This is a genomic window from Bradyrhizobium vignae, assembly GCF_900324035.1.
Taxonomy (GTDB): Bacteria; Pseudomonadota; Alphaproteobacteria; order Rhizobiales; family Xanthobacteraceae; genus Bradyrhizobium; species Bradyrhizobium vignae.
Genome location: NZ_LS398110.1, coordinates 4,346,519 through 5,247,734, shown reverse-complemented (window position 1 = coordinate 5,247,734; position 901,216 = coordinate 4,346,519). Strand labels below are relative to the sequence as shown.

The following is a 901,216-nucleotide window of genomic DNA, read 5'->3' as shown; positions in this document are numbered from 1 at the left end:
GGCGCAGCGGGGGCGGTCCGGTCGAAGGCGACGTCGGCGAAATTGGGAATGCGGCTCATGGCTTCAACCATATCAAAAGCACTCAATCATGATCCGGATGCTGATAGCTGACGATGGTCGCCATCTTCTCCGGTCCGTAATTCTGCTGCGTGGTCTGGCTCGGCAGGTTGGCGATGCCGACCACCCAGCCGAGGCGGGATTCGGTGCCGAACTGCCGCGTCGGGATGACGCGGTCGGGGTGGTCGAAGGTACCGGTCATGATCTCGATCCGGTCGCCGTCGATGCGGCCAAAACTCAGTGGCGTGCCGCAGCCGGCGCAAAAGCCACGCTCGGCGATGGTGGAAGAGCGGAAGAACGAGGGCTGTCCCTTGGTCCAGGCAAAGTCCGTCTTGTTGATATCGGCAAAGGAGGCGAACGGCGCGCCGCTCGCCTTCTGGCACATCCGGCAATGGCAGATCGAAATCCTGGTCGGTGCCGTCATGACTGCAAAGCGCACGGCGCCGCATTGGCAGCCGCCGGTGAGAACGGGTTTGCCGGTTTCAGTCATGGCTGCTCCATCCGTCGATAGGCGTCTTGCAGCGTCGCAAGCGCGTCGCCTCCGGCGAAGACAAAGCCCGTGACGCCGGCCGCGCGCAGCGCCGCCTCGCCATCGGTCGGGCGGCCTGCCAGATAGATATGTCTGCTGCCCACCGTTTGCAGCGCCCGGGCGGCCGGTTCCGCCTGACCGGCATAGACCTTGTCGCTGGAACAGAGGCAGGCGAGCTCCGCGCCGGAGGCCTTGAAGGCGGCGGCCAGCTTGGCCGGATCGGTAAAGCCCTCGCTGTCGACGGCCTGGATGCCGCCGGCTTCGAAGAAGCTTTTGGCGAAGGTCGCGCGCGCCGTGAAATCGGCTGGCGTGCCGAGATTGGCCAGGAAAACCTTTGGCCGCGTGCCCCGCACCTTCAGCGCCGCGTCGGACTTGTCGCGCAGCGCCTCAAACGGTTCCGCCAGCCGGATCGGCGGCAGCGCCTCGAACTTGTATCGCTGTTCCCCATAGGGCGGAAGGACGATCGGCGTTGCCTTCAGTACGGTGGCTTCGCTCTCATGGAGATTCGGAAACTCGCTGGCACCGGTCAGCACGTCGCGGCGCTTTGCGATGTTGGCGGCGCGCGCCTTTCGCGCGCCCGCGACCTTGCTCTGGAACACGCCCTGCTGAAGCGCCGCGAAAGCGCCGCCGGCTGTCTCGCTCTCCTGGAACAGCGCCCAGGCCGCTTCGCACAGTTGCCCTGTCAGCGTCTCGATGCCGCCTGCGCCGGCTGCGGGATCGCTGACCTTGGCGAGGTTGCTTTCTTCCAGCAGCAGAAGCTGGGTATTGCGCGCCACGCGGCGCGCGAACGGATCGGGCAGGCCGAGCGCCAGCGTATGCGGCAGCACGGTGATCGCGTTGGCGCCGGCCAGTCCTGCCGCGAACGTTGCCATGGTCGCGCGCAGCATGTTCACGTAAGGATCGCGCTGCGTCAGCATGCGCCAGGCCGTATCGGCGGCGATGAACAGCGGCTTTGGCGCGAGCCCGCAAGCCGTCTCGATGCGCGCCCACAACAGCCGCAGCGCGCGGAATTTGGCCATGGTCAGGAACTGATCGGCATCCGCAGCAAGCCGCGCATAGACCATGCCCTGCGCCTGCTCGAGGGGGATGCCAGCGCCTTCGATGGCGCGTAAGTAAGCGACGCCGCAGGCAAGCACGAAGGCAAGCTCCTGCACTTCCGAACCACCGGCATCATGGATCACGCGCCCGTCGGCGGACGCAAACGGTCCCTTGAAACGGAGTGCGGCCAGGCCCCTGATGGCGCCGGTGATGGCCGGAACGATCTCGTCCCAGGTATAGGGGCTGTGGCCCCACGCTGCGGCGGCCGCGAGCGGATCGAGCCCGAAGCGGATGTTGCAGGCTGCGGGATCGAACCCCTTGCTCTCGACATATTCCGCGACATGGATCGCGGCCATGCGCGATTGCGGTCCGATCTCGAGCTCGATGCCGATCCCTGCGTCGAGATGTATCCCGCTCAACACCTTGGCAACGGCGTCGGCCGTAGGTTCCAGGCCAAATCCATGGGCCGCATTGCCGCCGGCGAACACCAGCGCGAGCCCCGTCGCGCCGTTCTCCAGATCCTGCAAGGCCTGCGCATTCGCGAGCGCCGTATCGGGATGGTCGATCCGCTGCATTATCTGCCACGGCGCCGCCGCCGGCCGGCCGACCACGGGCGCAACGCCCTTGGCGCGCGGATAGAGCGGATCGATCTTGAGGCCGTCATAGGTCTTGCCGACCAGCTTCTCGAACGGCGCGCCCTTCAGCACGCCGTCGACCAGCTTGCGCCAGTCCTCCACGGTGGCTTTGGGAAAATCCGCCGCCAGCGGCAGGTCGTCAGTCACGGAGGTCATGCGGCGATGGGCTCCCGAAAATCTTGTTATTCGCAGGCGAAATTGCCACGGCCGACCGTCCCTGCAAACGGTTGTTTTTGGTTAACCGGTATCCGGAAGCCGCTCAATGCCTTGCGTCGAGACGCTGGCGAGCCCGTCACGCACGCGAATGCCTGAGATGATGCGGTCGGGCGCGATTTCGGCCAGCGGCACCAGCACGAAGGCGCGCTCGAACAGGCGTGGATGCGGCAGCGTCAAATCCGGCTTCTGCAAACTGACGTCGTCATAGGCGATCATGTCGAGATCGAGCGTGCGCGGGCCCCAGCGCCGTTCCTTGGTCCGCGTGCGGCCGAATTTCTGCTCGACTTTCTGCAGCACGAACAACAGCGCGTGTGGATCGAGACTGGTCTCGATCTCGATGCAGGCGTTGATGAAGGGAGCCTGGTTCTCATCGCCCCAGGGCGGGGTCGTATAGTCCGACGAGCGCGCGATCAGCGCGGCCTGCGCCATGCCGCAGATATGCGCGATCGCCTTGGCGAAGGTCGCGCGGACATCGCCGACATTGCCGCCGAGTGCGATCAGCACGCTCGCCATATTACGGATGCCGAGAGCGGGTCAGCATGATGCCGACGTCGTCGAAGATCGCAGCGATCGGCGCGTGCGGCTTGTGCACGGTGACCTTCACCGCGCGGATGCGCGGGAAGTGCGACAGGATGGCATCGGCGACCGCGCCGGCGGCGCGCTCCAGCAGCTTGTAGTTGGTGTTCTTGAACGCCGCCGTCGTGGTCGCGACGACATCCGCGTAGGACACGGTGTCGGCGAGCCGGTCACTGCGCGACGGCTCCGACAGATCGGTGTAGAGTTCGAGGTCGATGACGAAACGCTGGCCGACCTCGGTTTCGTGATCCATCACGCCGTGGCGGGCATGGATCGACAGGCCGGTGACGAAGATCGTATCGGTCATTGCTTGCTCTCGATTGCATGCGCCACCCGCAGGGCCTGCAGGGTTTCGGCGACGTCATGGGTCCGGATGATCTTCGCACCGCGTTGCGCGGCGATCAGATGTGCCGCGATCGAGCCGGCGAGCCGCTCCGATGGCTCCGACGGCGACACCGAGGCGATGAAGCGTTTTCGCGAGGCACCAACGAGGATCGGCAGGCCGAACATGTCGAGTTCGCGCAAGCGCGCCAGGGCGATCATGCTCTGCTCGGCCGTCTTGCCGAAGCCGATGCCGGGATCGAGCACGATGCTCTCGCGCGCGATGCCGGCTTTTGCGGCGATGTCCAGCGAGCGCAGGAAGAATGCTTTCATGTCCGCGACGATATCGATGGCGGGATCGACACTGTCGCGGTTGTGCATGACGATGACGGGGACGCCCCTTGCGGCGATCAACGGCGCCATGTCGGCATCCCGTTGCAGGCCCCAGACGTCGTTGGCGATCGCCGCGCCCTGATCGAGCGCGAATTTCACCACCTCCGCTTTCATGCTGTCGATCGAAACGGGCACACCGAGCGCCACGACGCCAGCCAGCACCGGCTTCAGCCGCGCGAGCTCTTCCGCCGCCGTGACCGGCCGGGCGCCCTTGTAGGGCCGGGTGGACTCGGCGCCGACATCGATGATGTCGACACCATCGGCGATCATCGCCTGCGCCCGCGCGAGTGCCTGATCTGGTGCGATGAAGGCACCGCCGTCGGAGAATGAATCCGGGGTGATGTTGAGCACGCCCATCACTGCAGGAAGAGGCTGTTCCAGCAGCGTCCGCAGCACATCGGCCCCGGCCGAGCCGGCCGGCGGGACGGAAGGGGAGGGCGAGGCATTCATGCGGCCCGCTTTGCGCGGTTGGGAAGGGGGTGTCAAGACCAACACCCTCCCTGTCATTGCCCGCGAAGGCGGGCAATCCAGTATTCCGAGGCAGTGCGGTGATACGGAGGAGCCATGGCGTGCTGGATACCCGCCTTCGCGGGGTATGACACCGACAGCTAATGCTGCAGGTCGTGCGCCGAGACGTCCGGTCTAATACGTGATCTTCGGCGGCAGCTTCTTGGCCTTGGCGATGATGTCGCCGACCGACTTCTCCGACGGCAGGATGCGGACCAGCTTCTTCTTCTCGTTGGCTTCGCGCATGCTCTGCGCCAACCTTGCCGGATTTCGATAGGCGAGCTCGCGCACGGTGGTGACGCCGGCGGCGCGGACCAGACCGACCTTGGCCTTGCCCATGCCGGGAATGCGCATGTAGTCGGAGACGTTGGCCCACTCCAGCAGCGACTGCTCGCTGATTCCCGTCTTGGCGGAAAGCGCCTTGCGGCCCTTCACGGTCGAGGCCGCCTCGAGCAACGCGTCGGTTGTGCGGATTCCTTGCGCCTTCAACTTGTTGGCTGCAAAGGCAGGCAGGCCCTCAATCTCGGAGATCGGATATGTCATGATGCTCGATGTGAAATGCGTGCCTTCAGGCGAACTGGCTGAGGCCCGGCGTCCCCGCAATGATCTTGCCCATCTGATCCGCTCCGATTTCGTCGCGACCGTAGCGGAAAAGTTCACGGGCGACATTTTGAATCTCGGACATGCCGAGCCCCAGACCCATCAGGCGGGTGCCGACGGCCATCAGGCCGCCGCCCATCAGCCGCGACAGGCCGCCGCCGCTCCTGGATGCCTCGATCGCAGCTTCCGCTCCGGAGATTTGGTCGATCAGGGCCTGCACGCTGTCGGAAGGACCCTCACTGCGGAGGAAGCCCAGGATGATGCCGACGGTCTTTTCAGCGACAGCACCATCTATGCCGGCGCTTGCCGCCAGCCGTCCGATCAGCTCGTCCATAAGACCCGCCCCTCAGCCGGTTTACATGCCGGAGTATTGCTTTCGAAAAATGATCTTGAGCCGGTGTGATGTGAAATTCAAGCGATGAACGCACGCGCCGCCGCGATTCAGCTTCGAACGCGCGAAAGGTGTTGCAGTCGTGCAAGAGCCGAGGACGAATCGGCGATAATTTGCCGCGTTGCGAACGGCTCGTTCCCACTTTCGGCTTATGTCGATCGTTCTCGTCCGACAATGTCGCATGCTTGGGCGCGTTGAACGGTTTCAATCGGTGCACGAGATGCGTTAAACTACGGAACTGGTGCATTTGAGTTTCAATACGGGAAACTCGGCAGAGAGATCAGAGAGAATAATGACCGCACAGGACAGCAAGCTCGGCGATACCGACGAGAAGATCTTTGTCGGCAAGGGAGACGAGCAGGCTTGGCTGACGCTGGCGCTCGCCAATCGCCACGGCCTCGTCACGGGTGCAACTGGAACCGGTAAGACCGTATCGCTGCAAGTGATGGCAGAAGGATTTGCGCGCGCCGGTGTTCCGGTCTTCGCAGCCGACATCAAGGGCGATCTCTCCGGCATCTGCCAGGTCGGCGAACCCAAGGATTTCATCGTCAAGCGCGCCACCGAAATGGGGCTGTCATTCCAGCCCGATCAGTTCTCGACGGTGTTCTGGGACGTATTCGGCGAGCAGGGCCACCCGGTGCGCGCCACCGTCACGGAAATGGGGCCGCTTCTGCTCGCGCGCATGCTGGACCTGAACGATGTGCAGGAAGGCGTGCTCAACGTCGCCTTCCGCGTCGCCGACGACAACGGCCTGACTTTGATCGACATGAAGGACTTGCGGGCGCTGCTCGATGCCATCGTGCCCGACAGCGGAAAGAAGGGGGCGGATGCGGAAGAGGATCCGCTCGCCGCCATCCGCAAGGCCGCTCAGGGCTTCGGCAACGTCACCAAAGCGACCGTCGGCACCATCCAGCGCCAGCTTCTGGTGCTGGAGAACCAGGGCGGCACCAAATTCTTCGGCGAGCCGGCGCTGACGCTGAAGGACTTCATGAAGACCGACCGCGACGGACGCGGCATGGTCAACATCCTGGTCGCCGACAAGCTGCTCCAGAGCCCCAGGCTTTATGCGACGTTCCTGCTGTGGATGTTGTCGGAGCTGTTCGAGGAGCTGCCCGAAGCTGGCGATCTGCCCAAGCCGAAGCTCGTGTTCTTCTTCGACGAAGCGCATCTGTTGTTCAACGACGCGCCCAAGGCGCTGATGGACAAGATCGAGCAGGTGGTGCGTTTGATCCGATCCAAGGGTGTCGGCGTCTATTTCGTGACGCAAAACCCGATCGACGTGCCCGACCGCGTGCTCGGACAATTGGGCAACCGGGTGCAGCACGCGCTGCGCGCCTTCACCCCGCGCGACCAGAAGGCGGTCGCCGCTGCGGCGCAGACCTTCCGGCCCAACCCGAAGCTCGACACCGCGAAGGTGATCATGGAGCTCGGCAAGGGCGAGGCGCTGGTGTCCTTCCTCGAGGGCAACGGCACGCCTTCGATGGTGGAGCGGGTGATGATCCGGCCGCCGTCGGCGCGCATCGGACCGATCACGCCGGACGAGCGCAAGGCGATCATGGCTGCAAGCCCGGTGAAGGGCAAATATGACACCGCCGTCGATTCCGAGTCCGCCTACGAGATGATTCAGAAACGCATCGCCGCCACGGCGGCCACGGCGGACGCTCCGGCCGGCGGAGGCGGCGGCATCCTGGGCCAGATCGGCTCGATCGTCGGCACCATCTTCGGTACCAACGTCAAGCGGGGCCGTCTGTCGACCGGCCAGGTCATTGCGCGAGACGTGACGCGATCGGTCACCAATCAGGTGATCGGCGGACTGGCCGCCAATGTCGGCAAGTCGATTGGCGGCCAGCTCGGCGGCTCGATCGGCCGCACCCTGGTCCGCGGCGCGCTCGGCGGATTGCTGCGGCGATAGGCAGAGCGCCTGGTTTGAGGCAGTCGCCGTATCCGGTCATGAAGCTCTAGGACTTTGACCGTCGCCTGATATTTGCTCGTCCGAGCTACCACGGCGCACAATTTCAGGTGAGGGGCTCTGCAAGCCTTCGCCGGTCTGCTAGGTCCTGTGTCGTCGCCGTTCAGGACCACACCGTGAACCCGCCCGCCCAATTAGGCAAGCCTGACGCAGCCAGACGCCCGTCGCTGGGTGCGCCGCTGGATCTGCTTTTTCTGTTCTGCTGCGTCCTCCTGACCGCCGACGTGCTCGTCCCCGAGATTTTAGGGCACGGCAAGACCAAGGACTACTCGCTCTGGTACTGGGCCGGACAGCAGGTCCTGGAGGGTGGGCCGCTGTATCCTGCCACAGCCGTCGAGCATTTCGATTTCATCTATCCACCGCTGCCGGCAATCCTGTTGGCGATCCCGAGCTGGTTCGGCAAGATCCCGCTCTATGTCGTCCTGTCGATCTTGAACGCCGTGGCGTGGTGGTACACCGCGGCGTTCTCCCAGGTCATGACCGGCTCGGACCGCGCGCCGGGTCGTTGGCTCGAGGCGCTGCCGGTCGCCGTCACCGTGACCTTCGTGTTCGACATGTTCGACCTCGGCCAGCCGAACCTTCTCCTGCTGGCGATGATGCTCTACGGCTTCTGGAGCTTGCGGCATCAGCGATCGTGGCTGGCCGGCTTCATGTTCGCGCTCGCCGCCGCCATTAAGGTGTTCCCGATCGCCGTGCTGCCCTATCTGGCCTGGCGGCGCAAATGGGCGGCCCTGGTCAGCACGATCGTCTTCACCGGCATTCTTCTCTATGTCGTGCCGGCACCGATCCGCGGCTTCGAACGCAACGCGGCCGAGCTGGCGACCTGGTACCAGGGCATGGTCGGGACCAGCTCGGAAAAGGGCTTTGGCCAGCGTCGCGAGCAGAACTGGTCGTGGGTCAACCAGTCCCTCATTGCCGTCACGCATCGCCTGGTCCGGCCGATCAACTACAATCAGGACGATCCCAACAAGCCGCCGCGCACCATGAACGTGATCGACGTCGACTACAGAACGGCGAACTGGATCGTGCTTGCGCTGTCGGCGCTGCTCGGGCTCGGCTTCGTTGCGATCATGCCGCGGCAAGCGCGGCGGACGGCGCGCTCGGATGCCGAGGAGCTCGGCATCTTGTTCTGCCTCATGACGGTAGCCTCGCCCTTGGCCCGGCAATACTATTTCATGTGGCTGTACTTCCCGGTGACGGTGTTGATGCATCGCGCCGCATTCGACGAGCGAGCGCAGGTGCGCCTGGGAACCTGGCTCGCCCTGGGTGCCGCCGGCATCCTCATGCTGCTGTCATTGCCGTGGTTTCCGATCGCCTTCCAGGCTTGGGGCAACAACCTCGCTGCGACCGCGGTCCTCGCAGGGTGCCTCGCCTGGCACATCAGGCATCCGCCGCTTGCGGCTAGTCCCGAGGCCGCGCCGGCGCTAAAACCCGGGACCTCTTGAGCCCAACAACTTGGATTCGCAATCATGGCCAATGCGCAGCTCCAATCCGTGCTCGACCACATCGACAAGGATTTCGACAACAGCCTGGAGCGCCTGTTCTCGTTGTTGCGGATCAAGTCGATCTCGGCCGATCCGGCCTTTGCGGATGATTGTAAGGCCGCGGCCGAGCATCTCGCCAAGGACATCGCCAGTCTCGGTGTTGCCACCGAGGTGAGGCCGACCGCAGGCCATCCGGCCGTCGTCGGCAAGACCGGCGCGGGCGGACGGCCGCACGTGCTGTTCTACGGCCATTACGACGTGCAGCCGGTCGACCCGCTCGATCTCTGGCACCGTCCGCCGTTCGAGCCCGTCGTCACCGATCATGCCGATGGCCGCAAGATCATCGTCGCGCGCGGCGCCGAGGACGACAAGGGTCAGGTGATGACCTTCGTCGAAGCCTGCCGCGCCTGGAAGAAGGTGACGGGCTCACTGCCGATCGACATCACCTTCCTGATCGAAGGCGAGGAGGAGGTCGGCTCGAAGAATTTCGTGCCCTTCATCGAGGCCAACAAGGACGAGTTCAAGGCCGACTACGTGCTGGTCTGCGACACCGGCATGTGGAATCCCACCACGCCGGCGATCACGACCTCGCTGCGCGGCCTGCTCTATGAAGAGCTGAAGATCACCGCCGCCAATCGCGATTTGCATTCCGGTGTGTTCGGCGGCACCGCGATGAACCCGATCCGTCTGCTCACTAAAATTCTGGGCGGCCTGTTCGACGACGACAACCGCATCACCATCCCCGGCTTCTATGACGGGGTGAAGGATACGCCGCCCGACATCCTGGAGCAGTGGAAGAAGCTTGATTTCACGCCCGAGACCTTCCTCAAGCCGGTCGGGCTGTCGCTGCCGGCTGGCGAGAAGGGCAGGCTCCTGGTCGAGCAGGCCTCGACGCGTCCGACCTGCGACGTCAACGGCATCTGGGGCGGCTACATCGGCGAAGGCTCCAAGACGGTGATTCCCTCGCATGCCTCGGCCAAGGTCTCGTTCCGTCTGGTGCAGGGCCAGGACCCGCAAAAGATCCGCAAGGCTTTCCGTGATTACGTGACGGCGCGCATTCCCGGCGACTGCAAGGTCGAGTTCGGCGACCATTCCGCCGCGCCCGCAGTTGCGCTCGACTGGACCATGAAGCCGCTCGCTGCCGCCAGCAAGGCGCTGGCCGACGAGTGGGGCAAGGAGACCGTGCTGATGGGATCGGGCGCCTCGATCCCGATCGTCGCCGACTTCAAGCGCACGCTCGGCCTCGACTCGCTGCTGGTGGGCTTTGGCCTCGACGACGACAACATCCACTCACCAAACGAGAAATACGACCTGCGGAGCTTCCAGAAAGGCATCCGCTCCTGGGCCCGCATCCTCGCCGCGCTGGCGGAGGTGAAGTGACCGCGTAGCGCGCCCCGGAATGACGGGCGTGATGAACAAATAAAAACGCCGCCCGGAATTAGGCGGCGTTTCATTCCAAAACGTGCAGAGGTCGTTCGAAAACTACCCTACACGAAATCGCGAAAATCTCAAGACCGGTAGCCCGGAAGCTCGCGGTCGAGCTTGCGCAGCAAGGGCGGCCACACCAGGGTGGTGGCGCGCAGCTCGGCGCGGTCGCGATTGGACAAGAGCTCGGTGTTCTTCTCGATCGCGATCTCCTCGACCGGATAGACCGGCGTGCCCAGCGCACGCGTCCGCACCTGCATCGAGCAGGCGCGCTCGAGATGATACATGCGCTCGAAGGCGGAGGCGACCGAGCGGCCGACCGTCAGCGTGCCGTGATTGCGCAGCAGCATGTGGTTGTGGTTGCCGAGATCCTTCTGCAGCCGCGGCCGCTCGTCGTGATCGAGCGCGATGCCTTCATAGTCGTGATAGGCGAGGTCGTGGGTGACGAGCTGCGCGGTCTGGTTCAGCGGCAACAGGCCTTCCGCGCTGCTCGACACCGCAGTGCCGTCGAGCGTGTGGAGATGCAGCACGCAGATCGCGTCCTCGCGCACTTCGTGGATCGCCGAATGGATGGTGAAGCCGGCCGGGTTGATGCTGTATTCGCTCTCGGACAGCTGGTTGCCGTGCAGATCGACCTTGACGAGGCTGGAGGCCGTGATTTCCTCGAACATCAATCCGTAAGGATTGATCAGGAAGTGATGATCGGGACCGGGGACGCGCGCGGAGATGTGGGTGTCGACCAGATCGTCCCAGCCGTACAGCGCGACCAGGCGATAGCAGGCGGCGAGATTGACCCGTTGCTGCCACTCCGCCTCCGTCATGTTCGACGGCACTTCCCTCAGGCGCGCTTCCGCTGGCGACATGGCAATTTTCTCCGAACATCGTTGTTGCAGGAAGCGACCGTAGTCTTGGGCGGGGCTGGGGGCAAGGCGCGAAGAGCGTGGCTGTCGCGCGTAGCCCGCATGGAGCTTTCACCGTAGCTCGAAGAGCGAAGGCGGAAGCGCCCGGATTTCGCTTGCACTCCGTCCGGGCTACGTACAGGAGAAAATTATTACGGCGCCGGGATCGACAGCAGGCTGGAAATGCTGCGGCCGCGGATGTCGTAGACGCGGGCGAATACCACGTCGTCGCGCTTGATCTCGACCATGACGGGCGCGGTGAGACCCTTGCAGTAGAATTCGCCGAGCGTCATGGCGAAATCGGCTGCGTTGGAATCCCAGCCGATGGTGAAGTCGGGCCCAAGCGCGACCTGGGCCGGGCGCTGCGGACCACACACCGCGACCTTCCATTTGCGGTTTGCAGGCGGCACTTCCTGGCGCTCGACCAGCTGCTCGCGCAGTTCGTCGGAGGCCTGCTTCAGGGCGAGACCCCAATAGTCCAGCATGAAGCGGTCGTCGGCGCCGCGCACGGTTCCCGCGATGTGATTGAAGTGCGTGTACTGATAGGGGTGCAGGCGGATCATCTCGGCGAGCGACAGCGCAAGGCCAAAGCAGAAGGTGCCGAGCAGGACCGGCTGCCAGATGCGGTGATTGGCGCGCAGGCGCTCCATGGCCCAGGCGAAGGCGACACCGCCTAGCACCGCCATCGGCGGGATCACGAAGACGAAATGGCGGATGCCGTTGTACAGGGCCGGGCGCTTCACCATCGCGATCGCGAGCGGCAGGGTCGCAGCCAGCGTCAGCATCAGGAGAATGGTCTTGCGGCGCGCCGGAACGTCGTTCCGCGGCAGCAGCGCAAAGGTGCCGACCACGGCGCCGCCCATCAGCACCAGCATCACTTCGGGCAGCTGCAGCGCGAACAGCGTCGGCAGATAGGACCAGGGCATGTCGGGCACCGACACGATCGCGCCGTCGAACATCTCCTTCCACGGCTTCTCGAAGAAATGCGAGAAGTAGGTCAGCGCCTCGAAGGGATTGCCGGGTTCCATGATCGACCACGGCCAGATCAGGCCCATCACGAGGTAGCCGAGCGTGAGGCCGGGCAGCAGCACATAGACGACATGGGCGAAGCGGCGGACCGACTCGCGCAAACCTTCGGTGCGCAATTCCTCCAGGAACAGCGGCATGAAGCCGAGCACGGCGTAGACCAGTGCGAGCCCGCCGAGAACACGGCAGCCCAGCGAAAGGCCGGCACCCAGGCCGACGATCAGGACCGTGCGCGGCGACGGCTGCGGATATTCCTCTGCGAGCCGGACGAGGCCGAGCATCAGGATGATCATGGCCACCGCGAAGGGTGCATCCTTCGGGTTCATGAACATGTGGCCGTAGAAGATCGGGCAGAGCGCGAGCAGGAGCAGTGCCGCGAGGCCTGCGAGTGGTCCGCCGATGCGGCGGCCGAGCCGCCAGGTCACGGCAAGCCCGATCACGCCGACGATGGCGCCGACCAGACGGCGGGTCTCGAACAGCTCGAGCGGAATGACCTTGTGGAGCAGGGCCGCGATCATGTCGAAGCCGCCGCCATACATGTAGAGGTTGGCGAAGGAGAGCGCCGCCGTGTCCCTGAACCCGGAACCGAACATGCGCAGCAGCAGGTCGGCGTATTCCGCGTGTGTGTAGTCGTCCCAACCCAGCCCGTAGTCCCGGAAGGTCAAGCCCGCAATGACGGCGACCGCGGCCAGCACCAGCATGGCGAGATCGTCGCAGGTTCGTTCGACCGAGCGCCGCTGAGGCGCGTCGATCGCCGAAGTCGTGATGGATGTCATGGCTATCGGTGCCCCGGAATCCCCTTTTGGCCCTGCTGGTGCGCGCGGGCCTGCTCCCCGGACTCCGTATAGCGCAGTTCCATTACCAAGTAATTGGGCATTATGGCTAAATTCCTGATGCGACGCAGCAATTCCGGTTACTTGAGAGCAGCCCAGCAGTAGCGAGCCGGAGCTGAAGGGAACGTGAATAAGTCCCTGATTTCCTTCCCTTTAGGAACACTGCCTAGAATTGGCCGTTGGCGAGGAACATCGTATGGCGGTATCGTGGCCCAGCGGCGGCTGCGCGGCCGGGGGTGAGTTCGATGAATTTGGCATTGTTGATCGTGGGGATTTGCGCCGTCCTGGCGGGTCTCCTTGCGATCATTTTCGGCCTGACGATCAGGGAATTCAGCCTCGGTGGGACTCTCATAATCTCCGGCACCATTGGCGTCTGCTCCGGAATGTTACTGGTCGGCCTGCATCTGGTGCTGCTTGAGCTCAAGAGCGTCGCTCGCCGGCTGGCGGGCGTGGTCGCCCCGTCCGAGGTTCGGGTGAGGCCCGTGCTGCCGGGCCTCGCCGTGCCTGGCGCGGTTGCGCCCGAACCGGTGCCCACCGCGGCGGCGAGAATCGAGCCGGCGCCACCGCCGTCCGCAGGTCCGCCGCCCTGGCAGAGCGAAGCTGCTGCGCGCGAGCGTCCGCGCGTCGAGGGAGCGCAGGAGCCGGAAGCTCCTACGCCGCCCGCCGCTCCAGAGGCGCCCCGCCGCCGCAACCTGCTGTTCGCCTCGACCTCCCGCAAGGAGCGCGAGCGCGCGGAGGCGAAGACCACTGAAGGTGCGCCGCCGCAGCCGCCTGCGGAGCCCCGTGAGGCCCCGGACCTTCCGCCTGCGAGCTTTGACGTTGCCTGGCCGAAGCCGGACCGGATGCGCTCGCCGGAGCCACCGGCCGCCCCGCGCCGTCCGCCGCCGCGCTCCCCGCCGACCTTTGCGGAGGCCGTCCCACCGCCTGCACCCGAGCCGCCACCACCTGCCGAGCCGACACCCGTGACCGTACTCAAATCCGGCGTCGTCGACGGCATGGCCTATTCGCTCTATTCCGACGGCTCGATCGAGGCACAGATGCCGGAAGGCATGATGCGCTTTGCCTCGATCGACGAGCTCCGCGCGCATCTTGACCAGCGCGGTTGAGGTCACGCTTGCAAGTAAAGCGGCGCCGTTCATCAGTAATCAACGCACCGTCGTCAGTTGTCCTATTTCAGCCGAATGTATTCTTGACACGGAATACTGTGATGTCGTCAATCCCGTGAGACTTAAGCGGGAGAAGGAATGGGCGCATGTCGGACGCGGGGGCGAAGAATTTCATCGAGCTGACCGCGAGCATCGTGTCGGCCTATCTCAGCAACAATCCGACGCCGGCGGCTGAGATTCCGAACCTGATCAGCCAGGTGCATGGGGCCCTGGTGCGGGTCTCCTCAGGCCGCACCGAGACCCTACCGCTCGAGCCTGCCAAGCCGGCCGTCTCGCTGAAGAAGTCGATCGCGCCCGACTATCTGGTCTGTCTGGAAGACGGCAAGCGCTTCAAGTCGCTGAAGCGCCATCTGCGCACGCAGTACAACATGACGCCGGAGCAATACCGCGAGAAGTGGGGCTTGCCGGCCGACTATCCCATGGTCGCGCCGAACTATGCGGTGGCGCGCTCGCAGCTGGCCAAGCAGATGGGCTTGGGGCAGCAGCAGCGGAAGCGGAAGTAAAGCTGCTGCAGCTTGCAACGCACTCCGCCCTCATCCGGAAGGAGACCGCGAAGCAAGCGTCTCGAAGGATGGCTGCGGGCGAAGGGCGGGGCTTCATGGTTCGAGACGGCGCTGACGCGCCTCCTCACCACGAGGATTGTCAATAAGCTTCCGCGAGCGCTTCTTTCGCGTCGGTCTTGATGCGCTCGACCATCGAGCGCAGGCCGTTGGAGCGCTGCGGCGTCAGATGATCGCGAAAACCGAACTCATTGAACACGGCGATGGCGTCCGTATCGAGGATCTCCTGCGGCGTGCGGCCCGAATACAGCGCAAGGACGATCGCGACCAGCCCGCGAACAATATGGGCGTCGCTGTCGCCGCGATATTTCAGGATCGGCGCGCCATTGCTGCGATCTATCAGCTTCTGCAGCCAGACCTGGCTGACGCAGCCCTGCACCTTGTTCGCGGCGGAGTGTTCCGCCTCGGGCATCGGTTCCAGGGTACGGCCGAGCTCGATGACATACCGGTAGCGGTCGTCCCACTCGTCCAGAAGCTCGAAATTATCCCTGATTTCGTCGATCGTCGTCATCTTGGCCCACAGTTCCCGTTAAGGCCAATATAGGGACGCGAGGACGTGAAATCGATAGGGTTTGGGCGTTAATTCGCTGGACCTGGCCCGCGCCATTCCAGCGCGAGGTCGTCCTGGGTCAGGGTATCGCGCGGCGCCTCGTTTGCGGCAGCGTCACCCTCGCCGGCCATCGCGATCGAGCCGGTGTGGTCGGGGGCCTTCTTGTTGTCGTTCTTGTTGCCGTCGTTCTTGTCGTTGGTGATCTGCTCTTTCTTGTCGTTGATGATCTGGTAGAGCTTCTTCGCGCCGTCCTGGGCTCGCTGGCCGATGATGGTCGCGGCCTGGCCACCGACCTCGCAGGCCGCCGGCTGGCGCTTGCAGAACTGGGTCATGTCGGAGACGGCCGCAGTCGCAGCCTGCACCGCGTCGGCGGCGCCGATCTGCGGCAGCTTCTCCGATTCGGGCGTCTTGTCCCGCGGCAGGAGCACCAGCACCAGCCCGAGCCAGAATGTGATGCGAAGCAGAAAGCGCATCTTATCGACCTGTCCGTTAGAATCCGCCCGCGGCGATCTCCGCGGATGCCGGACCTAGCAACCCTCGATAAATCGCAAGTGATTGCCTTGAGCTTAATTCGCGGAAAATTGACGCAAAATTCTTTGGAAGCGGCGGTCTCGTAAATTTTCGATTGATGCCCGCGCCCGTGATTTTGCTGGCCGCAACGCGTCCACCAATTCGAAACCATGCGGACGACGATGAAACCCTGTGTTCACCATCCGTAGCGAAGACGTCGCCAAATCGTCTAAAAAGCTCCGCGATAACGCGGTGTCCGGCCGCATGCGGCGCCGCCTTAGCACTCGTTTAAGGTCGCTCTGACACGGTGGCTCAACGACAAGGAGGCGTTCCGGCGCGTCTTCCAAAGACGATTGAGCCGAAGCGCGAGACCCGTGACAGTTTTGAGTATCATCCGCGATTGTCTCGATGCACTGCTGCATCCCTCCGCGCGCTACGATGCGCTGATGCGAGCGCGCCATCGCGCCTTCATGGCACCGCGGCTGCTGGGCAGTCTGGCAGCTTTTGCCGCATTCCCTGTCTATCTCGCCATGCGTGGCGCGCCGAGCGCGATCGAGGTTGCGGCCTTTGCCTGGCTGATCGCGCCAATCATGTTGTCCTGGTTCCTGTCGCGCACCGGCCGTTACGAGGGCGCGCACGTGCTATCGTCGCTGGCGCTCGCCGGAATGATCATGGCGGTCGCGGTCACGACGGGCGGCATCGAATCATTCGCCGCGGTCTGGCTGGTCGTGGTTCCCCTCGAAGCTGCGCTGTCGGCCTCGCGCCGCGTCGCGGCGTTCGCCTCGCTGCTCGCGTTGTCCTGCGCCGGGATTCTGATCCTGATCAGCCAGCTCGGTTGGTTGCCGGTGCAGGAGCCGAGCGCGGCCGAGCGCGGCGTGCTGATGGCCTTCGGCGTCACGTCCGCGACCCTCTATGCCGCAGGCCTCGCCTTCGGCGCGGAATCGCTCGCGCGCACCAGCGTCGCGCTCTTGTCGCGCGAAGAGGAGCGTTACCGCCTGCTGGCGCGCAACATGAGCGACGTGATCTCGCGGCATCAGCGCAATGGCGCGGTGCAGTTCATCTCGCCGGCCGTGGAGACCATGCTCGGCATGCAAGTGGCGCAATTGCTCGGCCACGGCCTGTTCGACCGCGTCCACGTCGCAGATCGGCCGGCCTATCTCACGGCACTGTCCGACGCGGCGCGCGGCGACATGCGCAGCGTCGAGTTCCGGCTGCGGCGCGAGCCTGTCGGTTCCGAGCGCGGTCAGGTCGATTTCATCTGGGTCGAGATGCGCTGCCGCCCGCTCGATCAGGATCTGGGCCGCCGGGATACTGATCGTGGGTCCACGCGCGAAGCCGAAGTCGTCGCCGTGATGCGCGACGTCACCGACCGCAAGCTTTCCGAGCAGGCGCTGGATCAGGCGCGCAGCGCCGCCGAAGCGGCCGATGCCGCCAAGACGCGTTTCCTCGCCACCATGAGCCACGAGCTGCGCACGCCGCTCAATGCCATCATCGGCTTCTCCGAGATGATCGCGCAGGAGCAGATCCTGATGCTGGGTGCGGCCCAGCGCAAGGAATACGCCCAGCTCATCAACGATTCCGGCCAGCATCTGCTCTCGGTCGTCAACGGCATCCTGGACATGTCGAAGATGGAATCGGGCAATTTCGAGATTTCGTCGGAGCCGTTCGCGCCGCGCGCCTCGCTGCTCCATTGCTGCAATCTGCTGGCGCTGAAGGCGCGGGAGAACGGCATCGACCTGATCACCGACGCGCCGCAGGACCTGCCCGTCATGACCGGCGATCCCAGGGCCTTCAAGCAGATCGTGCTCAACCTCGTCGCCAACGCCATCAAGTTCACCGAGCGCGGCGGTCAGGTCTGCGTATCAGCCGGCGTGTCTGGTTCGCAGCTGACGCTGCGCATCAGCGACACCGGCGTCGGCATCGCACCTGACGACCTCAAGCGCATCGGCGCGCCGTTCTTCCAGGCCGGCAAGACCTATCAGCGCCGTCACGAAGGCACCGGCCTCGGACTTTCGATCGTCAAGAGCCTCGTGGCGTTGCATCTCGGCGAATTGACGGTACAAAGCAGGTTGGGCGAGGGCACCGCCGTCACCGTCAAGCTTCCGCTCGTCTACACGCCGCCGCAAGACAGGCTGGTCGATGACAAGGCGAACGCGAGCAAGATCGCGATGCTGACGCCGGCGTTGCGCCAGGACCTTCAAGACCAAACTCTCGACCAGTCTCAGGACCAACCCGCTCTGGTGAAGAAAAGTGCCTAAGAAGTCTGCGAAGGACGAAGCCGCTCCGCGCCGCCGCGGCGCCAAGACCGCGGTCGTTGACGTCGACACCGAGCGCAATCTCGTGATGCGCGTGCTGCTGCACAGCCCCAAGGATACGCTGGCCGGCCTCGTCGCCGTCGCCGCGATCACTGCGATCGTTGCCAATGCGCTGTTCCTCCAGACCGGCCGGCACCCCGCGCCGATGTTCGGCACGGTGATCAATCTTCCCGCGCCGTCCTCGGTGCCGCTGTCCAATCCCATGCCGCGTCCGCGCCCCGTCGGCGCCGATACCTCGCCGCTCGAGCCGAGGGCGACGGAGTTTCGCGTCGAGCCGAAGCCTGTCGAGCGTGCCGCCGAGAAGGCGCCCGAAAAACCCGTCGAGGCGACGGCCTCGACGCGTTCGAACGATCCGATGACCAATCTCGTCAAGGCCACGACCGCGACGCCGCCCGCGGCCTTGCGTCCGCCCGCGCCGATTCCGGCGCAAAGCCCCGCCGCGCGACGTATCGCCGGCGTGCAGCGCGCGCTGTCCGAATATGGCTACGGCAATTTGAAGATCACCGGCGCCATGAGCGGCGAGACCCAGTCCGCGATCCAGAAGTTCGAGCGCGAGCACAAGATGCAGGTCACCGGGCAGGTGTCCGATCGGCTGCTGCGCGAGCTCGCCGCTGCGATCGGCCATCCCGTCGAATAGCCGCACGAGCTGAGGCTGGCGTGAGACCTCGCGCTGGCCTATCGTCGGATTCATGCGTTTGAAATCCAACATTTGGGTGGCGGCTTACCTGCGCCGCTGCCAGACCGAGGGCGTGTTCGGTGCCGTGCGGCGTCGTGGTGCCGAGGAGGCGGGCGCGGTGTTCGTGAAGGTGTCGCTGCTCGACGGCAATGCGATGCTGTATGCGCCGGCGCCGCAGACCGTCTATGACGAGGGTCGGCCCATCGATCGCCTCTTCGTGCCGGTCGCGCCGCAGCCTCTGCCGGAGCACACGATCGAGGAGCGGCTGACCAAGGAGATCCGCTTCGATCCCGACGCGTGGATCGTCGAGACCGAGGATCGCGCGGGCCGGCATTTTCTGGAATTGGCGAAGACGTAGCTGTCGCCACAACGTCATTGCGAGCGCAGCGAAGCAATCCAGAATCTTTCCGAGGAGGGACTCTGGATTGCTTCGCTGCGCTCGCAATGACGAGATTGGAAGTCGTTTCGTGCCTAACGCTCAGCGTCGCCACCTGCTGAGGCGGCGCGAGCAAATCAGCGATCCGACGATCCGCCGGTCCCGGTGCGCACCGTCGGACTGGAGCCCGGCTGTACGCCAGGCCGCGTCTGGTTCGCGCCCGCGCGCGCCCGCTGGCGTTCGCCGTCATGCAGTGACGGTTGATACTTCGCCCGCGTCACCGCGAGCGTCGAGCCGCGCCAGGCCGCCACCATCACCAGCGCCGAGCGGTCGCCGAGGCGGTCGTAGAGCCGCGACAGCCGGTACACGGCGTTCACGGACGTGCCGATCTCGGGCTTGAAGAACAGCAGGATGCGCTGGAAGACCGGGCTCGGCATGTCGAGCGCGCGCGCGGCAACCGCGAGCGCCTCGCCGCCGGCATCGTCGACGATCTGGGCTGCGACGCGCGAGGGCAGGATCAGGCTGTCGCCGAGCTCGAAGGTGAAGTTCTCGGCGTCACCCGCGATCGCCGCCATCTCCAGGATCTGGATCGCGCGCTTGGCGCGCGCGGTCGGAATGCGGGGAGCGGCCTTCAGCGGGGTCTGCGCCAGATTATGCAGGATCAGCGCGCGCTCGGAGGCGCCGGCGCGGAAGAACATGTCGTGGATCTCGGCGGCCTCCTTCGGCTGCATCGCCATGTTCGAGGCCATGCGCTGCTCGGCCTCGCTCGGCGCGCGCGCCGCAGCGGGTGCGTGGGGCGGAGCGGGAATCTCCCGCGCCAATGGAATCCTGCGGCCTTCCTGGGTCGCGACCAGCCCGAGCTTCTGCAGGATCGGGACGGGCGTCTGCGGATAGACCGCGAGCCGCGCCTTGACGGCCGCGCGCGTCGCATCGTCGACCTGGTCGATCAGCCGCGTGGCAAGCTCGACGAACTGCCGCTGCTCGTCATCGCTGTGGGTGCTGGTCTGGACATAAAGGTCGGTCAGCACGCGCAGCAGCGTCGGACGGACATCGACACCTTCGCGACGGGACAGGGTCATCAGCCCGTCGAATCCGGGAAACAGCGACTTGGTCATGGAGGCGTACGCAACTCGGGAAAGATACTTGGGGCGAGCCTAGCGCAAGTTCTTTTAAAGCCTCGTTAAGGAAAACGAGGCGTGAAGCCGGCCCTGCAATTTGAGGCGTTGTCGTGCCGCAACGGGACGGCGCGGCCCGTCCGTGCGGTTACGGTCCACGGGACGCGTTTACACCCCGTTAACCATGAGCTGATCTTAATGCATGCATGTTGCAGGGGCGCGTTCGGTCGCGCGGCAATTGAAGAGAGCTGGCATGGGGACCATCATCGAATTTCCGGCCGGTCGCCGGGTGGGCTCGTCGGGGGATGTCGCTCCGCGCGTGGACATGGGAACGGTCCTGATCCTTCCCGTGATCCGCATCGAGCGTGAGGCGGACGAAACCAGCGGCGATCGCGGGCCGGAGCAGGGCGCAGCGCCGGGGCGCCGTCGCCGCCGTCGCTGACATCCGGTTTCATGCGATGCCGGACTCCATCCGCCAGATCCGGCCTGTGCTGTCGGCCGTCCTGCTCGCGCTGCTCGCCGCGACTCTCGGCGCGTGCAGCGGCGGTGATTTCGGCCGCACCCGCGCCGACATGCGCAGCGACGACATGCACCGCTGGCTGGGCGCGGAGGTCACCTCCAGCGTCGGCGTGACGCCCTCGCAATTCCAGCTCACCGACGAAGAGCGCCAGCTGCGCGACCTCGCTTATCCCATGATCGAGCCGCCCTTGTCTCGGCCCGCCTGGAAGAGCGTGTTCGGCGACTACAAGCCGCTGCCCTCGCCCTGGCGGCAGAAGATCGTGTTCGACCGTACCATGTACGGCCGCACGCTGATCGACGAGCCGCACCGCTCGCATTCCTCGCGCTATGCGCAGCTGATCGAGGACGTCCGCAACGACATCACCCGCTTCGAGCCGTTCTTTGCCAGCGCGATCCGCGTCATCGATCTCGACAGGAAACGCAATGCCAGCATGGCGCGCGTCTCTGCGCTATCGCCGAGGGAGAGGGACGACGCGGTCGCGCGCATGCAGGAGAACTCACTGATCATCCAGTGGGTGCAGCAATGCCTGGAGCAGCGCATCTCATCCTACCGCTGGGCGCTGGAACGCCTGGTGATCCAGGCCCCCGACGGCATGGCCGCCGATGCCGACCGACTGATCGGCGAACTCGCCGCCCAAACCGCCAATCCGCCGGTCCAGGCACAGCCGCCTTACGGACGCGCGGTCGTCTCGAAGGGCTGACCGGTCCTGCCTGCGCGTCTGCCACCGATGCACAGTATCAAGCGCCGGTCAAAGGGAGCCGTCGGCTCCAATCTCACGCGTGATCCACGCGGCGAAAACGCGGACGGGCCGCCGCTGCCGGCTTGCACGCGGAAAGACGAGATGATGGCCAACATAGCGGATATCGACCGAGCGTCCGGCGAGGGGGGCGACCAATCGCCTGGTCGCGATTTCCTGTTCGGCCAGCCGGGTTGATTCCAGCGTCACGCCGAGGCCGCTCGACGCCATTGCGATCGCCAGGAAGCTGCGATCGAAGCGCATGCCGTGAATCGCCGGCGCTTCGAGCCCGTTGGCGGTGAACCATTGATGCCACTGCACCTGCTTCACTTCCGAGCGGATCAGGACCTGATCGAACAGGTCCTTCGGCTTGCGGATTTTCTTCGCCAGTGCGGGCGTACAGAGCGGCGTCACGGTCTCTTCGCCGAGCGGAATGACTTCGACCCCCTCGGCTCTCGGCTGTCCATACACGATGTCGATGTCGAAATCGTCGTTGCTGAACCGGGCATATTCGGTGTTGGCGGCGAGGCGTACCTCGAGCTTGGGTTCGGCGGCCATGAAGCGGGCGAGGCGCGGAGCGAGCCACTGGGCGGCAAAGCTCGGTGCGCAGTGCACCCTCAGCAATTGCGGGCCGCGGCCGGCGACCTCCTCGATGCCGCGGCGCAAATTATCGAAAGCGGCGCCGGCATGGCGCATCAGGTTCTCGCCCGCTGGCGTCAGGCGGACCGCGCGGGCACTGCGTTCGAACAATATCGTGCCCATCGCGCTTTCGAGCTTGCGAATAGCGTGGCTCACCGCGCTCGGCGTCAGATGAAGCTCGTTCGCCGCATCGCGGAACGAGCCGGTGCGCGCAGCCGCCTCGAAAGCGCGGACAGCGGATATCGGGATGCTGGATAGCAGCATCCGACGAGTGAACCAAATTCACCCATGCAAGACAACAGCGCGTTTGTCGGAAAGCGGGCAGGGGCATTATCAACCGGTCAAGAACAATGGCGCCCCTCGGGAGCCTCGGCACAGCCTTCAGGGAGGATCAGATGCTGCTTCGCGGCAAGACTGCAATCATCACCGGCGCGGCTTCGCCGCGGGGCATCGGCCTTGCCACGGCCCGGCGCTTTGCCGCCGAAGGCGCCCGGGTCGCCATTCTCGACATCGATGGTCCGGCGGCGGAAGACGCAGCGCGCAACCTCGAACCGGTCAATGGCCAGCCGCATCTCGGCCTCGCCTGCAACGTCACTGACAAGGACGCCTGTATCAAGGCCGTCGAGGCGGTCATCGGAAAGTTCGGCCGGATCGACATTCTCGTCAACAACGCCGGCGTGACCCAGCCGGTGAAGCTTCTCGACATCACGCCGGAAGATTGGGACCGCATCCAGGACGTCAACCTCAAGGGCATCCTGTTCCTGTCGCAGGCCGTGATCCCGCACATGCAGAAGCGCAGAAGCGGATCGATCGCCTGCATGTCCTCCGTCTCCGCCCAGCGCGGCGGCGGCATCTTCGGCGGGCCGCATTATTCGGCGGCCAAGGCCGGCGTGCTCGGGCTCGCCAAGGCGATGGCGCGCGAGTTCGGGCCCGACGGCATCCGCGTCAATTGCGTGACGCCCGGCCTGATCGGCACCGACATCACCGCAGGCAAGCTCACGGACGAGATGCGGGCGAAGATCCTCGAGGGCATACCGCTCGGACGGCTGGGCGAGGCCGCCGACGTAGCCGGCATCTACACTTTCCTCGCCTCCGATCTGTCGGCCTACGTCACCGGCGCGGTCATCGACGTCAACGGCGGCATGCTGATCCACTGAGCGAGGAGGGGAGACACATGGCAACACCGACACTCGCAAATGCGCTGACGCTGGCACAGCGCGCCCGCAACATCCGCCGCAATGCCCTGCTCATGGGCGAGGTTCAGGGCCAGGGCTATATTGCGCAGGCGCTCGACATCGCCGACGTGCTGGCGGTCGCCTATTTTCACGCGATGCGCTTTCGGCCCGAAGATCCCGCCTGGGAGGGGCGCGACCGCTTCCTGCTCTCGAACGGACATTATGCGATCGCACTTTATGCGGCGCTGATCGAGGCCGGGATCATCCCCGAGGCGGAGCTGGAAACCTACGGCTTCGACGAGAGCCGCCTGCCGATGTCGGGCATGGCCTCTTACACGCCGGGCATGGAGATGTCCGGCGGCTCGCTCGGCCTTGGGCTCGGCATCGCCGTCGGAATGGCGCTCGGGTTGAAGCGCAAGAAATCCGCGGCGCGCATCTACACGCTGTTCTCGGACGGCGAGCTCGACGAGGGCTCCAAATGGGAGGCCATCATGTCGGCGGCCCATCACAAGCTCGACAATCTGATCGCAATCGTCGACGTCAATAATCAGCAGGCTGATGGTCCCTCCAAGCAGATGCTCGGCTTCGAACCGCTGGTCGACAAGCTCGAAGCGTTCGGCTGGTTCGTGCAGCGCGTCGATGGCAATGATCTCGCCGCCGTGGTGGGTGCTTTCGATGCCGCGATGGCACATGCCGAGCCGAAGCCCCGCATGATCGTCGCCGACACCTTGATGGGCAAGGGCGTTCCCTTCCTGGAGCAGCGTGAGAAGAATCATTTCATCCGCGTCGAGCCGCATGAATGGCAGCTCGCGCTGTCTGAACTGAACGCGGGAGAGCAGCCATGAAATCCGCCGGATCGAGCTCTTCGGCCAAGCCGCGCCTGACCACCTCTGCGATGATCGCTTCGATCGCGGCGGAAGGGCAGCGCACCAAGCCCACTCCCTTCGGCCACGCGCTCGTCGAACTCGCCCGCAGCCGCGAGGACGTGGTCGGCATGACCGCCGATCTCGGCAAATACACCGACCTGCACATCTTCGCGCAGGCCTTTCCCGATCGTTACTACCAGATGGGCATGGCCGAGCAGCTCCTGTTCGGCGCAGCCTCCGGACTCGCGGCCGAAGGCTTCATGCCATTCGCGACAACCTATGCGGTGTTCGCCTCGCGCCGGGCCTACGATTTCATCCACCAGACTATCGCGGAAGAAGACCGCAACGTGAAGATCGCCTGCGCGCTGCCCGGCCTGACCTCGGGCTACGGACCGAGCCATCAGGCGGCCGAGGACCTCGCGTTGTTCCGTGCGATGCCCAACATGACGGTGATTGATCCCTGCGATGCGCATGAGATCGAGCAGATCGTGCCGGCGGTCGCTGCTCATCGTGGACCGGTCTATATGCGGCTGCTGCGCGGACAGGTGCCGCTGGTGCTCGACGAGTACAACTATCGCTTCGAGCTCGGCAAGGCCGCGCTGCTGCGCGATGGCGGCGACGTCCTCATCATCTCCTCGGGCATCATGACCATGCGCGCGCTGGAGGCGGCGCAGGCCTTGTCGGATGACCGCGTCAACGCGGCTGTCCTGCACGTGCCGACGATCAAGCCGCTCGACACCGAGGCGATCCTGCACGAGGCCGGCAGGCCCGGCCGCCTCGTCGTCGTCGCCGAGAACCACACCGTGATCGGCGGTCTCGGCGAGGCCGTGGCCTCGCTCCTGATGCGTTCGGGCGTTCATCCGGCATTCCGCCAGATCGGACTTCCGGACGAGTTTCTCGCCGCCGGCGCGCTGCCGACGCTGCATGATCGCTACGGCATCTCGACCGCCGAAGTGACGCGGCAGATCAAGGAGTGGCTGCGCTAGCCCGCAGCCACCGTTCAGCATCGACCAGGCCAACATGCTTCGCAGCGCTGCTGCGGAGAGGGAGAGCTGCTGTCCAATGCCGGTGCACCGAGGGCCGGCCGGCAGCCACGGCAGTGGCGAAAGCCATCGCTGCAGAACAATCCAAGCTCAACAGGAGGAATAGATGATTCCGCGGAAACCAATCACCCTCACCCGTCGCAAGCTGCTCCTCGCCGGCGCGGCCGTGCCGTTGTGCGCCATTCTCACGCGTCCCGCTTCGGCCGCCGAATTCACCTACAAGCTCGCGACCGGTCAGGATCCGACGCATCCCGTCAATATCCGCGCCAAGGAAGCTGCCGACCGCATTCGCGAGGCAACGAGCGGCCGGCTCGAGATCAATCTGTTCCCGGCCAACCAGCTCGGCTCCGATACCGACCTGCTCACCCAGGTCCGCAACGGTGGCGTCGAGTTCTTCAACCTGTCGTCGCTGATCCTGGCGACGCTGGTCCCGGCCGCGGGCATCGTCAATCTCGGTTTTCTCTTCACCAGCTATGATGCGGTTTGGAAGGCGATGGATGGCGAGCTCGGCGCCTACATCCGCGCGCAGATCGCGAGGACGCCGATCATGGCGGTATCGAGCCCCTGGGATAACGGCTTCCGCCACGTCACCTCGTCCGGCCGCGAGATCAGGACGCCCGAGGACCTCAAGAACTTCAAGCTGCGCGTGCCGGCCGCCCCCAATCTGACATCGCTGTTCCAGGCGCTCGGGGCCGGTCCCGCGCCGATCAACTTCAACGAGGTCTACTCCGCGCTCCAGACCAAAGTGGTCGACGGTCAGGAAAACCCCCTGCCGATCATCGCGACCGCCCGGCTCTACGAGGTGCAGAAAACCTGCTCCCTGACCGGGCATGTCTGGGACAATTACTGGATCCTCGGCAACAAGCGTGCCTTCGAGAAGCTGCCCAAGGACGTGCAGGCGATCGTGACGCGCGAGTTCGACCGTTCGGCCAAAGACGAGCGCGCCGATATCGCGAAGCTGAGCGAATCGCTGCGCGCGGACCTCACCGCCAAGGGCATGCAGTTCATCGAAGTCGACCGTGGTGCGTTCCGGCGGGCACTCGCCAAGACGAGCTTCTACTCCGATTGGAAGGGCAAGTTCGGCGAGGAGGCTTGGGCGCAACTCGAGAAGGCGGCGGGCAAGCTGTCATGACGGCGCGCAACCATACGCCGAGCATCGACGAAGGCGCCGCTGTCGCGGCACCTCAATCCGGTGTGCGCCTATGGGCCGTCAGGGCCAACAGGGCGCTTGGTCATGTGGTTGCGATCCCGGCTGCACTGCTGGTGCTGGCCGAGATCGTCGTGCTGTCGGCCGGCATCGTCGGACGATATGTGTTTCACGCCCCGATCATCTGGGCGGACGAGCTCGCCGGCATCTTGTTCCTGTGGCTCGCCATGCTGGGATCGGTGATCGCGTTCCAGCGCGGTGAGCACATGCGGATGACGGCCATCATCGGCATGCTCAGTCCCGACGCACGCGCATTCCTGGACGTCGTTGCCGCCGCGGCATCACTGGCGTTCCTGCTGCTGGTGATCCACCCGGCTTACGAATTCGCGGCCGACGAGGTGTTCGTCACCACGCCGGCGCTCGAGATCGTCAACAGCTGGCGGGCGGCGGCGTTACCCGTCGGAATCGGATTGATGCTGATCGCGGCTGTCCTGCGGCTCGTCCGCATCTCGGGCTTGCGCAGCCTGCTCGCAGCCGTCGCGCTCGTCGCCGGCATCATCGCCGCGCTCGTTCTCATCGCGCCGGTGCTCAAGCCGCTCGGCAACCTGAACCTGCTGATCTTCTTCGTGGTCATCGTCGGCGCCATGGTGCTGGCGGCGGTGCCGATCGCGTTCGCCTTTGGACTTGCGACCGTCGGCTATCTCGCGCTGACGACGAACACGCCCGATGTCGTCATCATCGGACGCATGGACGAAGGCATGAGCCATCTGATCCTGCTTGCGGTGCCGCTCTTCGTGTTCCTCGGCCTGCTGATCGAAATGACCGGCATGGCGCGCGCCATGGTCGGCTTCCTCGCCAGCCTGCTCGGGCACGTGCGCGGCGGTCTGCATTACGTGCTGATCGGAGCGATGTATCTGGTTTCGGGCATCTCGGGCTCGAAGGCGGCGGACATGGCCGCCGTGGCGCCCGTGTTGTTTCCCGAGATGACCAAGCGCGGCGCCAAGCCCGGCGATCTCGTCGCGCTGCTCGCGGCAACCGGCGCCCAGACCGAGACCATTCCGCCGTCGCTGGTGCTGATCACCATCGGCTCGGTCACTGGGGTGTCGATCGCCGCCCTGTTCACCGGCGGCCTGCTGCCCGGCATCGTGCTCGCCATCGGCCTCTGCACCGTGGTGTGGTGGCGATACCGGGGCGAGGACCTGTCGCATGTGAAGCGGGCGACGTGGAGGGAGATCGGCCGCGCCTTCGTCATCGCCATTCCGGCGATGGCACTGCCCTTCGTCATCCGCGCCGCGGTGGTCGAGGGCGTCGCGACCGCGACCGAGGTGTCGACGATCGGAATCGTCTACGCGGTTCTCACCGGACTGCTGATCTATCGTCAGTTCTCCTGGCGCCGGCTCTATCCGATGCTGGTGGAGACCGCGTCGCTATCCGGCGCGATCCTGCTGATCATCGGCGCCGCGACCGGGATGGCGTGGGCCCTGACGCAATCGGGATTTTCGGCCTCGCTCGCAAAGTTCATGACGGCGCTGCCGGGCGGAACACCTGTCTTCCTCGGTGTGACCATCCTCGCCTTCGTCATTCTCGGCAGCGTGCTCGAGGGCATCCCGGCCATCGTGCTGTTCGGGCCGCTGCTGTTTCCGATCGCCCGCCAGGTCGGCGTGCATGAGGTGCACTACGCCATGGTCGTCGTGCTCGCCATGGGCATCGGCCTGTTCGCACCGCCGTTCGGCGTCGGCTATTACGCGGCCTGCGCCATCAGCCGCATCAGTCCCGACGAGGGCATCAAGCCGATCGTCGGCTATATCGTCGCCTTGCTGATCGGCACGCTGATCGTCGCGGCGATCCCGTGGATCTCGACCGGTTTCCTGTGAGGCGGAGACGAGCGGCGCGTCAGCGCTGCCCGTCGTGCACGGAAATCTCCGACGCCTTGAGGCCGCCGATGCGGGCGTGGGGGCGGCCGCCGGTCGCCATCACGAGGCCGAAAGCGATCTCGTCACGCCGTGGTGCATCCCACAGCGTCATCTCGGCGGTGCCGAAATGGCTGCGGACATAGGCGGCATGGATGTGACCGAGCGGCACCATCAGGCGCGTGCCTGCGCCGCCGATGGTCTTCGCCGCCGGCACGATCGCCTTGGGCTGTCCCAGCACTTCGCGCATGCCGTGGCCGCCGGCCTCGTGCCAGACGGCGCCGTGCTCGAGCTCGCCGTCCTCGCCGACGATGATGCCCTTGCCATAGGCTTCGATGCGCTGGGCGCCGCCGAGCTGCGCGATCAGCCCGGATGCGAGCTCGCGTCCGAGCTCACGCAAGGACGCCTGGAACGGCATCAGATCAGGCTCATAGTGACCAGCGAAGGGATTGCGAACGACTGCTATGGCCGTCCCGACCAGCAGCGGCTTCTCCAGCCGCGGGCCGCGCTCGTGCCAGACGGTCTCGACGCTGAGCGCGGTCTTGCGAGTGTCGTGGGACATGCCGCGTCTTATGCCTCGTCCACGACGGGATTGCGGAGCACGCCGATGTTCTCGATCTCGACCTCGACCACGTCGCCGGGCTTGAGGAAGATCGGCGGTTTGCGGGTGAAGCCGACGCCGGCGGGCGTGCCGGTGGCGATGACGTCGCCGGGCACGAGGTCGAAGATGGTCGAGCAATATTCGATCAGCCGCGGGATCGAGAAGATCAGCATCGAGGTGTCGGAGGACTGCACGGTCGCGCCGTTGACGCGGGTCTCCAGCTTCAGCTTGGTGGGATCGCCGATCTCGTCAGGTGTGACCAGCCAGGGCCCGAACGGGCCGGTGCCGACGAAGTTCTTGCCCGAGGCGATCTGCTGCGCGTGGCGCTGCCAGTCGCGCACGCTGACGTCGTTGTAGATCGAGTAGCCCGCGACGTGATTCCAGGCGTCGGCCTGGCTGATGTGGCGGCCACCCTTGCCGATGACGACGGCGAGCTCGCCCTCCCAGTCGAAATTGTCGGAGACCTTGGGCCGGATCACCGGCGCGTTGTGCGCGACCTGCGAGCGCCAGACCCGCAGGAAGATCGGCGGAAACTCGGTGATCTCGCGCTTCATGCCGAACGCCACCGCCTCGTTGTGGTGGTCGAGATAGTTGCGCACCGCGCAGACGATCTTCTCCGGCCGCGGGATCACCGGCAGGTATTTGATATCGCCGAGCGCGAAGGTCGGCTTGTGCCCGGCGACGATGGCCTCACGGCGCGCGTAGTCGTCGCTGCCAAGGAAGTCGGCGAGCGTGGGGTACTGGGGCAGGGCGCGGCTGAGATCCACCACGCCATTTTCGACAACGGCGCCCCAGCTTTCCCGATTTCCGTCCAAGAACGACAGCAGCTTCATGGTTCCGTCCCAACGTTTTGATTTTCGATGAGACGCATTATTTTCGAAAATTATCCGCGACGCAAGCCCGCAGCGCGAAAATGCTACCCGCCCCTATTCGGCGTCGAGCAGATGGCCGGCGTACGTCGCGACGTTGTCGGAGGTCGAGCGGATATGCGCCTCGATCAATTGCACGGCGAGATCGGCATTGCGCGAGATCGCGGCCTGCATGATGGCCTGGTGCTCGCCGGCCTTGTCGCGGGGGCGAGGCCGGAAATTGGCCGAGAGGTGCCGGTAGCGCTCGGCGCGATCGAACAGCTCGGCGCGAATGGCGAGCAGCGTCGCCGAGCCGCAGGCGGAGACCAGCGCCTGATGGAACTGGCGATGGGCGATCTTCCATTCGGGATCGCGCAAGGGATGTTCGGGATCGCGCTGCTCGATCCGCTTCAGGCGATGCAGCGTCGAGATGACAGCGATTTCCCAGTCATCGTCGCCGCGCTCGATCGAGCGGCGGATCAATTCCACCTCGATCAGGACGCGGGCATCGGTGACCTCCACCAGATCCTGGCGGCTGACCGGCGCGACGCGGAAACCGCGCTGCTCCTGGGCGTCAACCAGGCCTTCGGCGGCCAGCGCCGTCAGCGCCTCACGCAGCGTCGTAAAGCTCGCGCCAAAGCGTTCGCGCAGCACGTCGAAGCGCAGCGGCTCGCCCGGCGCGAGGCCGCAGGCGATGATCTCCTCGCGCAGCCGATGGGTGATGTCGGCGGCGATGGTCTTGCCGAATTCCTTGCGGGGGCGAATGGCGCTGTCGGGCATGGGCCTGCCAATGAATCGATGGCTCAAGATGCCGCGGCAACGACCATCTTGCAATAATTTTCGTAAACGGTATGATTTTCGAAAATATGATCTGGGGAGCATAAACAAATGAGGGCAGTGCTGGTGCGTCAGCCGGGCGGGCCGGATGCACTTGAGGTGGTCGAGCTTCCAGTGCCCGTGCCGGGCGCAGGCCAGGTGCAGATCCGGGCCGAGGCGTTCGGGGTCGGGCAGCCCGACGCGCTGATCCGGCGCGGCGTCTACAAATGGATGCCGCCATTGCCGGCCAATCCCGGCAACGACGTCGCCGGCCGCATTTCTGCCCTCGGGCCCGATGTCGAGGGCTTTGCAATCGGCCAGAAGGTACTGCTGAGCGCCCGCGATCTGTCTCAGCGCGGCGGCTGCTACGCCGATTATGTGGTCGCACCCGCAGATGCCATCCACCCGCTGCCCGACCATGTCGATCTGCAAGCCGCCGTGTGCCTGTCGAACTACCAGGTCGCCTACGCGCTGCTGCACGAGTGCCGCCATCCGCGCGCTCCCAAAAGCGTGCTGGTGATCGGGGCTGCCGGCGGCGTCGGCACCGCGCTGGTGCAACTGGCAAAGCTCGCGGAGATGACCGTGATCGGTACGGTCTCGACCGAGGAGAAGGCCGCGTTCGCGAAGGCGAACGGCGCCGATCACATCGTCTTCTACCGCAGCGAGGATGTGGTGGCGCGGACGCGCGAATTGACGAAAGGCGAGGGCGTCGGCCTCGTGCTCGATCATGTCTGTGGGCCGGAGTTCACCGCCTATCTCGGCGCGCTCGGCAAATGGGGCACGCTGCTGTCGTACAATGCCTTCGCCGGATTGCCGGAAGAGAATCTGATGGCGGCGATGCGCAACCATCTCGACATCTGTCCGGCCGTGCGCTGCTTCTCCTTCCACATCTACGACCATGATCGCGACGGCCGCCGCGCCCTGATGCGCAGCGTGATCGAGGCGCTGAGCCGCAATGCGATCAAGCCGGCGATCTCGGCGGTGCTGAAGCTCGACGAGGTCAGGAAGGCGCATGCGCTGCTGGAGCAGGGCTCCGCGCTCGGCAAGATCATCATGACGCCATGAGGGGGTGGACGATGACACAAGCGCCCATTGCACGCTTTACCCGGTTGCGGCACGCGACCTTCACCTCGCCCGATCCGGAGCGGCTGCTCGACTATTACCGCGTCGTGATCGGTCTCGGCCTCGTCGCCCGTGATGGTGGCCGCCTATTCCTCGCCAACGAGTCCGAGCAGCTCTCGCTGGTGATCGAGCGAGGGGACGCCGCGCTGCAGAGCATCGCCTTCGAGATATCCCCCGATGTCCAGATCGAGGCGCTGGGCGCAGCGCTGAAGCAGGCCGGCTTGCGGCCCGAGCTTCACAGCGATCCCCTGCCTGGCGTGTCCCGGCTGCTGTCCTTCAGCGACCCCGAGGGAACGCGCTTCGAATTGATCCAGGGCTGGACGCCGACGCCCGCGCAGGAGCGGATCGGCGGGCTCGCCGTCGCCAAGCTCGGCCATGTCGCGCTGCGCACGCCCGATCCGCAAGCCGCTTCGGAGTTTTATGCGAACGTGATGGGCCTGCGGGTCTCAGACTGGATCGAGGACCGCTTCGTCTTCATGCGCAGCGGCTTCGAGCACCACACGCTCAACTTCGCTCGCGCGCCCGTGCGCAACCTGCATCATTTCGCCTTCGAGCTGCGGGGCCCGGACCACATGCATCGCGCCTGCGATCATCTCGCGCGGCACAAGCTGCCCGTGCTCTGGGGCCCGGTTCGTCACGGCCCCGGCCACAACACCGCGATCTACCACCGCAATCCCGACGGCCATCTGGTCGAACTGTTCTGCGATCTCGACCGCATGACCGACGAGGCGCTCGGCTATTTCGAGCCGCGCCCGTGGCACCGCGATCGTCCGCAGCGGCCAAAAGTCTGGGTCGGCCTGCCGCGCGACGTCTGGGGCATGGCGCCTTCGCCGGAATGTACGGAGTTCGCGCGCTAGACATGATCCGGAAAAGTGTGAAGCGGTTTTCCGAATAGATCATGCTCACACTTTAACGAATTTGAGTTCGAACGAGAGATCGCCGCACGCGCTGCGGCCAAAGACATAACAATCAAGGGGAGAAGCATCCATGCGTGGGATGAAGCGACTTGCTGCGGCCATTTTTCTGCTGAGTGGTTGCCTTGCAACCACTCTTGCGGCGGCGGATAACTATCCATCGCGCCCGATCCGCCTGGTGCACGGATTTGCCGCGGGCGGTGCGGCCGATGCGCTGTCGCGCATCATCGCCGACGGGCTCTCGAAGAAGCTCGGGCAGCCGATCATCGTCGAGGCGAAGCCCGGCGCGGGCGGCAACATCGCGGCGGATGCGATCGCAAAGGCCGCGCCCGACGGTTACACGATCGGTCTCGTCACCGGGGCGCATGCGATTTCCGCGGCGACCTACAAGAGCCTCGCCTACCAGCCCGCCGAGAGTTTCGAGATGATCTCGACGCTGGTCTATTACGCGCTGGTCATCGCCGTGCGCAACGACTACCCCGCAAAATCGCTCGGCGATCTCATCACCATCGCGAAGGAGAAGCCGGGTGCACTCAGCTTCGGATCGGTCGGCTTCGGCAGCACGCATCATCTCGCCGGGGAGCTGCTGAACGCGGCGGCCGGCGTCGAGATCGTGCACGTGCCGTATCGCGGCGATTCGCAATCCATCACCGCGCTGCTCGGCGGCGAAGTGCCCATCATCGTCGGCACGCCCGTCCTGCTGGCGCCGCAGATCCAGAGTGGTGCGATCCGCGGCCTCGCGGTGACCTCGCCGACGCGCACCGCCCTGCTGCCCGATGTCCCCACGGTTCAGGAAGCCGGCATCAAGGGCTACGACGTGCGCACATGGGCAGGGCTCCTGGCTCCGAAGGGCACGCCGCCTGCGATCATGGCGACGCTCAATGCCGCGACGCTCGAGGTGCTCAGGGACCCCGAGATCAAGCAGCGTCTCGAGACGGCTGTCGGCGGCGAGGTCCGTGGCAGCTCGCCGGCGGAGATGAAGGCGCTGATCGAGACCGAGATCGTCAAATGGACCGGCGTGGTGGAGCGGGCGAAGCTCCCGAAGATCTGATCTGCGAAAGCATGCCCGCCGCTCCGCTATGCGCCCGAACGCACGCTGTCGTCCGGAGCATGCGTCGCCTCACCGTCCGCGCGATTGCGCCGGTGCCTCCTCGGGAATCGCAAAGCACGAGCTCGCGTTGATCTCGCACAGCACGTAGCTGTCGGCGCCGGCCGCATCGACATGGTCTTCCGGTTTCAAGACTGGTGTGGTTCCAAACGAAGCATGAAATTCTTTGTGAGGATTCCCGGGGGAGGGGTGAGTTGACAGCTCGGCCAGCCGGTCTTCTACTCGGCCTGTCGGGGATGTGCGATCTCCCCGTGAGGCGACATGCCCAAGAATCGCGTCCTGATCTTCACCAGGGACGCCGCATGTCATCCGACACCCCGATATCATCCAACACATCATTTCGGCTCGTCAGTCCGGCGCGGCGCGCCGGACTTCTCGATGCGTAACCTTGCGAAACGGACTTCACCTGGGGCGGGGACACAGGAGAACGACCATGCGCACACGGACAATCCTCCACGCTTTCCTCATTCTGGCGCTGACGGGCGGCGCTTCGGCCGCACGCGCGCTGACCCAGGACGAACTCATCGCCAGGATCAAGGCGGCTGGCTACACCGAGGTCAGCGACATCAAGTCGACCGCCGAGGGAACGACCGCCAAGGCGATCAAGAACGGCAAGCAGGTGCGGCTCGTCGTCGACAGTAGCGGCCAGATCAAGGAGCGGAACTGAGACGGCTCCGGAAACCGAATTCAAGCTCAAGGGAAGAGATCAATGCGCAAGACAATCTCGGCGCTGATGGCCATCGGCGCCTGCTTCATCGCGACCGCTCATGCACAGGATGTCGACTGGCAGAAAGTCGATGACGCGCTCGGCCGTAAGCCGGCCGTCACCGGCGATGTGCATCGCTACGGTTTTCCCCGCACCGACCTCACGGTGACGCTCGATGGCGTGACCATCAAGCCGGCGCTGGCGCTCGGCGGCTGGGTCGCGTTCAAGCCGGCCCATGGAGGCGTCATGGCGATGGGCGATCTGGTGCTGCTCGAATCCGAGATCAGCCCGGTCATGACGAAGATGATCGCGAACGGGCTGGAGATCACGGCCGTGCACAACCATCTGCTCGGCGCGAGCCCTGCGACGTTCTACATGCACGTGGCCGGACACGGCGATTCCGTCAGGATCGCGACGGCTCTCAAGGAGGCGCTCGCCGAAAGCAAGACGCCGCTCTCCGTGCCGGCTCCCGCGGCCCCGCCGTCTGCCGTCGATCTCGACACCGCGCAGCTCGACCAGATCATCGGCGTCAAGGGACAGGCCAATGGCGGCGTCTACCAGTTCAACGTGCCCCGCCGTGATCCCGTCACCGAGCAGGGAATGCAGCTGAGCCCGGTCGGGCCGCTGGGGGTTGCGACCGCCATCAACTTCCAGCCGACCGGCGCGGGCAAGGCGGCCATCACCGGCGACTTCGTGCTGACCGGCGACGAGGTCAACCCGGTGATCAAGGCGCTGCGATCGCATGGCATCGCCGTGACGGCGTTGCACAGCCACATGCTGGACGAGCAGCCGCGCCTGTTCTTCATGCATTTCTGGGCCAACGACGATGCGATCAAGCTCGCGAGCGGCGTGCGTGCGGCGCTGGACAAGACGGCCAGCACCAAGAGTTGAGCTCAGGGGAGGGAGCTACGAGGGAGGGGAGCTGCAGACGATGATGCTCGTCGAGCGAGGCGCGTGCTTTACGGAGTCGAAGTCATTCAGAGCATCAATTCAGTGCATGGGCGTGGAGCAAGGCGCCTTATTCGAGCGTTGTCCCGTGCAGCGCCAGGGGTTGCGATCGCTTCTGAACTCGGGTGCTGGTCTGACCCTTTCGTCGAACCGAGGAGGAAACCATGCGCGTTCTTGCAATGACAACGGCAGTTCTGCTGTCCTGTACTGTTGGTCCTTCGCTTGCCGCCGAATTGGAGAAGGCCCCGGCTCAGCCAGGTCCGGCCGCCGCTCCGGTGCTGCCGGATCAAACGCCACGGCAGGCCGAGCAGACCCGGGGGCAGGACAAGAGAGATGCCGAAGACGTCCAGATTGGCCGTGACTGGAAAGCGCAAGGTGGCAACGAAGCCGAGCACATGGGGCGAGCTGAGCCGTCCGGGCAGGATCATCAAACAGTGGGTCGAGATTGGCGGACTCATCCTGACGATCGTGAGCGGCAGTGAGTCGATAGCCGTCCCGCACAATCGCAGGCGCTCGCTGTGGTGCGGACAAGTTCAAGGATCCATTCGTTGGATCAGAGCGGAGCGCGCATCCATTTGACCATCATGATGGTTCGAAGGTGCAATTCCGAAACATTCGCATCAAGTCGGTGGTGCCGGGGTGGTCGACCTGCCTGTCCCGAAAGTCGCTTAGTTTCGTCCGCGCGGTTCGACCACTTCGCCGTCTTCCTTGACGAAGCGGCCGACAGGATTGTCCAGGAGATCGATCACGGCTTCCGACGGCCGGCACAAGCGCGTGCCCTTCGGCGTCACCACGATCGGACGGTTGATGAGAATGGGATGGGCGACCATGAAATCGAGCAGTTGGTCGTCCGTCCATTTTGGGTCATCCAGGCCGAGCTCCTTATAGGGTGTCCCTTTCTCACGCAGCAGCGCGCGGACCGGAATGCCCATTGTCGCGATCAGCTCCTTGAGCTTGTCCCGCGACGGCGGCGTCTTGAGATATTCGACGACGACGGGCTCGGTGCCGCTCTGCCGGATCATCGCCAGCGTGTTGCGCGAGGTGCCGCAGGCGTGGTTGTGATAAATGGTGACGGTCATCGGGTTGTCTCCGTGATTGCGACTGAGGCGGACGCGCGTGAGCGTCCGAGCAGCCAGTTCATCAGCAGCATGCCGGCGAAGGCGCCGCACAGCTCGGCAAGGATGAAGCCGGGCAGGTCGGCGGGACGGATGCCGGAGAACGTGTTTGTCAGCGACCTCGCAATGGCCACGGCCGGATTGGCGAACGAGGTGGAGGCCGTGAACCAATAGGCCGCGGTGATATAGAGGCCCACCAGCCAAGGCACTGCCGTCCGCTGAAACCGGATGCCGGCCAGGATCGTCGCAACCAGCCCGAAGGCGGCCACCGCTTCGGCGAACCATTGCGGCCTTCCGGTTCGAATTTTCGTCGAGAGGTCGAGCAGGGGCAGGGCGAACATCAGATGCGCCGCCACCGTCCCCGCGATGCCGCCGGCGATTTGCGCGATGACATAGAGCGCAGCCTCGTTCGCCGGCAGCTCGCGCTTGCCGGTGAAGACCAGTGTCACGGCGGGATTGAAGTGTGCGCCTGAGACCGGGCCGAGCACCGTGATCAGGACAACCAGAATGGCGCCGGTCGGCAAGCTATTGCAGAGCAGGGCAAGGGCGACGTCCTTGGTCAGCGTTTCCGCCATGATGCCGGAGCCGACCACGGTGGCGACGAGAATGCCCGTGCCGAGCGCTTCGGCGGCGAGGCGCCGCGAGAGAGCGAAATTGTCCATCAGCGGGCTCGCCCTCTGGGTTTCGGTGAGCAGCACGATTGCAGGGTCTCGACGACAGGCTCGCAAACTTCCGGCCGGCCGCCGCAGCAATCGCGCAGCAGGAAGACGGCAACATCACGAAATTCGCCGAGACTGGCGCGATAGATGATCGAGCGGCTGTGCCGCTCCGAAGACACGAGGCGGGCGCGGCTCAGTATCGACAAATGCGCCGACAGCGTGTTTTGCGGGACTTCCAGCAGGCGCGCGAGGTCGCCGGCCGCAAGACCTTCAGGCTCGTGTCTGACCAGCGTCCGGAACGCCTCCAGACGGGTGGGTTGGGACAGCGCGGCGAGTGCCAGGACAGCTTTCTCTATTTCCATATATCTGGAGTTACGGAACTATGGGCGCCGCGTCAACCGGAGATCCGGTCCGGCCATTCATGCGCTTTATCGGTTCGCAGCCGATCGGCTCAGAACCCTGCGCGGCGCCACGAGCCTTGCCAATCCCGGGAAGACCGCAAAAGAGCCGGCGTCATCTTCGGCCGCTACGGTTGCGGAGGAAAGCGGTCGAATGCCGGCAGTTCGTGCGCCCGCTTCATCCAGCGCAGCCGCTCGGCGACCTGGATCTGCATCGTCACAGGCACGGCCTCGGGATCATCGTAAGTCGCGCTCTGGATGTCGACGATACCAGGCATGCTGGCGTTGAAATAGAACAGGCCGGTTCCGCAGTCGGCGCAAAAGTGCCGCCGGACATGTTCCGAAGACCGGTACACCTTCGGCTCGCCCTTCGTCACCTTGACGGCATCCTCCGCGTACATCGTCCAGCCGACGACTGGGGCGCCGGCGTGGAGCCGGCAATCGCGGCAGTGGCACAGCGCGTGGACCATCGCGTCGCCCTGGACCTCATAACGGATTGCGCCGCAGTGACAGCCGCCGGTGATGGTGCTCATGCGTACCTCCGATTCAAGATCGGTTTTTCAAATCGATAGCTCACGACATTTGCGACTGCAACGCGGCGAGTGATTTGCGATTGCGTCCATCTGTCGCCTGACAGCTCCTGCCATCGGAGCCACCCAGACCGCGGGAAATGCAGGGAGGCGCCGCAGTTCCGCGCGCCCGAGCTTGAATGAGTCCCGACGACGCGCTGTGCCGCACGGCTGCGTTTCGGCCAATGCCGGTCAGGATACGATTTCGCACACGGGCGGATGGAGCCTGACAGGCGTGCTTCCCTAACGCTCCTATTGACTCGCATCGCGAATGAGCAAATCCTTCCAACACGCAATTGTCATCGCCCATTTCAGCACGACGAACTTCGGCGCTTCGGCCTTTGTCGGCGCCATCCGACCAAATTATTCTGAACAGAAACGGAGGGGCCCATGCGCGCGCTCGCCTTGAGAACCGTCTCTCTTCTCGCCATCGCGACCCTGGGCTCGATCTCCGCCACACCTGCGGCACGCGCGGAGGACGGGACCGACCAGCAGTTTGGCAAGGTCCACTTCCAGACCTCCTGCAACGAGGTGGCGCAGCGCCGCTTTGACCGCGGGATGCGCTATCAGCACTCGTTCTGGTACCGGCCCGCGAAAGAGATTTTCGAGGAGACATTGCAGGCCGATCCCGACTGCGCGATCGCCTATTGGGGCATTGCCCTGAGCCTGCTGTACAACCCGCATTTTCCCGCCCCGAAGGAAAACCTCGCCGAGGGCCTCGCGGCGCTGCAGAAGGCCAAGGCACTCGGCGCCAAGAGCGAACGCGAACGTGACTATATCGACGCGCTGCTGGCGTTCTATTCGGGCGACGAAAAGACGACGTTTGGCCAGCGCGCGCAGGCCTATCTCAAGGCAACCGAAGCCGTCGCCGCGCGCTATCCCGACGATGACGAGGCGCAGATCGCCTACGCCATCACGCTGAATGTCACGGCCTCACCAAACGACAAGACCTATGCCAACCAGCTCAAGGGCGCGGCCATCCTGGAGCCGATCTTCAAGCGGCAGCCACGGCACCCCGGCGTCGCCCATTATCTGATCCACCTCTACGACTATCCGGCGATTGCCGAGAAAGGCCTCGACGCCGCCAAGCGGTATTCCGAGATCGCGCCGGCGGCGCCGCACGCTTTGCATATGCCGTCGCACATCTTCACGCGCGTCGGCTACTGGAACGAATCCATCGAGGCCAATAGCCGTTCCGCCAAGGCTGCCAAGGAGGGCAAGGATCCCAGCGAGCAGCTGCATGCCGACGACTATATGGTCTACGCCCTGCTCCAGCTTGCGCAGGACAGCCGAGCCCGCGACGTCATCGCGGACATGGTTGCGACCACGGGCTATGCACCTTCCGTGCGCGCCGGTCCCTACGCGATAGCGGCCAGCCAGGCGCGCTATATGGTCGAGCGCGGTGATTGGCAGGGCGCCGCCGCGCTGAAGGTCGAGCCGAGCCGATTTGCCTATGTCGATGCGATCACCTGTTTCGCCCGCGCCCTTGGCGCCGCGCGCTCCGGCAATGCAGACGCAGCAACGGCTGATATCGCCAAGCTGGCGGAGCTGCGCGACAAGCTGCAGCAGGACAAGGACGCCTATTGGGCCGAGATCGTCGACATTCAGCGGCAGGTCGCCACGGCCTGGCAGCTCAATGCCCAAGGGAAACAGGCGGAGGCGTTGGAAGCGATGCGCCTTGCCGCCGATGCCGAAGACAAGACCGAAAAATCCATCGTGACGCCGGGACCGCTTGCCCCGGCACGCGAGCTTTACGGAACCATGCTGCTCGAGCGCGGCATGGCGACAGAAGCATTGGCCGCGTTCGAAAGCACCATGCGCAAGGAGCCGAACCGCTTCGGCGCGACGATCGGCGCCGCTCGCGCCGCCGAGAAGGCGGGTGATGCGGTGAAGGCACGCCAGTACTACGCGAAAGTCGTCGACATGGCGCGCAATGGCGACTCCTCGCGGGAGGACCTCGCGGCGGCGCGAAAGTTCATGGCTCAGAATTAGTAGAAGTGCCGCGACAGCTGCCATGCGCCTGACAAGCAAATTTATTGCGATCAGCGCAGCCGCCGCACTGCTCTGCGCAGCCGCTGCGTTCTGGATATCGCGATCCGGCGAACCGGCCCGCACAACAGCGGCGTCCGGCGATGTCCGCCCGGTGTGGACGGAAACCGACTGGCCTTTCGCCGCAGATCCCTGGGGGAAAGGAAAGGCGTTCCGCTGCAAGGCCGAGGATTGCGGCGGCGAGGTCCAGCTCTACGTTCGCGCCAAGCTCGGCTTCTGCAATTGCGCCACCGGCATCGCCGACGATGGCGACCTCGAGCAAATGGGCGACCTGGCGCTGATCGGCAAGGCAACGCCAATCGCTGCCGGCCGAGAGATCGTCGTCGGTGCGATGCGCGGCCGCAGCCGGGCTTATCGCATCGAGGGACATCGCAATGCCGCGCTCTCACTCGCCTTCAATCAGCGCTGCGACATGGTGGCCGCGACGGCCTTGGTTGGACAGGGCGCGCCCGCGTCACTGGAGCCGGCGGTGCTGGCGTTCCTCAATAGCGACCGCATGTTGAAATGGGCCGAGATCGCGCTTGGGTTATGACGCAAGGCAATTCGGCTTCCGTCGCCCCGAGAACCGCATTCTGATCGAGCTGCCACGACTACGCCTGGGACAAGCCCAAGCGTACGTTGAGACTGCAATTCGCAGAAACTACTGTCGTGCCGCGCCGCTGGCCCCGGGGATTTGCCCCCCGAACTTTGACGGGCCGGTGCCGCTGACGCTCGTCGGCCCGCCGGCCGTCCCATTCGGGTCGGTTCTGGCGGCGGTCGGGCCGGGGCCGTGCATCATGTTCATCGAATTGAACCACCCGTGGTGGTGATGGCGTTTGGCGCTATGGGCCGAGGCATAGCCGGTCGAGCAGGCCAGTAAGATCGCCAAAGTAAGCGTTGCTGTTTTCATCTGTGTTTCCTCTCCAGTTGAGGAAACGGCGTGGGCAAGCGACTTGTTCCAAGCTGGTGCCGCGCCGCTTTCGCCAAGGAATCGGCACCATCCACACCCACGACAGTATCGACTGCGCAAAGCGAGATCTCTGCGAATGGATATTTCGAATGAGGCCGTGATCCGGCGACGGTCGATGCCATCCTGCGTGAGTTGGACGGGGTCGATGTGCTCGTCAACAACGCCGACTTCGGCTTCTACGGTCCAGACCGTATTCATGTGACATAAGGGCGTCCTCGGATGTGTTTGATCGACAGCCGAGGGTCTCACGCCGGAAATGATACGCAGCAGATCGCAGACCATTAGCCGACCTCCACAAGCCGGCTCCGCTAGCTTTCCGGAAGGCGCGGTGGAAGCAAAATCACGGCTGCCAGCGTTCCCAATGCGCACGCCAAGCCAGTGCCCACGAAGGGCCAGAAGTATGCCACAGCTCGATCCGAGGAACTCAGTAGCGCTCCAAACGCCGCGATACCGACGGCAAAGCCCGCTTGTCGCATGACGATGGTCACCGCCGATGCCATGCCGGCTTGCTCACTAGGAACCAAGGCAACGACGACACCGGACAACTGAGGATGTGCCAGGGCGGCGCCGAGTCCGACGACAATCATAGCCAATATCACTGGCCATTGATTTGGGGTGCCGTTGGCTGTCAGCGCCGCAACGAAACCTGCGCTCCCGATGGTCATGATCGCGAGAGCCAATGTGAAATACCATCGCCATCCGAGCGCGGGTACAATTCTGCCCCGAGCGGTGGCACGAACAACATTGGCAAGGTTGCCGCCAACATGACGATGCCGCCCGTGTCGGCGCTCACGCCAAGGGACGCGCTGAGAAACGGCGGCAGGTAGACGAGCATGGCCCAGTACCCGATCGAAACCGCGGCGAGAAGCACAGCAATCCCAACCATCGCGGGACGCAAAAGACGACTGGGTCGAAGATGGGCTGCGCACGCCTTCTTTGTTGAAGCGCGAAGACGAAAAATAGCACGAGTGCAATGCCACAGCCGACCACGAGCGTCATCCTTGCAGTCCGACCGTAGAGAAGAGCCTCTATCAGCACGAAGAGGGCAGCTGTCAGGATGATCATCCCGACGAAGTCGAGCGGACGAGGTGAAGGCTCCTTTGCTTCGCCAACAAGATGGGGGATGCCCCAGGCAACTAAGACGCAAGCCGGAATATTCGCCAGGAATATCCAACGCCACCCGAGCCAGGACGAGACAATGCCGCCGAGCGTGGGGCCCAATGGAGGGGCTCGTTACTGTTGCGGCGCTTGACCATAGCCGGTGTGAAGGGCTCATCTATGCGGCAACTGGGACGTGTAGATGATGGGGAAGTGGCAGACTATGACTGCTGGGCTTGCATTGATACAGACTAATCCTAAGCGGGAAGCCGATAGAAGGATCTGGCGTGTTGCTGGGCCTGCCATGCTGGCCAACATATCGGGCGCTTTAGTCGGAATCGTCGATATCTGGGCGATCGGTCACCTTGGCAGTGAAGCTCCGTTGGCCGGCCTGGCAGTCGGCACGTTCTTTATGATCAACCTCTATGTGTTGTTCAGCTTCCTCTATATGAGCACCGTTGGTTTTGTGGCCCAATCCTTTGGATTCGGTCGGCGTCGGCAGATTATCGAAGTTACAATGCGCTCCCTCGTCATGGCCGCTGGATTGGGGCTCCTGGTAGCTCTTCTATCTCCCGTACTTCGGGAACTGACCGTGCGTGTCTGGAATCCGTCGCCGGAAGCAGCCGAAGCTGCCAGTACCTATCTCGGAATTCGGATGCTGAGCGCGCCTGCAATCTTCATGAGCATGTCAATTGAAGGCTTTCTGATCGGTACTCAACGGGCGCGAATTTCATTGGGCCTCGATCTTATCCTGAATGCTCTAAATACCTTGCTTACTGTGACTTTTGTCGTCGGGCTGGGATGGGGGGTTGCTGGTGCGGCTACCGGTAACTTGATTGCCGAATGGGGCGCCGCAGCGGCAGGGGTTGCGTGGTTGGTGCGGCTAATTCGTCCCGCCCGTTCGGCAGCCACCGTTCGGCGCGCCGGGTTCTGGCACCTGGCGCATTTCCGCGAGCAAGCGACAGTCAACACTTTCCTTTTTATGCGAACTTTGTGCGTCCAGATCGTGTTTGCGATGATGTCAGTTTGTGGCGCACGCTTGGGTGATGAGGTGTTGGCCGCGAACCACGTTTTGCTCCAACTGGTCTTTGTGGCCACGCTAGCGATCGTTGGGATGAGCAGCGCGACCCAAACCTTGATCGGCGAGGCCACGGGGGCCGGCGACCGTGCTCTCTTTTATTTCTGGTCGGCGCGAACGGCGTTCTGGTCTTTTGTGGTCGCGATGGCCATGACGCTTGTCTACGGTATCGGTGGAGGAGCGATCGTGGCAGCATTTACCAACGTCGAGGGGGTGCTTGCCGCGGCTGAGCGGCAGCTCCACCTCGTCGCTTTGTGGCCAGTGCTAGCGGTGTGGAGCTATCAATTTGACGGGATATTCATCGGGGCAACTTCCGCTAAGCCAATGCTTTGGGGGGCAGCCGCAGGAGCCTTAGTTTTTGTCGTTCTGCAACGGTTGCTCGTAGGTCCGTTAGGCAACGAAGGTTTGTGGATCGCTTTCATCCTGTTTTTCATCACCCGCGGAGTCGTGTTAGTCGCCTGCTACAGAGGCTTAGGTCAAAAGATAGGGCAACCACGAGCTCGCGAGAATGACGTGTCGCGTGTCGCATTCTAGAGTCGGAGAACGGTATCAAGGGCCTGAGGCTACTCCTGGCTCTACCGCAGTTGCAATGACATTCACTGTCCGCTTTCCGCAAAGATACCGATCGGACTGGCTTGGCACGATGAAGCATGCCCCCATGCGGTTAGAGCAGGGAGGCTTGCCGCGTCTACTCGGAAAGGCGAGTTCAATCGCTTCTCGTTCGGTCTACCACCACGAAGATTACGCCATTCAAGTGATGACTGAGAAAGACATCTGCGTAGCTAGAAGCGACTTAGTCGCTTCGAAGCGACAAACAATCTGAAGGAAACAGAGCGCAAATGGAGCGAACTAACGAGCATCGCAACGCTCCTTCACATTATGACCTGCTGCTGACTATGCTCCGTGCTCCCAAATGAAAACACCCGCGACGGATTGCTCCGCGCGGGTGTGACGAACTCTCGATGATGCCAGTATGCCCCTGTTTTGCCCGACGAGTCAAAGGGAGCGTACACGTCCGTCCGGTGGCTTCGTCATCGCCGACCGAAGAACGTAATGATTTCAATGCCCCCGCTACTGTGCATGGGGTTGTTTTCGCAGTTTTTGTCTTGCACTGCCGATATGGCAGCGCTCAACGGCGGCCGCGCGGCGTCTCGGCCTTGGCCGGCGGCTCGGTCTGCGGCGCGCAGGTCGCAGCTGCAAGCGTTGCTTGCGCCTGCTGCATCAGGCTGGGCTCCGGGGCGAGTGCCTTCATCAGGATCAGGCCGGTGGTGCTGGGAGAGTCGATGATCAGGCGGTCGGCTGCGGTGACCTCTTCGTCCTCGGGCAGCTCGTTGTGCTGCGCTTCCGTCATCAGGTCGAGCTCGATCACCTTCTTGCCGGCCGAGCGGTCGTTGATGGCGTAGTAGGCGATCTCGTTACGGGTGTAGAACGACACCGAGGTGTAGGCCTGGCTCACCGGCACGGTGAGCTTGATCGGCCCGCCCGAGAGGTCATAGCGGCAGATCGCCAGCGCAAAGGCCGGGTCCATGAACGGCATCGGCGAATTGTTGGGGTCGGCGAGGGGAAGCTGGGTGACGGCGTTCACCTTCGTCATCGGCGTCAGCCGCGAATAGGCATCCTGCGTGGCGATCCGCGGCAGCGCCAGCACGCTGACGAGATGGACCACGAGGCCCAGCACCACGCCGGCGATGATGGTGAACGCGAGCCGGATCATGAGCAGCCCACCGTGGTGATGCTCGGCATCGGCGCATCGCGCTGGGTGCGCGTCGCAACGCCGACCGGCGTGTCGTAGAGGCGCAGCATCAGCGCGTAGCGCTCGATGCCGCCGGTCGGCAGCCAGTTGCCGGCGCGCGAGCGCGAGGCGATGCGGATCTCGAACGAGCCGTCGGAGGAGCGCACGATCTCCTGGCTGGTGAAGCCGTAGCGGGCAAGCGAGTTGGCGACGAGATGGCCCTTGCGGTCGTACAGCGTCAGCGTCCAGAACCGCGCCGGCGGCGTCACGCCGGAGACGACGACGTCACAGCGGCCGTCGAGCGCCTTCTTCTGGTCGTCGGTGGTGGCGGTGAAGGCGACGCCGTCGCCGGTGCCGATCGGCAGCTCGCCGTTGCGAACGATGGTGGCACGCGAATAGGGGTCGACGTCGGCAGTGCCGGTGCGCGGCCGCGCCGTCCAGGCGCCGATGGTCAGTGCGCCGATCTCGGTGCCGCGCGTCGTCGTCATCCAGGTCGCACCCAAGCCGACCACCGTCGCGAGGAGAAGCGCCGTCAATGTGATCAGGATCAGCCGCACGGGTTTCGATCAGTTCTTGCGCGGAGCGGATGCGTTGGCATTCTCTTCCGCATAATTCTGCGGGAAGGCGAGCGCGCTCGTCGACGAGGCCGGCTTGCTGTCATTTGCCGTCGATTTGTTCGCAGTCTTGGCCGCATCATCAAGCAGCTTCTCGACGCGCACAAGGATGTCGGCGCCGCGCTTGGTCAGTACCGGCGGCGGGCCGGGCTTGGTCTCCAGCACCTTCGGCGCCGCATTGGCTTGCGCGTTGCTCACAGGCTGCGGCGGCAGCTTCTGACCCATGCCGATGCCGGGGATCTCCCGGACCTCGACGCCCTGATGCGCGGCGACCATGATGTCGTGCCAGGTCTGCGCCGGCAGCGAGCCACCGGTCATGCGGTTGGTCGGCGAATAGTCGTCGTTGCCGTACCACACCGCGCAGGTGAAATTGCCGGTGTAGCCGACGAACCAGGCGTCGCGATACGCATTGGTGGTGCCGGTCTTGCCCGCAGTCGGAATGCCGTCGAGCGCCGCGCGTCGCGCGGTGCCTTCGCTGACGACGTGGCTCATCATGCCCGCCATGTCGGCGGCGATGTTCGGCGGAATCGCCTGCTTCGGCTTCGGGCCGTCGCGATCCCACCGCCAGACGAGATCGCCGGCGCCGGTACGCACCTCCAGCACTGTATGCGGCGTCACCGCCTTGCCGCGGTTCGGGAAGGTCGCGTAGGCGACGGCATGCTCGAGCACGGTGACTTCGTCCGAGCCGATCGGCAGCGACGGCGTGTCGGGCAACGGCGCCTTGATGCCGAAGCGGCGGGCGACTTCGACGATCTTGGCGCGGCCGACCTTGGCCGGGTTCGGCGCCTTCGGCTGCTCCCGCCGGCCGATCTCGATCGACAGCTTCACCGGTACGACATTGATCGAGCGCGTGATCGCCTGCGTCAGCGTCACCGAGCCGGAATAGGAATGGCCATAGTTCTGCGGGCACCAATTGCCGATGCAGACCGGGCCGTCGACCACGATCGAGTTGGGCGTGAAGCCGTTCAAGAGCGCCGTGGTGTAGACGTAAGGCTTGAACGACGAGCCGGGCTGGCGATAGGCGTCGGTGGCGCGGTTGAACTGGCTGGCGCCATAGTCGCGGCCGCCGACCATGGCGCGGATGCCGCCATCGAGGTCGGCGACGACGGTCGCCGCTTGCGTTGCGTGATAATCGCGGCCGAACTGGCGCAGCTGGTTCTCGATCGCGTCTTCGGCGGCCTTCTGCACGTTGGTGTCAATCGCGGTGCGGACCACGAAGACGCGCTCGGTGTAGGACTTCGGGAAGGTGTCGACCAGCTTGCGCATCTCGTCGAAGGCATAGTCGAGATAATAGTTCGGCGATGCCTCGTCGCGGCGGTCGACGGCGAAGGCCGGGTTGCGGCGGGCGCCGAACACCTGGCCCTCGGTCATGAAGCCGGCATCGACGAGGTTGTCGAGCACGACGTTGGCGCGGGCGCGGGCGGCGGGCAGGTTGATGTGCGGGGCGTATTTCGTCGGCGCCTTGAACAGGCCGGCGAGCATCGCCGCTTCCGCCAGCGTGACGTCGCGCGCCGACTTGTTGAAGTAGAAATGCGCCGCGCCGTCGACGCCGAAGGTGCCGCCGCCCATATAGGCGCGGTCGAGATAAAGCTTGAGGATCTCGTTCTTGGTCAGGCGCCATTCCAGCCAGACCGCGAGGAAGGCTTCGTTGACCTTGCGCTCGATGGTGCGCTCGTTGCTCAGGAACAGGTTCTTGGCGAGCTGCTGGGTGATCGAGGAGCCGCCCTGGCGCACGCCGCCGGCCTGGGCGTTGGTGACGAGCGCGCGCGCGGTGCCGGCGATGTCGATGCCGAAATGCTCGTAGAAGCGGCGGTCCTCGGTCGCCAGCGTCGCCTTGATCAGAACGTCGGGGAAATCTTCCAGCGGGATCGAGTCGTTGTGCTTGATGCCGCGGCTGCCGATCGGGCTGCCGTAGCGGTCGAGGAACGTCACCGCGAGGTCGGACTTCTTCAGCCAGTCCTCGTCCGCGGTCTCGCGGAAGGCGGGAATGGCGAGGGTGAGCATCACGACCAGGCCGCCGAGCCCGAGGGTTGCCGCCTCAGACAGCGGCTCGATGAACACCCAGCGCTTCCAGCGCCCGACATAGAAGCGGTCCATGAAGGTCGAGTAGCGCTCGTAGAGCTCGCGGATGCCCTTGGCCGAGGAAAACAGCGAGGAGTCGATGCGCGCATCGAGGTCGAGGAAGAAATTCCGGACCCTCTGCTTCCAATGCGGTGGTATGATCTGGCGCACCTAGAACCCTTGAGGCTTGCTTCGAAAGCGTTCAAGCACCCGGCCGGGGCGGCATCGAGACGTCTTGCGGGAATGTTGCGGCAAACCCAAGGCGCCCGGCCAGCATCCGAGGGACTTGCTTTTTCTTCTAGCCGAGCGGGGCCTATAAACCAATGGTCACGCTCGGGATTTTGAACAACAGGTCCAATTGACCCCGGTTCTTTACGGGCTTCAAAGGGGCCTCGCTTGCACCCTTGCCGCCGCGCGCCCTAGATGGGGTTGCCGTAGCTCTTTCGAATTGTTGTTGAGGCGTATGACCGCAGCTCCCAAACGACCTTCCGGCCAGGAAGGATTCTTCTGGAAAACCAAGACGTTGGAAGAGATGTCTGGGGACGAATGGGAGAGCCTGTGCGACGGCTGCGGTCGCTGCTGCCTGAACAAGCTCGAGGACGAGGACACCGGGCATATCTATTTCACCCATATCGGCTGCAAGCTGCTCGATGGTGCCAGCTGCGCCTGCAAGGACTATCCGAATCGTTCCGACAAGGTTCCGGACTGCGTCCGCCTGACCCCGGCCAATGTCCGCACCCTGAACTGGCTGCCGCCGAGCTGCGGCTACAAGCTCGTCGCGGAGGGGCGCGACCTCTATTGGTGGCATCCGCTGGTGTCGGGCGATCCCAACACCGTGCATGAAGCCGGCGTCTCCGTGCGCGGCCGGGTGGAGGGCAGCGAGGAAGAGGTCCCGGACGAGGAGCTCGAGGACCACATCGTGCAATGGCCGGCGACCTTGCCGAAACGGGCCCGCCTGAAGCGACGCCCGAAGGACTGATCCGCCGCGCGATCGGATCACGTCTTCGGGATGGCCCCGGGGCGGGATGCACCCATGCGCCGCGGTGCCTGCCTGGGAAAAGCTTTGCTGTCTACATTGCGCTGCATAGAACGATTCCTTCGCGGCGTTGCGCCGCCACATGACGTCCGATCGAGATGAACAAGTTCGAACGGCAGAGCGCTGCCGACGTCCAAACGTTGCCTGAGGACATCGCCGAAGAGCTGTCCCGCCTTCCCAGCGAAGTGTTGAGCGTCGATGATGCGCCGTCCATCGCGCCGCCGGTGCCGCTGTCACGGGACGAGGTCCGCACCATCGTCATCAGCTTGATGCTGACCATGTTTCTGGCAGCGCTGGACCAGACCATCGTGGCGACTGCGCTGCCGACCATCGGACGCCAGTTTCAGGACGTCTCCAATCTTTCCTGGGTGATCACCGCCTATCTGCTCGCCTCGACTGCGGTCGCGCCGGTGTTCGGCACACTGAGCGACATCTACGGCCGCCGCGTCATGATCATCATCTCGCTCAGCCTGTTCGTCGCGGGCTCGGTGCTGTGCGCGATCGCGCCGAACATGCCGATGCTGATCCTGGCGCGCGGGCTTCAGGGCCTCGGCGGTGGCGGCATCATGCCGGTAGTGCAGACCGTGATCTCCGACGTCGTCAGCCCGCGCGAGCGCGGGCAATACCAAGCCTATTTCTCCAGCGTCTGGATGGTCGGCGGCATCCTCGGCCCGGTCATCGGCGGCGTCTTCGCCGAGCATCTGCACTGGTCGATGATTTTCTGGATCAACCTGCCGCTTGCGGCCGCCGCGCTCGCTCTGCTGCTGCCCAAGATGAGCAAGATCCCGGTGTTCCACCGCAAGCGCAAGGTCGACTGGCTCGGCGGGGTTCTGCTGATGGCTGCCGCCGTCGTCTTCATGCTGGTGCTGACCTGGGGCGGTACGCGCTATGCCTGGCTATCACCGATCGTGCTTGCGATGGTGGGCGCCGCCGTCGCGCTCGCGATGACATTCGTGTGGCACGCCCGGCGCGCCGACGAGCCGTTTCTGCCGCTGCCGTTGCTGACAGGATCGGTGGCGCCTTTCGCGCTGACGGCCGGCGGCTGCGGGTTGGGGGCGATCACCGGCCTCACCGTGCAGCTGCCGCTCTATTACGAGCAGGTCTATCATCTCACCGCCAGCGAGGCGGGGCTTGCCCTGATTCCGCTCGCTGCGGTCTCGACCTGCGGCGCGGCGATTGCCGGCCGCACCATGGCGCGGGCCAAGCACTACAAGCGCGTCGCCATCGTCGGCACGTCCTGGGCTGCGCTGTGCGGATTCGGGCTCACGGTCACCACCTTGCCGCTCTGGGGCCTGCTGTTGCTGATGGCCGCGTTCGCGCTTGGGCTCGGCACGACCTTCCCGGTGTGCGTGGTCTCGTTGCAGAATTCGGTCGCGCGTCCGCAAGTCGGCACCATTACCGGTGCGATGAACTTCTTCCGCTCGCTGATGTCCTCGTTCACGGTCGCCGCGTTCGCAGCGATCCTGCTCATCGCACTCGGTACCGACCTCCCGCTCGCCGGCGAGCATCACGCCGCGGGCGCCGTCGCGATACCCGCCGACGACATGCGGCACGCTTTCCGCTACGTGTTCGGCGCCGCCACCGCGCTGATGACCACCGCTGCGCTGTGCCTGATCGCGATGGAGGAGCGGCCGCTGGCCGGGCCCTCGGTCCAGCAATCCGTCGAGATGGCCGAGTAAGTCTCAGCGGCTTGCGCCCGGGAAGCTGCTCTTCCGCGGCAGCCGGATCGTGAACTCTGTAAACGCGCCGGGCTCCGTCGCGACGTCGATCGTGCCGCCGTGCTGCTTCACGACGATGTCGTGGCTCATCGACAGCCCGAGCCCGGTGCCTTCGCCGGCCGGCTTGGTGGTGAAGAACGGATTGAACATCTTCTCCTTCACCTCGTCCGGAATGCCGGTACCGTTGTCGCGGATGGTGATCTCGATGTGATCGCCGCGATCTCGCGTCGCGGCGATTACCGTCGGCTCGTAGTCGGCGGCCACATCCGCCTTGCGCCTGGTGACCGCGTGGAAGCCGTTCGAGATCAGGTTCAGCAGCACGCGGGTGATCTCCTGCGGAAACACTTCGGCGTGTCCCGCCGCAGGATCGAGCTCGCGCTTCAGCGTCACGTGGAATCCCGGCTTCTCGGCGCGTGCGCCATGATAGGCGAGGTTGAGGCTCTCCTCGACCAGCGCGTTGATGTCGCTCAGCCCATGCTCGCCGCCGCCTTCGCGCGAATGCAGCAGCATGTTCTTGACGATGGAATCGGCGCGGCGGCCGTGCTGCACGACCTTCTGCAGATTGTCCTTCAGAAGCCCCGTCAGCTCGTCGACCTCCGCGCGGAGATCGCCTGCGAGGGGGACCGGCGCGAGCACCTCGTTCAGCTCCGCAGTCAGCTCGGCGGAGAGCGATGCGAAATTATTGACGAAGTTGAGCGGGTTCTTGATCTCATGGGCAATGCCGGCAGTGAGCTGGCCGAGCGAGGCCAGCTTCTCGGTCTGAATCAGCCGGTCTTGTGCTGCGCGCAGATCATCGAGCGATTTGGCAAGCTCGCTGGTGCGGTCCTGCACCTCGTTGAACAGGCGGGTGTTCTCGACCGCGATCACGGCCTGGTCGGCAAAGGTCTTGAGCAGGTTGATCGCCTTGTGGGGGAAATGCCCGGGCTCCCGCCGCGTGACGGCGATGGTGCCGATCGTGACGCCGTCGCGCAGCATCGGCACCACCAGGATGCTGCGATAGCCACGCGTCCGTGCCAGCTCCTTCATGGCCTCGGTGAGATCAGGCTCGTTCTGCATGTCGCTGCGGAAGGCATACTCGCCGCTCCGCGCCACCCGGCTGTGAATGCCTGACGAAGATAGCGGCGTCGGGAAGGAGCTGAGCAGATCGGCATTGCCGGCTTCGTTGTCGGTGGTGAAGGCGGCCAGATGCAGCATACCGTCAATGACGCGAGTGACGGTAGAGGAGTGCCCGCCGATCAGCGCCTTGGCGCTGTCGGAGATGGCCTGGAACACCGGCGTGACATCCGACGGTGAGGCCGCGATCACCTTGAGGATGTCGGCGGTCGCGGTCTGACGTTCCAGTGCCTCCCTGGTCGCGTTGAACAGGCTGACATTCTTGATCGCGATCACGGCCTGGTCCGCGAAGGTCTGCAGCAGCCGCACGTGATGCTCGGCGAACGCGCCGGTCGCGCGGCGCGTGGCGATGATGATGCCGATGGCCTCGCCCTCGCTCATGAGCGGCGTGAACAGCATGCTGCGATAGCCTCGGGCACGCGCGATGTCGCGCGCGGCCGGCTCGAGCTCGGTGTCGGGAAGTTGCGCGGCGGCGCCATTGGCCACGAGCTGGTAGGGCGGGAACTGTGTGAACGGCACCGGGAAGGAAGCCTGGAGCACGCGATCGCCGGCCGGATCGGTCGGCGTGAATGCCGCAAGGTGCGCGGCACCGTCGGTATAGCGCAGCACCGCGGTGGAGAAGCCGCCGATCAGCCGGTTGGCATTGGTGGCGATGGCATCGAACACCGGCTGCACGTCGGACGGGGAGGCCGCCATCACCTTCAGGATCTCCGCAGTGGCGATCTGGCGTTCGAGCGTTTCCTTGGTCTCGTTGAACAGTCGCGCATTCTCGATCGCGATCACGGCCTGGTCGGCGAAGGTCTGGAGGAGTTGTACGAGGTCGGCCGCGAACGCGCCCGGCTCGGCGCGCGTGACGCTGATCATGCCGACCGGCGTGCCCCGGTTCATCAGCGGCATGAACAGCACGCTGCGGAAGCCGCGCAGCCGCGCCAGCTCCCGGTTCAGCTCCGGGACGTCAGCGGCCTCGCTGTCGGGAAACTGGATCGTCTCGCCGCCACGCACCAGCGCAAAGGTCGGGAAGTCCGCGATCTTGCGCGGGAACGACGCCTTGAGCCTTTCGTCCGCCTCCGCGTTGGTCGGCGTGAACGCCACGAGATGCAGCTCGTCGGCGATGAATTGAAGCACGGTGGCGGAGAAGCCGCCGAGCAGGCGCTTCGAGCTGGACGCAATCGCCGCAAAGACCGGCCGGGCGTCGGAGGGCGACGCCGCGATGGTGCGCAAAATCTCGGCGCTTGCGCTCTGGCGATCGCGTGCAATCGCAAGCTCACTGCGCAGCTGCGCATTCTCGGCTGCGGCCGACTGCAATCGGCGCTCGAGTTCCTCGATTTCGTTCGAAGGGGTGGTCATTCCTCATCCGGCTTGATGCCGCGACATGCGCGGCACCGGGCCGGATTATCACATCTTCTGTGGCTGGAGCCAGCGCCAGTGGTCTTGCCATTGGGGGCCCTGCCGACCTCACGTCCCCGGCCGTGACACCTCGGTCTCCTTGCTGGTGATGAACTCCAGTAGCACCGGCACGCCTTCCCTTGTCTTCTGGATACCCCGCTTGATGGCGGGCACGATGTCCTCTGGCCTCTCCACCCGCTCGCCATAGCCGCCGAAGGCGCGTGCCATCGCGGCGTAGTCGCCGGAAATGTCGGTCGAGCGATACTTTTCGGTCGAGACCGGCATCACCTTCAACTCGATCGCCATCGAGAAATTGTTGAGCAGGATCGACATGATCGGGATGCGTTCGCGCACCGCGGTCTCGAAATCCATGCCGGTGAAGCCAATCGCCGCATCGCCCCAGACGTTGATGCAGAGCTTGTCGGGTCTTGCCAGCTTGGCGCCCATCGCCAGCCCAAGGCCATAACCGAGCTGCGTCGTCTTGCCCCAGCCGAGATAGGTGAGGGGCTCGACCGCCTTCCAGAACGGCGAGAGCTGGTCGCGCGGGCTGCCGGCGTCATGCGTGATGATGGTGTTGTGGATGTCGACGGTGTGCTGCAAGTCCCAGAGTACGCGATAGGGGCTGAGCGGCACGTCGTTGCTGGCCAGCTTCGGCATCCATTTCGCCAGCCACTCCTTGTGCGAGGCCGCGATCTCGGCCGCGACCGCCGAGGCATCGCGATCCGCGGTGACGGTCTTGCCGATCTCCTCCAGCAGCGCGTCGAGCACGAGCCCGGCGTCGCCGACGAGGCCGATCTTGGCTTCCACATCCTTGTTGAGATGATTGGGATCGAGCGTGGAATGGATGATGGTCTTGCCCTTCGGCATCGCGACGCCGAAATTGGTCTCGGTGAAGGAGCAGCCGATGCCGAAGATGACGTCGGCCTCGCTCAGAAACTTCGGCACTGCCCGCGGCACGGCGAGCCCACCCGAGCCGAGCGAGAGCGGATGCGTTTCCGGAAACGATGATTTTCCGCCGAGGCTGGTGGTGACGGGGATCGCCAGCCGCTCGGCGAGCCGTTTCAGCTGCGGCCAGGCCTGCGCGTAGTGCACGCCCTGGCCGGCATAGATCACCGGCCGCTTTGCATTCACGAGCAGGCCTGCTGCTTCCTTGACGTGAACAGGATCGGCGCCGTAGCGGGTGCGCAGCACCGGCGTGTAGTTCAGCGGCTCCGGCACTTCCTCGTTCCACATGTCCGAGGGAATTTCGACGATGACCGGCCCGCCGCGTCCGTTCTTCAGTTTCGTGAAGGCCCGGCGGAAAATGTTGGCGACCTCAGTCGCGAGGATGATCGGCTCGGACGATTTCGCAAACGGCTTCATCGCCTCGCTGGAATTGAAGTTCGGCTCGATATGCGACAGCCTGCGCTGATAGCCCATCGGCAGCACCAGCACGGGCACGGATTCGCCGAAGCACTGCGCGACGCCGCCCATCGCATTCTCGGCGCCCGGCCCATGCTGCATGCAGAACGCGCCGATGCTGCGCCCCGACGTCACCCGCGAGATCGCATCCGCCATGTGAATGCCGACGCGCTCCTGCCGCACCATCACGGGGCGGATCTCGGCCTTGGCCGCATGCTCGATGAGATGGTTGACCGGATAGCCGCAGAGGATCTCGATCCCCTCGCGCCTCATGATTTCCGCAATGGCGGTGCCGAGCTTCATGGCGTCTCTCCCTGGCAAGGCCGGTTGATCCGGCCGATTGCAGGAGAGAGGATCAGGAAATGTTGGAGCGGTAAAGCGCGTGCAGCTAGCGCTGCGGTAGGGCTGCCATGCAACAAGTTGCCGAATCCCGGGGGAGCGCAGCCCAATCTCGGACGATGTTATCCGCGGAGCAGCTCGCCGGAGTTCGCTGCGGTCCATTCCGTTAAGAGCTTGCCATTTGCCGATCGGCTTCGACCATGCCCGACAAACGTCTTATTTGCAGTTGCGGCAGATCGTCAGCTTGCGTTTCAAGGCGTCATCTTCCTCATCGACTGATGACTGCCCCGTGACCCCACTTGTGCCCAGATTGGGTTTGGAGCCCTTTGCTGTGCGCGCCCTCACGGGCGGCGCCACCTGCTTTGGGGTGTCATTGTCGTCGAGGGTCCCTACGCTGAAGCCATCGTAGTCGGCGGCTGCATTTGGCGTCGTCGGAAACCCGCCGATCACCGGTGTCGAAGCCTCTCTGCCCGACGTCGCCGGCGGAACTCTGGAATGTGTGGCGCTTGCGCCTGGCGGCGATGCGGGCGGAGCAAGGGAAACCGGCGGCGTGACCGTAGTCTGTCCTCTGGCGCTGTCGTGCGGCCAGGCGACAAACATGAGGCCGAGAGCCAAGAGCATCACGTTTCTCATCCGCATCCTTAGCAGCGTTGGTTGATCGATTGACAGCATGGCTCGTCGAGCCCGCTCCGCTGAAGAATATCAGCACTCAGAGGACCGTCAAAGCGCCGCAGCCTGGGGCACAGGCGGATGCCGGCGCCCTTCTCGAGCGACGCGCCGGCGATGCGGGCGAGACGGTTCAGACGCAGGCAGTCGATTGCGGATCATGCGCCGCCCTGACGTTGAAACTGAGCGGTCCCAGCTCGTTGCTGCAGGTCGAGGGCCCCTGGGCGTCGATGATCTTCTGCATCTGCTTCAGCGCCGCGCCGCTGTCGAGCAGGTCTCGCGCCCGGGCATGGCCGGCGCCGCCCTATCGTTGCCGAGCACTGCCATTACGTCGTTGGCCTCGAGGATCGGCCCGATGCCGTCGCCGATCGGCTGGCTTCCGTCGGCTATGATCACCGCGACCGCGCGGCCGAAGCGGTCGCCGACGAATTCGAACAGCTTAAGTTGGGAGTGCGGGAAGGTCTGGATGCATGGACAGGCCGGCAGGAGGGAGTCGGGCCTCCATGCTTAGACCTCGCCGTCCTGATGCTGTTGACCCAGATCATGGCCCTCGGCCGGCGGACATGGCGAGCGCGGCGCGTCGTTAGGCGGGACTGGGCCAGCCGCTATTTGATAGCCGAGTTGACCAGGTTGAACTTGCTGTTCAATAGCGCGCCGCCGGTGTTGTTCACGGCGACCACGATTGCCAGTGCGATCCCGGCGGCGATCAGACTGTACTCGATGGCGGTGGCGCCATTCTCATCTGCAAGGAAAGACCTGAGCAAACGCATTGCCAACTCCTGTTCATCCGATCGAACGGATGGCCGCCTCGTCAGCGAACTCGCAAATAGATCGAGTAAGTCGTGTGCGCACCAAAAGAATTAAACCCCGGGCAATCGCACCTCCGCTCATACGACGGCATTCATTAAATTAAGGTTCCGTCGATCCGTCCAAGTGGATTGATATCGGCAAGCGGCCGCACGGCTGCGCCGGCGCAGTGTCCGTCAAGGCGTGCCCCTTAACCGATTTTTGACCCTGTTCGTCAATGCGTCGGCAAGCATACTCGGATCGCTCTCATCCGCGCGAGGCGTCCGCATTCAGCGCCCGCAACATGGCGATGCGGGCGAACATCAGCCAGGCGCCACTGGTCTCGGCCGCATTGATCAACGTCTCGATCGCAGTCTGCCAGTGCGCCTCGTGCTGGACGTCGTCGGGCAGCTGCATGATGTAGTCCGCAGCATCTTGCAGCGTGAGCAGTTTGCGCTTGTTGCTCACGCGAACGGGATCGTCGAACGCCGTCGACCAGGGCATGTCAGGCCGCCCGATCGGCGAGGAGAGACATCACGGCGCGATCGTGGGGTGTGATGCTGCTAGCCGGCCTTCTTTGCCCGCGCCGGAGCCCGCACCGGCTTGTCGGCCTTCTTCGTGGCCTCCTTGGGCGCGGTCTTTGCCGCGGCGTCCTTGCCGCCCTTGCCTGATATCGGAAGCAGCATCTCGCGCTGGCCCTCGACGCGCTTCTTCGGCTTCTTGCCCTTGGCGGTCTCCTTAACGACCTTCGCAGCAGGGGGAGCCTCCTTCTCGCTCGCGAGGCTCTTCTTCAGCGCATCCATCAGGTTGATGACGTTGCCGCCCGTCTTCGGTGCGGCCTTCGCGGTAATCGGCATGCCGCTGCGCTTCTTGTTGATGAGATCTATCAGCGCGGTCTCGTAGTGATCCTCGAACAATTCGGGCTCGAACGCGCCGGACTTCTTCTCGACGATGTGTTTTGCAAGGTCGAGCATGTCCTTCGTCAGCTTCACGTCCTGGATATCGTCGAAATATTCCTTTTCGCTGCGGACCTCGTAGGGGTAGCGCAGCAGCGTGCCCATCAGCCCGCTCTCGAGCGGCTCCAGCGCGATGATGTGCTCGCGGTTGGTCAACACCACGCGGCCGATCGCGACCTTGTCCATGCTGCGGATGGTCTCGCGGATCACCGCATAAGCGTCGTGACCGACCTTGCCATCGGGTACGAGATAATAGGGGCGGATCAGGTAGCGGTTGTCGATGTCGGACTTGGGCACGAACTCGTCGATCTCGATCGTGTGCGTGGAGTCCAGCGCGATCTCGTCGAGCTCGTCCTTGGTGACCTCGATATAGGTATCGGTGTCGATCTTGTAGCCCTTGACGATGTCCTCGGAGGTCACCTCGTCGCCGGTCTCGGCGTCGACCTTGAGGTACTTGATGCGGTGGCCGGTCTTGCGATTGATCTGGTTGAACGAGACCTTCTCGGTATCCGAAGTGGCCGGATAGAGCGCGACCGGGCAGGTCACGAGCGACAGACGCAGAAAACCCTTCCAATTGGCGCGGGGGGCCATGGGCTACTCCAGACGCAACAGAGGACAAGTCCTGAGGATAACATCGCCCAGGTGCGAATCATAGCAAGCGCCGGCGCGGAATCTCGCAACGGCGTTAATCGCCGCCTGCGCCATGTTGCCGGTTGGGCCCATGCTCCGGAACATCGCCCGAGATCGCGCGTTGCTCCCCGGCAATTCGACGCCGCGAGGAGCGCGGCAAACCGGCGCGACAGCCACAGATTGAGGTCACCATGGCTACCACGCGAGAGCAGAACCGGATCGTGGAAACTCCGACCGAGGCGCGCCAGGGCGAACCCGGGCCTTCGGTGGCGGCGCTTCTCGCCATCTCGACGGGACTTGCGATCCTGATCCTTGCCGTCGTCTGGTTCGTGTTCTTCAGAACCTGACGGCCCGAACCGGCCGGCTCGCCGCGTTACGCGGCCATTGCGCCCGCCATGCCGTCGGCTCGCCCGGCTGCGCGGCGGGCGCACTCGCGTCAGTGCATGAGAAATCGTATATGACCAAAAAGTAACGCGGCCGGTTCCCGGCGTTCATATTCAGTTCACGCCGGAATTGCTCATCTGGAGCGGTGTTCGTGCGGTCTATTTCTGGAGAGAAGCGTGCGCCTGCTCGTTGTCGAGGACGACCCCGATCTCAATCGCCAGCTCACCAAGGCGCTGACCGACGCCGGCTATGTCGTCGATCGGGCCTTCGACGGGGAGGAGGGGCACTATCTCGGCGACAACGAGCCGTATGACGCCGTGGTGCTCGATATCGGCCTGCCGAAGAAGGACGGCATCTCGGTGCTGGAGGCCTGGCGCCGCAACGGCCGCACCATGCCGGTCCTGATCCTCACCGCACGCGACCGCTGGAGCGACAAGGTGCAGGGCTTCGACGCCGGCGCCGACGACTACGTCGCAAAGCCGTTCCACCTGGAGGAGGTGCTGGCGCGGATCCGCGCGCTGCTGCGCCGCTCCACCGGCCATGCCCAGAGCGAGCTGAGCTGCGGTCCGGTCACGCTCGATACCCGGACCGGACGAGTCAGCGTGTCGGGCAATCCCGTCAAGATGACGTCGCACGAATATCGGCTTCTGGCCTACCTGATGCACCATTCCGGCCGCGTCGTTTCCCGGACCGAGCTGGTCGAGCATCTCTACGACCAAGACTTCGATCGCGACTCCAACACCATCGAGGTCTTTGTCGGACGCATCCGCAAGAAGCTCGACGTCGATATCATCCAGACCGTCCGCGGCCTCGGCTATCTCCTGACCCCGCCGCCCGCGCCCGGCGCCTGAGGCGTTCTCGGGCTTGACGGGAGGCCGAACAGGGCCCTTGGTCCGGTCATGACGTCCGACGACCTGACTTCCAGCCCCTGCCGGGACCGTTCCGATGGCCGCTAGCTCCCTTGCGAACCGACTGTTCTTGTCGGCGACCGCTTGGCTCGTGGTGATCCTGGCCATCACCGGCGTGGTGCTGTCGTCGGTCTACAAGAACGCCACCGAGCGCGCCTTCGACCGCCGGCTCAATCTCTATCTGCGCACCTTGATCGCCGAAGTCGCGACCCCGGACGAACCGCCGGACCGTCAGTTCCAGTCGCTTGGCGAGCCCCTGTTCGAGCTGCCGCTGTCCGGCTGGTACTGGCAGATCACCCGGACCGACACCGAGAAACCGGAGGTGCGCTCCTCGCGCTCGCTCTGGGACAAGAAGCTGCCGAAGCTGGAGGAGCAGGGCGCCGAGCTCACCGCCGCCGGCATCCGCCTCGCTTATGTCGACGGGCCCGAAGGGCAGAATCTGCGCATGGTGGAACGGCCGGTCGATCTCGGTGCCGACGGCAAATTTCTCGTCAGCGTCGCCGGGGACGACACCGAGATCTTCGATGAGACGCGAAGCTTCGACTACTATCTCGGCGGCACCTTCACCGCGCTCGGCATCGTGCTGCTGCTCACGACCGTATTCCAGGTCCGCTTCGGCCTTGCACCGCTCAAGCGCATTTCGGAATCGATCGCCGACATCCGCTCTGGGCGGGCCGAACGGCTCGAGGGGGAATTCCCGGTCGAGATCGCACCGCTGGCGCGCGAGACCAACGCGCTGATCGAGGCCAATCGCGAGATCGTCGAGCGCGCGCGCACCCATGTCGGCAATCTCGCCCATGCGATCAAGACGCCGCTCTCGGTCATCGTCAACGAGGCCGGCGCCCACCCGTCTGATCCATTCGCTACCAAGGTGATGGAGCAGGCGGACGTCATGCGCGACCAAGTTGCCCATCATCTGGAGCGTGCACGCATTGCGGCGCGGGTCTCGGTGGTCGCGACCGTGACGGAGGTGGCGCCCGCCATCGAGGCGCTGCGGCGGACCATGGAGAAGATCCATCGCGACCGCGGCGTCGTGGTCGAGGCCAAGGCCGACCCATCCGCGAAGTTCCGGGGCGAGCGGCAGGATCTCGAGGAGATGGTCGGCAATCTCGTCGACAATGCCTGCAAATGGGCGGCCTCGCGCGTCTTCATCGAGGTTCTGGTCGAGACGCCGCACCAGGCCGGCGCCGGGCCGCGTTTGCGGATCATCGTCGATGACGACGGCCGCGGCCTGTCGGAAGCGGAGCGCGCCCAGGTCGCCCGGCGCGGCCAGCGGCTGGACGAGTCCAAGCCCGGATCGGGCCTCGGCCTGTCGATCGTGACCGATCTCGCCGCCCTCTATGGCGGTGGCCTCTCCCTTGGCGCTGCGCCGATCGGGGGCTTGCGGGCGGTGCTGGTCCTGCCCGGAATATAGTCCTTTGTTCCAATGGGAGTTTTCGGCTCGGGCGCGCCCGATCCGCAAAGCCCATGAAGGCATTGGGGCGAACGTCCTCAACGGCTTCTTAAGGCGCGGCCTCCTATGATTGCGCCCGGACGCATCCCGTTGTCCGCCATTTTACCGTGCATTACCCGGGCGCATGAGCCAGACATCGATCGAGCGGCTGAGGGAATATCTCGCGCAGCTCCCGCCGCAGTCGCAGGCGCTGCTGATGCGGGAGTTCGAGCGCGCCCTCGAGCGCGGCCAGGACACGGCGGTGGCAACCCTCGTGCTCGAGCAGCTGCGCAAGATCGTGCGCAAGACGGAAGCCGAGGAAGCCCCGCCGCCACGGACGGACGATCTGTCGCGGCTGTTGTTCCAAGTGGTGGAACCCTTCCTGGTCGAGGCGGGGACGCCGATCCGGGTCGGCCAGATCCGCCGCTCCTCGCTGCAGCCGATCTGGCAATGGCTCGGCCGTGACGGCGCTTCAGACAAGGTGAGCGAATTCGAGGCGGCGCTCGCCCGTATGCCGCCTGACGGTGCCGGGCAAATCGAGGCGCTGGCGCACAAGCTCCAGGCGGTAGCCACGGACGCGATCATGGAGCTGACGGGGCCGGGCGGCGGCGACAAGTCGCGGGCGCTCGCCCGTGTCGGTCCCCCCAACGTGATCGAGGATCTCTATTCGATCGGTGCGGTGCTCCAGGTCCGGGACGCCATCGCGACGCTCAACGAGAAGCTGCCGCGCACCTTGCGGACCTTCGGCGATTCCCAGATCGCCTCGGTGACTTCGGCGCTCAACATTCCGGTGCTCCAGACGCCGCAGATGCTGCCTTTCGCCTTATCGGTCGTCGTGCAGCGGATGACCGCGCCGTGGCAGATCATCCGCCTTGCCATCAAGATTGCCGCGTCGGACGACGAGATCCGCGTCGCGGCGACACCTTACGGCGTCGCCGTCACGATCGCCCTGCACGATCTGTCCTGCATTGCCGCGATCCTGCGCACGGACATCAAGCGCGGCCATTTCGACAATGTCGCCGCCAATCTCAAGACGCTGCACGACGGCGTGCGCGGCCTGCGCACCGAGCTCGACCTGCGCAACGATTCCGCCTGGGGCAAGCAGCTGACCTCGATCCGGGCCGACATCTCCAATGCGCTGCAATCCGAGATCGACAGCGTTCCCGGGCGCGTTCGCCGCATTCTGCGCCAGCGCCCCGAGAAGGACATTCCGCCGGGCGCGCGGATCGACGGCACCGCGGTCGAGGAAACCGTGGCGCTGATCGATTTCGTCGCGACCTGCCGCAACTATGCGAGCGAGCTTGCGATCAACGAGGTGACGCTGCGCACCTATTCCGACCTCCAGCAATATGTGGAACGATCGACCGAGCAGCTTGTGCAGTCATTGCGCGCCGCCGATCACAAGGTCCGCGCCTATCGGCAGCAGCAGGTGCAGGCCGCGATTCGCTTCTGCCAGGTGCTGTTCGGCGACGATTACGCCTCGTTGATGAGCCGCGCGGCAGAAAACGCGCTCACAGGCGAGCGCAAATCGTCGCGCGCAGGCTGACCAGCTGCATATCTTCGTAATCACAATTTATGGTTGACGGTGCCGTTGGCGCGCCGTACGGTCCCCGTGCAAGTCTTGGGAATTTCTATTTGTGGGCGCATGAAACCCGTTATTAGCTCCATCGAAATTGAGAACCGCGTTGTCGTGGCCAAGTATCAAAGGCTGATGGTTGGCGCCAAGGTGGTGCTGGTCGAGAAGGCAAGCGATCGGCAGCTGCCTGAGACAATCACGAGGGTTGCATCTCGGGTTCCCGTCGGAGCATTGCGCATCAGATTGCCCGATGCAATCAAGCCGGGAACATACTTCCTGAAGGCCTTCAACGGGCACGGCGAGGACGCCGCGCAAAGTATCGACTTCGAGATCGGCTAAGCCGTTGGATTTTCACCGCTTCGGGACCGAATGCGGTCGCGCCGAATTGACAATTGTCAATTGCCGCCTCGTCCGGCCGTGGTGTAAAGCCACCTATGGGCGCGGTTCGTGCGCCGCCGGAAGCTTGCCCGATGACGCTATGGTTCGTGTTCGCGCTGATGACGGTCGCGGCGATTTTCGCCGTGCTCTGGCCGCTCGGCCGCACCAGCCGCGCGCAGGATCAGGGCAGCGAGGTTGCGGTCTACAAGGACCAGTTGGCCGAGATCGAGCGTGATCTCAGCGCAGGATTGATCTTGGCGCCGGAGGCCGAGGCCGCGCGTGTCGAGATCAGCCGCAGGCTGCTCGCGGCGGCTGCCAGCGAGCCCGCGACCGCGCCGACGTCGAGCCTCAAATGGCGCCGTGCGGCGGCCGTGCTGGCGTTCGCCGGCCTGCCGCTCGTTGCGGTCGGCGTCTATATGCCGCTCGGCTCACCCCGACTACAGGACTTTCCCCTCGCGCAGCGGGAGCGCGGGTCCGGCATGGCGCAGTCGCTCGAGAACCTCGTCGTGCAGGTCGAGCAGCATCTGGAGAAGAATCCGACGGACGGGCGCGGCTGGAACGTGCTCGCGCCGGTTCTGGAGCGGCTGGGCCGCTTCGACGACGCCGTGCGCGCCTATCGCAACTCGCTCACCTACAATGGCGAGAGCGCAGAGCGCCGGTCCGATCTCGGTGAAGCGATCTCGGCTGCCGCCGGCGGCGTGGTGACCGCCGAGGCCAAGGCCGAATTCGAGCGAGCACGCGCGTTGAACGCCGACGATCCCAAGGCGAACTACTTCCTGGGCCTCGCCGCCGAGCAGGACGGCCGCAAGGACGATGCGGCCAATATGTGGCGCGCGCTGCTTGCGAAAGCGCCTGCGGATGCGCCGTGGCGTGCCCTGGTGCAGTCCTCGCTCGCGCGAGTCGGTGGCGGCGGCACGATGCCGGCCTTGTCCGACGAGACGATTGCTGCCTCCAAGGATATGGCCGAAGGCGATCGCAACGCGATGGTGCGCGGCATGGTCGATCGTCTGGCCACGCGGTTGAAGCAGAACGGTGATGATGTCGAGGGGTGGCTGCGTCTGGTGCGCGCCTATCTCGTGATGGGGGAGCGAGACAAGGCGATGGGCGCCTCGGCTGATGCCCGGCAGGCGGTTGCCGGCGACACCGAGCGGCTGCGCCAGCTCAACGAAGGCCTGAGGACTCTCGGGCTCGGCGGATGACGAATGCACGACGAGAGATGCGGAGAACGGATACGCCATGACGCGCAAGCAGCGACGTATGACCATCATCGGCGGCTCGCTCGCCGTGCTCGCGCTCGCGGCCGCGCTGGTGCTCAACGCGCTTCGCGACTCCATCGTGTTCTTCTCGACGCCGAGCATGGTCGCTGAGAAACATATCGAACCGGGCAAGCGGTTTCGCCTCGGCGGCTTGGTGCAGCCCGGCTCGCTCCAGCGCAGCGACAATCTCGCGGTGACGTTCGAGGTCGCCGACGGCAACGCCAAGCTGCCGGTCGCCTACAAGGGCATCCTGCCCGACCTGTTCCGCGAAGGGCAGGGCGTGGTCGCCGAAGGCGCGCTCGACGCCAATGGCGTGTTCAAGGCCGATACCGTGCTGGCCAAGCACGACGAGACCTACATGCCCAAGGACGTCGCCGATGCCCTGAAGAAGCAGGGGCACTGGAAGGACGATTACGGCCCCCAAGCTTCTGGTGCCGGCAAACCTGCGGCGACGACCGCGCAGGGCAATCCGCAGGGAGCGGTGCGGTGATCGCCGAATCCGGACATTACGCGCTGGTGCTGGCGCTGGGGCTCGCACTGATCCAGTCCATCGTGCCCCTGGTCGGCGCGCGCCTGCGCGATGCTGCCCTGATGAACGTGGCGCGCTCAACGGCGCTGGCGCAGCTCCTGTTCGTCGGTGTGTCGTTCGTTGCGCTCGTGATGCTGCACGTGAATTCGGATTTCTCCGTCGCCAACGTCTACGAGAACTCCCACTCGATGAAGCCGCTGCTCTACAAGATCACCGGCGTGTGGGGGAACCATGAAGGCTCGATGCTGCTGTGGGTGTCGATCCTCGCGCTGTTCGGCGGATTGGTCGCGAGCTTCGGCAACAATCTGCCGCTGTCGCTGCGCGCGCATGTGCTGGCCGTGCAGGCCTGGATCGCCAGCGCGTTCTATCTCTTCATCCTGATGACCTCGAATCCGTTCCTGCGCATCGTCAATCCGCCGATCGAGGGGCGCGATCTCAATCCCGTGCTCCAGGATATCGGCCTCGCCGTGCATCCGCCGATGCTCTATCTCGGCTATGTCGGTTTCTCGATCTCGTTCTCCTTCGCCGTCGCGGCATTGATGGAGGGCCGGATCGATGCGGCCTGGGCGCGCTGGGTGCGGCCCTGGACGCTGGTTGCCTGGATCTTCCTGACGCTCGGCATCGCCATGGGCTCGTACTGGGCCTATTACGAGCTCGGCTGGGGCGGCTGGTGGTTCTGGGATCCGGTCGAGAACGCCTCGCTGATGCCCTGGCTCGCCGGCACCGCGCTGCTGCATTCGGCACTGGTGATGGAGAAACGCAATGCGCTGAAGGTCTGGACCATCCTGCTCTCGATCCTGACCTTCTCGCTGTCGCTGCTCGGCACCTTCCTGGTTCGCTCGGGCGTCATCACCTCGGTGCACGCCTTCGCCACCGATCCGACCCGCGGCGTGTTCATTCTGCTGATCCTGTGCCTGTTCATCGGCGGCAGCCTGTCGCTGTTCGCGGGCCGCGCAACGTCGCTGAAGCAGGGCGGGCTGTTCGCGCCGATCTCGCGCGAGGGCGCGCTGGTGCTGAACAATTTGCTGCTCACAGTGGCTTGCGCGGTCGTGCTGTTCGGCACGCTCTATCCGCTGGCGATGGAGATGCTCGCCGATTTCAAGATGTCGGTCGGCGCACCCTTCTATAACCTCACCTTCGCGCCGCTGTTTGCCCTGTTGCTGCTCGCGGTGCCGTTCGGGCCGATGCTGGCGTGGAAGCGCGGCGATCTGCTGGGCGTGACGCAGCGTCTGCTTGCTGCAGGTGTTGCCGGGCTCGTCGTGGTTGCCATCACCTGGGCCTGGGTGCGGGGCGGCAGCGCGCTGGCGCCGCTCGCGATCGGGCTCGGCGTTTTCGTCATCGCCGGCGCCGTCACCGACCTCGTCGAACGGACTGGGCTGGTTCGTCTGCCGTTCGCAACGGTGCTGCACCGGGCGCGCGGCCTGCCGCGGTCAGCCTGGGGCACGGCGTTTGCGCATGCCGGCCTCGGCGTCGCGCTGATCGGAATCGTCTGCGAGACCACCTGGAACAGCGAATATATCGCGACGATGAAGCCGAACGACGTCGCCCATGTCGCCGGCTATGACCTGAAGCTCGACGGGCTGTTCCAACGCCAGGGCCCGAACTACCGCGAGATGATCGCCGAGTTCAACGTCAGCCGCGAGGGCGAAGCCATCAGAGTCATGACGCCGTCCAAGCGCAGCTTCACCACCCGCGGCTCATCGACCACCGAGGCCGCATTGCTGACGCGCGGCGCGAGCCAGCTCTACATTTCGCTCGGCGACGCCACGGAAGGCGCCATCGCCGTGCGCATCTATTACAAGCCGTTGGTCCTCCTGATCTGGTGGGGGCCGGTGCTGATGGCGTTCGGCGGCGTGCTCTCGCTCTCCGACCGCCGCCTGCGGGTCGGCGCGCCGAAGCCGGCGCGGGCCAAGCAGCGCCTCCAGCCGGCGGAGTGATCCGATGCGCCGGATGATGACCGCGCTCATCGCCTTGATGCTGCTGGCTTCACCGGCGGCCCACGCTGTCCAGCCCGACGAGATCATGTCGGACCCGGCCAAGGAATCGCGCGCGCGCGAGTTGTCGCGCGAGCTTCGCTGCATGGTCTGCCAGAACCAGTCGATCGACGATTCCGATGCGCCGCTGGCACGCGATTTGCGGCTTCTGGTGCGCGAGCGCATTGCGGCCGGCGACAGCAATTCGCAGGTGCTCGATTTCCTGGTGGCGCGCTACGGCGAGTTCGTGCTGCTGAAGCCGCGCTTCGAGCGGCAGACGCTGCTGCTGTGGCTGCTCGGGCCGGCGCTGCTGATCGGTGGCGGCTTGGCGCTGTGGCTGCAAATCCGCCGGCGTTCGCGGAGTGGTGCCGACGTACCGGCCCCGCCGCTCACGCCTGAGGAAGAAGCGCGGCTTGCAGCATTGATGTCGGACGAAGCCAGGTCGTCGTAGCTGCGCAGTGATACGTAGGCTGGCCGTCGCCCGCGTGTTTCATCCTATGCTGACCTTTGTCTGGAAGCTTGTCGCGAATTTGATTCCAGATCTGAGTCCCCCGACGTTCGCGAACAGCAATCTGACGATCCGCTTCCTGGTCGGCGCCGTTGTCGCTGCGTTATTGTTCCTGCTGGGCATCGGCGGCGGCACCGGTTTCATCGCGGTGCTCTATGATGCCGCACGCGGCACCCTCGACGTCTCCAACCATATCGTCCAGATCACCTCGACCTCCGCGGAGACCGGCCGCATGGCCACCGAGGCGCGGGATTCGGCGGTCGACCTGTCGCAGCAGGCCGAGACCTTGAAGCGCGAAATCGGCGCGTTCATCGTCAGCGTCAGGGCGAGCTGAGCGCCAAAAATCGCGCTTCCGCTTTGGTCACGGGAGCTCGATTAAGTTCCTGTAAGACCACGATTTTTGGCCTGTGCTAAACTGCCGCATCTGTCTCGTCCCTTCATTACAAAAGTTTAACCCCGCCGCCAGCGCGCGGTAAGGCGGGAATCCCCATCTTCAAGTCCGCAAGGTGCTGGGATCCGGCACCAAAAGGAATTCAAGGCCCTGGAGATTTCTGCATGACCGATCGTATCGACCTCTCGAACCTTCCGACGTACCGGCCGCCGCGCCGGTCGGTGTTTTCCGCGCGCAAGCTGGCGCTGATGGCTTCGGTCGTCGCCGGTCTCGGCGCGGCCGTCTATGGCTTCAGCCCATCGACCTCCCCGGCCGACCTGTTCTCCAGCCCGGCGCATGCGCAGGTCAACAACGAGGTCCGAAAGGTCGAGCGTCCGATCGGTTTCGCCGACATCGTCGAGCGCGTGAAGCCGTCCGTGATCTCGGTGAAGGTCAACATCAAGGAGAAGACCGCGAGCAACGATGACGGTGATGATTCCTCCTCGCCGTTCCAGCCGGGCTCGCCGATGGAGCGCTTCTTCCGCCGCTTCGGCGGTCCCGATGGTTTTCCGGGCCTGAAGGGCGGCCGCGGCCGCGTCGTGCAGGGCCAGGGCTCCGGCTTCTTCATCTCCGCTGACGGCTATGCCGTCACCAACAACCATGTGGTCGACGGCGCCGACAAGGTCGAGGTCACCACCGATGACGGCAAGACCTACACCGCCAAGGTCATCGGCACCGACCAGCGCACTGACCTCGCCCTGATCAAGGTCGAGGGTAGCTCCAACTTCCCATTCGCCAAGCTTGCCGACGGCAAGCCGCGGATCGGCGACTGGGTGCTCGCGGTCGGCAATCCCTTCGGTCTCGGCGGCACCGTGACCGCGGGCATCGTTTCGGCCAGCGGCCGCGACCTCGGCAATGGTCCCTATGACGATTTCATCCAGATCGACGCGCCCGTGAACAAGGGCAACTCCGGCGGTCCGGCCTTCAACACCGATGGTGAAGTGATGGGCGTCAACACCGCGATCTACTCGCCCTCCGGCGGCAGCGTGGGCATCGCGTTCTCGATCCCCGCCAACACGGTGAAGAGCGTCGTCGCCCAGCTCAAGGAGAAGGGCTCGGTCAGCCGCGGCTGGATCGGCGTGCAGATCCAGCCCGTGACGTCCGATATCGCCGACAGCCTCGGCATGAAGAAGGCTGAGGGCGCCCTGGTGGCGGAGCCGCAGGCGAGCGGTCCGGCCGCCAAGGCCGGCATCGAGTCCGGCGACGTGATCACCGCGGTCAACGGCGAGACCGTCAAGGACGCCCGTGAGCTTGCCCGCACCATCGGTGGCATGGCGCCCGGCGCCTCCGTGAAGCTCAACGTGCTGCACAAGGGCCAGGATAAGGTCGTGAACCTCACCCTCGGCCAGTTGCCGAACGCGGTCGAGGCCAAGGCCGATACCGATAATGACAGCGGCAAGGGTGCCAGCAAGGGCACCGACGTGCCCAAGCTCGGCATGACCGTTGCGCCCGCAAATTCCGTTGCCGGCGCCGGCAAGGAAGGCGTCGTCGTCACCGAAGTCGATCCGAAGAGCGCCGCGGCCGAGCGCGGCTTCAAGGAAGGCGATGTGATTCTCGAAGTCGGTGGCAAGAGCGTTGCCACCGCAGGCGAGGTCCGCGACGCCATCAACGCGGCGCGGACCGACAACAAGAACAGCGTCCTGATGCGCGTGAAGAGCGGCGGCCAGTCGCGCTTCGTCGCCGTGCCCATCGCCAAGGGCTGAGCCTTCAGGAGGTCTACGAGATGAAGGGCATCGCCGGCATCAGTCGCCCCCGCCGCCGGTGCCCTTCGGGGAAGCAGCGCAACGTTCGCTTCCCTCATCTACCTTCCGGTGGAATTACGCCCCCCTCCGTCGGAAGGCCTAGGGCGGTGAGGTCCCCCCAGCTTCACCGCCCGCCTTTTTCCCGCTTCGAGACTCCCCCGCTCGGCTTGCATGCGATTGCCGCTCGCGCCATGTTTAGAGAAGGTTGACCTCCTTGACCGCCGCTGAACGCACGATGCGCCTCCTCATCATCGAAGACGACCGCGAATCCGCCGACTACCTCGCCAAGGCGTTTCGCGAAGTCGGACACATTGCCGACCACGCCGCTGACGGCGAGGAAGGCCTCGCCATGGCCGAGAACGGCGACTACGACGTGCTGGTGGTCGATCGCATGCTGCCCAAGCGCGACGGCCTGTCGCTGATCGGCGCACTGCGCGACAAGGGCAACACGACGCCGGTGCTGATTCTCTCAGCGCTCGGGCAGGTCGATGACCGCATCAAGGGCCTGCGTGCCGGCGGCGACGACTATCTGCCAAAGCCCTATTCCTTCGCCGAGCTGCTGGCCCGCGTCGAAGTGCTGTCGCGCCGTCGCGGCGGCCCGGCCGAAGAGACGCTTTATCGCGTCGGCGACCTCGAGCTCGACCGGCTGTCGCATCGCGTCGCCCGCGGCAAGGACGAGCTGACCCTGCAGCCGCGCGAATTCCGCCTGCTCGAATATCTCATGAAGCATGCCGGCCAGGTGGTGACCCGCACCATGCTCTTGGAGAACGTCTGGGACTATCATTTCGATCCGCAGACCAACGTGATCGACGTGCACATCTCGCGGCTGCGCTCCAAGATCGACAAGGGCTTCGAGCGCCCGCTGCTGCACACGATCCGCGGCGCCGGATACATGATCCGTGACGGCATTCGGTAAACTCGTCCGCACCACGGCGTTCCGGCTGACGCTGGTCTATCTGCTGCTGTTCGCGATGTTCGCGGCCTCGCTGCTCGGCTATTTCGCCTGGAATACACGGCGGCTGATCACCGAGGAAATCACGCAGACGGTCAATTCCGAGACTTCGGAAATCAGCGAGATCTACGATCGCCGCGGCATGTTCAGCCTCGTGCGTACGATCGAGTATCGCGCGCTACGCCCGGGTGCCAACCTCTATCTCGTGACCACGCCGACGGGGCAGGCGATTGCCGGCAATGTCGGCTCGCTGGCGCCCGGCGTGATGGCGACGCGCGGCTGGTCGGAGACGGCCTATCGACGCCTCGAGGATGCCGATGATCGCGATCATCGCGCTTTGGTGCGCGTCACCGAATTGGAGAACGGCTTCCGGCTGCTGATCGGCCGCGACCTCGCCGAACGGCGGCGCCTGTTCGGCATCGTCGCCAAGGCAGCGCAATGGTCGATCCTGATCGTCGTCGTGCTCGGCCTCGGCGGCGGCATCTTCGTCGCACGCAGGGTGCTGAGGCGCATCGACGCGATGACCGGCACCACGCAGCGCATCATGACCGGAGATCTCAGCGAGCGCCTGCCCGTGGGGCGCAGTGGCGACGAGATCGATCGCCTCGCCGAGAACCTCAACGCCATGCTCGAGCGGATCGAGGCGCTCATGGCGGGTCTGAAGGAGGTTTCCGACAACATCGCCCATGATCTCAAGACGCCGCTGACGCGGCTGCGCAATCGCGCCGAAGAGGCGTTGGCGAGATCAGGCTGCGAGGCCGATTATCGCGCCGCGCTGGAGCGGACCATCGAGGAGTCCGACGGGCTGATCCGGACCTTCAACGCGCTTCTGATGATCGCGCGCGCAGAATCCGGACAGGCGCGCGGCAACATGGACGACTTCGATGCCGCGGAGGTTGCGGAGGGCATCCACGAGCTCTACGAGCCGCTCGCCGAGGAAGACGGCATGACCCTGAAGGTCAAATGCGAGCCGACGCCGGTTCATGCCAATCGCGAACTGATCAGCCAGGCGCTCGCCAATCTCGTCGAGAACGCGATCAAATACGGCAAGCCGGCGGCACAAGCGGCCGGAACCGTGGTCAGCATGGACGCGAGGCAAATCACGATCGAGGCGCGGCGCGAGGGCGACCGGGTGCTGCTCAGCGTGACCGATCGTGGTCCAGGCATCCCCGAAACCGATCGCAAGCACGTGGTCGAGCGATTCGTGCGGCTGGAGGCCAGCCGCACGCTGCCGGGCTCAGGTCTCGGCCTCAGCCTCGCCTCGGCGGTCGCGACGTTGCACGGTGGCGAATTGCGCTTGGGCGATGCCAATCCCGGCCTCGTCGCCACGCTCGTCGTGCCGGCGCGCGCGGGGGCCGGCGACAGGGTTGCTCCGCCGATGCAGGATGTGCCACAGAAGGTGGCATGAACCACTCCGCGCCGGGAAACGCGGACAAGCATGGTGAGAGGCTGGCCGCACGCTTCGCGGAGGCTCCCCATATTGCCGCTTCCACAACCGACGAACGACGTTTCGAAACCTGGCTGGCCGAGCTCGAGCCGGCACAATCGGCACGTCTCGAATCCCTGCTGGTTCATCCATTCGCGCGGGATATCTTGGCCGGGATCGCGGAATTCTCGCCCTATCTGTTCGATCTCGTGCGCGCCGACCCCGCGCGTCTGGTCAGGCTGCTCGAATGCGATCCCGATGTGCACCTGGCGGTGCTGATGGCGGAGGCGAGGAGCGCCGTGCTCGCGGCATCCGATGAAGCCGAGGTGATGCGCCTGCTTCGCCGCATGAAGGCGGAGGCAGCACTGCTGACCGCACTCTGCGACATCGGCGGCGTCTGGCCGGTGATGCGGGTGACGGCGGCGCTGACCGATATCGCGGTATTCTCGGTCCAGGCGGCGCTCCAGTACCTGCTGCGGCAGGAAGCCGCACGTGGCAAGCTCTCACCGCCCGACCCCGAGGCGCCCGAAAAGGGCTGCGGGCTGATCGTGCTGGCGATGGGCAAGATGGGCGCGGGCGAGCTGAACTATTCCAGCGACATCGATCTCATCGTCTTCTTCGATCCCGATGCCACGACGCTGGCGCCCGATATCGAGCCGCAGCCGTTTTTCGTGCGGGTCACACAGGGCATGGCGCGCATCCTGCAGCAGCGCACCCATGATGGTTACGTCTTCCGCGTGGACCTGCGGCTGCGCCCCGATCCGTCCTCGACGCAGGTGGCGATCTCACGGGACGCCGCGCTGAATTACTACGAACGGGAAGGGCGCACCTGGGAGCGCGCCGCCATGATCAAGGCGCGGGCCTGCGCCGGCGATCCCAGGGCGGGCGAGGCGCTTCTGGCGGAGATCGCGCCCTTTGTCTGGCGCAAGCATCTCGACTTCGCCGCGCTCGCCGACGTCCACGACATGAAGCGGCAGATGCAGACCTATCGCGGCCAGAGCGAGATCGCGGTCGAGGGCCATAACGTCAAGGTCGGGCGCGGTGGCATCCGCGAGATCGAGTTCTTCGCGCAGACCCAGCAGCTGATTGCGGGCGGCCGCCATCCGGAATTGCGGGTGCGGCCGACGCTGAGGGCGCTCGACGTGCTCGCCTCCAGCAACTGGATCACCCTTGCTGCGCGCGACGAGCTGACCACGGCTTACGAATTCCTGCGCCGGGTCGAGCATCGCCTCCAGATGATCGCCGACGAGCAGACCCACACGCTGCCCGAGGACAAGCAAGCGGTCGAGCGCTTCGCATGGTTCTTCGGCTATCCGGATCGCGAAGCCTTTGCGCGCGACCTGCTGCACCAGCTCAAGATCGTCCAGGGTCACTACGAAAAGCTCTTCGAGGGCGACGATCCGACCGGCACCGCCAAGCTGCCGGCGCTCGACTACGGTGCGGGTCCAGACGATCCGCGCCTGCTTCAGCATCTGGCGACGCTTGGCTTCAAGAAGCCCGCCGCCGTCGCGCAAACCGTGTGCGACTGGATCACCGGCGACTACCGCGTGTTCCGCGTTGAGACGACGCGAAGCGCCTTCGTCGAATTCGTGCCGGCCTTGATCGACGGCCTTGCCCATGCCGAGGATCCGGATCGCGCCGTCGTGGCGTTCGATCATTTCCTCGGGGCGCTCCAGCGCGGCGGCCGGCTGATCACGCTGCTCAGTCAGAACCGGGATCTCGTCGCGCTGGTGGCGCTGGTGCTGGGCGCGGCGCCGCGGCTCGGCGAGATGCTGGCACGGCAGCCGCAGCTCATGGATGGCCTCATCGATCCCCGCTTTTTCGGCGCGATGCCCGACAGGCTGGAATTGTCGGGCCGGCTCGCCGCGACCGTGCAGGATGCCGGCTCCTACGAGGAGTTTCTCGATCGCCTGCGCCTGTTCGGGCAGGAGAGCCTGTTCCTGATCGGCACGCGCATCCTGTCCGGCACCGTCTCGGCGCAGCAGGCGAGCACGGCCTTTGCAGACGTGGCCGAAGGCATCGTCCACACGGTGCATGGCCTCGTCGCCGATCGCTTTGCCGCCCAGCACGGCCGCATCAAGGGGCAGGAGACCGCGATCATCGCGATGGGCCGGCTCGGCAGCCGCGAAATGACGGCCTCGTCCGACCTCGACCTGATCCTGCTCTACGATTTCGACAGCGAGAACCCTGACTCGGATGGGCCGAAGTCGCTGCAAGGTGCGCACTATTTTGCCCGCTTCACCCAGCGCCTGATCAGTGCTTTCACGACGCGGACCAACTACGGCGTGCTCTACGAGATCGACATGCGGCTTCGTCCGTCGGGGCGCGCCGGCCCGGTGGCGTCGAGCCTTGCCTCCTTCGCGGATTACCAGGCCAACGAGGCCTGGACCTGGGAGCACATGGCGCTGACGCGCGCGCGCGTGGTGTCGGCTTCGCCAGAATTCCGGAAACGGATCGAGCGCGTCATCCGCGATGTCCTGACCCGCCGCCGCGACCGCGGGATCATCGCCAACGACGTCGCCGACATGCGCAGCGCGATCGGCCAGGAGAAGGGGGAGGCCGACCACTGGGATCTCAAATACGCCGCCGGCGGCATGATCGACGTCGACTTCATCGCCCAATATCTCCAACTCGTGCATGCCCACGACAAGCCGGACATTCTCGACGTCAGCACCGTGCAGGTGCTGGAAAACGCATGCAGGCTCGGCGTGCTCGCTCAATCCGAGACCGAGATCTTGCGTGCGGCGGCGCGGCTCTATCATGACCTGACGCAGATCCTGCGGCTCTGCGTCAGCGAGCGCTTCAAGCCGGAAACCGCCGGCACCGATCTCCTGCGCGTCATGGCGCGCGCCGGCGATGCGCCGGACTTCTCGTCGCTGGAGGCGCGGGTGAAGGAAACGCAGAGCGAGGTGCGGCGCGTTTTCAGGATGCTCTTAGGGACGTCGCCTGTTTCAGCGAGGTGAGGGCCTCGCGCACGTTCGGCTCCAGTCCCGCGCCGCCGGCATCGAGATGGGCGAAGATCGCGCGCTTCATCCGGGGATCCCAGAACTTCTTGATGTGCTCGGCAATGCCCGGCACGGCTTTGTCATGCCCCTGGCTCTGGAAGAACTTGCCGATCTGGTTGGCCATGTAGATCAGGCGATCAGGCGACATCGGCAACCTCCTGGGCATGGCGGGCGATGACCCGGTCACCATGCGAGAACACTTCGAACCCGTCCTGCCGGGCGATGGCGATCAGCGTGATGCCGGCAGCTTCCGCCGTGCGCACCGCGAGCGCGGTCGGCGCCGAGACGGCGACCATCACCGGCGCGCCGATCGCGGCGGTCTTCTGCACCATCTCGACCGAGACGCGGCTCGTCAGCAGCATCATGCCGCCGCGCGCATCCGTGCGGCTGCGTGCCAGGGCGCCCGCGAGCTTGTCGAGCGCGTTGTGGCGGCCGACATCCTCGCGCAGCGCAACGATGCCGCCGGCAGGGGACCAGAACGCAGCGGCGTGAACGGCGCGGGTTTGCATGTTGATCGATTGCAGCGGCGCAATGGCCTGCATCGCCGCCATGATCTGCTCCGGCGTGAAGGTCTGACCGCACGGCACGACCGCCGCGGGCCGCACGGCTTCAGCGATGGACTCGATGCCGCAGATGCCGCAGCCGGTAGGACCGGCGACGCGGCGCCGGCGCTCGCTGATGAGTACCGCATCTTCCGGTGCCAGCCACATCCTGAGCTCGATGCCGTCGTCGAGGCGAACAACCTCGAGCGATTTGATGTCGTCGACCGACTTGATGATGCCTTCGTCCAGGCTGAAGCCGACGGCGAAATCCTCCATGTTCTGCGGCGTCCCCATCATGACGGCATAGGTGCCGCCATTATAGGTCAGCGCCAGCGGCGTCTCCTCGGGGATCAGCCGCGTCCCCTCTGATGCGATGCCGTCACGCCAGATCTCGCGGTCGATGGCCTGGACCGGAACGTGCATGCCCTTACTCCGCAGCTTCGGCCGGTACGATGCGACGGGATTGCCGCGCCTGTGCGTCATAGGCCTTCTGCCAATCGGACGGGCCGTTCGAGCGCGAGACCTGCACCGCCGTGACCTTGTATTCGGGACAGTTGGTCGCCCAGTCCGAATAGTCCGTCGTGATGACGTTGGCCTGCGTGTCCGGGTGGTGGAAGGTGGTGTAGACGACGCCGGGCGCGACGCGGTCGGTGATCTCCGCGCGCAGAGTAGTCTCGCCGGCGCGGCTCTTCAGCCGCACCCAGTCGCCGTCGCGCACGCCGCGCTGCTCGGCATCGTGCGGGTGGATCTCCAGCCGATCTTCGCTGTGCCAGATAACGTTGTCGGTGCGCCTGGTCTGCGCGCCGACATTGTATTGGCTGAGGATGCGGCCCGTGGTGAGCAGCAGCGGATAGCGCGGACCGGTGCGCTCGTCCGTCGCGACATACTCGGTCACGACGAATTTGCCCTTGCCGCGGACGAAGCCGTCGATATGCATCACCGGCGTGCCCTCGGGCGCCTTCTCGTTGCAGGGCCACTGCACTGAGCCGAGCTCGTCGAGCTTGGCGTAGGAGACGCCGGCGAAGGTCGGGGTCAGCGCCGCGATCTCGTCCATGATCTCGGAGGGATGGCTGTAGTTCATCTCGAAGCCCATGGCCCTGGCAAGGCCAATGGTGACCTCCCAGTCGGCCATGCCGTTCTTCGGCGTCATCACCTTGCGCACGCGCTGGATGCGGCGCTCGGCATTGGTGAAGGTGCCGTCCTTCTCGAGGAAGCTCGAGCCGGGCAGGAAGACGTGGGCATAGTTCGCTGTCTCGTTCAGGAAGAGGTCGTGGACGATGACGCATTCCATCGCCGACAGCGCAGCGACCACGTGCGAAGTGTTCGGGTCGGACTGGAGAATGTCCTCGCCTTGCACGTAAAGGCCCATGAACGTGCCTTCGACCGCGGCATCGAACATGTTGGGGATGCGCAGGCCAGGCTCGGGGTTGAGCTTGACGTTCCACAGCGCCTCGAACTGGTCGCGCACGGCATCGCCCGATATGTGGCGATAGCCCGGCAGCTCGTGCGGGAACGAACCCATGTCGCAGGAGCCCTGCACGTTGTTCTGGCCGCGCAGCGGGTTCACGCCGACGCCGGGGCGCCCGATATTGCCGGTCGCCATCGCAAGGTTCGCGATCGCGATCACGGTGGTCGAGCCCTGGCTGTGCTCGGTGACGCCGAGACCGTAATAGATCGCGCCGTTGCCGCCGGTCGCGTAAGTGCGCGCGGCTTCGCGCAGGACCTTGGGATCGACGCCGGTGAGGATGGCGGTCGATTCCGGGCTATTCTTCGGCTGGGAGACGAAGGCGGCCCACTCCTCGAACTCGCTCCAGTCGCAGCGCTCGCGCACGAAGGCTTCGTTGACGAGGCCCTCGGTGACGATGACATGCGCCAGCGCGGTCATGACTGCGACATTGGTGCCGGGCATCAGGGGCAGGTGCAGCGCCTTCACATGCGGCGATTCCACCATCTCGGTGCGGCGCGGGTCGATCACGATCAGCTTTGCGCCCTGGCGCAGCCGCTTCTTCAGGCGGGAGGCGAAGACGGGGTGCGCGGAGGCCGGGTTGGCGCCGATGATCAGGACGACGTCGGTGTCCTCGACCGAGTCGAAGTCCTGCGTGCCGGCGGAGGTGCCGAAGGTGGTGGCGAGGCCATAGCCGGTCGGCGAGTGGCAGACGCGGGCGCAGGTGTCGACATTGTTGTTGCCGAAGCCGGCGCGGATCAGCTTCTGCACCAGATAGGTCTCTTCATTGGTGCATCGGGACGAGGTGATGCCGCCGATGGCGTCGCGGCCGTATGTCTTCTGGATGCCGCGCATCTTGGCGGCAGCAAAGGAGAACGCCTCGTCCCAGGACACTTCGCGCCAGGGATCCTCGATTCTTTCGCGGATCATCGGCTTGAGAATGCGTTCCCCGTGGTTGGTGTAGCCCCAGGCGAAACGGCCCTTGACGCAGGAATGACCGCGGTTGGCCTTGCCGTCCTTGTAGGGCACCATGCGCACCACTTCCTCGCCGCGCATTTCGGCCTTGAAGGCGCAGCCGACGCCGCAATAGGCGCAGGTGGTGACGACCGAGTGCTCGGGCTGACCGATCTCGATCACGGATTTTTCCGTCAGCGTCGCGGTCGGGCAGGCCTGCACGCAGGCGCCGCAGGAGACGCATTCGGAGCCCAGGAAGCTCTCGTTCATGCCCGGCGAAACCCGGCTTTCGAAGCCGCGGCCGGAGATGGTCAGCGCGAAGGTGCCTTGCACCTCCTCGCAGGCGCGGACGCAGCGCGAGCAGACGATGCACTTGGATGGATCATAGATGAAGTACGGATTGGACTCGTCCTTCGGCATCCAGTGGTCGTTGTCGCAGCCGTGGGTCTTGGCGAAGACGTGGTTCTCGCCCTCATAGCCGTAGCGCACGTCGCGCAGGCCCACGGCGCCCGCCATGTCCTGCAGCTCGCAATCGCCGTTGGCGCCGCAGGTGAGGCAATCGAGCGGATGATCGGAGATGTAGAGCTCCATCACGCCCTTGCGCAGCTTCTTGAGCCGCTCGGTCTGGGTGTGCACGACGAGGCCGGGCATGACGGGCGTGGTGCAGGAGGCCGGCGTGCCGGCGCGGCCTTCGATCTCGACCAGGCAGAGGCGGCAGGAGCCGAATGCATCGACCATGTCGGTGGCGCAGAGCTTTGGAATCTGGTGGCCGGCTTCCATCGCCGCGCGCATGATCGAGGTGCCCTCGGGCACCGAGATCTCCTTGCCATCGATGGTCAGCGTCACCATCGCTTCCGATTTGGAAGCCGGCGTGCCGAAGTCGATTTCCTCGATCAGAGACATCGTCGTTCTCCTATTCCGCGGCCTGAAGCGTCGTCGGCGCCGGGACAAAATCCTCCCGGAAATGCTTCAGCGCACTGAGCACGGGGTAAGGCGTGAAGCCGCCGAGTGCGCAGAGCGAGCCGAATTTCATGGTGTTGCAGAGGTCCTCGACCAGCGCGAGGTTTTCATGGACGCGCTCGCCCCGGATGATCTTCTCGATGGTCTCGACCCCACGGGTGGAGCCGATCCGGCACGGTGTGCACTTGCCGCAGGATTCGATGGCGCAGAATTCCATGGCGAAGCGCGCTTGCCTCCGCATGTCGACGCTGTCGTCGAACACGACGATGCCGCCATGGCCGATCAGGCCGTCGCGCGCGGCAAAAGCCTCATAGTCGAATGGAGTGTCGAACAGCGCGCGCGGGAAATAGGCGCCGAGCGGCCCGCCGACCTGCACGGCGCGCACGGGGCGGCCCGTGAACGTGCCGCCGCCGATGTCGTCGACGAGCTCGCCGAGCGTCACCCCGAAGGCGGTCTCGAACAGGCCACCGTAGCGGATGTTGCCGGCGAGCTGGATCGGCATCGTCCCGCGCGAGCGGCCCATGCCGAAATCCGCATAGGCCTTGGCGCCCTCGGCGAGGATGAAGGGGACGGCCGCGAACGACAGCACGTTGTTGATCACGGTCGGCTTGCCGAACAGGCCGTGATGCGCCGGCAGCGGCGGCTTGGCGCGCACGATGCCGCGGCGGCCTTCCAGGCTCTCCAGCAGCGAGGTCTCCTCGCCGCAGACATAGGCGCCGGCGCCGACGCGCACCTCGAGATCGAAGGCTTGCTTCGAGCCGCCGATGTCGGTGCCGAGATAGCCGCCGCGCCTGGCCGCCGCGATTGCGGCGTTCATCGCCTCGACCGCGTGCGGATATTCGCTGCGGATGTAGATGTAGCCCTTGGTCGCGCCGACGGTGAGGCCGGCGATGGTCATGCCCTCGATCACCAGGAAGGGATCGCCTTCCATGATCATGCGGTCGGCAAAGGTGCCGCTGTCGCCTTCGTCGGCGTTGCAGACGATGAACTTGCGGTCGGCCTTGGCTTGCGCGACCGTCTTCCACTTGATCCCGGTCGGAAAGCCCGCGCCGCCGCGGCCGCGCAAGCCCGATGCGGTGACTTCGTTCAGGATCGCATCAGGTCCGAGCGAGAGTGCGCGCTCAAAACCCTTGTAGCCGCCATGGGCGCGGTAGTCGTCGAGCGAGCGCGGGTCGATGACGCCGCAGCGGGCGAAGGTGAGGCGGGTCTGGCGCTTCAGCCAGGGAATCTCCTCGGTCGCGCCCAGCCGCAAGAGATGCGGTGCGTTGCTGGCGAGCGCATCGAGCAGCGAGGGCACGTCGGTCTCGGTGACAGGACCGAAGGCGATGCGGCCCTGGGGCGTCGCGACCTCGACCAGCGGCTCCAGCCAGTACATCCCGCGCGAGCCGGTTCTGATGATCTCGATCGCCACGCCACGCTTGGCGGCGGCCTGCTCCAGCGCCAGGGCGACCTCGTCGGCGCCGACGGCGACCGCGCCGGCGTCGCGTGAGACGTAGAGGCGCATGCTCATCGCTGCGCCTCCGCAACCAGCGCATCGAGGCGCTTCTGGTCGAGCCGGCCGATGAGGCGGCCATCGAGCATCGCGGATGGCGCAGTCGCGCACAGGCCGAGGCAGTAGATCGGCTCCAGCGTGACGCGATCGTCAGCCGTCGTGTTGCCGAGCGAGACGCCAAGCTTCGCCTCGGCCCGCGCAGCCAGCGCATCGCCGCCCGCGGCCTGACAGGCTTCGGCGCGGCACAGCTTCAGCACATGGCGGCCGGCCGGCTTGTGGCGGAAATCATGATAGAACGTGAAGACGCCATGGACTTCGGCGCGCGACAGATTGAGCGCCTGCGCAACCATGGGGATGGCGGCCTCCGGCACATAGCCGAATGCCTCCTGTAGCGCATGCAGGATGACCAGCGTCGCACCCTCTTGATCGGCATGTTCGGCGATGATTTCGGCGCCGCGCGTCTCGTTCCAAGGCTCAAAAATCGCTGTCATTCTTCGTTCTCAACCTGAGCGTTCCATCGGCGCAAACTAGTTGGAATCGTTCGAAGATCAATAAAGCTGTCCCGTGCTGCGATTGCGAATTCGGATCGATTTGCAACGACAATCAGTCAATACGAAACGGTAATGAAAGTCGTATCGGCTGCCGGTTTTTGCGTGTTGGTGCAGGCCCGGCATGCTAGCTTGCATGCCACGATGGAATTCGAGGGGACGACCGGTTGATCGACAAGCTTGAACTATTGCTGGCGCTGGCGAAGGAGCGGCATTTCGGACGTGCTGCCGAGGCCTGCGGCGTGACGCAACCGACAATGTCGACCGGGCTCAAGCAGCTCGAAGAGATTCTCGGCGTGATGCTGGTCCAGCGCGGCTCGCGCTTTCAGGGATTCACCCCTGAAGGCGAGCGGGCGCTCGACTGGGCGCGGCGGATCGTGGGCGATGCCCGCGCAATGCGCGACGAGATCAACGGGCTGAAGCATCAGCTCTCCGGCGAGATCCGCATCGCCGCGATCCCAACCGTGCTCGGCATGGTCGCCTCGCTGACGACGCCGTTTCGCGCGAAGCATCCCGAGGTGCGTTTCAGCATCCGCTCGACGACCTCGTCGGAGGTGCTGGGATTGCTCGAGAATCTCGAGGTCGATGCGGGGCTGACCTATATCGAGAACGAGCCGATCGGCAAGGTGCGCACCATTCCGCTCTACAACGAGAGCTACCGCCTGCTCACTGCACCGGATGCGATGTTCGGCGACCGCGAGACGGTGACCTGGAAGGAGGTCGGGCAGGTGCCGCTCTGCCTGCTGACGCCCGACATGCAGAACCGCCGCATCATCGACCGCGCGCTGCGCTCGGTCGGCGCGGAGGCGACGCCGACCCTGACCTCGAACTCGCTGCTGGTGCTGTTCACGCATGTGAAGACGGGGCGCTGGGCCAGCGTGATGCCGGCCAAGCTCGCCGAGACGCTCGGCCTGTCCGATACCGTCCGCTCGATTCCGATCGTCGAGCCCGAGGTCAATTACAGCATCGGCATGGTGATCCCGCAGCGCGATCCGATGACGCCGCTGATCGCGGCGCTGGTCAACGTCGCGCGCGAGGTCGCGCCGACGCTGCAATTGTAGAGCATGACGAGACAGAGTGCGTCCGCGATGTGGGTGCCACCTCTCCCCAACGGGGAGAGGTCGGATTGCGCCTGGCGATGCGCAGCATCGTCCAGCGCAATCCGGGTCAGGGACCGCAGTAGACGGTCAGACCGTAATCCCCTTCGGGAGAGGTGATCTGAGCTCTGGGCTGACATCGATTCACCCAATTCAAAGCTCGTTCCGCCGGTCACGCCGCGGCCGATATCCCCGACGCCGCCTTGACCGCGTCGCGCGGCAGCGCCACGCGGACGACGGTGCCGACTTCGAGCTTGGAGCGCAGCCGCATCGAGCCGCCGTGGAGCTGCGCCAGCGAGCGGGCGATGGCAAGGCCAAGGCCCGAGCCGTGATAGGTTTTGGTGAGCTGGCTCTCGACCTGCTCGAACGGGCGGCCGAGCCGGGCCAGCGAATGCGGCGCGATGCCGATGCCGGTGTCGGCGATCATCAGCACGATCCTGTCCTCGAGCTGCCGGCTGCGCACCACGACGCGCCCGCCGTCGGGGGTGAACTTCACGGCATTGGAGAGCAGGTTGACGATGATCTGCTTGGTGGCGCGGCGGTCGGCGACCACCGAGATGGATTTTGCGATGTCGGCGTCGAGCGTCAGGTGCTTGTCCTGGGCCCGGCCAGAGACGACCCGTAAGGATTCCGCGAGCGTCTTCGAAAGGTCGAGCTCTTCCATGTCGAGCTTCATGCGGCCGGCTTCGATCTTGGACATGTCGAGGATGTCGTTGATGACTTCGAGCAGATAGTGGCCGCTGGTCAGGATGTCCTGGCAGTATTCCTGATACTTCTCGCTTCCGAGCTCGCCGAACATGCCCGAGCCCATGATCTCGGAGAAGCCGATGATGGCATTGAGCGGCGTGCGCAGCTCGTGGCTCATGTTGGCGAGGAATTTCGACTTGGTCTGGTTGGCTTCCTCGGCGCGGGTTTTCTCGCGCTGGTACTTCTCGGCGAGATCGGCGAGCTCGACCGCCTGGCGCTCCAGTGCGGCCTGCGAGCGCTTGAGGTCGATGACGGTGGCACGCAGACGCAGATCGTTGTCGACCAGCTTCTGCTCGTGCTCCTTGATGCGGGTGATGTCGGTGCCGACCGAGACGTAGCCGCCGTCCTTGGTGCGGCGCTCGCTGATGTGCAGCCAGCTGCCGTCGTCGAGTTGGGCCTCGAAGGTGCGCGCGCCCGGACCTTGGGCAACCGTCTCGTTGTGGCGGGTGCGCACCTCCGGCATGCGGCCGACCTCGAGCACGGTCTCGTAGGAGGTGCCGGGGATGACCGCGCTGTCGGGCAGCTTGTGCAGGCGCTGGAAGTGCGAATTGCAGAGCACCAGGCGGTCGCTCGCGTCCCACAGCACGAAGGCTTCCGGAATGGTCTCGATCGCATCGCGCAGGCGGAGGTCGGCTTCCACCGTCTTCTCCGCGAGGCTCTTCTGCTCGGTGATGTCGACGGCGATCCCGATGAGGTGCACGCTGGAATCGGTCGCCCCGCGCGTCTTCTCGCAGCGGACGCGGAGCCAGATCCAGTGACCGTCGACATGCTGCATGCGGAAGGTCTGGTCGATGTGGTCGATCTTCTCGGAAATCAGCTGATCGGCGATCTCGAACAGGTCGATGTCGTCGGACTTCACCAGTGCGTTGACCTCGCCGAAGGTGAGGAGCTCGTTGCGGCCGTCGAGGCCGAGCATCGAGAACATCGACTGCGACCAGAAAATCCTGCCGCGCGACAGATCCCAGTCCCACAGCCCGCAGCGGCCGCGATTGAGCGCGGTGTCGATGCGGCCGCGCACGGCGTCGTTGATGAGGTCGCCCTCGCGGGCGCGGGTCGACTGCCAGTGGAAGGCGAAGCCGAGGATCAGGACGACGAAGCCCGTGGTCGCCGACAGCGTCACCGAGAGCGCGGCGTCCGAACCCCAGATCGGCTCGTTGCGCTCCTGGATCACGGTGACGAAGCCAGGGAGCGACTTGATCTGCCGGGAGGTCGCCATCGCCGCGTTGCCGCTCGGCAGCGTCATGTCGGTGATGGTGCCGTCGCGTGGCGGCGCCGCGATCAGTTGCGCGGTCGTGATCGCATCGAGCAGGCGGTCGTTGCCGACCGGGTCGCTGTCGACCGGGATGCGGGCGAGGATACGACGATCGATTCCGGCCGAGGTGACGATGACGTGGCGGCCCGAGGCGGTGCCCCAGGAGGGAATGAGATCGGGCAGCAGCGTCGGCAGGTTCTCGATGGTCTTGATCCGCTCCTGCCGCACCGAGGTGAGGCGATCGATGCGCTCGGCGAGCAGGTCCGCGAGTGCCGAAATGTCGTGGCGGATCACCAGCCGCTTCTGGCGCGTCTGATCGACCACCTGCACGAACGCGCCGAGGCAGATCGTGATCAGGAAGGCGATGATGAGCGTCGGCACCGCGCGGCGCAGTGCCGGCTCCGCGATCAGGAGCCGGTGATAGGCAGGTTTCGCGATCGATTGCGCCAATCCCTTGATCGAATCGGATTGGACGCACGCGTTCGCGGCGTCTGCGCTCGCCATGCCTTCGGCCCCCTGAAAACCTGCTTGCAACTGAAGTCCGGAAGCAGCCCCACGTTGCTTCCGAATCACACTGATTTGAATCCAGTTTTCGCAGGCTGTCGAGAGTCAACGAATCGTTAACGCGAAATTATTCTTATCCAACGCGCAGTTTGTGCATCGAATGCCCGCAAACTCCAGGGCGCAACGAGTCCGAAACGAGAACGTGTGACTCGTCACACATTCTCATCACGCCCGCGGCGGTTCGGCGTGACTGATGACGCGCTTCACGCTCGGAAACGCGCGCCGCAACGCGCGCTCGATCGAGTCCACACGCTCGTGCACCTTGATCACGCTCATCGATGGCGCCGCGCGGCAGTGGAAATTGACGATCTCGCCGGCGTCGGTGTTGCGGACGCGCACATTGTGGATGTCGTGGATTTCGCCTTCGCCGGCGAATTCGGTCAGCGCGGCGGCGATGGTCTGCACCCTCTCAGGCGCGGCATCGACGCCGAACGGCAGTTCCGGTTCCAACGGCTCGATGTGAACGTCGACCTCGACGTCCTCGCCGAATTCCTCCTGGATATTGCGCTCCAGCGTGTTGGCGACGTCGTGGGCGGCCTCGAGCTGCATGTCGGCGTCGACTTCGAGGTCGATGCTGACGATCAGCTTGGCGCCGAGGTCGTGCACCGTGACGTGATGGATGGCGAGCCCGGAATTGCGCGCGATCACCATGATGCGGTCGCGCACCGTCTCGTTGTCGCGCGCGACAGGCACCGCGGCGAAAGTGAGGTCGGCATCGCCGAAGGCCTTGGTGACCGCGGCTTGCGCGTTGCGCTTGATGTCCTCGACGCGGTCGATCGGATAGGTCCGCGGCACCTTCGCGATGGTGTCGATGAACGTGGTCGCTCCGACCATGCGCACGCGCAACCGGTCGACGTCGATCACGCCCGGTACCCCGCGGATCGCGGCGGTGGCCTTCTCCTGGGCGCCCTCCGGAGCGCGATCGACCAGCGTCTGCACGGTCGAGCCGGCCATGCGCAGGCCGAGAGCCGCGATCATCACGGCGACGGCGGCAGCCGCGGCTGCGTCGCCCCACCAGTAGCCGAGCCAGGCGAGCACCAGGCCAACGATCACGGCGAACGAGCCCATGACGTCGGAGGCGAAATGGAGCGCGTCCGCCGCCAGCGCCTGGCTCCTGGTCTCCCGCGCGGCGCGGTGCAGCGCGCGGGCGCGCCAGAGATTGACGGCGATGTCGGTCACCAGCACCACGAACGGTACGGCCGAGATGGTCGGCGGCGGGGTTCCCTCGCGCAGCCGGCTATAGGCCTCGACCAGGATGCCGCCGGCGAGCACGTAGAGCAGGGCAGTGACGCCCAGCGCGGAGATGCTTTCCAGCTTGCCGTGGCCGTAATGATGCTCCTCGTCCGCGGGCTTGTCGGACACCCGCACCACCGCCCAGGTGATGATGGTTGCCACCAGGTCGATCGAGGAATGCAGGGCCTCGGAGATCAGCGCCAGCGAGCCGATCGCGATCCCGACCACGAACTTGGCCGCCGCCATGCCGCCGCTGGCGAAGATCGAGAGCGCGGCGACCGAGGTCTTGTCGTGCTGGGAGGTCATGCCGGGGATTTAGCAGGCCAGCGTCGGACATCAAGTGATGATCCACAGGAGCAGTCGCTAGTGAGTTGCAGAAGCGGGACCGGCGCTCTCACCGTCATGCCCGGGCTTGTCCCGGGCATCCACGTTCTTCGTACCATGCCGCAGAGACGTGGATGGCCGGGTCAAGCCCGGCCATGACGACAAGGAGAGAGCTTCGCACTCGTTACACTGTCACCACGATCTTCCCCAGGTGCTTGTTTGCATCCATATGCTCGAACGCCTTATCGATCTGGTCGAACGAAAACACCTTGTCGATCGGCAGTTGCAGCTTGCGCGATTCCACTGCGCTCCAGATGTCCTTGCGGACCTGCGCAAAGATCTCGCGGACCTCCTCGATGGTGCGGGTGCGGAAGGTGACGCCGACATAATCGATGCGGCGCGCCGCATGCAGGTCGAAATTGAAGTCGGCGTGGGTGCCGCCGAGCCGGCCGACATTGACGATGCGGCCCTTGATCTTCGTCGCGGCGAGATTCTGGTTCGCGACCTTGCCGGAGACTTGGTCGACGATGAGGTCGACGCCTTCGCCGTTCGTTGCCTTCAGGACCTCGTCGACCCATTTCGGATCGGAGCTGTCGATGGCGAGATCGGCGCCGTACTCCTTCAGCCGGCCGCGGCGGGTGGCGTCGGTCGACGAGCCGATCACGAGCCTTGCGCCTTTGAGCCTTGCGATCTGCATTGCCATCAGGCCTACGCCGGAGCTGGCGCCCTGGATCAGTACGGCTTGCCCGGGTTGCACGCCGCCGACGGTGACGACGGCGTTGTGCATGGTCGCGAGCGCGACGGGTAGGGTGGCGGCCTCCTCGAAATTCATGTTCGAGGGTGCGTGGAACAGCCGGCCGTGATCGGCCAGCGTGTATTCGGCAAATGCCGCGCTGCCCGAGCCCATGATGCGGTCGCCGACCTTGACGCCTTCGGCATCCGGCCCGAGCTCGGCGACCTCGCCGGCCCATTCCATGCCGAGCACGGTGCCGACGCCGCCGGCCGCGCCGTGGGCGTGGCCTTTGCGCATGCCGGTGTCGGCGCGGTTCAGCCCGCAGGCGCGGACGCGGACGAGGACCTGTGTGCCCTTCGGTTTTGGTTGAGCGACCTCGGAAATCGTAGCGCCATCAGGGCCGTAGACGTAAGCTTTCATGAATTGCTCTCGCTTCTTGCCGTGGCTATTCAGCAGCTTGCGCTGCCGGATGAACAATCATTCCATCCAGCCTTGCGCGGATGATCGCCTCCGCCTCGCGCACGATGCGAGAGACGAGCTCGGCGCAGCTCGGGATGTCCTGGATCAGGCCCTGGACTTGGCCGGCCGACCAGATGCCTTCGTCGGAATTGCCCGTCGCATAGACCATCTTGCCGCGGGCACCCGCAACGAGTTCGCGGATGTCCTCGAACTTGGCGCCTTCCTTCTCCATTGCGACGACCTTGGTCGAGACCGCGTTCTTGGCGACGCGCGAGGTGTTGCGCATGGTGCGGAAGATCAGCTCGGTCTCGCGCTCGTCATTGGCCACGATTTTCTCCTTGATGAGCTGGTGGATCGGGCTTTCCTTGGTGGCCATGAAGCGGGTGCCCATGTTGATGCCATCGGCACCCAGCGCCAGCGCCGCGACGAGGCCGCGAGCATCGGCAAAGCCGCCCGAGGCGATCATCGGGATCTTGATCTTGTTGGCGGCAGCCGGGATCAGGATCAGGCCCGGCGTGTCGTCCTCGCCGGGATGGCCGGCGCATTCGAAGCCGTCGATCGAGATGGCGTCGACCCCCATGCGTTCGGCGGAGAGCGCGTGGCGGACGCTGGTGCATTTGTGCACGACCTTGACGCCGTGCTTCCTAAATTCGTCGACATGCTCCTGCGGCTTGTTGCCGGCGGTCTCGACCACCTTGATGCCGCTCTCGATGATGGCGGCGCGGTACTCGGCATAAGGCGGCGGCTTGATCGCGGGCAGGATGGTGAGGTTGACGCCGAACGGCTTGTCGGTGAGGTCGCGGCAGCGCGCGATCTCCCTGGTGAGGTCCTCCGGCGTCGGCTGGGTCAAGGCGGTGATGAAGCCGAGCGCGCCGGCATTCGCGACCGCGGCGACCAGCTCGGCCCGTCCGACCCATTGCATGCCGCCCTGGACGATCGGGTGCTGGACGCCGACGAGCTTGGTGAACCGTGTCTGCAACATGATCTGTTTCCCCCGGCCGGTGTGGCGATCTGCTATCGGTTGATGGCGGGGAGGATGCCGCCGGGGGCGGGAAATGTCTATTGCGCCGGCGTGGGGCGATCATGCGGAGATGTGGGTGATTCCGCGGGGCGGATAATTGGGTGGGCCCGCATGTGACGGCGCGACCAGGTCTCGTGTCCCGGACGCGCTGCAACGTTCTTCACGTTGCGGCGCTGAGCCGGGACCCATGGGATCACGGCGGCGCTGCCGGGCTTCGGCTACTCCGCCGACAGCCGCACCATCTGGCGGCCGCCATTCATTTCCTTGAGGCGGTTGACGAAGTTCTCCGGACGCTGCCAACGATGGGGGACCTTCAATCCCATGAACTCCGCGATTTCGCCGATGAAGCCGGTGCAGTTCATTGTCTCGGCATTCCAGACCGGAGTGTTGGCCTGCAACTCCCTGATATGGGCGAACACGCGCTTGGCGTCGGCCTCGTTCAGGTAGACCCGATAGCTCGCGGTCAGATATTCCGGATCGAGATCACCGTAGCTCGCGCCGGTCTCGGACGGCACAAAGGTGATGTGACCGAGCACGTAAGCGAGCGTGTCGCCGGCCGGCGTGAGCCCCGCGACCTCGACCGCCTTCTCGCTGGTCTTGCCGTACCAGACGAAGGCATGGCCCCAGCTCGCGGCGGTACGCGCGCGGAAGTCGACGTAGTAGGGGCCTTTCTCCGCGCGCGCGACGGAGCGCCGCGTCGATTGCGGCGCCGGTCGCGAGGCGGTGTCGGTCGTAGCAAGCGCGCTCGCATCGGCAACGCGCTTGTTTGCCTCGTGGGCCGAGGCCGAGGGCGTCATGCACGAGAGCATAGCCGCAAGAGCGAACCCCGCAAGGATGCAGGATCCCGATCGATTAGCTTTGTTCGTCACGCAATTCCCCCTCGACTATCGGCCGCTACGCGGATTCTGCGCGTGTTACGCTCGCGCGTCAGTAGCGCGCTGCGACCGGGCCGGGCGCCTTGCCGATCGGGGCCTTTCCAACCGGGCTCTTGCCGATCGGCATCTTGCCGATCGGAGCCTGCTCAGCCGGATAGGCCGGCACGGGCTGGCGGCGCGGCAGATCCGCAGCGTTCGCGGCCGTCACCAGAGCAAGCGTGGCACCCAGAGCAATTGCAATCTTCTTCACAGTCATACCCCTAGAAGGTTTGGTCCAAACACGGCTGTGCCGTGCCCCCAGACACGCTCCACAGATGGGCGACCGAATGCGTCCAAGTTGCGGCACGCGCGGGAAATGTTGGCGGCATATGTCGGGCGCGCGGAGATGTGATGTGTCGGGATGTTTCGGAGGGCGTGATGGCCGTGTCGCTGCGCTCAACCCCTGCGCAGCCGCGCTTCACCCGATCCGGTTCAAACTGGTCCTGATCGTCGTGAAGATGCCGCCGATGTCCTTGCGCAAGGCGTCGAGCACGTTGAAATCCTAAAATGCGGGCGATGCGGTCTTCGACCTCGCGCTTGCTTTTTCGTCAGCGGTCGCCGCCGACGAGAACCGGCGCGCCTCCGGCTATTGTCTCCCGAGGAAGTTCGAGCGCATCTTGTCGGCGAACCACACGACGAAAATCGCCGCGAACGAGAGAGCGAAGTACAGGGCCGTCCACAAAAGTGCGTTGCCGGCATTCGTCATGGCGTCCTCCCTTTGCGTCAGAGACCGATGTCTTGCAAGGAAGGATACCAGTGGCCGCGAAGCCCGATTTGCGCGGGATCAATTTTGCTGCGCTGCGGGGCTACAGCCGAAACTCGTTGGTGAGCTCGCCGATGCCGTCGATCGCAACCGTTACGGTGTTGACCGGCTCTTTCATCACGCCGACGCCGACGGAAGTGCCGACCGCGATGAGGTCGCCGGGCAGCAGGGTCATGTCGTGGGAGATCCTGCTGACCAAGTCCTGCGCAGTGAAGATCATGTCGGAGATCGGATAGTTCTGCCGCTCCGCGCCGTTGAGGATGGTGCGGACCGTGAGTTTCGCGGGATCGAGGCCGGTCGCGATGACCGGGCCGAACGGGCCGTAATCGTCGATGCCTTTGGCGCGGGCCCATTGTGGGAAGGTGGGGTCGCGGGTCAGGATATCGTTGGCGGTGATGTCGTTGACGCAAGTGTAGCCGAAGATGAAGCTGTCGGCTTCGCCAGGTGAGACACGCGCGCACGTCTTGCCGATCACGATGCCGAGCTCGCCCTCATAGGTCGTCTTGCCGTCGTAATAAGAGGGCCGGCGAATCACGGCACCGGGAGCGGTGATGCTGGTGGTGGCCTTGAGCAGATAGAGCGGCTCCGGCGGCTCGGGCTGGTTCAGCTTGGTCGCGAGCGCGTGGAAATTATTCCAGAGCGCGACGATCTTGCTGGGCACGCAAGGCGCGAGCAGCTCGACCTCCGAGAGCGCCAGCATCTTGCCGGTGGCGGCGTGGCGGCCGAACATCTCGCCCTCATGCACGCTGATGCCTGATGCCGTCAGCGTGCCGAAGCCGGTCGCGCCGGCATGGCGGAAGCGCAGCCACTTCTTCATTTCGCCCGCCATCACGCCACCGCCAGTGCGCGGGGATCCGATGATGTCGAGATGCCGTCATAGAGGCCGGCGATGCGGGCGCGCTGGGTCACCATCGCCAGCACCGAGTCGAGCGCGGGCGTGGGGATGCCGGTGAGGCGGCCCATCTCCTGCACGACGGTGACGAGCGGGTCGATCTCCATCGGGCGGCCGCGCTCGAGATCCTGCAGCATCGAGGTCTTGTGGGCGCCGACCTTGCGCGCGCCCTCGATGCGGCGCTCCACGTCGACGCGGAACTTGACGCCGAAGGTCTCGGCGATCGCTTGCGTCTCCACCATGATCGCACGCGACAGCGCGCGCGTGGCCGGATCGGTGCAGATCACGTCGAGCGTGGCGTGGGTCAGCGCGCTGATCGGGTTGAAGCAGACATTGCCCCAGAGTTTCAGCCAGATCTCGTCGCGGATGCGATCGAGCACGGGAGCCTTCAGGCCGGCGGCGACGAAGAGGTCCGCGAGGCGCTGCACGTCGGACGTGATCTCACCGGAGGGCTCGCCGAGCGGGAAATTGTTGCCGTAGACGTGACGGATCACGCCGGGCGCTTCGATCTCGGTGGCGGGATAGACGATGCAGCCGATGGCGCGCTCGGCCCCTAACTCGCGCCACTGCCGTCCGCCGGGGTCGATGCTCTCCAGCGTCGAATTCTCGTATTGGCCGCCGTGCTTGTAGAAGTACCAATAGGGAATGCCGTTGACGGCGGTGACGATGCGGGTGTGGGGCCCGAGCAGCGGCTGCATCTTCTCGATCACGCCGGTGATCGAATGCGCCTTCAGCGTGACGATGATGGTGTCCTGCACACCGAGCGCGGTGGGATCATCGGTGCAGCGCGGATGGACGGTGTGCGTCTCCTCGCCGGCGAGCAGCGTGAGGCCGCGCTCGCGCATGGCGGCGAGATGTGCGCCGCGTGCGACCAGGCTGACATCGGCGCCCGCGCGGGCGAGCTGAACCCCGAGATATCCGCCGATCGCGCCGGCGCCGTAGATGCAGATCTTCATGAAATCCTCGCGGGTAAGGCGGAATTTTGGGACGAATGATCCGGTCCGGCTCGGATGGATCCGAGCCGGGGCCGGCAGTCGCAGGGAAGTGAGACGCTTTAAGCTGCTTGCGGCGTCGAGTTGGCGGCCTCGTCGACCGCGGCGGCGATGTCGCGCATGCTGATGACCGAGACGAGGCTGTAATCGTCGATCACGGGCAGGTGGCGAATGTGATGACGGTTCATCAGGTGGCGGACGTGCTCGATCGTGTCCGAGGAAGTGCAGGAGACGAGCTGCTGCACCGAGACCAGCTGGGAGACCTTGACGTTGATGGCGCCGGCGCCGTGCTCGGCGACGGCGCGCACCACGTCGCGCTCGGTGAACATGCCGACCGCGGTGTTTCCTTCCGAGCGGACCACGTCCTTGACCACCAGCGCGCTGATATTGTTGGCGCGCATCAGCTTGGCCGCGATCCCCACCGTTTCGTTCATACGAACCGTGACAACGCGCGGCGTCTTCTTGCGCAGAATGTCTCCGACCAGCATTGCAACCTCCCTGGGTGAATGTTGGGAGAAGTGTGGTATACGTAATGCCAATCGTCAAGCGCTGGATTTGGCTGATCCGAAAAATCTTGCGACAGGAATGCTGACGTTTGTCGCGGCCAAAAAGAAAGGGGCGCATCGCTGCGCCCCTTTCTTTCGTGCGAAGGCTTGTGGTGGCTACGCCGTTTCGGTCTTGGCTGTGCCGGTCGCGGTGTCCGTGCTCTCGGCTTCCTTGCCGAGAATGAAGGAGCGGCGCAGCGGCTTGATCACGAACAATGCCATCAGCGCCGCCGTCGCATTCAGCGCCACTGCCACCACGAACACGGCCTTCCAGCCATAAGCGGTCGAGATCACGCTCGCGAGCGGGACGAGCAGGGAGGCCGTGCCTTTCGCGGTGTAGAGCATGCCGTTGTTGGTGGTTGCGAACTTCGCACCGAAGGTGTCGCCGCAGGTTGCGGGGAACAGCGAGTAGATCTCGCCGAACACGCCGAAGTAAATTGCGGTCGCCAGCACGAAGACGACGGGGATGTGACCGTAGGCCGATAGCGTCAAGAGCATCAGCGCGGCGGTGCCGAAAGCGATGAACATGGTGTGCTCGCGGCCGATCGTGTCGGAGACGAAACCGAAGAACGGGCGGCCGAAACCGTCGAAGATCCGGTCGAGCGAGATCGCGAAGGTCAATGCCGCCATCTGGAAGCCGGCGAGTGTGACGGGCGTGTTCGCGATCTTGAAGTCGTGCGCGATCGGGGCGATCTGCGCCGCGGTCATCAGGCCGCCCGAGGCGACCATGACGAAGACGAGGTACATGACCCAGAAAATAGGGGTGCGCAGCACCTGCGGCGGGGTGAAGTCGATCTTGGTCTGCGGCAGATTGAGCTGCTTCTTCTTCGGCGGGATCGAGATCCGCGGGGGCTGGATGAAGAAGGCGAGCACGAACACGACGAGGCCCTGGCCGATGCCGAAGGTGAGGAACGCGTGCTGGTAGCCGCTCGAGACGATCATGCTCGCGATCGGCACGATCGTGAGTGCGGCACCCGCGCCGAAGCCGGCGGCGGTCGCGCCGGCCGCCAGGCCGCGGCGATCAGGAAACCATTTCAGCGCGTTGCCGACGCAGGTGCCGTACACCGCGCCCGCGCCCATGCCACCGATGACCGCGGCAGTGTAGAGCAGGGTGAGGCTGTCGGCGTAGGAGTTGAGCACCCAGGACAGCGCGATCATCACGCCGCCGAACATGATCACGATGCGCGGGCCGTATTTGTCGACGAACCAGGCCTCGACTGGCACCAGCCAGGTCTCGGTGACGACGAAGATGGTGAAAGCGAGCTGGATGGCGGCGCGCCCCCAATGATGGGTCGCATCGATCGGATCGACGAACAGCGTCCAGCCGTATTGCAGGTTGGCGATCATCGCCATGCAGACGATGCCCATCGCGAGTTGGAGCCAACGGAAACCGGTGCGAAGAGGCGCGGCTGTGACGGCGCCATCCGTGCTGGAAATCATCAAGAACCTCCCAACGCGCCTGATTGATTGCGACGCAGGAATGCAAGATGACCCAGGGTCGCAAATGTTGTGGCTTATCGTCGCAAGCGCGGCGCGGAGCTTGGTATACCATATCCCAGATTGCAAGCCCTATCTTGGTTCCCGTTCGACAAAATGCGCGGCTCCGCAAAGCGCAGAGGTATCCTGGGATACTGGCGCCAAACGAAAACGCCCGGCCGTGAGGCCGGGCGTCTTGCTTGGTGACTGTAGTGGAGCGGGTCAGAGGGTCGATTTCGCAACCACGACCTTGCGCCATGGTTTGAGCACCACGATCGCCAGCAGCGAGGCCAGGATGTTGGCACCGGCCGCGATGATGAAGACGTTGTCCCAATGCCCCGAGGTCTGCTGCACGTAGTTGGCGATCGGCACCAGCAATGCGGCGGTGCCCTTCGCGGTGTAGAGCAGGCCGGCATTGGTGGTCGCGAACTTGGCGCCGAACGTGTCGGTGCAGGTCGACGGGAACAGCGAGTAGATCTCACCCCAGGCGAAGAACACGAAGCCCGAGAGCAGCACGAACCAGATCGGATCGTGGCCCCAGAGGTAGAGCATCCAGATGCCGATCCCTTCCATGCCGAAGGCGATGAACATCGTGTTCTCGCGGCCGATCATGTCGGAGATCCAGCCGAAGAATGGACGCGTCAGGCCGTTGAGCACGCGGTCGATGGTCGCTGCGAACGTCACCGCGGTCATTGTCATGCCGATCAGGGTGACCGGGACGCTGTCGACCTTCCAGTCGACCGCGATCGGCTTCAGGTTCGCGGTCACCATCAACCCGCCGGCGCCGACGATCACGAACATGAAGTACATCAGCCAGAAGATCGGCTGACGCAGCACCTCGGTCGGCTGATAGTTGCGGCGAGATTGCAGCAGTGCGGCGTTCGTCACCACGTTCGGCACCTGGCCCGCTTTGGGCGCGAGCAGGAAGAAGGCGAGGATGCAGATGATGATGCCTTGCCCGAGGCCGAAATAGAGGAAGGTGGTCTGGAAACCACTGTCCTTGATCATGGCCTGAATCGGCGCGACGGTCAGCGCAGAGCCCGCACCAAAACCTGCCGCCGTGATGCCCGCGGCAAGACCGCGCTTGTCCGGAAACCACTTCAGCGCGTTGCCGACGCAGGTGCCGTAGACGCCGCCGGCGCCGATGCCCGCGATGATCATGCCGAGATAGTAGCCGTTGAGCGTCGTCGCCTGCGCGTTGATCACCCAGCCCAGAGCACAGAGCACGCCGCCGATCAGCACGACGATACGCGGGCCGTATTTGTCGACGAACCACCCTTCGACCGGCACGAGCCAGGTCTCGAACAAAACGAAAAGGGTGAATGCCCACTGGATCGATGCGCGATCCCAACCGAACGTCTTCTGGATGTCGGGGACGAAGAACGTCCAGCCGTATTGATAGTTGGCGATCATGACCATCGCGCCTACGCCGATGGCCAATTGCGCCCAGCGATAAGCATCGCTGACGCGCGCGGCGCTTGGAGCCGCCGTTGCCTGCACCATGTCCGTCATAAAGCCTCCCGTGGCGCCTCTAATTATTTTGCGAGCGCTGGGGTGGCATTCTTGTATGCATTATGCCAAGCTTCAAGCGCTGGTCCGGCCACCGTGCGCAAATGTCGCAGGAATGTCCGGCTGCGACTCTGACTCGGGACAGCACAAGTAGAAATGGCCCCGTGCTGCGGGGCCATTCATCAAAAGTCGAATGTTGACGGTGCCGAAGCCGGCGCGCTGCCTCGGCAGCGCAAAAGCACGGGCTTAGAGGCCGAAGCGGGGCAGGTCGCCGTTGTGATTCGAGATCTCGGCACTCGCCATCAGGAAGCGGTCAACCGCGGCCATGAAGCGGGCGAACAGCGAGTTGGAGGGGGCGAGAGCGACGGTAGCGGTCTTGGACATCGGAATTCCCTTTCTTGAGACAGTCAGTTGCTGTCTCCTTTCGAAAGGCAATTTATGTATACCAGATACCAATGTCCATGCATGTCATTGCATAGCAGCATGTGCTCCACCGCATCGCAACATAATGCTCCATTAAAGCGGCCATTCCGGGCTTAAGATTGCAAGCTGGACAGCCGAAACAGGGATTTCGGCCTCTGGGAGCAGGAAAACCTTGTTTCCCGTGGCTCGGAACGGCGCCCGACGAGGATGAATTCCGACCGCGCCGCAGCAAAACGGCCCTTGGCAGCGCAGGTCAAAGCGGCTAGTGGTCCGCCCCCTTTTCCAATCAAACGTTCAGAGTGCTTCATGTCGAGCGCCTCGCCCGCCGTCTCGATCGGCATCGATTTTGGGACCAGCAACACGGTCGTCGCGCTTGCGTCGGACGACCGCCGGGTTGAGGCCATTCGGTTCGACCACGGCGGACAGCGTCACAGCGTCTATGTGTCGGCCCTGTGCTTCTGGGAGGACCGGCCGGGCGCCGGTGCCCAGGCCGAAGGCGGCCCGTGGGCGATCGAGCAGTTTCTCGAAGGGCGCCACGTCTACCGCTTCCTGCAGTCGTTCAAGACGTTTGCGGCGAGTTCCAGCTTCAACACCACGCAGGTATTCCGGCAACGCTACAAGTTCGAGGACATATTGGCGGCGTTCCTGCGCACGCTGGCGCGCCATGGCGGCGAGAAGTTCGGCTTCGAGACGGCGAACATCACGGTCGGCCGTCCGGTGCGCTTTGCCGGCGGCAATCCCGACGAGGCGCTGGCGATGCAGCGCTACCGGGCCGCGTTCGAGCGCTTGGGGGCCGGCCACGCGCGCTACGTCTACGAGCCCGTGGGCGCGGCGTTCTCCTTCGCCCGCAGGCTGGAGCGCGATGCCACCGTGCTGGTTGCCGATTTCGGCGGCGGCACCAGCGATTTCTCGGTGATGCGGTTTTCCCGCGCGGGCGGCACGCTTCGCGCCGAACCGCTCGGCCATGCCGGTATCGGCATTGCCGGCGACACGTTCGATTATCGCATTGTCGACCACGTCGTCTCGCCGCGGCTCGGCAAGGGCTCGAGCTTCCGCTCGTTCGACAAGGTGCTCCCGGTCCCGAGCGGCCACTACACCAACCTCGCGCGCTGGCATCAGCTCGCGATGATGAAGAGCAACGGCGATCTGCGCGAGCTCCGCGAGCTTGCGCGCACCGCGCTGAAGCCGGATCTGCTCGAGGATTTCATCACCATCGTCGATCTCGACCTCGGCTTTGCGCTGTACCGCGCGGTGTCCGATGCCAAGGTCGCCCTGTCGGCGCAGGACGAGGTGGACTTCCGCTTCAAGGGCGGCGGCGTCGACATCGGCGCCACCATCACGCGCAAGAATTTCGAGACCTGGATTGCCGACGATATCGCCCGGTTGCGCGCCACGGTCGACAAGGTGCTGGCTGAAGCCGGCATCACCGCGCGCGAGGTGGAGAAGGTGTTCCTGACCGGTGGCACGTCCTTCGTACCTGCCGTCCGAAAACTATTCGCCGAGCGGTTCGGCAACGAGCGGCTGATGTCCGGCGACCAATTCGAATCGATCGCCTATGGGCTCGCACTGATCGGGCACAGTCCCGATCCGGAGCGATGGACGGCGGACGGCGGGCTGAAAAAGGCGGGTGCGTAGCGCACTATTGGACGAAGCACGATCCGCCGGGTCTGTTACACCTCTCCCTTCGGGACCCTTCGGGAGAGGTGTACTCGACCGCTAGGCCGTTGCGGCTGCTACTGATTGATCTCCGGCTCGACGAGCCGCGCCAGATTGCGCAGCGATTCCTGCCAGCCGAGATAGCAGGCCTCGACGGGAATGACGTCGGGCAGGCCGGACTGCGTGATCTCGACCTCGGTGCCGACCGAGACCTTCTTCAGGATCACGGTCACCTCGATCACGCCCGGCAGATTGGGATCGTCGAACTTGTCGGTATAGCGCAGGCGTTCGCCGGGCACGAGCTCGACATATTCGCCGCCGAACGAATGGCCGTTGCCCGTGGTGAAATTCCGGAACGACATCTTGAACGTGCCCCCGACCTTGGGCTCGAGATGATGCACGGTGCAGGTGAAGCCGTTCGGCGGCAGCCATTTCGCCATCGCATCGGCCTCCAGGAAGGCGCGATAGACTTTCTCCGGACTGGTTGCGAGCACGCGGTGCAGACGGACGGTATTGGGCATGGTTGTTATCCTCGGTGATTGATGGGCCCGAGTTTGGCGTCTACGGCCCATTCATGTCACGAGGACGACCGGGAAGCCGCCGATCCGACAGGGGGCTCGGATTTTTGTTCGAGCCTTGTTCGGCACCGCGATCTGGTACCCCTGCGCGGCAGAGCCGACGGGGCGTGGCGCTTGGCCGCCTTTCAGTCGGCTCTTCGGATCGAAGTGGTCTTGTCTTGAAAGTTCGTCAGGTTAGTCGGATACTGGATAGGATCCCTTGGGCCCATTATCAATCCGAGGAGGACGATCATGGCGATTCAGATCGTGATGGACCGCACCGGCGACCGCCATCACCCTTTCGACCCCAGCGACCTGCAGGAAGTGGCGAAGGCGGAGCAGCGGTTCTATGAGCTGACGAATGCCGGCTTCACCGCCGCGGTCCGGACGGGTCCCGGTCAGATCTCGCAGATCCGATCGTTCGACCCCACTGCGGATGAAACCCTCTTTTTCCCCAGATTGATCGGCGGCTAGCCGCTCATGTTCGGCTTTCGGCCGGCGGCGTCGCACGTCCGCTCCCGCATGAGAGCGGCGCGAATGCTCTTCATCAGGCACGGCGCCGAACGCACGCCAGAGGGACGGTCGCTGCTGCTCTTGCGGCGTTGGCTATCGCCTGCGCAGCAGGAGCAGTTAGCGACGAAGGGCTACTTCGAGGTTGTCGGAAGCGAGAGTGGGAAGCGGTACCGGATTTACGCCGGAACGTCGGTGAACGTCTGCGAGATTGACGAAAGAGGCCGCGTGCAGGACGGGTTGTGCTTCATGCCGATCGGCGCGCTTCCGATCGGAGATGTCATGCTCGCCCAGAAGATTGCGCTGGAAACATGCGAGGCTAACGCGCGCGCCGTGGCCAGGAGGTTCACGCCGAGCACTTTCCAGTTCAGACAAGCCCGACCGCTCGCTTGACGCCACCTCATCGCACCGCTGCACCAACTTCAACTCGGCACTCGAGAGCTGGCCCGTTCGTGGACGCACTGGCCCGTTCGTGGACGCACTCGGCGCGGGCGACGCACCGAACGAAGCATCCGGGTGCAATCGATTTCCGATGAAGCCGGCCTCAAGCCTTCAGGTCGGTGATCCTCATGATTGCGACCACGTTCCCGTCGTTGAATGCTTCAGGTGATATCGCACCTACCTCCCTTCTACCGAGAACGCGAGCAGCACGTTACCCGGCAACGTGCCGTAGTTGGTGTAGCCCGAATTGACGTAGAGCATGCCCCCAGCAATAACTGCGCCCGGACCGTCGAGCGAGCCGCCTTGGCCGGCTGCGCCATTGACAGTCGTGTAGTCCTGGACGGTGTCGACGTCCCAGATGATCTCGCCAGTCCGGGCGCTGTAGGCGCGAAGGTGGCCATCGAGCCCACCCGAGAAGACCACGCCGGGAATTGCTGTGACCGCGGCCGACTGGGCTGGACTGCAGCCGGGCTTGTCATTACAGCCCGGATGCGGTGTGCGCCAGACGACCTCGCCAGTGGCAAGCTTGAGAGCAAACAGTCCGCCGCCCTTGCGAGGATCCATCTTCAACTCGCCGCCCATGATGGTTTTCTGAGCACCCGGCGTGCCCGGCGCCGCGCGTTCGAGTCCGACATCCGATACTGACACGTAGACATTCTCGTCATCGACGGCCATTCCCCATTGCACACCGCCAAGCGCGGAGCCCTGCCCGATCCGGCGCTGCCACAGTATCGCGCCACCATGATCGGGATCGAGCGCATGCACGACGCCCGACTTCTGCCCCGCGATCAGCGCGCGCTTGCCGTCCGCGAGATCAACCAGGATAGCCGACGATCCGAAGTCGAAATCGGGGCCCTTATTGTCTGGACAGTTCGCGCGATATTGCGAGGTGCATGCGACATTGTAGGCATCGCTCTCGGTCATCTGTCGCGACCATTTGAGCTTTCCGTTCACGAGGTCGAACGCCACAAAAGCGTCAGACGTGTCCTGTGCGGGATTTGAATAGCTGTCCCCAGTGGTCGCATAGACCGTGTTCGTCTGGAGGTCGACCGTTGGCGCGGACCAGATCGCGCCGCCCGAGGGCCCGAAAAGTTGCACGCCCATCGAACTGATGCCCTGCGGTCCCGGCGGTGGCGAAACGTAGCTGCGCCATTTCACCTCTCCCGTCGCTGCGCTGAGCGCCACGATCAGCCCGCGGAAGCTGCAGCAGCCGTACCGTGGATCCGCCGCCAACGCCTCTTCGAGTGAGGAAACCGGTACATAGAGGATGCCGTCCGCAAGTGTCGGAGCACCCGTGATCATAGCCGCTTGATGGTCCTCGACCCGACGGGTCCACTTTAGCTTCCCAGTCTCGGCGTCGAGCGCATAGACGTTCCCTCGCTGGTCGCCGAAATAGGCCGTGAAACCGCGCCCGTCCTCGCCGATGGTGACGGCGCTGCGGACGCCAAAGCCTGCATCGAACACCCAGCGCTGACATCCGGTCCTGGCGTCGAGCGCATAGACCTTGCCGCCGGCGCTACCGACGAACAGCCGGCCGCCCCAGACCGTCGGCTGCGCGAAGGCTCTGACGTCACCGGGAAAAGCGAAAGCCCATTTCAGCTTGAGACGGGGGACATCGTGCGCCGCAAGCAGCGCGCTCTCGGCGGGCTGGAAGCGATGCTGGCGAATGTCGACCCCCCAACCGTTCCAGCGCGGCAGCGCGGGATCAGCGAGTTTGGGTCCTTCATCGCGGCAGCTGGAATCGGGCAGTTCGATCGCCGGTGGCGGCGCGTTGCCCTTCAAATAGCGAGTGATGGCGCCGATCTGATCCTTGCTCAGATCTCGCCCCTGCGCGCTCATTAGCCCGTAGGCGATCTGAAAGCCGATCCGCTGCTCGTTCAGCTGCCGTAGCGCATTTCTGTCGGGCGCCCGTGCCGCGCCGCCCTCATGACACGAGGCGCAGCGTTGCTCATAAAGGGCCTCGCCTGATGGACCCGCTGCCTCCTCGGCACCCGGCGATGAAATTCCGATCGTGGCGAGAAGCAGTCCGGTCGAAAGCTGCAACCAGACGAAGCGAACCGGGATCTTGGATGTCATCGTCTCTCCCCACTTACTGCGCAGACCAAGACGTAGCAGACATTCACACGCCCGCCACACAACTTCAATTTATGGGCGAATAGTCAAGCTAAGGCTACTCTCTTAACGACGACGGGCCTCCTTGCTCGTTCGATCCGACCAGTCGACCAAAGCCCGATGACGATATCCTGCCAGCGGAGGCTTCGCTTGGCTTGACGCAGTGTTCGAGCAGCGCCGCAGTCCGCTCGGGCAACGAAGATAATTGACGGCTCAACCTCGATTAAGAATTCCTCTCGCGCGAGGCTCGGCACACCTATCCAAGTAGCACACGGTGGCCGGTCACCAAAGGTTTCCATCAGTACGTCGCCAATCGCCTTGCCCTGGTCGATATGGCTTTGCCGACCGATTCTCGGTATTTCTTTGAATTTCCTGGCTAGCCGTCGCGCTCCTCGGCCTCTTGTTCCGCTCGACCTACTGATATAACTTCACCCTCGTCGCGAAAAACGACTACCTGCTCTTAGGCCGTCGAATACAAGTCAACCGCGCGCCACGCGTGGTTCGGCCAGCGTCTCCGATAGCAACCGCCTGACGAACATCAGGCAATCGCAGCCATCAACGCGCCTACGGACGCTGCATGTCTGCGACGATAGGAGCGCAACAATGCGAAATCCAATTACAATTATTGGTGCCGGCCTTGGTGGCCTCACACTCGCCCGTGTTTTACATCTCCACGGCTTCGCAGCAACAGTCTACGAAGCTGAAGCCTCGGCGAGCGCAAGAACGCAGGGAGGTCTGCTCGATATTCATGAATACAACGGTCAGATCGCCCTCAAAGCCACAGGACTATTTGACACGTTCCTCTCTCTGGTCCGCCCTCGCGAAGATGCAAAACGTATCGTCGATAAAGACGGCAATGTCCTATTCGACAACCCCGGCAGCCACACAGGCAATCGCCCCGAAATTGACCGGGGCGATCTTCGGCAAATGCTTATTGATTCGATCCCGCCGGAAACGATTAAGTGGGGTCATAGAGTTGCGTCTATTGCAGCCCTCGGGAACGGACGGCATGAAGTCACCTTTGCCAATGGCTTGACGGTCACTTCCAACGTGCTCGTGGGTGCCGATGGCGCGTGGTCGAAGGTCCGCCCCCTTCTTTCAAAATCAACGCCAACCTACACGGGCACCTCGTTTATCGAAACATTCCTTTTCGATGGCGACACGCGCCACAAGGCAAGCGTGGATGCGATCGGCAGCGGCACGCTCATGGCCGTTGCTCCGGGCAAAGGCATCCTGGCGCACCGCTATGCAGACGGAACGCTCCACACCTATGCGGCCTTAAACAAGCCAGAAGATTGGATTAAGTCCATCGATTTTAGCAACACAAAAGCTGCCTTGGCCCATATTGCCGAGCAATTCCAAGGATGGGCTCCGCAACTGACCGCACTCATTACAGACGGCGAAACCGATCCCGTGCTTCGCCCCATCTATGCGCTCCCAGTTGGACATCGATGGGAGCGCGTGCCGAGCTTAACATTACTTGGGGATGCGGCGCATCTGATGTCCCCTTTCGCAGGCGAAGGCGCGAACCTCGCTATGTATGATGGCGCAGAACTCGCCCAAGCGCTCGTTGCCACTCCCGATGACATCGAAGCCGCGCTCGCCAGCTATGAAAACGGCCTCTTTCCCCGAAGTGCTGAAGTCGCCGACGAGACCGCCCAGAATCTCAAGCGGTTTTTCGACGATACCGCGCCTCAGAGCGTAGTCGCTCTGTTCAGCAAGCATCTCATCAGAACGGAGAGACCCTTCGCGGGTATCTAATGCGGCGCGCACCGAGAAATCGTTGCCATATGCGTCTAGCGTACCGTCACAGCACTAAAAAACCCCGGTAGAGCGATGGTTTTGCTGGCACTAGCTGGTTAGTCTGCTTCTGGCCCGAAGCGACAAATTCGGTCGGGCGTCTTGATGTCGGCAATGAGGGGTAAGCCGGACGCGGGCCTGATCGCGCAGAACCAACGCGATTGACCCCAAGCAGAAGTGTCAGGTCGGCCGCTTTTCTGGCTAACGCCAGCAGCGGTCGTGTAAATTGGGGCGTCCACAGCGAGATCAAGTGAATTGAGCGCGCAGCTCTGAAAGCGAGGTCCCATCGTTGCCGGCGCACAACACACTCGACTAAATCGTCAGCCTCTCTCCCTTCGGCGCCTCGGCATTGCCGCTTGGCTCGACGGCGGCCCTTCACTGCGATAGGTTGCCGCAGGATGGAGCGATGCGCCGACAGCTGAAGAATTTTCTACCGATAGTCCTGGTTGCCCTGTTGGTGCAGATCTTTGTACCGATCGGTGCGTGCTGGGCGGCGAGCCTTGCGGCCTCCCATCCACTTGTCGGCGCGGTCATCTGCCACGGCGGTTCGGCACAAGGGACTGGGCAGGACGATCAGACCGGCCACCGCGCCCACGATGGCGGCTGCGCCGCCTGCGGCGTGTTGCAGACCGGGGCGCCGATCGACACCCCGCAGACATCAGCCGCGATCGTGGTCGATCGCGTGACGAGCCAGGTCGCCTGGCAGGATTTCGGGCCGGGCCTGTCCGGTTCGAGAACCGCTTCTGGGGCCCAGGCACGCGCTCCGCCGTCCCTGTCGTAAAGTCGCGCGGCCACCGGCCGTGAACCCTCTACACATCAACGCCTGCGGAGATTTTCATGTTTATCCGTCATGCGCGCGCAGCCGTGCCAGGGCTCGCCATCGCGCTCGTTCCCCTTTTCGGAAGCACCGCCCACGAAATCGTCGGCAACCGCTTCTTTCCAGCGACAATCGGTATCGACGATCCCGGTGTGAACGATGAATTGTCTTTCCCAACGGTCGCGAACTTCAAGACCGGTGACGATCCGTCGTTTCGGCAGCGCGATTTCTCGGGCGAATTTTCCAAGCGGATCACCGAGGCCTTTGCGATCTCGATCGGCGCAACCCACAGCTCGCTCGCAGCGCCCGGCGGTCCGACCGGGATCGGCGCGCAGGGATTTCAAAATCTCGAAACCCTGTTCAAGTACCGGCTGTTCAAGGACCCGGCGCATGAATTCGTGGTGTCGGTCGGGCTGGGCATTGAATGGGGCGGCACGGGCGCAGCAGCCGTCGGTGCGGACCCGTTCAACACCTATACGCCGACGATCTTTTTCGGCAAAGGCCTCGGCGATCTGCCCGACACCCTGTCATGGCTGCGGCCGGTCGCGATCACCGGTCAGGTCGGCTATGCCATCCCGGGCAGAAACTCCACCACGACCTTCAGCATCGACCCCGACACCGGCAATCTCAGCGCCGACACCGAATTTCATCCGCGGGTGCTGAACTGGGGCGGCACGATCCAGTACAGCATGCCCTATCTGAAATCGTCGGTGATCGACCTCGGCCTGCCGGATTTCGTCAATCATCTGATCCCGCTGGTCGAGGCGACGCTGCAGACGCCGGTAGCGAACACATTGACGTCGGGTACCAAGACCACAGGGACCATCAACCCCGGATTCCTCTGGGTCGGAAATACCTTTCAAATCGGAGTCGAGGCGCTGATCCCGATCAACCGGCAAAGCGGGACCAATGTCGGCGTTATCGGCCAATTGCACTTCTATCTCGATGACATCGATCCCCGCGGCATCGGCAGGCCCATCTTTGGCGGGCCGGTGCAACCCGCCAGCCCGTTTGCCAGGAATTGATCATGCGACGCTCATCCTTGATCATCGCGCTATTGCTGTCGTTTGCGACCGGCAAGGCAGACGCCCACGCCTTTCTCGATCATGCCGAGCCGCGCGTCGGCAACAAAGTGGCTAGTCCGCCGCGCGAGGTGACGCTCTACTTCACCCAGAAGCTGGAGCCGGCGTTCAGTTCGGTGACGGTCACCGGTCCTTCCGGCCAGCGCGTCGATGCGGGAAGGGCGCGCGTGAACGGCAGCCAGATATCGGTCTCTCTGAAAGGCGGCGGTGTCGGGACCTACCACGTCAATTGGCATGTGCTTTCCGTCGACACCCACACGACCGATGGGAGCTTTACCTTCCAGGTCGGTCCCTAGAGCACTGTTGCGATGGATTGGTCCGCAGCAGGAGTGCCGATGATTGCGACGCGCGCCGTGCACTTCGCGGCTACAGCGATGACAGTCGGAAGCGTTATTTTCGACCGCTTCATCGCTCTGCCGGTCTTGCGGGGCCACGCCGCGGCGGCCATCTCGTTCCGGAGCCGGACGCGGCGTGGAATTTGGGTCTGTCTCGTCCTCGCGGTGGTCTCGGGCGCGATTTGGCTGTTGCTGCAGGCGGCCTCGATGAGCGGCATGCCGCTCAAAGAGGCTCTGACCGCAGACGTGCTGTCGACGGTCATTAACGAAACCCAGTTCGGCGAGGTGACGGCCATTCGCGCAGGTCTTGCGTTCTGCCTGGCAGCCTGCCTCGCCTGTGAGCGTGCGGTCACCACACAATGGCTGGGACTCGCCGCGGCGACCGGGTTCGCCGGCAGCCTTGCCTGGACCGGCCATGCCGGCTCGACCGTAGGCGTGACCGGCTATCTGCATCTGGCAGCAGATGCGCTGCATGCAGTGGCCGCGGCAGCCTGGATCGGCGGCCTGGTGTCGCTGATCACTTTCTTGGCGATCACCGAGATACGCGAAAACATGTTGCTCGCCCGCGATGCCATCGAACGGTTTTCGACGCTGGGCATTGTCAGCGTGGCCATCATCCTGCTCAGTGGCGTTGTCAACGCTGGCATTCTGGTCGGCTCGCTGCATGGGCTCGTTGCCACCGAATATGGGCGCGTGCTGACGCTCAAATTGGCGATCTTCGCAGTGATGCTCGCGTTCGCTGCGACCAACCGTTTTCGCTTGACGCCGCAGCTTGCTTCCAGCGGAAACGAACAATCCTCCATCGCGCTTCGTCAACTGATCCATAACAGTGCGATCGAGATAGCACTCGGACTGGGCATCCTCGTCATTGTTGCGGTGCTCGGAACCTTGCATCCGGCCGTTCACATGATCGACCTTACAACCTCTTGGTGACCAGCCCATCGACACCACCCTTCTCGCCGCAAAGATTTCGAAGTCCGTTCTTTTTTTCGTCGGAAGCGCGTCATCGGCAAGAATTCCGCTCCTGGCCCGTGGCTGACCTCCCCATTTGGGCCCGCACGGTCCGCTTAAGGGCTAAGTGGAAAGCCGTCGTGGAGCCACCGAGGGCAACCTTTGACCCACACCGGTCATTAGCCCGATCCCTCTGAGGATCTCCCGCGCAAAGGCGGGACGGTCTACCGGTTGGCTGTTGTGGAGGCCGTTAGAGAGCACCGTTCGGTGCCATGGTAAGGTGAGCCCGGGACATACATTGGGTCATGAGCAGCGGTCGGGCTCATGAAATGTGAACGCGTACATTTCCGAGCGATTGGGCCGATCGCGTGCTATAGTTCTTCCTGGCTGCCACTCTGAGGAGCGGTGCCGATCCCTCAGAGTGTCCCGCCGCCGATCTCTACGACAAAGCGCTTGCGCTTCAAGGCGCGCTCGCGAAGGAGGTTTACGTCGCGATCAGATATGAAAAGGAGGCAGACATGAGGCCAATCATAACCACGACGATCCTGGCGCTGACTGTCGCGATGGCACCCGTCAGCAGGGCGCAGCAGGCCGACAATCAGACGAAGCAGGCGATAGAAGCCATGGTCATGAAATGGACGCAGGCGGTCAATCAGGGAGACGACAAGACCGCGTCATCGTTCTTCACGTCCGATGCTTTTGGCATCGACGTCTACGGCAGAACTTCCGGCGCCCAGATGGGCGAGTTGACCAAGAAAGTGCACGAGATGGGCATCGACTTGACCAACAAAGTCGACGACGTCCGTTCCCTAGCCTCAGGGCAGGCACTCCTGGCCAGCGGCACATTTACCGTAAGCTACAGCAACAATCCGAATTTGAAGCCGGGCGACACCATCACCGGCAATTGGATGCGGGTCCTAGTCAAAGAAGGTTCGGACTGGAAGATCGCGGCCCAAAGCCTCACCCGGCAAGCTCCGCCGGCGCCATCGGCAACGGTCGGTTCGAGCTCCACAAACAAGTAACCGGCAAATCTGCCGCAGAATAGATCGCCGACGGAGTGTTGTCGACGCTCGATCTTGCGCCGATATCATGGAAGCCACTCGACGCAATCGGAAGGCTTCCATGTCGCGAGGTTCATCGTTCCGCGGACTCCTCGGCCGATCTTGGAGCGCAGTAACTCGCGTCACGGCAGAGGTCGTCGAGCTTCGCCCGCAGCGCGCAGCAAGAGCTCCTGCTACTCGACCTCCGCCCACCCCGCCTGGCCACGGTAACAACGGAGATGATGGTCTTCCCGGCTTTCCGGGTCGAGATGGTCAACCGGGCTTTCACCTGCGGATGTCTGCTTCTGGCCCGAAGCGACAAATTCGGTCGGGCGTCTTGATGTCGGCAATGAGGGGTAAGCCGGACGCGGGCCTGATCGCGCAGAACCAACGCGATTGACCCAAGGGCGACTTCGTGCTGCCCCTCGAAAGAGGCTTGAAGCGCAGTCGCGGCGCGTTACGCTTGGTTTAGGCGATGCCAAATCCATGAGCCGGACCGGTCATTTCGTGATAAGAAAGGCAGTGAAGATCTTTGCGTGGGCTCGACAATGAGTGATTTCGATTTGCCCCTGACGCGCTATGCGATGAGTGGCGATGTAAGCATCGCATACCAAACCATGGGCGATGGACCGATCGATCTCATCATCGTTCCCGGCATGGTCTCGCATGTCGAGTTCATGCATGAATCGCCGGGGTATACAGCGTCCCTGCGTCGCCTGTCAGGTTTCGCCCGTGTCGTAACATTCGACAAGCGAGGGCAGGGATTGTCCGACAGGGTACCAGGCGCACCTTCGCTCGAACAGCGAATGGATGATGTTCGGGCCATCATGGATGACATCGGCTCGAAACGGGCGGCGCTCTTGGGTATTTCCGAGGGTTCAGCCATGAGTATCATGTTCGCCGCGACGTACCCTGATCGCGTCTCTCACCTAGTTTTGTATTCCGGGTTCGCAAGCTCTCCTGCCCAAAGGATGGACAATTACGAAGAGATAGTGTCCGAGCGCGCCAAGGCTTGGGGGACCGGCATGCTGATCAAGCTCATCAATCCAAGCCGTGCACGCGACCCAAACGCGGTGAGCCAGTTTGCCAAGTTTGAAAGGCTATCTGCGAGTCCAGGGGCATATAGGTCGCTGGCGTTAATGAACGCATCGATTGATGTCAGGCCCATACTGTCAGCGGTACGAGTTCCTACGTTGGTGCTTCACCGACGAACGGACACTTTGATTCCAGTCGAAACAGGTCAGGATCTCGCAAAGCAAATTCCTGGTGCCAAATACATTGAATACCCTGACGGCGATCACATGATGACGTTTGGTGACGTCGAAACTTTGTTGGGAGATGTCGAGGAGTTCATCACCGGACACCGCGAAATTCCATCAACCGATATTGAGCGTGTTTTAGCCACGGTTCTTTTCACGGATATCGTGGAGTCCACACGTCGCGCCGCCGATATGGGTGACCAAAGATGGACCCACTTACTGGATATGCACGATCAGCTGGCAAAAGACTTGGTCGAAAAGCACCGCGGCACGCTGATCAAAACGACCGGCGATGGCATTCTCGCGACATTTGATGGACCTGGTCGTGCTGTTAGGTGTGCGCTTGCGCTTAGGACCGCTTCTAGAGAAATCGGCTTGCCGCTGCGTGAGGGTCTGCACACCGGTGAAATCGAAATAAGGGAGCGCGATATTGGCGGTATTGCTGTGCATGTGGCAGCTCGTATCATGGCGCAATCCGGAGCTGACGAGATCCTTGTCTCGAGGGTCGTGACCGATCTTGTGGCTGGCGCGGGCTTGAAATTCTTTGATCGCGGATCGCATCAGCTTAAAGGCATTCCGGGACGATGGGATCTTTTTGCGGCGAGCGTGTAGATCCGGCTATGCCCGCTATTCGTGGGTGGTGGCGTAGGAGTTTCTAATGGTGCCATGATCTACCTTCACAACGGGAGGAACTCAGATGAGGGAACTCTTGGTAATAGCAGGTTTAGTCGCATTCTCACTGCCGGCGACGGCACAAGACACGCCGATGCGGGTCACGCCAGAGGCAATTACGTGGGCTGAGAACCCGGCCTTCCCAAAGGGCGTCCAGACAGCAACTCTCGTGGGCGACCCGACGAAAGCAGGGGATGTGGTCGTCTTACGGATCAAGTTTCCCCCAAACTTTCAAATGCCGCCGCACACTCACCCCTATTCCGAAGTTGTCACTATCATTAGCGGCAACGTGGGGACTAGCCACGGTGAAAAATTTGAGAAGAAAGGCGAGCCGTTAAAGCCGGGCTCGTTGTGGGTGTATCCGGCTAAACACGCTCACTACGCTTGGACCGGAAATGAGGAGGGGATTCTCCAAGTTCAATTCGTTGGTCCTGGAGGCATCGACTACATCAACCCAGCGGACGATCCGCGCAAGAAGTAATTGCAGACGCAGCGTCTGGTGCGACTCGGCGCTTCTGATAGAGGATGCGCAAACAGCGGGCTCACGTCGGTGAGTGGCCCGTGGCTGATCCTAACTCGCAGCGCTGCGAAGTCTGCTTCCTGATGGTCACGCGAACGGGCCCACTCAAGCTCGTCACGGCCGTTTTTGACCCATAGCCGACTCGGTCGCTGGCGCGCGACCGCTTCCGCTCACTGGCGCAACGACAGCTTAAGCAGCTAAGCAACAGCTACTTCTCTCGATACCGGAGCGCTTCAACCAACAGTGAGAAGGCTGGGGATGGCTGCCGCCGGCTGGGATAGTAGAGGTGGTAACCCGAGAACGGCGGACACCAATCCGCCAAGACCCGAACAAGCCGACCTTCCAATATGTAACGCTGGACATGGCCTTCCGTTAGGTATGCGAGACCAAAGCCTTTGAGCGCGCCGTCTAGGAGAAGGCCGGCGCTGTTGAATATAAGCTGTCCATCGACCCGGACGTTGAGCTCCCGCCCGTTCTTCTCGAACTCCCAAACGTAGAGGCTGCCGCCGTGTGTCGGCAGGCGGAGGTTGAGACAGTTGTGCTGAGTCAGATCTTGCGGCGTCTTCGGCCTCTTGCGATCGGCGAAGTAGGAGGGCGAGCCGACGACTGCCATCCGGAGATCGGGGCTGACGCGCACTGCGACCATGTCCCTGGCGACGAGTTCCCCAGGGCGGATGCCCGCATCCACCTGCTGCGCAACGATGTTGGTGAGGCCGTAGTCGACGATCACTTCGACGTTGATGTCGGGGTATTTAGGCAGAAGCTTCCGTAGAGCCGGCAGCAGGATCTCTGCGGCTGCGTACTCAGTGGCCGTTAGTCGGACCGTTCCGGCGGGCTTCTCGCGGAGCTTGCTCAGTTCCGCGAGATCGGCATCCATGTCGGTAAACTTAGGGCCGACGCTGAGGAATAGCCGTTCCCCAGCTTGTGTCGGTGTGACGCTGCGCGTCGTCCGGTTCAGCAATCGAACCCCGAGCCGCTCCTCCAGAGACCGGATGATCTGGCTTAGGGCGGACTGCGTCATGCCTAGCTTAGCCGCGGCCCGCGTGAAGTTACGTTCCCGGGCGACGGCTAGGAACGCGATGAGATCGCTGGCATCGTCCCGGTTCATTCATAAGCCTGTCTAATTACCTCATTCAAAATCTATCACCTAATCAGGCTTGAGGAATAGGACTACGTTTAGTCGGCAGTCGGCGAAGAGCCGCCCAAGGCAAGGATCCCATGGCGGAAGGAAGCAAGGACGAGATCGTCATGATGACGGAAGCAACCAGCGTGGCGGGTGAAGCGATCGCGTCTACCCCGACCGGCCAGGAGCTCTAGCTATGTCGGTCACTGTCATGCAGGCGCCTGCTTCGGCGCCCAGTGTCACAGCGACTTTGGCGCCCATCATGGGCGTGGTGTTCGTCGGCTTCCTCATCATCGGCGTGGCAATGCCGGTGCTTCCTCTTCATGTGCACGACGGGCTAGGCTTCGGCCCCTTCGTGGTGGGTCTGGTCGCCGGTAGCCAGTTCGCCGCATCGTTGATCTCCCGACCGTGGGCGGGGCATTTCTCCGATGCTCGTGGCGCCAAGCGCGGGATCATCGCAGGCCTGCTGGCGGCGGCCGCCGCAGGACTGCTCTATCTGCTGTCGTTCGGCTTCAGCGGATCCCCGTTGATTTCGGTCGTGATCCTTCTCGCGGGGCGCGCGCTGCTCGGCGGAGCGGAAAGCTTCATTATCACCGCGGCGGTGAGCTGGGGGCTCGCGCTCTCCCATTCGAGCAACACCGGTAAGGTGATCGCGTGGGTGGGATCGGCCATGTTCGCGGCCTTCGCGATCGGCGCGCCGGCTGGCTCCGCTGTGTATGCGGCTTACGGATTCGCCGCGATTTCGCTCGCGACCACGTTGGCTCCGCTCGTCGCGCTGCCTCTCGTCGCTCTCCTGCCCGCGGTCGCACCTGGGAAGCACGCGCGGGCGTCTTTCGTCGAAGTGATTGGAGCCGTCTGGGTGCCGGGCCTGGGCTCGGCGCTCGGCTCCGTTGGCTTCGGCGCCGTGACAACCTTCGTCGCCCTGCTGTTCGCGGCAAGGGGATGGGCCAACGGGTGGGCAGCCTACACCGCCTACGCGGTGGCCTTCATCCTGGCGAGGGTGTTCTTCAGCCATCTGGCCGATAGGATCGGCGGAGCGAAAGTCGCGCTGGTCTGCGCCGCCATCGAAGCGGTCGGCCAGGCGCTGATCTGGCTTGCCATCCGTCCGGAGATGGCGCTCGTCGGCGCGGCGCTCACCGGTTTCGGCTTCTCGTTGGTCTATCCCGGATTCGGCGTCGAAGCAGTCCGCCGCGTGCCGGCAGAGAGCCGGGGTCTCGCCATGGGCGCCTACACCGCGTTCCTCGATCTCGCCCAGGGTCTGACCAGTCCCGCGCTCGGCCTGATCGCTGCAGGGTCCAGGCTGAACGCTCTGTTTCTGGTCAGTTCGGTCACCGTGCTGTGCGCTTCGCTCGTCGCCTGGTGGCTGATCGCGAACCCATCGACCCTGGAAGGATCCCCGCAATGAGAACGCTTGCAGCCACTTTGATCTCACTCTGCCTGTTCGCCGGCGCGGCCGCCGCGCAGCAGGCACCCAAGGAAGGAGCAACCGCCATGCCCAAGTCCGAAGACGTCCGCGCAGTTGCACCGGCCCTCGAAAGCTATGCGCAGAAATTCGTCGTCGACGACCTCTGGAAGCGCCCGGGCCTGTCCCGCCGCGACCGCGGCATCGTGACGGTGGCCGCGCTGATCGCCCGCGACCAGACCGTTGAATTGCCGCACTACCTGGCGCTCGCGCTCGATAACGGCGTGAAGCCGTCCGAGATATCGGAGATCATCACGCACCTGGCGTTCTACACCGGCTGGGCGAACGCGATGGATGCGATCCCCGCGGTGCGGGAGGTCTTCGAGAGCCGCAACATCGGGGCCGACCAGCTCCCGCCGGCGACGGGGCCACAGCTTCCGCTCGACGAGGCGGCGGAGAAACAGCGGGCGACGCGGGTCGGAGAGCAATTCGGGCAGATCACGCCGAGCCTCGTCCAGTACACGACGGACGCGTTGTTCCGCGATCTCTGGCTGAGACCGGCGCTCGCTCCCCGGGACCGCAGCCTCATCACAGTGAGCGCCCTGATCGCTACCGGTCAGGTCGCGCAGATCACCTACCATCTGAACCGCGCGATGGACAACGGGCTGACGCGGGACGAGGCCGGTGAGGTGCTCGGGCACTTGGCGTTTTACGCCGGCTGGCCCAACGCGTTTTCCGCTGCGCCCGTGATCAAAGACGTCATCGAAAAGCGCGCGAACTGAGTAGGCACCCAATGATCTCGCGCCGAACATTGTTAGTCGCGGGCGCCGCCGCATCGGTGAAAGCCACAGGGGCGTCAGCGCTCGCGACTGAGCCGCACAAGGGGAATGGAATGGACATCGACATCAAAAGAAACGGCTCCCGTCCTTCCCAGAAAGGATCGGGCGATTGGTTTACCGGGAACGTGCGCGTAGATCCGCTGTTTCAGGCGCCGGACCCCGGCCGCGTGAGCGCCGGACAGGTCACCTTCGAACCTGGCGCCCGCACGGCCTGGCACACTCATCCTCTCGGACAGACGCTGATCGTGACTGCTGGGTTGGGCTGGGTGCAACGCGAGGGCGGGTCGGTCGAAGAAGTCCGTCCAGGGGACGTGGTGTGGTTTCCGCCTGGACTGAAGCATTGGCACGGCGCATCGCGGACGACGGCGATGACTCACATTGCGATACAGGAGTCCGTCGGAGGCAGGAACGTCGACTGGATGGAGAAGGTCAGCGACGAGCAGTATCGCAAGTGATCGGACCGATCGCGCCTGTAACGCCGCCCACCGCATAGCTTTGACTTTGGGAGAGGAGCAATGATGAACCCCCGGTACGATTTCAACGGCCAGGTCGCGCTGATTACAGGCGCTGCCAAGGGCATGGGGCTGACGACCGCGCGTATGTTCGCCGAGAGCGGGGCTTCAGTCGTGCTTTGCGATTTGGACGGCGACTTGGCCGCGCAAGCGGCGGACCAGATCGTTCGCGGCGGAGGCTCGGCGCTCGGATTGAGGTGCGATGTATCAGACGAAGCACAGGTCGCGGCGGCCGTTGACCGGACAGTTGGCGAATACGGACGGCTCGATATGGCGTTCAACAACGCCGGGATACAGGTGCCGCCGTCCGACGCCGCTGACGAGCCAATCGAACAGTTCGATCGGGTGGTCGCCGTCAACCAGCGCGGTGTCTGGAGCTGTATGAAGCACGAGCTTCGGGTCATGCGCGAACAGGGCTCTGGTGCTATCGTGAATTGCTCCTCGCTCGGAGGCCTCGTCGGCTTGCCTCAGCGGGCCGCCTATCACGGGACCAAACATGCCGTGCTCGGCATGACCAAGAGCGCCGGCGTGGAGTATGCGCCACGCGGAATCCGGATCAATGCCGTATGTCCGGGGACAATCGATACTCCGATGGTTGCGGACATGCTGCAAGGTCAGTCGGACGCAATGGCAGAGATCATGAAGCAGCAGTCGATCGGACGGCTCGGTCACCCGGAGGAGGTCGCCGCGGCGGTGCTCTGGCTGTGCAGCCCGGCCGCCAGTTTCGTCATCGGCATCGGCCTGCCGGTAGACGGCGGGTTCACTGCTCACTGATCGCCCGGGAGCGAGTTATGGCTTGGTTCCCGTCCGCAGAATCTTCGGTTGCCTGGCCTTGGCGTTGAGCTTGCAATTCGTAAGGAGCCCGGTGTGCTGGTACTGTACGCAGTATCCGAGAAAGACAACCCCACGAACGTCAAGGTCTTTGAGATATATCGGAACAGTTGCCGCAGTGATTTGGGACGCCCCCGGTCAGGAGAAGCAGCTTGGCATCGCGGGCCCAGCGCTGCTGGCAAGTTCGAATAGGAACATTCATTGCTGCGTCGCATGAGTCCGGTTGTGGCCCGCCGCCGATTTGGCGCGAATGACTGCGCCTTCCGGTGTGTGGGGTGAACCGGACCAATTGCTCGTCAAGGTTCCCTTGCGAGCCTGGCATCCGTATCTCTGGATGTTGGCATCATACCCCTGTTTTGCCCGACGGGTCAAAGGGAGTTTCGTAAAATCAGAAAACCCTTTTTGGCCCAAGTGGTTGGCTACTGTGCATGGGGTTGTTTTTCGATTTTTTGAGTTGCTGCCCGCGATGGCAGGCGTTCTCATGCAAAAAGGGCCGCCTCGATAGGCGGCCCTTTGTCTCGCGTCGAAGAAGCGTCGCTTACTCAGCGGCCTGCTTCTGCGGCGGGTCGAGCGCGCCGGACTTGTGGATGTCGGCGACCTGATGATCGCTGAAGCCGAGCACCGAGCGCAGGATCTCGTCCGTGTGCTCGCCGAGCAGCGGCGAGCGGGTGACTTCGGCCGGGCTATCCGACAGCTTGATCGGGTTGCCGACCGAAATGTACTTGCCGCGGGTGGGGTGGTCGACCTCGACGACGGTGCCGGTCGCGCGCAGCGACTGGTCTTCGGCGATCTCCTTCATCGACAGGATCGGGCCACAGGGGATGTCGTCCTTGTTGAGGATCTCCATCGCCTCGAACTTGGTCTTGGTCTTCGTCCACTGCTCGATGCGGGCGAAGATCTCGTTGAGCCGCGGCAGGCGCGCCGCCGGCTTGGCGTAGTTCGGATCGGTCTTCCAGGTCGGCTCGCCGATGACGTCGCAGATCTTCTCCCAGACCGGGGCCTGGGTGATGAAGTAGATGTAGGCGTTGGGATCGGTCTCCCAGCCCTTGCACTTCAGGATGCGGCCGGGCTGGCCGCCGCCGGAATCGTTGCCGGCGCGCGGCACGGCATCGCCGAACGGCACGCCTTCGCCGAACTGGCTGTACTCCTTGAGCGGACCATGGGCGAGGCGCTGCTGGTCGCGCAGCTTGACGCGGCAGAGGTTGAGCACGCCGTCCTGCATCGCGGCGGTGACGCGCTGGCCCTTGCCCGAATGCGTGCGCTGATAGAGCGCGGTGACGATGCCGAGCGCCAGGTGCAGGCCGGTGCCGCTATCGCCGATCTGCGCGCCGGTGACGAGCGGCAGGCCGTCGCGGAAACCGGTCGTGGAGGCGGCGCCGCCGGTGCACTGCGCGACGTTCTCATAGACCTTGCAGTCTTCGTATGGGCCAGGACCAAAGCCCTTGATCGAGGCGACGATCATCTTCGGGTTGATCTGCTGGATCTTCTCCCAGGGGAAGCCCATGCGGTCGAGCACGCCGGGGCCGAAATTCTCCACCAGCACGTCGCACTTCTTGATCAGCTCGGTGAGGACTTCCTTGCCCTTGGGGTTCTTGGTGTCGAGCGTGATCGAGCGCTTGTTGTGGTTGAGCATGGTGAAATACAGGCTGTCCACGTTCGGGATGTCCTGCAGTTGGCCTCGGGTGATGTCGCCCACGCCCGGGCGTTCCACCTTGATCACGTCGGCGCCGAACCAGGCCAGCAGCTGCGTGCAGGTCGGTCCGGACTGGACGTGGGTAAAATCGAGAATGCGAACGCCCGTGAGCGCTTTGGTCATCGTGTTGCTCCGTACTCTGTCTGCCCCTGCTAACCACAGGGAGTAAGGGTTGAAGGGGTGGACTTACTTTTTCTTCTGCAGAACGCTCTGCGGATTGAGGTTGCCGATGCGGCCGCTCTCCGAGCCCGCGGCCGGATCGATCACGGCGTTGATGAGCGTCGGCTTGCCGGACTTCATGGCTTCGTTGACGGCGCGCTTCAGTTCATCCGGCGAGGTGGCATTCACGCCGACGCCGCCGAAGGCTTCCATCATCTTGTCGTAGCGCGCGCCCTTCACGAACACGGTGGTCGCCGGATCGGAATTGGCGCCGTTGACATCGGTGCCGCGATAGATGCCGTCATTGTTGAAGATCACGACGCAGATCGGCAGGTTGTAGCGGCAGATCGTCTCGACCTCCATGCCGGAGAAGCCGAACGCCGAGTCGCCTTCCACCGCCAGCACGGGGTTGCCGGTCTCGAGCGCGGCCGCGATCGCCTGGCCCATGCCGATGCCCATCACGCCCCAGGTGCCGACGTCGAGGCGCTTGCGCGGGCGGTACATGTCGATGACGCCGCGAGCGAGGTCGAGCGTGTTGGCGCCTTCATTGACGAGGATCGCCTCGGGATACTCCTTGATGACGTTCTTCAAGACGCCGAGCGCGCCGTGATAGTCCATCGGCGACTTGTTGTTCATGAGCTTCGGCGCCATCTTGGCGACGTTCTCTTCGCGCTTGGTCGAGACGGCCTTGGTCCAGTCGGCGGGCGGTGCAGTCCAGCTCGAGCCCATCGCCTGGTTGAAGGCGGAGACCACTGAGCCGATGTCGCCGACGACGGGCGCGACGATCTCGACGTTGGAGTCCATTTCTTTCGGCTCGATGTCGACCTGGATGAACTTCTTCGGCGCTTCGCCCCAGCTCTTGCCCTTGCCGTGCGAGAGCAGCCAGTTCAGCCGCGCGCCGATCAGCATGACGACGTCGGACTCCTTCAGCACGGTCGAGCGGGCCGCGCCGGCGCACTGCGGATGGGTGTCGGGCAGGAGGCCCTTGGCCATGCTCATCGGGAGGAACGGCATGCCGCTCTTCTCGACGAAGTTCTTGATCTCCTCATCGGCCTGCGCGTAGGCCGCGCCCTTGCCGAGAATGATGAGCGGACGCTTGGCGCTCTTGAGCACGTCGAGCGCGCGCTTCACCGAAGCGGGCGAGGGGATCTGCGCGGGCGCCGCGTCGATCACCTTGACCAGCGACTTCCGGCCGGCCTCGGCGTTCATCACTTGCCCGAACAGCTTTGCCGGCAGGTCCAGATAGACGCCGCCCGGACGGCCCGAGACCGCAGCGCGAATGGCGCGGGCGAAACCGATGCCGATGTCCTGGGCGTGCAGCACGCGATAGGCCGCCTTGCACAGGGGCTTTGCAATCGCGAGCTGGTCCATCTCTTCGTAGTCGCCCTGCTGGAGGTCGACGATCTCGCGCTCGGAGGAGCCCGAAACCAGGATCATCGGGTAGCAGTTGGTGGTGGCGTGGGCGAGCGCAGTGAGACCATTGAGGAAGCCGGGCGCCGACACCGTGAGGCAAACGCCGGGCTTCTTGGTGAGATAGCCGGCGATGCCTGCGGCGTAGCCGGCGTTCTGCTCGTGGCGGAAGGAGATCACGCGAATACCGGCGGCCTGCGCCATGCGGCCCAAATCCGTGATCGGGATGCCCGGCACATTATAAATGGTGTTGATGCCGTTCAGCTTGAGCGCGTCGATGACGAGATGGAAGCCATCCGTCAGTTCCTGCTCGGTGCCCGGTGCTTCGGACTTGGTCGCGGTATTCAGCATGGGCCTTGTCTCCCTGGTCTCAAGGTCGTTGGGGCGAATTGTTCGCCCTTCTGGTGAACGTTGCTTAAGTGAAGAGTTCCTGGCCGTGCGCTTCGACGTAAGCGGCAAGACCGAGGGTGTGATCGCGGGCGCGCTTCTCGGCGAGCTCGGTATCGCGCGCTTCCAAGGCTTCGATGATGCCGAGATGCTCGGGCAGCGAGGTCGCGGTGCGGTCCTTGCGCCCGATCGTCAGTTGCCGGTAGCCGCGCACGTGCAGCAACAGGTCGTTGGTGAGGTCGACCAGCACGGGGGATTCCGACAGCGAGATCAGCGCCTGGTGGAAGGCGATGTTGGCCTTGGAGTATTCCTCGACATGATCCTCGGGCAGGCGGTCCTTGCCGAAATCCTTGAAGAAGTCGCGCAGCGCCGAGATGTCCTTCTTGCGTGCGGTGGTGGTGATGAGGCGGGCGGCCATGCTCTCCAGCGCCGCCCAGGCGCGGATCATGTCGACGATCTCGCTCTTGGTCCTGCGCACCACCATGATGCCGCGGCGCGGCACCGTCTTCACGAAGCCGTCCTGCTCGAGCATCGCGATGGCTTCGCGGATCGGCGTGCGGCTGACGCCGAGGCGTTCGGACAGCGCGCGCTCGTCGAGCATCACCGGCTCGGGCGTCGAGTAGATGTCCATCTTGAGGATGGCTTCCTTCAAGGCGTCATACGCCTTGTTCTTGAAGCTGCTCTCCGGGGCAATACGAACGATTGCGATGTCTGCCTCGGCCATGTTCGGCAATGCCTTGGTTGGTTTCCGTAGTGACACGACGAATCTCCTCCAGTGGGAGTCGTCTTTTACAGGAATATTGACGGGAAAGTTTTTGGCATACCACATGCCAGAATGTCAAGCTGCCTATTTTTTGCGGCGTTCTTAGATGCGTGGCGGCTTGACAAGTTGGCTTCTGGCATACCAAATGCCATCGCCAGCCATTTTTGATCCAAGCCGGCGGAGTAGTCTTGGGCTTTATGCCACTCCGTTCCGTCGCATGGAACAGAGCGCGGCGAATGGCAAGCATCACAGGCAGCCGCAAACCACGCGCGCGCTTTGCAAAGAACGAACTGAGGTCAAGGGAGAAGCCACATGTCCAATTCCAAAGATGCCGTCCGCAAGGTGCTTGACCAGGTCAAGGCGGACAACCGCACCAGCCTGACCGCGCCGGAAGGCAAGCTGGTCTGCGACGCCTATGGCATTCCGGTGCCGAAGGAGGGCGTGGCGAAATCGGCGGGCGAAGCCGGCAAAATGGCGGCCGCGATGGGCTTCCCCGTCGTAATGAAGATTGTCTCGCCGGACATTCTCCACAAGACCGAAGCCGGCGGCGTTATCGTCGGCCTCAAGACGGCCGAGGAAGCCGCGAAGGCCTACGAGACCATTCTCGGAAACGCGAAGAAATATAAGGCCGATGCCAAGATCGAGGGCGTCCAGGTGCAGCAGATGCTGGCCGGCGGTACCGAGGTCATCGTCGGTTCGATCACCGACGGTTCGTTCGGCAAGCTGGTGGCTTTCGGCCTTGGCGGCGTGCTGGTCGAAGTCTTGAAAGACATCACGTTCCGCCTCGCGCCTGCCACAAAGGAAGACGCGCTCTCGATGCTCGACGGCATCCAGGCACACGAGATTCTGAAGGGTGTGCGCGGCAGCGAGCCGGTGAACCGCAACGCTCTGGCCGACGTCATCGTCAAGGTCTCGCAGCTCGTCACCGATTTCCCGGAGATCGTCGAGCTCGACCTCAACCCTGTGTTCGCGACGCCGAAGGGCGCGACCGCCGCGGACGTGCGCATCGTCGTCGATTTCGCCTACAAGCCGAAGCCGAAGCCGCGCCCGACTGAGGAGATCGTCGCGGCGATGAACCGCATCATGCAGCCGAAAGCGGTCGCCGTGGTCGGCGCCTCCGCCGAGGACGGCAAGATCGGCAACTCCGTGATGAAGAACCTCATCAACGGCGGCTACAAGGGCGAGATCTATCCGATCCATCCCAAGGCCGCCGAGATCCTCGGCTATAAGGCGTACAAGAGCGTCAAGGACGTGCCGGGCGTGATCGACGTCGCGGTGTTCGCGATTCCCGCGAAGTTTGTGGCGGCAGCTCTCACCGAATGCGGCGAGAAGAAGATTCCGGGCGCAGTCCTGATTCCCTCGGGCTTTGCCGAAGCCGGCGCACCGGAGCTGCAGGCCGAGATCGTGGAGGTCGGCAAGAAGTACGACATCCGCTTGATGGGGCCGAACATCTACGGCTTCTACTACACCCCGGCCAATCTCTGCGCGACCTTCTGCACGGCCTATGACGTCAAGGGCCACGCGGCGCTGTCGTCGCAGTCGGGCGGCATCGGCATGGCCATCATCGGCTTCTCGCGCTCGGCCAAGATGGGCGTCTCGGCGATCGTCGGCCTCGGCAACAAGTCGGACATCGACGAGGACGATCTGCTCGCCTTCTTCGAGCAGGACCCGAACACGAATCTGATCGCGCAGCACTGCGAAGACCTCAAGGACGGCCGCGCCTTCGCGGAAGCCGCCAAGCGCGTCTCCAAGAAGAAGCCGGTCGTCGTGCTCAAGGCCGGCCGCACCTCGGCCGGTGCGAAGGCTGCGTCCTCCCACACCGGCGCGCTCGCCGGTAACGACCGCATCTATGAGGACGTGTTCAAGCAGTCCGGCGTGATCCGTGCGCGCAGCTTGCGCCAGCTGCTCGAATTCGCCCGCGGCGTGCCGGTGTTGCCGACGCCGAAGGGCGAGAACGTGCTCATCATCACCGGTGCCGGCGGCTCGGGCGTGCTGCTGTCGGATTCCTGCGTCGACAACGGCTTGTCGCTGATGTCGATGCCCCCGGACCTCGATGCGGCCTTCCGCAAGTTCATCCCGCCGTTTGGTGCGGCCGGAAATCCTGTGGATATCACCGGCGGCGAGCCGCCGATCACCTACGTCAACACGGTGAAGCTCGGCCTGTCGGACGAGCGCATCCACGCCCTGATCCTCGGCTACTGGCACACCATCGTGACCCCACCGATGGTGTTCGCCCGCAACATGGTCGAGGTGAAGAAGGAGATGGAGGCCAAGGGCTTCGTGAAGCCCATGGTCGCCTCGCTCGCGGGCGACGTCGAGGTCGAGGAAGCCGCCGAATATCTCTACCAGAACGGTATCCCGGCCTACGCCTACTCGACCGAGCTGCCGGTCGAGGTCCTCGGCGCCAAGTACAAGTGGGCGCGCGGGGCAGGGCTGCTCTGAGCGTTGTCTCTCCCGTCGTCCCGGGGCGGCGCGAAGCGTCCAACTATGGTGCGCGCTTGCGCACCTGAGGATCTCGAGATTCCGGGTTCGCGCTCACGCGCGCCCCGGAATGATGCCAGCCAGAGCGGCAGGTCGCGATGAGCAAGAACGTGATCCGGCGCAAATCGCTCGAACCCAGATCGCCGGCGGAGGCTGATCAAGAGGGCCGCGACGGTGGCGTGCAGTCCGTTGATCGCGCGCTGTCGATCATCGAGACGCTGGCCGAGGACGACGAAGGTTATCGCCTCAGCGATCTTGCGATCCGTACCGGCCTGTCGGCTTCCACCGTGCACCGACTGCTCGCAACGCTCGAAAGCCGCCGTTTCGTGCAGTTCGACCGTGGCGAATCGAAATGGCATGTCGGCGTGCGCAGCTTCACAGTTGGCGCCAGCTTTGCGCGGAGGCGTAATTTTTCCGCGCAGGCGATTCCCTACTTGCGCAAGCTGCGCGATCTCACCCGCGAGACCGCCAATCTCGCCGTGGTCGACGATGAGTTCATCATCGTGCTGACCCGCATGGAAAGCCGCGAGATCATGCGCTCGCTGACCAAGGTCGGCGGCCGCGTTCCCATGGTGACCTCCGGCGTCGGCAAAGCGGTGCTCGCAACCTATTCAGACGAGGACGTCGGCGCCGTCATCCGCCATCACGGCATGCCCCGGCTGACCGAGAAGTCGATCGTGCGGCCGAGTGACCTGTTCAAGGAGCTTGAAAAAATCCGCAAGCAGGGCTTTGCCGTCGACGATGAGGAGGCACAGATCGGCCTGCGCTGCGTAGCCGCGGTGGTATACAATGCTTTGGCCGAACCGCTAGCCGCGATTTCCGTATCCGGCATGACCAGCCGCGTCACCGACGAGCGTTTGCCGGAGATTGGCCAGATCGTCCGGGATGTCGCTGCCGAATTGACGGCCGCGCTTGGCGGGGTGATCCCGGCATCCCGCTAGCCAAAACCCTGAGGGGATCTCACTGGACAGCATCGGCCGTTTTGGTTGATATGCGACCAAACGACATAATGCGGCGAAGTCCGCACGAGCCTGGAGATGCCTGCATGTTTCGATTTCCCGTGCGCCTTGTCGGCGCAGCCGTCGCGTTGACCCTGGCGGCAGCCAATCCGGCCTTTGCCCAGCAGCTCGAGCTCAAGCTGATGGCGCCGGCCGCCCCAGGCGGGGGATGGGACCAGACGGCGCGTTCGATGCAGCAGGCGCTGGTGGCCTCCGGCGTCGCCCGCAGCGTGCAGGTCACCAACGTTCCCGGTGCGGGCGGCAGCGTGGGCATCGCGCAGTTCGTCAATGGCGCCAAGGGCGATGGCAACCAGATGATGGTCAACGGCTTCGTCATGGTGGGCGCGCTCGCCATGAACAAGTCGCCGGTGACGCTCGAACAGGTGACGCCGATCGCGCGTCTCACCGAGGAAATCCAGGTGATCGTGGTGCCCGCGAACTCGCCGATCAAGACCGGGCAGGATCTGGCCGCCGCGGTGAAGGCGGATATCGCCAAGGTGACCTTCGCCGGCGGCTCGGCTGGCGGCGTCGACCATGTGATGGCTGCGCTGTTCGCCGGCGCCGTCGGCGCCGACGCGAAGAAGATCAACTACATCCCGTTCTCCGGCGGCGGCGAGTCGCTCGCTGCGATCCTTGGCGGCAAGGTCACCGCAGGCATCTCGGGGCTGAGCGAATATGAAGGGCAGATCAAGTCCGGCAAGCTGCGCGCGATCGGCGTGACATCGGAGAAGCGCATTGCCGGCAGCGACATCCCGACCTTCAAGGAACAGGGCATCGACCTCGTGATCGCCAACTGGCGCTCGGTGGTCGCACCTCCCGGCATCACGCCGGAGCAGCGCAAGACCTTGAGCGATGCGGTCGAGAAGATGGTGAAGTCGGACGCCTGGAAGGAGATCCTCAAGCAGAAGGGCTGGGAGGACGCCTATCTCGGCGGCGACGCCTTCGCCGACTTCCTGAAGAAGGAAACCGTGCGCGTCACCGACGTGCTGAAATCGGTCGGTCTCGTCAAGTCATGACATCAGGCGATTCTGCGCAGCCGCCGCGGCGTGTCGATCGCGCCGGCATCGTTATCGCTGCGTTGCTGGCGGCGCTCGCAGCGGTGCTGGTCTGGGACGCGCGCGGCCTGCAATCCGCCGCGATGTACGGCATGGGGCCGGAGGTGATGCCCGTCGTGGTCGCCAGCGGCCTTGCGCTGCTGGCGGTCGGCAATTTCATCGATGCGCTGCGCGGCAACTTGCCGCCGCGTGAGAGCACCGGTCCCGTGCCGGTCTTTCTGATCCTCGTCGGCCTCGCGCTGCTGATTGCGATCATCGGCTTTGGCGGCGGCTTCATCCTGGCGACCTCGGCGCTGTTCGTGACGACGTCCGCTGCCTTCGGTCGCCGCGCGGTCCTCGTCGACAGCGCCATCGCCCTCGTGATGTCGACCCTGATCTATCTCGCCTTTGACCGGCTATTGACGCTGAGCCTGCCTGCGGGCCCGCTGGAGCGATTGCTGTGATGGATACTTTTGCCGCGCTGGCGCATGGCATGGCGGTCGCCGTCCAGCCGATGAACCTGCTTTACGCGCTGATCGGCGTGTTCCTCGGCACGGCCGTGGGCGTGCTGCCCGGCATCGGCCCGGCCCTGACGGTCGCGCTGCTGCTGCCGGTGACCTACAAGCTCGATCCCGGCGGCTCGCTGATCATGTTCGCCGGCATCTACTATGGCGGCATGTATGGCGGCTCGACCACCGCGATCCTCATCAACACGCCCGGAGAAAGCGCATCGATGGCGACCGCGCTCGAAGGCAACAAGATGGCCAAGGCCGGCCGCGGCGGGCCGGCGCTCGCGACCTCTGCGATCGGCTCCTTCGTCGCCGGCACCATCGCCACCATCGGGCTCGCTTTCCTCGCGCCCTGGCTGGTCGACTTCGCGGTGCGCTTCGGCCCCGAGGATTATTTTGCGCTGATGTGCGTCGCCTTCGTCACGGTGTCGGCGACCTTCGGCGATTCCCCGGTCCGCGGCCTGACCAGCCTGTTCGTCGGCCTGACGCTCGGCCTCGTCGGCATCGACAAGCTGACCGGCCAGGCCCGGCTTGCGTTCGGCGTGCCTGAATTGCTCGACGGGGTCGAGGTGACGACGCTCGCGGTCGGCTTGTTCGCGGTGGGCGAGGCGCTCTACGTCGCATCGCGCCGCCACCACACCGAGGAGAAGCTGGAGCCGGTGCGCGGCTCGCTGTGGATGACCAGGGAAGACTGGAAGCGGTCGTGGAAGCCGTGGCTGCGCGGCACCATGTTCGGCTTCCCGATCGGCGCGCTGCCCGCCGGCGGCGCCGAGATCCCGACCTTCCTGTCTTATTCGACCGAGAAGCGTCTCACGAAATATCCGGAAGAGTTCGGCAAGGGCGCGATCGAAGGCGTCGCGGGACCTGAGGCCGCCAACAACGCCTCCGCCGCCGGCACGCTGGTGCCGCTGTTGACGCTGGGACTTCCGACCTCGGCAACCGCCGCGATGATGTTGGCGGGCTTCCAGCAATACGGCCTCAACCCGGGCCCGCTGCTGTTCGCCGAACGGCCTGACCTCGTCTGGGGCCTGATCGCGAGCCTGTTCATCGCCAACATGATGCTGCTGGTGCTCAACTTGCCCCTGGTCGGCCTGTGGGTACGGCTGCTCGCGATCCCGCAGCCTTGGCTCTATGCCGGCATCCTCGTGTTCGCAACCATGGGCACGATCGCGGCCAAGCCGTCGGTCGTCGAATTGTCGATGCTGGCCGGCTTCGGCGTGCTCGGCTTCCTGATGCGCCGGTTCGATTTTCCGATTGCTCCGGTCGTCGTCGGCCTGATCCTCGGCCCGATCGCCGAGAGCCAGCTCCGCCGCGCACTCGCGATCAGCCTCGGCGATCCCATGACGCTGCTGCAGAGCCCGATCTCGGCGACGCTGCTCGGTGTCGCGCTGATCGCGCTGCTGGCGCCGTTCGTGCTCAAGGGGCTGGGGCGGTTCAAGGCGAACGAGGACTAGCTAGGAGCATCGCCCGTTTCTACCGGATCGGCAGATCGAAAGCGCGAGATGGCGCTGTACTCATAGAGAAGATCTTCTCGAGTTCGAGCCGCATGGTGTCGCGGCATTCGCACGCCACCGCAGCGAGCCGCGATGAGTCGATCTCGATTTCGCCCCGCCGCTCAGATCTGATCGCTCCGGAAGCGCGCAGATTGCGCATCAGGAGCGTCACCGTCGTTCGTCGCACACCCAACATCTGCGAAAGCGCGTCCTGCGTGAGAGGCAGGACGTCTTGGTTGATGCGATCGTGAAGTTGAAGCAGCCAGCGTGCCATGCGGGCTTGGACCGGATGCAGTGCATTGCAAGCCCCGCCCAATTGAAACTGTATCAGCACCGCCTTGAAGTGAAGCTGGACTACGTGCCGGATCGCAGGACTCCGGCTGAAAGCAGCATGGAATCGCGCTGCGGGGATCCGCGAGGCCGTCCCCGCGGCACGAACGATGGTCGTAACGGCCGCAGGGGATGGTCCCAGCACGGACAGAGTGCCCACTGCCCCCTCGCGCCCTATTGCGGCGCTGGCGACCGTCTGCCCATTCGCCATATCGACCATCACCGAAACGGCGCCGCTGTGAGGGAAGAGGACGTGTTCGGTATGATCCCCCACTCGCGAGACGACCTCTTCCCGATCGAGAGTGACCGTCTGTAGATCGGGTGTCAAAAGATCGAGATCCGCGGTCGGCAGTGCTGACAGAAGCCGGTTACCAACTCCGCTTACAAGCATCACTGCAGCCCGATGCGGACAATCCGCCCCATCGCATTTCGAGCGGCAAACGGCGACAACCTCAAACTTTGTTTGAACTCACATATGCTTTTCGCCGCGAAATCCAATTCAGATGCGAAAGCTCTTAACCGCAAAAGTGAAACTCCAAGCACATGCGAAGGCGAATTCTGCTGTTTCAATTAGATCCGAGCGCCGCGCGCAGACAATTGCAAAATGGGTATGGGTAACATCATAAGGGTTCCAATTTCGGCGCGTGGCAAACGCCACAATGAGTGATGCGTAAATTGGTGCGATTGCGCCGCAAGCTGGTTCCCGATCTGAACGCGCTGTTTTTAATGGAACGACGATTTTCTGCATTGGTGTTCGCTCATCGTCACGAAACCAATCTCAAGCCCGATCGTTGGCCCAATGCTCCGTCACTTGCGAGAGGAGTGCCAAATGAAGCGAATGATCCTCGCGCTCGCCGCAGTGGCTGCTCTAGCTGCGGGAGCGGTAACAACAGCAAACGCTGTTGAGTTTGGCATCGGTTCCGGCGGCGTCTATGTTGGCCCGGACCGATACTACCGTGACTACGACGGTGACCAATACTACGGCGGTTGCCGCACCATCGTACAACACCGGGTCAACCGGTTCGGTGAGGATGTTGTGGTTCGCCGCCGCATCTGCGACTGACCGCAGTGGTAGGTTGGGCCCCGATGCCTCGATACGTCGGGGTCCTCTGCCCAATGCGTAAGCACGGGTGCTGTATTATTTGAGTTGCCCTCGCCGCCAACGGCGGCAACCATCGCGGGCTATCATTCCCACGCGAGAGCCCCGATGAACAAGCTCACCCGCTTCTCCGTCGCGCCGCTTCACAGCATGACGCGACGTCTCGCCGATGTCGCATCCGCACGCGCCGCGCCGGATCTCGTCGTCACCGGGGCGCGGGTGCTCTCGACCTATTCGGAGCGGATCCATCCGGCGCGGGAGGTCTGGATCACAGGCGGCCGTATCGCGGCCGTGAAGCCTTCCGGAACAGCACGGAAGGTATGGCGCGACGTCACGACCTACGACGCAGCTGGCGGCATCATCGCGCCGGGCCTGGTCGATCCGCACATCCACATCGAATCCTCGATGGTGACGGCCTGCGCGTATGCCGAGGCCGCGCTGCTCAACGGCACCACAACGATCTTCTGCGACAGCCACGAGATCGGCAATGTCATGGACGTTGCCGGCGTCGAGGCGATGCTGGAGGACGCGCGCGAGGCGCCGCTCTCGATCTTCCTGACGGTGCCGAGCACGGTGCCGGCGACATCGGCCGAGCTGGAGACTGCAGGCGGCGATCTGACGCCGGACAAGATCGCCGGCCTGTTCGACCGCTGGCCAGAAGCGGTCGCGCTCGGCGAGAAGATGGATTTCGTGCCGGTGACCATGGGCGACGATCGCAGTCATGCGATCCTCGCGGCTGCTTTGAAACGGGGACGTCCGGTATCCGGCCACGTCTATGGCCGCGAATTCGTCGCGGCCTATGCGGCATCCGGCATCACCGACACCCACGAGGCAATCGACCGCGACATCGCCGACGATCTGCTCGATGCCGGCGTCTGGGTGTTTTTGCGCGGCGGCCCGCCAACGACGCCCTGGCATTCGCTGCCGCAGGCGATCCGGACCATCACCGAGCTCGGGGCCTCGCACAAGCGCACCGCCGTGTGCACCGATGATCGCGACGCCGACGATCTGCTGCTGTTCGGTCTCGACTGGGTGGTCCGCGAAGCCGTGAAAGCAGGGATGTCGCCGGAGCAGGCCTGGTCGATGGGCTCGCTGCATGGCGCGACGCGCTTCAACATGGAGGGCGAAATCGGCGGCCTCGGCGGCGGCCGTCGCGCCGATCTCGTGCTGATGGACGACCAGCTCAAGCCGCAATGCACGTGGTATGGCGGCGAGCTCGTGGTCGAGCACGGCAAGATCACTGATAGCCTCGATCGGGTGTTGTCGCAGCGCTATCAATATCCGAAGGCGGCTTATGCCACCGTGAAGCTGCCGGAGAAGATGAAGTTGACGCCGGAACTGCCCGCGAAGGCCTGCACCATCAACGCCATCAAGACCGCATTGCCGGGCATCACCTTGATCCACGAGAAGGTGGCGATCGAGCCCGCAAAGGACTGGCCGTCGCTGTTCGCGCGCTACGGCCTCTGTTTCGTCACGGTGGTCGAGCGCCACGGCAAATCGGCCGGCAACGTCGCCTACGGCCTTTTGAAGGATTTCGGCCTGAAGCGCGGCGCGGTCGCCTCCAGTGTCGGGCACGACAGCCACAACATCATCGTCGCCGGCACCAACGAGGGCGATATGCAGGTCGCCATCGCCGCCATCAAGGACCGGCAGGGCGGCGTCTGCGTCGTGGCCGACGGCAGGGTGAGGGCGCTGGTCCCGCTGCCGATCGCAGGCCTGCTCTCGGACAAGCGCGTTACAGAAGTGGCCGAAGAGGTCAAGGCGCTGAAGAAAGAGTGGGCCGAGGCCGGCTGCACCATCCCCTACATGGGCTTCAATTTGATTCCCCTATCGGTCATTCCGGAAATTCGCATCACCGACAAGGGCCTCGTGCTGGTGCCGCAGATGGAACTGGCGCCGCTGTTCGAGTGAAGCGGCTTTCACACATATCTCGATCTAACTGATTGAGACCGCCACGATTTTTCCGTGGCTGCCGCATCGTGGAAAATAAAATCGATCTCGTTGAGATCGGCTTCCGCGCATCTGATGATCTCGCTCGCTGACTTAACCTGAGCGAGGTCCGATATGGCGAAGATGCGAGCTGTCGATGCGGCCGTGCGTATCCTGGAGAAGGAAGGCATCTCGACTGCCTTTGGTGTTCCCGGGGCTGCGATCAATCCGCTCTATTCGGCGCTGAAGAAGCGCGGCTCGATCCGCCACATCCTGGCGCGGCATGTCGAGGGCGCCTCGCACATGGCCGAGGGCTATACAAGGGCAAAGGCTGGCAATATCGGCGTCTGCATAGGAACGTCAGGGCCGGCCGGCACCGACATGATCACCGGGCTCTATTCGGCGATCGCCGATTCCATCCCGATCCTCTGCATCACCGGGCAGGCGCCGCGGGCGCGGCTTTATAAGGAAGACTTCCAGGCCGTCGACATCGAGTCGATCGCAAAACCCGTGACCAAATGGGCGGTGACGGTGCGCGAGCCGGCATTGGTGCCGCGCGTATTCAGCCAGGCGTTTCATGTGATGCGGTCGGGCCGGCCGGGACCGGTGCTGATCGACATGCCGCTCGACGTGCAACTTGCCGAGATCGAGTTCGACGACGAGACCTATGAGCCGCTGCCGGTCTACAAGCCGACCGCGACGCGCAAGCAGGTCGAGAAGGCGCTGGAGATGCTCAACGCCGCCGAGCGGCCGCTGATCGTCGCCGGCGGCGGCATCATCAATGCCAATGCCTCCGAGCTTCTGGTCGAATTCGCCGAGATCGCCAACGTGCCTGTTGTCCCGACGCTGATGGGTTGGGGCGCGATCCCCGACGACCACGTGCTGATGGCCGGCATGGTCGGCCTTCAGACCAGCCACCGCTACGGCAACGCCACGCTGCTGGAATCCGACTTCGTCCTCGGCATCGGCAACCGCTGGGCCAACCGCCACACCGGTTCGGTCGAGACCTACACCAAGGGCCGCAAATTCGTCCACGTGGACATCGAGCCGACCCAGATCGGGCGTGTGTTCAATCCCGATCTCGGCATCGTCTCGGACGCCAAGGCCGCGCTCGAGCTCTTCGTCACCGTCGCCAGGGAGTGGCGGCGGTCAGGCAGGCTCCGCGAGCGCCAGGCGTGGCCTGCGGCCTGCCGCGATCGCAAGAAGACGATGCTGCGCAAGAGCCATTTCGACAACGTCCCGATCAAGCCGCAGCGCGTCTATGAAGAGATGAACAAGGCGTTCGGTCGTGATACCACCTATGTCACCGTGATCGGCCTGTCGCAGATTGCCGGCGCGCAATTTTTGGGCGTCTACAAGCCGCGCAACTGGATCAACGCCGGGCAGGCGGGTCCGCTCGGTTGGACGCTGCCGGCCGCGCTCGGCGTGCGCGCGGCGTGCCCGGATCGCGACATCGTCGCGCTCTCCGGAGACTACGACTTCCAGTTCCTGATCGAGGAGCTCGCGGTCGGCGCGCAGTTCAATCTGCCCTACATCCACGTCGTCGTGAACAATTCCTATCTCGGCCTGATCCGCCAGGCCCAGCGCGGCTTCGATATGGACTACCACGTCCAGCTCTCCTTCGAGAACATCAACGCGCCCGAGATCGGCGTCTACGGCGTCGACCACGTTGCGGTCGCCGAAGGTCTCGGCTGCAAGGCGATCCGCGTGACTGATCCGAAGGACACGCAGGCGGCGTTCGCCACCGCACGTGAACTGATGGCGAAGCACCGTGTGCCCGTGGTGGTCGAGTTCATTCTCGAACGCGTCACCAACATCGCGATGGGCGCGGAGATCGACAACATCGTCGAGTTCGAGGAAGTGCTGGATCTTCCGCTCGACGAAGTCGGCGCCACCCGCGTGTTGCAGCCGGCGGAATAGGGAAGAGCATCATGCCGAAGTTTGCTGCCAACCTCACCATGCTCTTCAACGAGATGCCGTTCCTCGACCGCTTCGCCGCAGCGAAGGCGGCGGGCTTCTCCGGAGTCGAATATCTCTTCCCCTATGATTTCGACAAGGCGCAGCTGCGTGAGCAGCTCGAGGCCCATGGCCTCACGCAGGTGCTGCACAATCTCCCCGCAGGCAACTGGGCAGCGGGCGAACGCGGCATCGCGATCCTGCCCGACCGCAGCGCCGAGTTTCGCGACGGCGTGTTCCGCGCCATCGACTACGCCAAGGCGCTCGATTGCGACCAGCTCAACTGTCTCGTCGGTGTTGCGCCTGTCGACGCTGATCCCCGCGAACTTCAGGAAACGCTGATCGGAAACCTGCGCTTCGCGGCCTCGACGTTGGCGCGCGAGAACATCAAGCTGCTGGTCGAGCCGATCAACACGCTCGACATTCCCGGCTTCTATCTCAATGGCACCGAGCAGGCGGTGCAGCTGATCTCGGAAGTGCGCTCGAACAACCTCTTCATCCAGTACGACATCTACCACATGCAGATCATGGAGGGCGATCTCGCCCGCACCATGCAGGAATATCTGCCCCAGATCGCCCACATCCAGCTCGCCGACAATCCCGGCCGCCATGAGCCCGGCACCGGCGAGATCAACTATCCCTTCCTGTTCCGCCATCTCGACGCGATCGGTTATCGCGGCTGGATCGGCTGCGAATACAAGCCGCGCACAACGACGCTGGAAGGCCTTTCGTGGCACGCGGCGCAGACGTTTGAGACCTGAGGGCCAGATGCGGCCGCGATGACGGTGCGCTCCCTCTCCCGCGTGCGGCCGCGTGCGGGAAAGGGTGTCTCCGCGATGGGATCCTTGCGGAAGAAATCCCAACGTGGAGAGAAGCCTCACCCGGCGCTACGCGCCGACCTCTCCCGCAAGCGGGAGAGGTGCACCGAATGCGTCGATGAACTTTGCTACTCCAACTGTGAGAAATCAAACCATGACCAATATCGGCTTCATCGGACTTGGCACCATGGGACGGCCGATGGCCGGCCATCTTCTGGCTGCGGGCCATCGCGTTCTCCTGCATGATCTCGCGCCGATCGCGCCGGAGCTGATTTCCGCCGGCGGCATCGCCTGCAAATCGGCCAAGCAGGTCGCGGAGCGGGCGGATGCCGTCATCATCATGGTGCCGGATACGCCGCATGTCGAAGCAGTGCTGTTCGGCAAGGACGGCGTCGCAAGCGGCATCTCCAAGGGCAAGATCGTGGTCGACATGAGCTCGATCTCCCCGCTGGCGACGAAAGAGTTCGCCAAGAAGATCGAGGCGCTCGGTGCGGACTATCTCGACGCACCTGTCTCGGGCGGAGAGGTCGGGGCGAAAGCTGCGAGCCTCACCATCATGGTCGGTGGGCCGGAGCGGGCCTTTGGCACCATGAAGCCGATCTTCGACAAGATGGGCAAGAACGTCACGCATGTCGGTGCCATTGGCGACGGTCAGACGACGAAAGTCGCCAACCAGATCATCGTCGCGCTGACGATCGAGGCGGTGAGCGAAGCGCTTCTGTTCGCATCCAAGGCTGGTGCGAACCCCGCGCTGGTGCGCAAGGCGCTGATGGGCGGCTTCGCCTCGTCGCGGATTCTCGAAGTTCATGGCGAGCGCATGGTGAAGCGCAATTTCGATCCGGGATTTCGCATCGAGCTGCACCAGAAGGATCTCAACCTTGCGCTCGAAGGCGCGCGGACGCTCGGCCTCTCGCTGCCGAGCACCGCAGTGGCGCAGCAATTGTTCTCGTCCTGCACCGCCCATGGCGGCAAGGCCTGGGATCATTCGGCGATGGTGCGCGCGTTGGAACTGATGGCAGGGTACGAGATCGCTGCGGTCTGATCTGTTACCGGGTAACACTCTCCAGATGCGTGCTGCATCTTTGTCGCAGGGGAACCGGAACAATGCTCCGGCCCCGCGGGTTGAACATGCATAGCAATCACTGGAGGCGTAAGGACATGAAAACCCGTCTGGCGATTACGTTGGCTGCTGCGTCGCTGCTGGCGCCGAGCGCAGCCTTTGCTCAATCGACCACCGCCCAAGGCGCTGCAGAAGGCGCGCGTGCGGGCGGCGACATCGGCGGCCCGGTCGGCGCGATGGTCGGCGGCACCGTCGGCGCGGCCGTTGGCGCAGGTTTGGAAATTCCGAATGCAATTCTGGGCGGCATTCCGCGCGATGATTCCGTGGTGATCCGCGAGCGCGTCGTGGTCGGCGAGCCGTTGCCGCCCACCGTGGTGCTGCGCCCGGTGCCGAACTACACCCAGTATCGCTACGCGGTCGTGAACGACCGCCGCGTGATCGTCGAACCGCGCACGCGCCGCGTCGTCAGGATCATCGACTGATCTGCGACGCTGACAATATCGGCCCTGCGGAGTGTCACTCCGCGGGGCCTTCGCTCGTCAGGACCGAATCGGCCCGAAGCCGGGCGACGGCCCAATCTGCGGCGGCCGCGAGCACGAAGCCGAGGCAAGCGGTGAGCGCGTCGACCAGAAAATCCTCGAGCCGCGCGTGGCGGCCGGGTGCCCAAAGTTGCATCAGTTCGAGCACGCCGATCAGGACCACTGCAGCCGCTGCGGTCAGCAGGCGCCGCCGCCGGTAGGCAAGGCCGAAGGCCAGCCCCACCAGGATGAAGGCGAGCGCATGTTCGCCGTCCTGACCGAGGTCGGAATGGGGCCGCAGGCCCGGTGGACCAAGGGTTGCGAATGTGACGGCGGCCGCGAGCAGCCAGGCAAAGGAACGAACCAAAAGGGGCATCCGGCTCGCTTAGCACAGATTTGCAAGGCGCCGAATAGTCCCGCCATCAGATCGACATGTAGTTGATGACAAAATGTTAAAGTGGTTCGCGCACGCCGAGACCATGCATGAAGCGTTCCCGGATCTGCACGGGGTCGCGGCGGGTGGTACCCACGCCCGGCTTATCGTCGATTCTGACGGCGATCAGGTTGGGCTCGGAGGCAGCCATCGCATCGTCGACCAGCCGCTCGAAATCCTCCTCGTCTGCGGCCCAGGCGCTGTTGGTGAGACCGGAGCCAACGGCGATTGCGACGATGTCAGCGACATTCGCGGCGGGCGTCGGCTGCGCGCCGGTGATTTGGTAGATGCCGTTATCCATCACGATCATCGTGAGATTTTTCGGCTTCAGGGCTGCGATCGTCGACAGTGCACCGAGCTGCATCAGCAGTGAGCCGTCGCCTTCGAGCGCGAAGACGCGGCGGTCGGGTTGCGCCAGCGCCACGCCGAGCCCGATCGGGAAGGCGAGGCCCATGCTGCCAAGCATGTAGAAATTCTGTGGGCGGTGGCCGGCGGCCCAGAGATCGAAATTGGTGTTGCCGATGCCGCCGATCACGGCCTCTTCGTGCTGGAGCTTCGCGATCAGGCGCGAAGTCACATCGAAGCGGTTCATTATCTTGGTGTTGCGTGCGCTCATGGCCGGCCTCACTTGTCGAAGACCTTGCCGCCCGTGAGCAGCGGGTTGAGGATCAGCGCCACCGGCGCCTGCGTCGTGACGGCCTGCTTGATCGAGCGGTCGGCAATGAATTCGAGCTCGTCGAGCCGGGTGACGGTGTGGTGCTCCAGCGCCAGCGAGTCCAGCACCGGGCGCATGGTGCGGCAGACCAGCGACTGGCCGTAGTTGAACTCGCCGAGCGTCCCGCGCTCGGACACGAACATGATCAGCGGGATCTGGTAGGGCACTGCGAGGGAAGCGAGCACGTTGGCGAGCGTGGCGAAGCCGGAGGTCTGCATCAGCACCGCGCCGCGCCGTCCGCCCATCCACGCGCCTGAGACGATGCCGACCGCTTCCTCTTCGCGGGCGGTGGCAAAGGTGGTGAAGAAGGGATCGGCGTGCAGGTTCTTGATCAGCGGCGTCAGCACGCGGTCGGGCACGTAGGGGATGAGGCTGACCGCGTTCCGCTTCAGGGTTTGCAGGACGATGCCGTGCCAGCTTCTGTCGCTGGTCCCCTCCGTCTGTTGCTCCGCAATCGCCATTGCGTTCTCCCTAGGGCCGCGCATGCTTCTTGGTCGTGACCATTGTTCTGGTCGTCGCGGCGGTGAGCCGAACTTGACGCGGGCAGCGGGATTGTCAACATGTCCGAGCCAGCACCGTGATCTGCGCCAGAAGGCCTGCCGGGGAGGGCGCCGCCATGTCATAAGTGCGGCAACGAAGGAACGGGAGGAAGCACCGGACGGAGCGCGTCGCGCCGACCTGCCAAGCTCCCCCCGCGAGCGAGCCGGAAGGGGCCTGATGTCCGTCAACAACAAGCGCGTGTTCTACGTCAAATACCTGGCCAATCCGATCTATATCGACATCCTGAAGGCGCGGCCCGACGTCCGGCTCGATCGGATCGAGAACGAAAGCCCTGAAGATTTCTATGCGCCCATCCTGAGCGCGGCCCATGTCTATCAGATCGGCGCGGCGCGCGATGAGCTGGCGCCGCATTTCCACGTCGATGCCGCCTTCCTGAAGCGGACGCCGAATTTGCTGCTGGTCTCCAGCAATGGCGCGGGCTTCGACCCCGTCGACGTCGAGGCCTGCACGGAGGCGGGCGTCGTCGTCGTCAATCAGTCCGGCGGCAACGCCCATTCGGTCGCCGAGCATGCGCTGGCGATGATGCTGACGCTGTCCAAGCGCATCATCCAGTCGGATCGCCGTCTGCGCCGCGAACGCGACGTCAACCGCAACGAGCTCGTCGGCAACGAAGTCGAGGGCAAGACCGTCGGCATCATCGGCCTCGGTAATGTCGGCCGCCGCATCGCCGCGCTGTGCAAGGGCCTGCTCGGCATGAAGGTGCTGGCCTATGATCCATATTTGTCGGCCGAAGTGATGGCCGAGCGGGGCGGGGAGAAGGTCGAGCTCGACGAGCTGCTGCGCCGAGCCGATTTCGTCTCGATCTCCTGCCCGCTGAACAAGAGCAGCCGCAACATGATCAGCGTGCGCGAATTTGCGCTGATGCAGCCGCATGCCTATTTCATCACCACGGCACGTGGCTTCATCCACGACGAGGACGCTTTGCTGAAGGCGCTGCGCGACAAGCGCATCGCGGGAGCCGGCCTCGACGTCTGGTCCAAGGAGCCGCCGCCGCCGGAGCATCCGCTGCTCCAGTTCGATAACGTGCTGGCGAGCCCGCACACGGCCGGCGTCACCATCGAAGCGCGCCAGAACATGGGCCGCATCGCCGCCGAACAGGTGCTGGACGTGCTCGACGGCAAGCGCCCGCCGCGCATCATCAATCCCGAAGTCTGGCCGCGCTATGCGGAACGCTTCAAGCAGGCTTTTGGCGTGACGCCGGGATAGGGAAATGCGAGGAATCGAACCCGGGATCCCGAGATTCCGGGTTCGGCCCTGCGAGCCGCCCCGAAATGACGGCGCGAAGAAAACCGCATCCTGACCTTGATCCGCGTCAAAATCTCTTTCCCCAGACCAGCCTAAATGGGATTAGAGTGCCGCCGGGGCTGACGGGGGTGTAGGAGGTCCCATGTCAACTTATGTCGTCAGGTTCATGAAGGACGTGCTCGGCGACTATGGCCGACAGATCGAGGTGTGTCAGGGCACGCTCGAGATCGACGCCTCCGATGAGGACGAAGCCAGAGAGCGGGCCAAGGCGAAATTTTGCAAGGACCAGGCCTTGCATCACTGGTCCCTGCATGCCGACCGCATCCAGGTGAGACCGGCCGATTTCCCGTCGTGAAGGCCCAGCGGACGGGCACCCAGCGACCGCTGTGCCTTGACGTGTCGAACCAGCAGCCGTGGCGCTGGCGACACCGCATGATAGGCCGGCCAGGCCCGCAGTTCGCCACGCCAAGCATACCCACCCCGATTGCTTCAGCCGCGGAGGCGTTTGAAACCTCTGCCGGGGGGACGTGTTCTACTCTCGATGGCGTCCGACACGATGGAGCCGATGGCCTCGCGGCAATTCACCGCCTCCATCACCAGGATCGTCGGCGCATCGGGCGACGGTGCGAATTTGGTTCAGCGACGAAAAGAGCACTGGTTTTCCAGGTTTGCGTCCGAAATTGCAACGCGGAGCGGCCGCCCCTGGCCGTTTGCATTGGCGGTCTGCACCGTGGCAGCGTGGCTCGTTAGCGGACCAATCTTCGGCTTCTCCGACACATGGCAGCTGATCATGAATACGGTCAGCAGCATCGTCACATTCCTGATGGTGTTCCTGATACAGAACACGCAGAACAGGGACAGTGCTGCACTCCAGTTGAAACTCGATGAGCTCATTCGGGCCACCGCGCCGCGGAAAGATCTCGTCGGGATCGAGGAGATGCCGCAGTCGGAACTCGAATCCAAGCGACGCGAGTTGGAGAGCGGGACGGACACATCGTCAGATGCGTAGAGCGCCGGCCTGTTGTTTCGTTTAGCCCTGATTCAGTCAATCAGCTTGTCCAGCGTGATCGGGAAGCGCCGGATGCGCTTGCCGGTGGCGTGATAGACGGCGTTCGCAATCGCCGCAGGCACGCCGACGATACCGATCTCACCGAGACCCTTGACGCCCAGCCTGTTGATCCGTTCGTCGGGCTCATCGACGAAGATGACGTCTATGTCGTGAACGTCGGCATTCACGGGAATGTGGTACTCGGCAATGTTCGCGTTCATGATGCGGCCGAAGCGGTGATCCATCACCGTCTCCTCGTGCAGCGCCATTCCGATGCCCCAGACAACGCCGCCCATGATCTGGCTGCGGCCGGTCTTGGTGTTCAGGATGCGTCCGGCCGCGACCGCGCTCACGACCCGCGTGACGCGGATCACGCCGAGCTCCTCGTCGACCTTCACCTCGGCGAAGACGGCCGAATGCGTGTTGCGGGCGTACGATTTGTCTTCTACGAACTGGTTGAGCTTCTGTTTTTCGATCCGCTCGACCTTGCTGTGGCGCATGACATCCGCAATCGAGACGGCGGCTCCGTTGCTGGCGATCATGCCGTCGACCAACGTGACATTGACGGGGTCAGCGAGCGGCGAGCCCGGCATCGCCTTGGCGAGCCGTGCCAGCTCCTGGCGAATGTCTTCGGCCGCTCCCAGCACCGCGTGCGCGCTGGACGCCGCCATCCAGGAGCCGCCCTCGACAGGGGCTTGCGGCAAGGTCGAATCGGCGAGCCGGACGCTGATGTTGTCGATCGGCAGCCCGAGGGCATCGGCCGCTACCTGTGCCACGATGGTGTACGTACCGGTGCCAATGTCGGATGCGGCGCAGGAGACCTCGGCATGGCCGTTGGCCGTCAGCACGATGCGGGCGGCGACGGGCATCTGCAGCGCCTCCCACACCCCTGTCGCCATGCCCCAGCCGACCAGCTCCTTGCCGTCGCGCATGGAGCGCGGCGCGGGGTTCCGCCGCCCCCAGCCGAAGGCTTCGGCGCCGCGGGCGTAGCATTCGCGCAACCGCTTGCTAGTGTAGGGCAGGTCTTCGCTTTGGTCGCGATCCGAGTAGCACTTCAGCCGCAGCTCGATCGGGTCGAGCTTGAGCGCGACGGCCAATTCGTCCATGGCGCATTCGAGCGCGCAGACGCCCGATGCCGCGCCCGGCGCGCGCATGTCACAGGGGGTGGCGACGTCGAGGTGGACGAGCTTGTGGGAGAGACGGCTGTTGGGGCTCTTGTAGAGCTGCTCCGCCCAGCCGGTATCGTTGCGCGAGAAATCCTCAAAGCGCGAGGTGACCGCAATGGCCTCGTGGCTGACGGCATCGAGCGTGCCATCGGGCTTTGCGCCGAGCGCAACGTGCTCGATGGTCATCGGACGGTAGCCCAAGCTGTACATCTGCTGCCGTGTCAGGACGACGCGGACAGACCGCTTCAGCGCGAGCGCGCCAAGCGTTGCCAAGACCACCTGGTGCTGCGGCCGCAGGCCTGAGCCGAAGGCGCCTCCGACATAGGGCGAGAGCACGCGGATGTCGTCCGGCTTCTTGCCGAAAACGCTGCAGAGAAACTTCTGGACGTTCTGGACACCCTGCGTCTTGTCATAGACGGTAATGCCGCCGTTGCCGTCCCAGACGGCCGTCGTCGCATACAGCTCCATCGGGTTGTGATGCTCGCTCGGAATGACATAGTCCGCCTCGAGACGGACGGCCGCCCGCGTCAGCGCTGCTGGCGCGTCACCGCGCGGCTTGTGCGGCTGATCCACTTTGGCAGCCTTGCCGCGCTCGGATTCGAGATCGGTCGCAAACGCCTCCTGCTCGTATTCAACGCGGACGAGGGTTGCGGCGAACTTGGCGGTTTCCCAGTCCTCGGCCACGACCAGCGCGATCGGCTGGCCGTTGAACTTGATCCTGTCATCATAGAGCGGCCGGAACGGCGAGCCCTTCTCCGGCGCCACCTCGTCCTTCCAGGCGTCGTCCTTGTCGGCGAGGGGCGGACGATGCGCGTGGGTGAGCACGTCGACCACGCCCTTCACCTTCAGCGCCTCGCTGGTGTCGAGGCGGGCGATGCGCCCGCGCGGAATGGTGGCCGCGACGACGAAACCATGGAGGAGGTGGTCTGCCGCGAATTCGCCGGCATATTTGGCTGCCCCCGTGACTTTGGCCCGGCCGTCGACGCGTGACGTTGGTGTTCCGACATAGGCGTTCATCGAGCCCTCATGCGATCTTCTTGTGAGCTTGCGATTGCGGCGTGGCGCTTGCGGCCTGCATCAGCGTACGCACAACGGCGCGGCGCGCGAGCTCGATCTTGAAGCCGTTCTGCGAACGAGCGGTTGCCCCCTGCAGCAGCAGGTCGGCGGCGCGCCCAAAATGATCCGGCGTTGCCGCCTGGCCGTGCAAAGCCGCTTCGGCCTCGAGGCTTCGCCAGGGCTTGTGGGCCACGCCGCCAAGCGCCAGGCGGGCTTCGCTGATTGCGTTGCCCTCCAGTTCGAGCGCGGCCGCGACCGAGACCAAGGCAAAGGCGTAGGACAGTCGGTCGCGGATCTTCAGATAGCTGTAGTTCCGGGCGAAGCCGCGTGGCGGCAGCTCGATTGCGGTGATGATCTCGCCGCTACCGAGATTTGTATCGAGATGGGGCTTGTCGTCCGGCAGCCGATGGAAATCGGTCAGCGCGATGGTGCGCTGACCGGTGGCGCCTGCGATGTGCACGAGCGCGCCGAGCGCGGCCAGCGCCACGCTCATGTCGGACGGGTTGGTCGCGATGCAGGACTTGCTGGTGCCGAGGATTGCGTGGTTGCGGTTGAGGCCATCGAGAGCCGAGCAGCCGGTCCCTGGGCTTCGTTTGTTGCAAGGCGTCGCCGTGTCATAGAAGTAGGCGCAGCGCGTGCGCTGCATCAGATTGCCGCCGACTGAGGCCATGTTGCGCAGTTGCGCGGAGGCGCCGGCCAGGATGGCGCTGGCGAGCAGGGGATAGCGCTTTTCGATCAGCGGGTGGTAGGCGAGATCCGAATTCGGCACCAAGGCGCCGATGCGCAGGCCGCCGTCCGCGGTGTCCTCGACGTCGCGGAGCGGCAGGCGGGAGATGTCGATCAGCCGGGAGGGTCGTTCGACATTCTCCTTCATCAGGTCGATCAGGTTGGTGCCGCCGGCAATCAGCTTTGCGCCTGGATCGGCGGCGAGCAGGCGGATGGCGTCGGGCACGTCGCTTGCGCGGGAATATTGGACGTTGTTCATGACCGGCCCATTGCCTGCTCGATCGCAGCCACGATGTTGGGGTAGGCGCCGCAGCGGCAGAGATTTCCGCTCATCAGCTCCCGGATCTCGTCGGCATCCCGCGCACGACCTTCGGCCAACAGGCCCGCGGCAGAGCAAATCTGTCCGGGCGTGCAATAGCCGCATTGAAAGGCATCATGCTCGATAAAGGCCTGTTGCAGGGGATGCAGTGTGCCGTCACTGGCCAAGCCTTCGATCGTCGTGATCGCAGCGCCATTCTTCATCACGGCGAGCGTCAGGCAGGAATTGACGCGTCTTCCGTCGACCAGGACGGTGCAGGCGCCGCATTGGCCGTGATCGCAGCCCTTCTTGGTGCCGGTCAACTCCAGACGGTCACGCAGGGCATCCAGCAGCGTGGTCCACGGCGCGACCTCGAGTGTGCGCCTTGCGCCATTGACGACAAGGTTGATCGGAATGCGTTCGGGGATCTGATCCGTGATATCGGCCATGTCCTGTTTCCCTGTGGAGAGGCCGAACTGGGCAAGGATGCTGACGCGAGGATGCGTTGCCGCCGCTGGCCAATAGCGCCCAACGGATGACAGGATGCTTAGTTCCCGGCCGGTTCTCGCGATGGTTGGGATGAGATCAGCGCTTTTCGCCGAACACCACGGTCGGCACCGCGCGGTTGACGATCTCGCGCAGCGCGAAGCTCGATTGCACCCGCGCGACGCGGGGCAGGCGGGACAGCTCGGTGCGGTGGATGCGCTCGAAATCCTGGATGTCGCGGGCGAGCACGATCAAGATGTAGTCGTCGGTCCCCGACATCAGGAAGCAGCGCACGACGGACGGACACTTCACCACCTCCGCCTCGAACGCCTTCAGTGCCTCGTCGCTCTGGCTCTCCAGCGCAATGCGAACCAGCACGGTGGTGGTGAGACCAAACTGGGCGAGGTCGAGCGCTGCCTGATAGGCCTGGATGTAGCCTTCGTCCTCCAGCGCCTTCTGCCGCCGCGCTAGCGCCGTGCTCGACAGGCCGACCTTGTTGGCAAGCTCGGTGTGGCTGGCTCGCGCATTGGTCGTGAGCTCCGCGAGGATGGCAAGGTCTTTCCGGTCGAGGGCCAAAGTTTCGTTTCCAGCGTCAAAAGACGTTTCCGCGCCGGAAACCGGCACGGGCGCCGCCAAGGTAGCGGATATTTGCACGGAACCAAACCGGCCCTCTCGCTACGATCAACAATAGAATCAAAGGATTGGCGAGGGAGATCAAGATGCGCGTTGGAGTCCCGAAGGAGATCAAGGTGCAGGAATATCGCGTCGGGCTCACCCCAGGCGCGGTCCGTGAATATGTCGCCGCCGGACACCAGGTGACGGTCGAGAGCGGCGCCGGCAGCGGCATCGGCGCGTCCGACAAGGTCTACCGGCGGGCAGGGGCCTCCATTGCCGAGACCGCCCGCGAGATCTTTGCCAAATCCGACATGATCGTGAAGGTGAAAGAACCGCAGAAGAGCGAATGGGCTCAGCTCCGCGAAAACCAGATCCTGTTCACCTATCTTCATCTTGCGCCGGATCCGGATCAAGCTAAGGGCCTGCTCGCTTCCGGTTGTACCGCGATTGCATATGAAACCGTCACCGACGCGGCCGGCCACCTCCCGCTGCTCGCGCCGATGAGCGAAGTCGCCGGCCGCCTCGCCATCGAGGCCGCCGGCGCCGCGCTCAGGCGTTCGGCCGGAGGCCGCGGTGTGCTGCTTGGAGGCGTGCCCGGCGTGCAGCCGGCACGCGTCGTCGTGCTCGGCGGGGGCGTGGTCGGTAAGCAGGCTGCGCGCATGGCCGCGGGCCTCGGTGCCGAAGTCACCGTGATCGACCGCTCGATTCCGCGCCTGCGCGAACTGGACGATCTCTTTGCCGGACGCATGCGCACCCGTTTCTCAACCATCGAGTCGGTCGAGGAAGAGGTGTTCGCCGCCGACGTGGTGATCGGTGCCGTGCTGGTGCCCGGCGCCAGTGCGCCGAAGCTCGTCACGCGCGCCATGCTGAAATCGATGCGGCCGGGGGCCGTTCTGGTCGACGTCGCGATCGACCAAGGCGGCTGCTTCGAGACCTCGCATCCGACCACGCATACCGATCCGACCTACGAGGTCGATTGTGTCGTGCACTATTGCGTCGCCAACATGCCCGGCGCCGTGCCGGTGACCTCGAGCCAGGCCCTGAACAACGCGACGCTGCCGTTCGGCCTGATGCTCGCAAACAAGGGATTTGCCGCAGTGTTGGAGAACCCGCATTTGCGAAACGGCCTCAACGTGCACCGCGGGCGGATCACCAACAAGGCGGTGGCGGAGAGTCTGGGACTGAACTTTGCGCCGGTGGGGAGTGGGTTGGCGGCGTAAGGACACGGCCTGCGCTCGCTTGCGAAGCGGTGCTGGCGTTGCCGCTCCAGTTCAATCCGCCTTCGTCGACGAGAAGGCGAACGAAGCGATCCGGCCGCGTTATCTGGCCCTATAGCTCCGGCCGCCGGTGTCTTGGTAAGCCAAAAGAAGAAAACTATTGTTCCGAGGTCATCCGGCGGAAGGAGATTTCCTCCTCGAGGGCAAAAACGCCAATCGCTTCCATTGCTGTTTGGGCCCGAAACGACGACATTCCCGTCAGATTTGACGGATTGGCTACGGTCATGGAACGCACTGGATTTGAGCCCTTCGGCGAGCAGCTGGTGTCCGCAACGGACGCCCAGCCGAAGTCGCGCGCCTCAAAGCTTCTGCTGCGAGCCGGCACCGCGCTGTTCTGGTCGCTGGTCGCGGGCATCGTGCTGGCGCGTGCGGCCTTCTTCGAGCCGGGCATCTATGACGGCTTCAGCCGGGTCGCCTCGCTCGCCAAGAACCTGATCTTCTAAGGCTCGCCTGATCTTCCGAGCCCGATTATTCCAGGCCGAGGACAGAACTTCCCTCGGCCCTGATATGTCGAAAACTTATTTCCCAATCGGGTGGCGCTGCGTATAAATCCTTCTCCTCCGGGAGAGATTTGTGTCGCAGAATCAAGCATCCAGCCCGGCCGATACCAAGCCGGCCACCGCCGTCAGCCGCATTGCGGCGCTGATTCCGGGCATCCTCCTCTGCATTCTCGTCGCCGGCGTCTCGGCCCTGCTGGAGCAGGCGGAACTGGGTGTGTTCGAGCATCCCTATGTCGAGGCGCTCGTGATGGCGATCCTGCTCGGCATGGCGCTGCGCAGCTTCTGGAAGCCTGGCCCACGCTGGCAGGCTGGCATCGCCTTCAGCGCCAAGCAGCTCCTTGAAGTCGCGGTCATGCTGCTTGGCGCCTCCATCAGCTTTGCCGCCATCGCTGCGTCGGGCATCGCCCTGCTGGCTTCGATCGCGGCCGTCGTCGTGGTCGCGCTCTGTGTCTCCTTCGGCCTCAGCCGGCTGCTCGGCCTCTCGACGCGTCTCTCGATCCTGATCGCTTGTGGCAACTCGATCTGCGGCAATTCCGCGATTGCGGCCGTGGCGCCGATCATCGGCGCCAACAGTGACGAGATCGCGTCCTCGATCTCCTTCACCGCGATCCTCGGTGTGATGATGGTGCTGGGCCTGCCGCTGCTGATCCCGCTGCTGCAGCTGTCCGCCACGCAATACGGGATCCTTGCGGGTCTCACCGTCTACGCCGTGCCACAGGTGCTTGCAGCGACGGTGCCGGCCGGCCTCGTCTCGACCCAGATCGGCACGCTGGTCAAGCTGATGCGCGTCCTGATGCTCGGCCCGGTCGTCGTCGGCCTCTCGCTGGTCGCCTCGCGCTGGCAGGCCGATGCCAAGAAGACCAATCTCGGCTTCTTTCGCCTAGTGCCGTGGTTCATCCTCGGCTTCCTCGCGCTCGCGACCCTGCGCTCGCTCGAGATCGTGCCGGCCGCTGTGGTCGGACCGGTGACGAAGATCACGGGCTTTCTCACGGTGGTGTCGATGGCAGCGCTCGGACTCGGCGTCGACGTGCGCGTGCTCGCCAATGTCGGCGGCCGAGTGACGGCAGCCGTGACGCTCTCGCTGCTGCTGCTGCTCGGGATCAGCATCGCATTGGTGCACTGGTTCAAGTGAGACGATCCGGCCGCAAGCGCGCTGCACCCTCTCCCTTTGCGGGTCGTTGCGGGAGAGGATGGCTCGCCGCGTTAGCGGCGAGAGGGTGAGGGGTTCACTCCGCGAGCGCTTCTTTCACCGTGTCATTCGCGGATAGCACCCCATCCGGCGCTTTGCGCCACCTTCTCCCACAAGGGACAAGGGAAGAACAGCGCAAGCGTCGAGGGCGATCGCTAAATCACGTCCGCCAGCGAGTGCCCGTGCAGCTCGATGTTGAGTCCCTGCATGCCCATGTCGTTGATCTCGCCGCCCATCGCTTTGAGGCTTTCCTCGCGGATCAGGGACATCAGCCCGCGGCGCAGCGCCAAAAATTCCGACGACATCATCATGGATTGCTGCCGCGGCCGCTCCAGCGGGATCGGAATCTCCGCCTTGATCGAGCCGGGCCGCGCGGTCATGCAGTAAACGCGGTCGGATAGGAAGATGGCTTCATCGATGTCGTGGGTGACGAACAGCACTGAGATCTTCAGCCGCTGCCACATGTTGGTGAGGATCTGCTGCATGATGACGCGCGTCTGCGCGTCGAGCGCGCCGAACGGCTCGTCCAGCAGCAGCACCTTCGGTCCGGTCGCGAGCGCTCTTACGATGCCGACGCGCTGTTTCATGCCGCCGGAGAGCCTTTCCGGATAGTGCTTCTCGAACGCCTCCAGCCCCGCCAGCCCGAGCAGGGTGCGCGCGGCGCGCTCGCGCTGGGAGCGCGGCATGCCGCGCATCTTCAGGCCGAACTCGACATTCTCCCGCACCGTCTTCCAGGGAAACAGCGAATATTGCTGGAACACCATACCGCGCTCGGCGCTCGGGCCGTTCACGCGCTCGCCGTCGACGGTGACGATGCCCGTCGTGGGTTTAAGGAAGCCGGCGACGGCGTTGAGCAGCGTCGATTTTCCGCAACCGGAGGGGCCGACGATCGAGACGAACTCGCCGGGTTTCACATGGATTTGCGTATCGGTGACGGCCTGAACCGATCCCTCGATGGTCTCGTAGGCGAGGGAGAAGTTCTTGACTTCGATATGGCCCTTCGACGTGTTCGCAAGCATCTCGCTCATGTCGACCTCCACGGCATCACCAATTGTCCGGCGCCGCGGATCAACAGGCTAGAACCGAGGCCGAGCACGCCGATCGCGATCATGCCGAGCGCGATGTCGGCATACTGGACCAGCGAATAGGCCTCCCAGGTGAAATAGCCGATGCCGTACTGGCCCGAGATCATTTCGGCAGCGATCAGCGACACCCAGGCGACGCCCATGCCGACAGTGAGGCCGGTGAAGATGTGCGGCAGCGACGCCGGGAAATATACCTCGCGGAAGATCGAGCGCTCGCGCGCGCCGAGACATTGCGCCGCGCGGACCAGCACCGGATCGACCAGCGACATGCCGTGCAGCGTGTTGACCAGGATCGGGAAGAACGAGCCGAGGAAGGTGATGAAGACGATGCTTTGCTCGTTGGTCGGCCACAGCATGATCGCCATCGGCACCCAGGCGATCGCCGGGATCGGCCGCAGCACCTCGGCGACCGGGAAGATCACCTCGTGCACCAGCTTGAACCGGCCCATGATCAGGCCGAGCGGCACCCCGATGATCGCCGCCAGCGAGAAACCGATGAAGATGCGCCGGCAGCTCAAGAGGATGTGCATCAGGAATTTTGGATCGTGCATCGCCTTGGTGAAGCTCGCATAGACCGCGAGCGGCGAAGGCACGTTGGTGAAACGCACGAAGAACACGACGCGGTAGGTCGTGAGCAGGTGCCAGACCAGCAGGAAGGCGAGCAGCGAAATCAGGCCGATCGCGGTCGCACGCAGCCGGCTCTGGTTCAGCCGGTACCAGCGCAAAGCGAGCGTGCCGAACGAGGGCGGTGTTGCGGGCGGCCTGACGGCACGCACGGAGCCCGCCTCTGCAATGGCTGGCATGCTGTCCTCGGAATGTCTGAGGATGGCGGGATTGCTCACGTCTTGCCTCCGCTGACCGCCGCCTTCACCGCTTCGTCGAAGCCGAGCACCTTGCCGCCGATTTTGACCGCATAGGCTTCGGCGTCCTTCTTCAGCAGGAACGGAGTGACGTCGCCATTGCCGACCGCGAAGAAGGCCTGGTCGGCGAACAGCTTGATGCCGCGCGTGGTGTCGAAGACGTAGGCGACGTTGATCTTCTTGCCCTTGGCCTTGTAGTCGGCATAGGCACCCAGCGTGCAGGCGGCGGACGAGAACGGCAGGATGCCGGCGTCGTCCACCCAGACCTCGCCGGCCTTGCGCGGATCGGCGATCGGTTTCTTGCAGAAGGAATCTTCGCCGGAGATCTCGTAGTTCTTCGTGCTTGCAAGCTGCGCGTCGTAGTCGAGATTCATCTCGGCATAGGCCTTGCGGATGTAGCTGTCGTCGACCCACTTCTTCGGATCGAACTCCTTCATGCGGCCGAGGTTTTGCAGCACCTTCACATCGGCGGTGGCGGCATCGATCAGAGCCGGCTTGATCGTGGGATCGGTGGTCATGTTGCCGCTGGGGCCGAGAAAGATGTAGACCACTTCCTTGCTGATGCCGGTCCATTCCTGGATTTTTTCCGCAGCTAGCTTCGGGTCGTCGCGCAGCCACTGGTCGGCGGCGATCAGCGCCTTGAAATAGGCAACGACGACCTCAGGATATTTTTCGGCGAAATCGGTGCGGACGACGATGCCGTGGAAGGTCGGCAAGTTCGTCTCGACGCCGTCGAAGATCTTTCGCGCAAAGCCGCGGAACGGCAGCAACTCGGCAAAGGGGACGAAGTCGGCGTGGGCGTCGATCTTCTTTTCCTGGAGATTGGTCGAGCCGACCTCCGGGCTCTGGCTCACGAGTTGGAAGAAGTCGGATGCATAGCCGCGGTCCTGCATCGCCTTCAGCACCATGCCATGCGCGGCAGAGCCGAAGGGCACGCTGACCAGCTTGCCCTTGAGGTCGGCGAGGTCGTAGTAGGGCGAGTCCTTGTGGACGACGAGGCCGTTGCCGGAGCCCTCGAGGCTGTAGGCCGCAACGCCGACGAGGCGGCTCTTGCTCTCCGGGTTGTTCTCGAAGGTGAAGCCGTTCACGATCAGCGGATAGTCGCCCATCGTGCCGATCTGCAGCTTGTTCGCCATCATCGCGTTGGTGACCGGCGGCCCGGAGGTGAAGTTCTGCCACTCCAGCTCGAACTTGATGTTGGCGTATTTGCCGTCCCTCGGCAGATATTTTTCGAGCAGATGCAACTGGCGGATGACGACGCCCGCGGTCACCGTGTTGGTCGTGGTGTCCTGCGTTCCAATGCCGAGCGTGACGGTCTCCGCCGATGCCGGCTGCGTGACGAGGAGCGCCAGCGACGTCACCAGCATCGCGATCGAGAGCGTGGGAAGATGGCGGACCATTCTCATCCTCATTCGGTTGGATGTGCTGTGGTTGCCATGATTGGGTGAGGGCGCAGGCAGAGCAAATCCGGAGTGACCGCGGTAGTCGATTAGTTGCCGGGAAAAGCCGATTGCATACTCCTTGGGCAATCCTGCACTATAAAGCCGCTTGCCTGTGCACCGACCATCGTCGTCGCTGCCGCCTCAATCCGACGCCTGGCCGCGCATTTCCTCGAGAACGTCGGTCCGGCACACCACGATCTGCGACCGCTTGGTCAGGACGATTCCCTTCTCCTGCATCCGCTTCAGGCTGATCGTGACCCATTGCCTGGTGGCGCCGACCATGTGGGCGATGTCGGCATGGGTGAAGGCCGCCGCGATCACGGTGCCGTCGGCATCCTCGACGCCGTAGAGCTCGACGAGATGCAGCAAGAGATGCGCAAGGCGCTGCGTGATGGAGCGCGTTCCCAGCATCTGCGCCAGCGCCGAATAGCATTTGCCCTTGAAGGTGAGGCCTTCGATCAGGCCGATCGCGAGATTGGGGATCTCTGCGGCAAGGATGCGCAGTTCCTTTCCGGGCAGGTGCACGACGCTGCAATTGCTGGACGCAACGCCGGACCATTGGTGCACGGTGCCCTCGAACACTTCGGGACCGCCGACGAAATTGCCGACATGCCAGTAGGCCAATGTGATCTCGCGCCCGAGCGGCGAGGTGTAGAACACGCGGATGCGGCCGCTCTCGATCAGCCAGATGCCATCATGCTTGCCGCCCTGGCTGAACAGTGTCTGGCCGCGGTTGAGCACTTTTCGCCGGCCCTGCTTCAGCACCAACTCCCGCTCGCGCGGCGAGAGCTTGTCCATCAACGGTGGTGGACCGCCGATCCATTGCTGGTTCTCGGTGAGCAGCAGCGAGGAGCTGCCGGCAGACCGCATCGCGACTGGAACAGCTCCGCGAACCGCATTCGCCGCCTGCAACATCACCTTCCTCCGGAACGTTCAAATCGTTCTAAAGAGGAGCAATGTCCGTGCCAGATGGGGGCATACCGTGAGGGTGGCGGGAAGGGCCGCCGAACGCCCGCCGAACTCGCGATCGTGACAGCGCGCCGCACATCTAGAGCTTGCGTTCACGGTGGATACACGTCAGCATGTCGGGTGTCGAACGCGATCCGTATTTCATTCGTTGGCCGGTCGTTTCTGATGAGGTTTTTTTGCTCTGAACCGAACGATTGGGAATGGCGCCGGGTCGGGCGCACATTTTGATTGAAGCAGCCCTTCCTCGCGCGACGAGGATAGTCGTCAGATTGATACCGCCGCGGAGATGGACATGGCGGAACTTTCGATTTCAAGATCATCGTTACGAAGATCGCGCGTCGGCACGATCATTGAGAGGTCGTCTGCAGTTTCTCGGCTCCAAGCCACCGGACGAGCTGATGCTGGCGGTTTTGGACGAATACGACGAATACCAAGAGCACGTTGAAAAGCTGCGGCCGAAGCAGAATTGAAGTTCAGTTTATTGCGAGGAAACGGAGGGAATTTATGGCCAATTTAGTCGAAACTAAATTGACGTCTGCCGGACCAAAACGAATCCTTGCCTGCGACGGCGGCGGCATTCTCGGGCTGATGAGCGTGGAGATTCTCGCCAAGCTCGAAAGAGACCTGCGATCAGCGTCCGGCAACGACAAGCTCGTCCTCGCCGACTATTTCGATTTCGTCTGCGGCACGAGCACCGGTGCAATCATCGCGACCTGCATCTCACTCGGTATGTCCACGGATAAGATCCGCCAGTTCTACGTGGGCAGCGGTGAGCTGATGTTCGAGAAGTCCAGCATTCTCAAGCGTGCGCAGTACGCTTACAACGACGAACCGTTGGCAAAGATGCTTCGCGAGACGATCAATAAAGAGCTTGGATACGGGGCCACTGACCAGCCTGCGGAGCTCGGCGACGCGAATCTGAAGACTCTCCTCATGGTCGTGATGCGCAATCACACGACAGATTCGCCCTGGCCGGTCAGTAACAATCCGCGCGCCCACTACAACGACCGCAGCCGTCCCGACTGCAACCTCGGTTTACCGTTGTGGCAGCTCGTCCGTGCCAGCACAGCTGCGCCGACCTTCTTTCCCCCTGAGGTGGTGGTATTCGCGCAGGGGACAGCCAAGGAATACAGCTTCATCTTCGTCGACGGCGGGGTGACCACCTACAATAACCCGGCGTTTCTGGCCTTTCAGATGGCGACCGCACGAGCTTACCAGATGAACTGGGCCACCGGGCGCGACCAGCTCCTGATCGTGTCCGTCGGTACCGGCAATGCGCCACGCGAGCGGCCTGACTTGAAGGCAGGTGATCTTTGGCTGCTCGACCACGCCCGCAACATTCCGTCCGCGCTGATGAATGCGGCCAGTGCCGGCTGGGACATGGCCTGTCGGACGGTCGGCGATTGCCGATATGGCGCGCCGATAGACCGCGAGTTCGGTCACGCGATGCATATCGACCCCAAAGATCCACTGCCTTCGACCATTCCATCCCAGTTCACCTATGTCAGGTATGATCCGGACGTCACCGCGACGGGGTTGGCGGATCTGGGTCTCGCCAAGATTTCGCCCGCCGATGTGCAGGTGATGGACTCGGTCAAGCACATCAATCAGATCGGCGACGTGGGAGCGGCTTACGCCGAAAAATACGTCCTTCCCTCTACGCATTTCCCGAATTTCCCACCTCCCCGTTAAGGAGCAGTGATGCCGCAGGACCAACAGCAGAAGGCCGTTATCGCCCTGGCGGGCCGCCGCATCGACGCACCGGACGCGGAAGCGAAGCGCTTTCCGCTGGGCGCCGTGCCGTTGGTCCGCCAGCGGCTTGCCGATGTCTTTAGGCAGGAGCAGGCTGAGGCTTTGGTCTGCTCGGCCGCATGCGGGGCCGATCTCATTGCGCTCGAGGAGGCCGGACGCATGGGTATTCGGCGCCGGATCGTGCTGCCATTCGCGCCAGCCCGGTTCCGCGAGACGTCGGTGACCGATCGCCCTGGCGACTGGGGCGGACTATTCGATCGTGTGATGGGCGAGGTGGGGCAGGCGGGCGACGTCGTCGTGCTCGATGCCGGAGACGGTGACGCGGCCTACGCCGCGGCCAATGATGCGATCGTGAGGGAAGCGCTCGCGCTGTGCCGTGCCGAGGCGCCGCCATGCCGGCCCGTTGCGGTCATCGTCAACGAAGGCAGCTCCCGCGGCGCGGGCGATGCCACCGAGCAGTTTCGCGTCCTCGGACTGGCGGCGGGATTTGTGGAGCGGCCGGTCAGGACGAACTGAGATTTACATCATCCGGCCTGGACCAAGGCCGGCACGGAGGGGGGGAGGCATGACACGCGTCTTCGTGATCCGGCCATTTGGAATCAAGCCGGATTCTGCGGGAAAGCTCATCGATTTCAATCGGGTCCACGACGGGCTGATCACACCCGCGCTGGGAACCTTCGGTATCGCCGGGGGCACCACCGGCGACATTGTCGAGCCGGGCAATATCAGGGAAGACATGTTTAAGCTCCTCGTCGAGGCGGACCTCGTCATTGCCGATCTCACGATCCACAACGCTAACGTCTTCTACGAATTGGGAATCCGGCATGCTTTACGAAAGAAGCGTTCGATTCTGATCAAGGGTAAGCCGGTCGCGGATGGCCCTGTCTTCGATCTCCTGACCGATCGCTACCTTGCCTATACCGTTGACAAGCCGGAGGAGTCGGTCGTCGAGCTCACAGAGGTCATTCGTCAGGCCTTGGCAAGCGAGCGCGACACGGACAGTCCCATCTTCAAGATGTTGCCGACCTTACCCGAAGTCGAGCCGGCCGCCGTCTCGCAGGTCATTCCCAACGAGTTGATCGAAGAAATCGACCGGGCGAGAGCCGCACACTCGATGGGTTGGTTGCGTCTGCTTGCGAAGGAAGTGGAGGGCCTCCGCTTCGAGTGGCCGGCACTTCGCATGATCGGCCAGGCGCAATGGGATCTCGAAGACTATGACGGAGCGCTTACGACCTTCGTCAAGGTCGTTGAAGTCTATCCAAACGATGTCGCTGCCAACCTCGCATTGGCCAATATCTACGAGCGACGATATCGAAAAGAACGCGCGCAAGGCCGAAATCAACCCCAGCTCTTTGCTGCATCCGATGCTGCAATCGCTCGCGTCCTGTCGCTCGGTCAGGGCGTTACGGCCGCGCAGCGCGCCGAAGCGCTCGCCTTGAAGGGGCGAAACAAGAAGACGTCGTGGCGATTGAGTTTCGAAACGGTGCCGGATCAGGCCGAGAGACGAAGGATCGCCACCAGCGCGACGCTCAGAGAGGCATATGAAGCATATCGTGACGCCTACCTGACGGACTTGAATCATTTTTGGTCAGGCCTCGCCGCCTTTCAGCTCGGCCAAATTGCGTTGGACCTTTCCAAAGATGCGGAAGAATGGGAAGCGTCGTTTCCGAGCAATGGTGGGGCTTCATACTACCGCGAGAAGCTCCGTCAGTCAGTCGATCAGCTCAGCGCGCTCTTGCCGCTGGTCATCGATGCCGCCTTGGAGCGTTTGCCGGAAGGTCACAAGGATCGCGTTTGGGCCAAAATGGGCCCGGCCGATCTGGCTTTTTTGGTGGAGCCGAACGCCTCTCGCGTCGCTCGACTTTATCGCGATAGCGTTTCGGAATCCCACCTCTTTGCCTGGGACGCTGCCAAGGGGCAGATGAAACTGTTTGACAGCCTTGGCTTCCGCCCGAACTTGGCCGACGCGGTGATCGCGGCTGTCGAGGCGCATCTGTGCCGGCCCGCTGCGAAGGAAGACTATGAGATGGTCATTTTCTCCGGGCACTTGATCGATGAGCCGGGCCGTCCCGAGCCTCGCTTCCCTCCCGATAGGGTCGAAAAGGCCCGACAGCTCATCAAGGACCGGCTTCTGAGCCTTCAAAAGGAGGGAAGGAAGCTTCGCGTATTGGCATCGGCTGCGCCGGGCAGCGATATCATCTGTCACGAGGTTTGCGGAGAGATCAATGTCGACAGCACGCTGTGCCTTCCGATGCCCCGGAACGTCTATGCCAGCCAGGTTTTCACTGATGGATTTGATGCGTGGCGAACCCGGTATTTCAATCTGCTCGAGAAGCGGCCAGTGCTCGAACTGAGCGACCGTGCAGGGTTGCCGAATTGGCTGAGCACCAAGGCGGGAGTCGATGCCTGGGAGCGCGGCAACGAATGGGTGCTGAGAATGGCGTTGTCCAGCTCGGCGAAGAAAATCATGCTGCTTGCCCTGTGGAACCAGCATGAGGAACCAGGACGTGCCGGTGGGACCGGGCACAGCGTACGGATCGCACGCGGTTCTGGCAGTGTCGATGTTCACATCATCGACGCCCGGGAGCTGCTCGCGAACTGAGCCGACCGGCAATTTGAGGAGCGAGCAGCCGGCTTCACTGCCCCGCCAAGCTCAGCAAATACGGCTTCGGGTAAATCCCCCGGTTATGTCCGTCCGAGAATGAGATGTTCAGTCCGTAGCCGAGATCGCCAATCTCGGTGATCGCAATCCCCGGAAATGCTTCCGGGAAGCGGCCGTCGAAGCGGGCGCGGGTGCAGTGGGCGCATTTGCAGGAGAGGCGGAGTGTTTCGGCAGTGACGCTCAACGCATCGTTCTGCGTGGTGCGGACGAGGAGCGCCGCCAGATCGGCGCTGGCTTCATAGTCGGCTACGGTCGGTGCCAGCAATGCGGTCATGGTCATGATAAATCTCCGGCTTCTCTCTACGTCGGCGCAGGCGCCCACGAATAGCAACTAATTGCCGGTGCGGACACGTGGCGATGGCCTTCGCTGCCTCGTCTTCGGTCATCGCTCGCGAAATGTGCAACTAATCGACTGGGAATTTCACTTCCGAATTGCCGGGCTCTCCTCTCTCGGAACCTTGAACGTCACCGATGGCGAAGGAGAGATCATGAGCGCATTTCAGAGGGAAAGGGTTTTGTCGGTCAGGCACTGGACCGATTCTCTGTTCAGCTTCACCGCAACGCGAGATCCCGGCTTCCGCTTCCAGAACGGCCAGTTCGCGATGATCGGGCTCGAAGTCGAAGGCAAGCCGCTGATGCGGGCCTACAGCATGGCCAGTGCCAATCACGAGGAGGCGCTCGAATTCTTCTCGATCAAGGTCCAGGACGGTCCGCTAACCTCGCGCCTGCAGAAGATCAGAGAAGGCGACATCATCCTGGTCGGCCGCAAGGCGACGGGCACGTTGATCACCGGCAATCTCATGCCAGGCAAGCGCCTGTTACTGCTCTCGACCGGCACGGGACTCGCGCCCTTCGCCAGCTTGATCAAGGACCCCGACGTCTACGAGAATTACGAGACGATCGTGCTCGCCCATGGCTGTCGCCAGATCTCGGAACTCGCCTATGGCGAGCACCTCGTCGCGGGCCTGCGCAGTCACGAATTCTTCGGCCCCTTGATCCGCGACAAGCTGGTCTACTACCCGACCGTCACCCGCGAGCCGTTCCGGAACCGCGGCCGCATCACCGACCTGATCGCCTCAAACCAACTGTTCGACGACATCGGGCGGCCAGGCCTCGACATCGAGACCGACCGCATCATGCTGTGCGGCAGCCCCGCGATGCTGGAGGAACTGCACGCGATGTTCGCCGCACGCGGCTTCGTCGAGGGCAATCACAGCCAGCCCGGCCATTTCGTCATCGAAAAGGCCTTCGTCGAGCGCTGAGCCGCAAATCGCATCCCGGCGACAACTAATTGCTATCGCCGGGACGCCCCCTGAACAAATCTGACGCAAAGGCGCCGGATCGGCGAACCAGGAGCAAGTGATGGCACTAGATCAGATTGTCGACGGACTTTCGGAGGTTTCCTGCGATGTGCTGGTGATCGGCGGCGGCACGGCCGGCCCGATGGCGGCGCTGAAGGCGAAGCTGAAGAACCCGAAAGCCAATGTCGTCCTGCTCGAAAAGGCCAACGTCAAACGCTCCGGCGCGATCTCGATGGGCATGGATGGACTGAACAATGCCGTCATCCCCGGCTACGCGACGCCGGAGCAGTACACCAAGGAAATCACCATCGCCAACGACGGCATCGTCGACCAGAAGGCGGTCTATAAATACGCGCAGAACTGTTACAAAATCATCGAAGAACTCGACAGCTTCGGCATCCGCTTCCTCAAGAACGAAAACGGCGACTACGCGGTCAAGAAGGTGCACCATATCGGCACCTACGTCCTGCCGATGCCGAACGGCGAGACCGTGAAGAAGGCGCTGTACCGCCAGCTTCGCCGCGCCCGCATCTTGATCTCAAACCGCTACATGGCAACGCGGCTGCTGAAGTCCTCTGATGGCCGCATCGCCGGTGCGATCAGCGTCAATACGCGCACGGCGGAGATGCTGGTGATCAAGGCCAAGGCCGTGATCCTTTGCATGGGCGCGGCCGGCCGGCTCGGTTTGCCGACCTCCGGCTACATGTTCGGCACTTACGAGAACGCCGCCAATTCCGGCGACGGCTACGCCATGGCCTATCACGCCGGCGCGGCGCTCGCGAACCTCGAATGCTTCCAGATCAATCCGCTGATCAAGGACTATAACGGCCCGGCCTGCGCCTATGTCGCGGGTCCCTTCGGCGCATATACGGCGAACAACGAAGGCGCGCGCTTCATCGAATGCGACTACTGGTCCGGTCAGATGATGCTGGAGTTCTACAACGAGCTCTTGTCCGGCAAGGGCCCGGTGTTCCTCCAGCTCAAGCATCTGCACCCCGACACCATCTCCGAGATCGAGTCCACGCTGCACAAGGTCGAGCGTCCGACGCGCGGCCTGTTCCAGCAGGGGCGCGGCGTCGACTATCGCAGCGAGTCGATCGAGATGCACATCTCCGAGATCGGCTTCTGCTCCGGCCACAGTGCCTCCGGCGTGTTCGTCGACGACAATGCGCGCACCACCATTCCTGGTCTTTACGCAGCCGGCGACATGGCGAGCGTGCCGCACAATTACATGCTGGGCGCCTTCACCAACGGTTCGGTCGCCGGCATCGACGCGATGGAGTTCGCCGACGGACATGATTTTGCGGAGTTCGACGCAGGCGATGTCGCGCTGGAGCGCGACCGCGTGATGGCGCCGACCAAGCGCGAGGACGGCATTCCGCCGAACCAGATCGAGTACAAGGCGCGCCGCCTGGTCAACGACTATCTCCAGCCGCCGAAGGTCACGCGCAAATACGAGCTCGGCATGCGCCGTCTGGCGGAGGCGCGCGAGGACATGCAGGAGCGCATGATCGCACGCAACGCGCACGAGCTGCTCCGCGCCCTCGAAGTGCAGTCGATCATGGACTGCGCCGACATGGCCGCGCACGCCTCGCTCTATCGCGAGGAGAGCCGCTGGGGTCTCTATCACTGGCGCACGGATTTCCCGGAAAAGGACAACGAGAATTGGTTCTGCCATGCGCTGCTGAGCAAGCGCGACGGCAAGATGACCAGCGAGAAGCGCGCAGTCGAACCGTACGTCGTGCCGATCTCCGACGACGAGAAGGACCTCTACGACAAGCAGCGCATCCGCGCCTCGGCCTGATCCACCAGAAATGCAGCAACAGGAGACATCAAATGCCTCTCGCGTCCTATCAGACATCGGTTCCGGTGGTCGTCGACGACGCCAAATGCATCGCGGACAAGGGCTGCACGGTGTGCGTCGATGTCTGCCCGCTCGACGTGCTGCGCATCAGCGAGATGACGAACAAGGCTTACATGGCCTATGACGAGTGTTGGTACTGTATGCCCTGCGAGGCCGATTGCCCGACCGGCGCCGTCACCGTCAACATTCCGTACCTGTTGAGGTGATCATGTCGAGCCCGTTCGAATCCTACGACGATCTAGAGGACGCCGACGAGCGGCTTCAGGCCGCCGATCCCGCCGAGCGCCGCGTCGCCATCATCGCGCTCGGCCATTCCGCCGATCCGGCAGCGGTCGCGCATCTCGCCAACTTGGTCGCAGATCCCGATGTGGGCGTGCGCCAGCAGGTCGCGATGGCGCTCGGGGAGTTCGATGGGCCGGAGGCCGCGAGCGCACTGGTCAAGCTGCTTGTCGACCCCGAAAGGATCGTTGCGGCAGCCGCGGCCGACAGCATGGCAGAGTTCAAGGATCCCGCCTGCGCCAAGATCATCCTGCCACTGGTGAAGCATGCCCACGCCTTCGTCCGTATGGGCGCGCTGCGCGCGCTCAAGGAATTACGCTGCAAGGACACGCTTAAGCCGGCGCTGGAAGCGCTCCAGGACACTGACGCCGCCGTCCGCGTGCAAGCGATCGGCGTGATCGGCTTTCTCAAGCTGGAGGAGTCCATCCCGGCACTAACGGCGTTGATCAACGACCCTGATGCTCATGTGCGCCGTGCCGCCGTGAGCGCGCTGGCGTTCTCGCAGATGAAACCTGCGGCCGAGACCATCACGCGCGCGTTGAAGGATGCCGACTGGATGGTGCGCGAGATGGCGGCCGAAACGCTGGGCCTCAATATCAACGGTTCGCTGGCCGCCGATCAACTGACCGTCTGCCTTGCCGACGAGTTCTGGCAGGTGCGGCTGAAGGCGATCCGCAGCCTCGGCAAGATGAAGATCGAGCGGGCGGTGCGGCCGATCGGCAATTGCGTCAACCACGACCAGGCGAACTTGCGGAAAGAGGCGGCTGCGGCGCTTGGCGAGATCGCCCATCCCGACGGCGAGGCGTTCCTGGCCATCATCGCCGACGATCCAGATCCCGATGTGCGCAAGAACGCGCGCTGGGCGCTGCAGCAGATCGCGGCGCGAAAGGCGCGAGCAGGGGCATAAGAGGCGCGGGCGGCGGCATAGCGGCTCGTCGCGGCCGCTCTGGACTTCCCGCGCCAGACGTTTATTGGTCTTCGCCAATGGGACCGGCCGCCGCAAATGCGACCGATCCCAAAGAAACAGCGAGGACGCCGGCCATGACGAGTTTGACTGTGAAAGACCTTCTCCCCGAGGACGGCACGCGGGGAACATTGGCCGGCCGCGTCTGGCTGCCGCAGGTGAATGGTCCGGCCGTGGTCGCCGTCCGGGGCGACGGCGTCTTCGATGTTACCGCACGATTTCCGACCATCAGCGCGCTGTGCGAGGAGGACGATCCGGCCAAGGCGCTCGCTGCGACCAAGGGCGAATGCATCGGCGATCTCGAATCCATTGTTGCCAATACGGCGCCCGATCGTCGCGATTCCAAGAAGCCGTGGCTGCTCGCGCCGGTCGATCTCCAGACCTTGAAAGCTGCCGGCGTCACCTTCGCGATCTCGATGTTGGAACGCGTCATCGAGGAGCGCGCGAAGGGTAATCCGGCCTCGGCCGAGGCGATCCGCAAAGAGGTGACGCGGTTGATCGGCGACGATCTGTCAAAACTCAAGCCGGGCTCGGACCAGGCGATGCACCTGAAGCAGGTGCTGATCGATCAGAACGCGTGGAGCCAGTATCTCGAAGTCGGTATCGGCCCGGATGCCGAAGTCTTCACCAAGGCGCCGACCCTGTCCTCGGTCGGCACCGGCATGGATGCCGGGCTGCATCCGAAATCGACCTGGAACAATCCAGAGCCCGAGCTCGTGCTGTTCGTCTCGAGCCGCGGCAAGATCGTCGGCGGTGCGCTCGGCAACGACGTCAATTTGCGGGACTTCGAGGGCCGTTCGGCGCTGCTGCTCTCGAAGGCCAAGGACAACAATGCGTCCTGCTCCATTGGTCCGCTGCTGCGCCTGTTCGACGACACCTTCACGCTCGACGACGCGCGCAAGCTCGATATCAGCCTGAACGTGACGGGCACTGATGGTTTCGTCCTCGACGGCCATTCCTCGATCAGCAAGATCAGCCGCGATCCGACCGATCTCGTCGCGCAGACCATCGGCAAGATCCATCAATATCCCGATGGTTTCGTGCTGTTCCTCGGCACCATGTTCGCACCCGTGAAGGATCGCGACGCGCCGGGGCAGGGCTTCACCCACAAGCGCGACGACATCGTCACGATCGCAGCGCCCCAGCTCGGCAAGCTCGTCAACCGCATGCGCACGAGCGACGAGTGCGAGCCCTGGACCTTCGGTATCGGCGCGCTGATGAAGAACCTGGCGCAGCGCAAGCTGATTTAGTGCTGCGGCCTTCGCCTCTCCCGCGTGCGGGGAGATGCAATCGGGTGAGGGGACTCTCCACGAGTCAATCTGCTTGAGCGACCCAGAGCTCCATGAGCGCAGCGAAGCAATCCAGAATCCGTCCGTGGAACGACTCTGGATTGCTCACATGGGGATTTGGTGTGTCAAGGCGGTTTGTTCAGCTCTTTGTTCGATTGCAGGCCAGCTCTTCGTCCCGACCGTGGAGCACGTAGGATGGCGCGCGCAGTCAAGGTCGGCCCGTAGGGCCGTCGCGAAGCGACTTGGCCTTGACTCGAGCGAGCACGCCATCAGGCTTTGGCAGTCGGGGCAGCGGGCGGATAACTCCTTTTCGTCAGGCGATCCAAGGGTCGAGCCGGTTTTTGCAATCTGGTTTGCTTGCCAGATCAAACTCACATTCGGTCGCCGCGCGGCGGCGGCTGCACCAACATTCCGCTTGCGGCGGGCAGGCTCGAGAGGACGAGACCATTCTTCGTTACGGCGTTTGAAGCCATGCAATCCATCGGTTCGTCCACCCGGATCGGCCGAGGCTGATCAATCTCGGCGGATTGGCTTTGAGGCTGAGGAGCGTGGTGTCAGGCGGCGGCCTTTATCTCGGCTCCCTCGATCACCACGCCCGCGGTCACGTACTTCCAGAGGGCCACGAGCAGCTTGCGCGCGAGCGCCACGATCGCGCGCTTGCGGCCGCGTTGGCTGTGCACCTTGAACCACTGGGTCAAAGCCGATTGAGGCTGGTGGCGTACCCAGAGCCAGGCGAGCTGGATCATCGTGGTTCTCAGGCGCGGATTGCCAGCCTTCGACACGCCTTGCTCGCGCTCGATGCCGCCACTGCGCCATGGCGTGGCTGCAAGGCCGGCATAGGATGCAATCTGGCGGCGGTTGGCGAACTGCCGGTAAAAGGCCTCCGACCAGAGAACGGCCGTGAAGTTCGGGCCCAGGCTCTTCAGTTCGAGCAGCATTGCCACCGGGTTCGATACGGTCTTCTCCCCCGCCGCCTTGCTCGCGGCCAGCAACGCATCCTGCTCGCGCTCCACCGCCGTGATCTGGTCGAGCAGCAGTTCGAGCCGGTCGAGTTCGCGGCTGATCTGCGCCTTCAGATGCGCCAGCAAGGCGCGCCCGTCGCCCGTCCGCAAGGCCTCCAGCCGCTTCCGCCGGTCTCGCCGCAGCGGCGCGTAGTCGAAGATCCCTTGCGCGAACAGAAGACCCTTGATCCGGTTCACATGCTCGATCCGCTCCGCGATCAAGGTCTCTCGCTCGCGGCACAGCCTACGGCGGTCCTCCTCTGCCGGAGAGGGCGCAACGACCATGGCGCAGACCCGTACCTCGCCGCGCTTGTAGGCCAGCAGCGTCCGCAACAGCGTCTCGCCATCCAGCCGGTCCGTCTTGGCCCGCCGGCGCCGGCGCGGCGTCGCAATCGAGGCCGGATCGACTACGTGGCTCTCGATGCCTTCCTGCTGCAGGGCGCGGTGAAGCCAGAACCCGTCCAGCCCCGCCTCCTGGATCGCGATGAGCGGATAGCTCTCACCCGTTCGCGCCTGCGCCTTGCGCTTCAGCTCCGCAAACAGCTTCAACAGTTCCGAAAGGTCGCCGGCCTTCATGCTGCGTTTGGACATCTTCTCGCCCTTGCAGGGCGACAGCGAAGTGACCAGCCATGTCGAACGGCTCAGTTCCAATGACACAAAAATTGCGCCAAACTGCGTGCGGATAGCGGCCAGTCCGTCGGAAGGATGATCGAGCAACATCGTCGTCTCCAGGTTGAATGGATTCAGCAACCCTCAGTCTGGCCTCAGACCTGGTCGCTATCCACTCCCCATGGAATCTTCGCTGCGCTCGCAATGACGAGGAGGAGAGGTCGCGAGCTCGTCTGTCACCGTCCTCGCAGAGACTCACTCATCCCAACGGCCGCACAATCTCCTTCATCTCCGCGTTGCATCCCCGGAACAATATCGCGCTTGGCGTGTCTTAGATTCGCCTATCGTTGCGAACGCGCATTTTCCTCCAAATAGTCAAATAATATGACTAGTCGGAACCCATCTTCCATGGAATAGTGCCTTCCGTCGGCCTACAGGCTGGCCTGAGGGTGCCATGACACCAATCGGCGCCCCGGATAAAACATCTTGGGAGACACGCCTGATGACCCCTAAAGTCCTCTTTGCGGCCAGCGCCATGGCCTCCTTGCTGCTCGCGCTGCCGGCCAGTGCCGGCCAGCTCACCATCGGCTTCTCGCAGATCGGATCGGAATCCGGCTGGCGGGCGGCCGAGACGTCGGTCTCCAAGCAGGAGGCCGCCAAGCGCCAGGTCAATCTCAAGATCGCCGACGCCCAGCAGAAGCAGGAAAACCAGATCAAGGCGATCCGCTCCTTCATCGCGCAGAACGTCGATTCGATCTTCCTCGCGCCCGTCGTCTCGACGGGGTGGGATTCGGTGCTGAAGGAAGCAAAGGAGGCCAAGATCCCGGTCGTGCTGCTCGACCGCGATATCGATCCTTCCGGCAAGGACCTCTATCTCACCGCCGTCACCTCCGATAGCGTGCACGAAGGCGAGGTCGCCGGCGAGTGGCTGGCGAAGACGGTCGGCAGCAAGGCGTGCAACATCGTCGAATTGCAGGGCACGGTCGGCGCCAGCGTCGCCGCCAATCGCAAGAAGGGCTTCGACACTGCGATTGCCAAGCATGCGAACCTGAAACTGGTGCGCAGCCAGACCGGCGACTTCACCCGCGCCAAGGGCAAGGAGGTGATGGAGAGCTTCATCAAGGCGGAAGGCGGCGGCAAGTCGATCTGCGCCGTCTACGCGCACAATGACGACATGATGGTCGGCGCGATCCAGGCGATGAAGGAGGCCGGCCTCAAGCCCGGCAAGGAGATCCTCACCGTCTCGATCGACGCGGTGCCCGACATCTTCAAGGCGATGGCCGCCGGCGAAGCCAACGCCACCGTCGAGCTGACGCCGAACATGGCCGGGCCCGCGCTCGATGCCATCGCGGCGTTCAAGGACAAGGGTACGGTACCGCCGAAATGGATCCAGACCGAGTCCAAGCTCTATACCGCCGCCGACGATCCGCAGAAGATCTACGACAGCAAGAAGGGCCTCGGTTACTGAGGCGGGCAATACGCCGGATTGCTTCCAGCGGTCCGGTCACCCTTCGAAACCGCTGCGCGAACGAATAGGCTTGGCGTCCGCATCATCAGCGGACGCCGGTGGGAGTGACGTCGCGATGGAAAATAATTCCGATCCTGCTTCGCAGCTGCTGGAGGTGCGCGGGCTCAGCAAGAGCTTTGGCGCGGTGCGCGCGTTGCAGGAGGTCGACTTCACGCTCCGCGCCGGTGAGATTCATGCGCTGCTCGGCGAGAACGGCGCCGGCAAGTCCACGCTGATCAAGGTCGTCACCGGCGTATTCCCGCGCGATGCCGGCATTGTCAGGCTCGGTGGCGAAGAGGTCGCGCCGCGCTCGGCCAAGGCGGCGCTCCAGGCCGGCATTGCCACCGTCTACCAGGAAGTTAACCTGCTGCCGAACCTCTCCGTGGCGCAGAACCTATTTCTTGATCGCCAACCGATGCGTTTCGGCGTCGTGCGCGAAGGCGAGATGCGTCGCCGCGCCAAGGCGTTGCTCGCAGATTTCGGCCTCGATATCGACGTCACCGCGCCGCTCGGCAATTATTCGGTGGCGATCCAGCATGTCACCGCGATTGCCCGCGCGGTGGATCTCTCCGCGCGCGTGCTGATCCTGGACGAGCCGACCGCGAGCCTCGACCGCCACGAGGTCGAGATCCTCTTCGGCATCATGCGCGAGCTTGCCAAGCGTGGCATCGGCATCGTCTTCGTCAGCCACTTCCTCGAGCAGGTCTACGAGATCTCCGACCGCATCACGGTGCTGCGCAACGGCCGCCTCGTCGGCGAGCGCGAGACCGCCTCGCTGCCGCGGCTGGAATTGATCCGGATGATGCTCGGCCGCGAACTGGCCGAGACCACCAGCGTGCGGGCTTCCGCCACCGAGCATGGGGCGCGCGAGATCTGCGCGAGCTTCAAGGGTTACGGCAAGGCCGGCTATATCGCGCCCTTCAATCTCGAGCTGCGCCACGGCGAGGTCGTTGGTCTTGCCGGATTGCTCGGCTCGGGTCGCACCGAGACGGCGCGGCTGGTGTTCGGTGCCGAGCGCGCCGATGGCGGAGAGGCGAGGGTGGAAGGCGCGACGGTGCGGTTGCAGTCACCGCGCGACGGCGTCCGCCATGGTTTTGGCTATTGCCCGGAGGAGCGCAAGACCGACGGCATCGTTGCCGAGCTCAGCGTGCGCGAGAACATCGTGCTCGCGCTCCAGGCCAAGCGCGGCCTGCATCGCCCGCTGTCACGCCGCGAACAGGATGAAATCGCGCGCCGCTACGTCAAGATGCTCGACATCCGCCCGTCAGATCCCGAACGCCCGGTGGGGCTCCTCTCCGGCGGCAACCAGCAAAAGGTGCTGCTGGCGCGCTGGCTCGCGACATCACCGCGGCTTCTCGTCCTGGATGAACCTACGCGCGGCATCGATGTCGGCGCGCATGCCGAAATCATCCGCCTGATCCGCGAGCTCTGCGATGATGGGCTTTCACTGCTCGTGATCTCATCGGAGCTCGATGAGATCGTGACCTATTCGGATCGCGTCGTCGTGCTGCGCGACCGGGCCCATGTCGAAGAGCTCGCGGGCGAGGCGATCGACGTCGGCAACATTCTCGCTGCCATCGCCGCCGAGGGCGCCGCGATGCAGGAGGCCGGAGCATGACAGCGCTGCTGCCGCGCCGCGGCCTCGCCCAGATCCTCGCGCTGATCGTCATCCTCGCGGTCGATCGCGTAGTGTCGCCGCAGTTTTTCGACCTGCGCCTCCAGGACGGCCGTCTGTTCGGCAGCCTGATCGACGTGCTCAACCGCGGCACGCCGGTGGCGCTACTCTCGCTCGGTATGGTGCTGGTGATCGCGACGCGTGGCATTGACCTCTCGGTCGGCGCGGTCATGGCGATCTGCGGTGCGATCGCGGCGAGCCTTGCCGACGGTCACGGCCTCCCGGTGGTGCTGGCAGCCACGCTCGGCGCAGGCCTCGTCTGCGGCCTCTGGAACGGCTTTCTCGTCGCGGTGCTCGGCATGCAGCCGATCGTGGCCACGCTGATCCTGATGGTCGCGGGTCGCGGCATCGCCCAGCTCATCACCGAAGGGCGGATCGTGACGTTCTCCTCGCCGGATCTGGTCTGGCTCGGCAATGGGTCGGTGCTTGGCCTGCCAGTGCCGATCGTGATTGCCTTGGGCATGCTGATCCTCACCGGTGCAGTCGTGCGCGGCTCCGCGCTCGGGCTGCTGATCGAGGCGACCGGCGGCAATGCACGGGCGAGCGAGCTCGCCGGTGTCGGCACCCGCGCGATGATCCTGGCCGTCTATGTCTGGTGCGGCGTCTGCGCCGCGCTCGCCGGCGTGATCGCGGCGGCCGATATCATGGGGGCTGATGCCAACAATGCCGGCCTCTGGCTCGAGCTCGACGCGATCCTCGCCGTGGTGATCGGCGGCACCTCGCTGTTCGGCGGCCGCTTCAGTCTCGTGCTCGCAGTGCTGGGCGCGCTGATCATCCAGACCATGAACACCGGCATCCTGTTGTCGGGCTATCCGCCGGAGTTCAACCTGCTGGTCAAGGCGGTGGTGGTGCTCGCCGTGCTGCTGCTGCAATCGCCGAAATTCTCCGGTCTCGCCGGGATCGCCGCAAGGCTGTGGAGGACCAAGGCATGAAAGGCCTGCCGCCCGTCCTTATCACCGCCATCGTGCTCGTCGCGGGCTTCGCAGCTTGCGCGGTGCAATTCCCCAACATTGCCTCCACCCGCGTCGTCGGCAATCTCCTCACCGACAATGCCTTTCTCGGCATCGTCGCGACCGGCATGACATTCGTCATCATCTCCGGCGGGATCGATCTGTCGGTCGGCTCGGTGATCGGTTTCACCACCGTGTTCGTTGCGCTGGCGATCGAGCGCTGGGGCGTGCCGCCGCTGGTCGCCTTCGTCGCCATCCTCGCGCTGTCAGCCGCTTTTGGCGCTGCGATGGGCACGGTCATCCATGTCTTCGACCTGCCGCCCTTCATCGTGACGCTGGCCGGCATGTTCCTCGCCCGCGGCGCAAGCTTCTTGCTGTCGACGGAATCGGTGCCGATCACCGCGCCGATCTATTCCACCGTGTCGGACTTCGCCTTACGGATGCCCGTGGGTGGGCGACTGACCGCCATCGCCATCATCATGCTCGCGATCGTGATCGGCGGCGCCTTGCTGTTGCATCTCACCCGGTTCGGCGCCAATGTCTATGCGCTCGGCGGTAGTCGCACGACCGCGAGCCTGATGGGCGTTGCCGTCGGCAAGATGACGATCAAGATCTACATGCTGTCGAGCCTGCTCGCAGGGATCGCCGGCATCGTCTTCTCCTTCTACACCAGCGCCGGCTACTCGCTCTCCGCCGTCGGCGTCGAGCTCGACACCATCGCCGCCGTCGTGATCGGCGGCACGCTGCTCACGGGCGGGCAGGGCTCGGTGATCGGCACCTTCCTCGGCGTGCTGATCCAGGGCCTGATCCAGACCTACATCAATTTCGACGGGACGCTGTCGAGCTGGTGGACCAAGATCGCGACCGGCGTGCTGCTGTTCGCTTTCATCGCCTTGCAGCAGGGGCTGGTCGTGCTTGCACGCCGGCCGGTGAGGAAGAGCGCAGGAGCAGCCACATGACCTCACGCATCGTCGTCATCCCGACGCGGCGGGCCCACTCCAATCATGCGGAGGTGGCCCGTTCGATCGGCGTCGACATCATCGCCGGCCGCTATGCGGAAGGCACGCGCTTGCCGGGTGATGCCGAGATGATCGCGATGTTCGGGGTGTCGCGGCCGGTGCTGCGCGAAAGCGTCAAGACCCTGGTCGCCAAGGGGCTGCTCACCACCAAGGCGCGCGTCGGCACCGTCGTGCGCGAGCGCGGCGCCTGGAACATGTTCGATGCCGACGTGCTGGCCTGGCACCTGGATGCCGGCATCGACAAGCGCTTCCTCAACGACCTCGCCGAGATCCGTCTCGCAGTCGAGCCACGTGCGGCCATGCTCGCAGCGGCGCAGCGGTCCGAGGAGGATCTGGCCGAGCTCCGCCGCAGCATGGAGCGCATGCGGCATGAGGCGTCCGACTCGGTGGGCTTTGCCGATGCCGATCTCGCGCTTCATGTGGCCGTGGCGCGCGCCTCCGGCAATCTGTTCATGCGCTCGATCGGGCATGTCATCGAGGCCGCGCTGCGCGCCTCGTTCCTGCTCAGCGCCCCGGTCGAGGCGGAGGACCGCGACACCGTGCTGCTTTGGCATCAGAAGATCGTCGATGCCATCGCCGCGGGCGATGCGGACGCCGCCTCCGAGGCCATGATCTATGTCATTCATAACGGCATGCGCCGCCACGAGGGCACGGTGATCGAGACCGCGCCGGCCGAGCCGCTGCCGTCGGCAGATACTGGAGAACAAGCGTGACAGACCTTCGCATCGCCATCGTCGGCTTCGGTAAGATCGCGCGCGACCAGCATGTCGGCGCGATCGCGGCGACCCCGGGCGCGACGCTCGCGGCGGTGGCGAGCCGCAATGCTTCGCTTCCGGGTCTGCCGCATTTCGCCACCGTCGAGGAGCTGCTGGAAAAAGGTCCGCCGATCGACGCGGTGTCGCTGTGCACGCCGCCGCAGGTGCGCCGCGCCCAGGCCGCAGCCGCGCTCGCCGCCGGCAAGCATGTCATGCTGGAGAAGCCTCCGGGCACCGGCGTCGCCGAGCTCGATCCGTTGATCGCGATGGCGGCGGGTGCGAAGCGGACACTGTTTGCGACCTGGCATTCGCGCTATGCGCCGGCGGTCGAGCCGGCGCGGCAATGGCTCGCCGAGCGCCGCATCGCTTCCGTGCACATCAGCTGGAAGGAAGACGTCCGTGTCTGGCATCCCGGGCAGGGCTGGATCTGGGAGCCAGGCGGTCTCGGCGTGTTCGATCCCGGTATCAATGCGCTGTCGATCCTGACCAGGATTCTGCCAAAGCCGGTGTTCGTCACCGCGGCCGAGCTGGCCTTTCCGGCGAACCGCCAGGCGCCGATCGCGGCGAACCTGACACTGACGGATATCAACGGTCTGCCTGTGACCGCCGAGTTCGATTTCCGCCAGACCGGTCCGCAGAGCTGGGATATCGTTGTCGAAACCGATCAGGGCCGGCTTGCTCTGTCCAGCGGTGGCGCGCGCATGACTGTCGACGGCAAGGTGCTTGCCGAGGCGGCCGATGAGGAATATCGCGGGCTCTACCGTCGCTTCGTCGAGCTCGCGGCGACCGGCGCAAGCGACGTCGACCTGACGCCGCTTCGTCTCGTCGCCGACGCCTTCCTGCTTGGCAAGCGCACGATCGTCGAACCGTTTGTGGATTGAGCATGGCCGCATCAAAGGTCACGAGAGACGTTTTCGGGAAGTTGCCGGATGGCCGCAGGGTCGAGCGCGTCGCGCTGCGCGGGGAGGGCGGCTTCGAGGCGCGCATCATCAGCCACGGCGCGGTGTTGCAAGCGCTGATCGCGCCGGATGCCAAAGGTGGATACGACGACGTCGTACTCGGCCATGACGCGTTTGCCGGCTACCTCGCCGAACGAAAGTTTTTCGGCGCCACGGTCGGCCGCTACGCCAACCGCATCGCCAAGGGGCAGTTTTCGCTTCATGGCGAGACGGTGCAGCTTCCCGTCAACAACGGTCCCAACGCGCTGCACGGCGGCCTGGATGGTTTCGACCGCAAGCTCTGGGAGATTGCCGCAATCGAGGAGGGCCCCGAGCCCGCGGTGACGCTCACTTATACGAGCCCGCATGGCGAAGAGAACTATCCCGGCCGGCTCGACGTGCGCGTGACCTATCGCGTCACCGGTCCAGCCGAACTGTCGCTCGTCATGGAGGCGCGGACGGACCGAACGACCATCGTCAACCTGACCAACCACAGCTTCTTCAACCTGGAGGGCGCGACGTCGGGAACGTCCATTCTCGATCACGAGCTGACCGTCGCCGCAGACCATTTCCTGGCCATTGATGCCACCGCCATTCCGCTGCCGGAGCCGGCGCGCGCGGTTGCCGGCACGCCGTTCGACTTCCGCAGGGCCCGGCCGGTCGGCGAGCGGATCCGTGAGAACGATCAGCAATTGCAAAACGGCAGGGGCTACGATCACACCTACTGCCTCGGGCGCGATGGCAAGCTTGCGCTCGCGGCGCGGCTCGAGGCGCCGCGCTCCGGGCGCATCATGGAGCTGTTCACCGATCAGCCCGGACTCCAGGTCTATTCCGGCAACTATCTCGACGGCACCATTTCGGGCAAGGGCGGCAAGCTCATCCGACAATCGGACGCGATGTGCCTGGAGCCACACATCTGGCCTGATGCGCCGAACCGGCCGGACTTCCCGAGCCCGCGCCTTGATCCCGGCGGGACGTATCGCCATCACACGGTTTATCGATTCTCGGCGAGGTCGCCATGATGGAACAGGTGCCAACCACTGTCCTGTCGCACCATCCTTGCCATCTCGGCGAAGGTCCGACCTATGACGTGACCACCGATACGGCCTGGTGGTTCGACATCCGTGAAGGGCTGCTGTTCGAGGCTCGGCTCGGCAGCGGCGGCGTTCGTGTCCACGCACTCGACCGGATGGCGAGCGCGCTCGGACGCATCGATGCCGAACGCCAGTTGATCGTCGCGGAGGACGGGCTCTACATTCGAACGCTCGTCGACGGCGCGATGACACTGTTCTGTCCGCTCGAAGCGGACAATCCGGCGACGCGCTCAAACGATTGCCGCGTGCATCAATCAGGCACGTTCTGGATCGGCACCATGGGCAAGAGGGCCGAGCCGCAGGCGGGCGCGATCTATGCGCTCCATCGGGGGAGGATCGCGACGCTGTTTCCGGGCATCAGCATTCCAAATTCGATCTGCTTCTCGCCTGACGGCGCCACCGGCTATTTCACCGACACTCCGCGCGACGTGCTCTATGCCGTGCCGCTCAATCCTGCGACCGGCCTGCCGCGCGGCGAGCCGGAGGTGCTGTTGCGCCACAGCGGCATCGGCGGCCTTGATGGCTCAGTGTGCGACGCTGATGGAAGGATCTGGAATGCCTGCTGGGGGGCGAGCCGGATCGACGTCTATTCTCCGCAAGGCGAGCGCCTTCGCTCGTTGAGCGTGCCCGCAATACAGGCAAGCTGTCCCGCCTTCGTCGGCCCCGATCTGTCGCGCCTCCTCGTCACCTCGGCCTGGCAGGACATGGACGCGGCCGCGCGCGCCGCCGATCCGCAAGCCGGCTGCACTTTTCTACTGGAGGCATCCGCGCGCGGACGCGCGGAACCCGACGTCAAGCTCGCATAGGAGACCAGAGGCAGCCCACCACCACGTTCTCGACGCTACGAAGAAGACAGTGAAACACAAGGGAGTGAAACATGTTGAAACTGAAGACGACGTTTCTCGCGCTGGCGCTGGCCGGTGCTGCCACGATGGCCGCAGGCGTGCCCGCCTTCGCCCAGAAGGCGACGGTCGGCATCGCCATGCCGACCAAATCCTCGGCGCGGTGGATCGACGATGGCAACAACATGGTCAAGGTGCTGAAAGAGCGCGGCTACAACACCGACCTGCAATATGCCGAGGACGACATCCCGAACCAGCTCTCGCAGGTCGAGAACATGGTGACCAAGGGCGCCAAGGCGCTGGTGATCGCCGCGATCGACGGCACCACGCTGTCCGACGTGCTCAAGCAAGCCAAGGCCAAGGGCATCACCGTGATCGCCTATGACCGCCTGATCCGCGGCACGCCGAACGTCGACTATTACGCGACCTTCGACAATTTCCAGGTCGGGGTGCTCCAGGCGCAGTCGATCGAAAAGGGGCTCGGCCTCAAGGAAGGCAAGGGTCCCTTCAACATCGAGCTGTTCGGCGGCTCGCCCGACGACAACAACGCCTACTTCTTCTATAACGGCGCGATGAGCGTGCTGAAGCCGTATATCGACAGCGGCAAGCTCGTCGTCGTCTCCGGCCAGATGGGCATGGACAAGGTCGCAACCCTGCGCTGGGACGGCGCCACGGCGCAGGCCCGCATGGATAACCTGCTCAGTGCCTACTACGGCAACAAGAAGATCAATGCCGTACTGTCGCCTTATGACGGCATCTCGATCGGCATCATCTCCTCGCTGAAGGGCGTCGGCTATGGCAGTGCCGACCAGCCGATGCCTGTTATCTCGGGCCAGGACGCCGAAGTGCCCTCGATCAAGGCCATGCTGCGCGGCGACCAGTATTCGACCATCTTCAAGGACACCCGCGACCTCGCCAAGGTGACCGCCGACATGGTCGACGCCGCGCTTGCCGGCAAGGAGGTCACCGTCAACGACACCAAGACCTATGAGAACGGCGTCAAGACCGTGCCGTCCTATCTGCTCAAGCCGGTCGTGGTGTACAAGGATAATTGGGAGAAGGTGCTGGTCGACAGCGGCTACTACAAGAAGTCGCAGTTCCAGTAAGACTCTCTCTTTCCCCTCTCCCCGTTTGCGGTAGGGCTATCGCATATGGGCGAGGGCGGAGAGAAGGAAGTCATTATTCCATCTGGCTTGGAGCATTTTGTGGCTGATGCGGGCAGGACCGGGCGTTGCCTGCAGGGTATTGATGGCCAGCTTGCGGATGAGGGCGAGATTTTCGGCGGCGTGATCTTTGCGGCTGCGGCAGGCATCTTCGTCGAACAGAACGTCGAGAACCCAGTGCAGGTTGTTCTCGATGCTCCAGTGAGCACGCACGACCTCGAGCAGCTTTTTGGCCGACAGCAGGCGCGAGGCGAGGAAGTATCGGACCGTGTGTTTGACAGCCTTGCCAGAGTTGGCGCGCCAGCTGTCGATGCGACCGACGGCGGCGATAGCGGGGAAGTCGTATTGCTTCGCCAACTGAGGAGCCGGCGCGACGATGGCCTGCCGGCGCTCGGCGCGACCGTGGGCAGTGGCTCTTCGTTGACTCGCTCGCGCGGGCTTTCGGGCTGTATCGACCAACGTCTTGGCGGCCTTGAAGAGCCGGCCACGGTTACTCTTGATGGCTAACACGTAGTGCCCCTTCCGATCGAGGATGGCCTGCGCGGTATCGGGCCGGCAATGCAAGGCGTCGGCGGTGACAAGAGCCCCGTCCAGATCGAGCAGGGCGAGGACTTCGAGAGCCCCGGCAACCTCGTTGCGGTTGGGAGCCTTTCTCTGAGCCAGCGCCATGCGAGTGCCTGCGGCCCAGACATTGACCATATGCAGCGGCGTGGCCTGCCGGCCCCGCGTGTAGGCCCCGCGCAGCGCCTTGCCGTCGATGCTGACCACCCCCTTGATGCCGAAGCTCTTGCTGAATTTGCGCAAAACCGCTTCCAGCCCCTTCGGATCCAGCGCACGGAAGACGTTGCTGAACGTATCGTGGCTCGGAATGCCGTGCCTGAGCTCCAGGAAGCGCCGCAACAGCTCCTCGCGGCCTTGGCCAAAGAACTCGAACTCGGTGCAGGTCTTGGCGCCAGCCAGCGTCGCCGCCAAGGCGATGACGAGGATCTCCACAAGATCATGTCGGGTGTTGCTGGCGCGCGGGTCCTTGAGCGGTCGAAACAGGCGCTTGAGCTTGCGCATTCAGGTCTCCCTCTGGAATCGAGAGACACCCAAAGAATCCAGTTCCAACCGCTTGGCAACACCCTGCCAGCACCATATGCGATTCCCCTACCGTTTGCGGGGAGAGGGTTTCCACACGGGCAATGGTTGCTATGCACTCCGTCATTGCGAGGGCAGCGAAGCAATCCAGTCTGCCGCCGCGGAAATAGTCCGGATTGTTTCGCTGCGCTCGCAATGACGATGTGGATGCAGTGATATCATTCAATCTCTCCGCGCACGCGGCGAGAGGCGAAGTAGAGCAAGGGACACCAAAGCCAATGACCGCCATGCTGGAGATGCGTAACGTCAGCAAGAGCTTTGCCGGTGTACAGGCGCTGCGCGACGTCAACTTCTCTGTTCATGCCGGGCAGATCCACGCCCTCGTCGGCGAGAACGGCGCCGGCAAGTCGACGCTGATGAAGGTGCTGAGCGGCGTCTATCCGCACGGCAGCTACGAGGGCACAATTGTCTTCGAGGGCGAGGAGCGCCGTTTCCGCGACATCAACGATTCCGAGGCGCTCGGCATCATCATCATCCACCAGGAACTGGCCTTGATCCCGCTGATGTCGATCGCGGAAAACATCTTCCTGTCGCATCCGCCGTCGAAGCTCGGCGTGATCGATCGTGACGAAGTGTACCGGCGCACGCGCGAGCTGCTGGCGCAGGTCGGCCTAAGGGAATCGCCTGATACACTGATCACCGATCTCGGAGTCGGCAAGCAGCAGCTCGTGGAAATCGCCAAAGCACTGTCCAAGCGCGTGCGGATGCTGATCCTGGACGAGCCGACCGCGAGCCTCAACGAGGCCGACAGCGCCGCGCTGCTCGAACGCCTGAAGGCGTTCCGCGAGCAGGGCATCGGTTCGATCCTGATCTCGCACAAGCTGAACGAGGTCGCCAAGGTCGCCGACCACATCACCGTACTGCGCGACGGCCGCACCGTCGATAGCATCGACTGCCATGCCGAGCCGATCCAGGAAGACCGCATCATCCGCAGCATGGTCAATCGCGATATGGCGCATCGTTTCCCGGAGCGCAGCGTGAAGATCGGCGAGCCCGTGCTCGATGTCGCGAGCTGGTCGGTCTATCACCCCATTCATCCCGAGCGGCAGGTGATCAAGAACGTCAATTTCAGTGTCAGGCGCGGCGAGGTCGTGGGCATCGCCGGCCTGATGGGCGCCGGCCGTACCGAATTCGCGATGAGCCTGTTCGGCCGTTCCTGGGGCACCAATATCAGCGGCAGCCTCCGCCTCGAGGGCAGGGAGATGGCCCTGCCGAGCGTCGCCGCGGCGATCGACGCCGGCCTCGCCTATGTCACCGAGGACCGCAAGCAGCTCGGCCTGATCCTCGCGGACGATGTCCGCAAGAACATCACGCTTGCGAGCCTCGACCAGGTCGCGCCCGGCCGCGTGATCGACGACATCGCCGAGCTGAAGGTCGCCAGCGACTACCGCAGCAGGATGCGGATCCGCTGCTCCGACGTCTACCAGGAGACCGGCCAGCTCTCCGGCGGCAATCAGCAGAAGGTCGTGCTGTCCAAATGGCTGATGACCGACCCCAAGGTTCTCATCCTGGACGAGCCGACGAGGGGTATCGATGTCGGTGCCAAATACGAGATTTACTGTATCATCAACGAGCTCGCGGAAGCGGGCCGCGGCGTCGTGGTGATCTCCTCGGAAATGCCCGAGCTGCTCGGCATCTGCGACCGCATCTGCGTCATGAACGACGGTGCCTTTGTTGGGGAGTTCAGGGGATCGGAGGCGACGCAGGAGAAGATCATGCGCGCCATCATGCGCAACGAACGAAGCATTGGGAACGCCGCGCCAGCGGCCGCGGAGATGGGAGGATCGCAGCCATGACCGACAAGACGGTGTCGCTGCCCGAGGAGCGCCGGCACGGCAGCTTCATCAAGAACAATTTGCGCAACTACGGCATGCTGATGTCGCTGGTCGCGATCATGCTGTTCTTCCAGGTCGTGACTGGCGGCACGCTGCTGCAGCCGCTCAACCTCACCAATCTGGTGCTCCAGAACAGCTACATCGTCATCATGGCGCTCGGCATGCTGCTGGTGATCGTCACCGGCCATATCGACCTCTCGGTCGGCTCGGTCGCGGGCTTCATCGGCGCTGTCGCCGCTGTTCTCATGGTGACCTACAAGGTCGATTACACGCTTGCCTTCATCGCCTGCCTGCTGGTCGGTGCCGCCATTGGCGCCGCACAAGGCTATTGGGTGGCCTATTTCAAGATCCCGTCCTTCATCGTCACCCTGGCGGGGATGCTGGTGTTCAAGGGGCTGGCGCTGGCGGTGTTGCAGGGCCAGTCGCTAGGCCCGTTCCCGCCGACCTTCCAGAAATTGTCCTCGGGCTTCATTCCGGAGCTGCTGCCCGAGGCCGGCACGCTACACCCGACGTCCATGCTGATCGGGGCGGTGCTCGCGCTCGGTCTCGTCTACGCCAGCGCCAAGGGCAGGTCGCGCGAGCAATCGCACGGCATCGAGATCGAGCCCTACGCTTTCTTCCTCGGCAAGAGCATCCTGCTGGCGTGCGCCGTGCTCTATTTCACCTATCTGATCGCATCGCATCGCGGCCTGCCCAACGTGCTGGTGATCATGACCGCGCTGATCGCGCTCTACGGTTTCGTGACCCGTCGCACCGTGATCGGCCGGCAGATCTATGCGGTCGGCGGCAACGCCAAGGCGGCAAGCCTGTCAGGCATCAAGACCGAGCGGCTGACCTTCCTGACCTTCGTCAACATGGGCGTGCTCGCCGCCCTCGCCGGCCTCGTCTTCGCCGCGCGCCTCAACACCGCGACGCCCAAGGCCGGCCTCGGCTTCGAGCTCGACGTCATCGCCGCCTGCTTCATCGGCGGTGCCTCGGCCTATGGCGGGGTGGGGCGGGTCGGCGGCGCCGTCGTCGGCGCCATGATCATGGGCGTGATGAACAACGGCATGTCCATCCTCGGCATCGGCATCGACTATCAACAGGTCATCAAGGGCCTGGTGCTGCTCGGTGCGGTGTGCATCGATGTCTATAACCAGCGGCGATGAGGCCGTCGTCGCCCGGATGGAGTGAAGCGCATTCCGGGTTCTGTCCGCTCGGCGAGACTGTCCCGCATTCCGCTGCGTTCCATGCGGTCTACGGTCCCGACTGCCAGCCCGCTACTGCGTCGTAAACAGCTCAAGACTGCAGCACTGGTACCAATCCGTAGCGCAGCATCGTCTCCTTCATCTTTGCCGGATCGGGCGTGCCGGCGGCGAGCAGGACCGCCATTTCCTTGAAATATTTAGGACCAAGCGCGCCGGGGGTGAGTATGCACAGGCAGGTCGCCGGCCGGGCCGAACGATTTGTAAAGCCGTGCACCACGCCGCGCTTGATGAACGCGGTCTCGCCCGGCGCCACGTCGACGTCCATTCCATCGATCCGCCAGGTCGAGACGCCGCTTAGTCCATAGATCGTTTCGTCCCAACGATCGTGATAGTGAGGGATCGGCATTCGCGCGTTCGGCTGGAGCGTCATCTCGAACAGATCGAGAGCGCCGGCAGTGTCGTCCTTGCTCCGGAGAAAAGTCAGCTGCAGCCCACCAAGATTGATGATCTCAGGCATAGCGAACTCATTGGGTCGTGTGCGGTAGCGAACTTTACCGCGTTACGGCGATGAGCCGAAGCGCTCTGTTGCCGGAATGGGCTGCGACGCCCGACGATTATTGCGTCGTGAAGAGCACCACGGCGATGGCAACCGAAAGGCTCACCGCCGAGACCTTTGCCACCGTCGATAGCACCCCCATTCGCCGGAGCGCGATGGCGAATGCGATGATAGTGGGGACGCGGTCATCAGCCCGATTTGTGCATCGCCTCATATTGCGCCTGTGGAACTCAATTGATCCACGTTAGGGCGGAAGGACCAGCGGGACGTTGCGATAGCGCAAACGCGCCTCCGGCCGGATGCATTGTTTGTGCGCCGACAAAGTCGGAACCGCGCCGGTGAGATATCTGTTCGGCGTCTTTGATGTGGAAGGCAGATGTCGGCGACGGATTGCGAGCAACGAGAGGCCGGCTGGGAATCCTCGAAGATCTCCCCGGCGATTCCATGATTCAACATCGGCTTCTGAGCTATTGCTCACCTGCTGAGTATATGATCGAATGGCCGGATGGACCAAGGCCGGCCAGAACCCGATCTGATCATCTTCGATTGTGACGGCGTGCTCGTCGACAGCGAGCTCTTGAGCTGCCGCTGCCTGTCCGAGGTGCTGGCCGAGTTCGGTTTCGCGCTCAGCGAGGAGCAAGCGCTCGAACTGTTTCTTGGACGCAGCACCAAGGCGATCGAGCAGCACTACCGCGATCTCGGCCAGATCGTGCCGGATGGCTTCCTGCCGCGATTGAAGTCACATGTGCTGGAGACGTTTGTCGCCTCGCTCGAGCCGATCCCCGGGGTGGAGGCGGTGATCTCGGAGCTGACCGTGCCGTTCTGCGTGGCCTCGTCCAGCGACATCGACCGCGTATCGCTCTCGCTCGACGTCACCGGTCTTCGGGCACATTTCGGCGATCGGCTCTACACCGCGCAGATGGTCAGGCACGGTAAGCCGGCGCCCGATCTCTTCCTCCATGCGGCCGAGAACATGCGCTCGCCGCCCTCACGCACGCTGGTGATCGAGGACAGCGTCAGCGGTGTGCAGGCGGGCAAGGCGGCCGGAATGACCGTCTGGGGATTTGTCGGCGGCGGCCATTATCGCACCGGCGACGGCCACGCTATATTGTCCGCCGCCGGAGCCGATCGGGTCTTCGCGCGCATGAGCGATTTCTGGAAGGTGTGAGCCCCGCATGGCGGCCGAGAACGACAAGTCGAAACTCGACGACGCTGCGCGCGCCGGCTGGCTTTACTTCATTGCCGGCCACACTCAAGACGAGATCGCAAAGATGCTCCAGGTCTCGCGCGCTTCGGCGCAGCGGCTGGTCTCGCTGTGCCTTGCCGAACGTCTCATCACCTTCCGGCTCGAACATCCCATCGCCGCCTGCATGGAGCTGGCGGCGCGTCTGAAGGAGCGGTTCAAGCTCGTTCATTGTGAGGTGGTGCCGGCAGATTTTGTCGCGCCGCAGGCCAATGCAGGCATCGCCGAGCGCTGCGCCAATCTGCTCGATGCGACGCTGCGCTCGGAGACGCCGGTCATCGTCGCGCTCGGCACCGGCCGGGCCGTGCGCGCCGCGGTCGAGCGCGTCACGCCGATCGACCGGCCCAATCACCAGATCGTCTCGCTGGTGGGCAATATCTCCGCCGACGGCTCGGCCAGCTTCTACGATACCGTCGGCCGGCTCGCCGACCGCACCGGGGCGCGGCACTATCCGATGCCGCTGCCGTTCCTGATGTCGTCGGAGGACGAGCGCAATAGGATGGTGCGCATCGAGCCGATCGCGAAGGTGAAGGCAGTCGCGGCCAAGGCGGATTTGCGCCTCGTCGGCATCGGTCAGATGGACCAGAAGGCGCAGGTGCATATCGACGGTTTCGTCACCCGGGACGAATTGTTCGAGATGATGCGTCTGGGGGCCATCGGCGAGATCACGGGCTGGGCATATGATGCCAAGGGCCGCCTGCTCAAGGCCGGCACCAACAAGCGCCTCACCAGCATTCCGCCGGAAGTGCCGGCGAAGACCACGACGATCGGCGCCGCGGTTGGCGCCGCCAAAGTGGCGGCGATCGCTGCGGCACTGAACGGGCGGTTGATCAATGGGCTGATCACGGACGAGGCGACAGCAAGGGCGATCTTGGAGCGATAGGGCGTTTACGCCTCCGGCGTGCATACGAGGCGGGAAGTCCCTCTACCCACACCGCTGTCATCGTCCGCGAAGGCGGACGATCTATTACGCCGCGGCCCCACTTGAGGCAAACCAATAAACGACTCGGAGTACTCGATGCCCCGCCTTCGCGGGGTATGACGGTTATGAGTGAAGCGACACCCCGTCCCTCCCGCACCGCAGCACTCATAAGTTGCTTGAACACTCGCGCGCCTGCTTGACAACTGTCTTCCTTGGGCTGAACATACGCTCAACGCGTGGGCATATGCTCAAAACGCGACTCTTAGGGAGGTCACCGTGAAACACGTCCTGGGCGCCGTCTGCGGCGCGTCTTGCCTGCTGCTGGCCGTTCCCGCGATGGCCGAAACGACCCTGACCATCGCCACCGTCAACAATGGTGACATGATCCGCATGCAGGGGCTGACGGGGGAATTCACCAAGAAGAATCCTGATATCACCGTAAAATGGGTGACGCTGGAGGAGAACGTGCTGCGCCAGCGCGTCACCACCGACATCGCCACCAAGGGCGGCCAGTTCGACGTCCTCACCATCGGTACCTACGAGGTGCCGATCTGGGCCAAGAAGGGCTGGCTGGTGCCGCTGGCCAATCTCGGCGCCGATTACGACGTCGCCGACCTCCTGCCCAAGATCAAGGATGCGGTCTCCTTCGACGGCAAGCTCTACGCCGCGCCGTTCTACGGCGAGAGCTCGATGGTGATGTACCGCACCGATCTGTTCGAGAAGGCCGGCCTGAAGATGCCGGAAAAGCCGACCTGGGATTTCGTCGTCGACGCCGCCAAGAAGCTCACGGACAAGAGCGCCGGCGTCTACGGGATCTGCCTGCGCGGCAAGGCCGGCTGGGGTGAGAACATGGCGTTCCTGTCGGCGATGGCCAATTCCTACGGCGCGCGCTGGTTCGACGAGAAGTGGGAGCCGCAGTTCAACACGCCGGAATGGAAGGCGACGCTGACGACTTACGTCAATCTCATGAAGGAAGCCGGCCCGCCCGGCGCGAGTTCCAACGGTTTCAACGAGAATCTGGCACTGTTCAACGCCGGCAAATGCGCGATGTGGATCGACGCCACGGTCGCGGCGTCCTTCGTCACCAACCCGAAGGACTCCATGGTCGCCGACAAGGTCGGTTTCGCGCTCGCGCCCAACACCGGGCTTGGCAAGAACGCCAACTGGCTGTGGGCCTGGAATCTCGCAATCCCCGCCGGCTCCAAGAAGACGGAAGCCGCCGAGAAGTTCATCGCCTGGGCAACCAGCAAGGACTACACCAAGCTTGTGGCATCGAAGGAGGGGTGGGCCAACGTGCCGCCGGGCACGCGCACCTCGCTCTACCAGAACCCCGACTATCTGAAGGTCGCGCCGTTCGCCAAGCTGACGCTGGCCTCGATCGACGCCGCTGATCCCAACAAGCCGACGGTGAAGCCCGTTCCCTACGTGGGTGTGCAATACGCCGCGATCCCAGAATTCCAGGGCATCGGCACCCAGGTGGGCCAGCAATTCTCCGCGGCGCTTGCGGGCTCCACCACCGTCGACGCGGCGCTCTCGGCCGCCCAATCCGCAACCGAGCGCGAGATGAAGCGCGCCGGCTACATCAAATGAACCCGAGCTCTTCCTCCTGAGCTCAGACTCGCGGCCATTCGTCCGTCCCCGGATGGATGGCCGCCTTCTTCCCCAAGAGGAGAAGTCAGGATGGCAACCCGGCAGACGCAGTTTCTTGCGCGCTCGCTGCTGACACCTGCGGTCGGGCTGCTCTTCATCTGGATGATCGTCCCGCTCGCCCTGACGATCTACTTCTCGACACTGCATTATAGCCTGCTCGACCCCGGCTCGGAATCGTTCGTCGGCCTGGAAAACTTCCGCTACTTCCTCACCGATCCCGCTTTCCTGGCCTCGCTCCAGAATACGCTGGTGCTCGTTGGCTCCGTGCTGGCGCTGACCATCCTGCTCGGCATTCCCCTGGCGCTGCTGATGGACCAGCCCGTGATCGGGCGCAATTTCGTGCGGCTGATGGTGATCGCCCCGTTCTTCGTGATGCCGACGGTGAGCGCGCTGGTCTGGAAGAACCTGTTGATGCATCCGGTGTCGGGATTGTTCGCCTGGCTCACTTCGCTGTTCGGCCTTACGCCGATCGATTGGTTCAACGATGTACCGCTGCTTGCCGTCATCCTGATCGTGACGTGGCAATGGCTGCCGTTCGCGACGCTCATCCTGCTGACGGCGCTGCAATCGCTCGACGAGGAACAGAAGGAAGCCGCCGAGATGGACGGCGCCAGCGCGGTCTCGACCTTCATCTACATCACGCTGCCGCACCTCGCGCGGCCCATCACGGTGGTGATCCTGATCGAGACCATCTTCCTGCTCACCGTATTCGCCGAGATCTTCGTCACCACCGGCGGCGGGCCGGGCTTGCAAACCACCAACATCGCGTTCCTGATCTATTCGCAGGCGTTGATCCAGTTCGACGTCGGCAGCGCCTCCGCGGGCGGCCTCGTCGCGGTGGTGATCGCCAATGTCGTCGCCTTCTTCCTGGTCCGTATCGTCGGCCGCAATTTGGAGGCCTGACATGGCGCGGATGGCGACGACGCGGCGGGTGGCGATATCGACGGCGGCGGCCTGGCCGTTCGGCTTCCTGATCTTCTTCCCGATTCTGTGGATGGGGCTGGCGAGCTTCAAGACCGAACTCGAGGCATTCGCGGTACCGCCATCGTTCCTGTTCTTCCACTGGACCATGGAAAACTACGCTACCGTGCAGGAGCGCAGCGACTATCTGCACCACGCGATGAACTCGATCATCATCGCCGGCGGCTCGACGCTGATTGCACTGTTGATCGCCATTCCCGCGGCGTGGTCGATGGCGTTCTCGCCGACCAAACGTACCAAGGACGTCCTGCTCTGGATGCTCTCGACCAAGATGATGCCGCCGGTCGGCGTGCTGGTGCCGATCTACCTGATCTACAAGTCCTTCGGCCTTCTCGATTCTCGCATCGGCCTCGTCTTTATCCTGTGCCTCGGAAACCTGCCGATCGTCATCTGGATGCTGTTCACCTATTTCAAGGAGATTCCGCGCGACATTCTGGAGGCCGCACGCATGGATGGCGCCACCATCGGCCGTGAGCTCATCTACGTGTTGACCCCGATGGCGATCCCGGGGCTCGCCTCAACCTTGCTGCTGAACCTGATCCTGGCCTGGAACGAGGCGTTCTGGACGCTCAATCTGTCGACCTCGAGCGCCGCGCCACTCACCACGTTCATCGCCTCCTATTCGAGCCCGGAAGGATTGTTCTGGGCCAAGCTGTCGGCGGCCTCGACGCTGGCGATCGCACCTATTCTCGTCCTCGGTTGGTTCAGTCAGAAGCAGCTCGTGCGCGGGCTCACCTTCGGCGCGGTGAAGTAGAGGGGGATCATGGGTCAGATCACACTTCAGGGCGTACAAAAATCCTTCGGCCCGGTGCACATCATCAAGGGGGCCGACCTCGATATCGCCGATGGGTCCTTCGTTGTGTTCGTCGGTCCCTCCGGCTGCGGCAAGACCACACTGCTGCGGCTGATTGCGGGGCTCGAGGACGTCAGCGGCGGCAAGATCCTGATCGACGGCAAGAACGTCGTCGACACGCCGCCGGCAAAACGGGGGCTGTCGATGGTGTTCCAGTCCTACGCGCTCTATCCGCATATGAGCGTGCGCGGCAATATCGGCTTCGGCCTCAAGATGGCCGGCCTTGCCAAGGACGAGATCAACCGCAAGGTCGAGGCCGCCGCCGCGACGCTCAACCTCACGCCCTATCTCGATCGCAAGCCACGCGAGCTATCCGGCGGCCAGCGCCAGCGGGTCGCGATCGGCCGCGCCATCGTGCGCGAGCCCAAGGCGTTTCTGTTCGACGAACCGCTCTCCAATCTCGACGCGGCGCTGCGCGTGCAGATGCGCATCGAGGTGACGCGGCTGCAGAAGCAACTCGGCACCACCGCGATCTACGTCACCCACGACCAGGTCGAAGCCATGACCATGGCCGACAAGATCGTCGTGCTCAACGGCGGCAAGATCGAACAATATGGCTCACCATTGGAGCTCTACGAGCGGCCCGCCAATCTCTTCGTCGCCGGCTTCATCGGCTCGCCCAAGATGAATTTCGTCACCGGCGAGCCTGCTTTGCACAAGGGGGCAGCGACGATCGGCGTCCGGCCGGAGCACCTCAAAATCGAGCGCGACGGCGCTGGCGGCTGGCAGGGCACTATCGCAGTGGCCGAGCATCTCGGTAGCGACACCTTCCTTTACGTCGATGCCGGCGCGCTCGGCATGCTGACGGCGCGCTACATCGGCGAATTGAGTCTGCACGCCGGTGACCGCGTATCGCTGGTGCCGGACCCCGGGCGCATCCACCGCTTCGACGAGAACGGCAACGCTCTTCGGAGCTGACAAGAAACGGCAAGAAAACGGAAGGACGATCATGTACCTGGAAAAATTCAAGCTGAACGGCAAGACCGCGTTCATTACCGGCGGCGGGCAGGGCATCGGCCTTGGCTGCGCCGAGGCGCTGGCCGAGGCCGGCGCCCGGGTCATCATCGGCGACCGTGACGGCAAGGTCGCTGACAGCGGGAAAGCCAGCCTGAGGGCAAAGGGTCTTGACGTCGAGACCGCGGTCATGGATGTCACCGATACCAACCGTGTGGCCGAAGTCGCGAACGACCTCGTCGCCCGCCACGGCAAGGTCGACATCCTCGTCAACAATGCCGGCATCGCCCGCAGCGAGACGCCCGCGGAGACCGTCACCGACGAGCACTGGCTCAACGTCATCGACGTCAATCTCAACGGCACGTTCTGGTGCTGCCGCGAGTTCGGCAAGCACATGCTGAAGGCTGGAAGCGGCGCCATCGTCAATGTCGGCTCGATGAGCGGCTTCATCGTCAACAAGCCGCAGGAGCAGTGCTTCTATAACGCCTCCAAGGCTGCCGTGCACCATCTGACCAAGTCGCTCGCCGCCGAATGGGGCGCGCGCGGCATCCGCGTCAATGCGGTGGCCCCGACCTACATCGAGACGCCGCTCAACGCCTTCGTAAAGAGCAATCCCAAGATGTACGACGCCTGGATCGGCGGAACTCCGATGGCGCGGATGGGGCAGGTCGAGGAGATCGCTTCCGTCGTGCTGTTCCTCTCGTCGGAGGCCGCGAGCCTGATGACCGGCAGCATCGTGCTGGTGGATGGCGGCTACACTTGCTGGTAGGCTCCCGTCAAGACTGACGAAGCGACCGGGAGCGACAATGCCGCGAGCGTATATCGGCGTCGATGTAGGGACCACGAGCACGCGGGCAGGGGTATTTGACGAGGCTGGCACGCTGCTCGCGATGGCGCGTCATCCGATCCGGGTCTGGCACGAGGCCGGCGATATCGTCGAGCAGTCGTCACAGGACATTTGGGAGGCCTGCGCGGCATCGGTACGCGCGGCGATGGCGGAGGCTGGCATTACGCCCGATAGCGTCGGCGGTATCGGCTTCGACGCTACCTGTTCCTTGGTTGTCCTCGATCGGCATGGCGAGCCGCTCACCGTCAGTGGATCCGGCGACAGGCAGCGCAACGTCATCGTCTGGATGGACCATCGCGCCATCGCCGAGGCGCGGCTGATCAACGAGACCGAGGATGCGGTGCTGCGCTATGTCGGCGGCTCGATCTCACCCGAGATGGAGATGCCGAAGCTGCTGTGGCTGAAGCGGCATCTGCGCACGAGTTTTGACGCGGCGGGCCATTTCTTCGATCTCGCGGACTACCTGACCTGGCGCGCGACCGGCTCGCTGCAGCGTTCGACCTGCACGGTCACCTGCAAGTGGAACTACCTCGCCCACGAGGGCGGCGGCTGGAGCGCGCCATTCTTCAAGCGCATTGGTCTGTCCGACTTTGTCGCCGAGAATTATGCGCGCATCGGCGTCGAGATCGTCGCCCCCGGCACGCGGCTTGGGGCAGGGCTGACCCGAACTGCCGCGACTGAACTCGGCCTGTCACCGGGCACGCCGGTCGGCGCCTCACTGATCGACGCCCACGCCGGCGGCGTCGGGGCGATCGGCGGACGCGATGGGGCGGGCGAGGTGACCGACGTCTGCGACCGTCTCGCCTACATCATGGGAACGTCGGCGTGCATCATGGCGACGACGAAGGAGCCATGCTTCGTGCAAGGCGTGTGGGGGCCTTATTATTCCGGCATGGTCCCGGACCTCTGGCTCAACGAGGGTGGCCAGTCGGCGGCGGGCGCGGCGATCGACCATCTCCTCAAGTCGCACCCCGGTTTCAGCGAGGTGAGCACGATCGCGCGCAGCGAGGGCCTCGATCTCATCGACTTCCTCGAGCGCCGCATCATCGCGCGCGCAGGCGATGCCAGTCGCGCTGCGCTGCTGGCGCGCGACGTCCACGTCCTGCCGGAATTCATCGGTAACCGCTCGCCCTATGCCGACCCGGACACGCGCGCGGTGATCGCCGGCCTCGATCTCGACACCGACATCGGTTCGATGGAGCGGTTGTTCGTCGCCGGCCTCTGCGGTCTTGCCTATGGGCTCGCCGAGGTGATCGAGGCTTTTGCCGCTCATGGCGTGCGCTCGAACATCATGATCATGGGCGGCGGCGCCAGCCGAAGTCCGCTGGTGCGGCAGATCATGGCCGACACCACCGGCCTTACCGTCGCGCTGCCGCAGACGAAGGAGCCGGTGCTGCTCGGCGCCGCCATGCTCGGCGCCGTCGCCGGCGGTGCCTATGCCAACATCGGCCAGACCATGGCCAAAATGTCGGCGCTGGGACGCAAGAGCGAGCCGACCGCGCCCGAGATGGCGGCGTTTCATGCCCGCAAGCGCGAGGTCTACAAGCTGCTGCGAGAGGTCGACCAGGGGAGCCGCGCGGCGATGCGCAGCGTCGCGAGAGGTTGAAAGACATGCTGATTGCCTGCGGCGATGCGCTGATTGATTTCGTGCCGACGCGAAATGCGGAAGGTCGCGAGGCCGTTATGCCCGCCGTCGGCGGCTCCTGTCTCAACGTCGCGATCGGTATGGCGCGGCTCGGCGCGCCGACCGGCTTCGTCGGCGGCGTTTCGACCGACCTGTTCGGGCGGATGATCGCCGATCATGCAACCGCCTCCAGCGTCGACCTCGGTCTTGCCACCCGCAGCGATCACCAGACCACGCTCGCCTTCGTCCGCATCGTCGCGGGCGAGTCGCACTACGCGTTCTACGATGCCGAGACGGCGACGCGGAACTGGACGTACCGACGCGGGACAATTCCGCTCGACACGGTTGAAGCTCTCCATGTCGGCTCGACCACGCTGGTCAACGACCGGGGCGCGGCGGAGACCACAGCTCTGATCGCGGATGCGCGCGCGTTCTCGACCATCTCCTTCGATCCGAACTGCCGACCGAATCTCGTCAAGGACAAGCCGGCCTATCTCGCCCGCATGGCGGAGTTCGCTGGGCATGCTGATCTCATCAAGATGTCGGACGTCGATTTCGCCTATCTCTTTGGCGACGAGCCCTATCAGCAGCGCGCGAGCGCGCTGCTCGCGCAGGGCACGAGCCTCGTCGTCGTCACCAGGGGCAACCATGGCGCCGTCGCTTGGCATGCAGGGGCGGGGCAGATCGAAGTCGTCGCCCCCAAAGTCGAGGTCGCCGATACCATCGGCGCGGGCGACAGCTTTCAGGCGGCATTGTTGTTCGCTCTGCACAAGCAGGGGCGCATTGCCCGGCAAGCCTTGAAGGACGTCGGTGCCGACGAGCTTCGCCGCGCGCTGTCCTTCGCGGCCAATTGCGCCGGCCTCACTTGCACCCGTCCGGGCGCCGATCCACCCTGGAGCCACGAGGTCAGCTGGAGGTGGTAGTCGGCGCAAGGCTTCGCGATGCCGCGATCGACGACGGCCATGCACCGATCGAAATGGACAGATGGGCTGCGCGCTGGCAAGGTCTGTACACCCTGATGCGAGCCTGCCACCATGAGCAACGACCTCTGTCTCCGCTCCGCAACTGAGCTGCGTAGCCTGATCGTCGCGAGGAAGCTGTCGCCAGTCGAGCTCACCCGCGCCGTGCTTGCCCGCGCCGAGGCGCTCCAGCCCGAATTGAACTGCTTCATCACCCTGTGCGGTGATGAGGCGATCGCAGCGGCGCGCGAAGCCGAGCGCAAGGTAATGGCGGGCGAGGAACTCGGCCTGCTGCATGGCATCCCCGTCACCGTCAAGGACATCGTCAACACGAAGGGCGTGAAGACCACCTTCGGCGCCGTTCCCTTCAAGGACAACGTGCCGACCGAGGATGCAGTCGCCGTTGCGCGGCTGCGCAGCGAGGGCGCGATCCTGATCGGCAAGACCACGACGCCGGAGTTCGGCAGCAAGTGCCTCACCGATTCACCTTTGTTCGGCCGCACCCGCAATGCCTGGGACGCCTGCCGCTCGTCCGGCGGATCCAGCGGCGGCGCGGCGGTGGCGGTGGCAAGCGGCATCGCGCCGCTGGCGATTGCGACCGACGGCGGCGGCTCGACGCGAATTCCGGCGGCCTGCAACGGCGTGGTCGGGCTGAAGCAGAGCAACGGCGTGATCCCGCACAGCCAGGCGCTGGAGGTGTTCGGCAATCAGACCTACGTCACGCCGACCACCCGCACCGTGGCCGATACCGCGCTGATGATGCAGGCGATGGCGGGCGAGGATGCCTGCGATCCCTGGTCGATTGGCGTCCCCGTGCCTGACTTCATCGGCACCGCGGCCTCGCGCGGCGACCTGCGCGGCTTGAGGATCCTGTACTGCCTGACGCCGCCGGGCCGTCCGGTGTCCACTGAGGTCGCCGCCAGCTTCAAGGCGAGCCTTGATCGACTGGCGGGGTTAGGTGCCGAGCTCGAGGAGTTCTCCGGCGATGATTTCGATATCGAGCCGATCTGGCGCGCCATCAACCACACCGTCTGGCGCACGCGCTTTGCAAAGCTCGCGGCCGAGCACAAGAACGAACTGAGCGAGGCCTTCCTCAAGCAGCTCGCGCTCGCCAGCGAGGTCAGCGGCGTCGACTATCAGGAGGCGATGTTCGCGCGCACCGCGTTGTTCCGCCGCGTGCAATCGCTGCTTGCGCGCGGACACCTCCTGGCGATGCCGACGCTCACCCGCACCGCGCTGCCGATCAAGCAGGACCTCTTCGGCAGCATCGAGATCGATGGTCGGCACTACGACAGCGTCCGGCCGCACTGGTTCCCCTGGACCATGCCGTTCAACATGACCGGCCATCCCGCCATCAGCCTTCCCTGCGGCTTTGCCCGCGACGGCCTGCCGATCGGCCTCCAACTGGTCGGCCGCTTCCGGGCGGACGCAGAATTGCTGCGCGTGAGCGCATTGTTCGAGGCCTCGAGCGGCCTTCTGTCCCGCCGGCCCAGCTAGGGGCAGCTCGTGGAGACTGCATCTTCAGGGATGTGCCAGTTCGCTGTGGCTTCCGTCATCCTGAGTGCGAGTGATGGGGCGCGGAGCGCCCCATCGGGAGCCTCGAAGGATGAACGGCCGAGATGCAGCCGGGCCGTCGCCCTTCGAGGCTCGTTCTGCGTTGCAGGACGAGCACCTCAGGGTGACGGTGATAGAGCATCGGTGCGCTCGCAAAGAGCTTGCGTCCGGCGCCCAGACATGTTGATCGTGCCGCGAGTGAGCCCTGCAGCCGAGCACGCATGAGCGTCTTTGTCCTCCGACGTCTGTTGACCTTGCTGGCGACGCTGGTCGGCGCGTCGCTGATCATCTTCCTGGTGCTCGACGCGCTTCCCGGCAATGCCGCGCAGATGCTGATGGGCGCCGACGCCTCGCCCGACGCGGTTCGCGCGCTCACCGTCAAGCTCGGGCTCGATCAGCCGTTGGCCGTTCGCTACCTGCAATGGATCAAGGGCCTCGTCGTCGGCGATCTCGGGAACTCCTATGTCTACGGCACCCCAGTCGCCAGCCTGATCGCCGAACGGCTGGTGCTGACCATTCCGCTCGCGATCCTGGCGATGGCGATCACCGTGACGCTGGCGCTCTCCGCCGGCATCTACACCGCGGCCAACCACAACAAACTCGGCGATATCGGCGTGATGTCGCTGAGCCAGGTCGGCATCGCGCTGCCAAACTTCTGGTTCGCGATCCTGCTGGTGCTCTTGTTCGCGGTGCGGCTGCAGTGGCTCTCGGCGGGCGGCTTTGCCGGCTGGGAGGACGGCATGTGGCCGGGAATCAAGTCACTGCTGCTGCCGGCGGTCTCGCTTGCCGTGGTGCAGGCCGCGATCCTCGCGCGCGTCACGCGATCGGCCGTCCTCGAAGTGCTGCGCGAGGACTTCGTGCGCACCGCCCGCGCGAAGGGACTCGGCAAGCGCGAGGTGCTGTGGAGCCACGTGCTGCGCAACGCCATGATCCCCGTGATGACGGTGATGGGCCTGCAATTCGCCAATCTGCTCGCCGGCACCATCGTGATCGAGAACGTGTTCTACCTGCCGGGCCTCGGCCGGCTGATCTTCCAGTCGATCGCCAACCGCGACCTCATCGTGGTGCGCAACTGCGTGATGCTGCTCGCGGCCATGGTCGTCATCGTCAACTTCGTGGTCGATGTGCTCTACGCCTTCATCGATCCCCGCATCAAGGTCCACGACCTGTGAGTGATCCGCTCGCCACCGCAGTTGGATTGCCGACGGCCGCCCCGCCGGCGCGCCCCGCGACGGGCTTTTGGCGGAGGGCGCTGCGGCATCGCAGCTTCGTGCTCGGTGGCGTCTTGGTGCTTGCCGTGATCGGTTCTGCGCTGCTTTCCCTGGTCTGGACACCCTGGTCCCCTTACGAGATCGATATCGCCGCAAAGCTCAAGCCGCCCTCGGCGGCGCACTGGCTCGGCACCGATTCCTTCGGCCGCGACATCGTCTCGCTGCTGCTGGCGGGGGCCCGCTCCACCATCATGGTCGGCGTCATCGCCGTCAGCATCGGTCTCACCTTCGGCGTCACGCTGGGCCTGATCGGCTCGGCCCAGCGGGGCTGGATCGAAGAGATCATCATGCGCTTTTCCGACTTCACCTTCGCCTTTCCCGCCGTGCTGTCCGCGATCATGCTCGCCGCGGTCGTCGGCCCCGGTATGGTGACCTCGATCGTTGCGATCGGCATCTTCCAGATCCCGACGCTGACACGGCTGACGCGCGGCTCCGCCAATGCGATCTGGGCGCGCGAATTCGTGCTGGCCGCGCGCGCGGCGGGCAAGGGGCGCTTCCGCATCACCATCGAGCACGTGCTGCCGAACATCCTGACGATCCTGATCGTGCAGGTCACGATCCAGTTCGCGCTGGCCATTCTCGCCGAGGCCGCGCTGTCCTATCTCGGTCTCGGCACGCAGCCGCCGCAGCCGTCCTGGGGGCGGATGTTGAACGATGCACAGACGCTGCTGTTCCAGTCGCCGATGCTCGCGGTCTATCCGGGCGCTGCAATCGCCATCGCTGTGCTCGGTCTCAATCTCCTCGGTGACGGATTGCGCGACCTGCTCGATCCCCGACTGGCGCGGGAGCGATGACGATGGGCGAGCGCTCCAACGTGCCGCTGATCGAAGTCGAAAATCTCGGCGTCCGCCTCAACACCAGCCGCGGGCCGGCACGGGCTGTGCGCGGCGTCAGCTTCGCTCTCGAGCGTGGTGAGACCCTCGGGCTCGTCGGCGAGTCCGGCTGCGGCAAGTCGGTCACGGCATTGTCGTTGATGGGGCTGCTGCCGGACAGCGCGGCCGTCACCGGCAGCATCAAGCTGGACGGCGACGAGCTCGTCGGACTCTCGGATGCCGATTATTGCCGCCTGCGCGGCAACCGCATCAGCATGATCTTCCAGGAGCCGATGACCGCGCTCAATCCAATGCACACGATCGGCAACCAGGTCGCCGAGCCGCTGCGGCGGCATAAGAAATACTCGGCGGCGCAGGCGCGGCGCGAGACCATCGCCTTGCTCGACCGCGTCGGGCTGCCCGACCCCGCGCGGCGCGTCGACGCCTATCCGCACCAGTTCTCGGGCGGCCAGCGCCAGCGCATCACCATCGCGATGGCGCTGGCCTGCGAACCGGACCTCCTAATCGCGGATGAGCCGACTACGGCGCTCGACGTCACCATCCAGGGCCAGATCCTCGACCTCGTCGCCGATCTTGTCGAGGAGCGCGGCATGTCGATGATCCTCATCTCGCACGATCTCGGCGTCATCGCCGAGAACGTGCAGCGCATGATGGTGATGTATGGCGGCACCGTCGTCGAGAGCGGGCCGACCGACGAGGTGTTCCGCCGCATGGGACATCCCTACACGCAGGGCCTGTTCCGCGCTCGGCCGAAGCTCGGCGCGCGCAAGGGCACGCGGCTGAAGACGATCTCGGGCACGGTGCCGGAGCTCGCCGATCTGCCGTCCGGCTGCACCTTTTCCGATCGCTGTCCGCTCGTGATTGACCAATGTCGCGCCGCACTGCCGCCGATGGTGGATGTCGGCCCCGGCCATCTGGTGCGCTGCATCCGGACGGACGTCTCGATGGCTGAGCCTGTCGGAGCGCTGACCGCATGAGCACCGCGCCGCTTCTCGATGTCAGGGATCTCGAGCAGCGCTACACGCTGCCGCGGGAAAGCCTGTTTCGCCCGCCAGGGCAGGTGCGCGCGCTCAACGGCGTCAGCGTGCAGGTCCAGGCCGGCAAGAGCCTCGGCATCGTCGGCGAATCCGGCTCCGGCAAGTCCACCTTCGCGCGCCTTGTGATGGCGCTGGAGCGGCCGACGTCGGGCCAGGTCGCGCTGCTCGGCCGTGATCTCAATCGTATCCCGGCTGACGAACTGCGCCGCGCCCGCCGTGATTTCCAGATGGTGTTCCAGGACCCTTACGGCTCGCTTGATCCGCGTCAGACCATCGCGCGGATCGTTTCCGAGCCGCTGACCGTGCTGGAAGGCGCCGACCGCACCACCTTCCGCGACCGTGTCGCGGCTGTGCTGCGCCAGGTCGGCTTGCGTGACGCCGACATTGACAAATATCCGCACGAATTCTCGGGCGGCCAGCGCCAGCGCATCGCCATTGCGCGTGCGCTGATCACGCAGCCGAAGCTGATCGTCGCCGACGAGCCGGTCTCCGCGCTCGACGTCTCCGTGCAGGCCCAGGTGCTCAACCTGATGCAGGACCTCCAGGAGCAGTTCGGCCTCAGCTACATCCTGATCAGCCACGATCTCGCCGTCGTCGACTATCTCTGCGACGAAGTCGCGGTGATGTATCTCGGCCGCATCGTCGAGCAGGGGCGCCCCGAAGATCTGTTCGAGTGCTGCGCCCATCCCTATACGCGGGCGCTCTTGGATGCGGTGCCGCGGGCGCGTGCCGGGGGTAGCCGGCGCCGGCGCGGGGCCCAGGCGATCGCCTCGCAATCGGCGGCAGCGGCCGGATGCCCCTATGCATCGCGCTGCACCCTTGCCGACCAGCATTGCCGCGAGGTTCCGCCTGCGTTACGCAAGATGGGCGAGGGGCACCTTGCCGCCTGCCACAAGGCCGAGACCGTGATGGCGTTGCCGCAGGCGGCCGTGGAAGGTTAATGTCCGGAGCAGGATTAGCGTAGGCTTGAGAACGGAACAGGCTGGGGAGTTGCGCATGTTCAGGAAACTATCGATCGTCGCATTTGCTGCTGCGCTCGTCATGGCGCCTTTGCCGGCGCTGGCGCAGAGCAAGAAGGACAGCGTCGTCATGGCGATGGCGCTGGAGCCGCCGGGCCTCGATCCCACCAATGCCGCCGCCGCCGCGATTGCCGAGGTCACGCTCTACAACATCTATGAGACCCTGACCAAGATCAACGAGGACGGCTCGGTCTCGCCGCTGCTCGCCGAGAGCTGGACCGCTTCGCCGGATTTGAAGACCTATACGTTCAAGCTGCGCAAGGGCGTCAAATTCCAGAACGGCGAACCCTTCGATTCTGCGGCCGTGAAATTCTCGTTCGAGCGCAACGCCGCGCCGAACAGCACGAACAAGGACAAAAGCCTGTTCCAGGCTTTCGAGAAGGTCGACGCACCGGATGCCGACACGATCGTGATCACGGTGAAATATTCCGAGCCGAATCTGCCGTTCCTGCTGGGGCAGGCGAGCGGCTCGATCGTCGAGCCGAAGAGCGCAGCCACCAATGTGACGCAGCCGGTTGGCACCGGGCCTTATCAGCTTGGCGCCTGGGCGAAGGGTTCTTCGATCACTCTGACCAAATGGGCCGACTACCGCAACGCCGCCGCGGTCAAGTTGTCCAAGGTGACGATCCGCTTCATCTCCGATCCGGCGGCGCAGGTGGCGGCGCTGCTGTCGGGTGACGTGGACGCCTTCCCGCGCGTCGCCGCGGCGCGCGCCTTGGCACAGTTCAAGGCCGATCCGCGCTTCACAGTGCTGGTCGGCGGCTCCAGGGCCAAGACCATCCTCGCCATCAACCACCGCAAGAAGCCGCTGGACGACGTCCGCGTCCGCCGCGCCATCCTTGCCGCGATCGACCGCAAGGCGATGATCGACGGCGCCGTCGACGGCTTCGGGACGCCGATCGGCAGCTTCTACGTGCCGGGCGCGCTCGGCTACGTCGACACGACAGGCATCAATCCGTACGACCCCGAGAAGGCCAAGAAGCTGCTCACTGAAGCCGGCGTCACCACGCCGCTCGAATTGTCGCTGAAGCTGCCGCCGCCGTCCTATGCGAGGCAGGGCGGCGAGATCGCTGCCGCCCAGCTCGCCAAGGTCGGCATCGTCGCCAAAATCGAGAACGTCGAATGGGCGCAGTGGCTGTCGCAGGTGTTCGCGCCGAACGGTCCGCATAATTTCGACCTCACCATCGTCAGCCATGTCGAGCCATTCGACCTCGTCAAGATCACCGAGCCGGACTACTATCTCGGTTACAACAACGACAAGTTCAACGCGCTCTACAAGCAGATCGTCTCGACGCCGGACGAGGCTGCCCGCGCAAAGCTGCTCGGCGACGCCCAACGCATGCTCGCGACCGACGCCGTCTCCGCCTATCTGTACCAGCCGCAGCTCATCACCATCACCAGCAAGAAGCTGAAGGGCGTCTGGAAGGACGTCCCGCAATTCGAGAACGATTTCTCGACGTGGTATTGGGAGTAGGGCGGCGTCCGTTGCTGTGCCCTCTCCGCTCGTTGGAGAGGGCAGCTCCAAACAAAAATCTGAAAAACAACCCCATGCACAGTAGCCGGGTGTAGTCATTTCAATGGCTTGCGCGTTGCGTGATTGATGGTCGACGCGATGCGCCCTGACGTTGACCCGTCGGGCAAAACACTGGCATGATGGCATCGTCGGGTCTCATGGTGAGCGACGCGCCGTCAGGCGAGGCAGCCGTGCAGAAGCCATCCCGCCGCGATGCCGGCACTGTCGCGGTGGCCGTCAGCGCCGAGGCGCCGATCTCCCCAAGGCTCGATCAGGCGTCGATGCGATACCGCTCATGCTCTGGCCACTGGGCATGTCACGGCCACGGCGCTGGTCAAAGCCTATCTCGCGTGCATTGAGGCCTACGACCGCGACGAGCCCAAGCTCAACGCGGTACGCGCGCTCAATCCTGATGGAGTTCGCCGACATGCTCGCGATCGACATGCCCGCCGGCTATTCGTCCCTGGGCGGTCAGGTGAAGAACCCCTATGCGCCGCGCGCTGATGGACGATCACGGCATTCCGGTGGTGTCTCCGGGGGGATCGAGCTCGGCGGTCGCGGTGGCGGCCGGTCTGTGCGCGGCTTCGATCGGCACCGAGACTTCAGGCTCGCTGCTGCACTCCGCGAGCTTGAACGGCCTCGTCACCCCGGAGTCGACCGTCGGGCTGATCAGCCGTGCCGGACGCGACTGAATAAGGTGTTTGATTGGGGGGCCGGTCGCTACCGTGCTAAGCGGCTTGGCGCCCCCGACCAGGGTCGCTGTGCTGTATGTCCCCCATTCCACACTTTCAGCGCATTGGCTGGGCTTAGCAACGCCGTTGGCTGTTGCATAAGGTTGGCCACTTCCAAGAACTTGGTCGCCAGCGCGGCATCACGTTGCGCCGCTCGGTAAAACTTCGCTATGTACCAGTTGACAAAGCGCACCTGCGCCGTCCGCTTGCCCTCGACGCGCGGGTTTTGCAAATCACTGCCCACGACGATTTGCCAGGGAGCTTCAATGAACCGACTAGCCATCTGGAAGAAGCGGCGAGCAATTCCTTGCGTTCCGTTTGCCAAACACTCGCGCAAGGCCAGCGATTCCAGACAGGCTACCGTCATTCCTTGACCATAGGCTGGATCGAAGCTGCACAAGGCGTCGCCATACACCAGATAGCCTTCCGGAAAGCGGCGCAGCTTCTCGTAATGGCGTCGCAAGTTCGAAACAAACTTGTATGACGTAAGCGGAGTAAGTGGTTCTGCATTCTGGATCACGTTGAATATTTCCGGCTGTTGCAAGCTGCGCGCAAACTCAAGGAAACCAGCATCATCCTCTGGCACTTGATCGTCCCTGTAACCGCCTAATGTCACAGTCCAACGTTCGCCCTCCTGTGGCAAAAGAGCACCGAAGCGAAAATCAGGCGAACACGCTGCCATGATGACGAACTTCCTGCCATGCAAACAATTCGTCATATGTTCGGGTTTGAGACGATAGAAGCGGGTCACATAGCCAAGATTGACAGTGATCTGCTCCTCTGGCGGCTTTGCGAAACCAAACGCACTCAGCCATGCGGGGCTCGATGATCCGCGACCGCTGGTATCAACCACGAGATCGGCGTCTATTGTTTCCCGGTCATGCGAACCATTTTTTGATTGGACGCGAACGCCAGTGACGCGGCCCGATAGTCGATCAAACACCGGCTCCACAACGTCACGTCGCTCCCACACCCGAATATTGGATAGTTGAACGAGCCGCCGTCTCACGAAGCCTTCCAGCGTCGGTCGGCTCACCCCGAGCCCGACCATCTTGCTGGGGGTGTTGTGAAGATAGACGCCGTAGTTGAACCAAAGCCCATCGTTGACGAGGTCCGCAGGTACTGCTCCCTGAGCAATCATTCCCTCGGTAAAGCCGGGAAACGACTGCTCAAGTATCTCGCGCCCACGAGCAAGCAATCCGTGCGTATGCCGTCCTTGCGGAACGCCTTTGCGAGGATCAGGCAAATCCGGAAGCGCATCACGCTCAAGTACGGTCACTTCGTCGAAATGATCCGCCAAAGCGCGAGCGGCCAACAGACCACCCATTCCCGCGCCCACCACGATCGCGTGCTTGCCAACGTGTGCCATCGACCTCTCCCAGCACTTACTTGACCGCAGGACGAAACGTTGAACATTCGCCGGTACCATCGATCGGGCCCGGTCCAGCATCCTCTTAGATGCTGGGTGCGTGATCGAGTCAGCTCCAACTGCGTTGGTGATTTTTCATCGCTAGTGATTCAGGCTTGCTTCACGGCTCTCGGAAAAGTGTTTCGCAAGGGCGGATTTCGGTTTCATGCCATTTGCGCGACGAGTCCAAAGGCTAAGCAGAATACCGTTCGTGGACGTGCCAAGGGGAGTGGGTGATCCTAAGCGGCCTTTCGGCCCTCATATGAGGCAATGAGCCTGACGTATTGAAAGCCGATTTTTCACCATGGTAGATTACCACTTTATCCCGATTGGTTTGAAGCCGTCCTGTAGTGCTTTTTTGTACTGTGGAGGACATTTATGCGAAGCTCTCGCGCAATCCTTTATTTGCAACGACTTGGTGAACTCGCCTCTCAGCTCTCAGAACTGGAAGATCTTCGAAGTCTAGTCGCAGATGCAGAGCGCGCCGCCCGCGGTGCGCCTGCATTGCGCTCCAGACGCCATGCTTCGCGCTCCCTCCGAGGTTGTGATCTCGGCGCCTCGTCGGTCCGTCTCCGTCGCTACTCGCCACCAAGCAGAGGTGCAGGAGGTCTCAGGCCCCCTCACAACGACAACCAAATCGATTGGATGTTGCTTGCGCCATTTCCCGACGGATGGTGGGCTTCCCCCTAAGCTCTTCAACGGCTGCTAGTGAATCAAGTTTTCTCGTCCGCTTATTGCCCATCGCGGCCAACACCGCCCGCTGCCTAACCGTCAGCGATGAGGGGTAGACCGGGTGCGGCCGAGCTTCGCACCAAACCGTCGAGAATGACCCATTTGAGACTCTCGGATTTGCGCCAAGGACGTCCGCCAAGCAGATTGGCGCCGGACCCGCAGCTCTAGTGTGAGGGACCGCAGCTCAGCTCCTTGATCCTCCCGGCGGCGTCAAACGCAAAATGCGCAGTCATGACACCAGTACTGGTGCTGTACGAGATAATGATGCTGTCCTGGGAGAGATTGAGATCGTCCAACTTGCCTGCCGGATAGTCTCGGAGGCGCTCGACCCAATAGGCACGAAGTGCCTCGCGGCCGGTAATGGTTTTGGCGCCGCCACAGCCGCAATGAACCACGGCATCTTCGGCATACATGTCCAGGATCGCCTCGAGATCGCCCGCGCGATAGGCATCGAGCCAGTCAATCGCAACGGCCATCGGGTCAAATGACATATTTTTTCTTTTTTCTCACCTAAACGCCGTCAAAGCTTGCGACTTTAGGTAGGGTTAACCCCGCTAAGCCTCTTTCTCCGAGCAGTTAATTGTATTTTAATACCCTCACCCGGCCCCGGCCATATGCCGAAACTCATAGATGCCGGGCCGAGGCAGAGTCCATGTTAGACGTGACTGCCAAGCAGGGGATATCCGCGCGCATCCGGCTCGTGATCGGAGATCGACAACCGATCGTGCTACAGGGGCTGAGATCGGTGCTCGGGGCACAGCATGACTTCGACGTCGTCGCATCGTCCAGCGACGGGACGAGCTGTCTCGAGGCAATCCGGAACTTGGCGCCCGACATCGCGCTTCTTGCTGACACCCTGCCAGATCTGACGGCAACCGAGATCCTCGCGATTGCGAAAGCTGAGAACCTTGCCACGCGCCTGGTGTTCTTTACCGAGTCCGAATCCGACCGCGGTCTAACCGCAGCGATCGCTGCCGGCACCTGCTGCGCAATTTCGAAGTATGCCTCCCCCGACAGCATGCTGCGATCACTGCGGCTGATGATGAAGCGCAGTGTCTCGCCCGAGCAGTTCGAGCTCTCGCCAACCGGCAACGACGCTGACGGGGGCAGCAAAATTGAGAAAATGCTGGAGCTCTTGACGCAGCGCGAACGTCAAATTGTACGACTAGTGTCGGAAGGAATGTCGAACAAGGAGATCGCGCGCCAGCTGGACGTTTCTCCAGGAACAGTCAAAGTACACCTCTACAATATATTTCAGAAGCTTGAGATCACCAACAGAACCGTACTCGCGACCCTCGCGTTGCTGCAGCGCCCCTCCGGCTTCGGCACGCTCGCGTTGGCCTTTCTGGCGATCGCCATCGCGGACGAACTCAAGGCGTCGGAAGCGAACGATATGCTTCCGAATGACGACGGCATCGGCCACGCGGGAGAGCACGCCGAATATGAGCCTTGGAAAAAAGCCATTCTCCGCCACCTCGTCGTCTGGGAATCCTCCGAGCCGCCTCCGCTCATCCAGCGAGAGTTTTCTGCCAAGCTGAGCCGAGTCACGAGCCCGGCGGCGGCAACGGAGGCGCTGCACGCGGCCGAACAATCCGCAGGCGCGAAAGCGTGGAAAGACCACGGTCCTGCTGGATCGAGCGCGTCGAATCTTGCTCCGCTCTCGCTGCGGGGAATGAACGGCATACAGATTGGAGGTGACCCGACCCCGGAACATCAAATCCCGCGGCCTGCGTCCAATCCGACGTCGGTTCACGGAGAGTATGGCACCTTCGCCGCTCTCGCCGGCGCGCTGATCTACGCGCTGCACGATCCTCATCTCGCCGCCGCGCAGACGCATGACGCGGCTCATGGATCGATCGACAGCTTCCAGGCCGTCACCGGAGAGAATGCCACCACGAAAGTTGCCGCGATCAACAATGCTGACGCTCATCATGTCGACAACTCGGTCGCGGGTTTCCCTTCGCACGAGGCCCACCTGCCTTCCGCGTTCCTGACCACTGGAAACGATGGCGTCGCCGGAGAAGGCGCTCGGAGCCAAATGAGCGATGACGCCGCGGGTGACAACCTCCAAAAAACGTCCGGCTTGGTGGAGCTTGGTCACGATGCCAGTCTTGGCAGAGATGGCCGCGATCAACTGACGGGCGGCAACGTTGAAAAGGTTGTTCACCGTTCCTCGACCGATTCCAGTGCCACCTCGTCCGACGTTGTGTTCGATTTCGCATCCGGGCCGAGCAGGATCAATCTTGCAGCTTTCGGAGCGCTTGCCTGGTTGCATATGACCGCGGCAAGCAAGTCCATACCGCCACACACACTCGCCTGGATCTACGACTCCGCAAGCAATGAAACGATCGTCTATGTGAATCCGACCGATCATGTTCTCGATGTCGGGGATCGCAGCCTGCTGGAAATCCATCTGCAGGGGATTGTGTCCATTGCGGACGCGGATCCCGTCCATCAGCTGGAAGGCACGGCTGTCGCGATCACCTTGGAGGAGCTCGAAGGAGCGCTGATATCGGTGGCCGCAACCGATGAGACTGTCCAGAGTGCGGACAATGTCCATGGCATCGTCGGCGAGGACACAGCCGGGGCGGATGGAGTCTGGAACACGCTCGCCGACGACGGCTTGAGGTTTCACTTCGGGCAGACGCGGGCCGGTTCAGGAGCGTCGACGAAGTTCAGGACCGTCACCGCCGATTCGGCGGCTGCAACGGAAGAGAGGGATGGTGCCTCTCACGTCTCGGTCCGCGGTTCATCAATCGAGCCTGCTCATAGCGCGATGGCTGCGGCAGCTGGAAATCTCACGTTCAAGAGTGAGCCGGAGAAGGCGGACACCGGCATTTTGTCGCCTGTGCCGAACGAGGTGGTCGGACCGAGCGTCGCAGCGGCCGCTGACGCGGACCGCGGCAACTCGCAGCACGCATCGGAGCCAGAGTCTGCAAAGCCGGCAGCCACGGAGTCGGCTAAAGCCGACTCCAAACCGGGCAAAGGCGACGGCAATGAAGCCGAGCATCACGCTTCGGCTTCGAAGGCCACGCCGGGGTCGGCGAAGAAGGCAGAACCAGGTGGCGCGGAACACGGCAATTCGGGGCACGATTCACGCTCAGCCGCTGCAAGCGCACCGGCAGCATCCGAGATCGTCGAACCGGGTGTCGCAATGGCCGACACCAAGGGCCGCGGTAACTCCGAGCACGCTTCGGAGCCGGGGTCTGCACAGGCGGCCACAGGGTTGACTGAAAAGGGCAACGGCGTCGGCAATGGCGCCGAGCATCACGCTCCGGCTTCGGACGCTTCGCGAGGTTCGGCGAAGACGGCAGAGCAAGGTGGCGTGGCACACGGCCATTCGGGGCACGATTCACACTCACCCGCTGCAAACGCATCGGAGGCAGCCGAGATCGTCGGACCGAGCGTCGCAACCGCCGAGAAGGCGGGCCACAGTAACGCGCACCACGCCGAGCCAGGCTCTGCGAAGGCGGCAGCCGCAGAGATGGACGAAGCGAGGTCCGCACCGGGCAGCGGCGCAGGTAATGACAATGGGCATCATTCCTCGGCTTCGGACGGTTCGCGAGGGGCGGCGAAGACGGCAGAACCAAGCGGCGTCGAACATGGCAACTCGGGCCACGATCCACACCCAAGCCCTGCAAACGCACCGGAAGCAGCCGAGACCGCCGAACCGAGCGTCGCAACGACCGACGGCGCGGGCCGCGGTAATTCGCAGCACAGTTCGGAGCCAGGGTCTGCAAAGCTAGCGGCCACGGAGTTGACTGAAGCTGGTTTCACACCGGGCAATGGCGCCGAGCATCACGCTCCGGCTTCGGATGCTGCGAGCGCGTCAGCCGCAGTGGCGACGGCAGAACCGGCCGCCGCGGCACACGGCAGCTCGGGGCACTCAACCGCTGCAAACACGCCGGAAGCAGGCGAGATTGCTGCACCGAGTGTTGCAGCCGGCGGTGACGCTGGAGGCGGAAACGCGCAGCAGGCTGCGCAATCTGCTGCATCAGAAGCCGCACAGCCGGCTAAAGCTGCTTCCAAGATCGGCGGCGCGGATCAAGAACTGGTGTTCCGCTTCGATGGTGAGACAGCTCCTTCCACTTCCGTCGCGGCAGTCGAGCTTAAACGAGTTCATGATCCGCACGTTCCGCTCGGTCAGGAAGGAGACCTCGAGATGATCGTCAAAATGGCGCCTCAGGCCCCGGTCGAGCACACCGCCGACCACGGCACTAATGGTCCGCATCACGGCATTGTACCCGCGCCTCACGACTTGCTGATTTGAAGCGTTGCATCGCGGCGCACCGTTCGAAAACGATGCGCCGCCATGTGATCATGCGGCCTCGGCGTCGACCTTGCCGATCCAGTCGCGGGCCAAAGTCACGTCGGCTTGTGACAATTGATGGCCAGCCGGCAGGACCTCGTGCGTCACGCTCGCGCCTGCTTGCGAGAGCAGAGCCGCTAGCCGTGCCGAGTTGCTCGCCGGCACGATCGGATCGCCCTGTCCCGAGAGGAGCAGAACGGGCTTGCCTGCAAGGTCGGCGTTCGGCGGATCCGACAGCGGCACCATGGCGCGCAGCAGGATCGCGCCGGACAACACCTCGGGCTTCAGCAGCAACAGCGCGGCTGCAATGTTGGCGCCGTTGGAGAAGCCGACCGCGACCGGCGCGGCGATGCCATATTGCTTCCGCGCCTCCGCGACGAACTCGCCGAGCTCGATCGCGCGTCGCCGCACGTCCGCCTCGTCGAACACGCCTTCAGCCAGACGCCGGAAGAAGCGCGGCATGCCGTGCTCGAGCACGCGGCCGCGCGGCGAGAGCAGGGCCGAGCCGGGCGAGATCACCTTGCCGAGCCCGAGCAGGTCGTTCTCGTCGCCGCCGGTGCCGTGCAGCAGCAGCAGAGGAGGAGAGCCCGCGTTGATCGCGGGCTCGAAGCGATGGATGAATGCGGTTTCGGTCATGACGCGGTCTCTTCCAGGCTCGGCAAGACCCCTTCGATCTGCTTGCGATGTTGTTCGAGGAAGCTCGGCAGCTTCAGGTCACGTCCGAGCGTGGCGACGGGCTCGTCGACGGCGAAGCCGGGGATGTCGGTCGCGATCTCGAACAGCACGCCGCCGGGCTCGCGGAAGTAGATCGAGCGGAAGTAGTTGCGGTCGCGCTGCTCGGTCGGGTGCAGGCCGTGATTGCTCACGAGCCTCGCGGCCATCTTGCTCTGTTCGGCATCGTCGGCCGCACGGAAGGCAATGTGGTGCACCGAGCCGCCGCCCTGATGTCCCCGCAGGAAACCCTTGGCCTCGTAGATGTCGACGATGCTGCCTTCGGCATCGCCCGGCGCCTTGAAGCGGATCACCAAGCCTTCTCGTCCCATTTCCTTGAAGCCGAACACGTCGGTGAGGACGGCAGCCGTCTTCGCCGCGCTGTCGAGCAGCAAAGTCACCCCGTGGAAGCCGCGGATCGCGTGCTCGGCCGGCACGTCGCCATTGCTCCAGCCGGGCTCGTTCTCCGCGCCGGGGATGCCGACGAGGGCCAGCGCCATGCCATCGGGGTCGGTGAACGGCAGCACGGACTCGCCGAAGCGCTTCTCCAGCGCCTCGTAGCGAATGCCCTTCTCGGTAAAGCGCTGCGTCCAATAGCCGAGCGAGCGTTGCGGCACGCGGAAGGCGGTCTGATGGGTCTCGCCGACGCCGCGGCGCCCGGCCGGAACGCCGGCCCAGGGGAAGAAGGTCAGGATCGTGCCGGGGCGGCCGGTCTCGTCGCCATAATAGAAGTGATAGGTGCCCGGATCGTCGAAATTGACCGTCTTCTTGACGAAGCGCAGCCCGAGATCCCGGGTGTAGAAGCCGAAATTGCGGATGGGGTCTCCGGCGATCGCGGTGACATGGTGCAGTCCAGACATTGTCGTCCTCCAGATTCGGGAAGCGGTCTTGCTCTGCGTGGAAATATCGTTGCGCTTTGGATTGGAGACAATCCATGCAAATATGACGGCTATGTCTACGATTTGGAAACAATCTGCGGGCTCGCCCCTTGGATAAGCTCGGCAGCCTTCGGGCCTTCGTGAAGGTGGTCGAAAGCGGCAGCTTTGCCGAGGCCGGTCGGCAGCTGCGGCTGTCGCGCTCGGCGATCAGCAAATACATCGCAGATCTCGAGGAGAGCCTCGGGGTCCAGCTCCTGAACCGGACCACGCGGCACGCGAGTCCGACCGAGAACGGCCAGCGCTACTTCGAGCGCGCGGTCGTGATCCTCTCGGAGATCGAGGCGGCCGACCAGGCGGTGACGCAGGCCCAGTCGGCGCCGCGCGGGCTGCTCCGCGTCAATGCGCCGATGTCGTTCGGCACCATGCGGCTCGGGCCGGTGCTGGCCGATTTCATGGCGCGTTATCCCGAGCTTCAGCTTCAGATCGTGCTCAGCGACGATCTGCTCGATCCCGTCCAGGATGGATTCGACGTGACGCTGCGGATCGCGGAGCTGGAATCGTCCAGCTTGATCGCGCGCAAAATCATGCCGGTGGCGCGCATGATCTGCGCTTCGCCGGATTATCTCGCGCGGCATGGCACACCAAAGCATCCGCAGGATCTGCGTGAGCACGCTTCACTCACCTACGGCTTCCTGCTCACGGGCAACCAGTGGAAGCTTACCGGCAGTGACGGCGACCACTGGATCCAGCCGGCCTGGTCGCTCTGCGTCAATAACGCCGAAGTGCTGCGCGACGTCGCGATCAAGGGCAGGGGGCTGGCGCTGCTGCCGGAGTTCATCGCCGCCGATGCTTTCCGGAAGGGCGAACTGCGCGTTGTGCTGAACGACTATTCTGCGCCGCCGCTCGCGCTCTACGCGGTATATCCGCCGACGCGGCATTTATCGGTGAAGGTGCGGCTGTTCATCGATTTCCTCGTCGAGCGGTTTGGGCGCGACGTGGACGAAGCCGGCGGGCGCAGACGCGCGGAGGCTGGGCCGTGAACTACCGAAGAGCGCCTTCGAAGCAAGCCTTGGTCAGCTTGATCAGATCGCCCGTTTCGACGCACGTGTGGGTGTTGGCCCGGCCGACGGCACATCGCCGGCCGGGCGACCTGCTGAAGAAGAATTGGGGGCGCAAGATTGATCCTGTACCAGCTGGTTGGATGCAGTCCGCAGCCCGGCCTGAGCGCTGATTTGCTGTGACGACCATGTCACGGACCGACGCGGTCACCCCACTGGTCCCGATCGTAGGCCTGCAGGATGCGGACAAAATCAGCCATGCTGGATTGATCTCGGTGTTCGGCCACAGCGGCCACCTGAATATCGGATGCAGGCTGGTTCGCCTGCCAAAACCGTACGAGGAGATCGGCGATGTTTCTCATGGCGTTCTCTCAGCACCAACTGTGACGGTCGACACCAAGAGCGGCATCCTGCCGCTCGATCAGGAGTCCGGCGGGCGCTACGCCGCCGGACCTGTCTTGCAATTGCCGGCTCGCGGGACCGGTTCCGTTGCCCTTCACTGTGTGCTCGTAGATAGCAAGAGCACTTGGTTGTCGCCATTGTGCGGGGGTATGTCGTGAACATACTGACGTAGGGTCAGCCGCTATGCGGCGACTTTGGTCGCGCGAGCGCTGCTCGCGGGGCGGAGCAGGTCGATCTGAAGCCGTTCGAGCGCTGGGCCTAGCGGCGCAGCGTGAACTCGTCGGCGCCTCGTCGATGCTCCCACTTCGCCTGCTCCAGCTCGGGCCGGTCGCATTCGGCTTCCGGATAGCCGATGCAGAGATAGGCGATGAATTTCCAGGAGTGCGGCACATCGAGAATGGCGTGGATCCGATCCGGGCTCAGGATCGACACCCAGCCGATGCCGATACCGTCGGCGCGCGCGGAAAGCCACATCGCCGTGATGGCGGCGACCACGGAATATTCTGTTGTCTCCGGCATGGTCGCACGGCCGAGGCCATGACCGATGCTGCTGGCCTTGTCCGCGAACACGGCGAGATGACCGGGAGCCTGGTCGAGGCCTGACAATTTCAGCGTGGCGTATCGCGCTGCGCGGTCGCCGAAATAACAATTCAGCGCGTCGGCATTGCATGCCTTGAAATCGTCGGTCACGGCCCGGCGCCGCGCGGCGTCATCGACAGTGACGAAGCGCCAGGGCTGGCTGAGGCCGACCGAAGGCGAGAGGCAGGCCGTCTCGATCAGGCGTTCAATTGCACCCTCCGGCAATGGATCGCTGCGAAAGCGGCGCACGTCGCGACGCCACACAAACAGCTCGCGCAAGTGCTGGCGGAAGGTATCGTCGAACTCGACCATGAGGTCAGCGTCCCATCTGGAAGGAGGCGGCCACGAGCAGGATCAGGATCTCGCCCGTCTGCTCGAACGCGCCGAGGACGTCGCCGGTCTGCCCGCCGATCTGGCGGATGGCAAGCCGCGCCAGCATGAGGCCGGCAAGCGATAGCAGGATCAGTCCGACCAGCGCCTTGCCCGGCCCCAACGCCAGGGCAAGCGCGAGCGTTCCAAGCGCGAAGGCAATGGCGATGCTGCCGCCCGGCGGCGCTCCGGCGCTGGCCGATAGGCCGTCAGGTCTCGCAGGCGGCACCAGCGACATGAAGGCCGGCACGCCGGCGCGGGCAGCAGTTTGCGCCGCGCACAGTGCGAACGCGACGGCGAGGGGATCGGCGATGGTCGCGAGCGCACCCCAGCGCAAGCCGAACGACAGGATCAGTGCGCAGACGCCATAGGTCCCGATCCGGCTGTCGCGCATGATCTCGAGCTTGCGCTCACGCGTACGGCCGCCGCCGAGTCCGTCCGCGGTATCGGCAAGCCCGTCCTCGTGCAGCGCGCCGGTGATGAGGGCGGTCGTCGCCAGCGCGAGCAGGGCGGCAAGGTTCGGTGTCAGTCCGAACCGGATGGAGATCTTGTAGACCAAGGCGCCGGCGAGGCCGACCAGCAGTCCCGCGACGGGTAGCGCCCAGGTCGCGCGCGCGATCGCTCCGTCACCGGCGGGCTTCGACGATGCGACGGGCAGGATCGTCACGAATGATGCTGCGATTCGAAGATCGGCGACGACGTCCCGCAAGAGTTCGGCGCGCGGCATCATTTCAGTTTCATCGGCAGGCCGGCGACGACGAATTCGACCTCGTCAGCGACATCGGCAATGATCTGATTCATGATCCCGGCGGCATCGCGGAAGCTGCGCGCCAGTGCGTTGTCGGGCACGATGCCGAGGCCGACCTCGTTGGTGACGAGAACAGCCGGGCTCTTCAGCCGGGGCAGGGCGCCGGCAAGCGCATTCACCTCGTGCTCCCAGTCGCGCTCCGCATGCATCAGGTTGGAGAGCCAGAGTGTCAGGCAGTCCACCAGCCGTGCGCCGCCGCCATCGGTTGCGAGCAGCGCGGGCACGAGATCAAGCGGCACCTCGCGCTCGATCCAATCGCTTCCGCGCCGCGCGCGGTGTCTTGCGATGCGTTCCTCCATTTCGCCATCGAGCGCCTCGGCCGTCGCGATGTAGACCGGCTGGCCGGGAAAGGCGCGCGTGCGCGTTTCCGCACGCTTGCTCTTGCCCGATCGCGCTCCGCCCGTGATCAAGATGGTGGTCATCAAGGTCTCCCGTGAGCCTGACTAACCATCAATCGTGACCAAAGACAAAGCCGAAATCAGGGGGCGAGGGGCTTGCGCTCCGCCCTCGCTTTGCGCAACAGGGGCGGACAGGAGGCGGGTGTGGGCTTTGCGGGTGCGATGGTGGTGGCGATGGCGGTGGATGCCCTTCTGGGCTGGCCCGCCCCGCTGTTCGCGCGGATCGGCCATCCCGTCACCTGGCTCGGCCGGCTGATTGCCGCCATCGACGCCGCCTGGAATCGTGCGTCCGATCCGCCGGCGTGGCGCCGAGCTGCTGGCGTCGCCGGAGCACTGGTGGTGATTGCGCTCTCAGTTGCGCTCGGCTGGATCGTTCAATCGGTGCTCTCGCTGGGCTGGATCCAGATCATGTTGATTGGCATCCTGGCCTGGCCATTGGTCGCGCTGCGCTCGCTCCATGATCACGTTGCCGCCGTCGCGATGCCGTTGCAGGCGGGCGACATCGCCGCCGCACGCGAGGCGGTATCGCGCATCGTCGGCCGCGATCCCACAGCGCTCGATGAAGCCGGCATCGCGCGCGCGGCGATCGAGAGCCTTGCCGAGAACTCCTCCGACGGCATCGTCGCGCCGGTGTTCTGGGGCGCGCTGTTCGGTCTGCCCGGCATCTTCGGCTACAAGGCCATCAACACGCTGGACTCCATGATCGGTCATCGCAGCGAACGACATGAAGCCTTTGGGTGGGCGGCGGCGCGCATCGACGATCTCGCCAATTTCATTCCGGCGCGCCTGACCGGATTCCTGTTCGTGCTGCTGGCGTCAAGGCGATCGGAGGCGCTGTCGTGCATGGCGCGCGATGCGCGCCGGCATCGTTCGCCGAATGCCGGCTGGCCGGAAGCGGCGATGGCGGGGGCGCTCGGCGTGCGGCTCAGTGGTCCCCGCATCTACCACGGCAGCGCGACCGACGAGCCCTGGCTGAACCAAGGCGCGCGCGATCCGCGCGCCGCCGATATCACGGAGGCGCTGACGGTCTACCGCCGCGCCATGATGCTGCTCGCCGCCCTCCTTGCGATCCTCGCCTTCGCGTGACAGAACGAGGCATGCGCGAGCACGGTGGAAATCTCGATCTGGCCCAGCAGCGGTTTGGCGGCCGCGCGGAGGATTGGATCGATCTGTCGACGGGGATCAATCGGTTGCCTTATCCCGTGGGCGAGGTGAACTCGCGCGCGTGGAGCGCGCTGCCGTCGCGCGCCGAGATCGATGCCTTGCATCAGGCCGCGCGGCAGGCCTATCGCACGCGTGCACCGGTCGTTGCGATGGGCGGCGCGCAAGCCGCCATTCAATTGCTGCCACGCCTGACGTCGCCCGGTCGCGCGCGCATCCTTGCGCCGACCTACAATGAATATGCAGGGGTGCTGTCGGCTGCAGGCTGGGATGTCCAGGAGGTGACGGAGCTCGATGCGCTGGCGGGCGCGGATCTCGCCATCGTTGTCAATCCCAACAATCCCGATGGCCGGCGTCATTCGCCAAAGGATCTGCTCGCACTGCTGCCGCGTGTCGGCCGCCTCGTGATCGACGAGAGCTTTGCCGATGCCGTTCCGCAATTATCGCTTGCGCCGGAGGCGGATCGGCCGGAACTATTGGTGCTGCGCTCGTTCGGAAAATTTTATGGTCTTGCCGGCCTCCGGCTTGGCTTCGCAATCGGCAATGCGGCCGACGTTGTGAAGCTTACGGCGATGACGGGTCCATGGCCGGTGTCGGGCGCGGCGATTGCGATCGGCTGCCGGGCTTTGCGCGATGATGCCTGGGCCGAGGCCACGTCGGCGCGGCTCGCCCGCGACTGTGTTCGTCTCGACACCATGGTGCTGTCGCAAGGCTGGCGGCTCGTCGGCGGGACGCCGCTGTTTCGTCTTTACCAGACCCCCGACGCGCTAGCCGCGCAGGAGAGGCTCGCGCGTGGCCAGATATGGTCCCGCGTCTTTGCGCAAACGCCAGCATGGCTGCGCCTCGGGCTTCCCGGCAGCGAAGCCGAATGGGCGCGCCTTGGCGAGGTCCTAGCGCGCTAGCGCGAGCAGGCCTTCGACGTCGAGATGCTTTTCGATGTGATCGGCCAGCGCCTCGAGCGCGCTCTCGATCCTGGCATGATAGGGCTCTTCGCCCGCGGGAATGTCGAGCTTGGCCAAAAATGCCTTGCGGAAATCATCCGACGTGAACAGGCCATGCAGATAGCTGCCTTGCACGCGGCCATCCGGCGAGATCGCGCCTTCCGGCTCGCCATTCAGCTTCGCGAACGGGCGGACGCGATCGGGGCCGTCGGTGCGGCCGATGTGGATCTCATAGGCCTCGATCGGCTGCTCTGTGACGGCATGCGCGGCCGCGACGCGCGTCAGCGTCTTCTGCGGGCTCATCACGGTCTCGACATCGAGAAGCCCGAGGCCCGGCGTGTCGCCCGCCGGACCTTCGATGCCGTCGGGATCGGCCACGCTGCGGCCGAGCATCTGATAGCCGCCGCAGAGGCCGAGCACATGGCCGCCGCGACGATGGTGCGCGAGCAGATCGATGTCCCAGCCCTGCGCGCGCAGGAAGGCGAGATCGCCGCGGGTGGATTTCGAGCCGGGGATGATGACAAGCCTGACATCGCCGGGAATTGCTTCGCCCGGACGGACCATGACGAGATCGACGCCTGGTTCGAGCTTGAGCGGATCGAGATCGTCGAAATTGGCAATGCGCGACAGTGCGAGGCAGGCGATCTTGCACTGGCCCGGCTTGCGCGCATCGCTCAGGCCCAGCGCGTCCTCGGCTGGCAGCTCGCCGGCGCGCGCGAACCAGGGCAGCACGCCGAGGCCACGCCACGACGTCTTCTGTTCGATCAGCCTGTAGCCGTCGTCGAACAACGTGGGGTCGCCGCGGAACTTGTTGATGACAAAGCCACAGATCATCGCGGCATCGTCGGGGTCGATCACCGTCTTGATGCCGACGAGCTGGGCGATGACGCCGCCGCGATCGATGTCGCCGATCAGCACCACCGGCACGTCCGCCTTGCGGGCGAAGCCCATATTGGCGATGTCGGACTTGCGCAGGTTCACCTCCGCCGGACTGCCGGCGCCTTCCACCAGCACGAGATCGGCGCGCGCCTTCAGGCGCTCAAAACTCTCCAACACCGCGCTCATCAGCGAGGGCTTCATTGCGGCATAGTCGCGAGCTCGCGCAGTTGCGATGCGCTTGCCGTGGACGACGATTTGTGCGCCGACGTCGGTCTCTGGCTTCAGCAGCACCGGGTTCATGTCGGTGTGCGGCTCGACGCCGGCGGCGAGCGCCTGGAGCGCCTGGGCGCGGCCGATCTCGCCGCCATCGACGGTGACGGCGGCATTGTTGGACATGTTCTGCGGCTTGAACGGGAGCACGCGCAGGCCGCGGCGCGTGAAGGCGCGGGCAAGACCGGCGACGATGAGCGATTTGCCCACGTCCGAGCCGGCGCCCTGGATCATCAATGCGCGCGCCGTCATGCCTTCAGAACTCGATGCCGGCCTGCGCTTTGATGCCGGAGCGGAAGGGGTGCTTGACCAGCGTCATCTCGGTCACGAGGTCTGCGATCTCGATCAGCTCGTCCTTGGCGTTGCGTCCGGTGAGCACGACATGCGTCATCGGCGGCTTCTGCGTCCTCAGGAACTCGACGACCTCGGCGATGTCGAGATAGTCGTAGCGCAGCGCTATGTTGATCTCGTCGAGCACGACCATGCGCAAGTGCTCGTCGAGAATCAGCTCCTTGGCCTTCTCCCAGCCGGCGCGTGCGGCGGCGATGTCGCGGGCGCGGTCCTGCGTCTCCCAGGTGAAGCCTTCGCCCATGGCGTGGAACTGGCAGAGATCGCCGAAATGGCCGGTGAGCAGGCGTCGCTCGCCGGTATCCCAGGCGCCCTTGATGAACTGCACGACCGCGCAGGGCAAGCCGTGGGCGACGCAGCGGACGATCATGCCGAAGGCAGAGGAGGATTTTCCCTTGCCGGCACCGGTGTGGACGATGATGAGGCCCTTTTCGCCGCTCTTGGTCGCCATGATCTTGTCGCGGGCAGCCTTCTTCTTCGCCATTTTCTGGGCGTGCCGGGTGTCGGTTTCCTCAGCTGTTTGGGTATCCGGTTCAGGCGTCATCGGTCCCGGTCCTTCGGCTTGACAAGTGGCGGCCACCGGCAAATGGTGGCCGGGCGTTGGTTCCTGTCCTATGACAGGCGAAGAGGGAATGCGATAGGGTCCGAATCGGCAAGATTTGGGTCCAAAATGCAGCCGCCCCCGCGACCGTGACCGGAGAGATGCCCGAAGCCACTGATTCCCTTGGAATCGGGAAGGCGGGGATCGAAGGGCGAAAACCCTGCTCCGCAAGCCGGGAGACCTGCCAGCGCGAACGTGTTTTGGACCGGCGGACGGGGTGTTCCGCGACGGGGAAGCGGGCCCTCAGGAGAACGGTCCGCGCGCCTCATCGCCTCCCGCTGTTTATCCTGGAAGAGGCGATGACCGTCACACTTCACGTCTGCATCACCTGCCGCGCCGGCCAGACGCTCGGCGAGGGCGACACGACGCCTGGCAAGCGCCTGCATGGTGCGATCCTCGAGGCCGGCGTGCCCGATGGCGTCAGCGTGGTTCCCGTCGAATGCCTGTCGGCCTGCAGCCAGGGCTGCTCGGTCGCGCTCAGCGCGCCCGGCCGCTGGTCCTATGTCTATGGCCGTCTGTCGGATGCCAACGCGCGCGACGTGGTCGCGGGTGCTGCGGCCTATGCCGCCGCGCCTGATGGCATCGTGCCCTGGCGCAGCCGGCCGGAAATCTTCCGCAAGCAGTCGCTTGCCCGCATTCCCCCCATTGCCGTCGTGCCGGAGGCCGCTGAATGAACTCGCTCGCAAAAGTCCCGGTCACGGTGGTCACGGGTTTTCTCGGCTCCGGCAAGACCACGCTGATCCAGCATCTGCTGACCAATGCCAACGGCAAGAAGCTCGCCGTGCTCGTCAACGAGTTCGGCAGCGAGGGGGTCGATGGCGAGATCCTGAAATCCTGCGCCGACGCCAATTGCCCGGAGGAGAACATCGTCGAGCTCGCCAATGGCTGCATCTGCTGCACCGTGGCCGACGATTTTATTCCGACCATGGAGCAATTGCTGGCGCGCCCGGTGCGGCCCGATCACATCCTGATCGAGACTTCGGGCCTGGCGCTGCCGAAGCCGTTGCTCAAGGCGTTCGACTGGCCGGAGATCCGCTCGCGCATCACGGTCGATGGCGTGATCGCGCTGGCCGATGCCGAGGCTGTCGCGGCCGGCCGGTTCGCGCCAGATCCGGCGGCCGTCGAAGCGCAGCGCGCGGCGGACGAAAATCTGGATCACGAGACGCCGCTGTCGGAAGTGTTCGAGGACCAGATCGCCTGCGCCGATATCGTGCTGCTGACCAAGGCTGATCTTGCGGGCGCGGCGGGCATCGAAGCCGCAAAGGCCGCGATCGCTGCCGAGATGCCGCGCCGCGTGCCCATGCTGCCGATCACCGACGGCGCGATCGATGCGCGCGTCATCCTCGGCATCGGCGCTGCCGCGGAGAACGACCTCGCCGCGCGCCCCTCGCATCATGACGGCGAAGAGGAGCACGAGCACGACGATTTCGCCTCTGTCGTGATCGATCTTCCGGAAGTGGCGGACGTCGATGCGTTGGTCGCATCCGTCCAGAAGCTGGCCCGCGAGCAGAACGTGCTGCGCGCCAAGGGCTACATCGCGGTCGCCGGCAAGCCGATGCGGCTGTTGCTGCAGGCGGTCGGAGAGCGCGTGCGCCATCAGTTCGACAGGCCCTGGGGCGCAGGTCTCAGACAGTCAAAGCTGGTCGTGATCGGCGAGCATGGCGACATCGACGAGGCTGCGATCAGGGCAGGACTTGCTCTTTCAGGATCTGGTATCTGATGCACGTCGTCTTCCGCGAGAGCCGCGGTCTCGAGGAGACCGCGACGCCAAGAGACATCGGCCAGGACCCGGCCGATCTCGTGGTGCTCTCGTATTCGGATTCCGATCTCGCCGCGTTCGCGGCCGGCTGGCGGCGTGGCCGCCACAGCCTGCCGTCGCTGCGGCTCGCGAATCTTGCGGAGCTGCGTCACCCGCTGTCGGTGGACACCTATATCGAGCGCACGCTGTCGCAGGCACGCGGCATTCTGGTGCGCCTGATCGGCGGCGAATCCTATTGGCCGTATGGGCTGGCGGCCCTGCAACAGCTCGCCAAGGACCGCAATATCGTGCTGGCCGTGCTGCCGGGCGATGGGCGCGGCGACCCGCGGCTCGATGCATACTCGACGCTGCCAGTCTCGACGCTGCGTCGGCTCAAGGTGCTGTGCGATACCGGCGGCCCCGTTGCCGCTCAAGCCGCGATCGCGCAGCTTGCGTTGGCTTCGGGCCTCTATGCAGGGCCGGTCACCGGCGAGATGACCGTGCCCGAGATGGGTTTTTATGATCCCGTTCGTGGCGTCATCACCGCCCCTGCGGCTACCAAGGGAAAACCGGGCGCGCTCGTCGCCTTCTATCGTTCCTATCTCACCGCCGCGGACACTGGCCCGGTCGACGCGCTGATCGTGGCGCTGCGCGAGAAGGGGTTTGACGCGCACGGCGTGTTCGTTACCTCGCTGAAGGCTGCGGGCGTCGCCGATTGGCTGCGCGCGTATCTCGCGCAAAATCCAGCGGCCGCGATCGTCAATGCGACGGCGTTTTCCGCGATCGGCGACGACGGCACCACGCCGTTCGATGCCGCGTGTCCGGTGTTTCAGGTCGCACTCTCGACGGCGCGGCGCGAGGATTGGGCGGAATCGCTGCGCGGCCTCTCGCCCGGCGATCTCGCGATGCATGTGGTGCTGCCCGAGGTCGACGGCCGCTTGTTCGCGGGCGTGGTGAGCTTCAAATCGGCCGCTGAGCGCGATCCGGAGTTGCAGTTCTCGCACCTGGCGCACAGGCCGGATGAAGAACGTGTGAAGGCCGTCGCCGCGCGCGTCGCGGCCTGGCGGGGCCTTGCCGAGAAGCCGGCCGGCGAGAAGCGGCTGGCGATCGTGCTCTCGAATTATCCGGGACGTCCGCACCAGATCGCGCATGCGGTCGGTCTCGATGCGCTGGCCTCGGTCGAGGCCTTGGTGTCCGATCTCGCGGAAGTGGGCTTCGAGGTTGCGCCGGTCGACGCGCTCGGCGAGACGCTGCTGAGGCAGCAGCTCACTTGGCGTGTTGCCGATTATCGCGCGGCGCTCGCGCGCATGCCGCAATCCTTGCAGGAATCCTTGCAGGACGATCTCGCCCAGGCCTGGGGAGCGGTGGAGGATGATCCGAGCTGCCGCGACGGCGCGTTCCACTTCGCCGCAATTCAGTGCGGCCGCTCGATCATCGCAGTTCAGCCCGAGCGCGGCGATGCGGCCTCGCGCGATGCCGATTATCACGATCTCGCCCGCACACCGCGCCATGCCTATGTCGCGTTCTACCTCTGGCTCAGGCAGCAGGGCTGTGATGCCGTCGTACATATGGGCGCGCATGGCACGCTGGAGTGGTTGCCGGGAAAATCCGTGGCGCTGTCAACGAGCTGCTGGCCGGAGGCATTGATCGGCGATCTCCCCGTCATCTATCCCTTCATTGTCAACGATCCCGGCGAGGCCGCGCAGGCCAAGCGGCGCATCGGAGCGGTGACGATCGGCCATCTGCCGCCGCCCCTCGAAAGCTCCGCCGTGCCGGAAGGGCTGCGCCGCCTCGAACGGCTCCTTGACGAATATTCGACCGCCGACGGTCTCGATCCCGCCCGTCGCCAGCGCCTGATCGCGGCGATCCGCGACGAGGCGCGAGCGGCCGGCCTCGAAGAGGATCTCGGCCTCGATGCATCGGCAGCACCGGCCGAAGCCATTCCACGGATCGATCGCTTCGTCTGCGACCTCAAGGAAAGCCAGTTCGGCGACGGCTTGCACGTGTTCGGGCGCGGCGCCTGCGGCGAGGCGGAGCGGGATGCGCTGCTTGCTGCACTGGCAGGCCGGCGCGTTGCGCCGGGGCCGTCGGGCTCACCCTATCGCGGACGTCAGGACGTCTTGCCGACCGGGCGCAATCTCTTCGCCGTCGATCCGCGCGCGGTGCCGACGCCGTCGGCGCATGCGCAAGGAATCAAGCTCGCCGAAGAGCTGCTGCGCCGCCATCTGCAGGATCACGGCGATTGGCCGAAGGGCCTCGTCGTCGATCTCTGGGGCTCGGCGACGATGCGTACCGCGGGCGAGGAGTTCGCGATGGCGCTGCATCTGGCCGGCCTTGCGCCGCGCTGGGATCACGCTTCCGGCCGCGTCACCGGTTACGACATCATCGCGCCGGCCGAGCTCGGTCGCCCCCGCATCGATGTCACGCTGCGGGTGTCGGGCCTGTTCCGCGATGTCTTCGCAGGCCTTGCGCAATTGTTCGAAGCCGCCTCCGAGGCGCTCGCGGCGCGCGACGAGGAGGGCGATGAGAACCCTTATCGCCAACGCACCTCCCGCGTGTTCGCGCCGCGTCCCGGACAATACGGCGTCGGCCTTTCCGCGATCCCGGATGCCTTCACGCCCGAGACCCGCCAAGCAGCCGGCGAAGCGTGGCTGTCGGCGTCGTCCTGGGCATTCTCGGTGGATGGTACAATGCAGCCGGATCGCGCAGGGATCGAATCGCGGCTCGCATCCGCGGACGCTTTTGTCCATATCCAGGACTTGCCCGAAACCGACCTTCTGCTCGCCGCCGACTACGCCGCGCATGAAGCAGGCGTCGCTGCGGCTGCAGCTCACCTCGGTGCAGGCGCGCCTTCGCTCTATCATCTCGATGCGACACGGCCCAGCGAGCCGCATGCGCGCACGCTGACGGAGGAAATTTCACGTGTCGTCCGGGCACGCGCGGCCAATCCGGCCTGGATCGCCGGCATGATGCGTCACGGTTTTCGTGGCGCCGCCGAGATCACCGCGACGCTGGAGCACATGGCCGCCTTCGCCCATCTCGCCGGCGCCGTGCCGCCGCATTTGTTCGATCTCTATTACGACGCGACATTCGGCAACGACGAGGTCCGCGCCTTCATGGCCCGCGAAAATCCGGCGGCCCTTGCCGCGATGGAGACGTGCTTCACCCGCCTGCATGAAGCTTCACTCTGGCGAACCCGCCGCAATTCGATCGCGGCGGCACTGCGGGAGGCCTCATGAGCGCGGCGGCAGTCAAGGGCTGGTGTCCCGGCGCGCTGCGCCCGATGCTGTCGGGCGACGGGCTCGTCGTCCGTGTGCGTCCGTTTGGCGGGCGCCTTGAAGCACCACAGATCTCCGGGCTTGCGGATCTGGCCGAGCGCTTCGGCAACGGCCTGATCGACGTCACAAGCCGGGCCAATCTGCAGATCAGGGGCGTGAAGGAGGACGGCCATCGGCCGTTGCTCGATGGTCTTGCGCGATTGGCATTGCTCGATCCCGACACCGATATCGAGGCCAGGCGCAACATCCTGGTGACGCCGTTCTGGAGCAGCGGTGACGAGACGCAGTCGCTCGCCGCGGAGCTCGAGGAGGCGCTCGCCGAATCCGGCCTCGTGCTTCCCACCAAGTTCGGCTTCGCCGTCGACGATGGCCGATCGCGCGTTCTGGCCGGCGATTCCGCCGACATCCGCATCGAGCGCGACCGCTCGGGCCGCCTCCTTGTGCGGGCCGACGGCGCAAGGCTCGGCCGCTGCGTCGAACGCGGACAGGCCGTGAGCGCGGCGCTGGCGCTCGCAAGCTGGTTCCTCATCTCCGGCGGCGCGAGGGGTGGGCGAGCGCGCATGGCAGCCCACATCGCATCCGGCGCGACGTTGCCTCAATCGCTGCGCGGCGAGACCGAGCCTGCGCCCGTGATGGCCGCAGCGCGGCCCGGGCCCTATCCGCAAGGCGCGATGGTTGGCGTCGCGTTCGGACAAATGCTGCACGCGACGCTCCGTCAGTTCTCAGGTTACGGACATGCGCTGCGCATGACTCCCTGGCGGATGGTGCTAAGCGAGGGCAATCGCGAGATGCCGAGCGGGGCGGGCCTCATCACCGAGCCGTATGATCCGGCGCTGCGCGTCATAGCCTGCAGCGGCGCGCCGCGCTGCCGGGAAGCCCATGCCGATACGCGCGCGCTCGCAGCAGCGCTCGCCCCGCGCATTGCCGCCGATGGGCGGCTCCACGTTTCCGGCTGCCGCAAGGGCTGCGCCCATTCCGGAACGGCTGCGGTCACGCTGATCGCGACGCGCGCCGGATTCGATCTCGTCCGCGATGGCTCGACGCGCGATGAGCCGGTGCTGCGCGGGCTGAGCGGCGCGGATATCGTCAGCGATCCCTCCATCCTGGTCGGAGGGAACTGATGCCGCACACCTACGAGACCGACGGCGCGGCGATCTACCGGCAATCCTTTGCCACCATTCGGGCCGAGGCCGATCTTGCGCGCTTTACGCCCGACGAGGAGCCGGTGGTGGTGCGGATGATCCACGCTGCCGGCATGGTCGGCCTCGAGGCGCATATCCGCTTCACGCCTGGCATGGCGATCGCCGCGCGCGCGGCCTTGCAGAAGGGCGCGCCGATCCTGTGCGATGCGCGCATGGTATCGGAGGGCATCACGCGTGCCAGATTGCCTGCGGCCAATGCCGTGATCTGCACGCTCGGAGACGAGTCCGTTCCTGCGCTCGCGCACTCCATGCGCAACACACGTTCGGCCGCCGCACTGGAGCTGTGGCGGCCGCATCTGGGCGGCGCGATCGTCGCGATCGGCAATGCGCCGACCGCGCTGTTTCATCTGCTCAACATGCTGGAGGATCGCGACTGCCCGCGGCCGGCAGCGATCATCGGCTGCCCCGTCGGCTTCGTCGGCGCCGCCGAATCCAAGGCCGCGCTGATGGCCGATCCGCCGGCGCCGGCACTGACGGTCGAAGGGCGCCTCGGCGGCTCTGCGATCACGGTCGCCGCCGTCAACGCGCTGGCGAGCCGGAGCGAATAGCCATGGGACGCATCATCTGCTGCGGTCTCGGCCCAGGCGATCCCGATCTGATGAGCGTGCGCGCCGATCGCACGGTGCGCGGCGCGCAGCACGTCGCCTATTTCCGCAAGAAGGGCAGGCCGGGGCAGGCGCGCCGCATCGTCGAGGGCATGCTCGCTGCCGGCGTCACCGAATATCCCATGGAATATCCGGTCACGACCGAGATCGCCTTCGACAGTCCTGACTACGTGCAAATGCTCGCCGGCTTCTACGACGAATGGGCCGAGCGCCTGGCACGGCTTTCGCGCGCGGTCGACGTCGTCGTGCTCTGCGAGGGCGATCCCTACTTCTACGGCTCCTTCATGCATCTGCACACGCGCCTGCAAGGCCGCGTCGAGATCGAGGTGATCGCCGGAATTCCCGGGATGGTCGGCTGCTGGAATGGCGTTGGACAGCCGATCGCGCTCGGCGATGACGTGACGACGGTGCTGATGGGCACGCTCGCCGAAGACGAGCTCGAGCGGCGCATGCGCGATTCCGATGCGCTCGTCGTCATGAAGACCGGCCGTAATCTCGCAAAGGTGCAACGCGCGCTTCGCTCCGCAGGCAGGCTGGATGACGCCTGGCTGGTCGAGCGCGGCACCATGCCGGGCGAGCGCGTGGTGCGGCTTGCCGAGATCGATGCTGCCGATTGCCCTTACTTCGCGATCGTGCTCGTGCACGGCAAGGGCCGGCATCTGGACGCTGCCGAATGACGGGCACGCTGACCATCGCGGGCCTCGGGCCGGGCAGCGACACGCTGGTGACGCCGGAAGTCTCCGCGGCGCTTGCCGCCGCCACCGACATTCTGGGCTATGCGCCCTATGTCGCACGCGTGCCGCCGCGGGCCGGGCTCGAGCTGCATCCATCTGACAATCGCGAGGAGCTGCAGCGTGCGAGCGAAGCGCTGCGGCTAGCTGCAGAGGGCAGACAGGTCGTGGTCGTTTCCTCCGGCGATCCCGGCGTATTCGCGATGGCCTCCGCGGTGTTCGAGGCGCTCGAGCAGACGCCGCAATGGCAGGAACTGCCGATCCGTGTGCTGCCCGGCATCACTGCGATGCTGGCGGCGGCCGCCCGCACCGGCGCGCCGCTCGGCCATGATTTTTGCGCGATCAATCTCTCCGACAATCTCAAGCCGTGGACGGTGATCGAGAAGCGTCTTCGACTCGCTGCGGAAGCCGATTTCGCCATCGCGATGTACAATCCGCGCTCGGCGAGCCGGCCGGAAGGATTTGGCCGCGCGCTTGCGGTGCTTCGGCAAGCCGGCTGCGGCGAGCGCCTGGTGATCTTCGCGCGTGCGATCAGTGCTGCCGACGAGAAGATCGAGACCGTGACGCTGAACGAGGCCCGGGCCGAAATGGCCGACATGCGCACGCTGGTGATCGTCGGCAACTCGCAGACGCGCCGCGTCGGCCGCTGGATCTATGCACCGAGGCAGGTGCGATGACCGAGCCACTGCATCACCTCGACGACGCTCTCCACCCGCAACCGCGCGGGCAGTTCTGGCCGCGAGATCATGATCACGGGCAGGCCGAGCCTGCGGGCGGCGTCGATCTTGGCGCGCGCGCCGTCGCCGCCGGAATTCCGGGCGACGATCCACGAGATGCCGCGTGTGCGCAGCAGCTCCAGCTCTCCGTCGAGGGTGAAGGGGCCGCGGGACACGATCATATCGGCCTCGAAGGGCAGGGGCGCTTCGGGCGGATCGACGAAGCGCAGCGTATAGTTGTACTGCGGCTTCGTCGCGAATGGCGCGATGTGCTGACGGCCGATGGCGAGGAATACGTTTGCCGGCACCTCGGGCAGCGCGGCGACGGCGGCGTTGACGTCGACGACCTCGATCCAATTGTCGCCGGGCGCTTTCGTCCAGGGCGCGCGTTCGAGCGCAATCAGCGGCGTGGCCGTCTCCGTGCACGCCTCGACCGCGTTCCGGCTCATCTCGGCTGCGAATGGATGCGTCGCGTCGATGACATGCGTGATGCGCTCACGACGAACGTAGTCGGCAAGGCCGCTCGCGCCGCCGAAGCCGCCGATGCGGGTCGGCAGCGGCTGGTCGGCCGGCGCGCGGGTGCGGCCGCCGTACGAATACACGGCGCCAATGCCGGCGCGCGCGATCGCCGTTGCGAGCACGCTCGCGTCGCTCGTTCCGCCCAGAATGAGGGCGCGCGTCATGGCTGATCCCTGGCTGACGATCATCGGTATCGGCGAAGATGGCCTTGCCGGGCTGTCCGAAGCAAGCCGAAAGGCGCTAGCCAGGGCAGAAACCGTGTTCGGTGGCGGGCGTCATCTTGCGCTCGCGGATGTCGGCAGCCGCGGACGCCCGTGGCCCGTGCCGTTCGACGCAAACATCGTGCTGAGCTGTCGCGGTAGGCCGACGGCCGTGCTCGCCTCAGGCGATCCGTTCTGGCATGGCGCCGGGGCAAGTCTCGCCGAGAAGCTCCATGGTGACGAGTGGATCGCGCATCCCGCGCCATCGACCTTCTCGCTTGCCGCCGCGCGGCTGGGCTGGCGGCTGGAATCCGTGATTTGCCTCGGACTTCACGCCGCGCCTTTCGAACGTCTCGTGCCGCATTTGGCGCATGGGGCGCGGATCATCTGTCTCCTGCGTGACGCCAAGGCGGCCGGCGACCTCGCGAGATGGCTGAGCGAGCGCGGATGGGGGGCTTCCGCATTCTGGATTCTCGCCGCGCTCGGCGGGCCGAATGAAAGCATCAGAGAATATCGCGCTGAAAGCCATACGCGCGCTTCGGCTGGAAACCTGATTGCGGTGGCGCTGGAGGCGGAGGGAGGGCATGGACTGTCTCGCAGCTCTGGCCTGCCGGACGATTTCTTCGCTCACGACGGGCAGATCACCAAGCGGCCGATGCGGGCCTTGGCGCTTTCGGCGCTGGCGCCGTGTCCCGGTAGGAGGCTGTGGGATGTTGGCGCGGGTTCGGGATCGATCTCGATCGAATGGGCGCTGTGCGGCGGAACGGCGATCGCGGTCGAGGCGCGGGACGATCGGGCTGCCAACATCCGCAGCAACGCGGCCGAGTTCGGACTGGAGCATCGGATCAACGTCGTCGCAGGCAAAGCGCCCGAAGCTCTCGCGGCGCTGGATCCGCCGGACGCCGTCTTCATCGGCGGTGGCCTCGATGGCGCGCTGTTCGACGCCGTCTGGGCGCGGCTCGCGCCTGGCACTCGAGTCGTCGCGCATGCCGTGACGCTGGAGACGGAAGCGCTGCTCGGCGAGCTGCATCAGCGCCATGGCGGCGAGCTGATGCGGGTCGAGATCGCCCATGCCGCTCCGCTCGGCCGCTACCGGTCGTGGAAGGCCGCGCGGCCCGTGGTGCAGTGGAGTACGAACCGATGAAGGTTGCCGGGCTCGGGTTCAGACAGGATGTCACGCTGGCTTCGCTGCGCGAAGCGCTTCTGGCGGCGGGCGGCCCCGAGGGGCTCGCGGCGGTGGCAACTGTCATCGACAAGGCCAACGCAGAGGTGCTGAAGCAGCTCGCACGTGAGTGCGGTGTGCCGATCATGGCGGTTCCGGCCGATAGGCTGGCGGGCATCGACACGCCGACGCAGTCGACGCTTGTCGCGGAAAAGTTCGGCACAGGATCGGTCGCCGAAGCTGCGGCGCTCGCTGCCGCCGGTCCTCGCGCGCGGTTGATTGGGACGCGTATGGTCTCGAAGGATCGCACCGCAACCGCGGCGATTGCCGAAGGAGACGGCGCATGACGGTGCATTTCATCGGCGCCGGGCCTGGCGCTGCCGATCTCTTGACCTTGCGCGGCCGCGACCTGATCGCGGCCTGTCCGGTCTGCCTCTATGCGGGCTCGCTGGTGCCCGCGGGCGTGCTGGCGCATTGCCCGGCCGGTGCGCGCATCGTCAACACCGCGCCGCTTTCGCTCGAGGAGATCATCGCGGAGATCGCCGCCGCGCATGCCGAGGGCAAGGACGTCGCGCGGCTGCATTCCGGCGATCTCTCGATCTGGTCGGCGATGGGCGAGCAGCTCCGCCGTCTGCGTGCGCTCGGAATTCCCTACACGCTGACACCCGGCGTGCCCTCATTCTCGGCTGCGGCGGCGGCGCTGGAGGCCGAACTGACTTTGCCGGGCCTGGCTCAGACCGTGGTGCTGACGCGCACGCCGGGCCGCGCCAGCGCGATGCCTGAAGGCGAGAAGCTCGCTGCATTCGCCGCGACCGGCGCGGTGCTCGCAATTCACCTGTCGATCCATCTGCTCGATCAGGTCGTGGCCGAGCTGACGCCTCACTACGGTGCGGACTGCCCGGTCGCGATCGTGTGGCGCGCGAGCTGGCCGGACCAGCGTATCGTCCGCGCGACACTCGGCACTCTCGATGCGGCCGTGGGCGGCGAGATGGAGCGCACCGCGCTGATCCTGGTCGGCAAGACGCTTGGCGCTGCGGATTTCGACGAGAGCCGCCTCTATGCCGCCGATTACGACCGCCGCTATCGGCCGGTCGGCGCCGAGCCGCGCTTTCCGGAGGTATCGTGATGGCGGCGGGCCTCGTCATCTCCGCACCTGCCTCCGGAGTGGGCAAGACCACGCTGACCCTGGCGCTCGCCCGCGCCTGGCGCAATCGCGGCCTGAACGTGCAGTGCTTCAAGAGCGGCCCTGACTATATCGATCCCGCGTTCCACGCCGCGGCGACGGGGCGCGCCTCCGTCAACGTCGACAGCTGGGCGATGGATCGCGTGAGCATTGCGCACCTCGTCGGCCGCGGTGCCGATGCCGACGTCGTGCTCGCCGAGGGCTCGATGGGCCTGTTCGACGGTGTCGCCGCACGTGGCGTCTCCGGCACAGGTGCGACCGCGGACATTGCGGAGATGCTGGGCTGGCCGGTGGTGCTGGTGATCGATCCCTCGGGACAGGCGCAGACGGCGGCGGCGATTGCCGCGGGCCTTCGCGACTATCGCCCCGGCGTGCGCCTTGCGGGCGTCGTGCTCAACCGCGTCGCCAGCCCGCGTCATGAAGACCTCGTGCGGCGCGCGCTGAACGAGGTCGGCATTGCCGTGTTCGGCGCGCTGCCGCGCCATGCCGAGATCAGCCTGCCGAAGCGGCATCTTGGCCTCGTGCAGGCCGAGGAGCAGGCGGAGATCGGCAAGCTGATCGACGAGGCCGCGCGCTTTATCGCCGAGCACGTCGATCTCGATGCGGTGCTGCAATCGGCAGCCAAATGGTCGCCGCATCCTGCAACGAACGGTTTGAATGTGACGCCGCCGGGCCAGCGCATTGCGCTGGCTCGGGATGCGGCATTCTCGTTCGTCTATCCGCATATGCTGGAAGCCTGGCGCGCGGCGGGCGCCGAGATAGTGCCGTTCTCGCCGCTGGCTGACGAAGCACCCGATGCAAGCGCCAACGTGTGCTGGCTGCCGGGCGGCTATCCCGAGCTTCATGCCGGCAGGATCGCGGCCAACGCGCGCTTTCGCAGCGGCCTTCGCGGCTTCGCGGAGACGCGGCCCGTGCACGGCGAATGCGGGGGCTATATGGTGCTGGGTGCAGCTTTGACCGATGCCGACGGCGTCCGCCATGAGATGGCGGGGCTGCTCGGCCTGGAGACCAGCTTTGCCAAGCGCCGCATGCATCTGGGCTATCGCCTCGCCGAACTGGCTGCGCCGATGCCGGGGCATGAGGCCGGCGCACGCCTGCGCGGCCATGAGTTCCACTATTCGACCATCCTTGCCCAACCCGATACGCCGCTGGCCGTGGTGCACGATGCAACCGGCACCGTCATTGCCGAGACCGGCTCGCGCCGTGGCCATGCCACCGGCACGTTCTTTCATCTGATCGCGGAGGACCGGTGAGCGGTTTTGTCTCCTTCGTCTCCGCCGGTCCCGGCGATCCCGAGCTCCTCACCGTGAAGGGCGCCGCGCGGCTGCGCGAGGCGGACGTCGTGCTCTATGACGACCTTGCGTCCGGCGCGATCCTCGACCTCGCGCGGCCCGGGGCCAATCTTGTCGCGGTGGGAAAGCGGGCCGGGCGTCCTTCGACCAAGCAGCACCATGTCAACCGTCTCCTGGTCGACTATGCCGCAACCGGCGTGCGCGTGGTGCGGCTGAAGTCGGGCGATGCCGGCATTTTCGGCCGGCTCGAGGAAGAGATCGAAACGCTGCGCGAGGCCGGCATCGGCTACGAGATCGTTCCCGGAGTCACCTCAGCTTGCGTCGCCGCGGCGCGAGCAGGAATTCCGCTGACCCGACGGCACACCTCGCGACGGGTGCAGTTCGTGACCGGGGCCGATGTCACCGGGGAATTGCCACCAAACCTGAATTGGGCGGCGCTGGCCGACCCCGAGGCGACGACTGTGGTCTATATGGGCAGGCGCACCTTTCCGGCGCTTGCCGCAAAATTGATCGCGCATGGCCTCGCGCCAAGCACCCCGGCGCTGTTCGCCGAATCTCTCGGGAGATCGGACGAACGGCTGGTCCGCACCACCATTGTCGAGCTCGCCGAGCAGCTTGCGCGCGGTGGGGCGGCTTCCACCGCCGCCGTGATTCTGTTCGGCGCGCTGGCCGGGGAATATCCGTCATGACGGCTCCCGCAGCCAGTCGCCCCTTGACGCCTGCGATACGAAAGGGGCACACAAGAGAGGCATGGTGCTCAACGCGGCGCAAAGCGCCGGAGCATAAACGGGAATGGGGGTGGGCGGACCCAATTGCGGCGCCCAAAACCCCAGCCGCCCCCGCGACTGTAAGCGGTGAGGGGCTCCGATCAGCCACTGGGCCGCAAGGTCCGGGAAGGCCGGAGAATCCCAGTGAACCGCGAGCCAGGAGACCGGCCCTGCAAATTTCGAGGCCAAGGCCGTCGGGTGTGACGGCAGGAAGGAATTGAACCATGCATATCGAACCCGGGATCGTGACGGGCGCCAAGCTCGTGTTGAGTTACGCAACCGGCATCGCCGCAGGCGGCGTTGCCTTCAAGCTCGCGGCCGAAACCGTGCGCGAGCAGGGCGTTGGCTCGTTCGCGGCGCGCACCTTGGCCACCACGGGCCTTGTCTTCACCTTCTTCCAAATCCTGCCGCACTTCCCGGTCGGCGTGTCCGAGGTGCACTTCATCCTCGGCTCGACCCTATTCCTGCTGTTTGGTGCTGCGCCCGCAGCCTTTGGCCTCGCGTTCGGCCTCTTGCTCCAGGGCGTGTTGTTCGTGCCGACCGACCTGCCGCAATATGGCATGAACGTCACCACGCTCCTGGTGCCGCTGTTTGCGATCCAGGCGCTCGCGACGCGGATCATTCCGCGCAATACCGCCTACGTCGATCTGCAATACCGCCAAGCGCTGGCGCTCTCGACCGCCTATCAGTCCGGCATCGTCGCGTGGGTGGCGTTCTGGGCGCTTTACGGCTCCGGCTTCGGCGCGACCAACCTCGCCAACATCGCGGCGTTTGCCGGATCCTATGCGCTGGTCGTCGTGATCGAGCCGCTCGCCGATCTCGCCGTGCTGGCGCTGGCGAAATCGCTGCGTGGCGTCACTGCGCCCGGCCTCGTCACGCCGCGCCTGCACAACGCGGCCTGAGAGACAAGCGAATGGGCGGCCGCAGCGGCCGCCCGTCGCGCTCGCGATGCTCACGCTCTCTCTGATAGGTATCGGTTGCGGCGATCCCGAGCAGCTCACGCGCGCCGCGATTCAAGCCATCAATGAGGCCGATCTCGTCCTGATCCCGCGCAAGGGGACTGCGAAGTCCGATCTTGCGGATCTCAGACGGACGATCTGCGCCGAGGTGCTCGCCAGCGACAAGGCAGTCATCGCCGAATTCGATCTTCCCGTGCGCGATGGCGGTGAAGCTGATTACCGCAAGGGCGTCGACGATTGGCATGATGCGGTGGCCGCGACCTGGTCGCAGACCATCGCGAGGCATCGCCAAGGTGACGGCAAGGTCGCGTTGCTGATCTGGGGCGATCCATCGCTCTACGACTCTTCGCTACGCATTGCGCGCCGGCTCGATCCACTACCGAATATCGAAGTCGTACCCGGCATCACCTCGATCCAGGCGCTGTGCGCCGCGCATGCGCTACCACTCAACGATATCGGCGAGCCGTTCCTGGTGACGACGGGTCGGCGTTTGCGCGACGGCGGCTGGCCGCAAGGCGTCGATACCGTGGTGGTGATGCTCGACGGCGGCACGGCGTTTCAGTCGCTCGATCCGGCCGGGCTCCACATTTGGTGGGGGGCCTATCTCGGCATGCCCGATCAGATCATCATGTCCGGCGTGCTGGCCGAGGTCGGCCCGCGCATCGTCGCGTCGCGGCAAGAGGCGCGTGAGCGGCACGGCTGGATCATGGACAGTTACATTCTCAAGCGAAGGCGTTGAGGCAGCATGCTTCCCGAATGGGTTTACCGGAACTGCCCCGAGATCTCCGCAGTCCATCGCGAGGCGGCCGCTACGCGGCAGGCGCAACTGACGAAGCCGACCGGCGCGCTCGGCCGGCTCGAGCAGCTCGCGATCGAGCTTGCGGGCTTGCAAGCGACTGAGCGGCCGCGTGCGGCGCGCGTGCCGATCATCATCTTCGCGGGCGATCACGGCATCGTCGCGCAAGGCGTGTCGGCCTATCCGCAAGCCGTGACCATCGCGATGATGGCGAATTTTGCGGCAGGCGGCGCCGCGATCTCGGTGCTGGCACGTAACCTGGGTTCGAGCCTGGAGGTGATCGACGCGGGCACGCTGGCCCTGGGGGAGATGGCGGGCGTCGTCACCGACAAGCCGCGCAGCGGCACGCGCGATTTCAGCGTCGAGGCTGCGCTCACGCCGGCGGAATTGGCCTTCGCCTTCGAAGCCGGCAAGCGCGCGGTGGTGCGCGCCGAGGCCAGTCAGCCCGATTTGCTGATCTTCGGCGAGATGGGCATCGGCAACACCACGACGTCAGCGGCGATCGCGGCGAGCCTGCTCGGCGTGAGCGCCGAGGAGATCGCGGGCAGCGGCACCGGCGTCGATGCATTGGGCCGCGCGCACAAGGCGCGGGTGATCGATGCGGCGATTGCACGCCACGGCGTTGCCGGAGCCTCGGCCGAGAAGATCCTGTGCGCCGTCGGCGGCCTCGAGATCGCGGCGATCTCAGGTGCAATCATTGCGGCCGCGCAGAGCCGCATCCCTGTGCTGATCGACGGCTTCATCGTGTCGGTCGCGGCCCTGGCAGCAGTGCGGCTCAATCCGTCGTGCCAGCCTTACCTGTTGCCCTCGCATCAATCGGCAGAGCAGGGGCATCGCCTCGTGCTTCGAGCCCTGGACGTGCAGCCGCTGATCAGCCTCGATCTCAGGCTTGGCGAAGGATCGGGTGCGGCCATCGCGCTGCCGCTGGTCCGCTCGGCCTGTGCGCTTCACAACGGAATGGCGACGTTCGCACAGGCCAACGTACCGGATCGGCCTAGCTGATGCGCTGATTGACGGAAACGACGCGCCAGCCGTTCGCGAGCCGATCGATCCGGGTGAGCGACAGCGGATCGATCACGAAGCGCAAGGCGGCTTGCGGTGTCAGGTCCAGCGCGATGCAGAGCGCGGCGCGGATGGTGCCGGAATGTACGACCAGCGCTGCGGAGCCTGCGCCAATCCGCGACAGACCCAGCCGGACGCGCGCGACCTGATCGACAAAGCTTTCGCCGTTCGGCGGCCGTCCGCGCGCCGGATCGCGCCAGAACTGCGGATAGGCATCGCCACCGGTCGCGGCGAGCTCGTCATGCCGATGGCCGGTCCAGTCACCGAAATCCTGCTCGCGGAATTCGCTGACCAACTCCGGTGCGAGCCCCAGTGCGCGCGCCGTCTCGACCGTGCGCCGCGACGGGCTGGCATAGCTGGTGGCGTCCGGCGGCAAGCGCTGCCGCAGAGCCGCCAATGCCGCGTGATCGCCGAGATCGGCCCGCGCATCGTCTGCATGGATCGCTCCGGCCGCGCCCTCGACGGCCGCATGCCGTATCAACCAGAGGAGGGTCTCGCCTTCCATGCTTATCTCCAAGGAAGTTGGTCGCTGTGGCCACAACGCCGCAACTGCCACATTGACTCTGTCCTGGTGGTAATCCTAGATGCTCGTGACGGTTTTCCCGAGAGGGAATGAAAAGGGAATGCGGTGCGGGGCGTTGTCCCCAATACCGTGGCTGCCCCCGCAACTGTGAGCGGATAATCCTTCGTCACGAGCCACTGGGTCCTCGGTCCCGGGAAGGCGACGAAGCGGTCATGACCCGCGAGCCAGGAGACCTGCCGTCAGCCGTGGTCACACGCGAAGATGTCGGTCGGGGAGTACAGACATTCGGCTTCATCGGACGGCTCAAGGCCAAGGGTGAGACCTCGTTCGCTGTGACGTGCCACTGACGTCATACCGAGGTCCTATACCGTGTCTTCCATCCGTAACGTACGACCGCGCCGCTTCCCGCTTGCCTCCGTCGCATTCACATTACTTGCCGTTGTTGATCTGCCGGCCGCACTGGCGCAGCAAGCCCGGGAGCCGCTGCCGCCCGTCGAGGTATCGCCCGCCCAACCGCGCAAGCCGGCTGCCCGGGACGCACCGGGCGCGCGTCGCGCGGCAGCGCGCAGGGCGGCGGCTGTATCCGCAGCACCAAAACCCGCCACGCCGGATGCGACGGCGCAAACGCCGCTCAACAGCAATGCCGTTGCCGAAAGTGCGTCACGGCTCGGCCTGACGGTGCGGCAGACGCCCGCGACGGTCGAGGTGATCTCCGCCGAGACCATGCGCGAGCAGGGTTATCGAACAGTGTCCGAGGTGGCGCAGGGCGCCGTCGGCGTCACCTCCGGCGACAATCCTGCTGAACCTTCTGCCTTCTCGATGCGCGGCTTCACCAACAGCCAGATCAACACGCTCTACAACGGCATCAAGATCGGTCCGCAGAACATGACCTCGCGGATCGTCGACACCGCCAATCTGGAGGCCGTGGAATTCCTGAAAGGTCCGGCCTCGCTGATCTCGGGCGAGGGCGCCGCGGGCGGCGCGATCAACTTCGTCACCAAGCAGCCGCATACCGGAGCGATCCGCAACGAGGCGGATTTCTCCTGGGACTCGCTGAATTCGTTCCGTGCGCATTATGGTTCCGGCGGCAGCACGAACGTGCAGGGGCTCGACTATCGCTTCGACATCAGCCGTTCCGCGCTCAACGGCTTCGCCGACGACACAAACGTCAAGACGCTCAGTGCGTCCGGCCAGCTCAATTACCGTGTCTCCGACAGTCTCAAGATCTGGGGCGCGGTCGAGTACCGCGAGGATCGCTCCAAAGCCTATTGGGGCGCGCCGCTGGTGCCGGTCGCGTTCAGCGGTTCGCACGCGACGAGCGGGATCGTGTCCGGCAATTACATCTCGAACTACAACGGCACCAATCTCGGTGCGGTCACGATCGACGACCGCACCTTCAACACCAATTACAACGTCCTCGATAACCGCAACGTCGCCCAGGAAGTGTGGTTGCGCGGCGGCTTCGAGCTGAAGCTGGCGCCCGACCTGACGCTGAAGAGCCAGGCCTATGGTTACGGCGCAGAACGGACCTGGTTCAACAACGAAGTCGAGGCGTTCAACTCGACCACGAACCTCGTCGATCGCGAGCGCTTCTATGTCGCACACAGCCAGCGTCTGGTCGGCAACATTACCGACCTGATCTGGGACACCGATCTCGCGGGCTTCGACAACCGGCTGGTCACGACGCTCTCGTCGAGCTATCTCGATTTCGTAAGGCCGGGCGCGGCAAATTTTCCAGGCGATTCCGTTTCGCTGGTCGATCCCAACCGCGGCTTTTACGGTCTGCTCACGACGCAGCAGCAGACCGCGCGCATCGACAACGAGGCGCTGTCGTTCGAGGACCGGTTGAAGCTGACACGCAGTTTCGCGCTGATCGGCGGCCTGCGTGTCGAGCACATCGGGCTCGACCGCAACTGGACCGACAAGAACGGGTTAGAGAAGGCAGGCTTTCCCTTCACGAAAGACTGGGCGCCGGTCACCGGCCGCATCGGCTACACCTGGGAGGCCGTTCCCGGCCTGACCTTCTTCAGCCAGTACGCCACTGGCGCCGACATCGCGGCCAACAACATCTTCCTGCTCGGGCCGACCCAGCCGCTCGACCTGACCACCGCGCGCACCTACGAGACCGGCGTCAAGCACCTGTTCTGGGACAACCGGGCGGAATGGTCGTTCTCGGCCTACGACATCCTGCGCAAGAATGTCTATGCGGCGGCCGGCGGGCGGGCGCTCAATATCGCCGGGCGGCAGGAATCGAAGGGCGTCGAGCTCGCCGCCTCGGTGCGACCGATCGAGCCGCTGCGGCTGTGGGGCAACATCGCCTATGTCGATGCGCGCTATGCCGACTACAATTTCGTCGGTGGCTCGTTCTCCGGCAACACGCCGCCGAACGTGCCGCGCATCGTCGCGAATGCCGGTGCGTCGTACCGGTTCTTCACGCCATGGCCGGTAGAGCTCGGCATCGTCGGCCGGCATGTCGGCGACCGCTACAACACCGACGCCAACACGGTGACGATGAACGCCTACACGGTCGGCGACGTCTACGCCTTCGTCGATATCCCGAAGACCGTCTTCAATGCCGTCGACCAGGCCCGCCTGGCCTTCCGTGTCCGCAACATCACCGACAAGCGCTACGCGATCTGGGGCGATCCGTTCTATCCCGATCAGATCCTGCTGGGCGCGCCGCGCACCTACGAGATCTCGGCGGCGTTCAAATGGTGAGGCCTTGAGCGTATGATGGGCGCGATCGTCCTCTCGCATCGCTGGCTCGGGATCGCGTTCTGCCTGCTGTTCGCGATGTGGTTCGCGAGTGGAATCGTGATGCACTTCGTTCCGTTTCCGTCGCTGACGGAAGCGGAGCGATTTTCTGGACTCACGCCAGTGGATCGCGACGGGGCAAGGATCTCGGTCGTGGATGCCGTTGCGGCGAGCGGGATCGCCGATGCCACGCGTGTTCGGCTGATCCAGCGGAGCGACGGCGCGGTCTACATCGTCTCGGGTCCCTCGCGTCAGCGCGCGATCCGCGCGGCCGACGGGAGCGACGCGTCGGTGAAATCCGCCGATGTCGCACTGGCCGTTGCGCAGGCTCATGCACGCCAGCGCGAGATCGATGCCTCGCATGCGACGATCGTCGGCCGTGCGGATTACGATCAGTGGAGCGTACCGAACGGCTTCGATCGTCATCGCCCCCTATTTCGCGTGGCCCTCGGCGATGCGGCGGGGACGGAAGTCTACGTCTCGTCGCTCACCGGTGAGATCGTCTTGGATGCGACGAGGCGCGAGCGCGGGTGGAATCTTGCCGGCAGCGTGCTGCACTGGATCTATCCGACCGTTGTGAGAAGCAACTGGGCGCTATGGGATCGGATGGTGTGGTCGCTATCGCTGCTGGCCCTGATCGCGGCTGTGCTGGGTGCTGTACTCGGGATCGTGCGGATCAGGATTCACAAGAGGCAAATCTCCTCGCCTTATCGTGGCTGGCACGTCTTGCATCACCTGCTCGGCTTGACAACGGCGGTCTTCGTGCTGACCTGGATCTTCAGCGGCTGGCTCTCGATGGATCACGGGCGGCTGTTCTCGCGCGGGCAATTGACCGCGACAGAGGCCGGCCCAATGAACGCCGCCCCGGATTGGCGCGAGGCCTCGTCGCTCGATCGGCAGCCAATATCTCCGGCGGCTCGCGAGGCGGAATGGTTCGCCTTCCGCGGCCACGTCTATCGGCGCGATCGGGTTGCCCTCGGCCGTCAGACTTTGATCAGGAGAGGGGATGCGCCGCAGGATGGACTCACGGGATTCCTTGATGTGCACGAGATTCAGGCTCTGACGGCGCGCCTTGCGGTCGGCTGCGGCCCACCGTCCGTCCTTCCTGATAACGACGACTACCCCGCGCTCTCCACAATACCGGGTGCACCAGTCTACCGCTCGCGCTGTGGCGGCGATCTCTGGTTCGACATTGATGGCGCCGATGGCGGCATGCTGCAAAGACTGGATCCGTCGCGGCGCGCCTACCGCTGGCTTTACAGTGCATTGCACACGCTCGACTTCCCGGTCTTAGTGGCCCACCCGCGCATTCGTGATGTCGTGATCGTCGGCCTCTGTATGCTCGGGCTGGCATTCTCCATCACCGGCATCATCATTGGCTGGCGGCGCTTGCGGTCGTCGCTGGCTGCCTGAATTTGAGGCGCAACTGCGGCTCGATACGGTCGGGTCAGCAGATCAGCAATGCCCTTGCGGCCAATCGTCATTGACGCCTTTTCGCCGGCCGCCTTTCGGTGTAGCTCTGCGCTCGCTCGAAACGGCGGCAGTAACCCCGTCGACGACCGAAATCATGCAGGAGACAGCAAGGATGTACCCGAAAGTTCAGATGTTCATCGCCGGCGAGTGGACCGATGGGTCGTCCGGCAAGTCGGAGGACATCCTCAATCCCGCCACCGGCCAGCCAATCGGCAAGACCCCGCACGCCTCGCGCGCGGATCTCGACCGCGCGCTGGACGCGGCCAAAGCCGGCTTCGACATCTGGCGCAAGACCTCGCCGTTCGACCGTTACAAGCTGATGCGCAAGGCCGCCGACATCATCCGCTCGCGCGCCGCCGAGATCGCGCCCGTGATGACCATGGAGCAGGGCAAGCCCGTGGTGGAAGCGCAGGGCGAGACCATGCTGGCCGGCGACCTCATCGACTGGTTCGCGGAAGAAGCGCGCCGCGCCTATGGCCGCATCGTGCCGCCGCGGATGGGCAATGTCTCCCAACTCGTGACCAAGGAGCCGGTCGGCCCGGTCGCAGCCTTCACGCCCTGGAATTTCCCGATCAACCAGGCCGTGCGAAAGATCTCGGCCGCGCTCGCCGCCGGCTGCTCGATCATCGTCAAGGGGCCGGAAGAGACCCCGGCGAGTTGCATGGAGCTGGTGCGCGCCTATGCGGATGCGGGCATTCCTGCCGGCGTCGTCCAGCTGGTGTTCGGTGTGCCGGCTGAAGTGTCGGAATATCTCATCCCGCATCCGATCATCCGCAAGATCAGCTTCACCGGCTCGACCGCGGTCGGCAAGCATCTGGCCGCGCTCGCCGGCCTGCACATGAAACGCGTCACTATGGAGCTCGGCGGCCATGCGCCGGCGATCGTGTTCGCGGATGCCGACCTCGATAACGCCGCAAAGATCCTGTCGGCCAACAAGTTCCGCAACGCCGGCCAGGTCTGCGTCTCGCCAACGCGCTTCCTGGTGCATGAGAGCGTCTACCAGCCCTTCGTCGACAAGTTCGTCGCTGCGGCCAAGGGCCTCAAGGTTGGCAACGGTCTCGACAAGGACACCCGTATGGGCCCGCTGGCGAACCCGCGCCGCGTCGACGCCATGGAAGGCTTCGTCTCCGACGCGGTCCAGCGCGGCGCCAAGGTCAAGACCGGCGGCAAGCGCATCGGCAACGAAGGCTTCTTCTTCGAGCCGACGGTGCTGACCGACGTGCCGCGCGATGCGCGCATCATGAACGAGGAGCCGTTCGGCCCGCTGGCGCCGATCACCTCCTTCCGTAGCTATGACGAGGTGGTGGCCGAAGCCAACCGTCTGCCGTACGGCCTGGCGGCCTATGCCTACACCACCTCGACCAAGACGATGCAGGCCATCGGTGCCGACATCGAGAGCGGCATGGTCTCGATCAACCATCACGGCCTCGCGCTGCCCGAAGTGCCGTTCGGCGGCATCAAGGATTCCGGCTACGGCTCCGAAGGCGGACTCGAGGCGATCGAAGGTTATCTCAACACGAAGTTCGTCACCCAGGCGAGCGTGTAACGAAAGACGCGGTGTCGGTCCGGGGCGCGCCAATTGGCGCGCACCGGAATGACGATGAGTGGTGGTGTTCGCTAGCCCGGATGAGCGAAGCGACATCCGGGACTCCAATCGCGGTTGTCCTGGGTATCGCTTCGCTCACCCGGGTTATGATCTTCTGCGTTGCCTGACGGGCGAGACATGGACAACAGCCGCCACCCGAGCAAGCGCGTATCCCTGGCGGGAATGCACATCGACCGGACCTCGGCCGTGCCACTGCATTTGCCCGCGATTGCGGAGCGAGATCGCGAACTTCCTCGGCTCGGTGCGCGGTCTCGTTTGCTCGCCGGAAGAGGTCGTCGTCACCTCCGGCACATCGGGCGCACTGGATTTTTGCAGCCGGATGATCCTCGATCCCGGCGATGAGGTCTGGATCGAGGAGCCCGGCTTCGTCGAGGCGCGATGGGCGCTCACCGCGGCCGGCGCAAAGCTCGTTCCTGTACCGGTCGACGACAAGGGGCTGGTCGTCTCGGAGGGAGTTCGGCGCGCACCACGCGCGCGGCTGATCGTGGTCACGCCGTCGCATCAATATCCGCTCGGCGTCAGCATGGGGCTGGAGCGGCGGCTCGAGCTGCTCGACTGGGCGAACAAGAACGACATCTGGGTGATCGAGGACGCTGCTCCGCTGCTTACGAGAATCGCAGCCTGCATCGGCGGCGCTTCTCTCAACGCATCATCCGATCCTGCCAAGACGCTCTCTTGCTGATCCTACAATAAAGAGGGGCTGAGCCGACTCCCGTGCATAGCTGATAGGCACCGCGGATATCCCGCGCTGCCGATTGATCGCCTGCAAATTAGACAGCTGATCTTGGTCGCTTGGATTGCAGTGCATTAGGCATCGCGATTTGCTCAGAGAAATCCGTGTTGCGCTGCACGTTTCTGGCGTGGAACGGCGCGCGCTCGCGTGCCGTCTGGGCAGGCACGGCTGCACCAAAACGTGCATCAGGTTGCGCCGTACGCCGCGCCGGCTGCTTGCTGGCCCAGCGAACTGCGGCAACTCTGGCCCTATCGGAGGCCACGGCTCTGTCGCACGCTCGCAGACGATGGCATGACAGGGGATGCATGATGAGCGCTCTCGGTTCGGCATTCGAGGTGGTGATGGACGGGCAGAAGCCGGCGTCCGGTTCGGACGTTGCGCGTAGCTGACCTCCAGACATGAGCGCTTTCGAAAATCACTGGGAAGTCGGCACCGACATAGGTGGCACTTTTACCGACATCATCGCCATCAGGCGCGATACCGCAGAGGCCCGGATCGCAAAGGTGCCGTCGCGCCCACAGGCGCCGGTTCAGGCAATGCTGGAGGCGATCGAGGCGGTGGGCCTGCGCAAGAGCGAGGTCAAGCGCTTCGTCCATGGCACCACGCGCGTGACCAACGCGATCGTCGAGAACCGGCTGCCGAAGGTGGCGCTGGTGGCGACCGAAGGATTTGCCGATGTGCTGGAGATCGCGCGCTATCGCCGCCGCGATCTTTATCGTCTCGACATTGCGCCGAAATCGCCGCCTTTGGTGCCGCCCGAACGCTGCTTCGGGCTCGCCGAGCGCCTCGATCACGAGGGCCGGGTGCTGAAGGCATTGGAGGAAGCGGAGATCGAGCGTCTGCTGGCCTGGCTGAAGGAGACCGGCGTTCAGAGCGTCGCGGTCGCTCTGCTTCACGCTTATGCCAATCCGGTGCATGAAAAGATGCTGGGTGAGCGGCTCAAGGATGTCGTCGCTCATGTCTCGCTCTCGCACGAGGTCAATCCCGAGGCGCGCGAATATGAGCGGACCTCCGCGACCGTATTCAATGCCGCCGCGATGCCGATCGCGGTCGAATATCTGAGCGAGTTGGAGCAGCGGCTGCCGATCGGGCCCGGCTTGCAGGTGTTTCATTCGGCCGGCGCGATGGTTCCGATTTCGGCGGTGAAGCGACGGCCCTTGGTGATGGCGATGTCGGGCCCGGCCGCTGGTGTCTCGGCTTCCGTCAGCATCGCGCGCCAGCTCGGCGCCTCGCGGATGCTGACATTTGACATGGGCGGCACCACGACCGACGTCTGCCTCATCGTGGATGGGCAGGCCGAGATGACCGACGGCCGCATGCTCGGCGACAAGCCGCTGCGCCAGCCTATGCTCGCGGTTCATTCCATCGGCGCGGGTGGCGGATCGATCGTGCGTAACGGTCCCGGCGGCCTGGCGGTCGGGCCGGAGAGCGCCGGCTCCGAGCCCGGACCGGCCTGCTACGGCCGCGGCGGCACGGAGCCGACAATCACCGATGCCAATGCCGTGCTCGGCTATCTCAATCCCGAGACCAAGCTTGGTGACCGCATCGGGATCGACATCGCGGCCGCAAAGCGCGTCATCGAGCCGATCGCGCGCGCGCTCGGACTGAGCCTCACCGAAACCGCGCTCGGCATCATCAAGGTCGCGAACGCGACCATGGCCCGCGCGCTCCGCCGTGTCACGGTCGAGCGCGGCATCGACGGTCGCGACTGCACGCTGCTCGCGTTCGGCGGCGGCGGCCCGATGCATGCGGCCGGTCTCGCCGATCTCTACGGGATCGCAGAGGTCGTCGTGCCCAGCGCCTCGAGTGCGTTCTCGGCGCTGGGCTGCCTCACCGCCGATTTCAGCTTCCTGCAGCAGCAGACCCTTCGCGCCGCCCTCGACGGCATCGATTTCGCGCGCGTGTCGGAGCGAATCGAGGCCTTGACTGCCGATGCCTCGGCACCGCTTCTCGCCAACGGCGTTGCGAAGGCGGAGATCCAGGTCGAGTTGGTGGCCTTGATGCGCTATGCCGCGCAGAATGACGCCATTCCGGTGCCTTTCGTGCTGCCGCTCGATTTCGCCAGGCTGAAGCTGGATTTCCTGGCGCGGCATCACGCGCTGTTCGGCTATGCGACCGGTGAGCCTTGCGTGATTGAATCCGTGCGGGTTCAGGCCCGCCGCCCATCGACGACTGTCGTGAGCCGGCCGGCCACGGCAGCGAGGGCGGAGTCCAGGGATACGCGCAGCTGCTCGTTCGACGGCGTCCACGAGATCGCGACAGCAATCATCGACCGCGCCGCGCTCACGGAGACCGTCAGCGGTCCGGCCATCATCGAAGATGCGTGGTCGACTGTGGTAGTGCCGCCGGGCTGGCAGGCAAAGCCTGATACCGCCGGCAATCTATTCCTGACGCGGGGGGCGGCATGAAGCTCGATCCGTTCGTCGTCGAGGTTATCAGGCACGGGCTCTCGGCCGCGGCCGAGGAGATGAGCCTGGTGATGACGCGCTCGGCGCGCTCGCCGCTGCTGCGCGAGGCCGGCGACCTGTCGTCGGCGATCACCGATGGCTACGGCGGCCTGGTCGGGCAGGGTCGCGACATTCCGATCCATCTCGGCGCGATGGCCTACACCATCCCGGAGTTACTGAAGGTGATGCCGCGCGACAGCCTGAATGACGGCGACGTCGTGATCTATAATGTCGGCGCGCTCGGCGGCAATCATCTCAATGACGTCAAGGTCGTGCGGCCCGTCTTCTTCGAGGGCGAGATCGTGGCCTTCGCGGTCAGCCTCGCGCACTGGCCCGATATCGGCGGCACCTGGCCTGGCAGCTATTTTGCCAAGGCCATCGACACGTTCCAGGAGGCGATGCGGATTCCGCCGGTGCTGATCGCGACCGCGGCCGGCCTCAACCTGCCGATCGTGCAGCTGCTCAAGGCCAATGTCCGCGACGCCGAATCCTGCGAGGGCGATCTTCTGGCGCAAATCGCGGCGACCAAAGCCGGCGAAAAGCGCATTATCGAGCTCTGCCGCGAGCATGGCAAGGCCGTCTTCGTGGCGACGCAATCGCGCCTGCACGATCTCTCCGAGATCGAGATGCGCGAGGCGTTGCGCGACCTGCCGGACGGCGTCTACGAAGGCGAGGACTACCTCGACGACGGCAGCGCGAACAACGCGCCGGCGCGTATCCACGTCAAGATCACCATTCGCGGCGACGAGGCGATCTTTGACCTCTCCGAAAGCTGCGACCGCGTCTCCAATTTTTGCAACACGACGCCATTCATGGCGCGCTCGGCTGTCGCCTATGCCGCGCGCATCATGAGCGGACGCGACATGCAGCAGAACGCCGGCGCGCTGCGGCCTCTGACCATCATCACGCGCCCGGGCTCGATCCTCGAGCCCGGCTGGACCGCCTCCGTTGCCGCCGGCAACCACGAGACCTCCATGCGCATCGTCGATGCGATTTTCCGCGCCATGCAGGGCACCATTCCCGAGCGCCTGTCGGCGGGCGGGGCGACCACCGCGGGCGTGCTGTTCTTTGCCGAGCCGCGGCCGAACGGATCGTGGAAGATGCTCTACGAGGTCCATGGCGGCGGCGAAGGCGCGCGGCACGATCGGGCCGGCACCTCCGCAACCCGGGTGCATCTGTCCAACACGTCGAACACGCCGGTCGAGGTGATCGAGGCGAATTATGCGATCCGGCTCGAGCAGCAGGCCATCCGCCGGCGGTCCGGTGGCGCAGGGGTCCATCGCGGTGGCGACGGCTCGGTCCGCACCTATCGTATCCTCGCGCCCTCGATGCACCTGACCACTTGCATCGAGCGGATGGTGATTGCGCCCTGGGGCATGCAGGGTGGCGAATCCGGCAGGGCCTGCCGCATCTCGCTGGTCAGGCAGGGCGCGAACATCGCGATCGACGGCAAATCGAACCTGGTGTTGCAGCAAGACGATCTCGTCACGATCGAGATGTGCGGCGGCGGCGGTTACGGCGCCGTGGCCGCAGAGTAAGGAGACCCGCGATGAGCAGATTGTTGCGAACCGGGCTGAATGCGGGCGAGGCCGCGCCGATGGCCGTGGTCGGCGGCGAGGGCGTCTACTTCCACCTGTCCGACGGCCGCAAGCTGATCGACGGCAGCAACACCGGCGGCGGTCTCGGCCATCGCCATCCCGCGATGGTGGAGGCGATCCGCCGCGCGGCGGACACGCCCGTCGTCAACGAAGGCTGGACCTGGGTCGGCCGCGAGCAGGCCGCCGATGATCTGATGGCGACCGCCTTTGCGGGCGAAGAGGACTGGGTCGGCGCGGTCCGCTTCTGCATCAGCGGCAGCGAGGCGAACGACATGGCGTTGTCGCTCTGCCAGGCGCTGACGCAGCGCTCGGCCCTCGCAACGCGCGAGCGCGCCTATCACGGCATCACCGGCCTGTCGCGCAGCATGACCGTGCAGCCGCAATGGCACGGAGGCCTCGCCGTGCACGCAGGCGGCTCGAAGCTGCCGGCGCCGATGGCGCCGGTGCGGATCCTGCCGGCGCCGGATGGTGCCATTTATGGCGCGCCGGCCAATAATTCCCCGCCGAGCGAATATCTCGCCGATGCCACGCGTCTGCTCTCGGACACGGCGGCGACGATCATCGATTACACGCAAGGAGGCATCTATTACGACAGCGCCTATCAGGACGAGGTGGCGCGCTGCGCGCGGCAGGCGGGCTCGTACTGGATCGCCGACGAGGTCGTCACCGGCGCAGGCCGAGCCGGCCGCTGGTTCGCGTTCCAGGGCGCGCGGAGCCGCCCCGACATCGTCACTCTCGGCAAATCGCTCGGCGGCGGCGCGGCAGCGGTGGCTGCGGTCGTGGTGTCCAAGGACATCGTCGAGCGGCTCAAGGGCACGAGCTGGCAGAACTACGGCACGCTGCGCGGCCATCCGATCAGCATGGCGGCCGTCAGCGCCTATTTGAAGGTCGTCAGCGACGACAATATTCTGGAGCACGTGCAAGACCTGGAGAAGCTGTTCACCGGTCGCCTGCTTGCGATCGCGCAAAAGCATCCGAGCGTGCGGCGCGTCGCGGGGCAGGGACTGCACTGGACTGTGGAGTTGCACGGCCCGGACTGGCGCACCTGGCACGCCGACACCACCGAGGTGCCGATCGCCTCACGCGTTGCGGAGCGCGCGCTGGAGGCGGGTGCGGTGATCGGGACGAGCGGCGAGCAGACCTCGCTGTTCCTGGCACCGCCGCTGGTGATCTCCGAGCGCGAGGCAACGCTGCTGCTCGATGCGCTCGACCACGGTCTCGATATTGCTGACGAGGAGCACGGGTGAATGCAGGTCATGCAAAGCGTATCTTGCCGTCTCGCACGCCGCAGGCTGGAAATTTCGGGCGATGCTGCGTTAAGCTGCGCGCGCCGGCACATCGTTGAAATTGTGGCTTCTGCCTAAGACATCTTCTACCAAGACATCTTCTACCAAGACATCTTCTACCAAGACATCACCAGGAATTCACTGATGCGTATCGTCAATGTTGCTGCCGCCCAGATGGGCCCGATCCAGAGGGCCGACAGCCGCGAGGCCGTGGTCAAGCGCATGATCGCGCTGATGGACGAGGCCAAGAGCAAGGGTGCCGACCTCATCGTCTATCCTGAGTTGGCGCTGACGACGTTCTTCCCGCGCTGGTACGTGGAGGATCGCTCCGAGTTCGACATCTGGTTCGAGCGCGAGATGCCGAACACGGCGACGAAGCCGCTGTTCGAGCGTGCGGCGCAGCACGGGATGGCGATGAATTTCGGCTATGCGGAGCTGACGCCAGACGGCCATCACTTCAACACCGCGATCCTCACGGATAAATCCGGCAATATCATCGGCAAATACCGCAAGGTCCATTTGCCCGGTCACGTCGAGTACGACACCAAGCGCTCGCATCAGCATCTGGAGAAGCGCTATTTCGAGCCGGGCGATCTCGGCTTCAACGTCTGGCGTACGCTGGGCGGTATCATCGGCATGGCCATCTGCAACGATCGCCGCTGGCCGGAGACCTATCGGGTCATGGGCTTGCAGGGCGTCGAGATGGTGCTGATCGGCTACAATACGCCTTCCGTGAATGCGGAAAGAAGCGAGGAGGGCGTCGAGAAGCGCCTGTTCCACAACCGCCTCTCGGTGCAGGCCGGTGCCTACCAGAACTCGACCTGGGTGGTCGCGGTGGCCAAGGCCGGCGTCGAGGACGGCCACCCGCTGTTCGGCGGCAGCCTGATCGTTGATCCCAACGGCGAGATCGTCGCCGAAGCCAAGACCGAGGACGACGAGGTTCTGGTCCACGCGTGCGACCTCGACGCCACCACCTTCGGCAAGACAACGATTTTCGATTTCGCGCGGCACCGCCGCGTCGAGCATTATGGCCTGATCACCAGCCAGACCGGCGCGGTGCCGCCGCCGGAGACGTGAGGCCGATGGTGGACAAGGGCATCCCGCTGCGTGAACTCGATCCGCGCGATCGCTACAAGCTGCTTTGCGGCGTGGTCGTGCCGCGGCCGATCGCGCTGGTCACGACGCTGGACGAGAATGGTGCGGTCAACGCCGCGCCGTTCAGCTTCTTCAACGTGTTCTCGGAGAATCCAGCGCTGATCGTGCTCGGGCTCCAGCACAAGCCGGATCGCTCGCCGAAGGACACGACCCGCAACATCCATCGCGACGGCGAGTTCGTGGTGCACATGGTCGATGAGGCGCTGTCGGTGGCGATGAACGACTGCGCCGTCGATTTTCCCTCCGGCGACAGCGAGGTCGCCGCGACCGGGCTTGCGACGCTTCCCTCGATCGATGTGAAGGTGCCGCGCCTCGCCGCCGCGCCCTTCGCGCTGGAATGCCGGCGCCACGTCGTGCTGAACTTCTCTCCGGATCGTGAGCTCCTGGTCGGCGAGGTGCTCAGGGTGCACGCGCGTGAGGGGCTCGTCGACACCGCCAACATGTATGTCGATCTCGACGCCTACCGGCCGATCGGCCGCATGTTCGGCAATCTCTACACCACGCAGCGGGATACGTTTGCTTTGACGCGCGAGAGCCATGCGCAATGGCTCGCGCGCCAAGTTGCCAAAGAGCTGAAGGACGCCTAGTGGGCCGAGAACTGCACCGTACCCAGCGCCATGGTGACGGCCGCCTGTGTCGGGTCGATCACGGGAATGCGCAACGCGTCTTCGAGCGGGCGGCGGTGGCGCGCCATGCCGGCGCAGCCCATCACGATGGCGCGGGCGCCGTCCTCGTCGCGCAGCGCGCGACCGACCTCGATCATCTTGGCCAGCGTGCCTTCACCGGAGGCCGTTTCCGCAACGCTCATGTTCAGCGGCCGCTCGCCGGCAAGGCGCTCGGTCAGTCCCATCTGCCTGAGATAGCGCATGTGCCGCGCGATCGAACGCTGCGCAATTGCGATGACGCCGAAGGTCTCGGCGCGGGAAAGCGCCGTCAGCACGCCGCACTCGGCGATGCCGAACACGGGGCGGTCGGTGCCTTCGCGGCAGACCTGAAGCCCGGGATCGCTGTAGCAGGCGATGACGAAGGCGGCCGAGCCGTTGTCGCTTTCGACGAGCTTTCGCAGCGGCATCGCAACGCTGTCGACGTCCGTCTGGCTTTCGATGCCGAAGGGACCCTCGGCCAGCGTCTGGCAGACCAGCTCCGGCCCGCCTTCGAAATCGAGCGGCTTCAGCGCATCCTCCAGCCCTCGCGTGACCGCAGGATTGGAATTCGGATTGATGACGAGAATGCGCGGACGGGACATCATGGTCTTCCTGCGAAATTGCAATTGCGTGCCTTGAGTCTATCACGGAGTGCCTCATGACTGAACCCGCTTACGACCTGATCATCCGCGGCGGCCGTGTCGCGACCACGACCGACGTCTTCGAGGCCGACGTCGCCATATCAGGCGAAACCATCGCCGCCGTCGGCCGCGGGCTTCCGGCGGCCAAGCGCGAGATCGACGCACGCGGCAAGCTGGTGTTGCCCGGCGGCGTCGACAGCCACGCCCATATCGAGCAGTTGTCGGCCGCAGGCATCATGAACGCCGACACTTTTGAGAGCGCGACGGTCTCGGCCGCGTTCGGCGGCACCACCACGGTGATCCCGTTCGCCGCCCAGCATGTCGGGATGAAGCTGCCACGGGTGGTGGAGGATTATCACGCGCTGGCGAAGAAGGGTGCGGTGATCGACTACGCCTTTCACATGATCATCGCGGATGCGACCAGGGAGACGGTGGAGGAGCACATCCCGTCGCTGGTGAAGCAGGGCCATGCGTCGATCAAGATCTTCATGACCTACGACCGGCTCAAGGTCGATGACGAGCCTTTGCTCGACATCCTGCTCGCCGCGCGCGAGTCCGGCGCGATGCTGTGTGCGCATGCCGAGAATCACGGCATCATCGCCTGGATGGTGAAGCGGCTGCTTGCGCGCGGCTACACCATGCCGAAATATCACGCCGTCAGCCACGCGCGCGTGTCGGAGGCGGAAGCGTTCACGCGCCTGATCGGCATGGCCGCGCTGATCGACCAGCCGATCATGATCTTCCATGTCTCGACCGCCGAAGGCGCCAAGGTGATCCGCGACTCGCGCGGGCAGGGGCTCAAGGTGTTCGCCGAGACCTGCCCGCAATATCTGTTCCTCACCGCCCACGATCTCGACAAGCCCGGCGCCGAAGGCGCCAAATGGATGTGCAGCCCGCCGCCGCGCACGCATGCCGACCAGGAGGCGCTGTGGCAGGCGCTCTCGCTCGGCGATCTCCAGACCATCTCCTCCGATCACGCGCCGTATCGTTACGATGAGACCGGCAAGCTGCGCGCCGGCCCCAATCCCAATTTCAAGCAGGTCGCCAACGGCCTGCCGGGGCTTGAGCTGCGGCTGCCGCTGTTGTTCGACGCGATGGTGTCGAAGGGACGGCTCGGCCTGGAAAAATTCGTCGAGCTGACCGCGACCGCGCCGGCAAAAATCTACAATCTGCATCCGCGCAAGGGCTCGATCGCGGTCGGGGCCGATGCCGATATCGCGATCTGGGATCCAAACCGCGAGGTCACGATTGCCGACGAGATGATGCACGATCTCGCCGGCTACACGCCGTTCTCGGGTCGCAAGCTGAAGGGCTGGCCGGTATCGGTGCTCTCGCGCGGCCGCGTGATCATCGACGGCAACAAGTGTCTCGCGAGCGCCGGCGGCGGAAAATTCCTGGCGCGCAGCGGCGGCGAGGCGGCAAAGCCGACCGGCCGGCTCGTCGCCGACATGGATCCGGAACGGAATTTCGGAGCAAAACTGCTGTGACGGTGGATCGCTCGCGATGAAGATCGTCATCTTCGGCGGCACCGGGTTTGTCGGCCTCAATCTTGCCGAGGTGCTGCTTGCGCGCGGACACGAGGTGACGCTGCATGATCGTTCGCCGCTGCCACCGGCTGCGCAGCGATCGCTGGCCGACTACCGCGAGCGGCTCAAGGTTGTTCAGGGCGACATCACCGACGCGCAAGGCATCGACGCCCTCATGGCACAGGGCTGCGACGCGATCGTGCTGGGCGCCGCGGTCACCGCCGGCGATGACCTCGAACGGGCATCGCCCGCGCGCGTTCTCGAAATCAACGTGATGGCGCAGATTCCCATTCTGCTTGCGGCGATCCGCCATGGTGTTCGCCGCGTCATCAATCTCTCGTCGGCGTCGGCCTACGGGGCAGCAGGTCAACGTCACCGGATATTGGACGAGGAAACGCCCTGCGATCCCGTCTCGTTCTACGCCATCAGCAAATTCACCTCCGAGCGCTCCGTAGCGCGCCATGCCGAGCTCTTTGGCGGTGATTTCCTGAGCGTGCGCTTGAGTGCCGTGTTCGGTCCTTGGGAGCGGCCCGGCTCGGTGCGAGATACGCCGAGCCTCCAGTTCCAAATCCTCGCTGCGTTCGCCCGCGGCGAACCGGCGCTCTTGCCAGCTCCTGGAATCAAAGATTGGACCTATGCGCCGGACGTCGCCGAGGCGGTGGCACTGCTGATCGAGGCCGAGCGGCCGCGCGATCGGCTTTACAATATCTCCAGCGGCGTGGCGTGGTCGGCGCTGCAATGGGGCGAGGCGTTTGCGGCCCTGCATCCCGGGCTGGAGTGCCGGCTCGTGTCTCCCGGAGAGAAGACCGTCATCAAGCTTCATGGCGGGGATCGCGCGCCGCTGTCGGTCAGGCGGATGGCCGACGAATTCGGCTGGCGCGCGCGGTTCGGCTGCGCCGAATCCGCTGCCGCGATGAGCGCCTGGTGGGTGCAGCACAAGGAGGGGATTTGACATGCGGCTGCAGGGGCGCACGGCGATCATCACGGGAGCGGGCTCGGGGATCGGCCGCGCCAGCGCAAAACTGTTCGCGGAGGAAGGCGCGCGCCTTGCTCTGGTCGATCGTGATGCTGCAGGGCTTCAAGACACGCTGAAGCTGCTGAGCGAGGCAACGACGCATGTCGGCGACGTCGGCGATGCCGCGTTCGCCGAGGCGGTTGTCGGCGATGTCGTCGCGCGGCACGGTCGGCTCGACATCCTGATGACCGCTGCGGGGTTCTCCTGCGGCGGCACGGTGCTGACCACGAGTCCGGAAGACTGGGACGCGGTGTTCCGCGCCAATGTCGGCGGCACCTGGCTGTGGGCGCGGGCCGCGGTGCCGCAGATGCAGCGGCAGAACAGCGGCTCGATCATCACGCTGGCCTCGCAGCTTGCGATCGCCGGCGGAAAGGGCAACAGCGCCTATATCGCCGCCAAGGGCGCCATCGTCAGCCTGACGCGGACGATGGCGGTGGATTTTGCAACGGACGGCATTCGCGTCAACGCGATTGCGCCGGGCGCGATCGACACGCCGATGCTTCGCCGCAGCTTCGCCCGTCACGCCAATCCAGAGGAGGTGCGTGAGGCCTCGCGCAACCGCCACGCCATGAAGCGGTTCGGCCGGGCCGAAGAGGTCGCGCAGGCCGCGTTGCATCTCGCCAGCGATGCCTCTTCGTTCACGACGGGCACCGTGATGGTGGTCGACGGAGGCTGGCTCGCGGCATGAGTGAGGCGCTCACCCAGCTCGAAACTGATATTCGCGTCGATCTGGCGCGGATCGCCCATCCCGGCGCCGCGTGGCTCGAAGCGAAAACGGGACCCGACGGCAAGCCGGCGCTGGATGTGCTCATCGTCGGCGCAGGCCAGTCGGGCATCGCCATCGGTTTCGGCCTGCTGCGCTCCCGCGTCAGCAACATCCTGCTGATCGACAAGGCCGAGGAAGGGAAGGAGGGCCCGTGGCTCACCTATGCCCGCATGCCGACGCTGCGCAGCCCAAAGGACTACACTGGTCCGGACCTCGATATCCCCAGCCTGACCTACCAGTCCTGGCATGAGGCCCGATTCGGCAAGGAGAGCTGGCAGGCACTCGACCTGATCCCGCGCGCCCATTGGGCGGCGTATCTGCTCTGGCTGCGGCGCACGATCGCCTTGCCGGTACGCAACGGTTGCGAGCTCCTTGAGATTGCGCCTGCGTCTGACGGCCTGCTCGCCGCGCGCGTGAAACGGGCAGGAGAGGTCGAGACGCTCTACGCCCGCAAGATCGTCCTGGCGACGGGGCAGGAGGGCATGGGCGGCTGGATGATTCCGGAGCAGCTCGCGCATCTGCCGGCGAGTTCGGTCGCGACCGTCGCCGACGACATCGATTTCGAAAGCCTGCGCGGCAAGCGCGTCGCCGTGATCGGCGCCGGCGCCTCTGCCTTCGACAATGCGGCAACGGCGCTGGAAGCCGGTGCCGCCGAAGTGCACCTGCTCTGCCGGCGTGCGCAGATCCAGGTGATCCAGCCCTATCGTTGGCTGACCTTCCGCGGCTTCCTGCGCCATCTCAGCGATCTCGACGATACCTGGCGCTGGCGCTTCATGCGCAAGATCCTCGAGATGCGCGAGGGATTTCCGCAACCAACCTATGACCGCTGCGCGCGGCACGCCAATTTTACGTTGCACGAGGGCGCGCCGGTCGAGGCGGCGCGCAAGACCGGCGAGGCCATCGAATTGGAGACGCCACGCGGCGCCATCACCGCCGATTTCGTCATCTGCGGCACCGGCATCGACATGAACTTTGCCGGCCGCGGCGAGCTCGCCAAGTGCGCCGGTAACATCGCGACCTGGGCCGACCGCTACCAGCCGCCCGAGGACGAGCGCAACGAACGCCTCGGCCGCTTTCCCTATCTTGCCGATGATTACGCCTTCACCGAGCTCGTGCCGGGAAAGACACCGTGGATCTCCGACATCCATCTCTTCGCCATTGCCTCCACCATGAGCTTCGGTCCGTCGGGATCCTCCATCAATGCGATGACGACCGCCGTTCCAAAGCTGGTCCACGGCCTGACGCGCGGCCTGTTCCGCGCCGATATCGCCCGCCATTGGGCCTCGCTCAGCGCCTATGACGCGCCGCAGGCCGTGGTCAAGCGGCCGGCGCGAAAAATGGGGGGATCGCTGTGACCATCTATGCGCCGCCGCGACGATTCGTCCGCAAAACGCCCGATGAGACTGGCGCGCAACTTGCTTCTCTCTTAACCTGCCTTGCTGGCGTTCTCGTTCGAAATTCAGGGAAAAACCGATGCGTTTTGTGTCTTTCAGGCCGGCGACCTCAGTGCTCGCTATCACCGCACTGTTGCTCATCGTCACCGCGCCGTCGCAAGCGCAAACCAGGGCAGAGACATTGCGCTACGTGACCGGCGCGTCCGTCAACACGCTCGATCCCAACATCCCCGGCTCGACCCGCGAGTCCTTCGCATTGAGCATGAGCACCTATGACCGTCTGGTCGCGTTCGGCCGCAAGCAGCTCAACGGCAAATGGGTGTTCGATCTCGACACGATCACGGGCGAGCTCGCCGAATCCTACGAGGTCAGCCCCGACGGCCTGAAGCTCACCTTCCGCCTGCGCAAGGACGCAAAATTCCAGGACGGCTCGCCCGTCACGGCCGAGGACGTGAAATGGTCGCTCGATCGCTGCGTCACCGCGCCGATCCTCGGCAAGGCGCAATTGCTGACGGGATCGCTGACATCGGCCGATCAGTTCAAGGTGATTGATCCCCTCACCATCGAGGTGACGCTGCCCAAGCCCGACAAGCTCGCGCTGCCCAATCTCGCCACCGTCTACCCGATGATCATCAACTCGAAAGTGGCAAAGGAGCACGCGACGGCTGACGATCCGTGGGCAACAGCCTGGCTGAAGGAGCACACCGCCGGCAGCGGCGCCTATGTGGTCGAGAGCTTCAAGCCCGGCGAGCAGGTGATCGTCAAGCGCAACGAGGACTGGAACCGCGGCTCGGCCAACAAGCCGGCCTTCTTCAAGCGCATCATCGTGCAATCGGTGCCGGAGCCCGCGACCCGCGCCAACCTCGTCGAGCGCGGCGATGCCGATCTCGTGCTCGATCTGCAGGCCAGCGACGTGCAGTCGCTGGAAGCCAAGGGCAAGCTGAAGGTGGTCTCGACGCCGCAATACAATGCGATCACCTTTGTCTCGATGAACAACCAGATCCCGCCCTTCGACAACGTCAATGTCCGCCGCGCCATCGCTTACGCGCTGCCCTATGACGACATGTTCAAGGCCGCCCTGTTCGGCCGCGGTTCGCCGCTGTTCGGCGCAACCTGGGCGGACGGCAAGCCGGCGAACGGAATCTATCCGTTCCAGCAGCCGGTGAAGCTCGACCTCGACAAGGCCAGGGAATATCTGAAGGCCGCAGGTCTCCCCGAGGGCTTCTCGACCACCTTCAGCTTCAACGTCGGCCAGGCCTCGACCGCCGAGCCGATGGCGGCTCTCGTGAAGGAATCGCTCGGCAAGATCGGGATCAAGGTCGACATCCAGAAGCTGCCGGACGCGCAGATGTCGACGCAGATCAACGAGAAGAAGCTTCCCTTCTACACGGAGGGCATCGTCGCCTGGCTGCCGTCGACCGATTACTTCTACCGCAACTTCTACACCGGCAATCAGCGCTGGAACTACTCTTCGATCAACAACCCGGAACTTGCGGCGATCGCGCAGGAAGCGCGCTTCGAGCCTGATAAGGCCAAGTATGAGGAAGCCGGCCGCAAGCTCAACGCGATGCACTTTGATCTGATGCCGCAGATCATGTTGTGGCAGCCAAACCAGGACGCCGTCATGGCGCCGTCGATCGAAGGCTACACCTACGAGTTCCATCGCCAGGTCGACTATCGCGACGTCAGCCGCAAGTGATATCGGAAAGCGAAGGAGGCTCTGAAGAGCGATGACCGGTCTTGGCGCAACGCTCGTGCGGGCGGGCAGGCGGCTTCTGTCGTCGCTGCCGGCGCTGTTCGGCGTGCTGGTCTTCACCTTCCTGCTGATGCGCGTCCTGCCCGGAGATCCCGCGGTGTTCTTCGCCTCGGGGCCCAATGCCGGCAAGGAGGAGATCGAGCTGATCCGCAAGCAGATGGGCCTCGACAGGTCGGTGCCGGAGCAGCTCGTGTTCTATCTCTCCGACATCAGCCACGGCAATCTCGGCCGCTCCATGATGACCGGCCAGCCGGTGCTGAAGGACCTGCGCGAGCGGCTGCCGGCTTCGCTGGAGCTCACCTTCACCGCGCTCCTGATCGCGCTGATTGCGGCGGTGCCGCTCGGCGTCATCGCGGCGCTACGGCCGGGGTCGGTCATCGATCACGGCGTGCGGCTGTTCTGCGCGCTCGGTGTCTGCGTGCCGACCTTCGTCTCGGGCCTGCTACTGATCTACGTATTCTATTATCTGCTCGGGCTTGCGCCTGATCCGACCGGGCGGATCGACGTCTTCACCTCGCTGCCGCCGCAGCGCACCGGCTTTCTTTCGATCGATTTCCTGCTCGCCGGCGATCTCGAGGGCTGGTGGACGGCCTGCAGGCAATTGATGCTGCCGGCGGTGAGCATGGCGCTGTTCGTGATCGCCCCGCTGGCGCGGATCACGCGGGCCTCGATGCTGGTCTCGCTCGGCAGCGATTTCGTGCGCACTGCGCGCTCGGTCGGGTTATCCTGGCGCAAGGTGGTCGTGACCTACGCGCTGCGCAATGCGATCCTGCCGGTCATCACCATCGCCGGCATCGTGTTCTCGACGATGCTGGGCGCCAACGTCCTGGTGGAGAAGGTGTTCTCTTGGCCGGGCGTTGCCTCCTATGCGCTCGATGCGCTGCTGTCCTCCGACTATGCACCGGTGCAGGGCTTCGTGCTGCTGATGGCCAGCCTGTTCGTGTTGGTCAATCTCGTGGTCGATATCTGCTACGGTATCGCCGATCCCAGGGTGTCGATCGAATGACCAGCGCCACACTTCGCCATTCGGTCTGGATCCTGCGCGGCAATCCGCTCACGGCGGTGGCTGCGGCCGGGGTGACGCTGTTCGTCCTGGTCGCGATCTTCGGACCGTGGATCGTGCCTTACGATCCGGTGGCCTCGAATGTCTCGGAGGCACTGCTGCCGCCGAGTGCGGCGCACATTGCCGGCACCGACCAGCTCGGCCGCGACGTGTTCAGCCGTCTCGTCATCGCCGCGCGGCTCGACCTTGCCATCGCAGTCTCCGCGGTCGGAATCTCCTTTGTCATCGGCGCCGTCGTCGGCGCGTTCTGCGGCTATGCGGGCGGCCGCCTCGATCGCACCGTCGGCCGTTTCGTCGATGTGATGATGGCGTTTCCACTGTTCGTGCTGGCGATGGCGATGGTCGCAGCCCTCGGCAACCGGATCGAAAACATCGTAATCGCGACCGCGATCATCAATCTTCCATTCTACATCCGCTTCGCGCGGGCCGAGGTCAACGTCCGCCGCAATGTCGGCTGGGTCGAGGCCGCGCGCGCCTGCGGCGAGAGTCACTTCTCCGTGGTGCTGCGCTTCCTGCTGCCGAACATCCTGCCGGCGATGGCGGTGCAGATCTCGCTCAATCTGGGCTGGGCCATTCTCAATGCGGCCGGCCTGTCCTTCATCGGCCTCGGCGTCAAGCCGCCGACGCCGGAATGGGGCATCATGGTCGCCGAAGGGGCGCGCTTCATCTCGACCGGACGGTGGTGGCTGGTGGCCTTTCCGGGCCTTGCGCTGATGCTGGCGGTGCTGTGCTTCAACCTCCTCGGCGACGGGATGCGGGACATCCTCGATCCCCGGATGCGCACATGAGCCAGGACCTCCTCAGGATCGACGATCTCCACGTCGCGTTCTCGACGCGGCGCGGCATGGTCGAGGCCGTGCGCGGCGTGACGCTCACGGTGAAGGCCGGTGAGATGCTCGGACTCGTCGGCGAGAGCGGCTCGGGCAAGTCGGTCACGGGCTTTGCGACGACACGGCTGCTCGATGCCGCGGGCCGCGTCACCGCCGGCAAGATCCTGTTTCGTGGGCAGGACGTCACGAAGCTCAGGGGCGATGATCTCCGACAGCTGCAGGGCGCCGCGATGTCGATGATCTTCCAGAACCCGCGAGCGGCGCTCAATCCGATCCGAGCGATCGGCCTGCAGATCGCGGACGCGATCCTTACGCACAAGCGTATCTCGAAACCGGCCGCGCGCGCCGAGGCGCTGGAGTTGTTGCGCGCCGTCCAGATCCGCGATCCCGAGCAGCGGATGAACGCCTATCCGCACGAGCTCTCCGGCGGCATGTGCCAGCGCGTCATGATCGCGATTGCGATCTCCTGCAATCCCGCACTGTTGATCGCCGACGAGCCGACCACCGGGCTCGACGTCACCACGCAGAAGGTGGTGATGGATCTCTTGGCAGATATCGCGGCCGCGCGCGGCATGGCGACGATCCTGATCACGCACGACCTCGGGCTCGCAGCGCGCTATTGCCGCCGCATCGCCGTGATGGAGCGTGGCCGCATCGTCGAGGAGGCGAGCCCGAGCACTCTCTTCAGCGCGCCACGGCACGCCTATACGAGACGCCTGGTTGCGGCGTCGCCGACGGCGACGTCACGGATCGAAGACCTCGTGACGGAAGAGGAGAGGGAGCGTTACACGGCCGTTCTCGGCAAGCCGCGGCCGACGCTCGCGCACGGCACGCCGCCGCTTCTGGAAGTACGGAAGCTCGCAAAGCGCTTCGACCAGGGCTCAGCAGCAGTCGCCGACTTCTCGATGACGATGGCCAGCGGCGAAAGTGTCGGTCTCGTCGGCGAGTCCGGCTCCGGCAAGAGCACGACTTCGCGGATGATCTGCCGCCTGATCGATCCGAGCGAAGGCGACATCGTGTTCGACGGTCAGTCGATCGGGCACGTAGCGTCGCGTGATTTTCACCGCTCGCCATTGCGCAAAAACATTCAGATGGTGTTCCAGGACCCGAACGAGAGCCTCAACCCGCGCTTCACCGCCTTCGACTGCATTGCCCACCCCTTGATGCGACTCGACGGCATGCGCGCTGGCGAAGCGCTGCGCCAACGCGTGGAAGAGTGCGCGCAGCGCGTGGGATTGCCGCTGGATCTGTTGCCGCGGTTTCCGCATCAGCTCTCCGGCGGCCAGAAAGCCCGCGTCGGCATCGCCCGCGCCATTGCCTGCCGGCCGCGGCTCCTGGTGCTGGACGAGCCGACCGCCGCGCTCGACGTCTCCGTGCAGGCGGTGGTGCTGCAACTGCTCGACCGCCTCAGGCGCGAGAACGACATCGCGCTGCTGTTCGTGAGCCATGATCTCAACGTCGTGCGCATGCTGTGCGATCGCACCATCGTGCTGCGCAATGGCGGCATCGTGGAGCAGGGCGAGAGCCGGGCTCTGTTCGAAAATCCGAAGACCGACTACACGCGCAAATTGGTCGAGGCGATCCCCCACATCGAGGCCGGGCCGGCGCTGGTGGCCGTCCTCTGAGCCCGTATCGGCCGGAACGGCGATGAGATCCCGCTGGCGAAGGCGGATTTAGTGGCATAGCATTTGCTTGCAAATGGGCTCGGTTTCACTTGCCCCATTGCCAATGAACAGCTGGCATCACGGCACTACTGGGAGGACTTGATGGATCGCAGGACCGTATTGAAGGGACTGGCCGGCGCGGGCGGTCTGGCGTTGACGGGCGGCCTGTCGGCCCCGGCGATCGCCCAGGGTGCGGCGGCACGCACCCTGCGTTTCGTGCCGCAGGCCAATCTCGCCAATTTCGATCCGATCTGGGGCACGCAGTATGTCGTGCGCAATGCGGCCGCGATGGTCTGGGACACTCTTTACGGCATTGATTCCTCGCTGCAGCCGCAACGGCAGATGGTCGAATCCGAGGAAGTGACCGACGATGGCACGACCTGGACGTTCAAACTGCGGCCGGCGCTCAAGTTCCATGACGGCGAGCCGGTGCTGAGCAAGGACGTCGTTGCAAGCCTGACGCGCTGGTCGGCGCGCGATCCCATGGGACTGATGATCAAGGCGCTGCAGCAGGAGCTCACGGCGGTCGACGACCGCACCTTCAAGTGGGTGCTCAAGCAGCCCTTCCCGAAGATGCTGTACGCGCTGGCCAAGAACAATTCGCCGTGCTGCTTCATCATGCCGGAGCGCATCGCGCAGACCGATCCGTTCAAGCAGATCACGGATTATGTCGGCTCCGGGCCGATGAAGTTCGCCAAGGGCGAATGGGTGCCCGGCGCGAAGGCCGTGTTCGAGAAATTTGCCGATTATCAGCCGCGGCAAGAGAAAGCATCGTGGCTCGCGGGCGGCAAGCAGATGCTGCTCGACCGCATCGAATGGATCGTGATGCCGGATCCGGCCACGGCAGCCGCTGCCTTGCAGAACGGCGAGGTCGATTGGTGGGAAAATCCGATTGCGGACCTCGTTCCAGTTCTGAAGAAGAACAAGAACATCAGCGTCGACATCGGCGATCCCCTCGGCAATATCGGCTCGTTCCGCATGAACCATCTGTTTCCGCCGTTCAACGACGTGCGGGCGCGGCGCGCGGTGCTGATGGCGCTCAGCCAGGAAGACTACATGCGCGCGATCGTCGGCGACGACACCGCGCTGTGGAAGCCGCTGCCCGGCTTCTTCACGCCGAATACGCCGCTCTACAGCGAAGTCGGTGGCGAGATCCTGAAGGGCAAGCGCGACTTCGATGCGGCCAAGAAGCTGCTCGCCGAGAGCGGCTATTCCGGCCAGCCCGTGACGTGCCTCGTGGCGCAGGACCAGCCGATCACCAAGGCGCAGGGCGACGTCACCGCGGACCTCTTGAAGAAGCTCGGCATGAACGTCGACTTCGTCGCGACCGATTGGGGCACGGTCGGCTCCCGCCGTGCGCAGAAGACGCCGCCGGGGCAGGGCGGTTGGAACATGTTCCACACCTGGCACGCGGGCGCGGACTGCATCAATCCGGCTCCCTACACCGCCATTCGCGCCAACGGCGACAAGGCCTGGTTCGGCTGGCCCAACAGCCCCGGCACCGAGAAGGAGGTCACGTCCTGGTTCGAGGCCAAGAACCTCGACGAGGAGAAGGCCGCCATCGGCCGCCTCAACAAGGCGGCGCTCGATGACGTCGTCTACGTGCCGACGGGCTTCTTCCTGAGCTACACCGCCTGGCGCAAGAACGTCTCCGGCATCACCAAGGGGCCGCTGCCGTTCTTCTGGGGCGTGACGAAGTCCGCATGATCGCGCGCTGAGGCCAGATGCTCTCCTACATCCTCCGTCGCATCGTCGCGACCTTGCCAGTGATGGCGATCGTCGCGCTGTTCGTGTTCAGCCTGCTCTACATCGCACCGGGTGATCCGGCCGTGGTGATCGCGGGTGACCAGGCGAGCCCGGAGGATGTGGAGCGCATCCGCCAGAGCCTCGGTCTCGATCGTCCGTTCCTGGTCCAGTTCGGAAGCTGGGTCTGGCGCATCCTGCATGGCGATCTCGGCACCTCGATCTTCACCAACCTGCCGGTTTCGGCGATGATCGGGCAGCGTCTCGAACCGACGCTGTCGCTGATGGTCGTCACACTGCTGCTCACGATCGTGGTGGCGGTGCCGCTCGGCGTGGTGGCGGCGTGGAAGGCCGGCAGCCTGATCGACCGCGTCATCATGGGCTTTGCCGTGTTCGGCTTCTCGCTGCCCGTGTTCGTGGTCGGCTACATGCTCGCCTACATCTTCGCGCTCGAGCTCGAATGGCTCCCGGTGCAAGGCTATACGCCGCTTGCGCAAGGCTTCTGGCCGTGGCTGGAAAACCTGATCCTGCCGGCGATCGCGCTCGGCTGCGTCTACATCGCGCTGGTCGCGCGCATCACGCGGGCAGCCATGCTCGAAGTGCTGCAGCAGGACTATATCCGCACCGCCAAGGCCAAAGGGCTCGGGCAGGGCGGCATCCTGTTCATTCATGCGCTGAAGAACGCGGCGGTCCCGATCGTCACCGTGATCGGGATCGGCATCGCGCTCCTGATCGGCGGTGCGGTCGTGACCGAGAGCGTGTTCGCGATTCCCGGCCTCGGCCGCCTCACGATCGATGCGATCCTGCGCCGCGACTATCCGGTGATCCAGGGCATCGTGCTGCTGTTCAGTTTCGTTTACGTCCTCGTCAATCTGATGATCGACGTCGTCTATACGCTCGTTGACCCGAGGATCCGCTATTGACCGACACCACCGTCAATCCGCAATCGCTTCCCACCGGCCTCGTTCTCGCGCCGCAACTGCCGGAAATCCTCCGGCCGGTCAAGATCCGGCGCGGCTTCGTCGGCCTCTTGCGCGGCCATCCCACCGTTGCGATCGGCGGCGTGTTGTTGCTCGCACTGGTTTTGATCGCCGTCTTCGCCCCTCATCTCGGGACGGTCGACCCGACCGCGCTTGCGCCCGCAAAGCGCACACGGGCGCCGTCGGCCGATTTCTGGTTCGGCACCGACGTGCTCGGCCGCGACATCTATTCGCGGGTGCTGTTTGGCGCGCGGGTCTCGCTCACCGTCGGCCTGTCGGTCGCGATCTTCGCGTCCGCGGCGGGTCTTGCCATCGGCATGGTCTCCGGCTTCATCCGTTGGGCCGACGGCATCCTGATGCGCTTCATGGACGGCTTGATGTCCATTCCGCCGATCCTGCTCGCGATCGCGCTGATGGCGCTGACGCGCGGCAGCGTCGGCAACGTCATCCTCGCCATCACCATCGCCGAAATCCCGCGCGTCTCGCGCCTCGTGCGCAGTGTCGTGCTGTCGCTGCGCGAGCAGCCCTATGTGGACGCGGCGGTCGCCTGCGGCACGCGCACGCCCATGATCATCTTGCGTCACATCCTGCCGAACACGGTTGCGCCGATGCTGGTGCAGGCGACCTATATCTGCGCCAGCGCCATGATCACGGAGGCGATCCTGTCCTTCATCGGCGCCGGCACGCCGCCAACCATTCCGTCCTGGGGCAACATCATGGCCGAGGGCCGCGCGCTGTGGCAGGTCAAGCCCTATATCGTGTTCTTCCCGGCGGCCTTCCTGTCCGTCACCGTTCTCGCCGTGAACCTGCTCGGCGACGGCCTTCGCGATGCGCTCGATCCGCGCTTGGCCAAGCGTCTTTAGATGTCTCGGGGCTGATCGCGATGGCGCTGCTTGAAGTCGAGAACCTCCAGACCCACTTCCGCACTCCCAGCGGCATCAACCGGGCGGTGGACGGGGTGTCCTTCCACGTCAACGAGGGCGAGACGCTGGCCATCGTCGGTGAATCCGGCTGCGGCAAATCGGTGACGTCGATGTCCCTGATGCGGCTGATCCCGGAGCCGCCGGGCAGGATCGCCGGCAGCATCCGCTTTGCCGGCAAGGATCTCCTGAAGCTGTCGGACCGCGAGATGCGCGCAATCCGCGGCAACGACATCTCGATGATCTTCCAGGAGCCGATGACCAGCCTCAATCCGGTGCTGACCGTCGGCCGCCAGATCCGCGAGACCTTGATGATCCATCAGGGCCTGGACAAGCAGGCCGCCGAGGCGCACGCGGTCGAGATGCTGACGCTGGTCGGTATTCCCGAGCCGAAACGGCGCGTCGGCGAATATCCGCACCAGCTCTCCGGCGGCATGCGCCAGCGCGTGATGATCGCGGTTGCGCTCGCCTGCAATCCGAAGCTTCTCATAGCGGACGAGCCGACCACCGCGCTCGACGTGACCATCCAGGCGCAGATCCTGAAGCTGATGCTGGACTTGAAGCGCCGGGTCGGCGCCGCCATCATCCTGATCACCCACGATCTCGGCGTCGTCGCCGAAATCGCCGAACGTGTCATGGTGATGTATGCCGGTCGCAAGGTCGAGGAGGCGCCGGTCGCCGAGCTGTTCCGCTCACCGCGTCATCCCTATACGCAAGGCCTGCTCGGCGCGGTGCCGAAGCTCGGCTCATCGCTTGCCGGGACCGCAACGCGGCTCGCCGAGATCCCAGGGCAGGTGCCTGACCTCCGCAAGCCCATTATCGGCTGCGTCTTTGCCGGCCGCTGTGCGCTTGCGACCGACCTCTGCCGGCAATATGCGCCGGGGCTCGAAGAGAAGGGCCCGCGCCACATCGCCGCCTGCCATTACGCCGCCAAGGGAGCGATCGCGGCATGAGTCCCCCGCTGCTCCAGGTCAACGACCTCAAGAAGCACTTCCCGATCAACAAGGGCCTGTTCGGCCGCAAGTCCGAGTTCGTCTATGCGGTCGACGGCGTGTCCTTCGAGATCGCGCGCGGCGAGACCTTGTCGCTGGTCGGCGAGTCCGGGTGTGGCAAGTCGACGGTCGGCCGCGCCATTTTGCGACTGTTCGAGATCACCTCGGGCCAGGTCATTCTCGACGGCCAGCGCATCGACGACGCGCATCCGAGCACGATGCGCCAGATGCGCCGTCGCGTGCAGGTGGTGTTCCAGGACCCGTTCTCCAGCCTCAACCCGCGCATGCGCGTGCGCGACATCTTGGCCGAGCCGATCCGCAATTTCGGTCTCGCCAAGTCCAAGGAGGATCTCGAGGTCCGCGTCACCGCGCTGATGGATACCGTGCGCCTGCCGCGCGAGGCGCTGAACCGCAGGCCTCACGAATTCTCCGGCGGCCAGCGCCAGCGCATCGGGATTGCCCGTGCGCTCGCGGCCGAGCCCGAGCTGATCGTGTGTGACGAGGCAGTCTCCGCGCTCGACGTCTCAGTCAAGGCGCAGATCGTCAATCTGCTCCAGGACCTCCAGCGCGAGTTCGGCTTGGCGCTGTTGTTCATCAGCCACGACCTCGCCATCGTCGAGCACATGACGCATCGGGTCGCAGTGATGTATCTCGGCAAGATCGTGGAAGTGGCGCCGCGCCGCGAGATCTTTGCCGCGCCAAGGCATCCCTACACCAAGGCGCTGCTTTCGGCGGTGCCGCTGCCCGAGCCCGGCGCCCAGCGCAATCCGATCATCCTCAAGGGCGACGTGCCGAGCCCGATCAACCCGCCGCGCGGCTGCCGCTTTCATACCCGTTGCCCCTTCGTCTTTGACCGCTGCCGAACGGAGGAGCCGACGCTGCGTGTGGTGGGAGACGAGCAGTGGGTGGCCTGTCACCTCGAAGAGCCGCCGTAGGGCTCACCCCTGCCGGCGCAGGAAGCCCGTGATCGTGACCTTTTCCCAAATGCCGGCCGCAGCAAACGGATCGGCACGGTTGAAGGCTTCGACTTCGGCGCGGCCCGGTGCCTCGATCAGGAACAGGCTGCCGATCATCGTCTGGCCATCGTCGGAGACCAGCGGTCCCGACATGACGATCTTGACGTCGAAGCGCGAGGTGTCGCTCAGGAAAGCCTTGTGGGCATCGTAATTGGCAAGCCGGGTCGGCAGCGCGCCGGTGCGGTCGACGGCGTGAATGGCAAACAGCATGATGTCTCCGTTTCTTGTTTCAATTCTTGGGACGGCCGCAGGAGCGGCCGTCCGGACTCGTGGTGTTCGGATTATTTCGCGCTGAGCTTGCCGGCGTCCTCGAACGTCGGGCAGGTCCGCTGCTCCAACGGCACGTCGAAGGGCTGGTAATTATCCTTGGTGATGACGGTCGGCTTCAGCACGATCTCGCTGATGATAGGCTGATTGCGCAAGGAGCGGATCGCCATCATGGTGCCGAGGCAGCCTTGCGCAAAGCCGTTGTAGTCGCCGCTCGCCAGCAGCTTGCCGGACTTGATCGCGTCGATCGCCTCCTTGGTGCCGTTGATGCCGATCACCAGCGCCTTGCGGTTGGCGCCGTCGAGCGCCTCGATCGCGCCGATCGCCATGGCGTCGTTGGCCGCGAGCACGCCGTCGATCTGCGAATTCGACTGCATCAGGTTCTCCATCACCTGAAGCGCCTGAAGCCGTTGATAGTTACCGGGCTGTGAAGTCAGCAGCTTGGCGCTGGGCGCTTCCTTCAGCGCGTCGTTGAAGCCGCGCACGCGATCGACATTGGTCAGCGAGCCCTTGACGCCCTCGATGATGACGATGTTGCCCTTGCCGCCGAGGGTCTTGAGCAGGAAGCGCGCGGTCTCCAGCCCGAGGCTGTAATCGTCGGCGCCGACGAAGGAGAGGAACTTGCCGCCGGCGGAGCGGTCGGTGATGTTGACGACCGGGATCTTGGCCTCGTTGATCTTCTCGACACCGGGCACCATCGCCTTGTAATCGACAGGCGTGAAGACGATCGCGCTCGGCTTTTTGACGACCACGTCCTCGATCTGGCTGAGCTGCTCGGGAATCGAGTCCGGCTTGGTCGGGATGTATTGCAGCGTCTTCGCGTTCAGCGATTTCGCCATGTTGTCGGCGCCGACCCGCACCGTCTGGAAGAACGGGTTGGTCTGGTTCTTGGTGAAGACGGCGATAGCCTCGCCGTCGGCACGCACCTCGGTGGCGAGTGCAACTGCCATCAGCAGCGGCAGCGCCAGGTAACCCAGCTTCTTTTTCATATTGCCTCCATCCCTCATTTTGCTTGTTGGATTTCTGAGTGCTCATTGCGCGCGGCGGCGGGTCTTCATGTCGAGCCAGACCGCGAGAATGACGATGATGCCTGTCACCAGCGGCTGCCAGTTGGCGCTGACCGACAAGAGGTTCATGCCGTTCAGCACCAAGGTCAGGATCAGCGCGCCAATGAAGGTGCCGAACACGGTGCCGACGCCGCCGAACAGCGAGGTGCCGCCGATCAGCACGGCCGCGATTGCCGGCAGCGTCAGGCTCTCGCCGATGTCGGCTTCGGCCGAATTGAGCCGTGACAGGAAGATGATCGAGGCGAGCCCCGCCATGGTGCCCGAGACCGCGTAGACCAGCAGCAGGCGCCGCGCGACCGGGATGCCGGAGAGCCGCGCCGCGACCGGATTGGCGCCGATCGCGTAGATCTCCTGGCCCCAGATCGTGCGCTGCGCGAACAGCGTGCCGATCCCGAGAAACACCAGCAGCAGATAGACCGGGATCGGCAGGCCGAACAGATAGCCGCTGCCGATCTGGCGGAATCCGGCCGGGAAGCCATGCAGCGTCTCGCCCGCCATGTACCAATAGGTGAGGCCGTTCAGCACCCAGAGCATGCCATAGGTGGCGATGAAGGAGGGGATGCGCAGCGCCGTGACCATGATGCCGTTGAGCAGGCCGACGATGCCGCCGCACGCGAGCCCGGTGAGGATGCCGAGCGCCGGCGACCCCGTCTTGTGGATGATGGTGCCGGCGATGCAGGCCGACAGCGCGACGTTGGCGCCGACGGAGAGATCAAGACCCGCGGTCAGCACCACCAGCGTCAGGCCGGAGGCGATGAAGAAGGTCAGGCTCGCCTGCCTCAGCACGTTGAGGATGTTGCCGAGGCTGAGGAAGGAGTCGCTGAGCACGGCCAGCACGGCGCAGATCAGGAGCGCGGCGAGCAGGCGATAGAACAGCTGGACTGCGTCCTGCGAGAGGAAGGAGCGGGGCGGCACGATGGCACCCTTGGTGATGTCGGTCATGCCCGGCTCCTGAGGCCGTCGAGGAACAGCGCGAGGATGACGAGCACGCCGACGCTTGCGACCTGCACCGAGGACGGCAGTGAGATCAGGTTCAGCCCGTTCCGCAAGACGCCCACCGCGATCACGCCCAGCACGGTGCCGAGGAGCCAACCATTGCCGCGCTCGAAAGACGTGCCGCCGACGGCGACGGCGGCGATGGCGTCGAATTCGAGGCCAAGGCCGGCGGTAGGGTGGCCGGAGTTCATCCGTGCGGTCATCAACAGACCGGCGATGCCGGCCATGGCTCCGCCGATCGCGTAGACCGCGATCAGCAGCCTGTTCGGCGACAGGCCGGCGTAGCGCAGCGCCTCGCGATTGCCGCCGAGCGCGAAGATGTAGGTGCCGAAGCGGGTGTGATAGAGCAGGCCGTGAAAGGCGGCGTACGTCACCAATGCCATCACGACCGGCACGGGAATGCCGAGAAGCGTCGCCGAATAGATGTCGCGGACGCTGTGGGGAATGCCGACCACGCTCTGCCCATCGCTGACGATCAGGGACAGGCCCTGAGCCATGCCGAGCGTGCCGAGCGTCGCGACGAAGGGCGGGATGCCAATGATCGCGACCAGCCAGCCATTGGCGACGCCGAACGTTGCGCCGACAAGGAGGCCGGCCCCTAGGCCCAGCAGCATCGACTTGGTCGCGAGCGACACGATCGCGACGCAGAGAGAGGTCAGCGTCAGCACCGCGCCCATCGACAGGTCCAGCCCCTCGGTCATGATGATCAACGTCATCGGCAGCGCGAGCATGGTCAGGATGGTGGACTGCACCAGCACGTTGGAGAGGTTGGCGACCGACAGGAAGCCGGGCGCGATCACGCTGAACAGTGCGATCAGCAGCACCAGCACGATGGCAACGCCGGGAATGCGCTGCAGCGGATTGGGTTGCGAAATGACCGCGGCTTCACGCATGATGCATCCCCAGTCGCACGATGTTCTCCTCCGTGAGTTCGCTGCGTGTCAGGTGCCCGGCAATGCGCCCCTCGCGCATCACATAGGCGCGGTCGCAGACATGGCAGATCTCGATCTGTTCGGACGAGATCATCAGGGCCGCCGCGCCGTCGGCGACGAGGCGATCGATCAGCGCAAAAATCTCGGACTTGGCGCCGATGTCGATGCCGCGCGTCGGCTCGTCGAAGATGAAGAGTTTTGAGCCTGCCGCGAGCCATTTGCCGATCACGACCTTCTGCTGGTTGCCGCCGGAGAGCAGGCCGACGGTCTGGCGCGCGCTCGGGGTTGCAATGCGCAGCTGCCGGATCAGGCCATCGGCGGTGCGCTGGGCCGAGCGCTGGTCGAACAACCCGCTCGGAAAAAGCTTCTCCAGCGCCGAGACCACCAGATTATCGCTCACCGATCGCAGCAGCGCGAGGCCTTCGCTCTTGCGGCTCTCCGGGATCAGCGCGATGCCGCGGCGGGCGGCGAGGTCCGGCTCCCCCGAGATAGTTTTGCCGTCGAAGATGATCTCGCCCGACGTCACGGGATCGGCGCCAAAGATGGCGCGCGCGACCTCGCTGCGGCCCGAGCCGACCAGGCCGCACAGGCCGACGATCTCGCCCCGGCGCACCTCGATGTCGATGCCGGAGATCCCGGTCGGCGCAGTCAGGCCCTTGACCTCCAGCAGCACCTCGCCCGGCTTGTCGGCGAAATTCCGCGGGTAGGTCATGTCGACATTGCGGCCGACCATCATGCGGACGAGCTGGTCCGGCGTCACGTCGGCCGGTCGGACGCCGTCGATGCGGCGGCCGTCGCGCAGCACGGTGATGCGGTCGCCGAGCGCGAACACCTCGGCCATCCGGTGCGAGATGTAGACGATCGCCACCCCATCGGCTTTCAGTCGTGCGATCAGAGCGAACAAGAGCTCGGTCTCGCGGTCGGACAGCGCCGCGGTGGGCTCGTCCATCACGAGGATGCGGGCGTTTTGGCTGATCGCCTTCGCGATCTCGACCATCTGCTGCTGCGCCACTCCCAGCTTATCGACGGTGGTGGATGGATCGATGTCGAAACCGATCGTGTCGAGCACGCGCCTTGCGTCGGCCAATATCCTGTGGCGGTCGATGGTGCCGGGGATGCGGCCCTTCGGTTCGCGGCCGAGGAAGATGTTCTGGGCGATGTCGAGATAGGGGACCAGCGAGAATTCCTGGAAGATCACGGCAATGCCGAGCTTCTGCGCATCGGCCGTGGAACTGATCGCGACCCTCTCACCCTTGTGGTAGAATTCGCCAGCGTCGGCACGGTAGGCGCCGCACAGCACCTTCATCAGGCTCGATTTTCCGGCGCCGTTCTCGCCCAGCAGCATATGGACTTCGCCGGGATAGATGGCAAAGGACACGTCGTCCAGCGCCTTGACGCCGGGAAACTCCTTGCTGATGCCGCGCAGCTCCAGCAGCGGCGTGGGCAAGGTGACCTCGATCGGAAGCGCGTCGCTCATGCTTTGGCTCCGCTCGCAAAGATCTTTCCGGGGTTCATCAAGCCATTCGGGTCGAGTGCCGTCTTGATGGATCGCATCACATCGACGGCCTCGCCGAGTTCGTCGGCGAGATAGTCGATCTTGCCGAGCCCGATGCCGTGCTCGCCGGTGCAGGTGCCGTCCATGGCGATGGCGCGGGCGACCATGCGGGCCTGCAGCGCCTTGGCGCCTTCGGTCTCCTCCGGCTTGTTGGGATCGATCAGGATCAGCATGTGGAAATTGCCGTCGCCGACATGGCCGACGATCGGCGCGGTGAAGCCGTGCGCGTCCGCATCGCGCCGCGTCTCGGTCAGGCATTCCGCGAGACGCGAAATCGGCACGCAGACGTCGGTGATCACCGCGCGAGCGCCGGGGCGGAGGCCGAGGCCGGCATAGAGCGTGTTGTCGCGGGCGTGCCAGAGCCGGCTGCGGTCTTCCTGAGCCTTGGCCCAGGCAAAGCCGTGGCCGCCATGGTCGGCGGCGATCGCCTGAGCGGCCTCGGCCTGTTCGGCTGCGGAGCTCTCGGAGCCATGGAATTCGAAGAAGAGGGTCGGCGCCTCGCGATGGCCGAGCTTGGCGTAGGCGTTGATGCCGCGCATCATGACGTCGTCGAGTAGTTCGACGCGCGCCACGGGGATCGCGGACTGGATCACGGAGATCGCGGTGTCCACGGCATCGTGAAGGGTGTCGAAGCTGCAGACCGCGGCCGAGATCGCCTGCGGCACCGGGTGCACCTTCAACGTGATCTCGGTGATCACACCGAGCGTGCCTTCAGCGCCGACGAACATCCGCGTCAGATCATAACCGGCGGCGGACTTGCGGGCGCGCTTGGCGGTGCGGATGATACGGCCGTCGGCCAGCACCACCTCCAGCGCCATGACATTGTCCTTCATGGTGCCGTAGCGCACCGCCATGGTTCCGGAGGCGCGGGTGGACGACATGCCGCCGATCGACGCGTCGGCGCCGGGGTCGATCGGGAAGAACAGGCCGGTGTTGCGCAGCTCCGCATTGAGCTGCTTGCGGGTGATGCCGGGTTGCACCACCACATCCATGTCGCTGTCGTGGACGGCCAGCACCCTGTTCATGCGCGCGAAGTCGAAACAGACGCCGCCCGCGGCTGCCGCGGCATTGCCTTCGAGCGAGGTACCGGCGCCGAACGGAACGATCGGCATGCCCGCGTCGGCGCACAGTTTGACGATCTTAGCGACTTCCTGCGTCGTCTCGGGATAGACGACGATGTCGGGCGGCAAATTGCGATAATGCGACTCGCTCTGCCCATGCTGATCGAGCACGCCGCGCGCGACGCTCGCGCGCGGACCGATCATGCCGGTGAGGCGCTCGGCAAATATGCTCGTGCTGACCCGCGGTCCCATCCTTGCTCCTCGTCTTCCCGATCGCGGACTCTTGCCGGTCCGCGTTGTCGTTCGGCTTAGGCGGCTCTTGCGTTGCTCGCAACCTGCTTCAAGCCGAAATCATAGTTGAGGTGAAAATACGCGCGTTCGATCATGCGACCATCCGGCGCACGGCCGGCGGGATGACGGACGAAATCCCGGATCAGGCTGTCCTTCACGCCGAACACGACGTCGCTGTCGAGATATTGGTCGCCGGCGACGAACACGTGCGTCACGAGCTGTTCGAAGCCGGGTGCCGAGATCATGAAGTGCACATGTGCGGGACGCCAGGGATGGCGTCCCTGCGCCTCCAGCATCTCGCCGACCGGGCCGTCATGCGGAATGGGATAGGCGGCGGGCTTGATCGACCAGAAATGGAAGCGTCCATTGGCATCGGTGTGGAAGCGGGCACGCATCGCGAGATCGCCGATGGCGTCGAGCTGCTGCACGTCATAATAGCCGTCATCGTCGGAGTGCCAGACGTCGACGATGGCGCCCGCGAGCGGCTTGCCGTCAACGGTCGAGACCGAGCCGGTGACCAGCATAGGGTCGCCTTCCATCGGGCCGGAGATATCTGCGCCGCTATCCTTCTCCGGCGCGGCCTGGACGAAGAAGGGGCCGAGCACCGTGGTTTCGGTCGCGCCTTCCGGCACCGGGTGGTTGATGGCATCGACCAGCATGGAGACGCCGAGCGTGTCGGACAGCAGGATGAACTCCTGGCGCTTGTCATCGCACATGTGCCCGGTGCGGGTCAGGAAGTCGATGCCGTACTCCCATTCCTTCTGGGTCGGCCGCACCTCGCGGACGAAGGCATGGAGATGGCGCACCAGCGCCTCGCTGACCTCCTTGATCCGTGGGTCGGTTGCGCCCGCGATCCGCTCCAGCACGGCGTCCGTGATGGTGGTCTCGTTGAAATTACGCATATGTGCCTCCGTTGATCACAGCTTCGGCTCGCCGAGGCCGGACAACCGTTCGAGATGCTTGACGGTCGCGATGAAATCGGTGTCGCCCTCGCCCTGCGCGACCAGCGAGCCATAGGTCTCGCGCACCTGGGCGGCGAGCTGCAGCGGCACGCCGACGGCATGGCCGGCACCCAAGATGAGGTCGAGGTCCTTGGCCATCTGCCTGCAGGAGAAGGTCGACTCGAAATCGCGGGTCCGCAGCGGCGCGGTCTTGTACTTCACCATGGGCGAGGCAACCGCGCTGTCATCGAGCACTTTCAAGATGTCCTGCCAGGCGATGCCGCCCTTGCGCGCCAGCGCCAGGCTCTCCGCCATCATCGCCGCCGACACCGCGATCATCAGGTTGACCGAGAGTTTTGCGTAGCGGGCTTCCTCGGCCGGCCCGAGATAGGTCTGGGCGCGCGTGAAGGCGGCGAACAGCGGCTTTGTATTTTCGAAAGCGTCCTTCGGCCCCGAGACGAAGCAGGTCAAAGCGCCGGTATGAACGATGCTGGCGTTGCCGGAGACCGGTGCACGAAGATAGGCGATGCCGCGTGCCTGCGCGGCGGCTGCAACTTCGGTCGAGGCCTCGACACTCACGGTGCTGGTCTCGATCAAGACGGCTCCGGGTGTCATCGCGGCGATGAGGCCGGCAGGACCGAGCAGCGCGCCGCGCAAAGCGGCGTCGTCGGGCAGGGACGTGACGACTGCGGTCTTGCCGCCCACGGCCTCGGCCGGCGAAGCGGCAGTTGCAATGCCCTGCGTGCGTGCTTCGGCGATGCGCCCCGCGTTCTGATCGAATGCGGTCACGGTGTAACCGGCCTTGGCGACGAGCACCGACATCGGCAAGCCCATCTTGCCGATCCCGATGAAAGCGACGTCTTTCAGAGCATCAGTCATTGTTCTTGTCCATTGGCGCCCTCAGGCGGCGCCTCCCTGTCGTTCGATGTCCTGCACCAATCGCCGGCCGGATTGTGCCAGCAGCTCCTTCTTGGTCTCCAGCCCCTCGGCCAGCAACCGGCCATTCCGCTTCTTCCAGACACCGCCGATCATGACGGCCTCGATGTTGGCGAGGCTCGTCTGCATCACCACGGTCGCGAGGGGATCGTGCACCGGACAAAGATTGAAATCGGAGGCGTTGATGATGACGAGGTCCGCGAGCTTGCCCGGCGTCAGCGAGCCGATCTGGTGTTCGCGGCCGAGCATGCGGGCGCCTTCCGTCGTGATCCAGCACAGCGCCTCGCGCACTGCAATCGTGGTCGTTGCCGGAATGGCGCCGCTCGCCTTGCGCGACTCCGCATTGTCGAGCGCCCGCTGCATCGACAGCGCGACGCGCGCGGCGGAAAGGAGATCGCCCGCAAGCACGGATTCGAGATCGATGCCGATCGTCGGTCGCACGCCGCGGTTCAGCAGACGTCCGGTGATCGGAAAGCCATGGCCCTGGATCATCTCGTTCTCGGGCGTGACCGAGAACGACACGCCGAGGTCAATCATCCGGTCCAGCAACTCATCGGGCAGATCGTTGCCGTGAACGACATTGACGCCGGTGCCGACGAGCCCGGCCTCGATCAGCCTCTCCCAGCCGCCTTGTGTCTTGGCCGGGCCGCCGCCCTGATGCATCGACGCGATCAGCTTGAACTCCCGCGCCAGGCGGAAGTCGTGCATGGCGACGTCGAGCGTCGAATAATGCGGGCCGAGGATGGCGAGCCCGAGCGTGACGAGGCCGTCGCGGGCGGCGAGGGGGCCGGCCAGCAGCCGCTCGACCTCGCGGCGAGGATGCGGTACCTCCGAGAAGTGCGGCTCGCCCGGCTTCGGCTCCGGTTTTGGCGAGCCGTGGAAGAACGCGGCGCGGATGCCGCTCTCGATCAGGCCGCGCACCGCGGCGTCGGTATGATCAGGCGTCGGATTGTTATGGCACCAGTCGACCAGCGTGGTGACGCCGTGATTGATCTGGTTCAGCGCGCCGACCAGCGTCGCGATATGGATGTCCGCAGGCTGGAACACGGTTGCGAGGCCGGCATGCATGCGGCGGAAATATTCGAGCAGCGTCCAGTTCGCGGCAAAGCCGCGCAAGCCCGTCTGCCAGGTGTGCATATGCGCGTTGATCAGGCCGGGGATGATGATGCGCCCCGTGCCGTCGACGATCTCAGCCTCGGTGGCGCCACTGCCAAGATCGATCGACGGGCGCACGTCAGCGATACGGTTGCCTTCGACCAGCACATCGCCGCCCGAAAGATCGCCGATCGCGTCATCCATGCTGATGACAGTTGCGGATTTGATCAGCGTGCGTCGCATCGCATCACGCCCCCGCTTTGATGGCGCTCGGCGGCTCGCCGGCCCAGGCGCGCGCGATCAGGTCGCGGATGGCGCCCCGTTCGAGTGGCCGCGGATTCCAATACGCATTCGTCACCGCGAGATCAGCCGCCTTGTCGATGCCGCTCTCGGGCATGCCGACATCACGCAGCGCAAGCTTTGCACCCAACCCCTTCGCAAGGTCGTACAGCCCCTGCGATGCATCGGCTGCGCCGATGGCGCGCGAGATGCGCGCCATCGCCTCGGGCACCGCCGGTGCGTTGTAGGCCAGCGCATGCGGCAGCACGATGGTGTGGGTTTCGGCGTGCGGGAGATCGAAGGTGCCGCCGAGCGTATGGCACAGCTTGTGGTGCAGCGCCATGCCGACGGTGCCGAGGCAGACGCCACACAGCCAGGCGCCATAGAGCGCTTCGGTGCGGGCCTCGCGGTCGTCGCTTTCGGCGACGATCGCGGGCAGGGCGCGCGCCAGCGCGCGGATGCCTTCCTCCGCCATCAGCGATGTCACGGGATTGGCGTCGCGTGCATAGAGCGCTTCCACCGCATGCGCGATCGCATTGATGCCCGATGTCGCAGCCAGGCTTGCCGGCAGCGTCAGGGTGAGATCCACATCGTAAATCACCGTCTCCGGCAACACCGCTGCATCGCGCACCGTGGTCTTCAGGCCTTTCTCGGTCTGGCCGACGATCGGCGTCATCTCCGAGCCGGCATACGTGGTGGGGATGCAGAGCTGGTTGACGCCGGTGCGCAAGGCCAAAGCCTTGCCGAGACCCGTGGTTGAGCCGCCGCCGAGCGACACGACGCAGTCGGCCTCGCACGCCTTCATCACAACGAGCGCACGTTCCGTGACCTCGACCGGCGTGTGCATGGTGGCGCCGGGAAAGATGCCGGCATAGAGCGGGCCGAGCGCGATCCCCAGGCTCTTGCCTTGCGCCTCCTGCTGCGGCGTCGTCAGCACCAGCGCGCGCTTGCCGCCGAGCCGCTCGACTTCGGCCTTGGCGGAGGCCAGCGTTCCGCTGCCGAACACGACGCGGCAGGGCAGGTTTTCAAAGATGAACGAACCGATCATGCGCCGGTCTCTTTGATGGGATAATCGACCTGGAAGCGCCCGATCCGCAAGTCGCCCAAGGCCTCGCGCACGCGCAGATGTTCGGGGTGGTTGGCATAGGCGGCAAGCGCCGCCTGGTCCTTGAATTCGGAGAACAGGACCACGTCGCAGGCGTAGTCGACAGCGCTGACGTCCACGCCGACTTCGATATGGGTGAGGCCCTCGATCCGGCCCTTGAGGCCCTCGAACAGGGTCTTGACCTTGAGGCGGGCGGCAGAACGCTCCGCAGGCGTCTCCCCGCGCAGCCGCCACATCACGATGTGCCTGATCGGGCCCGACATTTCCTGATTTCCTCGCCTGCGACGGTGTTTTGTTGGCGCTATATTGCCTTGCAGAAATCGGAAATAAAGGTCAAAATTTGTAAGTCTCTTTTCCTCATAGCGTAAGAATGGACCGGCTTCTCCAACTCGAGGTCTTCTCCAAAACCGCTGAGCTCGGCAGCCTTTCCAAAGCCGCCGAAACGCTGCGGATGTCGAACGCGGCCGCCAGCCGTCACCTCAGCGCGCTTGAGGAGCGGCTCGCGGTCCGGCTGATCGAGCGCAACACCCGCCGGCAGTGGCTGACCGAAGCAGGGCAGGAGCTCCTGCAGCGCTGCAGTACGCTCTTGAACGAGCTCGCCGAGGCCGAGGACGCCGTCTCCGACCGCGCGCTGTCGCCCAAGGGCATGCTGCGCGTGACGAGCTCGCTGTCCTTCGCGATGATCTACCTCGCGCCGATGCTGCCCGCCTTCCGCGCGCTCTATCCCAATCTCAGCGTGCAGATCATCAGCGCAAACCGCTACCCTGACTTCATCGAAGCCGGCATCGACGTCGCGATCCGCACGCGGGAGCACGAGCCGGATTCCAACATCATCGTCCGCCGTATCGGCCAGATGCACCGCGTGCTCGCGGCCGCTCCCACCTATCTGGAGAAGCACGGCCGGCCGGAGCATCCCGCCGATCTCGCCCGCCACAATATGCTGATCTACAATCTCGCCAATGATCCCTATTCACTGCGGCTGAGCAAGGGCAGCACGACGCAGACGGTTCGGATCGCACCGACGCTCGACAGCAATGACGGCCAGATCATCTGTGGTGCGGCGCGCGCAGGGCTCGGCATCCTGATCCAGCCGCTTTACATCGTGCAGGGCGACATCGCGGCCGGCCGGTTGGTGCCCGTCCTGAGGGACTGGCAGCTGCCGCTGCTGACCATGAACATCGCCTATCAGAACCGCGTCAGGCTGCCCGCCAAGATCAGGGTCTTCTCGGACTTCCTGGTCAGCCATATCCGCGAGCATTCCGAGCCGGGGATCTGGATCGACGCGGCGAAGTGAGCGGGAAGCATTCATGTATCTTGGAATCGATCTCGGCACCTCCGCGGTCAAGACCGTTCTCGTCGACGATGCGCAGCGCGTGATTGCAAGCGAGAGCCGGCCGCTCGCGACGGCCTCGCCGCAATCAGGCTATTACGAGCAAGATCCCGCGCAGTGGATCGCTGCGACCTTTGCCACGGTGGATGCGCTGAAGGCGAGCCATGCGTCTGCGCTGGCGGCGGTCGAAGGCATCGGACTGTCCGGACAGATGCATGGCGCCACGCTGCTCGACGCGAGCTTGAGGGCGGCCCTGCATCCTCTGGAACGACGGACGCGCGGCCGCGGAGTGCCGCGTGCTGGAGCAGCGCTGGCCCGCCTTGCGTGCGGTGACGGGCAACAAGGCTATGGCGGGTTTCACTGCGCCAAAGCTGCTCTGGATCGCCACGCACGAGCCTGACATCTTTGCGGCGACCACGCTCGTTCTGCTTCCAAAGGCCTATCTGCGCCTGGTGCTATCGGGCGAGGCCGTCGAGGATGTCTCGGACGCATCGGGATCGCTGTGGCTCGATGCCGCGCGCCGGGACTGGTCGGACGCAGCACTGGCAGCGACGGGCTTATCGCGCGAGCACATGCCGCGCCTGGTCGAGGGCTGCGCGCCTGCAACAACGCTGCGCCGCGAACTCGCGCAGCGCTGGGGCATGGCGAGGCCGCCGGTGATCGCGGGCGGCGCCGGCGATAATCCCGCGGGCGCCGTCGGCATCGGCGCGATCCGGCCTGGCACTGCGTTCATCTCGCTGGGAACTTCGGGTGCCTTGCTGTCGCCGACCGACAGAATAGCCGCCAATCCCGATCGCGTGGTGCACACGTTCTGCCACGCCATCCCCGGCATGTGGATCCAGGCCGGCGCGATCCTCTCGGCCGCGTCCTGCCTCGCCTGGGTTGCGCGCCTGTTCGGTGTCACAGAAGCCGAGCTGCTGGCGCCACTTGGAGCACGCCCGCCGGCGCCGTCGCCCGTGAGCTTTCTGCCTTATCTCGCAGGCGAGCGGACCCCGCACGACGATCTCGCGGTGCGCGGCATGCTCGATGGCTTGAGCCATGATACCGATCGCTCCGCGATCGTGCAGGCGGTGCTCGAGGGCGTTGCCTTCGCGCTTGCCGATTGCCGCGGCGCGCTCGCGGATGCCGGCATTGCGATTGCGCAAACCGATGTCATTGGTGGTGGTTCACGGTCCCCGTTCTGGCTCTCGGTGCTGGCCAACGTGCTGAATATTCCGGTCCATCGTTTTGCCGGAGGCGAGACCGGCGCCGCATTCGGTGCGGCGAGATTGGGGCGACTTGCTGTCACGGGGGAGGCAATCGACATCGTGTGCACACGTCCGCAGCGCATCGAGACATTCGAACCCGACGCCGGATTGGTCGATGCCTATGCCGAGCGGCTTCCCGCGTGGCGTGAACTGTATCGGCCGCGCCACTAGCTGGTCCAATCTGGTGTGCATACTTCGGTATATTCGCCTTCGGTATTGCCCTGCGTCACCCGCTTTTGTTTAATGACCAAACCGCGCTGACAGGAAGATCGAGACGCGGGTGGGAAACGCATTGTGCGCCGGGAGGCACGATGAACGATCCGATCCTCGAGATGCGCGGGGTCTCGAAGACCTTCTTCGGCATCAAGGCGTTGCGTGCTGTCGATCTCACCGTCTATGCCGGCGAAATCCATGCTTTGATGGGGGAGAACGGCGCCGGCAAGTCGACGCTGATGAAGATCCTGTCCGGCGCCTACAGGCCTGATCCCGGCGGCGAGATCCGCATCGAGGGCAAGGCAGTGCGGATCGAAGGCCCGCTCGGCGGCCGCGCTGCGGGCATCTCGATCATTTATCAGGAGCTGTCGCTCGCTCCCAATCTCACCGTGGCCGAGAATATCTATCTCGGCCGGGAAATGTCGCGATCAGGTTTGCTGGCGCGCGGGGCGATGCGCGAGGGCGTTGGCCCCATCTTGACGAGACTGGGCGCGGACTTTCTGCCATCGACACTGGTGGCGCATCTGTCCATGGGCCAGCGGCAGCTGGTCGAGATCGCGCGTGCGCTGCACGCCCGATCAAAGATCCTGATCATGGACGAGCCGACCACCTCGTTGTCGGCTGCCGAAAGCGAGCGGCTATTCGCGCTGATCCGCCAGCTTCGTGCCGAGGGGCTTGCCATCATCTACATCTCGCATCGCATGGACGAGGTCTACGCGCTCGGCGACCGCGTCACCGTGCTGCGCGACGGCCGGCTGGTCGGTTCGCTGGACAAGCCCGAGATCCGCGCCGACACCATCGTCCGGCTGATGGTCGGGCGTGACGTCTCCTCGTTCTACAAGAAGGACCACGATCCGGAGGCGGGGCGGGGGCACCCCGTGCTCGCAGCGATCGACATGGCCGATGGCCAGCGCGTCAAGGGTTGCTCGCTCACCGTGCACGCGGGCGAGGTGGTCGGGCTCGCCGGCCTGATCGGCGCCGGCCGCACCGAGCTTGCGCACCTCATCATCGGCGCGTCACCGAAGACCTCCGGCCGGCTCGAACTGGAGGGGCGCCCGGTCGAGATCCGCACGCCTGGCGAGGCGCTCGAGGCCGGCATCGCCTATCTAACGGAGGACAGGAAGACGCTCGGGCTGTTTCTCGACATGTCGTGCCTGGACAACATCAATCTCGCCGTGCTCGCGCGCGATGCCAAGCTCGGCTGGGTGCTGGATCGCGACAAGGCGCGTGAGCGCGCCGACCGGGCCTTCGCAGGCCTGAGCATCCGCGCCGCCAATGCCGGCGTTCCCGCCGGTGGCCTGTCCGGTGGCAACCAGCAGAAGGTGCTGCTGTCGCGGCTTCTCGCCATTGCGCCGAAGGTACTGATCCTCGACGAGCCGACGCGCGGCGTCGACGTCGGCGCCAAGTCGGAGATCTATTCGATCATCGATAATCTGGCCAAGGCCGGCACCGCGATCCTCGTCATCTCGTCCGATCTGCCCGAGATCATCGGCATTTGCGACCGCGTCGTCGTGATGCGGGCCGGACACATCGCCGGTGAGGTCACCCGCGGCCCGAACTCGCCGCTGACGCAGGAAGACATCATGGCGCTTGCCACGGGAATGGAGCATCTCGATGCCTAGTAATGGTGCTGCGGAGGCCAAGCCGGCATCGACGACGACCAACGGTGCTGCCGCAGAGACAAGGCGTCAGCGGATGAGGATGCTGATCAGTGCGCTCGGCATGCTGCCGGTGCTGCTTATTCTGTGCATCGGCTTCCACGTGCTGTCCGAGGGCCGCTTCTTCACCGGACAGAACCTCGGCATCGTGCTGCAACAGGCCGCGGTGAACACGGTGCTCGCGGCCGGCATGACCTTCGTCATCCTCACTGGCGGCATCGACCTCTCGGTCGGCTCGATCCTGGCGGCCTCCGCAATGGCAGGATTGACGCTCTCCAAGCTGCCGGAACTCGGCATGTTGTGGCTGCCGGCCGCGCTGCTCACGGGATTTGGCTTTGGTGTCGTCAACGGCGCGCTGATCGCGCTGCTCCGCCTGCCGCCTTTCATCGTCACGCTCGGCTCTCTCACCGCCGTGCGCGGCCTCGCGCGACTGCTCGGGGCCGACACCACCGTGTTCAATCCATCCATTCCCTATGCCTTCATCGGCAACGGTTCGCTGACGCTGGTTCCCGGCGCCCTCTCGATCCCGTGGCTCTCGGTGATCGCCTTGCTGGTCATCCTCGTCTCGTGGCTGGTGCTGCGCCGGACCGTGCTCGGCGTGCATATCTATGCGGTGGGCGGCAACGAAAGCGCGGCGCGGCTTGCCGGCATCAAGGTCTGGGCCGTGCTGATCTTCGTCTACGGTGTCTCCGGACTTTTCGCCGGGCTCGGCGGCGCCATGCAGGCGGCACGGCTCTATGCGGCCAACGGCCTCCAGCTCGGCCAGTCCTATGAGCTCGACGCGATCACCGCCGTGATCCTCGGCGGCACCTCCTTCGTCGGTGGCATCGGCTCGATCTGGGGCACGCTGGTCGGCGCGCTGATCATCGCCGTGCTGTCCAACGGCCTCATCCTCATCGGTGTCTCCGATATCTGGCAATATGTGATCAAGGGCCTGGTGATCATCGGCGCCGTGGCGCTCGATCGGTACCGGCTGCAAGGCTCGGCCAGGACCTGACAGGCTGGGCGCGCCTTCGATGCGAATTCCGTTGCGGCAACTGGTCTGCCGCGCCGGGGACGAAGACAGACCAGGGAGGAAGTCCATGTTGAAGACAATCATGCTCGCCGGCGCTGCGACGGCGCTTGTTCTTAGCACCGTGCCGTCCTCGGCGAAGGAGCTCAAGTCGATCGGCGTCTCGCTGGGATCGATGGGCAATCCGTTCTTCGTCGCGCTGTCGAAGGGCGCCGAGTTCGAGGCGAAGAAGACCAATCCCAACGTGAAGATCACGACGGTCGGATTCGAATACGATCTCGGCAAGCAGGTTACCCAAATCGACAATTTCATCGCCGCAGGTGTCGACCTGATCCTGCTCAACCCCGGCGATCCCAAGGCGATCGGGCCGGCGATCAAGAAGGCGCAGGCGGCGGGCATCGTCGTCGTCGCCGTCGACACCGCGGCCGAAGGCGCCGACGCCACCGTGACCACGAACAACGTGCAGGCCGGCGAGATCTCCTGCCAGTACATTGTCGACAAATTGGGCGGCAAGGGCGACGTCATCATCGAGAACGGGCCGCAGGTCTCCGCCGTGATCGACCGCGTCGTCGGCTGCAAGAACGTCTTTTCGAAAAATCCCGGCATCAAGGTGCTGTCCAGCGACCAGGACGGCAAGGGCTCGCGCGAGGGCGGGCTCACCGTCGCGCAGGGTTATCTGACCCGCTTCCCCAAGATCGACGCCATCTTCGCCATCAACGATCCGCAGGCGATCGGCACCGATCTTGCCGCGCGCCAGCAGAACCGTAGCGGCATCATCATCACCGCGGTCGACGGTGCGCCTGATATCGAGGCCGCGCTGAAAGATCCGCAGTCGCCGCAGATCCAGGCCTCGGCGTCGCAGGACCCGTTCTTCATGGCACGGCGGGCCGTACAGGTCGGTGTCGGCATTCTCAACGGCCAGAAGCCGGCCTCGACCGTCGAGCTGCTTCCGTCCAAGCTCGTGACCAGAGACAACGTCGCCGAGTACAAGGGCTGGACCTCGGATCGCTCCCAGTAAGTCGCGGCTCCTCGCGAGCACCCAAACCCAAGATGACGGACGGCGTTCTGATCGACGCCGTCCGTCGCTGACGCAGGTGCGTCATCGGCCGCACGAGCGCGCCGGTGGCTTCAGCGGACAGTATATGGACTGGTGCGCGGAGCCAGCATGGCGGATGGAAATCTGCTTGCGAAGGCACTGGTCTTGGGCTGGACGCGCGATCCGTCGATCACCTCGAGCCGACCGCAGCGGTTCAAGGTGTGCAGCTTCCTGCCGGGCCAGGCCGGTCCGGGTTTCAGAGAGTGACGGACGATCTGCTTGAACGTCGTCGGTGACAGTTCGACCACTTCCGCCAGGGCAAGCGCTGCGCCGTATCCCTCGGTGCAGTCCTGGACCGGGCGCCACAATTTGTCATCGAGGGTGACGAAGTTCCCCGCGGGCCGCGTGCTTGCACGGTCGATCAAGACCGGATTGCTGGCGTGGGGCAGCCAGGGCCCCAAGAGGCGATCGGCGCAATAGATCGCCAGTGAATCCGAATAGCCAGCCGTTCCGTCGCGCCAGGCGCCAAACAGATAGTGGAGGCCGTTGTGCCGCGTGATCGTGACGTCGGCCAGCTCGAGGCCGGAAAGGAGCGTCGCGTATCCCTCCCATTGGTCCGGAAATCGAACGCATTTGTAGAGGGCGACGTCCCCGCGGACCGAGCTCTCCGGGATCATCCACAGCTCGCCATCGTCTTCGATCAGAAACGGATAGGAGAGGTGCCAGGGCTCCTCCAGCACCGGCATCACCTCGCCGACCGGCCCCGCGTCATTGAACTCGATCGCCGAGATGATGCCTTTCCCGACACGGTGATCGAGGTCCTCGAAGAAGACGAATGTCCGTCCCTGCCATGTGATGGGAAAGGGATCGGCGTAGAAGTGGTTTCCTGGATCTGCCAGAACGTTCCAGCTTGGACCTGACAGATCTCCGGTCTGCCAGACGCCCGCGCCGTCATTGAAGCGCCATCCGATATGCCAATGCGGAGCATAGCAGCAGAGACGATAGATTTCCTTGGCGATCGACATGGCAAGGCCGCGCACGACATAGCCAACGGGTCCGCGGGGCAAGCCATTTCCGGCGGGGCGCGCCAGCTGCGGCACGATACGCGGCCTTCCCGACAGGATCGCCGCCACCATGGTCAGGGTCCGCGCCATGACCGTTTCGAGCGCGCCGCTGAGACCTGCGGCAATTTCTCCGGATGGATGGCCGCGGTCGAGGACTGAACCGTCGATCTCGTTGACGATGTCGATCACGGGCAGGTCGCCGGCGAGAATGGCGGCGAGCGCGGCATTTTCGCCCGCAACCCCGTTGAACAATGGCCGAAGATACAGCCGGGCAGAGCGGTCCGGATCCCGCGCGGCACCCGTAAAATCGACGACCACGTCGGCCGTCTCGGTACGGACCTGTGTCCGTTCCGGAACGATCTTCAGCTTGTTGGCGCCGCTATGTCTGCCCTTGTGCAGCACCACGCGCTCGAGCTCGAACAGGGCATCGAGACCCGCGGGCCGCGGCTCCGCCGTTGGCGTCCATTCGATTTGAACCGGAACGTCCCGGCCGTCGATCGGCAGTGTCTCGCGGCCCATCCACTGCCGCGCGTACTCGCGTTCACAGCGAAACTCGATGATCATGTCGAGCCAATCTATTTCAACGGATCAGGTCAAATGACCTGGTCGAGAATTCGACCGTATTCCTCCACCATGGCATCTACCGAATAGCGCAATCGTAGGCCCTTGGCATTTTGTCGCAGTTCGTCGCTCAGCTGTTTGTCCGTCAGCAGCTTGGAGACGGCTGCGGAGAGCTTTGCGTGATCGGCGGCATCGACGAAGAGTGCAGTCGGTCTTCCTTCGTAGGACAACACTTCACGCAGGACGGGAAGATCGGTCACGACCGAGGGAACCCCGGCGTTCGCGGCCTCGACCGCGGCGAGACCGAAGGTTTCGGCCTGTGTTGGAAATACGAACACGTCCAGACAGGCCAGGAAGTCCGCCATCCGGCTGGGGGCGATTTCCCCGAGCAAATGCAGTCGGTCCGAGACGTTCAAGTCGTTCGCGAGCTGCCTCAGCCGGGCCTCGTCGGCTCCCTGGCCGGCAAGCGCAAGGTGCCAGGACGGTTGATCCGGCAGCAGACGTATCGCCATGTCGAGCCGCTTGTGCGGATGCAGCCTTGCCGCGCAGCCCAGCAGGACGCAGTCCGGCGGCAGATTGAACTCATGCCGTGCAGCCTCCTTCGACAGGGTGAGGGCCTTGTCGTCGAAGCCGTGCGGCACATGCACCATGCGCGACCGGTAGGCTGCGGGGTAGCGCGAGTATTCGCGCTGCATATCCTGCGAATTGAGCGTGATGCGGTCAAAGAAGCCGAGGCTGCCCATGACGATGTCGGCGGTGCGGACCGGCCAGCTCATCGACAGCGCGGATGAGACCTGATTTGCGACGACCGGTGCACGGCTGACGAGGCGCGTGACGCCACCGCCGATGACGTTGCCGAAATGCTGGAACGTCAGGACGGCATCGGGCCTGGTGGTGCTGATATGGCGGCCGAGCGTCCACAGCATCCGCAGCAGCGCCACCGGATCGCCCGGTCGGCTCGGCGCGCAGTAAAGCGTATCGGGCGGCTCATCGAAGGAGTCCGATTTGCGGAAGAAGAATAGATTGGTGACCCGGTAGCCGCGAGCGGTCAGTCCGGCGCCGAGGAGCCGGGAGATCTCCTGCGCACCGGCGTTCTCGGCCTGAGTTTGCGCGAGAAGCACGTGCAGCTTCGGCCCGCCGCCGTCTGGCCGCGCGGGTGCCGTCGCGCTCGTCTCGCCCAAGTCCTTGTTCGGCTGATAATGGAGCACGGATCCCGACCCGCTAAAGAAACGAAATCTTCACCTTCTTGACTCCGTACCTATCATGCGGCCATCGGGGTGGACACCGACTAGCAACAAACGGAGTTAATGCGAGGCTATGGCTACGACGTCGTTCGCGCAGCATTTTCGCTCGTTCCCGGACGACGCACAGCGCGCGCGTTAACAAATCTGTCTTGCGCACTGCCGGCGCGTGACTGCGGACCTGAACGACGGCGCGATGACATCTAGTCGCGCGAGTCGGCACTGCGAACTGCATAGGTGCCGCGCCTTGATGCAGAGAAGCGCAACAGCACGAGAACGGATGGATCCACCCCGGTTCGCCGGCGGCAGAGGACGTTCAGGGCGATCGTCGCGAGCGCGAGCGACACAGTGGCCGAAATCGCCGCGCCGAGCACGCCGAGCCAGGGAATGAGGACGAGAAATCCCACGAGCCGCAGCGCGACGTTGGCGGCAACGACGGGAACATAGATTCTCTCATGACCGGTCAGTTGCAGGATCGCAGCCGACGGGCCGCCAGCTGCCTGGATGGCGGTTCCGATTGCGAGCACGATCAAGACCGAATGCTGCGCGGTGAAATGAGGTCCGAACAGGTTGAGGAGATAGGGGCCGCCGATCCAGATCGTGGCGAGACCGGCGATGACGCAGAGCGCGGTCACTTCCGCCATCAATTGTAATGTCCGCTCGAACTCCTGGTGGTTCTTGCTGAAATACAGCGAAGGAAGTCGGCGCGCGCCGAACGTGTACAGCGCCGCGGACAGCATGGCGAAGATGTTGGCGAGGCGCGAGGCGGCAAAATAGATCCCTGCGGTGGCCGGATCCAGCATCCAGTAGACGAGAATGACGTCGAAATACTGGTTGGCGACTTCAAGGATGGATGCGAGCCAGAAGTGAAGGGCGCTCGATCGCCAGCGGGCCGTCTCCGAGCGCGCCGGCGTACCGCGCAAATCCGGCAGCACTCGCGCGATCGAAACGATCTGCGCAACCAGCCCTGCCGACATGGCCATTGTCATCACCGCGAACAGTTCGGCGGGATCGAGTTGCCGATGGCCGAGCAGCATCGCGAGCAGGAACAGGACGACGATGACCCGCCAGAAGAACTCGCGATTTCCTTCGCCCATGAGAATGCTGACCAGCGAGCGCGCGATCTGGCTGCCGAGCATCACGCCGGCATTGACGGCGGTATAGGCGGACACCGCAAGGATCAGCAGCCACCAGTCGCCCCTCACGCTCGCCGCGACGGCGATCCCGCCGATCACGACCAGCATTGCGACCGAGGCGATCTTCAAGCTTGACAGGAGGACACCTTTGGTGAGGTCCGGCCGGCCGCCGACCTGATATTCGTTCAGGAATCGCACCAGCAAGGATTCCTGTCCGACCAGTCCCACGACGGCTGCGATCTGCGCCACCGAAAGCCAGGTCGCAAAGATGCCGAAGCCATCAGGCGACATCGTTCGTGCCGCCAGCGAGAACAATGCAAACGCGAGCACGCCGCTGCCAACCTTGAGAAGGATGGTTCCGACAACACCGCGCGTGACGTCGCGCCGCATGAACTGGAGGATGGATTCGATCAAGGGGACATGTTCCGATACTGGCGACAGCCTAGCATGCCGAAAAATCGTGAGTGTTAATGGACGGCTCGCGAGATCGCGCCGGTCGCGACGATATCGCGGTTACGCCGGTTGCTTCACTCTTGAACATCGTCGTCCCCATTGTCCCAAGCAATGCAAAGTCCGACCCGATCGACTGACGTGATAGCGCCGCATCGACGACCGAAAGAGGCGAGATCAGCCGTTTGAGTGCGGAATGGCTCGCGGAGATCGGCCGCCGAGACGGAATCCGGAATTTGCAGAGCCTCCCGAGCAAGACGCGTGCCGCGATGGCGGCGGTGTGCCCGACGCTCCCGGTCGTTAACCTCAATCTCCGGAAATGATCGCACTTGGCTCTGCGATGCGACATCAGGCGAGAGAATTGCACTGGAAGCGCCCGTTAACCGTGGGAGCAGGAGCCATGACGACGGATAGAACCGTGACCGGGCCGATCGACGGGGGCGGGACCGCACCGATCGTCTCGGACATCGCAATTGTCGGCGGCGGCCTTGCGGGATCGCTTGCGGCGGCCGTGCTGGCGCGGGCAGGGCATCGCGTTGCTCTCGTCGACAAGCGGGCGGTCTATCCGGACGAGTTCCGGGTCGAAAAGATCGGCGGCCATCAGCTGCAGTTGCTCCGCAAGCTGGGCTTCCTCAGCGCGCTCGACGGCGTCGCTTGCCGATATCAGCGGGTGCTCAATATCCGGGAGGGTAAAGTGGTCGATGTCAGCGTCGGCCAGGCTTACGGATTTCCCTATGCCGATCTCGTCGCCATGGCGCGCAGCCAGATTCCCGATCCGTCCAACCTGATCGTCGACGAGGTCACAGCGATCAGCAGCAGCGACGACGTCCAGCATCTCGAGCTGGCCTCCGGACGGTGTGTGACGGCTCGCCTCGTTGTTCTCGCCACCGGCATGGCGGGAGTGCTGGGTCACAAGCTTGGCATCAGGCGGCGTGTGCTGGCCGAGCGCCATTCGGTTTCTTTCGGCTTCACGATCGCTCGCAAGGACGGTCGCCCGTTCGATTTCGAGGCGTTGACCTGCTACGGCGAACGCACGGCGGACGGCATCGACTATCTCAGCCTGTTTCCCGTCCGTGCCGGCATGCGGGCCAATCTCTTCATGTTCCGCGATCCGACCGATCCGATCATGCGCGAATTGCGTCGCGAACCGGAAGCGACGGTTTTGCGCCTGCTGCCGGGATTGCAGTCCTACCTCGGCGATTTCCGCGTGACCGACCGGGTCCAGAATTGGGTGATGGATCTGACTGTCGTGGAGGGACATCTCCAGCCCGGCGTCGTGCTCATCGGCGATGCGTTCCAGACCAACTGTCCCGCCGCCGGCACGGGCGTCGCCCGCCTGTTGGTGGACGTCGACCGTCTTTGCACCGAATACGTTCCGCGGTGGCTCATGACCGCAGGCATGGGCCGGGAGAAGATTTCGCAGTTCTATTCCGATCGCGACAAGATCGCGGCGGACCAGCAGTCGCTGAAGATGGCGCGCTTCCGCCAGGCCCTGACGTCCCGCAACGATATCGGCTGGAACGTGCGGCGGCGGTTGCACTTCCTGCGGCGCAGTCTTGCACACCGCGTCGACCAAATGAATCCGGGCTGGCTCGAGCGTGTCCGCGGCGCGTTGCGCGCCTAGGCTCTGCGCCCTGCGCCTGCCGCCGGTCAGCGCGTCGGAGTTGTGGGGCGGGCGGGCTGGAGCCTCAAATCGGACAGCCGCTTGGCCGCCAGCTTGAGCCAGGGAGCCTGCTTCAACGCGAAGAGGGCGATGGCCCCTATGGTGCTGCCCGCCTGCGTGACCGCCCACATCGGCGAAGGCCGCCCGCCGAACAACTTCTTGTATGGCTCATCGCCGATGGTGAAATCGAGCATCTGATCTCCGCGCTCGATACAATCCCGCGCCACTTGTTCGAACATCAGCGCGCCGAGGGATTGGCTCTTGTAGCCCTCGATATCGAAGGCGCTCATGATGACGAGGAAGCTGCCCCGCTGGCACAGTCCCAGCACGGCGGCAATCACGTCGCCGTCCATCTTCATGGCATAGACGCGGACAAAGGAGCCCATGCCGCGAAGGGCGACGTCGGAATAGAAGCCGTAATATTCGGGACGCTGAAGCAGATCTCCGTCGCCCTGTGCGTGAAAGCGCGGGCCGCGAAACTTCCTCATCACATCCAGCGTCTCGAGCACGGCGGGGCCGTCGCCGCAGCATGAGAAGCTCAGCGCGCCTTTCTTCTGCAGTTGACGATACTTCTTTGCGAGCTCCTTCTGATAGGAGCGATCCATCGCGCTGGCGCGCCATTGCTCGAACGGCGCGACGAGAACCGTGGCATAGGCATTGGTGTCCATCGATACACGTCGTGGCGCGCCCAGGAGCTCTTCGATCGGAAGCCGCGCGTCGGGCAGCTTGGCCATTCGGAGCAGATCGAAAGGGCGGACAAGGCGCCGAATCTGCGCGCATGCAGCGGCGTCACCGAGCAGTTGCGACAACACGTCAGGGCTGCAAACCGGCGCCAGATAGTCGGAAACGCGGAGGTCGGCGAACTCGACGGTTCGTATCGGACCGCGCCGGATCCGGAGCAGGGGCAACACCATCGCAAGGGCCCCCGTCGCGCGGTAGCGGACCACGAGGACCAAAGCTGTCGCACCCGCTTCGGGCGCGAGCCTGGTGTAGAGGCTGTTCAGCCAGATCGGATGCTGGAACGCAGTGGCGGCCGAGCGATCAAACAGCTGTGCATATTCCGGAGACAGAAAGTCGAACGACTGTTCGATGACGATGTCGAACGTGTTGCTGAGCTTGTTCATGCGCAATCAGGGAAACCAAGTCATTCGCGAGCGTCGTCGAGCCGTAGCTGCGCTTATAGCAAGGTCGTTACGGGTCAAACACCGGCGGCGCGCGATTTGCATCAATGCGTTCAACCATGTTCGTATCGTTACCAAACCCTTAAGATGCCGGAGATGGATATGGGGCCCAAGATCGACTCGCGCCAGCAAACGGTTGGTAGCGGTGGAGCGTCGGCAAGGATTGCGACACAGCTCGCGCGGCCATTGCCGCCCGCACAGTGCAGGGCAGTGACCTCCTTACACGGATTTTCCAGACCTCTCATTCGTGCAAGATGATCAGCTCGGTCCCGAATACGCAGAAGATGTCCCTTTCACGGCGAGAACTGCTCGATATGGCGGCGTGCCTCGCGGCGCTGGCTGCCTGGCCCGGTGGTGCAACCGCCGACGATTACCCCTCCCGCTCCATCAAGCTGGTCATTCCCTATTCGGCTGGCGCTGCAGGTGATCAGATCGGCCGTCCATGGGCCGACAAGGTCACTCCGCTGCTGGGGCAGGTCCATGTCGAGAATATCGGCGGCGCCGGCGGTGCGATCGGCTCCGCCGCGGTGGCGCAGAGCGCACCGGATGGCTACTCGCTTCTGCTCGGCAATGGCAGCACCCAAGTGACGATTCCGTTGTCGTCGGCGCAGCCCGCCTACGACGCGGTTCGCGATTTCCGCGCCATCTACCGGCTGATTACGAGCACGCTTGCATTCGCCGTTCATCCGTCCCTGCCGGTGAAGGATCTGCGGGAGCTGGCAGCTTTTGCGAAGGCCAATCCGGGTGGGCTTACCTATGGCACTCCCGGCGTCGGCACCGGCAATCATCTCGTCGGAGAGATGTTCAGACAGCAATCGGGTCTTGCGGCGGATTTGGTTCACGTCCCTTACCGGGGCATGGGGCCCGCGACCAGCGACCTCGTCAGTGGCCAGATCAACTCGGTCATTGCAGTGGTCTCGAGCCAGATCCTGCAATTGCACTTTGCGGGCAAGCTGCGGCTGATCGCCGTGACGAGCGACCGGCGGTTGAGCGGAGCGCCGGAAGTTCCGACGGTTGCCGAATCCGGCATGCCAGGCCTCAGATATGCCGGCTGGTTTGGCTTGTTTGCCCCAAGAGCGACCCCGGACGCGGTCGTGGAGCGGATCGCCGCCGCGACCCGCGCGGCGATGGCCGATCCTCAGTTGCAGGAAAGCTATCGTTCGCAAGGTTTGGAGCCGGACATCGATTCAGGCCCCGATAAATTTCAGCGCCTCGTCGAGGACGAACTCGTCCGCCTGACTCCCATCGTCAAGTCGATCGGGCTCAAGCGCGACTGAGTGCTTCTCAGAGACGCACCCCGGTCGTAGCAAACGCCTGCGCGGCGGGCTCCTGAACGCGATCCAAGATCAGCATCCCCGCAATCGCAATCACCAGGGCCGCGACGCAGCCAAGCAAAAAAGCCTTCATCCTCAGCCTCCCTCGATTGGACCAGCAAACCATCTATACGACACGGCTTGCCGCCAGCAAGCTCGTTGATCGCTCCAAGGCTTCCGCGGTCCTATGGGCTCTTGAACACGGGATCGGCGGAAAACGCATCGCCCATCAAGCCAAGGGACTGAAGCTCGGTGCCATTCAAATCGACTTCCAAGACTGCGAGCAGCAGCGCGAGCACGACGGCAACGAGGAGGAGGAAAGGCGAGGCTTCTCGCGCAGCGGGATCTTGCAGGCCATCAATGGCACCAAGAACGCGCAGCCGCGCAATCATCCGCAGAATTGGCCCCGTTCGCCCCTGCATGCCGTCTTCCTTGACGTGAGCAGCCAGAATCTGGTGTCGGGGCGATCGGCATTCAAGGCGGAGGATGCGCGAGCCGGGCTATTGCACTGCACGCTTCGGAACGGAAGGAGGGTTTGGAAGTTCTTGCGAGTTAGTGAGCGCATCGGAGATATTGCGTGAGATTAGCGAAAACGCTTTTGTGCTTCGCTGCACTTTGCTTTGCTGGGAGCGCCCTGGCCCAGCCCGCGCAAACCAACTCCTCGCCGACGCCAACCCGTCCCGAGGAGAAAGGTCAAGCACAGCCGCAAGGTTGGACGGGCCCGACCAATACAGGTTCGGGTGGTGCGCCAGCCGAAAGCCCCCAGGGCCAGAGTCCGCCTGGAATGCAGGCCGCTCCCGAGGGATCCTCCAAGACCACGACCGCACCTGCCAAGTAGACCGGTCCCGGATATTCATTTCCGTTGCCCGTTCTGGCAATCTTGAGAGCGTGAATGTCAGCAGGGCGGCCACGAATGAACAGATCGCCTTGGTGCAGGAACATCGCTGCGGCGCTGTGGGTCATCTTTGCCGCATCGCCCGCGCACGCCGACATGGTCGGACACGGCGGCCCGATACGGGCTCTCGCCATCTCGCCCGACGGGGGCAGCCTTCTTTCCGGCAGCTTCGACACGGCGGTCATCCGCTGGTCGCTCAAGACGGACACCGCAGAGCAAGTGCTGCGGTATCATGCTGATGGCGTCAATGCGGTCGTCATTCTGAAGGACGGCCGCATGATCACGGCCGGCGCCGATGCACGAATTGCGGTGTGGACGGCGGGACGGCAGGAGCCAGACCGGGTGCTGGAAGGGCACGTCGCTCCGATCGCGGCACTTGCCGTGTCGCCCGATGGGTCGGTTCTCGCATCGGCTTCATGGGATCGGACGGTACGGCTCTGGTCGCTATCGGACGGCACGTCCCGCGCGCTCGAAGGGCATACGCAGAACGTCAACGGTGTCGCTTTCCTGCCGGACGGCAGACTTGTCAGCGTCGGCTACGATCTTGCGCTGCGAATCTGGCGTTTGCCGGATGGCCAGCCGGAAATCGTGACGTTGCCGGCGGCGCTGAACACGGTGGCCGTGGCGCCGGATGGTGAAATCGTCACAGGCGCGGTCGACGGCAAGCTGCGCATGCTGAGCACCGACGGCAAGGTCAGCGGCGAGGTCGCGGCCAGCCCGACACCGGTGGTGGCCTTGACGATGTCGGCGGACGGCGCATTGATCGCTGCGGCCGGCATCGGCGGCACAGTGGCGATCATCGATCGCAAGTCGCGCAACCTGCTGCGCACGCTGGTTGGGCCCGGGCAGCCGGTGTGGTCGGTCGCGTTCCTTCCAGACCGCGAGACACTGATGACGGGTGGTGCGGACGGCAGGATCAGGCGCTGGAACGCGCGCACCGGCGATCCCATCGGCTCAGGTCTGATCGGCACACCGGCCGATCCGCTCGCGGCCTATGCCGGCGATCATGGCGCCGATGTATTTCGGGCGTGTGTTGCCTGCCACACGCTGTCGGACAAGGAGGTGCAGCGTGCCGGCCCGACGCTTGCTGGACTATATGGCCGCAAGATCGCTTCGCTCCCGGGATATCGCTTCTCCGATGCGCTGAAGAGGATGGACATCGTCTGGACGCCGGAAACGGTCGCAAGACTGTTCGAAATTGGGCCGAACACCTATACCCCCGGCACCAAGATGCCGGAGCAACGCATCGGTTCGGCCGAAGACCGGCGCGCACTCACCGAGTTCCTGGGCCGCGCGACGTCGCGATGATTGCCTCTTCCGGCCTTGCGAAGACGTCCGCTTCGTCTAATCCTTGCCGTTGGGTTGGCGTAGATAGTCATCCGTCGTCCGTGGCGGGGTTCGTTCCGGAACGCCCTTGAACGGATCGAATTGCTGTTCGCTCATGACGATGACGCGGCAGTCTGCGCACATCCTGAGTGCCTCGACCCGTTTGTCGCCGGCCGGATACATCCAGTGCCGGCCTTCGAGCTTGGCTGCGATGCGGTCGATCGTGCTCTTCACGCCGAAGGGCGTGCCGCAGCGGACGCAGAGTGCGGGCTCTTCTTCCTTGATAATCGCGGCGGGAGCACGCGCCGCGCGGAAATCGATCTGCGGCTTGAGGCTGATGACCTTTTCCGGACAGGTGCTCTGGCACAGGCCGCATTGCACGCAGGCATCCTCGATGAATTTCAACACGGGCCGCTCGGGATCGTCGCGCAGCGCGCCGGTCGGGCAGGCGGAGACGCAGGAGAGGCACAACGTGCAGCCATCGGTATCGACGGTGATTGCGCCAACCGGCGCACCTTGCGGCAGGGCGATCACGTCGATCGGCTGCGGCGCCAGTCGGTGCAACTCGCCGAGGGCGAACCGCAAGAGGTCGCGCCGCTTGCCGACGGTCTTGAAGGTCGCGGGCGTCGCGACCGCGGCAAGCGTGCCGATATCGGTCAAATGCTCGCCGAGCGCATCGGGATCATCCGTTTCGATGGTGGCGAGGCGACGGCCTGCAAATCCAAGGCCGCCTAGAATCGCTTCGGCCATCGCGATCGTCTGCGCCAATCCGGTCACATCGTGGCGCGGCTTGGCGCGGAGCAGGAAGCGCACGGCGGATACGCCATAGGCGAAGGCGCCGACAATCGCTTCCAGCCCCACCTGCGTGACCTCGTTGACGGCAAAGGGGAGCGCGTTCGCCGGCAGGCCATCGCCATGCCGCGCGAGGGCCTCGATCAGAGGCGTGCCGTGCGATCCGTCATGAAAAAGCAGCACCGCATCAGCGCCGCCAGCCTCGCGATAGGCGAGCAGCATGGCGCGAATTTGCTGGAGCTGTGTATCGGGGGGCGGCAGCGCGTAGGAGGCCGCGCCGGTCGGGCAGGCAGCCGCGCATTGGCCGCAGCCGGCGCAGATGTTGGGATCGATTGCGACATGATCGCCGTCAGGCGTGATCGCCCCCGTCGGGCAGAGATCGAGGCAGCGGTGGCAGCCCGTGCGCTTCGAGCGCGAATGGGCGCAAAGGGCGGGCGCAAAGTCGACATATCTCGGCTTGTCGAAGCTGCCGACCAGATCGCGCGCGGTCAGCACGGCGCGCAGCACTGCAGCGGGATCTTTCGGGTCGGCGCGAAGATAGCCGTCGCGCAAGTCGTGGGCGGCAAACAGCGGCAAATCGCCGGACAGATCGAGCACGATATCGCAGCGCGAGGTGACGCCGCTTCGTGGCGGGTCCAGCACGAAACGATCGCGCGAGGAGGGGCGGGGACGCGCATAGTCGTCGATAGCAAGTTCGAACGCGCCGAAATGTCCCTTCGCGGAGCGGATCGTACCCTTGACGATCGGGAACACCGTTGCAGCCGGCGGCACCGCGTCATCGAGCTGCTTCAGCATCACCGTGACGTCGAGGTGATCGGCAAGCAGGCGGCCGGCCTCGATCGCAGCCTCATCGCGGCCGTAGATCAGGATCACGCCCTCACTCGACAAGGTGACGAGCGGATAGTCCGGGGCCGGGATGGAGGCGGATGCGAGCAGGCCGGCCATCTTTGGGCCAGTCCGCGCGCCCTCGCGCGACCAGCCGGCCGTTTCGCGGATATTGACGAAGCTGATTGCATCAGGCCGTTCGCCGGCCTCGTCAGAAAACTGCGCGGCCTGCTGCGTGCAGGCGACCGTCAGCATGCCTTCCGCCGCGGCAATGTTGCGGAAATGATCGAGCTCCGCACCGCAGAGGTGGCGAAAGCTCTTGAGCTCGCAGTTCGGGCATCCGTGCCGGATCGCAGCCACGTCGAGACGCATCGTGTCTTCGCACGAGCAGATCAGGACGGTCTTCGCTGGCTGCTCCAGGTTAATCTCTCCGCCATTCGGACGCCGACGACGGACTCGCGCCGGCCCTTCGCCTCGTATAGACATTATCCATCGCGAAGAAAAGGAAAGCGGAGGACGGCCTGCCGTCGACCCCAGTGAGCCATGTTTCCCTGGCGGAACCGATCCACCTGCCGCCGCCGTTCACGTTGGTGCGGCTGCGCGAGAGTGGCGATGCTTTTGCCCATGCATGCCGCATTGCACCGGAGAGCGGAGCCGGAACGCTGGTCTATGTCGGCCGCTTCGACCTGGCAGAGTTCGCCGTGGTGCTCGAGCCGGCCGAGCCGCTACGCAGCGCGCGGCGCGCGTTCTACGCTTGTATGGTCGCGCTCACGGATGCGCTTCGCGCCTATGCGCCGCCGAGCAAGCCCATCACGATCGGCTGGCCGGATCAGGTCAGGGTCGACGGAGGGCTGGTCGGCGGCGGACGGATGGGCTGGCCTTCAGCCGCCGGCGAGGATGCGCCGCCGCCCTGGCTGGTGTTCGGGGCCATGATCCGGACGGTTGCCATGAACGATGACGATCCAGGCGTTCACCCGCTGGCCTCGGCACTCGACCAGGAAGGATTTGGCGAGGCTGGCGCAGCGCAGATCACGGAGAGCTTCGCCAGGCACCTGATGCTGGCGCTGGACGGATGGCGGGTCGATGGCTTTGACAGTGTCGCGCGCGATTATCTTACGCGGGTGCCGCGTGAAAGGCAGGCAGTTCAGCGCATTGATGATTGCGGCGATGTCCTGACGCGCCGGATCGGGACGGATACGATCGAGCGAAGCGACCTCGTCCAGGCGCTCGCGACGCCATCCTGGCTTGATCCGGCCCTCGGAGGACCACGCCTGTGAAGCTCCTGCGTACCATCGCGCTCGATCCCTCCGACACCTTCGTGTTCGACGTGGCGGCGGAGCCAGGCGAATGGGCCGTCTCCGGCGCTTTCCGCTTCTGGGAGTGCGACGCTGCGAAGCTCGAGGGGAAAGCGCGGGCGGCGTTTCGCGGTGGTTTTCTCGGGGTGCAATCCTGGGGCTGGTCGACGCTGGCGCAGATCGTTCCGGCGACCGAGGACGATTACCGCGGCCTGGTCGATCTCCTGGCGAGGCAACTCGTCGATCGTTTCGGCGCGCCGGACATGGCGGCAGCGAAGGCGGCGGCGGAAGAGGAGGTGGCGTTCTCGCAGTCCCTCTGCAGCCATCCGATCAGCTCGCTTATTGCAGTGCATCGCACCTTGAACGATGGCGAGGTCCGCGAATCCTTCCGCCGGCTGCAACTCCGGGAAGGGCAGGGGCACAAGGCATTCTCGTTCATGGAAATGGAGGACGACCTCCTGCCTGATGGCGATCTCAAGCTTGCGGATCTGGGCCGGGAGCCGACCATCAGATGAACGATTTCTGGATCGCCTGCGGCCATCACCTGCTCGATCGCGAGGAGGGCGGTGGGCTCCGTGTCACCGACGAGTTCCTCAAGGCCTATTTCGCCCGTCCCGAGCTGATGCCACCGGACGACGCGTGCCCGATCGAACGCCGGCTGCACCGCGAATTGCTCGCCGACCCGCGCCAGGCGGTCAGCGCCGGTGAAATCGCCGGGATTGTCGATGCGGATGCCCGGGAGAATTGGCAGTTCGTGCTGGCCTTTCGCGATCTTCTGTTGCGGCATCCGACGCTCGAAGCCGCCTATCTTGCATCGGTGCGATCCGGCGCGAACGATTTGCCGCCGCTGTTCGTCAACCAGCTCGTGCACGTCATCCTGCGGAACGCGCTCGATGGCTGCGATGACCCGTTCGTGCTGCGCGCGGCCGAATTGTTCTTCCGGACCCAACGCATCCTGCCGCATGAGCACGCCCTGTTGCTCGGCGACGAGGAGATCGTCGGCGGCCGGAGCCCGACCCCGGTGCTCTCTTTGATGTCGATGCTGGGCGCCACCACCGACGCCGTGGTCGACGTGTTGAGCGAGGAGAATGCCGAGGCCTATTGGCAGCGCAGCGATCAGTTCGACATGGCCCTCGACCTCACGGCCGGCGGCCGCGGACCGGCTGCGCTGGCGCAGGCGATGACGCGCTGGGTCTCCCATCTGCTCGGCATCGACGTCGTGATCGAGCCGCTGCGGGCGCTGCGCGAGACAAAGCTCACCTGGTATGTCGGGCTCGATGCCGATGCCACCAGGCTTGGCGACCGGCTGTGGCACGGTGACGACCTCGGCGAGCGCGACGCCGATCGTGTGCTTGCGCTGTTCCGGCTGACACTTGCGGATTCAAGCCGTGCGCTCGACGATGTCAGCGGTGAACCGGTCTACCTGATCCTGTCGATGACGGCGGATCAGAAGCTCCGGATGAAGCCGCAGAATCTTCTGACCGGGCTGCCGGTGAAATGCCTGGAGATGGTGACATGAGCCCTGCGGCGCTGCCGTCCCTCTCGATTGCCGTCGGCGTCGTGGTCGAGCGGCGCAAGGCCGCTTCGCCCTGGGTCGATTTCATCTGGCGCGGAATTGCCGTCCTGCCAGACGAGCCGGTGACCCAACCCTGGACCGTGCTTCGCGAGGAGGATGGCACGACCATGTTCTATGCCGGAAGTGCCACCGTCGATCTCTATCCTTCCGAGACCGCGCGCTATCGCGACAATCTTGCCTCGGGTAGCCCGAGCATCTGGACCGTGCTGTCGCCCTCGGAGGGCCCCTGGCCCTATGCCGTCGCCGCGGTGACCGCCGACCCCGCAGAGGGCGAAGGCTTTACCGAAGCCGCCGATAATCTCGTCGAGGCCGTGCCGATGCCGGAGGTGCTGCGCGAAGCGATTGAAAGCTTCGTGGCCGAGCACCATGTCGAGCGGGAATTCGTCAAGCGTACGCGGCGCCGCGCCGACCCGGAGGCGCTGGCACGGCGCGAACATGAAGGCGGACAGGAATGAGTGAGGAGGAATTCCTTGCACGTTGGTCCCGCCGCAAGCGCGCATCGCTGGCGGAGCCGGCGAAGCCTGCCCCGGCGCAGCCCATGCCGCCGTCCGAGGCCAAGGAAGACGAGAGCAAGTTCGATCTCTCTTGTCTGCCGTCGATCGACGAAATCAATGCGGCGACCGACATCACGGCCTTTCTCAGCAAAGGTGTTCCTCGGGAGTTGAGCCGTGCGGCTCTTCGCCGCGCCTGGGCGACCGACCCCGCCATCCGCGACTTCGTCGGGCTTGCGGAGAATGCATGGGACTTCAACGACCCGACTGCGATGCCGGGTTTTGGACCACTGGATTGCTCGTCGGAGGAACTGGCCGCACTGGTCGATCGCATAGTTGGCGGTGTGCGCGAGGTGGCCCAGTCTCTCCCCGAGGCGTCGATCGAAACGGCAGATTCCTCGGCGGAATTGCATCAAGCCGAAGCGACAGCGGTTTCCAATGTCGCTGAGCCGCCCGATGAGACCGAGCACCCGGCAATCCCTGCTGCAGTGCAACCAGCAGTGGTCGACAGATCTGCAGAATCTGCCGAGCCCGTCAGGCCCCGTACGCACGGCGGTGCACTGCCGCGCTGAGCAACTCGACCAAAGGCTATAGGCCCAGGCTATGGCAGGCGATTGACGGTCAGTGGAACCGGGATTACGCTGCCTACTGCTTTGTAACAAAAGCGATAATCAAGCAGACGGGACTTGGATGGGAGGTCCACGTGCGTGATGACGGGCTTGATCGCGCGATCGACGCCGCGGGCGGCATTGCTCAGCTTGCGCGCAAAATAGGCATCAGCCAGCCCTCCGTATCGAATTGGACCCGCGTGCCCGCACAACGGGTGGTTGCAGTCGAAGCCGCCACCGGCGTTTCCCGGAATGATCTGCGGCCCGATCTCTACAGCGAACAAGCCGGATCCGCTGAGCTCGTCGACCCCATCGATGCGGCGCGGGCGCAGGAATACGCGTTGCTGGCGCTGCTGCTGTCCGCGCCTCCGTCGAAGCGACTGCTCGATCAGCTCGCGGCCTTGAGCGGTGACGCGACGCCCCTCGGGCGCGCGCATGCGGCGCTGGCCGAGGCCGCTGCAAGTGCCGTCGCAGCGAAAGTCGAGCGGGAATATTTCGATCTGTTCGTCGGGCTCGGCCGCGGCGAATTGCTGCCCTATGCCTCTTATTATCTCACGGGCTTTCTCAACGAGCGGCCATTGTCGCGCCTGCGCGGTGACCTGACGACGCTCGGCATCGAGCCGGTTGCCAACAATTTCGAGCCCGAGGATCACGCCGCCATCCTGTGCGAGATCATGGCGGGCCTTGCCGGCGGCCGCTTCGATGCCTCGCCCGAGGCGCAGCGCGCCTTCTTCGAAAAGCATGTGTCGCCCTGGATGGGGCGGCTGTTCACAGACATCGAGAGCGCCCGGGATGCCGGCTTCTATCGAGCGGTCGGCGCGCTCGGCCGGACCTTCATCGAAATCGAAACGGAAGCATTCACATTCGCGAGCTGACCGAGGTGCCTCGGTCCGGGAGAGATGCGATGAGTGACGAGACGAAAGCAAAGGTCGGACGCCGCGATTTCCTTCGCAAGGTCGGCTTGGGCACGGCCGGTGTCGGCGCGACGCTTGCGACGCCGTTGGTCGGGTCCGCACAGGCGGACAGCGAAAACAACGATGAGAAGCGCAAGGCGCGCTACAAGGAATCCGATCACGTGAAGGCTTTTTACCGCGTCAATCGTTATCCGGCTAAGGGAGGCTGACCGTGCTGATCAAGCGAACACACCAGCATTCCCCTCGCCAGGGCTCCGTTGTCGAGTCCCTAGCGGCACGGGCCGGCGGTCTCGACCGCCGCAGCTTCCTGCGCAAATCCGGTGTTGCCGGCGGCGCACTTGCTGCGCTTGGCACCATGCCGCTCGGCAGCGTGCGCAAGGCGGAAGCAGCCAAGGCCGGTCCGCTCACCGAAGGCGCGACCATCCGCAAGAGCATCTGCACGCATTGCTCGGTTGGCTGCACGGTGACGGCCGAGGTCTTGAACGGCGTATGGATCGGGCAGGAGCCCAGTTGGGATTCGCCGATCAATCGAGGCTCGCATTGCGCCAAGGGCGCTTCGGTACGCGAACTCGTGCACAGCGAGCGGCGGCTGCGCTATCCGATGAAGCTCGCGGGCGGGCAGTGGACACGCGTGTCCTGGGACACCGCGATCAACGAGATCGGAGACAAGCTTCAGGCTGTACGCGAGAAGTCGGGCCCCGATTCGGTCTATTGGCTCGGCTCGGCCAAGATGACCAACGAAGGCGCCTACCTATTCCGCAAGCTCGGTGCGTTCTGGGGGACCAACAACACCGATCACCAGGCTCGCATCTGCCATTCGACCACCGTCACCGGCGTCGCCAATACCTGGGGCTACGGTGCGATGACCAACAGCTACAATGATATCCGCAATGCGAAGACACAGGTCGTCTTGGGCGGCAATCCGGCCGAAGCCCATCCGGTATCGCTGCAACATCTGCTCGAGGGCAAGGAGCTGCAAAAGGCCAACTTTGTCGTCATCGACCCGCGTCTGACGCGCACGGCCGCGCATGCAACCGAATATGTGCGGATGCGGCCGGGCACCGACATCCCGGTGCTCTACGGCATGATGTGGCACATTCTCCAGAACGGCTGGGAGGACAAGGAGTTCATCCGGCAGCGCGTCTACGGTTTCGACGACATCAAGAAAGAGGTTGAGAAGTGGCCTCCGGAAGAAGTCGAGCGCGTCACCGGCATTCCGGGCGAGCAGCTCAAGCGCGTCGCCAAGATGTTCGCCACCGAGAAGCCGGCAACCCTCATCTGGGCCATGGGCCAGACCCAGAAGACCGTCGGCACCGCCAACGTGCGGGCGAGCTGCATCGCGCTCCTGATGACCGGCAATGTCGGTAAGGCCGGCGCCGGCGCCAACATCTTCCGTGGCCATGACAACGTGCAGGGCGCGACCGACGTCGGGCTCGATATCGTCACGCTGCCGTTCTACTACGGCCTCGCCGAAGGCGCCTGGAAGCATTGGTCGCGGGTCTGGGAGGTCGACTACGACTTCCTGAAGTCCCGCTTCGATTCCAAGCAGATCATGGAAACCCCCGGCATTCCGCTGACCCGCTGGTTCGAGGCGGTGACGCTGCCGAAGGATCAGATCGCGCAGAAGGACAATGTGAAGGCGGTGTTCGTGCAGGGGCACGCCTCCAACAGCATCACCCGCATTCCTGAGTCCCTCAATGGCCTGAAGGCGCTCGAGCTGCTCGTCATTGCCGACCCGCATCCGACGACCTGGGCCTCGCTTGCCGTCGAGGCGGGCCGCAAGGATGGCGTCTACATTCTGCCGGTTGCCACGCAATTCGAATGCAAGGGGTCGCGCGTCGCCTCCAACCGCTCGCTGCAATGGGGCGAGCAGATCGTGAAGCCAATCTTTGAATCGAAGGATGATCTCGAGGTCATCTATCTGATGGCGAAGAAGCTCGGTTTCGCCGACCAGATGTTCAAGAAAATCAATGTCGAGAACAATCTTCCTGAAGCGGAGGATGTGCTGCGCGAGATGAACCGCGGCAGCTGGTCGACCGGCTATTGCGGGCAATCGCCCGAGCGCCTCAAGGCGCACATGAAAAACCAGGCCAAGTTCGATATGCTGACGATGCGGGCGCCGAAGGACGATCCCGAGGTCGGAGGCGACTATTACGGTCTGCCCTGGCCGTGCTGGGGGTCACCGGAAGTCAAGCATCCCGGCACGCCATTGCTCTACAACACCAATCTGCACGTGATGGACGGCGGCGGCACGTTCCGGCCGCGATTCGGCATCGAGCGCGAGGAGAAGCTGCCGGACGGCACGACGCGGAAGGTGAGCCTGCTTGCGGACGGCTCGTACTCGTTGGGGTCGGGCATTCAGGACGGCTACCCGGAGTTCACGCTGGCGAGCCTGAAGAAGCTCGGCTGGGACAGCGAGCTCACCGAAGCGGAAATGGCCGTGATCAACAAGGTCAATCCCGCCAATCCGGACACGGTGTCGTGGGCGCTCGACCTGTCGGGAGGCATCCAGCGCGTGGCGCTGGCGCATGGCTGCGTTCCCTACGGCAACGGCAAGGCGCGCATGAATGCCTTCGGCTTGCCCGATCCTATCCCGGTTCACCGCGAGCCGATCTACACGCCACGCGTCGACCTCGTCGCCAAATATCCGACGCTACCCGACGCCAAGCAGTTCCGGATGCCGAATATCGGGTTTTCCGTGCAGAAGGCGGCAGTGGAGAAGGGAATTGCAAAACAGTTCCCGCTCATCCTGTCGTCCGGCCGTCTGGTCGAATATGAGGGCGGCGGCGAGGAGACCCGAACCAACCCGTGGCTTGCCGAATTGCAGCAGGACATGTTCATCGAGATCAATCCTGCCGATGCCGCCGAGCGCGGTGTCAAGGACGGTGGCTGGGTTTGGGTCACCGGTGCCGAGAACAATTCCAGGGCGAGGATGAAAGCGCTCGTCACCGAGCGCGTCGGCAAGGGCGTTGCCTGGATGCCATTCCACTTCGGCGGGTGGTTCGCAGGCAAGGATCTTCGCGGCAATTACCCGAAGGGCACCGACCCGATCGTGCTCGGCGAAAGCGCCAACACGATCACGACCTACGGGTACGACCCCGCGACGGGCATGCAGGAGCCCAAGGTCACTCTCTGCCAAATCGCGGCGGCTTAGGAGTAACGACGATGGCACGTATGAAATTCCTCTGCGACGCCGATCGCTGCATCGAGTGCAACGCTTGCGTCACCGCCTGCAAGAACGAGCACGAGGTGCCCTGGGGCATCAACCGGCGCCGCGTCGTCACCCTCAACGACGGCAAGCCGGGCGAGCGCTCGATCTCGATGGCCTGCATGCACTGCACGGACGCGCCGTGCGCGGCCGTGTGCCCGGTGAACTGCTTCTACACCACGGCCGATGCTGTGGTGCTGCACTCCAAGGACCTCTGCATCGGTTGCGGCTACTGCTTCTACGCCTGCCCGTTCGGCGCTCCGCAATATCCGAAGGTCGGGAACTTCGGCTCGCGCGGCAAGATGGACAAATGCACCTATTGCGCCGGCGGCCCGGAAGCCGATGGCAGCAAGGAGGAGTACGAGAAATACGGTGCGAACCGGCTGGCCGAAGGCAAGCTGCCGCTGTGTGCCGAAATGTGCTCGACAAAGTCGTTGCTTGCGGGCGACGGCGAGATCATTGCGCAGATCTACAAGGAGCGCGTGATGAAGCGCGGCTACGGCTCGGGTGCCTGGGGCTGGAAGACGGCCTATCGCGAGACGATCGAATCCTGACGAAGGTCGCGCGCGGACATTGAGGAGGAGCTCATGGTGTCGTTTGCAAGGTTCGTCCGGGCGGCCGTCGGCGCCTGTGCTTTACTCCTCCTCGTCGTGGCAGCTCCGGCGCCGGTCGGCGCCCAGCAGGTCAATCCGACCGCGAGCTCGGTCAAGGAGCAGCAGCTCCTGCAGGAGCTGAACCGGATTCAGGGTCGCGTCAGCATCCCTGATGAGAGGTCCGGCGTTCTCGAACAGCCGCAGGGGCGGCAATGGCGCGAGTTCCACAATGTCACGCTGCGCTGGATCGGCGGCATCGCGATCATCGGCATGCTGGCGGTGCTCGTGATCTTCTATCTGACCCGCGGCATGGTGCGGCTCGAAAGCGGACGGTCCGGCCGCACCCTCGTGCGCTTCAATATCTATGAGCGTTTCGTGCACTGGATGACCGCTACCTGCTTCATCATTCTGGCGATCTCCGGACTGAACATCACCTTTGGCCGACCGTTGCTATTGCCGCTGATCGGCTTCGAGAACTTCTCCGAATGGTCGCTATGGGCCAAGTACGCCCACAATTATCTGAGCTTCCCGTTCACCATCGGCGTCGTCCTCATCCTGTTGATGTGGATCGGCGGCAATATTCCGAACAAGGTGGACGTCGAGTGGCTGAAGCGGGGCGGCGGCATCGTCGGGCATGATCATCCGCCGGCCTATCGCTTCAACGCCGGCCAGAAGGCGGTCTACTGGATCGTCGTGATCGGTGGCGGACTGGTCGCTGCGAGCGGCTATGTCCTGATGTTCCCGTTCTACACAACGGGGATCGAAGGCATGCAAATGGCCCAGATCGTCCACTCGGTCGTGGCGGTCCTGTTCGTCGCGGCGATGGTCGCACACATCTATATCGGCACCATCGGCATGGAAGGTGCGTTCGAGGCCATGGGCACGGGCGAAGTCGACGTCAACTGGGCTCGCGAGCACCATAGCCTCTGGCTCGACGAGCAGATGGCGCGAACGGGACCCAACGACGGACGACCGCAACCCGCGACCGCGGCGGCTGAATAGGGCGAAGCACCGGCGCGGACGCTCCGACCTACCGAGCCGACTCTTTCGCAAACAAGACGGAGCGGTCCTGCAGCTCCTGCTCGGGAAGCTTGATGGCTTGGCCTGTCTGCATGCCTTGAATGGATGCCATGCCGTGCTGCGCGTGATCACCTGGCGACCGTCAACTTGATCGTGAAAGTGGATATTAGGTTGCCAATAGCAGCGCCCCATCCCACCCCAGCGTCATGATGAGCCGGGCGCAGAATTCTTCCATGAGAGCAGTGATTTGGCTTCGGTTCTTGGCGGCTTTTCAACCGTCAGGTCGAAAGTGGCCCAGCTCTTGCTCTTGCCAGTATGAGGGATTTTGATAAACGTCATACTGTGGGGTCGGGAATGGAACGAGCGGCGATGCGAACTTTGCGGGCGGTCGAGCCCGGAACTGTGGCGCTGCTCGGCGGGCTCGTCGCCGCCAACCTCGCCACGTGGTCTTGGGCCTTCATGCTGTTCGGCGACCGGCCGACGGTGATGGCGACCGCACTGCTGGCCTGGGTGTTCGGCCTCCGCCACGCCGTCGATGCCGACCACATCGCCGCGATCGACAATGTCGTGCGCAAGCTGATGCAGGCGGGTGGCGCGCCGCGCAGCGTCGGTTTCTATTTCGCGCTCGGCCATTCCAGCGTGGTCGTTGTCGCCACCATGCTGCTTGCGCTGGGCGTGGTCAGTCTTGGCGGCGACAGCCTGCTCAAGGAGATCGGCGGCTTGATCGGCACGTCGGTGTCGGCGCTGTTCCTGCTCGCTGTTGCGCTCATCAACCTCGTCATTTTCGTCGGCCTGTGGCGGACGTTCCGCGCGGCACGGGAGGAGGGCGTCCACGACATTGCGCAGCTTGACGCGTTGCTCGCCAGCCGCGGCATCCTGGCGCGGCTGCTCGGCCCGATGTTCCGCCTGGTGACAAAGCCGGCACATATGTACCCGCTCGGCTTCCTGTTCGGGCTCGGCTTCGACACCGCGACCGAAATCGGCCTGCTCAGCATCTCCGCCAGCGAAGCCGCGCGTGGCGCCTCGCTCGTCGATGTCCTGGTCTTTCCCGCGCTGTTTGCGTCAGGCATGGCGCTGGTCGACACGGCCGATTCCGCGCTGATGGTGAGCGCCTATCGCTGGGCCTTCGTCGATCCCCTGCGCAAGCTCTGGTACAACCTCACGATCACGGGCGCCTCGGTCGCGGTCGCGCTGTTCATCGGCGGCGTCGAGGCGCTCGGCCTGATCGCGGATCGGCTCGGCCTCTCCGGCGGTATGTGGACGCTGGTCGAGGGCCTCAACGAGTCGCTGGCGAATGTCGGCTTCGCCGTGATCGCGCTATTCGCGATCGCATGGCTCGTCTCGGTCGTGTTCTATCGCCGCATGTTCGCGGACGGCCGCCATTGTGCCGGGACGAAGGTCTTGGAATGCGCCGATGCAACCGAGGCGGTGTGAGCCTGGTCGTTGCGGCGGCGCGCTGACTGCACTCTCGGCCCTGCTGCTCCTCGCCGATAACGGCCGCGCGCTTGCGCAGAGCACCGGCATCTCGCGCGAACTTCCGCCAATCCAGGTCGATGGCGAGGCGCTGGTCCGCAAGAAGCCGCTCGCATCGCGCCGCACCAGAAAGCCGTCCCCCGCCGGTCACCGCATCCTCGTGTATCCAGCAGCGACGCAGGCGTCGGATGCGCGCAGTGCCGGCTCGGGTGCAATGAGCGGAGCCGGCATGGCCAGCGAGATCACCGTCTCCCGCGAGGAGATCAACGCGCGCCCGATCTCGCGGCCTGGTGAGGTGCTCGAAGCCGTGCCGGGTCTGATCGTGACGCAGCATTCCGGCGAGGGCAAAGCCAACCAGTACTTCCTGCGCGGTTACAATCTCGACCACGGCACCGATCTGGCGATCGTCGTCGACGGCGTCCCCGTCAACATGCGTACCCACGCGCATGGGCAGGGCTATGCCGATCTCAACTGGCTGATCCCGGAAACCGTCGCCGCAATGGACGTGCGCAAGGGGCCTTACTTCGCCGACGAGGGCGATTTCGCCTCGGTCGGAAGCGTTCATATCGGTCTGATCGATCGCACCTGGAGACTGGCGCAGGTGAGCGCCGGCAGCTTTGGTTACCGCCGTCTGCTCGGCATGGATTCGGCGAAGCTCGGTGACGGTTCGCTGCTGGTGGCCGGCGAAGTGGGCACCTACAACGGGCCGTGGGACAACTCCGACAATGTGAGAAAGCTCAACGGCCTCGTGCGCTACAGCCAGGGCACTGCGACCGACGGCGTGTCCATCACCGGCATGGCCTACGTCAACAAATGGAATTCGACCGACCAGGTGCCGCAGCGCGCGATCACCAGCGGCCTGCTCGACCGGTATGGTTCGGAAGACCCGAGCGACGGTGGAAACGCCGACCGTTTCGCGCTCTCCGGCCGTATCGCGCAGACCGACGATACGGGATCGTGGAAAGCAAATGCCTATGTGGTGAAGAGCCAGCTCGACCTTTTCAACAATTTCACTTACTTTCTCGACGATCCCCTGCTGGGCGACCAGTTCCACCAGCACGACAAGCGTTTGATGGCGGGCGCCAACGTCTCGCGCACGCTGAACGGTTCGTTTGCCGGCCTGCCGATGCAGATCACCCTCGGTCTGCAATCGCGTTATGATGCGATCGATCTCGCGCTCACCAACACTTTCCAGCGCGGCTTCCGCGCCAATATCCGCAGCGACAAGGTCGGCGAGGGGAGCGTCGGGATCTATGCCGAAAACACGGTGCGCTGGACCGATTGGCTCAGGACGACGGTGGGCTGGCGCGGCGACTATTACGCCGCTGACGTCACCTCTCTGTTCAATGCCGCCAATTCCGGCTGCGCCGATGCCGCGCTCGGCAGTCCGAAATTCAGGATGGTGCTTGGTCCGTTCAACCAGACCGAATTTTTCCTCGGTGCCGGCTACGGCATGCACTCGAACGATGCCCGCGGCGCGACCACGACGGAAGACCCCGCCGATCCCGCGACAAGGCTCACGCCGTCGCCGCTCCTGGTGCGCACCAGGGGCGCGGAGATCGGTGTTCGCAGCAGGATTGTTCCCGGCCTCGACACCTCGCTCAGTCTCTTCATCCTGGATCAGGATTCCGAGATCCTGTTCGCGGGCGATGCCGGCGACACCTCGGCAACCCGCGCCAGCCGTCGGTACGGCTTCGAGTGGAGCAATCATTACCGGCCATGGTCGTGGATCGATATCGACGCGGATCTCGCAATGACGCATGCGCGCTTTCGCGGCTATGACAGCGAGCAGGCACAGGCCTATGCCTCGCTTGCCGGCTATCCCGAGGCGCAGATCGGCAATGCGCCCGGCAACTACATTCCGAACGCGCCGGCGATGGTGGCATCAGCCGGCGTCACGGTGGGCGAGAAGACCGGCTGGTTCGGAACCTTGCGCTGGCGCTATCTGGCCTCGAGCCCGCTGACGGAGGACAACGCATTCCGCTCCTCTGCGACCAGCATCTTCAATGGCCGCCTCGGCTATCGTATCGATAACGGCTGGCGCCTTCAGCTCGACGTGCTCAACCTCTTCAACGCGAAGGCGAACCAGATCACCTATGCTTATGGTTCGCTGCTCAAGACCGATACGCTCTACAATCTCTGCACGTCAGGCGCCGCTCCAGCGGCAGTCTGCCGGAATGGCGTGATGGACTACGTGCTGCACCCGGCGGAGCCGCTGACATTCCGGGTCACCGTGGCCGGGACGTTCTAAAGCATGATCCGGAAAAGTGCGAAGCGGTTTTCCGGAAAGATCATGCGTAAACAACGAGCTAAAGCGCGATGACGATTCATCCAAATCTCATCGCGCTTTGGGTTTGCTCAGATCGCGGACCCTGCGCTGGCGCTCTGCAGCGGGGCGCAACCTGATGATCCGCCGTCACGATTGATCGGACATCGTCAGCCGGTCGCGCGCTGGATGGCGTGCCCTGCGCGGGGCGATGGCCGGCACGAGCGGGGGCGACTCGCCGGCGAGACGCAGCGCGAAATAAGCAATGGTCGCTTGAAGACCGTCCCTCAGTGCCACCCGCGGACGCCATCCCAGGATCTTCTCTGCGGCATCGATCACGGGCTTGCGTCGCTTGGGATCGTCCTTTGGCAGCGCTTCGAAGCGCAGCGGGGAGGCCGATTCAGTGCAGGCCAGCACTTCACGAGCGATCGCCTCGATCGTGACCTCGTGCGGATTGCCGAGATTGTATGGGCCGGTGACCGAGGCAGGGCTCTCCATCAAAAGCTGAAGCCCCCGCACGAGATCGTCGACGAAGCAGAAGCTGCGGGTTTGCGTGCCTTGACCGTAGATCGTGATCGGCTCTCCGCGCAAGGCTTGAACGATGAAGTTGGAGACGACGCGTCCGTCATTCTCGAGCATGCGCGGGCCATAAGTGTTGAAGATGCGCGCGACCTTGACCTCCGTCCCGTGCATGCGCCGGTGGTCGAACATCAGCGTCTCCGCGGCGCGCTTGCCCTCGTCGTAGCAGGCCCGCGGGCCGATCGGATTGACGCTGCCGAGATAGGATTCCGGCTGCGGATGCACCTCCGGGTCGCCATAGACCTCGCTGGTGGAGGCCTGCAGGACCCTGGCGCGCTTCTGCCGCGCGAGCTCGAGCAGGTTGATCGAGCCGAGCACACAGGTCTTCATCGTCCCGACCGGATCGGTCTGATAGTGCCGGGGGGAGGCCGGGCAGGCGAGGCTGTAGATCCGGTCGATATCGCCCTCGATCTCGATGGGATCGCGAACATCATGCTCGACGAAACGGAAATTCGGATGATTGAGCAGCGGCCGGATGTTGTCGGCCGTCCCCGTGAACAAATTGTCGAGGCAGATCACCGTGCTGCCGCGTTGCAGGAGCGCGTCGCAGAGGTGCGATCCGATGAAGCCGGCACCGCCGGCGACCAGGACTGTCGGCGAGCGGCGGGAGGCGTGGATGCGGGTCTGGAGTGTCATGATCTGGCCTTTCAGAGTTCTGCGACCTGCATGGGGCGAGCGACGGGAAGGGGCGCCGTCTTGCGGCGGCGCCGCGCGGATGCCTCGGCGTAATAGGTCTCCAGCTGCCGGGCGCGATGATCGGGGGTGTGATCGGCGAGAACCCGCCGCCGCGCGTTGTGAGCGATGGTGCGCCGTTGCTCTTCCGGCATATCGCGCAGGATCTCGATCACCTCGCGCGGGCTGGACGCCAGCAGGATTTCGCGGGACGGCGCGAAGATCGTCTCGATCCCAGGCCATCGGTCCGAGATCACCGGCGTGCCGCAGGCGGCGGCCTCGAACAACCGGACGCTCGGTGAGAAGCCCAGCGCCCTCATGTCGGCGCGGGTGGCGTTCAGGGAAAAGCGTTGCGCGGCGTAGAACGTCGGATGCTGCTTTGGCGGGAGGTGCTCGATCCGAGCGACGTTGGCGGGCCAGGCGATATGTTCGGGATACTGCGCGCCGGCGACGACGAATTGTTCCGACGGCAGCGAGCGCGCCGGCGCAAGCAGCAACTCGTCGAGAACCGGCTGCCGGTCCTCGCTGTAGGTCCCGAGATAGCCCAGCGCCCATTTCGGCTGTGCCCGCTTCGGTGCGTAGATCTCCGCATCCGCGCTGCAATAGAGGACACGTGCGAGTGGACTGCCGTAGCTCTGCTCGATCATCCCGGGCACCGGTCCGCCGGTGAACGACAGATAAAGATCGAAGCGCGGGATCATTGCGGCGGAAAGATAATTGAGGCCGTGCTCGAGCCTCGCCAACGTGACCGGCGTGTCGATGTCGTAGAACGCCGTGATGCCCCTCGCATGGGTCGTCGTCCATTCGGCAATCGGAATGCCGTCAGGAACATAGGAGCCGATGATCACCAGATCGGCATCGCGGATCAGCTTGCCGAACCGGCGCGGAATTTCCTTCAAGGATTGGTACAGCTCGACGGCCCAGGCAGAGGGCTTGGTCACGTCGCGGTGATCTCGATACCAGGGTACGTCCCGCTCCAGAAACGTGACGCGGTGACCTCGTCGCGCCAGGGCTTCGATCAGGGCGCGGTACGTCGTGGCGTGACCGTTGCCCCAGGACGAAGTGACCGAAAGTCCGATGACGACGATGGAGAGGTTCATTCTGCTGCCTCGATTCGCGAGCTGCTGGCGACGAAGAGATCGTTGAATTGGCGGGCGCGCTGCCGGTAGGTGTGCTGGCTGAGGATGCGCGCGCGGGCGCGGCGGGCGATCGATCGGGCCTGCTCCGGATCCAGTGCGGCGAGGTGCTCCGCGACCTCGGCTCCGTCAGCGGCAACCAGCACCTCGCGGCCGGGTTCGAGAAAATGATCGATGCCGGCCCATTGATCGGTGATCAGGCAGGCGCCCGCGCCGATCGCTTCGAACACACGGGTTGGCGGAGAGAAACCGTAGCGCGCCATGCTGTCGCGATTGACGTTCAGCGTGGCGAGAGCGGAGCCGAAGAACGCGTTGTGATCGGCGGTGCCGACATGGCCGACTTTGCGCACATTGGCGGAGGCGTCCTTGTCGTCCCAGCCGGAGCCGCCGAGCACGAAGGACTTGCCGGGCAGGTGGCGTGCGACGTCCAGGAAGAAGTGATCGACACGCGTCTCGCGATCGGGCAGGCGGTTCGCCAGCAGGCTGAGATCGCAGGCGAAGCGCGCATTGGCGGGCGCCGGAAAATGCGTGGCCGGATCGAGTGCATTGTAGATCGGCACGCAGTGCCGCGCGCCCATCGATCGGTAGGCCGACACGACACCATCGCCGCCGCCATAGGTCAGCACCATGTCATAGCACGGGATCGCGCGACGCAGATGATGCTGTGGATCGCTTTCCATCGCTTCGAGCGTGGCGGGCGCGTCCACGTCCCAGTAGATCCGGATCAGCCGGGAAGGCAACGCAGCAACGGCGTTCTCCAGCTCCAGATCAAACACGCCGACGCCGCTGGCCTTGATCAGCATGTCGGCCGATTGCACGGCTGCATCGAGCGAGCGGCGCCAGCCGTCCGGAGTCGCGGGAAAAATCACCACTCTGGCCCAATCCGGATCGTCGATGTCGCGATGCGCCTGGCGCCCGAAGGCGTCGGGTTCGTAGAAGGTAACCTCGTGGCCGAGCGCTGCGATCTCCTTCAGCATGCCGCGATAATAGGTGGCGGCGCCGTTCCAGTACGACGAGACGAGGCTGGATCCGAAGAACGAGATCTTCATGCGACGGCTCCGATGTGGCGGGAGCACGCCCGGCGGCTCGAATCTCGAATGTCGCTCACGATGTCGATGAGCTGCGCGGCGCGGTGGCGGCAGGTATGACGATCCTGAATGGCCTTCAGGCCGGTTTGCACCATGGCGGACGCCAACTGCGGATCGTCGATAACCGCGCGAAGCGCACGCTTCATCTGCGCGCCATCGGCAACGCTGAGATAGGCGCCCTCCGGAAACAGCCTTTCCGTATCCGACCAAGGCGCCGAGACCAGGGGAATGCCGCAGGCGAGCGCTTCGAACACGCGGATGGTCGGAATGCCCGGAAGCAGGGCTACGTAAGGCCCGCGCGGCACATGGATCGTTGCGCGCGCACCGGCGAAGGCAATGGGAGCCCAGTGTGCCGGCAGCCAGCCGCCATAACGGATACCTGCGCTCCTGATGGTGTGGAGCGCTTCGTCCGAATAGCGCACGCCGTGAACGCTCGCGCGGAGCTTCAGCTCCGCCACGGGCTCGACCAGGAATTCGGTCAGTTCGGCGCTGCGCTCGCCATCACCCCAATTGCCGATCCAGACCAGATCGTCTGTACGATCAACCTGTGGCAGCGGATGATACAGCGCGACATCGGCTGCCTCGTGCCAGGTGAAGACCCGGTCGGCCCAGCCGAGCTTCAGATAGATCTGCCGAAGCACCTCGCCGAAGGCGAGCACGCCGTCGAATCCGTCGAGGTCGAATTGCGCGAGCTCCTCAGGCGCGCTGACGGCGCGGTGATGGGTGTCGTGGAATAGCAGGGTGAAGGGCGCGCCCTGCGCCCGCCTGCGCCCGATCTGCGCGATCAGATCGGGCGAATTCCATTCATGCACGATGACGAGATCGGCGCCGTCCAGCGCCCGCTCGAGATCCAGACTGGCATCGTAGCGGCGGATCTCGATGCCGGGGAAAAGGGCGGGAATATCCTCCAGTGTATGACTGCCGCCTTCGCGGATGGCGTTCAGCCGGCTCCAGCCGTCGATGGGTTCGAATACGACGACCTCGTGCCCGAGCGCATGAAGCTCGCGCGCATAGCCACGCAGGAAATGCGCGTTGCCGTTGTTCCAGCAGGACGTGAACGCATGATAGAATAGGACGCATTTCATGCGCGCACCTCGATCTGGCTGGCCGCCGCGCTCGTCCGGCGCGATGCGAGCAGGTCCTCGTAGAGACCAAGATAGGCGCTCGTCGTCCGCGTCAGCGAATAGGTCAGGGATTGCTCATAGGCGGCGCGTTGCAGGCGCGTGCGCCCGAAATTGCCGGCACAAAGCTCTGAGAGCGTTCGGTGGAGCGCCTGGCTGTCGGCCGGATCGAAGAACAGGGCGGCACCGCTCCACAATTCCCGGAACGTCGGGATGTCCGAGAGGACCAGGGCGCAGCCTGCCGCGGCTGCCTCCAGCACCGAGAGGCCAAAGGGTTCATAGAGTGCGGGGCTGACGAAGATCGCCGCATGCTGCAATCGCGCGGCCATGGCCTCGTGCGGCAGCTCTCCGAGCCAGGTCACACCCGCAGCCAGGTCTGTATCGATGGGGCCGGCCACCTCGACCGGCCAATCGAGCTCGGGTGCGGCGGCGGCGAGAGCCTCGATGTTCTTGGCGCGGTCCCACAGCCGACCGGCCGCGAAGATCACGTCCTGCTTCCGTCCCGCGGGGTCGCGAGGCGCAATGCCGTTCCAGATCACCGCGCCGCGCGACCGGGGCTGGTAGATCGCCGTCATGTCGTCGTAGAAGGTCCCGCTCGGACACACCCAGGCCTCCGCCATGTCGAGCGCCGCGGCGACCCGCTCGGTGTAGCGACGCCATCGGGGCTCGTCGAGCCAGGCCGTATCGCGGCAGGCGACGGCCCAGGAATTCACACAGGAGTGCGCCACCAGCACGGTCGGGGCGTGCCAGGCAAAGGTCGCTTCGCGAAAGCTGTTCAGGTGCACGACATCGGGCATCAAGCTGGCTTCGAGGTTGGCGAGCACGCGCCTCGCCTCGGAAACATTTCGCCCGTCCGGGTCCTGCCATTCGAGCGCGAGATCCGTTTCGATCAGGTGCACCCGGGTGTCGCGCAGCATCCGGCGCTGATCGTTGCGAGCTTGCGGGCCCATCGTCACGAGCGTGACGTCGGCACCGGACGCAGCGAGGCTGGAGGCGAGGGCGCAGGAATAGGTCCAAACGCCGCCAACCGTGTCGGTCGTCATCATGATCCTGAGGTCCGCGCTAGGCCTCATGAGGTCACCTGACGTTCGAGAGTGTCGAGTGGGACCGGGCGGTCGTTCTGCACGTCGCTGAACTGGTCGAACATCGCCAGATAGTGCCGGTGCGCGCGCTCCCAGGCGAAATCGTCGGGCTCGCCCCAGAGCTTCCGATAGTCAGGCGAACCAGGATAGGGATAGAGCGGCACCGGATCGTTGGCCCAGACGCCGGCATCCTGCATCGTGCGGCGCCAGCGCTGCACGACGGGATCGTCGTCCTCGGGCACCTCGATCAGATTGGCCTGCACGAAGGGGACGTGGCGGCGGGCTTCGACCAGCCGATCGGCGAGCTGATCCGTGGTCATCTTGCAGTTCTTGGCGAGTGCTGCGCGCCCCTCGACGGTCAGGCTCTCGATGCCGGCTTCGATCGAGACGCAGCCGGCGCGGCCGAGCAGGGCGAGCATGTCGGGCTTCCACAGATCGATACGTGTCTGCACGCCGAACTTCAGCCCGCGGGTCGTCAACCCCTCCAGCAGCTCGCGATTGGGAAGGAAGATCTCGTCGATGAAATAGACGTACTCGATACCCTGGTCGCACAAACGGTCGATCTCGTCGAGAATGACCGCTGGCGGCCGCTTGCGGTAGGCGTTGCGGAAATTCTCCTTGGCGCAGAACGTGCAGTTGTAGGGGCAGCCGCGCGAGGCCTCGACCTCGGCGCCCGGTGCACTCGGCTCGGCTTCGAAGCGGTGATGATGGTGATGATGGCGCCGGATCATCTCGTCCGGCCAATCGAGTGCGGGCTGGTCGCTGAACGCGACGGCCTGTGGCCCGCCATTGACGCGCAAAGAAGCACCGTCTGCGAAGCACAGGCCGGGAAAGTCCCACTCGCCGTTGGCGAGACGCAGCAGGGACGCCTCGCACTCGCCCATCACGACGATGTCGGCGCCGAGCTTCTTCAAGGCCGTCCTCGGCGTGGTCGAGCCATGCGGGCCCACCGCAATCAGTGTCGGCGCATGGTCCCTCACCGCCAGTGCGAGCTGTTGCGGCACGCGAAGCTCCGGCGGCGCGCAGCGCCAGAACAGGTATGTCGGCGCAGTGGTGAAGACGATCTGGTCGGGACCGAAGGCGCGCAGCTCGGCCTCGATCTCGCCGAGCGAGAGATCGAACAGATGCGCATCGAGCAGCAGCGTCTTGTGGCCGGCCGTCTTCAAATAGTGCTCGGAGATGCCGAGCTCGAGCGGAAGATGGGGCGAGCGGCAGCCGAAATAGATGCTTCCCGCAAAATCCCAGTTGGGATTGATGAGAGCGATCCGCGTCATGCCAAAGCCTCGCGGTTTCCGGGTGATCCGAAGCGGCCGTCGAGCCAGGCGTGAAGCGAGCGCAGGCCGTCGGCGAGGGACATTTGCGGCGTCCAGCCGAGCGCGGTGGCCAGCGCCCTCGTGTCGGTCACGTACCAGGGTTGATCACCAGGTCGCCAATCCGCAAAGCGGTAGTTGATCTTGCGGCCGGTCAGCTCGGTGATGCGGTCGATCAGTTCGAGCAGGCTGACCGCATTGGCCGGACCACCGCCGAGATTGAAGACGCGGCCGCGGGCCAGCGCGATGTGGTCGAGGGCTGCGAGCCAGGCGCTCACCGCGTCCGACACGTGCAGCGCGTCGCGGACCTGCTTGCCATCGCCATAGATCGTCAGCGGATTGCCGCGGATGGCGCTGAGCAGGAAGTGTGCGATCCAGCCCTGGTCCTCGGTGCCGAATTGCCGCGGCCCGTAGATGCAGCTCATGCGCATCACCACGGTCTGCAGCCCGAACACCCGGGCATAGTCGTGGACATATTGATCGGCCGTGCCCTTGGAGCATCCATAGGGACTGTAGAAATCCAGCGGCGCATTCTCCGAGACGCCGCCGGTGAGCAGGTCGCTGACCGGCATGTAGCGGCGCTCCTGGAGCGCGATCTCGCTGTCCTCGATCAGGCGCCCATAGACCTTGTTGGTCGAGGCGAAGATTACCGGCGCGAACTTGTTGTGCAGGCGAACGGCCTCGAGCACGTTCAGCGTGCCGCGCGCGTTGATCTCGAAATCGGCGGCGGGATCGCTGACGCTGTCGGTGACGGCGACCTGAGCTGCCAGGTGCAACACGGCCCGCGCCTCGCGCACGGCGTCGATCACCGGAATTGGGTCGCGGATATCAGCCACCGTGATGGTGACGCGGTCGCCATGCCGGGATTTCAGCCATTGCGCGTTCTCGCGCACGCCGGCGCGGGCGAGATTGTCCAGCACCAGAACGCGATCACCCCGCTCGGCGAGGCGGTCGGCGAGATTGCAGCCGATGAAGCCGCAGCCGCCGGTGACCAGGACGTGTCCGTTCGCTTGCTCGCTCATTACGCAACCAATCCCCGTTGCAGCAGCTCGCGGGTCGCCCGCTCGGCCTGATCGTCCGCGATCTGGTCGGCGAGGTACCCGGCGAGCTCTTCAAGGCCGTCCTTGAACGCGACATGCGGCTCGAAGCCGAGCAGGTCGCGTGACTTGCCGATATCGGCAAAGCAGTGCCTGATGTCGCCGGCCCGGTATTTTCGCGTGATCTCGGGCGCGATCTCGCGCCGTCCCATCACCTGGGCCAGATCCTCGGCGACCGACAGAATGCTGCGGCTCTGACCCGAGCCGACGTTGAAGACGTCCTGACTGTGCTCGGCTTCGAGAGCCATGCGGCAGACGCGGGCAACGTCGCGCACATGGACGAAGTCGCGCCGCTGCAGGCCGTCCTCGAAAACGAGCGGCGGACGGCCGTTGAGCAGCCGTGCAGCGAAGATGGCCAGCACGCCGGTGTAGGGATTGGACAAGGCCTGTCGCGGACCGAACACGTTGAAGAAGCGCAAGGCGACGGTCGAAATGCCGTAGGCCTTGCCCGTGATCAGGCACATGCGCTCCTGCGCATACTTGTTCAGCGCGTAGATCGAGCTCAGCGACGGCTGCTTCGTTTCAGGGGTGGGCACGGGATCGAGCGGATGACCAGCGGTGTCCCGCAATTCCCATTCGCCTTTGCGAAGCTGCTCGATCGGTCGTTCGTCGCACGCGACGATGCTCCCGCCGCCGTCGCGATAGAGGCCCTCGCCATAGATGCTCATCGAGGATGCCACGACCAGGCGCGCGACGGGGCGCTTGGCCAGCGCCTGCAGCAACACCGCAGTGCCGAGTTCGTTCGTCCTGACATAAGGCTCGATGTCGTACATGCTCTGGCCGACGCCGACGGCGGAGGCGAGATGCAGCACCATGTCGGCGTCGCGCAAGGCCTGTTCGACGGCGACGGCGTCGGTGACGTCGCCGACGACGAGCTCCGCATCGTCCGCGAGATAGGCGGGCCGCAGACGGTTGCCGCCGTGGACCTGCGGAGAGAGATTGTCGAGAAGGCGGACCTCGTAACCGGCCGCAAGCAGCACGTCGGCCGTGTGTGAGCCGATGAATCCCGCGCCTCCAGTAATCAATACTCGCGTCATTCACCGCTCCGTGCCGCATGGGACCGATCCGTTCGGGATCAGTCGATGATGAGAGTTGAAGCGCGCTTTGCTTGGTCGGGCGACCCGCGCGCCAGTCACGTCTGGGAGTTAGAAGCGATGCAAGGAATGTTCGTTCCTGCGAGACCTACAAACGAAAATTTCTCTAACCTGGATCAATAACCCAAGTGAATGGCGGCTAGAAATGCGCGCCATGAAGCGGCGCGGGCAGATCGAGATGTCTCGCGACGGTCGCACCGATATCGGCGAACCCCGCGCGTCGGCCAATCGGAGACATTGATTGCGCGGTCTGTGCCAGGATCGGGACCTGCTCGCGCGTGTGATCGGTTCCGCTCCAGGTCGGATCGCAGCCATGATCGGCGGTGATGATCAGCAGATCGTCGCTTCGCAGCCGGTTCAGCAGTTCGGGAAGGCGGACGTCAAAGGCTTCGAGCGCCGCTGCGTAGCCGGCCACGTCGCGCCGGTGGCCGTAGAGCGTGTCGAAATCGATGAAGTTCGCGAACAGCAGCCCGCCTTCTGCAAGGCTCGCCAGCCCATCCAGCGTGGCATCGAAGAGTGCCGCATTGCCGTCGCCGCGCAGGTTTCGCCCGGTGCCGCGATGGGCGAAGATGTCGTCGATCTTGCCGATCGTCACGATATCGCGGCCGGAGAGTTGCGCAAGGTCGAGAATGGTTCGTTCGGGCGGCGGAACGGAGAAATCTCGCCGGTGCGAGGTGCGCTTGAAGTCATGCGCGTTCGATCCGACGAACGGACGCGCGATGACGCGGCCGATGTTCAGGGGATCGACCAGCCGCCTCGCAATCGTGCAGACCTCGTAGAGCCGCTCGAGCCCGAACGTCTCTTCGTGCGCCGCGATCTGGAACACGCTGTCGGCGGAGGTGTAGCAGATCGGTTCGCCGCTGCGCATGTGGCGCTCGCCGAATTCGGAGATGATGTCGGTGCCGGAGGCGTGGCAGTTCCCGAGGATGCCGGGCAGTCCGGCCAGTTCGCACAGCTTCTCCACGAGATCGCGCGGGAAGCAGGGTTGGATCTTTGGAAAATAGCCCCAGTCGAACGCGACAGGCACGCCGGCGATCTCCCAATGGCCGGACGGCGTGTCCTTGCCCCAGGATATCTCGCTCGCGCATCCATAGCGCGCAAGTTGAACCCGGCCGTCGAGCCCGGGCGGGACGCGGCCGGTGGCCAGATGGCAGGCCTCACCCAGTCCCAGTGCCACCAGATTGGGAACGCGCAGTCTGCCCTCCCGCTGCGGGCTGTCGGCATGGCCGGCCATGCACGCGTCCGCGACGTGGCCGACCGTATTGGCGCCTTCGTCACCGTAATTGACGGCATCGGGCGCCGCGCCGATACCGACCGAATCCATCACGAGGATCAGGGCACGCATGTCGGCTCCCTGAGCGGCGGCGTCGTCAGCGACGAAGCGACGCCGGTTTTCGTGCAATAGCGCTCGACCATCTGCGCACAGAAATCGGCGAACTCGTTGACGTCGAGCGGCGGGCTGGTGTGATGAGGTTCGAGACCGCGGTGTTCCGGTGTGAAGCAGAAGGTCACGGTGACATCGAACTCGGCCAGCGCGTCCATCTGGCGGTCGAACCAGTCGAGCGCGTTGGGACGGAAGCTGTCGGCCCATGACAGGCCGGTCCGTAAGTGCCTCACGCCGAAGCGGCGCATCCAGCGCACGGCGTCATCAAGTCGATGGTCCTCGAAGTGAAACCACTGGCACAGACCCATGTCTGGCGCATATTGGCCAAACAGCTCCGCTGCGGCTTTCGGCGTTCCATCCTCGCGCAGCAGGCCCATGTGGAAGTGCCGGTAATAGGAGGAACCCTCCGCCTCCTTGTGCCGGGTGGTCGCCTCCCAGGTCGAAGGGAGATCGTAGAGGCTGTACCAGTGGATACGCGGCGCGCGGCCGATCAAGAGCTCGGCTGTGCGCGACAGGCCCCAGGCCTGTACCTCCTCGGCGCCGAACGAGGAGACGCCGACTTCGGTCACCCAGACCGGGAGCGAGATGACAGCCTTGATCTCCTCGATCTTGGCCGGCCATTCCCCGATCTGCCACAAATTCCAGTCGAGCGGAAAGCCGTGCACGGCGACGGCGTCGACGTGATCGATCACGCCGCGCGCCTGCATGTTGCGCATGAAGGACGGGTCGATCGGCGAGATGCCGCCGAGCACGCGCGGCAAGGTCGGGTGCGCACTGCGGATCGCCTTGCCGGCCGCCAGCGCCAGGTTTGCGAACATCGCCCAGGCCGGGTCGATCAGGAGGTCCCAATGCGACTTGTTGTTGGGCTCGTTCCAGATCTTGGCGGCCTCGATCATCGGTCCGTCTCCCGCGACGGATAGACCGGGCCATCGGCCTGCGGCCGCGTCGTGCGCCTGCACAGATACACCTCATCCTCCGGATGGGCCGCGATGGCAAAGCCCGCGCTGCGCAGCATGGCTTCGACGCAGGCGCGATTGGGCACCCACCAATTGGTGGGGTCGTCGGCATATTTATGCTCGACGAAGTGCAGCTTGGGGTAGCCGGACGAATCGAACTGCTCGGTGGTCCAGAAGTCGTAGTTCTTCTCGATCGCGTCGACGCGGCTGTCGCCGCGCTGCATCGACTGGAACAGCAGGAGGTCGCCGGCGACGTGCTCATGGATCAGGTCCAGCGCGAGCAGCGGGTGCCGCAGATGGTAGAGCACGCCCATGAAGATGACGAGGTCGAACCTTTCACGCAGCTGGCCGACATCATAGGCCGACATCTTGCGGAACTCGATCCTGAGTCCGTTCACTTCGGCCGCGAAGCGGGCTTGCGCAAGGTATTCCTCGTCGGTGTCGAGGCCGAGCACGCGTTCGGCGCCGCGCCGCTTCATCTCCATGGCGTAAAAGCCGGCGTTGCAGCCGATGTCGAGCACGGTCTTGCCTTCGAGCCGATCGGGGATGATTCCGGAGAAGCGCTGCCACTTCACATTGGGATAGTCGCCCAGAAAGTGCGACGGCGCGGTCGGCACGCCCTTGAGGTCGAGATTGTGAAACCATGGCCCGAGCGCGTCGATGCGCTGGCGGATCTCCTCACGGGAGAGGGCACCTCTGGTCATGCATTCGCTCCGTTGTTCGCTGCGAGCGGGCGGGCGCCGTCCGACGACGCGCGGGCCCGCAGCCTCGATCGGCCCTCGGAGGTCTCGGCGAGCAGCGCCATCGCCGTGCGATAGCCGTCGATGGTTCCGACATCGACGTAGGATTCGCCGGCCTTGACGCCGATGCCGCGGCCACCGGACGAAAGATAAGCATTGACCAGCGTCCCGAAATATTCGTCGCGGCGTTCGCGCGCGTGCCACAGCGACCGGAGCTCGCGGAAGCCGCGCGCCGACATCTTGAAGGCGCCCCAGATCCAGCGCGAGGTTGCGTGCGGCTGCTTGACCTGGATCTCCGTCACCTGCTCGCCGTCCAGCACCACCGCATCGAAGAATTCGGGGTGCTCGACCGGGAACAGCAGGAACGAGAGGTCTGCATCCGGCAGGGAATGCAAGGCCGCCTTGGGAAACCACACGGTATCGGGCAGTCCGACGAAGACATCCTCGTGTTGCCCGACGACGGTGCTTGCCCTGAACACGGCGTCGCACAGGCCGGCTGCCTCCGGCTGCACGACATAGGCGAGCTCGGCGCTGCCGTAATGGTCACCGAAATATTCGAGGATGTCGGATTTGCCCGGCGAGATCACGAAGCAGATCTTGTCGGCACCGCCCAGGATCAACCGCTCCAGGAGATATTCGGAGACGGCGCAGGGGCGGTCCGTACCGTCGTCACGCCGGCTGCCGACTGGCAGCAATTCCTTCGAGAAGGCGAGCGGCTGAATGCGGCTGCCGCGGCCCGCGGCCGGAACGATGCCCCACATGATCAGGCCTCCTCGGGTTGTTGCCGGCTCACGCGGTTCGACGTTATCTGCTCGAGCATCGAGATCAGTTCACGCGCGCGCTTGTCGGACGTGTGCTGGTCCATGGTGCGTTCATAGGCGCGCCGGGCCATGCGGCGGAGTTCGGCATCCGTCATCGCAAGTGCGGCGAGCGCGTCATGCTCGTCGCGTGCGATCAGGATCTCCTCTCCGGGCGCGAAGAAATCCGCTATTCCCGGCCAATCGTCGCTGAGCAGCGGCGCGCCGCAGGCCGCGGCCTCGAACAACCGGCCGGACGGACACCAGCCCATCTCCGCCATGGCCCGGCGCGTGACATTGAGGGTCAGCCGCGACGAGGCGAAGAACGGTGCGTGCTCAGGCGGCGGCAGGTGCCGCACGAAATAGATGTTGGGCGACCATGGGAAATCGTCCGGATACTGCGCTCCGCCAATCAGGAAGCGGAGATCCCTGCGCGCCCGCGCGGGCGCGACGAAAAGCGTCTCGAGCGTGCGCTGACGATCTTCGGAATAGGTGCCGAGATAGGACAAATCGGCGCGATAATGCGGCTGGGGCGCGACCGGCCGGTGGATGTCGGTGTCGACGTGACCATAGAGCGGCCGGGTGTCGCGGGCACCCAGCCTGTCTCGGAATTCATCCGCGACGCGAGGTCCGCCGGTAAAACTGAGCACCAGCTCGAAATCCCGCAGGCCGCGCGGGCCGACATAAGGAACGGCTTCGCCGGCCAGGAGCCTTGCCAGCGTGACCGGAGTATCGAGGTCGTAGAACACGGGAATAGCGTGACCTTCGGAGAAGATCAGGTCGGTCGCCGCAACCGCATCGGGACAATAGGAGGTCACAATCGCGACGTCGGCGTCACGGACGTCGGCGCTTGCAGCCTGCCGCACATCGTCCCAGTTCGAGAACAGCCGGAGCTCGCCGCCGGGCAGTTCGTAGAGATCCCTGGCACCGGCATAGTAGGGAACGTCGCGCTCGAAGAAGACCACGCTGTATCCCGACCGTGCCAGGTGCTTGCAGAGGCCGCGCCACAGGGTGGCGTGTCCGTTGCCCCAGGAGGAGGAGATTGTCAGGCCGAAGATGACGATCTTCACGCCGGCACCCGCTGGTTGATCCCGGTGATCTTCATGCCGCGGTTGTCGGCGCGGAGCGTGCTGGTGCTGGCTGGATCGATCTCGATCGAGAGAAACTCGTCGAGCGGCGTCCGCGAATAGTGCAGGAGCGCGGCACGGATCGGCTCGGCATGACTGACTGCGACGACGATGTCGAGATTGCGATCGCTGCGCAGTTGCTCCAGATGAGCAACGATGCGACTTTGAAGCGACCGCATGCTCTCGCCGCCCGGCGGTCGGCTCGTGCCGCGTCGCCCATTCCAGCGCGACCATCGTGAATCCGGCGCCAGGTCGTCGAATGATCGTCCGGTCCATTCGCCATAGTCGATCTCGTCGAGGGCCGGGGCTATCTCGACCGGCAGTCTGAAATGCGCGGCGAGGATGCAGGCCGACTGCATGCACCGTCGCTGCGGGCTGGATTGAATGAGCGTCGGTCGAGGCGAAAGGGTTCCGGCACAGCGCGCCATGTCCTCGCAGCCGAGATCGTCGAGTTCGACGCCTCTCATTCGCCCGCACAGAACGCGGCCCAGCAGGGCGTGATGACCGTGCCGAACGAGATGGATGATCTTGGCCATCACGCATACGCCTTGTCGTCGATGAAGGCGCGTGTCCGCCGTCCGGCCTCCTCGTCGGTGAACTGTTGCGGCGGCGACTTCATGAAATAGCTGGAAGGACCGGTCAGCGCTCCAGCCTGGCCGCGGTCCATGGCGAGCTTGGCGCATCGCACTGCGTCGATCACGACGCCCGCCGAGTTCGGAGAATCCCAGACCTCGAGCTTGACCTCGGCGCTCAGGGGAACGCCGCCGAACGTCGTTCCCTCCAGGCGGATGAAGGCGAGCTTGCGGTCGGTCAGCCACGGCACGTGGTCGCTCGGCCCGACATGGATGTTATCAGGGTCCATCGGGACGTCGAACTGGCTGGTCACGGCCTGGGTCTTGGAGATCTTCTTCGAGGTCAGCCGCTCCCGTTCCAGCATGTTCTTGAAATCGGTATTGCCGCCGACGTTGAGCTGATAGGTGCGGTCGAGCCGCACGCCGCGGTCACGGAAGAGATTGGCGAGCACGCGATGCAAGATGGTGGCGCCGACCTGGCTCTTGATGTCGTCCCCGACGACCGGCAGGCCGGCCTCCTCGAAGCGGCGCCGCCACTCCGGATTGGAGGCGATGAAGACGGGAATGCAATTGACGTAGCCGCAGCCCGCTTCGATGGCACGCGCCGCATACCATTCGCTGGCGCGTTGCGAGCCGACCGGTAGATAGGACACCAGGACGTCGGTGCGGGACATCGCCAGGATTTCGGACACGTCAGCCTCCGGCACGTCCGCAATCGGAACGTCGTCCGTCAGGTAGTGCCCGATGCCGTCCATGACCGGTCCGCGCTGCACGATCACGCCGGTCGGTGCGACATCGGAGAAGCGGTGCGTGTTGTTGGGTGGCGCGAAAATCGCGTCGGCGACATCGCGGCCGACCTTGCCGGCGTTGACGTCGAACGCCGCCGCGATCTGGATGTCGCTGATATGGTAACCGCCGAGCTCGGCATTCATCAGTCCCGGGACCGGCTCGTTCGATTTGGCGTTCCGGTAGTAGGAGAGGCCCTGGACGAAGGAGCTCGCGCAATTGCCGACGCCGACGAGTCCGACGCGCACGCGGCGCCTGTCTTGAAGACGAGAATGCATGGAATGGAGCCTCCGGGAAACAGACGGCGTCGGTAAGTACGTCGGCGAACGTGCGGAAGGTATGTTCGTTCCTGGCAGGAAGATCCGAGCGTCGCGTCGCGCGCGATTCGGGTAGATAAAATGCGGCGGGCTTAACATGGGATAGGATCCCCGGCCGCCCGTAGGGAACGAAGAACTTTCATGATGAAGATGAAGAAGATGATGCTTGCGTCGCAGGACTGCTTAGCATCCGAGCGAAAGAACAAATTGCTTCGGTCCGCGTTTGTCGGCCAATGGTTCGATGCGATGCCGGGCTCATCGCCCGGCCAGTAAGCGAGGTATGACATGACTTCAAAGGCGCAGAATATTGAAGCCCAGCAGACCACCGATCACAATGTCATTCGGAAATGGGCCGAGGAGCGCGGAGGGAAACCCGCAACCGTGAAGGCGACGGAAGAAGATGGCCACGCCGGAATCCTGCGCATCGATTTCGATCCGCCGGACGAAGGGCTGGACCGCATCAGCTGGGACGAGTTCTTTGAAAAATTCGATGAAGCCGGCATTGCGTTCCTGCACCAGGACCGAACCAAGGACGGCAAGCTCAGCCGATTCCACAAATTCGTTCGACACTAGCGACTGCGCGAAATGGCGGGCGGTTGGGCTGAGGCGATCAGGGCGGGCGATTTTGCGCGCGCCTGGGCGATCAACGATCGTGATCTGCTGGAAACGGCGCATCCGCCCAAGCACACCGGCCCGCGGCATCTCCAGCGGATCTGGCGCGGCGAGGATCTGAAAGATAAGCACGTGCTGGTGCGCTGCTATCACGGACTCGGCGACACCATTCAGTTCCTGCGCTTCATGCGCGCGCTTCGCGAGATCGCGCGCAGCGTCACCCTGTGGTGTCAACCCGAGCTGCTGCCGCTGGCCGCGGGCGCCACGGGCGTCGATCGCGCAATTCCGCTGCATGATGGAGCGCCCGAGGTCGGTTTCGAGGTCGATATCGAAATCATGGAGGTGCCGCACGCCATCAGGGCGCGGCGGGATCAGGTCGAGATGCGCGTTCCCTACCTGGCGTTGCCTCCCGCTGCAGTTCCGCCGCTGCGGGGGGAACAAGGTCTGGCCCTCGGCCTGGTCTGGAAAGTCGGCGACTGGGACAAGCGGCGGGAGGTTCCGGCCGTCTTGCTGCGTCATGTCGCCGGACCGGGCGTGACGCTCTATTCGCTCCAGCGCGGCGCCAGCAGCGAAGAGCTCGCGGCGCTCGGTGCGCTGGAGATCAGCACGCCCGATATCGTGGCCCTCGGCCATCGCCTGCGGCAGCTTGACCTTCTCATTTGCGTCGACACCATGGTCGCGCATCTTGCGGGAGCGCTCGGATGCGAGGCCTGGGTGCTGCTGCATGCCGATTGCGACTGGCGCTGGCCTCAATCCGGAGCGCACTCGTTCTGGTATCCGAGCGTGCGGCTGTTTCGCCAAAGACGGCCGGGCGATTGGGGCCATGTCGTCGCCGAAGTGCGCGATGCGCTCGAGGTGCAACTCGGCTATTGCCGCCGCTCGGGCAACGCGTAGGCCCGGACGTAGTCGCCGAGCTTGGTGCCGAATGAGCCATGGCCTCCGTCGACGGTCACGACGTATTGCCTGCCGCCGACTGAGTAGGTCATCGGCGTCGACTGCCCGCCGGCAGGAAGGCGGGCCTGCCAAAGCTCTTTGCCGTCGCGGACGTCGAAGGCGCGGATGTAGTCATCCATCGTTCCCGAGATGAAGATGATGCCGCCAGCCGTCACGATCGGGCCGCCGAGCATGGGAACGCCGAGCTTGAAGGGCAGCGACAACGGAGCCTGATCGCGGATCGTGCCGATACGGTGCTGCCAGACCACCTTGTGCGTCCTGAGATCGATGGCGGCGATGTTGCCCCAGGGCGGGGCGAGGCAGGGGATGCCGAGCGGCGAGAGGAAAATCCCGAGATCGACGCCGAACTGGGCGCCGTACATCGGCTGCACGCCGAGCTCGGTGCCGGGCGGATGCGCCGCGTTGGGCGCCGCCGGATTGTCCTTTCCGCGCGGCACGAGACGCGAGATGAAGGGAATCGATTGCGGATTTGCGATCGCAATCTGGCGCCGCGGATCGACGGCGATGCCGCCCCATTCGAACATGCCGAAATCTCCAGGGAAGACCTGCGTGCCCTGTTCGGACGGCGGCGTGAACGGCCCCTCATAGCGCAGGCGCTTGAACTTGATGCGGCAGGCGAGCTGGTCGAACATCGTGCTGCCCCACATCTGAGCGTCCGTCAGCATGCGAGGTGGCCGGAAGCTCAATTCGGAGAAGGGTTGGGTGGGCGACAGCCGATCCCCGGGCGCCGGACCCTGCGGCACCGCAGTCCCATGATGGTGACGACAAGGATGGTGACGGCCAGCAATGGCGCGTCGCGTAACCAGTCTACTGAACGACGGATCATGGGGTTCACTTCAGCGGAGGGAGAAACGCCCCGAGGTTGCGGGCGGTGCCAATGCTCGCTGCTTGCAATGTCTTGGGAACCGAGATGTTCCTGTTGTTCAGAACCGCAGACGGCCTCCACGCCGGAACGAAGGTTCGAGACCGGGCGTTCCTGCGGGAAAACCCGAGGGCCGGACGTGCCGCGCTATCATTTTGATTTGGTGGATTCCGAAACCGTGGCAGACGAGAGGGGTGCCGAACTGCCGGATGACATGAAAGCCATGGATGTTGCCGAAGAAATTGCCAGGCGCCTGCTCGAGGAGCATCCCGAGCTCAAGGGCCGTCACTTCTCGATCCTGGTCACGAACGACGATGGCGAGGAAGTCGGCCGGATGCCTTTGGACGTGCTGCATTGATGACGTTCAGGATTGGGGTGATTGCCGATACACATGGGCTGCTGAGGCCGGAGGCGGAGCACTGCCTCGCCGGCGTCTCGCACATCATCCACGCCGGCGATATCGGCACCCAGGCTGTGATGGATGGGCTTTGCCGGATCGCGCCGGTTACCGCGATCAGAGGAAATGTAGATCGCGGGGCGTGGGCGGAACGTTTGCCTGAAACGCAAACGCTGCGCCTCGGCGGCCGCTGCTTCCATATCCTGCACGACCTCAAGGAGCTGACGATCAATCCTGCGGAGCTTGGGATCGACGTCGTGGTTTCAGGCCATTCCCACCGCGTGCGGATCGAGACCGCCGAAGGCGTGCTCTACTTGAATCCGGGAAGTGCAGGGAAGCGGCGGTTCAAGCTGCCGATTACGCTGGCAACGCTCGAGCTCTATCCGAGCGGCCCGCTGCGGCCGGTCATTCATGATCTCGACGGCTCGTAGGAGCGTGCATCTGGTTGGCGCGCATTCGAGTTGCCAACGCTCCAGGCGACTGGCGGCCGCTCGCGTCGATCCGGTCCTTTTCGGGATTTCTTGCGCCTCTGTATTCGTTCGCGCCGCGACGATCGGCTCGGGAACGACCCCGCTGCCAACTCATTGCTCCACGTGAAGGTCACAACGCGAGTGGCGATCCCACGGGAGCCTCAGCACGGAGAAATTCGAATCGGCTCGCCTTCAATTCTCCGCTCGATATCCGTTTTCGCGCTGATGCGCTTGGAAGCACGCTGCTCTTCATCGGATACAGCATGTCCGATCCCAATATCCGCCTGCTGCTGCACCGGATCTGGCAGATCTGGGACGAGTCCGGGCACAGTCAGGAACGGCGGAAATCCTTCGTGTTCGTCGCGCAGCGTAATCCGGTGCAGGAGGCTGTGCTCGCGAACCGGGGGATCACCACCATTGCTCCGCCCGATGGCATGGCCGCCGACGACGGTCTCACGCAGCTGCCGCGCGACATTCGCCGGCGCCTCGATCGACCCATGGAGAGCAGCTCGCGCCCTGGCCATTGAGAGACATCGTTAAAGCCGCCGCACGCTGCAGATCCCGTTCGGGATCGGGGCCAGGCGTGCGGCATACTGCATGTCCAGAAAGCCGGCCCGCCAGCGTTGCGCCATGGCCTCCTCCGACAGGTCGAAGGATTTTTCGGGACCTGCTTCCTCGCGGCCCGGCCGGTAGCTCAGCAGATAGACCTCGTCGTCGTCATCGAGGTCCTGAAGCTCGGCACGGAGCTGCCGGGCCTCCAGGGCGTAGCCAAGGCGCTGGAAGGTCTGGTTGCCGAAGGTCAGGTCGCTCTTGCGCTCGGCCGCGGCCTCGAGCCCGTCGGGGACCTTGCCGTCGCGCGGGAAGAGATCGACGACATAGAGGCGGAGCCGTCGCGCAGTTTCGAGGATCGGATCGAATGGCGCGTTCAACGCGAACCCGCCATCGCCGAGCCACCGGCCGGCGATCTGCATCGGAGCGAATTCAGGGAGGAATCCGCAACTGGCCAGGATATGGTCGATTTCGATCCGCTCGGACGAGGAGTCGAACAGTACGGCATCGCCGCTTTCCAGGTCCGTGGCGCAGATCGTGATGCGCGGATCGCCGTCGTTCAGACGTCCGAAATCGATCAACTGCTGAAGGCGTTCGCGGGTCGGGCCGAGGTCGTAAAGGCCGGCGAAGTGAGATGTCGGAATCGGGAGGCGGGGACGGAAGAAGCCCTGACGACCCAGCACGCGCGTGTTGATCGAGCTCAGCCAGGCGAACGTATGGCGGCCCGCGTTCGGCACTCCGGCTGGACTGCTTGGCGCATGCCAATAGCTGCGTAGATTGCGCAGCCGCTCGGCACTCGGGCTCCCCGCGATCAGTGCGGCGGTGATGGCCCCTGCCGATGAGCCCGTCACCCAGTCGATCGGCAACAAAAGAGAGGTGAGCGCTTCAAACACACCGCCATGATACGCGCCGAGGCCGAGACCGCCGGAGAATGCGATGGCGGTGAGGGGGCGCTCTGCTGGCGTCGTGCCGCTCGGCTCTGCTGTGGGATCGGTCAAGACGCGCGCCTGTCGCCGATGTGGAGGCCTGGGCTGATCACCGGTATCCCCTGTAACGGCGCGCATAGGCGTAGCGGGGATTGATGCCGCAATAGGCGTTCGTTCCCGATGCGCTCGCCATGCACTGACTGTAACTGGCGAACTGGCAATTGCCCGGATAGCCCCAGATCCGGCCCTGCAGGCAATAGCGATCTTGCGCGACCGCGGCGCTCGGGGCGGCAAAGCTGCCCATGATCGCGAGAGCGGCGGTAGCGGCGAGCAATCGATATGTCATCTGAAATCTCCAATTTCGACATTAAACGCGGCGCGTGACGCGGTGTTCCAAACGCGCGCGTGCACGCCAGTCGAGGCGATCGCTGATCGCGAGCGGGGCGGCGGATGATCTAAAGCGCGATGAAGTGAGGTTTGATTGCTGCAATCACGGATGTGACCCGCGGCGCCATGCGCGGCGTCGCCGCCAACATCGCTTATCGCCCGGTGCGCAACCGCGGCACGATCGGCGGCTCGCTCAGCCATGCCGATCCCGCCGCGGACTGGATTTCAGCCTGGAGAGCGGTCTGCGATCTCGACCGGCTGAAGGCGGAGACGATCGTTCGCGTACACGTCGCGGGCCTCGACGTGCTCGTGATCTGGAACGAGGGCGATATCATCGCACGCGATCGCGCGTGCCCGCACGAGCAGGCGGATCTCGGCTTGGGGCAGGTGAGGGCAGGGCGGCTGTACTGCCCGCGTCACGCCGCATCGTTCGATCTGTGCGACGGTGCGATCAATTCGGGATGGTCGAGCCCGCCGCTGCGGCTTTATCCGGTGCGGATCACGGGCGAGCAAATCTGGATTGAGATGCAGGAGCGGCAGCCGCGGCAATGATGGCACTATGCTCCTGTTTTGCCCGACGAGTCAAAGCGATGGCGGTGTCGATCTGGCCTCGAAAATTGTCTTTTGAAAACAACGGCGTCTCTACTGTGCATGGGGTTGTTTTTGCAGTTTTAGTCCAGCAGTCGCCGAGCAGCCTCCACGAGAATGCCGTCCGGCCGCCGCAGCGCCTCGAGAATGGTGAAATGGTCGGCACCTTCGACCGGGATGAGCTTGCCAGCAGCTTGCGCCAGAAACTACGCTCGCAAGATGGCCTCTACCTCTTGCGCCGCTGCGAGCAGCGAGCGGTCTTGTCCGCGCGCGGCGATGATCTGAAGGCCGAATGGAAGCCCGTGCCGATCGGTTCCGCACGGAATCGAAATCGCCGGCAGGCGGGCATGATTGACAAAGGGCGTGAATACCGCGTGGGCACGAGGGCTTGCGGCTTTTCCGCCGATCATGTCCGGGCCGAGCTGCGTCAGCGGCCACGCAGCGCATGGGACGGTTGGCGTCAGCAGCAGGTCAATCTCGGTGAAGAAAGCCGCGAAGGCATTGGCGATCGCGGCGCTCGCGAGCAGCGCTCCGGCAACTTCCGTACCCGACCAGGAGAGACCTCGCTCGATCTGTTTGGCGACATCGGGATCGAAGATAGTCGGATCCATGCGGAAGGCGTTACCACAGAGCGCCGCCAGACCCGCATGCTGAAGCGGCATGATGGCGTCCTCCGTGGCGTTTGCCGACCAGACGGGATCGCGTTGCGTGATGCGCAAACCTGCCGCGGAAAGTCGGTCGACAGCGGAGGCGAGCCCATTCGCGACGACATCGTCAATCGCGACATCGAGACCAAGGCGCGGCGAAAACGCGATGCGCTGACCGGCGGTGTCCTTGGCCTGCTGCGCAACGACGGCAGAATCCGGATCGCGTCCATCGAGGCCGGCCATGGCCTCGAACGCCAGCGTGATGTCGGCGACTTCGGCGGCGATCGGTGCAATGACGGAGAGACCGTAGAAGGGCTCGGCGAAACCTGGCCCATAGGGGATCGCGCCATAGGACGGCTTGAAGCCGGCGACCCCGACATGCGCCGGCGGCCTGCGACTCGAGCCGCCGGCATCTGTGCCGATCGCGAGCGGCACGAGGCCGGCAGCGACGGCCACGGCCGGGCCGCCCGATGAGCCGCCGGGTGTCAGCGCGGGATCGAGCGGATGCCGCGTCGGCCCATACAGCTGCGGGGTCGTGACGCCCTTGCAGGCGAATTCGGACGTCGCGCCGATCCCGACGATGACCGCTCCGGCGCTGCGCAGGCGCTCGATCGCGATCGCGTCCTGCGGCGCGATGAAGTTCGCAAACAGGCGCGAGCCTTGCGTCACGCGCCAGCCGCCGACCCAGATGTTGTCCTTGACGACGATGGGGACGCCGGCAAGCGGCATGGTCTCGCCGGGGCGCAGGCGAGCATCGACGGCTGCGGCATCGGCGAGCGTGCGTGCGGAATTGACCGCGACGACCGCGTTCAAGGCCTTTGCGGCCTCGATGCGGCCGAGGGCGGCCTTGGCGGTCTCGACAGCAGTCGTCCGTCCGGCGGCGACGTCGGCAGCAATCTCGCGCGCGCTATTTCTCGGCTTTGTCATGGCCTTCCCAGATCAGCGCCAATGTGCCGCAGAGAGCGAGGCAGGCCAAGGTGAAGAATGCCATGCCGAGACTGGCCACGCCATCCAGGATCGACACCAGCGCCGGCGCCGCAAGCAGGCCCGCATAGGAGGCTGTCAGCACCGCGCCGGTGGTCTCGCCGATCCGCTCCTGCGGGGCGAGGCGGGCGATCTCGGCGATGAAGACGCCGTTCCAGCCCGACGCCGTCAGGCCGAACAGTGCGGCAATGATGAATTGCCCGCCGCGACCGAGCGAAGCGCCGTTGAGGCCCAGCAGCGCGGCGCAGAATGCCATGCCGAGGCCAATGACGACGAGAATCGTCCGCGAGGCATCGAGGCGCATCGCGACATAGCCCCAGCCGAGCCGGCCGACGAGGCCGCCGGCTTGCGCGCAGGCGAGCGCCATGCCGGCCTCGATATGGCCAAGGCCGAGCTCGCGCGTGCCGAGCGTGACGAAGACCGTGTTGAGCGACACCTGCATCGCGCTGAACGGCATCGAGGCCAGCGCCAGCGTCGCGATCCGCCGGTCCGCAATCACCAGCGCCAGCCGCGCGCGGAGATCGAGCTTTGGCGGCGGAGCGACCTTGCCGGCATAGGCCGGCCGCAACCATTCGAACAACAGGATCGCGAGCAGCGCGCAGCCGCCTACAAACGCATAGCACCAGGCCGGTCCGAGCGAGATCGCGATCGCGGGCAGCGCGAGCGAGCCGCAAACCGCGCCGATCTGGTTGCCGGTCTGACGCACCGAGAACACGAAGGCGCGCCGCTCGGCGGTGACGAGCCGCGCCAGCAGCGCCGCGCTCGCGGGCGTCTCGGGCCCCATGGCAAGGCCGAGGCAAAGGCCTGCGGCGAGCAGCGCGGCGCTCGATCCGAGCGAAGCCAATGCCATGCCGACGACGATGGCCGCCGCACAGAGGCTCGCGATCCGCAGCGAGCCAAGGCGCGCGATGAAGCCGCCGCCCCAGAACGAGGCGGGGATGCCGACCGCGAACACCGCGCAGGAAAACATCGAGAGCTGCCAGACCTCGATATGCGCGCGCGGCGCGACCACGCCGGGCGCGAACAAGGCCAGCGCGACGAGGCCCTGCAGCGCGGTCATCGCTCCGAGGGCCGGCAGCAACGCCGGTGCTGGCCGAGCGGCCGTGTTTGCGTCTACCATAGCGGCGTGCTCATGGGAGGAACATCGTGGCAGGCGGCATTTCCATTCACGCGGTCGATGTGGCAAGCGGGCGCCCGGCGCAGGGGCTGCGCGTCGAGATCTGGCGGATCGATCCGGACTCGCTGCGCATCGCCGACGGGCGGCTCGGCGGCAATGGCGTGCTCGATCATTCCATCGCGCAAGGCGCCGGCGTGACGGCCGGCGAATACGAGGTGCTGTTTCATCTCGGCGAGTTCTTCGGCGAGCGCGACGGCTTCCTGACCGTGACGCCGTTCCGCTTCCGCATCAAGAACGTTGACGAGCATTTTCATCTGCCGCTGAAATTCACCCGCTGGGGCTATTCGCTGTTCCGCGGTGCCTGATCAATTCGTCAGCCGCCGCGACAGGCCGGTGACGCGCTCCATGATTGCGACCAGCGCGACGGTCGCGATGATCAGCACGCCCGACAGCGCGGCGATGGTGACATCCAGCTTGCCCTCGAGGTCCTGCCACATCCGGATCGGCAGCATGTCCGTGGCGGCATCACGCAGGAACAGCGACACCGGCACGTTGTCGAAGGACGACATGAAGGCGATGAAAGCGCCCGCGATGATGCCCGGGCGGATCAGCGGCAGCACGATGCGGCGGAAGGTGTAGAGGCGGCTGGCGCCGAGCACCGCCGAACTTTCGAGCAGGGTCGGCTCGAGCTGGGCGAGGGCTGCGACCGTGTTGCGCACGACATAGGGGACGCAGACCACGGTGTGGCCGATCACCAAGGTCAGCGGCGACACCGGCAGGCCGACCAGCGAGAACAGCATCAGAGCGGCGAGGCCGAAGGCGAGGGCCGGCAGCACCAGCGGCGACATGAAGAGGGAATCGAGCAGCCGCGCCGATAGCGTGCGCGACTGCGAGATCGCGAGCGCCGCGGCGACGCCAAGCACGACTGACAGGCCCGTCGCCCACAGCGCCACGATCAGGCTGTTCTTGGCCGCGAAATGCAGCTGCCAGGCATTCCACAATTCGGCGTACCAGCGCAGCGAATAGCCCGGCGGCGGGAAGCGCAGCGAGAAGCCGCTGGTGAAGGAGACGATCAGCACCACGAGCGACGGCGCGATGATGATGACAAGCGCGATCACCGCGATCACGGTCATGACGAGCTCGAAGCTGATCGCCTCGAGCGTGCGCTTGCGGCCGCTCATCATGCGCCTCCATAGCCGCGCGACAGGCGGCCGAGCGTGGTGAAGACCGAGACGACCGCGAGCACGGCGAGCAGGAAGATGATCGAGATCGCGGCCGCGAACGGCCAGTTCTGCAGTGTCGAGGCCTGCTGGTAGAGATACATCGGCATGAACAGCATCTGCCCGCCGCCGACCAGCGACTGGGTGATGAAGGCGGTGATCGCGGCGGCATAGGTCAGCGTGCAGCCGGCGATGACGCCGGGCAGCGACAGCGGCAGCACGATCCGGAAGAAGGTGCGCCAGCTCCCGGCGCCGAGCGAGCAGGAGGCATCGTCGAGATTGGGATCGATGCGGCCGAGCGCGGTGATCAGCGGCAGCGTCATCAAGGGCATCTGCACCTGCGCCAGCGCGATCACCACGCCGAACTGGGTGTAGAGCAATTTTAGCGGCGTATCGATGACGCCGAGCGATTGCAGCGTCGCGTTGATGATGCCCTGGCGTCCGAGGATGACGATCCAGGCGAAGGTGCGCACCACGACGCTGGTCAAAAGCGGCAGCAGCACGATCAGGATGATGATGGTCTGAAGCCTTGGTCCGACCCGCTGATACAGCCAGGCGATGGGAAAGCCGAGCACGAGGCAGACCGCCGTCACCTCGGCCCCTAATAGCAGCGTCGAGCCGAGCACGCCGAGGCTGAAGGGATCGGTGAGGAAGTGCAGGTATTGGCCGAGCCCCCATTGGAGCCCGGCCGTGTCGTTGTGCAGCGAGAGCCAGAACAATTGCAGCAGCGGCGCGACGAAGAAGACCAGGAAGAACAGCGCCAGCGGCGCCGCCAATCCCATTCCGTAGGACGTCACGTCCCGTGATGCCGGTGCTGCGCCCATGACTCAAGCCTTCAATGTCTCAGATCTTGATCTCGCGGTTGAACCGCTCGATCCAGGCCGAGCGCTGCTCGTTGATCTTCTTCCAGTCCTGGAACACGAACTTCTTCTTCAGCTCGGCCGCGTCCTTGGCCAGCACGCGCGCGATCTCGCCGCCCATCGCCACTTTGGAATTGGTCGGCACGATCAGATAGGGCGGGTTCATCAGCGTGGTCTGCACTTCCGGCATCAACGCCGCCTCGATCAGCTTGAAGGCGAGCTCGCGGTTCGGCGAGTTCTTGACGATGTGGATCGTGGTCTTGAAGGCGATGGCGCCTTCCTTCGGCGCCACGAACTCGACCGGCACGCCGCGGGCTTTGAGGATCTGAATGGCGTTGAAATTGCCGGGCGAGATGTCGATCTGACCCTGCTGGAACAGGGTGGCGAGCGCGCCGGGATTGGCGGCGACCGCGGCGAGATTGGGCTTGAGCTCCTCCAGCGCCTTGAAGCCGGGATCGACATTGGCTTCGGAGCCACCGCGCATCTTGGCGATCTCGACCAGCCAGCCGGTGCCGAGCGTCGAGTTGAGGTTGGTGATGCCGACGCGGCCCTTGAACTCCGGTTTCCAGAGGTCGGCCCAGGAGGTCGGCGGCGTCTTGACGGCCTCGGGATTGTACGTGAGGCCGACGACCTGGAAGAATGGGGCGGGGCCCATCGGCTCCTGCGCCTCGGCGATCAGGTCCTTGTAGTAGGCGCTCTTCTCGACCGGATAGGGATCGACCAGGTCCTGGCCGATGGCGACGAGGGCCGGGCCGGGATCGTGCAGCATGACGTCGATCGGCGGATTGGCCTTGGCGGCATTCACCTTGGCGATCTGGTCGACCGAGAGCATGGGGTCCAGCACGATCGCGGCGTCCGCGTTAGCCTTGCGGAACGCCGGCACCAGCACGGCCTTGTGCGCTTCCTCCCAGCTTCCCGTAAAGGTCGCAAACACCAGTGGACGGGCCTGGGCGTAGCTCAGGCCAGGAAATGCCTTCATGGCGCCGAGTGTGAGCGCGGTGGTCAGCAGGCTTCTGCGATTCATGATCATGTCGAACTCCCCTCTGGACAGAAACTGAATTCAAAGCGTTGCGGGAAAGGCGTTGGCGAGCGACGGGGCGAGCGGCGCGAGACGCACCGCCGCGCCGTTCTCCAGCGCGCGCGTCTCGCCGATGCGTGCCTGAGAGACCTTGACACCGGAACCATCGGCGGTGGTGACTTCGTGCACGACGGTGGCGCCCAGCGGCAGCGACATGCCGATCACGCCGGCAAAGCCGGTCTCGTCGCCGACGAATTGCAGATGCTCGGGACGGATGCAGACCGTGACGCGGCCGCCTTCGCTGAGCGTACCGCCCGCGGGACGCGCGATGATCTCCGCGCCGGCATCGAGGCGCACCTTTGCCGCCGTGCGGTCCACCGAAACCACGACGCCGGGCATGCGGTTGGTGGAGCCGACGAAGGTGTTGACGAACAGCGTCTGCGGACGGTCGTAGACGTCCGACGGCGAGCCGAACTGCTCGAGCTTGCCATGGCTCAGCACGGCGACACGATCGGCCATGGACAGCGCTTCTTCCTGGTCGTGCGTCACGATCAGCGTGGTGATGCCGGAGACGCGTTGCAGCCGCTTGACCTCGATCTGCATGTCCAGCCGCAAATTCTTGTCGAGCGCGGCGAAGGGCTCGTCGAGCAGCAGGATCGACGGCTTGATCGCGAGCGCACGGGCGAGCGCAACGCGCTGCTGCTGCCCGCCGGAGAGCTGCCGCGGCAGCCGCTCGGCCATTGTCGGGAGCTGCACCAGCTCCAACAGGCGCTGCGCCTCGCGCTGCCGCGTCACATTGTCGATGCCGCGGGCGGCGAGGCCATAGGCGACGTTCTCGCTGATCGACAGGTGCGGGAACAGCGCGTAGTTCTGGAACACGATGCCGACCGCGCGCTTGTTCGGCGGCAGCGCATCGACGATGTCGTCGCCGATGATGATCCTCCCTTGCGTCTGGGCGATGAAGCCGGCGATGATGCGCAAGAGCGTTGTCTTGCCGCAGCCGGAGGGGCCGAGCAGGGCGATGATCTCGCCGCCCTTGATGTCGAGATTGATGTTCTCGACCGCAAGCGCGCCACTCGGATACCGGTGGGTGACCGCGTCGACGACGAGCGATCGGCCGCTTGGCGCATCAGCCATGGTGTTGCCTCCCGTTGCTCCAGAAGAGAAAGCAAGTCTCGTGCCCGCGCCTGTCGCTTTTCGGCGAGCATTTTGGCATGGTGGCCCGATGACATCGGATCGATCGATATGCGACCTCACGGCCACGGAGCTTGCGCGCGCCATTGCGAGGGGCGAGCTGTCCTCCCGTGACGCCATCGAAGCGCATCTGGCCCGGATTGCGAGCCTCGACGCCCGATTGGCGGCATTCGTGACGGTCGATGCGGACGGCGCCCGCCGCGCTGCGCAGATGTGCGATGCGGCCTCTGCGCCGATCGGCCCGCTGCATGGCGTGCCGATCGCGATCAAGGACCTCACCGACACGGCGGGACTTGCGACGACTTACGGCTCGGTGCTGTTCCGCGATCACGTCCCGGCCGAGGACGATCTCATCGTGGCGCGGCTGCGGCGCGCCGGCGCGATCATTTTGGGCAAGACCAACACGCCGGAGTTTGGTTTTGGTGCGGTCTGTACCAACAGATTGCGCGGGCCGACACGCAATCCGTTCGATCTCGCGCTGACCTCCGGCGGATCGTCCGGCGGCTCTGCCGTCGCCGTCGCGACCGGCATGGCGCCGCTGGCGCACGGCACCGATTTCGGTGGCTCGGTGCGCACGCCCGCCAGCTTCTGCGACGTCGCTTCGATCCGGCCGACCCCCGGCCGCATTCCGTCGCCGCGCCGGCCGCTCGGCTGGGACATGCTGGCCACGCACGGTTTTCTCGCCCGCAGTGTCGACGATCTCGAGCTTGCGCTGTCGGCCTGCGCCGGAGGCGATGCGAATGATCCGCTCTCGCTCCACGGTGCCGGCCATGATCGACCCATCGCTGGCCGTCCCCGGATTGCTGTTACGCCCGATTTCGGTGTCGCGCCGGTTGCGTGCGAGGTTCGTGCGCGCTTCGCTGCGGCTTGCGAGGCGCTCGCGCGTGTTGGCGATGTCGAGCTGTCCTCGCCCGATTGTGGCGGGGCGATCGAAACCTTTCGTACGCTGCGCGGCGCGCACATCGCGAGCAGCTATGGCGAGTTGCTGAGGATGCGGCGTACCGAGCTCACTCCGACGGTGATCTGGAACATCGAGGCCGGCGCAAAGCTGTCCGCGGAGGCTTACCTGAACGCCGAACGACGCCGCACCGTGATCTATCGCAGCTTTCGCGCGCTGTTCACCCGTGCCGATATCCTGGTCGCGCCGGCTGCGTCGGTCGTCCCCTGGCCGAACGAGATCAGCGACGTCACCGCGATCGACGGGGCGGCGCTGGAGACGCCGATCGATTATCTCGCCGTTACTTTCATCGTGTCGCTGGTCGGCTTTCCGGTCCTGACTTTGCCGGTGCCGCGAGGCGAGAATGAGCTGCCCTTCGGCATCCAGGTCATCGCGCCGCCGGGGTGCGAATCCCGCTTGTTTGCCTTCGGCCGCAGCCTCGAGAACGAACTGGGTTTTTCGCATCGCCGGCCGCCTCTCTGATCAGCTGTCGCGATGCTCGAGCCGGGCGGCGAGCGCATCGGCAAGGCCGATGGTCGGCTTCGCGGCGGGGCGGCGGAACGTACCTGCGCTCGCCTTACGCAGGTGCAGCGCATGAAGCGCTTCGGCTTGCTTCACGGAGGCGATGACCTGATCGACCACGGGGACAGGGATCCGGTCGGCGACGCGCTCGGCAAGGCCGGACAGCGGCGCGCCCGCAAAGATCAGCACATCGGCCTCGTCCTCGACGATGGCGCGCTGGGCGAGTTCGACCAGCACGTCTTCCTTCTCGGTGCCGACCTCGGAGATCGCCTGAAACGGCGCATCGAGCATGCGGATGCCGGCGCACCGCTCCCACAGCCCGTGGGCGCGGACGCATTCCTCGTACCAGGGGCCCAGGGCCTGGGCGAAGGTGACGATGGCAAAGCGGCGTCCGGCCATGCAGGCGGTCAGCATGGCGGCTTCCGCCATGCCGATCACAGGGATGTCGAAGGTCTCGCGCGCCGCGAACAGGCCGGGATCGCCGAATGCCGCGATGATTGCGGCATCCACCTTCATGTGCTGCTCGGCCAACATCTCCAGTGCAATGGCGCCGCCGATCTGCGCTTCGGTGCGCGTGGCGATATAGGGCACGCCGCGGGTCGCGGTGCAGGGGATCAGCTCGGTGCCGGAGGAAGCGGCGCGCTGCCCGACTCCCAGCATCAGCTGCGTGACCTCGGTGCTGGTGTTCGGGTTGAGCAGCAGCAGCTTCATGATTATGCCGCCGTCCGTTTGGCCTGAGGGGCGGCGAGGACTTCGAGCAGCGCCGTGCCGGTGCGCGCGACGTGGGCGCCGAGCAGGCGGCCGGCGGCTTCGCCGTCGCGTGCCTTCAGCGCGGCCAGGATGTCCGCGTGCTCGTCGACCGAATTGCTCCAGCGCCTGTTCGCGCCGAGCGCGAGATAGCGCGCGCGTTCGGCGCGGGAGATCAGCGTCTCGTGGGCTTCGCGCAGCGGCGTGTTGCGGGCCATGCGGACGATGGTGTTGTGAATCTCGCCGTTGATGGTGAAATAATCGTCGAGCTTGCCGTTGCGGTGATGACCCTCCATGCGGGTCTGAAGCGTGCGCAGGCGGGCGAGGTCGCGCTCGGTGGCGCGCTCCGCGGCGAGCTCGGCGGCGAGCCGCTCGATGCCGGCGAGGGCCTCGAACAATTCCGAGATGCCGTCCACTGCGATATCGGCAATGCGCGGGCTGCGGTTGGGACGAAGCTCGATCAATCCTTCAGCCGCCAGCACCTTCATCGCCTCGCGTAAGGGGGTGCGCGACACGCCGAGCTCCTTCGACAGCTTCGTCTCCTGGGTTTGCGAACCCGGCGGCAGCTCGCCGCGAATGATCATCGTCCGCATCCGCGCCGCGGCACGCTCATGCAGGCCCATCCGCTTGAGTTTGGGCGACTTTCGTCCCTTTGACGCTTCCGATTTTGGCTGCACGCGTGCCTCACTTCTCACGTTGGATCTTAGCCGTTTCCGACCCTTTGGCCTGCCCAAAATATCGACGTATCTCGCTGAAAACAATGGCATAGCGCGCAAATTGTATGCAGCATGCAGAAACTGGATTGCCTTGCGGCGAAGGGCGGCGGATGATCGTTTCCGACGCGCGAGATCCCGCGCATTCGAAACGGAGCAGGTGATGCGGACGAGTTTGCGACTGGGCCTCGTGGTAACGGCGGCGATGCTTGGCGGAAGCGATCTCGCCTCCGCGCAGGCGGCGAAGATCAAGCTCGGCTACGCCAAATGTGCGCACTGCCTGCCGATGTCGCTGATCCCGGGCATCGCCAAGAGCATCGAGGTCGAGGCGACCGGCTTCAACTCGGGCAATGACGTGCTCACCGCCCTGGTCTCGAAGAGCATCGACGTCGCGCAGGTGACCTATCTCCACTACATCACCGCGCTCGACAAAGGTTTCGACGTCGTCGCCGTCTCAGGTCAGATCAATGGCGGCTCGGAATGTCTCTCCTCCGCGAAGCTGAACCTTCCCCCTGAGGACTGGGCGACGTTCAAGACGACCGTTGCGAAGGCGAAGAGCGACGGTCAGCCGCTCAAGGTCGCGGCGTCCCGCGGCAATGCGCAGGACATCCACATGCGCGGCGCGTTCCTCAAGCAGGGCGTCGATCCCAACAAGGACATCCAGTTCATCAACATCCCCAATCCGTCAGATCATCTCGCCGCGCTCCAGCGCGGCGAGGTCGACATGATCTGCTCGGTCGAGCCGTTCGCCTCCCAGATCCGGCTCGCCGGTGCCGGCAAGCATTTTGTGCTGCCGTATGAGCAGGCTGCGGGAAATCTCACGAATCTGATCGTCACGCGTTCGGATGTGATCGCGGGCCAGCGCGCCGGCGTCCAGGGCGTCGTCGGCGCCGTGGTCGAGCTCGACAACAAGCTGATCGCCGACAAGGGGCCGTGGGTCGAGGTCATCAACAAGCTCACCGGCCTCGACAAGAATGTGGCGACCGAGGCGCTGAAGAACGCTTCGCCCGATCCTGCGATCCATCGCTCGCAGACGCTGGCGATCGCCGCGATGATGCGCGACCTCAAATACATCTCGAAGGACGTCTCCGCGGAAGCGGAGAAGAACATGGATTATTCGTTCCTGGAGCAGGCCACCGGAAAGGCCAAGAATGACCTCGGTTACTGACGTCTCGCCCGCAAGGCCGGCGTTTCGGCTGACGCGGGCATTCCAGGGGCTCGAACGCCTCGTCGTACCCGCGCTGCTGATCGCGGGCTGGGAGGCCTTTGCCCGCAGCGGCATGCTTCCGCCGGCGCTGTTGCCGGCGCCGAGCGCGGTGCTGCATGCGCTCGGCGACTGGGTGTTCGGTTTCGACGAGACCACGCAGACCTATTCGGGGCACTGGCTGCGTGACGCGCTCGCCAGCGCGTTTCGCGTGTTCGGCGGCTTTGCGCTGGCAAGTCTGCTCGGCATCCTCGCGGGAGTCGCGATCGGCTGGTCGCGCCTGTTCGAGAAGACGCTGGAGCCCACGCTGCAGATGCTGCGTCCGATCCCGCCGGTGTCCTGGATTCCGCTGGCGATCATCTGGTTCGGCATCGCCGACAAGCCGGCGGTCTTCCTCGTCTTCCTCGGCGCTTTCTTTCCGGTGCTGATGAACAGCATCCACGGCGTCAAGACCGTTGACCACAATCTCGTGCGCGCCGGCGCGATGATGGGCGCCAATAGCCGGCAGATGCTGACCGACATCGTGCTGCCGGCGGCGCTGCCGTCGATCTTTGCGGGCTTGCGCATCGCGGTCGGATCGGCCTGGATGCTGACGGTCACGGCCGAGATGGTCGCGGTGAAGAGCGGCCTCGGCTATGTCTTGTGGGATTCCTATTACTTCCTGCGCTACGACATCGTGCTGGCTGCGATGATCTCGATCGGCCTGCTCGGCTATCTCTCCGACCTCGGACTCAAGGCGATCATGGCGCGCACGCTGCGCTGGCAGCAGACGACCACCGTGCAGGGAAGGGCGGGCTGATGGCGGCAATCGAGCTTCGCAACATCGTCAAGGTGTTCTCCGACAAGCGCCGCGGCCGGGACCTCTTGACGCTGGACAACATCAACCTCGACATCGAGTCCAACGATTTTGTCTGCCTGCTCGGCCCCTCCGGCTGCGGCAAGTCGACACTCCTGAACATCATTGCGGGCTTCGAGCAGGCGACAAGCGGCCGCGCGCTGGTGGACGGCAAGCAGGTGGAGCGGCCCGGCTCGGACCGTGGGGTGGTGTTCCAGCAGCCGACGCTAATGCCGTGGCTGACCGCAATCGACAACATCGCCTTCCATCTCAAGCTCAAGGGGGTCGCCAAGGCCGAGCGCCACGACCGCGCCATGGAGTTCATCGATCTCGTCGGCCTGCGCGGCTTCGAGCATCATCATCCTTCCGAAATGTCGGGCGGCATGAACCAGCGCGTCGGGATCGCCCGCGCGCTGCTGATGAACCCGAGCGTGATCCTGATGGACGAGCCGTTCGCGGCGCTGGATGCCCAGACCAAGCTCGAAATGCAGGAGGAGCTGGTCGCGATCTGGCAGAAGCGCCGCTGCACCATCGTGTTCGTCACTCATAGCGTCGACGAGGCCTTGGTGCTCGGCAACAAGATCGTGGTGATGACCAGGCGGCCGGGCCGAATCCGCGAGGCCGTCACTTTCGACCTGCCGCGCCCGCGCGACATCACCAGCCCCGAATTCAACGACGCCAAGCGCCACATCCTGGCTTTGATCCGGGAGGAGTCGACGCGGCTTGCGCAGGCGTCGTAAGGTATCGCCATGCGCAAGCGTCTCGGCATGATCACGCCATCCTCCAACTCGGTGCTGGAGCCCGTCACCAGCGCCATGCTGCATGGCGTGGCTGATGTCACCGCACATTTCTCGCGCTTTCGCGTCACCGAGATTGCGCTCGACGCCGCCGCGCTGAGCCAGTTCGATGCCTCGGTGATGCTGCCGGCCGCGGACCTGCTGACCGATGCCAAGGTCGACGCGATTGCCTGGAATGGCACCTCCGCAAGCTGGCTCGGTATCGGCCGCGACCGGAGCCTGCGCGAGGCGATCACGGCGCGCGCGGGCGTCCCGGCGACAACGTCGACGCTCGCCTGCATCGATGCCGCCCGCTCGCTCGGCGCCAAGCGCGTCGGCCTGGTCTCGCCCTATACGGACGATGTGCAGCGGCGGATCGCCGACGTCTGGGCCGAGGAGGGGATCGCCCCGCACGCCGAGCGGCACCTCGGCCTGCGCGACAATTTCTCCTTTGGAGAGGTCGCGCCGACGACCATTGCGGACATGATTCGCGCCGTGGCGGCGGAGGGAGCAGATGCGATCGTCATCCTCTGCACCAATCTCGACGCTGCGGCGCTTGCGGCCTCGCTCGAACGGGAATTGGACGTCGCTGTGCTCGACTCGGTCGCGGTCACGCTGTGGCGGACCCTCGGTCTCGCCTGCTGCGACATCAGGGCCCTTGCGGGGTGGGGCCGCATATTCCAGACATCCGCGGCCATCAAGTGACGGAGGCGCACGTGACCCAGCTCGATCTCGCCATTCGGGGCGGCACCATCGTGACGGCCAGCGACGAGTTCCGCGCCGATATCGGCATTCGCGACGGCCGAATCGTCAGCATCGCCGATCATCTCGAGGGCGCGGCGCAGGAGATCGACGCGACTGGCCTGCTGGCGCTGCCGGGGGGCATCGACAGCCACGTCCACATCTCCCAGCCCTCGGGCCCCGACGTGGTGATGGCCGATGATTTTGCCTCGGCGACACGCGCGGCGGCTGCCGGCGGCAACACCATGGTGCTGCCCTTCGCGCTGCAGGAGAAGGGGACCTCGCTGCGAACCTGTGTCGAGAACTATCGCAAGCTCGCCGAAGGCGAATGCTATATCGATACCGCGTTCCACCTCATCATCTCCGACCCGACCGCGGTCGTGCTCGGGCAGGAGCTGCCGGCCCTGGTCAAGGACGGCTACACCTCCTTCAAGGTGTTCATGACCTATGACGACCTCGTGCTCAGCGACAAGCAGCTGCTCGAGGTGTTCGAGGTCGCGCGCCGCGAGGAGGCGCTGGTCATGGTCCATTGCGAGGGCTATGACGCCATCCGCTTCCTCACCAGCAAGCTGGAGCGCGAAGGCCATATCGCGCCCTATTATCACGGGGTGTCGCGGCCCCAGGCGGTCGAGCGCGAGGCGACGCACCGCGCCATCAGCCATGCCGAGGTGATCGGCGTCCCCATCATGATCGTGCACGTCTCCGGTCGCGAGGCGATGGAGCAGGTGCGCTGGGCGCAGCAGCGCGGCTTGCCGGTGCATGCAGAGACCTGCCCGCAATACATCACGCTGACGGCCGACGACATGAAGGGCCTCAACATGGACGTCACGGGCGCGAAATATGTCTGCTCGCCGCCGCCGCGCGATGTCGAGAGCCAGCAAGCGATCTGGGAAGGCATCACGTCGGGTGTATTCCAGACCTTCTCGTCCGACCATTGCCCGTTCCGCTACGACGATCCCAAGGGCAAGCAGACGCCGAACGCCCGCACCTCGTTCCGCTGGGTGCCGAATGGCATCCCCGGTGTCGAGACGCGGCTGCCGATCCTGTTCTCAGAAGGCGTCTCGAAGGGACGCATCACCCTGCAGAAGTTCGTCGAGCTGACCGCGACCAACCATGCAAGGATCTATGGTCTTTATCCGCGCAAGGGCTCGATCGGTGTCGGCTTTGATGCCGATATCGTTCTCTGGGATCCCAAATTGAAGAAGCCCATCCGGCAGACCGATTTGCATCACGGCTCGGACTACACGCCCTGGGAAGGGTTCGAGGTCACAGGATGGCCGGTGACGACGATCGCCCGCGGAGAGGTGGTCTTCAACAAGGGGCGGATCGTCGGTGCCAAAGGTGCAGGCCAAGTGCTGAGCCGGGGCAAGTCGAGCCTGATCTGATCCGGCTCGACCTGCCGCCAAAGCGGACATCCAGAAGCTCGCGGCCATTGCAGCGAGGCGTCGATGGGTCCTTTCACGGGCAGCGTCGATCGGCTGCTGCGGTCCGGCGGTTGGACCGATCAGCACGAAGCGGACATTGCTGATGCCGATGAAGCGCAGGATTTCCCGCAAGTAAGGCGTTGCCATATCGATGCGGCCGCGGTTCATTCCGCGAGGAATCCTCCGTCCACCGCGATCACCGTGCCGGTCGCATATTGCGACGCCGGCATGCAGAGGAAGGCGACGGCGCCGGGAGCCACCGCATTGATGCGGATGTCTTCCTCGGCCCGCTTCAGAACGGCTCGACAAGCTCACCACGGCCAGGGCCGCGCCGTGGAAGGCGCGCTTTCCGGTGTTCACTGAGATCAAGCAGGAAGGTGACTTCGCGCGCGCCTATTGAGATAGTGGCTCTGCGTGGTTTCACCCCGATCGCAGGATCCGCAATATGACTGACGGCTTCACCATCCGCTCGATCGAGGCGTTCTGCTATCGCTATCCACTGGCGACGCCGGTTGTGACGTCGTTCGGCAAGATGCTCAACCGTCCCGCCGTCTTTGTTCGCGCTGTCGATGAAGACGGCGTCGAGGGGTGGGGTGAATCCTGGTCCAACTTTCCGGCGCCCGGCGCGGAGCATCGCGCCCGGCTCGTCAACGAGGTGCTTGCGCCCGGCCTTGTCGGTCGCAAATTCGACGGTCCCGCTCAGGCTTTCGAGACCTTGACCAAGGGCACCGAGGTGCTGGCGCTTCAATGCGGCGAACCGGGACCATTTGCGCAGGCGATCGCCGGTATCGATCTCGCGCTGTGGGACCTCTCCGCACGCCGCCAGCGTTCGCCGCTCTGGCGGCTTCTGGGCGCGCACTCCGATACGATCAAGGTCTATGCCAGCGGCATCAATCCCAGCGGTGCGGCACAGACAGCGGAGGCCGCGCTCGCGCGCGGTCATCGTGCGCTGAAGCTGAAGGTCGGCTTCGGCATCGAGACCGACCTTGCCAATTTGGCCGCGCTGCGCGGACTTGTCGGCGCCGGCATGCTTGCCAGCGATGCCAATCAGGGCTGGTCAACGGCTCAGGCGCTTCAGATGCTGCCGCGGCTTGCCGAATTCGATCTGCGCTGGTTGGAGGAGCCGATCCGCGCCGATCGCCCGCGCGAGGAGTGGCGCAGGCTGCATGCCGCGGCGAAGATGCCGATCGCCGGCGGCGAGAACATTTCGAGCGTCGAAGCCTTCAACGACGTTCTGTCGGAAGGCGTGCTTGGCGTGGTTCAGCCCGATATTGCGAAATGGGGCGGCCTCAGCCTCTGTGCCGGTCTGGCTCGCGACATCCTGGAGGCGGGAAAGACGTTTTGTCCGCACTATCTCGGCGGTGGTCTCGGCCTGCTTGCATCCGCGCATCTTCTCGCCGGTATCGGAGGTGATGGCTGGCTGGAAGTCGATGCCAACGATAACCCACTGCGCGATCTGTTCTGTGGCTCGATCGTCAATGTGAGGGAAGGAACCGTTCAGCTGGGCGAAGACCCCGGGCTCGGAATAGTGCCCGATCTTGCCTCGATCGAGCGCTATCGCAGCATCTAGACCAGAGTGACAGGACCTGCTGGCTTTCGGCCGCAATTTGCGGTGTGCACCGGCGACGCAGGGAGCTGTCTCGAAGTAGGTTGCGAGGCAGCACCGACCGCACAGATGCGACGAATCCGAACGGAGGCGGCCATCGTCAGATTTCGGACAACGAGGGGCTACTCGCGCCTCCGAACTGCTTCATTGAACATTTCAGTAAAAGCAGTTTGCTAAACACGCGGCTGTGGCCGACCTTCCGGCTCTCCTGTTGTTCGGATGGGCTGGATTGCTCCTGCCGGGCGACATCGGCGGTCGCATTCGGCAAGATTTTCCGGAATTTTCGCTGCAACTGCGAACATCCCGCTTGCGAGCGAACACCGTAAGTCTTTTCGCCAGGCTCGCGACAAACGGGGCTTGACGATCTCCAGAATTTAGTAATACGTTTAGTTCTGTAAAAAAAACTAAACATCACGCATCGGGCCGATGTGTGGGAGGAGCCCAAGCCATTCCGGAGCCGTCTCCGGAAGCGGTCCGTCTCGTCCTTCACTCATCGCTCCTCAAACTCGGTTTCAGGGTCTCGGCGTCGTTCCGGCAGGAAGCGCCGAGCGGATTGGATGCTTCAACGAGAGAGGAAACGGATATGCGGACATTCAGTTGGTTGAGAAGCTCGGCGGCCACCACGGTTCTCGGAGCGGCGCTGCTGGGGGGATTTGGCGGAGGCGAAGCTGCGGCCCAAGGTAAGCAGCTCACGCTGTGCTGGGCGGCATGGGATCCCGCCAACGCGCTGGTCGAACTCGGCAAGGACTTCACGAAACAATCCGGCATCGAGATGAAATACGAGTTCGTCCCATGGACGAGCTATGCCGATCGCTTCCTCAATGAGCTCAACTCCCACGGCAAGCTCTGCGACCTGATCATCGGCGACAGCCAGTGGATCGGCGGAGCCGCCGAGAACAAGTGGTACGTCAAGCTCAACGATTTCTTCGACAAGGAGAAGATATCGATGGACGACTTCGTTCCGGCGACGGTTGTCGGCTATTCGCAGTGGCCGAAGAACTCGCCGAACTATTGGGCGCTGCCGGCCATGGCCGATGCGGTCGGCTGGACTTATCGCAAGGACTGGTTCTCGCGACCCGAAATTCAATCCGCGTTCAAGGCCAAGTACGGCCGCGACCTGGCGCCGCCGAAGACCTATGACGAGCTGAAGCAGGTCGCCGAGTTCTTCCAGGGCCGCGAGATCGACGGCAAAAAGGTTTACGGCGCCTACATCTTCACCGAGCGCGGCTCCGAAGGCATCACCATGGGCGTGACCAACGTGCTCTACAATTACGGCTTCAGCTACGACAATCCCAAGAAGCCGTACCAAATGCAGGGCGTCGTCAATTCGGCCGAGGCGGCCAAGGGGCTCGAGTTCTACAAGGAGCTCTACAAGTGCTGCACCGCGCCGGGCATGACCAACGCCTACATGCAGGAGGGGCTCGACGCCTTCAAGTCCGGCCAGGTGGCGATGCAGATGAACTGGTTCGCCTTCTTCCCCGGCCTGTACAAGGATCCGAATGTCGGCGGCGACAGAATAGGCTTCTTCGTCAATCCGGCCGGTCCAGCCGGACACTTCACCCAGCTTGGCGGGCAGGGGATCTCGGTGGTCGCGACCTCCGACCGCAAGGACGACGCGCTGGCCTACATCAAATGGTTCGCGCAGCCCGCCGTGCAGCAGAAATGGTGGCAGCTCGGCGGCTACTCGGCTCTCAAGGCGGTCGTCGACGCGCCCGACTTCCCGAAGAGCGCAGCGTTCGCACCGCAATTCCTGGAGTCGATGGGCATCGTCAAGGACTTCTGGGCCGAGCCATCCTACGCGCAACTGCTGCTCGACATGCAGAAGCGGGTGCATGACTACGTCGTTGCCGACAAGGGCACGGCGCAGCAAGCGCTCGATCTCCTCGTCAAGGACTGGACCAAGGTCTTCAAGGAACAGGGCAAGCAGGTCGCGTCGCAATAGACTCGGGTTCTCGCATCAACTGAACTGGTTTCCCCGGGGAGGTGCCTCGGGGAAGCCGAACCAGCCAACCGATGGACAAGATGACGACGATCTTTCAACCTGATCATGCTACGATCGCCGGTGTGAGTGAGCCCGCCAAATCGCGCGCCACGCGGCGTGTCCGTGGCCTGTCGGACCGGACCATCGCCTGGCTGTTCGTTGCGCCGACGATCGGGCTGCTGCTCGCGATCAATATCTTTCCGCTGATCTGGATGATCCGGCTGTCGTTCACCAGCCTCAATCTCAGCATGTCCTATCTGCCGCTGCGGTTCGTCGGGCTCGACAATTTCACCGACATTCTCGGCGACGAGGACATCTGGTTCCGCCTGCAGACCACGGCGCAATTCGTGATCTGGTCAGTGACGCTGCAGGTGATCATCGGGTTTGGCCTCGCCCTGCTCATCAACCGCCAGTTCCGCGGCCACAGCTTCTGGACCACGATCATCCTGCTGCCGATGATGCTGTCGCCGGCGGTGGTCGGCAACTTCTGGACACTGCTGTTGCAGCCGCAGATCGGTCCGTTCAACTACCTGATCAGCCTGTTCACGGGTGTGCCGCCGAGCTCGTTCAGCATGACCGGGCAGGTCTCGCTCGCACCCTGGACCATCGTGCTGGTCGACACCTGGATGTGGGCTCCCTACGTCATGCTGATCTGCCTCGCCGGGCTTCGCTCCATTCCCGACTACATCTATGAGGCGGCCGAAGTCGATCGCGCCTCAGCCTGGCGGCAGTTCTGGTCGATCACGCTGCCGATGACGGTTCCATTCCTGATGCTCGCCGTGCTTTTCCGCGCGATCGAGAACTTCAAGATGTTCGACATGGTCAATCTGTTGACGTCCGGAGGCCCCGGCTCGACCACCGAGCTCGTGTCGATCACGCTGAAGCGCGCCGCGTTCGAGAAATGGCGCACCGGGTATTCCTCCGCGCTCGCCATCATCCTGTTCGTGACCGTGTTCGGTGCCGCCAACATCTACGTCAAAGCGCTCAACAAGGTGAAGCAACGATGACCGCCGTCCTCACCAAGTCCACCGCTCACTCCATCGTGGAGGCCTCGCCGCGCGCGAAGGCCGTGGCCGGCGGCCTCGTGATCCTCTACGCCGTGATCACGATCCTGCCGCTGCTCTGGATCGTCGCCACCGCATTCAAGTCGCAGAGTGACGCCATCGCCTATCCGCCGAAGGTGATCTTCCAGCCGACGCTCGAGGGTTACGTGAACCTCTTTACCGTACGTACCCGCCAGACACCGGATTTCGTCGCCAAGCTGCCGCCGCCGCAGACGTGGTACGACAAGCTCGTGCGCCAGCGCGACATGGTCATTGCCGGACCGTCGAAGGTCGTGCCGCGCTTCGTCAACTCGCTGATCATCGGGTTCGGCTCGACCTTCCTGGCCGTCTTTCTCGGCACGCTCGCAGCCTACGCCTTCTCGCGCTTCCGCATTCCCCTGGCAGACGATCTTCTATTCTTCATCCTGTCGACGCGCATGATGCCGCCCGTTGCCGTGGCGATCCCCATCTATCTGATGTACCGGCAGCTCAACCTGACCGACACCAGGCTCGGAATGATCCTGCTCTATACCGCCGTGAACGTCTCGCTCGCGGTCTGGCTGCTCAAGGGGTTCATCGACGAGATCCCGCGCGAATACGAGGAGGCCGCCCTCGTCGACGGCTACACGCGGCTCCAGGCCCTGCGCAAGGTCGTGTTGCCGCAGGCCGTCACGGGGATCGCCGCGACCGCAATCTTCTGCCTGATCTTCTCGTGGAACGAGTACGCGTTCGCGGTTCTCCTGACGAGCGGCGAGGCACAGACCATGCCGCCCTTCATTCCCTTCATCATCGGCGAGGGCGGGCAGGACTGGCCGGCGGTTGCTGCCGCGACCACACTGTTCGTCGTGCCGATCGTCCTGTTCACCGTGTTGTTGCGCAAGCACTTGTTGCGCGGCATCACCTTCGGAGCTGTGCGCAAATGAGCGGTTCTGCGGTTGAAAAAAGCGGAATGTCTCGCTGGTTGCTGCGTGGGCCTTGGGAGGCCGGCGCGATGACCCTGATCGGGGGCGGCATCGTCATGCTGGTGCAGCCGTGGTCGATCGATCTGTACAGCTATTCCTTCGCGACCATCCTCGCCGGCACGGTTGGCTACGTCATCGTCAGCCATTTTCCGAAATAGGGCGGCAGCCATGGCACAAATCCGCGTCGAAAACCTGCGCAAGTCGTTCGATCAGTTCACGGCCGTTGAAGGCTCGAACTTCACCATCGACGACGGCACCTTTTTTGCGATGCTCGGGCCCTCCGGCTGCGGCAAGACAACCACGCTGCGCATGATCGCTGGCCTCGAGCTGCCAACTGAGGGCAAGATCCTGCTCGACGGCGAGGACGTGACCTTCCGCCGCGCCGCCGCCCGCGATATCGCCTTCGTCTTCCAGCTCTTTGCGCTCTATCCACACATGAATGTAGCGGGCAACATTGGCTTTCCCCTGAAGTGCCAGGGCATGGGGCGGCGCGAGATTCGCGAGCGGGTGCAGGAAACCGCGCGGCTGCTGCGGATCGAGCATCTCCTGTCGAGCAAGACGTCGAAGCTCTCGGGCGGCGACCGGCAGCGCGTCGCGCTTGGCCGCGCCATGGTGAGGCGGCCGAAGGCCTTCCTGATGGATGAGCCGCTCGGGGCGCTCGATGCCGAGTTTCGGCATGTGATGTGCGGCGAGCTTCGCGACCTGCACGAGCGCATCGGTGCGACCACTGTTTACGTGACGCACGACCAGCTCGAAGCGATGTCGATGGCGGATCAGATCGCGGTCATGAACAAGGGACGGGTCGAGCAGATCGGCTCGCCGCAAGAAGTCTATGACCGGCCCGCCAGCATGTTCGTGGCCGATTTCATCGGCTCGCCGCCGATGAATTTCCTGCGGTTTGAAAGCGGCTTGCGGTCGGGGGATCGGACTGTCGCCTTTCATAGCGTCAGCGTCGACGTCCCGGAGATCCGCGAGGACCGTGCGAGCGCACCGCTGGCGCTCGGGATACGTCCTGAGCACATCCGCTTTGCCGACGAGGCTCCCGTCCGCGGCGAAGTGTTCGGTGCCGAATATCTCGGCACCACGCAGATCGTCACCGTCGACACGCCGCACGGACGCCTCGCGGCGCGGCTGCCCTCCAGCGCGTCGGTGCGGATCGGCGAGACGGTGGGTCTTGAATTCCACTCCGAGCGGCTGGCGCTGTTCGATGTCGCCAGCGGTCTCGCTGTTCGAACCGCCAATGAGGGGAGGGTGCGCCATGGCTGACGTCGCGTTGCGCAACATTAGCAAGCGTTTCGGCGCGGCCGAGGCGGTCCGCGAGCTTTCGCTGGCGGTGAACGACGGAGAGTTCCTGGTCCTGCTCGGGCCGAGCGGCGCGGGCAAAACCACGACGTTGCGGCTGATCACGGGGCTCGAGACCCCCGACACCGGCTCGGTCATGATCGACGGCCGCGACGTGACGCGTGATCCGCCGGGATCACGCGATATCGCCTTCGTCTTCCAGCAATATTCGCTGTATCCGCACCTCACGGTCTTTGACAATCTGGCATTTCCGTTGCGCTCTCCCGCACGGCGCGTGCCGGAGCCGATCATCCGCAAGCGCGTCGAACGGACTGCGGAGCTGTTGCACATCGCAAGCAAGCTGAACAACCGTGCAACCCGTCTGTCCGGAGGCGAAATGCAGCGGGTGGCGATCGGCCGCGCGCTGGTTCGCGATCCCTCGATCTACCTGATGGACGAGCCGCTCTCATCGCTGGATGCGAAGCTGCGTGCGGAGCTTCGTCTCGAGCTCAAGCGGATCCAGCTCGAGCTTGGCGCGACCATTCTGTACGTGACCCACGATCAGGTCGAGGCCATGACGATGGCTTCCAGGATCGGCGTGATCAGGGACGGCCAGCTCCTTCAGTGCGGTACGCCGCGGGAGATCTACGAGAGTCCTTCATCGAGCTATGTCGCCTCGCGCCTCGGCACGCCTCAGATCAACTTCCTTCCGGCCCGTCTGTTGTCAGACGTGCCGGTGCCGCCGGGGACGGAGACCGTTGGTATCCGAACCGAGCATCTGCAAATTGCCGCGCGCAACGGCGGACGAATGGTCGGCCGCGTGCACCGCGTCGAGCACCTCGGCGAGCAGAATCACATCCACCTGGACTACAAGGGCGAGATGCTGGTGACGCTTGCGGATCCGCGCCGGCCGCTTCAGTCCGGCCAGGAGGTCGAACTACACCTGCTGCATCCGCTCTGTTTCGATCGCGCGGGGCAACGCATCCCTGCGATGGTTCACTAGAGGATCCGTTCGATGTCGCTGCAACCCGAGACATTCAAGTCGCTGGTCAAGATGGCCGCAGAGCAGGTCATCGCGAGCGCGCCGGAACTCACGACCCTGGATCAAGCGATCGGCGACGGCGACCATGGAACGAACATGAAGCGCGGCTTTGAGGCGGTGCTCGGCAAGCTCGATGCCATTTCGGCGCAGCCGCTGGACGAGGGGCTGAAGATGATCGGCAAGACGCTGGTGATGACCGTCGGAGGCGCCTCCGGGCCGCTTTACGGCAGTTTCTTTCTTGGCGCGGGCGAAGCACTTTCGCACGACAAGCACCTGCCGGACGATCTCGCGGACGTCTTTGGCAGCGGCGTGAATGCGGTGAGCGCGCGGGGGCGCTCGCAGGCCGGCGAGAAGACAATGCTCGACGTGCTTGTTCCCGTCCTGGAAACGTTGAGGACGGCGGCCGGTCAGCCGGATCTGATCGCGCGGGTCCGAGCCACTGCTGCCGAAGCAGTCGAGCGGACTGCACCGATGCAGGCCACCAAGGGGCGAGCGTCGTTCCTCGGGCCGCGCAGCGTCGGACATGTCGATCCCGGCGCACGTTCGAGCTGCATACTCGTGCAGGCGGTCTGCGCGAGCCTGGAGGGACAGCAATGACCGACACTGTGGGTATCGTGATCGTCTCGCATTCGAAGGATATCGCCAAGGGCACCGCCGACATGGTGCGGCAGATGGTCGGCAGCGAGGTCAAGGTGGCCTTCTGCGGCGGCAATCCCGACGGCGGGCTCGGCACGAGCGTCTCCCTGATCATCGATGCCATCAACGATGCCTGGTCGGCGAAGGGCGTCGCGATCCTCGTCGATCTGGGCGGCGCAGAGACCAACAGCGAAATGGCGGTCGAAATGCTGGAGCCCTCACGGCGCGAGCTCGTTGTCGTATGCAACGCGCCGATCGTCGAGGGCGCCGTGATGGCGGCGACCGAGGCGGCGGGCGGCAGCTCACTGGCCCAGGTGAAGGCCGTGGCCGAGGAACTCTCTGCCGACTGACGCGTCGGCGAAGCGATGATGGAAGATGAGCATGCTGGACAGAGCGGACGGACAGACATTCATCGGCAATGTACGGCTGGTGCACGCGGTGGGCATGCATGCACGCCCGGCGGTCAAGCTCACAAAGCTTGCCAAGAAGTTCGAGGCGCAGATTTTAGTTCGGGTGGCGGGCGCGGCCGAGTGGATCAATGCCAAGAGTGTGGCCAAGATCATGGCCATGCGTGCGGCGCACGGCAGCACGATCGAGATCAAGGCATCCGGCAGTGACGCCGAGGCCGCCGTCGCGGCGCTGGTCGACCTGATCGCAACTGATTTTCCGGACGGAGCTTCGTAGCATGCAGGGAGGCGCGACAGGACTGGCCTACCGCGGCAGAACCGCCTCGATCGGCTTTGCCCATGGCCCGTTCGTCCGCGTCGATGCGGGCACGAACGGCGAGCGCGTCGCGGGTACCTTGGTCGAAGAGGCACTCGCGCTGCGCAGTGCGATAGACGTGGCGAGCGGGCAGATTGCGGAGCTTGCCACGATCGCCGGAGGCGAAGCCGCGCAAATTCTCGAATTCCAGGTCGCATTGTTGGAGGATGAAGATTTCATCGAAGCGATCTTCGCGTCGATCGGGGAGGGGAGTTCTGCGGACGTCGCGTGGCGTTCGGCGCTCGATGAGCAGATTGCCGATTACAATTCGGCAGAGGACGAATATCTGAAGGCGCGCTCGTCGGATCTCGCTGACCTGCGCGACCGCGTGATCAACATTCTGCGGGGAGGCGAAGGCCAGGTCCTGAAGATTCCGAGCGGCGCCGTCGTCTGCGCCGACGATCTGCCGCCCTCGCGATTCCTTGAGATCGACTGGTCCAGCGGCGGCGGTCTGGCGCTCCTGCGCGGCAGCCCCACGAGCCACGTCGCCATGCTGGCGCGGGCACGGGGGATCCCCATGGTCGTGCAACTCGGCGCCATTCCGGAGATCGGAGCCACGGCGCTGCTCGACGGCGAAAGTGCGATGCTCGAGCTCGATCCAAATGCGGAGCAGGTCCGGCTGTTCGAGAAGCGGCGCGAGAACCATCGCAAGAGCAGGGCGTCTGCGCGCGCAATCCTGCGGCGGCCGACGGCTTTGTGGCGCGGCGAGCGGATCAAGCTGTTCATCAATATCCAGCGCGTCGACGATCTCGATCACGCCGACGCACAATACGCAGATGGCATCGGCCTGATGCGCACCGAATTTCTGCTCACCGAGCGGGGGCGCCTGCCCGACGAGGAGGCCCAGTTCGCAGCCTACGATGCGGTGTTGCGTTGGGCCGACCGGCGTCCAGTCACCATTCGTACATTTGACGCCGGTGGCGACAAGCCGGTGCCCGGCTTCACGCTGGACGGCGAAGCCAATCCCTTCCTGGGGGTTCGCGGCTTGCGGCTTTGCCTGGCCCGGCCCGACGTCTTTACCGTTCAACTTCGCGCGCTCGCGCGTGCCGCCGTGCGCGGAAACCTCAAGGTCATGTTTCCGATGGTCACATCGGCGGACGAGCTCGAAGCAGGGCGGAAGCTGTTCGCTGAAATCGTGCAGCGCTTGCAGGTGGACGGCATTGACGCGATGCTCCCCGAGCTGGGAATCATGGTCGAAGTCCCGGCGGCGGCCCTTGCGATTGCGAGCTTCAAGGCTTCCTTCTTCTCGATCGGCTCGAACGATCTCGCGCAATATGTCCTTGCCTGCGATCGTTCCAATGGAGCTCTCGCCCCCTTGATGGATCCACTACATCCGGCCTTGCTCGAACTGATCGCACGGACCGCGGAGCACGGCCGGCGCGGCGGCATCAGCGTCAGCCTGTGCGGCGACATGGCGAGCGACCCGCGCTGCCTTCCCGCATTGTTGAATTGCGGCTTGCGGGAGCTGTCCGTGAATGCATCAGCGCTCGCACAGATCAAGCGGACGATCGACCGGCTGAGCAACGGAGGCGGGCTTGGCTGACACGGCGATCGATGAACCGGCAGAAGCCGGCGCTGTTGCGGTCTACAAGCGCATCTTCAAGGAAGTGCTGGAGAGCCGCCCGTCGGGCATGCGGCTGCGTCTGGCGCATGCCATCGGGAAGAACCGCAGCTTCGTCAGCCAGATCAGCAACCCCGCCTATCCGGTGCCGATACCCGTGCAGCACCTCAATACGATCTTCGATGTCTGCCACTTCCCGCCGCAGGCGAAGGCCGCCTTCCTTCGTGCCTATGCGCGTGCCCATCCGCGCCGGATCGGCCGGCTGACGGAGGGATCGCATGAGCGGAGCTTGACGCTGCATTTGCCGGATCTCGGCAGCGCCAAGCGGAACGCCGAACTCGATGCGCTGCTCCAGGATTTTGCGCGGCGCTTGATTGCCATCATGCGGGAAAAATAGCGTGAGGCCAGGGGAGAAAACGGGGAGGAGACAGTGAAGAAGTTCATCAATTCGGTCGACGGCGTGCTCGCAGAGAGTCTCGACGGGCTTGCTGGTGCGCATGCCGATCTCGTCGCGCTCGGGCCGGAGCGGAAATTCGTGCGACGTCGTGAGCTGAACCCGAAGAAGGTCGCACTCGTGTCCGGTGGCGGCAGCGGGCATGAGCCGCTGCATGCGGGCTTCGTCGGCTATGGCATGCTCGATGCCGCCTGTCCGGGGCAGGTCTTCACGTCGCCAACGCCGGACCAGATCGTCGAGGCCGCGCAGGCGGTTTCTGGTGAAGCCGGCGTGCTGTTCATCGTGAAGAACTATGCGGGGGACCGCATGAATTTCGAGATGGCGGCCGAGATCGCCGAGGGCCGCACGGCGACGATCGTGACGGACGATGACGTCGCGGTCGAGAACTCCACCCACAGCATCGGACGCCGCGGCGTGGCCGGCACGCTGATCGTCGAGAAGATCGTCGGCGCGGCTGCCGAGAAGGGTGCTGACCTGAAAAGTTGCGTTGCGCTCGGTGAGCGCGTCAATGCGCGGACGCGATCGATGGGCGTGGCGTTGACGAGCTGCACGGTCCCGGCCGCGGGCACGCCGACCTTTTCGCTTCGGGAGGACGAGATGGAAATGGGGGTCGGCATTCACGGTGAACCGGGGCGCCGCCGCGTCAAGCTGGAGCAGGCCGATGCGATCGCAGACGAGATGACGACGGCCATCGCGCAGGATCTCGACGCGCGCGGTGGGGGCGAGGCCATCCTGCTCGTCAACGGATTTGGCGGGACGCCGACGATCGAGCTCTATCTGATGTACAATGCTGCGCGGCGGATGCTCGAGAAGCGCGGCTTGCGCATCGCTCGCTCGCTGGTCGGCAGCTTCGTCACCTCGCTGGACATGGCCGGGTGCTCGCTCACCGTGAGCCTGCTCGATAGCGAGACCGCGGCACTGTGGGACCATCCCGTGCGTACGCCCGCGTTGAAATGGTGACCGCGGCTGGGAACGGCTGCTGATTTTTTTCCGATCGCGCTCCGGCGGACGATCGGTCCGGGGGCCACGCCTCACGCACGTATCGGAATTTTCCGGTTCCCCCTCCCTGAAACTTGCCGTGTCCCTCGGACACGGCTTCTTTTATGTGGCGGTAGACGGCTATTTCTCTGTCCGTCGCACGCCTCTGGTCCGACGAGCCCACTATGTGCCGCCGTCGGATCGGCCGGGTGTGATCCAAGTTCATCACGTCCCTCTGCGACGTTGGAGTGGATGGGGCTTACCCTCGCAGCGAAGCCGTCGCGTGGGCCGGTTTGGCAGCAAATTTGGAAGCAAAGGACTGCCCAAAAACTGGCTAGATAATCGAACCATCTCTAAAAAACCGAACGAAACCAGTATAGATACGTCGCCGTGTCCTCCCAGGATTGGATCGACAGAGAATCTTAAGTGATTGAAAATCATTGGAAATTTAGCTGTGCCCCGATGATGGACTGGACCGACCGGCATTGCCGGGTGTTCCATCGGCAACTGACGCGGCGGGGGTTGCTCTATACGGAGATGCTGACCACGGGCGCAATCATCCATGGCGACCGGGAGCGGCTGCTAGGGTTCGACGCGTGCGAGCATCCGGTGGCGCTTCAGCTTGGCGGGTCTGATCCCAAGGAGCTCGCGCAGGCCGCGCGGATTGGCGAGGCGTTCGGCTATGACGAGATCAATCTCAATGTCGGTTGCCCCTCCGATCGCGTGAAGGACGGCCGTTTCGGCGCCTGCCTCATGGCGGAGCCGGAGCTCGTGGCGAGATGCGTTGATGCCATGAAGCACGTGGTCGCCGTTCCCGTCACGGTGAAGTGCCGTATCGGGATCGACGACCAGGATCCGGAGGTCGCGCTCGATGCGCTCGCGCGTGCGGTGGTGGCGTCCGGCTGCGATGCGCTGATCGTGCACGCGCGCAAGGCTTGGCTCAACGGCTTGTCGCCGAAGGAGAACCGCGACGTCCCGCCGCTCGATTATGATCGCGTCTATCGGCTCAAGCGCGCGATGCCTGGTGTGCCCGTCATCATCAATGGCGGCGTTCGGAGCATTGACGAGGCAAAGGCGCATCTTGCCCATGTTGACGGCGTGATGCTCGGCCGCGCCGCCTATCAGGAGCCATGGCGGCTGCTCAGCGTCGATGCCGACATCTTCGGCGAGGCGGCACCGCACGCCTCCATGCAGGACGCGCTCGAGGCGATGATGCCCTACATCGAAGGGCAGCTGGCGCGCGGCACCCGGCTGCACGCCATCACGCGGCATTTCGTCGGCGCATTCCATGCCGTGCCCGGCGCACGGGCGTTCCGCCGCCATCTTGCCGAGCAAGGAGTGAAGCCGGGTGCCGGTCTCGACGTGCTGCGCGATGCGATCGCGCGCGTCGGTGCAAGCGCGCCGGCCGAGGCGGCGGCGTAGCCGCCCCTTGCTAGTCGACCGCCGTGCGGGAGCGGCGAGGGCTGCTCTGGAGCTCCGGATATCCTGTCAGCATCAGCGTATCCGCGCGCACGCCCCAGCTTTGCAGGCGATCCAGGAAGCTCATGCCGAGCAGATTGGTCTTCATCTGGCCGCGTTGCACCACGAGGGCCGGCACCGACTTCTCGACCAGCTTGCCGACGGCGAGACGGTCGAGCGTGAGCCGGGCCGCCTTGGTGTGACCGCCCGCGGTCTCGAGGTCGACATCGTATTCCAGCATTTCGAGCGGCAGCCCGATCGCCTTTGCGGTTTCCCAGGTCAGCACCACCGACGTCGCGCCGGTATCGATCACCATCGGTGCGGTGACGCCATTGATCTTCGCGCGCAGCGTGAATTCGCCGCCCTGGCTGCGCGGGATCTGGACGGCCGGTGCCGGGGAGGCGGCCTGTGCGCGAAAAATGTGCGAGACCTTGTGGCTGGCTCGCGCGATCTGGTCGGGATCGCCATAGGCGACGACGGCACCTGCCGTGCCGGCGAGCATGATCAGAACGAGCAGGAGGCGGATCATCGCGCGCCTCCGAATGTACGCAGGCGGATCAGATGCGTTTCGGCGACGCCGCAATCGGCATAAGTCCAGCCTCCGCCATGCGTGCCGGCAAGAGGGCCATGATCGCGAGCCGGTCCACGCTCTCCATTGTGTGCCAGCGCGCGATCTCGGGCAAGGTCCGGCCGCAGCCGAAGCACAGTTTGGTCTTGGGATCGATCATGCAGACGGCGACGCACGGCGTTTCTTTGCTCATTCGGACATAGTGAGGGATGATCGGGCATGTCGGCAAGCATCTGGTTAGGAACCTGTGCCGGCGCTCATGATCGGCTTGTGGCGCGGCCGGCGTTTCTCGTCCGGCAGGACGGAACTTTCCGGCTGGAGAGGCGGAGAATCATCCGACAGCGGCGCCAGCGCGCTCATCACGCGCTCCGGCGGGAAGGTGACGATTACCTCGGTGCCGATGCGCAGCTTCGATTTCAGCGTGAACGTGCCGCCATGCAGGTCGATCAGATTCTTGGCGATCGGCAGGCCGAGGCCGGCGCCCTGTTCAGCTGACTTGATCGAATTGGAGCCTTGGCCGAAGGATGCGAGCACCACCGGGATCTCGTCCTCGGGGATGCCGGAGCCGGTATCCTTCACCGAGAGATATTGCCCGCCCGAGGCGGTCCATCCCGCCTTGAGCCAGATCTCGCCGCCTTGGGGGGTGAACTTGATCGCGTTGGAGAGCAGATTGAGCACGACCTGGCGGATCGCGCGCTCATCGGCCCAAAGCCGCGGCATGGCCTGCTCGAACACTTCGTGGATGGTGATACCGCGGCTCGAAGCACGCAGTTTCATCAAATGATGGCAGTCTGCGACGATACCGACCAGCGACACCGCTTCCTCGTTGAGTTCGTAGCGGCCGGCCTCGATCCGCGACAGATCGAGGATCTCGTTGATGAGGTTCAGCAGGTGCACGCCGGAATTATGGATGTCCGCCGAGTACTCCTTGTAAACCGGCACCGCATGCGCGCCGAAAATTTCGCTCTTCATCACCTCGGAGAAGCCGAGAATGGCGTTCAGCGGCGTGCGCAGCTCGTGGCTCATCTGCGCGAGGAAGCGCGACTTGGCGACATTGGCGGCTTCGGCGCGGTGGCGGGCTTCGTCCGAGATTGCCTTGGCCTGTTCCAACTCGCCGATCAGCGCATCCTTCTCTGCGCGCGCTTCCAGCGTGGCAAAGGTGGAGGAGTGCAGGCGGTGCGCCAGCAGGACGAAATAGCCTTCGGCCGCGAGCGCGAGTGCCGCCAGGATGTAATTGTCCAGCGAGCCGATCATCACGAAGCTCAGCGCCATCGCGACGGCGACCGGCGCGGTGGCGGCAACGGCGGCGATCGGCAGATTGGCAGCGAGCATGCTCGACACTGCGATCACCAGCAGCATCAGGAACATCATCAGCGTTTCCGTGACCATGTCGAGCACGGGATGGATCAGGATCGCCATCCAGCACAGGCCATAGAGCAGGTCGAGCATGACAAAGCGCGTCCGCCATGCGCGCGTCGCGGAGGGCGAGGCGGGCTCGGTCAGGAAGCGCCGGCAACTGCGGATCATGGCGCTGTGGATGCAAAGCATGCCGGCGGTCCAGGCCGCGGCCGGGATCGGCTGCATCCACAGCCCGAACAGCATGCCGGTCGCCACCACCAGCAGCATCACGACATAGGAGGCAGACAGTCGCGTCTGGGCGTATTGCCGCAGCATCTCGGCGTCGAAGGCCGGCCGGGTTCCACTGGTCGACGTTAACTTGTCGCGTGCCTCGCGCACCCGCTGCGCCGCAGCCCTTCGGCTGCTCGCCGATGGCGCGCTCACCGGCTCGGCCGGAAGCTGCACAACCTCGGGCTTTTCAGCGGGGTTACTCATCAAGCAACACGATTCCTGCCCACGCCGGACGCGGGCCTTCTGCATTGTCTATCTGTGGCAAGAAATCCTTAAGAGCTGACTTAAGGAGCTAAAGAATTACGTTAACCCGGCGTTAATTCGGATCTCGCCTGCGCCGTTCAATGCAGTGCCGCGTGCTGCGCGATGTACACCAGGGCCCCGGCCAAATATCCCACCAAGGCCGGCCCCGCGATGCGGCGCGCGTACCAGAAGAACTCGATCTTTTCGAGGCCCATGGCGGCAACACCCGCCGCCGAACCGATGATCAGGATCGAGCCGCCGGTGCCGGCGCAATAGGCGATGAACTCCCAGATGAAGCTGTCGGGCGGATAATGCGCGAGGTCGTACATGCCCATGGTCGCGGCGACCAGCGGTACGTTGTCGATGACGGCGCTCAGCAGGCCGAGCACGACGACGATGACGTCCTGGCGGTCGATGGCGGTATCCAGCCAGCGCGCCAGCATCGACAGCAGGCCGGCATGCTCGAGGCAGGCAACCGCGAGCAGGATGCCGACGAAGAACACGACCGAGCTCATGTCGATCCGGGTCAGCGCGTGCACCAGCGTGAGAGGCTGGCGCACGTGTTCCTCCTTGTGGCGATGCACGATCTCGCCGACCAGCCAGAGCACGCCGAGGCCGAACAGGATGCCCATGAAGGGCGCCAGATGCGTGACCGCCTTGAACGCCGGCACCGCGATCAGTGTGCCGAGGCCGAGATAGAACATGAGGTTGCGCTCGAACCGGTCGACGGCCAGCAATCCGTTATCTTTCGGCGGCGGTGCGATGATCTTGCCCCTGAGCGAGAAGCTGATGAAGACGAGCGGCACCAGCAGATTGAGCAGCGAGGGCAGGAACACCGCGCTCATGATCTTGAGCGGCGAGATCTGTCCGCCGATCCACAACATGGTCGTGGTGACGTCGCCGATCACGGTCCAGGCGCCGCCGGCATTGGCGGCAATGACGATGAGGGAGGCGAACAACAGGCGGTCGTCGCGGCGGGCGATCAGCTTCTGGATCAGCGAGATCATGACGATGGTGGTCGTCAGATTATCCAGAATCGCGCTGAGGAAGAACGTGACGAAGCCGATCAGCCAGATCAGCGTGACCTGGCTCGTGGTGCGGATCAGCGAGGTGATGACCTCGAAGCCATCATGGGCGTCGATCACCTCGACGATCGTCATGGCGCAGATCAAGAAGAAGACGATCTGCGCGGTGGAGCCGACGGACGCGTCGAGCTGGCGGCCGACCAGCGCGTGGTCGCCGGTTGCGACAGCGTAGATGGTCCACAGCAGCCCAGCGCCGAGCAGCGCCGTAGCGCTCTTGTTGACGCGAAGCGGGTGCTCGAGCGCGATCGCCGCATAGGCGAGGATGAAGATGGCGGCGATCGCGATCAGCAAGGTCGTTTCAGAACGTCAGCTGTCAGCGATTGAGTCGTGCAAGCAGGCTCGACGTATCCCAGCGCTTGCCACCCATCTTCTCGACCTCGGAGTAGAACTGGTCGACCAGCGCGGTCACTGGCAGATTGGCGCCGTTGCGGCGGGCTTCAGCCAGCGAGATCGAGAGGTCCTTGCGCATCCACTCGACCGCGAAGCCGAAATCGTACTTGCCCTCGTTCATGGTCTTGTAGCGGTTCTCCATCTGCCAGGACTGTGCGGCCCCTTTCGAGATGGTCTCGATCACCGCGGCGACGTCGAGGCCACTCTTCTTGGCGAAGTGGATGCCCTCGGAGAGACCCTGCACCAGACCGGCGATGCAGATCTGGTTGACCATCTTCGTCAGCTGGCCGCTTCCGGCGGGCCCGAGCAGCTTGCACATCCGTGCATAGGCGCCCGTGATGATCGGCTCGGCGCCCGAATAAGCGTCTTGCGCGCCGCCGCACATCACGGTCAGCACGCCGTTCTCGGCGCCGGCCTGGCCGCCGGAGACGGGCGCATCGACGAATTTGAAGCCGGCCTTGGTGGCGGCCGCGTCGAGCTCACGTGCGACCTCGGCGGAGGCGGTGGTATGGTCGACGAAGGTCGCACCCTTCTTCATGCCGGCGAACGCGCCGTCGGGGCCGATCGTGACCGCGCGCAGATCGTTGTCGTTGCCGACGCAGCACATCACGAAATCCTGGCCCTCGGCGGCCGCCTTCGGCGTCGGTGCGGTCTTGCCGCCGAATTTGTCCGCCCATTCTTTCGCCTTGGCCGCGGTGCGGTTGTAGACGGTGACCTCATGGCCCCCTTTTTTCACGAGGTGTCCGGCCATGGGGAAGCCCATCACGCCGAGACCGAGGAAAGCGACTTTAGCCATTGTGGTACCTTGTCCGTAGTTTGGGTTTTACGGTTCTTGCCAGGCGGGGGACGCCTGGGTTCCGCGGTGAGGGCGGATCGGAGGCGCACCATAAACCCTTGAGGGCAGAGGGCAACGGCTTCGTTTGGCGGCCTCCTGTGCTAGGATGATGGACCTAAGGACTTCAAAACAAGGGAGCGAGAGCATGGGCGGCGTGAGCGTTGGCGTCCTCGATCATTTCAACATCCGGACGCGGAATCTGGCCGAGACCGTCCGCTTCTACGAGGATGTGCTGGGCCTGGAAAAAGGGCCACGGCCGAATTTCGTCTTCCCGGGCGCCTGGATGTATAGCGAGGGCAAGCCAGTGGTGCACCTCGTCGATATTTCTCCGACCGCCGAGCCACAAAAGCCGGATTCCGGCGTTGTCCACCACGTCGCCTTCGTCAGTCGCGGCTTTGACGGCATGAAACTGCGGCTGGCGTCAAAGGGGATGAAGTTCGAGTCCCGCCAGGTGCCCGGCGGCGACCTCTGGCAGATCTTCGTCCACGACCCCAACGGGGTCATGATCGAGCTGAACTACGAGGCCGCCAGGGAGCAGGGGGCGGCGCCTGCCGAAAAAGCCGACGATATCGGCAGGCAGTAGCCTTTTGGGCGTTTCCGCTCTAATGGGGCATCCTCAAGTCCAGGAGATGCGCTTTGAGCGTGACGCAGCAACAGGTTCTCGACAGCCTCACCAAGGTCAAATCACCCCGCGGGGTCGCGCTCACCCATGCCAATGTGCTGAGCGCGATCAGCGCGTCGGACGGCAAGGTGTTCTTCTCGATCAATGTCGATGCCGCCGAGGCAAGGGCCTGGGAATCGGTCCGGGCCGAAGCGGAGGCCGCCGTGCGCACCATTCCCGGCGTCACCACGGTCATGGTGGCGTTGACCGCCGAGCGCAAACCGGGTGCCGCGCCGCCGCCACCCCCGCAGCCGAGCCGCGGCTCGCCTGGCGTGCAGCCGGTCCATGCCCACAAGCCGCCGCAGGGCGGTGGGTCGCCGATGGCACGGCAGTCTGAGATCCCCGGCGTCGCCGCGGTGATTGCGGTGGCGTCCGGCAAGGGCGGCGTCGGCAAGTCGACCACGGCGCTCAATTTGGCGCTCGGCCTGCGCGACCTCGGCCTCAAGGTCGGGCTGCTCGATGCCGACATCTACGGCCCCTCAGTGCCACGCCTGACGGGCTTGCGCGACAAGCCGGAGCTGAACGGCGAGCGCAAGATGATTCCGCTTCGGCGTTTCGGCCTCGCAATCATGTCGATCGGTTTCCTGGTCGAGGAGGAGACCGCGATGATCTGGCGCGGTCCCATGGTGATGTCGGCGGTGACGCAGATGCTGCGCGACGTCGAATGGGGCAAGCTCGACGTGCTCGTCGTCGACATGCCGCCGGGCACCGGCGATGCCCAGCTCACGCTGGCGCAGAACGTGCCGCTTAAGGGCGCCGTGATCGTCTCGACCCCGCAGGATCTGTCCCTGATCGACGCGCGGCGGGGCCTTGCCATGTTCAAGAAGGTCAACGTGCCCGTGCTCGGCATCGTCGAGAACATGAGTTACTTCCAGTGCCCGCATTGCGGCACGCGGTCGGATATTTTCGGTCATGGCGGGGCGCGGCATGAGGCCGAGAAGCTCGGGGTACCGTTCCTGGGCGAGATCCCCCTGCACATGGCGATTCGCGCCACCTCGGACGCGGGCAATCCCGTGGTCGACAGCGAGCCGGACGGTCCCCATGCGGCGATCTACCGCGCCATCGCCGGCCAGGTCCGGGACCAGCTCAAGGGTGTCATCGCGGCGGCCTGATCCGATCCCCGCGGCCAGCTGCGGGGACATGCGACTTTCGTAGAGCCCCGTCATGCCATTGTCGCGTTCCGCAAGCGGGGCTTCCGTGTTAAAGGCCCACGGCAGTCAAGCCCCTTCGGTTCGACGCGTCCCGACGCGTCGCCGAAATGCGCGGCGGCAAGAAGAGAAGTCAAGGGGAAACGCCCCAGCAAGGAGAGACCTGAGATGAAGCGTCGTGATTTTCTCAAAGTGTCGGCAGCAGGCGCGGCGGCGACCGCGGTGGCCTCGCCGGCGATCGCGCAGTCCTCGCCCGAGGTAAAGTGGCGGCTGACTTCGAGCTTTCCGAAGTCACTCGACACCATCTATGGCGGCGCCGAGCAGGTGGCGAAATACGTCGCCGAAATGACTGACAACAAGTTCCAGATCCAGGTGTTCGCGGCCGGTGAAATCGTCCCTGGCCTGCAGGCCCTCGATGCGACCTCGAACGGCACGGTCGAGATGTGCCACACCGTCTCCTACTATTACGTCGGCAAGGATCCGACCTTCGCGATCTTCGCCTCGGTGCCGTTCGGCCTCAATGCGCGCCAGCAGAATTCGTGGCTCTACCAGGGCGGCGGCAACGAGCTCGCCAACGAGTTCTTCAAGAAGTCGAATGTGATCGGCTTCCCTTGCGGCAACACCGGCACCCAGATGGGCGGCTGGTTCCGCAAGGAGATCAAGACGGTTGCCGACCTCTCCGGCCTCAAGATGCGCATCGGCGGCATCGCCGGCCAGGTGCTTCAGAAGGTCGGCGTGGTGCCGCAGCAGCTCGCCGGCGGCGACATTTATCCCGCGCTGGAAAAGGGCACCATCGACGCCGCCGAGTGGGTCGGCCCCTACGATGACGAGAAGCTCGGCTTCGCCAAGGTCGCCAAGTACTACTACTATCCAGGCTTCTGGGAAGGCGGCCCGACCGTGCATGCCTTCACCAACCTGGAAAAGTGGAATGCGCTGCCGAAGAATTACCAGGCGATTCTCACCAACGCGATGGCCAATGCCAACACCTGGATGGCCGCGCGCTACGACATGCAGAACCCGTCGGCGTTGAAGCGTCTGGTCGCGGGTGGCACCCAGCTCCGTCCCTTCACCAACGAAGTGCTGGAGGCCTGCCTCAAGGCGACTAACGAATTGTGGGCGGAGACCTCGGCCAAGAACGCCGACTTCAAGAAGTCGATCGACGCCATGCAGGCCTACCGCTCCGACGAATATCTGTGGTGGCAGGTTGCCGAATACACCTATGACAGCTTCATGATCCGCTCGCGCACCCGCGGCTGATCTACGGCTTAAGTCGTAAGACCGGATAGCCCGGCCTCGCAGGAGGCCGGGCTTTTTCGTTGCCGCAGTGCGATCGGGATGGCTTTCGGCCCGGCGATGTTCCATGCTGTCGGAAAGCCTCGACAAGAAGGCTCCACAAGCACATCCATCAGGGTAGGAAATCATGAAGAGAAGAGACTTCATCAAGGTCACAGGACTTGGTGCGGCCGGCGCCGCCACGCTCGCGGCTCCCGCGATCGCGCAGTCGATGCCGGAAATCAAATGGCGGATGCCCACGAGCTGGCCGAAATCGCTCGACACGCTGTTTGGCGGTGCCGAGATGATGTGCAAGATGGTCGCTGAGGCGACCGACAACAAATTCCAGATCCAGATCTTCGCGGCCGGCGAGATTGTGCCGGGTCTCCAGGTGCTCGACGCCGTGCAGAACGGCACCTGCGAGATCGGCCACACCGCGTCCTACTATTATTTCGGCAAGGACCCGACCTTCACCTTCGGCTCGGCCGTGCCGTTCGGGCCCAACATGCGCATCAACCAGGCCTGGTACATGCAAGGCGGCGGACGTGACGTTCTCAACGAGTTCTACAAGAGCTACAACGTCATCTCGCTGCTCGCGGGCAACACCGGCTGCCAGATGGGCGGCTGGTTCAGGAAAGAGGTCAACTCGCCCGAGGATCTCAAGGGCATGAAATTCCGCATCGGCGGCTTTGCCGGCCGTGTGCTCCAGAAACTCGGCGTGGTGCCGCAGCAGCTCGCCGGCGGCGATATCTATCCAGCGCTGGAGAAGGGCACCATCGATGCCGCGGAATGGGTTGGTCCCTATGACGACGAGAAGCTCGGCTTCTACAAGATCGCGCCGCACTACTACTATCCCGGCTGGTGGGAAGGCGGGCCGATGCTGCTGGCCTTCGTCAATCTCGACAAATGGAACGCGCTGCCGAAATATTACCAGAGCGTGCTGGAGCAGGCCGGCCACTATGCCAACAACTACATGATGGCACGCTACGACACCGCCAATCCGCTGGCGCTGAAGAAGCTGCTTGCCGGCGGCGCCAAGCTGCACGCCTTCTCGCCGGCGATCATGGATGCCTGCTACAAGGCCGCCAAGGAGCTGCACGCCGAAGTTGGCGCAACCAACCCCAACTTCAAGAAGGTGCACGACTCCCTCGCCAAGTTCACGGGCGACGGCTACGCCTGGTTCCAGGTCGCCGAGGTCGGCTACGACATCTTCATGGCGCGGCGCTCACAGAGCTGATCACGTCATCTGTCGCATGCAGCGCTCCGGAGCGAAGGCTCCGGGGCGTTCTTTTTGGGCGTCGCGAAGAGTGCCCCACTCAAAACTCGAAAAACAACCCCATGCACAGTAGCCAACCGATTGATAAGTCGTGAAAAAAATTGGCGGTACAAACGGTCTTCGCGGGAGGCGGGTCTGTGCTGCGGCATGCAGGAGAGGGCGACTCCGGAGCCGGCTCGATCGAAGGATCGTTCCGCTCAACAGCTCCTACGAACCAGGAGCGGTTTGACCTGTCGGGCAAAACAGTGGCAGAGTATGAGTATCGAATAATCCGAAATATCTCGCCGGCACCCACTCTGGAGACGACGATGAGCTTCGATCCCGACGCCGTCCAAAGGGCGCTTCGCAAGGCGTGGTCATTGTCGACCTCAAGCCAATGGAGTGCGGATAATCCGGCGGCAGGGCAATGCAACGTCACGGCATTGCTGATACGAGAACTCTTCTGCGGTGAATTACTGAAGACGCCCTTGTCGGCCGGCGACCACTTCTACAACCGGATTGAAGGGCAGAGATACGACTTCACGGCGAGCCAGTTCGATCAGCCGATTGTTTACGCGGATCTACCTGCGGATCCGGCCGAGGCAGAGCTGGGAGCAACAGGCGACCAGCTGGCTGCACTCAGAGCGGCCTTCGAGTCGCAGCGTATCAAGCCAGCTTAAGTGAGGAGGAGGCAACCTGGCGCCTCGCTTCGGAAGGTCCGGTGAGGCCGCCGCGGACCACGTCATCGCATAGGAACTACGATCAGCCGCCGGCACTTGTCGACGTCAAAGGGCAAGGAGTGCCGCGGATTACATGGCCGACAAGGACGACCAGAAGGAACGAGGGCTCGCAAGGTCGATAGGGGTGGGCGTCATCACCGGGGCGGCCGACGACGATCCTTCCGCAATCGGCACCTATGCCAGCGCCGGGGCGCAATTCGGAACACAAATCCTCTGGTTGGCGCCTGTCGTCCTGCCGATGATGTTCACGGTCGTCTACCTGTCCTCGAAGTTGGGGCAAGTTTCGGGACGAGGGCTCTTCCACGTCATCCGAGACTTCTATCCGCGCTGGCTGCTCTGGGCTGTGCTGGTGGGCGTGATGATCGGCAACACGATCGAAGCGGCCGCCGATCTCGGCGGCATGGCCGCCGCGCTCGGCATTTTCATTCCGCTCCCCGTTCCATGGATCGTGGTTGCAGTCGCCGTCGTACTGCTGGCACTTCAATTGTGGGGATCTTACGCAACCATACGGGCGATCTTCCGCTGGCTCGCCCTGGCGCTGCTCGCCTACGCGGCCGCCGCTCTGCTCGCTCAGCCAGATCCTGCAGAGGTCTTGATTGGCACATTCATCCCCACGGTGCGGTTAGACCGGCACTTTCTGTCCATCGTCGTCGCGATCATCGGGACTTCGTTGTCGGCCTATATCTACACTTGGGAATCCAACCAGCAGGTCGAAGAGAAGATTGAGGAAGGGAAGATCAGACTTTCTCAGCGCATCGGAGCATCCAGTACCGAGCTCTCCCGCAGCCGCCGCGACGTGCTCATCGGCATGCTGTTTTCCAATGCCGTCATGTATTTCATCATCATGTCCACAGGAGTCACGCTCCACGACCACGGCCAGATCAACATAGAAACCGCTGCGCAAGCGGCGGAGGCGTTGCGCCCTCTTGCTGGTGCGGGCGCAAGCGTGCTGTTTACCGCTGGCATCATAGGCGTCGGGTTTCTCGCCGTACCGGTGATGACTGCCGGCGCCGCGTACGATCTAGCGCAGGCGCTCGGCTGGAGGGCCAGCCTTCACGCCCGTCCACGCGAAGCACCAGGATTCTATTGGGCGATTGCCGGACTCACAGCGATTGCTGTCGCTCTGAACTTCCTTGGTTTCAATCCGATGCAGGCCCTGGTCTGGTCGGGGATCGTTCAGGGATTTTCGACCCCGCCGCTCTTGCTGCTGATCATGTTTATGACGAACAACCGCAAGATCATGGGGGACAAGGTGAATTCTGCGTGGATGAACGCGCTCGGCTGGATCACCACGGCCGCCGTGTTCTCGGCCAGCGCCGGGCTCGTAGTAACGTGGTTCCTTTAAAGTCGTACTCTTTCATTGCTGGTCGTCATCGGGTTCGCAGCCGGTCTGACGATGGTGCTCGAACACACGTTCTGAAGCCGCTACGCGCTGTTCGAAGCGCGGGGGTGATCTAACCCTTAAGGTCGTACTGCTTGCTGAGGTGATCGCCGATCTGAACCAGCATGGCGACACATTCCGGATAACCGGGCCGATCCGACGTGGCCTGATCTGCGCTGGCTCGAAACTCCCAGGAACTGCCGTCGCGAATGATGGAAATCGTCATTGTGTCGGGACAGTCGGCGTGAGCCTTCAACTCGGCCCTTGCCATTGCAATCAGCTCGCTTTCCGTTTTCAACGGTCTGCTCATGAAGCTCATCCTTTCGTCCTGGGGCCGAATTTGCTGGTCTGGTCAACCACTGGAACACATCTGATCGGCTGACATGAAGCTGACAAGATCTTGACTAGTCAACCGGCTGCTTTTTCACTGGCCCAAGCGCTCGGAATAGTGGAAGAGAGCGCCGATGCGGCGCACGCCGTACAATGACACCGGGCTGTCCGGCGGGACTTTGATGCGCCTTCTGATCGTTGAGGACAATGTCGAGCTGTCGCGGCTCGTTGCCGGCGGGCTGGCGGCGGCCGGCTATGAGAGCGACATCGTCGGCAGCGCGGCCGAGGCACGCGAGGCGGTGAGCAGTGTCAGCTATGCCGCGATGATTCTCGACCTTGGCCTGCCCGACGGCGACGGCCTGTCGGTGCTGCGCGAGCTGCGCCTCAAGATGGAGCCGCTGCCGGTGCTGGTGCTGACCGCGCGGGGCGGCGTGCAGGATCGCGTCAGCGGCTTGCGCAGCGGTGCCGACGACTACCTCGTAAAACCGTTCGCGATGGAGGAACTGGTGGCGCGGCTGGAGGCGATCCTGCGCCGGCCGGGCCAGCTGCTCGGCCGCTCGCTCAGTCTCGCCAACCTCGTCTACGACACCGAGAGCCGCCAGATCTTCGTCGACGACCAGCCGCGGATCATCTCCGCGCGCGAGACCTCGGTGCTCGAGATCCTGCTACGCCGGCAGGGGCGGGTCGTGCCGAAGAAGAACGTCGAGGACCACATCTTCGGGCTCGAAGGCGAAGTCGCTTCCAACGCGGTCGAGGTCTATGTCTCGCGACTGCGCAAGCAGCTGGCGGAACATGGCGCCAAGGTGGTGATCCACACCATCCGGGGCGTCGGCTATCTCATGACCGAGGAGAAATAGCGTGACCCAGCTCGGATCCGGCGCCGGGTCCTATGGCAGGTCGCCGACCTTCAAATCGCTGATCTGGCGCATCGTGTTCCTCCACATCGTTGCGGTCGCGGTGGTCGCGATCTTCCTGCCGCTGGTACTGTTCTGGCTGCTCAATTCCGAGATCAGCCAGCTGCATCGCGACGCCATGCGCGCCCAGGCCGAGGTGCTGGCGGAGCGCATCGTCGCGCAGCCGGACGGTACGTTGACCTTCAACCTGCCCGACAGCCTCAAGGGCCTCTATTCAGACGCCTATGGCCGCTACCAGTACGACATTCGCGACGCCGAAGGCCGGCTGCTGTTCTCCTCCCACCGGCGTTCTCCCGCGGTGGCGGCGCCGCGCTTGTCCGATACCATTTCCGGCGCCGGCGTCACCCGCGACATCGACGGCAAGACGGTGCGCATCCAGGTTGCCGAGGATCTCGCGCACCGCGACGTCATCATCGACGACATCGTCTCGAACTTCTTCCGGCGGGTCGGTTGGATCACCATCCCGATCCTCCTGGTCCTGCTTGCCACCGACATCATCATCTTCCGCCGGGCGATTGCGCCGCTGTGGAAGGCCTCGGAGGAGGCCAGCAATATCGGCCCGGCGCGGACCGACATCCGCTTGCCTACGGCACAGATCCCGCGCGAGATCCTGCCGCTGGTCACCGCCGTGAACCAGGCACTCGATCGCCTCGAGGGCGGCTTTCGCGTGCAGCGGCAGTTCACGGCGGACGCCGCGCATCAGTTGCGCACGCCGCTCGCGATCCTGCGCACGCGCATCGAGACGCTCGACGACCGTGCGGCACGACAGGCGCTGCATGCCGACATCGAAACCATGAGCCGCCTCGTCGCCCAGCTGCTGGAGATCGCCGAACTCGACACATTGGTGCTCGATCCCGGCGAGACCGCGGATTTGCGCGCCGTCTGCGCCGAGGTGGTCGGCTCGATCGCGCCGTTCGCGATTGCGCAGCACAAGGATATCGAGCTGAAGGGCACGGACGCACCGGTCGAGATCCACGGCAATTCCGAGATGCTCCAGCGTGCGATCTTCAACCTTGCGGAAAACGCCATCAAGTTCACGGCAAAGGACACCTCCGTCGATGTCGAGGTGCGCGAAGACGGTTCGGTGCGCGTACGTGACCACGGCCCGGGCATCCCGGAAGCCGAACGCGAGCTGATCTTCCAGCGCTTCTGGCGCGGCGACCGCCGGCGCAGCGACGGTGCGGGGCTGGGACTCTCGATCGTGCGCGCAGTGGCGGACGATCACGCGGCCACGGTTGCGGTGGAGAACCTTGCAGGCGGCGGTGCGGAGTTCACGCTTCGGTTCAGGTTGGTGAAGACGCTAAAGACTGTTGAGAAGAGCTGGCGCGGCAGTGACGCTACACCCTCTCGCCTTGTGGGAGAGGGTGGCGCGCCGCGTCAGCGGCGAGACGGGTGAGGGGTTCTTGCGTTCGCGCCACCTTCTCCCACAAGGGAGAAGGAAGAAAGCGCCGTCCCTATTTCAGCTTGCCGGTGGACAAGTCCATGATCATGCGCGTCGCCAGATACAGCCGCGGCACGATGCTGTCGAGCTTCACATATTCGGCATCGTTGGAGTGCGCGCCGAAGCCCGACAGGCCCATGCCTTCCACCACGGCTCCTTTGGACTGCAGCGCGGCAAAAGCCGCATCGGTGCCGCCGCCGGTCGCCTTCTCGTCCACCTTGAGGGATAGCCCGATCTCTCCGTAGACCGTCTTGCCATGGGCCGCCACCCGGCGCGAGGCCTCGTTGGCTTCGAGTGGCGGGCGTCGTACCTCGAACTTCAGGTCGACCCTGGAGTCGGGCAGCAGCCGATTCTTGATCTTGTCCTGCAGCACCTTCTGCAACTTGTCGAAGTCGGACACCTTGAGCGCGCGTGCATCAGCCTGGGCCGTGGCCTCGGCGGGGATCACATTGCGGTTGGTGCCGGCCTTTGAGACGGTCCAGTTCAGCTTCAGGCCCTGCTCGGGTTTGGACAGATCCTTCATCTGCAGCACCTGGTGCGACAGCTCGTACAGCGCATTCACGCCGCCCTCGGGCCGTGCGCCCGCATGTGACGACTTCCCCTGCACGGTGAGATAGGCCGAGCCGATGCCGCTGGTCGCGAGACGCAGCGTCCCGTCGGTGCCGCCGCCTTCGAACGAGAACACCACGTCCTGATCCGAGGCGAGGCGTGTGATGGTGCTGCGCCAGCCGGGGGAGGAGATCTCCTCGTCGCCGTTCGTGAGCACGGTGAGCGTGCCGTAATCCTTGAAGTTCAGCTTCTGCAGCAGGGCGACGGTGTGCAGAATGAGCGCGACGCCCTGCTTGTCGTCGGCAATGCCCAGGCCGTAGGCTTTGTCGCCCTCGACGCGGAACGGCTGGTCCTTCAGCATGCCCTTCAGGTACACCGTGTCCATGTGGGCGATCAGCATGATCTTCTTATCCCCCGTGCCCTTGAACACGGCGCGCACGGCCGGCCCGATCTTTTCGGGGGTGTCGTCGAGGCGATAGATGTCGGTCGGTTGCAGGATCTCCACCGTGCCGCCGAGCTGCTTGAGCTGACCGGCAACACGCTCGGCGATCTGGTTCAGGCCCTCGATGTCCTTGCTGCCGGATTCGATGTTGACGAGATCGCGCAGCGTGTCGAGCAGCGGCTGCTGTTCCTTTTGCGCCAGCGCATGGACATCGGCGATCGGCTCGGCATGCGCGACGGTGGCGGCACATGCCAGCCACAGCGAGGCGATCAACGGAGCGACGAGCGAGGGAACAGGGTGCGATCGGGGCATGCGCGGCGGTCCTTCGGTTGAAGAAGTAGCCCGATATGCCTGTGTTCGCGGCGCTTGTCACGCGCGGCGGTGCTGCACCCTCTCCCCTCGTGGGAAGAGGGTGGCTTCGCGATAGCGAGGCTGGGCGAGGGGTTGCCTACGCGAGTCGGACTGCGAGTCAAATGCGCGGAGAGAGGCCACCTTCTCCCACAAGGGGAGAAGAGGGGATCGGCGCTTGCTGGTAGAACCACCTACTTCTGCGGCGGGCCGAGATCCAGCGGCGGCAGCTCGATCTGCGGCACTTCGATCTTGACCTTGTCGAGATCGACGTTGAGCGGCTTGTCCAGGAGGCCCGTCACCACGGACGGGAAGATGATCACCAGCAGCACCATGATCAGTTGCAAGCCGATCCAGGGCACGGCGCCCCAATAGATGTCGGAGCTCTTCACTTCCTTCGGCGCGACCCCGCGCAGGTAGAACAGCGCGAAGCCGAACGGCGGATGCAGGAACGAGGTCTGCATGTTGACGCAGAGCATCACGCCGAACCAGATCAGGGCCGCGTCCGGTCCCACCACCGGCGCAAGGATCTTCTGCGCGATCGGCGCGATCATCGGCAGGATGATGAAGGCGATCTCGAAGAAGTCGAGGAAGAACGCCAGGAAGAAGATGAAGAGATTGATGAAGATCAGGAAGCCCCAGACGCCGCCGGGCAGCGAGGTCAGGAGATGTTCGAGCCAGACGCCGCCGGAGACGCCGAGAAACACCACCGAGAAGCAGGTCGACCCGATCAGGATGAAGGTGACCATGCAGGTGAGGCGCATGGTGGACTGGTAGCCCTGCGTGATCAGGTCGCGCAGGTCGGGGATGCGCGCGGCACGAATGCAGATCCACGCGATCGCCAGATAGGTCACCGCGAAGGCGATCTTGAAGATCAAGTTCTCGCTGTACAGGATCGCGACGATGGTGCCGATGCCGGCCGCGATCACGCCGATGAGCAAAATCTTGTTGTCCGTCGAGGAGAAGTCCTTGTGGTGGATCGCGGCGAGCACGATCGCGCCGACGGCGCCCATCGCGCCGGCCTCGGTGGGCGTCGCGAGACCCATCATCATGGTGCCGAGCACGACGAAGATCAGCACGGCCGAGGGGATGATGCCCTTCAGACATTTCTTCCACAGCGCCCACCCGGTCAGCGTGCGCGCCTCCAGCGGCACCGCCGGCACATGGCCTGGCTTGATCAGGCCGAGAATGAACGTGTAGCCGGCGAACAGAACGATCTGGAACACCGAGGGGCCCCAGGCGCCGAGATACATGTCGCCGACCGACTTGCCGAGCTGGTCGGCGAGCACGATCAGCACCAGCGAGGGCGGCACCAGCTGAGTGATGGTGCCGGAGGCCGCCAGCACGCCGGTGATGTAGCGCATGTTGTAGCCGTAACGGATCATCACCGGCATCGAGATCAGCGCCATGGCGATCACCTGCGCCGCCACCGTGCCGGTGATGGCACCGAGAATGAAGCCGACGATGATCACGGAATAGCCGAGGCCGCCGCGGACCGGGCCGAACAGCTGGCCCATCGAATCCAGCATGTCCTCGGCGAGACCGCATCTCTCCAATATGGCGCCCATGAACGTGAAGAACGGGATCGCGAGCAGGAGCTCGTTCGACAGCACGCTGCCGAACACGCGGCCGGGAATGGCCTGAAGGAAGTTGAGGTCGAAGAAGCCGAGATGGATGGCGAGGAAGCCGAAGGAGAGGCCGACCGCGGCGAGCGTGAATGCCACGGGGAAGCCGATCAGCATCGCCAGAACCAGGCCGCCGAACATCAAGGGCGGCATCATCTCCAGCGTAATCATTGGGTCGGCCTCTCGTACTTGGCGTCGATCGTCACATAGCCCTGGAGAGCCGCGATACGCTTGATGACCTCGGAAACGCCCTGGATCGCCAGCATCACAAAGCCGGCGGGGATCACGAACTTGATCGGCCAGCGGATCAGGCCGCCGGCGTTGGCCGACATCTCGCCGACACTGTAGGCCTGCATGAAGAACGGCCAGGACAGATAGGCGAGCAGGAGGCACGAGGGAATCAGGAAGAACAGCGTGCCGATCATGTCGAGCCAGAGCTGACCACGCTCGGACAGGACCAGATAAAAGATCTCGACCCGCACATGTTCATTGCGCTTGAAGGTGTAGGCCGAGCCGAACATCACGAGAATGGCGAACATGTACCATTGCAGCTCGAGCCAGCCGTTTGACGAGTCGTTGAAGGCGTAGCGGATCATGGCGTTCGCCGCGCTAACCAGGCATGCCAGGAGCACGAGCAGGTTACAGACGTACCCAATCTTTTCGTTGAGGGCGTCAATGGCGTTACTCAGCGCCAGCAATGGACGCATCTTACTCTCTCTCTCCGTCGCGGCCTAATACTTCACCGGGAGGCTTCAGCACGTATCGCTCGGCTCGCGTGCAAAAGGCACACGACCACACGGATCGCATTCCGAAGCGATTGCAGCGTCAGTCCTCCCCTCGCGCCTTGCCGTCTTGACCGCGACCGCCAACGGGCGGGCCGGCTTATGTTGCCGGGCAAGCAAAGGCGGTCGCACCAAACCAGCGGGTTCACGTGCCGTCAATCGGAAAATGGACAAATTGACGCGTCAGCAGCGGCTTAGATGGCGGCTGGCGAATCCCTCAGCCGCCGGTGACGCTCATGTGCCTGGAGACGCTGGGACGGTCATGGCGGCGGTCGATGATGAAATCGTGGCCCTTGGGCTTTAGTCCAATGGCGCGGTCGATCGCATCTGCAAGCAGCAGATCGTCGCTCGATGCACGCAGAGGTTTGCGCAAGTCCGAGGCATCCTCGTGGCCCAGGCAGGTGTGCAGCGTCCCCGTGCAGGTGATGCGCACCCGATTGCAGGATTCGCAGAAATTATGGGTCATCGGCGTGATGAAGCCGAGCTTGCCGCCGGTTTCGGCGACGCTGACATAGCGGGCCGGACCGCCGGTGCTCTCGGCCAGATCCGTCAGCGTGAATTGCTGGGCGAGGCGGGCACGCACCAGCGACAGCGGCAGATACTGGTCGATCCGGCCCGAGCCGATCTCGCCCATCGGCATCACCTCGATCAGCGTCAGGCCCATGCCCTTGCCGTGGGCCCAGCGCATCAACTCGGGCAATTCGTCCTCGTTGAGGTTCTTCAGGGCTACGGCGTTGATCTTCACGGCAAGTCCTGCGGCGCGTGCGGCCTCGATGCCCTCCAGCACCTTGTCGATCTCACCCCAGCGGGTGATCTCGCGAAACTTCTTGGGATCGAGCGTGTCGAGCGAGACGTTGATGCGGCGGACGCCGCAATCGGCGAGCTCCCGCGCGTGTTTCGCAAGCTGGGTGCCGTTGGTGGTCAGCGTCAGCTCGTTCAGGGCGCCGCTCGAAAGATGCCGCGACAGCGAGCGCACCAGCGTCATCACGTTGCGGCGGACCAAGGGCTCGCCGCCGGTGAGCCGCAGCTTCTTCACCCCCTTGGCGATGAAGGCCGAGCAGAGCCGGTCCAGTTCCTCCAGCGTCAGCAGGTCGGCCTTGGGCAGGAACGTCATGTCTTCCGACATGCAGTAGAAGCAGCGCAGGTCGCAGCGGTCGGTGACGGAAACGCGCAAGTAGGTGATGGTCCGTCCGAACGGATCGGTCATCGCGCTCGATAGCGCGGCGCGGGGGCTCACGGAAGGTCCGTTCATACCAAATGCCTTGTCACTTGCGGCGACGGGCGCACTTTTCAGCGGTGCGGTCGACGCAATCTAAGCATCGGACGCGGCTAGGACAATCGGCTGGTGTATGTAACTCAGCGCTTGCCTGCATTCGGATCGGGGAAGGGCGAGCTGGCTGCGGGTGCGGCTCGCCCCCGCTAACGCAATCGCGATGACACGACGCATGAACCATCCACATCTACTGCGGCGAACCGCCACATCCCCGGGCCGACCTTAGAAGTGTCGTTTGGGGCAAGCAATTGGCGCGCGGCGCATAGATAATAACCCAGTAATATCAGTTAGTTGTAGGAAGTCGCCATCAGATCGATTGCGGCCGCCGGCAGGTCGCGCATGTGATGGATCAACCGGTCCGGCTTCAGCTCGGCAATCGGCACGTCGGTGTAGCCGAAGCTGACCCCGATCACGGGAACCCCGGCCCGCCGGGCGACCCCGACGTCGGTTCCGGCATCGCCGACCATGATGCTCGCCTTCACATCCCCGCCGGCCCGAGCCACCGTCTCGCGAAAGATGGTCGGATCGGGCTTCTGGACGCCAAAGGTATCGGCGCCGCAGATCGCCGCGAAGCGCCGGCTGAGGTCGAGCTGGTCCAGCAGACGCTTGGACAGCCATTCCAGCTTGTTGGTGCAGACCGCGAGGCGATGGCCCTGCGCCGCGAAATGATCGAGCGCGGCCTCGAGCCCATCGAAGGGGCGGGATTCGACCGCGATATGGTCGGCATAATAGGCGATGAAATCCGCCGTCATCCGGTCCATGTCGGCGGGGGTGACGGTGCGGCCCTCGGCCTCCAGCCCTCGCTCGATCAGCTTGCGGGCGCCTGCGCCGATCATGTTGCGGGCCGAGGCCATCGGCACGGGCGGCAGGCCTTCGCGGTCGAGCACATAATTCAGCGCGGTGATCAGGTCGGGCGCCGTATCCACAAGCGTGCCGTCGAGATCGAAGACGATGGTGTGCGGGCGCGTCTTTTTGAAGGAGGTCATGATCCAAGCGCTACCGGCCCGGTCGCATCCGCGCAAGGGGCGGGCCCATAAGATCGCTTTATAGGCCTGTTCCCGCGGGAAAAACGAGGCTACATAGGCCGCCGAAAGCGGCCGCGATCGGCGGCGTATCCTCCGGATTCAGAGGCGGGCGCACACGTGAATATGGACCAGTTGAAGCGGCAGGCTGCTGCGCGCGCCCTCGAGGAGGTTCGTGACGGCATGCAGCTCGGGCTCGGCACGGGCTCAACGGCCAAACATTTCGTCGAGCTGCTCGGCGAGCGCGTCGCCGCCGGGCTCAAGGTGGTCGGCGTGCCGACCTCCGAGGCGACGCGGGCCGATGCGCAGCGTTGCGGTGTGCCACTGACGACGCTGGACGAGATCGACCATCTCGACATCACCGTGGACGGCGCGGACGAGATCGATCCCGAGCTCAATCTGATCAAGGGCGGCGGCGGCGCGCTCTTGCGCGAGAAGATCGTGGCGGCCGCCTCGGATCGCATGATCGTGATTGCCGACGACAGCAAATGGGTGCCGACGCTCGGCAAGTTTCCGCTGCCGGTCGAGGTCATCCCGTTCGGCCTCGGGGCGACGCGCCGCGCGATCGAGAAGGCATTTGCGGACTGCGGCGTTTCCGGGCAAATGGCGGTCCGCAATGCCAAAGACGGCCACGTTTTCGTCACCGATGGCGGCCACTGGATCGTCGATGCCCAGCTCGGACGTATTGCGGATCCCGCCAGCCTCGCCAAGGCGTTGAGCGCGATCCCCGGCGTGGTCGAACATGGATTGTTCATCGGCTTGGCCAGCTCGGCCGTTCTGGCGGGCGGCGAGGGAATCCGCGTGATTGAACGGCGAAAGCCCTAAGGAGACTAGGAATGAAGAGCGTTTTGAAATTGTTGCCGGCCGCGACCTTTGCTGCTGGCCTGGCCGTCTCGGCGGTCCCGGCGATCGCGCAGCAGCCGGCGCCGGCCCAGCCCAAGGCGGCCGCCGCGCCGGCCCAGCCGAAAGCCTCGCCGGCGGCGATCGCAGCGGCCAAGGAAATTTTGCAGATCAAGAACGCTACGGCGATGTATCAGGGCGCCGTGCCGGGCCTCGTCGAGAAGACCAAGATCGCGCTGACGCAGCAGAACCTCAACTACCAGAAGGACCTCAACGAGGTCGCGCCGATCGTGGCCCAGCAGCTCGCCGGCCGCCAGAACGAGATCGGCGAAGGCATGGCGCAGATCTACGCCAGCGAGTTCACCGAACAGGAGTTGAAGGATCTCGTCACCTTCTACAAGTCGCCGCTGGGCAAGAAGCTGATCGAAGCCGAGCCGCGCGCCATCGGCCTCAGCATGGCCTTCATGAACTCCTGGGCCCAGAACTTCTCCGAGACCGTGATGGGCGCCTTCCGCGCCGAAATGCGCAAGCGTGGCAAGGAGATCTGACAGTACCTATCTGATCAGAATCCTGATCATGCTCTAGGAGAGGTCGGAGTGGACTATGGCTGAATTCGACGTCGATCTCTTCGTCATCGGTGGCGGCTCGGGCGGTGTGCGTGCCGCCCGCATTGCGGCCGGTCATGGTGCCCGCGTGATGGTCGCGGAAGAGTACCGCATGGGCGGCACCTGCGTGATCCGCGGCTGCGTGCCGAAGAAGCTGTTCGTGATCGGCTCGCATGTCCGTCAGGAACTCGAGGACGCCGCAGGCTTCGGCTGGACCGTTCCGTCCGCCAGCTTCGACTGGCCGACGCTGATCGCCAACAAGGACAAGGAGATCGCGCGGCTGGAGGCGGCCTACACCGCCAATGTCGAGAAGTCGGGCGCGCAGATCGTCAAGAGCCGCGCGGTGATCGAGGACAAGCATACCGTCCGCCTGCTCGAGAACGACAAGAAGATCACTGCAAGATACATCCTGATCGCAACCGGCGGCGCGCCGAACCATGGCGCGGCGATTCCCGGCATCGAGCACGTCATCTCCTCCAACGAGGCGTTCCACCTTGCGAAGCTGCCGAAGCGGATCGTGATCCAGGGCGGCGGCTATATCGCGCTGGAATTCGCCGGCATCTTCGCCGGCTTCGGCTCCGACGTCACCGTGATCTATCGCGGCGACAACATTCTGCGCGGCTTCGACGAGGATGTTCGCACGCACGTGCGAGCCGAGATGGAGAAGCAGGGGATCACGATTCTCACCGGCTGCACGGTGACGAAGGTCGAGCGCCAGGGCGAGGGCTTCACCACCCATCTGTCGAACGGTTCGAGCCTCGCCTCGGACCAGGTGATGTTCGCCATCGGCCGTCATCCCAACGTCGCCAATCTCGGTCTGGAGAAGGCCGGCGTCACCATCAACCCGAACAACGGCGGCATCGCGGTCGACCATTTCTCCAGGAGCTCGGTCGACAGCATCTATGCCATCGGCGACGTCACCCATCGCTTCAACCTGACGCCCGTCGCGATCCGCGAGGGCCATGCCTTCGCCGACACCGTGTTCGGCAAGCGCGAGGTGAGGGTCGATCATGCCAACATCCCGACCGCGGTGTTCTCGCAGCCGGAAGTCGGCACGGTTGGCCTGACGGAAACCGAGGCGCGCGCGCAATACAGCCACGTCGACATCTACAAGACGACCTTCCGGCCCATCAAGGCGACGATGTCGGGCCGCGACACCCGCGTGCTGATGAAGCTCGTGGTCGACGGCGCGACCGACCGCGTGCTCGGCTGTCACATCGTCGGCGACTCTGCCGCCGAGATCACGCAAGCCGTGGCGATCGCGGTGAAGATGAAGGCGACCAAGGCGGATTTCGACGCGACGATCGCGCTGCATCCGACCGCGGCCGAAGAGCTCGTCACGATGCGCATCCCGACCGCACGCCACGTGCGTCAGGCGGCGGAGTAGGGCTATCGTCCGCCGGACGAGCTCGGCCTGCATGGTTCGAGACGCCCGCTGTGGCGGGCTCCTCACCATGAGGGTCTAAGATTTCGCCGCAAAACACGACTTCATCCTGAGGGCCAGCCGTAGGCGGGCGGCTCGAAGGATGGCCGCAACGAGATCCGCGCCTACCCGTACAGATACCCGACCGGCTTGCCTTCGGTGCGCAGGGGGCGGACGTCCTTCTGCGTGATGATCTGACCGGCGAGGCCGTCGATCTCGTCACGCTGCGTCGGTGTCCAGCTGCGCAGCTCGTTCATGCCCTTGAGCAGGCCGAGACGGAGGACCTGGGTATTTTCGCCGACACCCGTGAGGCTGATGGACTCCTTGCCTGCGGTCACAACGTCGCCGGCGGAAAGCTCGAAGCTCTCGCCGGCCTTCTTTTGAAATTCGGCCGTGCCGCGAATGACGCGGTAGATCACGACCTCTCCCCTGGCGAAACAGGCCGCGTCCGCGGCGACCGACGTGCTCTTCGGCAGCAGCGACCGACCGCGCGGGTCTGTCGCGATGATGTGGCCGGTAACGAGATGACCGCTGGGAATCTCGATGCCGATGTCGCGCACGTAAACCGGCATCGCCGATTTGACCGCGCCACCGGCGAGCGGCTTGAACACCGCGTCCAGCGCCAGGGGATCCTGCAGCCAGAAGCCGGCACCGGCCGGTCGGTTGTGCAACGGATGGCTCCAGGCCACACGTGGTGTCTCGGCCTCGTTGATCTGGTCCGGACCGACGATGGTCGGGTTGGGAAAGGTGGTGGGATCGGTGATGAAGGCTTCGAGGAATTTGCCCGAATAGCCCATCGAGATCGGATCGGGCACCACGGTCTGCGGCGTCTTCAAATTCTCTTCGGTCGACAGGCCCGACCAGGTGTAGAACAGCTGCCGGTGCACGATCGCGCTTTGCAGCATCACCGCGCCAGGGCCCACATTGTAGAAGCGCCCGTCATAGTCGAAGGTGAACGCGCCAGAGGTGACCAGCACGAGCTGAAAGCCGCCCGGTGGCAGATGCAGATGGAAATCAGTGGGGCCGGTGTCGGCCCGGTAGATCGGCAGATTGGTCGCGACCTCGTGCAGGAGGAAGGTCTCGTTGTTGGCGTGAAAGCCTTCATTGGCGCGGTTGTACAGCGCCTGCGGCCGGTACGTTGCCTCGAATTTCGCATCGCGGTCGCGATCGATCGCCACGAAATCCTGATCGTTGAGGCGCAGCCGCGCGCCGTTCGGATGGGCGAGACCGGTGAATTTGAGGTCTCCGGCAGCATGCACGTTCATGGCATTCTCCGATCTGAGGCCGTTCATCCCGGAGCTGGGCGCGCGCAACTTGCCGCTCCTTATCGTGGCGGGGCAGGGAATTGGCCTGATGCCGTCTTGCGAATTTTAGGCCAGTCGGAGCGCTGCAGGCTCGCCGGCTCCATGCGGCGCGAAAATAATCGAGATTGCACCTGAGGTTAGGCAACAGGGGGCGCCAACATGCCTGGCCTGTCCGTGCCAACCGCATGTGGGTGGAGCGACTGATCTTGTCTAATTTGTCGGCATGTCCTGCAAAGGGCATGCAGCCGCGCCGGTTGCAGCGACAGGCAAGTGCCGACAGCTCAACGTCTGACGCGGTTCATTCGAACGATCGACGGACGGTGCCCTCGGGCTTGCCGAACGGGCTATCGGTCCACTTGGCCATGTCCAACGCGCACGCGTCGAACACTTCGCACCAGAGGCAGCTCAGCTCCGGGCGGCCTTTGGCCGCCAGCATCGGGACAAGCGCGTGGCCGCCGCCGCCTGCAGGATGTGATGCGATTCATGCGCTTCTCCGCGATCGTCGAGTTCAGGAAAGGCATTTTCGTTGCCGAAGCTTGCGCGGACGCTATGAGGGCGCGCTGCGCCCCCTCGGAAGCGCTTGTCGCTGAGAGCGTCGCACTTCATCGTGACACGGTTGCGATGTCGCCGTTTTGCGCGGCTCCGGTGCTAAGATGGGAGACGTCGAGATCGGAGGTCGAGATGGACGATCACGCCACGCGAGCTGCGCTTCAGCGCCATTGGGACGCCTCGGACGCAAATGATTTCGAGGCCGAGCACGACATCTATTGCGAGGATGCGATGCTCGATTATCCGCAATCGGGCGAGCGCATTCATGGCCGCAGGAACATCCAGCAGAGCCGTTTCGTGCAGCCGAACAGGAAGCGCTTCACGGTCCGTCGGATCATCGGCGGCGGCGATCTCTGGGTGAGCGAGTTCATCCTGAGCTATGACGGGGTGCCGTCCTACGTCGTCAGCATCATGGAGTTCCGCGACGGATTGGTCGCGCACGAAACGCAATATTTCGGCGACCGGTTCGATCCGTCGCCGTCCCGTGCACATCTTGTCGAGCGGGTGAATTGAAGGAGTGACGCCTGTCGGCCATGTTGCGTCGTTGCGAGCGCAGCGAAGCAAATCCAGAGTCTTTCCGCGGAGGGATTCTGGATTGCTTCGCTGCGCTCGCAATGACGCTGTTGAAACAGGTGTGCGCGAAAACCACGCTCTCTTGCCCCGGGCGCAGCGCTTCCAACACGGAACCGATGCGGCGGCTGGTCGCAGTCGTATCGCCTTGATTCCGACAGACCCGCCGTTATCTCTGGGACGAACAAGAATCCGGGCCCCTCTGGCGAGGACGCCGACAGATGTCGGCAAACCTCGTGATGTCGGATGACCTGTCCCGCGCGAATGCGATGGATCGGCCGATTGTCGGGCCCCTTTTCGTTCCCTCCGACCATTCGTCTCCATCGCAACTCCGTGCGGCCATTTCGCAAGTTAAGGGAGCTACGATGTCTGACGCCAAAACCTCACATCCGATCGAGATCGCGGAGCCGTTCAGCCTGAACGAGCAGGCCGCGGTCGCGCTGGTGATCGTAGGCGCGCTGGTCGCGGTTGCCGACCGCCGCGTCTCGCCGGTCGAACGCGACGAGGTGGTTCGTTTCATCCGGGATCGCAAGCTGGCGCCGCACATGTCGGACGAACGGCTCTGTGCGATGTTCGATGAACTCGCCGAACGGCTTGCAGAACCGGATTTTGCCAATGTCGTGATCGACACGCTGCGGCCGGTTTCGAATCTGCCGCTCTCGTCCCATCTGATGGAGCTGTCGGAGCGCGTTGCCGCCGCAGATGAGGACGTACATCCCCACGAAGTGCAGGCGATCAAATTGTTGCGCTTGCTGACGCTGGTGCTGCCGCGCGCCAAGCCGGTCGTGCCGAGCGCGGCGCGCGCCGAGCTGCAGGCCGCCTTGAAGGAGTAAGCATGAGCACGGTTTCGGACGGGCGCACCACGGAAACCGAGGGCACCACCGGCCAGATCGCCGGTGGAGACCCGCGCCTGGCCAAGCTCGTCCGCCGTCTGCCACCGCGCATGGGCGACACATTCACCTATCTGCTCAAGCCGTCCAGCCGCTGGGTCAGGATTCCCTCGGGCACGCTGCTGGTCGTCGGCGGTGTGCTCTCCTTCCTGCCGGTGCTCGGCGTCTGGATGCTGCCGCTCGGCCTCGCGCTGCTCGCCGAGGACGTGCCTGCGCTGCGCTCCTCCCGTTCAAAGGTCTTCGACTGGATCGAGCGCCGCAAGCCGCATTGGCTTGATCCGTCGGCATCGAAGAATGATCAAACATGACTGAATTCATCACTCCCGAGGCGCTGACCGCGCTGTTCCAAGTCGTCCTGATCGACCTCGTGCTCGCCGGCGACAACGCCGTCGTGATCGGTCTTGCCGCGGCGGGTCTGCCGGCCGAGCAGCGCCGCCGGGCCATCGTCGTCGGCATCATCGCTGCGACTGCGCTGCGCATCGTCTTTGCCGGCATCGCGACCCAGCTCCTGCAAGTGATCGGCCTGCTGCTCGCCGGCGGCGTGCTGTTGCTCTGGGTGTGCTGGAAGATGTGGCGCGAGCTGCGCGAGCAGTCCGGGCATTCGAGCCAGCTCGTGCTCAGCCATGGCGGCGGCGCGGATGCTGCGCCGGTGCAGCGAAAGACTTTCGGCCAGGCGGCGGTGCAGATCGTCGCGGCCGACGTCTCGATGTCGCTCGACAACGTGCTCGCAGTCGCGGGCGCTGCGCGCGAGCATCCCTACATTCTCGTCTTCGGCCTGTTGCTGTCGGTTGCGATGATGGGCATCGCCGCCGATCTGCTCGGCCGCGTGCTCCAGAAGCATCGTTGGGTCGCCTATGTCGGTCTCGCCATCATCATTTACGTCGCGTTCGAGATGATCTATCGGGGCTCGCTCGAGCTCGCGCCTGTCATCGCGAGTCTCTGAGACGCTCGCCTGTCTGCAATCCGGAGTGATCAATGACGTCTGAACTCAAAGCACCTTCGGCGCTGGCCGCGCCGCAGCCGCCGATTGGCCTGTTTCCGAAGCTGATCTTCGGCTCGCGCTGGCTGCAATTGCCGCTCTATATCGGCCTCATCGTCGCGCAGGCCGTCTATGTGCTGTTGTTCTTGAAGGAGCTCTGGCATCTGGTCGCGCACTCGTTCGACGCCAGCGAGCAGCAGATCATGCTGGTCGTGCTCGGGCTGATTGACGTCGTCATGATCTCGAATCTGCTGGTGATGGTGATCGTCGGCGGCTACGAGACGTTCGTCTCCCGCCTGAACCTGAGTGGGCATCCAGACGAGCCGGAATGGCTCAGCCACGTCAATGCCAGCGTGCTCAAGATCAAGCTCGCGATGGCGATCATCGGCATTTCCTCGATCTCGCTGCTCAGGACCTTCATCGAGGCCGGCAATCTCGGCACCACGCGGAGCAATTTCACCGAGACTGGCGTGATGTGGCAGGTGCTGATCCACATGACCTTCATCATCTCGGCGATCGGCATCGCCTGGGTCGACCGGCTCAGCGAGAGCGGCCATCGCAAGGAGGCCGGCCACGGCTGATCAACCCGGCCGCCTGAATACCTCCCGAGCGGCCAATCCTGGAGCTCGCCTGATCGTCCGGTCGGGCGGGCTCTCTTTCAAGATCGATAAAATTGTCGGCAATCGGTCCAGCGGCGGCAAACGCTGAGGACAAGAAGCACGGCGCTTTAAACCAGAGCTTTGGAACCGATCGGCATCCTGCCCGCAAAAGGGCAGGGCATCAGCATGTCAATTTTCAGGGAGATCGTCGCAGCGGTCGCGGGAGTCTACGCGCTCCTGTTCGTCTGCGACACATTGTTCGGGACCGGCGAGACGCGCTTCGACGACGCCTATTACAGTGCCAGCTTCTATGCGCCGGGGCCGAAGGAATTTCGTTTTGCGAGCGACACGCCGCCGGCAGTCCGCGTCAGCGACGCCTTCGCGCAGTTTGCGCCGGGTGACGCCAAGCCGAACAGGCGCTACTCGTCGATGACGACGATCATTCGTTAAAGAATGACGAGTTGCGGCTCGGTCGATTTGCTCGGTTCACCTCTCCCTACGCGAGAGGTGGACTCGCAGCTGGCATCGATTCAACCAAAATTGGTCCTCGCTGGCGCCCCAGGGTCATTCCCCCTGGATCCATTCCGCGAGGCCGCGCCACAGCGTGTCGCGGTGCTCGGGGCGGAAGAAGCCGAAATGGCCGATGGCCTTGGCGCCGATATCGGACGGTTTTACCGTCAGCACCTCCGGCTTGGTTGCGGTGAATCCGCTCGCGAGCAGCTCGACCGCGGGACGCGTGGCCCAGGGATCGTCGGAGAAGCATAGCGCGCGCAGCTCGCCCTTGAACTTGGTGAAGTTCTCGAGGGCCGGCAGTTTTGAATCGAAGAGATAGCGCGGGCTCGAGACCCACTCGGCCCACTGCAGGAACACGCCCTTTGGGCAAATCCTCGCCAACACCGGCCCAGCCCGGCGCGTAACCGAGCGCGTGGGCCAGCGGCACGCCAACAAAGTTCATGAAGGCGTAGACGCGGTATTTCTCCGGCGAAGTCATCAGCCGCCAAGTTGCCGCTTGCGAAGCCACGAGCGCGGCGCGCGAGACGTCGCTGTTGTTCGCGATCAGCCCGAGCGCCTGACCGCCGAAGGAATGGCCAACATAGGCAAGCGGCAGGGCGCTATAGCGCTCGCGCATCCAGCTGACCGCGGCAGTGACGTCGAGCGCGGCCCAGTCGGACATCGAGGCCTTGAAGCCGGCCAGCGATTTCGGCTTGTTGTAGCCGACCATCGCCGGCGGCCGGGAGTCGCCGATGCCGCGATAGTCGTAGATCAGCACCGCGCAGCCCCGATGGGCGAGGTAGGAGGCAAAGCCCCGATAAATCTTGCGTGGCACGGCGGTCGCTGAATTGATCAGGACGGCGTGGCGCTTGACGCCGCGCGGCAGGAACAGGGTGCCGGTCAGCGCATAGCCGTCGGTTGCCGGAAAGCTGATTTCGTCGATGAAAACGTCGTCCAGTGCCGCGCCCATGGGCAGAAGCTGTCCTGCCAGTTTTCTTAGCCATCCCCAGCAAATGCGAATTTGGCTTTCGCCGCAAGGGTTGCGGTGCGAAATGGATTTACAACTGGCGGCCGGGAGCCAGCCTGTGTATAAGGCGACCCTCGCAACCCCTAGATCAGGTTGTACTTTTTGCTTCACGGAGAGATTGCGATGTCCGAGCGGTGGACGCCCGAGTCCTGGCGCAGCAAGCCGGTTCTACAGGTGCCCGATTATCCCGACGCCAAGGCATTGGCCGACGTCGAGGCGCAGCTTGCGACCTTTCCGCCGCTGGTGTTCGCGGGCGAGGCGCGCAATCTGAAGAAGGCGCTGGGCCGCGTTGCGGCCGGCGACGCCTTCCTGCTCCAGGGCGGCGACTGCGCCGAGAGCTTCGCCGAGCACGGCGCCAACAACATCCGCGACTTCTTCCGCGTGCTGCTGCAGATGGCGGTGGTGCTGACCTATGCCGGCGCTGTCCCCGTGGTGAAGGTCGGCCGCATCGCCGGCCAGTTTGCCAAGCCGCGGTCCTCGCCGACCGAGAAGGTGGGTGGCGTCGAGCTGCCGAGCTATCGCGGCGACATCGTGAACGACATCGCCTTCACGAAGGAAGCGCGCGTGCCGGATCCGCAGCGCCAGCTGATGGCCTATCGCCAGTCGGCGGCGACGCTGAACCTGCTCCGCGCTTTCGCCACCGGCGGCTTCGCCAATCTCGGCAGCGTGCATCAATGGATGCTCGGCTTCTTGAAGGATAGTCCGCAGTCCCGCCGCTACAAGGAATTGGCCGACCGCATCTCGGACGCGCTCAATTTCATGCGCGCCTGCGGCCTCGATCTCGAGAGCCATCCCGAGCTGCGCGCCACCGATTTCTACACCAGCCACGAGGCACTGCTGCTCGGTTACGAGCAGGCCCTGACCCGCGTCGATTCCACCACCGGCGACTGGTACGCGACCTCGGGCCACATGATCTGGATCGGCGACCGCACCCGCCAGCTTGATCATGGCCACGTCGAATATTTCCGCGGCATCAAGAACCCGATCGGGCTCAAATGCGGCCCGTCGCTCAAGCCGGACGAGCTCTTGAAGCTGATCGACGTGCTCAACCCCGACAACGAACCGGGTCGGCTGACGCTGATCGGCCGTTTCGGCTCCGACAAGATCGGCGAGCATCTGCCGAACATGGTCCGCGCCGTGAAGCGCGAGGGCCGGGTGGTGGTCTGGTCGTGCGATCCCATGCACGGCAACACCATCACCTCGACGTCGGGCTACAAGACGCGGCCGTTCGACCGCATCCTGTCCGAGGTCAAGTCGTTCTTCGCGATCCACGCCGCCGAAGGCACCCACGCCGGCGGCGTGCATCTGGAGATGACCGGCAAGGACGTCACCGAATGTCTCGGCGGCGCCCGCGCGATCACGGACGAGGATCTCAACGACCGCTACCACACGGTCTGCGATCCCCGCCTCAATGCCGAGCAATCCATCGATATGGCTTTCCTGGTCGCCGAGCTCCTCAAACAGGAGCGCGCCGGCAAGGCGCAGCCGATTCCGGCCGCAGCGGGGCTCTAAGACCTTGCTGCGGATTTGGAAGGCCACGATCAATTCCCGCAACGGTCTGGCCTTTGCGTTCCAATCGGAGCAGGCCGTCCGCGAGGAGATCTTTGCGCTGCTGCTGTCGGTGCCGCTCGCCTGGTTCATCGGCGCGACCGCGATGCGCGCGGTCGAGCTGGTCTGTGCCGTCGCCTTCGTCCTCGTGGTCGAGCTGCTCAACACGGCGATCGAAAAGCTCGCCGACCGGTTGACGATGGATCACGACAAGCAGATCGGGCGGGTCAAGGACATGGGCTCGGCGGCCGTCGGTGTCGCGCTGCTGATGGCCGGCGCGTTCTGGATCTTTGCCGTCGTCGAGCGGTTGGGGTTCCTGTAAGACGCGGAGATAGTCGATTGAGCGTCGGTGCCCGAGGCTCCTTCACCTCTCCCCAACGCGGAGAGGTCGATTTGCGTCTCGCGATGTGCATCGTCGAGCGCAACGCGGGTGAGGGGGCGTGGGTCCCACGAGAGACCGCAATCCCTCACCCGGATTGCATCTTCGATGCAATCCGACCTCTCCCTTCGGGAGAGGTGACAGCGAGAGCGCCATGACCGAACGTCTCAACACATTCGCGGTCACGCTCGCCCAGCTCAATCCGACGGTGGGCGACGTGGAGGGCAATGCGGGCAAGGTCCGCGCGGCGCGTGCGCGAGCTGCCGCTGACGGCGCCGATCTCGTGCTGTTTCCGGAATTGTTCATCGCCGGCTATCCGCCGGAGGACCTGGTACGGAAGCCGGCGTTCCAGTCCGCCTGCCGCGCCGTCATCGAGACGCTCGCGCGCGAGACCGCCGACGGAGGTCCGGCGATGCTGGTCGGCACGCCCTGGGTCGAGGAGGGCAGGCTCTACAATGCCTGCGCGCTGCTCGACGGGGGCCGCATCGCCGCACTGCGGTTCAAGTGCAATCTGCCGAACTATGGCGTGTTCGACGAGAAGCGGCTGTTTTCGCGCGGCCCTACTGCCGGTCCCCTCACCGTGCGCGGCGTTCGCGTCGGCGTGCCGATCTGCGAGGACATCTGGCTGGAGGAATCCGAGGACTACGAGAACGTGGTCGAGACGCTGGCGGAGACCGGCGCCGAGATCATCCTGGTGCCGAACGGCTCGCCTTATGCCCGGGACAAGAACGACGTGCGCCTCTCGGTCGCGGTGGCACGCGTGACCGAGAGCGGGCTGCCGCTGCTCTATCTCAACCAGGTTTGCGGCCAGGACGAGCTTGTGTTCGACGGCGCATCCTTCGCCCTCAACGGCGATCTCTCGCTTGCGGCGCAGTTGCCGGCCTTCGAAGAGAGCATCGTCACGCTGCGCTTCACCAGAAACGGCGACGACTGGCGCTGCACCGGACCGATTGCCGAACTGCCCGAGGGCGACAAGGCCGATTACGCCGCCTGCGTGCTGGGCCTGCGCGACTATGTCGGCAAGAACGGCTTTCCCGGCGTGCTGCTCGGTATTTCCGGCGGCATCGATTCCGCGCTCTGCGCGGCGATCGCGGTCGATGCGCTCGGCGCCGACCAGGTGCACGGCGTGATGCTGCCTTACCGCTATACGGCAGCACACTCGATTGCCGATGCCGGCGAGCTCGCCGGCCATCTCGGCATTCGCTACGAAGTCTTGCCGATCGCGGAAGCCGTGAACGGGTTCGAGACCATCCTGTCCGGCATCTTCCAGAACCTGCCGCCTGATATCACCGAGGAAAACCTCCAGGCCCGCACCCGCGGCACGCTTCTGATGGCGATCTCCAACAAGACCGGCCTGATGGTGGTGACGACGGGCAACAAGTCGGAGATGTCGGTCGGCTACGCCACGCTCTATGGCGACATGAATGGCGGCTTCAACCCCATCAAGGACATCTACAAGACGCAGGTGTTTCGGCTGGCGGCGCTGCGTAACCTCTGGAAGCCGGATGGCGCGCTCGGTCCTGCCGGCGAGGTCATCCCCCCAGACATCATCACGCGTCCGCCGACCGCGGAGCTGCGCGAGAACCAGACCGATCAGGATTCATTGCCCCCTTACGAGGTCCTCGATGCGATCCTCGAACGCCTGGTCGAACGCGAGGAGCCGCTCGACCAGATCATCGCCGCCGGGTTCGACCGCGAGACGGTCACCCGCATCGACCATCTCCTCAACGTTGCCGAATACAAGCGCCGCCAGGCCGCGCCCGGGGTGAAGGTGACGGCGAGGAACTTTGGTCGCGACCGGCGCTATCCCATCACCAACCGCTTCCGCGACAAGGGCGAGCCGCTGCCGGCGCCGGACGAGACGCTGGTCTCGCGCGGCAGCAAGGCGTCGATCGACGCCTTCGAGGGCTGAACTCCAGCTTGAGCGACGGTGGGCCCTATGACGGGGCTGCGAAAAACAGCACCCTCAGGAAGTGCGTGTATTCGGATTCGAGCACCATGATCGACACAAATACCAATACCGCGATCGGCGGCAACAGGATGGCATAGGCCAAGGCCAGCCGCTCCCAGGCCATGTGCATGAAGACGGCGACGATCAGGCCGGCCTTCAACACCATGAACAACAGGATCAGCGACCACCTCAGATAGCCGTGCAGGCCAAAGTAGTCGACGAGGTAGGAGCACGTGCTGAGGACGAACAGCCAGCCCCAGACCACGAGGTAGAGCTTGATCGGGTGCTGTTGACCCTTGGCGTGAACGGCTGCCGTTGCGACTGCGCCATGCGCCGGAGCGTGGAGCTGTCCTTCCATGTGTACCGCCGCGTTTGTCATGCGCCGACCTCACCAAAGATAGAAGAATGCAAAGATGAACACCCACACGAGATCGACGAAGTGCCAGTACAGGCCCGTGATCTCGACGATCTCGTAATACCCCTTGCGGCTCGTGAAGAAGCCGCGCCTTTCGACGTCGAAGTCGCCGCGAAAGACCTTCCGCGCAATGGCGATCAGGAAGATCACGCCGATCGTCACATGGGTGCCGTGGAAGCCGGTGATCATGAAGAAGCTCGCGCCAAATTGCGGGGCACCCCATGGATTGCCCCAGGGCCGGACGCCCTCCATGATCAGCTTGGTCCATTCGAAGGCCTGCATTCCGACGAAGGTTGCGCCGAAGGCTGCAGTGACCAGCATCAGGATTGCGGTTCTCACGCGATCGCGGCGGTAGCCGAAATTGACGGCCATCGCCATGGTGCCGCTGCTGCTGATCAGGATGAACGTCATGATGGCGATCAGGATCAGCGGAATGTGCTTGCCGGCGATGTTGAGAGCGAAGACTTCGCTGGGATTCGGCCACGGCACGGTCGTCGACATGCGCGCCGTCATGTAGGAGAGCAGGAAGCAACTGAAGATGAAGGTGTCGCTGAGGAGGAAGATCCACATCATGGCCTTGCCCCAGGACACGTTCTTGAAGGCGCGCTGATCGGACGCCCAGTCGGCGGCGATGCCGCGCCAGCCTTCAAGCCGCGCAGGCGATTGGCCCGGATCTGTCAGCAGGGTCTCGGCCATCTGGTCTCGCCTCCCTAGCTCAGCAATTGGCGGCAGATGTTGACGAAATCGTCGGTCCAGCCCGTGAGAAGACCGAGCAGGACGAGCCAGACCAGCAGCAGGAAGTGCCAGTAGATGGCGCACAGCTCCACGCTCAAGCGCATCTCGGCGATCTCGGCGCCGCGCCACATCTTGGCCGAGGTTCGGCCCAAGGCCACCAGACCGCCCGTCAGATGCAGCCCGTGCACTGCGGTCAACAGGTAGAAGAACGAGTTCGCCGGATTGGACGCCACCAAATATCCGGCGGCCCCGAGCCGTTGCCAGGCCAGGAGCTGTCCGGCGAGGAAAATCACGGCGGATGCTCCGCCCGCGAGCAGACCGATCATGACACCTTCCGCATCGTATCGTCGCGCGGCCACGTAGGACCATTGCAGCGCGACACTGCTCATGACCAGGACACCCGTATTGACCCACAGCAGCCGCGGTACCGGCAGCGGCCGCCAGTCCGCCACGCTCATGCGCATCGAGTAGGCGCTGATGAAGAGGACGAATAACGCGCTCGCGACAGCGAGAAACACGCCAAGTCCCACCTTCGCTGCCGGCCAGGCCATGGCATCGCCGCCGGGGAAGTCACCGACCGGGCCTTCCTCCAGCCAGGGCTTGGCCGTCAGCCGCTGCTGCGACAGCCACCATCCGGCGATTACCGCAAGCACTGCCAGGAACAGGATGATGGCGCTCACGAAGCGGCTCCCTGAGCGAGCTGCGTCGCGCGCGGCGGCTGGTTCTGCGGAATGAAGTCCTCGGCGGCGCCGGGCACGCTGTAGTCATAGGCCCAGCGGTACACGACCGGGAGCTCCTTGCCCCAGTTGCCGTGCCCTGGGGGCGTCTCCGGCGTCTGCCACTCCAGCGTCGTCGCCCGCCACGGGTTGCCGCCTGAGGGCTCACCTTTGAACAAGCTCCAAGCAAGGTTGAACAGGAATACCATCTGGCTGAAGCCGACGGTCAAGGCCACCACCGAGATGAACGCGTTCAGCGAATGGGCCGAAGACGGGATGAACGTCGCATCCCCGAGTTCGAAATACCGGCGCGGAACCCCGAGCAGTCCGAGATAGTGCATGGGGAAGAAGATCAGGTAGGCACCCAAGAAGGTGACCCAGAAGTGAAACTTGCCCAGGGTCTCGTTCAACATCCGTCCCGTGACCTTGGGGTACCAATGATAGATCGCGCCGAGCACGACCATGATCGGTGCCACGCCCATCACCATGTGGAAATGCGCGACCACGAACATGGTATCCGAGAGCGGTACGTCGACGACGACGTTGCCGAGGAAGAGGCCGGTGAGCCCGCCGTTCACGAAGGTGATGATGAAGCCGAGCGCGAACAGCATCGGCACCGTGAGGTGAATGTCGCCGCGCCAAAGCGTCAGCACCCAGTTGTAGACCTTGATGGCGGTGGGGATCGCGATGATGAGCGTCGTGGTGGCGAAGAAGTACCCGAATTGCGGGAACATGCCGCTCACATACATGTGGTGCGCCCATACGATGAAGCTCAGCGCGCCGATGGCCACGATCGCCCAGACCATCATGCGGTAACCAAAGATGTTCTTGCGCGCATGCGTGCTGATCAGATCGGAGACGATGCCGAACGCGGGCAGGGCGACGATGTAGACTTCGGGATGGCCAAAGAACCAGAACAGGTGCTGGAAGAGCAGCGGGCTGCCGCCGCCATATTTCGACAGCGTGCCCATCTCGACGAGCGAAGGCATGAAGAAGCTGGTGCCCAAAAGACGGTCGAGCAGCAGCATGACCGAGGCAACGAACAGTGCAGGGAATGCCAAGAGCGCCATGACGGTCGCCGTGAAAATGCCCCAGACCGTCAGGGGCAGGCGCATCAACGTCATGCCGCGGGTGCGCGCCTGCAGCACCGTCACCACATAGTTCAGCCCGCCCATCGTGAAGCCGATGATGAACAGGATCAGGGACGACATCATGAGAATGATGCCCCAATCCTGCCCTGGCGTTCCGGAGAGGATTGCTTGCGGCGGGTAGAGCGTCCAGCCGGCGCCGGTGGGGCCGCCGGGCACGAAGAATGTCGAGGCCAGCACCAGGACTGCGAGCAGGTAGACCCAATAGCTCAGCATGTTCACATACGGAAAGACCATGTCCCGGGCGCCGACCATCAGCGGGATCAGGTAGTTGCCGAAGCCGCCCAGGAACAACGCGGTGAGCAGATAGATCACCATGATCATCCCGTGCATGGTGATGAACTGGAGGTACTGATTGGCATCGATGAAAGAGAAGGTGCCGGGGAATCCCAGTTGCAACCGCATCAGCCACGACAGCACCAGGGCCACGAGCCCGATGGCGGTCGCGGTCAGCGAATACTGGACGGCGATTACCTTGGCGTCCTGCGAGAAGACATACCGTGTCCACCAGCTCCGCGGATGATAGAGCTCGACATCGGGTACTTCGGCAGGCGGGATGCCGCGGATCCCTTCATATGGAATATCGACCATAGAAACCTCCTCGGTCGTTTCCATCGGGGATGAGGCCCGGCCTCATCGCACCCGATCCATCTTCGCGGCGGCAGCTTGCTACTTGCCGCCGGGTTGATACGTCGCCTTCACGACGGCTTTTGCCGGCGATAATTCTGCGAACGTCTTTTGTTGCTCCAGCCAGGCGTGATATTCACGCTCTTCGTCGACGATGACCTTGGCGCGCATCTGATAGTGAGCTGCGCCGCAAAGCTCCGCACAGAGAACATCGAACGTTCCGGTTCGGATCGGCGTTATCCAGAAGTAGGTCACCATGCCCGGAACCATGTCCATCTTGGCCCGGAATTCGGGCACGTAGAAATCGTGCAGGACATCAACCGAGCGGAGGAGAACCTTGACCGGCTTGCCTACTTGAAGGTGCAGGTCGCCGTTCTCGATGACGACGTCGTCCTGCGCGTGTTGGTCGTCACGATTGAGACCCATCGGATTGTCGGAAGCGATGTTGCGGACATCGGTTGTGCCCAGCTGCCCATCCTTGCCCGGAAGGCGGAAGCTCCACTGCCATTGCTGGCCCATGACCTCGACCTCGGTGGCATCCGCAGGCACCGTCACGAACTGGTGCCAGACCACGAGGCCAGGCGCCAGCATGGCTGCGACGCCGACGCCGGTCCCGACGCTCAGCCACCATTCGAGCCTTTTGTTTTCCGGATTGTAGTCGGCCCGTCTTCCCTCCTTGTGGTGAAAGCGGAAGACGCAGTAAGCCATGAAGGCGATCACCGCGACGAAAACGAAGCCCGTGATCCAGAACGTGATGTTGATGGTGTGGTCGATATAGGCCCAGTTGGTTGCGATCGGCGTCCACCACCACGGGCTGTAGATATGAAACAGCACCGAGCCGATCGCGACCAGAAGCAGTATCAGTGCGACAGCCATCCTGATCCATCCTTGCCATCGAAGGCTACGGATACGAATCCAGGGCGGAGCTCATGTCTGTCGCGATGGCTGGCCTTTCTGGTTGGCATCTATGCCATCGCCGGCCTCTTGCTTCGCCCATTCCACTGGTCGCGAAATTCAAGAGAACGCTCGCGACCATCAACTCTAAGGGCGTCTGCGTCTAAAATGATCCCAGCCTGATCCGGCGTCAATAGAGCAGTGTGGGTGCCCCAAAGTGGTGCGATAGCCAGGCTGGGCAAACCGACAAAGCATGAGGTGCGCATGTCGCGTCTTGGTGGTGCAATGCACAAGTCGGTGCTGGTGCACAATTCACCCAACCGTGAGTGCAGCCATGCCCCGCGCGCGCTAAGCTTGGGAGGTAAGGTCGCGACGGGTTCCGTCCGGCCAGGCTCGTTCGCTGAACCTGGGTTGCCGTACCTGACCCATCGCGTTTCCTGCTCGTCCGGCGGACACGCGTGGCTGGAAAGCGCGTGTTGTCGAAAACCGCGATCTTCAGCACGGGAGGTCCGTCCATGGCCACTCTCTACTCCCACCACATCGTCAGGCGGCACGTATTCGGTGAAGCAGCCTCGTATCCCATTCGCAAGATCAGCTTGTCCGACCTGACCGAGGCCCTGCGCCTGGGCTGGGAGGATTTCCAGGCGATGCCGAGTCACGCGATCGTCGTGTGCCTGATTTATCCCGTTCTCGGTCTCGTCCTGTTCAGGATGGTGCTCGGCTATTCGGTGCTGCCGCTACTGTTTCCGCTGGCCGCCGGCTTTGCCTTGATCGGTCCTTTTGCTGCGATCGGTCTCTACGAACTCAGCCGCCGTCGTGAGCGCGGCGAGGAGGTCGAAGCGTGGGATGCGATCAAGGTGCTGCGCGCACCGTCGTTCGGCGCCATGATCGAACTCGGCGTGCTCCTGCTGGTCCTGTTCGGGGCCTGGATCGGCGTCGCGAACGCGATCTATGTCTCAATCTTCGGTCATGCGGCGGCCGCAAGCATCCCCGACTTCGCAACGCGCGTGCTGACGACGCCGGAAGGTTGGTCGCTCATCATCATCGGTTGCGGTGTCGGCTTCCTGTTTGCGGTTGTGGCATTGTGCGTCAGCGTCGTGTCATTTCCATTGATGCTCGACCGGCATGCGACCGCGATCGACGCGATCCGCACCTCGCTGCGAGCGGTGGCGGCGAATCCGGTTGCGATGGCCGGATGGGGCCTCATCGTGGCGGCGCTGCTCGTGATCGGCTCGCTGCCGCTCTTCGTCGGTCTCGCCGTCGTTCTTCCGGTGCTCGGTCATGCCACCTGGCATCTCTATCGGCGGATGGTCGAACCCAATCCGAATCCACCGGACGCACCGCCGCCGCCCGCGAGGGGCAGGCGCTACGCAGCAGACTTTCCGGCCAATCTCTTCCCGTGGAGCCGCGAGGGCGAGTAGTAGCGCGCGCTTGAGTGATAACGGTTGCGAGTAAGACGTGCGATTGTGGATTGCTGCATCATCCGCGAAACAGATGATGCAGTACCCTGCGGCACTGCTTGTGTGCACGGAGTACTGGATGCCCCGCCTTCGCGGGGCATGACAGTAAAAGCAGGGCTGCCTACTTCTGCTGCTGCGGCAAGAAGGTTGGACCGACCGACCGGATCGGCTTGTTCTCGGAGTTGACAGCGGGGGCCGTCTCCGCCGGCGGCGTTGCAGGTGCAGTCGCCGTGGTTGGCGCGGGAGCCGCGCCCTTCTTGGCATTGGCAGGCGTGCCCTTGTTGAGCCGCTGTTGCTGCATCTTCCTGGCGCTCTCCTCGGTGACGATGATATCGCCCTGCTGCTCGGCTGCGGCCTTGTCGTCGGCTGATTTCAGCGCATCCGCCCAGGTTTGGCCCGCTGCCTTGCAGGAGCAGGACGGGTTGAACTCGCTGCGGAATTTGAACGCGGTCGGCAGCGCCGTGTAGGGCTGGCCGCCGATCGAGACCGCCGAGTTCATGTCCTCGCCGGGATTGCGATGAGTGTAGAGCACGGCTTCGGCCGCCGGGCACAGCGCCTTGCAGGTCTTCTCATCGTCGGGAAAGCGCGCCGGCACGGTCGCAAACGAGATCGGGAAATAGGCACCGTCGCAGGTGCGCACGCACACCGTGCGGAAGGTGCCGGATTGCGGGCCGAGATCGGAGGGCGGCACGGCTTGCGGATTGTTCGGGTTGTTGCCGCCGCCGAACAAATTGCTCAGGAAGTTGCCGCCGCCTTGCGACTGCGCGGCATTGGCATATTGCGGGCCGCAATTGTTCTGCGCCAGCGCCAACAGGACCGAACGGCGCTGGTTGTCGCGCTCCGGGCTGAAGCCGCCGGGGCCGCCGCCGCGCAGCCGTTCGAGATTGCCGGTGATCTGGTCCAGATTGGCGCGCATTTGCTGGATCTGGGTGTTCACCGGGCCACACTGCGCCGACTGGCCGTTGAACAGCGAAAAGAAGCCGGAGGAGTCGCAGCCCATGCGCTTGGCCTGCATGGTGACGCGATCCAGCTCGGCCTGCTGCTTGGCCTGGGAATCCTGATAGCGGCGGATCTGCTCTTCGCGCGCGGGGTCACCACCGCCGCCGCCACGATCGAGCGCGGCGAGCTGGCCTTCCAGCCGCGCGCACATCGGGTTCGGTCCGAGCCCGTTCTGGCCCGGCTGAGGCGGCGGGCCAGGCGGGCCAGCCTGCGCCAAAGCGCCATTGGCGAGCATGACGGTGCTCAGGAGCACGGTGCAGGCAAGGAGGGAGCGGGCACGGGAGAGAGACAAAAATTCAGGCATATCCGCCATTCTAGCGAGGTCACGGCCCAGCGTGATCTGGGGGGCCGAAGCGCGCCCTCCCAATAGCCGCTTCCTGCGGCATCGTCACGTCGTTTCAGGGACAAAGACCGGTCCTAAGGTCCGCCAGCTCCGAGGGAATTCAGCGCTGGCAGGTGATTGCGACATATTCGTCGCAACGGCCATGGGAGCAGTTTGCGCCAGTTTTGGGGACGGAGCCGGTAATTTCGTCGGGATCGACCCGGCGATAGGCCGAGGCTATCGCAAAATCTCGTGACTGACAGTAGGTGCGCGCAGCGGATGCACCGCATTTGTCGCCTTTGGCCAGGCACTGGTCGACGCCGTAGCCATTCGCCTGATTGGCAATGATGAAAACGCGGGTCTCGGCGCAAGCGCGGGGTGCTGCAAGGATCGCGGCGCTGAAAACGAGCGCGAGCAGGGATCGCATGAAAATACCGAGGCTAAAAATGGAGGAACCGCTGGTTCCAGAATGGCCTCAAATGGTTAGGGGATCATGAACCATCAGGGCGGGCCGCGCGCTTTGCGGAGAAAAAACGGCATTTCCGCGGCTCTTGACGCCGGGGCCCGTGGTGGCCCATATGTGACCGCATGAACGGTCTCCTCGCCATTTGCGCCATTTGCCGCGAGATTACGAGCTAGCGATTCGCTGGCTGGAGCCGTCTTTTCTCAAACACATTGAGAGCCTTGGACGCCCGGCCAACAGCCGACGGGTATCCATATGGAATTGCGCCTTCACGATACGCTGACGAGGGAAAAGCGGACCTTTGTACCGCTCGATCCGAAGAACGTCCGCATGTATGTCTGCGGACCGACCGTCTACGACTTCGCCCATATCGGCAATGCGCGGCCGGTGATCGTGTTCGACGTGCTGTTTCGGCTGCTGCGCCATCTCTATGGCGAAGCGAACGTCAAATATGTCCGTAACATCACCGACGTCGACGACAAGATCAACGACCGCGCCGCGCGCGATTTCCCGGGCCTGCCGCTGAACGAGGCCATCCGCAAGGTCACCGAGCAGACCGGCAAGCAGTTTCACGCCGACGTCGATGCGCTCGGCGCGCTTCGGCCGACCGTGGAGCCGCGCGCGACCGAGCATATCGGCGAGATGCGCGAGATCATCGAAAAGCTGATCGCCGGCGGCTTTGCCTATGTCGCCGAGGACCATGTGCTGTTCTCGCCGCAGGCCATGAACGCGGCCAATGCCGGCCTGCCGCGCTACGGCGCGCTGTCCAACCGCTCACTGGACGAGATGGTCGCGGGCGCCCGCGTCGATGTCGCGCCATACAAGAAGGGCAATACCGACTTCGTGCTGTGGAAGCCGTCCAAGCCGGGCGAGCCGTCATGGCCCTCGCCGGCCGGTATCGCCGCGCAGGGTCGTCCTGGCTGGCACATCGAGTGCTCGGCCATGGCCTGGAAGCATCTCGGCGAGCACTTTGACATCCATGGTGGCGGCATCGATCTCGTGTTTCCGCACCACGAGAACGAGGTCGCTCAGACCTGCTGCGCCTTCCACCAGCAGCGCATGGCGAACTATTGGATGCACAATGGCTTCCTGCAGGTCGAGAGCGAGAAGATGTCGAAGTCGCTCGGCAACTTCATCACGATCCACGAACTGCTCAAGGACTGGCCGGGTGAGGTGCTGCGCCTCAACATGCTGAAGACGCATTACCGCTCTCCAATCGACTGGACCATGAAGTCGCTCGAGGAGAGCGCCAAGACGCTCGACGACTGGTACCGCATCGCGGCCGACGCCGTGCCGGGCGAGCCGGATGCGTCGGTGGTCGAACCGCTGCTCGATGACCTCAATACGCCGCAGGCGATCGCGGCGCTGCACGGCCTGCGCGGCAACGATATCGCGGGTCTTGCGGGCTCGTTGCGGCTGCTCGGATTCCTGGCCGAGAGCGCGGCGCAGTGGGAAAGGCGCAAGCAGCAGGCGAGCGGCGTCGATGCCAAGGAAGTCGAGCGTCTGATCGCCGAGCGGACGGCCGCCCGTGGCCGCAAGGATTTCAAGGAGTCCGACCGCATCCGCGATCTGCTCGCTACGATGGGCGTTGCGATCAAGGACTCCAAGGAAGGCACGACCTGGGAGATCGCGCGATGAAGCGGCCCGACACGCCGTTTCCGCGGCATTGGCTCTATTACATCGCGCTGAAGATCGCGCTGCTCGCCGGCGCGGTGGCGATCGTGCTCAAGCTCTATGGGATGTGGTGAGGACGATGGGACAGACTTTGCCAAAGCCCGCACTCAGGCCTTTCCTGCCGGCCGATGTGCCGATCCTCGCCGCGATCTTCACCGCCAGCATCGAGGAGCTGACCGGCGACGACTACAGCGAGGCGCAGCAGGAAGCCTGGATGGCTGCGGCGGAGGACGAGGAGTTCGGCAAGCGGCTCGCCGCCGATCTCACGCTGATCGCAACGCTCGAGGGTTCGCCCGTCGGCTTCGCCTCGCTGCGCGGCAACGATCACATCCGCATGCTCTATGTCCATCCGGCCGTGGCCGGGCAGGGCATCGCGACCATGCTGATCGACGCGCTGGAGAAGCTCGCCGGCGGCCGCGGAGCGACGAGCCTGTCGGTCGATGCCAGCGACAACGCGCAAGGCTTCTTCGCCAAACGCGGCTACACCGCCCAGCAGCGCAACAGCGTCACCATGGGCGACGAGTGGCTCGCCAACACCACCATGAAGAAGACGCTCGGAGCGGGGCAATGAGCAAGCAGCGTCTTTATCTGTTCGACACCACGCTGCGCGATGGGGCGCAGACCAACGGCATCGATTTCACGCTGGCCGACAAGCAGGTCATCGCGGCGATGCTCGATGATCTCGGCATCGACTATATCGAAGGCGGCTATCCCGGCGCCAACCCGCTCGACACGGAGTTCTTTGGCTCCAAGCCGAAGCTCAATCATGCGCGCTTCACCGCCTTCGGCATGACGCGGCGGGCTGGGCGCTCGGTCTCGAACGATCCGGGCGTCGCGGGCCTGTTGGAAGCGAAAGCGGATGCGATCTGCTTCGTGGCGAAGTCGTCGGCCTATCAGGTGCGCGTTGCGCTGGAGACGACCAAGGAAGAGAACCTCGCTTCGATCCGGGACAGCGTTGCCGCGGCGAAGGCAGCCGGTCGCGAGGTCATGCTCGACTGCGAGCATTTCTTCGACGGCTACAAGGAGGACCCGAGCTTTGCGCTGGCTTGCGCCAAAGCGGCCTATGAGGCCGGGGCGCGCTGGGTGGTGCTGTGCGATACCAACGGCGGCACCATGCCTGATGAGGTCGAGGCCATCGTCACCGAGGTGACCAAGCACGTTCCCGGCGATCATGTCGGCATCCACGCCCATAACGACACCGAGCAGGCGGTGGCCAATTCGCTCGCCGCGGTGCGCGCCGGAGCGCGGCAGATCCAGGGTACGCTGAACGGTCTCGGCGAGCGCTGTGGCAATGCCAATCTCTGCTCGCTGATCCCGACGCTGAAGCTGAAGAAAGGTTTTGCCGACGCGTTCGAGATCGGCGTCACGGCGGAGAAGCTGGCGACGCTCGTCAAGGTGTCGCGCACGCTCGACGACATGCTCAACCGCGTGCCGAACCGGCATGCGGCCTATGTCGGCGAGAGCGCCTTCGTCACCAAGACCGGCATCCATGCTTCCGCCGTGCTGAAGGATCCGCAGACCTATGAGCATGTACTGCCGGAACTGGTCGGCAATCACCGCAAGGTGCTGGTGTCCGACCAGGCCGGCCGCTCCAATGTCATTGCCGAGCTCGACCGCGCCGGCATTGCCTACGACAAGAGCGATCCCAAGCTGACGCGCCTCGTCGAGGAATTGAAGGAGCGCGAGGCGGCCGGCTACGCCTATGAATCAGCCAACGCTTCGTTCGAGCTCCTGGCGCGTCGCACGCTCGGCAAGGTGCCGCATTACTTCGAAGTCGAGCAGTTCGACGTCAATGTCGAGCAGCGCTATAACGCGCTCGGCGAGCGCGTCACCGTGGCGCTCGCGGTAGTCAAGGTCGACGTCGCGGGCGAGCATCTGATCTCGGCGGCCGAGGGCAACGGCCCCGTGAACGCGCTCGACGTCGCCTTGCGGAAAGATCTCGGCAAGTACCAGAAGTACATCGAGGGCTTGAAGCTGATCGATTATCGCGTGCGTATCCTCAATGGCGGCACCGGCGCGGTCACGCGCGTCCTGATCGAGAGCGAGGACGAGAACGGCGACAGCTGGACCACGGTCGGCGTCTCCCCCAACATCATCGACGCCTCGTTCCAGGCGCTGATGGATTCGGTGATCTACAAGCTCGTGAAATCGGGCGCGCCGGCGTGAGGGACGGCGGCGCTGCAAGCGCCATCATTGCGAGGAGCGAAGCGACGAAGATTCCATGGGGAGTGGATAGCGACCAGGTCTGAGGCCAGACTGAGGGTTGCTGAATCCATTCAACCTGGAGACGACGATGTTGCTCGATCATCCTTCCGACGGACTGGCCGCTATCCGCACGCAGTTTGGCGCAATTTTTGTGTCATTGGAACTGAGCCGTTCGACATGGCTGGTCACTTCGCTGTCGCCCTGCAAGGGCGAGAAGATGTCCAAACGCAGCATGAAGGCCGGCGACCTTTCGGAACTGTTGAAGCTGTTTGCGGAGCTGAAGCGCAAGGCGCAGGCGCGAACGGGTGAGAGCTATCCGCTCATCGCGATCCAGGAGGCGGGGCTGGACGGGTTCTGGCTTCACCGCGCCCTGCAGCAGGAAGGCATCGAGAGCCACGTAGTCGATCCGGCCTCGATTGCGACGCCGCGCCGGCGCCGGCGGGCCAAGACGGACCGGCTGGATGGCGAGACGCTGTTGCGGACGCTGCTGGCCTACAAGCGCGGCGAGGTACGGGTCTGCGCCATGGTCGTTGCGCCCTCTCCGGCAGAGGAGGACCGCCGTAGGCTGTGCCGCGAGCGAGAGACCTTGATCGCGGAGCGGATCGAGCATGTGAACCGGATCAAGGGTCTTCTGTTCGCGCAAGGGATCTTCGACTACGCGCCGCTGCGGCGAGACCGGCGGAAGCGGCTGGAGGCCTTGCGGACGGGCGACGGGCGCGCCTTGCTGGCGCATCTGAAGGCGCAGATCAGCCGCGAACTCGACCGGCTCGAACTGCTGCTCGACCAGATCACGGCGGTGGAGCGCGAGCAGGATGCGTTGCTGGCCGCGAGCAAGGCGGCGGGGGAGAAGACCGTATCGAACCCGGTGGCAATGCTGCTCGAACTGAAGAGCCTGGGCCCGAACTTCACGGCCGTTCTCTGGTCGGAGGCCTTTTACCGGCAGTTCGCCAACCGCCGCCAGATTGCATCCTATGCCGGCCTTGCAGCCACGCCATGGCGCAGTGGCGGCATCGAGCGCGAGCAAGGCGTGTCGAAGGCTGGCAATCCGCGCCTGAGAACCACGATGATCCAGCTCGCCTGGCTCTGGGTACGCCACCAGCCTCAATCGGCTTTGACCCAGTGGTTCAAGGTGCACAGCCAACGCGGCCGCAAGCGCGCGATCGTGGCGCTCGCGCGCAAGCTGCTCGTGGCCCTCTGGAAGTACGTGACCGCGGGCGTGGTGATCGAGGGAGCCGAGATAAAGGCCGCCGCCTGACACCACGCTCCTCAGCCTCAAAGCCAATCCGCCGAGATTGATCAGCCTCGGCCGATCCGGGTGGACGAACCGATGGATTGCATGGCTTCAAACGCCGTAACGAAGAATGGTCTCGTCCTCTCGAGCCTGCCCGCCGCAAGCGGAATGTTGGTGCAGCCGCCGCCGCGCGGCGACCGAATGTGAGTTTGATCTGGCAAGCAAACCAGATTGCAAAAACCGGCTCGACCCTTGGATCGCCTGACGAAAAGGAGTTATCCGCCCGCTGCCCCGACTGCCAAAGCCTGATGGCGTGCTCGCTCGAGTCAAGGCCAAGTCGCTTCGCGACGGCCCTACGGGCCGACCTTGACTCGATCTGCGCGCGCCATCCTACGTGCTCCACGGTCGGGACGAAGAGCTGGCCTGCAATCGAACAAAGAGCTGAACAAACCGCCTTGACACACCAAATCCCCATGTGAGCAATCCAGACTGTCTCCGCGGACGCACTCTGCAATGAGGAGGGGAGGGAGCGCGGCACAATGATCGACCACATCTCCGTCGGCGTCAGCGATCTCGAGCGCGCCGCCAAATTCTACGAGGCGACGCTCGGCACCCTCGGCCTCGCGCGCCTCGTCACGCGGCCGCGAACGGTCGGCTTCGGCAAGGCCTATCCGGAGTTCTGGATCAACTTGCGCGAGGGCATGCCGCCCGTAGCCGCGGAGAGCGGTGTGCACATCTGCCTGCGGGCGAAAACCACGGCTGAAGTCGATGCGTTCCACGCCGCCGCACTATCCGCTGGCGGCGCCTCCGACGGCGCGCCCGGCATTCGCCCGCACGACCGCGTGCGCTACTACGCAGCCTTCGTCTTCGACCCCGACGGTAACCGGATCGAGGCGGTGACGTTTCCGGCAGAGTAGCGCGTTACAGCTTGCGCGCCATTTCCGGGGCGAGCTGCTTTTCCGATTCGGCCACCTGTGCCGCGGCCGCTTTCAGCTTCGGCAGGATCTCCTCGACGCGGTCGGCCTTGAGGATGTCGATTGAAAGGCCAGCGCGGATGAACTCGGTCTGGCGCATGTGCGACAGCAGCGAGAACAGCGGCTCCCAGAAATTGTCGATGTTGGCGAGCAGCACCGGCTTGGCATGACGGCCGAGCTGCTTCCAGGTCATCTGCTCGACCAGCTCCTCCAGCGTACCGACGCCGCCCGGCAGGGCCACGAAGGCGTCGGAGCGTTCGAACATCAGGCGCTTGCGCTCGTGCATATCAGGCGTGACGATCATCTCCTGCACGCGCGTCAGCGCATTCTCGCGCAGCCGCAGGAAGTCGGGGATGATGCCCGTGACGGTGCCGCCATGGTCGAGCACGGAGGTCGCGACCGCGCCCATCAGACCGAGCGAGCCGCCGCCATAGACCAAGCGGATGTTGTTTTCGGCGAGCGCCCTGCCGAACGCCTTGGCGCCTTCGGTGAAGCGGGGATTGGTTCCTGGGCCGGAGCCGCAATAGACACAGACAGTTTGGATCGTGCTCATTGTTGCCATGATGCATTGCAGCGAGGAGGCGTCAAGCCCAATCGGTGATTCGATACTCCCGGAAATCTACCGGTAAACGACGATGAACAATCAAAGATTCGCCATCTGGCGGGGTGCGCGGGCATCGGGAAGGCTCTATATGACGGACGAAAATCGTTAATCGCAGTTGCGCCCGCATCCGGCGGGCTTTCAGGCTTCTTGATGGACCAACCTCAATCGTTAGACGGCGCCGACGTTCCTGACCCTCGCGCCACAGGACCGCAGGCCGGGGCCACGCTGATCGGCACGCTGGCGCATCTGTGGCCCTATATCTGGCCGGGCGATCGTTTCGACCTAAAGATGCGGGTGGTCTGGTCGCTGGTGCTGCTGCTCGCCGCCAAGCTGATCACGCTCGCGGTGCCGTTCAGCTTCAAATGGGCGACGGATGCGCTGACCGGCGCCAACACCGCGCCGGTACAGGCCGACAACTGGCATCTCTGGGTGGTCGCCTCGCCGCTGTTGCTGACCGCGAGTTACGGCGCGATGCGCATCCTGATGGCGGTGCTGACGCAATGGCGCGACGGCATCTTCGCCCGCGTCGCCATGCATGCGGTGCGCAAGCTCGCCACCATCACCTTCATCCACATGCACGAGCTGTCGCTGCGTTTTCACCTGGAGCGCAAGACCGGTGGCCTGACGCGCGTGCTCGAGCGCGGCCGCGAGGGCATCGAGGTCATCGTGCGCATGGTGATCCTGCAGCTGATCCCGACCATTGTCGAGGTCTCGCTGCTGCTCGCGGTGCTGCTCTGGCAATTCGACTGGCGTTACGTGGTCGCCACCCTGATCACGGTCGCGCTCTACATGTACTACACCTACATCGCGACCGAGTGGCGGATCGGCATCCGCCGCAAGATGAACGATTCCGACACCGAGGCGAACACCAAGGCGATCGACTCGCTGCTCAACTACGAGACCGTGAAGTATTTCGGCGCCGAGGCGCGCGAGGCGCAGCGCTACGACAAATCGGTGGAGCGTTACGAGGAGGCGAGCATCCGCACCTACACCTCGCTCGCGGTGCTCAACACCGGGCAGGCCGTGATCTTCACCCTGGGTCTGACCGCGACCATGCTGATGTGCGCGATCGGCGTACGCAACGGCACCAACACCGTGGGCGATTTCGTGCTGATCAACGCCATGATGATCCAGCTGTACCAGCCGTTGAATTTCATGGGCATGGTCTATCGCGAGATCAAGCAGGCGATCATCGACATCGAGAAGATGTTCAACGTGCTGGGCAGAGAGGCGGAGATCAAGGATGCGCCGGACGCGAAGCCGCTGGTCATCTCCGCCGGCACGGTGCGCTTCGAGGACGTGCGCTTTGCCTACGAGCCGACGCGGCCGATCCTGAAAGGCATCAGCTTCGAGGTGCCGGCCGGCAAGACCATCGCGATCGTCGGTCCGTCGGGCGCAGGCAAGTCGACCATCTCGCGGCTGCTGTTCCGCCTGTATGACGTCTCCGGCGGCAAGATCTTGATCGACGGCCAAGATATCCGCAACGTTATGCAGGCCAGCTTGCGCGCGTCGATTGGCATGGTGCCGCAAGATACCGTGCTGTTCAACGACACCATCCGCTACAACATCCGCTACGGCCGCTGGGACGCCAGCGATGCCGAGGTCGAGGAGGCGGCGCGGCTGGCGCAGATCGACCATTTCATTCGCATGGCGCCGAAGGGCTACGAGACCCAGGTCGGCGAGCGCGGCCTGAAGCTGTCCGGGGGCGAGAAGCAGCGCGTCGCGATCGCGCGCACCGTGCTGAAGGCACCGCCGATCCTGGTGCTGGACGAGGCGACGTCGGCGCTCGACACCCATACCGAGCACGAGATCCAGGGCGCGCTCGATCGCGTGGCGAAGAACCGCACCTCGCTGGTGATTGCGCACCGGCTTTCGACCATCGTCGGCGCCGACGAGATCATCGTGCTGGACCAGGGCCGCATCGCCGAACGCGGCACCCACGCGAAACTGCTCGCGCAGGGCGGCCTCTATGCCAGCATGTGGAACAGGCAGCGCGAAGCCGAGGCGGCGCGCGAGAAACTGGCCAAGATGGCCGACACCAGCACGGCGCCCAACCGGGAGCCGCCGCCGGTCGATGACACCCTGACGACGCCCGCCGCGGCGGAGTGAGCTTGTCTCCGATCCCAACTCTGGCCTAAACAAGCCCGCGCGACGACCCGCGCCATTAACCCCAAGCGGCAGATAGCGATGTCCATTCTCGATTCGATCCAGCGTCAGATTCCGCCGATCCACAAGGAGGGCTATCCCTTCATCGGCGGCTTTGCACTGGCAAGCCTGATCCTGTTCTGGCTGTGGTCGCCTCTGGGATGGATCGGCACGATCCTGACGGTGTGGTGCGCGCTGTTCTTCCGCGACCCCGTCCGCGTGACACCGGTGCGCGAGGGGCTGGTGGTGTCGCCGGCCGACGGCCGCGTCTCGATGATCACCATGGCGCTGCCGCCGGCCGAGCTCGGCCTCGGTGACCGGCCATTGCCGCGCATCTCGGTGTTCATGAGCGTGTTCAACTGTCACGTGAACCGCAGCCCGATCGCGGGCAGGGTGGATCGCATTGCCTACCGGCCCGGCCTGTTCATCAACGCCGAGCTCGACAAGGCGAGCGAAGACAATGAGCGCAACTCGCTGGTGATCACGACGCCCAATGCACGGATCGGCGTGGTCCAGATCGCAGGCCTCGTCGCCAAGCGCATCGTCTGCTTCGTCAAGGAGGGGCAGGCGATCGGCGCCGGTGAGCGCTTCGGCCTGATCCGCTTCGGCTCGCGGCTCGATGTGTACCTGCCTGTCGGCACCAAGGCGCTGGTCTCGGAAGGGCAGACCGCAATCGCCGGAGAGACCATTTTGGCCGACCTCGCCGGCGACGACCCGAGCCGCGCCTATCGCGCCAATTAACCAATAGTCGGTGCTTTGGACCCTCCGCCGCAATGGCGGAGGGGGGCGCGGCTTGCTATATCTCGCCTTAAGATAAGGACGAGCCATGACGCCCTACGACTTCAAGGATCCCGATGTCCGCCGCCGGCGGTTCCGACCGATTCCGGTGCGGATGCTGGTGCCCAACGTCATCACGCTGCTGGCGATCTGCGCCGGCCTGACCTCGATCCGACTATCGATCGAGGGGCGGATGTCGCTCGCCGTCTATGCCATCGTGTTCGCAGCCGCGCTCGATGGCATCGACGGCCGCATCGCGCGCATGATCAAGGGTCAGTCCAAGTTCGGCGCCGAGCTCGACAGCCTCGCCGACTTCGTCAATTTCGGCGTCGCGCCCGGCCTGATGCTGTATTTCTGGCAGTTGCACGAGCTCGGCAATGCCGGCTGGATCGCCGCCATGGTGTTCGCGATCTCCGGCGGCCTGCGACTCGCGCGCTTCAACGCCACGATGGATGATCCGAACAAGCCGGCCTTCGCCGCCAATTTCTTCACCGGCGTGCCGGCGCCCGCGGGCGCGATCACGGTGCTGCTGCCGATCTACGTTGCTTTCCTCGAGCTCGGCCGGCTGCCCGCAGCGGTGACGGCTGCCTATACGCTGCTGATCGCCTTCCTGATGGTGTCGCGCCTGCCGGTGTTCTCCGGCAAGACCAAGCGCATGCGCGTCCCACCCGAACTGGTGCTGCCGGCCTTCGTCGCGGTGATCGTCTTCATCGCGCTCCTGATCGCCTATCCCTGGCATGTGCTGTCGATCGGCACGGTGCTGTATCTCCTCGCTTTGCCGCTTGGCTACAAATCCTATCGCGACCAGGCGCGCGCGATGGAAGCCACCGCGCCGTCAGGAGCCGAAGTTCCGTCGCCGCCGTCGGCGCCGACGCTGGCGAATTTGTCGGAGCGGCCGCACGACGACGAACGGCCCGGACGGCTGCACTGAGCGGCCCCGCGCGGATATCTGCCATGAGGCCCGCCTGAGTTGGGTCGAAGCCTGATCTCGGCTATATCGCCTGTGCCGGCGGCATCGCGTCAATCAGCCGCCAATCTGGGAGAGAACGCCGTGACTGATACCGCGACCGGGCCGCTGCCTGCTTCCGTCCTCGAGGCGCTGGGCCGCTACGACACGCCGACGATCTGCAATGCCATGGAGATCGTGGCGCCCGAGCGCCGGCTGATCGGCTACACCACCAAGCAACTGGTCTGTCCGTTCCCAGACCTGCCGCCGATCGTCGGCTATGCCCGCACGGTCACGATCCGTTCAGTGCTGAAATCATCGCTCCCGGCTGAAGAGCAGTCCAAGCGTCGGATCGAATATTACGAATATGTCGGCACCGGCCATGGCCCGCGCATCTCGGTGATCCAGGACATCGACGGGCCCGACGTCGGCTATGGCGCGTTCTGGGGCGAGGTGCAGAGCAGCGTGCACAAGGCGCTCGGCTGCCTGGGCGTGATCACCGACGGCTCGATCCGCGACATCCCGCAATGGGCTCCGGGCTTCCAGGCGCTCGCCGGCTCGATCGGCCCGTCGCATGCCTGGGTGCATGCGGAAAGCTTTGGCGGCGAAGTGCGCGTTGCCGGCATGACCGTGAAGTCCGATGATCTGATCCACGCCGACCGGCACGGCGCCATCGTGATCCCGCTCGACGTCGCCGCGAAGCTGCCGGAGGCTGCCGAACTCTGCGGCCGCCGCGAGACGCCGATCCTGGAGATCGCCCGCAGCCCCGACTTCTCGCTGGAGAAGCTGAAGGCCGCGCTGAAGCGCTCGGCGGAAATCCACTAAGCGCGTGGTTGAACGACCTACGGCCGGGACGCCGGCCGTGGGGCGCCTTGTTCCGCCAGGAACAGAGCCGCCTGGTCCGGCTCACCGAACACAGCGGCGGCGCATCCGATCAAGGTGAAGCCGCCGGCAAGGTCCCAGAGCGTGATGTCTTCGGCATTGTCCGGGAGGTGGATCAATCGCGCTGCGATCACCGCGAAGGCGGCTTCGACAAAGAGCAGGATGCTGAAGGCCGGCAGGACGAGCTCCGGCTCGAGCAGGTGGAACGCCAGCGCCGCGGGCAGCGCAGTGAGAAGGCCGAAGAGCGTCAACATCGCGATGGCTCCCGCGATCGAGCATGCCGCCCCGCTTCAGGATAGCAATTCATCCTTCGTCCCGGATGTGGCGGAGGGCCGCAGCGGACGTGACGTCGTGGCGCGCCGGCTCATGGTTAGCGAAGTGTTGAAATTTCCCATCGCTGGACGGCAATCGCAGCGGCGCGCAGAACACTGTCCGGACTTAACCTTTACGCGGCTTTAAGGGCGGCGCTCTAGGGTTCCGATGCGGTTCGGGGTTGGGCCGCGCCAGCGGCCAGGACGGCCGTTGTTGCGTTCGCGGTTGGAGTCTCCCATGGATATCATGACGGGCGTTGGGCTCACGGCGGGCATCATCGTCATCACCGCGATGATCCTCATGGGCGGCGACCTGCACATGTTCATTTCCGAACATGCGATGATCATCATCTTCGGCGGCTCGATTTCCGCGACCATGATCCGCTTTCCGCTTTCAGCGCTGCTGCACGGCCTTCCGCTCGGCGCCAAGTTCGCCTTCACCATGAGCCGGCTGTCGGCGCACGATCTCGTCGACGAGCTTGCCCGCATCGCCGAGATCGCCCGCAAGCAGGGCCCGGTGGGTCTCGAGAAGGTTGAGACCGACGAGCCGTTCCTCGCCAAGGGCATCCGCTACGTCGCCGACGGCTACGACCTCGACTTCATCCGCGACAATCTCGAGCGCGACCGCGACAACTTCCTGATGCACCTCGACGAGGGCAGCAAGATCTACCGCGCCATCGGCGACTGCGCCCCGGCCTTCGGCATGATCGGCACCCTGATCGGCATGGTGCAGATGTTCGCCAACATGACCGACCCCTCCAAGCTCGGCCCGTTCATGGCGACCGCGCTGCTCGCCACGCTCTACGGTGCGCTGGTTGCGAACCTGTTCTGTCTGCCGATCGCCGACAAGCTGCATGGCAAGCTGCTGGATGAAGAGACCAACCGCACCCTGATCATCGACGGCATCCTGATGATCCGCGACTCCAAAAGCCCGACCTTGGTGCGCGAAATGCTGCTGGCCTACCTGCCGGAGAAGCATCGCCACGCCGAGGGTGAACCGGTGCCGGCCTGATCGTGCGCACCAGGATTTAGGTCATGGCGAAGAAGAAACGCGGGGATGCGCATGGCGGCGGTCACGGCTGGTTCGTGACTTTCGCCGACCTCATGGGCCTCATGATGAGCTTCTTCGTGATGCTCGTCGCGTTCTCCACGCAAGACGCCAACAAGCTGAAGATCGTTGCAGGGTCCATGCGCGACGCCTTCGGCGTGCAGAGCGAAGCGCGCTACGCCGGCATCGTCGAGTCTGACGGTCTGCCGACGCGTCCGCGGCTGAAGAATGTCGATCACATTCAGCCCGAGGACGCCTCGAACACGCCGACACCGGATCAGGAGGACCGCGACCGCACGTCGGGGGCCAAGGTCAAGGTCGACCGCAATTTCGCGCTGGCGGCGGCCTCGTTGCGCCAGGCGTTGCAGGACATGCCGGAACTGACCGAGATGTCCAAGCACATCATGTTCGAGGAGACCAAGCAGGGCCTCAACCTGGAGATCGTCGACCAGGATGGCCGCTCGATGTTCGCCGACGGCTCCAAGGTGCCCTATGACCGCACCCGCCGCCTGGTCGAGAAGCTCGCGATCCCACTCAAGGCCACGCCGCTCCGCGTTTCCATCGCCGGTCACACCGCGGCGGGCTTCGTGCCGACCCGCAGCGACTACGGCGCCTTCGATCTGTCGGCCGACCGCGCCAATGCCGTGCGCCAGATCCTCGAACGCGAGGGCCTGCCGCCGTCGCACTTTTTCGCCGTCTCGGGCAAGGCGGACACCCAGCCGCTGTTTCCGGACGATCCCTCGCTCGCCGCCAACCGGCGGGTGACCATCACGCTGATGCGCGAAGATCCGCCGCTGCCGCCGAATCTGAAGCCGTGAGCATGATCCGCACCCGAAGGGCCTCGTTTGCGCAAAGTAGGCACCGGTTTTCCCGACGAGATCATGCTCGGAAAATAGGCCCCTTGCGTTACCATCTTACCTGAGGCATGTCGTCGCGCAGGCGATGAACGTTGCTGCGGCGTCACAGCTTCTGTCCCGGTGCCTGCTATGGTGGAGGCCGATTGACAGGCGCGCGGGAAGCGTCAAAAGGCGCCGGATCAAATTCAGGGACCAAGCGTTTTCCACCCTCATGACGGCGAGCATCACATCGACCGAGACTCAGGATGTGCAACCGGTCACATCAGGCTTTTTGGCCCTTACGCTCGGGAGCATCGGCGTCGTCTTCGGCGATATCGGCACCTCGCCGCTCTATGCTTTCCACGAGGCGGTCAGGGGCGCGGCCCATGGCGAGCCGGTCTCACGCGTCATCGTGCTCGGCGTGCTCTCGCTGATCCTGTGGGCACTGCTGATCGTCGTCACTGCGAAATATGTCCTGCTGTTGCTGCGCGCCGACAATAACGGGGAGGGCGGCACGCTCTCGCTGATGGCGCTCGGCCAGCGCGCGCTCGGGCGGCGGAGCTGGTTCCTGCTCGCGCTGGGCGTGGTCGGCGCCTCGATGTTCATCGGCGATTCCATGATCACGCCGGCGATCTCGGTACTCTCGGCGGTCGAAGGCCTGAAGCTCGCAACTCCCGCGCTCGAGCACTATGTCGTGCCGCTCACCGTCCTCATTCTGGTGCTGCTGTTCGCGGTCCAGAGCAAGGGGACCGCACTGGTCGCCTCGGCATTCGGGCCGGTGATGGTGGTCTGGTTCACGGCCATCGCCGTGATGGGGGCCGTCCATATCGTCGATGACCCCTCCGTGCTGGCGGCGATCAATCCCTATTACGCGGTGCAGTTCGTGCTGTCACACGGCACGATCGGCCTCGTGACACTCGGCGCCGTGTTCCTGGCGGTGACGGGGGGCGAGGCGCTGTACGCCGATCTCGGCCATTTCGGCCGCAAGCCGATCCAGTCGGCCTGGATGTTCTTCGTGCTGCCCGCGCTCCTGATCAACTATTTCGGGCAGGGGGCGCTGGTGCTGTCCGATCCCAGCGCGATCGAGCATTCCTTCTATCGCATGGTGCCCGAGAAGCTGGTGCTGCCGTTGGTCGGGCTTGCGACGGCCGCAACCGTGATCGCGAGCCAAGCGGTGATCACCGGCGCCTATTCGCTGGTCTATCAGGCCGTGCAGCTCGGCCTCCTGCCGCGTTTCGAGGTGCGTTACACCTCCGAATCCCATGCCGGCCAGATCTATCTGCCGCGTGTCAACCGCCTGCTGCTGATCGGCGTGATGCTGCTGGTGCTGCTGTTCCACACCCCCAGCAATCTGGCCTCGGCCTACGGCATTGCGGTCTCAACCACCATGGTCGCCGACGGCATCATGGGCTTCGTCGTGATCTGGAAGTTGTGGAATTGGCGTGCGGCGGCGGCCGCGGCCGTCATCATGCCCTTCGTCGTCGTCGATTTGAGCTTCTTCAGCGCCAATCTACTCAAGCTGCTCGAGGGCGCCTGGGTGCCGCTGCTGTTTGGCGCGGCAATGGCTGGGACGATCTGGACCTGGCGCAAGGGCTCTGGAATTCTGATGCAGAAGACGCGACGGATCGAGGTGCCGCTGGACGATCTGATCCGCAGCCTGGAGAAGCGGCCGCCGCACATCGTCAAGGGCACCGCCGTATTCCTGACCAGCGATCCCGCTTTCGTGCCGACCGCGCTCCTGCACAATCTCAAGCACAACAAGGTGCTGCATGAGCACAACGTGATCCTGACCATCGAGACCGCGCATACGCCGCGGGTCGATCTGTCGGAGCGATTCAGGATGGAAAAGATCAGCGACAAGTTTTCCAAGGTCCGCTTGCGCTTCGGCTTCATGGAGCAGCCGAACGTGCCCAAGGCGCTCGCGATCGCGCGCAAGCAGGGCTGGCAGTTCGACATCATGTCGACCTCGTTCTTCGTGTCGCGAAGGTCGCTGAAAGCCTCGGCGCAGTCGGGCATGCCGCTCTGGCAGGATCACCTATTCATCGCGCTGAGCCGGTCGGCCAACGATGCAACCGACTATTTCCAGATTCCCACCGGGCGGGTGGTTGAAGTCGGAACCCAAGTCACTATTTGAACGCAACTGGTGAATCCATGCAAAATTAGCATGGCTAGGGCCCGAAATCGGGCTAGGCTATGCCGGCAGCGCAGGACTATAAGCCGCGCGCTTTTGCGCCGTTGTGCCGTGAAGCATTGTCGAGGCCATAGGGCTCTTCCATGACCAGTGACGTAGCAGTTCCCGCCCCGGAGACGGCGGCGGCCAACGGGCATGGCGAGGCCCATACCACCGCCGGTTTCGGCGCCCTGACGCTCGGCAGTATCGGCGTCGTCTATGGCGATATCGGCACCAGTCCGCTCTACGCGTTCCGCGAGGCGGTGATGGCGGCCTCGGGCGCCGAGGGCTTGCCGACGCCGGCGGCCGTGCTCGGCGTGCTTTCCCTGATCCTCTGGGCGCTCATCGTCGTGGTGACGCTCAAATACGTGGTGATCCTGCTCCGCGCCGACAACAACGGCGAGGGCGGCACGCTGGCGCTGATGGCGCTGGCCCAGCGGGCGGTTGGCACCGGCGGGGCGACCATCGTCCTGCTCGGCATCATCTCTGGCGCCCTGTTCTACGGTGATGCCGTGATCACGCCGGCGCTCTCGGTGCTGTCGGCGATCGAGGGCATGAAGGACGTCACCCTGACATTCGAGCCTTATATCGTTCCGCTGACCGTCGTGATCCTGGCCGGTCTGTTCGCCGTGCAATCCCGTGGCACGGCGCGCGTTGCCGCCTTTTTCGGCCCGATCATGTGCGTGTGGTTTGCGGTGCTTGCGGCCGCGGCGATCCATCCGATCATCCAGCAGCCGCAGGTGCTGCTCGCGCTGAACCCGCTCTATGCCGTGTCCTTCATGCTGCACCATGGCATCATCGGCTTCGTCACGCTGGGCGCCGTGTTCCTGGCCGTCACCGGCGCCGAGGCGCTCTATGCCGACCTCGGCCATTTCGGCAAGCGGCCGATCCAGTTCGCCTGGCTCTCTATCGTGCTGCCGTCGCTGGCGCTGAACTATCTCGGGCAGGGGGCGCTCGTCCTCAGTGACCCCGGCGCGATCGTGAGCCCGTTCTTCCAGCTCTTCCCGCAAGGCTTTGTTCGCGGCACCATGGTCGTGCTGGCCACTGCCGCCACGGTCATCGCGAGCCAAGCCGTCATCACCGGCGCCTATTCGTTGACGCGGCAGGCGATCCAGCTCGGGCTGCTGCCACGCTTTGAAATTCGCCATACGTCGGAAGCCCATTCCGGCCAGATCTTCATCCCGCGCATCAACCAGCTGTTGCTGGTTTTCGTGGTCCTTCTGGTGCTGCTGTTCCGCTCCTCGTCCGCGCTCGCCTCCGCCTACGGTATCTCCGTCACCGGCACGATGGTGGTCACGGCCATGATGGGTTTCGTCGTGGTCTGGAAGGGGTGGCGGTGGTCGCCGCTCGCCGCGGGCGCGCTGATTGCGCCGTTCCTGTTCCTCGACCTGACCTTCCTGACCGCCAATCTCTTGAAGGTCTTCGAGGGCGGCTGGGTGCCGCTGGCGCTCGGTGCGGTCATGATCATCCTGATGTACACGTGGCGGCGCGGCAGCCGGCTCTTGTTCGAGAAGTCGCGCAAGCTCGAGTTTCCGCTCGCCGACCTGGTCGCCATGCTGGAGAAGCGGCCGCCGCAGCGGGTGCCGGGTACCGCGGTGTTCCTGACCTCGGACCCGCTCAGCGCGCCGACCGCGCTGATGCATAGTCTGAAGCACTACAAGGTGCTGCACGAGAAGAATGTCATTCTCACCATCGAGACCGCGCAGACCCCGCGGATCGATCCGGCGGACCGGGTGAGGCTGGAGCAAATCTCACCAACCTTCTCCAAGGTGACACTGAAGTTCGGCTTCATGGAATCGCCCAACGTGCCGAAGGCGCTGGCGATCGCCCGCAAGCTGGGCTGGCAGTTCGACATCATGTCGACCTCGTTCTTCCTGTCGCGAAGGGCGCTCAAGCCCGCCGCCCATTCCGGCATGCCGCGCTGGCAGGACCGGCTGTTCATCTCGCTCAGCCGCGCCGCCAACGATGCCACCGACTATTTCCAGATCCCAAGCGGCCGCGTCGTCGAGGTCGGCACGCAGGTGACGATTTAGCTTTCAGCCGGGGCTCCATCCGTCGCCATCGCTGTCATCGCCCGGCCGATGTTTCGACCGGGCGATCCAGTACTCCGAAGCGCCCGTGATTCACCGAGCAGCGGCGGCGTACTGGATTCGCCGCTTGTCGCCTACGCTAAAGCTTCGGCGCCCCTGGACCTCAACCCCGGCGAAGCCTTGGCGTAGCCGGGTCGCGGGGAATGACACCGAAGGAATGGTGAGAACTGAAACGGAATCTCCGGGCATAGACCCCGAAAGCCGGACTTCAAGTCGCTGCGATTTAGCTTTAACTTGCGCCGCGCGGCTCAAGCCCTTGTGGCGCTTGATTTTCGTTTCCCGAGAGGCGAGGTTGCCGCCGGCCGGGATCGCCCGGCATGCGCCTTGCGACGTTGGAGGATGAAGTGGCAAACCAGGTACAGGATCTGACCCCGGACGAGGTCTCCAAGGGTGTCGCGGAAGGGCGCTATCTGCTCGTCGACGTCCGTGAGCCGAATGAGGTTCAGGCCGAAGCCTATCCCTATGGCGTCGTGGTTCCGCTCTCGACCTTCGATCCGAAGGCGATTCCCGACCCCGCGGGCAAGGAGGTCGTGTTCGCCTGCCGTTCGGGCAAGCGCTCGGTGACGGCCTCGCTCGCGGCGCAGGCGGCGGGCCTGCCTTACGACAAGCATCTGGCCGGCGGCATGCTCGGCTGGAAGGCGGCGGGTCTTCCCAGCAAGGTCGGTGGCTGATCGGCCCGATGTCCAAAAGCTCGTCCTTGAACAAGGTCTTCGCCGATCTTCCCGTCACCATCTTCGAGGCGATGTCGCAGGCCGCGCGCGACAACAATGCCATCAATCTCGGCCAGGGATTCCCCGACGATCCCGGGCCTGAGGACATCCGGCGCGCCGCGGCCGAGGCCTCGCTGAATGGCTACAACCAGTACCCCTCGATGATGGGCCTGCCGGAGCTGCGCCAGGCGATCGCGACCCATTACGGCCATTGGCACGGCCTCAAGCTCGATCCGATGAGCGAGGTGATGGTCACGTCCGGCGGCACCGAGGCGCTGACCTCGGCTATCCTCGCCGTGGTTCAGCCCGGCGACGAAGTGGTCTGCTTCCAGCCGGTCTATGATTCCTATTTGCCGATCATCCGTCAGGCCGGCGGCATTCCGCGCCTCGTCCGCCTCGAGCCGCCCCATTGGCGGCTGAATGAGGACATGCTGAAAAGCGTGTTCAATTCAAAGACCAAGGCGGTGCTCTTCAACAATCCCTTGAATCCCTCCGCGGTGGTCTATCCGCGCGAGGATCTCGAACTGCTGGCGCGCTACTGCCAGGAGTTCGACGTCATCGCGATCTGCGACGAGGTCTGGGAGCACGTCACCTTCGACGAGCACAAGCACATCCCGCTGATCACCATTCCGGGCATGCGCGAGCGCACCATCAAGGTCGGCTCGGCCGGCAAGATCTTCTCGCTCACGGGCTGGAAGATCGGCTTCGTCTGTGCCGCGCCACAGCTCTTGCGCGTCGCCGCCAAGGTGCACCAGTTCCTGACGTTCACCACCGCGCCGAACCTCCAGGCTGCCGTCGCTTACGGCCTCGGCAAGTCCGACGACTACTTCCTGTCGATGCGCCAGGATCTGACGCGGAGCAGGGACCGCCTGACCAGGGGGCTGGAGAGCCTCGGCTTCCCCGTGCTGAAGTCGCAGGGCACCTACTTCCTCACCGTCGACCTGTCGCCGCTCGGGCTGAACGAGAGCGACACCGAGTTCTGCTGGCGCATCGTGAAGGACTACAAGGTCGCCGCGATCCCGGTCTCGGCCTTCTACGAGCAGGACCCGGTGACATCAGTGGTGCGCTTCTGCTTTGCCAAGAAGGACGAGACCCTCGACACCGCGCTGGAGCGGCTGTCGGACGCGGTGCGTGGACGCAAGAGGTAGACCAGTGATGACGAACGTCAGCCGCTCGAGGTTTCGTCTTGCCATCGCCGCAGCGCTGACGTTGTTCTCCGCTCCTGCAGGCGCGGAGGAGCGAGTCGTCAACTTCTACAACTGGTCCAACTACATGGCGCCGGACGTCCTTGAAGCCTTCACCAAGGAGACCGGCATCAAGGTGGTCTACGACACCTTCGACGCCAATGAGACGCTGGAGACCCGCCTGATGGCCGGCAAGTCCGGCTACGACGTCGTGGTGCCCACGGCTTACTTCCTGCAGCGCCAGATCAAGGCGAACATCTTCCAGAAGCTCGATAAGACGAAGCTGCCTAACCTCGCCAATGCCTGGCCGATGGTGACGCAGCGCCTCGCCACCTATGACCCCGGCAACGTCTACGCCGCCAACTATATGTGGGGCACGACGGGCATCGGCTACAACGTCGCCAAGATGAAGCAGATCCTGGGTGCCGACGCGAAGATCGACAGCTGGGACGTCGTGTTCAAGCCGGAGAACCTGGCAAAATTCAAAGACTGCGGCGTGCACATGCTCGATTCCGCCGACGATATCTTCCCGGCGGCGCTGAACTATCTCGGGCTCGATCCGAATTCGACCAAGCAGGCGGACCTGGAGAAGGCCGCCGATGTCGTGGCAAAAGTCCGCCCCTCCGTGCGAAAATTCCACTCGTCCGAATACTTAAGCGCGCTCGCGACCGGCGAGATCTGCTTCGTCGTCGGCTGGTCCGGCGACATCATGCAGGCGCGTGCCCGCGCGGCCGAGGCCAAGAGCGGCATCGAGATCGGCTACGCGATTCCGAAGGAGGGCGCGCAGATGTTCTTCGACAATCTCGCGATCCCCGCGGATGCCAAGAACGTCAGCGAAGCCTACGAGCTGATCAACTATCTCTACCGCCCCGACGTTGCCGCCAAGAACTCGGACTTCCTGTCCTACGCCAACGGCAACCTCGCGAGCCAAAAGTTGGTCGACCCGAAGATTCTGAACGACAAGAACATCTATCCCGACGAGGCGACGCTCGCAAAGCTGTTCGTCATCACGGCGCGCGAGCCGGCGACCCAGCGCATCATCAACCGGCTGTGGACCAAGGTGAAGACGGGGCGGTAGGCGGCTTGGGAGCCGACCCGACAAACGAAATTCCGCAAAACAACCCCATGCACAGTAGAAACGCCATCTGCGGGTTGCCGGCGGTGGCGGTGCTTAAGTCGCGATCCGGCTTGGCTTAATCGACGTGCGGGCGCAGCGCGAGAGCAAGGCGCTTCCTACCACTCATACCGCACCGTGCCCTTGCCGGTGTAGGTCTGCGTGCTGCGCGAGAATTCGCCCTCGACGGTGCCTGCGAGCGATAAGCCGTTTTTCCATTTCATTTCGGCCCGGCCGCCGGCCAACGCTGAGTCGGCGGCGGGACGCGCGCCGCTGACGGTGAAGGCAGCGCCCGGCAGCGTCTGGAAGGCGGCGTTCACGAGACGGCTGGTGTTGGTGTCGTGCGCCCAGGCGAGCCGGCCGCGCAGCGTGAGCACGCCGTTATCGACCAGGAAGCGCTGGTCGGTGCGGGCGCCGAGCTCGGTGCGGACATTTGTTGTGTCCTGCGCGGTGTAGGACAGCGCGAACTGGTTGCTGCCGGCGATCGCGGTCTCGCCATAGCCGGGCAGGTGGAATGTGGTGACTTGTGCGGCCGCGTAGGGCGTCACGCCGAAGCTGGAGGCGCGGATTGGTGCGAAGCGCCAGCCACCTTCGAGGCGGCCCGAGAAGGTGCTGGCCTTGAAATTGGCGGTGAGCTTGTCGGTGCCTGAGACCGTCACGGTGCGGTCGGTGGTGACGTCCTGCCAGCCATAGGCGAGCGCTGCTGAGATATAGGCGGGCCCAAAATTGTGGCGGCCGTAGAAGCCGGCCTGGAACAGGTCGGCGCGGCCGCTGCCGAGACTGTCGGACAGCGCAAAGTTGTAGCCGGCGCCGCCGAGCGCAAAGCCGACCAGCGTGTTCGGCGATATCCGATAGTCCGCGCCGACCACGGTGCCGTAGATGTGGCTGGTGGTGGTGCTCGAACCTGATGCGGCGTTGCCGTTCAACGTGCTGGCGCCGCCATAGCCGGAGGCCCACACGCCCCAGCGCCGGTCGATGACCTCGCCGCTCGCCTCGCGCGGTGTCACTGCGGCGTAGGCTTCGCGTAGCCCGGCGTCATTTGGTGCGGTGGAAGCGTAGCCCAGCGTCCCGCCATCGCTGGCCGTGCCGCCGCGCTCGCCGTCCGTGCCGCCGCCGCCAAAGGGATCAAGCATGCCGATGAACTGCTGCGTGGCGTTGAACGAGGCCTGCGTGCCGGCGGCGCCGGGCTGGCCGGAGACCTGGCTGAGCCCGTGGTTGAGCTGCGGCTGGCCCATGTTGAGCAGCGCATCGAAGTCGACCGGCGGCGTCGCGCCGCCCTCGACCGCCTTGTTGATGGCGCCGGCGACGTTGCTCTGGTTGGCGCCTGTGCCCGCCGGCAGCACGATCGCGCTGGGATCGAGCACGAGATAGACGTTGTTGACGTCGTAAGTGAGGTGCGGGTTGCGGGTGGGACTGAAGCTGCCGCTCACGCTCAGCCCGGCGAACTTCGTTCCGGCAAGGCCGCCGGTCGCATTGAGAATGGTGTAGGTCTGGCTGCGGAAGCTGCCGGGCAGCGCCACCGCCTGCACGGTGGCGCCGGTCAGCGTCGCGGTGCCCGAGACATTGGTCCGGTCGGCGGCGGTGGCGGAGACTTCCACCCTGTAGAAGCTGCCGGCACTGAAGGCGAGGCTGCCGCTGACGGTGAGGGTGCCGACGGAATTGCCCGGCGCCAGCGTGCCGCCGCTCGCGATCGTCGTGTTGCCGACGATGCCGGTGCCGCCGAGCGTGCCGCCGCTGTTCACGGTGAGGCTGCTGGAGGCGATGATCGAGCCGTTCACCGCCAGCGTGCCGCCGTTCACGATCGTCGCGCCGGTGTAGGTATTCGCGCCCGTCAGCGTCAACGCGCCGCTGCCGACCTTGGTCAGCGCGCCGTTGCCCGCGAGACTGGCGTCGATAATGCCGGCTCGTACGTCGAACAAACCGGACGATGACAACGTGCCGTTGGTTATGCGACCACCCGTCACCGTCACGCCGCCGTCCTGGGTCTGTGCCGTGCCGCCAAGATCGAGCGTGCCACCCGCAACATTTGTGCCGGCACTGCTGGCGCCAAGCGTGCCGGCGCCCGCGATCTTCAGCGTGCCCGCATTGATTGTGGTGCCGCCGGTATACGTATTGGCCCCCGACAGGGTCAGCGTGCCGGAGCCGATCTTCACCAGCGAGCCGCCGGCGCCGTTGATATCGCCGCTCACCTCGGTCGAGAGGTTGTTCGAGCCGACGGTTAGCTCATTGGCGCCGAGCAGGTAAAGGCCAGCGCCCGCGATGGAGCCGGCGCTGATTTTGTTGTCGCCGTTGGGGCCCCCGGTGGGACTGAAATCGACCAAGCTGCTGGCATTATTGATGATGACCGCGTTGCCGGCTGTGCTGTTGGCGAAGAACGTTATACTGCCATTGTTGGTGATGGTCGCGTTGCCGGCAGTGGCGGACCCCGTAGAATGCGATGCCGCCATTGTTGGTGATATTTGCGCTCGCCGCCGTGCTGCTGTCCCGGAAGTACAGAGCATTCCCGTTCGTGATGGTTGCGCCGCCGGCGCTGCTGGCTTCGAGGAAATTCATAGTGCCAAAGCCGACGTTGGAGATCGTGGCGCTGCCCGCCGTGCTGCTGTCCCTGAAGAGCGCGTCATTTTCGTTCGTGATGGTTGCGCTGCCGGCGCTGCTGGTGTTGAGGAAAGTCAGCGTGGCGCCGCTGGTGCTGACGATCGTGGCGTTACCGGCCGTGCTGGTGTCACGGAATTCCAGAGTGCCGGCGCCGTCAGTGGTAATGGTCGCGCCGCCGGCAGTGGAGTTCGCATTGAACGACAGAGTGCTGTCGCTGAAGATCGTGGCGGTGCCCGCCGTGCTGTTGTCCACGAAATGGATGATGGCGTGGTTGGTGATCGCCGAACTGCCGGCCGTGCTTGTGTCGTTGAAATTCAGCGTGCCGCCGTTGGTGATGGTGGCGCTGCCAGCCGAACTGAGATTGTAGAACCCCAAGAACCGGTTGTTGGTGATGATGGCGCTGCCGGCTGTGCTGGTGTCCCAGACGTACAGATAGTAGTTGTTGTTGATGGTGGCGCTGCCGGCCGTGCTGGTGTTCCTGAAGTTCAGAAGACCGCCGTTGGTGATGGTGGTGATGCCGCTGGTGTCGGCGTTGAAGACATTGAATGCGCCCGAGCTGCCGACGTTGACGGTCCCCACAATGGAGCCGACGCCGTCGGCACTGCCGAGCTGTAACGTGCCGCCGTTGATCGTGGTGCCGCCGGTATAGCTATTGGCGCCCGACAGGGTCAGCGTGCCGGTGCCGGTCTTGACCAGCGCGCCGCCGGCGCCCCAGATGATGCCGCTGACCTCGGTCGAGGAATTGTTGGAGCCGACCGTCAGCTCATTGGCGCCGAGGTTGTAAGCGCCGGCGCCCGCGATCGAGCCTGCGCTCAGCCTGCCGTCGCCGTGCGGACCGGTGCTGTTCGAGAAATCGACGGAGCCTCCGACGTTGTTGATAAGGGTGGCGCTTCCGGCCGTGCTGGCATCGAGGAAACGCAGGTTGCCGCTGTTGATGATGGTGGCGCTGCCGGCCGTGCTGTTGTTGTAGAAAGACAGAGTTCCGTTGACGTTGTTGGTGATGGTGCCGTCGCCTGCCGTGCTGAAGTCGTTGAAGAACAGCATGTTGAAGCTGGTGTTGGTGATGGAGGCGTTGCCCGCCGTGCTGTTGCCGAAGAACTGCAGGTAGTTGTTGTTGGTGATGGTGGCGCTGCCGGCCGAGCTGGTGTTGGAGAAAGACAGATCTCCGCCGCCGTTGATGTTGATGGTGACGCTGCCGCCGTTGACGGTGATGCCGGCGCCCGTGAAGTTCAGCGAGTTGCCGACGGCAAACGTGTAGTTCGAGGCGCCGGCATTGAAGGTCCAGCCGCCGACGCTGGCGATCGCAATCACCAGGCTGGTGGTATTGGAGGTACCGAACGAGGCCGTGCCGACAGGCACGAAGCCGCCGTCCCAATTGGCGCCGTTGCCGTAATCGTTGCTGCCGGGGGAGGCGAGCCAGGTGCCGTCCGACGCGGCGCGCGTCGGCCCGGCCGGCAGGGTCCAGGCCAAGGCCAGTGCCGACGACGTCAGCAGCGCGGCCCGCAGGTGGCGGGTCGCTTTGAAATAATCTTTCCCCGTCCTCACCACTTCCCCCAGCACGCGGTCCGAGTCCTCGACCGGATTCTTCGCATCGGGTGGGGATTGGTGTCTTGATAAGGGCTTGGCTCATTTCTGAAAGTTTCTGATATTTGTGTTTCAGACCCGATTTTCGGGCATTTTCGGCAGACTTCCGCTATATGGAGCCGCCTTGAGAGACGTGTTGGGGGATCACTTGCTTCGTTTCGCCGGCTTTGAGCTGGATCAGCAGCGTGCGGAGCTGCGCGGGGCCGATGGCACGCCGATCAAGCTCCGGCCCAAGACTTTCGAGATGCTCCGGCTCTTTGCCGCCAGCGGCGGCCGCGTGCTGAGCAAGCAGGAGCTGATGGAGGCGGTCTGGCCGAACGTCCATGTCGGCGAGGACAGCCTGTTTCAATGCATCAGGGAGCTTCGTACCGCGCTCGGCGACGAGCGGCGGCAGCTGATCAAGCTCGCCTCCGGCGGCGGCTATTTGCTGGCGACGGAAGTCTTGGCGGGGCCCGAACCCGGCCCGGTGCAGGCCGAGCGGACGGCGACGGACCCGACCGGTGAGGTCGCGCCCCTGCCGCCGGTCGAGGTCGCCGCAGTGAGGCCACAGCGCGCCTGGTTCGGCTTGAGTCGGCAGGCCACTGTTGCCGCCGTCGCCGGGCTTTGTGTGATCGTCATGGGGCTCGCGGTTGCTGCGCCCGCGCTGAAGCCGGACCTTCTGTTCAAGCGAACGCCCCCGCGGCTCGCGGTGATGCCGATCGTTGACGACAGCAAGGACGCGCGCGGCGCGGCAATGGCCGCCGAGGTCACCGCGCGCCTCACCGATGGTTTTGCCAGGATCCAGAACATCAGCGTGGTTGCGCCGCGACTGGCGGCCAAGGGTGGCGACGGCACCGGCGCGCCCGCCGCATCATCCGACTACGAGCTGCGCGGCGAACTGGAGCGTCGCGACCGGTCCTGGACGCTGCGTGCGCGCATCATCAAGGCCGCGACTGGCGAGGTCCAGTCGGTCATCGCAGCGTCGGTCGCCGCGGAGGAGATGGATGCGCAGCTCGCGCAGTCGCGCCTCGTCGCAGGCGTCGGTCATGGGCTTGCGCGCCGTCTCAACGAAATTCTGGAGGCGCGCGTGCCGCGCGCCCCGGTCGCGGGAGCGTCGGCCGGCGGCGACAAGGTGGCCGTGGAGCAGGCGCTCGCATCGATCAACCAGACCACGCGCGAGCGTTTTGGCGCGGCACAGGCCATGCTGCAGAAGGCGCTCAGCGACTACCCCGACAATCTCGACATCGCGGTTGCGCTCGCTTCGCTGCAGATGCGCGGCATCCAGATGGTCTGGTTCAGCCCGGAGGAGGCGGTCGCGGTCGAGGCCAAGGCCAACGCGACGCTCGAGCAGGCGCTGCGGTCGAAGCCGAATTCGATTGCGGTGCTCGAGGCCTATTGCCGCTTCCTCAGCGCGACCAACCATTTTGTCGAGAGTCTCGTCACCTGCGCCAAGGCCTTGAGCTTCGATCCGTGGAACGGATCTGCGCTCTATCTGATCGGCCTCGGGCAGGTCTATCTCGGCCGCTTCGACGATGCGCTCGCGACGTTCCTGCAGGCCGATCGTTACGACACGCCGCAGGCCTCGCGCTGGACCTGGCTGCTCGGCGCGGGCATGACCTATGCCTTGATGGGGCGCTACGAGGAGGCGTTGCCCTGGCTACAGCGTTCGATCGCCATCACGCCCGGGACCGGCCGCTCGCACTTCCTGCTTGGGGCCGCCTACCAGAGAACGGGCCGCCTCGAGGAGGCGAGGGCGGCGATCGCCGAGGGATTGAAGCTGCGGCCCGGCACGACCAGACAAAGCGTCTCGCCGCCGATGAAGAACGCGAGCCCGGTGTGTGTCGAGGCCTGGGAGCGTGTCGTGCAGGCCGAGGTGGATGCGGGACTGCCGGAGCAGTGAGGGCGTATGAGCGCCTCGAATTTCTCAATCGCGCATGATGGAAATTTGAGCTAGTATGGGCCTCGAACGCAGCGATTGAGCCCAACTGATGACTGAGCATTCTCGCATCTCGCTCGCACCTGATGTCCTTGCTGGGAAGCCCGTGATTAGTGGGACCCGCATTGCGGTCGAGTTCATCATCGGACTGATGGCAGACGGTTGGAGCGAAGCCGACATTTTGGCCAACTATCCAGGCCTTTCGCGCGAGGACATTCTCGCCTGTCTGGCTTACGCGCGCGATTCCCTTAGCGCCGAACGGGTTCACCCGACCGCAGCTTGAGATGCGTTTCCTCGCGGACGAGAATTTTCCTGGCTCCGCGGTCGATGCACTTCGCGCATCAGGTCACGACGTCATCTGGATCAGAGCTTCGGCGCCTGGTAGCAGCGATCGCGAAGTATTGGCGCAGGCTTCGCACGAACAACGGATCCTGCTCACCTTCGATAAGGACTTTGGGGAATTGGCCAAAGCGTCACCGCTACCGGCCGCATGCGGTATCGTATTATTACGCATCCCTCCGCCGGCACCCGGGCGGATTGGCAAAGTCCTCGCCGACCTAATCTTGGCCCGTGACGATTGGGTGGGCCATTTTTCTGTGATCGAGCCCGGCCGAGTCCGAATGCGGCCGCTGAGCAAATAGCACCAGCGTCTACCGCCACCTTCGATGCAGCCACAGCCACTGCTCGGGATGCTCGCGGACCCAGCCTTCCACGACGCTCGTGATCGCCTGGGTCGTGCCCTGGATGTCGATCCTGCCCTCGGCGTCGCGCACCGGCGGGATCTCCTCGGTCAGCTCGCCGCGGAAGCGGCCGCCGGGCAGGCGGATGATGCGCACGCCGTGGATCGGGCATTCGATCTGGCGTAAGAGGCGCGCCAGCATCGGGTTGGCGCGGGTCTTGCGGCCGAAGAAGGTGACCTCGACACCTGCGGTCAGATACTGGTCGATCAGCATCGCGACGTGCTTGCCGTCCTTGAGCGCCTGCGCGAGCCGCAGCGGCGCATCGCGGCCGGCCGGGATCAGCGTGCCCATGTTGACCTGGCGCATCTCCTGGATGATGCGGTCGGCGGAAGCGATGTTCGGGCGGCGATAGAGAATCGCGGTATCCAGTTCGTGCGCGACGGCGGCGAGCGCCGGCAATTCCCAATTGGCCAGATGCGCGGCGAAGATCAGCGCCGGCTTGCCGTCTTCGCGGATCTGGTCGAACAGCTCGATGCTGCGCGGAGAAATTTCGATCCGACTCTTCTCCGGGACATCGCGGTCGTAGTCCCAGACATGATCGATATGGGCGAACTCGGCGCCGACGCGGCCGAGATTGTCCCAGACGCCCATCAGGATCTGTTCGATCTCCTCCGGCGATTTCTCCGGAAAGGCGGCGGTGAGATTGGCGCGGCCGATGCGGTGCTCGCGCAGGCGCGGGCCGATCAGCTTCACGGCGCGCGCGAAAAAATCCGAGGTCTTGACCGGATCGAAATAGCGCGTGGTGCGCAGCATCGCGACGGTCGCCGCGCCGATCAGACTTCCGCCGAGCGACTTGGCAGCCTCCCGCGCGCGGGCCTTCGTGCTCGCAGTCAGCAGCGCCATGCGTCCGGTCAGGCCGGTTCGCGGGTCAGGATCAACGAGGCGTTCTGGCCGCCGAAGCCGAACGAGTTCGACATCACCGCGGTGACGCGGGCATCGCGCGCCTTGTTGCCGACGACGTTGAACAGGATCGTGGGATCCGGGGTCTCGTAGTTGATCGTCGGCGGAATGCGCTGATGCTCGAGCGTGAGCAGCGAGAAGATCGCCTCCACCGCGCCGGCGGCCGAGATGGTGTGGCCGACCATCGACTTGTTGGAGGTGACCGGAATCTTCTGCGCGAGCTCGCCGAACACGGCCGATGTCGTGTTGAACTCCATCTTGTCGTTTTCGGGCGTCGAGGTGCCGTGCGCGTTGATGTGGTCGATCTGGTCCGGCGTCATGCCCGCATCGGCCAGCGTCTTGTTCATGCAGCCGATGATCGGCTTGCCGTCGGGCGAGGAGCGGGTGCGATGGAAGGAATCGGTGAGCTCACCGCAGCCGGCGATCACGCCGAGGATCTTTGCGCCGCGCGCAGTCGCCGCCTCGTAGCTCTCGAGCACCAGGGCGCCGGCGCCTTCGGCCATCACAAAGCCATCGCGGTTCTTGGAGAAGGGGCGGGAAGCCGCCTGCGGCGGATCGTTCTGGGTCGACAGCGCCGAGAGCAGCGAGAAGCGAACCAGCGCTTCCGGGTTGACGGTGCCGTCGGTCGCGACGCACAGCGCGGCGTCCGTCTCGCCGCGGCGGATCGCCTCGACGCCGAGCTGGATCGAGGTCGCGCCCGAGGCGCAGGCCGTCGACAGCGAGATCGGCGAGCCCTTGGTGCCGAACGTCTCGGCGAGATGGGCTGCGACCGAGCCGAACATGAAGCGATGATGGTAGGCGCTGTACTTGCCGCCGCCGGAAATGCGCAGCAAATCGTCATAGGTGATGTCGAGCTGGCCGACGGCGCGACCGAGTTCGCGACGCTGCGGCCATTCGACCTCGACCGGTGCAACCGCAAGGAAAAGGGGACCCGGGAAATCGGCCTTCGCGCCGATGCCGGCCTGCTCCAGCGCTTCCTGCGTCACCAGCTCGGCCATCCGTTCGGACAGGGCGGTGGAGGAGAACGGATCGACGCTGACGAAATCGACCGTGCCGGCCATCGTGGTCTTGAGCCCGTCGATCGGAAAGCGTGTGATGGTGCGGATGCCGGATTCGCCGGCGACGAGCTTCGCCCAATTGTCGGCCTTGCCGGCACCGAGCGAGGTCATGATGCCCATGCCGGTGACGACGACGACGGGACGCCCGAGTTTGTCGCGTGGTGCAGTCATGTCGATCCCCGCTTGAGCTAACTAAACCGCCTCGACCAGCGCCATGCCTTCGCCGCGCCAGTGTCCGGCTCCCACCACCACGATCTGGGTAGGCGCGCCCTGCATTTCAATCTCGGTCCCGGTTGAATCGTTCGGCGGGAATAGAGCACCACGCGAGATCGACAGCGCAGCGAGCGCGATTCCGAGCGGGAATTGCGTCTCCATGGCGTGGCCGAACACCGTGCCGGTCGAGCGGACCGGGAGGTCGGCATGATTCTTCAGGAAACCGCGTTCTTCCGAGGTCGCGGGCTCGGCGCCGGTCGCTCCCGATATTATCGCGCTCTTACCCTCGCGCTTGGGCAGCTTTCCCCAAAGCTTCTCCAGCGTCGCGGCCATGTCGCCGGGCTGTTTGCGGCGGGCGAGGTCGGCAACGACGCTCGTGAGCTTGGCGAACGGCTTGGCGCCGCGCGCTTCCGCATGCGCCCGCGATTCCAGCACCAGGAACGCGCCGGCCGAGCCGAGCGCAAAGCCGGGATGGTCCTTGCGCGCCCAAACCGGTGCGAACTTGTCCTTCAGATTGAAGTCGCCGAATTCATAGAGGACGAGCAAGTCCTTGCGCTCGCCATTGTGCGAGCCGCCGACCAGCGCGATGTCGCTCTCGCCCGAGGCGATGCGCGCAAGCGCGATGCGGGCCGCATCGGCGCCGGCGACCTCTTCGCCCATGAAGGTACGCGATGTGCCCCCCAGGCCGTGCACGATGGCGATGTTGCCGGCGAGCAGGTTCGAAAGCTGGGCCAGGAACAGCGTCGGCCTGAGATCGCTCATCAGCCGCTCGTTGAGGAAGCCGGGCGCGTTGGCGCCCTTGGCCTCGGCCGTCAGCACGCCGCTGTCGACGTTGAGATCGCGCTCGCCACCGCCGGCGGCGATCACCATGTCGATCTTCGACAGGATGTCCTTGTTGCCCTTGATGCCGGCAGAATCGAGCGCAAGACCGGCGGCATAGGTGCCGATTCGCTGCCAGGCTTCCATCTGGCGCTGGTCGCCCTTCTTCGGGATCTGGTTGTCGAAGGCAACTGGCATCAACGGATGCACCACGTAGGGTGCAAAGCCCTTCTCGTCGACATTGATGCGCTTCTCCTGAAGCGCGGCCCAGTTGGCGTCCAGGCCCTCGCCGAGCGAGGTGGCGAGCCCAATGCCGGTGATCCAGACCTCGGTCTGGCCCGGCTTCGAAGCGGGAGTGTCAGTCATGGCGATACGGCCTGTTGCGGAAATCCGACGCGCTTGGCGATCGCGTCCATGTGGGAGCGCATGTCCGCATTGGGGAAGGGGATCAGCGTGAAAGTGAGCGCCGAATTCGCGCGCAGCTTGCCGCCGACCCTGATCTTGGCCTCGGTCATGGCATAGCCGGAGCCTTCATGGGTGAGGCTCGCCTCGATGCTCATGAGATCGCCGGGGAAGACCGAGCCGCGGACCTTGGCTTCCTTCACGGCGGCCAGGATCGGCATGCGTTCGAACTTGAACACGCCGAGCTGAAGCCAGCCCGAGGCCTGCGCCATCGATTCGATCAGGAGCACGCCGGGCATCAAGGGATAGCCCGGGAAGTGTCCCTCGAAGATGGTGCTTTCCTGCGGAACCTGCGCTTCGACGACGATCGTCTTCTCGTCGACCTTGAGGTCGACGATGCGATCGATCATGTGGAAGTATTCGAGTTGCATGACCGCGCCCTTAGGCGCTCGTGCCCTTGGCCGCAACCAGTTCGTCGATGCGGGCGCACAGATTCTTCAGCACGAAATACTGCTCGGTGGTCGCTTTGCCGTCGTTGACCTCTTGAGTCCACTTTTCCAGCGGCAGCTTGATGCCGAACTGCTTGTCGATCGCGAACGCGATATCAAGGAAATCGAGGCTGTCGATGCCGAGGTCATCGATGGCATGGCTATCCGGCGTGATCGTGTCGCGCGGGATGTCGCAGGTTTCAGCGATGATCGTGGCGACCTGATCGAATGTGGAAGACATCACTAAGCCTTTGATATATTGCGGGTATTTTTCAGATTGTCCAGAGTGGCACGGTGGGCGGGCATCGCGCCCCTGATGACGCCCTCAAACCCCCCTCTGGCCGGGTCGAAAGCCCGTATATCGGAGCGCCGCCCTGAGTTCAATGGAGCCGGGCGGGCCCATGGGATAGCGAGGGACAGGGTTGGGGATGCCGGCTGGGGACCCATTCGGCGAGACGCCGGCGCCGGGCCGGTCCTAAATATGCGGCGTCGTGATCTTGACGCAGTCGCGGCGGCCCATCAGCACGCAATCCTGGGTCCGACGCAGGTCGGCGATGCTGACGGCGAGCCAGATCCCGATCGCGGTCAGCGCGATGGTGAAGGCCAGCGCCGCGATGTTGGCTAGCATGCGTTGGCGGAAATTGTCGGGCGCGGCGCGGGGCTGCTCGTAGCGCGACAGGTCCAGCCGTTCAGGTGCGACGCGCAGCGGTTGCACGGTGCCGCTGCCGGGCTGGGCCGCCTTGAAAGGCGGGGTGCGCGGCCTGAACTGGAGCACCCGGTGCTCGTCATCAGAGCTTATGGGCCGCTGATTGTTCATGGGGGCGGGGATCACTCCGAAGCACCGATTTAGATAGCACACGTGAGCAGCGCGTTGCAGAAAATCTTCTCAATGCTCGCGTGCATTTGTTGGTCTGCACTATTTGTGCGCAGGGCTGGCGTGGAGCGATCGGGGAACCGGCCGTCGAGCTGGGGGCGGGCGGGTTGCGCTGCAACGACAGGCCCAACGACGGCCACGTGGTTCGTACCCTCGCTCTATCGGTCGACTTGTGATCTCCGCGTCCTTTCCGAACGGATTTTGTCCCGCGAGGGCCCATGGCATAGTCGCGAGAACCCGGACCATCAGCTGCAACCATGCGAGGACCTTTCGATCATGACCAATACGCGCGAGCCGCGAGTGCATCCTGTCCCGATCCTGTCGCTCCGGCCGACACAGATGACGGTCGGCATGCGCGAGGTCAAGGAGAAGCGCAAGCGCTGGCGCGAGCGCAACAAGACGAAGCAGGCCGACCTGCTCGGCAAGCACATGATCCCCGTCGTCTACGGCCCCGACTTGCGCTACTACGTGATCGACCATCATCATCTCGGCCGCGCGCTGCACGATGAAGGCGTCAAGGAGGTGCTGGTGACGATCGTCGGCGACCTCAGGATGGTCGAGCGCGAAGCGTTCTGGGGCGTCATGGACAACAAGCGATGGGTCTATCCTTACGACGCCAAGGGCGAGCGGCGGTCATTCCGCGACCTGCCGAAATCGGTCGCCGACCTCAAGGACGATCCGTTCCGCAGCCTTGCCGGCGAGTTGCGCCGCATGGGCGGCTTCGCCAAGGACACCACGCCGTTCTCCGAATTCCTGTGGGCCGACTTCCTGCGTCGGCAGGTCTCGCGCAAGGCGGTGGAAGCCAATTTCGACAAGGCGCTCGAGAAGGCGCTGGCCGCGGCCAGAAGCAAGGCTGCGGTCTATCTGCCCGGCTGGTGCGGTCCGGCAGACGATGATTAGGGCAGTGGCGCCGTACCGTACCACCACGGCGCATCACATCACGCTCGAGTTGATGCCGAAGCGCTAACGCTCGGTGCGGGATCGCTGGTGCTCACGACGCTCGAACTGCTGAAGCCGCTTTGGGGCCGCCGGCTGCGATTTTAGCCGCTGCCCCGGGGGGGCGTATGCGGCTTTGCCTCTGGCCGGTGCGGATCCTCATTTCCACCGAGAGCGCGGTGCAGCCAGCGCTCGATGCGGCGGCCGACTGTGAGCAGCACGAAGGCGAACGCCAGTGCGACCAGGACGATCTTCCAGTGTCCGGCGCCGCAGGCAATGCCGAGGCAGGCGGCGAGAAAGGTGCAGGCCGCACTGGTCAGGCCGCTCACGCGAAAACCTCGGCTCTCGTGGACGATGACGCCGGCCCCGAGAAAGCCGATCCCGGTCAGGATACCCTGGATCACCCGGCTTGCCGCATCGTTGATTCTGCCGGGCTCAGCGAACTCGACAGCGAGCAGCACGACGGCCGCGGTGGAGAGCCCGACAATGCCGAGCGTCTTCAGGCCGATCGGCTTACCCTGCAGATCGCGATTCAGACCGATCGCACTGCCGGCGAGCGTCGCTGCGCCGAGGCGCAGCAGGATTTCGGGCCAATCGAGCTCGGTCATGTCTTGCCAGTCAGGTCTTCGGCAGCCGTCCCATCAGATAGAACTCCTCGTTTGGGCGCATGCCGGTGAAATTCGCCAGCCGGTTCGACAGCGCGAAGAAGGCGGAGATCGCGGCGATGTCCCAGATGTCGTCGTCGCTGAAGCCGTGCGGCGCGAGCGCGGCGAAGTCGTCCTCGGAAATCCGCTGCGCGTCAGCCGAGACCTTCATCGCGAAGTCGAGCATTGCCTTCTGCCGCGGCGTGATGTCGGCCTTGCGGTAGTTCACCGCGACCTGGTCGGCGATGAGCGGATTCTTGGCGCGGATGCGCAGGATCGCACCATGCGCGATCACGCAATACTGGCACTGGTTCGCCGCCGAAGTCGCCACCACGATCATTTCGCGCTCGGCCTTGGTCAGGCCGCCGTCCTTCTCCATCAGCGCATCGTGATAGGCGAAGAAGGCGCGGAACTCGTCGGGACGATAGGCCAGCGTCAGGAACACATTCGGCACGAAGCCGCTCTTCTCCTGCACGGCGAGAAGACGCGTGCGGATGTCGCCGGGGAGCGTGTCGAGGGCGGGAGCGGGGAAGCGTTGCGCGGCGGTTTTTGTCATGGCATGGATTCCGGCTTGGAGCCGGCAACCATAGTCGATGCGGGCCCCGTGCTCAACTTGGCCCAGCGCTGTCGCCCCTTGGTCCGTCATTGCGAGCGCAGCGAAGCAAATCCAGAATCTTGCCGCGGACGGACGCTGGATTTGCTTCGCTGCGCTCGCAATGACGAGGTTGACGAAAGAGAGTTACCTTATCGCAACGGCTTCTTCAGCAGCGAGAAGCGGTCCGGATCGAGGCCCATCGAGGGTTGCAGCATCGGAGCCTCGACGCTCGAGAGCGTCTTCGCCGGCGGAGCCGAGAATACGGGATCGTTCGGCACGTCGCGCTGCGAGGTGGCGCCGCGCCAGCGTTCGAGCACCGCGCCGACGAAATGCATGTCGTGGCCGGAGGTGACCGACGGCACGCTGGAGATGGTGGCCTCGCCGCGCGGCAATTGGTGCGGCGGCACCTCCTTGAAGCGCAGCCGCGTCGGCAGAGCGACGCCTTCGCCGAACGCCAGCACCTCGCGGGTGCCGAGCGAGGGCACGAAGGATAAGAGGTTCGCGGCGGCATCCGACACCGCGGCGCGCAGCAGCGCCTGGTCGCGGTCGTTGGCAAGACGCATCGTGAACAGCGTGTTGCACTGGGAGATGATGGTGGCGTCGAGCTCGGCGGGGCGCTGGGTGATGAGGCCGAGATAGACGCCGTATTTGCGACCCTCCTTGGCGATGCGCGACACCGCCTTGCGGGTCGGCCCGAAGCCGATGTTGCGGTCGGCGGAGGCGTAGCGGTGCGCCTCTTCGCAGACGAACAGCAGCGGCGAGACGCCATCGCTCCACAGGCCGAAATCGAAGGCCATGCGGCACAGAACCGAGACGACGGAATCGATGACTTCGGCCGGGAAGCCGGCGAGCTGCATCACCGTCATCGGCTTGCCGTTGGCGGGCAGGCGGAACAGATGGCTGATCACCTCGGCCATGGTGTCGCCGCCGACATTGGCGTTGTCGAACATGAAGGCGTAGCGCGGGTCGTTGCGCACGGCCTCGATGCGCGAAATCAGCTTGTGATAGATGATGCGCGAGGAACGGTTCTCGAGCTTGCCCATACGCTCGTCGATCAGCGATAGCAGGTCGACCAGGCGATAAGGGACCGGCGTGTCGACAGTGTAGCCGACCTGCTTGGGATCGATGCGCTTGAGGCCGATGCGGTCTGCGTTCTGGTACTGGGTGTAGACGCCCTTGGCGAGCGGGATCACCTCGGCGAGGATGTCGAGCTCCTCGGGCACGCCGGCGCGGCCGCCGAACAGCACGTCGACGATTTCCTCGAAGTTGAACAGCCAGAACGGCAGCTTCAGGTTCCGCGGGTTGAGCACCAGCGCGCGGTCGCCGAAGCAGCGGCCATACTCGTTGTGCACGTCGAGCAGGAAGATGCGCAGGTTCGGCCGCGCTTTCAGGATCTCGTTGAGCAGGAGCGAGACGCCGGTCGATTTACCGACGCCGGTCGACCCCAGCACCGCAAAATGCTTGGACAGCATTTCCTCGACGTCGACATAGGCGATGACCGAGCGGTCCTGCTGAAGGAAGCCGACATTGATCTGGTCCGAGCCGGTCGGTGCGTAGATCGTGCGCAGCTCCTGGCTCGTGATCAGGTCGACGGCATCGCCGATGGTCGGATAATTGGTGACGCCGCGCTGGAATTTCGGCTTGTCGCCGGCATTGAGGATCTCGCCGAGCAGGTCGACCGAAGCGATGGCGATATAGTTGTCGGAGCTCGACAGATTCTCGCAGGAGACCTCTGTGATCATGGCAACGATGACCGAGCTGGCGCAGCGAATGCTGACGAAGCGGCCGACGGTCGCCCGCACCTCCGAGATCGGCATCCGGCCTTCCGCCAGAAGCCCGACCCGGGCGAGCGATCCGCGAACCGAAATCACGCGTCCAAAGGATGTCACGATTGATGAACCTGGCAAGAGCAAGGGATTTGCCCTGACTATGCGCGGCCGTCGCTGCACAAACGGTTAAACGCCGGGCGCGCTCGCTCCATCAAATCCGCGACAATTCAGCCGATAGGTTTGTTCCTGATGCACATTTGCGGCTGAAATTGACGGAAAATGCTGTTTTCCCAGGTCAACGGATCGAGGGCCAACCTTAAAGGAAGATTTTACCATTCGGGCAGGCGGTTCGGAGCACCCGCCGGTCCGGCCGGGCCCGCCCGCCATTTGCAGCTGGGCCTCGCGGGGATTTGTTGACGAGACCTAATCATTTGTACATTAGTACAAATGAGTTCACTGCCATCGGCGCGGGTGGGCGACGTTGCGCCCTGCGTCCAATCGCGCCGTCCGGTACGGCAGATCGCGCCAGGTCCCAGGAGGAAATCATGCAGCCCGAACCGATCCTCGATCTCGCTCATCTCGGCCATATGGAGCTGTTGACGCCCAAGCCGGACGAGAGCCTGAAATTCTTCGTCAACGTGATGGGCATGACCGTGAGCGGACAGAAGGGCGAGTCGGTCTACCTGCGCGGCTGGGACGACTATGAGCGCTATTCGCTCAAGCTCACGGGGTCGAAGACGTCGGGCATGGGCCACATGGCGCTGCGCGCGCGCAGTCAGCAAGCGCTGGAACGTCGGGTTGCCGCGCTGAAGGGCTCCGGTTTCGATATCGGCTGGATCGACGGCGACATGGGGCAGGGGCCGACCTTCCGCTGCCGCGACCCCGATGGCCACATCGTGGAGCTCTATTACGAGACCGAATGGTATCAGGCGCCGCCGGAGCTGAGGCCAGCGCTGAAGAACCAGGCGCAGCGCTTTCCCGCGCGCGGCGTCAATGTCCGCCGGCTCGACCATCTCAACTGCCTTGCCGTCGACATCAAGGCCAACCGCGAGTTCTTCGAGAACTATCTCGGATGCCGTCTCACCGAGCAGATCGTGCTCAATGATGGCCGCGAGGCGGCGATGTGGCTGACGATGTCGAACAAAAGCTACGACTTCGCCTATTCGCTCGACCATTCGGGCGTGCCCGGCCGCTTCCACCATGTCACCTACGCGCTCGACAGCCGCGAGGAGATTCTTCGCGCCGCCGACATCTTCCTGGAGAACGGCGTGCATATCGAGACCGGCCCGCACAAGCACGCGATCCAGCAGACTTTCTTCCTCTATGTCTACGAGCCCGGCGGCAATCGCGTCGAAGTCGCCAATGCCGGCGCGCGGCTCATCCTCGCGCCGGACTGGAAGCCGATCGTCTGGACCGAGGAGGAGCGCAAGAAGGGCCAGGCCTGGGGATTGAAGACGATCGAGTCGTTCCACACCCACGGTACGCCACCGGTGGAGGTGAAGAAGCACGGTTAGAGCAATCTTGCCGACAGCATCGCTCTTTCCGTTCCTTTATCGCACACATTGGGCGTGCCGAACGAGCTCGGCCTGCATGGTTCGAGACGCCCCGCTTTGGCGGGCTCCTCACCATGAGGGTCTGATATCTCGCCGCAAAACGCGACCTCGTCCTGAAGGCCCGCCGCAGGCGGGCGTCTCGAAGGATGGCCGCAGGCGAGCCTCGTGCCATGCTTTTTTCGTATCGCCTTAGTGCGGATACGCTCGCACGCGCGCGATCGTCTCGCGCACGCCGGTCCATGCCGGCTTGTCCGGCGCGAACTGCCTGCGGAGGAAGGTGACGAGCTCCTCGACCTGTGCGTCGCTCAAGCTGTTCCTGAATGCCGGCATGTAGCCGAGGTCGCTCGACGCTGGCTCGGCGATGCCGTGCAGGATCACCTGCACGAGATTGTCCGATGTCGCGCTGTGCAGATTGCTGTTGAGCGCGAGCGAGGGCCGGCTGCCGAACAGCGGCAGGCCGCCGACCTCATGGCACACGGCGCAGGCGCCTTGATAGAGGCGCGCGCCGGTTGAAGAGGCGACGGTGACCTGCGTTGCGCTTTCCAGCCGTGCCGCAAGCGCATCCGGCGTCTCGGCTGCACTGTCGTTGAATGAATTGAGATAGACCGCCATCGCGCGGATGTCCTCATCGGGCAGGGTCTTGAGATCCCTGACGATCGGTGCCATCGGGCCGGCGGCGACGCCGTGATAGCGTGAATGGCCGGTGCGCAAATAGGCGTAGAGCTCATCCTCGCTCCACGGGATCGGCGCGTGCGAGAGCGAGGTCAGCGCCGGCGCTTCCCAGCCCTCGGCGAAGCCGCCGGCGAGATAGGCCTCGCGCTGCTCGGCGCCGAGCGCGTTGCGCGGCGAATGGCAGGCGCTGCAATGGCCGAGGCCCTCCACGAGATAAGCGCCGCGATTCCAAGCTTCCGACTTGGCGGGATCTGGCTTGAACTCGCGCGTCTGGTGGAACAGCGCGTTCCAACCCGCCAGCAGCGGGCGCAGATTAAACGGGAAGGCGAGCGTGTTGGCGGGTGTTGTCGCGCGCACCGCAGGCTGCGCCATCAGGTAAGCGTAGAGCGCTTGGAGGTCGGCGTCGCTGGTCTTGGAAAAATGCGTATAGGGGAAGGCGGGATAGAGCTGGCGCCCGTCGCGATGCAAGCCGTCGCGCATCGCGCGCTCGAAGGCGGGGTAGGACCAGGCGCCGATGCCGGTCTCGACGTCGGGCGTGATATTGGTCGCGTAGATCGTGCCGAACGGCGTCTGAAGCGCACGACCGCCGGCATTGAGCACGCCGCCAATGTTGGTGTGGCACTCCGCACAATTGCCGAGCGCGGCGAGCTGCTGGCCGCGCGCGATCGTCGCCGCGGAATAGACCGACGCATCGGGCCGCGCGATCGGCGCAATGGTGCGGCCCGGCATAAGCGCCGCGCCAACGCCGATCGCGGCGGTGCAGACGGCTGTAACGGCCGCGAAGATGCCGGCGCGTTTGGCGAACGGACTTTGCCAGATGCGAGCCGGCTGCGACGCCGCGGAGGTGGGCAGCGCCTGTGGCGTCGCCGGCGCATCGCCGTGCAAGCCTTTCAGGATTCGCTCAGGCGTGAACGGCGGCTCGCGGAAGCGCACGCCGGTGGCATCGAAGATTGCATTGGCAATCGCTGCCGCGCTCGGCATCGAGGCGGATTCGCCGACGCCGAGCGGCGGCTGGTCCTGACGCGGCAGCATCAGGACGTCGATCTTGGGCACGTCGGGGAATGGAATGATTGGATAGGCGCCCCATTCGCGCGCCGCCACCGCGCCGCGCTCGAACGAGACCTCTTCCATCAGCGCGCGGCTGGTGGACTGGATGACGTTACCGTGGATCTGGTGACGCACGCCATCGGGGTTGATCATCAACCCGGAATCCTGTCCCGCCACGACGCGTGTCACGCTGACCTCGCCGGTCGTCTTGTTCACTGCGACGTCGGCGACCCAGGCCGACCACGCCGCGCCATAACCGGGAAACTTGCTGTGGACGTAGAGCGCATAGGCAAAGCCGCGGCCGTGCACGATCTCGCCGTCCTTCTCCTCGCGCACCGGCCGCGGCGTCCAGCCGGCGCGTTCGGCGACGGCATTGACGAGATCGACGGCGCGCTGATCTTTCAGATAGCGCAGGCGGTATTCGATGGGATCGACGCCGGCTTCGGTTGCAGCCTCGTCGATATACGATTCATGGGCGAAGGTGTTGGGCAACGCCGAGACGCCGCGGAACCAGGAGGCGCGCACGATCGGCGCCATGTCGTGGGCGACGACGCGCATGTGGTCGTAATCGTAAGGCGGGATCGCGGTGCGGTCGCCCATCTGGAGCACGGCGGGATCGGGCGAGATGCGGCCGGTCAGCATCAGCGCCAGCGTCGGTGCGGCGTTCGAGGGATAGCGCGTGGCGAGATCGTAAGCGGCGATGCCGCCCTCGGCATCGAGCCCGCCATTGACGTCGATGAGCTGCGCGGTGCCCTTGGGCTCCCAGGCGTGCTCCTGCTCGCGCGTCAATTGTACGCGGACGGGACGGCCGACGGCGCGCGACAGCAGCAGCGCGTCGGCGGTGACATCGTCGGCGCAGTTGCGGCCGTAGCAGCCGGCGGCCTCCAAGCGGATGACCTCGATCTCGCTCTCGGGACGCTCGATCAGCAGCGCCAGATCGCTGCGCAGCACGTGCGGGTTCTGCGTGCCCGACCACACGCGGATATTGCCATCCCTATAATCAGCGACCGCACAGGACGGGCCGATCGAGGCGTGCATCTGATACGGCCAGATGTAAGTGCGCCGCATCGGCTTGGCCGCGCCTGACATCGCCTTTTCGACCTCGCCCTTGTCGATCAGCGTGCGCGGCGTCGACGGATTGGCGCGCAGCGCGGTCTCGACATCGGCGAGGTCGGTCAGGGTGGGTGTCGGTTTCCAGGCGACCTTGAGCTGCTCTGCCGCGCGGATCGCATTCTCCTCGCGCTCGGCGACGACGCCGACGAAATCGCCGATGCGTACCACCGCCACGAGCCCGGGGATGTCGCGCACCGAGGACTCATCCACCGCGATGAGGCTGGTGCCGACGAACGGTCCGGCATCGACGCCGGCATAGGGCGGCCGCACCACACGACCATGCAGCATGCCCGATACCCGGACGTCGTGCACGAAGGTCAGCTCGGCTGCGGCTTTCGCGGGTAGATCGACGCGCGGCACGGACCGGCCGACGATGGCGTAATCGCCAACGGCCTTCACCATGACATCTTCGGCAAGCTCGAGACGAATCGTTTCGCCGCCGATCAGCTCGCCATAGCTGACGCTGCGGTTGTCGTGGCCGCGCACGAGGCCGTCCTCGATCCTGAGATCGGCGGCCGGCAGCTCCAGCCGCTCGGCCGCGCGCGCGATCAAGAAGTGTCGCGCTTGTGCGGCGGCCTTCCGCAAGGGAACCGCGGTGATCTGGATGGTCTCGCTGGCGATCGTCGCGCCCTGGTTCGGCACCACGGCCGTGTCGCCGAGCACGACCACGACGCGCGCGAAGGAGACGTCGAGCTCCTCGGCGACGATCTGGCCGAGCGCGGTGCGAATGCCGGTGCCGAGATCGACATGGCCGTTATAGGCGGTGACCGAACCGTCTGCGGTGATGCGGACGAAGGTCTCGGATGTGATCTCGTCCACAGTGCGGGCGACGATGAGCGAACCCGATGGCCGCTCAGCTCCATTCCAAACAGGGGCGGCCATCAATCTGCGGCCTCGGCGAGCTGACCCGATGCGCGCATCACGGCGCGCAGGATTTCGACATGGGTGCCGCAGCGGCAGAGATTGTATTGTAACGCCGCGAGCGCCTCCTGCTCGGTCGGCCGCGGATTGATGGCGAGCAACGCCTTGGTGGTCATGATCATGCCGTTGAGGCAGTAGCCGCATTGCGCGGCCTGCTCGTCGATGAAGGCCTGCTGCACGACGTCCGGCTTGTCGCGGGTGCCGAGGCCCTCGAGCGTCACGACGTCGCGGCCGGCGCAGCCGCCGATCGGAATCACGCAGGAGCGCGCCGCCGCGCCGTCGATCAGGACAGTGCAGGTGCCGCATTCGCCGAGACCGCAGCCATATTTGGGGCCGTTGAGCGCGAGGTCATTGCGCAGCACATAGAGCAGCGGCGTGTCCCGCTCTGTTGTGACCTCGTGGATCCTGCCGTTCACAGTGAGGCGGATCGGTGTCTGCGTCATCCTCGTTCCCAAGCCCGCATGAAATTCGATGCCTGGACGATACCGTTTGTACACAAACGTGCAAGCCGTGCATGCCGCACTGCAGCGCGATTGCCTTCTTTGTGGACAGGGCGGATAGGCAAATGAGGTTTTATGCGGCAGCGGCATCTTTTGCGCTGCACCGCCGCTTGACAGGCCCGGGGGACCGCGCGCAACATCGTTCGTATACGAATGATAACTGCAGTGTCCGCCGGCTCTGACATGGTGACTGAAACGACGAGCGCCGTCATCGACAAGATCCGCTGCGATGCTTGTCCGGTGATGTGCTACATCAAACCGGGCGCGGCGGGCGCCTGTGACCGCTATGCCAATCACGACGGCAAGCTTGTCCGGGTCGATCCTCACGTGATCCTGGAACGCACCGTCTCGCATGGCGGCAAGCTGGTTCCGTTCAGTCGCACGGAAGACTGGGACGGCAAGATCGTCCACGAGCCCTCGACTTTTGTGACGGCGATCGGCGCGGGCACGACCTATCCCGACTACAAGCCGGCGCCGTTCATCGTCTCCGCGGAGGTCGATGGCGTCGACATGGTGACCGTCGTCACCGAAGGCATCTTCTCCTATTGCGGCATCAAGGTGAAGATCGACACCGACCGGTATCTCGGGCCGGAGACCGCGACTGTCCGCGCGCAGGGCGAGGCGGTCGGCCATGTCACCACCAGCGAATACGGCTCGCAGATGCTGTCGCTCGGCGGCGTGCATCATCTGACCGGCGGCTCCAAGAAGGAGGGGCGGGTCACCTGCGACACGCTGATGGATCTCGCCAATTGCAAGGCGGTGGAGCTGACCATCGACGGCGGCGCGACCGTGGTGGTGCAGGCCGGGCAACCGCCGATCGTCAACGGCGTCAAGGAAGAGCGCATGCGCGTCGGCTGCGGCTCGGCGACGATCGGCATGTTCGCAAAACAGTGGCACGGCAAGGTCGACGAGGTCGTCGTGGTCGACGACCACATCACCGGCGTCCTCAGCGAGCACCAGGCCGGCAAGCTGCTCGACATCCCCGACACCGGCATCAAGATGAAGGGGCGGCGCTCGACGCCCGGCCGCTATTTCCAGGTCGCCGATCCCGGCACGGGCTGGGGCGGCACCAACATCTCTGATCCCTTGTCGATCCTCGGGCCGTTCGATGCCAAGGAAGCAAAGCCCGGGCTGACCATGCTGATGGTCTCCACGACCGGGGAGCATTCGTCCTATTACGTGCTCGACGAGGCCTTGAAGCCGGTCGAGACTGAAATGCCGGCCGATTTGAAATTCTCGGTCGAGCGCATCCAGGAAAATTGCGAGCCGGCGCTGTGCACGGTGCTGTTCATGGCCGGCGCCGGCGGCTCGCTGCGCGCCGGCGTCACCGACAACCCGGTGCGGCTGACGCGTTCGGTGAAGGATGCGCTGACGCGCGTCACCAGCGGCGGCGCGCCGGTTTATGTCTGGCCCGGCGGCGGCATCACCTACATGGTCGATGTGACGCAGATGCCTTCCGGCGCGTTCGGCTATGTGCCGACGCCGGCGCTGGTTGCACCGATCGAGTTCACGATGAAGCTGACGGACTATGCCGCTCTCGGCGGGCACATGGATTATGTCAAGCCATTGTCCGAAGTGCAGAACGGCGAGGACGTGCGCCAGCTGTCCTGGCAGAACCCGATTCCGGGTCCACGGGCATGACACGGCGCCCGCAAATCGCATTGCTGTCTGATGGGCGGCGGCTGCATTTGCAGGATGGTCCGATCGATCTGATCGTGGAGGCGAGGGGACGCACGGACGAGGTGCGGGCGGCTTATGAGGCCGCGACGCTGCGGTTCACCGGATTGCTCGACGAGCTTTGCGCGGAGCTACCGCAATTGCGGTCCGCCGCTGAGGATCGGACGTCGCTGACGGGCGTTGTGGCGCGGCGGATGCACGCCGCGGTGGCGCCCTATGCCGCTGATTGCTTCATCACGCCGATGGCGGCCGTTGCCGGCAGCGTGGCGGAGGAGATTCTGAGCGCAATGCTGAACGCTGCGACGTTGGATCGGGCTTACGTCAACAACGGTGGCGACATCGCTTTTCATCTCGGCGCCGGTGAGCATTTTTCGGTCGGCTTGATGGATCGGCCTGACCGCGACGGCGTGATGCGGACGATGAGGATCGATGCGGATGACCCGGTGCGGGGCGTCGCGACCAGCGGGCGCCACGGCCGGAGCTTTTCGCTCGGCATTGCCGATGCGGTGACGGTGCTGGCGGCAACCGCTTCGCAGGCCGATGCGGCAGCGACCGTGATCGCCAACGCGGTCGATCTGCCCGGGCATCCGGCCATTGTTCGGCAGCCCGCGAACGAGCTTCAGCCCGACAGCGATCTCGGCGGGCGTCTTGTCACCCGCGACGTCGGTGAATTGTCGCCGAATGATATCGCCGCCGCGCTGGAATCTGGCGCGGAATGTGCACGGCATTTGTTCGATCGCGGATTGATCGAGGGTGCCGTGCTGCGGCTCTGTGGTGATATGCTTGTCATCGGAACCAAGGATATAGAAGAGCAACGAACGCGCCCGCTTGTGCTGGAGAGCGCGGTCTGTGCCTGAACGGGGAAGCGAAACATGAGCGCGATCATCCGCAAGATCGTCACCGTCGTCGAAGAGACGCAGATGGAGATGGGACGGCAGGTCTCGCCGCCGACCCGGCGTGCGGCGGCGATTGCCGTGATCGAAAACCCCTTTGCCGGGAAATATGTCGAGGATCTCTCGCCGCTGATTGCGATCGGTGAGGAGCTGGGCGAGCTCTTGTCGAAGCGCGCGGTGGCCGCGCTCGGCATCGATGGCGCCAAGGCGCAGAGCTACGGCAAGGCCGCGGCCGTCGGCGAAAACGGCGAGCTTGAGCATGCCGCCGCCATCCTCCACCCCAAGATGGGCGCGCCGGTGCGCAAAGTGCTGGGCAAAGGCGCGGCTCTGATCCCCTCGTCGAAGAAGCGCAGCGGGCCGGGCACGACGCTGGACATTCCGCTCGGTCACAAGGACGCGGCCTTCGTGCGCAGTCATTTCGACGGCATGGAGGTGCAGATCAATGACGCGCCGCGTGCCAACGAGATCATGGTCGCAGTCGCCGTCACCGACAGCGGCCGTCCGCTGCCGCGCGTCGGCGGACTGACGGTTGCGGAGATCAAGGGCGAAGACGGCTTGAGATAAGATACGTAAAGAGTGCAAACTGGAGGTTGGGATGCGAGCAAGAAATACTATCGTCGGCGCCGCCTTCGCGCTTCTGACGAGCGGCATGGCTCATTCGGCCCTGGCGCAGGACATCAAGATCGGCGAGATCAACAGCTATTCGCTGTTGCCGGCCTTCACCGAGCCCTATCGCAAGGGCTGGCAGCTTGCCGTCGAAGAGGTCAACGCGGCGGGCGGCATCAATGGCAAGAAGCTCGTCGTCGTTTCGAAGGATGATGGCGGCAAGCCGGCGGATGCGCAGACCGCCGCCAACGAGCTCGTATCGAGCGAGGGCGTTGCCATGCTCGCGGGCACGTTCCTGTCGAACATCGGTCTTGCGGTCTCGGACTTCGCCAACCAGAAGAAGGTGTTCTTCCTCGCGGCCGAGCCGCTGACGGACGCCATCACCTGGTCCAAGGGCAACAAATACACCTTCCGCCTGCGTCCCTCCAACTACATGCAGGCCGCGATGTTGGTCGAGGCGGCCGCCAAGCTGCCGGCGAAACGCTGGGCGACGATCGCGCCGAACTATGAATATGGCCAGTCGGCCGTTGCCGTGTTCAAGAAGCTGATGTCGGAGAAGCGCCCGGACATCCAGTGGGTCGACGAGCAATGGCCGCCGCAGGGCAAGATCGACGCCGGCCCGGTGGTGCAGGCGGTTGCCGCCGCCAATCCCGAAGCGATCCTCAACGTCACCTTCGGCGCCGATCTCGTCAAGCTCGTGCGCGAAGGCAACACCCGCGGCCTGTTCAAGGGGCGCGAGGTCGTCTCCTTCCTGACCGGCGAGCCGGAATATCTCGATCCGCTCAAGGACGAGACGCCGGAAGGCTGGATCGTCACCGGCTATCCCTGGTACTCGATCAAGACGCCCGAGCATGATGCGTTCCTCAAGGCCTACCAGGCCAAGTACAACGACTATCCGCGTCTCGGCTCGATCGTCGGCTACCAGACCATCAAGTCGGCAGCCGCGATTCTCGCGAAGGCCGGCTCGACCGATCCCGAGAAGCTGATCGCCGCGGCGGAAGGGCTGTCGATGGGCTCGCCGTTCGGCGAGATCACCTTCCGCAAGATCGATCACCAGTCGACGCTGGGCGCTTTCGTCGGCAAGACCGCGCTGAAGGACGGCAAGGGCGTGATGGTGGATTCGTCCTACAAGAAGGGTGCGGACTACCTCCCCAGCGACGCCGAAATCGAGAAGCTGCGGCCGAAGGATTGATCTCTTCTCCCTCGACCTGCTTGCGGGGAGAGGGTGGGGTGAGGGGGAGCCTCCGCGAGGGAGGTGACAGACTGGACTCGCGGAGACTCCACCTCACCCGAGTTTGCGCGTCGCGCAATTCGACCTCTCCCCGCAAGCGGGGAGAGGTGAACCAAGACCCGCGTGCCGCGGCACGCAACACCAACCCGGACCGCCGATGGCCTTTTACGTCGTACAGTTTCTGACCGGTCTCGCCAGCGCAGCGTCGCTGTTCCTGGTGGCGTCTGGCCTGTCGATCATCTTCGGCGTGACGCGGATCGTGAATTTCGCGCATGGCGCCTTCTACATGATCGGCGCCTACGTCGCCTTCACGCTGACCGAGCGGCTGTCGGGCGCGTTCGGCTTCTGGGGGAGCATCGTTCTGGCCGCGCTCGCCGTGGCGCTGATCGGCGTCATCGTCGAGATGGTGCTGCTCCGGCGCATCTATCATGCGCCTGAACTGTTCCAGCTGCTCGCGACCTTCGGCCTGACCTTGATGGTCGAGGATCTCGTCGTGCTGATCTGGGGGCCCGACGATCTCGTCGGCCGCCGCGCGCCGGGGTTCAAGGGCGCCATCGACTTCTTCGGCCAGAACATCCCGAGCTACGACCTGTTCCTGATCGTGCTTGGCCCCGTGGTGCTCGGCATCCTCTGGCTCTTGTTCCAGCGCACGCGCTGGGGCGTCTTGGTGCGCGCGGCGACGCAGGACCGCGACATGGTTGCCGCGCTCGGTGTCAATCAAAAGTGGCTGTTCACATCAGTGTTTGCCGTCGGCGTCTTCCTCGCCGCTCTTGGCGGTGCGCTCCAGATCCCGCGCGATGCCGTGCATCACGCCATGGATTTGCGCATCATCGTCGAGGTCTTCGTCGTCGTCGTGATCGGCGGCCTCGGCAGCATCGTCGGCGCCTTCGTTGCGGCGGTGCTGGTGTCCGAACTCAATGCCTTCGGCATCCTGATCTTCCCGAAGATCTCCATCATCCTGGTCTTCCTGGTGATGGCAGTCGTGCTGATCGTGCGTCCCTGGGGACTGTTCGGCAAACCGGAGGCGGCGGCGCGCAAGACGCCGGGTCTCACGGTCAATCCCTGGCGGCCACTGACGTCGAATGAGCGGCTCGCCTCGCTGGCAGCGCTGGCCATCGCGGCGACGCTGCCGCTGTTCGCCGGCAATTACGCGCTGACGGTCGGGTCGGAGATCGCGATCTTCGTGATCTTTGCCGTCAGCCTGCACTTCCTGATGTCGGTCGGCGGGCTCGCGTCGTTCGGTCACGCAGCCTATTTCGGGCTCGGCGCCTATGGCATCGCCTTCCTCGCCAAGATGGCGGGGCTGCCGATGATCGTGTGCCTGTTGCTCGGCCCGTTGCTCGGCTGTCTGGGCGCGGCGGTGTTCGGCTTCTTCGCGGTGCAGCTCTCCGGCGTCTATTTCGCGATGCTGACGCTCGCTTTCGCGCAGATCGTGTGGTCGATCGCGTTCCAGTGGGTGAACGTAACAGGCGGCGATAATGGCATTCTGGGCCTTTGGCCGTCGAGCTGGGCGGCGAGCCCGTCGCATTTCTACTGGCTGGCGCTCGGCGTCGCGGCGCTCGTCACGATCGCGTTGCGGGCCATGGTGTTCTCGCCGTTCGGCTACGCGCTTCGTGCCACGCGCGACTCGGTTCTGCGCAGCGAGGCGATCGGCATCAATGCCAAGCGCATTCAGTGGACCGCCTTCGTCATCGCGGGCACGACCGCCGGCATTGGCGGCGCGTTGTTCGCCTACCTCAAGGGCAGTGTGTTTCCCGACAATCTCGGTATCTCGCTGTCGGTCGATGCACTGGTCATGGTGCTGCTCGGCGGCGTCGAGACGGTGTCTGGCGCGGTGATCGGCGCGATCGTCTACAAGGCTTTGAACATCTGGCTGGTGAGCCAGACCGATCTGTCGAAGCTCGTGCTCGGAGGCTTCATCATGCTGATCGTCGTCGTCTTCCCCAAGGGCATCGTCGGCATGCTGGAGATGCTGGCGCAGCGCCGCAGGAAGTCCTCGCCGCCTGGATCCCCCTTGCTTGCCAAGCCGATCGAGTCCGCCGAATGAGCGTTGCACCCCCACTTCTCGCGGTCGAAAGCCTGACCAAATCCTATGGCGGCATCCATGCCGTGCGCGGTGTGTCCTTCTCGCTGCAGGCCGGCGAGATCCTGGCGCTGATCGGGCCGAACGGCGCGGGCAAGAGCACCTGCTTCGACATGCTCAACGGCCAGAACAAACCGGACTCGGGGCACGTCCGCCTGCGCGGCGAGGAAATCACAGGCCGGAAGCCGCGTGAGGTGTGGCGGCTCGGGGTCGGCCGCACGTTCCAGATCACTGCGACCTTCGCCACGATGACCGTGCGCGAGAACGTGCAGGTCGCGCTGATCTCGCACGGGAAACAGCTGTTCAATCTCTTCGGCTCGGCGCCGAAGTTCGACCGCGGCGAGGCTGGCCGCCTGCTCGAACTGGTCGGCATGGGCGGTTACGCAGACCGTCCCTGCGGCGAGCTTGCCTATGGCGACCTCAAGCGGCTCGAGCTTGCGGTCGCGCTCGCCAACCAGCCGAAATTGCTGCTGATGGACGAGCCGACCGCCGGCATGGCGCCGCGCGAGAGGGTCGATCTGATGCGGCTGACCGCGCGCATCGCGCGCGAAAAATCGATCGGCGTGCTCTTCACCGAGCACGACATGGACGTGGTGTTCGAGCATGCCGACCGTATCATCGTGCTCAACCGCGGCACGTTGATCGCCGAGGGCTCGCCGGCCGAGGTGCGCGGCAATCCGCAGGTGCAGGCGGTCTATCTCGGCGAAGGCCTGGTCTACGATGCCCGCCATCGCGAGGGAGCCTCGACATGAAGCTCACTGTGCAGGACCTCAACAGCCACTACGGCCCGGCGCACATCCTGTTCGACATCGGCTTCGAGGTCGGGGAGGGCGAGGTGGTGGCGCTGCTGGGACGTAACGGCGCCGGCAAGTCGACGACGTTCCGCTCGATCGTCGGCCTCGTGGCGCAGCGCTCCGGCCGCATCATGTTCGAAGGCAAGGACGTCTCGGCGAAGCCGACCCATGAGATCGTGCGCGAAGGCCTCGGCTACGTGCCGGAGGAGCGGCGCATCTTCACCGACCTCACGGTTGAGGAAAACCTCGAAGTCGGCCGCCAGCCGAAGCGGCCGAACGCGCCGCACTGGACGCGCGAAAAACTGTTCGCGCTGTTTCCAAATCTCGGCGAGATGAAGAACCGCCCGGGCGGGCGCATGAGTGGCGGCGAGCAGCAGATGCTGACGATCGCGCGCACGCTGATGGGCAATCCCTCGCTGGTGCTGCTGGACGAGCCGTCGGAAGGCCTGTCGCCGAAGATCGTGGAGCAGATGGTCGATGCCATCCTGACCATGAAGAAGGAGGGCGTCAGCATCGTCGTCTCCGAGCAGAATCTGCATTTCGCGCGACTGATTTCGGACCGCGCCTACATCATCGAGCGCGGCCGCATCTGCTTCGGCGGCACCATGGCCGAGCTCGACGCGCGTCCGGATATCCGCGACGCGCATCTGTCGTTGTGAGGCAAGGGGAAGGGCTGCGAACGGATGGCGAGAAGCGTGGCGGCGAAGAAGAACGTCAAACCGTCGAAACCGCCTTACGTGCTCGACGAGCAGGTCGGCTTCATCCTGCGCCAGGTCTGGCAGCGTCACAGCTCGATCTTCGCCCGCGACATCGGCACCAACCTCACGCCGACGCAATGGGCAGCACTGTCGAAGCTCGCCGAGACCGGCCCGTGCTCGCAGAATCAGCTCGGACGCCTGACGGCGATGGACGTCGCGACCATCAAGGGCGTGATCGATCGTCTCACCGCGCGCGGCCTGACCGAGACGAGCCAGGATCCCGATGACGGACGGCGCCTGCTGGTCAGCCTGACCCGCGCGGGACTGCAGCTTGCGGAGAAGTTGGCGCCGAATGCGCTGGCGATCACGCGGGAAACTCTGGCGCCGCTCGACGCCAAGGAGCGCGAGACGCTGATGGCGCTGCTCAATAAGTTGAGGTGAATGACACCGTCATTCCGGGACACGCGCAGAGCGCGTGAACCCGGAATCCGGAGATTGTTGCGCGAGATTTCCGGGTTCGCGCTCACGCGTGCCCCGGAATGACGGCACGTGCCGTCACTTCGCCACCACCTCCGGCACCTTGCCGGCAGGCGGCGTGTTGCGGCTGCGCTGGGTGCGCACGATGCCGTCGATGATGGTCATACCGATGCCGGGGAGGTCGCCGAGCTGGACGCTCTCCAGAATGTTCTTGCCGGGCGAGTGCTGCGCCTTGTCCATGATGACGAAGTCGGCGGAACGGCCGACTTCAATGAGGCCGCAATCGAGCGCGCGCATCCGGGCGGTGTTGCCGGTGGCGAGACAAAAGGCGATCTCGGCCGGAAGCTCGCCGAGCGAGGACAGCATCGACACCATGCGCAAGATGCCGAGCGGCTGCACGCCGGAGCCGGCGGGGGCGTCGGTGCCGAGGATGACGCGGTGCAGGTCGCCCATCTCGCGCGCGGTGCGCAGCGTGAACAGGGCCGAGCGCTCATTGCCGTTGTGCACCAGTTCGAGGCCGCGCTTGCAGCCCTCGCAGATGCAGCGGATCTGGTCATCAGGCAGGGCGGTGTGGCCGCCATTGATGTGGCCGACCACGTCGGTGTCGGCCTCCAGCACCACGTCCTTGTCGATCAGGCCGGAGCCAGGGATCGAGGGGCCGCCGGTGTGGATCGTGCTCTGGATGCCGTATTTGCGCGCCCAACCGACCATTTTTCGTGCGGTCGGGCCGTCCTTCACGCCACCGAGGCCGACCTCGCCGAGCAGCTTGACGCCGTTGGCGGCCATCTCCTTGAAGTCTTCCTCGACCATCTCGCATTCGATCACCGGCGCGCCGGCGTGAACCTTCACGCCGCCGGGACGCAGGGTCCAGAACGCGCGCTGGGCGAACACGGCCATGGCCTTGAGGCCGACGACGTCGCGGGGACGGCCGGGCATGTGGACTTCGCCGGCGGAGATCATGGTGGTGACGCCGCCATGGAGGTAACTGTCGATCCAGTTGATCTGGTTCTGGCGCGGCGTCCAGTCACCGGCGACAGGGTGAACGTGACTGTCGATCAGCCCAGGCGCCACCGTGGTGCCGTTAGCGTCGACGATGGTGGTCGCGCCTTCGGTGTTGACGTCCTTGAAGCGGCCGATCGCGCTGATCTTGCCATTCTCGGCGACGATGGTGTCGCCGTCCAGGATCGGCTTTTCCAAGGCGCCGGACAGGATCAGGCCGATATTTCGGATCACGAGCTTCGAGGGTCCGGCGGCCTGGGGTGCGTCATGCGCCATGGAAAGGGCTCCTTATTCCTAGCTGCAACGCTTCCGATCTTGGGCAGCCTTGACCGCGGGATCAAGCCGGATTATTCATTAGTATACAAATGATCGTGTACAAACGACGCATAGCTGGCCGCCTCGGAACCGCACAGAAGCGAAACGGAAGGGTGAGATGAGCAATTTCAATCAGGAAAGCGTTTTGAGCGTCCACCACTGGACCGATACGCTGTTCTCCTTCAAGACCACCCGCAGCCCGACCTTCCGCTTCCGCAACGGCGAGTTCACCATGATAGGGCTCAAGGTCGGCGAGAAGCCGCTGCTGCGGGCCTACAGCGTCGCCAGCGCCAATTACGAGGACACGCTGGAGTTCTTCTCGATCAAGGTGCCGGACGGTCCGCTGACCTCGCGCCTCCAGCACCTGAAAGAAGGCGACGAGATCATCGTCAGCCGCAAGGCCACCGGCACGCTGGTGATCGACAACCTGGAAGAGGGACGCAACCTCTATCTCATCGGCACCGGCACTGGTCTCGCGCCGTTCCTGAGCGTGATCAAGGACCCCGAGACCTACGAGCGCTTCGAAAAGGTCGTGCTGCTGCACGGCTGCCGGCACGTGAAGGAGCTCGCCTATGGCGAGATGATCACCGAGCATTTGCCGAAGGACGAGCTGCTCGGCGAGTACATCCGCAATCAGCTGATCTACTATCCGACCGTGACGCGCGATCCCTTCCGCAACCGCGGCCGCATCACCGACCTCATCACGTCAGGCAAGCTGTTCACCGATATCGGCCTGCCGGCGCTGGAAGCCGCCCGGGACCGCGTCATGATCTGCGGCAGCCCGGCGCTGGTCGCGGACACCCGCGTGCTCCTGACCGAGCGCGGCTTTGTCGAAGGCAACCACGGCGAGCCCGCTCAGTTCGTGGTCGAAAAGGCTTTCGCCGAGCGCTAAGCCCGAAAGAGACCGCATTTTCGCCCTCTGGCGGGCGTTGCGGCGCCGATTCGGCGCTTGATACTATGTGGGAGCGAATCAGCGGAGTTCCCACATGGTTGCGGACAGCGACAGCAATATCGCCTGGCACCGGGTTCAGTTGAAGAAGAATCGCGCCGAGTTGAAGGCGCTGGAGACCGCGCGCTTCACGATGGGGGAGATCGCCTCGTCGAAGCGGAATGGACAGACCCAGAAGTCGATCGCGGAGCTCAAGCGGAAGATCGCGCAGTCGGAGCGCGCGATCGCCGATCACGACAAGCGCACGCGCCGTCCGCTCGCAACCGATCTGCAAAGCCTCAGCAATGGCAGCTGGAGCCATTGGGACGCCTACACGCAGCAACAGCGCAAAAGCGGGCAGCGTTCACCCGGGCGGGGTTAACCGGTTTCTCGGCATCTGCGCCGTAGGGACGCAGGTATGTCCCCTTGCTCCGGCCGAGCCACCCGCCATCTGGGTGAGATCGCAGCAATTAGTCCGGTGATGCCATGGTCGTGCGCCTCGATTTCACCAGCGAGGCCTTCTTTCGCGATCCGCCCAAGGTGATTGCGACACTACGCATGTCCGGCCCCGTGGTCGCGACACGATTTCCTCTCATTGGCGATGTCTGGATTACCACGACACATGACGCCACCGCGCAGGTCCTGAAGGACAGCGCGACCTTCACGCTGCGCAAGGAGGATGGCGACGTCGCGGGTTTGCGCTGGTGGATGCCGAGATACGTCAGGACCATCGCCAACAACATGCTGACGATGGACGAGCCGGATCACACGCGGCTGCGTAGCTGTGGATGAAGCTTTTCGCCGCCGCGCGATCGTCGCGATGGAGCCGCGAATTCGCGCCATCGCCGACGGTCTCGCCGATCGGCTATTCGCGAAGGAGCGACCGGCCGATCTCGTCCAGCGCTATGCGCGAATCCTGCCGCTCGCCGTTATCTCGGAGCTGCTGGGTTTGCCGCTGGCCGATCGTCCAAAGTTCATCGCCTGGGCGAACGCGATGTCCTCGCTGACGAATGTCCTCAGCTTCTTCCGCTTGCTGTTCGCGTTCCGCAGGATGCGCGGCTACCTCGAGCAGCAGTTGCAGATCGCGCGCGTGCAGGGCGGCGAGGGCCTGATTGCCGAGCTGATCCAGGTCGAGCGCGAAGGCGGCCAGATCACGCCAGATGAAATGGTCTCGATGGTGTTTCTGTTGCTCGCGGCGGGATCGGAAACCACAACGCATCTCATCAGCGGTTCCGTCTACGAGCTGCTGAGGAATTCCGAGCTGCGCGACTGGCTGGAACAGGACTGGAGTCGCGTCGGGCTTGCGGTCGAGGAGTTCCTGCGCTTCGTCTCGCCGGTGCAATTCTCCAAGCCGCGCTATGTGCGGCGCGACGTCGAGGTCGAAGGCGTGCGCCTGAAGAAGGGCGACCGCGTCATGGTGATGCTCGCCGCCGCGAACATGGATCCGGCGATGCATGATCGTCCCGAGAGCCTCGATCTCGAACGTAAGCCGAACCGCCATATCTCGTTCGGCACGGGTATCCATTTCTGCCTCGGCCATCAGCTCGCGCGCATCGAGGCGGCCTGCGCGCTGGAAGCGCTGTTCGCGCGTTGGCCGAAACTCCGGCTCGCTGTCGAGCCTTCGCAAATTCGGTGGCGTCGCAGGCCGGGACTTCGCGCGATCGAGAAGCTTCCGGTTCTGGACGACGCTATGACGGCGATGTCCGCCCAGCGGGCCGCTTGACGAGCCGCAACTCCGGAATCGCGCTCGTTCCGAGTGCAAATTTCATCTGAAGTTTGCGCCTCGGCCAGGAACGGTGCGTGATCGCACCTGTTGTGATCCAAACCTCGAAATCCGGAAGCGGAGGTTTACAATGAGTTCCAGTGCGATTCCGGTGTTCGACAAGACGGCGCAGACGACGCATCTCTGGCTCAACGAGATCAGCGAGCAAATCGGTTTGGACGATCAGCAGTCGTGGCGCGTAACGACGGCCGTGCTGCACGCGATACGTGATCGCCTGCCGGTGGAGCTTGCGGCGCATCTGGGATCACAGCTGCCGCTGCTGGTCCGCGGCGCGTACTATGATCAGTTCCGGCCATCGGCGATGCCGAGCCGGGTGCGATCGCTGGAAGAGTTTCTTCAGCTGATCGCGGAGAAACTGAAGTTCGGGCGACCGGTCGATACGGAGGATGCCGCACGTGCGGTGTTCAATGTTCTCTCCCGGCACTTGACCGCGGGCCAGATCGAAAAGGTCAGGGAAGCTTTGCCGGAGGACGTGCGGGCGATCTGGAGCGCGGAACCCGGCACGACGGATCAGAGGAGTATGTCGCACTAGGCCGACAGAAACCTCCCCACGAGGCCGGCGTTAGCAGACGGATACCCCGAAAGATGACCGGAGATCCAGCATGCAAGTTCACGAGATCATGACATCATCCGTCCACATTGCCGATCCCAACATGACCATACGGGAAGCCTCCCGCTGGATGCGCGACGACGATGTCGGAGCCTTGCCGGTGGGCGAGAACGATCGCCTCATCGGCATGATCACGGACAGGGACATCGTCACGCGCGCGGTGGCGGAGGAACGCGCGCCGGGCAACACGTCCGTGCGCGAAGTAATGTCCGAGGGCGTCTGTTATTGCTTCGAAGACGACGATGTCGAAGGCGCTTCGCAGGTCATGGCCACGCACCAGATCCGGCGTCTCCCGGTGATCAACCGCCAGAAGCGCCTGGTCGGTGTCGTTGCACTCGCAGACATCAGCAGGACAGATGACGAGTGCGCGCAAGACGCGTTGAAGGACATCTCCGCACCCGCTGCGCGGGAGCGGCACTGACGGCGCCACGGCGTCGCTTTCCCACGAGGAGGTCCCATGGCCAGCAAGATGCCACCCGTCCCAGATGCCAACCAGAGCCCCAAGGGAACTGGTGACAGCAAGCAGGTCCGCTCAGACCAGACGCCGCACGGCCAGCGGCGTGTGCAGAATCCGGACCAGCAGGGACAGCAAGGCAACATCAAGCAGAACACGACCAATCAAGGCTATCAGCAAGATCGTTGAGGAGGATGACATTCATGTCGACATCCACCAAGACACCAAACAGCATTCGCCAGGGCGGACCCGGCGCGTCGCATGAGAACGCCAAGTCGCCACTGGAGGTGAAGAAGCCGCCGGCGGATGATCCGCAGCGCAGCCACAGCCGGATTTCCGGCGGTGGGGGAGAGCGCGATTCCCATCATAGGCACGATGAGGCCGGAAAGGGCGGAGGCAGGTGACATGACCAACAAGCAACCCAAGCTGTACGCGCCGACTGAAAAGGACATGCGCGACAATCCCCTGATCGGCGGATCGAAGGGGACGAAGATGGCAGGCATCTCGTCTGACGATCTCGAGGACACCTTTGGCGAGAACACCATCGAAGGCGACGTCGAGAACGACGTGAACATCGGTGGCGGTATCGACAAGGATGTCGCGCGGAGTGGTTCGCCCCGAAGGGGACGGTAAGATTGGAGGCCCACGATGCAGGGCAAGAAGACCCATGAACAGCAAGTGCGCATCCTTGAGCGCAAGCCTGATATTCCCGATGCGCGAGAACTCGAGCAGGCTGCCGGTCATGACCGCCGCGACACGCCCGTTCATCGGACCAACCCGGAGGCGCGTCAAAGCGAGTTTGCGGTGAGCCGCGGCGGTCTCAACCAGGAAAGCGACCACAACAAGCACAACAACCCCGGTCAGCGCGGCCATAAGCCGCCGAAGCCGACGCCAGCGCAACAGAAGCACTGAGCCTTCAGAGCTCGACCACTGCAAGAAGAGGAGAGACCAATGCCAGGTGGGCATGGCAGCAAGACGCATTTCAGATCCGGCATGCATGGCAAGGGCGACGGTACTGGCGCCATGGCCGAAGTCCCCAAGGACAAGATCGGCGACAACATGGTCCTGTCCAACCGCGACAAGGCCCAGCATTCGGATATTCGTGGCATGGACAGCAAGTTCATCCAGACCGAGCAGTATCAGGATCACGCGGCCAATCGGCTCGAGGAGGAGCCGGAGACCGACGAGACCTGAGAGGGGTTCCTCCCGCCAACTTGCGGACCGGTGTTCAGCCGGTCCGCTTTTTTGTGGGCATAAGATCGCGCTCCCAGCCGAACACCGAGCGGCCGTCCAGATCCGGTGAGGCCGCACGTTCACCCGCGATGAAATCCGCAACCGAAGGGCCCTGTGCGGTGCGCTCCAGCCGTCGCGCCTGATCGTCGAGGCGCTTGATCGCCTGCATCTCCTCCTCGCGTCCGAGCTTCGCGTTCTGGATCGCGCCCTTCAGCACCCGAATGGTCTCGTCATAGACCTTGATCGGAACGGGGTAGGGATGTCGGTCCTTGCCGCCATGGGCGAGCGAGAAGCGCGCGGGGTCTCCGAAGCGATAGGGCGCGCCGTGCACGACCTCCGCGACCATCGCGAGCGAGCGCACGGTGCGCGCTCCGACGCCAGGCGTCAGCAGCAGCTCCGGAAAATCGACCGGGCCACGCTCGGCCGCGGCGGCGAGCGTGCCGTGCAGGCGGCGCGCGAACACGTCCTTGGGACGGACGTCGTGATGTGCGGGCATGATCAGGTGCGGCAGCGTGCCTTGTGCCGGCGTGGACTCGGCCTCCATGAGCCGTTCGAATTCGGAGATGATGCGGTCGGGGCCGAGATCGGAGAGCAGCTCGACCTGCGCCGCCCGGGAAATATCGGCGCGATGATCGGTGAGATTGACGATCTCCCCCTGCTGCGGCCCGTCAATTGCGCTGTGCGGCGTATCGACAAAGCTCTTCAGCGCCTCGGAATGCCAGTGATAGCGTCGCGCCTGCCGCTTGTCGCCATTCATGCCCTGCTGCACCACCGTCCATTTGCCGTCGGCGGTAACGAAGAAGCCGTGGAGGTAAAGGTCAAAGCCGTCCTGGACCGCGGCGCTGTCGACCTTGGCCACCAGGCGGCTGGCACGGGTCAGCTTGATGCCGTCGAATCCGACGCGGTCGCCGAGTTGCAACAGCTCATCCGGCGTCTTGCGCGAATGCTGACCTCGGCCGCCACAGACGTAAATCCCGAGCTCGTCCTGAAGCGGTCCGAGCCCACGCTTCAATGCGCCGATCACGGAGGTGGTGATGCCGGAAGAGTGCCAGTCCATCCCCATCACGGCGCCGAACGACTGGAACCAGAACGGATGCGAAAGGCGCTGGAGAAACGCATCGCGGCCGTAATGATGCACGATCGCTTGGGTGACGATCGCCCCCAGCGAGGACATGCGGCTCGCCAGCCACGGCGGAACTCGTCCGGTGTGAAGAGGAAGATCAGCGCTGCCGGTGCGTCGAGTCATGGGTAGCCAAGCTAGCGCATTCCGGCGACGGTTGCACCAGTGGGATGCCGCGTTGCGCGAGGCCGGGGAGCGAAGCTCGCCGCAACGCGTTGAACGCTGACGGGAATGCATTACGGGGACACTCATGAATTGGCAGGGTCTCATGGCCGACATCGACGGGATGCTTGGTTGGGTACCGTCATGGTTCATCGGTCTCAGTCTGGTTGCCGGTGCGATCATCGTCGCGCTGTTCGCGCACCGGGTCGCGGCCTGGCTGCTCAACCGCACCTTCGGAACCCGTCTTCCGCTCTTGCGTGTGTTCATCCAGCGTACGGCAGGCCCGGCGCAAATGGCGCTCTGCCTTGCCGCGGTCGCGCTGGTGCTGCCGCTTGCGCCGCTCGACGACATAATCCGCACCCCGCTGACGCGCCTGTTCGTCGTGTTCTTCATCGCCCTGACCGGCTGGATCTCCATCCGGATCGTCGACATGAGCGCGGCGCGCTATCTGCAGAACTTTCGCGACGTCACAGAGAACTTCATCGCGCGCAAGCACGTCACGCAAGTGCGCGTATTCAAGCGCGTCACCGACACCATCATCGTCATCATCACGGCGTCGACCGCGCTGATGACGTTCGACTCGGTGAGGCAATATGGCGTCAGCCTGTTCGCCTCCGCCGGCGCGGCCGGCATCATCGTCGGTCTTGCCGCGCGGCCGCTGCTGAGCAATCTGATCGCGGGCTTGCAGATCGCGATCACCCAGCCGATCCGCATCGAGGACGCCGTGATCATAGAGAACGAATGGGGCTGGGTCGAGGACATCGCCTCGACCTATGTCGTGATCCGGCTGTGGGACTGGCGCCGCATGGTGGTGCCGCTGTCCTATTTCATCGAAAAGCCGTTCCAGAACTGGACGCGCGACACCGCATCCCTGATCGGCGTGATCGCGCTCCACGTCGACTATCGCGCCGACGTTCCGCGCATCCGGCGCTGGCTGGAAGGCGCGGTGAAGGAGTCAAAACTCTGGGACGGTGCGGTGGTGAATCTGCAGGTGATCGACGCGGATCCGCGCGCCATCGAGCTCCGCGCGCTGGTCAGCGCGCGGAATGCACCGCAATCTTGGGACCTGCGCTGCGAGATCAGGGAGAAGCTCGTGGCCTTCATCCGCGACGAGATGCCGGAGGCGCTGCCGCGCGAGCGCGCGATCCTGATCCCGTCGGGCGACGATGATGCCGATTTGGTGCGACGGGCCCGCGCCGCCGGAGCAAATGCCGGCGCGGGTCCATAACTGAACGGCCCAGGCCCGTTGCTGGACCGTCCTGCCATTGCCCACGGTTTTTGTTGACGAGACCTTATCTTTTGTACGATAGTACAAATCCCATGATCCGCAAACCCACCAGCAAGGAAACGGCCCGCAAGCCGAACATGCGCGAGGCGATCCTCGCCGCGGCCGAGGAGCTGTTCGCCACCAACGGCTTCAACGCCGTCTCGGTACGCGACATCGCGCAGGCCGCAGGGGCCAATCCGGGCAGCGTCACCTACCACTTCAAGACCAAGGACGGCCTGCTGCTGGAGATCTATCGGCGCCATTGCGGGCCGATGAATCTGCGCCGTTCCGAGCTGCTCGCCGCCGCCAGGCGCGTGCGCGATCTTCAGGACCGGTTGGAGGCGATCGTGCGCGCCTATGTGGTGCCGGCGTTCACCTCGGGCAGCGATCTTGCCGGTGGCGGCGCGCGCTTCACGCGGCTGCGCGCGGTGATGTCCGCGGAGGGCAACGAGGTCGCGCGAAAGATCATCGCGCAGACCTTTGACGACACCAGCCATGCCTTCATCGACGCGATCCATGAGAGCCTTCCGCACATCCCGCGCGCCGACATCGTCTGGCGCAGCCATTTCCTGCTCGGTGCACTCTATTATTCGCTGGTGACGCCGGAGCGCGTGTCGCGCCTGTCGCGCGGCGAGGCCGACGGCAGTGATGCCGCGGGCGCCATCGAGCAATTGGTGCAGGCCACCGTCGCCGCCTTCCAGGCGCCGGCGCTGGATCAGACGGCGCCGGCGCGGCGGCGGCCGGCCCTCAGCAGCAAAACTTGAAGCAAGCGATCTCGCTTCGGCGGTTCACCCGATGACGACGATGTACACGCCGACCATTCCGCCGCCCGATCCGAACACGCGCAGGCCGACGTTCAAGCTGCCGAAGCTGTCATGCGATGCGCATTGCCACATCTTCGGGCCCGGCGCAAAATATCCTTACGCGCCGGACCGCTCCTACACGCCGCCGGATGCGCCGCTGGAGGATTTCCGCGCGTTGCACGCCAAGCTCGGCGTCGAGCGCGCCGTCATCGTCAATGCCAGCGTGCACGGCACCGACAACAGGGTGGCGCTCGATGCCATCGCGCAGAGCAACGGCGCCTATCGGGCGGTCGCCAATATCGACGACAGCATCACCGAGCGCGGGCTTCGCGTGCTGCACGAGGGCGGCTTCCGCGGCTGCCGCTTCAATTTCGTCCGCCATCTCGGCGGCGTTCCCGACAAGCGCGTGTTCGACCGCATCATCGCGATGGTCACGCCGCTCGGCTGGCACGTCGATCTGCATTTCGATGCGATCGACCTGCCGGAATATGCCAACATGCTGACCAGGCTGCCGCTGCGCTACACCATCGACCATATGGGCCGGGTGAAGGCGTCGGAAGGGCTCGATCAATTGCCGTTCAGGATTCTGATCGAGCTGATGCAGCGCGATGAGAAGTGCTGGGTCAAGATCTGCGGCCCGGAGCGGGTGACCTCGCGCGGTTCGCCGTTCACCGACGCGGTGCCGTTCGCGCGAAAGATCATCGAGACCGCGCCGGATCGCGTCGTCTGGGGCACCGATTGGCCGCATCCCAACGTCAAGGTGATGCCGAATGACGGTGACCTCGTCGACCTGATTCCGTTGTTCGCGCCGGAGCCGGAGTTCCAGAACAAGATCCTCGTCGACAATCCCGCGCGCCTGTTCGAGTTCGAGGCATGACGACGTTGCTGAGATCGAGAAGCTGCGCGCCGCAGGGGACGCCGGCCAACGGCTATCAAAGGAGTGACCCATGAAAACAGGTCTCGTGATCACCGCTCATCCGGGCGATTTCGTCTGGCGCGCCGGCGGCGCCATCGCGCTGCATGCGAAGAAGGGCTATCGCATGAAGATCGTCTGCTTGTCCTTCGGCGAGCGCGGCGAGAGTCAGTTCGCCTGGAAGGAGAAGGGCGCGACGCTGGAATCGGTCAAGGCCGGCCGCAGGGACGAGGCGGAGCGCGCCGCAAAGCTGCTTGGTGCCGAAATCGAGTTCTTCGACTGCGGCGATTATCCGCTCAAGCTCACCGAGGCACACTTCGATCGCATGGTCGACATCTACCGGGAGCTCAATCCGAGCTTCGTGCTGACGCACGCGCTGGAGGACCCGTATAATTTCGACCATCCGAACGCGGCGCATTTCGCGCAGGAGACGCGCGTGGTCGCGCAGGCGATGGGCCATAAGCCCGGCGCGCAGTACAAATATTCGGCACCGCCGGTGTTCCTGTTCGAGCCGCACCAGCCCGAGCAGTGCAACTACAAGCCCGACACGATCCTCAAGATCGACGAGGTCTGGAACGAGAAGCACGAGGCGTTCCAGATCCTCGCCGCGCAGAAGCATCTCTGGGGCTATTACGAACGCGTTGCGCTCAACCGCGGCATCCAGGGCAGCCGCAACACCGGCGTGCCCATGACTTACGGCGAGGCTTATCAGCGCCTGTTTCCGACGGTTGCGGAGGAACTGGCATGAAGTCGGTCGTCGTTCGCAACATCAAGCGCGCCGATCCCGCCGGAATGGCGGAGTACGGCGTCTCGACCGTGCACGAGGCCTATGGCCGCATTGGCCTGATGAAGCCTTACTTGCGCCCCGTCTGGGCAGGCGCGTCGATCGCCGGTCCCGCCGTCACCGTGCTGGCGCAACCCGGCGACAACTGGATGATCCATGTCGCGGTCGAGCAGTGCAGGAAGGGCGACATCCTCGTCGTCGGCTGCACCACCGATAATACCGACGGCATGTTCGGCGAGCTGCTCGCCACCTCGCTCCAGGCCCGCGGCGTGCAGGGGCTGATCATCGATGCCGGCTGCCGCGATGTCAAAGCGCTGCACGAGATGAAATTTCCGGTGTGGTCCCGCGCTATCTCGGCCAAGGGCACGGTGAAGGCCACGCCCGGCTCGGTCAACGTCCCCGTGGTCTGCGCCGGCGTCAATGTCGATCCCGGCGACATCGTCGTGGCCGATGATGACGGCGTGGTGGTGGTCGCGAAACGCTATGCTCCTGAAGTCGCCGAGAAGGCGAAGAAGCGCAACGCGGATGAAGCAGGCAAGCGCACGCGGCTGGCCTCGGGCGAGCTCGGCCTCGACATGTACGGCATGCGCGAGGCACTGGCGAAGGTCGGCCTCGTCTATGTCGACAATCCCGAGGACGTCTGAAGCGACGGGAAGCGGAGCGGGTGCATGGATCGTCTCAAGTTGAAGACCGTGCTCGGTGGTCACCCTCACGTCAAGGCGGTGAAGAGCGGCGAACTCCGCTCCGACCTCTTCGATCTCGACTTTGTCGAGTACACGCCAACCAACGCGGCGTTCAAACCGATGGTGCGCGAGCAAGCCTTCGACGTCTGCGAGATGGCGATCGTCACCTATCTGATGGCGAAAGCCCACGGCAAGCCATTGGTGCTGCTACCGGCAACCATGCTCGGCCGCTTTCAGCATTCCCATGCGCTGTACAACCCCGCGCATCGAACGCTGCGGCCGACCGATCTCGAAGGCAAGCGCGTCGGCATCCGCTCCTTCACGACCACGACGGGGGCCTGGATCAGGGGCATCCTTGCCAACGACTACGGCGTCAATCTCGACAATGTCAAATGGGTGACGTTCGAGGATCCCCATGTCGCCGAATATGTCGACAGCACCGAGCGCGCGCCGAAGGACAAGAAGATTCTCCAGATGCTGCTCGACGGCGAGCTCGACGCCGCGCTCGGCGAGACCTCGGATAATCCCAAGCTGAAGCCGCTGTTTCCCGATCCCGCCGGCGAGGCCGCCAAATGGTACGCGCGGCGCGGCGTCGTGCCGGTCAATCATCTGGTGGTCGTGACCGAGCAACTCGCGAAATCGCGCCCCGATGTGGTCGCGGGCGTTTATGATCTGCTCAAGCGGAACAAGGAGCAGGCAGGACCTGCGGCAACACCCGACCTCGTCCCGTTCGGGATCGAGGCCATTAGGAAGCCGCTCGAGCTGATCGTCGACTATGCGTTTCAGCAGGCGCTGATTCCGCGGTGCTACGCGGTCGAAGAGCTTTTCGATGTGACGACGCGAGGATTGAACTGATGGCAGATGATCCCAGGCGCTGGCAGATCGGGCTGGTCGGCTATGGCGAGGGCGGCAGGATTCTGGCCGAGCATTTGCGTCAGCAGGACATCAAGATGGCCGCCTACGACATCAAGCTCGGTGGCGAGCAGGGCGAACCGAGGCGGACCGGATCCTCGCCAAGATCAATCGCACCAAGTAATCAGATCAAGATCGTGCCAAGACCCGAAAGCTCACGACCTGGTCGCGCGCGCGTTCGATCAGATCGATCAGATTTCTGGATTTGCGGACGAGCTGCTCCGTGGCCGGTTGTGTGCGGAATTCCGCTAGCACGGCGCGAACGCATTTGTTGGCGGCATCGAGCGTCCAGAGCGTACGGTTCACGTCGGCCTGCGTCTGGATCGCCGTGATATCGAGACCCGAGAGAACATGGCCGATGCCGTCGAGCCGCTTCACCGCCGAATCGGTGGGTGTACGGGCCGGGACGGAATCATCATCGATGCTGCTGAATGCGCTGAACATACCCCTACTTCCCCACTGAACGCATATGGTCAGTGCAGGCCGTAGTTATGGTCGGCGTGGCCAGCCTCGCAATGCGTTGGGCTACGGTCCGGGATTCTACCGACTTCGGTAGGCTCGAGCCGGCGGTAAAATCGAACTGCGGGGACCGCTCGTACGACGGCGTGATGACCAATTCGGAATGTTCCGCGTGCAGTGTCACGCGATCCCGGGATATCCAGCGGAACCGCTCTCACCTCTTCGGACTGAACAGGGTGGGCCGCTGCCGCGCAAATGTCTGCCGGCCGCCCTTGAAGCCCATCAGGACATCGGGCAGCTCACCGATAGCGAAGCGGCCGTCCTTTGTATCGAGCACGATGAGATCGGCGGGATTGCCGACCTTGATACCGTAATCGCTGAGGTTCATCAGCCGGGCCGGGAGCTCGGTCACGAGATCGAGGCAGGTGTCGAAATCGCTCACCGAGGCGTGCGCGACATTTGCGTAGAAATTCGCCATCCGCAGCAGCGAGGCATCGCCGAACGGCGTGAAGGGGTTGAGCACGTTGTTGGTCGCGATCGAGCACACGACGCCGTCGCCCGCGAGCTTGTGTGCAAGCGTCAGCCCGCGTGGCGCGTTGCAGGGAGCTTCGCGCCCCATCAGATAGAGATCGGTCGCGGGCAGCACGGTGACGGCAATGCCGGCCTTTGCCAGCTGCGCGGTGGCGGCCTTCATACGCTCCGGCGGCAGTGCGGAGAGTTTTGTCGCGTGGCCGATCGCCACACGTCCCCCGTAGTTGCGCCGCCCGGTCTGGCGGCAAACCTCATCGAGATGCCACCAGGTGGGGTCGAGATCGAAATCGAGATGCAGGTCGACATCGACGTCGAATTCCTCAGCGAGATCGAAGACGCGCGCGAGATGCGCATTTGGGTCGGCGTCCATGTAGGGACAGCCGCCGATGACCTCGCCGCCGTCGCGCAGCGCCTGGATCAGCAACTCCTCGGCTCCGGGATCGTTGGTCAGGCCTTCCTGCGGGAAGACGCAGAGCTCCAGATCGATCGCCCAGGCGTAGTCGCGCTGAAGCGCCTTCACCGCCTCGAAGCCGCGCAAGCCGATGCGCGGGTCGATCTCGACATGCGTTCGCATCCGCGTCGTGCCGTGGACGATGGCGCGTTCGAGCACTTTTGCGCCGCGCGCGTAGACGTCCTCGACCGTGAAATCCTTCTTCATCCCGGCAACGGCGCGGATCGCTTCCGAGAGGCTGCCGTGATCGTGCGCGCAGCGGCCGAGCAGGCAGGCCTTGTCGAGATGGATGTGCGTGTCGACGAACCCGGGCAGGGCGAGATGCCCACTGAGATCGATCTCGACAGCCTCGCAGGCGAGGTGGGGCTCGATCGCTGCGATACGTCCGCCCTTCACGCCGATATCAAGGGGTGCGGCGGATGATCGCAACAGCGCGTTGCGGAAGATCAGGTCTAGGGAGCTCTGGGTCAGCATGGCGTGAATTCAACTGCGGCAGCCTAGCGGAAGCCGTGGCAGCAGGCAGCTCCAGAATGTGTGCAGTCGGGGTGGCGGATTGTTCAAAAAATATGCATGCACTTTGAGGGCTGAATTGTAGAATGCCGGCACTCTGGAGAACCCGCCATGTCCGTGCCCGCCAAAGCCGAACGTCCGATGACCGACGCCGAAATCGTGGAGGCCTATCTCACGGCTTCGATGATACCCGATCCCGACGCAGCGGTGGCTTACATGAAGCCGGGGACGGTGATCACGTTCACCGGCGGACGCGAGTTCGATCATCCGCGTGGGCCGACCGGCTTCAATGCGAAACGCTATCGCTGGGTCAAGAAGAAGATGGACCGCTTCGACGTCTGCCCCGGTGCGGAGGAGACCGTCGTCTACAGTGTCGGCACGCTCTACGGCGAATGGATGGACGGTACGCCGTTCGAGGGCAACCGCTATGTCGACCGCTTCGTCGTCCGGAGCGGGCAGATCGTCAAGATGGATGTCTGGAATGACAGCGCCGAGCGCATCCTCGTTCAGCGCGGCATCGAGGCTTAGCCCCTCCGCGCGATTTTCGGCAGCTTGACGACGCGGTCGCTCGTCACCTCGTCGGCATAGGGCGCCAGAATATCGAGCAGATCACGGCCGCGCTGCGGAGTCGGAGCGACCAGCGCGCGATTGGCCACGGAATCGAGGTGATGATGCATCAGTTCCATCACCTTGGCCGCGTCGCCCTTGGCCAGCGCTGATATGATGGCGCGATGCTCGTTGATGGCGCATTCGGTGGAATGCGGCCGGCTGTAGAGCGACAGCGTCAGGCAGCAGCGATAGGCGACCTCGCTGACATAGCGCACCAGGATCGGGCTGTTCGTCATGTGCGCGAGCAGGATGTGGAATTCGGTCGCGAGCCGGATCGAGACCGCATCCGTGCCGCCGCGGGCGCGATCCTCGGCGTCGACATGGGCGTTCAGCTCGGCGATCTGCGCCTTGGTCAGCTTGCCCGCGAGCTGACGCACGACGAGACGTTCGAGCTCGATGCGGATGTCGAATGCGTCGCGCGCCTCCTGCCAGCTCGGCGTCGCCACCACCGCGATCCGGTTGCGGCGGAGCTCGACGAGACCTTCGGCGGCGAGTTGGCCCAGCGCGTGGCGGGCAATGGTGCGGCTGACGCCAAAGCGCTCGCCGAGCGCGTCCTCGGGCAGCTTTGCGCCGGGCTCCAGCGCCTGCTCGATGATGGCGCGCCGCAACGCGCGGCAGATCACGCTGACCTTGTCCGATGATTCAGAAGTCCTGCTGCTCGCGCGCGCCGGCATCGGCGAATCCCATACGAGGTGAGATCTCTCTTTAGCATAGGCTCGCGTCAATTCAGCGCTCGAATTGCATGCAGTTTGGGGCCCGCGCTGCCCAAATCGAATCCGGTGATTTGGCGCAGGTTTTGGCGAGGTCATTGAATTCGCGGGCGCCGATCTCTGGCATCTGGCTTGCATGCACTTTGACCGTGATGCGCATGCAACCCAAGACCCAGCTTGACCGCCAGCCCCGTCCCGAAGGCGCCGCCGCGACTGCTATCGAGCTGTCGGAAGCGTCCGTGACCTTCGGGCGCGGCGACCGCGCCGTGCCGGCTCTATCGAAGACCACGCTGAAAATCGCTGACGGCGAGTTTGTCGCACTGGTCGGCCCGTCCGGATGCGGCAAGTCGACCATTTTGCGTCTCGTCAGTGGCTTGGTGCAGCCGACCAGCGGCGTCGTCATCGTCGGCGGCCGCGAGGTGGCGGCGCGGGCGATGCGAGTCGGCATGGCCTTCCAGAACCCGACCATGCTGCCGTGGATGACGATCGAGCGGAATATCATGCTGCCGCTGAAGATCGTCGAGCCGTTCCGCTCGAATTTCCGCAGGCTGCGCAAGACCGAGTTTCGCGACAAGGCCAACGCGCTGCTGGAGCAGGTCGGCCTCAAGGGGTTCGGCAGCCGTTATCCCTGGCAACTCTCCGGCGGCATGCTCCAGCGCGCCAATCTCTGCCGCGCGCTGATCCACGAGCCACGCATGCTGCTGCTGGATGAGCCTTTCGGCGCGCTCGACCAGTTCACCCGCGAGGAACTGTGGGCGATCCTTCAGACCCTCTGGATGACGCACAAGCCGACCGTGCTGCTGGTCACTCACGATCTGCGCGAGGCCGGTTTCCTCGCCAGCCGCATCTGCGTGATGAGCGCGCGCCCCGGCCGCATCCTCGACGACAGCCGCGTCGGGTTCGCGCGGCCGCGCACGGTCGCGATGACCTTCGAGCCGGATTTCGTCGCGCTGAACCAGAAGCTGCGCGCCTTCATCGAAGATGCGCGCAGCGCAGCTGTGCAGGGGGCAGGCTGATGTTCGGGATCGATGTCAGGCAGAAGGCGTGGTCGGCGGGGCTGATCGTGCTGTTCTTCCTCGCCTGGGAGCTGTTCTGCCTGATGACCGGCATGTCCGACCTGGTGTTGCCGCGGCCCTCGCAGGTGTTCGTGACGCTGGTCCAGCGTTTCCCGGTGCTGTGGCCGCACATCGTGCAGACGCTCGCCACCACCATGTTCGGCTTCGTCCTCGGCGTCGCGCTCGGTGTCGCCCTCGGCGCGATCATCGGCGTCTCCAAGACGGCCTATGACACCTGCTATCCGCTCCTGATCGGCTTCTCCTCGATCCCCAAGGTCGCTGTCGTGCCGATCTTCGTCCTGTGGTTCGGCTCCGGCACGCTGCCGGCGGTGCTGACCGCGCTGTCGATCTGCTTCTTCCCGATCGTCGTCAATATCGCGACAGGCCTTGCGACCACCGAGCCCGAGCTCGAGGACGTCTTGAAGGCGCTCGGCGCCAGCAAGCTCGACATCCTCTGGAATGTCGGTCTGCCCAGGACCATGCCGTTCTTCTTCGCTTCGCTGAAGGTCGCGATCTCCTACGCTTTCGTCGGTGCAGTGCTGTCGGAAACGGTCGCCTCCAACCGCGGCATCGGCAACGTCATGATGACCGCGTCCTCCAACTTCAACGTGCCGCTGGTGTTCGCCGGCCTGTTCGTGCTCGCCGGCCTCGGCGTCGCGCTCTACGTCGTGTTCTCGCTGATCGAGGGCCAGGTCACCGGCTGGGCCACGCGCAAGAACGACGTGATCGCCACCTGAATTCTTGAACCGTCACGCAACGAAGCTGAGGAGGTCTCGATGTTGAGGATGTTAAGTGCGGCGCTGGTGGGATTGGCGCTGTCCGCAGGCGCCGCTACGGCGGAGGAAACCACGATCAAGTTCACACTGGGCTGGAAAACCCAGGGCAGCGACGCCGCATTCTTCTATGCCAAGGACCACGGTTTCTTCAAGGAAGAGGGCCTCAACGTCGTCATCGACCAGGGCGAGGGCTCCGGCGCCACCGTCACGCGCGTGATGTCCGGCGCCTATGACGCCGGCTTCGGCGACGTCAATGCCATCATCCAGAACGCCTCGACCAAGCCGCAGGAGGCGCCGGTGATGGTCTACATGATGTGGAATCAGCCGCCGTTCGCCATCGTCGCCAAGAAGACCAGTGGCATCAACACCATCAAGGATTTCGAAGGCCACACGCTCGGCGGCGCGCAGGGCACGCCGACGACGCGCCTTCTGCCGGTGTTCACGCGCAAGAATGGGCTCGACGGTGAAAAGATCAAGATCTCCAACATGGCGCCGAATCTGCAGGAGCCGATGCTGATCAAGGGCGATATCGATGCCGCCCTGGTCTTCAATATCACCAGCTATTTCAACCTGGTGCTCAACCGCCAGGATCCGGAGAAGGACTTCAAATGGTTCTCGTTCGGTGAGTACGGCCTCGATCTCTATTCGAACGGCGTGATGGTCTCCCGCAAGCTGATCGCCTCGAACCCGAAGGCCGTAGCGGGCCTGGTGCGCGCCATCAACAAGGGCGCGATCGCGGTTGCCAAGGACCAGAACGCCGGAATGAAGGCGGCGCTGAACTACGACAACCTCATTAATGCCGATGTCGAGAAGCGCCGGCTGCAATATTCCTTCGAGAAGCTGATCGTCTCGCCGGAGATGAGGGAGATCGGCATCGGCGACATCAAGGACGACCGCATGACACGCGCCATCGGCATTGTGGTCGAGGGCTATCAGCTCGCCCGCGCGCCGACGCCGGCAGAAGTGTTCTCACGCGAATTCCTGCCACCGCGCGCGGACCGGGAGCTGGTGTATACTGCCAACTGATTTCGGAGGGACAGCCATGGTCACGCAGATTGCGGCAACCAGCCTGTTCCGTGACCCTGACCGCGGCGTCAGCGACAATGTCGTGCTGCGGCACGACCGGGGCGTCATCACCGATATCTCGGAAGGAGCGGGACCGGGGCCTCGCTCCTTCGTCATCCCGGCCTTCGTCAACGCCCATGATCATGCCCGCGCCACAGCGTCGTCCTTCGGCGCCGTCGGCATGCCCCTGGAAAGCTGGATCCTGCGGACCGCATTGGGCTCACCAGTCGATCCCTATCTGACGGCAGCCTCTGCGTTGGCCCGTTCCGCCAAGGCAGGCTGCGCGGCCATGATGGTCCACTACACCCGCCCGAGCGGGACGATGCCGTTGGTCGACGAGGCCAAGGCCGTCGCGAAAGCTGCGTCCGACGTCGGCATCCGCATCGCGTTTGCGATGGCCGTGCGTGACCGCAACCCGATCGTCTATGGTGATGCCGAGCCGGTGCTCTCGGGACTTCCCAGGGAGGACCGCAAGACCATCGAGGATCTCTTCGTTCGCACGCCGATCTCGCCCAAGGCTTATATCGAGCTGACCGACGCCATTGCCGCCGCCATCGCCGGCCCGATGGTCGACGTGCAACTCGGGCCCGCCGGCGTGCAATGGTGCTCGAAGCCGCTGCTGGAAGCGGTGGCCGAGAACTCCGCGCGGACCGGCCGCCGCATTCACATGCACCTCCTGGAAACGGTGTACCAGCGTGCCTGGGCCGACCAGAATTTTCCCGATATGGTGCGTTGGCTGCGCGACGTTGGCTTCCTCTCCGAGCGGCTGACGCTGGCGCATTGCGTCCACGCCCGCCCGGACGAGCTGGAGATGATCGCAGCCTCCGGCGCACGCATCGTCACTAACTTCAGCTCGAATATGCATCTGCGCTCCGGCCTCGCCCCGATCCCGGGCGCCCACAAATGCGGCTGCCCCATCACTGTCGGCGTCGACGGGCTGGCGCTGGATGAGGATGACGATATCCTCCGCGAAATGCGGCTGGTGCTGATGGTCCATGGCGGCCTCGGCTTCGAGGCGACATGGACACCGGCCGAAATGTTTGCACTCGCCATCCGCAACGGGCGCCGCGCCACCGGCGCGCCGGGTACCGGCGAACTCGCTGCTGGCAACCCCGCCGACTACGTCGTCATCGATCTCGACCGGCTCGATCGCGACGCGATCATGCCGGTCGATCCGATGGCGCTGCTGTTCGCGCGCGGCAATGCGTCGCTTGTGAAGGAGGTCGTCGTCGCCGGCAAGACCATCGCGAGGGAAGGGGTCTGTTCTGGCGTCGATCTGCCGGTGATCGAACAGGAATTGCGGGCAATGTACCGCGCCAATGTCGGCAAGCTCCACAGCTTCCAGCGTGTGTGGCCGCCGCTGTCACAGCGACTGGAGGGCTGGTTCGAACAGCAGCTGACCTGCGAGTGACATGCCGAACGGCGCCGCGACGGAATGTATATCACGGAATGTATATCAAAGAGCGATGGCTGGTAGACGCAGCCGCGTCTGGCGCTTGACGGACCTGTAGGCTATCAGCTCCTAGATAGTTCGACACCAGTCCGTTCGAGGAGTCCCTGATGCGCCTACCTACCATTCTCCTGGCCCTGACATGTCTTGCGGGCGCAGCTTCAGCCGAAGACCTCACGGGCACGCTCCAGAAGGTCAAGGAGACCAAGAAGATCACGTTAGGCTATCAGGAAGCCTCGGTGCCATTCAGCTATTTCGACGGCAACCAGAAGCCGGTCGGCTTCGCGATGGACATCTGCCTCAGGATCGTCGATGCCGTGAAGAAGCAGCTCGGCATGCCCGACATCGCAGTCGATTATCTCGCCGTGACCTCGTCGAACCGGATCCCCTTAATGGTCAACGGCACGCTCGACCTGCATTGCTCGGCGACCACCAACAACGCCGACCGCCAGAAGCAGGTCGCTTTCACCAACACGCATTTCCTCAGCGCGACGCGGTTTGCCGCCAAGAAGGCCGCCAAGATCAACACCATCGACGATCTCAAGGGCAAGGCGGTGACGGCGGTCGCGGGATCTGTGAATCTGACGCAACTCGCCAAGGTCAACACCGACCGCAACCTCGGCATCAACATCATGCCGGCCAAGGACCAGGCCGAGGCCTTCCTGTTGCTGGAGACCGACCGCGCCCAGGCCTACGCACTCGACGACGTCCAGCTTGCGGTTGCGATCGCGCGGTCGAAGGAGCCGCAAGCATTCATGATCAGCGAGGAGGCGTTCTCCAAACCGGAGCCCTACGGCATCATGCTGCGGCGAGAGGACGCTCCATTCAAGGCGCTCGCCGATCGCGCAACCGCGGAGCTTTATGCCAGCCCGGAGATCGAGGTCCTCTACAAGAAATGGCTGCAATCGCCGACACCGCCGAACGGCCTCAACTACAACGTCCCGATGTCATCAGCCTTGCGCAACGCGTTCAAGAAACCGAGCTCCAGCGCCGATCCCGATGTGTATGTGGCGAACTGAGGCGAAGGAAGAGCGCTCTGCTTAAGCGTTCGAATACTTCTTCAGTTCGAATCGCGCGATCTGGTTCCGGTGAACCTCATCCGGCCCGTCGGCAAGACGCAGCAGACGCGCGGTGGCGTAAGCTTGGGTCAGTCCGAAATCGTTTGAGGTGCCGCCGCCGCCATGGGCCTGGATTGCCCAGTCGATGATCTGGCAGGCCATGTTGGGTACGGCAACCTTGATCATGGCGATCTCGGCCTTCGCGACCTTGTTGCCGACCGTGTCCATCGCGTGGGCCGCATTCAGCGTGAGCAGCCGCGCCTGCTCGATCATGATGCGGGCTTCCGCAATGCGCTCCTGCGTCACCGTCTGCTCCGAGACCGGCTTGCCGAAGGCAACCCGGCTGCGCACGCGCCGGCACATCTTCTCAAGCGTGCGTTCGGCAAGGCCGATCAGGCGCATGCAATGATGGATGCGGCCGGGCCCGAGGCGGCCCTGCGCGATCTCGAAACCGCGGCCTTCGCCGAGCAGCATGTTCTCTTTGGGCACGCGTACATTTGTGAAGATCACTTCGGAAGCGCGGTCCGGCACGCCGTAGAAGCCGAACACGGGCAGGGGACGTTTCACCTCGATACCCGGCGTGTCCATCGGCACCAGGATCATGGATTGCTGCTTATGACGATCCGGATTGTCTGGGTCGGTCTTGCCCATGAAGATGCAGATCTTGCAGCGAGGGTCGGTCGCGTTGGTCGTGTACCATTTGCGGCCGTTGATGACGTAATGGTCGCCGTCGCGCACGATCGAGCTTTCGATGTTGGTCGCATCGGATGATGCGACCGCCGGCTCGGTCATGGCGAAGCAGGAGCGGATCTCGCCTGCAAGCAGTGGCTTCAGCCAGCGCTCCTTGTCCTGCTCCGAGCCGTAGCGCTCCAGTACCTCCATGTTGCCGGTGTCGGGTGCCGAGCAGTTGAACACCTCCGGTGCGAGATGCGAGCGGCCCATCACCTCGCAGAGCGGCGCGTATTCGAGATTGGAAAGACCCGCGCCGTGATTGCTCTCGGGCAGGAACAGATTCCACAGCCCCTCGGCGCGCGCCAGCGGCTTCAGCTCCTCGATGACCGGATAGACCTTCCACGGCCCGAGCTCTTCGGCCTCGCGATAGAACCGCTCCTCGTTCGGATAGATGTGCCGGTCCATGAAGCTTTCGAGCCTGCGCTTGAGCTCGATGACTTTGGGCGACATCGGGTAGAGCATCTTTGGTCTCCTTGATCGATGGGCGGCACGGACGCGATCGCGGGCCGCTTCATGTGACGCGATACTCCCTAAATCTCTCGCGCAGCGCGGATTTCAGCACCTTGCCGGTGCCGGTCATCGGGAATTCATCGAGGAATTCGACGGCGTCCGGCAGCCACCAGCTCGCGATCTTCGGACGCATGTGGTCGAGCAGCGTCTTGCCGTCGACGGTCGCGCCCTTCTTGCGGACGACGAGGAGGAGCGGGCGCTCCTGCCATTTCTCGTGTGTGATCGCGACCACAGCCGCTTGCAGCACGTCGGGATGGGACAGCGCAATGTCCTCGAGCTGGATCGAGGAGATCCATTCGCCGCCGGACTTGATCACGTCCTTGGAGCGGTCGGTCAGCGTGACGTGGCCTTGGCCGTCGATCACGGCCATGTCGCCGGTGATCAGCCAGCCGTCGCGGTCGAGGCCCTCGTCGAGCTTCATGTAGCCGGAGGCGACCCAGGGCCCACGGGCGCGCAGATGGCCGACGGTCTTGCCATCGCGCGGCAGCTCAACGCCGGCATCGTCGACGATGCGCAAGGCGGTGCCGAAACAGGCGCGCCCCGAGACTTGGCGCCGATCGAATTTCTCCTTGTCGCTCAGATGTTCCGAGCCAGGCCGGAGGCTCGGCATCGAGCAGCCCAAGGCCTCGGTCATGCCCCAGGCCTGGATGTAATCGACATTGTACTCGCGCTTGAGCTTCTCGACCATCGCGCGGGGCGGGGCGGAGCCCGACGACAGCGTCGCGCGGAGCGCGGAGAATTTGTTGCCGGTGCGCCCAAGCCAGTCGAGCAGGATCAGCCAGAAGCTCGGCACGCCCGCCGAGAGTGTCACCTTCTCGCCCTCGAGCAATTCATAGAGCTTGTCGGGCTCGTAGTTGCGGCCGGGCAGCACCAGCTTCGAGCCGGTGTAGGGCGCGGTGAACGGCATGTTCCAGCCATTGCCGTGGAACAGCGGCGCCATCGGCATCATAACCTCGCGCACGCCTTCGACGTGGCCCGGTAGGAAGTCGAAACTGCAGCAGGTCATGGTCTGCAGGATCGCGGCGCGGTGCGAGTAGATCACGCCCTTGGGATTGCCGGTGGTGCCCGAGGTGTAGCAGATCGTCGAGGCGGATTTTTCGTCGAATTCCGGCCAGGCAAAGCCGGTGTCGTTCTCCTTCTCCAGAAGCTCTTCGTAACAATGCACGTTCGCGAGCTTCGTCTCCGGCATCCGCTCGCGCGAGGACATCACGACATAGGCCTCGATCGTCTCGAGCTGCGGCGCGATGGCCTCGACGATCGGCAGCGTGGCACGGTCGATGAACAGCAGGCGATCTTCGGCGTGGTTGATGATGTAGACGAGCTGCTCGGGAAACAGGCGCGGGTTGATGGTGTGCAGTACATAGCTCATGCCCGGCGCGGCGTAGAACATCTCGAAATGCCGGTGCGTATTCCAGGCCAGCGTGCCGACGCGGTCGCCGGGATTCATGCCAAGCCGCTTCAACGCGAGCGCCATGCGCTTGATGCGCGGATGGGCGTCCGCGTAGGTGTAGCGATGGATGTCGCCCTCGATCTCGCGCGCGACGATCTCGGCTTCGCCGTGATAGTCGGCCGCATATTGGATCAGGCCGCTGATCAGAAGCGGCATGTCCATCATCAATCCCTGCATGGTCTCCTCCAGATGCCGCGTCGTTGCGTGGCGCAGATTTTTGATTTGCGCGGAAGGTTAGCGGAACGTCGCGGAGCCTTCACGCAAAAAACAGCGAGCGCGATTGCATGCAGCGCTTTTTCGAGGCTAACGTGAGGTGAGCTGCCGGCGAAGCAGCCTTTGCGGTGGAGGAGATGGATGTCAGCGGAAAGACACAAGATCGATACAACCGACGCATCTATGGTCGACGTTTCCGCTCTCCGTGCCCGCTACCGCGACGAGCGCGATCGTCGCCTGCGCGGGGAGGGCAAGGCGCAATATGTCGAGGTCACAGGCGAGTTCAGCCGCTATCTCGACGACCCCTGGGCCGATCCCGGCTTTGCGCGGCCAGCCATCAGCGAAGCGACCGAAGTGCTCATCGTCGGCGGCGGCTTCGGTGGTCTGTTGTGTGGCGCACGATTGCGCGAGGCCGGCATCGCGGATTTTCGCATCGTGGAAAAGGCCGCCGACTTCGGCGGCACCTGGTACTGGAATCGTTACCCCGGCGCTGCCTGCGATACCGAGAGCTATATCTATCTGCCGCTCCTGGAAGAGACAGGCTACATGCCGGTGCGCAAATACGCCCGGGCGCCGGAGATCTACGAGCACTCGCGCCGCATCGGCCGTCATTTCGGGCTCTACGAGCGCGCACTGTTTCAGACCGTCATCTCGCGGATGACGTGGCAGGAGCAGGAGGCGCGCTGGCTGGTCGAGACCGATCGGGGCGACCAGATCCGCGCACGCTTCGTCATTCTTGCCGGAGGACCGCTGAGCCGTCCGAAGCTGCCGGGCATTCCCGGCATAGAGACGTTCAAGGGGCACAGCTTCCACACCAGTCGTTGGGACTACGACTACACCGGCGGCAATGCCGATGGTGGCCTGACCGGTCTTGCCGACAAGCGCGTCGGCATCATCGGCACCGGCGCAACCGCCGTGCAATGCGTGCCGCACCTCGGCCGTTCGGCGAAGGAGCTCTATGTCTTTCAGCGCACGCCGTCCGCGATCGGTGTTCGCGACGACCGGCCAACGGATCCGGCCTGGGCGCAGAACCTCAAGCCAGGCTGGCAGCGCGAACGCATGGATAATTTTACGTCCGTGATTTCAGGCGAGCCGTTCGAACAGGATCTGGTGCAGGACGGCTGGACCGGCCTGCTCGGCGAGATCCTGCTGGCGCCGCGCCGCCAGAAGCAGCCGGTGACCTCGATGGAGGAGGCGCTGCAGGTCATCGAGCAGGCGGACTACCGCAAGATGGAGGAGATCCGCGCCCGCGTCGATGCCGTGGTGACGGACGAGGCGACCGCTTCCGCGCTCAAGCCCTGGTACAAGGCATTCTGCAAGCGGCCGTGCTTCCACGACGAATATCTCGACACGTTCAATCGCCCCAACGTGCATCTCGTGGATACCAGAGGGCAGGGCGTCGAGCGCATCACGGAGAACGCTGTCGTGGTCGGCGGCAAAGCCTATGAGCTCGACTGCCTGATCTATGCCAGCGGTTTCGAGGTCGGCACCGATTACGCGCGCCGCATGGGCTTCGAGGTCTATGGCCGGGACGGCATCAGCCTGTCCCAGCGCTGGCGCGACGGCGTCAAGACGCTGCACGGCTTCTACAGCCGCGGCTTCCCGAACTGCTTCCTGATCGTCACTGTGCAAGCCGGACAGAGCGCCAACTTCCCGCACATCATCGACGAGCAGTCGCGGCACATCGCCTATGTCATCAAGCAGGCCCGCGAGCGCAAGGCGCGCACCCTGGAGCCGACGCTTGCCGCCGAGAACGCCTGGGTGGACGAGGTCGTCAAGGCCGCACTCGGCCGGCAGACCTATCTCGCCGAATGTACGCCGGGCTACTACAACAACGAAGGCGTATTCGATCCGATCGCGGCAAGAAACAGCCAATATTGGCGCGGGCCCGTGGCATTCCTGCGGCTGCTCGACAGATGGCGCAAGGAGGGCAATCTGGAAGGCCTCGAATTGTCCTATCATCAGGCCATGGAGTCGGCGCGTTCCACCGGGTAAGATTGCGCCGCCGAGCGGTACAGGACGGGAGACTGGGTATGATGAGGGGCGGGACTGTTGCGGGAGCGGTTTTGGGCGCCATGACGCTGCTCGGCTGCCTGGCATCCTCCGCCGAAGCGGCGCAATGCGGCAGCTCGCCGGCCGGCTTCGAGGCCTGGAAGCGCGAGTTCAGCGCGGAGGCGCAGGGCAAGGGCATCGGCCCCACCGCACTGTCGGCGCTGATGCAGACCAATTACGCCAGCGCGACCATTGCGGCCGACCGCGGCCAGCGCAGCTTTTCGCTGACGCTCGATCAGTTCCTGGCCAAGCGTGGCGCCACCACCATCGTCGCCAAGGGCCGGCAGCTCAAGCAGTCGCAGGCCGCCTTGTTCGCCTCGATCCAGCAGCGCTATGGCGTCCCGCCCGGGCCGCTGATCGCGATCTGGGGCATGGAGACCGGCTTCGGCAGTCAGCGCGGCAACCAGAACATGCTGTCGTCGATCGCGACCCTCGCGTATGATTGCCGCCGTCCCGAATTCTTTACGGACCAGCTCTACGCCGCCTTGAAGCTGATCGACCGCGGCACGCTGTCGGGATCGACCCGCGGCTCCATGCATGGCGAGGTCGGCCAGACCCAGTTCATGCCCAAGAACATTTTGGCCTACGGCACTGGCAATCTCGACGTTGCTGCGAATGCGCTGAGCTCGACAGCGAATTTTCTCAAAGCGCATGGCTGGCGCGCGGGAGCCGGGTACCAGCCGGGCGAGCCGAATTTCGCTGCCATCGAGGCTTGGAATGCCGCAGGCGTCTATCAGAAGGCAATCGCGCTGATGGGCCGGCAGATCGACGAGGGTGGGGGCGCCGCAGCCTCGCGCTAGAGTATGATCCAGACCCGAAGGGCCGCGTTAGCGAAAAGTGTTGCGCGGCTTTTTCGAAAAGATCATGCTGAAACAATAACCTAAAGCGCGATGACGATCTCATCGCGCTGAAGGTTGCTCAGCAAGGCGTGATGCGCCGACGCGAGAAAGTTGTTGCCATTGGGAACCGGCGGCACGAGGTTTGCTTTTATCAAGTTCAGGGCTGGGCATGAGGAGACTCAATATGGCTACCCAGATCGTGATGGACCAGACGGGCGATACGCGCCACGAGTTTGATCCTGGCAATGCCGAAGCGCTGGCGCGAGCCGAACGGCGCTTTCGGGAGCTGACCGGAGCCGGCTTCACCGCCGCGCTTCGAACCGGGCCCGGCGAAGTCACCCGTATCAGATCGTTCGATCCGACCGCGCAGGAAACGTTGTTCTATCCCCGCCTGGTCGGCGGCTGATCTGAGCTGCTCATGATCGCGGCAGTTTGGCTTCGCGCACCGGCGCGTGCGCGTTTGCATGCGCTGCGTGAACTCTATCGCCGCTTCTTCGGCGAGAACACGCCGGATGCCCGCGGCCGCCGGCTTCTGGCCGAATGGCTGACGCCGGCGCAGCGCGCGCAGTTCGAGCAGCACCGGTATTTCGACGTCGTCGGCTGCGACACCGGCAGGACCTATCGCATCCATTACGGCACGGCCGCCAACGTCCATGAGATCGATGTTGAAGGGCACGCGACGATGGGGTGGTGCTTCGTCCCGTCAGGCTTCCTGGTGCCGGGCGACGTGATGCTGGCGCAGAAGATCGCGCTCGAGACTGACGAGAAGGGAGCGCTTGCGCTCGCCAACCGGTTTCCGCCGGCCACGCATTCCGAGCACTTCTACCGACGGCCTTTCTAGCGCGGGTAAGGGCGAGGCGGTCAGGAGTGCGTGGTGCGGTAGGCGTCCAGCGCATGCGCCGCGAAGATGCCGATGCTGCAAAGCGCGAGCAGGGCTGAGATCAGCTCAATCATAGCTCGTCCTCCAGTAGCGGCTGGGCGACAAGATTTTGGCAGCAGGAATATTCGTAGATCAGGTCCAGGATGAATTGCATGGTGGCCGTCCCTGTATTTGTTTTGACAACCACTTAACTGGCCATCTGTTTCAGGCGTGTTTCGTCGCATCGGGAAAGGGGTTTCGCGCGGAACCCTGCGCTGGTTTGTGCGCTGCGGGCCCGCTATATCCCGCTATCGCTCAGCGCCATTTAAGCCGTCTCCTCGGGAGCGGCGCATCATATTGCGAGGCAAAATCATGGCGCAGGTCGAGTGGTTCGACGATCTCACCGTCGGAATGCGGTTCAAGTCCCCCGAAGTTCTGGTCACCGAGGCCGACATCAAGCGCTTCGCTGCCGAGTTCGATCCGCAGCCGATGCATCTCGACGATGAGGCCGCCAAGACGACCCTGTTCAAGGGGCTTGCTGCCTCGGGATGGCACACCGCCGCGATCGCCATGAACCTCGCGATCCAGACCCGCCCGTTCGGTCCGCATCCGCTGATTGGCGCCGGTGTCGATGGCCTGCGCTGGACGATGCCGGTGCGGCCCAATGATCGTCTGCATCTGGTCGGCGAGGTTATGAGCCTGACGCCGTCCAAGTCGAAGCCTCAGGGTATCGCGCTGGTCAAATGGACCATGCTCAACCAGAACGGCGAGGAAGTTTACACCTTTACTCCCATCGCCATCGTACCGCGGCGGGACTCGCGTTGAATCATTCGGCGAGCCCCTGAACCGGCGCCGCGCTGATGTCGCTGCCGTGATGCGTCAGCGGCTTCATGCCGGTGACGGTTCTGAGCAACACATAGAACACCGGTGTCAGGAACAGGCCGAACACGGTGACACCGATCATGCCGGAGAACACGGCGACGCCCATGGCGCGCCGCATCTCCGAGCCTGCGCCCGTCGAGAGCACCAGCGGCAGCACGCCCATGATGAACGCCATCGACGTCATCAGGATCGGGCGCAGTCGCAGCCGGCTGGCTTCGATCGCGGCCCGGATCGGCGTGCGCCCCGCAAACTCGAGCTCGCGCGCGAATTCGACGATCAGGATCGCGTTCTTGGCGGAGAGGCCGACGAGCACGATGAGGCCGATCTGGGTGAAGACGTTGTTGTCGCCCTTCGAGATCCAGACGCCGAACATCGCAGCGAGCAGGCCCATCGGCACGATCATGATGATCGAGAGCGGCAGGGTCAGGCTCTCATAGAGCGCGGCCAGCACGAGGAACACCAGCAGGATTGCCAGCGGGAATACCCAGATGCCTGAATTGCCGGCGATGAACTCTTGATAGGTCAGGTCAGTCCATTCGAAGGCAAAGCCGGGCGGCAGCACCTCCGCGGCAATCCGCGTCGCGGCTTCTTGTGCCTGGCCCGACGAAAAGCCGGGGGCTGCCGCCGCGTTTATGTCGGATGACAGGAAGCCGTTGTAGCGGATCGCGCGCTCTGGTCCTGCGCTCTGGCGGATCTTGAGCAGCGCCGACAGCGGCACCATGTCGCCTGAGGACGAGCGCACTTTCAACTGCCTGATGTCGTCGGCGCGGGCGCGGAACGGCGCGTCAGCCTGGACCCGGACGGAGTAGGTGCGGCCAAACTTGTTGAAGTCGTTGACGTAGTAGGACCCGAGGTAGATCTGCAGTGTGTTGAATACTTCAGTCACGGGCACGCCAAGCTGGAGCGCCTTGGTGCGGTCGATGTCGGCGAAGAGCTGGGGCACGTTGACCTGGAAGCTCGAGAACACGCCGGCGATCTCCGGCGCCTTCTGCATCGCCGCCATGAACGCCTTGGTGGCTTCGTTCAAGGCGTCATAGCCGAGGCCGGCGCGGTCCTCGATCTGCAGCTTGAAGCCGCCGATGGTGCCGAGGCCGTTGACCGGCGGAGGCGGGAACATGGCGATGAACGCCTCCTGGATGCCGGCATATTTCTTGTTCAGCTCGGCCGCGATCGCTGGCCCGCTGAGCGAGGGATCCTTGCGTTCGTCGAACGGCTTCAGCGTCGAGAACACGATGCCGGCATTGGAGGAATTGGTGAAGCCGGAGATCGACAGGCCTGGAAAGGCCACCGAGCTCTCGACGCCGGGCTGGGTCAGCGCGATGTCGCTCATCTTGCGGATGACTTCTTCGGTACGGTCGAGCGTGGCGCCATCGGGCAGGCGAGCGAAGCCGACGAGGTATTGCTTGTCCTGTCCCGGCACGAAGCCGCTCGGCACCTGCTGGAACAGCAGGGCAGTGAGGCCGACCAGCCCCACATAGAGGCCCATCACCGCGGCCTTGCCCGAGATCACCTTGGTAATGGTGCCGCTGTAACTCTCCGACGAGTAGGTGAACGCCCGATTGAAGCGGCGGAAGAACCAGCCAAGGCTCTTTTCCATGACGATCGTCAGCTTGTCCTTCGGCTCGTCATGGCCCTTGAGCAGCAGCGCCGACAGTGCCGGTGACAGCGTCAACGAGTTGATGGCGGAGATGACCGTCGAAATCGCGATCGTCAGCGCGAACTGCTTGTAGAACTGCCCGGTGAGACCGGAGATGAAGGCGAGCGGCACGAACACCGCGATCAGCACCAGCGCGATCGCGATGATCGGACCCGACACCTCGCGCATGGCCTGATAGGTGGCATCCCGCGGCGACAGCCCGGCCTCGATATTGCGCTCGACATTTTCGACCACGACGATGGCATCGTCGACGACGATGCCGATTGCGAGCACGAGGCCGAACAAGCTGAGCGCGTTGATCGAGAAGCCGAACACGTGCATCACCGCAAACGTGCCGACGATCGACACGGGCACGGCGAGAAGGGGAATGATCGAGGCCCGCCAGGTCTGCAGGAACAGGATCACGACCAGCACCACCAGCGCGATCGCCTCCAGCAGCGTGTGGATGACGGCCTCGATCGAGGAGCGCACGAACTGGGTGGGATCGTAGACGATCTGGTAGGACACGCCTTCCGGCATGTTCTTCTTGATCTCGGCCATGGTGGCGCGGACGTGGTCGGAAATCTGCAGCGCGTTGGAGCCGGGCGCCTGGAAGATCGGGATTGCCACCGCCTGCTTGTTGTCGAGCAGCGAGCGCAGGCCGTACTCGGACGCGCCAAGCTCGATGCGTGCGACGTCGCGCAGCCGCACCACTTCGCCGCGTGCGCCGGTCTTGACCACGATGTCGCCGAACTGCTCCTCGTTTGCGAGCCGGCCTTCCGCATTGACCGAGAGCTGAAGATCAATGCCTTTGATGTTTGGGGAAGAGCCGACGACGCCAGCGGCGGCCTCGACGTTCTGCGCCTGGATCGCCCGCACGATGTCGCTCGCGGTCAGCCCATGCTCGGCCGCCTTCTGCGGATCGACCCAGACCCGCATCGAATAGTCGCCGGCGCCGTAGAGCTGGACGTCGCCGACGCCATCGATCCGCGCCAGCCGGTCCTTGACGTTGAGCACGGCATAGTTGCGCAAATACGTCATGTCGTAGCGGCCGTTCGGCGACAACAGATGCACCACCATGGTGAGGTCGGGCGACGACTTCTTGGTGATGATACCGAGCTGGCGCACCACATTGGGCAGGCGCGGCTCGGCCTGCTGCACGCGGTTTTGCACCAGCTGCGTGGCCTTGTCGGGGTCGGTGCCGAGGCGGAACGTCACCGTCAGCGTCATGGCGCCATCGGTGGTCGCCTGGCTCGACATGTAGAGCATATTCTCAACGCCGTTGATCTGCTCTTCGATCGGTGTCGCCACCGTCTCCGCGATCACCTTGGGGTTGGCGCCGGGATAGGTCGCGCGCACCACGACGGAGGGCGGCACCACGTCCGGATATTCCGAGATCGGCATCGCGAACAGCGAGATCAGGCCGGCGAGGAAAATCAGGACCGACAGCACGCCGGCGAAAATCGGACGATCGATGAAGAATTTTGAGAGATTCATGGCCTTGCCCCTGGGCAATATCATTCCGATCTCTGGCCGCCTCACCGTCGTTCCGGGGCGCGCGCGTTGCGCGCGAATCCGGAATCCAGAGGTGAAGTGATCGGAGTTTCGTAACTTCGATCCCGGGTTCGCGCTACGCGCGCCCCGGGATGACGGAAAGCACTAGCGTTGCACCACGTCCTGGTTGCTGTGGTTGGACGCCTGCTGCGGCCCCCGCGCGCCCATCTGCGCGATCTCCGTCTTGAGGAGGGCGCCGGGACGCACGCGCTGCAGGCCGTTGACGACGATGCGGTCGCCGGACTTCAGGCCCGAGGTGACGATACGAAGCCCGTCGACGGCGCCACCGAGGGTAACCGGCCGGTAGACGGCGCGATTGTCATCGCCCACCGCCATCACGAACTTCTTGTCCTGGTCGGTGCCGATCGCGCGCTCGTCGATCATCACCAGCGCCTGTTGCTTCGGCTGGCCCATGCGCACGCGGGCGAACTGGCCGGGGATGAGGCGGCCGTCATCGTTCTTGAATACCGCGCGGACGCGGATGGTGCCGCTCTGGCCGTTGACCTGGTTGTCGATGAGCTGGATGTGGCCCTTCGCGGACAAGCCGCCCGAGGTCGTCATCTCGACCGGGATCTGGTCAAGCTTGCCGCGCCGGCCGGCGCTATCTGCGATCGAGTTCAGCGCGCGCAGCACGACCTCTTCATCCGCATCGAACGAGGCGTAGATCGGATTGACCGAGACCAGCGAGGTCAAGACCGGGGATGCGGTGCCGGCGGCGACGAGATTGCCGACGGTGACCTCGATCTTGCCGACGCGGCCATCCACGGGTGCGCGCACCTCGGTGTAGTCGAGATTGAGCTTTGCCGTCTGCAGCGTCGCCTCGGCCGCCTTGACGTTGGCGATGGCTTCACGATGGGCATTGTCGCGCTGGTCGTAGTCGCGCCGGGTGACCACGGCATTGCCGACGAGCTGCGCGCCGCGCTCGAGCTCGCTCTGGGTGAAAACGACGCGGGCTTTCGCAGCCTCGAGCTGGGCCGCAGCCTTGTCGACCTCGGCCGCATAAGGGGCGGGATCAATCTTGAACAGCACGTCGCCGGCCTTCACCAGCGCGCCTTCGGTGAAGTTTGCCGACAGGATCGCACCCGCGACGCGTGGGCGGAGCTCGACGCGGTTGATGGCCTCGAGCCGGCCGGAGAAATCGTCCCACAGCACGGTCTGCCGTGGCTCGATCATCGCGACTGTGACGGAGACAGCTTGTTCAGCCGCGGCCGGTGCGGTCGCTTGCGCGGCATGAAAATAGCGGCCGGTGGCGATCGAGCCGGCCGCGGCGAGGGCGCCCACGATGGCAACGCCACTCAGAAGGCGGCGGAAACGGCCGGTGCGGGAGGTATTTTGGGAGGGGTGCATTTGCGCGCTCCAGATATGTAGTGTTCGCTACAGATGTGGAGCTGGATACCGCAGCGCAAGATACTTATGTACCGTTCGCTAAGAAAATTGTAGCGCGATACCGCAAGAATTGGAAGGCACTAGGAAAGTAGAATTAGAACAAATAGTTAGGATCCGGCGTTAAGCCTTAGGCAGAACCTGAATTCCGAGGAGGTAGGTACATGGGCATGGGACGCCCCCGCGAATTCGACGCCGAAATGGCGTTGGATCAGGCGATGGAAGTGTTTTGGCGCCATGGCTATGAGGGCGCGACGATCGCCCAGCTCACGGAGGCCATGGGTATCAATCCGCCCAGCCTCTATGCCTGCTTCGGCAACAAGGAAGGCTTGTTGAAGGCCGCGCTCGATCGGTACACCAAGCTGCGCGGCGCCTGGATGGACGAGGTGGTGGCAGCGCCGACCGCCCGCGCCGTCGCCGAGCGGATGCTGATGGGCATCGCCGAAAAACAGACCGATCCCGCCAATCCGCCGGGCTGCCTGCTGGTGCAAGGCGGCATCGCCTGCGGCACCGGCTCCGAGAACGTCCCCTTCGAGCTCGCCGCCCGCCGTGCCCAGAACGAGGACCAGCTTCGCGACCGTTTCGTCCGCGCAAAGGCGGAGGGCGATCTCAAGGAAAGCGCCGATCCCGCCGCGCTCGCGCGCTACGTCTCGGCGGTGTCGGTCGGCATGGGCGTGATGGCGTCTTCGGGCGCCGATCGCGAAGCGCTGCGGCAGGTCGCGAGCGTCGCCGTGCAGGCGGTCGAGGCGCAGTCGGCCGACAGGTCCGAATAGCCTCGCCGGACCTCATCTTGCGCGCCGCCTCGGCGCCTCTCTTGGATTTGCAGCGACCATGTTCGCGCTGACATTTCTCGGGACATCGGCGAGCGTTCCCTCAGCGGAGCGCAACCATCCGGCGCTCCTCGTGGAACCCGCAGGCAAGCGTGTCCTGATTGATTGCGGCGAGGGCACGCAGCGCCAGTTGCTGCGCAGCGGCGCCGGCTTTCGTCGGCTCGACCGCATCCTGCTGACGCACGCGCATCTCGATCACGTGCTCGGGATCCCCGGCCTGTTCTCGACGCTGGGCTTGCGGCAGACCTCCGACGCGATGACAATTCACGGCGGGCAGGAACGCTCGACATCGTCATCCGAATGCTCGCAGGCCTGTGGGGCGCGGGCAGGGCGCCGATCGCGGTCAAGTTCGCACCGCTGAGCGCGGGACGGGTCATCGATGCCGATGAATTCACCATTGACTGTTTTCCGGTCCGCCATCGCGACACCGACAGTTTTGGTTTCGTCTTCCAAAGCCCCGCGCGCCGTCATCTTCGGCCTGATCGCCTCGTAGCGCTGGGTGTCCCCGACTGTCCCTTGCGCGGCGAGTTGGCCGCGGGCCGACCGATCGTGCTTGCCAGCCGAACCATCGATCCGGAAGACGTGCTCGGCCCCCGAGCCGCGGAAGGAGGCTCGTCGTGATCGGCGACATCGAGACCACCGAGGGGCTGTCCCCATACGTAGCCGACGCCAACATGATGGTGATCGAGGCGACGTTCCTCGATCGCGACGCGCCGACCGCGCGGAATTACGGCCATCTCACAGCGGCGGAGGCCGCTTCCTTCGCGGCCGCGAATAATGTCGGCCAGCTCGTGCTGACCCATATGTCAGGGCGCTACGAAGACGAGGAGATCCTGGCGGAGGCGACAAGGATATTTCCGAACAGCCGGATCGCTGCCGACTTCGACCGTCTCGTGATCTAGGCGCCGCGACCGCGCTCAGCTCGACAATCCCGACTTGATCGCGAGATCCTGCGCCTGGCTCGTCACCTGCACCAGCCGCGGCAGCGCCTGATCGCGGAAGGCCGCCATGTCCATCCGCATCGCATCGACGGTGACGCTCAATCCGGCGATCACCAGACCTTGCGCGTCGAAGATCGGCGTTGCCAGCGTGCGCAGGCCATAGGCGTTCTCGCCGTCGGAGACGGCATGGCCTTTCTTCTTGACCTGATCGAGCCGGGCGAGCAGGGCATCGAGGTCGGTGAGCGTTCGCTCCGACAGCTTTAGGCGGGGGCGCAACTCGAGCCGCGCGATCTGCTCGTCGCGCGCCAGATGCGCCAGCATGACGTGGCCGAGCGCGGCGCTGTAGGCGGGGATGCGCGTGCCCGGCCGGCGATCCATCTTGTGGCGATCGAGGCCGGCACCGACGCGGGCAAGATAGACCACGTCGCCGCCGTCGAGGATGCCGAGCGAAGCCGCATCGCCCACCGCAGGCACGAGCTCGCGCAGCAGCGGCTCGACGATGGTCCGTAAGGATCCGTGCGACAGCACAGTGTAGCCGAGATCGAGGCAGGCGACGCCGAGGCGGAATCGGCGGCTCTGCGGAACCGCCTGGAGATATCCGAGCTCGATCAGGGTCTGGATCAGCCGGAACGCGGTTCCGCGATCGAGATCTGCCCGTGCGGCAATCTCACTCAGGGTGAGCTCGAAGGCCTCGCTGGTGAAACTCTTGAGCACGGCGAACGCCTTGCCGACGGAAGCGACGTAATTCTTTGGATTTTTCGGTGTGGATTCAGGTTTACGCTTTGCGGCCTTGTTCTCAGCCTTTGCCATCCTCGAATGCCCGCCATGACAGCTGCCCTTGACGCGGCGGCAGCTGGATCCTACCAACGGGATAGAGCATAACAAATGTTCGCATTCCGAACAATATCGATTTGGCGATCGGAGGAAGTTTGTCGACATCATCGCTGCACCCTCATGGCGTGTTCTCCGCCGCGTTGACGCCCCTCGACGCCGGGCTCGCCCCCGATCATGCGCGCTTCGTCGCGCATTGCCGTTACCTGCTGGACGAAGGCTGTGACGGCATCGCGCTGCTGGGCACCACCGGCGAAGCGAACTCCTTCTCCGCAGCCGAGCGCATTGCGCTGCTCGAGGCAGTGGTGGCCGCGGGCATCGCGCCGCAGCGGCTTCTGCCAGGCACCGGCGTCGCTGCGCTCACTGAGACCATTGCGCTGACGCGTCACGCGCTCTCGGTCGGGGTCGACACCGTGGTGATGCTGCCACCGTTCTACTACAAGGGCGTCAGCGACGACGGCATCTACGCGTCCTACAGCGAAGTCGTGCAGCGCATCGGCGATGCCAGGCTGAGGATCGTGCTCTACCACATCCCGCAGATGTCGGCGCAGCCGATCTCGCATGCGCTGATCGAGAGGCTGCGCAAGGCCTATCCGGCGATCTTCACCGGCATCAAGGATTCCTCCGGCGACTTCGCCAACATGACCGCGATGGTCGAGCGTTTCCCGGGTTTTTCGGTTCTCGTCGGGGCAGATCCACTGCTCTTGCCGCTGCTGCGCAAGGGCGGGGCAGGCTGCATCACCGCAACCTCCAATCTCGTCGCGCGCGACCTTGCCTACGTCTACAAGCATTTTCGCGACAGCGACGATGATGCGGGGCTCAAGGCGGCGCAGGAGCGCATCGTGAAGGCGCGCGAGCTGGTCTCGCGTTTCCCGCAGATGGCGTCGCTGAAGACGATCGTTGCCGAGCGCACCGGTCACGCCGGATGGCAGCGCCTGCGGCCGCCGCTGGAATCGCTGTCGCCGGTCCAAGTGAAAGAGCTGCTTGCGGATGCGGCGGCATTCGCCGCCGCCACCGTGTAGACTCGACCGAAGCGACGAGGCGAACCGATGTCCGATGCTTTCCAGGATGCGCTGGCCGGGCTCGCCGCGATCGTCGGCGACAAGCATGTCATCGCGTCCGGACCCGACCAGGAGCCCTATGTGGTGGACTGGCGCGGGCGCTATCACGGCCGTGCGGTCGCGGTGGTGAAGCCGGGCTCGACCGCCGAGGTCGCCGCCGTCGTGAAATTCTGCGCCGCAAGGCGGCTCGCCATCGTGCCGCAGGGCGGTAACACCGGCATGTGCGGGGCGGCGACGCCCGACGATCGCGCGGGCAATGTCGTGATCCGGCTCGACCGCATGCGGGCCGTGCGCGACGTCAGTCCGCTCGCAAACACCATCACGGTGGAGGCCGGCTGCATCCTCGCGGAGGTACAGAACGCGGCGCGGGACGTCGACCGCTACTTTCCCTTGAGCCTTGGCGCCGAGGGCTCCTGCCAGATCGGCGGCAACATCTCGACCAACGCCGGCGGCACCGCCGTGCTGCGTTACGGTCCGACGCGCGATCTCGTGCTCGGGCTGGAGGTCGTCTTGCCCGATGGCCGCGTCCTCAATGGCCTGCGCGCACTGCGCAAGGACAATACGGGCTATGCGCTCAAGCAGCTCTTCATCGGCGCGGAGGGCACGCTCGGCATCGTCACCGCGGCAGTGCTGAAGCTGTTCGCGCCCCCGCGCAGCTCGGCCCTGGCGCTGTTGAAGCTGCAAGGCGTGGAGCAGGCGCTCGAGATCATGCAGCGCCTGCGCGGCGCAGTCGGCGACCGGCTCGGCAGCCTCGAGATCATGTCGCGCTCGCAGGTCGAGGCGATCGCCGCGACGGTGCCGCATGTCACCATTCCCTTCGAGCTGACGACGCCGTGGTATCTGATCGTCGAGCTGACCGACACGCTCGCGGGCGTTGACCTCAATGAGCCGCTGGCCGCGGTCCTCGCGGATGCGATGGAAGCCGGGCTCGCTGACGACGCCATATTGGCTTCCAATCTGACCCAGGCGAAGGCGATCTGGTCTGTCAGGCACAGCGTGTCCGAAGGCAACAAGCGCAGCGGCTATGTCGTGTCGCACGACAGCGTGGTGCCGCTGGAGCGCCAGGCAGCCTTCGTCAACAATGTCGAAGCCCGCATCAAGGCGGCCGTCCCGCATGCGAAAGTCGTCATGCACGGCCATATCGGCGACGGCAACATCCACGTCGTGGCCCTGATCGATCGCGTGCATTGCCAGGATCCGGATACGACAGCGAGGCTCGTGGCGCACATCAACGAGATCGTCGACGACGAGACCGCGGCGCAGGATGGAGCGATCAGTGCCGAGCACGGCATCGGCATTACGAATCGCGGCAGGCTTGCGCGGGTCGCCGATCCTCTCGATATCGAGCTGATGCGCGACATCAAGCAATTGCTCGATCCGCATCGCCTGATGAATCCCGGCAAAATCTTCAGCATGGGCGTAGCCTGACGATGACGAGCGTCCGCCTGCTTGCTGACGATCTCACCGGTGCCCTCGACACCGCGGCGGAGTTCGTCGGCCTGTGCGGACCGTTTGACGTCACCTGGCCGGACGCACCTGCGACGTCCGGCTCCGGGAGTCTCGCGATCGACAGCGGTACCCGCGAGCGGTCGAAGGCCGAGAGCGTCGAGATCGTCGCGCGGCTGGCGCCGCAGCTCGAGGGGGCGACGATTGCCTACAAGAAGGTCGACAGCCTCCTGCGTGGCGCGTGGGCGGCCGAGCTCGGCGCCTGCCTACGCAGCGGCCACTGGGTATCCTGCGTGGTCGCGCCCGCGTTCGACTATCAGGGGCGCCGCACCGCGGGCGGCCAGCAATTCGCGCGCACGATGCAAGGCGAGTGGCACCGGGTCGGCGACAATTTGCTCGATCAGTTGAGGCAGGACGGCATCGAGGCGCGGCAGGGCAGCTCCGATACGCTGGCGCTGGGCGGCGTTCAGGTGTTCGATGCCGAGAGCGACATCGACCTCGATCGCGTCGTCGAGATGGCACGACGCATGCCGGGACCCGTACTGTGGTGCGGAAGCGGCGGATTGGCCGGCGCGCTTGCACGCAGCCACCGTGCCGATGCGCCGAGCCAATTGAAGTTGCCGGTGCTGGGGTTGTTCGGCTCCGACCAGCCCGCCACCGCCTCTCAGCTGGCTGCGTGTGGCGCGGCGACGATTGCGCTTGCGGAAGGCGAGGGCGCGGCGCGCGTCCGGCGCAAGCTGGGCGACGACCGCGTCGCGATGGTCAAATTCTCTCTCGCCGAAGGCTTGATGCGCACTGAAGCGGCGCGGCGGATCGCGCGCGAAATGGCGGCATTGATTGCGGCGCTCGACCCGCCCGGCACGCTGATTGTCGCCGGCGGTGAGACCCTGAAGGCCGCATGCGTTGCCCTTGGCGCGCATGCGCTCCAGGTGACAGGACGTATCGTTCCTGGATTGCCGCGCTCGATCCTGCAAGGCGGGCGCTGGGCCGGCGTCGACGTGATCTCGAAATCCGGCGCATTCGGTCCCAGCGGGCTGTGGCGTGACCTACTCCGGGACAATCATCTGCTCAGAATGGAGAGTCCGACATGACCTCTCGTCATCTTGCCATCACCATGGGCGATCCGGCCGGGATCGGGCCGGAGATCATCGTCAAGGCCTGCGTCGGGCTGAAGGAGCGGATCGCGAAGGGCGATCTGCGCCTGCTCATCATCGGCAGCGGCGCAGCGCTCGATGGTGCCAAGTCCGCGCTCGGCGCCGATGTCGCGATCCCGGAGGTGACGGCCGACGATCGCGAGTGGCCCGATCTCTGCTACCTCCAGGCCGACGTCGAGGGCGATCCGATCAAGCCGGGCGTGCTCAGCGCCGATGGCGGCCGCTTTGCCTACAAGGCGATCGAGCAGGGCGTGCGCTTGACGCAGGCCGGCCGGACCGCGGCCATCGTCACCGCGCCGCTCAACAAGGAGGCCCTCAACAAGGCCGGCTATCATTTCCCGGGCCATACCGAGATGCTGGCGCATCTCACCGGCGTGCGCGGCTCGGTTATGCTGCTCGCCCACGGCAACATGCGCGTCAGCCATGTCTCGACCCATGTTGCGCTCGAGGACGTGCCGAAACGGCTGACGCCGGAGCGGCTGCGCATGGTGATCGACCTCACCAATGACGCGTTGCGCCGGCTTGGCATTGCCAGGCCGAAGATCGCGATCGCCGCCCTCAATCCGCATGCCGGCGAGGGCGGTCTGTTCGGCCGGCAAGATATCGACGTATCGGCGCCGACGATCGCGAAGGCCGTGGCGGATGGCCTCGACGTCGTCGGTCCGGTGCCGGGCGATACCATTTTCGTCAAGCTGCGTGCCGGCCAGTTCGATGCCGCGGTCGCGATGTATCACGATCAGGGGCACATTCCCGTCAAGCTGCTCGGCTTCCAGGTCGACCCGGCGACCGGCCGCTGGCAGGAGCTCTCCGGCGTCAACATCACGCTCGGCTTGCCGATCATCCGCACCTCCGTCGATCACGGCACCGCCTTCGACATCGCCGGCAAGGGCATCGCCAACGAGCACAGCCTGATCGAGGCCATCGATTATGCCGAGCGGCTGGCCGCCGGCACCTCCGCAGCCAAATCATGAGATCGAACGCACGATGACCAACGCCTTCACGCCCATCGAAATCCAACGTCCCACCATCCTGGAGTTCGGAAACGGCACGATCACCGCTGCAGCGCGCTTCGCCGAGCGGATCGGCGCCAGGCGGCCGCTGGTGATCTCGGACCCGTTCAACGCGCGCCGTGTCGACACGCTGGCGCTGCCGGGGGCGGTGAAAGTGTTCGGCGACGTCAAGCCCGAGCCTGACCTGCCCAATCTCGAGAAGGCGGTGGCGATGGCGAAGGAGGTCAAGCCCGATCTCGTCGTCGGCTTCGGCGGCGGCAGCGCGATGGATCTCGCCAAGCTGGTCGCGGTGATGTGCACGAACGAGGTCGCATTCGCCGACATCGTCGGGCCCGAGAAGGTGGCCGGACGCAACGTGGCACTGATGCAGATCCCAACCACCTCGGGCACCGGCAGCGAGGCCGGCACCCGCGCGCTGGTCACCGATCCCGTCAGCCAGAACAAGCAGGCAGTGCAGAGCCGCTTCATGCTGGCCGACATCGCGATCGTCGATCCCGACCTGACGATGACCGTGCCGAAGCAAGTGACTGCGGCGACCGGCGTCGACGCCTTGGCGCATTGCGTCGAGGCCTACACCAGCCGCAAGGCGCATCCGACGATCGACCTCTATGCGCTCGAAGGCGCACGGCTGGTCGGACGCTATCTCAAGCGCGCGGTCACCGATGGCAGCGACCGCGAGGCGCGTGCCGGCCTGTCACTGGCCTCGCTCTATGGCGGCTATTGCCTCGGGCCGGTGAATACGACGGCGGGCCACGCCGTGGCCTATCCGCTCGGCACGCGCCATCACGTTGCGCACGGTCTCGCCTGCGCGGTGATCTTCCCGCACACGCTCGCTTTCAACATGCCGGCGGTGGACGAGAAGACAGTCGCCGTGCTGGGTGCACTGGGGCTGCCGGAACGCAATGATCCCGAGCTTGCATTCGATGCCAGCTATGAGTTCTGCAAGGACCTCGGCATCGAGATGCGACTGTCCGCGCTCGGCGTGCCCAGAAACGATCTCGGCGTGATGGCGGACGAGGCGCACGCCATTCGTCGCCTGCTCGACAACAATCCGCGCGATTTGAGCCGGGATGCGATCCTCAACATGTACGAGGTCGCGTTCTGACACGCCTGCTGCGCGCGGCGCCAATCAACAACACAATGAAAGTAGAGGAAACTTCGATGAGATCGATGTGGCTTGGTCTTGTGTCGGCAGTGCTGCTGACGACGTCGCCGGTGCAGGCGCAGGACGCCTATCCGTCCAAGCAGGTAACTGTGATCGTTCCCTTCGCCGCCGGCGGCACAGCGGATATCTTCGCGCGCATGGTCTCGAACCAATTGCAGACGAAATTCGGCAAGCCGTTCGTGGTCGAGAATGTGGGCGGCGCGGGCTCGATCCTTGGCGTCACGCGGCTGGCGAAGTCGGCGCCTGACGGCATCACGCTCGGCCTTGCCAGCACCTCCGCGCTCGCGATCAATCCGTCGCTCTACGGCCCGAAGCTGAGTTACCAGCCGGACAAGGATCTGGTGCCGGTCGCCCAGATCAGCGTCGTGCCCAACGTGCTCGTAGTGAACCCCAGCAAGATCAAGGCGCGCACCGTGCCGGAACTGATCGCATATCTGAAGGCGAACCCCGACAAGGTCTCGTTCGGCTCCGCCGGCGTCGGCACTTCGCAGCATCTGGCCGGCGAGCTGTTCCAGCAGATGACCGGCACCAAGATGGTGCACGTGCCCTACAAGGGGTCGAGCCAGATGCTGACGGACCTGCTCAGCGGCCAGATCGATCTCGCCTTCGACAATGTGCCGCTGCTGCTGCCGCAGGTGAAGACCGGCCAGCTCGCGATGCTGGCGACCGCAACCCCCAAGCGCGCCGACTTCGATCGCGAAGTCCCCGCGGTGGCCGAATTCCTGCCGGGCTTCGAGGCGGTGGCCTGGCACGGCTTCTTCGTCCCTGCGGGCACGCCGAAGCCGATCGTCGAGAAGCTCTCGGCCGAAATCCGCGCCTTCATGCAGCAGCCGGAGACGGTGCAGAAGATGGCCGAGCTTGGTGCCGCTGCGGTGGCGGTGGATTCGGAGCCCTTCGCAGCCTACATCGCCTCCGAGACGGTGCGCTGGAAGAAGGTGATCGAGGCGGCGAACATCAAGCTGGAGTAGGCGCACCGTTGCTGGTCTTTCGCCAGCTGAAACGGGCCGGATCACGACGCGGCCGCTTCTCCGCGGTCCGGCCCGAAATGCGCTTTGCTAGCTCACGCCATGGGATCCTGGAATGTACACGTGACGCCGATCGGGGCGCTCGCGTTCTCCTGCCGTAGTGCCGCGCGTGACACAATGACGGTTCGCTCGGGATTGGCGAAATTCTCGCGCATCTCGATCATGAGTGCGTTGTCGGCGAGCGTCATCATGCGTCCTGACCCGACCGCTCCGTCCGCAGCCCGCGCCACACAGTAGCTGAAATCCACGGAACCATAATCCGGAAGCGGAAACAGGTCGCCGCTGCCCGGGTCGGTCGGCCGCTCCATCACCCATTCCACCGATGATCCGAGCGGTTCGATCTCTCCGGGCGGCTGTCGGACGAGAAACGAGCGGAATTCGCCGGTGCTCTGGTTCTTGATGAAGTACAGAACGTCTCCGCTGACCTGCACCGCAAGACCCGCGAGGATCTCATCGCCGGTCTCGATCGGCAGGTTGTCGATCACCGTGATCGCTTGCGGCGTCATATCCTTTTCGTCCGAGTTGTGCCACCAGTCCCACCAGGCGAAGTGATTTGGCTTGCGGTTGGGCCAGTGGCCGGTGCCGATTTGAGGAAGGGACGTATTGGGTAACCTGCCGTTGCGGCCGTCGAGGCCCACCCACAACAACGATTTGGGGTCGTCGGAGTGCGTGTTCAGCGCCGGCGCGGACGGCTGACGCACGGCCGGCACCTTCCATCCGCCTGCTGCGAAAACGATCCGCTGCGGCCAGGGCGTGGAGACCAGCGCCCCCGACCAATTCAACATCGATTCAAGTGCTCCTCCGAGCGATGGGGGGTCGATGGTGCTGAACGTCGGTCGCTTCGCGGAAAAGCGCGGCGAAACGAGAGTTGTCCAAAATTTGAACAGCTCCGGCTCGGTGAGAACATCCGGCTTTTGCGGAATGCCGTAGAGATCGAGCTTGTCCGAGCTGGCCTCTAGAAGATTGAAGCCCTCCGGCACGACCTCGTACAAGCCGTAGCCATCACTCTTGCGCATCTTTCCCTCCTGCGAAGACACCGGTGTCCGCCCACTCGCGCCTGGCGTTGTCGACGAGCTCCCTGAACTTCGGCAGGTATGTCCGATCGAGGAGAATTTTGTCAGTGATCGCGGCTGCGAGTGTCACGCCTGCCACGGTATCCGAGCGATAGTGGAGGCCGGCGATTTCGCGATTGCGCGCCACTCTGTCGGCAAGGGCACCAAGCGTCTTTCCGATCGTGGTTCTCCCCGCGGCTCCCGGCGCGGGGTCTGGAACGCCGAGGGATGGCGGTACGACCTCCGTGAGCAGAGCCGCGAAGACGTGAGCCTGGGTAGCGTGACCGCTTGGGTAGGACGCATGCCCGCCGTGCTGGATCGGCGACATGAGGCCGGGCACGACCTGGGTTGGACGCGGACGATTGAAATGAGCCTTGTAGTGCATCGTGATCAATGCCGTGAGCGCGTCGGCGACGATCAGCATGCGCGATGTGGCCGGGTGCGTCGTCGCCGTCGCGGACACCAGATGCAGGAACTTGCTGATGAATTCGTCGGCCTCGGATACGATGTCGTCGAGGGCCGCAGCGCGCTCGTGAACTGCCATGTTTCTCAAGGCGCTGATATCGTCGTCAAGCGCCCCGGCCCAAGGGGTTGGCCCGGCGCCGAGCAGTGCAAATCCGCCGAGCCTGTCGAGCCAATCTGCCCGGCTGGCAAGATCGGACATCACGACCCAGGCGTACCAACGGGTCGACCACAGCCTCATGCCAAAGCCGCTGGGATCGAATCTGGCGCCGGCGATATCGCGCTCGCTTATGAACGGGCGATCGACGCGATCGGTGAACATGGCGCCGCCTGATCCGCCCGCGTTGCCGCCGTAGCCTCCATACCCGCCATACCCGCCGTAGCCTCCATAGCCGCCATATCCGCCGTAACCGCCATATCCCCCGTATCCGCCTGCCATGTGTGCCTCCTCTGTTTAGAATTCGTCGGTGCCGCTCGTGCCGTCTCCGTGTTGAAGTGCCGCCAGCCGTGAGAGCGCTGCTTCGACCCGCGTCAGGGTCGGCTTCGGCCACGGCGACGTCGTGATCCACCTCAGATCGATCTCGCCCGCCGTCATCAGGGGTTGGGCAAAAGTCTGCGCATCGTCGAGACGTCCGCTCTCCACGAGTGCGGCAACGAGGACGCGCAGGTTCACCTGGTTGCTGGGCAATTGCATCGCAACCCGCATCGCGTGTTCGATGGCAGATGTGAGATCCCGCTTGGCAAAATAGGCCTGAGCCGAGATCATCTCGGCGAACCATGCGTGCCGGTCTCTCGGGGACAGGCGCAGATTGACTGCCGCATCGCGGAGCGCATCTTCGTAGTTTTCGCAGCGGACATGCACCGCGGCCCGGTACGCGAATGCGAGCGCCAGGTTCGGCGTAAGCTCGATCGCGCGGTCAAGCTGGCTGAGGGCACCGACATGGTCGTGCTTGCACTGCGACAACGTGTAACCGCCGACGGCGTTGGCGAGCGGATCTGCCGAGTTGCGCTCCAGCGCTCTTTCGGCGAGGGCACGCGCGGTATCGCGCTCGTTCAATGCATTCGCGGACCATCCGCGCGCCACGCGCTGCATGTGCCAGATCGCGCTGTACGACAGCGGCGGAGCCCAATTGGGGCTGAGCATGTGCGCCCGCTCGAAGTTGGTTCGCGCCGTCACGAACGTCGTGTAATCCGGACTGAACATCTGATCGTAACCGACCAACGCCAGTTGATAGGCGTCGAGATCGTCTGGTCTCTTCTGCATAGCGCGATGAAGCTCCCGATCGCGGACTTGGGGCGCCAGCGAGCGGATGACCTCGACGGCGATGCGATCCTGCAAGTCGAAGACATCGGCTACAGTCCCGCTGAGACGATTGACGCGGACGACTTCGACCGTTTCGGCGGCAACGAGCTCGGTCGAGATCCGGATCTGATCGCCGGCGCGCTGAATGCTTCCATGAAGCAGGTACTGCGCATTGAGATCGCGGCCAATTGCACGCAGATCCGGCGTCTGCGATGCCGGGATCATCGTGGAGCCGCGGGAAATGACGAACAGCTCTTTCAATCCCGACAGAGCCTGGACGACACTGTCGACGACGCCGATCGTGAATTGAGGCTCCAGGGTGGGCGAGAGCGCGCGAAAGGGAAGGACGGCGACCGACGGCCGGCTGACGACGGATCCGGCCAGGGCGACAGCGGGTGCTGCTACGGCGGACGCAGCCGGCCGCACGACGGTTTCGGGCTGCTGCTGCCGCAGGCCGGCGATCAAGTCCTGCGTCAGTTTGTGCGGCTCGATGTCGTAAGCATCTTCGAGTTGGCGCCAGAGGCGCGCATAGATCGCGAGTGCCGCGCCAATGCTCCCGGTCGCGAGATGGCTCTTGATGAGAACACGAATGGCCCGCTCGTTTTCGGAATCCAGCCGGTGGATCGCCTTCGCAGCAGCTTCCGCGGTTGCCGCCACGACGGGGTCGGTCTCACTGGGCAGCAGCCTCGTCAGCGCGTCGATCAGCCGTTCGTGGATCAGGGGGCGCGTCTCTGCGAGCCATTCCGAGAATGCCGGATCGACGCCCTCCAGGTCGTCGAGGATATCGTCGGTCAGGCGTTCGCGCGTGAGCAGTAGTGGATGGACGATACCGCGCTCGGCATCCGAGATGATCTCGACCAGATCACACGTCACCCGCTCGATCTCGAGTGCCACGTGGATTTGGTCTGCATGGAAGTGCGGGCAACCGAGCGCCTTTAGCTCGCGCTGAATCTGGCTTAAGGATTGGCGCAGCGAACCCTTTGCGAGCGGGTCTTCCTTCTCGCTCCAGAGCAGCCCGACCAACTTGCTCCTGGGCAACTGGCGTGCGGAGGAGAGCATCATGTAGCCGAGAAGCGCTTGCGCCTTTCGGCCGAGCCCGACCTCGTGCCCGTCCACGGACGCCGAAAATGCTCCGATGATTTTAAGTGTCAGGTGGCGGGGCTCGTCTGCGCCAACCGCCTCGTTGCTGTTGACTCCCGACATCTCGTCCCATCCCCCGTCGATGATGTCGACGACGCTGTAGGAGGGCAGGTTCCGGGTGGCCAGACTTGGCAGAATGCAAACGATCGGTTCGCGCGGTCTGCGAAGCCAATGACAGGTGAGCTCAGGAATACAGCCCGCCGGATCTGATGCAATTCGGGAATGGTACATCTCGCGTCGTCGGATGGTCAAGGGTTGCGGAATGATCGAAATGCGACTTGCGGGCGGAATGAAAAAAGCTCGCTACTTCGAGCCGAGGAGCGTGAAATCAGCGTGAATCGGCGGCTCTTCGGCGGTATGCGGGGCAGTCGCCGCGCCGTCGACAACTCACGCGCGAACTCGATCTGACTTGTTCGCCTTGTCCGACATATCGTGCGCGGCGGCGGAAGGCCGGCAGGGAGAGATGACGGTATCGTGTACGGCAAGTCCCGCGCCCGTCGACGCGGCGCGTTGCGCGCACGCCGGATTCACGGCTGATTCACGGTCGACTTCGCTTCGCCGGTCTAAGCTTCGTTCGTGACCGAAGTGTCGCGCAACTTGGCAAGGGAGAGGCGTATCATGACTGTCCTGCTGAGAAACACCTTCAAAGCCTGGATCGATCGCGCGCCCGGCGCGCCGCCCAAGCTGATCATGACGGGAGACGTGCGGGTGCCGACCAACGGCTGGCAAGCCCGCCTGACAAAGCGCACGCCGCAGGGGATCAATCCGAAGATCCTGATCCTCGACGTGAATGCCCAGGAGCCGAGCGGGGAAGCTCTGCAGGAGATCACGACGATCCCGCTCCGCTACGAGGAAAGTCCGCCGCAGGACGAATACGGCCAGGTGATGATTGCGAACGGCAAGGGTGAGATCGTTGTCCACATCGGTCGCACGCATTGATGGCGTGCTCTGGTCGGAATGGTCGCATCCGATCCGGCCATTGCGCGCACGTCCCGTGCACGCCGAGATCACCGAGGTGAGCTTGCAGACGCGGTGCCGCGAACATGCGCTCCGCGCTTATTCCGAAAAGGAGCGCCAAGACGTTTCGCTCGGGCGTGAACGCAGCAAGAACAAGCAACGATGTTCACAGAAGGGCTGGACCGCGAAGATCAGCGCGGCTATATGAGCGGCCTGCGAGCCGCTGATTTGCAAAATTTTCAGCCAGCCTCGCAAGACTCCGAAGAAAGCTTAGCGATTTCAAGCGCTTCGGTGGGGAATGGTGTAACGGTAGCACAACAGACTCTGACTCTGTTTGTCTTGGTTCGAATCCAGGTTCCCCAGCCAGCTCCAGGCACTTTTCCAGGTATGGTTCCAAGCCCCTGCGCAGGATGCCAGGTTCATCGGCCGCCTCGCTGCTCGCGACGGTTTGCCTCACCTTACATTCGCATTTTCAGGTCGGATCGCAGCGCGCTGTATCGTCCTTGGGCCGTACAACCCAAGGAGATCCCTCATGCCCTATGTCGATGGTTTCGTTCTCGCCGTACCGAAGGACAAGATCGAGGCCTACAAGGCGCTGGCGACGACCGCCTGCGCGATCTGGATGGAGCACGGCGCACTCGATTATGTCGAATGCATCGGTGACGACGTTCCCTATGGAGAACTCACCTCGTTTCCGCGCGCGGTAATGGCGAAGGAGGACGAGGTCGTGGTGTTCTCCTGGATCGTGTACCGCGATCGCGAGAGCCGAGATGCCGTCAACAAGAAGGTGATGGCGGACCCGCGTCTGAAGATGGAGGGAATGCCGTTCGATGGCAAGCGCATGATCTATGGCGGCTTCACGACATTGCTTCGGGCGAGCGACATCGCAGCCTAAGGAAGCCCGTCACTTGATCTTGTCGTAAGCTGCTGCGAAATCGCCGAGCGGCATCGGGATCGCGATCGTCTCCTTGGCCATGTTCTGGAAGGAAACCTTCAGCTGCTTGCCCGACCGCAAGGCGGCGAGCAGGTCCGGCACCACCGGGGTCGAGGCGTAGCAGCCACGGTTCTCGCAAGTCTGGATCTGGAGATCGACGGTCTTGCCTTCGTCCACCTGGAGCTTGGCGCCGACGGGAAGATTGAGGCCGAGTGGCAATTGCAGTAGCGCGATCGGCGTTCGGGTGTCGGGCGTGATGCGGATGTTGATCAGGACGACGGTCTGGCCGGTCTTGGTCAGCACCGCGTTTTGCTCCATCGCGCATTCGAGCGCCGCATCGCGGCTCGCGCTGGTGCAGCGGACGATCCAGCCGGGCTGCCCGGAAGCGCTGTCGGCCTGTGCTTGCGTCGGGGCAGGCGCGGGTTGCGCGGCCGGAGGAGCGGCGTTCTTCTTGGCGCCCTGCTGGGCATGTGCGGCGCCCGCTGACAACAGGGCAGCAGCGGCAAGGGCGACAAGTCTGGATTGCATCGGCATGGCGAAACCACATTTGCGAACCGGGGTCTCGCTGTAGCGTCGCGGCAGTCGCGGCGCAAGTTTACTCGGCGGCTTCCTTGACGCTGCCGCGCTCGGGCGCTTCATCGCCTTCGCCACCCGAACGGCCCCAGGTGGAGAACCAGTTGTTCAGCTTATCGAGATAGAGGTAGACGACGGGTGTGGTGAACAGCGTCAGCGCCTGGCTGACGATCAGGCCGCCGACCATGGCATAGCCGAGCGGCTGGCGGATTTCGGCGCCGGTGCCGTGGCCGAGCATCAACGGTACGCCGCCGAGCAGCGCCGCCATCGTCGTCATCATGATCGGGCGGAAGCGCAGCAGGGCGGCCTGGCGGATCGATTCCTCCGGCGTCTTGTGCTCGTCGCGCTCGGCGGCGATCGCGAAATCGACCATCATGATGCCGTTCTTCTTCACGATGCCGATCAAGAGGATGATGCCGATCAGCGCGATCAGGCTGAAGTCGAAGCCGGCGGCCATCAGGATCGCGAGCGCGCCGACGCCGGCCGAGGGCAGCGTCGACAGAATCGTGATCGGATGGATGTAGCTCTCGTAGAGAATGCCGAGGATCAGATAAACCACGACGAGGGCGGCGAGGATCAAGAGCGGCACGGTGCCGAGCGACTGCTGGAACGCCTGCGCCGTGCCCTGGAAGCTCGAATTCAGCGTCGGTGGCGCACCGAGCTCGGCCATTGCCCGCTGCACGGCCTCCGTGGCCTGGCCGAGCGCCACGCCTTGCGCGAGATTGAAGCTGATCGTGATCGCCGGGAACTGGCCCTGGTGGCTGATCGAGAGCGGGCGGACCGGATCGGTGGTCCAGGTCGCGAAGGTCGACAACGGCACCTGATCGCCGGTCAGCGGCGATTTCAGATAGAGCTTGTTCAGGCTGTCGAGATTGCCTTGCATCTCCGGCAGGATCTCGAGGATCACCTTGTAGGTGTTGAGCTGGGTGAAATACTGCGTGACCTGCCGCTGTCCGAAGGCGTCATAGAGCGTGTCGTCGATCAGCTGCGGCTGGATGCCATAGCGCGAGGCGGTGTCGCGGTTGATCTTGAGTTGGACCGTGGTGCCCTCGGTCTGCTGGTCGGTGGCGACGTCGCGCAGCTCCGGCAGCGTCTGCATCTTGGCGAGGATTTTCGGCGCCCACTCGTTGAGCTCGGCGAGATCGGCATCCTGCAAGGTGAATTCGAACTGCGTGCGCGTCGGGCGGCCGCCGAGCCGGACGTCTTGGGCTGCCTGCATGTAGAGGCGGGCGCCCTCGACCTTGTCGAACTGTGGACGCAGGCGTGCGATGATCTGCTGTGCCGAGGCCTCGCGCTGGTCGCGAGGCTTTAGCGTGATGAACAGGGCGCCGTTGTTACCGGCGCGGCCGCTGCCGCCGATCGCCATGGCAACGCTGGCAACGTCGGGATCGGCCATGATGATCTTGCCGAGCTGCTCCTGGCGTCTCATCATCTCCTTGAACGAAATGTCCTGCGAGGCTTCGGATGTGGCCGTGATCAGGCCGACGTCCTGCTGCGGGAAGAAGCCCTTCGGGATCAGCACGAACAGGTAGATCGACAGTCCGAGCGTGGCGAAGAAGATTGCGAGCGTGGTGCGCCGCCAAGCCAGGGCGTGGTCGAGCACATATTCGTAGCCGCGCAGCATCGCGTCAAAGGCGCGCTCGCTCCATTGGTAGAAGCGGCCGTGGCGGACTTCGCCATGAGCGCGCAGGAAGCGCGAGGCCATCATCGGCGTCAGCGTCAGCGACACGAACATCGAGACGAAGATCGTCATGGCCAGCACGACGGCGAATTCGCGGAACAGGCGCCCGATGATGCCGCCCATCAGCAACAGGGGGATCAGCACCGCGATCAAAGAGATGCTGATCGAGAGGATGGTGAAGCCGATTTCCTTGGAGCCCCTGAACGCGGCCGCGAGCGGGGTTTCGCCTTCCTCGATGTAACGGGTGATGTTCTCGAGCATCACGATGGCGTCGTCGACGACGAAACCGACCGCGATGGTGAGCGCCATCAGCGACAGATTGTCGAGCGAATAGCCGGCCACCCACATCAAGGCGCACGCGCCCAGAAGCGCCAATGGCACCGTGACCGTGGGAATGACCGTCGCCCAGAAGCTGCGCAGGAAAATGAAGATGACCATGACCACGAGCGCGATGGTCAGCAGCAGCGTGAACTGGACGTCCTCGACTGCGGCGCGGATGGTCGTGGTCCGGTCGCTGATCAGCTCGACCTTGATCGCGGGCGGGATCGCTGCAACGAGGCGGGGCAGGGTCGCCTTGATCCGGTCCACGGTCTCGATGACGTTGGCGCCCGGCTGCTTGAAGATCACCAGGAACACGCCGCGCTTGCCATTGGCCCAGGCCGCCTGCTTGGCGTCTTCAGCGGCGCTGACCGCTTGGCCGATGTCGCGAATCCGCAACGGACCGCCGTTGCGATAAGCGATGATGACGTCGTTCCAGTCCTTCGAATGGGTGAGCTGGTCGTTGGCATAGATCGTGTAGGCGCGTTTTTCGCCGTCGATATTACCCTTGGGGCTGTCGACCGTGGTGATCGCGATCTGGCTGCGCACGTCTTCCAGCGACAGGCCCTTGGCGACGAGTTTCGCCGGGTCGACCTGGACGCGGATGGCGGGCTTCTGCTGGCCGCCGATGAAGACCTGGGCGACGCCCGAGAGCTGGCTGATCTGCTGAGCAAGCTGGGCGTCGACCGCGTCGCTGACGCTGGTCAGCGGCAGCGTCTCCGATGTCGCCGACAGCAGCAGGATCGGCGCGTCGGCGGGGTTGACCTTGCGGTAGGTCGGGGGCGAAGGCAGGTTTTTCGGCAACTGGCCGCTGGCAGCATTGATGGCGCCCTGCACGTCGTTCGCGGCGCCGTCGATGCTGCGGTTGAGGTCGAACTGGATGGTGATCGATGCCGTGCCCAGATAACTCGTCGAGGTCATCTGCGCGATGCCAGGAATCTGGGCGAATTGCCGCTCGAGCGGCTGCGCCACCGACGAGGCCATCGTTTCGGGGCTGCCGCCGGGCAGGTTGGCGGTGATCTGGATGGTCGGAAAGTCCACCTGCGGGAGGGGCGCAACCGGAAGCAGGGGATAGGCGACGAGACCGACGAAGAGAATGCCAGCCATCAGCAACGAGGTGCCGATGGGATAACGAATGAAAGGTGCCGAAATCCCGCCCCCAATCATTCCTGTCGTACCTTGTTCTGGGCTGGATCCGAGCTTGCCACCGCCGTCGACACAAGGCTGCCGGGCTGAACCTTGAACTGACCGCCAACGATCACCTGCTGGCCTGGGCTCAAGCCTTCCTCGATGACCGAGCGCCCGTCGATGCCATAGCTGACCTTGATCTTGTGCACCTCGGCCTTGTTGTCCTGATTGACGGTATAGGCGTAGAGTCCGTTGGTTGAATGCTGGACCGCGTCATCCGGAACCACGGTCGCATCCTTGAGCATTCGCACCAGGAGCCGGGTCGAGACCGATTGGCCCGGCCACAGCGTGTGGTCCTTGTTGTCGAACACCGCCTTGAGCCGGATCGTCCCACTGGTCGTGTCGACCTGATTGTTGATGACCGCGAGCTTGCCCTCGGCCAGCGTCTTCTTGCCGTCGGTCGTGAAGGCGATCACCTTGAGCGCGCCGGCTTTCTGGCCCTCGCTGATATAGGGGAGCTGGTCTTCCGGCGCCGTGAAGATCACCGAGATCGGCTCGACCTGCGAGATCGTGACGATGCCCGTCTGCGTCGAGGCGTTCACGATATTGCCGATGTCGACCTGGCGCAGGCCGGCGACACCGGTGATCGGCGCCTTGACCTGGGTGTAGTCGAGCTGGGTCTGGGCGTTGGCGATCGCGGCTTCGTCGGCGGCGATCTGGGCAGTGAGCTGGGCGACCGTGGAGCGCTGGGTATCCACCCGCTGTGCGGTCGCGAATTCGCCGAGCCTCATGGCGCGCTGAAGTTCGAGATTGGCGTTGGCTAGACTAGCCTCGTCCTGCGCCTTCTTGGCCTTCGCCTGGTCAAGCGCGGCCTGATAGGGACGTGGGTCGATCGAGACGAGGAGATCGCCCTGCTTGACGATCTGGCCTTCTCTAAATTCGAGCCTGTCGATCTGGCCATCCACACGGGTTCGGACTTGGACCGTATTGAAACCCTGAACCGTGCCCAGACCGGCGAGGTAGACCGGAAAGTCTGTTTTCTGGACCGGCGCAACGCTGACGGGGACGGCGGAGGGACGGGGCGGACCTTTTTGTGCGGTCTGGGTTTTGCCAGCCTGGGATGAGCCGAATTTCTGCCAACCATAATAGCCCGCGGAGGCCACGGCCGCGATAATCAGAAGCCAGAGGATCGGCCGGGACTTTTTCATGTCGTCTCGTGTCGGCTCGTGTGCCCTCAGCTACGAATAATAGGGCAACCGTAGAGTTCCATCGCGATGTATAATACACGCCAAGTTCCAGTGTAAACAGCACTATCGGTTGAGAATCCTAAACAATTGGAAAGCTTTGCACCCCGTGGGCAGTGGTCTGGCGCGGCCGTGTGCAGCACTGCATTTTCCCGGCACGACTGATCGGCGTGCCGGTCATTGCGCAACCCCAAAGACGGTGTGCTCATGTGAATGACGCCGCTCTGGCCGTGGTTCGGATCAACCACAAGAACGGTTCTAAATCGCGTGGAGACCGTTTCGGTTGTCAGGCATTTCGGCATCGTCCATATCGGCGCCGCCATAAATGGAGCGCAGGATGGACGAGCTGAACGGCAAGCTGATCGCATGTCAGATTCTGATCACGGGATTGATCGCGCGTGTCGCCAACGAGCAGCGCGATCCCTTGCGCTTCCTCACCGACTTTCGCGACGAGATCAAAGCCGTCGTGAACGGCATCAACATCGCCGGTATGGACAGTACCGATCGCGTGCGCGCCGTCGCGCAGAAGACCGTCGACGAATTGTTCTCGCTGATGAAGCCGCCGAGCAGCGACTGAATCCGAGAGCATCCCCGCCGATTTCGCGGCATTTGTCGCGTACGTTTTGGAATGAGTCCAATCTATCTTTAGAACCGTTTCAAGCTTCAGTTTAGAATCGTTTTGATCTGGACTTATTCAAGCGTTCTCGCGGCTTGCGCGCATTGACCCACTATTTTGCTGCCGATACCAACAGCCCAATCGCTCATCGAAGTGAGTGAGCGAACATGAAGATGGGGCGTGTTGTAATGGGGCAGGTGGTCGCACCGAAATCGTTGCGTTCGGTGGCAGCATTCGATCCGATGGACGAGAGGTTCGCGGGCGTTTCCGGAAAAAAAGTTTCCGCGGTCGCGAGCTTGATCGCGGTGGCATCGGTGTCGAGCGGTGCGCAGGCGCAGCAGTCGAACCTGCCGCCGGTGACGGTCGATGCTCCGGTCGAGCGTCCGCGTCCGACGGCATCGAAGCCGACACCTGATCAGGTCCGCGCGCGCAACGCGCTTCGCCGCGCAGCGCAGCGGCAGCAGGCGGCGCAGACGGCTCCGACGATGCCCTCCGGTCCCGCCGACGCCGATCCCTATGCCGATCCGGCTGCGCCCTACAAGGTTGACCACGTTCAGGCCGGCGGCAAGTTTCCGGAGAAGCTGGTCGATACGCCGAAGTCGATCACGGTTCTCAGCAAGGAAGTGCTCGAGGACAAGAACGCCACGACGCTGAAGCAGGCAATTCTCAGCACGGCCGGCGTGACGCTCGGAACGGGCGAGGGCGGCAACGCCTTTGGCGACCGGTTCTTCATCCGCGGCTTCGACGCGCGCAACGACATTTTCATCGATGGCGTCCGCGATGCCGGCGTCAGCGTGCGCGAAAACTTCTTCACCGAGCAGGTCGAGATTCTGCGCGGTCCTGGTTCGACCTTCTCCGGTCGCGGTGTCGCCGGCGGTGCGATCAACATTGTCACCAAGCAGGCGACGACGGCGAGCAACTTCTACAACATGGACACGACGTTTGGCACCGACCAGACCAAGCGTGTCACGCTCGACGTCAATCAGGTGATCGACCCGACGCTCGCCATCCGAGCCGGCGGCCTGTTCCAGGATGCAAATGTCGCTGGCCGCGACTATGTCACCGATAATCGAAACGGCGCCTTCGTCGCCACGACCTGGAAGCCGACCGATGCTGTCAAGGTCACCGGCAACTACATCCATACCGAACTGACTGGCCGCCCGGATTTTGGTGTTCCCTATTATCGGCCGAGCACGACCTCGACGGCCGGCGGCCCGTTCCCGGACTTCGGCGTCAATCGCAACAATTGGTACGGCTTCGTCAACCGGGACTTCTTCCGCACCGGCCAGGACATCGGCACCATCAATGCGGAAGTGCAGATCACCCCCGACTTGATGGTAAGCAACAAGATCCGCGCGTCCCGCTCGACACAGAATTACATTGGTACGCTTCCTGAAGCGCCGAAGCTTGTCGATCCGCTCTCGGCCTCGACGCTGAGTGCAAATCCGCAGAGCCGATTCCAGGTCACGGACGTGTTCGCCAACCAGACCGAGGCAACTTACAAGTTCAATGACGATGTAGGCTTCAGACACACCTTGCTCGGCGGTGTCGAGTACGACCGCGAGAGATCGTCGATCGACAGTTATACCGGCCTCAGCTCGGAGCTGACGACCGGCACGCCCTTCAGCGGCGGCGGATCGAAGACCGACGTCAGCGTATTCGCTCCGCAATACACCAATCTTCCCTTCGGGATTCCGAGCCTCACCGGAAGTCCCACCAAGATCGGCATCGACACCGTCAGCGGCTACGTCATGGATAGCGCAAACTATCGTGACTTGGTGATCCTGAACGGCGGTTTCCGCTATGACGATTACAGCATCAACACGCGGAAGGTCGGCAGTCCTGGCCAGCAATCGGCGGAGTTTCTCATTCCGAACTTCAACCTCGGCCTGACGTTGAAGCCGGCGCCGAACGGTAGTGTCTATGTGGCGTATGCGACCTCGGCGAACCCGGTTGGCGCCGAATTCGACGGCACCAGCACGGCCTATGGCGGCCTCAACCCCAACCTGCCGGGCGGCAATACGCAGATATTCGGCCCGGAGAAGAACAAGGCCCTCGAAATCGGCACCAAGTGGGAGCTGTTCGATCGCCACCTGCTCCTGACCGCAGCGTTGTTCCAGACGACGAAAGAGAACGCACGCGAGTCGCAGAACGTGGGAAGCGCCGCCGCTGCAGCTCCTTTGGGATGCGTCTATCCGACCGGAACGACCGGCAACATATCGTGTATCACAGCCGGAGCAGCCTACCGCATTCGCGGTATCGATCTCGGTGTGGGCGGCAAGATCACCGACAAATGGAGCGTCTTCGGCGGGCTCGTGCTGATGGAATCGGAGGTCACGCAGTCGCTGGCCCCGTCGGCCAACAAGGCGCTGTATCCGACCAATGTCGGTCGTCCGCTCGCCAACATCGCGCATCAGTCCTTCAGCTTGCTCTCGAAATATCAGATCAACGACACCTGGGAGCTGGGCGGACAGGCGGTGTATCGCTCGAAGATTTACGGCGGCACTTTGCTCGCGGCGAACCAGGGCACGTCGATTCCGAGCTATTGGCGCTTCGACATGTTCGCGGAGGCCAAGATCAACAAGAACTGGCAGGTCAAGCTGTTCGTGAACAACATCTTCGACAAGCGCTACTACGACGCGCTGTACCAGAGCGCTGCGCCCTTCGTGCTGGAAGCACCGGGGCGTGCCGCTTACCTGGTGCTGTCAGCGCGCTACTGACGGAGCAACAACGAGTTTCATGCTGACATGCATCGAAAACGTTCTGAGCAAAGACGATGTGGCGGATTTCCGCCGCATCATGGACGCCAGCGCGTGGGAAGACGGCCGCTCCACCGCCGGCGCGCAGTCGGCGATGGTCAAGCGCAACGAGCAATTGCCGCCCGACGGCGAGGTCGCGCGCAAGCTCGGCAACCGCATCATCTCGGCGCTGACGTCCAACCCGCGCTTCATCGCGGCGGCGATCCCGCTCCAGATCTTCCCGCCGCTGTTCAACCGCTATGCGGCCGACAGCGGCCACCATTTCGGCCTGCACGTCGACAACGCGATCCGCGGCGACCGCCTGACCGGCCTTCGCATCCGCACAGACCTGTCGGTCACGCTGTTCCTCGCCGAGCCGGAGGAGTACGACGGTGGCGAACTTGTGATCGAGGACACCTACGGCTCGCACGAAGTCAAGTTGCCAGCCGGGGACTGCGTGCTCTATCCCTCGACCAGCCTCCATCTGGTCACCCCCGTGACCAGGGGGACGCGGGTTGCGTCTTTCTTCTGGCTTCAGAGCATGATACGGGACGATCAAGCCCGGAGCATGATCTTTGACCTCGACACCGCGATACAGGCGCTGGTGGAACGGCTCGGGCGTGACGATCCCGAAACGGTCAAATTGACGGGCATCTATCACAACCTCATTCGCTACTGGGCCGAAGTATGAAGACCATGACCTTCCAAGCAAGCCTTGCCGCAGCTTTGATGCTGGCGACCGCCTGGCTCGCTTCCCCGGCTTCTGCCCAGACACAAAGCCCGCCGGCGGCACCGGCCCAATCGACAGCTCAGCCGCCGACGGCCGGAACGGTTCCGCCGGCAACTGCGCCGATGGCCCCGGCGCCGGCAGTCTCGGCGGCTCCCGCTGCCGCGGGCGCGGGCCCCATGGCAGCCATTCCCGCGAGTGCGAAGCCGGAGCCAGCCGCCGTCGCGCCAGCCATGAAGGAATTGTCGCCCTGGGTGATGTTCATGTCGGCGGATGTCATCGTGAAGGCGGTGATGATCGGGCTCGCCTTCGCATCGCTGATGACCTGGACCGTCTTCATCGCCAAGTCGATCGAACTGTCGGTCGCTTCCAGCAAGCTTCGTTCGGCACTGAAGAAAATTGCCGAGGCGCGCTCCCTCGCCGAAGCGCAGATGGCGCTCGGCACCAAGGAGGGCATCCTGCCGTCCTTCCTGGCGGCGGCGCTGCGGGAGGCGCGGATGTCGGCCGGCTTGTCCAGCGATGCCGGCATCAACGAGCGCGCAGCTTCGAGCTTCTCCGAGATCGTGCGCGCGGAACAGCGGCGCATCCGGATCGGCATGGGCGTGCTCGCGACCATCGGCTCGACCTCGCCCTTCGTCGGCCTGTTCGGCACGGTCTGGGGCATCATGAACAGCTTCATCGGCATCTCGAAGTCGCAGACCACGAATCTCGCCGTGGTCGCGCCCGGCATCGCCGAAGCGCTGCTCGCCACCGCGATCGGCCTCGTCGCCGCGATTCCCGCCGTCATCATCTACAATCACTTCTCGCGACTGACGAAGGGCTATCTCGAGCTGGTCAGCCGCGCCTCGGGTGCGGCGGCGCGGCTGCTCTCGCGCGATCTCGACCGCAGCCACGGCAGCGCGCATTCGCGTGCGGCGGAGTAGACCATGGCCGTTTCGCTCGCAGACAATGATGACGACGACGACTTCTCGGAAACGCATGACATCAACGTCACGCCGTTCATCGACGTCATCCTGGTGCTGCTGATCATCTTCATGGTCGCCGCGCCGCTGTCCACGGTCGACCTACCGATCGATCTGCCGACGTCGAGTGCGACGCCGCAGAAGAAGCCGGACAAGCCGACTTATCTCAGCATCAAGCCCGATCTGACGCTCGCGATCGGAGAGAACCCGGTTCAGCGGGCTGAGTTGATCGGGACCCTCGATGGCCTGTCCGATATGAGCAAAGACAAGTATGTCTTCCTGCGCGCCGATCGTTCGGTCCCTTATGGCGAGTTGATGGGCGTCATGGAGCTCTTGCGCTCAGGCGGTTATACGCGGGTGAAGCTGGTCGCGCTGGAGGGCCCGCCGGGGGCACCGCCGCCAGGCGCCGCTCAGCCTTGAGGCGCAACGATGTCAGACGAACCGAGACCATCCCGGAAGCTCTGGATTTTGGCGGCAGTGGCGGCGCTCGCGCTTCATCTGGGTGGTGCAGCGCTTGCGCTGGCTCATTTGCGCACCGAGGATGACGGCGACGGCCTTGGTGCGGCCGGCGCCGAATTCGCCGTGGAGATGGCTTCTCCCAAGGCGCCCGATACCGATCTGCCGCCTGGGCCCGATAGCGAGGCGATGCAGGAGCAGCAGGCGCTTCCCGAGCAGAAGGCCGAGACCAGGGAGACGGAGCTTCCGAAGGATCAGTCACAGGAGGTCGATGATCCTGACCGCGTCGTGACCGAGAACAACACGAAGAAGCCAACGGAAGACGATCCGAAGATTCAAGCTGTCGAGACTCCCGCTGCCGAGGCATCGCCGAAGTCGGTTGCAACGGCGCGGCAGATGCTCGATGAAGACGCGCGGGAGGCCGAGAAAGCGCTGGCGCCGGTGCTGGGGCTCGGCAAGGACATCCTGAAGATCACGGCCGACTGGAACCGCAAGATCAGCGCGCACCTCGCGGCCCACAAGGTCAATCCGGAGGGCAAGCAGCCCAACAACCAGAAGGTCAAGGTGAGCTTCGCGATCAACCGGAAGGGCAACGTGCTGTCGGTTGATGTCGTGGAGTCGTCGGGGGATGCAGCCTACGATGCGGCAGCGGTCTCAATCGTTCGCAAGTCCGATCCCATCCCGCAGCCGCCCGTCGGATTGACTGACGACCGGTTCGAGCGCACCGTGGACATCATCTTCACGCCGCCTGACGCCAAGAGAAAGAAGAAGACGGCTCAGCGCCAGTAGAGCCGGATCCCAACATAAACAACGACCAGGCAGGCGAAGATCAGCGCCACCGGCAGCGGCCGTTTCTGGGGGCCGGCGAATGCCGCCGCCCCGAAGGAGGCGGCCTTCTTCGGTTTCGGTGCCGGGCGGCGGAAGGCGGTAACATTGTCCGCGGCCGGCTCGGCTTGGCGGGGGCGGACGTCGGGAGGCGTTCCCGCACCGCCCATCTCGGCGTAATAGGCCTTGTAGATCGCGCCGATGGTGGCCTCGGTAGCCTCGTCCTCGCTCATCTGCGCCAGCAGGTTCTGGTAGCCCGCCAGGAACTCCTGGGCCTCCGCCGGCAGCGCGGATGCCCCATTGAGCTTGGCCATCATCTTCCAGGTGGCAAAATCGGCGCGGGCGCGGGTGTCGGCGCGTCGCGCGATCAGCATATCGGCAGCTTTGACCAAGTCGGCCTCTCGCCCTTTCGGCGTGGGTTCCAATGTTGCGTTCAACTACGCGTTGCCAGTCAGGAAGAGAACAGCCTGAATCACATAACCGGTCAACGTCCGCAGTATTGCTGAAATAACATCAAGATTTAGACCGAACTGGGAACCCGCGAGTGGCAGCAGGATCAACAGACCGATCAGGATCAGCATGCCGAACGGCTCGAGCCGGGACAACGGCACGGCGAGCGCCCGCGGCAAAAGTCCCACCGCAACGCGGCCGCCGTCGAGCGGCGGGATCGGCATCATGTTGAACACCGCCAGGATCGCATTGATCACGAGGGCATTCTTGAGATTGTCCGCAACCCAATTCGCCGAACTCGCGGGCACCAGGGGCAGGGCATGGAAAGCGAAGGCCGCGGCCAGCGCCAGCAGGATGTTGGTGACGGGCCCGGCCAGCGCCACCCACACCATGTCGAGCCTGGGATTGTTCAGCTTGCGGAAGTTCACCGGCACCGGCTTGGCATAGCCGAACAGGAATGGCGAATGCGCAAACAGCAGCATCGCGGGCAGGATCAGGGTACCGAATGGGTCGATATGCCTGACAGGGTTGAAGCTGACGCGGCCGAGCTGCGAGGCCGTGTTGTCCCCGAGCCTGTCGGCGACGAAGGCGTGCGCGGCCTCGTGAAAGGTGATGGCGAGCACCAGCGGCAGGACCCAGACGGAGAGATCATAAATGGAAATATTCACCAGCTCATCCGCTCCGGTTCGGTCCGCGCGCTCTGCAAAGCAGGCCGTATAGGGCCACAGCCCTTTACGATCCACAGTTATATGGCGTTTAATTCCGAAATTGTCCGCTGCAGATGATCCGCCAGCTGTGCCGCCGGACGCGACAGCTTGCGCGCGCGATGGAGGCGGATGTCGGCGGCCGGCAGCGGCGGCAGGCCGTCGCGCGCCGACAGGACGCGCAGGCGAGGGGGCAGGGTGCCCACCTTCACGACCGTGATCGCGAGGCCCTGTGCCGCGATCGCTTCCACCGCCGCGAGGCTCCGGCTGACGAAGGCAAGCCGCCACGGGCGGCCGGCAGCATCGAGGGCCTCAGTGGCCCATTGGCGGAACAGGCAGCCCGGCGGGTAGAGCGCGACGGGCAGCGTGTCTCGTGGCGCGGCGGCTGAATATGACGCGGCCGCGGCCCAGACCGCCTGTTCCCGCCGCAGCAATTCGCCGCCGCCATGTCCTTCCGGATGCATGGCAATGACAAGGTCATAGGCCTCGCCGAGCCGGGCCGGCATCGTGGCGGTCAGCCCAGTCTCGATCTCGACCCGGATCTCCGGATGGCTCTTGGCAAAGCGCGCCAGCAAGGGCGGAATGACGATCGTGCCGTAGTCGTCCATTACCCCGAGGCGGACCACGGCTTCGCGCTTGCGCGCGCGGAGCGCATCGACCGCCTCTGCATTGAGGTCGAGAAGCCGTCTTGCATAGACAAGCAGCTCCCGACCCGCCGCACTCAGTGCGACGCCCGACCTCATGCGGTGAAACACCCTGACGTCCAGTCGTTCTTCGAGACGCCTGATCTGGACGCTCACCGCCGATTGGGTGCGGTTGAGGATCGCGGCCGCGCGCGTGAACGATTGATGATCGGCAACGGCGAGGAAGGCCTTCAGCAGGTCGGGGTCGAGATCGGGTGCGGTCATGACGAAAACTTATCCTGCCATGATGGAAATTCCATTCCCCGTTTCGGCGCGTCTCCTATGCTGCTCGCAAAACGGTTGGGACGAGTCATGGGCGAGATCTTTGGCGTTTTTGCCGCCGTGTTGTCGAGTGCGCTGGGCGGGACATCTATCGGTGCCACGCGCTATCTCGTCGGGAGCATCGATCCGCTCGCGATCGGCTCATTCCGGTTCGGCATCGGTTTTTCCCTGCTACTGCCCCTGACGCTGCTGCGCGGCGATCGCTGGCCGAAGCAAGGGGACTGGGCCGCCGCCATCGGACTCGGCATTCTGTTCTTTGCGCTGTTTCCGATCCTGTTCAACGCCTCGCTGATCTTCACGACGGCCGCGCGCGGCGCGCTTGCGCTGTCGACGCTTCCGCTGTTGTCGCTCTTGATCGGGGCCATTCTCGGCGCGGAAGCCCTGACCTGGCGCAAGTCCATGGGCGTCGTGACTGCGACGTTTGGCGTTGCGCTCGCGCTGCTCTCCGACCTCGCCTCGGCGCCGACAGGCGCCTGGCGCGGCGATCTCCTGATGATGGCGGCTGCGCTGTGCATGGCGCTCTACGGCATCTGGTCGAAGCCGTTGATCCGGCGCTCCAGCCCGATCGCCTTTACGACCATGAGCATGGCGGCGGGTGCGGCCTGCCTCATCCTGCTCTCCTATGTCCGCGGCAGCTTTGCGCCGGTCGCCGGCTTCGGCATGCCACAGTGGTTGGGCGCCCTCTATCTGGGTGCCTTCGGCGCGGCGCTGACCTTCTATCTCTGGGCCTTCGCACTGGAGCGCACGACGCCGACGCGCGTCGCGATCTCCGTGACGGTCAATCCGATCACGGCCTCGCTGGTCGGGGCCTGGTTGCTGAACGAGCCGCTGCGCTGGAATTTGGCGGCCGGTATCATTGCGGTGTTCGCCGGGATCTGGATCGCGACGACAACCGGACGGCGCACGCAGGCGGCGAGCGCGTCTGCGTCACACCAGATCTGACGTCACGCCGGGATCGTCGTCTGATGCTGCGTCAGGCCATCATCGAGCTTCACCCAGGCGAGCTTTTCCGACACCCAGATGTGCTCGGTCGGCGCGAAGGCGTTGCGATCGTCGAAAGTAGCGAGGGCGACGCCCGCCAGCGTGCCGTTGCGACGCCAGGCGAACAGGCGCGTGCCGCAACGCTTGCAGAATACGCGGTCGATCTTCTCGGAGGACGCATAGCGGGCCGTCTCGCCCTCGACGCTGAGCGCGCGCTGGTCGAACTGGGCGCGGGCGAAGTAGGGCGATCCCATCGCCTTCTGGCAGATGCGGCAATGGCAGATGCGGACGTTGAGCGGCTCGCCTTCCGCCTTGAACCGCACCGCGCCGCACAGGCATCCCCCTTCCCGGATCATGGCTCAGGCCACCCGCCATTCGCCGACTTGGCGCGCCATGTTCCAGTTGAGATTGTCGAGATCGCCATCCATGTCGGAATTCCTGCGTCTGGTGTTGGTGAAGGCGGCCCAGCAGAAGCCGCCATGAGTGCGCACGGCAATCGTGCTCGTACCCGGCAGGCTGCCATTGTGCCACCAATTGCCTGACTTGTTGATGCAAAAACCCTTAGCGTAGTCTGGACTGTAGCTGGGCGCGGTGGTCATGAGCTGGATGGTGCGCGGCCGCAGGATGTTCGCCGGTCTCGTGTAGCCGTCGACATGCATCAGCAGTTGCACGAGATCCGACGGCGTCGCGATCCAGCCGCCATGGGAATCCATCCGCCGGACATTCATGCCGTAGGGATTTTCGCCCTGGCCGTAATAGGCGACTTCGCCGGCCTGGCGCTGCTCGCGGGTGTTGCCGGCGATCGTCATCTCGGTAACGCCGCAGCGCGCGAACACCTCGCTGCGGACATGCTCGCCATAGGACTGGCCTGTAAGCTTCTCGATGACGCGGCCCAGCACGCAATAGCCGAAATTGGAATAGGCGTAGCGCTGGCCCGGCGGTCGGTCCGGCGGCCGATTGGCTAGCGTCCAGGCGATCAGCTCGGCATGATCCATCCGCGGATGGGTGAACATGGGGTCGCGGTCGTCGTTGCTCCAGCCGCCGGCAGTATGGGTCAAGAGATGCTCGAGCGTGATCTGGTCGATGCCGGCGGAGTTGGGCTGCCCATAGTCGGTGCCGAGCAGCGCGCCTCGGCCGAACACGCGGTCCGCCAGCTTGAGGCGGTTCTCCTCGATCAGGCGGAAGATCGTGACCGAGGTGATCATCTTGCTGACGCTGGCGATCCGGAACAGATGCCGCGGCGTTACGGCCTCGTTCCGCTCGATATCGGCCAGACCAAAGGCGTCCTCATGGACAATAGTGCCGGCATAGCCGATCGCAACGGATAGGGCCGGCACGCCGTACTTGTCCATGAAGCTGTGCGCGAGCCGTGCCATGGCGCCGCGCTCGGCCGGCGAGGGCGGGCGGATGCTCGGTGGGTTGGGCGCGAGCTGCGCAAGCGCAGTCGATGACAGCAGCGGCAGCGCGCCTGCGCCCGCTGCGAGCTTCACGAAATCCCGACGCCTGAAATCACGTCCGAGTCGCATGGTCCGCCCCTCCAGGGGCGGCCAGTACTTCAGTAGGTCGCCCGTCCGCCGGAAATATCAAACACCGCGCCGGTGGAGAAGGCACAATCTTCGGATGCAAGCCAGCTCACCATTGCGGCGAGCTCTTCCACCAGCACGAAGCGTCCCTTCGGGATCTTCGACAGCATGAAGTCGATATGCTGCTGCGTCATCTGGTCGAAGATCGCGGTCTTGGCGGCCGCCGGTGTCACCGCGTTGACGATGATGTCATGGGCGGCGAGCTCCTTGCCGAGCGATTTCGTCAGCGCGATCAGGCCGGCCTTGGAGGCCGAGTAGTGCGCGGCGTTCGGATTGCCTTCCTTGCCGGCGATCGAGGCGATGTTCACGATGCGCCCGTATTTCTGCTTGAGCATTTCGGGCACGACCGCCTTGCAGCATATGAAGGGACCATCGAGGTTGATGCGCAGAACTTTCCGCCATTCCTCCAGATCGGTCTCCCAGACCGGCTTGTTGACGCCGGCGATGCCGGCATTGTTGACGAGGATGTCGATCTTGCCGAAGGCGGCGAGCGTGGCATCGCGGGCGGTCTCCACGGCAGCCGTGTCGGTGACGTCGACCTTGAAGACTTTGGTCTCGCCGCCGATCTCCTTTGCGGCCTTCTCGGCCAGCGTGGCATCGAAATCCCAGATCGCGACCTTGGCGCCGGAGGCCACAAAGCGCTCGGCGATGGCGCGGCCAAAGCCCTGCGCGCCGCCCGTGACGACAGCGACGCGGCCGTTGAGATCGATCTTGTTCATGCCGGGGCCCTTGGCGTCAGAGCATGTAGCCGCCGTCGACGACGAGGTCGACGCCGGTGGTGAAGGCGCTCTCGTCGCTGCCGAGATAGACCGCCATAGCCGCGATCTCCTCGGCGGTGCCGAGCCGGCCCATCTTCTGGCGGGAGATGAACATCTCCTTGCCCTGCGGCCCTTGCGCCGCGGCGCGGTCGAGCATCGAAGGCGTCTCGACGGTGCCCGGGCAGATCGAGTTGCAGCGGATGCCCTTGGTGATGAAGTCGAGCGCGACCGCGCGCGACAGCAGCGACACCGCCGCCTTCGACGAGCTGTAAACGTAGCGGTTCGCCGGCGGCCTCAAGGCCGCGCAGGACGAGATGTTGACGATGCTGCCGCCGCCGCCCGCAATCATGTCGGGCAGGAAGGCCTTGATGGTCCGGTGCATCGACTTGACGTTGAGGTCGAAGGAGAAGTCGAAATCCTCTTCCGAGCACTCCAGGATGGTGCCGTGATGCACGAAGCCGGCGGCGTTGAGCAGGATGTCGATCTTGCCGACGCGCTTGGCGAAGGCGTTGACGTCGGCGGTGTTGCGGACGTCGAGCTTTGCCACTTCGGCGATGCCTTCCTTGCTCAGGCTCGCGATGCCGGCCTCGTTGATGTCGGTGGCGATGACGGTTGCGCCTTCACGCGCGAATGCGATGGCGCAAGCGCGCCCGATGCCTGCTGCCGCTGCCGTGACGACGGCGCGCTTTCCCTTGAGGCGGTCTGCCATTTTCTTCTCCCTTGTGTTCATTCGAATGCCAACCCCACGTCATTGCGAGGAGCCCGCGACAAAATTGCGAAGCAATTTTGCGCTGGCGATGAAGCAATCCAGACTCTCTCCGTGGACAAATCCCTGGATTTGCTTCGTTACGGTCGCAATGACGGTGTGGCTGTCAGTGATTATCCCGCGCCACACCGAAGGTGCCGGCGACGTTCTGGTAGCGCGTGGCGAGCTCCATGCAGGCGCCGGTCGACTGCTGGCCGACGGTGTTGCGGTAGATTTCTTGCCACGGCGTCTGGTTCGGTGGATGCCTGAAGCCGCCATTGGCCTTCAGCTCGGCGTGGCGCTTCTTCAGCTCCTCGTCCGAGATCAGGATGTTGGCGCTACCCTTGTTGAGGTCGATGCGCACCTTGTCGCCGGTCCTCAGGATCGCGAGGCCTCCATTGGCGGCGGCTTCCGGCGAAGCATTGAGGATCGAGGGCGAGCCCGAGGTGCCGGACTGACGGCCGTCGCCGATGCAGGGCAGGGACAGGATGCCGCGTTTGATCAAGGCTGCCGGCGGCTGCATGTTCACGACCTCGGCGCCGCCGGGATAGCCGATCGGGCCGGTGCCGCGGATGAACAGCACGCAGCGCTCGTCGATGTCGAGCGAGGGATCGTCGATCCGCTCGTGGTAGTCCTCCGGACCCTCGAACACGATGGCGCGGCCCTCGAAGGCGTTCGGATCCTTGGGGTTGCTGAGATAGCGGTCGCGAAACTCCTTGGAGATCACGCTGGTCTTCATGATCGCGGAATCGAACAGATTGCCCTTCAGCACCAGGAAGCCGGCATCCTTCACCAGCGGCTTGTCGTAAGCCCAGATCACGTCGTTATCGGGCTCCGGCGCAGACTTGCAGTTCTCGCCGATGCCGCGGCCGTTGACCGTGATCGCATCCTCATGGATGCGCTTATGCTTCATCAGCTCGCGCACCACGGTGGGCACGCCGCCGGCGCGGTGGAATTCCTCGCCGAGATAGAAGCCGGCGGGCTGCATGTTGACCAAGAGCGGCACGTCATGCCCGTATTTCTGCCAGTCCTCGATCGACAGCTCGACGCCGATATGGCGGGCGAGGGCGTTGATGTGGATCGGCGCGTTGGTCGAACCGCCGATCGCCGAATTGATCACGATGCAGTTCTCGAACGCCTTGCGGGTCAGGATGTCCGAAGGCTTCAAATCCTCCCAGACCATCTCGACAATGCGCTTGCCGGTCTCGTAAGCGATCTGGCCGCGCTCGCGATAGGGAGCGGGGATCGCCGCGCAGCCCGGCAGCGAGAAGCCGAGCGCTTCGGCAAGCCCGTTCATGGTCGAGGCCGTGCCCATGGTGTTGCAATGGCCGACCGAGGGCGCCGAGGAAGCCACGATCTCCATGAACTCCTCATAGTTGATCTCGCCGGCCGCGAGTCGCTCACGCGACTTCCAGACGATGGTTCCGGAGCCGGTGCGCTCGCCATTGTGCCAGCCGTTGAGCATCGGGCCACCCGACAGCACGATCGCGGGCAGGTTCACGGTCGCCGCCGCCATCATGCAGGCCGGCGTCGTTTTGTCGCAACCGGTGGTGAGCACCACGCCGTCGAGCGGATAGCCGTAGAGGACTTCGACCAAGCCGAGGTATGCGAGGTTGCGGTCGAGCGCCGCGGTCGGGCGCTTGCCGGTCTCTTGAATCGGGTGGGTGGGGAACTCCATCGCGATGCCACCGGCCTCGCGGATGCCTTCGCGGACGCGGTGCGCGAGCTCGATGTGGTGGCGGTTGCAGGGCGAGAGGTCGTTGCCGGTCTGGGCGATGCCGATGATCGGCTTGCCGGATTGAAGCTCGGCGCGGGTGAGGCCGTAGTTCAGATAACGCTCCATGTAGAGCGCAGTCATGCCCGGATTGTGCGGGTTGTTGAACCATTCCTGCGAGCGAAGGTGGCGGCGAGTACCGTTGCTGCCGGCGGCATGCCCATTGGTTGGTTTCTTTGTCATTGGTTTCTCCTGCAATGCAAACGCACTGGCGTCCGTCTCATGGTGTCGGCATGCGCGATGCCCAACGGCGCGAGCGATGATTTGCTTCCCGCTGGCGGGTCGTTTCCTCACGAGCCCGATACTAGTCGTGGCTACTTGGTAACGCTATCATTTTGTTCGCGGCACCCGCGCCGGAAACGGCCGGCCTGCTGTCTGAACGTCGCGCCGACGAGCTTTGCCGCTCGATCACCTTGAAGCCGAGATCGAGCACGGGCTGCTCAGGGCGCCGGCCCTCGATCGCCTCGATCAGCATGGTGGCCGCGGTCTTCCCCATCTCGTAACGGTTGGTGCGGACGCTGGTGAGGGTGGGGACGGCGGAGGCCATGAATTCGAGGTCGTTGAAGCCGACGATCGCGATCTGCCCGGGCACCGCGATCTCCCGGCGGCGGCATTCGAACAGCACGCCGAGCGCGAGGTCGTCATTGGCGCAGAACACCGCATCGATATCGGGCTCCCGCGCCAGGAGATCGGTGAACAGCGCTCCGCCGAGCGTCACCGACGTCGGTGTGGCCGTCGTGACGACGAGGCGCTGATCGAACAATGCGGCGTCCTTCATGGACGAGACATATCCGTCCATCCGCCGTTGCACCCTGGGATCCATGCGTGCGCCGACGAAGCCGATCTTGCGGTGACCTTGTTCGAAAAGGTGCGCAACCGCCGCGCGGGCTGCATCATAGTGCGAAAAGCCTATCATCATGTCGACCGGATCCGGGCCAATCTCCATGATCTGCACGATCGGGCAGTCCGCGGCTTGAAGCATCGCGCGGGACTCGGCGGTCTGATCGATGCCGGTGACGATCAGCCCGGCCGGCTTCTGCGCCAGAAACAGGCGCAGCAACTTTTCTTCCTGGAGAATGCTGTAGCGCGTGTTGGACAACTGAATCGAGTAACGGCTGCCTTCGGACGCGTCATAGATGCCGCGCAGCACGTCCGAGAACACATTATTGGTGAGAGAGGGGATCAATACACCGATGACTTCGGTGCGTTGCGAGGCGAGTGCCCGTGCGGCAAGGTTGGGCACGTAGCCGAGCTCCTTGGCGGCGCTCTCGACCCGCGTCCGCTTGGCGACCGACAGGGCCTCCGGGTTGCGGAAGAAGCGGGACGCGGTAATCGGGCTGACGCCGGCGAGCTCGGCCACTTCGGCCAGCCGGATTTTGCCTGACTTGGTGCGTTTTCGACCCATTTGCTGCTCTTAACACAGTCAGTCCTGCAAACAAAGGAACGTTGACAGCGCTACCAGCAACGACTAACCAAAGACAAATTGCCAAAACCGCACAAACTACCGACAATGTCGCCCGTTAAGATCGGGCTTCGTTCGGTGAAGTCTGAAAAACAAGACGGTCGCGGCGCTTGGAGGCGCGGTGGACTTTCGAGGAGGGAATTAGATGTCGTCTGTGCAAATCCGCGACGTGCGGAAATCGTTCGGCAATTTTGAAGTCCTGCACGGCGTGACGATTCCAATCGAGGACGGCCAGTTCGTCGTCCTGGTTGGCCCCTCCGGCTGCGGCAAGTCGACGCTTCTGCGCATGCTCGCCGGCCTCGAGAACATCACCTCCGGCACGATCTCGATCGGCGACCGCGTCGTCAACAATGTCCAGCCCAAGGAGCGGGACATTGCGATGGTGTTCCAGAACTACGCGCTCTATCCGCACATGACGGTGGCCGACAACATGGGCTTCTCGCTCAAGTTGCGGAATGCCAGCGCCGACGAGATCAACAAGCGCGTCAAGCGCGCCGCCGAGATTCTTGCGCTGTCGCCGCTGCTCGACCGCTATCCGCGCCAGCTTTCCGGCGGCCAGCGCCAGCGCGTCGCCATGGGCCGTGCCATCGTGCGCGATCCGCAGGTCTTCCTGTTCGACGAGCCCTTGTCGAACCTCGATGCCAAGCTGCGCGTCGCCATGCGCACCGAGATCAAGGAGCTGCACCAGCGGCTGAAGACCACCACCGTCTACGTCACCCACGACCAGATCGAGGCCATGACCATGGCCGACAAGATCGTCGTCATGCACGATGGTATCGTCGAGCAGATGGGTACGCCGCTCGAGCTCTATGACAAGCCCGACAACCAGTTCGTCGCCGGCTTCATCGGCTCGCCCGCGATGAACTTCCTCAAGGGCCATGTGCGCGTCAACGGCGTTGCCACCTTCGAGGGGCCGAACGGCGTCAAGCTGCCGCTCAAGACCGCGCCGACGGCGTCCGACGGCCGTCCCGCCGTCTACGGCGTGCGGCCCGAGCATTTCACCATCGCCGACGACGGTGCCGAGGCCGAGATCATCGTGGTCGAGCCGACCGGTTCGGAGACGCAGGTGTTCGCAAAGCTTGGCGGCGAGCAGGTCGTCGCCGTCTTCCGCGAGCGTCACCAGTTCAATCCGGGCGACAAGGTGCGGCTGAAGCCCGACCCATCGCTGGTACATCTGTTCGACGATGCGACGGGCAAGCGAATGAACGCCTAGCGCATAAGGCGACAAGGCATAAGACAACAAAAAGCATCACAGGGAGGACGACATGCAAGACTTTACCCGCCGGTCTCTGCTTCAAGGCGGCACGGCTTTGGCTGCGACCGGCATGCTGACCGGGCCGGCACTGTTCGACTTCGCCAAGGCCTGGGCGCAGAGCGCGCCCTGGAAGGCGGAGCCCGGTGCCAAGCTGACCGTGATGCGGTGGAAGCGCTTCGTGCCGGCGGAAGACGATGCGTTCAATGCGATGGTGGCCGCGTTCAAGGCTGCGACCGGCACCGAGATGAACGTGTTCAGCGAATCCTTCGAGGACGTGCAGCCGAAGGCCTCGGTTGCGGCCAATACCGGCTCCGGGCTCGATCTCGCCTGGGGTCTGCACACGCTGCCGCAGCTCTTCCCCACCAAAGTGCTGAAGATGAACGACGTCGCCGACTATCTCGGCAAGAAATACGGCGGCTGGACCGATGCGGCCGCCAAGACCTGCAAGCTCGGCAACGACTGGCTCGGTATTCCCGTCGCCACCAACGGCGGTTACATGACCTACCGCAAGTCGGCGCTCGACAAAGCGGGCTTCAAGGAATTCCCGAAGGACTTCCCCGGCTTCCTCGAGATGTGCAAGGCTTTGAAGGCGAACAACACGCCCGCCGGCTTCGCGCTCGGTCATGCCTCGGGCGACGGCAATTCGTGGCTGCACTGGGTGCTGTGGGGGCACGGCGCCTACACGGTCGACCAGAACGACAAGATCATCATCAATTCGCCGGAAACGGCGAAGGCGCTGGAATATTGTAAGGCACTGTACGAGAGCTTCATCCCGGGCACGGCGTCCTGGAACGATTCCTCCAACAACAAGGCCTTCCTCGCCGGCGAGCTCTATTGCACGGCGAACGGCATCTCGATCTACGTCGCCGCCAAGACCGATCCCAGCAAGAAGGAGCTTGCCGAGGACACCTATCACGCGCTCTGGCCGGTCGGTCCGGTCGGCAAGCCGACCGAGCTGCAGCTGGCGCTGCCGATCCTCGCCTTCAACTTCACCAAATATCCGAATGCGGCCAAGGCCTTCGTCGCCTTCATGCTGGAGAAGGAGAACTACGAGAAGTGGCTGGATGGTGCGCAGGGCTACCTGACCCAGACCCTGAACGCCTACGAGAATGCGCCGATCTGGACGGCCGACCCCAAGAACACCGTGTTCTCGCAGGCCTCCAAACGCACGCTGCCGGCGTCCGGTATCGGCACGGTCGGCGAGAAGGCGGCGACTGCAATCGCCGACTTCATCGTCGTCGACATGTTCGCCAACTACTGCACCGGCGCCAAGGATGCGAAGGCCGCGATGGCGGAAGCCGAACGCCAGCTGAAGCGCATCTACCGCTGACGGCCACGGAGCGGGCGGCAGTGTCGCCGCCCGCTCGTCAACATTTCTCGATCAGGGATATCGGGCATGGCTGATGTCGCAATTCCCCGGGCCAAGCCTCAGATGAGCGAGGACAACGCCTGGACCCGGCTCAAACACAATCGCAACTGGCTCGGCTTCTGGTTCATGGTGCCGGCCATGGCCTTCCTGATCTTCTTCCTGGCCTATCCGCTGGGGCTCGGCATCTGGCTGTCCTTCACGGACACCCGCATCGGCAGGGTCGGACACTTCATCGCCACCGAGAATTACGAGTGGCTGTGGGACGATTCCATCTTCTGGCTGTCGGTGTTCAACACGCTGCTCTACACGTTCATCGCCAGCGCCTTCAAATTCGCGATTGGGCTGTACCTGGCGCTGCTGCTCAATGAGCACATGCCCTTCAAGGCGATGCTGCGCGCGATGGTGCTCATCCCGTTCATCGTTCCCACGGTGCTCTCGGCGCTTGCGTTCTGGTGGATCTTCGACTCGCAATTCTCGATCATCTCCTGGTCGCTGAGACACCTCGGGCTGATCAGCCAGAACATCAACTTTCTCGGCGACACCACTTGGGCACGGATCTGCGTGATCTTCGCCAATGTCTGGCGCGGCGTTCCGTTCGTGGCGATCACGCTGCTCGCAGGCCTGCAGACCGTCTCGCCGTCGCTCTATGAGGCCGCAACCCTCGACGGCGCCACGCGCTGGCAGAACTTCCGCTACATCACCTATCCGCTGCTGACGCCGATCATCGCCGTCGTGATGACGTTTTCTGTGCTGTTCACCTTCACTGACTTCCAGTTGATCTGGGCGATGACGCGTGGCGGCCCGGTCAATGCCACCCACCTGATGGCCACGCTATCCTATCAGCGCGCGATCATCGCTGGGCAGCTGGGCGAGGGCGCCGCGATCTCCAGCGCCATGATCCCATTCCTGCTCGCTGCGATCATGGTGTCCTGGTTCGGCCTGCAGCGGCGCAAGTGGCAACAGGGAGAAAGCAATGACTGATCTTCCTGCCTCGAAAGTCGATCTCAAGAGCGTGCTATCGTCGCCATCGCGCGTCGATCACAGCGAGGGCATGAGTTATCTGCAGTCGGTGCCGCGCAGGATCGTGACGCTCTATCTGCCGCTGGCGATCATCGTCTTCATCCTGCTGTTCCCGTTCTACTGGATGGCGCTGACCTCGGTGAAGCCCGACGAGCAGCTGCTCGACCTCGACAAGTACAATCCGTTCTGGACCTGGAATCCGACCTTCAAGCACTTCCACAAGCTGCTGTTCGAGAGCTATTATCCGCACTGGCTCTGGAACACGATGTACGTGGCAATCTGCGCCACGGTGCTCTCGATCGTCGCATCGGTGTTCGCGGCCTACGCTATCGTGCGGTTGCGCTACAAGGGGGCCAATCTCGTCGGCGGGCTGATCTTCCTCGCCTATCTGGTGCCGCCTTCGATCCTGTTCATTCCGCTTGCCACCGTCGTTTATCAATACGGTCTCTTCGATTCGCCACTGGCGCTGATCCTGACCTATCCGACGATCCTGATCCCGTTCTCGACCTGGCTGTTGATGGGCTATTTCAAAACCATCCCGTTCGAGCTCGAGGAATGCGCGCTGATCGATGGGGCGAGCCGCTGGCAGATCCTGGTCAAGATCGTCGTGCCGCTCGCCATTCCCGGCCTGATCTCGGCCTTCATCTTCTGCTTCACGCTGTGCTGGAACGAGTTCATCTACGCCCTGACGTTCCTGCAGTCGACCAGCAACAAGACGGTGCCGGTGGCGATCGTCAACGAGTTCGTGGACGGCGACATCTACCGCTGGGGCTCGCTGATGGCGGGCGCGCTGGCCGGCTCGCTGCCACTCGTGATCCTTTACGCCTTCTTCGTGGAGCATTATGTGTCGGCGATGACCGGCGCCGTGAAGGAATGATCGCGGGGCTTGCCGAGGGCGCATCAGGAGCGGTGCGCTCCGGACAATAAGAAGGAGTTGAGCTCTTGCACATTCTGGTTCTCGGCGCCGCCGGCATGGTCGGCCGCAAACTCTGTGAACGGCTGTTGCGCGACGGCCGGCTCGGCAAGAGCGACATCACCAAGCTCACGATGCACGACGTGGTCGAACCGAAGAAACCGGAGAAGGCCGGTTTCCCCGTCGAGACCATGTCCGGTGATTTCGCCGTGCCCGGCGCGGCCGAGAAGCTGATCGCCGGCCGTCCCGACGTGATCTTCCATCTTGCGGCCATCGTCTCGGGCGAGGCCGAGCTCGATTTCGACAAGGGCTATCGCATCAATCTCGACGGCACGCGGATGCTGCTCGATGCCATCAGGCTGGCGGGCGGCGGCTACAAGCCGCGCGTCGTCTTCACGTCCTCGATCGCGGTATTCGGCGCGCCGTTTCCCGATGCGATCGGCGACGAGTTCTTCCACACGCCGCTGCTCAGCTACGGCGCCCAGAAGGCGATCGGCGAACTCCTGCTCGCCGACTATTCGCGCCGCGGTTTCCTCGACGGCATCGGCATCCGCCTGCCGACCATCTGCATCCGGCCGGGCCTGCCCAACAAGGCGGCATCGGGCTTCTTCTCCAACATCCTGCGCGAGCCGCTCGCCGGCAAGGAAGCGATCCTCCCCGTATCCGAGGACGTCCGCCACTGGCATGCCACGCCGCGCTCCGCCGTCGGCTTCCTGCTGCACGCGGGGACCATGGACCTCGCCACCGTCGGCCCGCGCCGCAATCTGACCATGCCGGGCCTGTCGGCCACGGTCGGCGAGCAGATCGCCGCCCTGAAGCGTGTTGCAGGCGAGAAGGTCGCCGCCCGCATCAAGCGCGAGCCCGATCCCTTCATCGTCGGCATCGTCGGCGGCTGGCCGCGCAATTTCGATGCAAAGCGTGCGCGCGAGCTCGGCTTCACCACCGCCGAGAAGAATTTCGACGATATCATCCGCATTCACATCGAAGACGAGCTCGGCGGCAATTTCGTCGCCTGATCTCTGACTGAGCGGACCCGAGTGATGGCGAGCGTTGCTTGCATCGGTGAATGCATGGTCGAGCTCCGGCAGGCGCAAGGAGGCGCCTCTGCCGGGCAGGGCGGCGGGCTCTATTCGCGCGGCTTCGGCGGCGATACCCTCAACACCGCCGTCTATCTGGCGCGGCTCGAGGTCAAGGTCGATTATCTCACCGCGCTCGGCGATGATGCCTTGAGCGATGAGATGATCGCGGCCTGGCATGCGGAAGGCGTCGGCACGCGCCGCGTCGTGCGGCTGCCGGGCAAGCTGCCCGGCCTCTACATGATCCAGCTGGATGCCAAGGGCGAGCGCCAGTTCTTCCACTGGCGCGACAGCGCGGCAGCGCGCCAGCTGATGAGCCTGCCGGAGACGGACGAGCTGCTCAACTCGCTGATGAGCTACGACGTCGTCTATCTCTCCGCCATCACGCTCTCGATCTACGACGCCCCCGGACGCGAGCGCCTGTTCACGGCCATCAAGCGCGCGCGCCTGCTCGGCACCCGCTTCGTGTTCGACACCAATTTCCGCGCGCGGGGATGGCCCGATCGCGACGTCGCCCGCGAGGTCTTTGCCACGGCCTTCGCAGCCGCCGACATCGTGCTGACCTCGACCGAGGACCTGCTTGCGCTCCATCCTGGCGAGACCCACGACCAGCTCATCGCGCGCATCCCCACGCCGGAGCTGGTGTTCCGCCTCGCCGAGCCAGTCAGCTTGCTGCGGTTCCCCGGCGGGACCAGCGAGGTCCGCGCCGAGCCCATGACCAAGCCCGTGGTCGACACCACCGCCGCCGGCGACAGCTTTGCTGCCGCGTACATTGCCGCCCGGCTCGCCGGCGCCGAGCCGGTCGAGGCCGGCCAGGCCGGGCACCGACTCGCCAGCATCGTGATCTGCTATCCCGGCGCCATCATTCCGGGCTATGCCATGCCGCCGAAGAAGCGGCACCGGCCGGCCGGCTCTCGCCAGGCCACCAAGTGAAGCCACCAAGCGAAATCGAGCCCCATGACCACGACTGCCCAACAGAATCACCTCGTCGCGCTGTTCAAGGCAGCGACCGTCATTCCCGTCCTCACCATCGAACGCATCCAGGATGCCGTGCCGCTGGCGCGTGCGCTGGTCGCCGGCGGCGTCCGCACGCTGGAGGTGACCCTGCGCACCCCAGTTGCGATCGAGGCCGCGAGGGCGGTGATGGCAGAGGTCCCCGAGGCGGTCGTCGGCATCGGCACTATCCTCAACCCGGCCGATTTCACCCGTGTCGAGAAGCTCGGCGTCGCGTTCGGCATCAGCCCGGGCCTGACCCCCGATCTCCTCAAGGCCGCAACCGACAGCTCCTTGCCGTTCGCGCCGGGCGTTGCCACAGCCTCCGAGCTGATGGTGGCGCTGTCCTACGGCTTCGATGTCGCAAAGTTCTTTCCGGCGGAGCAGGCCGGCGGCATCAAGGGCCTGCGTGCCCTCGGCGGCCCGTTCCCGAACGTGCGGTTCTGCCCGACCGGCGGGGTCGGCGAGGCTAATGCGGCGACCTGGCTGGCCGAGCCCAACGTCGTCGCGGTCGGCGGGTCCTGGCTGTGCCCGACGGCGGAGATCCGGGCTGGGAACTGGGCCGGCATAACTGCCATCTGCCAGCGGACGCTTCAGGCCCTGAAAGCCGCGTGAAGTCTTGCCATCCCTGGGCTAAGACTTAGCTCAGGGAGAGACCTCCAGGGAGAAAAGATCATGACCGCCAGCATCGTCGGATGGGCGCATACGCCGTTCGGCAAGTTCGACACCGAAACAGTCGAAAGCCTCGTCACCCGCGTGGCCAATGAGGCGCTCGCGGATGCCGGCATTTCGGCCAGTGACGTCGACGAAATCGTGCTCGGCCATTTCAATGCCGGCTTCTCGCCCCAGGATTTCACCGCCTCTCTGGTGCTCCAGGCCGATCCGAAGCTGCGTTTCAAGCCGGCGACCCGCGTCGAGAACGCCTGCGCCACCGGCTCTGCCGCGGTGCATCAGGGCCTGCGCGCGATTGCCGCAGGGGCCGCCAGAATCGTCCTGGTCGTCGGCGTCGAGCAGATGACGCGCACCCCTAGCGCCGAGATCGGCAAGAACCTGCTCAAGGCGTCCTATCTGCCCGAGGACGGCGACACCGTCGGCGGCTTCGCCGGCGTGTTCGGCAAGATCGCCAGTTCCTATTTCCAGAAATACGGCGACCAGTCCGATGCGCTGGCGTTGATCGCGGCCAAGAACCACAAGAACGGCGTCGCCAATCCCTTCGCCCAGATGCGCAAGGATTTTGGCTTCGACTTCTGCCGCGCCGAGAGCGAGAAGAACCCTTACGTTGCAGGTCCGCTGAAGCGCACCGACTGCTCGCTGGTCTCGGACGGCGCCGCGGCTCTGGTGCTGGCCGATGCCGAGACGGCCAAGGGCATGACCAAGTCGATCGGCTTCCGCGCCACCGCACATGCCCAGGACTTCCTGCCCATGAGCAAGCGCGACATCCTGCAGTTCGAGGGCTGCACGGTCGCCTGGCAGCGCGCGCTGGAGAAGGCGGGCGTGACTCTGTCCGATCTCTCCTTCGTCGAGACCCATGACTGCTTCACCGTCGCCGAGCTGATCGAGTACGAAGCGATGGGCCTGACGCCGAAGGGGCAGGGCGCCCGCGCCATCAAGGAAGGCTGGACCCTCAAGGACGGCAAGCTGCCGGTCAATCCGTCCGGCGGGCTGAAGGCCAAGGGCCACCCGATCGGCGCCACCGGCGTTTCCATGCATGTGATGACCGCGATGCAGCTCGCAGGGCAGGCGCCCGAGGGCATGCAGCTCAAGAATGCCAAGCTTGGCGGCATCTTCAACATGGGCGGTGCGGCGGTTGCCAATTACGTTTCCGTGCTGGAGCCGCTGAAGTAAGCTCAGTTCTGGAGGTGGGCAAAGGCGCGCATGCGCCGCGCCCACCCCCTTTGCGCTAGATCATGGTGGGCTTCTCTGGCCCTCTTAATGCTCTTGATTGATTTTTAGGGAATGCATCATGAGCAATGAATACGAAACGTCACTGTCGATGGACGCTCTCAACGATCGCATCGCGATCCTCGAGGACAATATCCGCCAGCTCATCGAGCAGGCCGCTGCCGCCTCGGGTGAGCAGAACGAGTCGCGGATCGCCGACCGCATCAACCAGCAGAACGACGAACTCGACCGTCTCATCAAGATCCGCGAATCCCGCCAGAAGAAATAGCGGCCGACATCGCCGCGCGATGCATGCCGCCATACGGCGGCCGCCCTTGCGTGAGCGGCGGCACTGCCGTTAGCTGGACCGAAATCGCGAGGGCGTGTGAGCCCCGCGCAATCGGGAGCGAACGATGGGGCCGCTGAAGGGCATCAAGGTCATCGACATGACCACCGTGCTGATGGGACCTTACGCGACCCAGATGCTCGGCGATTGCGGTGCCGACGTCATCAAGGTGGAATCGCTGGACGGCGACGTCACCCGCCTGATCGGTCCGATGCGACACGCCGGCATGGGCCCGGTGTTCCTCAACACCAACCGCAGCAAGCGCTCGATCTGCCTCGACCTGAAGAAGCCCGCAGGCCGCGAAGCCGTGCTGCGGCTGCTGAAGGACGCCGACGTCCTGGTCTACAACGTCCGTCCGCAAGCGATGGCGCGGCTTCAGCTCGGCTACGATGTCGTCTCCGAGGTCAATCCGCGCCTGGTCTATGCCGGCGTGTTCGGCTTCGGTCAGAACGGCCCCTATGCCGCAAAACCCGCCTATGACGATCTGATCCAGGGCGCCACCGCGCTGCCGGCGCTGATGGCGCAGACCGGCGACGGCGTGCCGCGCTACGTGCCGAACGCGCTGGTCGATCGCATCGTCGGTCTCACCGCCGTCGGTGCAATCTGCGCCAGCCTCGTGCACCGTGATCGCACCGGGCGCGGCCAACGCGTCGACATCCCGATGTTCGAGACCATGGCCGGCTTCGTCATGGGCGACCACATGGGCGGGCTTACCTATGAGCCGCCGCTCGACAAGGGCGGCTATGCCCGCCACCTCTCGCGTGACCGCAGGCCGTACAAGACCTCCGACGGCTATCTCAGCGTCATCGTCTACAACGACAAGCAGTGGGAGAACTTCTTCAAGGCAACGCGGCGCGACGACCTGCGCGCCGATCCAAAATTCTCCACCTTCGCCGGCCGTGCCGCCAATATCGATCTCGTCTACGCCGAGCTCGCGCGCATCTTCGAGACGCGGACCACGGCCGAATGGATCGACCTGCTGACGAAAGCCGATGTGCCCGTGATGCCGATGCACGATCTTGCCTCGATCCTGCACGACGAGCATCTGGAGGCGACCGGCTTTTTTCCGGTCGTCACCCATCCGACTGAAGGCCCGATCCGCAGCATGAAGGTGACTGCGACCTGGTCCGAGACCGAGGCCGAGCCCGTGCGCCTGGCCCCGCGCCTCAACGAGCACGGCGCCGAGATTTTGCGCGAGATCGGATACTCCCACGATGAGATCGCGGCCATGGTCCGCGACGGCGTCACGCGTGCGGCGCCGGAGTAGGGAAGTAGAGATGACCACGCCTCTCTCATCCGTCATTCCGGGGCGATGCGTCAGCAGCGAACCCGGAATCTCGAGATTCTCAGGTGCGCTAGGGCGCACCAGAGTTCGATCCTTCGGGCCGCCCCGGAATGACGAGGAGGAGGAGAGAGCACCATGAGCTTCATCACCGGCGTCGGTCTCACGCCGTTCGGCAGGCACGACGGCTCGTCCTCGCTCGATCTGATGAGCAAGGCCGCGCAAGCCGCGCTCGACGATGCCGGGCTGAAGCGCTCCGAGATCGACGGCATCCTCTGCGGCTACTCTACCGTCTCCCCGCACATCATGCTCGCCACCGTCTTCGCCGAGCATTTTGGCATTCGCCCATCCTACGCCCACGCCGTGCAGGTCGGCGGCGCTACCGGGCTGGCGATGACGATGCTCGCCCATCATCTCGTCGACGCCGGCGTCGCGCGCAACGTGCTCGTCGTTGCCGGCGAGAACCGCCTCACCGGGCAGAGCCGTGACGCCTCGATCCAGGCGCTGGCGCAGGTCGGCCATCCCGATTACGAGGTGCCGCTCGGGCCGACCATCCCCGCTTATTACGGCCTCGTCGCTAACAGATACATGCATGAATACGGTGTGACCGAAGAGGACCTCGCCGAGTTCGCGGTGTTGATGCGCGCCCACGCCTGCACCCATCCAGGCGCGCAATTCCATGATCCCATCACGGTCGCCGATGTCATGGCCTCGAAACCGGTCGCAATGCCGCTCAAGCTGCTCGACTGCTGCCCGGTGTCTGACGGCGGCGCGGCGTTTGTCATCAGCCGCGAGCGAACGAACGAGGCCGGCGTGTGCATCCGCGGCTGCGCGCAAGCCCACACACATCAGCATGTCACGACCGCGCCCGGCCTCAGTGAGCTCGGCGCCGAGATCTCCATCGCCCGTGCGATGGAAGCTACCGGCCTTGCGATCTCCGACGTGCGCTATGCCGCGATCTACGACAGCTTTACGATCACGCTCGCGATGCTGCTGGAAGACCTCGGTCTCGCCGGTCGCGGCGAAGCGGCCGCGCGCGTGCGTGCCGGCCATTTCGACCGTGACGGCGCGATGCCGCTCAATACCCATGGTGGCCTGCTCAGCTACGGCCATTGCGGTGTCGGCGGCGCCATGGCGCATCTGGTCGAGACGCATTTGCAGATGACGGGTCGGGCGGCTAGCCGCCAGGTGCGGGATGCGTCCATTGCGCTGCTGCACGGCGACGGCGGCGTGCTGTCCTCCCACGTGAGCATGTTCCTGGAGCGGGTGCGATGAGCGAGCGGCTAGCCGACTGGACCCTGGGTGAGCAGGCCATCACCTTCCAGGTCTGCACCTCATGCGGTCACGTCCAGTATTTCCACCGCGCCTTTTGCGCAGCCTGCGGGGCATCCGATCCGCGCGAGCACCGCGCCAGCGGTAAGGGCAGGGTATACGCGGTTTCGCTGGTCTGCCGTGCGGCCACGCCGCAGACGCGCGCGCACGTGCCCTACAACATCCTGCTGGTCGATTGCGCCGAGGGTTTTCGCATGATGGCGCATGGTGACAACGGCCTCGCCATCGGCGATTCGGTCGTCGCGAGCTTTAGGCTGTTCGCCGGAAAGCTGGTGCCGTACTTTGCCAAGAGCAAATAGTGGGATCCGTCATTCGGGGGCGGTCATGGGACCGAGCCTGGAACGGGAATTCTGGGCCTGGCCTGCTAGGGCCGCGCTTTGCGCGGTCCCGGGAGAGCCACCCCGGAATGACGAAAACTCTTAAACGCTCAGCTCAACGCCCGTAGAACAAGATGCTGGCGATGACGAGCATCGCCGTCACCGCCAGCATATGCGCGAGCGCTCCCGAGGCCGCCCCCTTGATGGCTTCCTTCATGCCGTTTTCTCCCTAGACTTGGGCGTGACTCATCGTTGCGCGGATAGCGCACACGACGGCCAATTGCTTGTACTCGGAACACCCCTTGCGAGTATCCGCTGCGATTTGTCCCCACGCGGCGAATATCGACTGTGTCAGGGTCGATCAGCAATGCGGCGGCAATTTGACTCGATGTTGTTGCTCCTGCGTCGATGCGCGAATAGAGTCTTTGGGAACTTTCGCCGGCGGCGACAAAAAGCATCAAAAGCTCAGGGAAAACTTCAGGAAAATCATGGCCCGCATTCAGTACAGCGACCCGTCCAAGGCATCCGACCGCACCCGCGAAATCCTCGACAAGAACCGTCATGCCAACATCTTCCGCATGATGGCGCACTCGCCGAGCTATTTCGAGCAGTACTGTCGCTTAGGAGGCGCCATCAGGCACAAGGGCGAGCTCGATCCCGTCGTGCGCGAGCTTGCGATCACGCGCACCGGCATCCTGTGCGAGGCTCCGTACGAGATCGTCGCGCACAAGCGGATCGGCAAGAATGTCGGCGTCACCGACGCGCAGAACGAGGCGCTCGAGAACTGGCAGGCCGCGTCTTGCTTCAACGAGGTGCAGCGCGCCGCGCTCGCCTTCACCGACGAAATCGTGAAGCTGAAGAAGCCGACGGACGCGACCTTCAAGGCGATCGCATCGAAGCTGACGCCGGCCGCACTGGTCGAATTGCAGCTCTCGGTCGGCTTCTACATCATGACTTCAAAGTTCCTGGAAACGTTCGAGATCGATCTCCAGCCCGTCACCGAAGTGGTGGGCTAATCCAAAGCGGCGGCGAGGGATACTCATGACGATCGATGAATATGCGGTCTGGGCCGCGAGCGTTGCGAAAGTCGATGAGCATCCGTCCAACGAGCGGTTGTCCTATCTCGGGCTCGGCCTTGCCGGCGAATCCGGTGAGGTCGCCGACCACATCAAGAAGCTGCTGCGTGACAACTGGCTCGACCAGGCGGGTCTCGTCGATGAGCTCGGCGACGTCATCTACTATTGGGCCTGCCTGTGCGCGGCGACAGGCCAGAAGCCGTCCGAACTGCTCGACAAGAGTGCGGCAAAGATCAAGCGGCGGTTGAGCGAGGCGGCGAGCCGGTAGAGCAAGATGCGCATTGGGCACTGATAGTCCCCATAGCGTCCTGCCACACCTTGCCACTAGCACGGAGAACGTGGATGCCCGGGACAAGCCCGGCATGACGACCATTGAATGAATGTCAAACGCTCAGGTCGATGTCAGAATATCGACCTTCGCGTTGGCGACGATGAGGCGGTCGGCCAGCAGCTGTGCCAAATTGCGCATGATGCATTCGCTGGCGCGCGGGTGCTGCTTGCGGTAGCGCTCGAAATCGTTCAGCGGCACCTCGAATGCGGTCGCCGCCATATCGGCGAACACGTCGGCGGAGCGGGTCGGCTCCAGCAGCGCCATTTCGCCGAACGCCATGCCGGCGGTGAGCGTCGCCAGCCGTACGCCATCGGGCAAGGTGACATGCACCGCGCCGCTGCGTAGGAAGTACAGAGCATCGGCGGGATCACCGGTTGCGAGAATCTTCGCGCCGGATTGATAGGTCCTGATCGCGCAGAGCGAAGCCAGATCGGTCAGCTCTTCCTCGCTCAGCCCCGCCAGCAGCGGCTGCTCGGCGAGCTCGGTGGTCTCGTGAAAGTCGATCGAGCCGCCATAGCGGTAGACAATCTGGTCTTCGGCCCATTCGATCGCGGTATCGAGTAAATAGAAGTCGCGGACGTTCTTCAGCTCTGCGGTCCATTCGCGCAAGGTGTTCCACTCCTTGGAGGTGCGCCGCACGCCTGACAAAACCACGGTGACATTCAGCGCGGCCAATTCCTCGAAGGCTTCCGCCACAAGCCGCGCGCCGGCGCGCGTGGTCGAGGTCACGCGGTGAAGATCGAAGATCACGAATTGCGGCCGCGGCCGTCCGGCAAGCCGCCGCGAAACGTAGTCGACCGCCGACAGCGAGAGCGTGCCGACCAGCTCGATGATCCGCACCTCCTGCTCATGCGCGGCGAGGATCTCGCGCTCCTGCGGGCGGCGCACGCGGCGCGACGGGCTCTTGCCGATGTCGTAATCCGCGATGACGGCGTTGCGGGCGTCGTCGCTGCGGTTGAGCATGTGCAGATCGTAGTGCGAAGACAGAGCCTCGCAGACCTTGATGCCGCGCACGCTGTTGCCGTGCTTGTCGAGTTTTGGCGAATAGCTGCCGAGCCCGAGCCGGGCAGGGAGCGCGGCCAGGATGCCGCCGCCGACACCGCTCTTGGCGGGAATGCCGATCCGGTAGATCCACTCGCCGGCATAGTCGTACATGCCCGAGGACGTCATCACCGACAGCGTGCGCGAGATCGCGTAAGCGCTCAGCACCTGCTCGCCGGTGACGGGATTGACGCCGCGATTGGCAAGCGTCGCCGCCATCACTGCGATGTCGCGCGCCGTGACCAGCACGGCGCATTGGCGGAAATAGACGTCGAGGACGCCGGCGACATTGTCCGAGATCACCGCGTTGGTCTTCAGGAGATACGCGATGGCGCGGTTGCGGTCGCCGGTCTGGCTTTCGGAAGCATAAACGGCTTCGTCCACGGCAAGATCGCGTCCGGCAAAGCGGCTGAGCGCGACGCGAATCTGCTCGAAGGCCTCGCTGCCCTTGCTGTCATAGATCAGGCCGGTGCAGGCGATCGCGCCGGCATTGACCATCGGGTTGAACGGATGGTTGTCGGAATTGAGCCGGATGGAGTTGAAGGGATCGCCCGAGGGCTCGACGCCGATCGCGCTCTCGACCTTGCTCGCGCCCAAAAGGTCCAGCGCCAGCGCGAACACGAAGGGCTTGGACATCGACTGGATGGTGAAGGGCACCCGGCTGTCGCCCACTTCATAGACATGCCCATCCAGTGTGGCGAGGCTGATGCCGAAATAGGCAGGGTCGGCCTTGCCGAGCTCGGGAATGTAGTCCGCCACGTCGCCGGACGTTTCGGCCGAGAATTCGCTGAGGCAATTGTCTAGAAACCGCAGCAAGGGCGGTTTCGACCGGGTCCAGGCATTGGCGAGAGGCGAGAGCGGTTTCATCGCCTCCCTTGTGCAACGCAATCAGGGCACGCGCAACCCGTTCGGCAAGGGCGACTGCCGCCGCACCAGCAACAGGGTGATCAGAATCGTGGGTGCGAGTATCGCAAGCCCGAGAAGCGTGACCTGCCACTGTGACAGCGGCATGATCCCGCCGCCGGGGGTCGCCACCACGAAGCCGCCGATCACGAGCAGCAGGCGGATTGGCCATTCCAGCGCGCCGGCGGCGCGCAGGTCCCCGACGAAGGGCTGGTAGCCCTGGATCCCGCCGCAGATGAACAGCGTGCCGAAGGCGGCGAGGCCCATCAGGCCGAGGCCGGCCAGATAGGGGCTCGGCCCTTGCAGCACCAGCGCTGGATTGAGCACGAAGAAGAACGGCAGGAAATAGATGATGCTGCCGACCCACATCGATTCCCAGCCCGTCTTCATGGCCGGCGAACCGGCGATGCCTGCGGCCGCGAAGGAGGCGATCGCAACCGGCGGCGTGATCGAGGACAGCATGCCCCAGTAGAAGATGAACATGTGCACGGCCATGCGGTTCAGCCCGAGTTTCTCCAAGGCGGGCGCGACCAGGATGGCGAGGAAGATGTAGCAGGCCGTCGTCGTCAGCCCGAGGCCGAGGACGAGGCTGGTGAGAGCGCACATGCCGAGCAGCAGGAAGGCGTTGTCGCCCGCGATGTGCAGCAGGTCGTTGGCGAGGCTCGACACCACGCCGGTCATCGAGAAGGCGCCGATCAGGAGACCGCAGCCGGCGAGGATGCCGACCAGCTCGACGAAGGTGCGCCCGTTGACCTCCAGGAATTTACCGATGGTCGCCAACGTCCAGCGCGTGTCCTTGGAGAAGAGTTGGTTGAGCACCAGCAGCAGCGCGGTGGCGTAGAACGGCGCGTGGCTCTCGCGCTTGAAGTAGAGCAGCATCACGATGAGGAGCGCGATGACGAAGACGTAGTACCAGCCGTCCTTGATCGTATCCATGATCCGCGGCAGCTCGGCGCGCGGAATGCCCTTCAGCTTGTGGCGCGCGGCATAGGCGTCGACCTGCATGAACAGCCCGACATAATAGAGCGCGGCCGGAATGATCGCTGCGACCGCGACGTCGGCGTAGCTGACGTTGAGAAACTGCGCGATCACGAAAGCGGTGGCGCCCATCACCGGCGGCGCCAGCACCGCGCCGGTCGAGGCGCAGGCCTCGATCGCGCCGGCATAGGAGGCGCGGAAGCCGCTCTTCTTCATCACGGGGATGGTCATGGTGCCGGCGGTGAGCACGTTGGAGATGATCGAGCCGGACATCATGCCGAGCAGGCCGCTGGCGAAGATGCAGACCTTGGCGGCGCCGCCGCGGAAGGTGCCGCACAGTGCAAAGGCCAGATTGATGAAGAATTTGCCGGCCCCGGTCATCATCAGCGCGGTGCCGAACACCAGGAAGCCGATCACGGTGTCGGCAAAAGCCTGGATGGGAATGCCGAGCAGGCTCTCGCCCGAGAGCACGTGATAGGCGGTCGCCTGCTCGAGCGTCGACTGCGTGCCGCGGAACGGCCCGAGCCAGCCAGCCTCGGCGAACAGCGGATAGACTGTGAAGGGCAGCACGCTCAGCAGCAGGCTCCAGCCGCCGGTGCGGCGCAGCGCCTCCATCAGCAACACCCACATCACGAGACCTGCCGCAATCACGGTGTTGGGCGCACCGCCGAATTCCCAGCCGGCCTCCGCCGCCTTGCGCACGTTCGACATCAGCATGAGGGACGCCGCGAAGGTCGCGACGAACAGGACGAGGTCATACCAGGGGATCCGGTCGAGCGGCGCCCGTTCGGTGCCCGGAAAGATGAGGAACGTGAACGGCAGCATCAGCGCGATCAGGAGATAGAAATACTCCGTGTTGAGCTGGGTGTAGCCGACGAAGAAGCGCAGCGAGAATTGCTGGTTGATGCAGAGCAGGATCGTCGCCGCGGTTGCTGCCACCAGCGCCCAGCGCCAGCCGCCGCGAAGTGTGCGCACGCGCGTCACCTCCGCCTCCTGCATGTTGCCGGCGGCGCCATGCGGATCGTCGAACACGACCCGCTTGGCCTCGTCTTGCGAGGCGGAGGAAGTGGAAGAGGACATGAGCGACCCCGCGCGTGGACTGGCCATTGCTGATTACGTGAATGGCGAGTGGTTGAATCGATAGCGCCGCGCGCTCCTCGACCTCTCCCGCAAGCGGGAGAGGGAGTGCACCTCTCGCGTGACAGCGATCGAGTCCGGTAACGCCACCTTCTATTCCTCGAACCCATTCGGCATGCCGGCTTTGGCCAGCGCGGCGGCGCGCGCCTTCATCCAGCCGTCGAGGAACGCCTTGTCGTCTGAGGGTGGATTGGACTTGCCGTACTCCGTCCACGCCGCGGCGAGCACCTCCTGGCGCTTGAACAGCTTGTTGTTGTGCGCCTCCTGCGCGTCGCTCCATTGCCCGGCCTCCTTCAGCGCCTTCACGGCGCCGGGATGCACCGGCACCACCCAGTTCTTGGTCTGGCGATCGGCCGCGAGCCCGCCGGCGCCGGGCGCGGAATCCTTGTAGGCGTCGTAATTGACGATCATCGCCTTGGAGATGGCGTAGACCTGGTCGATTGGTTGCGAGGCATAGGCGACGAAGATCGGGTAGGGGTAGTTGCCGAGCTCGACCGGCTTCTCCGGCGAGATGCCGGCGCCGCAGGTCGCAAGCTGCGGAAAGAAGAACGAGCCGACCTTCTGCATCCGTGCCCAGCCTTCCTTGTCGTTGGCCGGCAGCGGCGGCCAGATCAATCCGCGCGGCGAGGTCTCGGCCTCCTTGGCGGGGCCGGTGATGGTGGTGCCGAAGGCGGCATCGACGTCGTTGTTGATCAACCCTTTCCACATCGCCCCATAGCTTGCGAACTCGACCGTCTTGACGTCCTTCTGCGTCAACCCTGCAAAGGCGAGCACCGCGAGTGAATTCTGGTTCAGCGCGGGCGAGCCGACCACGAAGCCGACGCGCTTGCCCTTGAGGTCCTTCAGCTCCTTCACGCCGGTGTCGGCGGCCACCGCAAGCGAACCGCAATTGCAGTCGACGGTCGAGAGCAGGATCTGGAGCGGCTGCGGGCCCCATTCCTTCGAGCCGAACTCGAACACGCCTTCCTGCGCGAAGTAAGTGCCCGATCCCATCGCCGCGGTAACCGCGCGCTTGGCGCGCAGCGGCGCGAGACGCGCCACGTCGTTGCCGGCGGGGAGCACGCGCACGTCGGTGCCGTACTTGTCCTTCATCATCTTGCCGACCCCGACCGCGATGTTGAAGCCGGCGGTGCCGGTGTCATAGGCAGTGAACGTCAATGTCGCCGGCAGCTTGATGTCTTCGGCCAACGCATAGCGTGTAGACGCAAAAGAAAAGCCCGCCACCAAGGCAGGCGCGAGCATGAGCAGCCCACGAAGCATGTTTCCCTCCGATGATCCCCGCGTTCGTCGCGAAGATTTTCTTTCTTTGTTTGAAACAGAATTTTGTTTGAGCAGATCATGTCACCGGGCATTCGCGATGGCAACGCCGTAGCGTGCATGCGGGAATGCGGCTGACAGATTGTCGCGGAAACGACCGGATAAAACACTCAACTCGTGACGATCGCGATCGCCTGTCCCTCGGCGACGACGTCGTCGAGCTTCACCAGAAGCGATGTGATCGTGCCGTTCGCCGGCGAAAGCACCGGGATCTCCATCTTCATCGCTTCGACGACCACAACGTCATCGCCATCTGCGACGGTTCCTCCAACTTGCACGGGAGTTGCGCAGATGCGTCCCGCGACCTCGGTGACGATCTTAATTTCTGGCATGCCATCGCCTTTTTGTTGTCGTCGCAAAATGCCTGAGGTAGCGTCGTCTGCAAGTGGAATTTAATTCCGCAGAGCGAAACAGACGGTAGGGATCATGGGACGACGTTCGGAGCGGTTGAGCAGGCAAGGTGCGCTCGCTGGTGATGCCGGTGAGGGTGATGTCATCCAGGTGGTGTCGCGCGCGTTCGATGTGTTGCGATGCTTCGAGGGCCACGAGGCGAGGCTCGGCAATCTCGAGATTTCGAACCGCTGCGGTTTGCCGCGCTCGACGGTATCGCGGCTCACGCACACGCTGACCCGCATGGGCCAGCTGGTGTATCTGCCGCGCGATCAGAAATATCGCATCGGCCCCAGCGCGGTGGCGATGAGCGCCTCGATGATGAAGGGCGCGCAACTGCGCAGCATGATCCGGCAGCGGCTCCAGGAAGTGGCCGAGCAGCTGCCGGGCACCGTCGGCTTCGTCGTGCCCGATCGCTTCCATCTCGTCTATCTCCTGTTCGCGCGCTCGGCGAGCGCGCTCGGCCTGCACGAGGGCACCGGTAGCCGCATCTCGATGGCGTCGACCGCCGCAGGCGCGGCCTACACCGCGGCCCTGGCGCCGGAAGTCGGCGATGCCTTCGTCGCAGACATGGAGCGGGAAGCCCCCGAGGCTGCCAAGATTCTCAAACCCCGCATCGAGGCCAACCGGCAGTCGCTGCGCGAGCGCGGCTATGTCGTGGCCTGCGGCCTTTGGAGCCCGCACATCAACGGCCTCGCGGTGCCGATCTGGTCGCCGCAATACCAGACCTTCGTGGTCATCACGATCGGCCTGCTGTCGGCGATGTATGACGAGCAGCGTCTGCATGACGAAGTCGCTCCGCTGATGCTCGAGCTTGGCCGCTCGCTCGGCAGCCTGATGGAAGGCGCGGAGGGCAACGCCTTCAACAACCGTATCTCGCGTAAGCCGGTCGCCATGGCCGTGCACAACAACAACAAGCCGATCAATTCGGAGGGAGTGAATGAACTGGAAGCCGGAACTCGACGAGCTCGCCCGGCGCGAAGCCTTCGCGCGGGAGATGGGCGGCGTTGACAAGGTCAAGCGACAGCATGACCAGGGCCGGCTGACTGTTCGGGAGCGTATCGACAAGCTGATCGACAAAGGCAGCTTCCACGAGATCGGTGCCGTCGCCGGCATCGGTGAGTACGATTCCAGCGGCGATCTGAAGAAGCTGACGCCTGCGAACTGCGTGTTCGGCCGCGCGCGCGTCGACGGCCGCACCGTGGTGGTGGTGGGCGACGATTTCACCGTGCGCGGCGGCTCGGCCGATGCGTCGATCTCGGCGAAGCCGTTGATGGCGGAGGAGATGGCGCATGACTTCCGCCTGCCCATCATCCGCATCATCGAGGGCTCCGGCGGCGGCGGCTCGGTCAGGACCATCGAGACCAAGGGCGCTGCGAACCTGCCCGGCGGCATCGGCGGCACGCGCTGGTATCGCTTCACGACGGAAAATCTGTCGCGGGTGCCGGTGGTCGCGCTCGGCCTCGGCTCGGTGGCGGGCTTAGGTGCCGCGCGCCTTGCCGCCAGCCATTACTCCATCATGACGCGGAAGTCCGCGATGTTCGTTGCGGGCCCGCCGGTGGTGAAGGCGCTGGGGCAGGATCTGACCAAGGAGGAGCTCGGCGGCGCGGAGATCCAAACCCGCGCCGGCGCGGTCGATCATGCCGTCGATACGGAAGAGGAGGCGTTCGCCTGCGCGCGCCGTTTCCTCTCCTATCTGCCGTCGTCGGTCTACGAGCTGCCGCCGACCTTGCCCTGCACCGACGATCCGGAGCGAAGCGACGAGGCGCTGATGAATGCGGTGCCGCGCAACCGCAAGCAGGTCTACAAGATGCGCCCCATCATCGAGTCCGTCGTCGACAAGGGATCGTTCTTCGAGGTCGGCAAGAATTTCGGCAAGCCCGTTATCGTGGGCCTCGCGCGGCTCGAGGGCAGGGCGGTGCTGCTGCTCGCCAGCGACAGTTTCCACTACGGCGGCTCCTGGACCGCGGATGCCTGCCAGAAAGTGGTGCGCTGGGTCGATTTCGCCGAGACCTTCCATCTGCCGGTCGTCTATCTCATGGATTGCCCAGGCTTCATGATCGGCTTCGACGCCGAGAAGGCGGCCACCATCCGCCACGGCGTCCGCGCCATGGCCGCGGTCAACCAGACCACCGTGCCCTGGTGCACCGTGATCCTGCGCAACGCCTTCGGCGTTGCCGGCGTGGTGCATCAGCCCGCCGACCGCTTCTCGATCCGCTATGCCTGGCCGTCGGCCTATTGGGGCTCGCTTCCGCTCGAGGGCGGCATCGAAGCCGCCTACCGCGCCGACATCGACTCGGCGGAAGACAAGGCGGCGAAGCTGAAGGAGATCGAAGAGCGCCTCAACAAGCTCCGCTCGCCGTTCCGCTCGGCCGAAAAATTCTGGGTCGAGGAGATCATCGATCCCAGGAAGACGCGGTCGCTGTTGTGCGAGTTCGTACGCCTCGCCGAGCCGCTGCGAAAAGCAGGGCCGCCGGAGAACTTTTCAATCAGGCCGTAGAACTCTCAAACGTTCTTGCGAGGAACTGCTGTGACGAAGTAATCCAGAAACCCTCTGCGATGACGGTCATGAGACGCCTCTATCGCCGTCATCCTGGGGTGGTCGCTTCTTCAGCGGCCCTCGAAGGACGACGGCCCGGCTGCATCGGGGCCGTGCATCCTTCGAGGCTCTCCATGGGACGCGTTGCGTCCCATGCCTCGCACCTCAGGATGGCGGATTGCTAACGGACAAGAACAACAGGAAGCGCCAATCGTGTACGACTTCATCATCGTGGGCGGCGGCTCGGCGGGGTCCGTGCTGGCCCACCGGCTTTCCGCTAGAAGCGCCAACAAGGTCCTGCTGTGCGAGGCCGGGCAGGACACGCCACCTGGCAACGAGCCGGCCGAGATCAGGGACAGCTATCCCGGCACGGCCTATTTCGATCCGCGCTTCCATTGGACCGAGCTGAAGGTCACGACGCAGGTCGTCAGCCACAACAATCCGAACGAATCGCGTCCGCCGCTACGCAAATATGAACAGGCGCGCGTGCTGGGCGGCGGCTCGTCGATCAACGGCCAGATGGCCAATCGCGGCGCGCCGACCGATTACGACGAATGGGAGGCGCGGGGCGCCGAGGGCTGGAGCTGGAATGACGTGCTGCCCTTCTTCAAGAAGGTCGAGCGCGACCTCGATTTCGACGGGCCATATCACGGCAAGGACGGCCGGATCCCGGTCCGCCGCATCCCGCGGGAGCACTGGACGCAGCATTCGGAGGCGTTCGCGCAAGCCTTCCAGCAGGCAGGGCATCAATTCGTGGCCGATCAGAACGGCGAGTTCGTCGACGGCTTTTTCCCGGTGACGCATTCCAACCAGGCCGAGCAGCGCGTCTCGGCCGCCATGGGCTATCTGGATCGCGACACCCGCAAGCGCACGAACCTCACGATCTCCACCAACACGCAAGTGCGGGAGCTGTTGTTCGATGGCACGCGCTGCGTCGGCGTCAACGCAATGGTCGACGGACGCGAGCAGGAATTCCGCGGACGCGAGATCATTCTCTCCAGCGGCGCCATCCATTCGCCGGCACATCTGCTCCGCGCCGGTATCGGCCCGGTCGGTCACCTCAAGGACTTAGGGATTCCCGTGCTGATGGCCTTGCCGGGCGTCGGCCAGCGCCTGATGGATCATCCCTCGATCTCGCTGTCGTCCTTTGTCCGCCGCGGCGCGCGCATGAACGAGCACACCAGGCGCCACATGCAGCTCGGCCTGCGTTACTCCTCCGGGCTGCCAGGGGTGCCCAAGGGCGACATGTTCGTCGTCGTCATCAGCAAATCGGCCTGGCACGCCGTCGGCGCGCAGATCGGCTCGCTCCTGACCTTCGTCAACAAGACCTATTCCGAGACTGGACAGGTCAAGCTTGCCTCGCGCGATCCCTCGGCAGAGCCGATCGTCGAGTTCAACCTGCTGTCCGACCGGCGCGACCTCGATCGCCTCATGAGCGGCTTCCGCAAGATGGCGGCGGTGCAGATGAGCGAAGTCGTCAGGAAGGTCACGGACAAGCCGTTCCCGGCCGCCTATACCGATCGCGTCCGCAAGATCGGCGTGGTCAACACCAGGAACAGGATACTCACCACGATCGCCGCGGCGCTGATGGACGGTCCGGCGGCGCTGCGTCACTACATGATCGACAATTTCGTGGTGGAAGGCTTCACCTTCGATCAGGTGATGCACGACGACGAGGCGCTGGAAGCCTTCGTGCGCAAGGCGACGATCGGCGTGTGGCACGCCTCGTGCTCGTGCCGCATGGGCCGCGCCGACGATCCGATGGCGGTGGTCGACAACCAAGGCCGCGTCAAGGGCGTGCAGGGCCTGCGCGTCGTCGACGCCTCGATCTTCCCGGTGGTGCCATGCGCCAACACCAACTTCCCGGTCCTGATGTCGGCTGAGAAGATCGCGGCCGCGATGCTGCAGTGAGTGGCAGCGAGTTCTGGCTATCCGGACAATACCAGGAGCAGTACAGGAGCAGTACAGGGAAGAGGAGCGCTGATAGGAACCTTGTCCGGTGTCCTGCATTCAACGCGTATGAGAAACCTGTATTTCGGCATCGGCGCTCTCGCCGGCGCGCTGGTTCTTCTCACGATATGGCTAGCCGAGCACGAGCGGCAGGCGTCAATCGACCGTCTTCAGCAATGGGAGATTCCGCACGCGCCTGCGCGTTAGGAGCGGATCTTCCCTTAATGCCGCTGCTGCAGGCATAGCCGCATTGTCATCGGGGACGAACCGGATATTGGCCAAGCAAGTGGCTCCGCAACGCTCCAAAATGCGAGCCGGGACTCGACTGCATGCAGCAGGTTTTTCGCGCGAGACGTGCATTCGCGCATTGCGTTTGAATCATGTCGGTCACTACGTGTAGGCGCCGATGATCGCGGCACCGCGTCGCGCAAGCATTTTCAGCCGCTCTTTAGGCCCCATTTCAGCCAAACTGTTATTGGTTCCTCGCTGTCCGGGGCAGGGTCTCTCATTTGGAGTCCTGCAATGTTCAAGCGAGTATTTTCTGCGTGCTTCTTCGTTGTCTTAGGTTCTGTCGCTTCGGAAGCGCGGCCATATCGCGTTCATCAAGCTCCTGAATGCAATGTCACCATGCCCTGCGACTTCTCCTATTCGCAGACGCGACGCGAGCGGGCTTCCGCGTCCTCAACTTCCACGTCCTCACTAGCTTCTCGATCTTCGCTGATTTCCAGGTCCTCACTGCAAGCCTACCGCTCGACGCAACTGACGGTGACTGATGCCGGGGGCAGCGTTGCGCCGGCGGCCGTCTCCGGTGTCTCCAGCGCTCGCATTGTCGGTGGCCGTCCAGCCGGCTGCCCTTCCTCTTTCTGCGGCTGCGGCGCGGCTCTGCGCGTGTTCGGTCGTATCGTGCCGGAATTGAATCTTGCGTCCAACTGGCTGCGCTTTCCGCGGACATCGCCCGCACCAGGAATGGTTGCTGCGCGACGCGGTCACGTTTTCGTCCTCGAGCAGCACCTCGGAGGCGACGTCTGGCTGGCCTATGACGCCAACTCGGGCGGGCACGCGACGCGAATCCATGCGCGTTCATTGCGAGGGTATACGATCGTCAACCCGCGCGGCGGTTCGATGGCTTGAGGACAGCGGACCCCACTCTCGATAAGACGATGGACGGGTCGCAACATCTTCGCGACCCGCCCACGTAGCATGGATCACAGCCGCAGCACCTTGCCGGGATTCATGATGTTCCGCGGATCGAGCGCCCGCTTGATGGTGCGCATGATGTCGAGCTCGGTCTTCGAGCGGTAGTGGCTGAGCTCGTCGAGCTTGTCGATGCCGATGCCGTGCTCCGCCGAGATCGAGCCGCCCATCGAGGTGATGAGATCGTTGACGGCCCGCGTGATGGCGCCCTTGTATTGAGCCAGCGTCTGCTGATCCATGCCCACCGGCCCCATGAACGAGAAATGCAGATTGCCGTCGCCGATGTGTCCGAGCGGGTAGGGCCTGATACTCGGGAGAATGTCGAGCACGGCCTTGGTGCCCTTGTCGATGAACTCCGGTATCTGGGAGATCGCCACCGAGACGTCGTAGCTCAGCCCAGGTCCTTCGGCCCGCGAGGCCTCGGCGACACCCTCCCGGATCCGCCACATGTTGCGCGACTTGCCGACCGTCTGAGCGATCGCGGCATCGAGCACCCGACCAGCCTCGAGCTGGTCGGCGAGAAACTGCTCCAGCTTCTCGGCCATGCCCTCGGTCCCGTCCCGGCGTGGGCGTGCCGACGACCATTCGAGCAGGAGATACCATGGCGTCTCTGCCTTCAGCGGATCCTGGGTGCCGGGGATGTGGCGCAGCACCATATCGATCGCGCTGCGGCTCATCAGCTCGCATGAACCGACATTGTCCTCGGACGCGCTGTGCGCTTCGGACAGGATCTCCAGCGCCGCGCGTGGATCCCGGATCGCCAGCCATGCGGTGCAGACGTCCTTCGGTGCCGGCCATAGCTTGAGCACCGCCTTGGTGATGATGCCCAGCGTGCCTTCGGCGCCCATGAACAGGTGCTTGAGGTCGTAGCCGGTGTTGTCCTTCTTGAGCGCGCGCAATCCGTCCCAGACCTCCCCGCTCGGCAGGACGACCTCGAGCCCCAGCACGAGGTTGCGGGCATTGCCATAGCGCAGCACCTGCACGCCGCCGGCGTTGGTCGAGAGGTTGCCGCCGATCATGCACGAACCCTGGGCGCCGAGACTGAGTGGCAGGAACCTGTCGTATTGGCTTGCTGTTTCCTGAAGCGTCTGCAGCACACAGCCGGCCTCGACCGTCATCGAATAGCCGACGGGATCGACATCAAGCACGCGGTTCATCCGACCGAGCGACAACACGATGCCGGTGTGCGCAGGCCAGGGCGTCGCCCCGCCCATCAGGCCGGTGTTGCCACCCTGCGGCACGATCGCGATGCCGTGCTCATGACAGAGCCGGACCACCTTCGACACTTCCTCGGTGCTGGCAGGACGAACGACGGCGCCGGCACCGCCGACCAGCAATCCCCGCCAGTCCATCACGAACGGCTGCATGCCGTGTTCGTCCTCGATAAAACCCTTCCCGCCGACGATCGCGCGCAACGCATCGCGTATCTCGGAGGTCAAAGCAGCGGTCGGGATGATGGGATCAGAGGACAGGAAGGCAGCCGGCATTTGTTCCCTCTGGCGCATCTTGATGTGCACTGCGCACGTGATGTGCGGAGGTATTGTTCACGTTTTGGCCAGGGAGTCTAACGGGAATGTGGTTCGAGCTGAAAGTCGCTCTTTCCAATGCAGCTTGGGCATCTTGATGCTGCAAGCGGGCTTTGCGGCCGACATGACCGTAAAGTGCGGGCGACTGGTGCAACCGCAGTCTTGCGGATCGGTGACGCCGCGGTGTTCGGCGTCACCACCACGATCAGGTACTAAGCCGCCGCCGGCTGCAGTTTCGGCTGCCGTGACAGCGCCAGCACGATCAGGGCCGCGAACACGCAGAGCGCGCCGGCGATGAAGAACGCGGGCAGGTAGCTCTGGTAGACCGTCCGCGAGAAACCGGCGCCGAACGCGGCCGTGCCGGCACCGAGCTGATGGCCGGCGAAGATCCAGCCGAACACCAGATTGGCGCGCTCGGGGCCGAACTTTTGCGCGGTGAGGCGCACCGTCGGCGGCACCGTGGCGATCCAGTCGAGACCATAAAACATCGCGAAGACGGAGAGACCGTAGAACGAGAAATCGCTGAACGGCAGGAAGACCAGCGAGAGCCCGCGCAGACCGTAGTACCAGAACAGCAGCCAGCGATTGTCGTAGCGGTCCGACAGCCAGCCCGACATGATCGTGCCGAAGAAGTCGAAGATGCCCATCGCGGCCAGCAGGCTCGCCGCCTGCACCTGCGGGATGCCGAAATCGAGGCACATCGGAATCAGGTGCACCTGCACCAATCCATTGGTCGAGGCGCCGCAGACGAAGAAGGTTGCAAACAGGATCCAGAACGCCGTCGACTTCGAGGCGTCGCGCAGCGTGCCGAGCGCTACTGCCGTGATCGAGCCGTGGCTCGCGGGCGGGGCGGGCAGGGGCTCGGTGCCGTCGTCACCGAACGGGCGCAGACCGACGTCGCTCGGCCGGTCGCGCATCGCGAGCAGCACTGCGAGCGCGGACACGCCGAGCATGACGCAGACGAAGCCGAGCGCGAGCCGCCAGCCGAACCGTTCGGTCAGGCTTGCCAGCAGCGGCAGGAACACGAGCTGGCCGGTGGCGACGCTCGCCGTCATGATGCCGACCACGAGGCCGCGGCGTGCCGCGAACCAGCGCGTGGCTATGGTCGCGCCCAGCACCAGCGCGGTCATGCCGGTGCCGATCCCGATCACCACGCCCCACAGCGCGATGAGCTGCCAGACCTCGGTCATGCCGAGCGAGGCTACGAGCGCCGAGACCACGATCAGCTGGGCGGCCAGCGTTACGTTGCGCAGGCCGTAGCGGTTGAGCAGGGCGGCCGCGAACGGCGCCATCAGCCCGAACAGGATGAAGCGGATCGACAGCGCGGAGGAGATCTCCGCCGTGCTCCAGCCGAACTCCTTCTGCAGGGGAACGATGAACACGCCGGGCGCCCCGACCGTGCCGGCGCTGATCAGCGCGGCGAGGAAGGTCACGCCGACCATCACCCAGCCGTAGTGGATGTTGCGGCGGGACAATGCTGCCGCGAGCCAGTTCGAGATCATTGGGCCTCGTTGTTGTTGGCGGTCCATGCCGGATCCGCGTCATGCTTCCAATCTGGCATAAAGAAGGGAAGTCTGAAATGACAGACTTCCCTTAATTTCGGACATCGGTCCTAGTGCGCCAGCCGCTCCACCGCGATCGCTGTCGCTTCACCACCGCCGATGCAGAGCGCGGCGATACCGCGCTTGAGGTTCTGCGCCTCGAGCGCGTGCAGCAGCGTCACGATCAGCCGCGCGCCGGTCGCGCCGATGGGATGGCCGAGCGCGCACGCGCCGCCGTTGATGTTGAGCTTGTCGCGGGGAATGCCGAGATCGCGCTGCGCTGCCATCGCCACCACCGCGAAGGCCTCGTTGATCTCGAACAGGTCGACATCGGAGGCAGCCCAGCCGACCTTGTCCAGCAGCTTGCGGATCGCCGGGATCGGCGCCGTCGTGAACCATTGCGGCTCCTGACTGTGGGTGGCGTGGCCCTTGATCTCTGCGAGAGCAGGCAGACCGTTGCGATCGGCCAGCGACCGTTTCGTCAGCACCAGCGCGGCAGCGCCGTCGGCATTGGCGGACGAGGCGGCCGGCGTGATGGTGCCGTTGGCGCGGAACGCCGGCTTCAGGCCGGGGATCTTGGCGGGATCGACCTTGAGCGGATGCTCGTCATTGGCGATCACGCGAGGACCCGCTTTCTCGGTGAGCGTGACCGGCGCGATCTCGGCCTTGAACGCGCCGCCCTCGACCGCCTTGCGCGCGCGGCTCAGCGTTTCCATTGCGTAAGCGTCCTGATCCTTGCGGGTGAACTGATAGGCCTCCGCGGTCGCCTCGCCGAAATCGCCCATGGAACGGCCGGTCTCATAGGCGTCCTCGAGGCCGTCCATCATCATGTGGTCGATGATACGGTCGTGGCCGACGCGATAGCCGCCGCGCGCCTTGGCCAGCAGATAGGGCGCGTTGCTCATGCTCTCCATGCCGCCGGAGACGACGATGTCGGCCGATCCCGCACGGATGATGTCGTGCGCCAGCATGGTCGCCTTCATGCCGGAGCCGCAGACCTTGTTGACCGTGGTGGCGCCAGTGGCATCGGGGAGACCGGCGCTGCGTGCCGCCTGCCGCGCCGGCGCCTGGCCTTGTCCGGCCGGCAGGACGCAGCCCATGAAGACCTCGTCGACCTTCTCGGGCGCGAGCTTGGCACGCTCCAGCGCCGCCCCAATCACGTGCGATCCGAGCTTGTGCGCAGGAAGCGGTGACAGTTCGCCCATGAAGCGACCGAGCGGGGTGCGTGCGGCGGAGACGATGACGACGGGATCGGCGGCTTCGGCCATGATGGAACTCCCTGGCGATGGCGAGGTAGGATTACGGTCATCATATGATGCGGCGCAAAAATTGCAATCGCGCGAAGGATGAGAAAATGTCGTGGTCCGGATGAGATTTGGTCGTGCGATTTGAGAAGCGTATCGACGCCGGCGCTTCGGCATGAGCGTAGCCGTCGCCTCACACTCCGCTGTCATTGCCCGCGAAGGCGGGCAATCCAGTACTCCAGAGGCCATCGTGTTAAGCCGAGACGCCGCGGCGTACTGGACGCCCCGTCAAGCCGGGGGCATGACACCTCTAGCTTGGAGGGAGCCTCTTCACTCCAGGACCAAGGCTACCGCTTCCGGTTCACGAAGGCCTGCATCAGCCGCGTCGGCTCGTCCGTCAAGAACGATTCGCCGAACACCTTCACGCTCAGATTCACCGATTCCGTCAGCGGCAGTTCTTCCCACTGCCGCAGCAGTGCCTTCTGCGAGCGCAGCGCCTCAGGGCCGCAGGCGAGCAGCGCCTTCACGACATGCTCCACCTCGGCATCCAGCTCGCCGGGCGCGGCGACCTTGTCGACCAGGCCCCAGGCCAGCGCGGTCGGAGCATCGATGTTCTCCGCCGTCGTCACCAGCCACCGCGCGCGGGCCCAGCCGATCAGGCGGGGCAAGAGCGCCGCATGGATTACCGAGGGAATGCCGACGCGCACCTCGGGCATGCCGAAATGCGCATCATGTGCAGCGATCCGGACGTCGCAGGCCGCCGCCACTTCGAGCCCGCCACCGAGGCACCAGCCGGGCATGCGCGCGATGACCGGGGCAGGGAACTGGCGGACCGCCTCGCAGAGATCGCGCAGGCGGCTGATGAAGGCCTCGGCCGATTTCTGGCCGAGCTTCGCCATCTCCTTGATATCCGCCCCCCCGATCATGCTCTTCTCGCTCTCGCCGCGCAGCACCACGACGCGGATGCTGCGGTCGGAGCTGAGCTGCTGGAGGCTTTCACGCACGGCGTCGATCACCGGCGAGCCGAGAATGTTCAGCGAGCCGGCGTTGCAGATTGCGACATGGACGACGCCACGCGCATCGCGCGTCACGCCGCAGTGGTGGTTGAGCATTTCCATCGTGGTATCTCGAAAGGCTTTCGTGGACGCGCAAGCTGCCCTGGTCGGGATCACTTCCGAGCCCAAACGACCGGTTTGTCAAGCGGGCGGTAGGCGGAGTTGCTAACGCGAAATCCGTCGCATAGTATGATATATATCATACAAAGGGGTAGCCATGGCGGACATCGATCAACTCGACCTGTTTTCACCGGCCCAGCGGCGCGAGCGCGTGGTGAATTGGCAGGTGCCTGCGCCGGTTGCGAGAGTTGTCATGGGGCTGTCGGGCATGGACGCGATGCTGGGGATTCGCGACGGTCGTCTGCCGCCGCCGCCCTTCGCGAAACTGATCGGGTTCACCATGGCCGTGGTCGAGCCGGGCCGGATCGTCATGGAACTGGAGCCGCGCGAGGATCTCGAAAACACCATCGGTCTGCTCCACGGCGCGACCGCAGCGGCGCTGCTCGATACGGCCATGGGATGTGCACTCTCGACCCGGCTCGAGGCCGGGCAAAGTTCGGTGACCCTCGATCTGAAGCTGACCTACTTGCGCCCACTGTCGGTTCGATCCGGGCTGATCTCGGCCGAAGGCAAGATCGTCAAGCTGGGCCGCCAGACCAGCTACACTGAAGGCTTCGTCCGCGACGGTAAGGGAGCCCTCGCGGTGCATGCAACTGCAACCTTCTCCATGATCGGCAACAACTAAACATGAATTAATGCACCGTTCGGGTGGCTTTCGTGTTATGAGATGATCTCCGACATTCAATGAGATCCGCATGCGCTATTCCCGGGAACACAAGCAGGAAACCCACGATCGGATCGTGAAGAAGGCCTCCGTGCGGCTGCGCGAGAAGGGCGCCCACGGCATCGGCGTCGCCGACCTCATGAAGGAGGCGGGCCTGACCCATGGCGGCTTCTACGCGCATTTCGATTCCCGGGAGGCGTTGGTGATCGAGGCCTTTGGCTATGCCATGGACCGCTCGATGGAGCACTGGCGCAAGCTCGCGGGCGAGGCCGCTCCTGAAAAGCGGCTGGCGCTGATTGCGGAGAGCTACCTCTCAACGCTGCACCGCGACAATCCCGGTCATGGCTGCTCGATCCCCTCGCTTGGCGCCGAGATTGCCCGCGAGAGCCCAAAGACGCGCAAGGCCTTCGCCGGCAAGCTCGACGAGATGATCGAGATGATGACCGACTACATCCCGAACATGCCGCGCAAGGCCGCCCGTAAGCAGGCCATCGCGACGCTGGCCACGATGGCCGGCACCGTGCTGCTGGCGCGCATTGCCGGCTCCAGCGAACTGTCCGACGAGGTGCTGAAGGCGGGCCGGGACAGCGCGCTCGATGGCGCGAAGCGCGAGCCGAAGGCGACGGCCGCGAAGAAGGCGAAGCAGGGTTAGCGGGATGCCGTAGGGCGCGCAGAGGCACTTGCGCCGTGCCCACCGTCTCTCCACGATGTCAGCAGAAGGGGGGTGGGCACGCTATGAGTCGCGCGTTCGCGTGTCTCATCGCTCTCCTACTCACCTTCCCGCAAACAGCGTCCGTTCGCGCTCGACAATCTCCGAGATGTAGTCCGCCACGGCCCTGATCCGCGCGAGGTCCTTGCTGTCGGCGTGCATCAGCATCCAGAACGTGCGGGTGATCGAGATCTCCTCCGGCAGCACGCCCCTGAGCTGCGGATAATCGCTCGCCATGAAATGCGGCAGCACGGCGATGCCGAAGCCCGAGAGCGTGGCGTTGAGCTGGGCGATCAGATTGGCGCTGCGAAAGCGCGCGGAGATTCGCGGCGACACCTGCGGCAGATAGTCGAGCTCCGGCGTGAACAAGAGTTCCTCGATGTAACCGACGAAGCGGTGCTGCACCAAATCCTGCCGGGAGATGATCTCAGGGAAGCGGTCGAGATAGGCGGGGGCGGCATAGAGCCCGAGGCGGTAGTCGAGCAGCTTGCGGCCGACGATGCGGCCTTCCTTCGGCATGGTCAGGCTGATGGCGATATCGGCCTCGCGCTTGGAGAGACTGAATAGCCGCGCGGTGGCCACAAGTTGCAGATCGAGATCGGGATACCGGTCGGCGAACGGCGCCAGCCGCGGCGCCAGGAAGGCGGTGCCGAAGCCATCAGGCGCGCCGATCCGCACCGTGCCGGTCAGCCGCGCCACGGAGCCGCCGACCTGCTCCTGGTTGGCGACGATGGTCGATTCCATGGCTTCCGCGCTGTCGGCGACGCGCTGGCCGGCCTCGGTGAGGAGGTAGCCGGTCTTGCGCCGATCAAACAGCTTGGCGGAGAGGTGCTTCTCCAGCCGGTCGACGCGCCGGATCACCGTGGCATGATCGACCCCGAGCTGTTTTGCCGCAGCCGACACCGAGCCGCCCCGCACGATGGCCAGCACGAAGCGGAAGTCGTCCCAGTCGATAGCGCCTTGATCCAGCATTTTCGCACATCTATGGTGCATTATCTCAGACTTGAATCCTATAAAATGCAGGTCAATAGGATTTGTCAAAGCGACCACGCTCGGCCTGAAGGAGATCATTCCATGCGCTCAATCGGACATTTCATCGGTGGCAAGGAGGTCAAGGGCACCTCGGGCCGCACCGCCGACGTCTTCGAGCCGATGACCGGTGACGTCCAGGCCAAGGTGGCGCTGGCGTCCAAGGCCGAGGTCCGCGCCGCCGTCGAGAACGCGCGCGCAGCACAGCCCGAATGGGCCGCGACCAACCCGCAGCGTCGCGCCCGCGTCATGATGCGATTCCTGGAGCTGATCCAGCGCGACTACGACAAGCTCGCCGAGTTGCTCGCGCGTGAGCACGGCAAGACCGTGCCCGACGCCAAGGGCGATATCCAGCGCGGCCTTGAAGTGGTCGAATTCGCCTGCGGCATCCCGCATCTGATGAAGGGCGAGTACACCGAAGGAGCCGGACCCGGCATCGACATCTATTCGATGCGCCAGCCGCTTGGCGTCGTCGCCGGCATCACGCCCTTCAACTTCCCGGCGATGATTCCGATGTGGAAGTTCGCCCCCGCGATCGCCTGCGGGAACGCCTTCATCCTCAAGCCGTCGGAGCGCGATCCCGGCGTGCCGATGAAGCTCGCCGAGCTGATGATCGAGGCGGGCCTGCCGGCCGGCATCCTCAACGTCGTCAATGGCGACAAGGAGGCGGTCGACGCCATCCTCGACGATCCCGACATCAAGGCCGTCGGCTTCGTCGGCTCGACGCCGATCGCGCAGTACATCTATGAGCGCGCAGCCCAGACCGGCAAGCGCTGCCAGTGCTTCGGCGGCGCCAAGAACCACGCCATCGTCATGCCTGACGCCGACATGGACCAGGCGGTCGACGCGTTGATCGGCGCCGGCTACGGCTCGGCCGGCGAGCGCTGCATGGCCGTCTCGGTCGCGGTGCCCGTCGGCAAGTCCACCGCCGACCGCCTGATGGAGAAGCTGATCCCGCGCGTCGAGTCGCTCAAGATCGGGACCTCGATCGATCCGTCGGCCGATTACGGTCCGCTGGTGACGCGCGAGGCGGTCGAGAAGGTGAAGAGCTACATTGACCTCGGCATCAAGGAAGGCGCGACGCTCGCGGTCGACGGCCGCGGCTTCAAGATGCAGGGCTACGAGAACGGCTTCTATCTCGGCGGCTCGCTGTTCGACAACGTCACGAAGGACATGCGGATCTACAAGGAAGAGATCTTCGGCCCAGTGCTCTCGGTCGTGCGCGCGCATGACTACAAGGAAGCGCTGGCGCTGCCGTCGGATCATGACTACGGCAACGGCGTTGCCATCTTCACCCGCGACGGCGATGCCGCGCGCGACTTCGCGGCCAAGGTGAACGTCGGCATGGTCGGCATCAACGTGCCTATCCCGGTGCCGATCGCCTATTACACCTTCGGCGGCTGGAAGAAGTCCGGATTCGGTGATCTCAATCAGCACGGTCCGGACTCGGTCCGCTTCTATACCAAGACCAAGACGGTGACCTCGCGCTGGCCGTCCGGCGTCAAGGAAGGCGCGGAGTTCTCGATCCCGCTGATGAAGTAATCTCCTCAGCCGTCATTGCGGGGAGCCCTTGCGACGAAGCAATCCAGACTATCTCTGCGGAGGGATGCTGGATTGCTTCGCTGCGCTCGCAATGACGATGGAGTGAAAGGGTAGGCGGCAGCATGCAATTCGCTCTGAACGAGGATCAGGTCGCGGTTCGCGACATGGCGTTGGCGTTTGCGGCGGAGAAGATCGCGCCGCATGCGCTGCGCTGGGATGAGGACAAGCATTTTCCCGTCGACGTCATGCGCGAGGCGGCGACCCTCGGCATGGGCGGCATCTACATCCGCGAGGATGTCGGCGGCTCCGCCATGACGCGGTTCGACGCGGCACTGATTTTCGAGGCGCTGGCGACGGGCTGCCCGACCACCTCGGCCTTCATCTCCATCCACAACATGGCGAGCTGGATGATCGATGCCTTCGGCAGCGAGACCCAGCGCCACACGTGGCTGCCGAAACTCTGCACGATGGAGCTGATCGCAAGCTACTGCCTGACCGAGCCGGGCGCCGGCTCGGATGCGGCGGCTTTGCGCACCCGCGCAGTGCGCGACGGCGATCACTACGTCCTCAACGGCCAGAAGCAGTTCATCTCGGGCGCCGGCGGCACCGACCTCCTGGTCGTGATGGTGCGCACCGGCGGCGATGGCCCCGGCGGCATCTCGACTCTTGTCATCGATGGCAAGACGCCGGGCGTATCCTTCGGCGCAAATGAGCGAAAGATGGGCTGGAACGCGCAGCCGACCCGCGCGGTGATGTTCGAGAATGCCCGCGTACCCGTCGCCAATCGCTTGAGCGAGGAGGGCACAGGCTTCAAGATCGCCATGGCCGGCCTCGACGGCGGCCGCCTCAACATCACGGCGTGCTCGCTCGGCGGCGCGCAGACCGCACTCGACAAGGCGCGCGCCTACATGAAGGAGCGCAAGGCGTTTGGAAAGCGGCTCGACGAATTCCAGGCCTTGCAATTCCGCCTCGCTGACATGGCAATCGAGCTGGAGGCCGCGCGTACCTTCCTGTGGCGCGCTGCCGCGGCGCTCGACCGCAAGGACCCCGACGCCACCATGCTGTGCGCCATGGCAAAGCGTTTCGGCACCGATGTCGGCTTCGAGGTCGCCAACCACGCCCTGCAGCTTCACGGCGGCTACGGGTATCTCAGCGAATACGGCATCGAGAAGATCGTGCGCGATCTGCGCGTGCACCAGATCCTCGAAGGCACCAATGAAATCATGCGCCTCATCGTGGCGCGCAAACTGATCGAGGGCGCGCGATGAGTTCAGCGGAAGAGGGCGATCTGGTCGCCCGCGTCGAGGGTTCGGCCGGCATCATCAGGCTCAACCGTCCCAAGGCGATCAATGCCGTGACGCTCGAGATGTTTCGCGATATCGACAAGGCGCTCGACCGCTTCGAGGCCGATCCCGCCGTCAGCGTGATCCTGCTCGAAGGCGCCGGCGAACGCGGCCTCTGCGCCGGCGGCGACATCCGCACGCTCTGGGAGAGTTCGAAGGTCAATGGCGATCTCGGCAAGATCCTGTGGCGCGAGGAGTACATCCTCAATGCCAGGATCAAGAAGTTTCCGAAGCCGTATGTCGCCTTCATGGACGGCATCGTGATGGGCGGCGGCGTCGGGCTTTCCGCCCATGCCAGCCACCGTGTAGTCACGGATCGAACGAAGCTGGCGATGCCCGAGGTCGGTCTCGGCTTCTTCCCCGATGTCGGCGGTACCTATCTGTTGTCGCGCTCGCCGGGCGAGATCGGCACCTATTTCGGCCTGACCGGCCAGACCATGAACGGGCCGGACGCGATCCACGCGAGGTTCGCGGACTGGGTTGTGCCGGCTGTGAAGCTGCCGGAGCTGCGCGAGGCGCTAACGAAACTGCGCTCCGGTGCAACCGCCGCCGACGTCGGTCAGCTCATCAACGGCTTTGCAACCGGCGAGACCGCAGGGCCGGTCGCGGCGAAGCAGCGCGCGATCGATGCATTGTTCGGCTTCGACCGCATGGAGGACATTTTCGCGGCGCTCAAGCGCGACGGCTCCGACTTCGCGCAGGCCGCGCTAAAGACGCTCAACGAAAAATCGCCGCGCGGCATGGTGGTGACGCTGAAGCTGCTGCGCCTCGCGCGCAAATCGTCGAGCCTGGAAGAATGTCTGGTGCGCGAATACCGCGCAGCGCTGGAAGTGTTTCGGAGCGACGATTTCCGCGAAGGCGTGCGTGCCGCCGTGATCGACAAGGACCGCAACCCGACCTGGTCGCCGCCGCGGATCGAAGATGTCACGCCGGAGGTGCTAGCGCCGTATCTCGCCGAGATCGGTGCCGACGAATTGAAGTTCAACTAACAACGCGACAGCGGAGGAAACGACAATGGCCACGATCGCATTCATCGGTCTCGGCAACATGGGCGGCCCGATGGCGGCCAACCTGGTCAAGGCCGGCCACAAGGTAGTGGCTTTCGACCTCGTCGAAGCCTCGCGCAATCAGGCCAAGGCCGATGGCGCCAGCATTGCCGACAGCGCGCCGGCCGCGGTGAAGGGTGCCGATGTCGTCGTCACCATGCTCCCCGCAGGCAAGCATGTGCTCGGCGTCTGGAACGAGGTGGTGCCCGCCATGACCAAGGGTGCGCTGATCATCGACAGCTCCACCATCGACGTCGAGAGCGCGCGGGCCGCGCATGCGCTCGCCGCCAAGCACGGCGTGCTCTCGGTCGATGCGCCGGTCTCCGGCGGCACCGGCGGCGCCAAGGGCGCAACGCTCACCTTCATGTGCGGCGGCGAGGAGAAGGCTTTTGCCGCGGCCAAGCCGGTGCTGGAAAACATGGGCAAGAAGATCGTGCATTGCGGCGGCGCCGGTGCCGGCCAGGCCGCCAAGATCTGCAACAACATGATCCTCGGCATCTCCATGATCGCAGTCAGCGAAGCTTTTGCGCTCGGCGAAAAGCTTGGCCTTTCGCACCAGGCGCTGTTCGATGTCGCTTCGACCTCGTCCGGCCAGTGCTGGTCGCTGACGACCTATTGCCCGGTGCCGGGCCCGGTGCCGACCTCGCCGGCCAACAACGACTACAAGCCGGGCTTTGCCTCGGCGCTGATGGTGAAGGACCTGACCCTGGCGCAGGACGCAGCGAAGGCCGCCGGCGCTGCTACGCCGCTCGGCAAGCATGCGCAGGAGATCTATCAGTCTTTCGACGCAGCCGGCCATGGCGGGGTGGATTTTTCCGGAATTATCAAGCACGTTCGCAGCCTCGCTGGAAAATAGCGGGGCTTCGTAGCCCGGATGGAGCGAAGCGAAATCCGGGACAGCTGCTTCCAATTGGCTTAGCAGCCCGCGGATTGCGCTTCGCTCCATCCGGGCTACGCTCGAACATCATTTCGACGGGCCCGGACCATGACGACATTTCAGGAAGCGCGCGCGTTTCTGCTCGATCACCGCACGGACTATGAGGCAGCGGTCAAAGGCTTCCGGTGGCCCGATCCGGCTCCGTTCAACTGGGCCCTGGACTGGTTCGACGCCGAACTGGCGACGAATGCGGACAGCAAGGACCGCCCCGCACTCTGGATCGTCGACGCCGCGCAGGACCGGCAGACAAAATTGTCCTTCGCTGCGCTCTCGAAGCGCTCCAACCAGGTCGCGAACTTCCTCCGCGCGCAGGGTTTGAAGCGCGGCGATCATCTCCTGTTGCTGCTCGGCAACGTGGTTCCCCTGTGGGAGACGATGCTCGCCGCGATGAAGCTCGGCGTGGTCGTCATTCCCGCGACGACGTTGCTCACCGCCGACGAGCTGCGTGACCGGCTCGATCGCGGCAAGGCGAAGGCGGTGGTGGCTACCGAGGATCAGGTCGCAAAATTTGCGAGCCTTGGTGCCGAGAATACCGTGCGCATCGTGGTCGGCGCAGCCTCGGGCGGTTGGCTTGCGTATGACGAGGCGGCAAAGGCTTCCGAAAGTTTTGCGCCGGACGGTCCGACCAATGCCGACGACCCGATGCTGCTCTATTTCACCTCGGGCACGACGGCGAAACCAAAGCTGGTGCGGCACAGCCAGCGCAGCTATCCGGTCGGTCATCTCTCGACGATGTACTGGATCGGATTGAAGCCCGGCGACATCCATCTCAACATCTCCTCACCCGGCTGGGCCAAGCATGCCTGGAGCTGTTTCTTTGGTCCGTGGAACGCGGGCGCGACCGTGTTCGTGGTCAACCAGCCGCGCTTCGACGCTAAGGCGCTGCTCGCCACCATCGGCCGCTGCGGCGTCACCACGCTGTGCGCGCCCCCGACGGTGTGGCGGCTGTTCATCCAGGAGAACCTTGCTTCGTTCAAGGTCGCCTTGCGCGAGGTCTGCGGCGCCGGCGAACCGCTCAACCCTGAAGTGATCGACCAGGTGCAGGCAGCCTGGGGCCTCACCATCCGCGACGGATACGGCCAGACGGAAACGACCGCACTGGCCGGCAACTCGCCGGGTCAGCAGATCAAGATCGGCTCGATGGGCCGGCCACTACCTGGCTATCGCGTGCAGATCAGCGATGCCGACGGCCATCCGGCGAAGGAAGGCGAGGTGACGCTGGTGCTGGGCCCCGATCGCCCCGCGGGCTTGATGCAGGGCTATCAGGGCGACGATGGCAAATTGTCCGGGGCAGAGGGCGCGCTCTATCGTAGCGGCGACGTGGTGTTCGCGGACGAGGACGGCTATCTCACCTTCGTCGGCCGCTCCGACGACGTGTTCAAATCCTCCGACTATCGCATCAGCCCGTTCGAGCTGGAAAGCGTACTGCTCGAGCATGAACTGGTCGCGGAAGCAGCGGTGGTGCCGAGCCCGGATCCGATCCGGCTCGCGATTCCGAAGGCTTTCGTGCTGCTGACCTCGGGCGCGGAATGTTCGCCGGAGACCGCGCTGTCGATCTTCAAGCACCTGCACACGCGCCTCGCGCCGTTCAAGCGCATCCGCCGCCTGGAAATCGTCACCGAGCTGCCGAAGACGATCTCTGGCAAAATCCGCCGTGTGCAGCTACGACGGCTCGAACGCGACAATGATCGTAACGATCCGCTGCGCGGCCGGGAATTCCGCGAGGAGGATTTTCCGGAGCTGGCGAAAACTCGGAGTGAGACTTAAGTGAACGAAGTCTGGAAGAAGCCGCCGATTGCCCTGGATGCCTATCAGGCCATGGTCGGCAAGGAGATCGGCGTGTCGTCGTGGCACCTGATCGATCAGCCCCGTATCGACGCCTACGCCGACGTGATCGAGGATCACCAGTTCATCCACGTCGATCCGGAACGCGCGAAGAAGGAAACCGCCTTCGGCACCACGATCGCGCACGGTTTTCTGACGATGTCGCTGCTGTCGATCATGTCCTACGAGGTGATGCCCGTGATTGCGGGCACCACGATGGGCGTGAATTACGGCTTCGACAAGCTGCGCTTCATCTCGCCGGTGCGTTCGGGCAAGCGCGTCCGCGGCCGCTTCGTGCTGGCCGAAGCCAAGCTGCGCAAGCCGAATGAATTGCAGTCCCGCACCAACGTCACCGTGGAGATCGAAGGCGAGGACAAGCCGGCGCTCGTCGCCGACTGGCTCGGCCTGATCTATTTCGCGTAGGCTCGAGGCGTCGTTGCCGGCCTTGACCCGGCAACCCATCGCTGGTCAAAAGGCAACCCAGAGCGGGGTTTCCCCTCGCCCCTTGTGGGAGAGGGTGCCTCGCGGAACGCGAGGCGGGTGAGGGGTCTCTCTCCGCGAGCGCATCTGTAGAGAGAGACCCCTCATCCGGCGCTTCGCGCCGCCTTCTCCCACAAGGGCAGAAGGTAAGAAGAATAGAGACCCTTACTCATGGCAATCAGGTTCGACGGACGCGTCGCCATCGTCACCGGCGCGGGCAATGGTCTCGGCAAGGCGCACGCCCTGGGTCTCGCCAGTCGCGGCGCCAGGGTCGTCGTCAACGATTTCGGCGGCGCGCGCGACGGCACCGGCGGCTCGTTGTCGCCTGCGGAGGCCGTCGTCGAGGAGATCCGAAAGGCCGGCGGTACCGCGATGGCGGACGGTGCCGACGTCTCCAATTTCGAGCAGGTCGCCGCGATGGTCGAGCGCGCCACCAGGGAGTGGGGCAGCGTCGATTTGCTGTGTGCCAATGCCGGCATCCTGCGCGACAAGTCGTTCGGCAAGATGGAAGCGGCCGATTTCCAGAAGGTGCTCGACGTGCATCTCGTCGGTACCTTCTATTGCTGCAAGGCGGTCTGGGCCGGCATGCGCGACCGCAATTACGGTCGCATCGTGCTGACCACGTCGTCCTCCGGCCTCTACGGTAATTTCGGCCAGGCCAATTACGGCGCGGCGAAATCGGGCATGGTCGGCCTGATGAACGTGCTGGCCGAAGAAGGCCGCAAGAACAACATCCGGGTCAACATCATCTCGCCGACCGCGGCGACCCGCATGACCGAAGAGCTGCTGCCGCCGCAGGCGCTGCAACTGATGAAGCCCAACGCGATCACGCCCGCGGTCGAGTACATGCTGAGCGAGGATGCGCCCACCCGCACCATCATGGGCGCAGGCGCCGGCTCCTTCGCCGTGATCAAGATTTTGGAGAGCGAAGGCATCAACCTGCCGGAGAGCGAGTGGACGCCGGACGCGATTGCCGCACATTTCGCTGAGATCAGCGACATGTCGAAGGCAAAGGCGCTGCAGGGCGCGTTCGAGCAGACGCAGAAATATGTAGCGCAGGCCGCGGCGCGGGCGGGGATCAAGCTCTGACCGACGTCGCCGTCATCGGTGCCGGTCCCGCCGGGCTGATGGCGGCGGAGGTGCTTGCGTTAGGCGGCGCGCGCGTTACCGTCTACGACGCGATGCCGTCCGCCGGCCGCAAATTCCTCATGGCCGGCCGCGGCGGGCTCAATCTCACCCACAGTGAGCCGCTGCCACAGTTCATGACGCGTTATCGCGAGATGGCACTGAGGCTGCAAGCCGCAATCGAGGCGTTCCCGCCGGATGCGCTGCGTGCCTGGAGCGAGGCGCTGGGCGAGCCGACTTTCGTTGGCACCAGCGGGCGGGTGTTTCCCAGGGCGTTCAAGGCGTCTCCGCTGCTGCGGGCCTGGCTGCGGCGGCTCGATACCGCCGGCGTCCGGTTCGCCCTTCGTCATCGCTGGAGCGGTTGGGATGGCGAGGGGCGGCTGCGGTTCCAAGCGCGCGATGGGATGCTTGCCATCGCGGCCGACGCCAACGTGCTGGCGCTCGGTGGCGCCAGCTGGCCACGCCTGGGCTCGGATGGTAGCTGGGCGATGATCCTGGCCGACAAAGGTATCTCGGTCTCCCCGCTGCGGCCTGCCAATTGCGGCTTCACCATCGCATGGTCCGATGTTTTTCGCGCGCGTTTCGAGGGCCAGCCGCTCAAGGGCATTGCGCTGAGCTTCGGTCCGCACAGGCTTCGTGGCGAAGCGATCGTCACGCAGGCCGGCATCGAGGGCGGCGCGATCTATGCGCTGTCGGCCGAACTGCGGGAGGCTATCGCGGTGAACGGCGAAGCGCTGCTGCATATTGCTCTGCGCCCCGATGTCGATCAAGCCGAGCTCGTCAAGCGTCTGTCGCCATCGCGCGGCAAGCAATCGTTCTCCAACTTCCTGCGCAAGGCTGCGCAGCTGTCGCCCGTCGCCGTCGGGCTGCTGCAGGAGGCTGTGATCGGTGCGGGGCAGTCGCTGTCGGCAATGTCGCCCGAGCGATTGGCCGAGCTCATCAACGCCGTGCCGATCAAGCTCACCGGCGTGGCGCCAATCGCGCGCGCGATATCGAGCGCCGGCGGCATCTCGTTCGACGAAGTCGACGCGGATTACATGATCCGCAAGCTGCCAGGCGTATTCGCCGCCGGCGAGATGCTGAACTGGGAGGCACCGACCGGCGGGTATCTGCTCCAGGCGTCGTTTGCGACCGGTGTCGCCGCGGGCAGGGGCGTGCTGGAGTGGCTCAAGCGCTAACCATCGTCATTGCGAGCGCAGCGAAGCAATCCAGAATCCCTCCGCGGAGGTAATCTGGATTGCTTCGTCGCTTTGCTCCTCGCAATGACGGTCGAGAGCGGAGCGCTCCTACCTCAACTTCCCCCGCGCCGCCACCGGCAGTGTGCCGATGATCTCCTCGCCGCGCACCATGACCACTTCGTCCATCATGTTGACGACGACGCAGACATGGTTCGGCACGATGCGGACGACGTCGCCGACATTCGGGCGGGTGTTGCTGCGGGACAAATCGAGGAAGCCGTGCTCCTCGGCGAACTTCGCGATCTTGGCCTCGGGATGTTCGAGGATCAGGCCGTGGCCGTCGAGGCCGCCGGTATCCGTGGTCAGTGTCTTCGAGCCGGCGTCGAGAATGCCGCGCTCGGGCGCGGCGCGGCTCACCACCGTCGAATAGATGTGCAGTGCGCAATCGTCCCAGCTGGCGACGCCGGCCGCGACCTGCATGCGGTCGTTGTAGATATAGGTGCCGAAGCGATGCTCGGTGCCACCCTTGAGCTTGCCGATGTTGACGAGGTTCGGCGTGCCGCCGGTCGAAACGATCTTTGCGTCCAACCCATGTGCGCGCACGCCGGCCAGCGCCTCATCGAAAAATCTCTGCGCGTCGCTCCAGCCGGTCTCGGTCGGATAAAGCATGAAGCCGGCGAACTGCAGCCCCTTGGACGCGGCGATCTCGCGCGCCAGCGCGACCGCTTCGGCCGGCGTCTCGACTCCGGCGCGCTTGCGGCCCGTGTCGCATTCGACGACAACCGAAAGCGGACGGCCTGATGCTGCAGCTGCCTTGGGTAATCCCGCCACGACCGTGGAATTGTCGGCAGCGACCGTCATGTTCGCCTTCGCCTGCAACGCGCCGAGGCGCGCCATCTTTTCGTCGCCGAGAAGGTTGTAGCTGATCAGGATGTCGTCGATGCCGGCGTTGGCCATGATCTCGGCCTCGCCGAGCTTCTGGCAGGTGATGCCCTTGGCGCCGGCCGCGACCTGCATCTTGGCGATGGTCGGGTTCTTGTGCGTCTTGATGTGGGGGCGGTTGGCGATGCCGGCGTCATCACAGGCCTTCTGGATGCGCGCGATGTTGCGTTCGACCCTGTCCATGTCGATGACGGCACAGGGCGTGCCGTATTCGCGGGCGATTTTTGCGGCGAGGGGGGTGGTCATGATCTAAGCCTGCTCTATTTCTTCGCGAAGCATTTCAAGTTCGAGCCAACGCTCTTCGGCGGCTGACAGTTCTTCATGCGCCTTGGCGATGGCAGCGGAGGTGTCGTCGAATTTCTGGCGATCCTTGGCGTAGAGATTGGGATCGTCCAGCACGCGCTGCAACTTGGCAATATCGGCCTGAAGCGTTTCCATCTTCTTCGGCAACGTTTCCAGCGCGTGCTTCTCATTGAAGCTCAGCTTCCGCTTCGGCGCCGACACTGGAGCAACGGTGCGCTCCTCTTTCTTCTCCGCGACCGGTTGCGCCTTGGCGGTCTCGCGCTTCAGGTCCGCACCGCGCTGGCTCAGCATGTCGCTGTAGCCGCCGGCATACTCGATCCATTTGCCATTGCCCTCGGGCGCGATCACGGAGGTGACGACGCGGTCGAGAAAGTCGCGGTCATGGCTGATCAGGATGACGGTGCCCTCGTAGTCCCCGAGCATCTCCTCGAGCACATCGAGGGTATCGAGATCGAGATCGTTGGTCGGCTCGTCCAGCACCAGGAGGTTCGACGGTTTTGCCAGCGCGCGGGCCAGCATCAGCCGGCCGCGCTCCCCGCCGGAGAGCACCTCGAGCGGCGTGCCGCGCTGCTCCTGCGCGAACAGGAAGTCCTTCATGTAGCCGACGACATGCTTCGGCTTGCCGCCGACCATGACATGATCGCCGCGGCCGCCCGTCAGCGCTTCGGCCAGCGTCGATTTGGGATCGAGGCTTTCGCGGTGCTGATCGAGCGTTGCCATCTCCAGATTGGCGCCAAGCCGCACCGTCCCAGAGTCCGGCTGCAGGCCGCCGGTGAGTAAGTTGACCAGCGTGGTCTTGCCGGCGCCGTTCGGCCCGATGATGCCGAGCCGGTCGCCGCGCTGGATGCGGGTCGAAAAGTTCTCGACGATCTTCCGCTCGCCATAGGCCTTGCTGATGCCCTTGGCCTCGATCACCAGCTTGCCGGATTGCTCCGCTTCCGCCGCCGCCAGATTGGCGCTGCCGGAGGTGCCACGATAGTTACGGCGCTGGGCGCGCAGCGCGTGCAGATTGGCGAGGCGCTTGACGTTGCGCTTGCGCCGTCCGGAGACGCCGTGGCGCAGCCAGTGCTCCTCGTCGACGATCTTGCGGTCGAGCTTGTGCTGGTCGCGCTCTTCTTCGGCCAGCACCTCGTCGCGCCAGGTCTCGAACGAGGCGAAGCCGCGATCGATCTGCTTGATCCTGCCGCGATCGAGCCATGCGGTCGAGCGCGAGAGATTGGTGAGGAAGCGGCGGTCGTGGCTGATCAAGACCAGCGCGCTACGGCGGCTGTCGAGCTCCTGCTCCAGCCACTCGATGGTGGAGAGGTCGAGATGGTTGGTGGGCTCGTCCAGCAGCAATATGTCGGGTGAGGGCGCCAGCACGCAGGCGAGCGCGGCGCGACGCGCCTCGCCGCCGGAGAGATCGTGCGGGTTCTCGTCGCCGGTGAGGCCAAGCTGCTCGAGGAGATAGCGGGCCTGGTGATGGTCGTCGCCCGGTGCAAGGCCGGACTCGACATAAGCAAGCGTGGTCTTGTGCTCGCCAAAGTCAGGCTCCTGCGGCAAATAGCGGACGGTCGCGCCGGGCTGCACGAAGCGCGTGCCGGAATCGGGCTCGACGAGGCCGGCCGCGATCTTGAGCAGCGTCGATTTACCCGAGCCGTTGCGGCCGATCAGGCAGACGCGCTCGCCTGGCGCGACGTTGAGCTCGACGCCCGACAGCAGCGGCGTGCCGCCAAAGGTCAGCCTGATGTCTTTCAGTTGGATCAGCGGGGGCGCCATCGTCAGCCCTGACTCGTTGCGGTCTGGTCGGCGCGGCGGCGCTGGATCCGGCGCAGCGTCTGGTCGAGCGCCGAAAGGAAGGCGGAGCGGTCGCGGGGCGAGAACGAGCGCGGGCCGCCGGTGACTTCGCCCGCGGAGCGCAGGTCCGTCATCAGATTGCGCACTGCCAGCGTCATGCCGATCGACTCTTCCGTGAAGGGCTTGCCGTTCGGCGCGATCACGTCGGCGCCCACCTTCACGCAGCGGCTCGCCAACGGGATGTCTGATGTCACCACGATGTCGCCGGGTTTCGCGCGTTCCGCGATCCAGTCGTCGGCCGCGTCCATGCCGCTACCTGCGGCGATGCGCTCGATCAGCGGGTCCTGCGGCACACGAATAAAGTTGCCGGCGACTACGCTCACGGGCACGCCGTGCCGGATCGCGACGCGATAAATCTCGTCCTTCACCGGGCAGGCGTCGGCATCGACATAGATGCGGGTGGGGGTGTTGGTCATTCGCCGCGTGGTACCCCATTCGGATCGCAAAGGCGAGGGGATTGACCGCTGTTCCCCGGGGCCTACGATTGGCCCCGAAACAACAAAAACAGGGAAGGCCAGCCATGCCGAACCGGCTCGAAACCTACCGCGTCGAGGCCTACAACACCGCAAAGCAGTCCGAAAACAAGATGCATGACGACACGGTGGCGCGCCGCTTCGGATTTGAAGGCGGGCTGGTCCCCGGCGTCGACGTCTTCGCCTACATGATGCACGTGCCGATCGCACGCTGGGGCCGCGATTTCCTGTCGCGCGGGCTGGTCGAGGCCCGCTTCATCAAGCCGGTCTATGACGGCGAGACCGCCGATGTCGACGCCACCGAGCACAATGGCCTGCTGACGATCGAGGTGTTCAGCCGCACCGAACTTTGCGCGACGGGGACAGCGTCGCTGCCGGCGGAGGCGCCGACGGTGTCATTGGGTGATTATGTCGAGGTCCCCGCTGTCGCGGAGCGCAAGCCGGTTAGCCCGGCGACCTTCGAAGCCGGCAAATGGCTCGGCACGGCGCCGCGCCGCTGGGCCGGACAGGATGCGGCAGATTACCTCGCCGACATCAGGGAGAGCGATCCGATCTTCGCGCGCGAAGGGCTCGGCCACCCCGGCCTGATCCAGCGGGTGATGAACCGCGTCCTCGTCGACAACACCATTCTGGGTCCGTGGATTCACGTCGGCAGCCGCATGCAGCTGCTATCCGCGGCGCGCGCCGGTGACGAGATCGCGGCACGTGCGAAAGTCACGGCCAATTACGAGAAGAAGGGCCACCGCTTCGTCGAGCTCGACTCCCTGGTCGTCGCCAACGGAATCACTCCGCTCGCCCACTGCCAGCACACCGCGATCTATCAACCGCGCGAGCAGGCCGCGGCGTAGCGCGGGAAAGCCGCGCTGTATCCACATCGTCATGCCCGGGCTTGTCTTGGGCATCCACGTTCTTCGTGCCTTGTGGCCGACGCATGGGTGGCCGGGACAAACCCGGCCATGACGGCGGAAAGAGTGCACGCCCTTTACGCCTTCCCCTTCGCATCCTGAATCGCGCGCCACACCCGCTCCGGGGTCAGCGGCATGTCGATGTGCTTGATCCCATAGTCGGAGAGCGCATCGAGCACGGCGTTCACCACGGTCGACAGGCTACCGGCGCAGCCGGCTTCACCGCAGCCCTTGCTGCCGAGTGGGTTGGTCGTGGCCGGCACCGGGTGGTCGCCGACCGTCATGAACGGCACGTCCTCGGCCCGGGGCAGGGCGTAATCCATCAGCGAGCCCGTGATCGGCTGGCCGCTCTCGTCGTAGCGGATGTGCTCCATCAGCGCCTGGCCGATGCCCTGGACCACGCCGCCGTGGAGCTGGCCCGCGACCAGCATCGGGTTGATCACCGTGCCGAAATCGTTGACGGCGCTGTAGCGCACGATCTGCACCACGCCGGTCTCCGGGTCGATCTCGACCTCCGCGACGTGACAGCCGTTCGGGAACGCCGAGGCGACAGGTTCGCTGGTGTGATCGACGTCGAGCGAGTCGGGCACGCCCTCCGGTACCTTACCGTCATGCAGGCGTCTGGCGAGCTCCATGATGTCGATGCTGCGGTCGGTGCCGGCGATGGTGAAGCTGCCATCAGCGAACTCGATGTCGGCTTCGGAGGCTTCGAGGATATGCGCTGCTGCGCGCTTACCTTTCTCGATGACGAGCTTTGCCGCCCCTACGATGGCCTGGCCGCTCGCGGTGATCGAGCGCGAGCCGCCGGTGCCGTTGCCGGTGTGGACGATATCGCTGTCGCCCTGCACCAGCTTGACGCTCTCGAAGGGGACACCGAGCTGCTCGCATAAAACCTGCGCGAACGGCGTCGCATGGCCCTGGCCGTAATCGAGCGTGCCGGTGATGAGCTGCACGGTGCCGTCGGGATCGAACACGATCTTGCCGAGCTCGGGGCTCGGCGGCGCGGTGACCTCGAGATAGGAGCCGACGGCGATGCCGCGCAGCTTGCCGGCCTTCTTGCTCTCCTTCTTGCGCCTGGCGAAATTCTCGTGATCCGAGATTTCGAGCGCCTTGTTGAACACCGCCTGGAAGTCGCCGCTGTCGTAAGTGACGCCGGAAGAAGCCGGGAACGGCATCTGGTTCGGCTTGATGAAGTTGCGCTTGCGCAAGGTCAGGCGGTTGATGCCCATCTCGTCGGCAGCGCGGTCGATCAGCCGCTCCATGTAATAATTCGCTTCGGGCCGGCCGGCGCCGCGATAGGCGCCCATCAGCGTGGTGTTGGTCAGCACCACCTTGATGTCGACCGCCATCAGCGGCGTGCGGTAGACGCTGGAAAAGTTCTTGCCGGTGTTGAGCGAGAGCGGCCCTGGCGCGACGCCGGTGATGTAGGCGCCGACATTGCCGTAGCCGGACAGTTTTGCCGCGAGGAAATGCCCCTCGGCATCGAGCGCGAGCTCGGCGTGGATCTTCTGGGCGCGGCCGTGGCTGTCGGAGAGGAAGCTGGTGGAGCGCTCGTCGAGCCATTTCACCGGGCGTCCCAGTGCCTTCGCCGCGTACAGGATGCACATGTATTCGGGATAGTTGATGTTCTTCATGCCGAAGGAGCCGCCGACATTGGCGGTGAGAATGCGCACCTTCTCGTTCGGCACCTTCAGGTTCTTGGCGAGATTGGCGCGGTTGCCGGCGACGCCCTGCGTCGGTACCTGAAGCGTGTAGCGCTCGGTCTTCTTGTCGTAGGAGGCTAGCCCAACGCGCGGCTCCATCGAGACCACGGCGACGCGGGTGTTCTCGATGTCGATCTTGGTGACGTGGGCGGCGCTGGCAAAGGCCGCGTTGACCTTGTCCATGTCGCCATAGTGGTAGTCGAGCGCGACATTGTTGGGGATGTGGTCGTAAAGCTGGGGCGCGCCTGGCTTGGCCGCTTCCTCGGGATCGGTCACCGCCGGCAGCGGCTCGATATCGAGCTCAACCGCTTCGGCCGCGTCGCGCGCCTGCGCCAGCGTCTCCGCCACCACGAAAGCAACGGGATCGCCGACGAAGCGGACCTTGTCGGTGGCGAGCGGCTGGCGGTTGGTCTGGAGCAAAGGCGAGCCGTCGCGGCTCTTCAACGGCAGGCCGCAGGTGAAGGGGCCGTAGCCGGCGGCATCGAGATCCTTGCCGGTCCACGCCCCTAGCACGCCCGGCATCGCTTTGGCGGCATCAAGGCCGATGCCGCGGATGACGCCGTGGGCATGGGTGGAGCGGACGATCACGGCATAGGCCTGGCCGGCGAGGTTGAAGTCGTCGGTGTAGCGGCCCTTGCCGCGCACCAGCGTGTCGTCCTCCTTGCGGCGGACCGGTTGTCCGACGCCATATTTTTGCAGTGCAATAGCGTTCTCGAGCGTGGACGATTTGGTGTGTTCTTGCATGGAATCGACCTGAAAAGCCGGCATTTGCGCGAATTCGCGGGCGCCTGGAGGGGGGCCGGACCCTACTCAGATAACCTACGACCCCGTTCACGACAACGCACGAATGGACATGGTCCCATGTGATGCGTTGTTGCGCAGGCCTGCCGCGCTGCTAATGTTTCAGGCGAAAAAGCAATTCCAGACCGGCCCGACCGGCCGCGGAAAGACAGTTTGTATGAATGACCACACGCGGCTCCGCGACGGCCATGTAAGCCAACATGGGCCGCACGGCGAGCTGGAGGGGTCGATGGCGGCGGTGGCGTTGGCCACCGATCCGCCCGTCGGCGCGCAAGCGCCGGGAACCGGCGTCTATGCGGCGCTGGACCTCGGCACCAACAATTGCAGGCTGTTGATCGCCTGTCCGACCCACGACGGCTTTCGCGTGGTCGATTCTTTCTCGCGCATCATCCGGCTCGGCGAGGGGGTTTCGGCGACCGGCTCGATCAGCGAGGCCGCGATCGAGCGCGCCATTGCGGCGCTCAGCATCTGCCGCGACAAAATAAACCTGCGCAGAGCGCGCCGGCTGCGGCTGATCGCGACCGAAGCCTGCCGTGCGGCTTCGAACGCGGAAGGGTTCCGCAGCCGCGTCGCAGCAGAGACGGGCATCGAGCTCGAGGTGATCGACCGCGAGACCGAGGCCTCGCTCGCCGTGCTCGGCTGCTCGCCGCTGGTCGATCCCAGGGGCAGGGGTGCCATCCTGTTCGACATAGGCGGCGGCTCGACCGAGCTGGTGCGGATCGAGCGCGACCCGGAGAATCCGGAACCACGCATCAAGGCCTGGATGTCGATCCCGTACGGTGTGGTCACGCTTGCCGAGCAGTTCGGCGGCCGCGACGTGACGGCTGAGATCTATGCCGCGATGGAGCGCGAGGTCGCGAGCCACGTCGCGCCGTTCGCGGAGGAGCACGGCCGCGAGCTCGCCGACATGCATCTGCTCGGCACGTCGGGCACCGTGACGACGCTCGCCGGCATCCATCTCAACCTGCCGCGTTACGATCGCCGCCGTATCGACAGCATCTGGATGAACGACGCCGACATCACCGCGACCATCAACAAGCTGCTCGGCATGAGCTACGAGGAGCGCGCGAACAACAGCTGCATCAGCGTCGAACGCGCCGACCTCGTGCTGGCCGGCTGCGCCATCCTCGATGCCATCAGGCGCGCCTTTCCGCTGCCGCGCCTGCGCGTCGCCGACCGCGGCCTGCGCGAAGGCATGCTGGTCGAGATGATGCGCGAGGACGGCGCGCTCAGGAGCTGGTGAGAATGGCCAAGGACACCACCGGCCGCTTGCACGTCCAGGTCAAGACCGGCGGCAAGCGCAAATTGTCGTCGAAGCTGTGGCTGGAGCGGCAGCTCAACGATCCCTATGTCGCCAAGGCCAAGGCGGCGGGCTATCGCTCGCGCGCCGCGTTCAAGCTGCTGGAGATCGATGACAAGTTCCGGCTCTTGAAGCCCGGCATGGCCGTGGTCGATCTCGGCGCGGCCCCCGGCGGCTGGAGCCAGATCGCCGCCAAGCGCGTCGGCTCCGCGGAAGGCAAGGGCAAGGTCGTCGCGATCGATCTGTTGGAAATGCCGGAGATTCCCGGCGTCGATTTCGCGCAGCTCGACTTCATGGACAACGACGCGCCCGAGAAGCTCACCGCGATGCTGGGCGGCGGGGCCGACGTCGTGATGTCCGACATGGCCGCCAACACCACCGGCCACCGCAAGACCGACCAGCTCCGCATCGTCGGTCTGGTCGAGACCGCAGCCGCGTTTGCCTGTGACGTGCTCAAGCCCGGCGGGACGTTCCTGGCAAAAACCTTCCAGAGCGGCGCCGACGCTGAGCTGCTCGCCCAGCTCAAGCGCGATTTTGCGACGGTGCGCCATGTGAAGCCCGCCGCGAGCCGGCAGGATTCCTCGGAGCGCTATGTGCTGGCGACGGGATTTCGGGGCGCGACCAAGGAGTAGCCCACGCTCCACCGTCGTCCCCGCCGAACGCCTGGCGAACGTCGGGACCGGCGCAGAAAACTTTATCATCTTTCTCTCGCGGCCGCGCAGGCCGCAAAAAAGAGCCCTGCCAGGGGCAGGGCTCGGGGAAGGCATCTTACCGGCTGGGTTGGTTCTGAGCCGGCTGACCCGACGGCGAAGGCGGCGGGGCATTGTTCTGGTTGGTTTGTCCAGACTGCGGGCTCTGTGTGGCGGCAGGCTGGTTGGTGGACTGACTGTTGCCTTGGGCCGGCGCCTGGCCGGTGGTCTGACCGGCGGGCGGTTGTGTGCCTGCCTGGCCCGACGTCGCCGGTTGGTTCTGCTGAGCCTGTCCGGTTGCGGATGGCTGGTTCTGCCCAGCCTGGCCGGTGGTCTGGTTCTGCTGCGCTGGCGCATTGGTCTGGTTCTGCTGCGCCGGCGCATTGGTCTGACCGGCGCTTTGCCCGGTCGTGTTCTGCTGCGTCGACTGGCCGGCCGCACCTTCCTGACCAACGGTGGTCGATTGACCCTGCGTGGCGCGGATCTGGTTGGAGACGCCTAGTGCAGCGACCGTCCGGGTATCGATCGAGCCGGTGGTCTGGAAACCTTCCTGTCGCTGGAAGGTGATCAGCGCTTCGCGCGTGGCGGGCCCGAGGACGCCGTCTGCTTCGCCCGACAACAGGCCGCGTTCGATCAGCACCCGTTGAACAATGCGGAGCTCGTCGGGGCTGAGATCCAGCGCGGCGATGTTGCCGCCGCCACCGCTCACGCTGCCGCGCCGGGCAAAGTGCGTTCTTGGGCCGGCGGGAATGGCGTCGACGATCCTGCGGCTTCGGTCGACGACGATGATCTCGTCATCCACGACGAAGAAGCTGTCGTCCCGATAGGCCGGATAGATGTCGATCAGCGCCGGGAATGTCGAGACGGCGACCACGGAGATGTTCCGCGGCACCACCACACCGGTATTGATCCCGAAGTTGACCGAATTGACGTTGACCCGCACGCGATCCACGTTGCGTGAGCTCAACACCGACTGCTGCAGCGTTGTCTGCTGCTGCGCGCTCAGCTGCACGCGGCCGGACAAGCTCTGGGTCGTCCCACCCTGGGCTTGGGCCTGGGTGTTGACCTGTCCCTGAGTGTTGGCGCCGGTCGTCGTGCCCTGGCCCTGCTGGGCGCTCGGAGCTTGCGCGTTGTTGGTGTTCGCGCCAGTCGTCGTGCCCTGAGCCGGGGCGTTCTGGCCTTGGGCGCCCTTGGTGTTGGCGCCGGTCGCCGTCGTGCTCTGACCTTGCGCGTTCTTATCCTGGGCATTCTCCTTGGTGTTCGCGCCGGTCGTCGTCGTGCTCTGACCTTGCGCGTTCTTATCCTGGGCATTCTCCTTGGTGTTCGCGCCGGTCGTCGTCGTGCTTTGACCCTGCGCGTTCTTGCCTTGGACATTCTCCTTGGTCTTAGCGCCTGCCGCGCCCTTCTGTTCTGCGCCTTGCGACTGACGCGTAGCGTCGCGCTCGCTGCCGCTCTGACCGACCGTCTGGTCCTTCATTCCGCTCTTGTCGCGCTCCGACCTGGACTGACGCGCTTGGTCGGGTTCGCCTCGGCTCTGACCGACGGTTTGGTCCTTGCCGCGCTTCTCGCCTTCAGATCGGGACTGACGCGCATTGTCGCGGTCGCCGCGGCCCTGATCGAGGGACTGACGTTCGCCCCTGTCGGCCTTGCCGCTATCACGCATTCCCTCACTGCGCTCAGAACGCGATGGCGCAGCAGCGGGGCTCTCGGCTCGACCACCTGCGCGACCCTGGGTCATTCCTTCGCCATGAGAGGCTCCGCCCGCACCTTGCGACATTCCGCCGCCCGATCGGCCGGATTCCGCCGCGCCGGCGCCCGCACCTCCGCTCATCCCGCTGCCGGCGCCTTCACGCATGCCTTGAGCCGACGCCAGGCTGACGCCGGCGAGCAGCACTGCTGTAGTCAATAGGAACCTGTTCTTTCTCGTGTCCACGTGAACCTCCTCCATTTGCTTGCTTGCTTTGCAGCATCCGTTGACGGAACGTTCGAACTCCGGGCTCGAGACAAACGATCCCTCATTCGCGTTTTCCGATGTGTGTGAACGGTGCGGCGATGCCATCGTTCCGATCATGCAGGAGAGTTGCGCGGTTCCGTCTCGGTGCTATCGCGCGTGCGGGACTCCCTTGATCGAAGCATAAAGACATCGACCAAAAATCCACTCTGCAGGCTCAGCGCCTCGCGCCAGCCCTTCTGTTGCGCCGTCGCTTCACCAGTAAGGGCGCCAGCGATGGTAATAGAAGTGCCGCCGCGGGAACGGTCCGCCGTAGTAGGCGAAGGCCGGGCTCACGACACGGCGATAGCGGTAGCCATAGTAGGCCGGGGCGTAACTGGTGCTGTAGTAAGTCCTGGTGTAGCCGCCCCACGGATAGTAACCGCCGTAGTACGCCGGTGCGTAATAGTCGTCATAATAGCCCGGATACCCGTAGTAGCCGTAGCCCGGACCGTAGGCATAAGCGGACGAGGCGAGGCCGCCGATCACGGCACCTGCGAGCAATCCGCCTGCCAGCGCTGGCCCAAAACCGCCGTGCCAGCGGGCTTCCGCCGGCGTCGGTCCCGCCACCGCGCTCACGCCGAGCGCGCCGACGGTTGCCAGGACAAGTGCGGTCTTTTTCATGCGCGTCCCTCCTTCCTTGGTGTTCCGACATCGTGCCAACATTGCCGAAGGGCAAAAGTTGCAAGCGCGCGCCGGCGAGGAACAGGAGTCATGAACATAAACGAGCGTTCATCTCGATGAACGCGCTGATGGGCGCGGCACGCCTGAGACCGCTTGGCCGGGTCTGGTAGGCGGCAGACGCTTGATTTGAGCGCGCCGACCCGCGTGTCCATCACATGGCTGAACCTGGTCCCGAGCACGCCTGCGAGATCGACTGCCGAAGTCTGGTCCGGCGCGAATTGTTTCGTCCTGACGGAAGCATGGTCAACCTGACGGCGGGAGAGCTCAACATCCTCGTCGCGCTCGCGTCCTACATGACGCGGCTCAGCCGCGATTTCCTGCTCGACGTCATCTCGAACCGCGACCCTCGAGAGATCAGCGAGCATACGGTCGACACTCTGATCGTGCGGCTGCGCCGCAAGATGCAGCTCGACGGCACAGCGGCGCCGATCGCGACGGTGCGCGGCGTCGGCTATGCCCTGGTCCCGCTACAGCCGACGGCCTCTTCCTGAGGCGACCGGCCGGCCGGACCTCTATCCGAGCCGCTGATCCCGTACGTCCTGCGTATCCTCGCTCGCCGCCTTGACGGCGGCCTTGGCCGCACCCTTGCCGGCACCCTTGCGGCTCGCGATCTCGACCGCCTTGCGGCCGGAGATCTCGTGGCCGGCGTCAACCGGCATCTGCCAGAAGAACCAGCTCGACGCCGCCGAGGTCAGCGCCACCACGATGAAAGCGGGCGCGAACACGGTGGCGTTGAGCTCGCTGATATGGCTGAACCACATCGTCGTTTCCACGCACGCCGCGCCGACGGCGACGCCTGCGGACACCGCGAGCTGCTGGTTGACGCTGACGAGGGTGGTGGCCCGGCTCATCTGCGCGGTCTCGACGTCGGCATAGGCGACGGTGTTGATCGCGGTGAACTCGAGCGAGCGGAAGAAGCCGCCGACGACCAGGATCACCATGATGATGAGCAGCGGCGTCGTCACCGTGAACAGCGCGCAGACGCCGAGGAAGAACGCGCTGACGATCGCGTTCACCGTCATCAGATTGCGGAAGCCGAAGGCGCGGATGATCCGTGCCGCCAGCGTCTTCATGCCCATGGCCCCGAGCGACGAGGCAAAGGTGACGAGACCGGAATGGAACGGCGACAGGCCGAAGCCGATCTGCATCAGGAGCGGCAGCAGGAACGGCAGCGCGCCGATGCCGAGACGGAACATGAAGCCGCCGAGCACGGCCGCGCGCAGCGTCGGCAGGTTCAGAAGCGAGAAATCCAGCACTGGCGAGCCCGTGCGCCGGGCGTGGAAGACGTAGAGCGTCATCGAGATCGCGCCGCCCGCGATCAGTGCTGCAACGGTGCTCCACGGCAGCAGATTGAGCCCGGCAACCGACAGGCCGAAGGCGATGCCGGCAAGACCCAGCCCAGCGAGCACCATGCCGTAGAGATCGAACGGCTCGCGTTCTTCACTCTTGATCGGATCGATGAAGCGCAGCGCCATGAAGATGCCGAGCAGGCCGATCGGGATGTTGATCAGGAAGATCCAGTGCCAGGACGCGTAGGTCGTGATGAAGCCACCGAGCGGCGGTCCGATCACGGGACCGATCAGGGCCGGGACCGTCACCCAGGCCATGGCGTTGACCAGCGCGCTCTTGTCGACGGAGCGCAGCAGCACGAGGCGTCCGACCGGCGTCATCATCGCGCCGCCCATGCCTTGCAGGATGCGCGCGAATACGAAATCGGTGACCGAGGTCGAGAGCGCGCAGCCGACCGAGCCGACCATGAACACGCCGACCGCGATCGCAAAAACCATCCGCGCGCCGAAGCGGTCGGCGGTCCAGCCGCTCGCCGGGATGAACACCGCGAGCGACAGCAGGTAAGACGTGATTGCGAGCTTCAGCGTCAGCGGGCTGGTTCCGATGTCGGCCGCGATCGCCGGCAGCGAGGTGGCGATCACCGTGGAATCCATGTTCTCCATGAAGAGCGCAGTGGCCACGATCAGCGGAATCACGCGTTGCTTGTCGACCATGATGGATTGGCAATGAAATTCGGAAGGAAGGGCGGAGTTGCGGCTTATCACCGCCGTCCGCCGCGGACCATTGCGGATCGACGCATGCCACCTAGATCCTGCGTAACGACGGTGTGACCCGCTTCGCCGTCATTCCGAGGCGCGCCCACTTCGCGTGAACCCGGAATGACGGCGGGTGGGCCGCGCAGGGGCTGTCCCTGCCCGAATTGGCCCAAAAAAGCCTGTGCATGGCTGGCCAGCGGCCCGAATTGCTTTGATTCGTCACGCGGCCGTGCTATCGACCCGCGTCAACCCCACTGATGGGCTCCGATTCTCAAGGCGTTGCCGCAAGGGACGCCGAGGGCGGCGCTCATCCATTAGCATTTGCGGCAAAGCCGCAGGAAGGAGTTGGCAGATGGCCACGGTGCAACTTCAGGGCATCCGCGAAGCCTTTACGTTCGACGACGTGCTGTTGAAGCCGGGCCTGTCGGACGTCATGCCGGGCGAGGTCGACATCCGCTCCCGCGTCACCCGGGCCATCCCGCTCAACATCCCGATCATGGCCTCGGCCATGGACACCGTCACCGAGGCCCGCATGGCGATCGCCATGGCGCAGGCCGGCGGCCTCGGCGTCATCCACCGCAATTTCGATCCCGAAGGGCAGGCTGCCCAGGTGCGGCAGGTCAAGCGCTACGAGTCCGGCATGGTGGTCAACCCGCTCACCATCAGCCCCGAGGCCACGCTCGACGATGCGCTCAAGCTGATGAGCGATCACGGCATCTCCGGCATTCCCGTCGTCACGGGCGCCGGCAAGAACACGCCCGGCAAGCTGGTCGGCATCCTCACCAACCGTGACGTGCGCTTTGCGACCAATCGCCAGCAAAAGATCTCCGAACTGATGACGCACGAAAACCTCGTCACGGTCCGCGAGAATGTCAGCCAGGACGAGGCGCGGCGGATGCTGCACCAGCATCGCATCGAGAAGCTGGTCGTCGTCGACGAGCAATATCGCTGCGTCGGCCTCATCACCGTCAAGGACATGGAGAAGGCGGTCGCCCATCCGCTCGCCTGCAAGGACGCGCAAGGGCGCCTGCGCGTCGCCGCGGCCACCACCGTCGGCGATAACGGCTTCGAGCGCACCGAGCGGCTGATCGATGCCGGCGTCGACCTCGTCGTCGTCGACACCGCGCACGGCCATTCGCGTCACGTGCTGCACGCGGTGAACCGCATCAAGCGTCTGTCCAACTCGGTGCAGGTCGTCGCCGGCAACGTCGCCACCACGGAAGGCGCGCAGGCGCTGATCGACGCCGGCGCGGATTGCATCAAGGTCGGCATCGGCCCGGGCTCGATCTGCACCACGCGCATCGTCGCCGGCGTCGGCGTTCCCCAGCTCACCGCGATCATGGATGCGGTGGAAGCGGCGAAGAAGTCCGACATCCCCGTCATCGCCGACGGCGGCATCAAGTACTCCGGCGATCTCGCCAAGGCGCTCGCCGCCGGCGCCGACATTGCGATGGTCGGTTCGCTGCTCGCCGGCACCGACGAGACGCCCGGCGAGGTGTTTTTGTGGCAGGGCCGTTCCTACAAGGCCTATCGCGGCATGGGCTCGGTCGGCGCAATGGCGCGGGGATCTGCCGACCGCTACTTCCAGCAGGACATCAAGGACACGCTCAAGCTGGTGCCCGAAGGCATCGAGGGTCAGGTGCCCTACAAGGGCCCGGTCGGCAACGTCATGCACCAGCTCGCCGGCGGCTTACGCGCCGCGATGGGCTATGTCGGCGCACGCGACATGAAGGAGCTGCACGACAAGGCCCAGTTCGTCCGCATCACCGGCGCGGGCCTGCGCGAAAGCCACGTCCACGACGTGACGATCACGCGCGAGAGCCCGAACTATCCGGGCGGGGGTTAGTTACTCCACCCACCGCTGTCATGCCCCGGCTTGATCGGGGCATCCAGTACGCCGCGGCTTTTCGGCTCAATAACGACCGTCTCTGGAATACTGGATCGCCCGATCGAGTCGGGCGATGACAGTGAGCTTGTGGCTGCTGCGTGCCACAAGCTCGTCATTGCGAGGAGCTCGCGACAAAATTGCGTAGCAATTTTGCGCGGATGCGACGAAGCAATCCGGCCCTTTTGGTATTGACGCGGCTGTATTGCTTCGCTTCGCTCGCAACCAGAGAAAAGTGGAGGAAGCCATGTCCCAAGGCAAACGCATCGTTCTCGCCGCGCGTCCCGTCGGCGAACCCAAGCCGTCTGATTTTGGCCTGGAGGAATTCGCTGTTCCGGCACCAGGGGCCGGCGAAGTCCTGCTGCGCACGATCTGGCTGTCGCTCGACCCCTATATGCGCGGGCGCATGAGCGAGGGGCCGTCCTACGCAGCGCCGGTGCCGATCGGCGGGGTGATGGAAGGCGAGGCGGTCAGCGAGGTCGCAGCCTCCAACAATCCCGATTTCGCGGTCGGCGACATCGTGCGCATCCGCTCGGGCTGGCAGACGCACGCAATCTCGAACGGCAAGGGCCTGATCAAGGTCGATCCGAAGCTCGGCCCGATCTCGACCTCCATCGGCGTGCTCGGCATGCCCGGCATGACCGCGTACACAGGCCTGCTCGACATCGGCAAGCCGCAACCGGGCGAGACCGTCGTCGTTGCCGGTGCCTCAGGTGCGGTCGGCTCGGCCGTCGGCCAGATCGCCAAGATCAAGGGCGCACGCGCGGTCGGCATCGCCGGCGGCAAGCAGAAGTGCGACTACGTGGTCAAGGAGCTCGGCTTCGATGCCTGCATCGATCACCGCGATCCCGACCTCGCGGCCAGGCTCAAGGAAGCCTGTCCGAAAGGCATCGACGTCTATTTCGAGAATGTCGGCGGCGCCGTGTTCGAGGCGGTGTTCCCGCAGCTCAATCCATTCGCTCGCGTGCCGGTCTGCGGCCTGATCGCCCACTACAACGACACCGAGGCCAAGCCGCCGAAATGGGCCGGTGCGATGATGCGCAACATCCTCACCAAGCGGCTGACCTTCCGCGGCTTCATCGTGTCCGATTTCGCCGCCCGCCACGGCGATTTCCTGCGCGACATGTCGGGCTGGGTCCGCGACGGCAAGGTCAAGTACAAGGAGTTCGTCACCGAAGGCCTGGAAAGCGCCCCCGCCGCCTTCATGGGCCTGCTGAAGGGTGCCAATTTCGGCAAGCAGCTGGTTCGGGTTGGTCCCGACAAGGCCTGATCTGGCCGCATCCAGCCCCGGTCGGGGCGGTGGATGGTTAAGAAAGAGTCACTAATCGGTCACACCAGCCCGCAAAAGCCGCAGGTGTGACCGCCGGTTCATTGACGGGCCGGCGAAAGCATTGAAGCATCGCGCATATTTTGGGTGTTGCGATGTTAGAGATTGGTATTTTCTGCGTAATCGTCCTGGCCGCCGGCTATTGGGTGGCGATGTTCATCATGGGCCGCCGCGATGACGTCATCCATGGCAAGTTCGTCCACGCCGAGGACGAAGGCGAGTTTGCCGCCTCGATGCCGGCACCACCGCCGCCGTTTCCGAAGCGTCCGGTCAAGGCCGCGCAAATTGGCGGGCAGCCACCTGCCAATGATCCCGCGGCGAAGCCGGTGAACAGCGAAGCGCTGCAATCCTTGCTCGCCGCGATCCAGCAGGATCTCAAGAGCGTCGCCTGAGCAGCTGTGCGCGTTAATGCTCGCCGCCCATCTGGGCGAAGAGCTCCTCGATATCGACATCGACCTGGCCCGCCGCGCGGATGTGACGGACCTCGAGACTGTCGGGCTGAAAGCGGTATTCGACCAGCCCGACTTCCTTTATCGCGATCCGGTCCTGGCGCTTATCGTTGATGACGAAGCCGGTCGACGGCGCCCAGACGTGGCGGGTGTGGCGCCAGGTGAAGTCACGCCGTTGGTGCACGTGACCGCTGGCGATGAGGCGCAGGTCGACCTGCGTGAACATCTCGATCAGCCGCGCCCGCGCCGGCTGAGGCACGTAGCGGATCGAGGTCTCCGGCGTCTCGGGATCGTCGGGCAGGTTGAGAAACAGCGGCTTGTGCAGGAACAGCGCGACTGGCCTGCCGTTCGTGCACGCAATCTCGGAGGCGAGCCAGTCGAACTGCTCGGCCTCGAAGGCGAGCCCTGAATTCATGACGAGTGAATTGAGGCCGATGAAGCACCAGCCGGCGGCCTCGAACGACCAATGGTCTTCGCCAATGATGTCGCAGAACCGCCGGCGGTGCGCCTCGCTGACCGGCGGCTTTGGCGCCGGCCCGACCGCGGTTGGATTGTCGCCGATGTCGTGATTGCCGGGGAGATAGCGGCAGGTGACGGGCAGGGCGTCGTGCAGGGCTTTCGCGAATTCGACGTCGTTGCGGCTCGTCGGCCCGTCGAACGAGACGTCGCCGGTGTTGACGACGAGATCGGGCCTGCCGGCGTCGATGTGCTCGCTGATGCGGTGGAAGTTGGCGATCAGGCCGGGAAAGCGCCGGCCGAGATGCGTGTCGGAAATCTGGGTCAGGCGAAATTCGGGCATGCAATCATCCTACCCGTTATCGCACGTCGGAACGATGACGACGCCGGCATGGACCGCAACGAACAAAGTTTAAAGCACGCGCCGGCCGCCCCTCGCCGGGAACGGCTATCCGCCGTCAAAGCAAATCCGCCCGACGGACTTTCCGTCGCGATTCTTGATACCGAACGGACAGCGCAGGCGCTCCAGCGCCTTGCCCGCATCTTCGTTGCCGAGCGCGGCAGCTCGCTTGTAATAGGCGATCGCGGCCTGGGTATCCTTCTCGCCGGCACGGCCGGCTTCGGCATAGGCGCCTAACCGCTCCAGCGCATCGGCATGATCGAGAGCGGCGGCCTTCTCGAACAGCGCCTTGGCCGCGACGTCGTCTTTCGGGCCACCATCGCCGTCTTGGGTCATCAATCCCAGCTGGTACATGGCCTCGCTGGAATTCACCTCAATGGCCTTGGCGTACCATTTGCGCGCCATGGCGAAATCAGCCTTCGCGCCGGCGCCGGCGCCATAGAGCGAAGCCAGGTTGGTCATGCCATCGACATCACCGGCATTTGCCGCCTTCTCGATCAGCATCCGTCCTTCCGTGACGTTTTTCTTCAGGCCGTTGCCGTTGATCAGGAGTACACCGAGCCCGGTCATCGCCGCGGCGCTGCCGGCATCTGCCGCCTTGCGATAGGCATTTGCGGCCTCGGCCGGCTGCCGGGCGAACTCGTAGGCGCGGCCGAGCTCCATCCAGATGCGGCGCGGGACATCGGGAGCGGCGGCAGCGGCCTTGCAGGCCTTCAGCGCGGCGGGGACATCGGCGCCGGCGATATCGAGAACGCCCGTCACATCGGCAGGCTTGTCCAGATCGGTGGGATGCGCGGCGAGCCGGTCGCAGGTGGCGATGTCGGCCGACGCGGCGAGGGCGTGCATCCGCAGCGCGGGGCAAAGCAAGGTGGCGAGCGTAAGCGCGGCTGCCGCGCAGGATCTGATGCGGAGCATTGCGGTCACAGCACGCGGTAGCGGATCATGTAGGCACCCTGCGGGGCGAGCGGGGAGGCGATGCGATCGACGAGGATAGCTGACAGCGCCGACATCAGGATGCCGAGTTGGCCGCCAGCGGATTCGGTGAAGAGGCCGGTCCAGGTGTTCATGGCGCTATCTCGCCTCGGGCCCAAGGGCCGAAATTGCTTCAACGATCGATGCTTGGTCGCAAGAGCGGGAACGCCGGTTCAAGTCGTTCATTGTCAGCGCCAAAAGTCGGGGCTAATGACGGTCGGCGGCATTTTGCCCCCCGGGAAAGTTCCGATGTCCGTTCAAATGGTTTTGCTGCCGGTCTTCGTGCAGGTCGCTCTCACCTTCGCGCTTCTGATCGGCATGGTCTTGGCGCGGCGCAAGACCCTGGTCTCGGGCGAGACCAAAATCCGCGACATTGCGCTGGGCGAGCCGAACTGGCCGAAGGGCGTCACTCAAATCGCCAATTGCTACCGCAACCAGTTCGAGCTGCCGATGCTGTTCTACGTCCTGATCGCGCTGGCATTGCCCCTGCGCCGCGCCGATCTCTTCATCGTGCTGATGTCCTGGGTGTTCGTGGTGACGCGCTTTGCCCATGCCGGCGTGTTCGTCTCCTCCAACGATCTCGGCCGCCGCTCCACGATCTGGCTCGCCGGCGTGCTCGTGCTGCTCGCGATGTGGATCTACTTCGCGCTGAAGCTTTTGCTGCTGATCTGATCGCGCATGATCCGGATCCGAAGGGCCGCGTTCGCGCAAAGTGGATGCCGGTTTTCCGATAAGATCATGCGCAAAACTGAAAGATTCAAATGACCCCCGCTGCCCGGCTGTCCGCAGCCATCGAACTGATCGACATCATCGAGAAGGACCGCGTGCCGGCGGCCAAGGCGCTGAAGGAGTGGGGCACCGCGCACCGCTTCGCCGGTTCCGGCGACCGCGCCGCCATTGCCGGCCTTGTCTGGGACGTGCTGCGCCGCTACGCCTCGAGCGCCTACCTGATGGGTTCCGATACCGCGCGGGCGCGGCTGATCGGCATGCTCCGGCTCGAGCGCGGCATGGACACCGCCACCATGGCCGCGCTGTTCGACGGCAGCCGGTTTGCGCCGGTGCCGCTGACCGAGGCCGAGCAGGCCGCGCTCGCCTCGCACTCGCTCGCGGATGCCCCGGCCGCGGTCGCCGGGGACTATCCCGAATGGCTCGATCCGCATCTTGCAAAAGTGTTCGGCGATGACCGCGCCGCAGAGGCCGCAGCGATGGCGAGCCGGGCTCCGCTCGATCTGCGCGTCAACACGTTAAAATCCAATCGCGACAAGGTGCTGCGCGCGCTTGCTCATCTTCATGCGGAACCGACGCCGTGGTCGGCAACGGGCCTGCGCATCGAGCTTTCGGCCGATGCGCGCAACCCGGGCATCCAGGCGGAAGAGGATTTCATCAAGGGCGCCATTGAGGTGCAGGATGAGGGATCGCAGCTTGCGGCCCAGTTCACCGCGGCAAAACCCGGCGAGCAGGTGATCGATCTCTGCGCCGGCGCGGGCGGCAAGACGCTGGCGCTCGCCGCCCTGATGCAAGGCAAGGGCCGGCTGATCGCGACCGACCGCGACAAGCGCCAGCTTGCCCCGATCCACGAGCGCCTGTCGCGCGCCGGCGTCCACAATGCCGACGTGCGCACCCCCAAGGGCGAGGCCGATCCGCTCCAAGACATCCGCGCCTCGGCCGATCTCATCGTGATCGATGCGCCCTGCACTGGAACCGGAACCTGGCGCCGCAACCCCGACGCCAAATGGCGCATGCGCCCGGGCGCGCTGGAGATCCGCCTGCGCGACCAGGCCGAAGTGCTGGACCGTGCGGTGCCGCTGGTGAGGGCGGGTGGTCGCATCGCCTACATCACCTGCTCGGTGCTGGCGGAGGAGAACGGGGAGCAGGTGAGGGCCTTCGTCGGCCGCCATTCCGAGTTCGCGGTCGTCCCGCCCGAGCAGACCGCGGGCGTGCTCTGGGACAAGGCCGAAGCCTTTGGCGAGGCCGCGCTGCAGTCACCCGAGGGCTGGCTGATGACGCCGCGGCGGACCGGAACCGACGGGTTTTTCGTTTCGGTGCTGAAGAAGACGTAGTTCTCGTAGTAAAGCGAAGCGTGCCCTACGTCTTTATCAGATGTTGAGCGGTGGTGGGCACGGCGCGCGAAGGGCGCGCCTTTGCCCGACAGCACCGATGATCGACGTTGTCATTGCGGATTCAAACAAAAGCCCCGCAGACCGATCCCGGTCGCGGGGCTTTCGAGTTCCAACGTTCTGCCGGTACCTCCGTGGTCAGAACGCTGCGCCGGCGTTAGCCGACGCGGAGATTGTCAGCCGACGACTTGCCGCTGCGGCGGTCGGCGACGATGTCGAACGAGACCTTCTGACCCTCGTTGAGGGAGGAGAGGCCAGCGCGCTCGACGGCGCTGATGTGAACGAACACGTCCTTCTGGCCGTCATCCGGCTGGATGAAACCATAACCCTTTTGGGTGTTGAACCACTTCACGGTGCCCATAGCCATGGGAATTTCCTTTAGTTAGTTAGGTTGAGTACGCACGCAGACCGGTACGCAGCGTTGCGCCCATAGTCCTGATGAGTCGATGTTTGGAGAATTCATCTGAAGCGTGCGCGCCCGTCAGCAACGAAGCGAAGCGGCCCAGTCGTTCGGCCAAGTATCGATGATCACAATATAGCGAGAATTTGGGGCCACTTCAAGGCACCACCCGTGGCCCGCAACGTCGCGCGACTTTGCTATTTTGCGGTGCAAATTAGCCCCGCTCTCGCGTCTCAGTCGACGATAAAGAGCGTCGCCCCCACAGCCGTCGAGGACCGGTGCGCGGCGTCGCCGAAATCCGACACCTGGTAGCTCATCCCCGCCGTGAGCTTGAATTTGCGCCCGTCGCGCAGCTCGCTGTCGAGCTCGCCCTTGAGCACGTAGAGCACGTGGCCGCGATCGCACCAATGATCGGCCAGATAGCCCGGCGAGTACTCCACCATCCGCACCCGCAAGTCGCCGATATCGAGAGTGCGCCACAGCGCCTGCCCGGTCTCGCCGGGATGAACGGTTGGTTCAACCTTGCTCCAGTCGGTGACGGTGAAAGGGGATGTGGGGAGTTTCATGGGGGAATCCTGTCTCAGAGCCGGCGGGCGCAGTGTTAGCGCACGCTCGCGCCGCAGTCTCCGTTCGCAATGACGCTTGCGGCACGCTAGCGCCTCCCGCTCGGTGTCATCGCCCGGCTTGATGTTCAGCCCGGGGACATGACCGACGGGTGTTCGGGGACATAGCCGACACATCATAGTGCAGGGATTTGGCAGTAAAGGAGGCCAAGTCCATGCCCTGGCGAGAGGTGTCGGTGATGGATCAGCGGCGGGAGTTCGTGCGGCTTGCGATGCAGGAGGGAGCGAACCGGCGGGAGCTCTGCCGGCGGTTCAATATCCATCCCGACACGGGCTACAAATGGCTTGCACGATGGCAAGCGGATCAGAATGTCGACGACCGCTCGCGCCGACCGCATGCGAGCCCGGGACAGACCGATTGCGAGCTTGAGGCACGTATTCTCGCGGTACGCGATGCCCATCCGGCATGGGGAGCTCGCAAGATAGCTCACTGCCTGGAGCGCAATGGCTTGCGTTCGCCAGCAGTCTCAACAGTTCATCAGATCTTGCGTCGGTCTGGCCGCATCAAGCCTCCGATCGGCGGGCCGACGGCAAGCCAGCGTTTCGAGATGCCGGCTCCCAATCTGTTGTGGCAGATGGACTTCAAAGGCTGGGTTCGGCTCGGCAATGATACCCAGTGCCATCCTCTGACGGTGGTGGATGACCACTCCCGCTATGATCTGTGCCTGCAGGCCTGTGCCGATCAACGCACAGAAACCGTGCGCAGCCGCTTGGAGAAGACCTTTCGCCACTACGGGCTCCCGGAGGCTTTCTTCGTCGACAATGGTTCGCCCTGGGGTGATCCTTCCGGCGAGCGATGGACACGGTTCTCGGTGTGGCTGCTCAAGCTTGGCGTCGCCGTCATCCACAGCCGCCCATATCACCCGCAAAGCCGCGGCAAGAATGAACGAGTCCACCGCACCCTCGCGGCTGAGGTGTTCGCACTGCGACAGTTCCGCGATCTCGCAGAGACGCAGCGTGCCTTCGACGCCTGGCGGGAAGTCTACAACTTCGAACGGCCACACGAGGCGCTCGGACAACAGGTCCCGGCCAGTCGATATCGGCCCAGCCAGCGACCAATGCCCGATCGATTGCCACAGGTCGAATACGACAGCCATGAGATCGTGCGCCGCGTCTCCACGACCAAAGCCTATGTCAGCTTCAAGGGACGTCTTTGGAAAGTGCCACAGGCCTTCCGTGGCGAGCGCCTCGCCATCCGCCCCTCGGCAAACGATGCGCAATACGGGATCTTCTTTGCCGCCCACCAAGTCGCTATCATCGACTTGGCGAGCGGAGAATGTGTCGGCTATGTCCCCGAACACCCGTCGGTCATGTCCCCGGGCTGAACACTTGACCGGGCGATCCAGTACTCCGAGACGTCGGTAGCCTATCGAGAAGCCGCGGCGTACTGGATTCCCCGCTTTCGCGGGGAATGACAGCGTTGGGTGGGCCGGCGTCGTCCGCACACGCCAAGCGCGCTGCTGCGATGGCCCGCGCGCCAGCGTCAATGCGCCAAATGGTTCGCCGAGCCCTGCACGATCAGCCCCGCCTCGTTCACCCGCAGATATTCGCAGATCTTCTTGCCCCGCTCGTTCTCGTAGAACACCACGACACTGTCGGGGCTGACGAACAGATCGATCAGCGAAAAGTGCAGCTCCGGCAGCAGCCCCAGCGCCTTGCCCCAATAGGCGCGAAGCGCATCCTTGCCGCGCACGGTGCCGCTGGCATCGAACCCAAGCGCCGGAATGCGGTCCGAGGTCATCACGGCCGCCTCGTCGTAGAGCGTGAGCACGCGCTCGAGATCGCGCGCGTTCCAGGCCTCGACCCAGGTCCGGCCGAGCGCGGCGAGCGTTGATGGCTGATGATGCTGTGACATGGCATTCTCCCTGACCGCCCCTGTTTGCGAGTGGGGCATAATAGGTCAACAATACTTACCTATATTCGTTTGTCCATGCCCAAAGAAGCATGTGGGCGCGCCGCCAGCGCGGTTGCGGCCCGCCCGCTGCCAGCGTATCTGCTGGCCATGACAGCAGCACAGAACGACCGCTCCGCGTCGACGTCCTCGGTGGCCTCGGCGCATGACAAGATTCTCATCGTCGACTTCGGCAGCCAGGTGACGCAGTTGATCGCGCGTCGCGTCCGCGAGGACGGCGTCTATTGCGAGATCGTCCCGTTCAACAAGGCCGAAGCCGCCTTCGACGAAATGAAGCCGAAGGCGGTGATCCTCTCCGGCGGCCCGGAATCGGTGCACGAGGCCGGCTCGCCCCGCGCCCCGCAATTGATCTTCGATTCCGGCGTGCCCGTCATGGGCATCTGCTACGGCCAGATGACCATGGCCGCCCAGTTAGGGGGCGAGGTCGAGGGCGGCCATCACCGCGAGTTCGGCCGCGCCGATGTCGAGGTCAAGGCCGACAGCCAGCTGTTTGCGGACGTCTGGTCGTCGGGCAGCAAGAACCAGGTCTGGATGAGCCATGGCGACCGCATCACCAAGATGCCGCCGGGCTTCTCCGTCGCCGGCACCTCGCCGAACGCGCCGTTCGCGATCATCCAGGACGAGAAGCGCAAATATTACGGCCTGATGTTCCACCCCGAAGTGGTGCACACGCCCGACGGCGCCAAGCTCATCCGCAACTTCGTGCGCAAGATCGCCGGTCTCACCGGCGACTGGACCATGCGCGCCTTCCGCGAGGAGGAGATCGCCAAGATCCGCGCGCAGGTCGGCAAGGGCAGGGTGATCTGCGGCCTCTCCGGCGGGGTCGATTCAGCCGTGGCGGCCGTGCTGATCCATGAGGCCATTGGCGACCAGCTCACCTGCGTCTTCGTCGATCACGGCCTGATGCGCCTCAACGAGGCCGAGCAGGTCGTCGACCTCTTCCGCCATCACTACAACATCCCGCTCGTGCACGTGGATGCCTCCAAGCAGTTCCTCGGCGAGTTAGAGGGCGTCACCGACCCCGAAGCCAAGCGCAAGACCATCGGTCGTCTCTTCATCGAGGTGTTCGAGGCTGAGGCCAAGAAGATCGGCGGCGCCGACTTCCTGGCGCAAGGCACGCTTTATCCTGACGTGATCGAGAGCGTCTCCTTCACCGGCGGCCCCTCGGTGACGATCAAGTCGCACCACAATGTCGGCGGTCTGCCCGAGCGCATGAACATGAAGCTCGTCGAGCCCTTGCGCGAGCTGTTCAAGGACGAGGTGCGCAAGCTCGGGCGCGAGCTCGGCCTGCCCGAAATCTTCGTCGGCCGCCACCCGTTCCCGGGCCCGGGCCTTGCCATCCGCTGCCCCGGCGAGATCACCCGCGACAAGCTCGACATCCTGCGCAAGGCGGACGCCGTCTACATCGACCAGATCCGGAAAGCAGGCCTCTACGACGAGATCTGGCAGGCCTTTGCCGTGCTGCTCCCGGTGAAGACGGTGGGCGTCATGGGCGACGGCCGCACCTATGATTATGTGGTTGGCCTGCGCGCCGTCACCTCAACCGACGGCATGACCGCGGACTTCTACCAGTTCGACATGAAGTTCTTAGGCGAGACCGCCACGCGCATCATCAACGAGGTGAAGGGCGTGAACCGGGTGGTGTACGACGTGACCAGCAAGCCGCCAGGGACGATCGAGTGGGAATAATTCAGGCCCGTCCGGGACTATCTCGTTCTATCCAATTGCACGAATTAACAGACTGATTTTACGATCGAATTCGTCTGCGGCCTCTGAACCTTGCGCTCTCATCCGGCGGTTCGCCGATGTTCACTACGCGGCCCAAGAAGTTGCTCGTGCATACCGCTTGAGCGACTGCCGAGCCTTGCGTCGCTTAGACCATATTTGAACGCGTGGTGGGCCTTATGGACCGCACCGGCTTTCGACGTCATCAAATTTGCTAAGAAGTTCACTTCTCGTTCTCGCTCGCCTCTGCTGCACGCGCGTAGCCCCATGCGACAGCATTCATGGTATGACTGCGACATGGTGTACGATCAGTTCGTCGGCCCGTCCCCACGGATTGCAAACGTCGTCGCCTTCAGCTTGGTCATGCCGAACTTGTCGAACAGCTTGTCATAGGTGCCGTCGGCGCGGATCGCCGTCATCGCGTCGGCAACGGCCTGGGCCAGCAGCTTGTCGCGGAAGGCAAACGTAATGTCTGTGCCAGCGATGTCGCGGACCCAGATCTTTGCGATGCCCTTCTGCTCGAGCGAGTTGGCGGTCTCGTTGATGTTGAGCGCGGCCTCGAGCTGCCCGGCGCGCAGCGCCGCCGAGGTGGCGGTGACGGTGGTGAAGGTGCGCAGCTCGATCGGCTTGAGGCCCTTGGCCTCCATCGCGGTGTTGAACTCGCGCGCCTTGCGCTCGGTGTAGGTTGCCGATTCTACGCCGACGACGCGGCCGGCGAGGTCCTCGAACTTCTCCAGCTTGAGGCTGGAGGAGGGGTCGGTGTAAATGCTGATCGCCTGCTGCGCATAAGGCACGAGGTAGAGCATCTTCGAGCGCTCCTCGGTCCAGAACAGGCCGGTGTTGATGGCATCGAACCGGCCCGAGCGCAGCGCCGGGATCATCGGCGGGAAGTCCATGCGCAGGAACACCGGCTCGACGCAGATGCGCTTGGCGATCTCGCGGGCGAGCTCGACATTGAGGCCCTGCAACTCACCCTTGTCGTCGACGAATTGCTGCGGCGGCAGCGTCGGGTTGATCGACATCTGCCATTTCGGCGCCTCGATCAGGCTCGACGCCGGCACCTTCGGCGTGCAGGTCTGGGCACCGGCGGCCTGTGTCAGGCCGACCAGAAGGACGATGGCGGAGAAGGTTTTTGGAAATCGCATCTGAATACTCCGATCAAATCGTGGGTGGCAGAGGAGCCGTTCTCCGGTCCGAAGTCTTCTTCATTGTCTCATCGTGTGGCCGCCGTCGCGTCGGCTTGCCGGGTCAGGATCAGCGAGATGTGGCGGGCCGCGGTCACCACCTCGTCGCGCTGGTTGAGGAGGTCGAGGGTCTCGATGACGATGCCGCGCCCGGGATTCTTGGTCGGGCGTTTCTCGACGAAGCGGAAGCGGACGCGCAAGGAATCGCCGGCGACGATCGGCCCCTTGAATTTCACCTCGTCCCAGCCGAGTGAGGCGACCGAGGTCTCTTCATATAGCTTCAGCTCCGACTTCAGCCCTTCCATCAGTGACAGGCCGTACAGCCCGTGGCCGATCACGGCGGGGAAGCCGCGGGACCTTGCGTAGGCACCATCGACATGAAGCGGATGATGGTCGCGCGTGACGTCGGCGAAGGCCGCGATATCGGCTTCCGTCACGGTGTGCGCGGCGGTCTCGAACTCGGCACCGAGCGCGATATCTTCGTAATGGAGATTGATCGAGGCGCTCGTGTCCATGCTGATCCCTCAGGCAACCTTCCGTGGCCGCGCCGACAGCGCCTTGAAGCTCTGCGCGATTCCCATCGGGCCGGAACGGAAGATTCTCGGGTCCATGTCCTTCAGCTGAGGGCTGATGCGCGGCCTGAAGCCCATGTTCGCGAGGATGTCCTCCTCCAGCCGCACGCCCGGTGCGATCTCCGTCAGCGTCACGTGGCCGTTCTCGAGCTCGAACACGGCGCGCTCGGTGACGTAGCTGACATGCTGGCCACGCTGTGCGGCAAGCGAAGCGCTGAAGCTGATCTGGCCGACTTGTGGGACGAATTTGCGGAAGGCACCGTCGCGCCGGATCGCGAGGCGGCCATTCTCGACACCGATGTCGAACTTGCCGCCGGTCATGGTGCCGCTGAAGATCAGCCGCTTGGCATTCTGGGTGATGTCGATGAAGCCGCCGGAGCCGTCGCGTCGCTCGCCGAAGCGAGTGACGTTGACATTGCCTGTTACGTCCACCTCCGCGAAGGAGAGGAAGGCGCAGGAGAGTCCGCCGCCGTCGTAGAAGTCGAACTGATAGGCCTGGTCGAGGATGACGCGCGGGTTGATCGCGGTGCCGAACTCGCGGGCGTGACCTGGCACGCCGCCCACGACGCCGGATTCCACCGTCAGGGTGATCAGGTCGGAGATGCCTTCCTCGGCCGCGACATTCGGGATCATCGCGGAGATGCCGACGCCGAGATTGACGACGTCGCGCGGGCGCAATTCGAAGGCGGCGCGGCGGGCGATCACTCGGCGTTCGGTGAGTGGATCGGGTATGATCATCGCTACCGGCACGCGCGTCTCGCCGCAGCGCGCCGGATCGTAGGCGGTGCCGTAGGTCTGCATCTGCTCGGGTTCGAGCACGACGTGGTCGATCAGGAAGCCCGGGATCTTCACCATCTGCGGATGGATCGAGCCGCGCTTCACGATGCGCTTGACCTGGCAGATCACGGTGCCGCCGGCATTGTGCACGGCCTGTGCGATCGAGAGATCCTCGCGCGTCGTGCCCTCGTGCTCCATGCTGATGTAACCATCTTCATCTGCGGAGGTGCCGCGGATGATGGCGACATCGGGCGGGGTGGGGACGCGGTAGAGCAGCCAGGACTGGCCGTGCAGCTCGAGCAGGTCGACCAGCGGCGCGGTGGTGCGCTTGTTCATGCGCCCGCCATCCTGGCGCGGGTCCATATAGGTGTTGAGACCGACGTGGGTGAGCACGCCCGGATGTTTCGCGGCCATGGCGCGGCAGAGCTGGCTCATCACGCCTTGCGGGAAATTGTAGGCGTCGATCAGCTCGTCGCGGACGAGCCGCATGAACGGTACCTGGAGCCCGAAGTTGCCGCCGATCACGCGCGCGATCAGGCCTTCATGGGCGAGATGGCAGAGGCCCTTCTCGGTCACGGCGCCGACGCCGGTGATGTTGATCAGCGTCAGATTGTGCGGGCCCTGGCCGCCGAGGAAGCGCTGCTCCAGCGCATCGAGGATGGCTTCGGCTGCGCCCGTGCCGCCATTGCCGCCGACGATCAGCGTATCGGTGTCGCGGATCAGGCCTGCGGCCTCTTTCGCCGTGATGATGCTCAGCATGCCCTCACGCGGCCTCCTTTTCGACCTGGCGGGCGATGATCAGCCGCTGGATCTGGTTGGTGCCCTCGTAGATCTGGGCGAGGCGGACGTCGCGGAAGATCCGCTCGATGCGATACTCGCGCGAATAGCCGTTGCCGCCGTGGATCTGCAGCGCGTTGGAGACGTGCTTCATCGCCATGTCGGTGGTGAACAGCTTTGCCTGCGCCGCTTCCTTGGCGATCGGCTCGCCGGCATCGTGCAGGCGCGCGGCGTGGTGGATCAGGAGGCGCGCAGCCGCAATGTCCGTCGACATGTCCGCGAGCATGAACTGCACCGCCTGGTAGCCGATGATGGCCTGGCCGAACTGCTTGCGGTCCTTGGCATAGGCGGTGGCGTCCTCGAACGCGGCCTGCGCCATGCCGAGCGCCATCGAGGCCATCATCAGCCGGCTGAAGTTGAAATTGCTCATGGCCATCTTGAAGGCCTGGTTCTCCGGCCCCATCACGCTGTCCGAGGGCAGGCGCACATCGGAGAAGGTGATCTGGCAGTCGTCGAGGCCGTGCATGCCGAGCAGCTCCTCGTTCTTGCCGCGGGCGATGCCGGGCAGGGCGCCGTCGACCAGAAGACACGAGATGGCGCGATGGCCGGCATCTGCGCCGGTGCGCGCGAACACCATGATGCGGTCGGCGACGCCGCCGAGCGTCACCCAGGCCTTTGTGCCGTTGAGCCGCCAGCCATTGCCCTCGCGCGCCGCGCTGGTGCGGATGCCCGCGACATCGGAGCCGTGGTCGGGCTCGGAGACGGCGGTAGCGGGAATGATGTCGCCGCTGAGAATCTTGGGGATCAGCGCCTTGTGCGCGTCGGTGCCGTGATGGTCGAAGAACAGCACGGCCTCGACCGGGATAGCGAAGGCATTGGCGACCGCGCCGGAGCAGCGCGCCAATTCCTCCATCGCAATGCAGGCCGCGACCGCATCGAGCCCGGCGCCGCCGGCGCCTTCGCGCAGGCAGATGCCGAACAGGCCGAGATCGGCCATGCCCTTGTAGAGCGTGCGGTCGAACCGGTCCTCGCGATCGATCGCGGCCGCGCGCGGCAGGATCTCCGCTTCCGCGAAGCGGCGGGCGGTGTCGCGCAGGGCTTTCTGGTCTTGGCTGTAGAAGCGATCCATGGCGTGCTCCCGTCAGTCGCTGGCGAGCTTGGAATCGTGGGAGACCTCGCTGCGGTCGCGGTCGAGGAAATAGACCGCGACATCGTCGCCCGGCACGCCATAGGCACTGCATACGGCGCGGGTCAGCGCGATGGCGGCGGCGCGCCGCTCGGCCTCGCTGCGGCGGAAGGCATGGACCTTGAGCAGGATGCGTTGGCCGGTGGCCTGAGCGCCGAACGTACCGGCGTGGGCGTAGTCATCGGCCGCAATGTTCAGGAAATAGAGCGTGACCGTATCAGCGGTGACGCCGAACGCCGACATCAGGCCGTCGGTCACGGACCGCGCCAGCGCGGCCTTGCGATCAGACGGGACTTGCGGGCCGAGCACTTCGACATAGGGCATCGATCAGACCTTCGCGGACTTCGCTGCTGACGACTTGGCCGCAGATGATTTGGATGAAGACGATTTGGACTTGGCGGATTTCGCGGGGGCCAGGGCGTCGATCTGGCGGCAGGAGTCGCGCTTGATCAGGCGGGCGCCGACGCGATATTCGCGAACGCCGTCATTGCCGTTGCCCTTGGCGTCCATGCGGTGCAGCAGCCGGTCGACGGCGAGATTGGCAAGGTCCCGCGCGCCGTTGTCGACGATGCTGATGGCCGGGCGGTGCCACTCGAACCACGGCATGTCTTCATAACAGAGTAGCGAGAGATCGTCGGGAATGGCGATGTTCCGCTCCGCCGTGACGCGCAGCACGCCGAGCGTTGCCTCGTGATTGGCGACGAAGATCGCGCTCGGCGGCCGGGGGAGGTCGAGCAGCTTGCGGGCGCACGTCGCGCCGGTCTCGGGCTCGAAATGGCCGGCATGAATCAAGGTGTCGTCCCTGGCGATGCCGGCCTCACGCAGGGCGCGGACATAGCCGGACAAGCGTTCGCGGCCGGACGTGGTGTCCTGGCGCCCCACGATCAGCCCGATGCGCTTGTGCCCGAGCTCGATCAAATGGCGCGTGCCCAGATAAGCGCCTTGCGGATCGTCGGCGAGCACGGTCTCGAGATCGGTCGCGTCATCGCGCCGCACCAGGCAGACGATAGGCACGTCTTTCGAGAGCGTCTTGAGCTGCGAGCCGTTCTTTCCCGTGGGCACCACGATCAGCCCGTCGATGCGGTGGTCGACCAGTGTGGCGAGGGTGTCGCTCTCCTGCTGCGGATCGTCGCCGCCGATGCACAGGAGCATTTGATAACCCAGCGCCTTCAGGCGTGCCTGCACCACTTCGGCCATCACCTGGAACGAGGCGTTGGTGAGGTTGTGGACGAGAAGCGCCACGAGCCGCGACTGTCCGGTCTTGAGACCTCGCGCGATAGGGTTCGGTCGATAGCCGAGCTCGCGCGCGATGCGCACCAGGCGCTGCTGCGTACGTTCGCTGGTCAGGCCGGTTCCCGTCAGCGCTCGGGAAACAGTGCTGACTGAAACGCGGGCCGCCTGTGCCACATCTTTGAGCGTGACGCTCATCAAACCTGCCGATAGACTGCAAACGATTGCAGAAACGCTATGAGCTAATTCCACGCTTATCAAGCTCAAAAAATGGATGGTGTTGCCCAATGCAGAGCCATTTATGCAAACGATTGCATAAGTCGTGCGGATATTCCGCAGGCGGCGCCCATCGCCTGATTCCACCCGAGCATCCGACGGTTCCCTGATGAAGACGTTCCGCGGCACCTACACCGTCATGATCACCCCGTTCACGGCTGCGGGCGAGGTCGATGTCGCGGCCTTGCGCGCCTTCGTCGATTGGCAGATCGCGGAAGGTATTCACGGGTTGATCCCGCTCGGCTCGACCGGTGAGTTCCTGTCCATGGACGATGACGAGAAAGCGCTGGTTGCCGAGGTTGTCATTCGCCAGGCCGCGGGCCGCGTCCCCGTGCTGATCGGCACCGGCGCGGAGGACACGCGCGAGGTGGTGCGCCTCAGTCGCCGTGCCGAAAAACTGGGCGCTGACGGTGTGATGATCATCCCGCCGTTCTATTCGACGCCGACCGACGACGAGCTCGTCCATCACTACAAGACGGTGGCCGACGCCATCGCGCTGCCGATCATGGTCTACAACAATCCGGCGACCGCCAATGTCGATCTCAAGCCGCCGCTGGTGGCGCGCATCGCCGAGATCGACAACTGCCTCTATATCAAGGAGTCGACGCTGGAGGTGACGCGCGTGCGCGACATCATCCGTCTCTGCGGCGACAGGATGACGGTGTTCGGCGGCATCCTCGGCTTTGAATCCTTCGTCGAGGGCGCGCAGGGCTGGGTGGCCGTTGCCTCCAACGTGGTCCCGGCGGAGATGGCCCGCATCTTCAGCCTCGTCGCCGACCACGGCGCGATCAGGGAAGCGCGCGAGCTTTATCTGAAATACCTGCCGGTGATCGAATTCGTCGGCGGCCAGGCCTATGTCGCCGGCACCAAGGCGCTGCTCAGTCATATGGGTTTTGCAGCCGGCCATCCGCGCCCGCCACGCCTGCCGCTGCCGGCTGTGCAGGATGCGGCTGCGCGCGTGCTGGTCAAGACGTTCGATCTCGCCTGGCGCGACGCGCCAATCGCGGCTGCTTGAACCGAGGTGTGAACGGATGAACCTGCTCGACGGCGTCAAGATCCTCAGCTTCAATCACTATCTCGCGGGACCGCTGGCCGCGCAGACGCTCGCCGATCTCGGCGCCGACGTCATCGCGGTCGAGCCGATCGAGGGCGCATTTCAGCGCAACTGGGCGGTCGCCAATCATTTCGTCGCAGGCGACAGCGTTAATCATCTGGCGACCGGGCGTAACAAGCGCAGCCTCGCCGTCGATCTCAAGCATCCCGACGGCATTGCCGCGGTGAAGAAGCTGGTCGCGACCGCCGACGTCGTGATGGAGAACTTTCGGCCGGGCACGATGGCCAAGCTCGGTCTCAGCTACGACACGCTCAAGGCGATCAACCCCGGCCTGATCTACGCGGTCGCAACCGGCTTCGGATCGGAGGGGCCGTACAGGGATCGCCCCGGCCAGGATCTTCTGCTCCAGGCGATGTCGGGTCTTGCGATGCGGACGGGGCGGGCGGACGGCGAGCCGACGGCGGTCGGCGCTGTCATCGTCGATCAGCACGCCGCCTCACTCTATGCCATGAGCATCCTCGCGGCGTTGTTTGCAAGAACCAAGACAGGCAAGGGGCAGCTCGTCGAGGTCAACCTCTACCAGGCCGCGCTCGATCTCCAGGTCGAGCCGCTGACCGCATGGCTGAACGGCGCGCCGTCGCCGACGTCGCGCGGTCCGGCCGGCATCGCGGCTTGGTTCAGTCCCGGGCCTTACGGCGTTCACGCCACGGCGGACGGTCATATGGCGATCTCCATGGCAGCGCCCAAGGCGCTGGCGGTCGCGCTCGACAATGAGGAATTGAAGCAGTTCGAGGAGGGTGACAGTTTCTCGAAGCGCGAGGAGATCACGCGGATCGTCGCGGCGCGTCTGAAGCAGAAGTCGACAGCCGATTGGCTGCCCGCGCTGGAATCGGCGCGTGTCTGGCACGCACCGGTGCAGGATTATCGCGACCTCGAATCCGATCCCCAGCTCAAGCACCTCGGCGTGTTCAAGAGCGCCGAGAGCGCAGGCGGCGCGCCGATCCGCATGGTCGCCCATCCCGCGCGCTATGACGGCCGGACGCCGGAGGTGCGGCTGGTGCCGCAGCGGCTCGGTGCGCAGACGCGCGAGGTGCTCGGCGAGATCGGCTACGGCGCCGCGGAGATCGACGCGATGGTCGCCGGCAAGGCGGTGGGAGTAGCGCGATGATCGATTTTTCGCTCCCTGAGGAGACGCGCCTCCTGGTCGACACCGTCCGCCGTTTCGTTGAAACGGAGGTGCAGCCGCTCGAAGACGTCGTCGAGCAAACAGCAAAAGTGCCGGCCGATGCGCTGGCGGTCACCAAGGCCAAGGCGCAGAAGCTCGGCCTTTACGCCATGAATATGCCGGCAAATGTCGGTGGTGGCGGGCTATCCTGCGTCGAGCATTGCCTGGTCGAGGAAGAATTTGGCAAGACCTCGGATGCGCTGATCCGCCGCGTGTTCGGCCAGGTCTATCCGATGCTGATGGCCTGCAAGGGCGATCAGGTCGAACGCTATTTGCTGCCCACGGTGAAAGGCGACAAGATCTGCGCCATGGCGATCACCGAGCCGGGCGCCGGTTCCGACGCGGCGTCGATCAGCACGACGGCGCATCTTGAGGGTGATCAGTGGGTGCTGAACGGCACCAAGCATTTCATCAGCGACGGCGACATCGCGGACTATGTGATCCTGATGGCGCTGACCGACAGGGAGAAGCGGGCGAGGGGTGGCATCACGCTGTTCCTGGTCGATCGTGGCACGCCCGGCTTCAAGGTCGCGCGCACGCAGCCGATGATGGGCCATCGCGGCTATGGCCATGCCGAGCTGAGTTTTGAGGACTGCCGCATTCCTAAGGCGGCCGTGCTCGGCGAGGTCGGGGGCGGCTTCAAGCTGATCATGCAGAGCGTGCTGCAGATCCGGGTCGCCCATATCGGCGCCCGCGCGGTCGGCATGGCGCAGCGTGCGCTCGAGATGATGCGCAAGCATGCCGGCGAGCGGCGCCAGTTCGGCCAGCTGATCGGCGACTTCCAGATGGTGCAGAAGCTGATCGCCGATTCCGCCACCGAGATCTTCGGCGTGAAGATGATGGTGATGAACGCCGCCTGGGATATCGATCAGGGCAAGGATGCGCGCGACAAGGTTTCGATGATCAAGGTCGCGGCCTCCGAGATGCAGGGCCGGGTGGTCGATCGCGCCATCCAGGTGTTCGGCGGCATGGGGTTCAGCAAGGACCTGCCGCTGGAGCGCATGTACCGCGACGCCCGCGTCACCCGGATCTATGACGGTACCTCCGAAATTCACCGCATGCTGGTCGCGCGCAGCACCATCAAGAACGGCTTGCAGCTCTAGGGAACGTCTCATGTCGCACGCACCTCTCAAGCCCGGCGCTGCCTTCGCCTTCCGCAAGACCATGACGGTCGCCGAGCAGGCGATGTTCACCGGCATCAGCGGCAATCTCGGCGGCCTCTATGTCGACGCCGTCCGCGCCAAGAAGGCGGGCGCCTCCAACATGGTCGCGTTCGAGCTTGCCGTCGGCGGTCTCGCCACCACCTGTCTCAGCCAGCTCGGGGGGCCGACGCGGCGGATCGGCAGCATCGTGCTGAATTTTGCGGCGCCCGTGATCGTCGGCGAGTCCGTCGAAGCGCGGGCCGAGATCGTCTCCGTTGAGGGCGACGATGCGACCTGCCGGGTCACCTGCACGCTGTCGCCATCCGGCACGACCGTGGTGGACGGCACCGCGACGCTGGTTCCCTTTGCCAAGGCCTGAGCCATGTACGAACCAAGATCCTTCGACGATCTCAAGGTGAATGACAGGGTCAGCCTGAGCAAGACCATCACCGAAGCCGATGGCGCGCTCTACATCGCCGCGACCGGCGATTTCGGCCCTGTTCATGTCGACGAGGTCTATGCCGGCGCGACGCGCTTTGGCCGCAGGCTGGCGCCGGGGATCATGGTTGCGGGCCTCTGCACCAGCATCCTCACCTCTGAGCTGGTCGGCACCATCGGCATATCGGTGGAGGACCGCTTCTGGTTCACCGGTCCCGTGTTTTACGGCGACACGCTCACCATCGACGTCTGGATCGCTGAGCAGCACGACGAAACCCGCACCATCATCTGGGAAGCGAGCGCGCGCAACGAAGGCGGCCTCGAAGTGCTGAAGGCGCGCGCGAGCCTGAAATTTCCGCGGCGTAAACCGTCATGAGCAAGCCGATGAAGAAACCGGATTTGCGCGGCGTCACGGTCGCGACCGTGCTGCCCTTCAGGGACGACAGCTCGATCGACTGGGACGGATACGCCCGCGTGCTGGACTATTGCGCGTGCCCGGATGGAATCGCGGCGGTGTTCGTCAATGGCCACGCCGGCGAGGGTGGGTCGCTCTCGGACGAGGAACGTCAGGCCGTGATCGAGCGGACGCGCCGGCAGATCGGCGGCAAGCCGCTATTGGCCGGCATCATCGCGCATTCCACGGCGGAAGCGATTCATCAGGCGCAGCTCGCGGAAGCTGCCGGCGCCGATTGCGCCGTTCTGTTCCCGCCCGCGCCGCTCGGCGGCGGAGCCTCGGCGACGTCGCGTGCGCCGGTGGCATTCGTGCAGGCGGTGAGCTCCGCCATCGGCATTCCCGTATCCGTCTTCCAGTATCCGCTCGCGTCCGGCTTCGGCTATTCGCCGGAGACGCTGGCGAAGATTGCAGCGATTGACAGCGTCATCGCCATCAAGGAGGGCAGCGATACCATGCTGGCCTATGACGAGAACCGACGGGCGGTGAAGCAGGCTGATCCCTCCGTGGCGATCCTGCCGTCAAATTTCAACTGGTTCCTGCCGCAGCTCGCCGTCGGCGGCGACGGCATTCTGTCCGGTCTCGTCAGCCTTGCGCCGCATCTGTTCGCAGCGCTGTGGCAGGCCGCGCTCGCCGACGACCTCAAGGCGATGCGCGCCGTCAACGAGCGGCTCTATCCGATCGTCCGCGCCATCTACGGGCCGGCGCCGATCATGGACATGCACACCCGCATGAAGGTCGGGCTGAAAGCGCTCGGCCTGATCCGCAACGCCGATCCGCGGCCGCCGCTGCTGCCGGTTCTGCCCGCGTTGTGCGATGCCATCGCAACGACAGTCGGCGCAGCGCGCACGGCCGGCGACATCCGTCTGGCATGAGGAACGAGTAGATGCCGGACGAAGCCTTCATCCATATCGTGCGGGTCGACATCGATCCCGAGCACGAGGCTGCGTTCAACGCCTGGTACGAGCAGACGCATTTTCCTGATCTGCTCGCCTGTCCCGGCTGGCTCTCGGCCAAGCGTTTCATCTCGATCGGCGATGGGCCGAAATACGCCGCGATGTACGAAGTCGCGGGGCGATGGGCATTCGAGACGCCGGAGTTCCTGAAGGTGAAGGGCTTTGGTCCGTTCGAATCCCTGGTGAAGAATTTCATGCGCATCCAGCTCAGGCCGATGTCGGGACCGGCTTGAGCGGATCAAGGACGATGCTGCCTGCCGTGTCGAGAGATCCGGCCAGCCGCATCCAAGAAACACCGAGGGGGAATCCCGGGCGAGGAATTGCATCGGTCATCGGCGTCTTACTGGAGGTATCCATGGTCTCGACACTGTTTCGCTTGAGTGCGGCCGCCGCATTCGTTTTCGCGTCCACGGCGGTGCATGCCGCCTGCACGCCCGCAATCACCGACGACAATCTGATTGCGCCCGGCAAATTGCAGCTCTCCATCAACCCGACCAATCCGCCGCAGCAATTCGTCGACAAGGACGGCCAGTTGCAGGGCCTCAACGTCGAGCTCGCCGCCGAGCTCGGCAAGCGGCTGTGCCTTCCGGTCGAACTCGTCCGGATGGATTTTCCGGCCATGATTCCTGCCTTGGGCGCAGCGCGAATTGACGGCGTCAACACCGGCATGTTCTGGACCGAGGAACGCTCGAAGCTGATGTACATGGTGCCGTATGCCATTCAGGCGATCTCGGTCGTGGTGGCCCCCGATAGCGGCACAAGAATTGCTACCGAAAGCGATCTGTTTGGAAAATCTTCCGCCGTCGAGGTCAGCAGCTACCAGATGAACTGGCTCAAGAAGCTCAGCGAGGCCAGCGTTGCGAAAGGCGGAGCCGCCGTCGAAATGCGGACGTTCCCCACCGCGACCAACGTCGTCAGCGCGCTGCTCGCGGGCCAGGTTGACAATGCGCTGCTGGTCGACAGCGTGGCGCGCGATCTGGTCGGCCGTGGCCGCGTGAAGGAAGTCCTGAGCGGGCTCGGCACGGCCAGGACCACGCTTGGTTTCCGCAACAAGACAGTCGCCGATACCGTCGTCAAGGTGCTGAACGCAATGCGCGCCGACGGCTTTTATAAGGCGCTGTTCGACAAGTTCGGCCTGACCGCCATGCCGGCTGATCAGCCGCTCGCGATCGCCGGCCCCGGTCCGGCCTGATACTTACGGAGACGAGCCGATGAGCCATTTCAGTCCGACAGCCGCCGTCAGCTACTTCTTCAACTACTTCCTGATGAAGGGAGTGCTCGTCACCATCGGCTTGACGGTGGCGGCGGTCGTCGGCGGATTGATCCTCGGCATGGGCATCGCGTTGCTGCGCATGTCGTCCAATCCGGTGCTCGCAGGCGCGGCGCGCTTCTACATCTGGTTCTTCCGCGGCACGCCGCTTCTGATCCAGCTCGTGGTGATCTACAGCGGCTTGCCGCAGCTTGGCATCAAGTTCAGTGTGATCACCTGCGCGCTCATCGGCCTGATCCTCAACGAAGCGGCCTATCTCGCCGAGATCGTACGCAGCGGCTTCATGGCGGTGTCGGCGGGGCAGCGCGAAGCCGCCTGGGCGCTCAGCCTGTCGCCCTGGGTCACGTTCCGTCGCGTGACCCTGCCGCAGGCGTTCCGCCTGATGATCCCGCCGCTCGGCAACTCCATCAACTCGCTCTTGAAGGCGACCTCGCTGGCCTCCGTGATCTCGGTCGAGGAGCTGATGCGCCGCAGCGACATGCTGATGCAGGAGCATTTCCAGATCCTCGAGGTCTATGCGGCGGCAACGGCATATTACCTGATCCTCACCTCGGTCTGGGATGCGGTGCAACGCCGGCTGGAAAAGCATTTCGGTCGATCGAGTGCCGCAAAAACCAGGCGGGTCAGAACGAGTGCGCCGGTTGCGCAGGCGAGTGTGGAGGCCCGCGCATGAGCGAGATATCGATGACGACGACGGAAGGTGCAACAGTGGAGCCGCAGCTTCGCGAGGTGCCTGCGGTTCGCATGGAGGCCGTCTACAAGCATTATGGCGATTTCACCGCGCTCGACCAGATCGATCTCAAGGTCGCCAAGGGCGAGAAGATCGTGGTCTGCGGTCCTTCCGGCTCGGGCAAGTCGACGCTCATCCGCTGCATCAACCACATCGAGAAGCACGACGAAGGCCTGATCTACGTCAACGGCGTCGAGCTCGACCATCAGCGCAAGAACATCGATGCGGTGAGGCGCGACACCGGCATGGTGTTCCAGAGTTTCAATCTGTTTCCGCACATGACGGTGCTGGAGAACTGCACCCTGGCGCCGATGACCGCGAACGGCATGAGCGAGGCGGAGGCCAAGGACCTCGCCATGCATTTCCTGACAAAAGTCCGGATTCCCGATCAGGCCGAGAAATTCCCCGGGCAGCTCTCAGGTGGCCAGCAGCAGCGCGTCGCGATCGCGCGGGCGCTGTGCATGCGTCCCAAGATCATGCTGTTCGACGAGCCGACCTCGGCGCTCGACCCCGAGATGGTCAAGGAAGTGCTGGAGACCATGAAGAAGCTCGCGGAAGAGGGCATGACCATGCTGTGCGTGACCCACGAGATGGGCTTTGCCCGCGAGGTCGCTGACCGAATCGTGTTCATGAACGAGGGCAAGGTGGTCGAACAGGCCGCGCCGAAGGAATTCTTCAAGCATCCGAAGTCCGAGCGGGCGCGGACGTTCCTCGACCAGATCATTCACTGATCGGCCAAGATGCGGACATTCAGCGACCGCCTGCGCGGCATTCACGCCGCCACCATCGTGCCGATGACGCCCGATTTCGAGATCGATGAGGCGCAGCTCGCAAACCATCTCGCGTCGGTTTCGTCCACACTCGGCATTAATGGGCTCCTCGTCAACGGCCACGCCGGCGAGAATTTTGTGCTGTCCCTGGCCGAGAAGCGGCGCGTGGTGGAGCTGGCGCGCCAGCACGCGCCGAAGGACTGCCTGATCGTCTCCGGGGTCAATCATGAATCGAGCCTGGAAGCGGCGCGCGAGGCGGCTGCACTGGAACAGGCCGGCGCGGACGGGCTGCTGGTATTTCCGCCCAACAGCTGGGCGCTCGGCCACGCCGATGACTGCGTGATCGAGCATCATAGCCGCATCCGTGATGCGACGACCGCTCCGCTGATGCTCTACGCCGCGCCCGTCGGCGCGGGTGCGATGGCCTACGCGCCGCCGCTGCTTACGCGGCTCGTTGCCGATCCGCGCTTCGTTGCGGTGAAGGAAGGCAGCTGGGAGGTTGCGGCCTACGAACAGAATCTCAGGCTGATCCGGAAACTGCGACAGGACTTCGTCGTGCTCGGCTCCGGCGACGAGCACCTGCTGACCAGCTATCTCGTCGGCTCGGCCGGCAGCCAGGTCAGCCTTGCCTGCGTCGTCCCGGAACTTATCGTTGGCCTCTGGAATGCGGCGGAGGCCGGCGATTGGGAGCGGGCGCGCGCCGCACATGAGAAGCTCTATCCGCTGGCTGTCGCGATCTATCGGGATGCGCCGGGAGGACGGGCGACCGTGCGGCTCAAGGCCTGCCTGAAGCGGCTCGGCCGTCTGTCGTGCGATGCGGCGCGGCCGCCGCAGCCGGCGGCGACACCGGGCGAGCTAAAGGCGCTCGAGCAGGCACTGCGCGTCGTCGGCGTGCTCTAAGCCGCGAAGAACGGATTCGCCGGCCGTGCAAGGCCGAGATGATCGCGCAATGTCGTGCCCTCATAGTCCGCACGGAACAGCCCGCGCTCCTGCAGGATCGGCACGACGAGCCGGACGAAATCCTCGAAGCCTTCGTGGAAATAGGGCGGCATCACGTTGAAGCCGTCGGCGGCATGCTCCTCGAACCAGAGCTGGAGCGTGTCGGCGATGCGCTCGGCCGAGCCGCACAGCACCCAATGCCCGCGGGCGGCGGCGGTGAGATTGTAGAGATCGCGCAGCGTCATGTTCTCGCGGCGCCCTTTGGCGAGCATGACGCTGGCGAAACTGTGATAGCTATCCGAGGGCGCGATGTCGGGGATCGGCCCGTCGAGATCGTAGGCCGACATGTCCCGGCCGAAGCGGTCAGACAGGATCGCGAGCGCGTTGCTGCCGCTGACAAAGTTCTGGAGCACGTTAAGCTTCTCGAGCGCCTCCTTGTCGGTGCGGCCGACCACGGGCATCACGCCCGGCAGCACGGTGACGTCCTCGGCCTTGCGGCCGAACGACGGCAGGCGCGCCTTCAACGAGGTATAGCCGGCCTTGGCCTCGTCAATATCCTGCACCACCGAGAACACGATATCGGCGGTGCGTGCGGCGAGCGCCTGTCCGGCTTCGGAGCCGCCGGCCTGGAGCACGACGGGTTGGCCTTGCGGGCTGCGGCCGATATTGAGCGGGCCCTTTACCTTGAAGAAGGTGCCGTCATGGTCGATCGGGCGCAGCTTTGCGGGATCGATGTAAAGGCCGCTGCCGCGGTCGGCGACGATGGCATCATCCGCCCAGCCATCCCACAGGCCCTTGACCACATCGAGGAATTCGCCCGCCATCTCGTAGCGGCTGGCGTGGTCGGGATGCCTCGTGCCGAAATTCGCCGCCGTTGCCGGATTCGCCGTCGTCACCGCGTTCCACGCAGCTCGGCCATTGGAGATGTGATCGAGCGAAGCGAACACGCGTGCGACCGAGAACGGATCGCTGTAGGTGGTGGAGACGGTCGCGCCAAGGCCGATATGGCTGGTCGAAGTCGAAAGCGCGGCCAGCATCGTCAGCGGTTCCAGCCGCAGCGCGTAGGAGGGATGGGCGGCGGCATCGGCGTAGAGATTGTCGCCCATGAAGATCAGGTCGAACTTGCCGCGCTCGGCGGTGCGGCCGATCTCCTGGATCGCCGCAAAGTCCTGAAAACTGTCGACTGCACCGGGATAGCGCCAACCCGCGACGTGGCTGCCGGTGCCGAGGATGAACAATCCGAGATGCATCTGTCGTTTCATGGCGTCATGTCCAGAACAGGATTTTTTGCTCGAGAAAGCCGATCAGGCCGAAGAAGGCGAGGCTCGCCGCCGAGGCGACGAAGATCGCGGACCAGACCTGGACGAAGTCGATCTGGAGCACGGCCTGGTAGATCACCCAGCCGAGCCCACCATGGGCCCCTAACATCTCGGTGACGATCGCCACGATCACGCTGCGCACGGTGGAAACGCGCATGCCCGCCAGCAGCAGCGGCAGAGCGGTCGGCAGGCGCAATCGCCACAGCACGCTGAGGCGGCTCGCGCCAAAACTCTTCATCAGGTCGACGGCGCGGCGATCGACGCGGTCGAGCCCGGCCAGCATCGACAGCAGGATGGTGAAGCTCACCGCCATCGCCACCATAACGATCTTCGAGCTGACGCCGATGCCGAACCAGAGCAGGATCAACGGCGAATAGCCGACCACAGGCACCGAATTGATGGCGGTCGCGAGCGGCAGGATCGCGCTGCGCAACGCCGGCGCCAGCGCGATGGCGACGGCGAGGCCGATGCCGATCAGGCAGCCGAGGCCGTATCCCGCCAGTGCTTCGAGCAGCGTGTAGCCGGCGGCGTCAATGAGTATCGCGCGCTTGGACCAGAGACCCACCAAGATGTCGCTGACCGCGGGGAGAACATAGGCCGGCAGATGCAGTCCGCGCGCGATGCCTTCCCAGCACGCGATCAGGATGACGGCGCCGAGAATGCCGCGCTGGACGGCGAGCGAAGGCGAGGCGAGCGCGCGGCTCATTGCTCGGCGCTCCAGAACACCAGCCGCCGCTCCACCGCGGCGACCACCGCATAGAAGCCCGTGCCGAGCAGGGCCGCGGCGAGCAGAGCGCCCCAGATCGCGACGACGTTCTCAGTGAACATGGCCTGGAGCAAGAGCACGCCGAGGCCGGTGGTGTCGCCGAACCATTCACCGACGATGGCGCCGACGAGGCTCAATGATGCTGCGAGCCGCAGCGCCACGAAGATCTGCGGCATTGCCGTCGGAAGCTGAAGGCGCAGCAGGAGCTGGCGATTGGAGGCGCCGAAGCTGCGCATCAGCGCGACCTGCTTGGGATCGACCGTATCGAGGCCCAGCAGCGTGTTCACCGTCACCGGAAAGAAGGTCAGATAGAACGCGATGATCGCCTTGGCGAGCAGCGTGTTGCCGAACCACAGCACCACCAGCGCACCGAAAGCGATGACCGGAATGGTCTGCGACACCACGAAGATCGGAAAGATCATTTCGCGCAGCGCGCGGACGCGGAAGAACACGATGCCCATGAGCACGCCGAAGGCGCCGCCGGACGCAAAGCCAATCAGCGTCTCGGCGAGCGTGCGGAGGAAACCGTCGACATAGGCCCGAGGCGTTGCCGCGATCGCCATCAGGATCGTGCTGAGGCGCGGCAGATAGTAGGGACGGATACCGAACAGCAGCACCGCACCTTCCCAGACTACTGCCGCAATGGCGAGGCCGAGCAGGAGCCGAATCAGCTTGCGCAGCGAATCCGGCATCGTGATCGACCGCGTCGCGGCGGCGGCCTCACCGAGCGATGTCGCGGCAGGGCTGCTCACGGCAGCCGGTCCGCCGCAGGGACGCTCTGGATGAAGCTTGCGTCATAGGCGGCGGCAAGATCCAGCGGCTTGGAGATCACGCCATACTTCAGGAAGAAGTCGTGAGCGGTCTTGACCGCGTCGGCATCGATCCAGAACAGGCCGTTCTTTGCCGCCGCGCCTGACGTCATCAGGCGCTTCACCTCGGTGAGCATGAACTCCTGCTGCGCCCGATCGAGCGTCGGGGCTGCGGCCATCACGGTGTCGACGGCGCCCTTGGGATCGGAGAAGGCGTCCTTCCAGCCCTTCAGCGACGCGCGCAGAAATGCCTTGACCAGCTCCGGCTTCTCCTTGGCGGTCGCTTCGGCCACGATCAGCGTGTCGCGCGGGAAGGTGATGCCGTAATCTTCGGCAACGAACGTCTTCAGACTGTCCTTCGGCATGCGCGACTGGATGGTGTAGAACTCGTTATAATAGGTCGCCGTGACGACATCGACGCTACCGTCGACGAACGGAGTGACAGAGACCTGCTGCGGCTGGATCTTGAGTTCATCCGGCTTGATGCCTTCCTTGGCCAGCATGCCGTTGAGCACGTGGTTAGCACCGGTGAACCAGGTGGTGACGGTCTTGCCTTTAAAATCCTGGATCGTCTTCACAGGTCCATCTTTGCGGGTGACGAAGATGAAGGGCGTGATCTGGTGCGACACGCCGATGCAGACGATTGGGAGTCCCTTGTCTCGGGCGGCGAACACGCTATCGGTGCCGCCGGACAGGCCGAACGTGTCGGCGCCGGTGGCGACCAGGTTCTCGGTGAGCAGGTTGGGCCCGCCGGGATTGATGGTGAGGTCGATACTCTCGGCCTTGTAGTAGCCCTTGGCGGCGGCGACGTAGAAGCCGGCGAACTGGGCCTGCGGCAGCCATTTCAGGCGCAGGCTCGCCTTCTGCGGCTCGGCTGCCGGCGCAGCCGTGACGAGCGAGCCGGTCGCCAGTGCGATGGCGGAGAGGACGGAGAAGGCGTGGCGTCGGCTCAACATGGTCATACTCCAGGCGGTGAAAATCAATTGCGGTAAGACGGATCGGTGCGATCGAGCTGGCGCATCAAGGCGGGCCATTCGCGTTCGCCGGGGACCAGAATGTCGCCCTGCAATTCCCAGAACTGGCGCGCGGCCTTCTCGCAGACCTCGTGCGGCGGCATCACCAGCGTGGCGCCGGCTGCGGCCGCCGCCTGCATCTGAAGCTGAATCCGCGCGGCGCGCTCGAAATAGTAGAGCAGCATGAAGGCCTCGCCCGGCGTCCGACCGACGGTGAGGATGCCGTGGTTGCGCATCAGCATCACCTTGTGCGGGCCGAGATCGCGCACCAGGCGCGTCTGCTCGTCGAGATCGATAGCGACGCCTTCGTAGTCGTGGAAGGCCTGGCGCTCGTAGAAGCGCATCGCGAACTGGCTGAGCGGCAGCAGGCCCTTCTCCTGCCCGGAGACCGCAACGCTCGCGTCGGAGTGGGTGTGCAGCACGCAGGCCGCGTCGTGGTTCGAGGTGTGGATCGCGGCATGGATGACGAAGGCCGCGACGTTGACCGCATGCGGTGTGTCGTCGAGCTTGTTTCCCTTGGTGTCGATCTTGACGAGGCTCGACGCGGTGATCTCGTCGAACAGCAGCCCGTAGGGGTTGATCAGGAACTGATCCTCGTGGCCGGGCACGCGCATGGAGATGTGATTATAGATCAGGTCGTCCATCCCGAGCTTGGCGACCATGCGATAGCAGGCGGCGAGCTTGACGCGGGCGTCCCACTCGGCCGGATCGATCCCGTGCGCTTCTCTCGCTGACATCGCGTTCACTGCGACTTCTCCTGCGCGATGGAGGACTGGAACGATTTCATGCTTTCCTCCTCGATCGCATCGAGCAGCGTGCGCTTGAGGCGGATGAATTCGGGGGACGTGACGATCTCGGGGCGGCGCGGGCGGGGGAGGTCAACGACCTGTTCGAGCTTCACCGAGCCTGGACGCGCAGTCATCACCAGCACGCGGTCGCCGAGGAAGATCGCCTCGTCGACATCATGGGTGATGAAAAGAATCGTGCGGCGGTATTTCTGCCAGACGTCGAGCAGCCAGCGCTGCATCATCGCGCGCGTCAGCGCATCGAGCGCGCCGAACGGCTCGTCCAGCAGCATCAGGTCGCGCTCGAACAGGAAGGTGCGCATCAGCGCAACGCGCTGGCGCATGCCGCCCGACAATTGATTGGGATATTGCTTCTCGAAGCCGGCGAGGCCGAACTCGGGCAGCATTTTCAGCGCCTTGGCGCGCGCCTGATCGCGCGGCATCCCCTCGACCTCGAGCGCGAGGATGGCATTGTCCACCACGTTGCGCCAGGGAAACAGCAAATCGCGCTGCGGCATGAAGGAGACGCGGCCGAGCAAGTCGGCGGCATGGCAGCTCTTGGCTTCGAAGCGCAGGATGCCGCCGGCATCCGGCTCTTCCAGGCCTGCGACGATGTTGAAGAGGGTGCTCTTGCCGCAGCCGCTGGGGCCGACGACGGTGACGAACTCGCCGGGGGCGATGTTCGCCTGAAGTCCCGACAGGGCCGCGACAGCACCGAATGTCTTGTTGATCGCGCGAAGTTCAAGCAGCGGCTCAGGCTTGGGCTGAGCCTGCGGGGCTTCGGGGGCCGGGCCGGGATGGGGGAGGCGGGCAGCCTGCACCGGGGTATCCTTGTATAATTGCGGCGGTCATTCGCATACGGAAGCAGGACCGCGTCGAAATCTCTTAGCAACTCGTGTGCCAGTGCGATTTTCGCGCAAATCAGGCATAAGACTTGCGAGAACGACGGCCGAATATCTCGGCGGCACCCGCATCTCCGGGAGAAAACCGGTCATTTCGTGGGGATAGGAGCGCCAATATGTATACGTATATTGAGATTGGAGAAACATGATGGCGGGTATTGGTGCACATGGCGCAGGCAAGCGCGTCAAAAATGGGCATGAAACCCTCACCGCGACCTCCGGCATGACGCTCGCGGAAAGCCTGCGCCAGAGGCTCGAGGGCGCGATCGCAGCCGGCCGTCTGGAGCCGGGTAGCCGGCTCGACGAGCAGGAGATCGCGCAGCGCTTCGGCGTCTCCCGCACGCCGGTGCGGGAGGCGTTCCGCCTGATGGCGGCGAACAATCTGGTCGAGCTGCGCGGCCGGCAGGGGGCGACGGTCCGCAGCATCAAGGCGCAGGCGCTGATAGAGATGTTTCAGGTCATGGCAGAGCTTGAGGGGCTCTGCGCGCGGCTGGCCGCAAGACGCGTCTCCCAGGCCTGGGGTGCGGAAATTGGTGAGATTCACCAGCGACTTGTCGCGACAGGCGAAACCGGCGACATCGACGTGTTCTACGACATCAATCAGGAATTCCACGAAGCGATCTACGAGGCCTCGCGCAACGCCTTCCTCGCCGATCAGACCCGCAAGCTGCGCAATCAGGTCGCCGCCTATCGCCGCCGGGTGACGCGAATGCCGAACCGGATCGCCGATACCGTTCGCGAGCACGAGGCGATCATGCAGGCGATCCTGGCCCACGACCCGGAGCGGGCGCACAGCGCCATGCGGGACCACGTCAACCTGCTCGGCGACAACCTCTTGGACTTCCTCGCCGCCTTCGAATGACCCTTCGGCCTCTTGGTATGCAAATTGCTAGGCCTTGTATATCTAGCCTGCATCCTGGAGACCCGGAGTGGACCTGAAGCTGACGAACAAGACCGCCCTCATCACCGGCGCGTCGAAAGGAATTGGACTGGCGGTGGCCGAGCTCTTCGCCGCCGAGGGGTGTCATCTCCATCTCGCCGCCCGCAACGGCGAAGCTCTGCTTGAGGCCAAGAAGGCGCTCGAAGCCCGCCATGGCGTGAAGATCACGATCTATGCGCTCGACCTGTCGAGCACGTCCGCGATGGAGAAGCTGGCGGCCGAAGTCGGCGACATCGACATCCTCATCAACAATGCCGGCGACATCCCGGCCGGCTCGCTGGAGATCCTCGACGACGCCGCCTGGCGGCGTGGCTTCGATCTCAAGGTGTTCGGCTACATCACGCTGTCGCGCCTTTATTATCCGCGGATGAAGGGCAGGGACGGCGTCATCATCAACATCATCGGCAATTCCGGCGAGAACTGGGATGCGAGCTACATCGCGGGCTCGACCGGCAATGCGGCGCTGATGTCCTTCACCAAGGCGCTCGGCGGGCGCAGCCTCGACCACGGCGTGCGCGTGGTCGCGGTCAATCCGGGTCCGGTTGCGACCGACCGCATGCTCAAGATCATGAAGCGCAAGGCGATCGACATGCTCGGTGACGAAAGCCGCTGGGAGGAGCTGTTCGACAAGTATCCGGGCAAACGCCCGGCGACGTCGGAAGAGGTCGCCGATCTCGTCGCCTTCCTGTCCTCGCCGCGGTCCGGCTACATCACCGGCACCGTGGTGACGATCGACGGCGGCATCGCCGCGCGCGGCTCGGTGATCTGAGGCGTCGATGTCGAAGCCTCAATCCGCGGCGCTGGTCCGCAACCGCTATTTCGACGAGCTCTCGGCGACGCCGGGACTCTATTGGCTCGGCCAGAACACCAACCATATCGAGAGCCACCCCGCCGTGCGCGAGGCCATGCTGCGCTCGATCGAGGCAGGCGAGTTCAATGCCTATGCCCCACCGCTCGGCTTCGAGGCGCTGCGCGAGGCGATCGTCGCGGATCTCGGCACGCCGGGCGCAGAGGCCCTGGTGACCGAGGGCGGCGTCAACGCACTGGCGATGATCTGCCGTGCACGCTGCAAGCCCGGCACCACGCTTGTCACTACCGATCCGACCTGGAAATGGCCGTGCCTGTTCGCGCGCCAGCAGGGCGCCGAGGTGATCGAGATCCCGATCTACGATCCCGCCTGCAACTACCGCCTGACGCCGGCAGCCTTGAGGGCGCATGTCGATGAGCGCACGGCGATCATCTATCTCGTCGATCCCAACAATCCGCTCGGCATCCGCTATACGCGCGAGGAGATCGAGAGCTTTGCCGCGATCGCGCGCGATTGCGGCGCGCTGCTGGTGCACGACTGCACCTATCGCGATTTCGCCGACGGCCACACGCCGGCCCTTCATGTCGCCCCGAAAGGCTCGGTGGTCTCGACCAGCTTCTCGAAATGGCTCGGGCTTGCAGGCCTGCGGATCGGGGCGCTCGTCGCGGCGCCAGACCTGTTCGAGGAGCTGGCGCAGACCTCCACAAGCGTGCTCGGCGCCAGCGTCATCGCGCAGCGCGCGGCGCAGGCGGGGCTGTCGGTGAAGGCCGAATGGATGACGAAGGTCCGCGGCACCGATCGCGCCAACAAGGCGATGATCCAGGAGGCGGCAGCCGCGATCGAGGGCCTGGCGCTGCCGATCATGCCCTCGCACGGCAACTTCCTCGTGCTCGAAACCATCACGGCGGGCATCCGACCCGAAGCGCTGGTCGAATGCTATCGCCGCCAGGGCATCATGATCCGCCAGGGCACCTATCACACCCAGCGTTTTGGCGACCGCTTCGTCAAGATCAGCACCTCCGTGCCGCAAGGCTGGGTCGAAAAGCTGTGCACGCTGCTGCCGGAGATGGTCGCGCAGGCGCGCACGCTCAACGATCTGCCGCCGCAATTCTAGGGACGATGCCGATGACGATGATCACGACGAAGGACGGCGTGAAGCTCCATGTGGAAGAGGCCGGCGAGGGCACGCCGATCCTCTTCATCCACGAATTCGGCGGCAACCACGCAAGCTGGGAGCCGCAGCTGCGCTATTTCAGCCGGCGCCATCGCTGCATCAGCTACGCCGCGCGCGGCTATCCGCCGTCGGACGTGCCTGACAGCGTGGAGGCCTATTCGCAGGCGATCGCCGCTGATGATGCGGTCGCCGTGCTCGACGCGCTCAAGATCGATAGGGCGCATATCGTCGGCCTCTCCATGGGCGGATTCTGTACGGTGCATTTCGGCCTTCGCACGCCGGAGCGCGCTTTGTCGCTCACGGTGGCCGGCGCCGGTTATGGCTGCGAGAAGGAGTTCGAGGAGTATTTTCGCGGCGTCTCGCGCGAAGTCGCCGACAGTTTCGAGAAGCAGGGAGCGAAGGAGTTTTCCAGGATCTATGCGCTCGGTGCGAGCCGGGTGCAGTTCCAGAACAAGGATCCGCGCGGCTGGCAGGAGTTCGCCGATCGGCTCGCCACCCATTCCGACCGCGGCGCCGCCAACACGATGCGTGGCGTCCAGGCGCGGCGGCCGTCATTCTATGACCTCGAAGACGGCCTGAAGAAGATGATGGTGCCGACGCTGGTTATCGTCGGCGATGAGGACGACCATTGTCTGCAGCCCGGCATCTTCCTGAAGAAGACGATTCCCGCCTGCGGTCTCTCGGTCTTTCCCAAGACCGGCCACACGCTCAATCTCGAAGAGCCGGCGGCATTCAACGCACTGCTCGCCGAGTTCATTGCCCAGGTCGAGGCCGGACGCTGGCTGCCGCGCGATCCACGCGCGCTGCCGGGTCAGATCATGCGCACGAAGTAGCCGATGACGGGCAAGCCTCTGATCAACGCCGATCGGCTCTGGACCCGCTTGATGGCGCTCGCCGAGATCGGGGCGACGCCGGCCGGCGGGGTCAACCGTCAGGCGCTGAGCGACGGCGAGATGGCGGCTTGGCGCCGCGTCATCGGCTGGGCGCGCGAAGCGGGCTCGACGCCGTCAACGGATGCTGCGGGAAATCTGTTCCTGACCCTGGCCGGCCGCGATCGCGCCGCACCGCCGCTGCTGCTCGGCAGTCATCTCGATAGCCAGCCGACCGGCGGAAAGTTCGACGGCGCCGCCGGCGTGATGGCGGCATTGGAGGCGGTGGTCTCGCTGGCCGGGCAGGGCGACAAGCCCGCGCGCGATATCGTCGTCGTCGCCTGGATGAACGAGGAAGGCTCGCGCTTCGCGCCGGGCATGATGGGCTCGGAGGCCTTTACCGGTGAGCGCGACATGGACGCGATCCGCGCTGCGCGCGATGCAGACGGCATCAGTGTCGGCGAGGCGCTCGACCGCCTCCACCAGGCTTTTCCCGATATGCCGCGCCGGTCGCTCGGCTTTGCCGCCGGGGCCTATCTCGAATTACACATCGAGCAGGGACCCCTGCTGGAAGCGGCCGGCTGCACCATCGGTGTCGTCACCGGCATCCAGGGCAAGAAGACCTTTCAGGTCGTGCTCGAGGGTGCCGAGGGCCACGCCGGCACGCTGGCGCAGCAGGAGCGGCGCGATGCGCTCGCGGCTTTTGCCCGGATGGCGACCGCGCTGCATTCCGAGATCGGCACCATCGATGCCGACATCAAGTTCACCATCGGCCGGATCGCCGTCGTGCCGAACGCGCCGTCGGTGGTGCCGTCGCGCGTCAGCTTCAGCATCGATCTGCGTCACCCTGACAATGCGGTGCTCGACGCGGCCGGCGCGCGCATCAACACTCTTTGCCGAGAGAAGGCGCCGCCGTGCTCGGTTACTGTGACGCCGCTCGTCGATGCGCCGTCGAACGTCTTCGATTCGCGCCTACGTGCGAGCATCGCGAAGGCGGCGCGGGAGCAGGGGCACCCCGCCATGGACATCCTGTCGGCCGCCGGTCACGACGCGCGTCATCTCGCAAAAATCTGTCCGGCCGCGATGATCTTCATCCCGTGCCGCGACGGGGTGAGCCATGTCGAGCACGAATGGGCCGAGCCCGATCATGTCGCCGCCGGCGCCTCCGTGCTAGCGCAGGTGCTGCGCGAACTCGCATATCCGCCCGCGGCGGGGGCGTGAGGATGACGATGCGGAGCGTGGCCTCTCAGGATTATCGCGACGCGATGGCCTGTCTCGGTGCCGCCGTCAGTATCGTGACGACCGACGGCAGCGCGGGCCGCGCTGGGTTTACCGCATCTGCGATTTGCAGCGTCACCGACGATCCGCCGACGCTACTGGTCTGCATCAACCGAGCGTCTTCCGCCTATGCCAGCGTGACACGCAACAAGGCGGTCTGCGTCAACGTTCTCTCGGCGCGGCACGAGCCGCTGTCTCGCCTGTTCGGCGGCAAGGTGCCGGCCGAGGAGCGGTTCGCCGCGGCCACATGGTCGACGCTCGAGACGGGAGCGCCGCTCCTCGTCGACTGCACTGCTGCGTTCGATTGTCGGATCGCCCACATGGTCAATGTCGGCACGCACGACGTGCTGTTCTGTCGCGTGGTCGCGCTGCAGAGGTCATGCTATACGGATAGTTTGATCTATTTCGGCCGTGCTTACCACGCTGTTGGGACAGGCTCGGGCTGAGATCGGCGAATGGGGTTGATCCCACCCATTCGATCGCTATGGTCGCGCGGCTCTAGCCTTCGAACATCAGTGGTGCGCCGCAGCCTTCTGTCCGGAAGGACGGCTATTTGACCGAAGAGAATGCCGTCGGGGCCAGAATCTGGCTGACGATGTTGGCGATGATCTGGCCGTCCGCATGGGACTTGTTGCTCGCCTCGTGCCAATCCGGATCGGCCACGAACGCGCCCCATTTCTTTTCGCGTTCGGCGAGCGACTCCCAGGCCAGGAAATAGGTCAGCTCCTGGTTAGATTCGCCGATCATCGTGGTGAAGAACCCGGCCTGCTTGATGCCATGCTTCTCCCAGATCTTCAGCGTGGCAGTCTCGAACCGCTTCAGCAATGCCGGCAGGCGGCCGGGTACGCAGCGATACTGGCGCATTTCGTAGATCATTCTCGTTTCCTCTCTGAACAGTCCTGCGGTTATAATGACGGGCCATAACCCGTGAATGGCCCATCGTGTTCGGCGACAAGATGGCGATCGCGCTGCTCGAGCGCCTCACTCATGATTGCGACACGTGATTCCTCCGTAGCACTTGGTCATTCCCTGGATGTCCAGCCGGCATGCCTGGTCTGGCCCTCGGCCGGCGACCAGTCAGGGGCGAGGCGCCCGTTTCGATAAGCCTCGTCACCTGCGTGCTGCGTGAAGAGGACGGTGAACATCGCAGCAGGGACGGCGAGATGGGTTTCGCAGGCTTCGGTCAGTCTGCGAGCGAACCGCGTGCGCTGATCGACACTGCGTCCTGCCCTGATATCGAGCATTGCGAGCGCCACCGTCTCAATCGGCGCGAAGCCTGTGCGATAGAGATTATCGCACCCGAGCTCTACAAAGCCGATGTTCACTACCCCCGGCGGCGCCAGTAGTTCCTCGCAGTAGAGTTTGCCGATGACTTCAGCTGCCTTTCGCTTGGCTGCGGCTGGGTAATGTCCCGGAAGGTTCAGCTGAACATAAGGCATTGGTCCCCCTTGTGATCGCGCAGGTCTAGGCGAGCATGAGATGTGCAAGCTTGCGGGGCAGTCAGCATGGGCTGTGGCCAGTTTGCAGCTGATGGTAATTGCAGTCCACGCTTGTACTGAGGTATTCCGCAGCGAGGGCGCGCTATAGTGTCCGCGGGGCGACCTGCAGGGCACCTCACAGCGATCGTTACCATGCCTGGCATGTTTGCCTGCGCATGAACCTGCTCGGAATAGTGCCCAAGAGCCATGGCGCCACAAAGGAATGCTCGTCTCCACAGCATCTCTAACACGATCTCTCAGAGCTCGTCTCGCGTCAGGAACCATACTGGTCCTTCGAACGAAAGCGTGCCAACGGAAATTGTACAAAAAAGCTCCAGTCTGTGCGCTATGCGCACAAGGCGAATGGACCGTGCTCCTACGGCAGCATCGACGAAAGCTCGCCCGCCATCCCCTTCAGCTTGGAGACAAATTCTCCAGCCAGTTTTTCCCTGTTGGCGCGCGCCGAGCTCGTGCTCGCATTGAGCGTCGCGACGACAAGACCGGCTCGATTGAACACCGGAACCGAGACGCTGACTAAACCGTCCTCCAGCTCTTCGTAGTTGATGCAGTAGCCCTTCACCTTGCTCTCGACGATCAGCGAAAGAATCTCGCGCTTGAGCATGACCGTGTGCCGCGTGTGGCGGACGATCCTGGTCCGCGCCAGCAGCCGCTCCACTTCGACGCGTGGCTTGTAGGCGAGCAACACGCGTCCGGATGCGGAGGAGAACGCCGGCAGTCGCATGCCTGTCGTGACGACGTAAGACAGTCGCCGGCCGGGAATGTCGGATCGCGCGACGAATACGACTTCAGCTTCGTCGAGCACGGCGAGTGAGACTGTCTCGCCGATCGAACGGGCGAGCTGGTCTAGAAATGGTTGCAGGGAAGCGCCGAAACCGGCGGACGACAGAAACGAGTAGGCGAGCCGGAGCACGCGCGTTGTCAGCTCGAAGCGACGCTCATGCAGGCGAGCGAAGCCAAGCTCCACCAGCGTAAGGAGGAGGCGACGCGCCACCGCCCGGTCCATCCCGGTACGTTCGGCGACCTGCGCCAGCGTCATGGCCCTGTTCTCGGCGCCGAACGACTGGATGACCGCAAGTCCGCGCGCAAAAGCCGTTACGAAATTCCGGTTCAGTTTCTCCTCCGCAATCGGCCGACAATACCGCGGTTTCGACGATGCCATCGATCAGATCTCCACTGCTGTGCGTATAGCGCACACTTTGGCACGAAAACGCACAGTTCGCCCTAGCGTCCAGTCTCGGCCTGCGCACATAGTCCGGATAAGAACACGGGCGTTGAACACGCGAGCGAAGGGAAGGAGCGCCATGACATCGGCAGTAGCGAGGTGTTGCAAAGGGCCGGCCGGCTTCCGCCGGTCTGCTCGGGTGATCATTTTGATATCGTGGTAGCCGGCGGGGGTGCTTCGGGTCTAATGGCGACGGTGTCTGCCGCCAGGCAGGGTGCACGCGTCCTCGTCGTGGAAACATCCGGCTGCTTCGGTGGCGCCGGCACAACGTCGATGGTGGCGCAGTGGCTCGGCTTCTACAATGGCGAGACATGCGCTGTCGGCGGCCTGCCCATGGAATTCGCCGAGCGGGTGATCGCCCGGGGCGGATCCAACGGCTTTGAAAACTACGTGCTGGCGGAAGCCACCGTGCGTCCCCTTCACCTCAAGCGCCTTCCGTTCAATCCCGAAATCGTAAAGCTCGTCGCCGATGAGCTCGTCCTGGAGAGCGGGGCGTCTGCATTGGTTCATGCCCGGATTTGCGGCGCCTCCCGAGACGACGACCGTGTGACCGGGGTGCAGATCGAAACGTCCGGCGGACGGCTCAACGTGGGGGCGAGCTGCTTTATCGACGCGACCGGGGATGCGGTCGTTGCGCGCCACGCAGGAGCGCCACTGGCGGACGTACAGGCAGGTCGGCACCGCATGGGAATGAGCCTCGTCTTTCGATTGTCCCACGTCGATGTCGCTCGCTTTCGCGCCCTCTCAAGGCAGGAAAAGCGCGCGATTGCTCTCGAGGGCATGGCCACAGGTGAGCTGTTCTGGGATGTCCTGTCCGTCTCGCCGGTCGGCACGTCTGACGCCATCTGCCTGATGAGCCATCTGGATGGGCTCGATAATCTCGACCCCAACGATCTGACCAGGGCGGAGTTTATCGGACGCTATCAGGTCAGTCGCATCGCCAGCTTCCTCAAGCGGAGAATGCCGGGATTTGCAGCTTGCGAGCTGGCTGGAATTGCAAGCCATGTCGGCGTGCGAGAAAGCGTTCGGCTGGTCGGCGACTACCTGCTTACGGAACAGGATGTGGTCGGTGCCACACCGTTCGAGGATGCGGTAGCGCTGGGCTGCGGTCCCTTGGATGTGCATGAGGAAGATGGCAAGCTCCGGCTCTTCATGCCGGCGCAGCCGTTCGAGATTCCAGCGCGCAGCATGACCTGCATTTCGGTCAGGAATCTCGTCGTCACTGGTCGGGCCATCTCGGCGACCCGCGAGGCGAATGGGGCGATCCGGCACCAGGCCACGGCCATGGCACTGGGCCAGGCCGCCGGCCACCTCGCGGCGCATGCCGGGGCGTACGGCTGGGACGTGCGGGCGTTGCCGCACGGGACTGTTCAGAAGAGTCTGACTGCAGCAGGGGCCCTGCCGTCGCGTGGCCATCTGCCGCCGGCAACTGCCGTTAGCTGAGCGGATGATCGAGACCAATACCATGCGCACAGCGCCCCGCTTGACCAAGCCGGCCGGGGCGGATCTCGACACGATCTACGTGAGTTGCGAAGCGCCTGCAATGGCGGCGATCGACCCGTTCCGGGCGCGTGCACGACAACAACAGGGTTGGCGCTTCCAGGCCATCCCCTCGTCGCACGCCTGCATGGCGACCGCGCCGGAGCTGACCGGCAAGACACTGGAAAGGGCCGTCCCATGAATGTCGTTGCGAACACGCGACCGCGCGTTGCACAGGATGATGCGACAAGTGCATCTACGGGGGGCGCCAATGCAGGGGTTGGCGCGTCAGCAACGGCTCCGGCCGAGCCGAAAGGTTCGGTTGGTTCTTATCGATGGGTGGTCCTTTCGGTCGTTTTTGCCGCTTTCCTGGTGACCTTCCTCGACCGGCTGGCATGGGCGAATGCCAATCTCATGGCCAGCAAATCACTGGACATTCCGGTCGCAACACTCGGCCTGTACGTGACGGCCTTCTACACCGGCTACGTGATCGCGAGCGGCCTTGCAGGCTTCGTAACCGACCGTATCGGATCGCGGCTGATGCTGTTTTTCGCGCTCGCGCCGCTTGCCGCGTGCACGTTTCTGTTCGGGTTGACCAGTTCATTCGCGATGGGGCTCGTACTGCAGGCCCTGATGGGCCTGTTCGCCGGCGCGGACTATGCTGCTTGCGTCAAGGTTGTCGCCGATTGGTTCGGCCGAACCGAGCGCGGCAGGGCGCTTGGTCTGTTTTCGACGGCGCCGTCGATCGGTGTCGCCGCCGCAAACGCGATCTTTCCGATGCTGCTGGGCGTCGTCGGCTGGCGCGCGCTCTATTGGGGCCTCGGTGGCCTCACGGTACTCGTTGCCGTGATCTGCCTGTTCCTCTTGACCGACTTGACGCCGGCGGGGGCCGGCGAACGCAACTCGAAGACGCCCGATCAGGTGACATGGCGCCGCGGATTTGCAGCACTGTGGGCCGACAGGAACCTCGTTCTGATCGCGCTTGCCGGCTTCGGTGCCAATTGGGGTACGTGGGGATTTGCGTTCTGGGCGACCGCGCTGATGATCCGGGGCTATCAGCTCAGTCCAGTGGATGCGGGCGCGATCGCCCTGATCTTTGGTATCGCGGCTGCAGTCTCAAAGCCCCTCTATGGACTGCTCTCGGACATGCTTGGCGGCAAGCGCCGCAATCTTGTCATCTGCGACCTTCTCGCGTTCGCCGCGATGCTGATCGTATTCGGTATGATGCACACGAAAAGCGGATTCCTGATCGCAGCGCCGCTCCTTGGGTTGACTGCCGTGGTCTACAGCCCGCTGCTTGCCGCAATGATCACCGAGAGGGTCGACATGCGGATGACGGCGACCGCGACCGGTATGATCAATGCTCTCTGGCAGCTCGGAAGCGTGATCGTTCCGAGCGTTGTTGGCGTGGTGTTCGCGGCAACCGGCTCGTTTGCGGCGGCCTTTGCTGTCCTCGCGGCAGGACCCCTCATCGGAACCTTGTGCATGCTTGCGGTCCACGAGCGATGATCAGCATGTGTTGACCAGAAGACACGCTGCAAAGGATTCCAAGGCCGGGATCAGACGGGCAGGGCTCCTCCGCGGCGCAATCGATGTTCGACGGATCCGTATCAAGCGGTCATCTTAAGACAATTCAATACGTTGCGCGCCCTCCGGAAAGATCGAAGACGGCGCCGGTCGAGAACGAGCATTCATCGGAGGCGAGCCAGGCGACCAGCGCGGCGACTTCCTTCGGCAGGCCTGCGCGTCCGAGCGGGATCTTTGCCAACACGTTCCGATAGGCTTCCTCCGTCATCTGCTTGACGAGATCGGTGGCGATCACGGCAGGTGCAATGGCGTTGACGCGAATTTCGGTACCGGCCAGCTCCTTGCCGAGAGATTTCGTTAGCGCGATCACGCCGGCCTTTGCCGCGGAATAGCCGGTCATGCTGGCATTGCCTTCCTTGCCCGCGATCGAGGCCAGGTTGACGATGCGGCCACCGTTTTGCTGTCGCATCGGTGTGATGGCGGCCTTGCAGCAGAGGAAGGTGCTGGTCAGGTTCACGTCAAGAACACGCCGCCAATCGGCAAGGCTGTACTGCTCGATATTGACCGTGGGGCCGGTGATGCCGGCGGCATTGACAAGAACGTCGATGCGGCCGTGTCGCGCAAGGAGGCGCGCCATCGCCTCGTCGACGGCGGTCTCGTCGGTGAGATCGACCCGTTCATCTGCCTCATCCGCGACATCCCAGACGAGCACTTTGGCGCCATCGGCTACAAGCCGTTCGCGAACCGCCCGGCCGATGCCGCCGCAGCCGCCCGAAATGACGGCGATGCGACCTTCAAAATTGAGCCCGGTCATGCGCTCGCCGTCCCCCTTGCCGCGTGCGCGACGGTCGTCTTGGCTGCGGCCAGCGCCCGCCGTGCCCATTCCTCCGCTCCGAGCTTCGGAAGCCACTCGTCGTTAGGAATCTCGAGACTGAGCGGAAGATCGTCCGGCAGCGCGCGGACGATCCCGGCGAGATCGATGCCGCCGTCGCCCGGCAGAAGCCGCGCGCAGCGCGCGGTGTGGATCAGCTCGTCATTGCTGGTGGGGATGCCGGCGGGTGCATCGCAGAGCTGGGCGTAGCTCAGCAAGTCGTGCGGCAGGCACGCGATATCGGCGAGAGTGGTCGCGGAGCGCGCGGCGTGCAGCGCGTCGACCAACACGCGGCCGTTGGGCTCATTGGCGTTGGTCACGATCCGCAAAGCCTCCTTGGCGTTCTTCACCGCTGTCCATGGCATGAATTCGAGATCGGCGGTGAGGCCGTAAGGCGCGGCGGCGCGGCAGAAGTTTGCGAACGACTCTGTCAGCCGCGCTTCGTCTGGATCGTCGCCAGCGACCAGAATCGCGCGCGCATTCAGCCGTCCGGCCGTGTCGAGAAAGGACGCGAAGCGCTCCGGCTCGAAATCCACCCCCAGTCGTGCGATCTCGACGTCGAACACTGCAACTCCCGTATCGTCGATGCGCCGGATGGTTTCGCGCAGCATGGCTGCATCGGTGGTGAGCGGTGAGAAGTCGCCGCCCGGCGCCGCAGGCGCGATGCGAACCCCGATCGCCTGGTAGCCGAGCTTGGCGGCGAGGACCAGCGCATCCGGGGGCGCCATTGGCGCCGAAGTGAGGTAAGCGAGTGAATAGATGTGCGGCATGATCGTCGCCTCAGGCCAGCGGAGAGATTGCCGTTGGCAGTGCAATGATCGAGCGCATGTCGCCGGTCAGCCAGTCGGGTCCGCCCTTCGGCGGCCAGATGCCATTGGCAACGGACTCGGCGCGCACCGCGGCGCGGGCATCCAGGCTGGCGAACGGCCAGATATGAGTGAAGCGTGGCGGCCCGTCGAGCGCATACATTGCGATCGAGAGCGGCGACAGCTTGCCGCGCTCGGGCATGGCTGCTTCCCATGCCGCGATCGTCGGAGGAACGCCGCCGTGCTTGAGACGATAGGTGCGGATCTCGTAGACGCTGCCGTACTTGCCCGGCGCGAGCGGCGGCAGGAACGGAAACGGCGCATAGGTATCGAAGCTCATCCCGGTGATGGCGTCGCCGGCTCCGAAGGGATTTGTCGTACGCAATGCACGCTCGCGCTCGGCGCGCCACGCCTCGTGATCGCTGAATGAGCGCAGCACCAGGAGCTGGTTGAGCTCGCCGATCTCGCTGGCCCAGCAGCCGAGCAGCGTGCCATTGGCGCCCGATGCGCTGACGTAGTCGCCGATGCCGGCCACGGCCTTGGCCGCGGTGCCGAGTTTCACCGTCAGGGTTGCGATCTCGTAGAGCATGTTCTTCTCCATGCGGTCAGGCCGCGGCCGACCGGTTGTTCGCGAGTGGAATTCCGCCGGCATGGTGCGCGGCGATGTAGCCGAAGGTCATGGCTGGGCCGAGCGTAATGCCGCCCGACGGATACCGCCCGGCCATGATGCTCGCCATGTCGTTGCCGACGGCGTAGAGGCCGTCGATCGGCGTGGCCTGCCCATCGAGCACGCGGGCATATTCGTCGGTGGCGAGGCCTGCGAACGTGCCTAGACTGCCGGCCACGATCTTGACCGCATAGAACGGGCCGGATTCGATGGGCGCGATGCAAGGATTTGGCAGATGCGCCGCATCACCCTGCACGCGATTGTAGGGCGCCTCACCGCGCCCGAAGGCGGGATCTTCACCGCGGGCGGCGAAGCGATTGTAGTGCTCGATCGTCGCTACGAGTCCGTCGGCGGAGATGTTGCAGGCCCGCGCGAGCGCTGCGATGGTCGCGCCCCGCTTCAGATAGCCGTTGCGGATCCAGGGCGCGACGGGGAAGGGCGGGGGACGCACGCGGCCAAGACCGTAACGCTTGAGGAACTTTGCGTCGCAGATCGCCCAGGCTTCGGCCGGCGTGCCTTTCGGCGTGGCGGCAAACAGCGCCTTCATCACGTCATGATAGGAATCGGCCTCGTTGGCAAACCGCGTCCCGTCGCTGCGCACCATGATCAGCCCGGGCTTGGCGCGCTCGATCAGATGCGGGAAGTGAGCGAACGAGCCGTCGCGATGCGGTACCAGCGACACGGGCGCCCAGGCCCCTGCATCGGAGAGATCGGTCCGCAGCCGCCCGCCGACGGCTTCGCCGAGGCGGATGCCTTCGCCGGTGTTGCTCGCGGGTGCCGCCGACCAATGCTCGTGGCCGGTCGGGGCATGGGCAAACAGCGCAGCCTTCCGTTGCGCGTCGTGCGGAAAGCCTCCACAGGCGAGCACGACGCCGCGGCGCGCGCGAATCTCGACCGTCGTCCCGTCGCGCCCAGCGCGGGCGCCCACGACGCGAGCCCCCTCCCGCAGCAACGATTGCGCGGGTGTCCCCGGCATGATGCGGACGCCGAGGCTATCGGCGGATTTCAGCAGCCGTGCCACCAGGGCATTGCCGTTGACGAGATGCATGCCGCGACCGAAGCGCAGCAGATCGAGCATATGCCGCGCAAGCCGGCGGGCGACGTGGAAGAACGAGGTCGGAGACGAGCGGGCATTGAGGAAATGCCTGAGATCGGCGCCGGAGGCGATGCCCATTCCGAACGGGGCGACTTCATCCAGAGGCGGCTTGAGATCGCGGATACGAGGGCCGAGCTCGCGGCCGTCGATCGGCGCGGCGCAGACCGAGCGGCCGCCCGTCACCGCACCCGGACTCCTGCCGTGAAAATCCGGAATCTGATTGCCGTCGATGAAGGCCAGATGGGTTTCGCGCCGGAAGAACTCGACCATGCGCGGACCTTGCTCGAGGAACATCTCGACCCGGCTCTCGTCATAGCCGTCCGCGAGTTCGTGCCGCAAATAGAGTCTCGGTTGCTCGGGAGGCTCGACGATGCCGGCGGCTTTCGCCAGCGGATTGCCCGGGATCCACATCCAGCCGCCCGACCAGGCCGTGGTCCCGCCGAGCTGCTCTTCTTTCTCGATCAAAATGACGTCGAGACCGAGCGAGGCGCCGGTGACCGCCGCCGCCAGGCCGCCCGCGCCCGAGCCGATGACGAGCAGATCGCAGTCGAGATTGTGGTCGCCTGTCAAATCAGCCTCCGGATCACGCTGCGCGCCGTGCCTGGGCCGCGCCGACGGCGTGCCGCACTGCGCGGTAGGCGAACGTGATGGCAGGACCGATGGTGATGCCGGGCCCGGGATAGGTGCCGCCCATGATCGAATTGGCCTCATTGCCGCAGGCATAGAGGCCCGCGATCGCAGTGCCGTCGGCGCGCGTGACCTGCGCCCATTCGTTGATGACGAGACCTGTGGCCGCCCCGATGTCGCCGGGATAGAGCCGCACGGCATAGTAGGGCGCGGTCGAGATCGGACCCAGCGTCGGATTGGGCCCGATGGATGCATCGCCATTGACGCGGTGATAGGCCGTGGTGCCGCGGCCGAAGTCGGGATCGACGCCGCTTGCGGCATAGCGGTTCATCGCCGCGATCGTCGTTTCGAGACTGGCCGCCGGCACGCCGATCCTGGCGGCGAGGTCGGCGATACTGGCGCCTTCCATCAGGTAGCCGTCGGCAAGATAAGGCGTGAGGTCGCGCGTGCCCATCCGCACCATGCCGAGACCGTATTTCGAGAGCCCGACCGCGTCGGTGATGATGAAGCAGGGGATGCACGGCACCTGCTTGTTGTGCTCGAACATCGCGCGTCCGAACAGGTGATAGGAGACGGATTCGTTGACGAAGCGTCGTCCCGTCTGATCGACACAGACCGTCCCGGGCTTGCTACGATCCATGACGAAATGCGGGAAGCTCGCCGTGCTGCCGTCAGCGCGCTTGCGGATCGAGACCGGCGCCCAGAAGGCGTTGTCGAGATTGCCCTCGCCAAACCGGGCGCCAAGCCGCAATGCGATGTCCTGCATGGCGCCGGTATGTCCCGGCGCCGAAGGGCTGTACGTTTCGCCCTGGGGCAATAGCTCGGCGCGGCGTCGCGGATGCCGGTTGAATCCGCCGGCCGCGAGCACGACGCCGTTGGTGGCCGCGACGCGGCGGGTCGTGGCGCCCGATTTGAGGATCGCGCCGGTGACGGTGCCGTTCTCGCTCACGAGATCCTGGACCTCGGTCCGGATCAGGATCTCGACGCCGCGCGCATTCAGAGACGCCAGGAAACGACCGATCAATGCGTTGCCCATCACCAGGCGCGAGCCGCGCCGGCCCCTGAGCCGATCGCCGGCATAATGTGCGAGGATCTTGATAGCGTGAGCCGCGGAGCGCGCCGATTTCCTGATCGCGAGCAGGTGGCCGATGTCGGTGCGGTCGACCATCATGCCGCCGAAGATCGTGAACTCCGGGATCGGCGGGCGGATCTTGTCGAGGTCGGGTCCGAGGCTGCGGCCGTCGAACGGCACCGGCTCGAGCGCCCGGCCGCGCATGGTGGCGCCCTCGAACTGCTGCTCGTAATCGGGATGGGTGGCGTAGGGGCGGAACTTGACCACGCTGTTGGCTTCGAGCGCCGCAATTGCTTCCGGCGCGCTGTCGAGAAAGGCCTCGCGCATCGACGGGGCGGAATGATTGCCGACGACGCCGTCGAGGAACTTGCGCGCCTTGTCCCGGCTGTCGTGGGGGTTGACGCTCCTGGAATGGTGGGAGTTGGGCACCCACGTGGTTGCCGCCGACAGCGCGCTGGTCCCGCCGACATATTCGGTGCGCTCGACCAGGAGGACCTTGCGCCCTTCGATTGCGGCGAACAGGGCGGCTGCCATCCCGGCGGCACCGGAGCCGATCACGACCAGATCGTAGGGCGCGCCGTCGGAAATCTCGTTGATGTTCCTGAACATGGCGGTTACCTCGAGCTGTCGCTTTGAAGCAGGAAATCGACCATCGAGCTCTGCAGCGCGTTGTACATCTCGCTGCCCGTCGACGTCTTGCAGCCGAGACGGCGCGCTGCTTCAACGAGCGGCGAGATCACAGGGCTTGTGATGACGCAGCCGACGAACGTACGTTCGTTGAGCTTTGACACGTCGAGCGGCAGCGGATCGCCGGCCTTCATGCCGAGCGGCGTCGCGTTGGCGACGAGATCGAAGCCGGACGGATCGGCGGAGCCCGGGCCGATCTCGGCCTTACCCAGCGTCTTCAGCTTTCCGATCAGCTGGTCGCGCCGGGCCACATCATTGTCGTGGATGGCGAGGGTGCGTACGCCGGTTTCGACCAGTGCCATGGCGATCGCCGACCCGGCTCCGCCGGCGCCGACCAGCAGGGCGCGCTTGCCGGCCGGATCGTAGCCGCTGGCGCGCACCGCCCCGACGAAACCCAGCCCATCGACATGATCGCCATGCCACCCCCCCTCGCGGCGCCGCCGCATGATGTTGACAGATCCGAGCAGGCGGGCGCGGTCGGTCGCGCTCGAACAGAATTCGTAGCAAGCGAATTTGTGCGGGACCGTGACGATGACGCCGTCGAGGTTGCGGATCTCGGTCGCGGTCGTCAGCAGTGCTTTCAGGTGGTCGTTGTCGATCTGCACCGGCACCAGGATGGCGTCATAGCCGCGGTCGACGAAAGCCTGCGTCACACCGGCAGGCGATTTCACCTGGGCGATGGGATCGCCGACGATGATGTTGAGGCGCGTTGCGCCGGTCAGGTTCAGGCTGATCATTGTTGTTCTCTTCTCGGTTAGGCTGCTCCGCGGGCCTGTGCCGTCTCGGCTTGGACCACGCCGAGCAGGCGCGCCTGCAACTCATGATCCCGCTCCAGGATCTCCGCGTCGCCGGCAAAGGCGATCTGGCCGTTCACCAGCACGTAGGCGCGGTCGACGATCGGCAGCACGGTCTCGGCGTGGTGCTCGACGATGACCATGGCGACCTTGCCGCGCAGCTTGACGAGCGCGTCCATCACTTCCTTGACCACGGCCGGCGCGAGGCCCTCGAATGGCTCGTCGAGCAGGATCAGCTTGCTCGGCACGACGAGGGCGCGCGCGATCGCGACCATCTGCCGTTCGCCGCCCGACAGCATTTCGGCCTTCGCGGACCGGCGCTCCCGCAAGCGCGGGAACAGCTCAAACACCTCCGCAAGCCCGAGGCCGCCCGGCCGCGCGGCAAGCTGCAGATTTTCGGTGACGGTGAGGTTGGGGAACAGCCGGCGTCCCTCGGGGACCAGCGAGATGCCGAGGCGATTGATCTCGTAGGGCTTGAGGCGCGCGAGCGGCGTTCCTTCGAGCGCGATGCTGCCGCCGGAGATGGCGAGCGTACCACTGAGGCTGCGCAGTAGCGTGGTCTTGCCGACGCCGTTGCGGCCGAGCAGGGCGACGGCCTCGCCGGCATGAACGGCGAGATCAACCGCCTCGAGGACCGTGCTGCCGCCGTAGCCTGCCGACACCGCATTTGCCGCGAGCAGCAGCGGGGCCTTGGCGTGGGCCATCCGCTCGATTGCGGGCGGCGGCGACTGGCTGCCATCCCTGGCGGCGCCGAGATAGGCCGCGACCACGTCGGGGTTGGCGGCGACCTCCGCTGGCCTGCCGTCGGCGATCATCCGGCCCTGGTGCAGAACCGAGATGCGGTCGGAGATCGCGAGAACGCGGTCGATGTCGTGCTCGATCAGGAGCACGCCATGCGTTTGCGTAAGCTTCCGGATCAGATCGGCGACGATGACACGATCGGCCTCGGCGAGGCCGGCGAGCGGCTCGTCGAGCAGCAACAGCCTGGATTCGATTGCGAGCGTAATGCCGATCTCCAGCAGCCGTTTCGCCCCGTGCGGAAGGTTGACACAGGGTTCGGCCGCGACATCCGCGAGGCCGACGGCATCGAGGATCGACCAGGTCCTGGCGTTGGTCTCCTCGAGAGCATAGGCATCTCGGAGCAGCCGGCCCGATCCCTTGCGCTGGGCCTGTACGGCAACCCGGACGTTCTCGAACACGGTCAGGTTCTGGAAGATCGACAGGATCTGGAACGAGCGCCCGATCCCGAGTCTTGCGCGAACATGCATCGGCAGGCGGGTGATGTCGCGGCCGTCGAACACGATGCGTCCGCCGCTCGGCTTAAGCGCGCCGGACAGCATGTTGAAGAACGTCGTCTTGCCGGCGCCGTTCGGCCCGATGATGCTGTGGAGCACGCCGCCATGGATGTCGAGGTCGATGCTCTTCGCCGTCACCAGGCTACCGAAGTTCTTGCTCAACCCGATGGTCTGCAGCAGCGGCTTGCCACGGTGGAGCCCGCTGGCGCTGCTCGCGAAGGGCGCAATGACGTCGGGACGCGGCGGAATATCGGCACGCACCAGCGTCCAGCGCTGGCGGCCGAACAGCCTTTGCCACAGGCCCTGGATTCCTTCCGGCGAGGTCAGCGCGAACAACATCAGGATCGGCGCGAAGATCAGCCACCAGTTTTCGGTGATCGCGGACAGGCGGTCCTCGAGCAGGATGAAGGCGATCGCGCCCCACAGCGGCCCGAGCACGTGATGCACGCCGCCGAGCACGGTCATCAGAAGGGAATCGCCGGCGTGCTGCCAGCTCAGATTGTTGGCATACACGCCTTCGAGCATCAGCGTGAGCAGGCCGCCGCCGAAGCCGACGAAGGTGCCAGTCAGGATCAGGGCGCCATGGCGGAACCGGTGGACGTCATAGCCGAGGCTGCTCGCCCGCTGCTCGTTGTCGCGCAGTGCCTGCAGCACGCGGCCGAACGGCGAGTGCGCGATCCGCCACATCAGCCAGATGCAGAGCACGGTGGCCGCGACCACGAAGACGTGAAACGACCACGGCCCGGCAAAGCTCGTGCGATAGACGCTCTGCAGGCCGTTCTCGCCGCCGGTCACCGCGGTCCATTTGAAGGCGATCTCGAAGGCGATCTGGGAGAAAGCCAGGGTCAGGAGCGAGAAGTACAGTCCCCTGCGGCGCAGGATGATGGCGCCGATCACGAGCGCCAGCAGGGCGGAGAAGGCCGTCGCAAGCAGCAGCGAGACGAGATCGTTGCCGTAACGGCCGAGGATGAAGAAGGCCGCCGCATAGCTCGCGCAACCGAAGAACACCGACGCACCGAACGGGACGAGGCCGGTATAGCCGACGAGAAGGTTCACGCCGGCGCCGTAGAGCGTATAGATCGCGATCTGCGTGATCAGTGAGATCGGCGCGCCGAGCAGGGACCACACGGCCGTCAGTGCGGCGAGAACGAGCGCTGTGACGAGCGCCGGATGGCGCAACATGGCGAGATGTCTCACTCGAACCTCTCCCAGCGTTCACCGAACAGCCCGCGCGGGCGGATGAGGAGAATGGCAGCCATCAGGATGTACATGGCCGCGCCCGACCATTCCGGCTGGAACTGGATGGTCATCGCGGTGGTGATGCCGACCAGGAGGCCGGCGACGACAGCGCCGAGAAACGATCCGAGGCCGCCGATGGTGACGATCACGAAGGCCGGCATGATCGCGCCGGCGGCCATCGAGGGCGTGATGGTCCACAGCGGAGCGGCGAGCAGTCCGCCGAGGCCGGCGAGCAGGCAGCCGATGCCGAAGACGCCGCTGAAGACGATCGGCAGATTGATGCCGAGCAGGCCCACCATCTCCGGATCGCGCGATCCTGCGCGGATGATCCGGCCGTAGGGCGTGTAGGCGAGGAAGGCCCAGAACGCGACGAGCACCGCCGCGGTCGTGACCAGCACGAACATCCGGTATCTGGTGATCAGGATCGGGCCGTATTCGACGAAGCCGGCCAGGAATTTCGGTGCGGCGAAGGGCACGGGCGCGCCGCCGAAGACCAGCCGCAGCACGGCCTCCGCCAGCAGCGCGAGCGCGAAGGTCAGGATCAGGCCGAGCAGCGGCTCCTTGCCGTAGAGATGCCGGATCAGGGTCATCTCCACGATCACGCCGATGATGCCGGTCAACAGCGGTGCGGCGAGTGCGGCCCACCAGCCGAACTCCCGGCTCAAGGCGTAGGCGAGATACGCGCCGACGGCGAAGAAGGCCCCATGCGCGAAATTGACGATGCCGAGCATCCCGAAAATGATCGAGAGCCCGATCGCGATCAGAACGTAGAGAAAGCCGAGCACCAGGCCATTGACGGCTTGCGAGAGGATCATGTCGAGCATGGCGACATCCGTTTCGGATCGGGCGAGGCGATGGCGCAGGCGCGGGGCCTGCGTCACGGCCTCATTCCAAGGGAAGGAAGGCTCAGAGAGTGTCCATCTTGCAGGCGCTGTCGCCGGCAGAGCCGAAGGCCTTGGCGAGATCCTCCGACGTCTTCGGCAACTCGGCCTTGACGTCGAAATAGTCCCATTTGTCCGTGATCTTGGGATGGATGCCGGCGACCAGCAGCCGGCTCGTCATTTGATGATCGAAATCGCGGTAGCCGATATCCAGGTCGCCGCGGCGATACGTCCAGCCCTCGAGCGCCTGCACGATGGCAGCAGGCTCGGTCGATTTCGCCATCTCGATGGAATCGAGAAGGCTCTTCATGCCGAGCCAACCCATCCAGGCCTTGTCAGCCGCCGGCCTGTTGTATTTCTTCTCGTAGGCGGCGGCCATCGCCTTTTCCTCGGGCGAATTGTTCGGATTCTTGTACCACCAGGTGATGGTATAGAGCCCGTCCGCCGCTTCGGGACCGACGCCCCAGAGGTCGGTGTTGCCGACCGAAATCTCGGCAAAGGGAATCTTGCCTTTCATGCCGAGCTCGTTCCACTGCTTGAGGAAGGTGGTGAGATCGCTCGCGGCGATGCCGCCGATCACGACGTCGGGCTTGGCGGCGCGGATCTTCAGGATGAACGAGGAATAGTCCGGCGTGCCGACCGGGACCTCGTCGGCGCCGACCACGGTGCCGCCATTGGCTGTGATGTAGTCGGTGAAGGCGCGCTTGATGTCCTGGCCGAACGCGTAGGATGCCGTCAGCAGGTACCATTTCTTGCCGATCGAGGCGCAGTAGGGCGCGAGGATGCGCGCGTGCACGTCGACGGGAGGCTGAAGGCGGAAGGTGTACTTGTTGCAGGACTTGCCGGTGAGGTCGCCGGTGGCGGCATTGGCAGCGACGTAGGGGATCTTGGCCTTCTTGGCCACCGAGGAGATCGCTAGCGCGAAGGAGGACAGCGCGCCGCCGACCATGCCGACGACCTTCTGCTCGCCGACAAGACGCTCCGCGCTCTGCTGCGCGCCCTGCGGATTGGGCTCGTCCAGCCAGACGATCTCCGCGGGCCGTCCCAGCAGCGTGTTGTTGCGCTGCTCCAGCGCGAGCATGCCGCCCTGGGCGAGATATTCGGCCTGGTCGACGATCGAACCGGTCTTCGCCCAGATCATTCCGATCTTGATCGGCTCGGCCGCGGCCGCATTGCCGATATAGGGCATGCCGAGGCGTGAGGCCGCGAGTGAGGTTGCGCCGAGGAGCAGGCCGCGACGGCCGATGCGCAAGCCCGTCATGGCCGATGTCGTCTTCCGATCCGTCATTTGTTTCCTCCCGTTCCGACATGCGCCGGTCGCTGCCGGCGGGCCGTGCAAGCGGCTATTGAGCCTGCCGTACCACAACTGGAATCGAATTCCAATATCAAAGATCAAAAACTGGAATCCCATTCCAATTCCAGACATGGCGTGCTAAGAGCCGCCTCGGAAGCAACGGCAATTCGTGAGGACGCAGATGACAGAGGTCGCGGTGGCGGTGATCGGAGCCGGCGCAATCGGACGGGCCCATTGCGAGACGATCCGCCGTTCGACGAGCTGCCGGCTCGTCGCAATCGCCGAACCCGCTGCCGCGGGAAGGGCTTATGCAGAAGGCCTTGGCGTGCCCTGCTACAGCGATGCGCGCGATCTGTTGGAGGCGGTGAAGCCGCAGGCGGCGATCATCGCCACGCCGAACGCGACCCACCGCGCGTTTGCGATCGCCTGCATCGAGCGCGGCATCGTGGCCCTGGTCGAGAAGCCCGTCGCCAGCACGCTAGCCGACGCGGCGGCGATTGCGGCGGCCTCGGAGCGTGCGGGCGTGCCTGTTCTGGTCGGGCACCACCGGCGCCACAATCCGATCGCACGCCGGGCGCGTGCAATGATTGCCGAGGGCGCGCTCGGCCGCCTGACCAATGCGACGGTGCTGGCAACCTTCTACAAGCCGCCGGATTATTTCGACGTGGTATGGCGTCGCGAGGCGGGGGGCGGCCCGGTGTTGATCAACCTCATTCACGAGATCGACCTGATCCGGCATCTCTGCGGCGAGATCGCCTCCGTGCAAGCCGTCACGTCCAACGCGGTGCGCGGCTTCGAGGTCGAAGACTCCGCGGCGATCCTGCTCCGCCTTGCCGGTGGGGCGCTGGTGACGCTGAGCCTCAGCGATACCGCGGCGAGCCCGTGGAGCTGGGATCTTGCCAGCGGCGAGAGCCCGAATTATCCGCCGCAGCCGGCTATGGTGCAGACGCATTTCCTCTGCGGCACCGATGGCGCGCTGGCGCTGCCGACGCTGGAACATTGGCACTACGCCTCGGCCAAGAGCTGGTTTGCTCCGATCTCGCGCGACGAGATTGGCCTCACGCGCGGCGATCCCTATCTTGCGCAGATCGATCATCTGGCGCGGGTGGTCCGCGCCGAAGAAGCGCCGCTGATCACGGCGCGCGACGGCATGCTGACCTTGCGGGCCACGATGGCGGTTCACAAAGCCGCCGAAACCGGTCAGATAGTGCGACCTGATCAGGAGATGCAATTGTGAATCAGGATGCTGCCTTGATGTTGAAAAACCCGGATCCCGCCGAGGCGCCGAGTGGGCTGTTGGAGCGGACGCTCGGCGTGCTCGAGCTGCTCGCGACCAATGCCCATGGCATGCAGCTGTTCGAGATCGCCGATTCGCTGCACATTCCGCGCAGCGCGACCCATCGCGTGCTGACGAGCCTGATCGAGCATGGTTACGTCAGGCAGGAGCGCGAGCAGGGCGCCTACCAGCTCACCGCCAAGATCGCCTCGCTCGCCTTCACGTTCCTCGCCGGCAGTGGCATCACGGATTTTGCCCAGCCGTTGTTGGACCGCCTCGCACGAGAGAGCGGCGAACTCGTGCGTCTGGCCATGATCGACGGGCGCGAGCTGGTGTGGGTGGCCAAGGCGCAGGGCTCGCCTGCCGGCCTGCGCTACGATCCGGACATGGGGCAGGTGGGGCGGCTGTCCTGCTCGGCGAGCGGTCACGCCTGGCTCTCGTGCCTGCCGGATGAGGAGGCGCGCGCGCTGGTGGAGAAGCAGGGCTACGGGCTGCGCAAGGACTATGGTCCGCGTGCGCCGGAGAGCTGGCCGGCGCTGCTGAAATATCTGCGCCAGACCCGCAAGCGCGGCGTCAGCATCTGCGTGCAGACCTATACGCCGTGGATGAGCGCGACCGCGGCTCCCATCCGTCATCCCAAGACCAGGGAGGTGACGGGCGCCGTGGTGATCGCGGGTCCCCACATCCGCCTGACCGAGGAGCGCATGCTCGAGCTTGCGCCGGCGCTGTTGCAGACGGCGCAGGAGCTGTCGATGGCGACGCTGGCTTCGCCCGGGCTCTATGGCCGCGTCGCGCGGCCGGGCGAGAGCTTCTTCGGTCACGGTTCCTGATCAGCACGGAAGCTCGTCATGAAGATTCTGATCACGGGCGGCGGCGGGTTCATTGGCGCCTGGCTGGCGCGGCGGTTGGCCGCGGAGGGCCATCAGTTGCGCGTCTTCGAGCCGGTCGGGCGTTCGGCGCAGTTCGATCGCATCGTCGGGGTTTCGGCCGCTGCGATGGAGTGGCGCATCGGCGATATCGCGGATGCGCAGGCGGTGCGTGCGGCGGCGGAAGGCTGCGAGGCCATTGTCCATCTCGCCGGCGTGCTGACGCCGGCCTGCAAAGCCGATCCGGTGCGCGGCGCGATGATCAATCTCATCGGCACGTTGAACGTATTCAATGCGGCCCAGGCGTTCGGCATTCGCCGCATCGTTTTCACGAGCAGCGCCGGCGTCTATGGTCCACATGACGGGACGACGCCGCGCCCCATCACCCATTACGGCGCATTCAAGCTCGCCTGTGAGGGCAGCGCGCGGGCCTATTGGGAAGACCACGGCATCGCCAGCATCGGTTTCAGGCCCTACATCGTCTATGGCTTCGGTCGGGAGACCGGGATGACCGCCGGTCCCTCGCTCGCCTGCCGCGCGGCGGCGCGGCGTGAGACCTACGTCATTCCCTATGTGGGGACGGCGGGTCTCGTCCTCGTCGACGATGTGGTGGCGGCCTACGAGGCCGCGCTCCGTCGCGAACCCGACGGTGCGCTCGTCTTCAATCTGCCGGGCGAGGTGGCTTCGAACGACGAGGTCGTTGCGGCCGTGCGCGCCGTTGTGCCCGAGGCCAGGATCGGCATCGACGGACCCGTGCTCCCATTCGCGGAGGACATCGGCGAAGGCGATTTGCGGCGCGTCTTTCCGGATTTGCCGGCGACATCCTTGCGCGACGGCATTCGGCGGACCATCGAGCTTTATCGGACGGCGTCATGACGCTCCCGGTGCTCGGCGCCCACACCTTCGGATTCACCTGGGACTGTATCGCCGAAGAGGCCATCGAAAGGCTCGCGGCCGCCGGCTATCGCGCCATTCAGCTGATGGCCACGCCGCCGCACTTCGATCCCTGGAGGGAGGATGCCGCTCGCACGCGCCGCATTCGCGCTTTGATCGAGCGCCACGACCTGTCGCTGCTGGCGCTCGATCTCGCCAGCAGCGACATCAATCTCGCGAGCCCGTCGCGTGATGTGGTGGATTTTGCCGTCTCATCATATGCGGCCGCGATCGACCGCGCCGCCGAGCTGGGCGCGCGCTGGATCTGCGTCGGCTCCGGCCGCCGGCATGCGTTGCTTGCCAGGGCCAACGACCGATTGATGCCAAGCTTTCGTGGCGCCTTCGCCCGCATTCACGACAAGGCGGAACGCGCCGGCGTGCCGATCATCCTCGAAAATCATCCGCAGGGGCTGCTCGCCAGCGCTGCCGACATCTCGGCGTTCCTCGATGCCGGCGGTTATGCGAGCATGCCGGTGATCTACGATGTCGCCAACGCCTTTGCGATCGGCGAGGATCCGGTCGATGGGCTCGAGGTGCTGTGGCCGCGTCTCGGCATCGTTCATTTGTCCGATGCCCCGAAAGGGCAGTGGCGGCATGATCCGCTCGGCTCGGGAGCGATCGATTTCGCGGCCATTGCGGGACTCCTGACGCGGCGGGGCTATGCAGGCCAGATCGTCCTTGAGATCCTGTCTGACCGTCCGCTCCATGATCTCGACGAAGGCGCCGCGGCCCTCAAGCGACATGGATTGGCCTTTTCTCTCGCCGGCTAAAGGCACCATGCCGGCTCAACCGGCGGCGCGCGTCATGTCGGACAACAGCCGGTCGCGGAATCGTCCGGGCGACAGGCCGACATTGCGCGAGAAGAACCGGTTGAAGTAGCCCGGGTCGGCGTAGCCGAGCGCAGCGCCGATCTCGTTCACGCTCATGTCCGAATAGAGCAGGTTGCGCTTGGCCTCGGTGAGTAGCCGGTCATTGATCAGGGCCAGTGACGACTTGCCTGTCGTGAGCCGGCAGCACGCGTTGAGGCGGGCCGTCGTCACGCCGAGCCTGCGCGCATAGAAATCGAGCGATGCATGCTCGCGAAAATGCCGTTCGACGAGCTCGCGAAAGCGGATCACCGTGTCGGCCTCGCGCGCGCTGGAGATCGGGCGAACCCGCTCTTGCTCCTGCAGCCGGCGCACGGCCACGGCGAGCAGCTGCAGATAGGCCTTGATGGCGGTGCGGCGGCCGGGAGCCGACCAGACGAACTCGTGCTCGAGCGAGGCGAACAGGCCGACGAGGTCGACGTCGCGGCCGATCTGTTGCGGAAGGAAGCGCGCCGGCAGGCGAAAGGCGTCGACGAGGTCGGCGTCGCCGTCGAGGGCAGAGCGCAGGAATGGCGGCGCCACGGTGATGACATAGCCGTCGGTGCCGGGCTTGAACCGGATCGCATGGATCGTCAGTGCCGGGATGATGATCAGGGCCGGTGGCGAGACCGCCCAGCTCGTGCCCTCGACCTCGATGGCGCCGCCGCCTTTGCTGATTACCAGGATCTGGTGATGGTCGGGATGGGTATGGGTCCGGATTGTCCAATTGTGACGGCCGCTGCGCACGGGGATCGGCTCGATGTGAAGGAACGATGGCTCGACCTCCGATGCCGCTTCCTCATACAAAAAATAGTGCGGGATCATCGCTTCCGTTCCCTCCGTGCGGCCTCCGGTCGGCCGCGGGCTGCTGCACTGCGCTCATGAAAAGTACAATACAAAAGCGGGTTCGTCCATTGGCGGCGCCGGCGGCCGCGTCTATCCAGGATCGTGCCTCGGCAGAGCTGACAAACAACGCTGCGCGAGGCCAAGGGGAGGACGAGGGAGAAGCGGCAATGTCAGGGCAAGGGCGCGACCTCTCGTGCGACGTGCTGGTCGTTGGCTCCGGCGCCGGCGGAATGTCCACCGCGATCACGGCGCGAAAATGCGGGCTCGACGTGATCATCGTCGAGAAGGATTCTTATTTCGGCGGCACCACGGCCTTCTCCGGCGGCGTGCTCTGGATTCCCGGCAACCGCCATGCCCGCGACGCCGGCGTGAGCGACAGCAGGGAGGCCGCGCGCACCTATCTCAAGAACGAGACCGGCAACCATTTCGACGATGCTGCGATCGACGCCTTTCTCGATGTCGGTCCCCGCATGCTCGACTTCTTCGAGACCGAGACCGAAGCGAAGTTCGTGCTGTCGGCTTATCCCGACTATCACCCCGATGTGGAAGGCGGCGCCAGGCTGGGCCGCTCGGTCACTGCGGCGCCCTACGATGCCCGCGCCCTCGGTGAGGAGATCCGACGGCTGCGGCCGCCGCTCGAGACTATCACCTTCATCGGCATGATGTTCAACTCGTCCAACGATGAGCTGAAGCACTTCTTTCGGGTGACCAGCTCGCTGCCATCGGCGCTGTACGTGACGAGGCGGCTTGCGAGCCACCTCTGGGATCTCGCGCGCTATCGCCGCGGCGTCAAGATCACCAGCGGCAACGCGCTGGCGGCGCGGCTCGCCAGGACGGTCTTCGATCTCGGGATCCCCCTGCTGACGGCGACTCCGGCGCAGCGGCTGATCAGCCGCAACGGCGCGATCGCCGGTGCGGTCGTCAGCGATGCCAGGGGCGCGTACGAAATCACCGCGCGCCACGCCGTGGTTCTCGCCAGCGGCGGATTTCCGCATGACCAAGCGCGGATCGCGCGCGCCTATCCGCACCTCGCCCGCGGCGGCGAGCACCTGTCGCCGACGCCCTCGGCCAACACGGGCGACGGCATCCGCATGGCGGAAGAGGAGGGCGGCAGTTGCGACATCCGCTTTCCGAATGCGGCGGCCTGGATGCCGGTGTCGCGTGTGCCCTTGGGGAACCGCACCGGTGTGTTTCCGCATCTGGTGGATCGCTACAAGCCTGGCGTGATCGCCGTCAATCGGCAGGGGCGGCGTTTCACCAACGAGTCGGAATCCTACCACGACGTCGGCGCCGCGATGATCGCCGACGGCGTCGGCGCCAGGGAGACCGCAGCGTGGTTGATCTGCGATCACGCCACCATCCGCAAATACGGCCTCGGCTATGCCAAGCCGGCGCCGATGCCGGTCGGACCCTTCGTGCGCAACGGCTATCTCAAGCGCGGCGCGACATTGCGGGACCTTGCCGCTGCCGCGGGTCTCGATCCCGAAGGCCTCGAAGCAACGGTGCGCGAGTACAATGCGGGCGCCGTCGACGGCGTCGATCGCGCGTTCAAGCGCGGCAGCACGGCGTTCAACCGTTATCTCGGCGATCCCGAGCACAGGCCGAACCCGAACGTCGCCCCTGTCGGAGCCGGACCTTACTACGCGCTGAAGATCATCATGGGCGATCTCGGCACGTTCGACGGCTTGACCACTGACGTGGTCGGCCGCGTGCTGCGCCGGGACGGCTCGGCGATCGCCGGGCTCTATGCGGTCGGCAACGATCGCGCCTCCATCATGGGCGGCAACTATCCCGGCGCCGGCATCACGCTCGGGCCGATCATGACCTTCGGCTACATCACCGGCCGCCATCTCGCCGGTCAGCAGGCCTGATCCAAGCCGTCCGATTGCAATGACAACAGCTCTGCGCAGGCAGGGCAGGTGAGGGAGAAACGACATGAGCATGACACGCCGCAGTTTCGTCGGGGCCGGCCTCGCGACGGCGCTCGCACCGCCCCTCGCCCGGGCGCAATCCGGCAACACGATCCGCATCGGCGTGATCACCGACATGTCCGGCATTTATCGTGACGTGTCGGGGCCGACGACGGTTGCCTGCGCGCAGCAGGCAGCGGCCGAATTCATGGCTTCCAATCCCTCGATCAAGGTCGAGATCCTGGTCGCCGACCATCAGAACAAGGCCGATGTCGGCCTTGCGATCATCCGCAAATGGTTCGACCAGGATGGTGTCGACGTGATCGAGAATGTCGGTAATTCGTCGATCGCGCTCGGCGCCAAATATCTGATCGAGGACAAGAACAAGGTCGCCTTGATCACCACCGCAGGCTCGTCGGACCTGACCGGCAAGAGCTGCAGCGCCAACCTCGTGCACTGGTCCTGGGATTCCTGGTGTCTCGCCCATTCGACGGCGACCTCGCTCGTGCGCACCGGCGGCTCGAAATGGTTCTTCCTCACCGCCGATTATGCGTTCGGCCATGCGGCCGAGGCGGATGCGGCGAAGTTCGTCAAGGCGGCCGGCGGCAGCGTGCTCGGCTCGGTACGCTATCCTTTCGGGTCGACCTCGGATTTCTCGTCCTTCCTGCTGCAGGCCCAGTCAAGCGGCGCGAATGTGATCGCCTTTGCCAATTCCGGCAACGAGCTGATCAACTGCCTGAAGCAGGCCCAGGAGTTTGGCCTCGACCAGGGCGGTACACGCATGGCGGCGCTGGTCGGCTATGTCACCGATGTCATCGGCATGGGCCTGTCGACGGCCAAGGGCCTGTCGCTCACCGAGACCTTCTACTGGGATCTTAACGAACGAACGCGCGCCTTCATGAACCGCGTGAAACCGCGCCTGGCAGCAAACGTCTATCCCAATATGAGTCAGGCCGGCGACTATGCCTGCGTGCTGCACTACCTCAAGGCGGTGAAGGAGCTCGGCGTCGAGCAGGCCAAGCGCAACGGCCGCGAAGTCGTCGAGCTCATGAAGAAGATGCCGACCGACGATGACTGCTTCGGCCAGGGCATGATCCGCGCCGATGGGCGCAAGATCCATCCGGCCTATCTCTTCGAGGTGAAGAAGCCGGCGGAGAGCACGTCCACCGGCGACGTCTACAAGCTGGTCTCGACGCTGAGCGCGACTGAAGCATTCCGGCCTCTCGAGGAGGGAAGCTGCGCACTCGTGCGCAGCTGAGAGGGGCAACCCGGGAGATCGTGCAATGACCGAGCCTGCCATTGTCGACCTGCGCGTCTACACCATCCGCCTGCGCAAGATGGCGGAGTTCATCGAGATCTTCGACCGGCTCGCGATGCCGGTCCAGCTCAGATATCTGGGGCGCCCGCTCGGCATGTTCACGAGCGCAGTCGGGCCGCTCAACCAGATCGTCCATCTCTGGGGCTTCCCGGACATGGGCGAGTTCGAGCGCCGGCACGCGTCGCGCGACAAGGATCCGGACTGGCCGGCCTACTTGCAAGCCTCCGAGCATCTCATCGTCGCCCAGGAGAACCGGCTGATCCGCAGGATTGAACTGCCATCCCTGTCTGGTCCGGCCATTTGAGGCGCCGGTCGCCTTCCCAAGGTTCGGAGCACCTTGCATGGTTTGGATCGATCTCTCGACGAAAGTTGCCGTCGTCACGGGCGGCGGTGCTGGCATCGGCCGCGGCATTGCCCTTGGTCTTGCGGCGGTTGACGCGACAGTCGTAGTGCTGGACCGCGACGAGGCTGGTGCGGCCGTGGCCGCGGAGATTCGCTCAACTGGCGGCCGCGCCGAGTTCCTCGCCTGTGACGTCACCAGCGATGACAGCGTTGCACGTGCTGCCCGTGACGCAGCTGCGAAAGTCGGCGAGGCCGCGATCCTCGTCAACAATGCCGGCACCATGTTGCCGGGTGGGCTCGAAACCACGAGCATGGCGGACTGGGACCGCATTCTCTCGTTGAACCTGACCGGCTATCTCCGCTGCGCGCGCGCGTTCGGACAGCCGATGCTGGCGCGCGGTGCGGGCGCGATCGTCCATGTGGCGTCGATCTCGGCCTCGCTTCCGCAGAGCTACAGCGGCGCCTACAGCGTGAGCAAGGCCGGCGTGGTCATGCTGTCGCGTCAGCTCGCGGTGGAGTGGGGACCGCGTGGCGTGCGCAGCAACGTTGTCAACCCCGGCATGATCCGCACGACGATGACCGAGGCCATCTATCGAGCACAGGGCGTGCATGAGGCGCGGCGCGCGCTGGTGCCGGCGCAGCGGATCGGCCGTCCCGAAGATATCGCCGATGCGGTCGTGTTCCTGGCAAGCGAGCGTGCCAGCTATATCACCGGCGAGGAGATCGTCGTGGACGGCGGTTTCACCCGCACTCTGATGGGTACCATTCCGCGTCCGGGATTCGAGAAGAACTGAGCTCGGCGGACCAATCTAGATGGGAGCAACCGATGCTGCTGCAGGGAAAAGTGGCGGTCATCACTGGCGCCGGCTCCGGGATTGGAGCCGCCGTCGCGCGGCTGTTTGCGGTCGAAGGGGCGAAGGTCATGGTGGGAGACCTCGCCGAAAGCGGCGCTACGCTTGCGGCCGGGCTTGCCGCTGAGGGCCATGCAGCGGTCTTCCAGTACGTCGACGTTACCGATGAAGCTTCGGTTGCCGCGCTGATGCAGGCGGCCGTGACGCAGTTCGGCCGGCTCGACATCCTCGTTGCCAATGCCGGCATTCCCGAGCGCAAGTCGCCGATCCACGCGCTTGATCTCGCTGACTGGCGGCGCGTGATCGACGTTGACCTCACCGGCGTGGCGATTTGCAACAAGTTTGCCGCGGCCACCATGCTCGCGATGGGTGGCGGCGCGATCGTCAATATGGCCTCGATCCTGGCCCATGTCGGCCAGGAGAACAGCAACGCCTATTCGGCCGCGAAAGCGGCTGTCGTCAATCTCACGCGCTCGGTTGCGCTGACCTATGCGCGACAGGGCATCCGGGCCAACTGCGTCTCTCCGGGCTATGTCGATACGCCCCTGCTGGCCAAGCTGCCGGAGGCGACCCGCGAGACGATGCTGGTGCGGCAACCGATCGGTCGGTTGGCCCGGCCGGACGAAATCGCCCAGGTGGTGGCGTTTCTCGCCAGCGACAAGGCCTCGATCGTCACCGGCGCGTGCATCAATGCCGACGGCGGCTACACCGCTATTTAGTCCGCTAGTTTGTGCCAGCTACAGCTCACGCGGTATCTCGCCGGGAAATGTGAGATTGGTCGGTACCACGAATTGGGATGCTCGGTCCTTTCAGTGAATTGCCGCCGTCCTGATTGTTGCGCAGGTGCCCAGCGCTTGCGTCGGATGTGCCCCATGCTCGCCCATGCTACCACATCTGCATCGCCTCTTTGGAGCCAGTGTTGATGTCTGTCTCGCCCACCGCCACGCGACCGCACGCCACCGCCCTCGAAACCGACCCCGAAACCCTCGGCTGGATGCGCGGCTTTCCGCCGCCGGCGGACCGCACCATCACCTTCCAGGACGGCTCGTTCCGCAGCTTCCCCGAGCTGCGCTGGGCCTGGAGCAACATCCGCCAGCTGGTACCGACCGTGAACGTCTGGCGCGGGGCGGGGCCGGCATCGGTGTTGCCGCGCCAGGACCACGACATCGGCGCGGTCGCCTCAATGACGATGGACGGCCGGCCCGTGACCTTCGCAAAAATGCTGGAGGAGACCTACGCCGACGGCATCGCGGTGCTGCATCGGGGCAGGCTGATCTATGAGCGCTACTTCGGCGCGCTGAAGCCGCACAAGCCGCATATCGCGATGTCGGTGACGAAGTCGTTCACCGGCGTGCTGGCGGGCATTCTGGTCACCGAGGGCAAGATCGATCCGCAGGCACCGGTCACGGATTATGTGCCGGAGCTGAAGGCAAGCGCGTTCGGGGACGCGCGCGTGCACGAGGTCATGGATATGACCACGGGGCTTCTCTACACCGAGGTCTATACCGACAAGAACTCGGATGTGTGGGGGCTGCGGCGCGCCAACGGCATGGCGCCGATTCCGCCTGGCTATGACGGCCCGACCACCATCTTCGACTTCCTGATCGCGCAGAAGAAGCAGGGCGAGCACGGCAAGGCTTTCGCCTACAAGACCGTCAACACCGACGTGCTGGCCTGGATCGTCAGGCGCGCCAGCGGCATGACGCTGTCGGATCTGCTCTCCGAGCGCATCTGGCAGCCGATGGGCGCGGAGGAGGACGCGCATTATCACGTCGACCGCATCGGCACCGAGAGCGGCGGCGGCGGTCTCTCCACCACCTTGCGCGATCTCGCCCGCTTCGGTGAGACCATGCGCAATCACGGCCGCTTCAACGGCCGCCAGGTCGTGCCTTCACAAGTCGTAGAGGACATAGGGCGCGGCGGCGATCCCGAAAAGTTCAAACCGGCCGGCTACACCACGCTGCCGGGCGCCTCCTATCGCAATCAATGGTGGATCACGCACAACGCGAACGGCGCCTACATGGCGCGCGGCGTCCACGGCCAGGGCATCTACATCGATCCCAAGGCCGAGATGGTGATAGCCCGCTACGCCTCGCACCCGATGGCGGGCAATGCCGCCAACGATCCCGTGACGCTGCCGGCGTATATGGCGCTGGCGAGGGCGCTGATGGCGGGCGGGTAGGGGCGCGACACACTCGCTGTCATCGCCCGGCTTGATGTTCAGGAAGTCATTGGGGCCGAGTTCGGTATCACCCAGGCGGCCGTCTCGCAGCACCTCAAGGTGCTGCGCGAGAGCGGCTTTGCGAGCGTTCGGGCGGAGGCGCAAAGGCGGCTCTATTCGGTCGACGTTGCCGGGCTGCGCGCGGTGGATGCATGGATCGGCCAGTTCAGGAATTTCTGGGAGCCGAAGCTGGACGCGCTGGCCACCGAGATCGCGCGCGGCAAACGAGAGCGTCGCAATGCGCCGATCAACAAGCGGAGCGGGAAGAGGGCGTGAGCGGGCTCCATCCGGTTCTACATGGCTCAAATTGGTGGATGACACTGTCGCCAATCCCCCCTATGCGTTCCGCGACATCTTCTCGAACTTCTTCACCAGCCGTTCCCGCTTCAGCCGCGACAGCCGCTGGATCCAGAACATCCCGTCGAGCTGGTCGATCTCGTGCTGATGGCAGACGGCGCGCAAGCCCTCCGATTCCTCGTTTTGCATATTGCCCTCGACGTCCTGGTAGCTGATCCGCACCCGCGCATGGCGCTGCACCTCGTCGTTGACCCCGGGCATCGAGACGCTGCCCTCGCGATGCATGATCATCTCGGGCGAGGCCCATGTGATCTCCGGATTGACGTAAGTCCGCGCGCCATCCTTGGCCTCGAGCTCCAGCACCACGACGCGCAAGGGCACGCCGATATGCGGCGCGGTAATGCCGATGCCGGGCGCGGCGCGCATGGTCTCGAGCAGGTCGTTCACGAGGTCGCACAAGGACTCGTCGAACGCGGTGACGGGGCGGGCCGGCAGCGCGAGCCGGCGGTCGGGATAGCGCACGATCGGGCGAATACTCATGCAGGCTCCTACCACTCACTCACGGATCGTTGAAGCATCCCCGCACGGCGCTGTGAGCCGCTCTGTTATTCCGGATACGGCGTGCCGTCCTTGTGCAGGAAGGGAAGCGCTTCGATGGCATGCGTTACAGCCTCCTCACCGGCGACACCAGGGGCCGCAAGACCGCGATCGAAGCCTTTCAGAACGGCGCGGCGAAGGTGTTCCTGGTCAGCCTCAATCTCACCGCTGCCGTCACCGTGATCGTCTTCGATCCCTGGTGGAATCCCGCGGTCGGGGAACAGGCCATCGATCGTGCCTACCGGAGCGGGCAAGACAAGGCGGTGTTCGTTTACAGATTTGTCGCCGCCGGCACGATCGAGGAGAAGATGGACGAACTCGAGGCCCGAAAGCGGGCCCTGGCTGACAGCCTGCTCGAGGGCGATGGACAGATCGCTTCGGCGCTCACCGAGGACGACGTCAGGGCCTTGTTCGAGGCTTGACCGAGCGCGGCACGGCGGTGAGCGCGGCCGGGGGATGTTGCCATTATGCCGGTGTTTTGCCCGACAGGTCAAATCGCGCCCTGACATCGCAAATGACCGTCCTCGTAAGTCATTGATCCCGCTGGTGCCGGCTACTGTGCATGGGGTTGTTTTTTCACTTTTTGCTTCGGGTCACAAAAGCGTGCGGCAAAAATGACGTGACCGCTGTCGGCCGGCGCCGTTCCCATTCGTCTTCCATGTGAGACAGACCTGACGGGAGACCGAAATGACCTCTTCCAACTATCGCTGGGTGATCGTCGTCGCTGGCGGCCTGCTTGGCTGCGTCGCGGTCGGCGGCATGTTTTCGCTGCCGGTGTTCCTGCAGCCGATCGCAAAGGACACCGGCTGGTCGGTGACCGGCATCTCCAGCGCGATGACGATCGGCTTTCTGGCAATGGCCTTCACCAGCATGGCCTGGGGCACGGCAACGGACAGGTTTGGGCCGCTGCCGGTGGTGCTGACGGGATCGACCGTGTTGGCGCTCAGCCTGTTCGCGGCGAGCCATGCGACCTCGCTGATCGTGTTCCAGATCGTGTTCGGCCTGCTGGTCGGGGCGGCCTGCGCGGCGATCTTCGCGCCGATGATGGCGACCGTCACGGGCTGGTTCGACACAAATCGCAGCCTCGCCGTGTCGCTGGTCTCGGCCGGCATGGGCATGGCGCCGATGACGATGTCGCCGCTGGCGGCCTGGCTCGTCTCCGGCCACGACTGGCGCACCTCGATGCAGATCATTGCGCTCGTGGTCGGCGCCATCATGATCCCGGTCTCGCTGCTGGTGCGCCGTCCGCCGGCGCTCGCGCAGGCCGCGGCCGCACCGGCGGGCGAGGGTGCCGCGCAAGGCGAGATGTCGATGGGCGAGGCGCTGCGCTCCCCGCAATTCCTCATCTTGCTTGCCACCAACTTCTTCTGCTGCGCGACCCATTCCGGTCCGATCATCCATACCGTCAGCTATGCCGTGAGCTGCGGCATTCCGCTCGTCGCGGCGGTGACGATCTACAGCATCGAGGGGTTCGCCGGCCTCGGCGGGCGCATCGCCTTCGGCCTGATGGGCGACCGCTTCGGCGCCAAGCGCGTGCTGGTCTCCGGCCTCCTGCTGCAGGCGTTCGGCGCGCTCGCCTATGTCTTCGCGCATCAGCTCACGACGTTCTATGCGGTCGGCGCGATCTTCGGCTTCATCTATGCCGGCACCATGCCGCTCTACGCCGTTCTGATCCGCGAGAACTTTCCGCTCAAGATGATGGGCACGGTGATCGGCGGCACGGCGATGGCCGGCAGCCTCGGCATGGCAACCGGCCCGCTCGCCGGCGGCCTGATCTACGACGCCTTTTCCAGCTACGCCTGGCTCTACATCGCCTCCTGGGCAATGGGCTTGGGTGCGTTCCTGATGGCCATGACGTTCCGCCCCTTCGCAAAGCCGCAAGGCGAGATGGCGCCGGCAGCGGCGTGAGCGCCGGATCGAGGCGCGGCCTCAGAGCTGCGTCTCGATCGCCGCCTTGTCGATCACCGACCAGACCTGCCGGATCTTGCGGTTGCGAAATTCGTAGAACACGTTTTCGTGGAAGGACACGCGCTTCCCATTGACCGCAAGGCCGAGGAATATCCCGACTGGTGTGCAATCAAACTTCAACCGGGCAGCGATGCGGGAAGGATCGGAGATCAGCATCTCGATGTGAAATTGCAGATCGGGTATCTCCCGAACATCCCGTTCCAGCATCGCGCGATAGCCCGCAAGCCCAAGCGGCCGCGCGTTGTGGGCGACCTCATCGTGCACGAATTGTCCGAGGGCCGGCCAGTCCCGCCGGTTCAGGCAGGCGATGTAGTCGCGGTAGATGGCGGCAAGATCGTCCCTGGCCATGGCAGGTTCCTTCGGCTCATGCGCGCCGCTGCACGTGATCGATGAGCGCGCATAGTTTTGGCGCGACGTTGCGGCGGCTCGGACAATAGAGGTAGAAGCCGGCGAAGAACGGGCAATAGTCTTCCAGGATCGGCACCAGCTCGCCGCGTGCGATCGCGGGCCGGAAGCTTGCCTCCATTCCAAAGGTGATCCCGACGCCGGCCGCCGCGAGCTTGGCTCACCGCCGATCGGGTCACGCGCGATGAAGACCTATCGCGCCATCGCGCTTCAGCCCGACGCGATCGCGCGAGCCGTGCGCTTTGCCATCGAGCAGCCCGAAGATGTCGATGTCAACGAGATCGTCGTGCGCCCGACGCGGACGAGATGACGATGCCCCGCCGCATCAGAGGCGCTTCTCGAAGAAGAGGTCCGGATAGGGATCATCGTTGAAGCGCGGGATCTCGCGCCAGCCCGTGCTGCGATAGAGCTGACCGGCTTCGGGCAGCGCGCTGTTGGTGTCGAGCCGCAGAAGCGTGATACCGAGCTCGCGCGCGGTGCTCTCGGCCGCATCCATCAGCCGCCGGCCGAGCCGCAATCCGCGTGCCGCGGGCGCGACCCAGAGTCGCTTGATCTCGGCGTAGCCGTGGTCGGTCCCCTTCAAGCCGACGCAGCCGATCGGCAGCGTGTCCGAGATCGCGACGATGAAGCTACCGCGAGGTCGGCGCATGTCGTTGGCGTCGGGGTCGCGCGACAGCGAGACGTCAAAGCCCTGCTTGAAGCGGCGGCCGAGCTCGGCATAGTACTCGCCGAGACAGTAGCGGGCCTGCTCGCTTCGCGGATCCATCTCATCGAGTGCAACACGCTCGCGCGTCAGCGCAGAGGCGACCAGGTCCATCGCCGCCAGCAGCACCTCGGCTTGCGAATGTTGCGCCAAGATGCCGTCGGCCTGCGCGTTCGACAGCGCCTCGTAGGCCGCGAACTCGCGCCGGCCCGCCCGCGTGAGCTTTGCCATGCGCCGACGCGCATCGTCTTCGCGCGCGGCGGTCTCGATCAGCCCTTCGTCCTCGAGGCTGCGGAGCAGCCGGCTCATCAATCCGGAATCGAGACCGAGATAGTCGCGGATCTCGGCGACGTCGGAGCGCCCGTGGCCGATCGCATTGAGCACGCGCGCCGCGCCGAGCGGCCGGCCGCGCCCGAGGAACGAGGTATCGAGCGCACCGACGGCAGAGGTGACGGCGCGGTTGAAACGGCGGACGCGGGCGACCGGGTCGAGCATGATATCTGACTTTAGTCAGAGATCGTGGACTGTCAATCGCGGATCGAGCCGCGTGCGCGGGCGCGGACGGCAAATCTGTCGGCAAGGACCGCGCATCGTTGTCGCCATGATGCCCGGCGGCGGACTCGGCTTCCTTCAGGAAGGCGACCAGCGCGGTCATGAACGCGACCGTCTCTTCCGTCGTGATGTGGCGGACAGTCTCGGCCTTCTCGGCGCGGCGGTTGTTCTGCTCGGATGCAGCCATCGGCCCTGCTCCTCGTCAGCGTTCGCGGAAAGCACGGGTCAGCTCGTCGCGGAGCGGACCAAACAGATATTCGAACAGCGTGCGCGGCCGCGTCGGCACGATCACGGCGGCGCCGTCTGCCTTGGCGCTGAGTAGCGCAGCCTTCAGCGCCTCCTCGCCGGGTGCGTCGAGATTTGCATTGGGCTCATCCAGCACGAGCGGCGGCGGCCGGCCGATCAGAGCGCGCGCAAGACCGAGCCGCTGGCGCTGTCCGCCGGAGAGGCCGACGCCGCCGACGCCGAGCCGGGTGTCGTACTGCCGCGGCAGATCGAGCACCATGTCGTGGGTCGGCGCCGAGACCGAAGCATCGGTGCCGCCGGTTCCCGCAAGGGCAGCGCGCTTGACTCTGTTGTGCGAGGTATTTGAGACGCTGCCGCGAACACCAATCCATCACCGTCACCCCTCAGGATGACGGAACGTGCTCAGACAACGAATAAAGTGTTCAGTCCACGCTGCATTGTGAGTTGTGCCGGAACGATGGACGGCTACGATGGGCGGCTCCCGGAGCTTGGGATGCGTAACGAGCGGAGACGACATGAGCGGACAGGACCATAAGGTGAAGGGATCGGACCTGTTCGTCGCGGCCCTGGAGAATGAAGGTGTCGATCGCATCTTCGGCATTCCCGGCGAAGAGAATCTCGATCTGGTCGAATCGCTTCACGCCTCCAAGATCGAGCTGGTCCTGACCCGCCACGAGCAGGCCGCTGCCTTCATGGCCGCAACCCATGGGCGGCTGACCGGCAAGCCCGGCGTTTGTCTGTCGACGCTCGGCCCCGGTGCCCTCAACCTGTCTACCGGCGCCGCCTATGCGCATCTCGGCGCGATGCCGATGATCCTGATCACCGGTCAGAAGCCGATCATGAGCAGCCGGCAGGCGCGCTTCCAGATCGTGGACGTGGTCGCGACCATGAAGCCGCTGACGAAGCTGTCGCGGCAGATCGTCAGCGCCTCCAGCATTCCAACTGTTGTACGCGATGCGTTCCGCGTGGCGATGGAGGAGCGGCCGGGCCCGGTGCATCTCGAACTGCCCGAGGACATCGCGGGCGACGAAGTGCCTGGTGTCCCCGTGATCCCCGTCCATCCGATCGAAATCCCGGTCGCCCATCGCGCCGCGCTCGACCGCGCCGCCGAGATGATCGTGGCCGCAAGGCGCCCGCTGGTGATGATGGGGGCGGCGACCAGCCGGCCGCGGTCGACACATGGCATCGCAAGTTTCGTGCGGCGGACCGGCATTCCGTTCTTCACCACGCAGATGGGCAAGGGGACCGTGCCCGGCGGCACCAATCTCTACATGGGCACTGCGGCGCTGTCGGAGCGCGATTACGTTCACGACGCGATCGATGCCGCCGACCTGATCGTCGCCATCGGGCACGATCCGGTCGAGAAGCCCCCCTTCATCATGGGCCCCTCGGGCCCGAAGGTCATTCACGTCAGCTATACCCCGGCGAGCGTCGAGCAGGTCTATTTCCCCGATGCCGAGGTTGTTGGCGACGTCGGTCCCAGCCTGGAGCTGTTGGCGGATCGGCTCGAAGGCAAGCTGCCGCAGGCGGCGGCGCTGCTCCCGCTCCGCGAAGAGATTCTGAACCACATCGCCGATCGTGCCACCGAGGCGCGCTGGCCCCCGACGCCGCAGCGCATCGTGCACGACATCCGCCAGGTGATCCCCGAGAACGGCATCGTCGCGCTCGACAACGGCATGTACAAGATCTGGTTCGCGCGCAACTACCGCACCCGCGTCGCCAATACGCTGCTGCTCGACAATGCGTTGGCGACCATGGGCGCCGGCCTGCCGTCGGCGATGATGGCTGCGATGCTCTATCCCGACCGCCGCGTGCTCGCGGTCGCCGGCGACGGCGGCTTCATGATGAACAGCCAGGAGATGGAGACGGCGGTCCGCCTCAAGCTCAATCTGGTCGTGCTGGTGCTGGAGGACAACGCCTACGGCATGATCCGCTGGAAGCAGGCCGTCGATCATTTCGCCGATTACGGCATGACTTTCGGCAATCCCGACTTCGTCCTCTATGCAAAGGCTTACGGAGCGAAAGGGCATCGGATCGTGAGCATCGACCGCTTTGGCCCGACTCTGGAGGCTGCCTTCAAGGAGGGCGGCGTGCACCTCGTCTCGATCCCGATCGACTATTCGGAGAACGTGCGGGTGCTGGTCGACGAGCTGCGCGCGCATGAGAAGGCAAAGGCGTGAGAACCACGGTCTCGTGCCCCGGCTCTGCGCAGCAACGTCAAGAGCGTTGCAGCGCGTCCGGGACACGAGAGCAATACTGCGCTTGTGCCGCGCGTCCCGATCGCCGACACTCTCAATCACTCGACCAACCACAGGACTTTGAAATGACTCGCGTTCGTTGTGTCACCGAGATGGGTATGGGCGTCGATGTCCACGGCAGGGACGCCACCAAGGCGGCGAAGCGGGCGGTGTCGGATGCCATCAGGCATTCGAGTCTCGGTTTCTTCCGGATGATCGGCAAGACCGCGAACGACATGTTCGTCGATGTCACGATCGGAGTGCCCAACCCCGAGGCGGTGGACAAGGAAGCCGTCGCAAAGGAGCTGCCTTACGGCACCGTGACCGTGACTGCGGTCAAGGGCGGGCTGGAGATCCCCTCGGCGACCGAAGTCGCCAACGACCCCATCCTGATCGCAAATGCCGCCGTCATCGTCAGCTTCGACAAGGACTAGGCCGGTGTCCGACAGTGACTTGGCGCTGCTGGATCGCCCGATCTGGAGCGCGCTGACGACGAGCCAGAAGCATCTGGCCGAGGGCGGCCCGCAAGCGCTGCGCTATCCCGTGGACATGACGCCCTTTGCCGACATGGCCGACATGTCCGCTGCAAGCTTTGCGGCGCTCGGCGATCTCATGTCACCTTCGCAGGTCGCGGCGCTGTTCACGCCGGAGCCGGTTGACGTTCCCGCCGGGTTCAAGGTCGTTCTTGCCGACACCGGCGAGCAGATGATCGGCTCGCCCGCCGATAGTCCGCTTCGCGATGCCGAGATCGTCACGCTGGGGGCGGCCGACGTGCCTGCCATGATGCGGCTGATCGAGCTGACCAAGCCCGGTCCATTCGCGCTGCGTACCCATGAGCTTGGCACTTTCCTCGGCATCCGCGCAGGTGGCGAATTGGTCGCGATGACGGGTGAGCGGATGAAGCCGGGAAAATTCGTCGAGATGACGGCCGTCTGCGTGCATCCGGACTATCGCGGGCGCGGCTATGCACAGGCGCTGCTCGCAGCGGTCGCGCGCCGGATCGAAGCGCGCGGCGAAATTCCGTTCCTGCACGTGTTTTCGAGCAATACGTCGGCGATTGCGCTGTACCAGCGGCAGGGAATGAAAATCCGTCGCCGCCTGTACGTCACCGCGCTCATGAAGCAGGGATGAGCTGCGCGGCAGGCTTCATATCGTAGGAAATCTCGTTATATCGATCCCAACCAGAATTGGGGGAAACACATGGACGCCAGGACGACAGATTTTTCCGCCGCACGGACGGCGATGCAGCGCTACGTCGATCAGGAGATCATTCCCGGTGCGTCGTGGGCGGTGCTGCGGGGGCGCGAGGTCGTCGATCAGCAATGCGTCGGCTTTGCCGACCGCGAGGCGAACACGGCGCTCCGGCCCGACCATATCTTCCGCGCGTTCTCCAATACGAAGATCTTCGTCACCTGCGCGATCATGCTGCTGACCGAGGAAGGTCGCATCGGACTCGATGATCCGGTCGAAAAGTTCCTGCCGCAACTCGGCAACCGCAAGGTCTTGAAGCAGGGCGCGACAAGCCTTGCCGACGTCGAGCCGGCGAGGGGGCTGATCACGATCCGCCAGCTGCTGACCCACACATCGGGCCTCAGCTACGGCATCTTCGATCCCGGCACCGTGCTGTTCAAAGGCTACAACGAGGCGCGTGTGCTCAATCCGCTGACGCCGCTCTCCGACATGATCGACAGGCTTGCCGACTTGCCGCTGTCCTATCATCCGGGCGAAGGCTGGGAATATTCGGTGGCGACCGACGTGCTGGGCCGCATCGTGGAGGTCGTCTCGGGCAAGTCGCTCGATGGCTTCCTCAAGGCGCGCATCTTCGATCCGCTCGGAATGACCGACACCGGCTTCTACGTCCCCGAGGCGCAGCAGGGCAGGCTGGTTGCGCTCTACAACGGCGTCGACGTGCTCGATCCCATGAAGCCCGGCCTCACGCGCGCCGACCATCTGCCATATCCGCAGGCGTATCGGCAGCCGTTCCCGCGGCTCTCGGGCGGCGGCGGTCTGGTTTCGACCCTGCCGGACATGCTTGCGCTCGTGCGCGCTCTACTGCCCGGGCCGGATGCTCTGCTGAAGCCGGAGACGCTGCGGGAGATGATGACGAACCAGCTCCCCGCAGGCCAGACCATCCGCTTCGCCAATCTCGGGCCGATTCCCGGCAAGGGTTTTGGTCTCGGTGGCGCCGTGACCTTCGCGCCGACGCCGTTCGATCCGCCGAACTCCACCGGCGAATTCCAGTGGGGCGGGCTTGCCGGCACCCATTGGTGGATTTGTCCTGAGGCCAATACCGCGGGCGTGTTGATGGCCCAGCGTTACATGGGCTTCTGGAATCCGTTCTTCTTCGAGTTCAAGCGCCTGGCCTACCAGGCCCTTGGAGCCTGATCTCAAAAAAAATTGCACGCGCCCGCGAATCCTTTTCGGCCAGCGCGCCCTCTTGATGCTCGAGGCATTCGGCCTCGGCTCATCTCGGAGGATGCGATGGCATTTTACAGGAAGAATATCGGCGGCCTGCACCAGGCGGTGCGGATCGCGCTGGGCGTGGCAGTGGCGGGCAGCATAGAGGACGCAGGCGAGAGGCTTGCCTTCCGTCTGCAATTCGCGTCAGTCTTTCCACCGATCGAACTCGCCTTCGCCGGCCTCGGCGACGGCGAACGGCCGCAGCGAGTGCAGCACCCGCACGGTGCCGGCGTGTGAGAATTGCAAGTGACGGACGCATGACGTGCCAAACTATCTCGGCCTCGATGGATTTTGCTTCGGCTGGGTCGCTGCCTGGATCGACGACCGCGGCGATCACGGCTTCGACTATTCGCCGGGCTTGATGCGCCTGCTCGCGATCCCGCACGCACGTGCGATGATCGACATGCCGATCGGATTGAACCCGAACGGCTATCGCGCTTGCGATCTGCGGGGGCGCGAATTGGTCGGCCCTGCCGTGTTTCTCGGTGCGCGCCGAGACCTTTGGACGTTCCCGGACATGGCTGCCGCCAATCGCCATTACTGGGAGCACGAAGGCAAGGGCAGGGGCATATCTGCGCAGCTCTGGAACATCAGGGACAAGATGAGAGAGCTCGACGAGGCCATGACGCCGACGCGGCAGGCGATGATCGGCGAGGCCCATCCCGAATTGATCTTCTGGAATCTCGCAGGGCGTGGCCGTCTCGCAAGGAAGACGTCGGCGCACGGTCTCGAACAGCGGACCGCGCTCCTGGCGCAGCGCGGTTTCACGCGCCTGCCGAAATGGCTGACGCAACGCCACGGCACTGGCATCGGCCGCGACGATCTCGTCGACGCCTGTGCCTGCGCGGTCGCGGCGCGTGACAGCACGGAGTGCGTCGGCGGCGAGGAGATCGATCCTCGCGGCTTGCGGATGGAGATCAACTACTGAAACCGATCAGCCATTCCGATCGCCTTGGAGATGTCAGTGACTATTGCGACCCGGAGTCGAGGAGCCGCCTTCGTCGTCCAATCTTGTCGCCCTCGCTTCGTACTCGTCTGCCATCGCTCGCAACCGTTGTGCAGCTTCGCCATGATCGAGCTCGTTCGCGACGCGGCGACAGCGTTCAGCATGATCGAGCAGGGCGCGCTTCTCGATGTTCATGCAGCGACAACGCTCAAAGGGATCATTCGTCCCTGCACGGGTCGTCGGAACAGCGCGATGGCTTCGCGCAGAATTCGGGAAAAAACAGCAATATTTCCATGCCGCCTCGGAACGTGGCGCTTGCGCCGACGTTTACGCCTAAGACTGCTGAGGAACAGAATTTGATGTACGACGTGTGCCAATTGGCGACCGCGATGCTCGCGATCGCCTTCACGGGCCTCCTGTTGCACGGGTCAACGGTTCATCGCGTATCGACTGCAGCATGAGGCAATGATCCCGATCGCGGCGATGGCGACGCTGCCGCGATGAGTGCGGGTTCGCAGGGATAAATCGTGACTTGCGCCGGACGGCGTCCTGCCTAGATTGTGCACGCTCAGTCATGCACCAAAGGTCCCGATGCCCGATCTGTCCGCCTTTCCCATCACCAAGCGTTGGCCGGCGAAACATCCCGAACTGCTTCAGCTCTATTCCTTGCCGACGCCGAACGGCGTCAAGGTCTCCATCATGCTGGAGGAGATCGGGCTTCCTTACGAAGTTCACCTCGTCGATTTCGGCAAGGACGATCAGAAGACGGCCGAATTCCTCTCGCTCAATCCGAACGGCAAGATCCCGGCGATCCTCGATCCCAGCGGCCCCGGCGGCAGGCCTCTGCCGCTGTTCGAATCCGGGGCGATTCTGCAATATCTCGCGGAGAAAACCGGCAAGCTGCTGCCGCAGGATGCCGCGCGCCGCTACCAGGCCATCCAGTGGCTGCACTTCCAGATGGGCGGCATCGGACCGATGTTCGGCCAGGTCGGCTTCTTCCACAAATTCGCCGGCAAGGAGTTTGAGGACAAGCGGCCCCGCGACCGCTACGTGGACGAGTCCAAGCGCCTGCTCGGAGTGATGGAGGCGCATCTGTCCGGCCGGCAATGGTTCATGGATGACGACTACACCATCGCCGACATCTCCATGCTCGGCTGGGTGCGCAATCTCATCGGCTTCTATGGCGCCGGCGAGCTCGTGGAGTTCGGTCAGTTCAAGGCCGTCGGCAGCTGGCTCGAACGCGGGCTCGCGCGTCCTGCGGTGCAACGCGGGCTGAACATTCCGAAGCGACCGTAAGTTCAGCTCAGCGCCTTGTGGGTCATATAGAGCGCCATCAGCGAGACGAAGGCGATCATGGCCCGGCGCAGCGCTGATTTGCTGACGCCATTGGCCATGCGTGCGCCGAGATCGATCCCGATCCAGAGGCCGGCAAGTATGCCGGTGACGGCCGGCCAGCCGACCATGAGCCCCTTGCTCCAGTAGATCCAGGCCGCTGGAACGTTGGTGGGGATGATCGAGAAGACGAGGCTGACGAGCTGCGCCTGGTGCTGTGGGACGCGAAGACCCGCAGCAAGGCCCACAGTGGTCGCGAGGCCGCCGCCGATGCCCATGAAGCCCGAGGAAAATCCGGCAAGCAGACCGATGAGGAGCAGGGGCAGCCAGGGCAATTCGGCTGAAGCGCTTGCCTCGCTGACGTCGTCCTTGCCGTCACGGCGCAGAGCCAACATTGCGATCAGCGCGGCGAGATAGACCACGTAGGTCCATTGCAAGACCGAATCGGAGGCAGCCGCCGCGGCATAGCCACCGCCCGCGCCACCGACGAGAAATCCGATTGCGATCCAGACGATCCATTGCAGCGGGCTGCGGTTGCCGCTCTGCCAATAGCGGCGTGCGCCGGCGAGACCGGTCGGAGGGATCTGCGTGATCAGCGACGTGCCCTGGGCGACGTGCTGCTCGGCACCGAGCAACAGCACGGAGAAGATCACGAGGCCGCCGCCCGGGCTCGTGCCCGTAAAGCCTGACGCCAGTCCTGCAACCAGACCGACACCGACGCCGGCGAGGAGTTCATGAAGCGAGGACATCGTTCATGTCCTGGTTCGTCGCTTGACGTCCGGCTTCGGCATGCGCAAGCCGTCGATCACGTTGTCGACGGCCGCCATGCAGGCGTCGACGTCGAGGTCCTCGCCCCAGCACTGTTGCAGCACAAAGCCTTGAAAAGTCGCGATCAGCACGCGCGCGATCGCCTCGGCGCGGAGCTCGCGCTTGATGAGCCCGTCATGCTGGCCGCGCTCGACCAGCGCCACGATCAGCGCGCGCGGCATGTCGATGCCTTCGACGACGCTGCTGCGGATGCGGCGGTTGCGCAGCGCTTCGGCCCAGCCATGGATGCCGACACGGCGGCGGGCTTCGCCGGCGGGATCGGTGAGCCATTGCGCGTAGACGCGGACCAGCGCGTGCAGCCCTTCGATTGGATCACCGGATCCTTGCGCCACCGAGTTGAGCACGGCCTCACGGCGATGCCGGTCGTCCGCGAGCGCTTCGATCAGGTCGTCCTTGCTCTGGAAGTACAGATAGACCGCGCCGTGGCTCAAGCCCGACCGCTTGACGATATCGGCCATGCCGGTCTGGTGAAAACCGTTCTCGGCAAAGCAGGCGAGGGCCGCTTCGAGGATCTGCTGACGCCGGCCTTCGCGCTTCTTGTCGCTGATCTTTGGCATCGGCCCGGTCCATAAATAACTGACGGATCGATCGTTTTGGGGAGTTGGTCGAGGATGCACCAATTCCGGCGCGATAAAATAAAAAAACGATCGATCAGTCATTTTGAAAGGATGACGATGGCAAGTCAAGACCTGCTGACGCCGATCGGGAGACAAGCCGGTGAAGTGGCTGGCGCGCCCCTGCCGGAGGCGGCGGGGCGGCTCTGGTTCGTGTGCCCGCTAGAACAGCCGTCCGCCGTTCGGCACAGGCTTGCTCGGCTGCACCAGCACGACCTTGCCGTTCGCATCGGGGAAGCCGAGCGTCAGCACCTCGGAGACCACTGGGCCGATCTGGCGAGGCGGGAAATTGACGACGGCCGCGACCTGTTGCCCCACGAGGGTATCGAGTGGGTGGTTTTCAGTGATCTGTGCCGAACTCTTGCGCACGCCGACGGCGGGACCGAAATCGATCCACAGCCGCCAGGACGGCTTGCGTGCCTCCGGAAACGGCTTGGCGTCGACGATGGTTCCGACACGGACATCGACCGCGAGGAAGCTGTTGAAGTCGATGGTCGGTGAGGCGGCAGCTGCGGGATCGTGGGTGACGTGCATGGAATGTCCGTTCGGAGAGTTGGCGGCGTCCGCAATATTGTCGCGCGAGCCGGAGTTTCGTACAACGCCAAGAGTGTCACGATACGCCATGCGCGAGGAGCGTCTTGCCCAACATCATTTACGGCATCAAGAACTGCGACACCATGAAGAAGGCCCGCGCCTGGCTCGATGCGCATGGCGTGCCTTACGACTTTCACGACTACAAGGCCGCAGGTGTCGAGAAGGACAAGCTCAAGCAGTGGAGCGACAAGGTCGGCTGGGAGGCGCTACTCAATCGCGCCGGGACGACCTTCAAGAAGCTCCCCGATTCCGACAAGAAAAGCCTCACCGAGAAGAAGGCGTTGGCATTGATGCTGGCGCAACCATCGATGATCAAGCGGCCCGTGCTGGAAATCGGCAGCAAGCTGCTGGTCGGCTTCAAGCCGGATATCTATACCAAGGAGGTCGGCGGCAAAGCGCGCTGACTGCTGAAGCATGATCGGGAAAAGTGCGAAGCGGTTTTCCGGAAAGATCATGCTGAAGCGACGATGATTCCAAATCTCATCGCGCTTTAGTTCAACTCGATGATCCCGGTGGCGATGCCGGAGCCCGGCTGGTCGGCGAACTCGACCGTCTCGGCGGGCGCAATGCGGCCGGGGGCGCGATGAAACAGCTCGCGATCGATTACCGCGCGCATCTTTGGACGCGGCAGCGCGTCGTTTCCGCGCATCAGATTCTTGATCTCGAAGCCGCCGTCCTCGCAGAACGTCTTGACCGAGGCGATGACGTGACAGACCTTGCCGTCAGTCTGGAAGGGCAGCAGCAGCCGTTCATAGGCGACGATGCGTCCGTAGACGTCGTCGACGTCGGCCACGCTGTAGACGGGCAACCCGCGCGCCACGCATTCGTGATAGATCGGTATCACGAATGGCGCGTGCCGCGGTCCGACATAGTCATCGAGCGGAACGCCCTTGCCGGTATGTCCATAGGCACGCGAGATGCGCGTGCCTTCGCTCTGGATGATGAGGCGCGTCGTCGGCGTCGAAAATTCCACCGTATAGTAGATGAGATCCGACAGTTCCTCCTCAAGTCGCACAGGCTGATACTCCCAGATCGCCGGCGCGATCTGCCGGCGCGCGTAAAGTCGCAGCCACGTGTTCAGGAGATCGCGTTGCCGGATCGACTTGACGACGGAGGGAGCGGCGCTTGCAAAATCCAAAGCAATATTCTCCGCACGTGAAGACCCGTACATGATCCCGCTTGCGGGAAAATTTTCTATGAAGGCTGGCGCGGGAGACGAAAGACCGTTAACGACGGCTTGATGGCCGGCGCCTTGCGAACCGGACGCCGGGCAGGCACGACATCAAAACGTCTCCGACTAAGGGAGCATTTGTATCCCAGCCGGAGGCTTGATCTGCTCAGCTTTCCGCCTTGCCTAACCCCCGTCACCTCCGGCATATTCCGCGCCCGGAGGCGGCGTCCCGGGCGGGCTCCAAGGCCTCCGGACAGCCGAAGTAACAAGGATAGCCACGCGTCTCGCGCGGGCAGGGGGAAATCTGTTTGGCCAATGAGTTCATTCTCGAAACGGAAGGCTTGACCAAGGAGTTCGCGGGCTTCTTCGCCGTCCGCGACGTTGCGCTCAAGGTTCGCCGTGGGAGCATTCACGCATTGATCGGCCCGAACGGGGCCGGCAAGACGACCTGCTTCAATCTATTGACCAAGTTCCTCAAACCGTCTGCCGGAAAGATCCTGTACAAGGGGCAGGACATCACGGCGATGGCACCGGCCGATGTGGCCCGCATGGGTCTTGTGCGTTCGTTCCAGATTTCGGCGGTGTTTCCGCATCTCACCGCGCTGGAAAACGTCCGTGTCGCGCTTCAGCGCCAGCACGGCTCTTCGTTCGACTTCTGGCGCTCGAAGTCCGTGCTCAACCGCTTCAACGATCGCGCGCGCGAGCTGTTGAACGATGTCGGCCTCAGTGAGTTTGCCAATACGCCCGCGGTCGAGATGCCCTACGGGCGCAAGCGTGCACTCGAGATCGCAACCACGCTTGCGCTCGACCCTGAGATGATGCTGCTGGACGAGCCGATGGCCGGCATGGGTCACGAGGACATCGACAAGATCGCGGCGCTGATCAAGCGCATCTCCGCGAAATATACCATCCTGATGGTCGAGCATAATCTGAGCGTCGTCGCCAACCTCTCCGACATCATCACCGTGCTGACGCGCGGGCAGGTGCTCGCGCAGGGCCACTACTCCGAGCTCACCAAGGACGAGCGCGTCAAGGAAGCCTATCTGGGAGCCGGTCATGCCTGACACTGCAATCGCCGAGGCTCCGGCCAGGGCTGCGACCGGCGGCAACATCCTTCAAGTCCGCAATCTCGAATCCTGGTACGGCGAGTCCCACATCCTGCACGGGATCAACTTCGACGTGAACGCGGGCGAGGTCGTCACCCTGCTCGGGCGCAACGGCGCCGGCAAGACCACCACGCTGAAGTCGATCATGGGCATCATCGGCAAGCGCTCGGGCTCGGTGAAGTTCAACGACGAGGAGATCATCCGCGCGACCTCCGACAAGATCGCGCGCATGGGCATCGCGTTCTGCCCGGAAGAGCGGGGTATATTCTCCAGCCTCGACGTGCGGGAGAATCTGATGCTGCCGCCGGTCGTCCGCGCAGGCGGACTGCCGCTCGACCAGATCTTCGACCTGTTTCCAAACCTCAAGGAGCGGCTGTCCAGCCAGGGCACCAAGCTGTCGGGCGGAGAGCAGCAGATGCTCGCGATCGCGCGCATCCTGCGCACCGGCGCGAGCTTCCTGATGCTGGACGAGCCGACCGAGGGCCTTGCGCCCGTCATCATCCAGCAGATCGGCCACACCATTGCGCGGCTCAAGAAGGAGGGCTTCACCATTCTGCTGGTCGAGCAGAATTTCCGCTTCGCATCCACCGTTGCCGACCGCTACTACGTGGTCGAGCACGGCAAGATCATTGACGGATTTTCCAACGCGGAGCTTGCCACCAACATGGACAAGCTCCACACCTATTTGGGTGTCTAGTGCATGATCAGGACCCTGAGGGCCGCGCTATCACAAATGGTGCGGTTTCCGACAAGATCATGCTCAAACTGAAGAACTGCCAACGAGAAAATTCAAAAAGGAAAGTTGCATGAACACCAGGTCGATTGCGTCATTGCTGCTGACCACCGCGCTCACGTTCGCCGCTGCAGGCGTCGCGTCCGCGCAGGACAAGACCGTGAAGATCGGCGCGCTGTCCGATCAGTCCGGCCTCTATGCCGATCTCGGCGGCCCCGGCTCGACGCTCGCCGCGCAAATGGCCGTTGAGGATTCCGGCCTGGCCGCGAAGGGCTGGAAGATCGACATCATCTCGGGCGATCACCAGAACAAGCCCGATATCGGCACCGCGATCGCGCGGCAGTGGTTCGACGTCGACAAGGTCGACATCATCGTCGACGTGCCGAACTCGGGCGTCGCGCTCGCCGTCAACAACGTCATCAAGGAAAAGAACGGCGTCTACATCAACTCCGGCGCCGCGACATCGGACCTCACCAACGCGCAGTGCTCGCCCAACACCGTGCACTGGACTTACGACACCTACATGCTGGCCCACACCACCGGCCAAGCCCTGGTCAAGGCCGGCGGCGACACCTGGTTCTTCCTGACCGCGGACTACGCCTTCGGTGCCGCGCTCGAGCGCGACACCAGCGCGGTCGTCACCGCCAACGGCGGCAAGGTGGTGGGCGGCGTCAAGCATCCGCTGAACACGCCGGATTTCTCCTCCTTCCTGCTCCAGGCGCAGGCGTCCAAGGCCAAGATCATCGGTCTTGCCAATGCCGGCGGCGACACCACCAACACCATCAAGCAGGCGGCCGAGTTCGGCATCGGCAAAGGCGGCCAGAAGCTCGCGGCGCTGCTGCTCTTCCTCACCGACGTCAAGGCGATCGGGCTGGAGACGGCGCAGGGCCTCAACTTCACCGAGACCTTCTACTGGGACATGAACGACCAGACCCGCGCGTTCTCGAAGCGTTTCGCCGCGAAGATGAAGAACAATGCGCCGCCGACCATGGTGCAGGCGGGCGTCTATGCCGGCGTGCGTCACTACCTCAAGGCTCTCGAAGCACTCGGCGGCAATCCGCATGACGGCGTCAAGATCGTCGAGAAGATGAAGTCGATGCCGACCGAGGACGATCTGTTCGGCAAGGGCGAGATCCAGCCCAACGGCCGCACCATCCACAGCGCCTATCTGTTCGAGGTGAAGAAGCCCTCCGAGTCCAAGGGACCGTGGGACTTCTACAAGCTGGTCGGCACGGTGCCGGGCGACCAGGCTTTCACCCCGCTGTCCGAGAGCAAGTGCGCGCTGCTCAAGAAGTAAGATAACGGCCCGCAGGCCATCGAGCCTGCGGGCGACTTTCACGGGAACGCCGAAGGGACCGGGTGCGGGATCGATGCAGGCTCTTTACGCTCAGCTACTGGTGGGACTGATCAACGGCTCGTTCTACGCGCTGCTCAGTCTCGGGCTTGCCGTGATCTTCGGCATGCTCAACATCATCAATTTCGCCCATGGCGCGCTCTACATGATGGGCGCCTTCGTGGCCTATTTCCTGCTGAACCTCGGCGGCATCAACTACTGGTGGGCGCTGCTGCTGGCGCCGATCATCGTCGGCATCTTCGGCATGATCCTGGAACGGACCATGCTGCAATGGCTGACCGGGCTCGACCATCTCTACGGCCTGCTGCTGACCTTCGGCATCGCGCTGATCGTGCAGGGCGTGTTCCAGAACTACTTCGGCTCCTCGGGCCTGCCTTACGCCATTCCGGACCAGCTCAAGGGCGGCATGAATCTCGGCTTCATGTTCTTGCCCGTCTACCGCGGCTGGGTCGTCGTGTTTTCGCTGGTGGTGTGTCTTGCCACCTGGTTCCTGATCGAGAAGACGCAGCTCGGCGCCTACTTGCGCGCCGCCACCGAAAACCCCACGCTGGTCCGCGCCTTCGGCATCAACGTGCCGCGCATGATCACGCTGACCTATGGTCTCGGCGTCGGCCTCGCCGCGCTCGCAGGCGTGCTCTCGGCGCCAATCAACCAGGTCCGGCCGCTGATGGGCGCCGACCTCATCATCGTCGTGTTCGCGGTGGTGGTGATCGGCGGCATGGGTTCGATCATGGGCTCCATCATCACCGGCTTCGCGCTCGGCGTGATCGAGGGTCTGACCAAGTATTTCTACCCCGAGGCCTCCAATACCGTCGTGTTCGTACTGATGGTGCTGGTGCTCCTGGTGAAGCCAACGGGATTGACGGGAAGAGCGGCCTGATATGACAACCCTGACGGACGATACGCTGCCTGCAAGCCCGCGTGCGATGCGCGACGAGATGATTGTGTTCGTGGTGATGGCGCTGCTCTTGGCGTCTGTCCCGTTCACGGGAGTCTATCCGTTCTTCGTGATGCAGGCGCTGTGCTTTGCGCTGCTCGCCTGCGCCTTCAACCTCTTGGTCGGCTATGGCGGCCTGCTGTCGTTCGGCCATGCAATGTTCTTGGGGACGGCCGGCTATTGCAGCGCGCACGCGCTCAAAGTGTGGGGACTGCCGCCGGAGCTCGGCATTCTCGTCGGCGTCGCCGCGGCGTTCGGCCTGTCGGTCATCACCGGTTACATCTCGATCCGCCGCCAGGGCATTTATTTCTCGATGATCACGCTGGCGCTGTCGCAGCTGCTGTACTTCATCTACCTCCAGGCACCGTTCACCCATGGTGAGGACGGCATCCAGGGCATTCCGCAGGGGCACATGTTCGGCGTGCTCGATCTCTCGAATGCGACGGTGCTGTACTATGTCGTGCTGGCCGGCTTCCTCGCTGGCTTCCTGTTGATCTTCCGCATCATCAACTCGCCGTTCGGCGAAGTCCTGAAGTCGATCCGCGAGAACGAGCAGCGGGCGATTTCGCTCGGCTATCGCACCGACCAGTACAAGTTCCTGGCCTTCATCCTCTCAGGGACTCTGGCCGGCTTTGCCGGATCGCTGAAGGTGTTCGTGGCGCAAAATGCCTCGCTCACCGACGTGCATTGGTCGATGTCGGGCGAAGTCGTGCTGATGACGCTGGTGGGCGGTCTCGGCACCATTTTCGGCCCCGTGGTCGGCGCCTTCGTGATCATCGCCATGCAGCAGTATCTGGCGGGCTTCGGCCAGTGGGTCACGGTGATCCAGGGCGCGATCTTCGTGATCTGCGTGCTCACCTTCCGCCGCGGCGTCATCGGCGAAATCGCGCATTACTTCCGAAGATCGCTCTAAGTAATTGATTTTAAACAGAGTTACCGACCGCTTGAAAGCGGTGGATGATCCGGCTCCGCGGGCGCGAGATGACACGCGCGCGGATCGAAAATGGTCTATGACAGTTTCGTGACGGCCCCTTCGGGCCTGGCCATTTCCAACCGGTAGCCTGTCCCCATGATGCGATGGTTTCGTGCGTTCCTGCCCAAGGAAGAACGGTTCTTCGACCTGTTCGACCGGCATGCCCAGACGGTGATCCAAGGGGCGATCGCGCTCCAGGGCATGCTCAATGGCGGCGAGGAGACGCCGGTCTATTGCCAGCGCGTCAATCAGTTCGAGAACGACGCGGACAACATCACCCGTGAGGTGCTGACGGCGGTGCGCCGCACCTTCATCACCCCGTTCGACCGCGGCGACATCAAGAACCTGATCACGTCGATGGACGATGCCATCGATCAGATGCAGCAGACGGCCAAGGCAGTGATGCTGTTCGAGGTTCGCGCCTTCGAGCCGCCCATGCGCGAGATCGGCGGGCTCCTGATCGAATGCGCCAATCTGGTCGGGCGTGCGCTGCCGCTGATGCAATCGATCGGCCCGAACGTCGCCATGCTGACCGCCATCACCGAAGAGCTCGGCAAGCTGGAGGGCCGGGTCGACGATCTTCACGACATCGGCCTGAAGGAGCTGTTCCTCAAGCACCGCGAGGGGAATGCGATGGACTTCATCGTTGGCGTCGAGATCTACGACCACCTGGAGAAGGTGGCCGATCGCTTCGACGACGTCGCGAACGAGATCAACAGCATCGTCATCGAGCAAGTGTAGGCGGGGCTGCCGTGGATGCTGCGTTGGGTGTTCCCGTCCTGGTCGGACTGATCGCCGTCGCGCTGCTGTTCGACTTCCTGAACGGCCTGCACGACGCCGCCAATTCGATCGCGACCATCGTCTCGACCCGCGTGCTGCGGCCGCAATTCGCGGTATTCTGGGCCGCTTTCTTCAATTTCGTCGCCTTCATGGTGTTCGGCCTGCACGTCGCCCAGACCATCGGCACGGGCATCATCGATCCCTCGATCGTCGATGCCCAGGTGATCTTCGCGGCGCTCGTCGGCGCCATCGTCTGGAACCTCGTGACCTGGGCGCTCGGCATTCCTTCTTCATCCTCGCACGCGCTGATCGGAGGCCTCGTCGGCGGCGGCATGGCCAAGGCGGGGATTTCGGCCGCGGTGTGGAGCGGGCTGTCCAAGACGGTGCTGGCGATCGTATTGTCGCCGCTGGTCGGCTTTCTGCTCGCGATGATGCTGGTCGCGATCGTGTCCTGGGCCTCGGTGCGTTCGACGCCGTTCGCGGTCGATCGCGCGTTCCGCATTCTGCAATTCGCCTCCGCCTCGCTCTATTCGCTCGGCCATGGCGGCAACGACGCGCAGAAGACCATGGGCATCATCGCGGTGCTGCTCTATTCGCAAGGCCATCTCGGCAGCGAGTTCTCGGTGCCGTTTTGGGTCGTGCTGTCCTGCCAGGCGGCGATGGCGTTGGGCACGCTGATGGGTGGCTGGCGCATCGTCCGCACGATGGGCCTGCGCATCACGAAATTGACGCCGATGCAGGGCTTTTGCGCCGAGACGGGGGGTGCCGCGACCCTGTTCATGGCGACTTATCTCGGGGTTCCCGTCTCGACCACCCACACCATCACCGGCGCCATCGTCGGCGTCGGCGCGGCCCGCCGCGTCTCGGCAGTGCGCTGGAACGTCGCCAGCTCGATCGTCTGTGCCTGGGTGATCACGATCCCGGCCTCGGCCATCGTCGCCGCGCTGACCTGGTGGGTGGTTCAGATCTTCGTCAGGTAACGAGCTTCAGCCCGGCAATCCCGGCGACGATCAGGGAGATGCTGGCAAGACGGAAGGCCGTTGCCGGCTCGCCGAACAGGACGATGCCGAGCGTCGCAGTGCCGACCGCGCCGATGCCGGTCCAGACCGCATAGGCGGTTCCGACGGGAAGTGATTTGAGCGCAAGCCCGAGCAGGATGACGCTGCCGGCCATGGCCGCCAGCGTGATGACGGACGGAACGAGCCTGGTGAAGCCCTCGGTGTATTTCAAGCCGATCGCCCAGGTGATCTCGAGAAGACCGGCGACAAACAGGATGCTCCAGGCCACGACGACCCTCCATTTCAGCAGGGTCGTCCCCGCGGCTGACGTGCTGATGGATAGGGAGGCCGTCCTCCCCAAGACTGATATCCAAGCGCCGATATGGGGCTGGCCGAAGGCCTGTGCAATCACCAAATGAGGCTTGATCAGGCCCGTTTTCCCTGCCACACGCTCCCGCCATGTCCGACATCGCCACAACCACAGCCGAATCGCCGGCCCGTTCCCCGCTTGCCGCTGAAGTGGCGCGGCGGCGGACCTTCGCGATCATCTCCCACCCCGACGCCGGCAAGACCACGCTGACCGAAAAGCTGCTGCTGTTCGGCGGCGCCATCAACCTCGCCGGCCAGGTCAAGGCCAAGGGCGAGCGGCGCAATACGCGCTCGGACTGGATGAAGATCGAGCGCGAACGCGGCATCTCGGTCGTCACTTCGGTGATGACCTTCGAGTTCGAAGGTCTCGTGTTCAACCTCCTGGACACGCCGGGCCACGAGGACTTTTCGGAAGACACTTATCGCACGCTCACCGCGGTAGATTCCGCGGTGATGGTGATCGACGCCGCCAAGGGCATCGAGGCGCGCACCCGAAAACTGTTCGAGGTGTGCCGCCTGCGCGATATCCCGATCATCACCTTCATCAACAAGATGGACCGCGAGAGCCGGGATGTGTTCGAGCTGCTCGACGAGATCGAGAAGACGCTGGCGCTCGACACCACGCCGATGACCTGGCCGGTCGGGCGCGGCCGGGATTTCCTCGGCACCTATGACGTCGTCAATGGCGGCGTGCGCCTGCTCGAAGGCGGCGGCGCCAAGACCGGCGCGGCGCTTGAGATCGAGATCGAAGAGCTCGCCAAGCTCAACGCCAATCTGGACGTCACTGCCGTGAAGGACGAGCTCGAGCTCGTCACCGCAGCGTCAAAGCCGTTCGAGCTCGAGGCGTTTCGCGAGGGCCATCTGACGCCGGTCTATTTTGGCAGCGCGCTGCGCAATTTCGGCGTCGGCGATCTCCTGGAAGGCCTCGGCAAGTTCGCGCCCGAGCCGCGCGCGCAGGACAGCGACCAGCGCAAGGTCGAGGCGACCGATCCCCGCATGAGCGCGTTCGTGTTCAAGATCCAGGCCAACATGGATCCGAACCACCGCGACCGCATCGCTTTCGCGCGGCTCTGCTCCGGCAAGCTCAGTCGCGGCATGAAGGCCAAGCTGGTGCGCACCGGCAAGAGCATGCCGCTGTCGAGCCCGCAATTCTTCTTCGCGCAGGATCGCTCGGTGGCGGACGAAGCCTTCGCCGGCGACGTCGTCGGCATTCCCAACCACGGCACGCTGCGCATCGGCGACACGCTGACGGAAGGCGAGGATTTCAACTTCGTGGGCGTGCCGAGCTTTGCGCCGGAAATCGTCCGCCGCGTCCGTCTGACCGACGCGATGAAGGCGAAGAAGCTGAAGGAAGCGCTTCAGCAGATGTCGGAAGAGGGCGTGGTGCAGGTGTTCCGTCCGCGCGACGGCGCGCCGGCGCTGGTCGGCGTGGTCGGCGCGCTCCAGCTCGACGTGCTCAAGGCGCGGCTCGAGGCGGAATATTCGCTCCCGGTGGAGTTCGAGGTCAGCGAGTTCCAGCTGGCGCGCTGGGTCTCCTCCGAGGACCGCAAGAAGCTCGACAGCTTCATCGCCGCCAACACCTCCAGCATCGCGGACGATGTGGATGGCGATCCCGTGTATCTCGCCAGGAACGAGTTCTACCTCGGCTACACCAGGGAGCGCGCCGAGGGCATCGAGTTCACCAACGTCAAGGACGTCAAGAAGAAGGGGTAGGGTGCGTTCCCCCTGGGGCAGCTGCACCCAGCTGTCATGCGCCGGCTTGACCGGCGCGTCCAGTACGCTGCAGCCTCTCGATTCAATTACAAGCGCCTCGGAGTAGGGGTCGCCCGGTCAAGCCGGGCGACGACAGTTGCCCTGAACGCGAGCACGTGAATTGCGATAGGCTTGACCTTGTTGGAGGCAGCGCCACGTTCCATTTGTATCACGTTGTGAGCTCGCTCCATGTGGCGCGTCATCCTTGTTGCTCTCCTGCCGGCGACGACGCTCGCCGCCGAAGCGCGGCCCCGGCAGATCAATCCGATCCCGTTCTCGCATGAGTCGTGTAGCGTGCTCGACGGCCGGCCCTGCACGCCATCTTATTGCAGCCCGCTCGAGCCCGGCCCCTGTATTCCCGAGATGGACTATCCTTACGGCCAGAACCTCCAGCTCACGATCGAAAGCGTGCCGTCCGATGCCGACCGCGCCAAATACCGGAAGCCAGATCACGATCTCGACACGATCGGCGATCTCTTTGCCGAGCTGCGCAGCTGCTGGTCGCCGCCATCGAATAATGCGCGCGCGGGCATGCAGATGTCGGTGCGGTTCAGCCTCAACCGATCGGGTGGCCTGATCGGCCCACCGCGCATGACATTTGCGACCGCGGGCGTTCCCGTAGACACCCGCACGACCTATCTCAACGCGATCAATTCATCGCTGAAGGCTTGCTTGCCGCTGAAGTTGACCGCCGGGTTTGCCGGCGCGCTGGCCGGCCGACCCATCGCGATCCGTTATGTCGACAATCGGCACCCAAACTGACCCGCTGTCGGGTTTAGCCCAGCGGCAAGGCCACCGTGAGAGGTCTTGTCAGTTCAGCAGATTCCATTTGTGAAGTTTGAGTGCGATGGTGGCTTCGAGGTCTTCGATCCTGTCGAATTCCTCATAGGTGACCCCGTTGAGATCCGATGGCAGTTTCAACGGTTTCTTCAGCAGGATAGCGACTCGGTCGAACGCTCGGAATTTGGCGAATAGCAACCCCATCTCGAAGATGACGTTCTCACGTGCCCGTGCAGCACATTGGTCGTTGGATTTTGCCAGGCGTCCCTCGTCGTCGGGCGTGGCAAGGATGAAGCCTGCTTTGCAAGTTCGGATGAGGTCTTCCAAGGCTGCCAAGATCGTCGTTGCGTTCTTGTCTTCCCGCGCCAGCACCTTGGGAGTGACCTTCCTGTCCCGAAGGATGTCCTCGAGCGCCTTCCGGCTGACGTTGTCTCGGCCATGCACGATGAAGACGTTCCGATCGATCTGGAGCTCCGGGTGAGGTGTATGAAGGGCGAGTGCCAAGATGTCAGTATAGGCCTCTAGTACGCGTTTATCCTCGGCAGAAAATGCCTTCGCCGGATCGTTGTTATGGAAGCAGGCGACGCCAAATGGTCTTTGACCTTGTCCCAATTTGATTGGAAAGCAAACCATGTTCTGGATTGGGCTTTCGCCGTAGAACTCACCTCCTTCGGTCCGTGAAAACGTGGTCGGCATACCCGTTCTAAAGCATACTCCAGCAGTTGTACCGTAGTAGCCCAACGCGGACGGAAAGCTGGCACGTTCTTGCGGATCCAATAGGCGATCGCGAAAGAGAAAATCGCCTTCGTTGAATAGCACAAGCCGCTTTGTCCTTTGATGGTTGATCAGCACCGATCCGGCATCGGCTGCCGGGCTGATCGCAATCGCCGTTTGCAGGAATTCTACAATGATTGCTTCCTGCGAACGGCCGTGGGAAGCACGAAGGAAATCCAATATTCTGACGTCAAAACTGATTTTGTCGGCCATAATCAACGGTCCGGTCGTTATGCAATGCCCGGATCATATTCCGCCGGATGTCTAATTCAACAAGAAGTTGTTTTTGGGAGTTTGGGCCCGTAGCCTTGACCTATCAACGCCAGACCGCCCCGGGGGCCGTGAGCCGATGGATGCCAGGATCAGCTATTTTCTATTTCTGCTCACACTCCATTCCTCGCTGCTGATCACCAGCACGATCGCGGGCTCAAAGCTGTTCGCCCTGCCTTTCGGCCTGGACGCCAGCGCGACCGTGTTCAGCTATCTCTTGACATTCATCATTCTCGACACGATCGCGGAATTGTTCGGCAGGGAGTATTCCAGGCGGGTGATCAATCTCGGCCTGGTCAGCATGGCCTTGTCCGCCGCCTATTTCGAGTTTGCCGCCTATCTCCCGGCGGCTTCGGGCTGGCACCACCAGCAGGATTTCGAAACGGTCGTCAGCTCCTCGGTTCGAATCTGGATCGGAGGCTGGATCGCCTACATGGTCAGTCAACACTTCGACCTGTCGTTCTTCCTCCTGCTGCGCAAGACGGCGTTCGGCAGGAGGTCCGTGGTGCTGTCGGCCTGGCTTAGCCTGATGTTGGCTCAGCTGCTGGACACCGTCATATTCGTGTCGATCGCGTTCTACGGTACCGGCGTCGTCCTGCCGACGATCGTTGGCCAGTACATGATCAAGCTGCTCTTCTCCACGGTTGCCGCGCCTCTGGTGAAGTTGAGCATCGCGATGGGACGAGACTGGATCGAAGCCCGAAGCGGAAAGCTGGTTGAGAAGGACTGACGCATTGCGCTTCGCTGGGTGAAGATGATACCTGATGGAGCACGGGTCTTACGCAAGGGGATGTCGTGGGTCTGCTGGTCATGGTCCTGGGGCTGGTGCTGTTCTTCGCGGCCCATATTTTCACGACGAAACGCGAGGCGCGCGCGCAGGCGATCGCGAAGCTGGGCGAGGGGACCTACAAGATCCTCTATTCGCTGGTCTCGCTGGCGGGCCTCGCTTTGATCATTTGGGGCTTTGCCCACTACCGCAGCTCCGGCTGGATCGACGTCTGGTATCCGCCGAAGGCGATGAAGCACGTCACGCTCGCGCTGATGCTGCCCGCCGTCATCCTGGTGGTGGCGTCATATTTGCGCGGCCGTATTTATGCGACGCTGAAGCATCCGATGTTGGCCGGCATCAAGTTGTGGGCGGCGGCGCATCTGCTCGCCAACGGTGATCTCGGCTCGATCATCCTGTTCGGCTCGTTCCTCGCCTGGGCGGTGTATGACCGCATTACGCTCAAGCATCGCACCGACGCCGGCGGCCCGCCGATCCCGGTGGGCGGCGTCACCAACGATCTGATCGCGGTCGGGGTCGGGGTCGTTGCTTATCTGGCGCTGGCCTTTGCGTTCCATCCCGTCGTGATCGGTGTTCCCGTCGTGGGCGTGTAGCGCATGATCCGTTAGCGCAAAGTGTGGAGCGGTTTTCCGACGAGATCATGCGCCAAAGGTGAAGACAGCCGGTCAGCGCAAGACAGCTCCGCCTGCGCATGCGCGGAAGCTGACGAAGCAACAAGGTCAGGGCATTCCGATGGACTGGTCGCAATCTCAGATTCCGCCGATGCGGCTCGAGGCGCGCTTTGGCGACCGGGTGGTGCCGGCGTTCTGCGACCGGCCGGCGAGTCTCTGGGCGATGATCGCCAATGCCCGCGCCCGCAATCCCGACGGTGAAGCGCTGATCGCAGGCAATATCCGCCTGAGCTGGCAGCAGGCCGTGGAGCAGGCCGCACGGATCGCAGCTGGATTTCGCAAGCTCGGATTGCAGCGCGGCGACCGCGTCGCCATCCTGCTCGGCAACCGCATCGAATTTCCGCTGCTGCTGTTTGCCGCCGCGCATGAAGGGCTGGTCACCGTGCTGCTCAGCACGCGCCAGCAGAAGCCGGAAATCGCTTATGTGCTGACCGATTGCGGCGCAAAGATCCTGATCCACGAAGCCGCCCTCGCCGAGCGGCTGCCCGATGCGCCGGATTTGCCCGATCTGATCCACCGTATTGCTATCGACGATGATCCGGCTCTGTCGCGGTTCGCAGTGCTCGCCGACAACTCGCCGGCGCCTGCGCCGGTCGAGGTAGGGGAGGAGGACACCGCGATGATTCTCTACACCTCGGGGACGACGGGCAAGCCGAAGGGCGCGATGCTGGCCCATTGCAACATCGTGCACTCCTCGATGGTGTTCGAGTCCTGTCTGCAGTTGGCGGAAACCGATCGCTCGATCGCGGCGGTGCCGCTCGGCCATGTCACCGGGGTCGTCGCCAACATCACGACCATGGTCCGCTGCGGCGGCGCGCTGATCATCATGCCGGAGTTTAGGGCGGCCGACTATCTCAAGCTCGCCGCGCGCGAGCGCGTCACCTACACCGTGATGGTGCCGGCGATGTACAATCTCTGCCTGCTCCAGCCCGATTTCGACAGCTACGATCTGTCGAGTTGGCGCATCGGCGGCTTTGGCGGCGCGCCGATGCCGGTCGCGACCATCGAGAAGCTGAAGGCGAAGATTCCCGGACTGAAGCTGATGAACTGCTACGGCGCGACCGAGACGACGTCGCCCTCGACCATCATGCCGGGCGAGCTGACGAAGATCCACATCGACAGCGTCGGCCTGCCGTGCCCCGGCGCGCGCATTGTCGCGATGGGGGCGGACGGGCGCGAGCTGCCGCGCGGCGAAATCGGCGAGCTCTGGATCCATGGCGCCTCAGTGATCAAGGGGTACTGGAAGAATCCGAAAGCCACGGCCGAAAGCTTCACGGGCGGCTTCTGGCACTCGGGCGATCTCGGCTCGGTGGATGCGGACGGATTTATCCGCGTGTTCGACCGGCAGAAGGACATGATCAATCGCGGCGGCCTGAAGATCTATTCGGCCGAGGTCGAATCCGTGCTGGCCGGCCATCCCGCCGTGGTGGAGAGCGCGATCATCGCCAAGGCCTGCCCGGTGCTGGGCGAGCGCGTCCACGCCGTGGTGGTGACGCGCGCACCCGTTGCCGACGCGGATTTGCGCGCCTGGTGCGCCGAGCGGCTGTCCGACTACAAGGTGCCCGAAACCATGGCGATCACATCAGAGCCGCTGCCACGCAATGCCAATGGCAAGGTGCTGAAGCGGCAGCTGCGGGAACTGCTCGGCAGCTGAGCCGGGCAGGCGGTTCTCCCAGGGCCTTCCCGGGTGGTTAACGCCTTGATCGGGCTCGCTTTGCCTTGCCACCGCCATATCGTTAGGGTACCTCGCCGCCACGTGGGGACGGGATTTCTGACGCGAACGCTTCCGCGCGCGTACCCGGACGGGCATGGGATTAGCATAAGTGTCTGAATTATTTGACGAAGTCGACGAGGAAGTACGTCGCGAACAGCTCAAGAAGCTGTGGGACAAGTATTCGATCTACTTCATCGCCCTGATGGTGCTGGTCGTGGCCGCCGTCGGCGGCTGGCGCGCCTACCAGTATTTCGAGGCCAAGAAGGCGGCCGAGGCCGGTGCCGCCTTCGAGAAGGCGGTCGAGCTGTCCGAGCAGGCCAAGCACGAGGACGCCGAGAAGGCCTTCACCGAGCTCGCCGCCAAGGCTCCGTCCGGCTATCGCACCCTGGCGCGGCTGCGTGCTGCGGCCGAGGCCGCGAGCCGCGATCCCAAGGCCGCCGCGAAGATGTATGACGACATTGCCGCCGATCGCAGCGTTGGTGGCGAGTGGCAGGATCTGGCGAAGATCCGGGCCGGCGGCCTGCTGCTCGACAGCGCCAGCTACGCCGACATGCAGCAGCGGCTGGAAGCCTCCACCGCGCCCAAGTCGACCTTCCGCCACAGCGCTCGCGAGATGCTGGCGCTGTCGGCCTGGCGCAACAACGACATGACCGCAGCCCGCAAATGGCTCGACGCGATTGAAGGCGACGGCGAAACGCCGCCCGGCCTGCGCTCGCGCGCCGAGGCGCTCCAGGCCCTGTTGCCGCCCGTTGCCAAGAGCTGACGACGGTCCTCTGACGCAAGACGAGACACAAGATGCGCCGCACGCCACGCTTGATCGCAGCCGCCATCCTGATCGCCTTCACGGGCGTCCTGGGCGGCTGCTCGAGCTTCGATCCAAGCGATATGCTCGACTTCCTCGACACCAAGAAGAAGCTGCCGGGCGAGCGCAAGCCGGTCTTTCCGGAAGGCGTGCCGGGCCTCGAACAGGGTGTCCCGAAGGAGATGTACAAGGGCGCGCAGCAGCAGCAGGACGCGAATGCGCCGGCCGTCGCGGCCTTGCCTGCGGAGCCGCCGCCCGAGCCGGCCAAGCCGGCAAAGGGGAGCAAGGCGAAGCGCACCAAGCAGCCCGCCGCCGCGGCAGCAGCACCGGCTGAGGCGCCTGCCGGCGAGGTCGACGGCGAGGCTCAGCCGGAGGCCGCACCAGCTACGGCCGCTCCGCCGCCCAAGCACAAGATCGTCCGCAAGCGCACCACCGCGCCGGCGCCGGATCAGCCCGCCCAGCAGGCGCAACCGGCCCAGACCACCCAGCAGCAATCGCAGAGCGCTTTCCCGGCGCCGCTGCCGAGCGGCGGCTTCTCGCGCTGATATCCCTCATTGCATTGACAGGCGCAGCCCCGGCAGCGCACGAATGACCGATGTCCTTCACGATCGCCATCATCGGCCGGCCCAATGTCGGCAAATCGACGCTGTTCAACCGCCTGGTTGGACAGAAGCTCGCGCTCGTCGATGACCTGCCGGGTGTCACCCGCGACCGCCGCGAAGGCGAGGCCAGGCTCGGCGACCTCCAGTTCACCATCATCGATACCGCCGGCCTCGACGAGGGCGCCAGGGGCTCGCTGACTGCGCGCATGCAGGAGCAGACCGAGACCGCGATCGCGCAAGCCGACGCGCTGTTCTTCGTCATCGACGCCCGCATCGGTCTCACGCCCACCGATCGCGCCTTCGCCGATTTCGCCCGCAAGGCCAACAAGCCGGTGCTGCTCATCGCCAACAAGAGCGAGGGCAAGCATGGCGATGCCGGTGCGATGGAAGCGTTCGCCCTCGGCCTCGGCGATCCCATCCAGATCTCGGCCGAGCATGGCGAGGGCATGGGCGAGCTCTATGACGCGCTCAGCAGGCTGATGCCGGAGCCCGCCGAGAACGATGAGGCCGAGGACGACGAACCGCTCTCCGAGGAGGAGGCCGCGACCCGCCCGATCCGTGTCGCCATCGTCGGCCGGCCCAATGCCGGCAAGTCGACGCTGATCAATCACCTGCTCGGCGAGGAGCGCCTGCTGACCAGCCCCGAGGCCGGCACCACGCGCGATTCCATCGCGGTGGAGATCAACTGGAAGGGCCGCGATTTCCGCGTGTTCGATACCGCCGGCCTGCGCCGGCGCTCGCGGATCGAGGAGAAGCTGGAAAAGCTCTCCGTCGCCGATGCGCTGCGCGCGGTGCGCTTTGCCGAAGTCGTCGTGCTGATGATGGATTCGCAGAACCGCTTCGAGGAGCAGGATCTGCGCATCGCCGATCTGATCGAGCGCGAGGGAAGGGCGGTCGTGCTCGCGGTCAACAAATGGGATCTGATGGAGACCAAGGGCGGCGGCGCCATCTCGGGCCTGCGCCGCGATGCCGACCATTGGCTGCCGCAGCTCAAGGGCGTGCCGATCGTCGCCGTCTCGGGCCTGATGGGTGAGGGCATCGACCGCCTGATGCAGGCGATCCAGGACGCCTACGCTGTCTGGAACAGGCGCGTGCCGACCTCGGCGCTCAATCGCTGGTTCGAGCAGGCCATCCAGGCCAATCCGCCGCCGGCGGTGTCCGGCCGCAGGCTGAAGCTGAACTATATCACGCAGAACAAGGCGCGCCCGCCGAGCTTCGTGCTGTTCTGCTCGCGCGCGGACGCGGTGCCGCAATCCTACTTGCGCTACCTCACCAACTCCATGCGCGAGACCTTCGATCTGCCGGGCACGCCCGTGCGCATCACCTTGCGCGAGAAGGCCAATCCCTTCGCGCACAAGCGCAAGCGGCCGTCGTGAGCGAACAGGCGGCGAGGCGATAGGCCTGAAACGTCGATGCCCGGGCCTTTGCCGCGCCGAAGCGGTTTCGGCCGCGCAGGCGGGACAAGCCCGGGCATGACGGAATGCCCGACCGCTACGGGGTCACTTCTTCACCAGCGGACACTCGCTGTCCTTGAGCGGCCTGGCGGCATCTTCCGCCGGGATGTTGGCAACCAGCTTGTAATAGTCCCACGGTCCCTTCGACTCCTCCGGCTTCTTCACCTCGAACAGATAGGCCGGGATGATGCGGCGGCCGTCCTCGCGGAGCGGGCCCTTGCCGAACAGCGGATCGTCAGTCGGGATTTCCTTCATTCTGGCGACGACTTTGGCGCCGTCATGCGGATTGCCGCCGAGCGCTTCGAGCGCCTTGAGGTAGTGGATCACGCCGGCATAGTTGCCGGCCTGGGTCATCGACGGCATCGCGTGGTTGCTCACCTTCTCCTGGAAGCGCTTGGACCAGGCACGGGTGCCATCGTTGAGATCCCAGTAGAAGGACTCCGTGAAGGTCAGGCCGTGCGCGGTCTTGAGGCCGAGCGAGTGAACGTCGTTGATGAAGAGCAGCAGCGCCGCGAGCTTCTGGCCGCCTTCGACGATGCCGAACTCGGCCGCCTGCTTGATCGAATTGGTGGTGTCGCCGCCGGCATTGGCAAGCCCGACGATCTTCGCCTTGGAGTTCTGCGCCTGGAGCAGGAAGGACGAGAAGTCCGAGGTGTTGAGCGGGTGCTTGACGCCACCCAGCACCTTGCCGCCGTTTGCGGTGACAACGGCACTCGTGTCGCGCTCGAGCGCGGCGCCGAAGGCGTAGTCGGCGGTCAGGAAGAACCAGGTGCCACCGCCGGCTTTCGTCAGCGCCTTGCCGGTGCCGTTAGCCAGCATGTAGGTGTCATAGGTGTAGGAGATGGTGTTGGCGTTGCAGGCCTTGCCGGTGAGGTCGGCGGTGGCGCCGCCATTGTTGAGCAGGACCACGTTCTTTTCCTTGGCGACATTGCTGACCGCCAGCGCCACGCCGGAGTTCGGCGTGTCGGTGATCATGTCGACCTTCTGGGTGTCGATCCACTGCCGCGCAATGTTGACGCCGACATCAGGCTTGTTCTGGTGGTCGCCGCTGAGGACTTCAATTTTCCAGCCTTTGGCCAGCAGGCCCGAATCCTCGACCGCCATCTTGACCGCCGCCACGGAGCCGGGACCGCCGATATCGGCGTAGAGGCTGGACATGTCGTTGAGCACGCCGATCGTGACGGTCTTGTCCTGAGCGTAGGCGGATGATGCAAAACCGAAAGCGGCGCAAGCCAGAAGGGCCGCGGAGCGGCGCGCGAACGTCGTCATGAAAGGTCTCCTCCATTGTCAAATATTCGGACGGCTCTCTTGCGGAGCCTTATTCCTGCTGTTGGCTCTACCGTGTCCGACGGCTGGCGGCAATGCGCCTAAAGCCGGATGACGCTGCGTCGCAGCGTGATCCGTCGGTTAACTTTTGGGCAAAATGCGTTGAGACGCTATTTGAGCGCGTCCGATGTCAGCTTGAATTTCTGGATGCGTTTTCCGGTATCGACCTCGGCGGTATCGTCGTCACCCGCGATGGTTCGACAAACCGCTCGCCTTCATGCTGGCGACTGAAAGCTCATCAAGGTGCGGGTCTTGTAATCGTAGAACTTGCCGGTCTCGGTCCAGTCGGGCGCGCACAGCGGGACGATGAATTCGGCAACCTGCTCGGGTGTGTCGAGCGTCGCAGGATCCTCGCCCGGCATGAACGTGGCGCGCATGCGGGTGCGGATCGGTCCCGGATTGAACAAATTGACGCGCAGTGGCGTGTTCGCGGTCTCCTGCGCCCAGGCGCGCGCCAGCGTTTCCAGCGCGGCCTTGGAGGCGGCGTAGGGACTGACATAGGCGGTCGCCTTGTTGGCGGCGCCCGAGGTGATGAACACTGCGCGGCCGGCGTCGGACTGCTTCAGCAGCGGCTCCATGCAGCGGATCAGCTGGAAGTTCGCGGAAACGTTGACGGCCATCACGTCGTTGAAGGCCTTCAGCTCGATGTGGCCGATCGGTGAAGAGGGCCCGAGCACGCCGGCATTGCCGACGAGGATGTCGAGCTTGCCGTAGCGCTCGTGCAGGCCGGCGCCGAGACGCGCGATGCCGTCGAAATCGGTGAGGTTGAGCGGCACCAGGGTGGCGCTGCCGCCGTCCTTGCGGATCTCGTCGTCGAGTTCTTCCAGCCCTCCTTGCGTGCGTGCGACCGCGACGATGTGCGCACCGGCTTTGGCAAGCGCGCGTGCCGTGGCGAAACCGATACCGCGCGAGGCGCCGGTGACGAGAGCGATGCGGTTGGCGAGGGGCTTTGTCATGTCGGGGTTTTACAGGCGTGGACGGCCGGGACAAGCCCCCACCACACCGTCATTCCGGGCGTGCGGAGCGCAACTTCGGAATCTCGAGGTTCTCAGATGCGGAAGTGCGCACCATAGTTCGGTCCTTACGGACCGCCCCGGGATGACGGCTGCGCCTTCAGCTCGCTTCCGCCAGCAGGGACAATTGCCGCGGCTGCGGCTCGGTCTGGGTCTGGTCGGTGAGGTGGGTCGGATAGGCCCCGGTGAAGCAGTGGTCCGAGAATTTCGGATTGGCGGGGTCGCGGCCGGGCTCGCCCATGGCGCGGTACATGCCGTCGATCGACAGGAAGGCGAGCGAGTCGGCGCCGATGATCTCGCGCATCTCCTCCAGCGAGTGTGTTGCGGCCAGGAGGCCGCCGCGGTCGGGCAGGTCGATGCCGTAATAATCCGGATAGAGGATCGGCGGCGAAGCGAGACGGAAATGCACTTCCTTGGCGCCGGCATCGCGCATCATGCGCACGATCTTCTTCGAGGTGGTGCCGCGCACCAGCGAGTCGTCGATCAGGATGATGCGCTTGCCTTCGATCGCGGCGCGGTTGGCCGAATGCTTCATGCGCACGCCGGATTCGCGGATCGCCTGCGTCGGCTGGATGAAGGTGCGGCCGACATAATGGTTGCGGATGATGCCGAGCTCGAACGGCACGCCGGAATGTTGGCTGTAGCCGACTGCGGCCGGCACGCCGGAATCCGGTACCGGCACCACGACGTCGATCGGCACGTGACTCTCGCGCGCGAGCTGCGCGCCGAAGGCCTTGCGCACCTCGTAGACCGAGCGGCCGTGAACGATGGAATCCGGGCGAGCGAAATAGATGTATTCGAAGATGCAGGGGCGCGGCGCCATCGGCGGGAACGGCTTGTGGATGTCCTGGCCGTTCTCGTCGAACACGATGACCTCGCCCGGCTCGATGTCGCGCACGAAGCGCGCGCCGATGATGTCGAGGGCGCAGGTCTCCGAGGTCAGGATCGGGCAGCCGTCGAGCTCGCCGAGCACGAGCGGGCGGATGCCGCGCGGATCGCGCGCGCCGACCAGCTTCTTGTTGGTCAGCGAGACCAGCGCGTAGGCGCCCTCGATCTCGCGCAGCGCGTCGATATAGCGCTCGATGAAACGGGCGCGCTTGGAGCGCGCGACCAGGTGCAGGATCACCTCGGTGTCGGTGGTCGACTGCATCATCGCGCCGTGCTTCACGAGCTCGCGGCGCAGCGTCAGGCCGTTGGTGAGATTGCCGTTGTGGGCCACTGCAAGGCCGCCGGCATTGAGCTCGGCGAATAGCGGCTGCACGTTGCGCAGGATGGTGGCGCCGGTGGTGGAATAACGGACATGGCCGACCGCCACACTGCCGGGCAGGCGGTCGATCACCTCGCGGCGGGAGAAGGTGTCGCCGACGAGGCCGAGGCGGCGTTCCGAGTGAAAGCGGCTGCCGTCGTAGGAGACGATGCCGGCGGCCTCTTGGCCGCGGTGCTGGAGGGCGTGAAGGCCGAGCGCGGTGATCGCGGCCGCATCAGGGTGACCGTAGATGCCGAAGACGCCGCATTCCTCGCGCAACGTATCGCCTTCCAGATCGTCCTGAAGTTCCAGCGCGGCCGGACCCGGACCGGCGTTTGGATCGAGATCAAGTTGGGCGTCCTGGTCAGGGTGTCGCATCTCGTCCGCGCCTCTCTTTAGGGCTCTATCAACGCGCCGCAGGTTTCTCGATCAGCTTTTTCATGCCGTCACGAGCAGATTTGCTGTATCCGTCGCCACTGCCCGAAGGCTGCTGCTCGGATTCAGCTTGATCATCATCTGGTTTGTTTTTCTTGAATCTCTTCAAGATGGTGTTCTCGGGATCATCAGGCAAGAGGGCCATCAGCCAATCCCCGGTTCCCTGGAGCACCACGCGCGACTTGGCCCCCGTGACCCAGTCCGGACGCTGCTTGTCCGGCACCAGCCAGGTGAAGAACAGGAAGGCGACCACGACGATCAAAAGGCCGCGAGCCAGGCCAAACAGGAAACCCAGGGTGCGGTCCAGCGCGCCGATGCGCGAATCCAGGATCATGTCGGAGATCCGGACCGTGATCACGGAGACCACGATCAGGGTGCCGACGAATACGCCCGCAACGACGACTACGCTCGCGACTGTGTCGTTGTTGAAATAGCTCTTGGCGGTCGGCAGCAGCTTCGAGAAGGAATAGAGCGTCACGATCGCAGCCGCACCCCAGGCTGCGATCGACAGGATTTCGCGCATGAAGCCGCGGACCATGGCGAGCAGGCCCGAAATCAGCATCACACCGAGCAGGATCAGGTCGAGGAGTGTTACTGGCATCGGCTGGTCTGGTCCGCTCGTACTTCAAAGATGCTCTAGCCGAATCGGTGTTTGGCCGTTGCCCTAAAAGAAGGGCAGACGGCGTTCCCGGCAAGGCCGCAACCACGCAATCCCATGCTGCTTTTGTGACGGCTGTATAGCGGTGGGGACCTGCGACGTCACCTCCAGCTAACCCTGTTCACGGCGGAATCTTGCCGGTGTGGCATTTTTCTCGGCCGGCGGGTTCGATTCGCTCCGGCGGGAGCCGCGGGCGGCGATCTCGGCCACCAACGTCGTCAGGCTGTTCACCGCGTTGAGCGACAATCCGGCATCGCCGCCCGCCTCGCCGCGGGCCGATTCGGGCAGCACGGCGCGCTGAAAGCCCAGTTTCGCCGCTTCCTTCAGCCGGGCCGGGGTCTGCGCCACCGGGCGCACCACGCCGGACAGCGAGATCTCGCCGAAATAGACCGCATCGGTCGGTAACTGCGCATTAACCAGGGACGACACCAGCGCCGCGGCAGCGGCGAGATCAGCCGCGGGCTCCTGGATGCGCAGGCCGCCCGCGACGTTCAGATAGACGTCGTGGCCGGACAGCTTGACCCCGCAATGGGCCTCCAGCACGGCCAGCACCATCGAGAGTCGGCTCGGGTCCCAGCCGACCACGGCCCGGCGCGGAGTGCCGAGCGAGGTCGGGGCGACCAGCGCCTGCAATTCGACCAGAACGGGCCTCGTGCCTTCGATGCCCGCAAAGACTGCCGTGCCGGGCGTGCCGAGATCGCGCTCGGACAGGAACAATTCGGAGGGGTTGGTGACCTCGCGCAGGCCGAGGCCCGTCATCTCGAACACACCGATCTCGTCGGTCGGCCCGAAGCGATTCTTCACGGCGCGCAGGATGCGGAATTGCTGCGAGCCTTCGCCTTCGAACGACATCACCGCGTCGACCATGTGCTCGACCACCCGGGGCCCTGCGATCTGGCCGTCCTTGGTGACATGGCCGACCAGGATGATGGCCGCTCCCGTCTTCTTGGCGAAGCGGATCAGCGCCTGGGCCGAAGCGCGCACCTGCGTCACCGTGCCGGGCGCGGACTCCACGGTGTCGGTCCACATGGTCTGGATCGAGTCGATCACGATCAGCCGGGGCACCGCGCCCTCCGACAGCGTCGAGACGATGTCCTCCACGGACGTTTCGGCCGCGAGCTGTACCGGCGCGTCCGACAGGCCGAGCCGCTCGGCGCGCAGCCGCACCTGGGCGACCGCCTCTTCGCCGGAGATGTAGACGACGCGATGGCCGGCGCGCGCCAGCAGGCTGGTCGCCTGCGTCAGCAGCGTCGACTTGCCGATACCGGGATCGCCCCCGACCAGCAGCACCGAGCCGCGGACAAAGCCGCCGCCGGTGACGCGGTCGAGCTCGGTCATCCCCGAGGACAGGCGCGGCGCATCCGGGCTTTTTCCGGCGAGACTCTCCAGCGCAAACGTCCGCCCCTTGCGCTTGGAGCGGATCGACACCGGCACGTTGCCGCCGGTGTCTTCTTCCGCGAGCGTACTCCACTCGCCGCAGGACTCGCATTTGCCCTGCCAGCGGTTATAGGCCGCGCCGCAGTTCTGGCAGACGAAGGAAAGGGTGGATTTGGCCATGAGGATAGCGAGTCGCGGGTTTCAGATTGCTGATAGCACGGAAATAGCGCCCTGATCGCCGGCGCTTCCATGATCTCGATTCGGCACGGTGGATATACCTTTCGTTAGCTCTGCGCTGCGGTGCCCGCTTGGATTTTGCCAAATGTTAGCGGACGCAGGTCCAATCTCGGAACCATTGGGGGGCGGCGAAGAGAAATGACGAGATTCTTGCGAATATTGCTCGCTGCGGGCATGGCCTGCGGCGTTTTCGCGTCCGCCGGCCGTAGCCTTGCCAAGCCCCTCGACATCGTCTTCGTCAACCCCGGCAAGACCGGCGAGGTCTTCTGGGACATGGTCGCGCAGAGCATGCAGGCTGCCGGCCGCAAGCTCGACGCGCATGTCGAGGTGCTGACCAGCGAGCGGAATTACCGCACCATGCAGGAGCTCGGCTTTAGCGTGGTGGCGCGTCCCGACAAGCCCGATTTCCTCATCCTGTCGAACGAGGAGTCCGCCGCCGTCCCGATCCTGGAGGCGGCCGAGGCTGCGGGCGTCAAGACGCTGCTGCTCTCGAACACGCTGATCGGCCAGGATGCGGCGCGTCTTGGACCGCCACGTCAGAAGCTCAAGACCTGGCTCGGCGACATCACCACCGATCTTCAAACCGCGGGCGCCCGGATGGCCAATGCGCTGATCGGCGTGGCGCGTGCCGAGAAATGGCAGAGCCCCGACGGCAAGATCCACATTCTCGGCATCGGCGGCGACGAGATCACGCCCGCCTCGATCGCCCGTAACGCCGGTCTCAAGCTCGCTGTGGATGCCGCGCCAGACGTCGTGGTGGACCGACTTCTGTTCGCCAACTGGACGGAGTCGGAGGCCGAGCGGGTCACAGCCAACTACCTGGGCTGGGCTTCTCGCAAGGAGATCCGGCCTGCCGGCATCTGGGCCGGAAACGATCCGATGGCACTCGGCGCGCTGCACGCGGTGATCGCTGCCGGTCTCGTGCCCGGTCGGAATATCCAGGTGGTGGGTCTCAACTGGTCCGAGGACGCGCTGCGCGAGATCAAGGCGGGTCGTCTGCTCCTGACCGACGGCGGGCATTTCCTGCTCGGCGGCTGGTCGATTGTTCTCCTGCGCGACTATGCCGACGGTTGCGATTTCGCAGCCGTTTCCCCCCGCGTCGAGGTCAAGACGTCGGCGATCACGCGCGACAATCTCGCTTCGATCGGCGACCTCATCAGGATGCGTGCGTTCGACCGGATCGACTTTACGCGGTTCCGGGCGAAGGCCGGCCGCTGCGGCCAATACGACTTCTCTCTCGATGCGCTCATCTCGTCGCTGCCGCTTGCCGAAGGCGTCACGGACTGATGCGCAAGGATGAGGCGATGATCGATCCGGACTGCAACCAGGAGGGAGCGCCACCGCGCTTGCGCTCGGTCGTCCACGCGATGATCTGGGCCACCGTGCCCGTTCTGCTGCTGGTGCAACTGCTCGCCTCCGCCGGCGTCGAAGCATCGAGCTTCTGGTCGCGGGTCAGGCAGCTCGACGCCCGCATGGTCCGCGTCGCCGAGAGCCGGGCCGAGCTGATCGCCGAGCCGCTCTGGAAGATGCGCTACGATCAGGTCACGGGCGTGCTCAACGAGATCATGCACGACGAGACCATCGCGGCGGCGGCGGTCTATGACGACACCGGCGCCGCGATCGCCCGCGTGGTCGCGCGCCCCGAAGGCCAGTCGGTCGCGGAGGTCTCGCGCCCCATCCACTACAGCAACGGCAACATGGCCGTTCAGGCCGGCCGCATCGCCATCGCCTATTCCCGTACGACGCTGTATGCGGATGCGGGCAGCCGCCTGGTGCTGCTGCTGGTCGTCGGCCTGCTCGCAACGTTTGCGACGCTGATCGCCATGCGGATATCAGCCAACATCTTCATCGGCAGGCCGCTCGCGGCCATGATGTGGGCGATCCAGCGCAGCAAGCAGGACGGCCGCGCCTATCCGGCCGACGTCACATCCTCGAACGAATTCGGTCAACTCGCGCGCGCCTTCAACGGCATGCAGCACACGACGTCAGGCGCGCTGGACCGGCTCGGGCACATGGCCACGCACGATCCGCTCACCGGGCTGCCGAACCGGCGCGCCCTGACCGAGCGCCTTGCCGTGGCAAGCGGGGACGGAGGCTCGCCGGATACGCTGGTCGCGTTCTGCTTCATCGATCTCGACGACTTCAAGGGCATCAACGACACCTTCGGTCACGAGGCCGGCGACGCGTTCCTGGTTCAGATTTCGCAGCGTCTTCGTGGCGCGGTCGAAGCGGAGGACTGGGTTGCCCGGCTCGGCGGCGACGAGTTCGTCGTCATTCGTCCCGAGGTGAGCAACGAGCAGGCCGCGCACGCATTCGCACAGCAGGTGCTCGATGCCATTTCCGAACCGATCCGGCTTCACGACAAGCAGTTGGTGCCGCGCGCCAGCATCGGTCTTGCCGTGCGCCACGCCGACGATCCGGAGCTGTCGCATCTGCCGACGCTCGCCGACATCGCGCTCTATCATGCCAAGAGCAAGGCGCCCGGCACGGTCGCCGTGCTGGACGAAGCGCTCCAGCGCGACTATCGCCGCCGCCGGGATATCGAGCTTGCCATTCCCACCGGTTTCGCCGAAGGGCAGTTCGAGGTCTGGTACCAGAGCCAGGTCGATCTCGAAAGCCACGAGGTCGTCGGTCTGGAAGCGCTGATCCGCTGGCGCCATCCTGAACATGGCTTGATCGGTCCCGGCGAATTCTTGCCGCTGATCGAGCGCAGCGGCAACAATGCGCGGCTGACCCGCTACGTGCTGACCGATGCCTGCCGGGCGTTGCAACGATTGGCAGCCGCCGGCAGGCCGCAGATCCGGATCGCGATCAATCTGCCGCCGTCCGAGCTTGCCGACCATTCGCTCGCCGCCGAGCTGCGCGCGACCTGCGCGCGCTTCGGTGTCGCGGCATCGCTGCTCGAACTCGAGATCACCGAGGGATCGCTGATCAACAACATCGCCAGCGCCTCCGAGACGCTGCATCGCCTGCGGCGCTTGGGCGCCACGATCGCACTCGACGATTTCGGCACCGGGTACTCTTCGCTCGCGCATCTCAGGCGCTTCCCGCTCGACAAGGTCAAGATCGACAAGGCGTTCATCCGGGAGATACCGGACAGCGCGGAAGACAAGGCCATCGTCGGCGTCATTGCATCGCTCGCCGGCACGCTGGGGCTGACCCTGGTCGCAGAAGGCATCGAGCGGGCCGATCAGGCCGAGGCCATGCGTGAGATGGGCGTGGGGCTCGGGCAGGGATTCCTCTATCAGCGGCCGCAGCCGCTCGAGGCCGTGCTGCACTGGCTCGACGGGCAGCCGGCGGCGGCGAGCCGCGTCATCACCGAGAGCCCATCGATCACCCCGGAATTCGCTGCCTGAGCCGCCGCCGTGTCACGGCTGAGCTGCGTTCCAAAGCATCGAGAGCCCGGCCGCGATCATGATCGCGTCCATCACGAGGCGGAACACGTCCGGCTTCAGATGCAGCACGAAACGTTTTGCGATGAAAGCGCCTGACATCAGTGAGGAGCCCGCGATCAGGCCCTTGATGAAGACGTCGCCCGTCAGCGCGCCGAAACGCTCGAAGGTCACTGATTTCGCGAAATAGAGGCCGAGCGAGGAGGCCGCCTCGGTGGCAAGGAAAGCGCCCTTGGACAGGCCATAGAACAGGAACAGCGGCACGCTGAGCGGGCCGGTCGAGACCACGATGCCGGTGAGATAGCCGATCACCGCGCCGCCGATCGCGAGATGCCAGAGATTGGCCTTCAGGTCATGCCGTGCCAGCCAGTGCCGCACCGGCACCATCGCGATCAGGAAGCTGCCGATGGCGAGATCGACCGCATGCGAGGGCAGCGCCAGCAACGTCCGCGCACCGAGTGCAGCCGCCGGAATGCCCGTCGCCGAATAGGCCGCGCAGGCCCGCCAATCGACCTCGCGCCACCACGCCAAAATCCGGGAAAAATTCGCCATCACCGAAGCCACGGCCATGATCGGCACGGCCTCCTTCGGCCCATAGGCATAGACCAGCACCGGCATCAGCATGATCGACGAGCCGGTGCCGACGATGCCTGAGATGGTGCCGGCGATGAGGCCGACGATGAGAACGAAGAGGAAGGCCAAGGCGATCTCCACGAATCGGGAGAGTTTAGCCGCGGGCCGCGCCCCGAGCGATGCGTTCTACGCGAGGGCAGCTATCGGGCAGTGCACCGGCCATCAGCAATAACGCGGATCGCGTCGAGCCTCCCGAAGAGTACTCGCCGCCGCCGAGAGGCACCTGTGGAGTTCCTGGATGCTGACATCCTGCCAGTGTTTTGCCCGACGAGTCAAACCGAACTCCGAATAAGCGCAAGTCATTGAACGGACAGGGGTCGGCTACTGTGCATGGGGTTGTTTTTCATATTTTTGTCCTGGCATCCCGCGCTGCTGACAGCATGTTGGCAGCAGGGGCGGGCTACGACCCTCTCCTGACAAATGGGGAGAGCGGATCATGCCGATCGAGGCGAGTTGTCATTGCGGTGAGACGGTGTTCGAGGTGACGGAGGCGCCTTCGAGCGTGACGCGCTGCACCTGCACGCTCTGCGCCAAGCGCGGCGCGCTGTGGGCCTATTACGCGCCGGCGCAGTTTCGATTGCTGTCACCGGCGGAGAACGTCGCGACGTATCTCTGGGGCAGCCGCACCGTCAAACACCATTTTTGCGCGGCTTGCGGCTGCGGCACCTATTCGGAGTCGCCGGACTGGTCGAGCGGCAAGCCCGACTTCGACAATCCCAAGGTCGCCGTCAATGCGCGCCTGTTCGACGACTTCGATCTCGATGCCGTGCCGGTGAACGTGATCGACGGCAGGAATTTGTGGTGAGGGTCACCGCAACACCACCCACGCCGGCGCATGATCGCTCGCGCCATCCTCGCCGCGAATGTTCTTGTCGACGCCGGCTTTGGCCAGACGCGGGGCGAGGGCGGGGCTGAGCAGGAGATGATCGAGCCGCAGGCCCGCATCGCGCAGCCAGCGGTTTCGCTTGTAGTCCCAGAAGGTGTAGATGCGCTGGCCCGGATGCAGCTCGCGGATCGCATCGCACCAGCCTTGTTCGACCAGCGCGGCGAACGCGGCGCGGCTCTTTGGCTGGATCAGCGCATCCTTGTCCCACGAGCGCGTCGGGTAGATGTCGATTTCCGTCGGCGCGACGTTGTAGTCGCCGGCGAGCACCACGGGCAGGTCGTGCTTGATGAAGGTCTTGGCGTGGCGCCTCAGCCGCGCGAACCAGTCGAGCTTGTAGTCGAATTTCGGTCCCGGCTGCGGATTGCCGTTCGGCAGATAGATGCTGGTGACGATGATGCCGCGCACGGCGGCTTCGATGTAGCGGGCTTCGAGATCGCTCGCCTTTCCCGGCAAGCGATCGCGGGTCATCACGGGCGCGGCGTTGCGGGCGAGGATGGCGACGCCGTTCCAGGTCTTTTGTCCACACCACACCGCGCCGTAGCCGGCCTTTTCGATGGCGGCCGCCGGAAATTCGCCATCACTTGCCTTCAACTCTTGAAGTGCGACGACGTCGGGCTTCGCGACGCGCATCCATGCCAACAGATTGGGCAGGCGGCGGTTGATGTTGTTGATGTTGAATGTCGCGATCTTCATGTAGAGCTAGCGGCTCCTGCCTTCCGTCACCGGAGATCCAATGTCCAAGTTGAGCTTTGTTGCCATCGCACTCGTCATCGCGTTCTCCGGAGGCGTATCGGCACAATCGTCCGATCCGCGCGGCGCGTGCAAGGCGGACTATGACAAATTCTGCGCCGGCGTCGCGCCGGGCGGCGGCCGCGTCGTTGCCTGCCTCAACGGCAAGCGCGATCAGCTCAGCGCTGCCTGCAAGACGGCGATCGACAGCCGGAAGAAGCAGTAGACCTCGCGTCCCGGACGCGCGGAGCGCGAGCCGGGACCGAGAAGGCGACACGGTATGCTGTTGAGAGATGGGCCCCGGCTCTGCAGCGCACTACGCCGCGAATCGCGGCGCGCTGCGTCCGGGGCACGAGTCGCTTAGCTCGGCGGTCGCGGAGGGTTTGCGGGCTGCTCGACCGGCGGCGGCTCGGCCGCTTGCACGAGTTCAGGCTTGACCAGCGGCTCGACAACATTGCCGCCCTTGTAGACGCGGGCATAGCGGTGGCCGAGGCTGGTCAGCACCTCGTAACCGATGGTGCCGAAATGGTGCGCGAGCTCGTCGACGGTGATGCCGTCTCCGAGCAGCGTCACCATGTGGCCGCGTCGCGCCGCGTTCGGCGGCAGGTCGGTGATGTCGATGGCAATCAGGTCCATGGAGATGCGGCCCGCGATCGGGCAGCGTTTGCCGGCCACGATGACCTCGGCGCCGCGGGTGCCGTCATTGGAGCTCGCGGCACGGAAATAGCCGTCGGCATAGCCGACCGCGATGATCGCAAGCTTGGTCGGCCGCCGCGCCGTCCAGGTACCGCCATAGCCGACGGTCTCGCCGCGCTCGATGGTGCGGATCTGCACGATGCGTGCCTTGAGGTCGACCACCTGCTGCATGGGATTGTCGGCTTCCGGGGTCGGGTTGACGCCATAGAGCGCAGCCCCCGGTCGCACCAGGTCGAACTGGAAGGGCGCGCCGAGGAAGATGCCGGAGGAATTGGCAAGGGCCGCCGGGACGCCCGAGAACTCACTGGCGATGCTGCGGAAGGTCGCGAGCTGTCTTGCATTGATCGGGCTGTTGAGCTGCTCGGCCGAGACCAGATGGCTCATCACCAGCGTGATGCCGTGATCCCCGGCGTTGATGCGGGGGATGATGGCCTGCGCATCCGATAAGGTCAGGCCGAGCCGATTCATGCCGGTGTCGATGTGAACGGCAGCGCCTCCGTTCCAGCCGGTGCGGCGGCAGAACACGTCCCATTCGGCGAGCTCGTTGAGATCGCCGATCACGGGCCGGCAGTTGATCTGGGCATAGTGCTCGCCGGTGTTCTGGAAATAGCCGCCGAGCACGTAGATCGTGGGTTCCGGAACGGCTGCGCGCACCTTGCGCGCTTCCTCGATGGTGGCAACGAAGAAGGTCTTGCAGCCGGCCTTGCTCAGCGCGCGCGAGACCTCGGCGGCGCCGCAGCCATAGGCGTCGGCCTTGATCACCGCCGCGCATTCCGCCGGCACCGCCGTCTTCTCGAGCTTGCGCCAATTGGCGATGATCGCGTCGAGATCGACGGTCAGCACGCCGCCATAGGCGGCGAGCGCGGCAGCCTGATTGGCCTCTGCGGAGAGAGGGCCGGATTGCGGGATCGTTTTCGGGTCGGACGCCATTGTCATGGCGCCGTTTTACGCAAGAGGCCCGTGCCGTTCAACCCGGGTGCACGATCTAGCCAACGCGGCCAATAATCTCACCCGTTGCCCGGTCCCTGCTCCGCTATCACGTCGCCGGAATATCTATCGGGAACGCTTCAGCGAAGTCGGCAGAGGCGCTGACACCTTGCCAACGGGTAGCATCAGCGATCTGTTGGGTCGCGTACGCGATCGCGCTGGAGGCAGCGTAGGCGCCAAGCGGCAGGTGTGAAGGCACGTCGCGGCGAGCTACCGTGCGGACCAGAATGTCCGCCGCCCGCGCCGGGTCGCCAGCCCGCATGAGGTCATGGGAGCGCATCATGTCGGCCGAGACGCCGACCGTGGCCGCATAGTTCTGGTCAACCGCATCGATCTGCATCGAGGATCCTGCCCAATCGGTGGCGAAGCCGCTCGGCTCGATGACGAGGCAGCGGATACCAAACGGCGCCACTTCGGCGGCCAGGACGCGGGTGAAGCCATCGACTGCGAACTTGGCCGCCTGGTAGGAGCCCAGTCCCGGCGTGCCCCCTACGCGACCGCCGATCGATGAGAATTGAACGATCGTTCCCGATTTCTGCTCGCGCAGCACCGGCACCGCCGCCCGGGTGACATTGTAGACGCCCCAGAAGTTGGTCTCAAACTGGGCGCGAAAATCGCCGTCGGGGATGGTTTCGATCGGGCCGACATTGGCGTAGCCGGCGTTGTTGACGACCACATCAAGTCGGCCGAACCGCTCGACCGCTGCCGCAATGGCGCTGAGGGCGGCGGCCGCGTCGGTGACGTCCAGCGCGAGCGGCATCACGGCCGACCCAAACTGCTCCGTGAGGTCCGAGAGTTGTTCCGGACGCCGGGCCGTAGCGACGACGTTATGACCAGCCTCCAGCGCAGCGAGTGTGATCGCGCGGCCAAAGCCGCGTGTCGATCCGGTAATGAACCAAACCTGCTTATCCATTCCAAACCCTTCTGTTGATCGCAATTTACGTGAATTGCGACTTGGCTGATCAGCCGCGATGCTCGCCAAGGATTTGCCGCCATCGGTCAGCCGCGCGCCAGGCAGCCGGCAGGCCCGCATAGGGAGCGGCCTGTATGATCGCCTCGTCGATCTCCTGGCGCGAGAGGCCGTTGGCGAGACCTGCCTGGAGGTGATTGCCGAGTTCTTCCGTTAACCCGAGCGCGATCAGGACGCCCATGGTGACAAGGCTGCGTTGTGCGCGGCTGAGCCCTTCGCGCGACCACACCCCGGCAAAGACGAAGTCGCACGACAATTCGGCCAGCGCGCCCTGCGCCCCTACGGCGCCGATCTTTTCCGCCATGGATTTAGCGGCGGCTTCGCCCCTGATCTCGGCCAGCACGCGCAGACCCTCCTGCGTGCTCGGCTTCATGCAGGCACCGACTCTAGCAACGTTTTCGGCTCCAAATAGGACTGGAGGCCGAAGATACCGAACTCGCGGCCGATGCCCGACTGCTTCACGCCGCCGAAGGGCGCCCGCACGTCGGGCGCAGCCCCATTGATGCCAATCGTGCCCGCCTCTAGCCGGTCCGCGATCGCGTGGATGCGCTTCGTATCCTGGCCGAGGATGTAGGCGCACAGGCCGTAGGGCGTGTCGTTGGCGATGCGGATCGCCTCCTCATCGTCGCGATAGGTGAGCACGCACAGCACCGGGCCGAAGATCTCTTCGCGCGCGATTACCATGTCGTTAGTGACGTCGGCGAACAGGGTTGGCCGCACGCAGAAGCCGCCCGTTCCCTCCGGGTGACCCTCGCCGCCCGTGACCAGGGTCGCACCCGCGTCGATGCCCGCGCGGATATAGTGCTGGACCCGATCATATTGGGTCCGGCTGACCATGGGACCGATCACAGTCTCGGGGTCGCGCGGATCGCCGGACGTCATCTGCTCGACCGCCGCCTTGAGCGCGGCCACCGCTTCGTCGCGCCGCGATGCCGGCACTAGGATGCGGGTGCCGTTGACACACGCCTGGCCACTATTGCCCATGCCGATCCGGGCGGCGACGGGTATCATGCTGGCGAAGTCGACATCGTCGAGAACGATCGTCGGCGACTTGCCACCGAGTTCCAGCGTCACTCGCTTCATGGTATCGACGGCAGCGCGCTGGATCGACTTGCCCACGGGAGTGGACCCGGTGAACGAGATCTTGGCGACGCCGGAGTTCACGGTGAACTCGGCGCCGACCACATCGCCGCGCCCGGTGACGACGTTGAACACGCCGGGCGGTGCGCCCGCCTCGTGGAGCGCCTCCACCAGCACCTGCGTCTGCCAGGCGCTCATTTCGCTCGGCTTGAGGACGGCCGTGCAACCCGCGGCGAGTGCGTAGGCGAGCTTGGTACCGATGAAGCCGGCATTGTTGTTCCACGGCATGATGAGCGCAGCAACCCCAATCGGCATCATCCGCACCCGTGACTGGCCGACTGAAAGCTCCAACTCGGTCTGTTCGAGCGCGTCGGCCGCATGGCGGTAGGCATCGGCGGCGTGCGTCACCATGAAACCGGACCGCGCGACGGGAGCGCCGAATTCCTGCGCAATCGCGTCTTGCAGGCGATCCTTATGGCGCGTCACCGCCTCGTGCATCCGGTGAAGTAGCGCGATGCGCTCGGCCTTGTCGGTCCGAGACCAAGCGGGGAACGCGCGTCCCGCCGCAGCGATCGCCGCCTTCGCATCCTCGCGATCACCGAGCCGAACTGTTCCAGTAAGCTCGCCGGTGAAGGGGTTGTGCAGATCGAACAGCTCCGTGCCATGCGGCTCCACAAAACGTCCGTCGATGTAAATTTCGTCGATATTCATTGCATCTCCATGTCGTTGGACAGGACGTAGCATCCGGGGCATGCTACGATAAGTGCGACTATGCATGACACGCTGTCATGGAAACAGGATCAATGCGGTACTCAGGACTGTTGGAATTGGAAGCTGTCGTCGCCGTGGCACGACTGGGCGGCTTCCGTGCGGCGGCACGCGACCTGGGCGTGTCACCGACTGCTGTCAGCAATGCGGTCGCTGGTTTGGAGGAGCGGATTGGCACGCGGCTGTTCAACCGGACAACGCGGAGCGTGACGCCGTCGGACGCGGGCTCGCGATTCATCGCCACGATCGCGCCGGCGCTGGCTGAAATCCAGGGTGCGATGGCAACGCCCGAGGCGAGCGACGCGGAACCGCGCGGCACGCTCAGGATTAATTGCGCGGTCGCGGTCGCCGATCACATCGTCCTGCGGCATTTGCTTGACTTCCGCGCGCGCCATCCGGCAGTGACGGTTGATCTCATCACGGAAGATCATCTGATCGACATCGTCGCGCACGGTTGCGACGCCGGTATACGCACGCGCGACGCGGTCCCCCGCGACATGATGTCGATCCCGTTCGGGCCGGATCTTCGCTTCGTCGTCGCGGCCTCGCCAGATTATCTGCGCGCCAACGGAACGCCGACGGTGCCAGGCGAACTCATGGATCACCAATGCATCCGCGCGCGCTGGCCGAGCGGCCCCATGTATCGATGGGAGTTCCGCGGAGAGGGCAAGCCGCTGACGATCGACGTGCCGGGTACGCTCATCCTCGACGATCCGCGTCTCATGCGACAGGCAGCGCTCGCCGGGGCAGGCTTTGCCTATCTCTGGGAGGCGCATGTCGGAGACGATCTCGCAGCCGGCCGGCTCGTCGCGGTGCTCGACACGTGGGTGCCGACCTCGCCGGGCCTCGCGCTTTATCACCCTGGCCGGAGGCATGTTCCTCCCGCTCTGCGCGCCTTCACCGCTGCGCTGGTTGGGGCTGAAGGGAGACGACCAAGGCCCATAAGCGGGATTCCTTCGGCAACCGGAATGTGATTCAGGCTCCGCATCAGCGGGAGCGTGGATTTCAGCGAATTCTGGTTGAGCGAGGAGCAATTCGAGCGGCTTCGGCCACTGCTGCCCAACGAGGTGCGAAGTCAAATTGTCCGGCCAGCCCTGACCGACAAAGCACCGAGCGCTTAGTCTGATGAAATCGACCAACGCTGGGTTCGAGGGTCATTCATGATGGACGAGATTGTTTTAACCCAACGCACAGATCGTTCAATTCGATCTGACGGGTGGTGATTATCACCTGTCGAGCGCCCTCACTAACTGCGCCCATCGCCTGCAGGGCGTCGAGAACGAGGTTAAGCACGACTTGCTGGAGTTGGACCCGATCACCTGCAATGATAGGCAGACCTTTCGGGAGTTGGCTCTCCACTGAGACTCCGTTCTTCAGTGCTTCTCCTCGGGTAAGGTCAATCACTTCCTGCAGATCCTCGTTCATATCCACCCTAATCGGGCCGACGCTTTCTGCATAAGCGCACGCATTCGACCGACGATGGCACCAACTCGGTCAGCGTCCTTAACAGCAGCGGCGAACGCTTCTCTGACCTCCTGCAAATCCGGAGGGTTCCGATCCAAGACATGCAGCGCCGCAATGACGTTGTTGCGCCCCGCTGCAATCGGCTGATTGACCTCGTGTGTGATAGAGGCGCTTAGTTCCCCAATCGTTACGAGGCGGTTCAGATTACGTTTCGGTAATCCGCCCTGCGAGCAGCATCTAAACGGCGTCCATCACAAACCTTCGATTAGGGCAAGCTAACCCAGCCGAGCCGGAATAAAACGCCGCGCGATTCGTCATGACGAGAGCGCAACGGGTGGCGGCAGTGAGGGTAAACGTCCTCGCGCTTGCTGAAGCCCAAACCCAAAGGAGACGTTCGATGACTCCAATTCAACTCTTTTCGGCGGGATTGATTGCGGTCGCCATGCTCACAACATCAGCCGCGGCTCACGAGACCTCAGCGGCCGAGCGATACGTCGTACAGACGCACCATGCGAAGTCCGCGCCGGCGGACCACTGGCTCTACAGTCATCCCCGGATGCCGGCACTGGCCACCGCGAAATCCGACCTGTCGCTCCAGAACCAGCCCGGAGGCGTTTGCGACGCCGGCGATAATCCGCGAATCTGTTGAGCCCGGTTGGTAAGGGCGGGTTAGCGAAGCGTAACCCAGCGCCGTATTGCGAGAGAGAGGCGGATTTGGCTTTGCGGGAAAAGCTGAGCCCAATCCGCCGCTTGGACGGGCAAATCGGCGGGTTGGCACCCTTCAAGATGCGATGGACGTAATCGGCCAGCTTCGGGGCATGTCCTTTCGGCCCGATAAATGCGAGCCCGCCGCTAGGTGCCAGCAATCCTAACGTCTATGTGATCGGTCTCCCTGGACGATCCTTTGTCCTTGCAACGATTGCGCTTTTCAAGATTCGGCGAGCCGCCGCTCCGGAGTTTCTTGCAGGCGCGGCGGAATAAGACGCCCCCCGGCACGTCACACCCCCAACACACCAGTCATGGAGCTGACAATGCATCAGTCATCGTTTCGCGGCGTCGCAATGGCATTCTTGGGCCACCTCCCTAAGCATGGTCTCGGCGCTGCGTTCCTCGGCGCGCGCCTTCTTCTCGCGTTTGCCCTTCCGTCACATGTGATGGCGCAGGAACACCACCCGCCTGCGTCGCCGGCAGCCACCGTCGACGAAGCTCCGTTCTGGAAAGAGAACGAGGCGGCAATGATCAAGATGATGAACGATATGGCGATCAAGCCGACCGGCGATATCGATCGCGATTTCGTAGCAATGATGATCCCTCATCATCAGGGCGCGATCGAGATGGCGGTCAGCGAATTGCGCTATGGCAAGAACGAACAGCTGCGGCGCATCGCGCAGGAGATCATTGTCGACCAGGTTCAGGAAATCGCGGCCATGAAACTTGCTATTGGCGAATCCGTAGCGAATTCCACGCCTGCTCCAACGCAACAGCAACCGGCTTCCAGTCCGGCGCAACATCACCACTCCGGCATGCAGATGGACACGCCATTACGGTAACGAGGCCTCCAGCTGGTGAATTGATCGTGGCATTGCAAACCAAACCGGCAAGGGCGGGCGAACTCATCAGCGCACGAAGATGCAACGATCAGGAGAACATCAAGATGTCAGAAAAGATCAATCACGATCGGCGGCGCTTCTTCGGCACAGCAGCGACGATCCTCGCCGCCGCCCAATTCGCCCTCAACGACTCCGCCGACGCGCAATCAGCGAGCAAGAAGACTTGGGATGCGCGCACCTTCAAGCCGAGCACGAACACCTCGTTCGCGTCGCTGAAGCAAGTCGACGCAGGGCTTCTCAATGTCGGCTACGCCGAAGCCGGTCCCGCCGACGGCGCGCCCGTCATCCTACTGCATGGCTGGCCCTACGACATTCACAGTTTTGCCGATGTCGCGCCCTTGCTGGCGTCGGCGGGTTATCGCGTGGTTGTGCCCTATTTGCGCGGTTACGGCACCACGCGCTTTCTCTCGGATGCGACGATCCGCAACGGCCAGCCGTCGGCAGTCGCCGTCGATACTATCGCGCTGATGGACGCGCTCGGGATCGAGCAGGCGACGCTCGCCGGTTTCGACTGGGGCGCGCGGACGGCTAACATCGTCGCGGCACTCTGGCCGGAACGCTGCAGGGCCATGGTCTCGGTGAGCGGTTATCTGATCGGCAACCCCGAAGCCGAAAAGAAACCACTGCCTCCAAAGGCCGAGTTGCAATGGTGGTACCAATTTTATTTCGCGACCGAACGCGGGCGAGACGGCTATGACAAATATCGTCACGACTTCTCCAAGCTGATCTGGCAGCTCGCGTCGCCGAAGTGGGCGTTCGACGACGCCACCTTCGATCGCAGCGCGAAGGCATTCGACAATCCCGATCATGTCGCGGTCGCGATCCATAATTACCGCTGGCGGCTCGGCCTCGCCGAGGGCGAACGGAAATACGACGATCTGGAGAGAAGGCTCGCCCAGCGTCCGGTTATCACCGTGCCGACCATGACCATGGAAGGTGACGCGAACGGTGCGCCGCATCCCGACCCTGCGACCTATGCAAAGATGTTTTTCGGCAAATATTCGCACCGGACCATCACGGGCGGCATCGGGCACAATCTGCCGCAGGAGGCTCCTCAAGCCTTTGCCGAAGCGGTGGCTGACGTCACGAAAGCTGCTGGCCTTTAACCAAAGGATGATGAAAATGAGCAAGCTGTTCTCAATCGCCAAAAGCCTTCTTCTTGCAAGCACGATGCTTGCGGCCTGTGGCAGTGCGTGGGCGGGCCAGGCGCCCGGCGCGCTATCCGCGCCTGATGTCCCGATCAGCCATCACGACCGCGTTTATGCCGCGGAACAGTTCTCCAACACGGTCTCGGTGACTGACCCGGTCGATAACAAGCTCCTCGGCGTGATCAGGTTGGGAGATCCGCAGCCAGCCAATTTCAGCCCTCTCTACAAGGGCCAGGTTCTCGTCCATGGCATGGGCTATTCGCCCGATCATCGCACGCTGGCCGTGGTTTCGATCGGATCGAATTCCGTGACCTTTATCGACACTGCCACGAATGCCGTGAAACATATGACCTATGTCGGCCGCTCTCCGCATGAAGCGTTCTTCACTCCCGACGGCACGGAGGTCTGGGTAACTGTGCGCGGCGAGAACTATATCTCCGTGATTGACAGCAAGACCTTCACGGAGAAGACGCGCATCACGACGCCTAACGGGCCCGGCATGCAGATCTTCTCGCCCGACGGCAAATACGGCTATATCTGCTCGTCCTTCAATCCGGAAACCGACGTCGTATCCGTCGCTGACCACGAAATCATTGCAAAGGTCCAGCAGGAAAGCCCGTTCTGTCCGAACATCGCCGCGACGCCGGACGGGAACCAGGTGTGGTTCACGCTCAAGGATGTCGGCAAGACCCAGGTGTTCAACGCCAGGCCGCCGTTCAACCTGATCAAGACGATCGACACAGGCCCGATCACCAACCACGTGAACTTCGCTCATACGGCGAAGGGAACGTTTGCCTATGTAACAATCGGCGGCTTGAACGAAGTCAAGGTATTCCGCACCGACGATTTTTCGCAAGCCGCAACCATCCCGGTCGGGAATCTTCCGCACGGCGTGTGGCCGTCCGGCGACGGGTCGCGCATCTATGTTGGACTGGAGAATGCCGATGCACTCGCGGCCATCGACACTGCAAGCAACACCGTGATCGCAAACATTCCAGTCGGACAAGCGCCCCAGGCGATTGCCTATGTGCCCAATGCTGCTCCAGATCCCGACGATCGCCAGAACCTGCAGCCTCTTGGTGTCGCCGCCCAGGCCTCGCATCTGTCGCTTGCGGCAAAGGACGCCAAGGACGGACAGCCGCCGACCAACGTTGCGCTGTTCGATCAGGGATTGATCCAGGTGTTGCAGGCGTCCGTCATGGGGCTCGAGCCAAAGCAGAAGTACGTGCTCGCGCTGGCCGATCGCGCGGACGGGGGTGGTCCCCTGCAACCGCTGGCGGCCTTCATGACCAATCCGGCGGGATCGGCGATCGTTACTGCGACCGGTCCGATCCGGCAAACCGTCAAAGATCCCGCGCCCCCGGAGCGGCGCTACCTGGTGATTGCCCCCGGAGATATGACGACGTTCGGAGAGGCAGTACAGGTGCAGACCCGATAGTGCTAGAGTAATGCAAGCCGCAGGCGGAGCGCGCCATGAAAGACATGCTGCTGCAGGTCGAACCGCTGATACCCGCGCTCCGCCGCTACGCCCGCTCCCTTGTGCGCGATCGCACCAATGCCGACGACTTGGTGCAGGATTGCCTGGAGCGGGCCGTGAGCCACTGGTACCAGCGCCGCGACGGCAATGTTCGCGCCTGGCTCTTCACTATCGTCCACAACCTGGCAATCAGTCAGTTTCGTCAAACGGCGACGCGCGGCAGGCATGTTCCGATCGATGAGACCAATGAGGACGATTTCTGCGAGCCCGCCGTGCAGGAACGGAAAATGATGTGTCAGGATGTCATGAACAAGCTCGCGAGACTTCCGGAGGACCAGCGCGCCGTGCTGCTGCTTGTTGCGGTAGAGGATCTCTCTTATGCGGATGCTGCAAAGGTGCTTGATATTCCCGTGGGTACGGTGATGTCGCGGCTTTCGCGGGCCCGGGAAAGGCTCCAGCAGGAGATCGAAGGGACTGCAGGCAATATGCCGGCCAACGTCGTGTCACTACGGAGCGGGAAATGAGCCCTCGACCGATCACAGAAGATGATCTCCACGGCTATGTGGATCGTGTCCTTGAGCCGGAGCGGCAGGCGGAAGTCGCCGATTATTTGGGCGAACATCCTGATGTGGCCAAGCGTGTCGCTGCCTTGACTGGCCAGCGGGATCTGTTGCGCGCGGCGCTCGCGCCCATCGCCGAAGAACCCCTGCCGCCGGAGCTCAATTTGTCGCGAATCATCGAAAACCGCGCGCGGCCGCCTTCGATAGCCCGGTGGGCGATGGCGGCAATGTTATTGCTGAGCATCGGAGGTTTGGGCGGCTGGGCGGTACGCGGTGCGCTGGAGGTGGCGCCTGGCGGATTGGCTGCGCTCGCGCAGGAGGCCTCCGTTTCGTATAACGTCTACGCGCCGGACCGCGTCCGCCCTGTCGAGGTCCGCGCGTCCGATTCCGCTCAGCTCGTGCAATGGGTTTCTGACCGGCTACATCGGCCGGTGAAGGTTCCGGATCTGACTACGTCGGGATACCGGCTGATGGGAGGACGGCTTGTCGCCACCTCGCACGGGCCCGCTGCGATGTTCATGTATGACGATGATCGCGGCGGCCGGATTGTCGTGCTGACCCGGCCGATGAGCAATGCGGACCAAAATGCGCCCATGACGCCCCGGTCGCAGGGCGATGTCGGAGGCTTCGCCTGGGCTGATGACGGCGTGGGCTACAGCCTGGTCGGTCAGGCAGCCCCGGAAACCCTGAGGCCGATTGCAAATGAGGTTCGCAGGCAGGCACGGGCGGTTTAGACGCCGGATCGGTGACACCGATCAAGGCAGGACCTCGCCATGAGTACAACCGCGTGCAGGTTGATCTCGGAACTTCGAGTGAGGAGTCTCAACCGACGCTGCCGTTGCGTCACGATCTGGCGGAAGGGCTACTATGGGAATGAATTGAAAACTCCCGCGGCGGACAAATCCGCCCTTCCTCTTAGAACAGACATCTTGCGCCCCGCCACCATGTCGCCTTTGGGTCAAAACCGGTAATGCTATGACCAAGCAGAATTTTTCCGCTTTGCTCTCAAAATCGGACATCGGTGAGTTTATGAGTACACGCCCTAGCACTACTTTGGCAGATTGTGTTTTCGCCGCTGTTTTTCACGGATTTGCCTTCGGCAATATGGGCAATGCTGAGACGGCGGCCGAAGGATGAGATCGACGATGGCGTGACGTACGGCTGGCATGGTTGGCTGAGGCGGAGGCCCGTAGATTCTTTTTTTTCCGCCCCGCGTGTGCGAGGCGACGATGTTGCAGGAAGGCGTAGGCAATCATTGTCATCAGGGCGTGGCGATGAAGACCTTGCCATGATCGCCCTTCGAAGTGATCAAGTCCAAGTTCCTCCTTCAACTGCTGATGCGCCTGCTCACAAATCCACCGTGCCTTGATGGTGGCGGCCAGCGTGCGCAGATCCGTCGCCGCCGGAAGATTGGCCAGATAGTATTTCTTCTCCCCGGACGCACGTTGCTCGCCAATGAGCCAGGCTTCGTCGCCCGGGAGATGCTGCTGACCTTTATCCCATATCCGCTGCGGAGGGCCGTCGGCGGTCCGGACACGGACCGCAGCAAATTGGGCTTTAAGCCGACCTTTCGTCCCGCTACGCCAACTCACGGTTTTCCATTTGGCGCCGGCCAGCATTTGCTCGGCCGCAATTGATAAGATATCGGGCACGTGGTGCTTTCGTGGTTTGCCGCGGGCTTTGGTAATCGGCCAAATGAGCTTCACATCGACCGGATACACTTTCAGGTGCCGCGGGATTCCGACAGCCCAGACCAGCCCGCGCTCTGTTAGCCCTTGTCGAAACGGTGCGCTGAGGCCGTATCCTGCATCCGCCAGCACATATCCAAAGCGCACGTTGGCTGCTATCGCGCGGTCAATCTCGGCCAAAGCAATCTCCGGCTTGGACCGTGGCGTTCGATGTTCGACTGGCACGCGAGCGCGCTTCAAACGAGATTCGTCGCTTGTCCAACTGTCAGGCAGAAAGAGACGTAACGCGACCATCACGGGTACTTCGCCGCGCGCAAGCGTCAAAGACACCAGTGTTTGGCAATTTGCCGTTTTACCGAGAGCCGAGGCGTATTGAGCCGCAACACCGACCGAGCGCTCACCCTTCTTGGGAAGTGAGGTGTCATCAATAACCAGCACCGCATCCCTGCCGCCGACAAGTCGGTCCGCCTGGTTGAGCAACTCTGTCTCCAGCGGCGTCGCGTCCCAGACACCGTCCGCAATGAAATGGTGCAACTGGTCGTAGGTGCTGGTGGCAAGGCGTTCCGCCATCGGCTGAACGCTCTTACGATCGCCGGGACCGATCAATCCCGCAACATACAGAGGACACATCCGCTGCCGGGTCTTATGACCCAGTCGGTCCAAGAACGGCATCAGCCAGCGTTCGAGTTCGTCTTCCCATCCCGGCATGGTCAGCCCTCCAAGAGCCGACCACCCATGAATCATTGAAAAATTGATTCGGGAATCCTATAAAACGCGCCAAAATCAACAATCTGCCAAAGTAGTGCTAGTAGTCGCTGCGGTCCGGCAGCTGGCCGTCATGCGCGAGGTCGCCGAAGCGCGTGACCGAGGAATCGAAGTGCAGTTCGACCGTGCCGGTCGGACCGTGGCGCTGCTTGCCGATGATGACTTCGGCGCGGCCGACGGTGCGTTCCATGTCGGCCTGCCATTTGGCGTGCTCCTCGGTGCCGGGACGCGGCTCCTTCATGGCGAGGTAATATTCCTCGCGGAACACGAACAGCACGACGTCGGCGTCCTGCTCGATCGAGCCGGATTCGCGCAGGTCCGAGAGCTGCGGCCGCTTGTCATCGCGCGATTCCACCTGACGCGAGAGCTGCGACAGCGCGATCACGGGAACGTTGAGCTCCTTGGCCAGCGCTTTCAGGCTGGTGGTGATCTCCGTGATTTCCTGCACGCGGCTGTCGCTGGCGCGCTTGCCCGAGCCTGAGAGCAGCTGGATGTAGTCGATCACCAGCAGATCGAGGCCCTTCTGGCGCTTGAGGCGACGCGCGCGCGCCATCAGCTGCGCGATCGACAGACCGCCGGTGGCGTCGACATAGAACGGCAGCGACTGCAGTTCGATCGAGACCTGGCGGATCTTCTCGAAATCGGCTTCCGAGATGCCGCCGCGGCGGATGTGGGAGGAGGGGATGCCGGTGCGCTCGGCGACGATACGCGTGGCGAGCTGGTCGGCCGACATTTCGCAGGAGAAGAAGCCGATCACGCCGCCATTGGCGGCCTTCATGGTGCCGTCGGCCTGCAGTTCGGGCACGTAGGCCTGGGCGACGTTGTAGGCGATGTTGGTCGCCAGCGACGTCTTGCCCATGCCGGGACGTCCCGCGACGATGATGAGGTCGGAAGGCTGCAGCCCGCCCATCTTGGTGTCGAGGTCGCGCAGGCCCGTCGAGATGCCCGACAGCTTGCCGTCGCGCTGGAACGCCTTTGCGGCGAGATCGACCGCAACCGTCAGCGCCTGCGAGAATTTCTGAAAGCCGCCGTCATAGCGGCCGGATTCGGCGAGCTCGTAGAGGCGGCGCTCGGCGTCCTCGATCTGTGCGCGCGGCGCGAAGTCGACCGGCGCGTCATAGGCGACATTGACCATGTCCTCGCCGATGCCGATCAGGTCGCGCCGCAGCGACAGGTCGTAGATGGTGCGGCCGTAGTCTTGGGCGTTGATGATGGTGGTGGCTTCGGCCGCAAGCCGCGCCAGATACTGACCGATGGTCATGCCGCCGACATCGGTGTCGGCGGGCAGGAAGGTCTTCAGCGTGACGGGTGTCGCGATCTTGCCCATCCGGATCAGGCTGCCGGCGGTCTCGAAGATGGTCTGGTGCAGCGGCTCGAAGAAATGCTTCGCCTCCAGGAAGTCGGAGACGCGGTAGAAGGCGTCGTTGTTGACCAGGATCGCGCCCAGGAGGCTCTGTTCCGCCTCGATGTTGTGCGGCGCGCTCCGATAGGCGGGAGTTCCGGCATCGGGCGCGAGTTTGAGAACGTTCGAATCAGTCAGGGCCATGGTCGGACGTGCTTAGCAATTTTCTTGGGCGGATGCGGGGCCGGGATAAAGCGCCGCCTCAAGCCAAAGCGGAAGCAAAAGCTGGCCGCTATCAACCGCTCAGTTAAAATGGTGGATGATTGGCAGCTGCGGCACGCGCCGCGCTTGACGAGATTTTCGCGGAACCGGTGCGCGCTGGAAGCGGCCGCGCGGTCGCGCCGTGGAAAAATCCTGGACCCCATGAACCTGTCGGCTGGCGCGCAGACCTATCGAGGAGCGCGCGAAATTGACGCGCGCCGGCCGGCTTCGGCTCGGGTTCAGACCAACAGGAGGTAGACCAGCGCAACCAGGGCCGCCCCGACGCCGGTGACGATCAGGGCGTAATCGGTGCGGAGGTCGTCCTGCACGTCGAATGAGGTTTGGCTCTTTTTGCTCATGGCGGCGGTCTAAGCCAGCCCCGACCAGACTTATGTGAAGCAGATCACATCTCCCCGGATTCTTTCGGGGCTAATGCCGGAACTGGACGGCGGATCGGAGATTGTCCCATTTCCCCGCCAACAGGGACACGAGGCGAGCGATGCGGCCAGAACAGCGGCACCAGAATTGGCGAAGCGAGGCAGGCAGCCGGCTTTGGCTGTCCGGGTTGATCGCGGCCATGAAGCAGGCTGAACGCCCTGACGTGCGTCGCCAGCCGGTCGCACCCGAGGTCCTGCTGGAATTGCGGGCGCAACTGGCTTTAACCGCCTCTTTCCGCACAGCTCGGATTTCGACCCTGCGCCACTAGGACCTCTGACCAGGGACTTGGTCCAATAGGGGACTTGGCCCTATTCACCAGCCAGCTTCAGCCGGGGCTTGCTCGCGCCTTCACGCGCCCGCAGCCGGGCTTCCTCCCGCGGGATGTAGTCGCGGATCATCGGCACCACGCCCTGGCGACGGGTGAGCTGGATCTGGAAGTTCATCATGGCTTGCTTGCGGAACGTCATCTCGCAGGCCGCCAGATAGAATTCCCACATCAGGGCGAAGCGCTCGTCGTAGAGCTGCACGGCCTCCTCGCGCCGCGCCATGAAGCGCTCCCGCCACGCCTTCAACGTCTCGGCATAGTGCAGGCGCAAGATCTCGATGTCGCAGACCAAGAGGCCGGCGCGCTCGATCGCCGGCAGCACCTCCGATAGGGCGGGGATGTAGCCGCCGGGGAAGATGTATTTCGCGATCCAGGGATTGGTCGAATCCGGGCCCTGCGAACGGCCGATCGAATGCAGCAGCATGATGCCGTCCTCGCTCAGCAGTTCGGCGCAGCGCTGGAAGTAGGCCTCGTAGAACCTTGCCCCGACATGTTCGAACATGCCGACCGAAACGATCCGGTCGAACTTACCATCAATGTCGCGGTAATCCTGGAGCAGGAATCTGGCCGAGGCCGTCAGGCCCTTTTCGGCTGAGCGCGCGTTGGCGACCTGCAACTGCTCGGTCGATAGCGTGACACCGGTGACATCGGCGCCGGCGATCTCTGCGAGATAGAGCCCTAGGCCGCCCCAGCCGGAGCCGATGTCGAGCACCCGCTGGCCGTCCTTGATGAGAAGCTTCGCCGCAATGTGCCGCTTCTTGGCAAGCTGCGCGTCGTCCAGCGGCATCTCAGCCGTTTCGAAATAGGCGCAGCTATATTGCTTGTCGGCATCGAGAAAGAGCGAATAGAGCCGGCCGTCGAGATCGTAATGGTGCGCCACATTGCTACGGGCGCGCGAGCGCGGATTGAACTGCTTCAAGTGTCGGGTCAGGTAGCGCAGGTGCCACCACGGTTTTGCCCACTGCGGCAATAGGTCGGGTTGATCGAGCAGGATCGCGAGGGCATCAGCTATGGTGCCGCGTTCGACCACGAACTCGCCGTTCATATAGGCCTCGCCAAGCCCCAGTTCGGGATTGATGAGGATCTTCCGCTCCGCGTCCGCCGTGACGAAGCGCACCGCGACCGGCTCACCAGAGCCGTCGCCGACGGTAAACTTCGATCCGCTTGCGCTGGTCACCGTCATCGACCCGCGGCGGATGAATTGAGACAGGAATCTGCGCAACAAACGGTCCATCGGCACTTCCTCTCGAGCGAACCCGAAAGATGCGACTAACCCGGCCTTCACATCTGACGCCCAGGCGCCGCAGCGGTTCCTATGCGTTTGCATCTAAATGTAGCGAGGCGGTTCCAGCCGCGCTATTGCACTGTGCTCAAAGCCGATATTCAAAAACCGCTTAATCACATCCTTGCGCGTGAGCCTGCTTCCATTCGCGGCTCAATCGGTTAAAAGGTCACCCGCCGCCGCGCCGGATGCCGGCTGCATTCGCGTTAAATTCAACGGAGACAATGGGAATGTCGAGCCGAGCGCTCAGCCTCGCGACGGTGACGGTGTTGCTTCTGATCTGCTTCGGTGTAGCCGATTCCGTTCTTGCGCAGGCGACGAACCTCGAGGCCGGCAAGACCCCGTCCCAGCTTTTCGCGCAGACCTGCAATGCCTGCCACAAGAGCCCGCGCGGACTTTTGAAATCCGTGGCGCCGGGCTCGCTGCCGGGATTCCTGCGCCAGCACTACACCACGAGCTCGGACATGGCGGGCATCCTCGCCTCATATCTGGTCTCGAACGGTGCCACCGATACCCGCTACCAGGCCAAGGACGGCAAGAAGGACGGCGCCAAGGAGAAGGAAGCGAGCACCGCTCCGGGCCAGTCGCCCGAGCATCACGGCCGCCGCCAGCGCTCGCAAGAGGCCGCCAGGCCCGAGGGCGAGGGCACCGCTCCGGCCACCGAGGGCGCGCGTCAGAAGCGTGCTGCGCGGCCCGGCGAGGACGGCGCGAAGCCGGAGGGACAGGCGGCGCCCGAGCCACGCAAAGGCAAGCGGCGCGCTAAGCCCGGGACTGAGGAAGCCCCGAAGGTCGATGCTGCCGCCCCGGCTATCGAAGACAAGAGCGAGCCAAAGGCCGAGACCGTCAGGCCCGACAGCGCCAAGGCCGAGCCCGATGGCGGCAAGGCATCCGAGAAGCCCGTCGAGACCAAGCCTGATAGCGCGAAGGTCGAGCCGCGCGAGGCTCCGGCACTACCACCCGACCCCGTCCCGCAAGCGACGCCGGCTGCAGCTGCCGACGCAAAGCCTGCCGAGCCGGCGGCGCCCAAGCCGGCGGAAGAGGCTGTTTCCAAGCCCGCCGCGCCTGCGGCCAGCTCCGAACGCGCGGCCAAATCGCAGCAGGAGCAGGCATCGCCCGCCGCCGCTGCAGCCGCGCCCCCTGCGCCAGCCGAGTCATCCGGTCCGCCGGCACCGCCGATCTCGCGCTAAGCCGCCACTTCTTTTGACCGACATGCGGAGGCCGCCTTCATCGCGGCCTCCGCGTCGTATTGACCGGCAGTAGAGTAACACTCTAGAGTGATGCTCTCGGAGGCATGATGGCGAACAGCGTGCGCGACGATCTGCTGGCAGCCGGGCTGATGGTGTTCGACCGTGTCGGCTTCGAAGCCGCGACGGTCGCCGCGATCCGCGCCCGGGCGCGCGCCTCCAATGGCAGCTTCTTTCACGTCTTCGGCTCGAAGAAGGAGCTCGCCGGCGCGCTGTTTCTGGAGGTTTTGCGGCACTATCACGCCGCGGTGCTGGCCGCGCTTGATCCCGTCCCCGACGCGGAGCAGGGCATCGATCGTCTGATCCGGGCGCACCTCGACTGGGTCGTCACCAGCCGGCGCGAGGCGCGCTACCTGTTCGAGATCTCGCGCAGCGAATGGGGCGAGGACGTGCGCGACGCCCAGCGCGCACAGAATGCGCGGCTTGCCGAAGGCATTGAACGCTGGCGCGCGCCTCTGGTTGCAAGCGGCGAACTTCTGCCCATGACGCCGGTGATGTTCGTCAGCCAGCTGATCGGTCCGGCGCAGATCTTCTGCCGCGCCTACCTGTCGGGGCGCGACCGCACCGATCCGCGAATTGAGGCCGACACGCTGATCGCCTGCGCCAATCGTGCGCTGAGGCCATGCGACCGCATCAACAAGCAATGAGGAGAGACGACTGCATGCGAGTCGACGCTGATCCGGAATTCGCGCCAATTGCCGAGCGCATCCACACCAATGTCGGCCGGCAGGGTTTTATGAACCTGGTCGGCGCCGAGCTCTCGGAATTGTCGCGCGGCACCTGCACCATCGCGGTGGAGCGGCGGCCGGAGCTCTTGCAGCAGCACGGCTTCTTCCACGGCGGCGTCACCGCCTTCCTGGTCGACAATGCCACGACGATCGCAGCCGCCAGCTCGCGCGGTCAGCCGGCGCTGACGGCCGAATACAAGCTCAACCTATTGTCGCCTGCGGTCGGCGAGAAGCTGATCTGCCGCGCCAGAGTGATCAAGCCGGGCCGGCAGGTCTCGGTGGTCGCCGCCGATGTGTTCTGCGTCAGTGATGGTGTGGAGAAGCATACGGCAACCGCGCTCGCCTCGATCGCGATGTTGAGCGAGGATGTTGCCGGCAAAGCGAAAAGCCCGGCCGCCTGAGGCGACCGGGCTGATCCAACCCTCCATTGTCATTGCCGGGCTTGACCCGGCAATCCATCCTTCAACAAGAGGCCTGATGATGGATGCGCGGGGCGCGCCCACGCATGACGTGTTGTACTCTTACTTCTCTTCCGCAGCCGGCGCCGGCACGACGTCTTCGTGCTGGGCTTCCGGATCGAAGAATTCGCCTGCGGCGGCGATCGCCTCGGCGGCCGCATCGCGATCCTCGTTGCGGGTCGAGATGTCCTCGCCGCGATTGATGCGCTCGGCTTCGTCCTGGCTGCGCGCGACCGTTACGGTGATCTCGACCTCGACCTCGGGGTGAACCGCAACGGTGACCGTGTGCTTGCCGATGACCTTGATCGGTGCGTCGAGCTGCACCTGCGGGCGGTCGAGATGGACGCCGTCGGTCTCGAAGGCGAGGACGAGGTCGCGCACCGTGACCGAGCCGAATAGCTGGCCGGCTTCGGAGGCCTGGCGGATCACGATGATGTTCTTGCCCTCGATCTTCTCGGCGACCTTGGACGCTTCGCCCTTGGCCTTGAGGTTGCGAGCCTCGAGCTCGGCCTTCATGCCGTCATACTTGGCCCGGTTGTCGGCGGTGGCGCGGAGCGCCTTGCCGCGCTTGAGCAGGAAATTGCGGGCATAGCCGTCGCGAACCTTCACGACTTCGCCCATCTGGCCGAGCTTGTTGACGCGTTCCAGCAAAATGACTTCCATATTCGTTCTCCTTTTGAAGTGTTCTGCAAGTTTCAGTTTCGGGTGACTTAAGGGGTTGGCAGTGGTGGCGGCTGCCGGCTGCGCAGGAAGCGCTCGCGGAAGCCGAACACGGCATCCGCAAGGCCGAGGATCACCATCGCGATCACGGGCCATCCGAACACGACGACGACGGCGTAGGTCGAGCCGAGCCAGAACGTGCGGCTCTTCAGCGCGAGCGTGAGCGTATGCAGCACGGCGAAACCGGTCAGCGCATAGCCCATCATCAACGCGGCCGTGGCGATCTGCGCGACGATGGCGAGCAGCCCGCCAGTAAAGCAGAGGGCGAGGGCGATACAGAGCGCCACCAGTGTCATCGGCGGCAGCTCGGCCGTCATCAGATCCGGCCAGGGACGGCGCAGCCGACCTGACGTCGCGGTCACCTTGGCGCTGAGCCAGAGATTGAGAGTCAGGGTCATCATCGCGATGATGGTGGCGGCGGCTGGCGCGATGTGCACCAGCGCGTCGACGAACTGGCTGGCTTCGCCCGAGGTTTGCGGGTCGGCGGCGCGGAGCAGGCGCATCAGGCCGCGCCGCAGCGTGCCGGTGATGGTTTCGGCGTCGGTCCCGAGCGTGAGCAGAGCGGCGATCGTGGTCAGCACGGCGAAGCCTGCGATCCAGAGCAGGATACGGCCGACCGGGTACCACTCGATCTCCGGCTCGGCGGCGTCCGGCGCGACACCAGCCACCTGGCGGCCGAGCAGGACGAGATGGCCGAGCCACCAGGCCGGCAACGCGACGGTGACGGCGAAGGCGATACAGTAGGGCAGGCCGAACAGGGCGCCGAGCCCGATCGCGGCGGCAATGCCGCCGAGGCTGGCGCAAAGCGGTCCCCAGCCGATCGCGGCGACCATCAGCGGCAGCGGTGCGAGATAGAACAGGACGAGCGAGATCAGTGCGCCCGAGATGATCGAGGCGAACATCAGGGCCGACGCGGCGCCGGCGATCAGGGCTATCAGCACAAATGGCATCATCAGCTGTCCCGCTCCCTTCGAGCGGTTAGAGGCATCGTTTGCCCCAACCATCGGCGACCGGACGACCCGGAAGCCTTATGAGTTCTAGAAGTCGCGACCGGCGGCCTGGCCGCCGGTCGAAGTGGTCGTATCAGCGAATGACGTAGGGCAACAGGCCCAGGAAGCGCGCACGCTTGATGGCGCGGGCGAGCTCACGCTGCTTCTTCGCGGACACCGCGGTGATGCGGCTCGGCACGATCTTGCCGCGCTCGGAGACGTAACGCATCAGCAGCTTGGAGTCCTTGTAGTCGATCTTCGGAGCATTGGCGCCCGTGAACGGGCAGCTCTTGCGACGACGGAAAAACGGGCGGCGTGCACCAGCTTCAGCCATGATTCTTACTCCCCATCCGTGGTTTCAGCTTCGTCACGCGGGCGGCGCGGGCCGCGATCGCCGCGGAACCCCCCCTCACGGTCGCCACGGAAGCCGCCTTCGCGCTCACCGCGGAAGCCGCCGCCACGATCGTCACGCTCGCGGTCGCGATCGGCCTTGCGCATCATCGCGGACGGGCCTTCCTCGAGCTCCTCGACGCGGACGCTGAGATAGCGGATCACGTCCTCGCTGATGCGCTCCTGGCGCTCGATCTCGGCGATCGCCGCGGACGGCGCATCGATGTTGAGCAGCACGAAGTGCGCCTTGCGGTTCTTGTTCATGCGGTAGGTGAGGGAGCGCACGCCCCAATTCTCGGTCTTGGTGACCTTGCCGCCGAGACCTTCGACGATGCCGGTCATCTGCGCAGTCAGCTCTTCGACCTGCTGCGGGCTCGCGTCCTGACGCGCGAGAAAAACATGCTCGTAAAGAGGCATGGACGTCCTTTCCTCATGTTGGCGCATCGCCCGGCGTCAAACCCTTAAGAGACCTTCGGAAAGGACTCTGGGATCAAGCTCAGAAGGCGGAAACACGGGACGACGGGCCGACTGGCCCTGCCACACCAAAATCACGAATGATTTGCTGAGACCGTCCGTTCAGCTCCCGGCCGGGGTCTGCGGATGCGCGCCTTATACGGATTTTGGCCGGCTTTGCAAGGTTGGCGGGACATTTTCGATCCGGATCGTCCCGTCGCGGCGAGGTCAGGCCCATCCTCCCATACCACATCCGGCTTGATCTATTTGTTTGTATGTCATACAAATAAGTCAACGAAGAGGATCCCATGGCGGAAACGTCGGCCTTTGCACCGCTCGAGGCGGCAGGCGATCCCAAGCACGCTGCGCGCGCGACGCGGTCGGCCGGCCGCAAGATGCGGTCGTTGCTCTTGGATGCTGCGAGCCCGCTGTTTCGGGAGCGCGGGCTGTCCGGCACGTCGATCACCGACATCGCAGCCGCCGCGGACGCGTTCCCGAGCCAGATTACCTATTACTTCCGCACCAAGGAGGCGCTGTTCGTCGAATGCGCCTGCCGCGATCTCTTGTACCTGGCGCGCGCCACCGAGCAGGCGGCGCTGAAGGCGCGCACGCCCCGGGAATACACCCACGCGCTGGCCGCGACCGTGACGGCGGGCGATTCGGTCGCCTTCTTCGCCGAAGCGCTGGCATTGACGCGTCGCCGCCAGGATCTCGCACCGCTGGTCGAGCGTACCATCGAGCGCCTGCACAGCGAAGGCGCGCGCGCCTATGCGGGCCAGGTCGAGCGGCACGGCTGGCGCTCGCTGCGCGCGCCCGACGAAAGCTCGCGGCGCTTCTGGGCCGTCGCCATCGGCGTCATTCTCGAAGGCTACGCGATGGGCCGTTCGCCCGAGGAGCTCTGCGCCGAGATGCTGCGCGTGCTGGGCGAGCAGGCGAAATCCACGGGCGACGCAGGGCGCCTGCGTCTCGTCGAGGAGCGCAACGCATCCAGCAATTCGAATGGAGAGGGTTAGGCCATGACCGCGCTTCGCATGCGTGCCCGCGATTTCCTGACCGATGATCAATTGGCCGAGGTGCGCCAGCGCGCGACGTGGAAAGGCGCTGCGCTGATCGCGCACGCCTGGGCGCTGATCATCGGTGCCGTCGCATTGGTCGCATGGTGGCCGAATCCGGTGACCTACGTTCTCGCCGTCGCCATCATCGGCTCGCGCCAGCTTGGCCTTGCGATCCTGATGCATGACGGCGCCCATGGCTGCCTGTCCGCCGACGAGAGAACCAACCTGACCTTGAGCCAGTGGTTCTGCGCCTATCCGCTGTTTGCGGAGACGCGCAGCTACCGGCGCTATCACCTTCAGCATCATGCGCGCACCCAGCAGGAGGACGATCCCGATCTCGTGCTGTCGGCGCCGTTTCCGATCACCAAGTTGAGCTACCGCCGCAAGTTCATTCGCGATATCACCGGGCAGACCGGCTATCAGCAGCGCAAGGCGCAGTTGCTCAACGCGCTCGGGCCAAAGGACTGGTCATGGCGGCAGCGTGCGGCGCATTTCTGGCAGATGCTTGGCCCGCAATGTGCGGTCAACGCGATCATGTTTGCGGCGCTCGCTGGGGCCGGTGTGTGGTGGGCCTATCCGCTGCTCTGGCTGGTGCCGCTGCTGACCTGGATGATGGTCATCACCCGCATCCGCAACATCGCCGAGCACGCCGTCGTTCCTGATAGCAATGACCCTTTGCGCAACACCCGCACCACGCATGCCAATTTTCTCGAGCGCCTGTTCATCGCGCCGTACTACGTGAATTACCACCTTGAGCATCATCTCTTGTTCTATGTGCCCTGTTACAATCTGCCGAAGGTGCATCGTCTGCTGAGCGCGAGCCGGTACGCCGGCCGGATGGAAGTGCAGCCGAATTACGCGGCGGTGCTGCGGCTGGCGACGGCAAGGCCGAACCGCGAGGATCGGCCGGGGCAACTTGTCAACAGTGCGCGCCGCGCGCGGGCCGGGGCGGAGGTCGATGCCAACCAGACTGCCGGCGGGTTCTAAGGGCCATTCCCCGTTGAATGCTGGCCCCAGTTCCCGTCTCGGCTTGACAGTGCGGCCCCGGACGGTGTCTACGGCGCCCTTTGGAGCATGATCCGGAACCATGGCCCAAGGCCGTGCGTAATCGGCTGCCGGTTCTCGAGAGGGATCATGCCTGACAAGCAGGGAGCGCCGATGACGGCTGCATTCACATTTCCTGGGCAGGGTTCCCAGGCTGTCGGCATGGGCAAGGCTCTGGCCGACGCCTTTCCGGTGGCGCGCGCCGTGTTCGACGAGGTCGATGCTGCGCTTGGGGAGAAGCTGACGGCCATCATCTGGGACGGTCCGGCCGAAACCCTCCAACTCACCGAGAACGCCCAGCCGGCGCTGATGGCAGTGTCTATCGCCACCCTGCGCGTGCTCGAAGCCGAGGCTGGTTTTTCCGTCGGGCGAGACGCGGCCTTCGTTGCCGGCCACTCGCTTGGTGAATATTCGGCGCTGGCCGCGGCCGGCAGCCTGACGGTTTCGGATACCGCCCGTCTGCTTCGCACCCGCGGTCTCGCAATGCAAAAGGCCGTCCCGGTCGGCGCCGGCGCGATGGCCGCGCTGCTTGGTCTCGACTATGAGGCCGCCCTGGAGGTCGCCGGCGAGGCGGCGCAGGGCCAGGTCTGCCAGGCCGCCAATGACAATGGTGGCGGGCAGGTGGTGGTTTCCGGCGACAAGGCCGCGGTCGATCGCGCCGTCGAGATTGCCAAAGCCAAGGGCGCCAAACGCGCGATGCTGCTGCCGGTGTCCGCGCCGTTCCATTGCAAGCTGATGCAGCCCGCCGCCGACGCCATGGCGGAGGCGCTCTCGAAGGTCACGATCAAGGCGCCGGCGGCGCCGCTGGTATCCAACGTGCTGGCGAGCGCCATCACCGATCCCGACGAGATCCGCCGCCGCCTGGTCGAGCAGGTCACCGGCACTGTTCGCTGGCGCGAGTCGGTCGCCTACATGGCCGGGCAGGGCGTCACCCGCTTCTTCGAGATCGGCGCCGGAAAGGTGCTGACCGGTCTCGTCAAGCGCATTGCGGACGGTGCCGTCGGCGTTGCGGTCGGCAGTCCGAACGATATTGCCGCCGCCAAGGATGCATTGGCCGCCGTGAAGCAGGCGTAAAGGAGTCATCAATGTTCGATCTGACTGGCCGAAAGGCGCTCGTCACCGGCGCGACCGGCGGCATCGGCGGCGCGATCGCGCAGGCGCTGCACGCGCAGGGCGCCACCGTCGCGATATCGGGGACGCGGAAGGAGGTGCTGGACGAGCTTGCGGGCAAGCTCGGCGAACGCACCCATGTGCTGCCATGCAATCTTTCCAAGACCGATGAGGTCGAGGCCCTGGTGCCGGCTGCGGAAGCAGCGATGGGCCAGGTCGACATTCTCATCGCCAATGCCGGCATCACGCGCGACAACCTCTTCGTGCAACTCCGTGACGAGGACTGGGACGAGGTCATCAACGTCAATCTGACCGCGACCTTCCGCCTGGCGCGCGCCGCGACCAAGCTGATGATGCGCAAGCGCTTCGGCCGCATCATCGCCATCACTTCTGTGGTCGGCGTCACCGGCAATCCGGGGCAGGGCAATTATACTGCATCGAAGGCAGGCCTGATCGGCATGATCAAGACGCTCGGCGCCGAATACGCCAAGCGTGGCGTCACCGCGAACTGCATCGCGCCCGGCTTCATCAAGACGCCGATGACGGATGCGCTCAACGACAAGCAGCGCGAAACGATTCTGACCAAGGTTCCGGCCGCCCGCCTGGGGACGCCCGAGGACATCGCGGCGGCCGCCGTCTACCTGAGCTCGAACGAAGCATCCTACGTCACCGGGCAGACCATCCACGTCAACGGCGGCATGGCCATGATCTGACGTCTCGAGCCGCGCCGCCTGTCAGGGCGGTGCGGCATGCGGCAAACGGCCGTTTCCGGAGCGAAATGAGGCTTGTAGTCAAGGCAATTGAAGTATGATAACCGGACCTTCAACGGATGGGCAAAGAACGCCATTGCAGGTTTTTGAAACCCTGTATATTGGCGATGCGGAGCCTTTGGCCGTCGTTCGCCGGGGCCGCATCTGTTAGGATGGGCCAAATCAAAGTTCGTAAGCGAAGGCAGTCAAACGACCACGACGGCTCGTATCGTCCCGGGGGGTCGGGTCTACAGGGAACAACACGAGGTTAAGCAATGAGTGACATTGGCGAGCGGGTTAAGAAGATCGTGGTCGAACACCTTGGTGTTGAACCCGAGAAGGTTGTCGACAACGCGAGCTTCATCGACGACCTCGGCGCCGACAGTCTGGACACCGTCGAGCTGGTGATGGCGTTCGAAGAGGAATTCGGTTGCGAGATTCCGGACGACGCCGCGGAAACGATTCTCACCGTCGGCGACGCCACGAAGTTTCTCGAGAAGAACGCGAAGAGCTAAGGCTCTTCATTTTCGCGGGGACAACATTGAAACCGGACGGGCCGCTTCGCAGCGGTCAGCCGGTTTCTTGTTATTGGCCGTGAATCTTTCGATGCGGAGTTTTCGGATATGAGGCGGGTCGTCGTCACGGGTCTCGGCATGGTCTCGCCACTCGGCTGTGGCGTCGAGCCGACCTGGAAGCGCATCCTTAACGGCGAAAGCGGCGCGCGCAGGATCGAGAGCTTCGATGTCTCCGATCTTCAGACCAAGATCGCCTGCACGGTCGTACGCGGCGACGGGTCGAACGACAGCTTCAATCCCGACAAGTGGATGGAGCCGAAGGACCAGCGCAAGGTCGACGACTTCATCATCTTCGGCATGGCCGCGGCCGGCCAGGCGCTCGACGATGCCAACTGGCATCCCGAGACCGAAGAGGACAAGTGTGCGACCGGCACCATGATTGGGTCCGGCATCGGCGGCCTCAACGGCATCGCCGATACCGCGATCCTCTTGAAGGAGCGTGGGCCGCGCCGGGTGTCGCCGTTCTTCATTCCAGGCCGCCTGATCAATCTCGCCTCCGGCTACGTCTCGATCGCGCACGGGCTGAAGGGGCCGAACCATTCGGTGGTCACGGCCTGCTCGACCGGCGCGCACGCGGTCGGCGATGCCGCCCGCCTGATCGCACTCGGCGATGCCGACGTGATGGTCGCAGGCGGCGCCGAGTCGCCGATCAGCCGCATCGGCATTGCCGGCTTCAATGCCGCGCGTGCGCTCTCGACCGGTTTCAACGAGACGCCCGAGAAGGCCTCGCGTCCCTATGACAAGGACCGCGACGGCTTCGTGATGGGCGAGGGCGCCGGTGTCCTCGTGCTGGAAGAGCTCGAGCACGCCAGGCGCCGCGGCGCCAGGATCTATGCCGAGGTGATCGGCTACGGCCTCTCCGGCGATGCCTACCACATCACCTCGCCGTCGCCGGACGGCGATGGCGGCTTCCGCAGCATGTCGGCGGCGCTCAAGCGTGCCGGCCTGACGCCGTCCGATCTCGACTACATCAACGCGCACGGCACCTCGACACCGCTCGGCGACGAGATCGAGCTCGGTGCCGTCGAGCGCCTGCTCGGCAATGCCGCCTCGAAGGTTGCGATGTCCTCGACCAAGTCGTCGACCGGCCATCTCCTCGGCGCGGCCGGCGCGATCGAGGCGATCTTCGCCATTCTCGCGATTCGCGATAATGTCGTGCCGCCGACGATCAATCTCGACAATCCCTCGGTCGAGACCGCGATCGATCTCGTGCCGCACAAGGCGAAGCAGCGTGAGGTCAACGTCGCGTTGTCGAACTCTTTTGGTTTTGGCGGTACCAATGCGTCGGTGATCGTCCGGCGCCTGGCCAGTTAGTTTGCGTTTGAGACGAATCCACCGTTTTGCCGTATTCGGCGATAGTCATGGACGTGGGCGCGTGCATTTTGGCACGGCAAGCGATTGTCGGGCCGCGATTGAACCGGCAGGATTCAGGTTGTCTCAATGAGTGAAAGGCCGCCCATTTCACCCCGGAGTCCGCGGGCCGCGCTCGAGCCCGAGCAGCTCCCGCCGCCGCCCAAGCGGTCGGACCGCGCGCGCAACCCGCTCGTGATCGTCGGCAATGCCATCATCACCCTTGTGCTGATCACCATGCTCGGCGCCGGCGGCATCTATTATTACGGCCGGCAGGTGCTCGAGGCGCCTGGACCGCTGAAAGAGGACAAGATCGTCAACATCCCGCAGCGTGCGGGCAAGCGCGATATCGCCGAGACGCTGAACCGGGAAGGCGTGACCGACGTCAATCCCTGGGTGTTCATCGCCAGCGTCGCCGCGTTGAAGGCGAGCTCGGACCTCAAGCCGGGTGAGTATTCGTTCCAGAGGAACGCGTCGCTGCGCGACGTGATCGCCACGATCGTCGAGGGCAAGGTGGTGCAGCATGCCGTCACGATTCCGGAGGGCCTGACCTCCGAGCAGATCGTGGCGCGGCTGACCGACAACGACATCTTCACCGGCAGCGTGCGCGAGCTGCCGCGCGAAGGTACGTTGTTGCCGGAGACCTACAAATTCCCGCGCGGCACCCCGCGCGAGCAGGTGATCCAGCGCATGCAGCAGGCACATAAGCGTGTGCTTGCCGAGATCTGGGAGCGCCGCAATCAGGACGTTCCGGTCAAGACGCCGGAGCAGCTGGTCACGTTGGCGTCCATCATCGAGAAGGAAACCGGCAAGCCCGATGAGCGCAGCCGCGTCGCCGCGGTGTTCGTCAATCGCCTGAAGCAGAGGATCAAGCTGCAGTCCGATCCCACGATCATCTACGGGCTCGTCGGCGGCAAGGGGACGCTGGGCCGGCCGATCAAGCGCAGCGAGATCACGCAGCCCTCGCCCTACAACACCTATGTGATCGAGGGCCTGCCGCCGGGTCCGATCTCCAATCCGGGCCGCGCTTCGCTGGAAGCCGCCGCCAACCCGGCCCGCACCCGCGACCTCTATTTCGTCGCGGACGGCACCGGCGGGCACGCCTTCACCGAGACCTACGACGCGCACCAGAAGAACGTCGCCAAGCTGCGCGCAATGGAAAAGCAGATCCAGAACGACACGGTCGAGCCGGCCGAGGACGCGCAGCCGCCGGCCGCCGCCGCTCCCGGACCTGCCGACACACCGACTGCGACAACGCCGGCGCGGCCCAATCAGCAGAAGAAGCCGCCTGCGGCGCGCCCCGCCAATCCCGCACCGGCCCGGCAGGGCGCGGTCCAATCCTCGCCGCCGGTGGTCCAGCGCTAGGCTCGCGGACCTTGCCTGCGGACATTGCGGATTCCACTTTCCGGCAAAATAGTCTTAAGATTCGCGTGGCTTGATGGCCTCGCGAATCCCGAGTTCCTGGAGAATCTGAACTGATGGCGCTGTCGTCCATGACCGGCTTTGCCCGAAGCCACGGCGCGAGCGGGCCGTACACCTTCGAATGGGAATTGAAGTCGGTCAACGCCAAGGGCTTTGACTTGCGGGTGCGGCTGCCGCAGGGGTTCGACGAGCTCGAGGCTCATGCCAAGAAGCGCGCCGGCGAGCTGCTCTCGCGCGGCACCGTCTACGCCAATCTCAACGTCAAGCGCACCAACGCTGCCGCCACGGTGCGCGTCAACGAGGACGTCCTCAACGCGGTCCTGAAGGCCGCCGCGCTGATTTCCGGCAAGGTCGACGCGGTGGCGCCGAGCATCGACGGCCTGCTCGCCATCAAGGGCGTCGTCGAGGTCGCCGAGCCCGAGGGTGACGAGGAAGAGGACAAGGCCGCGCGTGCCGCTGCAGCCGACGCCTTCGATAAGGCGCTCGCCGACCTCGTCGCGATGCGCAAGCGCGAGGGCACGTCGCTGGGGCAGATTCTGATCCAGCGCGTCGACGAGATCGAGCAGCTGGCCAAGAAGGCCGAGGCCGCGCCCGGCCGCAAGCCGGAGGTGATCAAGGCCAAGCTCGCTGAGCAGATCGCTACGCTGCTCGACACCACCGATCGTTTCGATTCCGATCGCCTGATGCAGGAGGCGATCCTGATCGCGACCAAGGCCGACATCCGCGAGGAGCTCGACCGCATTGCCTCGCACATCGCGCAGGCGCGCGAGTTGATCGGCAAGGGCGGCCCGATCGGGCGCAAGCTCGACTTCCTGGCGCAGGAGTTTCATCGCGAGGTCAACACCTGCTGCTCGAAGTCGAACGACATCGAGCTGACCAACACCGGGCTGGCCATGAAGAACGTGGTCGAGCAATTCCGCGAGCAGGTCCAGAATCTGGAGTGATCGATGGCGACGGGCGGTCACGGAACTGACGGTGTCGAGCGGCGCGGATTGATGTTCGTGCTGTCTTCGCCGTCGGGCGCGGGCAAGACGACGCTGTCGCGTCTCCTGATGGAGCGGACGCCCGGCTTGAAAATGTCGGTCTCGGCGACGACGCGGCCGATGCGTCCCGGTGAGGTCAACGGCAAGGATTATTCGTTCGTCGACAAGGCGACGTTCGACGCGATGGCGAAGGCCGGCGAGCTCCTGGAATGGGCGACGGTATTCGACAATAGTTACGGCACGCCGCGCGGCCCCGTCGAGGCGGCGCTGTCGGCGGGACAGGACGTGCTGTTCGACATCGACTGGCAGGGCACTCAGCAGCTGCGCGAGAAGGCGCGTGCCGACGTCGTCAGCGTCTTCATCCTGCCACCCTCGGCGGCCGATCTCGAGAAGCGCCTGCACTCGCGCGCGCAGGATTCCGACGAGGTGATCCGCAAGCGCATGAGCCGCGCCAGCCACGAGATGAGCCACTGGGCCGAGTACGACTACATCGTCATCAACCGCGACGTCGACGAGGCCTTCGCCGAGGTGCAGTCGATCCTGAAGGCCGAACGCCTCAAGCGCGAGCGGCGGATTGGCCTCGTAGGCTTCGTGCGAAGTTTGCAAGGTCAGCTTCAAGGTTAGGCCGCGACAGGCGCGGCCCTTCCTTCGCCAGCTGCTCCAGCATCGACGTGATAGCGTCGATGTCGACGGCATCGGCATCACGGCCTGCCGGCGCGTCATCGTGATCCTTGCTGATTTCCTTGGCGGCGCGTTGGGGCGCAGTGGCGACGGTCTCGAATTTCTTCTCGACCAGCTTGATCTCGACATTGCCGCTTCTGGCCTCGACAGGTTCAGTTGCCGGAGCGGCGGCACGCCGCCCGCGCGCATCGATCAACTCGAGCTCGCGACCGATCGCTGCAAGTTTCGTCACGTGTCTCGTCGGTTGCGGGCGCGCCGCATCGAAGTCGACGGGGCGCGGCGGCTGAGCGACGGCCGGCTGTGAAGCGAGCCAGGGCGCATGGCTTCCGTCCTGATGCTGCGCCTCCCAATCTGCCCAATGTGCGTGACGGCCGGCCGAGTGGAGGCGGACGCGCGCACCGGCGAAGCGGTAGATGAGGCTGGCCAGGATTCCGGCAAGCGCCAGCGCGCCGCCGATCACGAGCAGCAGCATCTGGAGCGAGCCGGTCGGCTTGTCGGTCGTGTTGTCTGCAGCAGCGAGCGGGGACGGGGATTTCGACGGCTTTGCGCTTGGCTGCGCGGCTGCCGCGACAACGGTCGGTGCCGGCGGTGGCGCCGGCGGAGCGGACGCTGTGGAGACATCAGGCCAGGGCGCGGCGCCGGCGGGTTGCTGCGCGCTGCCATCAGCGGCCTGATCCGCGGATTGCTGTACCGGTGTCGCGGCGGCTCCTTGCGCGACGGCATTCGGCGTTTTGGGGTCGGCGCCATTCCGCGGCGTCAGATATTCGGCGCGCGCGTCCTGCACCGGATGCTGCTGCGGCGCCGGCGCATCTGCGGTCGGTGTATCGCTCGTGGTCTGCGTGGTCTGCGCGGTCCTCGCGCTGTCCTTGTCGCCGGCGGCGCGCAGATACCAGCATTTGCGCTTGGTGGTGCGGTCGAGGCGATAGTACCAGTGCTGGCCCTGCGGCGCGGCATCCTTCGGTGAAGCCAGGCAGTCGGGGGCCGCGTTGGCCGTGCTCGATGCGGTTGGCGCGTTCTGCGATACCGCGGCCAATGGCGCGCCGGCAATGATGCTGGCGACGAGGGTCGAAATGAACTTTGCGGCGCGGTTGCCCATCCTGGTCTCCCGGTTACGCATGACGCAACTCTCTACCAGCCCCTTCTCGTCAAAGACTTGGGTGGCAATGAGCCGCAAATCCGGAGAGGATGTGGCTTGAATCGGGCCTGCGGCGCGTTCGTTCCGCTGTGGTGAGGCGTTTTTGTCCGCGCGAAGGCTCGGTGGAGGATGAATCCCGCAGCAGCTCTGCGCATGAGAGTTCCCCTTGTTCGGCGCCAATGATCTGGCTGGGCCGCGGCCACGGCCTTGCAGTCCCGCGGCAGGTTCTGCCCGAGGCTTGCTGACTTTTGCCGCCCGTTGGATGCCAAAGGGCGCAGGGAATGCCAGCGCCGGCTGGCACCCGCAGATCCGTGCGCTTTCCAAGAATGCACACGGGGTGGATCACAGGTCTCGCCGAACGCTTGGCCTTCCCTGCGCGGCTGGTTTTAACGGTGTCCTTCGTGCTCTTGTGTCCAGAAAATCTGCCAGAATGTGCGAACGGGCGGTTCTCGCAAAACCGCCCGTCGCTGGATCTGAGCCCGTTCGTGCTCAAAGGCCTTGAGCCTGTCGGGGAGCGAGGGACAGATCCGGTGGTCTTCCTCAACCCGAACAGTTGCATGGGCTTCGAGCCCGAACCGAGCAAGGAAGGGAGTAGATGATGGCACAAAACGACGTCCTTGTCGCTGGCATCGACGTGGCCAAGGACAAGGTGGATGTGTGCATTCGCTCATTGTCACAACGGCAGACGTTCGCGAGCAGCCCAGAAGGTCGGCGAGCGCTGATCCGCTGGCTTCGCAAGCACAAGGTCGGCAAAGCCGCCATGGAGGCTTCCGGTGGTTATGAGCGGGAGTGGGCCAAGGTGCTACGCCAGGATGGTATCGAAGGCTTGGTGGTGGATCCAAAGCGGGTGCGCAACTTCGCCAAATCGGCTGGACAGCTCGCCAAGAACGATCCGATCGATGCGGAGATGATTGCCTGGTTCGCCGAGACCTTCATTGAGGCAAGGGGGCAAGCCTACGATGCGGCACGCGAGAAGCTGGCGCAGATCGTGAGTGCGCGCCAGGCTCTGATTGACGTGCAGACGAGCTTGCGAAACAGGACGGAGCATTCCACTCCTGACGTCGTGCAGAAGATGCAAAATCGCCTGCTGAAGCGGCTCGCCGCCGAAATTGCCAAGCTGGAAGCAGCGATCGCAGCCCTGATCAAGACCACACCGCGTTTTGCCGAACTCGCCGAGATCATCGAGAGCGTACCAGGTCTTGCCGGGGGCACATCCGCCGGACTGATCGGGGCGATGCCGGAACTCGGCCAGATAGGCAACAAAGTGGCCGCGGCCCTGCTGGGTGCTGCGCCTTATGACGACGACAGCGGCAAACGTCGGGGCGTCCGTCATATCCAGGGCGGACGCCGCAAGGTCCGCAACGTCTTCTACATGGCGTCCATGGGAGCCGCGACCCGGCATAACCCCGTGCTCAAGGCCTTTTACGATCGCCTGATCGCCAAAGGCAAGGAGCCGAAGGTTGCGCTCATCGCCTGCATGCGCAAGCTGATCGTGATCCTGAACGTCATGATCGCACGCGGCGAGAAATGGGACGCCGGCCGGTACGAAGTGAGCAACTCCGCTCGGCTTCCGCCGAGCGCTTGCACGCCCTGAAGACCGGCGAGCGGACGGGGTCAAGGCCGGAAGCCGCCGGAGGCGGTGGCGCGCCAGCGCCAGCCTTGAGGCCGGCCGATCGCCGGGCTACTTCAACACAGTTGCTCCCCGGGGAGCGATGCACTATTGCCCCCGTCGCCTTGCGGATGGCTGATGCGCGTGCCCGGTCGGGCCGCCGCATCACCACAAGCCTTGACGCACAGACCCCGGGCGTCAGGACCACACGACTTCTCCGTCCCCGGACGACCCCACCGGATCATCAGGGGCTGGCGCGTGCTCACCCAAGACGACCAACGAGGCCGCTTTAACTGCGCCGTGTCGTACCGCGTCGCGTGAGACTCACGGTTGCCCGCCCTGTCACCACGCCATCCGCGCCGGCGCTGCCGCGTCCACCGCCACCCGGCCCGCATCTCGTGACGATCGCGAAGCGCCCCTTTGGCAGGGCCGGGATGCGAGGTGTATGCCATAAATCCGAAATTCGGAAAAGTAAAATATTTTTGCGAGGAGGGGCTTGACGCGGTGTTTTGCCCGACGCCTCGCGAAATCACACGCTCATGCTCCAACGCTCAGCTCAGATAATCCGGCGTAAAATCCGCAAGTCTCCGCAGCTCGTCGGGCTGGAGCAGCGCGATCTCGCTGCCCTCCCACGTGATCAGTCCACGATGCCTCAGCTCCTGAATGGTGCGATTGACGTGGACGATCGACAGTCCGCAGGCGTCAGCAACGTGCCGCTGCGTCATCGGCATCTGGAAACTGCCGTCCTTGACGAGGCCGACGACCTCCAGCCGCGCGGCGAGCTCGCAGATGAGATGCGCAAGCTTGGGCAGCGCCGCCTGTGCGCCGAGGCGCGCGATCCATTGCCGCGAGATCGCGGCATCGATCAGTGTCTCGTGCCAGAAGGCGCGGGTCAGGTGGATGGAGCCGTCGAGCAGCTGGCGCAGCTGGCTGTGCGCAACGGTGCCGACGATGGTCGGGCCTAGCCCGACGAGGTCTGCATCGATCGGCGAGATCAGCAGCGTGTGCAGGCACGGCATGTCGCCGGGAACGTGGAAGGCGAGGATCTGGCTGCGATCGCCGACGATACGGGCCTGGTAGAGGAAGCCGCTGACGACGAAGACGCAGCGTGAAGGGGCCTCGCCCTGGCGTAACACGATCTCGCCGTCCGCGACCTGGCGCAGCGTCGACGGCAAGCCTGCGATCTGCCGGCGTTCGTCCTCGGATAGGCCTTCGATCGCCTGGAGACGCGCGATGAACTTCGGATGCGGCATGAGACCAGTGGTGCGCTTCAGACGTCGCGCGGCCCGGACGCCTCGAGCAGGCGCCGCGAGAGTCTTGCGATGGTCCAGTCCGAGACCGGAACGGAGCGGAACTCGCGGATGGCACGGGCCAGTTCCTGATCCGACATCGGGTGGGCAGGCTCCTTCAGCGTTCCGTTGAGGAGGGCCTCGGTAATGCTGTCCAGGTGCTCGCCTGTACCGGATGCGAACAGTCCGCGAATGCGTTCCAGGATCGTCGGGGGATTCATAAGGCGGCTGGGTCCGAAATCGGGGGATGGTGTGGCTGCGATCGGTGCGTCACGAACCGGTTAGCAACCTGTGCTTCCGACCCGCGTTCTAGTCCGCTGAACGCAAGCCGGACGTATCATTTGATAGAACCGGCGCGATTTTCGGCGGGCCCATGCAAAATGCTCACGACGTGCTGATCCGGAACCTCGGCGAGCACACCGGGCTCGCGGAGGAGGATATTGCCGAGATCCGCGCGCTCACCTTCACGCTGCGCGATTTCGCGCCCAACGAGGATTTCATCCGTCAAGGTGACGAGCCGAAGCATTCGGCATTGGTCGTCTCCGGCATGGTTGCCCGCTATCACCTGCTCGGCAGCGGGCGGCGACAATATTTGGCGTTTCATCTCACCGGCGACCTTCCGGATGCGCAGGGCTTGTTCATTGACATGATGGATCATGGGCTCAGTGCGCTCGGGCCGGCGTCGATCGCCTTCATCCCGCATCGCGAATTGTTCGTCGCGTTCCGGCGGCGGCCGACCTTTGGGCTGGCCGTCTGGCGCGAGACGCTGCTCGATGCCGCGATCTTCCGCGAGGCCATCACCAACAACAGCGCGCGGCCGATGCAGGCGCGTATGGCGCACCTTTTTTGCGAGCTGTTCTACCGGGCCCGCGCGGCGCAGCTGGTCCGCGGCAATCGCTGCCGCCTGCCGATCAGCCTGGCTCAGCTTGGCGAGACCTTGGGCATGGCGATCGCGACGGTGAACCGGACCCTTGCCGACCTCAGGCGGAGCGGAGCCATGGACCTGCGCGAGGGCGAGCTGATCGTGCTGAAGTGGCGTGAATTGCAGCGGCTCGGAGATTTCAGTCCAGCCTATCTGCACCTGAAACGGCAGGCGCCGCCCTTTGTGTAAGGCGCGTTAGCGCGAAGTTCAGCCTGAGGGGAACAACTCTCTTGCGGGCACGTCATTTATGAGACGAGGGAGATGCCAATGAAAGCGCTCATCGTGGCGATCGCGTTTGCAGCGATGGCCGGGCCCGTCATCGCGCAGAATTCCGGACCGGCTCCGCAGTCCGGCATGGAGAGGCCGGAGAACACGAACGGTGCCACCGAGAAAGGGACGATGGATACCACCGGCATGAATGCAACTCAGGCAGATCGGCCCGGCATCAAGGATGCGTCCAAGACCGAGCACAGGACCGGCGGCAAGAAAAAATGAGTGCGCCGGCCATGCAACGGCGTCGGTTGCGCACGCAGCGATAGCCGAAGGCCATCATCCAGGGCGCGCTTCACGTCCGGCGGCGGCATCGCCCTTCGCCGCAGCCGCGCGATAGGCGTCGATCGCTCTGTTGGCAAGCATCAACTGCCGGCGTTCACCGGCCCGGAGCTGGGCTTCGATCGAGTCGAGCAGGAAATTTGCGCTCTCGTCGGGCGGCCCGAGCTCGCCACTCTTCTCCAGGCAGCTCCAGGCGATGAAGAACGCGCTTTCAACGGTGCAACGGATCGACATGCGCTGCCAACGCGGCGCGGTCGCAGGCGTTCCGTGCGGCGGGCGAGACTTGCGTCGGGCCCGCCGCTCGAGCGGATCAGTTCTTGAGTACGATGCGGCCGACGACCTTGCCGGCGCGCAGCTCGTCGATCCATTTCTGCACGTCGCCCATCGGCTCCTCGCGCATCGGCGTCGGCTTGATCTTGCCGGCGCGTGCGAGCGCCATCAGCTCGTGCGCCTCAGCCAGCGTGCCGACCATGAAACCTTCGATGGTCATGCGCTTATAGACCCATTGCACCATCGGCAGCCTGAACTGGCCGCCCATCAGGCCGGAGACCACGATCTTGCCGCCGCGCGCGGCGACCGCGACCGCGAACGCCATCGACTTCTCGTTGCCGGCGAAATCCACGATCTCGTCGAAGCCGCCTTCGGTTTCTTTCAGGATACGTTTGATCACGTCAGGCTCGGCCGGATCGTAGGCGACGGCGGCGCCGTTCTCGAGCGCGGTCTCGCGTGCGGCCGGTGACAGATCTGCGACCGTGATCGGTTGCTTGAACATTGCCTGCGCGAACGACAGGCCCATCATGCCGACGCCGCCGAGGCCGATCAGCAAGAGGTTGCGCTGGCGCGGACGGTCGACCAGGCGCTTGAGCGCGCCATAGGCGGTCACCCCGGAGCACATCAAGGTCGCGGCCTGGTTGACCGGCAGGGGATCGTAATCGAGCAGATATTTGGCGTCGGGGACCAGCACGTGGCTGGCGAAGCCGCCATCGATGGAGACGCCGAGGAAGCGCTGTTTGACGCAGAGATTCTCGTCGCCATTGGCGCAGTCGCGGCACTGGCCGCAGCCGATCCATGGAAACACGGCCTTCTTGGCGCCGACGAGGCTGGCTGCTACGTCGGGACCGACTTCGTCGACGACGCCCGCGATCTCGTGGCCGAGCGTGAAGGGCAGCATCATGCCGCGCGTGGTGTCGAGCTTCTTGCCGCCGCCGAGATCGGCGTAGCCGTCCTGGATGTGCAGGTCGGAATGGCAGAGGCCGCAGCGCTCGATGCGCACCAGCACCTCGCGGCCTTGCGGCTTGGGCGTGTCGACGATGGTCTCGCACAGCGGCGCATCGAACTTGACCAGGGACTGCCTGCGCATCAGCGCCATATTCTTTCCTCCGAAATTATCGCTCTGCTTCATTCCGTATATTGGCCAATTCACGGGCCATGGCAACAAAGCCGGAAATCGGGATGGTCTCGGCGCGCCGCGTCGCATCGACGCCGGCGGCGCTCGCGAGCCGCGCGGGATCGACGCCCAGCGACTTCAGGCTTTGCCGCAGCATTTTTCGGCGCTGGCCGAACGCGGCGGCGGCGACCTGCTCGAGCAGCCTGCGATCGCAGGGCAGAGGCTCTGGGCGCGGCACGAGGCGCACAACGGAGGAGGTGACCTTCGGTGGCGGCACGAAGGCCGAGGGCGAGATATCGAACAGGATCTTGGTCTCGCAGCGCCAGTTGGCGAGCACGCCGAGCCGGCCATAGGCCTCTTCGCCCTCGCGCGCGACGATGCGCTCGCCGACCTCGCGCTGGAACATCAAGACCATCATCTCGTACCAGGGCGGCCAGGGCTCGACGGTGAGCCAGTTGATGAGAAGCTGGGTCGCGATGTTGTAGGGCAGGTTGGCGACGATCTTTGCGCGTTCGCCTGAGAGTAGCGGGCGCGGATCGAAGGTCATGGCATCGCCATGCACGATCTCGAGCCGGCCGGGATAGCGCGCCGAAATATCTTGCAGGGCCGGAATTGCGCGCTCGTCATGCTCGATGGCGATGACGCGCCGCGCGCCGAGCGCGAGCAGCGCCCGCGTCAGCCCGCCCGGGCCGGGGCCGATCTCGACGACCGTCGCCTCGTCCAGCGGCGCGGCCGCGCGCGCGATGCGCGCTGTCAGGTTGAGGTCGAGCAAGAAGTTCTGGCCGAGCGATTTCCTGGCCGACAGCGCATGCTGGCGAATGACCTCGCGCAGCGGCGGGAGGTCGTCGATCGCGCTCATCAGCGGGTGCCCTTAGCTTTCCGAAGTTCGTGCCAACCTGCGGCGCCCTTGTACGAACTTCGGAAAGCTGAGGGCACCAAGAAATTATCATTGTAGTGCCGCTTGTCGATCTGAAGTTCCTGAACGCGCTCGCGGCGTGCACTGCAGGAACTTCAGATCGGCGGCACTACGAAGCCGCCATGCGGCTGGCAAGCTGAAGCGCCGCGATCAGGCTCGCCGGATTGGCTTTACCCGTGCCGGCGATGTCGAAGGCGGTGCCGTGATCGGGCGAGGTGCGGATGATGGGCAGGCCGAGCGTGACGTTGACGGCGTCATCGAAGGCGACCGTCTTGATCGGGATCAGCGCCTGGTCGTGATACATGCAGACCGCGCAGTCATAGGTCTGTCGTGCGGCCTGGTGGAACATGGTGTCGGCGGGCAGCGGGCCCCTGGCTTCGATACCGCCGTTGCGCAGGACTTTGAGCGCCGGGGCGATGACGGTCTGCTCCTCGTGGCCGAGAGATCCGTCCTCGCCGGCATGCGGATTGAGGCCGGAGATCGCGATGCGCGGCTTTGCGATGCCGAAGCGGGACTTCAGTTCGGTCGCGACGATGCGTACGGTCGAGACGATCAGCTCGCTGGTGAGCTCTCCCAGCGCATCGCGCAGCGGGACGTGGATGGTCACGGGCACCACGGCAAGCTGCGGCGACCACAGCATCATCACCGGCTGCGGCACGCGGCCGTTCTCCGCGGCAAGCTCGGCGAGGAATTCGGTGTGGCCGGGATGGCGGAAGCCGGCGCGGTAGAGCACGCTCTTGGCGATCGGATTGGTGACGACGGCGCCGGCGCGACCTGCGCGCACGTCGATGACCGCCTGACGGATCGAGGCGAGCGCAGCCGGCGCGCTGGATGCGTCGGGCTTGCCGGGTTCGGCGCTCGCGCGCTCGCCGGTCGCGACCACGGGCAGGGCATCAGTGAAGGCGGAAGCGGCCTCACTGGGGCTCACCGCGGCGATCCTGATGTCAACGCCGAGCGCCCGGGCCCGCCGCGCGATCAGCGCGTCGTCCCCGAGCAGATAGAAGGCGGGCAGGTTCAGCTCGCGGCGCCTGAGCCAGGCTGCGATCGTGATGTCGGGGCCGATGCCGGCGGGCTCTCCAAGGGTGAGGGCAAGGGGCTTGGCTGCGGACTTGGTGGAGGGCTCTGAGAGGGGCTTGGCCATCAGCGGTTGCGATATTCGATCATCGCCGCCTTGCGGAGCTCGTCGAGATAGGCCTTCTGGGTCTTCTCGTACTTCTCCTGATACATCTTCTCGCGGACCTCGCGCTTCTTCGGCGTGTCGATCATGGTCGGCTTGCGCGAGCACAGCACCACCATCTCGATGCCCGCCTTGGTCACCTCGGGCGCGGTCAGGTGGCCGATCGGCGTGTCGTCGAGCAACTTGCGCAGCGGGTCGGGCAGCTCTGCGGTGGTCTTGGTGACGGCGTCGCGGATGGTGGCGTTCGGCGTCGAGCGGAACAGCGAGTTGGCTTCCTCGCAGCTCCCAACGCGGGCCCGATAGGTCTCGGCTTCCTTCTTCCGGGTTTCCAGGAACGCCGCGGACGAGCCGCGCGGCACGATCAGCACGATCGGCTGCATCTTGTATTCGGTGCCTTCGATCTGAAGCTTGTCGCCGGTCTGGGCCTGCACGGCCTGCGCGACGTCGCGCTCGCCGACGAGCAGCTTCTCCTTGAATCGGCCGCGCACCAGGCTGGTCCAGACCATCTCGGCCTTCATGCGGCCTTTCAGCGTTTCGGGGCGGACACCCTTAGATTCGAGTGATTTGGTGAGCTGCTCCGGCGTGATGCGCATGCGCTGCGCCATACCCTCGTAGGACTGGTTGACGTCGGAGACGCCGGGATCGACCCCGTACTTCTTGCCTTCCTTGAGCTTCACCTTGTCGTCGATCAGCTCGTTGATGACCTCCTGCCGGCTCGGGGTCTTCTGCGTCGTCAGCTGGTCGAGCCTGGAGCGCTGCTCGATGTCGAAATCGGTGATCGGATCGCCGTTGACCATGACGACGATGTTCTGCGCGCGCGACGGCGAGGGCAGTCCGGTCAGGATCAGCCCGGCACTGATGGCGAGCAGGAGGCGGAAGACGGGCAATGAGGTCGTCATGATTGTCGCTCGCAGGTCAGCCGCGTCGAGCCTGTGATGGGGCAGGCACGGCTGGCACTTCAAACCGTTCACTGGAGGCCGGCGGAACTGCTGGTCGTCGACGTGGTCGCCAGCGTGCGCAGGCCGATCTGGAACATGAACGCATGGCTCAGCACGGGCGGCGTGGTGCCCGCAGAATAGCTATACGAAGTTACGTAGTTCGCCGCCAGCACGAAGCAATCGTCGACATAGCCGGCACCGAGCACATATTGATTGATCTTGTTGGCCTCGAGGTCCCAGCGCGCCGAGCCCGAAACCACCCAGTTGTTCGCGACCTTCAGCGATCCCGAGGTCAGGATGCCCTCGCGGCGGGTCAGATAGCCGAGTTCCGGCTGCGCTGCGTAATTGCCGTACAGCACGCTGACCGACCAGCGATTGAAGTTGGCGCGGCCTTCCGCCTCGAAGCGCTGCACGTTCCAGGTCTGCTCGTCCATGCGGGAACGGACGCTGAACGTGTAGGTGCTGTTGGGCGAGTAGCTGGCGCTCGCCACGTAATCCGAGCGCGGCTTGTCCAGGCCGGAATTGATGCCCGTATTGATGGCGTCCTGAACCGCGAAGGAGTTCAGGCCGAACAGGTGGTAGGACTCGCCGAACAGCACCTTGACCGCGCCGCCCTTGTCGAACTGCGTGGTGGACTGCACGCCGACATTGGCGCGGCCGCCGCCCTCGACCCGGTCGTAGCCGGAGAACTTGTCGACGCTGAACAGGTTCGAGGCGTCGAACACCATGCTCTGGGCGTCCTCGTTCGGCAGCTTGCCGGCATAGGTCTCGTTCGGCCGGATGATGATCTGCGCGATCGGCTCGACGGTGGTCGAGCCCCAGGGCTGGATGTTGATGAAGGGATAGCGGTACTCCAGGCCCACGGTCGGCATCAGGCGGAACGCCTGGGTGTCGCCGATGGGCAGGTAGTTCGACACGCCGGGCTGGTTGGAGACCGACGAGTTGATCGCGTCGGCGCGCAGGCTCGCGAACGGCGTCCAGATCTGGCCGAACGGATCGGTGAAGGATTTGCGCCACTGCGCTTCCGCCGTCAGGCGTGTGTAGGTGCCCGGGAAGCCGCGCAGCAGGCACTGCGAGGGCATACGCGCCAGCGGATCGGCCGACGCCGTGGTGCACAGGCCGTTGGTGTTGGCGACCGTCGTGATCGGATCGAACACCGCATCGTCACGCGACAGGTTCACGAAGTTGGTCTTGTAGCTGAACTCGCCGCCGAACACGGGATAGTTGAGCACGTTCGAATAGTCGATCACCGGATAGACGATCGGCACCTGGCTCTGGTTGCCCGAATAGCTCAGCCAGTACATCGTGCGCGCGTCGAAGAAGCTGCGGTTGCCGACGCCGGTCAGATAGAGCTGCGACAGCGCTTCCGTCGGCAGCAACAGGAACGAGCCGAGCGGATCACGGTACTGATAGAGCCGGTAGTCCGAGAAGAAATAGTAGTCGGACATCAGGACGCCGTCCCAGCCCCAGACCCATTTGTCGTTCAGCGCGAACTGACCCTTGGTGTCGACGGCGCCGCGGAACTGGCGGTCGCCGGGCTGCCCGGCAAAGGCTCCGGGATCGAGCTGGTCGATGCCGTAAGCGCGGATCTGGTAGGCGCCGTCGATCAGGCGCTGGCGGAATTCGCCCTGCAGCATGACGCCTTGCCGTGTCATGAAGCGGGGGGTGATGGTCGCGTCCATGTCGGGCGCGATCGCCCAGTAATAGGGAACCTCGACGCCGAAGCCCGTGTTCGTCGTGCCCGGGAAGTAGCCGGGCATCAGGAAGCCGGACTTGCGCTTCACGGTCGGGTCGGGGGTCGAGAAATAGGGCATGTAGGCGAGCGGCACGCCGAAGAATTCGAGCTGCGCGGTCTCGAAATACAGCATCTTCTCCTGCTGGTCGTGGATGATGCGCGCACCCTTGACCTGCCATAGCGGCGGCTTCTTCGGATCGTCCTTACACGGCGCGCAGGCCGTGTAGACGCCGTTCTCGAACACCGTGTAGTTGCCACTGGAGCGGTCGGCGCGGCTCGCGGCCATGCGGGTCTGGTCGGCTGTGTCCACGCGCAGCGAGTCGACGAAACCGTCGCGGTAATCGTCGGAGAGATCCATGATCTCGGCATAGGTGATCTTGCCGTCGGCATCCGTCATGCGGATGTTGCCTTCGGCATGCAGCCGCTTGGTCTTCTGGTCGTAGATGACCCGGTCGGCCTCGACGCTGGTGCCGTTGTAGAACAGCTGGACGTTACCGACCGCGGAGACGCGCGAATTGTTGTAGTCGTAGTCGACCTCGGTCGCCTGAACCAGCATCTGGTTGTCGTTGGCGGCCTTCGGCGGCTTCGGACGCGGCGGCAGCGGATTGTAGGTGAAGCTCTGGGCCTGGGTCGGCGCCACGACGGCAGCGTCGATCAAGCCGCCGAGCGAGGCAGCGGCGACGACAGCCATCAGGAGCCTGCGGACGGACAAGCCGCACCCGTTCGCGCGCACCAACGTGCGCCGCGTCAAACGAGACACGAGCCCTCGGTGGACGGCAGTCACTATCCGTCCTCCTGATAGAGCAAGGCCAAAAAGCCGGTGAGGCCGCCCACCACAACGGGCAACCACGCCGCAGCGATCGGATGCATCAACTCAGCCTTGCTCAAATCCTCAGTTACTTTCGACAGAACGTAGAGCAGAAAGCCTGCGCCCACGCCACTCAAAACCATCTTCTGCACGCCGCCCATCCGGAAGAAGCGCAACGACACGGAGGCCGCGAGCATCACCATGGCTGCGAGCAAAAACGGCTGTGCCAGAAGCTTCTGATACTGGAGTCGGTATCCGGCTGTCGCGAAGCCCGAGCTTTCCGAGGAGCGGATGTAGCTCGGTAGTTGCCAAAAGGACACAGTCTCGGGGGTGGAAAAGCTGTTGCGGACCTGCGCCTCGGTCAACGTGGTCGGAATCTCCAGGCTGGCCTGGTCGATCGGGGGCGCGTCCAGCGAGAAGCGGCGGACGCCTTTGAACACCCAGCGGCCGGCCTCGAGCGTCGCCTCGCGCGCCTCGACCCGCTCCTTGAAGTGCTGGTCCGAGTCGAACCGGAACAGCGTGAGCCCGGTGAGCCGGATGCCCTGCTGCTCGCTCCGCGCCGCGTTGATGATGGTCTGGCCGTCGTTGGTCACCTGATTGAGCCAGAAGCCGGAGGCGTCCTGAATGCCGCCGCCGGGCGCCGAGCCGAACAGCTCGGCCTCCATGCGCTTGGACAGCTCGCGCAAATTGGCCGACATGGGATTGTAGGCGACGGTGGCGATCACCCCGATCAGCAGCGCGCTGCCGAGCGCCGGCGAGATGAACTGCCAGGCGGAGATGCCGGCAGCGCGCGCCACCACCAGCTCGAGCCGGCGGGAGAGCGCGAGATAGCAGGTCATGGCGCCGATCAGCATGCAGAACGGCGTCAGCTTCTCCAGGAGCTGCGGCACCCGGAACAGCGAGGTCTCGGCCACCATGATCGCGGAGGCGGATGCCAGCCCCGAGGTCTTGCGCACCATCTCGATGTAGTCGACCAGCACCAGCAGCAGGAAAATGCCGCCGAAGACGCCGAGCGCCGCGACCACGAAGCGGCCTGCGAAGTAGCGCCCGAGTGTGTTGGTGAGCATGCTCATGCGGTGGCCGGACGTCCGAACAGCCGCGCGATCCGTGCGTTCGACCTGTTGATGGCCTCCATCAGGCCGGGAGGCGGCTCGACCACGACGCCGCCGATGATCATGGCCAGCCCGACGCCGATCGCGCCGACGACCATCGCATATTGGACCAGCACCGCGCCCGGCGATTTCACCGCCATCACCGAACAGGCGAAGCCGGCCATGCGCAGGCCGAACACCGCCAGGATCGAGGAGGCGATCGAGAAATTCCGGCTCTGGCGCGTGGTGCGAGGCGCCCCAAGGAACGCGAAGGTCAGCACGGCAAAGGCGAACGGATAGATCGGCGCCAGGATGCCGTCGTGCAGGGCCGAGCGGAACTGACCGGGAATCTGCTTGTAGACGGGGTCGTTCTCGGACGGCGAGAACAGCTCCCACAGATAGCGCTCGCGGATGCCGAGGGTGACGTCGCGGCCCTGGTTGGAGAACTTCGACATGTCGAAACCGTAGCGGCCGAACGCCACCAGCGCCGGATCGCGCTTGCCCGCCTCGAAGCGCTGAAGATTGCCGGTCTCCAGCACCAGGAACGAGCCGGTCTCGTTCTTCACGACCTCGCCGTGCTCGGCGACGATCGAGACGCGCTCGTTCGGATCGCGGCGGTCGTCGATGAAGATGCCGGCGAGGATGCCGCCGGGCAGGCGCTCGCGGATCCGGATCGTCAGGTTCCTGTCGAGCTGGGCGAAGCGGCCGGGCTGCAGGATGTTGGTGAGCACGTCGGCCGTGATCTCGGCGTCCCACTGCTTGATCCGCCGCATGCCGTCGGGGGCGAGATAGGCCGCGATGAAGGCGACCAGCAGCGCCACCACGCAGGTGGCGTAGAAGAACGGATAGAACAGCCGGAACGGCGAGAAGCCGGCGGCATTCATCACGATGATCTCGGAATCGGTCGCGAGCTTGTTCAGCGTGTGCGAGATCGCGATCATCAGCGCGATCGGCGAGATGATCAGAACCAGGGCCGGGATCACGAGGCTTGTGATGCCGAGGAAGGTGAGAATGGTCTGACCCTGACTCGTCATCAGGTCGATGCCGCGCAACGCCTGCGTAATCCAGATCACGCCGGTGAGGCTGACCAGGACCAGCGCAAACGACGCCAGCGTCGTACGGAAGATATACCTATCGATCGACCCCATGCGCGACCGCACGAATCCCCATCAAGCCCCAATGTCGACCAGAATTCCGGCGTCCAACCCATCCCCGTCAGGGGATCCCCAAGGTCGGCCAGCAGCTCTTCCGGCGGTTCACTTTCTCACTACCATCCCTTTGATCCGTCAACAAAATGGCTGCCCCGTGGCACCCTCAATATATGGTTAATATTTCGATCGTTGTGGCCTCGCGGCCACGGCGGCGCTTGGCATCGGACGGGCCGCTGGACCATAGTGGGGGAAGCCTCAGTGAATCGCCGTTCAGCTCCGGTTTGTGACTGGAACCCCCGAACGACGAAAAGCCCCATGTTTTGGAGGAGTTATCCATGTCCGATGCCATCAAGGTCGGCTTTGTCCCGTTGTCTGCCGCCCCCCGTGGCATCCTGGTCGTGTTCTGCGATGACGGCCTGAAGCTCGGCCCGGCAACGGGGAAGGCGCTGGGTGGCGCCGTCGACCTCGTGAAGCGCGCGGCGGCTGCTGCGGCCTTCAAGGGTAAAAGCGGGGCCGCGCTGGACATACTGGCGCCCGAGGGCGTGAAGGCGACGCGGCTGATCGTGATCGGCGCCGGCAAGGCGACCGGCCTGAAAGCGAACGATTTCCTCAAATTCGGCGGGGTGGCCGCGAGCAAGCTGCCCGCTGGCACCAGCGCCATGACCATCATCGCGGAGCTGCCCGGTGGCGCCATGACGAGCGAGCAGGCGGTTGCGATCGCCTCGGGCCTTCGCTTACGCACCTACAAGTTCGACCGCTACAAGACCAAGAAGAAGGATGGCGAGGAGGGGGGCTCGCGTGCCGACGTCTCGCTTGCGGTCGGCGATGCCAGTGCTGCGAAGAAGGCGTTTGCCTCGGCCGGCCACGTCGTCGACGGCGTGATCGTTGCGCGCGACCTCGTCAACGAGCCGCCGAACGTGCTTTTCCCCGAGGAATTCGCGCGCAGAGCCAGTCAGCTCCGCAAGCTCGGGGTCAAGGTCGAGGTGCTCGACGTCAAGGCGATGCAGAAGCTCGGCATGGGCGCGCTGCTCGGCGTCGGCCAGGGCTCGGCGCGGCCGAGCCGCACCGTGATCATGCGCTGGGACGGAGCCAAGAAGGGCGAGGCACCGGTCGCGTTCGTCGGCAAGGGCGTCTGTTTCGACACCGGCGGCATCTCGATCAAGCCGGCCGGCAGCATGGAGGACATGAAGGGCGACATGGGAGGCGCGGCCTGCGTCGTCGGCCTGATGCATGCGCTCGCTGCGCGCAAGGCGAAGGTCAACGCGGTCGGCGCCATCGGCCTCGTCGAGAACATGCCCGATGGCAACGCGCAGCGGCCGGGCGACATCGTCACCTCGATGTCCGGTCAGACCATCGAGATCATCAATACCGACGCGGAGGGCCGCCTCGTGCTGGCCGACGTGCTCTGGTACGTCGCCAAGAAGGTGAAGCCGAAATTCATGGTGGATCTGGCGACGCTAACCGGCGCGATCATGGTGGCGCTCGGCACCGAGCATGCCGGCATGTTCTCCAACAACGACGAGCTTGCCGACCGGCTGCTCGCGGCCGGCATCGAGAGTGGGGAGAAGGTCTGGCGGATGCCGCTCGGGCCCGAATACGACAAGCTGATCGATTCCCAGTTTGCCGACATGAAGAATACCGGCGGCCGCCATGGCGGCTCGATCACCGCAGCGCAGTTCCTGCAGCGCTTCGTCGACGGTACGCCCTGGGCGCATCTCGACATCGCCGGGACCGCAATGGGCGCGCCGAAGACCGACATCAACCAGAGCTGGGGAAGCGGTTATGGCGTCCGTCTGCTCGACCGGCTGGTCGCCGACCACTACGAGCGCAAATGACCTGAAATGACTGAAGTGCTGTTCTACCATCTGCAAAACATGACGGTGGAGAATGTGTTGCCGCCGCTTCTCGAGAAATCGCTCGAGCGCGGCTGGCGGGTCGTGGTGCAGTCGACCTCGGAGGAGCGCGCCGATGCGCTCGACGCGCATTTGTGGACTTATCGCGACGATTCCTTCCTGCCGCACGCGACATGGCGCGTGAACGATGTCGCCGATCAACCGATCGTGCTGGCGATCGAGGACGGCAATCCAAACGGTGCCAATGTCCGCTTCCTGATCGACAATGCCGCGCTGCCGGAGGACGCACGGGGCTACGAGCGCATGGTGCTGCTGTTCAACGGCGACGATCCGGACGCGCTTGCGCTCGCCCGCACGGCGTGGACGGATTGCAAGGCGCGGGGATTTGATGTCACCTATTGGCAGGCCGACGAGCGCGGCCGGTGGCAGAAGCGGAATTAGCTGCAATTAATGATAATTTGCACTTTTCGGGCGAGGCTGGCTTCGGCCACCTTCGTGCCGCAAAGGGATGTTGGGACAATCGTTTAGGGCTGGTCCTTCACGCGGGGAATTAGTTTATCGTGCGACATCAAAAGCTTCCCGGCTCGGTCATGATTGCATTGGTCGCCGTAGCACCGCTGGTCGCGGGCTGTTCGGGCGGGACCGATCTGTTGTCGAAGGACGCCGAGTGGTTCCAGAGGCCCGGCCGTCTCTTCATCAAAAACATCTCGATCGAATCGCCGCCGCTCACTCCGGATAAGCCCGTGGGACCGGAGGACCTCGTCAGCGCCGACGGCGCCTGTCCCGGCATGGCGCCGGCGCCCGGGCCGGCCGATGCCAATGCCTCGACCACGGCGCCCGCGCCGGTTGGCGGCACGGTTGCGCTCGGCCATACCGAATGCGACGTGGTGCGCGGCATCGGCGCGCCCTCGAGTGTCAACCTCTCCAACGATGCCGCCGGCAGGCGCGTCGCCGTCGTCACGTGGGCCACCGGTCCGCGCGCAGGCATCTACACGTTCACGGCTGGACGTCTGTCCTCAATCGAGGGCAATCCCGAGCCGCAACCGACGCCGAAGGCCGCGAAGCCGAAGCCGAAGAAGAAGCAGGCGTAAGGCGGAGTGCGCGGACGCGGCTCTGTTAGGTCTGACGGCTGCTTTTCGCGATGTGCTGCCAGAACGCCTCTGCGGCCTGCGCCAGGCGAAGCTTCGGCCGGAACACGTGGATCTCGATCGACACGTGCCATTGGGGCCCGCCTGCGGCAACGATCTCGCCCGAGGCGAGCTGATCGGCGATCAAACTTTCCGGCAGCCATGCCATGCCGCGGCCGGCCTGGACCATCGTCACCAGCAGCTTTGCAAGGTGAGATGTGAAGGTTGTGCGCAGATGCGCGTCCAGCGGCGACGTCGCGCGCACGGCTTCGAGGATTCGTCCCATGCCCGATTCAGGGCGGAAGCTCAGGAAGGGGACCGGCGCGGCTGCCGTGCCAGGCAGCTTGAAACGCGGCTTGCGGCTTCGACCTGACATCGGCACCGATGCTGGAATGAGCCTGTCGTCGCCGACATGGAGCGAGCGGAAATGCGATGGCGCCAGCGCCGTAGCCGCCGCCGGGTGGTAATGGCAGAGCAGAAAATGTGCATCGCCCGCCAACAATATCCGCTCGCACGCCTCCATGTGATTGGCGACGAGCTGCACGTTCGGCACGAACGACAGCTTGGTCTCGATGCCGCGCAGCCAGTCGGGGAAGAAGGTCAGCGACAGCGCGTTGGTCGAGGCGAATTTCAGCACGTCTGACGCGCCGCGGGCCCGCTCCTGAGCGTCGAGCCGGCCGGCAGAGAGCCGGCGCAGAACGTCCTCGGCAGTCTCGCGAAAGCCTTCGCCGGCCGGTGTGAGATTGACGCTGTGGGTCGTGCGGTCCAGCAGCGGCGCGCCGGTCCAAACCTCGAGCGCCTGGATTCTGCGGCTCAGCGCCGGCTGTGAGCAGTTCCGCTGCTCCGCCGCCCGCGAGAAGCTGCGTGTGGTCGCCACCGCTATGAAATCGTGCAGCCAGTTGATCTCCATTGCACGGCCTCCTGATCCTCCGAACACTGCTTATGCATGATCTGCATAAAGATATCAGAACACGACATTGGATTTCCAGTGTCGCGGGCGGCACGGTGCAGCAAGTCTTCTCTGGGAGGAAAGCGCGATGGCCGGGCGCACGCTGTACGACAAGTTGGTCGACGCCCATCTGGTCCGCAATCTCGACGATAGCGGTCTCGTGTTGCTCTATGTCGACCGTACCGTGCTCAACGAATACACCAGCCCGCAAGCCTTCGCCGGGCTGCGCGCGGCCGGGCGCAAGGTCTGGAATCCGAAGGCCGCGCTGATGGTCGTCGACCATGTCAACCCGACCGCGGCTCAGCGCACCCGCGCGATGCCGGACCGAGGCGCGGCGCGGCAGGTCGACTATTTCGCGGAAAATGCCAGGGATTTCGGCATCGAATATTTCGACATTCTCGATCCGCGGCAGGGCATCGAACATGTCGTCGCTCCCGAGCAGGGGCTCGTCATGCCTGGCATGGTGATCGCCGCCGGCGACAGTCACACTACCGCCTATGGCGCGTTCGGTGCCCTCGGCTACGGCATCGGGACATCCGACATCGAGCATTATCTCGCGACCTCGACGGTGCGCTATCGCCGCCTCAAGACGATGCGCATCCACCTGACCGGGGCGGCGCCGCTCGGCGTCACGTCCAAGGACATCGTGATGGAGGTGATCCGGCGGATCGGCGCCGATGGAGCGACCGGATACGCCGTGGAGTTCAGCGGTCCCGTCATCTCCAACATGAGCGTCGAGGGCCGGATCGTGATGTCTGTCATGATCGTCGAGGCGGGTGCGCGCGGCGTCGTGATCGCACCTGATCAAAAGGTGCTGGATTATCTGAAGGGACGTCCGCGGTCGCCGAAGGGCGAGATGTGGGAGCGGGCGGCCAGGAGCTGGCTGACCTTGGCTTCGGATTCCGACGCTCGGTTCGATCGCGAGGTCACGCTCGACGTTTCCGAAGTCGCGCCGCTCGTGACCTGGGGCACCAGTCCCGACCAGGCGATCGCCGTCACCGAGATCATTCCAGATCCTGGACAGCAGGACGCGCCCGAGCGCCAGGCGGCGGCAAGCCGCGCCTTGAACTATATGGGCCTCACGCCCGGATTGCCCATTCAATCGGTGCCGATCGACTTCGCGTTCATCGGATCCTGCACGAATTCGCGCATCGAGGATCTGCGCGATGCGGCCGAGATCTTTCGCGGCCGCCGCGTTGCCGAGGGCGTGCGGGCGATCGTGGTGCCGGGTTCGACCCAGGTCCGGGCGCAGGCCGAGTCGGAAGGTCTCGCCAAGGTCTTTACCGATGCCGGCGTTGAATGGCGGCAGTCCGGCTGCTCGATGTGTCTTGCGATGAATGACGATGTGCTGAAACCGGGTGAGCGCTGCGCGTCCTCCACGAACCGCAATTTCGAAGGCCGCCAGGGTCCGGGCGCGCGCACGCACCTGATGAGCCCGGCGATGGTGGCCGCGGCAGCCGTCACCGGACGCATCACGGATGTGCGTTCTCTGTTGAGAGGAGCACGCCAATGATTCCGTTTGGACAGGTCACGGGCGTGGCTGCGCCCATGATGGCGCCGAATATCGACACGGACGTCATCATGCCCAAAATGTTCCTCAAGGGCGTGGACCGCAGCGGGCTCGGCGAGGGCGCCTTCAATCTGCTGCGCTTCAGCGGCGGCAAACCCGATCCGGATTTCATCCTGAACCAGGACGGCTATCGCGATTCCTGCTTTCTCGTGGTCGGCCCCAACTTCGGTTGCGGGTCTAGCCGCGAGCACGCGGTCTGGGGGCTTCAGCAGCTCGGCATTCGCGCACTGATCGGCACCAGCTTCGCCGGCATCTTCAACGACAATTGCGCCAACAACGGTCTGTTGACGATCTCGCTCGAGGCCGGCGTGCTGGCGGAGCTCGCTCAGGCCGTCACCGACAGCTCGCGCAATGACGTCACGATCGACCTTGCCGCGCAGACGATCCGCTTCGATTGCGGTCGCCGCTCGATCGGATTCGACATCGAGCCGGACAGGAAAGAAGCCTTCCTGACCGGCCGCGATTTCATCGCCTCCACGCTGGTCTTCGCCGACGACATACGTGCCTTCGAGGCGCGGCATCGGGCGGAGAACCCCTGGATCGTCTGAACTGCACGAACCTGGCGCGGCTCGAATCCGCTCGCCACGAGAAACCATAAACAGCGGAGGGACCCTTGGTGGACACGACATATCGCGCGGCCGAGGCGCCGCAGACCGCAGTTGCGACGAAGCTCGCCCGTCTCAAGATCGGCCCGTTGCCGGTCGGCATCTACGGTGCGGCGGCTCTCGTCTGCGTCACCGCGGTCTATTCCGGAAAGCTGCCGAACGACGTGATCGGTGGCCTTTCGGTCCTGATGCTGCTCGGCTTCCTGCTGGGCAAGCTCGGCCAAACCATTCCGGTGCTGAACCGGATCGGCGGCACGGCGATCCTCTGCCTGTTCGTGCCGTCGGCCCTGGTGAGCTATGGCCTCGTGCCGGATGCGGCCTTGAAGGCGATCACGACCACGTTCCGAACCGCCAACTTCCAGTATTTCTTCATCGCCTGCCTCGTCGCAGGCTCGATCCTCGGCATGCCCTATCGGGTCCTGGTTCAGGGCTTCATTCGCATGTTCGTTCCGCTCCTGGTCGGCACGATCGCGGCCGTCGCCGCGGGCATTGCCGTCGGGCTTCTGTTCGGCCACAGCCCGAAGGAAACGTTCTTCTTTGTCATCATTCCCATCGTCGGCGGCGGTCTTGCAGAAGGTGTCCTGCCGCTGTCCATCGCCTATTCCGAGATGTTGCACCGGTCGCAAGCCGAGCTTGTGGCGCAGATGGTGCCGGCGGCGCTGCTCGGCAACGTCGTCGCGATCGTGAGCGCGGGCCTGCTGGCCCGTCTTGGTGAGATGCGGGCCGACCTCAACGGCAGAGGGATGCTGGTCAAGACCGGAGACGACGACATTCTCGGCGAAGCGCGGCCGGACCGACCGATCGATCTCGGACTGCTCGGTGCCGGCATGGTGCTGTCGTGCGGCTTGTTCGTGCTCGGCATGATCCTGGCGCCGCTCACCGGCATCCCCGGACCGATCATGATGATCATCGCCGCGGTGGCATTGAAGCTGACCAGGTTGCTACCGGCCGAGATGGAGCTCGGCGCCTATCAGATCAACAAGTTCATGTCGACGAACCTTACTTTCGCGATCCTGGTGGCGATGGGGACCTTGCTGGTCTCGTGGCAGCAGCTCGTTGCCTCCTTCAATCCAGGCTACATCATGATCTGCACGACCACGGTGCTGGCGATGATCGTGTCGGGATTTTTCGTCGGCAAGTGGCTGAACATGTATCCGGTCGAGGCGGCGATCGTGACCGCCTGCCACTCGGGCCTCGGCGGCACCGGCGACGTCGCCATTCTCGGCGCCGCGGATCGCATGGGCCTGATGGCGTTCGCCCAGATCGCCACCCGCGTCGGCGGCGCGATCATGATCGTGATCGCGACGCTCTTGATGAAGTCGCTGTCCTGATACGGACCGCCGCCTTTCGCGCAGGACGAATGTTACAGGGGAGAATTGCAATGCTCGAATTCGAACAGGCTGAATCATGCTCCGATCGATCGGAGACAGGGTTGACGCGGCGCCATTTGATGTCGATCGCGTTGACAACAGGTGCCATCGGTTCGGCCATTTTGGCGCCGGACACCTTCGCTCAGGAGAATAATGCCGTGACGACCAACGCGCTGCAAAAGCTGCTGCCAGGGTTTCAACAGAAGCGTCTCAAGACCAGCGGCGCCGAGATCAATGCGCTCGTGAAAGGCGAGGGGCCGCCACTGCTGCTGCTGCACGGGCACCCGCAGACCTTGGCGTGCTGGCACAAGATCGCCCCCAAGCTCGCGGAGCGCTTTACCGTGGTGCTGACGGATCTGCGCGGCTACGGCGACTCGAGCAAGCCCGACGGCGGCACCGACCATATCGCATATTCCAAGCGGGAAATGGCGCGGGATCAGGTCGAAGTGATGCGCGCGCTCGGCTTTGACCGCTTCCAGGCTGTCGGCCATGATCGCGGCGGACGCGTTCTGCATCGTCTGTTGCTTGATCATCCGGACGCCGTCTCCAGGGCGGTCATGCTCGACATCGCGCCGACCGCGACGATGTACGCCAAGGTGAACAAGGAGTTCGCCACGCGCTATATGTGGTGGTTCTTTCTCATTCAGCCGGCGCCGCTTCCGGAAACCTTGATCGGCAACAATCTCGAATTCTATCTTCAGACCCATATCAACAAGCAAAACAAGACGCCGGGCGCCATCGACCCGGTTGCGCTCGAAGAGTACCGTCGGTGCTACACCCGCGAGACGCTGCATGCCGTGTGCGAAGATTATCGCGCCGCTGCCGGGATCGACCTGATCCACGATGAGGCGGATTCCGACAAGAGAATCGGTTGCCCGCTGCTTGTGCTGTGGGGCGCAAAGGGAGTCGTGGGGTCGAGTTACGACGTGCTCGACACATGGCGCGCCAAGGCGAAGGACGTGCGCGGCGGAAGCCTGCCCTGCGGCCATTATCTGCCGGAAGAAGCGCCGGAGCTGCTCCTCGAGCAGCTCAATGGGTTCTTCACCTGATTAGCGAACGCCTACCCCGAACCGGTCAGCCCGCCGCCTCATCGAATTGTGCGCTCGCCTCGAGCCATTGCTCCTCGGCGCGCGCGAGCGCGTCGGCGGCATTGGCGCGGGCCTTCGACAGCTGCGCGGCCTGCTTGGGGTCGCGCGTAAAAATGTCGGGCAGGGCGAGCGCCGTGTCGATCTTGGCGATGATCTCGCTGACGCGGGCGATCTCGGCTTCGGCTTCAGCGATGCGCTTCTTGAGCGAGCCGCGATTGTCCGACTTCGGGCGCTGCGGCTTCTCGCTCGGCGCACTGCGCTCGCGCGGGGCGGGCTCGGCATTGCGCGCTGACAGAACGAGACGGCGGTACTCGTCGAGATCGCCGTCGTAATTGGTCACGGTGCGATCGGCGACGATCCAGAGCCGCTCGGCGCAGGCCTCGATCAGATAGCGGTCGTGCGAGACCATGATCACCGCGCCGGGAAACTCGTTGATCGCCTCCGCAAGCGCGCCGCGGCTGTCGATGTCGAGATGGTTGGTCGGCTCGTCCAGGATGATCATGTTGGGGCCGAAGAAAGTCGCAAGGCCCAGCAGCAGCCGCGCCTTCTCGCCGCCCGACAATTTGCCGGCCTTGGTATCGGCGGCCTTGCCGGAGAAGCCGATCGCGCCGGCGCGTGCGCGCACTTTCGCTTCGGGCGCATCGCCCATCAGCTTGCGGACGTGGTCGTAGGCAGAGGCGTCCTCGTTGAGCTCGTCGAGCTGGTGCTGCGCGAAATAGGCGATCGACAGCTTGTCCGCGCGGGTCACCTTGCCCGAAAACGGCGCGAGACGTCCCGCGAGCAGTTTGACCAGCGTCGATTTGCCGTTGCCGTTGGCGCCCAGCAACGCGATGCGGTCATCGTCGTCGATGCGCAAGGTGACGCGATTGAGCACGGGGCTGGCCGGATCGTAGCCGACCGACACGTTGTCGGCCGCGATGATCGGCGGCGACAAGATCTTCTCCGGCGCGGGAAAGCTGATCTCGCGCACATCCTCGGTGACCAGCGCCGTGATCGGCTTCAACCGCTCCAGCATCTTCACCCGAGACTGCGCCTGGCGCGCCTTGGAAGCCTTGGCCTTGAAGCGATCGACGAAAGCCTGCAGGCGGGCGCGCTCGGCCTCCTGGCGTTTGACGGCTTTGGCATCGAGCAGCTCGCGCGCGGCGCGCTGCTCCTCGAACGAGGAGTAGGTGCCCTTGTAGAGCGTGAGCTTGCCACGCTCCAGATGCAGGATCTGGTCGACCGAGCTTTCCAGGAGGTCGCGGTCGTGGCTGATCACGATCACGGTGCGCGGATAATGCGCGAGGTGATCCTCCAGCCACAGCGTGCCTTCGAGGTCGAGATAGTTGGTGGGCTCGTCGAGCAGCAGAAGATCAGGGGCCGCGAACAGCGTCGCAGCGAGCGCGACGCGCATGCGCCAGCCGCCGGAGAACTCGGCGCAGGGACGCAGCTGATCGGCGGCGGAGAAGCCGAGGCCGGAGAGGATCGCGGCGGCACGGCTCGGCGCCGAATGCGCGTCGATGTCGACGAGCCGGGTCTGGATCTCCGCGATCCGGTGCGGATCGGTCGCGTGCTCGGCTTCGGCGAGCAGCGCGTCGCGCTCGAGGTCGGCCTTGAGCACGACGGAGATCAGGCTTTCGGGTCCGTTCGGGGCTTCCTGCGCCAGGCTGCCGATGCGCCAGCGCGGCGGCAGGGTCACCGAGCCGTGCTCGGCCGCGAGCTCGCCGCGGATCACCTTGAACAGCGTCGACTTGCCGGTCCCGTTGCGTCCGACCAGGCCGACGCGTGATCCCGGCGTGATCTGCACGGAACTCTGGTCGATCAAAAGGCGTCCGGCGAGGCGGATGGAGAGGTCGGTGATCGCAAGCATGCGGCCTTGTCACCGCAAGGCGCGTCGAACGCAACCCGCTTTTTCGTCAATGCGGCTCGCGTTCGCGCCGCTGCAGCTCGTTCAGGAGCTGCTCAAGATTTGTCGGGAGACGAGGTTCGGGCCGGAGGCTCTGCTGGAGCCGCTCGCCCACGGCATCGCAGATCGAGCGGCTGGTGCGCCGGTCGATCTGTACGTTGTCATCGGCAGAAGGCCCAGCCATCGCAAGGTTCCGTGCTTTCAAGGGAAGGACACGGTACCAAGTCATTGCCAGCGAAATGGTTTCGCTGACCGCGCGGATATGGTGCATTCTCGTGAAAATTGTGCGAAGGGCGTCTTATCGACTCAAGGCAAAGCCCCAGCGAGGGGAACGCCGGGGCTTCTCTTGGAAGGTACCTGGGGGGCTTAGGTACCCTCATGAAGGTGCTGACGGGCTCAGTAGCAGCGGTTGATCAGCCGCCAGCGGGGTCCCCAGGGGGTCGGGACCAGCCGGCGCACATAGCAGCCGCCATAACCGTAGGAGACGGGGGCGCCGAGATAGAAACGCGGTCCACCCCAGCCGTAGCCATGGTGCCAGCCGCCGCCATGCCAGCCCCAACCGCCGTGCCAGTGAGCGGATGCAGAGGTTGGCGCCAGCGCGGCACCCAGCGCGACCGCGGCGACCGCGGCAAGCGAAAGTTTCCTCAACATGGTGATCTCCTAAATACTGCCGGCGCGGGGTGATCCGCGTCGATGAGAAGGCCGCCGAAACGGTCCGCCTGATGATCAGGCTTCGGTTTCGATGGGCCTCAACTTACGCCGGCGAAGCTGAACCGAACCCTGACGGCGGTTTCAGATTGGGTTCATCTGGGTGAAATTGTTGTCATCCAAGCTGGAATCGGGGCGCCCATCCCTGCGGCGAAGCGCCTGTGAGGCCGTTTCGCCGGTCGCTTGCCGTCCGGCAAAGGCGCCGATATAAGCCCCGCAACTCGACAACCACCGCTTTCTTCCCGAAGGACAAGATTATGGCCATCGAACGCACTTTCTCGATCATCAAGCCCGACGCGACCGAGCGTAACCTGACCGGTGCGGTCAACGCCGTGATCGAGAAGGCGGGCCTGCGCATCGTCGCGCAGAAGCGCATCCGCATGACCAAGGAGCAGGCCGAGACCTTCTATGCCGTCCACAAGGCGCGCCCGTTCTTCGGCGAGCTCGTGGACTTCATGACCTCCGGTCCGGTCGTGGTCCAGGTGCTGGAAGGCGAGGGCGCGATCGCCAAGTACCGCGAGGTGATGGGTGCGACCGATCCGGCCAAGGCCGCCGAGGGCACCGTGCGCAAGCTCTACGCCAAGTCGATCGGCGAGAATTCGGTGCACGGCTCGGATGCGCCGGAGACCGCCGCGATCGAGATCGCGCAGTTCTTCTCGGGCAACGAGATCGTCGGCTGATCGATCAGCTGACAAGTTAAGGCGGCGGGGCGAAAGGACGTATTGTGAGCTGGCTCTGGCAGATCTTCGATCCCGCTACGATCGGGGCATTCTTCACCCAGTTTCGCAACGAGATGGCTGCGCCGACCTTCTGGATCGCGGTCGGCAAGATCATCTGGATCAACATCCTGCTCTCCGGCGACAACGCGCTGGTGATCGCGCTCGCCTGCCGCGGCCTCAATCCGCGGCACCGGCTCTGGGGCATGATCTTCGGTGCCGGCGCAGCCGTGATGCTGCGCATCATCTTCACCGGCATCGTCGCGAGCCTGATGGAGCTGCCGTACCTCAAGCTCGTCGGCGGCCTCGCGCTGATCGTGATCGCGGCCAAGCTGCTGGTGCCGGAAAACGAGGAGGGGGACGACGTCGAGTCCGCCTCGCATCTGTGGCAGGCCGTGCAGATCGTCGTGGTCGCCGATATCGTCATGAGTCTCGACAACGTCATCGCGGTCGCCGCTGCGGCCAATGGCAGCGTGCCGCTCTTGATCCTCGGCCTCGCCATCAGCGTGCCGCTAATCGTCGCCGGCGCGGCGCTGATCATGGCGCTGCTCGCAAAGCTGCCGGTGCTGGTCTGGGCCGGCGCGGCGCTGCTCGGCTGGATCGCGGGAGAGGTGATCGCGACCGACCCGGGGGTCGCGCCGAGGCTGCACACGTTGTTCGACGGCCCGCTCGGTGCCTCGCTGGACAGCATGCTCGGCGCGCTGCACATCCCGCCGCAGTTCGGCCATGGCGGCGGAGGCGGCGAATATCTCTGCGCCGCGCTCGGCGTTGTGGTCGTGCTGGTGGCCGGCTCGATCTGGCGCCGGCGCAGCCTGATCCAGGCAGAGCTGGACTCCTCCGAAGGCCACGCCAAGGCCTCGGCGGAGTGATCTCGGCGGCAGCCGGTGCCGCACCGGTTGCGAATCTGGGATGCCGCGCGGGGTTAGTCAGGCCGTCGCAGCGCTTCGCGGTCTCCCCAAATTGGATCTTATCTCCTTCTAAACTCCTGAAAATAAAGGCGGTTTCATTGACTCGCTGACTGCTCCCGCGGCACGTCCGCCGCCGCGCGTGGACCATGATTTCGTGATGACGGTGCGAGGCGCCGCCGCCTATCCGCGACGGATTCGCACTTTGGACTTCAGCGCCGCACGATCGAGCCGGCACGGCCAATCAGGCGGGCGAGCTGCTTGAAGCGGCTGCCGACGCGGTCGGCGACGAGGTCGACGAGCCGGTGCTCGAACACCAGCATCAATTTGCGTCCCTGAGTGCGGAAATGCGTGGCGGGGAGGACGCCCGGACGCGCCGCCGAGATCAGATGCGCGACACGGAATGCCGCGCCCAGCAGGCGGGCGCGTTCGAGCTGGGCCGGCGTCAGCAGCTCCTGCATGGTGGCCGGCGGCTGGTTTTCCTCGCTGAGACCCGCATAGCGGTAGAACACGGACAGGCCGACGAAGGCGCGCTCAGTGTGGGTGATCGCACCGAAATTGCCGTTGACGACGAGGCTCAGCGTCTGCTCGCCGCGATGGTCGGGATGCACGCGCCAGCCGATGTCGGAGAGCAGACACGCGGTGTGGCGGAGGCGACGGTCCTCCTCGGTCTCGCGCAACTTCACGACGCGCACCAGGCGGTCGGTCCAGGCGATCAGCTCGCGGGCGTGTTTCGCCGAGCGCGACAGCAACTGGTTCAGCTCCTCGGCCGCGCAGATCAGCCCGTCCTTGTTGCGCTCGGTCTCCGGCAGCTTCTCGTGCAACAGGCCCTCGCGCACGCCGAAGGTGGAGAACACGATCCTGCTGGGTTTGGCGACGCGGATGATGTGCTCGAGCACCAGCGCCGCATAGGTGAGAAGCGGGCGCCGCGCATCGGCGACGATCTCGATGTCGGCAAGCATGTTGGCGGCAGCGAGGCGCCGGAGACGGCGCGAGAAGTCGAGCGCTTCGGCGGCCGAAATCGAGTAGCCGTGCATCACCTGGAGCGGATAGCCGCTCTGGATGATGTGGATGCGCGCGAGCGCGCGCCAAGTGCCGCCGACGGCATAAAAGGTGCGGCCGCGGCCCGCGGTGAGTTGCGGCACCTCGTCGAGCTCCTCGCGCACGATGCGATCGGCGCGCTTGAGCGATTTGTGCGCGAGGTCCTGGAGTGCGAGACCGCCGAGCGGCAGCGTCACACCGCTGCGCACGGCGTTCTTGCGCACGTCGATCAGCTCGAGCGAGCCGCCGCCGAGGTCGCCGACGATGCCGTCGGGAAGGTGAATGCCGGAGATCACGCCGAGCGCCGACAGCCGCGCCTCGCGCGGGCCCGACAGGATCTCGATCTTCACCGCGCAGATGCGCTCGGCCTTGGCGATGAAGTCGGGCCCGTTGGAGGCATCGCGGCAGGCCGCGGTCGCAATCGCGAACACGCGCCCGACCTGCATCACGCGGCACAATGCGCGAAAGCGCTTGAGCGAGGTCAGCGCCTTGTCGACGGCGTCGGGCGCGAGCAGACCCGTGCTCTGCACCTCGCGCCCGAGGCCGCAGAGCGTCTTCTCGTTGAAGATCGGGATGAGGCTCCGCGACAGTCCCTCGTAGACGACGAGACGGACCGAGTTGGATCCGATGTCGATCACCGCGACGCTGGAGCCGCGCTTGCGCGGCCGCTTCACGTCGCAAATCCCCGATCAGGATTGATGGCGTTCGTTCCGGCGCGTGAGACGACGCGGCGAGGATTCCTTGAGCGACTTTCCACGGCCAGACAGACTCGGATTAGTCATGAAGTAGTTGTGGACGTTGAAAGGCTCCTCGCCCTTCGCGGCCTTCATACGCGTTGAAGACCCATCCGGCAACAACTGCCAGCTCTGCTCGTTGTCCTTCAGGTTCGCGACCATGATCTGTTCGAGAACCTGCTGATGCACCGTGGGATTTTGCAGCGGACACAGCACCTCGACGCGGCGGTCGAGGTTGCGCGGCATCATGTCGGCGGACGAGATATACACAGCCGCTTTCGCGCCCGGCAGGCCCTGACCCATGCCGAAGCAGTAGATTCGGCCATGTTCCAGGAAACGTCCGATGATCGACTTGACGCGGATGTTCTCCGACAGGCCGGGGATGCCGGGCCTGAGGCAGCAGATGCCGCGCACCACGAGCTCGACCTGGACACCGGCCTGGGAGGCCTCGTAGAGCGCGTCGATGATGTCGGGGTCGACCAGCGCGTTCATCTTCATCCAGACCGCGCCGGGCCGGCCGTGCCGCGCATGCGCGGTCTCGCCTTGAATGTGCTCGATGATGCGTTTGCGCAAGGTCAGTGGCGACACCGCCATCTTTTCCAGATCGCTCGGCGCGGCATAGCCGGTGATGAAATTGAACACGCGCGCGGCATCACGGCCGATGGTCGGATCGGAGGTGAAATAGGAGAGGTCGGTGTAGATGCGCGCGGTGACCGGGTGATAGTTGCCGGTGCCGGTATGGACGTAAGTCGTCAGGCTGCCGCCCTCGCGGCGCACCACCATCGAGAGTTTGGCGTGCGTCTTCAATTCGAGGAAGCCGTAGACGACCTGTACGCCGGCGCGTTCGAGGTCGCGCGCCCAGCGGATGTTGGCCTCCTCGTCGAAGCGCGCCTTGAGCTCGATCAGCGCGGTGACGGACTTGCCGGCCTCGGCGGCCTCCGCCAGCGCGCGCACGATCGGCGAGTTGTTGGAGGTGCGGTAGAGCGTCTGCTTGATCGCGACGACGTCGGGGTCGCGCGCGGCCTGCTGCAGGAACTGCACGACGACGTCGAAGGACTCATAGGGATGGTGGACGATCAGGTCCTTCTGCCGGATCGCGGCAAAGATGTCGCCGCCATGCTCGCGCACGCGCTCGGGATGGCGCGGCACGTAGGGGGTGAATTCGAGGTCGGGCCGGTCGAGGCGGGTGAGCTGCGACAGCTCGTTCATGGCCTGCACGCCGTCGACCAGGAAGACCTCGTCGTCGGCGGCCGACAGCGCATGCTGCACGAAGCTGCGCAACTCCTCCGGCATCTTGGCGTCGATCTCGAGCCGGATCACTGATCCGCGGCGGCGGCGCTTGAGCGCGGTCTCGAACAGGCGGACGAGGTCTTCGGCCTCTTCCTCGATTTCGAGCTCGGAGTCGCGGATGATCCGGAAGGCGCCCTGGCCGTGCAGATTGTAGCCGGGGAACAGGCGGTTGATGAACAGGGCGGTCGCCTGTTCCAGCGAGATCAGCCGGACGGTCTTGCCGTCGGCTGGCAGGCGGATGAAGCGGTCGATCTTGCCCGGCATGCGGATCAGCGCGTTCATCTGCTTGCCGTCGGCGGCGCGCGTGAGCTGCAGCGCAATGGTGAAGCCGAGGCTCGGAATGAACGGGAAGGGGTGGGCGGGGTCGATCGCGAGCGGCGTCAGCAGCGGGAACACGTTGTTGAGGAAGTAGTCCTCGATCCAGGTCCGTTCCGCCCTGGTGACGTCCTTGCCCTCGACCAGCACGATGCCGACATCGGCCAGCGTGCCGCGCAGATCGCGCCAGATCGCCTGCTGGTCGGAAGCGAGCTGGATCACGGTGCGGTTGATCAGCGCGAGCTGCTCCGACGGCGTCAGGCCGTCTGGACTGCGCTCGGCAATCCCCTCGCGCACCTGGGCCTTGATGCCGGCGACGCGGACCATGAAGAACTCGTCGAGGTTATTCGCCGAAATCGACAGGAATCGCACCCGCTCCAGCACAGGGTGGCTGGGATTGACCGATTCCTCGAGGACGCGGCGGTTGAAATGCAGCCAGGACAGCTCGCGATTGATGAACCGTTCGGGGCTGGATGCGATCGCCGGCAGGGCCTCAGTTTCCGGGGCTTTCTCTTTGGTTTCAACAGCTTGCGCAGAGTCCATCAAAAGTCGGTCCATCCAGTTCAGCCCAATTGCGACTTACGCGCAAAATCGGCGGGAGCATGTGTTAGAGCGATGACGTTTCGATGACATTGATGTTCCGCCGCTCCGCCGCGTCAAGGCGGGTTTCAGGCCGCTCTGGAAGACCGCGAGCCGGTCAGGCGTCCCGGAGCAGCTCGGCGGCCAGCATCCGGGTGACGGGGCGGCCGAGCCGCAGGGCTTCGCTGTCGAGCAGTTCCACGGCCTGGCGGGCGGCGGCCGAGGACCGCTCCAGGCGGGTGGCGAGATAGCCGACCACGCTCTCGTCGACGGTGAGCTGGCGGTCGGCGCAGAACTTGACGATCAGGCCACGGAAGAGCTGGTCGTCGGGGGGCAGCAGCGCGACCACGGGAACGGCCCGCAGACGCGAGCGCAGGTCGCGAAGCTCGATCTCCAGCGCGGCCGGCACCTCGCGTCCGGTGAAGAGGACGTAGGCACCGTCCTCGCGGGCGAGGTTCATCAGGTGAAACAGGGCGCGCTCGTCAAAATCCTTGGCCTTGAGATCCTCGACCACCAGTGCGCCGGTGGCGAGCGCGCCGGGAACGCCAGCGGCAGTCAGCGCATTGGCTGTGGTCGAGCGGGCGCCTGATAGCTCGGCCCAGATCGCGGCGAGATGGCTCTTGCCGCTTCCTTCCGGGCCAGCCAGCCACATGATCCGGTTCGGCCATTCCGGCCAGCTGTCGATCAGGCCGAGAGCGGCGGCATTGGCGGGGCCTTCGAGGAAATTGTCCCGGCTCAGGCTCTCCGCATGCGGAAGTGAAAACGCCAATTGTCGGGGATGAACGCGGCCTGCCACGCTTGCTTTGCTCCATGCCGGCACGCCGGCCCGTCTGAAGAGGTTGGACTTGATCTTGCGGGACTTGATCTTGCGGGACTTGGCCTTTTGCGGGGCCGTATCCTCACCTCATTTGGCCTCGATCGTGCTCATGTGCCGTAGCCACTCGACGAGGTAGAGCGACACGGAGGAAAGCGTGAAGACGGTGACGAGGCCCATCAGGATGATATCATAAGGGGCCGGCTTGAAGCCGAAGGCAAGCGCCGCCAGCACCAGGGCTGCGAACGCCACCTGCGCCACGGTGTTGAGCTTGGACACTTTCGACGGCTTCATCTCGACCGGCCGGTCGAACAACCAGGATACGATCACGGCAGCGACGATCATGATGTCGCGCGAGACCACGAGGATCACGATCCAGCGCGGGATCGCGCCCCAGATGCCGAGCGCCATGTAGATCGAGACCAGCAGCGCCTTGTCCGCGAGCGGATCGAGCAGGGCGCCGAGTTCGCTCGTCATATTGAAGCGCTTGGCCAAGAAGCCGTCCACGGCATCGCTGATGCCGGCGATCAAGAAGACGGCGAACGCCACCTCCATTTGGCTCGACACGATGGCCCAGACGATGATCGGGACCAGCATGATGCGGCCCAGGGTAATGATGTTCGGAATACTCACGAAAGCGCTTCCCGGCACCCGGTCTGACCTCGAATTCGGCCCCTCGGAAGGCTGAACCGGTTGATATCTCTACATAGTATAGGGAGGAGCGCCATGCGAGCCATTGCGCGTCCCCGGAATTCGACGTAACCAGCCGCGAACCCACTGGAAATCGGGCATGACCGACCGCAAAAACGGCCTCACTTACGCCGATTCAGGCGTCGATATCGACGCGGGCAACCGATTGGTCGACCTGATCAAGCCGATGGTGCGCGCCACCGCACGGCCGGGGGCGGATGCCGAGATCGGCGGCTTCGGCGGCCTGTTCGACCTCAGGGCGGCCGGCTTCAAGGACCCCGTCCTCGTGGCCGCGACCGACGGAGTCGGCACCAAGGTCAAGATCGCGATCGAGACCGGCCTGCATGGCGGCATCGGCATCGACCTCGTGGCCATGAGCGTCAACGACCTCGTGGTACAGGGCGCCGAGCCGCTGTTTTTCCTGGACTATTTCGCCTGCGGCAAGCTCGACCCGGAGGCCACCGCCGCGATCGTCGCAGGCGTTGCGGAGGGCTGCCGCGAGTCCGGCTGCGCCCTGATCGGCGGCGAGACCGCCGAGATGCCTGGCCTCTACAAGGACGGCGACTATGATCTCGGCGGTTTTGCCGTCGGCGCGGCCGAACGCGGTACGCTGCTGCCGCGCCAGGACATCGCGGCAGGCGATGCCGTGATCGGTCTTGCCTCCTCGGGCGTGCATTCCAACGGCTTCTCGCTGGTGCGCAAGATCGTGGAACAATCCGGTCTCGGCTTCTCGGCGCAGGCGCCGTTCGCGCCCGTGATGACGCTCGGCGGCGCGCTGCTGACGCCGACGCGGCTCTACGTCAAATCCTGCCTGCGTGCGATCCGCGAGACCGGCGCGGTGAAGGGGCTCGCCCACATCACCGGCGGCGGCTTCACCGACAACATTCCGCGCGTGCTGCCCAAGCATCTCGGCGTCGGCATTGATCTCACCCGCCTGCCGGTGCTGCCGGTGTTCAAATGGCTGGCCGCGCAGGCCGGCATCGCCGAGCTGGAGATGCTGCGCACATTCAACTGCGGCATCGGCATGATCGCGATCGTCGAGCCTGACAAGGTCGACAAGGTCGTCGAGGTCTTCACCGACGCCGGCGAGACCGTGGCGCAACTCGGCACCGTGATTCCGGCCGACGGCGAGCACCGCGTCGTCTATAACGGCCACCTCGATCTGGCGCTGTGATGCGGCGCCGCGTCGCCATCCTGATCTCCGGTCGCGGCTCCAACATGGCCGCGCTGATCAGGGCCGCCAGCGCGGCTGATTTCCCGGCGGAGATATCGCTCGTCATCTCGAACAAGGCCGATGCGGCCGGACTCGAACGTGCCCGGGCGAGCGGCGTGACCACCGAGGTGATCGAGAGCAAGCCGTTCGGCAAGGACCGCGCCGGTTTCGAGAAGGTGCTGCAGGCCGCGCTCGACCGGCACGGCATCGAGCTGATCTGCCTCGGCGGCTTCATGCGCCTGTTCACCGCCGAGTTCACCAGGGCTTGGTACGGGCGGATGCTCAACATCCATCCCTCGCTGCTGCCGTCGTTCCCCGGCCTCGACCCGCACGGTCAGGCCCTGCGCGCCGGGGTGAAACTGTCCGGCGCGACGGTGCACTTCGTCATCCCCGAGACCGATGCCGGTCCGATCGTGATGCAGGGCGCGGTTCCCGTCAGCGACCACGATACCGCTGAGACGCTGTCCGAGCGCATCCTCGAGGTCGAGCACCGCATCTATCCCGAGGCGCTGCGGCTGCTCGCGACCGGCAAGGTCTGCATCGAAGGCGATGTGTGCAGGACGGCGGGGAGTGCGGCGTCGGAGAATTTTCTGATTGCGCCGATGGTAAGCTGAAGCGCGCTTCGTCGTGCCAAACAAAATCCCCCGGCAGAGCCGGGGGCAGCGTCATGATCTCTCGCGTGCCGAGAGAAGCATCAGGAGACCTTGAGGTTCTCCGCGGATGTCTTGCCGCGGTTCTCCACGAGGTCGAATTCAACCACCTGGTTCTCATTGAGGGTGGAGAGCCCGGCACGCTCGACGGCGGAGATGTGGACGAACACGTCCTTGTCGCCGCCGTTCGGCTTGATGAACCCATAGCCCTTGGTCGGGTTGAACCATTTGACGGTGCCCTTTTGCGGCATCGCTCGTCTCCTCCGCTAGATATAAAAAAGACGCGGCCGCTTTTCGCGTGCCACGCCACAAACGGGCCTCCGGAAGTCTGTTCGAGTCTTGAGGGTCAATGTCGCGAAACGCACAGCCCAGCGGCCAATTCCGATTGTGACCGATATTGCAACATGAAAATCGCCGGCTAGCAAGCTGCGCGCCGATTTCAAGACCGAACCAGGTGTCTTCAAGCGCAATTTGCGACCTGTGGCAGCGGAACCACAATCGGTGCAATAGCCGCGGCCGTCATGCGCCAACCGGTTGACCCTCCGTGGCAGTTCGGCACAAATCGCCGCTAGCGCCGCAGACCGTGTTGCATTTTTGCGCGCCGCCACTTTGCTTCGGGATTCATCATCATGTGCTGCGCTGCGCAGCTCTCCGGGACACGGCAGACGATCGGGCTGGACCGCGTCCGCCGGACCGCGGCTGCGATTGCGATGGCGTTTGCGCTGGTCATGATGATGGCGGCAGCGACGCCCAGCTTCGCGCAAAGCCCGACGCCCACGCCCACCCCGACGCCTACGCCGTCGCCGACCCCGATCCCGTCGCCGACCTCGACCAATTACGATCAGTCGGCCGGCAGCAGCACACTCAACCTCGGCTCGGGCTTCCTGGAGCGGCTCGGTAACCAGGCCTCGAATGGTTTCAACCGGGCGTTCCGTACCAATCCCGGCGGCGGCGGCGCATCGGCGAGCACGGAAGATCCGCGCTACCGCACCTGGTTCGAGGGCTACGGCATCTCGGTCCGGACGGATGCGCAAGGAGACTTCGTCGGCGACAAGCGCAAGACCTTTGGCGGCGTCGCCGGTTTCGGCGCACGGCTCGCACCTGGCGTCAACATCGGATTCTCCATCGACCAGAGCCACACCGACATCGACGTGCCGCTGGCGCTGCAGTCGGCGACGCTCGACCTGACCCAGTTCGGCCTCAGCGGCTCGGTCGACAAGGGCCCATGGACCTGGGCCTTTGCGGCGGTGCACGGCTTCGGCAAGGTCCGGTCCAGCCGCGACACCGGCCTTGGCCTTGCGACCGCGGGCTATCGCGCCGGCATCGACGGCGCGCTGACAGAGATCAGCTATTACTGGACCAAGGACCAGATGCGCATCGTGCCCAAGGGCGCGCTGGAATATGTCCGCGCCACCAGCGCAGCGTTCCAGGAGTCCGGCGGGCTCGATCCCCTCAACGTCGGCTCGACGGCGCTCTCGCGCGCGCGCATCATGGTCGGGGCCGAGATCGGCCGCTATTTCATTGTTGACCAGAAAGTCCTGGACCTGTCCGCCTACGGCAAGTTCGTGGACAATTTCCACCAGGACCTGGGATCCATTCAGGTCAGCCTTGGCGCCCAGAACATCATCGTGCCCGGCATCGGCGAGAGCCGTTACGGCGTGGATGCCGGTGCCTCGGCTTCGCTCAGCCTGACCAACGTGGCACGCCTTTACGTCAATTACGACGGCAAGTTCCGCAACGAGCTCACCTCGCACCAGGGCACGGTCGGCTTGGAATACAAATGGTGAGCTGAAGCTCGCCCGCGCTCACGTCGGCGTTGCCGCGACATAGCCAGCCAATCCAAAGCCCTCGCGCGCGGCCGTCATCATCGGCACCAGCGCCTTCGGATGGATGAACTCGTCGCGGAAGCAGGGATAGGTCCTGGCATCGAAGATCTTCTTCAGCCAGTCGACCACGATCTTGTGCCGCTCGGAAGTGCGGAACTCCTTGTGATAGGTGAGCCAGAGATCGGCGTGGTGGCTGACGCCGAGATCGACTGCAACGAGCGGCGCACCGAGCGCGATCGACGCGGTGGGCAGGAAGCCGATTCCGGCGCCGCGCTCCACCGCATAGAGCACGCCGACCGAGGAGTTGGTCTTGATCCCAACGATGCCTTCCAGCGATTGCAATCCGAGCACGCGGGCATAGGCGCCGTCGTCGACTTGCGGCGCGCTCTGCTTGATGATGCGGTGGTTCTTCAATTCGGCGAGCGTTGCCGGCACACCGTAGAGGCTTTCGTACTCCTTGGAGACGAAGGGATAGATGTGGAGGCGGCCGAGCTTGGCGACAATCAGATCGGGATTGGTCGGCGGCTCGAGCTGGATCGCGATATCGGATTCGAGCCGCGCGACGTCAGCCTGCTCCATCGCGCAGCGAAGGTCGACGGTGATCTTGCGGTAGGTCTTCTGGAAATCGATCAGTCGCGGCAGGATCCAGAAATTGCCGGGCCCTTCCGTCACCGCGACGCGCACGGTGCCCGAAGTGTCGTTCGACGATCGCGAGGCGCGGCGGAAAACGTTGAAGGCATGACGCTCCATATGCGTGACGTCGGCGATCATCGCGGTGCCTTCATCGCTGAGCGTCAGTCCGCTCTGGTCGCGCAGGAACAGCTTGCACCCGATGCTCTCTTCGAGCCGGTCGATGCGGCGCATCAGAGTGGTGGAGGTGAGCCCGAGCTCTTCGGCGGCATTACGAAAACTTTTATATTTCGCGCACGCTAAAAACAGCTTCAAATCGTCCCAGGACGCGCCCAGGGCTTCTTCACGGTGCTGCATGATCGCAGCACCCCGGTGCAATAACTGCTGCATACTCCTGGTCCCCAGCCGCTAAGCTCATGGGCATAGCGGGGCATGAAAGCCTCGAACGATAGAGGCGTGATATGAGTATGGAAAGGGGCTCGTTTGCCGCAAGGCATGATTTCGATGCCTTGCCGCTGAGCCCGGAAGTCGACGTCCGCTGTGCGCAATTTTCCGAAATTGCGGCGCTTTCGGAGATGGCGTACCGGCTCGTGCCGGGCGTGCAGATCGGCGCAGTGGAGCTTGCGAGATACTTCACTCTCGATCCTCAGAGTATTCTGACGTTCAGCCGGAAAGGTAGACTCGTCGGCGGCATGGCCTTCCTGTTTCTCAACGACCGCGGACACGATGCGCTGCTGCTCGATGAGATCTGCCTCACCGCGCCCGAGACGCGTTATCTCGCGTCGGCGAACGAAGACGTCGCTGCCATCTACATCTGGGCGATCGCGGCGACCGGCCGCGGCATCGCCGGTCTCGGCAAGGCCGCGGCTCACCTGCGCCAGATAAGGTTTCGCAGCGCGGATTGCTATGCGCAGCCGTCAACGGTGGCCGGACGCGAAATCATGAAAGCGACAGGCTTTACGCCTGTGCCGAGTTTCCAACCCGACCTTTGGTGCTACGAGCGCCCGTGGCATCGGCAGCCGATGCGCATGCCCGGCGCGATCATCCAAGCAAGGAGCTTTGCAGATGCACGGCACTAGGATTCCCCTCGCCAAGCCCGACTCCCGCGCCATCACCATCCGCCTCGCGCGCGATCCCAGCGATCTCATGCTGGTCACCGCCATTCGCTCGGCGGTCTATCTTGCCGAGCAGGATTGTCCGTTCGAGGAGGAGTTCGACGGCAACGACATGGTCGCCGCGCATTTCATCGGCTACGTCGGCAACGAGCCTGCAGGCTGCCTGCGGGTCCGCTTCTTCGGCGATTTCGCCAAGGTCGAGCGGCTCGCGGTGCGGCACCAATACCGGCGTTCGCGCGTCTCCTTCAAGCTGGTACAGGCGAGCGTCGACTATGTGAAGCGCAAGGGCTTTCGCAAGATCTATGGTCAGGCGCAGGACCGGCTGGTCGATTTCTGGGCCCATTTCGGCGCCAAGCCGCTCGGTCACAACCGCAAGATCACCTTCTCGGATTTCTCCTACACGGAGATGCTGCTCGAGATCGAGCCCGGCCCGGACGCCATCACGTTGGACAGCGACCCTTACGTGATCATCCGTCCCGAGGGCGATTGGGACCGGCCGGGCGTGCTCGACGCCTCAGCGGGGCGGGCGGTGACCTCGCCGCTGCGGGACCTCGCACTCGCCGATCGCTGAAACGGATGCAGCTGCGCGCAACAAAATGCTGGCTTCCATTCACGATGATCCGCCGATCCTGGTCTGCGCGGATCTTCAGGTCGAGTACCTGACCCCCGGTCGCCGCCACGTCATCCTCGACGGTGATGCGGCGACGGCGCGTTGCCTGGAACTCCTGACGCTGTGGCGCGGCAATCTGTGGCCAGTGATGCATCTGAAGCGCATCGCGCAGGCGGCCTGGTTCAATCCGGCGTCCAGACTGACCGATTGGATCGCACAGACCAAGCCGCGGCCCGGAGAGATGACGTTCGAGCACCCGCTGCCGTCCGCCTACAGCTCGTCGCGGTTTGTAGACTATATGTCCAGTATCCGCGCCACGCAGTGCATTCTGATCGGCTTTTCCCTGGACGAGACCATCCTGGCCACCGCCGTCGACGGGTTTCACCGCAGTCATCGCTACCAGGTGGTCACTGACGCCGTGGCTTGCCGGCAGCCGGGCGCAGACGATGCCGCCGCCTACAGGCGTGCCGTAGTGAATGTCATCGCGAATTTTGCTACAATCCGATCCTGCGCCGAGCTGATCAAAGCCAGCGGCGCCGTTGCGGTGTAGGCGGCCGCAACCGGCGGATGGGGTGAGAGATTGTCACGGGGAGACGAGCTCAAGGAGCTGGCGGGCGATCTGTCGCGTGCCGCCGAGAGAGCGCGCAGGCTTGGGCTGCCTACGACAGTCTATTTGCTCTCGATGGCGCTGGTGGAGGTGAGGGAGGCCGCTGCCGCCAGCGACGATGGGGACGACCACGGCGCGGCGTGAGGGCTGAGCCAGCGCAATTGTCACGTGCTGCTTTGTGCAACGCTGCTGAGCGCTTGCTGCCGGCACATTGACGTTGCAAGTTCTGCGCTGTCGCAATAGCCAAGTATCTTGAGCCAAGTATCTTGATCATCGGGTGATGACGCCGGCTATGCCTGCGACGTGACGCTTTTAAGGATCTCGCAAATGTCCATGCTGCCCAATTCGCAAGAGGCCCGGGATGTGGCCTACCAGCTCCATCCCTACACCAATGCGCGCACGCATCAGCAGGCCGGTCCCCTGGTGATCGAGCGCGGCGAGGGGCCTTATGTCTTCGACGCGACGGGCAAGCGCTATTTCGAAGCAATGGCCGGCCTGTGGAGCGTTGGGCTCGGATTCAACGAGAAGCGGCTGGTCGAGGCGGCGTACAGGCAGATGCAGGCGTTGCCGTTCTACCACACGTTCTCCGCCAAATCGCACGGGCCCTCGATCGACCTCGCGGAGAAGCTGGTCGCGCTCGCGCCTGTCACGATGAGCAAGGTGTTCTTCACCAATTCCGGCTCGGAAGCCAACGACACCGTGCTGAAGCTGATCGCCTATCGTTCCAATGCGCTCGGCCAGCCTCAGCGCAAGAAGGTGATCAGCCGCCTGCGCGCCTATCACGGCGTCACCATTGCGTCGGCCAGCCTCACCGGCCTGCCGAACAACCATCGCTCGTTCGACCTGCCGCTGCCGAACATCCTGCATACGGGCTCGCCGCACTTCTACAAGGACGGCGCGCCCGGCGAGAGCGAGGAGGCGTTCGCGACGCGCCGGGCCGAGGAGCTCGACGCCCTGATCCAGAAGGAGGGGCCGGATACGATCGCGGCCTTCTTCGGTGAGCCGGTGATGGGGGCTGGCGGCGTCATCGTGCCGCCGGCGACTTATTGGGACAAGATCCAGAAGGTGCTCAAGAAGTATGACATCCTGCTGGTCGCCGACGAGGTGATCTGCGGCTTCGGCCGCACCGGCAAGATGTTCGGCTGCGACACCTATGGCATCAAGCCGGACGCCATGGTGGTCTCCAAGCAGATCACCTCGAGCTATTTCCCGCTGTCGGCGATCATGCTGAACGATCGCATGTTCGAGCCGATCGCGGACGAGAGCAACAAGATCGGCGTGCTCGGCCACGGCTTCACCGCGGGCGGCCATCCCGTCGGCGCGGCGATCGCGCTCGAAAACCTCAAGATCATCGAGGAGCGCGGCCTGGTCGCGCATGCGGCCGAGCTCGGCGGCTACATGCAGGGCAAGCTGCGCGAGCTCGCCAGTCATCCGCTGGTCGGCGAGGTCCGCGGCGTCGGCATGATCGCAGCGCTCGAGCTCGTGCTCGACAAGGAACGCAAGACCGCAGCGGCGACGCCCGGCGCTGTCGGCGGCATTGCCAGCCGCATGCTCCAGGAGCGCGGCGTGATCTCGCGCAACATGCTGGATGCCATCGCCATCTGCCCGCCGCTGATCACGACCAAGGGCCAGATCGACGAGCTGGTCGCTGCGATCTCAGGCGTGCTGAACGACATGAAGGCGGAAGTGGCGAAGCTGACACCGGCGTAGGGCACGCTATCGCGTCAAATTCCGTCATTGCGAGCCAACGGGTCCGCGCGAAGCGCGGCCCGATGACAGGCTCCGCGAAGCAATCCAGAGTCTTTCCGCGGAGGGAGTCTGGATTGCTTCGCTACGCTCGCAATGACGATGTGGAGGCGGCGAGCCCTACGCCCGCTGCACCCCGATCACGCGGCCTTTCTCGATGGCTAGCGCCAGCTCGCCGCGCTTCAGCTTCAGCGCGGCGTCTCCGAACAGCTCGCGGCGCCAGCCGTGCAAGGCCGGCACGTCCGCCTCATCGTCCGCCGCGATCTCTTCGAGATCGTCGACGGTCGCGATCACCTTGCTTGCGACCGCATGGCGCTCGGCGGTCATCCGAAGCAAGACCTTCAAGAGCTCGACGATGGCGGCGCCGTTGGAGTTGTTGCGCGGTTTCTCCAGCTTCGGCAGCTTCGAGAAATCCCGCGCCAGTCCGCGCTCGACCGCGGCAACGATGTCCGCGCCCCATTTGGATTTTTCGAATCCCTTCGGCACCGAGCGCAGATGCGCGAGCTTCTCCAGCGTGGTCGGCGCATGGGTCGCGATGTCGGTGATGGCTTCGTCGCGCAGCACGCGGCCGCGCGGCACGTCGCGGCTCTGCGCCTCCTGCTCGCGCCAGGCCGCGACCTCCATCAGCACCGCGAGGTCCTTGGGCTTGCGCACCCGCGTCTTCAGCCGCTCCCAGGCGCGCTCGGGGTGGAAATCATAAGTGCGGGGCGAGGTCAGGACCTCCATCTCGATCGAGACCCATTCGCTGCGGCGGCGCTTCTTGAGATCCGCATCGAGCGCCGCGAACACGTCGCGCAAGTGCGTGACGTCGGACACCGCGTAATGCATCTGCTCCTTGGTCAGCGGCCGGCGCGACCAGTCGGTGAAGCGATGAGTCTTGTCCGGGCGGTGGCCGGTGACCTTCTCGACCAGCGCGTCATAGGCGATGCTGTCGCCGTAGCCGAGCACCATCGCGGCAACCTGGGTGTCGAACACCGGATGCGGGATGATGCCCGCCTGATGCCAGATGATCTCGATGTCCTGGCGGGCGGCGTGAAACACCTTCAGCACGCCCTCGTTGCCCATCAGCTCGAAGAACGGCTTGAGATCGATGCCCTCGGCCAGGGCGTCGATGACGACGGCTTCCTCGGCGCTGGCCATCTGCACCACGCATAGCAGCGGGTAATAGGTGGTCTCGCGCAGGAACTCGGTATCGACTGTTATGACGGGGTGCTTGGCCAGCCGGCTGCAGGCAGCCGCGAGGTCAGCGGTGGTGGTAATCAAATCCATGAACGGCCCATGACACTTGATATCAGCCGTTCTGCCGAAAGTGCTGTGATGTCAAGGGGCTCTAAGCGAATTCAAGCCTTGCATCCGACAGGAACCGGGACTTTCCGACCAAATTCCTATTCGTAACGGACCCGCTGCGAGGGTTTTCGCGCGCAGGGCAGCGCCACCACGATCACGCACATGGCGACCAGAGCCAGTCCCAGGAACTCGAAAACCAACAGATCCACGGCGAAATCTCCAGAAACATTGATAGATTTGTCGGGGGTATGTTGAGGGTCTGTTAATTCTCGAGGTTACCGGCCCTGTCGGCCGCCGGATGGTGGACGAGGGGTTAATGCCGGAAAGGGTGACCGTCACGTCATCAGCTTCGGCAGAGCCGCAGCCAGAGTGTCCACGGCGGTGCGGACCTTTGGCGGCAGCCGAGGCGAACGGGGCCACAGCGCGTGGCACTCGTAGAGGAATTCCGGCTGATCGCTGAAGAGACGGACCAGTGCGCCAGTGTCGAGGCGCTCGCGGACCAGCCAGTAGGGCAGCCAGGCGAGGCCCATGCCCTGCATGGCGGCATCGGCGATCGCCTCCAGATCGTCGAGCCTCAGCCTGCCTGCAGGCATGATCTCGCGCGGCGGCCCGCCTTCCTGCGGAAACAGCCACGGCCGGACGCGCCCCGAGCGGCGATAGATGATCGCCTGATGCGCGGCGAGATCGTCGATCGATTTCGGCCTGCCGTGATTGCGCAAATACGAGCGCGCGCCGCACACCACCATGCGCTGGCTTGCGATCCGCCGCGCGATCAGGCCGGACTGGTCGTCGAGATCGCCGGTCCGGATCGCAAGATCATAGCCGGCCTCAATGATGTCAGCGATCGGATCGCCGAAAGAGAGGTCGAGTTCGAGATGCGGGTATTTTCGCGCGAGCTTCATCAGCAAGGGCGCGATGCAATGCCGTCCGAGCAGGGCAGGCATGGTCACGCGCAGCCTGCCGCGCGGCTCGGAGCGCGCGTCGGATACGACGGCGTCGGCGGCGTCCGCCTCGGCGAGTACGGCGCGGCAGCGCTCGTAATAGGCCTGGCCGGCCTCGGTCAGGCTCTGCCGCCGCGTGGTGCGGTTGAGCAGGCGAACGCCGAGGCGGTCTTCGAGAAAGCGCACATGCTTTCCGACCATCGGCCCCGACATCTCCAAGGCGTCGGCGGCAGCCGCGAACGAGCCGAGATCGACGGCCCTAACGAATACGGCCATGCTGGTCAGGCGGTCCATGATTGAAAACTCGTGGTTTCGACTGTTCACTTGGCTAAGCGATTTATCCGCTTGCTCCGGGCCGGCATAGCTCCATTCAGTTCAACTGTTTTGGAGTGCATCCATGGCCCGCGCCGTTCGCTTTCATCAGCATGGTGGTCCCGAAGTGCTGCGCATCGAGACCGTCGACGTCCCGTCGCCGGCAACGAGCGAGGTGCAGATCCGGGTCAGAGCACTCGGTCTCAACCGTGCCGAAGCCCTGTTGCGAAGAGGGACCTATATCGAGAGCGCGACATTTCCGTCGGGGCTGGGTCTGGAGGCGGCAGGCGTCGTCGAAGCGGTCGGGGATGATGTGACCGGTTTTGTGCCAGGCGATGTCGTGAGCATCGTCCCGCCGCTTTCGATGGTGCGATGGCCAGCCTACGCCGAGCTCGCGACCTTTCCGGCCGAACTCATCGTGAAGCATCCGCCCGAGCTTGGCTTCGAGACTGCCGCCGCGGTGTGGATGCAATATCTGACGGCTTATGGCGCGCTGGTCGACATCGCCGGACTTGGGCCAAGGGACATCGTTGCCATCACGGCGGCATCGAGCAGCGTCGGGCTCGCGGCAATCCAGATTGCGAACCGGATCGGCGCTGTCCCGGTTGCCCTGACGCGGACCTCGATCAAGCGGCGGGCCCTGCTTGATGCCGGCGCCGCCCACGTTGTTGCCTCGGACGAGGAGCTTGTCGGAGCGCGACTGCTGGAGATCGCCGGTTCGAAGGGCGTCCGCGTGGTATTTGATGCCGTCGGTGGTCCCGCATTCGAGCCACTGACCGCGGTCATGTCGCCGGGCGGGATCCTGATCGAGTATGGCGGCCTGAGTCCCGCGCCGACGCCGTTCCCGCTCTCCAACGTACTCGGCAAGAGCCTGACGCTGCGCGGCTATCTCGTGCACGAGATCGTCCGCGATCCCGCGCGCCTTGCGAAGGCAAAGGCGTTCATTGTCGACGGGTTGTCTGACCGCACATTGAAGCCGATCATCGCCAGGACGTTTCGCTTCGAGGACATCGTCGAGGCGCATCGCTTCCTGGAATCGAACAATCAGTTCGGCAAGATCGTGGTAATGATCTAATCACGCGCGTTCTCAAAAACGCATTCGGCGCCCCGCATGACGGAGCGCCGAAGTTTGTTTGTGCCACGGGCAGCCGGCCTTACGGCAGCTTCAGCGAGGTCTCTGCGTTGTACGGCCTGAGTGTCTCGTCTGCGGCCTTCTGCGCGGCGGCGAGGGCTTCCTTCGGCTGCTTCTTGCCGTTCAGGACCAGCATCACCTCGTCCTCGAGGTTCTTGCGCACCGGGACCGTCTTGTAGGTCGCGAACCACGGCTTTGCGACCTCGAGCTGCTCGACGGCGGTCTTAGCGTCCGGGTTCTTGCCCAGGAATTCGACCATCTCGGGCGTCTTGTAGGCGGCCACGTTGGGCGCGAAGTAGCCGGTGGCGCGGCTCCACCAGCCGCTCTTCTCGGGCGAGGTCATCCACTTGATCAGCGTCCAGGCCGCCTTCTGCTTGTCGGCTTCGAGCCCAGCCGGCATGATCAGCGAGGCGCCGCCGATCGGCACGGCGTTGCGGACGTTGCGCGGGATGAAGGCGACCTTGTAGGCGAATTTGGCGTTGTCGCGCACGTAAGTGAGCGAGCCCGTCGACAGCATCATCATCGCGGCATTGCCCGATATGAAGGAGGTGCTGACGGCAGGCCCGGGCGTCGCGCCGGGCGGATGCACCTTGTGCTTGGCGATGAGGTCGTTCCACCAGGTGAGCGCCCCTAGCATCGAGGGCGTGTCGTAATAGACCTCGCCGCCGAACTCCTCGTTGTAGTAGCGCCCGCCGTTGCTCATGGTGAGCGTTTCCATCATCCAGCCGCAATAGTCGTAGGCGCAGGGGATCGCGATGCCCCATTGGGTCACCTTGTCACCATCGCGCTTGGTGAGCTTCTTGGCCCAGTCGGTGAGCTCGGCCCAGGTCTGCGGCGGCTTGTCCGGATCGAGGCCGGCTTCCTTGGCCTTGTCGGCATTGATGTAGAGCAGCGGCGTCGAATTGTGGAACGGCACGCCGTAAACCGAGCGGTTGATCACCGCGTTGCCCTGCAGCGCCGGGAAGAACTGGCCCAGGAACTTCTCCTTGGTGGTGCCGTCGGCGGCGATCAGGCCGTCGAGATTGGTGAGCTGGTTCTCGATCTGCATGTCGAGCAGGAAGTTTGCCGACATGATCACGGCGGCCGGCGGCTTGCCGGCCTTGATCGCGGCACGCGTCTTGATCAGCGTGTCGTCATAGGAGCCGGTGTAGACCGCGGTCGCCTTGACGTCGGGATGGGTCTCGTTGAACTCCTTGATCAGGGTGCCCATGTCGCGGGCGAGCTTGCCGTCGACGGGGACGGGGAAGAACAGGTCGATCTCGGTCGGGCCTTCGCCGGCGAGGGCCGGGAAGGCGACGGCGCCTGCCAGTGAGCCTGCCACGGCAAGGCCGAGCATGAGCCTGCGGGAGAACAGCATCGGAAAATCTCCTATTTGATGCCTGAGGTGACGAAGGAGCTGATGAAGCGCTTCTGGAAGATCAGGAAGACGACGAGCAGCGGCGCGATCACCATGAGCGTGCCTGCGGCGATGGTGCCCCAGGCTTGCGTGCCTTCGGCGGTCTTGGTGAACACGGAGAGGCCGACCGTGAGCGGCCGCTTGTCCGGCGAGTTGATCACCATCAGCGGCCACAGGAAGTCGTTCCAGTGGCTGGTCACGGAGATGATGGCGAACGCGGAGAAGCTCGGCATCGACAGCGGCACGTAGATGTGGCGGATGCGCTGGAGCAGGCTGGCGCCGTCGATCAGGGCTGCGTCTTCCAGCTCGGTCGGGATCGCCTCGAAAGCCTGGCGCATCAGGAAGGTGCCGAAGGCGGAGGCGAAGAACGGCATCATCACGCCGGTCAGCGTGTCATAGAGGCCGAGCTGCGCGACCAGCGACAGGTTCGGCACGATCAGGAGCACCGGCACCAGCATCAGCTGCATCAGGAACAGGTAGAAGATCAGCGTCTTGCCGGCGAAATCCAGGCGCGCGAAGGCAAAGCCCGCGAGCGTGATCGTGACGAACTGCACCAGCAAGATGCCAGTGCAGATGATCGTGGTGTTGATCGTGTAGCGCGGGAAATCGCCGATCTCCCAGGCGTCCCTGACATTGTCGAGCGTGGGCTTCAGGCTCGGCATCAGTTCGGCCATGGCGTTGATGCCGTCGGAGGCGGGGCGCAGCGTCGCCACGACCATCCACAGGAACGGGATCAGCCAGACGATCGCGAGCAGCACGGTCAGCGCAAAGCCGAGCTTGGGCGTGATCTCGCCTCGGGTGGCGAGCGGGGCGTCCTTGTAGAGCCTGTCGATCAGCTTCATGGCCCGCCCTCCCGGTTCGCCATGGTGCGGAAGGACAGTGCGGTGAGCCCCATCAGTGCGGCGAGGGTCAGCAGCGTTGCCGCCGAGGCCTTGCCGATGTCGTAATGCTCGACCGCCTGCTGGTAGATGTAGAACAGCACGAGATTGGTCGAATTGGATGGCCCGCCCTGGGTCATGACGAAGACGTGGTCGACCTGCGTCACGGCGTTGAGGATCGCGATGACGGTGACGAACAGGAAGGTGGGCTTGAGCTCCGGCAGGATGATGTGGCGCAGGCGCATGTAAGGCCCGGCGCCGTCGAGATGTGCGGCCTCCATCACGTCCTCGGGCACGGCCTGAAGGCCGGCGAGGAAGAACAGCATGTAATAGCCGGCGTTCTTCCAGATCGTGATGATCATGATCGCGTAGAGCGCGATATCGGGGTCGCCGAGCCAGTTCGGCAGCACCGGCAGCAGCCGGCCGATATAGTAGTCGAGCAGGCCGACATTCGGCAGGAAGATGAACAGGAACAGTGCTGATGCCGCGACCATCGGGATCAGCACCGGCAGGAACAGCGCGGCGCGCAGGGCGCTGTTCACGGCATGGGTGCGTGCCAGCGCCAGCGCGAACAACAGCGCAAGGGCGATGCTCGGCACCGCCGTGCCGACGGCGTAGATCAGGTTGTTGACGATCGCGCCGGTGAAGGCGGGGTCGGCGAGGACTGCGCTGATATTGTCGAGGCCGACGAAACGCACCGGCGCCTTCGGCGTGGCGCGCTGATAGAGCGCGTCGATCACGACGCGCCCCATCGCGCCATAGGTGAACAGCGCGAGGAAGATCAGCGAGGGCAGCAGCAGCAGATAGGCGGGCAGCGAAGCTTTGAGGCTGCTCGTGAAGCGCTTCAGGACGTGCAGACGCGGTGCCGCCGACGTCGCGACCGGGAGAGCCGCGGGTTCAGCGAGGCTCATCTCATGGCGCCCGAAAATTGAGCGCATAGTCGCGGCCGTCCACTCCCGCCGGTGGCTCGAAGGGGAAGCGCAGACTTTGGTCGAGGAAATCGTGGCTGTGCACGACCAGGTGCTCCTGGTCGATCAGCACCACGCCATAGGCCGGCGGCTCGTGGCTGGCGAGGTGCTCGGTGGCGGCAGCGTCGAGCTCGAACCAGACCTGGTGATTGGTGCCGCGCAGCGTCGAGAACGGGATCTTGCCGTAGCTGCCGAAAATCGGCCGGTGCACATGGCCGAAGAAGAGGTGGCGGATGCGCGCGCGGTAGGGCGCGATGACGTCCGCGAATTCGGCGCTCTGCTTCAGCGCGATCTCGTCCATGGCGTGGACCCCGACCGGGAAGGGCGGATGATGCATGAACACGACGAACTCTTGGTCGGCGGGCGCGGCGGCGAGCGTGCTCTCCAGCCAGCCGAGGCGCTTTGCGCACATCTCGCCGGCGTGGCTGGTCTCGTCCAGCGTGTCCAGGAACACGAACAGGCCGTGCTCGGTGGTGCGCGTGCCCTGCACGAAGCCGTTGGCATCGCGCGGCGCGGCTTTCAGCGCGTCGAGGCAGGTGACGCGGCGGTCGTGATTACCGACCATCGCGATGTAGGGAATCTTCAGCGCCGCCATCGCCTCGGCGAAGTTGGCGTAGGACTCGGCCTCGCCCCAATGGGTGAGGTCGCCGGTCACGACCGCAAACGCAGCGTCGGACTGATGCTTGTTGATGTCGGCAATCGCCGCATCCAGCCGGGCGCGCGGATCGAGGCCGTAGAGCGTCAAGCCGGGGTTCGCCAGGTGCGTGTCGGTGAGGTGGATGAATTTGAAAGGCATGGCGCGCTGTGTCGGGACGGTTGGAGGATGGGCGCCTCCGGCAAGACGGCGCTGCCAGCCCGTTAGAGCGCGTGTGTTTCAGTTTGATGACAGCGGTTCCCGAAGGTTGGACGCGTCCACAGCGTCCGCCGCAGAGCAATGGACCAGCGCAAGGCGCTATCCACAAAGTGAAGCAATTAGAGGTCGTGCGTGGTCGGGCGAGCTCACGTCCCGCAGAACGTCTGCAGCACGCGTTGGTCCGGCAGCGGCGGATCGGCGTAGGCCGCATGCTCCGGCTGGTCCTCATACGGCTTCGCCAGCACCTTCACCAGTTCCTCGAACGGGCCGTAGTCGTCGTCGTTGACGGCGGCCTGGATCACGGCCTCGACGCGGTGGTTGCGCGGGATGAACATCGGGTTGACGGCGTGCATTGCGGCCTGCCGCTCGGCCGGGTCTTGCTGCTCCAGCGCGACGCGCGCGCGCCAGCGGCCGGCCCATTCGTCGAACACTGCGGGCTCCATGAACTGCGCGCGCACGTCGGCGGCGTCATCAGCGGCGGCATCGCCCAGCTTGCGGAAGGTGAGGGTGAAGTCGGCCTGGTTCTTCGCCATGGCATCTAACAGGTCCTGGATCAGCGCATCGTCGCCGTCGCGCTCCGTGAACAGGCCGACCTTCTTGCGCAGGCCTGCCTGATAGGCGTGGCTGAACTGATCCGAGAAAGCGCCGAGGATCTCCTGTGCTTCCGCGACCGCCTTCTCCTGCTCGTCCGAGAAAAGCGGCAGCAGGCATTCGGCGAGGCGTGTCAGATTCCACAAGCCGATGCGCGGCTGGTTGGCATAGGCGTAGCGGCCCATCTCGTCGATCGAGGAAAAGACCTGCGCGGGGTTGTAGGCATCCATGAAGGCGCAGGGGCCGTAATCGATGGTCTCGCCTGATATGGACGTGTTGTCGGTGTTCATGACGCCATGGATGAAGCCGACCAGCAGCCAGCGCGCGATCAGCTCGGCCTGTCGTGCGACGACGGCAGCGAGCAGGGCGTGATAGGGCCGCTCCGCATGCAGCAGCTCCGGGTAATGCCGGGTAATGACGTGATCGGCGAGACGGCGGATCGCATCGGTGTCGCGGCGGACGGCGAAGAACTGGAAGGTGCCGACGCGGATATGGCTGGAGGCGACGCGCGTCAGCACCGCGCCCGGCAGTGCAGTCTCGCGGATGACGTGCTCGCCGGTGACGACGGCGGCGAGCGAGCGGGTGGTCGGGATGCCCAATGCGAACATCGCTTCGCTGACGATGTATTCGCGCAAGACCGGTCCAAGCGCGGCGCGGCCGTCGCCGCGGCGGGAGAACGGGGTAGGGCCAGATCCCTTGAGCTGGATGTCGCGGCGGACGCCGTCCTTGTCGATGACCTCGCCGAGCAGGATCGCTCGGCCGTCGCCGAGCTGGGGAACGAAATGCCCGAACTGATGGCCGGCATAGGCCATGGCGATGGGATCGGCGCCCGCGGGAACCGTCTTGCCGGCCAGGATCTCGGCACCTTCCGGGGTCTCCAGCACGTCAGGATCCAGCCCGAGCTGGATCGCCAGCGGCCGGTTCAGCTTGATCAGCCGGGGCGCGGCCACGGGGGTCGGCGCGACGCGGGCAAAGAAGCTGTCCGGCAGCGCCGAATAGGAGTTCTGGAAGGGGAAATGGACCGTCATGGCCTCAAGATAGGGCTGGAACGCCCGATGGCAAAGGCTTGTGCCCTGATCGGCCAAAAATGGGCACCTCAGGCCCCAATCAGGGCGTTCCCTTGGTTGCCGCCTTGGGTCTCGTCGGGTAAACCCTGCCGCAACTTCGGACTGGCCATGACAGGCCGCCCGATTCGCTTCCTCCGACATTGATTTTGGGACGACCATGCATCGCTACCGGTCACATACATGCGGCGCGCTCCGCGAGAGCAACATCGGCGAGACCATCCGGCTCTCGGGCTGGGTCCATCGCGTGCGCGACCATGGCGGCGTGCTGTTCATCGACCTTCGCGACCATTACGGCCTGACCCAGTGTGTGGTCGATCCGGACTCGCCGGCATTCTCGCTGGCCGAAAAGCTGCGCTCGGAATTCGTGGTCAAGATGGACGGCAAGGTCCGCCGCCGCCCCGACGGCACCGACAATGACGACCTGCCGACCGGCAAGGTCGAGGTCTATGTCAGCGAGATCGAGGTGCTGGGCCCGGCCGGCGACCTGCCGCTGCCGGTGTTCGGCGACCAGGAATATCCCGAAGACATCCGCCTGAAGTATCGCTTCCTCGACCTGCGCCGCGAGAAGCTGCACCAGAACATCATGACCCGCGTCGAGATCATCAAGTCGATGCGCCGCCGCATGGAAGAGCAGGGCTTCTTCGAGTTCAACACCCCGATCCTGACTGCATCCTCGCCGGAAGGCGCGCGCGACTTCCTGGTGCCATCGCGCATCCATCCCGGCAAGTTCTACGCGCTGCCGCAGGCGCCGCAGCAGTACAAGCAGCTCTTGATGATGTCGGGCTTCGACCGCTACTTCCAGATCGCGCCGTGCTTCCGCGACGAGGACCCGCGCGCCGACCGCCTGCCGGGCGAGTTCTACCAGCTCGACGTCGAGATGAGCTTTGTCACTCAGGAAGACGTGTTTGCCGCGATGGAGCCTGTGATCACCGGCGTGTTCGAGGAGTTCGCCAAGGGCAAGCCGGTGACGAAGGGCTGGCGTCGGATTCCGTTTGCGGAGGCGCTGCGCAAATACGGCAGCGACAAGCCGGACCTGCGCAACCCCATCGAGATGCAGGACGTCTCCGAGCACTTCCGCGGAAGCGGCTTCAAGGTGTTCGCGCGCATGCTCGAAGATCCCAAGAACCAGGTGTGGGCGATTCCCGCAGCTGGTGGCGGCAGCCGCGCGTTCTGCGACCGCATGAATTCGTGGGCGCAAGGCGAGGGCCAGCCCGGCCTCGGCTACATCATGTGGCGCGAGGGCGGCGAGGGCGCAGGCCCCCTCGCGAACAACATCGGGCCCGAGCGCACCGCTGCGATCCGCGCGCAGCTCGGCGTGAAGGAGGGCGATGCCGCCTTCTTCGTCGCCGGCGATCCCGACAAGTTCTGGAAGTTTTCGGGGCTCGCCCGCAACAAGGTCGGCGAGGAGTTGAACCTCACCGATAAGGAGCGGTTCGAGCTCGCCTGGATCGTCGACTTCCCGATGTACGAGTACAACGAGGACGACAAGAAGGTCGACTTCTCGCACAACCCGTTCTCGATGCCGCAGGGCGGCCTGGAGGCGCTGAAGTCGCAGGATCCGCTGACCATCAAGGCGTTCCAGTACGACATCACCTGCAACGGCTACGAGATCGCCTCGGGCGGCATCCGCAACCACGTGCCGGAAGCCATGGTGAAGGCGTTCGAGATCGCAGGTTACGGCGAGCAGGAAGTGGTCGAGCGTTTCGGTGGCATGTATCGCGCCTTCCAGTACGGTGCCCCGCCGCATGGCGGCATGGCCGCAGGCGTCGACCGCATCGTGATGCTGCTCTGCGGTACCACGAACTTGCGCGAGATCTCGCTATTCCCCATGAATCAGCAGGCCATGGACCTGCTGATGGGCGCGCCGTCGGAAGCCACGACAAAACAGCTCCGCGAGCTGCATGTGCGGGTGAACCTGCCGCAGAAGTGATGTGGCTCTTCGCCTCTCCCCGCATCTGGAGAGAGGCGCGCTCTCTCCACGCGTCATTGCGAGCGCAGCGAAGCAATCCAGAATCTTTCCGCGGAGGGACTCTGGATTGCTTCGCTGCGCTCGCAATGACGGGGAGGGATTTTCGCCAGGCAGCTGCCGCCCAATTTCGCAGCAAAAAAGTCCTACAGCCCCGTCGAGGCTTCGATCCTGAACTGCGCCAGCGCGCTCTCGGGGTCGCTTTGCGACAGCTGCATCAATTGCATCAGAGGGACCTTGGCTCGGGGCATCAGCTTGACGCTCAGCGTTTGGCCTGACGCCTCTACGAAACCAGCGAGCGCATCGACCGCCATTCTCGCGTCGCCATTGGCCCCCGCGATCTTCTCGCCCTGCGCACGGATCATCGCGACGATGGCGCCGCGCGCGGCGTCGCGGCTGACATTCTGCATGCGCGCGAACTGGGCCACGACCAGATCAACCACGCCGCGATCGCGCAACGAGAGCTCGATGGCGCCGGTCTCGACCTCGACCAACTGAGCCATCGCCTCGGACCGGTCCGTCGTGGTGAAGAGGTCGCGCGGCAACTTGGCAAGCGCCACTCTCAGCTGCGCCCTGGCGAGGTTGCCGAGATCGAGCGTGGCGGGTGCGAGTGCGAACGCGCCCGACGATTCCGTCCAGGCCGCGCCGAGATCGAGGTCGATCGCGAGCTTGTCCACGCCTGCCACGATCAGCGGCTGCAGGGCCGGATTGGCGGGATCGGTCGGTGTGACCATCTTCACGACCAGACTGGCCTTGCTCGGGATCGATCCGACCAGCTGGCCCCAGTTCATGCTGATCGTGTCGATGGTGACGAGCTGCCGCGTATTCTTGTAGGGCGAGACCACGCCCTTGATCTCGGCACCTTCCAGCACGCGGAACAGGCCGAGCATCTGGTCAGGCGAGGGCGGCTGTCCGGGCGTTCGGAGGCTGGCGGCCCAGCGCATCAGATTGGCCGCGCTGAAGGACTTCAGCGCGAAACGCTCCATCTTGAGCTGCCCCTGCGGCAGCGGCATGTCGAGGGCTTCCAGCACGATGTTATCTTGATCGTATTTGATGGCGCCGAGCCGCCCCGTTCCTTGCGGCGTCTCGATTGTCTGCTTGCCGATCTCGACTTTGCCGATCTGGAAGCCCTCGAAGAAGTCAGCGACCTTCTCCATCATGTCGCGCGACTGCGCCGGCGTCGGGATCGAGCCGTCAGCCGGCACCAGCGCGATTATCTCGGCCGGGCGGAATTTGGAAGGCCGGATCGCGATGTCGTCGAAGGTGATGCCGTCGACCTGCAGGCGCACGCCCGGTGCGGTCGTCACCATGTAGGAGTTGACCGAGATGCGTCGATAGATTCTGTGGAAGCTGTCGTCGCTCGCCCCTTGCTGATCGAGCGCGGCCCTAACAGCGGTTGAGTTGAAATCAGTGGCGGCCAGGCCGGATAGCTCGCCGATCATTTTCGTCGGTTTGCCCGGCTGAGCCAAGTCGATCGAATAGGTGATGCGGTCCGTCTTCGCCGTTTCGATCTTGCCGTGGTCGACGTTTTGGATCGATAGGCCCGAATAGACATAATCGCCGCTGCCGGCATTACCGGTGCCCGCATCGACGTTGACCGAAACGGTCGGTACCGCAATCGACGAGGCCGAGACGGTTGCGTATTGCGCCAGCATGAAGCGGTACATGTCGATGATCGAGCCAGACAGCGACGCCTCGGCCCCACGAATCGGAGCCGAAAAGTCGCGCGCCGTGATCTGCGGAATCTTGTAGTTCGCTTTCAGCTTCGCCGGCTCCGTGTAGGTGAAGGTGGCCTCGACACCGGACACGTCAATGCTGTCGGCCGACAAATGCCTCTCATCTGGCTGGCGTACGCCGACGGCCGTGATCTTGGCGACCTTGACATTGGCGAGCTGCGGCTGGGCGGGCTCGACATTGATGTCCTCGACCGTCAGCGTCCGGCTCGACAGCTCGAAGGCGATCTTGCCATGGCTCGCCTTGCCGCCACTTGCGCGGATCTGCGCGAATGCCGCCTCGACCTCGCTGGTTGCCCGATGCTGGACATAGAGGTTGAAGCCAAACCATCCGCCCGCTCCGAGCACGGCTGCCACGATCAGGCCGATCAGGATCCGCTTCATTCCCAGCTCCAGTTGCTCGTTTTACACCGCACAACCTGCCATATTCGCGAAACCTCGGGCCGTCCAGGGAAAGCTATGGTTTTCAAATATTTGACGGTGCGCCCTGTTGATGGGGCCGCAATCGGATGTTGCCACCGGGCCTTCGGCCGTGCTTCATCCCGTTTCCACGACCCGGAAATCCCGTCCGCTTCGGCCGGCGCTCCGGATGACGCATTTTGAGGCCGGTAACGCGAGGCAAGACACCGCATGTCATCCTATTCTGATGATCTCCACCAGGCGGCGCTGGCCTATCATCGTCTGCCGCGCCCCGGAAAGCTCGAGATCCAGGCAAGCAAGCCGCTTGCGAACCAGCGCGACCTGGCGCTTGCCTATTCCCCGGGCGTCGCCGCGGCTTGCACCGAGATCGCCAAGAACCCGGCCGAGGCGGCCACGCTCACCACCCGCGCCAATCTGGTCGCGGTGGTCTCGAACGGTACCGCGGTGCTCGGCCTCGGCAATATCGGCCCGCTGGCCTCCAAGCCGGTGATGGAAGGCAAGGCGGTCCTGTTCAAGAAATTCGCCGGCATCGACGTGTTCGACATCGAGATCGCCGCCGACACCATCGACCGCGTGGTCGAGACGGTGGCGGCGCTCGAACCGACCTTCGGCGGCATCAATCTGGAAGACATCCGCGGACCGGAATGCTTCGAGATCGAGACGCGCTTGAAGGAGCGTATGAAGATCCCGGTCTTCCACGACGACCAGCACGGCACCGCCATCATCGTCGCCGCCGCCATCGTCAATGGCCTCAGGCTGAACGGCAAGAAGCTGTCCGAGGTCAAGATCGTGGCCTCGGGAGCAGGGGCTGCCGCAATCGCGACGCTGAACCTGTTGGTGTCGATGGGCGCGCAGCGCAAGAACATCTGGGTCTGCGACATCGACGGTCTCGTGCATGAGGGGCGCAACACCTCGATGGACCGCTGGAAGGCGGTCTATGCGCAGAAGACCGACAAGCGCACGCTCGCCGACGTCATCGGCGGCGCCGACATCTTCATCGGCCTCTCGGCACCCGGCGTGCTCAAGCCCGAGATGGCCAAGGCGATGGGTGACAAGCCCTTGATCATGGCGCTCGCCAACCCGGTGCCGGAGATCATGCCGGAAGAGGCGCGCAAGGCGCGGCCCGATGCCATGATCTGCACCGGCCGCTCCGACTACCCGAACCAGGTCAACAACGTCCTCTGCTTTCCCTTCATCTTCCGCGGCGCGCTCGACGTCGGCGCCACCGCGATCAACGAGGAGATGAAGCACGCCGCCGTCGAGGCCATCGCGCAGCTCGCGCGCGAGGCGCCGTCGGATGCGGTTGCGCAGGGTTTCGACACCGGCGAGACGCAAGGCTTCGGTCCGGGCTCGCTGATCCCGAGCCCGTTCGATCCGCGCCTGATCCTGCGCATCGCGCCGGCCGTGGCGAAGGCGGCGATGGAATCGGGGGTCGCGACGCGGCCCATCACCAATTTCGACGAGTACAGGGCGCTGCTCGAGCGCTTCGCCTTCCGCTCCGGCCTCGTCATGAAGCCGATGTTCGCCAAGGCCAAGACCCAGCCGGTCCGCGTGATCTATGCCGAAGGCGAGGACGAGCGCGTGCTGCGCGCCACGCAGGTGGTGCTGGAGGAGAAGCTGGCGCGACCGATCCTGGTCGGCCGCCCGACAGTCGTCGAGGCGCGCATCAAGCGCTTCGGACTCTCGATCAAGGCCGGCAAGGATTTCGACCTCGTCAATCCCGAGGACGATCCGCGCTACCGCTCCTACGTGCAGTCCTATGTCGAGGTCGCCGGCCGTCGCGGCGTGACGCCGGATGCGGCACGCACGGTGGTGCGTACCAACAACACTGTTATCGCGGCGCTTGCGGTGGTGCGCGGCGAGGCCGACGCCATGCTCTGCGGCGTCGAGGGCCGCTATATGAGCCATCTGCGCCATGTGCGCGAGATCGTCGGTTTCTCGCCGGGGATCAGCGATTACGCCGCGCTGGCGCTGCTGATCACCAGCAAGGGCGCCTTCTTCATCGCCGACACGCAAGTGCGGCCCAATCCGAGTGCGGAGGAGCTGGCCGAGATCGCGGCGCTGGCGGCCCTGCACGTGCAGCGCTTCACCCTGAAGCCGAAGGTCGCTTTCATCTCGCATTCCGATTTCGGCAGCTACGATACGGACTCCTCGCGCAAGATGCGGCGGGCGACCCAACTCCTGAAAGACAAGCATCCCGAGATTGAGGCCGACGGCGAGATGCAGGGCGACACCGCGCTCTCGGCTGCGGCCCGCAAGCTCGTGCTGCCGCACTCCAAGCTCGAGGGAGAGGCCAACATCCTGATCATGCCGAACCTCGACACCGCCAACGTGGCCTATCAGATGATCAAGGCGCTGGCGGACGCACTTCCCGTCGGTCCGATTCTGATCGGCCCGGCGCGCCCGGCCCACATCCTGACGCCGGGCGTCACCGCGCGCGGCATCCTCAACATGACGGCGGTTGCGGTCGTGGAAGCCCAGGAGCGCGCCGCGCGGCAGCAGCCGACGTTGTTTACGTAGCTGCTTCGCCCGCTCAAGGTGTTTTGGGGCGCTCGCTCCGCAAACTCGTCATGCCCAGCTTGTCCCGGGCATCCACGTTTTTCGTCCTGCGAGGCAAGTCGTGAATGGCCGGGTCAAGCCCGGCCATGACGCTGAGAGCGTTGCGGCCGATCGCGCCGCTCTCGGTTCGATTCCGCTAGGGAGCGCCAACTGAATAGCGCGCCGCCAGCTTTGAATTCCTCGCGGCTCTCCATTTCCTCGTTTGAAAAGCGCAAACGGACTCTTCATAATCCCCTCGAGCGTTCCCTGCGGTAGCGCTTTGCAAGAGGCCGATCATGCCAGCGTTCGTGACTTTCGGGCGAATCCTGTTCGCGGTGCTGTTCGTCTATACGGGCGCAACCAAGCTCTTTGCCATCCAGGCGACCGCCGATCTCATCGCCGCCAAGCTGGTCGTGCCTGACGTCATCGCCCCCTATGCCAAGCAGATCGAGGCGGCGACGGCCATGACGACGCCGCGGCTCCTGGCGATTGCGATCGGCGGGCTCGAGATCATTGCGGGGCTGATGATCGCGCTGAACTTCGGCGCGCGCTTCTTCGCGATGCTGCTGATCATCTACGTCGCGGTCGCGACCGTCCTGTTCTACGATTTCTGGAACCAGACTCCGCCGGACAACGCCAAGATGCTGGTCGACGCGCTCAAGAACCTGTCGATCATCGGCGCGCTCTGCATGATCATCGGCTACGGCCGCACGACGCGCCCAGCTGAGGCGGCCTACGGCGACGTCTAGCCATCAATCCGCTCTCGGAGGCGCGATCTCGCGCATCCAGCGGGAAATAGTTGCGCTGCTTGCTCCATCCGTGCCCCGCTGTACCCCGAGCAAGGCCGCCTCGCGCGCGGCGCGGGGCGTGATGCCATAGGCTGCCTTGAACGAGCGCGTGAAATGCGCGTCGGAACCGAGCTGCCAGCGCCGCGCGACCTCGCTGATCCGCGGACCACGTGCGCCCGAATTGGCGAGATCGAAAAAGGCGCGGTGCAGCCGGCGGCTGCGGATGTAATCGGCGATGCCGCCGACCGGCGCGAACAGCCGGTACAATGACGCCCGGGACAGGCCGAAATGCGCCGCGATCGAATTGGCGGATAGATCCTCACGGGCAAGTCCGGCCTCGATATATTGGCGGATCCGCATCAGGGACGGGCTCGCAGCGATGGTATGGTCGGCATCAGCATCGCCGCGTTCGAGCTCGTTGCGCAGGCAGGCGGCCAGCAGCGAGACCGTGCCCTCGACCACCGATTGGCATTCGTCGAGCGTCATGCGCGGCGCAAATTCGAACAGCGCGGTGAGATGTCCCGCCAGCAGCCTTGCGATCACGCTGCTGCCCGGCAGGACGAGGCCGTGCAGATCGTCGACCCGCAGGAGATGGGTGCCGAACATCGGGCGCGGCACGACCAGCGTGACATTCTCGAACGCCGTCGCCTTGGTCTCCAGGGTCTGGGCGAGGTCGAACAGACAGATGTCGCCGGCGCGCACCTGCATCGGCCGGGTGCCCGCGACGCCGTCATAGCCGCCCTTCAGATAGAGCTGGAGGATGATGTGGTCGACGCCGCTGCGCGCGATCGTTTCAGCCGTCCGGCGGAAGCGCTGGCCGCTGGCACGGCTCAGCCCGATCAGCGCCGGCCCCATGGCGTAGGAGCTGATGTCGGCGCGAAACGGACCCGGTTCGTCGGCGGCGAGCTCGTCGACCTCGAACAGCGTGGCGACAGCCTCCCGCCAGGCGGCGACGTTCGCATCGGTCTCCATCTGATCGGCGGTGAAGCCGAATGCCGGTAGCAGGGATGACATCGGGGCTGCATCACCTGTCAGTCGGAGCCGTCTGGGGGATTTGTCGTCGTACCGTCGTCGCTCATACTGGTGGGTGGTCGCGTCTTGATCGTGGTTAAGGAGCGGGGAAGGTCCCAGCCGGACCAATCATGCCTCGCCGCAGGTTTACATCCGGCGAAAGGAAATGGTTCGTTCGTCCAGAAATCCTGCCGCCCGCGGGCGGCAGCCTCGATCCGAAGCCGTCCAATCTTGCGCTTTTGTCTCAGTCTATTGATGCGGTGTTTCTGAATGGCCGGCTCGTATTGACGCAGCGCCGCGGACGCTGGCTATAGCGCCATCACCGCCGTCGGGGCCGATTATCGGGTCTCGGCAAATATGCTAGTCGGCTTTGCGCTGGCCGGCGGCGGGACCAATTTAGCTTGCTGAAACGCCAGGATAAATAGCGGTATTATATTGCCGGTACTTTGCATGGGGTTGTTTTTCCAGTTTTGAAACTGACCTCCCGCTGTGAGTGACGTCGGCAATGCCGAGAGGCTAACCCGGCCGCCACGGCGTCACGGTCACGTCATGCGCCGCATCGAGCAAGTACGGCGCGCCCGGGTTCATCCCATGCGAAGCCAGCACCTCATGCGGCGTCCGCTGGGGCACGCCGACAAAGCAGCCTTCACCGCCGGGCAGCCGCACGTGCGGAGCCTCCGACAGCCAGAACGTGTCGTAACGGTCCATGAACATGTCGAACACGACCGGGCCGCCGATGATGGCGATCATGCCGGAGGCGACGTCCGCGAAGGCGCAGGCCGCCTCGAAGCTCGCATGCTCCGGATTCCACAGCGTCGCGTTCGGCATCTCCGGATCGACGGTGAGGTCCTTGATCTTGCGGGTCAGGATCAGCCGCTTGCGCTTCGGCGAATTCGGCTGCTGCTCGTGCGAGTGCCGGCCATGCACGATCAGCGCGGCGCGCTCGAGCGCCTGCTCGAAGAACAGCTTGTCGCCTTCGAACTTCAGGCTGTCGGGCATGACGTGATCGGCGTCGGCCAGCATGCCGTCCGCTGACACGATGACGTAGCCCTCGATACGGAAAGACAACGGCCTTCTATTCGGATACGGTCGTCACCACGGAATTGACCGGGCGCTGGCTCACCGTCGGCAGCTTGATGTCCTTGAGCAGCTCCTGATCGTATTCCGGCAGCGTCGAGGCCGGGAATTTGGCGCGCATCGCCACCACCTTGTAGCCGCCGGCCTTCAGCCGCTTGAGCAGCTCGGGCAGAGCCTCCGCAGTGTGCTTCTGGAAGTCGTGCATCAGGATGATGCCCTTGCCCTTGGTGTCGAGCTTCTTCATCACCGTCTCGATCACCTTCTCGGGCTTGGAGGCCTTGAAGTCGAAGGAGTCGATGTCGCAGGAGAAGATCGCCATGTTGCGGTTGCCGAGATAGGTGACCATCTCCGGCGGATGTTGCAGCGCCGGGAAGCGGAAGAACGGTGCGGGGGAGATACCACCGAGCGCCCACTTCACGGCGGAAAGGCCCTTCTCGATCTCTTCCTTGCGCTGCGCCTCGTTAAGCTTCTTGTTGTTCAGATTGGCGTGCGACCATGTGTGGCTGCCCACAGCGTGGCCGGCGGCGTAGACCTGCTTGAGGATCTCCGGCTCATAGGTCGCGTGCTTGCCGATCGAGAAGAAGATGCCTGTGGTGCATTCGTCGGCGAGCGCCTTCAGCACGGCAGGCGTGTTCTTCGGCCAAGGGCCATCGTCGAAGGTCAGCACCACCTCGTGGTCGCGCAGGAAATCGAGCTCCTTGAAATGCTCGAAGCCGAAGCCGGGGCCACCCGTGGTGTCGATCTCGACGGTGCGGGCGACACCGAGGGCGCCCGGCGTATTGCAAGCCGCGCGCGCCGGCTGCGGCGCCTGTTTCGGCGGGGGCGGATTGACGAAGCCCGCTGGGGCCGGAGCAGCTGCTGCAGGCGCAGGAGCCGCAGCGGGCGCTGCAGCCGCCGGTGCGGCTTGTGCCGCCCCTGCGGGCTTCGCGGCCGGTGTCTGCGACCATGCTGCGCCGGTCAACGCAACCGACAACGCGCTTGCCAAAATCAGTCCTGCCGCCACACGCATGGTGTTGTCCTCGAGATTGATCCCGTTGTTCCGCCGCGGCTTTTCGCCTGCGGCAAAAACCGTCCTGCCCCAAACGATCCTAGCCTAGATGGTGGGCCCTCGCCATTGCAACGGCTGTTTGACCGCCCGCCATAATTGTGCCCAGCCGGATGGGGCCGGCGTCAACTATCGGCCAGCGCCCTGGCAATGGCCGTTTTGATCCGCGTGTCGGCCGGTTCGACTGCGGAGGGAAAGACCTCGGCGATATAGCCGTCGCGGCCGATCAGGTATTTGTGGAAGTTCCAGCGCGGAACTTCCTTCGGTCGCGCCTCAGCGGCCCATTTGTAGAAGGGGTGCGCTTTTGCACCGACCACCGCCGCCTTCGCCGCAACCGGGAAGGTAACACCATATTGGTGATGCGCGGTCTGCATGATCTCACTCGCGCCGCCGGGCTCCTGGCCACCGAAATCGTTGGAGGGCACGCCGATCACGGTAAGCCCGCGCTCGCGAAACTCGTTCCAGACCTCCTGCAAGCCGGCATATTGCGGAGTGTAGCCACAGAGCGAGGCGGTGTTCACCACCAGCAGCGGCTTGCCGGTGAACGCGGCGAGGCGGATGTCGTCGCCTGACAGTGCGGGGAAGGAGAAGGCGTAGGCCGAGATACGGCTCATGCCACCATCAGCGAGGGCGCGCGTTACGGGCGCGAGCGCGCCGCCGAGCGCCGCGATGAGCATGGTCCTGCGGTTCATCATGACGGCGTCCCCCGAAATGATCCGGAAGGCATGTTACTCCGCCGGCGCGAGCGGGCTCGTCAACAACGCGTTATTGAACACTGCGAGGGCGCTAGTCTAGTACAGGCGGACGATGAAATCGGTGCCTTCGCCGGTCTCGCCCTGGTTGATGCCCTGGTCGGAGACGATGATTGAGCTGCCTGACGTCAGCATCTCGTTGATCTTCGCCATGGTGTCGGAGGGGACGGAGATGCGGTCGAGGGCTTCAGCCGGGCTGTCCGGCATGAGCACCGGTTTTGCAGCGACGGGGATCACGGCGGCGCCGCGCTGGCGGCGCGATACGCGGCTGTCATCCTCGCGTGCCGCGGAACGCGCGGCGACGGGCAGCGACACCACCGACCAACGCAGTGCATTGGCATCGGCCTTGTCGACTTCTGCGGTGAAGACATGCGTGCCGAGCGGCCGGTCGCTCGCGGCGATCGTGACGGGCACCTCGAACAGTGGCGCAAAATTCTGCCGCACATAGAGCTTGGAATCCTTGCGGCTGATGAAGACGGCGATCTGGCCGGCGCGTTTGGGCGTATCAGTCTTTGTCGCCGGCGCAGGATCGGCAACGCGGTTCTCGTCCTTTTTCGCATCGGGCGAGGTGGCGAGCGCCGGAGCAGTCGCTTGTGCATTGGGCGTCTTCGCGGAGTCCACCGCCTCGGTCTTGACCGGCTCGGCCTTGACAGCCTCGACCTTCTCGGCGGGCTTGTCGTCGTTCGCTGGCTTGGCCGCATCTTGCGACTCGGACTTGAGCGTATCAGACTTGAGCGCATCAGACTTGGGCGAATCAGACTTGGGCGTATCAGATGCCTCGGCCGTCTTGACGTTGTCGGCCGGTGCCGCGGCTTCGTCGCGCGCGGGCGCATTGCCCGTGGTCACATCCGACATGACGGCGTGGCCGACGGAGGTGCGCAGGTCGAGCACGCTGTCGGCGCTGGCCGTCTTGGTCTCGACTGGCTTGATTTCGGCGGCGCGCTTGTCGGCCTTGTCGCTGACATTGGTCTGCGGTTCGATGCGCGCCGCGGGCTGCGGCGGCACGCGCAAGGAGGCGAGCAGGGGATGGGAAAAGCTCTGCGGTGACATCTGACCCGGCGCCACGATCACGCGCGCACCCATCCGAGTCCAGTTCCACATCTTCATCGCGAACGCCATCGGCATGCGGATGCAGCCATGCGAGGCGGGATAGCCCGGCAGCACGCCGGCATGCATGGCGACGCCGGACCAGGTGATCCGCTGCATGTACGGCATCGGCGCGCCGCTATAGATGTTGGAGTGGTGGAATTTGTGCTTCTGAATGACGCTGAAAACACCCATCGGCGTCGAGTGGCCCTTCATGCCGGTCGAAACCGGGGATTCCGCGAACACGCCGTTGCTGTCGTAGATCGTCACCTTCTGCCGGTCGATCGAAACGACAATGACGAGCGGTCCTTGCGGCTTGGTGCCGGCTTCCTTCTCGATGAGGCTTTCTTTCTTGCTTGCGACGCCACGCTTTTGCGGCTTCTGGCGCGGTATTTCGGGAAGCCGATCCTGCCGGGTGTAATAGGACCCGTCGGAATAGTCCGTCCAATAATAAAACGCTGCGTCTGCCTGGCTGGTCGCGCCGATCGCACCCGCCGCCGTCAAGATGGCGACCTGCCACAGCCGCGCCGGCTTGGCGGCAGAACCCGAACCGTTCACGCTGTTCATCCTCGAATCCATAATCCAAATCAGATGTTAGTGTCTCAGAGGGGACTACGCGTTCACCAGCAGGGCGGTTCTGCCGTCAGCTACTTTTGTTCAAGACGTAGCAAAAAAGCCTCACGGAGCGGTAAACGGCGGCCGCGCCTGACTGTCCGCGTCCTTCCTGATCGTCGCTCGCGTTCCTACATTGCGGGAACTTGTTACCGGAGAACTTCATGTCATCCCGTTTCCCCGGTCTTTCCAGCATCCGCTTGAAAGGCCTCGCTTTATTCCTGCTGATTCTGACCGCGCCGATGGCGTCGGCGTCGGCCGCCGATGAGCCTGATCTGATCTTCCGCCGCTCCACGGTGTTCAAATGGATGAGCCCGAACGACAAGCTCGCGACCTATGGTCTCGATGATCCTGAAGTCGAGGGCGTCGCCTGTCACTTCACCGTGCCGGAGAAAGGAGGCTTCAAGGGCTGGCTCGGCCTTGCCGAGGAGGTCTCGGACATCTCGCTGGCCTGTCGCCAGATCGGTCCGATCAAGTTCAAGCACAAGATGGAGCAGGGCGACGACATGTTCCGCCAGCGCCGGTCGCTGTTCTTCAAAAAGATGCAGATCGTGCGCGGCTGCGACGCCAAGCGCAACGTGCTGGTCTACATGGTTTATTCGGACAAGCTGATCGAAGGCTCGCCCAAGAACTCGACCTCGACCGTGCCGATCATGCCGTGGGGGCCGGCGGACGCGAACGTCCAGAAGTGCGGCGAGTTCTTCACGCAATGACGCGTTCGCGTTTTCTCAGTGACGATTGCGCGGCTTCGCGAGATGAGAACCGGTCAGCCGCACGAACATCTGCGGCGCGGCCTCGAAGCCGCGGCTCGATTGCAGCGCCATTTCGCCGGCGCTGCCGCGAATGGGCGATTGCTCTCCGCGATCGGTCTGTAGATCCGCATCCCGCGGCGTTGCGCGATTTCCCGCCATCATGATGGCCATCCCTCACGTGAATGCGCCCGATGATCCGGGCGTCTCGGTTTCGATGGCTTGGGTCGCCGCCGAACCACCCCCGGTTCGATCGCACCCAGCCCTCGTTTGCCGCTCCTTTCAGCAGAAAAGAGTAAAATGCATGTGAAACGCGGGCGGCGGGAGCGTGACGGCGCCTGTGCAAGGCGGCCGTCCGTGCTGGCGCCGGAACTTGGCGGGCCACATTGACCTGCAGCGAGACCTTGCTGAAATGACTGGCATTTTCCGAGAAATGTTTCGTCGTCTTGAATGGGACGAAACAATTCTCACGAAGACGAAACCATTTTCAGCTTTTCACGCATCACGCACGAAACCGCCCATGGTTATCAGCGTCACAACGACGACGGCGCACCGCCGGCGACCAATTGGGACATAAGATCATGCGCGCGCTCGGCTTCATCCTTGCTTTCGGTTTCGTGCTCGCCGGCTCCTCATTTGCGGGTTCGCCCGACGGCGATCTCCCCGGTGTCGGCACTTTCCAGTACAGCGGCTCGCCCGTCACGGCCCCGGCCGCACAGCCGATCATGGTCGCCGCGCGCCTCTGACCGCACACAATAGCCGGCAAAGCCATCATGTTGCTTCGTCTCTGCGCCGCAGCGTTCGTGTCCGTTCTGACGATCAGTTCCGTTCAGGCGCAAGTGCGCGCGCCCTCCAGACTGCCCGATCCCCGCACCGAATTCGTGCGCCAGTGCGCGCCGCGCATGCTCGGACGCTGGGAGCATCCGGAGGAAGTCTGCGGCTGTCTGCACGATCACGCCGCCGCGGCCGTTGAGGACCGCGATCTGCGCGAAGCGCTGCTGCGGGGCATCAGCGAAACCGGCGTGCCCACCATCGAGACCGATTGGGTGCCGGCTTCCAAGCAGGGCGAGATCGGCCCGACCTTCACCAAGATTGCCAAACCGACGCTGCAGTGCATGTTCGATCCGGCGAAGTAGCTTGTCAGATCATCATTTCATTTTCGGTCCGTGCCGCGGCACGCAGGAACTCGTGCGCGAGACTCCCTTTTCGGTCATCTTCGCACCGCGCACTTCCTTGACCTGGCCGGCGGGGCAGGTTCCATCATCCACGAGCACACGCTGGCCGAGCTTCAGATCGACGATGTCCTGCTCGCGTCCAATAGTCCCTGCGCGTGTCGTTGAGGCAAGCGCGATGGAGATCAGCAGCGAGAGGCAGGTTGCGTGGCGAAGCAGCATGATGTGAGGTCCCGGCATCGATGCCGCAATTTAGGGACCGGCAGGCGATTCTGATAGTGAAGCTTCGTCACGCCCGGCGGGCCGATTTTCGCCTTGTGCCCAACGCTGCGCGCGATTCCCTCGCGAGACGTTCGGCGGCGGTCACGAGCTGTGGAACCGGGTGGCCGGAAAATCCCAGCACGAAGCCGGGCAGCGGACGCCCGCGCGAATAGGTGTCGGCCAATAGCCAGCCTTCCGTGCCGGCCGCTCGCTTGGCATGCGCTGCCACCGCCGGATCGACCGAGGGATCGAATCGGGCGACGAGATGCAGGCCTTGTGAGGGCACTGGCACCGAAAGCGCACCATCGGATGCGACTTCCAGCGTTTCGGCGAGCACATCGCGCGCCTCGCGATAGAGTTTACGCACGCGCTTCAGGTTCGCGGCGAAGGCGCCGGAATTGAGCATGTCCGCCACCGCGCCCTCCATCAGTGTGCCGGGAAAGCGATCGAGCGCCGCGCGCGCGGCCGTCACGTCCGCGATCAGGCGTTCGGGCAGGGCGCAATAGCCGATGCGAAGGCCCGGAAACAGCGTCTTGGCAAACGTGCCCAGGTAGATCACCCGCTGGAGGCGATCGATGCCGGCGAGCGACATCAGCGGTGCGCCGTCATAGCGGAATTCGCTGTCGTAATCGTCCTCAAGCACGAATGCGCCGGCTTGCTTCGCCCAGTCCAAAAGCTCGAGCCGCCGCGGCATCGACATCTGCACGCCCAGCGGAAACTGGTGCGACGGTGTGACGTAGGCAGCGCGCGCCGACGGTGCCGCGATGCGGCCTTTGGCGACACGCATCCCGTGCTCGTCGACGGCGACAGGCACGGCGCGATAGCCGCAATGCGCGATAGTCTTTCGCGCGGCGGGATAGCCGGGGTCCTCGCACCAGACCTGGTCGTTGGACTTCAGGATCGCGCTCAGCACGATGCGCAGCGCGTGCAGCGTGCCCGACGTCAGCATGATCTGATCGGGGTCGCAGCGCAGTCCGCGCGCCGACAGCAGGTGATCGGCGATCGCCGCACGCAGCTCGCGGCTGCCGCGAGGATCGCCATAATGCAGGTGCTCGGACCCGAACGCGCGCATGCGGCGGCCGACGAAAGCGCGAAGGCGTTGCACCGCACGCTCGTCGATATGGGTGCAGCCGAGCGCGAGCGCGCCTTGCCTCGGTGTTTCGACAACCACCTTCGGCTTGTTCGTCTCGGCCCCCCTCGCGGGGATACGTGCTGCGACGAAGGTTCCGGAGCCGACGGTTGCGTCGGCAAAGCCGTCGGCGATCAGGCGCTCATAGGCGGTGACGACGGCGTTGCGCCGGAAGCCGGTCTGCCTGGCCAACGTCCGCGATGGCGGCAGCGACTCCCCGGGCCTGACCAGGCCAGAGACGATCGTTTCGCACAGCGCCTGATAGAGCCGGTGCGCGGCGGAGGCGCCAGCCGTGACGTGGGGCCCGGTCAGGTCGAGCGGAAGCTCGGCCTTGGCTCGGCAGGAAGAATTGGTCGGAATTTTTTGCATGGAATTGGAACTATCGCAGACCAAACGTGCCGCTACAACTGCTTCGGAATTCATCCAATCCGACCAGGAGCGGCCGTGAGCCAGACCGAGACATCAAATTCCTATCCGACATCGGCGCGCAACCAGGTGAAGCGCCGGCACGACCGCGGCTTCTACGATCACGATACAGTTCATCGCATCCTGGATTCCTCGATGCTGTGCCACGTCTCCTATGTGATCGAGGGCCAGCCCTATTGCACGCCGACCTTCTTCTGGCGGGAGGGCACCAAGCTCTACTGGCACGGATCGAGCGCCAGCCGCATGTTGCGTAACCAGACTAAGGGCGAGCGCGTCTGCTTGACGGTCGCCCATCTCGACAGCCTCGTGCTGGCGCGCTGCGGTTTCAATCATTCCGCCGACTACCGCGCAGTCATGGCGTTCGGCACGGCCTATCTCGTCACCGACCCCGAGGAGAAGGAGCGGGCGGTGATCGCGATGGTCGATCGCTTCTTCCCGGATCGTACCGCCGGCCTGCGACAGAGCACTACGCAGGAGATCAAGGCAACGTCCTTCATTGCGATGGAGATCGAAGAAGCCTCGGCCAAGATCCGCGCCAAGGGTGTCGCTGACGACGACGAGGACTATCAGTTGCCAATCTATGCCGAGCGCATTCCGGTGCGCACGGTGCTCGGCGCGCCGGAACCTTGCCCGCGCCTCCTCGAGGGTGTTACGCGCCCTGCGACGCTCAATGGCTATTCAGAAGGCCGACTGCTCGAAGATGCATTGCGGGATGCTCATTCTGTGGAGTACCCGAACGGCTGAAATCGGCTAGCTTGCGCTCCATCGATGATCTGAATGCCCGATTGGAGTTGCCTGATGAATGCCGAAACGCAGCAGAGGATTCTTGATGCCGTCGATGCCGGCTTCGAAGCCCAGCTTGCGACCACACGTGATTTCGTCGCGATCCCCTCGACCCGCGGGGCCGAGGGGCCCTGCCAGGACATGATCGGAGACCTCCTGCGCGAACGCCGCTATGAGGTCGACGACTGGCACATCAACATCGACGACCTCAAGGATCTGCGCGGCTTCGGCTCGATCGAGCACGATTTCTCCAAGGCGCGTTCGGTGGTGGGCACCTACCGTCCGCAAACCAGCGTCGGCAAATCGCTGATCCTGCAGGGCCACTGCGACGTGGTGCCGGCGGGTCCGCTGGAATTGTGGGATACCCCGCCGTTTTCACCCGTCATCAAGGACGGGAAGATGTTTGGCCGCGGTGCCTACGACATGAAGTCGGGCACGATCGGCGCCCTCTACGCACTCGATGCGATCAAGGCCGCTGGCTTCAAGCCGACGGCACGAATTCACTTCCAATCCGTGATCGAGGAGGAGAGCACCGGCGTCGGCGCGCTCTCAACGGTGCAGCGCGGCTACCGTGCGGATGCCTGCCTCATTCCCGAGCCGACGGGCGGGAAGATGGTGCGCTCACAGGTCGGCGTGATCTGGTTTCGTCTGCGCGTGAAGGGGCACCCGACCCATGTCGCCTTTGCAGGTTCCGGCGCGAACGCAATCATGGCGGCGTATCATCTGATCCAGGCGCTGCAAAAGCTCGAGATCGAATGGAACGAGCGCGCCAAGGCCGATCGCCACTTCAAGACACTCAACCATCCGATCAACTTCAACCCCGGCATCATCAAGGGCGGCGACTGGGCCTCGAGCGTGCCGGCCTGGTGCGACGTCGACTGTCGGATTGCCGTATTGCCGGGCTGGTCGATCGCCGATCACCAGAAGGAGATCATGGCTTGCGTCGCTGCCGCTGCGCGTAACCACCCCTTCCTCGCCAACAATCCGCCGCAGATCGAATGGTCGGGCTTCCTGTCGGAAGGCTATGAGCTGACCAATGCCGCGGAGCCTGAGGCTGCGTTCGGCAAGGCCTTCAACAAGGTCTATGGCGGCGCGGTCGAGGACCTCGTTTTCACTGCGCTCACCGACACCCGCTTCTACGGTCTCAACCACGGCATTCCAAGTCTGTGTTTTGGCGCAAGCGGAGGCGAGATGCACGGCTTCAACGAGTTTGTCGAGCTTGAGTCGCTGAAGAAGGCGACCAAGGCGATGGCACTGTTCATCGCCGAGTGGTGCGGGGTGGAGAAGGCGTAGTTTGCGGTCCCGGACGCGGGTGCAGCGCGCGGACGATGCGAAGCGTCGTTCCGCGTGGTGCTCCGCAGAGCCGGACCCATGTCGCCGTATGCACTGGACCCCGGTTCAGCAGCGCATCGTTGCACGCTGCGCTGCGCCCGGGAAACGCACGGGTCAGTCGTCGCCTGTCCAATCGATGGGCTCCTCTCGAATGCTTTAAGCTTAAAATAAACACTAGGATGCCGGCCGTACCGGTGGCAGACTGGTGTCCGGTTCGCTGGACGAGTCCTCGGGAGCAACGATGCGCGATTGGGATGACGCTTATGCCAATTCGGCCCATATCCCGGGCTCAGACAAGATGCCTGCGCTGTGGGTGGAGCGGGCGGCGGCCTACCGCGCCGGGCTGAGGGGCATTCGCCCCGACATCGCCTATGGCACCGGCGGGCGGCAGAAGCTCGACCTGGTCCTGCCTGACGGCGACAGCCAGGGCCTCGTCGTGTTCGTCCATGGCGGCTACTGGATGCGCTTCGACAAATCGACCTGGACCGATCTCGCCGAAGGCGCGCGGCATCATGGTTGGACGGTCGCGCTGCCGAGCTACACGCTGACGCCGGCCGCACGCATCTCCGATATCACAGCAGAAATCGCCGCCGCGATCGCCAAAGCGGCATCGCTCGTCTCAGGACCGATTCGGCTCGCTGGCCATTCTGCCGGCGGGCATCTCGTCACGCGCATGCTGTGCGACGACAGCCGGCTCGTGTCCGCCGTCTACGACCGCATCGTCGGGACGCTCTCGATCAGCGGCCTGCATGACCTGCGTCCGCTGCTCAAGACCAAGATGAACGAGACGCTGCGCATGACCATGGAGGAGGCGACGCTGGAAAGCGCGGCGCTGCACCTGCCGCGCGGGCATTCGCCGGTGACCGCCTGGGTCGGTGGCAGCGAGCGGCCCGAATTCATCCGTCAGTCCGATCTGATGGCCAATATCTGGACCGGCTTTGACGTGCCGACCCGCCTCGTCGTCGAGCCCGGCCTCAACCATTTTACTGTGATCGACGGGCTGAAGGACCCGTCCTCACCGATCACCGCCCGCCTGATCGGCCTCGATTGAGCAAAGCCGGGCGAGATCGATCGAAAGGACCTGTCATGACGTCCAGCGATTACGATCCTACCAGCGAAGGCGCCGAGACCGATTTCGCCCGGCGTATGTCCTATGGCGACTACTTGGCGCTGGATGCGATTCTTGGCGCGCAGCATCCGCTGTCGGAAGCGCATGACGAGATGCTGTTCATCATCCAGCATCAGACTACGGAGCTGTGGATGCGGCTCGCCATCCACGAGCTCAGCGCCGCGCGCCATGCGATCTCACGGGATGAGGTGCAGCCCGCGATGAAGATGCTGGCGCGGATGTCGCGGATCTTCGAACAGCTCAACAACGCCTGGGACGTGCTGCGCACCATGACGCCCAGCGAATATACCCGTTTCCGCTCGCAGCTTGGGCAATCCTCGGGCTTCCAGTCGCGCCAATACCGGCTGATCGAATTTCTGCTCGGCAATCGTAACCACGCCATGCTGAAGCCGCATGCGCACGATGCGGAGACGACGAAGCTGCTCGAAACCGAACTCGCCACGCCAAGCCTCTATGACGAGGTGCTGCGGCTCGCCGACCGCAATGGACTGAAAATGCCGCCAGCGGTGCTGGCGCGCGACGTCCGTGAGACCCACAGCTTCAACGAAGGCGTGCTGCAGGCCTGGCGTATCGTCTACGAGGCGCCGGAGACGCACTGGATGCTCTACGAACTGGCCGAGAAGCTGGTCGATTTCGAGGACTATTTCCGCCGCTGGCGCTTCAATCATGTGACCACGGTCGAGCGCGTCATCGGTTTCAAGCGCGGCACCGGCGGCACTGGCGGGGTCAGCTATCTCAAGCGCATGCTGGAGGTCGAGCTGTTTCCCGAACTCTGGCGCGTGCGTACGATTCTGTAGGGATGTCCATGACCAGGCTTCGCGTCTATGACGACACCAAGGCACTGTTCCATTTGCCTGACGGAATGATCTATCTCGACGGCAACTCGCTTGGTGCGCTGCCGCTGGGCGTTGCCGAGCGGGTCAATCGCGTGATCACCGAAGAGTGGGGCAACGAGCTGATCCGCGCCTGGAACACCGCAGGCTGGTATGTCCAGCCACGCCACGTCGGCGATCGTATCGCACGGTTGATCGGTGCTGCAGCCGGCTCGGTGATGGTCGGAGACACGCTGTCCCTGAAGGTCTATCAGGCACTCGCCGCCGCGCTCGACATGACCCCATCCCGCAAGATCGTCCTGTCGGACACCGGCAACTTCCCGACCGACCTCTACATGGCCGAGGGCCTGATCACGACGCTCGGGCGCTGCCATCAATTGCGCTTGGTGGCGCCGGAGGAGATCGAGGCCGCGCTGTCGGAAGAGATCGCGGTGCTCTACATTACCGAGGTGGATTACCGCACCGGCCGCCGCCACGACATGGGGAAGCTGACCGCGAAAGCGCATGCGCTCGGCATCGTCACGGTCTGGGATCTCGCCCATTCCGCCGGCGCGCTGCCAGTTGATCTTTCCGGCTGCGGCGCCGATTTCGCCGCCGGCTGCACCTACAAATATCTCAACGCCGGTCCCGGCGCGCCCGCCTTCCTCTATGTCGCGCCGCGCCATGCCGACAGCGCGCGTGCCGCTCTGTCCGGCTGGATGGGCCACGCAAAACCGTTTGCGTTCGATCTCGCCTATGCGGCGGCCGGCGGCGTCGAGCGCATGCGCGTCGGCACCCCGCCGGTGTTGGCGATGGCGGCGCTGGAGGCCTCCCTCGACATCTGGGACAGGGTCGACATCCAGGAGGTTCGCGCGCGCTCGCTGGCGCTCGGTGACCTCCTGATCGGCGAGATCGAGCGACGTTGCCCGTCCTTGAAGCTGGCGACGCCGCGCGCGCATGGGCAGCGTGGCTCCCAGGTCTCCTTCGCCTTCGATGACGGCTACGCCGCCATGCAGGCGCTGATTGCCCGCGGCGTCATCGGCGATTTCCGCGCGCCCGACATCATGAGGTTTGGGATCACGCCGCTGTACATTGGCGAAAGCGAGATCGTGCGGGCGGCGGAGATCATCGAGGAGGTGATCGCGGGCGGGGTGTGGCGCCGGCCGGAATATCAGGTCATGAACGCGGTGACGTGAGGAAAATCTCGTGCCCCGGACGCAGCGCAGCGCTTCTTAGCGGTGCGCTGCAGAGCCGGGGCCCACGCGGAACCGAAATCCGTCGCGAGATGGTCCCGGCTCTGCGCAGCAACGCCATTAGCGCGTTTACGCGCGTCTTCGACGCGCTCCGGCGTTGCAGCGCGTTCGGGAACACGAGGGTATTGGCGCTGAGTGCCGATATCACGAGTACCATTACCTCGGACGTCATTGCTTTACGGTGCGAAGCAATTCACGCTGAGACAACAAGCAATTGGGAGGAGATCCGATGACGCCGCTCGAGAAACTCAAAGCGATGAAGATGCCGTTCGCCGAGCTCAAGGGCGTCGAGTTCATAGAGGCCGAGAAGGACCGCGTGGTGGCGCGGATGACGGTCCGGCCCGATCTCTGCACACTTCATCACACCATCCATGGCGGGGCGGTGATGGCGCTGGCCGATTCCGTCGGCGCGGCAGCGACCGTGATCAATCTCCCCGAGGACGCCAAAGGCACCACCACGCTGGAGAGCAAGACCAATTTCATCGGTGGGGCCAAGGAGGGAACCACAATCATTGCCACGACCACCCCGGTCCATCGTGGCCGGCGGACCCAGATCTGGACCACCCGGCTGGAGACGGAGGACGGCAAGCTGGTCGCCGTGGTGACCCAGACGCAGCTGGTGCTGTAAGCCTACGAGACTTTGATTTCATTAACGAATTGGTCGCTTTCGCTGCCTCGAAGTTGGGCAGGTTTCCGTCTTGAAAATCATGGTGCGATGCACAATATAGGGGACCTAGGGATTCGAACGCCTCCTCGAGGGACACCAAGAGGAGTTTTGACGTGGTACTTGAAGAGACCGTCCGCACCGCCCCGGGCTATGTGCGAACCCTGATCCAGCAGGAAGAATTGCCGCTTCTGCGCGATCACCTGCTCAGACTCGATGCCGGCAGCCGGCACGACCGTTTCAACGGCTTTCTCGACGACAGCTTCATCGAGCGTTACGCCGCCCGCTGCGCCGAGGACGGCACCGTGATCGTTGCCTATATCGTCGATGGCGTGGTGCGCGGCGCGGCCGAACTGCATCCGCCGGAAGACGATTCGCTGCCCGAAGTCGCCTTCAGCGTCGAAGCCTCCACGCGCCGCCAAGGCGTCGGCACCGTGCTGTTCCGCCGGCTGATCGCGGAGGCGCGCTGGAAAGGCTACAAGCAGTTGCGCATCACGACGGGCGCCGAAAATCACGCGATGCGGGCGCTCGCCCGGAAGTTCGGGGCACATCTGGCTTTCCGGCACGGCGAATCGACCGGTACGATCGACCTCGCCAAGACGCCTGAGGCCGAGCTCGCTGATCTCGCGGCTTCGCCCTTCATGGCCGGGCGCGCTCTTCTCAGCTTCAACAGCACTTGCTGGAAGCTGATCTCAAGCATGTACGGCAATCGTGCCGCGTAGCCCAATCACGGACGGGAATCAAAAAGCGGACCGGTAAAACCGGTCCGCTTTCGTATTTCCGGGTCGAAAGATGAAGGCTTACGTGCCGGTGCGCTTGTCAATGCCGAAACGGCGGACCACGCGACGCTCGACCACGACCGAGCGCTGCGCGCCCTGTTCACCGGCGATCACCCGCGTGGCCGTGAGGCGGCTGTTGGCGCGGGCTTGCTTCTTCACCTCGGCCTGCACGATGTCGAGCGGCATCCCCATCAAGGCGGCGGCGATCTCCGCCTGCTGCGCCTGGTCGTCGGTGATGCCGACAGCGGCGAAGATCGCCTCGTCCAGGGTGGGCGGATCGTGGCGCACGCGCCGCGTGCCATATTTGGTATTCCAGTCTGCGCTCATAACGGCCTCGTTTTGATGCCGGGATACCTAGTGCCGCGAATGTTGCATTGCAATATGTAATTGGTGTGGCAGCTCAGCTATGCACCGGTCGGGTGTCATGGCGGTGACGCAGCACCTGCGCCGACCTCCACCCGCTGCTGGGGCCAGCGTTTCAGGGCAGCGTGTCCAGCTTCGGTGAGCCGGTAGATTCCCCGCTCAGCGCGTTCAAACCAGCCATACACATTGTTAAGCAAAATCTTGCCGGCATCGGGACAACGGACGCGCAGCTCGCGTACGGGCCGCGGACCTGTCGCGAGCTCTGATGCGCAGGCCAGCGCCTGCTGCCGATAGGCCGTCATGATTGGTGCGCGGGTGCTGCCGCCGGGCACCGGGTCACCCTGCCGGCGCTGATGCTCGGCAACGAGTCGCGAGCGCACTTTCGGCTCGCGGCGCGGCGCCGCGGTTGGCGGCTTCACCAGCACCTCGACCTGGCCGCGGTCGGTCACCCCGAGCATGCCGAAGCCGAGGCGGCGGCAGAGATTGCGATAGCGTGCGTCGCTCTCGCGTCCCTTGCCGCGCGCTGACATCTTCGCCGCGATCCAGACCTCGTCGCCGGCCGGTGCGCGATCGACCGCCTGCAGGATCAGCTCGAGATTGAAGGCGAGCTTGAGCTCGCCGATCACCACGATGGGCGGATCGTCGGCACTGAGGCCGACGAGATCGCAGCCACCGACCTCGCCCTTGACCGTGAAGCCGAGCTCTTCGAGGAAGCGTTTGACGGGGAGATAGAGCGCGGTTTCCACGGGTGGTCCGATCGAAGAATCAGTTGCGCGCAGTCTAGAGCCTTCGCGGGTCCGATTGAATCCCGAGGCGCCCCGACGTTTCGGCCTAAAAGCGCTACACCCGGCCGCCGACCGGGATCAGCGCGCCGGTAATGCCGCTGGCGGCATCGCTGGCGAGGAACAGGATCACCTCTGCGAGCTCCTGCGGTGTCACCCATTTGGAAAAGTCCGCCTTTGGCATGTCGGCGCGGTTGGCCTTGGTGTCGATGATCGAAGGCAGCACGGCGTTGACCGTGATCTTACCTTTCCATTCGTGGGCGAGCGCTTCGGTGAGGCGATGAACGCCGGCTTTCGACGCGGCATAGGGGCCCATGCCGCTGCCGGCCTGGAGCGCGCCTATCGCGCCGATATTGATGATGCGGCCAGCCTTGGACGAGAGAAGGTGCGGCAGCGCCGCGCGCGAGGTGTTGAGCGCGGTCAGGACATTCAACGCATGCATGCGCTGCCACGTCGCGATGTCGCCGTCGCCGACGGTCTCGAAGGCGAAGCCGCCGGCGATGTTGATCAGCGCGTCGAGGCGGCCGAAATGCTTCGCCGCCGCATCTATCGCCGTCTTCGCCTGCGCCGGGTCGGACAGATCGACGCCGCCTATCGCGATGCTTTCAGGCTTCGCGGGACTCTGCGAAAGCGCGTGATCGACGCCGGCCACGCGCGCGCCGCGCGCCTGTGCCGTCTCCGCAACCACCCTGCCAAGCGCGCCGAATGCGCCGGTCACGATCAGGACCTTGTCTTGCATCATCGTTCTCCCGGCGCCGTAGCCTATGATTGCAGATAGCGCGCCTTCAATGCGGTTCGCTCGGCCGTGCCGAGCTTCAGCCCGTCGCGCAGATAAGTTTCGAGGTCGCCATATTCGCTATCGATCGCCTCGAAAGCGGCCGCCAGGTACGAGGCCTCGACGCTGCCGATCGCGTCGAGAACATCGGCCGGAAGATCAGAGGCGTTTGACGCGTCACGCTTGTAGTGCCGGTTGGTCAAGAGGTAGTCCTCGGCAATGACATCGTCGCGCACGCCCAGCGCATGCAGGATCAGCGCGCTGGCAAAGCCGGTGCGGTCCTTGCCCGCAGTGCAGTGGATCACGAGCGGCGCGCGATCTTCCAGCAGATGGCCGAACAGCGCGCGAAAACTGTGCGTATTGTGGCGGACATAGTTGCGATAGGACTCGCGCATGAGCTCGAGCGCGACCGGTGCGGTCAACGTGCCCCGGGCGAGTTCAGCGCGTAGCGCGGCCACGACGGTCGGTTCGATCGGCAGCGAATGCACCGTGATCTCGTTCACGACGCAGATGCCGGCCGCGCGCTCCTCCAGCCCACGGAAATCGAATGCGCTGCGGACGCCCAGCGCGCGGACGATCTCGACATCGGCAGCGGTGAGCTGCCCGAGATGATTGGAGCGGAAGATGTGGCGCCAGCGCGTGGTGCGGCCGTCAGTCGTCGGATAACCGCCGAGATCGCGAAAATTGCTGGCGCCTTGGAGGGCGAGATGGCGGGCAGGGGAGTCTGACATGGGATCGGCTTGGGTTATGGTTCCACTGGATGCACGGTTGGCGTCCTTGGGGTCTATTACAGGGGGCGATCATGGACCGGCACAAGGCCATTGTTTTGGCGATCACCATGCTGGCGGTCGGAAGCATCAACGCGCGGCAGGCTGATGCGCAGACATTCCGGACCTACCGCTGCGCTGATGGTACTCAGTTCATCGTTGGCTTTTATGATGGCGACAAGCGCGCCTTTCTTCAGATCGATGGCGAGCCTGTCACGCTCGCCAAGCGGCTGGCAGTCTCTGGCGCGCGCTATTCGGGGGCGGGGATCACGCTGATCATCGGGAAGGCCGGCGCCACCACGATCAAGCATCTGAAGCGGCCGGTCACGGCCTGCGCGGTGATCTGAACGGCGTGGCTCGCAAAAGAATCAAAAAGGGCCGAAACAACGTTGTTTCGGCCCTTTTCGAACTGCCGCCGGGCGGCTGCGAGAGCGCTGCGGTTTCAAACCGGTTACAGGCATCAGCGATCCCATTTCGGCTTGGCTTCGTCGACCGCATCCTGGTGATACCAGCTGTCGCTGCAGATCGAGACGTTCGAGGGCAGCGGGCCGTGATCGGTGGAAAGGCGGGTCTCGTCGTAACGGCGTCCGCCGAGAGCCGCACGGCCGCCGACGGGGAATTGGTAGATCTTCGCAGATCCGTGACTCAGACCATTGTTCATCATTGCGATTTCTCCTTGGTCGAAGCGCCTTGGCCTCCATGGTGCGCCCGACTCGTTCGATTGTGGTTACTGGAATCCCCATATCGGCCGCGCTTCCCGGATTGGGAAGTGCTAAAAAGGAAATCAGTTTCAGCCTAATTTGTAGGCACGCACCTACCTGCACCCCCCAAGGCACCGCGTGAGTGGCTAACGCCCGGGCCATTCCAAAGGTTGCTAGGGACGGGCCAATAGCTTTGCGAAAATTGCCGGACGTTGATGCGCGTTTGATCGGCAGCATTCGGCTAGCGTCAGCCTGCCCCAGAATCAGGCGTTTTCCGCAGGGTTTTTGCGGTGCACCTTCACGCAATGGTGCGCCGCTATGACGCATGCCGCTGTGGCCGGCCGGCCGGCCGCGAGGCGAGGCCCGCGGCCGTGGAAAACCCTCCGCGCTGCGGCCTTTTGGCACGCAAAATGCTTGGGAAGGGCCGGCCGATGATGGCCGGGTACAAACGTGCGGGGCTCTCAACCCCACCTTTCGCATCATCAACAGAGAGGCTCAATGACCAAGTACAAGCTCGAGTACATCTGGCTCGACGGATATACGCCGACTCCGAATTTGCGCGGCAAAACTCAAATCAAGGAATTCGCGTCGTTCCCGACGCTCGAGCAGCTTCCGCTCTGGGGGTTCGATGGCTCCTCCACCCAGCAGGCCGAAGGCCACAGCTCCGATTGCGTGCTGAAGCCGGTCGCGGTGTTCCCGGATGGTGCGCGCACCAACGGCGTGCTGGTGATGTGCGAAGTCATGATGCCCGACGGCAAGACCCCGCATCCGTCCAACAAGCGCGCCACCATTCTCGACGACGCCGGCGCCTGGTTCGGCTTCGAGCAGGAATACTTCTTCTACAAGGACGGCCGCCCGCTCGGCTTCCCCGAGGCCGGCTATCCGGCGCCGCAGGGCCCGTACTACACCGGCGTCGGCTACAAGAACGTCGGCGACGTCGCCCGCAAGATCGTCGAGGAGCATCTCGACCTCTGCCTCGCTGCCGGCATCAACCATGAAGGCATCAACGCGGAAGTCGCCAAGGGCCAGTGGGAATTCCAGATCTTCGGCAAGGGCTCCAAGACCGCTGCCGACCAGATGTGGATGGCCCGCTACCTGATGCTGCGCCTCACCGAGAAGTACGGCATCGACATCGAATTCCACTGCAAGCCGCTCGGCGACACCGACTGGAACGGCTCGGGCATGCACGCCAACTTCTCGACCGCCTATATGCGCGAAGTCGGCGGCAAGGAGTATTTCGAGGCGCTGATGGCTGCCTTCGAGAAGAACCTGATGGATCACATCGCCGTCTACGGCCCGGACAACGATAAGCGTCTGACCGGCAAGCACGAGACCGCGCCGTGGAACAAGTTCAGCTACGGCGTGGCCGACCGCGGCGCTTCGATCCGCGTTCCGCACTCCTTCGTCAACAACGGCTACAAGGGCTATCTGGAAGACCGCCGTCCGAACTCGCAGGGCGACCCCTACCAGATCGCCTCGCAGATCCTGAAGACGATCGCGTCCGTGCCGACCGACAAGAAGGCCGCGGCCTAAGATCCTCCCGGCCCGGGCCGGGGGGCTGGCCCGGGTTGGCGTTCAATCCGCCGGAGCGAAGGCTCCGGCGGATTTTTTGCATTTGGATGAAGGCCGTTGCCGTCCGTGCCGACCTCGGCTTTGCGAAACTTGTCCATTGCCGCCGAAAGCAGGATAGAGTGGCCCTGGATGCGCGCAGGGCCGGGGACACGCCTGGTGTTTGAAGGCTTCTACAAGGTGAGATTTCAACTCGGCGATGCCGTCGGCCGGGGCGTGATGCATGCCGGCGATGGCAAGATGCTCGGCGGCAATTCGGCCTTCGCCCATATCGGCACCTACGACAAGACCGACAGCGGGGTCGACGTCGTGATCAAGACCGTCCGTCACAACCCCGATCCGAACTACCGCGCCATGGCCGGCACCGACGATGCGACATTGATCGCGAGGGGCTGGGCTGACGGCGATCTCTATCGCTTCAAGGGCGAGCTCAAGGAGCTGCCCGGCGTGCCCTTTCAGTCGGTGATGACGCCGATCACCGACGAGGAGGTGCCGATCGGCGACGGCGTTGGCGAAGCAGGCATCGCCGACGGTCTCTATTCGATCCGTCTGCGGATGCTCGACGGCATCGACGGCGGACTCACGGGCGTGATGCTGCTCAACCAGGGGCGCATCCTCGGCGGCGATGCATCGTTCTACTATCTCGGCAGCTACACCGCCGCGAAGGGCCGCTGGAAGGGCCAGATTCTCAACCAGGAGCATACGCCGGCCAAGGACGATCCGATCTTCGGCGGCCACGAGGTCGGCATCGGCTTCTCCGGCAGCTATGACAGCGAACAGGCGGTGCTGGAAGCAACGGCGCTGGTCGGCAGACGCAGCCTGCGCCTGACCGCCGCCCTCAAGCTGCTGCATCGCGCCTGATCACGCCAGGAACTGCTCATGGACAATGTCCGCATGCTCTCGACGCTCGGCCTGATGGGCGCGATGCGCAGCCTGTCCTCCACCTTCGAGGCCAACAGCGGCATCCATGTCGATGCCGACTTCGCGCCGACCCTGGCGCTGCTCAAGCGCTTGCGCGACGGTGAAGCCGCCGATCTCGTCATCCTCACCCGCGAAGGGCTCGACGAGATGATCGGCGAGGGGCGCGTGGTTGCCGCGAGCGCGGCCGATCTGGCGCGCTCCTTCGTCGGCATCGCCGTGCGGGCGGGGCAGGCGCATCCCGACATCGCCAACGAAGCCGCGCTGCGTCAGACGTTGCTCGCCGCGCGCTCAGTCGCCTATTCGCGGCTCGGTGCGAGCGGCGTGTACTTCGCCCAGCTGATCGTTCGGATGGGCATCGCCGCCGAGGTCAATGCCAAGGCGACCATCGTCGAGCAGGGTTTTACGGCGGAGCGGCTCGTGACCGGCGAGGCGGAGCTCGCCGTGCAGCAGATCAGCGAGCTGAAGCAGGTCGGCGGCATCGAGGTGGTCGGTCCGATTCCGCGCGCGCTGCAGACGCCCGCCGTGTTCTCGGCCGGCCGCATGGCGAACGCGAAACATGCCGACGCCGCGGATCGGCTGCTGCGCCATCTGACATCGCCAGAGGTCGCCCCCGTCCTGCGCCAGTCGGGACTTGAGCCTTGAATTCACCGAGGCGAAGACGCAACGTGACGACCATGCGGACTTACCTCCTTGCCATGCTCTTCGCGCTCGCCGCGCCCCTGACCGCGCAGGCGCAATCGGCCGATCTCGTCCTGTGCGACCGGGTCGCCGCCGATCCCAGCGACCCCGACAAGCCGACCGACGTGAAAGGCGTCACGGAGATCGCTCCCTCCGACATCGCGACCGCGATCAAGTTCTGCAAGCAGGCCGCGCCATCCTCGCGGCGCGCGATGTTCGCGCTCGGCCGCGCTCATGCAGCCAACCGGCAGACGGCGGAGGCGATCGCCGCCTGGCGCAAGGCCGCCGACAAGGGATCGAGCGCGGCCATGGTCGAGCTCGGCGTCGCCTATGGCACCGGCTCCGGCGTTGCGAAGGACGAAGCGCAAGCGCGAAAGCTGTTCGAGAAGGCGGCGCAGGCCGGCAACCCCCGCGGCGTCAGCAATCTCGCCGCGCTCGGCGGCGCAGGTGGCGTGGCGCCGGCCGATCCCGCGCAGGCCCGCGCGCTGCTCGGCAAGGCTGCCGAGACCAACGCGGAAGCGCAGTACCAGCTCGGCCTGATGCTGTCCGAAGGCGCGGGCGGTGCCAAGGACGACGTTGCGGCCCGTGCGCTGTTCGAGAAGGCAGCGGCACAAAATCATCCCGGCGCGCTGGAGCGGATGGGGGCCTTCGCGGAAGGCGGCCGCGGTGGTCCGAAGGACAAGGACGCCGCAAAAGCCTATTACGAGCGCGCCGCCGCGCTCGGCGACGAGGACGCCAAGAAGGCGCTGGAACGCATTCGCTGCCCCTACGCGATCAAGGACAAGCAGGGCAGGCTCGTCACCACGTTGTGCTTCTGAGCGCCGCCGCGATTGCGCGGCGCTTTGCGAACAGAGCCACGATTTGACGGAACCTGGCCCGCGCGTACGCCGTTGACATCCAGACAAAACGGAGCGCGATCATGATCCGCAAACTGGCATCGGGCGAATACCGCCTCTATTCACGCAAGGTGAATCCGAAGACCGGCAAGCGCCGTAACCTCGGCACTTTCAAGAGCCGTGCGGCCGCCGAGAAGCACGAGCGCGCGGTGCAGTATTTCAAGCGTCACTGACGCCTGAAGGGTTTTCCCGCGAGCCGGACACAAAGTCGAAAAACAACCCCATGCACAGTAGCCAAGTCATTGAAATACCACGTCTGCTGATTTTACGAAATCGTTGTTGACCCGTCGGGCAAAACAGGGGTATGTTGACATCATGGCGGCGAGCGTCCCGAGAGCGGGCCTGCGCGGAAAAGCCGGTGGCTTCAGTGCGGCGACGATGCTAGGTAGCCCGCCATTGTTTTCCGATTTTGCGGGTTCAGGACGTTGCTGGACGGGCTCTACAAAGTTGAATACGGCGTCAACGATGCGTTCGGCCGCAGCATCATGTGCCTGCATGACGGCAAGATGCTCGGCGGCAATTCGGGCTTTGCGCATCTTGGCAGCTACGTCGAGCGCGATGGCGAGATCATCGCCGAGGTCATCACTGAGCGGCATAACCTGGACCCCAGCTACAAGCCGCTGATGGGCGCCGACGTCGCCTCGATCGGGGCGCGCGGCGGGCTCCACGGCAACCAGATCCGTCTCGAGGGCGGTGCGGATACCATGCCGGGCGCCAAGTTCTGGGCGAATCTCACGCGGCTCGACGACGAGGGGTTGCCTCCGAGCGGTACGGTCGGGCCGGGCGGCATCGCCAACGGGCTCTATGGGATGAGGCTGAACGCGCTCGACGGCATCGATGCCGGGCTGTCCGGCGTGATGCTGCTGATCGACGGGCGCATCCTCGGAGGCGATGCGTTCTTCTACTATCTCGGCGCCTATTCCTCGGCAGACGGCCGCTGGAAGGGCGAGATGCTGAACCAGGAGCACACGCCGGCGAAAGGGGAAAACCCCGTGTTCGGCGGCCTCGAGGTGGGCATCGGCTTCTCCGGGACCTGCACGGAAGACAGCGGCGAGCTCGAAGGCATCGCGCTCGCCGGCAAGCGCAGCCTGCGGCTGGCGGCCTCGCTCAAGCTGATGCGAAGGGCGTAGGCTCATGGAGCGACCAGCGTATGGCTTTGGCCATTAACATTCGATCCGATGATTCCTCCGCAGAGCGGATCGAGGCATTGTGGGATGAAGTCGCAACGTTTGAGAGCCAGCCTTCGATGAGGGCACTCAACTATCGGCCACATTTTACATTCGCCATCTATGATACGCCCGAGATTACCGCGAACACCGCGTGGGAGGCCATGCTTCGCGCGACAGCAGGCGAAGGGCAGCTATCAATCGAGTTCAGGCGAATATGTTGGTTTGCAGGTCCGCCGCTCGTGCTCTGGGCGGAGCCGAAAGTCGATGAAGCCCTGGCTCGATGGCACTCTTCGATCAGTGCTGCAATCGATCCATCCTTTTGTCGGCTCCACTATCGACCCGGAAACTGGAGACCTCATTGCACGCTCGGCACACAAATCGCTGATGGAAAGCGCAATGACGCGATCGCTTTCGCGCAGTCGTTCAACGAGAGCATTACCGTGCTGTTCGACGTGGTCGATTGCGTTGTTTTTCCGCCTGTGTGGGTGGTGGCAGAACGGCGGCTGCCGCTCCGCACTCCATGAGGTCAGATGCTGCGACTAAGGCTTCGGCGTGCGGCTGTTTGCTGTCCATCACCTCAAGAGCCGTGATGTCGACTTTCGGACAGCGAGCGGGCGAAGGTGATGCCCGTTGTTGAGCCAAATGGGACGCACCTTTTGTGCGTGGCATCCGCTTTGCAGGATCAGGGAGCAGGATCGGCCGGGTGAAATCCGTACCCCGCCGGGCTTCCCCTCGCGCCCCGCATGCCCTATGACGCTGCAACGCAAAAATCCCCCAAAAAGACCTCATGATCCGCCTCGACAACGTCAGCAAGCAAGCCGGCCACCAGATCCTGTTCATTGAAGCTTCCGCGGCCCTCAACAGGGGGGAGAAGATCGGCCTGGTCGGGCCGAACGGCGCAGGCAAGTCCACGCTGTTCCGCATGATCGCCGGCGAGGAACTGCCCGACGAGGGCCAGGTCTCGACCGATCGCGGCATCACCATCGGCTATTTCAACCAGGACGTCGGCGAGATGAGCGGCCGCAGCGCCGTGGCCGAGGTGATGAATGGCGCCGGACCCGTCAGCGACGTCGCCGCCGAGCTGCGCGAGCTCGAGGCCGCGATGGCCGATCCTGACAAGGCCGACCAGATGGACGAGATCATCGCCCGCTACGGCGAGGTGCAGCACCGTTTCGAGGAGCTCGACGGCTACGCACTCGATGGCCGCGCGCGCGAGGCGCTGGCGGGCCTTGGCTTCAGCCAGGAGATGATGGACGGCGATGTCGGAAAACTCTCCGGCGGCTGGAAGATGCGCGTGGCGCTGGCGCGGATTCTCTTGATGCGTCCTGATGTCATGCTGCTCGATGAGCCGAGCAACCATCTCGACCTCGAAAGCCTGATCTGGCTGGAGAAGTTTTTGCACGATTACGAGGGCACGCTCTTGATGACCTCGCACGACCGCGAGTTCATCAACCGCGTGATTTCCAAGGTGATCGAGATCGATTCCGGCTCGCTCACCACCTACACCGGCAATTACGAGTTCTACGAGCAGCAGCGGGCGCAGAACGAGAAGCAGCAGCAGGCCCAGTTCGAGCGCCAGCAGGCCATGCTCGCCAAGGAGATCAAGTTCATCGAGCGCTTCAAGGCGCGCGCCTCGCACGCGGCCCAGGTGCAGAGCCGGGTGAAGAAGCTCGACAAGATCGAGCGGGTCGAGCCGCCGCGCCGCCGCCAGAGCGTCGTGTTCGACTTCCCGCCGGCGCCGCGCTCGGGCGAGGACGTCGTCGCGCTGAAGAACGTGCACAAGGGTTACGGCTCAAAGCGCATCTATGACGGGCTGGACTTCATGATCCGCCGTCGGGAGCGCTGGTGCGTGATGGGCATCAACGGCGCCGGCAAGTCGACGCTGCTCAAGCTCGTCGCCGGTGCGAGCGAGCCCGATGAAGGCACCGTGGCGCTCGGCGGCAGCGTCAAGATGGGCTATTTCGCCCAGCATGCGATGGACCTGCTCGACGGCGAGCGCACCGTGTTCCAGTCGCTGGAAGATGCGTTCCCGACCGCGGGGCAGGGCTCCTTGCGCGCGCTCGCCGGCTGCTTCGGCTTCTCCGGCGACGACGTCGAGAAGCGCTGCCGGGTGCTGTCGGGCGGCGAGAAGGCGCGCCTCGTCATGGCCAAGATGCTGTTCGACCCGCCGAACTTCTTGGTGCTGGACGAGCCGACCAACCATCTCGACCTCGCCACCAAGGAGATGCTGATCGCCGCGCTGTCGGATTTCGACGGCACCATGCTGTTCGTCTCGCACGACCGGCATTTCCTGGCGACACTGTCGAACCGCGTGCTGGAGCTGACGCCCGAGGGCATCCACCAATATGGCGGCGGCTACACGGAATATGTCGCGCGCACCGGGCAGGAGGCGCCGGGGCTGCGGTCGTAGCGATGGGCGTGTAGCCCAGATGGAGCGCAAGCGTAATCCGGGCTATAACCAAATCGAGATGTTTTCAATGAGCTCGCTCGTCTGAACTCTTTGACGCGCTGGTGCCGCTCCGCCGGGCCGGGGTCCATCTGTCGGAATGCACGTGGACGCATGCGCCGCGGCTGTGCAGCGCATCGCTACTGGGCGATGCTTTGCATCGCCAGGGAAGCGCTGCGGGCACGAGACCTTCTTTGGCGAGACCTTCTTTGGAATGGCGCCTTACGCGCTGGTCTCGCACTTCTTCATGAAGCTGCTCTTGGCGGCGCCGGCGAGCGGCTTGCCGTCGGAGCCGACGGCCTTGGTGGCGCAGGCATCCGCCTTGCACTTCTTCAAGAACGAGGTCTTGGCGGCGCCGGCTAGCGGCTTGCCATCCTTGCCGACGGCCTTGCTCTCGCAGGTCTCTTGCGCGAAGGCCGAGCCCGTCGCAAAGGCGGCAACGATCGCTGCGAGGAAAATCCGCTTCATCATGGATGTCTCCCTAAACCAAAAATGGCGGGGCGGATTGGAGCCGGGAATCGTGGCGCAATCAAGCAAGATCGGCGCCTGTCGTCCGTCCGCTCGCCTATTTTTCGAGCGTGACGAGCCAATGTCCCGCCTGTTGCACCGCTCGCTGACCCGGCCGGACAATCCTGCTAGCCTCGGCTCGGTCGAGATGAAGGGAGTTTCGTGATGGACGCCACGATCCCGAAGGGCGAACAAACCGCCGATCGGCATTCTCACTTGGTTCAGCCGCAAAACATGGACTGGCAGAAGACGCGCTTTCCGGGGTGCGAGGCCAAGACGCTGCTGTTCGATCGCAGCAGCGGTCTGATGACAGCCTTGATGCGCTTTGCGCCGGGCTCGGTGCTGCCCGATCACGAGCATGTCGGCATCGAGCAGAGCTACGTCATCGAGGGCACGCTCGTCGACAAGGAGGGGCCAGCCAAGGGCATCGCCTGCAAGGCGGGCGAGTTCATCTGGCGTGAGGCCGGCAGCCGGCACGCCGCCTGGTGTCCGGATGGAGCCTTGATCCTGGCGATCTTCCAGGTGCCGAACAAGTTCTTTGAAGCCGACGGCCGCGTGGTCGATGCCTCGGGTCAGGATTGGGACGAGACCTGGGGGCATACCGGCGCGCAGCGGGCGCGTCGCAGCTAGGGGGACTATACGCCCCGCGCGAGCAACGCCTTGAAGTCGGCCCGCGCGCGCTGCGCCTCGGCGCGCGCGACGTCGGAGGCGTCGCCCATGCCGAAATAGCCATGGATCAGGCCGGGTCCCTCATGGTGCTTGACGCGCACGCCGGCGGCCTCCAGCGCCCGCGCATAGGCCGCGCCCTCATCGCGCAAAGGGTCGAACCAGGCGGTGGTGACGATCGCCGGCGCGACACCCGCCAGTGAGGCCGCCCGCAACGGCGAGACGCGCCAGTCCGAAGCATGGCCGGGATCGGCGAGATAGTGGCCGCAGAACCATTCCATGGTTGCGCGGGTGAGGAAGTAACCCTCGGCATTCTCGGCGCGCGAGGGATAACGCGCGTTCTCGCGCGCGTCGGCGTAAGCGCCGACGACGTCGGTCACGGGATAGACCAGCAATTGCGCGGCGAGCCTGATGCCGGTATCGCGGCAGGCGATCGCCGTGGTCGCCGCGAGATTGCCGCCGGCGCTGTCGCCGGCGACGCCCACACGCTTTGCGTCGCCGCCAAATTCCGCGACGCGGTCGAAAATGTCACGGACCGCGGCGAAGGCGTCCTCGAACGCGCCGGGAAAGCGCGTCTCGGGTGGGCGGCGATAGTCGACGGAGACGACGACCGCCCCGGTCTCGATCGCGAGATTGCGCGCCTGCCGGTCGTGGGTTTCGAGATCGCCCGCAACCCAGCCGCCGCCATGGAAAAACACCACGGTCGGTGCCGGTGTGGTGCCGACCCGGTAGACTCGTGCGTCGAGCAGGCTGGCGCCGCCTTTCACCTTGATATCCTGCACGCTGTCGACAGGCGGGGCCGGGATGGCGGCGCGGGAGGCAGCCAGTGCGCGTAAGGAATCGCGGGCGCTCTGTGGCGTCATGACCGCGGGATCGCGCATCGGCATGAGCGGAATGATCTGGGCGATGACGGGATCGAGCGGTGCGGCCATGCGATTTCCTCACAGGGTTCTTGGTCTTGCTTGGCCGTTAGCATAGGTTTTGCGCGCCGCATCGGCAACCGGCGTCATGCCGTGATGCAGGCGGATGAATGGGCAGGGAGGTTAGCAAGGTGGAATTCGAAAAGCTGGTCCAGTCGCGGCGCAGCGTGCGCGGCTTCAGGAGAGAGCCGGTGCCGCGCGCGGTGATCGAGGCGATCATCGAGAGCGCCAAGCGTGCGCCGTCCTCGATGAACACCCAGCCTTGGCATGTCCACGTGCTCACAGGTCATCCGCTGGAAGAGGTGCGCCGCCGCAACATGGAGGAGATGGCCGGCGGCGCCAAGGTCAAGCGCGACATCATCAGCCACGGCGAGTACCAGGGCGTGCACCGCACGCGGCAGGTCGACATCGCCAAGAAGCTGTTCGGCGCGATGGGGATCGCACGCGACGACAAGCCGATGCGCCAGGACTGGGTGCTGCGCGGCTTCCGCCAGTTCGACGCGCCGGTCTCGCTGGTCCTGACCTATGACCGCGTGCTCGATCCCGGCGCGGTGTGCCATTTCGATCTCGGAGCGCTCTGCTACGGCATCGTGCTCGCGGCGTGGGACCGCGGTCTCGGCTCCGTCATCAACGGGCAGGGCATCATGCGCTCCGACATCGTGCGCGAGGTTGCCAAGATTCCGGAGGACGAGGTCATCATGACCTGCGTCGCGATGGGCTATCCCGACGACAGCTTTGCCGCGAACGCGGTTCGCTCGGACCGCGAGCACAACGACGAGTTCGTGCGTTACGTGGGTTTTGCCGATTAGTGGGACGCAGAGGAGATTATTCTCTGATGAAAATTTTTTTGGTGCGGTGTCGCGTGCGGCCTCTTGCAATCTCGAAGGTGCGGGAGGAACAATATGCGGACTGAGAGGTTTGTTGCTGGCGCGAGGGAATTGACATGCGGCGGCTGGCTAGCCTGGTTCGGCGGTTCTTCGGTCCGCGACTGCGGCACAAGATCGATGATGATCCAAGTCTTCCTTTCACCCCTGAAGAGTTCGGCCGGCTGATTCGCAGCGGCCGGCACGAGGACATGAAGCTGCTGGCCGACGGGCTGGCCTGCCGGTCGATCCCGCAACGCGCCAGCTATCGCGCTACTCATTAGCGCGATAAGGTCAGGTTCGGAAAACCGCTGCACAGTTTCCGGATCATGCCCTCGGCCGCGTTCGAGACGAGGCTGCCGCGCTCACCGCGTGAGCGCGACCGGCTTGAACGAGCGGACAAGCGCCTTTTCCAGCTTCCCATTCATCCCGCACAGGATGTCGTAGGCCTCGGCGCGCGGCATCGTGGGCTTGTAGTGCCGGTGCTCGATCAGCGCTGCGAAGATGTCCGAGATGGTTAGAATCCGTACGATGTCGCCAATGCTCTCGCCGCAGAGCGCATCGGGATAGCCGCTCCCGTCGAGATACTCGTGATGATGGCGAACGGCATCGAGGATCTCCGGCGAGATCCCGTGATGGTCCTTGAGAAACTCGTATCCGGCGCTCGGATGCGTCTCGATCTGCGCGCGTTCCGCGGCATCAAGGCGGCCCGGCTTGTCGAGGATGGCGAGCGGAATCCGCGCCTTGCCGATGTCGTGGAACATGGCTGCCGAGTACAGACGTTCCAGGTCGGCTCTGCCGACGCCGAGGCTCAGTCCGAAGTCGACGGCAATGCCGGTCACGAGCAGGCAATGCTGATAGGTTCCTTCGTGATGGCGCCGCACCGTCATGAGCCACTCCGTCAGGCCATGCTGGGTGATGCGATCGGCGATCTGGCGACCGGCTTCCTTTGTGCCGTCGACGTCAAGTGGCTGGCCCAGGGTCACAGCCGTGAACATCGATGCGACAGTGGTCGCCGCGGTCTCGACGGCCCTGTCCGATTGCGGCGTGTCGCCTGACGAAGCAGACGCGCCGTCGGCCGGGTCGGTCAGTGCGGCCAGCAGCCTGGTCCGGCCGACCGTGCTGGGAAGGACCAGTGTCGCCCCGAGCGCGTAGGCCTGCGAAATACAGACATGAGAGGCGTGCTCGAGCAGGAAGATCCGCTTTCTGGCCTTCGCCAGCTTGCCGGCGCGCTTCTTGATGGCGGCGATATTGTCGAGGTCGCGCAGCTCCGCGCGGATGACGATCGCGGCCGGCGTCTGCGACAGCTTGGAATCGGCATCGAGTCGTTCGCCCGCAACGGTGAATTTGTCCTCGAGAATCGAGCAGACGCCTGCGAGCTTGTCGGACGTGTCGGCCAGCACATGCAGGAAGGGACGAGCCGTCCCTGCCTCTCGGATGCCGCCGTCACCATTGACGTAGCCGGATCTGGTTCGCACGTGCTGCACGGCCTGACTCAAGACAGTGGGTGGATCGTTCGAATCTACTTGCTCTGAACCGGATTCTGCGCAGGCGGAGCAGCGGGTTTCTTCCTGCCGCCAACGGTGATGAAATGGATGCCGGCCGTGGTGCCGTCGATCCAGACCAGTTCGCAGCGCCGGTAGGCGAGGCCGGTCGACGACAGCAGCATGAAGAACTCCTTGGCCCGGAGCACGTCGAGCGTGCCCTCCACCTCGACTTTGGCGCCGCTTTGTGACACGTCCAGCAGGACGCAACTGCGCCGCCAGGTGCCGTCCGAACCCATGAGATTGACCGGCCGCCTGTGGTCCATTTTCACGCGAACGGCTTTGCGACCGCTGAATTTCATCGGCTACTCCCCATGCTTACGCCGCGATTTCCCCGGCTGCTCTCTTTGGCGTTTGCGGCAATGTCCCCCCAACGCACCGTCCACTGGCTGGTCGACAGAAGCAGCGTCTCGAAAATGTGCTGCGCGCGTTCGCGCTCGGCGAAGGAAACCCTTTTGCCGGAGCGGTTGCTCAGGATGGCGAACGTGGTCTGCCAGTTCAGCCGCGAGGCACGGCAGGCCATGACCAGACCCTCGCAATCGTCGTCGGTCATGACATGCTCGATGATCTCGATGGGACTCCCCGAAAGCACCGATAGCGCCGTAACGAGGTTGGCGGTCTCGCCGCGGATGGCGAAGCGGTTTACCGTGGAATCGTTGAGCTTGCCGATGCGGTTGAGCGCGACGATCTCCGGCCGCGCGCGTGCATAGGCGGCCGAGCAGGGCAGTTTGGGGGCGCTTGGCGCTGCCGTTGCGGCTTGAAGCGAGACGGTGGACTTCTCCATGCCGGATTTCGGACCCGCCGAGGCCGACAGCAATTTCCGCGTGACTGCGTCGGGCGTGTTCGGCCTGAGCGCCAGCGCCTTCGTAAGTTCATCATCCGTCAGGCACCTCTCGACGAGCGCAACGTAGGCGGCATCAGAGAAGCGTGCCTCCGTATTGCCGATCAGCGCAATACAGACGCTGCGGGCGCCGCGCTCGATCAGCGTCTCGATCACCTTTGGATCGATAGGCGCGCGGGCGGCGATCGCACATTGTTGCCGTTCGCCGGTCGCGGCAGCGATCGACTTGAGATCGGCAGCGCACAGTGACTGCGATCTGAGCAAGACAGGGCACGCCACCTCCGGATCGTGGTGTGAGGCAAGGCGCCGAACGGTCTTCGGCGGAGCCACCTTGAGCTCCGCGAGTATCATGCCGAGATCGATCAGCGCACTTGCCTCAACCCGTTCCGTTAATCGCAGCAGAACGCCGTCGGTCACGTCGGCGAGCAATTCCTGAGGCCGCTCGCGGCTGCTGGTGAGCAGCTGCAAGATCCCGGAGAGGATGCGAGTGCAGCGGTCCAGCGGACACGTTGCGACTGCGTCTTCTAACTCGACCAAAATATCGGCAGGCGGATTTGCCATCATGGCAGGAGCCTGAATTGAAAAAATTGCCTTGTACAACGTCTGTTATTGCGCCTTAAATCCGTTAATTTTTAATTTTGAGAATTAAATGCCGGGGGTATTACTGCACCGCCGATTTTCGGGAAATGCTATCGAAATTTGGCGGGACATGATGTCCCGACCTGTCTTTTCAATTTAGACTCATCTTCAATTGACCAGCACAGTTTGATTTTTTCGGTGCAACGGAAAACGGGGGGAAGCGGCACGCGGCCGGACGCACATCAAACACGACGCTGCGTTTTCTTATTGCTATGAACAGCATTGATGACGTGCCCGGGGTGGCACTCAAGACATTTCGCTTTTCAGATGCCGACGAATTTCGAAACGCCATACGCGGGTTGAATTTCGAATTCACGCCTCTTGTGCCGAAGATTTCGGCCGAGCAGACGATCCTTTCGTTACCCGGCTGCGACGTGAATTTGACCCGCGCGTTTCCGCGGGTGGTTGACGCACAGCTCGTCGCGAATTGCACGGCCATCGGCTTCACGATGGACGACCTCAACGTACCCATTCGCTTCAACGGCTCGCGATGTGCGCGACCGGTCGTGGTCATTGGCAGCGGCGGCGCGGCCTACACCAGCATCGAGGAGGTGCAGAGGCAAATCGCCTCGGTGGTTTTCAGGCCGGAGGTGACGGATCGTGGCTGGCCGCAGACGCTCTCGAGTTTCAAGATTTTTGAAATCTCCGGGGCCGGCTTGCACCGGCTGCGCAGCGTGGTTCGCGAGGTGCTGGCCGAGGCGTCCGGCGCGGTCGAGGCACCGGAGCTCTTGTCGAAGGGCGCGGCGATGAAGGAGTCCCTGCTCGGAGCCGTCGACGAGGTCTTCGAAAGCGTCGTGTCGGCCCGCTGGACCCTGGGGCCCAACGACGCACGGAATTTCAGGATGTTTCAGGATATTCGCGCGCTGCTCTCCGACGACCTGTCGCAGCCGATTTACAGCGACGAGATCGCGCGCCGGCTCGGCCTGTCCGTTCGCACCATGCACGACGTCGTTCGCCGCTATCGCGGCATGAGCCTGCACCGCTACTTGCGTCTGCGCCGGCTGTGGCTGGTGCGCCGGCGGCTGCTCGCCGGGGCCGACAGCGTCAAGGCGGTCGCGCTGGCGTTTGGCTTCTGGCATCTCAGCGATTTCTCCAGGAGCTACCGCGACCAGTTCGGCGAGACGCCGTCGCAAACGCTGGCGCGCGGTCGCGGACGATAGTGCGACAAATCGAGTAGGGCCTGACGCCGGTTTCGTGCTACCGTCCCGCCATGAGCAATCGCATTCTCGTCCTCTACGGTTCCTACCGTTCCGACCGCATGGGCATTCGCCTTGCGAATTTCGTCATCAATCGGCTGCGCAGCCGCGGTGAGGAGGTCGAATTCATCGATGCCAAGGCCATCGGCCTGCCGATGCTCGACCGCATGTACAAGGAGTACCCGAAGGGCTCGGCGCCCGCTGAGCTGGAGAAGCTGGCGGGGCAGATCCGCGGCGCCGACGGATTCGTCTTCGTCACCGGCGAGTACAATTGGGGCATCCAGCCGGGCCTGAAGAACCTCACCGATCATTTCCTCGAGGAGTGGTTCTGGCGTCCGGCCGCGATCGTGAGCTATTCGGCCGGCCGACTGTCCGGCGCGCGCGCCGCGACGGCCTGGCACGGCACGCTCTCGGAGATGGGCATGGTGGTGGTGTCGAGCACCATCGGTGTCGGCCCGATCGCGCAGACATTGTCGGCCGACGCCGAACCGATCGGCGACGGCGGCAAGGCCCTGGAGCGCTCGTTCCCGCGCTTTGCCGACGATTTGCTGTGGTGGATCGAGGCGGCGAAAGCACAGCGGGCGCGCAAGGCACCACCTTATTGATGTCCTTCGCGAAGACGGTGCCGTAACCCGGATGGAGCGCGCTGCGCAATCCGGGATCTCGGTGCATCAACGGCACCGTCCTGGATTGCGCGGTGCTCCATCTCGGCTACGAATCCGCGCTCTTACGCAGCCCGGACTTCGCCGAGGAAGCGGTCGAACTGGCCGGCGAGATCGCGCGACTGCGTCGAGAGCTGCTCGGCGGCGCCCAGCACCTCTCTCGCGGCGGCTCCCGTGTCGTCGGCGGCGCGTTGCACGCCGGAGATGTTGCTGTTGACCTCCTGGGTACCGCGGGCGGCCTCCTGGACGCTGCGGGCGATCTCCTTGGTGGCCGAGCCCTGTTCCTCGATCGCCGCGGCGATCGCGGTGCCGATCTGGTCGATCTCCGCGATGACGTCGGCGACGTTGCGGATCGCGGCCACGGTCTCGTCGCTCGCCGTCTGGATCGCGGTGATCTGCTCGGAGATCTCGGTCGTGGCCTTGGCGGTCTGGCCTGCCAGAGACTTCACTTCGGAGGCGACTACGGCAAAGCCGCGGCCGGCATCGCCGGCGCGGGCGGCTTCGATGGTCGCGTTCAGGGCGAGCAGGTTGGTCTGCTCGGCGATGCTCTGGATCAGCGTCACGACGTCGCCGATCTTCTGCGCGCCCTCGGCGAGGGCACGGGCGGTATCGCCGGTGCGGCGGGCGTTCTCGACGGCGCGGGCCGCGATCTCGGTGCTTTGAGCGACCTGACGACCAATCTCCGCGATCGAGGAGGTCAGCTCTTCGGTGGCGCTGGCGACGGTCTGCACGTTGGTCGAGGTCTGCTCGGAGGCGGCGGCGACCACGGCGGCCTGGCTGTTGGTCTGCGCCGCCGTCGACGTCATCGACTGCGCGGTGCTTTCCATGATCGCGGAGGCCCTGGACAGGCCGCCGACCAGCTCGGTGACCTTGGCCTCGAAAGCCCGGGTGAGGTCGTCGAGCGCCTGGGCACGGCGCATCTTGCCGTCGTTCTCGGCCTGCTTCTCGGCGGCGAGCCGGTTGGCCCGGATGATGTTGTCCTTGAACACCTGGACCGCCGCGGCCATCGCCCCGATCTCGTCGGAACGTTCCGCGCCGGGAATCTCTTCCGCGACTTCGCCATCGGCGAGCCGTGACATCCGCCTCGTCAGGGTCACGATCGGCGCGCAGACGCGGCGGCGAACCATCACGATGAGGCCGACGCTCGCGATCAGCACGGCGAGGAGGCCGGCGAGTGCGATCGTGAAGCTGGTGCGCGCGGCCGAGGAAGCCGCGGCGAGAATCTGCTCGGCATTGTCGTAGAAGGCATCGCGGACCTCGATGATGGTGCCGAGGCCGCGCTGCGTGGCGGCGTAATAAGTGTCCATGTCGTGCTCGTATTTGCCGCTGACAGCGCCGTCCTTCACCAGCTTGAGCTCGCGGCCGAACTCCTCGACATAGATCGAATTGAACTTCTCCAGCGCCGCGGCCACGTTGGCCGGTGTCGCCGGATTGCCGCGCAATTCCAGCAACGCCATCACGAGCTGATCGTTGCGACCCTGCGAGCGGCCGATCTCGGCCTTCTCGGCGTCGGCCGCCGGTTTCTTTCCTCCGACGAGATTCTTGTGCAGGCTGGAGTTGAAGCCGCCGACGTCGCGCAATGTCATGGCGGTGTTGGCGTAGCTGGCCTGCCGGTAGGCGTCGCCGTTCAGGATCGCCATGCGGCGGACCTGCTCGTTGAGCAGCGCGGTCACGCCGCTGTTGAGCACGGCGTTGTCGGCGACGATCTTCTTGGCGGCGTCCTTGCGCGCCTCGGCTGGCCCGGCGAGCGCCCTGTCGATGGCCTCGCGCAGTGCCGTGAACCTCGCATTGATGCCGTCGATGTTGCTGCCGATGGTGGTGCCGTCATCGAACGTGCCGGGCAGCTCCTTGCGCAGCGCGCTCATCTTGTCGCGGGCGCCGTCGGTCTGCTTGCGCAGCTTGTCCTGCTCGGCAAGCAGCGCGGGATCGATGGTCGCAGGCCCGTAGAGGATGTTGGTGGAAAAGCCGCGTTCGGGATTGAGATAGCGTGGGATGTCGCTGACGGCGCGGACGATCGCGAGCCGGCCTTGCGCCTCGGAGATGCGCTCCATCGTCTGGTACTTCGTCACGGCGACATAAACCGCGAGGCCGCCGCCCACGGTCGACAGCGAGACGATGGCGGTGGTCAGGAGCGTACCGATTTTCATGGGCAATCCGGCATTGGTGCGGGAGGAGAATCATCTTGCCCAAAGAATAGGCAGCCGGTGTTAATCGCGGGTTTACGCTGCCGATCCCGTCAACTCAGCCGGACGTGTGGTCGAGCTTCGACAGGATCTCCAGCGTGGAGCTATCGCGCTCGCCTGCGAAATACCGGGCAATCGCCTGATCGAAGACGGGCTCGCCGGACACCGCGCCGAACAGCGTCATCGACGAGCGGAATTTCGCGTCATCAGGCGCACCGAGGATCGCATTGATGGTCCGGCCCTCGACCGCCAGAACGAGCTTCGTGCATTCGATCAGGCGCGCGCCGAGGACGGGGTGGGCGAGATAGGCCTCGGCCTCCGCGCGGGACCCGATGGCGTAGCGCTGCGACATGGCGCTGAAGCCGAGGCCAGCGACCTGCGGGAAGATGAACCACATCCAGTGGGTCTGCTTCCGGCCCCGGGCCAGCTCGCCCTGGACGTCGCGATAGACCGGGTCCTGGGCCCGGATAAAACGGTTGAGATCGAAGGGATCGGTCATTGGATACCTTAGGGGGGCTTGCCGGCCGCGATTATGCCTAACTTTTGGCTCCCAATGTGGTAGCTGGTATAGAGTCTCCGGGTGGGGGTTGGGTACCCCCGGGGGTCGATTTGGGGATCTGATGGTTTCCGACGCAGCACACGCCGAGAGGCTGTTGTCGCGCCGCCGTATTGGGCGCGCCGAGACGGTTATGCTGTCTCTGGCCGCGATCGCGCTGGCGCTTGGCACCGCCGCGTGGGTCACCGATATCGGCGATTCGACTCCGCTGGTCTCCGCCGCCTTGCCGCCGGCCAATTCCCCTTCGTTCGAAGACCGTTTTGCGTCGGCCGCCGGCAGCCCGTCGCCCCGCGAGCTCGGCCTGCGGGCGCTGGAGCGCTCCGCAGCGAATGCGGTCCAGCTCAAGCTGCGGGACGCCAAGGCAATGCTCGCCCAGAGACTCCAGGGCGACGACTGGCGCTCGATCCTGACCGAGGACCACCACTCCTCTGCGGTCGAGGAGGCGAAGCCCTCGCAACAGCGCGCCGACGTCATTCCGATGCCGCGCTCGCGTCCGGTCCAGGCGGACTTCTCCGCCCAGATCGCCTCCAGCCAAGCCTATGCGGAGACCAACCCCAAGGTCGACAACCGCAACTTCTTCGAAAAATTCACCGACAAGATCAAGCTGGCCTCGTTGACTCCCAGCGACGGCTTGTTCGCCAAGGCGCCGGATCTTGCCGCCCTCGGCTACGATTCGCGGACGGCGGTCTATGACATCTCGGCCAAGGCGGTGTACCTGCCGAGCGGCGTGGCGCTGGAAGCTCATTCCGGCATGGGCGCGCTGATGGACGACCCCGACCATGTCGACCAGCGTATGGTAGGCGCGACCCCGCCGGCGACCTACGACCTCAAGCCGCGCGAAAAGCTGTTCCACGGCGTGCGGGCGCTGCGCATGACACCGACCGACGGCACCAGCGCGCTCGGCCGCGTCGGTCTGCTCACCCACAACTACATGCTCGGGCCGCGCGGCGATTCCAACGGCTGTGTCTCGATCAAGGACTATGATCGCTTCCTCAAGTCCTACGACAACGGCGAGTTCAACCGCCTGGTCGTGGTGCCGAGCCTGCGCGGATCGGCGACCGCTTCGCAGCGCGCGAGCACCGATTCCTGATATTCGCCTGTGACGGCGGGGTTGCTGCCGTTTCCCCTTCGTTAAGCCATCCTCGTCCAGAAGCAGCTCATGAGTGATCCATCAAATTCCGAAACTCCGCTGCGCACGACGTTCAAGATCAAGTTGAACGGTGACACGTTGGCGATCGCGACCGTCGGTCAGGCCTATCAATTCCTCACCAACTTCAAATCGGTCGAGTGGATGGAATTTCGCTCGCTGCACGAGGACGCCATCGCGGCTCTGGAAGGTGCTGCGGGTAACGCCATGCTGGCGGTGCAGGCGACCAACGCCGTGCGCGCGCTGTTCGTCAGCGCGAAATTGCTTTGAAGTGAGTGCCTTGTAGCCTGGATGGAGCGCTTCGCGCAATCCGGGCTACGGACCTTTCGGGCGCATCTTGAACTCCGCTCTAGGAACGGGCAAACGGTCCGCGAAGACCGTCGCCGCAATGCCGATATGTTCGAAACTTGCTTCAAGGGAGAGTCCCCATCATGAAACGCCGTACATTCCTCAAGGGCGGCGCGGTCGCCGGCGCGGCGACGCTGGTTGCTGCACCTGCCATCGCGCAGAGCGCGCCCGAGATCAAATGGCGCCTGACCTCGAGCTTCCCGAAATCGCTGGACACCATCTACGGCACGGCGCAGACCTTTGCGAAATACGTCGCTGAGGCCACCGACAACAAATTCCAGATCCAGACCTTTGCGGCCGGCGAAATCGTTCCCGGTCTTCAGGCGCTCGATGCGGTCAGCACCGCTTCGGTGGAGATGGCGCAGACGCCACTTTATTTCTACATCGGCAAGGAGCCGGCGCTGGCCTATGCCACCGGTGTGCCGTTCGGCATGAACCATCGCCATCAGGAATCCTGGTGGCATTTCGGCGGCGGCGCTGATCTCGCCAATGAGGCGCTCAAGCCCTTCAAGGCGCACGCGATCCTCTGCGGCAATTCCGGCACCCAGATGGGCGGCTGGTTCCGCAAGGAGATCAAGACCGTCGACGATCTCAAAGGTCTCAAATTCCGCATCGCAGGCATGGGCGGCCACGTGCTGGCAAGGCTCGGCGTCGTTCCGCAGCAGATCGCGGGAGGTGACGTGTATCCGGCCCTCGAGAAGGGCTCGATCGACGCCGCCGAGTTCGTCGGTCCTTATGACGACGAGAAGCTCGGCTTGCAGAAGGTGGCCAAGTACTACTATTTCCCCGGCTGGTGGGAAGGCGGCGCCATGCTGCACATGATCGTCAATGACGAGAAATGGGCCTCGCTGCCGAAGCAATATCAGGCGATCGTCAACCAGGCCGGCGCGGCGGCCGGCGCCTGGATGCTGGAAAAATACGACAGCGTGAATCCGGCGGCGCTGAAGCGGCTGATCGCCAATGGCGCCGAGCTGAAGGCATTCCCGCAACCGGTGCTGGAGGCCTGCTACAACGCCACCCAGGACCATCTGAACGAGCTCGCCGCCAAGAGCGAGCTGTTCAAGCGGACCAAGGACAGCCACGACGCGTATATGAAGGAGCTCCTGTTCTACACGCAGATCGCGGAGAATTTTTACGACAACTATCTGCTCAGCAAGATGCGCAACAAGAGCTGAGCGGACGATGCGGGCGCGGTGTCGCGATTGCGCCGCGCTCCCGTAAGGGCGGGCAAAGGCGCCCTTGCGCCGTGCCTTGCTTCACTCGCCATGGTGGGCACGCTTCCCTTCGCCCAACCTACCGGACTCCATCCGGGCTCCGGACTATCGTCTACGCCGCGCCCAGTCCCAGCTTCGCATATATCCGCCTTGCATACGCTCCAAACGCGTCCGTGGTCTTGAGCGGCAGGTCGCGCGGGAAGGGCAGGTCGATTGCGAAATAGTCGGCCATCTTCGCAGGTCCCGCCGTCAGCACGGCGCAATGCGAGGACAGGAAGACGGCTTCCTGGATCGAATGCGTGACGAAGATGATGGTCTTGCCGCTCTCGCGCCAGATCCGCAGCATCTCCAGATTCATCTGCTCGCGCGTCAGCGCATCCAGCGCCCCGAACGGCTCGTCCATCAGGATCAGTTTTGGATCATGAATGAAGGCGCGCGCGATCGCGGTGCGCTGCTGCATGCCGCCGGACAGCTGCTGCGGATATTTCTGCTCAAAGCCGGCGAGCCCGACGAGGTTGAGCAGGTCGCGCGCCCGCTCGCGCGCGGCCTTCATCGGCAGGCCGACGATCTCGGCCGGCAGCAGCACGTTTTCCAGGATGGTGCGCCACTTCAAGAGCAGCGCCTGCTGGAACACCATGCCGATGTCGCGGGTCGGATCGAACGGGCTGTTGGTATTGCCTATCCTGACAGTGCCGCCGTCGGCGCCGTGCAGGCCAGCAAGGATCTTCATCACTGTCGTCTTGCCGCAGCCGGAGGGGCCGACCAGCGAGACCAGCTCACCTTCAGCGACGTCCATCGTGACGTCGGACACCGCGAGAAACTCCGCGCCGCCAGAGCGATAGACCTTGCGGACGCCTTGCAGGCTGATGAAGGGGTCTGAGCTCATGCCAGCCATTTGTTCAAGTTCGCGGCGACGAAGGCATCGTCGCTGAGGTCCGCGTGCTCGCGCGTGACGCGGTCGATCTCCTCCTTCTGGCCGGGGCTGAGGGCCTCGTTCGGATCGAGGCACCACAGGCCTTGCATCAGACCCTGGCGCCGCAACACCTCGTGGCAGCCGGCGATGCAGCCGTGAAAATTGTTGGCGACGTCGAAGAAGGCGCTGTTGCAATCGGTGACGCGGGCATCGAGCGCCAGCAGGTCGGCCGGCACGCTGTCCTTGTGCCGCGCCGCCTTGCAGCGCTCGAACTGCTTGACGGCAGTCGCGGTCCACACGGACCAGTGGCCGAGCAGGCCGCCTTTGAAATAGGTTCGCGTGGTGATGCCGTTGTCGCGGAGATCGAACGGGAGCATCAGGTCGAGCAGGATGTGGTCGTCATTGCCGGTGTAGAGCGCGACGCGGTCGAGCGCGCCGGCGGCCGCCACGCCGCGCAGCACGTCGAGTGTCCGATAGCGGTTGAACGGTGCGATCTTGATCGCAACGACATTGTCGATCGCGGCGAAGCGTTGCCAGAACCGGCTCGACAGGATGACGCCGCCGACGGCCGGCTGGAGGTAGAAGCCGACCAGCGGAATCTCGGCGGCCACGGCCGCGCAATGGGCGATGATCTCGTCCTCGGAGGCGCTTTTCATCGCCGCAAGGCTGAGCAGGCCGGCATGATAGCCGATGTCGCGTGCGGTGCGGGCCTCAGTGGTTGCCTGGCTGGTTGACCCGACGAGGCCGGCGACCAGCGCCAGCGGCCGGGTGGTCCAGCTCGCGGCGGTCTCGGCGGCGAGCTCGAGCACGGGACGATAGAGACCGACGTCGCGGATCGCGAACTGCGTCGTGTGAACGCCGACGGCGAGGCCGCCCGCGCCGGCGTCGATGTAATAGCGCGTCAACGCGCGCTGATGCGTCTTGTCGAGCCGGCGCCCGGCGGTGAGCGCGAGGGGGTGTGCCGGCAGCACGGTGCCTTCGGCGATCAGCTTGCGGATGTCGCTGTTGATCTGGCTGTGGTGCATGATATCCTATCCGAATTCGGGGCCGGCGACGGCGAATGGCGTTTCTTCGGCCGCGATGGTGGCGGGGCCGAACCGCATGCGCTGGAACGGCCGCTCGATGGTCCAGCCGGACCTCGTCAATCCCTCCAGGAACGCAGCTTGTGACGCGACGGCATCGAGCAGAAGTGGGCCGTCTTGGGATCCTGCAATCGCGCGAACCAGCGCCAGCGCTTCGGTGGCATGATCGGCGAATAACGGGCCGATATGGCGCGCGGTTCTGCCGTCGCGGACCAACGCAATGCATCCGCTTGCTGCGACGATGCGTGACCCAGCGCGCTGTGTGAAAGCGGTCAGCAGAGCAGTGCGGTCGAAGCCGGTGGCGCGCCGGTCGCGGGTACAAAGCGCCTCGAGCGTTGCGGCCGATGGGGCCGCCTCGGTGGCCTGCGCGGATTTCTCCAGCTTCAAACGGCGCAATTGAAGGATCGGTGTAAATCCGAGCGGTCCGTAGACGGCGGCGCCGTCGGGCGTCGCATCGAGCCAGCTCGTCAGTCCATTCTTGCGCGCCGTTTCCAGGCAGGCATCGACCAGACGCGTTGCAAGGCCGCGGCGGCGGTGCGTGCCTGATACCAGCACCATGCTGATCCAGGCGTTGTTGCCGGAATAGGGCAGGAGGGCTGCGGTCGCGACCAGTCGCGCTCCGTCGCGGATGCCGAACACGATGCCCTCGCGCAGGAAGATGCGCCAGTCCTCTTCGGTCTGATTCCAGTGCGCTTCCGTCGAGAGCGCCAGCCCTGCGATCGCGTCCTGCACGCCGAGCTTGAGGACGGGCGGCCCGTCAGTAGCGTCCATCGCGCACCTCGTATTTGGTGGGCTTGCCGAGGCTCGGCATGGCCCGAGAGACCCAATCCGCGGTCCAGGCGATCAGCTGCTCGGTGTCGACCACCGGCAGGCCGAACAGCTCAACTGCTTTCGACGTGTCGGTCAGCCACGCCGTCGGCTCTTCCTTGCCCGTCAGCACCGGCGCGCGGCCGAACCTGGCGCCAAATTTCTGGGCGAGATCGCGCACCGCCAAAATCTCGTGGCCGCTGACATTGAGCGGTGAGGTCGGCGTGGTGCAATGGGCGAGGCAGCGCAGCGCCTGCGCCGACGCATCGCCCTGCCAGATGAAATTGACATGGCCGAGGCTGACGTCGATTGGCGAACCATTGAGCACTTTCGTCGCGATATCGTGCAGCACGCCGTAACGCATGTCGATCGCGTAATTGAGGCGGAACAGGCGACCCGGCGTGCCGAACTTGCGCGAGAAATATTCGAACATGCGCTCGCGGCCGACGCAGGATTGGGCGTATTCGCCGGGCGGATTCGGCGCCATCTCCTCGGTCGAGCCTTTGCCGTCGACCGGCACGAAGGGATAGATGCAGCCGGTCGAGAACGCCACGATGCGCGAGGACGGGAAGGCCTGCGCGACCAGCGCCGGCACATGCGCGTTCATCGCCCAGGTCAGCGACAGATCGCCCTCGGCGCCGAACTTGCGTCCCGCCATGAAGACGATGTTCGCCGCTTTGGGCAGCGCTTGAATTGCGCGCTCGTCCATCAGGTCGCAATTGATGGTCTCGACGCCACGCGCATGCAGCCAATCCTTCACGCTCGGGTCGCTGAAGCGCGCGACGCCGATGACGCGGCGGTCCGGCGCGGCGGCTTTCGCGAGCCCCGCCAGCGTCGGGCCCATCTTGCCGGCGACGCCGAGGATCATGATGTCGCCCTCGACCTTCTCGAGGTCGTCGATCAGCGCCTGCGTCGGCCGGCACAAGAGCTCGTCGAGCGCAGCGACATCGGGGATGGTCTTCGGCAGCGTGTGGCGTGTGAGCAGCATGGATTTGTCCCGGGTCTTAATTCTGCCGTTGTCAGGTCTGCCTTGCGTCACCGACCACGAACATGCGTTCGAGGGCCAGCACCAGGCCATAGAGAGCGACGCCGAGCAGCGTCAGCAGCACGACGGCCATCACCATCGCGGGCGTGTCGAGCGAGGACTGCACCTGGATCATGAGGTAGCCGAGCCCGCGCTCGGAGGCGATGAACTCGCCGACGATGGCGCCGGCGACCGCCAGGATGGCGCCGACCTTCATGCCGGAGAACACGTAGGGCAGCGATCCCGGCAGCTGGATCTTGCGGAACAGCGTCCAGCGCGAGCCGCGCAGCGATTTGACGAGGTCGAGCAGATCAGGCTCGACCTCGCGCAGGCCGCGCGCGGTGGTGAGCAGGATCGGGAAGAAGCAGATGCTGAAGGCGATCAGGATGTTGGGCACGATGCCGTAGGAGAACCAGACGATGAAGAGCGGGCCGAGCGCGACTTTCGGGATCATGTTCAGCGTGACGAACAGCGGTAGCAGCACGAGGCTCAGCAGCGGGGCCCAGCTGAAGATCACGGCGAGCGCCACGCCGACGAATGCGCCGAGCGCAAAGCCGCCGAGGATCTCGATCGCCGTCACCAGCGTGTTGGCGCGCCAGGCGTAGCCCGCCGTCCCCAGCGTCTGCACCGTCGCGAGCGGGGAGGGCAGGATGAATTTCGGCACGTGGAAGGCATCGACCGCGACCTGCCACAGCACGAGCACGGCGAGATGCACGATCAGGATGATCGCAAAGCTGCGCGAGCTGCGTGCGCTGTCTCCTGCCACCGACTGCTCCCTGTTGGCCGCGGCAGCGATGCCGCAGGTCGCAAGCCTAACCGGCCTTCGAGAAAGTTTCAACCAGTTGGTTGATTAGGGCCGGAGCGACTGCAGCACGAGGTCGGCGACGTGCCGGCGCCGGGCGCGCCGCTGGGCACGGCTCGACAGATCCTTGCCGAAGATCGCCGACAGCGTCGGCGTGTTGGAGAAGAAGAAATAGCTGAGCCCCGCAATCGAGATATAGAGCTGGACGGGATCGATCCCCTTGCGGAACACGCCTGCGCGCACCCCCTCGTTGAGGATGTGGGAAACGCTTCTCACGAGCGGTGAGTGCATCGCCTCCAGCCGGGTCGAGCCGCGGACGTGGCGGGCGCCGCCGCGGTTCTCGTCGTTCAAGAGCACGATGAAATCAGGGTTCGCCGCCAGGTGGTCGAACGACGCTTCGATCAGCTTGCGGATCGCCGTCTCCGGCGGCAGGCCTTCGAGATTGAGCCTTCGCTCCTGCTCGCGGATGTCCTCGTAGACCCATTCGAGCACGGCCAGATACAGCGCGTCCTTGTCGCCGAAATAGTGATAGACGAGCTGCTTGTTGACGCCGGCACGCCCGGCAATCTCGTCGACGCGGGCGCCCGCAAGACCGTGCCGGGCGAATTCCTGGCGCGCCGCCGTCAGCAGTTTCTTGCGGGTGGCGACGGGGTCGCGGCGCTGCGGCACGGTGTCGCCAGATCGTTTTGCGGGCATTTCCAACCAAACAGTTGACAAGTTGAGGGCGGGCTTGTTGCATTGGTATCCTCACAAGGGGAGAGCGACAAGCCGGGTCGCGGCAACGAGGAGAGATGCGATGAAGCGTTTGCAGGCGGCGGGCTCGGCCCTGATGTTGGCCTTGGGAGTCGGTACGTCGGCGGTGCCCGCGCATGCGGGAGAAGCCGTCAATCTGATCCTGAACTGGACGCCGACGGCCGATCACTCGCCCTATTATTACGCCAAGTCGCAGGGCTGGTACGAGAAGGCCGGCATCGACCTCACCATCGAGACCGGCAAGGGCTCCGGCGTCTCCGCCGCCAAGGTCGGCTCCGGCGGCTCGCCGTTCGGCGTCGCCGATCTCGCCACCATGCTGGTGGCCAAGAGCAAGGGCGCCGACGCGGTCGCGGTGATGAGCGTCTATGCCAATACCGGCCAGACCTTCTACTGGCTGAAGAGCTATGGCGTGAACGGCGTGAAGGATTTCCCCGGCCACAAGATCGGCAATCCGCCGGGCGATGCCTCGCGCGTGATGTGGCCGGCGTTCGCCAAGGCGGCAGGGCTCGCGCCCGACTCCGTCGGTTTCGTCAATGTCGGACCGACCGCGAAGATCGCGGCGCTGAAGAGCCACACCGTCGATATCATCAGCGACTTCTACAACGAGCACGACCTGAAGGTCATCGAGTTCGGACCCGATCTCGGCTACCTCAACTGGAAGGACATCGGGCTCAACCCTTACGGCAATTCGCTGATCGTCAACGGCGCGTACCTTCAGAAGAATCCGAAGGTCGTCGAGGATTTCGTGCGCGTGACGCAGAAGGCCTTTGCGGCGTGCGTTGCCGACGTCACGCCGTGCCTGAAGGCGCTGCTCGACCAGGTCTCCGGTCTCGACAAGGAGAACCAGGAGCGGCAGTGGGAGCGCATCAAATTCCTGATGACCGACGAGTTCACGACCACCAAGGGTCTCGGCTGGATCGACGGCGAGCGAATGAAGAAGGACTACGAACTGGTCCAGACCTATCTCGGCATGGAGAAGCCGTTCGACGTCACCACCGCATTCACGACCAAGATGCTCGATCCCAGCATCAAGATGGATGCGAGCAAGGTGAAGAAGTAGGGGGCGGGCTCACCGTCTGTCCTCGTCATTGCGAGCGCAGCGAAGCAAATCCAGAGGCTCCCCGCGGGAGGCGGTCTGGATTTGCTTCGCTGCGCTCGCAATGACGATGTGGAAAGTGTGTGCCTTGCTCTCCGCTCGTGCCCCGGACGCAGCGCAGCGTCCCTTTGACGATTCGCTGCAGAGCCGGGGCCCATCTCGCCGAGAGCATGACCCCCGGTTCTGCGCAGCAACGCTTGCGCGTTGCAGCGCGTCCGGGACATGGGAGCGCGCAATCTGCCACGATCCTTCCCCACGTAATCCCACGGAAAGTTAACCCGCCGTTAACCATATCCGCCGCATCGTTAACCATTCAATAACAGGGAACGAGTCGGCCGTGATGGAGGCTGCAGCTAAAGTCCAACGTCAAATGGTGCGCCTGCGAGGGCGCTCCTATGTGGCTTTCGTGTTCACGCCGACGGTTCCGGTCCAGGACTGGCTGCATGAGATCGACGCCACCATCGCGCGCTCGCCAGGCTTCTTCGCCGGTCGGCCCGTGGTGATCGATCTGTCCTCGGTCGACCTCAGCCAGGCCGGCATCGGCCATCTGCTCACCAGTCTTCAGGACCGCAACATCCGCGTGCTCGGCATCGAGGGCGTGGAGGAGGGAAGGCTGACACCGATGATGCCGCCGCTGCTGACTGGTGGGCGCAGCTGCGTGGTCGAGCCGAGCGCGCCGAAGAAGGCCGAACTGAAGGCCGAGACCAAGCCGACGTCGCTGCTGCTCGAAAACCCCGTGCGCTCGGGCCAGACCGTGATCTTCCCGGAAGGCGACGTCACCATTCTGGGCTCGGTCGGCTCCGGCGCCGAAGTCGTCGCCGGCGGCTCGATCCACGTCTATGGCGCGCTGCGCGGCCGCGCCATGGCGGGCGTGAACGGACACACCAGCGCGCGCATCTATTGCCAGAAGATCGAAGCCGAACTGCTTGCGATCGATGGGTTTTATCAGACTGCCGACGACATCGACGAGGCCCTGCGCGGCAAACCGGCGCAGGCCTGGCTGCAGGGGAATACCATGCGAATTACAGCGCTGAACTGACCAGCAAAGGAGACATTTGCGATGAGTAAGGTACTGGTCGTGACATCAGGCAAGGGCGGGGTCGGCAAGACTACCACGACCGCCGCGCTGGGAGCGGCGCTCGCGCAGCGCGGCGACAAGGTGGTCGTCGTCGATTTCGACGTCGGCTTGCGCAACCTCGACCTCGTGATGGGCGCCGAACGCCGCGTGGTGTTCGACCTCATCAACGTGGTGCAGGGGGTGGCAAAGCTGCCGCAGGCGCTGATCCGCGACAAGCGGCTGGAGAATCTGTGGCTGCTGCCGGCTTCGCAAACCCGCGACAAGGACGCGCTGACGGAAGAGGGCGTCGGCAAGGTCATCGCCGAGTTGCGCAGCCGCTTCGACTGGGTGATCTGCGACAGCCCGGCCGGCATCGAGCGCGGCGCGTCCATGGCGATGCGCTTCGCGGACGAGGCCGTGATCGTCACCAATCCGGAAGTCTCCTCGGTGCGCGATTCCGACCGCATCATCGGCATGCTCGATTCCAAGACGGTGCGGGCCGAGAAGGGTGAGCGGGTCGAGAAGCACATTCTCATAACCCGCTACGATCCCTCGCGCGCCGCGCGGGGCGAGATGCTGACCATCGACGACATCCTCGAGATCCTGGCCACGCCCTTGCTCGGCATCATCCCCGAGAGCCAGGACGTGTTGAAGGCCTCCAACGTCGGCACACCGGTGACTCTGTCCAACGCGGACGGCGCGCCGGCGCGGGCCTACATGGACGCGGCCAAGCGCCTCTGCGGCGAGAACGTGACGATGCATGTTCCTGCCGAGCGGAGAGGCCTGATGGATCGTCTGCTGCGACGGAGGGCTGCATGAGCATGGGTCTGCTTCGACTTCTCCGCGGCAAGAAGGCCTCGGCGCCCGTCGCTCGCGAACGGCTGCAGATCCTGCTTGCCCATGAACGCGGAATGCGCGGCCAGCCCGATCTGCTCGGTGTGCTGCGTGAGGAAATTCTCGCCGTCGTGTCCAAGCATGTGACGCTGGACCCGACCAAGGTCATCGTCCGGCTCGAGCGCGGCGACGAAGTCTCGACCCTGGAGGTCGACATCGAGGTGCCCAACGACTTCGAGCGCAAGAAGGTGGCGGTCGCGTAGGGCACGCGGCCGAAGATTCCCGTTATGGGGTGGGTGAGAAGGCGGTCCGCCGGGCATGGCGGCCGCCTTGTCTTCGGGCTCACGTCGATCGGACGGAACGCGCCCGGGCTTCAATCGTTGTGAACAACCCGCGGGAGCGTTGCACCGCAGTTGGTCAGACCGGAGAGCGCCCATGATGTCCGAGGTCCAGGTCCATACCGTTGCCCGGCAGATGCTCGAGCAGCACGGTTTTGCTGCGATCGCGAAGGCCGCCGAGCAGGCTCAGGCCTGCGAGGGCCGCGGCGAGGCCGAGGAGGCCAAGGAGTGGCGTCACATCGTGGACGCCATGAAGATCATGCGCGGCCCGCATCAGAGCTGACATTCAGAGGCCCGGTCACGCTCAACGCTCTCCGCGGTCAGCGCCTTGCGACGAAGTGCGATTGTGTGTCTGGGGCTGCGCACGCTCGCCCGACTCCTTGCAGGGGAGCGGTTCCCACGTGCCGTCCGGCGCCTGCTGATAGGCACTGCAGGACGACGACGATGTGGGTTTTTCCTCGCCCTTCTGGGCATCGGAATTCCTCGCCAGTGCGGGCGCAGTCAGCACCGTGGCGGCCGCAATCGCGCCGGCGAAAACGCAATGGATACTCCGCATGAGGACCTCCTGTTCGAATTCCAGGAGGCCGCATGCTTTCGAGGATTGTGACGATTTTGGGCCGTAGCGCAGGTTCCGTCGCGGCGTGCTTAACACCGCGAAACCGGCTAGCCGCCCTTGCTGCGGATCAGGCCGGCGAGGTTGGTCTTTTGGGCCTCGCACCAGCCGGGCATGCCGAGGCGGCGCTGGTCCATGTCGGTCGCCTGGGTCGCGACCGCGACCTCGGCCATCAAATCATCGTCCTGCTTCTCACCCATCTTGCCGCCAGTGTGCATCCAGGCAATCGCCTTACGTACCTTCTCGGTGGTGCCGTCGGGCAGATGCATCTGCTGCGCCCTCTGCACGAGGTCCTGATAGACGAGGTCCGTATTGGGACACTCGACCTTGGCGGCGAAGGCCTGCAAGACCATCGTCACATAGGTCGACCGCGGCGGCGCGTCGGCCGCCTGCGCCGGCGCAGCCATCAGCAACAGGCCCGTCATCAGAAAACCGGCGCGCATCCCTGGAACCTCCTCCGTTTTTTTGAGAGGCTAGCGTCCGGCGCGCCGCTCGGCAATGGGGCTGGAGCGCGATTGTCGTCCGTCCGGGCGGTGGGCTAACCTGGCGCTCCCCAGCCGCGGAGCGCAACATGAGCCTGTTGAGCACGCCGTTCGATCCCGCATACGACACCGCGCTCGTCACCGGCGCGGGCAACGGCATCGGCCGCGCGATCGCGCTAGGCTTGGTCGGCGAGGGCGTCCGCACCATGTTCGCGGATGTGAACGCGGAGCGGGTGCGTGCCGCGATCAGCGCGAGCGAGAGGCCCGATTTGGCCGTGCCTTGGGTCGGCGATCTCGCCAGGCTCGAGGCCTGCGATGAGCTGTTGACTGCCGCACATGCCGCGCTGGGCGCGATCACGCATTTCGTCCACAGCGCCTCGCCGCCGCGGCGGGAGGCCGATCATGCGCTCGCGGTCGATCGCAGGACATGGCAGGAGATGCACGCCGTCAATCTCGATGCCGGATTTCATCTGGCGCGCGAGCTCGCAAAACGGCTGATCGCGGCGAAGCGGCCGGGCTCGTTCCTGTTTCTGACCTCGCTGCATGCGGGCACCCCGCGCAACCTGCCGCATTATTCGACGGCGAAGGCGGGGCTGGGGATGTTGGTGAAGGAGCTGGCCAAGACGTTTGGCCGCCATGATATCCGCGTCAACGCGCTGGTGCCCGGCGCGATCGCAGCCGGTGGCTTCGTTGCCGATCCCGCGCTGGCGCGGCACATTCCGCTAGGGCGTCTCGGCGAGGCCCAGGATCTCGTGCCGATGGCGCTCACGGTGCTGTCGAACAAGCTTTCCGCTTACGTCACCGGCGCAGCCTTCGTCGTCGATGGCGGATTGTCGCTAACGAACTGGTTCGAGCCGCCGACGCTGGACTAAAGCGCGATGAGATTTGGATGAATCGTCATCGCGCTTTAGCTTGTTGTTTACGCATGATCTTTCCGGATCATGCTTTAGGCTCAGCTTAGCGCTGCCAGGCCGGCACCGGATCGAGCGGCGTGCGATAGAGCTCGTTGTGATCGCCATCGGTGACGCGCACCGCGCAACCCTTCTGCTGCAGCTCCGGCTTCACCTGCGACAGCTCGCACGCCAATTGATCGGCGCGATCGGAGGCAACCTCGATGTCTTCGAGGATGATTCCACCTTGGTTCTTGAACTCTTCACCAACCACGAGATCGAAAGAGTAGTAGGGCATCCGACTTCCCCCGGTGTGACGATCTGAGCTTCAGCGCAAGTCTCAACGCATGTCGGATGGTACCACTGAGTCGATATCTGCCGAATGTACTAGCCGCGCAATCTCTGGGCTTATGGCGCAGAAATGATGTGCAGCGTGCGGGTTCGTTAAGATTTTGTTAAATATATCCGCGGGATCATAAGGCATGGAATTGCAGCAGAACCGGGCTCCGGGAACCGGCAGCTGCAAGAGAAGGCCGGCGGCATAGATCCCGACGGCCTTTTCTCTTGAGCGGAAGACGAACGAGGCATCGCTTCCGTAATCGCCCGGACTCAACGCATCACACCGACTCGGACAGCGTGCGCGATGTCGTGCTGTCGTCTGCCGCTGCTAGCGCAGCGGCATCGGCGGACGCACGACAGGTCCGTCGTCATCGGCAACGGCTTGCGTCGTCGCAACGGGCGCCGCTGGCGGCGGGGCCGCGGCTGCCTGCGATGGCGGTGGAGGCGCGGGCGGCGCGGGCGAATAGGCCGGCATGTAGGTCCGCGTCACGGCCGGCCTGACAGCCGGTTTGGGCTTGCGAAGCGGCGGCGCGGGAGGCTGCGGCGGGAGCGCAGCAGCGCGCGGGCGCGGATCGGCCGGCCTCGTCTCAACAGCCACTGGCCTGGGCGCAGGCGGCTTCGCCATCTCACGCGCCATCTGCTCCTGTCCGGCCTTCAACTCGGCGATGTTGGCCTTGAGCTGCTCGATCTGCTGCGCCATCGCGGCGATATCGTTCGTCATTGACTGCAACGACTGCGACTGCAACGACTGCGAGGTGTCGGGCTGCGCTGTTGCGGGCGCGGCGGCAAGCTGGGTCGCAGGCGGGGTCGCAGCTTGATCGGCCGCTTGTTCGGTTACCGCTGGCGCTTCAGGCGGGGCAGCTTGCGCCGCCGCGACGGGCGTCGCCTGCGGGGTCGAAGACATCAGCGGCATGGAAGACGGCATCAGCGACGTCAATACCGGCGTCCATTCGGCGAGCATTTGCTTTGCTGTGTCGCCGTGCTTCTCCCAGGCGATGGCGGCCGCCACGCTGGTGCCCGCAAGCAGGAACGTGACGAACGCACCGCGCAGCCACTTGCCGATCGAGGATCGCTTCGGCCTGACCGGACCATCACTGGACGTGACGCGGACAGCCGTGTCGACCGACGGTGCCGCGGCGGGCTTTCCGTAGACGACGTTGATGGTGGGCTCGGGCGCGCGCGGCGGCTCCACAGTGAACTTCGGCTCCGGAGTAAACTTTGCCTCCGGAGTAAACTTTGGCTCCGGAGTAAACTTGGGCTCCGGAGTAAACTTGGGCTCCGGACGCGGCGCGATCTCCGGCGCCAGCGCGGGGGGCACGCTGGCTGGCCGCGAAGCCAGCACGATCTCCGGAGAGATCTGAAGCGCGTCATGCGGATCGTTGTCCTTGATCGTGTCCTTCACGATCTCATCGACGATTTGCTTGGCATTCAGCGTCGCGAGCATCGCAGCTCCTTTGAAGCCCGGTTGATGAGGTTTAATTCGTCCGCATTGGCGCGGGGCTGATCTGAGGTGAGCCCATGCCGATCCCCATGCCGCAACGAGTCCAGCCGGGTTTGACCAAAGCAAGGCGAGGGAATGGAGATGATGCGACAGTCTTCCGCCGTTTGTGGTGATGGAACCCGGTTTGTCGAACACGCGCAATTGTTCCATCCTGCCTTGTTTTCAGCACGATTTTGGCAGCATGTGGGGCTGCTGGGGGCGCTGCTATCCGCTATCCGGGGGCCGGCGGTGCCAAGATCTCTACTCGTTTTGTTCGTCGCAGCCATGTTGCCGCTGGGCGGCTGCATGCAGGCGACGCTTTCGCCATCGACGGATGCGAGCATGACGCCGCGCGACCGTCAGTTGCTCGCGCACACGCCTTATGCGCAGGCGAACGTGCCCGAGCAATATCTCCGCCACATCGTGGACTACCGTCGCAAGGAGCAGCCGGGCACGATCCTGGTCGATACCGATGCGCGTTACCTCTATTACGTGCTGCCCGATGGCAAGGCGATCCGCTACGGCGTTGCGGTCGGTGAGGAAGCCATGGCGTTTTCCGGCGTCGCGCGTGTCGGCCGCTTGGCGGAATGGCCGGACTGGGTTCCGACAGCGGATATCCAGGCGCGACTCGGCCCCTATCCGGCGCGCGTTCCCGGGGGGCCTGCCAATCCGCTGGGCGCGCGGGGCATCTATCTCTATGTCGGCAACAAGGACACGCTCTACCGCATCCACGGTACCAACCAGCCCGAATATATCGGGCAGGCGATCTCGTCCGGCTGCATCCGGATGCGCAACGAGGACGTGATCGATCTCTATGATCGGGTGAAGCTGGGCTCTACCGTGGTGGTACTGCCGCCAGGTCAGAGCGCGCAGGCCGAAACGGGCGGGCGCTGGCGCGGGTGAGGCTGCGCGACCGGCCGTTCGAGCCAGGTTGTTTCTGCGCTGCTACTCAGGCCGGGCAATGCGCCATTGCAGCGTCGTGGCATTGCCGTTGGCATCGCCCGGCGCCTTGTCGGCGGGCGAGGTGTAGAGCGGGCGGTAGCGGTACGCCCACATCTTGGTGCCGTCGTTGCGGCTGATCACGGTGAAGTCGCCGACAGCCTTGGCGTCGGCCGTCGCCGCCAGCGGCACCCAGCTCTCGGTGCACTTGCCGTTGCAGTTCGAGGTCTTCCCGGTGGTGTCGCGCTCGTAATAATAAAGCGTCATGCCCTTGAGATCGACGAGCTTGGGACCCTGCTTGGTCAGGACCACCTTCGCCGGTGCCGTCGTCGCCTCGGGTTTCGGCGGGGGCGGGGTATCGCCGCCGCCATGGCCGTTGGCGAGCGCGTGACCGGTCGAGAGCGCGATGGCTGCGGCCATAACGACGAACCTGGACATCCGAAACTCCGCCCCGCAAAGTTAATCGCGCGTTAAGCGCCCAATGCGGCCGACGTTAGCAGCCGAAGGTTAGTTCCTGGTTTCGTGCGCTGCGACAATTACGGACGGCGTGCGGCATCAGACCTGCGCATCGCGCAGCGGAGCGCGGCTGAGCTCATTGCCGGCGGCGATGGCCTTGCGCAAGAGCCGCATCAGCTCCTCGCTCTCCTTCGCGCTGAGACCACGCAGCATGATGCGCTGCGCGGATTCGACGGCCGGCGTGATCTTGCGCAGCGTGCGCCGGCCTTCGTCGGTGATCTCAAGCTCCCGCGCGCGGCGGTCGCGGCTGGAGGGGCGGCGCTCCGCGAGGCCCTTCTGGACGAGGCGGTCGATCACGCCGGTGATGGTGGTACGATCGTAGGCGATCAATCCTGCGAGCGTTACCTGGTCCAGCCCCGGATTGGCCTTGATGGTCGCGAGCGCGGCGTACTGCACCGGCGTGAGATCGAAGCCGGCGTCTTCGACCTCGGCCAGGAACACCGCGACCGCGATCTGCTGGAAGCGGCGCGCCAGATGCCCGGGCATGTCGTTGTGGTCTTTCACCGAAGTCTCCGCGGAGGGTGAGGGTCATTGACAAGTATACTGATAGTCAGCATACTGATCAATATCCAAACAGAAGTTGACGGGAGAGGTGCTCATGCAATTCCATCTCAATGGATTTCAGCCGGGCGACCCAGAAATCGCCGATCCCGCTGCGCGCGTTCAGGCGTCGGGGGCGGCGGGAAGCGTGCCTGCCGAGGTCGACGTTCTCATCGTCGGCTGCGGGCCTGCCGGCCTGACGCTCGCCGCTCAGCTTGCGCAATTCCCCGATATCAAGACCTGCATCGTCGAGCAGAAGCCGGAGCGCCTGCTGGTCGGGCAGGCCGACGGTATCGCCTGCCGCACCATGGAGATGTTCCACGCCTATGGCTTCAGCGAACGTGTGCTGAAGGAGGCCTATTGGGTCAACGAGACGACGTTCTGGAAGCCGGATGAGCGGACGCCGGAGAAGATCACGCGCAGCGGCCGGGTGCAGGACGTCGAGGACGGACTGTCGGAATTCCCGCACGTCATCCTGAACCAGGCGCGCGTCCATGACTGCTTTCTCGACGTCATGCGCAAATCGCCGGCGAAGCTCGCGCCATATTACAGCCGGCGCGTGCTTGACCTCCATGTCGATCCGGCGGCTGATGCCGCCGATCATGCCGTGATCGTGCGGCTCGAACGCGTCGATGCTGGAAACGAGGGGAAGGTCGAGACGATCAGGGCGCGCTACGTCGTCGGCTGCGACGGCGCACGCAGCACGGTGCGCAAATCGATCGGGCGCGAGCTGCAGGGCGATTCCGCCAACCACGCCTGGGGCGTGATGGACGTGCTGGCCGTGACGGATTTCCCTGATATCCGCTTCAAGTCCCTGATCCAGTCGGCCAAGGACGGCAGCCTGCTGATCATTCCGCGCGAAGGCGGCTACATGGTCCGCATCTATGTCGAGCTCGCAAAACTCGACGTCGGCGAGCGCGTCGCCAATCGCAACATCACTGCCGACGACGTGATTGCGAAAGCGCAGCGGATCCTGAAGCCGTATTCGCTCGAGGTGAAGGAAATCGCCTGGTGGTCGGTCTACGAGATCGGCCAGCGCCTGACCGACAAGTTCGACGATGTGCCGGAGGCGGAGATCGATACGCGCCTGCCGCGCATCTTCATCGCCGGCGATGCCTGCCACACCCACAGCCCGAAGGCCGGGCAGGGCATGAATGTCTCGATGCAGGATGCCTTCAATCTCGGTTGGAAGCTCGCCGCCGTGCTCCGCAAGCAATGTGCGCCGAGCTTGCTGCACTCCTATTCGGCGGAGCGCCAGGCGGTCGCGAAGGAGTTGATCGATTTCGACCGCGAATGGGCGGGAATTCTCGCTTCCGCCGCGAAGGCCGCCGGTGCCGATGCGGCGAAGACACAGGATTATTTCGTCCGGCACGGCCGCTACACGGCAGGGACGGCGACGCATTACCGTCCATCGGTTCTCACCGGCGCGGCCACGCATCAGCATCTCGCGGAAGGCCTCGTTATCGGCAAGCGCTTCCATTCTGCGCCGGTGATCCGTGTGGCGGACGCCAAGCCGGTGCATCTCGGCCACGCGGCGCAGGCCGATGGCCGATTCCGCATCTACGCGTTTTCGCCTGCCGAGAATCCTGCGGCTGCCGGCTCGGCCATTCGTGGCTTGTGCAACTTCCTTGCCGAATCCCGGGAATCGCCGATGCGGCGATACACGCCTGTTGGCGCAGACATCGACAGCGTGATCGACCTGCGTGCCGTCTTCCAGCAGGATCATCGTGAGCTTGCCGTCGCGGCGATGCCGCCAATGCTGCTCCCGCGCAAGGGCCGCTATGGTCTGATCGACTACGAGAAGATGTTTTCTCCGGACCTCAAGGGCGGCCAAGACGTCTTCGCAATGCGCGGCATCGATCGAAAAGCCGGCTGCATGGTCGTGGTCCGGCCCGACCAGTATGTCGCCAGCGTGCTGCCGCTCGACGACTTTGCAGGGCTCGCCTCGTACTTCGACGCCTTCATGCTGCCGGTGAACTGACGCTGGAATTGCTACGCTCGCGGTGTCGATGAACGGCGGATGAATATTGAACTCCGCGCGCGGCGTGTTCTCAATCTTTCGGCGGATGCAATGATGACAGGCGGAACGCCCGTTTCGCTTGCGCGTTCCGTCTCGCAGAGGAGGAACATGCCATGAGACTCAGAAGCGTTCTGTTTGCTGCATTGCTGCTCGCCCCGACGGCCGCACTGGCCGCGCCGGGCATCGTCACCGTCTCGACCGGTCTGCGTGCCGGGCCGGGCGCGGGCTTTCCCCTGGTCGATCGCATCCCCGGCGGCGCCCGCGTCAACATCCATGGCTGCCTGCGCGGCAATGCCTGGTGCGACGTGAGCTTCTCCGACGATCGCGGCTGGGTATCCTCGCAATATCTCGAATATCTCTACCGCAATCACTACGTCTATCTCCCCGACTATGTCGACGAGATCGACGTGCCAGTCGTGCCCTTCGTGCTGACCTCGTACTGGTCGAGCTATTATGCGGGACGCCCCTGGTACCGCCGCCACGCTTACTGGAATAATTACTGGATCTCGCACGAGCGCTTTGCGACGCGGATGACGCTCGACCCGGGCGCAGCCCGTATCGGTCGTGCAGCGACGCGTGACGCAGCAATTGCGCTGGAACGTGAAGGCGTGCGTGGCAAGGGTGCCGCCGCGATCTCGGGGCGTGACGCTACGACCTCACGGCACGATGCCGCGATTGCCACCCGCGACGCCGCGATCGCAAGGCGCGACGCTGCGATCGCAAGGCGCGACGCTGCGATCGGAAGGGGCGACGCTGCGATCACGAAGCGTGATGCGGCGATCACGAAACGCGACGCTGCAGTAACGGCCGACCGGACGCGCGTCGGCCGTAGCGAGCGCATCGCGCATGAGCGGGCCAATGTGCAGAGCCGCAATCCGCGCGATGCACAGGCGCGCATGATGCACGAGCAAGCTGCAAGCCGCGCCGCCGTCCGTGCCCAACCGATGGCGCGTGCGCATGAAGCGCCGCGCGTGTCGGCTGCACCTGCCGCACGGCCCGCGACGCCGCACGTGGCGCAGCCGAATGTGAGTCATGGTGCGCCGATGAATGCGCGCGCGCAGATGCCGGCACCGCGCGCGACCGCGCCTGCCATGCCGCATCCCGGCGGCGGTGGCGCTCCGCACGTCAATGCCGCGCCACGTGCGGGTGGCGCCCCGGCCGGCGGTCCCGGCGACGGTCACCAGAAGCACTAAAGCATGATCCGGAAAAGTGCGAAGCGGTTTTCCGGAAAGATCATGCGTAAACAACAAGCTGAAGCGCGATGACGATTCATCCAAATCTCATCGCGCTTCAGCCTTCCCTGGAAAGCCCGGCCCTCGCGCCGGGCTTTCTGCTTGGCGGGCCGCTCAAGTTCCGTGCGCGTACAATTTAAGAAAGTTCTTCGCGGACAGATTTCATCGATCGTAATATGTCTACCCAAAGCTGTAGTCATCCACTCGGGGCAGCGGGGCACCGGAGGATGATGATGAGACAGAGCCAAGCGGAGACGCGCCGTCAGCAAAATGTCGCAAAGCGGTCGATGACCAAGGAGGCCAAGCAGCTGGCCGGCCTGATCGCCGGATTGCGCAAATCTCTCGAAGCGATCCACAAGGAACGGGCGAGCGCGAAGCTCACCGGCGCCGAGATGGGTTTGCTCGACGAGCGTCGCAACAATCTGCTGCTCACCATTGCAGCCCTCGATGACCGCCTCTCGGCGGTGCAGGGCCTGATCAATCTCGGCCGTCCCCATATTATCCGCGTGCACTAGCACTACTTTGGCAGATTGTGTTTTCGCCGCTGTTTTTCACGGATTTGCCTTCGGCAATATGGGCAATGCTGAGACGGCGGCCGAAGGATGAGATCGACGATGGCGTGACGTACGGCTGGCATGGTTGGCTGAGGCGGAGGCCCGTAGATTCTTTTTTTTCCGCCCCGCGTGTGCGAGGCGACGATGTTGCAGGAAGGCGTAGGCAATCATTGTCATCAGGGCGTGGCGATGAAGACCTTGCCATGATCGCCCTTCGAAGTGATCAAGTCCAAGTTCCTCCTTCAACTGCTGATGCGCCTGCTCACAAATCCACCGTGCCTTGATGGTGGCGGCCAGCGTGCGCAGATCCGTCGCCGCCGGAAGATTGGCCAGATAGTATTTCTTCTCCCCGGACGCACGTTGCTCGCCAATGAGCCAGGCTTCGTCGCCCGGGAGATGCTGCTGACCTTTATCCCATATCCGCTGCGGAGGGCCGTCGGCGGTCCGGACACGGACCGCAGCAAATTGGGCTTTAAGCCGACCTTTCGTCCCGCTACGCCAACTCACGGTTTTCCATTTGGCGCCGGCCAGCATTTGCTCGGCCGCAATTGATAAGATATCGGGCACGTGGTGCTTTCGTGGTTTGCCGCGGGCTTTGGTAATCGGCCAAATGAGCTTCACATCGACCGGATACACTTTCAGGTGCCGCGGGATTCCGACAGCCCAGACCAGCCCGCGCTCTGTTAGCCCTTGTCGAAACGGTGCGCTGAGGCCGTATCCTGCATCCGCCAGCACATATCCAAAGCGCACGTTGGCTGCTATCGCGCGGTCAATCTCGGCCAAAGCAATCTCCGGCTTGGACCGTGGCGTTCGATGTTCGACTGGCACGCGAGCGCGCTTCAAACGAGATTCGTCGCTTGTCCAACTGTCAGGCAGAAAGAGACGTAACGCGACCATCACGGGTACTTCGCCGCGCGCAAGCGTCAAAGACACCAGTGTTTGGCAATTTGCCGTTTTACCGAGAGCCGAGGCGTATTGAGCCGCAACACCGACCGAGCGCTCACCCTTCTTGGGAAGTGAGGTGTCATCAATAACCAGCACCGCATCCCTGCCGCCGACAAGTCGGTCCGCCTGGTTGAGCAACTCTGTCTCCAGCGGCGTCGCGTCCCAGACACCGTCCGCAATGAAATGGTGCAACTGGTCGTAGGTGCTGGTGGCAAGGCGTTCCGCCATCGGCTGAACGCTCTTACGATCGCCGGGACCGATCAATCCCGCAACATACAGAGGACACATCCGCTGCCGGGTCTTATGACCCAGTCGGTCCAAGAACGGCATCAGCCAGCGTTCGAGTTCGTCTTCCCATCCCGGCATGGTCAGCCCTCCAAGAGCCGACCACCCATGAATCATTGAAAAATTGATTCGGGAATCCTATAAAACGCGCCAAAATCAACAATCTGCCAAAGTAGTGCTAGGGTCCGGACTCAATTGATCCACCAAGTAACGGCGGCGACCAAGAGGATGGCCGAGAGGAAGTTGTCGGCTCGCTTGTCGTAGCGGGTCGCAATCCGCCTGAAGTCCTTGAGGCGGCAAAACATGCGTTCGATGAGATTGCGTCCTTTGTAGGCCTTCACGTCGTACCGGTGCGGATGCTTGCGAGTTGGGTTGGGCGGAATTACTGCCTTTATTCCGCGCTCGGCCAACCACTCACGCAGGCTATTGGCGTCATAGGCCCTGTCAGCAAGCAATCGTCGAGCAGGAGAGACGGCAGGCAGCAGATCGCGCGCCGCCGTGAGGTCATGGCAGTTGCCAGGCGTGATCACGAAGGCGATCGGACGTCCATAATCCTCGGTCAGCGCGTGGATTTTGGTGGTGCGTCCGCCTCGCGAGCGGCCGACCGCCTGCTGGAAGTCCCCCTTTTGCGCCCGCCGCCGAGCGGTGGGCTTTGATGTGGGTCGCGTCGATGGACATTGTCCCGACCCGGCCGGTTGAGCCAGTCAAGGCGTAGAAAATATTGCCCCACACGCCTTGGCGGCTCCAGCGATTGAAGCGGTTATAGATGGTCGTGTAGGGGCCGTAATCTGCCGGGCAGTCTCGCCAGCGTGCGCCCGATCGCAGCATGTGGAGGATCCCGCTGATCACGCGTCGGTCATCCACGCGATGGGCGCCGCGCCGCCCACGTGGCAACAGCGGTTCAATCCGCTTCCACTCCGCCTCACTCAGCCAATATAGCTTTTGCCCCATCAAGCCCCCCTTCGACTCGGAGGTCTTGAATCACAACTCCGCCTCAGCGGGAATCCCTATTGAGTACAGACCCTAACACTACTTTGGCAGATTGTTGATTTTGGCGCGTTTTATAGGATTCCCGAATCAATTTTTCAATGATTCATGGGTGGTCGGCTCTTGGAGGGCTGACCATGCCGGGATGGGAAGACGAACTCGAACGCTGGCTGATGCCGTTCTTGGACCGACTGGGTCATAAGACCCGGCAGCGGATGTGTCCTCTGTATGTTGCGGGATTGATCGGTCCCGGCGATCGTAAGAGCGTTCAGCCGATGGCGGAACGCCTTGCCACCAGCACCTACGACCAGTTGCACCATTTCATTGCGGACGGTGTCTGGGACGCGACGCCGCTGGAGACAGAGTTGCTCAACCAGGCGGACCGACTTGTCGGCGGCAGGGATGCGGTGCTGGTTATTGATGACACCTCACTTCCCAAGAAGGGTGAGCGCTCGGTCGGTGTTGCGGCTCAATACGCCTCGGCTCTCGGTAAAACGGCAAATTGCCAAACACTGGTGTCTTTGACGCTTGCGCGCGGCGAAGTACCCGTGATGGTCGCGTTACGTCTCTTTCTGCCTGACAGTTGGACAAGCGACGAATCTCGTTTGAAGCGCGCTCGCGTGCCAGTCGAACATCGAACGCCACGGTCCAAGCCGGAGATTGCTTTGGCCGAGATTGACCGCGCGATAGCAGCCAACGTGCGCTTTGGATATGTGCTGGCGGATGCAGGATACGGCCTCAGCGCACCGTTTCGACAAGGGCTAACAGAGCGCGGGCTGGTCTGGGCTGTCGGAATCCCGCGGCACCTGAAAGTGTATCCGGTCGATGTGAAGCTCATTTGGCCGATTACCAAAGCCCGCGGCAAACCACGAAAGCACCACGTGCCCGATATCTTATCAATTGCGGCCGAGCAAATGCTGGCCGGCGCCAAATGGAAAACCGTGAGTTGGCGTAGCGGGACGAAAGGTCGGCTTAAAGCCCAATTTGCTGCGGTCCGTGTCCGGACCGCCGACGGCCCTCCGCAGCGGATATGGGATAAAGGTCAGCAGCATCTCCCAGGCGACGAAGCCTGGCTCATTGGCGAGCAACGTGCGTCCGGGGAGAAGAAATACTATCTGGCCAATCTTCCGGCGGCGACGGATCTGCGCACGCTGGCCGCCACCATCAAGGCACGGTGGATTTGTGAGCAGGCGCATCAGCAGTTGAAGGAGGAACTTGGACTTGATCACTTCGAAGGGCGATCATGGCAAGGTCTTCATCGCCACGCCCTGATGACAATGATTGCCTACGCCTTCCTGCAACATCGTCGCCTCGCACACGCGGGGCGGAAAAAAAAGAATCTACGGGCCTCCGCCTCAGCCAACCATGCCAGCCGTACGTCACGCCATCGTCGATCTCATCCTTCGGCCGCCGTCTCAGCATTGCCCATATTGCCGAAGGCAAATCCGTGAAAAACAGCGGCGAAAACACAATCTGCCAAAGTAGTGCTAAAGCGCGATGAGATTTGGATGAATCGTCATCGCGCTTTAGCTTGTTGTTTACGCATGATCTTTCCGGAAAACCGCTTCGCACTTTTCCGGATCATGCTTTAGCGCCGATCCGAACAGCAGGATCGGCTCCGTTGCCGATGGTACGGGGCCGGCCATACTGCCTGCGGATGGCATCAAATTGCCACGCTCCCGGCGAATTGCCGCCAAAGCCCGCTGCCACGAGGAGGCCGGGTGCAGGGCGACGCAAGGGGATGCGAATTGGCCTACAAGATGGTCGCAGAACGCGACAACGAGAAGTACAGTTTCGCCCGCGAGAGCCGGCTGCTCATCGTGGCGAAGGCGAAAGTGTGGGCGAGCGAGGGCTGGCGGGTCGTCATTACCGACCAGGACGGCAAGGCCTACGCGCCGCCCGAATTCGATCAGCCGTCGGCCGCGTGATCGCACGCCGGGCGAGGGGGACCACATTTGACGTCGCTGTTTCGACCGGGACGCGACTTGACCGCGCTCTTGATGATTCTTGCAGCCGCAGTGCTGACGGCGACGGCCGCCGTCGCGCAAAATCTCGACGCCGGCAAATCGCCCGCGAAGATCTTCGCTGAAGGCTGCGCGACCTGCCACCGCAGCCCACGCGGCCTTGCCAAGGGCCGCTTCAGCCTGACGCTGTCCTGGTTCCTGAGGGATCATTACGCAACCAGCTCCGACTCGGCCAAGGCACTTGCCGCCTATCTCGAGTCGGTTGATGAGCCGCCGCCCCGGGGTTCGGGCAAGCCCGGTGCAAAGGCGCCCCGTTCGGCGCCGCGTCCGCCCAAGCCGGTGCAGAGCCAATAACGGCGCGCCGTGGCATTCCGGCATCAACGCATCGTGGTCTCCGAGAACAGGTTGATGATCACGACCCCTGATACGATCAGCGCGATGCCGACGAAGGCTGCAGCGTCCAGTATCTGGCGGAACAGCACGAATGAAACGGTGGCGGTCAGGATGATGCCGACCCCGCCCCAGATCGCATAGGCGATGCTCAACGGGATGACCCGGATCGCCACCGACAGCGCGTAGAACGAGGCGGCGTAGAACAGCACCATCGCCAGCGTCGGCCAGGGACGGGTGAATTGCGCGGACTGCTGCAGCAACGCCGACGCCGTGACCTCGAACACGATGGCAAGGGCGAGAGCTGCGTAGGCATTGAAGGCGGAGGTCATGAGCCCGAGCCCATATCATGTGTCAGTGACGAACCTGCGACATGATGCGGACGCCAGCATGTAGAGCAGCGCTCCGGTCTCGCGCGAGACCGCGAGCGGTGCCTCCTTCAGGCGTCCATAGAGATCGCGATATTCGGTCTTGCTCCGCATCATTCGGTCCCGGTCTGCGTCGGACAGATCCGCAACAGCGGCTTCCGTTGCGTCGCTTGCAGCCTCGGCTTCGCCGAACAGGCGATCCAGCAGCGGCGCAAGCGATGCGATGGTCGGGGTGGTCGTTCGAAGTCTCCAGAGTTGATGAGCAGACGGCCTGGCCGATATGTTCTGCGCCTATCTCGATGAGCTTGCACGCCGCTGAAGCGCGAGACCGCGGGCCTGCTGCTCTTGCCACACTCAACGTTTGACTCTACGGACCTATCTCATGCTCGTCATCTCCATTCAGAGCCAGGTGGTCCACGGCCATGTCGGCAACAGCGCGGCTGCCTACGCCATTCAGGCGGAGGGCGTGAACGTTGCGGCGGTGCCGACGACGCTGCTGTCCAACCATCCGCGCTATCCGAGCCTGCGCGGCCGGGTGCTGGAGACCGAGCTCATCGCGGATCTCCTGAAGGGCGTGGAGGAGCGCGGTCTCGTCGACGAGGCGGCCGTGCTCGTAACCGGCTATCTCGGCTCGCCCGCCAATGCCGCCGTGATCGCCGATTTCGTCGAGCGGGCGCGCACGCGCAATGCGAAGCTCGTCTATCTCTGCGATCCCGTGATCGGCGATGACGGCCGCGTCTATGTCGCGGACGGCATTTTGGACGTTGTCCGGCACCGGCTGCTGCCGGCGGCGAACCTCACGACACCGAACCAGTTCGAGCTCGAGCTGCTCTCGGGAGTGACGACTGCCGATGCCCAAGGCCTCAGCGCGGCTTGCGCGGTACTGGCAGGGGCAGGCCGTACCGACGTCGTCGCCACCGGCTGCACCCTCGCTGACACGGCGGCGGGGCAGGTCGAGACGATCCTGTGCGCCGGCGGGCGATTGTCGCGCTTTGCAACACTGCGCCTGCCGATCCGTCCCTACGGCACCGGTGACCTCCTCACCGGGCTGATTGCGGCGCATCTGGCCAAGGGCGAAGCGATGGAGTCGGCCGTACGGCTTGCGGTCGACACGATCTTTGCGGTGCTGGTGCGCACGCAGGAAGCCGGCTCGGCCGAGATGCGGCTCGTGCCGTTGCCGAGAACGCCGCGCAAGCCGTAGCCGGTCAGGTTGCGCGCTTGGTCGCGGATTGCGCCGATTTCTGCGGTTTGGCCGAGCTCTTCTGCTCGCGCGCGGCGTGGGCCTTTGGCGGCTTGGCGCTGGCCACGGCCCGCAGCTTCTTCGGCTTGGCGCTTGCAACGTCCTTGCGATCGGCGGTGCCACGCTTCGAGATGTATTCCTGGCCGTCGATCGGGCCGACATGCGGCGGATCGCGGTCGAGATAGGGGCGACCGATGCCGAACGCCTTGCCGTTGGCGTCGACCCACTTCCACAGGATCTCGGTCGAGACCCAGCGCTGCGCGCGGTCATTGCCTTGGGTGCTGACGATGTCAGCCGCCATGCCGTGGCCGTAGCCGCCACGGCTGCTGCCGCCGTGATAGGAGCGGTCGGAGGCGGCCTTCAGGCCGCTCGCGATCGACTGGCGGTAATCGTCGCGAAATGCGCTGGTGATGCCCGGCGACAGGCCGGCGGCTTCGGCTGCGAGCAGTGTGCGGAACAGCTTCTGCTTGAAGCTCTTGTCCATGCCGCCGATGACGTAGTCCATCATCGACATGCCGGCGCGCTCGGCCGCCTTCGGATCTTTCCAGCCGAAGTCCTGATCGACCAGCTTCGTGAAGCTGCGCATCACCGTGACGGTCTTGCCCCTGCGCTTGATGGTGACGGCGCGCCGCTCCTGAACCTTGATCGTGTCCTCTTTCGGGGTGCGCTGATAGAGCGTCCAGAGGTAGCGGTCGATACAGGCATCGATGACGAAGCATTCGTCGAGCACGGTGACGGTGTCGGCAGGCGGCGACACGTTGCTGGCAGGCGCGACGGGGCCACCCGCAACCGCGGCGGGGGACAGTGCGTCCGTCGTCACGATCTCGGTGGGATCGGCGGATGCGAGCTTGACGGGCTCCGGCGCAGGGGCAGCCGCGCTGGCGATGGGCTCCGGTTCAGGCGAAGTCTGCGGCGCGGGCGCTGCCTCCGTCGGCAGGATCAGCACAGGGTCGGCCGAAGCGAGCTCGACGGCGAAGGCGGGCTCCTCGGGCGTTGTCGGCGCTGTCGCTGCCGCGGCAGGCGCCGCAGCGACGGCGGCGATCTCGGCGGTCAGGGCGATGCCGTCCTCGATCGTCGCAGCGTGCGGCACGTCGGCGAGGTCGAGGCGGCCGAAGTCCTTGACGTGCGGGACGGCAGCCGCATTGGCGCCGCTGTTCTCGATGAGGGCGGGGACATGGGCGGAGAGAGACAACGCCAGCCAGCCCGCGAGAACGGCCGAGGGACACGACAGTGCCACCAGAAGAGACCGCCGATCGTTCATGATCCCTGCCTCCGAACGGTTCTGTTCGAACCATCCTGTCCGAACAGTCATGATGCAAACAGTCTTGACGAAAACAGTCTTGACGAAAACAGTCTTGACGGAAAGGCACGCAGCGCCTCGATTGTTCGGGCTCCGGGGTGGCGGCGCAATGGCGCAAATCGGTGGATGCAGGCTTTTCGAGACGGGTGTTGCCGAGGTGCAACGCGGGTTCCATCATGGTTCCAGCAACGCATCGGCGCGAAATCGACTGCAAATGCAGCATTGTCATCTACTTGCAGCGAATGCATTTACGCAATCTTGGATTGTGGCCGTGCAGTTCCGTCAGTCCGCAATCTCCGGTTGTTATGGTGCTGATCGCAGCTGGAATCGCGCTCGCCATCATCGAGATCATCTACGCTCTCGGCACCAATCTGGTCGCAAGGCTGCAAATCGCTGGCGATGGCGTTGAAGCAAGGGATCTCTATTGTCCCTTTCGTATCCAGAACGCGCAGCGTACCTTTTGCTTCGCTGCGCTGCCGAAACTTTGCGGCGGCTGGAGCGTTGGAGGCGCCATGACACATTCCTCGCTTCGTCCCATGGACAACTTCGATCCCACCGAGCCCGCCATCCTCCACGATCGCCTTTCGGACACGATCATCACCTGGACCGCCGATCAGGCAGACGACTACCGGCGTGCCAGTCGGCGCGGCACGGATGGAACCGTGGCCTGGAAGACTTACCTCTTCGATGGCTGGGGCAATGTGCTCGGTGGCTGAGCACCGCCCGTGGAAGCGCCATGTCGCAGCCGGTGTGATTCGTCCAAGGCCTTGTACGCATTAGGCATATCGTCATGCGTCGGGCGCGCTGTTGCGATGCAGCAATGTATGTCGCGCTGCAGCAAAACGCGCCTAAATATGCTCCGACTCTTACCTTTGGAGCACCATCAATGAACAAGAAGATTTTGTCGATCGCCGCCGCCATCCTGACGATCGCGGGCGGCACGGCCGCCGTCGCCGCCGAGCTGCCGATCTATGAGGCCAACGGCTTCCCGGTCTCCCCGCTGCAGGTGCGCGTGCTCGGTGCTGCGCATGTCGAGCAGAAGGTCGCAGCGCCCAGCACGGTCGCCTCGGTCCATCAGGCGAAGGTGCTGAGCCCACGCAAGGTGAAGACCGCCGATGTCACCAGGGGCGCGGCCCGCTAAGCTGATATCGCAAAAAGGCAGGTGGGTTCCGCGGAGAGGCGGAATCCACTGCTTCACTTTGGTTCTTCCATTTCCACGTCGCCCGCGCGCCGCGCGTGCCTCGATCTCAGCGTGGAATTTTTCTGAGCGATCTTCGGCAGCGTGGCAAGCCTTCGGCGCGCACCCGCCGCCGTGAGAAGCGGGCGTCGTAGCGGGGACGCGCCAGCGCGAGCTACGCCTTCCTCACGAACTCCGATTTCAGATTCATCGCACCGATGCCGTCGATCTTGCAGGCGATGTTGTGGCCGTCGCTGGCATCCTGCAGGCGGATGTTGCGCACCTTGGTGCCGCCTTTGACGACCGAGGACGAGCCCTTGATCTTGAGATCCTTGATCACGATGACGCTGTCACCGTCGGCGAGCACATTGCCGTTGGCATCGCGCACGCCCGCATCCTGCGCCGTGTCTGCGGCCGCTTCCGCCTCGCCGCTCCATTCATGGCCGCATTCCGGGCAGACCCAGAGACCGCGGTCCTGGTAGGCGTGCTCGGAGTTGCAGGCCGGGCATTTCATCGTGTCGGACATGAATGGTCTCGTCTCGCGGTTCGTTCGCGGCGCGACCGTAGAGGCCGGGACCGGGAAAGCAAGGAAAAGCTGCGAACGGCGCGGGCCGGCCTTGCCTGCCGGTGCGATGTCACCGAAAATGCGCGACGAAGATCACGTACAGCCAACCCAGGATGCCGTGGATGATCGCCCACAGAATCGAATGGTTGTTGATTTCGGCGATACCGAATTACGTTTGCTCCGGTCGGGAAAAACAGTGGCATGATGCCATGATGGCGCTCGTCCGTTGGCGAGGAGCTTTGCGCGTCACCCGGATGTAGCGTCAGCGTAATTCGGGCCCGGAGGTGCGGCACCAACCCGGATTACGCTGACGCTCCATACGGGCTACGCTCGCTTCGCAACTTGCGACGAGCCCGCCATGAGCTTCCTCCTCAACATCGATGTCCCGGACGTAGGCAAAGCCACGACGTTCTACACCGAAGCCTTCGGCCTGACGGTCGGCCGCCGCTTCGGCGCCGATTTCGTCGAGCTGCTCGGCTGGCCGGCGCCGGTCTATCTCTTGACCAAGCAGGCCGGCACAATCGGCGCCGGCCGCGACCGCCGCCGCTACGAGCGGCACTGGACGCCCGTTCATATCGACGTCGTCGTCGACGATGTCGACGCTGCCCTCGCGCGTGCGCTCGGCGCGGGTGCGATCCTGGAGGTGCCCCCGCGCGATACGCCCTATGGGCGGATCGCGATGCTGGCCGATCCGTTCGGGCATGGATTCTGTCTGCTGGCGTTCAGCGCACAGGGATATGACGCATTGCTTGGGGATTCGTAGTTGGGGCTACGACCGCTGGCGGACAGCAAGCTACAATCGGAGCGACATGCCAAAGAAACTGAAGACCTACCAGACCTCGCTCGGCTTCTACGATCAGGCGATCGCCGCACCCTCGATGAAGGCGGCGCTTCAGGCCTGGGGCGCCAGCTCCAATCTGTTCCATCAGGGCGTCGCCAAGGAGACCGACGACCCCGACATCGTCGCGGCGACGATGGCGAAGCCGGGGGTCGTGCTCAGGCGCCCGGTCGGCTCTGACGGCCCGTTCACTGAGAGCGCGGAGCTGCCGGCCGATCTCGGCGAGGGCGAGGGCAAGCCCAGACGCAGGTCCAAGCGTCCGGCCAAGACCGCAAAGAAAACATCCCGCAAGATCGACGATCAGGCCGCGCGCAAGGCCGCCGCGGCATTCGAGAAGGAGGAGCGGCGGCGCGAGGCCGAGCGTCGCAAGGAGGAGGCCGCCCGCGCCAGGGAGCGCGCGCGGCGGCAGCAGGCCGTCGCCGCAGCCGAGGCAGCGCTCGACGTGGCAAGGCGGGAGCACGAAGCGCGGGCGGAGAAGATCGAATCCGAGCGCGCCGCGCTCGACGAGCGCGCCGAGGCCGAGCAGGGAAGATGGGACAAGCAGAGAAGGAAATTGGAAGAGGCCCTGCGCCGCGCGCGCGAGTGACCAGCGCAGCGTAATCCGGGGCGATCGTGCAACGACGCAAACGCTGGTCCCGGATTTCGCTTTCGCTCCGTCCGGGCTACGCGCTCTTCGCCGATAAGGTCGCGCGGAAGCAATTCCTTTACCATGGCTTTCGCTGTCGATTGGAAGCTTAGCGGTTAGGCCAAAATTCTGCGGTATCCTCGCCCCGATTATGCGTCGGATGTGTTCTTACGCCGCCGCAAGTCCACGGGAGCTGTCATGAGCGATCATCGCGCCGCAATCAGGCACCACACGCTGAGGACCGGCATCGTCGAATTCGACAACGGCAGCGGCAGCACCGTCAGCGTGCCCTGCACGATCCGTGATGTCTCCGGCACCGGCGCACGCCTGGAGCTCAACTCGTCGCTCTGGGTCGCCGAGCAGTTCATGCTGATCTTCTCAAGCGGCCTGCGCAAGGACTGCCGCGTCGCCTGGCGCAAGGCCCGGCTGATCGGCAGCGCGTTCGCGGACGGTTATGCGAGCGCGGACGAGCAGGCGGTGATGATGACGGTGGGGAGCAGGCCCGGCACCGGCTCGGCATCGGCGCGCGCGTCAAGGCTGCGCGCGAGACCCGCGGCTACACCGAGGCGCAGCTCGCCGAGCACATCGGCGTCACGCCCGGCTTCCTGGCGCAAGCCGAGCAGGGCGAGGCGAACATTCCGCTCTACAAGCTGATGCACATCGCGGATTTGTTGATGTTCAGTCTCGACGGGCTGGTGGCCGGCGCGGCGCCTGAAGACGTCGGCGCGGCGTGAGTCCTCGCACGCTCGCTGTCAGACTCTCCGTCATTGCGAGCAAGGCGAAGCAATCCAGTGTGCTTTCCGCCGCGACAGTCTGGATTGCTTCGTCGCATCAGCGCAAAATTGCTACGCGATTTTGTCGCGAGCTCCTCGCAATGCGTTGGAGAGGGGGCGAAGGCCGACAACGGGCATTCATGCAATATCCAGCGCGAATTCGCTTGCCTTGCTTTGCACCCCTGTTGCACTCTCTTGGCGAAGGAGACCAACGCATGAATAAGACCATCGCGTGTGCGATCGGAACGGCGCTGGTGCTGGGCAGCCTTGGAATATCAGGTGCTGAAGCCCGGACGCGGAAGGCTGTCGTCGTTCGTGAGCCGCAGCAGCGGCTGATCGTCACGGCGCCGGTGCTCCGGCCGACGCCGTGGGATTACAATATTGTTCCACGATATCGTTATCGTCCTGAAGACGACCGGGTCGATCCCTATGGTCCGCCGCTAGTGCCGTCGTACGTTCGCTATGAGGGATGGCGGTGGCCGTATTGGTGGTGAGTAACCATCACGGCTGCGGCATGTGGTGATCGACCGACGCCACACGTCAAACCGAGCAGCTTGCTGTCGGCGCAAAGCGCCGATGGAGGCCCTGTGCGTGCGGTACAGCCCTCGATTTGCCACGCTTCGATCCGGGCCAGGCTCGCTCAACCATTCATACGGACTGATTTAGAGGCCGAGTTCTTGCGCAATTACCGTCTTCACCAAACGTGACACGGGGAAGTTGAATTCCGATAAGCCATTACCTCTGCGTGCACCGTCCGCGATTGGGAAAAAATGGCAAAGCTGCGACTGTCAACAATACATCGGAGTAGAACGACACTTATCCCCGTAATAAACCCAATGCTGCTTGGGGTTCTGGGCGCGTATTGAGAGGATCAGTGATGGCAAGTGTCGAACAATTGCGCAGACGGGACGGTGTGAACTTGGTCCAACTCGAGGCGGACATTGCGTCGGTCCGTTCGGGAAGCCCTATTACTTCAATTGCTCTACCTGATTACGTCGAGCACACAGCGGGTGTGTCGCGCGTCGGCGCACTCAGTGCAGAGGCGGTCATTCGCGACTATGAGTCCGCTGCAAAAGAGATCGAGGCCATGGGCACCGAGTTGATCGACGCCGCGCAAAAATGCGAGGCGCTGACGGCCCAGGTTCATGATGCGATCGCCTTCATGCGAGAAACGGCGGCGGGGTATCGTGAAGAGGGACGGAAGATCTTCAAGCGCATCGAAGAATGCGCGCTGTTCACCGAGGACGTGCGCAAGACCTGCGAACAGGTCAAGCGCAGAATGACTGAGGTCTCGTTCGGCCCATCATCCGATGAGGAGCTTGCGCCGCAAGAGCCCGAGCTGACCGGGATCGCCGCCAAGGTGACGATGAGCGAGATGCCATGAGGCGGACGTAGAGCGTAGCTCGTTCGTAGATCCTACGGGTGAGTTGGTGGTCGTCAACTCAACTTACCTCTGACCACCGTCACCCATAGGATCTACGCTCGTTTGCTAACCGCGGTCATCCGCGGCAAGCCGCTGTCGCCGGCGCAGGCGCGAACGCCGGTGACATTGCGGTCGAGGTACATCGGGTCAGTAGGTGGGTTAGCTCGCGGCTGCGCCAAGTCCGCGAGCGTAACCCATCATTGTTTATCACCCGAGACACGAAAGAGGTGGGTTACGCCCTCAAGGCCGCAGCTCCGCGGTCGTCGCCCCGGGTCCTTGCTCAAAACAACCCTCGGCTGTACGCTGCACCGCAGAAGAGTGCATTTTGCGGGAATGGATCGGCTGAAATGACCGTGGTTGAGAGCGTGGCGTCCGAGCAGCTTTCGGAGCGGAAAATGCCCCCGGGCGTGCTCACCGAAGGCCCGGTGGTCGACGCCAAGTTTCGCGATTCCTACATCTCCTTCGCCATCATGATCGGCGGTTCGGTCGCGGCGCTGGTCTGGGCCTTCTGGCAAGGCATCGGCCGGGTGGAGCTTTCCGTCTTCGCCGGCACCTTCGTGCTGTCCACGATCGGGATCGGCTTCATGCATCGCTACTTCGTGCACCGCAGCTTTCGCTGCGGTCCGGTGATGCGGACGATCTTCGCCGCGCTCGCGACCATGGCCGTGCAGGGCTCGATCCTGAAATGGGTGAGCAACCACCGGCGGCACCATCTTCACTCCGACAGGCCCGGCGACGTCCACAGCCCCTATTACGACGGCGCCGGCAACCCCTACACCAGCTTCGCCAAGGGCATGTCGCATGCGCAGGGCGGCTGGGTGTGGGACCGCGAGACCACAGATGCTACCTACTACGCCAAGGACATCCTGGCCGATCCGATCGCGATGTTCTTCACCAGGACGCGCTGGTACTGGTACGCGCTGTCGGCGCTGATCATTCCCGCCGCCATCGGCTACGCCTTTGGCGGCGTGCACACGATGATCGGCTGCATCCTGTTCTCCGGCCTGTTCCGCAGCTACCTCATGACCATGGCCACCTCACTGGTGAACTCGGTCTGCCACAGCGACGGCCGCTACGGCTACCGCCGCTTCGAGACCAACGACGGCACGACAAACGAGCTGGTGACGACGCTGCTGACGTTCGGCGAAGGGCTGCACAACAACCATCACCGGTTTCCGCGGGATGCGTATCTGTCGCATGCGTGGTACGAGGTCGATATTAATGGGTTGATTATTCTGGGGCTGGGGAAGCTCGGGCTAGTGCAGGATATTTTTGGCGTCGGCAAGCGTCAGCAAACGTCGGATGCGGAGCAGGGTGGGGCGGAGGCTGTCGCCGTGCAGAACGCATTTGACGGCGTCGCAGAAGACCTTCGCTCGGCTGGACGGTAGACTTGCGCGACTAACGCCGTCCATCGAGGGCGAGCCGAAGCCGCAGCTCGTCAGGCGTCAAACCCGATCGCGCGTGCGAGAAGCAAGCCGGCGCCTTGCGGGCTCACCAATCCGGACCGCCGTAATAAGGGTCGGCCATATAGGGCGGCGGCATCCAGGGGCCTCGCGGCGGCGGCCTGGGCCGCCGTGGAGCGGCGTCTGGTACGTGCGCCCGGGCGCGCGCAGCCGCATCGTTGCTCACCACGCTGCGCACGACGGGCTTGGCGCCTGCAGAGGCGGATGACGCCGATGACGCGCTCAGTTGCGTTTGCAGCGCCTGGACCTGGGCGGCGAGGCGCGCATTGTCCGCCGCATCCTTCGCCTGCGCGGCCTTGAGCTGCTCGATGGTGTCGGCCTGGTCGCGCAGGGCCTGTTCGCCGCGGCTCTTCAGCTGCTCGAGCTTGCCGGTGATGTTCGCAAGCTCGCTCGTGATGGCCTTGAGCGATTGCGCGAGCTCGGACGATGACGGCTCGGCCACCGTGGCGGCAGACTTCGGAGCGCTTTCCGAGTCCTTGGGCCCCGGCAGCGCAGGCACCGGGCTCGGCTCATCCGCAGCCGCCAGCAGCACCGTCGACGGCTGCGCCGGAGTTTCCGCCGCAGACTCTTGCGGCGAGCTGCTCGCGGCCGGCGGAGCCCAGCGCGCCATGATCGACTTGCCGATCGATATGGCCTCGTCGCCATATTGCGAAGCGACGGCGGCACCGAGCAGGCCGATCGCCAGCACGAGAATAGCCAAAGCGCGCATCATGGCCCTGTCTCCCTTCAGGCCCTGATCGCGAGGCTTGGTGTTTAGAGGCTTGGTGTTTAGAGGCTTGGCATCAGCCGCCGCCGCCTTGTTTGCGGAAGTGGTGGCTGCCGTCGCGGCGGCGCTTGCGTGCGAGGTCCGCGGAGCTTCGCTGTTGCGTTCCATTCCGGAAACCAGCCGGTCCAACCGCGCAAGCTCTTCTTCTGCGCTCTTGATCCGGTCGTAGGCCCGCGCCAGCCCACCGTCGACGCGCGCCGCATCCGGCTTGGCGGTATCAGGCTTGGCGGTATCAGGCTTGGCGGTATCAGGCTTGGCGGTATCAGGCTTGGCATTATCAGTCTTGGCGGTATCAGGCTTGGCGTCATCGGTCTTGCCGGTATCAGGTTTATGGTCGTTCGTGTCAGGCATCGATGCGCTCTCCATCCGGTCGGGGGTCAATGGGAGGCAGTCCGATCACTGGAAGGATAGGTCTCGCCGCCATCAGACACAACGCGTGCGCAAAGGAGAAATTATGGCAGGCCCGGCACACGATGCGCGACATCGCGCTGTCGCGCGATCGCTTTGAATCTTCCGGCGCTGAAACAGCCGGGGGCTGCTTCCCCAGGCATCCCTGCGACGTGCTATGCTGTCGCGGGAGGAATCGCAATGAGGATCCCTACGGCGATACTCGCCCTGCTCCTTTCAAGTCCGGCCGCCGCCCAGGAGTGCCAGACATGCTCAATGGCCGACGCCTGCATGAAGGAATACGCCAAGACGACGTCGGAGGCCCAACGGGCCACGAAGCAAGGCATCCGGGATTGGAAGCAGAATCTGGACAGAAAGGCCTCTGCAGAATTGTCCAGCAGGGGCATCCTCGCATTGCAAGACGCCATGGAGGCACAGGTTCGTACGGAGCTGGAGCGCCTGAAGGAGTGCCTGGCGAAGATCAGGTAGGGTGCAAAGGAGGATCCGATGAAATCGCTTTTGCTGCTTACGGCGAGCGGTCCGCTGCTTGTTCTCACCTCGCATGAGTCCCTGAACGACCTGAAACTTCTTGGGGTGCTCAGGCAAAAAGGTATCGGCAAGTTTGTCGCGTTCGAGGTTCCCTTGTCGCTCGCCAGGGAGCGCTACGGTGGGCACTTTCAGGCGGTTGAAAGCAACCTGCACGAGACCGATGATTTGAGAGTGCTCGACTTCAATGGCCAGCGGGTGTTTCAGCTCTTTCGCTTCGAGGAGCTCGGCTCACCGATGCTGATCGAACAGTCGTGATCGGTTTTGCCTTGCGGCATGAGCTGTTTCGAAAAAGCCCATTCATTGCGTTGCGGCGGCGAAAGGACCAGTTGAGCAGCGCTGTTCTCGCCATGAACGTTCGCCGAGGGGAACGGGCGCTGGCTCATTCCGTTTTCCTTGGGGGGCTTGTCAGAGGAGGACAATATGAAGGCAAGGATCATCGCGCTCGCTGCTGCCGCTGTCATGGCTGCAGCGCCAGCCGTGTTTGCTCAGGGTGTATCGAGCAAGGCGCCAGGTCAGGAGATGCAGCAAATGGGTTCCCAGAAGGGCGAGCCGGGCGCTTCCAGCTACGCTCCCGGGCATAAGAAGAAGCATCACGCGATGCGCCACGTGAGGGCCTCGAAGAGCGCCAGCCCCGGCGCGTCGAGCTACGCTCCAGGTCAGACCACCGGCGCGAGCACGAGGCCGACCACCGGCTCGAAGTCAGGGTATTGAACTCCAGGCGGTCCTTAAGTTAAGTCCATGCACTGACTGGACATAACGGCCGGCCGGACGGAGCAGGTAGGATGTCGAGCGGAGCGAAGCCCATCAACGAGTGATGGGTTTCGCAAGGATACTGCTCATTCCCAGGGGCTTCCGGACCCGCAATGCGCAGCTGCCGTTAGTGACGCATCGCGCGGATTTCGAGCGTGGTCTGGGTGAGCCTGGCCACGAACCCCTCGAAATGCATGACCCTTTGTCTGGTCAATTGTTCATGCAACTCGGCGATCTTCTGGGATTCGGCGACAAACGAGTCGCACGCCTGTTTCGCGTACTCCATCTGAAGCTCAAACGCCTCGACGGGTGAACGCGCCATCGCGAGCTTTCCCAGGAAGTTCCAGGCTTGCTCAAGCGACGTCTTGATGTAGCCGCTATAGGCGTCGGCGATCGCCTGCGTGCTGGCCTGGAACGGTTCGACCGGTGCGACGGGCGGGCTTGCAGCGATCTCCATCCCGGAAGTCTCGTCCGGCAAGGCTGCAGCCGAAGGTACCTCCGCACTGATCTGTCGGCTCGGCTCTTGTTCTGTCTCTTGCCTGGTCTCCGCCGAGGCATCCGGCAATTGATGCGCCGCAGTTGCGCGTTGCCCGCCGGCCCCGGTCCGTTGTCCGGCCTTCTTCTTCCCGCCGCGCCGGCCGGATTTTCCCGTTGGCTTGTTTTCCGCCGCACTCAACATTGCAAATGGCTCCTGAATATCGATGAAGCCGCGAGCCTCCGCCGCGTTTGCGCTGAAATCGCGATTGTGGGCTGTCGCTTGCGTGGCGGCCATGTGGTGAGATTTTGCCGCTGCATTTTGATGCATCCGGCCAAAAAGCCGCTGATCCAGAAAGCTGCGGGATTGCCGTCGCGCGCTGGCACCGAAATTCTGGCGCCGACAATCAATAGCGGCCCCCGCTGCTCTTTTGCTGCGTGATCCAGTCCGACAATGTTTTCGGTGTCGATTTCGCAGTCCGGCCGGGCGATGCCTTCGGATTGTCGCGGGCACCTTTCGCCGGACGGGTGCGCGACGCTTCCGCTGCGCCAGCGCCCTTCAAGGCAGCCGTCGATGCCTCTGCGGCTTCCTTTTCCAATCGCAACTGTTTCAATCGCGCCATCTTGATGCGTTCTGCCTCGACTTCAGGTCCGTCGGCGAGCAGCGGCTTGTGTTGAGCAAGCTCCGCCGGGACCAGGACACCGATAATGGTTGTCTCGCCGAGGGCCTTGCAGGCTTCGAGCCGATGCAGTCCCTCGACCAGAACGAGGCGGTCTCCGTCGAGCCGAACGGAAATCGGGGCCTGTTGTCCGATCTCCAGAATACTTTCGGCGATCTCCCCGACGATCTCGGGCTTGATGGCTTTCTTCTGCTTCGTGGGAACGAAGATCTTCTCGATCGGGAAGCTTTCCGGTTTGGGCATGACTTCTACTCCGCTTCTACCGGGCCCGTCGGAACCCATGCCGGTGGGGTGGGGAGTTTAGGGGTGAAGCGTTCGACCGCAAAGGCAATTTCGGTGGCGGATTGACGAGCATCGAAGCCGGAACAAACTGCAATTTCGACAGGCCTAAGTAGCCGATCCGGCGATAGCAAACGAATTTAGTGCTTAGTGCACTTCACTGTAAGTTTAGGCTACAAGCAATTGCTCGGTATGAATTCGTTTGATCGGATGAACCTGTTCTGCAAACGCATGAAAGACGAACTTGGATACGAGCACGCTTTCGGATGGCCGATCTACAGTAGGGAACGTGGCGGGCGAGTGATGTATCACATGATCCACGCGACCGATCGTGGCGAGGGACGGAGATCATGAACCGCGCCTATCGAAATGCGCTTAAGGCGCGTGAGGATGCAAAACGCCTTCAGCGCGATCTCTCTCGTCTTTGGGGCTCCACCGGATCCGGTGAAAAACCCGCTCGGTCTTGAAGCCGTTTCGCTGGGACTACACAAAAAGGGCGGCCTTTCGGCCGCCCTTCGTGGATGCCCGAGGCAAGCCCAGGCATTACATCGTTGCGCGCGACCTACCTCCTCACGAGCACCCCGTCGTGCTGCCACACGTATCGCACTTCATGCAAGTCCCGTTCCGCACCAGCGTGAAGTTGCCGCACTCCGAGCACATCTCGCCCTCATAACCCTTGGCCTTGGCTTCGGCGCGACGCTCGGCCTTGGTGGGGGCGGCGGTGGCGGCGGTGCCGGCCTTGCTCCACTGCAGCTGCTCGAGCTTCTCCGTCGGAGACAGATCGTGCTGGACTTCCTGCTTCAGGGCGACGGCGCCTTCGATGGCGTCGCCGGCGCGGGCCGACGTGCCGTGCGAGGCCAGCGCGGTGACCTTGCTGCCGCCCGCGGGGGCGCTGTCGTTGCCTTGCGAGACCGCGGTCGAGCCGCCGCGCATCACGACGAGGTTGTCGGTGCGGGAGCGGGTGAGGCCGCGCGAGACCAGCTTGGTGGCGTGGTGGCCGCCGTCCTCGTCCGGCTCCTTGCCTTCCTCGACGCCCTTGCCGAGTGCGTCAAAACCCGTCTCGTTGGGATCGACGTGGGCGAGGTCGAAACGAGAGAGATAGCTCACCGCGAGCTCGCGGAAGACGTAGTCGAGGATCGAGGTCGCGTACTTGATGCTGTCGTTGCCCTGCACGGGGCCCGCCGGCTCGAAGCGGGTGAAGGTGAAGGCGTCGACATATTCGTCCAGCGGCACGCCGTATTGCAGGCCGAGCGACACCGCGATGGCGAAGTTGTTGATGAAGGAGCGCAGCGCCGCACCTTCCTTGTGCATGTCGATGAAGATCTCACCGAGACGGCCATCGTCATACTCGCCGGTGCGCAAGTATACCTTGTGGCCGCCGACAACCGCCTTTTGGGTGTAGCCCTTGCGTCGGTCAGGCATCTTCTCGCGCTCGCGCATCACGACGATGCGCTCGACCAGCTTCTCGACGATCTTCTCCGAGACCTGGGTCGCGCGCGCGGCCATCGGCTTCTCGAAGAGCTGCTCGACCGCATCGTCCTCGTCCTCATCATCGCTGATGAGCTGCGAGTTGAGCGGCTGCGAGAGTTTTGAGCCGTCGCGATAGAGGGCGTTGGCCTTCAGCGCGAGCTTCCACGACAGCATGTAGGCGGACTTGCAGTCCTCCACCGTCGCGTCGTTCGGCATGTTGATGGTCTTGGAGATCGCCCCCGAGATGAAGGGCTGCGCCGCCGCCATCATGCGGATGTGGCTCTCGACCGACAGATAGCGCTTGCCGATCTTGCCGCAGGGATTGGCGCAGTCGAACACGGCATAATGTTCGGCCTTGAGGTGCGGAGCACCTTCCACCGTCATCGCGCCGCAGATGTGGACGTTGGCGGCTTCGATCTCACGCTTGGTGAAGCCGACGGCCTGGAGCAGGTCGAAGCCGGGGGCTGCGATCGCCTCGGCGCCGATGCCGAGCTGGTCGCGGATGAAGTCTTCGCCAAAGGTCCACTTGTTGAAGGCGAACTTGATGTCGAAAGCGGTCGGCAGGGCCTTCTCGACCTTGGCGATCGCCTCACCGGTAAAACCCTTGGCCTTCAGCGTGGTGACGTTGATCCCGGGGGCATTCGCCAGCGAGCCATGGCCGACGGCATAGGCCTCGATCTCCGCGATCTCGCTCTCGCGATAGCCGAGCGCGCGCAGCGCCGCGGGGACCGCGCGGTTGATGATCTTGAAGTAGCCGCCGCCGGCGAGCTTCTTGAATTTCACCAGCGCGAAGTCGGGCTCGATGCCGGTGGTGTCGCAATCCATGACGAGGCCGATCGTGCCGGTGGGCGCGATCACCGTTGTCTGGGCGTTGCGATAGCCGTGCTTCTCGCCGAGCTCGAGCGCCGCGTCCCAGGCCGCCTGCGCATGGCTGACGAGGTCGGCCTGCGGGCAGGAGACGACGTCGAGCGGCACCGGGTTGACGCTGAGCGCTTCATAGCCGCTCGCCTGGCCATGCGCGGCGCGGCGATGGTTGCGGATCACGCGCAGCATGTGGGCCGCGTTCTTCTTGTAGCCGGGGAAGGTGCCGAGCTCGGCGGCGATCTCGGCCGAGGTCTTGTAGGTGATGCCGGTCATGACAGCGGTCAGCGCGCCGCAGAGCGCGCGGCCTTCCTTAGAGTCATAGGGCAGGCCCATGGTCATCAGCAGGCCGCCGATATTGGCGTAGCCGAGGCCGAGCGTGCGGAACTCGTAGGAGAGCTCGGCGATCGCCTTCGACGGGAACTGCGCCATCATCACGGAGATTTCGAGCACGATGGTCCAGAGCCGGCACAGGTGCTCATAGCCCTCGACGTCGAAGCGCTTGGTCGTGGTGTTGTAGAACGTCAGCAGGTTCGCGGAGGCGAGGTTGCAGGCCGTGTCGTCCAGGAACATGTATTCCGAGCACGGATTGGACGCGCGGATGTCGCCGGACGCCTTGCAGGTGTGCCAGTCGTTCATCGTGGTGTTGAAGTGCAGGCCCGGATCGGCCGACGCCCAGGCGGCGTAGCCGATCTTCTCCCAGAGGTCGCGCGCCTTCAGCGTCTTCGTCACCTTCTTGGAGGTGCGAGCCGTCAGATTCCAGTCACCGTCGGTCTCGACCGCGCGCAGGAAGTCGTCCTTCAGCGAGACCGAGTTGTTGGAGTTCTGGCCGGAGACGGTGAGATAGGCTTCGCTATCCCAGTCGGTGTCGTAGGTGTCGAACTGGATGTCCTTGTAGCCCTGCTTGGCGAACTGGATGACGCGCTTGATGTAGTTGTCGGGCACGAGGCTGCGGCGGGCGAGCTTGATCTCGCGGCGCAGGGCAGGGTTCTTCTCGGGATCGAAGCAATCGTCGCCCGAGCCTTCGCAGTTCACGCAGGCCTTCAGCACGGCTTTCAAGTGCTTCTGGTTGATCTTGGATCCGGTGACGAGGGCGGCGACCTTCTGCTCCTCCTTCACCTTCCAGTCGATATAGGTCTCGATATCGGGGTGATCGACGTCGACGACGACCATCTTGGCCGCGCGGCGCGTGGTGCCGCCCGACTTGATCGCGCCCGCAGCGCGGTCGCCGATCTTGAGGAAGCTCATCAGGCCGGACGAGCGGCCGCCGCCGGAGAGCTTTTCGCCTTCGCCGCGCAGGCGCGAGAAGTTGGAGCCGGTGCCGGAGCCGTATTTGAACAGGCGCGCCTCGCGGACCCAGAGGTCCATGATGCCGCCTTCGTTGACGAGGTCGTCACCGACGCCCTGGATGAAGCAGGCGTGCGGCTGCGGATGCTCGTAGGCCGACTTGGACTTGGTCAGCTTGCCGGTGAATGGGTCGACGTAATAGTGGCCCTGGCCGGGGCCGTCGATGCCATAGGCCCAGTGCAGGCCGGTGTTGAACCATTGCGGCGAGTTCGGCGCCACCATCTGCATGGCGAGCATGTAGCGGAGCTCGTCATAGAAGGCCTGCGCGTCTTCGTCCGAGCTGAAGTAGCCGCCCTTCCAGCCCCAATAGGTCCAGCAGCCGGCGAGGCGGTCGAACACCTGCTTTGCGCTGAGCTCGCTGACATAGCGCTCTTTCTCGGGCAGCGCGGCGAGGGCGTCGGTGTCGGGCACGGAGCGCCACAGGAAAGAGGGGACGGATTCCTCCTCGACCTTCTTCAGGCGCGCGGCAACGCCGGCTTTGCGGAAATACTTCTGGGCCAGCACGTCGGAGGCGACCTGCGACCACTCGGAGGGCACCTCGACATTGTCGAGCTTGAACACGACCGAGCCGTCGGGATTGCGAATCTCCGACGTGGTCAGGCGGAATTCGATTCCCGCATAAGGTGACTGTCCTGCCGTGGTGTGGCGCCGCTCAATCCGCATCGTCTTGCCCCGTCCTATTTTGACCGGCCCCGCCCCTCGTTGAGGGCGTGCCGGGTCGACATTTCATTTCGCGGCTCCTTCGGCCATTCGGCCTTGGGCACCGCAGTTCAGCCGGTGGATCCGGCCCTCTTTTTCCCGACGCGATCTCGATGCGTTGCATCGATCATCCCGCCGGCACGTCCACACCCATCCGCCCCCAAGGGGATGTGCGCGACATGCGTTCAACGCCCCACTGTCACAACGTCTACCGATGCCATCCGAACCCGTTGCCGGCCCGTTCTGGCGCCCGAAGAGTCCGCCTTTCGAGGGCAGACAAGCCCTCATTCCGCAGCCTTTGGCTGGCTGGCGGAGTGCCGATTTGCGAGACCCTTTGGGGGAGTGCCGGCGGGACGCAAACTCACTCGCGCCGAACGGACCGAAAGCTAGGACTCTCCGTTGCGCCCGTCAAGAACTAGTGCGAATTCCTGAATCAAATACTAAATATGGTGGATTGCGGGGGATAACAGGGGGCTTCGCCGCGCCTGTTGTGGGGCCAAGTATCAGTGAGTCCTCAGGGATTCCCAACCGAAAAAATTTGCATCCCGTGGCGATGCGGGCCCTTCATCCCGCTGTTCACAGGGCAGGTATATTTTTCGGGACCGGGATTGCGTCAGCGGGACTCACGTAGCCCTACGGAAGGTGAGAGCAGGCATGCCCGCCGAGGTGGTGGTTTGGGGGGCGAATCCGGGCCAAGCTGACCTTCAGATTTTGCCGGATTACCCCCATGCATGATTCGACCCGCCGGGATGCGCGGCCGCGCATCGCCCCGGCCGGCTTGATGTTCCTTGCGATCACCTCGATCGGCTGGGGCTTCAATTGGCCGGTGACGAAATTCCTGCTCGCCGAGCTGCCGCCGCTGACCTTGCGCGGGGTCACCGGCGTGCTCGGGGCGGTGCTGCTGGCGCTGCTCGCGGTGACGCGCCGGCAGAGCCTGAAGGTGGAGCCTGCGATCTGGCCGCGCCTGTTGACCGCGGCGGTGCTCAACGTCACCGGCTGGATGGTGCTGATGGGCCTCGCGCTGCTCTGGCTGCCGGCGAGCGAGGCGGCGCTGATCGCCTACACCATGCCGGTCTGGGCCTCGATCATCGCCTGGCCGGTGCTGGGCGAGCGGCCGACGGTGTTGCGCACGCTGGGGCTGGTGCTGGCCTTTGCCGGCCTTGCCACCATCATGGGCGGCAATGGCATCGCCGCCAGCGCGGAGAAGGCGCCTGGCATCATCATGGCGCTCGCCGGCGCGCTCGGCTTTGCCGTCGGCACGGTCTTCTCGAAGAAGTACCCGATCCGTCTGCCGCCGATCACCGCTGCGGCCTGGCAGATCGGGATCGGCTGCCTGCCGATCTCGATCGTCGGCCTCCTGGTCGAGACCACGCATCTGGACAAGGTGACGCCGCTTGGCTGGTGGCTGCTGATCTATTCGACCGTGGTGCAGTTCTGCATCGCCTATGTCAGCTGGTTCGCCGCGCTGGCGCGCCTGCCGGCCTCGGTCGCCGCGATCGGCACCATGGCGGTGCCTGTCATCGGCGTCGTCGCCTCCGCGATCGCGCTCGGCGAGCCGCTCGGGGCAGGGCAGATCGCGGCACTGATCTTCACGCTGGCCGCGGTGGTGCTGGCGACGCGATAGGTGTCCGGAGCCGGGCTATCAGTGGTCCTGAGGCTCTTTCTCTCGCCCGCGTTGTGCCGAGCCCGGCGGTTTCAACGGCAGGTCAGCAGGTGCGACAGCAAAGACTTCGAGAGCCTGGTCGTAGCCTTTGATGGTCCGCTGTCCGAGCGATGCCAACGGAACGCTATCCCTTACCTTTCCGGCGATCGTGGGATCAGCCAGGATCTGCGCGTCCTTCGCGAGATTGCAGAGCCGCGATGCCAAATTCACCACGGCTCCCATCGCCGTGTAGTCCAGCCGACCGTCATAACCAACCGTTCCTACCGTGGCCGGTCCCATGGCAACGCCCACACCAAAGCCGATGGCGTGGCCGGCGTCACACCATTTGCCGGCAAGGGACTGCACCGTCATTTGCAGGTCGATCGCGAGTCGGACCGCTTGATTTGCCGGCTGTTCGCATGCGATCGGGGCATTGACCAGGAGCATGACGCCGTCGCCATCAAAGCCGATGAGCGTTGCCTCGTGACGAGTCGTCACGGCGCCGACGGCCTCGTAGTACTCTCGCATGACGGCCATGATGACGTCGGGTTCATTGCGCGTGGAGAACGCCGTAAAGCCGCGCAAGTCGCCGAAAATGACAGCCACTTCACGTCGCTGTCCTTCGAGCAGTTCATGAGAATGCTCGACCAATTCGGCAACCTGTGACGGCAGGAACTGCTTCAGCCGTTCGATCCGCGCAGATTTCTGCTGTGAGATCGCCAGTTCAGAAGCCATTTCGTTGAAGCGCAACGCCAGTTGCTGCAACTCGTCACCGCTGAAGATCTTGATGCGATGCTCGAATTGTCCGGTTCTGATCCGCTCCACGCCCTCTTCCAGTTGCTTGATCGGGCCGGACATTCTGTGTGCGCGCCAATAGGCGAGCGCCAGCGCGATGAGAACACCAAAGGCAATGAGCATCGAGGAGCGCCACAAGGCCGCGCGAATTGATGCAAAGGCTTCCGAGGTTGGCTGCATCGCGATCACCGTCCATCCCACATCGGCGGCCGGAACGGATAGAGCCACCACCGGGTTGCCGCGCTCCCCGGTTATCACCGCCGCTCCGCTCGCCGCGCCAACGAGATGCTTGATCCGGCCAAAACTGCCCGAGCTGGCGCGGCCGCGCAGAACCCGACTGATATCGGGATGTGCGATCAGATGACCGGAATCATCGACAACTATGGCGTAGCCGTTCTCGCCAATTCTGATGGCTGCGATGACATCCCAGATCAGCTTGAGATTGACCTCGGCGATCGCAACCCCCGCGGCAGGCAGGCTCCCGGCAACCGCGACCCTCATATAGGGCTCTGAATCTCGCTGGTACTGAACCGGTCCGTACCAGACTTTGTTGCCGCGTGCGCCCAGAACAGCGGGATCCGTAGACATATCAATGCCGCGCCCGGTCCTGTTCAGAAGCAGCCTGGAAACAAAGACCCTCTCGCTGCCGGTCTCATCCAGAAGCGAAACCGACATGATTGCAGGCACCTGCTGGAGGAGGCGCAAGGCATCGATCTTATGTTGGGCATCGTCTCCGGCGGACCAGGGAAGCTGTACCATCCAACCCAGCTGATCTCGGATGCCGTCGGTGAACGCCTCGATCCTGTCGGACGCCGCGCGAGCATCGGCCTGCAGCACCGCGCTGATCTGGCGGCGCTGGTCTCGGTAACCGAAAGAAGCCTCGATCGCCGCGCCGAGTATCAGAGGCACGACCGCGGCGACAAACAACGTCGCGAAGTACTTGCAGAACAGCGAACGACGCGGAGGCATCGTGCACGAAGAGGAGTCCGCAGCACCGTCCGTCATGACTATCTCAGGAGATCACCTTGCTGGCGCGGAACAGGATCGACGACACATCCAGCTCGATCCCCAGAAGCCTGGCTGTCTTCAGATTGAATGCCAGTTCAAACTTGTCGGGACGCATCACCGGAAGATCTGACGGATCTTCACCGCGCAGGATGCGATCGGCATAAGTGGCAAGCCGAAAATAGGTCGTGCGCTGGTTTGCGCCGTAACTTAGGAGACCTCCAGCGTCACAATATTCAGACCAGCCAAACATCGAAGGCAGCCGGTGCGCGATTGCAAGCTCCGCAATCCTCGCACGATGCACCAGCGTCACAGCATCGGGAAACACGAGGAGAGCATCCGCGTCCACGTTGCCGGCAGCCATCAACCCATTCTCGATTTCGCGAGCGCCAGAGAACGGAACGTAGGCTGCCTCAATGCCAAGATTTCGGCACGACTCCAAAGTCGCACGCCATTCCAGTGGCTCTCCCGGATGATCCGTGTTCGAGAAGACCGCCAGTTTTCGGAGCTTTGGATAAAGGTCCTTGAGCAGCTCAACGCGCTTTCCTGCCAGCTCGAGCGACAGGAATGTACTGCCGGTGAAATTGGTGCCGGGGTGAGCAAGGCTCTTCACCACGCCCAGAGCGACGGGGTCACCGCTCAATGCAAACAGCACGGGGACGTCGGTGATTGCAGTCATGACGCGTGTCGCCGGACCGCTCGAGACCACAAGATCGACATCCCCTCGGTGCAACTCGGAGACGATCTTGCGCAGTGCCTGCGGATTTTCAGGGGCATAATGCGTCTCGAGGGTTACGTTCGTGCCCTCGACGTATCCCAGCGCGCGCATTCCCTCGCGAAAGCCGTCCAGGAAGGGGTCCGGTCCGGACTGAGTCGAGACCCAGAAGATACGATGCAGCTTGGCTCCGCCCTCCGCCCGTGCGATCGCAGGCCAGACCAGTCCTCCACCCATCAACAAGAGGAACTCTCGTCGTTTCATGCGAGCACCTGTCGAAGCTGCGCCGTCAATTCCGGCCGCAGACCAAGATCCTGGCTGTGCATCTGGTGACTGCGCTCGGGATCGCGCTCCGCCAGCGGACTGTCGCGACACCCGGCTCCAACATTTGTCGCCGAGAGCATGCAGCAGGTTGGGCCGGGTGGAACGATTTGTCCTTGAGATGCGCTTCATTTTTGCTTGAGACCAGCCCGATCGGGATCAAAACGGCCTTACTCGTTGCATAACGCGGTGTCGGAACACCTCCGGCGCGGATCCGGGCGAGCTACGGCGTCCCAAGAGGACAATTGGAACTCACATCCTGAGCCAGGGCCCTCAACCTCATAGATCGTGTGACTGCCGCGCGCCTTCGCAGTTCACGCGCTAGCTCGCCGCCATCCCGCCGCCGTTCAGCGCTTTGCGGATCATCTCGGCGAGCTGGTTTCTCCGATAGGGCTTGGTTAGCAGCAGCACGCCGTCATCCAGCTTGCCGTGATGGACGATGGCATTGTCGGTGTAGCCGGAGGTGTACAGCACTTTCACACCCGGCCGGCGCCTTGCCACCTCTTCGGCGAGCTCGCGTCCGCTCATCCCGCCTGGGATGACGACGTCGGTGAACAGCAGATCGAACGTCTGGCCGGCCTCGATCAATTCCAGCGCGGCTTTGCCGTCGGGGGCGGCCACCGTCTTGTAGCCGAGGCTCTGGAGCTGCGCCGTGACGAAGTTGCGCACCAAGGGGTCGTCCTCGACCACGAAAATGGTCTCGGCGCCGCCTTCGGCCTGCGGCGCGACACTGGCTGCCACGTCCGCGTCGCCTTCGCCCGGCGGCAGATAGAGCTTGATCGTGGTGCCGTGGCCTTCCTCGCTGTAAATCTTGGTGTGGCCGCCGGACTGCTTGACGAAGCCGTAAACCATGGAGAGGCCGAGGCCAGATCCCTTGCCGACCTCCTTGGTGGTGAAGAAGGGCTCGAACGCCTTCTGCTGGACGTCGAGGGGCATGCCGGTGCCGGTGTCGCTGACCGCGAGCATCACGTAAGGGCCGGGCCGAACCTCCGCATTGGCCTGCGCATAGGCTTCGTCCAGCACCACGCGGTGGGTCTCCAGCAACAGCTTGCCGCCGTTCGGCATGGCGTCGCGCGCGTTGATCGCCATGTTGAGCACGGCATTGGTGAGCCGGGACGGATCGATATGCGTCGTCATCGGCCCCTGTTCCAGCACGGTCTCGATCTGGATCTGCTCGCCGAGGGTGGGGCGCAGAAGCTTTGCGATGTCTGATATCGCGGCGTTGATGTCGACGTTGCGCGGCTCGAGCGGCTGCTTGCGCGCAAATGCCAGCAGATGCTGGATCAGCTCGGCGCAACGCTCGGCGGCATCGTCGATCAGCCGTGCCGTGCGCTGAAGCTCGGGTTGGCCCTTCAGGCTCTCCACCAGCGTCTCGGTATTGCCGGAGATGACCGTCAGCATGTTGTTGAAGTCGTGCGCGACGCCGCCGGTCAGCTTGCCGATCGCATCCAGCTTCTGCGACTGGTAAAGCTGCCGCTCGGTTTCGCGCGAGGTCGTCGCATCGTGATAGACCAGCACCGCGCCGGAGATGTTGCCTTGCCCGTCCCGCATCGGCCGGCCGCTGATCATGAGATGACGAGGAGGATTGCCGCTGTGCGGGCGGACGATCATCTCCAGCTCTTCGAACTGCTCGCCCCGCAGCACGCGCGTCGACGGCAGCTCGTCGGCCTCGAGCGGCGTGACGCCGTCGCCGTGAAACACATCGGACAGCGCGCGCAGATTGTTCAAATTCATGCCGGTGCGATGCACCAGGATGCGCTCGGCGGCGGGATTGGACAGAAGGACATTGCCCTCGACGTCGATGACCAGCACCGCCTCCGCCATGCTGCGAAACGTGCTCTGGAGCACGTTGATCGACAGCCGCAGCTCGTCATGCGCGGTGACCAGATGCTCGGTGCGCTCGGCCACCGCCGCCTCGAGCGCCACCTTGGCGGCTTGTGTCTGCTCGAGCGAGCTCTGCAGCTCCCCCGTGGCGCGCCGGCTTTCGCGCATCACCAGCGCGACCAGCAGCAGGATCAGCACGGCGCCGGCGACGTCGATACCGAGCAGCACGATGCCGGTGCGGCGCGAATCCTGGGAGCGCGCGTTGAGCAGGCGTTCTTCCTCGGCGCTCAGATGGTCGAGATTGCCCATCACCGTGTCCATGAGGCCGCGGCCCTCGGCCTTGCTGTTGAGCGCGGCGATGCCGGCCTGGTCGTTCTCGGCGCGCAGGCGCATCGCTGCGGCGGCGATGTCGATCCGGCGCAGCGCCAGCGGCTCGGCGCCCTCCAGCAGCGCGACGTGATCGGGATTGTCGCGCACGTCGCGCTTGAGGTCGGCGAGGGCCGGCGCGATCCTGCCCTGCACCGCCTGGAACTCATCGCCGAAGGCCGGAGTGCGATAGAGCTCGTAGCCGCGCGCGGCGCTCTCGGCCCGGCGCAGCAGCACGCGCAGATCGGAGATCTTCTTCTGCACCTGGACGATATGATTGACCCACGCCGCGTCGGACCGCGACTTGACGTCGAGGGCAATCGAGGCCGCGGTGATGATCAGGAGGATGGCAAGTCCAGCACCGAGAATGACGCGCTGCGTTGGAATCAAGGGGCTTCTTTCTTGTCCTTCTGTGCGCTCCCGCTTCCGCCGGTGAGGCATTCCTGGATCGTGGTCAGCAGCGCTTCCGGCGTGAACGGCTTGCGCAGGCAGCGCGTTGCGCCGAGTTCAAGCGCCATGCGGAGAAAATCGGGAGAGGGCAAGGCGGATGAGGCGAAGGCGTAGCCCGACATCGCGATCAGCGGAGTGGTCGGGGCACGCTCGTGAAAGATCCGGATGGATTCGAAGCCGCGCATGTGCGGCATGAAGATGTCAACCAGCATCGCGTCGAAGGTCTGCGATTCCAGCGCAGCCAGTCCTGTTTCGCCGCCGTCGGTCAGCGTGACGTCGAAGCCCTGACGTTGGAGGAGGACTTCGATGGTCGCGCCGACCATCGGATCGTCATCAACCACGAGAATACGCGGCATGACACTTCCCAGGTGATCGAAGTCTCCACTGTGGTTTGTGATATCCGCGAATCGCGAGTCGGGTCAATTTGGGATTGGATCGTATAGGATATGCACGGTTCGGTGCATAAAGGTCCATTTGCATCGAATTGTATTTATTCCTTTCACGCGCTGGTATGAGCCGAAACGATGAGGAACACGCCGATTGCGAAAAAGGCGCCGCATCGCTGCGACGCCTTCTGCCTCACGCCTGGGCAATTTGTTTCTTGGCGTCCTGCTTACGGGCAAGGATGCCGCAGGCCGTCGTAGCCGAGATAGGTGCCCGAGGCCGGGTCGTACGATTTGTAGCGCTGCGCGCAATAGGCAGCGGAGTCGCCGCCGCTGTCCGGTACCACCGCAACCGTCGGCTCGTCATAATAGCTGTCGTAGTAGTAGGGATCGTCATAATAGCCGTACCCGCCGCCGTAGTAAGCGTAGGAGCCGAGGCCACCGATCGCGGCGCCAGCCGCGAAGCCCGGCCAGAAGCCGCCGCCACCATGGCGATGATGCCAGCGTCCGCCATTCCAGTTATTTCCGCCGCTCCAGTTGCCGCTGCGGCCCTGCCAGGTGCCGCCGGCGGCTGCGAAGTTGCGCGCCGCACCGCCGGTAAAGGACGTGCCGCCGCTCGGACGGACCGCTGGGCCCGCCGCGAAACTTCCGCCGCTCGGACGCATCGCTGCGCCAGCCGTGAAACTGCCGCCGCTTGGACGCATTGCGGCGCCGCCTCCGAAATTGCCGCCGCCACCATGGAAGGCCGCGCCGCCGCCGCCACCCATCCGCGCACCGCCACCGAAGCCGCCGCCACCGACGTGAGCACCGCCGCCACCGCCGCCGACATGGGCACCGCCGCCGCCTCCGCCCAATGCGGGACGATTCTGGGCAAAGCTCGGCGTCGCCAACGGAAGAACCAGCGCCACCGCCGCGGCGGCACTCAAGAATTTCAGACTGTTCATGGTTAAACTCCTTTCCCGGAAAGCAAACCCTACGAAAGCGCCGGGGTTCCTGGGATCACGCCGGTTTGCGCGCGAATGGAGCCTCGGACCCTGCTGCTGTACCGGGCATGAATGAATCGCGTCCGCTTTGCGGCAGAGGCGTGCGCGGCAGGCGGATTTGAAGGGGCACCGATACGCCTGCCGAACTGGACATTTCGCTGCCCGGATGGCATCAGGGCCCGACGAAGCAGGGCCCTTGCCGCATGAAACAATTCTTCCTCAAATTCTTCACCTGGTGGAATGGCCAGACTTTTGGCACCCAGCTCTGGACCAAGCGGTACGGAGAGCTGGTCGGCCAGGACGAGCAGGGCAACCGTTACTACCGCACCCGTGGCGGGGCGATCGATCCGGCGCTCGGCTTCGAGCGGCGTTGGGTGATTTATAACGGCTATGCTGAGGCGAGCCGGATTCCGCCGTCCTGGCACGGCTGGATCCATCACGTCGTCGACGCTCCGCCGACCGAGATCAACTACCAGCCGCGCGAGTGGGAAAAGCCGCACCAGCCGAATCTCACCGGCACGGCGAAGGCCTATCGTCCCTCCGGCTCGACGCTTGCCAGCGGCCGGCGTCCGAAGGCGACCGGCGATTACCAGCCCTGGACACCCGGCTAGTCTTTCGGCCCAGCTGCGAACCGCCACCGTCCGAAGCGGATGCAGGATGCATCCGCGCCGCTGTGGACAACGGGAACAGCGGGGATGTCGCTTGCGCGGGCGTTGCACCGGCGCGGGCGATGCGGCTCAATGATCCCCATCTTACGGAGATGGGAGACCATCGCGTTCGGTTCGGGCAACAGCTCGCGACTGTCCCGAAATGCAGCGGCCGCCGAGGAAGGACTCGATCGGGAGATAGGCCCCCGGTCTGGAAGCGCCGAAATCGCCCGATGTGAATGTGCAGCCGCCGTAAGGCAGGAAAGGCCGCTTGGGAAACCGAGCGGCCTTTTTCTGCTGGAGACCAGCACGAAGCTCAACGAGCCCCGGACGCAGTGCAGTGCTTCCCCGAAGATGCGAAGCATCGTCGGCGGTGCGCCGCAGAGCCGGGGCCCATGATGGACCGCGTGGCCGTCCACATATGGGTCCCCGGCTCGGCGCCGCACCGCTGCGCGCTGCGGCGCGTCCGGGACACGAGATCGGAATTTAGTTCACCCGCTCCGCAGCCCGCTTCACCGCCTCGAGCCGCCGCGCCTGGTTTTGCGCGCCGCGCTCCCGCAGCAGCGCCAGCACTTCAGCGGACGCGGTGTCGGGTGAGCCCGAATTGAAAGGCGGAGCCGGATTGTACTCCATCTGGAGCTGGATCGCTTCCGCCGTGGTGCGGTTGACCAGGATCGACACCAGCGTCAGTGCGAAGTCGATGCCGGCCGTGACGCCGCCGCCGGTGATGCGGTTGCGATCGATGCAGACGCGTGTCTTGGTCGGTATCGCGCCGAACTGGGCGAGCATCTCCATCGCGCTCCAATGGGTGGCGGCGCGGTAGCCCTTCAAGAGACCGGCGGCGCCGAGCGCCAGCGATCCCGTGCAGACCGAGGTGACGTATTTGGCGCCGCCGGCCTGCCTGCGCAGGAAGTCGAGCACCTCCTCGTCGTCGAGCAGGTCGTTGGTGCCGCTGCCGCCGGGCACGCAGACAACGTCGAGTTGAGGGCAGTCCGCAAACGTCGTGGTCGGCGTCAGCGTCATCACGGAATCGCTTGGCACCGGCTCGATCCGCTTCCAGATCAGGTGCAGTTTTGCGTCCGGAACCATTGCGAACACCTGCAAGGGGCCGGTGAAGTCGAGCTGGGTGACGCGTGGGAACACCACCAGGCCAATCTGGAGCGGTGACGACATCGGCAGATCCTCCAATAACGAGCTTGACGCCGGCAGGATGGCATGATGCCCTCTTGTCCGAAATGGCATAATTCCCTCGCTTTCGGACATACCATGACGGCTTGGCCCATGATCGGCATTCTGATCTTCCCGGATTTCCAATTGCTCGATGCGGCAGGCCCGATCTCGGCGTTCGAGATCGCAGCCCGCTGCATCGGCAAGCCACCTCTCATTCGCGTGTTGGCGGCAAAGCCCGGACTTGTGCGCAGTTCGTCCGGCGTCGAGATGATGGCGCGTGACTTCAAATCGGCGAACGCGATCACGACGCTGGTCGTGGCGGGCGGCACGGGCGTCGCGGACGCCGCGCGCTGTGAGGTCACGCGGGCTTGCGTGCAGCGGCTCGCAAAGCGTGGCATGCGGGTCGCGAGCGTCTGCTCCGGTGCCTATGTGCTGGCCGAAGCAGGCTTGCTCGACGGCCGCCGCGCCACCACGCATTGGGGGCGGACGCGCGAATTCGTCGCCCGCTATCCGAGGATCAAATTCGAGCCGGACCGGATTTTCACCCGCGACGGCAATGTGTGGACGTCGGCAGGCATCTCCGCCGGCATCGATCTCGCGCTCGCGATGATCACCGAGGACCACGGCGAGGAGATCGCGCAACAGACCGCGCGCCAGCTCGTGCTCTACCACCGCCGCAGCGGCGGCCAGTCGCAATTCTCATCGCTCTTGGAGCTGAAGACGCCGAACGGCCGCTTCGGTACACTGTTGTCCTGGGCGCGCGAAAATCTCGACGCGCCGCTCTCGGTGGAGGATCTCGCCGATCGCGCCGGCATGAGCGCCCGGCATTTTGCGCGCGCCTTTGCCGCCGAGACCGGCACGACGCCCTCCAAGGCGGTCGAGCGGCTCAGGCTCGAAGTGGCGCGCGAACGCGTGCAGTCCTCGCGCGAGGCGATCGAGCGCGTTGCGGAAACCACCGGATTCCGCGACCCCGAACGGATGCGGCGCGCCTTCATCCGCGCCTTCGGCCAGCCGCCGCAGGCACTGCGGCGGGCGGCGCGGGCTGGGTAGGGCGGGAAACACGATTGTCAGCTAAAACCCTTGGCGACTGCCCGGCCGACAGATGCGATCACATCGTTTCGTCCACCGGAATCGAGCGATGCGCCGGTGAGATAGACCGCAATGATGAGAGGCGAATGCTCGGGCGGCCACACGATGGCGACATCATTGGTGGTGCCGTGTTCACCGGCTCCCGTCTTGTCGCCAACGCGCCAGCTTTGCGGCAGGCCCGCGCGTAAACGAGTATCCCCGGTCTTGTTGGCGATGAGCCATTTGCCGAGTTGATCGCGCCCCTCCGGGAGGAGGACGTCACCAAGCAGCAAGCGCCTGAAATTTGCGGCCATCGCATTCGGCGTTGTGGTGTCGCGGGGATCGCCGGGCGCGGCTTCGTTCAGTTCGGTTTCTGTGCGATCCAATCTTGTCAGGATGTCGCCAAGGCTCCGCGCAAAGCTGGTCAACCCGGCGGGGCCACCGATGTTTTTCAAAAGCGCATTTCCGGCCGTGTTGTCGCTCCTGGTTATGGCGGCATCGCAGAGTTCACGGAGCGTCATTCCTTCTCCGCCCACGTGCTCGCGCGTGATGGGCGAGTTCTCGACGATGTCGGCCTGCTCGATCCGAACGCGCCGTTCGAGACGTTCCGGCCTGCTGCCGGCGTCTTTGAGTATTGCTGCCGCCGCAAGAACCTTGAATGTGCTGCACATGGGAAAGCGTTCGTCCCCCCTGTAATGGATGGGAACGCCCGTCGCCGTGTCGAGCACGGAGACGCCGAGCCGGCCGCCGCTCTTCAGTTCCAATTGTTTGATGGCTTCAATGAGCGCCGCAGTTTCGCCTGACGCAGCGCCCGAGACATTTGGCAGGAAGAGACTTCCCGCAACCGCAAGCGCTGATGAGCCGAATTGACGTCGTGTGAGCATCGAGACCTCCCGTAGATTGCGAGGAGTTTTTGCGTCTGGCTTCAGAAATTGACAAACGATGCTTCGTGAGGCCATCCATAAGTAAAACTTGGATCAAACGTGGCCCGCCGCCCTGCCAAAATTTCCAATCTGCCCCTGAACGCGCTCCGCTCCTTCGAAGCGGCCGCGCGTCATCTCAGCTTCACCAAGGCCGGTCTCGAACTGCGGGTGTCGCAGGCTGCCGTGAGCCAGCAGGTGCGGACTTTGGAAGAGAGTCTGGGCGTCAAGCTTTTCAAGCGGCTGACCCGCGGCCTTGCTCTCACGGAAGAAGGCGAGGCGCTTCAGCCTGTCATCTCCAGCGCCTTCGGCCAGATCAACCAGGTCCTGGATCGCTTCGAGAACGGTCGGATGCGCGAAAGTCTGGCGATCGGTGTGGTCGGCACGTTCGCTTCCGGTTGGCTGCTTCCGCGCATGGGGAGATTCACCTCGAGCCATCCGCATATCGACGTCAGGATCTTTGCGAACAACAACCGCGTGGACCTCGGCGGCGAAGGACTGGACTACGCCATTCGATTTGGCGATGGCGCGTGGCACGGAACGAACGCCGAGCGCCTGGTCGAGGCGCATTTCACGCCGATGTGCGCGCCTGTTGTCGCCAAGCGCCTTAAAGATCCAGTCGATCTCCACAAGGAGGTGCTGTTGCGCTCGTATCGCCCGGGCGAGTGGGCGCACTGGTTCGAGGTGGCAAAATGCAGGCAACCGCGGATGACTGGCCCGACCTTCGACTCGTCGGTCTCCCTGGCGCATGCGGCAGCTCAAGGCGCGGGAGTCGCACTATTGCCGGTCGTCTTGTTTGCGGACGATCTGTCGCGCAAGCGGCTGGTTTGTCCCTATGACCACGAAGTGTTTCTGGGATCTTACTGGCTCACGTCCCTGAAATCCAAAAGGCTTTCGCATGCGATGACAGCGTTCCGCGACTGGATATTGGCGGAATGCAAGAAGAAGAGACCGCGCAATCCGTGAGGCTTACGGGTCTGTGGAGGCTTCCAGCAGGGCGACGATGCAGGGACTCATATAACGCTGCCTGGAGCCACCGCGGTGTCGCTTACGCGCGCCGTCAATCGCCGTGCGATCGGCGTCAGTAGATAGGGCGCAAGATGAATCGGAAACTGCGTCAGCGCGAAATAGAGCCAGGTCGTCGCCGGCAGCGCGCCAGCGGTGGCAGCCAGCATCAGCCCGAGATTGCGCTGTGACACCATCAGGCCGATGGCGAAGGCGCGCTCGGTTCCGACGCGGCGGAAGATCAGCGTCGTCGCGGCGAGCAGGGCAAAATAGACAGCAAAGGCGAGCAGCGCGACGGCGATCGTGAACAGCGGGTCGGCGACGAGATCGCTGGCGACATCGCCCATCACCGCGGAGGCGAATACCAAGAGGATGATGATGTTGAGGCCGTCGATCGGCTGCTTGTGGCGCTGGATCGCATCCGTGCCGAAGACCCGGCGGATAACCGTCGCAACGAGCAGCGACGCGGCGAGGATGCCGAGCAGCTTGAGGCCGAGTGTGGCCGGCGAGATGCTGAGCATGCCGCCGAGGAAGAGGCCCGCGAACAGCGAAGCGGTGAAGGGCACGAGTGCGGTCGAGGTCACCAGCGTCACGAGCACCAGCGTGGCATCGAGGCCCATCAGCGCGGCAAGGGCCGGCGCGGCCATCATCGGCGAGGCCATGCCCTGGAGCATCAGCGCGAGAGCAAGGCCCGGGGAACTCGTGGTGAGCCCGGTCGCGTAGGCCGCGAGGGCGACGATCAGCGGCACGCCGATCGTGGTCCAGGCCGTGGCGGCCCCGACCAGCGCCGGCCGGCGCAGATGTCCGTACAGCGCCACGAGATCGACGCGCATGAAGGAGATGCAGAGCAGAAGAAAGATCGCCTCGGTGACGTAGGGACGCAGCAGCGTACCGAGCGGCGGCACCGCGACTGCGATGAAGGCGATGGCCGCCACCGCGCGGGTGCCCTGGCCGCCGAGCCATGTCAGCCCGCACAGGGGAAGGGCAAGGAGAGTTCGGAGGCGGTCGGGCATCTCAGTTATTCAGCAGGGTGTTGGCGATGGCCGGCAGGCCCCCGGAATGGGCCTCCAACTATCCCATCCGGGGCGGGCCTGGCCAGACCGCGTCGGGAAGGGCTGGATGTCGCCCTTTCCCCGCCGTATTCGGCGTGTTAACCGGAGGGCCTGCGAGCGGCGGTATCCCCTGTAGAATGTTCCAACAAGCCCGATTCGCTGTTGAAGCCGCGCGAGATGTTCAAAACCTTTTCCCTGACCGGTCTTGCGGCGCTTTTGGCCGCCACCGCGCTGACGGCTGCGACGCCGGCTCAGGCGCAGATCGGCACGATCTTCTCCGATCCGCCGCCGCTGCGGCCACCCGGCAATATTCCGCGTGGCCAGCCCCAGCCGCAGCCGATCCCCGAGGACGACGAAGAAGTGCCCGAGCTGCCGCCGCAGGGCCGCGTGCTGCCGTCGCGCCCGATGCCGCCGCCTCCGGGGCGGCAGGGCAATATCATGCCTGGGCCGGTCGAGACCCAGCCCCTGGCGCCGCCGCCGGGGTCGACCCTCGCGCCACCGAACCAGCCGCCCTCCGCCGCGATCGCTCCGCCCAGTCCGCAAGGCGCTCCGGGTGCGCCCGGTCAGCGCCAGCCCCAGCAGAAGGGCGGGCCGGGTGGCGCGGTCCCGCAGACGCCGGCGAGCCTGCAGCCGGGTGACGAGGTCGTGACCGAGCCGCCGGCGCAGAAGATCGTGAACAAGAAGGCGACCTTCTCCGGTCTCGACAAGATCACCGGACGCATCATCAATTTCGACGAGGAGATCGGCGAGACCGTCCAGTTCGGCGCGCTCAGGGTCAAGACCGACGCCTGCTACACGCGGCCCGCGACGGAGGCTGCCAACACCGACGCCTTCGTCGAGGTCGACGAGATCACCTTGCAGGGCGAGGTGAAGCGCATCTTCTCGGGCTGGATGTACGCGGCAAGCCCGGGCCTGCACGGCGTCGAGCATCCGATCTACGACATCTGGCTGACCGACTGCAAAGAGCCGCAGCAGACCATCGCGACCGCGGCACCGGATCCGGCCGCGGCAAAGCCGCCGCCACCTCCGCCGGCGCAGAAGAAGGCCGCGCCCAAGCAGGTGCAGCAGCGGCCGCCGCAGCCGCTGCCACCGATCCAGCAGCAGCAACCGGCACCGCCGCCCCCTCCGCCGCCGGAGCAGCGGCCGGGCCTGTTCGGCATCCCCGGGTTTGGCCGCTAGAGCCTCGCTATCGATTATTGCCGCGAGGCGATGATCTCGAGCGCGCGCGCGCCAGGGATGGCTTCGCCGGCGGAGAGCCTCAGGAAATCGCCGGGTTCGCCCGCCAGCGCCTTGTCGAGCAGCGCCGTATAGCGTCGCCGCGAAATCTCGACCGCGCCGAAGCTCTTCAGGTGCTCGGTGACATATTGCGTGTCGAGCAGCTCGAAGCCGCCATGGATGAGCCGCGCGACCAGATGCACCAGCGCGACCTTCGAGGCATCGCGCGCGGTGTGGAACATGCTCTCGCCGAAGAAGGCTCGTCCGAGGCTCACGCCGTACAGCCCGCCGACGAGGTCGTCACCCTGCCAGGCTTCGACGCTATGGCAATGGCCAAGCTCGAAGAGGCCACCATAGAGGTCGCGGATGCGCTTGTTGATCCAGGTATCCTCACGTCCTACTTGCGGCGCCGCGCAGCCGGCGATGGTTGCCTTGAACGCGGTGTTGACGGTGACGCGGAACGTATCCGACCGCACGGTGCGCGCGAGCCGTGAGGCGACGCGGAAGCCGTCGAGCGGGATGACGCCGCGCAACTCCGGCTCGACCCAGAACAGGGTCGGATCGTCAGCGCTTTCCGCCATCGGAAAGATGCCGCAGGCATAAGCGCGCAGCAGCACGGCCGGGGTGATTTCAGACGGGGCGGAGTCGCGCGAAGTCATGGCTTGCCATCTTAGCAGGATCGCATTGCGGTTGCGACGGGTGCCGGCCGGTCGCGAGGTCAGCTCGCGGCGGCGGTGCTGGTCTTGCCGGGGGCTGCGGGCATGCGGCCGAACTTCAGCACGATCCGGGTTCCGGGATGCGCGGGGTCGCGTTCGACCGAGGCGTCGAGCTTTGAGGCCATGGCCGCGACGATGCGCTGGCCCATGCCGGTGGAGCGCGGATCGGCCTTGACGTTGTCGCCGACGCCATTGTCGGCGATCGAGAGCAGGAGATCGTCTCCTTGCGAGATCAGCTCGACATGAATCGGGCCGGCGCCATCGGGATAGGCGTATTTCACCGCGTTCATCACCAGCTCGTTGACGATGATGCCGACGGCGACCGCACGGTCGGGATCGATCTCGATCGGCTCGGCCTTCAGGGTCAGACGCGACATCCGGTCGCCTTCGGCCGAGCGGCGGAGATCCTCGAGCAGCGAGTCCAGATACTGATTGAGGACCACGCTCTTCAGGTCCTGCGAGGTGTAGAGGCGTCGGTGCACCTGCGCGACCGCGGCGACGCGGCCCATCGCATTGGTCAGCGCCGCCTTGACCTCCTCCTGCGCGGCGGAGCTTGCCTGAAGGTGCAGCAGCGAGGCAATGATCTGGAGGGAGTTGCCGACACGATGGTTGACCTCGCGCAACAAGAGCTCGCGTTCGGCGGCGAGCGCCGCGTAGCGGTCGCGCGAGGCGTGGATCTCGGCCTCGGCTTCATCGCGTGCCCGCTGCAACTCGGCCTGGCGCAGCGCGCCTTCGGCGGCGACGTGGAGCAGCGGGATGAAGTCGCCCCTGACGTCCTTCACCAGATAGTCGGCCGCCCCCGCCTTGAGCGCGGTCACCGCGATGCTGGAATCCTGCGATGCGGTGACGAACACCACCGGCGGTGCGTTCGGGATCGCCATGATCTGCTCGAGGGTCTCCAGCCCGTCGAGGCCCGGCATGTACTGATCGAGTGCCACGACATCGATGCCGCCTTCGGCGCTGGCGCGGCGGATGCGCTCGAGACCTTCCTCGCCGCTCGCGGCATGGACGACCTTGTAGCCGCGCCGCGTCAGGCCACGGTCGACCAGGCGCGCCAGCGCGTCGTCATCGTCGATGTAGAGCAGTGTCGGCATTCTCTGGTTCATGTGGCGGCGGGCGGGACCTGGATGACCGAGAAGAACAGCCCGAGCTGCCGGATGGCATTGGCGAAATTCTCGTAGTTGACGGGCTTGGTGATGTAGACGTTGCAGCCGAGCTCGTAGCAGCGCTTGATTTCCTGGGAATCGTCGGTGGTGGTGAGCACCACCACGGGCGAGGCCTTCAAATATTTGTTTTCCTTGATCTGCTTCAGGATGTCGATCCCGATCATGTCGGGCAGGTTGAGGTCGAGCAGGATCAAGAGCGCATTGCCCTTCTGCACGAGCCCGCTGCCGTCGGCGCCGAACAGGTGCCGCATGGCGTCGCTGCCGGTGGCGAACGCGACGATCTCGTTGTTGACGCCGGACCTTCGGATGTTGCGCTCGATCAGGCGTGCGTGGCCCTCGTCGTCCTCGATCATGATGATGGTGACAGGCTGGGTCATCGATCTCAGTTCCGGTTGCTCACGTTCCAGGCGATCGGCAGCGTGATCGTGAAGGTGCTGCCCGCGTTCAGTTCCGAGGATACGGACATGGTACCGCCGAGGCGACGCACAAGAGCACGTACATGCGCAAGACCGATGCCCTGGCCGGGCTTGTCCTGGGTTCCCGCGCGGCGGAACAGGTCGAATATGCGCTGATGATCCTTCGGATCGATCCCGCGGCCGTTGTCGCTGATCTCGAAGATAGCGTAACCGAGCTTGGTCCGACCGCGGATTCTGATCTCACCGGGCAGGCCGGGCTTGAGATATTTGATCGCGTTGTCGATCAGGTTGGAAAAGATCTGCTCGAGGGCAAGACGGTCGCTCACGAGGTTCGGCAGCGGCTCGAGGTGGATCTCGGCTTGCGCCTCGGCCGCCTGGTGCGCCAGCGTCGAGACGATGGCCTCGATCAGCTCCCGCGTGTCGATCTTCGCCGGCTGAAATTCGCGCCGGCCCTCGCGCGTGAGGTTGAGGATGGCCGAGATCAGCCGGTCCATCTTGGCGATCGACGTCTTGATGAAGCCGAGCGCTTCGGAGAAATCCTCCGAGAGCTGCTTGTCGGCGCCTTCGAGCACGATCTCGCCGGGAGCGCCGGGAGCCAGCGACGACCCATCGGCGGAGACGTGGGTGAGATCGCCGATCCGGCGGAAGATGTCGCCGCCGAGCTCCTCGAGCTCGCTGGTGAAGCCCATGATGTTGACGAGCGGCGAGCGCAGATCGTGGCTGACGATATAGGCAAAGCGCTGAATCTCGTCGTTGGCTTCGCGCAGGTCCGCGGTGCGCTCGTCGACGACGGCTTCCAGGTTGACGTTGGCGTCGCGCAGGCGGGCTTCGGCCTCGTCGCGCACGCGCGCCGAGCGCCGCACCAGCCAGATCGAGATCATCGCCAGCAGCACGACGAGGCCGGAGCCGATCCCGGTCATCGACGCGGAGAGGGTCTGGCTGCGGTCGGAATTTGCCGTTCGGAGCCGGAACAACCGCTCCTCCTCGCGGATCATGGCGTTGGCCATGTTGCTGATCGTGGTCGTGGTGTTGCCGGCGGCGGCCTCGCGGATCAGCGCCGTGGCCCTGTCGGGCTGACCCTGCTTCACGAAGGTCATCTCGCGCGAGAACTGGTCGAGCCGGATCTCGATGGCTGCTCTCAGCTTTTCAATGTTCTCGCGTTGCGCCGGATCGTTGCTGATCTGACGCGTGAGCTTGTCGAGCGCCGGAACGATCGCCGCGACGGCCTTCTCATGATCTGACAGGAAGTCCGGCCCCTGCGTCAGGAGAAAGCCGCGAGCGCTGCTCTCGGCACGCCGGACCTCGAGCAGCAGGGCGTTGATCTGGCTCTCCACCTCGATGGTGTGAACCACCCATTTACTGTCTTCCCGGGCCTTGTTGACGAGGTAGACGGAGCCGGCGCTGATAACGGTCAGCACCAAAAGGCCCGCCGAAAGCAGCAGGATCTGCCAAAATGTGCGCCGTCGGTGGGCTTCAGCCCTCACGGCGATCGACCTGTCGACGTTCGGTGGAGTTCAAAACGCCCCCTTGGAACTGTCCCCGCCGAGAACGCGATCAGGGCCAAAGGGTTCCAAAAGGAGCAGGATTATCTCAGGCTGGCTTCGTCTTGCCGGCGAGATATTGTTCCAGCCAGTGGATGTGGTAGTCGCCGTCGATGATGTCGTCTTCGCGCACCAGCGCACGGAAGAGCGGCAGCGTGGTCTCGATGCCTTCGACCACCATCTCGTCCAGTGCCCGGCGCAGCCGCATCAGGCATTCGGCCCGGGTCTTGCCGTGCACGATCAGCTTGCCGACGAGGGAATCGTAATAGGGCGGGATCGTGTACCCCTGGTAGACGGCGGAATCGATCCGGACGCCGAGGCCGCCGGGCGGATGATATTGCAGGATCCGGCCGGGCGAGGGGCGGAAGGTCTGCGGATTCTCGGCGTTGATGCGGCACTCGATGGCGTGGCCGATGACCTGGACTTCGTCCTGCTTGGCCGGCAGATCGCCGCCGGCGGCGATGCGGATCTGCTCCAGCACAAGGTCGATGTCGGTGATGCTCTCGGTGACCGGATGCTCCACCTGGATGCGGGTGTTCATCTCGATGAAATAGAATTCACCGTCCTCGTACAGGAATTCGATGGTGCCGACGCCGAGATACTTCATCTCGCGCATCGCTTTCGCGCAGGTCTCGCCGATCTTGGCCCGCGCGGCGGCGGCGAGGACCGGCGAGGGGCCTTCCTCCCAGACCTTCTGGTGGCGGCGTTGCAGCGAGCAGTCGCGTTCGCCGAGATGGATGGCGCCGCCACGGCCGTCGCCGAGGATCTGGATCTCGATATGGCGCGGCTTCTGGAGGTACTTTTCCAGATAGACGGAGGCGTCGCCAAAGGCGGATTTGGCCTCGTTGGCCGCCGTCGAAAGCGCCAGCTGGAGGTCGGCCTCGCTGTGCGCGACCTTCATGCCGCGGCCGCCGCCGCCTGCCGCCGCCTTCACCAGCACCGGAAAGCCGATCTTCTTGGCGATCGCCATCGCGTCGTCATCGGGACCAACCGCACCGTCGGAGCCGGGCACCACGGGGATGCCGAGCCGCTTGGCGGTTTTCTTGGCCTCGATCTTGTCGCCCATCAGGCGGATGTGCTCGGCCTTCGGGCCGATGAAATGCAGATTGTGCTCGGCGAGGATTTCCGCAAAGCGCGCGTTTTCGGAGAGGAAGCCGTAGCCGGGATGCACGGCATCAGCGCCGGTGATCTCGCAGGCCGCGAGCAGCGCGGGCACGTTGAGATAGCTGTCCTTGGACGCCGGCGGCCCGATGCAGACGCTCTCGTCCGACAGCCGCACATGCATGGCGTCGGCGTCGGCAGTGGAGTGCACGGCGACGGTCGCGATCCCGAGCTCCTTGCAGGCCCTGAGGATGCGAAGGGCGATCTCGCCGCGATTGGCTATGAGGATCTTGTCGAACATGGTGCCTCAGGGGGCGAATGGGGAATAGCGAATGGCGAACAGGGCAGAGTAGCTATTCGCTACTCGCCATTCGCCACTCCCTCACTCAATGATGACCAGCGGCTCGCCGTACTCGACCGGCTGGCCGTCCTCGACCAGGATCTGCGTCACCGTGCCGGCGCGCGGCGAGGGGATCTGGTTCATCGTCTTCATGGCCTCGATGATCAGCAGCGTCTGGCCGACCGAGACCTTGGTGCCGACGTCGATGAACGGCTTTGCGCCAGGCTCCGGCGCCCAATAGGCGGTGCCGACCATCGGCGAGGTCACGGCGCCGGGATGCTTCGACAGATCGGCCGCGGCAGGGGCGGGCGCAGCGGCGCTCGCTGCCACCGGCACGGCGGCGGAAGCGGCTGCGACCGGCATCGGCATGGTCGCGGCAACGCTGATGTTGCGGGCGACGCGCAGGCGCAGGCCGGCCCGTTCGATCTCGATCTCGGTGAGGCTGGTCTCATCGAGCAGCAAGGCAAGCTCGCGAACGAGCGCGGAATCCTCGCTGGAAAACTTTGCGGCTGCTTTGTCGTCTGGCTGGCGCGCCATGTTGTTTGATCCGAATGTTCTGTTGGAAGGGAGCGTCAGGCGTTGGGCTTGATGCCGAGCTTGGCGGCAAGGCCCTGGATGGCGAGGCGATAGCCCTCGATGCCGAAACCGCAGAGCGAGGCGAACGCCGCGCGTGCGGTGTAGGAATGGTGACGAAAACTTTCGCGGGCGTGGATGTTGGTCACATGCACCTCGACCGTCGGAATCTGCACCGCGAGCAGCGCGTCGTGCAGCGCGATGGAGGTGTGGGAATAGCCGCCGGCATTGATGATGATGCCCTTCATCTTGCGCCGGTGCGCTTCGTGGATGAAGTCGATCAGTTCGCCTTCGCGGTTGGACTGCCGGCAGTCAGCCTTGAGACCAAAGGTCGCGGCCGTGTCGCGGCATAGCGCCTCGACGTCAGCCAGCGTGGCGTGGCCATACTTTTCCGGCTCGCGCGTCCCCAGCATGTTGAGGTTCGGCCCGTTCAGGACGAGGATCGTGTCGGTTGCAGGTTCGGCCATTCCAATCCCGGAAGAGGTGCTTCGGCGTGGCGGGTTATAGGTAACAAAGCGCGTGAGGGGAAGCCTTGAAGGGCCTCAGGGGCGGGTTCAAGCACCTCATCCAGTGCGCAAATACCTGTGCGGAAACTACGGAAATTGCTTGTTAACCAGTCCGAAGCATGGCTGCCGGCCGAACGCAAAGGGGCGGGCATCGCTGCCCGCCCCGAGATTGCCGGTGTCCGGCCTTAGGCGTTCAGGACAGCCACGATCTCGTAGGTGTCCGGATTGACGATCACGATCTCATCGCGGATCAGGACGTACTTGTAGGTCCGCCACTCCGGATAGATCGTCACGACCTTCGACGGCAGGGCGTGAAGGGTAATGCCCTCACGCGGGATGCGAGTGCCGACCGAGATCGAGAAGTTTACGTTCGTCACCGGGGCGACGTGCTCCTCGCGGATCACGGACGTGATCTGGGTCCGCTGCTCGGTCGAAAGCTTGGCAGCGGCGCCGGCCTGGCCGGTCGTCTGCGACCGCTCGGTCCCGGTCTGGGTCTGGGTCTGAGTCTGGGAACCCTGGTGACCAGGCGCATTCATGCCGCTGCGGTCTTCCTGACCTTGGGCCTTCATGTCCTTGCTGCCCTTGGTCTCGGTTTCCCTGCTCATGCTGCCCTTGGACTTCTCGTCGCTCCGCGGGCTCTGGCCGACCGTCGACGACTTCTCCGACTGCGTCGACTTCTCACGCATCGCACCCGGCTGGTCCTTGTTCATCTTGTCGGACTGAGTCGATTTGTCATGAGCGCTCGGCTGATCCTTCATGCTGCCGGCCTGGCCGACCGTTCCCTTTTCATGCTTGTCTTGCTTGTCCATGGACTCTTGCTTGTTCATGGAGTCGCTGCGCTCGCCAGAAGGCTGCGTGCTGTGCTGGGTCTGCTGGCCACTCCCGTGGTCCTTGGTGCCGGTTCCTTGCGCATTGGCGAAACCGGTGCCGGCGATCAGCGCCAAAGCTGCAACCGAGACCAAAAAGCGATTAGTCATTTGAACCTCTCCTCACGTGATTTCTTTGCGTCATTGCCCGCGCCGACAACGAAAGGAGAGCGCGGTCGTTCCGAAATCCAGGAGGTTCCGGCGAGCTTTGTTTGCTGAACACCGGATGAACGGTCCCGCCCGACCGCGACAAACTGCGACGGTCCGAACCGCGCAAAAAAGAAGCCGGCTGTGAGCCGGCCTCCTTCAACGCAATGTCGCGTCGCTCAGCAAGTCGCTTTGCCGCAGCGGGCAACGCCGATCTTTTCCCTGAGGCCTTCCACGCCGATGGCACCGACGACGATCTGCTTGCCGATCACGTAGCTCGGCGTGCCATTCATGCCCATCGCTTCGGCAAGCTTGAAGTTCTCCTCGATGGTGGCGCGCACTTCGGGGCTGGCGATGTCCTTCTCGATTCTCGCGGTGTCGAGGCCGGCCTCCTTCGCCGCCTGCATGGCGCGGGCCTTGTCGGCGGCGCCGCGGCCGCCGAGCAGCTTCTGGTGGAAGTCGAGATATTTCTTGCCGGAGGGGTCCTGCATGCGCACGGCGACCGCGACCTGAGCCGCTTCGACCGAACCCTGGCTCAGCACCGGAAACTCCTTCAGCACCACCTTCAGCTTCGGATCGCTCTTCATGAGGTCGAGCATGTCACCCATGGCGCGTTTGCAGTAGCCGCAATTGTAGTCGAAGAACTCGACGAAGGTGACGTCGCCGTCCTTGTTGCCGAGCACGACCTGGCGCGGCGAGTTGAAGATCGCGTCGGCATTCTGCGCGATGCTGGCCTCGTGCTTCTGCGTTTCGGCCGCGGCCTGGCGCTTGCTGAGCTCGGCCATGGCCTCCTCGAGCACCTCGGGATGGCTGACGAGATAGCTCTTGATGATCGCCTCGATGTCGGTGCGCTGGCTGTCGGAGAAACCGTCGGCCGAGGCGGGCACGGCTGCGCCGAGCATGGCGAGCGCAAACAATGCGGGAGCAAGCAGGCGCAGCGAAGGCATAGGCAAATCCTCTTGTTCAAAGCAGTTTCGAGAAACGTCCCGGTGGACTTGAGCTCGGTGTCGTGACGTCGTGGTATCGGGCGTCCTTCGAGTTGCGTCAGTTGCGCGGCGGCTTCGCCGCCACGATGTCGTCGGCCTTTACCCATCCGGGTGTGCCGACGGCGAAACGGGTTTTCGCGCGCGTGGCAAGCTCGCGGGCGGTCTTGTTGTCGCCGCGCAAGTAAGCGGCCTGGGCCGAGGCGAGATCTGCCTCGGCATAGTCTCCCTTCCGGCCGTAGGCCATCGCGAGCTGGGTATAGCCGAGCGCCGCCTCGGGCTCTCGCGCCACCGCGGCGCGGAGAATCCGAACAGCTTCGTCGGTGTAGGCTTTATTATCGGTTCCAACCAGAGCCTGCCCAAGTAACATCTCGATGAGGGGCGCGTTGTTGGAGAGTGCGACCGCCTTGCGCAGGGGAGCGACCGCCTCTGCCGGCTTGCCGCTTTCCAAAAGCGCCTGACCGCGCACCTCGTAGAAGTACGGGTTGTTCGGCTGAACCTGGATCAGCGCGTCGATCTGGGCGAGCGCGCTGCGCAGATCGCCGTGCAAATAGGTGCTGATGGCGCGGGCATAGCGCGCGGGCAGGCTGTCGTTGGTCTGGGGATAGCGGCGGTACACCGTCTCGGGACGCTCCATGAAGGCGGAGATCTTGGCGCGGACCATGTCATGCCGGAGCTGGAGCGCGGGATCGTCCTTCTTGTTCCAGTAGGGGCTGGAGCTTGCGAACTCCTGCAGCGCGGCGACGCGCTCGGCCGGCATCGGATGCGACTGCAGGTAGGGATCGGCGCCGCGCGCGGCGAACAGGCTCTCGCTGGTGAAGCGCTTGAAGGTCTCGTACATGCCCTTGGGCGATTGCTGCGTCGCGGTCAGGAATTTCACGCCGGCGCGGTCCGCATTCTCCTCCTGCTGGCGCTGATAGGACAGCAGCGACCGTCGGATCACCTCCTGCGGAGCGGAGATCGCGGCGGCGCCCGCATTGGCAAGCCCGTTGTTGCCCCCGCTCGAGCTGCGGGTGCTGCCGGCCGCAATCGCGCCGGCGCCGAGCAGCATCGCAATGATCATCTGGGTCTGCGCGGCGGCGAGCTGCTCGCGCAGCTTGGACAGATGGCCACCGGCCAGATGTCCGGTCTCGTGCGCGAGCACGCCGATGATCTGGTTCGGCGTCTCCGATTGCAGGATCGCGCCCCAATTGACGAAGATGCGGCGGCCGTCCGCGACGAACGCGTTGAACGAGCCGTCGTTGATGATCACCATCTGGATGTTCTGCTTCTCCAGACCCGCGACGCGCAGGATCGGGCGCGTGTATTCGCGTAGCAGCTGCTCGGTCTCGGTGTCGCGCAGGACCGGCGGCCCCTTGGCTTGCGCGTGCGCGGACGAGAACGGCGTCAGCGCGATCGCGACGGCCGTGACGAGGGCGGTGAGGGCGGAGGCCTTCTGGCGCAATGCGGTCTGGAGCAACATCGAGCGGTCTGGGTCAAACGGGCTTGATCAAGCAGTTTCGTGATTGGTTTTGGCGATTGGCGGCGGACCGGATACGCGATATGCCCTTGTGAGCCGTGCCCCTTATGAGCCGTACAATGAGGCCAGTCTGGGGCGCAAGCGCCCCGTGTTCCGGACCGACCCGATCGGTCCGCCAGCGAATAGCAGAAATCGATGCACGATGCGACATTGAGGAACCGGTTGGGGCAGTGGCTCGAGCCCTCCCGCCGCAGCGATGTTCCCCCGTTCATGGTGATGGACGTGATGGCCGCGGCGGCCCGAATCGAGGCCGCCGGCGGCCATGTCATCCACATGGAGGTCGGCCAGCCCGCGGCTGGCGCGCCCAGGACCGCGATTGCGGCCGCCCATGCCGCGCTCGAGGCCGGACGGATCGATTATACCTCCGCGCTCGGCATCCCCAGCCTGCGCGAGCGCATCGCGCGGCATTATCGCGACACCTATGGTTGTGACGTCAACCCCGAGCGGATCGTGGTGACCACAGGCTCCTCCGGCGGCTTCATTTTGGCTTTCCTGTCGATGTTCGAGCCTGGCGATCGCGTCGCGGTGACGGTGCCGGGCTATCCGCCATACCGCCACATCCTCACCGCGCTCGGTTGCGAACCGGTGCTGATCGAGACCACGAACGAGACGCGTCATGCGCTCACCGGCGAGGCCCTGCTCGCCGCCCATCGCGAGGCGCCGTTGAAGGGCGTGCTGGTCGGCAGCCCGGCCAATCCGACGGGCACGATGATGTCCCGCGAAGCGCTCGCGGGCCTCATTGCTGCCGCGGAAGACGCAGGCATCCGCTTCATCTCGGACGAGATCTATCACGGGCTCGATTACGCATTTCCCGCCGTGACAGCGGCGGCGCTGTCCAGGCACGCACTCGTGATCAACTCGTTCTCCAAGTATTTTTGCATGACGGGCTGGCGCGTCGGCTGGATGGTCGTTCCCGATATCCTGGTGCGGCCGATCGAGCGGCTGCAACAGAACCTGTCGATTTCGGTGCCGGCGCTGTCGCAGATCGCGGCCGAAGCGGCTTTTGATGGCGCTGCCGAGATGGAGGAGATCAAGCACGGCTATCAGGAAAACCGGCGTGTCCTGATCGATGGATTGCCCAAGGCTGGACTGACGAGATTCCTGCCGGCCGACGGTGCCTTCTATCTTTATGCCGATGTCTCGGACTTCACCTCGGACAGCTTCGAGTTCGCCAATCAAATGCTGGAGCAGGCGGGCGTGGCGGCAACGCCAGGCCTCGATTTCGATCCCATACACGGCCGTTCATTCATACGGTTTTCCTATGCCCGCTCGCTCGATGAGATGCGGGAAGCAGTTGACCGGATCGCTCACTGGCTTAAATAGCCGCCAATTCGACAGCCTTCCGGAGTTCAACTTGTCAGACCGTTCCGTCCCGTCCGCCGCTGCACCACATTCTTCTCTCGCCGCGTTGATGTGGCCGACCCGGCCGGGCGAGGCCGTCGGCGGCTTTCGCGCCTTCGTGCTGATTGCGCTCGGCACGGCGCTGATGGCGCTGTCAGCGAAGGTCAACCTGCCGCTGCCCTATGTGCCGATGACGCTGCAGACGCTGGTGGTGCTGATGATCGGCGCTGCCTATGGCTGGCGCCTTGGCAGCGCAACCATGATCGCCTACCTCGCCGAGGGTGCGATGGGGCTGCCGGTTTTCGCCGGTCCCGTGGGTGGGATTGCACCGCTGGTTGGCCCGACCGCGGGCTATCTGTTCGGCTTTGTGCTGGCTGCGTTTGTCACCGGCTGGCTCGCCGAGCGCGGCTGGGATCGCAGCGTTGTGCGGCTGTTTGCGGCGATGGCCATGGGCCACATCGTCATCCTGGCTGCGGGCTTTGCCTGGCTCGCTTTCGGCATCGGTCTCGGCGCTGCCAAGGCTTGGCAGGTCGGCATCGTGCCGTTCATTGCGGGTTCACTGGTCAAGAATGCTCTCGGCGCGACCCTGATGCCGGCGGTCCGCCGGATCGTCGATCGCCGCGGGTAAAGCGCGCAATAAGAGAGCAGTTCCAATTGACAGGGCCGGCCAAGTTGATCTTGGCTGGCCCCAACGTTTGAGGGGGAGTGAAACGATGACGACGACAACGATGGCGGGGGCGCCGGTCGCGCCGGCCGCAGCCAAGCCGTGGTACAAGATTCTCTACGTTCAGGTGCTGATCGCCATCGTGCTCGGCGCCATCGTCGGATGGCTCTGGCCGTCGGTTGCCACCAACGACTGGATCAAGGCGCTGGGCGACGGCTTCATCAAGCTGATCAAGATGGTGATCGCCCCGATCATCTTCTGCACCGTGGTCTCCGGCATCGCCCACATCCAGGATGCGAAGAAGGTCGGACGCATCGGCGTCAAGGCGCTGGTCTATTTCGAGGTCGTCTCGACCTTCGCGCTGGTGATCGGGCTCCTCATCGGCAATCTCGTGAAGCCTGGTGCGGGCTTCGGCAGTGGGGCGGCCAGCGAGGCGGCCGTTGCAAATTACGCCAAGCAGGCCGCGGGTCAGAAGTCGGTCGACTTCGTGCTGCACATCATTCCGGACACCGTGGTCGGGGCGTTCGCGCAAGGCGAGATCCTGCAGGTGCTGCTGTTCTCGGTGCTGTTCGGCTTTGCCATCATGAGCCTTGGCGAGCGCGGCCACACCATCCGCAGCTTCATCGACGACGCCGCGCATGCGGTGTTCGGCGTCATCTCCATCGTGATGCGTGCAGCGCCGATCGGCGCGTTCGGTGCGATGGCCTATACGATCGGCAAGTTCGGCACCGGCGCGCTCCTCAACCTGATCGGCCTGATCGCGACGTTCTACGTCACGGCTGCGCTGTTCGTGTTCGTCGTGCTCGGCATCATTGCGCGCCTGGCTGGGTTCTCGATTTTCAAGTTCCTGGCCTACATCAAGGACGAGCTGCTGATCGTGCTCGGCACCTCGTCGTCGGAAAGCGCGCTGCCGACCTTGATGGAAAAGCTGGAACGGCTCGGCTGCTCCAAGTCGGTTGTCGGCCTCGTCGTGCCCACGGGTTACTCGTTCAACCTCGACGGCACCAACATCTACATGACGTTGGCAACGCTCTTCATCGCGCAGGCGCTCGGTTACGATCTCTCCTTCAGCCAGCAGCTCACGATCCTGGTCGTGGCGATGCTGACCTCGAAGGGCGCCTCCGGCATCACCGGCGCGGGCTTCATCACGCTGGCGGCAACGCTCGCCGTGGTCGATCCGCGCCTCGTGCCGGGCATGGCGATCGTGCTCGGCATCGACAAGTTCATGAGCGAGTGCCGCGCGCTGACCAATCTGTGCGGCAACGGCGTCGCTTGCGTGATCGTGGCCTGGTGGGAAGGCGAGCTCGACCGCGACAAGCTCAACGCCAACCTTTCCAAGCAGATCGATCCGACCGACATGGAGACGGCGATCACCACGGACTGATCCGATCTGACGGCGCGAGCTGCGCTGTCAGATCTTGAAGTAACAGGGCTGGTCGAGATCCTCGATCAGCCCTTTTTCTTGGGCTCCGGGACGACCCCTTGATGCGCCTGTCGGCTGCGTTCGCGGTGCTCGCCGCGAACGCGGAGGGTTAAAACCGCTCCGGCCGGTACGGCGCGGGATCGATCGACGGCGTCTCGCCGCTCATGATCTCGGCGAGCAGGCGCCCGGTCGCAGGGCCCAGCGTAAAACCCTGGTGCCCGTGACCAAAGTTCATCCAGAGGCCGGGATGACGCGGGGCCTGACCGAGCACCGGCAGCATGTCCGGCGTGCAGGGGCGGGTGCCGAACCACGGATCGGGCTCGACCCGTTTGCCGAGGTCGATCAGCTCGCGCGCGGAGGCTTCCGCGCTGGCGAGCTGTACCGGTGTTGCGAGCGCATCCGGGCCCGTCAGCTCAGCGCCGGTGGTGATGCGAATTCCCTTGGCCATCGGGCCCATGGCGTAGCCACGGGCCTTGTCGACGAGCGGCAGGTCGAGCGAAGCGCCGCCGCTATAATGCATGTGATAGCCGCGCTTGCGCACCAGCGGGATGCGATAGCCGAACTTGTACAACAGATCGGGCGACCAGGGTCCGAGCGTCACGACGGCGTGGGGAGCATCGATGCGCCCCTGATCGGTGTCGACCGACCAGCCAGTCGCAGTTTGCCGCAGCGACTGCGCATCACCCAGCACGATCCGGCCGCCGAGGCGCGCGAACAGCTCCGCATAGGCGGTCACCAGCGCACCCGGATCGGACACGGTCCAGGTGTCGAGCCAATGGATCGCGCCGGGCAGATCGTCGCGCAGGATCGGCTCGGCTTTTGTCAACTCGCTGCCTGACAGAACGCGAAAGTTCACACCGAATTCGCGCCGATCTTGCTCCGCGTCCTTGATCGAGTGCTCCAGGGCGGCGGCATCGCGGTACAGCGCGCGATAGCCGGCCCGGCGGATCAGATTGTCGGCATGGGCCTCGCGGATCAGGATGTCGTGTTCGGCCGTCGCGCTGGCGATCAGGCGCGCCCAGCCGGCGATCGCCTCGCGATGCCGCTTCGGCGCCGAATGCCACCAATAGCGGAGCAGGGGCTCGATGTGCAGATGGAGGGAGGAGAGGCTGTAGCGCACGTCGTTGGTGCGGCCGGTCGCGATCTTCAAGAGCGAGGCGAGATCGCGCGGCATCGGATAGGGCCGCACCGCTTCCGCCTGGATCATCCCGGCATTGCCGTAGCTGGTCTCGCGGCCGGGCTCCCTGCGATCGACCAGCGTGACCGACCAGCCGCGCTGCTGCAGATGCAGCGCGGCACCCACGCCCACCATGCCGCCGCCGAGAATGATCGCGCTTTGCATCGGAAACGATTCTCCTGTCAGGCCCGGGTCATTCCCAGGTGAGGAAATCTGGTGCGGCCGATAGCGGCGGTGCAGCGGCGAGCCGTGCGAAATCGGGCACGGGGCGGCACAATTGCGCATCGTTCGCGAACGCAGCCTCGATGCTCGCGGCGACCGAGAGCACGATCGCATCGCCGCCGCGCGGGCCGACGATCTGGAGGCCGAACGGAAGGCCAGCTTCATCGAGACCGAGCGGAATGCTGATCGCGGGATGGCCGGGCAGCGTGACGGCATAGGCGAGCGCGAGCCAGTGGAAATAAGATTTGGTCGGCACGCCGTCGATCTCGGCGGGATAGAGCTCCGACCACGGCCGCGGGCTCAGCGTGATGGTCGGGCTGATCAGCACGTCGCAATTTGCGAAGAAGGTCTGGTAGGCTCGATAGATCCGCGTCTGTGTCGTGGCGGCGCGGGCGTAGTCCTCGAGCGTGTAGCCGAGGCCTTCCTCGACATTGGCGCGGACGTTGGGGCCGAGCATCTCGGGACGTTCTTTGTAATTCTTGCCATGCGTCGCCAGGAACATGCCGGCGCGCAGCACGGCGAAGGCGTCGTCGGCGCCGGAGCAGTCGGGTGTGGCCTCGCGGCAGTCGGCGAACAGCGGTGCAAGCTTCTTCACGCGTGCGCGGAACACGCGGCGGATCGCCTGCTCGGTCGGTGCGAAGCCGAAGTCTTCGGTGAAAGCGAGACGCAGCTTGCCGAGATCGGCGGGGCGCGGCGCGGCCCAGCGCTCGGCACGGGCCCGCAACGGTTCGCCGGGCAGGGTGTAGGCGAGCGGATCGCGGGCATCGTCGCTCGCCATCACCGAGAGCATCAGCGCGGCGTCGGCAACGTTGCGCGCCATCGGCCCGTCGGTCGAGAGGTTCGACCAGCCGAAGATGCGCTTTTCGCTCGGCACGAGGCCGTAGGACGGGCGCATCCCGACGATGCCGGAGAAGCCGGCCGGATTGCGCAAGCTTCCGCCGGTGTCGGAGCCCGAGGCGAGCGGGGCCATGCCGCAGGCGAGCGCCACCGCCGAGCCACCGGACGAGCCCGCCGCCGAACGCATGGGGTCGAACGGGTTGCCGGTCGCGCCGAACACGGGATTGCGGGTGTTGCCGCCGGCCGCCCATTCCGGCGTGTTGGTCTTGCCGAAGATGATGGCGCCGGCCGCGCGCAAGCGAGCGACCGAACCCTGATCGGCGGCCGGCACGTTGTCGCGCAGCAGCGGGCTGCCATAGGTGGAGCGCATCCCGGCGGTGTCCTGCGTGTCCTTGATCAAGACAGGCAGGCCGTGCAGCGCGCCGCGATCCTCGCCGCGCAGGATGGCTGCCTCGGCTGCCTTCGCGGCTGCACGTGCGCCCGGCTCATCCAGAGTCACGACGGCGTTGACGGCGCCATTGACGGCGGTGATGCGCGACAGGCAGGCGTCGAGGAGTTCGACAGGCGAGATCGTCCGTGCGGCCAACAGGCGACGCAGCTCAACGGCACTGGAATCACAAAGCTCTGACAACGCTGGTCCTCTGCTAAGTCGTGAAGACGACTTAGCACATCAGAAGCCGGGTTGGATGCGCTGCACACCAGTTTTGTGCGCCGGAGGATATTTGCGAGTTCGACCGCATCTCTGTCGGCCGCATCATGGCTACCATCATGGCTACCATCAACTCCACGCAAGCAAGACGCCCGCTCGCGCGAGCAAGGACATTTGCACGCAACGAAAAACGCCCGGCTCGGCCGGGCGTTTCCATGAGTGTGGCTTACTGGCCGCCGCCGAAACGGCGTGACCACCAGCCGGCGCGGCGCGGTGCGGCCGGGGTTTCGCTTGCGGCCTCCGGCGCGGGCTCGGGTGCCGGCGCGGGCGCAGCAACCGGTTCGGTCGCCTGTGCCACCGGCGTTGCAGGCTCGGGCTGACTGTTCAGCAGGAAGCTCACCTTTTCCCGGACGGTGGAGCGGCGCCGCGCGGTCTTGTCGCCGGCGGGCTCTTCTTCTGGCGTCGCGGTCGCGGCGGGAGCCGGCTCCGCCTGGGCCGGCGCTTCGGTCTGCACCTCGGCGCGCGGCTCAGGCTGCTCGACTTGCGGCTCGGTGATGTGCTCGGTCTGCGCGATCGAGGGCGCGGTCTCGCTGCCGAAGCCGTCGAAATCGGCCACCGCGCCGGCAGCTTCCGGCGGCGGATTGGTGCCGAGTTCGTCGTTGATGGATCCGGCGAGACCTTCCTCGCCGCCACCGCGACGGCGGCGTCCGCCCCGGCGACCACGCCTGCGCCGGCGCTCGCCGCCGCCCTGCTGCTCGCCACGGGCTGCTTGTTCCTCGCCTTCCTCGCCGTCCTGCTCGGACTCGGTCTCGTCTTCACCTTCACCGGCCGCCATGGCCGCTTCGGGCAGCGTGGAGGCGGTATCCTCGCGCAACTCGCTGTCGCGCTGGCCACCGCGGCCGCGCCGGCGGCGACGGCGCTTGCGGCGCTGGCCGTCCTGCTCGGAGGCAGCCTCGCCGGCAGCCTGCTCGTCGGCAAGACCTTCGGTCTCGTCGGTCTCGACCTCGGATTCAGTCTCCAGGTCGAACCCATCCTCGTCGTCATAGGCTTCTTCGGCCAGTGGCGGCGGGCTCGCAGCGGCCTGCGCAGCGAGCAGCGCCTTGGCGGCTTCGAGCGTATGCACCTGCTCGCCGCGGTCGATCACATAGGCCTGCGGACCGCTGACGCTGGGATCGGCGATCACCGACAGCGTGACCTTGAAGCCGTTCTCGAGGTCGCGCAGATGGCCGCGCTTGTGGTTCAGCACATAGAGCGCGACGTCGGTGCGGGTGCGGACCACGAGGTTGTGGGTCGCGCCCTTCATCAGGATCTCTTCGAGGCCGCGCAAGAGCTGCAGCGCCACCGAGGACACCGAGCGGACGTGGCCGGTGCCGCCGCAATGCGGGCACGGGTCGGTCGAGCTCTCCAGCACGCTGGCGCGGATGCGCTGGCGCGACATCTCGAGCAAGCCGAAATGCGAGATGCGGCCGACCTGGATGCGTGCGCGGTCCTGCCTGAGGCAATCGGACAGCTTGCGCTCGACCGCGCGGTTGTTGCGCTTCTCGTCCATGTCGATGAAATCGATGACGATCAGGCCGGCGAGGTCGCGCAGGCGAAGCTGGCGGGCGACCTCTTCGGCCGCCTCCAGATTGGTCTTGAGCGCAGTGTCCTCGATGTGGTGCTCGCGGGTCGAGCGTCCGGAGTTGACGTCGATCGAGACCAGCGCCTCGGTCTGGTTGATCACGATGTAGCCGCCGGAGCGCAGTTGCACGGTCGGCGAGAACATCGCATCGAGCTGACTCTCGACGCCCATGCGCGAGAACAGCGGCTGGCCGTCGCGATACTGCTTCACCGCGCTGACATTGGCGGGCATCAGCATCTTCATGAAATCGCGCGCTTCGCGGTAGCCGGCCTCGCCGGCGACCTGGATTTCGTCGATCTCCTTGTTGTAGAGGTCGCGCAGCGAGCGCTTGATCAGCGAGCCTTCCTCGTAGACGAGGGTCGGGGCCTGCGACTTCAGCGTGAGGTCGCGTACCGTTTCCCACATCCGGATCAGATATTCGAAATCGCGCTTGATCTCCGGCTTGGTGCGGGAGGCGCCGGCTGTGCGCAGGATGATGCCCATGCCCTCGGGCACGTCGAGATCCTGCACCACTTCCTTGAGGCGCGAACGATCCTGCGCGCTGGTGATCTTGCGGCTGATGCCGCCGCCGCGTGCGGTGTTGGGCATCAGCACGGCGTAGCGGCCGGCGAGCGAGAGGTAGGTCGTCAGCGCCGCGCCCTTGTTGCCGCGCTCTTCCTTGACGACCTGCACCAGCATGACCTGGCGGCGCTTGATGACTTCCTGGATCTTGTACTGACGGCGCGGGCGGAAGGTGCGCTCCGGCACTTCCTCCAGCACGTCGTCGCCGCCGACGGATTCGACGACTTCCTCTTCGGCATCCTCGCCGTCCTCGTCCTCGTCATCCTCGCCGACTGCGTCCACGGGCTCGGCATGCGGCGCTTCAGTGCCCTCTCCGGCGGCGTAGACGGCATCGGCCGGCTCGGCCGCTGATGTCACGGCTTCAGCCAGACGTTCCGCATGCGCTTCCGCGGCATGAGCTTCGGGGGCAGTCTCGAAGGTTTGGGCCGGCTGCGGCTCGGTAACGGTCTCGGTCGCGACCACGGGCTCGGCGCCGACCGCAGCGACGGGAGCCGGCGTCTCATCGGCATGCTCATGGTCGTGAGGATCGCGCTCGCCCTCATGATCGTGGGCGTCATGATCGTGAGCGTGATGGTGCTCGTCATCATGGGCGTGATGATGATCATCGTGATCATGTTCGTCATGATCGTGATCGTGGCCCTCATGCTCGCCGTGATGCTCCGCCTCGGTGTGCAGAGGCTCGCCCTCGTGTTCCGGCGGTGTCGCGTCCTCGACGGGCTGCGCGACGGGATCGGCTCCGGCGTCGAGGCCTTCGACGATGTCGCTGCGCACGCGTTCGCCATGACCGCGGCGGCGGGCGCTGCGGTGGCGCGAACGGCGGCGGCCGTGCGAGCGGTTCTCGCTCTCTTCCTCGGCCTCGCGATGGGCCTGTTCCTCGGCCTCGATCAGCGCCTGCCGGTCGGCGACCGGGATCTGGTAGTAGTCGGGATGGATTTCGCTGAAGGCGAGGAAGCCGTGGCGGTTACCGCCATATTCGACGAAGGCGGCCTGGAGCGAGGGTTCGACCCTGGTGACCTTGGCGAGGTAGATATTCCCGCGCAGTTGCTTGCGTTGCGCGGTCTCGAAATCAAACTCTTCGACGCGATTGCCGCGGACCACGACTACCCGGGTCTCTTCCGGGTGGGTGGCATCGATCAACATCTTGTTGGGCATGTCTTAACTCTTGGCGGCGGCGGACGCGATAAACCGTGGGCGCGTATCGCGCCGCCGGGTGACGCGACGGTCCACCTGATTCGGGGCTGAGGGGAAGGCCGAAACGCCGTCTCTCGCGCCTTGCCGAACCGGAAGCTTCAGGACCATTGCGACGCGCGGGATTGTCACTCCGCAGCGTCGCGAATGATCCTTCAGATTTCGTCGGCACAGTCTGGCGCATCAAGCGTCGGCCCGTATGAAACATTGGGCGGCGAGGCCGCCCTTCAATCAGTTGCTGCTGGCCAGGCACGGCGCGAGCGCGCTCGCCTTGGGATCACGAACCGCCCCCTTGGGATCAAGGGACCGGGTAATGGGTTACGTCGCTGTCAGAACCGTCCCGGTAACATGAGTGGTAACCCGAGACCGTCCGCCGCCGGGGCTTGACCCGCTTCACCTCGCTGCCGCGCACCGCGCTGGTCTTAGAGGGAAGCGGAAAACGCTGGAATTCCCAAACCTTGGGAGTTCCGGCGCTGCACCGGAAGGCTGAATGCGACACAACCGGGAATATCGGCCGTCAGCATTCCGTACATACGAGGAATGAGCCATCCGTGCAAGGGAGCGTCGCACGGCGGTCACAGTCGGCGAGTTTCGCAGCTCTGTCATTAAGGAGCGATTAACCCTGTGGTTCTATTGCGTTAAGAGGGCTGCTCGGAGGCACGGAATCGGTGGCGAGCCGCACAAATCGACAGGTTTTGCTGGGAGGCGTGTTGCTGTGCATCGCGGCATTGCCGTGTGCTGATTCCTCGCGCCTCATTGCTGCGGAAAGCCAACTGCAACCCACTGTTGCGGCATCGAATTTTCCAGTCGCCTCGGCCGCCCGGCTGGCCGGCGATGGCAGGCAGACCCGCTTCATCCTCGACCTCGACCAGACCGTCACCTTCCGCGCCGTCACGCTGGCCGACCCCTACCGCGTGGTGGTAGATGTGCCGCAAGTCAATTTTCAGCTGCCTGCCGGTACCGGGAGCGGGGGACGGGGGTTGGTCAAGGCCTTCCGCTACGGGCTCGTCATGCCCGGCGGCTCGCGAATCGTGTTCGACCTGACCGGGCCGGCGAAGATCGCCAATTCCTACGTGCTCGAGGCGGCCAATGGCCAGCCGGCCCGGCTCGTGCTCGAGCTGGAGGAGGTCGACCGCACCGCATTCGTGTCGTCACTTGCCCCTGAAAACCGTCCTGAGCTGCGGCCCGCGATCGCGGAAGCGCCGCCTGCCACGGTTCCCAGCCCGACGGCTCCGGAAGCCGCGCAGCAGAAGGCTGACGGCCGTCCGGTGGTCGTGATCGATCCCGGGCATGGCGGCATCGACAACGGGACGCAGTCGAGCGGCGAGAGCGAGAAGAACCTGGTGCTGGCTTTTGGCCTGGCGCTACGCGACAAGCTGGAGAAGGCCGGCAAGTACCGCGTGGTGATGACGCGGGACGACGACACCTTCATTCCCCTCAATGACCGGACCAAGATCGCCCGCAATCTCAAGGCGGCGTTGTTCGTCTCGATTCATGCCGATGCGCTGCCGCGTGCCGAGGGCGATGCACAAGGGGCGACCATCTATACGCTCTCCGACAAGGCGTCCGACGCCGAGGCCCAGCGGCTGGCGGATGCGGAGAACCGGGCCGATGCGATCGCCGGCTTCAACCTCGCGGAGGAGCCGACCGACGTCGCCGACATCCTGATCGACCTCACGCAGCGGGAAACCCGCACCTTTTCAAACCGTTTCGCCCGCCTATTGATGGGGGAAATGAAGCAGACGGTGCGGATGCACAAGCATCCCCTGAAGTCCGCCGGCTTCCGAGTCCTGAAGGCGCCCGATGTGCCCTCGGTACTGGTCGAGATCGGTTATGTCTCCAACAAGGGAGACCTCGAGCACCTGGTCTCCGAGGGGTGGCGATCCCGTGCCGTGGGCTCGATGGCACAGGCGATCGACGCATTTTTGACCAAGCGGATGGCCACAGCCGGGACGTCGAACTGAAACGGTTTGTCCCTCCCGGCCCAAAGGCCCTAGTTTGGCCACAGCGGACGCTTTATAAAAACCCCGCAGGGGGTTCCGGAATCGGCGAGAATCCTGTTCGGCAAGCGTCTTAAGTCCGGCATTGATGTGATTGCGTAAGCCGGTGAATTCGCGACGTGAGGTTGGCGCCTGTTTGGGGTGCCAAGGGACCGATACTGGGCTGATACTGGGCTGATCCAGAGTTTGAACGGATAAACAGATAATGCGCTTGCTGGTGCGGTTCATGGGCTTCCTGTTCGCCGCGGGAACGGTGGTGTTCCTTGTCGGTGTCGGGGCCGTGGCAGGCCTGATCTGGCATTTCTCCAAGGACTTGCCGGACTACTCTCAGCTACAGGATTACGAGCCGCCGGTGATGACGCGCGTGCATGCGGTCGATGGCTCGCTGCTCGGCGAATACGCCAAGGAGCGGCGGCTGTATCTGCCGATCCAGGCGGTGCCCAAGCTCGTGATCAACGCCTTCCTCGCGGCCGAAGACAAGAATTTCTACGAGCATGGCGGCATCGACTACACCGGCATGGCGCGCGCCGGATTGCTTTATCTGCAGAACTACGGCTCCAACCGCCGTCCGCAGGGTGCTTCCACGATCACCCAGCAGGTCGCCAAGAACTTCCTGCTCACCAACGAGGTCTCCTTCGCCCGCAAGATCAAGGAAGCCTTGCTCGCGATGCGGATCGAGAAGACCTACTCGAAGGACAAGATCCTCGAGCTGTACCTGAACGAAATCTATCTCGGCCTCGGCGCGTACGGTATCGCAGCCGCCTCGCTCGTCTATTTCGACAAGTCGGTGAACGAGCTGACGGTGGCGGAAGCGTCCTATCTGGCGGCGCTGCCGAAGATGCCGGCGACGCTGCATCCGGTCCGTAACCGCGATCGCGCCATCGAGCGCCGCAACTACGTCATCGACCGTCTCTTGGAGAACGGCTGGATCAAGCAGGCCGACGCCGACAAGGCGCGCAAGGAGCCGCTGGCCGTGACCAACCGCTCCAATGGTGCCCACACCTTCGCCGGCGAATATTTCGCCGAGGAAGTCCGCCGCGACATCTTCGAGCGCTACGGCGAGAAGAAGCTCTACGAGGGCGGTCTCTCCGTCCGCACCACGCTCGATCCCAAGATCCAGGTCATGGCGCGCAAGACCATGGTCGCCGGCCTCGTGAACTACGATGAGCAGCAGGGCTATCGCGGCGCCATCAGCAAGCTCGATATCTCCGGCGACTGGGGCGTGAAGCTTGCCGAGATCAAGTCGCTGTCCGACATCTCGCCTTGGCGTATGGCGGTGGTGCTGGAGACCAGCGACCAGTCGGCACGCATCGGCTTCCAGCCGAGCCGCGAGCTCGGCGGCGCCATCAGCAAGCAGCGCGAGACCGGCCTCGTCACGCTCGACGGCGTGCGCTGGGCGAGGGCGGCCCAAGGCAACGCCAAGGGCAAGACGCCGACGTCCGTGGCGCAGGTGCTTGCACCTGGCGACGTGATCTATGCCGATCCGCTCTACACCAAGGAGGGACAGCCGGTCGAAGGTCAGTACCGGCTGCGCCAGATCCCCGAAGTGTCCGGCGCCATGGTGGTGATGGATCCCTGGACTGGCCGTGTGCTTGCGATGGTCGGCGGCTTCTCCTTCGACCAGAGCCAGTTCAATCGCGCCACGCAGGCCTATCGGCAGCCGGGTTCGTCGTTCAAGCCGATTGTCTATTCGGCCGCGCTCGACAACGGATACACGCCCTCGACCGTCGTGCTCGACGCGCCGATCGAAATCGACCAGGGCCAGGGCGCAGGCGTGTGGCGGCCGGAAAACTTCTCCTCCGGCAAATTCCAGGGACCGGTGACGCTGCGCAACGCGTTGCGGCAGTCGCTCAACACCGTGACGGTGCGCCTCGCGCAGGACATCGGCATGCCGCTGATCGGCGAATACGCCCGCCGTTTCGGTGTCTATGACGAACTGCCGAACTATCTCTCCTACGCGCTCGGCGCCGGCGAAACGACGGCGATGCGCATGGTCACGGCTTACTCGATGCTCGCCAACGGCGGTCGGCGCGTGAAGCCGACCCTGATCGACCGCATCCAGGACCGCTACGGCCATACCATCTTCAAGCACGACCAGCGCGAATGCCGCGGCTGCGATGCGCCGGGCGGCTGGAAGAACCAGCCTGAGCCGCAGCTGATCGACCGCCGCGAGCAGGTGCTCGACTCCATGACCGCCTATCAGATCACCGAGCTGATGGAAGGCGTGGTCCAGGCCGGTACCGCGACCGTGGTGAAGGAGGTCGGCAAGCCGATCGCCGGCAAGACCGGCACCACCAACGAGGCCAAGGACGCCTGGTTCGTCGGCTTCTCGCCCGATATCGCCGTCGCCATCTATATGGGCTACGACAAGCCGCGTCCGCTCGGCAAAGGCAATGCCGCGACCGGCGGCCATCTGGCTGCACCCGTCGCGCGCGATTTCCTCAAGCTCGCGCTCGCCGACAAGCCCGCCGTTCCGTTCAAGGTGCCGGCCGGCATCAAGCTGGTGCGCGTCGTCGCCAAGACCGGCATGCGCGCCGGGCCGGGCGAGACCGGCGGGACGATCCTCGAAGCCTTCAAACCGGGTACGGCGCCCCCGGATAATTACTCCGTCATCGGCGTGGCCGATGCCGACGGCCGCATGCCGGCCTCGCAACAGCAGCAGCCCGATGCCGGCTTCTTCATGCGGCCGGGCACCGGCGGACTGTACTAGGCCGCGGATAAGACAGACGATCGCGGTTCCGGCGGTTGCGCTTTGCAGCCGCCGCCGCTACATCCCCATCTCGAATTGCAGGCGGGATTTCCGCGAGACCCGAGAACAACATGCGCGCCGAAATCGAACGGTTGGTAGAAGAGATCAAGCAGTCAGTCGGGCTGCTGAGGAGGCATCTTTGACGTCGAGAAATCGACGGCGCGCCTCGCTGAGCTGAACAAGCTCGCAGAAGATCCCAATCTCTGGAACGATCCCCAGAAAGCCCAGAAGCTGATGCAGGAGCGCACCTCGCTGGAGGATGCGCTGTCCGGCATCGGCAAGGTCGAGCAGGAGCTCGAAGACGACATCGGCATGATCGAGCTCGGCGAGGCCGAGGGCGATGACGGCGTCGTTGCCGAAGCCGAAGCCGCGCTGAAAAACCTCAAGAAGGAAGTGGCGCGCCGCGAGCTCGAGGCGCTGCTGTCGGGCGAAGCCGACCGCTTCGATTCCTATCTCGAAGTCCATGCCGGCGCCGGCGGCACCGAGAGCCAGGACTGGGCGCAGATGCTCTTGCGCATGTACACGCGCTGGGCCGAGAACCACGGATTCAAGGTCGAGTACCTCGAGGAGTCCGAGGGCGAAGAAGCCGGCATCAAGTCCGCGACGATCCAGGTCTCGGGGCATAATGCCTATGGCTGGCTGAAGACGGAGGCGGGCGTGCATCGCCTGGTGCGCATCTCGCCGTTCGATTCCAATGCGCGGCGGCACACCTCGTTCTCGAGCGTGCAGGTGTTCCCCGTCATCGACGACAGCATCAAGATCGACATCAAGGAATCCGACGTCCGCACCGACACCATGCGTTCGGGCGGCGCCGGCGGCCAGCACGTCAACAAGACCGAATCCGCGGTGCGCCTGACGCATATTCCGACCGGCGTTGCCGTGGTCTGCCAGGCCGGCCGCTCCCAGCACAAGAACCGGGCACAGGCCTGGGACATGCTGCGCGCGCGGCTTTACGAGATCGAGCTGAAGAAGCGCGAGGAGAAGGCCGCGGCTGACCAGGCCGCCAAGACCGATATCGGCTGGGGTCACCAGATCCGTTCCTACGTGCTGCAGCCCTACCAGATGGTGAAGGATCTGCGCACGGGCGTGCAGACGTCCGACACCGCGGGTGTGCTCGGCGGCGATCTCGACGAGTTCATGGCAGCGACGCTGGCGCAGCGCGCCTTCGGCACGACCGCCGGCGACGTCGAGGACGTGGACTGATTATGCCCCGCGTCGCCTTCATCGGGCTTGGACGGATGGGCCACGGCATGGCCGGCCGCTATCTCGATGCCGGCTTCACCGTGAGCTTGTGGAATCGCAGCAAGGCCAAGGCGGAAGACCTGATTGCGCGCGGCGCGCATTGGGCGACCTCGCCGGAGGACGCCGCGATCGATGCCGACGCGGTCGTGACCATGGTGGCCGATGACGAGGCCTCCCGCGCGGTCTGGCTGGGGCCGAACGGCGCGGCCAAGACCGCGAAGGCCGGCACCATCGCGATCGAGTGCTCCACCGTCTCCTATGACCACGCCCGCGAGATGGGGCGCGAGCTCAACGCGCGCGGGCTGATCTATATCGATTGCCCCGTGACCGGCTTGCCGGACGCGGCGGCGGCCGGGAAGTTGACGCTGCTGGTCGGCGCCGATGCGGCCGATCTCGAGCGTGCGCGGCCCTATCTCGAACCAATCGGCTCGACCATCCGCCATTTCGGCGCGGTTGGCTCCGGCACGGTCTACAAGCTCATCAACAATCTCTTGGGCGCAATCCAGATCGCTGGGCTTGCCGAGGGCCTTGCCATCGCCGAGCAGGCCGGGCTCGACATGAACCTCGTGCTGGAGTCGATCCAGGCGGGCGTGGCCGCAAGCCCGCAGGTGCAGCGCCACTCCAAGCGCATGGTCGCCCGCGATTTTTCCGGCGCGACCTTCACCGCAGCGCTGCGGCACAAGGATGCCGCCTACGCCGTGAAGCTCGCCGAGAGTCTCTTGGCGGACAAGCCGCTGGTCTCGCGCGCTGCAGTCGAGGCTTATGCGCAGGCGAGGGCCGCGCTGCCGGATGACGACGAAGGCAGGATGATCGAGCTGGTGTCGCGGCCGAAGAAGCCGTCCTAGCCCATCGCATCGATGGAATGGCCTCGTCGCTGGATCCATTCCGAGCAACGCTTCTGCAAAACTGTGCTTCAACGGAAATCGGGTGGCACTATCAGTCGTGCCGTTCTATGCGGACGGACTTGGCCGCCGAGGCGAGACGCATGCCCCCGAACGACAAGCGGATCGATGCGCGCGACTGGTCGTTGCTCGTTGTGCTCTCAATTCTCTGGGGCGGCTCGTTCTTCTTCAACGGCGCGGCGTTGCGGGAGTTGCCGCCGCTGACGCTGGTGTTTCTGCGCGTTGCGCTCGGCGCGGCCCTGCTGCTGCCGTTGCTACGCATGCAGGGAATCGGCTTTCCCAAGAGCTGGGCGGACTGGACGCCGTTTGTCGCGATCGGGCTGCTCAACAACGTCATCCCGTTCTCGTTCATCGTGATCGGCCAGACATTCATTCCGAGCGGGCTGGCGTCGATCCTGAACGCGACCACGCCGATGTTCACGATTGTCGTCATGATTGCAGCGGGCGAGGAGGCCTTGCAGATGCGCCGCCTGGCCGGGGTAGCGTTGGGCCTTGCCGGCGTGATGCTGCTGCGTGGATGGGGCTTCGAGACAAGGCCGGGGCAGGGGCTCGGCATCCTGCTTTGCCTTGGCGGCGCACTGAGCTATGGCTTTGCGGCGCTGGCGGCGCGGCGATTGCTGAAGGACGCAGCGCCACTGGGGACGGCCACGTTTCAACTGATGGCGTCGACGGTGATGATGGCGGTCGTCGCTGGCGTGGTGGAGCAGCCATGGCGCCTTGCAACGCCCGGCGTCGCGACGTGGCTCGCCGTGCTCGGCCTCGCTGCTCTGTCGACGGCACTCGCCTATATCGTCTTCTTTCAGATCATCCGGCGCTCGGGCGCGAGCAATGTCATGCTGGTGACGCTGCTCATTCCCGTCACCGCCATCCTGTTGGGCTGGCTGGTGCTGGGCGAGCCGATCTCAACGCGCGAGATTGCGGGAGCCATCGTCGTCGGCAGTGCGCTGCTCCTGATTGACGGGCGCGCTTTGCACCTGCTGCAGCGGGGCGTGTAGTTCGTTTCACCACGCGGAAAATCGTGATGCTTGCCAGCCGCTGTCCTCCTTGCGACACTCCAGCAAAACAAAAATACAATAGGGGAGAGAACGATGCCGGGTCGTCGCAAGAATCTCGCTGCCCTCGCCATGCTTGTTGCCGGAGCGCTCGTCGCGACGCCGGGTTTGGCGCAGAAGAAATATGACCCCGGCGCCAGCGACACCGAGATCAAGATCGGCAACATCATGCCTTATAGCGGGCCGGCGTCATCCTATGGCGTGATCGGCAAGACCGAGGCCGCCTATTTCAAAATGATCAACGACCAGGGCGGCATCAACGGACGCAGGATCAACTTCATCAGCTATGACGATGCCTATTCGCCGCCGAAGGCGATCGAGCAGGCGCGCAAGCTGGTCGAGAGCGACGAGGTGCTGCTGATCTTCCAGGCGCTCGGCACCCCCTCGAACTCCGCGATCATGAAATACATGAACGCCAAGAAGGTGCCGCAGCTCTTCGTCGCCTCCGGCGGCACCAAGTTCGGCGATCCCAAGAATTTCCCGTGGACCATGGGCTTTCAGCCGAACTACCAGAGCGAAGGGCGGATCTACGCAAAATATATCCGCGACAAGTTTCCGAACGGCAAGATCGCGGTGTTCTGGCAGAACGACGACGCCGGCAAGGACCAGTTCAAGGGCCTGAAGGACGGGCTCGGCGACAAGGTCGGCATGATCATCGCCGACAAGTCCTACGAGGTCAGCGATCCCTCGATCGACTCGCAGATCGTGGCCCTGCACGATTCCGGCGCCGACATCTTCTTCTCATGGGCCGCGCCGAAGGGCTCCGCGCAGGCGATCCGGAAGGTGGGTGAGCTCGGCTGGAAGCCGAAGTTCTTCCTTGCCAACACCGCAACGTCAGTCGCATCGGTGCTCAAGCCCGCCGGGCTCGACTATGCCAAGGACATCATCTCGACTGCTTACCTCAAGGACCCGACCGACCCGACCTGGGACAAGGACCCTGCGGTGATCAAGTGGCGCGAGTTCATGGACAAATATTATCCTGACGGCGACAAGGCCAACGCCAACAACATCTACGGCTATGTGCAGGCCGAGGCGGTGGCGCAGGTCCTGAAGCAGTGTGGCGACAATCTCACCCGCGAGAACGTCATGAAGCAGGCGGCCAACCTGAGGGATTTCCACACCGACCTGATGCTGCCTGGCATCACGGTCAACACCTCACCGGACGATTATTTTCCGATCGAGCAGATGCAGCTGATGCGCTTCAACGGTCAAGCGTGGGAGCTGTTCGGCGACGTCATCACCGGCGAGGTCGGCCACGAGCGCAGCCAGTGATCGTCAGCGCTGCCCGCGCTAGCCCGCGCTAAGACGCACGCCGGCGCGCAAGAACTTCTGCGGATCCACCGCTTCGCCTTCGATGCGGGTTTCGTAGTGCAGATGCGGACCGGTGGAACGGCCAGTGGACCCGACGAGCCCGACGACCTGGCCGATCTTCACGATCTCGCCGACCTTGACGTTGATCTCGGATAGATGTCCGTAGCGGGTCGAAAGCCCGTTGCCGTGGTCGACCTCGACCATGCGGCCGTAGCCGCCGGACCAGCCGGCGGAAACCACCTTGCCGTAGGCGGTGGCGCGGACGGGGTCACCCGTGGCAGCGCGGAAATCGAGGCCGGTGTGCATAGCGGGCCGGCCCAGGAAGGGATCGCTGCGCACGCCGAAGCCGGAGGTGAACTCGACCTCGCCGATGACGGGCTTGCGGTAGGGCACCAGCGCCAGCGTGCGGTTGAGACGGTCCATCTCAGCGCGCGTGGTGTTGATGCGATAGAGCTGCTTCTCGAACGGTCCGGCATTGGCCGTCAGCTTGACGGGGACGAACGGCCCGCCCATCGCGGTGCGCGGCACGGCGGCTTCGAGATGGGCAAGGTTCAGGCCGAGATCGCTGACCACGCCGCGCATCCGGCGCATGCGTGAATCCATGCTTTCCTCGACGGCGTTGAGCGCCGCCATCTGGCGCCGCTCGACCTGATCAAGCGATGTCGTGAGCCGGACCAGGACGTTGTCGAAACCCTGGTTCTTGCTGAATTGGTTGGTCGGTGCCGCCACGACGGTCGGCGCGCGCGATTCGAGACGCGCTTCGCGATCCGGCGGCGCCACGAAGATCACGGTGTCGCTGATCGGCGACGGCTTCGGCGTGGTCTGGCTCGAATCACCGCGCTGCGGGGCGGCGCGGGGAATCGAGCCAGTGACGTCGGGCATGGCCCCGAGCGCCGTGGCCCGGGACTCCAGCGCCGTCTGTCGCTTCATGATCTGGTCGAGCTTCTGGTCGAACTGTTCCTGGTCGAGCAGCTGGCGGCTGGTGGTGCGGTCGACCTTGGCGCGAAGCTCGGCAATGCGGTCCTCATAAGCGTATTGCATCTCGGCCTGACGGGCGATCAGCCGGGTCAGGACGTCGTCACGGAACGCAAAATAGGTGGCCGTCGCTGCCGACCACAGCCCGAGCAGCACCACGGTGCCGACCACGATCCAGAACACCACAGGGCCGAAGCGAACCTGCTTGCCGGCATGGACGATGGTGTAGGCATCGTCGGTAGCGGGCAGGGGAATCGCGGTTGCCGCCGCCGCGGCGGCCGGACGGCGCTGGAAGGCCCGACCGTGGTCGTGAGGATGATGTTGGGGGTAGTGCGAGTATTGGACAGAACTTTTCGACATCGGCACTCCCGCGCCGGTCGGATGGGTTCCTTGCGGCTCAATTGCCGCAGCAATCTGGGCTGGTCATGGTTAATTTTCCGGAAATAGGAGCGCGCGAATTTAAAGGACTGGTTAAAGGCTTCTTGCCGCCTCCAGCACCTCGTCAGCATGGCCGTCGACCCGGACGTTACGCCAGACCCGGGCCACCTTACCGTCCGCCCCGACCAGTACCGTGGTGCGAAGAATCCCCAGGAAGCTCTTGCCGTACATGGATTTTTGGCCCCATGCCCCATAGGCCTCCAGCATCTCATGTTTCTCGTCGGAGATGAGAGGAACGCCGAGCCTGTGCTTGTCGCGGAACTTCTCCTGGGCCTTTAACGGATCGGCGGAGATGCCGAGCACGGCGGTGCCGGCGGCAGCGAAGGCGCCGGCCAGGCGGGTGAAGTCGATCGCCTCCCTTGTGCAGCCGGGAGTGTCGGCGCGGGGATAGAAGAACAGGACCAGCTTTCGGCCGGCATAGTCCGCCAAGGTGACCACGTCGCCGCCGTCGCGAGGCAGGCGGAACGCGGGGGCCTTTTGGCCCTCGGCCAAGGCGGACTTCGCCGTAGCGGGCGGGGCGGCCGATTTGGATGACTTTAACTGTTTCGAGGCGGCCTTGTGCGATCCTGCTTTTGCTATGGTCCCGGTTGATTTGCGTGCCGGTGTCCGCTGTGTTTTCGCGGATCTTATTTGAGTCGCGGCCCGCGTTTTTGCGGTCTTCTTTTTCGCTGTCGGACTGCCGGAGGACGTTTTGGACGATTTCTTTCGGGATTTCTTGGACATACGCCTTCCTTTCGACGCTTTCGGCGGGTCAACCGAAGCGGTATTGCAGCTCTCGTCCGGCGTGCCGGAATCGCGCCCTCGGCTGGGCAAGTCTGACGACGCCGGAGTATGGTTACAAGGAATTCCACACACCACCCCACTGCTCGTTGAACGCGCTCCCGGGGCGAAATGACGAACAGCAGGAATATTCGAGGTATGGCGGCAGTGCCGCCGCAGGGAGCTTCACTTCCCGCGGACGGCTGCGGTCCCGGCAGCGCTCAATCCAATGACGGGCGCCTGTATCGAGAGGCAATGGCAAGGAATACGTCGCCCCAGGACTACAACCGGGATTTCGATCGGCGCGGCGGCCAATATGAGCCGCAGGAATGGGATGACGCCGACTGGGATCCGGATCAGGAAGCGGCGGCGGGCTATCGCGCACGCCGGTTGCTGGCGCGTTCCGGGTCGGGCTTCCATCGGTTCGGTGACGGATTCGGCGCGTTACGCCGCTGGGTGGGTGGCGGCCGCTGGCTGAAGCGCATGGCCGTGGTCGTCGGCACCCTGGTCGTCATTTTCGTCGGCTGCTTTGGTGCGCTGTGGTGGCGGCTCGGTGCCGGTCCGATCAATCTCGACATCGCCACGCCATGGCTGGCGGCCGCGATCGAGGACAATATCGGCCACGGCAACACGGTTGAGGTCGGCGGCACCCAGATCGAGCGCGCCGGCCGGGTCCGAGTCGCCGTCCGCATCCGAGACATCATCGTTCGCGACCGCGATCACGCCATCGTCGCCAGCGCGCCGAAGGCCGAGGTGAAGCTGTCGGGTGCAGCCCTCCTGATGGGGCACCTGCGCGCCGAGAGCCTCAACCTCGTCGATGCCGAGCTCGCAATCCGCATCGCGCCTGACGGGACTGTCACCGTGTCCGCCGGCGACACCGCAAAGCCGCTGGCGACCGGTGTCGCATCGAAGAAGGACGCGGGCCTGCCGCCGACATTCCCGCGTAACGGTGTCCCGCCGCCGCCATTCGCGACCGCGCCTGCGAGCCCGGAGGTGTCGCAGGCCGTACCGCAGGCGACCGCGCAGAGCGGCATCCTCCAGGGCCTCGACTGGCTCGATAGTCTGAGCATGACCGGCCTCGACGGCCAGAACCTCAACGAGATCGGTCTGAAGAACGGCAATCTGATCGTCGACGATCAGCAGCGCGGCAGCAAATGGTCGTTTGAGAACATCACGCTCAGCCTGCGCCGGCCGAGCCACGGCGGCGTCGCGCTCAGCCTCGGCGAGGAGGGCGCGCGCCCGTGGATGCTGCGCGCCACGATCGGCCCGGCCGAGAACGGCGTGCGCTCGGTCGACATCAAGGCCGACAAGGTCTCGACCTCCAACATCCTCTTGGCGCTGCGGGTGAAGGACCTCACCTACACCGCCGACCTGCCGCTGACGGGCGAGCTCAAGGGTGAGCTCGGCCGCGACGGCGTGCCGACGTTTTTCCGCGGCAAGATCGCGGTCGGCGCCGGCAACATCATCGACAGCGACACGCCCGACTATCCCATGGGAATCGACTCGGCCGAGATCAACGTCGAATGGGATGCGAACCGGCGGGTGCTGGTCGCACCATTCAAGATTCTCTCCGGCGCGAACCGCCTGACGCTGCTGGGTCATCTGGAGCCGCCCAACGGCACCACCAACGACTGGCAGCTCGGCTTCAGCGGGGGGTCGATCCTGCTCGGCGGCATCGACAACGAGCCGCCGCTCGTGTTCAACCGCATCGCGATCGGCTTCCGCTTCGATACCGACCACAAGCGCATCTTGCTGACGCAGGCCGATGTCTCAAACGGCGAGATCGGCGTCGCCGGCACCGGCGCGCTCGACTATTCGGGCGAGCCGCGGCTGACCCTCGGCTTTGCGGGAACGCCGATGTCGGCCTCCGCCTTGAAGCGGATGTGGCCGACGCTGATCGTGCCCGAATTGCGTGAATGGGTGATCGAGCGGATCGAGCGCGGAACGCTCCAGCGCATCGAGATCGGCGTGAACTCGCCGACCAAGAACCTGCCGCGCAAGGGCCCGCCCATTCCGGACGACGGTCTGTCGGTGAACATCGTCGCGAGCGGCGTCGCGGTCCGCCCGGTGGATGGCATGCCGGTGGTGCGCGATGCCGATTTGAAGGCGCGCGTGACCGGACGCACTGCGACCGTGAACATCGGGCAGGGGGTTGCGGATACGCCCTCCGGCCGCAAGGTCACGATCTCCGACTTCGTGTTCGAGGTGCCTGATATGGCGCCCAAGCCGTCGCCGTCGCGGAGCAGGTTCCGTGTCGAAGGCTCGGTGCCGGCGGCCGCCGAGATGCTCGCCAATGATCGGCTGAGCGATCTGTCGGCAACCGTCGTCGATCCCAATACCAGCAAGGGAACGTTCTCCGCGAACATCCAGCTCGGCATGCCGGTCAAGGGCGAGCTGACCAAGGCTGATACCGCCTATGCCGTCAGCGCCGAGCTCAACGGCTTTGCCGCCGACAAGCTGGTGATGAACCAGAAACTCGAGGCCAACAACCTCAAGATATCAGCCAGTAACCAGGGCTACCAAGTCAAGGGCGACGTCAAGATCAACGGCCAGGCGGCCTCGCTCGACTATCGCAAGCCGGCCGAGGGCGATGCGGATGTCAGGTTGCAGGCGACGCTGGACGATGCCAGCCGCGCGCGCCTGGGATTCGATCTCAGCCCCGCCGTCAGCGGATCATTGCCGATCAAATTGTCGGGCAAGATCGCCAGCGGCCCGGATCAGACGACGAAGCTCGGCGTCGAGGCCGACCTGACCTCGGTCAAGCTCGACAACATCCTGCCCGGCTGGGTCAAGCTGCCGGGCAAGTCCGGCAAGGCCACTTTCAAGGTGGTGCCGACGGCCCAATCGACGCGCCTGGAAGACATCGTCGTCGAAGGCGGCGGCGCCTCGATCAAGGGCTCGCTCGAGGTCGACGCCAACGGCGAGCTCATGAACGTCAATTTCCCGACGTATTCGCCGTCTGACGGCGACAAGACCTCATTGAAGGCCGAACGCGGTCAGGACGGCGTGCTGCGCGGCACGATGCGTGGCGACGTCTTCGACGGCCGGGGCTTCCTGAAGTCGGCAATCTCGGGCAATTCGAAGGATGACGCCAAGAACAGGATGAAGAACGTCGATTTCGATATCGACGTGAAGCTTGGTGCCGTCGCCGGCTTCAACGGCGAGGCGATGCGCAGCGTCGATGCCAAGATGTCGAAACGCAACGGCGCGATCAAAGCCTTCACGCTCAGCGGCAAGATCGGCCGCGACACGCCGGTGGCAGCCGATCTGCGCGGTGGCCGCGCCCAGGGCAACCGCGAAGTGATCTATCTCCAGACAAACGATGCGGGCGCGCTGCTGCGCTTCACCGATATCTACACCAAGGCGGTCGGTGGCCAGATGGTCGTGGCGATGGAGCCGCCGACCTCCGAGCCGAACACGGCGCGCGAGGGCCTCATCAACGTGCGCGACTTCACGGTGAAGGGCGAGGCGCAGCTGGAGCGCGTCGCGGCAGGCGCGCCGAACGGCACCGGCAACGGCGTCTCCTTCAACGCGCTGCGCGCCGAGTTCACCCGGCAAAACGGCGCGCTCACGATCCGCGACGGCGTGGTCAAAGGCCCCATGATCGGTGCCACCATCGAGGGCTCGATCGATTATCCCGGCAACCAGGTGTGCATGAGCGGCACCTTCGTGCCGATGTATGGCGTGAACAACATCTTCGGCCAGATCCCGCTGTTCGGCATCTTCCTCGGCGGCGGCAACAATGAGGGGCTGATCGGCGTGACCTATGAGGTCGTCGGCACCCCGGCTGCGCCCGTGATGCGCGTCAATCCGATCTCCGCGATGGCACCCGGCCTGTTCCGCAAGATCTTCGAATTCAACACCGGCAAGCAGAACTCGCCGTTCGATGAATTCCCGTCTCAGTCGAATGACGGCTCGACTGGATCGACACGACAGCTGTCGAGCGGTTGCAGCCTCGCGCGGCGTTAGGAGCGGGCTGCTTTATTACGGCGTCATGGCCGGGCTTGTCCCGGCCATCCACGCCTCACCATACGGCATCAAGATCGTGGATGCCCGGGACAAGCCCGGCCTGACGGCGATCGCTTGGAGCGTTGTGTGGCGCCTACGCCGCGCGCACGCCCTTCAGGAACGTTCCGACCTCGCCGGAGAGCTGTTCGGCCTGCTTGGAGAGATTTGAGGCTGCCGCGAGCACCATGCCAAGATCCACCGTCAAGGCGCGCACGTCGGCGTCGATGTCGTCGACATAAAGGCCGTAGCTGATCGTCACGTTCCAGGGCGCGAACTTGCGCGCGAACACGGTTTTGCGGACCGGCTCGGTCCGGCCGGGACGCGGATGGAGATAGGAGGTGACGCCGCCCTGGGCGGTCTCGCTGCCGGCCTTGATGATGGCGTCGGCGATCAGCACGCCGTTGGAATCCTGGCGCCGGTGATCTTGCCTTCGAGCTGTTGATTGGCGCCATTCACGACGAGCGAGCCATCCTGATTGTAGACCACCGGATAGCCCTGGTTGCCGTTGACGTTCAGGCGGCCGCGCTGATGGAACAGGCTCTTGGCCTCGGCCGGCGTCAGCTTGCCCGCGGTCACCTCGTCCTGGAGCGCTTGGGCGTAGTTGTGGAGGAGCTCGACGGCCCATTTGAGGAAGGGAATCGATCTTGGGTCTTGGCAGCTAAATTAGAGATATGGACGGACCTGCAATGACTCGATTCGTTCATCGCATCATCATGTCTCTGCTGCTCGTCGCGGCCCTCGTTCTGATCTGGAACGTGCTGGGGGCGCGCTGAGACGGCACCGCCGGTCTGCCGGTGCCGTCGTCCTTGCAAGCAATGATGGCTGTGTCTGCGCGGCGCGAATGCGCCGCCCCGGCGGCTATTTCTTGCCCATGGCGGCATCGACGCTGACCGGGCCGGCGCCGGCTGCCGAGAGGTACAGGCATGCGAAGCAGAACAGGATCGCGGCGGTGCCGCCGTTGAGCAGCGGCAGGAACACCGGCGTCTCGCCCTTGAACATGTGGCCCATGAAGTAGGCGAAGGCCATTTCACCCGAGAGGATGAAAGCCGCGAGGCGGGTGAACAGGCCGACCATCAGGAGCCCGCCGAGCACAAGCTCGAGCGTGCCGGCCGCGTAGATCAGCGGCGGGATGTTCGCGAAGTAGGGGAGCACCGGGAACTTGAACAGTTTGGCGACGCCATACTGGAACAGCAAGAGGCCGGTGATGAAGCGAAACAGGCTCAGGAGAACCGGTTGAAAGCGAGTGAGATAAGGAAAGTCCATTGGTTTGCCCTCCATCCAATGCTGCGACTTGGACCGTATTCGGTCCTGGCTCGCAAGCCACCCGGGACCAATTCCGCGCTGACATTTTCGTCATGTCCACAAAACACCGCAGCCCCGGCCTTCAGCCTCGCGCGACTCGCATTTTTTGCGCGAGTTCACGCCGTAGCCGTCAGTAGTTCCCCGGTGACGTGAATTCGCGCAGGTTACCTCTGAGAGACCTACTCCCGCAAAGCGGGGACGACCAGGAACGGAATCATGCCCAGCACGACGCTCGCAAGTGCGAAGACGAGCAGGAGATTGTAGCCGTGCGTGGCATCGTGAATCAGGCCGCCGCTCCATGAGCCGAAGGCCGAGCCGAGGCCGCTGCCGATCGAGATCGTGCCGTAGATCGTGCCAACGCGCTTGCCACGAAAAATCTTCATCGCGGTTGCGGTGATCAGCGGCCCGCGGGAGCCCATCATGCTGCCGAAGCAGACGACGAAGCCGGTGAGCAGGACGACGTTGGGATAATGCTGCAGCAGCCAGAGCAGAACGATGCCGAGGATCGAGATCGCGTAGCTGAGCAGCACCGACGGCCGGCGCCCGATCAGGCCGTCGAGCACGGAGACGCCGAGCATGCCGAACACCAGGACGACGCCGGAGAAGCCCCATGCGGTCGCAGCCTGGAGCGGCGGGAAGCCGGCGTCGATCAGATACGCCACGATCTGCGCCGCGATCGAATACATGCCGACCGCGGTGAAGAAGAAGGTCGAGAACAGCGCCCAGAAGGCATGATGACGCATCGCGCTCACAAGCGTCCAGCCGCTGTCGACGAAATCCGGATCGCTCTTCTTGGAGACGTGCGGCGAGCCGGCCGCGAACATGCGCCAGGGCAGCAGCAGCAGCGGCACCAGCAGCGCGAGCGCGGCGAGGCCGTAGACCTGGTAGGTCTCGCGCCAGCCGAGATGATCGATCAGGAGCTGCGAGGCCGGCAGCAAGGCCAGCACGCCGCCGCCCATCGCCGAATAGACCACCGCCATGGCGGTCGGCAGCTTTGGGCCGAACCAGCGGCCGAGCAGGATCGAATTGGGCACATTGCCGATGAAGGCGACGCCGATGCCGACGCAAACGCCGATCGAGAGCTGGAATTGCCAGAGTGCGTGCGCTTGGCCCGCGATCAGGAAGGCGGAGCCAAGCAGGAACAGGCCGAGCGCATACACGATGCTCGGACCGGAATGATCGAACAGGCGGCCGACCAGCGGCGCTGTCAGCCCGCTGATGAGCCACGTCAGTGAGTAGATCGAGACGGCCTGGGCGCGATCCCAGCCAAGATTTTCGGAAATCGGCTTGAGGAAGACGGTGAAGCTCTCGCTTAAGCCGCGGCCAAGAACAGCCAGCGTAAAGCACAACCCGAGCACCACGAGTGCGGTGCGTACCGCATCTCGCTGAGCTGCCCCACCTTGTTCCCTGGGCGTGTTCTGGTCCATTGCCGTCAGGGAGCGCGCTTCGGTGCGCCCTGACAAGCATCAAAAGCTCATACGCCTATGCAGGCCTGATGAGCACGTGCTTCTTCTTGCCGAAGGACAGCTTGATCACGCCTTCCGGCGTCAGATTGCCCGCCGACAGGGCCATCTTCTCGTCGGTAACGGGCGCATCGTTGACGCGCAGGCCGCCGCCCTTGATCTGGCGCCTCGCTTCGCCGTTGGAGGCGACGAGGCCTGCCTTCACGAAAGCGCTGAGCACGCCAAGCCCGGTGTCGAGCTCGCCGCGCGGAATTTCCACCGTCGGCAGGCTCTCGGCGAGCGCGCCTTCCTCGAAGGTGCGGCGTGCGGTCTCCGCAGCTTCGTTCGCGGCGTCGCGGCCGTGCAGCAGCGCCGTTGCCTCGGTCGCGAGCACCTTCTTGGCCTCGTTGATCTCCAAGCCGCCGAGCGCCTCGAGCTTCTTGATCTCGGCGAGCGGCAGTGTCGTGAACAGTTTTAGGAACTTGCCGACATCGGCGTCCTCGGTGTTGCGCCAGTATTGCCAGAAGTCATAGGGCGAGAACTGGTCGGCGTTGAGCCAGACCGCGCCTTGCGCGGTCTTGCCCATCTTGGCGCCCGACGCGGTCGTCAGCAGCGGTGTCGTCAGCGCGAACAGCTGGTGCGTGCCCATGCGGCGGCCGAGATCGACGCCCATGATGATGTTGCCCCACTGATCCGAGCCGCCCATCTGGAGGCGGCAGCCGGTGCGCTTGGCGAGCTCGACGAAGTCGTAGGCCTGGCAGACCATGTAGTTGAACTCGATGAAGCTCATCTCGTGCTCGCGCTCGAGACGCAGCCGAACGGAGTCCATGGTCAGCATGCGGTTGACCGAGAAATGCCGGCCGATGTCGCGCAGCATCTCGATCCAGTTCAGCTTGGTCAGCCACTCCGCATTGTCGAGCATGATGGCGTCGCTCTTGCCCTCGCCATAGCGCAGCACCTTGGCGAACACGCCGCGGATCGATTCCTTGTTGGCCTCGATCTCGGCAATGGTGCGCATCGCGCGCGTCTCGTCCTTGCCGGAGGGATCGCCCACCATGGTGGTGCCGCCGCCCATCAGCGTGATCGGCTTGTTGCCGGACTGCTGCAGCCAGTGCAGCATCATCATGGTCAGGTAATTGCCGATATGCAGCGAGCGGGCGGTGCAATCGTAGCCGACATAGGCGATGGCTTCGCCCTTGGCGGCAAGCGCATCGAGCCCCTCGAAATCGGAGCATTGGTGGATGAATCCACGTTCCTGCAGGGTGTTGAGGAAATCCGATTTAAATGCAGTCATCTGTCGGCGTGCCTGACAATTCTTGGTTTACTGTTTTGGGGGCAATTTAAGGGTCTTGCATGGGAACTCGATTGCTGCCCCCCACTTGGCGCTGTGGCATTATAAGATGTGTCCCTCTGGCACAAGATCGGCATGCCAGGGCGGGTCTCTTGAGGACGCTGATCCATGATGTTGACGACACTCGGTTTGATGAGCGGCACCTCGCTGGATGGGGTGGATGTCGCGCTGATCGAAACCGACGGAAAACATCTGAAGGCGTTCGGGCCATCCGGTTACCGGCCGTACAGCCCGGCCGAGCGCAACCTGCTGCGTCAGGCGCTGAGCGAGGCCGTGCATCTGCAGCAACGCGACGCCCGCCCGGGCATTCTGGCCGAGGCCGAGCGTGCGGTGACGCGGGCCCATGCCGAGGCGGTCGCCGCCTTCCTCGCCCAGAACCGGATGAGGGCGGAGGACATCGACATTGTCGGCTTCCACGGCCAGACCGTGCTGCACCGGCCCGAAAGACGGCTGACGGTGCAGATTGGCGACGCGCCGGCGCTGGTCAGGGCCATCCATATCCCCGTGATGCATGATTTCCGCGCCGCCGATGTCGAGGCCGGCGGGCAGGGCGCGCCGCTCGTGCCGGTCTACCACCGGGCACTGGCACATTCGCTCGAGCGCGAGGGGCCGATCGTCGTGGTCAATATCGGCGGCGTCTCCAACATCACCTATATCGACGGCAACGACACGCTGATCGCCTGCGACACCGGCCCCGGCAACGCGCTGCTCGACGATTTCATGTACCGCACCATGAACAAGGCGTTCGATGCTGAAGGCAAATTCGCAGCACTCGGCAAGGTGGATGAAGCCTGGATCGCCCGGGCGCTGGAGCTGCCGTTCTTCACAAGCCCGCCGCCGAAATCGCTCGACCGCAACGATTTTGCCGTGCTCAAGCTCGGTGAGGTGGCACCGGCCGACGGCGCCGCGACGCTGACCGCGTTCACCGCCGCCGCGATCGCCCGCGTCATCCCGCTCTTGCCGCGCCGGCCGCGGAGCTGGATCGTGTGCGGCGGCGGCGCCCGCAATCTCACCATGCTGCGGATGCTGCGGGAGCGGGTGGGCTCGGCCACAGTCGAGGCCGCCGAGACGCTCGGCTGGGCTTCCGATGCCATCGAGGCGCAGGCCTTCGGCTTCCTCGCGGCGCGTGGCCTGAAAGGCCTGCCACTGTCC

854 protein-coding genes, 1 tRNA gene, 20 pseudogenes and 3 riboswitches (2 of these 878 cut by a window edge) are annotated in these 901,216 nt (G+C 64.5%); of the genes and pseudogenes, 507 read left to right on the top strand and 368 right to left on the bottom strand.

Going from position 1 to position 901,216, the window contains the following annotated elements; genetic code table 11:
• The 8 genes from scpA to BRAD3257_RS25570 form a co-directional block, all read right to left on the bottom strand.
• Positions 1-59: the beginning of a methylmalonyl-CoA mutase gene (gene scpA / locus BRAD3257_RS25605; RefSeq protein ID WP_122406757.1), read on the bottom strand. It extends 2,098 nt beyond the left edge of the window; the window shows 59 of its 2,157 coding nt (coding positions 1-59); its start codon is at positions 57-59; its stop codon lies beyond the left edge, outside the window.
• A gap of 23 nt (positions 60-82) precedes the next feature.
• Positions 83-547, bottom strand: coding sequence for a GFA family protein (locus tag BRAD3257_RS25600; RefSeq protein ID WP_122404163.1), 465 nt, complete (start codon positions 545-547; stop codon positions 83-85).
• Positions 544-2,415 (bottom strand): methylmalonyl-CoA mutase family protein, encoded by a 1,872-nt coding sequence (locus tag BRAD3257_RS25595; RefSeq protein WP_122404162.1) that lies wholly within the window; start codon positions 2,413-2,415, stop codon positions 544-546. Before BRAD3257_RS25595 ends, BRAD3257_RS25600 begins: the two co-directional genes overlap by 4 nt.
• An 81-nt stretch (positions 2,416-2,496) precedes the next feature.
• Positions 2,497-2,988 carry a 2-amino-4-hydroxy-6-hydroxymethyldihydropteridine diphosphokinase gene (gene folK, locus BRAD3257_RS25590; protein WP_122404161.1) on the bottom strand — a complete coding sequence of 164 codons (492 nt, stop codon included), beginning with the start codon at positions 2,986-2,988 and terminating at the stop codon, positions 2,497-2,499.
• Position 2,989: 1 nt separating this feature from the next.
• Entirely contained in the window at positions 2,990-3,358 is a 369-nt protein-coding gene (folB, locus tag BRAD3257_RS25585; protein WP_018315750.1) for a dihydroneopterin aldolase, read from the bottom strand.
• A complete protein-coding gene (folP, locus tag BRAD3257_RS25580) occupies positions 3,355-4,215 on the bottom strand; it encodes a dihydropteroate synthase (protein WP_122404160.1) in 861 nt (286 codons plus the stop codon). The genes folB and folP overlap by 4 nt, the downstream gene beginning before the upstream one ends.
• 192 nt (positions 4,216-4,407) lie before the next feature.
• Positions 4,408-4,815 (bottom strand): DUF4332 domain-containing protein, encoded by a 408-nt coding sequence (locus BRAD3257_RS25575; RefSeq protein WP_122404159.1) that lies wholly within the window; start codon positions 4,813-4,815, stop codon positions 4,408-4,410.
• Positions 4,816-4,840: 25 nt separating this feature from the next.
• On the bottom strand, positions 4,841-5,206 hold the full coding sequence (locus tag BRAD3257_RS25570) for a DUF2267 domain-containing protein (RefSeq protein ID WP_122404158.1): 366 nt from the start codon (positions 5,204-5,206) through the stop codon (positions 4,841-4,843).
• A gap of 349 nt (positions 5,207-5,555) precedes the next feature.
• On the opposite strand from BRAD3257_RS25570, the gene BRAD3257_RS25565 reads away from it, so the two are divergent.
• From BRAD3257_RS25565 to BRAD3257_RS25555, 3 genes are all read left to right on the top strand, one after another.
• The gene (locus tag BRAD3257_RS25565; protein WP_122404157.1) at positions 5,556-7,175 is read left to right on the top strand and encodes a helicase HerA-like domain-containing protein; all 1,620 of its coding nucleotides are present in this window, start codon (positions 5,556-5,558) and stop codon (positions 7,173-7,175) included.
• A 173-nt stretch (positions 7,176-7,348) separates the two neighbouring features.
• On the top strand, positions 7,349-8,677 hold the full coding sequence (locus BRAD3257_RS25560; protein ID WP_162500362.1) for a glycosyltransferase family 87 protein: 1,329 nt from the start codon (positions 7,349-7,351) through the stop codon (positions 8,675-8,677).
• 24 nt (positions 8,678-8,701) lie between these two features.
• The gene (locus BRAD3257_RS25555; protein WP_122404155.1) at positions 8,702-10,096 is read left to right on the top strand and encodes a M20/M25/M40 family metallo-hydrolase; all 1,395 of its coding nucleotides are present in this window, start codon (positions 8,702-8,704) and stop codon (positions 10,094-10,096) included.
• 128 nt (positions 10,097-10,224) lie between these two features.
• On the opposite strand, the gene BRAD3257_RS25550 is transcribed toward BRAD3257_RS25555, so the two are convergent.
• Positions 10,225-11,004 (bottom strand): class II aldolase/adducin family protein, encoded by a 780-nt coding sequence (locus tag BRAD3257_RS25550; protein WP_122404154.1) that lies wholly within the window; start codon positions 11,002-11,004, stop codon positions 10,225-10,227.
• Between the two features lie 188 nt (positions 11,005-11,192).
• The gene (locus BRAD3257_RS25545) at positions 11,193-12,842 is read right to left on the bottom strand and encodes a glycosyltransferase family 39 protein (protein ID WP_122404153.1); all 1,650 of its coding nucleotides are present in this window, start codon (positions 12,840-12,842) and stop codon (positions 11,193-11,195) included.
• 302 nt (positions 12,843-13,144) lie between these two features.
• Between BRAD3257_RS25545 and BRAD3257_RS25540 the strand changes: the two genes are divergently transcribed.
• Positions 13,145-14,005: a DUF308 domain-containing protein gene (locus BRAD3257_RS25540; protein WP_122404152.1), complete on the top strand. Its 861-nt coding sequence runs from the start codon at positions 13,145-13,147 to the stop codon at positions 14,003-14,005.
• A gap of 146 nt (positions 14,006-14,151) precedes the next feature.
• Positions 14,152-14,568, top strand: a complete 417-nt coding sequence (locus BRAD3257_RS25535; protein ID WP_122404151.1) for a Ros/MucR family transcriptional regulator — start codon at positions 14,152-14,154, stop codon at positions 14,566-14,568.
• Between the two features lie 139 nt (positions 14,569-14,707).
• Here the strand turns inward: BRAD3257_RS25535 and BRAD3257_RS25530 are convergent, their stop codons facing one another.
• Together BRAD3257_RS25530 and BRAD3257_RS25525 are read right to left on the bottom strand one after the other, a co-directional pair.
• Entirely contained in the window at positions 14,708-15,136 is a 429-nt protein-coding gene (locus BRAD3257_RS25530; RefSeq protein WP_122404150.1) for a SufE family protein, read from the bottom strand.
• Positions 15,137-15,204: 68 nt separating this feature from the next.
• The gene (locus tag BRAD3257_RS25525) at positions 15,205-15,648 is read right to left on the bottom strand and encodes a DUF5330 domain-containing protein (RefSeq protein WP_122404149.1); all 444 of its coding nucleotides are present in this window, start codon (positions 15,646-15,648) and stop codon (positions 15,205-15,207) included.
• A 411-nt stretch (positions 15,649-16,059) separates the two neighbouring features.
• On the opposite strand from BRAD3257_RS25525, the gene BRAD3257_RS25520 reads away from it, so the two are divergent.
• Genes BRAD3257_RS25520 through BRAD3257_RS25510 form a run of 3 tightly spaced genes read left to right on the top strand, consistent with a single transcriptional unit; the run spans position 16,060 to position 19,034 of the window.
• Complete coding sequence (locus BRAD3257_RS25520; RefSeq protein ID WP_162500361.1) at positions 16,060-17,943, top strand: PAS domain-containing sensor histidine kinase; 1,884 nt, start codon at positions 16,060-16,062, stop codon at positions 17,941-17,943.
• Positions 17,936-18,637: a peptidoglycan-binding domain-containing protein gene (locus BRAD3257_RS25515; protein WP_122404147.1), complete on the top strand. Its 702-nt coding sequence runs from the start codon at positions 17,936-17,938 to the stop codon at positions 18,635-18,637. The genes BRAD3257_RS25520 and BRAD3257_RS25515 overlap by 8 nt, the downstream gene beginning before the upstream one ends.
• A 52-nt stretch (positions 18,638-18,689) precedes the next feature.
• Entirely contained in the window at positions 18,690-19,034 is a 345-nt protein-coding gene (locus tag BRAD3257_RS25510) for a DUF1491 family protein (protein WP_122404146.1), read from the top strand.
• Positions 19,035-19,189: 155 nt separating this feature from the next.
• Here BRAD3257_RS25510 and BRAD3257_RS25505 read toward each other — a convergent pair whose 3' ends face one another.
• Positions 19,190-20,167, bottom strand: a complete 978-nt coding sequence (locus tag BRAD3257_RS25505; protein ID WP_122404145.1) for a DUF2336 domain-containing protein — start codon at positions 20,165-20,167, stop codon at positions 19,190-19,192.
• Between the two features lie 253 nt (positions 20,168-20,420).
• Between BRAD3257_RS25505 and BRAD3257_RS25500 the strand changes: the two genes are divergently transcribed.
• Both BRAD3257_RS25500 and BRAD3257_RS25495 read left to right on the top strand, forming a co-directional pair.
• Entirely contained in the window at positions 20,421-20,609 is a 189-nt protein-coding gene (locus BRAD3257_RS25500; protein WP_122404144.1) for a hypothetical protein, read from the top strand.
• 16 nt (positions 20,610-20,625) lie between these two features.
• Positions 20,626-21,387, top strand: a complete 762-nt coding sequence (locus BRAD3257_RS25495; RefSeq protein WP_122404143.1) for a hypothetical protein — start codon at positions 20,626-20,628, stop codon at positions 21,385-21,387.
• Between the two features lie 48 nt (positions 21,388-21,435).
• Here BRAD3257_RS25495 and BRAD3257_RS25490 read toward each other — a convergent pair whose 3' ends face one another.
• On the bottom strand, positions 21,436-22,323 hold the full coding sequence (locus BRAD3257_RS25490; RefSeq protein ID WP_122406756.1) for a LysR substrate-binding domain-containing protein: 888 nt from the start codon (positions 22,321-22,323) through the stop codon (positions 21,436-21,438).
• Between the two features lie 134 nt (positions 22,324-22,457).
• Here BRAD3257_RS25490 and BRAD3257_RS25485 point away from each other — a divergent pair, with 134 nt between their 5' ends.
• From BRAD3257_RS25485 to BRAD3257_RS25465, 5 genes are all read left to right on the top strand, one after another.
• On the top strand, positions 22,458-23,219 hold the full coding sequence (locus BRAD3257_RS25485; RefSeq protein WP_122406755.1) for an SDR family NAD(P)-dependent oxidoreductase: 762 nt from the start codon (positions 22,458-22,460) through the stop codon (positions 23,217-23,219).
• Positions 23,220-23,236: 17 nt separating this feature from the next.
• Positions 23,237-24,082: a transketolase gene (locus BRAD3257_RS25480; protein WP_122404142.1), complete on the top strand. Its 846-nt coding sequence runs from the start codon at positions 23,237-23,239 to the stop codon at positions 24,080-24,082.
• A complete protein-coding gene (locus BRAD3257_RS25475; RefSeq protein ID WP_122404141.1) occupies positions 24,079-25,089 on the top strand; it encodes a transketolase family protein in 1,011 nt (336 codons plus the stop codon). Before BRAD3257_RS25480 ends, BRAD3257_RS25475 begins: the two co-directional genes overlap by 4 nt.
• Before the next feature lie 163 nt (positions 25,090-25,252).
• Complete coding sequence (locus BRAD3257_RS25470) at positions 25,253-26,278, top strand: TRAP transporter substrate-binding protein (RefSeq protein WP_122404140.1); 1,026 nt, start codon at positions 25,253-25,255, stop codon at positions 26,276-26,278.
• Positions 26,275-28,167 carry a TRAP transporter large permease gene (locus tag BRAD3257_RS25465; protein ID WP_122404139.1) on the top strand — a complete coding sequence of 631 codons (1,893 nt, stop codon included), beginning with the start codon at positions 26,275-26,277 and terminating at the stop codon, positions 28,165-28,167. Before BRAD3257_RS25470 ends, BRAD3257_RS25465 begins: the two co-directional genes overlap by 4 nt.
• Positions 28,168-28,186: 19 nt before the next feature.
• On the opposite strand, the gene BRAD3257_RS25460 is transcribed toward BRAD3257_RS25465, so the two are convergent.
• From BRAD3257_RS25460 to BRAD3257_RS25450, 3 genes are all read right to left on the bottom strand, one after another.
• Positions 28,187-28,765 carry an amino acid synthesis family protein gene (locus BRAD3257_RS25460; protein ID WP_122404138.1) on the bottom strand — a complete coding sequence of 193 codons (579 nt, stop codon included), beginning with the start codon at positions 28,763-28,765 and terminating at the stop codon, positions 28,187-28,189.
• Positions 28,766-28,773: 8 nt separating this feature from the next.
• A complete protein-coding gene (locus BRAD3257_RS25455; RefSeq protein ID WP_122404137.1) occupies positions 28,774-29,637 on the bottom strand; it encodes a fumarylacetoacetate hydrolase family protein in 864 nt (287 codons plus the stop codon).
• 93 nt (positions 29,638-29,730) lie between these two features.
• Positions 29,731-30,432 (bottom strand): FCD domain-containing protein, encoded by a 702-nt coding sequence (locus BRAD3257_RS25450; protein ID WP_063690882.1) that lies wholly within the window; start codon positions 30,430-30,432, stop codon positions 29,731-29,733.
• Positions 30,433-30,540: 108 nt separating this feature from the next.
• Here BRAD3257_RS25450 and BRAD3257_RS25445 point away from each other — a divergent pair, with 108 nt between their 5' ends.
• The 6 genes from BRAD3257_RS25445 (at position 30,541) to BRAD3257_RS40540 (ending at position 35,748) form a co-directional block, all read left to right on the top strand.
• On the top strand, positions 30,541-31,533 hold the full coding sequence (locus tag BRAD3257_RS25445) for a zinc-dependent alcohol dehydrogenase family protein (protein WP_122404136.1): 993 nt from the start codon (positions 30,541-30,543) through the stop codon (positions 31,531-31,533).
• Between the two features lie 11 nt (positions 31,534-31,544).
• Positions 31,545-32,447 (top strand): VOC family protein, encoded by a 903-nt coding sequence (locus BRAD3257_RS25440; RefSeq protein ID WP_122404135.1) that lies wholly within the window; start codon positions 31,545-31,547, stop codon positions 32,445-32,447.
• A 130-nt stretch (positions 32,448-32,577) separates the two neighbouring features.
• The gene (locus BRAD3257_RS25435; RefSeq protein WP_122404134.1) at positions 32,578-33,555 is read left to right on the top strand and encodes a tripartite tricarboxylate transporter substrate binding protein; all 978 of its coding nucleotides are present in this window, start codon (positions 32,578-32,580) and stop codon (positions 33,553-33,555) included.
• A 490-nt stretch (positions 33,556-34,045) separates the two neighbouring features.
• Positions 34,046-34,279 (top strand): hypothetical protein, encoded by a 234-nt coding sequence (locus BRAD3257_RS25425; protein WP_122404133.1) that lies wholly within the window; start codon positions 34,046-34,048, stop codon positions 34,277-34,279.
• Positions 34,280-34,321: 42 nt separating this feature from the next.
• Positions 34,322-35,209, top strand: coding sequence for a DUF1259 domain-containing protein (locus BRAD3257_RS25420; protein WP_122404132.1), 888 nt, complete (start codon positions 34,322-34,324; stop codon positions 35,207-35,209).
• A 221-nt stretch (positions 35,210-35,430) separates the two neighbouring features.
• On the top strand, positions 35,431-35,748 hold the full coding sequence (locus tag BRAD3257_RS40540) for a hypothetical protein (protein WP_181956122.1): 318 nt from the start codon (positions 35,431-35,433) through the stop codon (positions 35,746-35,748).
• A gap of 186 nt (positions 35,749-35,934) precedes the next feature.
• Here the strand turns inward: BRAD3257_RS40540 and arsC are convergent, their stop codons facing one another.
• From arsC to BRAD3257_RS25395, 4 genes are all read right to left on the bottom strand, one after another.
• Positions 35,935-36,345, bottom strand: coding sequence for an arsenate reductase (glutaredoxin) (gene arsC, locus BRAD3257_RS25410; protein WP_122404131.1), 411 nt, complete (start codon positions 36,343-36,345; stop codon positions 35,935-35,937).
• Complete coding sequence (locus BRAD3257_RS25405) at positions 36,342-37,043, bottom strand: aquaporin (RefSeq protein WP_122404130.1); 702 nt, start codon at positions 37,041-37,043, stop codon at positions 36,342-36,344. The genes arsC and BRAD3257_RS25405 overlap by 4 nt, the downstream gene beginning before the upstream one ends.
• Positions 37,043-37,402 carry an ArsR/SmtB family transcription factor gene (locus BRAD3257_RS25400; protein ID WP_122404129.1) on the bottom strand — a complete coding sequence of 120 codons (360 nt, stop codon included), beginning with the start codon at positions 37,400-37,402 and terminating at the stop codon, positions 37,043-37,045. The genes BRAD3257_RS25405 and BRAD3257_RS25400 overlap by 1 nt, the downstream gene beginning before the upstream one ends.
• A 164-nt stretch (positions 37,403-37,566) precedes the next feature.
• Entirely contained in the window at positions 37,567-37,971 is a 405-nt protein-coding gene (locus BRAD3257_RS25395; protein WP_122404128.1) for a GFA family protein, read from the bottom strand.
• A gap of 426 nt (positions 37,972-38,397) precedes the next feature.
• On the opposite strand from BRAD3257_RS25395, the gene BRAD3257_RS25390 reads away from it, so the two are divergent.
• Positions 38,398-39,999, top strand: coding sequence for a tetratricopeptide repeat protein (locus BRAD3257_RS25390; protein ID WP_122404127.1), 1,602 nt, complete (start codon positions 38,398-38,400; stop codon positions 39,997-39,999).
• A gap of 22 nt (positions 40,000-40,021) precedes the next feature.
• On the top strand, positions 40,022-40,588 hold the full coding sequence (locus BRAD3257_RS25385) for a hypothetical protein (protein ID WP_122404126.1): 567 nt from the start codon (positions 40,022-40,024) through the stop codon (positions 40,586-40,588).
• A gap of 108 nt (positions 40,589-40,696) precedes the next feature.
• On the opposite strand, the gene BRAD3257_RS25380 is transcribed toward BRAD3257_RS25385, so the two are convergent.
• The 3 genes from BRAD3257_RS25380 to BRAD3257_RS39785 form a co-directional block, all read right to left on the bottom strand.
• Entirely contained in the window at positions 40,697-41,203 is a 507-nt protein-coding gene (locus BRAD3257_RS25380) for a hypothetical protein (RefSeq protein WP_122404125.1), read from the bottom strand.
• A 110-nt stretch (positions 41,204-41,313) separates the two neighbouring features.
• Positions 41,314-41,670 (bottom strand): MFS transporter, encoded by a 357-nt coding sequence (locus BRAD3257_RS25375; protein ID WP_122404124.1) that lies wholly within the window; start codon positions 41,668-41,670, stop codon positions 41,314-41,316.
• Entirely contained in the window at positions 41,667-41,840 is a 174-nt protein-coding gene (locus BRAD3257_RS39785) for a hypothetical protein (protein WP_160118841.1), read from the bottom strand. Before BRAD3257_RS39785 ends, BRAD3257_RS25375 begins: the two co-directional genes overlap by 4 nt.
• 567 nt (positions 41,841-42,407) lie before the next feature.
• On the opposite strand from BRAD3257_RS39785, the gene BRAD3257_RS25365 reads away from it, so the two are divergent.
• Complete coding sequence (locus BRAD3257_RS25365; protein WP_160118840.1) at positions 42,408-43,715, top strand: MATE family efflux transporter; 1,308 nt, start codon at positions 42,408-42,410, stop codon at positions 43,713-43,715.
• A 595-nt stretch (positions 43,716-44,310) separates the two neighbouring features.
• On the opposite strand, the gene BRAD3257_RS25360 is transcribed toward BRAD3257_RS25365, so the two are convergent.
• From BRAD3257_RS25360 to BRAD3257_RS25350, 3 genes are read right to left on the bottom strand one after another with little or no spacing between them, the layout of a single operon-like run.
• Positions 44,311-44,895: a DUF1254 domain-containing protein gene (locus BRAD3257_RS25360; protein ID WP_122404121.1), complete on the bottom strand. Its 585-nt coding sequence runs from the start codon at positions 44,893-44,895 to the stop codon at positions 44,311-44,313.
• The gene (locus BRAD3257_RS25355; RefSeq protein ID WP_122404120.1) at positions 44,892-45,470 is read right to left on the bottom strand and encodes a DUF1214 domain-containing protein; all 579 of its coding nucleotides are present in this window, start codon (positions 45,468-45,470) and stop codon (positions 44,892-44,894) included. Before BRAD3257_RS25355 ends, BRAD3257_RS25360 begins: the two co-directional genes overlap by 4 nt.
• A 9-nt stretch (positions 45,471-45,479) precedes the next feature.
• Entirely contained in the window at positions 45,480-47,759 is a 2,280-nt protein-coding gene (locus tag BRAD3257_RS25350) for a transglycosylase domain-containing protein (protein WP_122404119.1), read from the bottom strand.
• 292 nt (positions 47,760-48,051) lie between these two features.
• On the opposite strand from BRAD3257_RS25350, the gene BRAD3257_RS25345 reads away from it, so the two are divergent.
• Together BRAD3257_RS25345 and BRAD3257_RS25340 are read left to right on the top strand one after the other, a co-directional pair.
• Positions 48,052-48,567 (top strand): YcgN family cysteine cluster protein, encoded by a 516-nt coding sequence (locus tag BRAD3257_RS25345; protein WP_122404118.1) that lies wholly within the window; start codon positions 48,052-48,054, stop codon positions 48,565-48,567.
• A gap of 155 nt (positions 48,568-48,722) precedes the next feature.
• Entirely contained in the window at positions 48,723-50,303 is a 1,581-nt protein-coding gene (locus BRAD3257_RS25340; protein WP_122404117.1) for an MDR family MFS transporter, read from the top strand.
• A gap of 3 nt (positions 50,304-50,306) precedes the next feature.
• Here BRAD3257_RS25340 and BRAD3257_RS25335 read toward each other — a convergent pair whose 3' ends face one another.
• The 7 genes and pseudogenes from BRAD3257_RS25335 to ku form a co-directional block, all read right to left on the bottom strand.
• Complete coding sequence (locus BRAD3257_RS25335) at positions 50,307-52,802, bottom strand: GAF domain-containing sensor histidine kinase (RefSeq protein WP_122404116.1); 2,496 nt, start codon at positions 52,800-52,802, stop codon at positions 50,307-50,309.
• 108 nt (positions 52,803-52,910) lie between these two features.
• Complete coding sequence (locus BRAD3257_RS25330) at positions 52,911-54,743, bottom strand: thiamine pyrophosphate-requiring protein (RefSeq protein ID WP_283809895.1); 1,833 nt, start codon at positions 54,741-54,743, stop codon at positions 52,911-52,913.
• A gap of 54 nt (positions 54,744-54,797) precedes the next feature.
• Entirely contained in the window at positions 54,798-55,253 is a 456-nt protein-coding gene (locus tag BRAD3257_RS25325; RefSeq protein WP_312016147.1) for a hypothetical protein, read from the bottom strand.
• Positions 55,254-55,312: 59 nt separating this feature from the next.
• Positions 55,313-55,688 (bottom strand): annotated as a pseudogene (locus BRAD3257_RS25320) (thymidine phosphorylase); the annotation flags it as partial.
• 164 nt (positions 55,689-55,852) lie between these two features.
• Positions 55,853-56,017 carry a Flp family type IVb pilin gene (locus tag BRAD3257_RS25315; RefSeq protein WP_122404114.1) on the bottom strand — a complete coding sequence of 55 codons (165 nt, stop codon included), beginning with the start codon at positions 56,015-56,017 and terminating at the stop codon, positions 55,853-55,855.
• A 283-nt stretch (positions 56,018-56,300) separates the two neighbouring features.
• Positions 56,301-56,537, bottom strand: coding sequence for a hypothetical protein (locus tag BRAD3257_RS25310; protein WP_122404113.1), 237 nt, complete (start codon positions 56,535-56,537; stop codon positions 56,301-56,303).
• Positions 56,538-56,596: 59 nt separating this feature from the next.
• On the bottom strand, positions 56,597-57,580 hold the full coding sequence (gene ku / locus BRAD3257_RS25305; RefSeq protein ID WP_122404112.1) for a non-homologous end joining protein Ku: 984 nt from the start codon (positions 57,578-57,580) through the stop codon (positions 56,597-56,599).
• A gap of 230 nt (positions 57,581-57,810) precedes the next feature.
• Between ku and BRAD3257_RS40410 the strand changes: the two genes are divergently transcribed.
• The 14 genes and pseudogenes from BRAD3257_RS40410 to BRAD3257_RS25240 all read left to right on the top strand — a co-directional run bounded on the left by BRAD3257_RS40410 (position 57,811) and on the right by BRAD3257_RS25240 (position 74,076).
• Positions 57,811-57,966: a hypothetical protein gene (locus tag BRAD3257_RS40410; RefSeq protein WP_162832009.1), complete on the top strand. Its 156-nt coding sequence runs from the start codon at positions 57,811-57,813 to the stop codon at positions 57,964-57,966.
• Positions 57,967-58,179: 213 nt separating this feature from the next.
• A complete protein-coding gene (locus BRAD3257_RS25300; protein WP_011085905.1) occupies positions 58,180-58,854 on the top strand; it encodes a response regulator transcription factor in 675 nt (224 codons plus the stop codon).
• A gap of 94 nt (positions 58,855-58,948) precedes the next feature.
• Positions 58,949-60,325, top strand: a complete 1,377-nt coding sequence (locus BRAD3257_RS25295; RefSeq protein WP_122404111.1) for a sensor histidine kinase — start codon at positions 58,949-58,951, stop codon at positions 60,323-60,325.
• 163 nt (positions 60,326-60,488) lie between these two features.
• Complete coding sequence (locus tag BRAD3257_RS25290; protein ID WP_122404110.1) at positions 60,489-61,889, top strand: hypothetical protein; 1,401 nt, start codon at positions 60,489-60,491, stop codon at positions 61,887-61,889.
• 99 nt (positions 61,890-61,988) lie between these two features.
• Complete coding sequence (locus tag BRAD3257_RS25285; RefSeq protein WP_162500360.1) at positions 61,989-62,258, top strand: hypothetical protein; 270 nt, start codon at positions 61,989-61,991, stop codon at positions 62,256-62,258.
• 131 nt (positions 62,259-62,389) lie between these two features.
• Complete coding sequence (gene ccmI, locus BRAD3257_RS25280) at positions 62,390-63,496, top strand: c-type cytochrome biogenesis protein CcmI (RefSeq protein ID WP_122406752.1); 1,107 nt, start codon at positions 62,390-62,392, stop codon at positions 63,494-63,496.
• A 37-nt stretch (positions 63,497-63,533) separates the two neighbouring features.
• A complete protein-coding gene (gene ccmE / locus BRAD3257_RS25275) occupies positions 63,534-64,043 on the top strand; it encodes a cytochrome c maturation protein CcmE (RefSeq protein WP_122404109.1) in 510 nt (169 codons plus the stop codon).
• Positions 64,040-66,019 (top strand): heme lyase CcmF/NrfE family subunit, encoded by a 1,980-nt coding sequence (locus BRAD3257_RS25270; RefSeq protein WP_122404108.1) that lies wholly within the window; start codon positions 64,040-64,042, stop codon positions 66,017-66,019. Before ccmE ends, BRAD3257_RS25270 begins: the two co-directional genes overlap by 4 nt.
• Before the next feature lie 4 nt (positions 66,020-66,023).
• Positions 66,024-66,506 carry a cytochrome c-type biogenesis protein gene (locus BRAD3257_RS25265; RefSeq protein WP_122404107.1) on the top strand — a complete coding sequence of 161 codons (483 nt, stop codon included), beginning with the start codon at positions 66,024-66,026 and terminating at the stop codon, positions 66,504-66,506.
• A 214-nt stretch (positions 66,507-66,720) separates the two neighbouring features.
• Positions 66,721-66,897: pseudogene (locus BRAD3257_RS42000) on the top strand (methyl-accepting chemotaxis protein); the annotation flags it as partial.
• A gap of 221 nt (positions 66,898-67,118) precedes the next feature.
• On the top strand, positions 67,119-68,696 hold the full coding sequence (locus BRAD3257_RS25255) for a Do family serine endopeptidase (protein WP_122404106.1): 1,578 nt from the start codon (positions 67,119-67,121) through the stop codon (positions 68,694-68,696).
• 274 nt (positions 68,697-68,970) lie between these two features.
• On the top strand, positions 68,971-69,651 hold the full coding sequence (locus tag BRAD3257_RS25250; protein WP_122406751.1) for a response regulator transcription factor: 681 nt from the start codon (positions 68,971-68,973) through the stop codon (positions 69,649-69,651).
• Entirely contained in the window at positions 69,635-71,095 is a 1,461-nt protein-coding gene (locus BRAD3257_RS25245; RefSeq protein ID WP_122404105.1) for a sensor histidine kinase, read from the top strand. Before BRAD3257_RS25250 ends, BRAD3257_RS25245 begins: the two co-directional genes overlap by 17 nt.
• Positions 71,092-74,076 carry a bifunctional [glutamine synthetase] adenylyltransferase/[glutamine synthetase]-adenylyl-L-tyrosine phosphorylase gene (locus tag BRAD3257_RS25240; RefSeq protein ID WP_122404104.1) on the top strand — a complete coding sequence of 995 codons (2,985 nt, stop codon included), beginning with the start codon at positions 71,092-71,094 and terminating at the stop codon, positions 74,074-74,076. Before BRAD3257_RS25245 ends, BRAD3257_RS25240 begins: the two co-directional genes overlap by 4 nt.
• On the opposite strand, the gene BRAD3257_RS25235 is transcribed toward BRAD3257_RS25240, so the two are convergent.
• The 5 genes from BRAD3257_RS25235 to BRAD3257_RS25215 are packed head-to-tail and all read right to left on the bottom strand — an operon-like array spanning position 74,036 to position 80,001.
• Entirely contained in the window at positions 74,036-74,266 is a 231-nt protein-coding gene (locus BRAD3257_RS25235) for a formate dehydrogenase subunit delta (protein ID WP_162500359.1), read from the bottom strand. The two genes, BRAD3257_RS25240 and BRAD3257_RS25235, sit on opposite strands and share 41 nt — an antisense overlap.
• Positions 74,256-75,083, bottom strand: coding sequence for a formate dehydrogenase accessory sulfurtransferase FdhD (gene fdhD / locus BRAD3257_RS25230; RefSeq protein ID WP_122404102.1), 828 nt, complete (start codon positions 75,081-75,083; stop codon positions 74,256-74,258). Before fdhD ends, BRAD3257_RS25235 begins: the two co-directional genes overlap by 11 nt.
• A 4-nt stretch (positions 75,084-75,087) precedes the next feature.
• Positions 75,088-77,961 carry a formate dehydrogenase subunit alpha gene (gene fdhF, locus BRAD3257_RS25225; RefSeq protein ID WP_122404101.1) on the bottom strand — a complete coding sequence of 958 codons (2,874 nt, stop codon included), beginning with the start codon at positions 77,959-77,961 and terminating at the stop codon, positions 75,088-75,090.
• 10 nt (positions 77,962-77,971) lie between these two features.
• Positions 77,972-79,528: a formate dehydrogenase beta subunit gene (locus BRAD3257_RS25220; protein ID WP_122404100.1), complete on the bottom strand. Its 1,557-nt coding sequence runs from the start codon at positions 79,526-79,528 to the stop codon at positions 77,972-77,974.
• Positions 79,525-80,001: a formate dehydrogenase subunit gamma gene (locus tag BRAD3257_RS25215; RefSeq protein WP_122404099.1), complete on the bottom strand. Its 477-nt coding sequence runs from the start codon at positions 79,999-80,001 to the stop codon at positions 79,525-79,527. Before BRAD3257_RS25215 ends, BRAD3257_RS25220 begins: the two co-directional genes overlap by 4 nt.
• A gap of 224 nt (positions 80,002-80,225) precedes the next feature.
• Here BRAD3257_RS25215 and BRAD3257_RS25210 point away from each other — a divergent pair, with 224 nt between their 5' ends.
• The gene (locus BRAD3257_RS25210) at positions 80,226-81,119 is read left to right on the top strand and encodes a LysR family transcriptional regulator (protein WP_122404098.1); all 894 of its coding nucleotides are present in this window, start codon (positions 80,226-80,228) and stop codon (positions 81,117-81,119) included.
• A 208-nt stretch (positions 81,120-81,327) separates the two neighbouring features.
• Here the strand turns inward: BRAD3257_RS25210 and BRAD3257_RS25205 are convergent, their stop codons facing one another.
• From BRAD3257_RS25205 to BRAD3257_RS40405, 12 genes are all read right to left on the bottom strand, one after another.
• Positions 81,328-83,658, bottom strand: a complete 2,331-nt coding sequence (locus BRAD3257_RS25205) for a PAS domain-containing sensor histidine kinase (protein ID WP_122404097.1) — start codon at positions 83,656-83,658, stop codon at positions 81,328-81,330.
• A 225-nt stretch (positions 83,659-83,883) separates the two neighbouring features.
• Entirely contained in the window at positions 83,884-85,257 is a 1,374-nt protein-coding gene (locus BRAD3257_RS25200; RefSeq protein WP_122404096.1) for a cation-efflux pump, read from the bottom strand.
• A gap of 202 nt (positions 85,258-85,459) precedes the next feature.
• Positions 85,460-86,428, bottom strand: a complete 969-nt coding sequence (locus tag BRAD3257_RS25195; protein WP_122406750.1) for a zinc-binding dehydrogenase — start codon at positions 86,426-86,428, stop codon at positions 85,460-85,462.
• A 25-nt stretch (positions 86,429-86,453) separates the two neighbouring features.
• On the bottom strand, positions 86,454-87,449 hold the full coding sequence (locus tag BRAD3257_RS25190) for an NAD(P)H-dependent flavin oxidoreductase (RefSeq protein WP_122404095.1): 996 nt from the start codon (positions 87,447-87,449) through the stop codon (positions 86,454-86,456).
• Positions 87,450-87,706: 257 nt separating this feature from the next.
• Complete coding sequence (locus BRAD3257_RS25185; RefSeq protein WP_122404094.1) at positions 87,707-88,357, bottom strand: hypothetical protein; 651 nt, start codon at positions 88,355-88,357, stop codon at positions 87,707-87,709.
• A 58-nt stretch (positions 88,358-88,415) separates the two neighbouring features.
• On the bottom strand, positions 88,416-88,619 hold the full coding sequence (locus tag BRAD3257_RS25180) for a hypothetical protein (RefSeq protein ID WP_122404093.1): 204 nt from the start codon (positions 88,617-88,619) through the stop codon (positions 88,416-88,418).
• A gap of 589 nt (positions 88,620-89,208) precedes the next feature.
• Positions 89,209-89,982 carry a fumarylacetoacetate hydrolase family protein gene (locus BRAD3257_RS25175; protein ID WP_174221591.1) on the bottom strand — a complete coding sequence of 258 codons (774 nt, stop codon included), beginning with the start codon at positions 89,980-89,982 and terminating at the stop codon, positions 89,209-89,211.
• Between the two features lie 11 nt (positions 89,983-89,993).
• Positions 89,994-91,013: a 2-dehydropantoate 2-reductase gene (locus BRAD3257_RS25170; RefSeq protein ID WP_122404091.1), complete on the bottom strand. Its 1,020-nt coding sequence runs from the start codon at positions 91,011-91,013 to the stop codon at positions 89,994-89,996.
• 98 nt (positions 91,014-91,111) lie between these two features.
• Positions 91,112-91,537: a CBS domain-containing protein gene (locus BRAD3257_RS25165; RefSeq protein ID WP_122404090.1), complete on the bottom strand. Its 426-nt coding sequence runs from the start codon at positions 91,535-91,537 to the stop codon at positions 91,112-91,114.
• A 174-nt stretch (positions 91,538-91,711) separates the two neighbouring features.
• On the bottom strand, positions 91,712-93,034 hold the full coding sequence (oxlT, locus tag BRAD3257_RS25160; RefSeq protein ID WP_122404089.1) for an oxalate/formate MFS antiporter: 1,323 nt from the start codon (positions 93,032-93,034) through the stop codon (positions 91,712-91,714).
• Between the two features lie 258 nt (positions 93,035-93,292).
• Positions 93,293-94,582, bottom strand: a complete 1,290-nt coding sequence (gene oxlT / locus BRAD3257_RS25155) for an oxalate/formate MFS antiporter (protein ID WP_122404088.1) — start codon at positions 94,580-94,582, stop codon at positions 93,293-93,295.
• Positions 94,583-94,825: 243 nt separating this feature from the next.
• Positions 94,826-94,963 (bottom strand): hypothetical protein, encoded by a 138-nt coding sequence (locus tag BRAD3257_RS40405; protein WP_164936819.1) that lies wholly within the window; start codon positions 94,961-94,963, stop codon positions 94,826-94,828.
• Positions 94,964-95,308: 345 nt separating this feature from the next.
• Between BRAD3257_RS40405 and BRAD3257_RS25145 the strand changes: the two genes are divergently transcribed.
• Positions 95,309-96,637 carry an Hsp70 family protein gene (locus BRAD3257_RS25145; protein WP_122404087.1) on the top strand — a complete coding sequence of 443 codons (1,329 nt, stop codon included), beginning with the start codon at positions 95,309-95,311 and terminating at the stop codon, positions 96,635-96,637.
• A 98-nt stretch (positions 96,638-96,735) separates the two neighbouring features.
• Here the strand turns inward: BRAD3257_RS25145 and BRAD3257_RS25140 are convergent, their stop codons facing one another.
• A complete protein-coding gene (locus BRAD3257_RS25140; protein ID WP_027572003.1) occupies positions 96,736-97,179 on the bottom strand; it encodes an SRPBCC family protein in 444 nt (147 codons plus the stop codon).
• Positions 97,180-97,467: 288 nt separating this feature from the next.
• On the opposite strand from BRAD3257_RS25140, the gene BRAD3257_RS25135 reads away from it, so the two are divergent.
• Both BRAD3257_RS25135 and BRAD3257_RS25130 read left to right on the top strand, forming a co-directional pair.
• Complete coding sequence (locus BRAD3257_RS25135; RefSeq protein WP_122404086.1) at positions 97,468-97,689, top strand: hypothetical protein; 222 nt, start codon at positions 97,468-97,470, stop codon at positions 97,687-97,689.
• Positions 97,690-97,695: 6 nt separating this feature from the next.
• The gene (locus tag BRAD3257_RS25130) at positions 97,696-98,118 is read left to right on the top strand and encodes a hypothetical protein (protein WP_162500357.1); all 423 of its coding nucleotides are present in this window, start codon (positions 97,696-97,698) and stop codon (positions 98,116-98,118) included.
• A gap of 225 nt (positions 98,119-98,343) precedes the next feature.
• On the opposite strand, the gene BRAD3257_RS25125 is transcribed toward BRAD3257_RS25130, so the two are convergent.
• Positions 98,344-100,242 (bottom strand): outer membrane protein assembly factor BamB family protein, encoded by a 1,899-nt coding sequence (locus tag BRAD3257_RS25125; RefSeq protein WP_122404085.1) that lies wholly within the window; start codon positions 100,240-100,242, stop codon positions 98,344-98,346.
• A 639-nt stretch (positions 100,243-100,881) separates the two neighbouring features.
• On the opposite strand from BRAD3257_RS25125, the gene BRAD3257_RS25115 reads away from it, so the two are divergent.
• The 8 genes from BRAD3257_RS25115 to BRAD3257_RS25080 all read left to right on the top strand — a co-directional run bounded on the left by BRAD3257_RS25115 (position 100,882) and on the right by BRAD3257_RS25080 (position 108,715).
• A complete protein-coding gene (locus tag BRAD3257_RS25115) occupies positions 100,882-102,039 on the top strand; it encodes an FAD-dependent oxidoreductase (RefSeq protein ID WP_122404084.1) in 1,158 nt (385 codons plus the stop codon).
• A 445-nt stretch (positions 102,040-102,484) separates the two neighbouring features.
• On the top strand, positions 102,485-102,859 hold the full coding sequence (locus BRAD3257_RS25110; RefSeq protein ID WP_122404083.1) for a DUF2946 domain-containing protein: 375 nt from the start codon (positions 102,485-102,487) through the stop codon (positions 102,857-102,859).
• 56 nt (positions 102,860-102,915) lie between these two features.
• Positions 102,916-103,920 carry a hypothetical protein gene (locus tag BRAD3257_RS25105; protein ID WP_122404082.1) on the top strand — a complete coding sequence of 335 codons (1,005 nt, stop codon included), beginning with the start codon at positions 102,916-102,918 and terminating at the stop codon, positions 103,918-103,920.
• Between the two features lie 2 nt (positions 103,921-103,922).
• On the top strand, positions 103,923-104,273 hold the full coding sequence (locus BRAD3257_RS25100) for a copper resistance CopC family protein (RefSeq protein ID WP_122404081.1): 351 nt from the start codon (positions 103,923-103,925) through the stop codon (positions 104,271-104,273).
• A gap of 39 nt (positions 104,274-104,312) precedes the next feature.
• Positions 104,313-105,245, top strand: coding sequence for a copper homeostasis membrane protein CopD (gene copD / locus BRAD3257_RS25095; protein ID WP_244607684.1), 933 nt, complete (start codon positions 104,313-104,315; stop codon positions 105,243-105,245).
• Positions 105,246-105,826: 581 nt separating this feature from the next.
• Entirely contained in the window at positions 105,827-106,285 is a 459-nt protein-coding gene (locus BRAD3257_RS25090; protein ID WP_129143028.1) for a YybH family protein, read from the top strand.
• 566 nt (positions 106,286-106,851) lie between these two features.
• Complete coding sequence (locus BRAD3257_RS25085; protein WP_122404078.1) at positions 106,852-108,174, top strand: adenylate/guanylate cyclase domain-containing protein; 1,323 nt, start codon at positions 106,852-106,854, stop codon at positions 108,172-108,174.
• Positions 108,175-108,259: 85 nt separating this feature from the next.
• Complete coding sequence (locus BRAD3257_RS25080) at positions 108,260-108,715, top strand: cupin domain-containing protein (protein WP_122404077.1); 456 nt, start codon at positions 108,260-108,262, stop codon at positions 108,713-108,715.
• A 247-nt stretch (positions 108,716-108,962) separates the two neighbouring features.
• Here the strand turns inward: BRAD3257_RS25080 and BRAD3257_RS25075 are convergent, their stop codons facing one another.
• Positions 108,963-109,862 carry a LysR family transcriptional regulator gene (locus tag BRAD3257_RS25075; protein WP_122404076.1) on the bottom strand — a complete coding sequence of 300 codons (900 nt, stop codon included), beginning with the start codon at positions 109,860-109,862 and terminating at the stop codon, positions 108,963-108,965.
• A gap of 211 nt (positions 109,863-110,073) precedes the next feature.
• Between BRAD3257_RS25075 and BRAD3257_RS25070 the strand changes: the two genes are divergently transcribed.
• The 4 genes from BRAD3257_RS25070 (at position 110,074) to BRAD3257_RS25055 (ending at position 113,404) form a co-directional block, all read left to right on the top strand.
• Complete coding sequence (locus tag BRAD3257_RS25070; RefSeq protein ID WP_122404075.1) at positions 110,074-111,282, top strand: arabinose transporter; 1,209 nt, start codon at positions 110,074-110,076, stop codon at positions 111,280-111,282.
• Entirely contained in the window at positions 111,279-112,061 is a 783-nt protein-coding gene (locus tag BRAD3257_RS25065) for a carboxymuconolactone decarboxylase family protein (protein WP_122404074.1), read from the top strand. The genes BRAD3257_RS25070 and BRAD3257_RS25065 overlap by 4 nt, the downstream gene beginning before the upstream one ends.
• Before the next feature lie 116 nt (positions 112,062-112,177).
• Positions 112,178-112,573 (top strand): (R)-mandelonitrile lyase, encoded by a 396-nt coding sequence (locus tag BRAD3257_RS25060; RefSeq protein ID WP_197711551.1) that lies wholly within the window; start codon positions 112,178-112,180, stop codon positions 112,571-112,573.
• A 63-nt stretch (positions 112,574-112,636) separates the two neighbouring features.
• Entirely contained in the window at positions 112,637-113,404 is a 768-nt protein-coding gene (locus BRAD3257_RS25055; RefSeq protein WP_122406747.1) for a glucose 1-dehydrogenase, read from the top strand.
• A gap of 595 nt (positions 113,405-113,999) precedes the next feature.
• Here BRAD3257_RS25055 and frc read toward each other — a convergent pair.
• The 3 genes from frc to BRAD3257_RS25035 form a co-directional block, all read right to left on the bottom strand.
• Positions 114,000-115,277, bottom strand: coding sequence for a formyl-CoA transferase (gene frc / locus BRAD3257_RS25045; protein WP_122404073.1), 1,278 nt, complete (start codon positions 115,275-115,277; stop codon positions 114,000-114,002).
• 63 nt (positions 115,278-115,340) lie between these two features.
• A complete protein-coding gene (oxc, locus tag BRAD3257_RS25040) occupies positions 115,341-117,074 on the bottom strand; it encodes an oxalyl-CoA decarboxylase (protein ID WP_122404072.1) in 1,734 nt (577 codons plus the stop codon).
• A gap of 64 nt (positions 117,075-117,138) precedes the next feature.
• Positions 117,139-117,834 (bottom strand): GntR family transcriptional regulator, encoded by a 696-nt coding sequence (locus tag BRAD3257_RS25035; RefSeq protein WP_162500618.1) that lies wholly within the window; start codon positions 117,832-117,834, stop codon positions 117,139-117,141.
• A gap of 351 nt (positions 117,835-118,185) precedes the next feature.
• On the opposite strand from BRAD3257_RS25035, the gene BRAD3257_RS25030 reads away from it, so the two are divergent.
• From BRAD3257_RS25030 to BRAD3257_RS25010, 5 genes are all read left to right on the top strand, one after another.
• Entirely contained in the window at positions 118,186-120,315 is a 2,130-nt protein-coding gene (locus tag BRAD3257_RS25030) for an acetate--CoA ligase family protein (RefSeq protein WP_122404070.1), read from the top strand.
• 137 nt (positions 120,316-120,452) lie between these two features.
• Entirely contained in the window at positions 120,453-121,295 is an 843-nt protein-coding gene (locus BRAD3257_RS25025) for an IclR family transcriptional regulator (RefSeq protein WP_122404069.1), read from the top strand.
• Between the two features lie 104 nt (positions 121,296-121,399).
• A complete protein-coding gene (locus BRAD3257_RS25020; RefSeq protein ID WP_162500356.1) occupies positions 121,400-122,368 on the top strand; it encodes a Bug family tripartite tricarboxylate transporter substrate binding protein in 969 nt (322 codons plus the stop codon).
• Positions 122,365-122,850, top strand: coding sequence for a tripartite tricarboxylate transporter TctB family protein (locus BRAD3257_RS25015; RefSeq protein WP_122404067.1), 486 nt, complete (start codon positions 122,365-122,367; stop codon positions 122,848-122,850). Before BRAD3257_RS25020 ends, BRAD3257_RS25015 begins: the two co-directional genes overlap by 4 nt.
• A complete protein-coding gene (locus BRAD3257_RS25010) occupies positions 122,850-124,349 on the top strand; it encodes a tripartite tricarboxylate transporter permease (protein ID WP_122404066.1) in 1,500 nt (499 codons plus the stop codon). The genes BRAD3257_RS25015 and BRAD3257_RS25010 overlap by 1 nt, the downstream gene beginning before the upstream one ends.
• Positions 124,350-124,368: 19 nt before the next feature.
• Here BRAD3257_RS25010 and BRAD3257_RS25005 read toward each other — a convergent pair whose 3' ends face one another.
• Together BRAD3257_RS25005 and BRAD3257_RS39340 are read right to left on the bottom strand one after the other, a co-directional pair.
• On the bottom strand, positions 124,369-125,109 hold the full coding sequence (locus BRAD3257_RS25005; RefSeq protein ID WP_245162605.1) for a Crp/Fnr family transcriptional regulator: 741 nt from the start codon (positions 125,107-125,109) through the stop codon (positions 124,369-124,371).
• A 108-nt stretch (positions 125,110-125,217) separates the two neighbouring features.
• Positions 125,218-125,466, bottom strand: a complete 249-nt coding sequence (locus BRAD3257_RS39340; RefSeq protein WP_145987023.1) for a hypothetical protein — start codon at positions 125,464-125,466, stop codon at positions 125,218-125,220.
• 81 nt (positions 125,467-125,547) lie between these two features.
• Between BRAD3257_RS39340 and BRAD3257_RS25000 the strand changes: the two genes are divergently transcribed.
• From BRAD3257_RS25000 to BRAD3257_RS24970, 6 genes are all read left to right on the top strand, one after another.
• Positions 125,548-125,781, top strand: a complete 234-nt coding sequence (locus tag BRAD3257_RS25000) for a hypothetical protein (RefSeq protein ID WP_129143038.1) — start codon at positions 125,548-125,550, stop codon at positions 125,779-125,781.
• A 144-nt stretch (positions 125,782-125,925) separates the two neighbouring features.
• Entirely contained in the window at positions 125,926-127,728 is a 1,803-nt protein-coding gene (locus BRAD3257_RS24995; RefSeq protein WP_122404063.1) for an adenine deaminase C-terminal domain-containing protein, read from the top strand.
• A gap of 153 nt (positions 127,729-127,881) precedes the next feature.
• Complete coding sequence (gene gcl, locus BRAD3257_RS24990) at positions 127,882-129,666, top strand: glyoxylate carboligase (RefSeq protein WP_122404062.1); 1,785 nt, start codon at positions 127,882-127,884, stop codon at positions 129,664-129,666.
• Between the two features lie 11 nt (positions 129,667-129,677).
• Complete coding sequence (hyi, locus tag BRAD3257_RS24985) at positions 129,678-130,463, top strand: hydroxypyruvate isomerase (protein ID WP_122404061.1); 786 nt, start codon at positions 129,678-129,680, stop codon at positions 130,461-130,463.
• A gap of 211 nt (positions 130,464-130,674) precedes the next feature.
• The gene (locus BRAD3257_RS24975; protein WP_122404059.1) at positions 130,675-131,562 is read left to right on the top strand and encodes a 2-hydroxy-3-oxopropionate reductase; all 888 of its coding nucleotides are present in this window, start codon (positions 130,675-130,677) and stop codon (positions 131,560-131,562) included.
• Between the two features lie 116 nt (positions 131,563-131,678).
• Positions 131,679-132,062 carry a DUF1236 domain-containing protein gene (locus tag BRAD3257_RS24970; RefSeq protein ID WP_162500355.1) on the top strand — a complete coding sequence of 128 codons (384 nt, stop codon included), beginning with the start codon at positions 131,679-131,681 and terminating at the stop codon, positions 132,060-132,062.
• Between the two features lie 34 nt (positions 132,063-132,096).
• Here the strand turns inward: BRAD3257_RS24970 and BRAD3257_RS24965 are convergent, their stop codons facing one another.
• The 3 genes from BRAD3257_RS24965 to BRAD3257_RS24955 all read right to left on the bottom strand — a co-directional run bounded on the left by BRAD3257_RS24965 (position 132,097) and on the right by BRAD3257_RS24955 (position 133,707).
• Positions 132,097-132,474 (bottom strand): VanZ family protein, encoded by a 378-nt coding sequence (locus BRAD3257_RS24965; protein ID WP_122404057.1) that lies wholly within the window; start codon positions 132,472-132,474, stop codon positions 132,097-132,099.
• A gap of 76 nt (positions 132,475-132,550) precedes the next feature.
• Complete coding sequence (locus tag BRAD3257_RS24960; RefSeq protein ID WP_162500354.1) at positions 132,551-133,147, bottom strand: thiamine pyrophosphate-dependent enzyme; 597 nt, start codon at positions 133,145-133,147, stop codon at positions 132,551-132,553.
• 8 nt (positions 133,148-133,155) lie between these two features.
• On the bottom strand, positions 133,156-133,707 hold the full coding sequence (locus BRAD3257_RS24955; protein WP_162500353.1) for a thiamine pyrophosphate-binding protein: 552 nt from the start codon (positions 133,705-133,707) through the stop codon (positions 133,156-133,158).
• Between the two features lie 256 nt (positions 133,708-133,963).
• Here BRAD3257_RS24955 and BRAD3257_RS24950 point away from each other — a divergent pair, with 256 nt between their 5' ends.
• The 3 genes from BRAD3257_RS24950 (at position 133,964) to BRAD3257_RS24940 (ending at position 136,061) form a co-directional block, all read left to right on the top strand.
• Positions 133,964-135,013, top strand: coding sequence for a hydroxyacid dehydrogenase (locus tag BRAD3257_RS24950; RefSeq protein ID WP_122404054.1), 1,050 nt, complete (start codon positions 133,964-133,966; stop codon positions 135,011-135,013).
• 181 nt (positions 135,014-135,194) lie between these two features.
• The gene (locus tag BRAD3257_RS24945; protein ID WP_122404053.1) at positions 135,195-135,407 is read left to right on the top strand and encodes a hypothetical protein; all 213 of its coding nucleotides are present in this window, start codon (positions 135,195-135,197) and stop codon (positions 135,405-135,407) included.
• Between the two features lie 210 nt (positions 135,408-135,617).
• The gene (locus BRAD3257_RS24940) at positions 135,618-136,061 is read left to right on the top strand and encodes a low affinity iron permease family protein (RefSeq protein WP_122406746.1); all 444 of its coding nucleotides are present in this window, start codon (positions 135,618-135,620) and stop codon (positions 136,059-136,061) included.
• Positions 136,062-136,093: 32 nt separating this feature from the next.
• Here the strand turns inward: BRAD3257_RS24940 and BRAD3257_RS24935 are convergent, their stop codons facing one another.
• The 4 genes from BRAD3257_RS24935 to BRAD3257_RS24920 all read right to left on the bottom strand — a co-directional run bounded on the left by BRAD3257_RS24935 (position 136,094) and on the right by BRAD3257_RS24920 (position 140,408).
• Positions 136,094-138,283, bottom strand: coding sequence for a xanthine dehydrogenase family protein molybdopterin-binding subunit (locus BRAD3257_RS24935; RefSeq protein ID WP_122404052.1), 2,190 nt, complete (start codon positions 138,281-138,283; stop codon positions 136,094-136,096).
• A gap of 7 nt (positions 138,284-138,290) precedes the next feature.
• A complete protein-coding gene (locus tag BRAD3257_RS24930; RefSeq protein ID WP_122404051.1) occupies positions 138,291-139,307 on the bottom strand; it encodes an FAD binding domain-containing protein in 1,017 nt (338 codons plus the stop codon).
• Entirely contained in the window at positions 139,304-139,795 is a 492-nt protein-coding gene (locus BRAD3257_RS24925; protein ID WP_122404050.1) for a (2Fe-2S)-binding protein, read from the bottom strand. The genes BRAD3257_RS24930 and BRAD3257_RS24925 overlap by 4 nt, the downstream gene beginning before the upstream one ends.
• A 136-nt stretch (positions 139,796-139,931) precedes the next feature.
• On the bottom strand, positions 139,932-140,408 hold the full coding sequence (locus BRAD3257_RS24920) for an Lrp/AsnC family transcriptional regulator (RefSeq protein ID WP_162500352.1): 477 nt from the start codon (positions 140,406-140,408) through the stop codon (positions 139,932-139,934).
• 143 nt (positions 140,409-140,551) lie between these two features.
• Between BRAD3257_RS24920 and ald the strand changes: the two genes are divergently transcribed.
• The 3 genes from ald (at position 140,552) to BRAD3257_RS24905 (ending at position 143,356) form a co-directional block, all read left to right on the top strand.
• A complete protein-coding gene (gene ald / locus BRAD3257_RS24915) occupies positions 140,552-141,667 on the top strand; it encodes an alanine dehydrogenase (RefSeq protein WP_122406745.1) in 1,116 nt (371 codons plus the stop codon).
• Between the two features lie 281 nt (positions 141,668-141,948).
• A complete protein-coding gene (locus tag BRAD3257_RS24910; RefSeq protein ID WP_122404048.1) occupies positions 141,949-142,167 on the top strand; it encodes a hypothetical protein in 219 nt (72 codons plus the stop codon).
• 130 nt (positions 142,168-142,297) lie between these two features.
• Complete coding sequence (locus BRAD3257_RS24905) at positions 142,298-143,356, top strand: YeiH family protein (protein WP_122404047.1); 1,059 nt, start codon at positions 142,298-142,300, stop codon at positions 143,354-143,356.
• Positions 143,357-143,568: 212 nt separating this feature from the next.
• On the opposite strand, the gene BRAD3257_RS24900 is transcribed toward BRAD3257_RS24905, so the two are convergent.
• From BRAD3257_RS24900 to BRAD3257_RS24885, 4 genes are all read right to left on the bottom strand, one after another.
• Positions 143,569-144,441, bottom strand: a complete 873-nt coding sequence (locus BRAD3257_RS24900; protein ID WP_162500351.1) for an ABC transporter ATP-binding protein — start codon at positions 144,439-144,441, stop codon at positions 143,569-143,571.
• Positions 144,438-145,340, bottom strand: a complete 903-nt coding sequence (locus BRAD3257_RS24895) for an ABC transporter permease (protein WP_122404045.1) — start codon at positions 145,338-145,340, stop codon at positions 144,438-144,440. The genes BRAD3257_RS24900 and BRAD3257_RS24895 overlap by 4 nt, the downstream gene beginning before the upstream one ends.
• A complete protein-coding gene (locus BRAD3257_RS24890; RefSeq protein WP_162500350.1) occupies positions 145,337-146,758 on the bottom strand; it encodes an ABC transporter substrate-binding protein in 1,422 nt (473 codons plus the stop codon). Before BRAD3257_RS24890 ends, BRAD3257_RS24895 begins: the two co-directional genes overlap by 4 nt.
• A gap of 183 nt (positions 146,759-146,941) precedes the next feature.
• Positions 146,942-147,715 carry a Crp/Fnr family transcriptional regulator gene (locus BRAD3257_RS24885; protein ID WP_174221590.1) on the bottom strand — a complete coding sequence of 258 codons (774 nt, stop codon included), beginning with the start codon at positions 147,713-147,715 and terminating at the stop codon, positions 146,942-146,944.
• 558 nt (positions 147,716-148,273) lie between these two features.
• Between BRAD3257_RS24885 and BRAD3257_RS24880 the strand changes: the two genes are divergently transcribed.
• The 3 genes from BRAD3257_RS24880 to BRAD3257_RS24870 are packed head-to-tail and all read left to right on the top strand — an operon-like array spanning position 148,274 to position 152,123.
• Positions 148,274-149,461, top strand: coding sequence for a patatin-like phospholipase family protein (locus tag BRAD3257_RS24880; protein WP_122404042.1), 1,188 nt, complete (start codon positions 148,274-148,276; stop codon positions 149,459-149,461).
• A gap of 9 nt (positions 149,462-149,470) precedes the next feature.
• Entirely contained in the window at positions 149,471-150,037 is a 567-nt protein-coding gene (locus BRAD3257_RS24875) for a hypothetical protein (protein WP_122404041.1), read from the top strand.
• Positions 150,038-150,086: 49 nt separating this feature from the next.
• Positions 150,087-152,123: a tetratricopeptide repeat protein gene (locus BRAD3257_RS24870; protein WP_122404040.1), complete on the top strand. Its 2,037-nt coding sequence runs from the start codon at positions 150,087-150,089 to the stop codon at positions 152,121-152,123.
• Between the two features lie 34 nt (positions 152,124-152,157).
• Here the strand turns inward: BRAD3257_RS24870 and BRAD3257_RS24865 are convergent, their stop codons facing one another.
• The gene (locus BRAD3257_RS24865) at positions 152,158-152,463 is read right to left on the bottom strand and encodes a gamma-butyrobetaine hydroxylase-like domain-containing protein (RefSeq protein WP_122404039.1); all 306 of its coding nucleotides are present in this window, start codon (positions 152,461-152,463) and stop codon (positions 152,158-152,160) included.
• Positions 152,464-152,671: 208 nt separating this feature from the next.
• On the opposite strand from BRAD3257_RS24865, the gene BRAD3257_RS24860 reads away from it, so the two are divergent.
• The 5 genes from BRAD3257_RS24860 to BRAD3257_RS24840 all read left to right on the top strand — a co-directional run bounded on the left by BRAD3257_RS24860 (position 152,672) and on the right by BRAD3257_RS24840 (position 157,841).
• Positions 152,672-153,445 carry a ferredoxin--NADP reductase gene (locus BRAD3257_RS24860; protein WP_122406744.1) on the top strand — a complete coding sequence of 258 codons (774 nt, stop codon included), beginning with the start codon at positions 152,672-152,674 and terminating at the stop codon, positions 153,443-153,445.
• Positions 153,446-153,545: 100 nt separating this feature from the next.
• A complete protein-coding gene (locus tag BRAD3257_RS24855; RefSeq protein ID WP_122404038.1) occupies positions 153,546-155,288 on the top strand; it encodes a fumarate reductase/succinate dehydrogenase flavoprotein subunit in 1,743 nt (580 codons plus the stop codon).
• A gap of 32 nt (positions 155,289-155,320) precedes the next feature.
• Complete coding sequence (locus BRAD3257_RS24850; protein ID WP_011085981.1) at positions 155,321-155,554, top strand: 4Fe-4S dicluster domain-containing protein; 234 nt, start codon at positions 155,321-155,323, stop codon at positions 155,552-155,554.
• 2 nt (positions 155,555-155,556) lie between these two features.
• Positions 155,557-156,534 (top strand): HEAT repeat domain-containing protein, encoded by a 978-nt coding sequence (locus BRAD3257_RS24845; RefSeq protein ID WP_162500349.1) that lies wholly within the window; start codon positions 155,557-155,559, stop codon positions 156,532-156,534.
• A 134-nt stretch (positions 156,535-156,668) separates the two neighbouring features.
• Positions 156,669-157,841 carry a fumarylacetoacetate hydrolase family protein gene (locus BRAD3257_RS24840; RefSeq protein WP_122406743.1) on the top strand — a complete coding sequence of 391 codons (1,173 nt, stop codon included), beginning with the start codon at positions 156,669-156,671 and terminating at the stop codon, positions 157,839-157,841.
• Between the two features lie 593 nt (positions 157,842-158,434).
• Here the strand turns inward: BRAD3257_RS24840 and BRAD3257_RS24835 are convergent.
• Positions 158,435-159,601: an IS110 family RNA-guided transposase gene (locus tag BRAD3257_RS24835; RefSeq protein WP_122406309.1), complete on the bottom strand. Its 1,167-nt coding sequence runs from the start codon at positions 159,599-159,601 to the stop codon at positions 158,435-158,437.
• A 391-nt stretch (positions 159,602-159,992) separates the two neighbouring features.
• On the opposite strand from BRAD3257_RS24835, the gene ytfQ reads away from it, so the two are divergent.
• From ytfQ to chvE, 9 genes are all read left to right on the top strand, one after another.
• Complete coding sequence (gene ytfQ / locus BRAD3257_RS24830) at positions 159,993-160,958, top strand: galactofuranose ABC transporter, galactofuranose-binding protein YtfQ (RefSeq protein ID WP_122404036.1); 966 nt, start codon at positions 159,993-159,995, stop codon at positions 160,956-160,958.
• 115 nt (positions 160,959-161,073) lie between these two features.
• On the top strand, positions 161,074-162,615 hold the full coding sequence (locus BRAD3257_RS24825; protein ID WP_122404035.1) for a sugar ABC transporter ATP-binding protein: 1,542 nt from the start codon (positions 161,074-161,076) through the stop codon (positions 162,613-162,615).
• Complete coding sequence (locus BRAD3257_RS24820) at positions 162,612-163,604, top strand: ABC transporter permease (RefSeq protein WP_122404034.1); 993 nt, start codon at positions 162,612-162,614, stop codon at positions 163,602-163,604. Before BRAD3257_RS24825 ends, BRAD3257_RS24820 begins: the two co-directional genes overlap by 4 nt.
• A complete protein-coding gene (gene yjfF / locus BRAD3257_RS24815) occupies positions 163,601-164,581 on the top strand; it encodes a galactofuranose ABC transporter, permease protein YjfF (RefSeq protein WP_122404033.1) in 981 nt (326 codons plus the stop codon). Before BRAD3257_RS24820 ends, yjfF begins: the two co-directional genes overlap by 4 nt.
• Positions 164,578-165,354: a FadR/GntR family transcriptional regulator gene (locus tag BRAD3257_RS24810; protein ID WP_122404032.1), complete on the top strand. Its 777-nt coding sequence runs from the start codon at positions 164,578-164,580 to the stop codon at positions 165,352-165,354. The genes yjfF and BRAD3257_RS24810 overlap by 4 nt, the downstream gene beginning before the upstream one ends.
• On the top strand, positions 165,351-166,277 hold the full coding sequence (locus BRAD3257_RS24805; RefSeq protein ID WP_122404031.1) for a Gfo/Idh/MocA family protein: 927 nt from the start codon (positions 165,351-165,353) through the stop codon (positions 166,275-166,277). The genes BRAD3257_RS24810 and BRAD3257_RS24805 overlap by 4 nt, the downstream gene beginning before the upstream one ends.
• Before the next feature lie 2 nt (positions 166,278-166,279).
• Positions 166,280-167,356 (top strand): aldose epimerase family protein, encoded by a 1,077-nt coding sequence (locus BRAD3257_RS24800; protein ID WP_122404030.1) that lies wholly within the window; start codon positions 166,280-166,282, stop codon positions 167,354-167,356.
• Positions 167,356-168,234 carry an SMP-30/gluconolactonase/LRE family protein gene (locus tag BRAD3257_RS24795; protein WP_162500616.1) on the top strand — a complete coding sequence of 293 codons (879 nt, stop codon included), beginning with the start codon at positions 167,356-167,358 and terminating at the stop codon, positions 168,232-168,234. Before BRAD3257_RS24800 ends, BRAD3257_RS24795 begins: the two co-directional genes overlap by 1 nt.
• Before the next feature lie 71 nt (positions 168,235-168,305).
• Entirely contained in the window at positions 168,306-169,376 is a 1,071-nt protein-coding gene (chvE, locus tag BRAD3257_RS24790) for a multiple monosaccharide ABC transporter substrate-binding protein (protein ID WP_122404028.1), read from the top strand.
• Positions 169,377-169,412: 36 nt separating this feature from the next.
• On the opposite strand, the gene BRAD3257_RS24785 is transcribed toward chvE, so the two are convergent.
• Entirely contained in the window at positions 169,413-170,495 is a 1,083-nt protein-coding gene (locus tag BRAD3257_RS24785) for an ISAs1 family transposase (RefSeq protein ID WP_122400463.1), read from the bottom strand.
• Between the two features lie 296 nt (positions 170,496-170,791).
• Here BRAD3257_RS24785 and mmsA point away from each other — a divergent pair, with 296 nt between their 5' ends.
• Together mmsA and mmsB (BRAD3257_RS24770) are read left to right on the top strand one after the other, a co-directional pair.
• Positions 170,792-172,369 (top strand): multiple monosaccharide ABC transporter ATP-binding protein, encoded by a 1,578-nt coding sequence (gene mmsA, locus BRAD3257_RS24775; protein WP_122404026.1) that lies wholly within the window; start codon positions 170,792-170,794, stop codon positions 172,367-172,369.
• Positions 172,366-173,556: a multiple monosaccharide ABC transporter permease gene (mmsB, locus tag BRAD3257_RS24770; protein ID WP_122404025.1), complete on the top strand. Its 1,191-nt coding sequence runs from the start codon at positions 172,366-172,368 to the stop codon at positions 173,554-173,556. The genes mmsA and mmsB (BRAD3257_RS24770) overlap by 4 nt, the downstream gene beginning before the upstream one ends.
• 130 nt (positions 173,557-173,686) lie before the next feature.
• Here mmsB (BRAD3257_RS24770) and BRAD3257_RS24765 read toward each other — a convergent pair whose 3' ends face one another.
• Complete coding sequence (locus tag BRAD3257_RS24765; protein ID WP_122404024.1) at positions 173,687-174,112, bottom strand: cupin domain-containing protein; 426 nt, start codon at positions 174,110-174,112, stop codon at positions 173,687-173,689.
• A 544-nt stretch (positions 174,113-174,656) separates the two neighbouring features.
• On the opposite strand from BRAD3257_RS24765, the gene BRAD3257_RS24760 reads away from it, so the two are divergent.
• The 16 genes from BRAD3257_RS24760 to BRAD3257_RS41140 all read left to right on the top strand — a co-directional run bounded on the left by BRAD3257_RS24760 (position 174,657) and on the right by BRAD3257_RS41140 (position 192,103).
• Positions 174,657-175,319, top strand: a complete 663-nt coding sequence (locus BRAD3257_RS24760) for an HAD family hydrolase (RefSeq protein ID WP_122404023.1) — start codon at positions 174,657-174,659, stop codon at positions 175,317-175,319.
• Between the two features lie 7 nt (positions 175,320-175,326).
• The gene (locus BRAD3257_RS24755) at positions 175,327-176,277 is read left to right on the top strand and encodes a sugar-binding transcriptional regulator (RefSeq protein ID WP_122404022.1); all 951 of its coding nucleotides are present in this window, start codon (positions 175,327-175,329) and stop codon (positions 176,275-176,277) included.
• A gap of 315 nt (positions 176,278-176,592) precedes the next feature.
• On the top strand, positions 176,593-177,906 hold the full coding sequence (locus tag BRAD3257_RS24750) for an ABC transporter substrate-binding protein (protein ID WP_122404021.1): 1,314 nt from the start codon (positions 176,593-176,595) through the stop codon (positions 177,904-177,906).
• Positions 177,907-177,996: 90 nt separating this feature from the next.
• A complete protein-coding gene (locus BRAD3257_RS24745) occupies positions 177,997-178,869 on the top strand; it encodes a carbohydrate ABC transporter permease (RefSeq protein WP_122404020.1) in 873 nt (290 codons plus the stop codon).
• A gap of 1 nt (position 178,870) precedes the next feature.
• Positions 178,871-179,701, top strand: coding sequence for a carbohydrate ABC transporter permease (locus BRAD3257_RS24740; RefSeq protein ID WP_122404019.1), 831 nt, complete (start codon positions 178,871-178,873; stop codon positions 179,699-179,701).
• 9 nt (positions 179,702-179,710) lie between these two features.
• Positions 179,711-180,718 carry an ABC transporter ATP-binding protein gene (locus tag BRAD3257_RS24735; RefSeq protein ID WP_122404018.1) on the top strand — a complete coding sequence of 336 codons (1,008 nt, stop codon included), beginning with the start codon at positions 179,711-179,713 and terminating at the stop codon, positions 180,716-180,718.
• A gap of 31 nt (positions 180,719-180,749) precedes the next feature.
• A complete protein-coding gene (locus BRAD3257_RS24730) occupies positions 180,750-181,523 on the top strand; it encodes an SDR family NAD(P)-dependent oxidoreductase (protein WP_122404017.1) in 774 nt (257 codons plus the stop codon).
• A 37-nt stretch (positions 181,524-181,560) separates the two neighbouring features.
• Positions 181,561-183,207, top strand: a complete 1,647-nt coding sequence (locus BRAD3257_RS24725; RefSeq protein WP_122404016.1) for an FGGY-family carbohydrate kinase — start codon at positions 181,561-181,563, stop codon at positions 183,205-183,207.
• A gap of 5 nt (positions 183,208-183,212) precedes the next feature.
• Entirely contained in the window at positions 183,213-184,148 is a 936-nt protein-coding gene (locus BRAD3257_RS24720; RefSeq protein ID WP_122404015.1) for a carbohydrate kinase family protein, read from the top strand.
• A 111-nt stretch (positions 184,149-184,259) separates the two neighbouring features.
• Complete coding sequence (locus BRAD3257_RS24715) at positions 184,260-185,681, top strand: amidase (protein WP_122404014.1); 1,422 nt, start codon at positions 184,260-184,262, stop codon at positions 185,679-185,681.
• A 278-nt stretch (positions 185,682-185,959) separates the two neighbouring features.
• Positions 185,960-186,910: an ABC transporter permease gene (locus BRAD3257_RS24710; RefSeq protein WP_122404013.1), complete on the top strand. Its 951-nt coding sequence runs from the start codon at positions 185,960-185,962 to the stop codon at positions 186,908-186,910.
• Positions 186,907-187,803, top strand: coding sequence for an ABC transporter permease (locus tag BRAD3257_RS24705; protein ID WP_376707318.1), 897 nt, complete (start codon positions 186,907-186,909; stop codon positions 187,801-187,803). Before BRAD3257_RS24710 ends, BRAD3257_RS24705 begins: the two co-directional genes overlap by 4 nt.
• A 2-nt stretch (positions 187,804-187,805) precedes the next feature.
• Entirely contained in the window at positions 187,806-188,819 is a 1,014-nt protein-coding gene (locus tag BRAD3257_RS24700) for an ABC transporter ATP-binding protein (RefSeq protein WP_162500348.1), read from the top strand.
• Positions 188,816-189,820, top strand: coding sequence for an ABC transporter ATP-binding protein (locus BRAD3257_RS24695; protein WP_122404010.1), 1,005 nt, complete (start codon positions 188,816-188,818; stop codon positions 189,818-189,820). Before BRAD3257_RS24700 ends, BRAD3257_RS24695 begins: the two co-directional genes overlap by 4 nt.
• Positions 189,821-189,875: 55 nt before the next feature.
• On the top strand, positions 189,876-191,372 hold the full coding sequence (locus tag BRAD3257_RS24690; protein WP_122404009.1) for an ABC transporter substrate-binding protein: 1,497 nt from the start codon (positions 189,876-189,878) through the stop codon (positions 191,370-191,372).
• 527 nt (positions 191,373-191,899) lie between these two features.
• Positions 191,900-192,103: an amidase family protein gene (locus BRAD3257_RS41140; RefSeq protein WP_244607683.1), complete on the top strand. Its 204-nt coding sequence runs from the start codon at positions 191,900-191,902 to the stop codon at positions 192,101-192,103.
• Positions 192,104-192,131: 28 nt separating this feature from the next.
• Here BRAD3257_RS41140 and BRAD3257_RS24680 read toward each other — a convergent pair whose 3' ends face one another.
• Positions 192,132-193,511 carry an FAD-dependent oxidoreductase gene (locus BRAD3257_RS24680; protein WP_145987022.1) on the bottom strand — a complete coding sequence of 460 codons (1,380 nt, stop codon included), beginning with the start codon at positions 193,509-193,511 and terminating at the stop codon, positions 192,132-192,134.
• 935 nt (positions 193,512-194,446) lie between these two features.
• Entirely contained in the window at positions 194,447-194,773 is a 327-nt protein-coding gene (locus BRAD3257_RS24675) for a nuclear transport factor 2 family protein (RefSeq protein ID WP_122404007.1), read from the bottom strand.
• 161 nt (positions 194,774-194,934) lie between these two features.
• Between BRAD3257_RS24675 and BRAD3257_RS24670 the strand changes: the two genes are divergently transcribed.
• The gene (locus BRAD3257_RS24670) at positions 194,935-198,552 is read left to right on the top strand and encodes a LuxR C-terminal-related transcriptional regulator (protein ID WP_122404006.1); all 3,618 of its coding nucleotides are present in this window, start codon (positions 194,935-194,937) and stop codon (positions 198,550-198,552) included.
• A gap of 48 nt (positions 198,553-198,600) precedes the next feature.
• On the opposite strand, the gene BRAD3257_RS24665 is transcribed toward BRAD3257_RS24670, so the two are convergent.
• Positions 198,601-199,227, bottom strand: a complete 627-nt coding sequence (locus BRAD3257_RS24665; protein ID WP_122404005.1) for an alpha/beta hydrolase — start codon at positions 199,225-199,227, stop codon at positions 198,601-198,603.
• Positions 199,224-200,162 carry a ring-cleaving dioxygenase gene (locus BRAD3257_RS24660; RefSeq protein ID WP_122404004.1) on the bottom strand — a complete coding sequence of 313 codons (939 nt, stop codon included), beginning with the start codon at positions 200,160-200,162 and terminating at the stop codon, positions 199,224-199,226. Before BRAD3257_RS24660 ends, BRAD3257_RS24665 begins: the two co-directional genes overlap by 4 nt.
• A gap of 128 nt (positions 200,163-200,290) precedes the next feature.
• Between BRAD3257_RS24660 and BRAD3257_RS24655 the strand changes: the two genes are divergently transcribed.
• Positions 200,291-201,220 carry a LysR family transcriptional regulator gene (locus BRAD3257_RS24655; RefSeq protein ID WP_162500347.1) on the top strand — a complete coding sequence of 310 codons (930 nt, stop codon included), beginning with the start codon at positions 200,291-200,293 and terminating at the stop codon, positions 201,218-201,220.
• Positions 201,221-201,426: 206 nt separating this feature from the next.
• A complete protein-coding gene (locus BRAD3257_RS39780; RefSeq protein ID WP_160118839.1) occupies positions 201,427-201,798 on the top strand; it encodes a hypothetical protein in 372 nt (123 codons plus the stop codon).
• A 100-nt stretch (positions 201,799-201,898) separates the two neighbouring features.
• On the opposite strand, the gene bluB is transcribed toward BRAD3257_RS39780, so the two are convergent.
• The 3 genes from bluB to cobU are packed head-to-tail and all read right to left on the bottom strand — an operon-like array spanning position 201,899 to position 203,818.
• A complete protein-coding gene (gene bluB, locus BRAD3257_RS24650) occupies positions 201,899-202,531 on the bottom strand; it encodes a 5,6-dimethylbenzimidazole synthase (RefSeq protein WP_122404003.1) in 633 nt (210 codons plus the stop codon).
• A gap of 4 nt (positions 202,532-202,535) precedes the next feature.
• Positions 202,536-203,318, bottom strand: coding sequence for an adenosylcobinamide-GDP ribazoletransferase (gene cobS / locus BRAD3257_RS24645; protein WP_122404002.1), 783 nt, complete (start codon positions 203,316-203,318; stop codon positions 202,536-202,538).
• Positions 203,315-203,818, bottom strand: a complete 504-nt coding sequence (gene cobU, locus BRAD3257_RS24640; protein ID WP_122404001.1) for a bifunctional adenosylcobinamide kinase/adenosylcobinamide-phosphate guanylyltransferase — start codon at positions 203,816-203,818, stop codon at positions 203,315-203,317. The genes cobS and cobU overlap by 4 nt, the downstream gene beginning before the upstream one ends.
• Before the next feature lie 120 nt (positions 203,819-203,938).
• Here cobU and cbiB point away from each other — a divergent pair, with 120 nt between their 5' ends.
• Positions 203,939-204,880 (top strand): adenosylcobinamide-phosphate synthase CbiB, encoded by a 942-nt coding sequence (gene cbiB / locus BRAD3257_RS24635; protein ID WP_162500346.1) that lies wholly within the window; start codon positions 203,939-203,941, stop codon positions 204,878-204,880.
• Between the two features lie 11 nt (positions 204,881-204,891).
• Positions 204,892-205,857 carry a threonine-phosphate decarboxylase CobD gene (gene cobD / locus BRAD3257_RS24630; protein WP_162500345.1) on the top strand — a complete coding sequence of 322 codons (966 nt, stop codon included), beginning with the start codon at positions 204,892-204,894 and terminating at the stop codon, positions 205,855-205,857.
• Here cobD and BRAD3257_RS24625 read toward each other — a convergent pair.
• Positions 205,846-207,297 carry a cobyric acid synthase gene (locus BRAD3257_RS24625; RefSeq protein ID WP_122403999.1) on the bottom strand — a complete coding sequence of 484 codons (1,452 nt, stop codon included), beginning with the start codon at positions 207,295-207,297 and terminating at the stop codon, positions 205,846-205,848. The genes cobD and BRAD3257_RS24625 overlap by 12 nt on opposite strands.
• 4 nt (positions 207,298-207,301) lie before the next feature.
• Positions 207,302-207,937 carry a cob(I)yrinic acid a,c-diamide adenosyltransferase gene (cobO, locus tag BRAD3257_RS24620; protein WP_122403998.1) on the bottom strand — a complete coding sequence of 212 codons (636 nt, stop codon included), beginning with the start codon at positions 207,935-207,937 and terminating at the stop codon, positions 207,302-207,304.
• A gap of 40 nt (positions 207,938-207,977) precedes the next feature.
• Positions 207,978-208,197, top strand: a riboswitch (cobalamin riboswitch).
• Between the two features lie 96 nt (positions 208,198-208,293).
• Here cobO and BRAD3257_RS24615 point away from each other — a divergent pair.
• Genes BRAD3257_RS24615 through cobJ form a run of 7 tightly spaced genes read left to right on the top strand, consistent with a single transcriptional unit; the run spans position 208,294 to position 216,225 of the window.
• Positions 208,294-208,668, top strand: a complete 375-nt coding sequence (locus BRAD3257_RS24615) for a DUF1636 family protein (RefSeq protein ID WP_122403997.1) — start codon at positions 208,294-208,296, stop codon at positions 208,666-208,668.
• A complete protein-coding gene (gene cobW, locus BRAD3257_RS24610; RefSeq protein WP_122403996.1) occupies positions 208,665-209,714 on the top strand; it encodes a cobalamin biosynthesis protein CobW in 1,050 nt (349 codons plus the stop codon). Before BRAD3257_RS24615 ends, cobW begins: the two co-directional genes overlap by 4 nt.
• Positions 209,714-212,971: a cobaltochelatase subunit CobN gene (gene cobN / locus BRAD3257_RS24605; RefSeq protein ID WP_122403995.1), complete on the top strand. Its 3,258-nt coding sequence runs from the start codon at positions 209,714-209,716 to the stop codon at positions 212,969-212,971. The genes cobW and cobN overlap by 1 nt, the downstream gene beginning before the upstream one ends.
• A complete protein-coding gene (gene cobG, locus BRAD3257_RS24600; RefSeq protein WP_122403994.1) occupies positions 212,968-214,131 on the top strand; it encodes a precorrin-3B synthase in 1,164 nt (387 codons plus the stop codon). The genes cobN and cobG overlap by 4 nt, the downstream gene beginning before the upstream one ends.
• On the top strand, positions 214,131-214,760 hold the full coding sequence (locus tag BRAD3257_RS24595) for a precorrin-8X methylmutase (protein ID WP_122403993.1): 630 nt from the start codon (positions 214,131-214,133) through the stop codon (positions 214,758-214,760). Before cobG ends, BRAD3257_RS24595 begins: the two co-directional genes overlap by 1 nt.
• 2 nt (positions 214,761-214,762) lie before the next feature.
• On the top strand, positions 214,763-215,494 hold the full coding sequence (locus tag BRAD3257_RS24590; RefSeq protein WP_122403992.1) for a precorrin-2 C(20)-methyltransferase: 732 nt from the start codon (positions 214,763-214,765) through the stop codon (positions 215,492-215,494).
• A complete protein-coding gene (gene cobJ, locus BRAD3257_RS24585; RefSeq protein ID WP_122403991.1) occupies positions 215,491-216,225 on the top strand; it encodes a precorrin-3B C(17)-methyltransferase in 735 nt (244 codons plus the stop codon). Before BRAD3257_RS24590 ends, cobJ begins: the two co-directional genes overlap by 4 nt.
• Here cobJ and BRAD3257_RS24580 read toward each other — a convergent pair.
• Entirely contained in the window at positions 216,201-216,947 is a 747-nt protein-coding gene (locus tag BRAD3257_RS24580) for a cobalt-precorrin-6A reductase (RefSeq protein WP_122403990.1), read from the bottom strand. The two genes, cobJ and BRAD3257_RS24580, sit on opposite strands and share 25 nt — an antisense overlap.
• Here BRAD3257_RS24580 and cbiE point away from each other — a divergent pair.
• The 8 genes from cbiE to cobT all read left to right on the top strand — a co-directional run bounded on the left by cbiE (position 216,946) and on the right by cobT (position 224,144).
• The gene (cbiE, locus tag BRAD3257_RS24575; RefSeq protein ID WP_122403989.1) at positions 216,946-218,127 is read left to right on the top strand and encodes a precorrin-6y C5,15-methyltransferase (decarboxylating) subunit CbiE; all 1,182 of its coding nucleotides are present in this window, start codon (positions 216,946-216,948) and stop codon (positions 218,125-218,127) included. The genes BRAD3257_RS24580 and cbiE overlap by 2 nt on opposite strands.
• Positions 218,124-218,492: a cobalamin biosynthesis protein gene (locus tag BRAD3257_RS24570; RefSeq protein WP_162500344.1), complete on the top strand. Its 369-nt coding sequence runs from the start codon at positions 218,124-218,126 to the stop codon at positions 218,490-218,492. The genes cbiE and BRAD3257_RS24570 overlap by 4 nt, the downstream gene beginning before the upstream one ends.
• Positions 218,489-219,271 (top strand): precorrin-4 C(11)-methyltransferase, encoded by a 783-nt coding sequence (cobM, locus tag BRAD3257_RS24565; protein WP_122403988.1) that lies wholly within the window; start codon positions 218,489-218,491, stop codon positions 219,269-219,271. The genes BRAD3257_RS24570 and cobM overlap by 4 nt, the downstream gene beginning before the upstream one ends.
• Positions 219,271-220,581: a cobyrinic acid a,c-diamide synthase CobB gene (locus BRAD3257_RS24560; protein WP_122403987.1), complete on the top strand. Its 1,311-nt coding sequence runs from the start codon at positions 219,271-219,273 to the stop codon at positions 220,579-220,581. Before cobM ends, BRAD3257_RS24560 begins: the two co-directional genes overlap by 1 nt.
• Positions 220,578-221,309 carry a uroporphyrinogen-III C-methyltransferase gene (cobA, locus tag BRAD3257_RS24555; RefSeq protein WP_122403986.1) on the top strand — a complete coding sequence of 244 codons (732 nt, stop codon included), beginning with the start codon at positions 220,578-220,580 and terminating at the stop codon, positions 221,307-221,309. Before BRAD3257_RS24560 ends, cobA begins: the two co-directional genes overlap by 4 nt.
• A 45-nt stretch (positions 221,310-221,354) precedes the next feature.
• A riboswitch (cobalamin riboswitch) is annotated at positions 221,355-221,574 on the top strand.
• A 37-nt stretch (positions 221,575-221,611) separates the two neighbouring features.
• On the top strand, positions 221,612-222,289 hold the full coding sequence (locus BRAD3257_RS24550) for an energy-coupling factor ABC transporter permease (RefSeq protein ID WP_122403985.1): 678 nt from the start codon (positions 221,612-221,614) through the stop codon (positions 222,287-222,289).
• Between the two features lie 46 nt (positions 222,290-222,335).
• Positions 222,336-223,085, top strand: a complete 750-nt coding sequence (gene cobF / locus BRAD3257_RS24545) for a precorrin-6A synthase (deacetylating) (RefSeq protein WP_122403984.1) — start codon at positions 222,336-222,338, stop codon at positions 223,083-223,085.
• A 6-nt stretch (positions 223,086-223,091) separates the two neighbouring features.
• Entirely contained in the window at positions 223,092-224,144 is a 1,053-nt protein-coding gene (gene cobT, locus BRAD3257_RS24540) for a nicotinate-nucleotide--dimethylbenzimidazole phosphoribosyltransferase (protein ID WP_122403983.1), read from the top strand.
• Here the strand turns inward: cobT and BRAD3257_RS24535 are convergent.
• A complete protein-coding gene (locus BRAD3257_RS24535) occupies positions 224,137-224,709 on the bottom strand; it encodes a histidine phosphatase family protein (RefSeq protein WP_162500343.1) in 573 nt (190 codons plus the stop codon). The two genes, cobT and BRAD3257_RS24535, sit on opposite strands and share 8 nt — an antisense overlap.
• Positions 224,710-224,781: 72 nt before the next feature.
• Positions 224,782-224,982: riboswitch (cobalamin riboswitch) on the top strand.
• 114 nt (positions 224,983-225,096) lie between these two features.
• Here BRAD3257_RS24535 and BRAD3257_RS40105 point away from each other — a divergent pair.
• From BRAD3257_RS40105 to BRAD3257_RS24485, 9 genes are all read left to right on the top strand, one after another.
• Positions 225,097-227,445 carry a TonB-dependent receptor gene (locus BRAD3257_RS40105; protein WP_162500342.1) on the top strand — a complete coding sequence of 783 codons (2,349 nt, stop codon included), beginning with the start codon at positions 225,097-225,099 and terminating at the stop codon, positions 227,443-227,445.
• A gap of 12 nt (positions 227,446-227,457) precedes the next feature.
• On the top strand, positions 227,458-228,894 hold the full coding sequence (locus BRAD3257_RS24520) for a PepSY domain-containing protein (protein ID WP_122403980.1): 1,437 nt from the start codon (positions 227,458-227,460) through the stop codon (positions 228,892-228,894).
• A 172-nt stretch (positions 228,895-229,066) separates the two neighbouring features.
• Entirely contained in the window at positions 229,067-230,500 is a 1,434-nt protein-coding gene (locus BRAD3257_RS24515) for an NAD-dependent succinate-semialdehyde dehydrogenase (protein ID WP_174221589.1), read from the top strand.
• A 268-nt stretch (positions 230,501-230,768) separates the two neighbouring features.
• Positions 230,769-231,242 (top strand): aminotransferase class I/II-fold pyridoxal phosphate-dependent enzyme, encoded by a 474-nt coding sequence (locus BRAD3257_RS24510; RefSeq protein WP_244607682.1) that lies wholly within the window; start codon positions 230,769-230,771, stop codon positions 231,240-231,242.
• Between the two features lie 449 nt (positions 231,243-231,691).
• Positions 231,692-233,701: a hydantoinase/oxoprolinase family protein gene (locus tag BRAD3257_RS24505; RefSeq protein ID WP_122403978.1), complete on the top strand. Its 2,010-nt coding sequence runs from the start codon at positions 231,692-231,694 to the stop codon at positions 233,699-233,701.
• Positions 233,698-235,278, top strand: coding sequence for a hydantoinase B/oxoprolinase family protein (locus BRAD3257_RS24500; RefSeq protein WP_122403977.1), 1,581 nt, complete (start codon positions 233,698-233,700; stop codon positions 235,276-235,278). The genes BRAD3257_RS24505 and BRAD3257_RS24500 overlap by 4 nt, the downstream gene beginning before the upstream one ends.
• Before the next feature lie 11 nt (positions 235,279-235,289).
• On the top strand, positions 235,290-236,585 hold the full coding sequence (locus BRAD3257_RS24495; protein WP_162500341.1) for an aminotransferase class III-fold pyridoxal phosphate-dependent enzyme: 1,296 nt from the start codon (positions 235,290-235,292) through the stop codon (positions 236,583-236,585).
• Positions 236,586-236,768: 183 nt separating this feature from the next.
• A complete protein-coding gene (locus BRAD3257_RS24490; RefSeq protein ID WP_122403975.1) occupies positions 236,769-237,701 on the top strand; it encodes an N-carbamoyl-D-amino-acid hydrolase in 933 nt (310 codons plus the stop codon).
• 5 nt (positions 237,702-237,706) lie between these two features.
• Positions 237,707-238,366 (top strand): flavin reductase family protein, encoded by a 660-nt coding sequence (locus tag BRAD3257_RS24485; RefSeq protein ID WP_174221588.1) that lies wholly within the window; start codon positions 237,707-237,709, stop codon positions 238,364-238,366.
• On the opposite strand, the gene BRAD3257_RS24480 is transcribed toward BRAD3257_RS24485, so the two are convergent.
• Positions 238,363-239,025 (bottom strand): aspartate/glutamate racemase family protein, encoded by a 663-nt coding sequence (locus BRAD3257_RS24480; RefSeq protein ID WP_122406739.1) that lies wholly within the window; start codon positions 239,023-239,025, stop codon positions 238,363-238,365. The two genes, BRAD3257_RS24485 and BRAD3257_RS24480, sit on opposite strands and share 4 nt — an antisense overlap.
• A 56-nt stretch (positions 239,026-239,081) precedes the next feature.
• Between BRAD3257_RS24480 and hydA (BRAD3257_RS24475) the strand changes: the two genes are divergently transcribed.
• The 13 genes from hydA (BRAD3257_RS24475) (at position 239,082) to BRAD3257_RS24415 (ending at position 254,648) form a co-directional block, all read left to right on the top strand.
• Positions 239,082-240,551 carry a dihydropyrimidinase gene (hydA, locus tag BRAD3257_RS24475; protein ID WP_122403973.1) on the top strand — a complete coding sequence of 490 codons (1,470 nt, stop codon included), beginning with the start codon at positions 239,082-239,084 and terminating at the stop codon, positions 240,549-240,551.
• Between the two features lie 16 nt (positions 240,552-240,567).
• Positions 240,568-241,542 carry an NAD-dependent epimerase/dehydratase family protein gene (locus tag BRAD3257_RS24470; protein WP_122403972.1) on the top strand — a complete coding sequence of 325 codons (975 nt, stop codon included), beginning with the start codon at positions 240,568-240,570 and terminating at the stop codon, positions 241,540-241,542.
• A 1-nt stretch (position 241,543) separates the two neighbouring features.
• Positions 241,544-242,293 (top strand): SDR family oxidoreductase, encoded by a 750-nt coding sequence (locus BRAD3257_RS24465; protein ID WP_122403971.1) that lies wholly within the window; start codon positions 241,544-241,546, stop codon positions 242,291-242,293.
• A complete protein-coding gene (locus tag BRAD3257_RS24460) occupies positions 242,290-243,726 on the top strand; it encodes an NAD(P)-binding domain-containing protein (RefSeq protein WP_122403970.1) in 1,437 nt (478 codons plus the stop codon). Before BRAD3257_RS24465 ends, BRAD3257_RS24460 begins: the two co-directional genes overlap by 4 nt.
• 118 nt (positions 243,727-243,844) lie before the next feature.
• Positions 243,845-245,464 carry an ABC transporter substrate-binding protein gene (locus BRAD3257_RS24455; protein ID WP_122403969.1) on the top strand — a complete coding sequence of 540 codons (1,620 nt, stop codon included), beginning with the start codon at positions 243,845-243,847 and terminating at the stop codon, positions 245,462-245,464.
• Positions 245,465-245,495: 31 nt separating this feature from the next.
• On the top strand, positions 245,496-246,527 hold the full coding sequence (locus tag BRAD3257_RS24450) for an ABC transporter permease (protein ID WP_122403968.1): 1,032 nt from the start codon (positions 245,496-245,498) through the stop codon (positions 246,525-246,527).
• Positions 246,524-247,372: an ABC transporter permease gene (locus tag BRAD3257_RS24445; RefSeq protein WP_122403967.1), complete on the top strand. Its 849-nt coding sequence runs from the start codon at positions 246,524-246,526 to the stop codon at positions 247,370-247,372. Before BRAD3257_RS24450 ends, BRAD3257_RS24445 begins: the two co-directional genes overlap by 4 nt.
• Positions 247,369-249,039 carry a nickel ABC transporter ATP-binding protein NikE gene (nikE, locus tag BRAD3257_RS24440; RefSeq protein WP_122403966.1) on the top strand — a complete coding sequence of 557 codons (1,671 nt, stop codon included), beginning with the start codon at positions 247,369-247,371 and terminating at the stop codon, positions 249,037-249,039. The genes BRAD3257_RS24445 and nikE overlap by 4 nt, the downstream gene beginning before the upstream one ends.
• Positions 249,040-249,180: 141 nt before the next feature.
• Positions 249,181-250,785 carry an ABC transporter substrate-binding protein gene (locus BRAD3257_RS24435; RefSeq protein ID WP_122403965.1) on the top strand — a complete coding sequence of 535 codons (1,605 nt, stop codon included), beginning with the start codon at positions 249,181-249,183 and terminating at the stop codon, positions 250,783-250,785.
• A gap of 17 nt (positions 250,786-250,802) precedes the next feature.
• The gene (locus BRAD3257_RS24430; RefSeq protein ID WP_122403964.1) at positions 250,803-251,744 is read left to right on the top strand and encodes an ABC transporter permease; all 942 of its coding nucleotides are present in this window, start codon (positions 250,803-250,805) and stop codon (positions 251,742-251,744) included.
• Positions 251,741-252,664 carry an ABC transporter permease gene (locus BRAD3257_RS24425; RefSeq protein WP_122403963.1) on the top strand — a complete coding sequence of 308 codons (924 nt, stop codon included), beginning with the start codon at positions 251,741-251,743 and terminating at the stop codon, positions 252,662-252,664. The genes BRAD3257_RS24430 and BRAD3257_RS24425 overlap by 4 nt, the downstream gene beginning before the upstream one ends.
• A gap of 20 nt (positions 252,665-252,684) precedes the next feature.
• On the top strand, positions 252,685-253,674 hold the full coding sequence (locus BRAD3257_RS24420) for an ABC transporter ATP-binding protein (RefSeq protein ID WP_122403962.1): 990 nt from the start codon (positions 252,685-252,687) through the stop codon (positions 253,672-253,674).
• The gene (locus BRAD3257_RS24415) at positions 253,671-254,648 is read left to right on the top strand and encodes an ABC transporter ATP-binding protein (RefSeq protein WP_122403961.1); all 978 of its coding nucleotides are present in this window, start codon (positions 253,671-253,673) and stop codon (positions 254,646-254,648) included. Before BRAD3257_RS24420 ends, BRAD3257_RS24415 begins: the two co-directional genes overlap by 4 nt.
• A gap of 3 nt (positions 254,649-254,651) precedes the next feature.
• On the opposite strand, the gene BRAD3257_RS24410 is transcribed toward BRAD3257_RS24415, so the two are convergent.
• The 11 genes from BRAD3257_RS24410 to BRAD3257_RS24360 form a co-directional block, all read right to left on the bottom strand.
• Positions 254,652-254,939 carry a YciI family protein gene (locus BRAD3257_RS24410; protein ID WP_122403960.1) on the bottom strand — a complete coding sequence of 96 codons (288 nt, stop codon included), beginning with the start codon at positions 254,937-254,939 and terminating at the stop codon, positions 254,652-254,654.
• A gap of 71 nt (positions 254,940-255,010) precedes the next feature.
• On the bottom strand, positions 255,011-255,985 hold the full coding sequence (locus BRAD3257_RS24405; protein WP_162500340.1) for a sugar ABC transporter substrate-binding protein: 975 nt from the start codon (positions 255,983-255,985) through the stop codon (positions 255,011-255,013).
• 42 nt (positions 255,986-256,027) lie between these two features.
• Complete coding sequence (locus BRAD3257_RS24400; RefSeq protein ID WP_122403958.1) at positions 256,028-257,005, bottom strand: ABC transporter permease; 978 nt, start codon at positions 257,003-257,005, stop codon at positions 256,028-256,030.
• Positions 257,002-257,952, bottom strand: coding sequence for an ABC transporter permease (locus BRAD3257_RS24395; protein WP_122403957.1), 951 nt, complete (start codon positions 257,950-257,952; stop codon positions 257,002-257,004). The genes BRAD3257_RS24400 and BRAD3257_RS24395 overlap by 4 nt, the downstream gene beginning before the upstream one ends.
• Positions 257,945-259,468, bottom strand: a complete 1,524-nt coding sequence (locus tag BRAD3257_RS24390) for a sugar ABC transporter ATP-binding protein (RefSeq protein WP_122403956.1) — start codon at positions 259,466-259,468, stop codon at positions 257,945-257,947. Before BRAD3257_RS24390 ends, BRAD3257_RS24395 begins: the two co-directional genes overlap by 8 nt.
• Positions 259,465-260,859 carry an FAD-linked oxidase C-terminal domain-containing protein gene (locus BRAD3257_RS24385; protein ID WP_122403955.1) on the bottom strand — a complete coding sequence of 465 codons (1,395 nt, stop codon included), beginning with the start codon at positions 260,857-260,859 and terminating at the stop codon, positions 259,465-259,467. The genes BRAD3257_RS24390 and BRAD3257_RS24385 overlap by 4 nt, the downstream gene beginning before the upstream one ends.
• Before the next feature lie 56 nt (positions 260,860-260,915).
• Positions 260,916-261,800 (bottom strand): intradiol ring-cleavage dioxygenase, encoded by an 885-nt coding sequence (locus BRAD3257_RS24380; RefSeq protein WP_122403954.1) that lies wholly within the window; start codon positions 261,798-261,800, stop codon positions 260,916-260,918.
• A 15-nt stretch (positions 261,801-261,815) separates the two neighbouring features.
• Positions 261,816-262,718: an NAD(P)-dependent oxidoreductase gene (locus BRAD3257_RS24375; protein WP_122403953.1), complete on the bottom strand. Its 903-nt coding sequence runs from the start codon at positions 262,716-262,718 to the stop codon at positions 261,816-261,818.
• A 21-nt stretch (positions 262,719-262,739) separates the two neighbouring features.
• The gene (locus BRAD3257_RS24370; protein ID WP_122403952.1) at positions 262,740-264,113 is read right to left on the bottom strand and encodes an amidohydrolase family protein; all 1,374 of its coding nucleotides are present in this window, start codon (positions 264,111-264,113) and stop codon (positions 262,740-262,742) included.
• 4 nt (positions 264,114-264,117) lie between these two features.
• Complete coding sequence (locus BRAD3257_RS24365) at positions 264,118-265,197, bottom strand: maleylacetate reductase (protein WP_122403951.1); 1,080 nt, start codon at positions 265,195-265,197, stop codon at positions 264,118-264,120.
• Complete coding sequence (locus BRAD3257_RS24360; RefSeq protein ID WP_122403950.1) at positions 265,194-265,517, bottom strand: Dabb family protein; 324 nt, start codon at positions 265,515-265,517, stop codon at positions 265,194-265,196. The genes BRAD3257_RS24365 and BRAD3257_RS24360 overlap by 4 nt, the downstream gene beginning before the upstream one ends.
• 107 nt (positions 265,518-265,624) lie before the next feature.
• Between BRAD3257_RS24360 and BRAD3257_RS24355 the strand changes: the two genes are divergently transcribed.
• From BRAD3257_RS24355 to BRAD3257_RS24335, 5 genes and pseudogenes are all read left to right on the top strand, one after another.
• A complete protein-coding gene (locus BRAD3257_RS24355) occupies positions 265,625-266,548 on the top strand; it encodes a LysR family transcriptional regulator (protein ID WP_122403949.1) in 924 nt (307 codons plus the stop codon).
• Between the two features lie 13 nt (positions 266,549-266,561).
• Positions 266,562-268,002, top strand: a pseudogene (gene xylB / locus BRAD3257_RS24350) (xylulokinase).
• A 140-nt stretch (positions 268,003-268,142) separates the two neighbouring features.
• Positions 268,143-269,666: a sugar ABC transporter ATP-binding protein gene (locus BRAD3257_RS24345; protein ID WP_122403948.1), complete on the top strand. Its 1,524-nt coding sequence runs from the start codon at positions 268,143-268,145 to the stop codon at positions 269,664-269,666.
• A complete protein-coding gene (locus tag BRAD3257_RS24340) occupies positions 269,659-270,699 on the top strand; it encodes an ABC transporter permease subunit (RefSeq protein WP_122403947.1) in 1,041 nt (346 codons plus the stop codon). Before BRAD3257_RS24345 ends, BRAD3257_RS24340 begins: the two co-directional genes overlap by 8 nt.
• 85 nt (positions 270,700-270,784) lie before the next feature.
• Entirely contained in the window at positions 270,785-271,732 is a 948-nt protein-coding gene (locus tag BRAD3257_RS24335) for an ABC transporter substrate-binding protein (RefSeq protein WP_122403946.1), read from the top strand.
• Between the two features lie 110 nt (positions 271,733-271,842).
• On the opposite strand, the gene BRAD3257_RS24330 is transcribed toward BRAD3257_RS24335, so the two are convergent.
• The 3 genes from BRAD3257_RS24330 to BRAD3257_RS24320 all read right to left on the bottom strand — a co-directional run bounded on the left by BRAD3257_RS24330 (position 271,843) and on the right by BRAD3257_RS24320 (position 276,166).
• Entirely contained in the window at positions 271,843-273,378 is a 1,536-nt protein-coding gene (locus tag BRAD3257_RS24330) for a glucosamine inositolphosphorylceramide transferase family protein (protein ID WP_122403945.1), read from the bottom strand.
• Positions 273,379-273,407: 29 nt separating this feature from the next.
• Complete coding sequence (locus BRAD3257_RS24325) at positions 273,408-274,583, bottom strand: glycosyltransferase family 4 protein (protein ID WP_122403944.1); 1,176 nt, start codon at positions 274,581-274,583, stop codon at positions 273,408-273,410.
• 236 nt (positions 274,584-274,819) lie between these two features.
• Positions 274,820-276,166 (bottom strand): oligosaccharide flippase family protein, encoded by a 1,347-nt coding sequence (locus BRAD3257_RS24320; protein ID WP_122403943.1) that lies wholly within the window; start codon positions 276,164-276,166, stop codon positions 274,820-274,822.
• Positions 276,167-276,602: 436 nt separating this feature from the next.
• Here BRAD3257_RS24320 and BRAD3257_RS24315 point away from each other — a divergent pair, with 436 nt between their 5' ends.
• Positions 276,603-277,826, top strand: a complete 1,224-nt coding sequence (locus BRAD3257_RS24315; protein WP_162500339.1) for an FAD-dependent oxidoreductase — start codon at positions 276,603-276,605, stop codon at positions 277,824-277,826.
• 26 nt (positions 277,827-277,852) lie between these two features.
• Here the strand turns inward: BRAD3257_RS24315 and BRAD3257_RS24310 are convergent, their stop codons facing one another.
• Positions 277,853-278,989, bottom strand: coding sequence for a GNAT family N-acetyltransferase (locus BRAD3257_RS24310; RefSeq protein WP_122403942.1), 1,137 nt, complete (start codon positions 278,987-278,989; stop codon positions 277,853-277,855).
• 341 nt (positions 278,990-279,330) lie between these two features.
• On the opposite strand from BRAD3257_RS24310, the gene BRAD3257_RS24305 reads away from it, so the two are divergent.
• Complete coding sequence (locus tag BRAD3257_RS24305) at positions 279,331-280,323, top strand: Bug family tripartite tricarboxylate transporter substrate binding protein (RefSeq protein WP_244607681.1); 993 nt, start codon at positions 279,331-279,333, stop codon at positions 280,321-280,323.
• Positions 280,324-280,330: 7 nt separating this feature from the next.
• Here the strand turns inward: BRAD3257_RS24305 and BRAD3257_RS41785 are convergent, their stop codons facing one another.
• Positions 280,331-280,453: a hypothetical protein gene (locus tag BRAD3257_RS41785; protein WP_283809894.1), complete on the bottom strand. Its 123-nt coding sequence runs from the start codon at positions 280,451-280,453 to the stop codon at positions 280,331-280,333.
• 16 nt (positions 280,454-280,469) lie between these two features.
• Here BRAD3257_RS41785 and BRAD3257_RS39775 point away from each other — a divergent pair, with 16 nt between their 5' ends.
• The gene (locus BRAD3257_RS39775; protein WP_160118838.1) at positions 280,470-280,940 is read left to right on the top strand and encodes a hypothetical protein; all 471 of its coding nucleotides are present in this window, start codon (positions 280,470-280,472) and stop codon (positions 280,938-280,940) included.
• 332 nt (positions 280,941-281,272) lie between these two features.
• Positions 281,273-282,562 carry a c-type cytochrome gene (locus tag BRAD3257_RS24295; protein ID WP_244607680.1) on the top strand — a complete coding sequence of 430 codons (1,290 nt, stop codon included), beginning with the start codon at positions 281,273-281,275 and terminating at the stop codon, positions 282,560-282,562.
• A gap of 36 nt (positions 282,563-282,598) precedes the next feature.
• Here BRAD3257_RS24295 and BRAD3257_RS24290 read toward each other — a convergent pair whose 3' ends face one another.
• Positions 282,599-284,569 carry a 4Fe-4S binding protein gene (locus BRAD3257_RS24290; protein WP_122403940.1) on the bottom strand — a complete coding sequence of 657 codons (1,971 nt, stop codon included), beginning with the start codon at positions 284,567-284,569 and terminating at the stop codon, positions 282,599-282,601.
• Positions 284,570-284,733: 164 nt separating this feature from the next.
• Between BRAD3257_RS24290 and BRAD3257_RS24285 the strand changes: the two genes are divergently transcribed.
• The 12 genes from BRAD3257_RS24285 (at position 284,734) to BRAD3257_RS24225 (ending at position 297,626) form a co-directional block, all read left to right on the top strand.
• Complete coding sequence (locus BRAD3257_RS24285) at positions 284,734-285,474, top strand: biotin/lipoate--protein ligase family protein (RefSeq protein WP_244607679.1); 741 nt, start codon at positions 284,734-284,736, stop codon at positions 285,472-285,474.
• Entirely contained in the window at positions 285,471-286,007 is a 537-nt protein-coding gene (locus BRAD3257_RS24280) for a DUF6505 family protein (protein WP_122403939.1), read from the top strand. Before BRAD3257_RS24285 ends, BRAD3257_RS24280 begins: the two co-directional genes overlap by 4 nt.
• On the top strand, positions 286,004-287,011 hold the full coding sequence (locus BRAD3257_RS24275; protein ID WP_122403938.1) for a DUF6352 family protein: 1,008 nt from the start codon (positions 286,004-286,006) through the stop codon (positions 287,009-287,011). The genes BRAD3257_RS24280 and BRAD3257_RS24275 overlap by 4 nt, the downstream gene beginning before the upstream one ends.
• Positions 287,008-287,523 (top strand): DUF3305 domain-containing protein, encoded by a 516-nt coding sequence (locus tag BRAD3257_RS24270; protein WP_122403937.1) that lies wholly within the window; start codon positions 287,008-287,010, stop codon positions 287,521-287,523. Before BRAD3257_RS24275 ends, BRAD3257_RS24270 begins: the two co-directional genes overlap by 4 nt.
• Positions 287,520-288,131: a DUF3306 domain-containing protein gene (locus BRAD3257_RS24265; RefSeq protein WP_122403936.1), complete on the top strand. Its 612-nt coding sequence runs from the start codon at positions 287,520-287,522 to the stop codon at positions 288,129-288,131. The genes BRAD3257_RS24270 and BRAD3257_RS24265 overlap by 4 nt, the downstream gene beginning before the upstream one ends.
• A gap of 131 nt (positions 288,132-288,262) precedes the next feature.
• Positions 288,263-289,042 (top strand): molecular chaperone TorD family protein, encoded by a 780-nt coding sequence (locus BRAD3257_RS24260; protein WP_122403935.1) that lies wholly within the window; start codon positions 288,263-288,265, stop codon positions 289,040-289,042.
• Between the two features lie 29 nt (positions 289,043-289,071).
• Positions 289,072-289,290, top strand: coding sequence for a twin-arginine translocation signal domain-containing protein (locus BRAD3257_RS24255; protein WP_027571964.1), 219 nt, complete (start codon positions 289,072-289,074; stop codon positions 289,288-289,290).
• Between the two features lie 2 nt (positions 289,291-289,292).
• Positions 289,293-292,235 carry a formate dehydrogenase subunit alpha gene (locus BRAD3257_RS39770; RefSeq protein ID WP_160118837.1) on the top strand — a complete coding sequence of 981 codons (2,943 nt, stop codon included), beginning with the start codon at positions 289,293-289,295 and terminating at the stop codon, positions 292,233-292,235.
• A gap of 11 nt (positions 292,236-292,246) precedes the next feature.
• The gene (fdh3B, locus tag BRAD3257_RS24240) at positions 292,247-292,843 is read left to right on the top strand and encodes a formate dehydrogenase FDH3 subunit beta (protein WP_122403933.1); all 597 of its coding nucleotides are present in this window, start codon (positions 292,247-292,249) and stop codon (positions 292,841-292,843) included.
• 33 nt (positions 292,844-292,876) lie between these two features.
• Positions 292,877-293,884, top strand: a complete 1,008-nt coding sequence (locus BRAD3257_RS24235) for a formate dehydrogenase subunit gamma (RefSeq protein WP_122403932.1) — start codon at positions 292,877-292,879, stop codon at positions 293,882-293,884.
• A 387-nt stretch (positions 293,885-294,271) separates the two neighbouring features.
• Positions 294,272-295,336 (top strand): HoxN/HupN/NixA family nickel/cobalt transporter, encoded by a 1,065-nt coding sequence (locus BRAD3257_RS24230; protein ID WP_244607678.1) that lies wholly within the window; start codon positions 294,272-294,274, stop codon positions 295,334-295,336.
• Complete coding sequence (locus BRAD3257_RS24225) at positions 295,317-297,626, top strand: TonB-dependent receptor (RefSeq protein ID WP_122403930.1); 2,310 nt, start codon at positions 295,317-295,319, stop codon at positions 297,624-297,626. Before BRAD3257_RS24230 ends, BRAD3257_RS24225 begins: the two co-directional genes overlap by 20 nt.
• A 165-nt stretch (positions 297,627-297,791) precedes the next feature.
• On the opposite strand, the gene BRAD3257_RS24220 is transcribed toward BRAD3257_RS24225, so the two are convergent.
• The 15 genes from BRAD3257_RS24220 to BRAD3257_RS24150 form a co-directional block, all read right to left on the bottom strand.
• Positions 297,792-298,856: a UDP-glucuronic acid decarboxylase family protein gene (locus BRAD3257_RS24220; RefSeq protein ID WP_122403929.1), complete on the bottom strand. Its 1,065-nt coding sequence runs from the start codon at positions 298,854-298,856 to the stop codon at positions 297,792-297,794.
• An 11-nt stretch (positions 298,857-298,867) separates the two neighbouring features.
• On the bottom strand, positions 298,868-299,992 hold the full coding sequence (locus BRAD3257_RS24215; protein WP_122403928.1) for a CgeB family protein: 1,125 nt from the start codon (positions 299,990-299,992) through the stop codon (positions 298,868-298,870).
• A complete protein-coding gene (locus tag BRAD3257_RS24210; RefSeq protein ID WP_122403927.1) occupies positions 299,989-301,077 on the bottom strand; it encodes a CgeB family protein in 1,089 nt (362 codons plus the stop codon). Before BRAD3257_RS24210 ends, BRAD3257_RS24215 begins: the two co-directional genes overlap by 4 nt.
• Complete coding sequence (locus tag BRAD3257_RS24205) at positions 301,074-302,201, bottom strand: CgeB family protein (RefSeq protein WP_122403926.1); 1,128 nt, start codon at positions 302,199-302,201, stop codon at positions 301,074-301,076. Before BRAD3257_RS24205 ends, BRAD3257_RS24210 begins: the two co-directional genes overlap by 4 nt.
• On the bottom strand, positions 302,198-303,310 hold the full coding sequence (locus BRAD3257_RS24200; RefSeq protein WP_122403925.1) for a glycosyltransferase family 4 protein: 1,113 nt from the start codon (positions 303,308-303,310) through the stop codon (positions 302,198-302,200). Before BRAD3257_RS24200 ends, BRAD3257_RS24205 begins: the two co-directional genes overlap by 4 nt.
• A complete protein-coding gene (locus BRAD3257_RS24195) occupies positions 303,307-304,593 on the bottom strand; it encodes a TIGR04295 family B12-binding domain-containing radical SAM protein (protein ID WP_122403924.1) in 1,287 nt (428 codons plus the stop codon). Before BRAD3257_RS24195 ends, BRAD3257_RS24200 begins: the two co-directional genes overlap by 4 nt.
• Positions 304,590-305,651: an SDR family NAD(P)-dependent oxidoreductase gene (locus tag BRAD3257_RS24190; protein WP_122403923.1), complete on the bottom strand. Its 1,062-nt coding sequence runs from the start codon at positions 305,649-305,651 to the stop codon at positions 304,590-304,592. Before BRAD3257_RS24190 ends, BRAD3257_RS24195 begins: the two co-directional genes overlap by 4 nt.
• Positions 305,651-306,763, bottom strand: coding sequence for an NAD-dependent epimerase/dehydratase family protein (locus tag BRAD3257_RS24185; RefSeq protein ID WP_122403922.1), 1,113 nt, complete (start codon positions 306,761-306,763; stop codon positions 305,651-305,653). The genes BRAD3257_RS24190 and BRAD3257_RS24185 overlap by 1 nt, the downstream gene beginning before the upstream one ends.
• 196 nt (positions 306,764-306,959) lie before the next feature.
• On the bottom strand, positions 306,960-308,165 hold the full coding sequence (locus BRAD3257_RS24180; protein WP_122403921.1) for a phosphopentomutase: 1,206 nt from the start codon (positions 308,163-308,165) through the stop codon (positions 306,960-306,962).
• The gene (locus BRAD3257_RS24175; RefSeq protein WP_122403920.1) at positions 308,153-309,100 is read right to left on the bottom strand and encodes a glycoside hydrolase 5 family protein; all 948 of its coding nucleotides are present in this window, start codon (positions 309,098-309,100) and stop codon (positions 308,153-308,155) included. Before BRAD3257_RS24175 ends, BRAD3257_RS24180 begins: the two co-directional genes overlap by 13 nt.
• The gene (locus tag BRAD3257_RS24170; protein WP_122403919.1) at positions 309,097-309,864 is read right to left on the bottom strand and encodes a TIGR04290 family methyltransferase; all 768 of its coding nucleotides are present in this window, start codon (positions 309,862-309,864) and stop codon (positions 309,097-309,099) included. The genes BRAD3257_RS24175 and BRAD3257_RS24170 overlap by 4 nt, the downstream gene beginning before the upstream one ends.
• Positions 309,861-310,661, bottom strand: coding sequence for a nucleotidyltransferase family protein (locus tag BRAD3257_RS24165; RefSeq protein ID WP_122403918.1), 801 nt, complete (start codon positions 310,659-310,661; stop codon positions 309,861-309,863). The genes BRAD3257_RS24170 and BRAD3257_RS24165 overlap by 4 nt, the downstream gene beginning before the upstream one ends.
• Before the next feature lie 2 nt (positions 310,662-310,663).
• Positions 310,664-311,767: a CgeB family protein gene (locus BRAD3257_RS24160; protein WP_122403917.1), complete on the bottom strand. Its 1,104-nt coding sequence runs from the start codon at positions 311,765-311,767 to the stop codon at positions 310,664-310,666.
• The gene (locus tag BRAD3257_RS24155; protein ID WP_122403916.1) at positions 311,764-312,360 is read right to left on the bottom strand and encodes a histidine phosphatase family protein; all 597 of its coding nucleotides are present in this window, start codon (positions 312,358-312,360) and stop codon (positions 311,764-311,766) included. Before BRAD3257_RS24155 ends, BRAD3257_RS24160 begins: the two co-directional genes overlap by 4 nt.
• Positions 312,360-313,460, bottom strand: coding sequence for an inositol-3-phosphate synthase (locus tag BRAD3257_RS24150; RefSeq protein ID WP_122403915.1), 1,101 nt, complete (start codon positions 313,458-313,460; stop codon positions 312,360-312,362). Before BRAD3257_RS24150 ends, BRAD3257_RS24155 begins: the two co-directional genes overlap by 1 nt.
• A 180-nt stretch (positions 313,461-313,640) precedes the next feature.
• Here BRAD3257_RS24150 and BRAD3257_RS41780 point away from each other — a divergent pair, with 180 nt between their 5' ends.
• From BRAD3257_RS41780 to BRAD3257_RS24140, 3 genes are all read left to right on the top strand, one after another.
• Positions 313,641-313,772 carry a hypothetical protein gene (locus BRAD3257_RS41780; protein WP_283809893.1) on the top strand — a complete coding sequence of 44 codons (132 nt, stop codon included), beginning with the start codon at positions 313,641-313,643 and terminating at the stop codon, positions 313,770-313,772.
• Positions 313,773-313,784: 12 nt separating this feature from the next.
• Positions 313,785-314,072, top strand: a complete 288-nt coding sequence (locus tag BRAD3257_RS41135) for a hypothetical protein (protein WP_122403914.1) — start codon at positions 313,785-313,787, stop codon at positions 314,070-314,072.
• 171 nt (positions 314,073-314,243) lie between these two features.
• Positions 314,244-315,005 (top strand): glycosyltransferase family protein, encoded by a 762-nt coding sequence (locus BRAD3257_RS24140; RefSeq protein ID WP_347338435.1) that lies wholly within the window; start codon positions 314,244-314,246, stop codon positions 315,003-315,005.
• Here the strand turns inward: BRAD3257_RS24140 and BRAD3257_RS24135 are convergent.
• A pseudogene (locus BRAD3257_RS24135) lies at positions 314,978-315,808 on the bottom strand (outer membrane protein assembly factor BamB family protein); the annotation flags it as partial. The gene BRAD3257_RS24140 and the pseudogene BRAD3257_RS24135 overlap by 28 nt on opposite strands.
• Before the next feature lie 258 nt (positions 315,809-316,066).
• Here BRAD3257_RS24135 and BRAD3257_RS24130 point away from each other — a divergent pair.
• From BRAD3257_RS24130 to BRAD3257_RS24120, 3 genes and pseudogenes are all read left to right on the top strand, one after another.
• On the top strand, positions 316,067-316,285 hold the full coding sequence (locus BRAD3257_RS24130) for a DUF6894 family protein (protein ID WP_122403912.1): 219 nt from the start codon (positions 316,067-316,069) through the stop codon (positions 316,283-316,285).
• Positions 316,285-316,755 (top strand): metallophosphoesterase family protein, encoded by a 471-nt coding sequence (locus BRAD3257_RS24125; protein WP_122403911.1) that lies wholly within the window; start codon positions 316,285-316,287, stop codon positions 316,753-316,755. The genes BRAD3257_RS24130 and BRAD3257_RS24125 overlap by 1 nt, the downstream gene beginning before the upstream one ends.
• A 218-nt stretch (positions 316,756-316,973) precedes the next feature.
• Positions 316,974-317,321, top strand: a pseudogene (locus BRAD3257_RS24120) (SIR2 family protein); the annotation flags it as partial.
• Between the two features lie 9 nt (positions 317,322-317,330).
• Here BRAD3257_RS24120 and BRAD3257_RS24115 read toward each other — a convergent pair.
• Together BRAD3257_RS24115 and BRAD3257_RS24110 are read right to left on the bottom strand one after the other, a co-directional pair.
• The gene (locus BRAD3257_RS24115; protein WP_244607676.1) at positions 317,331-318,341 is read right to left on the bottom strand and encodes a patatin-like phospholipase family protein; all 1,011 of its coding nucleotides are present in this window, start codon (positions 318,339-318,341) and stop codon (positions 317,331-317,333) included.
• 37 nt (positions 318,342-318,378) lie between these two features.
• Positions 318,379-318,615: a DUF3551 domain-containing protein gene (locus tag BRAD3257_RS24110; RefSeq protein WP_122403909.1), complete on the bottom strand. Its 237-nt coding sequence runs from the start codon at positions 318,613-318,615 to the stop codon at positions 318,379-318,381.
• Between the two features lie 143 nt (positions 318,616-318,758).
• Between BRAD3257_RS24110 and BRAD3257_RS41130 the strand changes: the two are divergent.
• A pseudogene (locus tag BRAD3257_RS41130) lies at positions 318,759-318,899 on the top strand (FAD binding domain-containing protein); the annotation flags it as partial.
• Positions 318,879-319,208 (top strand): Rieske (2Fe-2S) protein, encoded by a 330-nt coding sequence (locus BRAD3257_RS24105; RefSeq protein WP_244608025.1) that lies wholly within the window; start codon positions 318,879-318,881, stop codon positions 319,206-319,208. The pseudogene BRAD3257_RS41130 and the gene BRAD3257_RS24105, both read left to right, overlap by 21 nt.
• Before the next feature lie 242 nt (positions 319,209-319,450).
• On the opposite strand, the gene BRAD3257_RS24095 is transcribed toward BRAD3257_RS24105, so the two are convergent.
• Positions 319,451-320,818: an amidase gene (locus BRAD3257_RS24095; protein WP_122403908.1), complete on the bottom strand. Its 1,368-nt coding sequence runs from the start codon at positions 320,816-320,818 to the stop codon at positions 319,451-319,453.
• Complete coding sequence (locus BRAD3257_RS24090) at positions 320,799-321,995, bottom strand: MFS transporter (RefSeq protein WP_122403907.1); 1,197 nt, start codon at positions 321,993-321,995, stop codon at positions 320,799-320,801. The genes BRAD3257_RS24095 and BRAD3257_RS24090 overlap by 20 nt, the downstream gene beginning before the upstream one ends.
• Positions 321,996-322,021: 26 nt before the next feature.
• On the opposite strand from BRAD3257_RS24090, the gene BRAD3257_RS24085 reads away from it, so the two are divergent.
• Positions 322,022-322,357 carry a hydroxyisourate hydrolase gene (locus BRAD3257_RS24085; RefSeq protein ID WP_122403906.1) on the top strand — a complete coding sequence of 112 codons (336 nt, stop codon included), beginning with the start codon at positions 322,022-322,024 and terminating at the stop codon, positions 322,355-322,357.
• Here BRAD3257_RS24085 and BRAD3257_RS24080 read toward each other — a convergent pair whose 3' ends face one another.
• The 4 genes from BRAD3257_RS24080 to BRAD3257_RS24065 are packed head-to-tail and all read right to left on the bottom strand — an operon-like array spanning position 322,358 to position 326,227.
• Positions 322,358-323,173 (bottom strand): ABC transporter permease, encoded by an 816-nt coding sequence (locus BRAD3257_RS24080; RefSeq protein WP_162500337.1) that lies wholly within the window; start codon positions 323,171-323,173, stop codon positions 322,358-322,360.
• On the bottom strand, positions 323,173-324,036 hold the full coding sequence (locus BRAD3257_RS24075; protein WP_122403904.1) for an ABC transporter permease: 864 nt from the start codon (positions 324,034-324,036) through the stop codon (positions 323,173-323,175). Before BRAD3257_RS24075 ends, BRAD3257_RS24080 begins: the two co-directional genes overlap by 1 nt.
• Before the next feature lie 19 nt (positions 324,037-324,055).
• A complete protein-coding gene (locus BRAD3257_RS24070; RefSeq protein WP_122403903.1) occupies positions 324,056-325,102 on the bottom strand; it encodes an ABC transporter substrate-binding protein in 1,047 nt (348 codons plus the stop codon).
• A gap of 30 nt (positions 325,103-325,132) precedes the next feature.
• Positions 325,133-326,227, bottom strand: coding sequence for an ABC transporter ATP-binding protein (locus BRAD3257_RS24065; RefSeq protein ID WP_122403902.1), 1,095 nt, complete (start codon positions 326,225-326,227; stop codon positions 325,133-325,135).
• 88 nt (positions 326,228-326,315) lie between these two features.
• On the opposite strand from BRAD3257_RS24065, the gene BRAD3257_RS24060 reads away from it, so the two are divergent.
• A complete protein-coding gene (locus tag BRAD3257_RS24060; protein WP_122403901.1) occupies positions 326,316-327,704 on the top strand; it encodes an amidase in 1,389 nt (462 codons plus the stop codon).
• Here BRAD3257_RS24060 and BRAD3257_RS24055 read toward each other — a convergent pair whose 3' ends face one another.
• Together BRAD3257_RS24055 and BRAD3257_RS24050 are read right to left on the bottom strand one after the other, a co-directional pair.
• Positions 327,705-328,454 carry an aspartate/glutamate racemase family protein gene (locus BRAD3257_RS24055; RefSeq protein ID WP_162500336.1) on the bottom strand — a complete coding sequence of 250 codons (750 nt, stop codon included), beginning with the start codon at positions 328,452-328,454 and terminating at the stop codon, positions 327,705-327,707.
• 2 nt (positions 328,455-328,456) lie between these two features.
• Positions 328,457-329,074, bottom strand: a complete 618-nt coding sequence (locus BRAD3257_RS24050; protein WP_244607675.1) for a GntR family transcriptional regulator — start codon at positions 329,072-329,074, stop codon at positions 328,457-328,459.
• Positions 329,075-329,366: 292 nt separating this feature from the next.
• Between BRAD3257_RS24050 and BRAD3257_RS24045 the strand changes: the two genes are divergently transcribed.
• From BRAD3257_RS24045 to hydA (BRAD3257_RS24025), 5 genes are read left to right on the top strand one after another with little or no spacing between them, the layout of a single operon-like run.
• On the top strand, positions 329,367-330,371 hold the full coding sequence (locus BRAD3257_RS24045; RefSeq protein ID WP_122403898.1) for an ABC transporter substrate-binding protein: 1,005 nt from the start codon (positions 329,367-329,369) through the stop codon (positions 330,369-330,371).
• Positions 330,355-331,206, top strand: coding sequence for an ABC transporter permease (locus tag BRAD3257_RS24040; protein WP_122403897.1), 852 nt, complete (start codon positions 330,355-330,357; stop codon positions 331,204-331,206). The genes BRAD3257_RS24045 and BRAD3257_RS24040 overlap by 17 nt, the downstream gene beginning before the upstream one ends.
• On the top strand, positions 331,206-331,982 hold the full coding sequence (locus BRAD3257_RS24035; RefSeq protein WP_122403896.1) for an ABC transporter ATP-binding protein: 777 nt from the start codon (positions 331,206-331,208) through the stop codon (positions 331,980-331,982). The genes BRAD3257_RS24040 and BRAD3257_RS24035 overlap by 1 nt, the downstream gene beginning before the upstream one ends.
• A gap of 9 nt (positions 331,983-331,991) precedes the next feature.
• Positions 331,992-332,723: a maleate cis-trans isomerase family protein gene (locus BRAD3257_RS24030; RefSeq protein WP_162500335.1), complete on the top strand. Its 732-nt coding sequence runs from the start codon at positions 331,992-331,994 to the stop codon at positions 332,721-332,723.
• 11 nt (positions 332,724-332,734) lie between these two features.
• Complete coding sequence (gene hydA / locus BRAD3257_RS24025; protein ID WP_162500334.1) at positions 332,735-334,144, top strand: dihydropyrimidinase; 1,410 nt, start codon at positions 332,735-332,737, stop codon at positions 334,142-334,144.
• Positions 334,145-334,177: 33 nt separating this feature from the next.
• Here the strand turns inward: hydA (BRAD3257_RS24025) and BRAD3257_RS24020 are convergent.
• Together BRAD3257_RS24020 and BRAD3257_RS41995 are read right to left on the bottom strand one after the other, a co-directional pair.
• Positions 334,178-334,354, bottom strand: a pseudogene (locus tag BRAD3257_RS24020) (NAD(P)H-dependent oxidoreductase); the annotation flags it as partial.
• Positions 334,348-334,470, bottom strand: a pseudogene (locus BRAD3257_RS41995) (SDR family NAD(P)-dependent oxidoreductase); the annotation flags it as partial. The pseudogenes BRAD3257_RS24020 and BRAD3257_RS41995, both read right to left, overlap by 7 nt.
• Before the next feature lie 158 nt (positions 334,471-334,628).
• Here BRAD3257_RS41995 and BRAD3257_RS24010 point away from each other — a divergent pair.
• From BRAD3257_RS24010 to dusA, 14 genes are all read left to right on the top strand, one after another.
• Positions 334,629-335,753: a mandelate racemase/muconate lactonizing enzyme family protein gene (locus BRAD3257_RS24010; protein ID WP_122403893.1), complete on the top strand. Its 1,125-nt coding sequence runs from the start codon at positions 334,629-334,631 to the stop codon at positions 335,751-335,753.
• Positions 335,754-336,372: 619 nt separating this feature from the next.
• On the top strand, positions 336,373-337,731 hold the full coding sequence (locus BRAD3257_RS24005) for an ABC transporter substrate-binding protein (RefSeq protein ID WP_122403892.1): 1,359 nt from the start codon (positions 336,373-336,375) through the stop codon (positions 337,729-337,731).
• 71 nt (positions 337,732-337,802) lie between these two features.
• The gene (locus BRAD3257_RS24000; RefSeq protein ID WP_122403891.1) at positions 337,803-338,777 is read left to right on the top strand and encodes a carbohydrate ABC transporter permease; all 975 of its coding nucleotides are present in this window, start codon (positions 337,803-337,805) and stop codon (positions 338,775-338,777) included.
• The gene (locus BRAD3257_RS23995) at positions 338,774-339,736 is read left to right on the top strand and encodes a carbohydrate ABC transporter permease (RefSeq protein ID WP_122403890.1); all 963 of its coding nucleotides are present in this window, start codon (positions 338,774-338,776) and stop codon (positions 339,734-339,736) included. Before BRAD3257_RS24000 ends, BRAD3257_RS23995 begins: the two co-directional genes overlap by 4 nt.
• 68 nt (positions 339,737-339,804) lie before the next feature.
• On the top strand, positions 339,805-339,933 hold the full coding sequence (locus BRAD3257_RS42250) for a hypothetical protein (RefSeq protein WP_376707328.1): 129 nt from the start codon (positions 339,805-339,807) through the stop codon (positions 339,931-339,933).
• A gap of 10 nt (positions 339,934-339,943) precedes the next feature.
• Positions 339,944-341,041 (top strand): ABC transporter ATP-binding protein, encoded by a 1,098-nt coding sequence (locus BRAD3257_RS23985; protein ID WP_122403888.1) that lies wholly within the window; start codon positions 339,944-339,946, stop codon positions 341,039-341,041.
• On the top strand, positions 341,034-342,059 hold the full coding sequence (locus BRAD3257_RS23980) for an ABC transporter ATP-binding protein (RefSeq protein ID WP_122403887.1): 1,026 nt from the start codon (positions 341,034-341,036) through the stop codon (positions 342,057-342,059). Before BRAD3257_RS23985 ends, BRAD3257_RS23980 begins: the two co-directional genes overlap by 8 nt.
• Before the next feature lie 12 nt (positions 342,060-342,071).
• A complete protein-coding gene (gene dhaL / locus BRAD3257_RS23975; protein ID WP_122403886.1) occupies positions 342,072-342,695 on the top strand; it encodes a dihydroxyacetone kinase subunit DhaL in 624 nt (207 codons plus the stop codon).
• Positions 342,692-343,084, top strand: a complete 393-nt coding sequence (gene dhaM, locus BRAD3257_RS23970) for a dihydroxyacetone kinase phosphoryl donor subunit DhaM (protein ID WP_122403885.1) — start codon at positions 342,692-342,694, stop codon at positions 343,082-343,084. Before dhaL ends, dhaM begins: the two co-directional genes overlap by 4 nt.
• A 25-nt stretch (positions 343,085-343,109) precedes the next feature.
• The gene (locus BRAD3257_RS23965; protein WP_122403884.1) at positions 343,110-343,418 is read left to right on the top strand and encodes an HPr family phosphocarrier protein; all 309 of its coding nucleotides are present in this window, start codon (positions 343,110-343,112) and stop codon (positions 343,416-343,418) included.
• A gap of 1 nt (position 343,419) precedes the next feature.
• Positions 343,420-345,039 (top strand): phosphoenolpyruvate--protein phosphotransferase, encoded by a 1,620-nt coding sequence (ptsP, locus tag BRAD3257_RS23960; protein ID WP_122403883.1) that lies wholly within the window; start codon positions 343,420-343,422, stop codon positions 345,037-345,039.
• A complete protein-coding gene (locus tag BRAD3257_RS23955) occupies positions 345,032-345,454 on the top strand; it encodes a hypothetical protein (protein WP_122403882.1) in 423 nt (140 codons plus the stop codon). The genes ptsP and BRAD3257_RS23955 overlap by 8 nt, the downstream gene beginning before the upstream one ends.
• Positions 345,455-345,487: 33 nt before the next feature.
• Complete coding sequence (dhaK, locus tag BRAD3257_RS23950) at positions 345,488-346,471, top strand: dihydroxyacetone kinase subunit DhaK (protein ID WP_122403881.1); 984 nt, start codon at positions 345,488-345,490, stop codon at positions 346,469-346,471.
• Positions 346,472-346,915: 444 nt separating this feature from the next.
• The gene (gene dusA, locus BRAD3257_RS23945) at positions 346,916-347,911 is read left to right on the top strand and encodes a tRNA dihydrouridine(20/20a) synthase DusA (RefSeq protein WP_283809892.1); all 996 of its coding nucleotides are present in this window, start codon (positions 346,916-346,918) and stop codon (positions 347,909-347,911) included.
• Positions 347,912-347,921: 10 nt separating this feature from the next.
• Here the strand turns inward: dusA and BRAD3257_RS23940 are convergent, their stop codons facing one another.
• The 5 genes from BRAD3257_RS23940 to BRAD3257_RS23920 form a co-directional block, all read right to left on the bottom strand.
• Positions 347,922-348,476, bottom strand: coding sequence for a TIGR02281 family clan AA aspartic protease (locus tag BRAD3257_RS23940; RefSeq protein ID WP_122403879.1), 555 nt, complete (start codon positions 348,474-348,476; stop codon positions 347,922-347,924).
• Between the two features lie 28 nt (positions 348,477-348,504).
• Complete coding sequence (locus BRAD3257_RS23935) at positions 348,505-348,708, bottom strand: DUF1289 domain-containing protein (RefSeq protein ID WP_122403878.1); 204 nt, start codon at positions 348,706-348,708, stop codon at positions 348,505-348,507.
• 44 nt (positions 348,709-348,752) lie between these two features.
• Complete coding sequence (locus tag BRAD3257_RS23930) at positions 348,753-350,348, bottom strand: sensor histidine kinase (protein ID WP_162500333.1); 1,596 nt, start codon at positions 350,346-350,348, stop codon at positions 348,753-348,755.
• 137 nt (positions 350,349-350,485) lie between these two features.
• Positions 350,486-351,763, bottom strand: a complete 1,278-nt coding sequence (nhaD, locus tag BRAD3257_RS23925) for a sodium:proton antiporter NhaD (RefSeq protein ID WP_122403876.1) — start codon at positions 351,761-351,763, stop codon at positions 350,486-350,488.
• Between the two features lie 22 nt (positions 351,764-351,785).
• Positions 351,786-352,658, bottom strand: a complete 873-nt coding sequence (locus BRAD3257_RS23920) for an NAD(P)-dependent oxidoreductase (protein WP_122403875.1) — start codon at positions 352,656-352,658, stop codon at positions 351,786-351,788.
• Positions 352,659-352,842: 184 nt separating this feature from the next.
• On the opposite strand from BRAD3257_RS23920, the gene BRAD3257_RS23915 reads away from it, so the two are divergent.
• From BRAD3257_RS23915 to BRAD3257_RS23890, 6 genes are all read left to right on the top strand, one after another.
• Positions 352,843-353,280 (top strand): VOC family protein, encoded by a 438-nt coding sequence (locus tag BRAD3257_RS23915; RefSeq protein WP_122403874.1) that lies wholly within the window; start codon positions 352,843-352,845, stop codon positions 353,278-353,280.
• 53 nt (positions 353,281-353,333) lie between these two features.
• A complete protein-coding gene (locus BRAD3257_RS23910; RefSeq protein ID WP_122403873.1) occupies positions 353,334-354,470 on the top strand; it encodes an Mrp/NBP35 family ATP-binding protein in 1,137 nt (378 codons plus the stop codon).
• A gap of 204 nt (positions 354,471-354,674) precedes the next feature.
• Complete coding sequence (locus tag BRAD3257_RS23905) at positions 354,675-355,763, top strand: TRAP transporter substrate-binding protein (RefSeq protein WP_122403872.1); 1,089 nt, start codon at positions 354,675-354,677, stop codon at positions 355,761-355,763.
• A 163-nt stretch (positions 355,764-355,926) separates the two neighbouring features.
• Positions 355,927-357,015 carry a TRAP transporter substrate-binding protein gene (locus BRAD3257_RS23900; RefSeq protein ID WP_122403871.1) on the top strand — a complete coding sequence of 363 codons (1,089 nt, stop codon included), beginning with the start codon at positions 355,927-355,929 and terminating at the stop codon, positions 357,013-357,015.
• 347 nt (positions 357,016-357,362) lie between these two features.
• Complete coding sequence (locus BRAD3257_RS23895) at positions 357,363-357,713, top strand: YunG family protein (RefSeq protein ID WP_122406734.1); 351 nt, start codon at positions 357,363-357,365, stop codon at positions 357,711-357,713.
• 133 nt (positions 357,714-357,846) lie between these two features.
• Positions 357,847-359,118 (top strand): NRAMP family divalent metal transporter, encoded by a 1,272-nt coding sequence (locus BRAD3257_RS23890; protein ID WP_122403870.1) that lies wholly within the window; start codon positions 357,847-357,849, stop codon positions 359,116-359,118.
• 109 nt (positions 359,119-359,227) lie between these two features.
• Here BRAD3257_RS23890 and BRAD3257_RS23885 read toward each other — a convergent pair whose 3' ends face one another.
• The gene (locus BRAD3257_RS23885; protein ID WP_162500332.1) at positions 359,228-359,464 is read right to left on the bottom strand and encodes a hypothetical protein; all 237 of its coding nucleotides are present in this window, start codon (positions 359,462-359,464) and stop codon (positions 359,228-359,230) included.
• A gap of 202 nt (positions 359,465-359,666) precedes the next feature.
• Between BRAD3257_RS23885 and BRAD3257_RS23880 the strand changes: the two genes are divergently transcribed.
• Together BRAD3257_RS23880 and BRAD3257_RS23875 are read left to right on the top strand one after the other, a co-directional pair.
• Positions 359,667-360,341, top strand: a complete 675-nt coding sequence (locus BRAD3257_RS23880; protein WP_122406733.1) for a response regulator — start codon at positions 359,667-359,669, stop codon at positions 360,339-360,341.
• A 1-nt stretch (position 360,342) separates the two neighbouring features.
• Positions 360,343-361,794: a sensor histidine kinase gene (locus tag BRAD3257_RS23875; RefSeq protein ID WP_122403868.1), complete on the top strand. Its 1,452-nt coding sequence runs from the start codon at positions 360,343-360,345 to the stop codon at positions 361,792-361,794.
• Positions 361,795-361,852: 58 nt separating this feature from the next.
• On the opposite strand, the gene BRAD3257_RS23870 is transcribed toward BRAD3257_RS23875, so the two are convergent.
• The 5 genes from BRAD3257_RS23870 to BRAD3257_RS23850 form a co-directional block, all read right to left on the bottom strand.
• Positions 361,853-363,142, bottom strand: a complete 1,290-nt coding sequence (locus BRAD3257_RS23870; RefSeq protein WP_122403867.1) for a M20/M25/M40 family metallo-hydrolase — start codon at positions 363,140-363,142, stop codon at positions 361,853-361,855.
• Positions 363,143-363,372: 230 nt separating this feature from the next.
• Positions 363,373-364,974 carry a TRAP transporter large permease gene (locus BRAD3257_RS23865; protein ID WP_122403866.1) on the bottom strand — a complete coding sequence of 534 codons (1,602 nt, stop codon included), beginning with the start codon at positions 364,972-364,974 and terminating at the stop codon, positions 363,373-363,375.
• Complete coding sequence (locus tag BRAD3257_RS23860) at positions 364,971-365,510, bottom strand: TRAP transporter small permease subunit (protein WP_122403865.1); 540 nt, start codon at positions 365,508-365,510, stop codon at positions 364,971-364,973. Before BRAD3257_RS23860 ends, BRAD3257_RS23865 begins: the two co-directional genes overlap by 4 nt.
• A gap of 292 nt (positions 365,511-365,802) precedes the next feature.
• Positions 365,803-366,837: a GTP 3',8-cyclase MoaA gene (gene moaA / locus BRAD3257_RS23855; protein WP_122403864.1), complete on the bottom strand. Its 1,035-nt coding sequence runs from the start codon at positions 366,835-366,837 to the stop codon at positions 365,803-365,805.
• A gap of 308 nt (positions 366,838-367,145) precedes the next feature.
• On the bottom strand, positions 367,146-367,844 hold the full coding sequence (locus BRAD3257_RS23850; protein WP_122403863.1) for an HAD family hydrolase: 699 nt from the start codon (positions 367,842-367,844) through the stop codon (positions 367,146-367,148).
• A 156-nt stretch (positions 367,845-368,000) separates the two neighbouring features.
• Here BRAD3257_RS23850 and rpiA point away from each other — a divergent pair, with 156 nt between their 5' ends.
• The 3 genes from rpiA to gor are packed head-to-tail and all read left to right on the top strand — an operon-like array spanning position 368,001 to position 370,712.
• Complete coding sequence (gene rpiA / locus BRAD3257_RS23845; RefSeq protein ID WP_122403862.1) at positions 368,001-368,705, top strand: ribose-5-phosphate isomerase RpiA; 705 nt, start codon at positions 368,001-368,003, stop codon at positions 368,703-368,705.
• A gap of 11 nt (positions 368,706-368,716) precedes the next feature.
• Positions 368,717-369,268 carry a DUF2059 domain-containing protein gene (locus BRAD3257_RS23840; RefSeq protein WP_122403861.1) on the top strand — a complete coding sequence of 184 codons (552 nt, stop codon included), beginning with the start codon at positions 368,717-368,719 and terminating at the stop codon, positions 369,266-369,268.
• 55 nt (positions 369,269-369,323) lie between these two features.
• Complete coding sequence (gene gor / locus BRAD3257_RS23835; protein WP_122403860.1) at positions 369,324-370,712, top strand: glutathione-disulfide reductase; 1,389 nt, start codon at positions 369,324-369,326, stop codon at positions 370,710-370,712.
• 161 nt (positions 370,713-370,873) lie between these two features.
• On the opposite strand, the gene BRAD3257_RS23830 is transcribed toward gor, so the two are convergent.
• The gene (locus BRAD3257_RS23830; RefSeq protein WP_122403859.1) at positions 370,874-372,013 is read right to left on the bottom strand and encodes a hypothetical protein; all 1,140 of its coding nucleotides are present in this window, start codon (positions 372,011-372,013) and stop codon (positions 370,874-370,876) included.
• Between the two features lie 720 nt (positions 372,014-372,733).
• On the opposite strand from BRAD3257_RS23830, the gene BRAD3257_RS23820 reads away from it, so the two are divergent.
• The 6 genes from BRAD3257_RS23820 (at position 372,734) to BRAD3257_RS23795 (ending at position 376,089) form a co-directional block, all read left to right on the top strand.
• Positions 372,734-373,114: a nuclear transport factor 2 family protein gene (locus BRAD3257_RS23820; protein ID WP_122403858.1), complete on the top strand. Its 381-nt coding sequence runs from the start codon at positions 372,734-372,736 to the stop codon at positions 373,112-373,114.
• Positions 373,115-373,536: 422 nt separating this feature from the next.
• Positions 373,537-374,004 (top strand): TerB family tellurite resistance protein, encoded by a 468-nt coding sequence (locus tag BRAD3257_RS23815; protein ID WP_122403857.1) that lies wholly within the window; start codon positions 373,537-373,539, stop codon positions 374,002-374,004.
• Positions 374,005-374,006: 2 nt separating this feature from the next.
• On the top strand, positions 374,007-374,369 hold the full coding sequence (locus tag BRAD3257_RS23810; RefSeq protein WP_122403856.1) for a hypothetical protein: 363 nt from the start codon (positions 374,007-374,009) through the stop codon (positions 374,367-374,369).
• Positions 374,366-375,004, top strand: a complete 639-nt coding sequence (locus BRAD3257_RS23805; protein WP_122403855.1) for a TerC family protein — start codon at positions 374,366-374,368, stop codon at positions 375,002-375,004. The genes BRAD3257_RS23810 and BRAD3257_RS23805 overlap by 4 nt, the downstream gene beginning before the upstream one ends.
• A 32-nt stretch (positions 375,005-375,036) precedes the next feature.
• Positions 375,037-375,621 carry a TIGR00645 family protein gene (locus BRAD3257_RS23800; RefSeq protein WP_122403854.1) on the top strand — a complete coding sequence of 195 codons (585 nt, stop codon included), beginning with the start codon at positions 375,037-375,039 and terminating at the stop codon, positions 375,619-375,621.
• Between the two features lie 204 nt (positions 375,622-375,825).
• Positions 375,826-376,089 (top strand): hypothetical protein, encoded by a 264-nt coding sequence (locus BRAD3257_RS23795; RefSeq protein ID WP_122406732.1) that lies wholly within the window; start codon positions 375,826-375,828, stop codon positions 376,087-376,089.
• A gap of 114 nt (positions 376,090-376,203) precedes the next feature.
• Here BRAD3257_RS23795 and BRAD3257_RS23790 read toward each other — a convergent pair.
• Positions 376,204-377,101: pseudogene (locus tag BRAD3257_RS23790) on the bottom strand (alpha/beta hydrolase family protein).
• A gap of 180 nt (positions 377,102-377,281) precedes the next feature.
• On the opposite strand from BRAD3257_RS23790, the gene BRAD3257_RS23785 reads away from it, so the two are divergent.
• The 3 genes from BRAD3257_RS23785 to BRAD3257_RS23775 all read left to right on the top strand — a co-directional run bounded on the left by BRAD3257_RS23785 (position 377,282) and on the right by BRAD3257_RS23775 (position 380,997).
• Positions 377,282-378,670, top strand: a complete 1,389-nt coding sequence (locus BRAD3257_RS23785) for a class II 3-deoxy-7-phosphoheptulonate synthase (RefSeq protein ID WP_122403853.1) — start codon at positions 377,282-377,284, stop codon at positions 378,668-378,670.
• A 4-nt stretch (positions 378,671-378,674) separates the two neighbouring features.
• The gene (locus BRAD3257_RS23780; RefSeq protein ID WP_122403852.1) at positions 378,675-379,028 is read left to right on the top strand and encodes a diacylglycerol kinase; all 354 of its coding nucleotides are present in this window, start codon (positions 378,675-378,677) and stop codon (positions 379,026-379,028) included.
• A 211-nt stretch (positions 379,029-379,239) separates the two neighbouring features.
• Positions 379,240-380,997: an NAD+ synthase gene (locus BRAD3257_RS23775; RefSeq protein WP_122403851.1), complete on the top strand. Its 1,758-nt coding sequence runs from the start codon at positions 379,240-379,242 to the stop codon at positions 380,995-380,997.
• 25 nt (positions 380,998-381,022) lie between these two features.
• Here BRAD3257_RS23775 and BRAD3257_RS23770 read toward each other — a convergent pair whose 3' ends face one another.
• From BRAD3257_RS23770 to BRAD3257_RS23750, 5 genes are all read right to left on the bottom strand, one after another.
• A complete protein-coding gene (locus BRAD3257_RS23770; RefSeq protein ID WP_162500331.1) occupies positions 381,023-381,415 on the bottom strand; it encodes a cytochrome C oxidase subunit IV family protein in 393 nt (130 codons plus the stop codon).
• Between the two features lie 9 nt (positions 381,416-381,424).
• Positions 381,425-382,147, bottom strand: coding sequence for a heme-copper oxidase subunit III family protein (locus tag BRAD3257_RS23765; RefSeq protein ID WP_122403849.1), 723 nt, complete (start codon positions 382,145-382,147; stop codon positions 381,425-381,427).
• A gap of 14 nt (positions 382,148-382,161) precedes the next feature.
• Complete coding sequence (locus tag BRAD3257_RS23760; protein WP_122403848.1) at positions 382,162-382,866, bottom strand: cytochrome c oxidase subunit 3; 705 nt, start codon at positions 382,864-382,866, stop codon at positions 382,162-382,164.
• The gene (locus BRAD3257_RS23755) at positions 382,863-384,641 is read right to left on the bottom strand and encodes a cbb3-type cytochrome c oxidase subunit I (RefSeq protein ID WP_122406731.1); all 1,779 of its coding nucleotides are present in this window, start codon (positions 384,639-384,641) and stop codon (positions 382,863-382,865) included. The genes BRAD3257_RS23760 and BRAD3257_RS23755 overlap by 4 nt, the downstream gene beginning before the upstream one ends.
• A 78-nt stretch (positions 384,642-384,719) precedes the next feature.
• On the bottom strand, positions 384,720-385,553 hold the full coding sequence (locus BRAD3257_RS23750) for a cytochrome c oxidase subunit II (protein ID WP_122403847.1): 834 nt from the start codon (positions 385,551-385,553) through the stop codon (positions 384,720-384,722).
• A 533-nt stretch (positions 385,554-386,086) separates the two neighbouring features.
• Between BRAD3257_RS23750 and BRAD3257_RS23745 the strand changes: the two genes are divergently transcribed.
• Positions 386,087-386,992, top strand: coding sequence for a DUF2189 domain-containing protein (locus BRAD3257_RS23745; RefSeq protein WP_122403846.1), 906 nt, complete (start codon positions 386,087-386,089; stop codon positions 386,990-386,992).
• Positions 386,993-387,152: 160 nt separating this feature from the next.
• Here the strand turns inward: BRAD3257_RS23745 and BRAD3257_RS23740 are convergent, their stop codons facing one another.
• Both BRAD3257_RS23740 and BRAD3257_RS23735 read right to left on the bottom strand, forming a co-directional pair.
• Positions 387,153-388,343 carry a DUF2865 domain-containing protein gene (locus tag BRAD3257_RS23740; protein ID WP_122403845.1) on the bottom strand — a complete coding sequence of 397 codons (1,191 nt, stop codon included), beginning with the start codon at positions 388,341-388,343 and terminating at the stop codon, positions 387,153-387,155.
• 130 nt (positions 388,344-388,473) lie between these two features.
• Entirely contained in the window at positions 388,474-388,779 is a 306-nt protein-coding gene (locus tag BRAD3257_RS23735; protein WP_122403844.1) for a hypothetical protein, read from the bottom strand.
• A 291-nt stretch (positions 388,780-389,070) separates the two neighbouring features.
• On the opposite strand from BRAD3257_RS23735, the gene cysS reads away from it, so the two are divergent.
• The 5 genes from cysS (at position 389,071) to BRAD3257_RS23710 (ending at position 394,842) form a co-directional block, all read left to right on the top strand.
• On the top strand, positions 389,071-390,453 hold the full coding sequence (gene cysS / locus BRAD3257_RS23730; protein WP_122403843.1) for a cysteine--tRNA ligase: 1,383 nt from the start codon (positions 389,071-389,073) through the stop codon (positions 390,451-390,453).
• A 115-nt stretch (positions 390,454-390,568) separates the two neighbouring features.
• Positions 390,569-391,060, top strand: coding sequence for a GNAT family N-acetyltransferase (locus BRAD3257_RS23725; RefSeq protein WP_162500330.1), 492 nt, complete (start codon positions 390,569-390,571; stop codon positions 391,058-391,060).
• Positions 391,057-392,655: a citramalate synthase gene (gene cimA / locus BRAD3257_RS23720; protein ID WP_122403841.1), complete on the top strand. Its 1,599-nt coding sequence runs from the start codon at positions 391,057-391,059 to the stop codon at positions 392,653-392,655. Before BRAD3257_RS23725 ends, cimA begins: the two co-directional genes overlap by 4 nt.
• Before the next feature lie 127 nt (positions 392,656-392,782).
• Positions 392,783-393,949, top strand: a complete 1,167-nt coding sequence (locus BRAD3257_RS23715; RefSeq protein WP_122406309.1) for an IS110 family RNA-guided transposase — start codon at positions 392,783-392,785, stop codon at positions 393,947-393,949.
• A 515-nt stretch (positions 393,950-394,464) separates the two neighbouring features.
• Positions 394,465-394,842 carry a VOC family protein gene (locus BRAD3257_RS23710; RefSeq protein WP_122403840.1) on the top strand — a complete coding sequence of 126 codons (378 nt, stop codon included), beginning with the start codon at positions 394,465-394,467 and terminating at the stop codon, positions 394,840-394,842.
• A gap of 4 nt (positions 394,843-394,846) precedes the next feature.
• Here BRAD3257_RS23710 and BRAD3257_RS23705 read toward each other — a convergent pair whose 3' ends face one another.
• Positions 394,847-395,452 (bottom strand): LOG family protein, encoded by a 606-nt coding sequence (locus tag BRAD3257_RS23705; protein WP_162500329.1) that lies wholly within the window; start codon positions 395,450-395,452, stop codon positions 394,847-394,849.
• A gap of 201 nt (positions 395,453-395,653) precedes the next feature.
• Between BRAD3257_RS23705 and BRAD3257_RS23700 the strand changes: the two genes are divergently transcribed.
• The 4 genes from BRAD3257_RS23700 to BRAD3257_RS23685 all read left to right on the top strand — a co-directional run bounded on the left by BRAD3257_RS23700 (position 395,654) and on the right by BRAD3257_RS23685 (position 400,196).
• Positions 395,654-397,612 (top strand): ABCB family ABC transporter ATP-binding protein/permease, encoded by a 1,959-nt coding sequence (locus tag BRAD3257_RS23700; RefSeq protein WP_122403838.1) that lies wholly within the window; start codon positions 395,654-395,656, stop codon positions 397,610-397,612.
• 54 nt (positions 397,613-397,666) lie between these two features.
• Positions 397,667-398,389: a phosphatidylserine decarboxylase gene (locus BRAD3257_RS23695; RefSeq protein ID WP_283809970.1), complete on the top strand. Its 723-nt coding sequence runs from the start codon at positions 397,667-397,669 to the stop codon at positions 398,387-398,389.
• A gap of 85 nt (positions 398,390-398,474) precedes the next feature.
• Positions 398,475-399,356, top strand: coding sequence for a CDP-alcohol phosphatidyltransferase family protein (locus tag BRAD3257_RS23690; protein ID WP_122403836.1), 882 nt, complete (start codon positions 398,475-398,477; stop codon positions 399,354-399,356).
• Positions 399,357-399,476: 120 nt separating this feature from the next.
• Positions 399,477-400,196, top strand: coding sequence for an RraA family protein (locus BRAD3257_RS23685; protein ID WP_162500328.1), 720 nt, complete (start codon positions 399,477-399,479; stop codon positions 400,194-400,196).
• Positions 400,197-400,213: 17 nt separating this feature from the next.
• Here the strand turns inward: BRAD3257_RS23685 and BRAD3257_RS23680 are convergent, their stop codons facing one another.
• Complete coding sequence (locus BRAD3257_RS23680) at positions 400,214-400,507, bottom strand: hypothetical protein (RefSeq protein ID WP_122403834.1); 294 nt, start codon at positions 400,505-400,507, stop codon at positions 400,214-400,216.
• 295 nt (positions 400,508-400,802) lie between these two features.
• Between BRAD3257_RS23680 and BRAD3257_RS23675 the strand changes: the two genes are divergently transcribed.
• The 7 genes from BRAD3257_RS23675 (at position 400,803) to BRAD3257_RS23645 (ending at position 409,680) form a co-directional block, all read left to right on the top strand.
• Positions 400,803-401,576 carry a motility protein A gene (locus BRAD3257_RS23675; protein ID WP_080138159.1) on the top strand — a complete coding sequence of 258 codons (774 nt, stop codon included), beginning with the start codon at positions 400,803-400,805 and terminating at the stop codon, positions 401,574-401,576.
• 23 nt (positions 401,577-401,599) lie between these two features.
• On the top strand, positions 401,600-402,430 hold the full coding sequence (locus tag BRAD3257_RS23670; RefSeq protein ID WP_122403833.1) for an OmpA/MotB family protein: 831 nt from the start codon (positions 401,600-401,602) through the stop codon (positions 402,428-402,430).
• A gap of 250 nt (positions 402,431-402,680) precedes the next feature.
• Positions 402,681-404,582, top strand: a complete 1,902-nt coding sequence (locus BRAD3257_RS23665) for a potassium transporter Kup (protein ID WP_122403832.1) — start codon at positions 402,681-402,683, stop codon at positions 404,580-404,582.
• A 140-nt stretch (positions 404,583-404,722) separates the two neighbouring features.
• The gene (locus tag BRAD3257_RS23660) at positions 404,723-406,651 is read left to right on the top strand and encodes a potassium transporter Kup (RefSeq protein WP_122403831.1); all 1,929 of its coding nucleotides are present in this window, start codon (positions 404,723-404,725) and stop codon (positions 406,649-406,651) included.
• A 401-nt stretch (positions 406,652-407,052) separates the two neighbouring features.
• Positions 407,053-407,379 (top strand): rhodanese-like domain-containing protein, encoded by a 327-nt coding sequence (locus BRAD3257_RS23655; protein WP_162500327.1) that lies wholly within the window; start codon positions 407,053-407,055, stop codon positions 407,377-407,379.
• Positions 407,380-407,387: 8 nt separating this feature from the next.
• The gene (locus BRAD3257_RS23650; RefSeq protein WP_122403829.1) at positions 407,388-408,566 is read left to right on the top strand and encodes an aminotransferase; all 1,179 of its coding nucleotides are present in this window, start codon (positions 407,388-407,390) and stop codon (positions 408,564-408,566) included.
• A 7-nt stretch (positions 408,567-408,573) separates the two neighbouring features.
• Positions 408,574-409,680, top strand: a complete 1,107-nt coding sequence (locus tag BRAD3257_RS23645) for a polyamine ABC transporter substrate-binding protein (RefSeq protein WP_122403828.1) — start codon at positions 408,574-408,576, stop codon at positions 409,678-409,680.
• 155 nt (positions 409,681-409,835) lie between these two features.
• Here the strand turns inward: BRAD3257_RS23645 and BRAD3257_RS23640 are convergent, their stop codons facing one another.
• A complete protein-coding gene (locus tag BRAD3257_RS23640; protein ID WP_160118834.1) occupies positions 409,836-412,163 on the bottom strand; it encodes an autotransporter outer membrane beta-barrel domain-containing protein in 2,328 nt (775 codons plus the stop codon).
• Complete coding sequence (locus BRAD3257_RS23635) at positions 412,048-413,871, bottom strand: beta strand repeat-containing protein (protein WP_145987021.1); 1,824 nt, start codon at positions 413,869-413,871, stop codon at positions 412,048-412,050. The genes BRAD3257_RS23640 and BRAD3257_RS23635 overlap by 116 nt, the downstream gene beginning before the upstream one ends.
• Positions 413,872-414,043: 172 nt before the next feature.
• Between BRAD3257_RS23635 and BRAD3257_RS23630 the strand changes: the two genes are divergently transcribed.
• The 3 genes from BRAD3257_RS23630 (at position 414,044) to BRAD3257_RS23620 (ending at position 416,451) form a co-directional block, all read left to right on the top strand.
• Positions 414,044-415,774, top strand: a complete 1,731-nt coding sequence (locus BRAD3257_RS23630; protein ID WP_122403825.1) for a tetratricopeptide repeat protein — start codon at positions 414,044-414,046, stop codon at positions 415,772-415,774.
• Positions 415,775-415,862: 88 nt separating this feature from the next.
• Positions 415,863-416,093, top strand: a complete 231-nt coding sequence (locus BRAD3257_RS23625) for a DUF433 domain-containing protein (RefSeq protein WP_122403824.1) — start codon at positions 415,863-415,865, stop codon at positions 416,091-416,093.
• Between the two features lies 1 nt (position 416,094).
• Complete coding sequence (locus BRAD3257_RS23620; protein ID WP_122403823.1) at positions 416,095-416,451, top strand: DUF5615 family PIN-like protein; 357 nt, start codon at positions 416,095-416,097, stop codon at positions 416,449-416,451.
• Positions 416,452-416,460: 9 nt separating this feature from the next.
• On the opposite strand, the gene BRAD3257_RS23615 is transcribed toward BRAD3257_RS23620, so the two are convergent.
• From BRAD3257_RS23615 to BRAD3257_RS23590, 6 genes are all read right to left on the bottom strand, one after another.
• Positions 416,461-417,393, bottom strand: a complete 933-nt coding sequence (locus BRAD3257_RS23615) for a lipid A biosynthesis lauroyl acyltransferase (protein ID WP_122403822.1) — start codon at positions 417,391-417,393, stop codon at positions 416,461-416,463.
• Between the two features lie 8 nt (positions 417,394-417,401).
• Entirely contained in the window at positions 417,402-418,679 is a 1,278-nt protein-coding gene (locus BRAD3257_RS23610; protein ID WP_122403821.1) for a beta-ketoacyl-ACP synthase, read from the bottom strand.
• A gap of 21 nt (positions 418,680-418,700) precedes the next feature.
• Positions 418,701-419,906, bottom strand: a complete 1,206-nt coding sequence (locus BRAD3257_RS23605; protein WP_122403820.1) for a beta-ketoacyl-ACP synthase — start codon at positions 419,904-419,906, stop codon at positions 418,701-418,703.
• Positions 419,903-420,373, bottom strand: a complete 471-nt coding sequence (locus BRAD3257_RS23600; protein WP_122403819.1) for a 3-hydroxyacyl-ACP dehydratase FabZ family protein — start codon at positions 420,371-420,373, stop codon at positions 419,903-419,905. Before BRAD3257_RS23600 ends, BRAD3257_RS23605 begins: the two co-directional genes overlap by 4 nt.
• Before the next feature lie 10 nt (positions 420,374-420,383).
• Positions 420,384-420,671: an acyl carrier protein gene (locus tag BRAD3257_RS23595; RefSeq protein WP_063700473.1), complete on the bottom strand. Its 288-nt coding sequence runs from the start codon at positions 420,669-420,671 to the stop codon at positions 420,384-420,386.
• Positions 420,672-420,905: 234 nt separating this feature from the next.
• Positions 420,906-421,247, bottom strand: a complete 342-nt coding sequence (locus BRAD3257_RS23590; RefSeq protein WP_122403818.1) for a hypothetical protein — start codon at positions 421,245-421,247, stop codon at positions 420,906-420,908.
• A 333-nt stretch (positions 421,248-421,580) separates the two neighbouring features.
• On the opposite strand from BRAD3257_RS23590, the gene BRAD3257_RS23585 reads away from it, so the two are divergent.
• A complete protein-coding gene (locus tag BRAD3257_RS23585; protein WP_122403817.1) occupies positions 421,581-422,204 on the top strand; it encodes a ParB-like protein in 624 nt (207 codons plus the stop codon).
• A 140-nt stretch (positions 422,205-422,344) separates the two neighbouring features.
• Here the strand turns inward: BRAD3257_RS23585 and BRAD3257_RS23580 are convergent, their stop codons facing one another.
• The 3 genes from BRAD3257_RS23580 to BRAD3257_RS23570 all read right to left on the bottom strand — a co-directional run bounded on the left by BRAD3257_RS23580 (position 422,345) and on the right by BRAD3257_RS23570 (position 425,368).
• On the bottom strand, positions 422,345-422,848 hold the full coding sequence (locus tag BRAD3257_RS23580) for an MgtC/SapB family protein (protein WP_122403816.1): 504 nt from the start codon (positions 422,846-422,848) through the stop codon (positions 422,345-422,347).
• Positions 422,849-422,858: 10 nt separating this feature from the next.
• Positions 422,859-423,440: a peroxidase-related enzyme gene (locus tag BRAD3257_RS23575; protein ID WP_122403815.1), complete on the bottom strand. Its 582-nt coding sequence runs from the start codon at positions 423,438-423,440 to the stop codon at positions 422,859-422,861.
• A gap of 188 nt (positions 423,441-423,628) precedes the next feature.
• Complete coding sequence (locus tag BRAD3257_RS23570; RefSeq protein WP_162500326.1) at positions 423,629-425,368, bottom strand: ATP-binding protein; 1,740 nt, start codon at positions 425,366-425,368, stop codon at positions 423,629-423,631.
• 425 nt (positions 425,369-425,793) lie between these two features.
• Between BRAD3257_RS23570 and BRAD3257_RS23565 the strand changes: the two genes are divergently transcribed.
• Positions 425,794-426,762 (top strand): catechol 2,3-dioxygenase, encoded by a 969-nt coding sequence (locus BRAD3257_RS23565; RefSeq protein WP_122403813.1) that lies wholly within the window; start codon positions 425,794-425,796, stop codon positions 426,760-426,762.
• Positions 426,763-426,990: 228 nt separating this feature from the next.
• Here BRAD3257_RS23565 and BRAD3257_RS23560 read toward each other — a convergent pair whose 3' ends face one another.
• Together BRAD3257_RS23560 and BRAD3257_RS23555 are read right to left on the bottom strand one after the other, a co-directional pair.
• Entirely contained in the window at positions 426,991-430,515 is a 3,525-nt protein-coding gene (locus tag BRAD3257_RS23560; RefSeq protein ID WP_122403812.1) for a molybdopterin cofactor-binding domain-containing protein, read from the bottom strand.
• Entirely contained in the window at positions 430,515-430,997 is a 483-nt protein-coding gene (locus tag BRAD3257_RS23555; RefSeq protein WP_122403811.1) for a (2Fe-2S)-binding protein, read from the bottom strand. The genes BRAD3257_RS23560 and BRAD3257_RS23555 overlap by 1 nt, the downstream gene beginning before the upstream one ends.
• A gap of 240 nt (positions 430,998-431,237) precedes the next feature.
• Here BRAD3257_RS23555 and BRAD3257_RS23550 point away from each other — a divergent pair, with 240 nt between their 5' ends.
• From BRAD3257_RS23550 to BRAD3257_RS23515, 8 genes are all read left to right on the top strand, one after another.
• Entirely contained in the window at positions 431,238-432,695 is a 1,458-nt protein-coding gene (locus BRAD3257_RS23550) for a 6-hydroxynicotinate reductase (RefSeq protein WP_174221639.1), read from the top strand.
• The gene (locus tag BRAD3257_RS23545) at positions 432,692-433,588 is read left to right on the top strand and encodes a UPF0280 family protein (RefSeq protein ID WP_122403809.1); all 897 of its coding nucleotides are present in this window, start codon (positions 432,692-432,694) and stop codon (positions 433,586-433,588) included. The genes BRAD3257_RS23550 and BRAD3257_RS23545 overlap by 4 nt, the downstream gene beginning before the upstream one ends.
• Before the next feature lie 15 nt (positions 433,589-433,603).
• The gene (locus tag BRAD3257_RS23540; RefSeq protein ID WP_024338309.1) at positions 433,604-434,188 is read left to right on the top strand and encodes an amino acid synthesis family protein; all 585 of its coding nucleotides are present in this window, start codon (positions 433,604-433,606) and stop codon (positions 434,186-434,188) included.
• Between the two features lie 31 nt (positions 434,189-434,219).
• Complete coding sequence (locus BRAD3257_RS23535) at positions 434,220-435,422, top strand: ABC transporter substrate-binding protein (protein WP_122403808.1); 1,203 nt, start codon at positions 434,220-434,222, stop codon at positions 435,420-435,422.
• Positions 435,423-435,618: 196 nt separating this feature from the next.
• Positions 435,619-437,508, top strand: coding sequence for an ABC transporter permease (locus tag BRAD3257_RS23530; RefSeq protein WP_122403807.1), 1,890 nt, complete (start codon positions 435,619-435,621; stop codon positions 437,506-437,508).
• Positions 437,505-438,296 carry an ABC transporter ATP-binding protein gene (locus BRAD3257_RS23525; RefSeq protein ID WP_122403806.1) on the top strand — a complete coding sequence of 264 codons (792 nt, stop codon included), beginning with the start codon at positions 437,505-437,507 and terminating at the stop codon, positions 438,294-438,296. Before BRAD3257_RS23530 ends, BRAD3257_RS23525 begins: the two co-directional genes overlap by 4 nt.
• On the top strand, positions 438,293-438,997 hold the full coding sequence (locus BRAD3257_RS23520) for an ABC transporter ATP-binding protein (protein WP_027571698.1): 705 nt from the start codon (positions 438,293-438,295) through the stop codon (positions 438,995-438,997). Before BRAD3257_RS23525 ends, BRAD3257_RS23520 begins: the two co-directional genes overlap by 4 nt.
• Positions 438,998-439,021: 24 nt before the next feature.
• Positions 439,022-439,477 (top strand): MarR family winged helix-turn-helix transcriptional regulator, encoded by a 456-nt coding sequence (locus BRAD3257_RS23515; RefSeq protein WP_122403805.1) that lies wholly within the window; start codon positions 439,022-439,024, stop codon positions 439,475-439,477.
• Between the two features lie 114 nt (positions 439,478-439,591).
• Here the strand turns inward: BRAD3257_RS23515 and BRAD3257_RS23510 are convergent, their stop codons facing one another.
• A complete protein-coding gene (locus BRAD3257_RS23510) occupies positions 439,592-440,788 on the bottom strand; it encodes an amidohydrolase family protein (RefSeq protein WP_122403804.1) in 1,197 nt (398 codons plus the stop codon).
• A 157-nt stretch (positions 440,789-440,945) separates the two neighbouring features.
• Here BRAD3257_RS23510 and BRAD3257_RS23505 point away from each other — a divergent pair, with 157 nt between their 5' ends.
• The 10 genes and pseudogenes from BRAD3257_RS23505 (at position 440,946) to BRAD3257_RS23460 (ending at position 445,796) form a co-directional block, all read left to right on the top strand.
• Positions 440,946-441,719 carry a ferredoxin--NADP reductase gene (locus BRAD3257_RS23505; RefSeq protein ID WP_122403803.1) on the top strand — a complete coding sequence of 258 codons (774 nt, stop codon included), beginning with the start codon at positions 440,946-440,948 and terminating at the stop codon, positions 441,717-441,719.
• Between the two features lie 94 nt (positions 441,720-441,813).
• On the top strand, positions 441,814-442,137 hold the full coding sequence (locus BRAD3257_RS23500) for a hypothetical protein (protein WP_122403802.1): 324 nt from the start codon (positions 441,814-441,816) through the stop codon (positions 442,135-442,137).
• A 104-nt stretch (positions 442,138-442,241) separates the two neighbouring features.
• A pseudogene (locus BRAD3257_RS23495) lies at positions 442,242-443,478 on the top strand (cytochrome P450).
• A gap of 130 nt (positions 443,479-443,608) precedes the next feature.
• Entirely contained in the window at positions 443,609-444,070 is a 462-nt protein-coding gene (locus BRAD3257_RS23490) for a DUF2267 domain-containing protein (RefSeq protein WP_122403801.1), read from the top strand.
• A 70-nt stretch (positions 444,071-444,140) separates the two neighbouring features.
• A complete protein-coding gene (locus BRAD3257_RS23485) occupies positions 444,141-444,569 on the top strand; it encodes a CBS domain-containing protein (RefSeq protein WP_122403800.1) in 429 nt (142 codons plus the stop codon).
• Between the two features lie 36 nt (positions 444,570-444,605).
• On the top strand, positions 444,606-444,791 hold the full coding sequence (locus BRAD3257_RS23480) for a hypothetical protein (RefSeq protein ID WP_122403799.1): 186 nt from the start codon (positions 444,606-444,608) through the stop codon (positions 444,789-444,791).
• A 14-nt stretch (positions 444,792-444,805) separates the two neighbouring features.
• Positions 444,806-445,006, top strand: coding sequence for a hypothetical protein (locus tag BRAD3257_RS23475; RefSeq protein WP_122406730.1), 201 nt, complete (start codon positions 444,806-444,808; stop codon positions 445,004-445,006).
• A 1-nt stretch (position 445,007) separates the two neighbouring features.
• Positions 445,008-445,235: a hypothetical protein gene (locus BRAD3257_RS23470; RefSeq protein ID WP_122403798.1), complete on the top strand. Its 228-nt coding sequence runs from the start codon at positions 445,008-445,010 to the stop codon at positions 445,233-445,235.
• A gap of 15 nt (positions 445,236-445,250) precedes the next feature.
• Positions 445,251-445,514, top strand: coding sequence for a hypothetical protein (locus BRAD3257_RS23465; protein ID WP_122403797.1), 264 nt, complete (start codon positions 445,251-445,253; stop codon positions 445,512-445,514).
• A 39-nt stretch (positions 445,515-445,553) separates the two neighbouring features.
• Positions 445,554-445,796 carry a hypothetical protein gene (locus BRAD3257_RS23460; protein ID WP_122403796.1) on the top strand — a complete coding sequence of 81 codons (243 nt, stop codon included), beginning with the start codon at positions 445,554-445,556 and terminating at the stop codon, positions 445,794-445,796.
• A 34-nt stretch (positions 445,797-445,830) separates the two neighbouring features.
• Here BRAD3257_RS23460 and BRAD3257_RS23455 read toward each other — a convergent pair whose 3' ends face one another.
• On the bottom strand, positions 445,831-447,081 hold the full coding sequence (locus BRAD3257_RS23455) for a DUF763 domain-containing protein (protein WP_122403795.1): 1,251 nt from the start codon (positions 447,079-447,081) through the stop codon (positions 445,831-445,833).
• Positions 447,082-447,205: 124 nt separating this feature from the next.
• On the opposite strand from BRAD3257_RS23455, the pseudogene BRAD3257_RS23450 reads away from it, so the two are divergent.
• The 7 genes and pseudogenes from BRAD3257_RS23450 to BRAD3257_RS41120 all read left to right on the top strand — a co-directional run.
• A pseudogene (locus tag BRAD3257_RS23450) lies at positions 447,206-448,349 on the top strand (mechanosensitive ion channel family protein).
• An 88-nt stretch (positions 448,350-448,437) separates the two neighbouring features.
• Positions 448,438-449,148 (top strand): TetR/AcrR family transcriptional regulator, encoded by a 711-nt coding sequence (locus tag BRAD3257_RS23445; protein WP_122403794.1) that lies wholly within the window; start codon positions 448,438-448,440, stop codon positions 449,146-449,148.
• 31 nt (positions 449,149-449,179) lie between these two features.
• Entirely contained in the window at positions 449,180-450,064 is an 885-nt protein-coding gene (locus BRAD3257_RS23440) for an amidohydrolase family protein (RefSeq protein WP_122403793.1), read from the top strand.
• 70 nt (positions 450,065-450,134) lie between these two features.
• Positions 450,135-450,848 carry a PIG-L deacetylase family protein gene (locus tag BRAD3257_RS23435; RefSeq protein ID WP_122403792.1) on the top strand — a complete coding sequence of 238 codons (714 nt, stop codon included), beginning with the start codon at positions 450,135-450,137 and terminating at the stop codon, positions 450,846-450,848.
• Positions 450,845-451,528 carry a 4-carboxy-4-hydroxy-2-oxoadipate aldolase/oxaloacetate decarboxylase gene (locus tag BRAD3257_RS23430; protein ID WP_122403791.1) on the top strand — a complete coding sequence of 228 codons (684 nt, stop codon included), beginning with the start codon at positions 450,845-450,847 and terminating at the stop codon, positions 451,526-451,528. The genes BRAD3257_RS23435 and BRAD3257_RS23430 overlap by 4 nt, the downstream gene beginning before the upstream one ends.
• Positions 451,529-451,552: 24 nt before the next feature.
• A complete protein-coding gene (locus BRAD3257_RS23425; RefSeq protein WP_122403790.1) occupies positions 451,553-452,422 on the top strand; it encodes an ABC transporter substrate-binding protein in 870 nt (289 codons plus the stop codon).
• Positions 452,422-452,556: pseudogene (locus tag BRAD3257_RS41120) on the top strand (NAD(P)-dependent oxidoreductase); the annotation flags it as partial. The gene BRAD3257_RS23425 and the pseudogene BRAD3257_RS41120, both read left to right, overlap by 1 nt.
• A gap of 52 nt (positions 452,557-452,608) precedes the next feature.
• Here BRAD3257_RS41120 and BRAD3257_RS23415 read toward each other — a convergent pair.
• Together BRAD3257_RS23415 and BRAD3257_RS23410 are read right to left on the bottom strand one after the other, a co-directional pair.
• Positions 452,609-452,923, bottom strand: a complete 315-nt coding sequence (locus tag BRAD3257_RS23415; protein WP_122403789.1) for a hypothetical protein — start codon at positions 452,921-452,923, stop codon at positions 452,609-452,611.
• Between the two features lie 229 nt (positions 452,924-453,152).
• Entirely contained in the window at positions 453,153-454,394 is a 1,242-nt protein-coding gene (locus tag BRAD3257_RS23410; RefSeq protein ID WP_122403788.1) for an amidohydrolase family protein, read from the bottom strand.
• Between the two features lie 147 nt (positions 454,395-454,541).
• On the opposite strand from BRAD3257_RS23410, the gene BRAD3257_RS23405 reads away from it, so the two are divergent.
• A complete protein-coding gene (locus BRAD3257_RS23405) occupies positions 454,542-454,958 on the top strand; it encodes a nuclear transport factor 2-like protein (RefSeq protein WP_122403787.1) in 417 nt (138 codons plus the stop codon).
• Here the strand turns inward: BRAD3257_RS23405 and BRAD3257_RS23400 are convergent.
• Positions 454,955-455,713: a GntR family transcriptional regulator gene (locus BRAD3257_RS23400; protein WP_122403786.1), complete on the bottom strand. Its 759-nt coding sequence runs from the start codon at positions 455,711-455,713 to the stop codon at positions 454,955-454,957. The genes BRAD3257_RS23405 and BRAD3257_RS23400 overlap by 4 nt on opposite strands.
• Before the next feature lie 194 nt (positions 455,714-455,907).
• On the opposite strand from BRAD3257_RS23400, the gene BRAD3257_RS23395 reads away from it, so the two are divergent.
• From BRAD3257_RS23395 to BRAD3257_RS23375, 5 genes are all read left to right on the top strand, one after another.
• Positions 455,908-456,765, top strand: coding sequence for an ABC transporter ATP-binding protein (locus tag BRAD3257_RS23395; RefSeq protein WP_244607674.1), 858 nt, complete (start codon positions 455,908-455,910; stop codon positions 456,763-456,765).
• Complete coding sequence (locus BRAD3257_RS23390; protein ID WP_122403784.1) at positions 456,765-457,541, top strand: ABC transporter permease; 777 nt, start codon at positions 456,765-456,767, stop codon at positions 457,539-457,541. Before BRAD3257_RS23395 ends, BRAD3257_RS23390 begins: the two co-directional genes overlap by 1 nt.
• A gap of 39 nt (positions 457,542-457,580) precedes the next feature.
• Entirely contained in the window at positions 457,581-458,606 is a 1,026-nt protein-coding gene (locus BRAD3257_RS23385; protein WP_122403783.1) for an ABC transporter substrate-binding protein, read from the top strand.
• Between the two features lie 16 nt (positions 458,607-458,622).
• Positions 458,623-460,056 carry an amidohydrolase family protein gene (locus BRAD3257_RS23380; protein ID WP_122403782.1) on the top strand — a complete coding sequence of 478 codons (1,434 nt, stop codon included), beginning with the start codon at positions 458,623-458,625 and terminating at the stop codon, positions 460,054-460,056.
• 149 nt (positions 460,057-460,205) lie between these two features.
• Positions 460,206-461,114 (top strand): amino acid ABC transporter substrate-binding protein, encoded by a 909-nt coding sequence (locus BRAD3257_RS23375; RefSeq protein WP_122403781.1) that lies wholly within the window; start codon positions 460,206-460,208, stop codon positions 461,112-461,114.
• 21 nt (positions 461,115-461,135) lie between these two features.
• On the opposite strand, the gene BRAD3257_RS23370 is transcribed toward BRAD3257_RS23375, so the two are convergent.
• A complete protein-coding gene (locus tag BRAD3257_RS23370) occupies positions 461,136-462,347 on the bottom strand; it encodes an acyl-CoA dehydrogenase family protein (RefSeq protein ID WP_122403780.1) in 1,212 nt (403 codons plus the stop codon).
• 49 nt (positions 462,348-462,396) lie between these two features.
• A complete protein-coding gene (locus tag BRAD3257_RS23365; protein WP_122403779.1) occupies positions 462,397-464,022 on the bottom strand; it encodes a long-chain fatty acid--CoA ligase in 1,626 nt (541 codons plus the stop codon).
• Between the two features lie 177 nt (positions 464,023-464,199).
• On the opposite strand from BRAD3257_RS23365, the gene BRAD3257_RS23360 reads away from it, so the two are divergent.
• The 5 genes from BRAD3257_RS23360 to BRAD3257_RS23340 all read left to right on the top strand — a co-directional run bounded on the left by BRAD3257_RS23360 (position 464,200) and on the right by BRAD3257_RS23340 (position 468,633).
• Positions 464,200-466,053 (top strand): flavin-containing monooxygenase, encoded by a 1,854-nt coding sequence (locus BRAD3257_RS23360; RefSeq protein ID WP_122403778.1) that lies wholly within the window; start codon positions 464,200-464,202, stop codon positions 466,051-466,053.
• Positions 466,054-466,091: 38 nt separating this feature from the next.
• On the top strand, positions 466,092-466,910 hold the full coding sequence (locus tag BRAD3257_RS23355; RefSeq protein ID WP_122403777.1) for a lytic murein transglycosylase: 819 nt from the start codon (positions 466,092-466,094) through the stop codon (positions 466,908-466,910).
• 223 nt (positions 466,911-467,133) lie between these two features.
• Complete coding sequence (locus tag BRAD3257_RS23350) at positions 467,134-467,355, top strand: hypothetical protein (RefSeq protein WP_007592399.1); 222 nt, start codon at positions 467,134-467,136, stop codon at positions 467,353-467,355.
• A 12-nt stretch (positions 467,356-467,367) separates the two neighbouring features.
• A complete protein-coding gene (locus tag BRAD3257_RS23345; protein WP_122403776.1) occupies positions 467,368-467,790 on the top strand; it encodes a hypothetical protein in 423 nt (140 codons plus the stop codon).
• 390 nt (positions 467,791-468,180) lie between these two features.
• Positions 468,181-468,633, top strand: coding sequence for a MaoC family dehydratase (locus BRAD3257_RS23340; RefSeq protein WP_122403775.1), 453 nt, complete (start codon positions 468,181-468,183; stop codon positions 468,631-468,633).
• Position 468,634: 1 nt separating this feature from the next.
• Here the strand turns inward: BRAD3257_RS23340 and BRAD3257_RS23335 are convergent, their stop codons facing one another.
• Positions 468,635-471,823 carry an efflux RND transporter permease subunit gene (locus BRAD3257_RS23335; protein ID WP_122403774.1) on the bottom strand — a complete coding sequence of 1,063 codons (3,189 nt, stop codon included), beginning with the start codon at positions 471,821-471,823 and terminating at the stop codon, positions 468,635-468,637.
• A 162-nt stretch (positions 471,824-471,985) separates the two neighbouring features.
• The gene (locus BRAD3257_RS23330; protein ID WP_122403773.1) at positions 471,986-473,227 is read right to left on the bottom strand and encodes an efflux RND transporter periplasmic adaptor subunit; all 1,242 of its coding nucleotides are present in this window, start codon (positions 473,225-473,227) and stop codon (positions 471,986-471,988) included.
• Between the two features lie 200 nt (positions 473,228-473,427).
• On the opposite strand from BRAD3257_RS23330, the gene BRAD3257_RS23325 reads away from it, so the two are divergent.
• Both BRAD3257_RS23325 and BRAD3257_RS23320 read left to right on the top strand, forming a co-directional pair.
• On the top strand, positions 473,428-474,036 hold the full coding sequence (locus BRAD3257_RS23325; RefSeq protein ID WP_122403772.1) for a TetR/AcrR family transcriptional regulator: 609 nt from the start codon (positions 473,428-473,430) through the stop codon (positions 474,034-474,036).
• A gap of 58 nt (positions 474,037-474,094) precedes the next feature.
• A pseudogene (locus BRAD3257_RS23320) lies at positions 474,095-474,995 on the top strand (ribonuclease Z).
• Between the two features lie 15 nt (positions 474,996-475,010).
• On the opposite strand, the gene BRAD3257_RS23315 reads toward BRAD3257_RS23320, so the two are convergent.
• Complete coding sequence (locus BRAD3257_RS23315) at positions 475,011-475,844, bottom strand: IclR family transcriptional regulator (protein WP_122403771.1); 834 nt, start codon at positions 475,842-475,844, stop codon at positions 475,011-475,013.
• A gap of 119 nt (positions 475,845-475,963) precedes the next feature.
• Here BRAD3257_RS23315 and BRAD3257_RS23310 point away from each other — a divergent pair, with 119 nt between their 5' ends.
• Genes BRAD3257_RS23310 through BRAD3257_RS23285 form a run of 6 tightly spaced genes read left to right on the top strand, consistent with a single transcriptional unit; the run spans position 475,964 to position 482,669 of the window.
• Complete coding sequence (locus BRAD3257_RS23310; RefSeq protein WP_162500325.1) at positions 475,964-476,887, top strand: dihydrodipicolinate synthase family protein; 924 nt, start codon at positions 475,964-475,966, stop codon at positions 476,885-476,887.
• Between the two features lie 27 nt (positions 476,888-476,914).
• Entirely contained in the window at positions 476,915-478,354 is a 1,440-nt protein-coding gene (locus BRAD3257_RS23305) for an FAD-binding oxidoreductase (RefSeq protein ID WP_122403769.1), read from the top strand.
• Positions 478,355-478,356: 2 nt separating this feature from the next.
• A complete protein-coding gene (locus tag BRAD3257_RS23300) occupies positions 478,357-479,463 on the top strand; it encodes a four-carbon acid sugar kinase family protein (RefSeq protein ID WP_122403768.1) in 1,107 nt (368 codons plus the stop codon).
• Positions 479,460-480,497, top strand: coding sequence for a 4-hydroxythreonine-4-phosphate dehydrogenase PdxA (gene pdxA, locus BRAD3257_RS23295; protein WP_122403767.1), 1,038 nt, complete (start codon positions 479,460-479,462; stop codon positions 480,495-480,497). The genes BRAD3257_RS23300 and pdxA (BRAD3257_RS23295) overlap by 4 nt, the downstream gene beginning before the upstream one ends.
• 13 nt (positions 480,498-480,510) lie before the next feature.
• Positions 480,511-481,641 carry an iron-containing alcohol dehydrogenase gene (locus tag BRAD3257_RS23290; protein ID WP_244607673.1) on the top strand — a complete coding sequence of 377 codons (1,131 nt, stop codon included), beginning with the start codon at positions 480,511-480,513 and terminating at the stop codon, positions 481,639-481,641.
• A gap of 56 nt (positions 481,642-481,697) precedes the next feature.
• Positions 481,698-482,669, top strand: coding sequence for a Bug family tripartite tricarboxylate transporter substrate binding protein (locus tag BRAD3257_RS23285; protein ID WP_162500324.1), 972 nt, complete (start codon positions 481,698-481,700; stop codon positions 482,667-482,669).
• A 92-nt stretch (positions 482,670-482,761) separates the two neighbouring features.
• Here BRAD3257_RS23285 and BRAD3257_RS23280 read toward each other — a convergent pair whose 3' ends face one another.
• From BRAD3257_RS23280 to BRAD3257_RS23270, 3 genes are all read right to left on the bottom strand, one after another.
• Entirely contained in the window at positions 482,762-483,742 is a 981-nt protein-coding gene (locus BRAD3257_RS23280) for a G1 family glutamic endopeptidase (protein ID WP_122403764.1), read from the bottom strand.
• Positions 483,729-484,562, bottom strand: coding sequence for a phosphatase PAP2 family protein (locus BRAD3257_RS23275; protein ID WP_181956121.1), 834 nt, complete (start codon positions 484,560-484,562; stop codon positions 483,729-483,731). Before BRAD3257_RS23275 ends, BRAD3257_RS23280 begins: the two co-directional genes overlap by 14 nt.
• Positions 484,563-484,694: 132 nt before the next feature.
• The gene (locus BRAD3257_RS23270; RefSeq protein ID WP_160118833.1) at positions 484,695-486,746 is read right to left on the bottom strand and encodes a BTAD domain-containing putative transcriptional regulator; all 2,052 of its coding nucleotides are present in this window, start codon (positions 486,744-486,746) and stop codon (positions 484,695-484,697) included.
• Positions 486,747-487,301: 555 nt separating this feature from the next.
• Between BRAD3257_RS23270 and BRAD3257_RS23265 the strand changes: the two genes are divergently transcribed.
• The 3 genes from BRAD3257_RS23265 to BRAD3257_RS23250 all read left to right on the top strand — a co-directional run bounded on the left by BRAD3257_RS23265 (position 487,302) and on the right by BRAD3257_RS23250 (position 488,535).
• Entirely contained in the window at positions 487,302-487,622 is a 321-nt protein-coding gene (locus BRAD3257_RS23265) for a hypothetical protein (RefSeq protein ID WP_122403761.1), read from the top strand.
• Between the two features lie 310 nt (positions 487,623-487,932).
• Positions 487,933-488,006 (top strand) — tRNA-Gln (locus BRAD3257_RS23255).
• Positions 488,007-488,172: 166 nt separating this feature from the next.
• Positions 488,173-488,535, top strand: coding sequence for a DUF1428 domain-containing protein (locus BRAD3257_RS23250; RefSeq protein ID WP_122403759.1), 363 nt, complete (start codon positions 488,173-488,175; stop codon positions 488,533-488,535).
• Positions 488,536-488,544: 9 nt separating this feature from the next.
• On the opposite strand, the gene BRAD3257_RS23245 is transcribed toward BRAD3257_RS23250, so the two are convergent.
• From BRAD3257_RS23245 to BRAD3257_RS23235, 3 genes are all read right to left on the bottom strand, one after another.
• Positions 488,545-489,108 carry an invasion associated locus B family protein gene (locus BRAD3257_RS23245; RefSeq protein ID WP_162500323.1) on the bottom strand — a complete coding sequence of 188 codons (564 nt, stop codon included), beginning with the start codon at positions 489,106-489,108 and terminating at the stop codon, positions 488,545-488,547.
• 61 nt (positions 489,109-489,169) lie between these two features.
• Positions 489,170-492,313 carry a multidrug efflux RND transporter permease subunit gene (locus BRAD3257_RS23240; RefSeq protein ID WP_122403758.1) on the bottom strand — a complete coding sequence of 1,048 codons (3,144 nt, stop codon included), beginning with the start codon at positions 492,311-492,313 and terminating at the stop codon, positions 489,170-489,172.
• Positions 492,310-493,482: an efflux RND transporter periplasmic adaptor subunit gene (locus BRAD3257_RS23235; RefSeq protein WP_162500322.1), complete on the bottom strand. Its 1,173-nt coding sequence runs from the start codon at positions 493,480-493,482 to the stop codon at positions 492,310-492,312. The genes BRAD3257_RS23240 and BRAD3257_RS23235 overlap by 4 nt, the downstream gene beginning before the upstream one ends.
• Positions 493,483-493,855: 373 nt before the next feature.
• Here BRAD3257_RS23235 and BRAD3257_RS23230 point away from each other — a divergent pair, with 373 nt between their 5' ends.
• From BRAD3257_RS23230 to BRAD3257_RS23205, 6 genes are all read left to right on the top strand, one after another.
• A complete protein-coding gene (locus tag BRAD3257_RS23230) occupies positions 493,856-494,095 on the top strand; it encodes a hypothetical protein (RefSeq protein ID WP_028135749.1) in 240 nt (79 codons plus the stop codon).
• Positions 494,096-494,322: 227 nt separating this feature from the next.
• Complete coding sequence (locus BRAD3257_RS23225) at positions 494,323-496,854, top strand: TonB-dependent receptor (RefSeq protein ID WP_122403756.1); 2,532 nt, start codon at positions 494,323-494,325, stop codon at positions 496,852-496,854.
• 19 nt (positions 496,855-496,873) lie between these two features.
• Positions 496,874-497,563 carry a Fe2+-dependent dioxygenase gene (locus BRAD3257_RS23220; protein ID WP_122403755.1) on the top strand — a complete coding sequence of 230 codons (690 nt, stop codon included), beginning with the start codon at positions 496,874-496,876 and terminating at the stop codon, positions 497,561-497,563.
• Positions 497,560-498,522 carry a tonB-system energizer ExbB gene (exbB, locus tag BRAD3257_RS23215; RefSeq protein ID WP_122403754.1) on the top strand — a complete coding sequence of 321 codons (963 nt, stop codon included), beginning with the start codon at positions 497,560-497,562 and terminating at the stop codon, positions 498,520-498,522. Before BRAD3257_RS23220 ends, exbB begins: the two co-directional genes overlap by 4 nt.
• Positions 498,523-498,525: 3 nt before the next feature.
• Positions 498,526-498,981, top strand: a complete 456-nt coding sequence (exbD, locus tag BRAD3257_RS23210; protein WP_122403753.1) for a TonB system transport protein ExbD — start codon at positions 498,526-498,528, stop codon at positions 498,979-498,981.
• A 9-nt stretch (positions 498,982-498,990) separates the two neighbouring features.
• Positions 498,991-499,806: an energy transducer TonB family protein gene (locus BRAD3257_RS23205; RefSeq protein ID WP_122403752.1), complete on the top strand. Its 816-nt coding sequence runs from the start codon at positions 498,991-498,993 to the stop codon at positions 499,804-499,806.
• On the opposite strand, the gene BRAD3257_RS23200 is transcribed toward BRAD3257_RS23205, so the two are convergent.
• The 3 genes from BRAD3257_RS23200 to BRAD3257_RS23190 form a co-directional block, all read right to left on the bottom strand.
• A complete protein-coding gene (locus BRAD3257_RS23200; protein WP_122406728.1) occupies positions 499,794-500,216 on the bottom strand; it encodes a hypothetical protein in 423 nt (140 codons plus the stop codon). The two genes, BRAD3257_RS23205 and BRAD3257_RS23200, sit on opposite strands and share 13 nt — an antisense overlap.
• A 63-nt stretch (positions 500,217-500,279) precedes the next feature.
• Positions 500,280-500,960, bottom strand: coding sequence for a site-2 protease family protein (locus tag BRAD3257_RS23195; RefSeq protein WP_122406727.1), 681 nt, complete (start codon positions 500,958-500,960; stop codon positions 500,280-500,282).
• 77 nt (positions 500,961-501,037) lie between these two features.
• Entirely contained in the window at positions 501,038-501,904 is an 867-nt protein-coding gene (locus tag BRAD3257_RS23190; protein WP_122403751.1) for a LysR substrate-binding domain-containing protein, read from the bottom strand.
• Between the two features lie 87 nt (positions 501,905-501,991).
• Between BRAD3257_RS23190 and BRAD3257_RS23185 the strand changes: the two genes are divergently transcribed.
• The gene (locus BRAD3257_RS23185; RefSeq protein WP_122403750.1) at positions 501,992-502,903 is read left to right on the top strand and encodes a DMT family transporter; all 912 of its coding nucleotides are present in this window, start codon (positions 501,992-501,994) and stop codon (positions 502,901-502,903) included.
• Positions 502,904-502,905: 2 nt separating this feature from the next.
• Here the strand turns inward: BRAD3257_RS23185 and BRAD3257_RS23180 are convergent, their stop codons facing one another.
• The 6 genes from BRAD3257_RS23180 to gntR all read right to left on the bottom strand — a co-directional run bounded on the left by BRAD3257_RS23180 (position 502,906) and on the right by gntR (position 509,207).
• Positions 502,906-503,298, bottom strand: coding sequence for a GFA family protein (locus tag BRAD3257_RS23180; protein WP_122403749.1), 393 nt, complete (start codon positions 503,296-503,298; stop codon positions 502,906-502,908).
• A gap of 3 nt (positions 503,299-503,301) precedes the next feature.
• Positions 503,302-504,468 carry a serine hydrolase domain-containing protein gene (locus BRAD3257_RS23175; RefSeq protein WP_122403748.1) on the bottom strand — a complete coding sequence of 389 codons (1,167 nt, stop codon included), beginning with the start codon at positions 504,466-504,468 and terminating at the stop codon, positions 503,302-503,304.
• Between the two features lie 29 nt (positions 504,469-504,497).
• Positions 504,498-505,244: an SDR family NAD(P)-dependent oxidoreductase gene (locus tag BRAD3257_RS23170; RefSeq protein WP_122403747.1), complete on the bottom strand. Its 747-nt coding sequence runs from the start codon at positions 505,242-505,244 to the stop codon at positions 504,498-504,500.
• A 16-nt stretch (positions 505,245-505,260) separates the two neighbouring features.
• Positions 505,261-505,992 (bottom strand): SDR family oxidoreductase, encoded by a 732-nt coding sequence (locus BRAD3257_RS23165; RefSeq protein WP_162500320.1) that lies wholly within the window; start codon positions 505,990-505,992, stop codon positions 505,261-505,263.
• A 163-nt stretch (positions 505,993-506,155) separates the two neighbouring features.
• Complete coding sequence (locus BRAD3257_RS23160; protein WP_122403745.1) at positions 506,156-507,985, bottom strand: IlvD/Edd family dehydratase; 1,830 nt, start codon at positions 507,983-507,985, stop codon at positions 506,156-506,158.
• A gap of 121 nt (positions 507,986-508,106) precedes the next feature.
• Complete coding sequence (gene gntR / locus BRAD3257_RS23155; RefSeq protein ID WP_122403744.1) at positions 508,107-509,207, bottom strand: HTH-type transcriptional regulator GntR; 1,101 nt, start codon at positions 509,205-509,207, stop codon at positions 508,107-508,109.
• A gap of 202 nt (positions 509,208-509,409) precedes the next feature.
• Here gntR and BRAD3257_RS23150 point away from each other — a divergent pair, with 202 nt between their 5' ends.
• The 14 genes from BRAD3257_RS23150 (at position 509,410) to BRAD3257_RS23085 (ending at position 522,392) form a co-directional block, all read left to right on the top strand.
• Entirely contained in the window at positions 509,410-510,477 is a 1,068-nt protein-coding gene (locus BRAD3257_RS23150) for an ABC transporter ATP-binding protein (RefSeq protein ID WP_122403743.1), read from the top strand.
• 52 nt (positions 510,478-510,529) lie between these two features.
• Positions 510,530-511,849, top strand: a complete 1,320-nt coding sequence (locus BRAD3257_RS23145) for an ABC transporter substrate-binding protein (protein ID WP_122403742.1) — start codon at positions 510,530-510,532, stop codon at positions 511,847-511,849.
• A gap of 66 nt (positions 511,850-511,915) precedes the next feature.
• A complete protein-coding gene (locus tag BRAD3257_RS23140; protein ID WP_122403741.1) occupies positions 511,916-512,869 on the top strand; it encodes a carbohydrate ABC transporter permease in 954 nt (317 codons plus the stop codon).
• On the top strand, positions 512,862-513,785 hold the full coding sequence (locus BRAD3257_RS23135; RefSeq protein WP_122403740.1) for a carbohydrate ABC transporter permease: 924 nt from the start codon (positions 512,862-512,864) through the stop codon (positions 513,783-513,785). The genes BRAD3257_RS23140 and BRAD3257_RS23135 overlap by 8 nt, the downstream gene beginning before the upstream one ends.
• 65 nt (positions 513,786-513,850) lie before the next feature.
• Positions 513,851-514,837 carry a D-erythronate dehydrogenase gene (gene denD, locus BRAD3257_RS23130; RefSeq protein WP_122403739.1) on the top strand — a complete coding sequence of 329 codons (987 nt, stop codon included), beginning with the start codon at positions 513,851-513,853 and terminating at the stop codon, positions 514,835-514,837.
• Between the two features lie 24 nt (positions 514,838-514,861).
• The gene (locus BRAD3257_RS23125) at positions 514,862-515,830 is read left to right on the top strand and encodes a sugar kinase (protein WP_122406726.1); all 969 of its coding nucleotides are present in this window, start codon (positions 514,862-514,864) and stop codon (positions 515,828-515,830) included.
• 24 nt (positions 515,831-515,854) lie between these two features.
• Positions 515,855-516,505 carry a bifunctional 4-hydroxy-2-oxoglutarate aldolase/2-dehydro-3-deoxy-phosphogluconate aldolase gene (gene eda / locus BRAD3257_RS23120; RefSeq protein WP_122403738.1) on the top strand — a complete coding sequence of 217 codons (651 nt, stop codon included), beginning with the start codon at positions 515,855-515,857 and terminating at the stop codon, positions 516,503-516,505.
• Between the two features lie 60 nt (positions 516,506-516,565).
• Positions 516,566-517,735 (top strand): acetyl-CoA acetyltransferase, encoded by a 1,170-nt coding sequence (locus BRAD3257_RS23115; protein ID WP_122403737.1) that lies wholly within the window; start codon positions 516,566-516,568, stop codon positions 517,733-517,735.
• Between the two features lie 118 nt (positions 517,736-517,853).
• Complete coding sequence (locus BRAD3257_RS23110; RefSeq protein ID WP_122403736.1) at positions 517,854-518,060, top strand: hypothetical protein; 207 nt, start codon at positions 517,854-517,856, stop codon at positions 518,058-518,060.
• 124 nt (positions 518,061-518,184) lie between these two features.
• Positions 518,185-519,384 (top strand): CaiB/BaiF CoA transferase family protein, encoded by a 1,200-nt coding sequence (locus tag BRAD3257_RS23105; protein ID WP_122403735.1) that lies wholly within the window; start codon positions 518,185-518,187, stop codon positions 519,382-519,384.
• 153 nt (positions 519,385-519,537) lie between these two features.
• Entirely contained in the window at positions 519,538-520,674 is a 1,137-nt protein-coding gene (locus BRAD3257_RS23100) for a thiolase family protein (RefSeq protein ID WP_122403734.1), read from the top strand.
• Positions 520,671-521,030 carry a Zn-ribbon domain-containing OB-fold protein gene (locus BRAD3257_RS23095; protein WP_122403733.1) on the top strand — a complete coding sequence of 120 codons (360 nt, stop codon included), beginning with the start codon at positions 520,671-520,673 and terminating at the stop codon, positions 521,028-521,030. The genes BRAD3257_RS23100 and BRAD3257_RS23095 overlap by 4 nt, the downstream gene beginning before the upstream one ends.
• A gap of 506 nt (positions 521,031-521,536) precedes the next feature.
• Positions 521,537-522,064, top strand: a complete 528-nt coding sequence (locus tag BRAD3257_RS23090) for a carboxymuconolactone decarboxylase family protein (RefSeq protein WP_100231867.1) — start codon at positions 521,537-521,539, stop codon at positions 522,062-522,064.
• Positions 522,065-522,089: 25 nt separating this feature from the next.
• Complete coding sequence (locus BRAD3257_RS23085) at positions 522,090-522,392, top strand: nucleoside triphosphate pyrophosphohydrolase family protein (protein WP_162500319.1); 303 nt, start codon at positions 522,090-522,092, stop codon at positions 522,390-522,392.
• 123 nt (positions 522,393-522,515) lie between these two features.
• Here the strand turns inward: BRAD3257_RS23085 and glsA are convergent, their stop codons facing one another.
• The 4 genes from glsA to BRAD3257_RS23065 form a co-directional block, all read right to left on the bottom strand.
• The gene (gene glsA / locus BRAD3257_RS23080) at positions 522,516-524,363 is read right to left on the bottom strand and encodes a glutaminase A (protein WP_122403731.1); all 1,848 of its coding nucleotides are present in this window, start codon (positions 524,361-524,363) and stop codon (positions 522,516-522,518) included.
• 21 nt (positions 524,364-524,384) lie between these two features.
• Positions 524,385-526,457, bottom strand: coding sequence for a TRAP transporter permease (locus tag BRAD3257_RS23075; protein WP_122403730.1), 2,073 nt, complete (start codon positions 526,455-526,457; stop codon positions 524,385-524,387).
• A gap of 150 nt (positions 526,458-526,607) precedes the next feature.
• Complete coding sequence (locus tag BRAD3257_RS23070) at positions 526,608-527,774, bottom strand: TAXI family TRAP transporter solute-binding subunit (protein WP_122403729.1); 1,167 nt, start codon at positions 527,772-527,774, stop codon at positions 526,608-526,610.
• 167 nt (positions 527,775-527,941) lie between these two features.
• Entirely contained in the window at positions 527,942-528,163 is a 222-nt protein-coding gene (locus BRAD3257_RS23065) for a biotin/lipoyl-containing protein (RefSeq protein WP_122403728.1), read from the bottom strand.
• Positions 528,164-528,257: 94 nt separating this feature from the next.
• Here BRAD3257_RS23065 and BRAD3257_RS23060 point away from each other — a divergent pair, with 94 nt between their 5' ends.
• The 4 genes from BRAD3257_RS23060 to BRAD3257_RS40400 all read left to right on the top strand — a co-directional run bounded on the left by BRAD3257_RS23060 (position 528,258) and on the right by BRAD3257_RS40400 (position 533,841).
• On the top strand, positions 528,258-529,232 hold the full coding sequence (locus tag BRAD3257_RS23060) for an IclR family transcriptional regulator (RefSeq protein WP_122403727.1): 975 nt from the start codon (positions 528,258-528,260) through the stop codon (positions 529,230-529,232).
• The gene (locus BRAD3257_RS23055; RefSeq protein ID WP_122403726.1) at positions 529,162-530,721 is read left to right on the top strand and encodes an acyl-CoA carboxylase subunit beta; all 1,560 of its coding nucleotides are present in this window, start codon (positions 529,162-529,164) and stop codon (positions 530,719-530,721) included. Before BRAD3257_RS23060 ends, BRAD3257_RS23055 begins: the two co-directional genes overlap by 71 nt.
• Positions 530,722-530,973: 252 nt before the next feature.
• Entirely contained in the window at positions 530,974-532,671 is a 1,698-nt protein-coding gene (locus tag BRAD3257_RS23050; RefSeq protein WP_122403725.1) for a GMC family oxidoreductase, read from the top strand.
• Between the two features lie 561 nt (positions 532,672-533,232).
• Complete coding sequence (locus tag BRAD3257_RS40400; RefSeq protein ID WP_122403724.1) at positions 533,233-533,841, top strand: hypothetical protein; 609 nt, start codon at positions 533,233-533,235, stop codon at positions 533,839-533,841.
• A gap of 74 nt (positions 533,842-533,915) precedes the next feature.
• Here the strand turns inward: BRAD3257_RS40400 and BRAD3257_RS23040 are convergent, their stop codons facing one another.
• The 4 genes from BRAD3257_RS23040 to BRAD3257_RS23025 all read right to left on the bottom strand — a co-directional run bounded on the left by BRAD3257_RS23040 (position 533,916) and on the right by BRAD3257_RS23025 (position 539,333).
• On the bottom strand, positions 533,916-535,391 hold the full coding sequence (locus BRAD3257_RS23040; protein ID WP_122403723.1) for an FAD-binding oxidoreductase: 1,476 nt from the start codon (positions 535,389-535,391) through the stop codon (positions 533,916-533,918).
• A gap of 251 nt (positions 535,392-535,642) precedes the next feature.
• Positions 535,643-536,932, bottom strand: a complete 1,290-nt coding sequence (locus tag BRAD3257_RS23035; protein WP_122403722.1) for an MFS transporter — start codon at positions 536,930-536,932, stop codon at positions 535,643-535,645.
• A 110-nt stretch (positions 536,933-537,042) separates the two neighbouring features.
• On the bottom strand, positions 537,043-538,239 hold the full coding sequence (locus BRAD3257_RS23030; protein WP_122403721.1) for an acetyl-CoA C-acyltransferase: 1,197 nt from the start codon (positions 538,237-538,239) through the stop codon (positions 537,043-537,045).
• Between the two features lie 323 nt (positions 538,240-538,562).
• Positions 538,563-539,333, bottom strand: coding sequence for an enoyl-CoA hydratase (locus BRAD3257_RS23025; protein ID WP_122403720.1), 771 nt, complete (start codon positions 539,331-539,333; stop codon positions 538,563-538,565).
• 154 nt (positions 539,334-539,487) lie between these two features.
• Between BRAD3257_RS23025 and BRAD3257_RS23020 the strand changes: the two genes are divergently transcribed.
• Positions 539,488-540,015: a PaaI family thioesterase gene (locus BRAD3257_RS23020; protein ID WP_162500318.1), complete on the top strand. Its 528-nt coding sequence runs from the start codon at positions 539,488-539,490 to the stop codon at positions 540,013-540,015.
• Between the two features lie 70 nt (positions 540,016-540,085).
• Positions 540,086-540,706, top strand: a complete 621-nt coding sequence (locus BRAD3257_RS23015; protein WP_122403718.1) for a TetR/AcrR family transcriptional regulator — start codon at positions 540,086-540,088, stop codon at positions 540,704-540,706.
• A gap of 120 nt (positions 540,707-540,826) precedes the next feature.
• On the opposite strand, the gene BRAD3257_RS23010 is transcribed toward BRAD3257_RS23015, so the two are convergent.
• A complete protein-coding gene (locus BRAD3257_RS23010) occupies positions 540,827-541,735 on the bottom strand; it encodes a LysR family transcriptional regulator (protein WP_122403717.1) in 909 nt (302 codons plus the stop codon).
• Between the two features lie 102 nt (positions 541,736-541,837).
• Between BRAD3257_RS23010 and BRAD3257_RS23005 the strand changes: the two genes are divergently transcribed.
• From BRAD3257_RS23005 to BRAD3257_RS22970, 8 genes and pseudogenes are all read left to right on the top strand, one after another.
• On the top strand, positions 541,838-543,334 hold the full coding sequence (locus BRAD3257_RS23005) for a CoA-acylating methylmalonate-semialdehyde dehydrogenase (RefSeq protein WP_122403716.1): 1,497 nt from the start codon (positions 541,838-541,840) through the stop codon (positions 543,332-543,334).
• A gap of 122 nt (positions 543,335-543,456) precedes the next feature.
• Entirely contained in the window at positions 543,457-544,602 is a 1,146-nt protein-coding gene (locus BRAD3257_RS23000; RefSeq protein ID WP_122403715.1) for an isobutyryl-CoA dehydrogenase, read from the top strand.
• Entirely contained in the window at positions 544,599-545,666 is a 1,068-nt protein-coding gene (locus tag BRAD3257_RS22995) for an enoyl-CoA hydratase/isomerase family protein (protein WP_122403714.1), read from the top strand. The genes BRAD3257_RS23000 and BRAD3257_RS22995 overlap by 4 nt, the downstream gene beginning before the upstream one ends.
• Positions 545,667-545,679: 13 nt before the next feature.
• Positions 545,680-546,579 (top strand): annotated as a pseudogene (gene mmsB / locus BRAD3257_RS22990) (3-hydroxyisobutyrate dehydrogenase); the annotation flags it as partial.
• A gap of 129 nt (positions 546,580-546,708) precedes the next feature.
• Complete coding sequence (locus tag BRAD3257_RS22985) at positions 546,709-548,427, top strand: AMP-binding protein (RefSeq protein ID WP_122403712.1); 1,719 nt, start codon at positions 546,709-546,711, stop codon at positions 548,425-548,427.
• Positions 548,428-548,907, top strand: a complete 480-nt coding sequence (locus BRAD3257_RS22980; protein ID WP_122403711.1) for a MaoC family dehydratase — start codon at positions 548,428-548,430, stop codon at positions 548,905-548,907. It begins immediately after the preceding gene.
• A gap of 228 nt (positions 548,908-549,135) precedes the next feature.
• Positions 549,136-550,053, top strand: coding sequence for an SDR family NAD(P)-dependent oxidoreductase (locus BRAD3257_RS22975; protein WP_122403710.1), 918 nt, complete (start codon positions 549,136-549,138; stop codon positions 550,051-550,053).
• Positions 550,050-551,267, top strand: coding sequence for a BaiN/RdsA family NAD(P)/FAD-dependent oxidoreductase (locus tag BRAD3257_RS22970; protein WP_122403709.1), 1,218 nt, complete (start codon positions 550,050-550,052; stop codon positions 551,265-551,267). The genes BRAD3257_RS22975 and BRAD3257_RS22970 overlap by 4 nt, the downstream gene beginning before the upstream one ends.
• Positions 551,268-551,375: 108 nt before the next feature.
• Here the strand turns inward: BRAD3257_RS22970 and BRAD3257_RS22965 are convergent, their stop codons facing one another.
• From BRAD3257_RS22965 to BRAD3257_RS22955, 3 genes are read right to left on the bottom strand one after another with little or no spacing between them, the layout of a single operon-like run.
• Entirely contained in the window at positions 551,376-552,455 is a 1,080-nt protein-coding gene (locus BRAD3257_RS22965; RefSeq protein WP_122403708.1) for a D-TA family PLP-dependent enzyme, read from the bottom strand.
• 3 nt (positions 552,456-552,458) lie between these two features.
• Positions 552,459-554,270 carry an ABC-F family ATP-binding cassette domain-containing protein gene (locus BRAD3257_RS22960; protein ID WP_122403707.1) on the bottom strand — a complete coding sequence of 604 codons (1,812 nt, stop codon included), beginning with the start codon at positions 554,268-554,270 and terminating at the stop codon, positions 552,459-552,461.
• A gap of 2 nt (positions 554,271-554,272) precedes the next feature.
• Positions 554,273-554,764: a YaiI/YqxD family protein gene (locus BRAD3257_RS22955; protein WP_122403706.1), complete on the bottom strand. Its 492-nt coding sequence runs from the start codon at positions 554,762-554,764 to the stop codon at positions 554,273-554,275.
• A gap of 104 nt (positions 554,765-554,868) precedes the next feature.
• On the opposite strand from BRAD3257_RS22955, the gene BRAD3257_RS22950 reads away from it, so the two are divergent.
• Positions 554,869-555,669 (top strand): hypothetical protein, encoded by an 801-nt coding sequence (locus BRAD3257_RS22950; protein ID WP_122403705.1) that lies wholly within the window; start codon positions 554,869-554,871, stop codon positions 555,667-555,669.
• A gap of 134 nt (positions 555,670-555,803) precedes the next feature.
• Here BRAD3257_RS22950 and BRAD3257_RS22945 read toward each other — a convergent pair whose 3' ends face one another.
• A complete protein-coding gene (locus BRAD3257_RS22945) occupies positions 555,804-558,173 on the bottom strand; it encodes a xanthine dehydrogenase family protein molybdopterin-binding subunit (protein ID WP_122406725.1) in 2,370 nt (789 codons plus the stop codon).
• Between the two features lie 214 nt (positions 558,174-558,387).
• On the opposite strand from BRAD3257_RS22945, the gene BRAD3257_RS22940 reads away from it, so the two are divergent.
• Positions 558,388-559,473 (top strand): Ppx/GppA phosphatase family protein, encoded by a 1,086-nt coding sequence (locus BRAD3257_RS22940; protein ID WP_122406724.1) that lies wholly within the window; start codon positions 558,388-558,390, stop codon positions 559,471-559,473.
• 2 nt (positions 559,474-559,475) lie between these two features.
• Positions 559,476-560,162, top strand: a complete 687-nt coding sequence (locus BRAD3257_RS22935) for an RlmE family RNA methyltransferase (RefSeq protein WP_122403704.1) — start codon at positions 559,476-559,478, stop codon at positions 560,160-560,162.
• Between the two features lie 136 nt (positions 560,163-560,298).
• On the opposite strand, the gene BRAD3257_RS22930 is transcribed toward BRAD3257_RS22935, so the two are convergent.
• Together BRAD3257_RS22930 and BRAD3257_RS22925 are read right to left on the bottom strand one after the other, a co-directional pair.
• Entirely contained in the window at positions 560,299-562,113 is a 1,815-nt protein-coding gene (locus tag BRAD3257_RS22930) for a peptidoglycan-binding protein (RefSeq protein ID WP_244607671.1), read from the bottom strand.
• 312 nt (positions 562,114-562,425) lie between these two features.
• Positions 562,426-562,833: a hypothetical protein gene (locus BRAD3257_RS22925; RefSeq protein ID WP_122403702.1), complete on the bottom strand. Its 408-nt coding sequence runs from the start codon at positions 562,831-562,833 to the stop codon at positions 562,426-562,428.
• A 215-nt stretch (positions 562,834-563,048) separates the two neighbouring features.
• On the opposite strand from BRAD3257_RS22925, the gene BRAD3257_RS22920 reads away from it, so the two are divergent.
• Positions 563,049-563,384, top strand: a complete 336-nt coding sequence (locus BRAD3257_RS22920) for a winged helix-turn-helix domain-containing protein (protein ID WP_122403701.1) — start codon at positions 563,049-563,051, stop codon at positions 563,382-563,384.
• Positions 563,385-563,405: 21 nt separating this feature from the next.
• Here the strand turns inward: BRAD3257_RS22920 and BRAD3257_RS22915 are convergent, their stop codons facing one another.
• Complete coding sequence (locus BRAD3257_RS22915) at positions 563,406-564,896, bottom strand: MFS transporter (protein WP_122403700.1); 1,491 nt, start codon at positions 564,894-564,896, stop codon at positions 563,406-563,408.
• A gap of 394 nt (positions 564,897-565,290) precedes the next feature.
• Between BRAD3257_RS22915 and guaB the strand changes: the two genes are divergently transcribed.
• From guaB to BRAD3257_RS22900, 3 genes are all read left to right on the top strand, one after another.
• Positions 565,291-566,784, top strand: a complete 1,494-nt coding sequence (guaB, locus tag BRAD3257_RS22910) for an IMP dehydrogenase (protein WP_122403699.1) — start codon at positions 565,291-565,293, stop codon at positions 566,782-566,784.
• A 286-nt stretch (positions 566,785-567,070) separates the two neighbouring features.
• Positions 567,071-568,093 carry an NADP-dependent oxidoreductase gene (locus tag BRAD3257_RS22905; RefSeq protein WP_122403698.1) on the top strand — a complete coding sequence of 341 codons (1,023 nt, stop codon included), beginning with the start codon at positions 567,071-567,073 and terminating at the stop codon, positions 568,091-568,093.
• Between the two features lie 152 nt (positions 568,094-568,245).
• Positions 568,246-568,542 (top strand): hypothetical protein, encoded by a 297-nt coding sequence (locus BRAD3257_RS22900; RefSeq protein ID WP_122403697.1) that lies wholly within the window; start codon positions 568,246-568,248, stop codon positions 568,540-568,542.
• Between the two features lie 13 nt (positions 568,543-568,555).
• Here the strand turns inward: BRAD3257_RS22900 and BRAD3257_RS22895 are convergent, their stop codons facing one another.
• The 3 genes from BRAD3257_RS22895 to BRAD3257_RS40095 all read right to left on the bottom strand — a co-directional run bounded on the left by BRAD3257_RS22895 (position 568,556) and on the right by BRAD3257_RS40095 (position 570,522).
• Positions 568,556-569,398, bottom strand: coding sequence for a metallophosphoesterase family protein (locus tag BRAD3257_RS22895; protein WP_122403696.1), 843 nt, complete (start codon positions 569,396-569,398; stop codon positions 568,556-568,558).
• 105 nt (positions 569,399-569,503) lie between these two features.
• Positions 569,504-570,370 carry a tetratricopeptide repeat protein gene (locus tag BRAD3257_RS22890; protein WP_122403695.1) on the bottom strand — a complete coding sequence of 289 codons (867 nt, stop codon included), beginning with the start codon at positions 570,368-570,370 and terminating at the stop codon, positions 569,504-569,506.
• Between the two features lie 5 nt (positions 570,371-570,375).
• Positions 570,376-570,522: a hypothetical protein gene (locus BRAD3257_RS40095; protein ID WP_162500316.1), complete on the bottom strand. Its 147-nt coding sequence runs from the start codon at positions 570,520-570,522 to the stop codon at positions 570,376-570,378.
• 154 nt (positions 570,523-570,676) lie between these two features.
• On the opposite strand from BRAD3257_RS40095, the gene BRAD3257_RS22885 reads away from it, so the two are divergent.
• Both BRAD3257_RS22885 and BRAD3257_RS22880 read left to right on the top strand, forming a co-directional pair.
• The gene (locus BRAD3257_RS22885) at positions 570,677-571,099 is read left to right on the top strand and encodes an MAPEG family protein (protein ID WP_162500315.1); all 423 of its coding nucleotides are present in this window, start codon (positions 570,677-570,679) and stop codon (positions 571,097-571,099) included.
• Between the two features lie 89 nt (positions 571,100-571,188).
• Positions 571,189-572,487 (top strand): RsmB/NOP family class I SAM-dependent RNA methyltransferase, encoded by a 1,299-nt coding sequence (locus BRAD3257_RS22880; RefSeq protein ID WP_122403693.1) that lies wholly within the window; start codon positions 571,189-571,191, stop codon positions 572,485-572,487.
• Positions 572,488-572,701: 214 nt separating this feature from the next.
• On the opposite strand, the gene BRAD3257_RS22875 is transcribed toward BRAD3257_RS22880, so the two are convergent.
• A complete protein-coding gene (locus tag BRAD3257_RS22875; RefSeq protein WP_008141931.1) occupies positions 572,702-572,911 on the bottom strand; it encodes a cold-shock protein in 210 nt (69 codons plus the stop codon).
• Positions 572,912-573,177: 266 nt separating this feature from the next.
• Complete coding sequence (locus tag BRAD3257_RS22870; protein WP_122403692.1) at positions 573,178-573,510, bottom strand: DHCW motif cupin fold protein; 333 nt, start codon at positions 573,508-573,510, stop codon at positions 573,178-573,180.
• 212 nt (positions 573,511-573,722) lie between these two features.
• Here BRAD3257_RS22870 and BRAD3257_RS22865 point away from each other — a divergent pair, with 212 nt between their 5' ends.
• Positions 573,723-574,892, top strand: coding sequence for an IS481 family transposase (locus tag BRAD3257_RS22865; RefSeq protein ID WP_122403691.1), 1,170 nt, complete (start codon positions 573,723-573,725; stop codon positions 574,890-574,892).
• 158 nt (positions 574,893-575,050) lie between these two features.
• Here the strand turns inward: BRAD3257_RS22865 and BRAD3257_RS22860 are convergent, their stop codons facing one another.
• Positions 575,051-575,422 (bottom strand): nuclear transport factor 2 family protein, encoded by a 372-nt coding sequence (locus tag BRAD3257_RS22860; RefSeq protein ID WP_122403690.1) that lies wholly within the window; start codon positions 575,420-575,422, stop codon positions 575,051-575,053.
• A gap of 147 nt (positions 575,423-575,569) precedes the next feature.
• On the opposite strand from BRAD3257_RS22860, the gene guaA reads away from it, so the two are divergent.
• Positions 575,570-577,168, top strand: coding sequence for a glutamine-hydrolyzing GMP synthase (gene guaA, locus BRAD3257_RS22855; protein WP_122406723.1), 1,599 nt, complete (start codon positions 575,570-575,572; stop codon positions 577,166-577,168).
• A 344-nt stretch (positions 577,169-577,512) separates the two neighbouring features.
• Here the strand turns inward: guaA and BRAD3257_RS22850 are convergent, their stop codons facing one another.
• The 6 genes from BRAD3257_RS22850 to BRAD3257_RS22825 all read right to left on the bottom strand — a co-directional run bounded on the left by BRAD3257_RS22850 (position 577,513) and on the right by BRAD3257_RS22825 (position 583,128).
• On the bottom strand, positions 577,513-578,349 hold the full coding sequence (locus BRAD3257_RS22850) for an ABC transporter substrate-binding protein (protein ID WP_122403689.1): 837 nt from the start codon (positions 578,347-578,349) through the stop codon (positions 577,513-577,515).
• A 68-nt stretch (positions 578,350-578,417) separates the two neighbouring features.
• Positions 578,418-578,903: a MaoC family dehydratase gene (locus BRAD3257_RS22845; protein ID WP_122403688.1), complete on the bottom strand. Its 486-nt coding sequence runs from the start codon at positions 578,901-578,903 to the stop codon at positions 578,418-578,420.
• A 9-nt stretch (positions 578,904-578,912) separates the two neighbouring features.
• Entirely contained in the window at positions 578,913-580,496 is a 1,584-nt protein-coding gene (locus BRAD3257_RS22840; RefSeq protein ID WP_122403687.1) for an acyl CoA:acetate/3-ketoacid CoA transferase, read from the bottom strand.
• 4 nt (positions 580,497-580,500) lie between these two features.
• A complete protein-coding gene (locus tag BRAD3257_RS22835; RefSeq protein WP_122403686.1) occupies positions 580,501-581,643 on the bottom strand; it encodes an acyl-CoA dehydrogenase family protein in 1,143 nt (380 codons plus the stop codon).
• 12 nt (positions 581,644-581,655) lie between these two features.
• A complete protein-coding gene (locus tag BRAD3257_RS22830) occupies positions 581,656-582,024 on the bottom strand; it encodes a tautomerase family protein (RefSeq protein WP_122403685.1) in 369 nt (122 codons plus the stop codon).
• Positions 582,025-582,027: 3 nt separating this feature from the next.
• Positions 582,028-583,128: a LacI family DNA-binding transcriptional regulator gene (locus BRAD3257_RS22825; RefSeq protein ID WP_122403684.1), complete on the bottom strand. Its 1,101-nt coding sequence runs from the start codon at positions 583,126-583,128 to the stop codon at positions 582,028-582,030.
• A gap of 184 nt (positions 583,129-583,312) precedes the next feature.
• Here BRAD3257_RS22825 and dapA point away from each other — a divergent pair, with 184 nt between their 5' ends.
• From dapA to BRAD3257_RS22770, 11 genes are all read left to right on the top strand, one after another.
• The gene (gene dapA, locus BRAD3257_RS22820) at positions 583,313-584,221 is read left to right on the top strand and encodes a 4-hydroxy-tetrahydrodipicolinate synthase (RefSeq protein ID WP_162500609.1); all 909 of its coding nucleotides are present in this window, start codon (positions 583,313-583,315) and stop codon (positions 584,219-584,221) included.
• 16 nt (positions 584,222-584,237) lie between these two features.
• A complete protein-coding gene (locus tag BRAD3257_RS22815) occupies positions 584,238-585,428 on the top strand; it encodes a CaiB/BaiF CoA transferase family protein (RefSeq protein WP_122403682.1) in 1,191 nt (396 codons plus the stop codon).
• Positions 585,425-586,588, top strand: a complete 1,164-nt coding sequence (locus BRAD3257_RS22810; protein WP_122403681.1) for an acyl-CoA dehydrogenase family protein — start codon at positions 585,425-585,427, stop codon at positions 586,586-586,588. The genes BRAD3257_RS22815 and BRAD3257_RS22810 overlap by 4 nt, the downstream gene beginning before the upstream one ends.
• Positions 586,589-586,598: 10 nt before the next feature.
• A complete protein-coding gene (locus BRAD3257_RS22805; protein WP_122403680.1) occupies positions 586,599-587,006 on the top strand; it encodes a MaoC/PaaZ C-terminal domain-containing protein in 408 nt (135 codons plus the stop codon).
• A 3-nt stretch (positions 587,007-587,009) separates the two neighbouring features.
• Complete coding sequence (locus BRAD3257_RS22800) at positions 587,010-587,441, top strand: MaoC/PaaZ C-terminal domain-containing protein (protein WP_122403679.1); 432 nt, start codon at positions 587,010-587,012, stop codon at positions 587,439-587,441.
• Positions 587,442-587,449: 8 nt separating this feature from the next.
• Entirely contained in the window at positions 587,450-588,391 is a 942-nt protein-coding gene (locus BRAD3257_RS22795; protein ID WP_244607670.1) for a dihydrodipicolinate synthase family protein, read from the top strand.
• Positions 588,392-588,402: 11 nt separating this feature from the next.
• Complete coding sequence (locus BRAD3257_RS22790; protein WP_122403677.1) at positions 588,403-588,705, top strand: DUF4286 family protein; 303 nt, start codon at positions 588,403-588,405, stop codon at positions 588,703-588,705.
• Positions 588,706-588,827: 122 nt separating this feature from the next.
• A complete protein-coding gene (locus BRAD3257_RS22785) occupies positions 588,828-589,664 on the top strand; it encodes an ABC transporter substrate-binding protein (RefSeq protein ID WP_122403676.1) in 837 nt (278 codons plus the stop codon).
• Between the two features lie 19 nt (positions 589,665-589,683).
• Positions 589,684-590,415: an amino acid ABC transporter permease gene (locus BRAD3257_RS22780; protein WP_122403675.1), complete on the top strand. Its 732-nt coding sequence runs from the start codon at positions 589,684-589,686 to the stop codon at positions 590,413-590,415.
• Positions 590,412-591,203, top strand: a complete 792-nt coding sequence (locus BRAD3257_RS22775; protein WP_122403674.1) for an amino acid ABC transporter ATP-binding protein — start codon at positions 590,412-590,414, stop codon at positions 591,201-591,203. Before BRAD3257_RS22780 ends, BRAD3257_RS22775 begins: the two co-directional genes overlap by 4 nt.
• Before the next feature lie 9 nt (positions 591,204-591,212).
• The gene (locus tag BRAD3257_RS22770; protein ID WP_122403673.1) at positions 591,213-592,142 is read left to right on the top strand and encodes a dihydrodipicolinate synthase family protein; all 930 of its coding nucleotides are present in this window, start codon (positions 591,213-591,215) and stop codon (positions 592,140-592,142) included.
• Here the strand turns inward: BRAD3257_RS22770 and BRAD3257_RS22765 are convergent.
• The 6 genes from BRAD3257_RS22765 to BRAD3257_RS22740 are packed head-to-tail and all read right to left on the bottom strand — an operon-like array spanning position 592,139 to position 597,694.
• Positions 592,139-593,443, bottom strand: a complete 1,305-nt coding sequence (locus tag BRAD3257_RS22765; protein WP_122403672.1) for an LLM class flavin-dependent oxidoreductase — start codon at positions 593,441-593,443, stop codon at positions 592,139-592,141. The genes BRAD3257_RS22770 and BRAD3257_RS22765 overlap by 4 nt on opposite strands.
• A gap of 4 nt (positions 593,444-593,447) precedes the next feature.
• Positions 593,448-594,206, bottom strand: a complete 759-nt coding sequence (locus BRAD3257_RS22760) for an ABC transporter permease (protein WP_122403671.1) — start codon at positions 594,204-594,206, stop codon at positions 593,448-593,450.
• Positions 594,203-595,018 (bottom strand): ABC transporter permease, encoded by an 816-nt coding sequence (locus BRAD3257_RS22755; protein WP_122403670.1) that lies wholly within the window; start codon positions 595,016-595,018, stop codon positions 594,203-594,205. The genes BRAD3257_RS22760 and BRAD3257_RS22755 overlap by 4 nt, the downstream gene beginning before the upstream one ends.
• Entirely contained in the window at positions 595,015-596,031 is a 1,017-nt protein-coding gene (locus tag BRAD3257_RS22750) for an ABC transporter substrate-binding protein (RefSeq protein ID WP_122406722.1), read from the bottom strand. Before BRAD3257_RS22750 ends, BRAD3257_RS22755 begins: the two co-directional genes overlap by 4 nt.
• 23 nt (positions 596,032-596,054) lie before the next feature.
• Positions 596,055-596,834: a class II aldolase/adducin family protein gene (locus tag BRAD3257_RS22745; protein ID WP_122403669.1), complete on the bottom strand. Its 780-nt coding sequence runs from the start codon at positions 596,832-596,834 to the stop codon at positions 596,055-596,057.
• Positions 596,831-597,694 (bottom strand): ABC transporter ATP-binding protein, encoded by an 864-nt coding sequence (locus BRAD3257_RS22740; RefSeq protein ID WP_122403668.1) that lies wholly within the window; start codon positions 597,692-597,694, stop codon positions 596,831-596,833. Before BRAD3257_RS22740 ends, BRAD3257_RS22745 begins: the two co-directional genes overlap by 4 nt.
• 304 nt (positions 597,695-597,998) lie before the next feature.
• Here BRAD3257_RS22740 and BRAD3257_RS22735 point away from each other — a divergent pair, with 304 nt between their 5' ends.
• The 6 genes from BRAD3257_RS22735 (at position 597,999) to BRAD3257_RS22710 (ending at position 603,290) form a co-directional block, all read left to right on the top strand.
• Positions 597,999-598,637: a GntR family transcriptional regulator gene (locus BRAD3257_RS22735; RefSeq protein ID WP_162500314.1), complete on the top strand. Its 639-nt coding sequence runs from the start codon at positions 597,999-598,001 to the stop codon at positions 598,635-598,637.
• A 67-nt stretch (positions 598,638-598,704) separates the two neighbouring features.
• Positions 598,705-599,484 carry an SDR family oxidoreductase gene (locus BRAD3257_RS22730; RefSeq protein WP_122403667.1) on the top strand — a complete coding sequence of 260 codons (780 nt, stop codon included), beginning with the start codon at positions 598,705-598,707 and terminating at the stop codon, positions 599,482-599,484.
• Between the two features lie 7 nt (positions 599,485-599,491).
• Entirely contained in the window at positions 599,492-600,637 is a 1,146-nt protein-coding gene (locus BRAD3257_RS22725; RefSeq protein ID WP_122403666.1) for a pyridoxal phosphate-dependent aminotransferase, read from the top strand.
• A gap of 11 nt (positions 600,638-600,648) precedes the next feature.
• Positions 600,649-601,530 carry an alpha/beta fold hydrolase gene (locus tag BRAD3257_RS22720; RefSeq protein ID WP_162500313.1) on the top strand — a complete coding sequence of 294 codons (882 nt, stop codon included), beginning with the start codon at positions 600,649-600,651 and terminating at the stop codon, positions 601,528-601,530.
• Between the two features lie 3 nt (positions 601,531-601,533).
• Entirely contained in the window at positions 601,534-602,787 is a 1,254-nt protein-coding gene (locus BRAD3257_RS22715) for a Zn-dependent hydrolase (protein WP_122403665.1), read from the top strand.
• Positions 602,788-602,795: 8 nt separating this feature from the next.
• Complete coding sequence (locus BRAD3257_RS22710; RefSeq protein ID WP_162500606.1) at positions 602,796-603,290, top strand: flavin reductase; 495 nt, start codon at positions 602,796-602,798, stop codon at positions 603,288-603,290.
• Between the two features lie 103 nt (positions 603,291-603,393).
• On the opposite strand, the gene BRAD3257_RS22705 is transcribed toward BRAD3257_RS22710, so the two are convergent.
• The 3 genes from BRAD3257_RS22705 to BRAD3257_RS22695 all read right to left on the bottom strand — a co-directional run bounded on the left by BRAD3257_RS22705 (position 603,394) and on the right by BRAD3257_RS22695 (position 605,502).
• Complete coding sequence (locus BRAD3257_RS22705; RefSeq protein ID WP_122403663.1) at positions 603,394-603,720, bottom strand: NIPSNAP family protein; 327 nt, start codon at positions 603,718-603,720, stop codon at positions 603,394-603,396.
• 146 nt (positions 603,721-603,866) lie between these two features.
• Positions 603,867-604,283 carry a tautomerase family protein gene (locus BRAD3257_RS22700; protein ID WP_122403662.1) on the bottom strand — a complete coding sequence of 139 codons (417 nt, stop codon included), beginning with the start codon at positions 604,281-604,283 and terminating at the stop codon, positions 603,867-603,869.
• A 415-nt stretch (positions 604,284-604,698) separates the two neighbouring features.
• Positions 604,699-605,502, bottom strand: coding sequence for an IclR family transcriptional regulator domain-containing protein (locus BRAD3257_RS22695; RefSeq protein ID WP_122403661.1), 804 nt, complete (start codon positions 605,500-605,502; stop codon positions 604,699-604,701).
• A 162-nt stretch (positions 605,503-605,664) separates the two neighbouring features.
• Between BRAD3257_RS22695 and BRAD3257_RS22690 the strand changes: the two genes are divergently transcribed.
• From BRAD3257_RS22690 to BRAD3257_RS22680, 3 genes are all read left to right on the top strand, one after another.
• The gene (locus BRAD3257_RS22690; RefSeq protein WP_347338396.1) at positions 605,665-607,008 is read left to right on the top strand and encodes an FAD-dependent oxidoreductase; all 1,344 of its coding nucleotides are present in this window, start codon (positions 605,665-605,667) and stop codon (positions 607,006-607,008) included.
• A gap of 4 nt (positions 607,009-607,012) precedes the next feature.
• Positions 607,013-607,246 (top strand): hypothetical protein, encoded by a 234-nt coding sequence (locus BRAD3257_RS22685; protein WP_122403659.1) that lies wholly within the window; start codon positions 607,013-607,015, stop codon positions 607,244-607,246.
• 137 nt (positions 607,247-607,383) lie between these two features.
• Positions 607,384-608,553: an MFS transporter gene (locus tag BRAD3257_RS22680; RefSeq protein WP_160118831.1), complete on the top strand. Its 1,170-nt coding sequence runs from the start codon at positions 607,384-607,386 to the stop codon at positions 608,551-608,553.
• Positions 608,554-608,677: 124 nt separating this feature from the next.
• On the opposite strand, the gene BRAD3257_RS22675 is transcribed toward BRAD3257_RS22680, so the two are convergent.
• Genes BRAD3257_RS22675 through BRAD3257_RS22635 form a run of 9 tightly spaced genes read right to left on the bottom strand, consistent with a single transcriptional unit; the run spans position 608,678 to position 619,894 of the window.
• Entirely contained in the window at positions 608,678-609,385 is a 708-nt protein-coding gene (locus BRAD3257_RS22675; RefSeq protein ID WP_122406720.1) for an SDR family oxidoreductase, read from the bottom strand.
• Positions 609,382-610,212 (bottom strand): sugar phosphate isomerase/epimerase family protein, encoded by an 831-nt coding sequence (locus tag BRAD3257_RS22670; RefSeq protein WP_122403657.1) that lies wholly within the window; start codon positions 610,210-610,212, stop codon positions 609,382-609,384. Before BRAD3257_RS22670 ends, BRAD3257_RS22675 begins: the two co-directional genes overlap by 4 nt.
• Before the next feature lie 10 nt (positions 610,213-610,222).
• Entirely contained in the window at positions 610,223-610,837 is a 615-nt protein-coding gene (locus BRAD3257_RS22665) for an NIPSNAP family protein (RefSeq protein ID WP_122406719.1), read from the bottom strand.
• Between the two features lie 16 nt (positions 610,838-610,853).
• Positions 610,854-612,581 (bottom strand): FAD-dependent oxidoreductase, encoded by a 1,728-nt coding sequence (locus BRAD3257_RS22660; RefSeq protein WP_122403656.1) that lies wholly within the window; start codon positions 612,579-612,581, stop codon positions 610,854-610,856.
• A 13-nt stretch (positions 612,582-612,594) separates the two neighbouring features.
• Positions 612,595-614,319: an FAD-dependent oxidoreductase gene (locus BRAD3257_RS22655; protein ID WP_122403655.1), complete on the bottom strand. Its 1,725-nt coding sequence runs from the start codon at positions 614,317-614,319 to the stop codon at positions 612,595-612,597.
• A gap of 5 nt (positions 614,320-614,324) precedes the next feature.
• Complete coding sequence (locus tag BRAD3257_RS22650) at positions 614,325-615,134, bottom strand: shikimate dehydrogenase family protein (RefSeq protein WP_122403654.1); 810 nt, start codon at positions 615,132-615,134, stop codon at positions 614,325-614,327.
• Between the two features lie 17 nt (positions 615,135-615,151).
• Positions 615,152-617,683: a branched-chain amino acid ABC transporter ATP-binding protein/permease gene (locus BRAD3257_RS22645; protein ID WP_244607668.1), complete on the bottom strand. Its 2,532-nt coding sequence runs from the start codon at positions 617,681-617,683 to the stop codon at positions 615,152-615,154.
• On the bottom strand, positions 617,680-618,606 hold the full coding sequence (locus BRAD3257_RS22640) for a branched-chain amino acid ABC transporter permease (protein WP_244607667.1): 927 nt from the start codon (positions 618,604-618,606) through the stop codon (positions 617,680-617,682). Before BRAD3257_RS22640 ends, BRAD3257_RS22645 begins: the two co-directional genes overlap by 4 nt.
• Before the next feature lie 25 nt (positions 618,607-618,631).
• Positions 618,632-619,894, bottom strand: a complete 1,263-nt coding sequence (locus BRAD3257_RS22635; RefSeq protein WP_122403652.1) for an ABC transporter substrate-binding protein — start codon at positions 619,892-619,894, stop codon at positions 618,632-618,634.
• 187 nt (positions 619,895-620,081) lie between these two features.
• On the opposite strand from BRAD3257_RS22635, the gene BRAD3257_RS22630 reads away from it, so the two are divergent.
• The 4 genes from BRAD3257_RS22630 to BRAD3257_RS22615 are packed head-to-tail and all read left to right on the top strand — an operon-like array spanning position 620,082 to position 623,745.
• On the top strand, positions 620,082-621,137 hold the full coding sequence (locus tag BRAD3257_RS22630; protein ID WP_162500312.1) for a Gfo/Idh/MocA family protein: 1,056 nt from the start codon (positions 620,082-620,084) through the stop codon (positions 621,135-621,137).
• A 17-nt stretch (positions 621,138-621,154) separates the two neighbouring features.
• The gene (locus BRAD3257_RS22625; protein ID WP_162500311.1) at positions 621,155-622,006 is read left to right on the top strand and encodes an IclR family transcriptional regulator; all 852 of its coding nucleotides are present in this window, start codon (positions 621,155-621,157) and stop codon (positions 622,004-622,006) included.
• An 18-nt stretch (positions 622,007-622,024) separates the two neighbouring features.
• Positions 622,025-622,918 (top strand): NAD-dependent epimerase/dehydratase family protein, encoded by an 894-nt coding sequence (locus BRAD3257_RS22620; RefSeq protein ID WP_122403650.1) that lies wholly within the window; start codon positions 622,025-622,027, stop codon positions 622,916-622,918.
• The gene (locus tag BRAD3257_RS22615; protein WP_122403649.1) at positions 622,915-623,745 is read left to right on the top strand and encodes a sugar phosphate isomerase/epimerase family protein; all 831 of its coding nucleotides are present in this window, start codon (positions 622,915-622,917) and stop codon (positions 623,743-623,745) included. Before BRAD3257_RS22620 ends, BRAD3257_RS22615 begins: the two co-directional genes overlap by 4 nt.
• 15 nt (positions 623,746-623,760) lie before the next feature.
• Here BRAD3257_RS22615 and BRAD3257_RS22610 read toward each other — a convergent pair whose 3' ends face one another.
• On the bottom strand, positions 623,761-624,645 hold the full coding sequence (locus BRAD3257_RS22610) for a helix-turn-helix domain-containing protein (protein WP_122403648.1): 885 nt from the start codon (positions 624,643-624,645) through the stop codon (positions 623,761-623,763).
• 188 nt (positions 624,646-624,833) lie between these two features.
• Between BRAD3257_RS22610 and BRAD3257_RS22605 the strand changes: the two genes are divergently transcribed.
• The 7 genes and pseudogenes from BRAD3257_RS22605 to BRAD3257_RS22575 all read left to right on the top strand — a co-directional run.
• A complete protein-coding gene (locus tag BRAD3257_RS22605; RefSeq protein ID WP_122403647.1) occupies positions 624,834-626,537 on the top strand; it encodes an FAD-dependent oxidoreductase in 1,704 nt (567 codons plus the stop codon).
• 64 nt (positions 626,538-626,601) lie between these two features.
• Entirely contained in the window at positions 626,602-627,834 is a 1,233-nt protein-coding gene (locus tag BRAD3257_RS22600; protein WP_122403646.1) for an ABC transporter substrate-binding protein, read from the top strand.
• 25 nt (positions 627,835-627,859) lie between these two features.
• Complete coding sequence (locus BRAD3257_RS22595; RefSeq protein ID WP_122403645.1) at positions 627,860-628,198, top strand: NIPSNAP family protein; 339 nt, start codon at positions 627,860-627,862, stop codon at positions 628,196-628,198.
• Between the two features lie 37 nt (positions 628,199-628,235).
• Complete coding sequence (locus tag BRAD3257_RS22590) at positions 628,236-629,030, top strand: SDR family NAD(P)-dependent oxidoreductase (RefSeq protein WP_122403644.1); 795 nt, start codon at positions 628,236-628,238, stop codon at positions 629,028-629,030.
• Positions 629,031-629,062: 32 nt separating this feature from the next.
• Positions 629,063-629,806 (top strand): cis-4-hydroxycyclohexanecarboxylate dehydrogenase, encoded by a 744-nt coding sequence (gene chcB2 / locus BRAD3257_RS22585; protein ID WP_122403643.1) that lies wholly within the window; start codon positions 629,063-629,065, stop codon positions 629,804-629,806.
• 203 nt (positions 629,807-630,009) lie between these two features.
• Positions 630,010-631,269 (top strand): serine hydrolase domain-containing protein, encoded by a 1,260-nt coding sequence (locus BRAD3257_RS22580; protein WP_122403642.1) that lies wholly within the window; start codon positions 630,010-630,012, stop codon positions 631,267-631,269.
• Between the two features lie 33 nt (positions 631,270-631,302).
• Positions 631,303-631,584: pseudogene (locus BRAD3257_RS22575) on the top strand (ArsR/SmtB family transcription factor); the annotation flags it as partial.
• Between the two features lie 60 nt (positions 631,585-631,644).
• Here the strand turns inward: BRAD3257_RS22575 and BRAD3257_RS22570 are convergent.
• Positions 631,645-632,145: a peptide deformylase gene (locus BRAD3257_RS22570; protein WP_122403641.1), complete on the bottom strand. Its 501-nt coding sequence runs from the start codon at positions 632,143-632,145 to the stop codon at positions 631,645-631,647.
• Between the two features lie 119 nt (positions 632,146-632,264).
• Between BRAD3257_RS22570 and BRAD3257_RS22565 the strand changes: the two genes are divergently transcribed.
• Positions 632,265-632,624 carry a helicase-related protein gene (locus BRAD3257_RS22565; RefSeq protein WP_407122198.1) on the top strand — a complete coding sequence of 120 codons (360 nt, stop codon included), beginning with the start codon at positions 632,265-632,267 and terminating at the stop codon, positions 632,622-632,624.
• A gap of 265 nt (positions 632,625-632,889) precedes the next feature.
• The gene (locus BRAD3257_RS22560) at positions 632,890-634,110 is read left to right on the top strand and encodes an MFS transporter (protein WP_122403640.1); all 1,221 of its coding nucleotides are present in this window, start codon (positions 632,890-632,892) and stop codon (positions 634,108-634,110) included.
• 21 nt (positions 634,111-634,131) lie between these two features.
• Here the strand turns inward: BRAD3257_RS22560 and BRAD3257_RS22555 are convergent, their stop codons facing one another.
• Together BRAD3257_RS22555 and BRAD3257_RS22550 are read right to left on the bottom strand one after the other, a co-directional pair.
• Positions 634,132-634,518, bottom strand: coding sequence for an ester cyclase (locus tag BRAD3257_RS22555; RefSeq protein ID WP_122403639.1), 387 nt, complete (start codon positions 634,516-634,518; stop codon positions 634,132-634,134).
• Positions 634,519-634,534: 16 nt separating this feature from the next.
• Positions 634,535-634,732: pseudogene (locus BRAD3257_RS22550) on the bottom strand (LysR family transcriptional regulator); the annotation flags it as partial.
• 24 nt (positions 634,733-634,756) lie between these two features.
• On the opposite strand from BRAD3257_RS22550, the pseudogene BRAD3257_RS22545 reads away from it, so the two are divergent.
• Positions 634,757-634,885: pseudogene (locus BRAD3257_RS22545) on the top strand (oxidoreductase); the annotation flags it as partial.
• Between the two features lie 15 nt (positions 634,886-634,900).
• On the opposite strand, the gene BRAD3257_RS22540 reads toward BRAD3257_RS22545, so the two are convergent.
• Positions 634,901-635,773, bottom strand: a complete 873-nt coding sequence (locus tag BRAD3257_RS22540; RefSeq protein WP_122403638.1) for a bifunctional helix-turn-helix transcriptional regulator/GNAT family N-acetyltransferase — start codon at positions 635,771-635,773, stop codon at positions 634,901-634,903.
• Positions 635,774-636,032: 259 nt separating this feature from the next.
• The gene (locus tag BRAD3257_RS41775; RefSeq protein ID WP_122403637.1) at positions 636,033-636,335 is read right to left on the bottom strand and encodes an ATP-binding cassette domain-containing protein; all 303 of its coding nucleotides are present in this window, start codon (positions 636,333-636,335) and stop codon (positions 636,033-636,035) included.
• A 256-nt stretch (positions 636,336-636,591) separates the two neighbouring features.
• Between BRAD3257_RS41775 and BRAD3257_RS22530 the strand changes: the two genes are divergently transcribed.
• The 6 genes from BRAD3257_RS22530 (at position 636,592) to BRAD3257_RS22505 (ending at position 641,701) form a co-directional block, all read left to right on the top strand.
• The gene (locus tag BRAD3257_RS22530; RefSeq protein WP_122403636.1) at positions 636,592-638,256 is read left to right on the top strand and encodes an acetolactate synthase large subunit; all 1,665 of its coding nucleotides are present in this window, start codon (positions 636,592-636,594) and stop codon (positions 638,254-638,256) included.
• A 143-nt stretch (positions 638,257-638,399) separates the two neighbouring features.
• Positions 638,400-638,747 carry a Lin0512 family protein gene (locus BRAD3257_RS22525; RefSeq protein ID WP_018646107.1) on the top strand — a complete coding sequence of 116 codons (348 nt, stop codon included), beginning with the start codon at positions 638,400-638,402 and terminating at the stop codon, positions 638,745-638,747.
• A 4-nt stretch (positions 638,748-638,751) separates the two neighbouring features.
• Complete coding sequence (locus tag BRAD3257_RS22520; protein ID WP_162500310.1) at positions 638,752-639,444, top strand: GNAT family N-acetyltransferase; 693 nt, start codon at positions 638,752-638,754, stop codon at positions 639,442-639,444.
• Between the two features lie 69 nt (positions 639,445-639,513).
• On the top strand, positions 639,514-640,698 hold the full coding sequence (locus BRAD3257_RS22515; protein ID WP_122403634.1) for a serine hydrolase domain-containing protein: 1,185 nt from the start codon (positions 639,514-639,516) through the stop codon (positions 640,696-640,698).
• A gap of 96 nt (positions 640,699-640,794) precedes the next feature.
• The gene (locus BRAD3257_RS41105) at positions 640,795-641,010 is read left to right on the top strand and encodes a hypothetical protein (RefSeq protein ID WP_244607665.1); all 216 of its coding nucleotides are present in this window, start codon (positions 640,795-640,797) and stop codon (positions 641,008-641,010) included.
• Between the two features lie 25 nt (positions 641,011-641,035).
• Positions 641,036-641,701: a DUF429 domain-containing protein gene (locus BRAD3257_RS22505; RefSeq protein ID WP_122403633.1), complete on the top strand. Its 666-nt coding sequence runs from the start codon at positions 641,036-641,038 to the stop codon at positions 641,699-641,701.
• A 33-nt stretch (positions 641,702-641,734) separates the two neighbouring features.
• Here BRAD3257_RS22505 and BRAD3257_RS22500 read toward each other — a convergent pair whose 3' ends face one another.
• Entirely contained in the window at positions 641,735-641,914 is a 180-nt protein-coding gene (locus tag BRAD3257_RS22500; RefSeq protein ID WP_145987020.1) for a hypothetical protein, read from the bottom strand.
• 396 nt (positions 641,915-642,310) lie between these two features.
• Here BRAD3257_RS22500 and BRAD3257_RS22495 point away from each other — a divergent pair, with 396 nt between their 5' ends.
• Complete coding sequence (locus BRAD3257_RS22495; protein WP_122403631.1) at positions 642,311-643,015, top strand: glutathione S-transferase family protein; 705 nt, start codon at positions 642,311-642,313, stop codon at positions 643,013-643,015.
• A gap of 2 nt (positions 643,016-643,017) precedes the next feature.
• Here the strand turns inward: BRAD3257_RS22495 and BRAD3257_RS22490 are convergent, their stop codons facing one another.
• From BRAD3257_RS22490 to BRAD3257_RS22480, 3 genes are all read right to left on the bottom strand, one after another.
• Positions 643,018-643,800: a sulfite exporter TauE/SafE family protein gene (locus BRAD3257_RS22490; protein WP_122403630.1), complete on the bottom strand. Its 783-nt coding sequence runs from the start codon at positions 643,798-643,800 to the stop codon at positions 643,018-643,020.
• Positions 643,801-643,803: 3 nt separating this feature from the next.
• Positions 643,804-644,436, bottom strand: coding sequence for a TetR/AcrR family transcriptional regulator (locus tag BRAD3257_RS22485; protein ID WP_122403629.1), 633 nt, complete (start codon positions 644,434-644,436; stop codon positions 643,804-643,806).
• Positions 644,437-644,655: 219 nt separating this feature from the next.
• The gene (locus BRAD3257_RS22480; RefSeq protein ID WP_122403628.1) at positions 644,656-645,027 is read right to left on the bottom strand and encodes a tRNA-binding protein; all 372 of its coding nucleotides are present in this window, start codon (positions 645,025-645,027) and stop codon (positions 644,656-644,658) included.
• Between the two features lie 104 nt (positions 645,028-645,131).
• Between BRAD3257_RS22480 and BRAD3257_RS22475 the strand changes: the two genes are divergently transcribed.
• Positions 645,132-645,491 (top strand): ArsC family reductase, encoded by a 360-nt coding sequence (locus BRAD3257_RS22475; protein WP_122403627.1) that lies wholly within the window; start codon positions 645,132-645,134, stop codon positions 645,489-645,491.
• A gap of 86 nt (positions 645,492-645,577) precedes the next feature.
• Here BRAD3257_RS22475 and BRAD3257_RS22470 read toward each other — a convergent pair whose 3' ends face one another.
• A complete protein-coding gene (locus BRAD3257_RS22470) occupies positions 645,578-646,258 on the bottom strand; it encodes a PAS domain-containing protein (protein WP_122403626.1) in 681 nt (226 codons plus the stop codon).
• Positions 646,259-646,566: 308 nt separating this feature from the next.
• On the opposite strand from BRAD3257_RS22470, the gene BRAD3257_RS22465 reads away from it, so the two are divergent.
• The 7 genes from BRAD3257_RS22465 to BRAD3257_RS22435 all read left to right on the top strand — a co-directional run bounded on the left by BRAD3257_RS22465 (position 646,567) and on the right by BRAD3257_RS22435 (position 653,121).
• Complete coding sequence (locus BRAD3257_RS22465; RefSeq protein WP_122403625.1) at positions 646,567-647,322, top strand: ABC transporter ATP-binding protein; 756 nt, start codon at positions 646,567-646,569, stop codon at positions 647,320-647,322.
• On the top strand, positions 647,315-648,061 hold the full coding sequence (locus BRAD3257_RS22460; protein ID WP_122403624.1) for an ABC transporter ATP-binding protein: 747 nt from the start codon (positions 647,315-647,317) through the stop codon (positions 648,059-648,061). Before BRAD3257_RS22465 ends, BRAD3257_RS22460 begins: the two co-directional genes overlap by 8 nt.
• A gap of 109 nt (positions 648,062-648,170) precedes the next feature.
• Positions 648,171-649,394, top strand: a complete 1,224-nt coding sequence (locus BRAD3257_RS22455; protein WP_122403623.1) for an ABC transporter substrate-binding protein — start codon at positions 648,171-648,173, stop codon at positions 649,392-649,394.
• 73 nt (positions 649,395-649,467) lie between these two features.
• Entirely contained in the window at positions 649,468-650,331 is an 864-nt protein-coding gene (locus BRAD3257_RS22450) for a branched-chain amino acid ABC transporter permease (RefSeq protein ID WP_028178028.1), read from the top strand.
• Position 650,332: 1 nt separating this feature from the next.
• Positions 650,333-651,301, top strand: a complete 969-nt coding sequence (locus BRAD3257_RS22445) for a branched-chain amino acid ABC transporter permease (protein ID WP_122403622.1) — start codon at positions 650,333-650,335, stop codon at positions 651,299-651,301.
• Positions 651,302-651,457: 156 nt separating this feature from the next.
• A complete protein-coding gene (locus BRAD3257_RS22440; protein WP_122403621.1) occupies positions 651,458-652,102 on the top strand; it encodes a DUF47 domain-containing protein in 645 nt (214 codons plus the stop codon).
• Positions 652,103-652,113: 11 nt separating this feature from the next.
• Positions 652,114-653,121: an inorganic phosphate transporter gene (locus BRAD3257_RS22435; RefSeq protein WP_122403620.1), complete on the top strand. Its 1,008-nt coding sequence runs from the start codon at positions 652,114-652,116 to the stop codon at positions 653,119-653,121.
• On the opposite strand, the gene sugE is transcribed toward BRAD3257_RS22435, so the two are convergent.
• Entirely contained in the window at positions 653,114-653,428 is a 315-nt protein-coding gene (gene sugE / locus BRAD3257_RS22430; protein WP_122403619.1) for a quaternary ammonium compound efflux SMR transporter SugE, read from the bottom strand. The genes BRAD3257_RS22435 and sugE overlap by 8 nt on opposite strands.
• 170 nt (positions 653,429-653,598) lie before the next feature.
• Between sugE and BRAD3257_RS22425 the strand changes: the two genes are divergently transcribed.
• Positions 653,599-655,221, top strand: coding sequence for a peptide chain release factor 3 (locus BRAD3257_RS22425; protein ID WP_122403618.1), 1,623 nt, complete (start codon positions 653,599-653,601; stop codon positions 655,219-655,221).
• 228 nt (positions 655,222-655,449) lie between these two features.
• Positions 655,450-656,022, top strand: coding sequence for a hypothetical protein (locus tag BRAD3257_RS22420; RefSeq protein WP_122403617.1), 573 nt, complete (start codon positions 655,450-655,452; stop codon positions 656,020-656,022).
• A gap of 48 nt (positions 656,023-656,070) precedes the next feature.
• On the opposite strand, the gene BRAD3257_RS22415 is transcribed toward BRAD3257_RS22420, so the two are convergent.
• Positions 656,071-657,027, bottom strand: coding sequence for a TIR domain-containing protein (locus tag BRAD3257_RS22415; protein WP_122403616.1), 957 nt, complete (start codon positions 657,025-657,027; stop codon positions 656,071-656,073).
• 136 nt (positions 657,028-657,163) lie between these two features.
• On the opposite strand from BRAD3257_RS22415, the gene BRAD3257_RS22410 reads away from it, so the two are divergent.
• From BRAD3257_RS22410 to der, 6 genes are all read left to right on the top strand, one after another.
• Positions 657,164-657,814 (top strand): queuosine precursor transporter, encoded by a 651-nt coding sequence (locus BRAD3257_RS22410; RefSeq protein WP_122403615.1) that lies wholly within the window; start codon positions 657,164-657,166, stop codon positions 657,812-657,814.
• Between the two features lie 65 nt (positions 657,815-657,879).
• Complete coding sequence (locus BRAD3257_RS22405) at positions 657,880-658,464, top strand: NnrU family protein (RefSeq protein WP_122403614.1); 585 nt, start codon at positions 657,880-657,882, stop codon at positions 658,462-658,464.
• Positions 658,465-658,603: 139 nt separating this feature from the next.
• On the top strand, positions 658,604-660,196 hold the full coding sequence (locus BRAD3257_RS22400) for a class I adenylate-forming enzyme family protein (RefSeq protein WP_122406717.1): 1,593 nt from the start codon (positions 658,604-658,606) through the stop codon (positions 660,194-660,196).
• A 169-nt stretch (positions 660,197-660,365) separates the two neighbouring features.
• On the top strand, positions 660,366-661,019 hold the full coding sequence (locus BRAD3257_RS22395) for a tetratricopeptide repeat protein (protein ID WP_122403613.1): 654 nt from the start codon (positions 660,366-660,368) through the stop codon (positions 661,017-661,019).
• A 32-nt stretch (positions 661,020-661,051) separates the two neighbouring features.
• Positions 661,052-661,603 (top strand): hypothetical protein, encoded by a 552-nt coding sequence (locus tag BRAD3257_RS22390; RefSeq protein ID WP_122403612.1) that lies wholly within the window; start codon positions 661,052-661,054, stop codon positions 661,601-661,603.
• 50 nt (positions 661,604-661,653) lie between these two features.
• Entirely contained in the window at positions 661,654-663,036 is a 1,383-nt protein-coding gene (gene der, locus BRAD3257_RS22385; RefSeq protein WP_122403611.1) for a ribosome biogenesis GTPase Der, read from the top strand.
• Between the two features lie 123 nt (positions 663,037-663,159).
• Here the strand turns inward: der and BRAD3257_RS22380 are convergent, their stop codons facing one another.
• From BRAD3257_RS22380 to radA, 5 genes are all read right to left on the bottom strand, one after another.
• A complete protein-coding gene (locus BRAD3257_RS22380; RefSeq protein WP_122403610.1) occupies positions 663,160-664,383 on the bottom strand; it encodes an ABC transporter substrate-binding protein in 1,224 nt (407 codons plus the stop codon).
• A 272-nt stretch (positions 664,384-664,655) separates the two neighbouring features.
• Entirely contained in the window at positions 664,656-665,396 is a 741-nt protein-coding gene (locus BRAD3257_RS22375; protein WP_122403609.1) for an SDR family NAD(P)-dependent oxidoreductase, read from the bottom strand.
• Between the two features lie 157 nt (positions 665,397-665,553).
• The gene (gene purF / locus BRAD3257_RS22370; protein ID WP_122403608.1) at positions 665,554-667,077 is read right to left on the bottom strand and encodes an amidophosphoribosyltransferase; all 1,524 of its coding nucleotides are present in this window, start codon (positions 667,075-667,077) and stop codon (positions 665,554-665,556) included.
• A gap of 28 nt (positions 667,078-667,105) precedes the next feature.
• Positions 667,106-667,735, bottom strand: a complete 630-nt coding sequence (locus BRAD3257_RS22365; RefSeq protein WP_122403607.1) for a CvpA family protein — start codon at positions 667,733-667,735, stop codon at positions 667,106-667,108.
• A gap of 168 nt (positions 667,736-667,903) precedes the next feature.
• Positions 667,904-669,349 carry a DNA repair protein RadA gene (gene radA / locus BRAD3257_RS22360; RefSeq protein WP_122403606.1) on the bottom strand — a complete coding sequence of 482 codons (1,446 nt, stop codon included), beginning with the start codon at positions 669,347-669,349 and terminating at the stop codon, positions 667,904-667,906.
• Positions 669,350-669,544: 195 nt separating this feature from the next.
• Between radA and BRAD3257_RS22355 the strand changes: the two genes are divergently transcribed.
• Both BRAD3257_RS22355 and BRAD3257_RS22350 read left to right on the top strand, forming a co-directional pair.
• Entirely contained in the window at positions 669,545-670,693 is a 1,149-nt protein-coding gene (locus BRAD3257_RS22355) for an ABC transporter substrate-binding protein (protein WP_122403605.1), read from the top strand.
• Entirely contained in the window at positions 670,693-672,762 is a 2,070-nt protein-coding gene (locus BRAD3257_RS22350; protein WP_122403604.1) for a putative bifunctional diguanylate cyclase/phosphodiesterase, read from the top strand. Before BRAD3257_RS22355 ends, BRAD3257_RS22350 begins: the two co-directional genes overlap by 1 nt.
• A gap of 12 nt (positions 672,763-672,774) precedes the next feature.
• Here the strand turns inward: BRAD3257_RS22350 and BRAD3257_RS22345 are convergent, their stop codons facing one another.
• Positions 672,775-673,500, bottom strand: a complete 726-nt coding sequence (locus tag BRAD3257_RS22345) for a sulfite exporter TauE/SafE family protein (protein ID WP_122406716.1) — start codon at positions 673,498-673,500, stop codon at positions 672,775-672,777.
• Between the two features lie 367 nt (positions 673,501-673,867).
• Here BRAD3257_RS22345 and BRAD3257_RS22340 point away from each other — a divergent pair, with 367 nt between their 5' ends.
• Complete coding sequence (locus tag BRAD3257_RS22340; RefSeq protein ID WP_122403603.1) at positions 673,868-674,236, top strand: GFA family protein; 369 nt, start codon at positions 673,868-673,870, stop codon at positions 674,234-674,236.
• A gap of 3 nt (positions 674,237-674,239) precedes the next feature.
• Here the strand turns inward: BRAD3257_RS22340 and BRAD3257_RS22335 are convergent, their stop codons facing one another.
• On the bottom strand, positions 674,240-675,010 hold the full coding sequence (locus tag BRAD3257_RS22335; RefSeq protein WP_122403602.1) for an exodeoxyribonuclease III: 771 nt from the start codon (positions 675,008-675,010) through the stop codon (positions 674,240-674,242).
• Between the two features lie 40 nt (positions 675,011-675,050).
• On the opposite strand from BRAD3257_RS22335, the gene BRAD3257_RS22330 reads away from it, so the two are divergent.
• Positions 675,051-675,272, top strand: coding sequence for a cysteine rich repeat-containing protein (locus tag BRAD3257_RS22330; protein WP_122403601.1), 222 nt, complete (start codon positions 675,051-675,053; stop codon positions 675,270-675,272).
• Positions 675,273-675,406: 134 nt separating this feature from the next.
• On the opposite strand, the gene alr is transcribed toward BRAD3257_RS22330, so the two are convergent.
• The 4 genes from alr to BRAD3257_RS22310 form a co-directional block, all read right to left on the bottom strand.
• On the bottom strand, positions 675,407-676,672 hold the full coding sequence (gene alr / locus BRAD3257_RS22325; protein ID WP_162500604.1) for an alanine racemase: 1,266 nt from the start codon (positions 676,670-676,672) through the stop codon (positions 675,407-675,409).
• Between the two features lie 106 nt (positions 676,673-676,778).
• Positions 676,779-677,642, bottom strand: a complete 864-nt coding sequence (locus tag BRAD3257_RS22320) for an SDR family NAD(P)-dependent oxidoreductase (protein ID WP_122403599.1) — start codon at positions 677,640-677,642, stop codon at positions 676,779-676,781.
• Between the two features lie 49 nt (positions 677,643-677,691).
• Positions 677,692-678,042 carry a carboxymuconolactone decarboxylase family protein gene (locus tag BRAD3257_RS22315; RefSeq protein ID WP_197711503.1) on the bottom strand — a complete coding sequence of 117 codons (351 nt, stop codon included), beginning with the start codon at positions 678,040-678,042 and terminating at the stop codon, positions 677,692-677,694.
• Positions 678,043-678,068: 26 nt separating this feature from the next.
• A complete protein-coding gene (locus tag BRAD3257_RS22310) occupies positions 678,069-679,490 on the bottom strand; it encodes an aldehyde dehydrogenase family protein (protein WP_122403597.1) in 1,422 nt (473 codons plus the stop codon).
• 116 nt (positions 679,491-679,606) lie between these two features.
• On the opposite strand from BRAD3257_RS22310, the gene BRAD3257_RS22305 reads away from it, so the two are divergent.
• Positions 679,607-680,521: a LysR family transcriptional regulator gene (locus tag BRAD3257_RS22305; protein WP_244607664.1), complete on the top strand. Its 915-nt coding sequence runs from the start codon at positions 679,607-679,609 to the stop codon at positions 680,519-680,521.
• A 184-nt stretch (positions 680,522-680,705) separates the two neighbouring features.
• On the opposite strand, the gene BRAD3257_RS22300 is transcribed toward BRAD3257_RS22305, so the two are convergent.
• Complete coding sequence (locus BRAD3257_RS22300; RefSeq protein WP_122403595.1) at positions 680,706-680,972, bottom strand: hypothetical protein; 267 nt, start codon at positions 680,970-680,972, stop codon at positions 680,706-680,708.
• A gap of 1,070 nt (positions 680,973-682,042) precedes the next feature.
• Here BRAD3257_RS22300 and BRAD3257_RS22285 point away from each other — a divergent pair.
• The 5 genes from BRAD3257_RS22285 (at position 682,043) to BRAD3257_RS22265 (ending at position 686,540) form a co-directional block, all read left to right on the top strand.
• Positions 682,043-682,561 carry a DUF305 domain-containing protein gene (locus BRAD3257_RS22285; protein ID WP_244607663.1) on the top strand — a complete coding sequence of 173 codons (519 nt, stop codon included), beginning with the start codon at positions 682,043-682,045 and terminating at the stop codon, positions 682,559-682,561.
• 104 nt (positions 682,562-682,665) lie between these two features.
• Positions 682,666-683,727 carry an alpha/beta fold hydrolase gene (locus BRAD3257_RS22280; RefSeq protein ID WP_122406714.1) on the top strand — a complete coding sequence of 354 codons (1,062 nt, stop codon included), beginning with the start codon at positions 682,666-682,668 and terminating at the stop codon, positions 683,725-683,727.
• 10 nt (positions 683,728-683,737) lie between these two features.
• Entirely contained in the window at positions 683,738-685,207 is a 1,470-nt protein-coding gene (locus tag BRAD3257_RS22275; protein ID WP_122403592.1) for a YncE family protein, read from the top strand.
• Positions 685,208-685,242: 35 nt separating this feature from the next.
• Complete coding sequence (locus tag BRAD3257_RS22270; RefSeq protein WP_122403591.1) at positions 685,243-685,770, top strand: sigma-70 family RNA polymerase sigma factor; 528 nt, start codon at positions 685,243-685,245, stop codon at positions 685,768-685,770.
• On the top strand, positions 685,767-686,540 hold the full coding sequence (locus BRAD3257_RS22265) for an anti-sigma factor family protein (RefSeq protein ID WP_122403590.1): 774 nt from the start codon (positions 685,767-685,769) through the stop codon (positions 686,538-686,540). The genes BRAD3257_RS22270 and BRAD3257_RS22265 overlap by 4 nt, the downstream gene beginning before the upstream one ends.
• Before the next feature lie 348 nt (positions 686,541-686,888).
• On the opposite strand, the gene BRAD3257_RS22260 is transcribed toward BRAD3257_RS22265, so the two are convergent.
• The 3 genes from BRAD3257_RS22260 to BRAD3257_RS22245 form a co-directional block, all read right to left on the bottom strand.
• Positions 686,889-688,238, bottom strand: coding sequence for an IS701 family transposase (locus BRAD3257_RS22260; RefSeq protein ID WP_122400733.1), 1,350 nt, complete (start codon positions 688,236-688,238; stop codon positions 686,889-686,891).
• Positions 688,239-688,299: 61 nt separating this feature from the next.
• Positions 688,300-689,805, bottom strand: coding sequence for a replicative DNA helicase (locus tag BRAD3257_RS22255; protein WP_122403589.1), 1,506 nt, complete (start codon positions 689,803-689,805; stop codon positions 688,300-688,302).
• An 803-nt stretch (positions 689,806-690,608) separates the two neighbouring features.
• Positions 690,609-691,859 carry a cyclopropane fatty acid synthase gene (locus BRAD3257_RS22245; protein ID WP_162500309.1) on the bottom strand — a complete coding sequence of 417 codons (1,251 nt, stop codon included), beginning with the start codon at positions 691,857-691,859 and terminating at the stop codon, positions 690,609-690,611.
• 278 nt (positions 691,860-692,137) lie between these two features.
• Here BRAD3257_RS22245 and BRAD3257_RS22240 point away from each other — a divergent pair, with 278 nt between their 5' ends.
• The 3 genes from BRAD3257_RS22240 to BRAD3257_RS22230 all read left to right on the top strand — a co-directional run bounded on the left by BRAD3257_RS22240 (position 692,138) and on the right by BRAD3257_RS22230 (position 694,280).
• Entirely contained in the window at positions 692,138-693,094 is a 957-nt protein-coding gene (locus tag BRAD3257_RS22240) for a prolipoprotein diacylglyceryl transferase (protein WP_162500308.1), read from the top strand.
• 107 nt (positions 693,095-693,201) lie between these two features.
• A complete protein-coding gene (locus tag BRAD3257_RS22235) occupies positions 693,202-693,798 on the top strand; it encodes a TetR/AcrR family transcriptional regulator (RefSeq protein WP_122403585.1) in 597 nt (198 codons plus the stop codon).
• A 14-nt stretch (positions 693,799-693,812) separates the two neighbouring features.
• The gene (locus BRAD3257_RS22230; RefSeq protein ID WP_122403584.1) at positions 693,813-694,280 is read left to right on the top strand and encodes a PaaI family thioesterase; all 468 of its coding nucleotides are present in this window, start codon (positions 693,813-693,815) and stop codon (positions 694,278-694,280) included.
• A 120-nt stretch (positions 694,281-694,400) separates the two neighbouring features.
• Here BRAD3257_RS22230 and rplI read toward each other — a convergent pair whose 3' ends face one another.
• The 4 genes from rplI to rpsF all read right to left on the bottom strand — a co-directional run bounded on the left by rplI (position 694,401) and on the right by rpsF (position 696,853).
• Entirely contained in the window at positions 694,401-695,000 is a 600-nt protein-coding gene (gene rplI / locus BRAD3257_RS22225) for a 50S ribosomal protein L9 (protein WP_122403583.1), read from the bottom strand.
• A gap of 47 nt (positions 695,001-695,047) precedes the next feature.
• Positions 695,048-696,010: a DUF2232 domain-containing protein gene (locus tag BRAD3257_RS22220; RefSeq protein WP_122403582.1), complete on the bottom strand. Its 963-nt coding sequence runs from the start codon at positions 696,008-696,010 to the stop codon at positions 695,048-695,050.
• A 130-nt stretch (positions 696,011-696,140) separates the two neighbouring features.
• Entirely contained in the window at positions 696,141-696,380 is a 240-nt protein-coding gene (rpsR, locus tag BRAD3257_RS22215) for a 30S ribosomal protein S18 (RefSeq protein WP_007592020.1), read from the bottom strand.
• A gap of 5 nt (positions 696,381-696,385) precedes the next feature.
• Positions 696,386-696,853 (bottom strand): 30S ribosomal protein S6, encoded by a 468-nt coding sequence (gene rpsF, locus BRAD3257_RS22210; RefSeq protein ID WP_024338128.1) that lies wholly within the window; start codon positions 696,851-696,853, stop codon positions 696,386-696,388.
• A 344-nt stretch (positions 696,854-697,197) separates the two neighbouring features.
• On the opposite strand from rpsF, the gene BRAD3257_RS22205 reads away from it, so the two are divergent.
• The 9 genes from BRAD3257_RS22205 (at position 697,198) to gmk (ending at position 705,801) form a co-directional block, all read left to right on the top strand.
• Entirely contained in the window at positions 697,198-697,902 is a 705-nt protein-coding gene (locus tag BRAD3257_RS22205) for a TetR/AcrR family transcriptional regulator C-terminal domain-containing protein (RefSeq protein WP_122403581.1), read from the top strand.
• A 3-nt stretch (positions 697,903-697,905) separates the two neighbouring features.
• The gene (locus BRAD3257_RS22200) at positions 697,906-698,931 is read left to right on the top strand and encodes a fatty acid desaturase family protein (protein ID WP_122403580.1); all 1,026 of its coding nucleotides are present in this window, start codon (positions 697,906-697,908) and stop codon (positions 698,929-698,931) included.
• A 171-nt stretch (positions 698,932-699,102) separates the two neighbouring features.
• Positions 699,103-700,062, top strand: coding sequence for an ACP S-malonyltransferase (gene fabD / locus BRAD3257_RS22195; protein WP_122406713.1), 960 nt, complete (start codon positions 699,103-699,105; stop codon positions 700,060-700,062).
• Positions 700,063-700,073: 11 nt separating this feature from the next.
• Entirely contained in the window at positions 700,074-700,811 is a 738-nt protein-coding gene (fabG, locus tag BRAD3257_RS22190; RefSeq protein ID WP_122403579.1) for a 3-oxoacyl-[acyl-carrier-protein] reductase, read from the top strand.
• Between the two features lie 311 nt (positions 700,812-701,122).
• Complete coding sequence (locus tag BRAD3257_RS22185) at positions 701,123-701,362, top strand: acyl carrier protein (protein ID WP_008551805.1); 240 nt, start codon at positions 701,123-701,125, stop codon at positions 701,360-701,362.
• Positions 701,363-701,470: 108 nt separating this feature from the next.
• A complete protein-coding gene (fabF, locus tag BRAD3257_RS22180; RefSeq protein ID WP_027574175.1) occupies positions 701,471-702,736 on the top strand; it encodes a beta-ketoacyl-ACP synthase II in 1,266 nt (421 codons plus the stop codon).
• A 126-nt stretch (positions 702,737-702,862) separates the two neighbouring features.
• Positions 702,863-704,137, top strand: coding sequence for an endolytic transglycosylase MltG (mltG, locus tag BRAD3257_RS22175; RefSeq protein ID WP_122403578.1), 1,275 nt, complete (start codon positions 702,863-702,865; stop codon positions 704,135-704,137).
• Positions 704,138-704,250: 113 nt separating this feature from the next.
• The gene (locus BRAD3257_RS22170; protein WP_122403577.1) at positions 704,251-705,138 is read left to right on the top strand and encodes a YicC/YloC family endoribonuclease; all 888 of its coding nucleotides are present in this window, start codon (positions 704,251-704,253) and stop codon (positions 705,136-705,138) included.
• A gap of 3 nt (positions 705,139-705,141) precedes the next feature.
• The gene (gmk, locus tag BRAD3257_RS22165; protein WP_122403576.1) at positions 705,142-705,801 is read left to right on the top strand and encodes a guanylate kinase; all 660 of its coding nucleotides are present in this window, start codon (positions 705,142-705,144) and stop codon (positions 705,799-705,801) included.
• Here gmk and BRAD3257_RS22160 read toward each other — a convergent pair.
• The gene (locus BRAD3257_RS22160; RefSeq protein WP_174221587.1) at positions 705,734-706,954 is read right to left on the bottom strand and encodes a hypothetical protein; all 1,221 of its coding nucleotides are present in this window, start codon (positions 706,952-706,954) and stop codon (positions 705,734-705,736) included. The two genes, gmk and BRAD3257_RS22160, sit on opposite strands and share 68 nt — an antisense overlap.
• Positions 706,955-707,588: 634 nt before the next feature.
• Here BRAD3257_RS22160 and BRAD3257_RS22150 point away from each other — a divergent pair.
• Positions 707,589-708,587: an IS110 family RNA-guided transposase gene (locus BRAD3257_RS22150; RefSeq protein WP_122403573.1), complete on the top strand. Its 999-nt coding sequence runs from the start codon at positions 707,589-707,591 to the stop codon at positions 708,585-708,587.
• Between the two features lie 566 nt (positions 708,588-709,153).
• Here the strand turns inward: BRAD3257_RS22150 and BRAD3257_RS22140 are convergent.
• Both BRAD3257_RS22140 and BRAD3257_RS22135 read right to left on the bottom strand, forming a co-directional pair.
• Positions 709,154-709,855, bottom strand: a complete 702-nt coding sequence (locus tag BRAD3257_RS22140) for a Crp/Fnr family transcriptional regulator (RefSeq protein WP_122403571.1) — start codon at positions 709,853-709,855, stop codon at positions 709,154-709,156.
• 17 nt (positions 709,856-709,872) lie between these two features.
• Positions 709,873-710,112, bottom strand: a complete 240-nt coding sequence (locus tag BRAD3257_RS22135; RefSeq protein ID WP_122403570.1) for a hypothetical protein — start codon at positions 710,110-710,112, stop codon at positions 709,873-709,875.
• A 152-nt stretch (positions 710,113-710,264) separates the two neighbouring features.
• Here BRAD3257_RS22135 and BRAD3257_RS22130 point away from each other — a divergent pair, with 152 nt between their 5' ends.
• The gene (locus BRAD3257_RS22130; protein ID WP_122403569.1) at positions 710,265-711,002 is read left to right on the top strand and encodes a Crp/Fnr family transcriptional regulator; all 738 of its coding nucleotides are present in this window, start codon (positions 710,265-710,267) and stop codon (positions 711,000-711,002) included.
• A gap of 78 nt (positions 711,003-711,080) precedes the next feature.
• Positions 711,081-711,308 carry a hypothetical protein gene (locus BRAD3257_RS22125; protein WP_122403568.1) on the top strand — a complete coding sequence of 76 codons (228 nt, stop codon included), beginning with the start codon at positions 711,081-711,083 and terminating at the stop codon, positions 711,306-711,308.
• 54 nt (positions 711,309-711,362) lie between these two features.
• Here the strand turns inward: BRAD3257_RS22125 and BRAD3257_RS22120 are convergent, their stop codons facing one another.
• From BRAD3257_RS22120 to lptF, 8 genes are all read right to left on the bottom strand, one after another.
• Complete coding sequence (locus BRAD3257_RS22120; protein ID WP_122403567.1) at positions 711,363-711,599, bottom strand: hypothetical protein; 237 nt, start codon at positions 711,597-711,599, stop codon at positions 711,363-711,365.
• Positions 711,600-711,675: 76 nt separating this feature from the next.
• Positions 711,676-712,734: an alcohol dehydrogenase gene (locus tag BRAD3257_RS22115; RefSeq protein ID WP_122406712.1), complete on the bottom strand. Its 1,059-nt coding sequence runs from the start codon at positions 712,732-712,734 to the stop codon at positions 711,676-711,678.
• A gap of 16 nt (positions 712,735-712,750) precedes the next feature.
• Positions 712,751-713,611 carry a 16S rRNA (adenine(1518)-N(6)/adenine(1519)-N(6))-dimethyltransferase RsmA gene (gene rsmA, locus BRAD3257_RS22110; protein WP_122403566.1) on the bottom strand — a complete coding sequence of 287 codons (861 nt, stop codon included), beginning with the start codon at positions 713,609-713,611 and terminating at the stop codon, positions 712,751-712,753.
• A 166-nt stretch (positions 713,612-713,777) separates the two neighbouring features.
• Positions 713,778-714,809, bottom strand: coding sequence for a 4-hydroxythreonine-4-phosphate dehydrogenase PdxA (pdxA, locus tag BRAD3257_RS22105; protein ID WP_122403565.1), 1,032 nt, complete (start codon positions 714,807-714,809; stop codon positions 713,778-713,780).
• Positions 714,809-715,744, bottom strand: a complete 936-nt coding sequence (locus BRAD3257_RS22100; RefSeq protein WP_162500307.1) for a SurA N-terminal domain-containing protein — start codon at positions 715,742-715,744, stop codon at positions 714,809-714,811. The genes pdxA (BRAD3257_RS22105) and BRAD3257_RS22100 overlap by 1 nt, the downstream gene beginning before the upstream one ends.
• Positions 715,745-715,812: 68 nt before the next feature.
• Positions 715,813-718,302 carry an LPS-assembly protein LptD gene (locus tag BRAD3257_RS22095; protein ID WP_162500306.1) on the bottom strand — a complete coding sequence of 830 codons (2,490 nt, stop codon included), beginning with the start codon at positions 718,300-718,302 and terminating at the stop codon, positions 715,813-715,815.
• Positions 718,302-719,399 carry an LPS export ABC transporter permease LptG gene (lptG, locus tag BRAD3257_RS22090; protein WP_122403563.1) on the bottom strand — a complete coding sequence of 366 codons (1,098 nt, stop codon included), beginning with the start codon at positions 719,397-719,399 and terminating at the stop codon, positions 718,302-718,304. Before lptG ends, BRAD3257_RS22095 begins: the two co-directional genes overlap by 1 nt.
• The gene (gene lptF / locus BRAD3257_RS22085; protein WP_122403562.1) at positions 719,396-720,565 is read right to left on the bottom strand and encodes an LPS export ABC transporter permease LptF; all 1,170 of its coding nucleotides are present in this window, start codon (positions 720,563-720,565) and stop codon (positions 719,396-719,398) included. The genes lptG and lptF overlap by 4 nt, the downstream gene beginning before the upstream one ends.
• A 338-nt stretch (positions 720,566-720,903) precedes the next feature.
• On the opposite strand from lptF, the gene BRAD3257_RS22080 reads away from it, so the two are divergent.
• The 3 genes from BRAD3257_RS22080 to BRAD3257_RS22070 all read left to right on the top strand — a co-directional run bounded on the left by BRAD3257_RS22080 (position 720,904) and on the right by BRAD3257_RS22070 (position 723,512).
• Positions 720,904-722,403: a leucyl aminopeptidase gene (locus tag BRAD3257_RS22080; protein WP_122403561.1), complete on the top strand. Its 1,500-nt coding sequence runs from the start codon at positions 720,904-720,906 to the stop codon at positions 722,401-722,403.
• A gap of 6 nt (positions 722,404-722,409) precedes the next feature.
• Positions 722,410-722,862, top strand: coding sequence for a DNA polymerase III subunit chi (locus BRAD3257_RS22075; RefSeq protein WP_122403560.1), 453 nt, complete (start codon positions 722,410-722,412; stop codon positions 722,860-722,862).
• A 158-nt stretch (positions 722,863-723,020) separates the two neighbouring features.
• Complete coding sequence (locus BRAD3257_RS22070; protein WP_162500603.1) at positions 723,021-723,512, top strand: hypothetical protein; 492 nt, start codon at positions 723,021-723,023, stop codon at positions 723,510-723,512.
• A 25-nt stretch (positions 723,513-723,537) separates the two neighbouring features.
• Here the strand turns inward: BRAD3257_RS22070 and BRAD3257_RS22065 are convergent, their stop codons facing one another.
• Positions 723,538-724,458: a LysR family transcriptional regulator gene (locus tag BRAD3257_RS22065; protein ID WP_122403558.1), complete on the bottom strand. Its 921-nt coding sequence runs from the start codon at positions 724,456-724,458 to the stop codon at positions 723,538-723,540.
• 127 nt (positions 724,459-724,585) lie between these two features.
• On the opposite strand from BRAD3257_RS22065, the gene leuC reads away from it, so the two are divergent.
• From leuC to BRAD3257_RS22045, 4 genes are all read left to right on the top strand, one after another.
• A complete protein-coding gene (gene leuC, locus BRAD3257_RS22060) occupies positions 724,586-726,010 on the top strand; it encodes a 3-isopropylmalate dehydratase large subunit (protein ID WP_122403557.1) in 1,425 nt (474 codons plus the stop codon).
• Entirely contained in the window at positions 726,007-726,615 is a 609-nt protein-coding gene (leuD, locus tag BRAD3257_RS22055; protein ID WP_122403556.1) for a 3-isopropylmalate dehydratase small subunit, read from the top strand. The genes leuC and leuD overlap by 4 nt, the downstream gene beginning before the upstream one ends.
• A gap of 68 nt (positions 726,616-726,683) precedes the next feature.
• Entirely contained in the window at positions 726,684-728,003 is a 1,320-nt protein-coding gene (locus BRAD3257_RS22050) for a 2-hydroxycarboxylate transporter family protein (RefSeq protein WP_122406710.1), read from the top strand.
• A gap of 101 nt (positions 728,004-728,104) precedes the next feature.
• The gene (locus BRAD3257_RS22045; RefSeq protein ID WP_244607662.1) at positions 728,105-729,091 is read left to right on the top strand and encodes an alpha/beta fold hydrolase; all 987 of its coding nucleotides are present in this window, start codon (positions 728,105-728,107) and stop codon (positions 729,089-729,091) included.
• Between the two features lie 25 nt (positions 729,092-729,116).
• Here the strand turns inward: BRAD3257_RS22045 and BRAD3257_RS22040 are convergent, their stop codons facing one another.
• The 3 genes from BRAD3257_RS22040 to BRAD3257_RS22030 form a co-directional block, all read right to left on the bottom strand.
• Positions 729,117-730,979 carry an ABC-F family ATP-binding cassette domain-containing protein gene (locus BRAD3257_RS22040; RefSeq protein WP_122403555.1) on the bottom strand — a complete coding sequence of 621 codons (1,863 nt, stop codon included), beginning with the start codon at positions 730,977-730,979 and terminating at the stop codon, positions 729,117-729,119.
• 46 nt (positions 730,980-731,025) lie between these two features.
• Positions 731,026-731,286: a hypothetical protein gene (locus BRAD3257_RS22035; RefSeq protein WP_122403554.1), complete on the bottom strand. Its 261-nt coding sequence runs from the start codon at positions 731,284-731,286 to the stop codon at positions 731,026-731,028.
• Positions 731,287-731,411: 125 nt separating this feature from the next.
• Positions 731,412-731,666 (bottom strand): sulfur globule protein precursor, encoded by a 255-nt coding sequence (locus BRAD3257_RS22030; protein WP_122403553.1) that lies wholly within the window; start codon positions 731,664-731,666, stop codon positions 731,412-731,414.
• Positions 731,667-731,980: 314 nt separating this feature from the next.
• On the opposite strand from BRAD3257_RS22030, the gene ndk reads away from it, so the two are divergent.
• Positions 731,981-732,403, top strand: coding sequence for a nucleoside-diphosphate kinase (gene ndk, locus BRAD3257_RS22025; RefSeq protein ID WP_035715388.1), 423 nt, complete (start codon positions 731,981-731,983; stop codon positions 732,401-732,403).
• Positions 732,404-732,447: 44 nt separating this feature from the next.
• Positions 732,448-733,308, top strand: coding sequence for a TerC family protein (locus BRAD3257_RS22020; protein WP_122403552.1), 861 nt, complete (start codon positions 732,448-732,450; stop codon positions 733,306-733,308).
• A 248-nt stretch (positions 733,309-733,556) separates the two neighbouring features.
• Here the strand turns inward: BRAD3257_RS22020 and ppx are convergent, their stop codons facing one another.
• The 4 genes from ppx to BRAD3257_RS22000 all read right to left on the bottom strand — a co-directional run bounded on the left by ppx (position 733,557) and on the right by BRAD3257_RS22000 (position 738,750).
• Positions 733,557-735,059 carry an exopolyphosphatase gene (ppx, locus tag BRAD3257_RS22015; protein ID WP_122403551.1) on the bottom strand — a complete coding sequence of 501 codons (1,503 nt, stop codon included), beginning with the start codon at positions 735,057-735,059 and terminating at the stop codon, positions 733,557-733,559.
• Between the two features lie 15 nt (positions 735,060-735,074).
• Positions 735,075-737,267 carry an RNA degradosome polyphosphate kinase gene (locus BRAD3257_RS22010; RefSeq protein ID WP_162500305.1) on the bottom strand — a complete coding sequence of 731 codons (2,193 nt, stop codon included), beginning with the start codon at positions 737,265-737,267 and terminating at the stop codon, positions 735,075-735,077.
• Between the two features lie 154 nt (positions 737,268-737,421).
• Positions 737,422-738,099 (bottom strand): P-loop NTPase family protein, encoded by a 678-nt coding sequence (locus tag BRAD3257_RS22005; RefSeq protein ID WP_122406708.1) that lies wholly within the window; start codon positions 738,097-738,099, stop codon positions 737,422-737,424.
• Between the two features lie 108 nt (positions 738,100-738,207).
• Entirely contained in the window at positions 738,208-738,750 is a 543-nt protein-coding gene (locus BRAD3257_RS22000) for a CDP-alcohol phosphatidyltransferase family protein (RefSeq protein WP_025035876.1), read from the bottom strand.
• 157 nt (positions 738,751-738,907) lie between these two features.
• Here BRAD3257_RS22000 and purM point away from each other — a divergent pair, with 157 nt between their 5' ends.
• Positions 738,908-739,981: a phosphoribosylformylglycinamidine cyclo-ligase gene (gene purM, locus BRAD3257_RS21995; protein ID WP_122403550.1), complete on the top strand. Its 1,074-nt coding sequence runs from the start codon at positions 738,908-738,910 to the stop codon at positions 739,979-739,981.
• Positions 739,981-740,634, top strand: coding sequence for a phosphoribosylglycinamide formyltransferase (gene purN / locus BRAD3257_RS21990; protein WP_162500304.1), 654 nt, complete (start codon positions 739,981-739,983; stop codon positions 740,632-740,634). The genes purM and purN overlap by 1 nt, the downstream gene beginning before the upstream one ends.
• An 80-nt stretch (positions 740,635-740,714) precedes the next feature.
• Here the strand turns inward: purN and BRAD3257_RS21985 are convergent, their stop codons facing one another.
• A complete protein-coding gene (locus BRAD3257_RS21985; RefSeq protein WP_122403548.1) occupies positions 740,715-740,921 on the bottom strand; it encodes a cold-shock protein in 207 nt (68 codons plus the stop codon).
• Between the two features lie 378 nt (positions 740,922-741,299).
• On the opposite strand from BRAD3257_RS21985, the gene BRAD3257_RS21975 reads away from it, so the two are divergent.
• Positions 741,300-742,457 (top strand): autotransporter outer membrane beta-barrel domain-containing protein, encoded by a 1,158-nt coding sequence (locus tag BRAD3257_RS21975; protein WP_122403547.1) that lies wholly within the window; start codon positions 741,300-741,302, stop codon positions 742,455-742,457.
• 18 nt (positions 742,458-742,475) lie between these two features.
• On the opposite strand, the gene BRAD3257_RS21970 is transcribed toward BRAD3257_RS21975, so the two are convergent.
• Entirely contained in the window at positions 742,476-743,516 is a 1,041-nt protein-coding gene (locus BRAD3257_RS21970) for a LysR family transcriptional regulator (protein WP_122403546.1), read from the bottom strand.
• 71 nt (positions 743,517-743,587) lie between these two features.
• On the opposite strand from BRAD3257_RS21970, the gene BRAD3257_RS21965 reads away from it, so the two are divergent.
• The 5 genes from BRAD3257_RS21965 (at position 743,588) to BRAD3257_RS21950 (ending at position 747,168) form a co-directional block, all read left to right on the top strand.
• On the top strand, positions 743,588-744,205 hold the full coding sequence (locus BRAD3257_RS21965) for a hypothetical protein (protein WP_162500303.1): 618 nt from the start codon (positions 743,588-743,590) through the stop codon (positions 744,203-744,205).
• On the top strand, positions 744,192-744,812 hold the full coding sequence (locus tag BRAD3257_RS21960) for a GNAT family N-acetyltransferase (RefSeq protein WP_018645421.1): 621 nt from the start codon (positions 744,192-744,194) through the stop codon (positions 744,810-744,812). The genes BRAD3257_RS21965 and BRAD3257_RS21960 overlap by 14 nt, the downstream gene beginning before the upstream one ends.
• A gap of 25 nt (positions 744,813-744,837) precedes the next feature.
• Positions 744,838-745,401 (top strand): isochorismatase family protein, encoded by a 564-nt coding sequence (locus BRAD3257_RS21955; RefSeq protein WP_122403544.1) that lies wholly within the window; start codon positions 744,838-744,840, stop codon positions 745,399-745,401.
• A 30-nt stretch (positions 745,402-745,431) separates the two neighbouring features.
• Positions 745,432-745,602 carry a hypothetical protein gene (locus tag BRAD3257_RS40395; protein ID WP_164936810.1) on the top strand — a complete coding sequence of 57 codons (171 nt, stop codon included), beginning with the start codon at positions 745,432-745,434 and terminating at the stop codon, positions 745,600-745,602.
• Positions 745,603-745,785: 183 nt separating this feature from the next.
• On the top strand, positions 745,786-747,168 hold the full coding sequence (locus BRAD3257_RS21950) for an aspartate aminotransferase family protein (RefSeq protein WP_122403543.1): 1,383 nt from the start codon (positions 745,786-745,788) through the stop codon (positions 747,166-747,168).
• 156 nt (positions 747,169-747,324) lie between these two features.
• Here BRAD3257_RS21950 and rnd read toward each other — a convergent pair whose 3' ends face one another.
• Together rnd and BRAD3257_RS21940 are read right to left on the bottom strand one after the other, a co-directional pair.
• Positions 747,325-748,473 carry a ribonuclease D gene (rnd, locus tag BRAD3257_RS21945; protein ID WP_122403542.1) on the bottom strand — a complete coding sequence of 383 codons (1,149 nt, stop codon included), beginning with the start codon at positions 748,471-748,473 and terminating at the stop codon, positions 747,325-747,327.
• A gap of 353 nt (positions 748,474-748,826) precedes the next feature.
• Entirely contained in the window at positions 748,827-749,726 is a 900-nt protein-coding gene (locus tag BRAD3257_RS21940) for a LysR family transcriptional regulator (protein WP_122403541.1), read from the bottom strand.
• A gap of 103 nt (positions 749,727-749,829) precedes the next feature.
• Here BRAD3257_RS21940 and BRAD3257_RS21935 point away from each other — a divergent pair, with 103 nt between their 5' ends.
• On the top strand, positions 749,830-750,819 hold the full coding sequence (locus tag BRAD3257_RS21935; RefSeq protein WP_122403540.1) for a zinc-dependent alcohol dehydrogenase family protein: 990 nt from the start codon (positions 749,830-749,832) through the stop codon (positions 750,817-750,819).
• Between the two features lie 79 nt (positions 750,820-750,898).
• Here BRAD3257_RS21935 and BRAD3257_RS21930 read toward each other — a convergent pair whose 3' ends face one another.
• The 5 genes from BRAD3257_RS21930 to BRAD3257_RS21910 all read right to left on the bottom strand — a co-directional run bounded on the left by BRAD3257_RS21930 (position 750,899) and on the right by BRAD3257_RS21910 (position 756,590).
• Positions 750,899-752,233: an ABC transporter substrate-binding protein gene (locus BRAD3257_RS21930; RefSeq protein WP_122403539.1), complete on the bottom strand. Its 1,335-nt coding sequence runs from the start codon at positions 752,231-752,233 to the stop codon at positions 750,899-750,901.
• An 11-nt stretch (positions 752,234-752,244) separates the two neighbouring features.
• On the bottom strand, positions 752,245-753,114 hold the full coding sequence (locus tag BRAD3257_RS21925) for a carbohydrate ABC transporter permease (RefSeq protein ID WP_122403538.1): 870 nt from the start codon (positions 753,112-753,114) through the stop codon (positions 752,245-752,247).
• Positions 753,111-754,061, bottom strand: a complete 951-nt coding sequence (locus BRAD3257_RS21920) for a carbohydrate ABC transporter permease (RefSeq protein ID WP_162500302.1) — start codon at positions 754,059-754,061, stop codon at positions 753,111-753,113. The genes BRAD3257_RS21925 and BRAD3257_RS21920 overlap by 4 nt, the downstream gene beginning before the upstream one ends.
• Position 754,062: 1 nt before the next feature.
• Positions 754,063-754,914 carry a phosphodiesterase gene (locus BRAD3257_RS21915; protein ID WP_122403536.1) on the bottom strand — a complete coding sequence of 284 codons (852 nt, stop codon included), beginning with the start codon at positions 754,912-754,914 and terminating at the stop codon, positions 754,063-754,065.
• A gap of 203 nt (positions 754,915-755,117) precedes the next feature.
• Complete coding sequence (locus tag BRAD3257_RS21910) at positions 755,118-756,590, bottom strand: protein adenylyltransferase SelO (RefSeq protein ID WP_122403535.1); 1,473 nt, start codon at positions 756,588-756,590, stop codon at positions 755,118-755,120.
• 196 nt (positions 756,591-756,786) lie between these two features.
• Between BRAD3257_RS21910 and aspS the strand changes: the two genes are divergently transcribed.
• Positions 756,787-758,559, top strand: coding sequence for an aspartate--tRNA ligase (aspS, locus tag BRAD3257_RS21905; RefSeq protein WP_122403534.1), 1,773 nt, complete (start codon positions 756,787-756,789; stop codon positions 758,557-758,559).
• Positions 758,560-758,741: 182 nt separating this feature from the next.
• Here aspS and BRAD3257_RS21895 read toward each other — a convergent pair whose 3' ends face one another.
• Entirely contained in the window at positions 758,742-760,712 is a 1,971-nt protein-coding gene (locus BRAD3257_RS21895; RefSeq protein ID WP_122403532.1) for a hypothetical protein, read from the bottom strand.
• 246 nt (positions 760,713-760,958) lie between these two features.
• On the opposite strand from BRAD3257_RS21895, the gene BRAD3257_RS21890 reads away from it, so the two are divergent.
• Together BRAD3257_RS21890 and BRAD3257_RS21880 are read left to right on the top strand one after the other, a co-directional pair.
• Positions 760,959-763,268: an NADP-dependent malic enzyme gene (locus tag BRAD3257_RS21890; RefSeq protein ID WP_122403531.1), complete on the top strand. Its 2,310-nt coding sequence runs from the start codon at positions 760,959-760,961 to the stop codon at positions 763,266-763,268.
• A gap of 314 nt (positions 763,269-763,582) precedes the next feature.
• Complete coding sequence (locus BRAD3257_RS21880; RefSeq protein ID WP_122403529.1) at positions 763,583-764,035, top strand: DoxX family membrane protein; 453 nt, start codon at positions 763,583-763,585, stop codon at positions 764,033-764,035.
• 3 nt (positions 764,036-764,038) lie between these two features.
• Here the strand turns inward: BRAD3257_RS21880 and BRAD3257_RS21875 are convergent, their stop codons facing one another.
• The 5 genes from BRAD3257_RS21875 to BRAD3257_RS21855 form a co-directional block, all read right to left on the bottom strand.
• Positions 764,039-765,088, bottom strand: a complete 1,050-nt coding sequence (locus tag BRAD3257_RS21875; RefSeq protein WP_174221586.1) for a helix-turn-helix domain-containing protein — start codon at positions 765,086-765,088, stop codon at positions 764,039-764,041.
• Positions 765,089-765,601: 513 nt separating this feature from the next.
• A complete protein-coding gene (locus tag BRAD3257_RS21870; protein WP_162500301.1) occupies positions 765,602-766,153 on the bottom strand; it encodes a dihydrofolate reductase family protein in 552 nt (183 codons plus the stop codon).
• Between the two features lie 7 nt (positions 766,154-766,160).
• Entirely contained in the window at positions 766,161-767,171 is a 1,011-nt protein-coding gene (locus BRAD3257_RS21865; RefSeq protein ID WP_122403528.1) for a polysaccharide deacetylase family protein, read from the bottom strand.
• A gap of 161 nt (positions 767,172-767,332) precedes the next feature.
• Positions 767,333-767,902, bottom strand: a complete 570-nt coding sequence (locus BRAD3257_RS21860) for a glutathione peroxidase (protein WP_122403527.1) — start codon at positions 767,900-767,902, stop codon at positions 767,333-767,335.
• A gap of 96 nt (positions 767,903-767,998) precedes the next feature.
• Positions 767,999-769,612, bottom strand: a complete 1,614-nt coding sequence (locus BRAD3257_RS21855) for a L,D-transpeptidase (protein WP_162500300.1) — start codon at positions 769,610-769,612, stop codon at positions 767,999-768,001.
• 209 nt (positions 769,613-769,821) lie between these two features.
• On the opposite strand from BRAD3257_RS21855, the gene BRAD3257_RS21850 reads away from it, so the two are divergent.
• Complete coding sequence (locus tag BRAD3257_RS21850; protein ID WP_122403525.1) at positions 769,822-770,370, top strand: CreA family protein; 549 nt, start codon at positions 769,822-769,824, stop codon at positions 770,368-770,370.
• Positions 770,371-770,385: 15 nt separating this feature from the next.
• Here BRAD3257_RS21850 and BRAD3257_RS21845 read toward each other — a convergent pair whose 3' ends face one another.
• Positions 770,386-770,571, bottom strand: a complete 186-nt coding sequence (locus tag BRAD3257_RS21845) for a hypothetical protein (RefSeq protein ID WP_162500299.1) — start codon at positions 770,569-770,571, stop codon at positions 770,386-770,388.
• A gap of 416 nt (positions 770,572-770,987) precedes the next feature.
• Between BRAD3257_RS21845 and BRAD3257_RS40390 the strand changes: the two genes are divergently transcribed.
• Positions 770,988-771,152: a hypothetical protein gene (locus BRAD3257_RS40390; RefSeq protein WP_174221585.1), complete on the top strand. Its 165-nt coding sequence runs from the start codon at positions 770,988-770,990 to the stop codon at positions 771,150-771,152.
• 27 nt (positions 771,153-771,179) lie between these two features.
• Positions 771,180-771,542, top strand: coding sequence for a hypothetical protein (locus BRAD3257_RS21840; protein ID WP_122403523.1), 363 nt, complete (start codon positions 771,180-771,182; stop codon positions 771,540-771,542).
• A 12-nt stretch (positions 771,543-771,554) separates the two neighbouring features.
• Here BRAD3257_RS21840 and BRAD3257_RS21835 read toward each other — a convergent pair whose 3' ends face one another.
• Complete coding sequence (locus tag BRAD3257_RS21835) at positions 771,555-771,800, bottom strand: DUF6719 family protein (protein ID WP_122403522.1); 246 nt, start codon at positions 771,798-771,800, stop codon at positions 771,555-771,557.
• Positions 771,801-771,867: 67 nt separating this feature from the next.
• The gene (pdxR, locus tag BRAD3257_RS21830) at positions 771,868-773,337 is read right to left on the bottom strand and encodes a MocR-like pyridoxine biosynthesis transcription factor PdxR (protein ID WP_122403521.1); all 1,470 of its coding nucleotides are present in this window, start codon (positions 773,335-773,337) and stop codon (positions 771,868-771,870) included.
• Positions 773,338-773,412: 75 nt separating this feature from the next.
• On the opposite strand from pdxR, the gene BRAD3257_RS21825 reads away from it, so the two are divergent.
• The 7 genes from BRAD3257_RS21825 to BRAD3257_RS21790 all read left to right on the top strand — a co-directional run bounded on the left by BRAD3257_RS21825 (position 773,413) and on the right by BRAD3257_RS21790 (position 780,089).
• Positions 773,413-774,138, top strand: coding sequence for a pyridoxamine 5'-phosphate oxidase family protein (locus BRAD3257_RS21825; protein WP_122403520.1), 726 nt, complete (start codon positions 773,413-773,415; stop codon positions 774,136-774,138).
• A 54-nt stretch (positions 774,139-774,192) separates the two neighbouring features.
• Positions 774,193-775,470, top strand: coding sequence for an ArgE/DapE family deacylase (locus tag BRAD3257_RS21820; protein ID WP_122406706.1), 1,278 nt, complete (start codon positions 774,193-774,195; stop codon positions 775,468-775,470).
• A gap of 280 nt (positions 775,471-775,750) precedes the next feature.
• Complete coding sequence (locus BRAD3257_RS21815) at positions 775,751-776,560, top strand: alpha/beta hydrolase (RefSeq protein WP_122403519.1); 810 nt, start codon at positions 775,751-775,753, stop codon at positions 776,558-776,560.
• A gap of 35 nt (positions 776,561-776,595) precedes the next feature.
• Positions 776,596-777,435 (top strand): tryptophan 2,3-dioxygenase, encoded by an 840-nt coding sequence (gene kynA / locus BRAD3257_RS21810; protein ID WP_122403518.1) that lies wholly within the window; start codon positions 776,596-776,598, stop codon positions 777,433-777,435.
• Between the two features lie 8 nt (positions 777,436-777,443).
• Positions 777,444-778,646: a kynureninase gene (gene kynU / locus BRAD3257_RS21805; RefSeq protein ID WP_122406705.1), complete on the top strand. Its 1,203-nt coding sequence runs from the start codon at positions 777,444-777,446 to the stop codon at positions 778,644-778,646.
• A 286-nt stretch (positions 778,647-778,932) separates the two neighbouring features.
• Positions 778,933-779,331, top strand: a complete 399-nt coding sequence (locus tag BRAD3257_RS21795) for a PaaI family thioesterase (RefSeq protein ID WP_122403516.1) — start codon at positions 778,933-778,935, stop codon at positions 779,329-779,331.
• 152 nt (positions 779,332-779,483) lie between these two features.
• Positions 779,484-780,089, top strand: coding sequence for a GNAT family N-acetyltransferase (locus tag BRAD3257_RS21790; protein WP_122403515.1), 606 nt, complete (start codon positions 779,484-779,486; stop codon positions 780,087-780,089).
• Between the two features lie 78 nt (positions 780,090-780,167).
• Here BRAD3257_RS21790 and BRAD3257_RS21785 read toward each other — a convergent pair whose 3' ends face one another.
• The 4 genes from BRAD3257_RS21785 to BRAD3257_RS21770 form a co-directional block, all read right to left on the bottom strand.
• On the bottom strand, positions 780,168-780,473 hold the full coding sequence (locus BRAD3257_RS21785; RefSeq protein WP_122403514.1) for a hypothetical protein: 306 nt from the start codon (positions 780,471-780,473) through the stop codon (positions 780,168-780,170).
• Between the two features lie 95 nt (positions 780,474-780,568).
• Positions 780,569-781,255 carry a DUF2161 domain-containing phosphodiesterase gene (locus BRAD3257_RS21780; protein ID WP_122403513.1) on the bottom strand — a complete coding sequence of 229 codons (687 nt, stop codon included), beginning with the start codon at positions 781,253-781,255 and terminating at the stop codon, positions 780,569-780,571.
• Between the two features lie 94 nt (positions 781,256-781,349).
• Positions 781,350-782,030 (bottom strand): SDR family oxidoreductase, encoded by a 681-nt coding sequence (locus BRAD3257_RS21775; protein WP_122406704.1) that lies wholly within the window; start codon positions 782,028-782,030, stop codon positions 781,350-781,352.
• Positions 782,031-782,053: 23 nt separating this feature from the next.
• Positions 782,054-782,797, bottom strand: coding sequence for a tyrosine-protein phosphatase (locus tag BRAD3257_RS21770; RefSeq protein ID WP_122403512.1), 744 nt, complete (start codon positions 782,795-782,797; stop codon positions 782,054-782,056).
• 71 nt (positions 782,798-782,868) lie between these two features.
• Between BRAD3257_RS21770 and BRAD3257_RS21765 the strand changes: the two genes are divergently transcribed.
• On the top strand, positions 782,869-783,180 hold the full coding sequence (locus BRAD3257_RS21765) for an MliC family protein (RefSeq protein WP_122403511.1): 312 nt from the start codon (positions 782,869-782,871) through the stop codon (positions 783,178-783,180).
• A gap of 113 nt (positions 783,181-783,293) precedes the next feature.
• On the opposite strand, the gene BRAD3257_RS21760 is transcribed toward BRAD3257_RS21765, so the two are convergent.
• Positions 783,294-783,497, bottom strand: a complete 204-nt coding sequence (locus BRAD3257_RS21760) for a DUF2735 domain-containing protein (RefSeq protein ID WP_122403510.1) — start codon at positions 783,495-783,497, stop codon at positions 783,294-783,296.
• 535 nt (positions 783,498-784,032) lie between these two features.
• On the opposite strand from BRAD3257_RS21760, the gene BRAD3257_RS21750 reads away from it, so the two are divergent.
• From BRAD3257_RS21750 to BRAD3257_RS21715, 8 genes are all read left to right on the top strand, one after another.
• Entirely contained in the window at positions 784,033-785,067 is a 1,035-nt protein-coding gene (locus BRAD3257_RS21750; protein ID WP_122403509.1) for a glutamine synthetase beta-grasp domain-containing protein, read from the top strand.
• A 195-nt stretch (positions 785,068-785,262) separates the two neighbouring features.
• Complete coding sequence (locus BRAD3257_RS21745; RefSeq protein WP_122406703.1) at positions 785,263-785,964, top strand: GrlR family regulatory protein; 702 nt, start codon at positions 785,263-785,265, stop codon at positions 785,962-785,964.
• 18 nt (positions 785,965-785,982) lie between these two features.
• Entirely contained in the window at positions 785,983-786,666 is a 684-nt protein-coding gene (locus BRAD3257_RS21740) for a substrate-binding domain-containing protein (protein WP_122403508.1), read from the top strand.
• A 32-nt stretch (positions 786,667-786,698) separates the two neighbouring features.
• Positions 786,699-787,520, top strand: coding sequence for a tetratricopeptide repeat protein (locus BRAD3257_RS21735; RefSeq protein ID WP_162500298.1), 822 nt, complete (start codon positions 786,699-786,701; stop codon positions 787,518-787,520).
• Between the two features lie 101 nt (positions 787,521-787,621).
• Positions 787,622-787,771, top strand: coding sequence for a hypothetical protein (locus tag BRAD3257_RS40385; RefSeq protein ID WP_122403506.1), 150 nt, complete (start codon positions 787,622-787,624; stop codon positions 787,769-787,771).
• A gap of 252 nt (positions 787,772-788,023) precedes the next feature.
• Positions 788,024-788,728: a GrlR family regulatory protein gene (locus BRAD3257_RS21725; protein WP_122403505.1), complete on the top strand. Its 705-nt coding sequence runs from the start codon at positions 788,024-788,026 to the stop codon at positions 788,726-788,728.
• A gap of 20 nt (positions 788,729-788,748) precedes the next feature.
• Positions 788,749-789,291: a 2'-5' RNA ligase family protein gene (locus BRAD3257_RS21720; protein WP_122403504.1), complete on the top strand. Its 543-nt coding sequence runs from the start codon at positions 788,749-788,751 to the stop codon at positions 789,289-789,291.
• A 263-nt stretch (positions 789,292-789,554) separates the two neighbouring features.
• On the top strand, positions 789,555-791,177 hold the full coding sequence (locus BRAD3257_RS21715) for an ABC-F family ATP-binding cassette domain-containing protein (RefSeq protein WP_122403503.1): 1,623 nt from the start codon (positions 789,555-789,557) through the stop codon (positions 791,175-791,177).
• 258 nt (positions 791,178-791,435) lie between these two features.
• Here BRAD3257_RS21715 and BRAD3257_RS21710 read toward each other — a convergent pair whose 3' ends face one another.
• Complete coding sequence (locus BRAD3257_RS21710; protein ID WP_122403502.1) at positions 791,436-791,684, bottom strand: hypothetical protein; 249 nt, start codon at positions 791,682-791,684, stop codon at positions 791,436-791,438.
• Between the two features lie 201 nt (positions 791,685-791,885).
• Here BRAD3257_RS21710 and BRAD3257_RS21700 point away from each other — a divergent pair, with 201 nt between their 5' ends.
• On the top strand, positions 791,886-792,350 hold the full coding sequence (locus BRAD3257_RS21700) for a cupin domain-containing protein (RefSeq protein ID WP_122403500.1): 465 nt from the start codon (positions 791,886-791,888) through the stop codon (positions 792,348-792,350).
• Positions 792,351-792,355: 5 nt separating this feature from the next.
• On the opposite strand, the gene BRAD3257_RS21695 is transcribed toward BRAD3257_RS21700, so the two are convergent.
• On the bottom strand, positions 792,356-793,318 hold the full coding sequence (locus BRAD3257_RS21695; RefSeq protein WP_122403499.1) for an alpha/beta hydrolase: 963 nt from the start codon (positions 793,316-793,318) through the stop codon (positions 792,356-792,358).
• A gap of 119 nt (positions 793,319-793,437) precedes the next feature.
• On the opposite strand from BRAD3257_RS21695, the gene BRAD3257_RS21690 reads away from it, so the two are divergent.
• The gene (locus BRAD3257_RS21690) at positions 793,438-794,115 is read left to right on the top strand and encodes a nitroreductase (protein WP_122406702.1); all 678 of its coding nucleotides are present in this window, start codon (positions 793,438-793,440) and stop codon (positions 794,113-794,115) included.
• 134 nt (positions 794,116-794,249) lie between these two features.
• A complete protein-coding gene (locus tag BRAD3257_RS21685; RefSeq protein ID WP_122403498.1) occupies positions 794,250-794,453 on the top strand; it encodes a hypothetical protein in 204 nt (67 codons plus the stop codon).
• Between the two features lie 81 nt (positions 794,454-794,534).
• Here BRAD3257_RS21685 and BRAD3257_RS21680 read toward each other — a convergent pair whose 3' ends face one another.
• Genes BRAD3257_RS21680 through BRAD3257_RS21670 form a run of 3 tightly spaced genes read right to left on the bottom strand, consistent with a single transcriptional unit; the run spans position 794,535 to position 797,118 of the window.
• On the bottom strand, positions 794,535-795,656 hold the full coding sequence (locus tag BRAD3257_RS21680; RefSeq protein WP_122406701.1) for an HD-GYP domain-containing protein: 1,122 nt from the start codon (positions 795,654-795,656) through the stop codon (positions 794,535-794,537).
• 35 nt (positions 795,657-795,691) lie between these two features.
• Positions 795,692-796,015 (bottom strand): PilZ domain-containing protein, encoded by a 324-nt coding sequence (locus tag BRAD3257_RS21675; RefSeq protein WP_122403497.1) that lies wholly within the window; start codon positions 796,013-796,015, stop codon positions 795,692-795,694.
• Positions 796,012-797,118, bottom strand: coding sequence for a DUF2336 domain-containing protein (locus BRAD3257_RS21670; RefSeq protein WP_122403496.1), 1,107 nt, complete (start codon positions 797,116-797,118; stop codon positions 796,012-796,014). Before BRAD3257_RS21670 ends, BRAD3257_RS21675 begins: the two co-directional genes overlap by 4 nt.
• Before the next feature lie 287 nt (positions 797,119-797,405).
• Between BRAD3257_RS21670 and BRAD3257_RS21665 the strand changes: the two genes are divergently transcribed.
• Together BRAD3257_RS21665 and BRAD3257_RS21660 are read left to right on the top strand one after the other, a co-directional pair.
• A complete protein-coding gene (locus tag BRAD3257_RS21665) occupies positions 797,406-798,353 on the top strand; it encodes an AraC family transcriptional regulator (RefSeq protein ID WP_122403495.1) in 948 nt (315 codons plus the stop codon).
• Between the two features lie 50 nt (positions 798,354-798,403).
• Complete coding sequence (locus BRAD3257_RS21660) at positions 798,404-798,994, top strand: NADPH-dependent FMN reductase (RefSeq protein ID WP_122403494.1); 591 nt, start codon at positions 798,404-798,406, stop codon at positions 798,992-798,994.
• Between the two features lie 122 nt (positions 798,995-799,116).
• Here the strand turns inward: BRAD3257_RS21660 and BRAD3257_RS21655 are convergent, their stop codons facing one another.
• Positions 799,117-801,198 (bottom strand): methyl-accepting chemotaxis protein, encoded by a 2,082-nt coding sequence (locus tag BRAD3257_RS21655; protein WP_122403493.1) that lies wholly within the window; start codon positions 801,196-801,198, stop codon positions 799,117-799,119.
• Positions 801,199-801,292: 94 nt separating this feature from the next.
• Positions 801,293-801,733: a DUF1810 domain-containing protein gene (locus tag BRAD3257_RS21650; protein WP_122403492.1), complete on the bottom strand. Its 441-nt coding sequence runs from the start codon at positions 801,731-801,733 to the stop codon at positions 801,293-801,295.
• A 190-nt stretch (positions 801,734-801,923) separates the two neighbouring features.
• Between BRAD3257_RS21650 and BRAD3257_RS21645 the strand changes: the two genes are divergently transcribed.
• The 3 genes from BRAD3257_RS21645 (at position 801,924) to BRAD3257_RS21635 (ending at position 804,460) form a co-directional block, all read left to right on the top strand.
• Positions 801,924-802,880 (top strand): DUF2778 domain-containing protein, encoded by a 957-nt coding sequence (locus BRAD3257_RS21645; RefSeq protein ID WP_122406700.1) that lies wholly within the window; start codon positions 801,924-801,926, stop codon positions 802,878-802,880.
• A gap of 69 nt (positions 802,881-802,949) precedes the next feature.
• Entirely contained in the window at positions 802,950-803,207 is a 258-nt protein-coding gene (locus BRAD3257_RS21640) for a hypothetical protein (RefSeq protein ID WP_122403491.1), read from the top strand.
• A 161-nt stretch (positions 803,208-803,368) separates the two neighbouring features.
• A complete protein-coding gene (locus tag BRAD3257_RS21635) occupies positions 803,369-804,460 on the top strand; it encodes a TRAP transporter substrate-binding protein (protein WP_122403490.1) in 1,092 nt (363 codons plus the stop codon).
• Between the two features lie 151 nt (positions 804,461-804,611).
• Here BRAD3257_RS21635 and BRAD3257_RS21630 read toward each other — a convergent pair whose 3' ends face one another.
• The 6 genes from BRAD3257_RS21630 to BRAD3257_RS21605 form a co-directional block, all read right to left on the bottom strand.
• Positions 804,612-805,394: an ABC transporter ATP-binding protein gene (locus BRAD3257_RS21630; protein ID WP_122403489.1), complete on the bottom strand. Its 783-nt coding sequence runs from the start codon at positions 805,392-805,394 to the stop codon at positions 804,612-804,614.
• Complete coding sequence (locus tag BRAD3257_RS21625; RefSeq protein WP_122403488.1) at positions 805,382-806,437, bottom strand: dihydrodipicolinate synthase family protein; 1,056 nt, start codon at positions 806,435-806,437, stop codon at positions 805,382-805,384. Before BRAD3257_RS21625 ends, BRAD3257_RS21630 begins: the two co-directional genes overlap by 13 nt.
• Before the next feature lie 6 nt (positions 806,438-806,443).
• On the bottom strand, positions 806,444-807,265 hold the full coding sequence (locus BRAD3257_RS21620) for a GNAT family N-acetyltransferase (protein ID WP_122403487.1): 822 nt from the start codon (positions 807,263-807,265) through the stop codon (positions 806,444-806,446).
• Entirely contained in the window at positions 807,252-808,289 is a 1,038-nt protein-coding gene (locus BRAD3257_RS21615) for an NAD-dependent epimerase/dehydratase family protein (protein WP_122403486.1), read from the bottom strand. Before BRAD3257_RS21615 ends, BRAD3257_RS21620 begins: the two co-directional genes overlap by 14 nt.
• Before the next feature lie 31 nt (positions 808,290-808,320).
• Positions 808,321-809,091 (bottom strand): ABC transporter permease, encoded by a 771-nt coding sequence (locus BRAD3257_RS21610; RefSeq protein WP_122403485.1) that lies wholly within the window; start codon positions 809,089-809,091, stop codon positions 808,321-808,323.
• Positions 809,092-809,175: 84 nt separating this feature from the next.
• On the bottom strand, positions 809,176-809,823 hold the full coding sequence (locus tag BRAD3257_RS21605; RefSeq protein WP_122403484.1) for a TetR family transcriptional regulator: 648 nt from the start codon (positions 809,821-809,823) through the stop codon (positions 809,176-809,178).
• A gap of 100 nt (positions 809,824-809,923) precedes the next feature.
• On the opposite strand from BRAD3257_RS21605, the gene BRAD3257_RS21600 reads away from it, so the two are divergent.
• The 5 genes from BRAD3257_RS21600 to BRAD3257_RS21580 all read left to right on the top strand — a co-directional run bounded on the left by BRAD3257_RS21600 (position 809,924) and on the right by BRAD3257_RS21580 (position 813,488).
• Entirely contained in the window at positions 809,924-810,940 is a 1,017-nt protein-coding gene (locus BRAD3257_RS21600) for an ABC transporter substrate-binding protein (protein WP_122403483.1), read from the top strand.
• A 376-nt stretch (positions 810,941-811,316) separates the two neighbouring features.
• Entirely contained in the window at positions 811,317-812,015 is a 699-nt protein-coding gene (minC, locus tag BRAD3257_RS21595) for a septum site-determining protein MinC (protein WP_122403482.1), read from the top strand.
• 21 nt (positions 812,016-812,036) lie between these two features.
• Positions 812,037-812,852 (top strand): septum site-determining protein MinD, encoded by an 816-nt coding sequence (gene minD, locus BRAD3257_RS21590; RefSeq protein ID WP_122403481.1) that lies wholly within the window; start codon positions 812,037-812,039, stop codon positions 812,850-812,852.
• A complete protein-coding gene (gene minE / locus BRAD3257_RS21585) occupies positions 812,849-813,130 on the top strand; it encodes a cell division topological specificity factor MinE (protein WP_035703963.1) in 282 nt (93 codons plus the stop codon). The genes minD and minE overlap by 4 nt, the downstream gene beginning before the upstream one ends.
• Before the next feature lie 172 nt (positions 813,131-813,302).
• Complete coding sequence (locus BRAD3257_RS21580; protein WP_027572193.1) at positions 813,303-813,488, top strand: hypothetical protein; 186 nt, start codon at positions 813,303-813,305, stop codon at positions 813,486-813,488.
• Between the two features lie 21 nt (positions 813,489-813,509).
• Here the strand turns inward: BRAD3257_RS21580 and BRAD3257_RS21575 are convergent, their stop codons facing one another.
• On the bottom strand, positions 813,510-813,761 hold the full coding sequence (locus BRAD3257_RS21575) for a hypothetical protein (RefSeq protein ID WP_122403480.1): 252 nt from the start codon (positions 813,759-813,761) through the stop codon (positions 813,510-813,512).
• Positions 813,762-813,868: 107 nt separating this feature from the next.
• Entirely contained in the window at positions 813,869-814,261 is a 393-nt protein-coding gene (locus BRAD3257_RS21570) for a hypothetical protein (RefSeq protein ID WP_122403479.1), read from the bottom strand.
• A 128-nt stretch (positions 814,262-814,389) separates the two neighbouring features.
• Here BRAD3257_RS21570 and BRAD3257_RS21565 point away from each other — a divergent pair, with 128 nt between their 5' ends.
• The gene (locus BRAD3257_RS21565) at positions 814,390-815,172 is read left to right on the top strand and encodes an SDR family NAD(P)-dependent oxidoreductase (RefSeq protein ID WP_122403478.1); all 783 of its coding nucleotides are present in this window, start codon (positions 814,390-814,392) and stop codon (positions 815,170-815,172) included.
• Positions 815,173-815,257: 85 nt separating this feature from the next.
• Here BRAD3257_RS21565 and BRAD3257_RS21560 read toward each other — a convergent pair whose 3' ends face one another.
• Both BRAD3257_RS21560 and BRAD3257_RS21555 read right to left on the bottom strand, forming a co-directional pair.
• Positions 815,258-815,488 carry a DUF6894 family protein gene (locus tag BRAD3257_RS21560; RefSeq protein ID WP_122403477.1) on the bottom strand — a complete coding sequence of 77 codons (231 nt, stop codon included), beginning with the start codon at positions 815,486-815,488 and terminating at the stop codon, positions 815,258-815,260.
• 369 nt (positions 815,489-815,857) lie between these two features.
• Positions 815,858-816,973, bottom strand: a complete 1,116-nt coding sequence (locus tag BRAD3257_RS21555; RefSeq protein ID WP_122403476.1) for a hypothetical protein — start codon at positions 816,971-816,973, stop codon at positions 815,858-815,860.
• Positions 816,974-817,294: 321 nt separating this feature from the next.
• Here BRAD3257_RS21555 and BRAD3257_RS21550 point away from each other — a divergent pair, with 321 nt between their 5' ends.
• Positions 817,295-817,912, top strand: a complete 618-nt coding sequence (locus tag BRAD3257_RS21550; protein WP_162500602.1) for a L,D-transpeptidase — start codon at positions 817,295-817,297, stop codon at positions 817,910-817,912.
• 42 nt (positions 817,913-817,954) lie between these two features.
• Here the strand turns inward: BRAD3257_RS21550 and BRAD3257_RS21545 are convergent, their stop codons facing one another.
• Together BRAD3257_RS21545 and BRAD3257_RS21540 are read right to left on the bottom strand one after the other, a co-directional pair.
• A complete protein-coding gene (locus BRAD3257_RS21545) occupies positions 817,955-818,386 on the bottom strand; it encodes a COG4315 family predicted lipoprotein (protein WP_122403475.1) in 432 nt (143 codons plus the stop codon).
• Positions 818,387-818,503: 117 nt separating this feature from the next.
• The gene (locus tag BRAD3257_RS21540) at positions 818,504-818,968 is read right to left on the bottom strand and encodes a MarR family winged helix-turn-helix transcriptional regulator (protein ID WP_122403474.1); all 465 of its coding nucleotides are present in this window, start codon (positions 818,966-818,968) and stop codon (positions 818,504-818,506) included.
• Positions 818,969-819,062: 94 nt separating this feature from the next.
• On the opposite strand from BRAD3257_RS21540, the gene BRAD3257_RS21535 reads away from it, so the two are divergent.
• From BRAD3257_RS21535 to BRAD3257_RS21525, 3 genes are all read left to right on the top strand, one after another.
• Complete coding sequence (locus BRAD3257_RS21535) at positions 819,063-820,985, top strand: FAD-binding monooxygenase (protein ID WP_162500297.1); 1,923 nt, start codon at positions 819,063-819,065, stop codon at positions 820,983-820,985.
• 152 nt (positions 820,986-821,137) lie between these two features.
• Complete coding sequence (locus tag BRAD3257_RS21530; protein WP_122403472.1) at positions 821,138-822,217, top strand: SH3 domain-containing protein; 1,080 nt, start codon at positions 821,138-821,140, stop codon at positions 822,215-822,217.
• A gap of 272 nt (positions 822,218-822,489) precedes the next feature.
• Complete coding sequence (locus tag BRAD3257_RS21525; protein WP_162500296.1) at positions 822,490-822,771, top strand: hypothetical protein; 282 nt, start codon at positions 822,490-822,492, stop codon at positions 822,769-822,771.
• A gap of 36 nt (positions 822,772-822,807) precedes the next feature.
• Here the strand turns inward: BRAD3257_RS21525 and BRAD3257_RS21520 are convergent, their stop codons facing one another.
• Together BRAD3257_RS21520 and BRAD3257_RS21515 are read right to left on the bottom strand one after the other, a co-directional pair.
• Positions 822,808-824,157, bottom strand: a complete 1,350-nt coding sequence (locus BRAD3257_RS21520) for an IS701 family transposase (RefSeq protein ID WP_122400733.1) — start codon at positions 824,155-824,157, stop codon at positions 822,808-822,810.
• Positions 824,158-824,231: 74 nt separating this feature from the next.
• Positions 824,232-824,991 (bottom strand): annotated as a pseudogene (locus tag BRAD3257_RS21515) (IS5 family transposase).
• 137 nt (positions 824,992-825,128) lie between these two features.
• Here BRAD3257_RS21515 and BRAD3257_RS21510 point away from each other — a divergent pair.
• The 3 genes from BRAD3257_RS21510 (at position 825,129) to BRAD3257_RS21500 (ending at position 827,345) form a co-directional block, all read left to right on the top strand.
• Positions 825,129-826,478: an IS701 family transposase gene (locus BRAD3257_RS21510; protein WP_122400733.1), complete on the top strand. Its 1,350-nt coding sequence runs from the start codon at positions 825,129-825,131 to the stop codon at positions 826,476-826,478.
• Between the two features lie 270 nt (positions 826,479-826,748).
• Positions 826,749-826,955: a hypothetical protein gene (locus BRAD3257_RS21505; RefSeq protein WP_162500295.1), complete on the top strand. Its 207-nt coding sequence runs from the start codon at positions 826,749-826,751 to the stop codon at positions 826,953-826,955.
• Positions 826,956-827,027: 72 nt separating this feature from the next.
• Entirely contained in the window at positions 827,028-827,345 is a 318-nt protein-coding gene (locus BRAD3257_RS21500; RefSeq protein ID WP_162500601.1) for a hypothetical protein, read from the top strand.
• A gap of 23 nt (positions 827,346-827,368) precedes the next feature.
• On the opposite strand, the gene BRAD3257_RS21495 is transcribed toward BRAD3257_RS21500, so the two are convergent.
• Both BRAD3257_RS21495 and BRAD3257_RS21490 read right to left on the bottom strand, forming a co-directional pair.
• Positions 827,369-827,713, bottom strand: coding sequence for a DMT family transporter (locus BRAD3257_RS21495; protein ID WP_122403468.1), 345 nt, complete (start codon positions 827,711-827,713; stop codon positions 827,369-827,371).
• Positions 827,714-827,734: 21 nt separating this feature from the next.
• A pseudogene (locus BRAD3257_RS21490) lies at positions 827,735-828,031 on the bottom strand (hypothetical protein); the annotation flags it as partial.
• 100 nt (positions 828,032-828,131) lie between these two features.
• On the opposite strand from BRAD3257_RS21490, the gene pdxY reads away from it, so the two are divergent.
• Positions 828,132-828,950, top strand: a complete 819-nt coding sequence (gene pdxY, locus BRAD3257_RS21485) for a pyridoxal kinase (protein WP_122403467.1) — start codon at positions 828,132-828,134, stop codon at positions 828,948-828,950.
• A gap of 4 nt (positions 828,951-828,954) precedes the next feature.
• Here pdxY and BRAD3257_RS21480 read toward each other — a convergent pair whose 3' ends face one another.
• Positions 828,955-830,250, bottom strand: a complete 1,296-nt coding sequence (locus BRAD3257_RS21480; protein ID WP_122403466.1) for a M15 family metallopeptidase domain-containing protein — start codon at positions 830,248-830,250, stop codon at positions 828,955-828,957.
• Between the two features lie 215 nt (positions 830,251-830,465).
• On the opposite strand from BRAD3257_RS21480, the gene BRAD3257_RS41100 reads away from it, so the two are divergent.
• Together BRAD3257_RS41100 and BRAD3257_RS21465 are read left to right on the top strand one after the other, a co-directional pair.
• On the top strand, positions 830,466-831,005 hold the full coding sequence (locus BRAD3257_RS41100) for a hypothetical protein (protein ID WP_244607661.1): 540 nt from the start codon (positions 830,466-830,468) through the stop codon (positions 831,003-831,005).
• Positions 831,006-831,175: 170 nt separating this feature from the next.
• On the top strand, positions 831,176-831,430 hold the full coding sequence (locus BRAD3257_RS21465) for a hypothetical protein (protein ID WP_122403465.1): 255 nt from the start codon (positions 831,176-831,178) through the stop codon (positions 831,428-831,430).
• A gap of 211 nt (positions 831,431-831,641) precedes the next feature.
• Here BRAD3257_RS21465 and BRAD3257_RS21460 read toward each other — a convergent pair whose 3' ends face one another.
• On the bottom strand, positions 831,642-831,992 hold the full coding sequence (locus BRAD3257_RS21460) for a zinc ribbon domain-containing protein YjdM (protein WP_122403464.1): 351 nt from the start codon (positions 831,990-831,992) through the stop codon (positions 831,642-831,644).
• Here BRAD3257_RS21460 and BRAD3257_RS39335 point away from each other — a divergent pair.
• The 7 genes and pseudogenes from BRAD3257_RS39335 (at position 831,991) to BRAD3257_RS21430 (ending at position 837,078) form a co-directional block, all read left to right on the top strand.
• A complete protein-coding gene (locus BRAD3257_RS39335; protein ID WP_145987019.1) occupies positions 831,991-832,236 on the top strand; it encodes a hypothetical protein in 246 nt (81 codons plus the stop codon). The two genes, BRAD3257_RS21460 and BRAD3257_RS39335, sit on opposite strands and share 2 nt — an antisense overlap.
• 153 nt (positions 832,237-832,389) lie before the next feature.
• Positions 832,390-832,794, top strand: a complete 405-nt coding sequence (locus BRAD3257_RS21455; RefSeq protein WP_122403463.1) for a VOC family protein — start codon at positions 832,390-832,392, stop codon at positions 832,792-832,794.
• Between the two features lie 46 nt (positions 832,795-832,840).
• Positions 832,841-833,455 (top strand): cell envelope biogenesis protein TolA, encoded by a 615-nt coding sequence (locus BRAD3257_RS21450; RefSeq protein WP_122403462.1) that lies wholly within the window; start codon positions 832,841-832,843, stop codon positions 833,453-833,455.
• 237 nt (positions 833,456-833,692) lie between these two features.
• Positions 833,693-834,228 (top strand): annotated as a pseudogene (locus tag BRAD3257_RS21445) (helix-turn-helix domain-containing protein).
• A 254-nt stretch (positions 834,229-834,482) separates the two neighbouring features.
• The gene (locus BRAD3257_RS21440; protein ID WP_122403461.1) at positions 834,483-834,761 is read left to right on the top strand and encodes a hypothetical protein; all 279 of its coding nucleotides are present in this window, start codon (positions 834,483-834,485) and stop codon (positions 834,759-834,761) included.
• 383 nt (positions 834,762-835,144) lie between these two features.
• Positions 835,145-835,651 (top strand): hypothetical protein, encoded by a 507-nt coding sequence (locus BRAD3257_RS21435; RefSeq protein ID WP_122403460.1) that lies wholly within the window; start codon positions 835,145-835,147, stop codon positions 835,649-835,651.
• Positions 835,652-836,037: 386 nt separating this feature from the next.
• On the top strand, positions 836,038-837,078 hold the full coding sequence (locus BRAD3257_RS21430) for an acyl-CoA desaturase (RefSeq protein WP_122403459.1): 1,041 nt from the start codon (positions 836,038-836,040) through the stop codon (positions 837,076-837,078).
• 103 nt (positions 837,079-837,181) lie between these two features.
• On the opposite strand, the gene BRAD3257_RS21425 is transcribed toward BRAD3257_RS21430, so the two are convergent.
• Positions 837,182-838,285, bottom strand: a complete 1,104-nt coding sequence (locus BRAD3257_RS21425) for a hypothetical protein (protein WP_122403458.1) — start codon at positions 838,283-838,285, stop codon at positions 837,182-837,184.
• A 297-nt stretch (positions 838,286-838,582) separates the two neighbouring features.
• On the opposite strand from BRAD3257_RS21425, the gene BRAD3257_RS21420 reads away from it, so the two are divergent.
• The 3 genes from BRAD3257_RS21420 to BRAD3257_RS21410 all read left to right on the top strand — a co-directional run bounded on the left by BRAD3257_RS21420 (position 838,583) and on the right by BRAD3257_RS21410 (position 839,566).
• Positions 838,583-838,795, top strand: coding sequence for a hypothetical protein (locus tag BRAD3257_RS21420; protein ID WP_244607659.1), 213 nt, complete (start codon positions 838,583-838,585; stop codon positions 838,793-838,795).
• An 18-nt stretch (positions 838,796-838,813) separates the two neighbouring features.
• Positions 838,814-839,110 carry a cytosolic protein gene (locus tag BRAD3257_RS21415; RefSeq protein WP_122403456.1) on the top strand — a complete coding sequence of 99 codons (297 nt, stop codon included), beginning with the start codon at positions 838,814-838,816 and terminating at the stop codon, positions 839,108-839,110.
• 165 nt (positions 839,111-839,275) lie between these two features.
• Complete coding sequence (locus BRAD3257_RS21410) at positions 839,276-839,566, top strand: hypothetical protein (RefSeq protein WP_122406696.1); 291 nt, start codon at positions 839,276-839,278, stop codon at positions 839,564-839,566.
• 166 nt (positions 839,567-839,732) lie between these two features.
• Here BRAD3257_RS21410 and BRAD3257_RS21405 read toward each other — a convergent pair whose 3' ends face one another.
• The 3 genes from BRAD3257_RS21405 to BRAD3257_RS21395 all read right to left on the bottom strand — a co-directional run bounded on the left by BRAD3257_RS21405 (position 839,733) and on the right by BRAD3257_RS21395 (position 845,379).
• Positions 839,733-840,377, bottom strand: a complete 645-nt coding sequence (locus BRAD3257_RS21405) for a phasin family protein (protein WP_122403455.1) — start codon at positions 840,375-840,377, stop codon at positions 839,733-839,735.
• A 109-nt stretch (positions 840,378-840,486) separates the two neighbouring features.
• Positions 840,487-841,002, bottom strand: a complete 516-nt coding sequence (locus BRAD3257_RS21400) for a ParB N-terminal domain-containing protein (RefSeq protein WP_122403454.1) — start codon at positions 841,000-841,002, stop codon at positions 840,487-840,489.
• A 606-nt stretch (positions 841,003-841,608) separates the two neighbouring features.
• Positions 841,609-845,379 (bottom strand): vitamin B12-dependent ribonucleotide reductase, encoded by a 3,771-nt coding sequence (locus tag BRAD3257_RS21395; protein WP_122403453.1) that lies wholly within the window; start codon positions 845,377-845,379, stop codon positions 841,609-841,611.
• Between the two features lie 763 nt (positions 845,380-846,142).
• Between BRAD3257_RS21395 and BRAD3257_RS21385 the strand changes: the two genes are divergently transcribed.
• On the top strand, positions 846,143-847,039 hold the full coding sequence (locus tag BRAD3257_RS21385; protein ID WP_122403452.1) for a DMT family transporter: 897 nt from the start codon (positions 846,143-846,145) through the stop codon (positions 847,037-847,039).
• A gap of 18 nt (positions 847,040-847,057) precedes the next feature.
• Here the strand turns inward: BRAD3257_RS21385 and BRAD3257_RS21380 are convergent, their stop codons facing one another.
• The 5 genes from BRAD3257_RS21380 to BRAD3257_RS21360 form a co-directional block, all read right to left on the bottom strand.
• Positions 847,058-848,857 (bottom strand): cache domain-containing protein, encoded by a 1,800-nt coding sequence (locus BRAD3257_RS21380; RefSeq protein ID WP_122403451.1) that lies wholly within the window; start codon positions 848,855-848,857, stop codon positions 847,058-847,060.
• Positions 848,858-848,864: 7 nt separating this feature from the next.
• Positions 848,865-849,836: an ABC transporter substrate-binding protein gene (locus tag BRAD3257_RS21375; RefSeq protein WP_122403450.1), complete on the bottom strand. Its 972-nt coding sequence runs from the start codon at positions 849,834-849,836 to the stop codon at positions 848,865-848,867.
• Between the two features lie 378 nt (positions 849,837-850,214).
• Positions 850,215-852,473 carry a CHASE3 domain-containing protein gene (locus BRAD3257_RS21370; RefSeq protein WP_162500294.1) on the bottom strand — a complete coding sequence of 753 codons (2,259 nt, stop codon included), beginning with the start codon at positions 852,471-852,473 and terminating at the stop codon, positions 850,215-850,217.
• On the bottom strand, positions 852,470-852,889 hold the full coding sequence (locus tag BRAD3257_RS21365) for a response regulator (RefSeq protein ID WP_122403449.1): 420 nt from the start codon (positions 852,887-852,889) through the stop codon (positions 852,470-852,472). The genes BRAD3257_RS21370 and BRAD3257_RS21365 overlap by 4 nt, the downstream gene beginning before the upstream one ends.
• 257 nt (positions 852,890-853,146) lie before the next feature.
• On the bottom strand, positions 853,147-853,860 hold the full coding sequence (locus BRAD3257_RS21360; RefSeq protein ID WP_162500293.1) for a BA14K family protein: 714 nt from the start codon (positions 853,858-853,860) through the stop codon (positions 853,147-853,149).
• Positions 853,861-854,102: 242 nt separating this feature from the next.
• Here BRAD3257_RS21360 and BRAD3257_RS21355 point away from each other — a divergent pair, with 242 nt between their 5' ends.
• Positions 854,103-854,510: an NADH:ubiquinone oxidoreductase subunit NDUFA12 gene (locus tag BRAD3257_RS21355; RefSeq protein WP_122403447.1), complete on the top strand. Its 408-nt coding sequence runs from the start codon at positions 854,103-854,105 to the stop codon at positions 854,508-854,510.
• 522 nt (positions 854,511-855,032) lie between these two features.
• Here the strand turns inward: BRAD3257_RS21355 and BRAD3257_RS21350 are convergent.
• Positions 855,033-855,719 (bottom strand): DJ-1/PfpI family protein, encoded by a 687-nt coding sequence (locus tag BRAD3257_RS21350; protein ID WP_122406694.1) that lies wholly within the window; start codon positions 855,717-855,719, stop codon positions 855,033-855,035.
• A gap of 108 nt (positions 855,720-855,827) precedes the next feature.
• On the opposite strand from BRAD3257_RS21350, the gene BRAD3257_RS21345 reads away from it, so the two are divergent.
• Positions 855,828-856,766, top strand: coding sequence for a GlxA family transcriptional regulator (locus BRAD3257_RS21345; RefSeq protein WP_122406693.1), 939 nt, complete (start codon positions 855,828-855,830; stop codon positions 856,764-856,766).
• A gap of 17 nt (positions 856,767-856,783) precedes the next feature.
• Here the strand turns inward: BRAD3257_RS21345 and bla are convergent, their stop codons facing one another.
• The gene (bla, locus tag BRAD3257_RS21340; RefSeq protein ID WP_122403446.1) at positions 856,784-857,668 is read right to left on the bottom strand and encodes a class A beta-lactamase; all 885 of its coding nucleotides are present in this window, start codon (positions 857,666-857,668) and stop codon (positions 856,784-856,786) included.
• Positions 857,669-857,767: 99 nt separating this feature from the next.
• Here bla and BRAD3257_RS21335 point away from each other — a divergent pair, with 99 nt between their 5' ends.
• Positions 857,768-858,670: a LysR family transcriptional regulator gene (locus BRAD3257_RS21335; protein WP_407192357.1), complete on the top strand. Its 903-nt coding sequence runs from the start codon at positions 857,768-857,770 to the stop codon at positions 858,668-858,670.
• Between the two features lie 47 nt (positions 858,671-858,717).
• On the opposite strand, the gene BRAD3257_RS21330 is transcribed toward BRAD3257_RS21335, so the two are convergent.
• Positions 858,718-859,722 carry a Na+-dependent transporter gene (locus tag BRAD3257_RS21330; RefSeq protein WP_122403445.1) on the bottom strand — a complete coding sequence of 335 codons (1,005 nt, stop codon included), beginning with the start codon at positions 859,720-859,722 and terminating at the stop codon, positions 858,718-858,720.
• 216 nt (positions 859,723-859,938) lie between these two features.
• Between BRAD3257_RS21330 and BRAD3257_RS21325 the strand changes: the two genes are divergently transcribed.
• Positions 859,939-860,940 (top strand): DUF2155 domain-containing protein, encoded by a 1,002-nt coding sequence (locus tag BRAD3257_RS21325; RefSeq protein ID WP_122406691.1) that lies wholly within the window; start codon positions 859,939-859,941, stop codon positions 860,938-860,940.
• A gap of 14 nt (positions 860,941-860,954) precedes the next feature.
• Here BRAD3257_RS21325 and aat read toward each other — a convergent pair whose 3' ends face one another.
• From aat to BRAD3257_RS21275, 10 genes are all read right to left on the bottom strand, one after another.
• Positions 860,955-861,635 carry a leucyl/phenylalanyl-tRNA--protein transferase gene (gene aat / locus BRAD3257_RS21320; protein ID WP_122403444.1) on the bottom strand — a complete coding sequence of 227 codons (681 nt, stop codon included), beginning with the start codon at positions 861,633-861,635 and terminating at the stop codon, positions 860,955-860,957.
• A gap of 59 nt (positions 861,636-861,694) precedes the next feature.
• Positions 861,695-862,798, bottom strand: a complete 1,104-nt coding sequence (locus BRAD3257_RS21315; protein ID WP_122403443.1) for a sensor histidine kinase — start codon at positions 862,796-862,798, stop codon at positions 861,695-861,697.
• Positions 862,795-863,235 (bottom strand): response regulator, encoded by a 441-nt coding sequence (locus BRAD3257_RS21310; protein ID WP_122403442.1) that lies wholly within the window; start codon positions 863,233-863,235, stop codon positions 862,795-862,797. The genes BRAD3257_RS21315 and BRAD3257_RS21310 overlap by 4 nt, the downstream gene beginning before the upstream one ends.
• 5 nt (positions 863,236-863,240) lie before the next feature.
• On the bottom strand, positions 863,241-864,758 hold the full coding sequence (locus BRAD3257_RS21305; RefSeq protein ID WP_122403441.1) for a sensor histidine kinase: 1,518 nt from the start codon (positions 864,756-864,758) through the stop codon (positions 863,241-863,243).
• 106 nt (positions 864,759-864,864) lie between these two features.
• Positions 864,865-866,217, bottom strand: coding sequence for an acetyl-CoA carboxylase biotin carboxylase subunit (accC, locus tag BRAD3257_RS21300; protein WP_122403440.1), 1,353 nt, complete (start codon positions 866,215-866,217; stop codon positions 864,865-864,867).
• An 81-nt stretch (positions 866,218-866,298) separates the two neighbouring features.
• Complete coding sequence (gene accB / locus BRAD3257_RS21295) at positions 866,299-866,793, bottom strand: acetyl-CoA carboxylase biotin carboxyl carrier protein (protein WP_122403439.1); 495 nt, start codon at positions 866,791-866,793, stop codon at positions 866,299-866,301.
• A 35-nt stretch (positions 866,794-866,828) separates the two neighbouring features.
• Positions 866,829-867,296 (bottom strand): type II 3-dehydroquinate dehydratase, encoded by a 468-nt coding sequence (aroQ, locus tag BRAD3257_RS21290; RefSeq protein ID WP_122403438.1) that lies wholly within the window; start codon positions 867,294-867,296, stop codon positions 866,829-866,831.
• A gap of 224 nt (positions 867,297-867,520) precedes the next feature.
• A complete protein-coding gene (locus BRAD3257_RS21285; RefSeq protein WP_122403437.1) occupies positions 867,521-868,312 on the bottom strand; it encodes a DUF1236 domain-containing protein in 792 nt (263 codons plus the stop codon).
• A 215-nt stretch (positions 868,313-868,527) separates the two neighbouring features.
• Positions 868,528-869,295 (bottom strand): DsbA family protein, encoded by a 768-nt coding sequence (locus BRAD3257_RS21280; protein WP_122403436.1) that lies wholly within the window; start codon positions 869,293-869,295, stop codon positions 868,528-868,530.
• A gap of 97 nt (positions 869,296-869,392) precedes the next feature.
• The gene (locus tag BRAD3257_RS21275) at positions 869,393-870,793 is read right to left on the bottom strand and encodes a M48 family metalloprotease (protein WP_122403435.1); all 1,401 of its coding nucleotides are present in this window, start codon (positions 870,791-870,793) and stop codon (positions 869,393-869,395) included.
• Between the two features lie 192 nt (positions 870,794-870,985).
• On the opposite strand from BRAD3257_RS21275, the gene BRAD3257_RS21270 reads away from it, so the two are divergent.
• The 3 genes from BRAD3257_RS21270 to BRAD3257_RS21260 all read left to right on the top strand — a co-directional run bounded on the left by BRAD3257_RS21270 (position 870,986) and on the right by BRAD3257_RS21260 (position 874,239).
• Positions 870,986-872,173 (top strand): pyridoxal phosphate-dependent aminotransferase, encoded by a 1,188-nt coding sequence (locus BRAD3257_RS21270; RefSeq protein WP_122403434.1) that lies wholly within the window; start codon positions 870,986-870,988, stop codon positions 872,171-872,173.
• Between the two features lie 88 nt (positions 872,174-872,261).
• On the top strand, positions 872,262-872,819 hold the full coding sequence (locus BRAD3257_RS21265) for a biotin transporter BioY (protein WP_122403433.1): 558 nt from the start codon (positions 872,262-872,264) through the stop codon (positions 872,817-872,819).
• An 85-nt stretch (positions 872,820-872,904) separates the two neighbouring features.
• Complete coding sequence (locus BRAD3257_RS21260) at positions 872,905-874,239, top strand: dicarboxylate/amino acid:cation symporter (RefSeq protein WP_122403432.1); 1,335 nt, start codon at positions 872,905-872,907, stop codon at positions 874,237-874,239.
• Positions 874,240-874,387: 148 nt separating this feature from the next.
• Here the strand turns inward: BRAD3257_RS21260 and BRAD3257_RS21255 are convergent, their stop codons facing one another.
• From BRAD3257_RS21255 to BRAD3257_RS21245, 3 genes are all read right to left on the bottom strand, one after another.
• The gene (locus BRAD3257_RS21255) at positions 874,388-875,620 is read right to left on the bottom strand and encodes an NAD(P)/FAD-dependent oxidoreductase (protein WP_122403431.1); all 1,233 of its coding nucleotides are present in this window, start codon (positions 875,618-875,620) and stop codon (positions 874,388-874,390) included.
• A gap of 28 nt (positions 875,621-875,648) precedes the next feature.
• Positions 875,649-877,145, bottom strand: a complete 1,497-nt coding sequence (locus BRAD3257_RS21250) for an amidase (RefSeq protein ID WP_122403430.1) — start codon at positions 877,143-877,145, stop codon at positions 875,649-875,651.
• A 244-nt stretch (positions 877,146-877,389) separates the two neighbouring features.
• Positions 877,390-880,497 (bottom strand): Rne/Rng family ribonuclease, encoded by a 3,108-nt coding sequence (locus BRAD3257_RS21245; RefSeq protein ID WP_122403429.1) that lies wholly within the window; start codon positions 880,495-880,497, stop codon positions 877,390-877,392.
• 704 nt (positions 880,498-881,201) lie between these two features.
• On the opposite strand from BRAD3257_RS21245, the gene BRAD3257_RS21240 reads away from it, so the two are divergent.
• From BRAD3257_RS21240 to BRAD3257_RS21215, 6 genes are all read left to right on the top strand, one after another.
• A complete protein-coding gene (locus tag BRAD3257_RS21240; protein WP_122403428.1) occupies positions 881,202-882,497 on the top strand; it encodes an N-acetylmuramoyl-L-alanine amidase in 1,296 nt (431 codons plus the stop codon).
• 241 nt (positions 882,498-882,738) lie between these two features.
• Entirely contained in the window at positions 882,739-885,243 is a 2,505-nt protein-coding gene (locus BRAD3257_RS21235) for a penicillin-binding protein 1A (protein ID WP_122403427.1), read from the top strand.
• Positions 885,244-885,353: 110 nt separating this feature from the next.
• A protein-coding gene (prfB, locus tag BRAD3257_RS21230; RefSeq protein ID WP_122403426.1) for a peptide chain release factor 2 occupies positions 885,354-886,485 on the top strand; the annotation gives its coding sequence in 2 pieces (ribosomal slippage) (positions 885,354-885,422 and positions 885,424-886,485; 1,131 coding nt in all).
• A gap of 2 nt (positions 886,486-886,487) precedes the next feature.
• Positions 886,488-887,369 (top strand): NAD(P)-dependent oxidoreductase, encoded by an 882-nt coding sequence (locus BRAD3257_RS21225; RefSeq protein ID WP_122403425.1) that lies wholly within the window; start codon positions 886,488-886,490, stop codon positions 887,367-887,369.
• Positions 887,370-887,509: 140 nt separating this feature from the next.
• On the top strand, positions 887,510-888,421 hold the full coding sequence (locus BRAD3257_RS21220; protein ID WP_122406690.1) for a DMT family transporter: 912 nt from the start codon (positions 887,510-887,512) through the stop codon (positions 888,419-888,421).
• Between the two features lie 93 nt (positions 888,422-888,514).
• On the top strand, positions 888,515-889,750 hold the full coding sequence (locus BRAD3257_RS21215) for an ABC transporter substrate-binding protein (RefSeq protein WP_122403424.1): 1,236 nt from the start codon (positions 888,515-888,517) through the stop codon (positions 889,748-889,750).
• A gap of 18 nt (positions 889,751-889,768) precedes the next feature.
• Here the strand turns inward: BRAD3257_RS21215 and BRAD3257_RS21210 are convergent, their stop codons facing one another.
• Complete coding sequence (locus tag BRAD3257_RS21210; RefSeq protein ID WP_174221583.1) at positions 889,769-891,124, bottom strand: M23 family metallopeptidase; 1,356 nt, start codon at positions 891,122-891,124, stop codon at positions 889,769-889,771.
• A 111-nt stretch (positions 891,125-891,235) separates the two neighbouring features.
• The gene (locus tag BRAD3257_RS21205) at positions 891,236-891,925 is read right to left on the bottom strand and encodes a peroxiredoxin (RefSeq protein ID WP_122403422.1); all 690 of its coding nucleotides are present in this window, start codon (positions 891,923-891,925) and stop codon (positions 891,236-891,238) included.
• A gap of 195 nt (positions 891,926-892,120) precedes the next feature.
• Here BRAD3257_RS21205 and BRAD3257_RS21200 point away from each other — a divergent pair, with 195 nt between their 5' ends.
• Positions 892,121-895,930, top strand: a complete 3,810-nt coding sequence (locus tag BRAD3257_RS21200; protein ID WP_162500292.1) for a YhdP family protein — start codon at positions 892,121-892,123, stop codon at positions 895,928-895,930.
• A gap of 133 nt (positions 895,931-896,063) precedes the next feature.
• On the opposite strand, the gene BRAD3257_RS41990 is transcribed toward BRAD3257_RS21200, so the two are convergent.
• The 5 genes from BRAD3257_RS41990 to tyrS all read right to left on the bottom strand — a co-directional run bounded on the left by BRAD3257_RS41990 (position 896,064) and on the right by tyrS (position 900,007).
• The gene (locus BRAD3257_RS41990) at positions 896,064-896,366 is read right to left on the bottom strand and encodes a cache domain-containing protein (protein ID WP_347338395.1); all 303 of its coding nucleotides are present in this window, start codon (positions 896,364-896,366) and stop codon (positions 896,064-896,066) included.
• Positions 896,360-896,545 carry a cache domain-containing protein gene (locus BRAD3257_RS41985; RefSeq protein ID WP_347338394.1) on the bottom strand — a complete coding sequence of 62 codons (186 nt, stop codon included), beginning with the start codon at positions 896,543-896,545 and terminating at the stop codon, positions 896,360-896,362. Before BRAD3257_RS41985 ends, BRAD3257_RS41990 begins: the two co-directional genes overlap by 7 nt.
• 282 nt (positions 896,546-896,827) lie before the next feature.
• Positions 896,828-897,232 carry a DoxX family protein gene (locus BRAD3257_RS21190; protein WP_122403420.1) on the bottom strand — a complete coding sequence of 135 codons (405 nt, stop codon included), beginning with the start codon at positions 897,230-897,232 and terminating at the stop codon, positions 896,828-896,830.
• A gap of 218 nt (positions 897,233-897,450) precedes the next feature.
• On the bottom strand, positions 897,451-898,698 hold the full coding sequence (locus tag BRAD3257_RS21185) for an MFS transporter (RefSeq protein WP_122403419.1): 1,248 nt from the start codon (positions 898,696-898,698) through the stop codon (positions 897,451-897,453).
• Between the two features lie 55 nt (positions 898,699-898,753).
• Positions 898,754-900,007: a tyrosine--tRNA ligase gene (tyrS, locus tag BRAD3257_RS21180; RefSeq protein ID WP_122403418.1), complete on the bottom strand. Its 1,254-nt coding sequence runs from the start codon at positions 900,005-900,007 to the stop codon at positions 898,754-898,756.
• Between the two features lie 165 nt (positions 900,008-900,172).
• Between tyrS and BRAD3257_RS21175 the strand changes: the two genes are divergently transcribed.
• Positions 900,173-901,216, top strand: partial view of an anhydro-N-acetylmuramic acid kinase gene (locus tag BRAD3257_RS21175; protein ID WP_122403417.1) — the 5' portion only. 60 nt of this gene lie beyond the right edge of the window; only the first 1,044 of its 1,104 coding nucleotides appear in the window; its start codon is at positions 900,173-900,175; its stop codon lies beyond the right edge, outside the window.

Bases quoted from the DNA above. Each gene is read 5' to 3' on its own strand.
- BRAD3257_RS24095 (WP_122403908.1), bottom strand. From the start codon at position 320,818: ATGACAAAGCCGAGAAATAGCGCGCGCGAGATTGCTGCCGACGTCGCC.
- BRAD3257_RS23520 (WP_027571698.1), top strand. From the start codon at position 438,293: ATGAAGCTCACTGTGCAGGACCTCAACAGCCACTACGGCCCGGCGCAC.
- oxc (WP_122404072.1), bottom strand. From the start codon at position 117,074: ATGCTGAATACCGCGACCAAGTCCGAAGCACCGGGCACCGAGCAGGAA.
- BRAD3257_RS23035 (WP_122403722.1), bottom strand. From the start codon at position 536,932: ATGATCTCGAACTGGCTCGCGGCAGCATTGTCCCGCCGCAACATCCAC.
- BRAD3257_RS23190 (WP_122403751.1), bottom strand. From the start codon at position 501,904: ATGACCGCACCCGATCTCGACCCCGACCTGCTGAAGGCCTTCCTCGCC.
- BRAD3257_RS22710 (WP_162500606.1), top strand. From the start codon at position 602,796: ATGCGGAGCGTGGCCTCTCAGGATTATCGCGACGCGATGGCCTGTCTC.
- BRAD3257_RS23880 (WP_122406733.1), top strand. From the start codon at position 359,667: ATGCGCCTTCTGATCGTTGAGGACAATGTCGAGCTGTCGCGGCTCGTT.
- cobG (WP_122403994.1), top strand. From the start codon at position 212,968: ATGAGCGCGGCGGCAGTCAAGGGCTGGTGTCCCGGCGCGCTGCGCCCG.
- BRAD3257_RS24175 (WP_122403920.1), bottom strand. From the start codon at position 309,100: ATGATCGAGGCCGCCAAGATCTGGAACGAGCCCAACAACAAGTCGCAT.
- BRAD3257_RS24940 (WP_122406746.1), top strand. From the start codon at position 135,618: ATGGCCTCGCGGCAATTCACCGCCTCCATCACCAGGATCGTCGGCGCA.
- BRAD3257_RS22885 (WP_162500315.1), top strand. From the start codon at position 570,677: ATGTCCGTTCAAATGGTTTTGCTGCCGGTCTTCGTGCAGGTCGCTCTC.
- BRAD3257_RS21700 (WP_122403500.1), top strand. From the start codon at position 791,886: ATGGACGCCACGATCCCGAAGGGCGAACAAACCGCCGATCGGCATTCT.
- BRAD3257_RS22495 (WP_122403631.1), top strand. From the start codon at position 642,311: ATGCCCGATCTGTCCGCCTTTCCCATCACCAAGCGTTGGCCGGCGAAA.
- BRAD3257_RS24090 (WP_122403907.1), bottom strand. From the start codon at position 321,995: ATGGTAGACGCAAACACGGCCGCTCGGCCAGCACCGGCGTTGCTGCCG.
- BRAD3257_RS41785 (WP_283809894.1), bottom strand. From the start codon at position 280,453: ATGAAGGCTTTTTTGCTTGGCTGCGTCGCGGCCCTGGTGATTGCGATT.
- BRAD3257_RS21570 (WP_122403479.1), bottom strand. From the start codon at position 814,261: ATGCGCGCCGGTTTTCTGATGACGGGCCTGTTGCTGATGGCTGCGCCG.
- BRAD3257_RS23540 (WP_024338309.1), top strand. From the start codon at position 433,604: ATGAGCGCGATCATCCGCAAGATCGTCACCGTCGTCGAAGAGACGCAG.
- BRAD3257_RS23335 (WP_122403774.1), bottom strand. From the start codon at position 471,823: ATGAATCTCTCAAAATTCTTCATCGATCGTCCGATTTTCGCCGGCGTG.
- BRAD3257_RS23740 (WP_122403845.1), bottom strand. From the start codon at position 388,343: ATGGCGGATATGCCTGAATTTTTGTCTCTCTCCCGTGCCCGCTCCCTC.
- BRAD3257_RS21795 (WP_122403516.1), top strand. From the start codon at position 778,933: ATGACGCCGCTCGAGAAACTCAAAGCGATGAAGATGCCGTTCGCCGAG.
- BRAD3257_RS25380 (WP_122404125.1), bottom strand. From the start codon at position 41,203: ATGAATACGGTCTGGACCGTAGAAGCCGAAGTCGGCGTTGTTGACGAG.
- BRAD3257_RS25465 (WP_122404139.1), top strand. From the start codon at position 26,275: ATGACGGCGCGCAACCATACGCCGAGCATCGACGAAGGCGCCGCTGTC.
- BRAD3257_RS22330 (WP_122403601.1), top strand. From the start codon at position 675,051: ATGTCCAAGTTGAGCTTTGTTGCCATCGCACTCGTCATCGCGTTCTCC.
- BRAD3257_RS23235 (WP_162500322.1), bottom strand. From the start codon at position 493,482: ATGAAAAAGTCCCGGCCGATCCTCTGGCTTCTGATTATCGCGGCCGTG.
- BRAD3257_RS24165 (WP_122403918.1), bottom strand. From the start codon at position 310,661: ATGTGGGGCATCGTTCCGGCCGCGGGCCGCGGCAGCCGCATTCAGCCG.
- gntR (WP_122403744.1), bottom strand. From the start codon at position 509,207: ATGGGTCGAAAACGCACCAAGTCAGGCAAAATCCGGCTGGCCGAAGTG.
- leuD (WP_122403556.1), top strand. From the start codon at position 726,007: ATGATTCCGTTTGGACAGGTCACGGGCGTGGCTGCGCCCATGATGGCG.
- BRAD3257_RS22350 (WP_122403604.1), top strand. From the start codon at position 670,693: ATGCGCAAGGATGAGGCGATGATCGATCCGGACTGCAACCAGGAGGGA.
- bluB (WP_122404003.1), bottom strand. From the start codon at position 202,531: ATGGTCGAGTTCGACGATACCTTCCGCCAGCACTTGCGCGAGCTGTTT.
- BRAD3257_RS22185 (WP_008551805.1), top strand. From the start codon at position 701,123: ATGAGTGACATTGGCGAGCGGGTTAAGAAGATCGTGGTCGAACACCTT.
- BRAD3257_RS21310 (WP_122403442.1), bottom strand. From the start codon at position 863,235: ATGACCCAGCCTGTCACCATCATCATGATCGAGGACGACGAGGGCCAC.
- aat (WP_122403444.1), bottom strand. From the start codon at position 861,635: ATGACTTCGCGCGACTCCGCCCCGTCTGAAATCACCCCGGCCGTGCTG.
- hydA (WP_122403973.1), top strand. From the start codon at position 239,082: ATGACTGAACCCGCTTACGACCTGATCATCCGCGGCGGCCGTGTCGCG.
- BRAD3257_RS21650 (WP_122403492.1), bottom strand. From the start codon at position 801,733: ATGACCGATCCCTTCGATCTCAACCGTTTTATCCGGGCCCAGGACCCG.
- BRAD3257_RS23435 (WP_122403792.1), top strand. From the start codon at position 450,135: ATGAAAACAGGTCTCGTGATCACCGCTCATCCGGGCGATTTCGTCTGG.
- BRAD3257_RS24535 (WP_162500343.1), bottom strand. From the start codon at position 224,709: ATGGAAGGCGAGACCCTCCTCTGGTTGATACGGCATGCGGCCGTCGAG.
- BRAD3257_RS24995 (WP_122404063.1), top strand. From the start codon at position 125,926: ATGAACAAGCTCACCCGCTTCTCCGTCGCGCCGCTTCACAGCATGACG.
- BRAD3257_RS23820 (WP_122403858.1), top strand. From the start codon at position 372,734: ATGGACGATCACGCCACGCGAGCTGCGCTTCAGCGCCATTGGGACGCC.
- BRAD3257_RS21785 (WP_122403514.1), bottom strand. From the start codon at position 780,473: ATGAGCGCAGACTGGAATACCAAATATGGCACGCGGCGCGTGCGCCAC.
- BRAD3257_RS25030 (WP_122404070.1), top strand. From the start codon at position 118,186: ATGTCCAATTCCAAAGATGCCGTCCGCAAGGTGCTTGACCAGGTCAAG.
- BRAD3257_RS24490 (WP_122403975.1), top strand. From the start codon at position 236,769: ATGCGTATCGTCAATGTTGCTGCCGCCCAGATGGGCCCGATCCAGAGG.
- BRAD3257_RS21190 (WP_122403420.1), bottom strand. From the start codon at position 897,232: ATGGACTTTCCTTATCTCACTCGCTTTCAACCGGTTCTCCTGAGCCTG.
- BRAD3257_RS23915 (WP_122403874.1), top strand. From the start codon at position 352,843: ATGGGCGGCGTGAGCGTTGGCGTCCTCGATCATTTCAACATCCGGACG.
- BRAD3257_RS24735 (WP_122404018.1), top strand. From the start codon at position 179,711: ATGGGTCAGATCACACTTCAGGGCGTACAAAAATCCTTCGGCCCGGTG.
- BRAD3257_RS24310 (WP_122403942.1), bottom strand. From the start codon at position 278,989: ATGAACAAGCTCAGCAACACGTTCGACATCGTCATCGAACAGTCGTTC.
- BRAD3257_RS22030 (WP_122403553.1), bottom strand. From the start codon at position 731,666: ATGTTGAGGAAACTTTCGCTTGCCGCGGTCGCCGCGGTCGCGCTGGGT.
- rsmA (WP_122403566.1), bottom strand. From the start codon at position 713,611: ATGAGCGCGATCGACGACCTCCCGCCGCTGCGCGAGGTCATTCGCCAG.
- cbiE (WP_122403989.1), top strand. From the start codon at position 216,946: ATGGCTGATCCCTGGCTGACGATCATCGGTATCGGCGAAGATGGCCTT.
- BRAD3257_RS22945 (WP_122406725.1), bottom strand. From the start codon at position 558,173: ATGCAAGAACACACCAAATCGTCCACGCTCGAGAACGCTATTGCACTG.
- fabF (WP_027574175.1), top strand. From the start codon at position 701,471: ATGAGGCGGGTCGTCGTCACGGGTCTCGGCATGGTCTCGCCACTCGGC.
- BRAD3257_RS25315 (WP_122404114.1), bottom strand. From the start codon at position 56,017: ATGCGTTTGCTCAGGTCTTTCCTTGCAGATGAGAATGGCGCCACCGCC.
- yjfF (WP_122404033.1), top strand. From the start codon at position 163,601: ATGAAAGGCCTGCCGCCCGTCCTTATCACCGCCATCGTGCTCGTCGCG.
- minD (WP_122403481.1), top strand. From the start codon at position 812,037: ATGAGTAAGGTACTGGTCGTGACATCAGGCAAGGGCGGGGTCGGCAAG.
- BRAD3257_RS25330 (WP_283809895.1), bottom strand. From the start codon at position 54,743: ATGGACCGCAGCGAACTCCGGCGAGCTGCTCCGCGGATAACATCGTCC.
- BRAD3257_RS24765 (WP_122404024.1), bottom strand. From the start codon at position 174,112: ATGCCTGAGATCATCAATCTTGGTGGGCTGCAGCTGACTTTTCTCCGG.
- BRAD3257_RS24345 (WP_122403948.1), top strand. From the start codon at position 268,143: ATGAACGATCCGATCCTCGAGATGCGCGGGGTCTCGAAGACCTTCTTC.
- BRAD3257_RS22700 (WP_122403662.1), bottom strand. From the start codon at position 604,283: ATGCCTTATGTTCAGCTGAACCTTCCGGGACATTACCCAGCCGCAGCC.
- BRAD3257_RS23750 (WP_122403847.1), bottom strand. From the start codon at position 385,553: ATGGCTGTCGCACTGATACTGCTTCTGGTCGCGATCGGCTCGGTGCTG.
- BRAD3257_RS23920 (WP_122403875.1), bottom strand. From the start codon at position 352,658: ATGGCTAAAGTCGCTTTCCTCGGTCTCGGCGTGATGGGCTTCCCCATG.
- BRAD3257_RS23430 (WP_122403791.1), top strand. From the start codon at position 450,845: ATGAAGTCGGTCGTCGTTCGCAACATCAAGCGCGCCGATCCCGCCGGA.
- BRAD3257_RS21675 (WP_122403497.1), bottom strand. From the start codon at position 796,015: ATGAAATTCAGCGGTCGCAAAGCCGTTCGCGTGAAAATGGACCACAGG.
- BRAD3257_RS23745 (WP_122403846.1), top strand. From the start codon at position 386,087: ATGGCCACTCTCTACTCCCACCACATCGTCAGGCGGCACGTATTCGGT.
- BRAD3257_RS22245 (WP_162500309.1), bottom strand. From the start codon at position 691,859: ATGGACCGTTTGTTGCGCAGATTCCTGTCTCAATTCATCCGCCGCGGG.
- BRAD3257_RS22010 (WP_162500305.1), bottom strand. From the start codon at position 737,267: ATGGACTCTGCGCAAGCTGTTGAAACCAAAGAGAAAGCCCCGGAAACT.
- BRAD3257_RS24070 (WP_122403903.1), bottom strand. From the start codon at position 325,102: ATGATCATGAATCGCAGAAGCCTGCTGACCACCGCGCTCACACTCGGC.
- BRAD3257_RS23700 (WP_122403838.1), top strand. From the start codon at position 395,654: ATGGACCAACCTCAATCGTTAGACGGCGCCGACGTTCCTGACCCTCGC.
- BRAD3257_RS23375 (WP_122403781.1), top strand. From the start codon at position 460,206: ATGCGCCTACCTACCATTCTCCTGGCCCTGACATGTCTTGCGGGCGCA.
- BRAD3257_RS21750 (WP_122403509.1), top strand. From the start codon at position 784,033: ATGACCAAGTACAAGCTCGAGTACATCTGGCTCGACGGATATACGCCG.
- BRAD3257_RS25540 (WP_122404152.1), top strand. From the start codon at position 13,145: ATGAATTTGGCATTGTTGATCGTGGGGATTTGCGCCGTCCTGGCGGGT.
- BRAD3257_RS40390 (WP_174221585.1), top strand. From the start codon at position 770,988: ATGCGCGCGCTCGGCTTCATCCTTGCTTTCGGTTTCGTGCTCGCCGGC.
- BRAD3257_RS25545 (WP_122404153.1), bottom strand. From the start codon at position 12,842: ATGACATCCATCACGACTTCGGCGATCGACGCGCCTCAGCGGCGCTCG.
- BRAD3257_RS25175 (WP_174221591.1), bottom strand. From the start codon at position 89,982: ATGAAGAAGTGGCTGCGCTTCCGCCATGCCGGCGCGACCGGCTTCGGC.
- BRAD3257_RS23090 (WP_100231867.1), top strand. From the start codon at position 521,537: ATGGCCCGCATTCAGTACAGCGACCCGTCCAAGGCATCCGACCGCACC.
- BRAD3257_RS22560 (WP_122403640.1), top strand. From the start codon at position 632,890: ATGACCTCTTCCAACTATCGCTGGGTGATCGTCGTCGCTGGCGGCCTG.
- BRAD3257_RS24415 (WP_122403961.1), top strand. From the start codon at position 253,671: ATGAGTCCCCCGCTGCTCCAGGTCAACGACCTCAAGAAGCACTTCCCG.
- BRAD3257_RS22775 (WP_122403674.1), top strand. From the start codon at position 590,412: ATGAGCGAGATATCGATGACGACGACGGAAGGTGCAACAGTGGAGCCG.
- BRAD3257_RS25535 (WP_122404151.1), top strand. From the start codon at position 14,152: ATGTCGGACGCGGGGGCGAAGAATTTCATCGAGCTGACCGCGAGCATC.
- BRAD3257_RS25435 (WP_122404134.1), top strand. From the start codon at position 32,578: ATGCGTGGGATGAAGCGACTTGCTGCGGCCATTTTTCTGCTGAGTGGT.
- BRAD3257_RS24840 (WP_122406743.1), top strand. From the start codon at position 156,669: ATGACGAGTTTGACTGTGAAAGACCTTCTCCCCGAGGACGGCACGCGG.
- dhaL (WP_122403886.1), top strand. From the start codon at position 342,072: ATGTCGCTGCAACCCGAGACATTCAAGTCGCTGGTCAAGATGGCCGCA.
- BRAD3257_RS23280 (WP_122403764.1), bottom strand. From the start codon at position 483,742: ATGCGCAAGAGTGATGGCTACGGCTTGTACGAGGTCGTGCCGGAGGGC.
- pdxA (WP_122403767.1), top strand. From the start codon at position 479,460: ATGACCTCTCGTCATCTTGCCATCACCATGGGCGATCCGGCCGGGATC.
- frc (WP_122404073.1), bottom strand. From the start codon at position 115,277: ATGACCAAAGCGCTCACGGGCGTTCGCATTCTCGATTTTACCCACGTC.
- BRAD3257_RS40095 (WP_162500316.1), bottom strand. From the start codon at position 570,522: ATGAACACCTGGACCGGCCTCTTCACCGAATCCGCTGGCGGCCAACTC.
- BRAD3257_RS24570 (WP_162500344.1), top strand. From the start codon at position 218,124: ATGAAGGTTGCCGGGCTCGGGTTCAGACAGGATGTCACGCTGGCTTCG.
- BRAD3257_RS23550 (WP_174221639.1), top strand. From the start codon at position 431,238: ATGGTGACTGAAACGACGAGCGCCGTCATCGACAAGATCCGCTGCGAT.
- arsC (WP_122404131.1), bottom strand. From the start codon at position 36,345: ATGACCGTCACCATTTATCACAACCACGCCTGCGGCACCTCGCGCAAC.
- BRAD3257_RS22895 (WP_122403696.1), bottom strand. From the start codon at position 569,398: ATGCCCGAATTTCGCCTGACCCAGATTTCCGACACGCATCTCGGCCGG.
- BRAD3257_RS24740 (WP_122404019.1), top strand. From the start codon at position 178,871: ATGGCGCGGATGGCGACGACGCGGCGGGTGGCGATATCGACGGCGGCG.
- BRAD3257_RS25390 (WP_122404127.1), top strand. From the start codon at position 38,398: ATGCGCGCGCTCGCCTTGAGAACCGTCTCTCTTCTCGCCATCGCGACC.
- BRAD3257_RS21710 (WP_122403502.1), bottom strand. From the start codon at position 791,684: ATGATGAAGCGGATTTTCCTCGCAGCGATCGTTGCCGCCTTTGCGACG.
- BRAD3257_RS23735 (WP_122403844.1), bottom strand. From the start codon at position 388,779: ATGCGATCCCTGCTCGCGCTCGTTTTCAGCGCCGCGATCCTTGCAGCA.
- BRAD3257_RS23505 (WP_122403803.1), top strand. From the start codon at position 440,946: ATGAGCAATTTCAATCAGGAAAGCGTTTTGAGCGTCCACCACTGGACC.
- BRAD3257_RS22625 (WP_162500311.1), top strand. From the start codon at position 621,155: ATGTTGAAAAACCCGGATCCCGCCGAGGCGCCGAGTGGGCTGTTGGAG.
- BRAD3257_RS24315 (WP_162500339.1), top strand. From the start codon at position 276,603: ATGACGACGGATAGAACCGTGACCGGGCCGATCGACGGGGGCGGGACC.
- BRAD3257_RS22455 (WP_122403623.1), top strand. From the start codon at position 648,171: ATGAACACCAGGTCGATTGCGTCATTGCTGCTGACCACCGCGCTCACG.
- BRAD3257_RS22620 (WP_122403650.1), top strand. From the start codon at position 622,025: ATGAAGATTCTGATCACGGGCGGCGGCGGGTTCATTGGCGCCTGGCTG.
- BRAD3257_RS22205 (WP_122403581.1), top strand. From the start codon at position 697,198: ATGGCGGAAACGTCGGCCTTTGCACCGCTCGAGGCGGCAGGCGATCCC.
- BRAD3257_RS25090 (WP_129143028.1), top strand. From the start codon at position 105,827: ATGGCACCCGTCAGCAGGGCGCAGCAGGCCGACAATCAGACGAAGCAG.
- BRAD3257_RS25460 (WP_122404138.1), bottom strand. From the start codon at position 28,765: ATGTCCCACGACACTCGCAAGACCGCGCTCAGCGTCGAGACCGTCTGG.
- BRAD3257_RS25130 (WP_162500357.1), top strand. From the start codon at position 97,696: ATGTTCGGCTTTCGGCCGGCGGCGTCGCACGTCCGCTCCCGCATGAGA.
- BRAD3257_RS23220 (WP_122403755.1), top strand. From the start codon at position 496,874: ATGCTGACATGCATCGAAAACGTTCTGAGCAAAGACGATGTGGCGGAT.
- BRAD3257_RS21580 (WP_027572193.1), top strand. From the start codon at position 813,303: ATGATGTCCGAGGTCCAGGTCCATACCGTTGCCCGGCAGATGCTCGAG.
- BRAD3257_RS22590 (WP_122403644.1), top strand. From the start codon at position 628,236: ATGGTTTGGATCGATCTCTCGACGAAAGTTGCCGTCGTCACGGGCGGC.
- BRAD3257_RS22515 (WP_122403634.1), top strand. From the start codon at position 639,514: ATGGACGCCAGGACGACAGATTTTTCCGCCGCACGGACGGCGATGCAG.
- BRAD3257_RS23485 (WP_122403800.1), top strand. From the start codon at position 444,141: ATGCAAGTTCACGAGATCATGACATCATCCGTCCACATTGCCGATCCC.
- BRAD3257_RS23095 (WP_122403733.1), top strand. From the start codon at position 520,671: ATGAGCGAGCGGCTAGCCGACTGGACCCTGGGTGAGCAGGCCATCACC.
- BRAD3257_RS22400 (WP_122406717.1), top strand. From the start codon at position 658,604: ATGGACTGGTCGCAATCTCAGATTCCGCCGATGCGGCTCGAGGCGCGC.
- BRAD3257_RS22425 (WP_122403618.1), top strand. From the start codon at position 653,599: ATGTCCGACATCGCCACAACCACAGCCGAATCGCCGGCCCGTTCCCCG.
- BRAD3257_RS25265 (WP_122404107.1), top strand. From the start codon at position 66,024: ATGCGCCGGATGATGACCGCGCTCATCGCCTTGATGCTGCTGGCTTCA.
- BRAD3257_RS21960 (WP_018645421.1), top strand. From the start codon at position 744,192: ATGCACGGCACTAGGATTCCCCTCGCCAAGCCCGACTCCCGCGCCATC.
- BRAD3257_RS23460 (WP_122403796.1), top strand. From the start codon at position 445,554: ATGCCAGGTGGGCATGGCAGCAAGACGCATTTCAGATCCGGCATGCAT.
- BRAD3257_RS23765 (WP_122403849.1), bottom strand. From the start codon at position 382,147: ATGGCCGAGACCCTGCTGACAGATCCGGGCCAATCGCCTGCGCGGCTT.
- ytfQ (WP_122404036.1), top strand. From the start codon at position 159,993: ATGACCCCTAAAGTCCTCTTTGCGGCCAGCGCCATGGCCTCCTTGCTG.
- BRAD3257_RS22825 (WP_122403684.1), bottom strand. From the start codon at position 583,128: ATGAGCGTCACGCTCAAAGATGTGGCACAGGCGGCCCGCGTTTCAGTC.
- BRAD3257_RS23515 (WP_122403805.1), top strand. From the start codon at position 439,022: ATGGCGAGAAGCGTGGCGGCGAAGAAGAACGTCAAACCGTCGAAACCG.
- BRAD3257_RS23265 (WP_122403761.1), top strand. From the start codon at position 487,302: ATGACTGTCCTGCTGAGAAACACCTTCAAAGCCTGGATCGATCGCGCG.
- BRAD3257_RS23670 (WP_122403833.1), top strand. From the start codon at position 401,600: ATGGCGAAGAAGAAACGCGGGGATGCGCATGGCGGCGGTCACGGCTGG.
- BRAD3257_RS25455 (WP_122404137.1), bottom strand. From the start codon at position 29,637: ATGAAGCTGCTGTCGTTCTTGGACGGAAATCGGGAAAGCTGGGGCGCC.
- BRAD3257_RS24715 (WP_122404014.1), top strand. From the start codon at position 184,260: ATGAGCAACGACCTCTGTCTCCGCTCCGCAACTGAGCTGCGTAGCCTG.
- BRAD3257_RS21535 (WP_162500297.1), top strand. From the start codon at position 819,063: ATGCAATTCCATCTCAATGGATTTCAGCCGGGCGACCCAGAAATCGCC.
- BRAD3257_RS24850 (WP_011085981.1), top strand. From the start codon at position 155,321: ATGCCTCTCGCGTCCTATCAGACATCGGTTCCGGTGGTCGTCGACGAC.
- BRAD3257_RS25195 (WP_122406750.1), bottom strand. From the start codon at position 86,428: ATGAAAGCTTACGTCTACGGCCCTGATGGCGCTACGATTTCCGAGGTC.
- folK (WP_122404161.1), bottom strand. From the start codon at position 2,988: ATGGCGAGCGTGCTGATCGCACTCGGCGGCAATGTCGGCGATGTCCGC.
- dhaM (WP_122403885.1), top strand. From the start codon at position 342,692: ATGACCGACACTGTGGGTATCGTGATCGTCTCGCATTCGAAGGATATC.
- BRAD3257_RS24480 (WP_122406739.1), bottom strand. From the start codon at position 239,025: ATGTCCCGTCCGCGCATTCTCGTCATCAATCCGAATTCCAATCCTGCG.
- BRAD3257_RS25335 (WP_122404116.1), bottom strand. From the start codon at position 52,802: ATGACCACCCCTTCGAACGAAATCGAGGAACTCGAGCGCCGATTGCAG.
- BRAD3257_RS25505 (WP_122404145.1), bottom strand. From the start codon at position 20,167: ATGACCAAGTCGCTGTTTCCCGGATTCGACGGGCTGATGACCCTGTCC.
- purF (WP_122403608.1), bottom strand. From the start codon at position 667,077: ATGCGACACCCTGACCAGGACGCCCAACTTGATCTCGATCCAAACGCC.
- BRAD3257_RS22450 (WP_028178028.1), top strand. From the start codon at position 649,468: ATGCAGGCTCTTTACGCTCAGCTACTGGTGGGACTGATCAACGGCTCG.
- tyrS (WP_122403418.1), bottom strand. From the start codon at position 900,007: ATGACTGCATTTAAATCGGATTTCCTCAACACCCTGCAGGAACGTGGA.
- BRAD3257_RS22445 (WP_122403622.1), top strand. From the start codon at position 650,333: ATGACAACCCTGACGGACGATACGCTGCCTGCAAGCCCGCGTGCGATG.
- BRAD3257_RS25020 (WP_162500356.1), top strand. From the start codon at position 121,400: ATGTTTCGATTTCCCGTGCGCCTTGTCGGCGCAGCCGTCGCGTTGACC.
- BRAD3257_RS24035 (WP_122403896.1), top strand. From the start codon at position 331,206: ATGGCGGCAATCGAGCTTCGCAACATCGTCAAGGTGTTCTCCGACAAG.
- BRAD3257_RS22410 (WP_122403615.1), top strand. From the start codon at position 657,164: ATGGATGCCAGGATCAGCTATTTTCTATTTCTGCTCACACTCCATTCC.
- BRAD3257_RS23715 (WP_122406309.1), top strand. From the start codon at position 392,783: ATGTTGCTCGATCATCCTTCCGACGGACTGGCCGCTATCCGCACGCAG.
- BRAD3257_RS23590 (WP_122403818.1), bottom strand. From the start codon at position 421,247: ATGAACAATCAGCGGCCCATAAGCTCTGATGACGAGCACCGGGTGCTC.
- BRAD3257_RS22695 (WP_122403661.1), bottom strand. From the start codon at position 605,502: ATGGCATCGTCGAAACCGCGGTATTGTCGGCCGATTGCGGAGGAGAAA.
- BRAD3257_RS21985 (WP_122403548.1), bottom strand. From the start codon at position 740,921: ATGCCGCAAAAGGGCACCGTCAAATGGTTCAACCCGACCAAGGGCTAT.
- BRAD3257_RS23545 (WP_122403809.1), top strand. From the start codon at position 432,692: ATGACACGGCGCCCGCAAATCGCATTGCTGTCTGATGGGCGGCGGCTG.
- BRAD3257_RS23575 (WP_122403815.1), bottom strand. From the start codon at position 423,440: ATGACAAAAACCGCCGCGCAACGCTTCCCCGCTCCCGCCCTCGACACG.
- BRAD3257_RS23785 (WP_122403853.1), top strand. From the start codon at position 377,282: ATGTCCGAGCGGTGGACGCCCGAGTCCTGGCGCAGCAAGCCGGTTCTA.
- BRAD3257_RS25085 (WP_122404078.1), top strand. From the start codon at position 106,852: ATGAGTGATTTCGATTTGCCCCTGACGCGCTATGCGATGAGTGGCGAT.
- BRAD3257_RS22735 (WP_162500314.1), top strand. From the start codon at position 597,999: ATGACGCTCGCGGAAAGCCTGCGCCAGAGGCTCGAGGGCGCGATCGCA.
- BRAD3257_RS24290 (WP_122403940.1), bottom strand. From the start codon at position 284,569: ATGCGTCTCGACGTGGCTGCGATCCGGCACGGATGCCCGAACTGCGAG.
- BRAD3257_RS25325 (WP_312016147.1), bottom strand. From the start codon at position 55,253: ATGCTGTCAATCGATCAACCAACGCTGCTAAGGATGCGGATGAGAAAC.
- BRAD3257_RS22390 (WP_122403612.1), top strand. From the start codon at position 661,052: ATGCGCCGCACGCCACGCTTGATCGCAGCCGCCATCCTGATCGCCTTC.
- BRAD3257_RS21965 (WP_162500303.1), top strand. From the start codon at position 743,588: ATGAGTATGGAAAGGGGCTCGTTTGCCGCAAGGCATGATTTCGATGCC.
- BRAD3257_RS24040 (WP_122403897.1), top strand. From the start codon at position 330,355: ATGACCTCGGTTACTGACGTCTCGCCCGCAAGGCCGGCGTTTCGGCTG.
- BRAD3257_RS24785 (WP_122400463.1), bottom strand. From the start codon at position 170,495: ATGCGCAAGCTCAAGCGCCTGTTTCGACCGCTCAAGGACCCGCGCGCC.
- BRAD3257_RS21775 (WP_122406704.1), bottom strand. From the start codon at position 782,030: ATGCAAGACAAGGTCCTGATCGTGACCGGCGCATTCGGCGCGCTTGGC.
- BRAD3257_RS21275 (WP_122403435.1), bottom strand. From the start codon at position 870,793: ATGTTGCTCCAGACCGCATTGCGCCAGAAGGCCTCCGCCCTCACCGCC.
- ccmI (WP_122406752.1), top strand. From the start codon at position 62,390: ATGACGCTATGGTTCGTGTTCGCGCTGATGACGGTCGCGGCGATTTTC.
- BRAD3257_RS23755 (WP_122406731.1), bottom strand. From the start codon at position 384,641: ATGGTCGATATTCCATATGAAGGGATCCGCGGCATCCCGCCTGCCGAA.
- fdhF (WP_122404101.1), bottom strand. From the start codon at position 77,961: ATGTCTCTGATCGAGGAAATCGACTTCGGCACGCCGGCTTCCAAATCG.
- BRAD3257_RS22300 (WP_122403595.1), bottom strand. From the start codon at position 680,972: ATGAACGAGGATCTGCAGGAAGTGATTGACCTTACCCGAGGAGAAGCA.
- BRAD3257_RS22685 (WP_122403659.1), top strand. From the start codon at position 607,013: ATGATCGAGACCAATACCATGCGCACAGCGCCCCGCTTGACCAAGCCG.
- BRAD3257_RS22985 (WP_122403712.1), top strand. From the start codon at position 546,709: ATGACGACATTTCAGGAAGCGCGCGCGTTTCTGCTCGATCACCGCACG.
- BRAD3257_RS23200 (WP_122406728.1), bottom strand. From the start codon at position 500,216: ATGCTGATCGCGCGACGCGCCGACACCCGCGCCCGCGCCGATTTTGCC.
- BRAD3257_RS23040 (WP_122403723.1), bottom strand. From the start codon at position 535,391: ATGCCGGCTGCCTTCCTGTCCTCTGATCCCATCATCCCGACCGCTGCT.
- BRAD3257_RS21695 (WP_122403499.1), bottom strand. From the start codon at position 793,318: ATGGCCGCACCGCTCGATCCCGTCATCGCCCAGATCATTCCGCTCATG.
- BRAD3257_RS23275 (WP_181956121.1), bottom strand. From the start codon at position 484,562: ATGTTCACCGATCGCGTCGATCGCCCGTTCATAAGCGAGCGCGATATC.
- BRAD3257_RS24660 (WP_122404004.1), bottom strand. From the start codon at position 200,162: ATGTCTGGACTGCACCATGTCACCGCGATCGCCGGAGACCCCATCCGC.
- BRAD3257_RS21450 (WP_122403462.1), top strand. From the start codon at position 832,841: ATGCCAAAGAAACTGAAGACCTACCAGACCTCGCTCGGCTTCTACGAT.
- BRAD3257_RS24795 (WP_162500616.1), top strand. From the start codon at position 167,356: ATGGAACAGGTGCCAACCACTGTCCTGTCGCACCATCCTTGCCATCTC.
- BRAD3257_RS23595 (WP_063700473.1), bottom strand. From the start codon at position 420,671: ATGTCTTCCACATTCGATCAGGTCGCCACGATCATCGCTGAAACCTGC.
- BRAD3257_RS22765 (WP_122403672.1), bottom strand. From the start codon at position 593,443: ATGAAACGACAGATGCATCTCGGATTGTTCATCCTCGGCACCGGCAGC.
- BRAD3257_RS25375 (WP_122404124.1), bottom strand. From the start codon at position 41,670: ATGACCATCGGGAGCGCAGGTTTCGTTGCGGCGCTGACAGCCAACGGC.
- BRAD3257_RS23140 (WP_122403741.1), top strand. From the start codon at position 511,916: ATGGCTGATGTCGCAATTCCCCGGGCCAAGCCTCAGATGAGCGAGGAC.
- BRAD3257_RS21860 (WP_122403527.1), bottom strand. From the start codon at position 767,902: ATGATGAACCGCAGGACCATGCTCATCGCGGCGCTCGGCGGCGCGCTC.
- BRAD3257_RS24110 (WP_122403909.1), bottom strand. From the start codon at position 318,615: ATGACATATCGATTGCTCGCCGCTACCGCCGCTCTCGCGATCATGGGC.
- BRAD3257_RS22815 (WP_122403682.1), top strand. From the start codon at position 584,238: ATGAACCTGCTCGACGGCGTCAAGATCCTCAGCTTCAATCACTATCTC.
- BRAD3257_RS23535 (WP_122403808.1), top strand. From the start codon at position 434,220: ATGCGAGCAAGAAATACTATCGTCGGCGCCGCCTTCGCGCTTCTGACG.
- BRAD3257_RS22150 (WP_122403573.1), top strand. From the start codon at position 707,589: ATGATGGCACAAAACGACGTCCTTGTCGCTGGCATCGACGTGGCCAAG.
- BRAD3257_RS24970 (WP_162500355.1), top strand. From the start codon at position 131,679: ATGAAAACCCGTCTGGCGATTACGTTGGCTGCTGCGTCGCTGCTGGCG.
- BRAD3257_RS24910 (WP_122404048.1), top strand. From the start codon at position 141,949: ATGGAACGCACTGGATTTGAGCCCTTCGGCGAGCAGCTGGTGTCCGCA.
- BRAD3257_RS23290 (WP_244607673.1), top strand. From the start codon at position 480,511: ATGACCAACGCCTTCACGCCCATCGAAATCCAACGTCCCACCATCCTG.
- cobD (WP_162500345.1), top strand. From the start codon at position 204,892: ATGCGCGAGCACGGTGGAAATCTCGATCTGGCCCAGCAGCGGTTTGGC.
- BRAD3257_RS23110 (WP_122403736.1), top strand. From the start codon at position 517,854: ATGAGCAATGAATACGAAACGTCACTGTCGATGGACGCTCTCAACGAT.
- gmk (WP_122403576.1), top strand. From the start codon at position 705,142: ATGGCGACGGGCGGTCACGGAACTGACGGTGTCGAGCGGCGCGGATTG.
- BRAD3257_RS21280 (WP_122403436.1), bottom strand. From the start codon at position 869,295: ATGCCTTCGCTGCGCCTGCTTGCTCCCGCATTGTTTGCGCTCGCCATG.
- BRAD3257_RS25165 (WP_122404090.1), bottom strand. From the start codon at position 91,537: ATGCTGGTCGGAGACATTCTGCGCAAGAAGACGCCGCGCGTTGTCACG.
- BRAD3257_RS23935 (WP_122403878.1), bottom strand. From the start codon at position 348,708: ATGAGCAAAGAAACGCCGTGCGTCGCCGTCTGCATGATCGATCCCAAG.
- BRAD3257_RS24210 (WP_122403927.1), bottom strand. From the start codon at position 301,077: ATGAAGATCTCGTTCTTCGGATCCAGCCTCGTCTCGTCGTACTGGAAC.
- BRAD3257_RS21380 (WP_122403451.1), bottom strand. From the start codon at position 848,857: ATGACGGACGGTGCTGCGGACTCCTCTTCGTGCACGATGCCTCCGCGT.
- BRAD3257_RS22420 (WP_122403617.1), top strand. From the start codon at position 655,450: ATGTGGCGCGTCATCCTTGTTGCTCTCCTGCCGGCGACGACGCTCGCC.
- BRAD3257_RS21420 (WP_244607659.1), top strand. From the start codon at position 838,583: ATGGCCGACGCCTGCATGAAGGAATACGCCAAGACGACGTCGGAGGCC.
- BRAD3257_RS24945 (WP_122404053.1), top strand. From the start codon at position 135,195: ATGTCAACTTATGTCGTCAGGTTCATGAAGGACGTGCTCGGCGACTAT.
- BRAD3257_RS22830 (WP_122403685.1), bottom strand. From the start codon at position 582,024: ATGCCCTATGTCGAAGTGCTCGGCCCGCAAGTCCCGTCTGATCGCAAG.
- ndk (WP_035715388.1), top strand. From the start codon at position 731,981: ATGGCCATCGAACGCACTTTCTCGATCATCAAGCCCGACGCGACCGAG.
- BRAD3257_RS22480 (WP_122403628.1), bottom strand. From the start codon at position 645,027: ATGCACGTCACCCACGATCCCGCAGCTGCCGCCTCACCGACCATCGAC.
- cobN (WP_122403995.1), top strand. From the start codon at position 209,714: ATGCACGTCGTCTTCCGCGAGAGCCGCGGTCTCGAGGAGACCGCGACG.
- BRAD3257_RS21235 (WP_122403427.1), top strand. From the start codon at position 882,739: ATGCGCTTGCTGGTGCGGTTCATGGGCTTCCTGTTCGCCGCGGGAACG.
- BRAD3257_RS24380 (WP_122403954.1), bottom strand. From the start codon at position 261,800: ATGCGTAATTTCAACGAGACCACCATCACGGACGCCGTGCTGGAGCGG.
- BRAD3257_RS24860 (WP_122406744.1), top strand. From the start codon at position 152,672: ATGAGCGCATTTCAGAGGGAAAGGGTTTTGTCGGTCAGGCACTGGACC.
- BRAD3257_RS24580 (WP_122403990.1), bottom strand. From the start codon at position 216,947: ATGACGCGCGCCCTCATTCTGGGCGGAACGAGCGACGCGAGCGTGCTC.
- BRAD3257_RS21415 (WP_122403456.1), top strand. From the start codon at position 838,814: ATGAAATCGCTTTTGCTGCTTACGGCGAGCGGTCCGCTGCTTGTTCTC.
- BRAD3257_RS25575 (WP_122404159.1), bottom strand. From the start codon at position 4,815: ATGACATATCCGATCTCCGAGATTGAGGGCCTGCCTGCCTTTGCAGCC.
- cobO (WP_122403998.1), bottom strand. From the start codon at position 207,937: ATGACGCCTGAACCGGATACCCAAACAGCTGAGGAAACCGACACCCGG.
- BRAD3257_RS24220 (WP_122403929.1), bottom strand. From the start codon at position 298,856: ATGACACTCCAGACCCGCATCCACGCCTCCCGCCGCTCGCCGACAGTC.
- BRAD3257_RS24065 (WP_122403902.1), bottom strand. From the start codon at position 326,227: ATGGCTGATGCGCCAAGCGGCCGATCGCTCGTCGTCGACGCGGTCACC.
- kynU (WP_122406705.1), top strand. From the start codon at position 777,444: ATGACCAGGCTTCGCGTCTATGACGACACCAAGGCACTGTTCCATTTG.
- BRAD3257_RS21525 (WP_162500296.1), top strand. From the start codon at position 822,490: ATGAGACAGAGCCAAGCGGAGACGCGCCGTCAGCAAAATGTCGCAAAG.
- BRAD3257_RS21770 (WP_122403512.1), bottom strand. From the start codon at position 782,797: ATGTCAGACTCCCCTGCCCGCCATCTCGCCCTCCAAGGCGCCAGCAAT.
- BRAD3257_RS25295 (WP_122404111.1), top strand. From the start codon at position 58,949: ATGGCCGCTAGCTCCCTTGCGAACCGACTGTTCTTGTCGGCGACCGCT.
- BRAD3257_RS22260 (WP_122400733.1), bottom strand. From the start codon at position 688,238: ATGATTCATGGGTGGTCGGCTCTTGGAGGGCTGACCATGCCGGGATGG.
- BRAD3257_RS23625 (WP_122403824.1), top strand. From the start codon at position 415,863: ATGACTGAGCATTCTCGCATCTCGCTCGCACCTGATGTCCTTGCTGGG.
- BRAD3257_RS23810 (WP_122403856.1), top strand. From the start codon at position 374,007: ATGAGCACGGTTTCGGACGGGCGCACCACGGAAACCGAGGGCACCACC.
- BRAD3257_RS21245 (WP_122403429.1), bottom strand. From the start codon at position 880,497: ATGCCCAACAAGATGTTGATCGATGCCACCCACCCGGAAGAGACCCGG.
- BRAD3257_RS22140 (WP_122403571.1), bottom strand. From the start codon at position 709,855: ATGCCGCATCCGAAGTTCATCGCGCGTCTCCAGGCGATCGAAGGCCTA.
- BRAD3257_RS23605 (WP_122403820.1), bottom strand. From the start codon at position 419,906: ATGACTGACACTCCCGCTTCGAAGCCGGGCCAGACCGAGGTCTGGATC.
- BRAD3257_RS25015 (WP_122404067.1), top strand. From the start codon at position 122,365: ATGACATCAGGCGATTCTGCGCAGCCGCCGCGGCGTGTCGATCGCGCC.
- BRAD3257_RS23660 (WP_122403831.1), top strand. From the start codon at position 404,723: ATGACCAGTGACGTAGCAGTTCCCGCCCCGGAGACGGCGGCGGCCAAC.
- BRAD3257_RS41140 (WP_244607683.1), top strand. From the start codon at position 191,900: ATGCGCCGCGCGCTGATGGACGATCACGGCATTCCGGTGGTGTCTCCG.
- BRAD3257_RS21815 (WP_122403519.1), top strand. From the start codon at position 775,751: ATGCGCGATTGGGATGACGCTTATGCCAATTCGGCCCATATCCCGGGC.
- BRAD3257_RS25450 (WP_063690882.1), bottom strand. From the start codon at position 30,432: ATGCCCGACAGCGCCATTCGCCCCCGCAAGGAATTCGGCAAGACCATC.
- BRAD3257_RS24690 (WP_122404009.1), top strand. From the start codon at position 189,876: ATGTTCAGGAAACTATCGATCGTCGCATTTGCTGCTGCGCTCGTCATG.
- BRAD3257_RS24190 (WP_122403923.1), bottom strand. From the start codon at position 305,651: ATGAGCGAGCAAGCGAACGGACACGTCCTGGTCACCGGCGGCTGCGGC.
- BRAD3257_RS24755 (WP_122404022.1), top strand. From the start codon at position 175,327: ATGGCGGCCGAGAACGACAAGTCGAAACTCGACGACGCTGCGCGCGCC.
- BRAD3257_RS25125 (WP_122404085.1), bottom strand. From the start codon at position 100,242: ATGACATCCAAGATCCCGGTTCGCTTCGTCTGGTTGCAGCTTTCGACC.
- BRAD3257_RS21720 (WP_122403504.1), top strand. From the start codon at position 788,749: ATGGCTTTGGCCATTAACATTCGATCCGATGATTCCTCCGCAGAGCGG.
- BRAD3257_RS24385 (WP_122403955.1), bottom strand. From the start codon at position 260,859: ATGGGACCGCGGGTCAGCACGAGCATATTTGCCGAGCGCCTCACCGGC.
- hyi (WP_122404061.1), top strand. From the start codon at position 129,678: ATGCCGAAGTTTGCTGCCAACCTCACCATGCTCTTCAACGAGATGCCG.
- BRAD3257_RS41775 (WP_122403637.1), bottom strand. From the start codon at position 636,335: ATGGTGCTCGATCTGCCGCGGCAGTACGACACCCGGCTCGGCGTCGGC.
- BRAD3257_RS25405 (WP_122404130.1), bottom strand. From the start codon at position 37,043: ATGGACAATTTCGCTCTCTCGCGGCGCCTCGCCGCCGAAGCGCTCGGC.
- BRAD3257_RS22540 (WP_122403638.1), bottom strand. From the start codon at position 635,773: ATGCTCGACCCGGTCGCCCGCGTCCGCCGTTTCAACCGCGCCGTCACC.
- BRAD3257_RS23860 (WP_122403865.1), bottom strand. From the start codon at position 365,510: ATGCGTCCATTGCTGGCGCTGAGTAACGCCATTGACGCCCTCAACGAA.
- BRAD3257_RS23355 (WP_122403777.1), top strand. From the start codon at position 466,092: ATGATGAGGGGCGGGACTGTTGCGGGAGCGGTTTTGGGCGCCATGACG.
- BRAD3257_RS22040 (WP_122403555.1), bottom strand. From the start codon at position 730,979: ATGCTTGCGATCACCGACCTCTCCATCCGCCTCGCCGGACGCCTTTTG.
- BRAD3257_RS24435 (WP_122403965.1), top strand. From the start codon at position 249,181: ATGGATCGCAGGACCGTATTGAAGGGACTGGCCGGCGCGGGCGGTCTG.
- fdhD (WP_122404102.1), bottom strand. From the start codon at position 75,083: ATGCACGTTCCGGTCCAGGCCATCGACCGCGAGATCTGGCGTGACGGC.
- BRAD3257_RS22955 (WP_122403706.1), bottom strand. From the start codon at position 554,764: ATGACCAACACCCCCACCCGCATCTATGTCGATGCCGACGCCTGCCCG.
- BRAD3257_RS22870 (WP_122403692.1), bottom strand. From the start codon at position 573,510: ATGAAACTCCCCACATCCCCTTTCACCGTCACCGACTGGAGCAAGGTT.
- BRAD3257_RS25570 (WP_122404158.1), bottom strand. From the start codon at position 5,206: ATGGACGAGCTGATCGGACGGCTGGCGGCAAGCGCCGGCATAGATGGT.
- BRAD3257_RS23270 (WP_160118833.1), bottom strand. From the start codon at position 486,746: ATGTCGGGAGTCAACAGCAACGAGGCGGTTGGCGCAGACGAGCCCCGC.
- BRAD3257_RS23410 (WP_122403788.1), bottom strand. From the start codon at position 454,394: ATGCTGACCCAGAGCTCCCTAGACCTGATCTTCCGCAACGCGCTGTTG.
- copD (WP_244607684.1), top strand. From the start codon at position 104,313: ATGATTGCGACGCGCGCCGTGCACTTCGCGGCTACAGCGATGACAGTC.
- BRAD3257_RS24550 (WP_122403985.1), top strand. From the start codon at position 221,612: ATGCATATCGAACCCGGGATCGTGACGGGCGCCAAGCTCGTGTTGAGT.
- BRAD3257_RS24665 (WP_122404005.1), bottom strand. From the start codon at position 199,227: ATGACCGAAACCGCATTCATCCATCGCTTCGAGCCCGCGATCAACGCG.
- BRAD3257_RS41105 (WP_244607665.1), top strand. From the start codon at position 640,795: ATGGCATTTTACAGGAAGAATATCGGCGGCCTGCACCAGGCGGTGCGG.
- BRAD3257_RS22800 (WP_122403679.1), top strand. From the start codon at position 587,010: ATGTACGAACCAAGATCCTTCGACGATCTCAAGGTGAATGACAGGGTC.
- BRAD3257_RS24955 (WP_162500353.1), bottom strand. From the start codon at position 133,707: ATGGCGATTGCGGAGCAACAGACGGAGGGGACCAGCGACAGAAGCTGG.
- BRAD3257_RS25075 (WP_122404076.1), bottom strand. From the start codon at position 109,862: ATGAACCGGGACGATGCCAGCGATCTCATCGCGTTCCTAGCCGTCGCC.
- BRAD3257_RS23135 (WP_122403740.1), top strand. From the start codon at position 512,862: ATGACTGATCTTCCTGCCTCGAAAGTCGATCTCAAGAGCGTGCTATCG.
- BRAD3257_RS23300 (WP_122403768.1), top strand. From the start codon at position 478,357: ATGACGAGCGTCCGCCTGCTTGCTGACGATCTCACCGGTGCCCTCGAC.
- BRAD3257_RS23470 (WP_122403798.1), top strand. From the start codon at position 445,008: ATGACCAACAAGCAACCCAAGCTGTACGCGCCGACTGAAAAGGACATG.
- BRAD3257_RS21410 (WP_122406696.1), top strand. From the start codon at position 839,276: ATGAAGGCAAGGATCATCGCGCTCGCTGCTGCCGCTGTCATGGCTGCA.
- BRAD3257_RS23285 (WP_162500324.1), top strand. From the start codon at position 481,698: ATGAGATCGATGTGGCTTGGTCTTGTGTCGGCAGTGCTGCTGACGACG.
- chcB2 (WP_122403643.1), top strand. From the start codon at position 629,063: ATGCTGCTGCAGGGAAAAGTGGCGGTCATCACTGGCGCCGGCTCCGGG.
- BRAD3257_RS23325 (WP_122403772.1), top strand. From the start codon at position 473,428: ATGGGCATGGGACGCCCCCGCGAATTCGACGCCGAAATGGCGTTGGAT.
- BRAD3257_RS22975 (WP_122403710.1), top strand. From the start codon at position 549,136: ATGGCAATCAGGTTCGACGGACGCGTCGCCATCGTCACCGGCGCGGGC.
- BRAD3257_RS21840 (WP_122403523.1), top strand. From the start codon at position 771,180: ATGTTGCTTCGTCTCTGCGCCGCAGCGTTCGTGTCCGTTCTGACGATC.
- BRAD3257_RS24745 (WP_122404020.1), top strand. From the start codon at position 177,997: ATGGCAACCCGGCAGACGCAGTTTCTTGCGCGCTCGCTGCTGACACCT.
- accB (WP_122403439.1), bottom strand. From the start codon at position 866,793: ATGGCGCGCCAGCCAGACGACAAAGCAGCCGCAAAGTTTTCCAGCGAG.
- BRAD3257_RS24460 (WP_122403970.1), top strand. From the start codon at position 242,290: ATGAGTGAGGCGCTCACCCAGCTCGAAACTGATATTCGCGTCGATCTG.
- BRAD3257_RS25530 (WP_122404150.1), bottom strand. From the start codon at position 15,136: ATGACGACGATCGACGAAATCAGGGATAATTTCGAGCTTCTGGACGAG.
- BRAD3257_RS24965 (WP_122404057.1), bottom strand. From the start codon at position 132,474: ATGCCCCTTTTGGTTCGTTCCTTTGCCTGGCTGCTCGCGGCCGCCGTC.
- BRAD3257_RS40400 (WP_122403724.1), top strand. From the start codon at position 533,233: ATGTTCAAGCGAGTATTTTCTGCGTGCTTCTTCGTTGTCTTAGGTTCT.
- BRAD3257_RS21405 (WP_122403455.1), bottom strand. From the start codon at position 840,377: ATGGCCGCCACGCAAGCGACAGCCCACAATCGCGATTTCAGCGCAAAC.
- BRAD3257_RS21565 (WP_122403478.1), top strand. From the start codon at position 814,390: ATGAGCCTGTTGAGCACGCCGTTCGATCCCGCATACGACACCGCGCTC.
- BRAD3257_RS23530 (WP_122403807.1), top strand. From the start codon at position 435,619: ATGGCCTTTTACGTCGTACAGTTTCTGACCGGTCTCGCCAGCGCAGCG.
- BRAD3257_RS24855 (WP_122404038.1), top strand. From the start codon at position 153,546: ATGGCACTAGATCAGATTGTCGACGGACTTTCGGAGGTTTCCTGCGAT.
- BRAD3257_RS24835 (WP_122406309.1), bottom strand. From the start codon at position 159,601: ATGTTGCTCGATCATCCTTCCGACGGACTGGCCGCTATCCGCACGCAG.
- BRAD3257_RS23725 (WP_162500330.1), top strand. From the start codon at position 390,569: ATGGGACAGACTTTGCCAAAGCCCGCACTCAGGCCTTTCCTGCCGGCC.
- BRAD3257_RS22235 (WP_122403585.1), top strand. From the start codon at position 693,202: ATGGCGAACAGCGTGCGCGACGATCTGCTGGCAGCCGGGCTGATGGTG.
- BRAD3257_RS23125 (WP_122406726.1), top strand. From the start codon at position 514,862: ATGGCGAGCGTTGCTTGCATCGGTGAATGCATGGTCGAGCTCCGGCAG.
- BRAD3257_RS24170 (WP_122403919.1), bottom strand. From the start codon at position 309,864: ATGACCAGAGGTGCCCTCTCCCGTGAGGAGATCCGCCAGCGCATCGAC.
- BRAD3257_RS40385 (WP_122403506.1), top strand. From the start codon at position 787,622: ATGATCCGCAAACTGGCATCGGGCGAATACCGCCTCTATTCACGCAAG.
- BRAD3257_RS22595 (WP_122403645.1), top strand. From the start codon at position 627,860: ATGACCGAGCCTGCCATTGTCGACCTGCGCGTCTACACCATCCGCCTG.
- BRAD3257_RS21425 (WP_122403458.1), bottom strand. From the start codon at position 838,285: ATGGAGAGCGCATCGATGCCTGACACGAACGACCATAAACCTGATACC.
- BRAD3257_RS24760 (WP_122404023.1), top strand. From the start codon at position 174,657: ATGGACCAAGGCCGGCCAGAACCCGATCTGATCATCTTCGATTGTGAC.
- BRAD3257_RS23815 (WP_122403857.1), top strand. From the start codon at position 373,537: ATGTCTGACGCCAAAACCTCACATCCGATCGAGATCGCGGAGCCGTTC.
- BRAD3257_RS22565 (WP_407122198.1), top strand. From the start codon at position 632,265: ATGCGTTACAGCCTCCTCACCGGCGACACCAGGGGCCGCAAGACCGCG.
- BRAD3257_RS24410 (WP_122403960.1), bottom strand. From the start codon at position 254,939: ATGCTGTTTGCCATTCACGCCGTCGACCGCACCGGCGCGCTGCCGACC.
- BRAD3257_RS21645 (WP_122406700.1), top strand. From the start codon at position 801,924: ATGCTGTCTCTGGCCGCGATCGCGCTGGCGCTTGGCACCGCCGCGTGG.
- BRAD3257_RS23020 (WP_162500318.1), top strand. From the start codon at position 539,488: ATGGCGGACATCGATCAACTCGACCTGTTTTCACCGGCCCAGCGGCGC.
- BRAD3257_RS22340 (WP_122403603.1), top strand. From the start codon at position 673,868: ATGCCGATCGAGGCGAGTTGTCATTGCGGTGAGACGGTGTTCGAGGTG.
- BRAD3257_RS24355 (WP_122403949.1), top strand. From the start codon at position 265,625: ATGGACCGGCTTCTCCAACTCGAGGTCTTCTCCAAAACCGCTGAGCTC.
- BRAD3257_RS21400 (WP_122403454.1), bottom strand. From the start codon at position 841,002: ATGCCCAAACCGGAAAGCTTCCCGATCGAGAAGATCTTCGTTCCCACG.
- BRAD3257_RS24505 (WP_122403978.1), top strand. From the start codon at position 231,692: ATGAGCGCTTTCGAAAATCACTGGGAAGTCGGCACCGACATAGGTGGC.
- BRAD3257_RS22720 (WP_162500313.1), top strand. From the start codon at position 600,649: ATGACGATGATCACGACGAAGGACGGCGTGAAGCTCCATGTGGAAGAG.
- BRAD3257_RS23145 (WP_122403742.1), top strand. From the start codon at position 510,530: ATGCAAGACTTTACCCGCCGGTCTCTGCTTCAAGGCGGCACGGCTTTG.
- BRAD3257_RS22580 (WP_122403642.1), top strand. From the start codon at position 630,010: ATGTCTGTCTCGCCCACCGCCACGCGACCGCACGCCACCGCCCTCGAA.
- kynA (WP_122403518.1), top strand. From the start codon at position 776,596: ATGACGTCCAGCGATTACGATCCTACCAGCGAAGGCGCCGAGACCGAT.
- BRAD3257_RS23905 (WP_122403872.1), top strand. From the start codon at position 354,675: ATGAAGCGTCGTGATTTTCTCAAAGTGTCGGCAGCAGGCGCGGCGGCG.
- BRAD3257_RS23500 (WP_122403802.1), top strand. From the start codon at position 441,814: ATGGTTGCGGACAGCGACAGCAATATCGCCTGGCACCGGGTTCAGTTG.
- BRAD3257_RS25525 (WP_122404149.1), bottom strand. From the start codon at position 15,648: ATGCGCTTTCTGCTTCGCATCACATTCTGGCTCGGGCTGGTGCTGGTG.
- BRAD3257_RS25080 (WP_122404077.1), top strand. From the start codon at position 108,260: ATGAGGGAACTCTTGGTAATAGCAGGTTTAGTCGCATTCTCACTGCCG.
- BRAD3257_RS24270 (WP_122403937.1), top strand. From the start codon at position 287,008: ATGAGCCCTGCGGCGCTGCCGTCCCTCTCGATTGCCGTCGGCGTCGTG.
- BRAD3257_RS25550 (WP_122404154.1), bottom strand. From the start codon at position 11,004: ATGTCGCCAGCGGAAGCGCGCCTGAGGGAAGTGCCGTCGAACATGACG.
- BRAD3257_RS24365 (WP_122403951.1), bottom strand. From the start codon at position 265,197: ATGATCGGTTCGTTCATCTTTGAAAACCTGCCCTGCCGCGTCGTGTTC.
- BRAD3257_RS23245 (WP_162500323.1), bottom strand. From the start codon at position 489,108: ATGCCGATGCAATCCAGACTTGTCGCCCTTGCCGCTGCTGCCCTGTTG.
- BRAD3257_RS25055 (WP_122406747.1), top strand. From the start codon at position 112,637: ATGAACCCCCGGTACGATTTCAACGGCCAGGTCGCGCTGATTACAGGC.
- BRAD3257_RS22485 (WP_122403629.1), bottom strand. From the start codon at position 644,436: ATGCCAAAGATCAGCGACAAGAAGCGCGAAGGCCGGCGTCAGCAGATC.
- BRAD3257_RS23455 (WP_122403795.1), bottom strand. From the start codon at position 447,081: ATGACTCGACGCACCGGCAGCGCTGATCTTCCTCTTCACACCGGACGA.
- BRAD3257_RS23555 (WP_122403811.1), bottom strand. From the start codon at position 430,997: ATGACGCAGACACCGATCCGCCTCACTGTGAACGGCAGGATCCACGAG.
- BRAD3257_RS23315 (WP_122403771.1), bottom strand. From the start codon at position 475,844: ATGGCAAAGGCTGAGAACAAGGCCGCAAAGCGTAAACCTGAATCCACA.
- BRAD3257_RS22265 (WP_122403590.1), top strand. From the start codon at position 685,767: ATGAGCCCTCGACCGATCACAGAAGATGATCTCCACGGCTATGTGGAT.
- BRAD3257_RS24200 (WP_122403925.1), bottom strand. From the start codon at position 303,310: ATGAGGCCTAGCGCGGACCTCAGGATCATGATGACGACCGACACGGTT.
- oxlT (WP_122404089.1), bottom strand. From the start codon at position 93,034: ATGATTTCCAGCACGGATGGCGCCGTCACAGCCGCGCCTCTTCGCACC.
- BRAD3257_RS22285 (WP_244607663.1), top strand. From the start codon at position 682,043: ATGCATCAGTCATCGTTTCGCGGCGTCGCAATGGCATTCTTGGGCCAC.
- BRAD3257_RS23640 (WP_160118834.1), bottom strand. From the start codon at position 412,163: ATGGCGGCATCGCATTCTACGGGGTCCGCCACTGCCGGCAACGCGACC.
- BRAD3257_RS24125 (WP_122403911.1), top strand. From the start codon at position 316,285: ATGACGTTCAGGATTGGGGTGATTGCCGATACACATGGGCTGCTGAGG.
- BRAD3257_RS22270 (WP_122403591.1), top strand. From the start codon at position 685,243: ATGAAAGACATGCTGCTGCAGGTCGAACCGCTGATACCCGCGCTCCGC.
- BRAD3257_RS21850 (WP_122403525.1), top strand. From the start codon at position 769,822: ATGTCATCCCGTTTCCCCGGTCTTTCCAGCATCCGCTTGAAAGGCCTC.
- BRAD3257_RS22570 (WP_122403641.1), bottom strand. From the start codon at position 632,145: ATGAGTATTCGCCCGATCGTGCGCTATCCCGACCGCCGGCTCGCGCTG.
- BRAD3257_RS25100 (WP_122404081.1), top strand. From the start codon at position 103,923: ATGCGACGCTCATCCTTGATCATCGCGCTATTGCTGTCGTTTGCGACC.
- BRAD3257_RS23650 (WP_122403829.1), top strand. From the start codon at position 407,388: ATGTCCAAAAGCTCGTCCTTGAACAAGGTCTTCGCCGATCTTCCCGTC.
- BRAD3257_RS24305 (WP_244607681.1), top strand. From the start codon at position 279,331: ATGTCCCTTTCACGGCGAGAACTGCTCGATATGGCGGCGTGCCTCGCG.
- BRAD3257_RS23025 (WP_122403720.1), bottom strand. From the start codon at position 539,333: ATGGAAATGCTCAACCACCACTGCGGCGTGACGCGCGATGCGCGTGGC.
- BRAD3257_RS24060 (WP_122403901.1), top strand. From the start codon at position 326,316: ATGACATCGGATCGATCGATATGCGACCTCACGGCCACGGAGCTTGCG.
- cimA (WP_122403841.1), top strand. From the start codon at position 391,057: ATGAGCAAGCAGCGTCTTTATCTGTTCGACACCACGCTGCGCGATGGG.
- BRAD3257_RS23425 (WP_122403790.1), top strand. From the start codon at position 451,553: ATGGATCGTCTCAAGTTGAAGACCGTGCTCGGTGGTCACCCTCACGTC.
- BRAD3257_RS22600 (WP_122403646.1), top strand. From the start codon at position 626,602: ATGAGCATGACACGCCGCAGTTTCGTCGGGGCCGGCCTCGCGACGGCG.
- fabG (WP_122403579.1), top strand. From the start codon at position 700,074: ATGTTCGATCTGACTGGCCGAAAGGCGCTCGTCACCGGCGCGACCGGC.
- BRAD3257_RS24810 (WP_122404032.1), top strand. From the start codon at position 164,578: ATGACCTCACGCATCGTCGTCATCCCGACGCGGCGGGCCCACTCCAAT.
- exbB (WP_122403754.1), top strand. From the start codon at position 497,560: ATGAAGACCATGACCTTCCAAGCAAGCCTTGCCGCAGCTTTGATGCTG.
- BRAD3257_RS23805 (WP_122403855.1), top strand. From the start codon at position 374,366: ATGACTGAATTCATCACTCCCGAGGCGCTGACCGCGCTGTTCCAAGTC.
- BRAD3257_RS21685 (WP_122403498.1), top strand. From the start codon at position 794,250: ATGCGGCGGCTGGCTAGCCTGGTTCGGCGGTTCTTCGGTCCGCGACTG.
- BRAD3257_RS21395 (WP_122403453.1), bottom strand. From the start codon at position 845,379: ATGCGGATTGAGCGGCGCCACACCACGGCAGGACAGTCACCTTATGCG.
- BRAD3257_RS25025 (WP_122404069.1), top strand. From the start codon at position 120,453: ATGAGCAAGAACGTGATCCGGCGCAAATCGCTCGAACCCAGATCGCCG.
- BRAD3257_RS21740 (WP_122403508.1), top strand. From the start codon at position 785,983: ATGGACAATGTCCGCATGCTCTCGACGCTCGGCCTGATGGGCGCGATG.
- BRAD3257_RS23105 (WP_122403735.1), top strand. From the start codon at position 518,185: ATGGGGCCGCTGAAGGGCATCAAGGTCATCGACATGACCACCGTGCTG.
- BRAD3257_RS21575 (WP_122403480.1), bottom strand. From the start codon at position 813,761: ATGCGGAGTATCCATTGCGTTTTCGCCGGCGCGATTGCGGCCGCCACG.
- BRAD3257_RS23490 (WP_122403801.1), top strand. From the start codon at position 443,609: ATGAGTTCCAGTGCGATTCCGGTGTTCGACAAGACGGCGCAGACGACG.
- BRAD3257_RS23665 (WP_122403832.1), top strand. From the start codon at position 402,681: ATGACGGCGAGCATCACATCGACCGAGACTCAGGATGTGCAACCGGTC.
- BRAD3257_RS25145 (WP_122404087.1), top strand. From the start codon at position 95,309: ATGTCGAGCGCCTCGCCCGCCGTCTCGATCGGCATCGATTTTGGGACC.
- BRAD3257_RS22080 (WP_122403561.1), top strand. From the start codon at position 720,904: ATGTCCGATGCCATCAAGGTCGGCTTTGTCCCGTTGTCTGCCGCCCCC.
- eda (WP_122403738.1), top strand. From the start codon at position 515,855: ATGACCACGACTGCCCAACAGAATCACCTCGTCGCGCTGTTCAAGGCA.
- BRAD3257_RS25000 (WP_129143038.1), top strand. From the start codon at position 125,548: ATGAAGCGAATGATCCTCGCGCTCGCCGCAGTGGCTGCTCTAGCTGCG.
- BRAD3257_RS21640 (WP_122403491.1), top strand. From the start codon at position 802,950: ATGAGTGATCCATCAAATTCCGAAACTCCGCTGCGCACGACGTTCAAG.
- BRAD3257_RS24080 (WP_162500337.1), bottom strand. From the start codon at position 323,173: ATGAGCGGCCGCAAGCGCACGCTCGAGGCGATCAGCTTCGAGCTCGTC.
- BRAD3257_RS25475 (WP_122404141.1), top strand. From the start codon at position 24,079: ATGAAATCCGCCGGATCGAGCTCTTCGGCCAAGCCGCGCCTGACCACC.
- BRAD3257_RS22935 (WP_122403704.1), top strand. From the start codon at position 559,476: ATGGCCAAGGACACCACCGGCCGCTTGCACGTCCAGGTCAAGACCGGC.
- BRAD3257_RS23030 (WP_122403721.1), bottom strand. From the start codon at position 538,239: ATGGCCGAAGCCGCCGATCCCGTCGTCATCGTCTCCGCCGCACGCACC.
- BRAD3257_RS23710 (WP_122403840.1), top strand. From the start codon at position 394,465: ATGATCGACCACATCTCCGTCGGCGTCAGCGATCTCGAGCGCGCCGCC.
- ccmE (WP_122404109.1), top strand. From the start codon at position 63,534: ATGACGCGCAAGCAGCGACGTATGACCATCATCGGCGGCTCGCTCGCC.
- BRAD3257_RS21345 (WP_122406693.1), top strand. From the start codon at position 855,828: ATGATCGGCATTCTGATCTTCCCGGATTTCCAATTGCTCGATGCGGCA.
- BRAD3257_RS21665 (WP_122403495.1), top strand. From the start codon at position 797,406: ATGAACAGCATTGATGACGTGCCCGGGGTGGCACTCAAGACATTTCGC.
- BRAD3257_RS39780 (WP_160118839.1), top strand. From the start codon at position 201,427: ATGTCACGGACCGACGCGGTCACCCCACTGGTCCCGATCGTAGGCCTG.
- BRAD3257_RS25510 (WP_122404146.1), top strand. From the start codon at position 18,690: ATGCGTTTGAAATCCAACATTTGGGTGGCGGCTTACCTGCGCCGCTGC.
- BRAD3257_RS22530 (WP_122403636.1), top strand. From the start codon at position 636,592: ATGAGCGGACAGGACCATAAGGTGAAGGGATCGGACCTGTTCGTCGCG.
- BRAD3257_RS21530 (WP_122403472.1), top strand. From the start codon at position 821,138: ATGAGACTCAGAAGCGTTCTGTTTGCTGCATTGCTGCTCGCCCCGACG.
- BRAD3257_RS25035 (WP_162500618.1), bottom strand. From the start codon at position 117,834: ATGGCCGAGGCAGACATCGCAATCGTTCGTATTGCCCCGGAGAGCAGC.
- BRAD3257_RS22615 (WP_122403649.1), top strand. From the start codon at position 622,915: ATGACGCTCCCGGTGCTCGGCGCCCACACCTTCGGATTCACCTGGGAC.
- BRAD3257_RS21510 (WP_122400733.1), top strand. From the start codon at position 825,129: ATGATTCATGGGTGGTCGGCTCTTGGAGGGCTGACCATGCCGGGATGG.
- BRAD3257_RS24155 (WP_122403916.1), bottom strand. From the start codon at position 312,360: ATGGCCAAGATCATCCATCTCGTTCGGCACGGTCATCACGCCCTGCTG.
- BRAD3257_RS25470 (WP_122404140.1), top strand. From the start codon at position 25,253: ATGATTCCGCGGAAACCAATCACCCTCACCCGTCGCAAGCTGCTCCTC.
- BRAD3257_RS23885 (WP_162500332.1), bottom strand. From the start codon at position 359,464: ATGAGCAGACCGTTGAAAACGGAAAGCGAGCTGATTGCAATGGCAAGG.
- cobM (WP_122403988.1), top strand. From the start codon at position 218,489: ATGACGGTGCATTTCATCGGCGCCGGGCCTGGCGCTGCCGATCTCTTG.
- BRAD3257_RS24960 (WP_162500354.1), bottom strand. From the start codon at position 133,147: ATGAGCGCACGCAACACCAAGATAATGAACCGCTTCGATGTGACTTCG.
- cobU (WP_122404001.1), bottom strand. From the start codon at position 203,818: ATGACCACCATCTTGATCACGGGCGGAGCGCGATCGGGCAAGAGCAAG.
- BRAD3257_RS23800 (WP_122403854.1), top strand. From the start codon at position 375,037: ATGACGTCTGAACTCAAAGCACCTTCGGCGCTGGCCGCGCCGCAGCCG.
- BRAD3257_RS23690 (WP_122403836.1), top strand. From the start codon at position 398,475: ATGACGCCCTACGACTTCAAGGATCCCGATGTCCGCCGCCGGCGGTTC.
- BRAD3257_RS22415 (WP_122403616.1), bottom strand. From the start codon at position 657,027: ATGGCCGACAAAATCAGTTTTGACGTCAGAATATTGGATTTCCTTCGT.
- BRAD3257_RS25110 (WP_122404083.1), top strand. From the start codon at position 102,485: ATGCGCCGACAGCTGAAGAATTTTCTACCGATAGTCCTGGTTGCCCTG.
- BRAD3257_RS22770 (WP_122403673.1), top strand. From the start codon at position 591,213: ATGCGGACATTCAGCGACCGCCTGCGCGGCATTCACGCCGCCACCATC.
- BRAD3257_RS21890 (WP_122403531.1), top strand. From the start codon at position 760,959: ATGTCATCCTATTCTGATGATCTCCACCAGGCGGCGCTGGCCTATCAT.
- guaA (WP_122406723.1), top strand. From the start codon at position 575,570: ATGACAGCAGCACAGAACGACCGCTCCGCGTCGACGTCCTCGGTGGCC.
- BRAD3257_RS24900 (WP_162500351.1), bottom strand. From the start codon at position 144,441: ATGAGCGAGATGCTTGCGAACACGTCGAAGGGCCATATCGAAGTCAAG.
- BRAD3257_RS24695 (WP_122404010.1), top strand. From the start codon at position 188,816: ATGAGCACCGCGCCGCTTCTCGATGTCAGGGATCTCGAGCAGCGCTAC.
- BRAD3257_RS25240 (WP_122404104.1), top strand. From the start codon at position 71,092: ATGAACCACTCCGCGCCGGGAAACGCGGACAAGCATGGTGAGAGGCTG.
- BRAD3257_RS23250 (WP_122403759.1), top strand. From the start codon at position 488,173: ATGCCCTATGTCGATGGTTTCGTTCTCGCCGTACCGAAGGACAAGATC.
- BRAD3257_RS21325 (WP_122406691.1), top strand. From the start codon at position 859,939: ATGTTCAAAACCTTTTCCCTGACCGGTCTTGCGGCGCTTTTGGCCGCC.
- BRAD3257_RS21935 (WP_122403540.1), top strand. From the start codon at position 749,830: ATGGCCCGCGCCGTTCGCTTTCATCAGCATGGTGGTCCCGAAGTGCTG.
- BRAD3257_RS25220 (WP_122404100.1), bottom strand. From the start codon at position 79,528: ATGAGCATGCGCCTCTACGTCTCACGCGACGCCGGCGCGGTCGCCGTC.
- BRAD3257_RS25010 (WP_122404066.1), top strand. From the start codon at position 122,850: ATGGATACTTTTGCCGCGCTGGCGCATGGCATGGCGGTCGCCGTCCAG.
- BRAD3257_RS24395 (WP_122403957.1), bottom strand. From the start codon at position 257,952: ATGCGTGAAGCCGCGGTCATTTCGCAACCCAATCCGCTGCAGCGCATT.
- leuC (WP_122403557.1), top strand. From the start codon at position 724,586: ATGGCCGGGCGCACGCTGTACGACAAGTTGGTCGACGCCCATCTGGTC.
- BRAD3257_RS23465 (WP_122403797.1), top strand. From the start codon at position 445,251: ATGCAGGGCAAGAAGACCCATGAACAGCAAGTGCGCATCCTTGAGCGC.
- BRAD3257_RS24075 (WP_122403904.1), bottom strand. From the start codon at position 324,036: ATGGGCGCAGCACCGGCATCACGGGACGTGACGTCCTACGGAATGGGA.
- BRAD3257_RS21265 (WP_122403433.1), top strand. From the start codon at position 872,262: ATGTGGCCGACCCGGCCGGGCGAGGCCGTCGGCGGCTTTCGCGCCTTC.
- BRAD3257_RS22525 (WP_018646107.1), top strand. From the start codon at position 638,400: ATGACTCGCGTTCGTTGTGTCACCGAGATGGGTATGGGCGTCGATGTC.
- BRAD3257_RS22470 (WP_122403626.1), bottom strand. From the start codon at position 646,258: ATGTACGGGTCTTCACGTGCGGAGAATATTGCTTTGGATTTTGCAAGC.
- BRAD3257_RS23870 (WP_122403867.1), bottom strand. From the start codon at position 363,142: ATGCCCCGATCGCACCCTGTTCCCTCGCTCGTCGCTCCGTTGATCGCC.
- BRAD3257_RS25420 (WP_122404132.1), top strand. From the start codon at position 34,322: ATGCGCAAGACAATCTCGGCGCTGATGGCCATCGGCGCCTGCTTCATC.
- BRAD3257_RS21560 (WP_122403477.1), bottom strand. From the start codon at position 815,488: ATGCCCTACTACTCTTTCGATCTCGTGGTTGGTGAAGAGTTCAAGAAC.
- BRAD3257_RS21210 (WP_174221583.1), bottom strand. From the start codon at position 891,124: ATGTCGAAAAGTTCTGTCCAATACTCGCACTACCCCCAACATCATCCT.
- BRAD3257_RS23565 (WP_122403813.1), top strand. From the start codon at position 425,794: ATGCAGCCCGAACCGATCCTCGATCTCGCTCATCTCGGCCATATGGAG.
- BRAD3257_RS24055 (WP_162500336.1), bottom strand. From the start codon at position 328,454: ATGAAGCTGCTGCTGCTCAACCCGAACACCAGCACCGAGGTCACGCAG.
- BRAD3257_RS24725 (WP_122404016.1), top strand. From the start codon at position 181,561: ATGCCGCGAGCGTATATCGGCGTCGATGTAGGGACCACGAGCACGCGG.
- BRAD3257_RS23850 (WP_122403863.1), bottom strand. From the start codon at position 367,844: ATGACCTCCTTCAAAAAGACGCGCCCGCACACCATCGTCTTCGATCTC.
- BRAD3257_RS23680 (WP_122403834.1), bottom strand. From the start codon at position 400,507: ATGTTGACGCTCTTCGGCCTTCTCACTGCGCTGCCCGCGGCGCTGGCG.
- BRAD3257_RS23180 (WP_122403749.1), bottom strand. From the start codon at position 503,298: ATGATCCGGGAAGGGGGATGCCTGTGCGGCGCGGTGCGGTTCAAGGCG.
- ku (WP_122404112.1), bottom strand. From the start codon at position 57,580: ATGGCCCCCCGCGCCAATTGGAAGGGTTTTCTGCGTCTGTCGCTCGTG.
- BRAD3257_RS24675 (WP_122404007.1), bottom strand. From the start codon at position 194,773: ATGTCATTTGACCCGATGGCCGTTGCGATTGACTGGCTCGATGCCTAT.
- BRAD3257_RS22635 (WP_122403652.1), bottom strand. From the start codon at position 619,894: ATGACGGATCGGAAGACGACATCGGCCATGACGGGCTTGCGCATCGGC.
- BRAD3257_RS21455 (WP_122403463.1), top strand. From the start codon at position 832,390: ATGAGCTTCCTCCTCAACATCGATGTCCCGGACGTAGGCAAAGCCACG.
- BRAD3257_RS24495 (WP_162500341.1), top strand. From the start codon at position 235,290: ATGAGCAGATTGTTGCGAACCGGGCTGAATGCGGGCGAGGCCGCGCCG.
- BRAD3257_RS21915 (WP_122403536.1), bottom strand. From the start codon at position 754,914: ATGCCTTTCAAATTCATCCACCTCACCGACACGCACCTGGCGAACCCC.
- BRAD3257_RS21970 (WP_122403546.1), bottom strand. From the start codon at position 743,516: ATGCAGCAGTTATTGCACCGGGGTGCTGCGATCATGCAGCACCGTGAA.
- BRAD3257_RS23560 (WP_122403812.1), bottom strand. From the start codon at position 430,515: ATGGCCGCCCCTGTTTGGAATGGAGCTGAGCGGCCATCGGGTTCGCTC.
- BRAD3257_RS25065 (WP_122404074.1), top strand. From the start codon at position 111,279: ATGAGAACGCTTGCAGCCACTTTGATCTCACTCTGCCTGTTCGCCGGC.
- BRAD3257_RS21895 (WP_122403532.1), bottom strand. From the start codon at position 760,712: ATGAAGCGGATCCTGATCGGCCTGATCGTGGCAGCCGTGCTCGGAGCG.
- BRAD3257_RS41135 (WP_122403914.1), top strand. From the start codon at position 313,785: ATGACTTCAAAGGCGCAGAATATTGAAGCCCAGCAGACCACCGATCAC.
- BRAD3257_RS24445 (WP_122403967.1), top strand. From the start codon at position 246,524: ATGACCAGCGCCACACTTCGCCATTCGGTCTGGATCCTGCGCGGCAAT.
- BRAD3257_RS22650 (WP_122403654.1), bottom strand. From the start codon at position 615,134: ATGATCAGCCTGAACCTGACCGGCGCAACGCGCCTCAACATCATCGTC.
- BRAD3257_RS24295 (WP_244607680.1), top strand. From the start codon at position 281,273: ATGAACAGATCGCCTTGGTGCAGGAACATCGCTGCGGCGCTGTGGGTC.
- BRAD3257_RS25425 (WP_122404133.1), top strand. From the start codon at position 34,046: ATGCGCACACGGACAATCCTCCACGCTTTCCTCATTCTGGCGCTGACG.
- BRAD3257_RS23475 (WP_122406730.1), top strand. From the start codon at position 444,806: ATGTCGACATCCACCAAGACACCAAACAGCATTCGCCAGGGCGGACCC.
- BRAD3257_RS24465 (WP_122403971.1), top strand. From the start codon at position 241,544: ATGCGGCTGCAGGGGCGCACGGCGATCATCACGGGAGCGGGCTCGGGG.
- BRAD3257_RS22920 (WP_122403701.1), top strand. From the start codon at position 563,049: ATGGCTGAACCTGGTCCCGAGCACGCCTGCGAGATCGACTGCCGAAGT.
- BRAD3257_RS22230 (WP_122403584.1), top strand. From the start codon at position 693,813: ATGCGAGTCGACGCTGATCCGGAATTCGCGCCAATTGCCGAGCGCATC.
- BRAD3257_RS22995 (WP_122403714.1), top strand. From the start codon at position 544,599: ATGAGTTCAGCGGAAGAGGGCGATCTGGTCGCCCGCGTCGAGGGTTCG.
- BRAD3257_RS22160 (WP_174221587.1), bottom strand. From the start codon at position 706,954: ATGGGCAACCGCGCCGCAAAGTTCATTTCGACCCTCGTCGCCAGCATC.
- BRAD3257_RS22715 (WP_122403665.1), top strand. From the start codon at position 601,534: ATGACGGGCAAGCCTCTGATCAACGCCGATCGGCTCTGGACCCGCTTG.
- BRAD3257_RS22200 (WP_122403580.1), top strand. From the start codon at position 697,906: ATGACCGCGCTTCGCATGCGTGCCCGCGATTTCCTGACCGATGATCAA.
- BRAD3257_RS23170 (WP_122403747.1), bottom strand. From the start codon at position 505,244: ATGAACAAGATCGATCTCAACGGCCGCGTCGCTGTCGTCACGGGCGGC.
- BRAD3257_RS21625 (WP_122403488.1), bottom strand. From the start codon at position 806,437: ATGCACCACAGCCAGATCAACAGCGACATCCGCAAGCTGATCGCCGAA.
- cobJ (WP_122403991.1), top strand. From the start codon at position 215,491: ATGACGGGCACGCTGACCATCGCGGGCCTCGGGCCGGGCAGCGACACG.
- BRAD3257_RS24225 (WP_122403930.1), top strand. From the start codon at position 295,317: ATGCAACCGAGGCGGTGTGAGCCTGGTCGTTGCGGCGGCGCGCTGACT.
- BRAD3257_RS22705 (WP_122403663.1), bottom strand. From the start codon at position 603,720: ATGATCTACGAAATGCGCCAGTATCGCTGCGTACCCGGCCGCCTGCCG.
- BRAD3257_RS23225 (WP_122403756.1), top strand. From the start codon at position 494,323: ATGGGGCAGGTGGTCGCACCGAAATCGTTGCGTTCGGTGGCAGCATTC.
- BRAD3257_RS24230 (WP_244607678.1), top strand. From the start codon at position 294,272: ATGCGAACTTTGCGGGCGGTCGAGCCCGGAACTGTGGCGCTGCTCGGC.
- BRAD3257_RS21955 (WP_122403544.1), top strand. From the start codon at position 744,838: ATGCTGGCTTCCATTCACGATGATCCGCCGATCCTGGTCTGCGCGGAT.
- BRAD3257_RS21715 (WP_122403503.1), top strand. From the start codon at position 789,555: ATGATCCGCCTCGACAACGTCAGCAAGCAAGCCGGCCACCAGATCCTG.
- BRAD3257_RS24680 (WP_145987022.1), bottom strand. From the start codon at position 193,511: ATGGCACACGTTGGCAAGCACGCGATCGTGGTGGGCGCGGGAATGGGT.
- BRAD3257_RS25445 (WP_122404136.1), top strand. From the start codon at position 30,541: ATGAGGGCAGTGCTGGTGCGTCAGCCGGGCGGGCCGGATGCACTTGAG.
- BRAD3257_RS22035 (WP_122403554.1), bottom strand. From the start codon at position 731,286: ATGCACCATATCCGCGCGGTCAGCGAAACCATTTCGCTGGCAATGACT.
- BRAD3257_RS21225 (WP_122403425.1), top strand. From the start codon at position 886,488: ATGCCCCGCGTCGCCTTCATCGGGCTTGGACGGATGGGCCACGGCATG.
- BRAD3257_RS22950 (WP_122403705.1), top strand. From the start codon at position 554,869: ATGCCGAACCGGCTCGAAACCTACCGCGTCGAGGCCTACAACACCGCA.
- BRAD3257_RS22905 (WP_122403698.1), top strand. From the start codon at position 567,071: ATGTCCCAAGGCAAACGCATCGTTCTCGCCGCGCGTCCCGTCGGCGAA.
- folP (WP_122404160.1), bottom strand. From the start codon at position 4,215: ATGAATGCCTCGCCCTCCCCTTCCGTCCCGCCGGCCGGCTCGGCCGGG.
- BRAD3257_RS25255 (WP_122404106.1), top strand. From the start codon at position 67,119: ATGACCGATCGTATCGACCTCTCGAACCTTCCGACGTACCGGCCGCCG.
- BRAD3257_RS21605 (WP_122403484.1), bottom strand. From the start codon at position 809,823: ATGCCCGCAAAACGATCTGGCGACACCGTGCCGCAGCGCCGCGACCCC.
- BRAD3257_RS22900 (WP_122403697.1), top strand. From the start codon at position 568,246: ATGTTAGAGATTGGTATTTTCTGCGTAATCGTCCTGGCCGCCGGCTAT.
- BRAD3257_RS23940 (WP_122403879.1), bottom strand. From the start codon at position 348,476: ATGATCCGCCTCCTGCTCGTTCTGATCATGCTCGCCGGCACGGCAGGT.
- BRAD3257_RS23645 (WP_122403828.1), top strand. From the start codon at position 408,574: ATGACGAACGTCAGCCGCTCGAGGTTTCGTCTTGCCATCGCCGCAGCG.
- BRAD3257_RS22725 (WP_122403666.1), top strand. From the start codon at position 599,492: ATGTCGAAGCCTCAATCCGCGGCGCTGGTCCGCAACCGCTATTTCGAC.
- cysS (WP_122403843.1), top strand. From the start codon at position 389,071: ATGGAATTGCGCCTTCACGATACGCTGACGAGGGAAAAGCGGACCTTT.
- BRAD3257_RS22875 (WP_008141931.1), bottom strand. From the start codon at position 572,911: ATGGCTATGGGCACCGTGAAGTGGTTCAACACCCAAAAGGGTTATGGT.
- BRAD3257_RS21255 (WP_122403431.1), bottom strand. From the start codon at position 875,620: ATGCAAAGCGCGATCATTCTCGGCGGCGGCATGGTGGGCGTGGGTGCC.
- nikE (WP_122403966.1), top strand. From the start codon at position 247,369: ATGAGCCAGGACCTCCTCAGGATCGACGATCTCCACGTCGCGTTCTCG.
- BRAD3257_RS21465 (WP_122403465.1), top strand. From the start codon at position 831,176: ATGAACAAGAAGATTTTGTCGATCGCCGCCGCCATCCTGACGATCGCG.
- BRAD3257_RS24340 (WP_122403947.1), top strand. From the start codon at position 269,659: ATGCCTAGTAATGGTGCTGCGGAGGCCAAGCCGGCATCGACGACGACC.
- BRAD3257_RS22675 (WP_122406720.1), bottom strand. From the start codon at position 609,385: ATGACCGGGCTCAATTTTGAAGGTCGCATCGCCGTCATTTCGGGCGGC.
- BRAD3257_RS21200 (WP_162500292.1), top strand. From the start codon at position 892,121: ATGGCGGCAGTGCCGCCGCAGGGAGCTTCACTTCCCGCGGACGGCTGC.
- BRAD3257_RS24865 (WP_122404039.1), bottom strand. From the start codon at position 152,463: ATGACCATGACCGCATTGCTGGCACCGACCGTAGCCGACTATGAAGCC.
- BRAD3257_RS24590 (WP_122403992.1), top strand. From the start codon at position 214,763: ATGGGACGCATCATCTGCTGCGGTCTCGGCCCAGGCGATCCCGATCTG.
- exbD (WP_122403753.1), top strand. From the start codon at position 498,526: ATGGCCGTTTCGCTCGCAGACAATGATGACGACGACGACTTCTCGGAA.
- BRAD3257_RS24875 (WP_122404041.1), top strand. From the start codon at position 149,471: ATGCCGCAGGACCAACAGCAGAAGGCCGTTATCGCCCTGGCGGGCCGC.
- BRAD3257_RS24935 (WP_122404052.1), bottom strand. From the start codon at position 138,283: ATGAACGCCTATGTCGGAACACCAACGTCACGCGTCGACGGCCGGGCC.
- BRAD3257_RS21600 (WP_122403483.1), top strand. From the start codon at position 809,924: ATGAAGCGTTTGCAGGCGGCGGGCTCGGCCCTGATGTTGGCCTTGGGA.
- BRAD3257_RS21205 (WP_122403422.1), bottom strand. From the start codon at position 891,925: ATGTCCAAGAAATCCCGAAAGAAATCGTCCAAAACGTCCTCCGGCAGT.
- BRAD3257_RS25200 (WP_122404096.1), bottom strand. From the start codon at position 85,257: ATGACCTCCCAGCACGACAAGACCTCGGTCGCCGCGCTCTCGATCTTC.
- BRAD3257_RS24195 (WP_122403924.1), bottom strand. From the start codon at position 304,593: ATGACGCGGATCGCTCTCATCAATCCCAACTGGGATTTTGCGGGAAGC.
- BRAD3257_RS22170 (WP_122403577.1), top strand. From the start codon at position 704,251: ATGGCGCTGTCGTCCATGACCGGCTTTGCCCGAAGCCACGGCGCGAGC.
- BRAD3257_RS22275 (WP_122403592.1), top strand. From the start codon at position 683,738: ATGAAAATGAGCAAGCTGTTCTCAATCGCCAAAAGCCTTCTTCTTGCA.
- BRAD3257_RS23890 (WP_122403870.1), top strand. From the start codon at position 357,847: ATGGCCGACAAGGACGACCAGAAGGAACGAGGGCTCGCAAGGTCGATA.
- BRAD3257_RS23070 (WP_122403729.1), bottom strand. From the start codon at position 527,774: ATGCTTCGTGGGCTGCTCATGCTCGCGCCTGCCTTGGTGGCGGGCTTT.
- BRAD3257_RS21355 (WP_122403447.1), top strand. From the start codon at position 854,103: ATGAAACAATTCTTCCTCAAATTCTTCACCTGGTGGAATGGCCAGACT.
- BRAD3257_RS21500 (WP_162500601.1), top strand. From the start codon at position 827,028: ATGATTCTTGCAGCCGCAGTGCTGACGGCGACGGCCGCCGTCGCGCAA.
- BRAD3257_RS23015 (WP_122403718.1), top strand. From the start codon at position 540,086: ATGCGCTATTCCCGGGAACACAAGCAGGAAACCCACGATCGGATCGTG.
- BRAD3257_RS24700 (WP_162500348.1), top strand. From the start codon at position 187,806: ATGGGCGAGCGCTCCAACGTGCCGCTGATCGAAGTCGAAAATCTCGGC.
- BRAD3257_RS23440 (WP_122403793.1), top strand. From the start codon at position 449,180: ATGACGACGATGTACACGCCGACCATTCCGCCGCCCGATCCGAACACG.
- BRAD3257_RS25365 (WP_160118840.1), top strand. From the start codon at position 42,408: ATGCTGGCCAACATATCGGGCGCTTTAGTCGGAATCGTCGATATCTGG.
- BRAD3257_RS25340 (WP_122404117.1), top strand. From the start codon at position 48,723: ATGAACAAGTTCGAACGGCAGAGCGCTGCCGACGTCCAAACGTTGCCT.
- BRAD3257_RS23525 (WP_122403806.1), top strand. From the start codon at position 437,505: ATGAGCGTTGCACCCCCACTTCTCGCGGTCGAAAGCCTGACCAAATCC.
- BRAD3257_RS21660 (WP_122403494.1), top strand. From the start codon at position 798,404: ATGAGCAATCGCATTCTCGTCCTCTACGGTTCCTACCGTTCCGACCGC.
- BRAD3257_RS24330 (WP_122403945.1), bottom strand. From the start codon at position 273,378: ATGATCATCGAGTTTCGCTGTGAACGCGAGTACGCGCGGCAGTGGATG.
- BRAD3257_RS22375 (WP_122403609.1), bottom strand. From the start codon at position 665,396: ATGACAAAGCCCCTCGCCAACCGCATCGCTCTCGTCACCGGCGCCTCG.
- BRAD3257_RS25440 (WP_122404135.1), top strand. From the start codon at position 31,545: ATGACACAAGCGCCCATTGCACGCTTTACCCGGTTGCGGCACGCGACC.
- BRAD3257_RS21845 (WP_162500299.1), bottom strand. From the start codon at position 770,571: ATGATGGCGGGAAATCGCGCAACGCCGCGGGATGCGGATCTACAGACC.
- gor (WP_122403860.1), top strand. From the start codon at position 369,324: ATGGCTGAATTCGACGTCGATCTCTTCGTCATCGGTGGCGGCTCGGGC.
- BRAD3257_RS21635 (WP_122403490.1), top strand. From the start codon at position 803,369: ATGAAACGCCGTACATTCCTCAAGGGCGGCGCGGTCGCCGGCGCGGCG.
- BRAD3257_RS22810 (WP_122403681.1), top strand. From the start codon at position 585,425: ATGATCGATTTTTCGCTCCCTGAGGAGACGCGCCTCCTGGTCGACACC.
- BRAD3257_RS24885 (WP_174221590.1), bottom strand. From the start codon at position 147,715: ATGTTGCAGGCGGCGAATGCGGTTCGCGGAGCTGTTCCAGTCGCGATG.
- BRAD3257_RS23895 (WP_122406734.1), top strand. From the start codon at position 357,363: ATGAGCTTCGATCCCGACGCCGTCCAAAGGGCGCTTCGCAAGGCGTGG.
- pdxY (WP_122403467.1), top strand. From the start codon at position 828,132: ATGCTCGTCATCTCCATTCAGAGCCAGGTGGTCCACGGCCATGTCGGC.
- BRAD3257_RS24470 (WP_122403972.1), top strand. From the start codon at position 240,568: ATGAAGATCGTCATCTTCGGCGGCACCGGGTTTGTCGGCCTCAATCTT.
- BRAD3257_RS22760 (WP_122403671.1), bottom strand. From the start codon at position 594,206: ATGAGCCGCGCGCTCGCCTCGCCTTCGCTCGCCGTCCAGCGCGGCATT.
- BRAD3257_RS22790 (WP_122403677.1), top strand. From the start codon at position 588,403: ATGCCGGACGAAGCCTTCATCCATATCGTGCGGGTCGACATCGATCCC.
- BRAD3257_RS22915 (WP_122403700.1), bottom strand. From the start codon at position 564,896: ATGGTCGACAAGCAACGCGTGATTCCGCTGATCGTGGCCACTGCGCTC.
- fdh3B (WP_122403933.1), top strand. From the start codon at position 292,247: ATGGCACGTATGAAATTCCTCTGCGACGCCGATCGCTGCATCGAGTGC.
- BRAD3257_RS21260 (WP_122403432.1), top strand. From the start codon at position 872,905: ATGACGACGACAACGATGGCGGGGGCGCCGGTCGCGCCGGCCGCAGCC.
- rpsR (WP_007592020.1), bottom strand. From the start codon at position 696,380: ATGGCTGAAGCTGGTGCACGCCGCCCGTTTTTCCGTCGTCGCAAGAGC.
- BRAD3257_RS22440 (WP_122403621.1), top strand. From the start codon at position 651,458: ATGATGCGATGGTTTCGTGCGTTCCTGCCCAAGGAAGAACGGTTCTTC.
- BRAD3257_RS21910 (WP_122403535.1), bottom strand. From the start codon at position 756,590: ATGACGGTCCATTTCCCCTTCCAGAACTCCTATTCGGCGCTGCCGGAC.
- guaB (WP_122403699.1), top strand. From the start codon at position 565,291: ATGGCCACGGTGCAACTTCAGGGCATCCGCGAAGCCTTTACGTTCGAC.
- BRAD3257_RS21385 (WP_122403452.1), top strand. From the start codon at position 846,143: ATGCATGATTCGACCCGCCGGGATGCGCGGCCGCGCATCGCCCCGGCC.
- BRAD3257_RS23205 (WP_122403752.1), top strand. From the start codon at position 498,991: ATGTCAGACGAACCGAGACCATCCCGGAAGCTCTGGATTTTGGCGGCA.
- BRAD3257_RS24595 (WP_122403993.1), top strand. From the start codon at position 214,131: ATGCCGCACACCTACGAGACCGACGGCGCGGCGATCTACCGGCAATCC.
- BRAD3257_RS23585 (WP_122403817.1), top strand. From the start codon at position 421,581: ATGACCAATACGCGCGAGCCGCGAGTGCATCCTGTCCCGATCCTGTCG.
- BRAD3257_RS22320 (WP_122403599.1), bottom strand. From the start codon at position 677,642: ATGGATAAGCAGGTTTGGTTCATTACCGGATCGACACGCGGCTTTGGC.
- BRAD3257_RS22280 (WP_122406714.1), top strand. From the start codon at position 682,666: ATGTCAGAAAAGATCAATCACGATCGGCGGCGCTTCTTCGGCACAGCA.
- BRAD3257_RS21220 (WP_122406690.1), top strand. From the start codon at position 887,510: ATGCCCCCGAACGACAAGCGGATCGATGCGCGCGACTGGTCGTTGCTC.
- BRAD3257_RS24520 (WP_122403980.1), top strand. From the start codon at position 227,458: ATGATGGGCGCGATCGTCCTCTCGCATCGCTGGCTCGGGATCGCGTTC.
- BRAD3257_RS21875 (WP_174221586.1), bottom strand. From the start codon at position 765,088: ATGTCATCCCTGCTACCGGCATTCGGCTTCACCGCCGATCAGATGGAG.
- BRAD3257_RS24930 (WP_122404051.1), bottom strand. From the start codon at position 139,307: ATGAACAACGTCCAATATTCCCGCGCAAGCGACGTGCCCGACGCCATC.
- BRAD3257_RS42250 (WP_376707328.1), top strand. From the start codon at position 339,805: ATGACCCTGATCGGGGGCGGCATCGTCATGCTGGTGCAGCCGTGGTCG.
- oxlT (WP_122404088.1), bottom strand. From the start codon at position 94,582: ATGACGGACATGGTGCAGGCAACGGCGGCTCCAAGCGCCGCGCGCGTC.
- BRAD3257_RS24235 (WP_122403932.1), top strand. From the start codon at position 292,877: ATGGTGTCGTTTGCAAGGTTCGTCCGGGCGGCCGTCGGCGCCTGTGCT.
- rpsF (WP_024338128.1), bottom strand. From the start codon at position 696,853: ATGCCTCTTTACGAGCATGTTTTTCTCGCGCGTCAGGACGCGAGCCCG.
- BRAD3257_RS21375 (WP_122403450.1), bottom strand. From the start codon at position 849,836: ATGAAACGACGAGAGTTCCTCTTGTTGATGGGTGGAGGACTGGTCTGG.
- BRAD3257_RS24950 (WP_122404054.1), top strand. From the start codon at position 133,964: ATGTCCGTCAACAACAAGCGCGTGTTCTACGTCAAATACCTGGCCAAT.
- BRAD3257_RS23150 (WP_122403743.1), top strand. From the start codon at position 509,410: ATGTCGTCTGTGCAAATCCGCGACGTGCGGAAATCGTTCGGCAATTTT.
- BRAD3257_RS22500 (WP_145987020.1), bottom strand. From the start codon at position 641,914: ATGAACATCGAGAAGCGCGCCCTGCTCGATCATGCTGAACGCTGTCGC.
- mltG (WP_122403578.1), top strand. From the start codon at position 702,863: ATGAGTGAAAGGCCGCCCATTTCACCCCGGAGTCCGCGGGCCGCGCTC.
- BRAD3257_RS21315 (WP_122403443.1), bottom strand. From the start codon at position 862,798: ATGAACCAGAGAATGCCGACACTGCTCTACATCGACGATGACGACGCG.
- moaA (WP_122403864.1), bottom strand. From the start codon at position 366,837: ATGAACGGACCTTCCGTGAGCCCCCGCGCCGCGCTATCGAGCGCGATG.
- BRAD3257_RS23775 (WP_122403851.1), top strand. From the start codon at position 379,240: ATGACCGAACGTCTCAACACATTCGCGGTCACGCTCGCCCAGCTCAAT.
- BRAD3257_RS24625 (WP_122403999.1), bottom strand. From the start codon at position 207,297: ATGACGGCGCGCGCATTGATGATCCAGGGCGCCGGCTCGGACGTGGGC.
- lptF (WP_122403562.1), bottom strand. From the start codon at position 720,565: ATGGGGTCGATCGATAGGTATATCTTCCGTACGACGCTGGCGTCGTTT.
- BRAD3257_RS21330 (WP_122403445.1), bottom strand. From the start codon at position 859,722: ATGCCCGACCGCCTCCGAACTCTCCTTGCCCTTCCCCTGTGCGGGCTG.
- BRAD3257_RS21820 (WP_122406706.1), top strand. From the start codon at position 774,193: ATGAATGCCGAAACGCAGCAGAGGATTCTTGATGCCGTCGATGCCGGC.
- BRAD3257_RS25105 (WP_122404082.1), top strand. From the start codon at position 102,916: ATGTTTATCCGTCATGCGCGCGCAGCCGTGCCAGGGCTCGCCATCGCG.
- BRAD3257_RS24335 (WP_122403946.1), top strand. From the start codon at position 270,785: ATGTTGAAGACAATCATGCTCGCCGGCGCTGCGACGGCGCTTGTTCTT.
- BRAD3257_RS24975 (WP_122404059.1), top strand. From the start codon at position 130,675: ATGACCAATATCGGCTTCATCGGACTTGGCACCATGGGACGGCCGATG.
- aspS (WP_122403534.1), top strand. From the start codon at position 756,787: ATGCATCGCTACCGGTCACATACATGCGGCGCGCTCCGCGAGAGCAAC.
- BRAD3257_RS21930 (WP_122403539.1), bottom strand. From the start codon at position 752,233: ATGCTGTTCTCCCGCAGGCTCATGCTCGGCCTTGCCGTGGCAGGCTCA.
- BRAD3257_RS21920 (WP_162500302.1), bottom strand. From the start codon at position 754,061: ATGAGCCTCGCTGAACCCGCGGCTCTCCCGGTCGCGACGTCGGCGGCA.
- BRAD3257_RS22220 (WP_122403582.1), bottom strand. From the start codon at position 696,010: ATGATGCCATTTGTGCTGATAGCCCTGATCGCCGGCGCCGCGTCGGCC.
- BRAD3257_RS22845 (WP_122403688.1), bottom strand. From the start codon at position 578,903: ATGGACACGAGCGCCTCGATCAATCTCCATTACGAAGATATCGCGCTC.
- BRAD3257_RS22365 (WP_122403607.1), bottom strand. From the start codon at position 667,735: ATGCCAGTAACACTCCTCGACCTGATCCTGCTCGGTGTGATGCTGATT.
- BRAD3257_RS23075 (WP_122403730.1), bottom strand. From the start codon at position 526,457: ATGTCCTCTTCCACTTCCTCCGCCTCGCAAGACGAGGCCAAGCGGGTC.
- BRAD3257_RS22840 (WP_122403687.1), bottom strand. From the start codon at position 580,496: ATGCTGAGCATCATCACGGCGAAAGAGGCCGCAGGCCTGATCCGCGAC.
- BRAD3257_RS22125 (WP_122403568.1), top strand. From the start codon at position 711,081: ATGAAAGCGCTCATCGTGGCGATCGCGTTTGCAGCGATGGCCGGGCCC.
- BRAD3257_RS25170 (WP_122404091.1), bottom strand. From the start codon at position 91,013: ATGAAGATCTGCATCTACGGCGCCGGCGCGATCGGCGGATATCTCGGG.
- cobF (WP_122403984.1), top strand. From the start codon at position 222,336: ATGCTCACGCTCTCTCTGATAGGTATCGGTTGCGGCGATCCCGAGCAG.
- BRAD3257_RS23400 (WP_122403786.1), bottom strand. From the start codon at position 455,713: ATGCCGGCGCGCGCGAGCAGCAGGACTTCTGAATCATCGGACAAGGTC.
- BRAD3257_RS24045 (WP_122403898.1), top strand. From the start codon at position 329,367: ATGCGGACGAGTTTGCGACTGGGCCTCGTGGTAACGGCGGCGATGCTT.
- BRAD3257_RS23995 (WP_122403890.1), top strand. From the start codon at position 338,774: ATGACCGCCGTCCTCACCAAGTCCACCGCTCACTCCATCGTGGAGGCC.
- BRAD3257_RS25180 (WP_122404093.1), bottom strand. From the start codon at position 88,619: ATGACTGTGAAGAAGATTGCAATTGCTCTGGGTGCCACGCTTGCTCTG.
- BRAD3257_RS25360 (WP_122404121.1), bottom strand. From the start codon at position 44,895: ATGATCCGGCTCGCGTTCACCATCATCGCCGGCGTGGTGCTGGGCCTC.
- BRAD3257_RS22665 (WP_122406719.1), bottom strand. From the start codon at position 610,837: ATGCTCTACGAGATCGCAACCCTGACGGTGAAACTCGGCACCGCGGCC.
- BRAD3257_RS25285 (WP_162500360.1), top strand. From the start codon at position 61,989: ATGAAACCCGTTATTAGCTCCATCGAAATTGAGAACCGCGTTGTCGTG.
- BRAD3257_RS24360 (WP_122403950.1), bottom strand. From the start codon at position 265,517: ATGTCGGGCCCGATCAGGCACATCGTGATGTGGCGGCTGCGCGGGGAG.
- BRAD3257_RS21655 (WP_122403493.1), bottom strand. From the start codon at position 801,198: ATGAAAATCGGTACGCTCCTGACCACCGCCATCGTCTCGCTGTCGACC.
- BRAD3257_RS23795 (WP_122406732.1), top strand. From the start codon at position 375,826: ATGTCAATTTTCAGGGAGATCGTCGCAGCGGTCGCGGGAGTCTACGCG.
- BRAD3257_RS40410 (WP_162832009.1), top strand. From the start codon at position 57,811: ATGGCTACCACGCGAGAGCAGAACCGGATCGTGGAAACTCCGACCGAG.
- BRAD3257_RS22130 (WP_122403569.1), top strand. From the start codon at position 710,265: ATGCAAAATGCTCACGACGTGCTGATCCGGAACCTCGGCGAGCACACC.
- BRAD3257_RS22890 (WP_122403695.1), bottom strand. From the start codon at position 570,370: ATGCTCCGCATCAGATCCTGCGCGGCAGCCGCGCTTACGCTCGCCACC.
- BRAD3257_RS24455 (WP_122403969.1), top strand. From the start codon at position 243,845: ATGCGTTTTGTGTCTTTCAGGCCGGCGACCTCAGTGCTCGCTATCACC.
- BRAD3257_RS25385 (WP_122404126.1), top strand. From the start codon at position 40,022: ATGCGCCTGACAAGCAAATTTATTGCGATCAGCGCAGCCGCCGCACTG.
- BRAD3257_RS21430 (WP_122403459.1), top strand. From the start codon at position 836,038: ATGACCGTGGTTGAGAGCGTGGCGTCCGAGCAGCTTTCGGAGCGGAAA.
- BRAD3257_RS24185 (WP_122403922.1), bottom strand. From the start codon at position 306,763: ATGACGCGAGTATTGATTACTGGAGGCGCGGGATTCATCGGCTCACAC.
- BRAD3257_RS23175 (WP_122403748.1), bottom strand. From the start codon at position 504,468: ATGCGACTCGGACGTGATTTCAGGCGTCGGGATTTCGTGAAGCTCGCA.
- BRAD3257_RS24150 (WP_122403915.1), bottom strand. From the start codon at position 313,460: ATGCATTCTCGTCTTCAAGACAGGCGCCGCGTGCGCGTCGGACTCGTC.
- BRAD3257_RS21555 (WP_122403476.1), bottom strand. From the start codon at position 816,973: ATGCTCGCGACGCTGAATGCCAAGCAAATCGTCGATGAGATCGTGAAG.
- BRAD3257_RS24370 (WP_122403952.1), bottom strand. From the start codon at position 264,113: ATGCGACGCACGCTGATCAAATCCGCAACTGTCATCAGCATGGATGAC.
- BRAD3257_RS25600 (WP_122404163.1), bottom strand. From the start codon at position 547: ATGACTGAAACCGGCAAACCCGTTCTCACCGGCGGCTGCCAATGCGGC.
- BRAD3257_RS22925 (WP_122403702.1), bottom strand. From the start codon at position 562,833: ATGAAAAAGACCGCACTTGTCCTGGCAACCGTCGGCGCGCTCGGCGTG.
- BRAD3257_RS21865 (WP_122403528.1), bottom strand. From the start codon at position 767,171: ATGCGTGTGGCGGCAGGACTGATTTTGGCAAGCGCGTTGTCGGTTGCG.
- BRAD3257_RS22065 (WP_122403558.1), bottom strand. From the start codon at position 724,458: ATGGAGATCAACTGGCTGCACGATTTCATAGCGGTGGCGACCACACGC.
- BRAD3257_RS25250 (WP_122406751.1), top strand. From the start codon at position 68,971: ATGCGCCTCCTCATCATCGAAGACGACCGCGAATCCGCCGACTACCTC.
- BRAD3257_RS21495 (WP_122403468.1), bottom strand. From the start codon at position 827,713: ATGACCTCCGCCTTCAATGCCTACGCAGCTCTCGCCCTTGCCATCGTG.
- BRAD3257_RS22610 (WP_122403648.1), bottom strand. From the start codon at position 624,645: ATGATCCCGCACTATTTTTTGTATGAGGAAGCGGCATCGGAGGTCGAG.
- BRAD3257_RS25310 (WP_122404113.1), bottom strand. From the start codon at position 56,537: ATGCCCTGGTCGACGGCGTTCGACGATCCCGTTCGCGTGAGCAACAAG.
- BRAD3257_RS21440 (WP_122403461.1), top strand. From the start codon at position 834,483: ATGAATAAGACCATCGCGTGTGCGATCGGAACGGCGCTGGTGCTGGGC.
- BRAD3257_RS24205 (WP_122403926.1), bottom strand. From the start codon at position 302,201: ATGAAATGCGTCCTATTCTATCATGCGTTCACGTCCTGCTGGAACAAC.
- BRAD3257_RS21360 (WP_162500293.1), bottom strand. From the start codon at position 853,860: ATGAACAGTCTGAAATTCTTGAGTGCCGCCGCGGCGGTGGCGCTGGTT.
- purM (WP_122403550.1), top strand. From the start codon at position 738,908: ATGACCGACCGCAAAAACGGCCTCACTTACGCCGATTCAGGCGTCGAT.
- BRAD3257_RS21435 (WP_122403460.1), top strand. From the start codon at position 835,145: ATGGCAAGTGTCGAACAATTGCGCAGACGGGACGGTGTGAACTTGGTC.
- BRAD3257_RS24265 (WP_122403936.1), top strand. From the start codon at position 287,520: ATGAGTGAGGAGGAATTCCTTGCACGTTGGTCCCGCCGCAAGCGCGCA.
- cobT (WP_122403983.1), top strand. From the start codon at position 223,092: ATGCTTCCCGAATGGGTTTACCGGAACTGCCCCGAGATCTCCGCAGTC.
- BRAD3257_RS23185 (WP_122403750.1), top strand. From the start codon at position 501,992: ATGGGCGAGATCTTTGGCGTTTTTGCCGCCGTGTTGTCGAGTGCGCTG.
- BRAD3257_RS23705 (WP_162500329.1), bottom strand. From the start codon at position 395,452: ATGAGCACGATCCAAACTGTCTGTGTCTATTGCGGCTCCGGCCCAGGA.
- BRAD3257_RS23055 (WP_122403726.1), top strand. From the start codon at position 529,162: ATGAACTGGAAGCCGGAACTCGACGAGCTCGCCCGGCGCGAAGCCTTC.
- BRAD3257_RS24710 (WP_122404013.1), top strand. From the start codon at position 185,960: ATGAGCGTCTTTGTCCTCCGACGTCTGTTGACCTTGCTGGCGACGCTG.
- BRAD3257_RS24720 (WP_122404015.1), top strand. From the start codon at position 183,213: ATGCTGATTGCCTGCGGCGATGCGCTGATTGATTTCGTGCCGACGCGA.
- BRAD3257_RS22115 (WP_122406712.1), bottom strand. From the start codon at position 712,734: ATGGCGCTGATGCGCAGGCAGTCCCTGGTCAAGTTCGATGCGCCGCTG.
- BRAD3257_RS23365 (WP_122403779.1), bottom strand. From the start codon at position 464,022: ATGCAGGGATTGATGATGGACATGCCGCTTCTGATCAGCGGCCTGATC.
- BRAD3257_RS24030 (WP_162500335.1), top strand. From the start codon at position 331,992: ATGCGCAAGCGTCTCGGCATGATCACGCCATCCTCCAACTCGGTGCTG.
- BRAD3257_RS23865 (WP_122403866.1), bottom strand. From the start codon at position 364,974: ATGATTACGCTGGAGATGATGCCGCCCTTGATGTTCGGCGGCCTGGTT.
- BRAD3257_RS24400 (WP_122403958.1), bottom strand. From the start codon at position 257,005: ATGACCGACATCACCAAGGGTGCCATCGTGCCGCCCCGCTCCTTCCTC.
- BRAD3257_RS22120 (WP_122403567.1), bottom strand. From the start codon at position 711,599: ATGTCGATCCGTTGCACCGTTGAAAGCGCGTTCTTCATCGCCTGGAGC.
- mmsA (WP_122404026.1), top strand. From the start codon at position 170,792: ATGACCGCCATGCTGGAGATGCGTAACGTCAGCAAGAGCTTTGCCGGT.
- BRAD3257_RS23510 (WP_122403804.1), bottom strand. From the start codon at position 440,788: ATGGCGCATGACGCACCCCAGGCCGCCGGACCCTCGAAGCTCGTGATC.
- BRAD3257_RS24430 (WP_122403964.1), top strand. From the start codon at position 250,803: ATGCTCTCCTACATCCTCCGTCGCATCGTCGCGACCTTGCCAGTGATG.
- minE (WP_035703963.1), top strand. From the start codon at position 812,849: ATGAGCATGGGTCTGCTTCGACTTCTCCGCGGCAAGAAGGCCTCGGCG.
- BRAD3257_RS24390 (WP_122403956.1), bottom strand. From the start codon at position 259,468: ATGAGCGACGCGCTTCCGATCGAGGTCACCTTGCCCACGCCGCTGCTG.
- BRAD3257_RS24405 (WP_162500340.1), bottom strand. From the start codon at position 255,985: ATGAAAAAGAAGCTGGGTTACCTGGCGCTGCCGCTGCTGATGGCAGTT.
- BRAD3257_RS21940 (WP_122403541.1), bottom strand. From the start codon at position 749,726: ATGGACCGCCTGACCAGCATGGCCGTATTCGTTAGGGCCGTCGATCTC.
- purN (WP_162500304.1), top strand. From the start codon at position 739,981: ATGCGGCGCCGCGTCGCCATCCTGATCTCCGGTCGCGGCTCCAACATG.
- BRAD3257_RS22605 (WP_122403647.1), top strand. From the start codon at position 624,834: ATGTCAGGGCAAGGGCGCGACCTCTCGTGCGACGTGCTGGTCGTTGGC.
- BRAD3257_RS22670 (WP_122403657.1), bottom strand. From the start codon at position 610,212: ATGCCGCACATCTATTCACTCGCTTACCTCACTTCGGCGCCAATGGCG.
- BRAD3257_RS22460 (WP_122403624.1), top strand. From the start codon at position 647,315: ATGCCTGACACTGCAATCGCCGAGGCTCCGGCCAGGGCTGCGACCGGC.
- alr (WP_162500604.1), bottom strand. From the start codon at position 676,672: ATGGCGTCCGACCCGAAAACGATCCCGCAATCCGGCCCTCTCTCCGCA.
- pdxR (WP_122403521.1), bottom strand. From the start codon at position 773,337: ATGCAAAAAATTCCGACCAATTCTTCCTGCCGAGCCAAGGCCGAGCTT.
- BRAD3257_RS23615 (WP_122403822.1), bottom strand. From the start codon at position 417,393: ATGGCGCTGCTGACTGCGAGCACGAAGGCCCGCGCGCGGGAGGCTGCC.
- BRAD3257_RS21545 (WP_122403475.1), bottom strand. From the start codon at position 818,386: ATGTCCAGGTTCGTCGTTATGGCCGCAGCCATCGCGCTCTCGACCGGT.
- BRAD3257_RS24010 (WP_122403893.1), top strand. From the start codon at position 334,629: ATGACTGACGGCTTCACCATCCGCTCGATCGAGGCGTTCTGCTATCGC.
- aroQ (WP_122403438.1), bottom strand. From the start codon at position 867,296: ATGGCCGAACCTGCAACCGACACGATCCTCGTCCTGAACGGGCCGAAC.
- BRAD3257_RS23415 (WP_122403789.1), bottom strand. From the start codon at position 452,923: ATGTTCAGCGCATTCAGCAGCATCGATGATGATTCCGTCCCGGCCCGT.
- BRAD3257_RS23340 (WP_122403775.1), top strand. From the start codon at position 468,181: ATGGCGCAGGTCGAGTGGTTCGACGATCTCACCGTCGGAATGCGGTTC.
- rplI (WP_122403583.1), bottom strand. From the start codon at position 695,000: ATGGAAGTCATTTTGCTGGAACGCGTCAACAAGCTCGGCCAGATGGGC.
- BRAD3257_RS24000 (WP_122403891.1), top strand. From the start codon at position 337,803: ATGGACAAGATGACGACGATCTTTCAACCTGATCATGCTACGATCGCC.
- BRAD3257_RS21620 (WP_122403487.1), bottom strand. From the start codon at position 807,265: ATGGACGCTACTGACGGGCCGCCCGTCCTCAAGCTCGGCGTGCAGGAC.
- BRAD3257_RS22135 (WP_122403570.1), bottom strand. From the start codon at position 710,112: ATGAATCCCCCGACGATCCTGGAACGCATTCGCGGACTGTTCGCATCC.
- BRAD3257_RS23060 (WP_122403727.1), top strand. From the start codon at position 528,258: ATGGGACGACGTTCGGAGCGGTTGAGCAGGCAAGGTGCGCTCGCTGGT.
- BRAD3257_RS39335 (WP_145987019.1), top strand. From the start codon at position 831,991: ATGAATGGTCTCGTCTCGCGGTTCGTTCGCGGCGCGACCGTAGAGGCC.
- BRAD3257_RS25555 (WP_122404155.1), top strand. From the start codon at position 8,702: ATGGCCAATGCGCAGCTCCAATCCGTGCTCGACCACATCGACAAGGAT.
- BRAD3257_RS41100 (WP_244607661.1), top strand. From the start codon at position 830,466: ATGGTTCCAGCAACGCATCGGCGCGAAATCGACTGCAAATGCAGCATT.
- BRAD3257_RS22965 (WP_122403708.1), bottom strand. From the start codon at position 552,455: ATGACCACCCCCCTCGCCGCAAAAATCGCCCGCGAATACGGCACGCCC.
- BRAD3257_RS21185 (WP_122403419.1), bottom strand. From the start codon at position 898,698: ATGGACCAGAACACGCCCAGGGAACAAGGTGGGGCAGCTCAGCGAGAT.
- BRAD3257_RS25565 (WP_122404157.1), top strand. From the start codon at position 5,556: ATGACCGCACAGGACAGCAAGCTCGGCGATACCGACGAGAAGATCTTT.
- BRAD3257_RS22100 (WP_162500307.1), bottom strand. From the start codon at position 715,744: ATGACGACCTCATTGCCCGTCTTCCGCCTCCTGCTCGCCATCAGTGCC.
- cobW (WP_122403996.1), top strand. From the start codon at position 208,665: ATGAACTCGCTCGCAAAAGTCCCGGTCACGGTGGTCACGGGTTTTCTC.
- BRAD3257_RS25140 (WP_027572003.1), bottom strand. From the start codon at position 97,179: ATGCCCAATACCGTCCGTCTGCACCGCGTGCTCGCAACCAGTCCGGAG.
- BRAD3257_RS21615 (WP_122403486.1), bottom strand. From the start codon at position 808,289: ATGCTGCTCACACGCCACACGCTGCCGAAGACCATCCCCGATGTCGCT.
- BRAD3257_RS23005 (WP_122403716.1), top strand. From the start codon at position 541,838: ATGCGCTCAATCGGACATTTCATCGGTGGCAAGGAGGTCAAGGGCACC.
- BRAD3257_RS23345 (WP_122403776.1), top strand. From the start codon at position 467,368: ATGATCGCGGCAGTTTGGCTTCGCGCACCGGCGCGTGCGCGTTTGCAT.
- BRAD3257_RS22880 (WP_122403693.1), top strand. From the start codon at position 571,189: ATGACCCCCGCTGCCCGGCTGTCCGCAGCCATCGAACTGATCGACATC.
- BRAD3257_RS41780 (WP_283809893.1), top strand. From the start codon at position 313,641: ATGATGAAGATGAAGAAGATGATGCTTGCGTCGCAGGACTGCTTAGCA.
- BRAD3257_RS23360 (WP_122403778.1), top strand. From the start codon at position 464,200: ATGTCAGCGGAAAGACACAAGATCGATACAACCGACGCATCTATGGTC.
- BRAD3257_RS25480 (WP_122404142.1), top strand. From the start codon at position 23,237: ATGGCAACACCGACACTCGCAAATGCGCTGACGCTGGCACAGCGCGCC.
- BRAD3257_RS21630 (WP_122403489.1), bottom strand. From the start codon at position 805,394: ATGGCTGGCATGAGCTCAGACCCCTTCATCAGCCTGCAAGGCGTCCGC.
- BRAD3257_RS25595 (WP_122404162.1), bottom strand. From the start codon at position 2,415: ATGACCTCCGTGACTGACGACCTGCCGCTGGCGGCGGATTTTCCCAAA.
- minC (WP_122403482.1), top strand. From the start codon at position 811,317: ATGGAGGCTGCAGCTAAAGTCCAACGTCAAATGGTGCGCCTGCGAGGG.
- ald (WP_122406745.1), top strand. From the start codon at position 140,552: ATGCGCGTTGGAGTCCCGAAGGAGATCAAGGTGCAGGAATATCGCGTC.
- BRAD3257_RS22795 (WP_244607670.1), top strand. From the start codon at position 587,450: ATGAAGAAACCGGATTTGCGCGGCGTCACGGTCGCGACCGTGCTGCCC.
- BRAD3257_RS23445 (WP_122403794.1), top strand. From the start codon at position 448,438: ATGATCCGCAAACCCACCAGCAAGGAAACGGCCCGCAAGCCGAACATG.
- BRAD3257_RS24670 (WP_122404006.1), top strand. From the start codon at position 194,935: ATGTTAGACGTGACTGCCAAGCAGGGGATATCCGCGCGCATCCGGCTC.
- BRAD3257_RS21550 (WP_162500602.1), top strand. From the start codon at position 817,295: ATGTTGCCGCTGGGCGGCTGCATGCAGGCGACGCTTTCGCCATCGACG.
- BRAD3257_RS23965 (WP_122403884.1), top strand. From the start codon at position 343,110: ATGAGCATGCTGGACAGAGCGGACGGACAGACATTCATCGGCAATGTA.
- BRAD3257_RS23165 (WP_162500320.1), bottom strand. From the start codon at position 505,992: ATGGCAGACCGCCTCAAGGGAAAGCGCGCCGTCGTCACGGCAGCGGCA.
- BRAD3257_RS24215 (WP_122403928.1), bottom strand. From the start codon at position 299,992: ATGAACCTCTCCATCGTCGTCATCGGACTTTCGGTCACTTCGTCCTGG.
- BRAD3257_RS40405 (WP_164936819.1), bottom strand. From the start codon at position 94,963: ATGTCCAAGACCGCTACCGTCGCTCTCGCCCCCTCCAACTCGCTGTTC.
- BRAD3257_RS21760 (WP_122403510.1), bottom strand. From the start codon at position 783,497: ATGATGAACAATGGTCTGAGTCACGGATCTGCGAAGATCTACCAATTC.
- BRAD3257_RS23405 (WP_122403787.1), top strand. From the start codon at position 454,542: ATGTCCGTGCCCGCCAAAGCCGAACGTCCGATGACCGACGCCGAAATC.
- BRAD3257_RS24485 (WP_174221588.1), top strand. From the start codon at position 237,707: ATGGTGGACAAGGGCATCCCGCTGCGTGAACTCGATCCGCGCGATCGC.
- BRAD3257_RS22310 (WP_122403597.1), bottom strand. From the start codon at position 679,490: ATGAATATCGACGAAATTTACATCGACGGACGTTTTGTGGAGCCGCAT.
- BRAD3257_RS21365 (WP_122403449.1), bottom strand. From the start codon at position 852,889: ATGCCGCGTATTCTCGTGGTTGATGACGATCCGATGGTCGGCGCGACC.
- BRAD3257_RS23390 (WP_122403784.1), top strand. From the start codon at position 456,765: ATGTTCGGGATCGATGTCAGGCAGAAGGCGTGGTCGGCGGGGCTGATC.
- BRAD3257_RS25135 (WP_122404086.1), top strand. From the start codon at position 97,468: ATGGCGATTCAGATCGTGATGGACCGCACCGGCGACCGCCATCACCCT.
- BRAD3257_RS39340 (WP_145987023.1), bottom strand. From the start codon at position 125,466: ATGCAGAAAATCGTCGTTCCATTAAAAACAGCGCGTTCAGATCGGGAA.
- BRAD3257_RS25500 (WP_122404144.1), top strand. From the start codon at position 20,421: ATGGGGACCATCATCGAATTTCCGGCCGGTCGCCGGGTGGGCTCGTCG.
- BRAD3257_RS25345 (WP_122404118.1), top strand. From the start codon at position 48,052: ATGACCGCAGCTCCCAAACGACCTTCCGGCCAGGAAGGATTCTTCTGG.
- BRAD3257_RS21480 (WP_122403466.1), bottom strand. From the start codon at position 830,250: ATGAACGATCGGCGGTCTCTTCTGGTGGCACTGTCGTGTCCCTCGGCC.
- BRAD3257_RS25485 (WP_122406755.1), top strand. From the start codon at position 22,458: ATGCTGCTTCGCGGCAAGACTGCAATCATCACCGGCGCGGCTTCGCCG.
- BRAD3257_RS22240 (WP_162500308.1), top strand. From the start codon at position 692,138: ATGTCGAGCCGAGCGCTCAGCCTCGCGACGGTGACGGTGTTGCTTCTG.
- chvE (WP_122404028.1), top strand. From the start codon at position 168,306: ATGTTGAAACTGAAGACGACGTTTCTCGCGCTGGCGCTGGCCGGTGCT.
- BRAD3257_RS21520 (WP_122400733.1), bottom strand. From the start codon at position 824,157: ATGATTCATGGGTGGTCGGCTCTTGGAGGGCTGACCATGCCGGGATGG.
- BRAD3257_RS23620 (WP_122403823.1), top strand. From the start codon at position 416,095: ATGCGTTTCCTCGCGGACGAGAATTTTCCTGGCTCCGCGGTCGATGCA.
- BRAD3257_RS40540 (WP_181956122.1), top strand. From the start codon at position 35,431: ATGCGCGTTCTTGCAATGACAACGGCAGTTCTGCTGTCCTGTACTGTT.
- BRAD3257_RS23000 (WP_122403715.1), top strand. From the start codon at position 543,457: ATGCAATTCGCTCTGAACGAGGATCAGGTCGCGGTTCGCGACATGGCG.
- BRAD3257_RS23330 (WP_122403773.1), bottom strand. From the start codon at position 473,227: ATGCACCCCTCCCAAAATACCTCCCGCACCGGCCGTTTCCGCCGCCTT.
- BRAD3257_RS25215 (WP_122404099.1), bottom strand. From the start codon at position 80,001: ATGACAGCGATTTTTGAGCCTTGGAACGAGACGCGCGGCGCCGAAATC.
- BRAD3257_RS21285 (WP_122403437.1), bottom strand. From the start codon at position 868,312: ATGACTAATCGCTTTTTGGTCTCGGTTGCAGCTTTGGCGCTGATCGCC.
- BRAD3257_RS24870 (WP_122404040.1), top strand. From the start codon at position 150,087: ATGACACGCGTCTTCGTGATCCGGCCATTTGGAATCAAGCCGGATTCT.
- BRAD3257_RS24615 (WP_122403997.1), top strand. From the start codon at position 208,294: ATGACCGTCACACTTCACGTCTGCATCACCTGCCGCGCCGGCCAGACG.
- BRAD3257_RS21880 (WP_122403529.1), top strand. From the start codon at position 763,583: ATGCCAGCGTTCGTGACTTTCGGGCGAATCCTGTTCGCGGTGCTGTTC.
- BRAD3257_RS23010 (WP_122403717.1), bottom strand. From the start codon at position 541,735: ATGCTGGATCAAGGCGCTATCGACTGGGACGACTTCCGCTTCGTGCTG.
- BRAD3257_RS24515 (WP_174221589.1), top strand. From the start codon at position 229,067: ATGTACCCGAAAGTTCAGATGTTCATCGCCGGCGAGTGGACCGATGGG.
- BRAD3257_RS23930 (WP_162500333.1), bottom strand. From the start codon at position 350,348: ATGAGTAACCCCGCTGAAAAGCCCGAGGTTGTGCAGCTTCCGGCCGAG.
- gcl (WP_122404062.1), top strand. From the start codon at position 127,882: ATGGCGAAGATGCGAGCTGTCGATGCGGCCGTGCGTATCCTGGAGAAG.
- BRAD3257_RS23580 (WP_122403816.1), bottom strand. From the start codon at position 422,848: ATGACCGAGCTCGATTGGCCCGAAATCCTGCTGCGCCTCGGCGCAGCG.
- BRAD3257_RS23980 (WP_122403887.1), top strand. From the start codon at position 341,034: ATGGCTGACGTCGCGTTGCGCAACATTAGCAAGCGTTTCGGCGCGGCC.
- BRAD3257_RS25115 (WP_122404084.1), top strand. From the start codon at position 100,882: ATGCGAAATCCAATTACAATTATTGGTGCCGGCCTTGGTGGCCTCACA.
- folB (WP_018315750.1), bottom strand. From the start codon at position 3,358: ATGACCGATACGATCTTCGTCACCGGCCTGTCGATCCATGCCCGCCAC.
- BRAD3257_RS39785 (WP_160118841.1), bottom strand. From the start codon at position 41,840: ATGCTCGTCTACCTGCCGCCGTTTCTCAGCGCGTCCCTTGGCGTGAGC.
- BRAD3257_RS23675 (WP_080138159.1), top strand. From the start codon at position 400,803: ATGGATATCATGACGGGCGTTGGGCTCACGGCGGGCATCATCGTCATC.
- rnd (WP_122403542.1), bottom strand. From the start codon at position 748,473: ATGGATTTGATTACCACCACCGCTGACCTCGCGGCTGCCTGCAGCCGG.
- BRAD3257_RS22780 (WP_122403675.1), top strand. From the start codon at position 589,684: ATGAGCCATTTCAGTCCGACAGCCGCCGTCAGCTACTTCTTCAACTAC.
- BRAD3257_RS23380 (WP_122403782.1), top strand. From the start codon at position 458,623: ATGGTCACGCAGATTGCGGCAACCAGCCTGTTCCGTGACCCTGACCGC.
- BRAD3257_RS23840 (WP_122403861.1), top strand. From the start codon at position 368,717: ATGAAGAGCGTTTTGAAATTGTTGCCGGCCGCGACCTTTGCTGCTGGC.
- BRAD3257_RS21350 (WP_122406694.1), bottom strand. From the start codon at position 855,719: ATGTCGTCACCGCTCCAGATTGGCCTGGTGGTGTTCCCACGCGTCACC.
- BRAD3257_RS21925 (WP_122403538.1), bottom strand. From the start codon at position 753,114: ATGAAGCTGATCGACAGGCTCTACAAGGACGCCCCGCTCGCCACCCGA.
- BRAD3257_RS24560 (WP_122403987.1), top strand. From the start codon at position 219,271: ATGGCGGCGGGCCTCGTCATCTCCGCACCTGCCTCCGGAGTGGGCAAG.
- BRAD3257_RS21735 (WP_162500298.1), top strand. From the start codon at position 786,699: ATGCGGACTTACCTCCTTGCCATGCTCTTCGCGCTCGCCGCGCCCCTG.
- BRAD3257_RS21215 (WP_122403424.1), top strand. From the start codon at position 888,515: ATGCCGGGTCGTCGCAAGAATCTCGCTGCCCTCGCCATGCTTGTTGCC.
- BRAD3257_RS24420 (WP_122403962.1), top strand. From the start codon at position 252,685: ATGGCGCTGCTTGAAGTCGAGAACCTCCAGACCCACTTCCGCACTCCC.
- BRAD3257_RS23610 (WP_122403821.1), bottom strand. From the start codon at position 418,679: ATGACTGCACCACGCGACAAACTCGGGCGTCCCGTCGTCGTCGTCACC.
- BRAD3257_RS22555 (WP_122403639.1), bottom strand. From the start codon at position 634,518: ATGGCCAGGGACGATCTTGCCGCCATCTACCGCGACTACATCGCCTGC.
- BRAD3257_RS21765 (WP_122403511.1), top strand. From the start codon at position 782,869: ATGGACCGGCACAAGGCCATTGTTTTGGCGATCACCATGCTGGCGGTC.
- BRAD3257_RS22960 (WP_122403707.1), bottom strand. From the start codon at position 554,270: ATGGCGCCCCCGCTGATCCAACTGAAAGACATCAGGCTGACCTTTGGC.
- BRAD3257_RS23100 (WP_122403734.1), top strand. From the start codon at position 519,538: ATGAGCTTCATCACCGGCGTCGGTCTCACGCCGTTCGGCAGGCACGAC.
- BRAD3257_RS22850 (WP_122403689.1), bottom strand. From the start codon at position 578,349: ATGCGATTTCCAAAAACCTTCTCCGCCATCGTCCTTCTGGTCGGCCTG.
- BRAD3257_RS22255 (WP_122403589.1), bottom strand. From the start codon at position 689,805: ATGGCCCTGACTGATTCGAACGTTCTCAAACTCGCGCCCGATGCCGGA.
- BRAD3257_RS24005 (WP_122403892.1), top strand. From the start codon at position 336,373: ATGCGGACATTCAGTTGGTTGAGAAGCTCGGCGGCCACCACGGTTCTC.
- BRAD3257_RS25495 (WP_122404143.1), top strand. From the start codon at position 20,626: ATGCCGGACTCCATCCGCCAGATCCGGCCTGTGCTGTCGGCCGTCCTG.
- BRAD3257_RS25235 (WP_162500359.1), bottom strand. From the start codon at position 74,266: ATGTCGCCTGATCGCCTGATCTACATGGCCAACCAGATCGGCAAGTTC.
- BRAD3257_RS25400 (WP_122404129.1), bottom strand. From the start codon at position 37,402: ATGGAAATAGAGAAAGCTGTCCTGGCACTCGCCGCGCTGTCCCAACCC.
- BRAD3257_RS22490 (WP_122403630.1), bottom strand. From the start codon at position 643,800: ATGTCCTCGCTTCATGAACTCCTCGCCGGCGTCGGTGTCGGTCTGGTT.
- ptsP (WP_122403883.1), top strand. From the start codon at position 343,420: ATGCAGGGAGGCGCGACAGGACTGGCCTACCGCGGCAGAACCGCCTCG.
- radA (WP_122403606.1), bottom strand. From the start codon at position 669,349: ATGGCCAAATCCACCCTTTCCTTCGTCTGCCAGAACTGCGGCGCGGCC.
- BRAD3257_RS24050 (WP_244607675.1), bottom strand. From the start codon at position 329,074: ATGATCATTCGCGGCGAGCTGCCGCCGGGTTCGCAAACCCAGGAGACG.
- BRAD3257_RS24500 (WP_122403977.1), top strand. From the start codon at position 233,698: ATGAAGCTCGATCCGTTCGTCGTCGAGGTTATCAGGCACGGGCTCTCG.
- BRAD3257_RS24890 (WP_162500350.1), bottom strand. From the start codon at position 146,758: ATGGTCCGCCATCTTCCCACGCTCTCGATCGCGATGCTGGTGACGTCG.
- pdxA (WP_122403565.1), bottom strand. From the start codon at position 714,809: ATGGCCAAGCCCCTCTCAGAGCCCTCCACCAAGTCCGCAGCCAAGCCC.
- BRAD3257_RS24825 (WP_122404035.1), top strand. From the start codon at position 161,074: ATGGAAAATAATTCCGATCCTGCTTCGCAGCTGCTGGAGGTGCGCGGG.
- accC (WP_122403440.1), bottom strand. From the start codon at position 866,217: ATGTTCGACAAGATCCTCATAGCCAATCGCGGCGAGATCGCCCTTCGC.
- BRAD3257_RS21835 (WP_122403522.1), bottom strand. From the start codon at position 771,800: ATGCTGCTTCGCCACGCAACCTGCCTCTCGCTGCTGATCTCCATCGCG.
- BRAD3257_RS22355 (WP_122403605.1), top strand. From the start codon at position 669,545: ATGACGAGATTCTTGCGAATATTGCTCGCTGCGGGCATGGCCTGCGGC.
- BRAD3257_RS23115 (WP_122403737.1), top strand. From the start codon at position 516,566: ATGACCGCCAGCATCGTCGGATGGGCGCATACGCCGTTCGGCAAGTTC.
- BRAD3257_RS24880 (WP_122404042.1), top strand. From the start codon at position 148,274: ATGGCCAATTTAGTCGAAACTAAATTGACGTCTGCCGGACCAAAACGA.
- BRAD3257_RS24820 (WP_122404034.1), top strand. From the start codon at position 162,612: ATGACAGCGCTGCTGCCGCGCCGCGGCCTCGCCCAGATCCTCGCGCTG.
- BRAD3257_RS23900 (WP_122403871.1), top strand. From the start codon at position 355,927: ATGAAGAGAAGAGACTTCATCAAGGTCACAGGACTTGGTGCGGCCGGC.
- BRAD3257_RS23370 (WP_122403780.1), bottom strand. From the start codon at position 462,347: ATGCTCTACCCGATGTCGCCCAAAGTCATCGAGCTCAAGCGCAGGCTC.
- BRAD3257_RS23600 (WP_122403819.1), bottom strand. From the start codon at position 420,373: ATGCAACTCGAATACTTCCACATGATCGATCGCATCGTCGACCTCAAG.
- BRAD3257_RS24925 (WP_122404050.1), bottom strand. From the start codon at position 139,795: ATGGCCGATATCACGGATCAGATCCCCGAACGCATTCCGATCAACCTT.
- BRAD3257_RS22655 (WP_122403655.1), bottom strand. From the start codon at position 614,319: ATGTTCAGGAACATCAACGAGATTTCCGACGGCGCGCCCTACGATCTG.
- BRAD3257_RS22805 (WP_122403680.1), top strand. From the start codon at position 586,599: ATGTCGCACGCACCTCTCAAGCCCGGCGCTGCCTTCGCCTTCCGCAAG.
- glsA (WP_122403731.1), bottom strand. From the start codon at position 524,363: ATGAAACCGCTCTCGCCTCTCGCCAATGCCTGGACCCGGTCGAAACCG.
- BRAD3257_RS24800 (WP_122404030.1), top strand. From the start codon at position 166,280: ATGGCCGCATCAAAGGTCACGAGAGACGTTTTCGGGAAGTTGCCGGAT.
- BRAD3257_RS23480 (WP_122403799.1), top strand. From the start codon at position 444,606: ATGGCCAGCAAGATGCCACCCGTCCCAGATGCCAACCAGAGCCCCAAG.
- BRAD3257_RS23395 (WP_244607674.1), top strand. From the start codon at position 455,908: ATGCAACCCAAGACCCAGCTTGACCGCCAGCCCCGTCCCGAAGGCGCC.
- BRAD3257_RS24845 (WP_162500349.1), top strand. From the start codon at position 155,557: ATGTCGAGCCCGTTCGAATCCTACGACGATCTAGAGGACGCCGACGAG.
- BRAD3257_RS23830 (WP_122403859.1), bottom strand. From the start codon at position 372,013: ATGAACGTGCATGCTGCCGGAGACCTCAAATTCACCGGTCTCGCCCAT.
- BRAD3257_RS21950 (WP_122403543.1), top strand. From the start codon at position 745,786: ATGTCCATGCTGCCCAATTCGCAAGAGGCCCGGGATGTGGCCTACCAG.
- BRAD3257_RS25395 (WP_122404128.1), bottom strand. From the start codon at position 37,971: ATGAGCACCATCACCGGCGGCTGTCACTGCGGCGCAATCCGTTATGAG.
- BRAD3257_RS23160 (WP_122403745.1), bottom strand. From the start codon at position 507,985: ATGACAAAGAAACCAACCAATGGGCATGCCGCCGGCAGCAACGGTACT.
- BRAD3257_RS22785 (WP_122403676.1), top strand. From the start codon at position 588,828: ATGGTCTCGACACTGTTTCGCTTGAGTGCGGCCGCCGCATTCGTTTTC.
- BRAD3257_RS23385 (WP_122403783.1), top strand. From the start codon at position 457,581: ATGTTGAGGATGTTAAGTGCGGCGCTGGTGGGATTGGCGCTGTCCGCA.
- BRAD3257_RS25290 (WP_122404110.1), top strand. From the start codon at position 60,489: ATGAGCCAGACATCGATCGAGCGGCTGAGGGAATATCTCGCGCAGCTC.
- BRAD3257_RS23350 (WP_007592399.1), top strand. From the start codon at position 467,134: ATGGCTACCCAGATCGTGATGGACCAGACGGGCGATACGCGCCACGAG.
- lptG (WP_122403563.1), bottom strand. From the start codon at position 719,399: ATGAGCATGCTCACCAACACACTCGGGCGCTACTTCGCAGGCCGCTTC.
- BRAD3257_RS22865 (WP_122403691.1), top strand. From the start codon at position 573,723: ATGCCCTGGCGAGAGGTGTCGGTGATGGATCAGCGGCGGGAGTTCGTG.
- BRAD3257_RS23085 (WP_162500319.1), top strand. From the start codon at position 522,090: ATGACGATCGATGAATATGCGGTCTGGGCCGCGAGCGTTGCGAAAGTC.
- bla (WP_122403446.1), bottom strand. From the start codon at position 857,668: ATGCTCACACGACGTCAATTCGGCTCATCAGCGCTTGCGGTTGCGGGA.
- BRAD3257_RS22380 (WP_122403610.1), bottom strand. From the start codon at position 664,383: ATGACGACGTTCGCGCGCCGCTCCGCGGCCCTTCTGGCTTGCGCCGCT.
- BRAD3257_RS24275 (WP_122403938.1), top strand. From the start codon at position 286,004: ATGAACGATTTCTGGATCGCCTGCGGCCATCACCTGCTCGATCGCGAG.
- BRAD3257_RS24180 (WP_122403921.1), bottom strand. From the start codon at position 308,165: ATGCGTGCCCTGATCCTCGTGATGGATTCGGTCGGTATCGGCGCGGCG.
- BRAD3257_RS22335 (WP_122403602.1), bottom strand. From the start codon at position 675,010: ATGAAGATCGCGACATTCAACATCAACAACATCAACCGCCGCCTGCCC.
- cobS (WP_122404002.1), bottom strand. From the start codon at position 203,318: ATGATGCCGCGCGCCGAACTCTTGCGGGACGTCGTCGCCGATCTTCGA.
- BRAD3257_RS25005 (WP_245162605.1), bottom strand. From the start codon at position 125,109: ATGCTTGTAAGCGGAGTTGGTAACCGGCTTCTGTCAGCACTGCCGACC.
- fabD (WP_122406713.1), top strand. From the start codon at position 699,103: ATGACGGCTGCATTCACATTTCCTGGGCAGGGTTCCCAGGCTGTCGGC.
- BRAD3257_RS25070 (WP_122404075.1), top strand. From the start codon at position 110,074: ATGTCGGTCACTGTCATGCAGGCGCCTGCTTCGGCGCCCAGTGTCACA.
- BRAD3257_RS24450 (WP_122403968.1), top strand. From the start codon at position 245,496: ATGACCGGTCTTGGCGCAACGCTCGTGCGGGCGGGCAGGCGGCTTCTG.
- BRAD3257_RS23770 (WP_162500331.1), bottom strand. From the start codon at position 381,415: ATGACAAACGCGGCGGTACACATGGAAGGACAGCTCCACGCTCCGGCG.
- BRAD3257_RS22630 (WP_162500312.1), top strand. From the start codon at position 620,082: ATGACAGAGGTCGCGGTGGCGGTGATCGGAGCCGGCGCAATCGGACGG.
- BRAD3257_RS25205 (WP_122404097.1), bottom strand. From the start codon at position 83,658: ATGGCGAGCGCAGACGCCGCGAACGCGTGCGTCCAATCCGATTCGATC.
- BRAD3257_RS21855 (WP_162500300.1), bottom strand. From the start codon at position 769,612: ATGAACAGCGTGAACGGTTCGGGTTCTGCCGCCAAGCCGGCGCGGCTG.
- BRAD3257_RS23065 (WP_122403728.1), bottom strand. From the start codon at position 528,163: ATGCCAGAAATTAAGATCGTCACCGAGGTCGCGGGACGCATCTGCGCA.
- der (WP_122403611.1), top strand. From the start codon at position 661,654: ATGTCCTTCACGATCGCCATCATCGGCCGGCCCAATGTCGGCAAATCG.
- mmsB (WP_122404025.1), top strand. From the start codon at position 172,366: ATGACCGACAAGACGGTGTCGCTGCCCGAGGAGCGCCGGCACGGCAGC.
- BRAD3257_RS21975 (WP_122403547.1), top strand. From the start codon at position 741,300: ATGTGCTGCGCTGCGCAGCTCTCCGGGACACGGCAGACGATCGGGCTG.
- BRAD3257_RS23305 (WP_122403769.1), top strand. From the start codon at position 476,915: ATGTCCGATGCTTTCCAGGATGCGCTGGCCGGGCTCGCCGCGATCGTC.
- BRAD3257_RS22940 (WP_122406724.1), top strand. From the start codon at position 558,388: ATGAATGACCACACGCGGCTCCGCGACGGCCATGTAAGCCAACATGGG.
- BRAD3257_RS22075 (WP_122403560.1), top strand. From the start codon at position 722,410: ATGACTGAAGTGCTGTTCTACCATCTGCAAAACATGACGGTGGAGAAT.
- BRAD3257_RS22835 (WP_122403686.1), bottom strand. From the start codon at position 581,643: ATGGATCGCTTCTACAGCCAAGACCAGAAAGCCCTGCGCGACACCGCC.
- BRAD3257_RS21460 (WP_122403464.1), bottom strand. From the start codon at position 831,992: ATGTCCGACACGATGAAATGCCCGGCCTGCAACTCCGAGCACGCCTAC.
- BRAD3257_RS24730 (WP_122404017.1), top strand. From the start codon at position 180,750: ATGTACCTGGAAAAATTCAAGCTGAACGGCAAGACCGCGTTCATTACC.
- BRAD3257_RS22750 (WP_122406722.1), bottom strand. From the start codon at position 596,031: ATGTTGAGCCGACGCCACGCCTTCTCCGTCCTCTCCGCCATCGCACTG.
- BRAD3257_RS23240 (WP_122403758.1), bottom strand. From the start codon at position 492,313: ATGATTGGGGGCGGGATTTCGGCACCTTTCATTCGTTATCCCATCGGC.
- BRAD3257_RS24375 (WP_122403953.1), bottom strand. From the start codon at position 262,718: ATGACTGATGCTCTGAAAGACGTCGCTTTCATCGGGATCGGCAAGATG.
- BRAD3257_RS22860 (WP_122403690.1), bottom strand. From the start codon at position 575,422: ATGTCACAGCATCATCAGCCATCAACGCTCGCCGCGCTCGGCCGGACC.
- BRAD3257_RS24255 (WP_027571964.1), top strand. From the start codon at position 289,072: ATGAGTGACGAGACGAAAGCAAAGGTCGGACGCCGCGATTTCCTTCGC.
- BRAD3257_RS23230 (WP_028135749.1), top strand. From the start codon at position 493,856: ATGGACGAGCTGAACGGCAAGCTGATCGCATGTCAGATTCTGATCACG.
- BRAD3257_RS21670 (WP_122403496.1), bottom strand. From the start codon at position 797,118: ATGATGGCAAATCCGCCTGCCGATATTTTGGTCGAGTTAGAAGACGCA.
- BRAD3257_RS23985 (WP_122403888.1), top strand. From the start codon at position 339,944: ATGGCACAAATCCGCGTCGAAAACCTGCGCAAGTCGTTCGATCAGTTC.
- BRAD3257_RS25190 (WP_122404095.1), bottom strand. From the start codon at position 87,449: ATGTTGCAGACACGGTTCACCAAGCTCGTCGGCGTCCAGCACCCGATC.
- BRAD3257_RS21270 (WP_122403434.1), top strand. From the start codon at position 870,986: ATGCACGATGCGACATTGAGGAACCGGTTGGGGCAGTGGCTCGAGCCC.